Source organism: Bradyrhizobium sp. WBOS08 (assembly GCF_024585125.1).
Classification (GTDB): Bacteria; Pseudomonadota; Alphaproteobacteria; order Rhizobiales; family Xanthobacteraceae; genus Bradyrhizobium; species Bradyrhizobium japonicum_B.
In genome coordinates, this window is the sequence record NZ_CP028988.1 from 5,637,227 (window position 1) to 6,539,095 (window position 901,869).

846 protein-coding genes, 12 tRNA genes, 4 pseudogenes and 1 riboswitch (2 of these 863 only partly in view) are annotated in these 901,869 nt (G+C 64.8%); of the genes and pseudogenes, 388 read left to right on the forward strand and 474 right to left on the reverse strand.

The annotated features are described in order from the left end of the window. Position 1, reverse strand: partial view of a monovalent cation/H+ antiporter subunit A gene (locus DCM80_RS26475; RefSeq protein WP_373569372.1) — a 1-nt sliver only. 2,939 nt of this gene lie to the left of the window's left edge; a 1-nt sliver of its 2,940-nt coding sequence is all that appears in the window; only part of the start codon is in view: it crosses the left edge, with 1 base visible at position 1; the stop codon falls past the left edge of the window. Positions 2–554: 553 nt separating this feature from the next. After that, entirely contained in the window at positions 555–1,286 is a 732-nt protein-coding gene (locus DCM80_RS26480) for a DUF3750 domain-containing protein (RefSeq protein ID WP_257194401.1), read from the reverse strand. 125 nt (positions 1,287–1,411) lie between these two features. Between DCM80_RS26480 and DCM80_RS26485 the strand changes: the two genes are divergently transcribed. Together DCM80_RS26485 and DCM80_RS26490 are read left to right on the forward strand one after the other, a co-directional pair. Beyond that, the gene (locus tag DCM80_RS26485) at positions 1,412–1,666 is read left to right on the forward strand and encodes a hypothetical protein (protein WP_257194402.1); all 255 of its coding nucleotides are present in this window, start codon (positions 1,412–1,414) and stop codon (positions 1,664–1,666) included. A 77-nt stretch (positions 1,667–1,743) separates the two neighbouring features. Further along, positions 1,744–2,100, forward strand: coding sequence for a hypothetical protein (locus tag DCM80_RS26490; RefSeq protein WP_257194403.1), 357 nt, complete (start codon positions 1,744–1,746; stop codon positions 2,098–2,100). A gap of 107 nt (positions 2,101–2,207) precedes the next feature. Here the strand turns inward: DCM80_RS26490 and DCM80_RS26495 are convergent, their stop codons facing one another. From DCM80_RS26495 to DCM80_RS26505, 3 genes are read right to left on the reverse strand one after another with little or no spacing between them, the layout of a single operon-like run. Continuing rightward, the gene (locus tag DCM80_RS26495) at positions 2,208–2,825 is read right to left on the reverse strand and encodes an Isoquinoline 1-oxidoreductase subunit (RefSeq protein WP_257194404.1); all 618 of its coding nucleotides are present in this window, start codon (positions 2,823–2,825) and stop codon (positions 2,208–2,210) included. Positions 2,826–2,832: 7 nt separating this feature from the next. After that, positions 2,833–3,357, reverse strand: a complete 525-nt coding sequence (locus tag DCM80_RS26500; RefSeq protein ID WP_257194405.1) for a (2Fe-2S)-binding protein — start codon at positions 3,355–3,357, stop codon at positions 2,833–2,835. Beyond that, positions 3,354–6,125, reverse strand: coding sequence for a xanthine dehydrogenase family protein molybdopterin-binding subunit (locus DCM80_RS26505; protein ID WP_257194406.1), 2,772 nt, complete (start codon positions 6,123–6,125; stop codon positions 3,354–3,356). The genes DCM80_RS26500 and DCM80_RS26505 overlap by 4 nt, the downstream gene beginning before the upstream one ends. Positions 6,126–6,369: 244 nt before the next feature. Here DCM80_RS26505 and DCM80_RS26510 point away from each other — a divergent pair, with 244 nt between their 5' ends. From DCM80_RS26510 to DCM80_RS26520, 3 genes are all read left to right on the forward strand, one after another. Continuing rightward, the gene (locus tag DCM80_RS26510) at positions 6,370–7,965 is read left to right on the forward strand and encodes a multicopper oxidase family protein (RefSeq protein WP_257194407.1); all 1,596 of its coding nucleotides are present in this window, start codon (positions 6,370–6,372) and stop codon (positions 7,963–7,965) included. A gap of 120 nt (positions 7,966–8,085) precedes the next feature. Next, positions 8,086–9,708 carry an ABC-F family ATP-binding cassette domain-containing protein gene (locus DCM80_RS26515; RefSeq protein WP_028136757.1) on the forward strand — a complete coding sequence of 541 codons (1,623 nt, stop codon included), beginning with the start codon at positions 8,086–8,088 and terminating at the stop codon, positions 9,706–9,708. 239 nt (positions 9,709–9,947) lie between these two features. Next, complete coding sequence (locus DCM80_RS26520) at positions 9,948–10,823, forward strand: MBL fold metallo-hydrolase (protein WP_257194408.1); 876 nt, start codon at positions 9,948–9,950, stop codon at positions 10,821–10,823. An 84-nt stretch (positions 10,824–10,907) separates the two neighbouring features. Here DCM80_RS26520 and DCM80_RS26525 read toward each other — a convergent pair whose 3' ends face one another. Then, positions 10,908–11,156 carry a hypothetical protein gene (locus DCM80_RS26525; RefSeq protein WP_049820148.1) on the reverse strand — a complete coding sequence of 83 codons (249 nt, stop codon included), beginning with the start codon at positions 11,154–11,156 and terminating at the stop codon, positions 10,908–10,910. A gap of 160 nt (positions 11,157–11,316) precedes the next feature. Between DCM80_RS26525 and DCM80_RS26530 the strand changes: the two genes are divergently transcribed. Next, a complete protein-coding gene (locus DCM80_RS26530) occupies positions 11,317–11,781 on the forward strand; it encodes a cupin domain-containing protein (protein WP_257194409.1) in 465 nt (154 codons plus the stop codon). Positions 11,782–11,787: 6 nt separating this feature from the next. Here the strand turns inward: DCM80_RS26530 and DCM80_RS26535 are convergent, their stop codons facing one another. Continuing rightward, the gene (locus tag DCM80_RS26535; protein ID WP_257194410.1) at positions 11,788–12,750 is read right to left on the reverse strand and encodes an alpha/beta hydrolase; all 963 of its coding nucleotides are present in this window, start codon (positions 12,748–12,750) and stop codon (positions 11,788–11,790) included. 119 nt (positions 12,751–12,869) lie between these two features. On the opposite strand from DCM80_RS26535, the gene DCM80_RS26540 reads away from it, so the two are divergent. From DCM80_RS26540 to DCM80_RS26550, 3 genes are all read left to right on the forward strand, one after another. Then, positions 12,870–13,547: a nitroreductase gene (locus DCM80_RS26540; RefSeq protein WP_257194411.1), complete on the forward strand. Its 678-nt coding sequence runs from the start codon at positions 12,870–12,872 to the stop codon at positions 13,545–13,547. Positions 13,548–13,679: 132 nt separating this feature from the next. After that, a complete protein-coding gene (locus tag DCM80_RS26545; protein ID WP_257194413.1) occupies positions 13,680–13,883 on the forward strand; it encodes a hypothetical protein in 204 nt (67 codons plus the stop codon). A 59-nt stretch (positions 13,884–13,942) separates the two neighbouring features. Then, positions 13,943–14,533: an NADPH-dependent FMN reductase gene (locus tag DCM80_RS26550; protein ID WP_257194414.1), complete on the forward strand. Its 591-nt coding sequence runs from the start codon at positions 13,943–13,945 to the stop codon at positions 14,531–14,533. A gap of 69 nt (positions 14,534–14,602) precedes the next feature. On the opposite strand, the gene DCM80_RS26555 is transcribed toward DCM80_RS26550, so the two are convergent. From DCM80_RS26555 to DCM80_RS26565, 3 genes are all read right to left on the reverse strand, one after another. Continuing rightward, positions 14,603–16,684: a methyl-accepting chemotaxis protein gene (locus DCM80_RS26555; RefSeq protein ID WP_257194415.1), complete on the reverse strand. Its 2,082-nt coding sequence runs from the start codon at positions 16,682–16,684 to the stop codon at positions 14,603–14,605. A gap of 93 nt (positions 16,685–16,777) precedes the next feature. Next, positions 16,778–17,563 (reverse strand): 2-keto-4-pentenoate hydratase, encoded by a 786-nt coding sequence (locus tag DCM80_RS26560; RefSeq protein ID WP_257194416.1) that lies wholly within the window; start codon positions 17,561–17,563, stop codon positions 16,778–16,780. A 14-nt stretch (positions 17,564–17,577) separates the two neighbouring features. Beyond that, complete coding sequence (locus DCM80_RS26565) at positions 17,578–18,165, reverse strand: TetR/AcrR family transcriptional regulator (RefSeq protein WP_257194417.1); 588 nt, start codon at positions 18,163–18,165, stop codon at positions 17,578–17,580. A gap of 125 nt (positions 18,166–18,290) precedes the next feature. On the opposite strand from DCM80_RS26565, the gene DCM80_RS26570 reads away from it, so the two are divergent. Together DCM80_RS26570 and DCM80_RS26575 are read left to right on the forward strand one after the other, a co-directional pair. After that, positions 18,291–18,773 carry a tautomerase family protein gene (locus tag DCM80_RS26570; protein ID WP_257194418.1) on the forward strand — a complete coding sequence of 161 codons (483 nt, stop codon included), beginning with the start codon at positions 18,291–18,293 and terminating at the stop codon, positions 18,771–18,773. 41 nt (positions 18,774–18,814) lie between these two features. Further along, complete coding sequence (locus DCM80_RS26575) at positions 18,815–19,591, forward strand: crotonase/enoyl-CoA hydratase family protein (protein WP_257194419.1); 777 nt, start codon at positions 18,815–18,817, stop codon at positions 19,589–19,591. Here the strand turns inward: DCM80_RS26575 and DCM80_RS26580 are convergent, their stop codons facing one another. Continuing rightward, a complete protein-coding gene (locus DCM80_RS26580; RefSeq protein ID WP_257194420.1) occupies positions 19,592–20,038 on the reverse strand; it encodes a DUF1810 domain-containing protein in 447 nt (148 codons plus the stop codon). A 181-nt stretch (positions 20,039–20,219) separates the two neighbouring features. On the opposite strand from DCM80_RS26580, the gene DCM80_RS26585 reads away from it, so the two are divergent. From DCM80_RS26585 to DCM80_RS26595, 3 genes are all read left to right on the forward strand, one after another. Further along, positions 20,220–21,209, forward strand: a complete 990-nt coding sequence (locus DCM80_RS26585) for a DUF2778 domain-containing protein (RefSeq protein WP_257198068.1) — start codon at positions 20,220–20,222, stop codon at positions 21,207–21,209. Between the two features lie 68 nt (positions 21,210–21,277). Next, on the forward strand, positions 21,278–21,535 hold the full coding sequence (locus tag DCM80_RS26590) for a hypothetical protein (RefSeq protein WP_024338019.1): 258 nt from the start codon (positions 21,278–21,280) through the stop codon (positions 21,533–21,535). A gap of 114 nt (positions 21,536–21,649) precedes the next feature. Beyond that, positions 21,650–22,741: a TRAP transporter substrate-binding protein gene (locus DCM80_RS26595; protein WP_257194421.1), complete on the forward strand. Its 1,092-nt coding sequence runs from the start codon at positions 21,650–21,652 to the stop codon at positions 22,739–22,741. 384 nt (positions 22,742–23,125) lie between these two features. On the opposite strand, the gene DCM80_RS26600 is transcribed toward DCM80_RS26595, so the two are convergent. From DCM80_RS26600 to DCM80_RS26625, 6 genes are all read right to left on the reverse strand, one after another. After that, positions 23,126–23,908, reverse strand: coding sequence for an ABC transporter ATP-binding protein (locus DCM80_RS26600; RefSeq protein ID WP_257194422.1), 783 nt, complete (start codon positions 23,906–23,908; stop codon positions 23,126–23,128). Beyond that, complete coding sequence (locus DCM80_RS26605) at positions 23,896–24,951, reverse strand: dihydrodipicolinate synthase family protein (RefSeq protein ID WP_257194423.1); 1,056 nt, start codon at positions 24,949–24,951, stop codon at positions 23,896–23,898. Before DCM80_RS26605 ends, DCM80_RS26600 begins: the two co-directional genes overlap by 13 nt. Before the next feature lie 6 nt (positions 24,952–24,957). Next, entirely contained in the window at positions 24,958–25,779 is an 822-nt protein-coding gene (locus DCM80_RS26610; protein ID WP_257194424.1) for a GNAT family N-acetyltransferase, read from the reverse strand. Next, entirely contained in the window at positions 25,766–26,803 is a 1,038-nt protein-coding gene (locus tag DCM80_RS26615) for an NAD(P)-dependent oxidoreductase (protein WP_257194425.1), read from the reverse strand. The genes DCM80_RS26610 and DCM80_RS26615 overlap by 14 nt, the downstream gene beginning before the upstream one ends. Positions 26,804–26,829: 26 nt before the next feature. Continuing rightward, a complete protein-coding gene (locus DCM80_RS26620) occupies positions 26,830–27,600 on the reverse strand; it encodes an ABC transporter permease (protein ID WP_257194426.1) in 771 nt (256 codons plus the stop codon). 83 nt (positions 27,601–27,683) lie between these two features. Continuing rightward, positions 27,684–28,331, reverse strand: a complete 648-nt coding sequence (locus DCM80_RS26625) for a TetR/AcrR family transcriptional regulator (protein ID WP_257194427.1) — start codon at positions 28,329–28,331, stop codon at positions 27,684–27,686. A gap of 100 nt (positions 28,332–28,431) precedes the next feature. On the opposite strand from DCM80_RS26625, the gene DCM80_RS26630 reads away from it, so the two are divergent. The 5 genes from DCM80_RS26630 (at position 28,432) to DCM80_RS26650 (ending at position 31,964) form a co-directional block, all read left to right on the forward strand. Then, a complete protein-coding gene (locus DCM80_RS26630) occupies positions 28,432–29,436 on the forward strand; it encodes an ABC transporter substrate-binding protein (RefSeq protein WP_257194428.1) in 1,005 nt (334 codons plus the stop codon). Between the two features lie 322 nt (positions 29,437–29,758). Next, the gene (gene minC, locus DCM80_RS26635) at positions 29,759–30,457 is read left to right on the forward strand and encodes a septum site-determining protein MinC (RefSeq protein WP_257194429.1); all 699 of its coding nucleotides are present in this window, start codon (positions 29,759–29,761) and stop codon (positions 30,455–30,457) included. A gap of 19 nt (positions 30,458–30,476) precedes the next feature. Beyond that, positions 30,477–31,292: a septum site-determining protein MinD gene (minD, locus tag DCM80_RS26640; protein WP_028136733.1), complete on the forward strand. Its 816-nt coding sequence runs from the start codon at positions 30,477–30,479 to the stop codon at positions 31,290–31,292. Then, positions 31,289–31,570, forward strand: a complete 282-nt coding sequence (minE, locus tag DCM80_RS26645) for a cell division topological specificity factor MinE (protein WP_028136732.1) — start codon at positions 31,289–31,291, stop codon at positions 31,568–31,570. Before minD ends, minE begins: the two co-directional genes overlap by 4 nt. A 208-nt stretch (positions 31,571–31,778) precedes the next feature. Then, positions 31,779–31,964, forward strand: a complete 186-nt coding sequence (locus DCM80_RS26650) for a hypothetical protein (RefSeq protein WP_028136731.1) — start codon at positions 31,779–31,781, stop codon at positions 31,962–31,964. Positions 31,965–31,984: 20 nt separating this feature from the next. Here DCM80_RS26650 and DCM80_RS26655 read toward each other — a convergent pair whose 3' ends face one another. Beyond that, positions 31,985–32,230, reverse strand: coding sequence for a hypothetical protein (locus DCM80_RS26655; RefSeq protein WP_257194430.1), 246 nt, complete (start codon positions 32,228–32,230; stop codon positions 31,985–31,987). A 117-nt stretch (positions 32,231–32,347) separates the two neighbouring features. Beyond that, on the reverse strand, positions 32,348–32,761 hold the full coding sequence (locus DCM80_RS26660) for a hypothetical protein (protein WP_028136729.1): 414 nt from the start codon (positions 32,759–32,761) through the stop codon (positions 32,348–32,350). A gap of 126 nt (positions 32,762–32,887) precedes the next feature. On the opposite strand from DCM80_RS26660, the gene DCM80_RS26665 reads away from it, so the two are divergent. After that, positions 32,888–33,673, forward strand: a complete 786-nt coding sequence (locus DCM80_RS26665) for an SDR family NAD(P)-dependent oxidoreductase (protein ID WP_257194431.1) — start codon at positions 32,888–32,890, stop codon at positions 33,671–33,673. Between the two features lies 1 nt (position 33,674). On the opposite strand, the gene DCM80_RS26670 is transcribed toward DCM80_RS26665, so the two are convergent. Both DCM80_RS26670 and DCM80_RS26675 read right to left on the reverse strand, forming a co-directional pair. Continuing rightward, on the reverse strand, positions 33,675–33,905 hold the full coding sequence (locus tag DCM80_RS26670) for a hypothetical protein (RefSeq protein ID WP_028136727.1): 231 nt from the start codon (positions 33,903–33,905) through the stop codon (positions 33,675–33,677). Positions 33,906–34,370: 465 nt separating this feature from the next. Continuing rightward, a complete protein-coding gene (locus DCM80_RS26675) occupies positions 34,371–35,411 on the reverse strand; it encodes a hypothetical protein (protein WP_257194432.1) in 1,041 nt (346 codons plus the stop codon). 363 nt (positions 35,412–35,774) lie between these two features. On the opposite strand from DCM80_RS26675, the gene DCM80_RS26680 reads away from it, so the two are divergent. Then, entirely contained in the window at positions 35,775–36,383 is a 609-nt protein-coding gene (locus DCM80_RS26680; RefSeq protein WP_257194433.1) for a L,D-transpeptidase, read from the forward strand. A 26-nt stretch (positions 36,384–36,409) separates the two neighbouring features. Here the strand turns inward: DCM80_RS26680 and DCM80_RS26685 are convergent, their stop codons facing one another. Together DCM80_RS26685 and DCM80_RS26690 are read right to left on the reverse strand one after the other, a co-directional pair. After that, entirely contained in the window at positions 36,410–36,841 is a 432-nt protein-coding gene (locus tag DCM80_RS26685) for a hypothetical protein (protein ID WP_257194434.1), read from the reverse strand. Positions 36,842–36,956: 115 nt separating this feature from the next. After that, positions 36,957–37,421 carry a MarR family winged helix-turn-helix transcriptional regulator gene (locus tag DCM80_RS26690; protein WP_257194435.1) on the reverse strand — a complete coding sequence of 155 codons (465 nt, stop codon included), beginning with the start codon at positions 37,419–37,421 and terminating at the stop codon, positions 36,957–36,959. A 103-nt stretch (positions 37,422–37,524) separates the two neighbouring features. On the opposite strand from DCM80_RS26690, the gene DCM80_RS26695 reads away from it, so the two are divergent. The 5 genes from DCM80_RS26695 (at position 37,525) to DCM80_RS26715 (ending at position 41,867) form a co-directional block, all read left to right on the forward strand. After that, complete coding sequence (locus DCM80_RS26695; RefSeq protein ID WP_257194436.1) at positions 37,525–39,447, forward strand: FAD-binding monooxygenase; 1,923 nt, start codon at positions 37,525–37,527, stop codon at positions 39,445–39,447. Between the two features lie 157 nt (positions 39,448–39,604). Beyond that, the gene (locus DCM80_RS26700; RefSeq protein WP_257194437.1) at positions 39,605–40,636 is read left to right on the forward strand and encodes an SH3 domain-containing protein; all 1,032 of its coding nucleotides are present in this window, start codon (positions 39,605–39,607) and stop codon (positions 40,634–40,636) included. A 170-nt stretch (positions 40,637–40,806) separates the two neighbouring features. Next, the gene (locus DCM80_RS26705; protein ID WP_257180250.1) at positions 40,807–41,085 is read left to right on the forward strand and encodes a hypothetical protein; all 279 of its coding nucleotides are present in this window, start codon (positions 40,807–40,809) and stop codon (positions 41,083–41,085) included. Between the two features lie 183 nt (positions 41,086–41,268). Beyond that, positions 41,269–41,475 (forward strand): hypothetical protein, encoded by a 207-nt coding sequence (locus tag DCM80_RS26710; protein ID WP_257180249.1) that lies wholly within the window; start codon positions 41,269–41,271, stop codon positions 41,473–41,475. 71 nt (positions 41,476–41,546) lie between these two features. Next, positions 41,547–41,867: a hypothetical protein gene (locus tag DCM80_RS26715; protein ID WP_257198070.1), complete on the forward strand. Its 321-nt coding sequence runs from the start codon at positions 41,547–41,549 to the stop codon at positions 41,865–41,867. Positions 41,868–41,892: 25 nt separating this feature from the next. On the opposite strand, the gene DCM80_RS26720 is transcribed toward DCM80_RS26715, so the two are convergent. Next, on the reverse strand, positions 41,893–42,237 hold the full coding sequence (locus DCM80_RS26720; protein WP_257194438.1) for a multidrug efflux SMR transporter: 345 nt from the start codon (positions 42,235–42,237) through the stop codon (positions 41,893–41,895). 196 nt (positions 42,238–42,433) lie between these two features. Further along, positions 42,434–43,099 (reverse strand): O-methyltransferase, encoded by a 666-nt coding sequence (locus DCM80_RS26725; RefSeq protein ID WP_257194439.1) that lies wholly within the window; start codon positions 43,097–43,099, stop codon positions 42,434–42,436. Between the two features lie 97 nt (positions 43,100–43,196). Here DCM80_RS26725 and DCM80_RS26730 point away from each other — a divergent pair, with 97 nt between their 5' ends. Together DCM80_RS26730 and pdxY are read left to right on the forward strand one after the other, a co-directional pair. After that, the gene (locus tag DCM80_RS26730) at positions 43,197–43,829 is read left to right on the forward strand and encodes a TetR family transcriptional regulator (RefSeq protein WP_257194440.1); all 633 of its coding nucleotides are present in this window, start codon (positions 43,197–43,199) and stop codon (positions 43,827–43,829) included. A gap of 56 nt (positions 43,830–43,885) precedes the next feature. Further along, the gene (pdxY, locus tag DCM80_RS26735) at positions 43,886–44,704 is read left to right on the forward strand and encodes a pyridoxal kinase (RefSeq protein WP_257194441.1); all 819 of its coding nucleotides are present in this window, start codon (positions 43,886–43,888) and stop codon (positions 44,702–44,704) included. 5 nt (positions 44,705–44,709) lie between these two features. Here pdxY and DCM80_RS26740 read toward each other — a convergent pair whose 3' ends face one another. After that, the gene (locus tag DCM80_RS26740) at positions 44,710–46,038 is read right to left on the reverse strand and encodes a hypothetical protein (protein WP_257194442.1); all 1,329 of its coding nucleotides are present in this window, start codon (positions 46,036–46,038) and stop codon (positions 44,710–44,712) included. Between the two features lie 260 nt (positions 46,039–46,298). Between DCM80_RS26740 and DCM80_RS26745 the strand changes: the two genes are divergently transcribed. Together DCM80_RS26745 and DCM80_RS26750 are read left to right on the forward strand one after the other, a co-directional pair. Further along, on the forward strand, positions 46,299–46,502 hold the full coding sequence (locus DCM80_RS26745) for a hypothetical protein (protein WP_257194443.1): 204 nt from the start codon (positions 46,299–46,301) through the stop codon (positions 46,500–46,502). A 171-nt stretch (positions 46,503–46,673) separates the two neighbouring features. Next, on the forward strand, positions 46,674–46,928 hold the full coding sequence (locus DCM80_RS26750; protein ID WP_257194444.1) for a hypothetical protein: 255 nt from the start codon (positions 46,674–46,676) through the stop codon (positions 46,926–46,928). 70 nt (positions 46,929–46,998) lie between these two features. Here the strand turns inward: DCM80_RS26750 and DCM80_RS26755 are convergent, their stop codons facing one another. Both DCM80_RS26755 and DCM80_RS26760 read right to left on the reverse strand, forming a co-directional pair. After that, positions 46,999–47,349, reverse strand: a complete 351-nt coding sequence (locus DCM80_RS26755; RefSeq protein WP_257194445.1) for a zinc ribbon domain-containing protein YjdM — start codon at positions 47,347–47,349, stop codon at positions 46,999–47,001. A 121-nt stretch (positions 47,350–47,470) separates the two neighbouring features. Continuing rightward, positions 47,471–47,644 carry a hypothetical protein gene (locus tag DCM80_RS26760; protein ID WP_164718698.1) on the reverse strand — a complete coding sequence of 58 codons (174 nt, stop codon included), beginning with the start codon at positions 47,642–47,644 and terminating at the stop codon, positions 47,471–47,473. A gap of 187 nt (positions 47,645–47,831) precedes the next feature. Here DCM80_RS26760 and DCM80_RS26765 point away from each other — a divergent pair, with 187 nt between their 5' ends. The 5 genes from DCM80_RS26765 to DCM80_RS26785 all read left to right on the forward strand — a co-directional run bounded on the left by DCM80_RS26765 (position 47,832) and on the right by DCM80_RS26785 (position 50,464). Then, the gene (locus DCM80_RS26765) at positions 47,832–48,191 is read left to right on the forward strand and encodes a cytochrome c (RefSeq protein ID WP_257194446.1); all 360 of its coding nucleotides are present in this window, start codon (positions 47,832–47,834) and stop codon (positions 48,189–48,191) included. Positions 48,192–48,386: 195 nt separating this feature from the next. After that, positions 48,387–48,791 carry a VOC family protein gene (locus DCM80_RS26770; RefSeq protein ID WP_257194447.1) on the forward strand — a complete coding sequence of 135 codons (405 nt, stop codon included), beginning with the start codon at positions 48,387–48,389 and terminating at the stop codon, positions 48,789–48,791. Positions 48,792–48,814: 23 nt separating this feature from the next. Next, entirely contained in the window at positions 48,815–49,477 is a 663-nt protein-coding gene (locus tag DCM80_RS26775) for a cell envelope biogenesis protein TolA (RefSeq protein WP_257194448.1), read from the forward strand. 160 nt (positions 49,478–49,637) lie between these two features. Then, positions 49,638–49,919, forward strand: coding sequence for a hypothetical protein (locus DCM80_RS26780; protein ID WP_257194449.1), 282 nt, complete (start codon positions 49,638–49,640; stop codon positions 49,917–49,919). A gap of 278 nt (positions 49,920–50,197) precedes the next feature. Further along, positions 50,198–50,464, forward strand: coding sequence for a DUF2312 domain-containing protein (locus DCM80_RS26785; RefSeq protein ID WP_025575662.1), 267 nt, complete (start codon positions 50,198–50,200; stop codon positions 50,462–50,464). Between the two features lie 168 nt (positions 50,465–50,632). On the opposite strand, the gene DCM80_RS26790 is transcribed toward DCM80_RS26785, so the two are convergent. Next, positions 50,633–51,130, reverse strand: a complete 498-nt coding sequence (locus tag DCM80_RS26790; RefSeq protein WP_257194450.1) for a DUF421 domain-containing protein — start codon at positions 51,128–51,130, stop codon at positions 50,633–50,635. 202 nt (positions 51,131–51,332) lie between these two features. On the opposite strand from DCM80_RS26790, the gene DCM80_RS26795 reads away from it, so the two are divergent. The 3 genes from DCM80_RS26795 to DCM80_RS26805 all read left to right on the forward strand — a co-directional run bounded on the left by DCM80_RS26795 (position 51,333) and on the right by DCM80_RS26805 (position 52,712). After that, positions 51,333–51,587 (forward strand): AbrB/MazE/SpoVT family DNA-binding domain-containing protein, encoded by a 255-nt coding sequence (locus DCM80_RS26795; protein ID WP_257194451.1) that lies wholly within the window; start codon positions 51,333–51,335, stop codon positions 51,585–51,587. Further along, a complete protein-coding gene (gene mazF, locus DCM80_RS26800; RefSeq protein ID WP_257194452.1) occupies positions 51,568–51,921 on the forward strand; it encodes an endoribonuclease MazF in 354 nt (117 codons plus the stop codon). Before DCM80_RS26795 ends, mazF begins: the two co-directional genes overlap by 20 nt. Positions 51,922–52,148: 227 nt before the next feature. Further along, positions 52,149–52,712: a type 1 glutamine amidotransferase domain-containing protein gene (locus tag DCM80_RS26805; RefSeq protein WP_257194453.1), complete on the forward strand. Its 564-nt coding sequence runs from the start codon at positions 52,149–52,151 to the stop codon at positions 52,710–52,712. Between the two features lie 172 nt (positions 52,713–52,884). Here DCM80_RS26805 and DCM80_RS26810 read toward each other — a convergent pair whose 3' ends face one another. After that, on the reverse strand, positions 52,885–53,400 hold the full coding sequence (locus DCM80_RS26810) for a ParB N-terminal domain-containing protein (RefSeq protein WP_257194454.1): 516 nt from the start codon (positions 53,398–53,400) through the stop codon (positions 52,885–52,887). A 293-nt stretch (positions 53,401–53,693) separates the two neighbouring features. Between DCM80_RS26810 and DCM80_RS26815 the strand changes: the two genes are divergently transcribed. From DCM80_RS26815 to DCM80_RS26825, 3 genes are all read left to right on the forward strand, one after another. Further along, a complete protein-coding gene (locus DCM80_RS26815) occupies positions 53,694–55,121 on the forward strand; it encodes an HD domain-containing protein (protein WP_257194455.1) in 1,428 nt (475 codons plus the stop codon). A gap of 35 nt (positions 55,122–55,156) precedes the next feature. Next, positions 55,157–55,381: a hypothetical protein gene (locus DCM80_RS26820; RefSeq protein ID WP_257194456.1), complete on the forward strand. Its 225-nt coding sequence runs from the start codon at positions 55,157–55,159 to the stop codon at positions 55,379–55,381. 90 nt (positions 55,382–55,471) lie between these two features. Further along, positions 55,472–56,254: a serine/threonine-protein kinase gene (locus DCM80_RS26825; RefSeq protein ID WP_257198072.1), complete on the forward strand. Its 783-nt coding sequence runs from the start codon at positions 55,472–55,474 to the stop codon at positions 56,252–56,254. A gap of 96 nt (positions 56,255–56,350) precedes the next feature. On the opposite strand, the gene DCM80_RS26830 is transcribed toward DCM80_RS26825, so the two are convergent. Beyond that, complete coding sequence (locus tag DCM80_RS26830; RefSeq protein ID WP_257194457.1) at positions 56,351–60,121, reverse strand: vitamin B12-dependent ribonucleotide reductase; 3,771 nt, start codon at positions 60,119–60,121, stop codon at positions 56,351–56,353. A 761-nt stretch (positions 60,122–60,882) separates the two neighbouring features. Between DCM80_RS26830 and DCM80_RS26835 the strand changes: the two genes are divergently transcribed. The 7 genes from DCM80_RS26835 (at position 60,883) to DCM80_RS26870 (ending at position 68,868) form a co-directional block, all read left to right on the forward strand. Further along, positions 60,883–61,779, forward strand: coding sequence for a DMT family transporter (locus DCM80_RS26835; RefSeq protein WP_257194458.1), 897 nt, complete (start codon positions 60,883–60,885; stop codon positions 61,777–61,779). Positions 61,780–62,322: 543 nt separating this feature from the next. Further along, the gene (locus tag DCM80_RS31260; RefSeq protein WP_274069676.1) at positions 62,323–64,122 is read left to right on the forward strand and encodes a hypothetical protein; all 1,800 of its coding nucleotides are present in this window, start codon (positions 62,323–62,325) and stop codon (positions 64,120–64,122) included. 120 nt (positions 64,123–64,242) lie between these two features. Then, positions 64,243–65,355 carry a phosphotransferase family protein gene (locus DCM80_RS26850; protein WP_257194459.1) on the forward strand — a complete coding sequence of 371 codons (1,113 nt, stop codon included), beginning with the start codon at positions 64,243–64,245 and terminating at the stop codon, positions 65,353–65,355. Next, a complete protein-coding gene (locus DCM80_RS26855; protein ID WP_257194460.1) occupies positions 65,352–66,350 on the forward strand; it encodes a T3SS effector HopA1 family protein in 999 nt (332 codons plus the stop codon). Before DCM80_RS26850 ends, DCM80_RS26855 begins: the two co-directional genes overlap by 4 nt. Next, positions 66,340–67,587 (forward strand): lanthionine synthetase LanC family protein, encoded by a 1,248-nt coding sequence (locus DCM80_RS26860; RefSeq protein ID WP_257194461.1) that lies wholly within the window; start codon positions 66,340–66,342, stop codon positions 67,585–67,587. Before DCM80_RS26855 ends, DCM80_RS26860 begins: the two co-directional genes overlap by 11 nt. Positions 67,588–67,605: 18 nt before the next feature. Then, positions 67,606–68,205: a papain-like cysteine protease family protein gene (locus DCM80_RS26865; RefSeq protein WP_257194462.1), complete on the forward strand. Its 600-nt coding sequence runs from the start codon at positions 67,606–67,608 to the stop codon at positions 68,203–68,205. Positions 68,206–68,241: 36 nt separating this feature from the next. Continuing rightward, entirely contained in the window at positions 68,242–68,868 is a 627-nt protein-coding gene (locus DCM80_RS26870; RefSeq protein WP_257194463.1) for a hypothetical protein, read from the forward strand. A gap of 101 nt (positions 68,869–68,969) precedes the next feature. Here DCM80_RS26870 and DCM80_RS26875 read toward each other — a convergent pair whose 3' ends face one another. From DCM80_RS26875 to DCM80_RS26890, 4 genes are all read right to left on the reverse strand, one after another. Continuing rightward, positions 68,970–69,725 (reverse strand): hypothetical protein, encoded by a 756-nt coding sequence (locus DCM80_RS26875; RefSeq protein ID WP_257194464.1) that lies wholly within the window; start codon positions 69,723–69,725, stop codon positions 68,970–68,972. A gap of 218 nt (positions 69,726–69,943) precedes the next feature. Beyond that, positions 69,944–72,193: a CHASE3 domain-containing protein gene (locus DCM80_RS26880; RefSeq protein WP_257194465.1), complete on the reverse strand. Its 2,250-nt coding sequence runs from the start codon at positions 72,191–72,193 to the stop codon at positions 69,944–69,946. Then, entirely contained in the window at positions 72,190–72,606 is a 417-nt protein-coding gene (locus DCM80_RS26885) for a response regulator (protein ID WP_257194466.1), read from the reverse strand. Before DCM80_RS26885 ends, DCM80_RS26880 begins: the two co-directional genes overlap by 4 nt. Before the next feature lie 245 nt (positions 72,607–72,851). Continuing rightward, on the reverse strand, positions 72,852–73,511 hold the full coding sequence (locus DCM80_RS26890; RefSeq protein WP_257194467.1) for a BA14K family protein: 660 nt from the start codon (positions 73,509–73,511) through the stop codon (positions 72,852–72,854). Positions 73,512–73,753: 242 nt separating this feature from the next. On the opposite strand from DCM80_RS26890, the gene DCM80_RS26895 reads away from it, so the two are divergent. After that, the gene (locus DCM80_RS26895) at positions 73,754–74,161 is read left to right on the forward strand and encodes an NADH:ubiquinone oxidoreductase subunit NDUFA12 (RefSeq protein WP_028136688.1); all 408 of its coding nucleotides are present in this window, start codon (positions 73,754–73,756) and stop codon (positions 74,159–74,161) included. Between the two features lie 486 nt (positions 74,162–74,647). Here the strand turns inward: DCM80_RS26895 and DCM80_RS26900 are convergent, their stop codons facing one another. After that, positions 74,648–75,334 carry a DJ-1/PfpI family protein gene (locus DCM80_RS26900; protein WP_257194468.1) on the reverse strand — a complete coding sequence of 229 codons (687 nt, stop codon included), beginning with the start codon at positions 75,332–75,334 and terminating at the stop codon, positions 74,648–74,650. Between the two features lie 94 nt (positions 75,335–75,428). Between DCM80_RS26900 and DCM80_RS26905 the strand changes: the two genes are divergently transcribed. Beyond that, positions 75,429–76,367 carry a GlxA family transcriptional regulator gene (locus DCM80_RS26905; protein ID WP_257194469.1) on the forward strand — a complete coding sequence of 313 codons (939 nt, stop codon included), beginning with the start codon at positions 75,429–75,431 and terminating at the stop codon, positions 76,365–76,367. A 62-nt stretch (positions 76,368–76,429) separates the two neighbouring features. On the opposite strand, the gene DCM80_RS26910 is transcribed toward DCM80_RS26905, so the two are convergent. The 3 genes from DCM80_RS26910 to DCM80_RS26920 all read right to left on the reverse strand — a co-directional run bounded on the left by DCM80_RS26910 (position 76,430) and on the right by DCM80_RS26920 (position 78,777). After that, positions 76,430–76,684 carry a PepSY domain-containing protein gene (locus tag DCM80_RS26910; RefSeq protein WP_257194470.1) on the reverse strand — a complete coding sequence of 85 codons (255 nt, stop codon included), beginning with the start codon at positions 76,682–76,684 and terminating at the stop codon, positions 76,430–76,432. 124 nt (positions 76,685–76,808) lie between these two features. Continuing rightward, complete coding sequence (locus DCM80_RS26915; protein WP_257194471.1) at positions 76,809–77,816, reverse strand: Na+-dependent transporter; 1,008 nt, start codon at positions 77,814–77,816, stop codon at positions 76,809–76,811. A gap of 13 nt (positions 77,817–77,829) precedes the next feature. Continuing rightward, entirely contained in the window at positions 77,830–78,777 is a 948-nt protein-coding gene (locus DCM80_RS26920) for an alpha/beta hydrolase (RefSeq protein ID WP_257194472.1), read from the reverse strand. Between the two features lie 203 nt (positions 78,778–78,980). On the opposite strand from DCM80_RS26920, the gene DCM80_RS26925 reads away from it, so the two are divergent. After that, positions 78,981–80,006, forward strand: a complete 1,026-nt coding sequence (locus tag DCM80_RS26925) for a DUF2155 domain-containing protein (protein WP_257194473.1) — start codon at positions 78,981–78,983, stop codon at positions 80,004–80,006. Positions 80,007–80,173: 167 nt separating this feature from the next. Here the strand turns inward: DCM80_RS26925 and aat are convergent, their stop codons facing one another. The 10 genes from aat to DCM80_RS26975 form a co-directional block, all read right to left on the reverse strand. Then, entirely contained in the window at positions 80,174–80,854 is a 681-nt protein-coding gene (gene aat / locus DCM80_RS26930; protein ID WP_028136681.1) for a leucyl/phenylalanyl-tRNA--protein transferase, read from the reverse strand. A 60-nt stretch (positions 80,855–80,914) separates the two neighbouring features. Then, positions 80,915–82,018, reverse strand: coding sequence for a sensor histidine kinase (locus DCM80_RS26935; RefSeq protein ID WP_257194474.1), 1,104 nt, complete (start codon positions 82,016–82,018; stop codon positions 80,915–80,917). Next, positions 82,015–82,455: a response regulator gene (locus tag DCM80_RS26940; protein ID WP_028136679.1), complete on the reverse strand. Its 441-nt coding sequence runs from the start codon at positions 82,453–82,455 to the stop codon at positions 82,015–82,017. The genes DCM80_RS26935 and DCM80_RS26940 overlap by 4 nt, the downstream gene beginning before the upstream one ends. Next, the gene (locus tag DCM80_RS26945) at positions 82,452–83,978 is read right to left on the reverse strand and encodes a CHASE3 domain-containing protein (protein WP_257194475.1); all 1,527 of its coding nucleotides are present in this window, start codon (positions 83,976–83,978) and stop codon (positions 82,452–82,454) included. Before DCM80_RS26945 ends, DCM80_RS26940 begins: the two co-directional genes overlap by 4 nt. 105 nt (positions 83,979–84,083) lie before the next feature. Next, positions 84,084–85,442 carry an acetyl-CoA carboxylase biotin carboxylase subunit gene (gene accC, locus DCM80_RS26950; RefSeq protein ID WP_257194476.1) on the reverse strand — a complete coding sequence of 453 codons (1,359 nt, stop codon included), beginning with the start codon at positions 85,440–85,442 and terminating at the stop codon, positions 84,084–84,086. Positions 85,443–85,522: 80 nt separating this feature from the next. Beyond that, on the reverse strand, positions 85,523–86,011 hold the full coding sequence (gene accB, locus DCM80_RS26955; RefSeq protein WP_028136676.1) for an acetyl-CoA carboxylase biotin carboxyl carrier protein: 489 nt from the start codon (positions 86,009–86,011) through the stop codon (positions 85,523–85,525). A gap of 37 nt (positions 86,012–86,048) precedes the next feature. Then, positions 86,049–86,516 (reverse strand): type II 3-dehydroquinate dehydratase, encoded by a 468-nt coding sequence (gene aroQ / locus DCM80_RS26960; RefSeq protein ID WP_028136675.1) that lies wholly within the window; start codon positions 86,514–86,516, stop codon positions 86,049–86,051. A gap of 227 nt (positions 86,517–86,743) precedes the next feature. Next, positions 86,744–87,595: a DUF1236 domain-containing protein gene (locus DCM80_RS26965; RefSeq protein WP_028136674.1), complete on the reverse strand. Its 852-nt coding sequence runs from the start codon at positions 87,593–87,595 to the stop codon at positions 86,744–86,746. Between the two features lie 211 nt (positions 87,596–87,806). Further along, the gene (locus tag DCM80_RS26970) at positions 87,807–88,574 is read right to left on the reverse strand and encodes a DsbA family protein (RefSeq protein ID WP_257194477.1); all 768 of its coding nucleotides are present in this window, start codon (positions 88,572–88,574) and stop codon (positions 87,807–87,809) included. A 108-nt stretch (positions 88,575–88,682) separates the two neighbouring features. Further along, a complete protein-coding gene (locus DCM80_RS26975; protein ID WP_257194478.1) occupies positions 88,683–90,080 on the reverse strand; it encodes a M48 family metalloprotease in 1,398 nt (465 codons plus the stop codon). Positions 90,081–90,269: 189 nt separating this feature from the next. On the opposite strand from DCM80_RS26975, the gene DCM80_RS26980 reads away from it, so the two are divergent. Continuing rightward, positions 90,270–91,457, forward strand: a complete 1,188-nt coding sequence (locus tag DCM80_RS26980) for a pyridoxal phosphate-dependent aminotransferase (RefSeq protein WP_257194479.1) — start codon at positions 90,270–90,272, stop codon at positions 91,455–91,457. Between the two features lie 93 nt (positions 91,458–91,550). Continuing rightward, on the forward strand, positions 91,551–92,108 hold the full coding sequence (locus DCM80_RS26985; RefSeq protein ID WP_257198074.1) for a biotin transporter BioY: 558 nt from the start codon (positions 91,551–91,553) through the stop codon (positions 92,106–92,108). A gap of 164 nt (positions 92,109–92,272) precedes the next feature. Here DCM80_RS26985 and DCM80_RS26990 read toward each other — a convergent pair whose 3' ends face one another. From DCM80_RS26990 to DCM80_RS27000, 3 genes are all read right to left on the reverse strand, one after another. After that, the gene (locus DCM80_RS26990) at positions 92,273–93,505 is read right to left on the reverse strand and encodes an FAD-binding oxidoreductase (RefSeq protein ID WP_257194480.1); all 1,233 of its coding nucleotides are present in this window, start codon (positions 93,503–93,505) and stop codon (positions 92,273–92,275) included. Positions 93,506–93,542: 37 nt separating this feature from the next. Further along, on the reverse strand, positions 93,543–95,039 hold the full coding sequence (locus DCM80_RS26995; protein WP_257194481.1) for an amidase: 1,497 nt from the start codon (positions 95,037–95,039) through the stop codon (positions 93,543–93,545). Between the two features lie 105 nt (positions 95,040–95,144). Next, positions 95,145–98,297 carry an Rne/Rng family ribonuclease gene (locus DCM80_RS27000; protein WP_257194482.1) on the reverse strand — a complete coding sequence of 1,051 codons (3,153 nt, stop codon included), beginning with the start codon at positions 98,295–98,297 and terminating at the stop codon, positions 95,145–95,147. A 704-nt stretch (positions 98,298–99,001) separates the two neighbouring features. On the opposite strand from DCM80_RS27000, the gene DCM80_RS27005 reads away from it, so the two are divergent. The 6 genes from DCM80_RS27005 (at position 99,002) to DCM80_RS27030 (ending at position 108,668) form a co-directional block, all read left to right on the forward strand. Beyond that, a complete protein-coding gene (locus tag DCM80_RS27005) occupies positions 99,002–100,297 on the forward strand; it encodes an N-acetylmuramoyl-L-alanine amidase (protein WP_257194483.1) in 1,296 nt (431 codons plus the stop codon). Between the two features lie 231 nt (positions 100,298–100,528). Continuing rightward, the gene (locus DCM80_RS27010) at positions 100,529–103,027 is read left to right on the forward strand and encodes a penicillin-binding protein 1A (RefSeq protein WP_257194484.1); all 2,499 of its coding nucleotides are present in this window, start codon (positions 100,529–100,531) and stop codon (positions 103,025–103,027) included. Between the two features lie 107 nt (positions 103,028–103,134). Then, a protein-coding gene (gene prfB / locus DCM80_RS27015) for a peptide chain release factor 2 (protein ID WP_257180207.1) occupies positions 103,135–104,266 on the forward strand; the annotation gives its coding sequence in 2 pieces (ribosomal slippage) (positions 103,135–103,203 and positions 103,205–104,266; 1,131 coding nt in all). A gap of 2 nt (positions 104,267–104,268) precedes the next feature. Further along, on the forward strand, positions 104,269–105,141 hold the full coding sequence (locus DCM80_RS27020) for an NAD(P)-dependent oxidoreductase (RefSeq protein ID WP_257194485.1): 873 nt from the start codon (positions 104,269–104,271) through the stop codon (positions 105,139–105,141). Between the two features lie 86 nt (positions 105,142–105,227). Further along, positions 105,228–106,136 carry a DMT family transporter gene (locus tag DCM80_RS27025; protein ID WP_257194486.1) on the forward strand — a complete coding sequence of 303 codons (909 nt, stop codon included), beginning with the start codon at positions 105,228–105,230 and terminating at the stop codon, positions 106,134–106,136. A 354-nt stretch (positions 106,137–106,490) separates the two neighbouring features. Continuing rightward, positions 106,491–108,668: a hypothetical protein gene (locus DCM80_RS27030; RefSeq protein WP_257194487.1), complete on the forward strand. Its 2,178-nt coding sequence runs from the start codon at positions 106,491–106,493 to the stop codon at positions 108,666–108,668. Positions 108,669–108,733: 65 nt separating this feature from the next. Here DCM80_RS27030 and DCM80_RS27035 read toward each other — a convergent pair whose 3' ends face one another. Both DCM80_RS27035 and DCM80_RS27040 read right to left on the reverse strand, forming a co-directional pair. Then, positions 108,734–110,086 carry a peptidoglycan DD-metalloendopeptidase family protein gene (locus tag DCM80_RS27035; protein ID WP_257194488.1) on the reverse strand — a complete coding sequence of 451 codons (1,353 nt, stop codon included), beginning with the start codon at positions 110,084–110,086 and terminating at the stop codon, positions 108,734–108,736. Positions 110,087–110,197: 111 nt separating this feature from the next. Next, entirely contained in the window at positions 110,198–110,887 is a 690-nt protein-coding gene (locus tag DCM80_RS27040) for a peroxiredoxin (RefSeq protein WP_257194489.1), read from the reverse strand. Between the two features lie 195 nt (positions 110,888–111,082). Between DCM80_RS27040 and DCM80_RS27045 the strand changes: the two genes are divergently transcribed. Continuing rightward, complete coding sequence (locus tag DCM80_RS27045) at positions 111,083–114,913, forward strand: AsmA-like C-terminal region-containing protein (protein WP_257194490.1); 3,831 nt, start codon at positions 111,083–111,085, stop codon at positions 114,911–114,913. 150 nt (positions 114,914–115,063) lie between these two features. Here DCM80_RS27045 and DCM80_RS27050 read toward each other — a convergent pair whose 3' ends face one another. Beyond that, positions 115,064–116,758 carry a methyl-accepting chemotaxis protein gene (locus tag DCM80_RS27050; protein ID WP_257194491.1) on the reverse strand — a complete coding sequence of 565 codons (1,695 nt, stop codon included), beginning with the start codon at positions 116,756–116,758 and terminating at the stop codon, positions 115,064–115,066. Here DCM80_RS27050 and DCM80_RS27055 point away from each other — a divergent pair. Next, the gene (locus DCM80_RS27055) at positions 116,741–117,058 is read left to right on the forward strand and encodes a hypothetical protein (protein ID WP_257194492.1); all 318 of its coding nucleotides are present in this window, start codon (positions 116,741–116,743) and stop codon (positions 117,056–117,058) included. The two genes, DCM80_RS27050 and DCM80_RS27055, sit on opposite strands and share 18 nt — an antisense overlap. A gap of 77 nt (positions 117,059–117,135) precedes the next feature. Here the strand turns inward: DCM80_RS27055 and DCM80_RS27060 are convergent, their stop codons facing one another. The 3 genes from DCM80_RS27060 to tyrS form a co-directional block, all read right to left on the reverse strand. Then, positions 117,136–117,540 carry a DoxX family protein gene (locus tag DCM80_RS27060; protein ID WP_257194493.1) on the reverse strand — a complete coding sequence of 135 codons (405 nt, stop codon included), beginning with the start codon at positions 117,538–117,540 and terminating at the stop codon, positions 117,136–117,138. Positions 117,541–117,748: 208 nt separating this feature from the next. Further along, positions 117,749–119,008 carry an MFS transporter gene (locus DCM80_RS27065; RefSeq protein ID WP_257194494.1) on the reverse strand — a complete coding sequence of 420 codons (1,260 nt, stop codon included), beginning with the start codon at positions 119,006–119,008 and terminating at the stop codon, positions 117,749–117,751. Between the two features lie 56 nt (positions 119,009–119,064). Continuing rightward, entirely contained in the window at positions 119,065–120,318 is a 1,254-nt protein-coding gene (tyrS, locus tag DCM80_RS27070) for a tyrosine--tRNA ligase (RefSeq protein WP_257194495.1), read from the reverse strand. A 163-nt stretch (positions 120,319–120,481) separates the two neighbouring features. On the opposite strand from tyrS, the gene DCM80_RS27075 reads away from it, so the two are divergent. The 3 genes from DCM80_RS27075 (at position 120,482) to DCM80_RS27085 (ending at position 123,491) form a co-directional block, all read left to right on the forward strand. Further along, positions 120,482–121,582: an anhydro-N-acetylmuramic acid kinase gene (locus DCM80_RS27075; protein WP_257194496.1), complete on the forward strand. Its 1,101-nt coding sequence runs from the start codon at positions 120,482–120,484 to the stop codon at positions 121,580–121,582. An 896-nt stretch (positions 121,583–122,478) separates the two neighbouring features. Further along, positions 122,479–123,156: a glutathione S-transferase family protein gene (locus DCM80_RS27080; RefSeq protein WP_257194497.1), complete on the forward strand. Its 678-nt coding sequence runs from the start codon at positions 122,479–122,481 to the stop codon at positions 123,154–123,156. Positions 123,157–123,167: 11 nt separating this feature from the next. Then, positions 123,168–123,491: a multidrug efflux SMR transporter gene (locus DCM80_RS27085; protein ID WP_257194498.1), complete on the forward strand. Its 324-nt coding sequence runs from the start codon at positions 123,168–123,170 to the stop codon at positions 123,489–123,491. 9 nt (positions 123,492–123,500) lie between these two features. On the opposite strand, the gene DCM80_RS27090 is transcribed toward DCM80_RS27085, so the two are convergent. Further along, positions 123,501–124,148, reverse strand: coding sequence for an alpha/beta hydrolase (locus DCM80_RS27090; RefSeq protein WP_024337874.1), 648 nt, complete (start codon positions 124,146–124,148; stop codon positions 123,501–123,503). 337 nt (positions 124,149–124,485) lie between these two features. Then, a complete protein-coding gene (locus tag DCM80_RS27095; protein WP_257194499.1) occupies positions 124,486–125,562 on the reverse strand; it encodes a LytTR family DNA-binding domain-containing protein in 1,077 nt (358 codons plus the stop codon). Here DCM80_RS27095 and DCM80_RS27100 point away from each other — a divergent pair. The 9 genes from DCM80_RS27100 to DCM80_RS27140 all read left to right on the forward strand — a co-directional run bounded on the left by DCM80_RS27100 (position 125,539) and on the right by DCM80_RS27140 (position 134,471). Continuing rightward, positions 125,539–126,774, forward strand: a complete 1,236-nt coding sequence (locus tag DCM80_RS27100; protein ID WP_257194500.1) for an acyltransferase — start codon at positions 125,539–125,541, stop codon at positions 126,772–126,774. The two genes, DCM80_RS27095 and DCM80_RS27100, sit on opposite strands and share 24 nt — an antisense overlap. A gap of 9 nt (positions 126,775–126,783) precedes the next feature. Further along, complete coding sequence (locus DCM80_RS27105; protein ID WP_257194501.1) at positions 126,784–127,923, forward strand: cysteine desulfurase family protein; 1,140 nt, start codon at positions 126,784–126,786, stop codon at positions 127,921–127,923. A gap of 113 nt (positions 127,924–128,036) precedes the next feature. Beyond that, the gene (gene sufB / locus DCM80_RS27110) at positions 128,037–129,533 is read left to right on the forward strand and encodes a Fe-S cluster assembly protein SufB (protein ID WP_257194502.1); all 1,497 of its coding nucleotides are present in this window, start codon (positions 128,037–128,039) and stop codon (positions 129,531–129,533) included. Between the two features lie 132 nt (positions 129,534–129,665). Continuing rightward, positions 129,666–130,418, forward strand: coding sequence for a Fe-S cluster assembly ATPase SufC (sufC, locus tag DCM80_RS27115; RefSeq protein ID WP_257194503.1), 753 nt, complete (start codon positions 129,666–129,668; stop codon positions 130,416–130,418). Positions 130,419–130,430: 12 nt separating this feature from the next. Then, complete coding sequence (gene sufD / locus DCM80_RS27120) at positions 130,431–131,735, forward strand: Fe-S cluster assembly protein SufD (RefSeq protein WP_257194504.1); 1,305 nt, start codon at positions 130,431–130,433, stop codon at positions 131,733–131,735. Then, positions 131,732–132,979: a cysteine desulfurase gene (locus DCM80_RS27125; RefSeq protein WP_257194505.1), complete on the forward strand. Its 1,248-nt coding sequence runs from the start codon at positions 131,732–131,734 to the stop codon at positions 132,977–132,979. The genes sufD and DCM80_RS27125 overlap by 4 nt, the downstream gene beginning before the upstream one ends. Then, positions 132,976–133,347 carry an SUF system Fe-S cluster assembly protein gene (locus tag DCM80_RS27130; RefSeq protein ID WP_018641712.1) on the forward strand — a complete coding sequence of 124 codons (372 nt, stop codon included), beginning with the start codon at positions 132,976–132,978 and terminating at the stop codon, positions 133,345–133,347. The genes DCM80_RS27125 and DCM80_RS27130 overlap by 4 nt, the downstream gene beginning before the upstream one ends. 64 nt (positions 133,348–133,411) lie before the next feature. Beyond that, positions 133,412–133,822: an iron-sulfur cluster assembly accessory protein gene (locus tag DCM80_RS27135; RefSeq protein WP_100180411.1), complete on the forward strand. Its 411-nt coding sequence runs from the start codon at positions 133,412–133,414 to the stop codon at positions 133,820–133,822. A gap of 199 nt (positions 133,823–134,021) precedes the next feature. Further along, complete coding sequence (locus tag DCM80_RS27140) at positions 134,022–134,471, forward strand: TfoX/Sxy family protein (protein WP_257194506.1); 450 nt, start codon at positions 134,022–134,024, stop codon at positions 134,469–134,471. Positions 134,472–134,597: 126 nt separating this feature from the next. Here DCM80_RS27140 and DCM80_RS27145 read toward each other — a convergent pair whose 3' ends face one another. Next, complete coding sequence (locus DCM80_RS27145; protein ID WP_257194507.1) at positions 134,598–136,370, reverse strand: fused MFS/spermidine synthase; 1,773 nt, start codon at positions 136,368–136,370, stop codon at positions 134,598–134,600. Positions 136,371–137,133: 763 nt separating this feature from the next. On the opposite strand from DCM80_RS27145, the gene DCM80_RS27150 reads away from it, so the two are divergent. Beyond that, positions 137,134–137,478 carry a hypothetical protein gene (locus tag DCM80_RS27150; RefSeq protein WP_257194508.1) on the forward strand — a complete coding sequence of 115 codons (345 nt, stop codon included), beginning with the start codon at positions 137,134–137,136 and terminating at the stop codon, positions 137,476–137,478. A 125-nt stretch (positions 137,479–137,603) separates the two neighbouring features. On the opposite strand, the pseudogene DCM80_RS27155 reads toward DCM80_RS27150, so the two are convergent. The 3 genes and pseudogenes from DCM80_RS27155 to DCM80_RS27165 all read right to left on the reverse strand — a co-directional run. Then, positions 137,604–137,702 (reverse strand): annotated as a pseudogene (locus tag DCM80_RS27155) (beta-hydroxydecanoyl-ACP dehydratase); the annotation flags it as partial. 99 nt (positions 137,703–137,801) lie between these two features. Beyond that, positions 137,802–138,869, reverse strand: a complete 1,068-nt coding sequence (locus tag DCM80_RS27160; RefSeq protein ID WP_257194509.1) for a GGDEF domain-containing protein — start codon at positions 138,867–138,869, stop codon at positions 137,802–137,804. Between the two features lie 167 nt (positions 138,870–139,036). After that, positions 139,037–140,572: a DEAD/DEAH box helicase gene (locus DCM80_RS27165; protein WP_257194510.1), complete on the reverse strand. Its 1,536-nt coding sequence runs from the start codon at positions 140,570–140,572 to the stop codon at positions 139,037–139,039. 464 nt (positions 140,573–141,036) lie between these two features. Between DCM80_RS27165 and DCM80_RS27170 the strand changes: the two genes are divergently transcribed. The 5 genes from DCM80_RS27170 to DCM80_RS27190 all read left to right on the forward strand — a co-directional run bounded on the left by DCM80_RS27170 (position 141,037) and on the right by DCM80_RS27190 (position 146,654). Continuing rightward, entirely contained in the window at positions 141,037–142,551 is a 1,515-nt protein-coding gene (locus tag DCM80_RS27170; protein ID WP_257194512.1) for a caspase family protein, read from the forward strand. Positions 142,552–142,640: 89 nt separating this feature from the next. Further along, on the forward strand, positions 142,641–143,039 hold the full coding sequence (locus tag DCM80_RS27175) for a hypothetical protein (RefSeq protein WP_257194513.1): 399 nt from the start codon (positions 142,641–142,643) through the stop codon (positions 143,037–143,039). Between the two features lie 423 nt (positions 143,040–143,462). After that, positions 143,463–144,704 carry an FAD-dependent oxidoreductase gene (locus DCM80_RS27180; protein WP_257194514.1) on the forward strand — a complete coding sequence of 414 codons (1,242 nt, stop codon included), beginning with the start codon at positions 143,463–143,465 and terminating at the stop codon, positions 144,702–144,704. A 179-nt stretch (positions 144,705–144,883) separates the two neighbouring features. Further along, positions 144,884–145,651 (forward strand): outer membrane protein, encoded by a 768-nt coding sequence (locus tag DCM80_RS27185; protein ID WP_257194515.1) that lies wholly within the window; start codon positions 144,884–144,886, stop codon positions 145,649–145,651. A 310-nt stretch (positions 145,652–145,961) separates the two neighbouring features. Beyond that, entirely contained in the window at positions 145,962–146,654 is a 693-nt protein-coding gene (locus DCM80_RS27190) for an outer membrane protein (RefSeq protein WP_257194516.1), read from the forward strand. Positions 146,655–146,728: 74 nt separating this feature from the next. Here the strand turns inward: DCM80_RS27190 and DCM80_RS27195 are convergent, their stop codons facing one another. From DCM80_RS27195 to parE, 4 genes are all read right to left on the reverse strand, one after another. Continuing rightward, positions 146,729–147,499 carry an SDR family NAD(P)-dependent oxidoreductase gene (locus tag DCM80_RS27195; protein WP_257194517.1) on the reverse strand — a complete coding sequence of 257 codons (771 nt, stop codon included), beginning with the start codon at positions 147,497–147,499 and terminating at the stop codon, positions 146,729–146,731. A 21-nt stretch (positions 147,500–147,520) separates the two neighbouring features. Further along, positions 147,521–147,706, reverse strand: a complete 186-nt coding sequence (locus DCM80_RS27200; RefSeq protein ID WP_257194518.1) for a hypothetical protein — start codon at positions 147,704–147,706, stop codon at positions 147,521–147,523. Positions 147,707–148,006: 300 nt separating this feature from the next. Beyond that, positions 148,007–148,789 carry an outer membrane protein gene (locus DCM80_RS27205; RefSeq protein WP_257194519.1) on the reverse strand — a complete coding sequence of 261 codons (783 nt, stop codon included), beginning with the start codon at positions 148,787–148,789 and terminating at the stop codon, positions 148,007–148,009. 442 nt (positions 148,790–149,231) lie between these two features. Next, on the reverse strand, positions 149,232–151,274 hold the full coding sequence (parE, locus tag DCM80_RS27210; protein ID WP_257194520.1) for a DNA topoisomerase IV subunit B: 2,043 nt from the start codon (positions 151,272–151,274) through the stop codon (positions 149,232–149,234). Between the two features lie 272 nt (positions 151,275–151,546). Between parE and DCM80_RS27215 the strand changes: the two genes are divergently transcribed. The 5 genes from DCM80_RS27215 (at position 151,547) to DCM80_RS27235 (ending at position 155,676) form a co-directional block, all read left to right on the forward strand. Next, positions 151,547–152,077 (forward strand): DedA family protein, encoded by a 531-nt coding sequence (locus DCM80_RS27215; protein ID WP_257194521.1) that lies wholly within the window; start codon positions 151,547–151,549, stop codon positions 152,075–152,077. A 273-nt stretch (positions 152,078–152,350) separates the two neighbouring features. Further along, complete coding sequence (locus tag DCM80_RS27220; protein WP_257194522.1) at positions 152,351–153,016, forward strand: FMN-binding negative transcriptional regulator; 666 nt, start codon at positions 152,351–152,353, stop codon at positions 153,014–153,016. Continuing rightward, the gene (argC, locus tag DCM80_RS27225; RefSeq protein ID WP_257194523.1) at positions 153,013–153,996 is read left to right on the forward strand and encodes an N-acetyl-gamma-glutamyl-phosphate reductase; all 984 of its coding nucleotides are present in this window, start codon (positions 153,013–153,015) and stop codon (positions 153,994–153,996) included. Before DCM80_RS27220 ends, argC (DCM80_RS27225) begins: the two co-directional genes overlap by 4 nt. 26 nt (positions 153,997–154,022) lie before the next feature. After that, positions 154,023–155,069 carry an N-acetyl-gamma-glutamyl-phosphate reductase gene (argC, locus tag DCM80_RS27230; protein WP_257194524.1) on the forward strand — a complete coding sequence of 349 codons (1,047 nt, stop codon included), beginning with the start codon at positions 154,023–154,025 and terminating at the stop codon, positions 155,067–155,069. Positions 155,070–155,082: 13 nt separating this feature from the next. Further along, on the forward strand, positions 155,083–155,676 hold the full coding sequence (locus DCM80_RS27235) for a bifunctional 2-polyprenyl-6-hydroxyphenol methylase/3-demethylubiquinol 3-O-methyltransferase UbiG (protein WP_257194525.1): 594 nt from the start codon (positions 155,083–155,085) through the stop codon (positions 155,674–155,676). A gap of 13 nt (positions 155,677–155,689) precedes the next feature. Here the strand turns inward: DCM80_RS27235 and DCM80_RS27240 are convergent, their stop codons facing one another. Then, complete coding sequence (locus DCM80_RS27240; RefSeq protein ID WP_257179559.1) at positions 155,690–156,088, reverse strand: MAPEG family protein; 399 nt, start codon at positions 156,086–156,088, stop codon at positions 155,690–155,692. Between the two features lie 143 nt (positions 156,089–156,231). After that, positions 156,232–158,040 carry an alpha/beta hydrolase gene (locus DCM80_RS27245; protein WP_257194526.1) on the reverse strand — a complete coding sequence of 603 codons (1,809 nt, stop codon included), beginning with the start codon at positions 158,038–158,040 and terminating at the stop codon, positions 156,232–156,234. Positions 158,041–158,293: 253 nt separating this feature from the next. Here DCM80_RS27245 and DCM80_RS27250 point away from each other — a divergent pair, with 253 nt between their 5' ends. From DCM80_RS27250 to DCM80_RS27270, 5 genes are all read left to right on the forward strand, one after another. Next, on the forward strand, positions 158,294–158,569 hold the full coding sequence (locus tag DCM80_RS27250; protein WP_257194527.1) for a hypothetical protein: 276 nt from the start codon (positions 158,294–158,296) through the stop codon (positions 158,567–158,569). Between the two features lie 215 nt (positions 158,570–158,784). Next, the gene (locus DCM80_RS27255) at positions 158,785–160,005 is read left to right on the forward strand and encodes an LL-diaminopimelate aminotransferase (protein ID WP_028136621.1); all 1,221 of its coding nucleotides are present in this window, start codon (positions 158,785–158,787) and stop codon (positions 160,003–160,005) included. A gap of 28 nt (positions 160,006–160,033) precedes the next feature. Next, positions 160,034–161,350, forward strand: coding sequence for a homoserine dehydrogenase (locus DCM80_RS27260; protein ID WP_257194528.1), 1,317 nt, complete (start codon positions 160,034–160,036; stop codon positions 161,348–161,350). A gap of 85 nt (positions 161,351–161,435) precedes the next feature. After that, positions 161,436–162,437, forward strand: coding sequence for a class II fructose-bisphosphatase (gene glpX / locus DCM80_RS27265; RefSeq protein ID WP_028136619.1), 1,002 nt, complete (start codon positions 161,436–161,438; stop codon positions 162,435–162,437). 140 nt (positions 162,438–162,577) lie between these two features. After that, the gene (locus DCM80_RS27270) at positions 162,578–163,297 is read left to right on the forward strand and encodes a haloacid dehalogenase type II (RefSeq protein WP_257194529.1); all 720 of its coding nucleotides are present in this window, start codon (positions 162,578–162,580) and stop codon (positions 163,295–163,297) included. A 72-nt stretch (positions 163,298–163,369) separates the two neighbouring features. On the opposite strand, the gene DCM80_RS27275 is transcribed toward DCM80_RS27270, so the two are convergent. Then, positions 163,370–164,353, reverse strand: coding sequence for an MBL fold metallo-hydrolase (locus DCM80_RS27275; RefSeq protein ID WP_257194530.1), 984 nt, complete (start codon positions 164,351–164,353; stop codon positions 163,370–163,372). 163 nt (positions 164,354–164,516) lie between these two features. Further along, on the reverse strand, positions 164,517–165,182 hold the full coding sequence (locus tag DCM80_RS27280; RefSeq protein ID WP_028136616.1) for a GntR family transcriptional regulator: 666 nt from the start codon (positions 165,180–165,182) through the stop codon (positions 164,517–164,519). A 119-nt stretch (positions 165,183–165,301) separates the two neighbouring features. Here DCM80_RS27280 and DCM80_RS27285 point away from each other — a divergent pair, with 119 nt between their 5' ends. From DCM80_RS27285 to DCM80_RS27310, 6 genes are all read left to right on the forward strand, one after another. Then, entirely contained in the window at positions 165,302–166,096 is a 795-nt protein-coding gene (locus DCM80_RS27285; RefSeq protein WP_257194531.1) for an enoyl-CoA hydratase/isomerase family protein, read from the forward strand. Positions 166,097–166,105: 9 nt separating this feature from the next. Continuing rightward, on the forward strand, positions 166,106–167,359 hold the full coding sequence (locus DCM80_RS27290) for a CaiB/BaiF CoA-transferase family protein (RefSeq protein ID WP_257194532.1): 1,254 nt from the start codon (positions 166,106–166,108) through the stop codon (positions 167,357–167,359). A gap of 53 nt (positions 167,360–167,412) precedes the next feature. Continuing rightward, entirely contained in the window at positions 167,413–168,405 is a 993-nt protein-coding gene (locus DCM80_RS27295) for a tripartite tricarboxylate transporter substrate binding protein (protein WP_257194533.1), read from the forward strand. 208 nt (positions 168,406–168,613) lie between these two features. Continuing rightward, on the forward strand, positions 168,614–169,096 hold the full coding sequence (locus DCM80_RS27300) for a tripartite tricarboxylate transporter TctB family protein (RefSeq protein WP_257194534.1): 483 nt from the start codon (positions 168,614–168,616) through the stop codon (positions 169,094–169,096). A gap of 11 nt (positions 169,097–169,107) precedes the next feature. After that, the gene (locus DCM80_RS27305; protein WP_257194535.1) at positions 169,108–170,640 is read left to right on the forward strand and encodes a tripartite tricarboxylate transporter permease; all 1,533 of its coding nucleotides are present in this window, start codon (positions 169,108–169,110) and stop codon (positions 170,638–170,640) included. Then, on the forward strand, positions 170,637–171,641 hold the full coding sequence (locus DCM80_RS27310) for a 4-hydroxythreonine-4-phosphate dehydrogenase PdxA (protein WP_257194536.1): 1,005 nt from the start codon (positions 170,637–170,639) through the stop codon (positions 171,639–171,641). Before DCM80_RS27305 ends, DCM80_RS27310 begins: the two co-directional genes overlap by 4 nt. Here the strand turns inward: DCM80_RS27310 and DCM80_RS27315 are convergent. The 3 genes from DCM80_RS27315 to DCM80_RS27325 all read right to left on the reverse strand — a co-directional run bounded on the left by DCM80_RS27315 (position 171,629) and on the right by DCM80_RS27325 (position 175,369). After that, complete coding sequence (locus DCM80_RS27315) at positions 171,629–172,885, reverse strand: adenylate/guanylate cyclase domain-containing protein (RefSeq protein WP_257194537.1); 1,257 nt, start codon at positions 172,883–172,885, stop codon at positions 171,629–171,631. The genes DCM80_RS27310 and DCM80_RS27315 overlap by 13 nt on opposite strands. Positions 172,886–173,187: 302 nt before the next feature. Next, entirely contained in the window at positions 173,188–173,931 is a 744-nt protein-coding gene (locus tag DCM80_RS27320; protein ID WP_257194538.1) for an SDR family oxidoreductase, read from the reverse strand. Positions 173,932–174,292: 361 nt separating this feature from the next. Next, on the reverse strand, positions 174,293–175,369 hold the full coding sequence (locus DCM80_RS27325) for a methyl-accepting chemotaxis protein (protein WP_257194539.1): 1,077 nt from the start codon (positions 175,367–175,369) through the stop codon (positions 174,293–174,295). Between the two features lie 278 nt (positions 175,370–175,647). Here DCM80_RS27325 and recJ point away from each other — a divergent pair, with 278 nt between their 5' ends. The 3 genes from recJ (at position 175,648) to DCM80_RS27340 (ending at position 179,297) form a co-directional block, all read left to right on the forward strand. After that, positions 175,648–177,489: a single-stranded-DNA-specific exonuclease RecJ gene (gene recJ / locus DCM80_RS27330; RefSeq protein ID WP_257194540.1), complete on the forward strand. Its 1,842-nt coding sequence runs from the start codon at positions 175,648–175,650 to the stop codon at positions 177,487–177,489. A 108-nt stretch (positions 177,490–177,597) separates the two neighbouring features. Next, on the forward strand, positions 177,598–178,407 hold the full coding sequence (locus tag DCM80_RS27335; RefSeq protein ID WP_257194541.1) for an SDR family NAD(P)-dependent oxidoreductase: 810 nt from the start codon (positions 177,598–177,600) through the stop codon (positions 178,405–178,407). A gap of 98 nt (positions 178,408–178,505) precedes the next feature. After that, positions 178,506–179,297, forward strand: a complete 792-nt coding sequence (locus tag DCM80_RS27340; protein ID WP_257194542.1) for an aldolase — start codon at positions 178,506–178,508, stop codon at positions 179,295–179,297. Positions 179,298–179,407: 110 nt separating this feature from the next. On the opposite strand, the gene DCM80_RS27345 is transcribed toward DCM80_RS27340, so the two are convergent. Beyond that, positions 179,408–180,637: a lytic murein transglycosylase gene (locus DCM80_RS27345; RefSeq protein ID WP_257194543.1), complete on the reverse strand. Its 1,230-nt coding sequence runs from the start codon at positions 180,635–180,637 to the stop codon at positions 179,408–179,410. 124 nt (positions 180,638–180,761) lie between these two features. On the opposite strand from DCM80_RS27345, the gene DCM80_RS27350 reads away from it, so the two are divergent. Together DCM80_RS27350 and DCM80_RS27355 are read left to right on the forward strand one after the other, a co-directional pair. Then, positions 180,762–181,016 (forward strand): hypothetical protein, encoded by a 255-nt coding sequence (locus tag DCM80_RS27350; protein ID WP_257179584.1) that lies wholly within the window; start codon positions 180,762–180,764, stop codon positions 181,014–181,016. A gap of 59 nt (positions 181,017–181,075) precedes the next feature. Further along, entirely contained in the window at positions 181,076–181,327 is a 252-nt protein-coding gene (locus tag DCM80_RS27355) for a hypothetical protein (protein ID WP_257194545.1), read from the forward strand. Positions 181,328–181,377: 50 nt separating this feature from the next. Here the strand turns inward: DCM80_RS27355 and DCM80_RS27360 are convergent, their stop codons facing one another. Then, positions 181,378–181,908: a MarR family winged helix-turn-helix transcriptional regulator gene (locus DCM80_RS27360; protein ID WP_257194546.1), complete on the reverse strand. Its 531-nt coding sequence runs from the start codon at positions 181,906–181,908 to the stop codon at positions 181,378–181,380. Positions 181,909–181,962: 54 nt separating this feature from the next. Here DCM80_RS27360 and DCM80_RS27365 point away from each other — a divergent pair, with 54 nt between their 5' ends. Beyond that, positions 181,963–182,439 (forward strand): carboxymuconolactone decarboxylase family protein, encoded by a 477-nt coding sequence (locus DCM80_RS27365; protein WP_257194547.1) that lies wholly within the window; start codon positions 181,963–181,965, stop codon positions 182,437–182,439. A 21-nt stretch (positions 182,440–182,460) separates the two neighbouring features. Beyond that, a complete protein-coding gene (locus tag DCM80_RS27370) occupies positions 182,461–182,964 on the forward strand; it encodes a cupin domain-containing protein (RefSeq protein ID WP_257194548.1) in 504 nt (167 codons plus the stop codon). A gap of 24 nt (positions 182,965–182,988) precedes the next feature. Here the strand turns inward: DCM80_RS27370 and DCM80_RS27375 are convergent, their stop codons facing one another. The 3 genes from DCM80_RS27375 to efp are packed head-to-tail and all read right to left on the reverse strand — an operon-like array spanning position 182,989 to position 186,252. Further along, the gene (locus tag DCM80_RS27375) at positions 182,989–183,981 is read right to left on the reverse strand and encodes a DUF808 domain-containing protein (protein WP_257194549.1); all 993 of its coding nucleotides are present in this window, start codon (positions 183,979–183,981) and stop codon (positions 182,989–182,991) included. A 57-nt stretch (positions 183,982–184,038) separates the two neighbouring features. Then, positions 184,039–185,661: a M23 family peptidase gene (locus DCM80_RS27380; RefSeq protein ID WP_257194550.1), complete on the reverse strand. Its 1,623-nt coding sequence runs from the start codon at positions 185,659–185,661 to the stop codon at positions 184,039–184,041. Positions 185,662–185,685: 24 nt separating this feature from the next. Next, positions 185,686–186,252, reverse strand: a complete 567-nt coding sequence (gene efp / locus DCM80_RS27385) for an elongation factor P (RefSeq protein ID WP_257194551.1) — start codon at positions 186,250–186,252, stop codon at positions 185,686–185,688. A 162-nt stretch (positions 186,253–186,414) separates the two neighbouring features. On the opposite strand from efp, the gene epmA reads away from it, so the two are divergent. From epmA to DCM80_RS27400, 3 genes are read left to right on the forward strand one after another with little or no spacing between them, the layout of a single operon-like run. Then, positions 186,415–187,479 (forward strand): EF-P lysine aminoacylase EpmA, encoded by a 1,065-nt coding sequence (epmA, locus tag DCM80_RS27390; protein ID WP_257194552.1) that lies wholly within the window; start codon positions 186,415–186,417, stop codon positions 187,477–187,479. Next, entirely contained in the window at positions 187,476–188,570 is a 1,095-nt protein-coding gene (locus tag DCM80_RS27395; RefSeq protein ID WP_257194553.1) for a lysine-2,3-aminomutase-like protein, read from the forward strand. The genes epmA and DCM80_RS27395 overlap by 4 nt, the downstream gene beginning before the upstream one ends. 38 nt (positions 188,571–188,608) lie before the next feature. Beyond that, positions 188,609–188,857, forward strand: a complete 249-nt coding sequence (locus DCM80_RS27400; protein ID WP_257194554.1) for a hypothetical protein — start codon at positions 188,609–188,611, stop codon at positions 188,855–188,857. Between the two features lie 317 nt (positions 188,858–189,174). Here the strand turns inward: DCM80_RS27400 and DCM80_RS27405 are convergent, their stop codons facing one another. The 8 genes from DCM80_RS27405 to DCM80_RS27440 form a co-directional block, all read right to left on the reverse strand. Further along, complete coding sequence (locus DCM80_RS27405; RefSeq protein ID WP_257194555.1) at positions 189,175–190,260, reverse strand: 3-deoxy-7-phosphoheptulonate synthase; 1,086 nt, start codon at positions 190,258–190,260, stop codon at positions 189,175–189,177. A 233-nt stretch (positions 190,261–190,493) separates the two neighbouring features. Continuing rightward, complete coding sequence (locus DCM80_RS27410; RefSeq protein ID WP_257194556.1) at positions 190,494–191,072, reverse strand: HdeD family acid-resistance protein; 579 nt, start codon at positions 191,070–191,072, stop codon at positions 190,494–190,496. Between the two features lie 69 nt (positions 191,073–191,141). Then, a complete protein-coding gene (locus DCM80_RS27415) occupies positions 191,142–192,182 on the reverse strand; it encodes a PrsW family glutamic-type intramembrane protease (protein ID WP_028136589.1) in 1,041 nt (346 codons plus the stop codon). A gap of 332 nt (positions 192,183–192,514) precedes the next feature. Continuing rightward, the gene (locus DCM80_RS27420; protein ID WP_257194557.1) at positions 192,515–192,676 is read right to left on the reverse strand and encodes a hypothetical protein; all 162 of its coding nucleotides are present in this window, start codon (positions 192,674–192,676) and stop codon (positions 192,515–192,517) included. A 50-nt stretch (positions 192,677–192,726) separates the two neighbouring features. Continuing rightward, the gene (locus DCM80_RS27425) at positions 192,727–192,999 is read right to left on the reverse strand and encodes a hypothetical protein (RefSeq protein WP_257179596.1); all 273 of its coding nucleotides are present in this window, start codon (positions 192,997–192,999) and stop codon (positions 192,727–192,729) included. 119 nt (positions 193,000–193,118) lie between these two features. Next, positions 193,119–193,745 carry a PilZ domain-containing protein gene (locus tag DCM80_RS27430; protein WP_257194558.1) on the reverse strand — a complete coding sequence of 209 codons (627 nt, stop codon included), beginning with the start codon at positions 193,743–193,745 and terminating at the stop codon, positions 193,119–193,121. A gap of 205 nt (positions 193,746–193,950) precedes the next feature. Continuing rightward, positions 193,951–194,625 carry a hypothetical protein gene (locus DCM80_RS27435; RefSeq protein ID WP_257194559.1) on the reverse strand — a complete coding sequence of 225 codons (675 nt, stop codon included), beginning with the start codon at positions 194,623–194,625 and terminating at the stop codon, positions 193,951–193,953. 112 nt (positions 194,626–194,737) lie between these two features. Further along, a tRNA-Glu gene (locus DCM80_RS27440) sits at positions 194,738–194,812 on the reverse strand. Positions 194,813–195,037: 225 nt separating this feature from the next. Here DCM80_RS27440 and DCM80_RS27445 point away from each other — a divergent pair. From DCM80_RS27445 to DCM80_RS27455, 3 genes are read left to right on the forward strand one after another with little or no spacing between them, the layout of a single operon-like run. Further along, complete coding sequence (locus DCM80_RS27445; RefSeq protein WP_028136585.1) at positions 195,038–195,292, forward strand: PilZ domain-containing protein; 255 nt, start codon at positions 195,038–195,040, stop codon at positions 195,290–195,292. 56 nt (positions 195,293–195,348) lie between these two features. Further along, positions 195,349–195,597 (forward strand): hypothetical protein, encoded by a 249-nt coding sequence (locus tag DCM80_RS27450; protein WP_257194560.1) that lies wholly within the window; start codon positions 195,349–195,351, stop codon positions 195,595–195,597. Between the two features lie 6 nt (positions 195,598–195,603). Continuing rightward, positions 195,604–195,771: a hypothetical protein gene (locus tag DCM80_RS27455; RefSeq protein WP_063831427.1), complete on the forward strand. Its 168-nt coding sequence runs from the start codon at positions 195,604–195,606 to the stop codon at positions 195,769–195,771. Positions 195,772–195,912: 141 nt separating this feature from the next. Here the strand turns inward: DCM80_RS27455 and DCM80_RS27460 are convergent, their stop codons facing one another. Both DCM80_RS27460 and DCM80_RS27465 read right to left on the reverse strand, forming a co-directional pair. Then, positions 195,913–196,551, reverse strand: a complete 639-nt coding sequence (locus DCM80_RS27460) for a glutathione S-transferase family protein (protein ID WP_257194561.1) — start codon at positions 196,549–196,551, stop codon at positions 195,913–195,915. Between the two features lie 305 nt (positions 196,552–196,856). Next, positions 196,857–197,309, reverse strand: coding sequence for a VOC family protein (locus DCM80_RS27465; RefSeq protein ID WP_257194562.1), 453 nt, complete (start codon positions 197,307–197,309; stop codon positions 196,857–196,859). A gap of 199 nt (positions 197,310–197,508) precedes the next feature. On the opposite strand from DCM80_RS27465, the gene DCM80_RS27470 reads away from it, so the two are divergent. After that, on the forward strand, positions 197,509–198,204 hold the full coding sequence (locus DCM80_RS27470) for a DUF3800 domain-containing protein (protein ID WP_257194563.1): 696 nt from the start codon (positions 197,509–197,511) through the stop codon (positions 198,202–198,204). Positions 198,205–198,498: 294 nt separating this feature from the next. Here DCM80_RS27470 and DCM80_RS27475 read toward each other — a convergent pair whose 3' ends face one another. Then, complete coding sequence (locus tag DCM80_RS27475) at positions 198,499–199,308, reverse strand: HNH endonuclease (RefSeq protein ID WP_257194564.1); 810 nt, start codon at positions 199,306–199,308, stop codon at positions 198,499–198,501. A gap of 67 nt (positions 199,309–199,375) precedes the next feature. Here DCM80_RS27475 and DCM80_RS27480 point away from each other — a divergent pair, with 67 nt between their 5' ends. Beyond that, on the forward strand, positions 199,376–199,963 hold the full coding sequence (locus tag DCM80_RS27480) for a hypothetical protein (protein ID WP_257194565.1): 588 nt from the start codon (positions 199,376–199,378) through the stop codon (positions 199,961–199,963). After that, positions 199,960–200,778 (forward strand): hypothetical protein, encoded by an 819-nt coding sequence (locus DCM80_RS27485; protein WP_257194566.1) that lies wholly within the window; start codon positions 199,960–199,962, stop codon positions 200,776–200,778. Before DCM80_RS27480 ends, DCM80_RS27485 begins: the two co-directional genes overlap by 4 nt. Positions 200,779–200,935: 157 nt before the next feature. Here DCM80_RS27485 and DCM80_RS27490 read toward each other — a convergent pair whose 3' ends face one another. The 3 genes from DCM80_RS27490 to DCM80_RS27500 form a co-directional block, all read right to left on the reverse strand. Further along, entirely contained in the window at positions 200,936–201,595 is a 660-nt protein-coding gene (locus DCM80_RS27490; RefSeq protein WP_257194567.1) for an oxidoreductase, read from the reverse strand. A gap of 707 nt (positions 201,596–202,302) precedes the next feature. Continuing rightward, positions 202,303–202,455, reverse strand: coding sequence for a hypothetical protein (locus tag DCM80_RS27495; protein WP_257194568.1), 153 nt, complete (start codon positions 202,453–202,455; stop codon positions 202,303–202,305). Positions 202,456–202,513: 58 nt separating this feature from the next. Then, the gene (locus tag DCM80_RS27500; protein WP_257194569.1) at positions 202,514–202,705 is read right to left on the reverse strand and encodes a DUF3072 domain-containing protein; all 192 of its coding nucleotides are present in this window, start codon (positions 202,703–202,705) and stop codon (positions 202,514–202,516) included. Between the two features lie 97 nt (positions 202,706–202,802). On the opposite strand from DCM80_RS27500, the gene DCM80_RS27505 reads away from it, so the two are divergent. The 4 genes from DCM80_RS27505 (at position 202,803) to DCM80_RS27520 (ending at position 203,885) form a co-directional block, all read left to right on the forward strand. Beyond that, a complete protein-coding gene (locus tag DCM80_RS27505; RefSeq protein ID WP_257179608.1) occupies positions 202,803–203,036 on the forward strand; it encodes a hypothetical protein in 234 nt (77 codons plus the stop codon). Further along, complete coding sequence (locus tag DCM80_RS27510) at positions 203,033–203,257, forward strand: hypothetical protein (RefSeq protein WP_257194570.1); 225 nt, start codon at positions 203,033–203,035, stop codon at positions 203,255–203,257. Before DCM80_RS27505 ends, DCM80_RS27510 begins: the two co-directional genes overlap by 4 nt. A 72-nt stretch (positions 203,258–203,329) precedes the next feature. Continuing rightward, complete coding sequence (locus DCM80_RS27515; protein WP_257194571.1) at positions 203,330–203,497, forward strand: hypothetical protein; 168 nt, start codon at positions 203,330–203,332, stop codon at positions 203,495–203,497. Between the two features lie 10 nt (positions 203,498–203,507). Continuing rightward, complete coding sequence (locus tag DCM80_RS27520) at positions 203,508–203,885, forward strand: hypothetical protein (RefSeq protein ID WP_257194573.1); 378 nt, start codon at positions 203,508–203,510, stop codon at positions 203,883–203,885. Between the two features lie 59 nt (positions 203,886–203,944). Here the strand turns inward: DCM80_RS27520 and DCM80_RS27525 are convergent, their stop codons facing one another. Together DCM80_RS27525 and DCM80_RS27530 are read right to left on the reverse strand one after the other, a co-directional pair. Then, complete coding sequence (locus DCM80_RS27525) at positions 203,945–204,247, reverse strand: hypothetical protein (RefSeq protein WP_257194575.1); 303 nt, start codon at positions 204,245–204,247, stop codon at positions 203,945–203,947. Between the two features lie 213 nt (positions 204,248–204,460). Beyond that, entirely contained in the window at positions 204,461–204,952 is a 492-nt protein-coding gene (locus DCM80_RS27530; protein ID WP_257194577.1) for a hypothetical protein, read from the reverse strand. 351 nt (positions 204,953–205,303) lie between these two features. Between DCM80_RS27530 and DCM80_RS27535 the strand changes: the two genes are divergently transcribed. Together DCM80_RS27535 and DCM80_RS27540 are read left to right on the forward strand one after the other, a co-directional pair. After that, a complete protein-coding gene (locus tag DCM80_RS27535; protein ID WP_018323108.1) occupies positions 205,304–205,600 on the forward strand; it encodes an HU family DNA-binding protein in 297 nt (98 codons plus the stop codon). A 430-nt stretch (positions 205,601–206,030) separates the two neighbouring features. Next, positions 206,031–206,168 carry a hypothetical protein gene (locus DCM80_RS27540; protein WP_164719058.1) on the forward strand — a complete coding sequence of 46 codons (138 nt, stop codon included), beginning with the start codon at positions 206,031–206,033 and terminating at the stop codon, positions 206,166–206,168. Positions 206,169–206,221: 53 nt separating this feature from the next. Here DCM80_RS27540 and DCM80_RS27545 read toward each other — a convergent pair whose 3' ends face one another. Next, positions 206,222–206,530 carry a hypothetical protein gene (locus tag DCM80_RS27545; protein ID WP_257194579.1) on the reverse strand — a complete coding sequence of 103 codons (309 nt, stop codon included), beginning with the start codon at positions 206,528–206,530 and terminating at the stop codon, positions 206,222–206,224. Positions 206,531–206,704: 174 nt separating this feature from the next. Here DCM80_RS27545 and DCM80_RS27550 point away from each other — a divergent pair, with 174 nt between their 5' ends. Beyond that, entirely contained in the window at positions 206,705–206,902 is a 198-nt protein-coding gene (locus tag DCM80_RS27550; RefSeq protein WP_028136572.1) for a hypothetical protein, read from the forward strand. 33 nt (positions 206,903–206,935) lie between these two features. Here DCM80_RS27550 and DCM80_RS27555 read toward each other — a convergent pair whose 3' ends face one another. Beyond that, on the reverse strand, positions 206,936–207,061 hold the full coding sequence (locus DCM80_RS27555) for a hypothetical protein (RefSeq protein WP_257194580.1): 126 nt from the start codon (positions 207,059–207,061) through the stop codon (positions 206,936–206,938). Positions 207,062–207,140: 79 nt separating this feature from the next. Further along, the gene (locus DCM80_RS27560) at positions 207,141–207,371 is read right to left on the reverse strand and encodes a hypothetical protein (protein WP_028136571.1); all 231 of its coding nucleotides are present in this window, start codon (positions 207,369–207,371) and stop codon (positions 207,141–207,143) included. Positions 207,372–207,653: 282 nt separating this feature from the next. Here DCM80_RS27560 and DCM80_RS27565 point away from each other — a divergent pair, with 282 nt between their 5' ends. Continuing rightward, the gene (locus tag DCM80_RS27565) at positions 207,654–207,941 is read left to right on the forward strand and encodes a hypothetical protein (protein WP_257194581.1); all 288 of its coding nucleotides are present in this window, start codon (positions 207,654–207,656) and stop codon (positions 207,939–207,941) included. Between the two features lie 67 nt (positions 207,942–208,008). On the opposite strand, the gene DCM80_RS27570 is transcribed toward DCM80_RS27565, so the two are convergent. Then, a complete protein-coding gene (locus DCM80_RS27570; RefSeq protein ID WP_162832225.1) occupies positions 208,009–208,173 on the reverse strand; it encodes a hypothetical protein in 165 nt (54 codons plus the stop codon). A gap of 241 nt (positions 208,174–208,414) precedes the next feature. On the opposite strand from DCM80_RS27570, the gene DCM80_RS27575 reads away from it, so the two are divergent. The 5 genes from DCM80_RS27575 to DCM80_RS27595 all read left to right on the forward strand — a co-directional run bounded on the left by DCM80_RS27575 (position 208,415) and on the right by DCM80_RS27595 (position 211,812). After that, positions 208,415–209,176, forward strand: a complete 762-nt coding sequence (locus DCM80_RS27575; protein ID WP_257179622.1) for an NAD-dependent protein deacetylase — start codon at positions 208,415–208,417, stop codon at positions 209,174–209,176. A gap of 198 nt (positions 209,177–209,374) precedes the next feature. Then, on the forward strand, positions 209,375–210,037 hold the full coding sequence (locus DCM80_RS27580) for a cold-shock protein (protein WP_257194582.1): 663 nt from the start codon (positions 209,375–209,377) through the stop codon (positions 210,035–210,037). 148 nt (positions 210,038–210,185) lie between these two features. Further along, positions 210,186–210,671 carry a DUF192 domain-containing protein gene (locus DCM80_RS27585; RefSeq protein WP_257194583.1) on the forward strand — a complete coding sequence of 162 codons (486 nt, stop codon included), beginning with the start codon at positions 210,186–210,188 and terminating at the stop codon, positions 210,669–210,671. Positions 210,672–210,768: 97 nt separating this feature from the next. After that, positions 210,769–210,845: transfer RNA gene (locus tag DCM80_RS27590), tRNA-Pro, on the forward strand. Positions 210,846–211,617: 772 nt separating this feature from the next. Next, positions 211,618–211,812 carry a hypothetical protein gene (locus DCM80_RS27595; RefSeq protein ID WP_257194584.1) on the forward strand — a complete coding sequence of 65 codons (195 nt, stop codon included), beginning with the start codon at positions 211,618–211,620 and terminating at the stop codon, positions 211,810–211,812. Positions 211,813–211,882: 70 nt separating this feature from the next. Here DCM80_RS27595 and DCM80_RS27600 read toward each other — a convergent pair whose 3' ends face one another. After that, complete coding sequence (locus DCM80_RS27600) at positions 211,883–212,281, reverse strand: translational machinery protein (protein ID WP_257194585.1); 399 nt, start codon at positions 212,279–212,281, stop codon at positions 211,883–211,885. A 186-nt stretch (positions 212,282–212,467) separates the two neighbouring features. Beyond that, positions 212,468–213,631, reverse strand: a complete 1,164-nt coding sequence (locus DCM80_RS27605; protein WP_257194586.1) for an OpgC domain-containing protein — start codon at positions 213,629–213,631, stop codon at positions 212,468–212,470. Between the two features lie 258 nt (positions 213,632–213,889). On the opposite strand from DCM80_RS27605, the gene DCM80_RS27610 reads away from it, so the two are divergent. After that, positions 213,890–214,195, forward strand: coding sequence for an ETC complex I subunit (locus DCM80_RS27610; RefSeq protein WP_028136563.1), 306 nt, complete (start codon positions 213,890–213,892; stop codon positions 214,193–214,195). Positions 214,196–214,351: 156 nt separating this feature from the next. After that, positions 214,352–214,837, forward strand: a complete 486-nt coding sequence (locus DCM80_RS27615) for an Lrp/AsnC family transcriptional regulator (protein WP_257194587.1) — start codon at positions 214,352–214,354, stop codon at positions 214,835–214,837. Here the strand turns inward: DCM80_RS27615 and DCM80_RS27620 are convergent. Further along, complete coding sequence (locus tag DCM80_RS27620) at positions 214,834–215,862, reverse strand: AraC family transcriptional regulator (protein WP_257194588.1); 1,029 nt, start codon at positions 215,860–215,862, stop codon at positions 214,834–214,836. The genes DCM80_RS27615 and DCM80_RS27620 overlap by 4 nt on opposite strands. A gap of 101 nt (positions 215,863–215,963) precedes the next feature. Between DCM80_RS27620 and DCM80_RS27625 the strand changes: the two genes are divergently transcribed. From DCM80_RS27625 to DCM80_RS27640, 4 genes are read left to right on the forward strand one after another with little or no spacing between them, the layout of a single operon-like run. Further along, on the forward strand, positions 215,964–217,136 hold the full coding sequence (locus tag DCM80_RS27625) for an isovaleryl-CoA dehydrogenase (protein ID WP_257179629.1): 1,173 nt from the start codon (positions 215,964–215,966) through the stop codon (positions 217,134–217,136). A gap of 24 nt (positions 217,137–217,160) precedes the next feature. Next, complete coding sequence (locus DCM80_RS27630) at positions 217,161–218,765, forward strand: carboxyl transferase domain-containing protein (RefSeq protein ID WP_257194589.1); 1,605 nt, start codon at positions 217,161–217,163, stop codon at positions 218,763–218,765. A gap of 4 nt (positions 218,766–218,769) precedes the next feature. Further along, complete coding sequence (locus DCM80_RS27635; protein ID WP_257194590.1) at positions 218,770–220,767, forward strand: acetyl/propionyl/methylcrotonyl-CoA carboxylase subunit alpha; 1,998 nt, start codon at positions 218,770–218,772, stop codon at positions 220,765–220,767. Between the two features lies 1 nt (position 220,768). Then, a complete protein-coding gene (locus tag DCM80_RS27640) occupies positions 220,769–221,680 on the forward strand; it encodes a hydroxymethylglutaryl-CoA lyase (protein WP_257194591.1) in 912 nt (303 codons plus the stop codon). Positions 221,681–221,840: 160 nt separating this feature from the next. Here DCM80_RS27640 and DCM80_RS27645 read toward each other — a convergent pair whose 3' ends face one another. From DCM80_RS27645 to dctP, 3 genes are read right to left on the reverse strand one after another with little or no spacing between them, the layout of a single operon-like run. After that, positions 221,841–223,199: a TRAP transporter large permease gene (locus DCM80_RS27645; RefSeq protein ID WP_257194592.1), complete on the reverse strand. Its 1,359-nt coding sequence runs from the start codon at positions 223,197–223,199 to the stop codon at positions 221,841–221,843. Continuing rightward, positions 223,196–223,750, reverse strand: coding sequence for a TRAP transporter small permease (locus DCM80_RS27650; protein ID WP_257179635.1), 555 nt, complete (start codon positions 223,748–223,750; stop codon positions 223,196–223,198). The genes DCM80_RS27645 and DCM80_RS27650 overlap by 4 nt, the downstream gene beginning before the upstream one ends. Then, positions 223,747–224,769, reverse strand: a complete 1,023-nt coding sequence (gene dctP, locus DCM80_RS27655; RefSeq protein WP_257179636.1) for a TRAP transporter substrate-binding protein DctP — start codon at positions 224,767–224,769, stop codon at positions 223,747–223,749. The genes DCM80_RS27650 and dctP overlap by 4 nt, the downstream gene beginning before the upstream one ends. Positions 224,770–225,089: 320 nt before the next feature. Between dctP and DCM80_RS27660 the strand changes: the two genes are divergently transcribed. Next, positions 225,090–225,335: a pentapeptide MXKDX repeat protein gene (locus DCM80_RS27660; RefSeq protein WP_028136553.1), complete on the forward strand. Its 246-nt coding sequence runs from the start codon at positions 225,090–225,092 to the stop codon at positions 225,333–225,335. A gap of 165 nt (positions 225,336–225,500) precedes the next feature. Here the strand turns inward: DCM80_RS27660 and DCM80_RS27665 are convergent, their stop codons facing one another. Further along, positions 225,501–225,848, reverse strand: coding sequence for a DUF6481 family protein (locus DCM80_RS27665; protein ID WP_257194593.1), 348 nt, complete (start codon positions 225,846–225,848; stop codon positions 225,501–225,503). Positions 225,849–226,110: 262 nt separating this feature from the next. Here DCM80_RS27665 and DCM80_RS27670 point away from each other — a divergent pair, with 262 nt between their 5' ends. From DCM80_RS27670 to DCM80_RS27680, 3 genes are all read left to right on the forward strand, one after another. Continuing rightward, positions 226,111–226,338, forward strand: coding sequence for a hypothetical protein (locus DCM80_RS27670; protein WP_257194595.1), 228 nt, complete (start codon positions 226,111–226,113; stop codon positions 226,336–226,338). 86 nt (positions 226,339–226,424) lie between these two features. Continuing rightward, complete coding sequence (locus DCM80_RS27675) at positions 226,425–226,655, forward strand: hypothetical protein (protein WP_257194596.1); 231 nt, start codon at positions 226,425–226,427, stop codon at positions 226,653–226,655. Positions 226,656–226,854: 199 nt separating this feature from the next. Beyond that, positions 226,855–227,625, forward strand: coding sequence for a hypothetical protein (locus DCM80_RS27680; RefSeq protein WP_257194597.1), 771 nt, complete (start codon positions 226,855–226,857; stop codon positions 227,623–227,625). Positions 227,626–227,892: 267 nt separating this feature from the next. On the opposite strand, the gene DCM80_RS27685 is transcribed toward DCM80_RS27680, so the two are convergent. Both DCM80_RS27685 and DCM80_RS27690 read right to left on the reverse strand, forming a co-directional pair. Next, on the reverse strand, positions 227,893–228,054 hold the full coding sequence (locus DCM80_RS27685; protein ID WP_028136548.1) for a hypothetical protein: 162 nt from the start codon (positions 228,052–228,054) through the stop codon (positions 227,893–227,895). Positions 228,055–228,814: 760 nt separating this feature from the next. Then, positions 228,815–229,042, reverse strand: a complete 228-nt coding sequence (locus DCM80_RS27690) for a DUF2171 domain-containing protein (protein ID WP_028136547.1) — start codon at positions 229,040–229,042, stop codon at positions 228,815–228,817. A gap of 113 nt (positions 229,043–229,155) precedes the next feature. Here DCM80_RS27690 and DCM80_RS27695 point away from each other — a divergent pair, with 113 nt between their 5' ends. After that, entirely contained in the window at positions 229,156–230,436 is a 1,281-nt protein-coding gene (locus DCM80_RS27695; protein ID WP_257194598.1) for a hypothetical protein, read from the forward strand. A 34-nt stretch (positions 230,437–230,470) separates the two neighbouring features. Here the strand turns inward: DCM80_RS27695 and DCM80_RS27700 are convergent, their stop codons facing one another. Together DCM80_RS27700 and DCM80_RS27705 are read right to left on the reverse strand one after the other, a co-directional pair. Next, entirely contained in the window at positions 230,471–230,713 is a 243-nt protein-coding gene (locus tag DCM80_RS27700) for a hypothetical protein (protein WP_257194599.1), read from the reverse strand. Between the two features lie 119 nt (positions 230,714–230,832). Next, positions 230,833–230,909, reverse strand: a tRNA-Arg gene (locus tag DCM80_RS27705). A 405-nt stretch (positions 230,910–231,314) separates the two neighbouring features. On the opposite strand from DCM80_RS27705, the gene DCM80_RS27710 reads away from it, so the two are divergent. The 8 genes from DCM80_RS27710 (at position 231,315) to DCM80_RS27745 (ending at position 244,150) form a co-directional block, all read left to right on the forward strand. After that, positions 231,315–236,516, forward strand: a complete 5,202-nt coding sequence (locus DCM80_RS27710) for an alpha-2-macroglobulin (protein ID WP_257194600.1) — start codon at positions 231,315–231,317, stop codon at positions 236,514–236,516. 95 nt (positions 236,517–236,611) lie between these two features. Further along, on the forward strand, positions 236,612–238,720 hold the full coding sequence (gene pbpC, locus DCM80_RS27715) for a penicillin-binding protein 1C (protein ID WP_257194601.1): 2,109 nt from the start codon (positions 236,612–236,614) through the stop codon (positions 238,718–238,720). A gap of 50 nt (positions 238,721–238,770) precedes the next feature. Further along, positions 238,771–240,513: a glycosyltransferase family 39 protein gene (locus tag DCM80_RS27720; protein WP_257194602.1), complete on the forward strand. Its 1,743-nt coding sequence runs from the start codon at positions 238,771–238,773 to the stop codon at positions 240,511–240,513. Between the two features lies 1 nt (position 240,514). Further along, on the forward strand, positions 240,515–241,360 hold the full coding sequence (locus tag DCM80_RS27725; RefSeq protein ID WP_257194603.1) for a phosphatase PAP2 family protein: 846 nt from the start codon (positions 240,515–240,517) through the stop codon (positions 241,358–241,360). A 62-nt stretch (positions 241,361–241,422) separates the two neighbouring features. After that, entirely contained in the window at positions 241,423–242,175 is a 753-nt protein-coding gene (locus DCM80_RS27730) for a glycosyltransferase family 2 protein (RefSeq protein WP_257194604.1), read from the forward strand. After that, complete coding sequence (locus DCM80_RS27735; protein WP_257179649.1) at positions 242,172–242,510, forward strand: lipid-A-disaccharide synthase N-terminal domain-containing protein; 339 nt, start codon at positions 242,172–242,174, stop codon at positions 242,508–242,510. The genes DCM80_RS27730 and DCM80_RS27735 overlap by 4 nt, the downstream gene beginning before the upstream one ends. Before the next feature lie 172 nt (positions 242,511–242,682). After that, positions 242,683–243,219, forward strand: coding sequence for a TetR/AcrR family transcriptional regulator (locus tag DCM80_RS27740; RefSeq protein ID WP_257194605.1), 537 nt, complete (start codon positions 242,683–242,685; stop codon positions 243,217–243,219). Positions 243,220–243,289: 70 nt separating this feature from the next. Next, on the forward strand, positions 243,290–244,150 hold the full coding sequence (locus DCM80_RS27745) for a DMT family transporter (RefSeq protein WP_257194606.1): 861 nt from the start codon (positions 243,290–243,292) through the stop codon (positions 244,148–244,150). Positions 244,151–244,195: 45 nt separating this feature from the next. Here DCM80_RS27745 and DCM80_RS27750 read toward each other — a convergent pair whose 3' ends face one another. Both DCM80_RS27750 and metC read right to left on the reverse strand, forming a co-directional pair. Continuing rightward, positions 244,196–245,887, reverse strand: a complete 1,692-nt coding sequence (locus DCM80_RS27750) for a Na/Pi cotransporter family protein (RefSeq protein WP_257194607.1) — start codon at positions 245,885–245,887, stop codon at positions 244,196–244,198. Positions 245,888–246,075: 188 nt separating this feature from the next. Continuing rightward, complete coding sequence (gene metC, locus DCM80_RS27755; protein ID WP_257194608.1) at positions 246,076–247,260, reverse strand: cystathionine beta-lyase; 1,185 nt, start codon at positions 247,258–247,260, stop codon at positions 246,076–246,078. A gap of 389 nt (positions 247,261–247,649) precedes the next feature. Between metC and DCM80_RS27760 the strand changes: the two genes are divergently transcribed. The 5 genes from DCM80_RS27760 to DCM80_RS27780 all read left to right on the forward strand — a co-directional run bounded on the left by DCM80_RS27760 (position 247,650) and on the right by DCM80_RS27780 (position 254,536). Further along, complete coding sequence (locus DCM80_RS27760) at positions 247,650–248,666, forward strand: amino acid ABC transporter substrate-binding protein (protein WP_257194609.1); 1,017 nt, start codon at positions 247,650–247,652, stop codon at positions 248,664–248,666. A 25-nt stretch (positions 248,667–248,691) separates the two neighbouring features. Next, positions 248,692–249,897, forward strand: a complete 1,206-nt coding sequence (locus DCM80_RS27765; protein WP_257194610.1) for an amino acid ABC transporter permease — start codon at positions 248,692–248,694, stop codon at positions 249,895–249,897. After that, the gene (locus DCM80_RS27770; protein ID WP_257194611.1) at positions 249,894–251,414 is read left to right on the forward strand and encodes an amino acid ABC transporter permease; all 1,521 of its coding nucleotides are present in this window, start codon (positions 249,894–249,896) and stop codon (positions 251,412–251,414) included. The genes DCM80_RS27765 and DCM80_RS27770 overlap by 4 nt, the downstream gene beginning before the upstream one ends. 11 nt (positions 251,415–251,425) lie before the next feature. Continuing rightward, entirely contained in the window at positions 251,426–252,163 is a 738-nt protein-coding gene (locus DCM80_RS27775) for an amino acid ABC transporter ATP-binding protein (protein WP_028136531.1), read from the forward strand. Between the two features lie 99 nt (positions 252,164–252,262). Further along, positions 252,263–254,536: a tetratricopeptide repeat protein gene (locus DCM80_RS27780; RefSeq protein ID WP_257194612.1), complete on the forward strand. Its 2,274-nt coding sequence runs from the start codon at positions 252,263–252,265 to the stop codon at positions 254,534–254,536. 42 nt (positions 254,537–254,578) lie between these two features. Here DCM80_RS27780 and DCM80_RS27785 read toward each other — a convergent pair whose 3' ends face one another. Continuing rightward, a complete protein-coding gene (locus DCM80_RS27785) occupies positions 254,579–254,839 on the reverse strand; it encodes a hypothetical protein (protein WP_257198123.1) in 261 nt (86 codons plus the stop codon). On the opposite strand from DCM80_RS27785, the gene DCM80_RS27790 reads away from it, so the two are divergent. Further along, positions 254,756–256,846, forward strand: coding sequence for a tetratricopeptide repeat protein (locus DCM80_RS27790; protein WP_337993403.1), 2,091 nt, complete (start codon positions 254,756–254,758; stop codon positions 256,844–256,846). The genes DCM80_RS27785 and DCM80_RS27790 overlap by 84 nt on opposite strands. 61 nt (positions 256,847–256,907) lie before the next feature. Here the strand turns inward: DCM80_RS27790 and DCM80_RS27795 are convergent, their stop codons facing one another. Beyond that, positions 256,908–257,942 (reverse strand): cysteine synthase A, encoded by a 1,035-nt coding sequence (locus DCM80_RS27795; protein ID WP_257194614.1) that lies wholly within the window; start codon positions 257,940–257,942, stop codon positions 256,908–256,910. 695 nt (positions 257,943–258,637) lie between these two features. On the opposite strand from DCM80_RS27795, the gene DCM80_RS27800 reads away from it, so the two are divergent. The 7 genes from DCM80_RS27800 (at position 258,638) to DCM80_RS27830 (ending at position 269,109) form a co-directional block, all read left to right on the forward strand. Next, positions 258,638–260,089 (forward strand): efflux transporter outer membrane subunit, encoded by a 1,452-nt coding sequence (locus DCM80_RS27800; protein ID WP_257194615.1) that lies wholly within the window; start codon positions 258,638–258,640, stop codon positions 260,087–260,089. Beyond that, on the forward strand, positions 260,079–261,473 hold the full coding sequence (locus DCM80_RS27805) for an efflux RND transporter periplasmic adaptor subunit (RefSeq protein ID WP_257194616.1): 1,395 nt from the start codon (positions 260,079–260,081) through the stop codon (positions 261,471–261,473). Before DCM80_RS27800 ends, DCM80_RS27805 begins: the two co-directional genes overlap by 11 nt. Positions 261,474–261,510: 37 nt before the next feature. Further along, a complete protein-coding gene (locus DCM80_RS27810) occupies positions 261,511–264,660 on the forward strand; it encodes an efflux RND transporter permease subunit (RefSeq protein ID WP_257194617.1) in 3,150 nt (1,049 codons plus the stop codon). Beyond that, positions 264,660–267,764 carry an efflux RND transporter permease subunit gene (locus DCM80_RS27815; RefSeq protein ID WP_257194618.1) on the forward strand — a complete coding sequence of 1,035 codons (3,105 nt, stop codon included), beginning with the start codon at positions 264,660–264,662 and terminating at the stop codon, positions 267,762–267,764. The genes DCM80_RS27810 and DCM80_RS27815 overlap by 1 nt, the downstream gene beginning before the upstream one ends. A 37-nt stretch (positions 267,765–267,801) precedes the next feature. Continuing rightward, a complete protein-coding gene (locus tag DCM80_RS27820; protein WP_257194619.1) occupies positions 267,802–268,533 on the forward strand; it encodes a tRNA-uridine aminocarboxypropyltransferase in 732 nt (243 codons plus the stop codon). Positions 268,534–268,700: 167 nt separating this feature from the next. Continuing rightward, a tRNA-Cys gene (locus tag DCM80_RS27825) sits at positions 268,701–268,774 on the forward strand. A gap of 188 nt (positions 268,775–268,962) precedes the next feature. Continuing rightward, entirely contained in the window at positions 268,963–269,109 is a 147-nt protein-coding gene (locus tag DCM80_RS27830) for a hypothetical protein (RefSeq protein ID WP_257194620.1), read from the forward strand. An 85-nt stretch (positions 269,110–269,194) separates the two neighbouring features. On the opposite strand, the gene DCM80_RS27835 is transcribed toward DCM80_RS27830, so the two are convergent. Further along, positions 269,195–269,392 carry a hypothetical protein gene (locus DCM80_RS27835; protein ID WP_028136522.1) on the reverse strand — a complete coding sequence of 66 codons (198 nt, stop codon included), beginning with the start codon at positions 269,390–269,392 and terminating at the stop codon, positions 269,195–269,197. Between the two features lie 260 nt (positions 269,393–269,652). Here DCM80_RS27835 and DCM80_RS27840 point away from each other — a divergent pair, with 260 nt between their 5' ends. From DCM80_RS27840 to DCM80_RS27915, 16 genes are all read left to right on the forward strand, one after another. Further along, positions 269,653–269,913: a hypothetical protein gene (locus DCM80_RS27840; RefSeq protein WP_257194621.1), complete on the forward strand. Its 261-nt coding sequence runs from the start codon at positions 269,653–269,655 to the stop codon at positions 269,911–269,913. A gap of 348 nt (positions 269,914–270,261) precedes the next feature. Continuing rightward, positions 270,262–271,182, forward strand: coding sequence for an ABC transporter substrate-binding protein (locus tag DCM80_RS27845; protein ID WP_257194622.1), 921 nt, complete (start codon positions 270,262–270,264; stop codon positions 271,180–271,182). A gap of 177 nt (positions 271,183–271,359) precedes the next feature. Beyond that, a complete protein-coding gene (locus DCM80_RS27850; protein WP_257194623.1) occupies positions 271,360–272,982 on the forward strand; it encodes an amino acid ABC transporter permease/ATP-binding protein in 1,623 nt (540 codons plus the stop codon). Positions 272,983–273,028: 46 nt separating this feature from the next. Continuing rightward, on the forward strand, positions 273,029–274,270 hold the full coding sequence (locus DCM80_RS27855; RefSeq protein ID WP_257194624.1) for an acetamidase/formamidase family protein: 1,242 nt from the start codon (positions 273,029–273,031) through the stop codon (positions 274,268–274,270). 160 nt (positions 274,271–274,430) lie between these two features. Next, positions 274,431–276,761, forward strand: a complete 2,331-nt coding sequence (locus DCM80_RS27860) for an acetamidase/formamidase family protein (protein WP_257194625.1) — start codon at positions 274,431–274,433, stop codon at positions 276,759–276,761. Positions 276,762–276,775: 14 nt separating this feature from the next. Further along, complete coding sequence (locus tag DCM80_RS27865; RefSeq protein WP_257194626.1) at positions 276,776–277,159, forward strand: RidA family protein; 384 nt, start codon at positions 276,776–276,778, stop codon at positions 277,157–277,159. A gap of 200 nt (positions 277,160–277,359) precedes the next feature. After that, entirely contained in the window at positions 277,360–278,523 is a 1,164-nt protein-coding gene (locus DCM80_RS27870; protein ID WP_257194627.1) for a PspA/IM30 family protein, read from the forward strand. Positions 278,524–278,533: 10 nt separating this feature from the next. Next, entirely contained in the window at positions 278,534–279,196 is a 663-nt protein-coding gene (locus tag DCM80_RS27875; RefSeq protein WP_257194628.1) for a YqiJ family protein, read from the forward strand. A 19-nt stretch (positions 279,197–279,215) separates the two neighbouring features. Next, positions 279,216–280,916: a flotillin family protein gene (locus tag DCM80_RS27880; protein WP_257194629.1), complete on the forward strand. Its 1,701-nt coding sequence runs from the start codon at positions 279,216–279,218 to the stop codon at positions 280,914–280,916. Between the two features lie 206 nt (positions 280,917–281,122). After that, positions 281,123–281,491: a hypothetical protein gene (locus DCM80_RS27885; RefSeq protein ID WP_028136512.1), complete on the forward strand. Its 369-nt coding sequence runs from the start codon at positions 281,123–281,125 to the stop codon at positions 281,489–281,491. Between the two features lie 136 nt (positions 281,492–281,627). Further along, positions 281,628–281,702: transfer RNA gene (locus DCM80_RS27890), tRNA-Asn, on the forward strand. 216 nt (positions 281,703–281,918) lie between these two features. After that, positions 281,919–282,098, forward strand: a complete 180-nt coding sequence (locus tag DCM80_RS27895) for a hypothetical protein (protein WP_257194630.1) — start codon at positions 281,919–281,921, stop codon at positions 282,096–282,098. 138 nt (positions 282,099–282,236) lie between these two features. Next, the gene (locus tag DCM80_RS27900; RefSeq protein ID WP_257194631.1) at positions 282,237–282,899 is read left to right on the forward strand and encodes a protein-L-isoaspartate O-methyltransferase; all 663 of its coding nucleotides are present in this window, start codon (positions 282,237–282,239) and stop codon (positions 282,897–282,899) included. 204 nt (positions 282,900–283,103) lie between these two features. Beyond that, positions 283,104–284,489 (forward strand): TolC family outer membrane protein, encoded by a 1,386-nt coding sequence (locus tag DCM80_RS27905; RefSeq protein ID WP_257198075.1) that lies wholly within the window; start codon positions 283,104–283,106, stop codon positions 284,487–284,489. A 304-nt stretch (positions 284,490–284,793) separates the two neighbouring features. Then, positions 284,794–285,558 carry a PopZ family protein gene (locus tag DCM80_RS27910; RefSeq protein ID WP_257194632.1) on the forward strand — a complete coding sequence of 255 codons (765 nt, stop codon included), beginning with the start codon at positions 284,794–284,796 and terminating at the stop codon, positions 285,556–285,558. Positions 285,559–285,686: 128 nt separating this feature from the next. Continuing rightward, positions 285,687–288,563: a valine--tRNA ligase gene (locus DCM80_RS27915; RefSeq protein WP_257194633.1), complete on the forward strand. Its 2,877-nt coding sequence runs from the start codon at positions 285,687–285,689 to the stop codon at positions 288,561–288,563. 14 nt (positions 288,564–288,577) lie between these two features. On the opposite strand, the gene DCM80_RS27920 is transcribed toward DCM80_RS27915, so the two are convergent. After that, positions 288,578–289,180 (reverse strand): DNA-3-methyladenine glycosylase, encoded by a 603-nt coding sequence (locus DCM80_RS27920; RefSeq protein WP_257194634.1) that lies wholly within the window; start codon positions 289,178–289,180, stop codon positions 288,578–288,580. Between the two features lie 130 nt (positions 289,181–289,310). Between DCM80_RS27920 and lipA the strand changes: the two genes are divergently transcribed. Both lipA and DCM80_RS27930 read left to right on the forward strand, forming a co-directional pair. Continuing rightward, positions 289,311–290,267: a lipoyl synthase gene (lipA, locus tag DCM80_RS27925; RefSeq protein ID WP_257194635.1), complete on the forward strand. Its 957-nt coding sequence runs from the start codon at positions 289,311–289,313 to the stop codon at positions 290,265–290,267. A gap of 6 nt (positions 290,268–290,273) precedes the next feature. Further along, positions 290,274–290,744, forward strand: a complete 471-nt coding sequence (locus DCM80_RS27930) for a type II toxin-antitoxin system RatA family toxin (protein WP_028136504.1) — start codon at positions 290,274–290,276, stop codon at positions 290,742–290,744. A gap of 162 nt (positions 290,745–290,906) precedes the next feature. On the opposite strand, the gene DCM80_RS27935 is transcribed toward DCM80_RS27930, so the two are convergent. The 6 genes from DCM80_RS27935 to DCM80_RS27960 are packed head-to-tail and all read right to left on the reverse strand — an operon-like array spanning position 290,907 to position 296,050. Beyond that, positions 290,907–291,722 carry a cytochrome c gene (locus tag DCM80_RS27935; protein WP_257194636.1) on the reverse strand — a complete coding sequence of 272 codons (816 nt, stop codon included), beginning with the start codon at positions 291,720–291,722 and terminating at the stop codon, positions 290,907–290,909. Next, positions 291,722–293,344: a b(o/a)3-type cytochrome-c oxidase subunit 1 gene (locus tag DCM80_RS27940; RefSeq protein WP_257179681.1), complete on the reverse strand. Its 1,623-nt coding sequence runs from the start codon at positions 293,342–293,344 to the stop codon at positions 291,722–291,724. Before DCM80_RS27940 ends, DCM80_RS27935 begins: the two co-directional genes overlap by 1 nt. Then, positions 293,331–293,900 carry a cytochrome C oxidase subunit II gene (locus tag DCM80_RS27945; RefSeq protein ID WP_257194637.1) on the reverse strand — a complete coding sequence of 190 codons (570 nt, stop codon included), beginning with the start codon at positions 293,898–293,900 and terminating at the stop codon, positions 293,331–293,333. Before DCM80_RS27945 ends, DCM80_RS27940 begins: the two co-directional genes overlap by 14 nt. Beyond that, the gene (locus tag DCM80_RS27950) at positions 293,897–294,073 is read right to left on the reverse strand and encodes a hypothetical protein (RefSeq protein WP_257194638.1); all 177 of its coding nucleotides are present in this window, start codon (positions 294,071–294,073) and stop codon (positions 293,897–293,899) included. The genes DCM80_RS27945 and DCM80_RS27950 overlap by 4 nt, the downstream gene beginning before the upstream one ends. Positions 294,074–294,081: 8 nt before the next feature. Beyond that, entirely contained in the window at positions 294,082–295,332 is a 1,251-nt protein-coding gene (locus DCM80_RS27955) for a cytochrome c (RefSeq protein WP_373569373.1), read from the reverse strand. A 10-nt stretch (positions 295,333–295,342) separates the two neighbouring features. After that, positions 295,343–296,050 carry a c-type cytochrome gene (locus DCM80_RS27960; protein WP_257180726.1) on the reverse strand — a complete coding sequence of 236 codons (708 nt, stop codon included), beginning with the start codon at positions 296,048–296,050 and terminating at the stop codon, positions 295,343–295,345. 830 nt (positions 296,051–296,880) lie between these two features. Here DCM80_RS27960 and DCM80_RS27965 point away from each other — a divergent pair. Beyond that, positions 296,881–297,660, forward strand: a complete 780-nt coding sequence (locus DCM80_RS27965; protein WP_257194639.1) for a mechanosensitive ion channel family protein — start codon at positions 296,881–296,883, stop codon at positions 297,658–297,660. Positions 297,661–297,665: 5 nt separating this feature from the next. On the opposite strand, the gene DCM80_RS27970 is transcribed toward DCM80_RS27965, so the two are convergent. Both DCM80_RS27970 and DCM80_RS27975 read right to left on the reverse strand, forming a co-directional pair. Next, a complete protein-coding gene (locus DCM80_RS27970; RefSeq protein ID WP_257194640.1) occupies positions 297,666–298,277 on the reverse strand; it encodes a CinA family protein in 612 nt (203 codons plus the stop codon). A 3-nt stretch (positions 298,278–298,280) separates the two neighbouring features. Then, entirely contained in the window at positions 298,281–299,462 is a 1,182-nt protein-coding gene (locus DCM80_RS27975; protein ID WP_257194641.1) for a bifunctional 2-C-methyl-D-erythritol 4-phosphate cytidylyltransferase/2-C-methyl-D-erythritol 2,4-cyclodiphosphate synthase, read from the reverse strand. 280 nt (positions 299,463–299,742) lie between these two features. On the opposite strand from DCM80_RS27975, the gene dusB reads away from it, so the two are divergent. From dusB to ntrC, 3 genes are read left to right on the forward strand one after another with little or no spacing between them, the layout of a single operon-like run. Continuing rightward, on the forward strand, positions 299,743–300,744 hold the full coding sequence (gene dusB, locus DCM80_RS27980; protein ID WP_257198077.1) for a tRNA dihydrouridine synthase DusB: 1,002 nt from the start codon (positions 299,743–299,745) through the stop codon (positions 300,742–300,744). Beyond that, positions 300,741–301,910, forward strand: coding sequence for a nitrogen regulation protein NR(II) (locus DCM80_RS27985; protein ID WP_257194642.1), 1,170 nt, complete (start codon positions 300,741–300,743; stop codon positions 301,908–301,910). Before dusB ends, DCM80_RS27985 begins: the two co-directional genes overlap by 4 nt. Before the next feature lie 9 nt (positions 301,911–301,919). Next, positions 301,920–303,362, forward strand: coding sequence for a nitrogen regulation protein NR(I) (gene ntrC / locus DCM80_RS27990; RefSeq protein WP_097662565.1), 1,443 nt, complete (start codon positions 301,920–301,922; stop codon positions 303,360–303,362). Positions 303,363–303,530: 168 nt separating this feature from the next. Here ntrC and DCM80_RS27995 read toward each other — a convergent pair whose 3' ends face one another. Beyond that, the gene (locus DCM80_RS27995; protein WP_257194643.1) at positions 303,531–303,677 is read right to left on the reverse strand and encodes a hypothetical protein; all 147 of its coding nucleotides are present in this window, start codon (positions 303,675–303,677) and stop codon (positions 303,531–303,533) included. Positions 303,678–303,855: 178 nt separating this feature from the next. On the opposite strand from DCM80_RS27995, the gene DCM80_RS28000 reads away from it, so the two are divergent. From DCM80_RS28000 to hflX, 4 genes are all read left to right on the forward strand, one after another. Beyond that, on the forward strand, positions 303,856–306,246 hold the full coding sequence (locus tag DCM80_RS28000) for a PAS domain-containing sensor histidine kinase (RefSeq protein WP_257194644.1): 2,391 nt from the start codon (positions 303,856–303,858) through the stop codon (positions 306,244–306,246). 17 nt (positions 306,247–306,263) lie between these two features. Then, positions 306,264–307,634, forward strand: coding sequence for a sigma-54 dependent transcriptional regulator (locus DCM80_RS28005; RefSeq protein ID WP_028136496.1), 1,371 nt, complete (start codon positions 306,264–306,266; stop codon positions 307,632–307,634). A gap of 314 nt (positions 307,635–307,948) precedes the next feature. Then, on the forward strand, positions 307,949–308,197 hold the full coding sequence (gene hfq, locus DCM80_RS28010; protein WP_007591126.1) for an RNA chaperone Hfq: 249 nt from the start codon (positions 307,949–307,951) through the stop codon (positions 308,195–308,197). Between the two features lie 11 nt (positions 308,198–308,208). Further along, the gene (gene hflX, locus DCM80_RS28015; protein ID WP_257194645.1) at positions 308,209–309,591 is read left to right on the forward strand and encodes a GTPase HflX; all 1,383 of its coding nucleotides are present in this window, start codon (positions 308,209–308,211) and stop codon (positions 309,589–309,591) included. A 38-nt stretch (positions 309,592–309,629) separates the two neighbouring features. Here hflX and mazG read toward each other — a convergent pair whose 3' ends face one another. Next, entirely contained in the window at positions 309,630–310,484 is an 855-nt protein-coding gene (mazG, locus tag DCM80_RS28020) for a nucleoside triphosphate pyrophosphohydrolase (protein WP_257194646.1), read from the reverse strand. Positions 310,485–310,610: 126 nt separating this feature from the next. On the opposite strand from mazG, the gene queC reads away from it, so the two are divergent. Continuing rightward, positions 310,611–311,324: a 7-cyano-7-deazaguanine synthase QueC gene (gene queC, locus DCM80_RS28025; protein ID WP_257194647.1), complete on the forward strand. Its 714-nt coding sequence runs from the start codon at positions 310,611–310,613 to the stop codon at positions 311,322–311,324. An 85-nt stretch (positions 311,325–311,409) separates the two neighbouring features. On the opposite strand, the gene DCM80_RS28030 is transcribed toward queC, so the two are convergent. From DCM80_RS28030 to nthA, 3 genes are read right to left on the reverse strand one after another with little or no spacing between them, the layout of a single operon-like run. Then, a complete protein-coding gene (locus DCM80_RS28030; RefSeq protein ID WP_257194648.1) occupies positions 311,410–311,787 on the reverse strand; it encodes a nitrile hydratase accessory protein in 378 nt (125 codons plus the stop codon). Next, positions 311,787–312,446, reverse strand: a complete 660-nt coding sequence (gene nthB, locus DCM80_RS28035) for a nitrile hydratase subunit beta (protein ID WP_257194649.1) — start codon at positions 312,444–312,446, stop codon at positions 311,787–311,789. The genes DCM80_RS28030 and nthB overlap by 1 nt, the downstream gene beginning before the upstream one ends. Continuing rightward, positions 312,443–313,072 carry a nitrile hydratase subunit alpha gene (nthA, locus tag DCM80_RS28040; RefSeq protein ID WP_257194650.1) on the reverse strand — a complete coding sequence of 210 codons (630 nt, stop codon included), beginning with the start codon at positions 313,070–313,072 and terminating at the stop codon, positions 312,443–312,445. Before nthA ends, nthB begins: the two co-directional genes overlap by 4 nt. A 121-nt stretch (positions 313,073–313,193) precedes the next feature. On the opposite strand from nthA, the gene DCM80_RS28045 reads away from it, so the two are divergent. The 3 genes from DCM80_RS28045 (at position 313,194) to DCM80_RS28055 (ending at position 317,942) form a co-directional block, all read left to right on the forward strand. Continuing rightward, positions 313,194–314,000 carry an enoyl-CoA hydratase/isomerase family protein gene (locus tag DCM80_RS28045; RefSeq protein WP_028136488.1) on the forward strand — a complete coding sequence of 269 codons (807 nt, stop codon included), beginning with the start codon at positions 313,194–313,196 and terminating at the stop codon, positions 313,998–314,000. Between the two features lie 201 nt (positions 314,001–314,201). Then, entirely contained in the window at positions 314,202–315,218 is a 1,017-nt protein-coding gene (locus tag DCM80_RS28050) for a hypothetical protein (RefSeq protein ID WP_257194651.1), read from the forward strand. Positions 315,219–315,950: 732 nt separating this feature from the next. Beyond that, positions 315,951–317,942 carry a TonB-dependent siderophore receptor gene (locus tag DCM80_RS28055; protein ID WP_257198078.1) on the forward strand — a complete coding sequence of 664 codons (1,992 nt, stop codon included), beginning with the start codon at positions 315,951–315,953 and terminating at the stop codon, positions 317,940–317,942. Between the two features lie 104 nt (positions 317,943–318,046). Here DCM80_RS28055 and DCM80_RS28060 read toward each other — a convergent pair whose 3' ends face one another. The 5 genes from DCM80_RS28060 to DCM80_RS28080 all read right to left on the reverse strand — a co-directional run bounded on the left by DCM80_RS28060 (position 318,047) and on the right by DCM80_RS28080 (position 324,095). Beyond that, on the reverse strand, positions 318,047–319,498 hold the full coding sequence (locus tag DCM80_RS28060; RefSeq protein WP_257194652.1) for an aldehyde dehydrogenase: 1,452 nt from the start codon (positions 319,496–319,498) through the stop codon (positions 318,047–318,049). Between the two features lie 37 nt (positions 319,499–319,535). After that, entirely contained in the window at positions 319,536–320,267 is a 732-nt protein-coding gene (locus DCM80_RS28065; RefSeq protein WP_257194653.1) for an ABC transporter ATP-binding protein, read from the reverse strand. Then, positions 320,260–321,939 carry a branched-chain amino acid ABC transporter ATP-binding protein/permease gene (locus DCM80_RS28070; protein WP_257194654.1) on the reverse strand — a complete coding sequence of 560 codons (1,680 nt, stop codon included), beginning with the start codon at positions 321,937–321,939 and terminating at the stop codon, positions 320,260–320,262. The genes DCM80_RS28065 and DCM80_RS28070 overlap by 8 nt, the downstream gene beginning before the upstream one ends. Then, positions 321,936–322,811: a branched-chain amino acid ABC transporter permease gene (locus DCM80_RS28075; RefSeq protein ID WP_257194655.1), complete on the reverse strand. Its 876-nt coding sequence runs from the start codon at positions 322,809–322,811 to the stop codon at positions 321,936–321,938. Before DCM80_RS28075 ends, DCM80_RS28070 begins: the two co-directional genes overlap by 4 nt. 63 nt (positions 322,812–322,874) lie before the next feature. Further along, positions 322,875–324,095 carry an amino acid ABC transporter substrate-binding protein gene (locus DCM80_RS28080; protein WP_257194656.1) on the reverse strand — a complete coding sequence of 407 codons (1,221 nt, stop codon included), beginning with the start codon at positions 324,093–324,095 and terminating at the stop codon, positions 322,875–322,877. A gap of 253 nt (positions 324,096–324,348) precedes the next feature. On the opposite strand from DCM80_RS28080, the gene DCM80_RS28085 reads away from it, so the two are divergent. The 3 genes from DCM80_RS28085 to DCM80_RS28095 all read left to right on the forward strand — a co-directional run bounded on the left by DCM80_RS28085 (position 324,349) and on the right by DCM80_RS28095 (position 327,649). Further along, the gene (locus DCM80_RS28085; protein WP_257194657.1) at positions 324,349–325,224 is read left to right on the forward strand and encodes an AraC family transcriptional regulator; all 876 of its coding nucleotides are present in this window, start codon (positions 324,349–324,351) and stop codon (positions 325,222–325,224) included. 219 nt (positions 325,225–325,443) lie between these two features. Then, positions 325,444–326,733, forward strand: coding sequence for a siderophore utilization protein FsrB (gene fsrB, locus DCM80_RS28090; protein WP_257194658.1), 1,290 nt, complete (start codon positions 325,444–325,446; stop codon positions 326,731–326,733). 88 nt (positions 326,734–326,821) lie between these two features. Next, complete coding sequence (locus DCM80_RS28095; protein ID WP_257194659.1) at positions 326,822–327,649, forward strand: hypothetical protein; 828 nt, start codon at positions 326,822–326,824, stop codon at positions 327,647–327,649. Positions 327,650–327,683: 34 nt separating this feature from the next. Here DCM80_RS28095 and DCM80_RS28100 read toward each other — a convergent pair whose 3' ends face one another. Genes DCM80_RS28100 through DCM80_RS28130 form a run of 7 tightly spaced genes read right to left on the reverse strand, consistent with a single transcriptional unit; the run spans position 327,684 to position 336,631 of the window. Next, complete coding sequence (locus DCM80_RS28100; protein ID WP_257194660.1) at positions 327,684–328,679, reverse strand: FAD:protein FMN transferase; 996 nt, start codon at positions 328,677–328,679, stop codon at positions 327,684–327,686. Further along, on the reverse strand, positions 328,676–329,248 hold the full coding sequence (locus tag DCM80_RS28105) for a nitrous oxide reductase accessory protein NosL (protein WP_257194661.1): 573 nt from the start codon (positions 329,246–329,248) through the stop codon (positions 328,676–328,678). Before DCM80_RS28105 ends, DCM80_RS28100 begins: the two co-directional genes overlap by 4 nt. Next, positions 329,245–330,072: an ABC transporter permease gene (locus DCM80_RS28110; protein ID WP_257194662.1), complete on the reverse strand. Its 828-nt coding sequence runs from the start codon at positions 330,070–330,072 to the stop codon at positions 329,245–329,247. Before DCM80_RS28110 ends, DCM80_RS28105 begins: the two co-directional genes overlap by 4 nt. After that, positions 330,069–330,989, reverse strand: coding sequence for an ABC transporter ATP-binding protein (locus DCM80_RS28115; RefSeq protein ID WP_257194663.1), 921 nt, complete (start codon positions 330,987–330,989; stop codon positions 330,069–330,071). The genes DCM80_RS28110 and DCM80_RS28115 overlap by 4 nt, the downstream gene beginning before the upstream one ends. After that, the gene (locus DCM80_RS28120) at positions 330,986–332,326 is read right to left on the reverse strand and encodes a nitrous oxide reductase family maturation protein NosD (protein WP_373569423.1); all 1,341 of its coding nucleotides are present in this window, start codon (positions 332,324–332,326) and stop codon (positions 330,986–330,988) included. The genes DCM80_RS28115 and DCM80_RS28120 overlap by 4 nt, the downstream gene beginning before the upstream one ends. A 41-nt stretch (positions 332,327–332,367) precedes the next feature. Continuing rightward, entirely contained in the window at positions 332,368–334,314 is a 1,947-nt protein-coding gene (nosZ, locus tag DCM80_RS28125) for a TAT-dependent nitrous-oxide reductase (protein WP_257194666.1), read from the reverse strand. A gap of 22 nt (positions 334,315–334,336) precedes the next feature. Beyond that, complete coding sequence (locus DCM80_RS28130) at positions 334,337–336,631, reverse strand: NosR/NirI family protein (RefSeq protein WP_257194667.1); 2,295 nt, start codon at positions 336,629–336,631, stop codon at positions 334,337–334,339. Positions 336,632–336,810: 179 nt separating this feature from the next. Between DCM80_RS28130 and DCM80_RS28135 the strand changes: the two genes are divergently transcribed. Both DCM80_RS28135 and DCM80_RS28140 read left to right on the forward strand, forming a co-directional pair. Continuing rightward, positions 336,811–337,677 carry a ferritin family protein gene (locus tag DCM80_RS28135; protein ID WP_257194668.1) on the forward strand — a complete coding sequence of 289 codons (867 nt, stop codon included), beginning with the start codon at positions 336,811–336,813 and terminating at the stop codon, positions 337,675–337,677. A gap of 432 nt (positions 337,678–338,109) precedes the next feature. Further along, entirely contained in the window at positions 338,110–338,424 is a 315-nt protein-coding gene (locus DCM80_RS28140; RefSeq protein ID WP_257194669.1) for a hypothetical protein, read from the forward strand. Here the strand turns inward: DCM80_RS28140 and DCM80_RS28145 are convergent. From DCM80_RS28145 to DCM80_RS28200, 12 genes are all read right to left on the reverse strand, one after another. Further along, a complete protein-coding gene (locus tag DCM80_RS28145; protein WP_257194670.1) occupies positions 338,345–339,400 on the reverse strand; it encodes a TniQ family protein in 1,056 nt (351 codons plus the stop codon). The two genes, DCM80_RS28140 and DCM80_RS28145, sit on opposite strands and share 80 nt — an antisense overlap. Before the next feature lie 14 nt (positions 339,401–339,414). Beyond that, positions 339,415–340,410, reverse strand: a complete 996-nt coding sequence (locus DCM80_RS28150) for an ATP-binding protein (protein WP_257194671.1) — start codon at positions 340,408–340,410, stop codon at positions 339,415–339,417. 6 nt (positions 340,411–340,416) lie between these two features. Then, positions 340,417–342,774 (reverse strand): hypothetical protein, encoded by a 2,358-nt coding sequence (locus tag DCM80_RS28155; RefSeq protein ID WP_257194672.1) that lies wholly within the window; start codon positions 342,772–342,774, stop codon positions 340,417–340,419. Beyond that, on the reverse strand, positions 342,768–343,532 hold the full coding sequence (locus DCM80_RS28160) for a hypothetical protein (protein ID WP_257194673.1): 765 nt from the start codon (positions 343,530–343,532) through the stop codon (positions 342,768–342,770). The genes DCM80_RS28155 and DCM80_RS28160 overlap by 7 nt, the downstream gene beginning before the upstream one ends. After that, positions 343,525–343,731 carry a hypothetical protein gene (locus DCM80_RS28165; protein WP_257194674.1) on the reverse strand — a complete coding sequence of 69 codons (207 nt, stop codon included), beginning with the start codon at positions 343,729–343,731 and terminating at the stop codon, positions 343,525–343,527. The genes DCM80_RS28160 and DCM80_RS28165 overlap by 8 nt, the downstream gene beginning before the upstream one ends. Before the next feature lie 488 nt (positions 343,732–344,219). Further along, positions 344,220–345,095 (reverse strand): tyrosine-type recombinase/integrase, encoded by an 876-nt coding sequence (locus DCM80_RS28170; protein WP_257194675.1) that lies wholly within the window; start codon positions 345,093–345,095, stop codon positions 344,220–344,222. Continuing rightward, positions 345,096–345,362, reverse strand: coding sequence for a hypothetical protein (locus DCM80_RS28175; protein WP_257194676.1), 267 nt, complete (start codon positions 345,360–345,362; stop codon positions 345,096–345,098). Further along, positions 345,359–347,434, reverse strand: coding sequence for an AAA family ATPase (locus DCM80_RS28180; RefSeq protein ID WP_257194677.1), 2,076 nt, complete (start codon positions 347,432–347,434; stop codon positions 345,359–345,361). Before DCM80_RS28180 ends, DCM80_RS28175 begins: the two co-directional genes overlap by 4 nt. Further along, positions 347,431–348,018, reverse strand: coding sequence for a hypothetical protein (locus tag DCM80_RS28185; protein WP_257194678.1), 588 nt, complete (start codon positions 348,016–348,018; stop codon positions 347,431–347,433). The genes DCM80_RS28180 and DCM80_RS28185 overlap by 4 nt, the downstream gene beginning before the upstream one ends. Before the next feature lie 83 nt (positions 348,019–348,101). Then, on the reverse strand, positions 348,102–348,905 hold the full coding sequence (locus tag DCM80_RS28190) for a metallophosphoesterase (RefSeq protein WP_257194679.1): 804 nt from the start codon (positions 348,903–348,905) through the stop codon (positions 348,102–348,104). A gap of 4 nt (positions 348,906–348,909) precedes the next feature. Further along, positions 348,910–349,446, reverse strand: coding sequence for a hypothetical protein (locus DCM80_RS28195; protein WP_257194680.1), 537 nt, complete (start codon positions 349,444–349,446; stop codon positions 348,910–348,912). A gap of 8 nt (positions 349,447–349,454) precedes the next feature. Next, on the reverse strand, positions 349,455–350,060 hold the full coding sequence (locus DCM80_RS28200; RefSeq protein WP_257194681.1) for a hypothetical protein: 606 nt from the start codon (positions 350,058–350,060) through the stop codon (positions 349,455–349,457). A 332-nt stretch (positions 350,061–350,392) separates the two neighbouring features. On the opposite strand from DCM80_RS28200, the gene DCM80_RS28205 reads away from it, so the two are divergent. After that, positions 350,393–350,596, forward strand: coding sequence for a hypothetical protein (locus tag DCM80_RS28205; protein ID WP_257194682.1), 204 nt, complete (start codon positions 350,393–350,395; stop codon positions 350,594–350,596). A gap of 191 nt (positions 350,597–350,787) precedes the next feature. Here the strand turns inward: DCM80_RS28205 and DCM80_RS28210 are convergent, their stop codons facing one another. Next, positions 350,788–351,936, reverse strand: a complete 1,149-nt coding sequence (locus DCM80_RS28210) for a LuxR C-terminal-related transcriptional regulator (protein WP_257194683.1) — start codon at positions 351,934–351,936, stop codon at positions 350,788–350,790. A gap of 105 nt (positions 351,937–352,041) precedes the next feature. Between DCM80_RS28210 and DCM80_RS28215 the strand changes: the two genes are divergently transcribed. The 24 genes from DCM80_RS28215 (at position 352,042) to DCM80_RS28330 (ending at position 377,572) form a co-directional block, all read left to right on the forward strand. Continuing rightward, positions 352,042–353,004: a dienelactone hydrolase family protein gene (locus DCM80_RS28215; protein ID WP_257194684.1), complete on the forward strand. Its 963-nt coding sequence runs from the start codon at positions 352,042–352,044 to the stop codon at positions 353,002–353,004. A 120-nt stretch (positions 353,005–353,124) separates the two neighbouring features. Further along, positions 353,125–353,607, forward strand: a complete 483-nt coding sequence (locus tag DCM80_RS28220; protein ID WP_257194685.1) for a cupin domain-containing protein — start codon at positions 353,125–353,127, stop codon at positions 353,605–353,607. A 179-nt stretch (positions 353,608–353,786) separates the two neighbouring features. Further along, positions 353,787–354,200 carry a hypothetical protein gene (locus DCM80_RS28225; protein WP_257194686.1) on the forward strand — a complete coding sequence of 138 codons (414 nt, stop codon included), beginning with the start codon at positions 353,787–353,789 and terminating at the stop codon, positions 354,198–354,200. 208 nt (positions 354,201–354,408) lie between these two features. Next, a complete protein-coding gene (locus DCM80_RS28230; RefSeq protein ID WP_257194687.1) occupies positions 354,409–354,759 on the forward strand; it encodes a hypothetical protein in 351 nt (116 codons plus the stop codon). A gap of 235 nt (positions 354,760–354,994) precedes the next feature. Further along, entirely contained in the window at positions 354,995–355,948 is a 954-nt protein-coding gene (gene ihpB, locus DCM80_RS28235) for a divalent metal ion exporter adaptor subunit IhpB (RefSeq protein WP_257179739.1), read from the forward strand. Next, positions 355,938–359,186, forward strand: a complete 3,249-nt coding sequence (locus tag DCM80_RS28240; protein ID WP_257194688.1) for an efflux RND transporter permease subunit — start codon at positions 355,938–355,940, stop codon at positions 359,184–359,186. The genes ihpB (DCM80_RS28235) and DCM80_RS28240 overlap by 11 nt, the downstream gene beginning before the upstream one ends. Next, the gene (locus DCM80_RS28245) at positions 359,183–359,557 is read left to right on the forward strand and encodes a hypothetical protein (protein WP_028136452.1); all 375 of its coding nucleotides are present in this window, start codon (positions 359,183–359,185) and stop codon (positions 359,555–359,557) included. The genes DCM80_RS28240 and DCM80_RS28245 overlap by 4 nt, the downstream gene beginning before the upstream one ends. A gap of 190 nt (positions 359,558–359,747) precedes the next feature. Continuing rightward, a complete protein-coding gene (gene flgF / locus DCM80_RS28250; RefSeq protein ID WP_257194689.1) occupies positions 359,748–360,482 on the forward strand; it encodes a flagellar basal-body rod protein FlgF in 735 nt (244 codons plus the stop codon). 770 nt (positions 360,483–361,252) lie between these two features. Further along, positions 361,253–361,783, forward strand: coding sequence for a MarR family winged helix-turn-helix transcriptional regulator (locus DCM80_RS28255; RefSeq protein ID WP_257194690.1), 531 nt, complete (start codon positions 361,253–361,255; stop codon positions 361,781–361,783). Next, a complete protein-coding gene (locus DCM80_RS28260; protein WP_257194691.1) occupies positions 361,780–362,427 on the forward strand; it encodes a class I SAM-dependent methyltransferase in 648 nt (215 codons plus the stop codon). The genes DCM80_RS28255 and DCM80_RS28260 overlap by 4 nt, the downstream gene beginning before the upstream one ends. A 261-nt stretch (positions 362,428–362,688) precedes the next feature. Then, the gene (locus tag DCM80_RS28265; protein WP_257194692.1) at positions 362,689–362,997 is read left to right on the forward strand and encodes a hypothetical protein; all 309 of its coding nucleotides are present in this window, start codon (positions 362,689–362,691) and stop codon (positions 362,995–362,997) included. A gap of 54 nt (positions 362,998–363,051) precedes the next feature. Continuing rightward, complete coding sequence (ihpA, locus tag DCM80_RS28270) at positions 363,052–364,323, forward strand: divalent metal ion exporter subunit IhpA (protein WP_257194693.1); 1,272 nt, start codon at positions 363,052–363,054, stop codon at positions 364,321–364,323. After that, positions 364,320–365,309 (forward strand): divalent metal ion exporter adaptor subunit IhpB, encoded by a 990-nt coding sequence (ihpB, locus tag DCM80_RS28275; RefSeq protein WP_257194694.1) that lies wholly within the window; start codon positions 364,320–364,322, stop codon positions 365,307–365,309. Before ihpA (DCM80_RS28270) ends, ihpB (DCM80_RS28275) begins: the two co-directional genes overlap by 4 nt. Further along, positions 365,302–368,520: an efflux RND transporter permease subunit gene (locus DCM80_RS28280; RefSeq protein WP_257194695.1), complete on the forward strand. Its 3,219-nt coding sequence runs from the start codon at positions 365,302–365,304 to the stop codon at positions 368,518–368,520. Before ihpB (DCM80_RS28275) ends, DCM80_RS28280 begins: the two co-directional genes overlap by 8 nt. Further along, on the forward strand, positions 368,517–370,724 hold the full coding sequence (locus DCM80_RS28285; RefSeq protein ID WP_257194697.1) for a cation-translocating P-type ATPase: 2,208 nt from the start codon (positions 368,517–368,519) through the stop codon (positions 370,722–370,724). Before DCM80_RS28280 ends, DCM80_RS28285 begins: the two co-directional genes overlap by 4 nt. Beyond that, entirely contained in the window at positions 370,721–371,896 is a 1,176-nt protein-coding gene (locus tag DCM80_RS28290; protein ID WP_257194698.1) for an OpgC domain-containing protein, read from the forward strand. Before DCM80_RS28285 ends, DCM80_RS28290 begins: the two co-directional genes overlap by 4 nt. A 1-nt stretch (position 371,897) precedes the next feature. Further along, entirely contained in the window at positions 371,898–372,212 is a 315-nt protein-coding gene (locus DCM80_RS28295) for a hypothetical protein (RefSeq protein WP_257194699.1), read from the forward strand. A 25-nt stretch (positions 372,213–372,237) separates the two neighbouring features. Further along, the gene (locus DCM80_RS28300) at positions 372,238–372,477 is read left to right on the forward strand and encodes a PilZ domain-containing protein (RefSeq protein ID WP_257180730.1); all 240 of its coding nucleotides are present in this window, start codon (positions 372,238–372,240) and stop codon (positions 372,475–372,477) included. Positions 372,478–372,541: 64 nt separating this feature from the next. Beyond that, positions 372,542–372,997, forward strand: a complete 456-nt coding sequence (locus DCM80_RS28305) for a hypothetical protein (RefSeq protein WP_257194700.1) — start codon at positions 372,542–372,544, stop codon at positions 372,995–372,997. Beyond that, complete coding sequence (locus tag DCM80_RS28310; RefSeq protein ID WP_257194701.1) at positions 372,994–373,854, forward strand: hypothetical protein; 861 nt, start codon at positions 372,994–372,996, stop codon at positions 373,852–373,854. The genes DCM80_RS28305 and DCM80_RS28310 overlap by 4 nt, the downstream gene beginning before the upstream one ends. Positions 373,855–373,857: 3 nt before the next feature. Further along, positions 373,858–374,757, forward strand: coding sequence for a cation diffusion facilitator family transporter (locus tag DCM80_RS28315; RefSeq protein ID WP_257179752.1), 900 nt, complete (start codon positions 373,858–373,860; stop codon positions 374,755–374,757). Next, positions 374,750–375,739, forward strand: coding sequence for a cation diffusion facilitator family transporter (locus tag DCM80_RS28320; protein ID WP_257179753.1), 990 nt, complete (start codon positions 374,750–374,752; stop codon positions 375,737–375,739). The genes DCM80_RS28315 and DCM80_RS28320 overlap by 8 nt, the downstream gene beginning before the upstream one ends. 312 nt (positions 375,740–376,051) lie before the next feature. Beyond that, positions 376,052–377,290 (forward strand): tetratricopeptide repeat protein, encoded by a 1,239-nt coding sequence (locus DCM80_RS28325; protein ID WP_257194702.1) that lies wholly within the window; start codon positions 376,052–376,054, stop codon positions 377,288–377,290. A gap of 51 nt (positions 377,291–377,341) precedes the next feature. Next, a complete protein-coding gene (locus DCM80_RS28330; protein ID WP_257179755.1) occupies positions 377,342–377,572 on the forward strand; it encodes a hypothetical protein in 231 nt (76 codons plus the stop codon). 95 nt (positions 377,573–377,667) lie between these two features. On the opposite strand, the gene DCM80_RS28335 is transcribed toward DCM80_RS28330, so the two are convergent. Next, entirely contained in the window at positions 377,668–377,910 is a 243-nt protein-coding gene (locus DCM80_RS28335) for a DUF2171 domain-containing protein (protein WP_257179756.1), read from the reverse strand. Positions 377,911–378,060: 150 nt separating this feature from the next. Beyond that, positions 378,061–379,941: a flagellar hook-associated protein FlgK gene (gene flgK / locus DCM80_RS28340; RefSeq protein WP_257194703.1), complete on the reverse strand. Its 1,881-nt coding sequence runs from the start codon at positions 379,939–379,941 to the stop codon at positions 378,061–378,063. Positions 379,942–380,299: 358 nt separating this feature from the next. Between flgK and DCM80_RS28345 the strand changes: the two genes are divergently transcribed. Continuing rightward, a complete protein-coding gene (locus tag DCM80_RS28345) occupies positions 380,300–380,515 on the forward strand; it encodes a hypothetical protein (RefSeq protein ID WP_257179758.1) in 216 nt (71 codons plus the stop codon). A gap of 297 nt (positions 380,516–380,812) precedes the next feature. Here the strand turns inward: DCM80_RS28345 and DCM80_RS28350 are convergent, their stop codons facing one another. The 5 genes from DCM80_RS28350 to DCM80_RS28370 form a co-directional block, all read right to left on the reverse strand. Next, entirely contained in the window at positions 380,813–382,828 is a 2,016-nt protein-coding gene (locus DCM80_RS28350) for a carbohydrate porin (RefSeq protein ID WP_257194704.1), read from the reverse strand. Positions 382,829–383,730: 902 nt separating this feature from the next. Beyond that, a complete protein-coding gene (gene qatD / locus DCM80_RS28355) occupies positions 383,731–384,519 on the reverse strand; it encodes a Qat anti-phage system TatD family nuclease QatD (RefSeq protein WP_257194705.1) in 789 nt (262 codons plus the stop codon). Continuing rightward, the gene (gene qatC, locus DCM80_RS28360) at positions 384,516–385,790 is read right to left on the reverse strand and encodes a Qat anti-phage system QueC-like protein QatC (RefSeq protein WP_257194706.1); all 1,275 of its coding nucleotides are present in this window, start codon (positions 385,788–385,790) and stop codon (positions 384,516–384,518) included. Before qatC ends, qatD begins: the two co-directional genes overlap by 4 nt. Continuing rightward, positions 385,787–386,518 carry a Qat anti-phage system associated protein QatB gene (gene qatB / locus DCM80_RS28365; protein ID WP_257179762.1) on the reverse strand — a complete coding sequence of 244 codons (732 nt, stop codon included), beginning with the start codon at positions 386,516–386,518 and terminating at the stop codon, positions 385,787–385,789. The genes qatC and qatB overlap by 4 nt, the downstream gene beginning before the upstream one ends. A 124-nt stretch (positions 386,519–386,642) precedes the next feature. Continuing rightward, the gene (locus DCM80_RS28370) at positions 386,643–388,523 is read right to left on the reverse strand and encodes a P-loop NTPase fold protein (RefSeq protein WP_257194707.1); all 1,881 of its coding nucleotides are present in this window, start codon (positions 388,521–388,523) and stop codon (positions 386,643–386,645) included. Between the two features lie 379 nt (positions 388,524–388,902). Between DCM80_RS28370 and DCM80_RS28375 the strand changes: the two genes are divergently transcribed. Then, on the forward strand, positions 388,903–389,172 hold the full coding sequence (locus DCM80_RS28375) for a hypothetical protein (protein ID WP_257194708.1): 270 nt from the start codon (positions 388,903–388,905) through the stop codon (positions 389,170–389,172). An 82-nt stretch (positions 389,173–389,254) separates the two neighbouring features. Here DCM80_RS28375 and DCM80_RS28380 read toward each other — a convergent pair whose 3' ends face one another. Together DCM80_RS28380 and DCM80_RS28385 are read right to left on the reverse strand one after the other, a co-directional pair. Next, positions 389,255–389,800 carry a hypothetical protein gene (locus DCM80_RS28380; protein WP_257194709.1) on the reverse strand — a complete coding sequence of 182 codons (546 nt, stop codon included), beginning with the start codon at positions 389,798–389,800 and terminating at the stop codon, positions 389,255–389,257. An 18-nt stretch (positions 389,801–389,818) separates the two neighbouring features. Beyond that, a complete protein-coding gene (locus DCM80_RS28385; RefSeq protein WP_257194710.1) occupies positions 389,819–391,393 on the reverse strand; it encodes a DUF2235 domain-containing protein in 1,575 nt (524 codons plus the stop codon). Between the two features lie 284 nt (positions 391,394–391,677). Between DCM80_RS28385 and DCM80_RS28390 the strand changes: the two genes are divergently transcribed. The 4 genes from DCM80_RS28390 to DCM80_RS28405 all read left to right on the forward strand — a co-directional run bounded on the left by DCM80_RS28390 (position 391,678) and on the right by DCM80_RS28405 (position 397,803). Beyond that, positions 391,678–392,829, forward strand: coding sequence for a metallohydrolase (locus DCM80_RS28390; RefSeq protein ID WP_257194711.1), 1,152 nt, complete (start codon positions 391,678–391,680; stop codon positions 392,827–392,829). Positions 392,830–392,833: 4 nt separating this feature from the next. Next, positions 392,834–395,146, forward strand: coding sequence for a thiamine biosynthesis protein ThiF (locus DCM80_RS28395; RefSeq protein WP_257194712.1), 2,313 nt, complete (start codon positions 392,834–392,836; stop codon positions 395,144–395,146). 61 nt (positions 395,147–395,207) lie between these two features. Beyond that, positions 395,208–396,098: a hypothetical protein gene (locus tag DCM80_RS28400; protein WP_257194714.1), complete on the forward strand. Its 891-nt coding sequence runs from the start codon at positions 395,208–395,210 to the stop codon at positions 396,096–396,098. A 70-nt stretch (positions 396,099–396,168) separates the two neighbouring features. Next, the gene (locus DCM80_RS28405; protein WP_257194715.1) at positions 396,169–397,803 is read left to right on the forward strand and encodes a hypothetical protein; all 1,635 of its coding nucleotides are present in this window, start codon (positions 396,169–396,171) and stop codon (positions 397,801–397,803) included. A 192-nt stretch (positions 397,804–397,995) separates the two neighbouring features. Here the strand turns inward: DCM80_RS28405 and DCM80_RS28410 are convergent, their stop codons facing one another. The 4 genes from DCM80_RS28410 to DCM80_RS28425 all read right to left on the reverse strand — a co-directional run bounded on the left by DCM80_RS28410 (position 397,996) and on the right by DCM80_RS28425 (position 402,230). Then, positions 397,996–399,129 (reverse strand): transposase, encoded by a 1,134-nt coding sequence (locus DCM80_RS28410; RefSeq protein ID WP_257194716.1) that lies wholly within the window; start codon positions 399,127–399,129, stop codon positions 397,996–397,998. Between the two features lie 373 nt (positions 399,130–399,502). After that, positions 399,503–400,501 (reverse strand): ComEC/Rec2 family competence protein, encoded by a 999-nt coding sequence (locus DCM80_RS28415; RefSeq protein WP_257194717.1) that lies wholly within the window; start codon positions 400,499–400,501, stop codon positions 399,503–399,505. A gap of 146 nt (positions 400,502–400,647) precedes the next feature. After that, positions 400,648–401,931, reverse strand: coding sequence for a type II toxin-antitoxin system HipA family toxin (locus tag DCM80_RS28420; RefSeq protein ID WP_257194718.1), 1,284 nt, complete (start codon positions 401,929–401,931; stop codon positions 400,648–400,650). Further along, positions 401,928–402,230 (reverse strand): helix-turn-helix domain-containing protein, encoded by a 303-nt coding sequence (locus tag DCM80_RS28425; protein WP_257194719.1) that lies wholly within the window; start codon positions 402,228–402,230, stop codon positions 401,928–401,930. The genes DCM80_RS28420 and DCM80_RS28425 overlap by 4 nt, the downstream gene beginning before the upstream one ends. Positions 402,231–402,838: 608 nt before the next feature. On the opposite strand from DCM80_RS28425, the gene DCM80_RS28430 reads away from it, so the two are divergent. From DCM80_RS28430 to DCM80_RS28445, 4 genes are all read left to right on the forward strand, one after another. Next, positions 402,839–403,270 (forward strand): hypothetical protein, encoded by a 432-nt coding sequence (locus DCM80_RS28430; RefSeq protein WP_257194720.1) that lies wholly within the window; start codon positions 402,839–402,841, stop codon positions 403,268–403,270. Between the two features lie 696 nt (positions 403,271–403,966). Further along, positions 403,967–404,986 carry a TRAP transporter substrate-binding protein gene (locus DCM80_RS28435; RefSeq protein ID WP_257194721.1) on the forward strand — a complete coding sequence of 340 codons (1,020 nt, stop codon included), beginning with the start codon at positions 403,967–403,969 and terminating at the stop codon, positions 404,984–404,986. Between the two features lie 15 nt (positions 404,987–405,001). Further along, positions 405,002–406,891, forward strand: a complete 1,890-nt coding sequence (locus DCM80_RS28440) for a TRAP transporter large permease subunit (RefSeq protein ID WP_257194722.1) — start codon at positions 405,002–405,004, stop codon at positions 406,889–406,891. 23 nt (positions 406,892–406,914) lie between these two features. Next, positions 406,915–408,564, forward strand: a complete 1,650-nt coding sequence (locus tag DCM80_RS28445) for an acyl-CoA synthetase (protein WP_257194723.1) — start codon at positions 406,915–406,917, stop codon at positions 408,562–408,564. Positions 408,565–408,624: 60 nt separating this feature from the next. Here DCM80_RS28445 and DCM80_RS28450 read toward each other — a convergent pair whose 3' ends face one another. From DCM80_RS28450 to DCM80_RS28490, 9 genes are all read right to left on the reverse strand, one after another. Continuing rightward, complete coding sequence (locus tag DCM80_RS28450) at positions 408,625–409,602, reverse strand: TRAP transporter substrate-binding protein (RefSeq protein ID WP_257194725.1); 978 nt, start codon at positions 409,600–409,602, stop codon at positions 408,625–408,627. A gap of 39 nt (positions 409,603–409,641) precedes the next feature. Further along, positions 409,642–410,955, reverse strand: a complete 1,314-nt coding sequence (locus DCM80_RS28455; RefSeq protein ID WP_257194726.1) for a TRAP transporter large permease — start codon at positions 410,953–410,955, stop codon at positions 409,642–409,644. A 2-nt stretch (positions 410,956–410,957) separates the two neighbouring features. Then, the gene (locus DCM80_RS28460; RefSeq protein ID WP_257194727.1) at positions 410,958–411,548 is read right to left on the reverse strand and encodes a TRAP transporter small permease; all 591 of its coding nucleotides are present in this window, start codon (positions 411,546–411,548) and stop codon (positions 410,958–410,960) included. Between the two features lie 168 nt (positions 411,549–411,716). Beyond that, positions 411,717–412,514 (reverse strand): MBL fold metallo-hydrolase, encoded by a 798-nt coding sequence (locus DCM80_RS28465; RefSeq protein ID WP_257194728.1) that lies wholly within the window; start codon positions 412,512–412,514, stop codon positions 411,717–411,719. A gap of 13 nt (positions 412,515–412,527) precedes the next feature. Beyond that, positions 412,528–413,304, reverse strand: coding sequence for a TatD family hydrolase (locus DCM80_RS28470; protein WP_257194729.1), 777 nt, complete (start codon positions 413,302–413,304; stop codon positions 412,528–412,530). A gap of 12 nt (positions 413,305–413,316) precedes the next feature. After that, positions 413,317–415,344, reverse strand: a complete 2,028-nt coding sequence (gene metG, locus DCM80_RS28475) for a methionine--tRNA ligase (RefSeq protein ID WP_257194731.1) — start codon at positions 415,342–415,344, stop codon at positions 413,317–413,319. A 48-nt stretch (positions 415,345–415,392) separates the two neighbouring features. Then, positions 415,393–416,439: a DNA polymerase III subunit delta' gene (locus DCM80_RS28480; RefSeq protein ID WP_257194732.1), complete on the reverse strand. Its 1,047-nt coding sequence runs from the start codon at positions 416,437–416,439 to the stop codon at positions 415,393–415,395. Beyond that, positions 416,436–417,122: a dTMP kinase gene (tmk, locus tag DCM80_RS28485; RefSeq protein WP_257194733.1), complete on the reverse strand. Its 687-nt coding sequence runs from the start codon at positions 417,120–417,122 to the stop codon at positions 416,436–416,438. Before tmk ends, DCM80_RS28480 begins: the two co-directional genes overlap by 4 nt. A gap of 2 nt (positions 417,123–417,124) precedes the next feature. Next, positions 417,125–418,321 carry a D-alanyl-D-alanine carboxypeptidase family protein gene (locus DCM80_RS28490; protein WP_257198079.1) on the reverse strand — a complete coding sequence of 399 codons (1,197 nt, stop codon included), beginning with the start codon at positions 418,319–418,321 and terminating at the stop codon, positions 417,125–417,127. Positions 418,322–418,539: 218 nt separating this feature from the next. Between DCM80_RS28490 and DCM80_RS28495 the strand changes: the two genes are divergently transcribed. Next, positions 418,540–419,493 (forward strand): alpha/beta fold hydrolase, encoded by a 954-nt coding sequence (locus tag DCM80_RS28495; RefSeq protein WP_257194734.1) that lies wholly within the window; start codon positions 418,540–418,542, stop codon positions 419,491–419,493. Here the strand turns inward: DCM80_RS28495 and DCM80_RS28500 are convergent. From DCM80_RS28500 to DCM80_RS28530, 7 genes are all read right to left on the reverse strand, one after another. Next, a complete protein-coding gene (locus tag DCM80_RS28500; protein WP_257194735.1) occupies positions 419,490–420,407 on the reverse strand; it encodes a septal ring lytic transglycosylase RlpA family protein in 918 nt (305 codons plus the stop codon). The two genes, DCM80_RS28495 and DCM80_RS28500, sit on opposite strands and share 4 nt — an antisense overlap. A 674-nt stretch (positions 420,408–421,081) precedes the next feature. Further along, complete coding sequence (locus tag DCM80_RS28505; RefSeq protein WP_257194736.1) at positions 421,082–421,372, reverse strand: hypothetical protein; 291 nt, start codon at positions 421,370–421,372, stop codon at positions 421,082–421,084. A gap of 101 nt (positions 421,373–421,473) precedes the next feature. Next, positions 421,474–421,794, reverse strand: coding sequence for a DUF1476 domain-containing protein (locus DCM80_RS28510; RefSeq protein ID WP_257194737.1), 321 nt, complete (start codon positions 421,792–421,794; stop codon positions 421,474–421,476). Between the two features lie 230 nt (positions 421,795–422,024). Beyond that, positions 422,025–422,216: a hypothetical protein gene (locus DCM80_RS28515; RefSeq protein ID WP_257198080.1), complete on the reverse strand. Its 192-nt coding sequence runs from the start codon at positions 422,214–422,216 to the stop codon at positions 422,025–422,027. A gap of 178 nt (positions 422,217–422,394) precedes the next feature. Beyond that, positions 422,395–423,060 (reverse strand): endonuclease/exonuclease/phosphatase family protein, encoded by a 666-nt coding sequence (locus tag DCM80_RS28520; protein ID WP_257194738.1) that lies wholly within the window; start codon positions 423,058–423,060, stop codon positions 422,395–422,397. Further along, positions 423,060–425,093, reverse strand: a complete 2,034-nt coding sequence (locus DCM80_RS28525; protein ID WP_257194739.1) for a VTT domain-containing protein — start codon at positions 425,091–425,093, stop codon at positions 423,060–423,062. Before DCM80_RS28525 ends, DCM80_RS28520 begins: the two co-directional genes overlap by 1 nt. A 183-nt stretch (positions 425,094–425,276) precedes the next feature. Next, complete coding sequence (locus DCM80_RS28530; protein WP_257179794.1) at positions 425,277–425,573, reverse strand: hypothetical protein; 297 nt, start codon at positions 425,571–425,573, stop codon at positions 425,277–425,279. A gap of 244 nt (positions 425,574–425,817) precedes the next feature. On the opposite strand from DCM80_RS28530, the gene DCM80_RS28535 reads away from it, so the two are divergent. Next, on the forward strand, positions 425,818–426,426 hold the full coding sequence (locus DCM80_RS28535) for a hypothetical protein (protein ID WP_257194740.1): 609 nt from the start codon (positions 425,818–425,820) through the stop codon (positions 426,424–426,426). Between the two features lie 64 nt (positions 426,427–426,490). On the opposite strand, the gene DCM80_RS28540 is transcribed toward DCM80_RS28535, so the two are convergent. Together DCM80_RS28540 and DCM80_RS28545 are read right to left on the reverse strand one after the other, a co-directional pair. Next, the gene (locus DCM80_RS28540) at positions 426,491–427,219 is read right to left on the reverse strand and encodes a DUF2786 domain-containing protein (RefSeq protein ID WP_257194741.1); all 729 of its coding nucleotides are present in this window, start codon (positions 427,217–427,219) and stop codon (positions 426,491–426,493) included. Between the two features lie 50 nt (positions 427,220–427,269). Beyond that, positions 427,270–427,359: transfer RNA gene (locus DCM80_RS28545), tRNA-Ser, on the reverse strand. A gap of 238 nt (positions 427,360–427,597) precedes the next feature. Here DCM80_RS28545 and DCM80_RS28550 point away from each other — a divergent pair. Further along, complete coding sequence (locus DCM80_RS28550) at positions 427,598–428,014, forward strand: hypothetical protein (RefSeq protein ID WP_257194742.1); 417 nt, start codon at positions 427,598–427,600, stop codon at positions 428,012–428,014. A 203-nt stretch (positions 428,015–428,217) separates the two neighbouring features. Here the strand turns inward: DCM80_RS28550 and DCM80_RS28555 are convergent, their stop codons facing one another. The 14 genes from DCM80_RS28555 to pncA all read right to left on the reverse strand — a co-directional run bounded on the left by DCM80_RS28555 (position 428,218) and on the right by pncA (position 443,878). Then, positions 428,218–428,562, reverse strand: coding sequence for a hypothetical protein (locus tag DCM80_RS28555; protein WP_257194743.1), 345 nt, complete (start codon positions 428,560–428,562; stop codon positions 428,218–428,220). Positions 428,563–428,677: 115 nt separating this feature from the next. Continuing rightward, positions 428,678–429,001 carry a hypothetical protein gene (locus tag DCM80_RS28560; RefSeq protein ID WP_049820276.1) on the reverse strand — a complete coding sequence of 108 codons (324 nt, stop codon included), beginning with the start codon at positions 428,999–429,001 and terminating at the stop codon, positions 428,678–428,680. A 343-nt stretch (positions 429,002–429,344) separates the two neighbouring features. Continuing rightward, a complete protein-coding gene (gene ilvD / locus DCM80_RS28565) occupies positions 429,345–431,195 on the reverse strand; it encodes a dihydroxy-acid dehydratase (protein WP_257194744.1) in 1,851 nt (616 codons plus the stop codon). A gap of 271 nt (positions 431,196–431,466) precedes the next feature. After that, positions 431,467–432,324 carry an ABC transporter permease gene (locus DCM80_RS28570; RefSeq protein ID WP_257194745.1) on the reverse strand — a complete coding sequence of 286 codons (858 nt, stop codon included), beginning with the start codon at positions 432,322–432,324 and terminating at the stop codon, positions 431,467–431,469. Further along, a complete protein-coding gene (locus DCM80_RS28575) occupies positions 432,321–433,250 on the reverse strand; it encodes an ABC transporter permease (protein ID WP_257194746.1) in 930 nt (309 codons plus the stop codon). The genes DCM80_RS28570 and DCM80_RS28575 overlap by 4 nt, the downstream gene beginning before the upstream one ends. After that, positions 433,250–434,236, reverse strand: coding sequence for an ABC transporter ATP-binding protein (locus tag DCM80_RS28580; RefSeq protein WP_257194747.1), 987 nt, complete (start codon positions 434,234–434,236; stop codon positions 433,250–433,252). Before DCM80_RS28580 ends, DCM80_RS28575 begins: the two co-directional genes overlap by 1 nt. Beyond that, complete coding sequence (locus DCM80_RS28585; RefSeq protein ID WP_257194748.1) at positions 434,233–435,216, reverse strand: ABC transporter ATP-binding protein; 984 nt, start codon at positions 435,214–435,216, stop codon at positions 434,233–434,235. The genes DCM80_RS28580 and DCM80_RS28585 overlap by 4 nt, the downstream gene beginning before the upstream one ends. A 2-nt stretch (positions 435,217–435,218) precedes the next feature. After that, entirely contained in the window at positions 435,219–436,856 is a 1,638-nt protein-coding gene (locus tag DCM80_RS28590) for an ABC transporter substrate-binding protein (RefSeq protein ID WP_257194749.1), read from the reverse strand. Positions 436,857–436,887: 31 nt separating this feature from the next. Then, positions 436,888–437,703, reverse strand: a complete 816-nt coding sequence (locus DCM80_RS28595; RefSeq protein ID WP_257194750.1) for a sugar phosphate isomerase/epimerase — start codon at positions 437,701–437,703, stop codon at positions 436,888–436,890. Positions 437,704–438,170: 467 nt separating this feature from the next. Continuing rightward, positions 438,171–439,397 (reverse strand): DUF1236 domain-containing protein, encoded by a 1,227-nt coding sequence (locus tag DCM80_RS28600; protein WP_257194751.1) that lies wholly within the window; start codon positions 439,395–439,397, stop codon positions 438,171–438,173. A 135-nt stretch (positions 439,398–439,532) separates the two neighbouring features. Continuing rightward, the gene (locus DCM80_RS28605) at positions 439,533–439,910 is read right to left on the reverse strand and encodes a GrlR family regulatory protein (RefSeq protein ID WP_028136383.1); all 378 of its coding nucleotides are present in this window, start codon (positions 439,908–439,910) and stop codon (positions 439,533–439,535) included. 30 nt (positions 439,911–439,940) lie between these two features. Further along, positions 439,941–441,974 (reverse strand): NAD(+) synthase, encoded by a 2,034-nt coding sequence (locus DCM80_RS28610; RefSeq protein WP_257194752.1) that lies wholly within the window; start codon positions 441,972–441,974, stop codon positions 439,941–439,943. A gap of 139 nt (positions 441,975–442,113) precedes the next feature. After that, positions 442,114–443,229, reverse strand: coding sequence for an alpha/beta fold hydrolase (locus DCM80_RS28615; protein ID WP_257194753.1), 1,116 nt, complete (start codon positions 443,227–443,229; stop codon positions 442,114–442,116). A 10-nt stretch (positions 443,230–443,239) separates the two neighbouring features. Then, positions 443,240–443,878 carry a bifunctional nicotinamidase/pyrazinamidase gene (gene pncA / locus DCM80_RS28620; protein ID WP_257194754.1) on the reverse strand — a complete coding sequence of 213 codons (639 nt, stop codon included), beginning with the start codon at positions 443,876–443,878 and terminating at the stop codon, positions 443,240–443,242. A 258-nt stretch (positions 443,879–444,136) separates the two neighbouring features. On the opposite strand from pncA, the gene glk reads away from it, so the two are divergent. Continuing rightward, positions 444,137–445,123, forward strand: a complete 987-nt coding sequence (gene glk / locus DCM80_RS28625; protein ID WP_257194755.1) for a glucokinase — start codon at positions 444,137–444,139, stop codon at positions 445,121–445,123. 144 nt (positions 445,124–445,267) lie between these two features. Then, complete coding sequence (locus tag DCM80_RS28630; protein WP_257194756.1) at positions 445,268–445,471, forward strand: hypothetical protein; 204 nt, start codon at positions 445,268–445,270, stop codon at positions 445,469–445,471. A gap of 44 nt (positions 445,472–445,515) precedes the next feature. On the opposite strand, the gene DCM80_RS28635 is transcribed toward DCM80_RS28630, so the two are convergent. Both DCM80_RS28635 and DCM80_RS28640 read right to left on the reverse strand, forming a co-directional pair. Continuing rightward, positions 445,516–445,893: a response regulator gene (locus DCM80_RS28635; RefSeq protein ID WP_257194757.1), complete on the reverse strand. Its 378-nt coding sequence runs from the start codon at positions 445,891–445,893 to the stop codon at positions 445,516–445,518. Positions 445,894–446,004: 111 nt separating this feature from the next. Further along, positions 446,005–446,796 (reverse strand): Spy/CpxP family protein refolding chaperone, encoded by a 792-nt coding sequence (locus tag DCM80_RS28640; protein ID WP_257194758.1) that lies wholly within the window; start codon positions 446,794–446,796, stop codon positions 446,005–446,007. Here DCM80_RS28640 and DCM80_RS28645 point away from each other — a divergent pair. From DCM80_RS28645 to DCM80_RS28675, 7 genes are all read left to right on the forward strand, one after another. After that, entirely contained in the window at positions 446,789–446,965 is a 177-nt protein-coding gene (locus tag DCM80_RS28645) for a hypothetical protein (RefSeq protein ID WP_257194759.1), read from the forward strand. The genes DCM80_RS28640 and DCM80_RS28645 overlap by 8 nt on opposite strands. A 300-nt stretch (positions 446,966–447,265) precedes the next feature. Beyond that, positions 447,266–448,606 (forward strand): ABC transporter substrate-binding protein, encoded by a 1,341-nt coding sequence (locus DCM80_RS28650; RefSeq protein ID WP_257194760.1) that lies wholly within the window; start codon positions 447,266–447,268, stop codon positions 448,604–448,606. Positions 448,607–448,747: 141 nt separating this feature from the next. Next, the gene (locus DCM80_RS28655) at positions 448,748–449,686 is read left to right on the forward strand and encodes a carbohydrate ABC transporter permease (protein ID WP_257194761.1); all 939 of its coding nucleotides are present in this window, start codon (positions 448,748–448,750) and stop codon (positions 449,684–449,686) included. Further along, the gene (locus tag DCM80_RS28660; RefSeq protein WP_025036339.1) at positions 449,686–450,597 is read left to right on the forward strand and encodes a carbohydrate ABC transporter permease; all 912 of its coding nucleotides are present in this window, start codon (positions 449,686–449,688) and stop codon (positions 450,595–450,597) included. The genes DCM80_RS28655 and DCM80_RS28660 overlap by 1 nt, the downstream gene beginning before the upstream one ends. Positions 450,598–450,603: 6 nt before the next feature. Further along, positions 450,604–451,704, forward strand: a complete 1,101-nt coding sequence (locus DCM80_RS28665; protein WP_028136373.1) for an ABC transporter ATP-binding protein — start codon at positions 450,604–450,606, stop codon at positions 451,702–451,704. Between the two features lie 34 nt (positions 451,705–451,738). Next, positions 451,739–452,728 (forward strand): hydroxyacid dehydrogenase, encoded by a 990-nt coding sequence (locus DCM80_RS28670; RefSeq protein ID WP_257194763.1) that lies wholly within the window; start codon positions 451,739–451,741, stop codon positions 452,726–452,728. A gap of 175 nt (positions 452,729–452,903) precedes the next feature. Beyond that, complete coding sequence (locus DCM80_RS28675; protein ID WP_257194766.1) at positions 452,904–453,413, forward strand: hypothetical protein; 510 nt, start codon at positions 452,904–452,906, stop codon at positions 453,411–453,413. Between the two features lie 66 nt (positions 453,414–453,479). On the opposite strand, the gene DCM80_RS28680 is transcribed toward DCM80_RS28675, so the two are convergent. Next, positions 453,480–453,977, reverse strand: a complete 498-nt coding sequence (locus tag DCM80_RS28680; RefSeq protein ID WP_257198081.1) for a DUF1993 family protein — start codon at positions 453,975–453,977, stop codon at positions 453,480–453,482. 253 nt (positions 453,978–454,230) lie between these two features. On the opposite strand from DCM80_RS28680, the pseudogene DCM80_RS28685 reads away from it, so the two are divergent. Both DCM80_RS28685 and DCM80_RS28690 read left to right on the forward strand, forming a co-directional pair. Beyond that, positions 454,231–455,090 (forward strand): annotated as a pseudogene (locus DCM80_RS28685) (DUF2147 domain-containing protein). A gap of 179 nt (positions 455,091–455,269) precedes the next feature. Further along, positions 455,270–455,626, forward strand: a complete 357-nt coding sequence (locus DCM80_RS28690) for a hypothetical protein (RefSeq protein WP_257179816.1) — start codon at positions 455,270–455,272, stop codon at positions 455,624–455,626. A 155-nt stretch (positions 455,627–455,781) separates the two neighbouring features. Here DCM80_RS28690 and DCM80_RS28695 read toward each other — a convergent pair whose 3' ends face one another. Together DCM80_RS28695 and DCM80_RS28700 are read right to left on the reverse strand one after the other, a co-directional pair. Beyond that, on the reverse strand, positions 455,782–456,186 hold the full coding sequence (locus DCM80_RS28695; protein ID WP_028136366.1) for a cupin domain-containing protein: 405 nt from the start codon (positions 456,184–456,186) through the stop codon (positions 455,782–455,784). A 24-nt stretch (positions 456,187–456,210) separates the two neighbouring features. Continuing rightward, the gene (locus DCM80_RS28700) at positions 456,211–456,909 is read right to left on the reverse strand and encodes a ribonuclease activity regulator RraA (protein ID WP_028136365.1); all 699 of its coding nucleotides are present in this window, start codon (positions 456,907–456,909) and stop codon (positions 456,211–456,213) included. A gap of 257 nt (positions 456,910–457,166) precedes the next feature. Between DCM80_RS28700 and pxpB the strand changes: the two genes are divergently transcribed. From pxpB to DCM80_RS28715, 3 genes are read left to right on the forward strand one after another with little or no spacing between them, the layout of a single operon-like run. Next, a complete protein-coding gene (gene pxpB, locus DCM80_RS28705) occupies positions 457,167–457,898 on the forward strand; it encodes a 5-oxoprolinase subunit PxpB (protein WP_257194767.1) in 732 nt (243 codons plus the stop codon). Then, positions 457,895–458,932, forward strand: coding sequence for a biotin-dependent carboxyltransferase family protein (locus DCM80_RS28710; RefSeq protein ID WP_257194768.1), 1,038 nt, complete (start codon positions 457,895–457,897; stop codon positions 458,930–458,932). Before pxpB ends, DCM80_RS28710 begins: the two co-directional genes overlap by 4 nt. 34 nt (positions 458,933–458,966) lie before the next feature. Further along, positions 458,967–459,734 carry a LamB/YcsF family protein gene (locus DCM80_RS28715; protein ID WP_257194769.1) on the forward strand — a complete coding sequence of 256 codons (768 nt, stop codon included), beginning with the start codon at positions 458,967–458,969 and terminating at the stop codon, positions 459,732–459,734. A gap of 110 nt (positions 459,735–459,844) precedes the next feature. On the opposite strand, the gene DCM80_RS28720 is transcribed toward DCM80_RS28715, so the two are convergent. From DCM80_RS28720 to DCM80_RS28740, 5 genes are all read right to left on the reverse strand, one after another. Continuing rightward, positions 459,845–459,997: a hypothetical protein gene (locus tag DCM80_RS28720; RefSeq protein WP_257194770.1), complete on the reverse strand. Its 153-nt coding sequence runs from the start codon at positions 459,995–459,997 to the stop codon at positions 459,845–459,847. A gap of 202 nt (positions 459,998–460,199) precedes the next feature. After that, positions 460,200–461,810, reverse strand: a complete 1,611-nt coding sequence (locus tag DCM80_RS28725; RefSeq protein ID WP_257194771.1) for a sulfite reductase subunit alpha — start codon at positions 461,808–461,810, stop codon at positions 460,200–460,202. After that, entirely contained in the window at positions 461,807–463,591 is a 1,785-nt protein-coding gene (locus DCM80_RS28730; protein ID WP_257194773.1) for a NirA family protein, read from the reverse strand. Before DCM80_RS28730 ends, DCM80_RS28725 begins: the two co-directional genes overlap by 4 nt. A gap of 335 nt (positions 463,592–463,926) precedes the next feature. Next, entirely contained in the window at positions 463,927–465,090 is a 1,164-nt protein-coding gene (locus DCM80_RS28735) for a CmpA/NrtA family ABC transporter substrate-binding protein (RefSeq protein ID WP_257194774.1), read from the reverse strand. Then, complete coding sequence (locus tag DCM80_RS28740) at positions 465,087–465,677, reverse strand: ANTAR domain-containing response regulator (RefSeq protein WP_135167097.1); 591 nt, start codon at positions 465,675–465,677, stop codon at positions 465,087–465,089. The genes DCM80_RS28735 and DCM80_RS28740 overlap by 4 nt, the downstream gene beginning before the upstream one ends. 111 nt (positions 465,678–465,788) lie before the next feature. Between DCM80_RS28740 and rimO the strand changes: the two genes are divergently transcribed. Further along, positions 465,789–467,114, forward strand: coding sequence for a 30S ribosomal protein S12 methylthiotransferase RimO (gene rimO / locus DCM80_RS28745; protein WP_257194775.1), 1,326 nt, complete (start codon positions 465,789–465,791; stop codon positions 467,112–467,114). A gap of 96 nt (positions 467,115–467,210) precedes the next feature. Here rimO and DCM80_RS28750 read toward each other — a convergent pair whose 3' ends face one another. Then, entirely contained in the window at positions 467,211–468,152 is a 942-nt protein-coding gene (locus DCM80_RS28750) for a hypothetical protein (RefSeq protein ID WP_257194776.1), read from the reverse strand. 336 nt (positions 468,153–468,488) lie between these two features. Between DCM80_RS28750 and DCM80_RS28755 the strand changes: the two genes are divergently transcribed. Both DCM80_RS28755 and DCM80_RS28760 read left to right on the forward strand, forming a co-directional pair. Continuing rightward, positions 468,489–469,127 carry a hypothetical protein gene (locus tag DCM80_RS28755; protein WP_257194777.1) on the forward strand — a complete coding sequence of 213 codons (639 nt, stop codon included), beginning with the start codon at positions 468,489–468,491 and terminating at the stop codon, positions 469,125–469,127. Between the two features lie 267 nt (positions 469,128–469,394). Beyond that, entirely contained in the window at positions 469,395–470,585 is a 1,191-nt protein-coding gene (locus DCM80_RS28760) for an acetylornithine transaminase (RefSeq protein WP_257194778.1), read from the forward strand. 74 nt (positions 470,586–470,659) lie between these two features. Here DCM80_RS28760 and DCM80_RS28765 read toward each other — a convergent pair whose 3' ends face one another. The 8 genes from DCM80_RS28765 to pcsA all read right to left on the reverse strand — a co-directional run bounded on the left by DCM80_RS28765 (position 470,660) and on the right by pcsA (position 477,754). Further along, positions 470,660–471,475, reverse strand: coding sequence for a Crp/Fnr family transcriptional regulator (locus DCM80_RS28765; protein WP_257194780.1), 816 nt, complete (start codon positions 471,473–471,475; stop codon positions 470,660–470,662). Positions 471,476–471,603: 128 nt separating this feature from the next. Beyond that, complete coding sequence (locus DCM80_RS28770; RefSeq protein WP_257194781.1) at positions 471,604–473,889, reverse strand: trehalose-6-phosphate synthase; 2,286 nt, start codon at positions 473,887–473,889, stop codon at positions 471,604–471,606. 4 nt (positions 473,890–473,893) lie between these two features. Beyond that, positions 473,894–474,163, reverse strand: a complete 270-nt coding sequence (locus DCM80_RS28775) for a DUF5985 family protein (protein WP_257194782.1) — start codon at positions 474,161–474,163, stop codon at positions 473,894–473,896. Beyond that, the gene (locus tag DCM80_RS28780; protein WP_257194784.1) at positions 474,160–474,423 is read right to left on the reverse strand and encodes a DUF5985 family protein; all 264 of its coding nucleotides are present in this window, start codon (positions 474,421–474,423) and stop codon (positions 474,160–474,162) included. The genes DCM80_RS28775 and DCM80_RS28780 overlap by 4 nt, the downstream gene beginning before the upstream one ends. After that, positions 474,420–474,797, reverse strand: a complete 378-nt coding sequence (locus tag DCM80_RS28785; protein WP_257194785.1) for a hypothetical protein — start codon at positions 474,795–474,797, stop codon at positions 474,420–474,422. Before DCM80_RS28785 ends, DCM80_RS28780 begins: the two co-directional genes overlap by 4 nt. A gap of 407 nt (positions 474,798–475,204) precedes the next feature. Then, entirely contained in the window at positions 475,205–476,179 is a 975-nt protein-coding gene (locus tag DCM80_RS28790) for a quinone oxidoreductase (protein WP_257194786.1), read from the reverse strand. Between the two features lie 76 nt (positions 476,180–476,255). Beyond that, the gene (locus DCM80_RS28795) at positions 476,256–476,990 is read right to left on the reverse strand and encodes a TerC family protein (protein ID WP_257194787.1); all 735 of its coding nucleotides are present in this window, start codon (positions 476,988–476,990) and stop codon (positions 476,256–476,258) included. Then, complete coding sequence (gene pcsA, locus DCM80_RS28800; RefSeq protein ID WP_257194788.1) at positions 476,987–477,754, reverse strand: phosphatidylcholine synthase; 768 nt, start codon at positions 477,752–477,754, stop codon at positions 476,987–476,989. Before pcsA ends, DCM80_RS28795 begins: the two co-directional genes overlap by 4 nt. An 86-nt stretch (positions 477,755–477,840) precedes the next feature. On the opposite strand from pcsA, the gene DCM80_RS28805 reads away from it, so the two are divergent. Further along, complete coding sequence (locus tag DCM80_RS28805; protein WP_257194790.1) at positions 477,841–479,025, forward strand: UbiH/UbiF family hydroxylase; 1,185 nt, start codon at positions 477,841–477,843, stop codon at positions 479,023–479,025. Positions 479,026–479,047: 22 nt separating this feature from the next. Here the strand turns inward: DCM80_RS28805 and DCM80_RS28810 are convergent, their stop codons facing one another. Beyond that, positions 479,048–480,001 (reverse strand): AEC family transporter, encoded by a 954-nt coding sequence (locus DCM80_RS28810; RefSeq protein ID WP_257179834.1) that lies wholly within the window; start codon positions 479,999–480,001, stop codon positions 479,048–479,050. A 106-nt stretch (positions 480,002–480,107) separates the two neighbouring features. Here DCM80_RS28810 and hspQ point away from each other — a divergent pair, with 106 nt between their 5' ends. Then, a complete protein-coding gene (hspQ, locus tag DCM80_RS28815) occupies positions 480,108–480,440 on the forward strand; it encodes a heat shock protein HspQ (RefSeq protein ID WP_028136346.1) in 333 nt (110 codons plus the stop codon). A 98-nt stretch (positions 480,441–480,538) separates the two neighbouring features. On the opposite strand, the gene DCM80_RS28820 is transcribed toward hspQ, so the two are convergent. Continuing rightward, the gene (locus DCM80_RS28820) at positions 480,539–481,339 is read right to left on the reverse strand and encodes an invasion associated locus B family protein (protein ID WP_257194792.1); all 801 of its coding nucleotides are present in this window, start codon (positions 481,337–481,339) and stop codon (positions 480,539–480,541) included. A gap of 260 nt (positions 481,340–481,599) precedes the next feature. Between DCM80_RS28820 and DCM80_RS28825 the strand changes: the two genes are divergently transcribed. The 3 genes from DCM80_RS28825 to DCM80_RS28835 all read left to right on the forward strand — a co-directional run bounded on the left by DCM80_RS28825 (position 481,600) and on the right by DCM80_RS28835 (position 486,278). Continuing rightward, the gene (locus tag DCM80_RS28825) at positions 481,600–483,462 is read left to right on the forward strand and encodes an extracellular solute-binding protein (protein WP_257194793.1); all 1,863 of its coding nucleotides are present in this window, start codon (positions 481,600–481,602) and stop codon (positions 483,460–483,462) included. A gap of 4 nt (positions 483,463–483,466) precedes the next feature. Continuing rightward, positions 483,467–484,969 carry a class I adenylate-forming enzyme family protein gene (locus DCM80_RS28830; protein WP_257194794.1) on the forward strand — a complete coding sequence of 501 codons (1,503 nt, stop codon included), beginning with the start codon at positions 483,467–483,469 and terminating at the stop codon, positions 484,967–484,969. An 85-nt stretch (positions 484,970–485,054) separates the two neighbouring features. Next, positions 485,055–486,278, forward strand: coding sequence for a GGDEF domain-containing protein (locus tag DCM80_RS28835; RefSeq protein WP_257194795.1), 1,224 nt, complete (start codon positions 485,055–485,057; stop codon positions 486,276–486,278). Between the two features lie 113 nt (positions 486,279–486,391). Here DCM80_RS28835 and mfd read toward each other — a convergent pair whose 3' ends face one another. Beyond that, positions 486,392–489,910, reverse strand: a complete 3,519-nt coding sequence (gene mfd / locus DCM80_RS28840) for a transcription-repair coupling factor (RefSeq protein ID WP_257194796.1) — start codon at positions 489,908–489,910, stop codon at positions 486,392–486,394. Then, entirely contained in the window at positions 489,907–490,197 is a 291-nt protein-coding gene (locus DCM80_RS28845) for a succinate dehydrogenase assembly factor 2 (RefSeq protein WP_257194797.1), read from the reverse strand. Before DCM80_RS28845 ends, mfd begins: the two co-directional genes overlap by 4 nt. A 184-nt stretch (positions 490,198–490,381) precedes the next feature. On the opposite strand from DCM80_RS28845, the gene recG reads away from it, so the two are divergent. After that, the gene (recG, locus tag DCM80_RS28850; protein WP_257194798.1) at positions 490,382–492,490 is read left to right on the forward strand and encodes an ATP-dependent DNA helicase RecG; all 2,109 of its coding nucleotides are present in this window, start codon (positions 490,382–490,384) and stop codon (positions 492,488–492,490) included. Here the strand turns inward: recG and panE are convergent. From panE to glmS, 4 genes are all read right to left on the reverse strand, one after another. After that, positions 492,487–493,416 carry a 2-dehydropantoate 2-reductase gene (gene panE, locus DCM80_RS28855; RefSeq protein WP_257194799.1) on the reverse strand — a complete coding sequence of 310 codons (930 nt, stop codon included), beginning with the start codon at positions 493,414–493,416 and terminating at the stop codon, positions 492,487–492,489. The genes recG and panE overlap by 4 nt on opposite strands. A 193-nt stretch (positions 493,417–493,609) precedes the next feature. Continuing rightward, positions 493,610–494,467: an NAD(P)-dependent oxidoreductase gene (locus tag DCM80_RS28860; protein WP_257194800.1), complete on the reverse strand. Its 858-nt coding sequence runs from the start codon at positions 494,465–494,467 to the stop codon at positions 493,610–493,612. Between the two features lie 106 nt (positions 494,468–494,573). Continuing rightward, positions 494,574–495,344: a DUF502 domain-containing protein gene (locus DCM80_RS28865; RefSeq protein ID WP_257194801.1), complete on the reverse strand. Its 771-nt coding sequence runs from the start codon at positions 495,342–495,344 to the stop codon at positions 494,574–494,576. 84 nt (positions 495,345–495,428) lie between these two features. Then, positions 495,429–497,255, reverse strand: a complete 1,827-nt coding sequence (gene glmS, locus DCM80_RS28870) for a glutamine--fructose-6-phosphate transaminase (isomerizing) (RefSeq protein WP_257194802.1) — start codon at positions 497,253–497,255, stop codon at positions 495,429–495,431. A 221-nt stretch (positions 497,256–497,476) separates the two neighbouring features. Between glmS and DCM80_RS28875 the strand changes: the two genes are divergently transcribed. After that, complete coding sequence (locus tag DCM80_RS28875; protein ID WP_028136334.1) at positions 497,477–497,695, forward strand: hypothetical protein; 219 nt, start codon at positions 497,477–497,479, stop codon at positions 497,693–497,695. Between the two features lie 8 nt (positions 497,696–497,703). Here DCM80_RS28875 and glmU read toward each other — a convergent pair whose 3' ends face one another. Then, on the reverse strand, positions 497,704–499,059 hold the full coding sequence (gene glmU, locus DCM80_RS28880) for a bifunctional UDP-N-acetylglucosamine diphosphorylase/glucosamine-1-phosphate N-acetyltransferase GlmU (protein ID WP_257194803.1): 1,356 nt from the start codon (positions 499,057–499,059) through the stop codon (positions 497,704–497,706). Positions 499,060–499,227: 168 nt separating this feature from the next. Between glmU and DCM80_RS28885 the strand changes: the two genes are divergently transcribed. The 4 genes from DCM80_RS28885 to DCM80_RS28900 all read left to right on the forward strand — a co-directional run bounded on the left by DCM80_RS28885 (position 499,228) and on the right by DCM80_RS28900 (position 501,882). After that, on the forward strand, positions 499,228–500,607 hold the full coding sequence (locus tag DCM80_RS28885) for a hypothetical protein (protein WP_257194804.1): 1,380 nt from the start codon (positions 499,228–499,230) through the stop codon (positions 500,605–500,607). A gap of 122 nt (positions 500,608–500,729) precedes the next feature. After that, entirely contained in the window at positions 500,730–501,170 is a 441-nt protein-coding gene (locus DCM80_RS28890) for an MgtC/SapB family protein (RefSeq protein ID WP_028136331.1), read from the forward strand. 87 nt (positions 501,171–501,257) lie between these two features. Next, positions 501,258–501,413 carry a hypothetical protein gene (locus tag DCM80_RS28895; RefSeq protein ID WP_257194805.1) on the forward strand — a complete coding sequence of 52 codons (156 nt, stop codon included), beginning with the start codon at positions 501,258–501,260 and terminating at the stop codon, positions 501,411–501,413. 88 nt (positions 501,414–501,501) lie between these two features. Next, positions 501,502–501,882: a hypothetical protein gene (locus DCM80_RS28900; protein WP_257179850.1), complete on the forward strand. Its 381-nt coding sequence runs from the start codon at positions 501,502–501,504 to the stop codon at positions 501,880–501,882. On the opposite strand, the gene DCM80_RS28905 is transcribed toward DCM80_RS28900, so the two are convergent. Beyond that, entirely contained in the window at positions 501,842–503,401 is a 1,560-nt protein-coding gene (locus DCM80_RS28905; protein ID WP_257194806.1) for a beta-(1-6) glucans synthase, read from the reverse strand. The genes DCM80_RS28900 and DCM80_RS28905 overlap by 41 nt on opposite strands. Before the next feature lie 341 nt (positions 503,402–503,742). On the opposite strand from DCM80_RS28905, the gene DCM80_RS28910 reads away from it, so the two are divergent. The 7 genes from DCM80_RS28910 to DCM80_RS28940 all read left to right on the forward strand — a co-directional run bounded on the left by DCM80_RS28910 (position 503,743) and on the right by DCM80_RS28940 (position 510,833). Further along, positions 503,743–504,333: a beta-1-3, beta-1-6-glucan biosynthesis protein gene (locus DCM80_RS28910; RefSeq protein ID WP_257194807.1), complete on the forward strand. Its 591-nt coding sequence runs from the start codon at positions 503,743–503,745 to the stop codon at positions 504,331–504,333. Positions 504,334–504,562: 229 nt separating this feature from the next. Continuing rightward, positions 504,563–507,223 carry a glycosyltransferase gene (locus DCM80_RS28915; RefSeq protein ID WP_257194808.1) on the forward strand — a complete coding sequence of 887 codons (2,661 nt, stop codon included), beginning with the start codon at positions 504,563–504,565 and terminating at the stop codon, positions 507,221–507,223. Between the two features lie 371 nt (positions 507,224–507,594). Further along, positions 507,595–507,670 (forward strand) — tRNA-Lys (locus DCM80_RS28920). A 200-nt stretch (positions 507,671–507,870) separates the two neighbouring features. Continuing rightward, a complete protein-coding gene (locus tag DCM80_RS28925) occupies positions 507,871–508,446 on the forward strand; it encodes a hypothetical protein (RefSeq protein ID WP_257194809.1) in 576 nt (191 codons plus the stop codon). Continuing rightward, positions 508,443–509,447 (forward strand): ParA family protein, encoded by a 1,005-nt coding sequence (locus DCM80_RS28930; protein ID WP_274069677.1) that lies wholly within the window; start codon positions 508,443–508,445, stop codon positions 509,445–509,447. Before DCM80_RS28925 ends, DCM80_RS28930 begins: the two co-directional genes overlap by 4 nt. A 2-nt stretch (positions 509,448–509,449) precedes the next feature. Then, positions 509,450–510,166 carry a RelA/SpoT domain-containing protein gene (locus tag DCM80_RS28935; protein ID WP_257194810.1) on the forward strand — a complete coding sequence of 239 codons (717 nt, stop codon included), beginning with the start codon at positions 509,450–509,452 and terminating at the stop codon, positions 510,164–510,166. A gap of 223 nt (positions 510,167–510,389) precedes the next feature. Next, positions 510,390–510,833, forward strand: a complete 444-nt coding sequence (locus DCM80_RS28940) for a hypothetical protein (RefSeq protein WP_257194811.1) — start codon at positions 510,390–510,392, stop codon at positions 510,831–510,833. A 207-nt stretch (positions 510,834–511,040) separates the two neighbouring features. Here DCM80_RS28940 and DCM80_RS28945 read toward each other — a convergent pair whose 3' ends face one another. From DCM80_RS28945 to DCM80_RS28960, 4 genes are all read right to left on the reverse strand, one after another. Then, on the reverse strand, positions 511,041–511,340 hold the full coding sequence (locus tag DCM80_RS28945; protein WP_257194812.1) for a hypothetical protein: 300 nt from the start codon (positions 511,338–511,340) through the stop codon (positions 511,041–511,043). Positions 511,341–511,725: 385 nt separating this feature from the next. After that, complete coding sequence (locus DCM80_RS28950) at positions 511,726–512,559, reverse strand: hypothetical protein (RefSeq protein WP_257194813.1); 834 nt, start codon at positions 512,557–512,559, stop codon at positions 511,726–511,728. Positions 512,560–512,609: 50 nt separating this feature from the next. After that, positions 512,610–512,945: a hypothetical protein gene (locus DCM80_RS28955; RefSeq protein WP_257194814.1), complete on the reverse strand. Its 336-nt coding sequence runs from the start codon at positions 512,943–512,945 to the stop codon at positions 512,610–512,612. Continuing rightward, positions 512,942–514,501, reverse strand: coding sequence for a hypothetical protein (locus DCM80_RS28960; RefSeq protein WP_257194815.1), 1,560 nt, complete (start codon positions 514,499–514,501; stop codon positions 512,942–512,944). Before DCM80_RS28960 ends, DCM80_RS28955 begins: the two co-directional genes overlap by 4 nt. A 59-nt stretch (positions 514,502–514,560) precedes the next feature. Between DCM80_RS28960 and DCM80_RS28965 the strand changes: the two genes are divergently transcribed. Next, entirely contained in the window at positions 514,561–514,875 is a 315-nt protein-coding gene (locus DCM80_RS28965) for a hypothetical protein (RefSeq protein WP_257194816.1), read from the forward strand. Between the two features lie 307 nt (positions 514,876–515,182). Here the strand turns inward: DCM80_RS28965 and DCM80_RS28970 are convergent, their stop codons facing one another. The 3 genes from DCM80_RS28970 to DCM80_RS28980 form a co-directional block, all read right to left on the reverse strand. Beyond that, a complete protein-coding gene (locus tag DCM80_RS28970; protein WP_257194817.1) occupies positions 515,183–515,629 on the reverse strand; it encodes a hypothetical protein in 447 nt (148 codons plus the stop codon). A 123-nt stretch (positions 515,630–515,752) separates the two neighbouring features. Beyond that, entirely contained in the window at positions 515,753–517,603 is a 1,851-nt protein-coding gene (locus tag DCM80_RS28975) for an AAA family ATPase (protein WP_257194818.1), read from the reverse strand. Between the two features lie 678 nt (positions 517,604–518,281). Then, entirely contained in the window at positions 518,282–519,595 is a 1,314-nt protein-coding gene (locus DCM80_RS28980) for an integrase arm-type DNA-binding domain-containing protein (protein ID WP_257194819.1), read from the reverse strand. Between the two features lie 343 nt (positions 519,596–519,938). Between DCM80_RS28980 and DCM80_RS28985 the strand changes: the two genes are divergently transcribed. Then, positions 519,939–521,054 carry a hypothetical protein gene (locus tag DCM80_RS28985; RefSeq protein WP_257194820.1) on the forward strand — a complete coding sequence of 372 codons (1,116 nt, stop codon included), beginning with the start codon at positions 519,939–519,941 and terminating at the stop codon, positions 521,052–521,054. After that, entirely contained in the window at positions 521,051–521,455 is a 405-nt protein-coding gene (locus tag DCM80_RS28990) for a hypothetical protein (RefSeq protein WP_257194821.1), read from the forward strand. The genes DCM80_RS28985 and DCM80_RS28990 overlap by 4 nt, the downstream gene beginning before the upstream one ends. 382 nt (positions 521,456–521,837) lie before the next feature. Here the strand turns inward: DCM80_RS28990 and DCM80_RS28995 are convergent, their stop codons facing one another. Beyond that, a complete protein-coding gene (locus DCM80_RS28995) occupies positions 521,838–522,287 on the reverse strand; it encodes a hypothetical protein (protein WP_257194822.1) in 450 nt (149 codons plus the stop codon). A 220-nt stretch (positions 522,288–522,507) separates the two neighbouring features. On the opposite strand from DCM80_RS28995, the gene DCM80_RS29000 reads away from it, so the two are divergent. From DCM80_RS29000 to DCM80_RS29020, 5 genes are all read left to right on the forward strand, one after another. Beyond that, a complete protein-coding gene (locus DCM80_RS29000; RefSeq protein ID WP_257194823.1) occupies positions 522,508–522,834 on the forward strand; it encodes a PadR family transcriptional regulator in 327 nt (108 codons plus the stop codon). Next, positions 522,831–523,340, forward strand: coding sequence for a permease prefix domain 2-containing transporter (locus DCM80_RS29005; protein WP_257194824.1), 510 nt, complete (start codon positions 522,831–522,833; stop codon positions 523,338–523,340). Before DCM80_RS29000 ends, DCM80_RS29005 begins: the two co-directional genes overlap by 4 nt. Before the next feature lie 620 nt (positions 523,341–523,960). Next, complete coding sequence (locus DCM80_RS29010) at positions 523,961–524,338, forward strand: response regulator (RefSeq protein WP_257194825.1); 378 nt, start codon at positions 523,961–523,963, stop codon at positions 524,336–524,338. Between the two features lie 56 nt (positions 524,339–524,394). Next, positions 524,395–524,757, forward strand: a complete 363-nt coding sequence (locus DCM80_RS29015; protein WP_257198083.1) for a hypothetical protein — start codon at positions 524,395–524,397, stop codon at positions 524,755–524,757. Positions 524,758–524,856: 99 nt separating this feature from the next. Further along, the gene (locus DCM80_RS29020) at positions 524,857–525,027 is read left to right on the forward strand and encodes a hypothetical protein (protein WP_174718691.1); all 171 of its coding nucleotides are present in this window, start codon (positions 524,857–524,859) and stop codon (positions 525,025–525,027) included. Positions 525,028–525,038: 11 nt separating this feature from the next. Here the strand turns inward: DCM80_RS29020 and DCM80_RS29025 are convergent, their stop codons facing one another. Then, a complete protein-coding gene (locus DCM80_RS29025; RefSeq protein ID WP_257194826.1) occupies positions 525,039–525,719 on the reverse strand; it encodes a hypothetical protein in 681 nt (226 codons plus the stop codon). Between the two features lie 441 nt (positions 525,720–526,160). Beyond that, positions 526,161–529,265, reverse strand: a complete 3,105-nt coding sequence (locus DCM80_RS29030) for a DEAD/DEAH box helicase (RefSeq protein WP_257198084.1) — start codon at positions 529,263–529,265, stop codon at positions 526,161–526,163. On the opposite strand from DCM80_RS29030, the gene DCM80_RS29035 reads away from it, so the two are divergent. From DCM80_RS29035 to DCM80_RS29045, 3 genes are all read left to right on the forward strand, one after another. Beyond that, positions 529,162–529,425 (forward strand): hypothetical protein, encoded by a 264-nt coding sequence (locus DCM80_RS29035; RefSeq protein WP_257198124.1) that lies wholly within the window; start codon positions 529,162–529,164, stop codon positions 529,423–529,425. The two genes, DCM80_RS29030 and DCM80_RS29035, sit on opposite strands and share 104 nt — an antisense overlap. A gap of 671 nt (positions 529,426–530,096) precedes the next feature. After that, the gene (locus DCM80_RS29040; RefSeq protein WP_257194827.1) at positions 530,097–530,336 is read left to right on the forward strand and encodes a hypothetical protein; all 240 of its coding nucleotides are present in this window, start codon (positions 530,097–530,099) and stop codon (positions 530,334–530,336) included. Positions 530,337–530,489: 153 nt separating this feature from the next. Next, on the forward strand, positions 530,490–530,735 hold the full coding sequence (locus DCM80_RS29045; RefSeq protein WP_373569374.1) for a hypothetical protein: 246 nt from the start codon (positions 530,490–530,492) through the stop codon (positions 530,733–530,735). Here the strand turns inward: DCM80_RS29045 and DCM80_RS29050 are convergent. Next, positions 530,732–531,127: an NUDIX hydrolase gene (locus DCM80_RS29050; protein ID WP_257194829.1), complete on the reverse strand. Its 396-nt coding sequence runs from the start codon at positions 531,125–531,127 to the stop codon at positions 530,732–530,734. The genes DCM80_RS29045 and DCM80_RS29050 overlap by 4 nt on opposite strands. A gap of 130 nt (positions 531,128–531,257) precedes the next feature. Then, positions 531,258–532,343 (reverse strand): AI-2E family transporter, encoded by a 1,086-nt coding sequence (locus DCM80_RS29055; RefSeq protein ID WP_257194830.1) that lies wholly within the window; start codon positions 532,341–532,343, stop codon positions 531,258–531,260. A gap of 274 nt (positions 532,344–532,617) precedes the next feature. On the opposite strand from DCM80_RS29055, the gene DCM80_RS29060 reads away from it, so the two are divergent. Then, entirely contained in the window at positions 532,618–532,845 is a 228-nt protein-coding gene (locus DCM80_RS29060) for a hypothetical protein (RefSeq protein ID WP_257194831.1), read from the forward strand. A gap of 146 nt (positions 532,846–532,991) precedes the next feature. Next, complete coding sequence (locus DCM80_RS29065) at positions 532,992–533,294, forward strand: hypothetical protein (protein ID WP_028136298.1); 303 nt, start codon at positions 532,992–532,994, stop codon at positions 533,292–533,294. A gap of 60 nt (positions 533,295–533,354) precedes the next feature. Here DCM80_RS29065 and DCM80_RS29070 read toward each other — a convergent pair whose 3' ends face one another. Then, complete coding sequence (locus DCM80_RS29070; RefSeq protein ID WP_257194832.1) at positions 533,355–533,573, reverse strand: hypothetical protein; 219 nt, start codon at positions 533,571–533,573, stop codon at positions 533,355–533,357. A 551-nt stretch (positions 533,574–534,124) separates the two neighbouring features. Here DCM80_RS29070 and DCM80_RS29075 point away from each other — a divergent pair. The 3 genes from DCM80_RS29075 to DCM80_RS29085 all read left to right on the forward strand — a co-directional run bounded on the left by DCM80_RS29075 (position 534,125) and on the right by DCM80_RS29085 (position 535,749). Beyond that, positions 534,125–534,712 (forward strand): formyltransferase family protein, encoded by a 588-nt coding sequence (locus DCM80_RS29075; RefSeq protein WP_028136296.1) that lies wholly within the window; start codon positions 534,125–534,127, stop codon positions 534,710–534,712. A 196-nt stretch (positions 534,713–534,908) separates the two neighbouring features. After that, a complete protein-coding gene (locus DCM80_RS29080) occupies positions 534,909–535,259 on the forward strand; it encodes a hypothetical protein (RefSeq protein ID WP_100174819.1) in 351 nt (116 codons plus the stop codon). Next, complete coding sequence (locus DCM80_RS29085) at positions 535,204–535,749, forward strand: hypothetical protein (RefSeq protein ID WP_257194833.1); 546 nt, start codon at positions 535,204–535,206, stop codon at positions 535,747–535,749. Before DCM80_RS29080 ends, DCM80_RS29085 begins: the two co-directional genes overlap by 56 nt. A gap of 51 nt (positions 535,750–535,800) precedes the next feature. Here DCM80_RS29085 and DCM80_RS29090 read toward each other — a convergent pair whose 3' ends face one another. After that, positions 535,801–536,199 (reverse strand): RidA family protein, encoded by a 399-nt coding sequence (locus DCM80_RS29090; protein WP_257194835.1) that lies wholly within the window; start codon positions 536,197–536,199, stop codon positions 535,801–535,803. 248 nt (positions 536,200–536,447) lie between these two features. Here DCM80_RS29090 and DCM80_RS29095 point away from each other — a divergent pair, with 248 nt between their 5' ends. Continuing rightward, complete coding sequence (locus DCM80_RS29095; RefSeq protein WP_257194836.1) at positions 536,448–537,323, forward strand: DMT family transporter; 876 nt, start codon at positions 536,448–536,450, stop codon at positions 537,321–537,323. A gap of 202 nt (positions 537,324–537,525) precedes the next feature. Continuing rightward, positions 537,526–538,956 carry a caspase family protein gene (locus DCM80_RS29100; protein WP_257194837.1) on the forward strand — a complete coding sequence of 477 codons (1,431 nt, stop codon included), beginning with the start codon at positions 537,526–537,528 and terminating at the stop codon, positions 538,954–538,956. Positions 538,957–539,152: 196 nt separating this feature from the next. Here the strand turns inward: DCM80_RS29100 and DCM80_RS29105 are convergent, their stop codons facing one another. Both DCM80_RS29105 and cysK read right to left on the reverse strand, forming a co-directional pair. Next, complete coding sequence (locus DCM80_RS29105) at positions 539,153–539,395, reverse strand: BrnA antitoxin family protein (RefSeq protein ID WP_257194838.1); 243 nt, start codon at positions 539,393–539,395, stop codon at positions 539,153–539,155. A gap of 3 nt (positions 539,396–539,398) precedes the next feature. Continuing rightward, the gene (cysK, locus tag DCM80_RS29110; RefSeq protein WP_257194839.1) at positions 539,399–540,376 is read right to left on the reverse strand and encodes a cysteine synthase A; all 978 of its coding nucleotides are present in this window, start codon (positions 540,374–540,376) and stop codon (positions 539,399–539,401) included. Positions 540,377–540,598: 222 nt separating this feature from the next. Here cysK and DCM80_RS29115 point away from each other — a divergent pair, with 222 nt between their 5' ends. Continuing rightward, a complete protein-coding gene (locus tag DCM80_RS29115; RefSeq protein WP_028136289.1) occupies positions 540,599–540,817 on the forward strand; it encodes a hypothetical protein in 219 nt (72 codons plus the stop codon). Position 540,818: 1 nt separating this feature from the next. Here DCM80_RS29115 and tgt read toward each other — a convergent pair whose 3' ends face one another. Further along, the gene (gene tgt / locus DCM80_RS29120; protein ID WP_257194840.1) at positions 540,819–541,964 is read right to left on the reverse strand and encodes a tRNA guanosine(34) transglycosylase Tgt; all 1,146 of its coding nucleotides are present in this window, start codon (positions 541,962–541,964) and stop codon (positions 540,819–540,821) included. 299 nt (positions 541,965–542,263) lie between these two features. Between tgt and DCM80_RS29125 the strand changes: the two genes are divergently transcribed. The 4 genes from DCM80_RS29125 to DCM80_RS29140 all read left to right on the forward strand — a co-directional run bounded on the left by DCM80_RS29125 (position 542,264) and on the right by DCM80_RS29140 (position 546,370). Further along, entirely contained in the window at positions 542,264–543,364 is a 1,101-nt protein-coding gene (locus tag DCM80_RS29125; protein WP_257194841.1) for a patatin-like phospholipase family protein, read from the forward strand. 135 nt (positions 543,365–543,499) lie between these two features. Next, the gene (locus DCM80_RS29130; protein ID WP_257194842.1) at positions 543,500–544,246 is read left to right on the forward strand and encodes a TetR/AcrR family transcriptional regulator; all 747 of its coding nucleotides are present in this window, start codon (positions 543,500–543,502) and stop codon (positions 544,244–544,246) included. A gap of 236 nt (positions 544,247–544,482) precedes the next feature. Further along, on the forward strand, positions 544,483–545,085 hold the full coding sequence (locus DCM80_RS29135) for a PepSY domain-containing protein (protein ID WP_257194843.1): 603 nt from the start codon (positions 544,483–544,485) through the stop codon (positions 545,083–545,085). Between the two features lie 247 nt (positions 545,086–545,332). Then, entirely contained in the window at positions 545,333–546,370 is a 1,038-nt protein-coding gene (locus DCM80_RS29140) for an aspartate-semialdehyde dehydrogenase (protein ID WP_257194844.1), read from the forward strand. A gap of 350 nt (positions 546,371–546,720) precedes the next feature. On the opposite strand, the gene queA is transcribed toward DCM80_RS29140, so the two are convergent. From queA to coaD, 5 genes are all read right to left on the reverse strand, one after another. Continuing rightward, positions 546,721–547,794: a tRNA preQ1(34) S-adenosylmethionine ribosyltransferase-isomerase QueA gene (gene queA / locus DCM80_RS29145; RefSeq protein WP_257194845.1), complete on the reverse strand. Its 1,074-nt coding sequence runs from the start codon at positions 547,792–547,794 to the stop codon at positions 546,721–546,723. Between the two features lie 140 nt (positions 547,795–547,934). Beyond that, positions 547,935–548,399, reverse strand: coding sequence for a peptidylprolyl isomerase (locus DCM80_RS29150; RefSeq protein WP_257194846.1), 465 nt, complete (start codon positions 548,397–548,399; stop codon positions 547,935–547,937). Beyond that, entirely contained in the window at positions 548,396–548,821 is a 426-nt protein-coding gene (locus DCM80_RS29155) for a hypothetical protein (protein WP_257194847.1), read from the reverse strand. Before DCM80_RS29155 ends, DCM80_RS29150 begins: the two co-directional genes overlap by 4 nt. Positions 548,822–548,830: 9 nt before the next feature. Beyond that, a complete protein-coding gene (locus tag DCM80_RS29160) occupies positions 548,831–549,394 on the reverse strand; it encodes a peptidylprolyl isomerase (protein WP_257194848.1) in 564 nt (187 codons plus the stop codon). A gap of 36 nt (positions 549,395–549,430) precedes the next feature. After that, entirely contained in the window at positions 549,431–549,928 is a 498-nt protein-coding gene (coaD, locus tag DCM80_RS29165; RefSeq protein WP_028136279.1) for a pantetheine-phosphate adenylyltransferase, read from the reverse strand. Positions 549,929–550,184: 256 nt separating this feature from the next. Between coaD and DCM80_RS29170 the strand changes: the two genes are divergently transcribed. Beyond that, positions 550,185–550,439: a hypothetical protein gene (locus tag DCM80_RS29170; protein ID WP_257194849.1), complete on the forward strand. Its 255-nt coding sequence runs from the start codon at positions 550,185–550,187 to the stop codon at positions 550,437–550,439. Positions 550,440–550,509: 70 nt separating this feature from the next. Here the strand turns inward: DCM80_RS29170 and gyrA are convergent, their stop codons facing one another. Both gyrA and DCM80_RS29180 read right to left on the reverse strand, forming a co-directional pair. Next, positions 550,510–553,242, reverse strand: a complete 2,733-nt coding sequence (gyrA, locus tag DCM80_RS29175; RefSeq protein WP_257194850.1) for a DNA gyrase subunit A — start codon at positions 553,240–553,242, stop codon at positions 550,510–550,512. 354 nt (positions 553,243–553,596) lie between these two features. Further along, a complete protein-coding gene (locus tag DCM80_RS29180) occupies positions 553,597–554,094 on the reverse strand; it encodes a single-stranded DNA-binding protein (RefSeq protein WP_257194851.1) in 498 nt (165 codons plus the stop codon). Positions 554,095–554,540: 446 nt separating this feature from the next. Here DCM80_RS29180 and DCM80_RS29185 point away from each other — a divergent pair, with 446 nt between their 5' ends. From DCM80_RS29185 to DCM80_RS29200, 4 genes are all read left to right on the forward strand, one after another. Beyond that, positions 554,541–555,320 carry an outer membrane protein gene (locus DCM80_RS29185; protein WP_257194852.1) on the forward strand — a complete coding sequence of 260 codons (780 nt, stop codon included), beginning with the start codon at positions 554,541–554,543 and terminating at the stop codon, positions 555,318–555,320. A 239-nt stretch (positions 555,321–555,559) separates the two neighbouring features. After that, positions 555,560–556,252, forward strand: coding sequence for an outer membrane protein (locus DCM80_RS29190; protein WP_257194853.1), 693 nt, complete (start codon positions 555,560–555,562; stop codon positions 556,250–556,252). A 283-nt stretch (positions 556,253–556,535) separates the two neighbouring features. Then, a complete protein-coding gene (gene uvrA, locus DCM80_RS29195; RefSeq protein ID WP_257194854.1) occupies positions 556,536–559,514 on the forward strand; it encodes an excinuclease ABC subunit UvrA in 2,979 nt (992 codons plus the stop codon). Between the two features lie 200 nt (positions 559,515–559,714). Continuing rightward, the gene (locus tag DCM80_RS29200) at positions 559,715–560,314 is read left to right on the forward strand and encodes a YcxB family protein (RefSeq protein WP_257194856.1); all 600 of its coding nucleotides are present in this window, start codon (positions 559,715–559,717) and stop codon (positions 560,312–560,314) included. 72 nt (positions 560,315–560,386) lie between these two features. Here the strand turns inward: DCM80_RS29200 and DCM80_RS29205 are convergent, their stop codons facing one another. Both DCM80_RS29205 and DCM80_RS29210 read right to left on the reverse strand, forming a co-directional pair. Then, positions 560,387–560,743 carry a DUF5615 family PIN-like protein gene (locus DCM80_RS29205; protein ID WP_257194857.1) on the reverse strand — a complete coding sequence of 119 codons (357 nt, stop codon included), beginning with the start codon at positions 560,741–560,743 and terminating at the stop codon, positions 560,387–560,389. 3 nt (positions 560,744–560,746) lie between these two features. Then, positions 560,747–560,968 (reverse strand): DUF433 domain-containing protein, encoded by a 222-nt coding sequence (locus tag DCM80_RS29210; protein WP_257194858.1) that lies wholly within the window; start codon positions 560,966–560,968, stop codon positions 560,747–560,749. Between the two features lie 71 nt (positions 560,969–561,039). On the opposite strand from DCM80_RS29210, the gene DCM80_RS29215 reads away from it, so the two are divergent. Beyond that, entirely contained in the window at positions 561,040–561,687 is a 648-nt protein-coding gene (locus tag DCM80_RS29215) for an HAD-IA family hydrolase (RefSeq protein ID WP_257194859.1), read from the forward strand. Between the two features lie 52 nt (positions 561,688–561,739). Here DCM80_RS29215 and DCM80_RS29220 read toward each other — a convergent pair whose 3' ends face one another. Further along, the gene (locus DCM80_RS29220; protein WP_257194860.1) at positions 561,740–562,384 is read right to left on the reverse strand and encodes a TetR/AcrR family transcriptional regulator; all 645 of its coding nucleotides are present in this window, start codon (positions 562,382–562,384) and stop codon (positions 561,740–561,742) included. A gap of 72 nt (positions 562,385–562,456) precedes the next feature. Here DCM80_RS29220 and DCM80_RS29225 point away from each other — a divergent pair, with 72 nt between their 5' ends. Next, complete coding sequence (locus DCM80_RS29225) at positions 562,457–563,581, forward strand: acetylhydrolase (protein WP_257194861.1); 1,125 nt, start codon at positions 562,457–562,459, stop codon at positions 563,579–563,581. Continuing rightward, positions 563,578–564,426: a DUF3313 domain-containing protein gene (locus DCM80_RS29230; protein ID WP_257194862.1), complete on the forward strand. Its 849-nt coding sequence runs from the start codon at positions 563,578–563,580 to the stop codon at positions 564,424–564,426. The genes DCM80_RS29225 and DCM80_RS29230 overlap by 4 nt, the downstream gene beginning before the upstream one ends. Before the next feature lie 60 nt (positions 564,427–564,486). Here DCM80_RS29230 and DCM80_RS29235 read toward each other — a convergent pair whose 3' ends face one another. From DCM80_RS29235 to DCM80_RS29270, 8 genes are all read right to left on the reverse strand, one after another. Then, positions 564,487–565,452: a cytochrome D1 domain-containing protein gene (locus tag DCM80_RS29235; RefSeq protein ID WP_257198085.1), complete on the reverse strand. Its 966-nt coding sequence runs from the start codon at positions 565,450–565,452 to the stop codon at positions 564,487–564,489. A 17-nt stretch (positions 565,453–565,469) separates the two neighbouring features. Further along, positions 565,470–566,048: an SRPBCC family protein gene (locus DCM80_RS29240; protein WP_257194863.1), complete on the reverse strand. Its 579-nt coding sequence runs from the start codon at positions 566,046–566,048 to the stop codon at positions 565,470–565,472. An 885-nt stretch (positions 566,049–566,933) separates the two neighbouring features. Beyond that, positions 566,934–567,221, reverse strand: coding sequence for a HigA family addiction module antitoxin (locus DCM80_RS29245; RefSeq protein ID WP_028136268.1), 288 nt, complete (start codon positions 567,219–567,221; stop codon positions 566,934–566,936). A 5-nt stretch (positions 567,222–567,226) separates the two neighbouring features. Continuing rightward, a complete protein-coding gene (locus DCM80_RS29250; RefSeq protein ID WP_257194864.1) occupies positions 567,227–567,514 on the reverse strand; it encodes a type II toxin-antitoxin system RelE/ParE family toxin in 288 nt (95 codons plus the stop codon). Between the two features lie 47 nt (positions 567,515–567,561). Beyond that, positions 567,562–568,329 carry an AAA family ATPase gene (locus DCM80_RS29255; RefSeq protein ID WP_257194865.1) on the reverse strand — a complete coding sequence of 256 codons (768 nt, stop codon included), beginning with the start codon at positions 568,327–568,329 and terminating at the stop codon, positions 567,562–567,564. 111 nt (positions 568,330–568,440) lie between these two features. Beyond that, positions 568,441–569,301, reverse strand: coding sequence for a DNA-binding protein (locus tag DCM80_RS29260; RefSeq protein ID WP_257194866.1), 861 nt, complete (start codon positions 569,299–569,301; stop codon positions 568,441–568,443). Between the two features lie 9 nt (positions 569,302–569,310). Then, on the reverse strand, positions 569,311–570,918 hold the full coding sequence (locus tag DCM80_RS29265; protein ID WP_257194867.1) for an acyl-CoA synthetase: 1,608 nt from the start codon (positions 570,916–570,918) through the stop codon (positions 569,311–569,313). 105 nt (positions 570,919–571,023) lie between these two features. Beyond that, the gene (locus DCM80_RS29270) at positions 571,024–571,518 is read right to left on the reverse strand and encodes a hypothetical protein (RefSeq protein ID WP_257194868.1); all 495 of its coding nucleotides are present in this window, start codon (positions 571,516–571,518) and stop codon (positions 571,024–571,026) included. 94 nt (positions 571,519–571,612) lie between these two features. Here DCM80_RS29270 and DCM80_RS29275 point away from each other — a divergent pair, with 94 nt between their 5' ends. After that, the gene (locus DCM80_RS29275) at positions 571,613–571,972 is read left to right on the forward strand and encodes a hypothetical protein (RefSeq protein WP_257194869.1); all 360 of its coding nucleotides are present in this window, start codon (positions 571,613–571,615) and stop codon (positions 571,970–571,972) included. A 51-nt stretch (positions 571,973–572,023) separates the two neighbouring features. Here DCM80_RS29275 and DCM80_RS29280 read toward each other — a convergent pair whose 3' ends face one another. Both DCM80_RS29280 and DCM80_RS29285 read right to left on the reverse strand, forming a co-directional pair. Continuing rightward, the gene (locus DCM80_RS29280; protein ID WP_257194870.1) at positions 572,024–572,419 is read right to left on the reverse strand and encodes an SPW repeat protein; all 396 of its coding nucleotides are present in this window, start codon (positions 572,417–572,419) and stop codon (positions 572,024–572,026) included. A gap of 190 nt (positions 572,420–572,609) precedes the next feature. After that, positions 572,610–573,518 carry a tetratricopeptide repeat protein gene (locus DCM80_RS29285; protein WP_257194871.1) on the reverse strand — a complete coding sequence of 303 codons (909 nt, stop codon included), beginning with the start codon at positions 573,516–573,518 and terminating at the stop codon, positions 572,610–572,612. A 151-nt stretch (positions 573,519–573,669) separates the two neighbouring features. Between DCM80_RS29285 and DCM80_RS29290 the strand changes: the two genes are divergently transcribed. Further along, the gene (locus tag DCM80_RS29290; RefSeq protein WP_028136259.1) at positions 573,670–573,945 is read left to right on the forward strand and encodes a GNAT family N-acetyltransferase; all 276 of its coding nucleotides are present in this window, start codon (positions 573,670–573,672) and stop codon (positions 573,943–573,945) included. A gap of 51 nt (positions 573,946–573,996) precedes the next feature. Here the strand turns inward: DCM80_RS29290 and DCM80_RS29295 are convergent, their stop codons facing one another. After that, positions 573,997–574,389, reverse strand: coding sequence for a DUF3597 domain-containing protein (locus tag DCM80_RS29295; RefSeq protein ID WP_257194872.1), 393 nt, complete (start codon positions 574,387–574,389; stop codon positions 573,997–573,999). Between the two features lie 334 nt (positions 574,390–574,723). On the opposite strand from DCM80_RS29295, the gene DCM80_RS29300 reads away from it, so the two are divergent. From DCM80_RS29300 to DCM80_RS29330, 7 genes are all read left to right on the forward strand, one after another. After that, entirely contained in the window at positions 574,724–575,632 is a 909-nt protein-coding gene (locus DCM80_RS29300; RefSeq protein WP_257194873.1) for a DUF2189 domain-containing protein, read from the forward strand. Between the two features lie 145 nt (positions 575,633–575,777). Continuing rightward, positions 575,778–576,602: a lytic transglycosylase domain-containing protein gene (locus DCM80_RS29305; RefSeq protein ID WP_257194874.1), complete on the forward strand. Its 825-nt coding sequence runs from the start codon at positions 575,778–575,780 to the stop codon at positions 576,600–576,602. 448 nt (positions 576,603–577,050) lie between these two features. After that, a complete protein-coding gene (locus tag DCM80_RS29310; RefSeq protein ID WP_007590701.1) occupies positions 577,051–577,203 on the forward strand; it encodes a DUF1127 domain-containing protein in 153 nt (50 codons plus the stop codon). A 123-nt stretch (positions 577,204–577,326) separates the two neighbouring features. Next, positions 577,327–578,754, forward strand: a complete 1,428-nt coding sequence (trmFO, locus tag DCM80_RS29315) for a methylenetetrahydrofolate--tRNA-(uracil(54)-C(5))-methyltransferase (FADH(2)-oxidizing) TrmFO (protein WP_257194875.1) — start codon at positions 577,327–577,329, stop codon at positions 578,752–578,754. Between the two features lie 7 nt (positions 578,755–578,761). Beyond that, on the forward strand, positions 578,762–579,856 hold the full coding sequence (locus DCM80_RS29320; protein ID WP_257194876.1) for a serine/threonine protein kinase: 1,095 nt from the start codon (positions 578,762–578,764) through the stop codon (positions 579,854–579,856). Positions 579,857–579,953: 97 nt separating this feature from the next. Beyond that, on the forward strand, positions 579,954–580,523 hold the full coding sequence (locus DCM80_RS29325; protein WP_257194877.1) for a CAP domain-containing protein: 570 nt from the start codon (positions 579,954–579,956) through the stop codon (positions 580,521–580,523). A gap of 71 nt (positions 580,524–580,594) precedes the next feature. Further along, on the forward strand, positions 580,595–581,773 hold the full coding sequence (locus tag DCM80_RS29330) for an aminotransferase class V-fold PLP-dependent enzyme (protein ID WP_257194878.1): 1,179 nt from the start codon (positions 580,595–580,597) through the stop codon (positions 581,771–581,773). Position 581,774: 1 nt separating this feature from the next. On the opposite strand, the gene DCM80_RS29335 is transcribed toward DCM80_RS29330, so the two are convergent. From DCM80_RS29335 to yajC, 6 genes are read right to left on the reverse strand one after another with little or no spacing between them, the layout of a single operon-like run. Then, positions 581,775–583,019: a threonine ammonia-lyase gene (locus tag DCM80_RS29335; protein ID WP_257194879.1), complete on the reverse strand. Its 1,245-nt coding sequence runs from the start codon at positions 583,017–583,019 to the stop codon at positions 581,775–581,777. 45 nt (positions 583,020–583,064) lie between these two features. Beyond that, complete coding sequence (locus DCM80_RS29340) at positions 583,065–583,928, reverse strand: phytoene/squalene synthase family protein (RefSeq protein ID WP_257194881.1); 864 nt, start codon at positions 583,926–583,928, stop codon at positions 583,065–583,067. Beyond that, positions 583,925–584,308: an Mth938-like domain-containing protein gene (locus DCM80_RS29345; RefSeq protein ID WP_028136250.1), complete on the reverse strand. Its 384-nt coding sequence runs from the start codon at positions 584,306–584,308 to the stop codon at positions 583,925–583,927. The genes DCM80_RS29340 and DCM80_RS29345 overlap by 4 nt, the downstream gene beginning before the upstream one ends. 60 nt (positions 584,309–584,368) lie before the next feature. After that, positions 584,369–585,388 carry a protein translocase subunit SecF gene (secF, locus tag DCM80_RS29350; RefSeq protein WP_028136249.1) on the reverse strand — a complete coding sequence of 340 codons (1,020 nt, stop codon included), beginning with the start codon at positions 585,386–585,388 and terminating at the stop codon, positions 584,369–584,371. Between the two features lie 11 nt (positions 585,389–585,399). Then, positions 585,400–587,004 carry a protein translocase subunit SecD gene (gene secD / locus DCM80_RS29355; RefSeq protein ID WP_028136248.1) on the reverse strand — a complete coding sequence of 535 codons (1,605 nt, stop codon included), beginning with the start codon at positions 587,002–587,004 and terminating at the stop codon, positions 585,400–585,402. A 47-nt stretch (positions 587,005–587,051) separates the two neighbouring features. Next, positions 587,052–587,441 carry a preprotein translocase subunit YajC gene (yajC, locus tag DCM80_RS29360; RefSeq protein ID WP_257194882.1) on the reverse strand — a complete coding sequence of 130 codons (390 nt, stop codon included), beginning with the start codon at positions 587,439–587,441 and terminating at the stop codon, positions 587,052–587,054. Positions 587,442–587,623: 182 nt separating this feature from the next. On the opposite strand from yajC, the gene DCM80_RS29365 reads away from it, so the two are divergent. Further along, a complete protein-coding gene (locus DCM80_RS29365; protein ID WP_257194883.1) occupies positions 587,624–588,628 on the forward strand; it encodes an ATP-binding protein in 1,005 nt (334 codons plus the stop codon). Between the two features lie 170 nt (positions 588,629–588,798). Here DCM80_RS29365 and DCM80_RS29370 read toward each other — a convergent pair whose 3' ends face one another. Beyond that, on the reverse strand, positions 588,799–590,184 hold the full coding sequence (locus DCM80_RS29370; RefSeq protein ID WP_257194884.1) for a LysM peptidoglycan-binding domain-containing M23 family metallopeptidase: 1,386 nt from the start codon (positions 590,182–590,184) through the stop codon (positions 588,799–588,801). Positions 590,185–590,293: 109 nt separating this feature from the next. Continuing rightward, entirely contained in the window at positions 590,294–590,944 is a 651-nt protein-coding gene (locus DCM80_RS29375) for a protein-L-isoaspartate(D-aspartate) O-methyltransferase (protein WP_257194885.1), read from the reverse strand. 227 nt (positions 590,945–591,171) lie between these two features. Here DCM80_RS29375 and DCM80_RS29380 point away from each other — a divergent pair, with 227 nt between their 5' ends. Further along, positions 591,172–591,543, forward strand: coding sequence for a response regulator (locus DCM80_RS29380; RefSeq protein WP_028136243.1), 372 nt, complete (start codon positions 591,172–591,174; stop codon positions 591,541–591,543). Positions 591,544–591,546: 3 nt separating this feature from the next. Here the strand turns inward: DCM80_RS29380 and surE are convergent, their stop codons facing one another. The 12 genes from surE to DCM80_RS29440 form a co-directional block, all read right to left on the reverse strand. Next, positions 591,547–592,314 carry a 5'/3'-nucleotidase SurE gene (gene surE / locus DCM80_RS29385; protein WP_257194886.1) on the reverse strand — a complete coding sequence of 256 codons (768 nt, stop codon included), beginning with the start codon at positions 592,312–592,314 and terminating at the stop codon, positions 591,547–591,549. A gap of 108 nt (positions 592,315–592,422) precedes the next feature. Beyond that, positions 592,423–592,785, reverse strand: a complete 363-nt coding sequence (locus tag DCM80_RS29390) for a hypothetical protein (protein WP_257194887.1) — start codon at positions 592,783–592,785, stop codon at positions 592,423–592,425. A 62-nt stretch (positions 592,786–592,847) separates the two neighbouring features. Then, positions 592,848–594,179, reverse strand: coding sequence for a serine--tRNA ligase (serS, locus tag DCM80_RS29395; protein ID WP_257194888.1), 1,332 nt, complete (start codon positions 594,177–594,179; stop codon positions 592,848–592,850). A 138-nt stretch (positions 594,180–594,317) separates the two neighbouring features. Continuing rightward, positions 594,318–595,130 (reverse strand): twin-arginine translocase subunit TatC, encoded by an 813-nt coding sequence (gene tatC, locus DCM80_RS29400; protein ID WP_257194889.1) that lies wholly within the window; start codon positions 595,128–595,130, stop codon positions 594,318–594,320. Further along, entirely contained in the window at positions 595,127–595,663 is a 537-nt protein-coding gene (gene tatB, locus DCM80_RS29405; RefSeq protein ID WP_257194890.1) for a Sec-independent protein translocase protein TatB, read from the reverse strand. The genes tatC and tatB overlap by 4 nt, the downstream gene beginning before the upstream one ends. Positions 595,664–595,756: 93 nt before the next feature. Then, positions 595,757–595,990: a twin-arginine translocase TatA/TatE family subunit gene (locus DCM80_RS29410; RefSeq protein WP_028136237.1), complete on the reverse strand. Its 234-nt coding sequence runs from the start codon at positions 595,988–595,990 to the stop codon at positions 595,757–595,759. A gap of 164 nt (positions 595,991–596,154) precedes the next feature. Then, positions 596,155–596,943: an SMC-Scp complex subunit ScpB gene (scpB, locus tag DCM80_RS29415; protein ID WP_257194891.1), complete on the reverse strand. Its 789-nt coding sequence runs from the start codon at positions 596,941–596,943 to the stop codon at positions 596,155–596,157. A gap of 21 nt (positions 596,944–596,964) precedes the next feature. Continuing rightward, positions 596,965–597,804: a ScpA family protein gene (locus tag DCM80_RS29420; protein WP_028136235.1), complete on the reverse strand. Its 840-nt coding sequence runs from the start codon at positions 597,802–597,804 to the stop codon at positions 596,965–596,967. Continuing rightward, positions 597,801–598,829, reverse strand: a complete 1,029-nt coding sequence (nagZ, locus tag DCM80_RS29425; RefSeq protein WP_257194892.1) for a beta-N-acetylhexosaminidase — start codon at positions 598,827–598,829, stop codon at positions 597,801–597,803. The genes DCM80_RS29420 and nagZ overlap by 4 nt, the downstream gene beginning before the upstream one ends. Before the next feature lie 46 nt (positions 598,830–598,875). Beyond that, positions 598,876–600,411, reverse strand: a complete 1,536-nt coding sequence (locus DCM80_RS29430; RefSeq protein ID WP_257194893.1) for an SPOR domain-containing protein — start codon at positions 600,409–600,411, stop codon at positions 598,876–598,878. Positions 600,412–600,551: 140 nt separating this feature from the next. Continuing rightward, on the reverse strand, positions 600,552–602,342 hold the full coding sequence (gene argS / locus DCM80_RS29435; RefSeq protein WP_257194894.1) for an arginine--tRNA ligase: 1,791 nt from the start codon (positions 602,340–602,342) through the stop codon (positions 600,552–600,554). A gap of 9 nt (positions 602,343–602,351) precedes the next feature. Beyond that, positions 602,352–603,548, reverse strand: a complete 1,197-nt coding sequence (locus tag DCM80_RS29440; protein ID WP_257194895.1) for a deoxyguanosinetriphosphate triphosphohydrolase — start codon at positions 603,546–603,548, stop codon at positions 602,352–602,354. Between the two features lie 129 nt (positions 603,549–603,677). On the opposite strand from DCM80_RS29440, the gene erpA reads away from it, so the two are divergent. Then, complete coding sequence (gene erpA / locus DCM80_RS29445) at positions 603,678–604,007, forward strand: iron-sulfur cluster insertion protein ErpA (protein ID WP_024342679.1); 330 nt, start codon at positions 603,678–603,680, stop codon at positions 604,005–604,007. A 4-nt stretch (positions 604,008–604,011) separates the two neighbouring features. Here the strand turns inward: erpA and DCM80_RS29450 are convergent, their stop codons facing one another. Next, positions 604,012–606,333 carry an ATP-binding protein gene (locus DCM80_RS29450; RefSeq protein WP_257194896.1) on the reverse strand — a complete coding sequence of 774 codons (2,322 nt, stop codon included), beginning with the start codon at positions 606,331–606,333 and terminating at the stop codon, positions 604,012–604,014. Positions 606,334–606,489: 156 nt separating this feature from the next. On the opposite strand from DCM80_RS29450, the gene xth reads away from it, so the two are divergent. Continuing rightward, entirely contained in the window at positions 606,490–607,287 is a 798-nt protein-coding gene (xth, locus tag DCM80_RS29455) for an exodeoxyribonuclease III (protein WP_257194897.1), read from the forward strand. Positions 607,288–607,302: 15 nt separating this feature from the next. Here the strand turns inward: xth and DCM80_RS29460 are convergent, their stop codons facing one another. From DCM80_RS29460 to DCM80_RS29495, 8 genes are all read right to left on the reverse strand, one after another. Further along, positions 607,303–608,130, reverse strand: coding sequence for a tetratricopeptide repeat protein (locus DCM80_RS29460; RefSeq protein WP_257194898.1), 828 nt, complete (start codon positions 608,128–608,130; stop codon positions 607,303–607,305). Then, positions 608,117–609,838, reverse strand: coding sequence for a dihydroxy-acid dehydratase (gene ilvD / locus DCM80_RS29465; protein ID WP_257194899.1), 1,722 nt, complete (start codon positions 609,836–609,838; stop codon positions 608,117–608,119). The genes DCM80_RS29460 and ilvD (DCM80_RS29465) overlap by 14 nt, the downstream gene beginning before the upstream one ends. A 1,469-nt stretch (positions 609,839–611,307) precedes the next feature. After that, on the reverse strand, positions 611,308–611,889 hold the full coding sequence (locus DCM80_RS29470) for a hypothetical protein (RefSeq protein WP_257198087.1): 582 nt from the start codon (positions 611,887–611,889) through the stop codon (positions 611,308–611,310). Positions 611,890–611,944: 55 nt separating this feature from the next. Beyond that, a complete protein-coding gene (locus tag DCM80_RS29475; RefSeq protein WP_257194900.1) occupies positions 611,945–614,182 on the reverse strand; it encodes a TonB-dependent receptor in 2,238 nt (745 codons plus the stop codon). 112 nt (positions 614,183–614,294) lie between these two features. Next, positions 614,295–614,509, reverse strand: a riboswitch (cobalamin riboswitch). A gap of 39 nt (positions 614,510–614,548) precedes the next feature. Further along, positions 614,549–614,812, reverse strand: a complete 264-nt coding sequence (locus tag DCM80_RS29480) for a hypothetical protein (protein ID WP_257194901.1) — start codon at positions 614,810–614,812, stop codon at positions 614,549–614,551. 353 nt (positions 614,813–615,165) lie between these two features. Continuing rightward, on the reverse strand, positions 615,166–615,378 hold the full coding sequence (locus DCM80_RS29485; RefSeq protein WP_257194902.1) for a hypothetical protein: 213 nt from the start codon (positions 615,376–615,378) through the stop codon (positions 615,166–615,168). A 148-nt stretch (positions 615,379–615,526) separates the two neighbouring features. Next, positions 615,527–615,703 (reverse strand): hypothetical protein, encoded by a 177-nt coding sequence (locus DCM80_RS29490; RefSeq protein ID WP_196236021.1) that lies wholly within the window; start codon positions 615,701–615,703, stop codon positions 615,527–615,529. Between the two features lie 106 nt (positions 615,704–615,809). After that, complete coding sequence (locus tag DCM80_RS29495; protein ID WP_257194904.1) at positions 615,810–617,546, reverse strand: adenylate/guanylate cyclase domain-containing protein; 1,737 nt, start codon at positions 617,544–617,546, stop codon at positions 615,810–615,812. A gap of 315 nt (positions 617,547–617,861) precedes the next feature. On the opposite strand from DCM80_RS29495, the gene DCM80_RS29500 reads away from it, so the two are divergent. After that, the gene (locus tag DCM80_RS29500) at positions 617,862–620,036 is read left to right on the forward strand and encodes a lytic transglycosylase domain-containing protein (protein ID WP_257194905.1); all 2,175 of its coding nucleotides are present in this window, start codon (positions 617,862–617,864) and stop codon (positions 620,034–620,036) included. 106 nt (positions 620,037–620,142) lie between these two features. Here DCM80_RS29500 and DCM80_RS29505 read toward each other — a convergent pair whose 3' ends face one another. The 17 genes and pseudogenes from DCM80_RS29505 to eno all read right to left on the reverse strand — a co-directional run bounded on the left by DCM80_RS29505 (position 620,143) and on the right by eno (position 638,565). After that, on the reverse strand, positions 620,143–621,114 hold the full coding sequence (locus tag DCM80_RS29505; protein WP_257194906.1) for a tripartite tricarboxylate transporter substrate binding protein BugD: 972 nt from the start codon (positions 621,112–621,114) through the stop codon (positions 620,143–620,145). Positions 621,115–621,199: 85 nt separating this feature from the next. Further along, entirely contained in the window at positions 621,200–622,441 is a 1,242-nt protein-coding gene (locus tag DCM80_RS29510; protein WP_257194907.1) for a threonine synthase, read from the reverse strand. 163 nt (positions 622,442–622,604) lie between these two features. Next, positions 622,605–624,026: a dihydrolipoyl dehydrogenase gene (lpdA, locus tag DCM80_RS29515; RefSeq protein ID WP_257194908.1), complete on the reverse strand. Its 1,422-nt coding sequence runs from the start codon at positions 624,024–624,026 to the stop codon at positions 622,605–622,607. A gap of 17 nt (positions 624,027–624,043) precedes the next feature. Further along, positions 624,044–624,241, reverse strand: coding sequence for a hypothetical protein (locus tag DCM80_RS29520; protein ID WP_257198089.1), 198 nt, complete (start codon positions 624,239–624,241; stop codon positions 624,044–624,046). A 58-nt stretch (positions 624,242–624,299) separates the two neighbouring features. Next, positions 624,300–625,664, reverse strand: coding sequence for a pyruvate dehydrogenase complex dihydrolipoamide acetyltransferase (locus tag DCM80_RS29525; protein ID WP_257194909.1), 1,365 nt, complete (start codon positions 625,662–625,664; stop codon positions 624,300–624,302). A 58-nt stretch (positions 625,665–625,722) separates the two neighbouring features. Beyond that, entirely contained in the window at positions 625,723–626,175 is a 453-nt protein-coding gene (locus DCM80_RS29530; RefSeq protein WP_257194910.1) for a nucleoside deaminase, read from the reverse strand. A 2-nt stretch (positions 626,176–626,177) separates the two neighbouring features. Next, on the reverse strand, positions 626,178–626,480 hold the full coding sequence (locus DCM80_RS29535; protein ID WP_028136212.1) for a DUF5076 domain-containing protein: 303 nt from the start codon (positions 626,478–626,480) through the stop codon (positions 626,178–626,180). Positions 626,481–626,483: 3 nt separating this feature from the next. After that, entirely contained in the window at positions 626,484–627,875 is a 1,392-nt protein-coding gene (locus DCM80_RS29540) for a pyruvate dehydrogenase complex E1 component subunit beta (RefSeq protein ID WP_257194911.1), read from the reverse strand. A gap of 28 nt (positions 627,876–627,903) precedes the next feature. After that, positions 627,904–628,926: a pyruvate dehydrogenase (acetyl-transferring) E1 component subunit alpha gene (gene pdhA / locus DCM80_RS29545; RefSeq protein WP_028136210.1), complete on the reverse strand. Its 1,023-nt coding sequence runs from the start codon at positions 628,924–628,926 to the stop codon at positions 627,904–627,906. A gap of 262 nt (positions 628,927–629,188) precedes the next feature. Beyond that, the gene (gene adh, locus DCM80_RS29550) at positions 629,189–630,706 is read right to left on the reverse strand and encodes an aldehyde dehydrogenase (protein ID WP_257194912.1); all 1,518 of its coding nucleotides are present in this window, start codon (positions 630,704–630,706) and stop codon (positions 629,189–629,191) included. Between the two features lie 530 nt (positions 630,707–631,236). Beyond that, a pseudogene (locus tag DCM80_RS29555) lies at positions 631,237–632,423 on the reverse strand (IS481 family transposase). 139 nt (positions 632,424–632,562) lie between these two features. After that, a complete protein-coding gene (locus DCM80_RS29560) occupies positions 632,563–633,522 on the reverse strand; it encodes a GAF domain-containing protein (protein ID WP_257194913.1) in 960 nt (319 codons plus the stop codon). A gap of 215 nt (positions 633,523–633,737) precedes the next feature. Continuing rightward, positions 633,738–634,055 carry a septum formation initiator family protein gene (locus DCM80_RS29565; protein ID WP_257194914.1) on the reverse strand — a complete coding sequence of 106 codons (318 nt, stop codon included), beginning with the start codon at positions 634,053–634,055 and terminating at the stop codon, positions 633,738–633,740. Positions 634,056–634,256: 201 nt separating this feature from the next. After that, entirely contained in the window at positions 634,257–634,808 is a 552-nt protein-coding gene (locus DCM80_RS29570) for an NADPH-dependent FMN reductase (protein WP_257194915.1), read from the reverse strand. Between the two features lie 179 nt (positions 634,809–634,987). Continuing rightward, on the reverse strand, positions 634,988–635,986 hold the full coding sequence (locus tag DCM80_RS29575) for an MBL fold metallo-hydrolase (RefSeq protein ID WP_257194916.1): 999 nt from the start codon (positions 635,984–635,986) through the stop codon (positions 634,988–634,990). A gap of 118 nt (positions 635,987–636,104) precedes the next feature. Further along, entirely contained in the window at positions 636,105–637,238 is a 1,134-nt protein-coding gene (locus DCM80_RS29580; protein ID WP_257194917.1) for a zinc-binding dehydrogenase, read from the reverse strand. A gap of 43 nt (positions 637,239–637,281) precedes the next feature. Next, entirely contained in the window at positions 637,282–638,565 is a 1,284-nt protein-coding gene (gene eno, locus DCM80_RS29585; protein WP_135164479.1) for a phosphopyruvate hydratase, read from the reverse strand. A gap of 174 nt (positions 638,566–638,739) precedes the next feature. Here eno and DCM80_RS29590 point away from each other — a divergent pair, with 174 nt between their 5' ends. Together DCM80_RS29590 and queF are read left to right on the forward strand one after the other, a co-directional pair. After that, positions 638,740–639,717, forward strand: coding sequence for a lyase (locus DCM80_RS29590; RefSeq protein WP_257194918.1), 978 nt, complete (start codon positions 638,740–638,742; stop codon positions 639,715–639,717). A gap of 39 nt (positions 639,718–639,756) precedes the next feature. Beyond that, the gene (queF, locus tag DCM80_RS29595; RefSeq protein ID WP_257194919.1) at positions 639,757–640,218 is read left to right on the forward strand and encodes a preQ(1) synthase; all 462 of its coding nucleotides are present in this window, start codon (positions 639,757–639,759) and stop codon (positions 640,216–640,218) included. A 42-nt stretch (positions 640,219–640,260) separates the two neighbouring features. Here the strand turns inward: queF and DCM80_RS29600 are convergent, their stop codons facing one another. The 7 genes from DCM80_RS29600 to tpiA form a co-directional block, all read right to left on the reverse strand. Then, positions 640,261–640,476: a hypothetical protein gene (locus tag DCM80_RS29600; protein ID WP_028136199.1), complete on the reverse strand. Its 216-nt coding sequence runs from the start codon at positions 640,474–640,476 to the stop codon at positions 640,261–640,263. Between the two features lie 65 nt (positions 640,477–640,541). After that, on the reverse strand, positions 640,542–641,750 hold the full coding sequence (locus DCM80_RS29605; protein ID WP_257194920.1) for an MFS transporter: 1,209 nt from the start codon (positions 641,748–641,750) through the stop codon (positions 640,542–640,544). Beyond that, positions 641,750–642,598 carry a 3-deoxy-8-phosphooctulonate synthase gene (kdsA, locus tag DCM80_RS29610; protein WP_257194921.1) on the reverse strand — a complete coding sequence of 283 codons (849 nt, stop codon included), beginning with the start codon at positions 642,596–642,598 and terminating at the stop codon, positions 641,750–641,752. Before kdsA ends, DCM80_RS29605 begins: the two co-directional genes overlap by 1 nt. A gap of 303 nt (positions 642,599–642,901) precedes the next feature. Further along, a complete protein-coding gene (locus DCM80_RS29615; protein ID WP_028136196.1) occupies positions 642,902–643,228 on the reverse strand; it encodes an NIPSNAP family protein in 327 nt (108 codons plus the stop codon). Positions 643,229–643,308: 80 nt separating this feature from the next. Further along, positions 643,309–644,940, reverse strand: a complete 1,632-nt coding sequence (locus DCM80_RS29620; protein ID WP_028136195.1) for a CTP synthase — start codon at positions 644,938–644,940, stop codon at positions 643,309–643,311. Positions 644,941–645,106: 166 nt separating this feature from the next. Further along, positions 645,107–645,493: a preprotein translocase subunit SecG gene (gene secG / locus DCM80_RS29625; protein WP_028136194.1), complete on the reverse strand. Its 387-nt coding sequence runs from the start codon at positions 645,491–645,493 to the stop codon at positions 645,107–645,109. 140 nt (positions 645,494–645,633) lie between these two features. Continuing rightward, positions 645,634–646,389: a triose-phosphate isomerase gene (gene tpiA / locus DCM80_RS29630; protein ID WP_257194922.1), complete on the reverse strand. Its 756-nt coding sequence runs from the start codon at positions 646,387–646,389 to the stop codon at positions 645,634–645,636. A gap of 278 nt (positions 646,390–646,667) precedes the next feature. Here tpiA and DCM80_RS29635 point away from each other — a divergent pair, with 278 nt between their 5' ends. From DCM80_RS29635 to DCM80_RS29655, 5 genes are all read left to right on the forward strand, one after another. Continuing rightward, entirely contained in the window at positions 646,668–648,566 is a 1,899-nt protein-coding gene (locus DCM80_RS29635) for a peptidylprolyl isomerase (protein ID WP_257194923.1), read from the forward strand. 14 nt (positions 648,567–648,580) lie between these two features. After that, entirely contained in the window at positions 648,581–649,594 is a 1,014-nt protein-coding gene (gene trpD, locus DCM80_RS29640; protein ID WP_257194924.1) for an anthranilate phosphoribosyltransferase, read from the forward strand. A gap of 7 nt (positions 649,595–649,601) precedes the next feature. After that, positions 649,602–650,423: an indole-3-glycerol phosphate synthase TrpC gene (gene trpC, locus DCM80_RS29645; protein WP_257194925.1), complete on the forward strand. Its 822-nt coding sequence runs from the start codon at positions 649,602–649,604 to the stop codon at positions 650,421–650,423. A 37-nt stretch (positions 650,424–650,460) separates the two neighbouring features. Next, positions 650,461–650,964, forward strand: coding sequence for a cyclic pyranopterin monophosphate synthase MoaC (moaC, locus tag DCM80_RS29650; RefSeq protein WP_257194926.1), 504 nt, complete (start codon positions 650,461–650,463; stop codon positions 650,962–650,964). A gap of 174 nt (positions 650,965–651,138) precedes the next feature. Then, entirely contained in the window at positions 651,139–653,874 is a 2,736-nt protein-coding gene (locus tag DCM80_RS29655; RefSeq protein ID WP_257194927.1) for an EAL domain-containing protein, read from the forward strand. 105 nt (positions 653,875–653,979) lie between these two features. On the opposite strand, the gene DCM80_RS29660 is transcribed toward DCM80_RS29655, so the two are convergent. Continuing rightward, positions 653,980–655,317 carry a S41 family peptidase gene (locus tag DCM80_RS29660; protein ID WP_257179956.1) on the reverse strand — a complete coding sequence of 446 codons (1,338 nt, stop codon included), beginning with the start codon at positions 655,315–655,317 and terminating at the stop codon, positions 653,980–653,982. 320 nt (positions 655,318–655,637) lie between these two features. Between DCM80_RS29660 and DCM80_RS29665 the strand changes: the two genes are divergently transcribed. The 6 genes from DCM80_RS29665 to DCM80_RS29690 all read left to right on the forward strand — a co-directional run bounded on the left by DCM80_RS29665 (position 655,638) and on the right by DCM80_RS29690 (position 660,921). Beyond that, entirely contained in the window at positions 655,638–656,771 is a 1,134-nt protein-coding gene (locus DCM80_RS29665; RefSeq protein WP_257194928.1) for an alpha-hydroxy acid oxidase, read from the forward strand. Positions 656,772–656,810: 39 nt separating this feature from the next. Next, the gene (locus DCM80_RS29670; protein WP_257194929.1) at positions 656,811–657,434 is read left to right on the forward strand and encodes an HAD family phosphatase; all 624 of its coding nucleotides are present in this window, start codon (positions 656,811–656,813) and stop codon (positions 657,432–657,434) included. Between the two features lie 156 nt (positions 657,435–657,590). Beyond that, positions 657,591–657,764, forward strand: a complete 174-nt coding sequence (locus DCM80_RS29675) for a hypothetical protein (protein ID WP_257194930.1) — start codon at positions 657,591–657,593, stop codon at positions 657,762–657,764. Positions 657,765–658,003: 239 nt separating this feature from the next. Then, the gene (gene glp / locus DCM80_RS29680; protein WP_257194931.1) at positions 658,004–659,215 is read left to right on the forward strand and encodes a gephyrin-like molybdotransferase Glp; all 1,212 of its coding nucleotides are present in this window, start codon (positions 658,004–658,006) and stop codon (positions 659,213–659,215) included. 175 nt (positions 659,216–659,390) lie between these two features. Then, on the forward strand, positions 659,391–660,092 hold the full coding sequence (lexA, locus tag DCM80_RS29685; protein WP_257194932.1) for a transcriptional repressor LexA: 702 nt from the start codon (positions 659,391–659,393) through the stop codon (positions 660,090–660,092). Positions 660,093–660,486: 394 nt separating this feature from the next. Continuing rightward, positions 660,487–660,921 carry a hypothetical protein gene (locus DCM80_RS29690; protein WP_028136180.1) on the forward strand — a complete coding sequence of 145 codons (435 nt, stop codon included), beginning with the start codon at positions 660,487–660,489 and terminating at the stop codon, positions 660,919–660,921. A gap of 7 nt (positions 660,922–660,928) precedes the next feature. Here DCM80_RS29690 and DCM80_RS29695 read toward each other — a convergent pair whose 3' ends face one another. The 3 genes from DCM80_RS29695 to DCM80_RS29705 form a co-directional block, all read right to left on the reverse strand. After that, the gene (locus DCM80_RS29695; RefSeq protein ID WP_257194933.1) at positions 660,929–663,205 is read right to left on the reverse strand and encodes a ComEC/Rec2 family competence protein; all 2,277 of its coding nucleotides are present in this window, start codon (positions 663,203–663,205) and stop codon (positions 660,929–660,931) included. Positions 663,206–663,553: 348 nt separating this feature from the next. After that, on the reverse strand, positions 663,554–663,940 hold the full coding sequence (locus DCM80_RS29700) for a nuclear transport factor 2 family protein (protein ID WP_257194934.1): 387 nt from the start codon (positions 663,938–663,940) through the stop codon (positions 663,554–663,556). 7 nt (positions 663,941–663,947) lie between these two features. Then, entirely contained in the window at positions 663,948–665,624 is a 1,677-nt protein-coding gene (locus DCM80_RS29705) for a glutamine--tRNA ligase/YqeY domain fusion protein (protein ID WP_257194935.1), read from the reverse strand. A gap of 166 nt (positions 665,625–665,790) precedes the next feature. Between DCM80_RS29705 and gltX the strand changes: the two genes are divergently transcribed. The 8 genes from gltX to DCM80_RS29745 all read left to right on the forward strand — a co-directional run bounded on the left by gltX (position 665,791) and on the right by DCM80_RS29745 (position 675,111). Next, complete coding sequence (gene gltX / locus DCM80_RS29710; RefSeq protein ID WP_257194936.1) at positions 665,791–667,215, forward strand: glutamate--tRNA ligase; 1,425 nt, start codon at positions 665,791–665,793, stop codon at positions 667,213–667,215. Positions 667,216–667,361: 146 nt separating this feature from the next. Continuing rightward, positions 667,362–668,666, forward strand: coding sequence for a citrate synthase (gene gltA, locus DCM80_RS29715; protein WP_028136129.1), 1,305 nt, complete (start codon positions 667,362–667,364; stop codon positions 668,664–668,666). A 261-nt stretch (positions 668,667–668,927) separates the two neighbouring features. Then, positions 668,928–670,106 (forward strand): ROK family transcriptional regulator, encoded by a 1,179-nt coding sequence (locus DCM80_RS29720; RefSeq protein ID WP_257194937.1) that lies wholly within the window; start codon positions 668,928–668,930, stop codon positions 670,104–670,106. Between the two features lie 64 nt (positions 670,107–670,170). Further along, positions 670,171–671,457: an ABC transporter substrate-binding protein gene (locus DCM80_RS29725; RefSeq protein ID WP_257194938.1), complete on the forward strand. Its 1,287-nt coding sequence runs from the start codon at positions 670,171–670,173 to the stop codon at positions 671,455–671,457. Further along, positions 671,454–672,377: a carbohydrate ABC transporter permease gene (locus tag DCM80_RS29730; RefSeq protein WP_028136126.1), complete on the forward strand. Its 924-nt coding sequence runs from the start codon at positions 671,454–671,456 to the stop codon at positions 672,375–672,377. The genes DCM80_RS29725 and DCM80_RS29730 overlap by 4 nt, the downstream gene beginning before the upstream one ends. Then, a complete protein-coding gene (locus DCM80_RS29735) occupies positions 672,370–673,227 on the forward strand; it encodes a carbohydrate ABC transporter permease (RefSeq protein WP_257194939.1) in 858 nt (285 codons plus the stop codon). Before DCM80_RS29730 ends, DCM80_RS29735 begins: the two co-directional genes overlap by 8 nt. Positions 673,228–673,237: 10 nt before the next feature. Then, the gene (locus tag DCM80_RS29740) at positions 673,238–674,347 is read left to right on the forward strand and encodes an ABC transporter ATP-binding protein (RefSeq protein ID WP_257194940.1); all 1,110 of its coding nucleotides are present in this window, start codon (positions 673,238–673,240) and stop codon (positions 674,345–674,347) included. Next, positions 674,344–675,111, forward strand: coding sequence for an SDR family NAD(P)-dependent oxidoreductase (locus DCM80_RS29745; protein ID WP_257194941.1), 768 nt, complete (start codon positions 674,344–674,346; stop codon positions 675,109–675,111). The genes DCM80_RS29740 and DCM80_RS29745 overlap by 4 nt, the downstream gene beginning before the upstream one ends. Before the next feature lie 140 nt (positions 675,112–675,251). Here the strand turns inward: DCM80_RS29745 and lpxB are convergent, their stop codons facing one another. The 3 genes from lpxB to lpxA are packed head-to-tail and all read right to left on the reverse strand — an operon-like array spanning position 675,252 to position 678,095. Next, positions 675,252–676,430, reverse strand: a complete 1,179-nt coding sequence (lpxB, locus tag DCM80_RS29750) for a lipid-A-disaccharide synthase (protein ID WP_257194942.1) — start codon at positions 676,428–676,430, stop codon at positions 675,252–675,254. Further along, entirely contained in the window at positions 676,427–677,284 is an 858-nt protein-coding gene (locus tag DCM80_RS29755; RefSeq protein ID WP_257179980.1) for an LpxI family protein, read from the reverse strand. Before DCM80_RS29755 ends, lpxB begins: the two co-directional genes overlap by 4 nt. Before the next feature lie 19 nt (positions 677,285–677,303). Next, positions 677,304–678,095 (reverse strand): acyl-ACP--UDP-N-acetylglucosamine O-acyltransferase, encoded by a 792-nt coding sequence (gene lpxA, locus DCM80_RS29760; protein ID WP_257194943.1) that lies wholly within the window; start codon positions 678,093–678,095, stop codon positions 677,304–677,306. 175 nt (positions 678,096–678,270) lie between these two features. Between lpxA and DCM80_RS29765 the strand changes: the two genes are divergently transcribed. Next, on the forward strand, positions 678,271–678,594 hold the full coding sequence (locus DCM80_RS29765) for a KTSC domain-containing protein (protein WP_257194944.1): 324 nt from the start codon (positions 678,271–678,273) through the stop codon (positions 678,592–678,594). Positions 678,595–678,621: 27 nt separating this feature from the next. On the opposite strand, the gene fabZ is transcribed toward DCM80_RS29765, so the two are convergent. The 17 genes from fabZ to DCM80_RS29850 all read right to left on the reverse strand — a co-directional run bounded on the left by fabZ (position 678,622) and on the right by DCM80_RS29850 (position 703,650). Continuing rightward, entirely contained in the window at positions 678,622–679,083 is a 462-nt protein-coding gene (gene fabZ / locus DCM80_RS29770) for a 3-hydroxyacyl-ACP dehydratase FabZ (protein ID WP_028136118.1), read from the reverse strand. Continuing rightward, positions 679,080–680,147 carry a UDP-3-O-(3-hydroxymyristoyl)glucosamine N-acyltransferase gene (lpxD, locus tag DCM80_RS29775; protein WP_257194946.1) on the reverse strand — a complete coding sequence of 356 codons (1,068 nt, stop codon included), beginning with the start codon at positions 680,145–680,147 and terminating at the stop codon, positions 679,080–679,082. Before lpxD ends, fabZ begins: the two co-directional genes overlap by 4 nt. 125 nt (positions 680,148–680,272) lie before the next feature. Next, a complete protein-coding gene (bamA, locus tag DCM80_RS29780) occupies positions 680,273–682,795 on the reverse strand; it encodes an outer membrane protein assembly factor BamA (RefSeq protein WP_257194948.1) in 2,523 nt (840 codons plus the stop codon). Positions 682,796–682,971: 176 nt separating this feature from the next. Beyond that, positions 682,972–684,123 carry an RIP metalloprotease RseP gene (gene rseP, locus DCM80_RS29785; RefSeq protein ID WP_028136115.1) on the reverse strand — a complete coding sequence of 384 codons (1,152 nt, stop codon included), beginning with the start codon at positions 684,121–684,123 and terminating at the stop codon, positions 682,972–682,974. A gap of 43 nt (positions 684,124–684,166) precedes the next feature. Then, positions 684,167–685,390, reverse strand: coding sequence for a 1-deoxy-D-xylulose-5-phosphate reductoisomerase (dxr, locus tag DCM80_RS29790; RefSeq protein WP_028136114.1), 1,224 nt, complete (start codon positions 685,388–685,390; stop codon positions 684,167–684,169). Positions 685,391–685,394: 4 nt separating this feature from the next. After that, positions 685,395–686,237, reverse strand: a complete 843-nt coding sequence (locus DCM80_RS29795; protein WP_257194949.1) for a phosphatidate cytidylyltransferase — start codon at positions 686,235–686,237, stop codon at positions 685,395–685,397. Continuing rightward, entirely contained in the window at positions 686,234–686,992 is a 759-nt protein-coding gene (locus DCM80_RS29800; RefSeq protein WP_126257374.1) for an isoprenyl transferase, read from the reverse strand. The genes DCM80_RS29795 and DCM80_RS29800 overlap by 4 nt, the downstream gene beginning before the upstream one ends. Before the next feature lie 12 nt (positions 686,993–687,004). After that, the gene (gene frr, locus DCM80_RS29805) at positions 687,005–687,568 is read right to left on the reverse strand and encodes a ribosome recycling factor (protein WP_028136111.1); all 564 of its coding nucleotides are present in this window, start codon (positions 687,566–687,568) and stop codon (positions 687,005–687,007) included. Positions 687,569–687,636: 68 nt separating this feature from the next. Further along, the gene (gene pyrH, locus DCM80_RS29810) at positions 687,637–688,353 is read right to left on the reverse strand and encodes a UMP kinase (RefSeq protein ID WP_028136110.1); all 717 of its coding nucleotides are present in this window, start codon (positions 688,351–688,353) and stop codon (positions 687,637–687,639) included. 60 nt (positions 688,354–688,413) lie between these two features. After that, positions 688,414–689,337 (reverse strand): translation elongation factor Ts, encoded by a 924-nt coding sequence (gene tsf / locus DCM80_RS29815; protein WP_257194950.1) that lies wholly within the window; start codon positions 689,335–689,337, stop codon positions 688,414–688,416. A gap of 132 nt (positions 689,338–689,469) precedes the next feature. Next, the gene (locus DCM80_RS29820) at positions 689,470–690,465 is read right to left on the reverse strand and encodes a 30S ribosomal protein S2 (RefSeq protein WP_028136108.1); all 996 of its coding nucleotides are present in this window, start codon (positions 690,463–690,465) and stop codon (positions 689,470–689,472) included. A gap of 219 nt (positions 690,466–690,684) precedes the next feature. Next, entirely contained in the window at positions 690,685–693,315 is a 2,631-nt protein-coding gene (locus DCM80_RS29825) for a caspase domain-containing protein (protein ID WP_257194951.1), read from the reverse strand. Between the two features lie 282 nt (positions 693,316–693,597). Next, positions 693,598–694,341: a carbonic anhydrase gene (locus DCM80_RS29830; RefSeq protein ID WP_257194952.1), complete on the reverse strand. Its 744-nt coding sequence runs from the start codon at positions 694,339–694,341 to the stop codon at positions 693,598–693,600. A gap of 114 nt (positions 694,342–694,455) precedes the next feature. Beyond that, on the reverse strand, positions 694,456–697,959 hold the full coding sequence (gene dnaE, locus DCM80_RS29835) for a DNA polymerase III subunit alpha (protein ID WP_257194953.1): 3,504 nt from the start codon (positions 697,957–697,959) through the stop codon (positions 694,456–694,458). 455 nt (positions 697,960–698,414) lie between these two features. After that, on the reverse strand, positions 698,415–699,140 hold the full coding sequence (locus DCM80_RS29840; RefSeq protein ID WP_257194954.1) for an outer membrane protein: 726 nt from the start codon (positions 699,138–699,140) through the stop codon (positions 698,415–698,417). A 350-nt stretch (positions 699,141–699,490) separates the two neighbouring features. Continuing rightward, entirely contained in the window at positions 699,491–702,640 is a 3,150-nt protein-coding gene (locus DCM80_RS29845; protein ID WP_257194955.1) for a GAF domain-containing protein, read from the reverse strand. Between the two features lie 224 nt (positions 702,641–702,864). Continuing rightward, entirely contained in the window at positions 702,865–703,650 is a 786-nt protein-coding gene (locus DCM80_RS29850; RefSeq protein ID WP_257194956.1) for a helix-turn-helix transcriptional regulator, read from the reverse strand. 111 nt (positions 703,651–703,761) lie between these two features. Here DCM80_RS29850 and DCM80_RS29855 point away from each other — a divergent pair, with 111 nt between their 5' ends. Next, a complete protein-coding gene (locus DCM80_RS29855) occupies positions 703,762–704,841 on the forward strand; it encodes a zinc-binding alcohol dehydrogenase family protein (RefSeq protein WP_257194957.1) in 1,080 nt (359 codons plus the stop codon). Between the two features lie 95 nt (positions 704,842–704,936). Here the strand turns inward: DCM80_RS29855 and DCM80_RS29860 are convergent, their stop codons facing one another. The 8 genes from DCM80_RS29860 to DCM80_RS29895 form a co-directional block, all read right to left on the reverse strand. Continuing rightward, a complete protein-coding gene (locus tag DCM80_RS29860; RefSeq protein ID WP_257194958.1) occupies positions 704,937–705,638 on the reverse strand; it encodes an ABC transporter ATP-binding protein in 702 nt (233 codons plus the stop codon). 7 nt (positions 705,639–705,645) lie between these two features. Beyond that, positions 705,646–706,926, reverse strand: a complete 1,281-nt coding sequence (locus tag DCM80_RS29865; RefSeq protein ID WP_257194959.1) for a lipoprotein-releasing ABC transporter permease subunit — start codon at positions 706,924–706,926, stop codon at positions 705,646–705,648. 90 nt (positions 706,927–707,016) lie between these two features. Then, the gene (gene proS / locus DCM80_RS29870) at positions 707,017–708,336 is read right to left on the reverse strand and encodes a proline--tRNA ligase (RefSeq protein WP_257194961.1); all 1,320 of its coding nucleotides are present in this window, start codon (positions 708,334–708,336) and stop codon (positions 707,017–707,019) included. 404 nt (positions 708,337–708,740) lie between these two features. Further along, positions 708,741–709,277: a copper chaperone PCu(A)C gene (locus tag DCM80_RS29875; protein WP_257194963.1), complete on the reverse strand. Its 537-nt coding sequence runs from the start codon at positions 709,275–709,277 to the stop codon at positions 708,741–708,743. Between the two features lie 28 nt (positions 709,278–709,305). Continuing rightward, positions 709,306–709,803: a TlpA disulfide reductase family protein gene (locus DCM80_RS29880; protein WP_257194965.1), complete on the reverse strand. Its 498-nt coding sequence runs from the start codon at positions 709,801–709,803 to the stop codon at positions 709,306–709,308. Continuing rightward, positions 709,800–711,011, reverse strand: coding sequence for a sialidase family protein (locus DCM80_RS29885; RefSeq protein ID WP_257194966.1), 1,212 nt, complete (start codon positions 711,009–711,011; stop codon positions 709,800–709,802). The genes DCM80_RS29880 and DCM80_RS29885 overlap by 4 nt, the downstream gene beginning before the upstream one ends. A gap of 26 nt (positions 711,012–711,037) precedes the next feature. Further along, on the reverse strand, positions 711,038–713,443 hold the full coding sequence (locus DCM80_RS29890) for a TonB-dependent receptor (protein ID WP_257194967.1): 2,406 nt from the start codon (positions 713,441–713,443) through the stop codon (positions 711,038–711,040). Positions 713,444–713,536: 93 nt separating this feature from the next. Then, complete coding sequence (locus tag DCM80_RS29895) at positions 713,537–713,911, reverse strand: DUF2946 domain-containing protein (protein ID WP_257180004.1); 375 nt, start codon at positions 713,909–713,911, stop codon at positions 713,537–713,539. Positions 713,912–714,407: 496 nt separating this feature from the next. Between DCM80_RS29895 and DCM80_RS29900 the strand changes: the two genes are divergently transcribed. The 4 genes from DCM80_RS29900 to DCM80_RS29915 all read left to right on the forward strand — a co-directional run bounded on the left by DCM80_RS29900 (position 714,408) and on the right by DCM80_RS29915 (position 718,520). Next, positions 714,408–714,812, forward strand: a complete 405-nt coding sequence (locus DCM80_RS29900; protein WP_257194968.1) for a globin — start codon at positions 714,408–714,410, stop codon at positions 714,810–714,812. 139 nt (positions 714,813–714,951) lie between these two features. Then, positions 714,952–715,974 carry a sugar ABC transporter substrate-binding protein gene (locus tag DCM80_RS29905; RefSeq protein ID WP_257180006.1) on the forward strand — a complete coding sequence of 341 codons (1,023 nt, stop codon included), beginning with the start codon at positions 714,952–714,954 and terminating at the stop codon, positions 715,972–715,974. A gap of 6 nt (positions 715,975–715,980) precedes the next feature. Further along, positions 715,981–717,483 carry a sugar ABC transporter ATP-binding protein gene (locus tag DCM80_RS29910; RefSeq protein WP_257194969.1) on the forward strand — a complete coding sequence of 501 codons (1,503 nt, stop codon included), beginning with the start codon at positions 715,981–715,983 and terminating at the stop codon, positions 717,481–717,483. 11 nt (positions 717,484–717,494) lie between these two features. Further along, positions 717,495–718,520 (forward strand): ABC transporter permease, encoded by a 1,026-nt coding sequence (locus tag DCM80_RS29915; protein ID WP_257180008.1) that lies wholly within the window; start codon positions 717,495–717,497, stop codon positions 718,518–718,520. 152 nt (positions 718,521–718,672) lie between these two features. Here DCM80_RS29915 and DCM80_RS29920 read toward each other — a convergent pair whose 3' ends face one another. Next, positions 718,673–719,374, reverse strand: a complete 702-nt coding sequence (locus DCM80_RS29920) for an L-2-amino-thiazoline-4-carboxylic acid hydrolase (protein ID WP_257194970.1) — start codon at positions 719,372–719,374, stop codon at positions 718,673–718,675. Between the two features lie 49 nt (positions 719,375–719,423). Then, positions 719,424–719,816 carry a RidA family protein gene (locus tag DCM80_RS29925; RefSeq protein WP_257194971.1) on the reverse strand — a complete coding sequence of 131 codons (393 nt, stop codon included), beginning with the start codon at positions 719,814–719,816 and terminating at the stop codon, positions 719,424–719,426. A 128-nt stretch (positions 719,817–719,944) separates the two neighbouring features. On the opposite strand from DCM80_RS29925, the gene DCM80_RS29930 reads away from it, so the two are divergent. Further along, positions 719,945–720,571, forward strand: a complete 627-nt coding sequence (locus DCM80_RS29930) for a LysR family transcriptional regulator (RefSeq protein WP_257198090.1) — start codon at positions 719,945–719,947, stop codon at positions 720,569–720,571. A gap of 35 nt (positions 720,572–720,606) precedes the next feature. On the opposite strand, the gene DCM80_RS29935 is transcribed toward DCM80_RS29930, so the two are convergent. From DCM80_RS29935 to DCM80_RS29965, 7 genes are all read right to left on the reverse strand, one after another. Next, the gene (locus DCM80_RS29935; RefSeq protein ID WP_257194972.1) at positions 720,607–721,650 is read right to left on the reverse strand and encodes an ABC transporter ATP-binding protein; all 1,044 of its coding nucleotides are present in this window, start codon (positions 721,648–721,650) and stop codon (positions 720,607–720,609) included. Further along, the gene (locus DCM80_RS29940; protein ID WP_257194973.1) at positions 721,643–722,623 is read right to left on the reverse strand and encodes an ABC transporter ATP-binding protein; all 981 of its coding nucleotides are present in this window, start codon (positions 722,621–722,623) and stop codon (positions 721,643–721,645) included. Before DCM80_RS29940 ends, DCM80_RS29935 begins: the two co-directional genes overlap by 8 nt. Then, on the reverse strand, positions 722,620–723,441 hold the full coding sequence (locus DCM80_RS29945; RefSeq protein WP_257194974.1) for an ABC transporter permease: 822 nt from the start codon (positions 723,439–723,441) through the stop codon (positions 722,620–722,622). Before DCM80_RS29945 ends, DCM80_RS29940 begins: the two co-directional genes overlap by 4 nt. Beyond that, positions 723,438–724,361 (reverse strand): ABC transporter permease, encoded by a 924-nt coding sequence (locus DCM80_RS29950; protein ID WP_257198091.1) that lies wholly within the window; start codon positions 724,359–724,361, stop codon positions 723,438–723,440. The genes DCM80_RS29945 and DCM80_RS29950 overlap by 4 nt, the downstream gene beginning before the upstream one ends. Before the next feature lie 60 nt (positions 724,362–724,421). After that, positions 724,422–726,011, reverse strand: a complete 1,590-nt coding sequence (locus DCM80_RS29955; protein ID WP_257194975.1) for an ABC transporter substrate-binding protein — start codon at positions 726,009–726,011, stop codon at positions 724,422–724,424. Between the two features lie 227 nt (positions 726,012–726,238). Then, the gene (mtnK, locus tag DCM80_RS29960; RefSeq protein WP_257194976.1) at positions 726,239–727,549 is read right to left on the reverse strand and encodes an S-methyl-5-thioribose kinase; all 1,311 of its coding nucleotides are present in this window, start codon (positions 727,547–727,549) and stop codon (positions 726,239–726,241) included. Positions 727,550–727,665: 116 nt separating this feature from the next. Next, positions 727,666–728,460, reverse strand: a complete 795-nt coding sequence (locus DCM80_RS29965) for a class I SAM-dependent methyltransferase (RefSeq protein WP_306594625.1) — start codon at positions 728,458–728,460, stop codon at positions 727,666–727,668. A gap of 73 nt (positions 728,461–728,533) precedes the next feature. On the opposite strand from DCM80_RS29965, the gene DCM80_RS29970 reads away from it, so the two are divergent. Together DCM80_RS29970 and DCM80_RS29975 are read left to right on the forward strand one after the other, a co-directional pair. Then, positions 728,534–729,001, forward strand: a complete 468-nt coding sequence (locus DCM80_RS29970) for a YidB family protein (protein WP_257194977.1) — start codon at positions 728,534–728,536, stop codon at positions 728,999–729,001. A 30-nt stretch (positions 729,002–729,031) separates the two neighbouring features. Beyond that, a complete protein-coding gene (locus tag DCM80_RS29975; protein WP_257180018.1) occupies positions 729,032–729,295 on the forward strand; it encodes a GlsB/YeaQ/YmgE family stress response membrane protein in 264 nt (87 codons plus the stop codon). A gap of 87 nt (positions 729,296–729,382) precedes the next feature. Here DCM80_RS29975 and DCM80_RS29980 read toward each other — a convergent pair whose 3' ends face one another. The 23 genes from DCM80_RS29980 to DCM80_RS30090 form a co-directional block, all read right to left on the reverse strand. Continuing rightward, complete coding sequence (locus tag DCM80_RS29980; RefSeq protein WP_257194978.1) at positions 729,383–729,730, reverse strand: hypothetical protein; 348 nt, start codon at positions 729,728–729,730, stop codon at positions 729,383–729,385. 239 nt (positions 729,731–729,969) lie between these two features. Then, positions 729,970–730,245 carry a DUF1467 family protein gene (locus tag DCM80_RS29985; protein WP_028136080.1) on the reverse strand — a complete coding sequence of 92 codons (276 nt, stop codon included), beginning with the start codon at positions 730,243–730,245 and terminating at the stop codon, positions 729,970–729,972. A gap of 9 nt (positions 730,246–730,254) precedes the next feature. After that, positions 730,255–730,659 carry a methylmalonyl-CoA epimerase gene (gene mce, locus DCM80_RS29990; RefSeq protein WP_028136079.1) on the reverse strand — a complete coding sequence of 135 codons (405 nt, stop codon included), beginning with the start codon at positions 730,657–730,659 and terminating at the stop codon, positions 730,255–730,257. An 88-nt stretch (positions 730,660–730,747) separates the two neighbouring features. Beyond that, positions 730,748–732,418, reverse strand: a complete 1,671-nt coding sequence (locus DCM80_RS29995; RefSeq protein WP_257198093.1) for a ribonuclease J — start codon at positions 732,416–732,418, stop codon at positions 730,748–730,750. Then, positions 732,418–733,224, reverse strand: coding sequence for a biotin--[acetyl-CoA-carboxylase] ligase (locus DCM80_RS30000; RefSeq protein ID WP_257194979.1), 807 nt, complete (start codon positions 733,222–733,224; stop codon positions 732,418–732,420). Before DCM80_RS30000 ends, DCM80_RS29995 begins: the two co-directional genes overlap by 1 nt. 1 nt (position 733,225) lies before the next feature. Continuing rightward, entirely contained in the window at positions 733,226–734,662 is a 1,437-nt protein-coding gene (gene nuoN / locus DCM80_RS30005; RefSeq protein ID WP_257194980.1) for an NADH-quinone oxidoreductase subunit NuoN, read from the reverse strand. 22 nt (positions 734,663–734,684) lie between these two features. Then, positions 734,685–736,193 (reverse strand): NADH-quinone oxidoreductase subunit M, encoded by a 1,509-nt coding sequence (locus tag DCM80_RS30010; protein ID WP_257194981.1) that lies wholly within the window; start codon positions 736,191–736,193, stop codon positions 734,685–734,687. Beyond that, the gene (gene nuoL, locus DCM80_RS30015; protein ID WP_257194982.1) at positions 736,194–738,293 is read right to left on the reverse strand and encodes an NADH-quinone oxidoreductase subunit L; all 2,100 of its coding nucleotides are present in this window, start codon (positions 738,291–738,293) and stop codon (positions 736,194–736,196) included. A gap of 8 nt (positions 738,294–738,301) precedes the next feature. Then, positions 738,302–738,610 (reverse strand): NADH-quinone oxidoreductase subunit NuoK, encoded by a 309-nt coding sequence (gene nuoK, locus DCM80_RS30020; RefSeq protein ID WP_008547737.1) that lies wholly within the window; start codon positions 738,608–738,610, stop codon positions 738,302–738,304. Beyond that, the gene (locus DCM80_RS30025) at positions 738,607–739,245 is read right to left on the reverse strand and encodes an NADH-quinone oxidoreductase subunit J (protein WP_028136073.1); all 639 of its coding nucleotides are present in this window, start codon (positions 739,243–739,245) and stop codon (positions 738,607–738,609) included. Before DCM80_RS30025 ends, nuoK begins: the two co-directional genes overlap by 4 nt. A 9-nt stretch (positions 739,246–739,254) precedes the next feature. Further along, positions 739,255–739,749 (reverse strand): NADH-quinone oxidoreductase subunit NuoI, encoded by a 495-nt coding sequence (nuoI, locus tag DCM80_RS30030; RefSeq protein WP_191093171.1) that lies wholly within the window; start codon positions 739,747–739,749, stop codon positions 739,255–739,257. An 8-nt stretch (positions 739,750–739,757) separates the two neighbouring features. Beyond that, positions 739,758–740,825, reverse strand: coding sequence for an NADH-quinone oxidoreductase subunit NuoH (nuoH, locus tag DCM80_RS30035; RefSeq protein WP_257180028.1), 1,068 nt, complete (start codon positions 740,823–740,825; stop codon positions 739,758–739,760). Between the two features lie 10 nt (positions 740,826–740,835). Next, positions 740,836–742,911, reverse strand: coding sequence for an NADH-quinone oxidoreductase subunit NuoG (gene nuoG / locus DCM80_RS30040; protein WP_257194983.1), 2,076 nt, complete (start codon positions 742,909–742,911; stop codon positions 740,836–740,838). 13 nt (positions 742,912–742,924) lie between these two features. Then, a complete protein-coding gene (locus DCM80_RS30045) occupies positions 742,925–743,176 on the reverse strand; it encodes a hypothetical protein (RefSeq protein ID WP_257194984.1) in 252 nt (83 codons plus the stop codon). Between the two features lie 9 nt (positions 743,177–743,185). Next, a complete protein-coding gene (nuoF, locus tag DCM80_RS30050) occupies positions 743,186–744,511 on the reverse strand; it encodes an NADH-quinone oxidoreductase subunit NuoF (RefSeq protein ID WP_257194985.1) in 1,326 nt (441 codons plus the stop codon). 15 nt (positions 744,512–744,526) lie between these two features. Beyond that, positions 744,527–744,727, reverse strand: coding sequence for a hypothetical protein (locus tag DCM80_RS30055; protein WP_257194986.1), 201 nt, complete (start codon positions 744,725–744,727; stop codon positions 744,527–744,529). After that, entirely contained in the window at positions 744,727–745,338 is a 612-nt protein-coding gene (nuoE, locus tag DCM80_RS30060) for an NADH-quinone oxidoreductase subunit NuoE (protein WP_035704001.1), read from the reverse strand. Before nuoE ends, DCM80_RS30055 begins: the two co-directional genes overlap by 1 nt. Positions 745,339–745,350: 12 nt before the next feature. Continuing rightward, complete coding sequence (locus DCM80_RS30065) at positions 745,351–746,316, reverse strand: FkbM family methyltransferase (RefSeq protein ID WP_257198094.1); 966 nt, start codon at positions 746,314–746,316, stop codon at positions 745,351–745,353. Then, entirely contained in the window at positions 746,316–747,512 is a 1,197-nt protein-coding gene (locus tag DCM80_RS30070; RefSeq protein WP_257194988.1) for an NADH-quinone oxidoreductase subunit D, read from the reverse strand. The genes DCM80_RS30065 and DCM80_RS30070 overlap by 1 nt, the downstream gene beginning before the upstream one ends. Positions 747,513–747,514: 2 nt before the next feature. After that, positions 747,515–748,129, reverse strand: coding sequence for an NADH-quinone oxidoreductase subunit C (locus tag DCM80_RS30075; RefSeq protein WP_257194989.1), 615 nt, complete (start codon positions 748,127–748,129; stop codon positions 747,515–747,517). Between the two features lie 11 nt (positions 748,130–748,140). Beyond that, complete coding sequence (locus tag DCM80_RS30080) at positions 748,141–748,728, reverse strand: NADH-quinone oxidoreductase subunit B family protein (RefSeq protein WP_373569375.1); 588 nt, start codon at positions 748,726–748,728, stop codon at positions 748,141–748,143. Then, positions 748,719–749,084 (reverse strand): NADH-quinone oxidoreductase subunit A, encoded by a 366-nt coding sequence (locus tag DCM80_RS30085; protein ID WP_008136158.1) that lies wholly within the window; start codon positions 749,082–749,084, stop codon positions 748,719–748,721. The genes DCM80_RS30080 and DCM80_RS30085 overlap by 10 nt, the downstream gene beginning before the upstream one ends. Before the next feature lie 705 nt (positions 749,085–749,789). Continuing rightward, a complete protein-coding gene (locus DCM80_RS30090) occupies positions 749,790–752,048 on the reverse strand; it encodes a TonB-dependent siderophore receptor (protein ID WP_257194990.1) in 2,259 nt (752 codons plus the stop codon). Between the two features lie 435 nt (positions 752,049–752,483). Here DCM80_RS30090 and DCM80_RS30095 point away from each other — a divergent pair, with 435 nt between their 5' ends. Beyond that, positions 752,484–752,687: a hypothetical protein gene (locus tag DCM80_RS30095; RefSeq protein WP_028136062.1), complete on the forward strand. Its 204-nt coding sequence runs from the start codon at positions 752,484–752,486 to the stop codon at positions 752,685–752,687. Positions 752,688–752,777: 90 nt separating this feature from the next. Here the strand turns inward: DCM80_RS30095 and DCM80_RS30100 are convergent, their stop codons facing one another. Together DCM80_RS30100 and DCM80_RS30105 are read right to left on the reverse strand one after the other, a co-directional pair. Next, positions 752,778–753,899, reverse strand: coding sequence for an autotransporter outer membrane beta-barrel domain-containing protein (locus tag DCM80_RS30100; RefSeq protein WP_257194991.1), 1,122 nt, complete (start codon positions 753,897–753,899; stop codon positions 752,778–752,780). Between the two features lie 206 nt (positions 753,900–754,105). Then, positions 754,106–754,357 carry a hypothetical protein gene (locus tag DCM80_RS30105; protein WP_257194992.1) on the reverse strand — a complete coding sequence of 84 codons (252 nt, stop codon included), beginning with the start codon at positions 754,355–754,357 and terminating at the stop codon, positions 754,106–754,108. Positions 754,358–754,596: 239 nt separating this feature from the next. On the opposite strand from DCM80_RS30105, the gene DCM80_RS30110 reads away from it, so the two are divergent. Continuing rightward, positions 754,597–756,807: a caspase family protein gene (locus tag DCM80_RS30110; RefSeq protein WP_257194993.1), complete on the forward strand. Its 2,211-nt coding sequence runs from the start codon at positions 754,597–754,599 to the stop codon at positions 756,805–756,807. Positions 756,808–756,823: 16 nt separating this feature from the next. After that, positions 756,824–758,320: a caspase family protein gene (locus DCM80_RS30115; protein WP_257194994.1), complete on the forward strand. Its 1,497-nt coding sequence runs from the start codon at positions 756,824–756,826 to the stop codon at positions 758,318–758,320. Positions 758,321–758,415: 95 nt separating this feature from the next. On the opposite strand, the gene DCM80_RS30120 is transcribed toward DCM80_RS30115, so the two are convergent. Next, positions 758,416–758,492 (reverse strand) — tRNA-Asp (locus tag DCM80_RS30120). A 235-nt stretch (positions 758,493–758,727) separates the two neighbouring features. Between DCM80_RS30120 and DCM80_RS30125 the strand changes: the two genes are divergently transcribed. Together DCM80_RS30125 and pepT are read left to right on the forward strand one after the other, a co-directional pair. Next, positions 758,728–759,057 (forward strand): HU family DNA-binding protein, encoded by a 330-nt coding sequence (locus tag DCM80_RS30125; protein WP_049820069.1) that lies wholly within the window; start codon positions 758,728–758,730, stop codon positions 759,055–759,057. A 103-nt stretch (positions 759,058–759,160) separates the two neighbouring features. Further along, entirely contained in the window at positions 759,161–760,411 is a 1,251-nt protein-coding gene (pepT, locus tag DCM80_RS30130) for a peptidase T (protein ID WP_257194995.1), read from the forward strand. Positions 760,412–760,468: 57 nt separating this feature from the next. Here pepT and DCM80_RS30135 read toward each other — a convergent pair whose 3' ends face one another. Further along, entirely contained in the window at positions 760,469–761,359 is an 891-nt protein-coding gene (locus DCM80_RS30135; RefSeq protein ID WP_257194996.1) for a hypothetical protein, read from the reverse strand. 353 nt (positions 761,360–761,712) lie between these two features. Between DCM80_RS30135 and DCM80_RS30140 the strand changes: the two genes are divergently transcribed. The 6 genes from DCM80_RS30140 to DCM80_RS30165 all read left to right on the forward strand — a co-directional run bounded on the left by DCM80_RS30140 (position 761,713) and on the right by DCM80_RS30165 (position 768,932). Then, entirely contained in the window at positions 761,713–761,955 is a 243-nt protein-coding gene (locus DCM80_RS30140; protein WP_257194997.1) for a hypothetical protein, read from the forward strand. Positions 761,956–762,074: 119 nt separating this feature from the next. Beyond that, on the forward strand, positions 762,075–762,437 hold the full coding sequence (locus tag DCM80_RS30145) for a hypothetical protein (RefSeq protein ID WP_257194998.1): 363 nt from the start codon (positions 762,075–762,077) through the stop codon (positions 762,435–762,437). Positions 762,438–762,492: 55 nt separating this feature from the next. Continuing rightward, a complete protein-coding gene (ihpA, locus tag DCM80_RS30150) occupies positions 762,493–763,767 on the forward strand; it encodes a divalent metal ion exporter subunit IhpA (protein WP_257194999.1) in 1,275 nt (424 codons plus the stop codon). Further along, positions 763,764–764,741, forward strand: coding sequence for a divalent metal ion exporter adaptor subunit IhpB (ihpB, locus tag DCM80_RS30155; RefSeq protein ID WP_257195000.1), 978 nt, complete (start codon positions 763,764–763,766; stop codon positions 764,739–764,741). Before ihpA (DCM80_RS30150) ends, ihpB (DCM80_RS30155) begins: the two co-directional genes overlap by 4 nt. Then, entirely contained in the window at positions 764,734–767,964 is a 3,231-nt protein-coding gene (locus tag DCM80_RS30160) for an efflux RND transporter permease subunit (RefSeq protein ID WP_257195001.1), read from the forward strand. Before ihpB (DCM80_RS30155) ends, DCM80_RS30160 begins: the two co-directional genes overlap by 8 nt. 2 nt (positions 767,965–767,966) lie before the next feature. After that, on the forward strand, positions 767,967–768,932 hold the full coding sequence (locus DCM80_RS30165; protein ID WP_257195002.1) for a cation diffusion facilitator family transporter: 966 nt from the start codon (positions 767,967–767,969) through the stop codon (positions 768,930–768,932). Positions 768,933–769,003: 71 nt separating this feature from the next. Here DCM80_RS30165 and DCM80_RS30170 read toward each other — a convergent pair whose 3' ends face one another. Together DCM80_RS30170 and DCM80_RS30175 are read right to left on the reverse strand one after the other, a co-directional pair. Beyond that, positions 769,004–770,041: an acyltransferase gene (locus DCM80_RS30170; RefSeq protein WP_257195003.1), complete on the reverse strand. Its 1,038-nt coding sequence runs from the start codon at positions 770,039–770,041 to the stop codon at positions 769,004–769,006. Between the two features lie 128 nt (positions 770,042–770,169). Continuing rightward, on the reverse strand, positions 770,170–771,027 hold the full coding sequence (locus tag DCM80_RS30175) for a class I SAM-dependent methyltransferase (protein ID WP_257195004.1): 858 nt from the start codon (positions 771,025–771,027) through the stop codon (positions 770,170–770,172). A gap of 222 nt (positions 771,028–771,249) precedes the next feature. Here DCM80_RS30175 and DCM80_RS30180 point away from each other — a divergent pair, with 222 nt between their 5' ends. Continuing rightward, the gene (locus DCM80_RS30180; protein ID WP_257195005.1) at positions 771,250–772,335 is read left to right on the forward strand and encodes an acyltransferase; all 1,086 of its coding nucleotides are present in this window, start codon (positions 771,250–771,252) and stop codon (positions 772,333–772,335) included. 22 nt (positions 772,336–772,357) lie between these two features. Here the strand turns inward: DCM80_RS30180 and DCM80_RS30185 are convergent. The 7 genes from DCM80_RS30185 to DCM80_RS30215 form a co-directional block, all read right to left on the reverse strand. After that, positions 772,358–772,434 (reverse strand) — tRNA-Val (locus DCM80_RS30185). A gap of 59 nt (positions 772,435–772,493) precedes the next feature. Continuing rightward, positions 772,494–772,898 carry a GFA family protein gene (locus DCM80_RS30190; RefSeq protein ID WP_257195006.1) on the reverse strand — a complete coding sequence of 135 codons (405 nt, stop codon included), beginning with the start codon at positions 772,896–772,898 and terminating at the stop codon, positions 772,494–772,496. A gap of 74 nt (positions 772,899–772,972) precedes the next feature. Then, positions 772,973–775,396: an endopeptidase La gene (lon, locus tag DCM80_RS30195; RefSeq protein WP_257195007.1), complete on the reverse strand. Its 2,424-nt coding sequence runs from the start codon at positions 775,394–775,396 to the stop codon at positions 772,973–772,975. Positions 775,397–775,717: 321 nt separating this feature from the next. Then, on the reverse strand, positions 775,718–776,989 hold the full coding sequence (gene clpX / locus DCM80_RS30200) for an ATP-dependent Clp protease ATP-binding subunit ClpX (protein WP_018320118.1): 1,272 nt from the start codon (positions 776,987–776,989) through the stop codon (positions 775,718–775,720). A 458-nt stretch (positions 776,990–777,447) separates the two neighbouring features. After that, positions 777,448–778,083 carry an ATP-dependent Clp protease proteolytic subunit gene (locus tag DCM80_RS30205; protein ID WP_128917433.1) on the reverse strand — a complete coding sequence of 212 codons (636 nt, stop codon included), beginning with the start codon at positions 778,081–778,083 and terminating at the stop codon, positions 777,448–777,450. A 280-nt stretch (positions 778,084–778,363) separates the two neighbouring features. Next, a complete protein-coding gene (tig, locus tag DCM80_RS30210) occupies positions 778,364–779,725 on the reverse strand; it encodes a trigger factor (protein WP_257195008.1) in 1,362 nt (453 codons plus the stop codon). 172 nt (positions 779,726–779,897) lie between these two features. Beyond that, a tRNA-Leu gene (locus tag DCM80_RS30215) sits at positions 779,898–779,982 on the reverse strand. A gap of 154 nt (positions 779,983–780,136) precedes the next feature. On the opposite strand from DCM80_RS30215, the gene DCM80_RS30220 reads away from it, so the two are divergent. Further along, positions 780,137–781,441: a multicopper oxidase domain-containing protein gene (locus tag DCM80_RS30220; RefSeq protein WP_257195009.1), complete on the forward strand. Its 1,305-nt coding sequence runs from the start codon at positions 780,137–780,139 to the stop codon at positions 781,439–781,441. Between the two features lie 4 nt (positions 781,442–781,445). On the opposite strand, the gene DCM80_RS30225 is transcribed toward DCM80_RS30220, so the two are convergent. Continuing rightward, entirely contained in the window at positions 781,446–782,945 is a 1,500-nt protein-coding gene (locus DCM80_RS30225; protein WP_257195010.1) for an NAD(P)H-hydrate dehydratase, read from the reverse strand. Between the two features lie 380 nt (positions 782,946–783,325). Here DCM80_RS30225 and DCM80_RS30230 point away from each other — a divergent pair, with 380 nt between their 5' ends. Together DCM80_RS30230 and glnA are read left to right on the forward strand one after the other, a co-directional pair. Next, positions 783,326–783,664, forward strand: coding sequence for a P-II family nitrogen regulator (locus tag DCM80_RS30230; protein ID WP_007603495.1), 339 nt, complete (start codon positions 783,326–783,328; stop codon positions 783,662–783,664). Positions 783,665–783,815: 151 nt separating this feature from the next. Further along, entirely contained in the window at positions 783,816–785,225 is a 1,410-nt protein-coding gene (gene glnA, locus DCM80_RS30235; RefSeq protein ID WP_100179304.1) for a type I glutamate--ammonia ligase, read from the forward strand. Positions 785,226–786,618: 1,393 nt separating this feature from the next. Here glnA and DCM80_RS30240 read toward each other — a convergent pair. The 6 genes from DCM80_RS30240 to DCM80_RS30265 form a co-directional block, all read right to left on the reverse strand. Then, positions 786,619–787,392, reverse strand: coding sequence for a gamma-glutamyl-gamma-aminobutyrate hydrolase family protein (locus DCM80_RS30240; protein WP_257195011.1), 774 nt, complete (start codon positions 787,390–787,392; stop codon positions 786,619–786,621). 90 nt (positions 787,393–787,482) lie between these two features. Continuing rightward, entirely contained in the window at positions 787,483–789,063 is a 1,581-nt protein-coding gene (locus tag DCM80_RS30245) for a hypothetical protein (protein ID WP_257195012.1), read from the reverse strand. Positions 789,064–789,245: 182 nt separating this feature from the next. Continuing rightward, positions 789,246–790,049: a class I SAM-dependent methyltransferase gene (locus tag DCM80_RS30250; protein ID WP_257195013.1), complete on the reverse strand. Its 804-nt coding sequence runs from the start codon at positions 790,047–790,049 to the stop codon at positions 789,246–789,248. Positions 790,050–790,065: 16 nt separating this feature from the next. Continuing rightward, complete coding sequence (gene asnB / locus DCM80_RS30255; RefSeq protein WP_257195014.1) at positions 790,066–791,976, reverse strand: asparagine synthase (glutamine-hydrolyzing); 1,911 nt, start codon at positions 791,974–791,976, stop codon at positions 790,066–790,068. Positions 791,977–791,998: 22 nt separating this feature from the next. Continuing rightward, complete coding sequence (locus tag DCM80_RS30260; RefSeq protein WP_257195015.1) at positions 791,999–792,865, reverse strand: glycosyltransferase family 2 protein; 867 nt, start codon at positions 792,863–792,865, stop codon at positions 791,999–792,001. Continuing rightward, positions 792,862–793,512: a bifunctional 2-polyprenyl-6-hydroxyphenol methylase/3-demethylubiquinol 3-O-methyltransferase UbiG gene (locus DCM80_RS30265; RefSeq protein WP_257195016.1), complete on the reverse strand. Its 651-nt coding sequence runs from the start codon at positions 793,510–793,512 to the stop codon at positions 792,862–792,864. Before DCM80_RS30265 ends, DCM80_RS30260 begins: the two co-directional genes overlap by 4 nt. 351 nt (positions 793,513–793,863) lie before the next feature. Here DCM80_RS30265 and DCM80_RS30270 point away from each other — a divergent pair, with 351 nt between their 5' ends. Beyond that, on the forward strand, positions 793,864–795,003 hold the full coding sequence (locus tag DCM80_RS30270; protein WP_257195017.1) for an AI-2E family transporter: 1,140 nt from the start codon (positions 793,864–793,866) through the stop codon (positions 795,001–795,003). 16 nt (positions 795,004–795,019) lie between these two features. Here the strand turns inward: DCM80_RS30270 and DCM80_RS30275 are convergent, their stop codons facing one another. The 6 genes from DCM80_RS30275 to DCM80_RS30300 form a co-directional block, all read right to left on the reverse strand. Continuing rightward, complete coding sequence (locus tag DCM80_RS30275) at positions 795,020–795,316, reverse strand: antibiotic biosynthesis monooxygenase (RefSeq protein ID WP_257180059.1); 297 nt, start codon at positions 795,314–795,316, stop codon at positions 795,020–795,022. A gap of 102 nt (positions 795,317–795,418) precedes the next feature. Further along, positions 795,419–795,658 (reverse strand): hypothetical protein, encoded by a 240-nt coding sequence (locus DCM80_RS30280; RefSeq protein ID WP_257180060.1) that lies wholly within the window; start codon positions 795,656–795,658, stop codon positions 795,419–795,421. 60 nt (positions 795,659–795,718) lie between these two features. Next, positions 795,719–796,939, reverse strand: coding sequence for a diguanylate cyclase (locus DCM80_RS30285; protein ID WP_257195018.1), 1,221 nt, complete (start codon positions 796,937–796,939; stop codon positions 795,719–795,721). A gap of 228 nt (positions 796,940–797,167) precedes the next feature. Further along, positions 797,168–797,647 carry a 30S ribosomal protein S9 gene (gene rpsI / locus DCM80_RS30290; RefSeq protein ID WP_028136031.1) on the reverse strand — a complete coding sequence of 160 codons (480 nt, stop codon included), beginning with the start codon at positions 797,645–797,647 and terminating at the stop codon, positions 797,168–797,170. Between the two features lies 1 nt (position 797,648). Further along, entirely contained in the window at positions 797,649–798,113 is a 465-nt protein-coding gene (rplM, locus tag DCM80_RS30295; protein WP_011087726.1) for a 50S ribosomal protein L13, read from the reverse strand. A 157-nt stretch (positions 798,114–798,270) separates the two neighbouring features. Then, a complete protein-coding gene (locus DCM80_RS30300; RefSeq protein ID WP_257195019.1) occupies positions 798,271–798,699 on the reverse strand; it encodes a PaaI family thioesterase in 429 nt (142 codons plus the stop codon). Between the two features lie 85 nt (positions 798,700–798,784). On the opposite strand from DCM80_RS30300, the gene DCM80_RS30305 reads away from it, so the two are divergent. The 4 genes from DCM80_RS30305 (at position 798,785) to DCM80_RS30320 (ending at position 802,233) form a co-directional block, all read left to right on the forward strand. Then, a complete protein-coding gene (locus DCM80_RS30305; protein ID WP_257195020.1) occupies positions 798,785–799,609 on the forward strand; it encodes an enoyl-CoA hydratase in 825 nt (274 codons plus the stop codon). 107 nt (positions 799,610–799,716) lie between these two features. Beyond that, on the forward strand, positions 799,717–800,301 hold the full coding sequence (locus DCM80_RS30310) for a CoA-binding protein (protein WP_257195022.1): 585 nt from the start codon (positions 799,717–799,719) through the stop codon (positions 800,299–800,301). A gap of 138 nt (positions 800,302–800,439) precedes the next feature. Beyond that, on the forward strand, positions 800,440–801,720 hold the full coding sequence (locus DCM80_RS30315; RefSeq protein ID WP_257195023.1) for an O-acetylhomoserine aminocarboxypropyltransferase: 1,281 nt from the start codon (positions 800,440–800,442) through the stop codon (positions 801,718–801,720). A gap of 177 nt (positions 801,721–801,897) precedes the next feature. After that, positions 801,898–802,233 carry a hypothetical protein gene (locus tag DCM80_RS30320; RefSeq protein WP_257195024.1) on the forward strand — a complete coding sequence of 112 codons (336 nt, stop codon included), beginning with the start codon at positions 801,898–801,900 and terminating at the stop codon, positions 802,231–802,233. 17 nt (positions 802,234–802,250) lie between these two features. Here DCM80_RS30320 and DCM80_RS30325 read toward each other — a convergent pair whose 3' ends face one another. After that, on the reverse strand, positions 802,251–803,333 hold the full coding sequence (locus DCM80_RS30325; RefSeq protein WP_257195025.1) for a COX15/CtaA family protein: 1,083 nt from the start codon (positions 803,331–803,333) through the stop codon (positions 802,251–802,253). A gap of 96 nt (positions 803,334–803,429) precedes the next feature. Here DCM80_RS30325 and DCM80_RS30330 point away from each other — a divergent pair, with 96 nt between their 5' ends. Continuing rightward, a complete protein-coding gene (locus DCM80_RS30330) occupies positions 803,430–803,651 on the forward strand; it encodes a DUF2842 domain-containing protein (RefSeq protein ID WP_028136024.1) in 222 nt (73 codons plus the stop codon). On the opposite strand, the gene DCM80_RS30335 is transcribed toward DCM80_RS30330, so the two are convergent. Further along, the gene (locus DCM80_RS30335; RefSeq protein WP_257195026.1) at positions 803,635–804,687 is read right to left on the reverse strand and encodes a polysaccharide deacetylase family protein; all 1,053 of its coding nucleotides are present in this window, start codon (positions 804,685–804,687) and stop codon (positions 803,635–803,637) included. The two genes, DCM80_RS30330 and DCM80_RS30335, sit on opposite strands and share 17 nt — an antisense overlap. Before the next feature lie 151 nt (positions 804,688–804,838). Between DCM80_RS30335 and DCM80_RS30340 the strand changes: the two genes are divergently transcribed. Beyond that, entirely contained in the window at positions 804,839–806,020 is a 1,182-nt protein-coding gene (locus DCM80_RS30340; RefSeq protein ID WP_257195027.1) for a GNAT family N-acetyltransferase, read from the forward strand. A 133-nt stretch (positions 806,021–806,153) separates the two neighbouring features. Here DCM80_RS30340 and DCM80_RS30345 read toward each other — a convergent pair whose 3' ends face one another. Further along, positions 806,154–808,463: an exopolysaccharide transport family protein gene (locus tag DCM80_RS30345; RefSeq protein WP_257195028.1), complete on the reverse strand. Its 2,310-nt coding sequence runs from the start codon at positions 808,461–808,463 to the stop codon at positions 806,154–806,156. 203 nt (positions 808,464–808,666) lie between these two features. On the opposite strand from DCM80_RS30345, the gene DCM80_RS30350 reads away from it, so the two are divergent. The 3 genes from DCM80_RS30350 (at position 808,667) to DCM80_RS30360 (ending at position 812,903) form a co-directional block, all read left to right on the forward strand. Next, positions 808,667–809,800, forward strand: coding sequence for a glycosyltransferase family 4 protein (locus tag DCM80_RS30350; protein WP_257195029.1), 1,134 nt, complete (start codon positions 808,667–808,669; stop codon positions 809,798–809,800). A 118-nt stretch (positions 809,801–809,918) separates the two neighbouring features. Beyond that, a complete protein-coding gene (locus DCM80_RS30355; RefSeq protein WP_257195030.1) occupies positions 809,919–811,466 on the forward strand; it encodes an undecaprenyl-phosphate glucose phosphotransferase in 1,548 nt (515 codons plus the stop codon). A 180-nt stretch (positions 811,467–811,646) separates the two neighbouring features. Further along, positions 811,647–812,903 carry an O-antigen ligase gene (locus DCM80_RS30360; RefSeq protein WP_257195031.1) on the forward strand — a complete coding sequence of 419 codons (1,257 nt, stop codon included), beginning with the start codon at positions 811,647–811,649 and terminating at the stop codon, positions 812,901–812,903. On the opposite strand, the gene DCM80_RS30365 is transcribed toward DCM80_RS30360, so the two are convergent. Next, positions 812,872–813,348: a MarR family transcriptional regulator gene (locus DCM80_RS30365; protein ID WP_257198097.1), complete on the reverse strand. Its 477-nt coding sequence runs from the start codon at positions 813,346–813,348 to the stop codon at positions 812,872–812,874. The two genes, DCM80_RS30360 and DCM80_RS30365, sit on opposite strands and share 32 nt — an antisense overlap. Before the next feature lie 147 nt (positions 813,349–813,495). On the opposite strand from DCM80_RS30365, the gene DCM80_RS30370 reads away from it, so the two are divergent. Next, positions 813,496–814,692 carry an FAD-dependent monooxygenase gene (locus tag DCM80_RS30370; RefSeq protein ID WP_257195032.1) on the forward strand — a complete coding sequence of 399 codons (1,197 nt, stop codon included), beginning with the start codon at positions 813,496–813,498 and terminating at the stop codon, positions 814,690–814,692. A gap of 124 nt (positions 814,693–814,816) precedes the next feature. Here the strand turns inward: DCM80_RS30370 and DCM80_RS30375 are convergent, their stop codons facing one another. The 3 genes from DCM80_RS30375 to DCM80_RS30385 are packed head-to-tail and all read right to left on the reverse strand — an operon-like array spanning position 814,817 to position 817,611. Further along, positions 814,817–815,995: a trans-acting enoyl reductase family protein gene (locus tag DCM80_RS30375; protein ID WP_257195033.1), complete on the reverse strand. Its 1,179-nt coding sequence runs from the start codon at positions 815,993–815,995 to the stop codon at positions 814,817–814,819. Positions 815,996–816,004: 9 nt separating this feature from the next. Continuing rightward, positions 816,005–816,787 carry a DUF169 domain-containing protein gene (locus DCM80_RS30380; RefSeq protein WP_257195034.1) on the reverse strand — a complete coding sequence of 261 codons (783 nt, stop codon included), beginning with the start codon at positions 816,785–816,787 and terminating at the stop codon, positions 816,005–816,007. Between the two features lie 56 nt (positions 816,788–816,843). Further along, positions 816,844–817,611, reverse strand: coding sequence for a YdcF family protein (locus DCM80_RS30385; protein ID WP_257198098.1), 768 nt, complete (start codon positions 817,609–817,611; stop codon positions 816,844–816,846). A gap of 167 nt (positions 817,612–817,778) precedes the next feature. Between DCM80_RS30385 and DCM80_RS30390 the strand changes: the two genes are divergently transcribed. From DCM80_RS30390 to DCM80_RS30400, 3 genes are all read left to right on the forward strand, one after another. Next, on the forward strand, positions 817,779–818,720 hold the full coding sequence (locus tag DCM80_RS30390) for an acetamidase/formamidase family protein (protein ID WP_257195035.1): 942 nt from the start codon (positions 817,779–817,781) through the stop codon (positions 818,718–818,720). A 200-nt stretch (positions 818,721–818,920) separates the two neighbouring features. Continuing rightward, a complete protein-coding gene (locus tag DCM80_RS30395; protein WP_007603456.1) occupies positions 818,921–819,118 on the forward strand; it encodes a hypothetical protein in 198 nt (65 codons plus the stop codon). A gap of 72 nt (positions 819,119–819,190) precedes the next feature. Beyond that, complete coding sequence (locus tag DCM80_RS30400; protein WP_257195036.1) at positions 819,191–819,661, forward strand: GcrA family cell cycle regulator; 471 nt, start codon at positions 819,191–819,193, stop codon at positions 819,659–819,661. 271 nt (positions 819,662–819,932) lie between these two features. Here DCM80_RS30400 and DCM80_RS30405 read toward each other — a convergent pair whose 3' ends face one another. Then, positions 819,933–821,420, reverse strand: coding sequence for a porin (locus DCM80_RS30405; RefSeq protein ID WP_257195037.1), 1,488 nt, complete (start codon positions 821,418–821,420; stop codon positions 819,933–819,935). A gap of 407 nt (positions 821,421–821,827) precedes the next feature. On the opposite strand from DCM80_RS30405, the gene DCM80_RS30410 reads away from it, so the two are divergent. Then, positions 821,828–822,334 carry a MarR family winged helix-turn-helix transcriptional regulator gene (locus DCM80_RS30410; RefSeq protein WP_028136009.1) on the forward strand — a complete coding sequence of 169 codons (507 nt, stop codon included), beginning with the start codon at positions 821,828–821,830 and terminating at the stop codon, positions 822,332–822,334. A 12-nt stretch (positions 822,335–822,346) separates the two neighbouring features. On the opposite strand, the gene DCM80_RS30415 is transcribed toward DCM80_RS30410, so the two are convergent. Together DCM80_RS30415 and DCM80_RS30420 are read right to left on the reverse strand one after the other, a co-directional pair. Beyond that, positions 822,347–823,462: a S9 family peptidase gene (locus tag DCM80_RS30415; RefSeq protein ID WP_257195038.1), complete on the reverse strand. Its 1,116-nt coding sequence runs from the start codon at positions 823,460–823,462 to the stop codon at positions 822,347–822,349. A 248-nt stretch (positions 823,463–823,710) separates the two neighbouring features. Beyond that, on the reverse strand, positions 823,711–824,682 hold the full coding sequence (locus DCM80_RS30420) for an SDR family oxidoreductase (RefSeq protein ID WP_257195039.1): 972 nt from the start codon (positions 824,680–824,682) through the stop codon (positions 823,711–823,713). 836 nt (positions 824,683–825,518) lie between these two features. On the opposite strand from DCM80_RS30420, the gene DCM80_RS30425 reads away from it, so the two are divergent. From DCM80_RS30425 to DCM80_RS30440, 4 genes are all read left to right on the forward strand, one after another. Further along, positions 825,519–825,758, forward strand: a complete 240-nt coding sequence (locus DCM80_RS30425) for a hypothetical protein (RefSeq protein ID WP_015685698.1) — start codon at positions 825,519–825,521, stop codon at positions 825,756–825,758. A 370-nt stretch (positions 825,759–826,128) separates the two neighbouring features. Further along, positions 826,129–827,370, forward strand: a complete 1,242-nt coding sequence (locus tag DCM80_RS30430) for an OpgC domain-containing protein (protein ID WP_257195040.1) — start codon at positions 826,129–826,131, stop codon at positions 827,368–827,370. Positions 827,371–827,444: 74 nt separating this feature from the next. Next, a complete protein-coding gene (locus tag DCM80_RS30435; RefSeq protein ID WP_257195041.1) occupies positions 827,445–827,663 on the forward strand; it encodes a hypothetical protein in 219 nt (72 codons plus the stop codon). A 116-nt stretch (positions 827,664–827,779) separates the two neighbouring features. After that, positions 827,780–830,041 (forward strand): DUF2235 domain-containing protein, encoded by a 2,262-nt coding sequence (locus DCM80_RS30440; protein WP_257195042.1) that lies wholly within the window; start codon positions 827,780–827,782, stop codon positions 830,039–830,041. Between the two features lie 273 nt (positions 830,042–830,314). On the opposite strand, the gene DCM80_RS30445 is transcribed toward DCM80_RS30440, so the two are convergent. The 7 genes from DCM80_RS30445 to DCM80_RS30475 all read right to left on the reverse strand — a co-directional run bounded on the left by DCM80_RS30445 (position 830,315) and on the right by DCM80_RS30475 (position 835,041). Next, positions 830,315–830,392 (reverse strand) — tRNA-Pro (locus DCM80_RS30445). Positions 830,393–830,497: 105 nt separating this feature from the next. Beyond that, on the reverse strand, positions 830,498–831,079 hold the full coding sequence (locus DCM80_RS30450) for a MerR family transcriptional regulator (protein ID WP_257195043.1): 582 nt from the start codon (positions 831,077–831,079) through the stop codon (positions 830,498–830,500). Positions 831,080–831,104: 25 nt separating this feature from the next. After that, positions 831,105–831,452 (reverse strand): integration host factor subunit alpha, encoded by a 348-nt coding sequence (locus DCM80_RS30455; RefSeq protein WP_257195044.1) that lies wholly within the window; start codon positions 831,450–831,452, stop codon positions 831,105–831,107. A gap of 134 nt (positions 831,453–831,586) precedes the next feature. Then, complete coding sequence (locus DCM80_RS30460; protein WP_257195045.1) at positions 831,587–832,567, reverse strand: beta-ketoacyl-ACP synthase III; 981 nt, start codon at positions 832,565–832,567, stop codon at positions 831,587–831,589. Continuing rightward, complete coding sequence (plsX, locus tag DCM80_RS30465) at positions 832,564–833,625, reverse strand: phosphate acyltransferase PlsX (protein ID WP_257195046.1); 1,062 nt, start codon at positions 833,623–833,625, stop codon at positions 832,564–832,566. The genes DCM80_RS30460 and plsX overlap by 4 nt, the downstream gene beginning before the upstream one ends. A gap of 301 nt (positions 833,626–833,926) precedes the next feature. Further along, positions 833,927–834,493 (reverse strand): DUF177 domain-containing protein, encoded by a 567-nt coding sequence (locus DCM80_RS30470; RefSeq protein ID WP_257195047.1) that lies wholly within the window; start codon positions 834,491–834,493, stop codon positions 833,927–833,929. Beyond that, a complete protein-coding gene (locus DCM80_RS30475; RefSeq protein ID WP_257195048.1) occupies positions 834,490–835,041 on the reverse strand; it encodes a ubiquinol-cytochrome C chaperone family protein in 552 nt (183 codons plus the stop codon). The genes DCM80_RS30470 and DCM80_RS30475 overlap by 4 nt, the downstream gene beginning before the upstream one ends. A gap of 98 nt (positions 835,042–835,139) precedes the next feature. Between DCM80_RS30475 and DCM80_RS30480 the strand changes: the two genes are divergently transcribed. Continuing rightward, a complete protein-coding gene (locus DCM80_RS30480) occupies positions 835,140–835,625 on the forward strand; it encodes an outer membrane protein assembly factor BamE (protein ID WP_028135998.1) in 486 nt (161 codons plus the stop codon). A 226-nt stretch (positions 835,626–835,851) separates the two neighbouring features. Then, the gene (locus DCM80_RS30485) at positions 835,852–836,850 is read left to right on the forward strand and encodes a tripartite tricarboxylate transporter substrate binding protein (RefSeq protein WP_257195049.1); all 999 of its coding nucleotides are present in this window, start codon (positions 835,852–835,854) and stop codon (positions 836,848–836,850) included. A gap of 184 nt (positions 836,851–837,034) precedes the next feature. On the opposite strand, the gene DCM80_RS30490 is transcribed toward DCM80_RS30485, so the two are convergent. The 12 genes from DCM80_RS30490 to DCM80_RS30545 form a co-directional block, all read right to left on the reverse strand. Continuing rightward, positions 837,035–839,155 (reverse strand): sodium-translocating pyrophosphatase, encoded by a 2,121-nt coding sequence (locus DCM80_RS30490; protein WP_257195050.1) that lies wholly within the window; start codon positions 839,153–839,155, stop codon positions 837,035–837,037. Between the two features lie 235 nt (positions 839,156–839,390). Continuing rightward, positions 839,391–840,389 carry a thiamine-phosphate kinase gene (thiL, locus tag DCM80_RS30495; protein ID WP_257195051.1) on the reverse strand — a complete coding sequence of 333 codons (999 nt, stop codon included), beginning with the start codon at positions 840,387–840,389 and terminating at the stop codon, positions 839,391–839,393. Positions 840,390–840,563: 174 nt separating this feature from the next. Next, the gene (gene nusB / locus DCM80_RS30500; protein WP_257195053.1) at positions 840,564–841,058 is read right to left on the reverse strand and encodes a transcription antitermination factor NusB; all 495 of its coding nucleotides are present in this window, start codon (positions 841,056–841,058) and stop codon (positions 840,564–840,566) included. 4 nt (positions 841,059–841,062) lie between these two features. Further along, positions 841,063–841,554: a 6,7-dimethyl-8-ribityllumazine synthase gene (gene ribH / locus DCM80_RS30505; RefSeq protein ID WP_257180094.1), complete on the reverse strand. Its 492-nt coding sequence runs from the start codon at positions 841,552–841,554 to the stop codon at positions 841,063–841,065. 105 nt (positions 841,555–841,659) lie between these two features. Next, positions 841,660–842,268: a riboflavin synthase gene (locus tag DCM80_RS30510; RefSeq protein WP_257195055.1), complete on the reverse strand. Its 609-nt coding sequence runs from the start codon at positions 842,266–842,268 to the stop codon at positions 841,660–841,662. Continuing rightward, positions 842,268–843,416: a bifunctional diaminohydroxyphosphoribosylaminopyrimidine deaminase/5-amino-6-(5-phosphoribosylamino)uracil reductase RibD gene (gene ribD, locus DCM80_RS30515; RefSeq protein ID WP_257195056.1), complete on the reverse strand. Its 1,149-nt coding sequence runs from the start codon at positions 843,414–843,416 to the stop codon at positions 842,268–842,270. The genes DCM80_RS30510 and ribD overlap by 1 nt, the downstream gene beginning before the upstream one ends. Further along, positions 843,413–843,895 carry a transcriptional regulator NrdR gene (nrdR, locus tag DCM80_RS30520; protein WP_011087793.1) on the reverse strand — a complete coding sequence of 161 codons (483 nt, stop codon included), beginning with the start codon at positions 843,893–843,895 and terminating at the stop codon, positions 843,413–843,415. The genes ribD and nrdR overlap by 4 nt, the downstream gene beginning before the upstream one ends. Before the next feature lie 71 nt (positions 843,896–843,966). Beyond that, the gene (glyA, locus tag DCM80_RS30525) at positions 843,967–845,265 is read right to left on the reverse strand and encodes a serine hydroxymethyltransferase (RefSeq protein WP_028135989.1); all 1,299 of its coding nucleotides are present in this window, start codon (positions 845,263–845,265) and stop codon (positions 843,967–843,969) included. A 280-nt stretch (positions 845,266–845,545) separates the two neighbouring features. Then, the gene (locus DCM80_RS30530; RefSeq protein ID WP_135165432.1) at positions 845,546–845,767 is read right to left on the reverse strand and encodes a hypothetical protein; all 222 of its coding nucleotides are present in this window, start codon (positions 845,765–845,767) and stop codon (positions 845,546–845,548) included. Positions 845,768–845,804: 37 nt separating this feature from the next. Next, complete coding sequence (locus DCM80_RS30535) at positions 845,805–846,041, reverse strand: hypothetical protein (protein WP_257195057.1); 237 nt, start codon at positions 846,039–846,041, stop codon at positions 845,805–845,807. Between the two features lie 205 nt (positions 846,042–846,246). Beyond that, on the reverse strand, positions 846,247–846,765 hold the full coding sequence (ldtR, locus tag DCM80_RS30540; protein WP_018320040.1) for a transcriptional regulator LdtR: 519 nt from the start codon (positions 846,763–846,765) through the stop codon (positions 846,247–846,249). Between the two features lie 536 nt (positions 846,766–847,301). Next, on the reverse strand, positions 847,302–847,787 hold the full coding sequence (locus DCM80_RS30545) for a DUF6163 family protein (protein WP_028135986.1): 486 nt from the start codon (positions 847,785–847,787) through the stop codon (positions 847,302–847,304). A gap of 136 nt (positions 847,788–847,923) precedes the next feature. Between DCM80_RS30545 and hemB the strand changes: the two genes are divergently transcribed. The 3 genes from hemB to DCM80_RS30560 all read left to right on the forward strand — a co-directional run bounded on the left by hemB (position 847,924) and on the right by DCM80_RS30560 (position 850,734). Then, the gene (gene hemB, locus DCM80_RS30550) at positions 847,924–848,985 is read left to right on the forward strand and encodes a porphobilinogen synthase (RefSeq protein WP_257195058.1); all 1,062 of its coding nucleotides are present in this window, start codon (positions 847,924–847,926) and stop codon (positions 848,983–848,985) included. A 309-nt stretch (positions 848,986–849,294) separates the two neighbouring features. Next, positions 849,295–849,837 (forward strand): RDD family protein, encoded by a 543-nt coding sequence (locus DCM80_RS30555; protein ID WP_257195059.1) that lies wholly within the window; start codon positions 849,295–849,297, stop codon positions 849,835–849,837. A 120-nt stretch (positions 849,838–849,957) separates the two neighbouring features. Next, positions 849,958–850,734, forward strand: coding sequence for an arginyltransferase (locus DCM80_RS30560; protein ID WP_254131951.1), 777 nt, complete (start codon positions 849,958–849,960; stop codon positions 850,732–850,734). A 69-nt stretch (positions 850,735–850,803) separates the two neighbouring features. On the opposite strand, the gene DCM80_RS30565 is transcribed toward DCM80_RS30560, so the two are convergent. The 5 genes from DCM80_RS30565 to DCM80_RS30585 form a co-directional block, all read right to left on the reverse strand. Beyond that, positions 850,804–852,204: a Dyp-type peroxidase domain-containing protein gene (locus tag DCM80_RS30565; RefSeq protein WP_257195060.1), complete on the reverse strand. Its 1,401-nt coding sequence runs from the start codon at positions 852,202–852,204 to the stop codon at positions 850,804–850,806. Next, positions 852,201–854,012, reverse strand: coding sequence for a hypothetical protein (locus DCM80_RS30570; RefSeq protein ID WP_257195062.1), 1,812 nt, complete (start codon positions 854,010–854,012; stop codon positions 852,201–852,203). Before DCM80_RS30570 ends, DCM80_RS30565 begins: the two co-directional genes overlap by 4 nt. Positions 854,013–854,031: 19 nt before the next feature. Then, the gene (locus DCM80_RS30575) at positions 854,032–855,315 is read right to left on the reverse strand and encodes a cytochrome P450 (protein WP_257195063.1); all 1,284 of its coding nucleotides are present in this window, start codon (positions 855,313–855,315) and stop codon (positions 854,032–854,034) included. Next, positions 855,312–858,422, reverse strand: coding sequence for an adenylate/guanylate cyclase domain-containing protein (locus DCM80_RS30580; RefSeq protein WP_257195065.1), 3,111 nt, complete (start codon positions 858,420–858,422; stop codon positions 855,312–855,314). Before DCM80_RS30580 ends, DCM80_RS30575 begins: the two co-directional genes overlap by 4 nt. 589 nt (positions 858,423–859,011) lie before the next feature. Next, the gene (locus DCM80_RS30585) at positions 859,012–860,361 is read right to left on the reverse strand and encodes an Nramp family divalent metal transporter (RefSeq protein ID WP_257195066.1); all 1,350 of its coding nucleotides are present in this window, start codon (positions 860,359–860,361) and stop codon (positions 859,012–859,014) included. 167 nt (positions 860,362–860,528) lie between these two features. Here DCM80_RS30585 and DCM80_RS30590 point away from each other — a divergent pair, with 167 nt between their 5' ends. Then, positions 860,529–861,773, forward strand: a complete 1,245-nt coding sequence (locus tag DCM80_RS30590) for an MFS transporter (protein ID WP_257195067.1) — start codon at positions 860,529–860,531, stop codon at positions 861,771–861,773. A 106-nt stretch (positions 861,774–861,879) separates the two neighbouring features. On the opposite strand, the gene DCM80_RS30595 is transcribed toward DCM80_RS30590, so the two are convergent. Beyond that, positions 861,880–863,139, reverse strand: coding sequence for an adenylate/guanylate cyclase domain-containing protein (locus DCM80_RS30595; protein ID WP_257195068.1), 1,260 nt, complete (start codon positions 863,137–863,139; stop codon positions 861,880–861,882). Between the two features lie 168 nt (positions 863,140–863,307). On the opposite strand from DCM80_RS30595, the gene DCM80_RS30600 reads away from it, so the two are divergent. After that, positions 863,308–864,465 carry an MFS transporter gene (locus DCM80_RS30600; protein WP_257195069.1) on the forward strand — a complete coding sequence of 386 codons (1,158 nt, stop codon included), beginning with the start codon at positions 863,308–863,310 and terminating at the stop codon, positions 864,463–864,465. A 195-nt stretch (positions 864,466–864,660) separates the two neighbouring features. Here DCM80_RS30600 and dmeF read toward each other — a convergent pair whose 3' ends face one another. Further along, complete coding sequence (gene dmeF / locus DCM80_RS30605; RefSeq protein WP_257195070.1) at positions 864,661–865,641, reverse strand: CDF family Co(II)/Ni(II) efflux transporter DmeF; 981 nt, start codon at positions 865,639–865,641, stop codon at positions 864,661–864,663. Positions 865,642–865,838: 197 nt separating this feature from the next. Between dmeF and DCM80_RS30610 the strand changes: the two genes are divergently transcribed. Next, complete coding sequence (locus DCM80_RS30610; RefSeq protein ID WP_257195071.1) at positions 865,839–866,657, forward strand: chromate resistance protein ChrB domain-containing protein; 819 nt, start codon at positions 865,839–865,841, stop codon at positions 866,655–866,657. Further along, entirely contained in the window at positions 866,657–868,039 is a 1,383-nt protein-coding gene (gene chrA, locus DCM80_RS30615; RefSeq protein ID WP_257195072.1) for a chromate efflux transporter, read from the forward strand. Before DCM80_RS30610 ends, chrA begins: the two co-directional genes overlap by 1 nt. A gap of 66 nt (positions 868,040–868,105) precedes the next feature. On the opposite strand, the gene DCM80_RS30620 is transcribed toward chrA, so the two are convergent. Beyond that, positions 868,106–868,996 (reverse strand): AraC family transcriptional regulator, encoded by an 891-nt coding sequence (locus tag DCM80_RS30620; protein ID WP_257195073.1) that lies wholly within the window; start codon positions 868,994–868,996, stop codon positions 868,106–868,108. A 210-nt stretch (positions 868,997–869,206) separates the two neighbouring features. On the opposite strand from DCM80_RS30620, the gene DCM80_RS30625 reads away from it, so the two are divergent. Then, on the forward strand, positions 869,207–869,962 hold the full coding sequence (locus DCM80_RS30625; protein WP_257195074.1) for an SDR family NAD(P)-dependent oxidoreductase: 756 nt from the start codon (positions 869,207–869,209) through the stop codon (positions 869,960–869,962). Positions 869,963–870,866: 904 nt separating this feature from the next. Here the strand turns inward: DCM80_RS30625 and DCM80_RS30630 are convergent. The 12 genes from DCM80_RS30630 to rpoZ form a co-directional block, all read right to left on the reverse strand. After that, positions 870,867–872,411: a GMC family oxidoreductase gene (locus DCM80_RS30630; RefSeq protein ID WP_257195075.1), complete on the reverse strand. Its 1,545-nt coding sequence runs from the start codon at positions 872,409–872,411 to the stop codon at positions 870,867–870,869. Positions 872,412–872,779: 368 nt separating this feature from the next. Beyond that, entirely contained in the window at positions 872,780–875,038 is a 2,259-nt protein-coding gene (gene parC, locus DCM80_RS30635) for a DNA topoisomerase IV subunit A (RefSeq protein ID WP_028135967.1), read from the reverse strand. Positions 875,039–875,098: 60 nt separating this feature from the next. Continuing rightward, on the reverse strand, positions 875,099–875,386 hold the full coding sequence (locus DCM80_RS30640) for a hypothetical protein (RefSeq protein ID WP_257195076.1): 288 nt from the start codon (positions 875,384–875,386) through the stop codon (positions 875,099–875,101). Between the two features lie 101 nt (positions 875,387–875,487). Next, positions 875,488–876,240 (reverse strand): DNA repair protein RecO, encoded by a 753-nt coding sequence (gene recO, locus DCM80_RS30645; RefSeq protein ID WP_257195077.1) that lies wholly within the window; start codon positions 876,238–876,240, stop codon positions 875,488–875,490. Between the two features lie 171 nt (positions 876,241–876,411). Continuing rightward, entirely contained in the window at positions 876,412–876,792 is a 381-nt protein-coding gene (locus DCM80_RS30650) for a hypothetical protein (RefSeq protein ID WP_257195078.1), read from the reverse strand. 21 nt (positions 876,793–876,813) lie between these two features. Continuing rightward, the gene (gene era / locus DCM80_RS30655; RefSeq protein ID WP_028135963.1) at positions 876,814–877,740 is read right to left on the reverse strand and encodes a GTPase Era; all 927 of its coding nucleotides are present in this window, start codon (positions 877,738–877,740) and stop codon (positions 876,814–876,816) included. Next, on the reverse strand, positions 877,730–878,551 hold the full coding sequence (gene rnc, locus DCM80_RS30660; RefSeq protein ID WP_257195079.1) for a ribonuclease III: 822 nt from the start codon (positions 878,549–878,551) through the stop codon (positions 877,730–877,732). The genes era and rnc overlap by 11 nt, the downstream gene beginning before the upstream one ends. After that, positions 878,548–879,312: a signal peptidase I gene (gene lepB / locus DCM80_RS30665; RefSeq protein WP_028135961.1), complete on the reverse strand. Its 765-nt coding sequence runs from the start codon at positions 879,310–879,312 to the stop codon at positions 878,548–878,550. Before lepB ends, rnc begins: the two co-directional genes overlap by 4 nt. 249 nt (positions 879,313–879,561) lie before the next feature. Continuing rightward, the gene (gene acpS / locus DCM80_RS30670; RefSeq protein WP_257195080.1) at positions 879,562–879,981 is read right to left on the reverse strand and encodes a holo-ACP synthase; all 420 of its coding nucleotides are present in this window, start codon (positions 879,979–879,981) and stop codon (positions 879,562–879,564) included. Continuing rightward, positions 879,978–880,730, reverse strand: coding sequence for a pyridoxine 5'-phosphate synthase (locus DCM80_RS30675; protein ID WP_257195081.1), 753 nt, complete (start codon positions 880,728–880,730; stop codon positions 879,978–879,980). Before DCM80_RS30675 ends, acpS begins: the two co-directional genes overlap by 4 nt. Before the next feature lie 45 nt (positions 880,731–880,775). Beyond that, positions 880,776–883,061, reverse strand: coding sequence for a bifunctional (p)ppGpp synthetase/guanosine-3',5'-bis(diphosphate) 3'-pyrophosphohydrolase (locus DCM80_RS30680; protein WP_257180120.1), 2,286 nt, complete (start codon positions 883,059–883,061; stop codon positions 880,776–880,778). A gap of 204 nt (positions 883,062–883,265) precedes the next feature. Then, positions 883,266–883,658 (reverse strand): DNA-directed RNA polymerase subunit omega, encoded by a 393-nt coding sequence (gene rpoZ / locus DCM80_RS30685; protein ID WP_008133017.1) that lies wholly within the window; start codon positions 883,656–883,658, stop codon positions 883,266–883,268. A 329-nt stretch (positions 883,659–883,987) separates the two neighbouring features. Between rpoZ and DCM80_RS30690 the strand changes: the two genes are divergently transcribed. After that, positions 883,988–884,632, forward strand: a complete 645-nt coding sequence (locus DCM80_RS30690; RefSeq protein WP_028135957.1) for an NYN domain-containing protein — start codon at positions 883,988–883,990, stop codon at positions 884,630–884,632. Further along, on the forward strand, positions 884,613–885,287 hold the full coding sequence (locus tag DCM80_RS30695; protein ID WP_257195082.1) for a uracil-DNA glycosylase: 675 nt from the start codon (positions 884,613–884,615) through the stop codon (positions 885,285–885,287). The genes DCM80_RS30690 and DCM80_RS30695 overlap by 20 nt, the downstream gene beginning before the upstream one ends. Here DCM80_RS30695 and DCM80_RS30700 read toward each other — a convergent pair. The 4 genes from DCM80_RS30700 to dapA are packed head-to-tail and all read right to left on the reverse strand — an operon-like array spanning position 885,284 to position 887,759. Continuing rightward, positions 885,284–885,862: a peroxiredoxin gene (locus tag DCM80_RS30700; RefSeq protein WP_257195083.1), complete on the reverse strand. Its 579-nt coding sequence runs from the start codon at positions 885,860–885,862 to the stop codon at positions 885,284–885,286. The two genes, DCM80_RS30695 and DCM80_RS30700, sit on opposite strands and share 4 nt — an antisense overlap. A 4-nt stretch (positions 885,863–885,866) precedes the next feature. Then, a complete protein-coding gene (smpB, locus tag DCM80_RS30705; RefSeq protein WP_027530006.1) occupies positions 885,867–886,340 on the reverse strand; it encodes an SsrA-binding protein SmpB in 474 nt (157 codons plus the stop codon). Between the two features lie 60 nt (positions 886,341–886,400). Then, positions 886,401–886,814 carry a large conductance mechanosensitive channel protein MscL gene (mscL, locus tag DCM80_RS30710; RefSeq protein WP_028135954.1) on the reverse strand — a complete coding sequence of 138 codons (414 nt, stop codon included), beginning with the start codon at positions 886,812–886,814 and terminating at the stop codon, positions 886,401–886,403. Positions 886,815–886,868: 54 nt separating this feature from the next. Continuing rightward, positions 886,869–887,759 (reverse strand): 4-hydroxy-tetrahydrodipicolinate synthase, encoded by an 891-nt coding sequence (dapA, locus tag DCM80_RS30715; RefSeq protein ID WP_257195084.1) that lies wholly within the window; start codon positions 887,757–887,759, stop codon positions 886,869–886,871. A gap of 277 nt (positions 887,760–888,036) precedes the next feature. Here dapA and DCM80_RS30720 point away from each other — a divergent pair. Both DCM80_RS30720 and DCM80_RS30725 read left to right on the forward strand, forming a co-directional pair. Further along, positions 888,037–890,410, forward strand: a pseudogene (locus tag DCM80_RS30720) (lytic transglycosylase domain-containing protein). A gap of 127 nt (positions 890,411–890,537) precedes the next feature. Then, positions 890,538–890,810: a DUF3551 domain-containing protein gene (locus DCM80_RS30725; protein ID WP_257195085.1), complete on the forward strand. Its 273-nt coding sequence runs from the start codon at positions 890,538–890,540 to the stop codon at positions 890,808–890,810. A 73-nt stretch (positions 890,811–890,883) separates the two neighbouring features. Here DCM80_RS30725 and DCM80_RS30730 read toward each other — a convergent pair whose 3' ends face one another. Further along, the gene (locus DCM80_RS30730) at positions 890,884–891,186 is read right to left on the reverse strand and encodes a DUF3551 domain-containing protein (RefSeq protein WP_306594626.1); all 303 of its coding nucleotides are present in this window, start codon (positions 891,184–891,186) and stop codon (positions 890,884–890,886) included. Between the two features lie 140 nt (positions 891,187–891,326). Continuing rightward, positions 891,327–892,892: a porin gene (locus DCM80_RS30735; protein ID WP_257195086.1), complete on the reverse strand. Its 1,566-nt coding sequence runs from the start codon at positions 892,890–892,892 to the stop codon at positions 891,327–891,329. A 636-nt stretch (positions 892,893–893,528) separates the two neighbouring features. Here DCM80_RS30735 and DCM80_RS30740 point away from each other — a divergent pair. Beyond that, positions 893,529–893,621, forward strand: a tRNA-Ser gene (locus DCM80_RS30740). Between the two features lie 138 nt (positions 893,622–893,759). Here DCM80_RS30740 and DCM80_RS30745 read toward each other — a convergent pair. The 9 genes from DCM80_RS30745 to DCM80_RS30785 form a co-directional block, all read right to left on the reverse strand. After that, positions 893,760–893,969 carry a hypothetical protein gene (locus tag DCM80_RS30745; protein WP_257195087.1) on the reverse strand — a complete coding sequence of 70 codons (210 nt, stop codon included), beginning with the start codon at positions 893,967–893,969 and terminating at the stop codon, positions 893,760–893,762. 95 nt (positions 893,970–894,064) lie between these two features. Further along, complete coding sequence (locus DCM80_RS30750; protein ID WP_257195088.1) at positions 894,065–894,331, reverse strand: hypothetical protein; 267 nt, start codon at positions 894,329–894,331, stop codon at positions 894,065–894,067. A 1,595-nt stretch (positions 894,332–895,926) separates the two neighbouring features. Beyond that, on the reverse strand, positions 895,927–897,411 hold the full coding sequence (gene gatB / locus DCM80_RS30755; protein ID WP_257195089.1) for an Asp-tRNA(Asn)/Glu-tRNA(Gln) amidotransferase subunit GatB: 1,485 nt from the start codon (positions 897,409–897,411) through the stop codon (positions 895,927–895,929). Then, on the reverse strand, positions 897,408–897,713 hold the full coding sequence (locus DCM80_RS30760; RefSeq protein ID WP_257195090.1) for a hypothetical protein: 306 nt from the start codon (positions 897,711–897,713) through the stop codon (positions 897,408–897,410). Before DCM80_RS30760 ends, gatB begins: the two co-directional genes overlap by 4 nt. Beyond that, positions 897,704–899,179, reverse strand: coding sequence for an Asp-tRNA(Asn)/Glu-tRNA(Gln) amidotransferase subunit GatA (gatA, locus tag DCM80_RS30765; RefSeq protein WP_257195091.1), 1,476 nt, complete (start codon positions 899,177–899,179; stop codon positions 897,704–897,706). Before gatA ends, DCM80_RS30760 begins: the two co-directional genes overlap by 10 nt. Further along, on the reverse strand, positions 899,176–899,400 hold the full coding sequence (locus tag DCM80_RS30770; protein WP_257195092.1) for a hypothetical protein: 225 nt from the start codon (positions 899,398–899,400) through the stop codon (positions 899,176–899,178). Before DCM80_RS30770 ends, gatA begins: the two co-directional genes overlap by 4 nt. Positions 899,401–899,424: 24 nt before the next feature. After that, positions 899,425–899,712: an Asp-tRNA(Asn)/Glu-tRNA(Gln) amidotransferase subunit GatC gene (gene gatC / locus DCM80_RS30775; RefSeq protein ID WP_025036738.1), complete on the reverse strand. Its 288-nt coding sequence runs from the start codon at positions 899,710–899,712 to the stop codon at positions 899,425–899,427. A gap of 91 nt (positions 899,713–899,803) precedes the next feature. After that, a complete protein-coding gene (locus DCM80_RS30780; RefSeq protein ID WP_257195093.1) occupies positions 899,804–900,880 on the reverse strand; it encodes a nitronate monooxygenase family protein in 1,077 nt (358 codons plus the stop codon). 122 nt (positions 900,881–901,002) lie between these two features. Then, positions 901,003–901,869, reverse strand: partial view of a nitronate monooxygenase family protein gene (locus DCM80_RS30785; protein WP_257195094.1) — the 3' portion only. The gene runs 174 nt beyond the window's last position; only the last 867 of its 1,041 coding nucleotides appear in the window; its start codon lies off the right edge, out of view; it ends in the stop codon at positions 901,003–901,005.

A 901,869-nucleotide genomic window follows, 5' to 3' on the forward strand; every position in this document is an offset into this window, starting at 1 on the left:
TCTGCGGGGTAAAGGACGTGTGTTTCGCTCACCCGATTGCTTAGCTGAGGCAGGAAGATATCTCCACCGCTAGATTTAGCAGCTGTTGGCGCCTGCGTGGTGAGCCGCCATCCTCCGATGCCGCCAACGAGTCACTCGGTTTGAAATGGTGCAGTCAGATCCAGTGGGAGACGGTACCGATCGCAGCGGCTAACGCGGCTGCGAGAGCGCCAAGCAACGTATAGAAGCCGCACAGCGCTATTGCCCGCCACACACTTGTCTCAGCAGGCGCGGTGTCGTCGGGTAGGCTCGGATCAGAGCGGCATCGCATTTGCCCGCGGCCGTTCGTTGTTCCATTGCAAGCTGTCCGAAGTATAGCCGCGTCCTCTCACATCGCGGCTCACATTCCTGTCAAACCGTCGCCTTGGCTTGGTCCTTGAAGCGAACAAGATGTCGCAGCAGGTGCGAGAGGCCGAATACGCTTTTCGCCCGCTCGGCAGGACGAGGTAAAGTCCATGCCTGCAAACCGGGGTTACCGCTGGCGTGATTGACGCAGGTTCTGCTGCCAATCCCGCTCACACGCCGGGGCGAAGCCCAACGCGGCCGAGGCCGGGTAGCTTGAGCGCCGGGCGCCGGATGTCGAAGCCGAGCACGGCACCGAAGAAATTGATCTCCAGGCCTTCGACCCAGCCGATCGAGAAGCCGAGATATCCGGCAAGCGAGGCATAGATGCCCGTGCCTGACGCCGTTATGCCGGCCCATCTGCCGGTGTACGGGAAGTCCTTGCCGATCGCGGTCGGCGGCAGGACGGCGCGAAGCTCGGGGACGGCGTCGAGCGCGGCCTGCACGAAGGTGTTGGAATTGGGACCAGGCCAGACGCTGTAATCGCCATAGGATCGAAACTTGTAGTTTTCAATCACATGTCTGATCTTGGGGATCAGCGCCTCCGCGCGCGCTCCATCGACGGCGACGATGGTTTCCGGCGCGGCGCCGAACCATCGACCGTCCGGAGCAAAGCCGTTGGTGCGGATCGGCTCGCCCCACGCCGTGTAGTCATACCGGGTGTAGGTCGGCGCATCCTTCTCCTTGACGACGATCCAGGTGTGAACCGCGAAGATGCTGCGCCATCTCACCGTTCTCGCCCCGAACACCCGTATGACGGCTTCGGAATTGGCGGCAGCGGCGGGCAGAAGGCCGGCGCTCGACCGATCGGCGGTTTGCCAATTCTCGCGGCCATCGCCCAGCCAGAGATATCTCACCGCTGAGGCGGCCAGCGGTGCCAAGACGAGGAACAGAAGGATGAGCAAGGGCTTCTTCAAGGGAGTGATACGGCGGGGCTTGTGACCAACCATATAGTTCGCATGAACGCTGGCGCCATAGCACCTGAGATCAGGATGTTGGTTTGCAACCGCGGCAGGATTGGAGTTCGCGCATGGACATCAAGGAAGCAGAGGCGATGACGGAGGCCTCCGGGCTCACTGACCAGCAGGACCGCGGGAACCAGACCACGACCCAGCGATTGGGTTCCGAAGAGAAAGCAGGAACGGTCCGGTCGCAGCTCAACTCGCCTTCGCCGGAGTCCGCGACGCGATGGGCCGACCAGCTGCGCGAGATGGCGGCGAGGGCGCCGTTACGGTCGTTGCTCGTGGCTTTTCTCGCCGGGGCATGGATCGCTCGCCGGCGTTAGGAGCTGGAGTTGGGCGCGACTGCCGCAAGAGAAAACTGCAGCGACCTGAGCGATCGCTGGTGCATGGAGGGACGGACATGAAGCTTCTTGCCATCGCGGCGACGATCCTGCTGGGCAGCATTTCATTCGCCATGGCGCAAAGCTCGGGGGGCGGCGCTTCCGGCGGTTCTTCATCCGGCGGCGGCACGAGCGGAGCCGGCCCGGGCGGTACCGGCGGTTCGACGCTCTCGAATGGGACCACGCTGAGCGGAACTGGGGGGTCGCCGGGCCCCAACACGTCCAATGCAAAGAACAAGGGAACGACAGGTGAGCGACTTGGCGTCACGCCTTCTGGTCAGGAAGCCAGCGGATCTCGACCGACTTACAACACGCCCGCCGCAAATGCTGCCGTCCAGCAGCTTGGAAACACCAATACGGGCATCCTCAAGAAGTGAGGATGTATCGGTGCCCAGGCGATGGCTCGAGCGCCGAGAGGCAGATCGTGCTGTCCATGCCGCCTTGCCGTCGGAAGCGGAGGTCGCGAGTATTCGCCTTCGCCAGCTCACGGCGCCGGACATGCCGCTCCGGTCTTCACCCAGGCCTCGACCAGCGCGCCGGCCTGATCCTGCGTGCCCGGCACGGGTGCGCGGCCGAAGCCTGGCTTCCAGGCCCATCCGACCAGGGTGTCCTTGCCGATGTGATCGATCAGCTCCTCGACCTTGCGCCCGCCGTTGCGGCTGGGATCCCTGAGTTGCTGACAGATCTCGCCGACGGACTTGCCTTCCCAGGCCATCTCGCGCGGGGCGAGGTGCCATTCGGGATGGCCGGGGATGCGGCCCGGTTCGAAATTGGCGTTCTGGTGGCAGGTGTGGCAGCGCATCGCCTCGAGGCCGTGGCCGTCGGCGCCGCGCGAGACCGGCGGCTGATGCAGGCGGGGATTGTCGCCTTGGCGTGGGCTGTCGCCCGCCGGATGGCAATTGGTGCAGCGCGGATGGGTCAGGACTTTTCCGAGCTCGGTGAAGATCGCCGCCGAGCGCTTCTCGGTGTCGACGATGCCGGCAAAACTCTCGGGCGAGGCCAGCGCGTGGCTCGCCCCGTCCGATGCAGCGTATGTCGCACCAAGGCTGCCCGCGAGTGCCGCGATCACGGTCATCGTCTTGAACTGCGTATATGGCATCATTGGCCGCTCATTTGGTCGCGACAAGATAGCGATTCGAATCGGCGAGGATCACGTCGCGCACCGCCTCGTGGTACTTGATGTAGCCGGTGCAGCGGCAGAGATGACCGTCGAGCGCATCCGCGATCGTCTGCTCCAGCGCCTCGCGCGACACCGGCTTGCGCGCCAGGCGCTCCAACAGCACCTGGCCTTCGCCAAGAAAGCCGGCGGTGCAGTAGCCGCACTGGAAGGCGAAATGGTCGATGAAGGCCCTTTGCAGGGCTGAGAGCTGGCCGTCCTTGGCATGGCCTTCGACGGTGCGAATCGACTTGCCGTCGAAATTCACGGCGGGCGCGATGCAGGTCGGGCTGGTGTAGCTGGTGCCGTCGGGCGCATCGACGATGATGGCGCAGCTCAGGCATTGCGCGGCGCCGCAGCCGAACTTGGTCCCGGTCATGCCCAGCACTTCGCGCAGAAAATCGTTCATCGAGAGATCGTCGCGGACCTCCATCGGACCGTGCTTCTGGCCGTTGATGGTGAGGCTGAGGGTCGTCACGCGAGCACTCCCTTCAGGAGGTTTGAGGTGACCGGCAGCGCGCGGAAGCGGTGACCGGTGGCATCATGAATGGCGTTGATCAGCGCCGGCACGATCGGGATCATGACGACCTCCGCCATGCCCTTAGGTGCCTTATCCTCGGTCAGCGGCTTCAGCATCTCGATCTCGAGATCGCGTAGCGGCAGGTCCGAGCCGCGCGCGACCAGGTAGCGGCCGAGATTCCATTCACCGTTGCCGGGCCCGCCTTCGAACGGCGGCAGGGTTTCCAGCAGCGCGTAGCCGACGCCCATGGCGAAGCCGCCGTGGGACTGGCCCATCACCACCTCAGGCACGAGCGCCGTGCCGCATTCGAACACGCTGTAGGCCTTGGCGATGCGCAAGTTCCCGGTGGCCCGCTCGATCTCCACGCGAACGAGGGTGCCGCACATCGAGGTATAGGCGGTGCCTATGCGGTTGTTGTCGGTCGGCGGAAACTTGACGCCGGTGCGGCCGATCCGCTCGAAGGCGCCGTTGCCGCGGCGGATCGCCAGCGCGTCGATCTCGGCGCGGTACTGCTCGCCGAACAGGGGGAAGCGGGCGCGCGACCAGGCCCAGCGGGAGAAGCTGTGCGTCACCGCGCCGGTGACGAAGCCGCGCGCATGGGCGGTGGCCGCGAGCACGGGCAGGGCCAGCGGCGCGAGGCCGGGCATCGTGAGCTGTCCGTTCTGCCAGCGCGCGCTCGCCCATTGCCTGGCGCGCGGATCGTTCTTCGGGATGCGCCACAGCTCCAGCGCCGCGGGCCACAGGCCGAAGCGGAAGATGACGCGGGCAGCCTCTGCCGAGGAATGCGTGCCGACATGCGCGCCGATCGAGGCCGAAGTCGCCGAGCTGATCGAGGGCACCCAGCGCGGATTGCGCTCGGCGGCGTCCTGGGTCTTCTGGTCCATCGTGTAGGGATCGCCCGAGGTGACGAGGCCGAGGACGTCGTAGCAATCGACGCGGGCGACAGAGACCTCGTCGGCGATGGCGCCGAGATGGCCGGCAACGCGGTTCGCGAGCGCGGTGCCGATGCCGTTCCCCATCTCGACATGGTCGCAGAAGATCGCGATCCTGCCGTCAGGGGACAGCTCGACGCGGCCGAGCGAGCAGTCCGCGCCGGAGCCGTAATCCTTGGTCACGCACGCAACCCCCGTGCCGGCCAGCCGGTCGGAAGACGCCTGCTTGAACTGCGCGCGCTGCCGCCAGATCGGATGCTGTTCCAGCTTGTCCAGGATCTCGGGCGTGCGCACCGAGACGATGTAGGGATTGCCGGTCATGGTCCGGCCGTTCTGCTTGAGTGCGTTGCGGCGGCGGAACTCGATCGGATCGAGCTTGAGCTTGCTGGCCGCCTCGTCGATCAGCACTTCGAGCGCGGTCATGGTCTGCAGCGTGCCGTAGCCGCGCATCGAGCCTGCGGTCACGCCGCGCGAATGCATCGCCACCGTGGTGACGTCGACCTTGGGGATGTCGTAGATGCCGATCGCGCCGGTGGCGGCGACCACGGCGACATTGGCGGAGAAATTGGCGAGGCCGCCGCCGTCGAGCACGTGATCGGCGGCGAAGGCCTTGATCAGGCCGGTGTTGCGATCGATGCCGATGCGCGAGCGCATCTTGATGGGGTGACGCTTGATGCCGCCCTGGAACTGCTGGTAGCGGTCGTGCGCCAGCCGCACCGGCTTGCCGGGGAAACAGATCGCGGCCAGCGCGACATAGAGGATGAAGGGGGTGTGGTCGCGTCCGCCAAAGCCACCGCCGACATGCGCGAATTGCGCGTTGATATGCGAAGGCTTGTAGGGGGCGCGCGCCTTGGCGAGCAGATGCGCGAGCGACTCCGCGGCCTCGTAAGGCGACTGCACGCCGAGCACGAGCTCGAGATTGCCACCTTTGCCGCTGTACCAGGCGAGCCCGCATTCCGGCTCCAGGAACATCGGGTCGACCGACTGCGTCTCGAACTCGCGGTCCAGCACCAGGAGCGAAGCATCCTCCGTCGCAAGCTCGGCGCGGATCTGTTCGCCATATCTGGCGGCCTTGGCGTAATCGGGGGGCATCTCCTTCGCCAGCGGCGACCACACCGGCAGCGCCGCGCTCTGCACCTTCTTGGGCGAGACCCAGCCGGCCTGGATCGGCGAATAGACGTCGGGCTTCTCGGGCGAGGAGCCAGCCACGCGGGTGAAGCGATAGGCGCCATAGTCGGGCGCAATCACCGGGCCGGTCTCCTCGCCGAATTTCACGAAGGTGCCGTCGCGCAGGGCGAGGCGCGCCCGGTCGAATGCGTCGAATGTCTCGAAGATCAGCAACGCCACCGGCTGCCCCAGATAGAGCGGCGTCTTGCCGAGCGGGCAGAACAGGTCGCCGGCGTAGAACTCCGGAACCTGCGTGCCAATGCGATCGAGGTCGGCGGCGGTGACGACGACCGACGGTTTCAGCGCGCCCGCGAGCCGGGCGAGGTCGAGGCCGGCATAGACATGCGTGGCGTCATTGGCGCGGACCAGGATCGCATGCGAAGTGGTCCGCGGCCAGCCGGGGAGATCGTTGGCGCGGAAGTCGGAGGCGTAGAGCTTTGCGCCGGTGACTTTCGCGACGCCGTCGACCCGGCCGGCGCCATTGGCCGCGGGGTTGAACTGCCCCCGTCCGGGAAGCGTCTCGTGCGCCGCGAAGGGACCGCTTGCCGCCGAAGCGAGGTGTGAGAGGCTGACCGAAATGCCTCCCGCCGACAACCACTTCATGAACGTGCGTCGCGAAGGCCGCATGATCTGATCCCTGTGCAAGGTTCTAGAGGCTCACGATGCTGACGGCATCACTGCCCTTGGGACGCGCCAACGCTGGCCTGAAGCTGTCACGATTCGTCATGCACGCATAGAATTTGTAGGCCGTTTACATCCGGTGAAGACGCTGCGTGCCGTGCGTGCACGAAATGAGAAACCGTTTCCGCTTGCCTTGCCGTCGAATCAAATTGAAAGAATGGATCGCGGCAACGGGGCGGGGTAACTGGACATGCAGCACGATCCGAACGACGGCGCTTTGGCCGGCGTGACCCGCACGACGACGTTGTCGCGTCGTCAAGTGCTGGGTGCGGCGGGCGCGCTGTCGCTGATCGCAGGCGGCGCGAAGGCGCAGCATGCGATGCACAACCATGCTGGCGCCTCGCGCAATGCGGACATGTCGCCGACCATGGGCATGGTGCCGGAGACGCCGGTTCCCGCCATGGATCAGCCGCTGGCCGAGCCTGAGGTGCGGCGGTCGGTGGGTGGCGTATTGAGCACGACCTTGCGCGTCGGTTACGCCTATCGCCAGATCGGCGGGGTCAGGCTCTATGTCCGGTCCTACGAAGGCGGCAGCCCAGGACCGACGCTGCGCATCAAGCCCGGCGAGACCCTGCGGATCAAGATGATCAACGATTTGCCGCCGAACCGCGACGCGCTGCCGGCCGACATCAGCCGTCCGCACCAGTTCAACAACACCAATTTCCATTTCCATGGCGCCCATGCGAGCCCAAGCGGCATCGCCGACAACGTGATGCGCTCGATGGCGCCCGGCCACAGCTACAACATCGAGATCACGCTACCGGCCGACCACACGCGCGGCACCTACTGGTACCATCCGCACCACCACGGCAGCGCCGACATCCAGATGTCGAGCGGGATGGTTGGCGCCGTCATCATCGAGGGCGATTTTGCCGACGTGCCGGAGATCACGGCCGCGCGCGAGCGCCTGCTGGTGCTGACGCAGGTGGTGTTCGACGCCAACGGCATGGTGGAGAATTTCGAGACGCTGTTTCCGGAGACCGCGACGCGGTTTCTCGCGATCAACGGCCAGCGGCGGCCGGTGATCGAGATGCGGCCGGGCGAGGTGCAGCGCTGGCGCATTCTCAATGCGGCCTATCAGGACGACATGCTGCTCGATCTCGAGAAGCACGATCTGCATGCGATCGCCTATGACGGCATCCAGCTCGGCGCGGTGCAGCCGATGAAGCAGCTCCTGATCGCGCCGGGTCAGCGGGCGGATGTCCTGGTCAAAGCGGGCGCTGCCGGCACCTACGCCTTCAACGCGGCGCCCTACGATCAGGGCCATCCGTCGCCCACCGGGCCGCTGGCGCGGATCGTGGTCTCGGGCGCGCCGATGGACATGAAGCTGCCGCGCAATCTTCCGCCGGCGCCGCTCGCAACCATCAAGGATGCGGAGATCACGGGCCGCCGCAAGCTGGTTCTGTCTGCCACCGCGCCGGAAGCGGATGCCGCGGGGCATTGGCAGGAGTTCGGCTTCTTCATCGACGGCAAGAAGTTCGATCCGTCGCGGATCGACCACCGGGTCAAGCTGGGCGCAGTCGAGGAATGGACCATCGTCAACACGCACGAGCATGACGACCACGTCTTCCACATCCACACCAATCCGTTTCAGGTGGTCTCGGTCAACGGCAAGATGCTGGCGACCCCGGAATGGCGGGATTCCGTGATCGTGGAGCGCAAGGGCGGCGAGGTCGTGTTCCGCTCCCGCTTCCTCGATTTCACCGGCATTTTCATGCTTCACTGCCACATGATGAACCATGAGGAGATGGGCATGATGCAGACGGTCGAGGTCTTCAAGCCCTAAGCCGCTGGACGAATTGCAGGAATTTTGCCTCCAGCGAAGTGGAATCCGGGTGCGGTCGGGCTTCCCCTGGCGGCCTGCATGGCCTATGACGCTGCAACGCAAAAATCCCCCAAAGACCTCATGATCCGCCTCGACAACGTCAGCAAGCAAGCCGGCCACCAGATCCTGTTCATCGAAGCTTCCGCCGCCCTGAACAAGGGCGAGAAGATCGGGCTCGTCGGCCCCAACGGCGCCGGCAAGAGCACGCTGTTCCGGATGATCGCCGGCCAGGACCTGCCCGACGAGGGACAGGTCTCGATCGATCGCGGCATCACCATCGGCTATTTCAACCAGGACGTCGGCGAGATGAGTGGCCGCAGCGCCGTGGCCGAGGTGATGGACGGCGCGGGTCCCGTCAGCGAGGTCGCCGCCGAGCTGCGCGCGCTCGAGACCGCGATGGCCGATCCTGACAAGGCCGACCAGATGGACGAGATCATCGCCCGCTACGGCGAGGTGCAGCACCGTTTCGAGGAGCTCGACGGCTATGCGCTCGACGGCCGCGCGCGGGAGGCGCTGGCGGGCCTCGGCTTCAGCCAGGAGATGATGGACGGCGACGTCGGAAAGCTCTCCGGCGGCTGGAAGATGCGCGTGGCGCTGGCGCGCATCCTCCTGATGCGTCCCGACGTCATGCTGCTCGACGAGCCGAGCAACCATCTCGACCTCGAAAGCCTGATCTGGCTGGAAAAATTCCTGCACGATTACGAAGGCGCGCTGCTGATGACCTCGCACGACCGCGAGTTCATCAACCGCGTGATCTCCAAGGTGATCGAGATCGATTCAGGCTCGCTCACCACCTACACCGGCGACTACGAGTTCTACGAGCAGCAGCGCGCCCTGAACGAGAAGCAGCAGCAGGCCCAGTTCGAGCGCCAGCAGGCGATGCTCGCCAAGGAGATCAAGTTCATCGAGCGCTTCAAGGCGCGCGCTTCGCACGCGGCGCAGGTGCAGAGCCGGGTGAAGAAGCTCGACAAGATCGAGCGGGTCGAGCCGCCGCGGCGCCGCCAGAGCGTGGCGTTCGACTTCCCGCCGGCGCCGCGCTCGGGCGAGGACGTCGTCGCGCTCAAGAGCGTGCACAAGGGCTACGGCTCAAAGCGCATCTACGACGGCTTCGATTTCATGATCCGCCGGCGCGAGCGCTGGTGTGTGATGGGCGTCAACGGCGCCGGCAAATCGACGCTGCTCAAGCTGGTCGCGGGCGCGAGCGAGCCCGACCAGGGCACGGTGGCACTGGGGGGCAGCGTCAAGATGGGCTATTTCGCCCAGCACGCGATGGACCTGCTCGACGGCGAACGCACCGTGTTCCAGTCGCTGGAAGATGCGTTTCCGACCGCCGGGCAGGGCTCGTTGCGCGCGCTCGCCGGCTGCTTCGGCTTCTCCGGCGACGACGTCGAGAAGCGCTGCCGGGTGCTGTCGGGCGGCGAGAAGGCGCGCCTCGTCATGGCCAAGATGCTGTTCGATCCGCCGAACTTCCTGGTGCTGGACGAGCCGACCAACCATCTCGACCTCGCCACCAAGGAGATGCTGATCAATGCGCTGTCGGACTTCGAGGGCACCATGCTGTTCGTGTCGCACGATCGGCATTTCCTCAGCGTTCTGTCGAACCGCGTGCTGGAGCTGACGCCGGAGGGCATCCACCAGTTCGGCGGCGGCTACACGGAGTACGTCGCGCGCACCGGGCAGGAGGCGCCGGGGTTGCGGTCGTAGCCCCGCAGATTGCGCGGGGCGCGGCGAAGGCGGACGGTGTTGGGTCATCCGTCATTGCGAGCGCAGCGAAGCAATCCAGACCGTCTCTGCGGAAAGATTCTGGATTGCTTCGCTGCGCTCGCAATGACGATGCTGAGAGTGCGGGCTCCAAGCCGCCGGCAAGCGTTCTGTGCGGTGCTACTGACTTGAACACCGAAGCAAGGCTGTTACGCTTCCTCAAAAAAGGGGAGCGAACAACCATGCGGCAACTCAGGATCGGGGACATCACCATCGATGCGGTGATCGAGCGGGAGGGGCCGTGGCGGCGGCCGCAGGATTTCTTCCCGGCCTATGACGAGGGCGTGTTCAAGCGCCATCTGGCGACGATGGAGCCGGAGGTGTTCGACGCCGCGCGCGGCATGATGGTGATCACCTATCAGACATTCGTGGTGCGCACGCCGCGCTACACCATTCTGGTCGACACCTGCACCGGTGAGGACAAGGGCCATCCGCCGCCGTTCGACTTCCCCGGCAAGGAGCGCTGGCGCAACGAATTGCTCGCGCTCGACATCGCCTTCGAACAGATCGACTACGTGTTCTGCACGCATTTGCATATCGACCACACCGGCTGGAACACCACCTTGCGCGACGGTCGCTGGGTGCCGACGTTTCCGAACGCGAAGTACGTCTTCCACAAGGGGGAATACGCGGCCTGGGAGGCCGAGCATGCCAAGGGCAATAATCCGCCGGGCACGGTCTTCCGCGACAATTGCCTGCCGATCGTCGAGGCCGGGCAGGCGCTGCTCGTCGACGATGACTACGCGCTCGACGACACCGTGACGCTGACGCCGACGCCGGGGCATTCGCCCTGCCATTGCTGCGTGAACATTTTTTCGAAGGGCCAGCGCGCCGTGGTCGCCGGCGATCTGATGCACCACCAGATCCAGTGCCGCGAGCCGGATTGGTCCGCGAAGCCCGATTGGGATCCGAAGCAGTCGGCACTGTCGCGACGCAAGTTTTTCGCGTCCGTTGCCGACACCGACACGCTGATCCTGCCGGTCCATTTTCCGGCACCGACGGTGGGATGGATCAGGCCGCTGGGCGATGCGTTCGATTATCGCTTCAGGCGGGCGTGAAGTCCGCCGTCATGCCCGGGACAAGCCCGGGCATGACGAGTGCGGAGAGCGATGACTCGCCAAAAAGCAGCGAATCCGCTGCGATCAGGCGCCGGTCTCGCACTTCTTCATGAAGCTGTTCTTGGCGGCGCCGGCGAGTGGCTTGCCGTCGGCGCTGACGGCCTTGGGCGCGCAGGCATCGGCCTTGCATTTCTTCAGGAACGACGTCTTGGCGGCGCCGGCCAGCGGCTTGCCGTCCTTGCCGACCGCCTTGCTCTCGCAGGTTTCTTGCGCAAAGGCCGAGCCGGCTGCAAAGGTGGCAACGATCGCAGCGAGGAAAATCCGCTTCATCATGGGTGTCTCCGTCAGCCAGAAATGGCGTCGGGATTGGAGCCGGGAATCGTGGCGCAATCAAGCTGGATCACGGCCCTGTTGCCTTGTCTGTTGCACCGCTCGCTGACCCCGGCAGGCAATCCTGCTAGGCTGGGTCAGCTGAGCTGGATGGAGCATCGTGATGGACGCCGTGATCCCGAAACACCAGGAAGCCGCCGACCAGCATTCTCACCTGGTCCGGCCGCAGGACATGGAATGGCAGACCACGCGTTTTCCGGGCTGCGAGGCCAAGACGCTGCTGTTCGACCGGCGCACGGGTCTGATGACTGCCTTGATGCGGTTTGCGCCGGGATCGGTGCTGCCCGACCACGAGCATGTCGGTATCGAGCAGAGCTGGGTGATCGAGGGTGCGCTCGTCGACAAGGAGGGGCCGGCCCAGGGCATCGCCTGCAAGGCCGGCGAATTCATCTGGCGCGAGGCGGGCAGCCGGCATGCCGCGTGGTGTCCGGACGGGGCCCTGATCCTGGCGATCTTCCAGGTGCCGAACAAGTTCTTCGAAGCCGACGGCCGCGTCGTCGACGCCGCCGGTCAGGATTGGGACGAAACTTGGGGGCACACCGGCGCGCAGCGCGCGCGGAGCGCCTGACGCATCCTACGCGCCACGCGTCAGCAGCGCCTTGAAATCGGCCCGGGCGGCTTGCGCCTCGGCGCGCGCGGCGTCCGAGGCGTCGCCCATGCCGAAATAGCCATGGATCAGTCCGGGGCCCTCATGGTGCTTGACCCGCACGCCGGCCGCCTCCAGCGCCCGCGCATAGGCCGCGCCCTCGTCGCGCAGGGGATCGAACCAGGCGGTGGTCACGACCGCAGGTGCGACACCGGCGAGCGATGCTGCGCGCAGTGGCGAGACACGCCAGTCGGAGGCATGGCCGGGATCGGCGAGATAATGGCCGCAAAACCATTCCATCGTGGCACGGGTCAGGAAGTAACCCTCGGCATTCTCGGCGCGCGAAGGATAGCGCGCGTTCTCGCGCGCGTCGGCGTAGGCGCCGAGGACGTCCGTGACGGGATAGACCAGTAATTGCGCGGCGAGCTTGATGCCGGCGTCGCGGCAGGCGATCGCGGTGGTCGCGGCGAGATTGCCGCCGGCGCTGTCGCCGGCAACGCCGAGGCGTTGCGCGTCGCCGCCAAATTCCGCGACGCGGTTGAAGATGTCGCTCGCTGCGGCATAGGCGTCCTCGAACGCACCGGGAAAGCGCGTTTCCGGCGGGCGCCGATAGTCGACGGAGACAACGACGGCGCCAGTCTCGATCGCAAGGTTGCGCGCCTGCCGGTCGTGGGTCTCGAGGTCGCCCGCGACCCAGCCGCCGCCATGGAAGAACACCACAGTCGGCGCCGGCATGGTGCCGACCCGGTAGACCCGCGCAGGAAGCGGGCCGGCGCCGCCCTCGACCCTGATATCCTCGACGCTATCGACGGGCGGCGGCGGGATGGCGGCGCGCGAGGCAGCCAGTGCGCGCAAGGAATCGCGGGCGCTCTGTGGCGTCATGACCGTGGGATCGCGCATCGGCATGAGCGGAATGATCTCGGCGATGACGGGATCGAGTGGCGCGGCCATGGCAGCTCCTCCAGGGTTCTTGGTCTTGCTTGCGAGGTAGCATAGATTTTGTGCGCCCCATCGGCAACCGGACTCGTGTCGTCACGCCGGCGGATGAAGTGGCAGGGAGGTTCTGAGAGGTGGAATTCGAAACGCTGGTCCAGTCGCGCCGCAGCGTGCGTGGCTTCAAGAAGGAGCCGGTGCCGCGCGCGGTGATCGAGGCGATCATCGAGAGCGCCAAGCGCGCGCCGTCGTCGATGAACACCCAGCCCTGGCATGTCCACGTGCTCACAGGCAGCCCGCTCGAAGAGGTGCGCCGCCGCAACATGGAAGAAATGGTCGGCGGCGCCAAGGTCAAGCGCGACATCATCAGCCACGGCGAGTATCAGGGCGTGCACCGCACGCGCCAGGTCGACATTGCCAAGAAGCTGTTCGGCGCAATGGGGATCGCGCGCGACGACAAGCCGATGCGGCAGGACTGGGTGCTGCGCGGTTTCCGCCAGTTCGATGCCCCGGTCTCGCTGGTCCTGACCTATGACCGCGTGCTCGATCCCGGCGCGGTCTGCCATTTCGATCTCGGCGCGCTCTGCTACGGCATCGTGCTCGCGGCGTGGGACCGCGGCCTCGGCTCGGTGATCAACGGCCAGGGCATCATGCGCTCCGACATCGTGCGCGAGGTGGCGAAGATTCCGGAGGACGAGGTCATCATGACATGCGTCGCGATGGGCTATCCGGACGACGGCTTTGCCGCAAACGCGGTGCGTTCGGACCGCGAACACAATCAGGAGTTTGTACGCTACGTTGGTTTTGCCGACTAGCGTGTCCGAGAGGAGATTATTCTCTGGCGAAACTTTTTGGTGCGGAGCCCCAAGCGGCCTCTTGCAATCTCGAAGGTGCGGGAGGAACAATATGTCCGGTGAGAGGTTTGTTGCTGGCGCGAGGGAATTGACATGCGGCGGCTGGCTAGCCTGGTTCGGCGTTTCTTCGGCCCGCGATTGCGGCGCCCGATCGATGAAGATCCAAGTCTTCCTTTCACACCTGAAGAGTTCGGTCGGCTGATTCGCAGCGGCCGGCACGAGGACATGAAGCTGCTGGCCGATGGGCTGGCGCGCCGGTCCATCCCGCGCCGCGCCAGCTATCGCGCAACGCACTGAAGACGCCGCGACAAAGCAGACCTTTCTCGGCTCCAGCTTCGTGGTAGCATGCGGCCGTCATGAGCCATCGCATTCTCGTCCTCTACGGTTCTTACCGTTCCGACCGCATGGGCATCCGCCTTGCGAATTTCGTCATCAATGGTCTGCGCAGCCGCGGCGAGGACGTCGAGCTGATCGACGCCAAGGCGATCGGCCTGCCGATGCTTGACCGCATGTACAAGGAATATCCCAAGGGCGCGGCACCCGAGGCGTTGGAAAAGCTGGCCGGACAGATCCGCGGCGCCGACGGCTTCGTGTTCGTCACCGGCGAATATAATTGGGGCATCCAGCCCGGCCTGAAAAATCTCACCGACCATTTCCTCGAAGAGTGGTTCTGGCGCCCGGCCGCGATCGTGAGCTATTCGGCCGGCCGGCTGTCGGGCGCGCGCGCCGCAACCGCCTGGCACGGCACGCTGTCGGAGATGGGCATGGTGGTGGTGTCGAGCACCATCGGCGTCGGCCCGATCGCGCAGACATTGTCGGCCGAGGGCGAGCCGATCGGCGAGGGCGGCAAGGCGCTGGAGCGCTCGTTCCCGCGCTTTGCCGACGATCTGACGTGGTGGATCGAGGCCGCCAAAGCACAGCGCGCACGCAAGGCGCCGCCTTATTGATGTTGTTCGCCGCGAAGACGTGCCGCAGCCCCAATCGTGCGCGGCGCGATCCGGGCTACCGATCTGCTCCTACGCCGCCCTGACCTCGCCGAGGAAGCGGTCGAACTGTCCGGCGAGATCGCGCGACTGGGTCGAGAGCTGTTCGGCGGCGACCAGCACTTCCCGCGCCGCGGCGCCGGTGTCGTCGGCGGCACGCTGCACGCCGGAGATGTTGCTGTTGACCTCCTGAGTGCCGCGGGCGGCTTCCTGCACGCTGCGGGCGATCTCCTTGGTGGCCGAGCCCTGTTCCTCGATCGCCGCCGCGATCGCGGTGCCGATCTGGTCGATCTCGCCGATGACGTCGGCGACGTTGCGGATCGCGGCCACGGTCTCGTCGCTCGCGGTCTGGATCGCCGCGATCTGCTCGGAGATTTCGGTCGTCGCCTTGGCGGTCTGGCCCGCGAGCGATTTCACTTCGGAGGCAACCACGGCAAAGCCGCGGCCGGCATCGCCGGCGCGGGCGGCCTCGATGGTGGCGTTCAGCGCCAGCAGGTTGGTCTGCTCGGCGATGCTCTGGATCAGCGTGACGACGTCGCCGATCTTCTGCGCGCCTTCGGCCAGCGTGCGTGCGGTGTCGCCGGTGCGGCGGGCGTTGTCGACGGCGCGGGCCGCGATCTCGGTGCTTTGTGCGACCTGGCGGCCGATCTCGGAGATCGAGGAGGTCAGCTCCTCGGTGGCGCTGGCGACCGTCTGCACGTTGGTCGAGGTCTGCTCGGAGGCGGCGGCGACGACCGCGGCCTGGCTGTTGGTCTGGGCGGCCGTCGAGGTCATCGACTGCGCGGTGCTTTCCATGGTCGAGGACGCCCGCGACAGGCCGCCGACGAGTTCGCTGACCTTGGCCTCGAAGGCGCGGGTGAGCTCGTCGAGTGCCTGGGCGCGGCGCATCTTGCCGTCGCTCTCGGCCTGCTTCTCGGCCGCGAGCCGGTCGGCCCGGATCATGTTGTCCTTGAAGACCTGAACGGCCGCAGCCATCGCCCCGATCTCGTCGGAGCGCTCGGCGCCGGGAATGGCGTCCGCAACCTCGCCCTCGGCAAGCCGCGACATCCGCGTCGTCAGGTTGACGATGGGCGCGCAGACGCGGCGGCGGACCATCACGATGAGGCCGATGCTCGCGATCAGCACGGCGGCAAGGCCCGCAAGCGCGATGGTGAAGCTGGTGCGGGCGGCGGAGGAGGCGCCGGCGAGGATCTGCTCGGCATTGTCATAGAACGCGTCGCGGACCTCGATGATGGTGCTGAGGCCGCGCTGCGTAGCGGCGTAATAGGTCTCCATGTCGTGTTCGTACTTGCCGCTGACCGCACCGTCCTTGACCAGCTTGAGCTCGCGGCCGAACTCCTCGACGTAACTCGCGTTGAATTTCTCGAGCGCGGCGGCGACGTTCGCCGGCGTTGTTGGATTGCCGCGCAATTCCTGCAGCGACATCACGATCTGGTCGTTGCGGCCCTGCGAGCGGGCGATGTCGGCCTTCTCGGCATCGGTCGCCGGCTTCTTGCCGCCGACGAGATTCTTGTGCAGGCTGGAGTTGAAGCCGCCGACGTCGCGCAACGTCATTGCGATGTTGGCGTAGCTGGCCTGGCGGTAGGCATCGCCGTTGAGGATCGCCATGCGGCGGACCTGCTCGTTGAGCAGCGCGGTCACGCCGCTGTTGAGCACGACATTGTCGGCGACGATCTTCTTGGCCGCGTCCTTGCGCGCCTCGACTGGGCCTGCCAGCGCCTTGTCGATGGCCTCGCGCAGCGCGGTGAATTTTGCACTGATGCCGTCGATGTTGCTGCCGATGGCCGCGCCGTCGTCGAACGAGCCGGGCAGCTCCTTGCGCAGCGCGTTCATCTTGTCGCGGGCGCCGTTGGTCTGCTTGCGCAGCTTGTCCTGCTCGGCGAGCAGCGCGGGGTCGATGCTGGCCGGCCCATAAAGGATGTTGGTGGAAAAGCCGCGCTCGGGATTGAGGTAGCGCGGGATGTCGCTGACGGCGCGGACGATCGCCAGCCGGCCTTGCGCCTCGGTGATGCGCTCCATCGTCTGGTACCTGGTCACGGCGACGTAGACGGCGAGGCCGCCGCCCACGGTCGAGAGCGAAACGATGGCGGTGGTCAGGAGCGTACCGATTTTCATGATCTGTCCGGCAAATAACGGAGAATTATTTTGCGCGGACGATAGTTTGCCGGCGTTAATCTCGGGTTTACGCTCTGACCGATGGGGCCCATCTCAGCTGTAGGTTGCGCTTACCGAGCCCAGCGGACCAAAATCGGCTACGTAGGTTTCGCCGGCCTTCGGCCGCAGCATACCGGTGAGCGTGCCCGTACTGATGGTCTGGCCGGCCTTGAGACCTATGCCGGTCCGCGACAACTCGTTGGCGAGCCAGGCCAGCGGCACCAGCGGATGGTCAATCGCCTCTGCAGCGGAGCCGCGGCGCCTCTCGGCCCCGTTGCAATTGAGGATGACGTCCTGACGGGCGATGTCGCGGTCGCGCCAATCGGCAATTGCCTCCCCGAGCACGATTGTTCCCGATCCAGAGCCGTCGGCCATGATCGCCGGCATCGGTGGAAACGCAGCGTCGTGAACGAAGCGGCATTCGGCAAGCTCGATGCCGGGATGCAAGGAGGCGACGGCGTCGCCGACCTCATCCACCGAATAGGGTTTCGCGCGCGGCGGCAGGTCGGCGCCGAGCCGCGCCTGATACTCGACTTCTGGTATCGGGCTGCATTGCCTGGCGTGTTCGACGCTGGCGGGCGAGCTCTTGATCAGGGGCGCGAACACCCGCCCATAGATCGGCGAGGAGATGCGGAGCTGGCGCTGGAGCCCGGACTTCATGCCGGCGATTTTCCAGCCGACGACGTCCCAGCCCAGTTCTTCTTCCACCATTCGCGCGACGAGATAGGCCGTGTCGGCGTCCGGTGGCACGAGGCGCTCATCGAGGCCGCTTTGTTGCCGGCCCTCGCGGCGCAAATTGGCGAGGTGACGGGCGAGTTCGCGTTGCCGTGATGAATCCACGAGGCGTCTCCCATCTATCTTTTGGCTTGGGTGAGGGCGGCCGCGAGGACCGCCTCCAGCTCTTCTTGAACCTGATCGAGCGCATCGGCGCTGCGGCTTGCGCGACACATGGCGACGGTGCCCTCGATCGCGGCGACGACGAGTGTTGCAAGCCGCTCGGCGCGCTCCGGAGCCAGGCCTTCGCGCAGCAAGGCTGCGCGCATGATTTGCCGCCACTCGGTGAACACGCCGTCGGCGAGACCGAGCAGATGCTGCTGCGCCGCCTTATCGTCCTTGTCGGAGGCCTCTCCGACATAGCGGTCGACGGCGACCGCGAGCACCGGGCACCCCGCCTCGAAGCCGGTCGTCGCCAGCCGGCGGCGCCAGGACGCCACAAAAGCCCGCAAGCCGTCGATCACGCCGCGGTCGCTCATGGTCTTCTCCAGGGGAATGGAAACCTCTTTGCCGGCGAAGATCACGGCTTCGGCGACCAACTGGCGTTTGCCGTCCGGAAAGTGATGGCTGATCGAGCCGCGCGGCGTCGCCGTATGGCGAACGACGTCGCGCATGCTGGTGGCATTGACGCCGCGCCGGCTCATCAGGTCGGCGGCGCCGGCGATCATCTTGTCGCGGGTACTGGAGGTCATCGGAGATCCCGTGATTGGCGTTCCGATTTAGACTATGACGCTTGACATAAGCAAGCCACAATGGAATATGACGTGTGTCATAGTTCTTTGGAGAGCGTCGTTTGACCATCATCACCGTGACCGCGCCTGCGGGCCGGCTAAGCCCGACGCAGCGCCGCCGCCTCGCGGAAAGCCTGACCGACGCGGTGCTCGAGCCCGAGCTCGGCCAGCACGTGGCGGCTGCGCGAATGGGCTTCCAGGTCCATTTCCACGATCTGCCCGCCGATTGCATGGCGATCGGTGGCCGGCTCTTGTCCGATCAGGACAGCCAGCGCGACATCATCGCTGTCAGGATCGCGGTGATGAATGCGGCCTGGCCGGCCGAGGTGCGCGCCGAGGTGATCCGCAAAGTGCTCGCGCGGCTCGCGGAGGCCTGTGGGATGCCGATCCCGGCGCCGACCTGGTGGGTCAATTTCGAGATCATCGACGAGGGAAGCTGGGGCTCGCGGGGCGGCGTGCTCTCGATCCTGCAACTGCTCGAATCCGGCGTGTTCACGCCGGAGCGGATCAGGGCGATCCGAGCGGCGGTTCAGCCGCCGACCTGACGCGCCACCAACACCCACTGACCGGTCATGGAGAGAAACGTATGAGCGAGGGACGCATCCGCACCGAGGTGCAGGGTCACGTTCTCAAGATCATCATCGACAACGCCGCCAAGAAGAACGCGTTCACGCCGGCGATGATGGAGCAATTGTCCGATGCGCTGACCGAGCTGCACGACAACGAGGCTTACCGCGTCGGCGTCATCTGCGCCGAGGGCGGGGATTTCACCGCGGGTCTCGACATGCCGAAATTCTTCGGGCCTTCCGCAGAGAAGCGTGCCATCAGGGAAGGCAATGTCGATCCGTTCGGTCTTGCCAAGCGCTGTCGCAAGCCTGTCATCACCGCCGTGCAGGGCATTGTATACACCGTCGGCATCGAGTTGATGCTTGCTGGTGACATCGTGGTAGCCGCTGCGGATGCGCGCTTCTGCCAGATGGAATCCAAGCGTGGCATCGCGCCGCTTGGCGGTGCGCATTTCCGCTTCCTGTCGCGCGCCGGCTGGGGCGATGCGATGTACCATCTGTTTCTGTGCGACGAGTTCTCGGCCGAGCGCGCTCATGCGATCGGCCTCGTCCAGGAGGTCGTGCCGGCAGGCGACCAGATCGAGCGCGCAATGGCGCTCGCTGCCATCATCGCGCGCAATGCCCCGCTCGGCATCCAGGTCACCAAGGAAGCGGCGGCGAAATATGTCGAATCCGGCGAGGCGGCCGCGATCGCCTACATCCCGAATATTCGCGCCCGCGTGCTCGCAAGCGCCGATGCAAAGGAAGGCATTCAATCCTTCATCGAGCGCCGTGCCGCAGTCTTCCAAGGGCGTTGATCACAGGCTTGAGGCCTCCCGGTCCAGCTTCGACAGGATCTCCAGCGTCGCGGCATCGCGCTCGCCTGCGAAATAGCGGGCGAGGGCGGCGCCGAAAATGGGCTCATCGGACACCGCGCCGAACAGCGTCATCGACGAGCGGAATTTGGCGTCGTCCGGCGCGCCGAGGATCGCGTTGATGCTCCGCCCCTGGACGGCGAGCACGAGCCCGGTGCATTCGATCAGGCGGGCCCCGAGCACGGGATGGGCGAGATAGGCCTTGGCCTCGGCACGGGAGCCGATGGCGTAGCGCTGCGACATGGCGCTGGAGCCGAGGCCGGTGACTTGCGGGAAGACGAACCACATCCAGTGAGTCTGCTTCCGGCCCCGGGCCAGTTCGGCCTCGACGGCGCGAAAAACCGGGTCCTGGGCCCTGACGAAGCGCTCGAGATCGAAAGGATCGGTCATTGGATACCCCGGAGATGCCTTGTCGGGCCCTTGCCGGCCGCGATTATGCCTAACTTTTGGCTCCCAGTGTGGTAGCTGATATAGAGTCTCTGGGTGGGGGTTGGGCCCCCCGGGGAATCGATTTGGGGATCTGATGGTTTCCGACCGCGCTCGCGCCGAGAGGCTGTTGCCGCGCCGCCGTATGGGGCGGGCCGAGCGCGTTTTGCTGTCTCTGGCTGCCGTCGCGCTGGCGCTGGGCGCCGCCGCCTGGGTCGCGGACATCGGAGCTTCGAGCTTGAGCCATTCCAGCGCGCTGGTCTCCGCCGCCCTGCCGCCGGCCAATACCCCTTCCTTTGAGGACCGTTTCGCTTCGGCGTCCGGCAATCCGCCGGCCCGGGACCTCGGGCTGCGGACGGTGGAGCGCTCCGCCCTGAATGCGGTCCAGCTCAAGCTCCGCGACGCCAAGGCGATGCTGGCGCAGAAGCTTCAGGGCGGTGATTGGCGTTCGACCCTGACCGACGACGACCGTCACCTGACCGAGGAGGCCAGGGCCTCGCAGCATGCCGACGCCATCCCGATGCCGCGCTCGCGCCCGGTTCAGGCCGACCTATCGGCCCAGATCGCCTCCAGCCAGGCCTATGCCGACACCACCAATCCCAGGGCCGACAACCGCAACTTCTTCGAGAAGTTCAGCGACAAGATCCGGCTGGCGTCGCTGACGCCCGGCGACGGCCTGTTCGGCAAGGCTCCGGATCTCGCCGCCCTCGGCTACGATTCGCGGACCGCAGTCTATGACATCAAGGCCAAGGCGGTTTACCTGCCGAGCGGCGTCGCGCTGGAAGCCCATTCCGGCATGGGCGCGCTGATGGACGATCCCGATCATGTCGATCAGCGCATGGTCGGCGCGACCCCGCCCGCGATTTACGATCTGAAGCCGCGCGAGAAGCTGTTCCACGGCACCCGCGCGCTGCGCTTGACGCCGACCGAGGGCACCAGCGCGCTCGGCCGCGTCGGCCTTCTCACCCATGGCTACCTGCTCGGGCCGCGTGGCGATTCCAACGGCTGCGTCTCGATCAAGGAGCATGATCGTTTCCTCAAAGCCTACGACAAAGGCGAGTTCAACCGCCTGGTCGTGGTGCCGAGCCTGAGCGGGGCGACGACCGCCTCGCGGCGCGCGAGCACCGATTCCTGATATTCTTGCCTGCCAGGGCAGGGCTGCCGTTTCCCCTTCGTTAAGCCGTCATCGTCCAAAAGCAGCCCATGAGCGATCCATCAAGTTCCGAGACCCCGCTGCGCACGACGTTCAAGATCAAGCTGAACGGCGACACGCTGGCGATCGCGACTGTCGGCCAGGCCTATCAATTCCTCACCAATTTCAAGTCGGTCGAGTGGATGGAATTCCGCTCCCTGCACGAGGACGCCGTCGCGGCCCTGGAAGGCGCGGCCGGTAATGCGATGCTGGCGGTGCAGGCAACCAACGCCGTGCGCGCGCTGTTCGTCAGCGCGAAGCTGCTCTGAAGGCCTGCGGGCCTTGTCCGCACGGCTTGAACTCCGCTGCAGGAACGGGCAAACGATCCGCGAAGATCGTTGCCGCAAGCCCGCATGTTGAACCTTACTTTCAGGAGAGCCATCATGAAACGCCGTACATTCCTTAGGGGCGGCGCGGTTGCCGGCGCGACTACGCTGGTTGCTGCACCTGCGATCGCGCAGAGCATGCCCGAGATCAAATGGCGCCTGACCTCGAGCTTCCCGAAGTCGCTCGATACCATCTACGGCACCGCGCAGACCTTCGCGAAATACATCGCGGAGGCCACCGACAACAAATTCCAGATTCAGACCTTTGGCGCCGGCGAGATCGTTCCGGGCCTGCAGGCGCTCGATGCCGTCAGCACCGGCTCGGTGGAGATGGCGCAGACCCCGCTCTATTTCTATATCGGCAAGGAGCCCGCTCTGGCCTATGCCACCGGTGCGCCATTCGGCATGAACCATCGCCATCAGGAATCGTGGTGGCACTTCGGCGGCGGCGCCGACCTCACCAATGAGGCGCTCAAGCCATTCAAGGCCCATGCGATCCTCTGCGGCAATTCCGGCACCCAGATGGGCGGCTGGTTCCGCAAGGAGATCAAGACCGTCGACGACCTCAAGGGCCTCAAATTCCGCATCGCCGGCATGGGCGGCCACGTGCTGGCAAAGCTCGGGGTGGTCCCGCAGCAGATCGCGGGCGGCGATATCTATCCGGCGCTGGAGAAGGGCACGATCGACGCGGTCGAGTTCGTCGGTCCCTATGACGACGAGAAGCTCGGCTTCTACAAGGTCGCCAAGTACTACTATTTCCCCGGCTGGTGGGAAGGCGGCGCCATGCTGCACATGATCGTCAACGACGAGAAGTGGAATTCGCTGCCCAAGCAATACCAGGCGATCGTCAACCAGGCGGGCTCGGCCGCCGGGGCGTGGATGGTCGAGAAATACGACAGCGTGAACCCGGGCGCGCTGAAGCGGCTGATCGCGAACGGCACCGAGCTGAAAGCGTTCCCGCAGCCGGTGCTGGAGGCCTGCTACAACGCGACCCAGGACCATCTGAACGAGCTCGCCGCCAAGAGCGACCTGTTCAAGCGCACCAAGGAGAGCCACGACGCGTATATGAAGGAGCTGCTGTTCTACACGCAGATCGCGGAAAACTTCTACGACAATTACCTGCTCAGCAAGATGCGCAACAAGAGCTGATGTGAGTGGGCGCGGTGTTCATGCCGCGCCCGGCTCTCGTAGGGTGGGCAAAGGCGCTCTTGCGCCGTGCCCACGTTCTTTCACTTCATGGGCAATGGTGGGCACGCTTCGCTTTGCCCACCCTGTACCCTTGAGAGGTTCGAGACGGCCTTTTGGAGTAGACTGGCCGTGCGGGCCGATCCGCCGGGAGCAGCCTTGCCCACCTGTGCCTTGAGCACCGACGTAGGAACCGCGCCCCCAGATGCTGTCCAGGATGCCGAAGGCACCGGCAACGCCGGCGCAACGCGTCCTGGACTGCATCGAGCACGGCGCTACCATATCGCTCAAGGGCGATCTCCCCTTGACCACGGGTAGGAGGTCCTACGGGACTCATCCTGTGGCGAACTACGCCGCGCCCAATCCCAGTTTCGCGTAGATCCTTCGCGCATACGCCCCGAAAGCATCGGTGGTCTTCAGCGGCAGGTCGCGCGGGAAGGGCAGGTCGATTGGAAAATAATCGGCCATCTTCGCAGGACCCGCGGTCAGCACCGCGCAATGCGAGGACAGGAAAACGGCCTCCTGGATCGAATGCGTGACGAAGATGATGGTCTTGCCGCTCTCGCGCCAGATCCGCAGCATCTCCAGGTTCATCTGCTCGCGCGTCAGCGCATCCAGCGCGCCGAACGGCTCGTCCATCAGGATCAGCTTGGGATCGTGAATGAAGGCGCGCGCGATGGCGGTGCGCTGCTGCATGCCGCCGGACAGCTGCTGCGGATACTTTTGCTCGTAGCCGGCGAGCCCGACCAGGTTGAGCAGGTCGCGCGCCCGCTCGCGCGCGGCCTTCATCGGCAGCCCGACGATCTCGGCCGGCAACAGCACGTTGTCCAGGATCGTCCGCCATTTCAGCAGCAGCGCCTGCTGGAACACCATGCCGATGTCACGGGTCGGATCGAACGGGCTGTCGGCATTGCCGATCCTCACCGTGCCGCCGTCGGCGCCGTGCAGGCCGGCCAGGATCTTCATCACCGTGGTCTTGCCGCAGCCGGACGGGCCGACCAGCGAGACGAGCTCGCCTTCCTGCACGTCCATGGTGACGTCGGACACCGCCAGGAATTCGGCGCCGCCGCTGCGATAGACCTTGCGGACGCCCTGCAGGCTGATGAAGGGGGCTGGGCTCATGCCAGCCATTTGTTCAGGTTCGCGGCGACGAAGGCATCGTCGCTGAGGTCGGCGTGCTCACGCGTGACGCGGTCGATCTCCTCCTTCTGGCCGAGGCTGAGGCCCTCGTTCGGATCGAGGCACCACAGGCCTCGCATCAGGCCCTGGCGGCGCAGGACCTCGTGGCAGCCTGCGATGCAGCCGTGAAAATTGTTGGCGACATCGAAGAAGGCGCTGTTGCAGTCGGTGACCCGGGCATCGAGTGCGAGAAGATCCGCCGGCACGCTGTCCTTGTGCCGTGCCGCCCTGCAGCGCTCGAACTGCTTGATCGCGCTCGCGGTCCATACCGACCAGTGGCCGAGCAGGCCGCCCCTGAAGTAGGTGCGGGTGGTGACGCCGTTGTCGCGCAGGTCGAAGGGCAAGGTGAGATCGAGCAGGATGTGATCGTCGTTGCCGGTGTAGAGCGCGACGCGGTCGAGCGCGCCTGCCGCCGCAACACCGCGCAGCACATCGAGCGTCCGGTAGCGGTTGAACGGCGCGATCTTGATCGCGATGACGTTGTCGATCGAGGCGAAGCGCTGCCAGAACCGGCTCGACAGGACGACGCCGCCCACGGCCGGCTGGAGATAGAAGCCGACCAGCGGGATTTCGGCCGCGACCGCCGTGCAATGCGCGATGATCTCGTCCTCGGAGGCGCTCTTCATCGCGGCGAGGCTGAGCAGGCCGGCGTGATAGCCGATGTCGCGCGCGGTGCGGGCTTCGGTGACCGCCTGCGTTGTCGGACCGGCGAGGCCCGCAACCATCGCCAGCGGACGCCTGGTCCAGTTCGCCGCGGTCTCGGCGGCGAGCTCGAGCACGGGGCGGTAGAGGCCGACATCGCGGATCGCGAACTGCGTGGTGTGCACGCCGACTGCAAGGCCGCCCGAGCCTGCGTCGATGTAATAGCGTGTCAGCGCCCGCTGATGCTTTTTGTCGAGCTGACGTTCGGCGGTGAGCGCGAGGGGGTGCGCCGGCAGCACCGTGCCCTCATTGATCAGCCTGCGGACGTCGCTGTTGATCTGGCTGTGGTGCATGATGTCCTATCCGAATTCGGGGCCGGCGACGGCGAATGGGGTTTCCTCACCGGTGACGGTGGCGGGGCCGAACCGCATGCGCTGGAACGGGCGCTCGACGGTCCAGCCGGAGGCGGTCAGGCCTTCGAGGAACACGGCTTGCGAGGCGACGGCGTCGAGCAGGAGCGGGCTGGTCTCCGAGCGCACGATGGCGTCAACCAAATCCAGGGCTGCCGCGACATTGTCAGCCAACAACGGGCCGATATGGCGGGCGGTGCGGCCGTCGCGTACCAGCGCGATGGCGCGTTCCGTGCCGACGATGCGCGAGCCGGGACGCTGGGCGAAGGCGGAGAGGAGCGCGGTCCGGTCAAAGCCGCTCGCGCGCCGATCCCGCATCGCAAGCGCATCGAGCGTCGCTAACGACAATGGCGGCGCTTCCGCTCGCGCAGGCCGCGCCAGCTTCAACCTGCGCAATTGCAGCGTCGGCGTGAACCCAAGCGGGCCGTAGACGGCAGCGCCGTCGGGCGTAGCGTCGAGCCAACACGTCAGGCCGTTCTTCCGTGCAGTGTCCAGGCACGCATCGACGAGGCGTGTTGCAAGGCCGCGGCGGCGATGCGTTGCCGACACCAAGACCATGCTGATCCAGGCGTTGTCGCCGGAATAGGGCAGCAGGGCGGCGGTCGCGACCAGCCGCGCGCCGTCACGGATGCCGAACACGATGCCGTCGCGCAGGAAGATGCGCCAATCCTCTTCGGTCTGATTCCAGTGCGCCTCGGTCGAGAGCGCCAACCCCGCGATCGCGTCCTGCACGCCGAGCTTGAGGACAGGCGGGGCTTCAGTAGCGTCCATCGCGCACCTCGTATTTGGTGGGCTTGCCGAGGCTCGGCATGGCGCGCGCGACCCAGTCGGCGGTCCAGGCGATCAGCTGCTCGGTATCAACCACCGGCAGGCCGAACAGCTCGACCGCTCTTGACGTATCGGTCAGCCAGGCCGTCGGCTCTTCCTTGCCCGTCAGCACCGGCGTGCGGCCGAACCTTGCGCCGAACTTTTGGGCGAGATCGCGTACCGCCAGGATCTCGTGGCCGCTGACATTGATCGGCGAGGTCGGCGTCGTGCAATGGGCGAGACAGCGCAGCGCCTGCGCGGATGCATCGCCCTGCCAGATGAAGTTGACATGGCCCAGGCTGACGTCGATCGCCGCGCCGTTGAGCACCTTCGTCGCGATGTCGTGCAGCACGCCGTAGCGCATGTCGATCGCGTAATTGAGACGGAACAGCCGCCCCGGCGTTCCAAGCTTGCGCGAGAAGTATTCGAACATGCGCTCGCGGCCTACGCAGGACTGCGCGTATTCGCCGGGTGGATTCGGCGCCATGTCCTCGGTCGAGCCCTTGCCGTCGACCGGGACGAAGGGATAGATGCAACCGGTCGAGAACGCCACGATGCGCGAGGACGGGAAGGCCTGTGCCACCAAGGCGGGCACGTGCGCATTCATCGCCCAGGTCAGTGACAGGTCGCCCTCGGCGCCGAACTTGCGGCCGGCCATGAAGACGATGTTCGGTGCCTTCGGCAGCGCCGCAATCGCCGTCTCGTCCATCAGGTCGCAATTGATCGTCTCGACCCCGCGCGCGTGCAGCCAGTCCTTCACGCCGGCGTCGCTGAAGCGGGCGACGCCGATGACGCGGCGATCCGGCACCGCGGCTTTCGCAAGGCCCGCCAGCGTCGGGCCCATCTTGCCGGCGACGCCGAGGATCATGATGTCGCCGTCGACCTTGGCAAGGTCGTCGATCAGTGCCTGCGTCGGCCGGCACAAGAGGTCGTCGAGGGCTGCGATATCGGGGATGGTCTTCGGCAGCGTCTGGCGGGTGAGCAGCATGGATTGGGTCCTCAGGTCTGCCGTTGTCAGGTCTGTCTTGCGTCGCCGACCACGAACATGCGTTCGAGGGCCAGCACCAGGCCGTAGAGCGCGACGCCCAGCAGCGTCAGCAGTACGACCGCCATCACCATCGCGGGCGTGTCGAGCGAGGACTGTACCTGGATCATGAGGTAACCGAGCCCGCGCTCGGAGGCGATGAACTCGCCGACGATGGCGCCGGCGACCGCCAGGATGGCGCCGACTTTCATGCCGGAGAAGATGTAAGGCAGCGAGCCCGGCAGCTGGATCTTGCGAAACAGGGTCCAGCGCGAGCCGCGCAGCGATTTGACGAGATCGAGCAGATCCGGCTCGACCTCGCGCAGGCCGCGCGCGGTGGTGAGCAGGATCGGGAAGAAGCAGATGCTGAAGGCAATCAGGATGTTCGGCACGATGCCGTAGGAGAACCAGACGATGAAGAGCGGGCCGAGCGCGACCTTCGGGATCATGTTCAGCGTCACGAACAGCGGCAGCAGCACGAGGCTCAGCAGCGGCGCCCAGCTGAAGATCACGGCGAGCGCGACGCCGACGACGGCGCCGAGCGCGAAGCCGCCGAGGATCTCGACCGCCGTCACCAGTGTGTTGGCGCCCCAGGCATAGCCTGCGGTGCCCAGCGTCTGGATCGTTGCCAGCGGGGAGGGCAGGATGAATTTAGGGACCTGGAAGGCGTCGACCGCGACCTGCCAGAGCACGAGCACGGCGAGATGCACGATCAGGATGATCGCGAAGCTGCGCGGGATGCGGGCCCTGTCTCCTGCCACCGATGGCTCCCTGTTGCCGCGGCAACGCGGCCGCAGGTCGCGAGCCTAGCCGCGTTCGGGGAAAGTTTCAACCAGTTGGTTGATTATGGCCGGAGCGACTGCAGCACGAGGTCGGCGACGTGGCGGCGGCGGGCGCGGCGCTGGGCGCGGCTCGACAGGTCCTTGCCGAAGATCGCCGACAGCGTCGGCGTGTTGGAAAAGAAGAAATAAGACAGGCCCGCAATGGAGATATAGAGCTGGACCGGATCGATCCCCTTGCGGAACACGCCCGCGCGCACCCCTTCGTTGAGGATGTGCGAAACGCTCTTTACAAGCGGGGAATGCATCGCTTCCAGCCGCGTCGAGCCGCGGACGTGGCGGGCGCCGCCGCGGTTCTCGTCGTTCAAGAGCACGATGAAATCGGGGTTTGCCGCCAGATGGTCGAACGAAGCCTCGATCAGCTTGCGGATCGCCTTTTCCGGCGGCAGGCCTTCGAGGTTGAGCTTGCGCTCCTGCTCGCGGATGTCCTCATAGACCCATTCCAGCACGGCGAGGTAGAGCGCGTCCTTGTCGCCGAAATAATGGTAGACGAGCTGCTTGTTGACGCCTGCGCGCATCGCGATCTCGTCGACGCGCGCGCCTGCAAAGCCGTGCCGGGCGAATTCCAGGCGCGCCGCGGTCAGCAGCTTGTTGCGGGTGGCGACGGGATCGCGGCGCTGCGGCGCGGTGTCGCCAGATCGTTTTGCGGACATTTTCAACCAAACAGTTGACAAGTGGAGGGCGGGCTTGTTGCATTGGTATCCTCACAAGAGGAGAGCGACAAGCCGGGTCGCTGGCATGAGGAGAGATGCGATGAAGCGTTTGCAGGCGACTGTTGTGGCCCTGATGCTCGGCTTGCCGGCGGTGCCGGCGAGCGCGGGCGAGGCGGTGAACCTGATCCTCAACTGGACGCCGACGGCCGATCACTCGCCGTATTATTACGCCAAGGCGCAGGGCTGGTACGAGAAGGCCGGCATCGACCTCACGATCGAGACCGGCAAGGGCTCCGGCGTCTCCGCCGCCAAGGTCGGCTCCGGCGGCTCGCCGTTCGGCGTCGCCGATCTCGCCACCATGCTGGTGGCCAAGAGCAAGGGCGCCGACACCGTCGCGGTGATGAGCGTCTACGCCAACACCGGGCAGACCTTCTACTGGCTGAAGAGCTACGGCGTGAACGGGGTGAAGGATTTCGCCGGCCACAAGATCGGCAATCCGCCCGGCGATGCCTCGCGCGTGATGTGGCCTGCCTTCGCCAAGGCCGCAGGGCTTGCCCCCGACTCGGTCGGCTTCGTCAATGTCGGGCCGACGGCGAAGATCGCGGCGCTGAAGAGCCACACCGTCGATATCATCAGCGACTTCTACAACGAGCACGATCTGAAGGTGATCGAGTTCGGGCCCGACCTCGGCTACGTCAATTGGAAGGACATCGGACTCAATCCCTACGGCAATTCGCTGATCGTCAATGGCGCGTACCTGCAGAAGAATCCGAAGGTCGTGGAAGACTTCGTGCGCGTCACGCAGAAGGCCTTTGCGGCCTGCGTCGCCGACGTCACGCCGTGCCTGAAGGCGCTGCTCGACCAGGTCTCCGGGCTCGATAAGGCGAACCAGGAACGCCAGTGGGAGCGCATCAAATTCCTGATGACGGACGAGTTCACGACGACAAAGGGTCTCGGCTGGATCGACGGCGAACGGATGAAGAAGGATTACGAACTGGTCCAGACCTACCTCGGCATGGAGAAGCCGTTCGATGTCACGACCGCGTTCACCACCAAGATGCTGGACCCCGCGATCAAGATGGACGCGAGCAAGGTGAAGAAGTAGCGGCCTCTCTCCTCGTCATTGCGAGCGCAGCGAAGCAATCCAGACTGCTTCTGCGGAGGCAGTCTGGATTGCTTCGTCGCAAGAGCTCCTCGCAATGACGCTGTGAGAGGGATGGGCCTTGCTCACTGGTGCCCCAGACGCAGCGCAGCGTCCCTTCGACGGTACGCTGCAGAGCCGGGGCCCACGCGCCGAGAACATGACCTGGTGGCACGAGAGCGACGCGAACCGGCCCATGCCACGTAATCCCACGGAGAATTAACCGGCCGTTAACCATATCCGCCGCATCGTTAACCATTCAATAACAGGGAACGAGTCGGCCGCTATGGAGGCTGCAGTCAAACCTCAACGCCAAATGGTGCGCCTGCGCGGGCGCTCCTACGTGGCCTTCGTGTTTACGCCGACGGTTCCGGTGCAGGACTGGCTGCACGAGATCGACGCCACCATTGCGCGCTCGCCGGGCTTCTTTGCCGGCCGGCCCGTGGTGATCGATTTGTCCTCGGTCGATCTCAGCCAGTCCGGCATTGGCCATCTGCTCACCAGCCTGCAGGACCGCAATATCCGCGTGCTGGGCATCGAGGGCGTGGAGGAGGCGAAGCTCACGCCCATGATGCCGCCGTTGCTGTCGGGCGGGCGCAGCTGCGTGGTCGAGCCGACCGCGCCCAAGAAGCCCGAGGCGAAGTCCGAGACCAAGTCATCCTCGCTGCTGCTCGAAAACCCGGTGCGCTCGGGCCAGACCGTGATCTTCCCGGACGGCGACATCACCATCCTGGGCTCGGTCGGCTCTGGCGCGGAGGTCGTCGCCGGCGGCTCGATCCACGTCTATGGCGCCCTGCGCGGCCGTGCCATGGCGGGCGTCAACGGGCACACCAGCGCGCGCATCTATTGCCAGAAGATCGAAGCCGAACTGCTTGCGATCGATGGGTTTTATCAGACCGCCGACGATATCGACGCCGCGCTTCGCGGTCGGCCGGCCCAGGCCTTCCTGCAGGGCAACATTATGCGAATTACCGCGCTGAACTGACCAGAAGGAGACAATTGAGATGGCCAAGGTACTGGTCGTGACATCAGGCAAGGGCGGGGTCGGCAAGACCACGACCACCGCCGCGCTGGGGGCCGCGCTGGCGCAGCGCGGCGACAAGGTCGTCGTCGTCGACTTCGACGTCGGCCTGCGCAACCTCGACCTCGTGATGGGGGCCGAGCGACGCGTCGTGTTCGACCTCATCAACGTGGTGCAGGGCGTGGCGAAGCTGCCGCAGGCACTGATCCGCGACAAGCGGCTGGAGAACCTCTGGCTGCTGCCGGCTTCCCAGACCCGCGACAAGGACGCGCTGACGGAAGAGGGCGTCGGCAAGGTCATCGCCGATCTGCGCGAGCGCTTCGACTGGGTGATCTGCGACAGCCCGGCCGGCATCGAGCGCGGCGCCTCCATGGCCATGCGCTTCGCCGACGAGGCCGTGATCGTCACCAATCCGGAAGTGTCCTCGGTGCGCGATTCCGACCGCATCATCGGCATGCTCGATTCCAAGACCGTGCGGGCCGAGAAGGGCGAGCGGGTCGAGAAGCACATCCTCATCACCCGCTACGATCCCTCCCGCGCCGCGCGCGGCGAGATGCTGACGATCGACGACATCCTCGAGATCCTGGCAACGCCCTTGCTCGGCATCATCCCCGAGAGCCAGGACGTGCTGCGTGCCTCCAATGTCGGTACGCCGGTCACGCTGTCGAATGCCGACGGCGCTCCGGCGCGGGCCTATATCGACGCGGCACGCCGGCTGTGCGGCGACACCGTGCCGATGCAGGTGCCGACCGAGCGCAAGGGCTTCATGGATCGCCTGCTGCGACGGAGGGCGGCATGAGCATGGGTCTGCTTCGGCTTCTCCGCGGCAACAAGGCCTCTGCACCGGTCGCGCGCGAACGGCTGCAGATCTTGCTTGCCCATGAACGCGGAATGCGCGGCCAGCCTGATTTGCTCGGCGTGCTGCGCGAGGAAATCCTTGCCGTCGTCTCCAAACACGTGACGCTGGATCCGACCAAGGTCATCGTCCGGCTCGAACGCGGCGACGAGGTCTCGACCCTGGAGGTCGATATCGAGGTGCCCAACGATTTCGAGCGCAAGAAAGCCGCGGTCGCGTAGGGATCGCGGCCGACGACGAGCCAGTTTGGGGTGGCTGAGAAGGCGGTCCGCTGGGCATAGCGGGCCGCCTTTGTCGTTCGCGTCACTCCGGCTCCCGGCCAGCCAATGTGATCGATGGCGGGCGGAACGGGACCTGCGGCGGAGTCGTTACCGAAAACCAGGGAGAGCCGAGTCAGGGCCCCGCGGTTTCGTCAGACGGAGAGCGCAAATGATGTCCGAGGTCCAGGTCCATACCGTTGCGCGGCAGATGCTCGAGCAGCACGGTTTTGCTGCGATCGCGAAGGCGGCCGAGCAGGCCCAGGCCTGCGAGAGCCGCGGCGAGGGCGACGAGGCCAGGGAATGGCGTCACATCGCCGACGCCATGAAGATCATGCGTGGGCCCCACCAGGGCTGACCGCCGCAGCACGAACTGCGTCAACGGCCGTCGCGTTCGGTTCCGTGCGATTGGGATCGGCCGGTTTGCGACGGGTTGCGGTCTCCTGCCTCCTTGCAAGGCAGCGGCTCCCAGGTCCCGTCAGGCGCCTGCTGATACGCGCTGCACCCGGAAGAGGGCGAATTGCCCTCGGCTTTCTGGCTGTCTGAGTTCTTCGCCAGCACAGGGCCGGTCAGCACCGTGGCGGCCGCGAGCGTGCCGGCGAAAACGACATGGATCATCCGCATGAGAGGTTCCTGTTCGAATTCGAAGAGGCCCCGCATGCTTGCCAGAATTGTGACAATTGTTGGCCGGCGGACAATCTCTCGGCCGCGTGCTTAACGCGCCCTTGTCAACCGCCCGTTTTAGCCGCCCTTGGCGCGGATCAGGCCGGCGAGGTTGGTCTTCTGCACCTCGCACCAGCTCGGCATGCCGAGGCGCCGCTGGTTGAGATCTGTCGCCTGGGTCGCCACCGCGACCTCGGCCATCAGATCGTCATCCTGCTTCTCGCCCATCTTGCCGCCGGTGTGCATCCAGGCAATCGCCTTGCGCACCTTCTCGGTGGTGCCCTCGGGCAGGTGCATCTGTTCCGCCCTCTGCACGAGGTCCTGGTAGACGACGTCCGTGCCCGGGCATTGAACCTTGGCGGCGAAGGCCTGCAGCATCAGGGTCACATAGGTCGAGCGTGTGTGGTCCTTAGCCTGGTCCTTAGCCTGGTCCTGGGCCTGGGCGGGAGCTGCGCTCAGCAACAGGGCAGCGATCAGCAAACCGTAGCGCATCCTGGTCTTTCCTCCGATTTTTGGGGAGGCTAGCGTCCGGCGCGCGGCTCCGCAATGGTGCCGAGGCGGATTTGTCGCAACCTGCTGGAGTCCGCTATCGTGGCTGGCAACGCCTTGGAGAGCGACATGAGCCTGTTCAGCGCACCGTTCGATCCCACCCACGATACGGCGCTCGTGACCGGCGCGGGCAACGGCATCGGCCGCGCCATCGCGCAGGCTCTGGTCGGCGAGGGCGTGCGGACCGTGTTCGCCGACGTCGATGCCGGGCGGGTGAGCGCCGCGATCGGCGCCAGCCCGCGGCCCGAGCTCGCCGTGCCCTGGGTCGGCGATCTCGCCGAGCCGGCCGCATGCGAGGCGTTGCTCGATGCGGCGACGACGGCATTGGGCGAGATCACGCATTTCGTCCACAGCGCGTCGCCGCCGCGGCGCGAGGCCGATCATGCGCTCGCGGTCGATCGCAGGACCTGGCAGCAGATGCACGCCGTCAATCTCGATGCCGGCTTTCACCTGGGGCGCGAACTCGCCAAGCGCCTGATCGCGGCGAAGCGGCCGGGCTCGTTCCTGTTTCTCACCTCGCTGCATGCCGGCACGCCGCGCAACCTGCCGCATTACTCCACAGCGAAGGCAGGGTTGGCGATGCTGGTGAAGGAGTTGGCCAGGACGTTCGGCCGCTACGGCATCCGCGTCAATGCGCTGGTGCCTGGTGCGATCGCGGCCGGCGGGTTCGTTGCGGATCCCGCGCTGGCGCGGCACATTCCGCTCGGGCGTCTCGGCGAGGCCGACGACCTCGCACCGATGGCGCTCACGGTGCTGTCGAACAAGCTGTCCGGTTACGTCACCGGCGCGGCCTTCGTGGTCGACGGCGGCTTGGCTCTGACGAACTGGTTCGAGCCACCGGCGCTCGACGCCTAAGTCAGCGGCGCCAGGCCGGCACCGGATCGAGCGGCGTACGATAGAGCTCGTTGTGATCGCGATCGGTGACGCGCACCGCGCATCCCTTCTGCTGCAGCTCCGGCTTCACCTGGGACAGCTCGCATGCGAGTTGATCGGCGCGATCGGAGGCGACCTCGATGTCCTCGAGAATGATTCCGCCCTGGTTCCTGAACTCTTCACCAACCACGAGATCGAAGGAGTAGTAAGGCATCCGAATTCCCCGATGTGACGACCCGGCTTTAAAAACAAATCTTCAATGGAAATCTCGACACGTCCGGATGGTAGCACTGAGTCGATATCTATCGAATGAACGGGCCGCGCAATCTCTGTGCTTATGGCGCAGAAATGATGTGCAGCCTGCGGGGCCGTTAAGAGTTTATTAAATACGTGGCGCAATCATAAGGCATGGAATTGCAGCAGAACCGGGCTCCGGGAACCGGCAGCTGCAAGAGAAGGCCGCCGGCATAGATCCCGACGGCCTTTTCTCTTGAGCGTGAAATATTGCTTCCCCGTAATTGCCCGGACTCAACGCATCACACCGACTCGGACAGCGTGTACGCCGCTGTCGCGCTAATCTAAAGCGCGATGCGATTAGGATGAATCGTCATCGCGCTTTCGATTGTTGTTTAAGCATGATCTTTTCGGAAAACCGCTGCGCACTTTTCCGGATCATGCTTTAGCGCAACGGCATTGGCGGACGCACGATCGGGCCGTCGTCATCGGCAACGGCTTGCGTTGTAGTCACGGGTGGCGGCGGGACCGCGGCAGCTTGCGACGGCGGCGGCGGTGCGAGCGGCTGGGGCGAATGAGCCGGCATGTAAGTTTGCGACACGGCCGGCTTCGGTTTGCGAACCGGCGGCGCCGGAGGTTTCGGCGGCAGCGCGGCTGCGCGTGTGCGCGGATCGACCGGCTTGGCCTCGGCCACCGGTTTCGGTGCGGGCGGCTTCGCCATCTCCCGCGCCATCTGCTCCTGTCCAGCCTTCAGTTCGGCGATGTTGGCCTTGAGCTGCTCGATCTGCTGCGCCATCGCGGCGAGGTCGCGCGTCATCGATTGCACCGACTGTGCTGAATCGGAAGCGGTTGCCGCAGGCGAGGCTGTTGCAACCTGCGCCAAGGGCGGCGTGGCCGATTGATCAATGGCTTGATCGGTCGGCGTTTGCGCTGCGGGCGGCGCATCTTGCTGCGCGGGCGCCGCGGCTTGCGCGGGGGCGACTGACGCGGTCTGCGATGCCGAGGGCAACAGCGACGTCAGCGACGCCAAAGCAGGCGTCCATTCGGCGAGCATCTGCTTGGCCGTATCGCCATGCCTCTCCCAGGCGATGGTGGCGGCAGCGCTTCCTCCGGCAAACAGAACCGTGACGAACGCACCGCGCAGCCACTTGCGCATTGCCGATCGCTTCGGCCGGACGTGATCGTCGCTCGCTGCGACGCGCACCGCCGTGTCGACCGAGGGCGGCGGCGCCGCCGGCGGCTCCGAGACCGGAGCGAATCGAGGCTCCAGTGAGCGCTTGGGCTCGAGAGAGATCTTGGGCGGTGGCGCGAATTTCGGTTCCGGACGGGTCGTGACGTCAGGCGCCAACGCCGGTGCAACACTGACGGGACGCGAAGCCAGCACGATGTCGGGCGAAATCTGAATCGCGTCGTGCGGATCGTTGTCCTTCACCGTGTCCTTCACGATCTCATCGACGATTTGCTTGGGGTTCAGCGTCGCGAGCATCGCAGCTCCTTTGAGGCCCAGGCGTTGAGGCCCGGTGTTACGTCCTGGTCGCTCGCATTGGCGCGAGCCGATCTATCGAGGGGAGCTCATACAAATCCGATGAGCCCCGGCGCATGACGCACGAGTCCAGCCGGGTTTGACCAAAGCAAGGCGAGGGGATGGAGATGATGCGACGCTCTTCCGCCGTTTGTGGTGATGGAACCAGATTTCTCGAACACGTGCACGTGTTCCTCGTTGCCTTGTTTTCAGCACGATTTTGGCAACATCTGGTGGCGCTGGGGGTGCTATCCGCTAGAGGGGCCGGCGGTGCCAAGATCTTTAATCGCTTTATTCGCTATTGCCTTGCTGCCGCTGGGCGGCTGCATGCAGACCACGCTTTCACCTTCGAACGATGCGAGCATGACGCCGCGCGACCGGCAGCTGCTCGCGCATACGCCTTACACGAAGGCGAATGTGCCCGAGCAATATCTCCGTCACATCGTCGATTATCACCGCAAGGAGCAGCCCGGCACCATCCTCGTCGATACCGACGCCCGCTACCTCTATTTCGTGCTGCCTGACGGCAAGGCGATCCGTTACGGCGTTGCGGTAGGCGAGGAAGCCATGGCGTTCTCCGGGGTCGCGCGGGTCGGCCGGCTGGCCGAATGGCCGGACTGGGTTCCGACGGCAGATATCCAGGCGCGGCTCGGGCCGTATCCGGCACGGGTTCCCGGCGGTCCCGCCAATCCGCTGGGCGCGCGCGGCATCTATCTCTATGCCGGCAACAAGGACACGCTCTATCGCATCCACGGCACCAACCAGCCCGAATATATCGGCCAGGCGATCTCTTCCGGCTGCATCCGGATGCGCAACGAGGACGTGATCGACTTGTACGACCGGGTAAAGCTCAATTCGATGGTCGTGGTGCTGCCGCCCGGACAGAGCGCGCGGGCCGCGACGGGCGGAAGCTGGCAGAGCTTACGCGCGCTCTGACGTCAGATGCTTGGGCTGATCCTGCCCTAGTCGGCAGGCCGCGCGATTCGCCATTGCAGTGTCGTGGCGTTGCCCTTGGCGTCGCCGGGCGCCTTGTCGGCGGGCGAGGTGTAGAGCGGACGATAGCGGTACGCCCACATCCTGCTGCCGTCGTCGCGGCTGATCACGGTGAAGTCGCCGACCGCCTTGGCGTCGGCTGTTGCGGGCAGCGGCACCCAGCTCTCGGTGCACTTGCCGTTGCAGTTCGACGTCTTTCCGGTGGTGTCGCGCTCATAGGTATAGAGCGTCATGCCATTGAGATCGACGAGCTTGGGACCCTGCTTGGTCAGGATGACCTTGGCAGGAGCCACCGGCGCCTCGACCTTCGGCGGAGGAGGGTCACCGCCGCCATGGCCGCCCGCCACCGCATGACTGACCGTGAGCGTCATGGCTGCGGCCACAACGAGGAACCTGAACATTCCGAACTCCGTCCCGCAAAGTTAATCGCGCGTTAAGCGCCCAATGCGGCCGACGTTAGCAGCTGAAAGTTAGTTCCTGGTTTCGTGCGCTGCGACAATTGCGGCACGTGCGGCATCAGACCGCCGCATCGCGCAGCGGAGCGCGGCTCAGATCGTTGCCGGCGGCAATCGCCTTGCGCAGCAGTCGCATCAAGTCCTCGGCCTCTTTTGCGCTGAGGCCGCGCAGCATGATGCGTTGGGCCGATTCGACCGCCGGCGTGATCTTGCGGAGCGTGCGCCGGCCTTCGTCGGTGATCACGAGCTCGCGGGCGCGGCGGTCGCGGCTGGAGGCGCGGCGCTCGGCGAGGCCCTTCTGCACGAGGCGGTCGATCACGCCGGTGATGGTGGTGCGGTCGTAGGCGATGAGGCCCGCGAGCGTCACCTGGTCGAGCCCCGGATTGGCCTTGATCGTCGCAAGCGCGGCGTATTGCACCGGCGTCAGGTCGAAGCCGGCATCCTCGACCTCGGCCAGGAACACCGCGACCGCGATCTGCTGGAACCGGCGCGCCAGATGCCCGGGCATGTCGTTGTTGTCTTTCACCGAATTGTTCTCCTGGGACGAGGCGCCGCGGCTCGTTGACAAGTATACTGATAGTCAGCATACTAAGCAATATCAAACAGAGCGTTGCCGGGGAGAGGTGCTCATGCAATTCCATCTCAATGGATTTCAGCCGGGCGATCCCGAGATTGCCGATCCCGCCGACCGCCTTCAGGCTTCCGGCGCAGCGGGCGCGGTGCCTGACGAGGTCGATGTCCTCATCGTCGGCTGCGGGCCGGCCGGCCTCACGCTCGCGGCGCAACTCGCGCAATTCCCTGATATCAAGACCTGCATCGTCGAGCAGAAGCCCGATCGTCTGCTGGTCGGGCAGGCCGACGGCATCGCCTGCCGCACCATGGAGATGTTTCATGCCTACGGCTTCAGCGAGCGCGTGCTGAAGGAGGCGTATTGGGTCAACGAGACGACGTTCTGGAAGCCGGACGAGCGCAGGCCCGACACCATCATCCGCAGCGGCCGGGTGCAGGACGTCGAGGACGGCCTGTCTGAATTCCCGCACGTCATCCTCAACCAGGCACGCATCCATGACGGCTTTCTCGACGTCATGCGCAAATCGCCGGCCAAGCTCGAACCCCATTACAGCCGCCGTCTTCTCGACCTTCAGGTCGATCCGGTCGCAGGTCCCGGCGATCATGCCGTGACGGTGCATCTCGAACGCGTCGATGCGGCGAACGAGGGCAAGGTCGAGACCGTCAAGGCGCGCTATGTCGTCGGCTGCGACGGCGCGCGCAGCACGGTGCGCAAGTCGATCGGACGCGAGCTGCACGGCGATTCCGCCAACCACGCCTGGGGTGTGATGGACGTGCTGGCCGTGACGGATTTTCCGGACATCCGCTTCAAGTCGTTGATCCAGTCGGCCAAGGACGGCAGCCTGCTGATCATTCCGCGCGAAGGCGGCTACATGGTCCGCATCTATGTCGAGCTCGCCAAGCTCGAGGTCGGCGAGCGCGTCGCGAGCCGCAACATCACCGCCGATGACGTGATCGCCAAGGCGCAGCGGATCCTGAAGCCGCATACGCTGGAGGTGAAGGAGATCGCCTGGTGGTCGGTCTACGAGATCGGCCAGCGCCTGACCGACAAGTTCGACGACGTGCCGGACGTGGAGACCGCAACGCGCCTGCCGCGCATCTTCATCGCCGGCGATGCATGCCACACCCACAGCCCGAAGGCGGGGCAGGGCATGAACGTCTCGATGCAGGACGCCTTCAATCTGGGCTGGAAGCTCGCTGCCGTCATGCGCAAGCGATGCGCCCCACTGCTGCTGCATTCCTATTCGGCCGAGCGCCAGGCGGTCGCCAAAGAGCTGATCGATTTCGACCGTGAGTGGGCGGGCATTCTTGCCTCCGCCGCCAAGGCTGGCGGCGCTGATGCCGCCAGGACCCAGGACTATTTCGTCCGGCACGGCCGCTACACCGCGGGCACGGCGACGCATTACAGGCCGTCGCTCCTCACCGGCGCGGCGTCGCATCAGCACCTCGCGCAAGGCCTCGTCATCGGCAAGCGCTTCCATTCCGCCCCGGTGATCCGTCTGGCTGACGCCAAGCCGGTGCATCTCGGTCATGCCGGGCAGGCCGACGGTCGTTTCCGGATCTATGCCTTCTCTCCCGCGGAAGATCCTGCCGCCGCAGGCTCGGCCGTTCGCGCGCTTTGCAATTTCCTGACCGAGGCGCGGGAGTCGCCGGTGAGGCGCTATACGCCTGGCGGCGCCGACGTCGACAGCGTGATCGATCTGCGCGCGGTGTTCCAGCAGAACCATCGTGAGCTCGCCGTCGAGGCAATGCCGCCGCTGCTGCTCCCGCGTAAAGGCCGTTACGGCTTGCGCGACTATGAGAAGATGTTCTGCCCGGACCTCAAGAGCGGTCATGACGTCTTCGCCATGCGCGGCATCGATCGGAAAGCCGGTTGCATGGTCGTGGTGAGGCCGGACCAGTATGTCGCCAACGTGCTGCCGCTCGACGACTTTGCCGGGCTTGCATCGTACTTCGACGCGTTCATGCTGCAGGTCAACTGACGATCGGCCGGCGACGCTGGCGCGTTGCGCCGATGAACGACGAATGAATATTGAACCGCGCGCCGTCTGCGTTTCAATCTTTCGGGCGGATGCGGTCCCCGCGCACGGAACGCCCATTCCGCCAGCGCGTTCCGACTCGAAAGAGGAGGAACACGCCATGAAATTCAAGAGCGTTTTGATTGCCGCATTGCTGCTCGCGCCAACGGCCGCACTGGCCGCGCCGGGCATCGTGACCGTCTCGACCGGCCTGCGGGCCGGCCCGGGCGCAGGCTTTCCCCTGGTCGATCGCATCCCCGGAGGCGCCCGCGTCAACATCCATGGCTGCCTGCGCGGCAACGCCTGGTGCGACGTCAGCTTTTCCGACGATCGCGGCTGGGTGTCATCGCAATATCTCGAATATCTCTATCGCAACCGCTACGTCTATCTGCCCGACTATGTCGACGAGATCGGCGTGCCCGTGGTCCCGTTCGTGCTGACATCGTACTGGTCGAGCCACTATTCGGGACGTCCCTGGTATCGCCGCCACGCCCACTGGAGCAGTTACTGGACCTCGCATCGGAGCATCGCGACCCGAATGACGCTTGATCCGCGCGCGGCCCGCATCGGTCGCACGGCGACGCGCGATGCGGCGCTTGCTTTGGAACGAGAAGGCGTGCGGGGCAAGGGCGCCGCGATCTCCGGACGCAATGCCGCGAACGCGCGGCCCGACGCTGCGATCGCCACGCGCGACGCTGCGATCACGAGACGTGACGCGGCGATCACGAGAGGTGACGCTGCGATCGCGAAGCGCGACGCGGCTGCTGCCGCCGACCGGACGCGTGCCGGACGGAGCGAGCGCGCCGCGCATGAGCGGACCCATGTGCAGACTCGCAGTCCGCGCGATGCCCAGGCCCGCATGATGCACGAACGGGCCGCAAGCCCCGCTGCGGTGCGGACCCAGCCGATGGCTCGTGCGCATGAAGCCCCGCGTGTCTCGGCCGCACCTGCCGAGCGACGCGCAATGCCGCATGTCGCGCCGCCGAATGTGAGCCACGGCGCGCCGATGAATGCGCGAGCGCAGATGCCGGCGCCCCGTGCCGCTGCGCCTGCAATGCCGCACGGCGGTGGCGGCGCTCCGCACGTCAACGCCGCGCCCCGCGGCGGTGGTGCCCCGGCCGGCGGCCCCGGCGGCGGCCACCCGAAGCACTAAGAAGCCCGAAGGAAAGCCCGGCCCGCGCGCCGGGCTTTCTGCTGGATTCAGTCGGGTTCCCTGCGCGTACAATTTAAGAAAGTTCTTCGCGGGCAGATTTCATCGATCGTAAGATGTGTACCCAAAGATGCAAGCATCCACTCGGGGCAGCGGGGCACGGGAGGATGAAGATGAGACAAAGCCAGGCGGAGACGCGCCGCCACAACGTCGCGAAGCGGTCGATGACCAAGGAGGCCAAGCAGCTGGCGGGTCTGATTGCCGGGCTGCGCGAATCTCTGGAAGGGATTCACAAGGAGCGGATGGGCGCGAAGCTCACCGGCGCCGAGATCGGCATGCTCGACGAGCGCCGCAACAATCTGCTGCTCACCATCGCAGCCCTCGACGATCGCCTCTCTGCGGTGCAGGGACTGATCGATCTCGGCCGCCCCCATATCATCCGCGTGCATTAGCGGAGTTCGACGTTGGGACGCTCGGTTCCGTTGCAGCTGATGTGACGGACCAGCTCCCGTGGCCGATTCAGAACCGACATGAAGGCGCCTCGGCGTCGGCGCCGGCGTCGTGCCTGCGGATGGCACCAAATTGCCACGCTCCCGGCGAATTGCCGCCAAAGCCCGCTGCCACGAGGAGGGCGGGTGCAGGGCGACGCAAGGGGACGCGAATTGGCCTACAAGATGATCGCAGAACGCGACAACGAGAAGTACAGTTTCGCCCGCGAGAGCCGGCTGCTCATCGTGGCGAAGGCTAGGGTGTGGGCGAGCGAAGGGTGGCGCGTCGTCATCACCGACCAGGATGGCAAGGCCTACGCGCCGCCCGAATTCGATCAGCTGTCGGCGGCGTAACCGACGCGCGGCCGAGGGGACGTCATTTGACATCGCTGTTTGGACCGGGGCGCGCGCCGATCGCGGCCCTGATGAGTCTTGCAGCCGCGGCCGTTTTCACGGCGACGGTCGCGGCCGCGCAAAATCTCGACGCCGGCAAGTCGCCCGCCAAGCTCTTCGCTGACAGCTGCGCGACCTGCCATCGCAGTCCGCGCGGCCTTGCCAAGGGTCGCTTTACCCTGACGCTGTCCTGGTTCCTGAGGGACCATTACGCGACCAGCGCGGACTCGGCGAGGATGCTCGCCGCCTATCTGGAATCGGTCGATGAGCCGCCGCCGCGCGCAGCGGCCAAGCCCGCGAAGAAGCCGGCGCGATCCACCCCGCATCAGCTGAAGCCGGTGCAGAGCCAGTAGCTCTGCGCGCCGCAGCTTGCCGGGATCAACGCACCGCACTCTCCGAGAACAGGTTGATGATCACGACCCCTGATACGATCAGGGCGATACCGACGAAGGCTGCGGAGTCCAGTATCTGGCGGAACAGCACGAAGGAGACTGTGGCGGTCAGGATGATGCCGACCCCGCCCCAGATCGCATAGGCGATGCTCAACGGAATGACCCGGATCGCGACCGACAGCGCATAGAACGAGGCGACGTAGAACATCACCATCGCCAGCGTCGGCCAGGGACGGGTGAACTGCGCGGACTGCTGCAGGAGCGCCGACGCGGTGACCTCGAACACGATGGCAAGGGCGAGGGCCGCGTAAGCATTGAAAGCGGAGGTCATGAGCCTCTGGGCGCAAGAGAGAAACCGCAGGGGCAGCCAAGTCAGCCCCATGGATGGCTCTTTGCGGCGAGCAGATATCATGTGTGAATGACGAACCTGCGACACCGGTTGGAATGCGCGGACCGGTGTTGAGTCCAAACGATGCCGCTGCGCGATGGTGCGGCGGCTCGAGATCCTGCGGTGCGTCGATCCGGCGTTAGCTGATCCGCACGGAGAGTTCGACGTCTTCGGCGAAGGGCGTCGACATATAGCCGCTTCCAGGCCTGCGTACGCGCGCCAGGTAGTCCGGGCTGTCGTCGGCATTGTCGGCGATGATGATCGCACCCGGTCCGAGGTGGTTTTCCAGCAGATCGAGGATTTCCGGGTAGAGCGCCTTGGCGCCATCGAGCAGCACGAGATCGATCGTATCGGGCAGATCGGCTCGAAGCGTTGTCAGCGCGTCGCCTTCACGGATTTCGACGAGATCGATCAAGCCGCCGGCCGTGAGGTTTTCTCGCGCCCGCGCCGCTTTGGACGGCTCGAACTCGCTGGTGATGAGGCGGCCGCCGCCATTGTCGCGCAAGGCTGCGGCAAGGTGCAGCGTCGAGATGCCGAACGACGTGCCGAACTCGACGATCGTGCGCGCGCCGGAGCTGCGTGCCAGCATGTAGAGCAGTGTTCCGGTCTCGCGCGAGACCGCGAGCGGGACGTCCTTCAGCCGTCCGTAGAGGTCGCGGTAATCGGTCTTGCTCTGCATCATCCGCACCCGGTCTGCCTCGGACAAATCGGCGACGGCGGCCCGCGTTGCGCCGCTTGCGGTCTCGTCCTCGTCGAACAGGCGATCCAGCAGCGGCGCAAGCGATGTAATGGTTGGGGTGGTCATTCGAGGTTCTCCAGGGGTGACGTAGAGCGCGTGCTTGCGCGCCGTCTGAAATACGACTAATTCGTCGCATTTCCTATTCGCATTCACCGGGCGTGCCATGGCCGATCGTCGAAGTCGTTCAGTTTCCTCGCGAAAACAGCCGCAACAGGCCCGCTCGACCGGTTTGGTTGCGGCCATTCTCGATGCCGCTGTTCAGGTCCTGGCGAAGGAGGGCGCGCAGCGTTTCACCACGGCGCGGGTGGCGGAGCGGGCCGGGGTGAGCGTCGGCTCGCTCTATCAATATTTTCCCAACAAGGCCGCGATCCTGTTCCGCCTTCAGAGCGACGAGTGGCGGCGCACCAGCGAGCTGTTGCGCGGCATCCTTGCGGACCGGACCAAGCCGCCGCCGGCGCGGCTACGCGCGCTGGTCCATGCCTTCATACGCTCCGAGTGCGAGGAGGCCGCAATCCGCATTGCGCTCAATGATGCCGCGCCGCTCTATCGCGACGCGCCGGAGGCGCACGAGGCGCGGGCCGCCGGTGAGGAGATCATCGCGGCGTTCATGCAGGAAGCGCTGCCGAAAGCCTCCGCGGCCAGACGCGAGCTTGCCGGCGAGCTGATCAAGACGACGCTGAGTGAGGTCGGCAAGCGGTTTTCGGAAGTACCGCGCAGCACGGCCGAGATCACGCGTTACTCCGACGGGCTGGCTGACATGTTCTGTGCCTATCTCGGGGAATTGACACGGCGTTGAAGCTTCAGTTCCGGCTCCTGTTGCATCGCCCGACGTTTGTCCGTACGGAGCTTTTCATGCTCGTCATCTCCATTCAAAGCCAGGTGGTCCACGGCCATGTCGGCAACAGCGCGGCCGCCTATGCGATGCAGGCGGAGGGCGTGAACGTTGCGGCGGTGCCGACGACGCTGCTGTCCAACCATCCGCGCTATCCGAGCCTGCGCGGCCGGGTGCTGGAGACCGAGCTCGTCGCCGATCTCCTGAAGGGTGTCGAGGAGCGCGGGCTGGTCGACGAGGCCGCCGTGCTCGTGACCGGCTATCTCGGCTCGCCGGGCAATGCCGCCGCGATCGCCGATTTCGTCGAGCGGGCGCTGACGCGGAATAGCAAGCTCGTCTATCTCTGCGATCCCGTGATCGGCGATGACGGCCGCGTCTATGTCGCCGACGGCATTTTGGACGTGGTGCGGCACCGGCTGCTGCCGGCGGCGAAGCTGACGACGCCGAACCAGTTCGAGCTCGAGCTGCTCTCTAGCCTCACGATCGCGGATGCGCAGGGCCTGCGCGCGGCGTGTGCGGCGCTGGCGGGGACCGGCCGCATCGACGTCGTCGCGACCGGCTGCACGCTCGCCGATACGGCCGCAGGGCAGGTGGAGACGATCCTGTGCGCCGGCGGGCAATTGTCGCGCTTTGCGACGGCGCGCCTGCCGATCCGCCCCTACGGCACCGGCGATCTGCTCAGCGGCCTGATCGCAGCACATCTGGCCAAGGGCCAAGCGGCGGAGGCCGCGGTGCGGCTTGCGGTCGACACCGTCTTTGCGGTGCTGCTACGCACACAGGACGCCGGCACGGCCGAGATGCGGCTGGTGCCGCTGCCGACGCCGGGACGCGCGACGTAACGGCTTCAGGTCGCGGGCTTGCCGGCCGATTGCGCCGATTTCTGCGGCTTGGCGGGACTCTTCTGCTCGCGCGCAACCTGGGCCTTTGGCGGCTTGGCATGCGATGCGGCACGCACGGCCTGCTTGGGCTTCACGCTGGCGACTTGCTTGCCGTCGCCGGTGCCACGGCGCGAGATGTACTCCTTGCCGTCGATGGGACCGACATGCGGCGGGTCGCGGCCGAGATAGGGCCGCCCGATGCCATACGCCTTGCCGTTGGCGTCGACCCACTTCCACAGGATTTCGGTCGAGACCCAGCGCTGCGCACGGTTGTTGCCTTGCGTGCTGACGATGTCGGCCGCCATGCCGTGGCCGTAGCCGCCGCGCAAGCTGCCGCCGTGATAGGACCGGTCGGAGGCCGCTTTCAGGCCGCTCGCGATCGACTGGCGATAATCGTCGCGGAACGCGCTGGTGATGCCGGGCGAGAGGCCGGCGGCCTCCGCGGCGAGCAGCGTGCGGAACAGCTTCAGCTTGAAGCTCTTGTCCATGCCGCCGATGACGTAGTCCATCATCGACATGCCGGCGTGCTCGGCCGCCTTCGGATCCTTCCAGGTGAAGTCCTGATCGACCAGCTTGGTGAAGCTGCGCATCACCGTGACCGTCTTGCCCTTGCGCTTGATCGTGACGGCGCGGCGCTCCTGGACCTTGATCGTGTCTTCCTTGGCGGTGCGCTGATAGAGCGCCCAGAGATAGCGGTCGACGCAGGCCTCGATGACGAAGCATTCGTCGAGCACGGCGACGGTGTCGGCCGGGGGCGACGGCTTGCTCGCGGGCGTGACCGGGCCGCTGGCGATCGCCGCGGGGGACAGCGCGTCCGTCGTCACGATCTCGGTGGGATCGGCCGAGGCGAGCCTGACAGGCTCCGGCGCCGCGACCGGGGCAGCTTCGCCCACGACGGGCTCCGGCTCGGGCGAAATCTGCAACGCCGGCGGCGCCTCCACCGGCAGGATCAGCGCCGGATCGGCCGAGGCGAGCTTGATGGCGGGAGCGGGCGTCTCAGGCGGTGCTTCAGGGCTCGTGGGAGCCGGTGCCGCGGCCACGGCAGCCGCGATGTCGGCGGTCAAGGCGATGCCGTCCTCGATCGTCGCAGCGCGCGGCACGTCGGCGAGGTCCAGCCGGCTGACATCCTTGACGAGATCCTTGGCGAGGTCCTTGGCGCGCGAGACGGCAGCCGCATTGGCACCGCTGTTCTCGATCAGAGCAGGGGCATGGGCGGAGAGGGTGAGCGCCAGCCAGCCGGCGAGCACGGCCGAGGGGCATGTGACCGCCACCAGAAGAGACCGCCGATCGTTCATGATCCCTGCCTCCAAACGGTTCTGCCCGGACCCGTCTTGTCCGGACAGTCATGATGCAAACAGTCTGACGCAAACAGTCTTGCACGGAAAAGGCACGCAGTGCGTCGATTGTTCGGAGGCCGGTGTGGCAGCGCAATGGCGCAAATCGGCAAGAATAGGTTTTTCGCAGCACTGTTGCCGGGGCGCAACGCCGGTTCCGCGAAAGCAGCTTGATCGCTGCGTCGCGGCAACTTTGTTGCGGTTGGCACGTTTGGTCGGCCATGACGCATGCCTCGCTTCGTCCCATGGACGCCTTCGATCCCACCGAACCCGCCATCCTGCACGACCGCCTCACGGATACGATCATCACCTGGACGGCTGACCAGGCCGACGATTACAAGCGGGCCAGCCGGCCGGGCCCCGAGGGAACGGTGGCCTGGAAAACCTATCTGTTCGATGGCTGGGGCAACGTCCTCGGTGGCTGAGCACCGTCCGCCGGTGCGCTTGTCGGGGCCGGCGTGATTCGGCCAAAGCCTTGGACACATTAAACATATTGCCATGCGCGGGACGCGATGTTGCATTGCGACAAAGTATGTCGCAATGCAGCAAAGTCGGCCTAAATATGCTCCGACTCTTCCACTTCCGGAGCATCACCAATGAACAAGAAGACTTTGACGATCGCCGCCGCCATCCTGACGATCGCGGGCAGCACCGCGGCTTTCGCCGCCGAGCTGCCGACTTACGAGGCCAACGGATTTCCGGTCTCGCCCTTGCAGGTTCGTGTCCTCGGCGCCGCCCATGTCGCGCAGCAGGCTGCTGCGCCGACCACGGTCGCCTCGGTCCACCAGACCAACGTCATCAGCCCGCGCAAGCTGACGACCGCGAACGTCACCACGGGCGCTGCCCGCTGAACTGACAAGTCATGAAGGCAGGTGGGTTCCGCGGAGAGGCGGGATCCGCCGCCTCGGCGGACGTCCGCCGCTACGCCTTCCTGACGAACTCCGACTTCAAGTTCATGGCGCCGATGCCGTCGATCTTGCAGGCGATGTTGTGGCCGTCGCTGGCGTCCTGGAGACGGATGTTGCGCACCTTGGTGCCGCCCTTGACCACCGAGGACGAGCCCTTGATCTTGAGATCCTTGATCACGATGACGCTGTCGCCGTCAGCGAGCGCATTGCCGTTGGCATCGCGCACGCCGGCATCCGGCGCACTCTCCGCGGCCGTCTCCGCCGCGCCGCTCCATTCATGGCCGCACTCCGGGCAGACCCAGAGATCGCGGTCCTGATAGGCGTGCTCGGAGCTGCAGGCGGGGCATTTCATCGCGTCGGTCATGGCAAGTCTCGTCTAACCCTTTGCTCGTCTCACGTTCGCGGCGCGACCGTAGGGGTCGGGAACAGGAAAGCAAGGGGAAGCTGCCGACGGCGCGGCCGGCCCATCGCCTGCCGGTGCGATATCACCGAAACAGCGCAACGAAGATCACGTAGAGCCAGCCCAGGATGCCGTGGATGATCGCCCACAGGATCGAATGGTTGTCGGCATAGGAGATCGCGATGGCGAGCGCCGAGCCGAAGCCGACGCCGTATTTCGCGCCTTCGACGCGAACGCCGTAATAGCGATTGCCGTTCATGCTGATGCCTCCTGACCTCAATTGAGTGCGAGCTTATGCATTCGCCTCGATGCTGGCGAGCGGCATGATCGATGAGCCAATGTCGCCCGCGGGCGTATCGCGAGCTGCCTCCTTGACGCAGATCAACCTGGCCTTGCCGTGCAAATCTAGGCTGGTGTCGATGATTCAATCACGGTGAGGTTGGGCGATGTCGCATAGTGCTCGAATCTATCTCGGCATCGCTCTGCTGATCGCGTTGTCGCTGCTGTTCCTGTTCAGCGTGGTCCACACCGCAGCCGGCGCCCCGCGGTCCGGCCCGCGCGCGGTCGCCGAAGGGCATCGCCTGGCGCAGGCATGGTGCCAGAGCTGTCACGCGGTCGAGCCGGGCATGGCCGGATGGTTCGACGAAGCCCCGAGCTTCCAGGCCATCGCCGACCGCAGCGGCACCACCGCGCTGGCGCTCAAGGTGTTCTGGCGCACCAGCCACCACAACATGCCGAACATCGTGATCTTGCCGGAGCAGGCGGACGTGCTGTCGGCCTATATCCTCAGCCTCAAAGGCAGGTGAGCACCTCGTCGACTCGGTCGACACGATTTATGCGAAAACAACCCCATGCACAGTAGAGCGGGCCTTGATAAGGCTCGCGTTTTCGGCTGCGCCGAAATCTGCTTGCGGCGTCGGGCAAAACAGCGGCATCATCCCGGATGACGCTGACGCGTCATCCGGGCTAGGCTCGCGACGCAACTGCGCAGCGAGTCCGGCATGAGCTTCCTCCTCAACATCGACGTCCCCGATATCGAGCAAGCCACCAGCTTCTACACCGAGGCCTTCGGCCTCACGGTCGGCCGCCGCTTCGGCACCGGCTTCGTCGAGCTGCTCGGCTGGCCGGCGCCGGTCTATCTCCTGACCAAGCAGGCCGGCACGGTCGGCGCCGGCGGCGATCGCCGCCGCTACGCCCGGCATTGGACGCCGGTGCACATCGACGTCGTCGTCGAGAATGTCGATGCGGCCGTCGAACGCGCGCTGCGGGCCGGCGCGGTCCTGGAGGTGCCGGCGCGCGATGCGCCCTATGGAAGGATCGCGATGCTGGCCGATCCGTTCGGGCACGGCTTCTGCCTGCTGGCGTTCAGCGCAAAGGGATACGATGCGTTGCTGGAGAGTTCGTAGTTCGAAACGACCATCGGGGCGGCATGGCAAAACGCGCGACAAGCAAACCGGCACGGAAGCTGAAGACCTATCAGACCTCGCTCGGCTTTTACGACCAGGCCATCGCGGCGCCCTCGATGAAGGCGGCGCTCGAGGCCTGGGGCGCCAGCTCCAATCTGTTCCATCAGGGCGCCGCGAAGGAGACCGACGATCCTGATGTCGTCGCGGCGACGCTGGCCAAGCCCGGCGTCGTGCTCAGGCGCCCGGTCGGGTCCGACGGTCCCTTCACCGAAAGCGCCGAGCTGCCGACCGATCTTGCCGAGGACGATGCCAGGCCGAAGCGAAGATCCGGCAAGCGTCCGGCCAAGACCGCAAAGAGGTCCGCCAGGTCCGCCAAGACGCCGTCGCGCAAGGTCGACGAGCAGGCGGCCCGCAAGGCCGCGGCGGCGTTCGAGAAGGAGGAGCAGCGGCGCGAGGCCGCGCGCCGCAAGGAGGAGGCCGCCCGCGCCAAGCAGCGCGCGCGTCGCGACAAGGCCGTCGCCGCAGCGGAAGCCGCGTTGGACAAAGCGCGGCGCGAGCACGAGGCGAAGGCGGAGGAGATCGAAGCGGCGCGGGCTGCACTCGACGAGCGCTTTGAAGCGGAACAGTCGCGATGGGACAAGCAGCGGATGAAGCTGCAGGAGGCGTTGCGCCGCGCGCGTGAATGAGGCGCGCCTGCTGAAGCTGTTGCCGCGCACTCCGCCCTCATCCCGAGGAGCCCGCCCAAAGCGGGCGTCTCGAAGGACGGCCGCGGAAAACATCTCGCGCGAAATTCGCTTGCCTTGCCTGACATCCTTTTGCACTCTTCGCTGCGAAGGAGATCAACGCATGACAAAAATAACCGCCGCCTGCGCGCTCGGAACCGCCCTGGTGCTGTGCAGCCTTGCAACCTCCGGCGCCGAGGCGAAGCCGCGCAAGGCCGTCGTCGTCCGCGCCCCGCAAGAGCGGCTCATCATCACCGCGCCCGTGCTGCGGCCGACGCCGTGGGATTACAACATCGTTCCACGCTATCGCTACCGCCCCGAGGACGACAAGGTCGATCCCTACGGCCCGCCGCTGGTGCCGTCCTACGTTCGCTACGAGGGCTGGCGCTGGCCGTATTGGTGGTAGCTGACGACAATTGTAGGGTGGGCAAAGGCGCACTTGCGCCGTGCCCACGAATTGTCTCCGACATGATCAAAGCCGTGGGCACGCTTCCGCCTTCGCTCTTCGAGCTACGGCGGACAAGCCGCTTTGCCCAGCCTACGCCACCGTGCGAGCGCAGCGTGACGCTCTCATGGAACGGCACTCTCGGCGTTGTCCACAGGGCAATGCGCGGGGCGGCGCGGTTAACAGATTGGTTATGTCTTTGCGGGCATTTTCGCGACCTCAGTCAGCGAGGAGGCACCATGTCTGACATCACCATTCCCGGCGGCAAGATCCGTTCCTTCGTCGAGCGGATCGAGAACCTCGACAGCGAGATGCAGGAGCTGAGCGAGCAGAAGAAGGAAGTCTTCGCGGAAGCCAAGGGTGAAGGCTTCGACGTCAAGATCCTCAAGGAGATCATCAAGCTGCGCAAGGAAGACAAGAACGAGCGCGACGAGCGCGAAAGCCTGCTCGACCTCTACATGCGCGCGATGGAGACGGCTTCGCCGGAGCAGGCGAAAGCGGCCTAAGCGGCGAGGGTCGCTTTCGCGGAAGTATCTGCAATCGGCGAATGTCGGCTGCTTCGTAGGGTGGGTTAGCCGAAGGCGTAACCCACCACTGCGTATCCGACAAAGGAAAGAAGGTGGATTACGCTTCGCTCATCCACCCTACGCGCTCGGCCGCCGCGATATCGCGTGTCACTTGTCCTTCTTCTTCACGCTGATGTTGCCGTCGCCTTCGATATAGGCCTCGATGACGTCCGCGGGGCTATCGACGCCTTCTTCCCGGAGCTTGCTCAGCAACTCGTCCATCGTCACCAGCTCCTGTCGCAGATGGCGGCGAAGCACCTTTCCGTTCTTGATCAGAAGCAGCGGCGGGGGCCGAACGAGCCGCTCCACGAAGGGCACGTGATAACCGAGCCAATCGATGGCAAGGTTCCAGAAGATGATGGTGGCAACGAGCACCAGGCCTTCCGTGATCGACCGGTATTCACCCGCCATGCCGTTCTGTGCGGCATCGGCCAGAAGCACGACGAGGAGCACATCCGGGATGCTGATTCCGCCGGTTTGTCGCTTCAGGATGAGGCGCATCAGGATGAAGATGCCGAAATACATGATGGTGCCCCGCACGAGCATCTCGATCAGCGAATGCGTCGGAGCAAAGATCTCGTGCCAGGGCAGCTCGAAGTTCAACATGGGGCCTCGCATCTGGACGGAAGCGTCGTGCTACCAGGTTCAGATGGTCGTATGGTCCAGCGAAGCGCAACCCATCAATAGCCCTCACGGAATGACGGGGTCTCGCAAGGGCTCTAACCATCCAATGGGCTGTCGCAGCCTTACGCGGTCATTGACGCTCCCCGACGACGTATCTACATTGTATCGTGAGTGGAGATCGACGATGAAGGTTGCATTTCAGAAATGGGGCAACAGCCTCGCATTGCGGGTACCCAAGGCGTTTGCCGACGAGATCGGCGCCCGTGACGGCAGGGCGGCGGAAATGACCGTGCGTGACGGCAAGCTGGTCATCGAGATCGCGCGTCCGCAGCGTCGCAAGCGACGTTACGTCCTCGACGATCTCGTCGCCGGCATCACGCCAGCCAACCGCCATGACGAGATCGATTGGGGGCCGGGCGTTGGCAACGAAGTCTGGTGATTATTGTCCCGAAGCCGGGGACGTGATCTGGATCGATCTGGATCCCACGGTCGGTCACGAACAAAGCGGCCGGCGTCCAGCCGTGGTCGTGTCGCCCCAGAGTTACAACGCGGTCTCGGGCCTCTGCGTCATTTGTCCTGTCACCAGCCGGGAACGGGGTTATCCCTTCGAGGTCGTGCTCCCCGAGGATGCAGGCGTTCGCGGTGTCGTGCTCGCAGACCAGGTCCGTAGCATTTCCTGGCAGAAGCGTCCGATTGCCCCCGCAGGGCGCGCGCCCGACTTGCTGCTCGCGGAAATCCGCGAACGCTTGGCCGCGTTGCTGGCGATCAATTGACCTGGACGGCTGCCGGACCGGTTCGACCTACGTGACAGGCGGTCGCGGAATGATGGGCTTCGCAAGGGCTCAATCCATCCTACAGGGCTCGCCGTCATTCCGGGCTCGCGCCCCAGCGGGCGCGCCCTGGAATGACGGCGTGTCTTCGTCGGAACGGCTGCGTGTGAGGAACCAAAGGCAAAAGCATTCGATTGAATGGCATCGCCTCACACGCAATGGAGACACGGATGGAACTGTCCGGGAAAAGAATCGCGATCCTCGCCACCCACGGCTTCGAGCAGTCCGAACTCGAAATGCCCCGTGACACCCTCAAGGCGGCCGGCGCAACAGTGGAGATCATTTCTCTGCAAGCCGGCGAGATCAAGGGCTGGGACGAGAAGGACTGGGGCCGTCCGGTCAAGGTCGACAAGACCCTCGACCAGGCTGCGCCTACCGACTACGACGCCCTCGTGCTGCCCGGCGGCCAGATCAACCCCGACCTGCTGCGTGTCGAGCCGAAGGCGCTTCAATTCATCAAGAGCGTCTTCGACGCCAAGAAGGTCGTTGCCGCGGTCTGCCATGCGCCCTGGCTGCTGATCGAGACGGGCATCGCGAAGGGCCGCAAGATGACGTCCTACAAATCGATCAAGACCGACGTCGCCAATGCCGGCGCGAAGTGGGAGGATTCGGAGGTGGTCGTCGACCAGGGCCTCATCACCTCGCGCAACCCCGGTGACCTCAAGGCCTTCAGCGCGAAGATCATCGAAGAGGTGAGGGAAGGTCGTCACACGCAGCGGAGCAGCGCGGCGTAGTCGCTGTGACGGTGACGGTGGACTTGGTTGGCGCAATCCAGCCGAGTCGCTACCGTCATTCCGGGGCGCGCGAAGCGCGAGCCCGGAATCCATTGCGCCCCTCGTCGTGCCGTCCGATGGATTCCGGGCTCGCGCCCAAGCGGGCGCGCCCCGGAACGACGGCGCCCGACCATCAATAGCGGCCGCCGCTGCCCTTTTGCTGCGTGATCCAGTCCGACAATGATTTCGGTGGCGGTTTCGCAGCACGGCCCGGCGCTGCTTTCGGATTGCCGCGGGCGCCTTGCGTGGATCGGGTACGCGGCGCTTCCGCCTGCCTGACGTCCTTCAAAGCGGAAGTCGCCGCCTCCGCGGCTTCCTTCTCCAGGCGCAACTGCTTCAACCGTGCCATCTTGAGGCGCTCCGCCTCGACTTCGGGGCGTTCGGCGAGCAACGGCTTGTGTTGAGCAGGCTCGGCCGTAACCAGGACACCGAGAATGGTCGTCTCGCCGAGCGCCTTGCAAGCCTCTAGCCGATGCAGTCCCTTGACCAGAACGAGGCGGTCTCCGTCGCGCCGAACGGAGATGGGGGTCTGCTGTCCGATCTCCAGCATGCTTTCCGCGATCTCCCCGACGGTCTCGGGCTTGAGGGCCTTCTTCTGCTTCGTGGGAACGAAGATCTTCTCGATCGGGAAGCTTTCCGGTTTGGGCATAAGTCTTACTCCGCTTCTACGGGGCCGTCGGAACCCATGCCGAGGGTGTTGGGAGTTTAGGCGGGAGGGGGTCGACTGCAATGAGAATACATAGGATAGACTTTGTTCCTTGTTTGTTCTATATTGCAACCATGTTTCCCGTTTGCAAACGTTCTGGTTGTGGTGTCTCATTGCGGCTTGGTCTTCCTTTGAAGGGAGGCCGTGTCTACAAGGCGGGGGGCTGCCGGCACACTTTGAATGCGCTGCGAAGTAGCGCGAGACATGCTCCTCGATTTTTGATCGGAGCGTGCTTGATGTTGGCATCAATTCATAACTCGGTGTTTCGAGACAACATTGAAGGTAATCGTCTTATTGAGATGCCGGATCGCGTTCGACGCGTCGTCGATACGCGGGAATTTCAGCGACTACGAAGTATTCGGCAGATGGGCCTCTCGTCCTATGTCTTCCCTACTGCGGAACATTCAAGATTTGCGCACTCTTTAGGCGTGTTTGCGACCGCAAGTCAGGTATTTCGATTACTCCAGCAGAGGGCGGCGCCGCTTGATCTGCAAACGCCGGGCTTGAGGTTTGACGACGAAGCGATGGCCGAGTTTGGAATTGCTGCGTTGTGCCACGACCTTGGCCACTCTGCGTTCTCTCATGTGCTGGAAACTATTCTCTTGCCCGACGGGATTCGAAATCACGAAGATTGTACTGTAGCTATTCTTTCTGCGGATACGCCCGTTGCGTCGGCAGTTAACGATGCCGCAGATATCGACGCTGTGAAGAACCTTCTCAAAAAGCGGCATGCAAATAAGGCGCTCGTGGAATTGATTTCCAGTACCTTTGACGTGGATCGCTGCGATTACATCTTGCGTGACAGTCGAATGGCCGGGGTTGAATACGGGAAGTACGATCTCAAGTGGCTGTTTCACGCTATTACAGTTGAGACGAACGACTTCGGGCTTCCAATCTTACTTCTCGATGGGCCACGTGGGCTGGACGCGTTGAGACAATTTCTTGCGGCGCGCAGATACCTTCACCGGCAAGTTTATTTTCACCCGACGATTCGGGGGGCGCAGCTTTTGCTCAAAGGAATTTTTGCGCGGATGCAGGACATTCCAGAGCATCCAGATAGCGTTCGATTGGCACCGAAGTGTCTGCACAGTATTGCTTCCGGCCAGAAACCGTCATTGGACGATTTCATTCAGACAACTGACGTTGAGATCGCCTATATGATCCGAAGTTTTGCTTCCGATCACTCTGACGAGGTGCTTCGGTTGTTGGCCGACATGTTTGTGCGGCGCCAATTTCCAAAAGCCGTATTGGACTCGGCGAAGTCAAATAAGCCTCTTTCTCAGCGATATAGGATGTCTGACGAGCCGTTCTCCGAGGCCGAACGCCAGGGGGTCCTAATGGAGGAGTTTTTACCGGCGGACCTTTTGTCCGTCACCGACGATTTGAGAGAATATGTAAGAGGCCGGTTCCAAAACAATCAGCTGCCCGAGGATGCTGCAACGTATCTGGTCGCTTTCGACCAAGTCACATTCAACTCCGCGCCACCTTCGGACCTGCTATTTTCGTTCCAAGGTAATGCTGTTCCCCTGGAGCGGATTGATCCAACGTGCGTTGGCTTTAATATCGAAAATTTGCTTGAAACGTTTTCGGTGAACAGAGTCTATGTTCCAAGAGATTTTGTGGCCGAGTCTCGGGAATATGTCGAGAAGAAATATCGAATTTGAATACAATGGCGAAGGCGTCGAATCGGGAGATTGTGATGGGTGAACTTCCGAATCCCGGATTGGGTTACAAGGTCCGAGAATACCTAGGTGGTGGAAATTGGAAGAGTGCTTATCGCGCGACGAGTCCTTACAGCCTGGCTGATGTCGCCCTCCTGTTTTTTCATGACGATGAGAAGCCGGACGTGGTCGTCAAGGATGTCACGAGCTTAATCCGTACGATGTCGAAGCATCGATATGCTGGTTATTTGGCGAAATTCTAAGGCTTCCAGCAAGGGCAAGATGGTCGATTTTTTATCATCGAAGAATTGCTCGATCGTCCATTAGAGGGGCTGGCTCCTCTTAATGATATTGTGCAGTTCGTACGTATAGCGCGAGACCTTTGTAGGGCGTTGGTCTGTCTGCATGAAAGCAAGCTAGTTCATAGGGATCTTAAACTCGACAACTGTGGATTGGATCATCAACTGAGAGCCAAGATTTTCGATCTGGGCTCGGTTACGAGCGATGGCGGCGACGTACGTGGGACGGTGTTTACGCGCGCGCCTGAACTGTTTTCGAGTGCGAGCGGCGCTCAATGCGATTACCAAACTGATGTTTGGGCCCTTGGCGCTGCGCTTTTTGCATTGAGAACTGGCGATTACCCTTTTGTGTTTTCAAGCGAAATACACGAGCGAAAGATCATCAATGATCAGGTGAGAACGAAAGCAATCGACGAGGCGTCCGGCAGGCGGAGGAAAGAAGCTTTGAACAACGTTGTTGCCGAACGTATTTTAGACCAGTCGGCCGCGTCGGAACTTCGGGGGCGTGTGCATCGCAGCTTGCGGGGGCGGTCAGAAGAGATATTGAATTCTATGCTCGACTTCGATCGCCAAACTAGGATTTCGACGCAAGCTGCCGAAGCCGCTTGGAGCAAATTGGCTGAAGAACTGGGTAGTGCCGGCGAAAGCCATCGTTCTGACAAATGGGGGCAGATCAGGTCTCATATAAAGCTCGCTGAGCGAAAAGAGCTGGTTCTTACTCGTCGCCAGATAGATCGGATAATCTCTGAGTACAATTCCGAAGCACCGCTCGACAATGGCGACGAGCTTAGGAAGGCTCTTTTGCATCTCAAGGAAATCGTCGACAGCCCACCTTAAGGCGAGAAGGTAGTGGATTCACGTGTACAACTTGGGCGGCCCTTGGCCGCCCTTTGTTTATCCCAAAGTTCAAGTCTTAGCCCAAGGATCGCCGCCTCACGAACACCCCGTCGTGCTGCCGCACGTATCGCACTTCATGCACGTCCCATTCCGCACCAGCGTGAAGTTGCCGCACTCCGAGCACATCTCGCCCTCGTAGCCCTTGGCCTTGGCTTCGGCGCGGCGCTCGGCCTTGGAGGGGACGGCGGTCGCGGCGCTGCCGGCCTTGCTCCACTGCAGCTGCTCCAGCTTCTCCGTCGGCGAGAGGTCGTGCTGGACTTCCTGCTTCAGGGCGACCGCGCCTTCGAGGGCATCGCCGACGCGGGCGCTCGCGCCATGCGAGGCCATCGCCGTGACCTTGCTGCCGCCGCTGGGCGCGCTGTCATTTCCTTGCGTGACCGCGGTTGAGCCGCCGCGCATCACGACGAGGTTGTCCGTCCGCGAGCGGGTGAGGCCGCGCGAGACCAGGCGGGTGGCGTGGTGGCCGCCGTCCTCGTCCGGCTCCTTGCCCTCGTCGACGCCCTTGCCGAGCGCGTCGAAGCCGGTCTCGTTGGGATCGACATGGGCGAGGTCGAAGCGCGACATGTAGCTCACCGCGAGCTCGCGGAAGACGTAGTCGAGGATCGAGGTCGCGTACTTGATGCTGTCGTTGCCCTGCACGGGGCCCGCCGGCTCGAAGCGGGTGAAGGTGAAGGCGTCGACATATTCGTCCAGCGGCACGCCGTATTGCAGGCCGAGCGACACCGCGATGGCGAAGTTGTTGATGAAGGAGCGCAGCGCCGCGCCTTCCTTGTGCATGTCGATGAAGATCTCGCCGAGACGGCCGTCATCGTATTCGCCGGTGCGCAAGTACACCTTGTGGCCGCCGACGACCGCCTTCTGGGTGTAGCCCTTGCGGCGGTCCGGCATCTTCTCGCGCTCGCGCATCACGATGATGCGCTCGACCAGCTTCTCGACGATCTTTTCCGAGACCTGGGCGGTGCGGGCCGCAAGCGGCTTCTCGTAGAGATGGTCGACCGCATCGTCCTCGTCCTCATCGTCGCTGATGAGCTGCGAGTTGAGCGGCTGGGAGAGCTTGGAGCCGTCGCGATAGAGCGCGTTGGCCTTCAAGGCGAGCTTCCACGACAGCATGTAGGCGGACTTGCAGTCCTCCACCGTGGCGTCGTTCGGCATGTTGATGGTCTTGGAGATCGCACCCGAGATGAAGGGCTGCGCCGCCGCCATCATGCGGATGTGGCTCTCGACCGACAGATAGCGCTTGCCGATCTTGCCGCAGGGATTGGCGCAGTCGAACACCGGATAGTGCTCGGCCTTGAGGTGCGGAGCACCTTCCACCGTCATGGCGCCGCAGATGTGGACGTTGGCCGCCTCGATCTCGCGCTTGGTGAAGCCGACGGCCTGGAGCAGGTCGAAGCCGGGCGCCGCGATGGCTTCGGCGCCGATGCCGAGCTGGTCGCGGATGAAGTCTTCGCCGAAGGTCCACTTGTTGAAGGCGAACTTGATGTCGAAGGCGGTCGGCAGCGCCTTCTCGACCTTGGCGATGGCTTCATCGGTGAAGCCCTTGGCCTTCAGCGTCGAGGCGTTGATGCCGGGCGCGTTGGAGAGCGAGCCGTGGCCGACGGCGTAGGCCTCGATCTCGGCGATCTCAGCTTCGCGATAGCCGAGCGCGCGCAGCGCGGCCGGAACGGCGCGGTTGATGATCTTGAAGTAGCCGCCGCCGGCGAGCTTCTTGAACTTGACCAGGGCGAAGTCGGGCTCGATGCCGGTGGTGTCGCAATCCATCACGAGGCCGATCGTGCCGGTCGGCGCGATCACCGTGGTCTGGGCGTTGCGATAGCCGTGCTGCTCGCCGAGCTCGAGCGCCGCATCCCAGGCCGCCTGGGCGTGGCTGACGAGGTCGGCTTGCGGGCAGGAGACGAGGTCCATCGGCACCGGGTTGACGCTGAGCGCCTCGTAGCCGTTGGACTGGCCATGGGCGGCGCGGCGGTGGTTGCGGATCACGCGCAGCATGTGCGCCGCGTTCTTCTTGTAGCCGGGGAAGGTGCCGAGCTCGGAAGCGATCTCCGCCGAGGTCTTGTAGGTGATGCCGGTCATCACGGCGGTCAGCGCGCCGCAGAGCGCGCGGCCTTCCTTGCTGTCGTAGGGCAGGCCCATGGTCATCAGCAGGCCGCCGATATTGGCGTAGCCGAGGCCGAGCGTGCGGAACTCGTAGGAGAGCTCGGCGATCGCCTTCGACGGGAATTGCGCCATCATCACCGAGATTTCGAGCACGATGGTCAAGAGCCGGCAGAGATGCTCATAGCCCTCGACGTCGAAGCGCTTGGTCTCGATGTTGTAGAACGTCAGCAGGTTGGCGGAGGCGAGGTTGCACGCCGTGTCGTCCAGGAACATGTATTCCGAGCACGGATTGGAGGCGCGGATGTCGCCGGACGCCTTGCAGGTGTGCCAGTCGTTCATGGTGGTGTTGAAGTGCAGGCCCGGATCGGCCGAGGCCCAGGCGGCGTAGCCGATCTTCTCCCAGAGGTCGCGCGCCTTCAGCGTCTTGGTGATCTTCTTGGTCGTGCGTCCGACCAGATTCCAGTCGCCGTCGGTCTCGACCGCGCGCAGGAAGTCGTCCCGCAGCGAGACCGAATTGTTGGAGTTCTGGCCGGAGACCGTGAGGTAGGCTTCAGAGTCCCAATCGGTGTCGTAGGTGTCGAACTGGATATCCTTGTAGCCCTGCTTGGCAAACTGGATGACGCGCTTGATGTAATTGTCGGGCACGAGGCTGCGGCGGGCCAGCTTGATCTCGCGGCGGAGCGCCGGGTTCTTCTCGGGGTCGAAGCAATCGTCGCCCGAGCCTTCGCAGTTCACGCAGGCCTTCAGCACCGCCTTGAGGTGCTTCTGGTTGATCTTGGATCCGGTGACGAGGGCGGCGACCTTCTGCTCCTCCTTCACCTTCCAGTCGATATAGGTCTCGATGTCGGGGTGATCGACGTCGACCACGACCATCTTCGCGGCGCGGCGCGTGGTGCCGCCGCTCTTGATCGCGCCCGCGGCGCGGTCGCCGATCTTGAGGAAGCTCATCAGGCCGCTCGAGCGGCCGCCGCCGGAGAGCTTCTCGCCTTCGCCGCGCAGGCGCGAGAAGTTGGAGCCGGTGCCGGAGCCGTACTTGAACAGACGGGCCTCGCGGACCCAGAGGTCCATGATGCCGCCTTCGTTGACGAGGTCGTCACCGACGCCCTGGATGAAGCAGGCGTGCGGCTGCGGATGCTCGTAGGCGGATTTGGACTTGGTCAGCTTGCCGGTGAAGGGGTCGACGTAATAATGGCCCTGGCCGGGGCCGTCGATGCCATAGGCCCAGTGCAGGCCGGTGTTGAACCATTGCGGCGAGTTCGGCGCGACCATCTGCATCGCGAGCATGTAGCGCAGCTCGTCGTAGAAGGCCTGGGCGTCCTCGTCGGACGAGAAGTACTTGCCCTTCCAGCCCCAATAGGTCCAGCAGCCGGCGAGGCGGTCGAACACCTGCTTGGCGCTGAGCTCGCTGACATAGCGCTCCTTCTCAGGCAGCGCGGCGAGCGCCTCGGTGTCCGGCACGGAGCGCCACAGGAAGGAGGGGACGGATTCCTCCTCGACCTTCTTCAGGCGCGCGGCCACGCCGGCCTTGCGGAAATACTTCTGGGCGAGCACGTCGGAGGCGACCTGCGACCATTCCGCGGGGACCTCGACATTGTCGAGCTTGAACACGACCGAGCCGTCGGGATTCCTGATCTCCGACGTGGTCAGCCGGAAATCGATCCCGGCGTAAGGTGACTGTCCCTGGGTGGTGTGGCGCCGCTCAATCCGCATCGTCTTGCCCCGTCCTTAAGTTTTGACCGGTCCAGCCTCCGTTCAGGCGTGCCGGTCGACATTTCGTTCGCGGCGCCTTCGGCCGTTCGGCCTTGCAGCTCCGCAGTTCAGCCGGTGGACCCGGCCCTTGTTCTCCCGACGCGATGCTCGGTGCGCGCACCTCGCATCCCGCCTGCCTGTCCAGGCCCCTCCGCCCCCAAGGGGATGAGCCCGACACGCGTTCAACGCCCCACCGTCACAACGTCTTTCCGTGCCGTCCGAGCCTGTCGCCGGCCCATTCTGGCGCCCGAAGAATCCGCCCTTCGCGGGCAGACAAGCCCTCATCCGCTGCCTTTGGCTGGCCTGGCGGAGTGCCGATTTGCGAGACCCTTTGGGGGAGTGCCGGCGGGACGCAAACTCACTCGCGCCGAACGGATCGAAAGCTAGGACTCTCCGCTGCGCCCGTCAAGAACTAGTGCGGGTTCCTGAATCAAATACTAAATATGGTGGATTGTGGGGGATAACAGGGGTCTTGGCCGCGCCTGCTATGGAGACAAGTATCAGTGAGTCCTCACGGATTCCCAACTGAAAAAATTTGCATCCGATCGTGCTGCGCGGGCTTCATCCCGCTGTTCACAGGGCAGGTATATTTTTAGGCGGAGGGATTGCGTCAGCAGGACTCACGTAGCCCTACGGAAGGTGAGGGCAGGCATGCCCGCCGAGATGGTGGCTTGGGCGGCGAATCCGCGCCAAGCTGAGCTCGATTTTGCCGGATACCCCACATGTTTGATTCGACTCGTCGGGATGCGCGGCCGCGCATCGCCCCGGCCGGCCTGATGTTCCTCGCCATCACCTCGATCGGCTGGGGCTTCAACTGGCCGGTGACGAAATTCCTGCTCGCCGAACTGCCGCCGCTGACCTTGCGCGGGGTGACCGGCGTGCTCGGCGCCGTGCTGCTGGCGCTGCTCGCGGTGATGCGCCGGCAGAGCCTGCAGGTGGACGCCGCGATCTGGCCGCGCCTCGTCACCTCCGCCGCGCTCAATGTCACCGGCTGGATGGTGCTGATGGGCCTCGCGCTGCTCTGGCTACCGGCGAGCGAGGCGGCGCTGATCGCCTACACCATGCCGGTCTGGGCCTCGATCATCGCCTGGCCGGTGCTGGGCGAGCGGCCGACGCTGCTGCGCACGCTCGGGCTGGTGATGGCCTTCATCGGCCTCGCCTCGATCATGGGCGGCAACGGTATCGCCGCCAGCGTCGAGAAGCTGCCCGGCATCATCATGGCGCTGGGCGGCGCGTTCGGCTTCGCCGTCGGCACGGTGTTCTCCAAGAAATATCCGATCCACCTGCCGCCGATCACGGCCGCGGCCTGGCAGATCGGGATCGGCTGCCTGCCGATCTCGATCATCGGCCTCCTGGTCGAGACCACGCATCTCTCCAAGGTGACGCCGCTCGGCTGGTGGCTGCTGGTCTACTCGACCGTGGTGCAGTTCTGCATCGCCTATGTCAGCTGGTTCGCCGCATTGGCGCGGCTGCCGGCCTCGGTCGCCGCGATCGGCACCATGGCGGTGCCCGTCATCGGCGTCGTCGCCTCGGCGATCGCGCTGGGCGAGCCGCTCGGCGCAGGGCAGATCGCCGCGCTGATCTTCACGCTGGCGGCGGTGGTGCTGGCGACGCGCTAGCTCGCCGCGAACAGCAAAGCTCGTTTTGCGCGAAGCTCTGATCCTGTTTCACCGGCGCCGTTGCCGCGTGCGAAAATCGATCGCGTCGGTGCTGCGGTACGGTGCTTCAAGCCCGTTTCGAGCGCGCGCGATTGCGATCTGCACCGCACGCTAAATTCTTCATCGAGACTGTATTGCAATTGAAGAGCAATCATGCAATTTTTAGTAGATTGCACGTACAAATTGATTTCTGGAGGTCTGATGGTTGACCATTACCCTGACCCCCCGTCTGACATCGAAGCCCTATCATCTCGTCCGGGTGCGGCTCCGGGGGCAGCAAACGAGCCGACGATTCCGATCGTCGGCTATGCACCCGAGACGCAGTCGGGCAAGCGTCGAATCTATCTCGACGCGGGCCGTAGCTACTACGCCGAAATTCCAAGACCTGATGAGACGATTGTCGAGACGACGAACCTCGATGCGACCGCCGGCCGCGTGCGCTTGTCAGTGCGGCCGACGACGAACGTGGATATTGGACAAATTCATAGGGACGTGGAGGCTTCAATGCTGAATGCATTTCTCTCTGGATCGGCCCCCGGCGGCATCGGCACGCAGGGTCTTGTCTGCGGTGCGCCCGGCGGCATCGGCACGCAGGGTCTTGTCTGCGGCGCACCCGGCGGCATCGGCACGCAGGGTCTTGTCTGCGGCGCACCCGGCGGCATCGGCACGCAGGGTCTCGTCTGCGGCGCACCCGGCGGGATCGGCACGCAAGGTCTTGTCTGTGGTGCGCCCGGTGGCATCGGCACGCAGGGTCTGGTCTGCGGCGCGCCCGGCGGCGGCTCGTTCTTCCCGCCGGGTTGGCCGACCTATGGTTGTTTCTCGACGTCGTGGCCGATTTGTCAGGCACCAGGCGGCATCGGCACGCAGGGTCTTGTCTGCGGTGCGCCCGGCGGGATCGGTACGCAAGGTCTGGTTTGCGGCGCGCCCGGCGGCATCGGCACGCAAGGTCTTGTCTGCGGCGCGCCCGGCGGTATCGGCACGCAAGGACTTGTCTGTGGTGCGCCCGGCGGGATCGGCACGCAAGGTCTTGTCTGCGGCGCGCCCGGCGGCATCGGCACGCAGGGTCTTGTCTGCGGTGCGCCCGGTGGCATCGGCACGCAGGGTCTTGTCTGCGGCGCGCCCGGCGGGATCGGCACGCAAGGTCTTGTCTGTGGTGCGCCCGGTGGCATCGGCACGCAGGGTCTTGTCTGCGGCGCCCCCGGCGGGATCGGTACGCAAGGTCTGGTTTGCGGCGCGCCCGGTGGGATCGGCACGCAAGGTCTTGTCTGCGGCGCACCCGGTGGCATTGGTACGCAGGGCTTGGTTTGTGGTGCGCCCGGCGGCGGTTCGTTCTTCGCGCCGGGTTGGCCGACCTATGGTTGTTTCTCGACGTCGTGGCCGATTTGTCAGGCGCCAGGCGGGATCGGCACGCAGGGTCTCGTTTGCGGCGCGCCCGGCGGGATCGGCACGCAAGGTCTGGTCTGCGGCGCACCCGGCGGCATCGGCACGCAGGGTCTGGTCTGCGGCGCCCCCGGCGGCATCGGCACGCAGGGTCTGGTCTGCGGCGCGCCCGGCGGCATCGGCACGCAGGGTCTGGTCTGCGGTGCGCCCGGCGGGATCGGCACGCAGGGTCTGGTCTGCGGCGCGCCCGGCGGGATCGGCACGCAAGGTCTGGTCTGCGGCGCGCCCGGCGGGATCGGCACGCAAGGTCTGGTCTGCGGTGCGCCCGGCGGCATCGGCACGCAGGGTCTGGTCTGCGGCGCACCCGGTGGCATCGGCACGCAGGGTCTTGTCTGCGGTGCGCCCGGCGGCATCGGCACGCAAGGTCTGGTCTGCGGCGCGCCCGGCGGGATCGGCACGCAAGGTCTAGTCTGCGGCGCCCCCGGCGGCATCGGCACGCAAGGTCTGGTCTGCGGCGCGCCCGGCGGGATCGGCACGCAGGGTCTTGTCTGCGGTGCGCCCGGCGGGATCGGCACGCAGGGTCTTGTCTGCGGCGCGCCCGGCGGCATCGGCACGCAAGGTCTCGTCTGTGGTGCGCCCGGCGGAATTGGTACGCAAGGTCTGGTTTGCGGCGCGCCTGGCGGCTCGTTCTTGCCCCCGGGTTCGCTGACCTATGGTTGCTTCCCGACGTCGTGGCCGATTTGTCAGGCACCCGGCGGCATCGGCACGCAAGGTCTGGTTTGCGGCGCGCCGGGCGGGATCGGCACGCAAGGCCTCGTCTGCGGCGCGCCCGGTGGCATCGGCACGCAGGGTCTTGTCTGCGGTGCGCCCGGCTATCCACCGGAGATGGAGACCCACCTCTTCATATGCGGACCGAGGGGATAGCCCACCCCTATCAGGGACACCCGTCCCGACCAAGCGATGGCAAGAGAGCGGCGGCTCCGGCTGCATCTCTCTTGCCGGCCGACAGGGTCTATGTGGTCTTTGCCGCGAGCGAGTCGGAACGTGATCAGTTCGCCTTTCATTGCCAGCTATCTTGTTCAGCACAAGCTGATAGAGCCCGGATCGGTTGTTGCCGGGCTGCTCGAGATCGCGCCCTTGCCGGGCCGAAATTACAACTACCTGGTGCGTGATCGAACGCGCGGCCTCATCCTCAAGCAGGGCATTTGGCTCGAGGAGAACCGAAAGGCGTTTCAGGTCGAACGGAGTTTCTACCGCGAGATCGCGCCGCTCCTGCGGTCCGAACTCCAGGCACAGATTCCGCGTGCCTTGCTCATCGACGATCAGGAGGAGGCGCTGGCGGTGGAGTTCGTGCCTGACTCCGTGACGATGTTCCAGGCCTTGCAGGCCTTTCCCACGCAAGCAGCAACCGTGGGTCGCCGTCTCGGAGAGTTCCTGGGACGTTTGCACGACGCGACCGCCGCACTTGAATCATGCAAGGCGGGGCTCTCTCACGACGCGCCCTGGGCGCTCAAGCTGCATCGGCCCGGTGCCGCGAGCTTTCGCCTGGTCTCACCCGGAAGCTATCGATGTCTCAAGGCCCTGCAGCGCCACGGCGAACTCTGCGCCGGAATGCAGCGTCTACATGACGATTGGCGAGCCGAATGCGTCATACATGGCGACATCAAGTCTGACAATCTGCTCTTCAGCGTGGCTTCGCATGGCGCGACCCGGGCGCTCGACCGGCTGTCCGTCGTCGACTGGGAGCTCTGCCAGATCGGTGATCCCGCGTGGGACCTCGCGGGCTTTCTCCAGGGCATCTTACTCTACTGGATATTTTCATTTCCGATCGTCGCGGCCCCAAGCCTCGATCGATTGGCCCCATTGGCGAGCGTGCCGCTGATCACCCAGCGTGCAGGCGTGATCGAATTCATGCGGGCCTATGCCGATGCTCGCGGTACGGCTTCGTCGCGCGAGGCGTTCGAACGCGCCTTCGCGCTGTCTGGTGCGCGCCTCGTCCAATTCGCGGTCGAGTATGCCCAGCATCAACACGAGCAACACGCGCTTCAGCATTGCGAGATGGCGCTCCAGGTGGCGCAGCGCGCGATCTGCATTCCGGGCTGGGCCAGGCATGCCTTGCTGGAAGCAACGGCGACAGCTTCGATGAGAGTTCAATGACCCCGCAAGTCCACGCCGCTGTCTTCTATTGTGTCGATGCGATCAATGTCACGGGCCTCAACGAATACACGGCGTTTGGGCAGAAGCGAACCCTGGCTCCGGGCGTTGCCGGGCCATCGCCGGGGGCTGGGGTAGGTGAGGGCGATGCCATCGTGGGTGTGATCGCCGATGAGATATACCGGCGCATCTATGCGCGGTTGCAGTTCGCCCGTCACTCGGGATCGCGCGGCGAGCGCGTGCCGTTCGCGGCGCGTCTGTCCGCCGCGAACAGCAGCCGGCGAGGCTGGGAGCCGGGTTGGTCGGTGCTGACGCGAATGGGGAACGTGTCTGTCCTGCATCGGGACGGACTGCAGATCCATGTATCCACGTCGGAAATGTTCCCTGACCCGGACATCGAAGGAGTGCACAGGCACTATCAGATCGATGTCGGCAAGGAGCTCTTCAACCTGATTCCCGGCTGGTACGTCGCACTCGGCGAAACGCCGGATCCTTTCGACGAGCCGGACATCACGACGCGTGTGTACTTCAACGTCGGCGCGGCGGCGGGCGCCGAACTGGTGGCTCGCTGCTGCGCACTGCTGAATAGCTGCGCAATCCCTTTCCGTCTCAAGGTCCCCGACGATCCCGGCTCATATGGGCGAACCGACGCAGCCGTCCTCTATCTGCGGAAGCGCATCTATCGCGCCAGCCATGACGTGCTGCGGAGACTGTTCGACTCCGTCAAGACCCGAGAGGGGATTCCGGCCTTCGCCAGGAAGATGGCCCGTGGGATCGCGGTCGCAGAGGATCCGGCAGACGGCAGCAGCTTCGGACAGAACCGCTCGCGGCTCGTCGCCCGTGGGCTTTGGCGTGCCTTCGTGGCGCAGGCGGAAGGCCGTGAGTCGAAGCTTCGGTACGTCATCGGAGAATTTCAGCGCGCGGGCTTGGATTGTGCGCGGCCCCATCTTGGTCCGCGCTCTGAGGACATCTACGAAAGCACGGGCCATGGACCCTAAGACCAGCACGTGTCTCGAGGCGGTCCGACGCATTGCAGACATGCTGTGCGCAACGGCGATCTGGGACCAAGACAACCGCTCCTGCAACTGGATCGGTGCCAGCCCGCTGGCCAGTGTTCCAACACTGCGTCCACTGGGGTTCGATCTTTATAACGGGCTCGGAGGGGTCGCACTGTTTCTCGCGGCCGCGCATGCGGCGTTTGGCCGGCCCCAATACGCCGAAACCAGCATCGGCGCCTTGCGCGCGGCTCATCTCCAAGCCCATTCCGTGCCCGTCTCGCCTTCCGATCTGTCTATCTTCGAAGGCCGTTTCGGGCTGCATTTTGTGACCGGCCTGATCGGGCGCATGCTGGATGCCCCCACACCGAGCATTGCCCTGCCGGACGTCCTTCATCTTCTTGCGCAGGGAACTGGCCAGCCGCATTCGCTCGATGTGATGGCCGGAAGCGCCGGTACGATCCTCGGGCTGTTGAATTTTGAGCCGCATGGCTTCCGGATGCATCTGGCTGCGTTGGCCTCGAGGCTTGGAGAGGAAATCCTCGGTCAGGCCGAAGCTCGCGGCGGAGGATTCGCATGGCCTCCGAGGACGATCAATGGTGCCGTGAGCGGTACCGTGCCGCTGTGCGGTCTCTCCCATGGAGCCTCGGGAATGGCCGTGTCGCTGCTGCGGTTGTTTGAGCGATCGGGCCGCGCGGAGTTCCTCGCGGGCGCTCGCTCGGCGTTCAGATATGAGGAACAGGCGTTCGACCCGCAACTCGGCAGCTGGCCCGATCTACGTGCGGACACTCCGGCGCAAAGGGGTTTCGACGCGTGGTGCCACGGCGCCGGCGGAATTGCGATCGCGCGGTTGCAGGCAATGCGCAGCGACACCTTGCTGGGGGATCACCATCGGTCGGTTGCGATCACCGCTCTGGAGAGAACCCACGAGGCGTTGTGTGATTCGATCGACAGTCCCCAGCGCGACGAGGGGCTCTGTCACGGAACGATCGGGCTCGCCGAGATATGCCGCATCGGTGGCCGGATGCTCTCGGTCCCGACCTTTTCGCCGAAGGTGGATCAGGCTGCCGCGACCGTCGCGGAAGGGATCATCGACATGGGCGAGTTCCGGGACTGGCCGGGCGATGTCGTGGCCCGGCCGGGGCTCATGCTCGGCATTTCCGGCGTCGGCTATGGGCTCCTGTCGCTCAGTGGAATGAGGCTGCCCTCGGTTGTGACCTTGTTTGAATCATTTGCATAGCAATTTTGGGAGGTTCTAATGGCGGTCTATATTGCGCCCGGCAATGGCACTGAAATCACGAGCGCACCTGGCGCGGCGCCGATCGAGTCCTTGGGTATTGCCTACGTCTCGCAGCGTCCCCAAGCCAATTGGTGTTGGGCGGCCTGCACGGTCATGGTCGCCAGCCATCTCGGCGTGATGGACCAGGATCTCGCTGGACCGCCGACGATGTGCCACTTGGCCAGCATCGCTCACAACATCCCGAATTGTTGCGTAGACCCCTCGGCTTGCGACATGGGGGCCTGGCCCGAGATCGCGTATTCGCATCTGAGCATCAGCGTCAATCCCGACATACCGTCTCCGCCGGTCAACAGCGAGAGAGTGCTGACCCTGGACGAGATACGTCAGCAAATCTTGACCAGCCGTCGCCCCGTGGAGGTGATGTACAAGTGGAGCACCCATGGTGCACATGTTGTGCTCATCACCGGCGTCTATGGTGACGGGACGCTCGAAGTTTTCGATCCCTGGTTCGGTATCGAATCTCCCGTCTCCTACGACTACGTGAGGGGCGGCCGGGGTATGGGCCGATGGGCCGGCACCTACTCTGATTTCCAGATCGCGCCCGCCGCGGGCGCCTGAAGGGATCCACTTGCCTCGGACACGGAGCATTGAGTCATGGCTTACACCGTCGAATTGACCGACCAGCAGAAGAAAGTCGTTGCTCAGCAGATTGGCGCGAAGTTGGGGGCGCCTGCGGTGTCCAAGGCGCCCGGTGCCGCCCCGCCGGTGCACGAAATCACCGAGACGTTCCCCGTCTGGATCGTCGACGATCGCATCAGCTCGGCTCCGGGAGGTGCGTCAAATCTGCTCCGCGCAGGTGCACGGGATACAGGTAGCTTTCATCACAACGTCTGCGTGGCGAGCAATGCACCCGGCGCAGCGCCCGGGAGCACGCAAGTGGTGGCATCCGCGCGCTCGATCGTGCATGGACCGGGCGGAATCCCGAAGATCGAAGCCATCACCACGCCGCCACCCGGCAATAATCTGCCGCGGTGGATACGCAATGCGGCCTATTGGATTGACAAAAACGCTGTAGGCAATCCTCTGATCCGCCTGTTGGTGATCCCGTCCAAATACGTCCACTGCTTCTGGCTGTCCTATCCTGACAAGGACTGTGTGGTCGTCGTCGACATGCCCGCAAGCTTCACACACCTGCATTATCAGCGCATCTACGACAGTGACGAGTTCTTCGGTCTCCTGCAGAAGGAGCCGGTGGTCCAGGGGCTGGGGCCGCCGGGCTAGTTTCGCGCGCGATAGGATCGGAATGAAGCGGCTTCGCGCTTTGGCAATTGCCCGAGCATGATCTTGTCGGAAAACCGATACGCACTTTTCCGGATCATGCTTTAGTCGGCACGACCGCCTTCGGCGAACGTCGCCACGCTGATCGAGCGTTTGATCCTGCCGATGTCGACCTTCGCGGCCGCCTTCAGGGAAAGCTGCGCCAGCCCCGTGGCCTTATTGATCTCTGTCCAGCCGAGGATGCTTTGTTGGGGGGCGTGGATGTCGACGAAGGTCCCGAATGACGGCTCAAGGTAAATCCTCACCGCGCCGTTGACGAGGGTCGGAGAAGAATAGCCTGTGAGCACGACAGTTGGAGCCGCCGGCTGCGCTGCGCCCGGTGCTCCCCCGCCGAGTGCCTTCGGTACGAACCGCACGCCGATGACGATATCATTTCCGGTTGCCCTGGCGGCGCCTGCAATACGTCCCAGGATCAGCGCATTGCCGTCGACGACCGCGTCGTCCAACGCTTCTCCCATGACGCGGGCGCTGCCGCGCACATATGCCCGGCCGTAAACGCGCCCCGTGACTTGAGCGTGTTCGCTTACGACGGCGGAATCGAAGACCTGTCCGTTGATCCGGCAATCGCCGCTGACGGATGCCTGGCCAAAAACCTGGCCATACACCTGCGCGTTATCCGTTATCCTGGCGTCTCCAAAGGCTTCCGAGTCATTGTGAAGCCAGCAAGTTCCGCTTTGGCTCAAGTTCGCTTCGTTCTGCACGTAGCCGCCGCGCGTGCCGTCGCTGCGAACGATGCGTGAGAGGAGAACGCCGTTACGGTTGCGTCTATCGGTGAGGTCCAGAGAATATTTGGACTGCATGACAAAACCCCATGTTCATGTGAATATTTGTCAAACTGGATCGCAATGTGGAGCGCGCGGATTTATGTGGCGCATGGCATCACGCCTTGCGCGCCTCCGACAACTTTAACGAGAATTGCGCATTTGTGAAGTCGATAGTTGGGGCGCCGGGTTCATGCTTTTGGGCGACCGCCAAAGTGGCCGGCGTCGATCCTGCGTGCCAGCGATCATCCAGACGATCAGACTTGTCCGCTGCCCAGCGCCTTCCGGATCATCTCCGCGAGCTGGTTGCGCCGGTAGGGCTTGGTCAGCAGCATCACGCCGTCGTCGAGCTTGCCGTGATGGACGATGGCGTTGTCGGTGTAGCCGGAGGTGTAGAGCACCTTCACACCCGGCCGCAGCTTGGCCACCTCGTCGGCGAGCTCGCGCCCGCTCATGCCGCCGGGGATGACGACGTCGGTGAAGAGCAGGTCGAAGGTCTGGCCGGCCGCGATCAGGTCCAGCGCGGCCTTGCCGTCGGGCGCGGCGATGGTCTTGTAGCCGAGGCCAGTGAGCTGCGCGGTGACGAAATTGCGCACCAGCGGATCGTCCTCGACGACGAAGATGGTCTCGGCGCCGCCCTCGGCCGGCGGCGCGGCGGTGACCGCGACCTCCGCCGTGCCTTCGCCCGGCGGCAGATAGAGCTTGATCGTGGTGCCGTGGCCTTCCTCGCTGTAGATCTTGATGTGGCCGCCGGACTGCTTGACGAAGCCGTAGACCATCGAGAGGCCGAGGCCGGATCCCTTGCCGACCTCCTTGGTGGTGAAGAATGGCTCGAACGCCTTCAGCTGGATGTCGGGCGACATGCCGGTGCCGGTGTCGCTGACCGCGAGCATGATGTAGGGGCCGGCGGTCACGTCCGCATGGGCCTGCGCATAGGCCTCGTCCAGCACGACGCGGTGGGTCTCCAGCAGCAGCTTGCCGCCGTTCGGCATGGCGTCGCGCGCGTTGATGGCCATGTTGAGCACGGCATTGGTGAGCCGGGACGGATCGATATGCGCGGTCATCGGCCCCTGTTCCAGCACGGTCTCGATCTGGATCTGCTCGCCGAGGGTGGGGCGCAGCAGCTTGGCGATGTCCGCGATCGCGGCGTTGATCTCGACGTTGCGCGGCTGCAGCGGCTGCCGGCGCGCAAAGGCGAGCAGATGCTGGATCAGCTCGGCGCAGCGCTCGGCCGCATCGTCGATCAGCCGCGCCACGCGCTGCAGCTCGGGCTGCTGCTTCAGGCTTTCCACCAGCGTCTCGGTGTTGCCGGAGATCACGGTCAGCATGTTGTTGAAGTCGTGCGCGACGCCGCCGGTCAGCTTGCCGATCGCGTCCAGCTTCTGCGACTGGTACAGCTGCCGCTCGGTCTCGCGCGACATGGTGGCGTCGTGATAGACCAGCACCGCGCCGGAGATCTCGCCGTGCCCGTCCAGCATGGGCCGGCCGCTGACCATGAGATGACGGGGCGCATTGCCGCTGTGCGGCCGGACGATCATCTCGAGGTCCTCGAACTTCTCGCCCCGCAGCACGCGCACCGAAGGCAGCTCGTCGGCCTGCATCGGCGTCACGCCGTCGCCATGGAGGACGTCCGACAGGGTCCGCAGATTGCGCAGGTTCATGCCGGTGCGATGCAGCAGCATGCGCTCAGCGGCCGGATTGGACAGCAGCACGTTGCCGTCGGCATCGATCACCAGCACCGCCTCCGCCATGCTGTCGAACGTGCTTTGCAGCACGTTGACCGACAGGCGCAGCTCGTCATGCGCGGTGACCAGATGCTCGGTACGCTCGGCCACCGCCGCTTCGAGCGCCTGCTTGGCAGCTTGCGTCTGTTCGAGCGAGGTCTGGAGCTGGCCCGTGGCGCGCCGGCTCTCGCGCATCACCAAAGCGACCAGCAGCAGGATCAGCACGGCGCCCGCGACATCGATGCCGAGCAGCACGACGCCCGTGCGGCGCGAATCCTGGGAGCGCGCGGCGAGCAGGCGTTCCTCCTCCGCGCTCAATCGGTCGAGGTTGCCCATCACCGTGTCCATGAGACCGCGGCCCTCGGCCCTGCCGTTGAGCGCGGCAATGCCGGCCTGGTCGTTCGCCGCGCGCAGCCGCATCGCCTCGGCCGCGATCTCGACCCGGCGCAGCGCCAGCGGTTCGGTGCCCTCCAGCAGCGCGAACTGATCGGGATTGTCGCGCACGCCGCGCTTGAGGTCCGCCAGCGCCGGCGCGATCTGGGCCTGCACCGCCTGGAACTCGGCGCTAAAGCCCGGGGTGCGGTAGAGCTCGTAGCCGCGCGCGGCGCTCTCGGCGCGGCGCAACAGCACGCGCAGATCGGAGATCTTCTTCTGGACCTGAACCGTCTGATTGACCCAGGCCGCATCCGAGCGGGATTTGACGTCGAGGGCGATCGAGGCCGCGGTGATGATCAGGAGGATGGCAAGTCCGGCACCCAGAATGACGCGCTGCGTTGGAATCAAGGGGCTTCTTTCTTGTCCTTCTGCTGCGCGCTCTCGCTTGCGAGGCATTCCCGGATCGTGGTCAGCAACGCGTCCGGCGTGAACGGTTTGCGCAGGCAGCGCGTCGCGCCAAGCTCCAGCGCCATGCGGAGGAAATCGGGAGAGGGCGAGGCGGATGACGCGAAGGCGTAGCCGGACATCGCGATCAGCGGAGTTGCCGGTGCGCGCTCGTGAAAGATGCGGATCGACTCGAAGCCGCGCATGTGCGGCATGAAGATGTCGACCAGCATCACGTCGAAGGTCTGCGTTTCCAGCGCAGCCAGTCCAGTTTCACCACCGTCGGTCAGCGTGACGTCGAAGCCCTGACGTTGGAGGAGGACCTCGATGGTCGCGCCGACCATCGGATCGTCATCAACCACGAGAATACGCGGCATGACACTTCCCAGTAGATCGAAGTCCCCACTGGGATTGGTGATATCCGCGAATCGTGTGCCGGGTCAATTTTGGATTGGGTCCAGGTAGATATGCACGGTGCGATGCATACAGGTCCATTTACATGCAATTGTACACATCAGCGCCGGCGATGGGGTCGCTGGAGGCGACATCACGAAGATGTGCCCGGTGCACGGAAAAGGCGTCGCAGCGCTGCGACGCCTTCCGTTACGCGAGGCTCGAGTGGTTACGGGCAGGGATGCCGTCGGCCGTCATAACCGAGATAGGTGCCCGAAGCCGGGTCATATGACTTGAAGCGCTGCGCACAATAGGCTGAGGAATCGCCGCCGCCAGGGACCACCGCGACCGTCGGTTCGTCATAATAGCTGTCGTAGTAATAGGGGTCGCTGTAATAGCCATAGTTGCTGCCGTAATAGGCGTATGAGCCCAGGCCGCCAATCGCCGCGCCAGCCGCGAAGCCCGGCCAGAAGCCGCCGCGACGGTGGTGATGATGGTGCCGTCCTCCGCTCCAATGACTACCGCCGCTCCAGCTGCCGCCGCGGTTTTGCCAGGTGCCGCCGTTGGCGGCTGCGAAGTTGCGGGCTGCGCCACCGGTGAAGGACGTGCCGCCGCTTGGACGAACCGCTGCACCGGCCGCGAAACTGTCGCCGCCTGAACGTGCCGCGGCACCTGCAGCGAAACTGCCGCCACCGCCGTGCATCGCGGCGCCGCCGCCCATCCGGGCTCCGCCGCCACCGCCGCCGATATGCGCTCCGCCGCCGCCACCGCCGACATGTACGCCGGCACCGCCGGCACCTGCGGCGCGATCTTGGGCGAAGCCCGGTGTGGTCATGGGTAGAATGAGCGCCAGCGTCGCGGCTGCGCTCAAAACTCTCAGATTGTTCATGGTAAACTCCTTTCCCGGAAAGCAAACCCTATGAAGGAGCAGTGGTTCCTGGGATCACGCCGGTTTGCGCGTGAAGGGAGCCTCGCGCGCGGCCGCTGTACCCGGCATGAACGGATCGCGTCCGATTTGCGGCCATGCCCTGGGTCGCGGCTGCGCACGCGCCCAGGCAGCACCGCGCCGCCGAACTGGACATTTCGCCGGCCGGATGGCATCAGGGCCCGACGAAGCAGGGCCCTTGCCGCATGAAACAATTCTTCCTCAAGTTCTTCACCTGGTGGAACGGCCAGACTTTTGGCACCCAACTCTGGACCAAAAGGTACGGGGAGCTGGTCGGCCAGGACGAGCAGGGCAATCTCTACTATCGCACCCGCGGCGGGGCGATCGATCCGACTCTGGGCTTCGAGCGGCGCTGGGTGGTCTATAACGGCTATGCCGAAGCGAGCCGGATCCCGCCGTCCTGGCACGGCTGGATTCATCACGTCGTCGATGTGCCGCCGACCGAGGCCAATTACCAGCCGCGCGAGTGGGAGAAGCCGCACCAGCCGAATCTCACCGGCACGGCCAAGGCCTATCGTCCCTCAGGATCGACCCTCGCCAGCGGCAAGCGTCCGAAGGCGACCGGCGACTATCAGCCCTGGACCCCTGGCTAGTCCTTCAGCCCGCGATCTTCATCGTTCAATTGGATGCACCCGCATCCGCCTCCCGCCGCTGTGGACAACGGGAACAGCGGGGATGGCGTTTGCGTGGACGTTGCAGCCGCGCCAGCGATGCGGCTCAATGAGCCCATCTTACGGAGATGGGAGACCATTGCGTTCGGTTCGGGCAACAGTTCGCGACTGTCCCGAGATGCAGCGGCCGCCGAGTAGGACTCGATCGGGAGATAGGCCCCCGGTCTGGAAGCTCCGACATCGCCCGATGTGAATGTGCAGCCGCCGTAAGACAGGAAAGGCCGCTTGGGAAACCGAGCGGCCTTTTTCTTTGAGGAGATCTCGTGCCCCGGACGCAGCGCAGCGTCTCTTCGACGGTGCGCTGCAGAGCCGGGGCCTGTGTTGCCGCAGACAGTGTGGCTTGCTGGGTCCCGGCTCTGCGCAGCAGCGCTACGCGCTGCGGCGCGTCCATGGGGGCATCGACGCGCGCTACGCGACCCGCTCGGCGGCGCGCTTCACTGCCTCCAGCCGCCGCGCGTGGTTTTGCGCGCCGCGCTCGCGGAGCAGGGTCATCACTTCGGCCGGCGCCGTGTCGGGCGAGCCGGAATTGAACGGCGGAGCCGGGTTGTATTCCATCTGGAGCTGGATCGCTTGCGCGGTGGTGCGATCGACCAGGATCGACACCAGCGTCAGCGCGAAATCGATGCCGGCGGTGACGCCGCCGCCGGTGATGCGGTTGCGGTCGATGCAGACGCGCGTCTTTGTTGGCGTCGCGCCGAACTGGCCGAGCATCTCCATCGCGCTCCAATGGGTCGCGGCGCGGTAGCCCTTGAGCAGGCCGGCAGCGCCGAGCGCCAGCGATCCCGTGCAGACGGAGGTGACGTATTTTGCGCCCTCGGCCTGCCGGCGCAGGAAGTCGAGCACCTCGTCATCGTCCAGCAAGTCGTTGGTGCCGCCGCCGCCGGGCACGCAGATCACGTCGAGCTGCGGGCAGTCGGCGAATGTCGTGGTCGGCGTCAGCGTCAGCACGGAATCGCTCGGCACCGGCTCGATCCGCTTCCAGATCAAGTGCAGCTTTGCGCCGGGCACCATGGAAAACACCTGCAAGGGGCCGGTGAAGTCGAGCTGGGTCACGCGCGGGAATATCAGAAGTCCGATCTGGAACGGGGACGACATTGGCGGATCCTCCAAAGATGAGCTTGACGGGCGAAGATTGGCATGCTGCCTTTGTGTCCGAAATGGCATAATTCCCACTATTTCGGACAGAGCTATGATCGGCCTCCTGATCTTCCCGGATTTCCAGCTGCTCGATGCGGCCGGCCCGATCTCGGTGTTCGAGGTCGCGGCACGCTGCGCCGGCAAGCCGCTGGCGCTGCGGGTGCTGGCGCTGAATGCGGGAGCGGTGCGAAGCTCGTCAGGCGTCGAGATGATGGCGCGCGATTTCAAGTCGGCGAATGCGATCACCACGCTGGTGATCGCGGGCGGCGTCGGCGTTGCGGATGCCGCGCGCTGCGAGGCCACACGGGCCTTCGTGCAGCGGCTGGCGCGGCGCGGCGTGCGGGTCGCGAGCGTCTGCTCGGGCGCCTATGTGCTGGCTGAAGCAGGCCTGCTCGACGGCCGCCGCGCCACCACGCATTGGGGGCGCACGCGCGACTTCGTCGCGCGCTATCCGAAGGTGAAGTTCGAGCCCGACCAGATATTCACCCGCGACGGCAATGTCTGGACCTCGGCCGGCATCACCGCGGGCATCGACCTCGCGCTCGCGATGGTCACCGAGGACCATGGCGAGGAGGTCGCGCGGGCCGCCGCGCGGCAGCTCGTGCTCTATCATCGCCGCAGCGGCGGCCAGTCGCAGTTTTCCTCGCTGCTGGAGCTGAAGGCGCCGAACGGCCGCTTCGGCGCGCTGTTGTCCTGGGCGCGTGAAAATCTCGACGCGCCGCTGACGGTGGAGGATCTCGCCGACCGCGCCGGCATGAGCGCACGGCATTTTGCCCGCGCCTTCGCCGCCGAGACCGGCACGACGCCATCCAAGGCGATCGAGCGGCTTCGGCTCGAGGTCGCGCGCGAGCGCGTGCAGTCCTCGCGCGAGGGCATCGAGCTCGTCGCGGAGGCGACCGGCTTTCGCGACCCCGAGCGCATGCGCCGCGCCTTCATCCGTGCCTTCGGTCAGCCGCCGCAGGCGCTGCGGCGTGCGGCGCGGGCGGGCTAGGGCGTGTGCTCTCGAACTCGGGCGCCCCGCGGAGTCGCGACGTCCACATCGAGCAGAGATGCCTAGCGATCCGGCTTTTCGCTCACGATAACGCCGGACTTGGGATCGGCATGGAATTCCATCTTCTGTCCGTTCTTGACGCCTTCGCCCTCCCATCGGCCGTCGTCGGCTTCAAGCTTGGTCACCTGCGAATAGCCGGATTCCATGACCTTGGCCTTGACCTGCTCCATCGGCATCCAGTCAGGCCCGGGTTGATCTGCTCTTGCTGCCGAGGCCATGGCGAGCGAGCCGAGAACCAGGATTGTGGCAAACCTCATCGCGAACCTCCTTGCGGTGCGAGGCTTCAACGGGATCGCCGAATTGAGGTTCCTCGACTGCGTCGGTGCAAATGAGGGAACGGCCGTGGCTCACTTCGACATCCCAGAATTGACGAGGGCATCCCTATGGGGTGCCATTTGCCGGCACGCGGCGGGATGAATCTGCGCGCGCGGTCAGGCGCCGTGCGATCGGCATCAGGATGTACGGCGCAAGATGAATGGGAAACTGCGTCAGGGCGAAATAGAGCCAGGTCGTTGGCGGCAGCACCCCGGCGGTAGCTGCCAGCATCAGGCCGAGATTGCGCTGTGACACCATCAGTCCCAGTGCCAGCGCGCGCTCGGTGCCGACGCGGCGGAACAGCAGCGTGGTGATGGCGAGCAGGGCGAAGTAGATCGCGAAGGACAGGGCTGCGAGGCTGATGGTGAGAAGCGGCTGTGCCAGAAAGTCGCTCACGACGTCGCCCATGATCGCCGCGGCGAAGATGAAGAGGATGATGATGTTGAGACCGTCGATCGGCGTCTTGTGACGCTGGATCGCCTCCGCGCCGAAGATCCACCGGATGGCTGTCGCGGCCAGCAGCGATGCGGCGAGGATGCCCAGCAGTTTCAGGCCGAGTGTGAGCGGCGTGATGCTGAGCATGTCGCCGAGGAAGAGGCCGGCGAACAGCGAGGCCGTGAAGGGCACCAGCGCGGTCGAGGTCACCAGCGTGATCAGCACGAGCGTGGCATCGAGCCCCATCAGCGCGGCGAGGGCCGGCGAGGCCATCATCGGCGAGGCCATGCTCTGCAGCATCAATGCGAGCGACAGCCCGGGCGCGCGAGCCGTGAGGCCGGTTGCATGCGCGATTAGGCCGACGATCAGCGGCACCCCGATCGTGGTCCAGGCCGTGGCGGTCGCAACCAGCGCCGGTCGGCGCAGATGGCTGTAGAGCGCGGCCAGATCGACCCGCATGAAGGAGATGCAGAGTAGGCAGAGGATCGCCTCGGTGAGATAAGGACGCAGCAATGCGCCGAGCGGCGGCACCGCGGCTGCGATGAACACGATGGCGGCGACCCCGCGCGTGCCCTGGTTGCCCAGCCAGGTCAGGACGCGCAGCGGCAGGGCGGCGATGGTTTGGAGCGGAGAAGCCATGCGGAACGGCGTTTCAGCCCAATCCCTTCAACCACGCGCCGATCTCGCCGACGGCAACATTGGCCTCTCGCAACAGCTTGCCCATGGTGAAGAAGCCGTGGAATTGGCCGGGATAGTGCCTGGTCGTCACGGGCACGCCGGCCTGCTTCAGCCGCACGGCATATTCGTTGCCTTCATCGCGCAAGGGATCGGCGCCGGCGGTCAGCACATAGGCCGGCGGCAGGCCGGCCAGGCTTGGCGCACGCGCAGGCGAAGCGCGCCAGTCGTGGATGTCGGCGGCGCCGTTGAGATAATGGTCGCGAAACCAGCGGATCACCGAATGCGTCAGCAGCACGCTGGTCTCGGGCTCGCTGTGGGAGCCGTGCGTCATGGCGAAATCGGTGGCGGGATAGATCAGCACCTGGCCCGCGAGTGCAGGGCCGCCAGCGTCGCGCGCGGCGAGCGCGACGACTGCGGTGAGATTGCCGCCGGCGCTGTCGCCCCCGATCGAGAGGCGTGAAGCGTCGATGCCGAGCTCGCGCGCGTTGGCGGCAATCCATTGGGTCGCGGCCACCGCGTCCTCGGTGGCGGCGGGAAATTTGTGCTCGGGCGCGAGGCGGTAGTCGACCGAGATCACGATCAGCGCGCCTTCGACCGCGAGCTGACGGCAGACGACGTCGTGGGAGTCGAGGTCGCCGATCACCCAGCCGCCGCCGCGGAAGAACACCAGGGCCGGCGACAGGCCGTCGTGCCGGCGCGGCTCCTTGGGAACATAGAGACGGGCGGGAATCGTACCGTGCGGGGCTGGGATCGAGAGCGAGGCGACGCGGGCAAGCTCGGGGGCGTCAGGATTGGTGGCAAAGCGCGCCTGCGAATAATAAGCGCGGGCCTCCGGCGCGGTCAGGGTCTCGTAGGCCGGGCGGCCGGCGTCCTGGAAAGCCCTGTAGACGGCGGCGGCATCGGGATCGAGCACAACGGGCATGGGGCGACCTCGGGGTTTCCGGTCTGGTTGGACGTCGTTTGGGGGGCGATGCCGGCCCCGCGCCCCTGGGAGGGGCTGATTGACTATCCCATTCGGGACCCGGTCTGGCCAGATGGGGCCGGGAAGGGCAGGGATGCCGCCCTTCCCCCGCCGTATTCGCCGTGTTAACCGGATGGCCTGCGAGCGGCGGTAACCCCTATAGAATGTCCAACAAGCCCGATTCGCTGTTGAAGCCGCGCGAGATGTTTCGAACCATTACCCTGACAGGTCTTGCGGCGCTTTTGGCCGCCACCGCGCTGACGGTTGCGACGCCGGCTCAGGCGCAAATCGGCACGATCTTTTCCGATCCGCCGCCGCTGCGGCCGCCCGGCACCATTCCGCGCGGCCAGCCGCAGCCGCAGCAGATCCCCGACGATGACGAGGAGGTGCCGGAGCTGCCGCCGCAGGGCCGCGTGCTGCCGTCGCGCCCGATGCCGCCGCCGCCGGGCCGGCAGGGGAACGTGATGCCGGGGCCGGTCGAGACCCAGCCGCTGGCGCCGCCGCCAGGCTCCACTGTGGCTCCGCCGAACCAGCCGCCCTCCGCGGCGATCGCGCCGCCCGGTGTGCCGGGCGCGCCCGGTCGTCAGCCGCAGCAGAAGGGCGCTCCGGGCGCCGTGCCGCAGACCCCGGCAAGTCTGCAGCCGGGTGACGAGGTCGTGACCGAGCCACCGGCGCAGAAGATCGTGAACAAGAAGGCGACCTTCTCCGGCCTCGACAAGATCACCGGCCGCATCATCAATTTCGACGAGGAGATCGGCGAGACCGTTCAGTTCGGCGCGCTCAGGGTCAAGACCGACGCCTGCTACACGCGGCCGGCGACGGAGGCCACCAACACCGATGCCTTCGTCGAGGTCGACGAGATCACCTTGCAGGGGGAGGTAAAGCGCATCTTCTCCGGCTGGATGTACGCGGCAAGCCCGGGCCTGCACGGCGTCGAGCATCCGATCTACGACATCTGGCTTACCGACTGCAAAGAGCCGCAGCAGACCATTGCGACGGCGGCGCCGGATCCGGCGGCCAAGCCGCCGCCGCCACCGCCGCCCGCACAGAAGAAGGCTGCGCCGAAGCAGGTGCAGCAGCGTCCGCCGCAACCTCTGCCGCCGATCCAGCAGCAGCAACCGGCGCCCCCGCCGCCCCCGCCGCCGGAGCAGCGGCCGGGTCTGTTCGGTATTCCCGGGTTTGGCCGCTAGGCCATGGTTCACCTCTCCCCGTCGGGGAGGTCGATTTGCGCAGTAAAGCGGGTGAGGGGCCTTGGCACTTTGGTTGGACCGTAACCCCTCACCCGGACCGCATCTTCGATGCGCTCCGACCTCTCCCGTCGGGAGAGGTGAAGCATCAGCGCTTAGCTGATCGGGTCCTATTGCCTTGAAGCGATGATCTCGAGTGCGCGCGCGCCCGGGATGGCCTCGCCGGGTGAGAGCCTGAGGAAATCGCCGGGCTCGCCGGCCAGCGCCTTGTCGAGCAGCGCGGTGTAGCGCCGCCGCGAGATCTCGACCGCGCCAAAGCTCTTCAGATGCTCGGTGACGTATTGGGTGTCGAGCAGCTCGAAGCCGCCGTGAATGAGCCGCGCGACCAGATGCACCAGCGCGACCTTCGAGGCGTCGCGCGCGGTGTGAAACATGCTCTCGCCGAAGAAGGCCCGCCCCAGGCTGACGCCGTACAGCCCGCCGACGAGATCATCGCCCTGCCAGGCTTCGACGCTGTGGCAATGGCCGAGCTGGTACAGGCCGCCATAGAGGTCGCGGATGCGCTTGTTGATCCAGGTGTCCTCGCGCCCGGCCTGCGGCGCGGCGCAGCCCGCGATCGTTGCCTTGAACGCGGTGTTGACGGTCACGCGAAACACGTCCGAGCGCACCGTGCGCGCAAGCCGCGAGGCGACGCGAAATCCGTCGAGCGGGATGACGCCGCGAAATTCCGGCTCGACCCAGAACAGGGTCGGATCGTCGGCGCTTTCCGCCATCGGGAAGATGCCGCAGGCGTAAGCGCGCAGCAGCACGGCCGGGGTGATTTCAGACGGAGCGGAGTCGCGCGAAGTCATGGTTCGCGATGATAGCAGGATCGGGAGGCCGTTGCGATGGGCCGCAACGGCAGCGCGAGGTCAGCCGACGGCAGCGGTGCTGGTCTTGCCCGGGCTTGCGGGCACGCGAGCGAACTTCAGCACGACCCGGGTTCCGGAATGCGCGGGATCGCGCTCGACCGAGGCGTCGAGCTTGGCGGCCATGGCCGCGACGATGCGCTGGCCCATGCCGGTGGAGCGCGGATCGGCCTTGACGGCGTCGCCGACGCCGTTGTCGGCGATCGACAGCAAGAGATCGTCGCCTTGCGCGGTCAGATCGACATGGATCGGGCCGGCGCCGTCGGGATAGGCGTATTTCACGGCGTTCATCACCAGCTCGTTGACGATGATGCCGACGGCAACCGCGCGGTCCGGATCGATCTCGATCGGCTCGGCCTTCAGCGTCAGGCGCGACATCCGGTTACCTTCGGCCGAGCGGCGGAGATCCTCGAGCAGGGACTCCAGATACTGGTTCAGCACCACGCTCTTGAGGTCCTGCGAGGTGTAGAGGCGCCGGTGCACTTGCGCGACCGCGGCGACACGGCCCATCGCGTTGGTCAGCGCTGCCTTGACCTCGTCCTGCGCGGCCGAGCTTGCCTGGAGGTGCAGCAGAGAGGCGATGATCTGGAGCGAGTTGCCGACGCGGTGATTGACCTCGCGCAGCAGCAGCTCGCGTTCGGCGGCAAGAGCTGCGTAGCGGTCGCGCGAGGCATGGATCTCGGCTTCGGCTTCCTCTCGCGCCTTCTGCAATTCGGCCTGGCGCAGCGCGCCCTCGGCCGCGACGTGGAGCAGGGGGATGAAATCGCCGGTGACGTCCTTGACGAGATAATCGGACGCGCCGGCCTTCAGCGCGGTGACGGCGATGCTGGAATCCTGCGAGGCCGTGACGAACACGACGGGCGGAGCGTCCGGGATCGCCATGATCTGCTCGAGCGTCTCCAGCCCGTCGAGACCCGGCATGTACTGGTCGAGCGCGACCACGTCGATGCCGCCCTCGGCACGAGCGCGGCGGATGCGCTCCAGGCCTTCCTCGCCGCTCGCGGCATGGACGACCCTGTAGCCGCGCCGCGTCAGGCCGCGTTCGACCAGGTGCGCCAGCGCACGGTCGTCGTCGATGTAGAGCAGGGTTGGCGTGCGCTGGTTCATGGGGCGGCGGGCGGGACCTGGATGACCGAGAAGAACAGGCCGAGCTGCCGGATGGCATTGGCGAAATTCTCGTAGTTGACGGGCTTGGTGATGTACACGTTGCAGCCGAGCTCGTAGCAGCGCTTGATTTCCTGGGAATCGTCGGTGGTGGTCAGGACCACCACGGGCGACGCCTTCAGATATTTGTTTTCCTTGATCTGCCTCAGGATGTCGATCCCGGTCATGTCGGGCAGGTTGAGATCGAGCAGGATCAGCAGCGCGTTGCCCTTCTGGACGAGGCCGCTGCCGTCGGCGCCGAACAGGTGCTGCATCGCATCGGTGCCGTTGGTGAAGGAGACGATCTCGTTGTTGACGCCCGAGCGGCGGATGTTGCGCTCGATCAGGCGGGCGTGTCCCTCGTCGTCCTCGATCATGATGATGGTGACAGGCTGGGTCATCGATCTCTGTTCCGGTTGTTCACGTTCCAGGCGATCGGCAGCGTGATCGTGAAGGTGCTGCCCGCGTTCAGTTCCGATGATACCGACATGGTGCCGCCGAGGCGACGCACAAGTGCACGCACATGCGCAAGACCAATGCCCTGGCCGGGCTTGTCCTGGGTTCCGGCGCGGCGGAACAGGTCGAATATCCGCTGGTGATCCTTCGGGTCGATCCCCCGGCCGTTGTCGCTGATCTCGAAGATAGCGTACCCGAGCTTGGTCCGCCCGCGAATTCTAATCTCTCCGGGCACGCCGCGCTTGAGATATTTGATGGCATTGTCGATCAGATTGGAGAAAATCTGCTCGAGCGCGAGCCGGTCGCTCACGACATTCGGCAGCGGCTCGACATGAATCTGGGCCTGCGCCTCGTCCGCCTGGTGGGCCAGCGTGGTCACAATGGCCTCGATCAGCTCGCGTGTGTCGATCTTGACCGGCTGGAATTCGCGGCGGCCCTCGCGGGTGAGGTTGAGGATCGCCGAGATCAGCCGGTCCATCTTGGCGATCGAAGACTTGATGAAGCCGAGCGCTTCGGAGAAGTCCTCGGATAGCTGCTTGTCGGCGCCTTCGAGCGCGATCTCGCCAGGGCCGGCGGGCGCCAGCGGCGCACCGTCGGCAGAGACATGGGCGAGGCTGCCGATGCGGCGGAAGATGTCGCCGCCGAGCTCTTCCAGCTCGCTGGTGAAGCCCATGATGTTGACGAGCGGCGAGCGCAGGTCGTGGCTGACGATATAGGCGAAGCGCTGGATCTCGTCATTGGCTTCGCGCAGGTCCGCCGTGCGCTCGTCGACGATGGATTCCAGATTGACGTTGGCGTCGCGCAGGCGCGCTTCGGCCTCGTCACGGGCGCGGGCCGAGCGCCGCACCAGCCAGGTCGAGATCATGGCCAGCAGCACGACGAGGCCGGAGCCGATGCCGGTCATCGATGCGGCCAGGGTCTGGCTGCGGTCGGAGTTGGCGGTGCGGAGCCGAAACAGCCGCTCCTCCTCGCGGATCATCGCGTTGGCCTGGTTGGTGATCGTGGTCGTGGTGTTGCCGCGGGCGGCCTCGCGGACGAGCTCCGTGGCGCGGTCGAGCTGCCCCTGCTTGACGAAGCTCATCTCCCGCGAAAACTGGTCGAGCCGGGTCTCGATGGCCGCGCTCAGCTTCTCGATGCTGTCGCGTTGCGCCGGATTGTCGCCGATCTGGCGCGTGAGCTTGTCGAGCGCCGGAATGATCGCGGCGACGGCTTTCTCGTGATCCGACTGGAAATCCGCGCCTTGCGTCAGGAGAAAGCCGCGGGCGCTGCTCTCGGCACGGCGGATCTCGAGCAACAGGGCATTGATCTGGCTCTGCGCCTCGATGGTGTGGAGCACCCATTTGCTGTCTTCCCGCGCCTCGTTGACGAGGTAGACCGAGCCGGCGCTGATCACGGTCAGCACCAGAAGACCCGCCGCGATCAGCAGGATCTGCCAAAAAGCCCGCCGTCGTTGCGCCTCGGCCGTCACGACGGCCTCACTCTGTCACGTCTCGCGGAAGTCAAAACGCCCCCTTGGAACTGTCCCCGCGTCCAGAACGCAATCGGGGCCAAAGGGTTCCATGGCGAAAGTGGTTTATCGCGGGGCAGGTTCCACCTGGCCGGCCAGATACTGCTCCAGCCAGTGGATGTGGTAGTCGCCGTTGATGATGTCGCCTTCGCGCACCAAAGCCCTAAACAGCGGCAGCGTGGTTTCGATGCCTTCCACCACCATCTCGTCCAGCGCCCGCCGGAGCCGCATCAGGCACTCGGCGCGGGTCTTGCCGTGCACGATCAGCTTGCCGACCAGGGAATCGTAATAGGGCGGGATCGTGTAGCCCTGGTAGACGGCGGAATCGATCCGCACCCCCAGGCCGCCCGGGGGATGGTATTGCAGGATGCGGCCGGGCGAGGGACGGAAGGTCTGGGGATTCTCGGCGTTGATGCGGCACTCGATGGCGTGGCCGATGACCTGGACCTCGTCCTGCTTGGCCGGCAGGTCACCGCCGGCAGCGATGCGGATCTGCTCCAGCACGAGGTCGATGTCGGTGATGCTCTCGGTGACGGGATGCTCGACCTGGATTCGGGTGTTCATCTCGATGAAGTAGAATTCGCCGTCCTCGAACAGGAATTCGATGGTGCCGACGCCGAGATATTTCATCTCGCGCATTGCCTTGGCGCAGGTCTCGCCGATCTTGGCGCGCGCTGCGGCGGCGAGCACGGGCGAGGGGCCTTCCTCCCAGACCTTCTGGTGGCGGCGCTGCAGCGAGCAGTCGCGCTCGCCGAGATGGATCGCGCCGCCGCGGCCGTCGCCGAGGATCTGGATTTCGATGTGGCGCGGCTTCTGGAGGTATTTCTCCAGGTAGACCGAGGCATCGCCGAAGGCGGATTTGGCCTCGTTGGCCGCCGTCGACAGCGCCACCTGCAGATCTGCCTCGCTGTGGGCGACCTTCATGCCGCGGCCGCCGCCGCCGGCCGCCGCCTTCACAAGCACGGGAAAGCCGATCTCCCGAGCGATGGCCAGGGCGTCGTCGTCGGGGCCGACGGCGCCGTCTGAGCCGGGAACCACGGGAATGCCGAGCCTCTTGGCGGTCTTCTTGGCCTCGATCTTGTCGCCCATCAGGCGGATATGCTCGGCCTTGGGGCCGATGAAATGCAGATTGTGCTCGGCGAGGATCTCCGCGAAGCGCGCATTCTCCGACAGGAAGCCGTAGCCGGGATGCACGGCATCGGCGCCGGTGATCTCACAGGCCGCGAGCAGCGCGGGGACGTTGAGATAGCTGTCCTTGGACGCCGGCGGGCCGATGCAGACGCTCTCGTCCGACAGGCGCACATGCATGGCGTCGGCGTCGGCGGTGGAGTGTACGGCGACGGTCGCGATGCCGAGCTCCTTGCACGCCCTGAGGATGCGAAGGGCGATCTCGCCGCGATTGGCTATGAGGATCTTGTCGAACATGTTGCCTCAGGGGCGAATGGGGAATGGCGAATGGCGAATAGGGTGGAGCAGCTGGTCGCTACGCGCTATTCGCCACTGCCTCACTCGATGATGACGAGCGGCTCGCCGTACTCGACCGGCTGGCCGTCCTCGACCAGGATCTGCGTCACCGTGCCGGCGCGCGGCGAGGGGATCTGGTTCATGGTCTTCATGGCTTCGATGATCAGCAGCGTCTGTCCGACCGAGACCTTGCTGCCGACCTCGATGAACGGCTTGGCGCCCGGCTCGGGCGCCCAATAGGCGGTGCCGACCATCGGCGAGCTGACCGCGCCGGGATGCTTCGACAGGTCGGGCCCGGCGGCGGCGGTCGCGGCGGGGACACCCGGCAGGGCGGCGGGAGCCGCAGCCATCGGCACCGGCATGGTCGCAGCCACGCTGATGTTGCGGGCGACGCGCAGGCGCAGGCCCGCGCGCTCGATCTCGATCTCGCTGAGGCTGGTCTCATCGAGCAGGAGCGCGAGCTCGCGGACGAGCGCGGAATCCTCGCTGGAAAACTTTGCGGCTGCTTTGTCGTCTGGCTGGCGCGCCATGTTGTTTGATCCGAATGTTCTGTTTGATGAGGGAGCTTCAGGCTTTGGGCTTGATGGCAAGCTTGGCGGCGAGGCCCTGGATGGCGAGGCGGTAGCCCTCGATGCCGAAACCGCAGAGCGAGGCGAAGGCCGCGCGTGCCGTATAGGAGTGATGACGAAAGCTCTCGCGGGCGTGGATGTTGGTCACATGCACCTCGACCGTCGGGATCTGAACCGCGAGCAGCGCGTCGTGCAGCGCGATCGAGGTGTGGGAATAACCGCCGGCATTGACGATGATGCCCTTCATCTTGCGCCGATGCGCCTCGTGGATGAAGTCGATCAGCTCGCCCTCGCGGTTGGACTGCCGGCAATCGGCCTTGAGGCCGAACGTCGCCGCCGTCTCCCGGCACAGCGCCTCGACGTCGGCCAGCGTCGCGTGGCCATACTTCTCCGGCTCGCGCGTCCCCAACATGTTGAGGTTCGGCCCGTTCAGGACGAGGATCGTGTCGGTTGCGGGTTCTGCCATTCCAATCCCGGAAGAGGTGCTTCGGCGTGGCGGGGTTATAGGTAACAAAGCGTCCCAGGGGAAGCCTTGAAGGACCTTCGAGGGGCCCTCAGGTACCTCATCCTGGCTGCAAAAATCTGTGCGGAAGCTACGGAAATTGCTTGTTAACCAGCCCGAACCATGGCTGCCGGCAACCGCAAAGGGGGCGGGCATTGCTGCCCGCCCCCTGCGACTGCCGGTGATCCGGCTTAGACGTTCAGGACCGCCACGATTTCGTAGGTGTCCGGATTGATGATCACGATCTCTTCCTTGACCAGGATGTACTTGTAGGTCCGCCACTCCGGATAGATTGACACGACCCGGGACGGCAAGGTGTGGAAGGTAATGCCCTCGCGCGGCACGCGGGTGCCGACCGAGATCGAGAAGTTCACGTTGGTCACCGGGGTCACCCGCTGCTCGCGGATCACCGAGGTGATCTGGGTCCGCTGCTCGGTCGAAAGCTTCGCGGCGGCGCCCGCCTGGCCGACCGTGGTCGAAGTCGAGCTCTGGCCCTGGGCGTTCTGGTTGGTGCTGGTGCCGGTCTGGCCCTGAGCATTTTGGTTGGTGCTCGTGCCGGTACCCTTCTGGGTCTCGGCGTTGTTGGTCGAGGTGCCGCTCTTGCTGCCCTCAGCCTTCATGTCCTTGTCCTTGCCGGACTTGGTGGTGTCCTGGCTCATGCTCTTGGACTTGTCCTGGGACTTGTCCATCTGGCCCTGCGCGCGATCGTCGGTGCGCTGGCCCTTGGTGCCGGCCTTGTCTTCGGCGTTCTTGTTCATCGCGCCGCCCGAGGAACGCTCGTCCTTCATCGCGCCGGACTTGTCTTCGGACTTCATGGAGCTGGAGCCGCCGGACTGGCCGACAGTGCCCTTGTCATGGCTCATGGAATCGCGGCCCATCGAGCCGCCGCGCTCAGCAGCGCCGCCGGAAGGCTGCGACTGCTGCATCTGTGCGCCACCGGCGCCACCACCGCTGTCGCGGCCCATGGTGCCCTGTGCGTTGGCGAGACCGGTGCCCGCGACGAGTGCGGCTGCGGCAACTGAGATCATGAAGCGGTTCAACATCGAAATTCTCCTCACGTGTTTCTTGCGTCATTGCCCGCGCCGACAACGAAAGGAGATTTGAGTTGTTCCGGAACTTCGTCTGTTCCGCGGCATTTGTTTGTTGAACGCCAGATGAATGACTTTGCGCGAAGACGCCAAGGTTCGGCGCAAGAAGAAAGGCCGGCTTTCCAGCCGGCCTTGTCGCGTTTTCCGAATATCGCAAAACCTGTGATCAGCAGGTTGCCTTGCCGCAGCGGGCGATGCCGATCTTTTCCCTGAGGCTTTCGACGCCGACGGCGCCGATCACGATCTGCTTGCCGATGACGTAGCTCGGCGTGCCGTTCATGCCCATCGCTTCGGCGAGCTTGAAGTTCTCCTCGATGGTGGCGCGCACCTCGGGGCTGCCGATGTCCTTCTCGATCCTCGCGATGTCGAGGCCGGCTTCCTTGGCCGCTTGAAGCGCGCGCGCCTTGTCGGCGGCGCCGCGCCCGGTGAGCAGCTTCTGGTGGAAGTCGAGATATTTCTTGCCGGTGGGATCCTGCATGCGCACGGCGACCGCGACCTGCGCCGCTTCGACCGAGCCCTGGCTCAGAACCGGAAACTCCTTCAGCACGACCTTCAGCTTCGGATCGCTCTTCATGATGGTCAGCATGTCGTCCATCGCGCGCTTGCAGTAGCCGCAATTGTAGTCGAAGAACTCGACGAAGGTGACGTCGCCGTCCTTGTTGCCGAGCACGACCTGTCGCGGCGAGTTGAAGATCGCCTCGGCGTTCTGCGCGACGCTCGCTTCATGCTTCTTCGTTTCGGCCGCGGCCTGACGTTTGCTGAGTTCGGCCATGGCCTCCTCGAGCACCTCGGGATGGCTCACGAGATAGTTCTTGATGATTTTCTCGATCTCGGTGCGCTGCGGGTCGGAGAAGCTGTCGGCAGCGGCCGGCGCAACTGCGCCGAACATGGCGAGCGCAAACAGCGCGGGAGCAAGCGAGCGCAGCGAAGGCATAGGCAAATCCTCTTATCCAAAGCAGGTTTCGGAAACGTCCCGGCGGCGTCAAAGCTCGGTGTCGTGACGTCGTGGTGCAAGGCGTCTTTAGGTTTGGCGTCGTTCTCGTCAGTTGCGCGGCGGCTTGGCCGCCACGATGTCGTCGGCCTTGACCCATCCAGGCGTGCCGACGGCAAAACGGGTTTTCGCGCGCGTGGCGAGCTCGCGGGCGGTCTTGTTGTCGCCGCGCAAGTACGCGGCCTGGGCCGATGCGAGATCCGCCTCGGCATAATCTCCCTTCCGGCCATAGGCCATCGCGAGCTGGCTGTAACCGAGGATGGCCTCGGGCTCCCGCGCCACCGCGGCGCGGAGAATCCGAACGGCGTCATCGGTGTAGGCCTTATTATCGGTTCCAACCAGAGCCTGCCCAAGTAACATCTCGATGAGGGGCGAGTTGTTCGAGAGTGCGGCAGCCTTGCGCAGGGGCGCGATGGCCTCGGCGGCCTTGCCACTTTCCAGCAAGGCCTGGCCGCGCACCTCGTAGAAGTACGGATTGCTCGGCTGAACCTGGATCAGCGCATCGATCTGGGCGAGGGCGCTGCGCAAGTCCCCGTGCAGATAGGTGCTGATGGCGCGGGCATAGCGCGCCGGCATGCTGTCGTTCGAGAGCGGATAGCGGCGGTACACCGTCTCCGGCCGCTCCATGAAGGCGGATATCTTGGCGCGAACCATGTCGTGGCGAAGCTGAAGCGCGGGATCGTCCTTCTTGCTCCAATAGGGGCTGGAGCTTGCGAACTCCTGCAGCGCGGCAACGCGCTCGGCCGGCATCGGATGCGACTGGAGATAGGGGTCGGCGCCGCGCGCGGCGAACAGGCTCTCGCTGGTGAAGCGCTTGAAGGTCTCGTACATGCCCTTCGGCGATTGCTGGGTCGCGGTCAGGAATCGCACGCCGGCGCGGTCGGCGTTCTCCTCCTGCTGGCGCTGATAGGACAACAGCGACCGGCGGATCACCTCCTGGGGAGCGGACATGGCGGCGGCGCCGACATTGGCGAGCCCGTTGTTGCCGGTGCCGCGCTGGGCGCTGCCCGCGGCGATCGCGCCGGCGCCGAGCAGCATCGCGATGATCATCTGGGTCTGGGCGGCGGCGAGTTGCTCGCGCAGCTTGGACAGATGGCCGCCCGCCAGATGCCCGGTCTCGTGCGCGAGCACGCCGATGATCTGGTTCGGCGTCTCCGATTGAAGGATCGCGCCGTAATTGACGAAGATGCGGCGGCCATCGGCGACGAACGCGTTGAACGAGCCGTCGTTGAGGATCACCATCTGGATGTTCTGCTTCTCCAGACCCGCGGCGCGCAGGATCGGGCGCGTATATTCGCGCAGCAGTTGCTCGGTCTCGGTGTCGCGCAGGACCGGCGGCCCCTTGGCTTGCGCGTGCGCGGCGGAGAACGGCGTCAGCGCGATCGCCGCGGCCGTGACGAGGGCGGTGAGGGCGGAAGCCTTCTTGCGCAATGCGATCTGGAGCGACATCAAACGGTGTTGGTCAAACGATCTGGAAAGCAGTTTCGTGATGGGTTTGGCGATTGGCGGCGGCCCGGATACGCGATATGCCCTTGTGAGCCGTTCCTCTTATGAGCCGCACAATGCGGCCAGTCTGGGGCGCAAGCGCCCCGTTCCCGGGCCGGAGGCGCCGGCCCGCCAGCGAAATAGCAGAAATCGATGCACGATGCGACTTTAAGGAACCGGTTGGGGCAGTGGCTCGAGCCCTCCCGCCGCAGCGATGTTCCCCCGTTCATGGTGATGGACGTCATGGCCGCGGCGGCCCGGATCGAGGCCGCCGGCGGCCATGTCATCCACATGGAGGTCGGCCAGCCCGCGGCCAGCGCGCCCAGGACGGCGATTGCCGCCGCCCATATGGCGCTCGAGACCGGGCGGATCGATTATACCTCCGCGCTCGGCATCCCCTCCTTGCGCGCGCGCATCGCACGCCATTATCGCGACGCCTATGGCTGCGACGTCAGCCCCGAGCGGATTGTGGTGACCACCGGCTCCTCGGGCGGGTTCATCCTGGCCTTCCTGTCGATGTTCGAGCCGGGCGACCGCGTCGCCGTGACGGTGCCGGGTTATCCGCCCTACCGGCACATCCTGACCGCGCTCGGTTGCGAGCCGGTGCTGATCGAGACCACGAACGAGACGCGCCATGCGCTCACCGGCGAGGCATTGCTCGCCGCCCATCGCAAGGCGCCGCTGAAAGGCGTACTGGTCGGCAGCCCCGCCAACCCGACGGGGACGATGATGTCGCGCGAAGCGCTCGCCGGCCTGATGGCGGCCGCCGAAGACGCGGGCATCCGCTTCATCTCGGACGAGATCTATCATGGGCTCGATTATGCGTTTCCGGCAGTCACCGCAGCTGCGCTGTCCGAGCACGCACTCGTGATCAACTCGTTCTCGAAGTATTTTTGCATGACGGGCTGGCGCGTCGGCTGGATGGTCGTGCCCGAAATCCTGGTGCGGCCGATCGAGCGGCTGCAGCAGAACCTGTCGATCTCGGTGCCGGCGCTGTCGCAGATCGCGGCAGAGGCCGCCTTCGACGGTGCGGCCGAGATGGAAGCGATCAAGCACGGCTATCAGGAGAACAGGCAGATTTTGATCGAGGGATTGCCGAAAGCCGGCCTCAGCAAATTCCTGCCGGCCGATGGTGCATTTTATCTCTATGCCGACGTCTCGGACTTCACCTCCGACAGTTTCGAGTTCGCCAAGCAGATGCTCGAGCAGGCACGCGTCGCGGCAACGCCCGGCCTCGATTTCGATCCCGTTCACGGCCGATCGTTCATTCGTTTTTCGTATGCACGCTCGCCGGGAGAGATGCGCGAGGCAGTTGACCGGATCGCTCACTGGCTTAAATAGCCGCCAGTTTTCGACCAGCTCCTGGAGTTCATCTTGCCTGACCACCGATCCGTCCCGACCGCTGCCGCGCCACATTTTTCTCTCGCCGCATTGATGTGGCCGACCCGGCCGGGCGAAACCGTCGGCGCAGTGCGTGCCGTCGTGCTGGTTGGGCTCGGCACCGCATTGATGGCGCTGTCAGCCAAGGTCAGCCTGCCGCTGCCCTATGTGCCCATGACGTTGCAGACGCTGGTGGTGCTGATGATCGGCGCGGCCTATGGCCGGCGTCTTGGCAGCGCAACGATGATCGCCTACCTCGCCGAGGGCGCGCTTGGCGCGCCGGTCTTTGCCGGACCGGTGGGTGGGATTGCGCCGCTGATTGGCCCGACCGCAGGCTATCTGTTCGGCTTCATTGCGGCCGCCTTCGTGACCGGCTGGCTCGCCGAGCGCGGCTGGGATCGCAGCGTGGCGCGGCTGTTTGCAGCCATGGCCGTTGGCCATGTCGTCATTCTGGCCGCCGGCTTCGGCTGGCTGGCGTTCGGCCTCGGGCTCGGCGCTGCGAAGGCCTGGCAGGTCGGCATCGTGCCGTTCGTGGCGGCTTCGCTGATCAAGAACGCGCTCGGCGCGACGTTGATGCCGGCGGCGCGCAGGCTGATCGAGCGCCGGCGATAAAGCGCGAAACCCTGATCGCCATCGTGCTCGGCGCACGCGTCGGCTGGCTCTGGCCGACCGTTGCCACCAACGATGAGATCAAGGCGCTCGGCATCGCCCACATCGAGGGAGCGCTCGAAGTAACGGGGCTGGTCGATATTCTCGATCAGCCCTTTTCTTCGAGTCTAGAACCGCTCCGGCCGATACGGCAGCGGGTCGATCGTCGGCGTCTCGCCGCTCATGATCTCGGCGAGCAGGCGTCCGGTCGCGGGTCCAAGGGTAAATCCCTGATGGCCGTGGCCGAAATTCATCCAGAGGCCGGGATGACGCGGAGCCTGCCCGAGCACCGGCAGCATGTCGGGGGTGCAGGGGCGGGTACCGAACCACGGATCCGGCTCGACGCGTTGGCCGAGGTCGATCAGCTCGCGTGCGGAGCTTTCCGCGCTGGCGAGCTGCACGGGCGTGGCGAGGGCGTCCATGCCGGTCAATTCGGCGCCGGTGGTGATGCGGATTCCCTTCGCCATCGGCCCCATGGCGTAGCCGCCGCCCTTGTCGACCAGCGGCAGATCGAGCGAGGCGCCGCCGCTGTAATGCATGTGGTAGCCGCGCTTGCGGACCAGCGGAATGCGATAACCGAATTTGTGCAGCAGGTCGGGCGACCACGGTCCGAGGGTCACGACGGCGTGGGCGGCGTCGAGGTGCCCCTGGTCCGTCGCGACCGACCAGCCGGTTGCGGTCTGCTGCAGCGACTGCGCATCGCCGAGCACGATGGTGCCGCCGAGGCGCTCGAACAGCTCGGCATAGGACGTGACCAGGGCGCCGGGATCTGACACGGTCCAGGTGTCGAGCCAATGGATCGCGCCGGGAAGATCGTCGCGCAGGATCGGCTCGGCCTTGGCGAGCTCGCTGCCGGACAGCACGCGAAAATTCACGCCGAATTCGCGCTGGTCTTCCTCCGCGGCCTTGATCGAGAGCTCCAGCTCCGCGGCGTTGCGGTACAGCGCCCGGTAGCCTGCGCGGCGGATCAGATTGTCGGCATGTGCCTCGCGAACGAGGATGTCGTGTTCCGAAGTCGCGTAGGCGATCAGTCGCGCCCAGGCCTCGATCGCCTCGCGATGCCGTTTCGGCGCCGAATGCCACCAATAGCGGAGCAGGGGCTCGATATGGCGGTGAAGCGACGACAGGCTGTAGCGCACGTCGTTGGTGCGGCCGGTCGCGATCTTCAGCAGCGTCGCAAGGTCGCGCGGCATCGGATAGGGACGGACCGCTTCGGCCTGGATCATCCCGGCATTGCCATAGCTGGTCTCGCGACCCGGCTCCCTGCGATCGACGAGCGTGACGGTCCAGCCGCGCTGCTGCAGGTGCAGTGCGGCGCTCACACCGATCATGCCGCCGCCGAGAACCATTGCGCTTTGCATCGGAGACTTCTCCTGTCGGATCACGTTATTCCCAGGATCATTCCCAGGTGAGGAAGCCGGGGGCAGCGGAGAGCGGCGGCGCCGCGGCAAGCCGCGCCAGATCGGGGACGGGCCGGCACAATTGCGCATCGCCCGCGAACGCGGCCTCGATGCCCGCGGCGACCGAGAGCACGATGGCGTCGCCGCCGCGTGGACCGACGATCTGGAGGCCGAACGGCAGCCCGGCTTCATCGAGGCCGAGCGGAATGCTGATCGCGGGATGTCCGGGGAGCGTGACGGCGTAGGCCAGCGCGAGCCAGTGGAAATAGGACCTGGTCGGCACGCCGTCGATCTCAGCCGGATGAGGCTCCGACCACGGCCGCGGGCTCAGCGTAATGGTCGGGCTGATCAGCACGTCGCAGGTTTCGAAGAAGCTCTGATAGGCGCGATAGATCCGCGTCTGCGTCGCCGTGGCCCGCGCGTGGTCTTCGAGCGTGTAGCCCAGCCCTTCCTCGACATTGGCGCGGACATTGGGGCCGAGCATCTCGCGGCGCTCCTTGTAGTTCTTGCCGTGCATGGCCAGGAACAGGCCTGCGCGCAGCACGGCGAAGGCGTCGTCCGCGCCGGAGCAATCCGGCGTCGCCTCGCGGGATTCCGCGAACAGCGGTGCGAGCTTCTTCACCCGCGCGCGGAACACGCGCCGGATCGCCTGCTCGGTCGGGGCAAAGCCAAAATCCTCGGTGAAGGCGAGACGCAGCTTGCCGAGCTCTGCGGGGCGCGGGGCGGCCCAGCGTTCGGCGCGAGCGCGCACGGGCTCGCCGGGCAGCGTATAGGCGAGCGGATCGCGGGCATCATCGCTCGCCATCACCGACAGCATCAGCGCAGTGTCGGCGACGTTGCGCGCCATCGGCCCGTCGGTCGACAGATTGGACCAGCCGAACGCACGCTTCTCGCTGGCCACGAGGCCGTAGGACGGACGCATGCCGACGATGCCGGCGAAGCCTGCCGGATTTCGCAGGGAGCCGCCGGTGTCCGAGCCGGAGGCGAGCGGAGCCATGCCGCAGGCCAGCGCCACCGCCGAGCCGCCGGAGGAGCCCGCCGCCGAGCGCAGGGGATCGAAGGGATTGCCGGTCGCGCCGAATACGGGATTGCGGGTGTTGCCGCCCGCCGCCCATTCCGGCGTGTTGGTTTTGCCGAAGATGATGGCGCCCGCCGCGCGCAGGCGCGCGACCGAGCCTTGGTCCACAGCCGGGACGTTGTCCTTCAGCAGCGGGCTGCCATAGGTGGAGCGCATCCCGGCGGTGTCCTGGGTGTCCTTGATGAGGATGGGAAGCCCGTGCAGAGCACCGCGATCCTCCCCGCGCAGGATGGCGGCCTCGGCCGACTTGGCGGCGGCGCGTGCGCCCGCCTCGTCCAGCGTCACGACGGCGTTGACGGCGGGGTTGATCGCGGCGATGCGGGACAGACAGGCGTCGAGCAACTCGACGGGCGAGATCATCCGCGCGGCCAACAGGCGGCGCAGTTCGACGGCGCTGGAATCACAAAGCTCTGACAATGCAGGTCCCCATTCAGATTGCGAAAACGGCTTAGCACATCGGTGCAACGACGAAACGAAAACGCCCGGCGGATGCCGGGCGTTTTGCATTTTTGATGTTCGGCCTTATTCGCCGCCGCCGAAACGGCGGGACCACCAGCCGGCGCGGCGCGGGACCGCGGGCGTATCGCTTGCCGGTTGCGGCGCAGGTTCAGCTGCCGGCGCGGGCGGCGTGACCGGCTCGGCCGCCTGCGCAAGCTGCGACACCTGCGTTGCCGGCTCGCTCGGGCCGCTCGACAGGAAGCTCACCTTTTCGCGCACCGTGGAGCGGCGCCGTGCGGCCTTGTCGTCGACGGGCTCTTCCTCCGCTGCAACGGGCTCGGGCTGGGCCTGTGCCTCGGCCTGCACCTCGGCGCGCGGTTCGGGCTGCGAGGCTTGTGGTTCAGGCTGCGAGACTTGCGGTTCTGGACTGTGCTCGGCCTGTGCAATCGAGGGCGCAGCCTCGTTGCCGAAGCCGTCAAAATCGGCGACCGCCTCGGTAGCTTCCGATGGCTGATTGGTGCCGAGCTCGTCGCTGATCGAGCCGGCGAGACCTTCCTCGCTGCCACCGCGACGGCGGCGACCGCCGCGGCGACCGCGCCGGCGCCGGCGCTCGCCGCTGCCCTGCTGCTCGCCGCGGGCTGCTTTTTCCTCGCCTTCCTCGCCGTCCTGCTCGGATTCGGCATCGTCCTCGCCTTCGCTGGCCGCTACAGCCGCCTCGGGAAGGGTGGGAGGGCTATCCTCGCGCAACTCGCCGTCGCGCGGGCCACCGCGGCCGCGGCGGCGACGTCGGCGCTTGCGGCGCTGGCCGTCCTGGTCGGACGCGGCATCGCCGGACGCCTGCTCTTCGGCGAGACCTTCGGTCTCCTCGGTTTCGACCTCGGATTCGGTCTCGATGTCGAAGGCATCCTCATCGTCGTAGGGCTCTTCGGCCGCCGGCGGCGGGCTCGCAGCCGCCTGCGCCACAAGCAGCGCCTTGGCGGCTTCCAGCGTATGGACCTGCTCGCCACGATCGATCACGTAAGCCTGAGGTCCGCTGACGGACTGATCGGCAATGACCGACAGCGTCACCTTGAAGCCGTTCTCGAGGTCGCGCAGGTGGCCCCGCTTGTGGTTGAGCACATAGAGCGCGACGTCGGTGCGGGTGCGGACCACGAGGTTGTGGGTTGCGCCCTTCATCAGGATTTCTTCGATACCGCGCAGCAGCTGCAGCGCCACCGAGGATACCGAGCGGACATGGCCGGTGCCGCCGCAATGCGGGCACGGATCGGTCGAACTCTCCAGCACGCTGGCGCGGATGCGCTGGCGCGACATCTCGAGCAGGCCGAAATGCGAGATGCGTCCGACCTGGATGCGAGCGCGATCCTGCCGGAGGCAGTCGGACAGCTTGCGCTCGACCGCACGGTTGTTGCGCTTCTCGTCCATGTCGATGAAGTCGATGACGATCAGGCCGGCGAGGTCGCGCAGGCGAAGCTGGCGGGCGACCTCTTCGGCCGCCTCCAGGTTGGTCTTCAGCGCAGTGTCCTCGATATGGTGCTCGCGCGTCGATCGGCCGGAATTGACGTCGATCGAGACCAGCGCCTCGGTCTGGTTGATGACGATGTAGCCGCCGGAGCGCAGCTGCACGGTCGGCGAGAACATCGCGTCGAGCTGGCTCTCGACGCCCATGCGCGAGAACAACGGCTGACCGTCGCGATATTGCTTCACCGCGCTGACATTGGCGGGCATCAGCATCTTCATGAAGTCGCGCGCTTCGCGGTAGCCGGACTCGCCGGCCACCTGAATCTCGTCGATCTCCTTGTTATAGAGGTCGCGCAGCGAACGCTTGATCAGCGAGCCTTCTTCGTAGACGAGGGTCGGGGCCTGCGACTTCAGCGTGAGGTCGCGCACCGTCTCCCACATCCGGATCAGATATTCGAAGTCGCGCTTGATCTCCGGCTTGGTCCGGGCAGCGCCCGCCGTGCGCAGGATGATGCCCATGCCCTCGGGCACGTCGAGATCCTGCACCACCTCCTTCAGGCGGGAACGGTCCTGGGCGCTGGTGATCTTGCGGCTGATGCCGCCGCCGCGCGCGGTGTTCGGCATCAGCACGGCATAGCGGCCGGCGAGCGACAGATAGGTCGTCAGCGCAGCACCCTTGTTGCCACGCTCTTCCTTGACGACCTGCACCAGCATGACCTGGCGGCGCTTGATGACTTCCTGGATCTTGTACTGGCGGCGCGGGCGGAACGTGCGCTCCGGCACTTCCTCCAGCACGTCGTCGCCGCCGACGGATTCGACGACTTCCTCTTCGGCTTCATCGCCGTCTTCGTCCTCATCCTCGTCTTCGTCGTCTTCGCCGGCTGCGTCCCCGGCGTCGGCATGCGGCGCTTCGGCGTTCTCGCCGTACACGGCGTCGGCCGGCTCAGCGGCGGCGGTCACGGCTTCGGCAAGGGCCTCGGCGTGCGCTTCGGAAGGTGCGGCCTCCTGCGGCTCGGCAACATTTGCGGTCGCGACCACGGGCTCGGCGCCGACGGCCGCGACAGGCGCGGCCGTCTCGCCGGCATGATCATGGTCGTGATGATCGTGCGGATGGTCGTGATCGTGACCATGGTCATGATCGGGGGCGGGCGCGTCGGCATGGGCACGACGATCGTCGTGATCATGCTCGGCATGATCATGTCCGTCATGATCGTGGTCGTGGCTCTCGTGCTCGCCGTGATGCTCGGCATCGGCATGCAGGTGCTCGCCTTCCTGCAAGGCACCCTGCAAGGCACCCTGCAAGGCACCCTCGCCATGCTCCGGCTGCGTCGCGCCCTCAATCGGCTGGGCGGCGGGATCGGCGCCGGCCTCGAGGCCCTCGACGATGTCGCTGCGCACGCGCTCGCCGTGACCGCGGCGGCGGGCATTGCGGTGGCGTGAACGGCGGCGGCCGTGGGAGCGATTCTCGCTCTCCTCTTCGGCCTCGCGATGGGCCTGTTCCTCGGCCTCGATCAGCGCCTGCCGGTCGGCGACCGGGATCTGGTAATAGTCGGGATGGATTTCGCTGAAGGCGAGGAAGCCGTGGCGGTTGCCGCCATATTCGACGAAGGCGGCCTGGAGCGAGGGTTCGACCCGAGTGACCTTGGCGAGGTAGATATTCCCGCGCAGTTGCTTGCGTTGCGCGGTCTCGAAATCAAACTCTTCGACGCGATTGCCGCGGACCACGACGACCCGGGTCTCTTCCGGGTGGGTGGCATCGATCAACATCTTGTTGGGCATGTCTTAACTCTTGGCGGCGGCGGGCGCGATTCACCGTGGGCGCGTATCGCGCCGCCGGGTGACGCGACGGTCCACCTGATTCGGGGGTGAGGGGAAGGCCGAAACGCCGTCTCTCGCGCCTTGCCGGACCGGAAGCTTCAGGACCATTGCGGCGCGCGGGATTTTGACTCCGCAGCGTCGCGAATGGTCCTTCAGAATTCGTCGGCACAGTCTGGCGCATCAAGCGTCGGCCCGTATGAAACATTGGGCGGCGAGGCCGCCCTTCAATCAGTTGCTGTTGGCCAGGCATGGCGCGAGCGCGCTCGCCTTGGGGATCAAGAACCGCTCCCTTGGGATCAAGGGAACGGGTAATGGGTTACGTCGCTGTCAGAACCGTCCCGGTAACGTGAGTGGTAACCCAGGACCGGTCCGCCGCCGACGCGTGACCCGTTCCACCCGCTGCCGCGCACCGCGCTGGCCTTAGAGGGAAACGGAAAACGCTGGAATTCCCAATCTTGGGAGTTCCGGCGCTGCGCCGGGAGGCTGAATGCGACACAACCGAAAATATCGGCCGTCAGCATTCCGTACATACGAGGAATGAGCCATCCGTGCAAGGGAGCGTCGCACGGCGGTCACAGTCGAAGAGTTTCGCACATCCGTCATTAAGGATCGATTAACCCTGTGGTTCTATTGCGTTAAGAGGGCTGCTCGGAGGCACGGAATCGGTGGCGAGCCGCACACATCGACGGGTTTTGCTGGGATGCGCGCTGTTGTGCGTTGCGGCATTGCCATGTGCTGATTCCTCGCGCCTGAGGGCAGCGGAAAGCCAGTCGCAACCCACTGTTGCAGCGGCGAATTTTCCGATCGCCTCGGCCGCCCGACTGGCCGGCGACGGCAAGCAGACCCGCTTCATTCTCGACATCAACCAGGCCGTGACCTTCCGCGCCGTCACGCTGGCAGACCCTTACCGGGTCGTCATCGACGTGCCGCAGGTCAATTTTCAGCTGCCCGCGGGCACCGGGGCCGGGGGGCGCGGACTGGTCAAGGCCTTCCGCTACGGGCTCGTCATGCCTGGCGGCTCGCGAATCGTGTTCGACCTGACGGGACCGGCCAAGATCGCCAAGTCCTACGTGGTCGAGGCGGCCAACGGCCAGCCGGCCCGGCTGGTGCTGGAGCTCGAGGAGGTCGACCGTGCCGCCTTCATGCAGGCGCTCGCGCCTGAAAGCCGCCCCGAGCTGCGGCCCACCATCGCCGAGGCGCAGCCTGCAACGGCGCCGGCGGCCACAGCCCCGGACACGGCGCAGCAGAAGGCCGATGGCCGCCCGGTGGTCGTGATCGATCCCGGCCATGGCGGCATCGACAATGGCACGCAGTCGAGCGGCGAGAGCGAGAAAAACCTGGTGCTGGCCTTCGCTTTGGCGCTGCGCGAAAAACTGGAGAAGGCCGGCAAGTACCGTGTGGTCATGACGCGGGACGACGACACCTTCATTCCCCTCAATGACCGGACCAAGATCGCCCGCAACCACAAGGCGGCGCTGTTCGTCTCTATTCATGCCGATGCGCTGCCGCGGGCCGAGGGCGATGCGCAGGGCGCGACCATCTATACGCTGTCCGACAAGGCGTCCGACGCCGAGGCCCAACGGCTGGCGGATGCGGAAAACCGGGCCGATGCGATCGCCGGCTTCAACCTCGCGGAGGAGCCGAACGAGGTCGCCGACATCCTGATCGACCTCACGCAGCGAGAAACCCGCACTTTTTCAAACCGTTTCGCCCGCCTCCTGATGGGCGAAATGAAGTCGACCGTGCGGATGCACAAGCATCCCCTGAAATCGGCCGGCTTCCGGGTCCTGAAGGCGCCCGACGTGCCGTCGGTGCTGGTCGAGATCGGCTACGTCTCCAACAAGGGCGACCTCGAGCATCTGGTTTCCGAGGGCTGGCGGTCCCGTGCCGTGGGCTCGATGGCGCAGGCGATCGACGGGTTTTTGACCAAGCGGATGGCCACGGCGGGAACTCCGAACTAAATCGGTTAATTCCTGCCGACCCAAAGGCCCTAGTTTGGCCACAGCGGACGCTCTATAAAAACCCCGCAGGGGTTTCCGGAATCGGCGAGAATCCTGCTCGGCAAGCGTCGGAAGTCCGGCATTGATGTGATTGCGTAAGCCGCCGAATGCGCGACGTGAGGTTGGCGGCCATTTGGGGTCGCCATGGGGCTGATACTGGGCTGATCCAGACTTTGAACGGATAAATAGATAATGCGCTTGCTGGTGCGGTTCATGGGCTTCCTGTTCGCCGCGGGAACAGTGGTGTTCCTTGTCGGTGTCGGGGCCGTGGCGGGCTTGATCTGGCATTTCTCCAAGGACTTGCCGGACTATTCTCAGCTTCAGGATTACGAGCCGCCGGTGATGACCCGCGTGCACGCGGTCGATGGTTCGCTGGTCGGCGAATACGCCAAGGAGCGGCGGCTTTATCTGCCGATCCAGGCGGTGCCCAAGCTCGTGATCAACGCGTTCCTCGCGGCCGAGGACAAGAACTTCTACGAGCATGGCGGCATCGACTACACCGGCATGGCGCGCGCGGGCCTGGTCTACATCCAGAACTACGGCTCCAACCGCCGTCCGCAAGGCGCCTCCACCATCACCCAGCAGGTCGCCAAGAACTTCCTTCTGACCAACGAGGTCTCGTTCGCCCGCAAGATCAAGGAAGCCTTGCTGGCGATGCGGATCGAGAAGACCTATTCGAAGGACAAGATCCTCGAGCTGTATCTGAACGAGATCTATCTCGGTCTTGGTGCCTACGGCATCGCGGCCGCGTCGCTGGTCTATTTCGACAAGTCGGTGAACGAGCTGACCGTGGCGGAAGCGTCCTATCTGGCGGCGCTGCCCAAGATGCCGGCGACGCTGCATCCGGTCCGCAACCGCGACCGCGCCATCGAGCGCCGCAACTATGTCGTCGACCGTCTGCTGGAGAACGGCTGGATCAAGCAGGCCGACGCCGACAAGGCGCGCAAGGAGCCGCTCGCCGTCACCAGTCGTTCCAACGGCGCCCACACATTCGCCGGCGAGTATTTCGCCGAGGAAGTTCGCCGCGACATCTTCGAGCGCTACGGCGAGAAGAAGCTGTATGAAGGCGGCCTGTCGGTCCGCACCACGCTGAATCCGAAGATCCAGGTCATGGCCCGCAAGGCGATGGTCACCGGCCTCGTGAACTATGACGAGCAGCAAGGCTATCGCGGCGCCATCAGCAAGCTCGACATCTCGGGAGACTGGGGCGTCAAGCTCGCCGAGATCAAATCGCTCTCCGACATCTCGCCGTGGCGCATGGCGGTCGTGCTGGAAACCAGCGACCAGTCGGCGCGCATCGGCTTCCAGCCGAGCCGCGAGCTTGGCGGCGCCGTCAGCAAGCAGCGCGAGACCGGCATCATCACGGTCGACGGCGTGCGCTGGGCGCGGGCCGTGCAGGGCGGAACCAAAGGCAAGACGCCGACGGCGGTGTCGCAGGTGCTGCAGCCCGGTGACGTGATCTATGCCGATCCGCTCTACAAGGACGGCCAGCCGGTCGAGGGCCAGTACCGGCTGCGCCAGATCCCCGAAGTGTCCGGCGCCATGGTGGCGATGGATCCCTGGACCGGGCGCGTGCTCGCCATGGTCGGCGGCTTCTCGTTCGACCAGAGCCAGTTCAATCGCGCCACGCAAGCCTACCGGCAGCCCGGTTCGTCATTCAAGCCGATCGTGTATTCGGCTGCGCTCGACAACGGCTATACCCCCTCGACCGTCGTCCTCGATGCTCCCATCGAAATCGACCAGGGGCAGGGCGCAGGCGTGTGGCGGCCTGAGAACTTCTCGTCGGGCAAGTTCCAGGGACCGGTGACGCTGCGCAACGCGCTGCGGCAATCCCTCAACACGGTGACGGTGCGGCTTGCGCAGGACATCGGCATGCCGCTGATCGGCGAATATGCCCGCCGCTTCGGTGTGTATGACGAGCTGCCGAACTATCTCTCCTATGCGCTCGGCGCGGGCGAAACGACGGCGATGCGCATGGTGACGGCGTACTCGATGCTCGCCAATGGCGGCCGCCGCGTGAAGCCGACCTTGATCGATCGTATTCAGGACCGCTACGGCCACACCATCTTCAAGCACGACCAGCGCGAATGCCGCGGCTGCGACGCACCGGGCGGCTGGAAGAACCAGCCTGAGCCGCAGCTGATCGACCGCCGCGAGCAGGTGCTGGACTCCATGACCGCCTATCAGATCACCGAGCTGATGGAAGGCGTGGTGCAGTCCGGTACGGCCACGGTCATCAAGGCGGTCGGCAAACCCGTCGCCGGCAAGACCGGTACCACCAACGAGGCGAAGGACGCCTGGTTCGTCGGCTTCTCGCCCGACATCGCCGTCGCCATCTATATGGGCTACGACAAGCCGCGTCCGCTCGGCAAAGGTAACGCCGCAACCGGCGGCCATCTGGCAGCTCCGATCGCGCGCGACTTCCTCCAGCTCGCGCTTGCCGACAAGCCCGCCGTGCCGTTCAAGGTGCCGGCCGGCATCAAGCTCGTGCGTGTCGCCGCAAAGACCGGCATGCGTGCAGGCCCCGGCGAAACTGGCGGAACCATCCTCGAAGCCTTCAAGCCGGGCACGGCGCCGCCGGACAATTACTCGGTCATTGGCGTTGCCGACGCCGACGGGCGCATGCCGGTCTCGCAGCAGCAGCCGGATTCCGGCTTCCTGATGCGGCCGGGGACCGGCGGGTTGTGGTAGGCCGCGGATAAGGTCGACGATCACGGCTCCGGCGGTTGCGCTTTACGGCCGCCGCCGCTACATCCCCTTTCGAACTGCACGCGGGATTCCGCAAGACAGAGAACGACATGCGCGCCGAAATCGAACGGTTGGTAGAAGAGATCAAGCAGTCAGTCGGGCTGCTGAGGAGGCATCTTTGACGTCGAGAAATCGACGGCGCGCCTCGCTGAGCTGAACAAGCTCGCTGAAGATCCCAATCTTTGGAACGATCCCCAGAAGGCCCAGAAGCTGATGCAGGAGCGGACCTCGCTCGAGGATTCGCTCTCGGGCATCGGCAAGGTCGAGCAGGAGCTCGAAGACGACATCGGCATGATCGAGCTCGGCGAGGCCGAGGGCGATGACGGCGTCGTCGCCGAGGCCGAGGCCGCGCTGAAGAACCTCAAGAAGGAAGTGGCGCGGCGCGAGCTCGAAGCGCTGCTGTCGGGCGAAGCCGACCGCTTCGATTCCTATCTCGAGGTCCATGCCGGCGCCGGCGGCACCGAGAGCCAGGACTGGGCGCAGATGCTGCTGCGCATGTACACGCGCTGGGCCGAAACGCACGGCTTCAAGGTCGAGTATCTCGAAGAGTCCGAGGGCGAAGAGGCCGGCATCAAGTCGGCGACCATCCAGGTCTCCGGCCACAACGCCTATGGCTGGCTGAAGACGGAAGCCGGCGTGCACCGCCTCGTCCGGATCTCGCCGTTCGATTCCAACGCGCGGCGGCACACCTCGTTCTCCAGCGTGCAGGTGTTTCCTGTCATCGACGACAGCATCAAGATCGACATCAAGGAATCCGACGTTCGCGTCGATACGATGCGGTCGGGCGGCGCCGGCGGCCAGCACGTCAACAAGACCGAATCCGCGGTGCGCCTCACGCACATTCCGACCGGCGTCGCCGTGGTCTGCCAGGCCGGCCGTTCCCAGCACAAGAACCGGGCACAGGCCTGGGACATGCTGCGCGCGCGGCTCTACGAGATCGAGCTGAAGAAGCGCGAGGAGAAGGCCGCCGCCGACCAGGCCGCCAAGACCGATATCGGCTGGGGTCACCAGATCCGCTCCTACGTGCTGCAGCCCTACCAGATGGTGAAGGATTTGCGCACGGGCGTGCAGACCTCCGACACTTCGGGGGTGCTCAACGGCGAGCTCGACGATTTCATGGCCGCGACGCTGGCACAGCGCGCGTTCGGCACCACGACCGGCGAGATCGAGGACGTGGACTGATCATGCCCCGTGTCGCCTTCATCGGATTGGGGCGGATGGGGCACGGCATGGCCGGCCGCTATCTCGATGCCGGCTTCACCGTGACGCTGTGGAATCGCAGCAGGGCAAAAGCGGAAGACCTGATCGCCCGCGGCGCGCATTGGGCGACCTCGCCGGAAGATGCGGCGATCGATGCCGAGGCCGTCGTGACCATGGTCGCCGACGACGAGGCCTCGCGCGCGGTCTGGCTCGGGCCGAAGGGCGCGGCCAAGACCGCCAAGGCCGGCACCATCGCGATCGAGTGCTCGACCGTCTCCTATGACCATGCCCGCGAGATGGGCCGCGAGCTGAATGCGCGCGGGCTGATCTACATCGACTGTCCGGTGACCGGATTGCCGGACGCGGCGGCCGCCGGGAAACTGACGCTGCTGGTCGGCGCCGATGCCGCCGATCTCGAACGCGCGCGGCCCTATCTCGAGCCGATCGGCTCGACCATCCGCCATTTCGGCGCGGTCGGCTCCGGCACCGTCTACAAGCTCATCAACAATCTGATGGGCGCGATCCAGATCGCCGGCCTCGCCGAGGGCCTTGCGATCGCCGAGCAGGCCGGGCTCGACATGAAGCTGGTGCTGGAATCAATCCAGGCGGGCGTCGCTGCCAGCCCGCAGGTCACGCGTCATTCCAAGCGCATGGTCGCCCGCGATTTTTCCGGCGCGACCTTCACCGCGGCGCTGCGGCACAAGGATGCCGCCTATGCGGTGAAGCTCGCCGAGAGCCTCTTGGCCGGCAAGCCGCTGGTCGCGCGCGCCGCGGTCGAGGCCTACGCGCAGGCCAAGGCGGCGATGCCGGACGACGACGAAGGCAGGATGATCGAGCTGGTGTCGCGGCCGAAATAAGCCGCTTGGGCCTGTTCCGGAAATCGGGTGGGCACTTCCATGGCTTCGGGCTAGGCGAAGGCTCTGGGCGCCAGATACGAGACCTCATGCTTCCGACGGACAACAGGATCGACGCACGCGACTGGTTGCTGTTGGGTCTCCTTTCGATCCTGTGGGGCGGCTCGTTCTTTTTCAACAGTGCGGCCTTGAGGGAATTGCCGCCATTGACGCTGGTGCTGCTGCGAGTGGCGGCGGGTGCGGCCCTGCTTCTGCCGCTGCTGCGGCTTTATCGGATCAGCCTTCCGAAAGACGTCGCGAGTTGGCGGCCTTATGTCGCCATGGCGCTGCTGAACAACGTATTGCCTTTTTCCATGATCGTGACGGCGCAATTGTACATTTCGAGCGGGCTGGCGTCGATCCTCAACGCGACCACTCCCTTATTCACCGTCGTCGTCATGGCGGCTGTCGGAGAGGAGAGGCTGATCGCGCGTCGGGCTGCCGGTGTTGTCGTGGGCCTGATCGGCGTCATCATTCTGAAGGGAGCTGGGATCGAGTTGCTGACTGGTCAGGGGATCGGGATCCTGCTTTGCATCGGTGCAGCTCTCAGCTACGGATTCGCGGCCTTCGTGGCGCGGCGCTGGCTGTCGAAATCACCTCCGCTTGCGACGGCGACATGTCAGTTGCTCGCATCGACGGTCATGATGACGGTGCTGGCTTTCGTGTTCGACCGGCCATGGCGCCTGCCGATGCCCGGCGTGACGACCTGGCTCGCCGTGCTCGGCTCGGCCGGTCTCTCGACCGCGCTCGCGTATCTCGTCTTTTTCCAGGTGTTGCGGCGCTCAGGCGCAACCAACGTGACTTTGGTAACGCTCCTCGTTCCCGTGACGGCAATCCTGCTCGGCTATCTGGTCCTGGGTGAACCGATTTCAGCGCGTGAGATTGCCGGCGCCCTGATCATTGCCAGCGCGCTTCTTGTGATCGACGGGCGTGTCCTGACTCTCCTCCGGCGCAGCTGATGCGGTTCGACGGTCAGGCCTTGGAGCCGTTCGGCAGCGTCATCACCGGCGAGGTCGGTCACGCGAGGCAATAGCCGGGAGGAAATGCGGCTCCGCCGCAGCGGTGATCGGCGCCACCTAAGATTCCTTGCCGAATGTGGGCCACTTCACATTGCAGGTCGATCACGCGGCATAAGTTTCTGAAGCATCATCCGGAAAAACGCGCAGCGGTTTTCCGGATGATCATGCGGAAATAGCTCGGGGCATCTGGGTCGAGCGGAGCGCCTCCGCGATGCCCTCTTGGAGTTGAGCCCTGCCGCGGCGAGGGGCGGGCCCGATCGTGCAAGCGTCGCCTGCTGAGTGGGAGCGCGCAACATGGATATCATTCGGGAAATCGTTACGCACAGCCAATGGATCATTGCGCTCTTGGCGCTCTTTGTCGTCGCCTGGGCTCGCTTCAACTCTCCACCTACCAATCGCTCGGGCACGACGTTCGCAATGTTCTTTTGGGGGGTGATATTTTACTACGCCTTGATGATACCGCTCTGGCTGGTGGTGATGATCGGACTCGTACAGGGAAGCATCGGGTTCGATTTCATCGTCGACAAGTTGAAGCAGGTTGATCCAAAGGCACAGGCGCAACTCGCTCAATACGCTCCCATCGTAGCCGTGCTCATCATCGTCGTCGCTTCGCAGTTCCGGCAGGTGGCGCGGATCGACCGGGCGGCGCGGGCGTTTTGCGTCAGATTGGCCGCTATTCCGCGTGGGGCCGACCGACTGGCATTTGAACTGGCGCAAACCACCGGTTTTACGCCGCAGGGCGAGGCTCGAATCAAAGTCACCAGGATCATCTCGGAAAATATTGGTCCGAAGGCGCTGAGTTTCAGCAGGGATGGTACTCTTCCCGACCGCTTTACGAGAGCCGTCGGCCTCTACAATTTGTTCGTTGGACCCCGACAGAACGCCACTGTCCCTGACTTCGCCGGAAATGGATATGGTCGATCAGCATATGCCGAGATCATGCAAATGGGTGACGCGGTGGCAGCTCGTGCAGACGCCCGCTACGAAGAACTGATGCATGCCGGCCTGGCGTTTTTCACCTCTTCGCTTCCCGCCCCCGAATTGAAGGAAGCGCTGAACCGGAACATTGCCGAGGTCACGAATCTGACTTGTAGCCTCGTCGCTCGCTATGTCCTTTTTTGCGAAAGGACTCACAGCGGCCGTTTGCAGCGCCTTGCGAAGATGGGATTCGCCTACAGTCCTGGGCCGACCTTTGGACTGGATCAATGGGCGACAACGATCTTCCTCGTCGTCGCCTGGAGCATTGCCACGATGCTCTTCATGCCGGGGGCGCGTCCGCTTGACGTCGGAAAGGTCCTGACGATTGCGATTACGTTTGGGATTTCAATCGGCTTCGCGGTCTTGGGTGCGATCGTCGTTGCGCAACGGTTCATATCACGGAAGGAAGGCGCCTCGCCGGGATATCCGCCCATTGCCGAGCTGGTCGTCGCAGGTCTCATCGTTGTGGGACTATCGATTGCGCTCCGTGTCGGCATTCCGCTCGTATCCGCCTTGATGCACGGCGAAGGATATCAGAACGTCCTCAAGCAGTTCGTGGAACGGATATATGGGGTTATCACGCCTTTCGTCTGCACCGTTTCCCTCGGGCTTATCTGTTCCTACCTGGGCAGCTCGCGAGGAAGCTGGTACCGCGTGGCGGCCCTCGGGGCCCTTGGGAATGGTGCGGCGCTGACCTGCGCGGGCTGGCTGGTCGCGCATTTGATCGGCCGGCAGGTGCTGGCCCAGTTCTATGTGGATCCGGAATATGCGGTTCAGCTCGTGGCGCTAAGCACCGGGCTAACCGGCTTCATCGTCGGCGGCATGGTTCTCGCGGTCTTCAATGAGTCGGAGCGCATTCGCAAGGTTACCGCCGAGCGGGCAAGCGATCCGCGCAAGGATTTTCCCGTGCATGAAGCGCCGTCGATTGCCGGCGGTCTCGAATCTCAGATGTCATCTGGTTCCGATGCCGCCCGCGATCTCGGTTGCTATGCTCGTGCAAGCGTCGAGGCTCTCGAGGGCGACTACATATGCTTCAGGCCCGCTTTCTCCAAAGCCGAGATCATTAGTGCGTACCTCATAGGCGTCCACTGGGACGAGACCGAGTCCTGCCTCATGTTCGAGGAACGAGAACGTGTGGATGCCGGGCACACGCAGAGAGGACGGGTCTACATCCCGGAGGGACGTCCATTCCTGAATTTCGTTACGCTCGAAATGGGGGCCATACGTCTGATCATGGTGTCGCGTCCGGAGAAGAGCAGCGAGCCAGCCCGGGGTCTGATCACGACATTGTCCAATCCTGGAGGCGCGCAGTTTACCCCGGCAAGTGCTCCGATCGTTCTCAGACGTGTGGTCGATCACATCCCTCGACTTGGCTTCATTCGGCCCGGATCGCCCGACTATGAAAGCTACCGCCAAGAACTTGAGATGGTCGTACCCGCTTTCGGCGTCTTTGCGCCGGCGCCGCACCCGGCGCGCCGCGTACCGGCGGAGTGAGGCCGAAAGGATCGATTCCTGTCGCTCCTGCGGGCGTTAAAGCGTCCGGGTTGCGGAGAGAAAGACTAACCCGCGCTCAGCCGCACGCCGGCGCGCAGGAATTTTTGCGGATCGACCGCTTCGCCCTCGATCCGGGTTTCGTAATGCAGGTGCGGACCGGTGGAGCGTCCGGTCGAGCCGACCAGACCGATGACCTGGCCGATCTTCACGATCTCGCCGACCTTGACGTTGATCTCCGAGAGATGGCCGTAGCGGGTCGACAACCCGTTGCCGTGATCGACCTCCACCATGCGGCCGTAACCGCCGGACCAGCCGGCGGAAACTACCTTGCCGTTGGCGGTGACGCGGACCGGATCGCCGCTGGCGGCGCGGAAGTCGAGCCCGGTATGCATCGCGGGCCGGCCGAGGAAGGGATCGCTGCGGACGCCGAAGCCGGAGGTGAACTCGACCTCGCCGATGACTGGCTTGCGGTAGGGCACCAGCGCCAGCGTGCGGTTGAGACGATCCATCTCGGCGCGGGTGATGTTGATGCGATTGAGCTGCTTCTCGAACGGCCCGGCATTGGCGGTCAGCTTGATGGGAACGAAGGGCCCGCCCATTGCGCTGCGCGGCACGGCGGCTTCGAGACTGGCGAGGTTGAGACCGAGATCGCTGACCACGCCGCGCATCCGGCGCATGCGTGAGTCCATGCTTTCCTCGACCGCGCTGAGCACCGCCATCTGGCGACGTTCGACCTGATCGAGCGAGGTGGTGAGCCGGACCAGGACGTTGTCGAAGCCATGGTTCTTCGCAAATTGATTGGTCTGGGGAGCCACGACGGCCGGGGCGCGCGATTCGAGCCGCGCCTCACGGTCCGGCGGCGCCACGAAGATCACGGTGTCGCTGATCGGCGAGGGCTTTGGCGTGCTCTGGCTCGAATCGCCGCGCTGCGGGGCCGCACGGGGAATCGAGCCGGTCACGTCGGGCATGGCTCCGAGCGCCGTGGCCCGGGACTCGAGCGCCGTCTGGCGCTTCATGATCTGGTCAAGCTTCTGGTCGAACTGCTCCTGGTCGAGCAGCTGCCGGCTGGTGGTGCGATCGACCTTGGCGCGCAGCTCGGCGATGCGGTCCTCATAGGCGTATTGCATCTCGGCCTGGCGGGCGATCAGCCGGGTCAGGACGTCGTCACGGAAAGCAAAGTAGGTGGCGGTCGCAGCCGACCAGAGACCGAGCAGCACCACCGTACCGACCACGATCCAGAATACCACGGGCCCGAAGCGGACCTGCTTGCCGGCATGGACGATGGTGTAGGCGTCGTCGGTCGCGGGAAGGGGGATCGCTGCGGCGGCCGCAACAGCGGGACGGCGTTGGAAGGCCCGGCCGTGGTCGTGCGGATGATGTTGGGGGTACTGCGAATATTGGGCAGAACTTTTCGACATCGGCACTCCCGCGCCGGTCGGATGAGTCCGTACGGCCCTAATTGCCGCAGCAATCTGGGCCGGTCATGGTTAATTTTCCGGAAACGGGAACAGGCGAATTCAAAGGACTGGTTAAAGGCTTCTTGCCGCCTCCAGCACCGCATCGGCATGCCCGTCGACCCGGACATTGCGCCAGATCCTGGCCACCTTGCCGTCGGCCCCAACCAGGATCGTGGTGCGAAGAATTCCAAGGAAGCTCTTGCCATACATGGACTTTTCGCCCCAGGCGCCATAGGCTTCCAGCATCTCGTGCTGCTCGTCCGAGATCAGGGGGACATTGAGCCCGTGCTTGTCGCGGAATTTCTCCTGGGCCTTTAACGGGTCGGCGGAGATCCCGAGCACGGCGGTGCCGGCGGCCGCGAAGGCGCCGGCGAGGCGGGTGAAGTCGATTGCCTCCCGGGTGCAGCCGGGCGTGTCGGCGCGGGGATAGAAGAACAGGACCAGCTTTCGGCCGGCATAGTCCGCCAATGTGACGACGTCGCCGCCGTCGCGGGGCAGGCGGAAGGCGGGGGCTTTCTGGCCCTCGGCCAAGCTGGCCTTCGCCCTCGCGGGCGCGGAGGCCGATTTGGAGGAATTTAACTGTTTCGATGCCGCCTTATGTGATCCTGCTTTTGCTAATGTCCCGGCTGATTTGCTCGCCGGTGTCCGCTGCGTCTTTGCGGACTTTGTTTGACTCGATGCCCGCGCTTTCAGGGTGTTCTTCTTAGCCGTCGGACTGCCGGAGGGCGCTTTGGACGATTTCTTGCGGGATTTCTTGGACATACGCCTTCCTTTCGACGCTTTCGGCGGGTCAACCGAAACGGTATTGCAGCTCTCGTCCGGTGTGCCGGACTGGCGCCCTTGGCTGGGCAAGTCTGACGACGCCGGAGTATGGTTACAAGGAATTCCACGCACCACCCCACTGCTCGTTGAACGCGCTCCCGGGGCGAAATGACGAACAGCAGGAATATTCGAAGTATGGCTGCAGTGCCGGCGCAGGGAGGTTTGCTCCCTGGGAGCGGCTGCGGTCCCGGCGGCGCTCAATCTCATGACGGGCGCCTGTATCGAGAGGCAATGGCAAGGAATAAGTCGCCCCAGGATTACAATCGGGACTTCGATCGGCACGGCGGTCAACAGCCGCAGGAATGGGACGACGCCGATTGGGATCCGGATCAGGAGGCGGCCGCGGGCCATCGCGCGCGCCGGCTGTTGGCGCGTTCCAACTCGCGCTTCCTTCGCTTCGGCGACGGGTTTGGCGCGCTGCGCCGCTGGCTGGCCGCCGATCGCTGGCTGAAGCGGCTCGTCCTCGTCGTCGGGACTGTCGCCGTCATCTTCGTCGGCTGTTTCGCTGCGCTGTGGTGGCGGCTCGGCGCCGGTCCCATCAATCTCGACATCGCAACCCCGTGGCTGGCCGCCGCGATTGAGGACAATATCGGCCACGGCAACACGGTCGAGATCGGGGGCACCCAGATCGAGCGGGCCGGGCGCGTCCGCATCGCCGTCCGCATCCGTGACATCATCGTCCGCGACCGCGATCACGCCGTCGTCGCCAGCGCGCCGAAGGCCGAGGTCAAGCTGTCGGGGGCGGGCCTGCTGATGGGGCACCTGCGGGCCGAAAGCCTCAATCTCGTCGATGCCGAGCTCGCGATCCGGATCGCGCCCGACGGCACTGTCACCGTGTCCGCCGGCGACACCGCAAAGCCGCTGGCCACCGGCGTCGCCTCGAAGAAGGATGCCGGCCTGCCGCCGACATTCCCGCGCAGCGGCGTTCCGCCGCCGCCCTTCGCCACGGCGCCCGCCGGCCAGGATCCATCTCAAGCCGCCTCCCAAGCTACTTCGCAGGGCGCCCCCCAGGCGACCGCGCAGAGCGGCATTCTTCAGGGCCTCGACTGGCTCGACAGCCTGAGCATGACAGGTCTTGACGGCCAGAACCTCAACGAGATCGGTCTGAAGAACGGCAATCTGATCGTCGACGATCAGCAGCGCGGCAGCAAATGGTCGTTCGAGAACATCACGCTCAGCCTGCGCCGGCCGAGCCGCGGCGGCGTCACGCTCAGCCTCGGCGAGGAGGGTGCGCGCCCCTGGATGCTGCGCGCCACGATCGGTCCGGCCGAGAACGGCGTGCGCTCGGTCGACATCAAGGCCGACAAGGTCTCGACCTCCAACATCCTCCTGGCGCTGCGGGTCAAGGATCTCACCTATACCGCCGATTTGCCGCTGACCGGCGAGCTCAAGGGCGAACTCGGCCGCGACGGCGTGCCGACCTTCTTCCGCGGCAAGATCGCGGTCGGCGCGGGCAATATCATCGACACCGACACGCCCGACTATCCGATGGCGATCGACCAAGCTGAGATCAATCTCGAATGGGATGCCAACCGGCGGGTGCTGGTGGCGCCGTTCAAGGTCCTGTCGGGCGCGAACCGGCTGACGCTGCTGGCCCATCTCGAGCCGCCCAACGGCACCGTCAACGACTGGCAGCTCGGCTTCAGCGGCGGGTCGATCCTGCTCGGCGGCATCGACAACGAGCCGCCGCTCGTCTTCAACCGCATCGCGATCGGATTCCGCTTCGACACCGACCACAAGCGCTTCCTGCTGACACAGGCCGACATCAGCAACGGCGAGATCGGCGTCGCCGGCACCGGTGCGATCGATTATTCGGGCGAGCCGCGCCTGACGCTGGGCTTTGCGGGAACGCCGATGTCGGCCTCCGCGCTGAAGCGGATGTGGCCGACGCTCGTCGTTCCCGAATTGCGCGAATGGGTGATCGAGCGGATCGAGCGCGGCACGCTCCAGCGCATCGAGATCGGGATCAACTCGCCGACGAAAAATCTTCCGCGCAAGGGCCCGCCCATTCCCGACGACGGCCTCTCGGTCAACATCGTGGCGAGCGGCGTCGCGGTCCGTCCGGTGGACGGCATGCCGGTCGTGCACGATGCCGATCTGAAGGCGCGCGTAACCGGCCGCACCGCGACCGTGACGATCGGCCAGGGCATCGCCGATACGCCTGCGGGCCGCAAGATCACGATCTCCGATTTCGTCTTCGAGGTGCCCGACATGGCGCCGAAGCCGTCGCCGTCGCGGACCAGGTTCCGCGTCGATGGCCCGGTGCCCGCGGCGGCTGAAATGCTGTCCAATGATCGCCTCAGCGATCTTTCGTCGACGATCATCGATCCCAACACCAGCAAGGGGACGTTCACGGCGAACATCCAGCTCGGCCTGCCGGTCAAGGGCGAATTGACCAAGTCCGACACCATCTATGCCGTCACCGCCGACCTCAACGGCTTTGCCGCCGACAAGCTGGTGATGAACCAGAAGCTCGAGGCCAACAACCTCAAGATCGTCGCCAACAACCAAGGCTATCAGGTCAAGGGCGACGTCAAGATCAACGGGCAGGCGGCCTCGCTCGACTATCGCAAGCCGACCGAAGGCGATGCGGACGTCAGGCTGCAGGCAACGCTCGACGATGCGAGCCGCGCGCGCCTCGGCTTTGATCTCAGTCCCGCCGTCAGCGGATCGTTGCCGATCAAGCTGTCGGGCAAGATCGCCGGCGGTCCCGACCAGACCACGAAGCTCGGCGTCGAGGCTGACCTGACGTCGGTCAAGCTCGACAACATCCTGCCGGGCTGGGTCAAGCTGCCGGGCAAGTCGGGCAAGGCCAGCTTCAAGGTGGTGCCGACCGCGCAATCGACGCGTCTGGAGGACATCGTCATCGAAGGCGGCGGCGCCTCGATCAAGGGCTCGCTCGAAGTCGACGCGAACGGCGACCTCGTCAACGCGAACTTCCCGGTCTATTCGCCGTCCGACGGCGACAAGACCTCGTTGAAGGCCGAGCGTGGTCAGGACGGCGTCATCAGGGGCACCATACGCGGCGACGTGTTCGATGGCCGCGGCTTCCTGAAGTCGGCGATCTCAGGCAATTCCAAGGACGACAAGAACAACAAGATGAAGGGCGTCGATTTCGACATCGACGTGAAGCTCGGTGCCGTCGCGGGCTTCAACGGCGAGGCGATGCGCAGCGTCGATGCCAAGATGTCGAAGCGCAACGGCGCCATCAAGGCCTTTACCCTGAGCGGCAAGATCGGCCGCGATACGCCGGTGGCGGCCGATCTGCGCGGCGGGCGTGCGCAGGGCAGCCGCGAGGTGATCTATCTCCAGACCAACGATGCCGGCGCGTTGCTGCGCTTCACCGACACCTACACCAAGGCGGTCGGCGGCCAGATGGTGGTGGCGATGGAGCCACCGACATCCGAGCCGAACACCTCGCGCGAGGGCCTCATCAACGTCCGCGACTTCACGGTGAAGGGCGAGGCGCAGCTCGAGCGCGTCGCCGCCGGCGCGCCCAACGGCACCGGAAACGGCGTCTCCTTCAGTGCGCTGCGCGCCGAGTTCACCCGGCAGAACGGCGCGCTGACGATCCGCGACGGCGTCGTCAAGGGCCCGATGATCGGCGCCACCATCGAAGGTTCGATCGACTATCCCGGCAACCAGGTCTGCATGAGCGGCACCTTCGTGCCGATGTACGGGTTGAACAACATGTTCGGACAGATTCCGGTGCTCGGGCTGTTCCTGGGCGGTGGCGACAAGGAGGGACTGATCGGCGTGACCTACGAGGTCATCGGCACGCCGGCCGCGCCGGTGATGCGCGTCAATCCGGTCTCGGCCATGGTGCCGGGCGTGTTCCGCAAGATCTTCGAGTTCAACACCGGCAAGCAGAACACGCCGTTCGAGGAATTCCCCTCGCAGTCGAACGACGGCTCGACCGGCTCGACGCGTCAGCTCTCGAGCGGCTGCAGCCTCACGCGGCGGTAGAGGCGGCCTTTTTCTCGCGAACAGTCGCAGACGATCGTCATGCCCGGGCTTGTCCCGGGCATCCACGTTCTTCCCTCCGCAGTGTCTGAAACGTGGATGGCCGGGACAAGCCCGGCCATGACGCAAGTGGAGATATTCGCGCGTGAAGGCTTACGCCGCGCGCACGCCGGCCAGGAACGTGCCGACTTCGCCGGAGAGCTGCTCGGCCTGCTTGGAGAGGTTGCTGGCCGCGGCGAGCACCATGCCGGCGGCATTGCCGGTCTCGTTCGCGGCGGTCGAGACGCCGCCGATATTGGTGGTGACCTCCTGGGTCGCCTCCGCGGTCTGCGAGACGCTGCGGGCGATCTCGGCGGTGGCTGCGCCTTGCTGTTCGATCGCGGCGCCGATCGAGGTGGCGATGCGGCTGACCTCCTCGATGGTGGCGGTGATGCCGCCGATGGCGTCCACGGCCTCCCTGGTCGCGCCCTGGATCTGGGCGATCTTGTCGCCGATCTCGCGGGTGGCTTCCGCGGTCTGGCTCGCGAGCGACTTCACCTCGGAGGCGACGACGGCAAAGCCGCGGCCGGCTTCGCCGGCGCGCGCGGCCTCGATGGTGGCGTTGAGCGCGAGCAGATTGGTCTGGGCGGCGATGTTGGAGATCAGCTCGGCGACGTGCTCGATCTGCTGTGCGCCGTCCGACAGCGCGCGCACGATCGTGTCGGTGCGGCGGGCGCTGTCGACCGCGCGTCCGGTGACCTCTGCGGATTGGGCGACCTGGCGGCTGATCTCGGTGATGGAGGAGGAAAGCTCCTCGGCAGCGGCCGCGACGGTCTGGACGCGCTGACTGGCTTCGGTGGCGGCCGAGCCGACCAATGCGGCGCGGCGGTTGGTGCCTTCGGCGGTCGAGGACATCGATTGGGCGGTATGCTCGAGCTCCCCGGAGCCGGAGGCCATCAGGCCGACGAGCTGGCCGACGGAGGCATCGAAGCGATCGGCAAGGGCGATCAGGGCGTCGCGCTTCTCCTGCTCGGTGCGCGTCTTGGTGGCGGCCTGTTCGGCCTCCAGCGCGCGGGCCGTCAAAGCGGTCTGCCTCAGCACCTCGAGCGTCTCGGCCATGCGGCCGATCTCGTCGCCGCGGTCGGTTTCCTCGACCGGCTTGTCGATGGCGCCCGCGGAAATCTCCTGCATGCGGTTCTTCTGGCGCTCGAGCGCGCTGAGCACGTCGCGGGCGATCAGCCAGGACAATGCCGCCATCAGCAGCATCAGGCCGGTGCCGATTGCGGCAAGCTCCAGCGTCAGCGCACGCACGTCGGCGTCGATGTCGTCGACATAGAGGCCGTAGCTGATGGTCGCGTTCCAGGGCGCGAATTTGCGCGCGAATACGGTCTTGCGGACCGGCTCGGTCTGGCCGGGACGGGGGTAGAGATAAGAGGTGACCCCGCCCTGCGCCGTCTGCTCGCCCGCCTTGACAATGGCGTCGGCGATCAGGACGCCGTTGGAGTCCTTGGCGCCGGTGATCTTGCCTTCGAGCTGCTGGTTGGCGCCGTTCACCAGGATCGACGTGTCGGGATTGTAGACGACGGGGTAGCCCTGATTGCCGTTGAAATTCATACGGCGGCCGCGCTGGTGGAACTGAGCCTTGGCATCGGCCAATGTCAGCTTGCCGGCGGTCACCTCGTCCTGAAGCGATTGTGCGTAATTGTAGAGCAACTCGACCGCGGTCCGCATCTGCTGGACGCGATCCTCCATCATGCGGCTCTTGCTCAGCACGGACGATACGCCGATGATGGCCGCGACTGTGAGGGCCGCAAGGCAGACCATGCTGGCAAGCTTGGTGCGGATCGTCAGATGGCTCAGCAGTTTCATCACAGCCCCTACGGAATGGTTATTGCTCGCCTGGGTAGCATGAAGTTCTTACCAATCATGAATGTAGGCATGCGGCGGCCTGCCGGGCGCGCGGCATTTGCAGCCTCATGCGCAATCGTGCAGGCAAATCGCCTTGCCGACCCGGCTCGAGCCCGTCCGGGGGACAGAATCGAATTTGGATTTTGGGATCTAAACAGCCTGGCTGGACCTGCTATGACTCGATTCGTTCATCGCATCATCATGTCCGTGCTGCTCGTCGCGGCCCTCGTTCTGATCTGGAACGTGCTGGGGGCGCGCTGAGACGGCACCGCCGGTCTTGCCGGCGCCGTCCGTTTGCGGGGTCGACGACGGCGCCGCAGCGCCGCGGACCCGGTTCGCTAGGCCTTGCCCATCGCTGCGTCGGCGCTAACCGAGCCGCCGCCGGCTGCCGCGAGATACAGGCAGGCGAAGCAGAACAGGATCGCCGAGGTGCCGCCGTTGAGCAGCGGCAGGAACACCGGCGTCTCGCCCTTGAACATGTGGCCGATGAAATAGGCGAACGCCATTTGACCCGACAGGATGAATGCGGTCAGGCGGGTGAACAGCCCGATCATCAAGAGCGCGCCGAGCACGAGCTCGATTGCGCCCGCCGTCCAGATCAGCGGCGGGATGTTGGCGAAGTAGGGAAGCACCGGAAACTTGAAGATCTTGGCGACGCCGTACTGAAACAGCAAAAGGCCGGTCATGAAGCGAAACAGGCTCAGGAGAACCGGTTGAAAGCGAGTGAGATAAGGAAAGTCCATTGGTTTGCCCTCCATCCAATGCTGTGACTAGGACCGTATTCAGCGCCGCCTCGCAAGCCATCTCAGATCAATTTCGCGCTGACATTTTCGTCATGTCGGACGCGACACCACACGTCCTCCGTTCGCGCCCGAGCGATTGCTTACGGTGTCCGCATGACGTGCGTAATTCCCCGGTGACATCGAGGGGCGCAGGTTACGTCGGGGAAACTCACTCCCGCAAGGCGGGGATGATCAGGAATGGAATCATTCCGAGGATCACGCTCGCAAGTGCGAAAACGAGCAGCAGATTGTAGCCGTGCGTGAAATCGTGGATGAGGCCGCCGCTCCATGAGCCGACGGCGGAGCCGAGGCCGCTGCCGATCGAGATGGTGCCGAAGATCGTGCCGACGCGCTTGCCGCGGAAGATCTTCATCGCGGTCGCCGTGATCAGCGGCCCGCGCGAGCCCATCATGCTGCCGAAGCAGACGACGAAGCCGGTGAGCAGGATGGCATTGGGATAATACTGAAGCAGCCACAGCAGCACGATGCCGAGGATCGAGATGGCGTAGCTGAGCAGCACCGACGGCCGCCGTCCGATCAGCCCGTCGAGTGCGGACACGCCGATCATGCCGAACACGAGCACGACGCCTGAGAACCCCCAGGCGGTCGCCGCCTGGAGCGGCGGGAAGCCGGCGTCGATCAGATAGGCCACGATCTGGGCGGCGATCGCGTACATGCCGACCGCGGTGAAGAAGAAGGTCGAGAACAGCGCCCAGAAGGCGTGGTGGCGCATGGCGCTCGCCAGCGTCCAACCATTGTCGATGAAGCCAGGGTCGCTTCTCTTGGCGACATGCGGCGAGCCGGCGGAAAACATCCGCCAGGGCAGCAGCAGCAGCGGCACCAAGAGGGCGAGCGCGGCAAGGCCGTAGACCTGGTAGGTCTCGCGCCATCCAAGATGGTCGATCAGAAGCTGCGATGCCGGCAGCAGCGCCAGCACGCCGCCGCCCATCGCCGAGTACACCACCGCCATGGCGGTCGGCAGCTTTGGTCCGAACCAGCGGCCGAGCAGGATCGAGTTCGGCACGTTGCCGATGAAGGCAACGCCGATGCCGACGCACAGGCCGATCGAGAGCTGAAACTGCCACAGCGCCTGGGCCCGGCTTGCGATCAGGAAGGCCGAGCCGAGCAGGAGCAGCCCGAGCGCATAGACGACGCGCGGTCCGGAATGGTCGAACAGGCGCCCGACCAGCGGCGCGGTCAGTCCGCTGATCAGCCATGTCAGGGAATAGATCGAGACGACTTGCGCGCGGTCCCAGCCGAAGCTCTCGGAGATCGGCTTGAGGAAGACGGTGAAGCTCTCGCTGAGCCCGCGGCCAAGAACAGCCAGCGTGAAGCACAGGCAGAGCACCACGAGCGCGGTGCGCACCGCCTGCCGCCGCGTGCTTGCGCCCTGTTCCTTGCGTGTTTCGCTGGGCGTGTTCTGATCCATTGCCGTCAGGGAGCGCGCATCCGCGCAGCCTGACAAGCAGCGAAAAGCTCATACGCCTATGCAGGCTTGATCAGGATGTGCTTCTTCTTGCCGAAGGACAGCTTGATCACGCCTTCCGGCGTCAGATTGGCCGCAGAGAGCGCCATCTTCTCGTCGGTGACGGGCGCGTCGTTCACACGCAGGCCGCCGCCCTTGATCTGCCGCCGCGCCTCGCCGTTGGAGGCAACGAGGCCCGCCTTGACGAAGGCGGCGAGCACGCCGAGGCCGGCATCGAGTTCGCCGCGCGGAATTTCCACCGTCGGCAGGCTCTCGGCGAGCGCGCCTTCCTCGAAGGTGCGGCGCGCGGTTTCGGCGGCTTCGTTCGCGGCGTCGCGGCCGTGCAGCAGCGCGGTCGCTTCGGTGGCGAGCACCTTCTTGGCCTCGTTGATCTCCGAGCCGCCGAGCGCTTCGAGCTTCCTGATCTCGGCCATCGGCAGCGTCGTGAACAGCTTCAGGAACTTGCCGACGTCGGCATCCTCGGTGTTGCGCCAATACTGCCAGAAATCGTAGGGGCTGAACTGGTCGGCGTTGAGCCACACCGCGCCTTGCGCGGTCTTGCCCATCTTGGCGCCCGACGCAGTGGTCAAGAGCGGCGTCGTCAACGCGAACAGCTGGTGCGTGCCCATGCGGCGGCCGAGATCGACGCCCATGATGATGTTGCCCCACTGGTCCGAGCCGCCCATCTGCAATTTGCAGCCGGTGCGCTTGGCGAGCTCGACGAAGTCGTAGGCCTGGCAGACCATGTAGTTGAACTCGATGAAGCTCATCTCCTGCTCGCGCTCGAGCCGCAGCCGCACGGAGTCCATGGTGAGCATGCGGTTGACCGAGAAGTGCCGGCCGACGTCGCGCAGCATCTCGATCCAGTTCAGCTTGGTCAGCCACTCCGCATTGTCGAGCATGATGGCGTCGCTCTTGCCGTCGCCATAGTTGAGCACCTTGGCGAACACGCCGCGGATCGAAGCCTTGTTGCCCTCGATCTCGGCGATCGTGCGCATCGCGCGCGTCTCGTCCTTGCCGGAGGGGTCGCCGACCATAGTGGTGCCGCCGCCCATCAGCGTGATCGGCTTGTTGCCGGATTGCTGCAGCCAGTGCAGCATCATCATGGTCAGGAAATTGCCGATATGCAGCGAGCGGGCGGTGCAATCGTAGCCGACATAGGCGGTCGCTTCGCCCTTGGCGGCGAGCGCGTCCAGCCCCTCGAAATCCGAGCATTGGTGGATGAACCCACGTTCCTGCAGGATATTGAGGAAATCCGATTTGAATACAGTCATCTGTCGGCGTGCCCAACAATTCTTGGTTTACTGTTTTGGGGGCAATTTAAGGGTCTTGCATGGGAACCCGACGGCCGCCCGCCACTTGGCGCTGTGGCATTATAAGATGTGCCCCTCAGGCACAAGATCGGCATGCCGGAAGGGGTCTTGAGGACGCTGATCCATGATGTTGACGGCACTCGGTCTGATGAGCGGCACCTCGCTGGACGGGGTGGATGTCGCGCTGATCGAGACCGATGGAAAGCAGGTGAAGGCATTCGGGCCGTCCGGCTACCGGCCCTATCAGCCTGCGGAGCGCAATCTGCTGCGCCAGGCCCTGGGCGAAGCCGTGCATTTGACCCAGCGCGATGCCCGCCCGGGCGTTCTCGCCGAGGCCGAGCGGGCGGTGACGCGAGCCCATGCCGAGGCTGTGGCCAGCTTCCTGACCCAGAACCGCATGAGGCCGGAGGACATCGACATCGTCGGCTTCCACGGCCAGACCGTGCTGCACCGGCCCGAAAAGCGGCTGACGGTGCAGATCGGCGATGCCCCGGCCCTGGCCAAGGCGATCCATATTCCCGTGATGCATGATTTCCGTGCCGCCGATGTCGAGGCCGGCGGGCAGGGCGCGCCCTTCGTCCCGGTCTACCACCGCGCGCTCGCCAATTCGCTGGACCGCGAGGGACCGATCGTCGTGGTCAATATCGGCGGCGTCTCCAACATCACCTATATCGACGGCGACGCTCTGATCGCCTGCGACACCGGCCCCGGCAATGCGCTGCTGGACGATTTCATGTACCGCACCATGAACCAGGCGTTCGACGCGGAAGGAAAGTTCGCAAGCCTCGGCAAGGCCGACGAGGCCTGGATCGCGCGGGCGCTGGAGCTGCCGTTCTTCGCGTTGCCGCCGCCGAAATCGCTCGACCGCAACGACTTTGCTTCGCTCAAGCTCGGCGACGTCGCGCCGGCCGACGGGGCCGCGACCCTGACCGCCTTCACTGCGGCGGCGATCGCCCGAATCATCCCGTTGTTGCCACGGCGGCCGCGGAGCTGGATCGTCTGCGGCGGTGGCGCCCGCAACCTCACCATGCTGCGGATGCTGCGGGAGCGGGTGGGCTCGGCGACCGTCGAGGCCGCCGAGACCCTCGGCTGGGCCTCCGACGCCATCGAGGCGCAGGCCTTCGGCTTCCTCGCCGTCCGCGGCATGAAGGGCCTGCCGCTGTCGTATCCCGCTACCACGGGCGTGCCGATGCCGATGACGGGCGGGGTGATTGCTCGGCCGTGAGGCCCGACTTTCAGCGCAATCATGACGATGTCATTCCCCGCGCAGGCGGGGAATCCAGTACGCCGCGGCTTATCGGTTTCATCACGACGGTCTCTGGAATACTGGATCGCCCGCCTGCGCGGGCGATGACGGTGAGTGTGTGGTGCAGACACGCCATCGCATTCTCGCGGCGCGTTTTGCCCGAGTTGTGCTGCCGTCTTGCGCCCCGTGATTGCCAAAGGGCGCAGGGAAGGCCGGGCGCCGGCGGCACCCGCAGGTCCGTGGGCGTAAGAACGCACACGGGGTGGACCACAGGTGTGCCGGTCGCCCGGCCTTCCCTGCGCGGATGGTTTTAACGGTGTCCTTCGTGCTCTCCTCGGGGAGCGTTGCACTATTGCCCCCGTCGCCTTGCGGCTGATCGATGCGCGTGCCGGTCGGCCGCCGCATCGCCGCAAGCCTTGACGCCAGAACCCCGGGCGTCGGGACCACACGACTTCTCCGTCCGCGGACGATCCCGCCGAATGACCCGAAGGCTTGCGTGTGCTCGCCTCCAGGCATCAACGAGACCGCTGTGACCGCGCCGTGTCGTAAGCACGTTGCGTGAGACTCACGGTTGGGCCGCCCTGTCGCCACACATCCGCGCCGGCGCTGCCGCGTCCACCGCACCCCAGCCCGCATCTCGTGACGATCGCGAAGCGCCCCTCTGGTAGGGCCGGGATGGCGGGTGTATGCCATAAATCCGAAATTCGGAAAAGTGAAATATTTTTGCCGGCAGGGATTGACGATTTTGGGGTGTTTTGCCCGACGCCTGGATGATCGCTGACGTGCGAATTAATGCAGGTGCATTGACCTTGACAGATACATGCAAATGCATCTATATTGGATGCAGTTGCATTAAATCGCGCCGGGATCGCATCATGACCGCCTCACTGAAGCTCATCAGCCACAAGCTTTGTCCCTACGTGCAGCGCGCCGTGATCGCGTTGAAGGAGAAGGGCGTGCCGTTCGAGCGGATCGACATCGATCTCGCCAACAAGCCCGACTGGTTTCTAAAACTCTCGCCGCTCGGCAAGGTGCCGGTGCTGGTGGTGACGACGGAGCAGGGCGAGGTGGCGCTGTTCGAGAGCAGCGTGATCTGCGAGTACATCGAGGAGACGCAAGGCGGCGCCAGGCTGCATCCGGCGGATGCGTTGAAGCGCGCCGAGCACCGTGCGTGGATGGAGTTCGGCTCGGCGATCCTCGGCGATCTCTGGGGGCTGGAGACGACCACGGATCCCGCGACGTTCGAGAGCAAGCGTCAGGCGCTGGTGTCGAAGTTCGCGCGTGTCGATGCCGCGCTTGGCGAGGGTCCGTATTTTGCCGGCGAAGCGTTTAGCTTGGTGGATGCGGTGTTCGCGCCGGTCTTCCGCTATTTCGACCTGTTCGACGAGCTGACCGAGCACGGCATCTTCCGCGATGTGCCGAAGGTCCGCGCGTGGCGCGCCGAGCTCGCGAAACGTCCGAGCGTGCGCACGGCGGTCGGCGCCGACTATCCGCAATTGCTGCGCGCCTTCCTCGTTCGCCACGACGCGCATCTGCTCAAGCTCGCGGCCTGAGCGCAACGCCGATGTCGCAATCCATGGCCTGGCTGATGCTGGTGGTCGCCGGCGCGCTCGATGTCGGCTGGGCGATCTCGATGAAGTATGCAGAAGGCTATACGCGCGTGGGCTGGAGCATCGTTTCGGTGGTGCTGCTCGCTGCCTTCGTTGTCCTGCTCGGGCGCGCCTTGAAGGTGCTCGAGGTCGGCGTCGCCTATTCGGTGTGGACCGGCATCGGTGCTGCCGGCACGTTCATCATGGGCGTCGTGCTGTTCGGCGAGAGCTTGAGCGCGATGAAGCTTGCGGGCATCGCGCTCGTGCTGTTGGGAATCGTTGCGCTCAAGCTGGCTTGAACGGCGCCGTCAGCGCACGTTCGCCAAGCGCATGTCGAGATAGGCCGTGATGGTCTCCATCAGCGGCTCGAGCTTGGCGTCGAAGAAATGGTTGGCGCCGGGGATGATCTGCTGGTCGATCACGATGCCCTTCTGCGTCTTCAGCTTCTCGACCAGCGTGTTGACGTCCTTGGGCGGCACCACCGCATCCTTCTCGCCATGCACGATCAGGCCCGACGACGGGCAGGGCGCGAGGAACGAGAAGTCGTAGAGGTTCGCGGGCGGCGCGATCGAGATGAAGCCCTCGACCTCGGGGCGGCGCATCAGCAGCTGCATGCCGATCCAGGCGCCGAAGGAGAAGCCGGCAACCCAGCAGGCGCGCGCTTCGGGATTGATGGTCTGCGCCCAATCAAGCGCTGCCGCCGCATCCGACAATTCGCCGGTGCCGTGGTCGAACGAGCCCTGGCTGCGGCCGACGCCGCGGAAATTGAAGCGCAGCACCGAGAAGCCGCGATGGGCGAAGGCGTAATAGCACTGGTACACGATCTGATGGTTCATCGTGCCGTGAAACTGCGGATGCGGATGCAGGATCATCGCGATCGGCGCGTTCTTCTGCTTGGCCGGGTGATAGCGACCCTCGAGGCGGCCGGCAGGGCCGGTGAAAATGACTTCAGGCATGGATGTCTCTGATTGAGTCCCTTGAAGGTGATCCCTGCGCAATCGTCCGATTGTGGCTCTGCCCGGCGTCGCCGCCGACGAGAGCACGGGTGAAAGGTGGAGAGGCGCGCCCTCGGATGATGCGCGAGTGGCGCGCAGGTGAACTGACGCGCGCTTCTAACACGAGGCAAGGGTCAAAAAGCAAGCTTCTTCGACATCTCTCAATGGGCTCAAGAGCTTAGCCAGTCATTTCAGTGTCATCTCTGGCTTGCCTGCCAGGACCGAGTCATGGCGGGACTGGCCAAAGCGCGGCAAGTGCCGGCCGTCCAACCGGAAGGCAGCGCTCAACCGTTTGAAATCACGACTGTTTATGGATCGTTGATGGATCGACGGTGGCGATTCCGGCTGGCGCGGTTCGGCTTCCGAGCGAGGCGACTGCCGGCCGGTAACGCCGGCTGCCCGCGAGCGTCTGCCCGTTGTCGAAGGCAAGCTCGAAATCTCCTGATGCCTTGAGGTCGACGCCGCTCACCCGGTCGAGATTGGCGAGCTTGGTCCTGTGAACGCGAACGATGGAGAAGCGCGCCAGCTCGCTTTCCGCTGCTGCCAGCGTGCCCCGGATCAGGTGCCGGGTGCCGTCGGCGAGGTTGTATTCGATGTAGTTGCCGGCTGAGGCGACCCAGAGGATGTCGCGCGGCACCACGCGAATGCGGCTCGTCCCGTCGCGCAGCCAGATCATGTCGGGGGACGAAGGCTGGAGCGGGGAGGGCGGAGGCGCGGGAGCGGCTGCGGCGCTCTTCAACTCACGCCGGCTTTCGAGCAACCAGATCGTGCTGGCGATCAGGACGACGGCCACCGCGTCCTTGCGGAATTCGTACAGGACCGTCGCGAGCGAGAAGCGGAAATCGTAGGCGCCGCCGGCGAGCCAGAGCGCCAGCTTGCGCACCCAGACCATGCCGGTGATGTGGAGGGCGGAGAAGCCGAGGACGGTGATCGCCCCGATGGCCGCGCGGGCGGCAAGGCCGGGGGTCCCGCGCATGCGGCGGACCGCCAGCACCAGGATCGGCAGCAGCAGCAGGATGATCGCGATGCTCGACATCTCCCAGAACAGCCGCCGGCCGATGTCGTAGCTGTCGCCGCGCCAGGCCGCGTCCTGGGCGCCCGAGAATGCATTGACGATTCCGATCGCGAGCGCGACCGCCGCGATCGCAGCGAACGTGGTCCGGTCGCCCCCGCTGATCCCGAAAGGCCCGCTGTTCGTCCCAGCCGCCGGCGGCTCATCCCGTCGCGTCGGATTCTGATCCCAAACCGGCTCGACGCGCGGCGTCGGCGGCGCATTTTCGGTGTCAGCCATTTTCAGTGTCAGCCATGGCCCGGAAACCGCGTTCGTCGTCCCGTCAAGGAGCAGAAAACCATGACAACACCACAGCAACTCCAAAGCTCGGACAGGCGCATCGATCTGGACTGGGTGCGGATTTTAGCCTTCGGGCTGCTGATCTTCTACCACGTCGGCATGCTCTACGTGTCCTGGGGATTTCACATCAAGAGCGTGCACCGGCTGACCTGGCTGGAACCGGTGATGCTGTTCCTGAACCCCTGGCGGCTGTCGCTGCTGTTCCTGGTATCAGGGGTTGCCACCCGCTTCATGCTCGACAAGTCGACCTTGACCGCGCTTGCCGGTGCCCGGTCGACACGGCTGCTGATCCCGCTGGTCTTCGGCATGCTCGTGATCGTGCCGCCGCAATCCTATCTCCAGATCGTCGAGAGCCTCGGCTATCCCGCGGGCTTTCTCGATTTCTATGCCAGGCATTACTTCGCGTTCGGCGTGCAGTTCTGTCCGACCCCGTGCATCGTGCTGCCGACCTGGAACCATCTCTGGTTCGTGGTCTATCTGTGGGTCTACACGATGGCCTTGATTGGCGTACTCGCGCTGTGGCCGGCCGGCGCTGACTGGCTTGGCCGCAAGCTGGCCGTCGTGCTCGCCGGGCCATGGCTCTTGATCGTGCCCTGCGCGTTGTACGTGGCCTGGCGCCTGGTGTTGTTTCCGGCCTTCCCGTCGACCCATGCGCTGTTCGGCGACTGGTACAACCACGCCGATCACGCCACCGCCTTCCTGATCGGTTTCCTGCTGGCGAGGCAGGAGGGGATCTGGCGCGAGGTCGAGCGCCAGCGTTGGGCGGCTCTGGCGGCTGCAGCGGCCTGCTTCTCGGCCTTCATCCTGGTTCGCAGCGGACTGTTTGCGCCGTCGCCCGCGCTGAAGTGGGCCGCCGCCTCGGCCTATGGTTGCTACCAATGGCTCGCGATCGCCGCCGTGCTGGGCTTGGCACGACGCCACCTCGCCGCCGATGGCCCGGTGCGGCGCTATCTCACCGACGCGATCTTCCCGTACTACATCGTGCATCAGACCGCGATCATCGTCATCGCCCATGCCCTGCGCGGCAGCGGTCTCCCGGTTGGGGCCGAGGCCTCCATTGTCATCATGGGGACCGCACTCACATGTGTGGCGACCTATGAAATCGTCCGGCGCCTTGTCTGGCTGCGACCGCTGTTCGGATTGCGGGCGCTGCCGCGGATTGTGGCCGCGACGGAGCCGCACCGGCCGGCCCTGGCGCACGCGGCCTCTGATTGGACGGATGGCAAAAGGTGCTAAGAGGGCGAGATGCCGACCCGTGTCTATCTCGACTGGAACGCGACCACGCCGCTGCGGCCCGAGGCCCGGGCCGCGATGGTTGCGGCCTTTGACCTGGTCGGCAATCCCTCGTCGGTCCATGCCGAGGGGCGGGAGGCGCGACGATTGGTGGAGGAGGCTAGAGCCGAGCTTGCCTTGGCAATTGGTGCCTTGCCGCGGAACGTGGTCTTCACCTCGGCGGGAACCGAAGCCAATGCGCTGGCCCTGTCGCCGGGGTTGCGAGGGCCGTCCGGCGGGCCTGTCGAGCGGCTGCTGGTCTCGGCGGTCGAGCACGCCTCGGTGCTGGCGGGAGGCCGGTTCCCGGCGGACAGGATCGGCCTGATCCGCGTCACGCGTTCCGGCGTGGTCGATCTCGAGCACCTGAAGGCACGGCTCGCGGACGGGCCGCCGGCGCTGGTCTCGATCATGGCCGCCAACAACGAGACGGGCGCGCTGCAGCCGGTCGCCGAGGCGGCGCGGATCGTTCACGAGACGGGCGGCTTACTGCACGTCGATGCGATCCAGGCGCTGGGGAAGATCCCGTTCGATATCAAGGCTATGGGCATCGACCTTGCGACCTTTTCTGCGCACAAGATCGGCGGCCCCAAGGGCGTCGGCGCACTGGTCATGGCCGAGGGGATTGCCGGACTGGAGCCGGTGCTGCGAGGTGGCGGGCAAGAGCTCAGCCGTCGCGCCGGAACCGAGAATGTCGCCGGCATCGCCGGCTTTGGTGCTGCCGTGAAAGTCGCGCTTCAGGCTCTGCCGGAGGATGCGGCGCGCATCACAACCCTCAGAATCCGCTTGGAAAACGGCATCCGGGGGATCGCGGACGCAACCATCGTCGCGGGGGACACCGAGCGGTTGCCGAATACCGTCCTGTTCACGGCACCCGGCCTCAAGGCCGAGACGGCCGTGATCGGCTTCGATCTCGAAGGCATCGCCGTCTCCTCCGGCGCGGCCTGCTCCTCGGGCAAGGTCCAGCCCTCCCACGTGCTTTCGGCCATGGGCTTCGACCCCCAGGTGGCGCAGGGAGCGGTGCGTCTCAGTATGGGCTGGTCCACGGAACCAGATGACATCAATAGGGCGTTAGAGGCTTGGCGAAAGCTCGGTAATACCCTACTTAAGGGCTAAGCGATGAAACACGGCTTGAACGGTTCTAAGCCCGTGCTTTCCGCACAGAAATATCGTAATAGTCGACCGAGTTTGATCCACCGCGGTCCTTGAAACCGCGAGCGGAGGATGGAATGCCAGCCGTACAAGAGACGGTCGAGCGCGTGAAGCGCATCGACGTCGACCAGTATCGTTATGGGTTTGAGACCCTGATCGACACCGAGAAGGCCCCCAAGGGGCTGTCGGAAGAGATCGTAAAATTCATCTCGCAGAAGAAGAACGAACCCGACTGGATGCTCCAGTGGCGGCTTGAGGCCTATCGTCGTTGGCTGACCATGCAGGAGCCGACCTGGGCCCGTGTCGACTATCCCAAGATCGACTTCCAGGACCTCTATTACTACGCGGCGCCGAAGCCGAAGAAGACGGTCACCTCGCTGGATGAGATCGATCCGGAGATCCTGAAGACCTACGAGAAGCTCGGCATTCCCTTGCGGGAAGTCGCCATGCTCGAAGGCGTCGAGCCCAAGCCCGGCGAGGAAGATCCGGCGCGCCGCAAGATCGCGGTCGATGCTGTCTTCGATTCGGTCTCGGTTGCGACCACGTTCAAGGCGGAGCTGAAGAAGGCCGGCGTGATCTTCATGCCGATCTCGGAGGCGATCCGCGAGCATCCCGAGCTGGTGCAGAAATATCTGGGCTCGGTGGTGCCGACTTCGGACAATTTCTACGCGACGCTGAACTCGGCGGTGTTCTCCGACGGCTCGTTCGTCTACGTGCCGCCGGGCGTGCGCTGCCCGATGGAGCTGTCGACCTATTTCCGCATCAACGAGCGCAACACCGGCCAGTTCGAGCGCACGCTGATCATCGCCGACAAGGGCGCCTATGTCAGCTATCTCGAGGGCTGCACCGCGCCGCAGCGCGACGAGAACCAGCTGCACGCCGCCGTGGTCGAGCTCATCGCGCATGACGATGCCGAGATCAAATACTCGACGGTGCAGAACTGGTACCCCGGCAATTCCGAAGGAAAGGGCGGCATCTACAATTTCGTCACCAAGCGTGGCGATTGCCGCGGCGCCAATTCCAAGATCTCCTGGACCCAGGTCGAGACGGGATCTGCGATCACCTGGAAATATCCGAGCTGCATCCTGCGCGGCGACAATTCGCGCGGCGAGTTCTACTCGATCGCGATCTCGAACGGCTTCCAGCAGGTCGACAGCGGCACCAAGATGATCCACCTCGGCAAGAACACGTCGAGCCGGATCATCTCCAAGGGCATCGCGGCCGGCAGGTCGCAGAACACCTATCGCGGCCTCGTCACCGCGCATCGGAAAGCGACCGGCGCGCGCAACTTCACGGCGTGCGATTCGCTTCTGATCGGCGACAAGTGCGGCGCGCATACCGTGCCCTACATCGAGGCCAAGAATTCCTCGGCCACGTTCGAGCACGAGGCGACGACGTCGAAGATCTCCGAGGACGTGCTGTTCTACTGCATCCAGCGCGGGCTCAGCCAGGAAGAGGCGGTCGGCCTCGTCGTCAACGGCTTCGTCAAGGACGTGCTGCAGCAGCTGCCGATGGAGTTCGCGGTGGAAGCGCAGAAGCTGATCTCGATCTCGCTCGAAGGCAGCGTCGGTTAGCTCGGACCTCATCCTGAGGAGGCCGCGCAAGCGGCCGTCTCGAAGGATGACGACCGGAAAGATTGTTGGCCTCGCCCTTCGAGACGCGCCTTCGGCGCTCCCTGGGGTGAGGGGATAGATGGAAACAAGACAATGGCTTTGCTTGAAGTGAAAGACCTCAAGGTTCGTGTCGAGGAGCGTGAGATCCTCCACGGGCTGACGCTGACCGTGAATGAAGGCGAGGTGCACGCGATCATGGGGCCGAACGGCTCCGGCAAGTCGACGCTCTCGCACGTCATTGCCGGCAAGCCCGGCTATGAGGTCACCGACGGCCAGATCCTGTTCAAGGGTGAGGACCTCCTGGAGATGGAGCCGAACGAGCGCGCTGCCAAGGGCGTGTTCCTGGCGTTCCAGTACCCGGTCGAGATCCCCGGCGTCGCCACCATGAACTTCCTGCGCACCGCGCTGAATGCCCAGCGCAAGGCGCGCGGCGAGGATGAATTCTCGACTCCTGATTTCCTCAAGAAAGTGCGCGAGGTCTCGAAGTCGCTGAACATTCCGCAGGACATGCTCAAGCGCGGCGTCAATGTCGGCTTCTCTGGCGGCGAGAAGAAGCGCAACGAGGTGCTGCAGATGGCGCTGTTCGAGCCGAGCCTGTGCATCCTCGACGAGATGGATTCCGGCCTCGACATCGACGCGCTGCGCATTGCCGCGGACGGCGTCAACGCGCTGCGTTCGCCCGAGCGTGCGATGGTCGTCATCACCCATTATCAGCGGCTGCTGAACTACATCGTGCCTGACGTCGTGCACGTGATGTCGAAGGGCCGTGTCGTGAAGAGCGGCGGCAAGGAGCTGGCGCTGGAGCTGGAAGCGTCCGGCTACGCCCAGTTCGAGGATGCCGCGTAAGGATTGTTTGCAATGAACGTTGCTGTGGCAAAGACCGGAAAGGGCCGCGCGGTGAGCGATCTCTTCACCAGCGCCGAGGGCCGGCTGCCGGGTTCGCCTGACGTGATCGCCGTGCGCCGCGAGGCGTTCGAGACCTATGAACGGCTCGGCCTGCCGCACCGCCGGATCGAGGAATGGAAATACACCGACCTGCGTGCCTTGGTCGGCGAGGTGTTGCCGCTGGCAGCCGCGCCCGATGCGGCCGCGTTGAAGCGCGCCGCTGATACGGTGAAGGCGCATGCGATCGACGGCGCCCGCAAGCTGGTGCTGGTCGATGGCGTGTTCGCGGCCGATCTGTCCGACGTCAAGGCGCTTGCCACTGAAGTCGGCTTCAAGACCTTGCGCGAGACGCTGGAGAGCGACGCCGGCCTGCTGAAGACCGCGACCACCGATGCCATGATCGCACTGAACGCGGCGATGGCGACCGACGGATTCGTGTTGTCGATCGCCGGCGGCGCAGAGCTGTCCGCGCCGATCCAGATCATCCACATCGCGGCCGCCGGGTCAGCGTCGGCGTTCACCCGCTCGCAGGTCGTGATCGGGAAGGGCGCTCGCGCCACTCTCGTCGAGACCTTCGTTGCGGCCGACGCCGGGGCTTACCAGGTCAACGACGCCGTGCTCGTCTCGGTCGGCGATGATTCCGACGTCGCCCACATCCGCCTGATGGACGATGCGCCCGACGCGGTGAACGTCACCTCGCATTTCGTCACCATCGGCGCCAACGTGAAGTACAATTTCTTCAACATGACCACCGGCGCGGCGGTGAGCCGGCTGCAGGGCTTCATCACGCTGGCGGGCGAGGGCAGCGAGCTCTCGGCCAACGGCGTCAATTTGTTGAAGAAGACCGAGCATGGCGACACCACGCTGGTGGTCGACCACGCCGTGCCGAACTGCGTCAGCCGCGAGATCTTCCGCGCCGTGATCGACGACCGCGGCCACTCGGTTTTCCAGGGCCGCATCATCGTTCGTCCCGACGCGCAGAAGACCGACGGCAAGATGATGACCCGCGCGCTGCTGCTGTCGGACGAAGCCGAGGCCGACAACAAGCCCGAGCTCGAGATTTTTGCCGACGACGTCTCCTGCGGCCACGGCGCCACCGCCGGCGCGCTGGACGACAGCCTGCTGTTCTATCTGAAGGCGCGCGGCCTGCCGGAAAAGCAGGCCCAGGCGCTGCTGATCCAGGCCTTCGTCGGCGAGGCGGTCGAGCAGATCGCCGACGAGGCCTTGCGCGAGCACGTTATCGGCATCGCCGAGCGCTGGCTGGAGCGGCGCCAATGAGCACGCATCCCGCGGTCAAGAACGGCGCCTATGACGTCGCGCGCGTGCGCCAGGACTTTCCGGCGCTCGCGTTGCAGGTCTACGGCAAGCCGCTCGTGTATCTCGACAACGCCGCCTCGGCGCAGAAGCCGAGCGCCGTGCTCGAGCGCATGACGCAGGCCTATACGAGCGAATACGCCAACGTGCATCGCGGCCTGCATTACCTCGCCAATGCCGCGACCGAAGCCTATGAGGGCGGCCGCACCAAGGTGGCGCAGTTCATCAACGCGCCCCGCACGGAAGAAGTGATCTTCACCCGCAACGCGACCGAGGCGATCAACCTTGTCGCGTCCTCGTGGGGTGGACCGAATATCAAAGAGGGCGATGAGATCGTCATCTCGATCATGGAGCACCATTCCAACATCGTGCCCTGGCATTTCCTCAGGGAACGCCAGGGTGCCGTGATCAAGTGGGCGCCGGTCGACGATGAAGGCAACTTCCTGATCGAGGAATTCGAGAAGCTGCTCACGGCCAGGACCAAGCTGGTCGCGATCACCCAGATGTCGAACGCGCTCGGCACCATCGTGCCGGTCAAGGACGTCGTCAGGATCGCGCATGCGCGCGGCATTCCCGTGCTGGTCGACGGCAGCCAGGGCGCCGTGCATCTGCCGATCGACGTCCAGGACATCGGCTGCGACTTCTACGTCTTCACCGGCCACAAGGTGTACGGGCCGACCGGCATCGGCGTGCTCTGGGCCAAGTACGACCATCTCGTCGCGATGCGCCCCTTCAACGGCGGCGGCGAGATGATCCGCGAAGTCTCGCGCGATGTCGTCACCTATGGCGATCCCCCGCACAAGTTCGAGGCGGGCACGCCGGCGATCGTCGAGGCCGTCGGCCTTGGCGCGGCCATCGACTATGTCAATTCGATCGGCAAGGAGCGTATCGCCGCGCACGAGCACGATCTCACCACCTATGCCCAGGAGAAGCTGCGCGAGATCAATTCGCTGCGGCTGATCGGCACGGCGCGTGGCAAGGGTCCGGTGATCTCCTTCGAGCTCAAGGGCGCGCATGCCCATGACGTCGCCACCGTGATCGACCGCCAGGGCATCGCGGTACGCGCCGGCACCCATTGCGTCATGCCGCTTTTAGAGCGGTTCAACGTGACGGCGACATGCCGCGCCTCGTTCGGCATGTATAATACGCGGGAAGAAGTCGATCATCTGGCACAGGCGCTGCTGAAGGCGCGGGATTTGTTCGCATGAGTGACACGGCCGAAATCAAAGCCAATCCGATGGAGACCCATTCGGCGCTGCCGCCGGAGGAGACCGAGCGGCTGACCCGCGAGATCATCGCCGGGCTCAAGACCGTGTTCGACCCGGAAATCCCCGCCGACATCTACGAGCTCGGCCTGATCTACAAGGTCGAGATCAAGGACGACCGTTCCGTCGACGTGCAGATGACGCTGACGACGCCGAACTGCCCCGCCGCCGGCGAGCTGCCGACCATGGTCGAGAACGCGGTGGCGAGCGTTCCCGGCGTCGGCGTGGTCGACGTCAAGGTGGTCTGGGAGCCACCGTGGTCGCCCGAGCGCATGAGCGACGAGGCCCGCCTCGTCCTCAACATGTGGTGACGCGTAAACCCTTGCTTTGAATCTCGGGCATTGAATTCGCTCCGCAACGGACCAGATAGACAAGATGACCCAGATTTCGTCAGGTTCGACCCCAGCATCCGCCCCGAAGCCGCGGCGTCCGCGCCCGCAGGTGATGCGGCTGACGGATGCGGCCGCCCAGCGCATCACCGAGCTGACCCAGCGTGCGGATTCCGAGATCGTCGGCTTGCGTGTCGGCGTGAAGAACGGCGGCTGCGCCGGCCAGTCCTACACGGTCGAATATGCCCACGAGATCCGGCCGACCGACGAGGTCGTCGAGGACAAGGGCGTCAAGATCCTGGTCGATCCCAAGGCCGTGCTGTTCCTGCTCGGCACCGAGATGGACTACAAGGCCGACAAGATGCAGGCCCAGTTCGTCTTCAACAACCCCAACCAGATCTCCGCCTGCGGCTGCGGCGAATCGGTTGAGCTGCGGCCGGCCAAGATCGACGGGTAATTAGCCCAGCGTTCTGCTCTCATGTCCCGGACGCGCTGCAGCGCCATAGCGCGTCGAAGACGCGCGTAAACGCGCTTATGGCGCTGCTGCGCAGAGCCGGGACCCACGCTATACTTCCGGTCGCAGAGGGGCTGGGCCCCGGCTCAGCAGCGCATCGTTGCACGGCGCGCTGTCTCCGCGGCACGAGAGAGTGGTGCGCATGGACCGCGAATTCCTGACCGACCTGTTCGCCGATTTCGGCCCCGTCACCATCCGCAAGATGTTTTCAGGCTTCGGCATCTCCGCCGACGGCATCAACTTTGCCCTGTCCTTGCGCGCCGGCCTGTTCTTCCGCGCCGACGAGGTGACCATCCCGGACTTCGAGGCCGAAGGCTCAAAACCGTTCCAGTACGCGACCCGCGCCAAGACCGTGGTGGTCAACTCCTATTGGGAGCTGCCGGCGCGGCTGTTCGACGATTCCGAGGAATTCGTGCAATGGGCGAGAGCAGCACTCGCGGCCGCCCAGCGGGCCAAGGTGAAGAAGCGGCCGAAGGGGAAGAAGGCGGCCAGCAAGAAAACCGAGCCAAAGAAGCCTGCTGCCAAGAAGGCGGCGAGGAAGGCAGTCAAGAAGTCGGTGCGTCGGGTGGGCAAAGCGACGCGTCCGCCGTAGCTCGCAGAGCGAAGGCGGAAGCGTGCCCACCGATCGAATATAGTCATGCCGGGATCGTGAGCACGGCGCTTGCGCGCCTCTGCTCACCCCTACGAGGTTAGGGAGAGCGCGCCTCCCGCCGCAGACTCACTCCAAACCGAGGAAGTAGCGCCACTCGGTGCCCATATTGTTGTCGGTCACGAGGGTTTGGCCGGCGGTCGCCTCCAGCAGCTGCGGACATGGTTCGATCGCGGAACCATCCTGACGAAAGTCGGCAATCAATGCGTCGAGCCGAGCGCGGTCAGCGCCATCGGAAGCAAATTCGGGTTTGCCGTCGATGCTGTAAGTTTCGAGCGTTCGTCGCCAGCGATCGTGATCCCAGGCGATCGGGGTCTGCGACACCACCATATGGTTCAGGAATCGGGCGCCGTAGGAAAATGCGGTGCAGCCTGTGCGCTGCGCACGCCGCGAATTTGTGGTGTTGTAGAAGAAAATTCCACCCGGCTTCAGGTGTTGCTGCACAAGGCCAAGAAATTCCGACGACAGCAGATTGGTGGCGTTGGCGCGGAAATGCCACGTCGTGTTGGAGACGACCGCATCGAAACGCGCCTCGGGATGGTGGCGGAGCCAGCGGCGTCCGTCGTCCTCGACGATCCTGATCTTGGGATTGCTCAGGATCGACCTGACATCGTCGTGCTTTGCGATCAGCTCGAGATATCCGCGATTGATCTCCACGATCGTGAGCGATTCCACGTCGGGATTGTTGGCGATGACCTGGGCCCATGAACCGGACGAGAGACCGATCATCAGCACCTGCCGTGGTGCGGGGTGGAACAGGCTCAGCGCGTACGGCCGGATGATGCCATTGCGATCGGACTTCAGATCCGTGTTGAAGCGGCCGTCATACATGCCGTTGCCAAAGACGGTGCCGTCGTTGTCGACGGTGATGATGCCGCTACGATTTTCGACAATCTGCGCGAAGTCGTGGTCGGCGAGCGTCTTCGCCTGCAGATTTTCCAGCAGCCGTTGGCTCAACAAGGCGCTTGAGCCGAGACCGAAGACGAGAATTGCAATGGCAAGATAACCAAGACGATTTCGCTCGCGCCTTGGGGCAAGCGCTATCAATGCGAACGCGGTCATCGTGCCGCCGACGAGCAGCATCGCCGCGATCTGCCTGATTCCAAGATACTCCGTCAGCACGAAGCCGGTGAGGATCGCCCCGCTGGCGCAGCCTGCGATGTTGGCGAAATAAAGCAGCGCTGTCCGCTGGCCGATCCGCTCGTCGGTCGCGATGCCAAATTGCGAGAGATAGGGGAGCAGCGCGCCCCATTGCCGCGCGATCAGGTAGGTGATCGCGACGGCGATCCCGATCACGCCAGCGCCGACCCAGGCCAATTGCGTCATCAACGGAAGGAACATCGCGGCGAACAAATTGGCCCAGATCAGATCGCTCGCGGCTTGGCGCAAGGCATCCTGCGGCGCGAGTGTCCTGCAGGACTGTCCGGCCTTTCGCGCGCCGACCGCGATACCTGTCAGGAAAGCATAGAGCGTCATGGCAAATGCCAGCGAGCTCGATCCCGAGGCAAACGACATCACGCGGAACAGGTAGATCTCGTAGGACAACGAGATGAATCCCCCCGCCATCGCGAGCAGAACGACGACACCCATGCCAAGGATCGGCCGAGTGTCCGAAGCCTTGGTCGACGTCCGTGAGTCCGGCGCCGCGCCGGGAGCAGAGAGGATGTGCGCCGCGATCGCACCGGCGCCGACCACGAGATTGATTCCAGCCGCGATCGTGATCGCCTCATGCATGCCGAGAAAAGGGAAAATCAGAGTGGCGCATACGAGGCACGCGGCACCGGCGCCGAGCGTATTGACAAAATAGAGTGTGCCGACGGCGTCGCCGATCTCGCCGGTCATGCGTGCCAGATACGAGACCAGGATCGGCAGCGTTGCGCCCATCAGGAGGGTTGGCAGCAGCACCAGGACGAGGTTGATGGCGGCAAGGGCGGGCAGCGGCAGGTCTGCGACCATCGCGCCCACCTTCTCGAAGATCTGGAGCGAGGCCAGTCCAAATGCGGCGGTCGCGAGCTCGATCACTCCGAGCAGCAACAACGGCTTGACGTTGGTGCGTCGGGATATCCAGCCGCCGCACAGGCTGCCAAGCCCGAGCCCGAGCATGAAGGCGGTCACGATAATGGTGACTGATTCCGAATTGACACCGAAGATCCGGAACAGGCTTCGTTGCCAAGTCAGTTGATAGATCAGCGCCGGGAAGCCGGAAAAGAAGAAGAGGATGCAGAGGATGCGGACACGGGACGCCGCGAATCTCTGCGCGGGCGCATCCGCAGGCAACTCGACGGCCGTCATATCAATGGATCCATTCTCCCACGCCCTCGCAACCTGCTGGAGAAAAGGTAATCAAAGGTTGCGGGTGGTCGGCTGAACGAGGCTGGATCAACGGCCCAATCCGCAACTCAGTGCGCAGGGTTAAGCCATGGTGAACAACGGATCGGGACGCCCAACTTAGGACGTGTGCCGGAATTCCATCGAGGCACCGAAGGTCAGCTCCTGGGCCGTAGCTGACGTACACGGCGATGCCCGCTGAGGGCCGCTTGTGACCCATTGCGGACATCCGATTGCGCTGTCATTTTCTCGGAAAGCGATGGGAAGGATTAGATGGATGTCACCGAAGCGGCTCCACGACAAATACCAGTCTAGCATTTTGAAGCCGCATGAAGGTAGTCGAGACGCCGATTTAGTGAACCTTCTGGCGGCCAATGGTGAACGCGGCACGGTCTTTCACGTCCTGAAACACATTCCAGAGCAATACGAAGACATATACACAGTGCTCATCGACGACCGGGCGGTTGCTACTTTTGAGGTGCCGCGCGCTGCTGGGGTGCTGACCGTCAAGGACCTCAGTGTTTTCGCTCTTAGCCAATATCGGAACGAACTAGGCCAAGGGAAGCGGCGCATTCGTTTGGATCGAGCGGTGGAAGATGCTCGAAAACTCCTAGTGAAATGAACACCGCCCGTCCCAATCGCGAACGTCTGCTTTTGGCCCGTCGCGACCCCGGGAGCTAGCCGCTTTTTCGCTGCTATTGGGCGTGAGCAGACATCAACGGCCAGCGGCTTAATGGGTATCAGGGGCTAGTCCGCGGCCTTGGTTAGGCCGACGCGCATATCCTTCGCCACGAAGACAGATGCGCCGTCGGCCAGCACGCGCCCGTCGGCGATTCCGAGCACTAGTGCCGTAGGGTGCGCAGAGGCGCATAGCGCCGTTCCCACCGAAAGTCCGTGGGCACGCTCCGCTTTGCCCACCCTACGACTACGGCAGTTCGTGAGTGCTCACGCCACCCGGCTATGGCTCTCGACCGCGTATTCCGGATCCGCCTCGCAGATCACGCGGTTGCGGCCGTTGCGCTTGGCGGCGTAGAGGCAGGCATCGGCGCGCTCGATCAGCGCGTCGGTGTCGTCGTTCGGCTTGAGCATGGAGACGCCGACCGAGATGGTGACGCGGCCGAGGATCTCGCCGGTGGACTTCTTCTTCAATTCCTTCGCCATCACCGCGCGGCGGATGTGGTCGGCCACCGTGAGGGCCTGCCGCAGCGCGGTGTTGGGCAGCACGACCGCGAACTCCTCGCCGCCGTAGCGGGCGGTGATGTCCTGCCCCTTGATGGTCTGCTTCAGCGACAGGCCGACGAGGCGCAGCACCTGGTCGCCGGTGAGATGGCCGTAGGAATCGTTGAACGACTTGAAATGGTCGATGTCGAACAACAGCAGCGACAGCGGCTCGCCCGAGGCCAGCGCGCTCTGCACGGCCATGTCGATCATGCGGTCGAAATATTTGCGGTTGCCAAGGCCGGTGAGAGGATCGGTCAGGCTCTCGGCGCGGATCGCCTCCAGGCTCTGCTGGAGATTGCTGATCTCGTTCTTCGACAGCGCCAGGCGGTCTTCCAGCGCCTTGTTGGTCTCGCGCATCTCGCTGGTCGAGCGCAGCAGCGTTTCGACGATCGTCTTGATCTGGTCGCGGTTTTCGGCCGACGACAGCTTCGCAGCCGCGCCGGACAGGGTGGTATCGTAGGACCCGGTCATGCCGAGGGCGTCGCTCAAGACCTTCATCACGTCGTCGATCTCGCCGATGACGCGCGCGCCGACCTTGTCGATGCGGTCGGTGGTCTTGATGTGGGAGAGATAGGTCTCGTAGATCTGCTCGAGGTCGGCCTCGGTCAGCTTGCCGCTGCGCGCCAGCGTCTCGTTGACGATCTTGTTGAGCGGAGCGTTGTAGCCGGTCGCGTAGACGTACCAGATCTCGTAATTGCGGGGAATCGCCGTCTGCCGAAGCGATCGGATCTGACCGAGCGCCACTTCGGCGAACGCCATCGTGCGTTCGTGTTCGTCGAGCACCTTGACCACAGAACATACCCCACAGCGGTCGGAGCGCCGGCGACCGCAGCAATGCTTAAATTATGTTCGTAGGCTAACGGACGATCGTGAACGCCCCGTAAATATACGTTCACGAAGCGTCTAAAAACGTGTGCTTCCTGTTTCCGCAACTGAAACCTGGAGCGCGCTCCTGCGCTTCAGGCGCCGGCGGGAGACGAACGCACGGGCCGGAGCAAGAACGCCGGCAGGTGCGAATGATCGCCGGGCTCGGTATCGGCCTCGCGCTGGCGGCGCGGTTCGGGACGGCCGATCGACGGCACATGGGCATTGTTGGCCTGCTGGCGCGCGCCGCGACGCGGCTCGCCGGCGGGCTTCTCGTCGGCCCGATGCCTTGCTTCGGCGGGCTGCCTCGTCTCGGACGAATGCCTTGCTTCAGAAGAATGTCTGGCTTCAGAGGAATGTCTTGCCTCGCCACGCGCCTCGCGCGGCTCGTGGCTGCGCTCACGGTCGCGGCCGCGCTGCGGCTTGCCGCGTCCGCCGCGTGAACGTTCGCGGCCACGCGCCTCGCGCGGACGCTCGGCCCCATCGGAGGATTCGGCCTGGACTTCGTAGTCGCCTTCGGCGCGCGGAATGCTCTGGCCGATCAGTTTCTCGATGGCCACCATCGACTTCTGGTCGAGCGGCGTCACGATCGAGATCGCGGTGCCGGTGCGGCCGGCGCGGCCGGTGCGGCCGATGCGGTGGACGTAATCGTCGGCGTGATGGGGGACGTCGAAATTGAAGACGTGGCTGACCTCGGGAATGTCGAGGCCGCGGGCGGCGACGTCGGAGGCGACCAGCAGCGGCAGCTCGCCCTTGCGGAATTGCTCGAGCGCGGCCGTGCGGGCCGACTGATCCATGTCGCCGTGCAACGCGCCGACGCTGAAGCCGTGCTTCTGCAGCGATTTGTGAACGACCGCGACCTCGCGCTTGCGATTGCAGAAGATGATCGCGTTCTTGAGGTCCTTGGCCTCGCGCAGCAGGCGGCGCAGCAGCTCGCGCTTCTCGTGCGCCTCGCGACCGGCAGGCACCTGGACCTGCGTGACGGTGACGGCGGTGGTGGCGGGCTTGGAAACCTCGACCTTCTGCGGATTGTGCAGGAAGGTTTCGGTGATGCGCCGGATCTCCGGCGGCATGGTCGCGGTGAAGAAGAGGGTCTGCCGTGTGAACGGGACGAGCTTGCAGACGCGCTCGATGTCGGGGATGAAGCCCATGTCCAGCATGCGGTCGGCTTCGTCGATGACGAGCAGCTCGACGCCGGTGAGCAGGAGGCCGCCGCGCTCGGTATGGTCGAGCAGGCGGCCGGGGGTTGCGATCAGCACGTCGACGCCGCGCGTCAGCTTGGCATCCTGGTCGCCGAAGGAGACGCCGCCGATCAGCAGGGCGACGTTCAGTTTCTGCCCGGCGCCGTAGCGGTCGAAGTTCTCCTTGACCTGGGCCGCGAGCTCGCGGGTCGGCTCGAGGATCAGGGTGCGGGGCATCCGTGCCCGGGCGCGCCCCTTTTCGAGGATGGTGAGCATCGGCAGCACGAAGGCCGCGGTCTTGCCGGTGCCGGTCTGGGCGATGCCGAGCACGTCCTTGCGTGCGAGGACGTGGGGGATCGCCTGTTCCTGGATGGGGGTCGGGTTGGTGTAACCGGTGGCCGCCACTGCGGCGAGGACTTTTTCGGACAGTCCGAGATTTGAAAAGGACATTGAGCCTCTGGTCGAAACCGCCGTTCGGAATCGAGGGTGATAAGGCTGTCGCGTTCCACCCCGAAACGGCGCGCTCTCAAAGAAGCTGGGGGTGCTGACTCACGCGAACGAAGCGCAACGCTCAGGAATCGCTCTTCGATCTGAGCCGCGTTGCCACGGAACATAGGCGGGAATCGGCCAAAGTCAATGGAGCAGGCGCGGGAAGGCCCTAAAAAACCTGAGGTTTTTGCCCAAATCTCGGGCGCGGCTAGGGTTTTTTCGGCCGACGCATTGACCGAGCAGGCCCCCGGGCGCGGCGGCTAACGCCGATCCGTGCCCCCAGCGCCCGGAAGTCGCCGGGAGCCATGTCGTGGGCCCTTGAACCCTCGTTACGCCTGTGCCGACTATCCCTCAGCGGCAGGGGGTCCAATGAACTGCCGTTCGAAGGAAGCGGCGTCTCCGCCGTTCTGCAACGGGAAATCGCGATGACGCGTCGGCTTTTCAGAATTCTGGCGGCCCTTGGCCTCGCGGCGGGCCTGAGCGGCTTTGCGCTTCCGGCGTTTGCCGAGAAGCGGGTCGCGCTGGTCGTCGGCAACAACGATTACAGGAACGTCCCGAAGCTGCTCAAGGCGGTCAACGACGCCCGCACCATGGGCGATACGCTGAAGCAGCTCGGCTTCTCGGTGATGGTGGCGGAGAACCAGAGCCGGCAGCAATTCTCCGAGACGCTACTCGCCTTCGACAAGGCGGTCGAGCCCGGCGACACCGCGTTCTTCTTCTACGCCGGCCACGGCTTCGAGATCGCGGGCCAGAACTACCTGCTGCCGACCGACGTGCCGGCGGCGACGGAAGGGCAGGAGGAGCTGGTGCGCGACTCCGCGATCCTTGCCGATCGCATCGTCGAGCGCCTGCAGAACAAGAAGGCGCGGACCTCGATCCTGGTGTTCGACGCCTGCCGCAACAATCCGTTCGAGCGCAAGGGCACCCGCGCGGTTGCCGGCGCCGGCGGGCTCGCGCCGATGACCCAATTGCCCGAAGGCGTGTTCTCGGTGTTCTCGGCCGGTCCCCGCCAGACCGCGCTCGATCGCCTGTCCAATGACGACACCAACCCCAATTCAGTGTTCACGCGCACCTTCGCCAAGGAGCTGCTCAAGCCCGGCGAGAACCTCGTGCAGGTGGCGCAGCGCACCCGCCGCGCCGTCAGCGAGCTGGCCGATACCGTGAAGCACAGGCAGGTGCCGGTCTATTTCGATCAGATGGTCGACGACGTCTTCCTCAGCGGTCTCGCCAAGGATGCCGTCGCGCGTTCCGACGATCCGCCGCCGCAGAAGCTCGCTGCGCTGCCGCCGGTGTCGGTGCCGCAGCTGCCGAAGGAGGAGACTCTCAACGCGCCGATCGCGAGCTTCTCGCGGCACAACGGCGGCTGGAGCGTGGTGTTCTCGTTCGCCGACCCGACGCTCGGCATTTCCTGGCGCATGGCCGGCAAGGGCGATTTCCGCGAGACCGGCTTCATCGACACGCTCGATCCGCGCACCCGCAAGCGGATGCCGAATCCATCGATCGAATTGCCTGGGGATGCGCAGGCCGGCACCATCGAGGTCCGCTATGTCGACCAGTCCGGCGACATGCAGGGGCCGTTCCCGATCCGGTTCGATCCCGAGGCCGCACTGATCCGCGACCAGCGCAAGATCCTCGACATGACGTCGACGAGCTGGCTCTCGTTCCGCGATTTCAACGGACTGCTGGTCTATTACACGCACCTCGTGTCCTACCGTTGCGCCATCCGCGAGGTGCGCATCGGCATCGATAGCGCCGTGCCCAACCAGGTGCTGAAGATGCCGCCCTGCGACATGCGCGATCCCAGCGCCATCACCGCCGGCATGCCGCTCTACATGAAGCTCGCCCCGAGCACGCAGTCAGTCTCCGTTGAGCTGACCTATCGCGACGGCAGCGTGTCCGAGATCAAGAGTTTTCGCAGCGCGAACCGCAGTAACAATTGAGGGCGATCGTCGGCGGCTAGGTTGTGACGCTCGGAAGTGGAACAACTTCCGGGCGACCTGGATTGTCCCGCAAACCAGGGAGACGATCCATGATCCGCAAGACCATCCTCGTGACCATTGCTTGTGCGGCACTTTCGACCGCGACCTTCGCTCAAGGAGGTGCGGGTGGCGGTGCCGGTGCTGCAGCGGGAACGGGGACCGGCGGGGCCGGATCCGCGGCGAGCTCGGGCGCCGGAATGGGCACGTCCTCCAGCAGCGCCAATTCGGGGCCGTCGGCTCCTTCCGGCATGGGAACGCAGGGCACCACGACCGGTGCGAACGTCAACACCAACAGGAGCCAGAACAATCCGAACGTGCAGCCGCCGACCGCAAACGGCACCTCGCCATCGGCCGCGCAAGCCGAACGCAACGCAGGTGTCGGTCATGCGCCGAACGGCTTGCCGATCGGCAGCCCGGGCACCGGGACCAGCAATGAAGATCAGAAATAGGCTGGCTGCTGTCGAGATGGGCCCGCGTGGTGCGGGCCTATCTGGTGCTTCGCAAGTGGCCCCCGGCGGCCCTGACGCGAGCGGCGGCCGCAGCCAGAGCTACATCCGCGGCTCGTTCTCTTCCGCATCGCCGGCTCGGCGCGTTCGCAGATAGACCAGCGCGATGTTGATGGTCAGCCAGGCTGCCACCCCTGCAAGCAACCATGCCACGTTGAACGTTTCCCTCGGATGCCCTTGTCGGGTCGTATCTCCTGATAACAACAGGGGGCGCGGCTTATTCCCGGGATCGGACGGGCCGGCACGATCCGAGCCGCCGGCCAATGTTGGCATCGCGCATCCAGATTTCAAGCTCCGCTCGATCGGAATCGGCGTTACATTGCCGGTCATATCCTGATCGATCTCACATCGCGGATCGTGGCTGCAATGACATCCGGCCAACCATCGAACCGAACGAAACAAGTCCGCTGCTGCATCGTCGGCGGCGGACCTGCGGGCATGATGCTCGGCTATCTCCTGGGGCGGGCCGGCATCGAGGTCGTGGTGCTGGAGAAGCATGCGGATTTCTTCCGCGATTTTCGCGGCGACACCGTGCACCCCTCGACGCTTCAAGTGATGGACGAGCTCGGCCTGATCGACGGCTTCCTGAAACTGCCGCATCAGCGCCTGCAGAAGATGGACGGCCTGTTCGGCGGCACGCCGGTGCGCATCGCCGATCTTTCGCGGTTGCGCACCAAATATCCCTTCATCGCCTTCATGCCGCAATGGGACTTCCTGAATTTCCTGCGCGAGGCCGGCCGGCGCTTTGCCTCGCTCGAGGTGATGATGAGCACCGAGGCGGTCGATCTGATCCGCCGCGGCGAGACCATCGCCGGCGTGCGTGCGAAGACGCCTGACGGCCTCATCGACATCGAAGCCGATCTCACCATCGCCTGCGACGGCCGGCATTCGACCGTGCGCGAGCGCGCGGGCCTCGCGGTCGAGGAGATCGGTGCGCCGATGGACGTGCTGTGGTTCCGCGCCGGCCGCAACGCCGAGGAGACGGAAAACGTGCTCGCGCGCGTCGAGCCCGGCAAGATGATGATCACCTTCGATCGCGGCGATTATTGGCAATGCGCCTATGTCATCGCCAAGGGACAGCACCAGGCGGTGAAGGCGAGGGGGCTGCAGGCGCTGCTCGACGACATCGTGCGCATGGCCCCGGTCCTCAAGGCAGGCATCGCCGACGTGAAGAGCTTCGACGACGTCAAGCTGCTAACCGTCGCGATCAACCGGCTGCCGCGCTGGACGCAGCCGGGCCTGCTTTGCATCGGCGATGCCGCGCATGCGATGTCGCCGGTCGGCGGCGTCGGCGTCAATCTTGCCGTGCAGGACGCGGTCGCGACCGCCAACCTGCTGGCGGACCAGCTGCAGCGCGGCTGCCCGTCCGAGGACAAGCTCGATGCCGTCAGGCGTCGCCGCGAGTTCCCGGTGAAGATGACGCAGCGCATGCAGGTGCTCGTGCAGAACAACATCATCAGCGGCGCCCTGCGGAGCGGCGACCGGCCGCTGAAGGTGCCGCTGATCGTGCGCCTCATCACCGCGCTGCCATGGCTCCAGGGTATTCCGGCGCGCCTGCTGGCGCTCGGCGTGCGGCCCGAGCACGTGCGTTCGAAGGCAGCGCCCTAGCGCAACATATCGGTAGGGATAATGTCGCGTTAAATCGCGCCTCGGGCGTTGCGGGTCTGCAACAGCGCGGGTGGATTTGTGGACCTGCGTAGCCCGGCGCGCCGCGTTAACTCTGTTGATTCCAATTTTAGTAACGCCCGTCTGTGACCGTGCGCCCATCAAAGGACACGGGGTGTACCATGCGTAACAAGTTGATTGCCGCCTTCGCCTGCACGACCGCTCTGGTTTCGACCGGCGCTGCTTCCGCCGCCGATCTCGGTGCCCGCTACACCAAGGCGCCCGCCTACGTGGAGCCGCTGTTCAACTGGACCGGCTTCTATGTCGGCGGCCACATCGGCGGCGCTTGGACCAACGAGCAGTTCGTCAACAACGGGATCGGCGCGCCGTTCGGCGACCTCGTCCCGGGCCAGGGCTATCGTCAGCGCGGCTCGGGGGTCATGGGCGGCGCCCAGATCGGGTACAACTGGCAGGCCAACAATTACGTGTTCGGCATGGAAGGCACGATCTCCGGCCTCGACAACCACGGTTCGTTCACGAACACCGCGTTCGGTGCCGGGGACGACGTGTTCTCCTGGCGCGCCAACGTGCTCGCGACCGTGGTCGGCCGCGCCGGCTTCGCCGTGCAGAACAACCTGTTCTACATCAAGGGCGGCTATGCCGGCGTGAACAACCGTCTCTCGGTGACCGACACGGTCGGCCCGGCGACGGGCTCGGGCGGACAGACCCACTGGGCCAACGGCTGGACGGTCGGCGCCGGCTGGGAATACGGCGTCACCCGCAACTGGATCGTCGGCCTCGAATACAATTACGCCGCCTTCGGCAGCCAGACCTATCAGCTCGGCGGCACGGCGGGGAACTACACCTTCGACGCCAAGCCGCGCGACATCCAATGGGCCGTCGTGCGCGCGAGCTACAAGTTCGACGCCCCGACCATCGCCCGTTACTGAGCACGTCGACGACGCAACGCGACCAACGATCAAGAAAAGCACTGCCAAATTCAAAAGCCCCGGCCTGGTCCGGGGCCTCTTTTTTGCGCGGTGAAAGACATTCCTTGCGTGGAGAGAAACGTCAATCTCACAGACCCTTGCGTGATCCGAATGCCACTTTCTCCTGAATAGCGCACGGGAACCGGAGCGCAGCGCGGATTCACTCTCGCGGCGCGAGCGGCGCCACGTATAAATTCGTCTCTAGACCATTTCGCTTCGTTGCAACTTTGTCTGGAGCAATACGATGAAAAGGGCTTTGGCTTTCGCAGGAATGATGTCTCTTCTGGTCGGCGCGCCCGGCATCGCGACGGCAGCCGACATGGCAGTCAAGGCTGCGCCGATCGCGCCGCCGGTGGCGATCTACAACTGGACCGGCTTCTACATCGGCGCGTTCGGCGGATATGGCTGGGGCGACCACGATCGCCTCAACGACGCCGGTTTTGCGAACAGCTACAGCTCGAGCGGCGGCATCGCCGGCGGCCTCGCCGGCTACAATTGGCAAATCAGGAACTTCGTGCTCGGCGTCGAAGGCGATATCGCCTGGGCCGACATCAAGGGCGACGACAATTTCGTCGGCGGGAACAGGGACGAGACCACGCTGCGCTGGGTCGGCACCATCCGTGGCCGGGCCGGCATTGCCTTCGACAAATGGTTGCTCTTCGCAACGGGCGGCTGGGCCTATGGCCAGCAGCGCCACGTGAACACGGATCTTTTGATCGGTGTTGATGCCTTCTCATCGAACACCAACGGCTGGACGGCGGGTGCGGGCGTGGAATACGCCTTTGCTCCGAACTGGCTCGGCAAGGTCGAGTATCGCTATTACGATTTCGAGCGCTATCGCCGCGCCGGCGTGCCGTTGGTCACGCCCAACGGCAATGTTCCCTACAGTGTCGCCAGCCAGTACCATACCGTCACGGTCGGCGTCAGTTACAAGTTCGGCGGCCCCGTGATGGCGAAGTACTGATCGCGGCAGGCTTTGGACTCAAAAGCCCCGGCAGGGATGCCGGGGCTTTTTTCATGCGTCGCGTCGCGCGCGCCTCAGGCCATCACCGAGAAGCCGCCGTCGACGGGGATCGCGGTGCCCGTGACGAAGTTCGATGCGGGCGATGCCAGGAACACGGCGATGCCTGAGAAGTCGTCGATGTCGCCCCAGCGTCCCGCCGGCGTGCGCGCCAGCACCCGCTCGTGCAATCCCGACACCTGCTGCCGCGCGCCGCGGGTGAGGTCGGTATCGATCCAGCCCGGCAGGATCGCATTGACCTGGATGTTGTCGGGCGCCCAGGCATTGGCGCAGGCGCGCGTGTACTGCACGATGCCGCCCTTGCTCGCCGCATAGGCGGTGGCGAAGCTCGCGCCGAAGATCGACATCATCGAGCCGATGTTGATCACCTTACCGTTGCCGGATGCCTTCAGGTGCGGATAGGCGAGCTTGGAGCACAGGAAGGCGCTGGTGAGGTTGGTTTCGATCACCTTGTTCCACTCGTCGAGCTCGAGCTCGTGCGGCGGCTTGCGAATGCTCATGCCGGCGTTGTTGACGAGGATGTCGATGCGGCCGAGATCCTTGAGCACGCGGGCAATCATGGCTTCGATCGCGGCCCTGTCGGTGACGTCGGTCGCAACCGCGAGCGCCTTGATGCCGCGCCGGCCGAGATCCTCGACGGCTGTCTTGGATTTCGCCTCGTTGCGCCCGACCACGGCGATGTCGGCGCCTGCATCGGCAAGACCGCGCGCCATGCCGAGGCCGATGCCGCCATTGCCTCCTGTGACGATCGCGACCTTGCCGCGGAGATCGAACCGGCTGGATGTCATGCTTTCATGTCCTGACTTGTTCTATTGGTTGCTCTGCCAGATCAGCACCAGCCCGAAGCCGGCCATGGCGGCGCCATAGCCGGCCCATTGCAGCTGGCTGATCATGAAGCTCGATTTCGGCCAGGGGACGGTGCCGGTGCCCTGGCCGATCCAGAGCAGCCCGACGGCGGTTGCAAACAGGCCTGCGACAAGCAGAAATCTGCGCATGCGTTCCTCCATCGATCCGCTTCTGTCGCGACTCGCGGCGTGAAGGATCTGCTGCGGCCTCGAAAGCTTGGGCGCACAGTAACCGCAGCTCTGGTTTGGATACAATGGCGTGCCGGCCCGAGCCGCCGCGGACCGCATCTCGTAGTGCGCACGGCAGTGCGATCACCGACGCCGCATGGGCGGCGATGCTGGCCCAGTTCGCTTTGTGCGGTCGCCGAGGGCGAGCAGCGCCTGCCGACACTCCATAACGAAAAAGCCCCGGACGATGCCGGGGCTTTGACGTCTGAACTTGCGTTCGGATCAGTACTTGGCGACGACCGGACCGGTCCAGTTGAAGCGGTAGACCAGCGAGGTCGAGATCGTCTGGTTCCAGTGGGTGGCGCGAATGTCGCGGCCGACCAGCGTGTTGGTCACATCGAACAGCTCGTTCTGAGTCTTGCCGTTGTAGAAGGCCGAACGATACTCGGTCTTCATGAACCAGCCGGGCGAGGTGATGCCGAAGAAGTTCAGGCTGTTCTCGACGCCGCCACCGATGAACCATCCGTGACGGTCGTAACCGTCGAGATGGATACCGGCCGGAGTGCCGGCGAGGTTGGTGAAGTTGGTACGGCCGAAATGCGCGCCCGAGTAACCGCCGTTGACGTAGGAGAGAACGTTCGGCGCGACCAGCCAACCGAGGCGCACACCAGCAGCCCACGAGGTTTCCAGCTTCTGAGAGCCGGTGAGACCAGCGATCGGGTCCTGGATGGTGCCCTTGATGCTGCCGAACTGACCGTCAGCGAACACACCGGCAACCCAGGTGCCGCTGAACTGCCAGTCATAACCGGCACCAACGGTGCCGAACCAACCCGAGCCGCCCTGGCGCTGATCGATCGTCAGCGGTACGGCGCCGACCGTGGTCTGAACATGCTGGTCGGTGTTCGAGAGGCCGCCGCCGCCGCCGCCGAAAACGTAGAAGCCGGTCCAGTTGGCGACGGGCGCCGGCATCGGGGCCTTCACGTAGGGACGGGCGCCGAGGTCGGCGGCCGAGGCCGAACCGGTCATCGCGGCAACCGCGGTCAGTGCGAGCAAAATCTTCTTCATGTCAAAATCCCCAACCTTGGTCTGTCGTAACAGGCGCGAGCGCACTGAAGTTCGTGTCATCTGATGACCCGGACTATAGACGTTTCCCGCCGAAATGCTGTTGCCGGGCAGGCACAGTCGCCCGAAAACGCCAGGAGCGCGCATTTGGGGCCTGACGTGCCAAAATCAGCAATAGTGATGTAAATTCAATATCTTGAGAAAAATATCGCGCGGCCAATTCGGGTAGGGTTTCGTTAGTAAATTCGGCCTTCTCCGAGATCGATGCCGTGCCGCCACGGTCCGATCACCGTGAGTCGGTGGCCGAATCGCAGTCACCGCGCCGGGAATCGCCCGGCGCGAGGCGGCGGTAGGCCGGAATACCCTGCAAAGAACGAGGCCGCCCAAAACGAAGAGCCCCGGCGTCTGGCCGGGGCTCTCGAGTGGAGTGCGACAATGCTGGCGCTCAGACGTCCAGCAGCTCTTCGCTGGCAAATTCAGCCTTGTCCGAGATGAAGGCAAAACGTGCCTCCGCCTTGGTGCCCATCAGGCGCTCCACCGAATCGGCGGTGGTGTCACGGTCGTCGGGCAGCAGGACCACCTTGAGCAGGGTCCGCTTGGCCGGATCCATGGTGGTCTCCTTGAGCTGCGCCGGCATCATCTCGCCGAGGCCTTTGAAGCGGTTCACCTCGACCTTGGCGTTGGCGTTGAAGACGGTCTTGATCAGCTCGTCCTTGTGCTTGTCGTCGCGCGCGTAGACCGACTTCGTGCCGTGGGTCAGCTTGTAGAGCGGCGGCACCGCGAGGAAGAGATGTCCTTCGTCGATCAGCTTCGGCATCTGCCGGTAGAAGAAGGTGATCAAGAGCGAAGCGATGTGCGCGCCGTCGACGTCGGCGTCGGTCATGATGATGATGCGCTGGTAGCGCAGATCCTCTTCGCGATATTGCAGGAGCTGGCCGCATCCGATCGCCTGCACGAGATCGGAGAGCTGTGCGTTGGCCGTCAGCTTGTCCTTGCCGGCGGACGCGACGTTGAGGATTTTTCCGCGCAATGGCAGCACCGCTTGCGTCTTGCGGTCGCGCGCCTGCTTGGCGCTGCCACCGGCCGAGTCGCCTTCGACGATGAAGAGCTCGGAGCCTTCGGTGCCGGCGTCGGTGCAGTCGGCGAGCTTGCCGGGCAGGCGCAGCTTCTTGCCGGCGGTCTTGCGCGCGGTTTCCTTTTCCTGGCGGCGCCGCAGCCGCTCCTCGGCACGGTCGATCACGAAGTCGAGCAGCCGGTTGGCCATGTTCGGATTACCCGACAGCCAATGGTCGAACGGATCCTTCATGGCCTGTTCGACGATGCGCTGTGCTTCGGCGGTGGCGAGCCGGTCCTTGGTCTGGCCCTGGAATTCGGGCTCGCGCACGAACACGGACAGCATCACGGCCGCGCCCACCATGACGTCTTCAGACGTGATGGACGAGGCGCGCTTGCCCTGGCCGACGCGCTCGGCGTGATCCTTCAGGCCGCGGAGCAGCGCGCTGCGCAGGCCGGATTCGTGCGTGCCGCCGTCGGGCGTCGGGACGGTGTTGGTGTACGACGAGAGGAAGCCGTCCGCATCCGCGGTCCACGCCACCGCCCATTCGCAGGCGCCGTGCGCGCCGTTGCGGCCCGACTTGCCGGAGAAGATGTCGGGATGCACCAGCGTGTCGGCGTGGATCGCTGCCGCCAGATAATCCTTGAGGCCGCCAGGGAAGTGGAATGTAGCTTCCGCCGGCACGTCCTCGACGCCCTTGAGCAGCTCGGGCGCGCAGTTCCAGCGGATCTCGACGCCGCCGAACAGATAGGCCTTCGAGCGCGTCATCTTGAACAGGCGCTGCGGCTTGAAGGCGGCCTTGGGCCCGAAGATGTCGGTGTCGGGCTTGAAGCGCACGCGCGTGCCGCGGCGGTTGTTGACCTTGCCGAGGTCCTCGAGCTTGCCCTTGGGATGGCCGCGCTCGAAAACCATGCGGTGCAGCTTCTGGCCGCGCGCGACCTCGACCTCGAGCCGTGAGGAGAGGGCGTTCACCACGGAGATGCCGACGCCGTGCAGACCGCCCGAGGTCTCATAGACCTTGCTGTCGAACTTGCCGCCCGAATGCAGCGTGCACATGATCACTTCGAGCGCCGACTTCTTCGGGAACTTCGGATGCGGATCGATCGGGATACCGCGACCGTTGTCGGTGACGGTCAGGAACCCGTCCGCGCTCAGCTCGACACCGATGAAGGTTGCATGTCCGGCCAGCGCCTCGTCCATCGAGTTGTCGATGACCTCGGCGAACAGATGATGCAAAGCCTTCTCATCGGTGCCGCCGATATACATGCCCGGCCGGCGCCGCACCGGTTCCAGGCCTTCGAGCACCTCGATGTCGGCGGCGGTGTAGTCGGCTTCGCCGCCGCTTCCGCGCGGCGCCGGCCTGGCGGCGCGGGGCTTCGGCTCGTCGCCGCCGAAAAAATCGTCATTTGCTTTGGGTTTCAACTGCTTGGACATATATCTTGATGCGTCTTGAGGGCCGCATAAGCGGCGAATCGATCTGGCCGACTATGCCACTTCTGACCGGGAAAAGTTATCGCAGGGGCGGGCCGGGCGCCGTGTTGGGAGCCAATCCCGACGATTTTACGCCGCAGACCATCCATTCCCGGCAATTTGACGGTTGCCAAGCGTCTTGTGGGGCTTTGTGACTTGATGTCACACAAGTGCTTGGCTTACCAGTCTTTTTGATCGAGCAGCACCTTGAGACGGGGCGGGAAGGCTAATTTTTGATGGAGCAGTTTGCGCACGCCCTGGTCGATTTTGTGCGCGTTCACCAGGCTTGGGCAGCCCCGATTGTGTTCCTGCTCGCCTTCGGGGAGTCGCTCGCCTTCATCTCGCTGCTGGTTCCGGCCTGGGGCGCGCTGGTCGCGATCGGTGCGCTGATCGGCGTGAGCGGCATCAGCTTCTATCCGGTTTGGATCGCCGGCGGCCTCGGCGCGGCGCTGGGCGACTGGGTCTCCTACTGGTTCGGCTATCGCTACAAGGAAAAGGTCGCCGAGATGTGGCCGCTCTCGCGCTATCCGGGACTGCTGCCTAGAGGCGAGGCCTTCGTGCGCAGCTGGGGCATCCCCAGCATCTTCATCGGCCGCTTCTTCGGCCCCTTGCGCGCCTCGGTGCCCCTTGCGGCCGGCATTTTCGAGATGCCCTATTGGACCTTCCAGGTCGCCAATTTCGTCTCGGCCCTGCTCTGGTCCGCCGTGCTCCTGCTGTTCGGCGACGTGCTCGCCAAGATCATGGAATGGATCTGGCGGGTGATCTAGGTCCCCGTCGTTCCGGAGCGCTCGCCAAGCGAGCGAACCCGAATGACAAGGGTTGCCTTGACGGGAACCGGATCTCGCTTTATAGCCGCGCGCCATGATCTACGCCGCGACCATCCTGTTCGCCCGTCGCCGCCGCCGCATCTTAGCGGTTTGGGCGGTCGATCGCGTTTGAGATCATCGTCTTTGCCGCTGGATCCGATCCGCGGCATTCTCTCTCCTGTCAGCGCGATCTGATCCGGCGGCTCCCTCGAGGAGGCCCAGCAGGAGACCACGATGTACACGCCACCCTTTTTCAAGCAGGACCGCGCCGCAAGCCTGAAATTCGCCGAAGCGCGCGGCTTCGGCACCATGTGTGCTTTCGACGGCAGCAAGCCGATCGCCTCGCCGTTGCCGTTCTATCTGACTTACGCCGCCGACGGCACGCCGCAGGCCGCCTTTCATGTCGCGCGTCACAATCCGCTGCTAAAGCTGGCGGGCAGTGATGCGTCCTGGCTGCTCGCGGTCAACGGCCCCGATGCCTATGTATCGCCGGACTGGTACGTCTCGCCGGATCAGGTTCCGACCTGGCTCTACCAATCGGTGCATCTGAGCGGGCCGGTGCGCTTTCTGACGGACGACGAATTGTCGGTGCAGATCGACACGCTCAGCGACAAGTTCGAGAGCTGGCTGCTGCCGAAGAGGCCTTGGACGTCGGGCAAGATGACGGCGGGCCGCTTGGAGACGATGAAGAAGGCGATCGTGGGTCTGGTGATGAATGTTGAAGAGGTCGAAGGCAGCTTCAAGCTCAACCAGCACAAATCGGACGCCGACTATGCGGCGATCGCCAATGCGCTTAGTGCCGGCGATGCCGACGCCAGGCAGATCTCGGATTTGATGCGGCAGGCAAGGCCGCAAGTTTTCGCAAACGACACGAACATGCTCGAAGGGAGCGCGTCATGAGCCTCGCCGACACCACCAAAGCTCCGACCACCGGTGCGGCCAAGAAGCCCGCCACCGTCTTCGTCGACGGCGGCTCCGGCACGACCGGCCTCGGCATCAACGAGCGGCTGAAGCTCCAGAACGACGTCGTCGTGAAGGCGCTTTCCGACGACAAGCGCAAGGACCCCGCGGCCAAGAAGGCGCTGATGGAGGAGGTGGATCTCGTCATCCTCTGCCTGCCCGACGCCGCCGCCAAGGAGACGGTCGCCCTGGTCGACAGCATGGGAGCTCGGGCGCCGAAGGTGCTGGACGCCTCGACCGCGTACCGGGTCGCGCCTGACTGGGCCTACGGCTTTCCCGAGCTGACGCCGGACCAGGCCGGCAAGATCAAGGCCGCCAGCAAGGTCTCCAATCCCGGCTGCTATCCGACCGGCGCGATTGCCCTGCTGCGGCCGATCGTCGATGCCGGGCTGCTGCCATCAGATTATCCCGTCACCGTCAACGCGGTGAGTGGTTATTCCGGCGGCGGCAAGTCGATGATCGCGAGCTTCGAAGACGGCAGCGCGCCGTCGTTCGAGCTCTACGGCCTCGGCTTCGAGCACAAGCATCTGCCCGAGATGCAGCTCTATTCCAACCTGGCGCGGCGGCCGATCTTCATTCCGTCCGTCGGCAACTATAGGCAGGGCATGCTGGTCTCGGTGCCGCTGCAGCTCGACACGCTGCCCGGCAAGCCTGGGGGAGCCGATCTGCAAGCCGCGCTCGCCAAGCGCTACGCCGGCTCGAAATACGTCAAGGTGATGCCGCTTCAGAACGAAGCGTCAAAGGGCGGCCGGCTCGAGCCGGAGGCGCTCAACGACACCAACATGCTCGAGCTCTACGTCTTCGCCAGCGACAAACATCACCAGGCCGTGCTGGTCGCCCGGCTCGACAATCTCGGCAAGGGCGCATCCGGCGCGGCGGTGCAGAACATGCGGCTGATGCTGGGCTTGGCAGAGGCGTAACCGATCCAGCGTGAGAGGAGCGTGTGATGAGCACCAAGAAGATCGGCATTCTCGGCGCCTCCGGCTACACCGGCGCCGACGCGGTGCGCCTGTTGGCGCGGCATCCGAACGCCGAGATTGCCGCACTCACTGCCAATACCCATGCCGGCAAAGCCATGAGCGAGGTGTTTCCGCATTTCTTCATGCTGGACCTGCCTAAACTCGTTGAATGGGAAACGGTCGACTGGAGCAGGCTCGATGCGGTATTCTGCGGACTGCCCCACGGGACCACGCAGGAAATCATCGCCGCGGTCCTTAAGGTGAATCCTGAGATCAAGGTCCTCGACATGTCCGCCGATTTCAGGCTGCGGGACAAGAACACCTATGCGCAATGGTACGGCCACGAGCATCGGGCGCTCGAATTGCAGGGCGAGGCGGTCTATGGTCTGACCGAATTCTATCGCGAGAAAATCACGTCGGCGCGGCTGGTGGCCTGTCCCGGCTGCTACCCCACGGCGGCGCTGCTTGCGCTGGTACCGCTCACGAAGGCCAAACTGATCGACGTCGACGACATCGTCATCGACGCCAAATCGGGCGTCACAGGCGCCGGACGCGGGCTGAAACAGAACACGTTGTTCAGCGAGGCGGGTGAGGGGCTTTCGCCCTATTCGGTCGGCACCCACCGGCACGCGCCCGAGATCGAGCAGGAGATCAGCCTCGCCGCCGGCTCTGCCGTGACGGTGAACTTTACGCCGCATCTGATCCCGATGGCGCGTGGCGAACTCTGCACGTGCTATGTAAAACTCAATGGCGCGACGCCCGACGATTTGCGGGCCGCTCTCGAGAAAGCCTACGTCAACGAGCCCTTCGTGCATGTCGCCAAAAAGGGCGTGCTGCCGCAGACGCAGAATGTGCGCGGTTCCAACTATGTGCAGATCGGTGTCGTTGCCGACCGCATCAAGAATCGGGCGATCGTCATTTCCACGCTCGATAATCTGGTGAAGGGCTCGGCGGGGCAGGCGATCCAGAATATGAATCTGATGTTCGGACTGCCCGAGACGGAGGGATTGGAGCAGATCGCGCTGTTCCCGTGATGTGAGTGCGACAGTGGACGAAGAGACGCTGCAATTCTACCGCGGCAACGCAGAGGCCTATGCTGGGCGCGAGATCACCTCGCGCCAGGCGCGGCTGACGGCGTTTCTCGCCCGGCTCGCGCCAGGTGCTTCCATTCTCGAACTCGGATGCGGCGCCGGCGGCGATACCGCGGACATGCTGGCGCGCGGCTTTGCGGTTCGCCCGACCGACGGATCGCCGGAAATGGCGAAGGTCGCCTCCCGCCGTCTCGGGCGTCCCGTCCAGACCCTGCTGTTCGAGCAGCTCCACGAGACCGAGACCTATGACGCCGTCTGGGCCAATGCGTGCCTGCTGCACGTGCCGAGACCCGAACTCGCCGAGGTTCTCGCGCGAATCTGGCGCGCGCTGAAACCGGCCGGCTTCTTCTACGCTAGCTACAAGGCCGGCGAGGCCGAAGGGCGCGACACGTTGAACCGCTATTACAATTATCCCTCGCCGGACTGGCTGCGGGCGACCTACGCCGAGGCGGGCAGCTGGAGCGAGGTGACGATCGACACCGGCGAGGTCAAGGGCTTCGACGACAAGGCCGCATTGATGCTGTTCGTCGTCGCGCAGAAGAGGGGCTGAGCGCGGCGCCCCCTCAGAACACCCTGAAGATCGCCAGCGCCAGCACGGCCTGGGCAAGGAAGCCGACGGTGAAGGCGAGGGTGCGGAACACCGGAATTCCGAGCGTATAGACGATGGTGTGCGCGACACGAGCCCAGAAATAGACCGCGCAGGCGAGCACCGTCCATTTCGTGGAATAGTCGATCGCGTTGAGGATCAGCACCAGCGGTGCGAAGACGATGAGGTTCTCGACCGCGTTGTCGTGCGCGAACATCAGCCGGTTCGCCCAGTCCGATTGCGGCTTGTCGTTGCGAGAAGGGTTGGCCATCGCGCCGCTGAGACCGCGGACCTGACAGCGGTTGATCGTGTAGGGAATCCAGAGGATCCCGGTCAGGATCACCGTCAGTGTCAGCCAGAACAATTCGCGCGTCATAGTCCAGTCCCCTCTGTCGTCGCTGTGGTGAGCGCGAGTCTATACGAAAGCGCGAGAGATTTCGCCATGCGCAAGGAAAGCTTCGTTGCTTGTTTGTGCATGATCCAATCGGAAAACCGCTCCGCACTTGTCCGGATCATGCCCTATGCGCGGACCCTGACATAGCTGCCGGGCGCGTCCTCGATCGGCGGGAATGCTTCGCTCCCCGGCAGGCGCGCCGGAACCTGCTCCGGATCGAGCTCGCCCAGCCATTGCCGCCAGTCCGGCCACCACGAGCCCTTGTGCTCGACCGCGCCCTTCATCCAATCGGCGACGCTGACGTCCTTGATGTTGTCGTTGGTCCAGTACTGGTACTTGTTGGAGGCCGGCGGATTGACCACGCCTGCGATATGGCCCGAGCCCGACAGCACATATTTCACCGGACCGCCGAAGAATTGCGAGCCGTACAGCACCGATTCCGCCGGCGCGATATGGTCCTCGCGGGTGGCGAGGTTGTAGACGGGCACCTTGACCTTGGAGAGATCGAGGAGGGTATTGTCGAGCACCATCGTGCCGGTGGAGAGCCGGTTCTCGAGATAGCAATTGCGCAGATAGTAGGAATGGTTCGACGCGGTCATCCGCGTCGCGTCGGAATTCCAGTGCAAGAGGTCGAATGCGCTCGGCTGCTGGCCCTTGAGATAATTGCTGACCACGTAGGACCAGATCAGATCGTTGGAGCGCAGCATGTTGAAGGCCATCGCCATCTTCGAGCCTTCGAGCACGCCGGCCGCCTTCATGTCCTGCTCGAGTGATGCGATCTGCTCCTCGTCGACGAACACCAGGAGGTCGCCGGCATGGGTGAAGTCGACCTGCGCCGCGAAGAACGTCGCCGACGAGACCCGCTGGCGGCGCTTCTCGGCGAGCCAGGCCAGCGTGGTCGCGAGCATGGTGCCGCCGACGCAATAGCCGGCGGTGTGCACCTTCATCTCGCCGGTGACCTTCTCGATCACGTCCATCGCGGTGAGCGGGCCTTCCTTCATGTAGTCTTCCCAGCTCTTGTTGCCGAGCCGCTTGTCGGGATTGACCCATGAGATCACGAACACGGTGATGCCCTGGTCGACGCACCACTTGATGTAGGATTTCTCCGGCTTGAGATCGAGGATGTAGAACTTGTTGATCCATGGCGGCACGATCAGGAGCGGGGTGCGCAGCACCGTCTCCGTGGTCGGCGAATACTGGATCAGCTGCATCATCTCGTTCTGATAGATCACCTTGCCCGGCGTCGTCGCCATGTTGACGCCGACGACGAGGTTGTCCGGGTTGGACTGGCGGATCTTCAGCATGCCCTTGCCGGCCGCGATGTCCTCGGCCAGCATCGAAAGGCCGCGCGCGAGGTTCTCGCCGCTGCTCGCCAGGGTCTCGCGCAGCACCTCCGGATTGGTCAGCACGAAATTGGACGGCGACAGCGCGTTGGTGACCTGCTGAACGTAGAACTCGGCCTTGCGGCGGGTATGCGGATCGAGCCCTTCGGCATCGCGCACCAGCTCCTGCGCCCATTTGGTCGTGAGCAGATAGAGCTGCATGACGAAATCGAAGAACTGGTTCGACTTCCATTCCGGATCGGCAAAGCGCTTGTCGCGCGGCGAGGGCGCGATCGCGGGCGGGGCGTCCTGGCCGGCCATGCGGCGCACCGCCGAGCCCCAGAGGTCGAGATAATCCTTGGCGAGCTTGGTCTGCAGATCGGACGAGCGGGACGTATCCGACAACCAATATTCGGCAACCGAGGTGAAGGTCTTGACGACCTCGGCAAGCTCGGTCGGCGGCCGATCCTGCACCTCGCCGCTCTCGCGCGGCTTGAGGTAGGCCGCAAGCGCCTTGCCGCCGCTCTCCATCGCCCGCGCGACATTCATCGCGAAGGCTTCCGCATCGAACTTCGTCTCGGGTTTAGGCGTATCGGTCGTGGCCATACTCATGGGCAGAACAGTAACGAGTCATTCCTTATTCGTCACCGCGAAGCTCGCATGTTTGACGTTAAACACGCTCGAAGATGTGCTGCACTGCGACAAAGCTTCTTGGTTTTGTCACAATCACGGTGCAACCCTCCGGTCGTGGGCCTTTGGTGTTTTCTCGCTCGTTCCATTTGTGGGCAGCAATGGTTTGAGCTTGGGCAGGTTGTCGGGTTAGTGTGCGGCAGCTTGCATTGGGACGAGCAGGGGATTTCCCAAAGTGTTGGCGTTGAGGGTCCTACAGAGGTCGCTGCTGATCGGTGGCGCGCTGCTGAGCGTGGCATTTGTGATGGGCGGCTGTTCGAGTCAGTTCGCGGATATGACGCCGATGGACGCGCAGGCACCTGCGAGGGAGCCTGGGAGCTATCTGCCGGTGCACGACCTGCCGCCGGATCGCGATCAAGCCGTCATCCCGCCGGAGCAGCGCGCCAAGATCGAGGCCGAACTCGCCGCCGCGCGCGATCGCCAGGCGGCCGCCGCCAAGGACGCGAAATGAGGCGGTGCAACGTAATCTCTGGCGCCCCCGCCTTGCCGTGCTAAAAGACCTGGGTTCAGCCGAGAGTCAGGGCGAACGACCTCAGCCTTCGCTGTCGATGATTGCTCTAAGTATTTGATTTTGAGTGATTTTCGCAACGGGACCGAGCCCCTTTCCGTAAAGCCGTCCTGTCTTTCGATTCTGTCCTGACCGGTTGCCCGGGAGCCCAGAGAGCCATGGAAGAATTTTACCGCATCCGCCGCCTTCCGCCTTACGTGTTCGAGCAGGTCAACCGGGCCAAGGCGGCCGCGCGGAATGCCGGCGCCGACATCATCGACCTCGGCATGGGCAACCCGGATCTGCCGGCCCCGGCACATGTGCTGGAGAAGCTGAAGGAGACGCTGGGCAAGCCGCGCACCGACCGCTACTCGGCGTCCCGCGGCATCCCCGGACTGCGCCGGGCCCAGGCCGGCTACTACGCCCGCCGCTTCGGGGTGAAGCTCAACCCTGACACCCAGATCGTGGCGACGCTCGGCTCGAAGGAGGGCTTTGCCAACGTGGCGCAGGCGATCACCGCGCCCGGCGACGTCATCCTCTGTCCGAACCCGAGCTATCCGATTCACGCCTTCGGCTTCTTGATGGCGGGCGGCGTGATCCGCTCGGTGCCCTCCGAGCCGACGCCGCAATTCTTCGAGGCGGCCGAACGGGCGATCATCCATTCGATCCCGAAGCCGCTCGCGCTCGTGGTCTGCTATCCCTCGAACCCGACCGCCTATGTCGCGAGCCTCGATTTCTACAAGGACCTCGTCGCCTTCGCCAAGAAGCACGAGATCCTGATCCTGTCCGATCTCGCCTATGCCGAGGTCTATTTCGACGAGAGCAACCCGCCGCCCTCGGTGCTCCAGGTGCCCGGCGCGATGGACTGCACGGTCGAGTTCACCTCGATGTCGAAGACCTATTCGATGGCCGGCTGGCGCATGGGCTTTGCGGTCGGCAACGAGCGCGTGATCGCAGCGCTCGCCCGCGTCAAATCCTACCTCGATTACGGCGCGTTCACGCCGGTCCAGGTGGCCGCGACCGCGGCGCTGAACGGCCCGGATGATTGCATCAAGGAGATGCGCGACACCTATCGCAAGCGCCGCGATGCGCTGGTTGAATCGTTCGGCCGTGCCGGGTGGGAGATTCCGCCGCCGGAGGCCTCGATGTTCGCCTGGGTGCCGCTGCCGGAGGCCTTCCGCAGCGTCGGCAGCATGCAGTTCGCCACCCTGATGGTGGAGAAATCCGGCGTTGCGGTCTCGCCCGGCGTCGGCTTCGGCGAGCATGGTGAAGGATATGTCCGCATCGCCATGGTGGAAAACGAGCAACGGATCAGGCAGGCCGCGCGCGGCGTGCGACGCTTCCTTGAAAGCGGCATCGAAACGTTGCACAACGTGGTTCCACTCGCCAATCGGCGCTAATTCTCTTCTGCAGGTTTTCTGAAGTATCATGGTCGCACCCCTGAAAGTGGGCATAGCGGGGCTCGGCACCGTGGGTGCCGAAGTCATCCGTTTGATCGAAACGCAGGCGCGCGTGCTCGCAGGGCGCAGCGGCCGCGGCATCCGCGTGGTTGCGGTCACCGCGCGCTCGAAGACGAAGAAGCGCGGCATCGATCTGCGCGGCTTCGAATGGGCGAAGGACCCGATCGCGCTCGCCACCCATCCCGGCATCGATTGCTTCGTCGAGCTGATCGGCGGCGCCGGCGATCCCGCGCTGTCGGCGGTCGACGCCGCGCTGAGCGCCGGCAAGTCGGTCGTCACCGCCAACAAGGCGCTGCTGGCCAAGCACGGAATCAAGCTCGCCAAGGCGGCTGAAAAGCACGGCGGAGCGCTGAATTTCGAGGCAGCCGTCGGCGCCGCGATCCCCGTCATCAAGACCTTGCGCGAGGGGCTTGCCGGCACCGGCATCAACCGCGTCTACGGCATCCTCAACGGCACCTGCAATTACATCCTGACCCGGATGGAGCAGGAGGGTCTGTCCTTCGCCGAATGCCTCAAGGACGCGCAGCGGCTCGGTTATGCCGAGGCCAACCCGTCGTTCGATGTGGATGGCCACGATACCGCGCAAAAGCTCGCGATCCTCGCCAGCCTCGCCTTCGGCACGAAAGTTGCTCAAAGTGCGGTGTATGTCGAAGGCATCTCATCCATCGCACCGGAGGATCTGCGCGCGGCGTCCGAGCTCGGTTATCGCGTCAAGCTGCTCGGCGTGGCGGTGCGCACCGCCAAGGGCATCGAGCAGCGCGTGCACCCGACCATGGTGCCGAAATCCTCCTCGATCGCGCAGGTGATGGGCGTCACCAATGCGGTCACGATCGACGGCGAGGGCATTCCGCCGATCACGCTGGTGGGACCCGGCGCCGGCGGCGCCGCCACCGCATCAGCCGTGGTTGCCGACATCGCCGATGTCGCCCGCGGCATCCGCGCCAATCCGTTCGGCCGTCCCATTGCGCAATTGCGCGACACCAAGAAGGCGCCGATGGAGCGCCACGAGGGCGGCTATTACATCCGCCTGCTGGCGCGGGATTTCCCCGGCACCGCGGCTGCGATCGCGACCCGGCTTGCCGAGCAGAAGATTTCGATCGAGTCGATCGTGCAGCGTCATCCCAATGGCGGCGCTGCGCCTGATAACGGCAAGGCGGTCCCCGTGCCCGTCATCCTGATCACCTATGCGACGCATGAGGACGCCGTGCGCCGGGCCCTTGCGGCCGTGCAGAAGGACAAGGTGATCAGCGGACGGCCGCAGGTGATCCGGATCGAGAAGAACTGAGGCGGTTCGTTCGAACGAATCGTGGGCGTTGCGAATTGATGCGGGCAGAGAATTCTGTCCCAAACCGGTTTGAAGGAGTTAGCCGATGTCGACCCATATTTCAGTCCCGCCGCAAGCGTTGCTCGAGCGCATCCTGACGCTGGAGATCGTGCGGGTGACGGAGCGGGCGGCAGTGTCGTCGGCGCGCTTGCGCGGCCACGGCAACGAGAAGGCGGCCGACCAGGCCGCGGTCGACGCCATGCGGCGCGAGCTCAACAAGCTGCCGATCCAGGGCACCATCGTGATCGGCGAGGGCGAGCGCGACGAGGCGCCGATGCTCTTCATCGGAGAAAAGGTTGGCGTGAACGCCGGCCCCGAAGTCGACATCGCCGTCGATCCGCTCGAAGGCACCACGCTGTGCGCCAAGAACATGCCGGGCTCGATCGCCACCATGGCGATGGCCGACGGCGGCACGCTGCTGCACGCTCCCGACGTCTACATGCAGAAGCTCGCGATCGGTCCCGGCTACGACAAGGGCGTCGTCGAGCTCGATGCGAGCCCGGCCGACAACGTCCGCCGCCTCGCCAAGGCCAAGGGCGTCAAGCCGGAGGGGATCACCGTTCTCGTGCTCGACCGTCCGCGTCACGCCAGCATCATCGAGAGCGTGCGCTCCACCGGCGCCGCGGTGCGCCTGATCACCGACGGCGACGTCGCCGGCGTGATCCACTGCGCCGATCCCGACAACACCGGCGTCGACATGTATCTCGGCACGGGCGGCGCGCCGGAAGGCGTGCTCGCCGCCGTGGCGCTGCGTTGCATCGGCGGCCAGATGCAGTGCCGCCTGATCCTGGATTCCGGGGAGAAGATCGAGCGCGCCGCCAAGATGGGCGTCAACGATCCCAAGATGATCTACGGCATCGAGGACATGGCGCGCGGCGACTGCCTGTTCGCCGCCACCGGCGTCACCACGGGCTCGCTGCTGTCAGGCGTCAAATTTCGCAAGGACGGTGTGATCGAGACCGAGACGGTGGTGATGCGCTCCGTCACCGGCACCGTGCGCTACATCAAGGCCGAGCACCGCGAGCTCGCCAAGTTCCATCTGGACTGAGAAGTCCTTCATTCCGGGCGACGGGACCGCGCGAAACGCGCGGCCCGGAGAACCCGGATCTCGCGCCACAACTTCTGGATTCCGGGTTCGATGCTGCGCATCGCCCCGGAATGACGACAAGAATAACAGGGAAGCGCGCCATGTCCGATCTCTCCTCCGTCAAAGCCCTGGTCTTCGACGTGTTCGGCACCGTCGTAGATTGGCGCACCAGCCTGATCACCGACTTCATGTGGTGGAGCAGGCAGCGCGGCATCAGCGCCGACTGGACCGCCTTGGTCGACGGCTGGCGCGGCATGTACATGGCCTCGATGGACGACGTGCGCCAGCATCCCGAGCGCGGCTATGTCATGCTCGATGATCTGCACCGCCGCTCGCTGGAGAAGCTGGTCGCACAGTTCGCGATCAAGGGTCTCACCGACGCCGATCTCGACTACCTCACCAAGGGCTGGCACCGGCTCCATCCCTGGCCAGACAGCGTCGCCGGCCTGACGCGGCTGAAATCGAAGTTCGTGATCGCGCCGCTCTCGAACGGCAACGTCGCGCTGCTCACCAACATGGCGAAGTTCGCCGGCCTGCCGTGGGACCTGATCATGTCGGCCGAGCTGTTCGAGCATTACAAGCCCGATCCCGAGACCTATCTCGGCGCAGCCAAGCTGCTTTGCCTCAAGCCGGAAGAGGTCATGATGGTTGCCGCCCACAATGGCGATCTCGCGGCCGCGCAGAAGAACGGGCTGAAGACGGCGTTTGTGGCACGGCCGACCGAGTACGGTCCGCTGCAGAAGGTCGACTTCGAGGCGACCGGCAAGTGGGACATCGTCGCCAAGGACTTTGGCGGTATCGCCGACAGGCTGGGGTGCTAGCCGCCGTCCTCGATCGAGGTGCGCGGCAACAGCGGTCCGGGCAGCGCGAGCGCCGCCCGGAGGTGATCTGCGCTACAGCGTCATCTTCATCGGTTCGGGATAATAGTGGAATCCCTCGCCCGCCTTGGCGACATGACCGTAGCCCGGCCAGGCGAAGTGATAGGACATCACCGGCGTCTTGTTCGCCGCGAGCATCGTCAGCAGCTTGACCCGCGTGTCCGCCGCCTGCTTCGGATCGGTGTCGTAGGAGAACTCCATCCGCGGCCGCTCCAGTAGCAGCACGGAATGGTGCGAGAGGTCGCCGAGGAAGGCAAAGGATTTTCCCGCCGACGTCACCATGAAGATGGTGTGGCCGACGGTGTGGCCGGGCGCAGCGATCGCCTGCACGCCGGGCAGGAATTCCTGGCCGTCCTTGAAGAACACGATGCGGTCGCGCACCGGCAGCAGGTTCTTGCGGGCATGAACGACGAAGTCCTTGGCCGGGCCGCCGAGCTTGGCCTCGTCGGTCCAGAAGTCGAAATCGGTCTGCGAGATGTAGACCTGCGCGTTCGGAAACAGCGGCTTGCCGCCTTCATCGACGATGCCGCCGATATGGTCGATATGGGCATGCGAACAGACCACGGCGTCGATGTCGCCCGGCTTGATGCCGGCCTCCGTCATGCTTTTCTGCTGCCGGCCGGTGCTGGCGCCGAACATCTTCGATGAGCCCATGCCGGTGTCGAACAGGATCAGCTTGTCGCCGGTGTTCACGATCGGCGAATTCTGTTCGAGCACGACGTTGTCCGGCGACAGGAAATTGTCCGCCAGCATCTTCTTGACCTCTTCCTTGGAAACGCCGGTGAAGGTCCCGGAGGGATCGCCGAGCGGCAGCGGTCCGTCGGACACGACGGTCACCTCGGCATCGCCGAGAACGAAGCGGTGCCAGTATGGCGTCTGGGTGCCGAGCTTGGGAGCTCGCGCCAACGCGCTGCTGCCGAGCATCGCGCTGGCCCCAAGGCCAGCTCCAAGGCTGGCTCCAAGTGCAAGTAAAGATCGACGTGAGACATCGATTGTCATGCGTTTCCTCCGCCTTTGTCTTTTGCTTTGCGCGATTGTTCGCGCGTTGCGACCGGCCCCAGCGGCCACGCGGCCGGAGGTCGGCAGAAGCCATGCTGCGCCGGTTACGACAAGCTAGCAAGTAGAATTGGTTCGCGGGTGCATCCGACCGCGGAATTGCGCGTCACGCAATTTTCAGCGCGAGATCGTTGCCTTCCGTCTCGGCAAAGCCGGCCTGCAGCACCTCTTCGCGCTTGTGGCGCAGATGCGCGCGCAGAATATGCGAGAGGCCGGCCCCGTCGCGCCTCTGCAGCGCGTTCAGGATCGCTTCGTGCTCCTTCACCGCGAGGGCCCAGCGCTGCGGTGTCATCGGCGTGACGTAACGCGCGCGGCGGATGCGTGCCGTCACCGATGTGTAAAGTCCCGCGAGCACGGGATTTCCGGCCGCGGTGACGATGGCTTCGTGAATGGCGCGGTTGCCGCGGTAGTACTGGATCAGGTCGCCGTCGCGATAATGCTGCACCATGGCTGCATGCGCGGCGGCAATTGCGTCGATCTCGGCGTCCGTGATGCGCTCGCAGGCGAGCTCGCCGGCGAGGGCCTCCAGGCCCTGGCAGACTTCGAACAGGTCGCGCATGTCCTTGTCGGTCAGTTTTGCCGCGCGCGAGCCGCGATGCGGCAAGAGCTGCACGAGCCCTTCGGCGGCGAGCACCTTGAGTGCTTCGCGCAGCGGCGTGCGCGAGATGCCGAGCCGCTCGCACAGTTCGCGCTCGGGAATCCGGGCGCCCGGCGGAATCTCGCCGTCGAGCAGGATCGCACGGATACGGCTGACGACATCCTCGTGCAGCATGGGACGGGGTGCTCCAATTTGAATGCAAAACGTGAGTTTCGGATCGAAATATCGAAGTTTCAGCTTGCTAATCGCAGATTTTGCATTCAAAAATGTAAAAAACAAGAGGATATGAGGAAATGGATCTGGCGGCGGAGGCGCACGACCTCGTTTTTGAATGCAACGACGGCATCGGGCGGATCACCTTCAACCGGCCGCAGGCGCGCAACGCCTTCACTTTCGCGATGTACGAACGGCTCGCTGCAATCTGCGAGCAGGCCAACCGCGACCAGACCATCAAGGTGCTGGTGCTGCGCGGAGCCGGCGACAAGGCCTTCGCCTCGGGCACCGACATCAACCAGTTCCGTGAATTCAAGACGCCGCAGGACGCGATCGACTACGAGAACCGCATCGACCGGGTTCTGACCACGCTGGAGCAGTGCCGGGTGCCGACCATCGCGGCGATCAACGGGTTCTGCACCGGGGGCGGGGCGGGCATTGCCGCGGCCTGCGACCTGCGTATCGGCACGGCAAGCGCGAAGATCGGCTTCCCGATCGCCCGCACGCTCGGCAATTGCCTGTCGATGTCCAACGTCGGCCGTCTCACCGCGCTGATCGGCGCTGCGCGCGTCAAGGACCTGATCTTCACCGCGCGCCTGGTCGATGCTGCGGAAGCCGCCAGCATCGGGCTGCTCGGCGAGGTCGTCGAGGATCTTGCCGCGCTGGACAAGCGAGCCGACGAGGTCGCCCGGCTGCTCGCGAGCCACGCGCCGCTGACGCTGAACGCGACCAAGCAGGCGGTCGCGCGCCTGCAGCGGCGGCTGTCGCGGGACGAGGGCGAGGACCTCATCCTGATGTGCTACACGAGCCAGGATTTTCGCGAAGGGCTCGATGCTTTCCTCAACAAGCGCGCGCCGCAATGGCGCGGCCAATAGGACGCCCCGATGCAAAGCTCGCCATCCACCTCGCGCCGTTCGGGACCGCTCGCCGGCCTCAAGGTAGTCGATCTCACCCATGTCATGGCGGGACCGACCTGCACCCTGATGCTCGCCGACATGGGCGCCGACGTCATCAAGATCGAGAAATCGCCGAACGGCGACGACACCCGTCACTCGGTGCCGCCGAAGATCGGGGATGAGGCGGCCTCCTTCCTGATGATGAACCGCAACAAGCGCGGCATCGTGCTGGACCTCAAGACCGAGGGCGGCAAGCAGGTGCTGCGCCGCCTGATCGCAGAGGCCGACGTGCTGGTGGAGAACTTCGCGCCCGGCGCGATGGAGCGCCTTGGCTTCGGTTACGAGGAGCTGCACGAGCAATATCCATCGCTGATCTATTGCTCGCTGTCGGGCTTTGGCCGCACCGGTCCCTACAAGCACCGCCGTGGCTTCGATCTCGTCGCGCAGGCCATGAGCGGCATCATGAGCTTTACCGGAGAACGTCCCGACGGTCCGCCGGTGAAATGCGGCCCGCCGCTGTCCGACATCACTGCCGGCCTGCTCGCGAGCATGGGCATCCTTGCGGCCTACACGCACCGTCTCAAGACCGGCGAGGGGCAGTGGGTCGAGACCTCGCTGTACGAGGCCGCGCTGGTGCAGACCTATTGGCAGTCGACCATCGCGCTCGCCGCAGGCACCGCGCCGCGCGCGATGGGCTCGGCCCATCCGCTCAACGCGCCGTATCAGGCGTTCGAAGCCTCGGACGGCTGGCTCGTGGTCGGCGGTGCCAACAAGAAGCACTGGCTGTTGATGCTGGAGGCGCTCGGCGCGAGTGAGCTCGCCGCCGATCCGCGCTTCGAGAGCGGCGCCGACCGCATGGCGAATCTTAGGGAGCTCGAAGCGGTCTTGAGCGAGCGCTTCCGCACCCAATCGCGGGCGCACTGGCTCGCCGCGCTGGACGAGAAGGGCGTGCCGTGCGGCCCCGTGCACGACATGCTGGAGGCACTCAGCGATCCGCAGACGCTGGCGCGCGAGATGGTCGTCGAGGTCGAGCATTCCACGCTCGGTCCCGTGAAGACGATCGGGCTTCCCGTGAAGTTTTCGGAGACCCCAGGCAAAGTACTGTCAGGCGCACCGGTCTACGGTGAGCACACGAGAGAGGTGCTGGCGGAGCACGGGTTCGACCAGATGCAGATCGAAGCGCTCGCCAAAGAAGGCGCCATCGTCCTGGGCTCGGCAAGACGCGAGGAACGCGTCGCCTGACCGGACGTCGATACGACAAGACCAAAGATAAAAAATACCAGCTGGAGGAAATCATGGGTCGGACGTCAACATTTCTGCTCTCCGCGGCCGCGACCGTGCTCGCCGGCACCATGCCGGCGCTCGGTGCCTGGCAACCGCAAAAGCCGATCGAGCTCGTGGCGACTGCCGGGCCGGGCGGCGGCACCGACAATCTCGCCCGCGCGGTGCAGAACATCATCACCAAGCACAAGCTGACGGAGCAGCCGGTCGTCGTCGTCAACAAGGGCGGCGGCAGCGGCGCCGAAGGCTACGTCTACGGCAAGGCGTCGGCCGGCGATCCCTACAAGGTGATCTTCGGCACCTCGAACGCCTGGCAGCAGCCGCTCGTCTCCAAGGTCGCCTTCAACTACACCGATCTCACTCCGATCGCGGCGATGGCGCAGGACGAGTTCCTGCTCTGGGTCAAGCAGGATTCGCCTTACAAGAATGCGGGCGATTACCTGAAGGCGGCGGCAACTGGCGAATTCAAGATGGGCGGCGCGCAGTCCAAGGACACCGACGAAGTCCTGACGCGCATGATCGAGAAGGTCGGCAAGGTCAAGCTGACCTACATCCCTTTCAAGAGCGGCGCCGAGACCGCCGTGCAGCTTGCCGGCGGACATCTCGACTCCCACGTCAACAATCCCAGCGAGAGCCTCGGGCAATGGCGCGGCGGCACGCAGCGTCCGCTCTGCGTGTTCAGCCCGAAGCGGTTGCCGCAGGGTCCGAAAGTCACCGCGACCGAAGGCTGGAGCGACGTTCCGACCTGCGTCGAGCAGGGCCTCGACATCAAGCAATATGAGCAGCCGCGCACGGTGTGGCTGCCCGGCAAAGTCACCCCGGACCAGGCTGCGTTCTATGTCGACCTCATGAAGAAGGTACAGGCAACGCCGGAATGGAAGGACTACATCGAGAAGACGTCCCAGGTCGACACCTTCCTGACCGGCGCCGAGTTCGACAAGTTCATCAAGGCGGACCTCGAACACGTCAAGCAGGTCGCCGGCGAGCAGGGCTGGCTGGTGAAGTGAGGCGGGGTGGGCAGGTCGCCTGTGGCCATCCTTCGAGACGCCCGCCTGCGGCGGGCCCTCAGGATGAGGTCGCAGGTTGTGCCGCGATGCTGGACCCTCATGGTGAGGAGCCCGCCAAAGCGGGCGTCTCCAACCATGAAAGGCCGGGCACTTTCGGCAGCCGCCTCGCTGTCAGATGCGATAGCAGAGCTATCATAGGTAAAACACCATGATCTCCCGTCGCGCCCTCGAATTCGCCACCGCCGTCCTCACCGGCGGTTTCGGCGTGACCGTCGTCATCTCCAGCCTCGACAACGGTATTGGCTGGTCGAGCGCGGGCGTCGAGGCCGGCACCTTTCCGTTCCTGACCGGCATCATCATCGTGCTCGGTAGCCTCTACAATCTCGTGCGCGGCGTGCTGCCGGCAGCATCTTTGGCCAATGTCCCGGTCGCGATCACACAGGTGGAGTTGCGCCGGCTTGCCGGCCTGTTCGTGCCGGCCGCGATCTTCGTGGCCGCGATTCCACTCGCTGGGATGTACGTCGCCTCGGCGCTCTATGTCTTCGCAGTGCTGGCGATCCCGCGGCACCAATCCGTGCCCCGCGCGCTGGCCATGGCGGGGGCGACCGCGCTGGCACTCTATGTCGTGTTCGAGCGCATGTTCCAGGTCAGCCTGCCGCACGGTGCGCTCGCCGCCGCGTTCGGGTTCTGACGGAGAAGCCGATGGACAATCTCGCGGAGCTGCTGCACGGCTTCACCATCGCGGTCACCGTGCCGCATCTGGCCCTGATGGTCGTCGGCGTGCTGCTCGGCATTCTGGTCGGCGTGCTGCCGGGGCTGGGCGCGCCGAACGGCGTGTCGCTGCTGTTGCCGCTGACCTTCGGCATGCAGCCGGTGTCGGCGATCATCCTGCTCTCCAGCATGTATTGGGGCGCGCTGTTCGGCGGTTCAGTGACCTCGATCCTGTTCAATATTCCGGGCGAGCCGTCGTCGGTCGCGACCACTTTCGACGGCTATCCCATGGCACGGGACGGCCGGCCGACCACGGCGCTGGCGACCGCCTTCGGTTCGGCGGCGTTTGGCGCGCTGGTCGGCGTCGTCCTGATCACGTTCCTGGCGTCCTGGGTGGCGCAGGTCGCGCTCGCCTTTGGTCCCGCCGAATATTTTGCGGTCTATTTCCTGGCCTTTGCCAGCTTCGTCGGCATGGGCGGCGCGGCGCCGATCAAGACGGTCGTGGCGCTCGCGATCGGCTTTGCCATCGCCGCGATCGGTATCGACACCGTCTCCGGCAGCGTGCGCCTCAACATGGGGATCGACGAGCTCGTCAAGGGCGTCAGCTTCGTCGTCGCGGTGATGGGCCTGTTTGGCATCGGCGAGCTGCTGGTCGCGGTCGAGGAGGAGTTTCATGCCCGCGCCGTGTCCTCCAAGATCGACTGGCGCGAAGTGTTTCGTGCCGTCGGCCGTCTGCCGCGGCATGGCGTGGCGCTGCTGCGCAGCGCTGCGATCGGCTGCTGGATGGGAATTACGCCGGGCGGCCCGACCGCGGCCTCGTTCATGAGCTATGGCATTGCGCGCCGGTTTTCGCGCCGCGGCCGGTATTTCGGCACGGGCGAGGTCGAAGGCATCGTCTCGCCGGAAACCGCCGATCATGCCGCCGGCACCAGCGCGCTCTTGCCGATGCTCGCGCTCGGCATTCCCGGCTCGGCGACCGCGGCCGTCATGATGGGCGGCCTGATGATCTGGGGCCTCAATCCCGGACCGATGCTGTTCGTCGACCAGAAGGACTTTGTCTGGGGCCTGATCGCCTCGATGTATGTCGGCAACATCGTCGCGGTCGTGCTGGTGCTGCTTACCGTTCCGGTCTTCGCCGCCTTGATGCGGATTCCGTTCGTGGTGATCGCGCCGCTGATCGTGATCATCTGCGTCGTCGGCGCCTATTCCGTCTCGAACTCCTATCTCGACGTCGTCATGATGCTCGGCTTCGGCGTCGTCGGCTATCTCTTCAAGAAGCTGTTCTACCCGCTGGCGCCCCTCGTGCTCGCCATCGTCATCGGCGACAAGGCCGAGGACGCGTTCCGGCAGTCGATGCTGATGTCGAAGGGATCCCTCGGCATCTTCTTTGCCAACAAGCTGGTGACATGCCTGATCGTGGCCGGGATCGCGCTGCTGTTGCTGCCGCTCGTGCTGCAGCTCGCGCGCCTTTGGCGCAAACCCGCATCCCCCGACGCGACAAGCCAGGAGAAAGCGATCATATGACCGCAAAGCCGCTGATTGCGCTCGCCATGGGAGACCCCGCCGGCATCAGCCCCGAGCTGACGGCCAAGCTGGTGGCGCAGGACGACATCCGCGCGCGCTGCCGGCTCGTCGTCATCGGCGATCGCCGCATCTTCGACGAGGGCGCGCGCGTTGCCGGCGTCAAGCCGGCGTTGACGACGGTGGAGCAGGGCGCCGATTATCGCGCGGCCGCGGGCGAGGCGCTGTTCGTCGACCTCGGCCATCTCGACCCCAAAGAAGTCGAGCCGAAGATGGCGACGCTTGCCGGAGGAAAATTCGCACTGACCAATTACAGGCACGCGCTCGAGCTAGGCCGCAACGGCCGCGTCGACGCGGTCTGCTTCACCCCCTTCAACAAGCAGGCGATGCGGCTGGCGCGGGCCGGGTACGACGACGAGATCGCGTTCTCCGCCGAGGTGGTCGGCCTCGAGACGCCCGCCAGCGAGTTCAACGTGCTGGACCGGCTCTGGAACGCGCGGGTCACCTCCCATATCCCGCTGCGGGACGTCGCGGCAAAGCTGTCCAGCGAGCGCATCCATCGTGCGCTCGCGCTGACCGATGCCTGCATGCGCAAGGCCGGCTTCGCGCGGCCGCGCATCGCGGTCGCCGGTCTCAATCCGCATGCCGGCGACGGCGGCAATTTCGGCCGCGAGGAGATCGACGTGATCGCGCCCGTGGTCGCAGCCGGCCGGCGCGAGGGCATTGCGGCGGAGGGACCGTTTCCCGCCGATACCGTGTTTCTGCGCGCCAAGGCCGGCGCCTTCGATGCGGTTCTGACGATGTATCACGACCAGGGCCAGATCGCGATGAAGCTGATGGGCTTCGATCGCGGCGTCACCTTGCTCGGCGGCTTCCCGTTCCCGATCTGCACGCCGGCGCACGGCACTGCCTACGACATCGCAGGCCAGGGCATTGCCTCGATCGGCGCCAGCCGCGCGGCGGTGCTGCTCGCGGCGGAGATGGCGGCGCGTCACCGTTCCTGAGCCCACCGTGAACCACCAATGCGGTGATACTCTGAAACAAAACGATCGTTCGGCAGATTGCCGTCCTCGTTCCGCGAATATTCCCTCTTCAGGCCATTGAGAAAGAACATTTCGTGCGCACGCGCATGCTTGGCCTCGATGGGGCCGCGCGATTCCAGGTCGAATAGCCCATGGACGTGCCCTGCCACGGTGTCCGAGACGTTGATCCGTCCCGCTATTCCGAACGCTTCCATGAACCACGCGGTGTTGACCGCATCACCCCAGATGTCGAAGGTCATCCTGCGGTTGCCGACGACACCGGAGATGACCGGGCCGGTGTGTATCCCGATGCGCAATTGCAGGGCCTGTTGGCCGGTCGCTTCGTATTGCGCTCCGAGATGGTCGAGCTGGCCTCGCATCTCCAGCGCCGCCAGGCAGACGTCGATCGAGTGCCGCCGGTCGGGCGAGAACACCCCGGCAACCGCCATATAGGCATCGCCTATGGTCTTGACCTTCTCCAGACCGTGTCGGGCACCGATGTCGTCCAGAGCCGAAAAATATTGGTCGAGGAGATTGATCAGCCTGGCCGGCTCGGTCCGTTCGGCGAGCAGGGTAAAGCCCTGGATATCCGCGAACAGAATGGTGGCCGACCGGGTATATCTCGGCTGAACCCTGCCGTGGCGCGTCAGCTCGGTGGCAACCGGTGCCGGCAAGACGTTACGCAGCAGCTGCTCGGCGCGCTCTCTTTCGGTAGCAGCCTCGAGGCGTGCCTGCTCCAGCTGCTCGATGATCTGGCGGGACTCGATCAGCTTGCGGCGCAGTTCCAGTTGGGCCAGCACCTGATGCGACAGCATTCGGAGAGCTTCCGTCTGCTCGAAGGAAAGCTGCCGTGGCTCGAAGTCCATCACGCATAGTGTTCCGAGCGCATAGCCTTCATCGGTGATGAGGGGCATGCCGCAATAGAATCGGCAGGATGGCTCCAGCGAGACCATCGGGCTGTTTTCGAAACGCGGATCTCGTTTCAGGTCGGGAATGACGAGCAGCTCGGTGCCGCAGATCGTCGTTGTGCAGACTGCGTTCTCGCGCGGAGCGTCGGTGACGTCAGCCGGTAGGCCATACTGCGCCTTGAGCCAACGCCGCTCGTCGTCGATGAAGCTGATATAGGAGACCGGGCAGCCGCAAAGTTGCGCCGCGAGCTCGGCGATCTCGTCATAAGCGGCTTCAGGCGCGCTATCGAGGATGTCGAGCGCGCGCAGGGCGGCCAATCTCTCAGTCTCATTTGCGGGTGCCGGTGACGGCATGCTGGTCTCCGTCGCGGAGAACCCCGGATGGCTCCCGCCGGTTCGAAAGCCGGCGATCGACCACCCCGTTCATTTGGGACGTGCCGGACGTGCCACAAGTGGTGTTCCGCAGCAGAGCTGCGCCGGTTCCATCGTCGGGCAGTCTTGTACGGATCTCATGCTCCGGAGCGCCATGGAGGGGCGATCCGAGCCAAACGCCACATCGGGGCAATCAGCAAGCTGCGGAGTTGGGGGCGTTCACTGCGGTTGTTTCGTGATGGCAGGTCTCACAGGCTTGCGAGCCATGTCGCGAGCGGGGTTTTTCCGAGCCGGGCTTCGCCGAGCGGGTTCAGCGATGTATCGTCGATAAGGCCGCCGTAATACGGCGCCTTCGGGTCTCCGACCACCGGTCGCGTGTCGTCGGATGCCTTCAGGCGGCGTGCGATGAATTCATTGAAGGGAGCCTTCTCGGGACCCGCGATGTCGATCGTGCCGTTGAGCGGGTTGCCCGTTGCCACCTCAGCGAGGTGAGCGGCGACGTCGTCGGCAGCGATCGGTTGAAACAAGGCCGATGGAACGACGACCTTGCCGTCAATCGCACTCATTTCGGCAATGGCGCCGAGGAATTCGAAGAACTGGGTGGCGCGCACGATCGAGTAGGGGATCGGCGAGGACTTGATGATTGTCTCCTGCGCGAGCTTGGCACGGAAATAGGCGTTGTCGGGCGACCGCTCGGTCCCGACGATCGACAGCGCCACGTGATGCTTCACCGCCGCGGCAGCCTCCGTCGCGACGAGATTTTCGCTTGAGCGTTCAAAGAATGCGAGCACGGCGGCCGGCTCCCAGGACGGCGCATTGGCAACATCGACGACGACATCCGCGCCTGCCAATGCCGCAGCGAGGCCGTCACCGGTCACGGCATTCACGCCTGATTTCGGCGAGGCTGCCACGGCCTCGTGACCTTGCTGCTTGAGCCGCACCACGAGCTTGGATCCGATCAATCCGGTCCCGCCGATCACGACAATCTTCATGAAAGTCTCCTCAGCATGGGGCAAATGTCAGCTTGGTGAAGGCGTGAAGCGACGCTCGGTCCGCCGCTCGACGCGAGCGCTACCCGAGCAATGCGGCGAGCTTTTGCCCGGAACCGGCCTGGCTCGTCGGAAAATGCTCAATCGCGCATGTGGGAATGCGAGCTGGTCGGTCGGGGATCATTCCCCTCTTGTACTAGAGTGCGGGCCTGGTCATGGTCGCGCCAGGAAGGCCGGCGTTTTGCCCGACGTGTCAAAAGAGCTTGGCGAGACGGCGTTCGGGCGGGCGCAAAACGCCAATGAAAACAACCCCGAGTCTACTGTGCATGGGGTTGTTTTCGCGTTTTTGTATCGGCCTGCTGGCTCACGCCCCGCAGATGATGACGCCGTACCAGCCGAGCCCGCGATAGGTCTCGTAGCCCGGCGTCGCATGGAAGGCGATCAGTGAACCGTTGTGGTCATGATAGAAGCCGGAGCGCTGGCCGTTCAGCGCGATCGAGATGCGCTCGCTGAGGATGCCCTGGCCGTCGGACGCCGCGATCACGCGCAGGTTCGAATCGACCAGCAGCACGCGCGCCTTGTCGCTGTCGCCGACGCGCACGCCCTGGACGATGGCGCGGGCCTGCGGCTCCCAGTCGAAATGGATGGCGAGCACGCCGATCGGGGCGCCGCTCGCCTGGCCGCCGGCGCGGACGCTGGCGCAATAGGTCGCCACCTGCGCGTTGCCGAGCAGCGGCTGGTTCTCGACGTCGCCTGCGACGTAATCGTCGCCGGAGCGCAGGCCCTTCGCCTCGCGAAACCATTTGGTGTGGGCGACGTTCTGGCCGACGACGCGGAAGCGGTCGGCCCGGCCGTTGGCGATGACGTTGCCGTCGAGGTCGCAGAGCCAGAGGTCGAGATAGACGGTGTAGGCCCCGAGGATCACGCCCAGGCGCTGCGAGGCGTGGGAGACGGCTGCGGCGCTCGGCGATGCCGCACAATCGACCACGGCGGAATCGGTCGCCCACCAGCGCACGTCGCAGGTACGTTCGTAGAGGTTGCGGTCGATCAGCTCGATCGCGTTCAGCGACAGGTCCATCATGCGCTCGCCGCGCGAACGCTGGCTCATGCGTTCGATCGAGGAGACGAGGTCGCCGGTGCGCTTCGTCAATTGGGTTTCGAGCTCGCGTGCGATGGTCTCGACCTGCTGGCCGACGCCGCGCACCTCCTGCGCCACCACGGCAAAACCCGCGCCTTGCGCGCCGGCGCGCGAGCTCTCGATCAGCGCGTTCAGCGCCAGCATCTTCATCTGGTTGGTGATCTGCTGGATCGACTTGGTCTTGTCGACCGCGATCTGGTTGACCTCCGCGGTGAGGCGGTTGATCAGCGCGGAAATGTCGGAATCGTCCTCAGCGGGTTCGGGGGCGATCGGCTTGGCCTTCAGACCCAGCGCAGCAGACATCGGGGGCATCCCTTGGCAATGAGGTCTGATCTGCAACGAACCCGGAACTACAAATTACAGATCGAATACGATTCTTTTTCGAAGATTCCGCCTAACGCCTGCTTAATTTGCTGTTCGGCGGATTGCCCAAATGATAGTCACTCAGCGCAGTAAATCGGCAATCCACCGCTTTGTGCACCGCGGAGATTGCAAATGCCCGGAGATTGCGGGCCAATCACTCCGCAAGCCGGACCGGCACGACCTCGTCGGCTGCGGCTTCCTCAAACCAACTGCGATCCATGACGCCGCCTGCCACCGCCTTGCCCGTCGAAGCGCCCCAGGCGTTCCTCGGCGTCGCGCGCTCGCTGACCGACAAGCTCTGGCGCGACCGGCTGGATGCCCGGGGGGCGGCCCAGGCGCTCGCGATCGTGCAGCGGCACCAGCTTCCGGAATTGCTGGCCCGGGTGCTGGCCGGCCGCGGCGTCGACATCGACGCAGTGCCCGACTTCCTCGATCCGACCATCCGCAAGCTCATGCCGGACCCCTTCACGGTGACGGAAATGGAAGCCGCGGCGAAGCGGATCGCGGATGCCGCAGTGAAGGGCGAAAAGGTCGCGATCTTCGGCGACTACGATGTCGACGGCGCGACCTCGGCGGCGCTGCTCACCTGGCACCTGCGCCATTGCGGACTCGATCCGCTGATCCACATTCCCGACCGCATTTTCGAGGGCTACGGACCGAACACCGAAGCGGTGCGTGCGCTCGCCGCGAAGGGCGCCACCTTGCTCGTCACCGTCGATTGCGGCACCACCAGCATCGAGCCGCTGGCCGAGGCCAGGCGCCTCGGCATGTCCGTGGTCGTGATCGATCATCACCAGGCCGGCACCGAGCTGCCGGAGGTCGACGCGCTGGTCAATCCGAACCGGCTCGACGATCTCTCGGGCCTCGGCCATCTCGCCGCCGTCGGTCTCGTGCTGGTGACGCTGGTGGCGGTCAATCGCGAGCTGCGTCAGCGCGGTTTCTGGAACGCGGAGATGCCCGAGCCGGATCTGCTCGGCATGCTGCATCACGTCGCGCTCGGGACGGTTGCGGACGTGGCGCCGCTGATCGGTCTCAACCGCGCCTTCGTCGCCAAGGGCCTGATCGCGATGCGCCGGCGCGACCATGTCGGCCATACCGCGCTGATGGACGTGGCGCGGCTCAACGGGCCCCCGGAGGCCTGGCATCTCGGCTTCATGCTGGGGCCGCGCATCAACGCGGGCGGCCGGATCGGCCGCGCCGATCTCGGCGTGCGGCTGCTGCTGGAGGGCGACAGCGTCGAGGCGGCGCGGATCGCGGCCGAGCTCGACCGCCTCAACAGCGAGCGCCGCGTGATCGAGCAGGCGGCGGAGGCGCAGGCCGAGGCCGAGGCGCTGGCCTCGATCGGGCTGGAGGACAAGCTCGGCGTCATCGTCACGGCCTCCGAAGGCTGGCATCCCGGCGTGGTCGGCCTCGTGGCCTCCCGCCTCAAGGAGAAGTTCGCGCGGCCCGCCTTCGCCATCGCCCTGGAGCCCGGCGGCATCGGCACCGGCTCGGGCCGCTCGATCGCCGGCGTCGATCTCGGCAAGGCGGTGCGGCAGGCGGTGGCCGATGGCATTCTGCTCAAAGGCGGCGGGCACGCGATGGCCGCGGGCGTGACGCTGCGGAAAGAGAAGCTCGCCGAATTTCGCGCCTATCTCGAGAACGCATTGGCGCAGGACGTCGCCGAGGCCCGCCACGTCAACGAGCTCTATATCGACGGCGCGGTTTCCGCGCGGGCAGTGACGACGGAGCTTGCGGCAACGCTCAACCGCGCCGGTCCGTTCGGCAGCGGCAATCCGGAGCCCGTGCTGGCGCTGCCGGCGCACCAGCTCGTGTTTGCCGACGAGGTCGGCCAGGCTCACTTGAGGCTGCGCTTCAAGTCGGGCGACGGCGCCATCGTCAACGGCATCGCGTTCCGCTCGGTCGGCCAGAAGCTCGGCAACGCGCTGCTCGCCAATCGCGGCCAGCAATTGCATGTCGCCGGCTCGCTCTCGGTCGACCGCTATCAGGGCGCCGAGCGGGTGCAATTCCGCGTCGTCGACGTCGCGCTACCGGACCAGGGGCCGTCCGTGATTAGATGACGCATGATCCGGACCCGAAGGGCCGCGCAAGCGCAAAGCGTGAAGCGGTTTTCCGAAAAGATCATGCGTGAAAGATAACGTCTCGAACAACAAGAAAAGGGAGTGAACATGGCAGGGCAGGTCGAGGGCAAGGTCGCGCTGGTGACGGGCGGGGCCTCCGGTATCGGCGAGGCCATCGTCGAGCTGTTCGCGCGCGAGGGCGCGACGGTCGTCATCACGGACATCGACGAGCTGCGCGGCCCGGAGCTCGCCAAACGCGTGACAAGTGCCGGCCGCAAGGCGCTCTTCCTGCAGCAGGACGTCACCAGCGAAGAGCGCTGGATCGACGTCGTCGCCGAGATCGCCAAGCGCTACGGCCGGCTCGATATCATGGTCTCCAATGCCGGCATCGGCATTGCGGTGCCCTCGATCGTCGACATGACGCTCGCTGACTGGCGCAAGCAGAACGCGATCAATCTCGACGGTGTCTTTCTTTCAGTCAAGCATTGCCTTCCCCTGATGCGCAAGCATGGCGGCGGCTCGATCGTCATGATGTCATCGCTGGCGGGCCTGCGCGGCGCGCCCGGTCTGTCGGCCTACTCGGCGACGAAGGGTGGCGTGCGGCTGTTCGCCAAGTCGATCGCCATGGAATGCGCGGCGGCCGGCGACGGCATCCGCGTCAACTCGGTTCATCCCGGCATCATCGACACGCCGATCTGGGGCAAGATCCCGACCGGGGCGACCGGCGCCGGCCAGAACGCGCCGATCGATCCGGAGGAACGGGCCAAGGTCGCAACTCCGCTCGGCCGCGCCGGTCAGGCCGCGGAGATCGCCTCCGGCGTGCTGTACCTGGCCTCCGATGCCTCGCGCTACGTCACTGGCAGCGAGCTCGTGATCGACGGCGGCATGAACGCAGGCGGCGTGCCGCGGCGGGCCTGACGCCGCGCAGGGCAGGGTGGCACAGCGCAGGGGCTGACGCGCTGGCGCTGCCGCTGTACAACGCGAATAGCTCTCGACCGACAGAGGTGTTCTTCGCCATGGCGCACAGCCTTCACGCTACCTCACCCGCGCCGTTCCGCTCGAACCGGCCGGACCTTGCGACCGATGCGATCCGCACCGCGCGCGAGGACCTGGCCGCCTGCTTCCGCATGGCGGCGCGCAACGGTTTTGAGGAAGGCATCTGCAATCACTTCTCGGCCGTCGTGCCTGGTCATGACGACCTGTTCCTGGTCAACCCCTATGGCTATGCCTTTCGCGAGTTGACCGCCTCGAAGCTCCTGATCTGCGACTTCCACGGCAACGTGCTCGACGGCGAGGGCGTGCCCGAGGCCACCGCGTTCTACATCCACGCCGAGATGCACAGGCTGCTGCCGCGCGCCAAGGTCGCCTTCCACACCCACATGCCCTACGCCACGGCGCTGTCGATGACCGAGGGCGATCCCCTGATCTGGGCCGGACAGACCGCGCTGAAATTCTATGGCCGGACGGCTGTAGACCGCGACTATAATGGCCTCGCGCTCGACAACCGCGAAGGCGCGCGGATCGCCTCGGCGGTGGGCGACGCCGATATCGTCTTCATGAAGCATCACGGCGTGATGGTGCTGGCCCCGACCATCGCGGAGGCCTGGGACGACCTCTATTACCTCGAGCGTGCTGCCGAGGTGCAGGTTCTGGCGATGTCGACGGGACGGAAAGTGCAGCCGGTCGATCCCGCCGTTGCGGCCGAGACCTACCGGCAGATGCGCGAGGGCGATAGTGAATCCGCAAGGCTGCATCTCGCCGCGATCCGGCGGCAGCTGGATGCGGAAGAGCCGCAGTACAGGCATTAGCGTGGTTGCGTAGCCCGGATGGAGCGCAAGCGTAATCCGGGGGGCCCGACTGCCGATGAAGATTCCCGGATTGCGCTTCGCTCCATCCGGGCTACGGGACGGCTTGTGCCCTACGACCCCTGCCGCAGCTTCGCCAGCACCTTCAGCCCGCCGTAGCCGTCCGCCGGCGTGATGCCTGCGCGCTGCTGAAAATCCTTGACCGCCTTCATGGTGTCGTTGCCGACGCGGCCGTCGGTGCCGCCGGTGTCGAAGCCGGCCTTGGTTAGGCGCGTCTGCATCTCCTGCACCTCGGCGAGGGTCAGTGCGCGCTCGGAGCCGGGGAAGGGCTGGATGAACGGCGGTGCGCCGAGGCAGCGGTCGCCGAGATGGCAGATCGCCAGCGCATAGTTCATCGAAGGGTTGTAGCTCTTCACCGAGTAGAAATTCGGTCCCAGCAGGAACGTCGGCCCGCCCGCGACCGGCGTCCACATCTGCGCGGATGCATTCGGTTGCGGGAAGGGCTGGCCGTCGGCGCGGGTGACGCCGGCCGCCTGCCAAGCCGCATAGGTGCGGTTGCCGCTGATATTGCCGGCGGCGCGCACCTCATAGCCCCAATGCTCGCCGCGATGCCATTTGCCGCGATTGACCAGATATTTCGCGGTCGAGCCCAGTGCGTCGTCGGGCTTGCCGAACGGCGACACCTTGCCGTCGCCGTCATAGTCGATGCCGACATTGAGCCAGACCTCCGGCATCCATTGCGAATGCCCCATCGCGCCGGCCCAGGAGCCCTTCATCTCCTCCGGCGTGCTCCAGCCCTTGTCGACGATGCGCAGCGCGTTGATGAGCTCGGTCTCCCAATAGGTCTTGCGGCGCGGCTCGTTCCAGGCGAGCGCGGCGAGCGAGGGAAACACCGGCCTCATGTGATTCTGCTGCACCAGGGGATCGCCATAGGCGGACTCGACGCCCCACAGCGCCAGCAGCGTGCCGCGTTCGACGCCGAAATCGCGCTCGATGCGGGCGAACAACGTCTCGTTGTTCTTCAGCGCGATCTTGCCGTTGATGATGCGCCAGTCGGAGACGCGGCGATTGATGTACTGCCAGACCTGCTCGTGGAATTCGGGCTGATTGCGCATCTGCTTGAACACGCTCATGTCGGGTTCGACCCGCCCCATCACGCGTTGCCAGGTCGCGGCGGAAATGCCCTTCGTCATCGCACGTGCACGAAAGCTCTCGCGCCATTCTTCGAAGCCCGGAGGCGCAGCGAAGACATCGGCGGGTGTGGCGAGCAGAGCCGCCACGCCGACCGCGGATTTCAGCAGATTGCGTCGGGTGTGATCGGTCGAGGAATCAGCGTGTTTCATGGCGCCATTCTAGCGCGAAACAGCGCTCCTGTGAGCCGGTTCCTGGAGCGGCCGGAACCGGCATTTGCCTGGAACCAATGGTCGCAGCTTCGCATTCCCTTCCCAGCACAACCAGGAGGACATCATGAGAAAGTATCTGTTTGCCGCTGCCATGGTCACCGCCATTGCGGCCCCTGCCTTGGCCGATGAAGTCGGCGTTCGCGTCGGTCCGGTCGGTGCCGGTGTGACGGTTGGCCAGTCGCCGGATTATCGCGTTCGGGAGCGTGATCGCACCACGGTCATCAAGGAGCGCGAGCCTTCGAGCCGCACCACCGTGATCAAGAAGGAAGATGAATTCGGCAATCGCAGCAAGACCGTGATTCATCACGACAACGACTGACGGAACAGGCCCCGGCCCGAGTGCCGGGGCCATTTCGATTCATCGAGAATCGGGGTGGAATGAAGATACGCACGCATGCGGAAAGCCATGTCGTCGAGCTCGACGACGGCTCGCAATGGCAGATCTTTCCCGGCGATCTCGCGACCACGCTGAGCTGGAAGCCCGAAACCGATCTGCACCTGGAGCCAAGCCGCGACCGGGTGAGTTCGCATGTGCTGGTCAACGCTGACGACAAAACCCGCGTGCGGGTGATCGCTGCGGGCGAAGCTTGGCCGGACGGCGAGGTCAAGGATGCGCTGAAGGGCGGGTAGAGGCCCTGCGGGTCGCCACTTGCGGGTCGCAAGCGGCGGGAGGGGGCCGTCTAATCCTCTTGCAGCTCGGTCGCGATGCCGGTAAGCCAGCGCCGGATTGCAGTCTCCGTCTTCGGATCCAGGCTCCGAGCAAGGCGCTTCTCCAATTCGATCACACGCTCCCGGCAGGCTTTCAGAAGCGCCGTACCGCGCGTCGTCAGTGTCCATTGCTGGATGCGGCCGTGAACGGGATGGGGCGTCATCACGATCGCGCCGTCACGTTCGAGATTGCGGATGATGACCCCGACGGTCTGCGGCGTCAGGAAGGTGAGGCGGGCAACGTCGGCGCCTGACAGACCCGGATAGGCATTCAGCATCGTCAGCACGGCGAATTGCGGCGAGGTCACACCGAGATCGGCGAGGGCCCGCTCCATCGTCAGCCGAACCGCGGCATGCGCCTGGCGCAGCAGATAGCCGAGATAACCTTGCTCGCCGCGCTTGCCTTCGCCGGGAGCAGGGACGCGCACTTTGCCGTCGCCGGCAGCTTCTTGCGTCTTGCGGACAGTTTTCGATCTTGTGACGACAGCGGTCTTGCGCGACATATCAGAGCTCTTATAAGATATAAGGACACTTACAATAAGACGAGGTGAACCGCAATGTCACAGGCCCGCAGCGAATACGAGGATTTCAAGAAGATCGCGCCCGACGTATTTGATGTGGTGCTGGCGCTGGGGCAGCTTGCGGGCAAGGCCGGCCTGGATAAGCAGCTCGTCGAGCTCGTCAAGCTGCGCGCCTCGCAGATCAACGGCTGTGCCTTCTGCGTGCAGCACCACGTCCTGCTGTCGGAACGGATCGGCGTTCCCGTCGACAAGCTTCATCTGGTCGCAGTCTGGCGCGAGGCGCCGATCTTTGCGCCGCGCGAGCGGGCCGCGCTGGCCTGGGCCGAAGCCTTGACCTTGCTGGGGGACGGCGTCAGCGAGGAGGTCTACGCCGAAGCCGCCCGGGAATTCTCCGAGAGCGAGCTGATGTACCTGACTTCGGCCGTGGCTTCGATCAACGTCTGGAACCGGTTTGGGGCTGCGTTTCGTTGGACGCCGGCGTTGCGGCCGGCGGCCGCGCATGCGGCTTCCTGATCGGCGCGCGGGGAGGTCACCATGACAGCCATGAGTTTCTCTGCCGTGCAACGCCCGGCACCGTCACGTTCCGCGGCGTTCGCCGCCGTCGCCGGGCTCGCCTGCGCGCTGGCAATCGGCAAAGCGCTTCCTGTGACGATGGACACTGTCTCGGGCGCACTGGCGCCGCTCTGCGCCAGTGCTGCGGATGGCTCGTCGCTCGACAAGGTCGAGCCGATCGGCTCCTACGCGCTGCCCAACGTCCCGGGCAAGCGCGTCACCATCGTGCGCGTCTCCTACGGTCCCGGCGGTTTTTCGCGGCCACATCGTCACGCAGGCTCGGTGACGGCCCATGTCACCAAGGGCGAGATCCGCTCCCAGCTCGGCGGTGGCCCGGTCGAGACGTTCGGCGTCGGCCAGTCGTTCTTCGAGCCGCCGGGCTCGACGCATCTGGTCTCGGCCAATGCCAGCGCGACCGAGCCGGCGGAGTTGATCGCGGTGTTCGTGGCGGATGAGGGCGCGCAGCTCACGACGTTCCTGGATTAGCTAGGGCTCGTCGGTCGGACGCGGCTAAGAGGCCCGATCCCGCGATCGCCTCAACCGTTTCCAGGCCGGTGCGAGTCCGTATTCGACGGCCGGAATTGCAAGCGCACCGATGATCAGCCCAAGCACGCCCGAGATGGCGGCTTCGACCGACCATTCGACGATACCGGCAATCGATGGAAGGAGATGCGCGGCAGCCTCGGTCGCGGCATGGACCGTGTGGCCGACCGCGGGCGGGCCGTATTTTTCAATGCCGTGCAGGATGATGCCGCCGCCGACCCAGATCATGGCGGCGGTGCCGATGGTGCTCAACACCGCCAGGAAGGCGGGCATGCCGCGGACGAGCGCGCGCCCGAGCAAGCGGATCGCGCCGCCAATGAAGGAGGCGCCGTCGTAACGCGCAAGCGCCAGGCCGGCATCGTCCGCCTTCACGATCAGCGCGACCACGCCGTAGACCCCGACCGTGATGGCGAAACCGACCAGCGCCAGCACCAGCGCCTGTGTCCAGATGCTGCCCACGGGGATCGCCGCCAGCGTGATCGCCATGATCTCCGCCGACAGGATGAAATCCGTCTTGATGGCGCTCGCGACCTTCTCGTCCTCGACCGAGCTTGCATCCGGCGCGATCGGCTCGAGTTGCGCTTCATGATGGTGCGCGTGATGCGGCATCACGGCTTCAAGCACCTTCTCGGCACCCTCGTAGCAGAGAAAGACGCCGCCCAGCATGAGCAGCGGCGTGACCGCGGCGGGAAGGAAATAGCCGAGCAGCAGGGCGATCGGCAGCAGGATCAGCAGCTTGTTGCGCAGCGATCCGACCGCGATCTTGCCGACGATCGGCAGCTCGCGTTTCGAGGCGAAACCGATGACGTAATTCGGCGTGACGGCCGCGTCGTCGATGACCACGCCGGCGGCCTTTGTGCCCGCTTTGGCCGCCTGGCCCGCGATATCGTCGAGCGAGGCCGCCGCCACCTTCGCGATCCCCGCGATGTCGTCGAGAAGACCGATCAGTCCGACACTCATCAACCCTGTCCTTTGCTCGTTGGAGCCGGTGTGCCCGACGACAGCTCTTGCAAGCCGTCAGTTGTCCTCGCCGCTCGATCCTTCGCGCAGGTCCGGCTTGAGCACGTCGTCCGGCAAGGCGTGTGCGACCGGCTGCGCCGTGACCGCGATTTCCGGGCCGATTTCGTGGCCGCGGGCGCGGATCAGGCGTTCATAGGCGGAGACCAGGGTGACGTAAGGGCTGACCCAGATCCAGCCGTCGCGTGTGAACACCTGCACGTCGAAATGCAGATGCAGCGACGTTCCCGCGGGACGGTCGAGATAATTGGAGATCACGCCGATTTTCTCGCCCTCGGTGACGCTACGGCCATTGAGCACGCCGTCGGCGTTCATCGCGTTCGGGTTCATGTGCATGTAGCGGAAGCGGATGTGCTCCGTCCGGCTGTTGACCTGGAGCGTCACGGCCTGGTCCTTGGCTGCGCGGATCACGATCGCGTCACGCACGGCCACGACCGCGTGCTGCTTGGGATCGCAGGGCTCGCGGCGCTCGCCGGCGGGCGGGCAATCGGCCGCGCGGATGTCCTCGCCCTGGTGGCCGTAGCCTCCGCCGCATTGCCACACCTCGAAACTGCGCGACTCGCAGAAATTGTCGCGCCAGGGATAGGCGGTTGGTCCCTCGCTTTTCTCGCGCTTGCCGTAGGATTGCGAGCGCACGAAGGCGGGAGCCTTTTCGAGCGGAAAGCGGATCTGGGCATAGGCCATCACGTCGGGATGGCCGCCCTGCTTGCGGTAACCGGTGTTCGGGATGATGTCGCCGCTCGGCCGGTAGCTGAAGTCCGGCGAACGCGCGGCCGGGCGATCGAGCACTTTCGAGGCAATGTCCGTCAACGGCCGCATGCGTTGGCCGCCGGCGACACGCAGGGCCTTCAGGAAGCGCTCGGCGACCGGATAGGCCTCCTTGCAGGCGAGCCGCCGCGGCTTGGCGACGCTGTCGAGGCACTGGATCGACACCACATAGGCGACGCCGAAACGGCTGAAGGCGTAGCGGACATAACCTTCGCGGATGAAACGTCGCAAATCCGGATAGAGCGTCGCGAGCGGCTTGACCTGCTCGCCCTTGCCTCCTGAGGGATCTGCGATGTCGTAGACGAGCGCCGAGCCCGTGATCTGCACTTCGACCGGCCGTGCGAACACGCGGGCCGGCATGCCGTCGCCAGCACCGGGCTCGAGCGAGAAGGTCGCGCTGTAGCCGGCGGGGCCGGCATCGAACATGTCGACGGGATTGAAGTCGGCTTGGTATCGCGAAAGTGCGAGCGTCGCGGGCGCGCCGCTGCGTTGCCCCTCGAGGTAGGATGCAGCGTCGAACGGCAGCAGCACGGGCACCGGGCTACGGGTGATGCCGGTGAAGAAGCGCGAGGAGACCGCGTTGAGCTGGACCAATGCGGGCGTCGCGCGCGGATCGTAGCGCGGCACGGAACGGCGCGGCGCGAAGACGAAATCCTCCGCGACCCGGGGGCGGCTGTTGATTTCGGTGCGGAACTGGTCGAGCGCTGCGCGCCAGTCGACGCGCAGGGCCGTGAGCGAGGGGCTGCGGAATTCATCCGCAGCGAGAGCAGAGGCGCCGAAGAGCGAAAGCGACGCCAGGAGTTGCGAGACGAAGCGGAAACCTTTCCCAACCACTGTCCCGCCCCCCGGCGCCATCTGTTGCGACCGCTCTGGTCCCCGTCAGTCCTTGGCGCGCTCGGAATAGGAGCCGTCTTCGGTCATCACCACGATGCGGGTGCCGACCGAGATGTGCGGCGGCACGGTGGTGCGCACGCCATTGGAGAGCACCGCGGGCTTGTAGGACGACGATGCGGTCTGGCCCTTGGTCACCGGCTCGGTCTCGACCACTTCCAGAGTCACGCGCTGCGGCAGCGCGATCGAGACCGGGTTGGTGTCGTGCATGGACAGCTTGACGGTCATGTCCGGCTGAAGATACGCGGCCGCGTCGCCGACGACGTCCTTGGGAACCTGGACCTGATCGTAGGTCTCCGGGTTCATGAAGTGGTAGCCGTCGCCATCGTCATACAGGAACGTGTAATTGCGCTCTTCGATGGTGGCCTTTTCGACCTGGTCGGTGGTCTTGTAGCGCTCGGAGATCTTTACCCCGTCCGAGATTCGGCGCATTTCGATCTGGCTGACCGGGGTGCCCTTGCCGGGATGGATGTTCTCGGCGCTGACGACGACATAAAGCTTGCCGTCTTGCTCGATCACGTTGCCCTTGCGAATAGAACTGGCGATGACTCTCAAAGTGATATTTCCTGCTTGCTTGGTCCGGCACCGGCCAGGACGTGGTCAAATCGATGGGGGACTTGGGGCCTCAAATCGGACCTCGGCGCCCGTTTCGGGCCGCAACATACTGATTTTGCCGTTAGATGCCAGCGTTTTGCTCGCGCCTGGGGCGGTCGGTTCATGACTGGGGACAAGCCGATCTCACCGTTCTGGTCGCCTGACCGCCACCTCGACCGGCGGCCCTTCCTCAGGGCAAGGGGGGTCATTACCAGCGCAATACGGGGCTTTTTCGCCGAGCAGGGCTTCGTCGAGGTCGAAACCTCCGTTCTCCAGGTCTCCCCGGGCAATGAGACCCATCTGCACGCCCCCCGGACCGAGCTGATGCGGCCGGACGGCAGCCGCGCCAGGCGTTACTTGCGGACATCGCCCGAATTCGCCTGCAAGAAGCTGCTGGCGTCGGGCGAGACGCGGATCTTCGAGCTCGCCCGGGTGTTCCGCGACCGCGAGCGCGGCGACCTGCATCTGCCCGAATTCACCATGTTGGAATGGTATCGGGCCGGCGCCTCCTATGACGCCATCATGGCGGACACCGTGGTCGTCATCGCCCGGGCCGCGCAGGCGACCGGGATCGGGATCTTCTCATTCCGCGGCCGGACCGCCGATCCCTTCGCCGAGCCGGAGCTTCTGACGGTCGCGGGCGCTTTCGAGCGGTTCGCCGGCATCGACCTCTTGTCGACAATCTCAGGCAGCGAGGGTAACCGTGCCACGCTCGCCTCGGCGGCCGACGGAAAGGTTCGGATAGCGGAGGACGACACCTGGTCCGACATCTTCAGCAAGGTCCTGGTCGAGCATGTCGAGCCGCATCTGGGGCAGGGACGTTTGACCATCCTGTTCGAATACCCATCTCCAGAGGCGGCGCTGGCGCGCGTCAAGGCGGACGATCTGAGGGTCGCCGAGCGCTTCGAGGTCTATGCGTGCGGCGTCGAGCTCGCCAACGGATTTGGGGAACTGACCGACGCCGAGGAGCAGCGCAAGCGCTTCACGGAATCGATGGCCGAGAAGCAGCGCCGCTACGGCGAAGCCTATCCGCTGGATGAGGACTTTCTGGCCGCAGTTGCGGCAATGCCGGAGGCGAGCGGCGTTGCGCTCGGCTTCGACAGGCTGGTGATGCTGGCGAGCGGCGCATCGCGAATTGACCAGGTGGTGTGGACACCGCCAGCAAATGAAACGTCTAGTGAGACATGACGAAGACCAATCTTGCACGTACCTTGCGTGAGCCGGCCGAGCTTGTGGCCGAGCATCTTGCTCCGGCGGCAGCGCTGCCCGCGCTCGAGCGCGTGGCCGCGCGCTATGCGGTCGCGATCACGCCGGCGCTGATCGAGCTGATCGACCCGTCAGATCCCGACGATCCCATCGCCCGTCAGTTCGTGCCGACCGCCGCGGAGCTGGAGATGCAGCCGGGCGAGAATGCCGATCCGATCGGCGATCATCCGCACTCGCCGGTACCAGGCATCGTGCATCGCTATCCCGATCGCGTCTTGTTCAAGCTCGTTCACGTCTGCGCGGTCTATTGCCGCTTCTGCTTCCGCCGCGAGATGGTGGGACCGGGCAAGGAGAGCGCGCTGTCGGACGATGCCTATCGCGCGGCGATCGACTACATCCGATCGCATCGCGAGATCTGGGAGGTGATCCTGACCGGCGGCGATCCGCTGATGCTGTCGCCGCGGCGGATGAGCGAGATCATGGCCGACCTCGCGGCGATCGAGCACGTCAAGATCATTCGTCTTCATACCCGCGTTCCGGTGGCCGAACCCGGGCGCATCAGCGAGGAGATGGTTGCGGCGCTCAAGGTCGAGGGCGCGTCCACGTGGGTGGCCGTGCATGCCAATCATGCGCGCGAATTGACGGGGACAGCGCGCGCCGCCTGCGCGCGGCTCGTCGATGCCGGCATTCCGCTGGTGAGCCAGTCCGTGCTCTTGCGCGGGGTCAATGACAACATTGCCGCCTTGTCGGATTTGATGCGAGCTTTCGTCGAATGCCGGATCAAGCCCTATTATCTGCATCACGGCGATCTCGCACCGGGCACGGCGCATCTGCGGACGACGCTGGCGGAGGGGCAGGACTTGATGCGGCAGTTGCGCGGTCGGGTGTCAGGACTGTGTCAGCCGGACTATGTCATCGACATTCCCGGCGGCGCCGGCAAATCGCCGGTGGGGCCCAGCTATGTTCTGGCGCAGCAAAATACCGCAACCGATGCACGTGAAGCGGAGACGAAAACGAGCTATCGTATCGTCGACTATTGCGGCGACGTTCATCTCTATCCGCCTGAGACCTGAGCGGTGGGAAGCGCCGGCTTGAGAATGGAGGATCGGACATGAAGAAGATCATGCTGGCAGCATCGCTCGTGGTCTTGCTCGGCGGCGCGGCGATCGCGCAGACCGGCGCCAAGGGCTCGACGTCGAGCGGCGCGAGCTCCGGCTCGGTGCCGCCGGCTCCCGTGGGCCATCGCCAGCCGCGCGCCGCGGACGTGCCGAGCAAGACTGTGAGCGACCCGAACGATCCACTCAGCAAGGAAAACCAGGCGCTCGACAAGAAGATCAAGAGCATCTGCCGCGGCTGCTGACCGCTTCCACCTCTCCCCGGCGGGGCTACGGCATTCACACATCGTTGTTGAAGACCGAAAGGATGTCTGATTCCGTGTCCATCCTGGACAGGAGGATGGCATGGAGCTCGGACTGGGACGGTTTGGCGACCGTCGCCTGGAAAAAGGGGGGCTATTACGGCAAGCCGGGTCCGGTCGTCATGCTTCAGGGTTGGCTCGAGTTCCAAGCCATGAAACGCGGCGCCCACCTCATGCTCCCCCCACGGGATAACCAGAGTGATGTGTGAATCCAGTAGCCCCGGCGGGGAGAGGTGATAAGCGCCGATCTCGCTCGCGTCCTATGCCGACCGCTCGTGCAATCCGGCGCGACGGGTGTTGCGGCGGACCTCGACCGCGTCGGCGAGCTGTTCGAGCACAGTTGCCGTGGTCGGCCAATCGATGCAGCCGTCGGTGATGCTCTGGCCGTAGACGAGCGGCTCGCCCGGCACCACGTCCTGGCGGCCGGCGACGAGATTGCTCTCGATCATTACGCCCATGATGCGGTGCTCACCGCCGGCGATCTGGCCGGCGATGTCCGCCATCACCAGCGGCTGGTTCTCCGGCTTCTTGCTCGAATTGGCGTGACTCGCATCGACCATCACCAGCGGCGCGACGCCGGATTTGGACAATTCGTTGCAGGCCGCCGCAACGCTTGCCGCATCGTAGTTCGGATGGCTGCCGCCACGCAGGATGATGTGGCAGTCCTCGTTGCCGGCGGTCGAGGCGATCGCCGAGCGGCCGAGCTTGGTGACAGCCATGAAATGATGCGGATGCGATGCCGATTTCACCGCATCTGCCGCGATCCGCACATTGCCGTCGGTGCCGTTCTTGAAGCCGACCGGACACGACAGCCCGGACGCCAGCTCGCGGTGGATCTGGCTCTCGGTCGTGCGCGCGCCGATCGCGGCCCAGGACACGAGGTCGGCGATGTATTGTGGCGTCGTCATGTCGAGAAATTCGGTGCCGGCGGGCAGGCCGAGATTGTTCACGGCCGACAGCACGTTGCGCGCCAGCCGCAGGCCCTTGTTGATGTCGAAGCTGCCGTCGAGCTCGGGATCGTTGATCAGGCCCTTCCAGCCGACCGTGGTGCGCGGCTTCTCGAAATAGACCCGCATCACGATCTCGAGCTGATCGGCGAGGTCCTCGCGCATCTTGGCGAGACGCTCGGCGTAGTCGAGCGCGGCCCTGGGGTCGTGCACCGAGCAGGGGCCGACAACGACCAGCAGACGGTCGTCCTGGCCGTTCAGGATGGCATGGATGGCGTTGCGCGCGGCCATGACCACGCGGGTGGCGGTGAGCGTGCGCGGGACCTCGCGCATCACCTCGTCCGGGGTGCTCAGTTCTTTCAGTTCGCGGATGCGAAGATCGTCGGTCGTGCTCAGCACGGCAGGCTCCTGTTTGTTTCGAACCTGCCGGCAATAAAAAAGCCGCCAGGTCTGGCGGCTTGTTCGGACGTTTGCTGCAATATTTCAGATTGAGCGCGATCCTCCTGCCGCCAGCGAGCTGTCGTAGCTAAAGTACCAAAAATAGCTGGTGGCGACGGTGATCATGGCAGGCCATATAGCGCGCCGTTCGAGGGTTGTCACCCCCCAATCGGCGCAGCAGGCGACGAGGCGGGTCAGGTGTTGCTGTTGCGCGCCGCCAGCGCCATGCCGATCAGGCTGGCGCCGCCGAACAGCAGGTTGATACCGACGAGGATGCCGATGGCCCATTCCGCGGAGCTCGGCAACCCCGTGATCACCATGAACGAGATCGCGATGTCGACGAGGCCCGAGATCAGCAGCCACGACCAGCGGCTGCTCAGCTCGCGGCGGTGCTCCAGCGCGTACATGATGGTCGCAACCCCCTCGGCGAGGAAGTAGGCGCCAAGCACGATGGTCAGCGTCAGCACGGCCTGGACCGGCCGGGCTAGCAACAGGATGCCGGTGAGCACGGCGAGCGCAGCCGAGATCAGCGACCACCAGAAGCCGGGCGTGTTGCGCGCCCAATAGGTCACGATCAGCCCGCCGATGCCGCTGATGAGGAACATCCAGCCGAGGAAGATCGCGATCGCAAGGCTTGCGAGCGGCGGCAGAATCAGCGCCGCGACGCCGAGAACGGCGAGCAGGATGCCTTCGAACAGGAACGCTTTCCAATGCGCCTTGACGGTCTGGTTCATCGCGGATTGAAGCCGTGAATAATCCTCGGGCGATGTCATCGGCAGGCTCCAGATCGAAAGGTCAGCGCTCAATCTAGTACGCGCGCGGCGCGCGCGCCATGCGGTGGATCAACCGCTGCCGGACGCCGACGAAAAACCTTCCGCGCTGGTACGGATACGGTTGCGGCCGAGAATGTAGATCGCGGTGGTGACGACCAGAAGCGCAAGGCCGAGCAGGATCGAGACGAAGCCGATCGGGATCAGGGCCAGCGTCAGGTTGCGCTCGGGATTGATCAGCCAGTGATGGATCGAGGTCAGCACGAAGGCGAGGCCGAGAAAGCCGACGCCGCCGCCGGCGAGCAGCAGCGCCCACATCCGGCGGAGCTGGCTGAGCCGCTCCCGCGCAATATCGGTCCGGGGGGCGTGGTGGCGGGCGACGCGCCGGACCAGGCGGATCGCGAAGGCGATCGAGCCGAAGCCGACCAGCAGGCTGGCCGCGCCCAGCCACATCCGCAGCGTGGGATCGAGATCGGGCATCCTTTGCAGAGTCAGCAGCGGAAAGTCGAACGCCGAATGCAGCGCGAGCGGGCCGGCGAGCATCAGGAGGCGGCTGGACAGGCGCGCCCAGTCGCGGTGGTGGCGGTTCGCGCCCAGCGCCGTGCCGGCGCGTGCGATCGTCAGGTAGGCGCCCGCGATGATGCCGAGCGCGCCGTGGAACGGCACGGTCAGCACGCTGCGCAAGGCGGCCAGCGAACGCCACATGTCGGCGTGCTGGACCAGATAGGCCAGGTTCTCGTAAGCAGCGAAGCCGAGGCCGACCGCAGCGCCATAGACCACTGTGTCCATCGGGTTGGCAAAGGTCCGCCGCTTGGTCGAGGAGATCAGAACGATGGCGATCACCTTGACGGCTTCCTCAGGCAGCGCGACGCCGAAGATCGAATGCATGGCCAGCGCCGCCCAGGGATCGTCGGGGGCGGCGACCATCTTGGCGAAGGGGGCCCGGGCAAGGCCAAGCAATGAGATGCTGGCCGCACCCAACAGGAAGGCGGTCCAGACCTGAGCGGGCGGGCCGGGTCGTTCTTCAGCGGCGATGACAAGCCACAGCATCAGCAGCGCCGGGGCGATGGCCGCAGTTCCGATGACGGTGGGCAACGCTTCGATCAGGTACATCGGCGCCGAAAATAGGTTCCCTTGATCCGCTAATCTACATTCAGCGATGCGACCATGTGTCATGCGCTCGCTGTCGGCCCACTTAACGCACGCGACAGCTGCCGTTCATCTGCCGCCGCATGCCGGGCTGGAGAATGCAAGCGTAATCAATTGCATCCCAACACCAGTTCGTCAGCCATGGCAACGGCGGTGTCTGACGGGATCGGAGCGCGTTGGCAAATCGGATCAATGATATGCGCGGATTTCTTTGAGTCGCCGGGCAGCTTGCTACGGCTATCGCAGCGGAGCGCCGAAACCAGGCTGGTCCCTAGATTGGACGGCCGGCAGGCCTGCTAGTTGCGGTTGGGGTCCCTGCGGGGCGGCGAAGCGGTCCGGTGCGACCGCGCCTGTTCCAGTTCCCAGAAGACGCGTACGAGGCACGTGCCGAGGCAGAACACGATGAGCATCAGCAGGAAGACTTGGTCGATGGCGGGGATGTGCATCATGACGATCATAAAGCAACGCCCATGCCATGCGTTCCCGCACCGGCCGGCGCTTTGCCCCGTTAATGGGTGGTGAACGGCGGCGGCGCTTCGGGGGCGACGTCGAAAGCACCGAGATGGAACTCGCCGCCCGGGGATGTGTCGGGGTCACCCGGCTGCGCCAGCAACGTGAACGCGGCCTGCGGATAGAGCTTCCAGATCTCCAGATCGCCGGCGGTGATGGTGAGCCAGCCGAACGTGTACATGTAGCGTCCGGGCTCGGTGACCCGGCCGACCCTGTCCCAAGTGATCTTATCAACGGTGATCTTATCAACCGTGGTCTTGTTGACTGCCATCCGGTCCCCCGATCGCGAGTCCGCAAATGACGTCCGGATAAGGCACGGACCGTGGAAAGCTGATCCCGCAATGGGGCCGCGATAGGGCAGCGATGCGGAGGCGAGACGGCCGGTTCGCCTCAAGCCGATTGCTGCAGCGGCGAGCGCGCAATGAGGTGGACGACGTCGTCACGCGCCTGCTTTTCGGCGAATTTGACCGCGAAGCCGTTGTCGAATTTGCGGATGACCCGCCCCACGCAGGCGCCGACGGCCAGAGCCGTTCCCACCGGCGGGTCGTACTCGCAGGATATGGCGACGCCGGCCGTGGAGACGTCGATGATGAAGCAGGGATGGGTGCTGCCGTCGGCGAGCGTCAGGTGGCTGTGCGAGATCTGGGGAACGAAGCGCGCATCACGCCGCAGCTCCTGGATGCTGTCGTCCTTTTGCTTCTTCTCCAGCCAAGTCAGCTTTTCCGACATCCAGGCGCGCCGCGCCCGCGTCATGTCGAGCTCCATCAGGAAGCCGGCTTTCAGCGTCGCGCTGATGGTGCACTGGAATTCGCCGAAATCCTGGAAGTAAGACGTAAGCCGCTCGCCGACCTTGCCGACGACGGGCACGTCCACGATCATGCGGAACGGCGAGACGCGCTTGGTGCGGCAGGCGAAGGTGCGCAGCTTGCCCTCGCAATCGTACCAGCGCGGCAGCGAGTAGCTGCCGTTCACGGCGACGTCCACTGCTCGTTGCCTGAGGAACTCTGTGACGGACATGCGCGCCAACCGTGTTTGGGATCGTTCCCGTAATTCCACGGTAGCAGTCAAATTCTAAGTAAATGATACCGGCGCTCAAAAGCGGGGGTAAATTTCCGGTAAACGCGCGGCTCGGTCGCGCCGGAAAAAGCGCGGCATAAGGACCCGCTTTGCTCCAGGCTTTCTCACAACCTCGTCATTGAGGGCGCGGCGGTAAAGGCGCTGCCTAGTAAGATCCGAACAGCACCAGCAAGGCCAACGCGCCGAAGGCCACGGCGAACTGGATCGTCGTCCATGTCAGGCCGTTCCGGCTGATCTCCCATCCCAGTTGCGGCAATGCGCGCCGCAATGCGAGCGCCGTGAATGCTTCGACGACGGCGAGCAGGAGGGCGATGCCGGCGAGGAAAGACCAGGAATCCGCCGGCGGCATCCACGGCGCGAGCCAGACAGGCACGGAGCCCTTCAAGGCGGCCAGCAACGCGAACCATCCGAACCAGAATGCGGAGCGCTTGACGATGTCTGCGCCGATCGTTTCGGGCTCGAGCCGGATACCGATCCTTGCCAGCGCGGTTTCAATGCGCCCGCCGTCGGTCAGGAGGATGAACGCCCCCAAATAGAGCGGGATGCGCGATTGGAAGAGCAGGGCGGCGACACCGAACAGGACCGCGTAGCCGACGGCATCGCCGAGCAGGTCCTGGGCGCTCCTACCTGATGGCGCCGGTGCAGTCGGCGCAGGATTTGCCTGACGCTGCGGAAGCGATCTGGCGCGTGCCATGTGCTCCAGCATTTTGGCGCGCCGGTCCGACGGATGCTGGCGCGGACGGCTCAGCCATCGCGGAGCGACCGGCATGCTTGCGGATGCGCCGGACGAACCTTCGATCTCGGGATTGCGCTGCGCCATGGGCCTGAACCGGTTCCAACGGACGTTGGTCGGTGGAGGGCGGCGGGGAGGTTCACTGGGAAGTGGCGAAAATAGCAGCCCGGCCGCCGTGGCGGCTCGCGGCCGTCGTCGCTGGCGCTCCCTAGCGGAATCGAACCGCTCTCTCCACCGTGAAAGGGTGGCGTCCTAACCGATAGACGAAGGGAGCAAACGCAGGGCCCTGCCGTTGTTCCCGGCACGGCCGCTGGCCGGCCGAACACGGCCCGGCGGCTTGCAGCGGGCGAACGTATAGTGGCCTTTCCGCCTCCGGGCAAGCCGGTCGGGCCGGTCTTTTGGCCCCGGTGGACAGCGCCGATCCGGGGATTATCGGCGGGCGATTGCAACGGTTTTTTAGGGGGCGCCGGGTAGCGCTGGGCAGGGAGATCTCTCGCCGATGCCACCGCCGAAAAAGCGCGCAGCCCGCAAGCTGCTGTCGAAGCACGCCTGGATCACGCTCGACGGCGGCTTCGCCGCGCGGCATTGCCTGGTCCAGGACATCTCGGATTCCGGCGCCAAGATCACCCTGGACGAGGACGCCAGCCAGCTCCCGGGCGTGATCCGGCTCGCCTTCGCGCGGGATTCGCGCACCGGGCGGAGCTGCCAGGTGGTCTGGCGCCGCGGCAAATCGGCCGGCATCAAGTTCATCTGATCGCGGGTGCGTCCGCCCCGATGGCGCGCTGCGCCGGTCCGGGCTAGAACGCCGCCATGCGCACCAAGCTCTTGATCCTGATCTCGCTGCTCATCACGTCCGCCGCCGCGGCGGAGACACTGCGCCTGCCGCCTGCCGAGCGGCCCCAGGCGGGCGCGACGACCGCGCCGCTGAAGAGCACGGCCGGCAAGGCCCGAGCAGGCTCTTGCGCCTCCTATGGCCCGCGCTTCGTCATGGTCGAGGGCACCGGGACCTGCGTGAAGATCGAGGGCTCGAGCCGCATCGATACCACGGTCAGGCGCTAAAGGCCGATGTCGCCGGATCTCATCCGCCTCGATCTCATCGTTCCCGTCGTGATGTATTGCGCGCTGCTGTGGTGGGTCGGCCGCGGCCTGAGCTGGACGGCGCGGCTGGCGACCGCGGCGGTGACCCTGGTGCTGATCGTCTGCGTGCTGCTGGTCGAGCGCGGCTGGCGCTAGGCCCAAGAGACTAGGCCAAGAGCAAAAAGCGCGAAAACAACCCCATGCACAGTAGCCGTCAAGTGCGGAGGTGACGGCGAGGGCTTGCGCCGAAACGCGGATTCATCGTGTTCTCGCCGCAGCTTACGCCGCGCCGCCGGCTCACGACATCGGCGGTGCGACATGCTGTGCAAATCCGGGCCGTTTGCCGAGCTCGGCGAGCCAGCGCGTCAGGTGCGGCTGCGCCGGCCGGCTGATGCCCTCGACCCCGAGCCAGCGCCGCGCATAACAGCCGACCGCGATGTCGGCGAGCGTGAAGGCGTCGCCCTCCATGAACCGGCGCGAGGAGAGCAGGCGGTCGGCAATCGCCCAGACCTCAGCGGCGGTATCCGCATCTCGCTGCACCTGGATCATGTCGCGCTCGGCGGGCGCCGTGCGCACGATGCCCCAGAACACCGGGCGGTCGACCGGCTGCACCGTCGACAGCGTCCAGTCGAGCCAGCGGTCGATCGAGGCGCGCTGCTTCGGCGCTTCGGGATAGATCGGCGTGCCGCGTCCATGCGCGAGGCAGAGGTAGCGCATGATCGAATTGGATTCCCACAGCACGAAGTCGCCCTCGACCAGCGTCGGGATCCGCGCGTTGGGGTTCATCGCCAGATACTCGGCCTCGCGCGTCCGGCCGTAGCTCATGCCGGCGTCGATGCGCTCATAGGGCAGATCGAGCTCGGCCAGGCACCACAGCACCTTTTGCACGTTGACCGAATTGGCGCGGCCCCAGATCGTCAGCTTGGTGTCAGGCATGAAACGTCTCCCGCGGCGTTGTTGCTTGTCGCGGGTGATAGCGGAATTCGCCGTTTTGAGCGATGCGCGATTGCATCGCGCCTCTCATGCAAAAAGCTCCGCACGCGGCGGAGCTTTCATTGCATAGTTCAACCTGGCAAAGATCAAACCGTCGCTCAGCGGCCGAAGAACAGCCACAACAGAATGATCACCGGGATCGGCACGCCAAGCATCCACAACAACAGCCCTCTCGCCATCGTATCCTCCTCCAATTGCATCACTGGAGGGTGAACGCGGACCGCGAGCGCTTGTTCCCGCGTGCAAACCTACCAATGACCGGTGTTGGGCATCGACAGCCAGGGCTCCTGCGGCGGCTTCGGATCGCCCTTCTGCAACAGCTCGATCGAGTGCAGGTCCGGCGAGCGCACGAAGGCCATGTTGCCGTCGCGCGGGGGACGGTTGATGGTGACGCCGGCCTTCATCAGCTTCTCGCAAGTGGCGTAGATGTCGTCGACCTCATAGGCGAGATGGCCGAAGAAGCGATCCTCGCCGTAGGTCTCTTCGTCCCAATTCCAGGTCAGCTCGACCAGCGGCGCGCCGCGCGTCGGCGGCTGCTTCTTCAGCGCCTCGAGATCGTCCGCCGAGCACAGGAACACGAGCGTGAACCGCCCCTTGTCGTTCTCGATCCGCCGCACCTCCTTCAGCCCGAAAGCATCAATCCAGAACTTCAGCGCGACATCGAGATTGCGCACGCGCAGCATGGTGTGGAGGTATCGCATGGTTGTTGCTCCCTGGAACGGACGGAGGATTTTGTCTTGGGCCGGGACGGCGGGCTAAGGAGATAGCAGGAAACGGGGAGGAGGGGCAGGGGGAAGGTAGCCATGTAGACGGTTGCGAGTAGCGTCGCCAAGTTGCGGCAGCTCCAGTGCTGGATTGGTGGTAAAAGACCGCCATGCTTCCCAGCGCGAGGCTTCGCTAATGTATGTCGGCTACTTCGACGAAGTGAAAGCGGATAGAGAGCAAGGTAGAGACAATTATTTGGTCGCTGGCCTGATTATCCCGATGGACCAGATAGGCACGATCGAAGGGCAAATCACCGCGCTCGCTGAAGAGCTTTTCCAGTCACGAGAGCTGACGAAAGAAACCGAGTTTCACGCCGACTCAATTTACCGAGCAAAGGATAACTTTCGCGGCAAGAGCATGGCTGACCGCGCCAACATCATTGGCCGGTTGGCGAGGATAATCGGCGAAAACCAATACATCGCAAAAGTGTATGCTGCCATCGACAGCGCAAGAATCTACAACCCCGACCAGGCAGCGGAATTTGCTTTCGCTCATTTCGTTGAACGAGTGCAAATGTGCGTACTCGACCGGCCGTGCGTGCTTATCGGCGACCAGGACGACCTAGAAGCAAAGAACATGGTTCGCGATTTCGCTCAGTTTCGGGCACGCGGCACGCCCTGGGCCCACGGCATCGAAATCAAAACCGTTGTCGACACCGTTCACTTCTGTAAATCGCACCACCCTAGGCTTATTCAGCTTGCTGACGCCTTCGCTTGGCTCACCGTTCACAAATGGAATCTGCGAAAAGGCGAGATGAAGAAGCTGGTAGACGAAGCCATTAAGGACGTGAACTTGTTTCCCAACCGATACAAGTGTTGGCCGAACACTTAACCTCGCGGTGGTGCGGGCACAGGCTGCCAACGCGTGAGCCTCATCTTCTGCACAGGCGCTGTATTCGCTGATTTCCGTCAGGCATGCAGAGCATTGGCTCCCGCCATGCCAAAGGCTCCACGTTGGAGGCGCTAGCGGCCAGAGTTTCTTGTACCATCTGTCGGTGCCGTGCTGATGGGCAGCCCTGCGCTACGGCGACTTCGAGCTGGGCAGTTTATGGAAGTAGATGTTCGCTCGCGAATTGAAAGAGAGCGTGTTGGGTTTGGGTCTTGGACGATCGGGCTCAGCGATAGCTCAACCCAGTCTGCGCCCGACGATTATTTTGTAGATCGGCAAGCCGTTGTCCTTGAAGCCGCTGTGAGCGAAGAACCGCAGCGAGACTAGCCAGTGGTCAACGTCTTTGATGCGCACAGGCTCAATATCAATTCGATGCAAACTGCCGGGTGGCTCGGGCGGCGGCGGATTTTCTCGGGGAACGCCGACGTAATGGGGCACATATGGGTACTTGCCCAAAATGAGCCCCGGTAGGTCCATTGGGTCGAAGCCCGATAATCCAAGGTGGGCTACAGCCTGGCAATAAGCAATTCTGGCGATGCCTCGGGCGAAAGCCGTGTAATTGATCGTTCCCGTCGCCCGGACCTGTTCACGCTCCATCTCTGCTGTCTTCTGCATGCTTTCTGGTATCCACCAGTAGGCGTGAGCCTGCATGATTGGGAAGTCGGCAGTGGGCATTTCTCCAAGAAGGATGCTCGGCAGTTTCCAGATGGGCATGACGAGGAAGTAGGGGTGCTCGGTTGGCGCGAACTGCCTCACCTCGCGGGTGCCGTCCCGTTTGATGATCTCGGCCGGAAGCTGGGTCGGACGCTCCTTTGGTCGCCGTGACTTCATACGGGCGTGGGAGCGGTACTCATGGAAGATCTGGCGGGCCAGGTAGCCATCCAAATAGCTGGTGATCTTCTCGCAATCGCCGCAGCTCGCCGCCTCAATGACGGCCTTCCCGCCAAGGGAAAACGGGATGATGTGCTCCTCTTTTAAAGGTCCGGTTGCGCCGCAGTAAATGCAGCGACCATACCCGGCAAACTTATGCCCCTGAATATCGACCATAGTGCTGGAATCCGCTTGCAACCCCCGGATGTTTTGGAACTATAAGGCGGTTTTCGGGGGTATCTCAATGTCGAAGCTGGATTTCGAGAAGGCCAAGGGCGACATCGCCCAGATCGTTGAAATCGTTAAGACGGTCCCCGAGGCGCTACAGCAGCGATGTTTCGAGCTGCTGTTCGAGAAGGCGTTTTCGGAGGCTAAGCGGGCACCCGAGCCCGCAGCAAATGAAAGGCCAACCGAGCCTGCAGAGCCCGTGGCGGGGAAGAAGCTGCCGGGAAACATCAAAGCCATCCTGCGGCGGGGGGATGTAACCGAAGACGACTTGGGCAAGCTATTCATGCTCGAACACGACCCCCTACTGCCGGTCTACAAACTGCCCAAGGGAAACACTTCCAAGGCCCAGATGGCGAAAGTCATGATGGTGTTGTTGGAGAACGGCCTTCTGAACAACAGCCTCAGCGCCCCATATTCGGAGCTTCGCGAAGCTCTGAAAGACGAAGGGCTGCACGATGGCAACTTCAACAAGGTCCTGAAGCGCAATGCCGAACTGTTCAAGGGTGCCATCACCAAGGACGGCATCGACGAAATCGGTACTGTCGATTTGAGCGGCGCAGGGTTGGAGAAGTTGGCTGAGACCATCAAAGAGCTGGCCCAGTGAAGGATAAGCTGCTTTCGGCAACGCGCGATCACGCCAAAGCCGTTGCTGAAATCCAAAAAAGGGTTGGACGATATTCTGGAGCCCAAATTCAATCTGGGAGCCTGCTCGCCGATGTACAGACCCTCGCATCGGTCTGGTTCGATAGAGTCAAGGATGCACTAGAGGCCGGGAAGGTCGCGCCAGACCTGGTCGGGGAGGCGAATACCGTCTTCGACAAAATGCTGCGGCTTTCCAAGATGAAGCCAAGAAAGACGACACTGATCGCCGAGCTGACGGCCGCGGTCAATGTCTATAAAAAGCTGGTCCACGTGATCGAGACATCGTCATTCGCGTCGTCACAGGCCCTCAGCATAGCGCCCTTCATCGAGGGGCTGCAGGGCGACGAGACTGATTACTTGGACGAAGCCCAAAGGTGTCTAACCGTCGAGGGTTTGCGAGCCTGCGTAGTGCTAGGATGGTGCGCCACCGTCTCTCGCATCCATCGGAAGATTGAAGACCTCGGCTTCGATAAGTTCTCCCAAGCAACGCGGGAGATGGCCGGAAAGACGACAGGGCGCTTCAAACCCTTCAAAAAGCAATTCCAAATCGAGTCGAGGTCCGAACTGCAGACAGTGTTCGACACCGACCTGCTTTGGGTTCTCGAATATCTTGAGCTTATCGACAACAACCAGCATCAACGCTTGCGGCATTGTTTCGAGTTTCGCAACAACTCGGCACACCCGGGCCTGGCTCCAATCAAGGGTCCGAATCTCTACTCGTTTTACTCCGACATCAGCGAAATTATCCTGAAGAATCCCAAGTTCGCGCTGCCTTGAGCCCTTGCGAAACCCATGACTCTTGTCGCGTGGTAACGCCGCGCTATGATCGTGGGCCGTTGCAATTTCATTCCGGACGGAGGCTTATTCACCGTCGGAGAGCGGCGATCGAGAAGAGATGGGTTTCGCAAGAGCTCAACCCATCCTACGCACGGCATCACGTTCGAAGCAGCGCCGCCATCTCTTTCCAATGATAGATTCGCACCTTCTCCGTTTGATGCCGCGCGGCTTTGGCGATGGCGTGCGCGATGTCGTTCCCGGCGAGCCCGCGATAGCGGTCGGCCGGGCCGACGAGCAGCGGATTGAGCACGCCCCAGATCGCGATGATGAGGCGTTCACGCGGGCGGTCCTCGTCGCGCGCGCCGAGGATCATCGACGGGCGAAAAATGTGCGTGTGCTCGAAATGGAGCGCGAGAATGTCGCGCTCCACCTCGCCCTTGGTCCTGAGATAGAACACGCTGGAAGCGGGGTTGGCGCCGACGGCCGTGACCAGAAACACCGACCGCGCGCCGTTCGCCCTCGCGATCTCGGCCGCCAACACCGGATAGTCATGATCGATCTTGTAGTACTCGGCCTCGTCAGGCGTGTGCTTTCGTGTCGTCCCCAGCGCGATGAAGACCTCGTCCGCAACCAATTGCGGCTTGAGGGTGGGCAGGGAAGCGAGATCGCCGATCAGTACCGTGAGCTTCGGATGGCTCAGGGCCAGCGGCTTGCGGGCTACCGCGACAACCCGCGAATAGTCGGGGCTGTCCAGGAGGTCGCGCAGCAAATGCGAGCCGATGAAGCCGGTTGCGCCGAAGACAAGTGCGGTCTTCATTCAAGACACCGTTGTGCGTTGATTACCTGATTGTTTAGTGAAAGTCGGGGGAGTGAGGCACGAGGGTTGCCGTCGAAGAACGTGCGTGAGCTCGCAGGATGAGTAGAGCACTTGCGAGACCATCATGCTTCTTCACGCAACAAGGCCATCGATGGGTTTCGCTTCGCTCTCCCCATCCTACGAGCTTGGCTTGGTAGCAGTAAAGCCACGCAGAACGCCTAGGCCGAGCCGAAGTGCTCTAATCGTCAGTCATATCAGAACGCGAACCACGCCAGCACCGCGATGACCGGGAGAATTGCCACGCCGAAAAGCACCAGGGGTGCGGGTTCGTTGCCCGTGCGGTCGCTCATGAAGGCCTCCTCAAGGACAGCCCCGCGGCGGCGGCGCCACGGGGCTGTCAGTGCCGACACGCAGGGGGGGGATGCCGGCACTGCTTGATCGGTGAATTCCGATTGGCCGGACTTGTTCCTAAGCGCGCTGCGCCGAGATCCGAAGGGCGCTCTGATGCGTAAGGCCGCGCATCACTCTGGCTCGGCTTCGTCGTCACCGTTATCCAGCTGCGCCGATATTCCTGCGCAGCTTTCAACAGAGCTTCTCGGATTTCGCCGTCTGCCGTCTGGGCGGCGAGAGCTTCCGCGCGGTCGGCCTGCTGCTTGAGGGAGTCCCTGGTCATAGCTGGCCAACTCGGCCGGCAGCTCACCAGTTCCTCACGCCGCCTTCTCGACACCCTTCGCGATGATCTCGACTTCGAAACAGCCCATCTCGCGGAGCTCGGCGGCCTTCTTCTCGGCTGCTTCCCTGGTGTCGCGTTTCAAGATGATCTGGCCCGCTCCGTCGCGGGCGCAAACGAAATAAGGCATTTTCGATTCCCAATTTCGTTTGCATACACACGGCACCGCATTCCCGCAATTCCCGCGCCTATTCCTCCAGCCCGGCCTTTTGCCGCATCTTGTCGATCAGCTCAGAGGCCTCGGCCTTGGTCAGCTCCTCCTCGGGCGGGCTCTCGTGCGCCTGCTCGGCGAGGGTCTTGAGGTAGGATTCCTGGGCTCCGGTCATCGGGTCATCTCCGGAAACCCAGTCCTTCGGTTCCTTCCGGGTGTTATCGGCCATCGCGCATCTCCTTTTCCGTCTCCGTACAACGTCGGACTCGACTCTGCGTTCCTCTTTTGTTCTTATGGGCCAGCTCCAAAATTCGCGAGGCGGAACAATGCCGGACCTGGACTATGTCAGGCGGGAGATCGAACGGATGCGTATCCAGATGGGAAGGCACAGGAGGGAGATCCTCCAGCTGCAGCGGGCCGGCATCGGCACGGCCTCGGCCGAAGCGCTGCTGTCGCGGATGGAGGCGAAGGTCGAGAGTCTTTGCGCGCAGCGCGATGCGCTGAAGGCGGCGGAGCCGCGCGCGGCCAAGGGCAGGGTGCTCGGCGGGAGGACGTGGTGAGCAGGCGATGGTTCGACGACGAGCGAGAGCTGTCGCCTTTCCTGGCCGCGCTCGAGGACGTACGCCGACGGGCGACACGGGAAGGGTGGTGCTACGCCCACGTCCAGGCCATCATCGTGGCGATCGACCAGTACGCGGAAGCCGCGACCGGCAACCGCGAGTATTTCCTCAACAAGCCGGTCTCGATTGGTGAGAGCCGGAAGGCCGGGGACGTGCCGTAAGGAGATCGTGGACAGCGGCGAAATTTAGCCCGCCGGCGCCGAACCCCGGTTCCGCCGGCGCGACCAATTCTTATGCTGCAAGCCCTGCTCAGCGCGATCGTGGAAATTCTCCTGTCGGCCGCATGGAGTGCAGTCATCAGGTTCTTCGGCCTGGAAAATGCCGTCGAGATCGCGACGGCTGTCCTCGGCCTCGCCTGTATCGTGATCGGCTCTGCGGTGCTGCTGCTGGGGCACGGATGAGGAGAGCTTCGTGAAGACGATCACGCTGCTTGCGGTGGCGGCCATGTTGCTGCTGGAGGCGTTCGGCCCGAGGTCGAGCGTCGGCGGCTCGATGAGCTTCATGCTGGTCTTTGTCGTCGTGACGCTGGCGGTCGCGATCTACGAGGCGTGGTCGAACGAGCGCGGCGTGATGGGATGGATCGTCAATCTCGTCGCATCAATCGTGGGCGGCCTGACGGCGGTTGCCCTGATCGGAATGGGCATGGAGGCCGTGTTGCCCTACCTTCGCCTCGAAGGCTCGTTCGCCTCGTGGCAACATCCGCTGAAGTACGTCCTCGTTGCGATCATCGCGATCTTGATGGTGCTGGGAACGTGGCTCCCCCTCCGGGTCTTGAATCGGCTCCGCTGATAACACCCTCAGACGCCCCCTGGGACGACAGCCGAGGCAGCCATCCCCGACGCCTGCAGCTAGGCCGCGATCCGTTGTTCGACCGGAGCCGTCAGCAGCTTGAGCGCTTGCGCATGTTGCAGGTCGGGGACCGCGATCGCCGTGTGGCTGTAGGCCGCGTGGCTCCCTGACCTTGCGATCCCATTGAGGATCTCGCTGCCCTTGATGACATGGAGGCCCATGCCCTCGTCGGCGGGGAAGATTGCCAGGACCACGTCATAGGCCGCGATGACGGCCTTGAGCGCTTCGGCCTTGTCCTCGGCGAGCTCGACAAAGACACGAACATCGGCCGCGAGTTCACGCAGCTCGTCAAAATCAAGCACTGTGGGATACTCCAACGCAACGAGACTGAATGGAGCTTGGCCGCGTTAGGTTACTGAAGCGTCAACAACACGCGCCCGGCCACAAGTTTCACGACGAGGTGACGTCAGGCTCCAAAGCGCGACGCGACGAGACATGAATCGCCGTTGCGCTTCGGGTTGTCGTTCAAGCATGATCGTTCCGGAACGCCGCTGCGCAATTTTTCGGATCATGCGTCAGCGCTTGGCGTCCACCTTGCGCAAGCGGGCCTCCGCGGCCTCGTCCACGAGGCTCAAGGCGAGGCCGTCATAGCTCAGCTTGAGCCCGCGGCCGACGATCCAGGTCCATCCGTCGCGGTCCTTGATGGCTTGCGCGTTGAACTGGTCGGAGATGGATTTCACCGCAGCATCCTGCGGCCCCGGATTGTTCACCGTCGCACTGACGCGCCAGATCGGGCGGCTGGGATCAGCCTCGTCGCTGTCAACCGTGACCTTGGCGCCGTTGATATCGCATTCAAGGGTAGAGGAGTTGCGACCCTGACGGCAGAGATAATGGCGTCGACTGACGAGCTTGCTGGTCTCCTCGGATGTCATTCCGGGCGAGAAGCCGAAGATGTCGGACTTCTTCACGACGGCGAGGGACGCAGGTTTCAGGAAGCTCGGCTGGAGCGCCACGAGGGCGGCGACGGCCACGACGATCAAACCTGCGATGACGATAGCGACCTTCATGAGCACCCCGCGGCAAACCCTCAAGCCATTATAGCAGCCGGAGACGTTCTGCCAGGCGCGCAAAGCGAAAACCCCGCCTGGGGGAAGCGGGGCTCTCTGGTGGGGTGAAGCTTGGGGACTTCAATGATGAGACGCGCCAGGGACAAAATGGTTCAAAAGGAATGTGGCAGGCCTGCGCCAGCTTGCACAGGAAGTCGGGAACCCCGCAGAGCCGCAGCTTGCGTTTTCAGCCTCGATGGGTTCTAAGCCCGTCACTTCATGACCTCAGGCATGAAATCAGCCAGCGCGCCCCCCGCGCTTCAGGCCGCGTCCACAGCAAAAATTGCTCGCGCGCACAAAAGGAATTCAGAGATGGCGAAGATGACGAAAACCCAATTGATTGATGCGATTGCCGAGGGCACGCAGCTCTCGAAGAACGATGTGAAGTCGGTGATCGAATACATGGCCACCGTCGGCTACAAGGAGCTCAACGAGTCCGGTGAGTTCGTCATTCCCGGCTTCGTGAAGATGTCGGTCGTCAACAAGCCGGCGACCGAAGCCCGCATGGGCGTCAATCCCTTCACCAAGGAGCCGATGCAGTTTGCGGCCAAGCCCGCGAGCAAGTCGGTCAAGGCCTCGCCGCTGAAGGTAGCCAAGGACGCCGTCTAGGACGCTGGCGCCATCGTTGCAGCGCGCTCTTCGCAAGACGGCGCAGCGATCGAGGGCTGAAGACAAAAGTGGTGCTCGGCGTCCGCGATGCCGAACATCGCCGCGACGATCAGGACAAACAAGAAAACCCCGCGCTTTCGCACGGGGCTCTTCCGACTGACGACGTTGGGATTTCAGCGCCTGGCCGTCAGCCGTAGCTCAAACTTAAAGTTGAAAATCCAAAAAGCAACAGCGCCGCGGGTGACGGAATATGTTCGTTCACCGCGGCGCTGCCATATAACTGGGCGCTGAAATCCCCAGCTTTCATGGGTCCGCGCTGCGCCGAAAAGGTTCAAAGCGACGTGCCGGGAAAATCGCGCCAGGGGCTGGACTTTTTGTTCCCTCTTTGTTCTAATGCGCCTCCTCTAGATCGACCGCAAGGAGGTGACTCATGACCGTCGAAAAGCAGCGCGAAGTGATCAGGCTCTGGAACGAGCTCAGGAGGCTCGAGGGTCCGGCCGCAGAAGAGCTCCGCATTCAGATCCTGGAATGCTTCTCGGAGAAGAGTAAAGCGAAGCGGGCGGCCTGATCTGCGCGCAGAAGCCGCCTGCGGGAACGACGTGCAGGAACGAAGCTGTGCCGTCAGCGTTCGGCCTGCATGACATGTCCGCGATGCGCCCAGCCGATGACGGCGGTCTCCGCCAACAGCTTTCGATGTGAGCCATGCCGCGAGATCGTCATCGTGTTTGCGGCCGTCTCGAAATTCTTGCCGCCGAAGATCGTGCCGGGGAGTCTTGCGGCAGACGACGTTGCGGCGCGCGCTTTCATTTGATCGTTAGGAATCGCGTTGCGCTGTTTTTCCGATTCCGATTCGTTCTTTGAGAACGAAAAGGAGTCGAAGCTGGAACGAAGCCGGTCGGCAAGCAGCGCTGTCGTAACTCTGCTTCGCATGAGGGGAACGCAACGCGTCGCGATCGCACCGCAAATTCCTAACGATCCTTTGCGTGGAAGCCGATAACCCTATTCGGTTAGGTTAAAAGCCCAATTGCGTTGCGCTTGTCGCCGCATCGGGTAGGTGTCTGGCAAAGACAAGCAAGAAACGCCTTTGCAGCAAGCAATTTTGTCATGACACCTTTTTCACAGCCTTCCTTTTACCAGGGCGACCGCCACACCTACCGGCGCGTCGCCATCGTCGGCACGCTGTTTTGTCTCGCATTCGTGGTGGTCAGCTTTTCGCTGCGGCCGCAGGTCGAGGACACGCGCGTTGCGGTCAAGGCCGACCGGCTGGTGCGTACGGCGGGCCAGCCGGCGCATGCCAATTGAGGCGGCGCGCGCCAGAAAGAGTGGCGCACCCGATTAGCGCTCGTCGCTGTAGCTGCAATCGTCGGCCGGCGCGTGCGGACATGCGCTGCTGCGCGAGGCGAGCGCCAGGAACCCGGCATAGCCGGACAGGTTGAGCACCACTTCGAGCCATGCGGGCATGTCGGCCTCTTCCGTTCTGCGTGAAGAGAGTTCAACGTCCGCGCGCAATACCCGTTCCCTGCTCCTGCCGAATAGTAGCTCAAACCGGAGAGGAAGGGTCGAGGCGGCGGCCGAGGGTCGCAACGGATTCGCTCGACGGCTGCTCTTTCAGGAACTCGGCGATGGCCCGCGCCAGCTCGCGGTCACTCATCGGCGTCGGCGGCGGATGCAGCGCGCCGTTACCGAAGTTGCGCACGATCTCGTCGTAATGCCGATCGTCGGATCTGGGAACCAATTTACGGATACGGGCCAGCAAAGCGGATAGGGGCAAGTCTTCCTCCTCGGTCGTCCGCCCCGCTGGCAGCCATTGGCGTGTGCTGCCATCTGATCCCGTTAAACTGAAAAACCCCGCCGGCATCGGGAGATGCCGACGGGGTCTTCGTGCTGTCGCCTCAACCGGATGGCGGAGGCTCACGCACTTGGAGAGGCAATGCGCGCCCGGCGGTTTCGTTCCGGCGGCCTCTGCTTTTTGTTTGCAGCTGTGGTTCCACACCTGCGCGCAACTATCGCAGGCGCGGGTCGTTAATCCCGGCAAGACGCGAAGGAGGAGAGCATGAAGAAGACATTGGCAGTTCTGGCCACCGTCGCAGCCGTCGGCGTGACCGCAATTGCAGCCCCTGCGCCGGCCGAGGCACGCGGGCGCGGCATCGGCCCGGGCCTCGCATTTGGCCTCGCCGCCGGCGCGATCACCGCGGGCGCAGTCGCAGCATCCCCGTACGGCTATTACGGCCCGCGCTACGGCTATTATGACCGCCCCGCCTATTATTACGGGCCTAGCCCCTACGGCTATTACGGCGGCGGACCGTACCACCGGCACCATCACCACTGGCGCCATTGGTAGCACCCGACAAACGAAAAGCCCGGAGCGATGCTCCGGGCTTTTTTCATGCGCAATGATCAGAGGCGCGTTACGGCCAAAGCGAGGGCCGTTCGACTTTGCGGGCATTCTCCAGCGTCGACACGAAATACTCCTCGCGCTCGCGCTTGAATTTTTCCTGCGTGGCACGGAAGGCGGCGACACGGGCGGCGATCTCGTCGCGCTCACGGGCTTTGCGTTCTTCGTCTTCGGTCATGGCCATCCCCTCGGTTTACTATTGAACTCAAGCACTGCCGCCGCACCAGCTTGAGTCGCATTCACACATCCATTGATGCTCCCGAATGGGGCGTCAATGGGGAGGCGGCATTGCAGGATTGTGATATGCGAAGGCCGGAAAAAATTGCCGAGTGCATCGCGTTGGCGCTTGATAAGAGCGTCAATGATCTTGCCGCTTGCGCAGTGAGCTGCCAGGGCAAAAACGAATCGGGGGGCCGCGATTGATTGCATCGGATCTTCAAAGCGGCGTCGAACGGCTGGGCGACATGATCGCCGAGGCAAAGGTGATCGTGCCGTTCACCGGCGCCGGCATCTCGACCGAATGCGGCATTCCTGATTTTCGCTCGCCGGGCGGAATTTGGACGCGCTACCGTCCGATCGAGTTCGGCGAATTCGTCGCAAGCCAGTCGGCTCGCGACGAATCCTGGCGGCGCCGTTTCGCGATGGAGGAGGTGTTCGCGGCGGCGAAGCCCGGCCGTGGCCATCGCGCGCTGGCCTCGCTCTATCGCGCCGGCAAGGTTCCCGCCGTCATCACCCAGAACATCGACAATCTGCACCAGGCCTCAGGCTTCGCCGGCGAGCACGTGATTGAACTTCACGGCAACACCACTTATGCGCGTTGCATCGGATGCGGACAGGCTTATCCGCTCGACTGGGTGAAGCGCCGCTTCGACGAGGCCGGCGCCGCGCCCAACTGCACCGCCTGCGACGAGCCGGTGAAGACAGCCACGATCTCTTTCGGCCAGATGATGCCCGAGGACGAAATGCAGCGCGCGACCGCGCTGTCGCAAGCCTGCGACCTCTTCATCGCGATCGGTTCCTCGCTCGTGGTCTGGCCGGCGGCAGGCTTTCCGATGATGGCGAGGAACGCCGGTGCCCGTCTGGTGATCATCAATCGCGAGCCGACCGAGCAGGACGACATCGCCGACCTCGTCATCCGTCACGACATCGGCGAAGCGCTCGGGCCCTTTGTCGGCAATTGAGGCATCAATTTGATTCGCGGCTGTGCAAGCTGTTCATAGGTTCCGGCGAATCTCTTTTTTGTCTATGCCTCGCAACCGGGAGTGTTATCTTTTGAGTCGAAAGATTCGCGTCGCGTCCAATTGAGAACATTCTCTTAAGACGCGTGATTCGAGCGCCGCCGGTGTGGCGGGTTGCATGGCAGCGTGGGGTCCGGGGTTATGGGGTCGTCGGACGGATTTGAGTCCAAGAAGCTCGGGGTTCCCGGGCAGGGAGCATCGTCCGGGCGGGTCACGCCGGGCGATCATGGCGGTGCCGGCCGCGACAGCGGCCTCAATCCCTTCAGCGGGTTGGGCGAGGCCAGCGCCAACCTCGTCGAGGTCCACGGCGTCATCAAATGGTTCGACGCCTCCAAGGGCTACGGCTTCATCGTTCCCGACAATGGCTGGCCGGACGTGCTCCTGCACGTTACCGTGCTTAGGCGCGACGGTTTCCAGACCGCCTATGAGGGCGCCCGCATCGTCGTCGAGTGCATTCAGCGCGCCAAGGGTTACCAGGCGTTCCGCGTCGTCTCGATGGACGAATCGACCGCGATCCATCCGGCGCAGATGCTGCCGCCGCGCACCCATGTCACGGTCACCCCGACCAGCGGGCTGGAACGGGCCCAGGTCAAATGGTTCAACCGGCTGCGCGGCTTCGGCTTCCTGACCTGCGGCGAGGGTACGCCCGACATCTTCGTGCACATGGAGACACTGCGCCGCTTCGGCATGACCGAGCTCCGGCCCGGCCAGTATGTCCTGGTCCGCTTCGGGCCCGGCTCCAAGGGCATGATGGCGGCCGAGATCCATCCCGAGACCGGATCGCCGGGATTGCAGTCGCACTGAGCACGGTAAGACGTGCCGACCGGATCCGATCGAGCCTTCAGGTCCCGCAATCGTGAGCAGAGGCGCGCCGGCAGGCCGGCGCGCCTCTGGCTTTTCCGGCGACCGCCGCTTAAGGACTGACTCCAGTCCCACGCCTCGAGTGTCCCCCATGAATCCTGATCGAAAGGCCGTCTGGTCCGCTCTGAAGGGCTGGCTTGCCGCCATCCTCGTCGCCGCCGGCTGTGTCGTCGCCAGCGCGCCCGCCGGCGCCGCCAGCTTCCAGCCGCTGGAGATCGTCACCAGGAACGGCGTGCAGGTCTTCTCGGTGGAGATGGCAACGACCGCGGAAGAGAAAGAGACCGGCCTGATGTACCGCAAGGAGCTGGCGGACGGCAAAGGCATGCTGTTCGACTTCAATCCCGAGCAGGAGATCTCGATGTGGATGAAGAACACCTATGTCTCGCTCGACATGATCTTCATCAGCGCCAACGGGCGCATCCTGCGCATCGCCGAGAACACCGAGCCGCTGTCGACCAAGATCATCTCGTCCCGGGGGCCGGCCCGGGCCGTGCTGGAGGTGGTGGCCGGAACGGTGCAGAAATACGGCATCCGCGTCGGCGACCGCGTCGGTCACCCGCTGTTCGGCAGCAAATAGGGCGGGCAGGCGAGGGGCATTGGCGGCTTGCTGGCGCGAGTTTGTAAGCTTGCTGGCGCCTTTGGAAGCGTGTATCGACGGGGCTTAGCCGGACATTCGGGGTATAGCGCAGCCTGGTAGCGCGGCAGTTTTGGGTACTGCAGGTCGTTGGTTCGAATCCAGCTGCCCCGACCAGTCCCGAGGTTGAATCCCTTTCATTTCCTCGCGATTTTGGCTCCGCCTCAGGCGGCACCGCGCAAGGCGGGCTGCAAGCCAATGGCGAGGCGGCATCAGGCGCGGCGTCGAGCGAAGCCGGTCAGAATGACCAAGACGTCATCGAACCTTGCTGGCGTCGCCATAGACATATCGGTGTTGGGGATTTCAGCGCCCAACGTCTAAACGCAACGCCGCCAAGCGATGATATTCCGCTTGCGCGGCGTTGCGCTTTTCAGACGGCTTGTCAGATCCGGCCGGTCAGCCCGCGGCGTACCAGCCGGCGGGAAACGGCACCAAGGGCCAGATCGTCTGGTTGTCGTTGGCGGCTTTCGGTGGTTCCGGGGTAGCCGTCTCCGCGGCCGGCGCAGACCACGCCCAGCGCAGCACGACGCGCAAGCATGCATATTCCAAATTCATCGTGGTCGTCCCCGCCCGTCAATGATCTTCAAACATCCAACCCGTTACAAAGTTCGACGTCAGTTCAAAAATGCACCTGCGCGTAAGCCTGCGCTCGTTCTCAAATCACGTGCAATTCTAGAAGAGCCGGCTGCAGCATTCAACCGACCGCGCAGCTTCATCCCAAGAAGTAAGGTTGATCGGTTAGGTTAAAGCCGAGCGATTGTTGCGGCCGTTGTTCGGGCTGCTATCAGATCGAGCCCGGCTCGCGATGTGCTGCCCTCCATTCGTGCGATACCGATCACGGCTCGTCGCGGCACGCATCAGGTGAGTTCTGCGTCAGCGAGTTCTGCCCATGTCCTTCGATCGCAACCTCGAGACCGCCGGTCCGCAGTCGGGCTGGAACGAGATCTGGCACCTGTGGACCGTGATCGTGCCCCGCCGTTCGATCAATGGCCAGCTCGTGTACGGCAAGGTCTGGCGCCGCCATGACGGCCGCGATTGGATCTACAAGAAATTCACCGAGTTCGACAGCGAGGAAGCGGCCTGAAGCGCGATGAGCGGGATTGACCGCTCATCACGCCCAGGATTCGTGCTGAGGCCGAGTGGCGTAAGCTAGCCTATCCCTTTGCCTGTACGCGCGGCAGCGGCAGTTTGAAGTGACGTTTCGCATAGGCGACGATTTCGGCGTCCGAGGGATGATCGGCCGCTTCCACCGCCGCAATCCGCTTGGCGAGATCGGGAGCGTTCGTGCGGATGTAGCTTGCGAGCTCTGTCTTGGCGCTGGCCGGACCGATGATGAGGATCTCGCCGGCATCGGCAATGGCCTTGCTCACTTCGGTGTAGAACGCCTTGTCAGGGGAGGCATGGCCGCTGCCGACCACGTTGGCCTTGTGATGAAGGTGACGCGTCGCCAGGTGCGGATGCAGCGTGATTTCGTCGGAGCCGCTCAGGCCGAGATGGAAAATCCTGGCTTGCGAATGGTCGATCCATACCACGGCGTGAAAATGAGAGGGCATGTGCGTTTGGCCTTGTCCGAGGGAAGGCCGCCGACATTGGAGCGGCGGCGCGTGTCGTGACGACATTATGCCGGCCGGCGCAGCCCCCGGTTGACCCAGGTCAATCGATCGGCTCAAGCCGCCAGGGCGACCGCGCGCTCCGCGAACAGCGCGCCCCGAACGGCGGGGCGTCCCAGGCTCGGGCGCCTATGCCGCGCTTGCAGCCGGCTTGGGCGGCGGCTTCAGCGGCTTGTCCTGCTTCTTCGACCACGAGATGTAATAGGCCACCGTCGTCATGATCGCGATGCCGGCGACGCTGACGAAGATCTGCGCGAGCAGCGAGCCCGAGCTCATCGACAGCTCGAAATGGCCGACGAACGACAGGAACACGCCGACGCAGAACACGGCGAGCGATTGCTGGCCGCAGACGATCAGCGGATCGAACACCTTCCATTCGAGCCCCGGCCATTCCTTCGGCACGAAGCGGATCACCAGGATCACGATCACGACGAAGTGGATGAAACGGTAGGGCGCGAGGTTGGTCTTGTCGTTCGGGTTGAAGGCCGAGAACAGCCATTCCGGGAACATGCCGCCGAACGTGGGGAAGCGGCCCGCCATGGTCATGACCAGGGCGAACACGAGATAGCCGAGACAGAGATAGAGCGTGATCGGCGCGTTGATCAGCGTCATCGAGCGCCGCGCGCCGCCCAGCGCACACCAGGCGCCGAACACGAACAGCACCTGCCAGGCGTACGGGTTGAAGTACCACTGGCCGGCCGGATAGGCGTTCAGATTCCAGCCGAAGTGGCGCGCCGTCAGCCACAGCACGATCGCCAGCACCATCGTCAGATCGGGCTTGCGCAGCATGAACCACAGCACCGGCGGAAACAGGCCCATCAGCACGATGTAGAGCGGCAGCACGTCCAGATTGAGCGGCTTGAAGCGGAGGAAGAGGCCCTGGCGCAGCGTCTCGGTGGCGTTGTCGACGAGACCGGCGACGTTGAACTCGTTGATCATCTCGCTATCGCCGAAGCGCAGCGCCAGATAGCTGATCGAGGCGATATAGATCACGAACAGGATGATGTGGGCGACGTAGAGCTGCCAGACCCGCTTGGTCAGCCGGGTGGCCCCGACGATGAAGCCGCGCTCCAGCATCATCCGCGCATAGACGAAGGAGGCCGTATAGCCGGAGATGAAGACGAACAGGTCGGCGGCGTCGGAAAAGCCGTAATTGCGCGTCGTGATCCAGTTCACGACGTTGTCGGGGATGTGGTCGAGGAAGATCGCCCAGTTCGCGACGCCGCGAAACAGGTCGAGCCGGAGATCACGGCCCTTGTCGGGGAGGGTGGCGTTGACGTTCAGGAAGGCCATGCGAGGGCAGCTCTCGAAGGGGGCGGGCAGGCTGAGATCGGGGAGACAGTGCCGCCGGGCGGGATCCCGGCGCGGCAGGCGGGTACGCAATTGTCACGGTGCAGCATAATGACTATACCGGTCGCAGGGGCCACGGGGGCCGGAATCACCAAGCAGTTCCCAACCGGTTTTCTCTATACTATCCCTGAGGTTTGCACCAACTGCCACCCTGACGCATCGAAATCGAACGAAAGACGAAAAACGAGGCCCGGACCACCCATGACCGCACGCATTTTCAAGCCCGCCAAGAACGCGATGCAATCCGGCCGGTCCAAGACCAAGGAATGGCAGCTCGACTATGAGCCGGAGCAGCCGCGCGCGGTCGAGCCGCTGATGGGCTGGACCTCGTCGGGCGACATGAAGCAGCAGATCACGCTCCGCTTCCACAGCAAGGAGGAGGCTGTCGCCTATTGCGAGCGCAAGGGCATCGCCTACCAGGTCATCGAGCCGAAGGAATCGGTGCGGCGCCCGGTTGCCTATGCCGACAATTTCTCGTTCCGCCGCGGCGAGCCCTGGACGCATTGAGAGGCCATTCCTTTCGAAGTCACGTCATGCCCGGGCTTGTCCCGGGCATTTGCGTTGAGGGAGCCCGGCCGGGACCGGAGAGGTCCGGCCCTCTTGGCACCAAATCCGCCCCATGCTTCGCTGCCCCGTGTGACACGACCATAACGAGGGCAGGGGATGGCCGGGCGTGACCAGCTCGACAGCGTCGATCTGAAGATCTTATCCGAGCTGCAGCAGGACGGGCGCGTGCGCAACAACGAGCTGGCGCTACGCGTCGGGGTATCCGCGCCGAACTGCCTGCGGCGGCTGAAGTCGCTGTTCAGCCGCGGCGTGATCCGGGCGGTGCGCGCCGTGCTCGACGAGCGGCGGCTCGGCTATGAGGTGGTCTCGTTCGTCTCGATCCAGCTCGGCAGCCAGGCGCAGCCGGTGCTGGAGGCGTTCGAGAGCTCGATCGCCGCGATCCCGCGCATCCAGCAGTGCTGGCGGATTTCCGGCGACACGGACTATCTCCTGAAATGCGTGGCGCCGAGCGTCGAGAGCATGCGCCAGCAGCTATTGCATTTCGCGGCCATGCCCGACGTGAAGAATGTCCGCAGCTTCCCTGTGCTGGGCGTTGCCAAGGACGTGCCGCTGCCGCTGCAGGACGTCGCGGCGTCCTCCTAGCGATACCGTCCTCGAAACTCGCGGGGGCTCGCACCGGTCCAGGTGCGGAAAGCGCGGGAGAAGCTCTTCTCGTTGCGGAATCCGGCGATCTCCGCGATCCGCTTGATCGGCGTGCGGCCCCGCATCAGTTCCTGTTTTGCCAGCTCGAATTTTGCCTCTTCTTTGAGGTCGCGCAGCGAGGTGGCCTCCTCGCGCAGGCGGCGATGCATGGTGCGAGTGGAGAGCGCAAGCTCACTCGCGACATCCTCGGCGCCGAGGCTGCGCCCGCGCGCATTGCGCAGCACGCGGCGGACTCGCTCGACCAGCAGCCGGTCGCGCCGATAGGGCAGCACGGTCAGCCTGAGCGCGCCCTTGAGCATGTTGTCGAGATCGACGGCGCTGCGCGTCAGCGGCAGCGACAGATAATGCTTATCGAAGACGATTGCCGCGCGATCGGCATCGAAGCGGATGTTCCGGCAAAAGATGGTCGGATAGACCGAGACATGGCCGGGCTCGGCGTGCGGGAATTCGGCCGCGCGCAGCGCAATCCTGGAATCGACGGCCCAGCAGGAGAAGCCGAGCACGTAGCGGAGCAGCGTGACCAGGCAGAATTCGCGCAAATCGCCGAGATCGCGCAGCTCCCGGATCGAGACCTCCGCGGTCTCCTCGCCGACCTCGAGTTCGAGCAGCACGTCCTCGGTGAGAAGGCGGTGATGCCGGCACCAGCGCTTGAGCGCGAGCTCCAACGTCGGCGCCGTGATCGAGGCGCGGCACAGCATGCCGTAGGTGCCGAAGGGCAGGCGCCGCGAGAACCAGCCGAGCGCCTCGTCGTCGAGCTCGCGCATGGCATGGCCCGCCAGGGCCTCGAACTGGATGGCCGTGATCCGCCCGTCCGGAGAATTGACAAGGTCTGGCGCTATCTGAGCCCGCTGCAACGCTTCGGCCGGGTCCAGTCGGTAGCGCGCATAGGCGGCAACCACGCCGCGGACGAAGGCGGCCGGAGTGACGGCGCGGCGCGGGACCGCAGTTGCGGCTTGGAAGGGCATGAGGAAAATCCTCGCCAAGTTTGGCGGAAAATGCAACCTTTTCGACCGCAAGAGGGCCCTGACCTCGCTAGGTTCGGTGCCCAAAACACGGAGGAATCGCCTTGAACATTCCGAGCATCGATTTCGACCTGGGCGAAGACATCACGATGCTGCGCGACACGTTGCGCGCCTTCGTGGAGGCGGAGATCACCCCCCGCGCCGCCGAGATCGAGAAGGCCAACCTGTTTCCGGCGGACCTGTGGAAGCGCTTTGGCGACCTCGGCCTGCTCGGCATGACCGCGCCGGAGCAATATGGCGGCTCCAATATGGGCTATCTCGCCCACGTCGTCGCCATGGAAGAGATTTCGCGCGGCTCGGCTGCGGTCGGGCTGTCCTATGGCGCCCATTCCAACCTCTGCGTCAACCAGATCCGCCGCAACGGCAACGACGCGCAGCGCCAGCGCTATCTGCCGAAGCTGATCTCCGGCGAATATGTCGGCGCGCTCGCAATGTCCGAGCCGGGCGCCGGCTCCGACGTGGTCTCGATGAAGCTGCGCGCCGACAAGCGTGGCGACCGCTACGTGCTCAACGGCTCCAAGATGTGGATCACCAATGGCGGCGATGCCGACGTGCTGGTGGTCTATGCCAAGACCGATCCGGAGGCCGGTCCGCGCGGCATGACCGCCTTCCTCATCGAGAAGGGCTTCAAGGGCTTCAGCCACGGTCAGCATCTCGACAAGCTCGGCATGCGCGGCTCCAACACCTATCCCTTGTTCTTCGACGAGTGCGAGGTGCCGGAGGAGAACGTGATGGGCAAGGTCGGCGAGGGCGTCAAGGTGCTGATGTCCGGCCTCGACTACGAGCGCGCGGTGCTGTCGGGCGGCCCGCTCGGCATCATGGCCGCCTGCATGGATGCGGTGGTGCCCTACATGCACGAGCGCAAGCAGTTCGGTCAGCCGATCGGCGATTTCCAGCTGATGCAGGGCAAGCTCGCCGATATGTATTCAACCTGGCAGGCCACCCGCGCCTATGTCTATGCCGTGGGCAAGGCTTGCGACCGTGCCGACCACGCGCGCACCTTGCGCAAGGACGCGGCGGCGGCGATCCTCTATTCCGCCGAGAAGGCGACGTGGATGGCCGGCGAGGCGATCCAGGCGCTTGGCGGCGTTGGCTATACCAGCGAATTCCCCGTCGGGCGCCTCTGGCGCGACGCGAAACTCTACGAGATCGGCGCGGGGACGTCCGAAGTCCGCCGCATGCTGATCGGCCGCGAGCTGATGGCCGAGACGGCTTAAGTCTTTCACCCCATTGGAATCAAAATGCCGCTTCATTCCAGCATCGATCCGTCGTCGTCAGATTTCGCGCGCAATGCCGAGGCGATGCGCACCCTCGTCGCCGACTTGCGCGAAAAGCTCAGCCAGGTCGCCGGCGGCGGCGGCGAGGTCTCGCGCAACCGCCACACCGCGCGCGGCAAGATGCTGGCGCGCCAGCGCGTCGACCTGCTGGTCGATCCCGGCACCTCGTTCCTGGAGCTGTCGCCGCTCGCGGCCTACGGACTCTACGGCGGGGATGTGCACTCGGCGAGCGTCGTGACCGGAGTAGGGCGCGTTGCCGGGCGCGAATGCGTCATCGTCGCCAACGACGCCACCATCAAGGGCGGCACATATTATCCCATGACCGTGAAGAAGCATCTGCGCGCCCAGGACATCGCGCGGCAGAACAATCTTCCCTGCGTCTACATGGTCGATTCCGGCGGCGCCTTCCTGCCGCTGCAGGACGAGATATTCCCGGACGAACGGCATTTCGGCCGCATCTTCTACAACCAGGCGCAGATGTCGTCGCAGGGGATTCCGCAGATCGCGATCGTGATGGGCTCCTGTACCGCCGGCGGCGCCTATGTGCCGGCGATGTCCGACGAGAGCATCATCGTCCGCAACCAGGGCACCATCTTCCTCGGCGGCCCGCCGCTGGTGAAGGCTGCGACCGGTGAGGTCGTCAGTGCCGAGGAGCTCGGCGGCGCCGACGTGCATTCGCGGCAGTCGGGCGTCACCGATCACTATGCTCAGAACGATGCCCATGCGATCGGCATCGCCCGGCGCATCGTGGGTACGCTGAAGCCGCCGGCGCGGCCGAACCTCAACATGCATCCGCCCCGCGAGCCGCTATTTGCGGCGGAGGAGATCTACGGCGTGGTGCCGGTCGACGGCAGAAAGCCGTTCGACGTGCGCGACATCATCGCGCGTGTCGTCGACGGCTCCGAGTTCGACGAGTTCAAGAAGCTCTACGGCACGACTTTGGTGTGCGGCTTCGCCCATATCTGGGGCTATCCGGTCGGCATCATCGCCAACAACGGCATCCTGTTCAGCGAAAGCTCGCTGAAGGGGGCGCACTTCATCGAGCTGTGCTGCCAGCGCGGCATTCCGCTGGTGTTTTTGCAGAACATCACCGGGTTCATGGTCGGCAAGAAGTACGAGGCCGGCGGCATCGCGCGCGACGGCGCCAAGCTGGTGACGGCGGTCGCGACCGCCTCGGTGCCGAAATTCACCGTCGTGATCGGCGGCTCCTACGGCGCCGGCAATTACGGCATGTGCGGCCGCGCCTATTCGCCGCGCTTCCTCTGGATGTGGCCGAACGCGCGCATCTCGGTGATGGGCGGCGAGCAGGCCTCGATGGTGCTGAGCCAGGTCCGCCGCGACAATATCGAGGCCAAGGGCGAGAGCTGGTCGAAGGAAGAGGAAGACAAGTTCCGGGAGCCCATTCGCGCGCAATATGAGAGCCAGGGGCATCCCTATTACGCAACGGCCCGTCTGTGGGACGATGGCGTGATCGACCCGGCCGACACCCGCCTCGTGCTCGGTCTTGGCCTCTCGGCGGCGTCGAATGCGCCGATCGAGCCGACGAAGTTCGGCCTGTTCAGGATGTGATGCGATGGACCGCTCAAAGCTCTACCGGCGTTTTCGCACGCTCCTGATCGCCAACCGGGGCGAGATCGCCTGCCGCGTCATCCGCACCGCGCGCGCCATGGGCCTGCGCACCGTCGCGGTCTATTCCGAGGCCGACCGCGACGCGATGCATGTCGCGCTCGCTGACGAAGCCGTGCTGCTCGGGCCTGCGCGCGCCCGCGACAGCTATCTCAATGTCGAGCGCCTGATCGAGGCCGCGCGCAAGACCGGCGCTGAGGCCGTGCACCCCGGCTACGGCTTCCTGTCCGAGAATGCCGACTTCGCGCAGGCCTGCTTCGACGCAGATCTGGTCTTCGTCGGCCCTACCGCCGACATGATGAATGCGATGGGCTCGAAATCAGGCTCGAAGGCGCTGATGGAGAAGGCCGGCGTGCCCCTGGTGCCCGGCTATCACGGCGAGGCCCAGGACGATACGACGCTGGCGAAAGCGGCCGAGAAGGTCGGCTTTCCCATCCTGGTGAAGGCCTCGGCCGGCGGCGGCGGCCGCGGCATGCGTATCGTGCGCTCGGCGGACGAGCTTGGACCTGCGATCGTCAGCGCCAAGCGCGAGGCCAAGGCCGCGTTCGGTGACGATCGCATGCTGATCGAAAAATATGTCGACAATCCCAGGCATATCGAAGTGCAGGTGATCGGCGACAGCCACGGCAATTTGCTCTCGCTGTTCGAGCGCGAATGCACGCTGCAGCGCCGGCACCAGAAGGTGATCGAGGAGGCGCCGTCGCCGACGCTCAACGCCGCGCAGCGCGAGACCGTCTGCGCCGCCGCGCGAAAGGCGGCGGGCGCGGTGAACTATGTCGGCGCCGGCACCATCGAGTTCGTCTCGGACGGCAAGGAGGTGTTCTTCATCGAGATGAACACGCGCCTCCAGGTCGAGCATCCCGTCACCGAGCTGATCACCGGCATCGACCTTGTCGAGTGGCAGCTGCGCGTCGCCTTCGGCGAAGCGCTGCCGCTGAAGCAGGACGAGATCCGGCTCAATGGCCATGCCGTCGAGGCCCGCGTCTATGCTGAGAACCCGACCAGGAATTTCATGCCCTCGGTCGGCAGGATCTCGACGTGGCGGCTGCCGGAGGAAACCGGCGGCTTGCGGATCGATGCCGGCTATCGCGAAGGCGATATGGTCTCGCCGTATTATGACGCCATGCTCGCCAAGATGATCGCATGGGCACCGACGCGGGATGTCGCGGTCGAGCGGCTGAACCGCGGCCTGGAAGAGTCCGACGTTCGCGGCATCGTCACGAACATTCCGTTCCTGTCGGCGCTGATGACGCATCCGAAGGTACGGACCAATGCGATCGACACCGGTTTCATCGAGCGCGAACTGGCTGTGCTGACACAGGCCGCGCCGGCGCCGGGCGAGCTCGAGCTGTGCGCGGCGGTCGCTGCAATCGTCCATGACGAGCGACGGATGGCGGAGGCGAATTCGCCCTGGCAAACCTTCGGCTGGCAGCCAGTCGGCCGCAGGCAGCGCAGCTTTGCCTTCCGCGTCGGGCACGGGCCGGAGCAGAAGATCATCCTGAACTACGGCAGCGGGCCATCGACGCTGGTGCTCGGCGATCGCGAGCTGGCGTTCGCGATTGCACCACGGGACGACGGCTTTGATCTGACGCTCGACGGCGTCAAATCGCAGGTCGCGGCCGTGATCGACGGTCACGAGCTGTATTTGCGGACGCGCAACGGCCGCTTCGACCTGCATTGGGTCGATCCGTTCGGTGGCGAGAGCGAGGAGCAGACCGGCGAGGACAAGATCGCCGCCCCGTTGCCGGGGACGGTCGTTGCCGTACTGGCCGAGGAGGGCGCCAAGCTCGACAAGGGCGCGCCGATCCTCACGCTGGAAGTGATGAAGATGGAGCAGACGCTGCGCGCGCCCTATGCCGGCGTGCTGAAGTCCATCAAATGCAAGGTCGGCGACATCGTGCAGGAGGGCGTCGAGCTCGCCGTGGTCGAGCCGGCGGGAGAGTGACATGAGCGATTCCGTCCGCATCATCGAAATGGGGCCGCGCGACGGGCTTCAGAACGAGAAGATTCCGGTCGGTGTCGAGGCCCGCATCGCCTTCATCGAGGCGCTGGTCGCGGCCGGCCTCGATACGGTCGAGGTCGGCGCCTTCGTCTCGCCCAAGGCGATCCCGCAGATGGCCAGCTCCGACGCCGTGCTGCGCAGCGTTGCCCATGTGACCGGCGCTGAATTCCACGTTCTGGTCCCGAACGAGAAGGGCTACGACGCCGCCCGCGCCGCCGGCGCCAGGGTCGTCTCGGTGTTTGCGGCAGCCTCGGAGGGCTTCTCGCGCGCCAACATCAATTGCACGGTCGCGGAGTCGATCGAGCGCTTCAAGCCGGTGCTGGCGCGTGCCAGGGACGACGGCGTGAAGGTGCGCGGCTATATCTCCTGCGTGCTGGGCTGCCCGTTCGACGGTGAGATCAAGCCGAAGGCGGTCGCCGATCTCGCGAGCACGTTGTTCGAGCTCGGCTGCTACGAAATCTCGCTCGGCGACACCATCGGGGTCGGAACGCCATCCAAGGCGAAGGAGATGCTGCGCGCGGTCAGTGCCAGCGTTCCTCCCGCCAGGCTCGCGATGCATTTCCACGACACCTACGGCCAGGCGCTCGCCAATCTCTATGCCGGCTTGGAAGAGGGCGTGCGCGTCATCGACGCCGCCGCCGGCGGCCTCGGCGGCTGTCCCTATGCGCCGGGCGCGACCGGAAACGTCGCGACCGAGGACGTCGTCTACATGCTCGAAGGCATGGGGATTAGGACGGGTGTCGACATGGAGAAGTTGCTGGCGGCGACGAACGCGATGGCCGGTGTGTTAGGTAAGCCGCCGGTGAGCCGCGTGGCCTCCGCGCTGAACGCGAAGACGAAGCGGATGAACGCTTGAGAATTGTAGGGTGGGTTAGCCGAGCAGATGCGCGAAGCGCATCTGCTCGGCTAACCCACCACTGTTCGTCTCCGCGAAAGCAGAAGAGGTGGGTTACGCCGCGCGGATTGCGCTTCGCGCATCCGCACAGCTAACCCACCCTACGGCAGTTGCGATTGCGTCACCTGCTTCCGTCCGGTCCCATCACCAGATCCGGCAGGCCGGTCGAGATCTCCGGCACGAGGCACAGCAGCAGCACTGCGAGCATCATCAAGAGCACGAAGGGCAGGGTGCCCCAGATCACTTCGCGCAGGGGAATGTCCGGCGCGACGTTGCGGATGACGAAGATGTTGAGGCCGACCGGTGGATGGATCAGCCCCATCTCCATCACGATGGTCATGACCACGCCGAACCAGATGATGTCGAAATTGGCGGCACGGAGCGGCGGCAGGATGATCGGCGCGGTCATCAGGATGATCGAGACCGGCGGCAGGAAGAAGCCGAGCACGACGACCATGACCAGGATCGCGAACAGCAGCTCCCAGCGCGGCAGGTGCATCGCGACGATGGATTCGGCGACCGATTGCGAGATGTGCAGATAGCTCATCACGTAGGAATAGAGCAGCGACATGCCGATGATCATCATCAGCATGGTCGATTCCCGGATCGTCGATCTCATGATCGGGGCGAGATCACTCGGCCGCCACACGCTGTAGATCGCCGCGATCAGCGCCAGCGCAAGCAGGCCGCCGAGGCCTGCGGTTTCCGACGGCGTGGCGTAGCCGCCATAGAGCGCGATCATGACGCCGGTGAGCAGCAGCACGAAGGGGATCACGCGCGGCAGCACGCTGAAACGTTCGGCCAGCGTGTATTCGTCGCGGGCGAGGATCGGAGCTTCCGGGCCGCCGTTCTTGTAGGCCGCTTCGGCAGCCGCGTATTCCTGACGGAAGCGGAAGACGGCGTAAAGACCGAACAGCGTGACCAGCAGCAGGCCGGGACCGATGCCGGCGAGAAACAGCCGCCCGAGCGACTTTTCGGCGGCGACCGCGAACAGGATCATGGTGATCGAAGGCGGCAGCAGGATGCCGAGCGTGCCGCCGGCGGCGATAATCCCTGCGGCAAAGCCGCCGGAATAGCCGCGCTTGCGCATCTCCGGAATGCCGGCCGAGCCGATCGCCGAGCAGGTCGCGGGCGAGGAGCCCGCCATCGCCGCGAACAACGCGCAGGCGAACACGTTGGCGACGCCGAGACCGCCGGGCACGCGGTGCAGCCAGGCATGCAGGGCCGAGTAGAGATCCTGGCCGGCGCGCGATTTGCCGATCGCCGCGCCCTTCAGGATGAACAGCGGGATCGACAGGAGCGTGATCGAGGCCATTTCCTCGTAGACGTTCTGCGTCACCGTATCGAGAGAGGCCGAGGGCATGTAAATGCCCATGAACACGACTGCGACCGCGCCGAGCGCGAACGCGATCGGCATTCCCGAAAACATCACCAGCAGCGTCGCAACGCCGTAAGCGACGCCGATACCGAACACGCTCATGAACGCTTGGCTCCGGTGAAGGGCAGCGCAAGCTGCACGAGGATCTGGATGCAGAGCAGGCTCATTCCGAGCGCCATCAGCGTGTAGGGAATGGCGAGCGGCGGCGACCACATCGAGTTCGAGACCTGGCCATCGACATAGGCCTCATGGGCCAGCGTCCAGGACTTCCAGGTGAAGAAGGCGCAGAACAGGAACGTGGCGGCGTCGACCAGCCAGAGCCGGATCCTGTTCGCCAGCGGCGACAACAGGCCGACGAAGGCCTCGATGCCGATGTGGCCGCGGTGCTGCTGTACATAGGCGGCGGTCATGAAGGTCGCGCCGACCAAGAGGAACACCGCGGCCTCGTCCTGCCAATAATTGGCGGCCTTGTACAGCGCGCGGCTGAGCACGCTGTAGCTCAGGATCGCGCAAGCGGCGACCAGCGCGATCGCCGCGAACACCACGATGACGGTATTGAGGATGGCAAGACCGCGATCGACCGCTGCCGCAAGGCCCGTCCTTGCGACAGCGTTGGCCGTGTCGTCACGATCCGGAAGCGGACCGTGGCTCATGCAGCGACGTCGTTGGCAAGCTTGAGCAGGTTTGCACAGGTCGCGGTCTTGGCGCTGTAGTCCTTCCAGGCAGTGTCGCGCGCGATGTCGCGCCACTTGCCGACGGTCGCGGCATCGAGCGCCGAGACCTTGGCGCCGGCCTTTTCGTAGACCTTGGCGACCTCGATGTCGTCATCCTGCGCCCCCTTGCGCCCGAACGCTTCGAGTTCGGTTCCGACGGCGAGCAGGATGTCCTGATGGTTCTTGGGCAGCTTGTCGAAGATCGCCTTCGACATCATCAAAGGCTCGAGCATGAACCAATAGGAGGCGCCAGCGCCCGATGTCAGGGATTTCGCCACTTCTTCGAGTCGGAAGGAGATCAGGCTGGTCGAGGAGGTGATGCCGGCATCGCAGGCGCCGGTCTGCATCGCCGCGTAGATTTCGTTCGACGGCACCGACAGCACCGAGGCGCCGGCGGTCTGGAGCACCATGTCCATCTCGCGCGAGCCGCCGCGCACCTTCAGGCCCTTGGCGTCTTCCGGCGCGACGATCGGCTTGGAACGGCTGGCGACGCCGCCAGCCTGCCAGACCCAGGTCAGCAGGATGATGCCCTTGTCGGCGAGGAAGTCCGTCAGCGCCTTGCCGACCGGCTCCTTCTTCCAGCGCAGGCCCTGGTCGTAGGTGGTGACGAGGCCCGGCATCAGGCCGATATTGGTCTCCGGCACCTCGCCGCCGGCATAGGGCATCGGATAGAGACTGATGTCGAGCGCGCCCTTGCGCATCGCCGAGAACTGCGCGTTGGTCTTGATCAGCGAGGAGTTCGGATAGATCTCGGCCGCGATGTCGCCATTGCTGCGCTTGGCAACTTCGGCGGCGAACATGCGGCAGAGCCGGTCGCGGAAGTCGCCCTTGTCGATGGTGCCGCCCGGGAATTGGTGCGAGATCTTCAGCGTGGTCGCGGCCTGGGCCGTGCCGGTGCCGAAGCGGAGGATGGCGGGTGCGGCGACGGCGGTCGCAATCAGATGGCGGCGCGTGAGCATGGTGTGATCCCCTGGAACGCTTCTTTGAATGATTCTTGTCTGAAGGTTTCTGGCTGGCGTGATTGGCGGGTCATGTGTGCGTAGGCCCATCCTAGCCGGTCTTTCACCCGATAGCCTCTCAACTGATAGTTCGAGATGGAACGCCGCCGCAAGTGCCGGCTGTGCTGCGCTGCACACATCCGGTTGCTCTGAAACGATGGATCGTAGGCGGGGTCACTGAAATTTATCGGCGGCGGCGTAACAACGCACGCGGTCCATCCGTCGAGATTGAATAGCGGCGTATGTCGCTGACAAACATGACCTCGAAGGGAAGATGATCCATGACCATTCGCACCCGCATCGCGCTCGGCGTCTCGGCTGCCGCTCTCTCGCTCGGCCTTGCGCTGTCGCCGGCCGCTTTTGCCCAGGACAAGATGGGCAAGGATGACGGCATGATGAAGAAGGACACGATGTCCAAGGACGGCATGATGAAAAAGGACACCATGTCCAAGGACGACGGCATGAAGAAGGATCACATGTCGAAGGACGGCATGAAGAAAGACGACGGGATGATGAAGAAGAACTGATCTTCGCCCGTTCGCAATCGAGGCGTTTGGCACAAGCAAACGCGCGTTCGAACGTTTGGGGCGGTCGGCTGGACCGCCCCAAATCATGTCTTGCTTCAATTTGAATTGAACGTGACCTGCAAAGGTCACGCGTCAGATGACTTGCGCTTGGTTACTTGCGCAAAATTACTTGCGCTTGGCCTTGCGGGCGGCGTAACGCGCGTCGCGCTTGGCCTTCTGCTCGGCTTCGAGAGCCGCGGCCTTTTCGGCAGCTTCCTGGGCCTCGCGCGCGAGCCGCGCAGCTTCGGCGGCCTTGGCCTCTTCCTCCAGACGCTTCTTCTCGGCCTTTTCGGCCTCGCGCGCAGCCTTCGCCTCGGCGCGCTTGGCCGCGAGTGCTTCACGCTCGGCGCGCTTCGCCGCCACCGAGGGATCATCAGGCCCCGGTTGGGATTTGAATTTGTTCAAAAGATTTTTGCGGGCTTCCTGCGCCGCCTTTTGCCGGTCTGCGAAGCCGGGTTCCCTGAATCCACTCATCGACGAGCCTTGTCTTCCTCGCTTTCGATCCTACATCACGGCCTGTTGGTACGTCGGCTGGGCATAGCAGGCGCCGCGCGACGCAGAAGCGTGTACATCGCTGCGCGTCGCGAAGCCACCCATAATCGCAGCCGATCAGGTCGACGAAAATCGCCATCCACCGACGATCCCTCGTAGCCCCGAAAAACTGCCGAATTGTGATGTCCCTCATAAGGGATCACGAGGGCGACGCCTAGCGTCCGCCGCGATACGGAGCACGGGTATGCCGATATCGAGATTAACCCTGAAGACGCTCTCATTTGCGTTCGCCATGGCAGCCTTGGCAGGTGCCGTGCTGCTGCTCGCGCGGCCGCAGCCCATCAAGAGCGCCGTTCTGGGCACCGACTGGGAATGCACGCAGACCGCCTTCGTGCTCACGACTTGTGCACCGCGGGCGATCCCGGCGGTCGAAACCTTGCGCAAGGAGGCGGCCAACGCGAACCGGGGCTGAGCCCTGGGGCCGCGCAAGCGGCCCACCACGATGTGACGGGACGTCGCAGAGGTGATAAGCCGGCCTGCCCGCGCGACTAGGTAGCCATGCCCACCTCCAAGTCCACCTCGGAGCCCGATCCGGGCGAGAAGCCGAAATCCAGACCGAAGCCGCCATCGGGCGACAACCGCCGCGGCGCGATCGCCGGCCTGGTCATCGCGATCGCGATTCTTGCAGTGGGCTGGTGGCTCGCCCGGGACCTCACCGCGGCCAGCAAGATGCAGGACTGCCTGATGTCCGGACGGAGCAATTGCAACGTGATCGAGCCGGCCCGCTAGAAGCTTTCGGCGGGGCTGTTCGCAAGCCCTTTGGGGCCGAAAAATTGCCGCCATCTTAATGATTTGTAACGGGACTTCGCCGATCAAAGCGGGTCAGCTATATCAGCCGGCATCAAGCCGCGGCGCGCTCCGAATCGTCGATCGCGCCAGGCACCACGGCAATTGCGAGAGCAATCGAAAGAGCAGGGGTCAAGCACGCATGAGTGCGTCCAGTCGCATGAAGATCATCATTCCCTTGGTTTCGGCCATGTCTTTGCTGGCGCTGCCTGCGCAGGCCCAGGACGCCAGGCCACCGAGGGACGCCGGCCAGCCTCCGGCCGGCCCCGCCGCCGGGGCGCCGCCTCCGAACAAGTCGGACGCGCGCAAGGGCCCGCAGCAGGCGGCGCGGCCCGCGCCGCAATCCGGCGGTCAGCCCCATGCGATCCCGGGACCGCGCGCGGCCGGCGGCCCGCCGCCGGGACGCCATGTCGACCGCGGGCCGGCTCCGGCGCGTGACTGGGGCGGACATGCGTATCGCGGCCACCGCGCCTGGGAGGGCGGACGCTGGCGCCACGAGGTTCACAACGGCCGCTCCGGCTGGTGGTGGGACGTTGGCGGCGTCCGGTATTATTATCCGCAGCGCATGGCCGGTCCGCCCGCCTACATTTCCGAGGAGTACTACGACGACGTGCCGGTAGCCTATGCTCCGCCGCCGCCTCCGGTCGCCTATGCCCCGCCACCGCCGCCTCCGCCACCGGCCGATCCCGGCGCGAGTGCGCTTGGCGGCGCCATCGTCGGCGGTCTGCTGGGCGGGCTGATCTCGGGCAACGCAACGGGCGCTGCTGCCGGCGCGGTCCTCGGCGGCGCAACCGGCGCCATTACCGGCGCCGCCGCCGCTTCCCAGCCTGGCTATTACTGGGCACAGGGCAATTGCTACTACCGCTATCCGAGCGGCCAATATGTTCAGGCCGATCCCCGCGCCTGCTATTGAGCTGCCCTGACCGGATCGAGGCACAGAGGCGGGCCCCGGGGCCCGCCTTTTTCGTGCGCGCCCGCCAATTGCATCCAATAGGCGCTGGCGCTCGTTGCCGCCTCACGCAAGTCTCAAAGAAAATTGTCGGGATGATTCGCGGGGACATGGGACATGCTGGATGCAATCCAGATCAGCTTGGCGCTTTGGGCCATGATCGTTTGCGGCGGGATCAAGGTTGGGCAGGCGCTGGACTGCCTGTTCTAGCAAGGGCCCGCTCGCGTTGCGTCAAGCGACGAGCCAGTTGAAGAACGCCATTGCGCCCCAGACCAGGCCGGCGATCCAGGCCAGCATCACGATGCCGATGGTCCCGAGATAGGCGATGCCGAGCAGGTCGCCCCTTTGTCGCCGCGTCCGGACGTTGGCTGAGGCTGCTGCGTCTTGTGTCATGACGGAAAACACCATCGATGCCTTCGCGCTGCTGGAAGCGTCGAGACATAGTTAGCCGAGACGCCGGGCCAAGACTGTGATGCCGTTCACAGATCGTCTGAATGAATCCCGGCCTCATGGCTGCGCAATCAGCGCCAGCAATGGCGCCGCGCGGGCCGGCGTCACCCCGCAATCATACGGACAAGATTGCCATGCGCTGGTCCAGATGGCGAGCTAGGGTCGGCCGCATGTGTACCAGGTACGATCCACAGCGTGAGGCCGAGGCCGCAATGAAGCGGGCCGCGGCATCGGAAGGCGCCGACAGGCAACGCCTGATCCAACTCGCTTTGGCTTGGCATGAACTCGCGCGCGACCGGCGCGACGAGCGGGCGGATTGACGACATTTCCGGCGAAATTGGCAGGACTGGACGAGGTCGTCTGCGCTCGATCTGCATGAGAAAGCCCCGTGCTCGGGGGACAAGCACGGGGCCCTTCAAAGCCGATCCGGGCTGGCAGATCGGCACCACTTGATTTCACGGCATCAACGCGCGGGTCGCGATCTCGTTCCGCGCGCCACTTCAGATCTATTCGCTGTGCGCGGATCGACTCATGCCGCTTGCGGCGGGATGCCTGTGACGTTGAATGCGTGAACGAGCTGGTTCGAATGAAACGCGGCATTAAGAAATGCGCCGCGCTGATTTCCCCGGTTATGATTCGTGTTGCGGGAACGAAGCGGAGTCGGACCGTGAACAAACAAAAAGCCCCCGAAGGGGCTTGAGGTTTAGGCGGCTTCCGACTTCGGGACTGCGTCGGCATTCACCGAAAGCTTGACGACATCGCCCTCGACGGCACCGACATATTTCGTGTCGATGTAATGGTGATGGTCCTTGTGGCCTTCCGGGCTATCCTTTCGCGTCAGCTTGATCCGGTTGCCTTCGACGCGGTCGACGGTGCCGACATGGGCGCCGTCCTTGCCGATGATCTTCATGTGCTCTCTGATGTCAGCCATGTGGTCCTCCTTGCTGAGGTCTCAACTGCGAACATCGACGTTCGTTGCACCGGCGCGTTGGACCCAAGGCGGTTTCCGCACGTTGAGATCCGATTGGATCCGCCAAGAGGCGCATGGAGACCATTCAGGCCTATCTGGAACGCAAGCACAGGGAACTCGGGCTGTTGAACGACTGCCTGAGGCATCGGCTTGATTTGCCGCGTCCGCGATCGGTCGACGAGGTCATCAGCGCCAAGTTCCAGCTCACGGCGGCGCTGAGGGCGGAGCACGAGCTGCACGAATGGAAGGCGACGGAGACGGCCTGGTCGCACACGGCCGATCCCGTCAGCGGACCTTTCGAATTCAGCTACGATTACCAGCGGGCCGATCTGACGGTGCGCGGTCCTTCCTTCTATGAGCTCGATGGCGGCCGCGCGAGCACGGCGATCTACACCGCGTCCGGCATGGCCGCGATCTCCGCCGTGCTGCTGGCCTCCGCGCAGATCGTCGAGAAGGCCGACATTCTGGCGCTTCCGGGCTCGTACGGCGAGACGCTGGAGCTGATCCGGGGCTTTGTCCCTCATTTGCGGCTGGTGGCGCTAAACCTGCCACTGGGCGATGCGCTTGCTCGGACGAATTCGCCGCGGATCCTTCTGTTGGATTCCTGCTCCATCGCCGGCGCTTTCGAGGCGATGCTACGTTGTGACGGCTCCGGTCTCGATCTCCTGATCTGCGACACGACCTGCTTTGCGGGCAGGTCGACCCGGATCCGGCGCGTCCGGCGCTGGGCCCGGCAATACGATATTCCGCTGGTGCTGGTGCGCAGCCATAACAAGCTCGATTCGCTCGGGGCGGAATATGGCCGCCTCGGCTCGGCGGTTTTCGTGGACGGCAATGAGCCACGGACGGAGCATCCCTGGGCGCGCCTAGCGTGCGAAACGCGCAACGCGGTGCGACTTCTCGGCGGCGCAGCGTTGCCGGCGCACTTCCCGCCCTTTGTCGGCAGCGCGGCCTATTGGGACCTCACGCAGCGGCGTGTTGCGGCGATCCTGCGCAACGGCCGCAGCATGGCGCGCCATTTTGCTGCGAAGCTCCCGGAGCTCTCGGCCGAGCTTCATTTCGCCCACGGTCTCTACGTCACCCTCCGGGGCAGGCATCCCCTCGACGAGGCGAGCGCAAGGCAGGCCGCCGAGGACATGAGCAAGAACCTGCGCGCAGAAGGCTTCCCGATCCGCCATGCCGGCAGCTTCGGTTTCGATTTCGCCGCGACCGAGTGGTTTCACGACGCGACCACGGACCGGTACAGCGTCCGGCTGGCGGTCTCGGATTTGCCGACGGAGCTGTGGGGCGATCTCACCGTGGCCATCGCGCGGTGGTGGCGGGACCATCAGTTGGCGCGCGTCGGCGAAGAATGAATGTCTAGCCGACCAGCCCAGGGGGGCGCCTCGATCAGTCGATCGCCAAGCAATGCTCGAGTTGCGGCTTCTCGTGGCCGCGACGCGACCACTCCTGAACGGCGAAGGCCAGGTGATGATGGCCCATCCCGGCGCCAAAGATCGACGCCTGAGCCACCTTGATCGGCTTCGTGACCACGTTGGTGTTCACCAAGCCTGCGTCGACTGCCAGATACGACATCGCGGCGATCGCCACCGCAGATGCGATCGCCATTCTCGTTAATTCGGATTGCTGCATCAAGAAAACCTGTCGGGCGCGCTCTTGCCCGGCGCATAGATAGGAGTGATCGGTCCGGTGCAAAGACCGGGGGATGGTTACCCACGCGTTCGTGAACAGCGGTTGATCTGGCAACGAGCTGGCGATCCCGGCAGGATTCGAACCTGCAACCCTCAGAGTAGAAATCTGATGCTCTATCCAGTTGAGCTACGGGACCCACTTCAGCCGCCCCGGTTTGGGGGGGTGGCTGTTCATCTAGCATGCCATTATGAAAAATATCGTCTTTCGCCAAGCCTGAACCGAACCCTTTTCCTTAATGCCGCGACAAAGCGAGACGGTGGCATGTCAGGGTGCCGGGTCGAGCGGCAGCGCAACGGACGATGGATCACATCGCCGGGAGCGCTGACAAGCTTCCGGGACGTGGCCGCCGGACGACGGGTCGGGTATTGCGGCGCCCTTAGGACGGCGTGCGCGGCGGTATCTCGATCGGTCTCCTCTGGGCTTGCCCTATCATGGCGAATGCGACGATTTACAGCTTTGGTTCCATCGCCTTGAGTCCGTCACCTTTCCGCGCATCTCATGCTGCCTGCGGGCGGCTGTCCGCGATTTCCGGGAGTTCATCATGATCGGTCTTGTTCGCGCCGTCACACTCTGCGCCACGCTGGCGCTCGGCCTTTGTGCGGCGCAAGCCGCGGACAAGGCGTTCAAGCGCGACGACCTCGCCGATTCCGCGATCAAGCTGGAGGCCCAGATCAAGAGCGAGGCGGGGCCGGTCGCCAAGACCAGCGCGACGCTGAAGACGGACGCCGACGCCGCTTTCCGGCGCAACGATTATCGCAGCGGGCTGTCGGTGCTCGGCCAGATCGCGGCCACCACGCCGGAGGACACCGGCAACTGGCTGCGACTCGCCAAGGTCATCTTCCAGATCTCGCCGAAGAGCTCGAGCGAGCAGACCTTCCTGCTGGAGCGGGCCTCGACCGCGGCCTACATCGCCTACATGCGCGCCGGCAATCCGGGCGAGGAGGCCGACGCGCTCGCCGTGCTCGGCAAGTCGCTGGCCGAACGCAAGCTGTGGCGGCCGGCGCTGGATGCGCTGCGGCTGTCGCTCGACATGCGCGAGGTTGCCGACGTTCGCGGCCAATATGAGAAGATGCGCGACGAGCACGGCTTCCGGCTGCTCGACTATAGCGTGGACTCGGATTCGGCGAGCCCGCGCGCCTGCTTCCAGTTCTCCGAGGAATTGGCCAAGCGCACCGATTTCGCACCGTTCCTGGCGCTGGCGGGGCAGGACAAGCCGGCGCTGTCCGCCGAGGGCAAGCAGCTCTGCGTCGACGGGCTCAAGCACGGCGAGCGCTACAACGTCAATCTGCGCGCCGGCCTGCCGTCCACGGTGAAGGAAGGCCTGCCGAAATCGGCCGAGTTCAACATCTATGTGCGCGACCGCAAGCCGTTCGTGCGCTTCACCAGCCGGGCCTATGTGCTGCCGCGAACCGGGCAGCGCGGCATTCCCGTGGTCAGCGTCAACACGCCCGCGGTCAGCATCAGCGTATTCCGGATCGGTGACCGCAACCTGATCAACACGGTGATCGACAGCGACTTTCAGAGGATGCTGTCCAAGTATGAGCTCTCAGGTCTCGGCGACGAGCGCGGCGTCAAGGTCTGGTCCGGCGAGCTCGCGACCGCGACGACGCTGAACCAGGACGTCACCACGGCATTCCCGGTCGATCAGGCGCTCGGCGAGCTTCAGCCGGGCGTCTACGTGATGACGGCCGCGGCCAAGGGCCCCAGCTCGGAGGATTATCAGCTCGCCACGCAATGGTTCATCGTCTCCGACCTCGGCGTGTCGGCCTATTCCGGCAATGACGGCATCCACGTCTTCGTCAACTCGCTGGCCTCGACCGATCCGGTCGGCAAGGCCGAGGTGCGGCTGGTCGCCCGCAACAACGAGATCCTGGCGACCCGCAAGACCGACGACAGCGGCCATGTGCTGTTCGAGGCCGGCCTTGCGCGCGGCGAGGGCGGCCTGTCGCCGGCGATGCTGACGGTCACCGGCGAGAAGACCGACTATGCCTTCCTCAGCCTGAAGTCCTCCGCCTTCGACCTGTCCGACCGCGGCGTCTACGGCCGCGCGGCGCCCGCTGGCGCCGATGCCTTCGTCTATGCCGAGCGCGGTGTCTACCGCTCCAGCGAGACCGTCTATCTCACCGCGCTGTTGCGCGACGGGCAGGGCAATGCCGTCACCGGCGGGCCGATGACGCTGGTGATCGAACGCCCCGACGGTGTCGAATACCGCCGGGCCGCGTTGGCCGACCAGGGCGCCGGCGGCCGAACGCTGGCCGTGCCGCTCAACTCGGCCGTGCCGACCGGGACCTGGCGGGTGCGCGCCTTCACCGATCCGAAGGGCTCCTCGGTCGGCGAGACCACCTTCATGGTCGAGGATTACGTCCCCGACAGGATCGAATTCGACTTGTCCGCCAAGGACAAGCTGATCAAGGCTAACACTCCAGTGGAGCTTAAGGCGGACGGCCATTTCCTCTATGGCGCGCCGGCCTCGGGGCTTGCGCTCGAAGGCGACATGCTGATCGCGCCCGCGGCTGAGCGCCCGGGCTTTGCCGGCTACCAGTTCGGCGTCGCCGACGAGGAGACCAATTCGAACGAGCGGACGCCGCTGGAGAACCTGCCGGAGGCCGACGCCAACGGCGTTGCGATCTTCCCGGTGACGCTGGACAAGCAGCCGGCCTCGACCCGGCCGCAGGAGGCCCAGATCTTCGTCCGCATGGTCGAGACCGGCGGCCGCGCCGTCGAGCGCAAGATCGTGCTGCCGGTCGCGCCCGGCGCGGCGCAGATCGGCGTCAAGCCGCTGTTCGGCGAGAAGAACGTCACCGAGGGCGACAAGGCCGAGTTCGACGTGGTGTTCGTCTCGCCCGAGGGTGAGCGGCTGCGCCGCGACGGCCTGCGCTACGAGCTCCTGAAGATCGAGTCGCGCTACCAATGGTATCGCCAGAACAATTATTGGGAGTACGAGCCGGTCAAGTCGACCTCGCGCGTTGCCGACGGTGACGTGACCATCGCGGCGGACAAGCCGGCGCGGATTTCCCTTACCCCCCAGCCCGGCCGCTACCGGCTCGACGTGAAGTCGAGCGACGCCGACGGCCCGGTGACCTCGGTGCAGTTCGACGTCGGCTGGTATTCCGACGGCAGCGCCGACACCCCGGACCTGCTGGAGACCTCGATCGACAAGCCGCAATATTCCTCCGGCGACACCATGACGGTGTCGGTCAATGTCCGCAGCGCCGGCAAGCTGACCGTCAACGTGGTCGGCGACCGCCTGCTGACGACGCAGACCATCGACGTCAAGGAAGGCACCGCCCAGGTGAAGCTCCCGGTTGGCAAGGACTGGGGCACCGGCGCCTATGTGGTGGCGACGCTGCGCCGTCCGCTTGATGTCGCGGCTCAGCGCATGCCGGGCCGTGCGATCGGGCTGAAATGGTTCGGCATCGACAAGCAGGCCCGCACCGTGCAGGTGAAGCTGTCCCCGCCGGCGCTGGTCAGGCCGAATTCGGCGTTGAAGATTCCGGTCAAGCTCGAAGGTCTCAATCCGGGCGAGGACGCCAAGATCGTGATCGCCGCGGTCGACGTCGGCATCCTCAACCTCACCAATTACAAGCCGCCGGCTCCGGACGATTACTATCTCGGCCAGCGCCGCCTGAGTGCCGAGATCCGCGATCTCTACGGCCAGCTGATCGACGGCATGTCCGGTACGCGCGGCCAGATCAAGTCCGGCGGCGATGCCGGTGCCGGCGAATTGCAGGGCTCACCGCCCACGCAAAAGCCGCTCGCGCTCTATTCCGGCATCGTGACCGTCGCCGCTGACGGCACCGCGGAAGTCAGCTTCGACATTCCGGAGTTCGCCGGCACCGCCCGCGTGATGGCGGTGGCATGGACCGCCACCAAGCTCGGCCGCGCCAACACCGACGTCGTGATCCGCGACCCCGTCGTGCTGACCACGACCCTGCCGCGCTTCCTGCTCAGCGGTGACCACGGTACGGTCAACCTGGAGATCGACAACGTCGAGGGCCAGGCCGGCGACTACGTCATCAACGTCAAGACCGGCGGCCCGGTGAAGATGACGGGCAATCCAGCGACCACCGTCAAGCTCGCCGCCAAGCAGCGCAATGCGTTCTCGCTCGCGCTCGACGCCACCGCGGCCGGACAGGCGACGCTCGACGTCGACATCAAGGGGCCGAACGGCCTGACGCTGGCGCGGCACTACGCGTTCGACATCAAGGCGGCGACGCAGGTGCTGGCGCGGCGCTCGATCCGGACGCTTGCGAAGGGCGAGAGCCTGACGTTGACCTCGGACATGTTCTCCGACCTCGTGCCGGGCACCGGCAGCGTCTCGGTCTCGGCGAGCCTGTCGACCGCGCTCGACGCCGCGACGATCCTCAAGGCGCTCGACCGCTACCCCCACGGCTGCTCGGAGCAGATCACGAGCCGCGCCATGCCGCTGCTCTATGTCAATGACCTTGCGGCCGGCGCGCATCTCGCCATGGACACCGAGGTCGACCAGCGCATCCGCGACGCGATCGAGCGGCTGCTGGCACGTCAGGGCTCGAACGGCTCGTTCGGCCTCTGGTTCGCCGGCGGCGACGACGCCTGGCTCGACGCTTATGTCACGGACTTCCTGACCCGCGCCCGCGAGAAGGGTTTTGCGGTGCCCGACGTGCCGTTCAAGAGCGCGCTCGACCGCATCCGCAACTCCGTCGTCAACGCGAACGAGCCGGAGAAGGACGGCGGGCGCGAGCTCGCCTACGGCCTCTACGTGCTCGCGCGCAACGGAACCGCGCCGATCGGCGACCTCCGCTATCTCGCCGACACCAAGCTGACCAATCTCGCAACGCCGATTGCGAAGTCGCAGCTCGCGGCGGCGCTCGCCCTGGTCGGCGACCGCAACCGCGCGGAGCGGGTCTATGGCGCCGCGCTCGACAGCCTCGCGCCGAAGCCCGTCCTGGAGTTCGGACGCACCGATTACGGCTCGCAGCTTCGCGATGCCGCAGCTTTGGTGTCGCTTGCCAGCGAAGGCAACGCGCCTAAGGCGACGCTGACGCAGGCGGTGTTGCGGGTCGAGACCGCGCGCGGGCTGACGCCCTACACCTCCACGCAGGAGAATGCGTGGCTGGTGCTGGCGGCGCGCGCGCTGGCCAAGGAGAACCTGTCCATGGAAGTGGACGGCCAGCCGGTGAAGACCGCGCTCTATCGCAGCTACAAGGCGGATGCGATGAGCGGCAAGCCGCTGAAGATCACCAATACCGGCGATGCGCCGGTGCAGGCCGTGGTCTCCGTTTCCGGCTCGCCGGTCACGCCGGAGCCGGCGGCGTCGAACGGCTTCAAGATCGAGCGCAATTACTTCACGCTCGACGGCAAGCCGGCCGACATCAGCAAGGTCAAGCAGAACCAGCGCTTCGCGGTGGTCCTGAAGATCACCGAGGCCAAGCCGGAGTACGGCCACATCATGGTGTCGGATTATCTGCCGGCTGGCCTGGAGATCGACAATCCGAAGCTGGTCTCGTCCGGCGACAGCGGCACGCTGGACTGGATCGAGGACGGCGAGGAGCCCGAAAACACCGAGTTCCGCGATGACCGCTTCACCGCGGCCGTCGACCGGGCCTCGGACTCCAAGTCGGTCTTCACCGTCGCCTATGTCGTGCGCGCGGTCTCGCCGGGCAAATACGTGCTGCCGCAGGCCTATGTCGAGGACATGTACAATCCCTCGCGTTATGGTCGGACGGCCACGGGCAACGTCGAGGTGCGGGCGGCGAAGTGAGTGATGGTGGGATGAGCGAGGTGACGCCGCGTACACAATCGTCATGCCCGGGCTTGTCCCGGGCATCCACGAAGTTTGGTGCGGCTGGCGAGAACGTGGATGGCCGGGACAGGCCCGGCCATGACGGAGCAAGGGGCTGGGGCCATCGCGTCCTCTCCGCCCTCGCGTTCACCGTCATCCTCGCCATCATCGGCTTCGTCGGTTGGGTTTACTCGCTCGGTCCGCTCCCGCTCGACGAGGCCCGGCAGGTCTCAACCACCATCGTCGACCGCAACGGCAAGCTGCTGCGTGCCTATGCGATGGCGGATGGCCGCTGGCGGCTGCCGGTCGATGCCGGGTCCAACGTCGATCCGACCTATCTCAAGCTGCTGCTCGCCTACGAAGACCAGCGCTTTTACGCCCATGACGGCGTCGATCCGTTGGCGCTGGGGCGCGCTGCGCTGCAGCTCGCAACACGCGGCCACATCGTCTCGGGCGGCTCGACGATCAGCATGCAGCTGGCCCGGCTGATGGAGCCGCGCCGGCAGCGCTCGCTCTATGCCAAGCTGCGGCAGATGGTGCGTGCGATCGAGATCGAGCGAACCCTGAGTAAGGAGCAGATCCTCGACCTCTATCTGGCGCTGGCGCCGTATGGCGGCAATCTCGAAGGCATCCGCGCCGCCTCGATCGGCTATCTCGGCAAAGAGCCGAAGCGCCTGTCGCTGGCGGAAGCCGCGCTGCTGGTGGCGCTGCCGCAATCGCCGGAGACGCGCCGGCTCGACCGCCATCCCGAGGCCGCGCGCAAGGCGCGCGACCGCGTGCTTGACCGCATGGTCGAGGAGCAAGTGGTCAGCGCAGAGGACGCACGCCAGGCCAAGGCCGTGCCCGTGCCAAGACTGCGCAAGCCGATGCCGATCCTGGCGCCGCACGCCTCCGACACCGCGCTGTCGACGGTCAAGGACACCTCGGTCGTCAAGCTCACGCTCGATGCGAATTTGCAGAAGGTGTTGGAGCCGCTGGCGCGCGACCGCGCCATTGCGCTCGGGCCGAACATCTCGGTCGGCATCATCGTGGTCGACAACGAGAGCGGGGACGTGCTCGCCCGCGTCGGTTCGGCCGATTATTTCGACGAGAGCCGGGCAGGGCAGGTCGACATGACCCGTGCGATCCGCTCGCCGGGCTCGACGCTGAAACCCTTCATCTACGGGCTCGCCTTCGAGGACGGCTTCATTCATCCGGACAGCCTGATCGACGATCGTCCGGTGCGCTTCGGCTCCTATGCGCCGGAGAATTTCGACATGACCTTCCAGGGCACGGTGCCGGTGCGGAAGGCGCTGCAATTGTCCTTGAACGTGCCTGCGATCGTGCTGCTCGACCGGGTCGGCTCCAGCCGGCTTGCCTCGCGGCTGCGGCAGGCCGGCGGCAATCTGGTTCTGCCCAAGGACGAAGCGCCGGGGCTCGCCATGGGTCTCGGCGGCGTCGGCGTGACGCTCCAGGATCTGGCCCAGCTCTATGCGGGCTTCGCCCGTCTCGGCACTACCAAGCCGCTGCGCGAGGTCGTGGCGGACAAGGACGACCGCGAGCCGCTCCGGCTGCTGGACCAGGTCGCGGCCTGGCAAGTTGGCAACGTGCTTCTGGGAACGCCGCCGCCGGAGAATGCCGCTCACAACCGCATCGCCTTCAAGACCGGGACCTCCTACGGCTATCGCGACGCATGGTCGGTCGGGTTCGACGGCCGGATGACCATCGGCGTCTGGGTCGGCCGACCCGACGGCGCGCCGGTTCCGGGCCTGATCGGGCGCGTCGCCGCCGCACCGATCCTGTTCGATGCGTTCGCGCGCAGCGGCAGGACGCTGGCTCCGCTGCCGAAGCCGCCCAGGGGAACCCTGGTTGCCAGCAACGCCAAGCTGCCGTTGCCGTTGAAGCGGTTCCGTCCCGTCGGGGAGCTGGTGCGGACCGGCCGCGAGCAGGCCCTGCACATCCAGTTTCCGCTGAACGGCTCGCGGATCGATGTCGATCGCTCCGGCGGGCAGGAGAGCGCGGCGATGCCGGTCAAGGTCGCCGGCGGCGTTCTGCCGATGACCGTGATGGTTAACGGCACCGCGCGTGGCGAGATCGACGGCCGCCGCCAGCGCCTGATCGATCCGCCCGGTCCGGGCTTTGCACGGCTCACCGTGATCGATGCCACGGGCGCCGCGGACACAGTCGTCATTCGAATTCAATGAGCCTGCCTTAAGCGGTTGTGGCGATGGCGGTTTCAGCGTAAGCGGAACCAATGGCCGAGACCTACCCAGCCCCCCGTTTTGGAGCCCCCCGCGAACCGAAATCGCCTGCAAATCCGGGCAGCGGACTCGTGCGCATGCTCGATGTCGTCACGGCCAGCCATGCCCGCGCCGTCGCCTTCCTGCTGCTATGCGCGCTGCTGTTGTTCCTGCCGGGCTTCTTCACGATCCCACCGATCGATCGCGACGAGGCGCGGTTCGCCCAGGCCACCAAGCAGATGGTCGAGAGCGGCGACTATGTCGATATCCGCTTCCAGGAGGACGTCCGCTACAAGAAGCCGATCGGCATCTACTGGTTGCAATCGGCGACGGTGGAAGCCGCCCAGATGCTCAAGCTGCCGAAGGCCGAGTTGCGGATCTGGGTCTACCGGCTGCCGTCGCTGTTCGGGGCGATCGGCGCCGTGCTCATGACCTATTGGGCCGCGCTCGGCTTCGTCACGCGGCGCGCCGCGGTGCTGGCGGCGCTGATGATGTGCGCCTCGGTGCTGCTCGGGGTCGAGGCGCGCCTCGCCAAGACCGATGCGATGCTGCTGCTCTGCGTGGTCGCCGCGATGGGGGCGATGGCGCGGGTTTATCTGTCGTGGCAGCGCGCCGAGGACGAGACCCATCCGCCCTGGAGCTGGCCCGCGATCTTCTGGACCGCGCTGGCGGTCGGCATCCTGATCAAGGGCCCGCTGATCCTGATGTTCGCCGGGCTGACCATCGTTGCGCTGGCGATCCAGGACCGCGATGCCTCCTGGCTGTGGAAGCTGCGCCCGGTCTGGGGCCTGATGTGGATGCTGGTGCTGGTGCTGCCCTGGTTCGTCGCGATCTTCTGGCGCGCGGGCGAGGCCTTCTTTGCGGACTCCGTCGGCGGCGACATGCTGAGCAAGTTGGGCGCCCAGGAATCCCACGGCGCGCCGCCCGGACTTTACCTGGCGCTGTTCTGGATCACGTTCTGGCCCGGCGCGCCGCTCGCGGCGATGGCGGCGCCCGCGGTGTGGCGGGCGCGGCGGGAGCCCGGCGCGCAGTTTCTGCTGGCCTGGCTGATCCCGTCCTGGATCGTGTTCGAGGCGGTGCTGACCAAGCTGCCGCATTACGTGCTGCCGCTCTATCCGGCGATCGCCATTCTCACCGCCGGTGCGGTGGAGCGGCGCGTGCTGTCGCGCTCCTGGCTGATGCGCGGTTCGGCCTGGTGGTTCGCGATCCCTGCGGCCACCTCGATCATCGCGGTGGTCGGCGCGGTGATCCTGACGCGGCAGCCCGCCTTCGTGGCCTGGCCGTTCATCGCGGCGTCGCTGATCTTCGGCCTGTTCGCCTGGTGGCTCTACGACAACAACCGCGCCGAGCGCTCGCTGCTCAACGCGCTGGTCGCGGCCCTGATGCTGGCTGTGATCGTGTATGGCATCGTGTTGCCGTCGCTGACGCCGCTATTCCCGAGCATCGAGGTCGCGCGCGCGCTCCGCAACGTCACCTGCGTCGGGCCGAAGGCGGCTGCGGCCGGCTATCACGAGCCCAGCCTCGTGTTCCTGACGGGCACCCAGACCGTGCTCACCGACGGCTCGGGCGCGGCGGATTTCCTGCGGCAAGGCAGCTGCCGTTTTGCGCTGATCGAGCAGCGCTCGGAGCGCAGCTTCGTGCAGCGCGCCGAGGCGATCGGGCTGCGCTACAAGGTCGGGACCCGCATCGACGGCTACAATTTCTCGCAAGGCCGCGCGATCTCGATTTCGATCTTCCGGTCGGAAGGCACCGAATAGGATGCCTGTTACGACCAGCCCCGCGCCGCGTCCGGGCTACCTCGCGCAATTACTCGCCGTGTCGAGGCGCGCGCTGGCGCAGCTCGTCCGCACGCCCTCGCATTCACGCCGCGCCGAGGCCGCACGCAAGCTGGCGCGGCATTCGCTGTGGCTCAGCGCGGCGGGCGCGGCCTTCATCATCGTGCTGATGGTCGCGTTCGACCGGACCGAGATCCAGCTGATGCCCCCTCGCGGCACGCCCAGCCTGTGGCCGATCCGCATCCTGACCGATTTCGGCAAGGACGAGTATCTGCTCTCGGTGCTCGGGGCTGCGCTGGTGGTGTTGGCGTTCGTCGCGGCAGGGCTTCACGGAACGCGCCGCGCGCTGCTGCTCGGTCTCGGCACGCGGCTGCAGTTCGTGTTTCTGTCGATTGCCGTGTCGGCATTCGTCGCCGAGATCCTGAAATATTGCATCGGCCGCGGACGTCCGTTTGTCGGCGGCAAGGCCAATCCGTTCAACTTCGTTCCGTTCGAGGGGACGGGGGCTTATGCCAGCCTGCCGTCAGGCCATGCCGTGGCCGCGTTCGCCCTGGCGTTCGCGGTATCGGCATTGTGGCCGCGCCTGCGCGTCTTCATGTTCACTTACGCAATCGTGATCCTGTTGACGCGGCTGGTGCTGGTCGCCCATCACCCGAGCGACGTCGTGGCCGGCGCCCTGGTCGGCACGATCGGCGCCATGGCGGTCCGCTACTGGTTCGCGGCCCGAAGGCTGGGCTTCGCCATCCGCGCCGACGGCACCATCGTGCCGCTTGCGGGGGCTGTCTCGGGCCGCCTCAAAAGGGTTGCCCACGAGGCATCCGCCCCATAAAAGCGGCTGCCTGCCGGGACCGCCGGTTCCAATGGCAGGCCAATTCCAACCACGAGCCTCACTTGCCGACGTCCCAGCCTTCGGTTTCCCAGCCTTCGGTTTCCATCGTCGTTCCCGTGCGCAACGAAGCCGACAACATCGCGCCGCTGATCGCGGAGATCGGCGCGGCGCTCGACGGCCGCTGGGACTACGAGATCATCTACGTCAACGACGGCTCGACCGATGCGACCGGCGAACGGATCGCGACGCTGATGGCGCAGCGGGACAATCTGCGCCAGCTCCGCCATGCCAAATCGGGCGGTCAATCCGCGGCGGTGCGCAGCGGGGTGCGCGCGGCGCGCGGCGTGATCGTGGCGACGCTTGACGGCGACGGCCAGAACAATCCGGCCTTCCTGCCCGACCTCATCGCGGCGGTTGAGAAGGGAGCAGGGCGCGTCGGCCTCGCTGCGGGGCAGCGCGTCGGACGCAAGGATACCGGCTTCAAGAAATTCCAGTCGCGCGTGGCCAACGGCGTCCGCAACGCCATCCTCAAGGACGGCACGCGGGATACCGGCTGCGGATTGAAGGCGTTCCGGCGCGAGGTCTTCCTGATGATGCCCTATTTCGACGGGCTGCATCGCTTCCTGCCGGCGCTGGTCCGCCGCGAGGGCTACGACATCGCCTATGTCGACGTGATCGACCGGCCGCGCCATTCCGGCGTGTCGAATTACGGTTTCTTCGACCGGCTCTGGATCGGCATCATGGATCTCGCCGGTGTGTGGTGGCTGATCCGCCGCAAGAAGCCGACACCAGACGTGACTGAGGTGACCGCATGATCATCCAATACGGTCAGGCGCTGAGCAATTATCTCTACGACGTCTTCGTCGCCAAATTCGATTTCTGGCTGGCATTCGGCCTCGTCGCGCAGCTGTTCTTCACCGCGCGCTTCCTGGTGCAGTGGATCGCGAGCGAGCGCGCCGGCAACAGCGTGGTGCCGATGGCGTTCTGGTTCTGCTCGATGGGCGGCGGCCTGATGACGCTGGTCTACGGCGTGGTGAAGCGCGAGCCGATCATCATCCTCGGACAGTCGCTGGCGACCATCATCTACATCCGCAACATCATGCTGATCTGGAAGAACCGCGGCAGCGCCTCGAAGACGCTGGAGCGCTGATCCGGAACTTGGCTCGGGACGTCTCCTAAAGCCGTGTGAAATGTGACCCAATCGACTCTTGCTATTTCAAAACCGATCGGTTCATATATCAACTATGCGTCGCCCCGCCCGAGTACAGCTGTCCCGTGGCCGCCCCCGAAGTTTCGACACGGAAGCCGCTGTCGAACGCGCGATGAACGTGTTTTGGTCGCGCGGCTATCACGCCACGGCGCTGCCGGACCTTCTTCGTGCGACCAGGCTCTCGCGTGGCAGCCTTTACGCTGCTTTTGGTGACAAGCACTCGTTGTTCTTGCGAGCGCTCGATCGCTACATCGCCATTGCCCTGACGCGGATGGATACCGAACTCGACCACGCCAGAGAGCCGGTCGACGGCCTGAGGGCCTATCTTGCCGGCTACGTCGACCGCAACAGCGGTGCCAATGGTCGGCGCGGTTGCCTGCTGGTCGCCACAGCCATGGAACTGGCTGGCCGCGACACTGAGGTCGATCGTCGCATCGGGAATTTCTTCAAAGCCATGGAGGCTCGGGTGGCCGATGCGTTTTCCCGGGCGAAGGCAGCGGGCCAACTCGCCGATGGTGTCGAGCCTTCGAGCGCCGCCCGAATTATCGTCTGTTTTGTCGAAGGGCTGCGGGTGGTCGGCAAGACGGCACCGACACGGATCATTTCGCAAGCCACCGTCGACGCTCTTCTCGACCGCTTCATCAGGTAGACAAACCATGGACCTTTCCGCTGTTCGCAGGGCAATATCTGGACCGAATGGTCTTGAAAAGAGCGATGCCATGTCCGCTCTCCAGATTGTCTGCGCGGTGGTGGTTCCCTTGCTCTGGGGCTATCAATTCGTGGTCATCAAAGTGGGCGTGACGGAGTTTCCGCCGCTCTTCTTCCTCGCACTTCGCTTCCTGGCCATCGCGCTGCTGCTCGTTCCGTTCGTCGAAAGGCCGACGCGGCGGCAGCTCGGGCCTGTCGCAGTCATTTCGCTTTTCCTGGGTGGATTGAACTTCGGTCTATTCTACGTGGGTCTCGGCCTCGGCTCGGGAAGCATGTCGGCCGTCGCCTATCAACTCGCTCCGCCCTTCACCGTCCTGTTGGCTTGGCCGCTGCTCGCGGAGAGGCCGTCTCTCACCACGTCCGCCGGCGTGGTACTTGCGTTCGTCGGCGTGGTCGTGCTGGCGGCGGGGCCTGGCTTGTCGGGGAACGCACTTCCGCTGCTGCTCGTGGTCGGAGCGGCTTTCGCATTTGCGGTGTCGAACGTCTTGACGAAGCGCTATGGCCCTTTTGATCCCCTGATGTTGATGGGCTGGTCGTCTCTGCTCACGGTGCCGCAGGTCATGCTGATGTCGTTGCTGCTCGAATCCGGACAAATGGCGAGTCTTGTCACGGCAGACGAACGAGGCTGGCTGGCGCTCGCCTATACGATCTTCGTCGGCGGAATCGTCGGGTTTGGCCTTTGGTTCTGGCTGATCGCCCGTTGCTCGATGGTGCGCATCGCGCCCTTCGGTCTGCTGCTTCCGGTGTTCGCATTGACTTGCAGCGTTGTCTTCCTCGACGAACGCATGAGCCCAAAGCTGATCGTCGGCGGGCTGCTCGCGATCTCGGGCGTCGCCATAACGCAGATGCGCCCGCGCGCCCGACCTGCCTGATTGTCGAGCCTCGCGTCGTGCCGACTTCAGTCGGCGCCCGTCCGCCTAGCGCGGCACCGCCGAGGCCGCGCCTGAGGCGGGCAGGGCGGCCGTCTCCGCCTCGGTCCTGCGATAGGGCTCGCCGGCCGCGTCCAGCACAGGGTAGGCGACTGAGCAGATATGCGAGTGGATGCGTCTGAGGTCGCGCAGCACGTCGAGATGCAGTGACGTCGTTTCGATGGTTTCGGGGCGGCCCTCGCGCAGGCGATCGAGATGCCGCTCGACCGCGGCAAGCTCGGTGTTGCGCAGCGCGGTTTTCTCCACCAGCAGCTTGCGCGCCTCGTTGGCGTCGCCCGACATGAAGACGCCGAACGCGATCCGCAGCGAGTCCATCGTGCGCTTGTGGAAGGCGGCGAGCTCGTCTGCCCCTTCCGCCGAGAACTGGAAGCGCCGCTTGATCTTCTTTGTGGCGAGCTCGATCAGGCTCTTGTCGATGATGTCGCCGATGTGTTCGAGGTTGATGGCGAAGGAGATGATCTCCATCGCGCGCCGTCCTTCGCTCTCGTCGAGGCTGCCCCGCATCAGCTTGGTCACGTAGAGCTTGATGGCCTCGTCGAGACCGTCGACGAGATTGTCCATCTTGGAGACCTGGTCGACCAGCGCACGATCGCCCGTCATCATCGCGGCCATCACCTTGCGCAGCATGACCTCGACGAGATCGCCCATGCGCAACGTCTCGCGGGCGGCGTCGGCGAGTGCCAGCGACGGCGTCTCCAGTGCGGTCTCGTCGAGATAGCGCGGCCGGGCCGGGTCGGCCTCCTGCACGCGATCCGGAAAGAGACGAGTGAGCAGGCGCGACATGGCGTCGAGCAGGCCGATGAAGACGATTGCCGTGCCGACATTGAAGGCGATGTGGAAGGCCGCCGTCATCTTGGCGAGATCTGGCTGCCAGGCGTGCATATGCTCGGCGATCCCGCCCAGGAAGGGCAGGACCAGCGCAATGCCGATCACGCGGTTGACGAGATTGCCGACCGGCAGGCGATAGCTCGCAGGATTGTCACGCCTGGCGCCCTCGAACACGGGATTGATGGCGCTGCCGAGATTGGCCCCGAGCACGAGCGCCAGGGCCGCGTAGGGCGTGATGAACTGCGAATAGGCCAGCGACATGATCAGGAGCACGCTGGCAACGCTCGAATGCACCGCCCAGGTGACGAGGGCGGCGATGACGATGCACAGGATGGGATCGCCTGTGATGGCCGACATCACGACGCGGACTCCGGGCGCGTTCTCGGCCGGCGCCAGCGTGTCGAGCAGGATGTGCAGCGAGAGCAGCATCAGGCCGAGGCCGATGCAGACGCGGCCGATGTCCTTGATCCGCGAACGCGGGCCGGAACGGAACGCGACGAGGCCGAGCACGAACAGGACCGGCGCAATTGCTGCGATGTTGAACGACAGCACCTGCACGATCAGCGTCGTGCCGACATTGGCGCCCAACATGATGGCGAGCGCGGCGGCGAGGCTGACAAGGCCTTCGGCCGCGAACGAGCTCGTGATCAACGCGGTCGCCGTGCTGCTCTGGAGCAGGGCGGTGAGCCCGAGGCCGGCGGCAAAGGCGTTGACGCGGTTGCCCAGCGCCTTGCCCAGCAGGCGCCTGAGGTCCGGACCGAAGGCGCGCAGAATCCCGCTGTGGACCATGTGCAGGCCCCACAGCAACAGCGCCACGCCGCCCATGAGGTCGAGCAGAACCAACGTTCCCATTCTCCGTGTCCGGATTGGAGTCGATTGGTGAGGCTAGCGCCAAACGGCAGTGGATCAAATCATTTGTTGGCGCGTCGTCGTTAACGTTTACGACACTTGCACGTTCCCGCGCGTTCGCCGCGGCGCACGTTGCGCGGCGGCCGCGTCGCGCCTGGCGCGTCAGCAGGCGCAATGCCCTGTGAGCAGGCTCACATTGCCGCTTTGAGGGCAGCAAAGCCGCGATCGAGATCGGCCTTCAGATCGTCGGTGCTCTCGAGCCCGATGTGCAGGCGCAGAGTTGGCCCGCCGGGCGCCCATTTGGTCGCGGTGCGATAGGCGTCGCAATCGAAGGGAATCGCAAGGCTCTCGAAGCCGCCCCAGGAAAAACCCATGCCGAACAGCTTGAGCGTGTTGAGCATGGCGTCGACGGCCTGCTGCGGCGCCGGCTTCAGCACGATGCTGAACAGGCCGGATGCGCCGGTGAAGTCGCGCTTCCAGATGGCGTGACCGGGATCGGTCTCCAGGCCCGGATGCAGCACGCGAGCAACCTCGGACCTGGCAGCGAGCCAGCGCGCCATGTCGAGACCGGAGCGATGATGCTGCGCCAGCCGGACCGACAACGTGCGCAGGCCGCGCAGCGCGAGGAACACGTCGTCGGGACCGGCGCAGACCCCGAGCAGGCGGATGCCTTCGGCCACGATCGGCCAGGCCTCGGCGTTGGCCGAGATCGTGCCGAACATGATGTCGGAATGGCCGCCGATATATTTGGTGGCGGCCTGCATGCTGACGTCGACGCCCTGTTCGAGCGAGCGGTGATAGAGCGGCGTTGCCCAGGTGTTGTCGTCGATGACGAGCGCGCCCTTCGCATGCGCGACCTCGGCGATGGCGCGGATGTCCGGCATCTCGAACGATTGCGAGCCCGGCGCCTCCACCAGCACCGCGCGGGTGTTCGGCTTGAACAGCTTGTCGATGCCGGCACCGATCAGCGGGTCAAAGTACGTGGTCTCGACGCCGTAGCGGGCGAGCATGCCGTTGCAGAAATTGCGCGAGGGGCGGTAGACGTTGTCGACGACCAGAATGTGGTCGCCGGCCTTCAGCAGCGCGAGCAGCGTGGTGGAGATCGCCGACAGTCCCGACGGCACGATGCCGACGCCGGCGCATTGCGGCCCCTCCAGCGCCATCAGCGTCTCCTGGAACGCCTTGGTGGTGGGGGAACCGTGGCGGCCATAGGTGAACTCGCCGCGATGGGCGTGCAGGTCCTCGGCGGTCGGATAGAGCACGGTTGAGCCGTGGAAAACCGGCGGATTGACGAACCCCTTCTGCGCCTTGGTGTCGCGGCCGGAGGTGACCAGCCGGGTCTCGGCCTTCTGCTCTTGGGGGTGCGAGGAATCCATGCGCCTGCTTTCAAAACCGCGTTTCCCGTCGGGGCTGGGCGCCCGACGGGACGGCCGAAAGGCCGCTGTCGTTAATAACAGAACACAGAAGAGTCCCGTCAACCCCTTGACCCGGCACGCCAGTCGTTCTGTGATGCGCAGGTGCTATTCAGTCGCCGCATGTTGAGGGGCCTGCCGCGACCTTCGATCCATCGTCTGACCGAACTTTGCGCACGGCCCATAGCGGCGGGCGCCAGCGGCGGGGATTAAGGTATGGCCTCCCGGGATCGGCGAGTGTTCGGCAAGGTTTTCCAGCATGACTCTTGCAAGGCTGGTCTTGATATGCCCGGCCCGGCAGGGATGATCCTGAGACAACGTTCCTTGAGACGACTTTGAAAGGCCCAAAGCCCATGAAACGCGCAACCCTGGCTCTTACTCTTGCTCTCGCCGCCGGTCTCTCCGTCCAAGCCGCCGATGCGCAAACGCTCAAGACGGTCAAGGACCGGGGCATGCTGTCCTGCGGCGTCAGCCAGGGCCTGCCTGGCTTCTCCTCGCCCGACGACAAGGGCAACTGGACCGGCATCGACGTCGACGTCTGCCGCGCCATCGCCGGCGCGATCTTCAACGATCCGACCAAGGTCAAGTTCGTGCCGCTGTCCGCCAAGGACCGCTTCACCGCGCTGCAGTCCGGCGAGATCGACGTGCTCTCGCGCAACACCACCTGGACTATCTCGCGCGACACCTCGCTCGGCGCCAATTTTACCGGCGTGACCTATTATGACGGGCAGGGCTTCATGGTGAAGAAGTCGCTCAAGGTGAACTCGGCGCTCGAGCTCAACAGCGCCTCGGTCTGCGTGCAGACCGGCACGACGACCGAGCAAAATCTCGCCGACTACTTCAAGGCGAACAACATGAAGTACGAGGTGATTGCGTTCGCCACCAACGACGAAACGGTCAAGGCGTACGAAGCCGGGCGCTGCGACGTCTTCACCACGGACCAGTCGGGCCTCTACGCCAACCGCCTCAAGCTCGCCAGTCCCAACGACCACATGGTGCTGCCCGAGATCATCTCCAAGGAGCCGCTCGGCCCGATGGTGCGCCACGGCGACGACCAGTGGTTCGACATCGTGAAGTGGACGTTGTTCGCGATGATCACCGCCGAGGAGCTCGGGGTGACCTCGAAGAACGTCGACGAGAAGGCGAAGCTGGATAATCCGGAGATGAAGCGGGTTGTCGGCAGCGACGGCAATTTCGGCGAACAGCTCGGCCTGACCAAGGATTGGGTGGTGCGGATCGTGAAGACGGTCGGCAATTACGGCGAGGTGTTCGATCGCAACGTCGGCGCGGGCTCGCCGCTGGCCATCAACCGCGGCCTCAACAATCTCTGGAACAAGGGCGGTCTTCAGTACGCGCCGCCGATCCGCTGACCGCTCCTGACCCGCTGACAGCGGCATGAGCACCGAGGCCCGAAAACCGCCGCCCCAGATCGCGCTGAAGATCAGGCGCCTTCTGGGCGGCAAGGCAGGCTGGAACGGCGTTGCCGTCCAGTTTGCCTTCGCGGCGGTCCTGGGCTGGATCGGCTACGAGATCGTCTCCAATGCTCGCGCCAACCTGGAGAACCAGCACATTGCCGCCGGCTTCGGCTTCCTGCGCAACAACGCCGGTTTCGACGTCAACCAGACCCTGATCTCCTATACCGGCTCGGATACGTTCCTGCGCGTGTTCGTGGTCGGTCTCCTGAACACGCTCGTGGTCTCGGTGGTGGGCATCGTCTTCGCCACCGTGTTCGGCTTCATCGTCGCGCTGTGCCGGCTGTCGCCGAACTGGCTGCTGTCGCGCATCGGCGAGATCTATGTCGAGGTCATCCGCAACCTGCCGCTCTTGTTCCAGATCCTGTTCTGGTATCTGGCGGTGCTGGCGGCCTTGCCCAATCCGCGGCAGAGCATCTCGCTGTTCGGCATCGCCTTCATCAGCAATCGCGGCCTCGTCATCCCCAGTCCGATCGGCCAGAGCGGTCTCGCGCCGTTCCTGGTGGTGCTGGCGCTCGGCATCGTCGCCTCGCTGGCCCTGCGCTTCTACGCAAGGCGAGCGCTGTTTCAGCGCGGCCACGTGTTCCGCATCTGGCCTTACGTGCTGGCCCTGCTGCTCGGGTTTCCGCTCGCCACGGCGCTGGCGTTCGGTTTGCCCTTCACGTTCGAGCTGCCGCAGCTGAGGGGATTCAATTTCGCAGGCGGCTCGCGCATCATCCCGGAATTCGTGGCGCTGGTGGTGGCGCTGTCGACCTACACGGCCGCGTTCATCGCCGAGATCGTGCGCGCCGGTATCCTGTCTGTTCACAAGGGGCAGATGGAGGCGGGGTCCTCGCTGGGCCTCAGCCGCGGTGCCACGCTCCGCCTGATCGTCGTGCCGCAGGCCATGCGCGTCATCGTACCGCCGCTGACCAACCAGTATCTGAATCTCACCAAGAACTCGTCGCTGGCGGTCGCGATCGGCTATCCGGACCTCGTCTCCGTGTTCGCCGGCACATCGCTGAGCCAGACCGGGCAGGCAATCGAGATCATCGCCATGACGATGGGCATCTACCTCCTGATTTCGCTCGTCACCAGCGCCATCATGAGCCTCTATGGTTGGCGGGTCAGCCGGAGTCTGGGCGCATGAGCGATGTCGTCTCGTCCCGCTTCGTCCGCCGTGACCTGCTCGCCGAGCGACCCGCGCCAGTGAAGACCACCGGCTTCATCGGCCTGATGCGCACGCGCCTGTTCAACTCGCCGACCAACATCCTGCTGACGATCCTGGGCGCCTTGCTGCTCTGGTACACGATCGTTCCCTCCGTCAAGTTCCTGGTCGTCGATGCGGTCTGGAGCGGCAAGGACCGTACCGCCTGCCTCGCCGAGAACGCCGGTTTCGCGGTCGGTGCCTGCTGGCCCTACATCCAGGCGAAGCTCCCGCAGCTGATCTACGGCTTCTATCCCGAGGCCGAACGCTGGCGGGTCGATCTCACATTCATCCTGGCCGTGGTCCTGTTGGTGCCGCTGCTCGTACCGCGGCTGCCGGCGAAGAGCCTGAACGCCGGCATGTTCTTCGTCGCGTTTCCGGTGGTCGCCTTCTTCCTGCTGCACGGAGGCGGCATCAAGGGCTTCGGCCTGAGCTGGACGGCCGGTCTCCTGCAGTTGTTCGACGAGAGCATCATCGGCGCCGGACAGGCGCTGCTCGGTCTCAGCAAGAATTCGGCGATCGGACCGCTGCTGTGGGGCGTCGGAAGCCTCATCGTGCTATTCGGTACAGCGGTCCATTGGTTGATCTTTCCGCTCACCTGGTTGCGCGACTATATCCAGGGGATGGGCCAGCCGGTCTGGGCCGATTTCGCGGCGACGGCCGCGATCGCGTGCCTGGTCGCCTTCGTTCTCGGTGGCGGCGTTCGCACCGGCGGGCGGGCTCTGGTATCGAGCATCGCCACCTTCATTGCCATCGCCATCGTCATCAGGCTCATGGATCTCGATCACGGCGGATTGCCGGTCGTGGCGACCAATCTTTGGGGTGGCCTGCTGGTGACGCTGGTGGTCTCCGTCACGGGCATCGTCACCTCGCTGCCGATCGGTATCGCGCTCGCGCTGGGCCGCCGCTCGACCATTCCCTTGATCCGGATCTTCTCGATCGCGTTCATCGAGTTCTGGCGCGGCGTACCGCTGATCACCGTGCTGTTCTTCGCCACCTACATGCTGCCGCTGTTTCTGCCCGGCAATTTCACCGTCGACGGCCTCGTCCGCGCGTTGATCGGCATTGCGCTGTTCACCGGCGCCTATCAGGCCGAGAACGTCCGCGGCGGGCTCGCCGCGATCCCGCGCGGGCAAACCGAGGCGGCGGCCGCCCTCGGGCTCTCCTGGTGGAAGACGACCTCGTTGATCGTGCTGCCGCAGGGGTTGCGCCACGTCATTCCGAACCTCGTCAACAGCTTCATCTCGCTGTTCAAGGACACCTCGCTGGTCTCGATCGTGGCGCTGTTCGATCTCCTGGGCTCGCTCAGGGCATCGTTCTCGGATCCGAAATGGTCGACGCCGTCGACCGCGTTCACCGGCTTCGCCTTCGCCGGCATCATCTACTTCATCTTCTGCTTTGGAATGTCGCGATATTCGCTGTTCGTCGAGCATCGTCTCAACGCCCATCGCCGCAGCTGATCGAGGTCCCCATGTCAGACCCCATCGTCAAGATTTCCGGCCTCAACAAATGGTACGGCGACTTTCACGTGCTGCGCGACATCGACCTCGACGTCCGCAAGGGCGAGCGCATCGTGATCTGCGGGCCCTCCGGTTCCGGCAAGTCGACGCTGATCCGCTGCATCAACGCGCTCGAGGAATTCCAGGAGGGCGAGATCGTCGTCGACGGCATCGAGCTCGGACCCAACCTCAAGCATGTCGATGCCGTGCGCCGCGAAGTCGGCATGGTGTTTCAGAGCTTCAATCTGTTCCCGCACCTCACGGTGCTCGACAATTGCACGCTGGCGCCGATCTGGGTCCGCAACATCCCGAAGAAGGACGCGGAGGCGACCGCGATGAAGTTCCTGGAACGGGTCAAGATCCCGCATCAGGCCAACAAGTTTCCGGGCCAGATGTCCGGCGGCCAGCAGCAGCGCGTCGCCATCGCCCGCGCCCTGACAATGAATCCGAAGGTGATGCTGTTCGACGAGCCGACCTCGGCGCTCGACCCGGAGATGGTCAAGGAGGTACTGGACACCATGGTGGACCTCGCCGGGGAGGGCATGACCATGATGGTGGTGACCCACGAGATGGGTTTTGCCCGCGAGGTCGCCAACCGCGTGGTGTTCATGGACGCCGGCCAGATCATCGAGGCCAACACCCCGAACGAGTTCTTCGCGGCGCCTCAGCACGCCCGCACGAAGCTGTTCCTCAGCCAGATCTTGCGCTGATCCCCGGGAAACCCCGGGGGCGATGCTGGTCCGGCGACCGGGCGGTCATCGCTCGCGAATCAGTTAGACTCGGCTTCGGGCATTCTCCGGAGAGACACCTTGCAGAACAGCGGCGGCGGCGCGCGCGCATTCCAGAACGCGCGATTGCAGAAGAAATTGATGAAGCAGGCCGACGCCGTCATTGCCGCTGCGGCAAACGCCTATGGCCAGGGCCGGTATGCCGAGACCGAGGCGCTGTGCCGCGAGATCCTGAAAGCCCTTCCGGATCATGTCGACGCCATGCATCTGCTCGGCATGTGCGCCCATGACGGCCGGCGCCTCGAGGAGGCGAAAGAGCTGATCGAGCGCGTGATTGCGCTCGATCCGCGCCTGCACGATGCCCACAACAACCTCGCGACCGTGCATTTCGACCTCGGCAACTACGAGGAGGCGCGGAAGTGCCAGGAGAGGGCGATCGCGCTGAAGCCGAATTTCGCGGTCGCGATCACCAATCTCGGCAACACGCTGATGCATATGGGGCAGTACGAGCAGGCGCTTGAGATGCACGAGCGCGCCATCAAGCTGAAACCGGATTACGCCGATGCGCTCTGCAACCGTGGCATGGTCGAGATCGTGCTCGGGCAGGTGATGCGCGCCAAGGAGAGTTTCGAGCGCGCCTTGCTGTTTCAGCCGCGTCACGCCGAAGCCATCGTCGGCAGCGGCATGGTGAGCATGGAGCTCCGGCACCACGACGAGGCGGCCGCCAAGTTTGCCGCGGCGCTGGCGATCAAGCCGGGCGCGCCAAGGATCCTGGCCCAGCGCGGGCGGCTCAGTTACGAACTGCAGCGCCTGGAGCCTGCGCTTGCGGATTTCGAGGCGGCGCTTGCGATCTCGCCCAAGCTCGAGCTGGCGCTCCGGGGCAAGGCTCAGGCCTGCCTCGTCATGGGAAAGACCGCGCAGGCGATGGCGGCCGCGACGACCTTGATCGAGCGAAACCCGCGTTCCGAGATGGGAATGGCGCTGATGGGCTTCGCCTATTCGAACCAGGGCGACATGGATACCGCGATCGAATATCTCGACCGCGCGCTGGCGCTCCGCCCGGACTACGGGGACGCGATCCGGGGAAAGATCTTCCTGCAGGACTACCGCGCCGAAGCCGATTTCGTGGTGCAGCAGGCGGTGCGGAAATCCTGGTGGGATGCGATCGGCTCGAGGATTCCGCAAAGGACGCTGCCGAAGCGACCGCTCGATCCGGACAAGCGGATCGTGGTCGGCTATGTCGCTGCCGAATTCCGCCAGCATTCGGCGGGGCTCACCTTGCTGCCGGTGCTGCGCCATCATGATCACACCAGGTTCAAGATCATCTGCTACTATTCCTGGCCGGGGGCGGACGAGTACACCGCCAAATTCAAATCATTGGCGGACGTCTGGGTCGATGCCTGGGGGCTTTCGGACGACGAACTCGCCGATCGCATTCAGGCCGACGATGTCGACATCCTGATCGATGTGTCGGGGCACACCACCGGAAACCGGCTGCAATGCTTCGCGCGGAAGCCGGCTCCGATCCAGGCGACCGGGTTCGGACACGCGACGGGCACGGGCATGCCGACCATGGACTATGTGCTCGCCGATCCCATCTTCATTCCGCCGTCGGTCCGGCACTTGTTTCCCGAGAAGATCCACGATCTGCCGTGCCTGATCACGATGGAGCCGGTGACCAATCTGCAGCCCTCCGAGCTGCCGATGCTCCGCAACGGCTACGTCACTTTCGGCGTGTTCAACCGCATCTACAAGATCTCGGACGATGCGATCCGCGTGTGGTCGCGCATCATGCGGGAGGTGCCGGGATCGAAGATCATCCTCAAGCATGGTCTGCTCGACGATGCACTGCTGCGCGATAGCCTGATCGCGCGCTTCGTCGCGCAGGGCATTGCGGAGGAGAACATCACGTGTCTCGGCACCACTTCGCGCGACGACCACCTGATGGCGTTCGACAAGGTCGACATCTCGCTCGACACGTTCCCGCAAAATGGCGGCATCAGCACCTGGGAATCGCTCTACAAGGGCGTTCCGGTCGTCGCCAAGCTCGGTATCGGCGCCTCCTCGCGTGCCGGCGCCTCCATCGTGGCCGCGGTCGGGCTCGGCGACTGGGTCGCCGAGGACGACGATGGCTATGTCGAGATCGCCCGCAAGTTTGCCGCGCAGCCCGAGCATCTGGCGAAGTTGCGCGCAGGGCTACCGGCCCAGATCGCAGCCTCGCCCGCCGGCAATGTCGAGATCTACACCCGGGAGCTCGAAGCGGGCTACCGCAAGTTCTGGCACGACTATTGTGCCGCGGCTTCGGAACGCGGTGACACCGCGCAGGGCGAGGCGGGCACGCTGGCCGGTTCCTGAGCCGCACACGTCTCGCCGACTGGCCGTACGAATCAGTTAGACTCACCTCGGGCCTTTTTCCGGAGAAACACCTTGCAGAGCAGCGCCGGCGCGCGCGCATTCCAGAATGCGCGGTTGCAGAAGAAGTTGAAGAAGCAGGCCGATGCCATCATCTCTGCCGCGGCGAGCGCCTATGGCCAGGGCCGGTATGCCGAGAGCGAGGCGCTCTGCCGCCAGATCGTGCAGGCCGTTCCGGATCATTTCGACGCCATGCATGTCCTCGGCCTGAGCGTGCAACAGCTCGGGCGTCTCGATGAGGCGCAACAATTGCTCGAGCGCGCGGTCGCGATCGAGCCGCGTTCGCACGAGGCGCAGAACAATCTCGGCTCCGTGTATCTCGCCCTCCAGAAATTTGAGGCCGCGCGCGCATGTCTGGAGAAGGCGATCGCGCTGAAGCCGAATTTTTCGCCGGCGCTGGCCGGCCTCGGCAACACTCTGCTTCAGATGAGCCTGCCCGAGCGGGCCATCGAAGTGTACGAGCGCGCGATCAAGCTGAAGCCCGACTATGCCGACGCGCTCTGCAATCGTGGCGTCGCGGAGCTGGCGCTGTTTCGGTTTGACCGTGCCCGCGAGAGCTTTGATCGCGCGCTGTTGTTTCAGCCGCGCCACGTCGAGGCGCTGATCGGCAAAGGCATGGTCAGTGTCGAGCTCAGGCGCTACGACGAGGCGGAAGCGGCGCTCGCAGCGGCGCTCGCGATCAAGCCGGATTCGGCGAAGATTCTGGCGCAACGCGGACGACTTAACGCGGCACTGTCGCGGCCGGAACAGGCCGCTGCGGATTTCGATGCGGCACTTGCACTTTCGCCGCGGTTTGAAGTGGCCTTGCGCGGAAAGGCAGAGGCCTCGCTCAGCATCGGAAATACCGCACAGGCGATCGTGGCCTGCACGACCTTGCTCGAGCAGAATCCGCACTCCACGATCGCATTGGCGTTGCTGAGCTCCTGTTTTGCAAACCAGGGGGAAATCGCATCCGCGATCGAACATCTCGACAGGGCGCTGGCGATCGCGCCGGACCCGGATTTGATGGCGCGGAAGATCTACTTCCTGGACTTTCTCCCGGACGCTGATTTCACGGTCCAGCAGGCGGCGCGCAAGTCCTGGGGGGAAGCAATCGGGGCCAGAGTGCCGCAAAGGAAGCTCGCGCCCCGGCAGCTCGACCCCGACAGGCGGATCGTGATTGGCTATGTCTCTTCCGAATTCTGGTACCACTCGGCGGCGTTCGGGCTACTGCCCGTGCTGCGCCATCACGACCATGCGAACTTCGAGATCGTCTGTTATTCGTGTTCGCCGACACGTGACGCGGTGACTGCCCAATTCAGGTCGGCGGCCGACGTCTGGGTCGACGCCTGGCAGATGTTCGACGATCAGCTGGCGGATCGCATTGAGGCCGACAAGGTCGACATCCTCATCGACGTGTCCGGACATTCGTCGGGCAACAGGCTCCAGGTGTTCGCCCGCAAGCCGGCTCCCATCCAGGTCACTGGCTTCGGACACGCGACCGGTACGGGCCTTCAGGCCATGGACTACGTGCTTGCGGACCCGGTCTTTATTCCGCAATCGGCCCGGCACCTGCTGACCGAAAAGGTCTTTGATCTGCCGTGCCTGATCACGATCGATCCGATCCTGGATGTGCGGCCTTCCGAGCTGCCCATGCTCCGCAACGGCTACGTCACCTTCGGGGTGTTCAACCGCGTCAACAAGATCTCGGACGAGGCCATCCGCGTATGGTCGAAAGTGATGCGCGAGGTGGCTGGGTCGAAGATCATCATCAAGCACACGCTGCTTGACGATCGGCTGGTACGCGACGGCCTCCTTGCGCGATTTGTGGCGCAGGGAATTGCGGAAGAATCCATCACCTGCCTCGGCTCGTCCGATCGTGCCGAGCATCTGCGCGCCTTTGCGCAGGTCGATATCTCGCTCGATCCATTCCCGCAAAACGGTGGCGTTAGCACCTGGGAATCCCTCTATGCGGGCGTTCCGGTCGTGGCCAAGCTCGGCCACGGCGCATCCTCGCGCGCCGGCGGTTCCATCGTTTCGGCTGTCGGCCTCAATGACTGGGTCGCGGAGGACGACGAGGGCTATGCCGCGATCGCTTGCAAGTATGCCTCGCAGCCCGAGCATCTGGCGAAGCTGCGGGCGGACTTGCCGGCGAGGATCGCAGCCTCGGCCGCGGGCAATGTCGAGGTCTACACCCGCAGGGTCGAGGATGGATACCGCCAGTTCTGGCGCGATTATTGCGCCGCGGCCTCGGGACGCGGCGAGCCCGCGTAGCCGCCGGTCACCCTGCGCAGAGCTCGTGACGCGCGCCCCGGCTCAAGGGGGCGCGCAACGATCACACGAACGGCGGCTTGATGTTGCTGCGCTTCTCCAGCCAGTCGGGCACGGGCAGGTTCTTGGCGCGCATGAAATCGGCGTTGAACAGCTTCGACTGATACCGGCTGCCGGAATCGCACAGCACGGTCACGACCGTCTTGCCGGGCCCGAGCTGCTTTGCGAGCCGCATCGCCCCGACGACATTGACGCCGGTCGAGCCGCCGAGGCACAGACCTTCGTGCTGAAGCAATTCGTAGATCGCCGTGACGGCTTCAGCGTCGGGAACGAGATAGGCATCATCCACCTTCGCGGTCTCGACGATCGCGGTCGCCCGGTTGAGGCCGATGCCTTCGGTGATCGAGCCGCCCGGCGTCGCCTTGGCCTCGCCGGTCCTGAAATATTCGTACATGCCGGCGCCGTGCGGATCGGCGCAGGCGATGCGGATGGTCTTGCTCTTCTCTTTCAGATAACGGCTGACGCCGGACAACGTGCCGCCGCTGCCGACCGAGCAGACGAAGCCGTCGACCTTGCCGCCGGTCTGCTCCCAGATCTCGGGTCCGGTGGATTCATAGTGCGCCTTGGCGTTGTCGAGATTGTTCCACTGATCTGCGAACAGCACGCCGTTCGGCTCGGTCTTGCGCAACTCATCCGCGAGCCGCCGGCCGACGTGTTGATAATTGTTGGGGTTGGCATAGGGCAGGGCCGGCACCTCGATCAGCTCGGCGCCGCACAGCTTCAGGAAATCCTTCTTCTCCTGGCTTTGCGTCTCCGGGATCACGATCAGGGTGCGATAGCCGCGCGCGCTGGCGACGACGGCGAGCCCGATGCCGGTGTTGCCGGCGGTCGCCTCCACCACGAGACCACCGGGCTTGAGCTCGCCGCGTTTCTCGGCCTCCAGGATCATCCATTTGCCGGCGCGGTCCTTGACCGACTGGCCGGGATTCATGAACTCGGCCTTGCCCAGAATGGTGCAGCCGGTCAGTTCAGAGGCGCGCTTCAGCTTGATCAGCGGGGTGTTGCCGATGGCTTCGACAACGTCGTTTCGAATGCTCATGTCAGGAAAATCGCCACCAAGAGGGGTTGATCTGGTTGGCCAGAACCTAGTGCTTGGGGGGCCAAAGGGGAAGGCTTTTGCGTTGCGGCGAAACCCGTCGAAACGCCTGTCCCGACTGCAATATTCTCGCGCGGCAATGTGCGCGGCCGCGAGGCGGGACATCAGGAGGAGGAAATGTCCGAACATCGCCGGAGGATGGAAGATGACCGTCGTCCGGGACCAATCCGCGAACGCTTCTTTCCAACGACCGGACGGTCCGGCATTGAGCGCCGTTGACGGCTTTGTGAGATGGCGCCGACGAGAGAGCGGCTTGATGCAAGCCGCAGAAGGCTCTTGCGGCTGGGTGGAGCGTTGCGAGCGCAGGTGTGGCAGCAATATCACATGAAATCTTGGTAAGCTTGATCGCGCCTGCCGGTGTTTTCAGAATAAGAGAAGTCGCTGCCAGACAAGCACCTTTGGCATTTTCATCGATTCGCTTCAGGCGCGTCGGCAGGACCGTCCCGCGACTGCGGCCCTGTCCCCAAGTTCAGCGCCCGGCTAGTATCGTCTCCAGGTTCCGCAGAAGGCATCACCGCTGTGAACGAGTTGTCCAAGGCCCCGCGATCGTCCCGCCGCGAATCGGTTAATCCGGTTGCGCGGCGGCTTGATCTGCCCGGCGGGGGGTGGATGTGACACAGGGTGTTCCGGGGATCGCAATGCGGCGGTCCGAAGGTTCAGCGGCCCGGACGCTGCGCGCGGCGCGCTGGCTTGCAGTGGTGTGCCTCGCCGCCACCTCGGGCGCGTGCGTGCTGACCCAGGACCTTCCTGATCCCGCCCTCGACGTTCCCACGCAGTACAAATATGCCGGCAAGGGCGATGCGCCGCCGTCATTGGATTGGTGGCGCGGCTTCCGCTCTGCGGAGCTGACGCTGCTGATGGAAGAGGCGCAGACCGTCAATCTCGACATCGCCGCCGCCGTCTCCCGCATCGTCCAGGCCGACGCCCAGGCACGGCAGGCGGGCGCGGCGCTGCTGCCGAGCTTATCGACCGGCGGATCGGAAACCTATTCGCGCACCTCGGGCGCAAGCTCCTCGGGCCTGTCCATCGGCGGCCGCGAAGTCGTCAACTATTCGGCTTCGCTGAGCGCCAGCTATCAGCTCGACTTCTGGGGCCAGAACCGCGCTGCGCTGCAGACCGCGGAGGAAACCGCCAACGCCAACCGCTTCGATCGCGACACCGTCGCGCTGACGACGCTCGCTGCCGTCGCCAACGCTTATTTCCAGGTGCTGGCCTCGCAGGACCGCATCCGGACCTCCCAGCGCAACATCGCGAGCGCGCAGCGCATCCTCGATGCGGTCAGAGAGCGGCGCAGGGCCGGCACCGGCACGGATCTGGATGTCGCCCAGCAGGAGAGCGTGCTCGCCAACCAGAAGGCCCTGGTGCCGCCGCTGCGCCAGACGCTGGACCAGAACGTCAATGCGCTCGCCGTGCTGGTTTCGCGTCCGCCCGAGAGCGTGCGCGTGCATGGCGGCTCGCTCGACCGGATCGCGATCCCGCGCGTGACGCCCGGCCTGCCGTCGGAGCTTCTGACACAGCGGCCTGACATCCGCCGCCAGGAGGCGCAGCTCGCCTCCGCGACCGCCAACATCGGCAATGCCCGCGCGCAGTTCTTTCCGACCATCCAGCTCACCGGCAATGGCGGTTATCAGAGCGCGGCTTTGGTCTCGCTGTTCCAGCCGCATGCGGCGTTCTTCCAGCTCGTCGGCAGCGCCACGCAGCCGATCTTCGACGGCGGCAGGATTCTCGGCAATTTCGAGCTCGCCAAGGCGCGCCAGGACGAGCTGCTTCAGACCTACCGCAAGACCATCGTGCAGGCCTTTGCGGACGTGGACAATGCGCTGTTCTCGATCAAGCAGACCACGATCCGGCTGCAATTGCAGCGCGATGTCGTTGCCGCCTCGCGCCGTGCCTTCGATCTGTCGGAGCAGCAATTGCGCGCCGGTACCGCCGATATCGTGACCGTGCTCAACACCCAACTGACCCTGTTCCAAGCGGAAGACGCGCTGTGGCAGGCCCAACTCGCGCGGCTCCTCGCCATCGTCAGCCTGTACCAGGCGCTCGGCGGCGGCTGGGAGCCGAGGATGGAGAAACCGGTCAATGCTCTTTAAGCCGGACGGCAAGCCAGGCGTAGAGGAGGGGACGGCGAGGAGATCGCGCGGCCGCGGCTTCGTCGTGACCCTGATCACGCTGGCGATCCTCGGAGGGCTCGGTTATCTCGGCTGGATCGCCATGCATCAGCAGCAGGCCAACAACCGCAACAACCAGCGGCCGGATCTGCCGGTGCCCGTGCTGGCGGCAACCCCGAGGGTGCAGGACGTTCCGGTCTATCTCGACGGCGTCGGCGCGATCCGTGCGCTCAACACCGTGACGGTGCGCTCGCAAGTCGACGGCAAGCTGATCGCGGTGAACTTCACCGAAGGCCAGGACGTCAAGAAGGGTGACGTGCTCGGCGAGATCGATCCGGCGATCTACCAGGCGCAGTACGACCAGGCCGTCGCCAAGAAGGCGCAGGATGAGGCCCAGCTCGCCAACCAGCGCATCGACCTGGCCCGATACGAGCAGCTCGCCGCTTCCAATGCCGGCTCCAAGCAGCAGGCCGACACCCAGCGCGCGCTGGTCGCGCAGACCGAGGCACTGGTCAAGGCCGACCAGGCCGCGATCGACAATGCGGCGGCAACGCTCAGCTACACCAAGATCGTGGCCCCGATCTCGGGCCGTGCCGGCCTGCGTCAGGTCGACCAGGGCAACATCATTCACGCCTCCGACACCACGGGTCTCGTGGTGATCGCGCAATTGCAGCCTATCGCGGTGTGGTTCAGCCTGCCGCAGCAACAGATCATGCGCGTCAACGCGGCCGCGGCGAAAGGCACGCTCACGGTCGACGTGTTCGGCAATGACGGCATCACCGTGATCGATACCGGCAAGCTGACCGGCATCGACAATCAGGTCGACCAGACCACCGGCACGCTCAAGCTCAAGGCGGAATTTCCCAACGCCAATTACCAGCTCTGGCCGGGCCAGTTCGTCAATGTCCGCCTCAAGGTCGAGACCTTGACGCAGGCATTGGTGGTGCCGACATCGGCCGTGCAGCGCGGCCCGATCGGGACGTTCAGCTATGTCATCGGCGCGGACAATGTGGCCTCGGCCAAGCCCGTGACGGTGACGCAGCAGAACGAGCACGATGCCGTTATCGCCAGCGGCCTGTCGCCGAACGATCGCGTCGTGACCACCGGCTTTGCCAACCTGTCCGACGGCTCCAAGGTGATCGTCGGCCGCGACGACCAGACCCCGTCGGCCGATCTCGCCCCGCGCAAGCGCTCGCGCGGGCCTGACGGCCAGAAGAAGGATGGTGCCAAGGACGGTCAGAAGGACGTGCAAGGCAAGGACGGCGAGTTCCGGGCCAAGCGCAAGAGCAGCGAAGGCGACCAGAAGGGACAGACCGGGCCGGCTCCGGGCCCGGGGGCAGCAGGAAGTGGAGCCAAGCAGCCATGATCCCGACAACAGCCGCCTGACGCGGCAGGCAGATCCCATGGGTGTCTCCGAACCTTTCATCCGCCGGCCGATCGCGACCTCGCTGCTCGGCATCGCGCTCATGATCGGCGGACTGCTGGGCTATTTCGCGCTACCGGTCTCGGCGCTGCCGCAGGTCGATTTCCCGACCGTGCAGGTGACGACGCAGCTGCCGGGCGCGAGCCCGGACGTGATCGCATCGCTGATCACGGCGCCGCTGGAGCGGCAGCTCGGCCAGATCCCGTCGCTGTCGGCGATGAACTCGACGAGCTCGTTCGGCGTCAGCCAGATCTCGCTGCAGTTCGATCTCAACCGCGACATCGATGGCGCGACCCAGGACGTGCAGGCGGCGATCAACGCCGCGGCGGGCGTGCTGCCGAAGACGCTGCCTTATCCGCCGACCTACGCCAAGGTGAACCCGGCGGACGCGCCCGTCATGACGCTGGCGCTGCGCTCGGACACGATCTCGCTGCGGGCGATGAGCGACATCGCCGACACTATTCTGGCTCAGCGGCTGAGCCAGATTTCCGGCGTCGGACGAGTCTCGGTGCTTGGCGGGCTGAAACCGGCCGTGCGCATCCAGGCCGATCTGGCGCGGCTCGCCGCCTACGGCATCGCCATGGAGGATCTGCGCACCGCGATCGCCAGTGCCAATGTCTCGGGGCCGAAAGGCTCGCTCGACGGCGCGCAGCAGTCCTACATCATCGCGGCCAACGATCAGATCGCCGCGGCTGACGCCTACAAGCCCGTCATCATCGCCTACCGCAACGGCTCGCCGGTCACCATCGCCGACGTCGCGCAGATCGTCGACGGCCTCGAGAACGACCGCACCGGCGGCTGGTACCAGGGCACGCCGGCCGTCATCATCGACATCCAGCGCCAGCCCGGCGCCAACGTGATCGACGTCGTCAGCCAGATCCGCGCCGAAATCCCCAAGGTGCAGCGCGCGATTCCGGCGGGCGTGAACCTCACCATCGTGTCCGATCGCACCGTCACCATCCGCGCCTCGGTGCGCGACGTGCAGTTCACGCTGGTCCTTGCCGTCGTGCTGGTGACCCTGGTGGTGCTGCTGTTCCTGCGTTCGCTGCGCGCAACGTTGATCGCAGGCGTCGCGCTGCCGCTGTCGCTGATCACGAGCTTCGGCATCATGTATTTCGCCGGGTTCAGCCTCGACAATCTGTCGCTGATGGCGCTCACGATCGGCACCGGCTTCGTCGTCGACGACGCCATCGTCATGATCGAGAACATCGTGCGCCACATGGAGAACGGCGACGGCGCGATGGAGGCGTCGCTGAAGGGCGCCAGCGAGATCGGCTTCACCGTGATCTCGCTGACGGTGTCGCTGATCGCGGTGTTCATCCCGCTGCTGTTCATGTCGGGCCTCGTCGGACGCATGTTCCGCGAATTCGCGCTGACCTTGACGATCGCGGTGGTGACCTCGGCCGTGGTCTCGCTGACGCTGACACCGATGATGTGCTCGCGCCTGCTCAAGCACGCCCATGAGGAGCTGGCGGTGCCGGGCTTGGCCGCGATCAGCCGCTTCATCGACCGCACCGTCGAATTTTACCATTGGACGCTGCTTTGGGTGCTGGAACGTCAGCGCGCCACGCTGATCGTGACCTTCGCCACGCTGATCGCGACTCTGGTCCTCTATGTCGTCGCGCCGAAGGGCTTCCTGCCGCTGCAGGATACCGCCGCGATCACGGCCGTGACGGAGGCCGGCCCCGACGTGTCGTTCGCGGAGATGCAGAAGCGGCAGGCCGAGGCTTCCGACGCCATCAGGGCGGATCCCGACGTGGTCGGCGTGGTCTCGGTGATCGGGGCGGGCTCGGTCAACCCGACCACCAATGTCGGCCGGCTCGTCATGAGCTTGAGGCCGCGCGGCGAGCGGCGTGACGACGTCGCGGCCGTCATCACCCGGCTGAAGCAGCGGGTTTCGGGTATCCCCGGCATGACCGTGTACTTCCAGCCGGTGCAGGACGTGCAGATCTCGACCCAGTCGAGCCGCTCGCAATACCAGTACACGCTGACCGGCACCGATGCAGCGCTGGTGTCGGAATGGGCGCGCAAGCTGGTGACGGAGATGCGGCGCGATCCCTTGTTCCGCGATGTTTCTTCCGAGGCGCAGGAGGGCGGCCTGCGGGCGCAGCTCGACGTCGATCGCACCCGCGCCGGCCAGCTCGGCGTGAGCCTGCAAGCGATCACCGACACGCTGAACGATGCGTTCGCGCAGCGGCAGATCTCGACCATTTACGGCCAGGCCAACCAGTACCGCGTGGTGCTGGAGGCGCTGCCGATGTACCAGCGCGATCCCTCGATCCTGTCGAAGCTCTATCTGCCGGGCGCCGCGAGCGCCACCGCCGGCGCGCCGAACGCGCAGGTGCCGCTGTCGGCCGTGGCGACGCTGAAGCGCACCACCGCGCCGCTCGCGATTTCGCACCAGGCCCAGTTCCCGTCGGTGTCGCTCAGCTTCAACCTCGCGCCGGGCGCCGCGCTCGGCGATGCGGTCGACGCCGTGAAGACGATCGAGACGCGGATCGGCATGCCCAACAGCATCGTCGGCGTCTATGCCGGCGATGCCGCCGAATTCGCCAAGGCTCTCGCCGGCCAGCCCTGGCTGCTGCTCGCCGCCGTGATCACGATCTACATCGTGCTGGGAGTGCTCTACGAGAGCTACATCCACCCGATCACGATCCTGTCGACGCTGCCCTCGGCCGGCGTCGGCGCCATCCTGGCGCTGGTGCTGTGCGGGCAGGACCTGTCGGTGATCGGCCTGATCGGCATCATCCTCCTGATGGGCATCGTCAAGAAGAACGCGATCATGATGATCGACTTCGCGCTCGATGCCGAGCGCGGGCAGGGCATGTCGCCGAACGAGGCGATCGTGCAGGCCTGCCTGTTGCGTTTCCGCCCGATCATGATGACGACGCTGGCGGCGCTGTTCGGCGCGCTGCCGCTGGCGATCGAGAGCGGCACCGGCGCCGAGCTGCGTTTCCCGCTCGGCATCTCCATCATCGGCGGCCTGCTGCTGAGCCAGCTGCTGACGCTTTACACGACGCCTGTGATCTACCTCGCGCTCGACCGCATCAACCGCCGCCTGGAGCAGGCACTGCCGCCGGCCGAATCCGGCGGCCCGCCGGTCGCGGGGGCGACCGAGGGGATGCAGTGATGGCATCGATCTCGGAGCCCTTCATCCGCCGCCCGGTCGGGACCACGCTGCTGTCGATCGGGCTGTTCCTGCTGGGTGTGGTCGCCTACCATTTCCTTCCCGTCGCCTCGGTTCCGAACGTCGACTTCCCCGCCATCTTCGTCTCGGCCAGCCGGCCGGGAGCCGACCCGTCCGTGATGGCGGCGACGGTAGCTTCTCCGTTGGAGCGGCGGCTGGGTGAGATCGCCGGCATCAACCAGATCACCTCGACCTCGACGCTCGGCACCACCACCATCCAGCTCCAGTTCGACATCGGCCGCAGCATCGACAAGGCCGCCCGTGACGTGCAGGCGGCGATCAACGCCTCGATGGTCGACCTGCCCAGCGACCTGCCGACGCTGCCGCGCTTCCGCAAGGCCAACACGGCCGGCGCGCCCGTCTTCGTGCTGGCACTGACCTCGAAGACGCTGTCCCCCAGCGCAATTTACGACGTCGCCGACACGGTCCTGGCGCAGCGCATCTCGCAGGTCCCGGGCGTCGGCGATGTCAGCGTGTCCGGCGCCGACCAGCCGGCCGTGCGGGTCCAGCTCAACCCCGTCGCGCTGTCGAACGCCGGCATCGCCACCGACGACGTGCGCACCGCGATCGTCAATGCCAACCCACTCGGTCCCGTCGGCATCTTCAACGGCGAACGCCAGAGCGAGACGCTGGCGCTCAACCGGCAGATGCGAACCGCCAAGGAATTTGGCGACATCGTCATCAAGAGCGCCAACGGCAACTTCGTGCGGCTCTCCGACGTCGCCGACATCGAGGATTCAGTCCGCAACGCCCGCTCCATCGCCTGGTTCAACAAGCAGCCGGCGGTGCTGATCCAGATCACCAAGCAGGGCGATGCCAACGTCATCGACACCGTCGACCGGGTGAAGGCGCTGGTCCCACAGCTGAAGCAATGGATTCCGGCCGGCGTCGAGATTTCGACCCTGGTCGATCGCACCGGCACCATCCGCGCCAGCGTGCTCGACATGCAATGGACATTGCTGGCCACCGCGATCCTGGTGATGGTCGTGGTGTTCGTGTTCCTGCGGCGGCTGACGCCGACGATCGCTGCCGGCATCTCGGTGCCGCTGGCGCTCGCCGGCACCTGCGCCGGCATGTGGGTCGCGGGCTTCTCGATCGACAATCTGTCGCTGATGGCGCTCGCGATCTCCGTCGGCTTCGTGGTCGACGACGCCATCGTCATGATCGAGAACATGTATCGCAATCTCGAGCACGGCATGACCCCGTTCCGGGCGGCGCAGGAGGGCGCGAGGCAGATCGGTTTCACGGTGGTCTCGATCAGCCTGTCGCTGATCGCAGCGTTCACGCCGCTGATCTTCATGGACGGCATCGTCGGCCGCCTCTTGCGCGAATTCTCGCTGACGCTGACCTTCGCCATCCTGGTTTCGACGCTGGTCTCGCTCACGGTGACGCCGATGATCTGCGCCCATTACATTCGGCAGCCCCCGTCGGGCACCGCGACCCTGTTCGACCGCATCATCGAGGGCTCGCTGTCGCGCATCGTCGCCTTCTATGCCCGGACTCTGCGCACCGTGCTGGACTACCCGCTGGCGACGCTGCTGGTGTTCTTCGCCACCATCGGCCTCACCGTGACGCTCTACATCAAGGTCCCCAAGGGCTATTTCCCGACCGACGATTCCGGCTTCGTCATCGGGGCGACGCGCGCCTCCGCCGACATCTCGTTTCAGTCGATGCTCGGTCTCCAGCAGCGGCTCGCCGACATCGTGATGAAGGATCCGGCCGTGGCCGGCGTCGGCTCGACGGTCGGTGCGGGAGGCGGGCCCGGGGGAGCGACCTCGAACCGCGGCATCATGTACATCAGCCTGAAGTCGCCGCAGGAGCGCGGCCACGTCTCGACCGAGGCCGTGATCGACCGCCTGAGACGCGCGCTGTACCCGGTGCCCGGCATCCGCCTCTTCATGTTCGCCGCCCAGGATGTCCGTGCCGGCGGGCGGCGGAGCGATTCCGACTACCAGTACACGCTGACCAGCACCGACCTCGGTCTGCTGCAGAAGTGGGCGCCGATCGTGGCCAAGCGCATGGAGAGCGTCGAGGGCATCACCGACATCTCCAGCGACCGCGACCCCGGCGGCCTTCAGCTCACGCTCGCGATCGATCGCCAGAAGGCCTCGGCGCTCGGCGTCCGGGTTCAGGACATCGACAACGCGCTGAACAACGCCTTCTCGCAGCGGCAGATCTCGATCATCTACACCCAGCGCAACCAGTACATGACCGTGCTGGAGATCGATCCGAAATTCCAGGTCGATCCCTCCAACCTCGATCGCATCTACGTCGCCGGCGCGGGCGACGCGCAGGTGCCGCTGTCGGCCGTGGTGCACGCCACGCGCAGCCTCGCCGCGCTCGCGGTCTATCACTCGCAGTCGTTCCCCTCGACCACGGTGTCGTTCAACCTTCTGCCGGACGTGCAGCTGCAGACGGCGACACAGAGCATCCAGCGCGCGGTGGAAGAGCTGCACATGCCCGAAGGCATCCGCGGCAGCTTCGACGGCAATGCCGGCGACTTCGCAAAGACCAGCGGCCGCCAGCCGCTTCTGATCCTCGGCGCGCTGGTGGCGATGTACATCGTGCTCGGGGTGCTCTACGAGAGCCTCGCCCATCCGCTCACGATCATCTCGACGCTGCCCTCGGCCGGGCTCGGCGCGCTGCTCGCCTTGCAGCTCACCAACACGCCGCTCACCGTGATCGCCTTCGTCGGCATCATCCTCCTGATCGGCATCGTCAAGAAGAACGGCATCATGATGGTGGATTTCGCGCTCGACGCCGAACGCCAGCGCGGCCTGTCGTCAGCGGAGGCGATCTTCGAGGCCTGCCAGGCGCGCTTCCGCCCGATCGTGATGACGACCATGGCGGCGCTGTTTGCCGGCATCCCGCTCGTGGTGGCGACCGGCCCCGGCACGGAGCTGCGTCGTCCGCTCGGCATCACCATTATCGGCGGCCTGTTCGTCTCGCAGATCCTGACGCTCTATACCACGCCCGTGATCTACCTGCTGATCGACCGCCTGCGGCGACGGTCCGCACCGCGCCCGCTGCCTGCGCCCGCGGAATAGGTTGTTGAAGCCCCGCATGGAGCGTATAGCGGCGCCCATGTCGAACCCACCAGATACGGCCATCGCCGAGCCGATCCCCGAATGCCCGCATTGCCAGAAGCCGATGCCGCTGTGCATCTGCGACAGCGTCACGCCGATTGACAACCGGTTGGCGCTGCTGATCCTGCAACATCCGCAGGAGCAGGACAGGGCGCTCGGCACCGCGCGTCTGCTTGCGCGGCATTTCGCCGACGCCACGGTGCGGGTCGGCCTGTCCTGGCCGAGCCTGTCCAAGGCGCTGGGGCGGCCGGTCGAGAACGCGGCGCGCTGGGCCGTGCTCTATCTCGGTTCGGCACGCGCCGCCGATCTCGAGGCGGAAGGCGAGATCGTCGCGCTCGACCGCAAGGGGGGGATCGCGGAGAACCAGCGCGCGATCCTCGGCAAGCTCGAGGGAATCGTGTTGCTCGACGGCACGTGGAGCCAGGCCAAGGCGTTGTGGTGGCGCAATCCCTGGATGCTCAAGTGCCAGCGCGTGATCCTCAACCCGGCGCATCCCTCGCGCTATGGACGTCTGCGCAAGGAGCCGCGCAAGGACGGGCTGTCGACCATCGAGGCCGCGGCAACGATTCTGGCCGGCCTCGAGCGGCGTCCTGATATCGCCGACACGCTGCATGCGAGCTTCGAACGATTGTTGACCCGCTACCGCGAGGTCCAGGCCGAGATACCGGAATTGGCACCCAAGCCTGCGCCGAAGGGGCGGCGCGACTTCCGGCGACGTAAGCGCGGCTGAGTTCGGCCCGCATCTCTCAACGGTTTGATTGCAGCGCCAAGCGTGCGCGTCGAGGTTGGCCTCGGCATCTACGCCGGCGACCCGCCATCAAGGTCCTGTACGTGACGGAAACTGGGACGAAGCGGTTGCCTAATCCCTTCATCCCCTATATTGCTCCGCCCTTACGGGGCCACGTGGCGGAGTGGTTACGCAACGGTCTGCAAAACCGTGTACACCAGTTCAATTCTGGTCGTGGCCTCCATCACAACTCCCTGATTTATCTGGTATAATTAGAAGCCAGGCGCGGGTTCCGCCGCGCGCCGTCGGCTGGAGGCGGCCGTGATCACCGGGTTTGCCCGGGGCCCGCTGGAAACTCTCGATTCAGGCCCCTGGCATAGAGTTCGCATCTGCGAAGTGATTCATCTCGCTATCCGAGCACTGGAGCCCACAATGGGCGACATCGTCCGATTTGTCCCGAAATCCGAGCTGGAGCGGGCCCGCCTCATCCGCGAGGCCCGCGCGATCTATGACAGCATCTTTCCGTCGGCCACGCCTGACCGGGCGCCGCAGGATGGCGAGGATCGCATCAAGACCTGATCGTTGCCCGGGTCGGATTTCCGGCGCCAACGCCATGGCAAAGCTCCCGCGAGGCGGGCGGTTTGGTTCACGCTGAACGCGGCTCTCAGCAGGCCGCGTACCAGTCCTCGGGGAACGGCAGGAGCGGCCAGGCGCCCTCATTGTCATTGGCGGCTTTGGGTGTCGCGTCGAAGCTCCACGAGCGCGGCACGAATTCCTCCTCCGGCGCGAGAGCGAAATCTTCAATGACCATGGCGTCCCGGACAGCATCCAGCAGCAAGTTGAATTCGGCTTCGCTTCTCATCGCACCCTCGCAGAACGCGGATGGCGCAATGTCGCAAAGCCGGTTTGTCACCCGATTGAGCCGATCGTTCGCATTTTAACGATCCGGCGATCGAGGTTTGATTGGCTAACGATTTCTAAAAGTCCCGGCGGGAATCTACGTTCCACCGCAGCGCGCGCAGTGTGAAGGAAATCACATCCTGCGCGATTTTTTTCTCCTACCCCTTCGCAGGGTACCGGCCAGGAAAGGCCGGGAGGCGGCAGGGCGACAGGAGACTGGTCATGAAGGCGAGGTTCTTGCGGTTTGCGGGTGTGAAGAGCCGGGCGTGCGGCGCGTCCACGGTCGGGCTGTTCCTGACGCTGTTCGCCTCTGCTGCCCAAGCGCAAGGGACGGCGGAGCAGCGCCGGGCCTGCACCCCCGATGTCTACCGGCTCTGCGCCGGCGAAATTCCCAATGTCCGCGCCATCACAGCCTGCCTGCGCCGTAACCGATCCAGCCTGAGCGAGGCTTGCCGCAGCGTGTTCGACCAAGCCGGCGGGTGAGCCCGCCTGTGGATTGTTGCGCAGCAAGTAGCTGCGCGGACGCCCCAATCCCCAGCAGCCGCCTTGTGGATATGCTGCGGATAGGTTGTTGAAGGGCGGTGAGTTGCGGCATCGCCGCTGCACCGAGCGAGACCGATCGTCTCGCACGAACTGGGAAGCTCAAATCGCGTCGCCCTGGCATGCGACCAGTTTTTGTGCAGCGCCTTGCCCAAACCGCGGGCCTCCTCGATCCAATTTTTTGTACGCCCGCGGACAAGCTTTTAGAGCGGGATCCCACCTAGCTTCGCCGTCGAGCTGGAAGTCGACCTGGAACATGGCAGGCGCCATGACAACGCGAAGGAGCTGGAGATGGAGAGATGGGTTTTGCCGCAGGCGCGGCGGGGATTGGCGCGCGCATCATTGCCACCGCGCAAGCTCATGCTCGGCGCCGCCATCGCTTTCGGCCTCGTCGTCGCAGCGCCGCTGAGCGCCCAGGCCGCAGCGCCCGCCGCCTGCGCCGCGCTCCAGGAAAAATATCCGGACTGGAAGGGCAAGACGCTGGTCAACGCCATCAATCCGCATACGCCGGGCTATGAGACCATCGATCCCAAGGATCCCAGCAAGTATATCGGCTTCGACATCGATCTCGGCGAAGCCATCGGCGAATGCCTCGGTTTCAAGCTGACCTACAAGGCGGTGACGTTCGCGGCGCTCCTGACCACGCTCGCCGCGGGACAAGCCGACATCGTGATCTCCGACATCTACGCCACCAAGGAGCGCGCCAAGGCCGCCGACTTCATCACCTACTCGAAGGTGTTCGACGGCGTCCTCGTCGCCAAGGGCAATCCGAAGGGCATCAACGGCATCAACTTGTCGCTGTGCGGCGCCGCTGCGGCCGAAAACACCGGCTATGTCGAGGTGCCCTTGATCCAGGCGCTGATCCCGGAATGCAAGAAGGCCGGCAAGCCCGAGCCGACCATCCAGCTCTACGACAACAACGCCAACTGCATCCAGGCGATTCTCGCCGGCCGCGCCGACACCTACATCAACGACGTCAACACCGTCGACAGCGCCGTCAAGGCCTATCCGGACAAGCTGGAGAAGGCGATCGCGGTGACGATCCCGTATTCGGTCGGCATCGCCGTGCCCAAGAACAAGCCGAAATTCCGCGACGCCGTGCTCGCCGCGTTGATCGAAGTGCAAAAGGCCGGAACCCACATGGAGCTTCTGAAGAAGCACGGGCTCGATGTGAACAACTTCATGGAGCCGGAAATTCTGACCGCGGACTGAATGCGGTTTGCCTCTCCCCGACGGGGAGAGGTCGGCGCGAAGCGCCGGGTGAGGGGGCGCGGCAAACTCTGTGCGGCGTAATCCCTCACCCGGATCGCATCGGATGATGCGATCCGATCCGTGCTCGAGGCACCCGCCTTCAACCAAACCTGATCCCGCTCTAATGACGGCGGACTGATGTCGCTGTTTCTCCACTACCTGAGCATGCCATATCTGCTCGCGGGCATCGAGCTCACCCTCGAGGTGACTGCCCTCGGGCTCGGCGGTGGATTGATCCTCGGATTGATCCTCGCCGGCATGCAGCTCTCCCGCTTCTGGCTCCTGGCGGCGATCGCCAGGGCCTACACCGTGATCTTCCGCGGCACCCCGCTGATCCTGCAGATGGTGTTCGCCTACGACGCGCTGCCGCATATCGGCATCAAGCTGCCGGCGGTGCTGGCGGCCGGCCTCGCACTGGCCTGCAACGAAGCGCCGTTCATCGCGGAGATGCTGCGCGCCGGCGTGCTCGGCGTCGACCGCGGACAACTGACGGCCGGACAGGCGCTGGGCATGACGCCGTCGGTGCTGATGCGCAGGATCATCGCGCCGCAGGCGATCCGCACCATGATCCCGGCCTTCGGCAACGAAGCGGTGAGCGCGCTGAAGAATTCCTCGCTCGCCTCGGTGATCGCGGTGCAGGAGCTGACCTTGCGCTCGACCCAGCTTGCGTCCTCGACCTTCGATTTCTTCTCGATCTTCTTCGCCTCGGGCCTGCTCTATCTCGTGCTGACCGCCAGCATCAGCGCGATCCAGCTCTTCGTCGAATGGCTGCTGGACCTCGACCGCACCACCCGCCGCGAGCGCAGGCTCGCCGATTATCTGCCCTGGCGCCGCGTCGATCTGGCTGCCAAGCTCGAACTGGCCGATGCGACCGATCCCGATCCCGAGCCCGCGCCGGCGGAGCTCGCGGTCACGCCGCCGCTGGCCCTGACCCGCGAGGAGCGGGCCCGCCGCGCCGCGACGATCGCGCGTAATAATATCGCGGTCGAAGTGAAGGACCTGACCAAGAGCTACGGGCCACAGACGGTGCTCGGGGGCCTCGACCTCACGGTGCGCATCGGCGAAGTGGTCGCGCTGCTCGGCCCGAGCGGCTCCGGCAAGAGCACGCTGCTTCGCTGCATCAACCACCTCGAAAACTGGGATGCCGGCACCGTGCGCGTCGGCGGCCGGCGCCTCGGTTTCGGCGAGAACGGCAAGCCGTTGTCGCCGCGGGCGATCGCCAATGAGCGCGCCAGTGTCGGCGTCGGCATGGTGTTCCAGCAGTTCAATCTGTTCGCGCATCTTTCGGCCAAGGAGAACATCGCCGGCCCCTTGCGCTGGGTTCATGGCATGACCCGCATCGATGCCGATCGCCGCGCGGCCGAACTGCTCGATCGTGTCGGGCTTTCGCATCGCGCCCATGCGCTGCCGCGGCATCTCTCCGGCGGCCAGCAGCAACGCGTTGCCATCGCCCGTGCGCTGGCGCCGAACCCGAGCGTGCTGCTGCTGGACGAGCCAACCTCGGCGCTCGATCCGGAGCTGGTCAACGAGGTGCTGGAGGTGATCCGGCGCCTGGCCATCGACGACGGCCTCACCATGATCATCTCGACGCACCAGATCCGTTTCGCTGACGAGGTCGCCGATCGCGTCGCCTTCCTGAGCGGCGGCGCGATCATCGAGGAGGGGCCTGCGCACGATGTGCTCTCCAATCCCCGCAATCCGCTGACGGCACGATTCCTCAGCGTGATGGAAGCCGACAAGACCCCGGAGACGGTGCGATGACCACCGTCACGACGTTCCAAGCCGCGTTCCCTGAAGAGGCCACCTCATGAAGCATGTCACGTTGCCGGTTTCGCCGAAGACCGTCCACTGGGGCTATTTTTCCAAGACAGTGGCACCGGCCCTGACGTTGCGCTCCGGAGATCGCGCCACGATCGAGACGCTGACCCACCACGCCAATGACGATTACGAGCGAATGATCCAGGGCGATCCTGGCGCCGAAAGCGTGTTCCAGTGGACGCGCGAGCACAAGGCCGTCGCGCGCCGCGGCTCAGGTCCGACGGAAGGCCCGTTCATCCGCGGTGCAGGCGAGGGGATCGGTGTGCATCTGCTCACCGGTCCGGTCGCGATCGAAGGTGCCGAGCCCGGCGACATTCTGGAGGTACGCATCCTCGATGTGCGGCCGCGGCCGAGCTGCAGCGCCTGCCATGCCGGCCGCTGCTTCGGCTCCAACGTCGCTGCGAACTGGGGATTTCACTATCACGACCTGATCGAGGAGCCGAAGCCGCGCGAGGTCATCACCATCTTCGAACTCGACACCTCCGGCGAGCCCTACGCAAAGGCGGTCTACAATTACGTCTGGACGCCGCAGACCGATCCCGACGGCATCGTGCATTCGACCATCGACTATCCCGGGGTGCGCGTCGATCACGCCACCATCAGGAAGCGCGAGAACGTCCTGTCCAGTGTGAAGGTGCCGGCGCGGCTGCATTTCGGCACGATGGGCCTTGCGCCGTCGGAAGCCGATTTCGTCAGCTCGATTCCACCCGGCTATACCGGCGGCAACATCGACGACTGGCGCATCGGCAAGGGCGCGCGGATGTTCTATCCGGTCGCCGTCCCCGGCGCCTATTTCTCGGTCGGCGATCCTCACGCCGCGCAAGGTGACAGCGAGCTCGGCGGCACCGCGATCGAGACCTCGCTGACCGGCGATTTCGAGTTCATCCTGCACAAGAAGGCCGACCTTGCCGGCACCAGCCTCGAAGGCCTCGACCACCCCATGCTCGAGACCGACCAGGCCTGGTCCTTCTACGGCTTCACCTATCCGAACTATCTCGCCACGCTCGGCGCCAATGCACAAACCGAGATTGCCAATCACTCCAGCCTCGACCATGCGATGCGCGACGCGTTTCGGAAACTCCGCCGCTTCCTGATGACGGTGCACCGTCTCAGTGAGGACGAGGCGATCTCGCTGCTGTCGGTCGCGGCGGATTTCGGCGTGACCCAGGTGGTCGACGCCAATTGGGGCGTCCATGGCACGATTCGCAAGAACGTCTTCCGATGCGACTGAATCTCTCCACGTCGTCCTGCTCTAACGCTTTGAAGAGCAGCCCGTATTTCAGGATCGGATAGTGACCGACGAACCTCGTCTTCGGCCCGTTGCGGCGACGGATGACCGCGTGCGTCTGGCACGGAGGTTGCTTCGATCGACGGCAATCTGGGTCGATCCGATGAGCTTCCGCCCGTTCACGAGCGAATCCTACGCGCAAGACGACCGCCCAGAAGCCTGGCGGGACGTGCTGGCCGCGGTCGGCCTGCAGCCGGCGGGTGGCCACAGCGTATTGGACGGACACGCGACCGCATCGCACCGGCACGCCGCCGGTGTCGCGCTGACGCGCATGGCTGCGGGCGCGCAGAGCGTCGTTCCGCTCTCACGAGCAAGCGAAGACCTTCCCATCGCGCTGATGCCGGTCGAGGACGGCATGGTGCTGAAGAGCGCCGGCAGTCATCGTATCGTTCCCGTCGGTCATCTCGTGCTGCTGCCCCGCAGCGGCGATTGGAGCATCGTGTTCCAGCGCGACATGCGCGCCATCGTGCTGTCGGTGACGTCGGAGGCGCTGCACGGCCGCCTTTCGGGCAAGCCGCGGCTCGGCGGGCCCCGCGTCGTTCAGCCCAGCGGCTTTGCCGACGTCTTCTCCCGTCTGCTCGATGCCACTGCACGGACGCTCGACACCCTGAGCGATCCCGAATGGAATTCGGTCGCGCAATCCTTCGTCGATCTGCTGCTGACGCTGGTGCATCAGCTAGCGTCCTCGGCCTCCGATGCTGGATCGAGCGCGACGCAGGCCGCGCTGCTGCACCGGATCTGCCAGACCATCGAGCGTCGCCTCGACGATCCCGATCTGGTGCCGGCGCGCGTAGCGCAGGCCGAGGGAATTTCCGAACGCTACCTGCAAAAGCTGTTCGAGACGGTCGGAGACAATTTCACCCATTACGTTCGCGAACGCAGGCTGCAGCGCGCCTGGGCCGACCTGTCCAATCCGGCCGAGGCGCACCGTTCGATCTCGGAGATCGCCTATGCCTATGGCTTCGGCGATTCCGCGCATTTCAGCCGAGCCTTCCGCCACCGCTTCGGCTTGCCGCCGCGCGAGTTTCGCCAGCAGGAGGCGGAGCGCGCGACGGCGCATCACGGCGTTCCCGGCCAGCGCGGCTGGCCCCAGGAGGCGCTGGCACAGCTTCGCGCGCATCAGAGCGTTGAGGCGCGCAGCAGCGTCGCCTGCGCCGGTGCCGAGAAACGGGCTGCATCGGAGCGCAGGCATCACCATCTTCCCGTCGAAGCCAGCCGCGTTCATTGGGGCTATTTCAGCCGCTCGCTGCCGCCGCAGATCGAGATCGCCTCGGGCGATACCATCACCATCGAGACGCTGACGCAGCACGCCTCCGACGCCCCTGACATGATGATCGCGGGCGATGCCGCCGCCGAAAGCGTGTTCGGCTGGACGCGGCAGCGGAAGAACGTTGACCGCCGCGGGGCAGGGCCGATGGACGCCAGCGTGTTCGGCCGTGGTGCAGGCGAGGGATTTGGCGTGCACATCTGCACCGGTCCGGTGGCTGTGAAGGACGCTCAACCCGGCGACGTGCTCGAGGTGCGCATCCTCGACATCGTGCCGCGGGCGAGCCGTCATCCCGATCATGCGGGCCGCGTGTTCGGTTCCTCGGTCGCGGCGTGGTGGGGTTATCATTACAACGAGTTTCTCGGCGGTCTTAAGCCACGCGAAGCCGTCACCATCTACGAGATATTCGACAACGCCGACGAGGCCCACGCCCGCGCCCTCTATTCCTACCGATGGGAGCCGCAGACCGATCCTTTCGGCGTGGTTCACACGACCTACGACTATCCCGGCGTTCCCGTCGCTTCCGCCACGATCAAGCGTCGCCATGCCGTGCTCGATGGCATCAAGATTCCCCTGCGTCCCCATTTCGGCGTGATCGCGGTGGCACCGCGCGAGGTCGATTTCGTCGATTCCGTGCCGCCGTCCTATTTCGGCGGCAACCTGGACAATTGGCGGCTGGGGAAGGGGGCAACCGTCTATCTGCCGGTTTCCGTGCCCGGCGCGCTTCTGTCGGTCGGCGATCCCCACGCCGCCCAGGGCGATGGCGAGCTCAGCGGCACGGCGATCGAATGCTCGATGACGGGCACATTCGAGGTGATCCTGCACAAGAAGGCGGATCTTGCCGGCCGGCCTTTCGCCGATCTCTCTTATCCCCTGATCGAGACCGCCACCGATTGGGTGCTGACCGGCTTCAGTCATCCGAACTATCTCGCGGAGTTCGGCGCCCAGGGACAAAGCGAGGTCTACGCCAAGTCTTCGCTCGATCTCGCCATGAAGGATGCGTTCCGTAAGATGCGACGCTTCCTGATGAACGTGAAAGGCCTTAGCGAGGACGAGGCCATCGCGCTGATGTCGGCCGCCGTCGATTTCGGCGTCACCCAGGTCGTCGACGGCAATTGGGGCGTGCACGCCATCCTCAGCAAGCGCCTGTTCCAGGACGTACCCTAGCAAGGACACTCGAGTTGAAATTCCACATGATCAGCGACGGGCCGAGGCCGGTCGCGCCCTTCAGCCACGCGGTGGAAACCGATGGATTCGTCTTCGTCACGGGCCAGATGCCGGACACGCCGCAGACGCCGGGCGTGCTGCCCGAGGGCATCGTCGCACAGACCCGCGCGGTGATGGCGAATTTGAAGATCGTCTTGGCCGGTCTCGATCTCGGCCTCGAGCATGTCGTGATGACGCGAGTTTATCTCACGCGCTTCAGTGAGGACTACACGGCCATGAACGAGACCTATCGCACGTTCTTTCCCCCGGACCGGCTCCCCGCGCGCACCTGTGTCGGAGTCACCGGGCTCGCCTATGACGCGTTGATCGAGATCGATCTGGTGTGCCGTCGGCCGTGACGGTCGGGAGGGCGGGCCGAGAGCGGGCTCATTTGTCTCAAATTGCAATCTGTGCGGGTAGAAGATCTTGATCGGTTGTGAGTAGAGGTATCGGGGGCTTGAACGTGGGCGGCGACCGGCGCGACTAACCGGCAGAGTGCCGAGGGATCAGAGGAATGTGAACAACCCGCCTCTTCCTAAAGTACTAAAATGGTGCTTTAGTGCTTTTCATGAGCCAGTCTCCTCGAAACGCGCCGTCAGCGCTGCGTTACAGGCTCGCCCCTGACCCGGCTGCCAAGGCCGCACTGGAGGCGACGTTCCAGGCCTATGACCGCATGATGGAAATCCTGGATGAGGTCGCGCGGAGCCACAACGTCGGTTCCAACGTCGTGCTGCTGCATGCCCACGCCTATGACCCGATCCGCAAGGCAACCGCATTGCCGTCGCGTCTCGTGACGCTCGGCCTGCGCGACCGCAGCGACTATCGCGCGGCGCAGGGCCGCCGCCTGCCGCTCGACGACAAGCTCGCCAAGATCAAAGGCCCGGCCACCATCTCGATTGCGACCGTGCAAGGCCGCTTCAGCGTGCCGTTCGACTATGCCGGCTATGCCGAGGGCTGGGGGCAAAGCGTGCCCGCGTGCCTGGTTCGCACCGAGGACGGTTTCGAAGTCCACTACGGCGTCACGCCGAACATTCTGCCAGAGGAGGAGAACGCTATGGATAACATCGCTGCCGCTCCCGACAATTTCCTGTCCCGGGTCGGGCGCCTGATCGCCGGGATCGCTTACGACGCGATCGAGCAAGCGGAAGGCAAGAACAAGCTTGGAGTGGTCGGACAGGCCATCCGCGAGATCGAGCGCGCCGAGACCGAAGCGCGCGACGCGCTCGCTGCCGCGCGCGCCGAGGAATACCGCCTCAACGCGCGCCGGGCCGAAATCGAGCGCGAGATGGCCAATCTCGCCCCCAAGATCGAAACCGCGATCGCCGATGGCCGCGACGACCTCGCGCGCGCCGGCATCGCGCGGCAGATGGATCTGGAGGCCCAGTTCGACGTGCTCTCCCGCGCCATCGACGAGAACAACGAGAAGATCGAGCAATCTGTCACCTCGCTGCGTGCGGTGCTGTCGGCCCTCCAGGACGCCGAGCAGCGCCGCGCCGAGCTCGAAAAGAGCGAGGCGGCCGCAAGCCAGCAGGGCTCGACGTCTTCCCGCAAGCAGGGCGGCACTTCCGCCGCAGCCAAGGCCTTGCGTGCGGGCAGGGCGGTGGCCCGCGCCACCGGCGTGCCCCAGGCCATTCCGTATTCGAGCGACATCGACGAGCTCAGCACGCTCCATCGCGACAAGGAAATTGCGGCGAGGCTGGCGCGTCTGAAGTCACGCACCTGAGTGCCGTGTCATGAGCGCTCTGCTCGAACACGTCATGTCGGCGGAGGTGAGGCCGTTCGCGATTGCGGCGGCCATGATCGTCATCGTCGGCTCGATCGAGGTGGTCTCGATGCTGGTCGGGGCCTCCCTGAGCGAGATGCTCGGCACCCACTTCGATTTCGGTCATCCCAGCGACAACGGCGTGATCAACGCCATTTCCTGGATCAACGTCGGCGGCGTGCCGCTCCTCATCTTCCTGCTGCTGCTGCTCGGCGCCTTCTCCATCACCGGCTTCCTGATCCAGGACGTCGCACGGATGGTGGCCGGTCCCTTGCCGGCGACGGTCGCCTCGGTCGGGGCCGTCGTGGTCTCGGTTCCACTGGTCCGCGCCGCCAGCCGTGCCATCGCGCGGGTCATTCCTAGGGATGAAAGCTACGCCGTCGGCCTCGGCGACCTCGTCGGCCGCATCGGTGAGGTCGTCATCGGCCCGCTGGACCAGGGACCGCCCGGCCGCGTCAGCGTCACCGATGTCCATGGCAACCGCCATTTCGTCTCGGCGGTCGCGGCGCCGTCATCGGCACCTTTGCCGCAGGGAACCGTGGTCCTGCTCGTCGATCGGGCCGGCACGCGCTTCGTGGCGGTCAAAGCCGACGATGAACTCAAACCTTCGAAGTCCAGTCTAAGCAGCAGCTAGGTCATTATCGGAGAAAGTCATGTTCGACATCGCAGTCCCGGCCATGATCGGCGTCGCGCTGATCGTCGTCCTGGGTATCGTCTTCACCATCCTCTACAAGCGTGCCACCCGCGACGAAGCCTTCGTGCGCACCGGCCTTGGCGGTAAGAAGGTCGTGCTCGACGGCGGCGCCATGATTCTGCCGATCTTCCACTCCTATGCCAGCGTCAACCTGAAGACACTGCGGCTTACTGTGGAACGCAAGGAACGGGAATCGCTGATCACCAAGGACCGACTGCGCGTCGACATCGTCGCGGAGTTCTACGTCCGCGTCCGCCCTGACGAAGAGAGCATCGCGCTGGCAAGCCAGACGCTGGGCGCGCTGACCAACGACGCCGAGGCGCTGCGCAACCAGGTCGAGGCGAAATTCGTCGACGGCCTGCGCTCGGTGGCCGCGACCATGACCATCCTGGAGCTTCAGGAGAAGCGCTCGGACTTCGTCAAGCACGTGCAGTCCACCGTCGAATCCGACGTGAAATCGAACGGCCTCGAGCTTGAATCGGTATCGCTGACCAAGCTGGACCAGACCGACGTCAAGTTCTTCAATCCCGAGAACTTCTTCGACGCCGAAGGCCTCACCCAGCTCAAGACCGTCACCGAAACCCGCCGCCGCGACCGCAACGCCATCGTGCGGGACAACGAGGTGGCGATCGCGCAAAAGGACCTCGAGGCGCGGCAGCAGACCCTCGGCATCGAGCGGACCAAGAAGGAAGCCGAGCTTTCGCAGGAGCGCGACATCGCCAACAAGACCGCGAGCACCCGCGCCGAGGTCGCAACCGCAACCCAGACCGCGCGCCTGACCGAAGAGAACGCCCGGATCGATACCGACAGGGCGGTCGCCGAGAAGGAGGCCGGCGCCAAGCAGGTCAAGGAAACCGCGGTGATCGAATCGGATCTGGCGATCAACAAGCGCAAGACCGACGCCCAGCGCGAGATCCAGATCGCCACGCAGGAGAACGAGATCCAGATCGCCGCCAAGAGCAAGGAGACCTCGGAAGCCGTCGCCGAAGCCAAGACCGCCGAAGCGCTCGCCGTCTCCGCGGAGGAGAAGGTCGTGACGGCGCGTGCGGTCGAGGTGGCCGATCGCGCCCGTCTCACCCAGGTGCTGGCCGCGCGAACCGAGGCCGAACGCAAGTCGACCGAGCTGATCGTCGCGGCCGAGGCGGAGAAGAAGGCTTCGCTCGATCGCGCCGAGGCCGTGAAGACGCTGGCCACCGCCGAAGCCGAGTCCAACAAGATCAAGGCCGTCGGCGTCCGCGATATCGGTGAGGCCGAGGCCGCCGTCATCACCATGAAGAACGAAGCGCAAAACAAGCTCGGCAGCAACATCATCGATTTCGAGATCGCCAAGAGGCGGATCGAGACGATGCCGTCGGCGCTGGCCGAGATGGTCAAGCCGATCGCCAACCTCAAGGACGTCCGCATCCTGCACACCGGCGGCGCGTTCGGCGGCAACGGCGCCGGCGGAGGCAATGTCGGCTTCGGCGAAGGTCTCGCCGGCGAGTTGCTCAAGGTGCACGCGCTGCGTCCGATGATCGACGAGATCCTGCGCCAGGGCGGCTTTGCGCCCGGCGACGATCCCGTGCAGGCGCTGGTCGGCGCCGTGACCGGAAAGAGCAACGGCGCGGCCGTGCCGGTCGCTGCGCCGGCGCCGGCGAAGACAAACTCCTCCGATCTATGAATGCCCGTTCATTGCTGCTGAGAATTCGAAACGATAGAAACAGTGCCGCGCGTCTCGCGTCGCGCAACGTTCCGGAGTGCGGATCGACGGCGTGTTGAGCCTTTCGTTCGCGCTCCGGACGTCTTGTCAGGCAACGCTTTTTGTTGCCGCGGCGCCTGTGCCGAGCAACGCCAGGTGCCGAGACCTGTTTCGATCGGAGGATTTTCATGAAGTATTTTCTGTCTGGATTGATCGCGATCGGTCTGTCGATCGCGGCCATGCCGTCGCTGGCGGCCGACGCCCGCAACGTCACCGTCGTCAACGAGACCGGCTATGCCATCAAATTCCTCGGCTTCAACGCGCCCGACGACGGCCTGGACGAGTGGGACAACGAACTCGAGAAGGTGTTGCAGAACCAGGCCAGCACCTATGTCGAGTTCGACGAGGACGACGAGGGCTGCATCTGGAACATCCGCGTCGATTGGCAGAGCTACGACGAGGCGGTGCTGTGGAAGAACGTCAACCTCTGCAAGATGACCGCACTTCGGCTGCGCTACGATTCCGGCACCAGGACCACCTCGTTTCTCGCGGAATAGCGGCTGCCGCTGACCGCCGGAGGAGGGGCCATCCAGACCCTTCCTCAAGGACGTTTCGGAGGACGACGAATTCGTCCTTTGCAAGCGCAAGCGGCTTTGTTATACGCAGCCGCGCGCGAGCCACTGGTTCGCCTTTTCCTCGGTAGCTCAGCGGTAGAGCATCCGACTGTTAATCGGATGGTCGCTGGTTCGAATCCAGCCCGGGGAGCCAAATTTTTCCGCAAGTTCAATGAGTTGTCGTCGCGTCCTCGCGCGTTGCGCGATTTCGTTGCATTGATCTCTGAACCCTGTGCCGCCATGATTCCTGCCTTGAATTCGCGTTCAAGCAGATGTGTGGACGGGCATCGTCGCGCCATGCGGACGGCGCCAAATCGACTCAATTGAAATCGAGCTTCGACAGTGCCGGATCTTGACGGAGCTGATTCCCATGCCAGACATCCAGGTCGACCGTTCCCGAATGGCCCCCTCGATCCTGCCGGCCGAGATCCCGGAGCTCAGCGACGACGAATGCCTCGCCTGTCTGGCGCGTGCGGTCGAGACGCCCGATTCGGCGCGGCTGGATGAGGTCGCAGCTCTGATCGGCCGCCTCGCGGTGGCGATTGAATAACCTGCTCCGGCGGCCGATGCGGTCAGATGCGGAAGCCTTCGTCCCGCAGGCGAACGGCCGTGTTGCGTTTTGGCCGTGCATGCTCCAAAGATGCCGCGAATTTCGTCCGCGGCATCGTCCGCATTGCAGGGTCCGCAAATGTCCGGTTTCTCGACCGCGCGCCTCAAAATGGTCGATGGCCAGGTGCGCACCAATGACGTCACCGACCGTCGTGTTCTCGATGCCATGCTCACGGTTCCGCGCGAGGCCTTCGTGCCGGCCGACCGGCAGGCACTGGCCTATCTCGATCTCGATCTCGACGTCAGCGAGGGCACAGCCAAGCGTTTCCTGATCAAGCCGCAGCTGACCGGCAAGCTGCTTCAGGCCGCCGAGATCGGCGAGGGGGACAGCGTGCTGGTGGTCGGCTGCGCCACCGGATACCTCGCGGCGCTGGCTGCCAGGCTGGCCCGTCAGGTCACCGCGACGGAATGCGATTCGGCGCTCGCCGCGAAGGCCAGGGATGCCTTTGCGTCTCAGGGGCTTGCCAATGTCATCTGCAAGGCCGCGCCCTGCAGCGAAGGCGATCCGTCCGCCGCGCCCTATGACGTAATCATCCTCAATGGCGCCGCCGAGGTGATGCCAGAGGCGCTGCTCGGGCAGCTGAAGGAGGGCGGGCGCCTGGTCGGGGTGTCCGCCGAATCCCGGCCGCCGCGGGCCATGATCGTGACCCGGACCCACGGTGAACTCGGCCATCGAACCCTGTTCGACGCCACCGCTCCGGTCCTTCCCGGGCTCGAACGGGCGGCCGCTTTCGTCTTCTGACAACCCAAAGCCCGTTAAAATCCCGTTCTGAATCAGAAGTGTGGCCGGGATGCTGCACGTGAAGAGTTTCCACCGAGAACTCGCCTGAGGTAGTTCCGTCGCGCTAATCCGCATCCTATGTTGCGGCGGGGCAACGACTCCACTCGTAGACGGTACCCAGCTCGCGGGCACGAGCTGGGCGTTAGAATGAACGGAATTTCAGGGATGCATGGGGTGAAGCTCTTCACCGGAGCTGCGGTTTCGGTCCTGCTGCTGGCGCTTGCCGGGCCGGTGCCTGCCTTGGCGGATACGATCGAGTCCGCGCTGGTGCGCGCCTATCAGAACAATCCGCAGCTCAACGCACAGCGTGCCCAGGTGCGCTCGACTGACGAAAACGTGCCGCAGGCCTTGTCCGGCTATCGCCCCAGGGTCTCGCTGACGGCGAGCGGCGGCTATCAGTACTCGGACTTCAAGAGCAGCAGCACCAGTCCGCCGGTTCACGGGACCGGTATTCCCCGAAGCGTGGGACTGACCGCTTCCCAGACCTTGTACAACGGCAACCAAACCGCCAACAGGACGCGCGCCGCGGAGAGCCAGGTGTCCGGCTCCCGCGAAGCGCTGCGCAGTCTCGATCAGACCGTGCTGCTCCAGGCTGCCACGACCTACATGGACTATCTGCGCGATGCCGCGACGCTCGAAGTCCAGCGCAGCAACGTGCGGGTGCTCGAGCAGACGCTGAAGCAGACCCGTGACCGCTTCAATGTCGGCGAGGTGACCCGCACCGACGTTGCGCAATCGGAAGCCCAGCTGGCTGCCGGCAGAACGCAGGCTCTGACCGCCGAATCGAATCTCAACACGACCCGTGCGAACTTCCGCCGCATCATCGGCAACGAGCCGACGAACCTGGCGCCCGGCTCGCCGGTCGACCGTTTCCTGCCCGCAACGCTCGCTGCCGCAGTCGAACTCGGCCTCGTCGAGCATCCGAATGTCACGGCCGCGATGTTCGGCATCGACGTCAATTTCCTGCAGGTCAAGGTTGCCGAGGGCGCTCTGCTGCCGACGGTCACCCTGCAGACCAGCGTGACCCAGGCCTACGAACAATCCCTGATCCAGTACCGCGCGTTCAACGCGTCCGCGCTCGCGCAGATCTCGGTGCCGATCTATCAGGGCGGCAGCGAGTATTCGCTGATCCGTCAATCCAAGGAAAACCTGGCGCAGCAGCGTCTCAACCTCGAGAACACGCGGGACCAGACCCGCGCGACCATCGTGCAATGGTGGGGGTCGTTGCAGGCCGGCAAGGCGCAGGTGCAGTCGGCGCAGGCGCAGGTGACGGCGTCCGAGATCGCGCTCAACGGCGTCCGCGAAGAAGCCAAGGCCGGTCAGCGCACGACCCTCGACGTGCTCAACGCGCAGCAGGCGCTGGTTAATGCGCGCGTCGCGCTCGTGACCGCGCAGCACGACCGGGTCGTCGCATCCTACAACGTCCTCGCCGCCGTCGGCCGTCTGGCGCCGCAGGTGCTTGGCCTTGCGACCAATGTCTACGATCCCAGCGTTCACTACCATCAGGTCCGCGACAGCTGGGCCGGCGTGCGCACGCCTGACGGGCGCTGATCCCCGTAATCGTCCGGTCGGCCTCGCGAACAAGCGAAGCCGACCGGCACTTTGCTTGCAATCATCAAAATCCCTGACATAGCCTTGCCGAGACAATGCGGGTCGATTCGCCTCGTATTGATGCCGTATGCGTAAAGCTTGAGTGCCGGGGGCAGGGGCGCACCGCCGCACGTTGAGCCGTGATCTGGGGACAAGTCGGGCTGCCGCGACGAAAATGGCAGGCCGCACGCCCGGAACCGGGCCAATCCTGCCTTGCTTGGTGTAAAACAACGCATGCGAGGGCGTTGATGATGTGGAGTCGGAGATGACGCAGCCTGCAAAGGTCACAGAACCCTCGATGGAGGAGATTCTGGCCTCGATCCGGCGCATCATTGCCGACGACGAGGCCAAGCCGCCGGCGGCCGAGGCCGCCAAGCCTGAGAAAGCCGCGGCCCCCGCAGCGCCGCCGAAGCCGCAGGCAATGAACGACATTCCGCCCTCCAAGGTCGCACCGGCCAAACCGGCCGCCGAGAAGCCCGCTCCACCTCCGGCCCCAGCCCCGGCTCCTGCGCCTGCCGCCGATGCATCGCCAAACAGCCAGGACGATATCGACGCGCTGCTGGCGGGACTCGACGCGGCCACGCCGGCGCCCGAGGTTCGCTCGCCCGAACCGGAGCCTGAGCCTGAGCCTGAACCCGACGTGCTCGAATTGACCGACGAGATGGCGATGGATCCGACGCCGGCTCCGCCGCCGCCGAGCTTCCGCAAGGTCGAGCCACGGGACGATCTCGAATTCGCCGAATCGCCGCCGCCGCGCCCGACGCCGCCGTCCTACGCGCCGGTGGACTTCGATGCCCCGCCGCTGCCGCCGCAGCAGCCCATGCTGGCGCAATCGACGGTCTCGGCGGTGGAATCCGCCTTCAACTCCCTGGCCCATACGGTGCTCAGCAGCAATGCACGGACGCTGGAGGATCTGGTCAAGGAGATGCTGCGGCCGATGCTGAAATCCTGGCTTGACGACAATTTGCCGGGCCTCGTCGAACGCATCGTGAAGGCCGAAATCGAGCGGGTCTCGCGCGGCGGCCGCTGAGAGGGGCGCTGCGGCCCCGATAAAGCCCTGCTCCCAGGGCATGTTGGCCTGCGGACCGGGCTGGAAGGCCCCTTTGCCGCTGAGCTTTCCGTTGACTTGACCCGCGCACGCGGCTTTCTAGCAGCCCCATGATCGAGAAAAATTACCAGCCCGCCGATATCGAAGCCCGCATGTCCGTGGTGTGGGAGGACAGCCTTGCCTTCAAGGCCGGCCGTCCCGACCGCCGCGACGCCGTGCCCTTTACCATCGTGATCCCGCCGCCGAACGTGACGGGCTCGCTGCACATGGGCCATGCCCTCAACAACACGCTCCAGGACATCCTGTGCCGGTTCGAGCGCATGCGCGGCCGCGACGTGCTGTGGCAGCCCGGCACCGACCATGCCGGCATCGCCACCCAGATGGTGGTCGAGCGGCAGCTGATGGAGCGTCAGCAGCCCGGCCGCCGCGAGATGGGCCGCGCCAAATTTCTCGAGCGGGTCTGGCAGTGGAAGGCCGAGAGCGGCGACACCATCATCAACCAGCTCAAGCGCCTCGGCGCCTCCTGCGACTGGTCGCGCGAGCGCTTCACCATGGACGAGGGCCTGTCGAAGGCCGTCGTCAAGGTGTTCGTCGAGCTGCACCGCGAAGGGCTGATCTACAAGGACAAGCGGCTGGTGAACTGGGACACCAAGCTGCTCACCGCGATCTCGGATCTCGAGGTGCAGCAGACCGAGGTCAAGGGTCACCTCTGGTATCTGCGCTATCCGATCGAGGGTAGGACTTTCAGCCCCGAGGATCCTTCGAGCTTCATCGTCGTCGCCACCACGCGCCCCGAGACCATGCTCGGCGATACCGGCGTCGCCGTGCACCCCGAGGATGAGCGCTATCAGCAGCTGGTCGGCCACAACGTGATCCTGCCGCTGGTCGGCCGCAAGATCAAAATCGTCGCCGACGATTATTCCGATCCGGAAAAGGGCTCGGGCGCGGTCAAGATCACCCCGGCGCACGACTTCAACGATTTCGAGGTCGGCAATCGCCACGGCCTCGCCCGCATCAGCGTGATCGACAGGGAAGGGTGTCTCGATCTCGTCGACAACGAGGACTATCTGCGCGACCTGCCCGAAGGCGCCGGGCAGTTCGCCGAGGAATTCCACAAGGTCGACCGCTTCGCCGCGCGCAAGCGCATCGTCGAGCGGCTGGAGAGCTTCGGCTTCGTCGAGCGGATCGAGCCGCACACTCACATGGTGCCGCATGGCGACCGGTCCGGCACCGTGATCGAGCCGTACCTGACCGACCAATGGTATGTCGACGCCAAGACGCTGGCGAGGCCTGCGATCGCGGCGGTGCGTTCGGGCGAGACGACGTTCGTGCCGAAAAACTGGGAGAAAACCTATTTCGACTGGATGGAGAACATCCAGCCCTGGTGCATCTCGCGCCAGCTCTGGTGGGGCCACCAGATCCCGGCCTGGTACGGGCCTGACGGCAAGGTGTTCGTCGCCGAGACCGAGGAGGAGGCGATCAGCCACGCCCTCGGCTATTACGTCGAGCAGGAGGTCATCACGGCCGAGCAGGGCCGCGAGATGGCGCTCGACCGCAACAAGCGCGAAGGCTTCATCACGCGCGACGAGGACGTGCTCGACACCTGGTTCTCCTCGGCGCTGTGGCCGTTCTCGACGCTGGGCTGGCCGGATGAGACGCCCGAGGTGCAGCGCTACTACCCGACCAATGCGCTGGTGACCGGCTTCGACATCATCTTCTTCTGGGTCGCCCGCATGATGATGATGGGCCTGCACTTCATGAAGGAAGTGCCGTTCTCGACCATCTATATCCACGCCCTCGTCCGCGACGAGAAGGGCGCCAAGATGTCGAAGTCGAAGGGCAACGTCATCGATCCGCTCAACCTGATCGACGAATACGGCGCGGACGCGCTGCGCTTCACGCTGGCCGCGATGGCGGCGCAGGGGCGCGACATCAAGCTCGCCACCAGCCGCGTCGAGGGCTACCGCAATTTCGCGACCAAGCTCTGGAACGCCTGCCGCTTCGCCGAAATGAACCAGTGCGCCGTGCCTGAAGGCTTCGAGCCGGCGAAGGCAAAGGAGACGCTGAACCGCTGGATCGCGCATGAGAGCGCGCAGACCACGCGCGAGGTGACCGAGGCCATCGAAGCCTATCGCTTCAACGATGCGGCAGGGAGCATCTACCGCTTCGTCTGGAACGTCTATTGCGATTGGTATGTCGAGCTCGCCAAGCCCGTGCTGCTCGGGCCGGACAGTCCCGCCAAGGACGAGACCCGCGCCATGGTCGCCTGGGCGCGCGACGAGATCCTGAAGCTGCTGCACCCCTTCATGCCCTTCATCACCGAGGAGCTGTGGGAGGTGACGGCCAAGCGCGACGGCCTGCTCGCGCTGACGCCATGGCCGCTGCAGCGGACCGATCCGACGCCCGAGCAGATTGCGATGCTCGCTGCGACGACGGCGACGATTGATCCGCTGGTCTCGCCGGCCTGGGTGCTGCCGATCTTCGATCATGCCGACTTCACCGACCCTGCGGCCGAGGCCGAGATCGGCTGGGTGATCGACCTCATCACGCAGATCCGTTCGGTGCGCGCCGAGATGAACATTCCGCCGGCGACGCTGACGGCTTTGGTGCTGGCGGGCGCTTCGGCCGAGACGCGCGAGCGCGCGCCGCGCTGGACCGACGTCATCAGGCGCATGGCGCGGCTGTCGGACATTTCCTTCGCCGATCGCGCGCCCGACGGCGCCGTCCAGCTGCTCGTGCGCGGCGAGGTGGCGGCGCTGCCGCTGAAGGGCGTGATCGACGTCGCCGCCGAGCGCGCGCGTCTCGACAAGGAGATGGCCAAGGCCGACGCCGACATCAAGCGTGCGGAGTCCAAGCTGGCGAACGAGAAATTCGTCGCCAACGCGGCCGAGGAAGTCGTCGAGGAGGAGCGCGAAAAGCGCGAGGCCGCGCTGGCGCGTAAGGCCAAGCTGCTCGAGGCGCTGGAGCGGCTGAAGCAGGCGTCGTAAGTTGGATCTTGGGCCTACTTCGGAAACGGCTTGCTCAGGAACTTCGAGCCCCTGATGCCGTAGCGCCAGGGCAGCTCGACCGCCTTGGTGATGCCGATCCGGATGCCGGTTGCGACCTCGACATCCTCCGTCCGCGCATGCAGTGCGATCGGCGGCCGGTCCAGCGGCAGGGCATTGTGCGCGATGGTGATCCCGAGCGCTTCGGTCAGCTTGCCCGGACCCGAGCACAGCGCATGCAGCTCCTGGAGATGACGGCGGCGGCGCATCTTGGCGATACCATGCGTCGGCTCGATCGCGCGGATCAGCACGGCGCTGGCCGAGCCTTCTTCCTCGCAGACGAAGTTCACGCACCAGTGGATGCCGTAGGAGCGATAGACGTAGGCATAACCGGGCGGGCCGAACATCACCTGGTTCCGCGGTGTCGGGCCGTTGTAGGAGTGCGCCGCCGGGTCGGTATGATGATAGGCCTCGACCTCGACGATGATACCGCCGATTCCGTCGATCAGCATCGTCGCTCCGATCAGGTCGGGCGCGACCTCGTGGACGCTGCGGCTGAAAAAGGCACGCTTCAGCGGCTTGCCGAGCCGCGGGGATGAGGGGTTCGATCTTGGAGCCATTCGAGATGAGAATCGCCAGAGGACAGAGCAGGATATTGCCCATATCTGCCATGTTCCCTGAAGCGGGGCGAGCCGGGTTGCGATGCCCCGCCAGACCGACTAGGTAGGACCTGAACAGACCGGACACCCCATGGTCGTAATCGTCGATACCATCTCGAACCCGCTGCGCCCGCGCCACCCCGAAAAGGTGAACCGGCCCGATTCCGCTTCGCCGCCGAAGCCGGACTGGATCCGGGTGCGCGCGCCCAACACCCGCGGCTATGCCGACACCCGCAACATCGTACGGTCCAACGGCCTGCACACGGTGTGCGAGGAGGCGGGCTGCCCGAACATCGGCGAGTGCTGGGACAAGAAGCACGCGACCTTCATGATCATGGGCGACACCTGCACCCGCGCCTGCGCCTTCTGCAACGTCAAGACCGGCCTGCCGAACGCGCTGGATGCGGCCGAGCCCGAGAATGTCGCCGAGGCGACGGCCAAGCTGGGGCTCGCCCACGTCGTCATCACCTCGGTCGACCGCGATGACCTCACTGATGGCGGCGCCGAGCATTTTGCCCAGACCATCCGCGCCATCCGCACCGCGTGTCCCTCGACCACGATCGAGATCCTGACACCGGACTTCCTGCGCAAGGAGGGGGCGCTCGAAATCGTCGTCGCCGCCAAGCCCGACGTCTTCAACCACAATCTCGAGACCGTGCCCTCGCGCTATCTCACGGTGCGGCCGGGCGCGCGCTATTTCCACTCGATCCGGCTGCTGCAGCGGGTCAAGGAGCTCGATCCCACCATCTTCACCAAGTCCGGCATCATGGTCGGCCTCGGCGAGGAGCGCCACGAGGTGCAGCAGGTGATGGACGATCTGCGTTCCGCCGACGTCGATTTCCTGACCATCGGCCAGTACCTGCAGCCGACCCGCAAGCACCATGCGGTGATGCGTTACGTGCCGCCGGACGAGTTCGCCTCCTACGAGAACATGGCCTACACCAAGGGCTTCCTGATGGTGTCCGCGAGCCCGCTCACCCGCTCGTCGCATCATGCCGGCGAGGATTTTGCGAGACTGAAGGCCGCGCGGGCAGCGCACGCCCGCTGAATCGCCATGCCCAAGTTTTCGAGCAAGCGCCGTGTCAATCACAGCGCATCCGAGATGTTCGACCTGGTCGCCGACGTCGAGCGCTACCCGGAATTCGTGCCGCTCTGCAGCGCGCTGAAGGTGCGCCAGCGGATGGCCAAGCCCGACGGCACCGAGGTGCTGGTCGCCGACATGACGGTGTCGTTCAAGCTGGTCAGGGAATCCTTCACCAGCCGCGTGACGCTCGACCGCGCCAATCTGAAGATTCTCGTCGAATATCTGCAAGGGCCTTTCAGCAATCTGGAGAACCGCTGGACGTTCGAGCCCAAAGGTGAGGGCGTCTGCGACGTCGGCTTCTTCCTGTCCTACGAATTCAGGAGTCGCATGCTGGCGTTGCTGATGGGCTCGATGTTCGATGCCGCCTTCGCGCGCTTCTCCACCGCGTTCGAGAAGCGGGCCGACGCGATCTACGGCCGGCCGAAGCTGGCGTCGACGTAGGGTGCTTGTAGGTCTCGTGTCCCGGACGCGGTGCAGCGCGTAGCGCTGCTCCGCAGTGCCGGGACCCATGCCGCCGCCTACGCACCTTTGGAGACATGGGCCCCGGCTCTGCAGCGCATCGCTGAAGGAGCGCTGCGCCGCGTCCGGGGCACGAGACCGTGCTCAATCCACTGCCTTCACCACATCCGGCGGCTGCGAGGCGTAATACGCTGCGGCCTGCTCGATCTCCTGCGGCGTCATGGCGCGGGCGATGTTACGCATCTGCTGGCTGATGTCATTACGGCGGTCGCCGGACGCGAAGGCCTGGAGCTGCGCCTTCATATAAGCTTCCGATTGTCCTTCGAGCCACGGGCTGCCGGTCTTGTTGTCGAGGCTGCCATGGCAAGAGCCGCAGGGCGCGATGCCGCGCATCGGCGCGCCGTAGATCACGATGTTGGGCTTCGGCAGTTGCGGCGTCGGGTGGTAGGCCGGCAGCCGCGGCAGATAGGCGTAATAGTTCGAGAGATCAGCAATTTCTTGATCGGTCAGGTTGACCGCGAACGGCGTCATCACGGCATTGCTGCGCGCGCCCGATCGGAAGTCGAGCAGCTGCTTGTAGATCACGGCGGCATATTGTCCGGCGAGATTCGGCGAGTCTGCGCGGCTGACGCCGGTCGGGCCGTGGCAGATCGCGCAGCGCTGCGCCAGCGTCGCGCCGCGGCCGATCGCCTCCTGGCTCGGGCGCGCCAGCGTGTTCGAGGTGAGCACGACCTCCGACAGGCGCCTGGTCTGCTCGGGCGCCGTGACATCAGGCGCACGCTGCAGGACGCCGGCAGCGCTGCAGATCGCGTCCCAGGCATTGGCGAACTGCACCCAGGGCTGCGCAAAGGGCAGCACCAGGAATCCCGCAATCGCGGTGACGATCAGGATCACGGCGGTGAGGCCGACGCCGATCCTGAAATGACTGTTACGGAGGGTGAAGAGGTCGCGCGTGCTCATCACTGCGCTCCGACATAGACCGCCGGCACCGAGGTCCCCGAACTCAGTGCCAGATTCAGAATCGGATAGCCGTAATTGGTGAGGGTCAGCGCAATCATCAGCGCCACCCACAGTGCGTGCGTGTTGAGCGCGACCGGGACCGTCTTCGGCTCATGCACAGCGAGCGCAAAGCGATACGGGCCGGCGTCGGCCTCAGGCGCACGCATGGCGCGCGCGAGGATGACGATGAACATGATCCCCGAGGCCAGCAGGATGAAGCCGCCGATCGCCGAGAGAGTGACGGACAACGCCTGCGGCGCGATGGCCGGATCGCCGAAGTCGAAATAGGCCATGCGACGCGGCATGCCCAGGATGCCGACCCAGTGCCAGGGAAATGTGGTCACGATCATGCCGATGAACCAGAGCCAGAGCTGGGTGCGGATCAGGCGGAGATCGATCAGCTCGCGCCCGGTCAGATGCGGCCATAGATCGTAGGCGATCGCAAAATACATGATCACGATGGCGCCGCCGAAGATCAGGTGGAAATGGCCGGTGATCCACTGCGTGTTGTGGATCGACGCATCGAGCTGGTAGCTCATGTTGATGAGGCCGCCGGCGCCGCCGAAGCCGAGCATGACGAACGAGAATGCCAGCGCCAGCATCATCGGATTGTCCCAGGGCAGGGCCCTGATCCAGCCGAACAGGCCACGGCCGCCACGCAGGCGCGCCGCGATCTCGACCGAGGCGCAGATCGTGAACACGGTCAGCAGCGTCGGCAACGCCACGAGCGCGGTGAAGGCCGAATGGATGAACTTGAAGCCGGCACCGACTTGCGGATCGGCGAAGGTGTGGTGCATGCCGATCGGCATCGCCACCACCAGGAATAGGATGAACGAGATCCGCGCCATGCTGTCGGAATAGACGCGGCCGCCGATCGCGCGCGGCACGATGGTGTAATAGGCGATGTAGGTCGGCATCAGCCAGAAATAGACGATGGCATGCAGCGTCCAGGAGAAAAAGATGCGGGCGAGGCCGGCGTCGATGGTGTTCTTCAGGCCGGCCGCGACCGGAATGATCTGGAGCAGCAGCTCGAGTGCAGCGCCGACGGCGGTCCAGGCCCACAAATAGGAGCCCGCGACATTGGCGAACATGGCGAGCGGCACCGGCGCGCCGGGATGGGCCCTGCGCCAGACGCGCAAATTGATCGACATCAGCGCGACCCAGATCCACGAGCCGACCACGACCAGGACCACGCCGAGATAGTAGAAGACGTTGCCGATCAGCGGCGGATAGAACGTGTAGAGCACCGAGGCGCGGCCGAGCGCGATCGGGATCACTGCCATGATGCTGCCGGCGACGATCAGCCAGAAGCCGCCCCAGGCCCAGCGCACGCCGACCAGGCGCTGCCCCAGCGCGGATTCGCTGATGGCATAGCCAAAACCCATCGCGACCAGCGTCGGGAACACATAGCCCATCACCGTGCCATGCGCGGTCAGCGAGCGGTAATAAAGCTCGGGATTGGATAGCCAGGTGCCGATCGGGCTGCGGATGAACATCTGCCAGGCGCCGAGCGTGAGCGCGATGCCGAACAGGGCAAAGGCCAACCAGAAATGGGCGAGAATGAGCTTCCTATTGACCAACACAGCTCAGCCTCCCGCCGCCCTTCGCGCGGTTCGCAAAGTCGGCCTTGTCGATCACCTTGACCTTGCCCCACATGCCCTCGTGGCCGAAGGAGCAGAACTCCTGGCAGGGCATCAGATAGTCGCCCGTTCTGGTGAAGCGCATGAGCTGCTCTGAAATGTAGCCCGGCACCAGCATGGTATTGACGTTGGTGCCCTGGATCAGGATGCCGTGCACGACGTCGGCGCTGGTGGCGCGCAGCGTGATCGGCGTGTCAGCAGGCACCAGGATGCAGGCCGGCGTGAAGGAGTATTGCTGACCGATTGCGCGTACGGTCACGTTGCCGTTGGCCTCGAGCACGCTGCCCAGATTGCTCTCGACGAACTCGCCGGACAGATGCAGGCGCGAGGGATCGGTGATCTCGACGCGCGGCTGCGGCATGGTGGCGCGATGGATGCCGGCGAAGGCCGCCAGCAGGGCCATCATCACGATGACGATCACGGCAATGGTGGCCCAGCGCCGCTCGACGCGGGCCGCGACCTCGGCGCTGGCGCTGCCGTGGGTGTCTTGTGCGCTCATTGCAGCGGTCCGCGCGGCAGGAACACGAACAGATAGAAGGCGAACCACATCGCGACCACGCAGGCCGTGGCGATGCCGGCGAGCAGAAGCGCGCCGGAGGGTCCTTGCGCGACGACCTCCTCGACGGCCTGGTCGGCGGCGGCAGAGCTGGTCGGCGGATCGGAATTGATCATGTGATGTCTCAGTTCAGCGGTGCGGAGCGCAGCTCGTTGGCCTCGCGCGCCGAGACCGGCGTACCGCGATTGCCCCAGGCGGTGCGGATGTAGGAGACGACGGCGGCGACCTCGTTGTCGGAGAGCAGGCCGGCGAAGGGCGGCATGCCATAGGGCATCGGATTGCCCTTGGTGCCCGGCGGATAGCCGCCATTGAGCACCATGCGGATCGGATTGACCGCCGACTGCATCTCGATCGACTGGTTGTTGGCGAGCGGCGGCCAGTGTGGCGGCTTGCCTTCGCCTTGTGTGCCGTGACAGCTGGCACACTGCTTGTCGTAGACGGTCTTGCCGAGGCTGATCAGCAGGCTGCTCTCGGTGGTCGGCAGCGTCGTTCTTGCCGGCGGCGGAGGCGAGGGCTCCGCGATGCCCTTGAGGTACACGGCCATAGCGCGCGTGTCCTCGTCGCTGAGATATTGCAGGCTGTTGTGCACGACCTCGGCCATCGGGCCGTAGACCACGCCGCGCATGGAGACGCCGGTCTGCAGGAGGTCGGTGATGTCCTTGATGCTCCAGTCGCCGAGCCCCGCCTCGCGGTTGGACGTCAGCGAGGGCGCGTACCAGTTCTGCATCGGGATCAGGCCGCCCTTGAAGGCGTCCGATTGCGAGGTGCCGCCGAGCGCGTTGATCGGGGAATGGCACATGCCGCAATGGCCGAGGCCCTCGACCAGATAGGCGCCGCGATTCCATTCCGCCGATTTGGTCGGGTCGGGTTTGAACTCGCCCTCTGAGAAGTACAGCGTGCGCCAGCCAAGGATCAGCTGGCGGTTCGAATAGGGGAAGCGCAGGTCGTGCTCGCGATTGCGCTGGTTCACGGGCGGGATTGACTTCAGATAGGCGAAGATCGCCTCGGTATCGGCTCGCGTCACCTTGGTGTAGGACGCGAACGGCATGGCCGGATACATCAATCCGCCATCCGGAAAGCGGCCGTAGTGCATCGCCTTGTAGAAGTCCTCGGCAGTCCATTTGCCGATTCCGGTGTCTCGATCCGGCGTGATGTTCGAGGAATAGAGGGTGCCGAACGGCGTCGGCATGGCGCGTCCGCCGGCGAAGATGCGGCCCTCTGGGGCCGTGTGACAGGCGATGCAGTCGCCGGCGCGCGCCAAATATTCACCGCGCGCAACAAGGCTGTTGCCGTCAGGGCTGGCCTTCGGTTGCGCTTCGGCGGAAGAGGCGAAGAGCAGCAGCCATAGCGCAAGGATGGGTGAACGCGATCGCAATTCCGTCTCCTCAATCCGGTTGGCTGCCGCAGGCGAACGGCAGCACGTATGTGCCCTTTGGGGCCGGCGCGACGGTCACGGGTGCCGGGCGGCTCGCGAGCCACGCCGCGACTGCCGTCACGTCGTCCTCGGTCAGCCGGGCAGCAACCTGCTGCATGCAGTCCGGCGCTTTCGCGGTGCGCGTGCCGTAACGCCAGGCGCCCAACTGCGCGCTGATGTAGTTCGGGCGCAGGCCGAGCAGGCCGGGGATTCCGGGCTCCATTCCGGTCAGAGCCGGACCATGACAGCTTCCGCACGCCGGGATCTGCCGCTGCGGATCGCCCCGCGACACCAACGACTGGCCGTGCTGCAGCACTTCCTTGCTTGCATCGCTCGTCGCCACGGGCGGCAGAGGCGGATGCTGATCCGCGAAATAGTCGGCCATTTGCTGCAGGTACGGGTCGGGGAGGAATTCCAGCAGATAGTTCATCGGTGGGTATTTTCGCCGGCCATTCTTGAAGGCAAGGAGCTGGTTGTAGAGATAGCCGGCCGGCTTGCCGGCAAGCCGCGGGAAATAGACGTCGCTCGTGCCTTCGCCTTGATTGCCATGACAGGGCGTGCAGGCCTCTACCCGCGCCGCCATCGTGTCCGGTGGCTGATTGGTCGTTTGCGCGGCCGCGCCATCAATGGCGGCCAAGATGACGGTCACGGCGGCAAAAGCCGCGGCGCGAGCGAACAATTCGTCGCCCTCCATGAGGTAGGTCCGGTTGATTCCGGATCACAATGTAGGACGGCATTATCGCGCCAATATTTTTCGGTGCAAGCGCGGACACGAGCGATGACGTTTGGCCGCGCCATACTGCGGCGATTTGCGTGCTTTATGAAAACTGGACGTAACGCGGCAGCCTCGCGACAGTTCCTGTCCGAGTTTTGCATCGTCGTCGCCCTTTGAAGTCAAAGGGCGCAGGGAAGACCGGATGCCGGCTTGGCACCCGCGGTCCACTGTGCGAATTCTGCGTAACAAGAAGCTGCACAGCGGCATACAGGTGAAGCCCAACACACGGCCTTCCCTGCGCAGTGGTTTGACGGCTTATGCCGAGCTCTCCCCGGGGAGCGTTGCACTTTTGCCCCCGTCGCCGTGCAGATGGCTGATGCGCGTGTCCGGTTGGACCGCTACATCACTGCAAGACTTGGCGCCAGCCTGCGGGCGCCAGGACCACACGGTTTTGCCGTACGCAACTCACACCGGTCGTATGCGCGCCGGTTATCGCTCACGGTTGCCCGCCCTGCGAACCTTTCGCGCCGGTGTGACGAGCGTCCACCGCAGCTCACCCCGCGTTTCGTGACGATCGCGATACGCCCCTATGACAAGGGATGAGGTGGCCGGAGAATGCGATAAAGCCGAAATTCTGTAAAGGCGAATATTTTTGCGACGGCGTCTTGCCCTACGGCTGGCGTGTTTTGCCCGACAGGCAACACAAGGAATTGTGGCCCGACGGGACCGGTGTTCCCTTCGGATCATTTCGCGCCGCTGCGAGTTTGCAACGGATTGTCCGGGTTGGAGCCGTCATGACCATCAATTTCGATACGCTGAAAGCCTCGCTCGTCCTCTATGGCCTGAACGCAATCTACGCGGTGCTGTTGCTTGCGATCGGCTGGTATCTGTCGGGCGCCATGCAGCGCTTCGTCACGCGCCTGCTGAGCGTCACGCACCGCGTCGACCCGCTGGTGACGCTGTTCGTCGGCAGCCTTGTGCGCTATGGCGTGCTCGCCGTGGTCGGCATCGCCGTGCTTCAGCTGTTCGGCATCCAGACCGCGAGCCTCGTTGCCGTGTTGGGCGCCACATCGCTCGCCATCGGTCTCGCGCTCCAGGGTACGCTGTCCAATCTCGCCGCCGGCGTGATGCTGCTGCTGTTCCGGCCCTTTCACATCGGCGACGACGTCGAGGTGGCCGGCAAGGCCGGGAAGGTGCAGTCGTTGTCGCTGTTCATGACCGAGCTGGTCGCGTCCGACAACACGCAGATCCTGCTGCCGAACGGCCAGGTGTGGGGCGCGGCCATCATCAACCACAGCGCCTATCCCGGCACGGGCGAGGTCAAGGTGGCGTTTCCGGTCCCGGCCGGTGCGGCCAACACGCTCGCGGATCGCATCCTGACCGAACTGCGCAACGATTCCCGCATCGACGCTCAGGCCCAACCGACCGTCTCCGTCACGAAGGTCCTCGATGTCGGCAATCCCGCGGCACCGATCCTGGAATTGACGGTTAGCGCCAAGGCGAAACCGTCGGAGGCTGGTGCGGTCAAGCAGTGCGTGCTCGACCATGCAAGCGCGCTGCTTGCGGCGGCGTAAGGTGATCAGCCTCTTGGCGGGCGCGGCGGACGCCGCTTGGCCGCATGCCGGCGCGGGGAGCGCGTCACGCGGGGGCGCAGGCGGGTTACCGCGGCAGCGCGTTTCGGCTTGGCCTGGGCCTGTGGTCCGCGTGCCAGCTCCATCAGCATGCGCAATGCCTCGACCACGGAGCGGGCGCGCACCGTGCTGCGACCGATCGCGCCGAAGCGGTGCTCGCGGTGGATGATGCGGCCATCGCGCGCGGCGGCGGCGAAGTGCACGAGGCCGACCGGCTTGCCGGGCGTGGCGCCGCCCGGGCCGGCGATACCGGTGATGGCGACGGCGAGGTCGACATCGGCGCGCTCCAGCGCGCCGATCGCCATCGCGGTTGCGGTCTCCTTGCTGACCGCGCCGAAAGTGGCGAGCGTGCCGGCTTCGACGCCGAGCATCGCGCGCTTGGCGTCGTTGGAATAGGTGACGAAGCCGCGATCGATCACGTCGGACGAGCCGGGGATGTCGGTCAGCGCGGCGGCGACGAGGCCGCCGGTGCAGGATTCGGCGGTCGCGACCGTCAGCTTGCGCATCCGGCACAGATCGAGCAGCGAGCGGGAGAGGGCGCGTGCGTCGCTGCCGCCCATGGCCTAGACGCTCCAGGGCAGACGAATGGTGGCGCTCGCGGTGGCGGCGATGCCTTCCTCGCGGCCGGTGAAGCCCAGCCGCTCGCTGGTCGTCGCCTTCACCGCGACGCGCGAGATGTCGACGCCGGAAATCTCGGCGATGCTCGCGCGCATGGTGTCGCGCAAGGGGCCGATCTTCGGCCGCTCGCAGATCATGGTGACCTCGAGATTGGCGATGCGCCCGCCGCGCGCCGTGACGCGCTCGATGGCGTATTTCAGGAACTGGTCGGAGGAGGCGCCCTTCCACTTCGCATCGCTCGGCGGGAAGTGCGAGCCGATGTCGCCGTCGGCGAGCGCGCCGAGGATGGCATCGACCAGCGCATGGAGGCCGACATCGCCGTCGGAATGAGCGAGAAAACCCTTGGTGTGCGGCACGCGCACGCCGCAGAGCATGACGTGGTCGCCTTCGCCGAAGGCGTGCACGTCGTAGCCGGTGCCGGTCCTGATATCGCCGAGCTGGGCCGCCAGGCGGGCTTCCTCGCGCACGAAATCCTCGGGTGTGGTGAGCTTCATGTTGGCAACATCGCCTTCAAAGGTTGCAACCGTCAATCCCGCCCATTCGGCAATCGCGGCATCGTCGGTGAAATCGCTGCGCCCGTCCTTCGCCGCACGACGATGCGCTTCGAGGATGACGTCGAAACGAAAGGATTGCGGCGTCTGCGCGATCCGCAAGGAGGCGCGGTCCGGCGTGCCCTCGACATTACCGCTCGCGCCGGTGACCTTGATCGTATCGGTAACAGGGACGACGGGAATCGCAGCGCCGGTCCGGCCCGCCGCCTCGATCGCGCGCGAGATCAGTCCTTCCGAGACGAAGGGGCGCGCGGCGTCGTGAATCAGCACGATGTCGGGCTTATGCTGTGCGAGCGCTTCGAGGCCTGCAAGCACCGAAGCCTGCCGCGTCGCGCCGCCCTTGGCCGGCGGCTCGTGCGCGAGCCCCGCGACCGCAGCCGTGAACATGGCGCTGTCATCGGGGTTCACCACCGGCTGCACCGCAAACACGTCGGCGTGGCGGCTGAAGGCTTCCATGGCGCGATAGATCACGGGCACGCCGCCGATCTCGCGATATTGCTTCGGCCCGCCGGCGCCCGCACGCAGTCCACGCCCGGCTGCGACGAGGACGACCGCGGTGCGTTGTGATTTCGCCATAGGACTCAAATACTCAGTTGGTGATGGGAGTCGGAGGAGTGGGGTGATTGCCGCATGCCTCTAGCACGGCAGGCCCACAAAAAAAGGGGGTTTCCCCGGATTGTTCGCAACGGCATTTTGCTGCACTGCACTTGAAAGATCTGCAGAATTGTCTAAACTGTAGGCATGGCGCTTGACTGCACAAGAATTGTGCGCAAGATAGGTCATGGCAGGCGCGATGAGGCGCTGCCCAGTCCACGAGACCCCTGTGACCGGTTCGGCAATATCCGGCTCTAAGCCGTTGAAAATAGGCGATATTGATGTCGCCGTCCCGGTCTTCCTGGCACCGATGTCGGGGGTGACCGACTCGCCCGTCCGCCGGCTGGCCGCGGAGCTTGGGGCCGGTCTGGTCGTGTCCGAAATGACCGCCAGCGACGAGCTCGCCAACGGCCATTGGATGTCCCGGTTGCGTTGCGAAGCCACCGGAATTGGTCCGCACGTGGTCCAGCTTGCCGGCTGCGAGGCCCGTTGGATGGCCGAGGGCGCCCGGATCGCCGAGGCCGAAGGCGCCGACATCATCGACATCAACATGGGCTGTCCGGCCCGTCACGTCACCGGCGGCCAGTCGGGCTCGGCCCTGATGCGCGACCTCGACCATGCCGTCAGCCTGATCGATGCCACCATCGCGGCGGTGAAGGTGCCGGTGACGCTGAAGATGCGGCTCGGCTGGGACGACCGCAGCCGCAACGCGCCGGAGCTGGCGCGGCGCGCGGAGGCCGCCGGGGTCAAGCTCGTCACGGTCCACGGCCGCACCCGCAGCCAGTTCTACAAGGGCGAGGCCGATTGGGATGCGATCCGCGCCGTGCGCGAGGCCATCGCCATTCCGCTCGTCGTCAACGGCGACATCACCTCCTACGAGCGGGCGCGCGCGGCGCTCGAGGCCTCCGGCGCCGACGCCGTGATGATCGGCCGCGGCGCGCAGGGCCAGCCCTGGCTGCCCGGCCAGATCGGCCGCCGCCTGAAGGGCGGGGCCGAGGAAGCTGTGCCCGCGCTCGAAACCCAGCTGCATTACGTCCGCACGCTCTATGAGGGCGTCTGCAAGCTCTATGGCCTTCGCGTCGGACTGAGACATGCCCGCAAGCATCTCGGCTGGGCACTCGATGTGGCGGCCGCGGCGAGCGGCGCGTCCGTCGAGAAGCTGAAAGGGTGGCGGCAGACGATCCTCACCTCGGAAGATCCGCGCCTTGTTCACCAGTCGCTGCAGGATGCGTTCGACGACTTCGCATGGAGCGCTGCTGCATGAGCACAGCCGCCGAACATCGCGGGCCATCCGACAGCGACGCAATGCTCGATGCCTTGCCCAATCCCGTTCTGATGATCGGGCCGGACGGCAAGATCGTCGCCGCCAACATTGCCACCGAAGCCTTCTTCGAAATCTCGACGCAGTTCCTGAAGCGGCAGTCGCTGAAGGAGCTGGTGCCGTTCGGCAGCCCGTTGCTGGCGCTGATCGACCAGGTGCGCGCGTCGAACTCGCCGGTGAACGAATACAAGGTCGATCTCGGCACGCCGCGCATGGGCGGCGACCGCCAGGTCGACCTGCACGTCGCCCCGCTCACCGAGCGGCCCGGCCATATCGTGGTGATGCTGCAGGAGCGCACCATCGCCGACAAGATGGACCGCCAGCTCACCCATCGCAGCGCGGCGCGCTCGGTGATCGCGCTGGCTGCGATGCTGGCGCACGAGATCAAGAACCCGCTGTCCGGCATCCGCGGCGCGGCGCAGCTGCTGGAGCAGCAGGCCTCGTCCGAGGACCGCATGTTGACGCGCCTGATCTGCGACGAGGCCGACCGCATCGTGACGCTGGTCGACCGCATGGAGGTGTTCGGCGACGAACGTCCCGTGGTGCGCGGTCCCGTCAACATCCATTCGGTGCTCGACCACGTGAAGCGGCTGGCGCAGTCGGGTTTTGCCCGCAACATCCGCTTCATCGAGGATTACGACCCCTCGCTGCCGCCGGTGCTGGCGAACCAGGACCAGTTGATCCAGGTGTTCCTCAATCTCGTGAAGAACGCCGCCGAGGCGCTGATCGACGTGCCCGACGCCGAGATCCAGCTCACCACCGCGTTCCGCCCCGGCGTGCGCCTGTCAGTCCCCGGTCAAAAATCCCGGGTATCGTTGCCGCTCGAATTCTGCGTGAAGGACAACGGACCGGGCGTGCCGGACGATCTTCTGCCCAACCTGTTCGACCCCTTCGTGACCACCAAGCAGACCGGCTCGGGCCTGGGTCTTGCGCTGGTCGCCAAGATCGTCGGCGATCACGGGGGCATCATCGAATGCGAATCTCAGCCGCGCAGGACCACCTTCCGCGTGCTGATGCCGATGTATTCCACATCGGCGAAACATGCCGATCAAAACAGTCGCGCCGACTCTGCCGGGAAGTCGTCGCCTGTGTCACAGGGGGCGAAATGAGGATCAACGATGCCCGCAGGTAGCATTCTCGTAGCCGATGACGATACCGCCATCCGCACCGTTCTCAACCAGGCGCTGTCCCGGGCCGGCTATGAGGTCAGGCTCACCGGCAATGCCGCAACGCTGTGGCGCTGGGTCAGCCAGGGCGAGGGCGATCTCGTCATCACCGACGTGGTGATGCCGGACGAAAACGCCTTCGACCTGCTGCCGCGGATCAAGAAGATGCGGCCGAATCTGCCCGTCATCGTCATGAGCGCGCAGAACACCTTCATGACGGCGATCCGCGCCTCCGAGCGTGGGGCCTACGAATATCTGCCGAAGCCCTTCGATCTCAAGGAGCTGATCGCGATCGTCGGCCGCGCGCTGGCCGAGCCGAAGGAGCGCGTCTCGACGCCGGACGAGGACGCCGAGATGGAGGCGATCCCGCTGGTCGGCCGTTCGCCGGCGATGCAGGAAATCTATCGCGTGCTGGCGCGCCTGATGCAGACCGACCTCACCGTGATGATCACGGGCGAATCCGGCACCGGCAAGGAGCTGGTGGCGCGCGCGCTGCACGATTACGGCAAGCGCCGCAACGGCCCGTTCGTCGCCGTCAACATGGCCGCGATCCCGCGCGACCTCATCGAATCCGAGCTGTTCGGTCACGAGCGCGGCGCTTTCACCGGCGCCAACACCCGCGCCTCCGGCCGGTTCGAGCAGGCCGAAGGCGGCACGCTGTTCCTGGACGAGATCGGCGACATGCCGATGGAGGCGCAGACCCGCTTGCTGCGCGTCTTGCAGCAGGGCGAATACACCACGGTCGGCGGCCGCACCCCGATCAAGACCGACGTGCGCATCGTCGCGGCCTCCAACAAGGATCTGCGCGTCCTGATCCAGCAGGGCCTGTTCCGAGAGGATCTGTTCTTCCGCCTCAACGTCGTGCCGCTGCGGCTGCCGCCGCTGCGCGAACGCATCGAGGATCTGCCGGATCTCATCCGGCACTTCTTCGCGCTGGCCGAGAAGGACGGCCTGCCGCCGAAGAAGCTCGACGCGCTGGCGCTGGAGCGGCTGAAGCAGCACCGCTGGCCCGGCAACGTGCGCGAGCTGGAGAATCTCGCCCGGCGTCTCGCCGCGCTCTATCCGCAGGACGTGATCACGGCGTCCGTCATCGACGGAGAGCTCGCGCCGCCGTCGGTCAGCCCGGGCGCAGCGGTCCAGCAGGGCGTCGACAATCTCGGCGGCGCCGTAGAGGCATATCTGTCATCGCACTTCCAGGGCTTTCCGAACGGCGTGCCGCCGCCCGGCCTCTATCATCGCATCCTCAAGGAGATCGAGGTGCCGCTGCTCACGGCAGCCCTCGCGGCCACCCGCGGCAACCAGATTCGCGCCGCCGACCTGCTCGGCCTCAACCGCAACACGCTGCGGAAGAAGATCCGGGATCTGGATATCCAGGTGTATCGGAGCGGGGGCTAGTCATCGCGGAACCGACGGTGGCTCAGCTCCCCCTACCAAGGCAGAGCTGAGCCTGTCCGGATCGCGCTGGCCGTTGTGGCTGACGCGGTGAGCAGAAGTCGGGAGTAGGGGAAATGTTCCGCCGGACCGTTTCCAATTGGTCATCCGGCCGCATGGCGCAGCGTCGCACTACCTGACGAGCCGGGCCGACGCCGGCGTGACGCTGGCGACATTCAGCAGTGGCTGCTGGACGCCCAGGCCGTTGACCAGCAGGTCGGCGGCCACGATCAGCAGCAGAACGGCCGACACCATCGTTGCGAGAAAATACCTGTCCATGCCGGGTCAAGCCGCGATGGCGGGAATCCGTTCCCGTCCGGGCGTCATGTGGTTGTGGATGGCGGGGGGCGATCGCTGAGCAAGCGCCGCGGAATTGTCGCAATTCGGCAACAATGTGGTACGAATACATCAGTATCCGCGCGCCCGCGGACCCCTTTTCAGCATCGCCATTGCCGGAATGACCAGCGCAGAGACCTCGGCCGCACACTTTGACACGGCCCCAGCGGAAGAGCCCCGGCGTTGGTCGGCGCGACGCTGGCTGGCGCCGTTTGCCGTGGCGCTGGCGCTGCTGTCGGCCTTCCTGACCTTCCTGGTCCTGACCGGCCTCACCAGGATCGAGCCGACGCCCGAGGTCGTCCGTTCGATCTACCTGATCAACGCGGCCACGATCCTGCTGCTGGTCGGCATCATCGTCCGCGAGCTCTGGCAGCTGATCCTGGCGCGGCGGCGGGGCCGGGCGGCGGCGCGCCTCCATGTCCAGATCGTCAGCCTGTTCTCGATCGTGGCGGTGCTGCCGGCCGTGCTGGTCGCCATCGTCGCCAATGTCACCATCGAGCGTGGCCTCGACCGGCTGTTCTCCGGGCCGACCAAGCAGGTGATCCAGAACTCACTGACGATCGCGCGGGCCTACATGCAGGACCATGCCCAGCTGATCCGCGGCGACATTCTCGGCATGGCCAACGACATCGCGCATGCCCGGCCGCTCTACGACCAGGATCGCCGCTCGTTCCGCGAGATGCTGACCGCCAGCGCCGGCTCGCGCAATCTGCCGGGCGCGATGATCATCGACAAGAACACCAACATCCTGGAATCCGCCGACACCGGCATGCGGCTGGCTTATTCGCCGCCGGCGCCCGACTTTCTCAGCAACGTCAACGAGAACGAGCCCGAGATCGCGGTGCTCCCCGATGCGAGCTTCGTCGCCGCGGTGATCCGGTTGCGCGCGTTCAACGACACCTTCCTCTATGTTGCCCGCCCGCTTGATCCCAACGTCGTCAATCAGCTCAAGCAGACCGAGGTCAGCGTCGCCGAATACGCCCAGATCGAGTCGCGCCGGCTCGGTATCCAGGTCGCCTTCGCGCTGATGTTCGCCGTGATCGCGCTGACCATCCTGATGGCGTCGGTGTTGATCGGCCTCAACTTCGCCAACTCGCTGGTCTCGCCGATCCGGCGGCTGATGAACGCGGCCCACACGGTCTCGACCGGCGATCTCCATGTCCAAGTGCCGGTGCACCAGTCCGAAGGCGATCTGGCCCAGCTTGGCGAGACCTTCAATAAGATGACGCAGGAATTGCGCAGCCAGCGCGACGAGCTCGTCAACGCCAGTGACCTCATCGACAGCCGCCGCCGCTTCATCGAGGCGGTGCTGTCTTCGGCGAGCGCCGGCATCATCGGCGTCGACGCCTCCGGCAGCGTCGGCATCCTGAACCGCTCGGCCGAGAAGCTGATCGGGCACGCCGAATCCGAGACGCTCGGCCATCCGCTCTCCGACGTGCTGCCCGAGCTCGACGAGATGATGAAGGCGGCGCGGGAAGGGACCCAGCGGCTCGTGCAGGGCCAGATCACGATCACGCGCGACGGGCAGGAACGCAATCTGTCGGTCCGGGTCAGCGCCGAGAAGAATCAGCCGCACGACAGCTACATCATCACGCTCGACGACATCACCGAGCTGGTCTCGGCGCAGCGCACCTCGGCCTGGGGCGACGTGGCGCGCCGCATCGCCCACGAGATCAAGAACCCGCTGACGCCGATCCAGCTCTCGGCCGAACGCATCCGCCGCAAGTTCGGCAAGGACATCACCGAGGCCAAGGACAAGCAGATCTTCGATCAATGCACCGACACCATCGTGCGCCAGGTCGACGACATCCGCCGCATGGTCGACGAGTTCTCGCGTTTTGCCCGGATGCCGAAGCCGGTGATGGAGGGCGAGGACGTCGCCGACACCGTGCGGCAGGCCGTGTTCCTGATGAAGGTCGCCCATCCCGAGATCGACATCGAGGCCGAGTTCAAGCAGGATCCGCTCCGGGCCCAGTTCGACCGCCGGCTGATCTCCCAGGCGGTCACCAACATCGTCAAGAACGCCACCGAGGCGATCGAGCAGGTCCCGCCGGAAGAGCTCGGCAAAGGCCGCATCGACGTCGTCGTCTCCCGCGAGGGCGATGACGTGTTGATCGACGTGATCGACAACGGCATCGGCCTGCCCAAGGTCGCGCGCTCGCGGCTGCTCGAACCCTACGTCACGACCCGGGCCAAGGGCACCGGCCTTGGCCTTGCGATCGTCGGCCGCGTGCTGGAAGACCATGGCGGCCGCATCGAGCTGAAGGATGCCTCCGACTTCCGCGAGGGCCAGCGCGGTGCCTGGATGCGGATGCGCTTTGCCATCTCCGGGCAACCCGCCAAAACCGAGGGAGCCGAGCAGGGGTCGGCGGCCAAGGACATCACCAAGGACACCGTGACGGAGCCGGCCAAAGAGGCGGCGCCGGAAACAAAAGAGCCGGCGGCCGAAACCAAAGAGCCCGCTGAAAAGACCAATGAATCAACGAAAATCGAAGCCTCAACAGGCAGCTGACATGACAGGCGCGATCCATGGCAAGTGAAATTCTGATTGTCGATGATGAGGCCGATATTCGCGATCTCGTTGCGGGCATTCTCGAGGACGAGGGCTTCGTGACCCGAACCGCACGCGACAGCGATACGGCACTCGCCGAGATCGCCAACCGCAGGCCGCACCTGGTGTTCCTCGACATCTGGCTGCAAGGCTCCAAGCTCGACGGCTTGCAGCTGCTGGAACAGGTCAAGAAAGACAACGCCGACCTGCCGGTCGTGATGATCTCCGGCCACGGCAACATCGAGACCGCGGTCGCCGCGATCAAGCGCGGCGCCTACGACTTCATCGAGAAGCCGTTCAAGGCCGACCGCTTGATCCTGGTCGCGACCCGGGCGCTGGAGAACTCGCGGCTGAAGCGCGAGGTCAAGGAGCTGAAGCAGCTCGCGCCGAGCGCGAGCCAACTCGTCGGCCGGTCGCCCAGCATGAACCAGCTGCGCCAGACCATCGAGCGCGCCGCCAAGGCCAACAGCCGCATCCTGATCGTCGGCCCCGCCGGCGCCGGCAAGGAATTGACCGCACGCACGCTGCACACGGCCTCGGGCCGTGCCGACGGTCCCTTCGTCGTCATCAACGCCGCCGCGATCACGCCCGAGCGCATGGAGCACGAGCTGTTCGGCATCGAGCAGTCCAACGGCGAGCAGCCGCGCAAGCCAGGCGCGCTCGAGGAAGCCCATGGCGGCACGCTGTTCATCGACGAGATCGCGGACATGCCGCGCGAGACCCAGAACAAGATCCTGCGCGTGCTGGTGGAGCAGTCGTTCCAGCGCGTCGGCGGCACCGCCAAGGTGCAGGTCGACGTGCGCATCATCTCCTCGACCGCGCGCAACCTCGAAGAGGAGATCGCGGCCGGCCGTTTCCGCGAGGACCTCTACCACCGGCTCTCGGTGGTGCCGATCCGCGTGCCCGCGCTCTCGGAACGGCGCGAGGACATCCCGGAACTGATCGACTATTTCATGGAGCAGATCTCGGCCGGCAGCGGCCTGCCGAAGCGGCAGATCGGGCAGGACGCGATGGCCGTGCTGCAATCGCATGTCTGGCCAGGCAATGTCCGCCAGCTCCGCAACAACGTCGAGAGGGTGATGATTCTCGCGGCAGGCGGGCCGGAGGTCATCATCACGGCGGACATGTTGCCACAGGACGTCGGCTCCATGGTGCCGGCGATGCCGACCAGCAACAATGGCGAGCACATCATGGGCCTGCCGCTGCGCGAGGCGCGCGAAGTGTTCGAGCGCGACTATTTGATTGCACAGATCAGCCGTTTCTCAGGAAATATTTCTCGCACGGCCGAGTTCGTTGGCATGGAACGGTCGGCGCTGCATCGAAAGTTGAAGGCGCTCGGTGTCGGCTAGCGCCTCTTCGCGCGAAGTGGCCGCCGGCTCGCATGCGGAAAGCGACGTGAAAACAAGAATCTAGCGCGGTAACATGGCGGCGGTAGCTGAGAGATAAGCGCAAAAATCATCGATTTCCGTATTTTTTCGGGACAATCAGCCGGGGGCTGCCACGCGAAGCGGCTTGCCTAATAGGCCCACCTGTCCTCTAATCGCACAGCTGTTCCGTCCGAGGGGGATCTCATGACGGAAACGGCAACCGGGAGAGGCCCCGAACCTCACAAAGAGGGCCGCGACCGGCGCAATAAAAAGAAACTCAAAGCGAGAAAAGAACAATGGCGGCAGACCGCGCACAAAACCTACAGGACACCTTCCTCAATCACGTTCGCAAAACCAAGACGCCACTGACGATCTTTCTGGTCAACGGAGTGAAGCTCCAGGGCATCGTGACCTGGTTCGACAATTTCTGTTTGCTGCTTCGGCGCGACGGTCACTCGCAGCTGGTCTACAAGCATGCGATCTCGACCATCATGCCTGGCGCTCCGATCCAACTGTTCGAAGGCGGCGAGGATCAGCCGGCTTGAGAGTGATCTGATTGGAACCCCGGAATTTCGACGGGGATGCTGACCGTCCGCGGTCGGCAGGGGCTAAGCAAACGGGGCGGGTGCTTGTCGTCGGCCCCTATTTGCGAGTGCGCGCAGGCAGTGCCGACGCGCAATCGGAAGCTCATGTCCTGCGTGACGTCGAGGCCCGGCTCCACGAAGCCGCCGGCCTTGCACGCGCGATCGATCTCATCGTCGCCGACGCCATCGTCGCGCCGGTCAGCCAGATCCGCCCCGCCACCTATATCGGCAAGGGCAAGGTCGAGGAGATCGCCGGCCTGATCAAGACCCTCGACGTCGAGCTCGTGGTGATGGATTGCGCGCTGGCGCCGATCCAGCAGCGCAATCTCGAGAAAGAGCTGCACGCCAAGGTGCTCGATCGCACCGGCCTGATCCTGGAAATCTTCGGCCGCCGTGCCAAGACGCGGGAAGGCTCGCTCCAGGTCGAGCTCGCGCATCTCAACTACCAGCGCTCGCGCCTGGTGCGCTCGTGGACCCATCTGGAGCGCCAGCGCGGCGGCTTCGGCTTCATGGGCGGTCCCGGCGAGACGCAGATCGAAGCGGACCGCCGCCTGATCCAGGAGCGCATCTCCAAGCTCGAGGGCGAGCTGAAGAAGGTGCAGGCGACGCGGCGGCTGCATCGCGCGGGACGTCAGCGCGTGCCGTATCGCGTCGTCGCACTGGTCGGCTACACCAATGCCGGCAAGTCGACGCTGTTCAACCGCCTGACCCGCGCCGACGTGCAGGCCGCCGACATGCTGTTTGCGACGCTCGATCCGACCTTGCGCGCACTCAACCTTCCGCATGGCGGCAAGGCCATGCTGTCGGACACGGTCGGCTTCATCTCCAACCTGCCGACCCAGCTGGTCGCCGCCTTTCGCGCCACGCTGGAAGAGGTGCTCGAGGCCGACGTCATTCTCCATGTGCGCGACATCTCGCATGAGGATGCCGAGGCCCAGCAGAGCGACGTCGACGCAGTGCTGCGCCAGCTCGGCATCAACCCCGATGATTCAGGCCGCATCATCGAGGTCTGGAACAAGATCGACCGTTACGATTCCGAGCAGCGCGAGGAGCTTCTGAACATCGCGGCACGCCGGCCTGCGGACCATCCGGCCATGCTGGTCTCCGCCGTCACGGGCGAGGGCGTCGATGCATTGCTCGCCGCGATCGAGGAACGCCTTGCCGCCAAGCGCACCACGCTCGACCTCTCCATCGACGCCGCCGACGGCGCCGGCATCAGCTGGCTGCACCGCAATGCCGAGGTGCTGTCCAAGGAGCTGCACGACGGCCGCTTCGACATGACGGTGCGGGTGGACGAGACCAAGCGGGACATCGTGGTGTCGAGGTTCGACGCGGTGCCGCATCACGCCACATAACCGGTGTCGTCCCTGCGCACGCAGGGACGACACCGGAGCTAGCGGCTGGCTTCCTTGCGTTCTTCCGACGTTGGCTTCGTCTCGCCCTTCGCCTCGTTCCACAGCGCGTCCATCTCCGCGAGCGAAGCCTGCTCCAGCGTGCGGCCCTGCGCCTCCAGCGCCCGTTCGATATAGGCAAAGCGGCGCTCGAATTTTGCGTTGGTCGCACGCAATGCGGCTTCCGGATCGGCATCGACGTGGCGGGCGAGGTTGACGAGGGCGAACATCAGGTCGCCGGTCTCCTCCGCCAGCTCCTGCTTGTCGCCACGGTCGAGCGCGGCCTCGATCTCGTCGGCCTCCTCGCGGATCTTTGCCAGCACGGCGCGCGGGTCGTTCCAGTCGAAACCGACGGTCGAGGCCTTGCGCTGCAGCTCCATGGCGCGGGTCAGCGCGGGCTGGCCCGCCTTCACGCCTGACAGCAGCGATGTGTGCGCCGGCATCTCCTCGGGCGGCCGGCGCGCGGCGCGCTCGGCTTTTTCCTCGGCCTTGATGCGGTCCCAGACTTCCTTGACGTGGGAGGAGGCGAGGTTGCCGTCCTTGTCGGCGAAGACGTGGGGATGGCGCCGGATCATCTTTCTCGTGATGGCTTCGACGACGTCGCCGAACGCGAAAGCGTTCTGCTCCGACGCCATCTGGGCGTGGAACACCACTTGCAGCAGCAGGTCGCCGAGCTCCTCGCGGAGATCATCGAGGTCGCCGCGCGTGATTGCATCCACCACCTCGTAGGCTTCCTCGATCGTGTAGGGCGCGATGGTCGCGAAATTCTGCTCGAGATCCCAGGGGCAGCCGGTCACCGGCGTGCGCAGCGCGGCCATGATCTCGATCAGGCGGGAAATGTCGCGGGAAGGGGTCATCGCGGGGCTATTCTCCTGGCTCCTAGCGTTATGCCAAAAGCCGGCCGCCGTTCCCAGCGCGGGCAGGCGGAACGGGCCGATTTCCACCGATTGGCTGAGGCGTTCCACAATGCTAAAGCGCGGGCCATGAGCGACACATTTTCATCGGAAACCGCGCTGGTTCTGTTTTCCGGCGGGCAGGATTCCACCACCTGCCTTGCCTGGGCGCTCAGCCGCTTTTCGCGCGTGGAGACGCTGGGGTTCGACTACGGCCAACGCCACGCCATCGAGCTCGCCTGCCGCGAGCGGCTGTTCGACGGCGTGAAGGCGTTGCGCGCGGATTGGGCGGCAAAGCTCGGCGACAGCCATACCCTGGCGATCCCGACACTGGCGGCGGTGTCGGAGACCGCGCTGACGCGCGACGTCGAGATCGCAATGGGCGCCGACGGCCTGCCGAACACCTTCGTGCCCGGGCGTAACCTGGTTTTCCTGACCTTTGCGGCGGCGCTGGCCTACCGCCGCGGCATCACCCATATCGTCGGCGGCATGTGCGAGACCGACTATTCCGGCTATCCCGATTGCCGCGACGAGACCATCCGCGCCATGCAGACGGCGCTCTCGCTCGGCATGGCGCGCAAGTTCGAGCTGCACACGCCCTTGATGTGGATCGACAAGGCCGCGACGTGGCAGCTGGCCGAGGACCTCGGCGGCGAGGGGCTGGTCGACCTCATCCGCGAGCACTCCCACACCTGCTATCTCGGGACGCGCGGCGCGCAGCACGATTGGGGCTATGGCTGCGGCGAGTGTCCGGCGTGCAGCCTGCGGGCGAAGGGGTGGCGGGAATTCGTGACGGGGCGCTGAGGCCGCGCCGTACTCCGCTCGTGCCCCGGACGCAGCGCAACGCTGCGGCGATGCGAAGCATCGTCCGGGACACGAGCGGCGCGAGCTAGCCGAAATCCTCAGGCTGCAGCACGATCGGCTTGCCATGCGGCGTACGGTCGGCGGCGCGGTCCCAGGCATCGCGATAGCGGTGCAGCGTGTCCGTCGAGGCGACCCCTTTGCTTGCCACCAGGCCTTCCAGCGTGGCGAGCCAGTGCTGATAATAGGTCTCGCCCGTATCAGGATCGCCCGCGGCCTGCGCCCGCTTGATCTCCGAGGCCAGGGCCGCGGCCCATTCCGGCCAGGTGAACACGCCGCGCTGGTGCAGCGTCAGGGCCATCGCGAACGCATGCGCCTCCCAGGGCGCGCGGAACACCGGACCGTCGTCGTCGCGCGGAATGCTCGGAATGGCCGCCGTCGCAGCAGCGGCAAGTGCGCTGCTCATCACGCCGGATCCAGATAGGGCTCGAAGGCGTCGATCGAGACCTTCAGGGTCGGATCGCCGTCCTCGCCCCAGAGATCGCGGCCTTCGAACACGACGGTGTAGAGCCATTGCGGATGCTCGCCGCGCTCCATCGCCGCCGTATCTGGAAACACGTGGCAACCGTGGTTGAGCTCGACGATTCCGACATGGCCGCGGACATACCGCGGCAGCCTCGTATGCGTGGCCGGATGGATGTTCTTGGCCCGCACACGCTCGCCGATCTTGAACTTGGCGGGCGCCGAGGCGGGGCGGGCGAACTTGCCGCGCACCATGATGCGCTCGACCTGCGTGAGGTCGAACTTGCCGTGCTTGAGCGCCTTGGCCGGCTGCATCGCGTGGCCGGCTTCGACCTCCTCCCTGGTGAGGTAGCCCTTCTCGATCAGCATCTCCTCGAGACCGAGGAACCATTTCTTGTAATAGGAGCTCGCGAGATAGACGTGCGGCGGCAGCGTCTCGCGATAAAATCGCGAGGTGTCGATGTTGAAGGCGCCGGCCGCGCCCATCGCGCGCACCATCGCGAGCACGCGCGACTCCCATTCCTCATGGAACATCGGCTCGTTCGGCTCGGGCTCGACCTTGCCGAATCCGTCCATGCCGCCCATGTCGTGCACGCCGTTCATGACGGCGCTCCCGGCGTCCTGGGAAAGCCCGTGCCGATCATGGAGTCGCGGGTGACGAGCTCGGCGAGCTGCTCCTCGCTCCATCCCTCCGTGCCCTCGGGTCGCATCGGCAGCACCAGGAAGCGCGTCTCGGCGGTGGAATCCCACACCCGGATTTCAATGTCCTTGGGCAGGGTGACGCCGAAATCGGCGAGCACGCCGCGCGGGTCCTTCACCGCGCGCGAGCGGTAGGGCGCGGCCTTGTACCAGACCGGCGGCAGACCCAGCATCTCCCATGGGTAGCAGGAGCACAGCGTGCAGACGACTATGTTGTGGCGCTCGGGCGTGTTCTCGACGACGACGAGATGGTCGCCGACGCGGCTGACATGGCCGAGCGTGCCGATCGCCTTGGAGCCGTCCTCCAGCAGGGCCTTCTTGAAGGTCGGATCGGTCCAGGCCTTGGCGACGACGCGTGCGCCGTTGTGCGGGCCGATCTTGGTCTCGTAGGTCTGGATGATGGCGTCGAGCGCGGCAGGCTCGACATAGCCCTTTTCCGTCAGGATGGTCTCGAGCGCGCGCACGCGCAGTTCGGTCTCCGACAGCTCGGAATGATCGTGATCGTGATGATGGTCGTGATCGTGGCTCATGGCGCCAAGGATAGGCGCAATGGCCCGGGCCTGTCGAGTATGCCGGACAGCGCGACCGGGTCCCATGTTCGTGAGGCCGGATGTAGGCTAGGGTCGCCGCAAAACTGATTGGGAGATGCTGGTGACCGACTATGTGAAGATCGAAAAGGGCCTCGGGCCGGAGGGACGGATCGCAGTGGTGCGTTTCGACCGGGGCGACGGCATCAACGCACTCTCCCCGGAAGCGCTGCGCCAGCTCACGGCGGCGGCGCGCAGCTTCGAAGACGATGCGGCGACCTCGGTCGTGGTTCTGACCGGCAGCACCAGCGCCTTCAGCGCCGGCTTCGACTTGAAGGACGACGAGGGCCGCTCGCGCAAGGAGATGGATCTGGGCACGCTGCGCCGGCACCTCAAGCTCGGGCCGCGCCTGACGCACGCCTGGCAGGAGATGGAGCAGATCACGATCGCGGCGATCGAGGGCTTTTGCGTCGGCGGCGGCGTCGCGCTGGCCGTGGCGCTCGATTTCCGCGTGATGGGACACGACGCGCATCTGCGCGTGCCCGAGATCGGGCTCGGCATGAACATGAGCTGGCAGAGCATCCCGCGCATGCTGCATCTAATCGGACCCGCCCGCACCAAGCAGGCGGTGATCCTGGCCGACCAGCGCATCTCGGCGGATGAGGCCTATGAATGGGGCCTGGTGGAGCAGGTGACCGATCCCGGCCATGCCTTCGATGCCGCCATGGAGCTCGCCCGCAAGGTCGCCGCGCAGCCGCCGCTCTCGGTTGCGATGACGAAGCTCACCGTCAACCGGCTCGCGCATGCGCTGGACGATCTCGCCAGCCACATGGATGTCGACCAGTTCGCGCTCGCCAGCTTCAGCGAGGATCACAAGGAGGGCGTCGAGGCGTTCCTGGGCCGGCGTAAGCCGCGCTTCAAGGGGCGATAGCTCAGCTCGTTCAGAGCGCCGGCGACTATCTAGCGCGCCGAGGCAGTATGGTCGACGCCGGTGGAGGTAAAATCCGCCGGATCGAACGATGCTGTTCGTTCTCGCGCCGGGCATTGATCGAAATCAACGAAAAATTGTGCGCGTCTCACGATGCTCGTCTATCCGAGGCGCGCGTGGCGCGCCTCTTTTGGGGAGGCGCAGATGGCACGAACGACGGCCTACTTCACGACCACCGATGAAGATCGCGACGTTTATCACAATCAGGATGATTGCCCGACCGGCTCGAAGATTCTCGCGAAGAACAGGAGCAGCGGTGACATCGGCAGCCGGTCGCTCTGTGCGCAGTGCGCCAAGCACGGTTACGGCCATTATGACAACTGGCTGTCCGACCAAGAGGCCCAGGGCGAAGCGGCGTGCAAGAAGGAGGCCGAAGCGCTGCAGAAACTCACCGCCAAGCGCGATGCTGCCCGCGCGCGAGAGGACGCCTATGGACACTTGGAGACGCAGTTTGACGAGATCGCAAACGAGCGCAAGGCTCTGGAGAGCAACAAGAATCGCACCGCAGAGGAGAATGAAAAGCTCGCATCACTCAAAGTCCAATACAACGATCTCTATCAGAAGCTCCAGTCGATGGCTGCGCAGCACAAGACCGACAGCGACGACCTCGTGCGTCTCGAGGGTGGCAAGACGGACGAAAGCGGCAAGCTGGATGAAGGCCAAATCAAGAGGCGCAAGGCGGCGTTGGACAAACTCGAGAGCAGCAAGGCGCGCTACGGGGAGGCTGCGGCCAGACTCGCGGCGGCCCACGCGGCCGCCGTTGCGGGACGGAGTGACCCCGAGAAGGTGGAGCTGATTGCCGACGTCGTCATGAACGAAGCCAGGGGAGAGGACCCCTACATCAAGAAGTGCCTCGCTTACGCCTACCTCAATTTGACAAAAGGTGACCTGCGGCCTCCGCGAGGAGCCGAGATCAGCGATTTCACCCGGAGCGAGAAGCGCTTCGATGATCCCAAAGAAAGCGATCAGGTCAAGTACATCAGGAGCGTGGCCGAGAGTCTGGAGGCTGTTCGCGCGCGTCTGGATGAACCGAAGAGCGATCCGACCCACGGTGCCAACCACTGGGCCAGCCCGAAGAACCTGAGCAAGAAGAGGCGCGCTGAGTACGAGAGCAAGACCGGCGAATATGAGTGCTCAATCGCGCCGTCAAGATTCCGATGAAAGACATTCCGGAAGAGACTTTCACGTTCTGGAAGACCGACGATTGAGAGAACGCCACCGGATCCTGAGCGTGCCGCCAACCTGAGCTTGGCGTATTGAAGCTGGAGCGGGGCCGTTGCGACGAGGCTGTCTGAGCAGGGCGTCGAAGTACCAGACGGCGTTGCGACGGGGTCATGGTAGAGGATTTGTTCTCCGCGTCCGCCTCCGATGTCCCTGGTGCTCGCGCCCCGTCGGTCGACCACCGCCGTCTAGAAAGATTCCAGATCTGCGCGCCTCTCGCCGCGGCTGAGCGCATTCACCGCAGGTGCTGCGCACAGGTCTGGAGAAATTCTAACCGCGTTCCTATCGCACTCCGAAACCGCCTGAGCTACGGCGGAATATCAAGAACGATACCGGCAAAGCCGGCAGTGCGTGGGGGCTTCGAACGACGTGACCGACTTCCAATTTTCTTCGCGTGGCAACACGTGTTCTCGCCAGATTCAGATTCTCTGCCTCGGAGCGGTGAGCACGCTTTGTCTCGTCATTCCGGTTGGGTCCGCGGAGGCCCAGACCCAGATTCCGGCCGTCACCGTCGATGCGCCGGCTCAGCGGGCCCGTCCTGCGGCGATCGCTTCGTCGCGAAGGGCGGCGACGCGGACCTCGCGCGCCAATCGCCGGTCTCCCGCGCAGCAGGCCGCACCAACCCAGTCGGCAGCAGCGAACGGTGCAACGGGCGAGCGCGCCAATGGTCCGGTGCGTGGTTTCGTTGCGACGCGCAGCGGCACCGCTACCAAGACGGATATTCCGCTGATCGAAACGCCGCAGTCGGTGTCCGTGATCACCACCGACCAGGTCAGGAATCAGGGCGCGGTCTCGATCGGCGAGGCGCTGCGCTACACCGCCGGCGTCAGCGGCGACGTCAATGGCGGTTCCGACACCCGCTTCGGCGCGCTCCAGATTCGCGGCTTCGACACCACCATGTCCGGCCTTTACATCGACGGCCTGCGGATTCCCTCGAGCAATTACGTGCACTTCAACGGTCTCGATCCTTACGGCGCCGAGCGCCTGGAAGTGCTGAAGGGACCGTCCTCGGCGATGTATGGCGGCAGCGGCACCGGCGGCATCCTCAACTACGTGACGAAACTGCCGACCGCACAGCAGTTCGGCGAGGCCTCGATCTCCGGCGGCAGCTTCAACCGCTACCAGGGCCAGTTCGACATGGGCGGCCCCGCCAACAAGGAGGGTACCGTGCTGTGGCGCCTGACCGGCGTCATCCGTGACGGCGAGACTCAGGTCGACTTCACCAAGGACAATCGCGTCTTCATCGCGCCCGCGGTCACGTTCAAGCCGAACGAGGACACGACGATCACCCTGCTCGCCAATTTTCAGCGCGACCGGGCAGGGTGGGGCCTTCAGTTCCTGCCGGCCTCGGGCACGGTCTGGCCGAACAACGGCCGCACCATCCCGGTCTCGTTCTTTGCGGGCGTGCCGAGCTTCGATGCGTTCAACACCGAGATCGCGACCGCAGGCTATCAGCTGTCGCACAATTTCACCGACAACATCACGTTTCGGCAGAACCTGCGCTACGCCTATCAGCACAACGAGGAGAAGGTTTTCTACGGCACCGGATACACCAACGAAGCGGCGGGACAGCTCGGGCGCTTCGGCAGCTACAGCAACTCGTACATCAACTCCTTCGCGGTGGACAACCAGCTCCAGGGCAAGTTCGTCACCGGCATCTTCAGCCACAATACCCTGGTCGGGCTCGACTATCGCAACACCACGTTCCGCGACACCGCCTTTGCCGTCACGACCTCATCGCCGGAGATCAACGTCTTCAACCCGGTCTACAGCTACGACTGGACCATGGGCGGCATGTACGACAACAAGGGCGTCAAGCAGTCGCAACTCGGCCTCTACGCGCAGGATCAGATCAAGCTCGGCCGGCTCTCGTTCCTGCTCGCAGGTCGCGAGGACTTCGTGACGACCCAGGTCGATACCGACGTATTCACCCCGTCGTCGGTCACGAAGGATGCCACGGCCTTCACCGGCCGCGCCGCCGTGATGTACAATTTCGACAACGGCATCGCGCCCTATTTCAGCTATTCGGAATCGTTCCTGCCGGTGCTGGCGACCGGTCCGGCAGGACAATTGCTCAATCCCGAGACCGGCGTGCAGTACGAGGTCGGCGTCAAGTACCAGCCGCTCGGCTGGAACGCGCTGTTCACCTTCGCCGCCTTCGACCTGACGCGCGACAACGTCGGCGTCTACGTGCCTGCGGCCGCCTATTACGAACAGATCGGGCAGGTGAAATCGCGTGGCATCGAGCTCGAAGGCTCGATGTCGCTCGCCGACGGCTGGAACCTGCGGGCCGCGTATGCCTATGTCGATGCCGTGGTCACGCAGGATCCAGTCAATGTCGGCAAGGCGCCGGTCACCGTGCCGCTCAACCGCGCTTCGTTGTGGAGCGACTACACGCTCCAGAGCGGGCTGCTGGCGGGCTTGCAGTTCGGCGGCGGCGTCCGCTACGTCGGCGCCACCTGGGGCGATGATGCCAACACGTTCAAGGTGGGATCGGCCACGGTGCTGGACGCCCTGCTTGCCTATGCCAGGGACAATTGGCGTCTGTCGGTGAACGTCACCAACCTTGCGGATACGCGTTATGTCGCCGCCTGCTACGGCCTGTCGGGCTGCATGTATGCCGAAGGACGGAAAGCCATCGGCAAGCTGACCTACCGCTGGTGAGGTCAGATGCGGATGGTCCGGCGTACGAGCCGGACCATCCGGTGCCGCCCATGCGGCAGTAGGGACCGGCAGCCCGCACTGCCACGGAGGCGGCCAGTCGGCGATCAGAACGGATAGTGCCGCGGCCCGGTCTGCACCGTGATCCAGCGCAGCTCCGTGAATTCGTCGACTGCCGCCTTGCCGCCGAAGCGGCCGTAACCTGATGCCTTGGTGCCGCCGAACGGCATCTGCGGTTCGTCATGCACGGTCGGGGCGTTGATATGGCAGATGCCCGCCTCGATCCGCTTGGCGACGCCGAGGGCGCGCGCGATGTCACGGCCGAACACGGCCGAGGAGAGGCCGTATTCGGTGTCATTGGCGACGCGCACCGCCTCGTCTATTCCGCTGACACGGACCACGGTCACCACCGGACCAAAGCTCTCCTCACCATAGATGCGCATTGCCGGCGTGACGTGATCGACGATCGTGGCTGGCATGATGGTGCCGCTGCCGTGCCCGCCGGCCGCGACCACGGCGCCCTTGGCGAGCGCATCGTCGATCAAGCCCCGGACGCGGTCACAGGCCGCACCGCTGACGAGCGATCCGAGCACGACATTGCCCTTGCGGGGATCGCCATGAGGAAGGCTCTTCGCCTTGGCGGCGAACTTGGCGACGAAGGCGTCCGCCACCTTGTCGTCGACGACAATCCGCTCGGTCGACATGCAGATCTGGCCCTGGTTCATGAAGGCGCCGAACGCTGCCGCGTTCACGGCGGCGTCGAGATCGGCATCGTCGAGGATGACGAGCGGGGCCTTGCCGCCAAGCTCCAGCAGCGCGCGCTTCAGGTGCTTTGCGCATGCCAGCGCGATGAGGCGGCCGACGCGGGTCGAGCCGGTGAAATTGACGCGGCGGATTGCAGGGTGGCCGATCAGCGCCTCGACCACCGCCTGCGCATCTTCGGGTGCGTTGGTCACGACGTTGACGACGCCGTCGCCGAGGCCGGCCTCCGCCAGGCAGCTCCCGATCAGCCGGTGTACACCCGGGCTCATCTCGGACGCCTTCAGCACCACGGTATTGCCGCAGGCGAGCGGCATCGCGACCGAGCGCACGCCGAGGATCACGGGGGCGTTCCACGGCGCGATACCGAGCACGACACCGACCGGCTGGCGAAACGCCATGGCGAGGTTGTCGGGCTTGTCGGTCGGAATGACTTCGCCTGATATCTGCGTCGTCATGGCCGCGGCTTCGCGCAGCATGCCCTCGGCCAGATGGACGTTGAAGCCGGCCCAGCCCGCGGTGGCGCCGGTCTCGGCCACCATCAGAGCGGTGAATTCCGCCGCCCGGCGCGCCAGGATGTCGGCGGCCGCATTGAGCCGCTTGCGGCGCTCGGACGGAGCAAGCTGCGACCAGGCAGGAAACGCGGCCGCTGCGGCGTCCGCGGCGCGCATCGCGTCCTCGATCGAGGCCGCCGCGACGATGGTCGCGATCTCGCCCGAGATCGGGTTGTGGCGCTGAAAAGTGCGCTGATTGCTGGCCGCCTGGTCCTTGCCGGCGATCAGAAGGTCGATGGCGTTCATGGAGCTCTCCAAGAATTGCAGGAGGGGTTGCTGGGGTTCATTGTGGGGACGATGCGGCGCGCGCCTTGCCGAGATAGGCGCGCTGGATCTCGGGATCGTTCCTCATCGCAGCCGCAGCTCCGCTGCCGGTGTTGCGACCAGACTCGATCAGGTAGACCCGATCGGCGATGTCGAGGCTGGCGCGCGCGTTCTGCTCGACCAGCAAGACGCCAACGCCACCGGCGCGGATCTGCGTCAGTGCGCGAAAGACCTCGCGGCTGAGCAGAGGGGACAGGCCGAGCGAGGGCTCGTCGAGCAGGAGCAGCATCGGGTTCGACATCAGCGCGCGACCGATCGCCACCATCTGCTGCTCGCCGCCGCTCATGGTGCGGACGGACTGCCTCATGCGCTCGACGAGGCGCGGGAACAGTTGCAGGACTTGCGCGAGCCGGTCCGCTTCGCCGTCACGGGCGCGGGCAGGATAAGCGCCAAGCTGCAGGTTCTCCGCGACCGTGAGGTCGCCGAAGACGCCGCGGCCCTCCGGCACGAGCGCTATGCCGCGCTCCACGATCAGATGGGCCGGGAGCTCGGCGATGCTCTGTCCGTCGAACGCGATTCTCGCGCCGGGGGCCGGCCTGATCAGGCCGGCAATGCTCTTGAGCAGGGTCGACTTGCCCGCACCGTTGGCACCGAGGATGGCGACGATCTCGCCTTGACTGATGCCCAGCGCGACGTCGGCCAGGGCCTGGTGCTTGCCATAAAAATGGGAGAGCGCGGCGACCTCAAGCATCGTCGTCTCCGAGATAAGCGGCGACGACCTTTGGATCGGACAGCACCGCGTCCGGCGTCCCGCGCGCGATCACCTTGCCGGCGTTCATCACGACGCAATGGCCGCACAGCGCGCGGATGGCATCCATGACATGCTCGACCATGATGACGGTGAGGCCGCGCTCGCGCAGCTTGGCGATCAGCGCGATGCCTGTCTCCAGTTCGCTCGGATTGAGGCCGGCCAACCATTCGTCGAGCAGCACGAGGCGCGGCTGCAGCGCCAGCGCACGGGCGAGCTCCAGACGCTTCTGGTCGATATAGGTCAGCTCACCCGCGGGGGCCTCGCGCATCGCACCGAGCCCGACCAGGTCGAGCAGTTCGCCTTCCGCCTCCGAACCTGTCGAAAGACCGGGCGCTGCGGAGAACAGCCGCGCGGCTGCAACGTTCTCAGCGACGGTCAGATCCGGCATCACGCGCACCAATTGGAAGGTGCGGGCGAGGCCGAGGCGCGCGATCTGGTGGGCCCGCAGGCCGTTGAGCAAGGTGCCGCCGAGCCGGATCGTGCCTGACGAGGGCTTCAGGGCACCGGACAGCGTATTGAGCAGCGTCGTCTTGCCGGAGCCGTTCGGGCCGATAATGCCGACGATATCGCCGGGCGCGACCGCAAAGCTGACCCCGTCCACGGCGCGCAACCCGCCGAACGACTTGCTGACGCCGTCGACCGCGAGGAGCGGTGCATCCTTGGTGCGGGCCGACGCAGTGACGGGCCTGTCGGCCGGGACGCGCCGGCGTCCAACCCCGAGCAGTCCGATCACCCCGTTCGGCAGCACCATGACGATGAGGACGAAGATGATGCCGAGCACGATGCTGAAATGGTTGGGCAGCGTCGCGGTCAGCACCTCGAACAGCAGGACCAGCGGGATGACGCCCAGCACGGGCCCGAACAGCGAGCCGGCGCCGCCCAGCAAGGCCATGATCACGACCTGGAACGAGATCGCCGGATTGAACGCAATGGCGGGATCGATATAGGTCCACCGCGGCGCCATCACCGCGCCGGTCACCGTCATGAAGGTCGCGCTCAGCATGAACACGCCGAGCTTGACCCGCGTGGCGTCGATGCCGGAATGACTGGCCGCGGTCTCGTCGGCGCCGATGGCGCGCAGCGCCAGCCCGTAGCGCGATCGTCCGAGCAGCCAGCCGACCAGGAAGACAAGCGCGGCGAGGCCAAGCAGCTGCCAGTAGAGAATGTCCTGCGTCACCGCGCTGAACAGGTAGCGGCCGACCGATTTGTGGATGTTGACCTCGTACCAGATCACGAGCTGGCGGATCAGCTCGGCAAGGCCGAAGGAGAAGATCACGAAATAGATGCCGGAGAGGCGCAGCGTCGACAGTCCGGTGATCGCGGCCGTGAGTGCGCCGATGCCGGCCGCGGCCAGCAGCACGATCGGCCAGGACATGGTCTCGCCGAGCACTGCGGCGGTGTACGCGCCCAAGCCGAAAAACGCGACCGTCGCGAGGGAGATGTAACGGGTAGGGCCGGAGAACATCGCCCACGCGGTCGCCAGGATCGTGAAATAGAGGACGCTGATGCCGAGCGCGAGATAATAGCCGTTGGCATAGAGCGGGTAGGTGATGAGGCAAGCGGCGAGGGCAAGGCCGCCACACCACAGCAGGATCCGGACAGGCAAGGTCATGACGCGGCCCGCCCGAACAGGCCGGTCGGCCTGATCACGAGCACGCCGAGAAACAGCGTGTAGGTGGCCGCCAGCGTCAGGCCGGGATCGATCAGCCGGGCCACTGCGGTTTCGACCACGCCCAGCAGCAGGCCTGCGACCAGCGCGCCCATGACGTTGCCGACGCCCCCCATGATGACCACGACCAGCGCCTTCATGGTGAAGACCACCCCCATGGCGGCATTGAAGGTGAGGAACATGCTGACGAGCACGCCGCCGATGGCGACGAGGCCACCGCCGAACGCAAACGCCAGCCCCGAGAGCGCGGCCACGTCGATCCCGACGAGGCGCGCCGCGTTCGGATCGACTGCGATGGCACGGACTGCGGTGCCGATCCGGATGCGGGTGAGTGCAAGATAGACGGCCCCGCCGACCAGGGCTGCGAACAGCAGCGCGACCAGGCGATTGACCGCGAGCGTCGATCCGAGGATCGTCAGCGGAATCGAAAGGTAGCTATAGCTGTAATACTGCCCTCCGAAGGCGACCAGCATCGCCCCCTGGATGACGAACAACACGCCGAAGGTGACGAGGATGCTGTCGATTTCCTGCGCGCCCCGGTCCTTGCCCCGCCGCATCAGCCGTTCCAGCAGGAAACGATAGAGCAGCCAGTTCAGCACCATCGCGACCGGCACCGCCAGCAGCAGCGCCGCGAGCGGGCTCAGCCCAAGTCCGCTGTAGAGCGAAAACGCGCCGAAAGCAGCCGCAACCAGCGACTCGCCGTAGGACAGGTTCATGATCCGCGCCACGCCATATTGCAGCGTCAGCCCGAGCGCGATCAGCGCGTACATGCCGCCAAGCACGAGGCCGGGCAGGACGATATCGACGAGCAGCATGAAGCGGCATCCCCCGGAGCGGACGGCAGGCAGGCCTTGCGATCGAAGGCCTGCCGGCCGGTCTTATTGCCACTGCGGCTTGGGCACGACCGCGGCGCGCGCGCCCGGCTGCGAGGTCGGCGCGAGAGCGTAGAACTCGCCGTTCTGCCACTGGCCGACGCTCCAGACCTCCTGGAGCAGTCCGTCCTTGAGCTTGACCTTGCCGATGATGGTCTCAAACGTACCCGCGCGGATTTCCGCCGCGACCGCGGCGCGATCGAGCTTGCCGACCTTTTCGATCGCCTGCTGCAGCACCTGGAGGCTGGCATAGGTGATCGAGCTGGCCCAGCGATCCGGCTCCTTGCCGGTCGCCGCCTTGTGGCGCGCGAGATAGTCCTTCAGCTGCGGCGAGTCCGCGTTCCAGCCGCCGATCCCCATCACACCGTCGCTGTTGGCGGCGAACTTGCCCTTGTAGAGCGGGAAGGCGGTACCGACGCCGACATAGAAGATCTTCGGGTTGAACTTCAGCAGTTGCGCCTGCTCGGTGAGCGCGATCGTATCCGGCGGATAGCTGAAGGCGATGAACGTATCCGGGTTGGATGCGACGGCGTCCTTCAGCAGCGGCTGGAGATCCTGCGTCCCCATCGGATAGGTCTTGTCATAGCCGAGCGTAAAGCCGTGCTTCTTGAAAGCGGCGCGGGCGGCGGCGGACAGCTCGATGCCGAACTGATCGGCGATGCTGACCATCGCGATGGTCCCGCCGATCTTGCCTTCGCCCTTCAGCTTGCCCAGCAGATCGACCAGCGCCTCGGAGATCTGCGCGGAGGTGCCGAGCCAGAACGTCGCGTTGGACCAGCGCTTGGCGAGCTCCGGCGCCTTGTCCGTCACCGACGTGACCGCGAGGTGAGGGTAGCCGAGACGGTTCAGCGTCGGGCCGACCGCGAGGTTGAGGCCGGTGCCCCAGGGCGCCAGAATGAAATCGACCTTGTCCTGGTTGGCGAGCCGCTCGATCGCCTTCACGGCTTCTTCGGAACTGCTGCGGTCGTCGTATTCGACGATCTCGATCGGCAGCTTCTTGTCACCGAGCTTGATGCCGCCGGCGGCATTCACGTCCTTCACCCACAATTCGTAATTGGGCAGGGTGGTGATGCCGGCGCCGCCGGCATAGGGACCGGTCTTGGAGATGGCATAGCCGATCCGGATCTTCTCCTGCGCATCGGCGGCAAGCGGAAAGATCCCCAGCGCCGCGGTCAGAGCGGCAAGGCCGGTGGCGCGAAGTAACGTTCGACGGTTGGTCGAAAACATGTCGTGTCTCCCTCCTGTGGCACTCAAGCGATTGTCGGCATCGATGTGAGTGGTCGTTTCCTCTGGCCCTGATTTCTTCGGAATGGCGTCATCGCGCCGACCGCGACCAGGACTTGACCTAGCAAGCATCCCGGGCTTTGTTCGCACAATGGACAAATCCGGGGAAAGATTGGACGTTTCTGGTCACGACGGCCAGCTGCGTCGAGGCGTCGCGGCCAGCCGCCCGCCCGCGGCAGCCGGTGCGAGCGGGGCTGTGCCCGTCGGTGCAGAGCTGATCAGATCGCATTATGCGGCGCGGCGCTGGATGCTGATGTCGAACGCGGCCCGGCCGTTCATTCACCTGCTCTGCCTTCACGGCGGCGGGACCGTGGAGATCGCTCGAGCCGGCAAGACGATTCCGCTGGCCGGGCCCGCAATGGCCTGGCTGCCGGCGGGATCGGCCGACTATCTGGAGGTGGCGGCGGGAACGACCGCGGAGCTGCTGCAATTGCGGGCCGGCACATGGCATCGCTATCTCCCGCCCTCGGCGGAGGCGCCCTATCTCGCGCTCGAAGGCGCCGGCGGCGTCATGGCGTTGCCGGTCGAGCCCGATCTCGCTGCCACGATGGCTCGTTCCATCGCCGCGATCGCCGCCGAGATCGCCTCGCCCGCCCGCAGTGGTGCAGCCTCGATCATGTCGGCCGAGCTGACGCTGTGCGTGCTGCGCTTCTGGCGCCTGTTCGCCGTCGACGGCAATCGGAACGAGGAGGGCAGCAGCGCGGAGATCCTGAGCCGCTTCCGCCGGCTGCTCGAGGAGCGCTACCAGCAGCACCTCCGCGTCAGCGATTACGCCAGGCTGCTCGGCATGACGCCCGATCGTCTGCACGCGCTGTGCAGCCGCGAGCTGAAGCGCTCGCCGAGCGAGCTGATCCAGCAGCGTCTCGTCAAGGAAGCGGCGGCGCGGCTCGAGGCGGGAACCATTGCCGTCAAGCAGATCGCGTTCGCGCTCGGCTTCACGGACACCGCGTATTTCAGCCGCTTCTTCCGCAAGCATACCGGAGAGGCACCGGGCGTATGGCGTCGGCGCGTCGTGGCACGGGCGCGAGCCGGGCGATCGAGGCCGACGCTGAATTTCGCCGACTGGCCGTGAGCGATTGAGAAGCGAGCCGCCGATCGCGCCGAGCGCCTTGTCGCAGGGCTCGTTTTCCAGTCTCGATAGATTCTAATGTTGCCGCACTCGCACTGAAGCGATCCGTACGTTAGGCGATGGACGCAAGACCATCAGCAGGCAGACCGGCTGCCGGTGGTTCGAGCGAAGACGGTTCCGGGAGTTGAGGGCCCGGATCCCGGTTGGAATGAGATCTGAGCGATGAGAGCGATATTCGGCAAACTGCATCGCTGGACGGGACTGCTGACGGCCGCCTTCCTGTTCTTCTCCGGCATCACCGGCGCGATCATCTCCTGGGATCACGAACTCGACGACATCCTGAACGGCCATCTGTTCGACGTCACCAGCAAGGGCCCGGCGATACCCTCGATCGAGCTCGCCAAGACGATCGAGCAGCGCGATCCCCGCGCGCGCGTCGTCTACCTCTTCATGACGCCGGAGGAGGGCCACTCGCTGTGGTTCTTCGTCATGCCGCGGATCGATCCTGCGACCGGCAAGCGCTACACGCTCGACTACAACCAGGTCTTTCTCGACCCCAATACCGGCGCGGAGCTTGGCCGGCGCTATTGGGGCGCGGTGTGGCCGGTGACGCGGGAGAATTTCGTCTCCTTCCTCTACAAGCTGCACTACACGATGCACATCCCGGAGTTCTGGGGCAGCGACCGCTGGGGCATGCGCGTGCTCGGCGTGATCGCCATCATCTGGACCATCGATTGCTTCGTCGGCTTCTATCTGACGCTGCCCTCGCGCAGGCGCGCCAAGACGGCGCGGGCACCTAGCGTCACGCGCCAGCTCCAGCGTGGCTTCTGGGCGCGCTGGGCACCGGCCTGGACCATCAAAACCTCAGGCAGCGCCTACCGGATCAATTTCGACATCCACCGCGCCTTCAGCCTGTGGACCTGGGGCGTGCTCTTCATCATCGCCTTCACCGCGTTTTCGCTGAACCTCTATTTCGAGGTGTTCTCGCCGCTGATGAAGATGGTGTCGAACTATACGCCGACGCCCTATGAGCAGCGGCCCTATCGCGATCTCGACAATCCGATCGAGCCCAAGATGACATTCGCCGAGATCGCCGCGCGCGCCGCCGCCGACGGCAAGGCGCGGGGCTGGACCATCCCGGTCGGCTCGATCAATTACGGCCCGGCCCACGGCGTCTATGCCGCCGCGTTCTTCCACCCCGGCGACGACCACGGCGCCGGCGGCGTCGGCCCGGCGCAGCTCTATTACGACAGCGAGGATGGCCGCCCGATCGGCGAGCGGCTGCCCTGGGTCGGCACCGCCGCCGATATCTTCGTCCAGGCGCAATTCCCGCTTCATTCGGGCCGCATCGTCGGCTTGTTCGGCCGCATCCTGATCTCGATCATGGGCCTCGTCGTGGCGGCGCTCTCGGTCACCGGCGTCGTGATCTGGTGGCGCAAGCGCCGCGCCCGGGTCCGTGTCCGCAAGACAGCGGCGGTGCGCTTGACCCGGCAGCTGACGCCGGCGGAGTAGGGCGCAAGAGCGCGGTTCGTTGCGGATGAACCTTCGCGCCTCGCAGCCGCACAAAGATGGCAGATCGCCTCCAATCCGCGGACGTTGAATGAGATTGCCTGCCTTGCTCTGCCTGCTCGTCCTCGCGATGCCCGTCCATGCGGCCCCGCCCGAGCGGCACTATCTCGACCTGCGCGATCGCTACATCGCAAAGTTCTCGAAGGCCAAGGAGAGCGAGGTGATCTACAAGCAGCACGATGCCGCCCTGAAGGAGCTGGCAGGCGTGCTGCGCGGCCTGGTGGGACCGGTCGCGATCAAGGGATTTTCCGCGGACGGCAGGTCGAACGTCGACACGCTGTTCCGGAGCGATATCGGCTTCGGTCATCTCGACGGGCTCAGTTTCGCCTCGGACGGCGACAAGACCCAAGCCGTGGTGACCACGATCGCGCTGCTCACGCACTGGCTGCGCGAGCATCGCGACGACGGCATGCCGCAAGAGAGCAGCGCCGCGTTCCAGTCCGACCGCTTCTATTATCACGCGATCCAGGATGCCGCCTTCGCCAAATATGCCGAGCTGCCGGTCACCAAGCCTGTATCCGCGAGCGCTGCGTTCGCCGTGCTCGGCCTGCGCGGCAATGGCGAGCTCAAGGGTGCGCCCGATGAAATCGACGTCGTCGCGATAAGTGGCGACAGGGTGTACTTCATTGCCGCAAGGGACGCCGTGAAGACGGCAGAGATCCCGGCCTGCGAGCGCGTCTGGACGCAGATGATGGCGAAGCCCGTCAACAAGAAGGATCCGCGCGGCGACATGGCCAGGGAGGACCGGGCGATGGACGCCTACACGAAATGCTTCGCCAAGGAAGCGCCGAGCCAGAGCTGGTACGCGGCCGCGGTCAGGAAGGCGCAGAGCCAACTGGACCTGCTGCCGTTGCGCTAAGGCGTGACGATCATACGCAAACAACAGGCGCAGCTTATGCCGATAATTCGACCGTCTTTCCGGCCGCATCGATCAGGTGCACGCGGTCGATATCGGCGCGCGGCAGCAACGATTGGATCCCGTCTTGCGGCATCAGGCTGAACGCCGTCGACAAGGCATCCGCGGCGGTCGCGCTGCGGGAAACCGCCGTCACGCTGCGATAGCGGCGCGCACAGCCACCGGATTTGGGATCGAACAAATGGTTGAAGCGCGCCCCGGAATCGAACTGGCAGCCGTAGCCGCCCGAGGTGGAGACGGCGCGATCGACGATCGGCAGCACGGTTTTCGTCTGACCCACGTCGTCCGGATCGGCGATGCCGACCTCCCAGGGATGTCCGTCCGGACGCGAGCCGATCGCGCGCGCTTCGCCCATGTCGACCAGGCTGTGCGAGACGCCATGTGCCCGGAGCAGGTCCACGACCTTGTCCGTGACGTAGCCTTGCGCGATCCCGTTCAAGGTCACGGCCATGCCCCGGGGCATCACGATCCGGTCGCGGCTGACCGACAGCCGGTGGCTGCCGACGCGCGCCAGCGCGGCCTCGATCGCGGCCGGCGCAGGCCCCGCCGGATCGGCGTCATCTCGCGCGAAATGGCCGGCATAGAGCTCCCACAGCGGCTGCACCGTGACGTCGAACAGGCCGCCGGTCAGCGTGGCATAACGCTGCGCGGCCGAGAGCAGCTCGACCATCTCGGCGGCGGGATCGATCAAGACACCGGTCCGGTTCAGCGCGACCAGGGCGGAATCCTCGAGGTAAAGGCTGAACAGCCGCTCGAGCCGCCGCGCCTCGGCGCAGGCCAGCGCGATCAGCCGCTCCGCCCGGCTGCGATCTTCGTCGTGGATCTCCATCGTCGCGACCGCGCCCAGCATCGTGCCGCGCCAGGTCACCGGCGCGACCGCTGCACGAACTGCATGCCCCGGGGCGAGCGCGCCGAAGCCCGCTGCCGCCGCGCTGATCCGGATGAAGCGTCGGCGCGTCAGGATGTTCGTCATGGCGTCCTCCTCGGTGGGCCGCTTGGCGAGCCCTCGGCGGTTTGGTCGGCCACGGCGCCGCCAGTGGCATTCGCCGACGCCAGAACGTAGTCCCGCGGCACCTCGTCGAAGCCGACGATCCTGCCGCCGTTCTCACCGGCGAACTTCTCCGCCGCCGCCCGCTCCGAAAACGGAACGGCCTCGTCGCCGCCCATGCCGCTCTTGAGCCGGCTCTCGATCACGAACAGCGCCTTGCGCGCCTCGATCCAATTGTCGGCGCCGGGCTTGTCCCAGTCGGTCGCCTTGCCCATGTCGGACACGTAGATCGCCTGGATGTCCTTGGGCTCGTCCGGCAGCATGGTGAAGGCGATGGTGTCGCGCACCGACGAGAACCAGACCGGCTGGATCAGGCTCGCGACGAAGATATGGCCCTTCGGTCCCGGATGCTCGAGCACGTTCATGCCGCAGTAATGACCGATGTCTTCCGCGGTCATCCGATGCGGCAGAGGGGCCTTCGTGGCCTGCTTGTCGTTACAGCCGGCGAGCGCCAGCGGCACGAGCAGGGCGAGAAGCAACGTTCGGCGCTTCATAGCTCCCTCCGCGAGAAGGCGAGCGCGGCCAGGCCCAGCGGCAGCAGCGTCCAGCCGAGCAGGGCGGTCAGCAGGACCGGAATCGTCAGGGACGTGGTCTGGGCAAGACCGGCCATGCCGGCGAAGGTGCTGACATTGGCAAACCCCGTCAGGTTGATCAGCCGGTAGGCGTCGGTCGGGTTCGCCAGCAGCATGGCGTTGAGCACCGCTGCCGAGATGCTGCGGCCCTGATCGAGCGCAAGCACGCCGAGCAGCGCCATGTCGTAGATCAGCACCAGCAGCAGCCACAATCCGATGCAGATGCCGGCCGCCGTTCCGCGGTCGCGCACGAGCGCGCTGACCAGATATCCGATCGCGACGAAAGCGGCGCCGAGCAGCACCGAGGAACCCACCATGGCCGCGAAGGCCAGGAAGCTATCGCGATCAATCTGGCTGCCGGTCGCCGCCAGCGCACCGACCGCCGCGCCGTAACCGAGGCAGGTCGCAAAGGCGAGCACGGCAAGGTGGCCCAGGAATTTGCCGAGCAGCACTTGCCAGCGCGCCACCGGATAGCTCAGCAGCAACAGCATCGTCCCCCGTTCCATCTCGCCGACGATGGCGTCGTGGGAGATCAGAAGCGCGATCAGCGGAACGAGAAAGATCGTCAGGCTCGACAGGCTGACGACGACCACGTCCAGCGTGCGGACGCCCACGTTCCCGGTCGGCGCGCTGCCGAGAAAGGTCAGCGACAGCGCGAGCCCGGCGAGCAGCAGCGTTGCGGCCAGCACCCAGCGATTGCGGATGGCCTGGTGGATTTCCTTGGCGGCGATGATCAGGACGTTCATGGCGCCTGCTCCGATTGCCGAAGAAAGTGAGCGTAGAGCTCGTCGAGGGTCGGCGGCACCACGTCGACGTCCTCGACGGCATTGCCGGCGGCCGTCGCGCGGTGCAGCAGCTCGATCTTGCGCTCCGGCGCGGCGTGGATCTCGACGATGTGGCCGTTGAGGCGGCGGCAGGTCGCATCCTGCGGAGCCCAGCCCGGCATCTCGCTCGGGGCGAGGCCTGCCACCTTGAGGCGGATCCTGGTGGGCAGCCGGGCGAGACGACGCAGCTCGTCGATCGATCCGTCCGCGACCTTGATGCCGCGATTCATGATGATGACCCGGCCGGCGCGCTCCTCGAGCTCGGTGAGCGCATGCGACGACAGCAGCACCGTTGCGCCGCCGGCCGCGAGCCGTGCGATGATGTCGTAGAAGGTCTGCCGCAGTTCCGGATCGAGGCCGGTGGTCGGCTCGTCCAGCAGCAGCACGCGCGGGGTGCCAAGCAGCGCCTGCGCGAGCCCCAGCCGTTGGCGCATGCCCTTCGAATAGGTGCTCACCCGGCGCCGGCTGGCGGCGCCCAAGCCGACGGCATCGAGCAACTCCAGCGCCTTGGGCACCGGCTCGCGCTTCAGCCGGGCGTAGAAGGCCTGCGTCTCGCGGCCGGTGAGGGCAGGGTCGAAGGAGACGTTCTCGGGCAGATAGCCGAGCTGGCGCCGGCCGGCGAATTCGCCGGCGGCCGGATTGTCTCCGAGAACCTCGATGGAGCCGCTGGTTGGCCGGATCAGCCCGAGCATGAGCTTCATCAGCGTGGTCTTGCCGGCGCCGTTGTGGCCGATCAAGGCGACCAGCTCGCCATGCCCGAGCGAGAACGAGGCATCGCGCACGGCCTCGACCCGGCCATACCTCTTGGTGACGTCGCTGACGCGTACCGTGCCGGTCATCGCGTCTCCTTCGGCGCCGCGCTGCGTGGCGGCGACACCAGTGGACGGCTGTCGACCACGCCACCCGGCAGCAACGCCGGAAACTGCGCCTGCGCCCAGCGGATGACCTGGACGGCAGGGCTGTTGATCAGGACTTTTGCAGCGGGCGCCGTCCACAGTACGCGGTCGATGAGGTCGTTCGGACGGTAGGCCGTGTCGGCGATGCCGTCCCCGTTGAGGTCGAAGGCCGGATTGTCGCTCCAGTAATTGCCGCGCCCGCCGGTCGACCAGTCGAGGTGCCGGGTGCCGACATATTTCACCTGGTTGGCATTGCTGACGAAGGCATTGCCGGCGATTTCGTTGCCTTCGGACCCGGCCGTGAAGTGCACGCCGATGGCGCAGCGCTCGAACCAGTTGTCGCGGAACTTGTTGTGATTGGTGTTGTAGATGAACACGCATTTCTCCGGGCCGCTCTTCAGAGTGCTCTCCCGCTTTTGCTGCGGGAGCATGCCGCGCTCGTCGTCGGGGCTGTCTTGCATGCTCTGCATCGGCGCGTTTAGCGGGCCGCCCGTCACCCGGTTGTTCTCGATCTGGGCATAGTTCGCGTAGTTGAAGAGCATCCCATAGTCGCGATCGTGATCGGAGATGTTGTCGCGGATCACCAGCCGGTTCGAATACATGATGGCGTAACCGACATGGTTGCCGATCGAGACGTTGCCGCTCACTTCGCTGTCGTTGGTGTACATGTAATGGATCGCGAAGCGGACCTGCTCGAAGCGGTTTCCGACGAAGCGGTCCTTTCGGCTTGAAATCGTGAAGATGCCGTCGCGGCCGTAGCGGAAATTGTTGTTGGCGATGGTGACGTCGGGCGCGTTCCACAGCGAGACGCCGTTGCCGGCCTCGCTGAGCCGCCCGCCACGCAGTCCCTCGATCTCGTTGCCGGCGACCCGCGAGCCCTGGGCGCCGTGCACATAGATGCCGAACAGGTTGTCCACCAGACGGTTGTTCTCGATGGTCGCGCGTTCGGCCGTCTTCTGCAGGAAGATCCCCGAATTCATCGCCTGCAGGTCGCGGCCCGATGCGCGGATGGTCAGGCCGCGGATGGTGACGTCGGGCGCGCTGACCGTGATGACGTTGCCGGCACCGTCGCCGTCGAGCACCGCCTCGCGGCTCCCGACCAGTTGCAGGGGACGCTCGATGCGGATCGAGCCGCGATAGTGCCCCGGAGCGAGTTCGACGACGTCGCCGGCGCGTGCGCCGTCCAGCACAGCTTGCAGTGACTGGCCGGGCGCAGCCGTCAACGTCTCCGCACTGGCGAAGCCGGACAATCCGGCGGCGACCAGCGCCGCCGGAAACATGCGTAACAATGGACCCACGAGGTCGCTCCGATCAGGCCGCTTCAGACCGACTTGGGCTCGACGAACATGCGGCCCTTCATCTCCATGTGCATGGCGTGGCAGAACCAGGAGCAATAGTACCAGTAGACGCCTGGCTTGTCGGCCGTGAAGGTCACCGACGAGGTGGCCATCGGCCCGATCTCCATGTTGATGCCGTAGTTGACGATGCAGAAACCGTGCGTGAGGTCCTCGACTGCATCGATATTGGTGACGAAGACGGTGACCTCGTCGCCCTGCTTGACCTGGAACTGATCGAGACCATAGGCGGGGGCGGTGGACGTCATGTAGACGCGCACCTTGTTGCCGTCGCGAATGACCTTCGAATCCGCCTCGAGGTTGATGCCGTCGGCCTTGGCCTGCTTGACCGCATCCGCAAACATCGGATCCGCGCGGTCGTAGATCGAGATCGGATTGATCTTGGAGCGGTGGACGATGGTGGCGTCATGCGGCTCGGCGAAGCTCGGGCCGTCATGCACCAGCTTCATCTGATCGCCCGAGATGTCGATCAGCTGATCGTTCTCCGGCTTGAGCGGGCCGACGTTCAGGAAACGGTCCTTCGAGAACTTGTTCAGCGAGATGAGCCACTTTCCATCGGCCTCCTTGGTCTGTCCCATCGAGGTATGGTTGTGACCGGGCTGATAGTGCACGTCGAGCTTCTGGAGGATGGGGTTGACCTTCTCGCCCTTGAAGGCCCGCTTGGCGGCCTCGATGTTCCACTTGCAGACCTGGCTGTCGAGGAACAGCGTGGTGTAGGCGTTGCCCTTGCCGTCGTAGGCGGTGTGCAACGGACCGAGGCCGAGCTCGGGCTCGGCGACGACGACGTCGCGCGGCTTGATCTTGTCGTCGAAAAGATCGTCGAACTTGCGCACGTCCATCACGGTCACGGTCGGCGACAGCTTTCCGGCCGCCACGATGTGGATGCCGTCGGGAGCGGTGTTCATGCCGTGCGGATTGTTCGAGACCGGAACGTAGCGGGTGTAGGCCGAACCCTTGCGGCCGTCGATGACGGGCACGCCGTTCATTTCCTTGAAGTCGCCCTTCTTCACGGCCTCTTCGATCCGCTTGATGTTGAAGATGACGACCCAGTCCTGTTCGGCGGCGGTCATCTCCGCCAGCGTGACGCCTTCCTCGCCGTTGTAGCAGGTCGCGAAGCAGTATTTGCCCTGGTAGTCGGCGTCGACGTTGTCGAGGTTGCCGCTGACGATCACCTGCCAGGCTACCTTCATCGTGTCGCCGTCGATCGCGCTGAAGATGGAGCGATACTGCTTGGGATCGTCGAGAACCTTGCCGTCGTTGGGCAGCGGCACGCCATCCTCGCCGTTGGCGAAGACATAGCCCGTGCGCGGATATTTCTGCAGGCGCAGGCCGTGGACCGTGTGCTGGTTCGGCAGCTCGACGATCTTGTCGCACTTCATGATGTCGAGCCGCACGCGTGCAACGCGGCTGTTGGCCTTGTCGTTCATGAAGGCATAGCGGCCGTCATAGGTGCCGTCCGTGAACGAAATGTGCGGGTGGTGGAGGTCGCCGTTCAGGTAGGTGCCGCCGCGGTTCTTGAGGAATTCGCGGGTCGCGGGCTGCATCCCCTCGGTCAGGACCTTGATGCTCTCGTTGGTCTGGCCCCAGCCGGTGGCGCTGCAGCGGTTGAACACCGGCACGCGCATCAATTCGCGCATCGAGGGAAGGCCGATGATGCGCATCTCGCCGGACTGGCCGCTGGAGAAGAACACGTAATATTCGTCGAGCTCTCCCGGCGCGACCTCGGTCTTGTGCACGGCTGGCCTCGCTGCCGGCGCTTTCGGCGCAGCACTCTTGGTCTGCGCGTCCGCAGGCGTGACGAAGCCGCCATCTTTCAGAGTCACTCCGCCGGCGAGGCCCACACCCGCCGCGGCGGCCGTCGTTCCCAGCACTGTACGTCGGCTGACGCCCTTTGGCTTGTCGTTGTCGCTCATAATTGCCTCCTCGGCTTTCGGTTCAGTTTGGTGGTGGAGAGATGACGGCCGACGCGCCGACAGGTTTGCCGCCGGCGGTGATGACGGTTGCGGGACCTTTGCCGCTCGCGCGCATCGAGGGCGATGACATGGCCGCGAACTTCTCGCGCTTCAGCCGCACCTGGATCATGTGCGGGCAGCGATGGTCGTCGTAATAGAGTTCCTGGCAGTGCATGCAGTAGATGCACTCGTTGACGTTGATGTGACCCTCGGGATGGATCGACTGCACCGGGCATTCCTTGGCGCAGCGTTGGCAGGGGGATCCGCATTCTTCCCAGCGCCGCAGCCACTCGAACGTCCTAATGCGGCCGGGAATGGCAAGCGCCGCGCCGAGGGGACAGAGGTAGCGGCAGAAGAAGCGCTCGATGAAAAGGCCGATGACGAGCAGGGCGACCGCGTAGGCCACGAACGGCCAGTTGCGCGAAAACTTCAGGATGATCGCGGTCTTGAACGGTTCGACCTCGGCGAACCGTTCGGCCATCTCGACCGAATAGAGTGACAGACCGAACAGACCGAGGAAGATGATGTACTTGATCGGCCACAGCCGCTCGTGCAGTCCCCACGGCACCGTTATTTGCGGCACCTTGAGCCATTTCGCGGCCGTGTTGGTGAGCTCCTGGAGTGCGCCAAAGGGACACAGCCAGCCGCAGAAGGGCCCGCGGCCCCAGAACAGAAGCCCGCCGGCCGTCGCAGCCCACAAGATGAAGATCAGGGGAGCCGCGAGGAAGAACTCCCAGCGGAAGCCGGTCACCAGCGCGTTGGTGAAGGTGACGACGTTGACGACCGAGAGCTGCGCGTTGGCGTACCAGCCGAGCCAGACCAGAACGAAGGCGAGATAGCCGCGTCGCACCCACGTGTACAATACCGGCCGGCGCACCAAGAGGTTCTGGAAGAAGAAGATGCCGGTGAGGGCGGCCAGCATGAATGCGGTGATGCCGATCGACACCGTGCTCGACCGCCAGATCCGCATCCAGAGCGGCTCGTCTGCGTCCGCAGCCGGCGCGGCCGCAGCACTGGCCTTTGAGGCCGGCGGCGCCGCGCTGTCCGGCACCGTCACCGCGCGCTGCTCGCGGCGTATGTAGCTGTCGGGCAGGGCGTAGCCGAGGTCGAAAGTCAGGAATGCCTTGTCGCGGCCGCCGAGGCTGCGCTGCACCAGCAGCTGAAGCTGCCACGGCTCCGTCGGATCGAGGGTGAACTCGGGAGGGGTGACGAACAGGCCGACTTCCCTGAACTCCGGCGCGCCGGCTGCATCCAGTGCGCCAAGGCGGGTGTGGTTACGGTCGCGGAAGCGGGTGCTGTTGCCTTCCTGCAGGATCTCGATGCGATCGAAGATGCCGCCGCGGACATAGGCCGAGCCCTTGAAAGAGTAGGGACCGTTGCCGGCGACGACGATCGCCTGCTGCCCGGGCTTCAGGCCGTCCTTCAGCCGCCGGTAGCCGTCTTCGCCGAGCAGGCTGCGGCCGATCGTTGGCGCGCTGACGAGCGCGACATAGAGGTCGATGAAGGTATCGCCGGGCTCCCCCGGCTCGGGGTATTGGGTCGCCGCCGCGCTGCCGGATTTTGCAAAGGCCTCGTTGATGTCGCCGATGCTGAGGTGCAGCCGGCGTATCGATCCGTCGCCGACGAGGCTCTCCCAGTCACGGACTTCACTGCGTTCGAGATCGAGCGTCTTGATCACGGGGGGCAGGGCTGCCGAAACCGCCGCGCCGTCGCCGCCACCGATGCGACCGCTCCGGATCAGCTTGGACGCGGCGCGGACGATACTGTCGCCCATCACCAGCACGGTGACAGTTGCGCCGCTGACGATGTCGACCTGCGGCGGCCTCTCGGCACCGCTTGCGACCGGCTTCATGTCCTTGCCGATCAGTCCGTTCACGGCCGCGACGATGCGCGCTTCCGGGATGCCGACCAGAACGATCGGCTCCTTGTGATCGACCAGCTTGATGCCGGTGATCACCCCCTTAGGGTCGATCCCGGCCAGCAGGTGGATCGGCTTGCCAGAATAGCCGACAGAGTTCGCGAAATCGGAGTTGAGGAAGACAAATCCCTTCAGCTCGTCGCCGCGGTATACTGGTACGACAGGCGGGTCGCCTTGTAGTGGGCCGAAACGATCCGCGCCCGGGAAAAAGTCCGCAGGCGCGATCTTCGGCAAGTATGTCGGCAGATCGCCGGCGGCGCACGCGGGCGAAATATATGTCAGACACGCCAACAGCAGCCCTGCGAGCGCTAGCGCTGCACGCCTTGCGAAGGCGATTTCGTCATCCGGTCGCTTCAACATGTCGATTCAAATGCCATCTGCGTGATCACCGGGACCACGCATGCCTTGAGATTCTTCGTCGATGATTTGTCGCCGCTGACGTGCAAAGCTCATAGTGCGCGATTGAATCTGTCAACCCCGCTGATGAGATTTGTGTTCGCGCGGAACCGGATTAGAAATCTGCATGTGGAGTCCTTGGTATGCCATTCCTACGCACGTCATTGCTCAGTGCCGAGCCCGCCGGTGTATTGGAGTCGGTCGACGAACTCTTTGCGCTAGCGCATGCAATGGAGCAGGAAGCGGCCAGCAAATACGATTCTCTTGCCCAGGAGATGCGCGGGCAGGGCAAGGATGAACTGGCAGAGGTGTTCGCACATCTCGCTGCCGCCGAGCGCGAGCACGTGGACAGCGTGACGCAGTGGTCGCAATCGCGCCGCGGCAAACGCCCGGACCCCGCCATGGTGCGCTGGGAGGCGCCGGAAGCACTCGCCCCGGAAGCCGCCGCCGAGGTGAAAACGTCGCAATTGATGACGCCGTACCGCGCGCTCGCCATGGCAGTCCGCAACGAGGAGCGCGCTTTCGCCTTCTGGTCCTATCTGGCCGCCTACTCGCATGATCCCGAGGTCAAGAAGGCCTCCGAGGCGATGGCCAGGGAGGAGCTCGGCCATGTCGCCACGCTGCGGAAGGAGCGGCGGCGCGCCTACCATCATGAGCACGACCGGAACAAGGCCGAGACGGCGTTGCCTCGCATCGACGCGGCACGGCTCGAGCGTCGCCTGGCTGCGCAGCTCGGCGAGATGGAACAACGCCTGAGCGGACCGGCGGCGCTCAGGATCCGGGACATTCGCCAACAGACGGTCGAGATGGCCGGCGCCGCCGCGGGCGTCGGAAGCTTTCCGGCGTCCATGGAACGCAAAGATCCATTGGAGATCGCCGAAGCGCTTGTCGACGGTTACCTCGAGGGCGCCGAGCGATCGAGCGAGGCGGCCCATCTCGAACGCCTGCAGCAATTTGCCGAGCGCGCGATTTCCAGACTGGCCTGGCTTAGGTCGCTGGCGACGGACTGACGCGCCTGCGGCAACCGCGGCAGCTGCTGCGCTGGTGGTCGCACAGCGACGCGGCCGAACAGTGGAGCGGGAGCCTGCGATTCAGAGCACATCCATCACCGCGGGGACATCACGCGAGGTCTTGGCAGGATGTAATCCGCGCTAGATTTTGGCACTAGAGCTGATTTATCCACACGCTATGTGCCTAGGATTGTTCAATCTTTTTTTCATGCAGTTAGCAGATTTTGGCACTCAAGACTCAAATTTGGCACTGCCGTCATTTCTGAAACTCCAATTTGGCACTGTTGGTACGTCCAAAAGAGGTGGGTTTTCCCGGCTCCCGGATGGCCGTTCCGTTGACTTTCGGGCGCTTTAGGGTCGGGTTAAGAGCGCGGTCTCGCTAGGCCGCAGCGCGCTCGGAAGTCGTGGCGTGCTAACCGACAGAGGTTTGGCATGGTCGACTTTGACGATCCCAACAACCAGCTTTTTCTGACGCGGGTGTTCCAGGCCCTCGCCAATGTCAATACCCGCAAGATCCTTGAAACCTTGGCCCAGGGTCCTTGCTCGCGTGGGGATCTGCTGCTGGTGTTGGACACCTCCACCGCTCGCATCGTCGAGGTGATGGAAATCCTGCACACCATCGGGCTGGTTGCGGAGAAAGAGACGCGCGAGGGCAAAGTTTACGTGTTCAATCCGACGGGATTAGACCTCGGTCGGTCTTGGCTCGAGCGGCTTTACTCGATCGTCGACGGTCGAGCCCTGAAATAGCGAGCCCGAGCGGCAGCACCGGTTCCGTCACGTTGAGAAAGGCTTCGGCGAAGCCGTGACCGAGGTGCAGAAGTTCCATCAGGCGTGACTTCAGGATTTCGCGGGCGTTGAGCGAGGGCAGGCGGTCGATGGAGGCCATGATCCCCGCGGCGGCCTTATAGCGCGAGATCGTATCCCCGACAGCCAGGTCGGCAGCGGTCGAGGCCCCGAGGAGGTCGAGGACAATCTCATCGAACGAGCAAGGCCATCGCTTGAGTTGCGAAAATCCTGCGGCGGCGTTTTTCACGGTGATGCCGAGGAAGAGCTCCTGAGGAATAGCTCTAAAGTAGGCCATCCATCCGCTGAGCTTGAGAATGTCCACCGACGAAAGGTCGCCGAGAGGACCCGGCAATCTAAGATCATAGTCAAAGATGTAGTCGGCCAGCTCCTTGGCAGCGGCGACGATTTCATGCGGACAGGCCTTTGGCCTCGCAGTCCGCATGTCGAAGTCACAGATCTGGCAGGACCAAACGTTGGTCATATTTCTCCAGCCCAACAGGTTGATGCACGACGGGCATCTGTCGAGCAGCACCTCGCCGCTCTCGACGTCGCAAGGAAAGGCCGAGACAAGCCAGCGGTTCCTGATACGAGCATCGTTGCCGTCCGCTGCCAAACGAGCGGGCGCGACCCTACGACGCTCTGGCAAGAACCAACCCACGGGCAGTTCGCGACCAAGGAATTCGATGCGATCTTTGAATATTTTATAAGCGCCGATCGAGAGCCTTTGGAGATCGAACGAACCCAAGGCTGCCAGTTCGGCGACTGCCTCGGGTTTGCCGGCGATCGCCGAGACTGACTCCCAGGGCATGTCGAGATGAAGCCGGAGCAGCTTGTCGGCGTCGATGCGCCCCATCGGAGCCAACCGGACCGCGACGGAAGCGATGGCTTCGTCGTCGAACTGCGATACGGTCTTGAGCCACGGCGTGTTCGGAATCATCGTGTCGGACCTACCTACTCGGTGGTCGCTTCCTGTTCCACGCTGAGCGGGAACGAAGGAAGCCTGCTGTAGTCTTCGCCTCGAAATGGGTTACGGCCCTGCATGATCTCCTGGCTGAGAAAGACGCGATCGAAACCCGCGGCGATGTCGTCTTTCGTCAGTTCCTTCGGCTCGACCCCGCCGGTCCGCATGAAGGCGTGAGGCACCGCCGCCTCCACCAGCAGCGAATGTCGGCCGGGACGTCCGCGCTGTGCGAAGAACGTCGCACGCAGCATGTGGTGGTCGTCTTCGTTCTCCTTAAACCAGTTCGATTCGAAGGGAAGCTCATCCGAGAAGGCGGCCACAAACGCCGCATGTTCCTCCCGTTGGGCGTCGTTCGCGAAGGCGAAGGGCGAAAGGATCTTCATGCCGCCGGACCGCTGCCCCATCGCGTCCGCCTTGACCATCATCTTCGTCAGGACCGGGGGCCCCACGACGAACAAGGGCGCGTTGCAGGAGTTCTCGAACGCCAGAATGAACCTCGCCAGCTTCTTCACACCGTCCTCCGCGAGATTCTGCGCCTCATCTAGGAAGACCGCGTCCACTTCGTTGTCATTGAGATTAGCGATGAGCGCGTCGGTGCCTTCCTCCTCGCCGAGTCGCAGGCTGAGCCGATCGTTGAAGATCTTAAAGTTGATCTTCCGGGCCAATATCCGCGGCGTCGATCCGCCCATGAGGTCGACGTACAGGTAGCGCTTTCCGTTGCCCTGAAGCAGCTGAATTTTTTCCTTCGATACGGGCTTGCCGGTGCGTTCTGTGAGCATTCGCTTGACGATCTCACTCTTTCCGCAACGCGACCAGCCGATGAGATACGTGCTCGAGTTTTCGCGCAAGCGCTTGGCGAACGCGAGCGACAACAAGACCATCTCCCGCGCTTCTTCGGCCTTCGTATGCCTCACGAAGATGCCTCTAATGTCGTCGAGCTTGCTCAAAACAAGCGGAGAATTGAGGATATTTTCCAGATCGGACATTTGCGCTTACTGCGACCTGATGATCGGCGCGTCCACCCCGAACCGGAGCTTCTTGCGCGGTGCGGACGTATCCTTTACGGATGTCTCTTCCGCGCGAGCAGCATGAACGGGAGGCGGCGGGACAACTTCTTCGGTCGCGGAGGCCGGCCTGAAGATTCCGGTCCTCTCGATCAACTCATCGGTGACGGCGAGCGCATGCTCCTCGGCGCCTCGACCGAGGACACCAGCTATACGGGGATAGTACCCGTTCGAGAGCACGGCTTTCGCCGGAGGCCGCTCGCCGGTCGGGACCGCGCCCATAGCTTTCAGTGCTTCCTCGAGGAGGTGGTTGAATCCGACCCTGTGGGAGGGATGCTCTGTGGGGGCATGTTTCTTTGCGAGGCGCAGTTTGCTCAGCGCCTCCCACTGGAATTTTGTGAGGCCGTGCGCCTCCTCGTCGGTCGACATCACCACGAACTCCTCCGGGAGGTGTTCGTTACCGGAGAAGCGGCTAGTGTGATCGATCACCACGCAGCGGCCTACGTTCGCCAGCGGAATGCGCACGGTGACTGGCGTGTTCGTGCGCTTTCTCTTTCCCATGCTGCCCGATCGGGCTCGCATCGCCTGGATTTGCGGTGACTGATAGACGAGGTTGTTCCAGAGGATGCCGTCCTTGCCCGCGGTAAGCTTCAACTCCAAACTCGGGATCAAGTCCCACTTCTTCGCTTCGTCCACGGTGAGCGGCTGCGGGCGGCTCGAGTCGCTCGACGCACCTCGGAGCCACCGCTCTTCCGGAGTGTCCCAGTCCATTCCTTCCTGCTTGCGCCGGGCATAGACCTCGATCAGCCAGAGGTGGAACAACATGATGAAGTCGTCGATCTCGATGCACGCGTCGAGCAGCGGTTTGCGCGCGCCTCGCTTTTGCGGACTGGATCCGGTCGACCCCTTAAGCCACGACACGAAATCAGACTCGAGCGTTCCAAAAAACCTCTCAATATACGGTTTGGTGTCCGGCTGATGGGGCACTGCCATCTCGAACCCGATCCTGACGCGGGCCAAGGCCAGCGCCATCTGTTCCGAGACGAACTCCTTCCCGTTGTCGTACCGGATCTTCCTCGGCTTGCCGTAGCTCAGGAGAGAGCCGCGAATCTGCGGAAATCGCTTATCGACGTAAGTCTTGACCTTGATCCCGTGATCGATCGCCGCCAGTGCTGGGTAAAGCCCGCCAGGTTCGAACGACGGAAAGAATCCGACAGGGTACCCGCTGTAGGTATCCAAACCGAGGCAAATCCAGAACCTGTCGATCCCGGCCTTCGACCAGACACGACCGAACGGGGTCTCGCCCAAGACGCCCGCGAAATCGAATTGGTGGTGATCGTACTCGACAACGTCCAGGATGCGTTTCGGACGCTCGAAACTTCCCTGGCCGCCGAACTGGAGATCTGCAGCCTGTACACCTTGCTCCTTTGCGAGCCTGATCCACGCGTCGAAGCGACGGTACTGAACCTGTACCGTCGTCAAACCAACGGTCGGAAGCTCATCGAGCAACCGCCTCTCCGAAAGTTCGCCATTCTCGATGAGCTTTTTGATCTCCTCGTTGCGGATCCGGATCTCCGCGTTGCGGCCATCGATCCTCTGGTTCGCGACCATTTGAATCTTGGTCGGGCCGAACTCGGCCGAGATTTCGACCAGGTAACGGATGGTCGCGGAGATGATGGAAAACACCTCCTTGGGCAGCTTCTGCTCGCGGGACTTGATCGCATTCTTGTGCACGAAGGTGGCTTCTTGCATGCCGTGCACCAGCTCGGCGGCCACCCAGCGAAGAACCGTTCGCGTCGTCTTCTTGGGCTTCTTGATCTGCTTCCCTTGCGGCCGCTTCCGGTTCTCGAGGTCGATCGTGCCGTCGACCCGTTCTATGATCGTTTCAGCGTTTGCATGGTTCTGGTAAAACGGCTTCCCGGGCGGCGCGATGAGCATCTCGTTGATGAACGCGCCGACGTAACGCCAGATGCCGGCCGCCCGGCCGCGCGGCTTGGCGTTGAGGGTATGGTAAACCTTGCCGATCAACGCGCGCGTTTCGTCGATAGCCTTCTTCTCGTCGACCAGAGGCGGCTTCCTGAGAGGGTTGTAGTAGCGCCCCTCCTGGAATAGCTCGATGAGCCGGGTCGTTGTTAAGCGCGCGGTCTCGCCGGTATGGTGGTTGATGAGGAGGTGGGGGCCTTCGCCCTCCATCTTCTTGAAGAACTGGTGAGGTTTGCTGTCGATGAGAACAGTCTGGTTGGGCGTCAGGTTATCGAAGAGAAGATAGTCGATAGTGGGACGCGGTTCCTCGTCCACGGGCGTAGACAAGGCGGCGGTCTCGCTCGCATCGAGAATCTTCAGCATGAGATCGCTCCCTTGTGGACGATCGTCTCGGGGCCGATCGGGGCGAACAGGTCGATGTAGACGATGCGCTCCGGGATGCGCGACAGTACGACGCCGCGCGGATGCGGCGCCTCCTCGAAGAGGGCCTGGCAACGCGACAGGGGCAGGCAGCCGCCGGCGTCGTTCAGCGCCGTGACGAGCCGGTCGAGCTCCTCCGGTTCGATGTCCCACCGGTCGTTGGCCGCGATCTCGTCCACGACGTCGCGGTCTCCCCAACGCAAGCCGATGCCGCGCTCCGTGATGACGCGGAAAGGAAGGCCCGCCCGCCGGTAGGCCTCGCGGATGCGACGGAGACGCGTGCGGAGCAGGACCGCGTCATCCCAGCGCCTCTGCGCCTTTTCGTCGCCGACGGTCGGCAGCGGTGGACGAAGTTCACGCCACTCCTTGATTTCGTAGCGGACGAAGCCGGTGTCGTGTTCTACGAGATAGTCGGGCGTGTAGATCTCGTTCGGGAACTCAGGAAAGACGTTCATCCGGATCGTCTCCGGCTGTGCCCAGATCCGCTTGACGCCGAGCACGTAGTCGCAGACCCGGACGAAGCGCTCTTCGATGCCGCCTTCGTGGACGATGTGCCCGTTCATCTTCATCGAATAGTGACCGCCGACGACGTGATTGCGGCGGCCGGTGATTATGCGGCGCGTCGCCTCATTGGCTTCGAGGCGGAAGACCTCGACGCCGTCGCAGAGGGCGGTCCAGACGCGCTCGATCTTCTTAGGCATCGGCGTCCTCGTCGGGCGGTTTGCGCAGGTCTCCGCAGACGCGATCGACCTGCTCTTGGACAAAAGAGTCCAGAGTGCTGAGGCTGCAGAATTCGCGCGAGTTGTCGCGATAGGCCCGCGTCGGGATTCCGAACGCGTGATCGATGGCACCGAAGATGCGCTCGACGATCGGGGAGAGATGGTTATGGACGAAACGCACCTTGTCGCAGACCTTTCTTGCCGTGTCCGAAGGACTCGCGCAGCGATACCCCGCGAGACTTTTGTTCGGCGGAAAGGATTCAAGAAGGGCTTGCGACTTGGAATCGGACGTGCGATTCTCCTGTCGTCCAAGAGTTCTTCTTGGTCGTTACTGCCGAGCGATGCCGGACTTTCGTCCGGGATTTGCGGACTTGGATCTCTCGGAACGGCTTTGCGGGCGTGGTCCGAAGATCCTTCGATACCTGCGCGACTGGAGTCCGCTCCGGTCGCGCATAGTCCGTTGACTAGATCATTCCGCTATCCCCGTGATGTCGCCGCTGCGGCGTATCTCATTGAATACCATCGGCCTTCCGGAATCCTAGCGAAATGAATCCCGTGGATTTCTTCGAGCCGTTTCGGAGCATTTCCTAGAAATTCTCAGGACGGCTCTACGTTTGTCGCCAGATTTTGCGCTCTTGCGTTTTTCCTGAATTCGTGCCGCTGCACACATCACAGCGTCTCCGGCGCGTCGAAGTAGCGCCACGCTGCGGCGACGCCGATGCCCAAGGTCTTTGCCACCACTTCGGGCGCCGCACCGGAGCGGACCAGGTTCGCGGCGAGAGCGTTGCGCAGTGACGTAGGCACGGCGTCCGGACCGACTCCAGTCGCCTGTCGCAGCCGGCGGCAAGCCAGTTGAAGCGATCTCGCGCTGAAGCGGGTCCCACGCGCCGTAACGAACAATGGTGCGCTCGGCGGAAGCTCAAAGGGCTGTGCTAGAAGGTAGCGCTCCAGCCACTCTTTGGCGTCCGCCGAAACGATGCCGGGCCGCCCATTCAGGTGCGAGCCGGTTACCCTGACCGTCGAAAGCCGTGGGTTGTAGTCGCCTCGGTTCAACGCTACCAGCTCGGCGGTCGTGAGACCGGACGACGCAGCCAAGCGAAGCGCAGCGTGATCGCGCGCGTGTGTCCATGACTCATCGCGACCGCTCGGCGACACCGCGAGCATGATCTCGATGACGTCGTCGCCGACGGCCGCGCGGCGGACCCTACCGCAGGGTGGGAAGCGGCAGCTCAGCAGCTTCGAGCAGTCATAGGAACGCTCCAGGCTAAGAAAGCGGGCAAAACTTCGCAACGCGGAGAAGCGTCTAAAGATGGTGGACTGCGCCGTGCCGGTCGCGGCCCAGGTGGCCGCGATGCCATCGACGACCGACTGGTCGATCCGCACGATCGCGGCTACCCCGTCGGAGCCGAGCGCAGCTGCAAGATCCCGAATGTCCCGCGCATAGCAGTCCATCGTCGACGCCGATGCATCCGCATCTCTCAAGCCGTCCAACCAGGCCGAGCTCTCCGGAGAAAATGGCGAAGTCATGGGCGACCGGATCTTCATTCAGAGCTCCACGAAATCGGCGCTTTCGATGGCATCCACCACCTTGGCCAGCAACGCCCATATCGACTGCCGTCGATAATGGTCGAACACCTTGGTGCTGGCGAGCCGCGGCGGGGTCCCTGCGAGCGGGTTGGCGGTCTCCAGCACGTCGATGCCGTAGTCGGATCGGTCGGCCAGATCGCTCAGATTGGATATCCGGATGCTTGCGATTGAGCGCCGAAGATGTGTCGAGCCTCCCGGCAGAAGTTCAATATGAACGCGGATCATGGGGTATTCCTCGGCGTATCGGTTGCGACAGTTGCGATGGGTTGTCGGACGGGCGTTCGACCCCGGAAGAGATCCATCGCTTCGTCGCCGCTTACGTAACGTCGGGCAACGAGGGCCTCCGCGATCCGGACGACGGCGGCCGCGTGCCGCGTGATTATCCCGGTCGCTCGCCGCTCGAGCATTTTCAGTCGGTCGTCGACCTGCTTGGCGAGCCTCGCATCTCTACTGACCATGGCCAGCGCTTCGCCATCGGCGCCGCGGTAGACGAGCCCACCGAGCAGAGGCGTCGACGTAAAGGCGGCCGCGAGGAGCGATGTGCAGATCGCCAGGTCGCTCAACTGAGTGCCACCGGCCCCAGTCGAAACCGAGCCGAGGACCACCTTCTCTGCACAGAGACCCCCGAGCAGAAAAACGACATGGGTCTCCAGACGATCGAGCGTCCACACTCGGTTGTCGTCGAAATTCAGGCGAGCATCGCCACCGATCTTTCCCCGGTTGAGAATCCTGGCGCTGAGAGGTTTGCCCCCGGTCGCGATGCTGGCGACCAGGTGACCCGCCTCATGTACCGCCACCCGACGCAAGACCGCCTGGGGAAGTGCCGGCCCGCTACCTTCCCTGACGAGGTCGTCGACATTGAGAGGCCGGCCGGCACGCCTTGCGGCGCGCCGCGCCGCTCTTGCGACGTCCATCGCTTCGGCCGGGGAGATGCCTTCGAGCAGACGCGCCGCGGATGACAGATCCATACCCTCGAGAGCCGTGCCTCGAAGATGATATCGCAGGACGTTGGCCAGGCCTGCCGCGTCGGGTCGGGGAATCTCGATCGTGCGTTCGAAGCGCCCGGGACGCAGGAGTGCGGGATCGATGGCGTCGAGCCGGTTGGTCATTCCCAACACGCACAGCCCGACGTTGCTCTCATTGTCGGACATGACGGAATCCAAACTCGTCAACATCTCGCCTACGACGACCGAAAAAAAGTCGCTGTTGTGCCGCGACAGCCGGTTTCTAGAAGGCAGTTCATCCAATTCGTCGAATGCCAAAAGACATCCGCGCTGCCCTGACGGTCCAAAACGAGCCGCTTCCGCTCGAGCCTTGCTGAACACGGCCTTGAGCGACTTGACGACATCGCCCAAGTGTCCTTCGCGTTCGGCGAAAAAATCTGAGATCTTCGCGACGACGAGGCCGGTGCCTGCCGCCAAGGCGAGAGAATTTACGAAAAAATTTTTCCCGTGGCCCGGCTCTGAATGCAGAATCGCGCCGTGGTCCGCTTCCGCCCACTGTATGGATCCTCGTCTCCAATCTTGGACATCCTTCACGAAGTTCAGGCCAAAAATTCGAGCGGCACCGCCGAACTCGATCGCGTCAGAGAGGATCGGCGCACCTTCGACATGGGGCGAGCTCTGCCGCCGGCGCATCGCGAGGGTCGCAAGCCGCTCTAGCGCGTCGGAAGCCGTCGATCCGCTCCTGAAGATGGAAACCAGATCGTTCAGATCGAGACCTGACGTGTCGGCGATGCGGCTGCTCGGTATGCGTCCCGTCAATGGCAGCAGAGTTCTGAGAAGGACGCGGACCGACTTGGCGTCGGGCGGAGCCAGTTTCACGGTGACGTCGGCCGACAGCAGCAGAGTGGTCGGCAAGAAACGCTGCGGATCCGTCGATATCCCGACGACGCTGCGTCCCGCGACAAGGCACTTCGCTACCTCTTCGTTTCCGACGTGATTGACGTCGATCGACTTGTTCGAGCCGACGCGTGCGATAGTCATGACGCGAGCCTCGCTTAGATATTCGTCGACTGCCTCCATCCATGCCGAGGAGGGGACCTGAACGACGCTCGCGACCGGGCGTCCCGCCGCAATGGCTCGCCTCAGCGACGGAGGGGCGGCCCGCCGAAAAGCCTCGGCTACGATCGCGCCGCGAACCTTTTTCGCATTCAGCCGCGCGTCAGGTCGATCGGAGCGGCGAGCGGGAACTTCATCCGGTGGACCTTCGATCGCTGCCTCCAGGTCGGTGACCTCCGGATCGTCTTCCGGAGCGGGCAACATACCGTGCCGCAGTTTGGAGAACCCCCCGGTCATGAGCGAGACCTCACGGTCGTCGACGGGCTCAGCGGCGTCGAAATGTCGATTTCGACCTCGTTGCGGCATGCGAGCGATAGCACCGACGCAAACGGATCGAGAGGTCCGGGTACTAAAGTGCAGAGATGATGGAGTGACATCGGCCCGTCCTCCGCCAAGGCCGCGAGCAGGCGGTGCCGCATGTCCGGCGGGACCGAAAAGCGTCGGTACGTCCAGATCGCGCGAGCCGTGGAGAAGCGGGGCTCCTTGAGAATATCCGCTCCGGTCAATGTGTAGGGCGCCAGGCCCCGCGCCCGAAGTTCCCGATCGAACGCATCGGCTTCTCCGAGCGACCGCAGCGGCCGGGCGACCTCGAGGTCCAGATACCGCCAGCCGGCATTTGTCCGGAAGGTGACGACTTGAAGATCTACCGGCTGCGCTTCGGTCCCCGCCGTACCGAGGAAGCCGATTTCAAGAATTTCGGGGTCCAACGTTGCCTGAAGCAAGGCGTCCCTGACGATCCCGCCAGGGTGCGGAATCGGTCGTGAAGCCTTTGCCGAAACGAAATCGGCAGATCGGGGGCGGATCCTGTGGTCGAAGCGCATGGCTCATGTCCGGTCGAAGGTTGGGTCGAGAAGAAGCCGTTGTCGTGCGGCGCGGGGGTGATCTCGTCGTCCATCGCGTCCTCCTAGATGTCGAACGTGAAGCAGGGATCGAAGTCATCGTTTTCCCAGCGCGAGACAGCGTCCCAGGGGCCGTATCCCTTGCAGTTCGCGATGAGCTTCACGCCCTCGACCGCCAGCTCGAAGCTGACGTGCGTGTGCCCGCTGATGGCCGCGTCCAGACCGAGAGCGAACACTTCCGGGCAGCGCGAAGCGTAGGCCGGGCCCAAGAGATCCTGCTCGTCCGTGGTCGACGCCGGACGGCTCCGACCGCCGAAAGCGTGGAGAGGATGATGGGTGACGAGGAGCCGTTTCGATGTCTTCGGGCCGCCGAACGTCGACGAGATGAACTCGCGGGTCTTGCGATGGCGGGCGAGCGTGTCGCGAGGACGGAGCCGCCGGGCATAGCGATCCGTCCGGATCCGACGGTAGTCGTTCATGCCGGCGGCGGCCGCGAGCATGGAGTTCTCCGGCGTGCCGTACAGTTCGAAGTCGGTCCACCCGACGGCGCCGGCGATGAGGACGCCGCCTTTGCCGCCGATCAACTTGGCTTCGTCATCAAGTACGACGACGTTGGTGCCGAAGGCGGCCTCGCGGGCCTTCTCGATCTCGCGGTCGATGTCCCGCCCAAAGAATTCGTGATTGCCGGCCACCACCACGACCGGATGGTCGTCGATACGCTCGGCCAACCACTTCACGCCCCGCGCGAAGCCCGGCATGAGATCGCCGGCGCAAACGAACACGTCATAGGTGGGCCGCTTCGAAGGAGAGGGCAGGTCCCAGCCCCTCGCGGTTTCGATATGGAGATCGCTCATGGTCCAGATGCGCACGCCCTCACTCCTTTGCCGGGAGCGAGCGCGGATCGACCGCTACGAAGACGTCGTTAATTCGGTCATAACGACCAAGAATGATCGGTCCCGGACGTTTGCCGTCGAACGACCGCACGACATGCAGGTTTTCGAAGCCACGCACCTCGCGCACCTTCACCCCGTTCGCATGCGCCACACACGCGGTGACAAGTTCCGAGCCGACTTGGTGAAGACATCCCTCGCGGCCGCACCGCTCGCACGTGCACGCCGAACCGGCCTCCGCCAGCGCGATGGCGTACTGGATCGCGGCCTCGATATCCGGAAGACGCGCGAACGACGAGGAACGATGGTAATTGAGCCTCAGCACTCCGGATCGTCTGGAGATCGCTGTGATCTTCAGTGGCGAGGCACCGACCGCCGTCGCGATCCGGGCGATGGCTCGGCACACGATCTGCTGCCAACCATCATCCACCAGCGACAGGCCGGAGACATGCCCGGCGACCGTGGCGCCGTCGAACAACTCGGGAAACCGATCGATGAGCCGTTGACGCCATTCGCACATCCGGAACCTCAGCGCGGTGCGTGGGAGCGGAGTGGTGGCACCCGGGCAAACCCGCCAAGACACACGCGGGCGTCGACGATCGGGTCGCAGTCGATGTCGATCGCGACGGCGCCCTCGCAGGCGAGCGCGAAGACCCAGTCGCGGAGACCAAAGCCCAGACTGGCAACGGTACAGTCGCCGCCGTCCTCGATGGCCGCGAAGATCCGCTCTCGGCCATCGACCGGAACTGGTCGATTGCGAGACGCCCAGACCAGCCTGGCGTTCGATGACCGCGGTCGCGAGTACACGTCGTCCAGCGAGAGAGGCACGATCATCGCCCGAAGTTCATCGGCCGCGAGCAGAAGTGTTCCTTCGTCGTCGAGATCGCGAAGCGGAGGTCCGACGTCGAGGATCAACCGAGCGTTACCGCGCGTCGCAAGCAAAAGATCCAGCGGGTAGGCGACCCCGCAAAGAGTGACCGAAGCGACGTGCTCGATAGCCGTCACAGCGGGATCGAGGGCCAACTGAATCAAGAGATCGAGCCGGACCGCGTCGCTGACCGGAACCGGGGTCGGGCTTTTGGCGGTCAGGAAGGGGCGGAGGTCGGACTGATGGCCGGGAATATCGACGCACATGACTGAAGAACTCCTTGGACGATGAACTGCGCGATCCGTACCGTCGCCCTGTCGTTCTCTTCGTCGTCGTTCATGTTGATCGCCGCATTTCCAATCCGATCACAGCCAAATAGCTGTGCGCCCTCGTTGAGTCAATAGATAGCTAGCTATCTAGGAGCGCGGAAAAGAACAATCGTGGGCATGGAATCAGTGCGGCGAGGAGCAGGCGATGTGCTACGAAGCTGTGAACAGAGGCATTAAAATCGTCCGTTTCGGCTATTCGGGAACGGGTCTCGATGGTATGCGTCTTTTGATAGTCAGCTATCCACGATTGACTTTGCGGAGATCGGCGAATGAAGCGGCCCAAGATCGATGTGTCGGAGGCCCGAGAGGGGGAGGAGGGCAGGCGGCAGATTTTGCTTTATTTGCCCAAGGACCTCATCAAGGCTCTCAAGTCGGCGGCGATCGAGGACGGCAAGCCGGCCTATATTCTCGCCGAGAAGGCGATCGACGCTTATCTCAAAGGACGCAAGGTGAGGTCCCGCTCGGCGAAGTGAGAGGCCTCTCTCGTCGGAGGAAAAGGGCCTTCCAGCGGCGCCCGCGGTTCCTCCGGGCCTTTGCGCGCTCATCGGGCATTGCGTCCCGCAGCGGATGACGGTTTCCGACGACGGCCGGACTTGATACCGTAGACGCGCGAGATCGCGCAGCACGCACGGGATCCGCCCGCGATTTGGCTAAGCCCAAAGCCTCATGCCCCGAGTCCGCGTAAATCCGTAGGTAGCGAACCGAGGACACGCGCAAGGGCAACCTGTGAGTGAACGCCGCACTTCTCAAAACATTGTTTCAGGTGCGTCTTAACCGTCGCCGGCGATATCCCGAGCAATGCCGCGGCCTCGGGGCCGCTCAGTCCGCTTCCGATGAGTACGGCGACGCGGGCCTCGGCCGGAGTCAGGCCGAAGGTGACTTGGACCGCGTCTACAGATGCGCGCGATCGCGTGCTGGGGTCGAGGATCAAGACCAACACACGCGCCTGAGGAAGCATTTCCCAGAACACGAATGCAGGAGGTGGCAGCGGAACGGAAAGTACCAGAAGCGGAGCTGCTCCGGATGGACGGGTCAGGCGCAGGGGGTAGCCAAGCTCTTTGCCGGCACCTAGGGCAACGGCCAGCGATAGCCTCAAGGCGCGGTGCAGGGCGCTTGTTTCCGTCGGCAAGGCCGCAGCGAGTCGAAGGCCACCGTTCCGCTCTGCCCTGAGGCCGTCGTCGGAGCTAATCAAGGCTTCGGCCGCCGGATTCGCCAAGGTGATGCAGCCGCTGCCGTTGAGAAGGAGAGCAGGAGTGGGCAGTAGCTGCAGAACCCTGCCTAGCTGCCGCGTACCATCTTCGAGATCGCCCAACCGCATGGTGACGTCGAGCGCGCGCCCCAGATGTGGGACGAGCCGCTGAAGACGCAGCAGCGACTCGTCTATGCTATCGGCGCCGCGCGCCGATAGCATGAAGCCGAATCCTCCAACCCCGCCGCCAAGGCGCATCGATTGATGGCTGAATTGGACGGCGTCGACGATACGTTGCGGAGCCAGAACATCGGTGTAAAACCCGGTCTTGCGGATGGCGCCAAGCTCCGTCAAAGAGTTGACGGCGACCGCCTTGCCGGAGGGGGCGCTCCTCATGGCCTCCGACCACAGATTCCATTGATAGTGCTTGTGGTAGGTTTCGAGGGATTCCGGAGACAGTCGACCCATCACGGTGAGCGGACGACCCCGCTTTGGCACCTGGGTAATGAGACCTCCGATGGCGCCGAGGTGATCGGAGGTTCGCGTCAGGACATCGGGCCAGCTCTCGGGATTGGCGATCGCGCCGTAGATCACGTCGAGCAACGCATCGTCCTGCGGCTTCATGATGTCTAGCTCTTCGAAAGCCCGCAATATTCGAGCAGACTAGGTTAGGCGGCAGACTTCATTGCAGAATCCATGATCCCCCGATCGGGGGATAACAGCGACACGATGATCATGCCAATCTGCGCAACTGCAAGCAAGTGTGGCATTTGGGGGGCCGGCATGGTCTTCAGACAGCTTAAGGCGACGATGCGTTGGTCGGCGAGCATGGCAACTCTCATCTGTGGCTTGGTCGCACTCGGACCGCTGTCGCACGCACAAGAGAAGGTGACCTTCCCATCTACCGACGGCGACCTGAAGAACGGGACGCCCACCGCAATCAGCGGTTACCTGTACAAGCCGTCTGGACCGGGCCCGTTTGCCGCCGTTGTCAGCATTCATGGATGCGATGGCGCCACGAACGATAAGGGCGAGGTCCGTCCATTGTACGGGACGTGGGGTGAGGTTCTCTCTCAGAATGGTTACGTGGTCCTGTTGATCGATTCATTTCAACCACGCGGCCATGGCAGCCTATGCGCGTTACTGCCGGTCTTCTCGCGACCCGTCCTTCCGAACCGAGAGACGCCGATGGATGCGTTCGGCGCATTGAATTATTTGAGGACGCGTTCCGACGTCCGCCCCGACAGCATTGCCATCTTGGGGCAATCGTATGGTGGAATGGCAATGATGTTTACCATTGCCGCTGCCAGCTTGCCTACGGCTGTATCGCCTGAAAAGGATTTTCGCGCAGCGATCGCCCTTTACCCGAACTGCCCTCCGGTCGCGGACAAAGATCCCAAATGGCAGCCTCGTCAACCGATGCTGCTCCTGATGGGCGAGGCGGACACGGCCACGCCTGCCGGGCCATGCAAGGACATGATAGTGCGCGCAAGAGAGGCTGGCAGCCCTCCGATCGAGGCGCACTTCTATCCAGATACAGTTCACGCGTTCGACCATCCGAACCTTCCACTGGCGCCAATGACGAGTCAGAGGCGGCCGGACGGCAGCGCACCCATGATGGGTTCAAATCCGGAAGCGCGCGCCGATGCGATTGGTCGCGTCAATCGGTTTCTGGCGAGCGAATTGAAGTAGATGATCGTTGGGATGACTTGATAAAGCAGAAGCTTCGCCAGTCGCGTCTGACGCGCGTTGCCAGGCGACCGATCACACGTGACGAGAATTCCGAGGTCTAACCCCGCATGGGAGAGTGCGATGCGCTTCTTTGGGCTGGTGATTTGCGCTGCGCTCGTGCTCGAGTTCCTTGGATCACCTCCCGCATGGGCACAGGATCGACCCGCCGCCTACACTCGTCTTACGGCCGTCGACCTCAAGTGGAATGCTCTGCCGTCTATGGGAAGGGGTGCGCAAATTGCCGTCCTCTATGGAAATCCGGCAAAGCCGGGCTTGTTCGTAGTCCGCGTCAAGTTGCCGGCGAACTTCAAGTTGCCTGTGCACTCCCATCCAGACGAACGGGTTCGCACCATCATTGCGGGCACGTACTATTCGGCGATCGGCGACAGCGTCGACAGCACAAAGCTGGTCGCTTTTCCACAAGGCACGTTCTCGCACGTGCCGCCCCGAGTTTGGCAGTTCGCAGAAACGAAGAATGAAGAGGTCGTATTCCAGGTGACTGGTATTGGTCCAACCGGGATAGACTATCTGAACTCTAGCGACGACCCGCGAATGGCTCAGTAGGCATCTCGTTGCATCCGGAGAGGCGGGCGCCGATCGCACCTCAGGAATTGACGCAGTGTTATGCCGGACGTCGCCTCGGGTGCGGAGCGTTTGCCCTCATGCGTTGATTTGGATCAATATCGTCGGTGCGAGCGCTCCTATTTGGAGAGAAGAATTCTGCTCTTTGTCGGGAGACAGGTTTGGCAACCGAAATTCACCCTCAGGCTCCTCATAAGCTTCCGTTCTTCCTGCCGGGGGCCGATGGCTCCGACGTGCTCCTGGTGGTGATGGGGGTCTTCTTGGTAGGGGTGATCTTTTCCGTGGGAGTGCTTTACTGGAAGCTGCACAGCCTGCCCGAGCGGATGGCGCACAAGTCGCAAAAGCTGCAGTTCGAGTTCGTCGCCGTGCTCGGCCTGATCTCCTTGTTCACCGGGATGCACGCGTTCTGGATCGCCGGTTTGCTGTTGGCTTTGATCGACATTCCCGACTTCGGCACGCCGCTGCGAGGCATTGCCGGATCGGTGGAGCGAATAGCCGATGCGAAATCCGAGGCAGCCGAGACCACCGGCCTATCTCCAACCCTCCGAAATGACCCGGAGCGTCGCGTAGGCTAGAGCTTGCGTTGCAACGCGGAACTCAAAGAAGGCGAAGTCGGTTGCAGTAACTTCTTGTAGCCGGGGTAGCCGCAGCGAGCGCGGCAACTTTGTCGCACCCCGCGTTTTTGCTGAGGACAACCGACCGAGCGACGTGTAGGAGTGCCAAGTATGCCGAGTCGCCCATAGCGACAGCGCCACTTCTGCCTCTGCGGATTTGCCTCGCGTTATGCCGATCGCCGCCACCAGCAATGCTCTACTTCGCCGGCTACGCGATCTGCTGGTTCTGTTGCTTGCGTTCGGCCATTTGAGCGCCGCCGTCCTCCATAGTGCCCATATCGACCATGTGGCAATCACCGGCTCGACCGAGACCGTCTTTTCGACTGCAGGGCTGGGAAGCACGACCGGTGGCGACAGCGTTCTGACCGAACGGCATTGCCACGGGTGCTTCTCCGTCTCGCCCGCTCGGGCCACGGCAGCCTGGTCGCTCGCTGCGGCCGTGACGAAGCCGGTCGCTATGCCGACGAAGCGGCTGACCGGCACCTCCTCCGCATTGGATACTCCCCCTCCAAAGGCCTGATCTGAACGAACCCGCTCGGCGCATCCGTGCGCCTTCTTGCCTTCGTTTGCAGGTCTATTTCCATGTCTTCTGAGATCGCTGCCGCGCGAGAAGCGCGAGCGCATGTATTCGTCGCTTTGCCCATGGGTTTCGAGACGCGGGAGCGGCGTTCGTCGTCGGCCGGTCGATGCGGCTTGGGAACCCTCGTTTGCCTGGCGCTGCGCGACCGCGCCCGCCGCGCAGCGAGAAGCGCGCCATGAAGCGGCTTTTCGCGAACTCGGTCCTGGCAACTATCGCCTTGGCCGCAATCGGCTTCTTCCTGTTGAACTTGCCTCAGCAGAGCTCCGGCAAGCAATCGGAGGCGGGGCATGGCCACGAAGAAGGAGGTCACGCCGACGGCGTCGAAATGAGCGACGACAAGCTCAGGTCTTCCGATATCGAGCTCCTCGTCGCAGCGCCCGGCGTTCTTCGCGACAGTCTACTCCTCAACGGCATTTTGCAGCCAAATCAAGAGGCTCTCGTTCAGGTAACTCCGCGATTTCCAGGAGTCGTCCGCGAGATCAAGGCGAGCGTCGGTCATCGCGTCGAAAAGAACGACCTCCTGGCCAAGATCGAGAGCAACCAGAGTCTCACGACGTATGAGATCCGGGCGCCGTTGGCCGGCACGGTCATCGACCGCCAAATTTCTCTCGGTGAATACGCGTCGGAGCAAAAGGCAGCCTTCACGATCGCCGATATTTCCACCGTATGGGTCGACCTATCCGTCTATCGACGGGACCTGAAGCGGGTGCGGGAAGGCGACAAGGTCGTCATCGACGTCGGCGACGGCGGGAAGCCGATCGAGGCCAGGCTGACCTACATTTCGCCTGTCGGCAGTGCGGATACGCAGAGCGCTCTTGCGCGCACCAGCGTGCCGAACGAGGGGACAAGACTGAGGCCAGGCATGTTCGTCACGGCGCGCCTGATGCTCTCGGACAAGTCCGCGCCGATCGTCGTCAAATCGACCGCCGTCCAAAGCTTCGAAAACCGCAACGTCGTCTTCGTCCGCAATGGCCTGAAATTCGAGGTGCGCGAGGTCGAGCTGGGTGCTCGCGATCGCGAGCACGTCGAGGTGCAGTTCGGCCTGGAGGAGGGCGACCTGTACGTGGGACGGAACAGTTTCATCGTCAAGGCGGAAATAGCCAAGGGAACAGCCGCCCATGAGCACTGAGCAGGGCCCGATCGGCGACCGGAAGCACGGGGTCATCACCGCAATAATCGCATTCTCGATACGCCAGCGATGGCTGGTCCTCTTTGCGGTGCTTGCGGTCGGGGCGATAGGAGCCTGGAACTTCACGCGCCTTCCGATCGACGCGGTACCGGACATCACCAACGTCCAGGTGCAGATCAACGTGAGCGCGGCGGGCTATTCACCTCTGGAGGTCGAACAGCGCATCACGTTTCCAGTCGAAACCGGCATGGGCGGGCTACCGAACCTCCAGTACACACGGTCGCTGTCCAGATACGGACTAAGCCAGGTCACCGTCGTCTTCGCCGACGGCACGAACATCTATTTCGCGCGCCAGTTGGTCAACGAGCGTTTGCAACAGGTGAAAGACCTCCTGCCGAACGGCATCGAAATGGCGATGGGACCGATTTCGACGGGCCTCGGCGAGATATTCATGTTCGCCGTCGAGGCGAAGAAGGCAGCCAAAAACCCCGACGGGAGCGAGATCAGCCCGATAGACCTCCGCACGATCCAGGATTGGATCATCAAGCCGCAGTTGCGGACGGTGCCCGGCGTGGTCGAGGTCAACACCATCGGCGGGTTCGAGAGGCAATTCCACGTCCTGCCCGATCCTACCAAGCTGATGGCGTATCGGCTGAATTTTCGCGATGTGATGACCGCGCTTGCGTCGAACAATGCCAACGTCGGCGCGGGCTACATCGAGCGGAACGGCGAACAATACCTGGTTCGCACGCCGGGGCAGGTGGGCGACGCGAGCGACATCCGAAACATCGTGATCGGGGCGCGGGAAGGGATCCCGGTCCGGATCGGCGACATCGCAGAGGTGATCGAAGGGCGAGAGCTCCGTACCGGTTCGGCAACGCTGAATGGGCGCGAGACCGTCGTCGGCACGGCCATGCTGCTCATCGGCGAAAACAGCCGCACGGTGGCCCAGCGTGTATCGGCGAAGCTGGACGAGATCGCGAAATCCCTGCCCGACGGTGTGGTGGCGAGGGCGCTCTACGACCGCACGCGCCTCGTCGAGGCCACGATCGCTACCGTGGAGAAGAATTTGCTCGAGGGCGCGATCCTCGTCATCGTGATCCTGCTGCTGATCCTCGGCAACTTCAGAGCGGCCGTCGCCACCGCGCTCGTCATTCCCTTGTCGATGCTCATTACCGTGACGGGAATGGTCGAGAATAAGGTCAGCGCGAACCTCATGTCGCTCGGCGCCATCGACTTCGGCATTATCATCGACGGTGCGGTCATCATCGTCGAGAACTGCCTGCGGCTGCTTGCGGAGGAGCAGCACCGCAGAGGGCGCATACTGAGCCGCGAGGAGCGTTTCGATACGATTTTGGCGGGAGCAGGGGAGGTCGTGCAGCCCAGCCTATTCGGCACCCTCATCATCGCGGTCGTCTACCTCCCGGTTCTCACGTTGACGGGCGTCGAAGGGAAGATGTTCACGCCCATGGCCCTGACAGTTCTCATGGCGTTGGGCGGCGCCGCGATCCTGTCGATGACCTTTGTTCCGGCCGCTGTTGCCATTCTGGTGACCGGCAAAGTGACCGAGAAAGAGAACTGGTTCATGCGCGGGGCTCGCTTCGCCTATGTGCCGCTTCTCGATGCCTCGATACGCAATCGACACATGGTCGCACTGGCGGCCGGCGCGTTGGTGATCGTCAGCGGAATTGCCGCGTCTCGCATGGGCGGCGAGTTCATACCCTCGCTCGATGAAGGCGATGTCGCCACACACGCGATGCGCATTCCAGGGACGAGCCTGACGCAGGCCGTGGATATGCAGATCAAGCTGGAGGAGGCCATCCGGAGGGTGCCTGAGGTCCGTGAGGTCTTTTCCAAGATCGGCACGGCAGAGGTGGCGACCGATCCGATGCCGCCGAACGTCGCCGACACTTACATCATGCTCAAACCCCACGCTCAGTGGCCTGATCCTTCGATGACCAAGGCGCAGCTCGTCTCCAAGATCGAAAAGGTCGTCGCGGAGGTGCCGGGCAACAACTATGAGTTCACCCAGCCGATTCAGATGCGCTTCAACGAGTTGATATCGGGCGTTCGTAGCGACGTCGGGGTCAAGATCTTCGGCGACGACCTGAACACGCTTCTGCAGGTCGCCGGCCAGGTGCAAAGCGTGCTGCAAGGTGTGCAGGGAGCTGCAGACGTGAAGACGGAGCAGGTCTCCGGGCTGCCCGTGCTCACGGTCAAATTGAACCGGCAGGCCTTGGCACGACAAGGCCTGAGCATCTCCGATGTGCAGGGCATCGTCGAGATCGCGGTCGGAGGCAAGAGCGCCGGCCTGGTGTTCGAAGGCGATCGTCGTTTCGAAATCATCGTTCGGCTGCCCGAACACCTTCGCTCGGATATGGAAGCGATCCGCAATCTTCCGATCCCTCTTCCCGTGCGCGAAGGTCAGGCTGGGGCCATCAAGGCGGCTTGGGGAAATTCACCGTTGGGGCAGGTCCGTTATGTCCCGCTCTCCTCGGTCGCCGAGATCGACGCGGCTCCGGGTCCCAATCAGATAAGCCGGGAAAACGGCAAGCGGCGCATCGTGGTCACCGCGAACGTGCGCGGCCGAGACCTCGGCTCGTTCGTTGCCGACGCCCAGCGGCGGATCACCGACGGTGTCAAGGTGCCGGCGGGTTACTGGATCACCTATGGAGGACAGTTCGAGCAGTTGGTTTCCGCAACCAAGCGGCTGACCATCGTCGTTCCGATCGCGCTGCTCCTGATCTTCGTGTTGCTCTTCATGAGCCTGGGAACTTTTGCCGATGCCGCATTGGTCTTCAGCGGGGTGCCGCTCGCGCTCACGGGTGGCATTGCCGCCCTGCTGCTGCGTGACATCCCGCTTTCGATCAGCGCCGGTATCGGGTTTATCGCGCTATCGGGCGTCGCAGTGCTGAATGGCCTGGTCATCATCGCGTTCATCCAGAAGCTGCGATCGGAGGGCCGCCCTGTCGTCGAAGCCGTTCGCGAGGGGGCGCTGACCCGGTTGAGGCCGGTTCTGATGACCGCCCTGGTGGCAAGCCTGGGATTCGTGCCCATGGCGATCGCGACCGGCGCCGGCGCCGAGGTGCAGCGGCCACTCGCTACCGTGGTCATCGGCGGGATCGTATCATCGACCATTTTGACGCTGCTGGTCTTGCCGGCGCTCTACACGCTCTTCCGTCGTGAAGCGGTCACGACGAAGTCGACTTCCGCAACCGCACAAGGAGAAACTGCATGAAACCCGCCGCATTCATACTCGCCGTACTGCTTTCGGTCGTCCCGGCTCACGCTCAACACTCACACGGTTCGAAGGGACCCAATGGCGGCGTTCTTGCGGATGCGGCCGGCGTGCATATCGAGTTCCTGCCGTCGGGAAATGCCGTGACGTTCAACGTCCTCAACGAGGACAACAAGCCCGTGTCGACTAAGGGCTATACGGCCTCCGCTCTGATCGTGAACGGCGACGATCGCGAGACGATTGTCCTTTCTCCGTCGGGAGAGAACGTCCTGAAGGGTGAAACGAAGAAGCCGATTACGGCATCCACCGCGATCACACTCATGATCAAGACGGACACGGGCAAGTCGGGCCAAGCCAAGTACAAGGGCTGAAGGCTCCATCCGACGACATTGTCGACGGCAAGGCAAAGCCGCGCGCAGTTATGTCGGCTCCAAGCCGAGAACCGAGCGCGCGGCGGTTCACATGCCTTGTGGATCCCGTCCGCTGCGATCCTCAAACCAAGCAAGCGCGGCGTAAGGGCGACCACCGGCCTCATTCGGCAGTTTGAAAGGCAGTCTTCCAATGTCCGACAAGACCGTCATCGGGCTATCGCGATTGATCACGCTGCAACAGCAATTGGACAAGGTTGCTCGAAACGTTGCCAACCAGACGACGACCGGATTCAAACGCGAGGGGCTTCAGTTCCGCGAATATCTCACGAAGGCCAAGGAAGCCGACGACATTCCCTCGGCTCCGATGCGATCGCTTGTGGCCGCCACCGGTTACACTGATTTTTCCGGCGGCCCGCTCAAGGCCACCGGGAATGGAACGGATGTCGCGGTCGTCGGTGACGGCTTCTTTGTCATCCGGACGGCTGCCGGAGATCGCTACACGCGGAACGGAGCGTTCACGCTCGACAAGGAAGGCCGCGTGGTCACGTTGTCGGGCGATATCGTGTTGACTGCGACCGGCCCCTTACAGGTTCCGCCACGCGATGGGCCGGTGAGCATCGGAGCCGATGGGACCATCTCGACGGCGAGGGGACCGATAGGACGTCTGCGCCTGGTCAAGTTCGAGGATAATGCCAAGTTGCGCGCCGAGGGAAACACTCTGTTTTCATCGGAGTTGCCTGCGAACGAGGTGCCTCCCGCGCAGATTAGGCTCGCTACGGGAGCCTTGGAGGGGGCGAACGTGAACGCGGTCCATGAAATGAGCAGTCTCGTCGCTGCGACCCGAGCCTACGATCAAGTTGCCAACACGATCCTGCGCGAAGACGACAAGAACGAACTTAGAAAGTTGGCTGGTGAGGATTTGTAGGCCACGAAGCGCTCGGCGGGCGGCAGCCCCAAGTGGGAACCCTTCGACAAGTGACGCATGCGCTCGCGATGTTTCGCGGATCGACTGAAGGTCGCCATCATGTTAGGTAGCCTCGTTGTCTTCACCAAGTGGGTGATCATTGTCGGTTAGTCAGGTCATATCGGGAACTCGGCGCATTACTGCGTTGCGCGGGATCGTGTCCGCTCTCCTGACCCTGGCGTACGTCCTGTCTGGCGTTCTGCATGGACTCGTTGATGTCGACGTCGCCGTTCGCTCCGGATCAGCCTCGACGATCGTGGCTACGGACGGCAAGAGCTCCCAATCGCCCGAACGGGGTTTGGTGGCCGATCACCACTGTCACGGTTGCTTTTCGGTGTCGGTCCCCGGGCCGGCGCAACAGGCGGAACTCACCTTGGATGTGAGGCCCGCTGAGTTGCCGAAATCGGCGGCTCCCCTATACGGGAATGTTCGCGGTCTTGATCCACCCCCGCCGAAATCTCTGACCTAAAGCGAACGACGCGGGACGCATCGCGCGTCCTGTTTCCGTTTTCCGTCGAACCTCCCTCGCGCCGCAGCGCGATGCTGTCGTCCCTGCCTTTGGGATGGCGACGGCGTCGCTCTCAAAGCCTTTGCGAGCTCAGCCAAGTTGCTGGGGCCGCGAGCATGCAGGCGACCTGGATCGACAGCGCATTTTTCAGAAGCCGCTCTTTCGGGGCCATTCCGTTTTGCAGGCGCCGTCGGCGACCGCATCGGAATTGAAGGATCACGTTATGGAAACCAAGCAAGTTGAAGGTTCGCAGACTCCGGCGCCGGACGACCTCCTGCAGCGATTGTCCTGGGAGGTGAAGCAAATTCACGGCTGTTTGAGCGAAGTGCAGAAGTGTTGGGCGGCCGGCCTGGGTGTCACGGTGGCTCAATGGAACATTCTGATGGCGATATCGCATCTTGCGGACGAAGAGGGGGTGCGGGTCAGCGTGGTGTCGGACAAGCTCGCCGTGGACGGGTCCTTTGTCACGGCGCAATCTCAATTGCTCGAGTCCAAAGGACTGATCCGCCGCAAGCCGAGCGCTACCGATCGCCGTGTTGTTCTCCTCGCGCTCTCGAGCAACGCTCGGTGGCAGATAGAAAACCTGTCTGGCTCCATGAACGCAGCGAACGCGTATGTTGCCAATAACGCGAGCGGCAAGGCTCACCGGCTTCTCGCAGAACTCGAGGAGCTGAAGAGCGTCCTCAAGCGCGCGAAGCTTCTGACGGCTTCGGACGCGCTCCGCCATTGGCCTCGCGGTCGCGACACCGCATGAAGTTTCTATCGATTTTGGTCTTGGCGGCGCTCAAACCGCTCTACTACCGATTCGCCGCTGCAATGCTGCGCGACACGTCGTGGCAGGAGCCCTTGTTCGAGTTGATGTCTCCAAAGCGCGGAGAGCGCCTCTTGGCGTTCGGACGGGGAAGCGCAGCGACGGCGATCTCGCTTGCGGAGCGGTTCACCGAGCTCAGTATCGTTGTAGCGGATCCCGATCCATCGATCGTCCGAAAGTCAAAGCGAGCGATCGAAGAACAGCACATTGAGAATATTACGTTCATCGACGCACCTTCCGTTGTGGCCCTTCCGGTTCACACCGGCAGCTTCGACCGCGCGATGTGCGTACTCGCCTTTCATCTGAGAACTCCCGATGAAAAGATCGCCTTGGCGAAGGAAACTTTCCGAATCCTGCGCCGTGGAGGTGTATTTTATGTTGCGGACTATGACCGACCGACCAGCCGCGAAGAGCGCATCGTCCTCAACCTTGCAGCGCAGATTTCAAGCAGGATTGCGGTTCAATCCCACGTCGATGGAACTTGGGGCAAACACTTCAAGAAGGCGGGCTTTACCGGGGCCAAACCGCAGTCCTCGCATTCGGTGCGGATCGGACGGGTTGCAATGCTATCGTTTAGGAAGCCGTGAAAGAACGTCGCATAAGACGGGTACGCTGCCTCCGAAGAAAAGCCTGCAGCTACGTCCCAGAACTGGGGCAGGGTTACCTGCATGCTCGATTCCTAGAAGTTGCGAGTGACACGCAACAAATGTTTGGGATTGTTATAATATTGCGGGTCGACGTGAGCCTTGTGCCCATGCTACCTACCAACTCGCGAACGTAGAGTGTGGTCATTGACGATTAGTCGGATCAGATCTGGATTGAGGCATGTTCCTGCTTTGCGCGGGATCGTGTCCGTTTTTCTGATCGTGACCTATCTGATGTCGGGTGCGCTGCATCGGTGTCTCGACCTTGACGTGACCAATCCAACCGGTTCCCCGGTGGCTTGGATGGTCGATACCAAGTCCGATAGCGGCCCTGAGACCGGTGCCATCGTCGACCATCACTGCCATGGCTGCTTCGCGGTATCCGTCGCAGGGCCTCCGCAGCAGGTCATGACCGTGATGGAACCCAAGCTGGCGGTCCTCATCCGGGCGACGGCCCCTCTGACCGACACCGTGCGCGGTCTCGATCCGCCCCCACCGAAGTTCCTGACCTGAAAATGACCGCTGGGCGCATCGCGCTCTGATTCCGTCTTTCGTCAGGTTTTCATCATGTTTTCAAAGTGCGTCACGCGTTTCGCGTGCGCGACGGCGTTGCTGGTCAGTCCTTGGCTGACGGCGGCGTCGCATTCGCAGACCCTCAATCTCGGGGCGGCGCTGCAGCGCGCGCTCGCGACCAGCCCCCGTTTGACCGCCGCCGAACGCGATATCGGGATCGCGACGGGCCAGCGCATTCAGGCGGGGGCGCTCCTCAATCCGGAACTGAGCTACGAACAGGATAACTCATTCGGTTCGGGCATCTATCGCGGGACGAAGTCGGCCGAGACGACGCTGCAGATCAGCCAGCTTTTCGAGCTGTTCGGCAAGCGCGAGGCCCGCATCGCGGCCGGCCAGGCCGGCGTCAACGGTGCGACGATCGAGCGCCAGGCGGTACGTCTGCAGATTCTGTCGGAAACGGCCATCGCGTTTCTGAACGTGCTCGGGCTGCAGCGGCGGATCCAGATCCTCGACGAGCAGGTCGCCGCCCTTGAGCGGCTGACGCCGTTGCTTCAGCGCCGGGTCGATGCCGGTGCGTCGTCGCCTGCCGAGACCGGCCGCGCCGAGGTCGCAGCGGCTCTGGTGAAGGCCGATCGCGAGCGCACCAAGGCGAACCTGGCCAGCGCGCGCCGCGAATTGGCGGTGCTCATGGGCGACACTTCCCCGAAATTCGGCGCCGTCTCCGGACGGCTCGACGCCACCACGCGCGCGCCATCGTTCCAGACGGTGATCGCCGCCATCGACGCCAACCCGCAACTGGTCCGGTGGAATGCGGTCTATGCGCAACGCAACGCCGAACTGCTGCTGGCGCGGCTCAGGCCTTATCCTGACGTTCGCCTTTCCGCCGGATGGCGACACTACAACGAGACCAACGACGACGCGGTGCGGCTCAGCCTCACGGTTCCGATCCCGATCTTCGATCAGAACCAGGGCAACATCCTCTCGGCCCAGCAGAACCTCGCCAAGACGCGGGCGGAACGCGAGGCGAACCGCAACACGCTGATCGTCGTCGCTGGACGGGCCTACGACAACGTTCAGGGCTCGCTGCGGGAACTCGCGATACTTCGCGACTCCGGAATCCCGAAAGCCCAGGCCGCCTCCAACGAGATCGAACAGGGTTACGGCGCCGGGCGCTTCTCGCTGCTCGAAGTGTTGGACGCGCAGGCCAACGTCACCCAGGCTCGTCTACGGGAGCAGGAGGCGCTGCAGAACTACCATGTCGCCGTTGCCACGATCGAAGGACTCGTCGGCAATCCCTTCGCTCTGGCGCGGGAGAGCGCACGATGAAGACTTCGAGCGCAATCGTCCTCGCACTGGTCGCGGCCGCCGCCGGCGCCTTCGGCTATCGCATGCTGACGCCCAAGGACGCGCCCGCCGCGACGCAGCAGGCCGCGAAGCAGGACGCGAAGGAGGAGAAGGCCGGCAACGAGCACGCCGAGAAGGACGAGCATGGCGCCGACCGCATCGTCATCAGCGATGTCAAGTTGGCGGCCGCCGGCGCCACCTTCGCCGAAGCGGGTCCTGCGACCCTGACCGAAACCTTGTCGTTCAACGGCGTGCTACGCGCCAATCAGGAGACCGTCGTCCAGGTCACGCCGCGCTTCCCCGGCATCGCGCGTGCGATCAAGCGGCGGATCGGCGACGTGATCGGCAAGGACGACTTGCTGGCGTCCATCGAAAGCAACCAGAGCCTGACGGTCTACGATCTCAAGGCGCCGATCGCCGGCACGGTGATCGACCGTCAGATATCGCTCGGCGAATACGTCTCCGAGCAGAAGCCGTCATTCGTCGTGGCGGACCTGTCGACGATCTGGGTCGACCTCTCGATCTACCGTCAGGATCTCAGGCGCGTCCGGATCGGGGACGAGGTCCTGATCGATCCGGACGATGGCGCGGGAGACATCAAGGGCAAGATCTCCTACCTGGCACCCGTCGGCGCAAGCGAGACCCAGACGGCGATCGCGCGCGTAGTTCTCTCGAACCCGGACGGACGGCTGCGGCCCGGACTGTTCGTGACTGCTCGTCTGATCCTTGCTGAGCGGAAGGTCGCGGTCGCCGTGCGCACCGGCGCGATCCAGACGTTCGAGAACAAGAGCGTCGTGTTCGTGCGCGAGGGTGACGACAAGCTCGAGGCGCGTCCCGTCGAGCTCGGAGATTCCGACCAGAAATTCGTGGAGGTCCGCGCCGGCATATCCGCCGGGGAAAGGTATGTCGCAGAGAATTCGTTCGTCGTGAAGGCGGAGATGGGCAAAGGAGAGGCCGAGCATGATTGAGCGCCTCATCGAATTCTCCATCCGCCAGCGCTGGCTGGTGATCCTCTTCGTGATGGGACTGTTGGCCTTCGGTGGCTGGAATTTCACCCGTCTGCCGATCGACGCGGTGCCGGACATCACCAACGTGCAGGTGCAGATCAACACGCAGGCTCCAGGCTATTCGCCGCTGGAGACCGAGCAGCGCATCACGTTCCCGGTGGAAACGGCAATGGGCGGGCTGCCCAAGCTCGAATACACCCGCTCCTTGTCGCGATATGGGCTGAGCCAGGTGACGGTCGTCTTCCAGGACGGCACCGACATCTACTTCGCGCGCCAGCTCGTCAACGAACGGATCCAGCAGGTCAAGGATCAGCTTCCCGTCGGCGTCGAAGTCGCCATGGGCCCCGTCGCGACGGGCCTCGGGGAAATCTTCCACTATACGGTCGAAGCCAAGCCGGGGGCGAAGGCGCCGGGCGGCAAGGAGTTCACGCCGAGCGATCTGCGGACGATCCAGGACTGGATCATCAAACCGCAGCTCCGCAACGTGCCGGGCGTCATCGAAGTCAACACGATCGGCGGATTCGAGCGCCAATTCCACGTGCTGCCTGATCCGGGCAAGCTCATGGCCTACAAGCTCGGTTTCCGCGACGTGATGACGGCGCTCGCCGCCAACAACGCCAACGTCGGCGCCGGCTACATCGAGAGGAACGGCGAACAGTATCTGGTCCGGACTCCGGGCCAGGTCGCCAACATCGCCGAGATCGAGGACATCGTGATCGGCTCGCGTGGCGGCGTCCCGGTACGGGTCAAGGACGTGGCGCAGGTCACCGAAGGCAAGGATCTCCGCACCGGCGCAGCGACCCTCAACGGAAAAGAGACGGTTCTCGGTACCGCCATGCTGCTGATCGGCGAGAACAGCCGTGCGGTGGCACAGCGGGTTCAAGCCAAGCTGAACGACATCGCCAAATCGCTTCCGGACGGCGTCGTCGCCCGCGCGGTCTATGATCGGACCCACCTCGTCGACGCGACGGTCAAGACGGTCGAGAAGAATCTCGTCGAGGGCGCGATCCTCGTCATCGTCGTGCTGTTCCTCATCCTCGGCAACTTCCGGGCAGCCCTAGTCACGGCCTGCGTCATCCCGTTGTCGATGGCGATGACGGTCACCGGTATGGTCGAAACGAAGGTCAGCGCCAACCTGATGAGCCTCGGGGCCATCGACTTCGGCATCATCGTCGACGGTGCAGTCATCATCGTCGAAAACTGTCTCCGACTGCTCGCGGAGGCGCAGCATGAGAAGGGCCGGCTGCTGAGCCTGGAAGAGCGGCTGGAGACGATCCGCAACGGGTCGGCAGAGGTCATCAAACCGAGCCTATTCGGAACGCTAATCATCGCGGTCGTGTACCTGCCGGTGCTGACCCTGACAGGGGTCGAAGGCAAGATGTTCACGCCGATGGCGCTGACCGTGCTGATGGCGCTTGCCGCAGCGGCGCTGTTCTCCGTCACCTTCGTGCCCGCAGCCGTCGCGATCGTGGTCACCGGCAAGGTGTCCGAGGAGGAGAACTTCTTCATGCGCGGCGCCAAGCGCGTCTATCTGCCGCTTCTAGACCGTGCAATCGCCTTCCGGGGCGTCGTGGCGGTCTTGGCGGTTGTGATCGTCGGCGCGAGCTTGTTCGCCGCGAGCCGCATGGGTGGCGAGTTCATCCCGAGCCTCGATGAGGGCGACGTCGCTTTGGCCGCGATCCGGATTCCCGGAACGAGCCTGACGCAGTCGCTAGATCTGCAGATGGCGCTGGAAAAGAGGATCCAGCAACTGCCCGAGGTGAAGGAGTTCTTCACCCGGACAGGCACGGCTGAGGTCGCTACCGATCCGATGGCGCCGTCGATGTCGGACGGGTACATCATGCTCAAGCCGCGCAGCGAGTGGCCGGACCCGGAGAAGCCGAAGGCGGAATTGGTCGAAGAGATCGAGAAGGCCGCCAACGACATTCCCGGCAGCAACTATGAGGTATCGCAGCCGATCCAGTTGCGCGTGAACGAGCTGATTTCAGGCGTCCGCAGCGACGTCGGCATCAAGATCTTCGGCGACGACCTCGACGTGCTGCAAGGAGCTGCCAGTCAGGTGCAGTCCGTAATTCAGGGCATCCGAGGGGCTACCGACGTGAAGACCGAGCAGGTCGCGGGCCTGCCGATCCTCACCGTCAAGCTCGACCGGCGGGCTCTGTCCCGCTACGGCCTCAGTGTCGGCGATGTGCAGAACATCGTGGAGATCGCCGTCGGCGGAAAAAGCGTCGGCAAGCTTTTCGAGGGCGATCGGCGATTCGATATCGTCGTGAGGCTTCCGGAGCGTCTGCGCGGCAACATCGAAGCGATTCGTGCGATCCCGATTCCGTTGCCTGCCGAGGAGCCAGGATCGGCTCCGATCACCAAGACCGCTTTGTCGGCAGGGTCCGGAGTACAGCCTCGCTACGTGCCGCTATCGTCGGTAGCGACCGTCGATTCCGCGCCAGGTCCGAACCAGATCAGCCGGGAGAACGGCAAGCGGCGCATCGTGGTGACGGCCAACGTACGCGAGAGAGATCTCGGTTCTTTCGTGTCCGAAGCGCAGGGTGCGGTCGCGCAGAAGGTCAAGCTCCCGGCGGGCTACTGGATCGGCTGGGGAGGGCAGTTCGAGCAACTGGTCTCGGCGACCAAGCGGCTGACCATCGTTGTTCCAGTGGCACTGCTGCTGGTGCTGCTGCTGCTCTTCATGAGCTTCGGATCGATCGCCGATGCGCTTCTGGTGTTCAGCGGCGTGCCGCTGGCGCTGACCGGCGGCGTGCTGGCGTTGTTGTTGCGGGGCATCCCGCTGTCGATCAGCGCGGGGGTCGGCTTCATCGCGCTGTCGGGCGTCGCGGTCCTCAACGGCCTGGTCATTATCGCGTTCATCAACCGGCTCAGGCAGGAAGGAAAGTCCGTGCTTGAGGCTGTCCATGAAGGCGCGGTGACCCGCTTGCGACCCGTGCTGATGACGGCGCTGGTCGCCTCGCTGGGCTTCGTTCCCATGGCGATCGCAACGGGCGCCGGCGCGGAGGTGCAGCGGCCCCTCGCTACCGTCGTCATCGGCGGCATCATCTCCTCCACGATTCTGACGCTGCTGGTGCTGCCGGCTCTTTACGTCTTGTTCCGAAAGGACTCCGCGCCGGCCCCTAAGCCGGACGATGTCGAAGGCGCTGCCGTGGAAAGCCACGCATGACCGAAGCAGCCCAGAAGATGAGACTTCGGGTCGGCGGGATGGACTGCGCGGCCTGCGCCACGAAGATCGAGAACGCCGTCTCGCGGATGCCCGGAGTGAGAGGCGTCGAGGTCTCGGTGACCGGCGGAAGCGTTTCGGTCGAACATGAGGGGGCTATCCAGCGGGAGACGGTCAGCCGCCAGATCGCGGCCTTGGGGTACGTCGTCGAGGACGAACGCCCCAAGACCAAGGAGGAGCCGGCGCACCATCATGATCATGGCAATGATCATGATGGTCACGGCCACGACCATCACGCCGCCTCCGGCCGGGAACTATGGTGGCGGTCGAGCAAAGTTGACGCGACGATCGCGAGCGGAACGGCGCTGGTGGTCGCCTTCGCCTTGGGAAAGGGCATCCCCAGCATCGAGAGTTGGGCCTTCCTGCTTGCGATGCTGGTCGGGCTGGTCCCCATCGCCAAGCGAGCATTTTTGGCGGCCTTCGCCGGAACGCCGTTCTCGATCGAGATGCTGATGACCATCGCGGCCGTTGGCGCGGTCTTCATCGGCGCGACGGAAGAAGCGGCGACTGTCGTTTTCCTGTTTCTGATCGGTGAACTTCTCGAAGGGTTCGCTGCGGGTCGGGCGAGGGCGAGCATCCGGGATTTGACCAAGCTCGTCCCGAAGATCGCCCGTCTCGAGGACTCCGATGGCCAAGTCAGCGAGGTGGAAGCCGAGACTCTATCCGTCGATGCTCTGATCCAGGTTCGCCCCGGCGATCGCATTCCAGCCGACGGTGTCATCGTATCCGGAGATAGCGCCATCGACGAGGCGCCCGTGACCGGCGAGAGCACGCCGGTCCGCAAGAAAGCCGGGGATGCCGTATTCGCCGGCACAGTGAACGGAGAGGCTCTGCTCCGGATCAAGGTCACCGCTGCCGCCCAGGACAACACCATCGCCCGGGTCGTCAAGTTGGTCGAGGAGGCCCAGGAATCGAAGGCGCCCACAGAGCGCTTCATCGACCGGTTCTCGCGCTACTATACGCCTGGCGTAGTGGTGGTCGCCACGATCGTAGCGGGCCTGCCGCCGCTCGTTTGGACAGGCGCAACCTGGCGCGAGTGGATCTACAAGGGATTGGCCATCCTTCTGATCGGTTGTCCCTGCGCGCTGGTGATCTCGACGCCGGCGGCCATCGCCGCAAGTCTCGCGTCCGGAGCGCGGCGGGGCCTGCTCCTGAAGGGAGGAGCCGTCCTCGAGCGCTTGCGCGACGTCACCGTCGCCTGCTTCGACAAGACGGGAACGCTCACCGCGGGCAAGCCAAAGGTCACGGACGTCGTCGGGTTCGGTCACGGGGAGGTCGAGGTATTATCGGTTGCCGCGTCGCTCGAGCGCGGCTCCAGCCATCCTCTCGCTCTCGCCATCCTGCAGGCGGCCTCCGACAAGAACGCTCGGCCGCAGCCGGTCGAGGACTTCGTAAATCTGGCGGGAGAAGGCGTCAGGGCGAATCTCGGGGGACGTACGGTCTTCCTCGGCTCACCCGCTGCGGCTGAACGGATCGTCCCGCTGGCCGAAGACCAGCGAAAGCTCGTCGAGGCGCTCAACGAACGGGGCAAGACGGTATCGGTACTCGTCGTCAATGGCGAGATCGCCGGCTGCATTGCCATGCGGGACGAGTTGCGGAGCGATGCCGTCGCCGCGCTGCGTCGCCTGGCCGACTCCAGGGTCCGTTCGGTCATGCTCACGGGCGACAATCCCCGTACCGCCGCGGCGCTTGCGCGCGATCTCGGCATCGACCATCGCGCGCAAATGATGCCGGAGGACAAGCAGCGCACCGTCGAGGCGTACAAGAACCAGGGTGAGGTGGTGCTGAAGGTCGGCGACGGCATCAACGATGCGCCGGCCCTCGCCGCTGCGGACGTCGGCGTGGCGATGGGTGGCGGCACCGACGTGGCGCTCGAGACGGCGGACGCCGCAGTCCTTCACGGGCGTGTCGCCGACGTGCCGGCAATGATCGATCTGTCCAGGCGGACGATGGGTGTCATCCGGCAGAATATCTCGATCTCACTGGGGCTGAAGGCGGTCTTTCTGGTCACCACGATCGCGGGGATCACCGGACTCTGGCCCGCCATCCTCGCCGACACCGGCGCGACCGTTCTGGTCACCATGAACGCGCTGCGGCTGCTCTCAATACCGGGCAGCGGCGGAGCGGGCGAGGGGGCGTCCACATGACCGCCAACGGGGTCCAAGCCGGCGACCGCGATCTGCGCCTCGATCTGTTCCGGGGGCTCGCTAACTGGGCGATCTTCGTCGACCACGTTCCGAACAACGCGGTCGCCTGGATCACGGCCCGAAACTACGGTTTCAGCGATGCCGCCGAACTGTTCGTGTTCGTGTCCGGATATACCGTGGCGTTCGTCTACGCGCGTATGGCGCGGGCAAGGGGCTTTCTCGCCGCCGCCCTTGGCGTTCTCGGCAGGGCATGGCAGCTCTATGTCGCCTACATCCTGCTGTTCGTCTTCTACGTCGTCACCATCGGATACGTCGCGCAACGGTACGGCCACGCCCACCTGCTCGACGAGTTCAACATCCGGCTTCTCATTCGAGACCCGGTCGAGTTCCTCAAGCACGGGCTCTTGCTCGAATACAAGCCGCTGAACCTCGACGTCCTGCCGCTCTACATCGCCTTGATGATCGCGTTTCCACCGCTGCTGTGGGTCCTCATGAGGTGGCCCAACGTCGCGCTGGTGATCTCGGCGGGCGTCTACGTCGCGGCACAGGTGTGGGGATGGAATCTAAGGGCGTATCCCGCCGGCCATTGGTACTTCAACCCGTTCGCATGGCAGTTCCTGTTCGTCATCGGCGCGTGGGTTGCGGTCGGGGGCGCGACTGCGGCGAGGACGCTCATCTATTCGAGGACGACGCTTGCCGCCGCCTGTCTCTTTCTCCTGTTTGCCGCGATCGTCACGCTCGCAGCGCGGACCGGCAACGCGGAAATGGTCCCCGAGCCCGTCCGGTCGCTGTTCATTCCGAACAACAAGACGCATCTCGCGCCGTACCGCGTCGTCCATTTTCTGGCGCTCGCGATCGTCGTCTCGCGACTGATTCCGAAGGAGGCGCCGTTCCTGTCAGCTCCTTGGCTTCGGCCGCTGCGGCTGTGCGGAGAGCGGTCGCTCGAAGTCTTCTGCGTAGGCGTATTCCTCGCCTTCGTCGCCTACTTCGCCATCGACCTCGTCTCCGATTCGCTCGCCTTCCAGATCGTCGTCAGTGTCGCCGGCATCGGCATCATGATCGCCTTCGCCTATTTCAAGACATGGACCAGGGCCTTTCGCGCGGCATCCGGCCGAAAAGCGCCAGAGCGCGAACCGATCCGTCAGCCACGACTAGCGCAAAGGGAGCGATAAGATGGGTTTCGACCAATACCACGAACCGCCGCAGGAGCTTTCGCAGGAGATCCGCACCTTCGCGCGGATGATGGCTTCGCTGATCGAGGAAGCCGAAGCGATCAATTGGTACGAACAGCGGATGTCGGTCGAGAAGGACAAGAAGGCTAAGGCCATCATGGCGAACGCGCAGAAGGAGGAGTTCAAGCATTTCGGGATGAACCTCGAATTTCTGCTGCGGCGGAAGAAGGAGTGGCGCGAGGAGCTCAAGGGAATCCTCTTCACGCAGGGCGACATCGTCAAGCTCGGCGAGAAGGCCGAGAAGGCGGTCGACTGATCGCATGACCGCCGGAGCAGCCGGAATGGAACGACGTGGAGACCAGCGCCGGAGGGTTCTCAAGAAGGGATCGATCGAGTTCGGAAGCTCCGCGATCGATTGCTCCATCCGGAATCTCAGCGATCGCGGCGCGATGTTGGAGGTTGAAAGTCCGCTCGGAATCCCTCGCGAGTTCACGCTTGTGGTGCCGGCGGACGGAACACGGCGCGCGTGTCGTGTCGCGTGGGTCAAGGAGAAGCGGTTGGGTGTGGAGTTCGAAGAGTGAGTTCGGCTCGGCAGCGGAGGCGCAAATGAGGAAGTATGGACCCTTTTTGGCGCTCGGAAGCATCTTGAGTCTGATCGCGGCCATAGGCGCCGCCGAGGGTCGCGGCAGTATCGCGAGCGAACGCCCGTATGCCGCGGAACACATCGACTTGCTTCCGGTCGACATCCGTCACGGCCTGGCCCGTCTGGAGCGTCCATGCGGCGGGAAAGCTGCAGCGACGCACTACTTCTCTACGACCATCGATGCCGGCGGCCTGCACTTCAGGTCGTTGCATTTCGAAAACTTCGCCTGCGAACGGCGAGAAGCCATCTGCCGGGCGGAACGATGCCTTCATGAAGTCTACCTGGAGCGGGGTGGCCGTTCGCGCCGTGTCTTCAGCGCCTATGTCGACGACATGAAGCTGATCAACGCCGGCGGGACCGTCGCATTGGAGCTCGAGGGAGGCCGGCCGGCGATACTACGTTGGAACGGACGCACATTCGCGCCCGTCCATTCATTCGGAAAGGGCCAAGAGCGGTGACGTCATCGATCATCTCGCATCTTCATTTCGGTGGCGCCGACATCTCCCTTTGGAAGAAGTTCCGGCTGTTCTTCACCGTGGGCGTCGTCGTGCTGCTTCTGAGTGCGGCGAAGGTCGCGGTCCACTACTTCGGATTCGAGTTCCTCGATCTCAACGGCCTGCTGACCAGCGGCATCGGCGGTGCCGTGTTCATCGTCGGCTTTCTGCTGTCGAGCATCCTCCAGGACTACAAGGAGGCGGAGAAGATCCCGGCCGATCTCAGGAATTCCATCGAGGCGATCGAAGGCGACCTCACTTGCTTCGCGCAGACCAACGATGCCTTCGACCTGCGGAAGGCGCGGCTGTTGTTGCTTGCCTTGATCGACAGGCTCCGCGAGGGCCTCGGGCACAAAAACGGCCACAAGAACGTTCCTCCCGCCCTCGATGAGCTGGCCAAGCTGACGCCGATCCTGGGTCGGCTCGAGGGCATGGGCATGGCCGCGAACTTCGTCGTCCGCCTCCGGACGAACCAGGACGTGATCCGGAGAGCCTTGCTCCGGATCTACACCATTCAGCGCGTCGAGTTCGTGCCGTCCGTGCACGTGCTGGTGCAGACGCTGGTGTTCTCGATCGTACTGCTGCTCCTGCTGCTGAAGACGGAAGGCGACCCGGCATCTGCACTGCTGTTCGGCTTCATCACCTTCATGTTCGTCTACGTCCTCTACCTCGTCCGCCTCCTAGAGCAGCCGTTCGCCAAGGGGCACGGCTCGGTGGACGACGTGAGCTTCTTCCTGCTCGACGAACTCGAGCGAAACCTGCGCCGGACGCTCGAAGATCCGGACGGCGGCGCCCAAAATACGACCGCGACGGGAGATTGACACATGCACGGAGGAGGATCCGTCGGAACGGCCGGCGCTAGACACGCGAAGAGGCTCGCTTGGGCCCTCGCGATGACCGCGACCTACATGATTGCGGAGGTCATCGGAGGACTTGTGACCGGCAGCTTGGCGCTGCTCGCGGACGCCGCCCACATGCTAACCGACGTCGGCGGACTCGCGCTGGCGTTGCTCGCGATCCGCTTCGCCGCCCGCGAAGCGACCCCGCAGCGGACCTTCGGCTACCTTAGGATGGAGGTTTTGTCGGCGCTGGCCAATGCGGTCGTGCTGCTGCTGCTGACGGTCTACATCCTGTACGAAGCCTATCAGCGCTTCCTGTCGCCCCCCGAGGTCTTGAGCGGACCGATGCTCATCGTCGCCGCCATCGGCCTGGCCGTCAATCTGGTCAGCATGTGGCTGCTCTCGAGCGGGTCGTCCGAAAGCCTGAACGTCAAGGGCGCGTACTTCGAAGTGCTGAGCGACATGCTCGGATCGATCGGCGTGATCGTGGCCGCGCTGCTCATGATGTGGAAGGGCTGGGTTCTCGCAGACCCGATCATCGGCGCAGGCATCGGATTGTTCATCGTGCCCCGGACGTGGTCGCTCCTCAGCCAAGTCACGCACATCCTGATGGAGGGGACCCCGCCCAACGTCGATACCGGTGCCATCGAGAAGAAGCTGCTTGCCATCCCGGGAACCGTGGCCGTCCACGATCTGCACGTCTGGACCGTCACGTCCGGCTTCGACGCCATGAGTTGCCACCTCCTCGTCACCGACATGTCGGCGGGCCGGGAGGCGCTGCGCGAGGCCCGGAACCTGATGAAGGCGGAATACGGCATCGAGCACACGACGATCCAAATCGAGGACGAGGCCATGAGAGCTGAGGAAACCGTGCTCCATGTCTGAGCCGGGTCACCGAAGCGCCGACCATGATCACCGGCATCATCATGGTGCCGACCGGCACGATCATGACCGCGATCACGATCATGGCGGGCTCGGTCACGTCCACGCTCCGGCGAGCTTCGGCAAAGCCTTTGCCATCGGCATCGGGCTGAACACCGCTCTGGTCGTGGCCGAAGCCGTCTATGGCTACCTCGGAAATTCGACGGCACTGATGGCAGACGCCGGGCACAATCTGAGTGACGTACTCGGCCTGGTCGTGGCGTGGGCCGCGTCAGTCGCCTCGAAGCGAGCGCCCAGCGGCCGTTTCACCTACGGTCTGAAGGGGGCGTCGATCCTGGCGGCGCTTGCGAACGCCGTGTTTCTTCTCGTCGCGACCGGCGCCATCGGATGGGAATCCATATTGCGGCTGTACGAACCGGAGCCCGTCGCCGGCCTGACCGTGATGGTGGTCGCCGCCATCGGCATCGTCGTCAACGGCGCCACGGCCATGCTGTTCGCGAGCGGCCGCAAGGGCGACATCAACATTCAGGGGGCATTTCTGCACATGGCAGGCGACGCCGCCGTTTCGGCCGGCGTCGTGGCGTCAGCAGCGCTCATCCTCTGGACCGGTTGGCTTTGGCTGGATCCTGGAATGAGCCTGGTCATCTGCGCCGTCATCCTGTGGAGCACATGGAGCCTTCTGCGCGGCTCGGTCGCGATGTCATTGAGCGCGGCACCGGCCGGAACCGACATGGAAGCCGTCCGGTCGTTTCTGCTGCAGCGGCCGGGCGTAGCCAAGATCCACGACCTGCATATCTGGCCGATCTCCACGACGGAAACGGCGATCACGTGTCATTTGGTCATGCCTACCGGACATCCCGGCGACGATTTCCTGATGGAATCGGCCCGGCTGCTCAGGACAGAGCACAAGATCGGACACGCGACCCTGCAGATCGAGACCGACGAGAACAACGCGTGCGCGCTGGCGCCCGACGACGTGGTCTAGCGTGGATGAGGGAGAGGACGACAAGCTCGAGCGCCTTCACCGTCTCAAGTCGGCGCTCGAAATCGAGATCGACGTGGGAAACGAAAGAGGGAGGGTAGCATGCCCGAACTGTCCGCACGATGGCGACTGGCGAACGGAGGTCGGCGGCTGGGTGTTTTCCTGCGAGGAATGCGGTGTGCGCGTAGACGGCAGATTTCCTGCCAGACGCGTCGCGAATTGAGGGCGGTCGTGACAAAGGAAGCTCCGAAGGGCAGGGGATGGGCAAAAGGGTTCGACAGCCAAATATTCGGGAGGGGGCTGAGGTTACTTTTCGTGGCCTGTAGCCTGCTGTGCTGGCTGGCATCGCCGTCGTACGCCCAGAGCGCCCGCGAGTTCGCGCGGGAAGGGTTTGCGGCAAAGGACAGGAAGCAGTTTCCGCTGGCCATCCAATTGTTCAGCGAGGCAATCAAACAAGGGCAATTCACTCCCGAGCAACGCGGCTTCATCCTGTACGGGCGAGGGGTATCGTATGACGCGCTAGGACTGCGCGATCTCGCCCTGGGCGATTTCGACGCGGCGATAGCGCTGCTGCCCGAGTTCCCGAATTCCTACGTGTATCGCGCTCTGGCATGGAGCGATCGACGGGAATTCGACAAGTCACGGGACGATCTCATGCAGGCGCTGCGGCTGAACCCGACCAGCGCGCTCATTCACAACAATCTCGGTTCGGTTTACGAACGCAAAGGCGAGGTGGACAAGGCGATCGAAAGCTATGGGGAGGCGATCCGGCTCGATCCCACGGCGGCACAAGCCTTCTACAACCGCGCCCATGCCTTCATCGCGAAGCAGGACTATCGGGCCGCGATATCGGACTACGACCGGGCGATCGACCTGCAGCGCGACTTCGCGGACGCCTACAGCAACCGGGGCGGCATGTATCTCCTGCTGGGCGACACCGACAAGGCGATCGGAGATTTCGACGAGGCGATCCGTCTCAAGGGCACCGATCCGATCTTCTGGTCGAACAGGGCGAGCGCCTACATGACGATGGGACGCTATAAGGATGCATTGGCCGATTTCGACCGCGCCCAAACGATCGATCCTGGCAACCCAGCGACTTATCTCGGACGAGGACGAGCTCGGCTCTATTCGAACGAGATCTCGGGGGCGATCGAAGACCTGCGTGTCGCCGCGAGACTCAGGCCGACGAACGCCTTTCCCGCCATCTGGATGCACATCGCCCGCATCCACCAGGGCAATCCGGACCGCGAGGAACTTGAGCGGAACGCGGCGAGAGTGGATCGCTCCCAGTGGCCGGCTCAGGTCCTGGACTTCTACTTGGGCAAACTGGACATGGACCGGGTGCGCGAAGACGCCGGCAGCGGTGTGGGCGCCGAAGCCGAAAGGCGGCTATGCGAGGCGGACTTCTTCGTCGGTGAGTTCCTAAGCCACCGCCAACAGAAAGCCGACGGCCGCCGGATGCTTCGGACGGTCGTGGATCGGTGCCGTCCCGTGGACATCATCTTCGCCGCTGCTCAAGCCGAGCTGCGCGACGACAAAGAGGCGAAGTAGCGGAGGCCCGCGTCGTCGACCACGGGGTACCTTCAAATTCAATGCGAAAGGATGGACGTGGTTCGCCGCGAAAGTGAGAAGGAGGATGCGGAATCGCGCCGCATGTCCAAGGTTCAGCGCGTTTTCTTCGTCGTTGGACTATTGACGCTGATAGCATTGTCATCCGGCTCGATCGGCATCGTGCTGTATCGTGCGTTTCCCGACAGCAATTGGGTCACGCTAGTCGCTCCGCTGGGCGCAGCGGCCGCCGTGGTCGCTCTACGGAAGCTATTCGCTGCCTGAGTTTCGGCGCACTCTCGGCGGCGTTTGAGGAGCCGTTCGGCTGCCGTTGCGTCGGCAGCCGAACGGACGCGCGGTTTCGCGTCTAGCAGGCTCGTTTACTTGCGGCCTTCATGCTGCCAGTGAGCGGTGACTTCGTCGCCTGATTTCGTTAGATGGACGTGCTGGTCCACATGATCGATCCAGGACACGGGGATGAAGTGATGGTGGTCGCCGTCGGGCGAACTCTGCTTGGTGAGCTTTATCTTATCGCTACCCTCCAGATGGTCGACCTTTCCCACGGTCTTCTTGTCCGAAGAAATCACGTCCATATGCTCTTTGATCTGCGATGTGTCCGGCATGGGGTATCCTCCAGTGAGTGGAAAGGATGCAACGCCCCCGTACCGGGAAGGTTGCTTTCGCTCGGCTGAAGGATGTCCCACGGGGAATCTGATTACCGGCGTGAAATATCAACAGCGCGATGCAAAGCAGTGACGGCTTTCTCAAGTCGCTCATTGAGCTCTAATGAGCACGTCCATCATTTCCTGAATGACCGACATGATTTTGGCATTCGCCGCATAGGCATTCTGAAGCTGGATCAAGTTCGACATCTCCGAGTCCAGGTTGACGCTGGAGGTCGAATTGAACTTGGCCTGGAGCGTCGAGACGACGACGTTCTGGCCCTGCTGAAGTTGGGTCGCCTGCGTCGCGGCATTACCCTGGACGCTCAGGAACTGCTGGAGGTAGCTCGAGATGCTGCCGGTAAATGGCTGGCTCGACGAGCCGAGTCCAGTCTGCGGTGAGTAGGAGTACACCGCCGTCGTGAGCTGCGAGTAGAGATAGTCCGAGCGAGTGGTGTCGCCCGCGGGCGTCGCCGGCGAGGTGTTGTAGACCGAAAGCTTGCTCGGATCGGAGGCGAGCTGCGTATTGACGGCGATGCGACCGGCAAGGCCGGTCATCTGAGAGCCCGATGCCGATATCGCGCCGGTATAGAGGGCCTGTCCGCCATCGGTGAACAACGGAATCTGCGGATTGCCGGAAGTCAGCGACGAGATCGTCTTGGTGCTGGAGGACGAATTGACCTTGGTAAGGCCGGTGCTGTCGCCGGTAACCCGCAGCGTAGTGGCCGTCGCCGGCAATGGGGCTGCGGCGAACGACAAATTCGTGCCGGACAGCGCGGTGTTGAGTGCCGAAGCGATCGCGCCCATACCGCCCGAGAAATTCAACCCGATCCGCAGGGGATTGGCGTTGGTCGCGTTCTGGAGCGGCAGTGCCGCCGGATCGGTGACGTTGACCAGCGTGATCTGGTGCTGGGTGTTGGTGGCCGTATCCGTGTAGGTGATGTTAACGGTGTTGCCAGGCTGCGCGCCGGCGAGTTCAAGGTCGAAACCGGCTGGCGGGCCGGAGACCGTGCTGCCGGCCGTGGTCTTGTCCGACAGCGCGCTCGACATCGCGGCGGCGAGTTGGTCGATCTGATTCTGCGCCTGCACCAGCGTCTGGTCGCGCAGCTTCAGATCGGCCGCCATCTGGCCTGAGGATACCACGTTGTTGGCGACGACGTCGATCATCGAGCCGTTCGGCAGTTTGACGTTGAGTGCGCCGACGCCGGACCTGGTCGGATCGATGTTGTAGAGCGAGGTCGCCGAGAGGGCACCGGCAGATGAGAACGTGAATTGCGAGGCGAGACCCGCACCGACCAGTTGGATACCCGTCGTTGTGTAGATGTTGGCCTGGTTCGAGCCGTCGGTGGTGACGCGGAGGTCGACATATTTCGACAGCGTGTTGATGGCCTGATCGCGCTGATCCATCAGCGTCGCGGCGGACGGATCGTTAGCCGACAGGCCCTGCAGCTTGGTGTTGATGTCGGCGACCTTCTGCATGGCCGCGTTCGCCTGCTGCGCCGAGGTCCCGAGATCCTGTTCGACATTGGAGCGGAGCGACTGGATACCCTTGGTGGTGACGTTGAGCTGTTGTGCCAACGCCTGCGCCGCGCCGAGCGCCACCCTATGCGCCGACGACGAGCCAGCACTGGTCGAGAGCGCCTGCAGCGACGTGGTGAAGTTGTTCAGCGCGGTTTCGAGCGTGCCGCTGTTGCCGGGCGTGCCATACACATTCTGAAGCTGCTTCAGGATGCTCGCCATCTGGTCGGCGTAGCCGCTTCCGCCGGTCTCGGTGCGGAGCTGGTTCAGCACATAGGTGTCGAGCTCCCGGCTGACGCCTGTCGTCATCGCGGTCGAGCCGAAGTCGCCGGTGGTGACCTCGATCTGGTTCGGTGTCTGCGCGACGTAGCCCGGCGTCTGCGAATTCGCGACGTTCGACGAGACGATCGAAAGCGCGGCCTGATTGGCACGCAGACCGCTCATCGCGCTGGCAAGGGCGGAGTTTAGGCTCATGGTGAAGCTCGTTCTCGATCGAAACAAGAGGCGGAGTGACGTGTTCCGAAATTCGCAAGAACTGTGCCAACGATGAAAACTGCAGAAACACGCTTAGATCTGCAGTATTCGGCGTCTTCCGCGTGCTCGCGCGCGGAGCGCGGGTAACAATTGCCTGAGATTCTCATGCAAAAATTGCTTGAGTGAATCTGCTTTCGGCTCTCGCACGCCGGGAACAAAGCAACGTTGCTCGGCGCCCTGCGCTCACAAGGCGATCGTTAGTCGTGTGTAAATTGGTCGCAACCGGACTCTTCCGCAGAAGGGAACGTCACGATGACGTGTGACTTAGTTAACGACTGATGAGAGAGGGACTCGGAACATGAAGAAGCTTGGTCTTTTGGTATTCGGCTTGGCCATCTCGTTCGCTCTGCCGGCTACGGCGGAGACGGTGATCGTCAAGAAGGGCGGACATCATGGTGGATACGGCGCGCGGGCAGAGATGCGCGGCCATTATGGCGCCGGCATGTACCGCGGCATGAGAACGCACGGAAACCGGACCGTCGTCATTAAGCGCGGGCACGGCCACCGCTATTGAAAACTTCGCGGAACGCCAGGCGAGGTGTCCTCCCCAGCAACTCGGCCTGGCAGCGACGCGAAGAAAAAGGCCGCCCTCCGGGGCGGCCTTCTGGTTTTCTCTATCGGAGAGGGGGGCGCGTCGAAATCCGCATCAGGAATCCAGAAGCCCGCCTCGTCGGAGAGAACGGCCGTCAGGGCGCTTCCAAGGTAGTTTCCAGCCGCTGACAGTGTTGACTGAAAACGCTGTTGCCAGCGCCGTTTCCGCCGACGCGATCCAGTCGTTGGCGATGCACGCTACGCGTGGCCGACGTGGCGGTCAGAACTGCGAGCGAACGCGCACGCCGAAGATCGATGCCGGACCGCGGTCGCGGTTGTAGGCTGGGTTGACGACGAGCTGGTAGTCCAGCGTGGCTCGCCACGACCACAGCGGAAAGCTGTAGTAGGTTTCGATGATCTTCTCGGGGCCGGCATTCGGCAGGCGTCCATCGCCGACGAGAATGCCGAGACCGCCCGCATCGAGGTAGGTCCGGCGCGCTTGCGAGATACCGTTCACCACGCCGGCGATTCCGAACGTGTCGTTGGGTCTGTTCCATGAAGATCCCGCGAGCGACAGGCCGGCGGCAACCGTCGTATCGATGTCGGTGAATTCGTAGGACTCCTTGGAGCCGTCGGCGACGCCGGCTCTGGCGAAGACGCCGAGGTCCTTCGTGACCTCCTGCTCCAGGTTGACGCTGATGCCGGCCCGGCTCTGATAGCGCCGGACCAGGGCGGTGTCCGCGGCTGTGCCCGTCGCTTGCGCGAGCGCAACGGCGTCGTCGAAGCGACCCATGCGCCCGCGCGTCAAGAAACCCGTAACCGCGACCTTGCCCGGCTTGCCCCAGATCTCATGGCGATGTTCGATCTCTCCGATCCACTGGAATTGGGAGAACGTCGGATCCAGCTCGGTGCTGTTGGGAACGGTCGACAGATCGAACAAGCCGCCGCGGAATGTCCAGTCGCCCTTGTACCACTCGACGGCGGCGCCGTATGTGAAGCCCCAGGCGTCGGCGGCGTAGTCGAACGTGCCGGTGTCCACGATCGACCAGTTCATGAAATCCTTGCGCGGGTCGTGGGCGTACTTGTTGGTGTCGAAGACGTCGGTGACGGCGAATTTTCCCACCGTCAGGACCAAGCGGTCGGCACTCTGCGTGCCGGCGAACTGGTTGATGTCGGCGTCGACCTTCTTGGTCTCTCCGCCGAGGTCGAACGTCTGACGGAAGAAGGCGCGGGGAATGCGGGCGTAGGGCGCAGCGGATCCGACCTTGTAGGCCTCGCCGCTCGGAAATCCGGCCACACCCAAGGTCGAGCTCAAGCCGAACCCCTGATCGATCTCCGGGTTGACCCAGAACTCTCCGCCTTGCCACGGCCTGAACCCGGCGTAGAGCGTCACGTCCCAGGTCTGACGGGTCTGGTTCGGAATGAGGCTGTTCGTCCCCGTGTAGGGCGAGCGGAAAGGCGCCGCATACTGCTGCAGATAGGTCGTCTGCCCATGGATGCTGAACTGGTCGGTTTCGAAGGGCATCAAGCCGTCCTCGAGAACCTTCTGCCCATTTTGACCGAAGCGGTAGTTGAGGCCGAGGCGGGCGGTCTGCACCGCGAGATCCGAGGACAGACGCTGCGTGCCGCCAAACCCTTTCTCCTTCGCGCCGAAGTCCGTGTAGAGATATTCGAACCGCGCCGACCAGTTTGCCGACAGGGCGACTTCGGCGCCGGCGCCCCAGGCGGAGCCGAGCCGAGTGAAACCGATCTTGTCTCCCGGGGTGCCGTCGAGCGGGTCGAGCGTCGCCTGATCGTAGCTCCATGCGAAGCCGCCTGTTGCGTAGAACAACCAGGGTCCCGGCGCATAGCCCAAGCGAGCGCGCAGCGTACCCGACGTCAGGACGGTTTCCTTCAAGGTCGCCGGTCCCTGCGCGGTGCCGACGGCGGCCGTCCCGGAGATCGTGTTCGGAAAGGTGAGATCGCCCTCGACGCCGACGACCATGCGTGAGGGCAGCACGTGATTGTATCCGGCGCTCAGTCCGAGAGCGTAGGAGCCGGTTCCCTTGAACGCGTTGAGGGAGTTCGTCAGGTCGATCGATCCGGACGACGGAGCCAGTCCCGGGGCGCCGAAAGCGTACTGCGAGGACCCGACGCCATAGGCGAAATGGCCACCGACGAAGGGGCCGCTCCAGTCGACGGCCTGGCCGGGCCGGACCCCGCCGAGATCGGCTGAAAGTCCCTCGGCGGCCGGACCGCCCGCCAGGATCATGCCGATGATGATCTTCTTAATCGCGTCGAGCGTCCGCCTCTTCATACCGCTTTCGATACGGCGGCGGCCGCTTGGCAACAATTTGAATCTAGCCTGCACGCCGCCAATCCCGTCGCTGGATTGACCAGGGCGTGCGTTCGCCGCGAAATGTTTCACAGCGACCCTGCAGCACCCGCGGTTGTGCATACCCGTTTAGGACCCCGCCCAGTCGCAAGCGACCTCGAACGCTCGACGCCGCGAGGGTAGGTGATGGAGCGCGATGGTGGACGACACGCATCTGGAGATGACCCAGTGAACCCATCCAGCCTTATTGCGAATAGTTCTTAGTTGCAAGAAGTGCTATTGGACAGGTAATCGTTTAACACTGTCGACGTGATGGATTTGCAACAGTCGTTGGAGGCGCTGCGCCCAGTGCCCGCGGTGAGCGCGATCGAGGTGGATATCGGTGCCGGCCTCCGGATCGTGTTTCGGCGCCTGCGTGGGCCTCTAAGTTCTTCTGGAGATCGAATCGCTCTGCCGGGTCACCGGGTCTTCTCCGGCGGAGGTCCGGGCGTGGCGCGGGGGAGTTGCCTCGCGCCGCCGTCCGATGCCTCTCTCGTCGGCAGAAACGGGGGTCTCAGCAGGGTTCGACAAGGAGATGGGTGGGTGGCTTCACCATCGAGTATTCCGGACCGCCCTGCGGCCGGACATGGTGACCCGTTCTCGGTGGCCGAATTGGAAAACAAGACGCCTTAGCTTCACATACCTCCGGACACCACCAAACGGGCACCGAATCCCGCCGGGGCGGTCGACGAGACCGTTAGGGGGAATTGTCTGGCACAGGCGCCATCACGACCGCTGAGCGGCGACGGGGATGGCGGTCCTTAACTTTCTGTCGGCTGGGTCGCTTGGCCGCCGTGTCGAAAAGCAGAGAACGATCTCACGCCCGACTCGATGCGAGTGCTGGATTAGCCGGCGCAGCCAACGCCCGAAGAGCCCCGCCCGGGGGCGCTGCCGCGCTCCGGAGCGATCCGCGTCGTGAGTCGCTTGAGGTTCGCAAGCAATTGGCCCCGGACCTCGCCTTCGTCCACGGCCCATAGATCGGCGAGAATCGGCTCGGCCTTGGCGACGTCCCAAGGAAACAGGGAGCGCCCCTCGATCTGTGCGAAGGGACCGTCCGTCTCGGTCAGTATCCTGTCGCGGGGCATCTCGCCAACCAGGCCGCGTCCTCTCTCGCCGGCGAGCATCGCCGGGCCGACGCTGAACCAGCAACCCTGATCGACCGCGCGTTTGAGCTCGCGGCGCGTCCCGGAAAACCAGTGCAGAACGGCGACGCCTGCATCGGACCGCGACGCGAGCGCATCGAGAACGGGCCCGGCGGCCCGCCTGCTGTGTATCGTCATGATGCGGCCTCCGGCCGCCCCGCACATCCGAAGGATTTCGTCAAAGACGTGGCGCTGCGTTTCCCAGGTCGCCTTCAGTTCCGGGCCGCCGTCCAGACCGATCTCGCCGACGTATCTGGACTCCGGGAGCAACTCGTCGAAAAGCTGAAGTTCGCCCCGTCGTTCGTGAGCCAGTTGAGGGTGCAGGCCGAGCGCGGTGCGGATCTTCGCCGCTCCTCGGGCCAGCGCCGCGGTCCCGGTCCATGCCGATGGTGTGGTCGTCACCGACAGGACGAAGAGGTCTCGCTCTCTGCATTCGTCGGCTGTCGCGACGGGATCCGGGTAGAGGTCTAGATGGGCATGAAGGTCGATCACTTGACACCGTATTTCGCGTGCAAGGCGCCGAGTTCGCCAAGCCCCCGGCGTAGCATATCCCGCAAGCTGTCGCCCCTCCGGATTCTAGGCCACGAGAGCGCGCTCCCGAGCCAACGGTCGAATCCATCGTCGGCGGTGGCGGCCAATGCCATTCCGACGGAACGGACATCGTCGAAGCCCGCATGGTTCGCATCGTCTCTACCGAGGTGTTCGTACGCGTACTTGGTCTGATCCGGCCGCCCCCATGCGACGAAAGCCGCTCTGCGGACCTGGCACGGTACGCATCGTCCGCAGTGGCTGTATTTGAATTTTTGGAACCTGCCGCAACTCGTCGAGCGTGGCGCTAGGGCGCCCAAGAGCTCCTGATCGGCGCATTCCTTGAGCATCTCGCCTTTGGTCTTGTCGGCATACGGCGTGCGGATCGACACTCGAATGCCGGCGGCATTCAGCAGATCCTGGAACAGCGCCAGGAATTGGGGATGCGCCGTGCGCGTGCTCAAGCTTCCGATCCGGCTTCCGGTAAGGGGAGGATTGATCGCTATGAAGCCGTTCTCGCAGACGTAGAGTGGAACGGTTGCTCCGTTTCGATACGGCGCCAGCGACGTCGCGACGACGACTCCGAACGCAAGGAAGATGATGGATCGGGCGCGTTGCGAAGTATCCTTCGGCTTCGGCACGACCGCGTTGTCGTTGAGCTGAATGTGCCGCAGTCCACCGCCGATCGCGCGCGCGAACTCCTCCTGCTTCTCGGAGTCGCCGCGCACGATCTTGCTGACGACGAGTGGGTGGTTTCCCGCTGCGGCGAGGTCGATCGCTCCGGCCAGACTGTCGAGACCGCCCGACAGCAACGCCACACAGCTCTGCGCCGGCGCGACGACGCGAGCGGGTTCGGGTGCGGCTGCCCCGCCGGGGATGAAGTGCAGGTGCCATCTGTCCGTCGTCAGAAAGGCCAGCGTATCGGCGATCAACGGCGCCGCGCCGTTCCAGAACGCTGGATCCATCACGGCGATCTCGAGTTCGAATTCCCGCGTCCATCCGTCCGGACTGTCGGTACGTAGCCCTGCGGCGTCGGCGACCATGACCGAGTTCGCTATGGACAGGAGGTCCCAAGCCCGCGGGTGCGGCGCAAGACGCTCCTTCCGAAAATCTTTGCGGACGGCGGCTCCCGCGCTCGCCCGACCGGGCGCGCCCGCCTGCCCGTACAGGATGACCCTGAGCGTGTCGGCTGCGTCGAGACGGCCGATCTCCGCCGGCGCGCAGAGCAGCCTCATTCTTCGTACCCCTCGAACACTTCGAATGTATCGCGTAGCGCGGCCTGCACGACGCGCGCGATCCGTCCCGAAGTGAGCGTCCTTCCCTGATCGCGCAACTTGCGGAAGGATGCGGCGACGGTTTCCGCGATGTAATCCCGCATCTGCTTCAATCGAGACAACGCGACCATTGGCGTGGCGGACCGCTGAAGCAGGTGCTTGCCGACGTCAAGCTCGAAGCGCCTGGCGACGTCGAGGGCAGTGAATCTCTCGATAACGAACTCCCGCTCGGCGTCCGACAAGTTGAGAAGGTCGGCTTCCGGAAACTGAGTCAGTAGATCCGACATGGCGTCGTGGATCGCGGCCCGCTCCGCTTCCGCATCCTGCGTGCCGTCGACCGGTCTGACGGCCTGAATGATCGCGGTGGCGATCTCTTCCGTCGACCGGCCCGCGAGAGCAGCCGCATCGATCGGCGCGTCGGCCGCGCCCGAAGCGCTGGAATATAGCGTGTATCCGAGCGAGCCAGCCGTCTCGGCGGTGCTGCCGAACCGTTGGGTCGCGGTATTGGATCCGCCGTACCCGCTACGGACATAGTGACCGAGTCCGCGTCTCAGATCCCGGCCGTCACCGGATCTGGCGTAGTTTCCCATGCTGTTGCGCGCGCCGGCGAAGCGCTTCTCGGGAGCGATGCGCGGCGGCTGGACACCGGGAGGCGGTGTCGTCGGCGGAACGACGGGCGCGAGCGGCAATTCGTCCGGAGGCGGGCCATCGGGTGGCGGCGCGTCAGGAGGAAGAGTCGGAGGCGGCACCGGATCTTGAGGGGCTGCGGGCGTCCAAGGCGGCACCATTGGCACGCCCGGACCCGGCCCGCCGCTAGACTGCGACGTTCCCATTTGGCCTCGTCTTGCTGATCGCGGTCTTCACGGGCCTCGCTATGTCCCCAGACAAGAGCCAACCGTCGAGCAGCGAAGCCGCCCAGGGACGATCGCCAATCTTCGGTACGATGCTCGGCTGGATCTGCTGGTGGGGACGGGCAGCGATGAACGCCGCAAGCCTCGGACCCTGAATCGGATCCGCATCGGCGAGCGCGATGCAGGCGGTCAAAATAGGCGGAGCGCCCCATTCCTGCTCCTTGCGAGCACGCTCGAGCAGACGATCCATCATCACCGTCGTTTCCATGCGAGGAACGCGGACTAGGCGATCCTTCAGGCGGCCCGACATCTCAGGATGCTCAATCATCGCGGCGAGAAGTTCGGCCCCGTCCGAAGACAGGCGGTCTTCGGGCGTGATGAGCGGAGCCTGCTCGCGGCCGACGTAGAGCGCGCCGCGCAGGTCGTGGTCGTGGAGGGCCGGCGAGAGCGCCAACCATTCCTTCACGAAGGGAGCGTTCCACGGCGCCTTCAAATCGAGATCGCGCCCCGCTGTCGCCGCGTCTTCCCATTCTTGGAGGAACGTAGGCTTTCCCTCGTCGGAGGCGCTGACGTTTTTGACCAGTTCGGCATAGGCCGCGGTGTCGCCGATGCGCTCGAACAGCAATAGCTTGGCGAGCACCGCTTCGTCGACGCCGACGCCCTGCGCTTTCGAGATCGTCATCCGGATCGAGAGCGCGTTCAGAAAGCGCTTGATCAGCCGCGGATTTCCCAGAATCCCCGTCGCCGTCGTCATGAGCGAGGCGAGCCTCTCGGCCGTGTCGAATTGACCGACAAGATGCTCGGGCAACTTCACGCCAAGCGACTGGACGAAGGCCCGGTCGACCTTCTTTCCCTGCCACGTCCGTTTGAGCTGGCCAATCATGCCGGCGCGGATCTTCTCCTTGTCGTCGTCGGACAACTCGCTGTTGTCCACGAACAGGAGCATCATGTAGGCGCGGACCTCCTGGGTCCCGAGCTGCGGTACCCGAATGGGAACTTGGATGAGCTTGTCGAAGTAGTTGGTGACCAGCAGGTCGTCGCTGACGCCGACGAAGTGCTTCCGGACGGCGTGCTTGATCATGTCGTTGTCGGCCGCGATCACGAAGGCGGTGTTCTTGAGGAATAGAAAGAGGCGGATCGCCTCCAGTGTCGAGATCGTGGTCTCCGGCAGGCATCGGTCGAGATCGTCGATCAGGACGACCAAAGTTATCCCGAGCTCCTCGAGCGCCTGTTCGAACGCGTCGCGCAGCGCCTGGATCTCCTTCGGCGGTGACGTTTCCTCCTTCGGGTTCAGCAGTTCGCCGCCTTGCTGCACGGCGTCCGCCGCAGCTTTCTTGGCGGCTTCGCCGGTTTCCTTCCCGACGCCTTCGGACCAGACCTTTTTGGCGAGCTCGAAGATCTCGCCGACCGCCCCGACCGGGGGCACCCCGAAATAGATCGAGGCGGCCGAGGTCGCTGCGAGCTTCGCGGCCCGGAGCCATTTCACGCGCTTGGCAAGGGACGCGACCTTATCGAGCGCCGTCTGCCGGCCGTGCGCCTCCTTCGCGAGCTTATCAGCGATCACGTCCATCAACGCAGCACGCGCGTCGTCATATCCCTGGTAGAGCCAGGCATTGAACTCGACGAAGACGTACTTGTCGGCGGCCTTCTTCCCGCTCTCGTCCCTCCTGGCGGCGATCGCCGAGCGGGTGAGCTTGATCATCGAGGACTTGCCGATGCCCCAGGCGCCAGACACGCCGATCGAGATCGGGCGTCCCTTGGCCTGCACAATGATCTCGGCCACGGTTTCGGCAACGCCGGAGAAGTTCAGGAAGTCCCGCTCGGTCTCGTTATCGGGCCACATCGGCAATCTCTCGCCTGAAAAAGCTTTTGGAATCGAAATATTTGTTGCGCGAGCAGAGAAAACGCAGCGCGACTGCCGAGCGCTGCGTTGTTACGTTCCGTTTTCCGAAAGCGCAACCCAGACCTTCTTCTTACGTCCTATGGTTGTTGCTCTGCACACGTGTTTCAAGTCATCCCGAAGGTGCCCTGCAGCAAAGAGGCGGGGGATCGGGCGACGGCGCTGGCGGGCCGTCAATGTATCTTTCGATGCCTCCAACGATCTTTTGCGCCGCTCCCCATCGCAATCGAGATGATCTAACTGGACGAAACGGAAGCAGCCGAGGCAATCGATACCGGCGCTTTGTCGGAGCGGCCGGACCGGTGGCCCAAGGAATATCAACATGCTCGCTATCGTGGTTTGCGTCTGGCACCCGGAGACCGACGAACTTCTCTTTGAGGGTGCGAGCACGTCCTTGAGCGTCCAGAACGTTCGCGACATCGTCGGGCTGAGCTTTCCGGAAGATCCGGAAATAATGACAGCACACCCTGTGCCTGTGGTGCATGGGCGCGCGCTTCTTGATTTGATGGGAAAGAAGTTCGACGGCGATGGCGACTTTCAGGTTTCCCGCGAGCCTCTAAGGTTCGTCGAGGTCTCTCGGTTGTCGAACTAGCGACCCGAAACAATTTCTCGGCAGGGCCCCGCCATTGCGGCGCTGTCGGGTGTACTGCGCGCGACGACTCGCTCGATCGACGTCAGCTATCCAAAACCTCCCCATCCGCATGCTTCGCTACCCAAACATCTTGGATGACGGAAGGGCGAGTGATGCCTTGCTTCTTCAATTCCGGCTCAGGAACGCTTTGCAGGAAAGTGAGCGAGTAGACTCGATGATTGCCGTCGAGGATACTTAGGCCCGTTTCTATCGGCATGGTGACAGGCACGCGGGGGAACTGTCCTTTCACCGCCAGATAGCTCAAGCAAGAGTCAAAGCGCTTCTTGCTGTTGTCGCCGCCATAGCCATTCTCGATTCCGAGGACCAACGCCTCGAACATGGAATTCATGATCTTGCGGGAATTAAGCGACAGCGCGTCGAAGCTACAGTCGCGCGACTCCTTCGTCCACGTGACCTTCTTCCACCACGATACCGGCTTCACGATGATGTACTGCCACCTATGGCCGTTGAAGGGGATCGGTGGCGGCCAGCCCATGCCCTCCTGGTTCGCCAAGTTCAATAGCCATTGATCCACCACGTCGTCCGGCCAATCCGGCAGGTCAGCTTTGATGTCGGCAAGCGCGACCAAGAGCGTCTCCTCAAGCGTTCAGGCAGGCCCGGTCGATTGTGCCGTCGACTCCACCTGCGGATAGTAGCGTTTGAAGTCGTCATGGCTCGCCAGCGCGCTTGGGCGATATGCGCCGACGCCAGCACATTGTCTGACTTCCGGCAGGTCGAAGCGCGTGCGCACGGTCGGATGTACCGGAGCCTGGTGGTTGATCTCGCGGACTTCGACTTCCCAGTTCCTGGTGCCGACGAGGTTTTGCAGCCATCGCCATTTCGGCAGACTGGCGGCGTAGGCGTCGAGCGTGTCGCGCATGCCCGCGATCTCGCAATGCTGAACGCCGTTCGCGCCGGGGAAGACGTTCAGTGCCGGTCCGTTGTCACCGGTCTTCGGCATCCTGATCCCGTCCACGTAGATTGGCCCGGTCATCAAGCCGTCCGGGATGGACGTAGCCTGCTCGCACATCCAGGCGAGGGCGATATCCGACAAACGCGATTCAGGTTCCGGATAAGATCCGCCGATATCCGAGTGGTTCCCTGCGAACCAGAGCTGGATGAGACGCGGAACACCCGGCGTTGCGGGGTGCACAGACGGCTCGGTGCCGCCCCAGCCGACCCGGGCGAAATCCTTGCGCGTCTCGTCGATCGCGTTCGCCGAGCGCGCAAAACGTACATGTTTGCTGAGAAGGCGATCGAAATTCTTGCCCGTCCACTCGGCGGTATGAGAGCGCGGCGGATCGCCCTTGTTCGGGAAGTCGTAGATGGTCTTGAGATTGACCGTCCGCTGCCGTTTCCAGAACCAGATGACGGCAATCAGCATCGCCAGATGCGTGACCAGCCACGCCGGCACGATGAAGCCCCATAGCAGGCCGGCCTCCGAGACGATGGCCGTCAGCGCACCGATGATCGCGGCCGGCACGAGCGAAGCGAAGAAGGCGAGGGCAGCGACGCCGAGAGTCAAGCCGGCCTGGATCATCCGGCGTCGCGGACCGCTGGCGCCGAGGGCAGCGACCGTATCGAACACGCCGACGAAATATGCCGCGGCGTTGGCATCCAAGCCGTCGCCGGAGCCGTACTTGGTCTGAAATCGCCGCGCCAGTTCGAGCCTCTCCGCCTCGAACTGCTCACGCGGGTGGCCCGCGCCGTGTTCCAGCACGGTATCCACGGCTTCCCAAGCGATGTCCTTCACGGCCTTGCGGTAGCGCATCAATGGGCCGGAGGGCGTCTTCTTGGGGACGCCGCAGAGCATCAGCAGGTTCGCCAGGCTTCGGACCGTGTAGGCGCCCCGGCTGAACCCGAAGAGGAATATCCGGTCACCGTCTTCGTAGTGGTTGATGATGAATTCGTAGCAGTCGGCAATGTTGCGCTTGATGCCGTCGCCCGCGATGGATCCGAGCATCTTCTGGACGAAGCGCACCGGAGCGGTGAGGGCGGTAGCGCCGATATCTGTCCCAAGGCCAGCGTCGTAGAAGACCACTTGCCTGGACGGATCGATGGCCGTGTCCGCGTGGTCACGGCTCACACGGTACATCTTGTAGATGTTGCTGATGCGCTGCTCCGGACGCGCGCCGCCGTCTTGGCCGGTTCCGTCGGAATAGACGACGATGTTCTTGCTCATCTTGAACCTGTTCATCCACTGCGGGGCCGGCCTCACGCCGGTGCCGCCCTAATTCCACGATCATGCCGCCTCTCGGCTAGAAAACCAAGAACACCGGGTGAACAAAGCCGGTTCCAGATGATTAAAACTTGAACAATTTCATATATATAGCGTGATAAAAATAATCTGGTAGCACATCTTGCGTGGCCAAATTGCCATCATATCTTCTTAAGTGCGCTCGTCCGATCTGCAATCGGTCAAGGAGCCGCGACCGACCTTTCGATCGTTGAATCAGGGGGATGGGAATGGCAGTTAAAGCATCACTTTTCAAAGTCGACAACGGCGACATGGTGCTGTTCGAGACCGAGTCCGGTCGCCGGATCCTGACCGACATCAACATCCGGGAGGCGGCCGACGACGAGGACGACGACACTCCCAACGTGGGGAAGCAGCTCCGGAACAAGCTCGATCGGGACGATAAGGGGAGGCTGTTCGTCGATGGCTTTCTGAACACCCATCCGGACGCCGACCACATCCGGGGCTTGGTCAAGCACTTCCATCTCGGCGACCCGTCGACCTGGGTGAAGGCCGACGACAAGATCATCATCCGTGAAATGTGGTCCTCGCCGATCGTGTTCCGCCGGGCGAAGGCGAAGGACGAGGATCACGTCCTTTGCGCCGACGCCGAGGCTTGGCGCGACGAGGCCCGCCGCCGCGCCAACAGGTTCAAGAAGGAACGGACCGCCGAGGACGGCAACCGCATCCTGATCCTGGGCGAGGACGTCGACGGCAAGACCGATGACCTGACGGAAATCCTGGTGAAGGTCGACGAGGTGTTCTCGAAGATCTGCGGCGTACAGGACACTTCCTTCGAGGCGCGGCTGCTGGCGCCGATGCCTGCCGACGACGAAGCGGAGGAGGAGGTTCTGACGAAGAACAACTCCAGCGTCATCATGCGTCTGGACCTGAAGGTGTCCAAGGTCACCCGCGGGCGCTTCCTTCTCGGCGGCGACGCCGAGGTCGCGATCTGGGACCGCATCTGGGAGCGCAACAAGAAGTGGCCCGAGCGTCTGCAGTACGACGTTCTGATCGCTCCGCACCACTGTTCGTGGCACAGCCTTTCCTACGATAGCTGGTCCGAAAAGGGCGAGAAAGCCAAGGTGTCCGAGCCCGCCCGGAGCGCCCTCGGGCAGCCGCTGGATGGCGCGCTGATCGTGGCCAGCAGCAAGACCATCAAGGACGACAAGAACGATCCGCCGTGCATCCGTGCGAAGCGCGAATACATCGATATCCTCGATCCCGTGAAGGGAGAATTCAAGTGCGTCGCCGACAGTCCGGGCGACGATCCGCTGGCGATCGAGGTCACTTCGGCCGGACCGCGCATCAAGCGCGCTGCGGTCGCCGTCAGCGTCGCCGCCGGCACCGGTATCGGAAGCCAGCCGCTCGCCCACGGATGAGCCGATGGCGGCGATCTCCGCGGCAGACGACATTCCCATACCCGTCCGACGGGCGCTGCGCCTCATCGAGGCTCACCCGTCCGTCGAACGGGTGACCGCCGAACGGATCGAAGGAAGCGACGCCGTCCGGGCCATGGTGGAGATCCGGACCGAACTCCCGAACGCGTGGAGGGCCGCGGGCGAGAGCCCGTCGGGCGTCCGCGCGGTCGAGCCCGTAACGTTCATCTTCACGGCAGGATATCCCCTGGGGGCGCCGCTTATCCGCCTCCGCGCGGACTTCAATCGCAGTCATCCGCACATTCAGCCCTCGAGGAATGGCGGTCCACCTGAACCGTGTCTCGTCGCCGGTTCGCCGCGTGAGGTTCTGCGCGTTCGCGGAATAGGTGGCCTTTTCGAGCAACTGGTCGACTGGCTGGACAAGGCTGCGATGGCGCAGCTGATCGATCCGGAGCACGGCTGGGAGCCGGTGCGGCGTGACGGGATCGACGACGTGATCGTCGCGGATCCGACCTGGTTGACGGATCTGCCCACCAGAGAGGGCGGCTGCTCGGTCTTCCCGGCGTGGTACTACGCTTACCGCGAAGCAACTTTGTCTACCTACCGGATCGGCATCCCGCGCGCCGCTCCGGTACCGCTGGGGCCGCGGTTCGCCGGCGAATGGCGATATGCGCCTGTCGGCGATGACGGGCAAACCGGCAACGCTCACGCACTGATCGCGTGGTCCGGTAAACTCCCGACCGGTCGGCCGTTCGTGGCGGATCGCTACCTTCCGGAAACGGTCACGACGATTGACGAGCTCTTGAAGCGGGCGGCCGAACTAGGCTGCCGCGAATTCCTGGAGCCGAAGCTCGGAATCCTGCAGGAGCGGGTTTCGCAATCGAAATTGAAGGAGAAGCAGCCGATAGCCGTCATTCTGTTGGCGCGCCGCCCGTTCGAGGTGATTGGCACGACTTCGCCGATCGAGATATGCCCCTACGTCGTGGAATTGCGCGGCGGCGAGGCGCTCTCGTCAGGCAGCGGCAAGCTGGTCAGGACCGCCACGCACCGAGATGAGGTATCCCCCGAATTGCTGCGACGCGCTGCGGGCGACGACGGGCAGGCGCTGCGTCCGTGGACGCTCCTCGGCTGCGGAAGCATCGGCTCCAAACTCGCAGTTCATCTCGCCAGGTCCGGACGGGGACCCGCGGCCCTCATCGACGACGGCATCCTGCAACCTCACAATTTCGCGCGCTACGCCACGCTTCCCTCCGACACGAAAGTCGAAAGCTTCTGGTCCATTCCAAAGGCGCACTACCTGGCCGAGGCGCTCGCGACCCTCAAGCAGCCGACGGTGCCGCACGTCGTGGACGTCGTCGCGCGCGCATTCGACTACCAATCGATCACCCCTTTGGTCGCCCGAGACAGCTTTGCCGTAGTCAATACGACCGGCTCCGCAAGCGTGCGCGAGGCGCTGGTCTTGCCTGGAGTCACGGTCGACCGGCCCCGGGTGGTCGAGGCATGCATGCTGGGCATCGGAAGCGTCGGCCTGATGTCGGTGGAGGGGCCGGCGGCCAACCCGTCGGCGACCGATCTGATCTGCGAGGCCTATCGCCTGATCCATTCGGATCCCACCCTCAGGAACGAGGTCTTCAACACGAAGGCCGAAGCGATCGCGATCGGTCAGGGCTGCGCGGCCATCACGATGCCGCTGTCGGACGGCCGCTTGTCCTCGTTCGCGGCGCCGATGTCCGAGCATATTCGCCGGCTCCAACGCGACGGTCTTCCCGAGACCGGCGAGTTGCTGGTCGGCAGTTTGGCGGCCGATGGGCTGAACCAGATATGGCATCGCAAGGATATCCGGCCGCGCATCGTCGTAGGCAACGGCACGGACAGCGTCGTGCGCCTTAGTCCGGAGGTCGACGACATGATCCGGCGAGAGGTCGCTGCGCGCCGTGGCTCGGAGACGGGCGGCATCATCGTCGGCCGATATTCGGACGTCGCCAACGTCTTCCACGTCGTAGGCACCATGCCCGCGCCGCCCGACAGCAAATTCTCGCGCGACGAGTTCGTGCTGGGCACCGAGGGACTGAGGCCCATGCTGGAAGATCTGATCGAAGGATCTGGCGGCGCACTCTACGCGCTCGGGACCTGGCACAATCATCTTGTCCCAAGCGGCCCGTCCAGGAAGGACGTGAAGACCGCCGCTCTGCTTTCGATCCGCCAGTATTTTCCGCTGCTGATGCTGATCCATACGCCGGCTGGATACGTCCATTTCACCGCTGAAGCCTTGTCCGGTGCCGCCAGCTCGCACAGCGCCGTAGTCAAGGTGGCAAGATGATGGATCCGAGATCTCCAGACCTGTCGCCGGCCAGGAGCCACGACTGTACAGGGGCGATCCGATGATCGACATTTCGAAGCTCTTCGATCCCTATTCACGACAGGCTCGCCTGTTTCCAGGCTTGCTCACGCTGTTTCCGATCATCCTCACTGCGATTGCGTGGTTTCCTCGGCTGGTCACCTCGAGCTGGGGCGCCACGCTGGTGACCATCGCGACCTCCTGCGGGCTCCTGTATGGCTTGAGCGTCTTGAGCAGATCGCGCGGCAAGAAGGTGGAGAAGCGTCTCCTGGCTGAATGGGGAGGTTGGCCATCGACGATCTGGCTGCGCCATCGGGAAGAACATCTTCCGCCGCCGGTATTGGCCCGATACCACGCGTTCTTCGCAAAGAACGTGCCGTTGTTCGTTACGCCAAGCCCTGAGCAGGAGAGGGCGGATCCGAAAGCCGCGGACGCCATGTACGCATCGGGGGTGAAGTGGCTTCAGGAACGTTGCCGTGGGAAAGCCTATCCGCTCGTCGAGAAGGAGAATGCCGAATATGGCTTTCGCCGGAACCTGCGCGGATTGAAACCGATAGGGGTCGCTGCCTGCTTGGCGGCTCTTCTAATTTCGGTTCTCACGGTCGTCTGGCGCTACGACAACATCATCCCGGCCGTGTCCAGTTTCTCCATGCCGGCACTTCTCGCGGCGTTGGCCGCCATCAAGCCCGCAGCGATCGGAGCGATCTGCGTCGATCTGGTCGCATTGACCGCCTGGTTTACCGTCGTGCGCGACGATTGGGTTCGGGACGCCGGCGATCAGTTCGCGCGGGCCCTACTGGCGTGCTGCGACACGCTTGAAGTGCCGGCTGCTCGGCCCGTGGCGGCCTCATCCGCAAAACGTATGCGGCGGGCATCGACCGCGACCGGCGAAACCAGGTCCCGGCGTGCTCGCTCGGAAGGTGAGGAATCATGATCTCCGACGCGAGGAGATGCATCTCCTCGCGTCGATCCACGCTCAATGATCAACTATCCGAGGTGGACTCATGCGCTTGCGGAATTTGGAGAAGTACAAGACGGGTGGTTCTGGCAACAACTTGACGCTTGGCATTCCGCTGCCGAAGACGCCGGATGGCCGGGTGTACCGGTATTCACCCAACGAAGACGCACATCCGCGCCTCTTTCTTTTGGGCGACCGAGTATCGGATTTCACTCTACCCGAGACGTTGACGTCTCGCATGACGCACGCGCCCGGTACGCCAGGCACAGTCTGTCCGTATAGCGGCGTTCTGGACGACGACGAGAACTTTACGCATCCAGACGACCTCGCGGCTGCCAAGGAAATCGTCGCTCATGCCTTTCACGCCGACGCCGCGGCGGCAATCCACGGCATGTTCGATGACCTCGCCCGGAAGAACGCTGGCAACAAATTTTTCAAGATAACGACTGGCGCACGGCCGTCGCCCAAACCCGCACCGCGGTTCGCTCGAAACGATCTTCTCCGCGAATTGGTATGCGACGAGTGCGGCCGGGACTACGGCGTCTACGCCATTTCCTTGTTCTGTCCGGATTGCGGAGCGCCGAACATTCACTTGCACTTTGCGCGGGAAATCGCGCTCGTCCGGGAGCAGGTCGAACTCGCGGGCCAACTCGGCTCGGAAAGGCATGAACTCGCATACAGGATGATGGGCAATGCGCATGAGGACGTATTGACGGCCTTCGAAGCGACCTTAAAGACGGTATACCTGTACAAGGCGACCACTCGGCCGCCCGACGTCGCGGCGACGAAGCCGGTCGCCAACGACTTTCAGAACATCGAGCGCGGCCGCAAGCGCTTCGCCGAGTTCGACTTCGATCCGTTCGGGACTCTGACGGCCGACGCTCTCGCCGTCCTGACGCTGAACATCCAGAAGCGGCATGTCATCGGACACAATCTCGGCGTGGCCGACGCGAAGTTCGCCGAACATGCCGCGGAGGCCCGACTGGGCGAAACGGTGCCCCTGGTCGGCGACGACATCCTGCAGTTCGCCGCGATTGGTCAGTTGGTGATCGACGGTCTCGACGGATGGCTCGCTGCAGGCGAAGCTCCGCCGCCGACTAAGGACAGGCTGAGCATTCCGCTGATCGCGCCGCCAGCAAAGAAGAAGTCCGAGTTGAAGATCGACGAACTCGGGCCATTGGCGATCCGGATAGGATTGTGGGTATCGGAACAATCCCAAAAGGGCTTCGACTGCTTCATTCCCGAGCAAGACCTCATCGAGGCGTTTCCGGAATCCAACATCGACGATTTGGCGCTTGCCGTCGCCGAGCTCGAAAGCGATGGCTACCTGAAAACGAGCTCGATGATTTCCACGCGGCTTCCGCGGATGTTCACCACCGCGGAGCTTTTTATCACGTTCGATCCCCATACCGGGCAAAGCACCCCCGAAACGGACGTGGTTGCGCTCGTCGATCTTGCTCTCGGCAAATCTGGGACCGGGACTGTCGATGCGGAAGAATTGCATGCGGCCTCCGGCTGGCCGCTTCGACGCTTCAATCCACCTTTCGCCTACCTGGTGTCGCAGATCGACGATCGACGGGTCCTTCATGGAGGCACGGAAGACTATCCATCACGCGGCTTTCTGATGACCGATGGCGATCGGGTTGCGCTTCAGCGCTTCGCGGCCCGGCTGCGCAGGTAATAATTGTCCTGATGCTCAGATACTGGCCGGAGGCACGCTGCCTGCACCACCCTCGTCCTTGATTTTCAACGCCAGTGAGGTCCTTCGCGAACGCCCTCGGCCGGAAGGATCAGCATTGTTTCTCCGAGGGGATGAGGACCGGTCGGCGCGATGCCCACCCACTGGAGGGTCTCGTCGAACGCCCACGCCTGGTCAGGCGGGCTTTCGGGTACGAAGTAATGGCAATACACGTAGAGGTTTTCCCCGTGGATCGAAAGCCTGCGCTCGCTCGATGATCTTCCGATGTCGGGCGCGCTCTACATCGTCTCCTTCGACGGCCTCGAAGCCGATGTGAACGATACCGGGGCGACCCGCAGGAAGTTGGTCGCTGGCTTCCGATAGCTTCGTCGTGATGTCGCGGGCCTTCGCATCGATGGCTTCGGGAGAGGCCGATTCCCAACGGAGCAGCACGGCAAGATCGCACTCGCGCACATATCTCGGGTTTTCCGCGAGCTTTAAGCGGCTCAACTGAATGTAATTGGCGTGCCTCACGTAGCGGCCCGAGAGCAGCTCCAGCATACGCGAGCTCGACGCGAGCACATGGTGATCGTCGAGAACCTCGCGCAACGGATCGAGATCGAGCTCGCCCATCGCGCCATACGATATATCGTCGCTCCAAAGCAGCGAAGGCATGTCGGACCGGAGCCACTCGAGCGACTTCTCGGTCAGATAGGCGGGTGGCACCCGATCGATGGGGATGCGGAAATGGACATCGCAAAATGCGCTCTGCTCATTCTGGGAAAACCCTGTCGCGCTGGGGCGCCATAACTCGCGCATCGCGGCTCGTTCCCGTTCGCCGTATTGGCTCGTTTCCAAGCGCTTGCACTCGACCGCGAAGGACCGCGAGCCGATTTCAACATCCATATCGTATGTCCGGCTCAGCCCGCGGCGCTCGGGTACGAATTTTACCCGCGCGCCCGACGAGCGATAGGCGGATGCGACGAGCAGTTCGAAGAGCCCGCCATTTGGTTGACGCCGTTCACTGCTAACCAGGCGACGTGCCCGTTCTTCGACGCCGTCGACCGAAAGAAGCAGATCGAGACCGCGCCCGATCGCCTTGAACACCGGCACTACCCGCGATCCGAACGTCGGCTCGAAATTCCAGACATGATCGATGAAGGCCTCGGCCAGGAAGAGATACCAGCCGAATGCGTCGGACTCGTCGAAATATCTGCCGGGGTCGGTCTCGTCGACACGACCCAGCGACGCCGCGTATAAGCGATTGGCCGCAGCATTACGCCGCTTCTTCCACTCGTCCTGGCCAATAAAGTCGCGAAAGTAGGTCACAGCCCGCCGGACATCCGGCTCATCCGGCCAGTCATCGCTCCGTTTGTCTGGAGGTCGAAAGAGTGTTGCCGGAAATTCCTTTGGGGCGAAGGCGTCTCGACGCTTGCTTTTCATGAGTTAAAGGACGCGCAGTTGCTCGGGTTTCTGATCGATAACCAAGGGCGCCCCGCGCTCTTTTCACGCCGAAAGAGAGCGGGCAGGCCGATCACACCCAAGTATGCCTCCGTTGCCAACGAGGCAACGCAGGTTCAAAGAAGTTGCGAGTTCCGATCGCCAAGCAACTCGAGCAGCACTCAGTCGCAATGTGACCGTCGGGGGGATGAACGATCCCCGCAAGTCACCTGTCTTGGCCGGGGAAGACGTCGATACCATCTCAGTCATAGGCTTCCACCCGCGTGGCAAACTCCAGCGTGCGTGCGGGACTGAAGCCCGCCCGATTCGGAACGCCGTGATTGAAAAGAAGTATGCCCTTCTTCGTGTCCTGGGGTTCGACGCCACGACGCAGGAGAGCGTTCACCACGACTTGTCGCGGATGAGTTTCATCCTCGGGCCCGGCGGAGATGACGCAACCAATCGACCTTCTGGATCCGAACCCCGAGACATTTCCGACGATCCGATTGAGCAATGCAGGGGAGATGTTGTTGCGGCTGCCGTGATGCGGGACCTGGAATATGTTCAGAGCGGTGCCGAACTGAAGACCGATGGCAATCCCGTACGACACGGCAGCGCCAAGAGCTCTCAAGCCGGCGTCCGCCGTCAGGAAGATGTTTCGACCGTCGATCTGACCGTACAAGACCACGCTGGATTCGTTTTCCGCCGCCGTGATGCCGCCTTCACGGAGCGTCTCGGTGAACAGGTCCTCCGCGATGATGCGCCGGATCTCCGTCGCCACGCGTCGCCCGATCCCTGTGAGCCAATGCCCCAAGAGGACGAGGAGTTGCTGCGCGGGCTTTGGGGTGTCGCGGAATTGGGGGAGGAGGCCCTCGTACATGGCCTGAGTCGGCGAAAGCACCGTGAAGGGCCCGATCTTCGCGCCTTGAAACGGAGGGTGAAGCGAAGTGCCCCGCTTCAGGGCCAAGTCTCGGATTTCGCTGACGATCGGGTAGGCGCGCCGCAAGTCCGCGGTGAGGCCCTCCAGCGTCCATCGAGGATCGTGGAAGTATTCCATCATGTTTTTCGCGTGGTATTCGGGAACGTGCATCCAGAGGTTCTGCACATTAAGTTGCAAGATGACTGCGCGAAGACCGCTGATGTGATCGTTGTCCGGATGCGTGCTGACGACGTGCTCAACCGTGTTCGTGCCGTACACCGACCGCACGTGCTCGACGATTGCTTCGCCGGTTTCCTGGAATCCAGCGTCGATGACGATCACGCGCCACTCCGCGCCCGTCCAGTAGCGCATTGTTATCGCGTCGCCGCTGTTGGCTCCCGACCCGACAGGATGAAAATCTATTTCATAGGCCATTAGGGTGGTGTCCAGAAATCAATGTTGGCTATGAAGGGAGAAATGTCGCCGCCCTAAGCGGCACCGGATCCACGCTTGTTCAGCAGCCGGTCGATTTCCTGGAGACGTTTCTCCGTCAACCCGGCTTCTTTTGCATATTCGGGCCAGCGATCTATGGCACTCTGAACTTGTTCGAAGAACTGCTCGGCTTCCGCCTGCGGAATCGACGCATTTTGCGCAACCTTTAGAATGTGCTTTTTGGTCGGGTTCTTCCCTTCACCGTCCACAGCTAGATTGTGCTCGCCCCCGGGGCCCTCCGAGAGCGTGAGGTCGTACGCCGGCGTCGGATGCCAAACTCCATCCTTTGCGAGCATGAAAGCGTGATTTTTAGCGTGATCGTCCCGGTTGTGTGCGAGGACGTTGAAGATCATCCGGACGAACATCTGGCGCACGTGACGCTCGTCGCGCGTCAGAAGCCGCGTGACTTTCAGCAGCGTATCGTAGTCGATGGATGGAGCCCGATGGTCGGCCTCCAACAGCCCACTCACCGTCTGTACATGCGCGCTCCCACCCTCGGTTCTGTCGAACCTTTGGACGGCGAAATAGCTGCCCTTCTTGGTTTTGATGAGCTTAGTGGCGGGCATATCGACGCCGGCTGCCTTCGCCATAAGAGAGTAGGCGTACTCTTCTTTTCCTATTTCGGAGTGATCGACGTTCGATTTGAACTTTACCAGCCAAGCTTCGAAGCCTTCCGGAAGATCGGTGCCGGTATCGGCTACGATCTTACCGGTCTTGCCATTCAAGCCGATCATAATCTTGGGGCGGACGCCGGCGGAGCCACCTTGGATTTCGAGCAGACGATCCACGTCGACTTCGTCGACCTCGCCTTGGACCGCCTCAGCTTGCGCAGCAAGCCAATCGAGGTCGACGGCGTCGCCGGCGGCTTTGCTGAGGGAATTATCGGGAATGTAGCGCAACGCTCCCATGCCGGTCTGGCCGACGTATGCCAGGCGGTCGAGAGGCGTGAGGAGCCTGAAGTCGTATCCGAGGTTCTGCAGATGACGGTCAAGGAGCAGGCGGCCCCAACCGTCGGGGAGGCTATCGTTGAACATGCCGTGCAGCCCGGCGAACGGCGAATTCGGCGCCGGCTTTGCTCCCTCGCCGACAGGAAGCTTGAATGGAGATACGTTGAGGCGCCTCGCGGCGAAATCGGGGTGGTACTCGAAATACGCCCGGCGTTCCTCTTTGCTCCATGCCAATGTTCCTACCTCGATCTTTTCGCCGTAGAAATCGAGCGACACCCCCAGCTTTTGGATGCCTTGGGGCGGTTTTCCGTCTGGGACCTTCGGCTTCTTCACTTTCTGCGTCCCCGAATTCTGACAGGCTTGGAAATCACGTCCTCGATCGACCTGTGCGGCTTCGGAGGAAACAGCCCCTCGAATTCCTTTTCGGCGCCGAGAGCGAACGCGATGGCTATGAGGAACTCTAAGGAAGATTTGCCTGTGCGCTCGAATTGCTTCAGCGTGCCCAAGCTGACCTGAGCGCGGGCGGCAAGCCCCGACTGGGTTAGGTTGGCCTCTAATCGCCGCTGCTTTGCGCGGTTCGCTATATCGGAGGCAACGTCTTGGGGTGAGCTTAAATTAAGGGATATATCCATAGCCACTGTCTACCTTATTGTCAATAATAGATATTATAATATCTCTTATAAGTCAAGATTAGGATTGCGCCGTGCCTTTGGCCCTCGGCTAACCGCAGAACCGTTCGCGTCGGCCCTTTACCCAGCAGCGCATGAGAAGCGGGCAGCATGCGCCATGATCAACGCTGGTGGCGCTGACCACATTTTACCCGTCCGGCCGAACGAGAGCGCAAACTTTGGTTTAGAAAGCCCAACGGTAACCGGGAATTCACAACTCTCCGGCGCAAGCCTTGCCGATCGCGTTGACCTCCGCCGTGAGTCGACCGATGATTCTGCAAAGACGCGCAGATCGGATAAGTAGCGTGAAGGCTGTTGCAATAGACCCGTTCGAGCGGCGGATTGTCGTCGAGGAGGTAGACCCCACACCCGCTGAGCTCAGGCGATTGTGCGGGTCTCCCAGGCGCGTTCTCGCGACCCTTCCCAATGGGGATGTAATCCTGGCCGCGGAAGGAGAGGGCGCCGATGCCGGGTTTTCGTTAGGAGGGTCGAAGGCTATTCGCAGCTCTGCGATCGTCCTTGGACGGCGGAATTCCTTCGGAGACCGTACGGCAGCGCGGTCGAGTCTCGAAATGCTTGAAGGCCTGATCCGCTGGGTCAGCCCAATCTCGGTTCCGGAACCTGCGCAATCGGGAGAGACCGTCTCGGTGATCGTTGTGGATCCCGAAATTGGATTGATTGATCGCGCCGAGATGGGACGGACTGCCGCCGGGATTGATCACGTTCTGGGAGGAGTACCAGTGGCGTTGCTGAATGCTCCGGGCGGCGACATCGTCTACGGGAAGGCCCAAGAGGACGGCTGGCGCTGGAAAAAGGACGGTTGCGTGTTTGGTGGCCGCTGCGTGATTGTCGGGAGCGACGCGACGAACACGCCCGCCGAGCCCGTCGCAAGCGTTAGGGTACTTCGACGGGACGTGCGCTTCGGTCCGCCAGGCAAGACACTCTGGCTCGGATACGACAAGCATCCGATGAGGATGACCGCTCGTCCGAGCGCTTGCCCCTAGGCCGATCCTATCAAGCGCCGCAGCCCGTACAGGCTCAGGGTGCGCCAGCAACAGACCAAACCCGGCCCCGATGACCGGCCGGTAGATCCCGTCAACAAGCGCAGCGTGGCTCGGCCTATCGCAGTGTAAGTTACCCTGCGATAGGCCGAGCTATCGCTCAGTGCCAAAATTGAATCTCGAAGCGCCAACACCGCCAGTGACAGAATTGAGTCTTCCAGAACCAAGGGCCGATCGAGCCGCGACAAGCGTGAAGACGCCCCCGGCCAGAAAGACCAATGGCATCAGTAGGCGAGTGACAAAATCAACCAGAGGCCCCAGTGACAGATTCAAACGCGAACGACACAGGAACTGCCGCGTGTGGTCACAGCCCAACCCATAATTCGCATAAGCTATATTATGGAATATATTTATCTACAATTGGATCAGCTATTTAGACGGCATTCCTGCCATAGCGGCTTCGCTTCAGCTGGTTTTCGGTCTGGGCCTCGAAGCCCGATCCCGGTCCTCAGCCGCTACTGTGCATGGGGTTGTTTTGCAGATTTTGCATCGGCTCAATCTCTGCGAAAGCCGATATTGCCGTGACCTTGGCCGGCTGCAATAAGCAGGACCTCGCGAGATCGCAGATGACCTTCTGACCTTCCGTCCGTATAGGTTTGCATCTCAGAACAACAACAAACCTTCCGAGGAAGCAAACTCATGAGCTTTTCCCGACGCACGCTTCTCAAGGCCTCCGCCGCGACCGCGGTCCTGGGCGGCATCGGTGCGCCCCATGTGGCCCGCGCCCAGAGCGCCGAGTTCACCTACAAATACGCCAATAACCTGCCCGACACCCATCCGCTGAACGTCCGCGCCAAGGAGATGGCGGCGGCGATCAAGAGCGAGACCAACGGCAAGTTCGACCTCCAGATCTTCCCGAACAACCAGCTTGGCTCGGATACCGACATGCTGAGCCAGATCCGCTCCGGCGGCGTCGAGTTCTTCACGCTGTCGGGCCTGATTCTGTCGACCCTGGTGCCGGCCGCGTCGATCAACGGTATCGGCTTCGCTTTCCCGGACTACGACACGGTCTGGAAAGCCATGGACGGCGACCTCGGCGGCTTCGTCCGCGGCGAGATCAAGAAGGCCGGCCTCGAGGTCATGGACAAGATCTGGGACAACGGCTTCCGCCAGACCACGTCGTCGAGCAAGCCGATCACCGGCCCTGACGACCTCAAGGGCTTCAAGATCCGCGTGCCGGTCTCGCCGCTGTGGACCTCGATGTTCAAGGCGTTCGACGCCGCGCCCGCCTCGATCAATTTCAGCGAGGTCTATTCGGCACTGCAGACCAAGATCGTCGAAGGCCAGGAGAACCCGCTGGCGATCATCTCGACCGCCAAGCTCTACGAGGTCCAGAAGTACTGCTCGCTGACCAACCACATGTGGGACGGCTTCTGGTTCCTGGCCAACCGAAGGGCCTGGGAAAAGCTGCCGCAGGACGTCCGCGCCATCGTCGCCAAGCACATCAACGCCGCCGCGGTCAACGAGCGCGCCGATACCGCCAAGCTCAATGCCAACCTGCAACAGGAGCTCGCGGCCAAGGGCCTGACCTTCAATCAGCCTGCGGTGGCACCGTTCCGCGACAAGCTGCGCACCGCCGGCTTCTATGCCGAGTGGAAGGGCAAGTATGGTGATCAGGCCTGGGATCTGCTGGAAAAGGCCGTCGGCAAGCTGTCGTAACGCGTTGGGGCCGTCATGGCTCATGCCGAGATCGAGATGATCGCAGTGGCGGGCGAGGCGGCGTTTCAGCCCCCTCGCCGACCATCGTTGCTGGCTTCGCTCGAGCGCCTGCTCGGTCTCGCCGTCGAGATCCCGGCGGCGATCCTGGTCGTCGCCGAGATCGTGATCCTGTTTGCCGGGGTGGTCGCGCGCTACGGCCTGCACCGGCCGCTGATCTGGTCGGACGAACTCGCCTCGATCCTGTTCCTGTGGCTCGCCATGCTGGGTGCGGCGGTTGCGTTCCGCCGCTCCGAGCACATGCGCATGACCGCGGTCGTCGCCAGCGCGCGGCCGGCCATGCGGGCCTATCTCGATCTGGTCGCGACCGCGGCGGCCCTGGCGTTCCTGATCCTGATCGTCTGGCCCGCCTGCGACTACGCCTATGAAGAAAGCTACATCACGACGCCGGCGCTGCAGATCTCCAATATTTGGCGCGCCGCCGCGCTGCCGGCCGGCATCGGCCTGATGGCGGCCTTCGCCCTGCTGCGGCTGCTGCGCGCAGCCGACTACCGGATGGTCGCGGCCGCGATGCTGTCGGTTGCCGTCCTGGCCGGGCTGTTCTGGCTGGCGGAGCCGCTGCTGCGCTCGCTCGGCAATCTCAACCTCGTCATTTTCTTCGTCGGCGTCGCCGGCTTCTGCGTCTTTGCCGGCGTTCCCATTGCGTTCGGCTTTGGCCTGGCGATCTTCGGCTATCTGGCGCTGGCGACGCGGACCCCGGTGATGGTCCTGGTCGGGCGGATGGACGAGGGCATGAGCCACCTCATCCTGCTCTCGGTGCCGCTGTTCGTGTTCCTGGGCGTCCTGATCGAGATGACCGGCATGGCGCGGGCCATGGTGGCTTTCCTGGCCAGCCTGCTCGGCCATGTCAGGGGCGGCCTGCACTATGTGCTGGTCGGCGCCATGTACCTGGTCTCGGGCATCTCAGGCGCCAAGGCTGCCGACATGGCGGCCGTCGCGCCCGTACTGTTTCCCGAGATGAAAGAGCGCGGCGCCAAGCCCGGCGATCTCGTCGCGCTGCTGGCGGCGACCGGCGCCCAGACCGAGACCATCCCGCCGAGCCTGGTGCTGATCACGATCGGCTCGGTCACCGGCGTGTCGATCGCGGCGCTGTTCACCGGCGGCCTCCTGCCCGGCGTCGTGCTCGCGATCACGCTCTGCATGCTGGTGTGGTGGCGCTACCGCCACGAGGACATGAGCCACGTCCGGCGCGCCACGGCATCCGAGATCGGCAGGACCTTCGTCGTCGCCCTGCCCGCGCTCGCATTGCCCTTCGTGATCCGGTACGCCGTGGTCGAGGGCATCGCGACCGCGACCGAGGTTTCCACCATCGGCATCGTCTATGGCGCGCTGGTCGGCCTGCTCGTCTACCGCCGCTTCGACTGGCGGCGGCTGTTCCCGATGCTGGTCGAGACCGCGGCGCTGTCGGGCGCGATCCTGCTGATCATCGGCACGGCGACCGGCATGGCCTGGGGCCTGACGCAATCCGGCTTCTCGCGCTCGCTGGCGGCCGCCATGACCGGATTGCCCGGGGGCGCTGCGACCTTCATCGCCGTCTCGATCCTGGCCTTCGTCATCCTGGGCAGCGTGCTGGAAGGCATTCCGGCGATCGTGCTGTTCGGGCCGCTGCTGTTTCCGATCGCCCGGGCCGTCGGCGTGCACGAGGTGCACTACGCCATGGTGATCATTCTCGCCATGGGCATCGGACTATTCGCCCCGCCCTTCGGCGTCGGCTATTATGCCGCCTGCGCCATCGGACGTGTCGATCCGGCCGAAGGTATCCGGCCGATCTGGGGCTATCTGCTGGCGCTGCTGGCGGGATTGATCATCGTCGCGATCTTCCCCTGGATCTCGATCGGATTCCTTTGAGGCGCAGTTTAAGGAGGGTGTCGATGAGCGAGCGGCAGAACCAGTACAATGTCGATCTCGACAAGACGCCCGCCAATTACGTGCCGCTAAGCCCGCTGAGCTTCCTCGCGCGCAGCGCCGCCGTTTATCCCGATCATGTCAGTACGGTCTATGAGGGCCGCAGCTTCACGTGGGCTGAGACCCATGAGCGCTGCCGGCGCTTTGCGTCCTGGCTCGCGCGCAAGGGGATCGGCGTCGGCGACACCGTCGCTGCGATGCTGCCGAACATCCCGGCGATGAACGAGGCGCATTTCGCCGTGCCCATGACCGGCGCCGTGCTCAACGCGCTGAACATCCGTCTCGACGCGCCGTCGATCGCGTTTCAGCTCGACCATGGCGGCGCGAAGATCATCCTGGTCGACCCCGAATTCTCGGGCGTCATCACCGACGCGCTGGCGCAGATGACGGGCCCCAAGCCGCTCGTGGTCGACGTCGACGACGCATCGTTCAAAGGCGGCAGCCGCATCGGCGAGATCGAGTATGAGGCGGCCGTCGCCGAGGGCGATCCGAACTTCGCGGCGATCACGCCAAGCGACGAATGGGACGCGATTGCGCTGAGCTACACCTCGGGCACGACGGGCAATCCCAAGGGCGTCGTCACCCATCATCGCGGTGCCTATCTGAACGCGGTCAGTAACATCCTCGCCGGTGGTCTCGGCCAGCATCCGGTCTATCTCTGGACGCTGCCGATGTTCCACTGCAACGGCTGGTGCTTCCCGTGGACCATCGCGGCGGCCGCCGGCATCAATGTCTGCCTGCGCAAGGTCGAGCCGACCAGGATCTTCGAGCTGATCAAGGCGCACGGCGTCACCCATATGTGCGGCGCGCCGATCGTCTACAACACGCTGATCAACGCCCCCGACGCGCCCAAAGGCAATGCGGCCCGCCGCGTCGTCGGCCTGATCGCCGGCGCCGCGCCGCCGGTCGCGGTGCTCGAAGGCGCCGAAAGCATCGGCATCAAGCTGACGCATGTCTACGGCCTGACCGAGGTCTACGGCCCCGCCTCCGTCTGCGCCGAGCAGCCCGGCTGGGACGAGCTTCCCGCGCCCGAGCGCGCGCGCATGAAGCGCCGGCAGGGCGTGCCCTACCCGCTCGAGGAACGCGTCACCGTCATCAATCCGCAGACCATGCAGGAGGTGCCGCGCGATGGCGAGACCATCGGCGAGGTCATGTTCCGCGGCAACATCGTGATGAAGGGCTATCTCAGGAACGAGAAGGCGACCAGGGAGGCGTTCGAGGGCGGCTGGTTTCACACCGGCGATCTCGGCGTGCTCGACGAGCACGGCTACGTCATCATCAAGGACCGCTCCAAGGACATCATCATCTCCGGCGGCGAGAACATCTCCTCCGTCGAGGTCGAGGACATCCTCTACAAGCACCCGGCCGTGCTGTTCGCCGCCGTAGTCGCAAAGCCAGATCCCAAGTGGGGCGAAGTGCCCTGCGCTTTCGTCGAGCTGAAGGACGGCGCCAGCGCCAGCGAAGCCGACATCATCGCCTTCTGCCGCTTGCACATGAGCGGCTTCAAGACGCCGAAGGCCGTCGTGTTCGGGCCGATCCCGAAGACGTCCACCGGCAAGATCCAGAAATTCCTGCTGCGCAACGAGGTCGGATCGGCGAAGGCGATCTCGGCCTGAGCCGATTGCAGAAGAGCTTCCGCCCGCGCGCCGGAAGGCGGCGGGCGGAAGGCCTCAACCTCACATCTTCTTGTAGGCGTCGACGATCGCCTGACCATCGGCGCCGGCTTTCTTGAGCCAGTCGGCCGTCAGTTGCTCGCCGATCTTCTGGAAGCCGGCCTTGAGCGCCGGGCTCGGCGGCTCGACATTCATGCCTTTTGCCTTCAGCTGGTCGAGGTACCAGGTGCTCTTGTCCTGCCAGGCCTTCCAGCCACGGGTTTCCGCCGTTGCCGCCGCCTTGAGGATGGCCTCCTGGGTCGGCTTGTCGAGCGCGTCGAACGCGGCCTTGTTGACGAAGGTGTAGTCCTTCGGAATCCAGGCTTGAACGTCGTAGAAGTATTTGAGCGACTCCCAGGCCTTCGCGTCGTAGCCCGTGCCGCCCGACGACATGAAGGAATTGACCACGCCGGTCGCCAGCGCCTGCGGCAGTTCAGCGGCCTGGATCGTGACGGACTGCGCGCCGACCAGCTCGCCGATGCGCGCGGTCCCGACGTTATAGGCACGCCATTTCAGGCCTTTCATGTCCTCGATGGTCGCGAGCGGCTTGTTGACATAGACGCCTTGCGGCGCCCACGGCACGACAAACAGCAGCTTGAGGCCCTGCGCATCGAGCTTATTGACGATCGCAGCCTTGGAGGCCTGATACAGCTTCATCGCGTCCTGGAAGCTGGTCGCGAGGAACGGCACGACGTCGACGCCGAACACGGGATCCTCGTTCTCGTGGATCGAGAGCAGCACCTCGCCCATCTGCGCCTGACCGGTCACCACCGCGCGCTTGATGTCGGGTGCCTTGAACAGCGAGGCGCCGGGATGGACGGTGATCTGCAGCTTGCCTGATGTTGCGGCCTCGACGTCCTTGGCGAAGGCGACGAGATTCTCGGAGTGCGGATTGTCGGCGGGATACGCCGCCGGCAGATTCCATTTGGTCTGGGCCAAAGCGGGCGTTGCCGCCAGAATTGCGCAGGCCATCAGGCCTGCACCGATGAAACGAGACTTCATTGAACTTCTCCTCCCGGTCAAATTGAAAGCGTGGCTTGGTCAGTCTGGAAAGGCGAGCTTGGGCAGGAACATCACGATCTGTGGATACTCCGTGATGATGAACACGGAGGCGAGCAGCAGCACGAAGAACGGAAACGCCGCCCGCGCGACGGTGAACGTGTCGCGCCCGCTCATGTTCTGGAGCACGAACAGATTGAAGCCGACCGGCGGGGTGATCTGCGCCATTTCGACATGGATGATGAGGTAGACGCCGAACCAGACCAGATCGAGGCCGGCCTGCCTGACCATGGGCAGCACGATGACGGCGGTCAGGACGATCATCGAGATGCCGTCGATCAGGCATCCCAGGATGATGTACATGATGCTGAGATAAAGCGCGAGCATTCCCGGCGTGAGCTGTTGCCCCTGCACCCAGGTGGCGAGCGCCGCCGGAATGCCCGTATAGGCCATCGCAGCCGTGGTGTAGGCCGCGCCCGCCAGGATCAGCATGATCATGCAGGTCAGGCGCGTGGCGCTCATGATGCTCTCGAGGAAGTTTTTCCGCGTGAGCGTGCCGCTCCACCAGGCCAGCAGCAATGCCCCGGTGACGCCCCAGGCGGCGCATTCGGTCGCGGTCGCAAAACCAAGCACGAGCGAAAGGAAGACCGCGAGGATCAGCAGCAGGCAGGGTGCGAGCTTCGCCGACTCGCGCAGCTTCTGCCGGAATGGCATCGGCGGATCGCGCGGCGGAACCTTCTTGGGATTGAGCAGCGACCAGATGACGATGTAGCCGGAATAGAGCACCATCACCAGCACGCCCGGCAGGAAGCCGCCGAGGAACACCTGCAGCACGGAGACATTGGCCGTGACCGCGTAGACCACCATCGGGATCGAGGGCGGGATCAGCAGACCGAGCGTCCCCGAGCCCGCGAGCGATCCGAGGCTCAGGCCTTTGTCGTAACCGCGCTTGTCGAGCTCGGGCAGCGCGATCTTGCCGATCGTCGCGCAGGTCGCGGCCGAAGAACCCGAGACCGCCGCGAAGATGCCGCAGCCGATCACGTTGACATGGGTCAGGCGCCCGGGCAGCCATTGCACCCAGGGCGACAATCCCCGGAACATCTCTTCCGACAATTTGGTGCGGAAGAGAATCTCTCCCATCCAGATGAACAGCGGCAGCGCGGCCAGGGTCCAGGATGAGCTGGCGCTCCAGGTGGTGGTCGCAAGCACCGCGCCGAGCGGCAGGCTCGTGGTCAACGCCATCGCCACGAAGCCGACGAGCCCGAGCGAGACCGCGATCCACACGCCGCTTCCCAGCAGCAGGATCATGACGCCGAGCAGGATGAAAGAGAGCTCGATCATGCCGAGATTGGCCATGGTCAACCTCCGCCGCCCTGCGAGATGCGTTCGACGAACTCTTCCGGCGTCTCGTCCGGCGAGCCCTTCTCGTAGCTTGGGCGGCCGCCGCCGACGACATTGACCATTTCGTCGATGAGCGCGATCGACAGGATCGCAAGACCGCCGGCAAAGCCGAGTTGGGGGATCCATAGCGGAAGCGCGACCACGCCCTGCGCCACGTCGTTGAAGCGCCAGGAATCGTAGGTCATCTGCACTGCATAGCGGGTGAAATAGAGAATGAAGACGGTGGCGATACCGAGCGCCACGATCTCCGCGACCTGCTTGGTCCGCCCGTGCAGGCGCTCCAGCAGCAGGCCGACGCGGATCATCTCTCCCCGCTTGAAGGTATGCGCAAGGCCGAGGAAAGCCATCGCGGCCATGCACCACGACGCGAAGTCATCGCCGGCGGGAACGTTGATCGCAAACTGGCGACCGACCGACATGAGCATCATGATGGCAAAGATTGCAACCAGGAAGACGCCGGCGGCGTAGCCTGCCCCGAGATAAAGAAGATCCAGTGCGCGGCGCACCGGTCCACCAGCCGTTTCGTCGTCCCCAGCCACCAATCCCATCCTCACACGAGGCGTTTCGGCCGGCCCGGCGATCGCATATCGCGCGCCGCCGATCCTGCCTCAATATCGCCCTTGGCCAACGCCCAGTCTTTCAGACGTTAGATCAACATGATGGAGCCGACTCAAGCAAGGACTATGCCTGCCGGCAGGCGAATTTCTACCGCAGGTTCAATGCGTCTCGAGCCGCAGCCCGTCAAAGGCGGGCACGACGCCCGCGGGCAGCGATTGCCGGATCACCTCGTAATCGACATCGGCGGTCATGTTGGTGATGACGGCGCGCTTTGGCTTGAACCGCTCTATCCAGGACAGCGCGTCATCGATGCTGAAATGGCTGACATGGTTGGTGTAGCGCAGGCCGTCGACGATCCAGAGGTCGAGATCTTCCAGCGTATCCCAGCTCTCGCGCGGGATGTCGTTGAGGTCGGGTGTGTAGGCTGCATTCCCGATGCGATAGCCCAGCGCGGGGATGTTGCCATGCTGAACCAGAAAGGCGGTCATCGTCACGGCGCCCCCCTTCCCAAGGATGGTCTGGCTTTCGCCGGCTTCGATCGAATGCCGCGTCAAGATCGGCGGATAGTCGCTGCCCTCCGGCGAAATGAAGCAATAGGGGAAGCGCGACAGGATGTCCTTGGCGGTCGACTGGTTGAAATAGGTCGGGATGCGGCGGCGCATGTGCATCACGACCGATCGCAGATCGTCCATGCCGTGGGTCTGGTCGGCGTGCTCATGCGTCAGGAACACCGCATCGATGTGATCGACGTTGGTCGAGAGCAATTGCTCGCGCAGGTCCGGCGACGTGTCGATCAGGATGCGCGTGGTGCCGTGCTCGGATTTCCGTTCGACCAGCAGCGAGCAGCGGCGGCGGCGGTTCTTGGGATTGTTGGGATCGCAGGCGCCCCAGCCCAGCGCCGGGCGCGGCACGCCGGCGGAGGAGCCGCAGCCCAGGATCGTCAGTGTCAGCGTCATGCGGCTCCCGGTTTCAAGGCTTCACCTTCGAGAACAGGCGGAAGAAATTCTCACTGGTCTGGCGCGCGATCTCGTCGAACGGCACCCCGCGCGTCTCGGCCAGCACTCTTGCGACCTCGACTACATAGGCCGGTTCGTTGCGTTTGCCGCGGAACTTGCCCGGCGCAAGATAGGGCGAGTCGGTTTCGACCAGGATACGATCGGACGGCAGTTCGGCCGCGAGCGCGCGCAGCGCTTCCGACTTCTTGAAAGTCAGGATGCCCGTGAAGCCGATATAGAGCCCCAGCGACACCGCTTTCAGCGCCAGCTCGCGCCCGCCGGTGTAGCAATGCAGCACGGCGCGAAACGATCCCTTGGCTGCCTCGTCTTCCAGGATGCGCGCGCAGTCCTCGTCGGCTTCGCGGGTGTGGATCACGAGTGGCAGGCCGGTGGCGCGGGCGGCGGCGATGTGGGCGCGAAAGCCCCGCGCCTGCGCCTCCGGCGAGCCGTTGTCGTAGAAATAGTCGAGCCCGGCTTCGCCGAGCGCGACGACCTTGGGATGCTCCGTCAACGCAACCAGCTCGTCCGATGCAATGCCGTCCTCCTCATCCGCGTTGTGCGGATGGGTGCCGACCGAGCAACAGACGTCGTCGTAGCGTTCGGCGATGGCAAGAAGCTGATTGAGCTTCCGAACCCGAGTCGAGATCGTGACCATGCGCCCGATCCCGGCCGCGCGCGCCCGCGATACGATGCCGTCGAGATCTTCCGCAAAGTCCGGAAAATCCAGATGGCAGTGGCTGTCGACCAGCATCGGCGAATGCCTCTAGGCCGCCGGCTCGATGTAGCGCGGGAACGCCGGCGTCGGAGCCGGCAGCGTCAAGCCCGGCGCGATCCGTTTGGCACCTCCGAGCATGGCGAAGCTGCGCTCTCCCTCCGGGATTCCGAGGCTGTCGAGCAGCTTGCCGGATGCGGCCGGCATCGCAGGCTGAGCCAGGATCGCGATCTGGCGCACGACCTCGGCGGTGACGTAGAGCACCGTCTTCTGCCTGCTAGGATCGGTCTTGGCGAGCGCCCACGGCGCCTCGCCGGCGAAATAGCGGTTGGCCTCCGCGACCACGGCCCAGACGGCGTTGAGCCATTGATGGATCTGCTGCGTCGCCATGGCTTCGCGGGACGCGGCCACCATGCCGTCGGCCATCGCCAGGATCGCCTTGTCGTTGTCGCTGAACTCGCCGGGCTCCGGCAGCACGCCGCCAAGTTGCTTGGCGATCATCGACAACGAGCGCTGCGCCAAATTGCCGAGATCATTGGCGAGATCGGCGTTGATGCGCGCGACGATGGCTTCGTGATTGTAGTTGCCGTCCTGACCGAACGGCACCTCGCGCAGGAAGAAATAGCGCATCTGGTCGACGCCGTACTGGTCGGCGAGGTTGAAGGGATCGACGACGTTGCCGACCGACTTCGACATCTTCTCGCCCCTGTTGAACAGAAAGCCGTGGGCATAGACCCGCTTCGGCAGCGGGATTCCGGCCGACAGCAGGAACGCCGGCCAGTACACCGCGTGGAAACGGATGATGTCCTTGCCGATGATGTGAACGTCGGCCGGCCAGTAGCGCCAGTTCTTGTCGCCTTCGTCGGGAAAGCCGACGCCGGTGATGTAGTTGGTCAGCGCGTCGACCCAGACATACATCACGTGCTCTTCGTCGCCGGGCACCTTCACGCCCCAGTCGAACGTCGTTCGCGAGATCGAGAGATCGCGCAGGCCGCCTTTGACGAAGCTGACCACCTCGTTCTTGCGGGAATCCGGCCCGATGAAATCGGGATGATCCGCATACAGCTTGAGCAGCTTGTCCTGGTAAGCCGACAGGCGGAAGAAATAGCTCTTCTCCTCGACCCATTCGACCGGCGTGCCCTGCGGACCGAGCCGCACGCCGTCGTCGTTGAGACGCGTCTCGTCCTCGGCGTAATAGGCCTCATCGCGCACCGAGTACCATCCGGCATAGGTGTCGGCATAGATGTCGCCGTTCGCCTCCATGCGCCGCCAGATCTCCTGGCTGGAGCGATGATGCTGCTCCTCGGTGGTGCGGATGAAGCGGTCGAACGACACGTTCAGGCGCTCGTCCATCTCCTTGAAGCGGCCCGCATTGCGGGTTGCGAGGGCTGCTGCGGACATGCCCTCGCCGGCCGCGGTCTGCACCATTTTCTGGCCGTGCTCGTCGGTGCCGGTCAGGAAGAACACGTCCTTGCCGTCGAGCCGCGCAAAGCGCGCCAGCACGTCGGTCGCGATCGCCTCATAGGCGTGGCCGATATGCGGACTGCCATTGGGATAGGCGATCGCGGTCGTGATGTAGAAGACGTTGTCGCGCGCGGCGGCGGCAACGGGCGCGGCGGCCTTTGGGGCGGCTGCCGGCGTCGCGGCTTGCTGAGCTGCGGCAGGCTTCGGCGCAGGCGGGGCCTTGGGTTTAGGAACCTTGGGCTTGGAGACCTTGGGCTTGGAGACCTTGGGCTTGACAGCCTTCGGCGGAGCGACGACGGAGGCCGGAGCGACGACGGCCGGCGCGGCAACCTTCTTGGCTGATTTCTTCGCAGGGGCCTTCGCGAGCTTTTTGGCGGCCGCTTTCTTAGAAGCCTTCTTAGCGATCACTCGCTTCTTCGCAGCCTTCTTTACCGGCTTCGCTGTGCCTTTTTTTCCGCCCCTCGTGGTGGTGGCTTTCTTGGACGCCTTGACCTTCTTGGAAGCCTTGCGCGTAAGCGCCTTCACAGCCTTCTTCGTGGCTTTCTTGGCAGTCCGCTTGGCTGCCTTCTTCGCAGCCTTCTTGCCCTTGGCGGTTTTCTTAGCTCGCGTTGCCACGACGAATTCCTTTACCGGCTTCTCGAATTTTTTGAATCGAATCTGCGCCTAGCGCGTTGCGTCCGCCAGCCAGCCGAACACCGAGAAAACCAAGGGCTTGCGCTCCAGATTGTAGGTTTCGGTGTCGCGCGCGGCGCGGACGATCTTTTCCCATACCTCAGCTAGCCGCGCAAGGCGCGGCAAATTCTGGTTGGCATTGGCCTCGTCCGCATGCAGGCGTTCGGCGATCCAGCGATCGATGCCGTCGATGAAGGCGGCGAGCGCGACGCGGTCGCTGGTGCCGAGGGAATCGCCGAGCGTGTGCAATTCGCGCGGGTCGACCTGCGGCAGGCGCGCCAGCAGCGCGGCGGTGCGCTGCTGAAGCTTCAGCGCGTCGCCGCCGAGCAGCGTTAGGGCCCGCGCAACGCAGCCCTCGGAGGCCTCCGCCGCCTCGCGCAGCGCAGGATCGCTCGGATCGAGCTCGGCGGCCGCAGCCGCAGCCCCGACCACGTCCTCCGTTGCGAGAGGCCGCAGTCGGAGCTTGCGGCAGCGCGACTGGATGGTGGCGAGCACGCGCGCCGGCGCGTGGCTTACCAGAAGGAACAGCGATTGCTGCGGCGGCTCTTCGAGGATCTTCAGCAGCGCGTTGGCCGCGTTCGGATTGAGCTCGTCGACGGTGTCGACGATGCAGACCCGCCAGCCTTCGGCCGCCGCGGTCGAGCCGAAGAAGCCGATTGTCTCGCGCGTCTCGTCCACGGTGATCACGGTGCGCATCACGCCGCGATCGTTGGCGGTGCGCTCCAGCGTCAAGAGCCCGCCATGCGAGCCGGCCGCCACCTGCCGCGCCACCGCGTCATCGGGGTCGACTGCAAGGTCCTGGGCGTGCTGCACGGCGGGCGCCTGCGGCTGGCCATGAGCGAGCACGAAGCGCGCCATACGATAGGCTAGCGTCGCCTTGCCGATGCCCTGCGGCCCGCCGATCAGCCAGGCATGCGGAATCCGCCCGCTGCGATAGGCTGATAGCAGCGCCGCCTCGGCCTCGCGATGGCCGAACAGGAGACCGGTCTCGCGCGGGTGCGGAATGGCGGCTTCACGCTCGGACTGGCGCGGGCTCATGCTGAAATCACCGAAGCCGGCGTGGGAAGGAGACGATCGCGCAGCGCAGCCCAAATTCGGGCTGCGACCGTGTCAGGATCGGAATTGGCGTCGATCAGCACGCAGCGCGCCGGATCGTCCGCAGCGATCTTGCGGTAGGCCTCGCGCAGGCCCTGGTGAAAGCTGAGCTTCTCGCTTTCGAACCTGTCGGGCGTGCCGTTGCCGCGGCGCGCGGCGGCGCGCTGCAGGCCGATCTCGACCGGCAAATCGAGGATGATGGTGAGATCCGGCTTGAGATCGCCGATCGTGACCCGCTGCATCGCGTTGATCAGGCCTTCAGGCACGCGCCCGAGGCTGCCCTGATAGGCCCGCGTCGAATCGGCGAAGCGGTCGCACAGCACCCAGACGCCCTGGTTGAGCGCAGGCAGGATCACGGTGCGGACATGATCGTCGCGCGCGGCGGCAAACAGCAGCGTCTCCGCCTCCGGACCGAGCAGCCTGCCCATCCCCGACAGCACCAGATGACGCATGATCTCGGCACCCGGCGAGCCGCCCGGCTCACGCGTGACGCGGATGCGGAGCTTGGCCGCCTTGAGGCGGTCGGCCAGCTTCTTGATCTGGGTCGACTTGCCGGTGCCCTCGCCGCCTTCAAAGGTGATGAAGCGTCCGCGTCCGGACGGCCGCTGTCCTGAGCTCTCACTCATGATCAGAGCTTCTCGGCGCCTGCGCGGAACATGCCGATCACGAGCTCGCTGGCGCCGTCGATCGCGCGCCGCACGGTCGAGCCGGTGCCGATCGCTTCAGCCGCATAGACCGGCGTCTCCACCGCGATGTTGCCGCTGCGCCAGACCCTGACCACGCCGACCTTCTGGCCTGCCTCGACCGGCGCCCGCACCGGGCCGCTATAGACGACGCGCGCAATCAGCTTGTCGCTGCCGTTCTTGTGCACCATCACCTTCACCGGAGTCTTGGCGACGAGCTTGACCGAGCGGCTCTCGCCGCCGAACACCTTGGCATAACCGACGGGCTGGTCGGCCGCGATCAGCGTGCGGGTCTCGAAATTGCGAAAACCCCATTCCAGCATCTTCTTGGCTTCGCTGGCGCGATCGTCGGGATCATCCAGTCCGTTGATGACGACGATCAGCCGCGTACCGTTCTGCACGGCCGAGCCGACCATGCCGTAGCCGCCTTCCTTGGTGTAGCCGGTCTTGAGACCGTCGGCGCCTTCCAGCGAATTGAGCAGCGGATTGCGGTTGGGCTGGCGGATCTTGTTCCAGGTGAACTCCTTCTCGCCAAACAGTTTGTAGAATTCGGGAAAGTCCAGGATGATGTGGCGGGCGAGCATGCTGAGTTCGCGCACCGTCATCTTGTTGGCGGGGTCGGGCAGCCCGCTGGAATTGCCGAAGGTCGACCTGGTCATGCCGAGCTCGCGGGCGCGCTTGGTCATGAAGTCGGCCGCGAAGATCTTCTCGTTGCCGGCCATGGCTTCGGCGAGCGCGATGCAGGCGTCGTTGCCGCTCTGGATGATGGCGCCGTGCAGGAGATCGTTGACGGAGACCTTGCTGTTGATGGCGGCGAACATGGTCGAGCCGCCCGAGGGCGCACCGCCCCGCCGCCAGGCGTTCTCGCTGATCTGGTACTCGTCGGTCAGCTTGATGTCGCCCTTCTTGACCGCATTGAAGACGACCTCCGCCGTCATCAGCTTCATCATGCTGGAGGGCGCGCGCAGCTCGTCGGCGTTCTTCTCGAACAGCACGCTGCCGCTCGTGGCTTCGATCAGGATCGCGGTCGGAGCATCGCCGTCGAAGCCGGTATCGTCGGCCTTCTTGGCGCCCTGGACGCTCTGGTTGGCGGCCAGGAGCGCCCCGCTCCAGCCGACACTTGCCACCAGGATCGTCGCCATCAGGCCGCGCGCCAGCGCTCCGGCGGTGAACCGGGTGCGACGGTGCGAAAGAAAACGACATGCCATGGCCAAGCCCTGAGAGCAGCGTTCTAACAGCTGGAATCGGCGCGAACAACGCGACGTTGGACGCCTGCCGAGAGATTGCACGATTCTCGCCGTGCCCCTATCGTGGCACCTCACCTTTCCCGACCAAATCCCTGAAACAAGGCGGAAAAGCGATGTCCTCCACGCGCATGATCAAGGCCAATGGCATCGATCTCTTCATCCGCGAAGCCGGCCAGGGTCCGCTGGTCGTGCTGTGCCACGGCTGGCCGGAGCTGTCCTATTCCTGGCGCCACCAGATCCCCGCGCTCGCGGCGGCCGGGTTTCACGTCGTCGCCCCCGACATGCGCGGCTACGGCCAGAGCGCGGCGCCGCCCGAGGTTGCGGCCTACTCGATCTTCGACACGGTCGGCGACGTGGTTGGCCTGGTGCAGGCGCTCGGCGAGACCAGGGCGATGGTGGTCGGCCACGATTGGGGCGCGCCGGTCGCCTGGCATGCGGCGCTGTTCCGGCCCGACATCTTCACGGCGGTGGCGGGCCTGAGCGTGCCGCCGCCGTTCCGCGGCCGCGGCAAGCCGCTCGACCTGCTGCGCCAGGGCGGCGTCACCAATTTCTACTGGCAGTATTTCCAGGCGCCGGGTGTCGCCGAGGCCGAGCTGGAGCGCGACGTCGCCCGCACCATGCGCGTCGTGCTCGGGGGACGCGGCCTGGCCGACCCCACCGCCGCGATGTTCGTGCAGGAGGGCAAGGGCTTTCTCGGCCATGCGGGCGCCGAGGAACCGCTGCCCGGCTGGCTCAGCGAGGCTGACCTCGCCTATTTCACCGAAAGCTTCCGCAAGTCCGGCTTTCGCGGCGGGCTGAACTGGTATCGCAACATCGACCGCAATTGGGAGCTGACGGCGCCCTGGCAGGACGCGCAGATCCGTCAGCCTTCGCTGTTCATCGCCGGCTCCAAGGACGCCGTCATCACCGGCCTGATCGGCGCCAAGCGAGTCAACGAGCTCGAGCGCGTGCTGCCGAATCTGAAGCAAAAGCTGATCCTCGAGGGCGCCGGCCATTGGGTGCAGCAAGAACGGCCCGACGAGGTGAACGCGGCGCTGGTGCAATTCCTGAAGGCCGGCTTGGCCTAGTAGAGCCCGCGGCCGCTCAGGATGTTGCGCGCCTCGGCGGCGCCGTCGGACGTCGTCTCCGTCGCGTAGCGGCCATCCGCGTCATAGGACACGGCGCGGGGGTTCTGGAGCGCCCGGCCCCGGCTCCGGCTCGACGCCGACATTTCCGAGGTCGCGTTGAGCGAGGCCATGTCGGCGGAAGTGCTGCCGAGATTGTAGGGCCGGCCCTCCGGCATCGGCACGTCGCCGCGAATGGCACCGCGGGCCGATGATGGCAGATCGGGCACGAACGGCTTGGCCGAGGCGACCCGGACCATGGAGGGCGACGGCGCCGGAACGCCGGTGCGCAGGGTCGCCAGAAGCTGGCGGTCGTCGGAGCCTTCCAGCGGCGCCCGACCGACATATTCGACGCGGACCTTGGCGACACCATTTCCTTTGAATTCAAGGAGTTCGGCGGCCTTGTTCGAGACGTCGATGAGGCGGTTGCCGTGATAGGGGCCGCGGTCATTGACGCGGACGATCAGCGACTTGCCGTTCGAGATGTTGGTCACCCGGGCGTAGGACGGCATCGGCAGGGTCGGATGCGCCGCGGTCAGCGAGGTCATGTCGAACACTTCGCCATTGGCGGTCAGGCGGCCGTGGAAATCGTCGCCGTACCAGGACGCCACGCCCTCGGCGCGATAATTGACGTCCTCCTCCGGCACGTAGGTCCGGCCCGCCACGACATAGGGCTTGCCGATGCGGTAGGTGCCGCCGCCCTTCGGAACGGGGTCCCCGAAAGCCACGACCCGGGGGCTCGACGACACGCCGTATTTCGGATCGACGCGGCTGGCGAATTTGTTCGAGGAGGCGCAATTGGCCAGCGCAACGCAGGCTGCGACCGCCGCGACACCACGCGCGGCCCGCAAAACCGAATCTGACCGTCGGATCCCCATTCGCCCCAAATACCACCTTGCCGGAGGCGTACCCAACCCGCTTTGGCTACGGGGATCGCTGTCCGGTCATCTGATCCGAAGCGGCCCACCACCGTCTCGGAAGCGGTAACGATAACGCAACCCGAACACGGCGGAAATGGGGAGCCCGCAGCGATCCCGCCGGGATGGTAAACGGGACGTTCGCATTTTTCCGTTGTTCTACGGAACGAGGGCGCCTGCGCTGTGCCACGGCTGGACATTCTGTTGCGCCGAATCCTCACTCCACCCCCATTGTCGCGCCGCTCTCTGGAATTCTTTTGACTGTGCAAGGCCGCCCGCGTTCTCTCGGATGCAAGGGCGGGATTTGGAATTTAACGATGATCGAGACGGTTTCGGCACTGATGGGTCTGGTAAGCGCGGGGATCTTCCTGGCCCATGCGTTTGAAGGTTACCGCACGAGGGCCTGACGGCACTCGCGCAGACGGCAAGCATCACCTCTTTCAAGACGGCGCGTTCGGACAATTTGATCGATCCGAGCGGGCATCGAAGACGAGAGCGGCAGGTGTCCCATGCGCAACCATGACCTGGTATCTGACGGCTTCCTGGCATTGACCGCCGGCGGCTTGGTCCTGCTCTGCTCGAGCCTCGTGGCGCTGGCCTTCGCCTGAACGCCCCCTCTCCTTCCCGCGCGCAGCTCAGCGCAGGCCCAGCAGCGAGCGGCGATAGAGGCCGCCGCGGGCCTCGCTCTGGCACACGAAGCTGCCGTCGAAGCCTTGGCCGTACCGCTTCTGACCCTTGCGGTAATAGACGCCCTTCTTGAAATCGAGCCACACCACCTTGTCGTGCGGACAATGACGCTGCGCCTGCGCCTCGTAGCGGAACGGCGTCAGCGGGCTCGCCGAGACCTGCGCGGAGCCGGCGCCCATCATGATCGCGCCGGCGAGCGCGATTCCACCGGTCCATCTGCCGAAGCCGCTTCGCGTCACTCCCCGCCTCCCGATCCGCGCCGCCACGCGACGGCGCGCGGCAACGGTAGCACGAAATGGCGCCCGGAAGGTGCCAGTCGCTGGAGGCAGTGGACCGTCGTCTATTGCTTGTTGGCCTCGAGCTGAGCGAGCGCCTGATGCAGGCACTCCTGGAGCTTTTGCGCGACCTGCTCACGCGCGACGCCGCTAGCGGCAAGATCGGCCGACACCTTGTCCACCACTTCGTTCATCGTCCTGTCTTGCAGATGCTCCGTGACCAGCGTCGTTGCGTAGTGGGCAGCTTCATCGCCGGTCAGACCGAGCCGGCTTGCGGCCCACAGACCGAGCAGCTTGTTGGATCGGGCCGTGGCCTTGAACATGAGTTCTTCGTCGTGGACGAATTTGGCCTCGAAGCCCTGCTCGCGCTTGTCGAACGTGGTCATGGTCAGCTCCATTGCGCATTCGCTGATGGGGATCGGACTGGCTGGGTCGAACGTCTCCGCGGTTCTCGTCGATCGGATCTGCTGAAGCTTCCTCCCGGACCGCGAAGGCCGTCAAGCCAGCCGTCGCACGGCACAACGCAAAAGCGCCCACCGGCAGGGAAGCCGGTGGGCGCATCTGGGGATCAGTTCAACGATCTGGTTGGATCAGCCGCGTTCGTTCAGCGCTTCGCTCAATCCTTGGCTGCGGCGGCCTCGCGCGCAAGGCGCTCGGCTCGGAGCCGCTCCTTGTTGGCGTAAAACGCCTTCTGCGCCGCTTCATGATCGCGCATGGCCTTCTCGGCCTCGATGCGGCGTGTCGCATCGCGCGCCTGGCGCTGCTCGGGGGTCAGGGGTTTGCGTCGGAATGAAAGATCTTCAGTCATGCCAACATAACGCGGCTGTGAGGAAAGAGTTCCTCGCCTGGCCGACCGTGCCCCGCCCCAAATGTCGAAAAACAACCCCATGCACAGTAACCATGTCATTGAAAATCATGAGTTTTTTAAACGACCTTCGGACGCCGATTTGACGTCGTCGGGCAAAACAGCTGCATCCGGGCCATCGCTAGATCTCGATGTCGGCGATGACGGGCAGATGGTCCGAGAACGCCCTCGCCTCATCGTCGGTCCAGACTTTCCCGATCCGGCTGTCGGGCGTCGCATAGATCCGGTCGAGCCGCATCAGAGGCAGGCGGGACGGAAAGGTGCGCAGCCGCGTCCGGTTTGGGCAGACCTGCGCGAGCACGCGCCGCACCGACCTGACCCAGAACCAATCGTTGAAGTCGCCGAGGACGACCGTCCTCGCCGGCCTGATCAGGCTCAGCAGCGCCTGGGCCTGCGCATAGCGCTCGTGAATGCTCAAGCCGAGATGCGTGGCAACCACGCGCACGTCCCCGGACGGAGTCAGCAGGCTTGTCGCAATGGCTCGGCGCGGCTCACGCTCCCGGTACGACACGTCGACGATCTCCGGCATCTCGGAAAACGGAAAGCGGCTCAGCAGCATCTGGCCGTAATCGCCGTCCTCGGTGACGATCGACTTGGCATGAACGCGGTGATCGCCGACGACACTCGCCAGTTTCGCGAACGGATCGTCCGACCGCGACCGCGAATCCACCTCCTGAAGCGCGACGACGTCAGGGGACCATTTGCGAAGGATGGAGCCGACACCCTCCAGATCGAATGCCGGATTGAGGTTGAACGTGCCATGCACGTTCCATGTCATGAAGCGCATCAGCGCCTCCCGGCGAGCCAGGTCGCCAGGAATTGCGCGCCGGCGCAGAGGCCGAGCCAGCCCAGGAACGCCAGCACGAGCAGCAGCATGCTGCTCCAGGATGCATTGCGGGCGACGTCCGCGATCTGAGCCCCCAGAACCGCCATGGCAAGGATGCCTGGCGTCATGCCCAGCACGGTTCCGACCAGGAAGTCACGAAGAGGCAGCGTGCTCGCGCCGGCCACGACATTCACGATCGAGAACGGTGCGATGGGAATCATCCGGATGACGACGACAGCCAGGATGCCCTTGCCGACGACGCGATCCTGGATCCGCGCCGCCCGCCGTCCGAGCAATTGCTGGAGCCGCCGTCGTCCGAGTGCCCGTCCGATCACGAAAAGGATGAAGGCACTGAGCAGCACGCCCGCGGTCGCCGTGACGAAGCCCAGCCAGGGCCCGAGCGCGGCCGCCGTCGCCGCAATGAGCACCAGCACCGGAAACACCACCAGCCCTCCGAGGACAAAAGCCACGATCGCGAGCGGCGGTCCCCAGCCGGAGTGCGAATAGCTGGACAGCAAGGTCGAGAGGCGCCCCGTGTCGGTGAAATCGCTCAAGGAGGTATATGACCAGGCCGTCGCCAGGCCCAGGAGCGCCACCGCTATCGCGGCAATCCCGATGATGGTCTTGGTGCGCCACATGCGCGAAGCCGCACGCTCGAAGTGCAAGGGATGCTCGGGATCCGCGACCGGCTGGACCAGGGTCGCGAGCGTGCTGGTGATGACCGAGGCCTCCACGGCCCGCAGCGTCTTGGCTCCGCCGGCTTTCGACACCCCGTCCAAGAGAGCAAGGAGGTGATCGTCGTTCTGCGCAACGCGTCGTTCATCCAGGCCGCAGAAATGGGCGATCAGGCGCCGGCGGACCGACGCGATGAAGGTGCGATGCTCGTCGGATACGGCCTCGAAGATCAGGTCGCATTCGCTGTCGGCTCCCATCGACCGGTTGTTGAGATTGGCTGAACCGATCCGCAGGATCTGATCGTCGACGATCATGAGCTTGCTGTGCACCATCACGGCAGCTTCCTGGTCCCCGTCGCACGTGACCGGGTAGACGAAGCGGATGCGGTCGGCCACGCCCGCTTCGCTGAAGCAATCGATGAATGCCCCGCGGCCGTTTTGCATGGCCTGGGACTCCAGCCACGAGGAATGCAGTTTGGGAGCGACGACCAGAACGCGAAGCGACGGCACGCGCTTCATCTGCTCCGCCAGCACTTGTGCGATCCCGGTGGCGCTGGTGAACTGATTCTCGATGTAGATGAAGCTGGTCGCCGACCGGATCGCCGCAATCAGCGAGCGTTCGACCTCCCGGATGGTCGAGCCCGTAGGGCAGACCACTTCGGTCCTGGCAATGCCCACCGGCATCTGCTCGGCCTCGACCGGCACATGCGAAGGCCAGCGCACGCTCTTCGGTGCGCGCCGATCAGGCGTCTGCTGGCCCGCGGCACGCCAGCGCTGCTCCACGAGTTCGAACAGCGAGGATGCGGCATCACCGTCGACCAGGCATTGCACGTCGTGAAACGGCTTGTATGGCTTGCCCTGGGGGTCGCAGCGCAACGGCTGGTCGGCGCAATGCTCGCTCGTGTCCCAGCGCCTGATCGTCAGGTCGAGCCCGCCGACAAACGCCAGTGATCCGTCGACGCAGACGATCTTCTGGTGCTGCGCCGAGCCGAACGGAAGCGTGGAATCCAGCACGAACTGGACGCGTCCGTCGGTGTCGGCGGTGAACTTCGCCGCGGAATTCCATTCCCTTTCCGAGGCGTAGAAAGAGACGAAGTCCCAGACCAGAATGTTGACCCGCAGCCCCGGCCGGCGTTGCACGAGCGCGCGCAGGAAAGAACCGAGCTGTTCGGGCAGGCCGTCATCGGCCCGCCCGGAAGCTCCGACCAGATTGGTCTCGCTATGGATATCCCACCCGACGATGTAGACGATCTCCTGCGCATCGAGCAGCGCCTCGCGCAACGCCGCGAAGTAAGCGGCCGCATCGTTCAGGACTGCCACGCGCCGCGCCTTGCACCGTCGCCAGACGGTGTCGCCGGGTATCAGGGTCGATGAACTCTGAAGCAGGTGGACCTCGCAAAATCACGTTCGCGTCTAAACGCGCTGAACGCTCAAGGGGTTCCAAGCCTCAGGGATGCGTGGCCGGAGGGATGGCGATGATCCTCACGCCATCGCGCCTTGCCGTTATTTGGTCCGGACAGTCTTTGCTCCGGCGCCCTTCAACACAGCCGCGATCTTGTCAGGCGTATCGCCGTGAAAATCGACGGAGACCTCGATCGGCCCCTCCAGCTTCTGGTGCCCCTCCGGGGCTGGCTCCGCCTTGGCGTCGCTGCCTGCCGGACGGGTCCCCACCGTGTTGGCGGCGCCGGCGGGCTGAACGAAGACGTCGCTGCGCGGCACGCCGCATTCCTGCACGACATGCTCAACCGCAAGCTCTGCGCCGCGGCGCGTGTCGAATTCGCCGATGATGGTGCTTTCCAAGAGCGCTCTCCGTGACTGGGCGGGAGTGCGAACAACCGGCCAGGAAGGACGAGGTTCCTGAAGGTCAAAACCGGACGATGCCGAACAGAAAGAGCAGCGCGACGGTGATCGAGCCGGAGATCAGACCCTCGCCTGCGCCGCATCGCAATCGCAATGTCGTGAGACCAGGAGATCATTGAGACAGGTCAATACGGGCTGGCCCGGGCTCTGGGAACCTCGCGTCGGCAAGCAGATGGAGACGGCCATGTCACAGCAGAGCAGCGCACACTATTATCTCAATTGGGCCAAGGAGCGGATCGACGAGATGGACGCCGCATTGGCCTCGTTCGAGGTCAAGGCCGGCCAGGCTAAGGCCGAGTCCAAGGTGAGGACCGACCAACTGCTGTCTGATCTGACCAAGCGCCGCGACGAATTTCAGGCGATGCTCAAGACCCAGGCCGCAGCAGGCGAAGCCGCCTGGACAGACGCCAAGGCCGAGCTGGAAAAGCAATGGGCGGGATTCGAAGCTCAGGTGAAGACCTACTTCGAAGGCGCCGGCAAGCAGTTCGAGCAGCAACAGGCCACCTTCAAGGACGTTGCGGCGGCACAGGCCAAGGCCTGGCGCGAAGCCGCCGACAAATTCCGCGAGGCCGCCGGCAAAGTCGCCGCAGCCCGCACCGTCGATGTCGATGCCGCGCTCAAGCAGATGAAATCGGATGCGTCCGAGGCCGAAGCGCGTTTGCAGAAGCTGAAGCAGGCCGGCAGCGAGTCGTGGTCGGTCCTGAGCGCGGCGCTGGCCGAATCCCGCAAGGCGTTCGATCAGGCCAACCAGGCTGCTTGGGAGGCGCTGAAGGGCGGCAATGTGAAGAGCTGAGAGCGGATGAGGCGGACCGTCACTATGCTTCGGCTCCGGCCGAAGCGCCACGGACCCGATGCGCTCAGCTTCCTTTGGCCGAGGTTCCGAGGCCCGGACTGATGGCCAGTGACGCTCCCGCAGCGCCGCCGGCTTCATAGGCCGTCATCGACACCATCCGCCCACTGCTGCGCTGGTTCCGAAGATTGAGGCCGAGCTTGTCGAATTCTGCGTCGACCACGGAGGTCTTGAGGATCACCAGCCCGCGGCCGGTGCTTGCGTTGGCCTGATCGCGGCCGTCCTTGATCGCCACCAGCCTTTGCGCGATGGACGCCACCATCCCGAGCGCGAAGGAGGCATTGGCCAGATGCCGCTCCTGGTGCCGGAATCTGCCGTACTCGATCGAGGTCTTGAAGCGGCCGAGCTCGGCGCGCACGGAGCCGTCGATCAATTCAGCGAGGTAATGCGCGACCTCGACATCCGCGCCGAGACCAAAGAACACATAGACGTTCTCGCCGTCGGCGTTCTTCTCGCGCCAGACTCGGCAATCGCAGAAATGCGCGATCGCGCCGATGCAGTCGTCCAGGGGAATCCGCTTCTTGCGATGGGTCTGGTAGACCGTCCGCTCGCATGGCGAGGCCCGCAGCTCGACGTCGGAGAGCGACAGATCATGCCGATCCAGCAGCTCGGCAACCTTGGCGGCGGCGGACAGCGCCTCGTCCTCGGTGCAGCCATTGGCGATCGTCTTGGCGCGCAACGCCTGAATGCGGAGCTTCAGTTTGTCGAGCGCGGCCGGATTGGAGGTTTGATTCACCGATGACCTACCTGGGGAAAGCCGGACCGATAGACTCCTGACGGCTCGGCTGGCGGAAGGGGTGGGATTCGAACCCACGGTACCCTTGCGGGCACGCCGGTTTTCAAGACCGGTGCCTTAAACCACTCGGCCACCCTTCCAAGCCCGGAATGGGTGTCGCTTAACGCAGTCGACCGCGTAAGGCAACGCGAAGTTGGGCTGGTGTTGCCGCGGGACTTGGTGGGGCTCCTGCTCCAAACCTTCGTTTTGGACGCCGTGGGGCCTTGCCCGCATCTCGTTTTCGGCCGGCTGCGAAGCCGCACCCCTCCGTTGAGCAGGATCAAGGAGTTTCCGCCGCCCGTCACTAGCGTTGGTCGACGCTGTGGTCGGAGGATCAAGATGAGACTGAAGCTATTCCTGGTAGCCGTTGCGCTCTTGGTTGGATTTGCGGCACCGGCGCTGGCGCAGCCGTTTCCGCGTCCGGTGCTGCAATTCAACGGGCAACTCATTTTTGGACCGACGCTGATCGTCGGGTTGAAGGTGGTCAATTGGAGCGATTACTCGCCCGCCCTGTTTGCAGAATCGCCCAAGCTGCCGCCGTGCGGGCTCAATATTTCGGCGTCGCGGACCTGGGTCGATATCTACAACGCCAGAAAGCAAAAGCTCTACGGATTCTGCGACCTCGGCGATCCCTCCAATCTCTCGCAGCTCTGGTTCTCGGTTCCCATCACCCAGCGACCAAGGGCGGTCTTCATCACGCTCATCGACCGGTTGCAGCGCCGAATAGTCGTGTCGAACAAGGTGGCGATTCCGTGAGCCGGCGAAAGAACGCGGCGCCCCATGGGAGCGCCGCGCTAAATCCATTCGTGACGATGTCGGCGCAGCAGCCGCAGGACGCGCAGGTCATCTGCACCGGGGTATAATGGGAATAGCCCGGCGAGACCGTCTCGCTGTGGCGGTGATCGTAACGCAGCGTCGCCGGAGGCCCGACCTGCCTCCCTATCTACCCAAGGCCCTGCCTAGCTCGACGGGCAGTCAACCAGGACGGCGCTCCGAATGTATTTCGTCCTCTGGCGGTCAGTGACGCGGCGGCCGAACTCAGGGCTGTAATTGAGGTCGTAGCGGCACCCTGCCCGCATTGCCTTGTAGATCGCGCCTCGCTCGATCATATAGCTTCCCTCTGGAAGCGTCTTGAGCCGGACCTCCGTGATGGTCTGCTGCTGGCCGTGGTCCGGACCGAGATAGGTGACGCGGTCGGTCGAGCCGACCGACCAGACGATCGCAACCACGCAGATCAGGGAAACAGCGAGAGCGGCGACCGACCCGAATTGCGGTCGCTGAAGGGGGGCAAGAAGCAGGCTCATGCCGTTTTGTGTCGTGTCCGGCCCGGCGGTTCAAACAACCCTCGCCTGTCCTTCGACCAAAAGAAAGCGGCGCCCTCGCAGAGAGCGCCGCTCCAATCTCCAAACCTGGTCCGGCTCAGTAGCCGCAGGACGCGCAGTTCATCTGCACCGGGGCATAATAGGAATAGCCGGGCGAGACCATCTCGACGCGCTGGCGCGTGGCGTATTGCGGCGGGATGCGCTCATACTGCACGCTCGGCGGCGCGACCATCACGGTCTGCGGCACCATCACGGTACGGTATTGCGCCGGCGTGCGGTGCGCGACGACGGCGCCGGGCGACACCATCACGGTCTCGTCGACGGCGCGGTATTGCGGGGGCACATATTGCTGCTGATAGCAGGTCGTGCAGGGCGGCGGCGTATAGCAATTGTAGCAGCCGGCGGAAGCTGCGCCCGTCATGGACATCGCGGCGACGGCGGTCGAGAAAACAACAGCAAGAGTACGCGACATGTAGTGCCCCAGTTGCCCGAAATGGATTTGCGAAGTTGGCGCATTATACGCCGCAAAATTCAGGGCTGCTGAAGTTCATCAGGGCATCCTTAATGCGAACGGCCGGCTTGCGCCGGCCGTTCAGGACTTGTTGACCATCGATGCTGACGCCACACGACCAGATCAGTAGCCCGGATGGAGCGCAGCGCAATCCGGGACCGGCCTGTCGTCTGGTCTTGCGCTTGTCCCGGATTACACCAACGGGTCGGCGCTTAGCGCCGACCCGTTGGCTCCATCCAGGCTACGAGGCCCCTTATTTCGAGCGCCGCTTCACCTCGCGCACGGCGCCGCGCGCGGCGCTGGTGGTGAGCGCGGCGTAGGCCTGCAGCGCGGTCGAGACGTTGCGCTTGCGGCCCACTGCCTGCCAAGCCAGATCGCCCTTCGCCTCTTCCGCGGCGCGGCGCTTGGCAAGCTCCTCGTCGGAGACTTCCAGCGTGATGCTGCGGTTCGGGATGTCGATGGCGATGATGTCGCCGGTGCGGACCAGGCCGATATTGCCGCCTTCGGCGGCTTCCGGCGACAGATGGCCGATCGACAGGCCTGACGAGCCGCCGGAGAAGCGGCCGTCGGTGACGAGCGCACAGGCTTTGCCGAGGCCCATCGATTTCAGATAGCTGGTCGGATACAGCATCTCCTGCATGCCGGGGCCGCCGCGCGGGCCCTCGTAGATGATGACCACGACCTCGCCGGCGACGACCTTGCCGCCGAGGATGCCTTCCACTGCCGCGTCCTGGCTCTCGAACACGCGCGCCGGGCCGGAGAACTTCAGGATCGACGCGTCGACGCCGGCGGTCTTCACGATGCAGCCGTCCTGCGCGAGGTTGCCGTAGAGCACGGCGAGGCCGCCGTCCTTGCTGAAGGCGTGCTCGAGATTGCGCACGACGCCCTTCTCGCGATCGGCATCGAGCTCGTCGTAACGGCGCTCCTGGCTGAACGCGACTTGCGTCGGGATGCCGCCGGGCGAGGCGCGGTAGAACGTGCGCACCGCCTCGCTCTTGGTGCGCTTGATGTCCCAGCGCTCCAGCGCCTCGTTCATGGTCGGCGCGTGCACGGTCGAGACCGAGGTGTCGAGCAGACCGGCGCGATCGAGCTCGCCCAGAATGCCCATGATGCCGCCGGCGCGATGCACATCCTCGACATGGACGTCGGCAACCGAGGGCGCGACCTTGCAGAGCACGGGCACGCGGCGCGACAGCCGGTCGATGTCCTTCATGGTGAAGGCAACCTGACCTTCATGGGCGGCGGCGAGCAGATGCAACACGGTGTTGGTGGAGCCGCCCATGGCGATGTCGAGCGTCATGGCGTTCTCGAACGCCTTGAAGTTGGCGATGTTGCGCGGCAGCACCGATGCGTCGTCCTGCTCGTAATAGCGGCGGACGAGATCGACGATGGTGTGGCCGGCCTCGACGAACAGGCGCTTGCGGTCGGCATGGGTCGCGACGACAGAGCCGTTGCCGGGCAGCGCGAGACCGAGCGCCTCGGTCAGGCAGTTCATGGAATTGGCGGTGAACATGCCCGAGCAGGAGCCGCAGGTCGGGCACGCCGAGCGCTCGATCACCTTGACGTCCTCGTCGCTGACCTTGGAATCGGCGGCGGCCACCATGGCGTCGATGAGGTCGACGGCCTTGGTCTTGCCGGCCAGCTTGACCTTGCCGGCCTCCATCGGGCCGCCCGAGACGAACACGGCGGGGATGTTGAGCCGCAGCGCCGCCATCAACATGCCGGGCGTGATCTTGTCGCAATTGGAGATGCAGACGAGGCCGTCGGCGCAATGCGCGTTGGCCATGTACTCGACGCTGTCGGCGATCAGCTCGCGCGACGGCAGGCTGTAGAGCATGCCGTCATGGCCCATGGCGATGCCGTCATCGACCGCGATCGTGTTGAACTCCTTGGCGACGCCGCCGGCCTGCTCGATCTCGCGGGCCACGAGCTGGCCGAGATCCTTCAGATGCACGTGGCCGGGCACGAACTGAGTGAAGGAGTTGACGACCGCGATGATCGGCTTGCCGAAATCGCCGTCCTTCATGCCGGTCGCGCGCCAGAGGCCGCGGGCACCCGCCATGTTGCGGCCGTGGGTGGTGGTGCGGGAGCGATAGGCTGGCATGGCGGTTTCCGTCCTTGGTTTGACCGGCCGGGCGGGAAAATCTGGCGTCGCCTCAGGCCTTTGTGGCCGGATAGCGCACGGGCTGGGTCGGCGCAACGGGAACTTGGGCATGACAGGGCTCCCCTGCTCCCGGCGAGGGGTTCTCTCGTGCCCCGGACGCAGCGCAGCGCCTCTTCGGCGGTGCGCTGCAGAGCCGGGGCCCATGTGGCAGCGCGTACCGTGGGCTCCTGGGTCCCGGCTCGCGCTTCGCGCGTCCGGGACACGAGACCGCCTACTGCAGCGTCGGATCGAGCCGGTCGCGCAGCCAGTCGCCGATCACGGAGACGGCCAGCGTGGTGATCACGATGGTAGTGGCCGGGGCCAGCATGATCCAGGGCGCCCGGGTCAGGTATTCCCGGCCGTAGCCGACCATGTTGCCGAGGCTGGTCATCGGCGGTTGCACGCCGAGGCCGAGGAAAGACAGGCCCGATTCCATCAGGATCACCTCGGGGAAGACCAGCGTGGTCGAGACGATCAGGGTCGAGGCGATGTTGGGCAGGATGTGCCTGAGGTAGATCCGCTGCGGCGTCGCCCCCAGCTGGCGGACCGCGGCGGCATAGCCTTGCGCATTGGCCGAGATGGCAAGGCCCCGGGCGATACGGGCATAGCGCTCCCAGCCGAACAGGCCCATCAGGCCGATCAGGAGCGGCAGCGAATTGCCGAAGAAGGCGAGCACGGCCAGCGCCATGATCAGGAACGGCATGCTGGCCTGGAAGTCGGTCAGCATTAGCACGAGCTGCTCGACGATCCCGCGGAAATGCGCGGCGAGGAAGCCGAGCGTGGTGCCGACGATCGCCGAAATCGCGGTGGCGCCGAAGGCGATCAGCAGCGAGATGCGGATCGAGACCAGAAGCCGCGACAGTACGTCCCGGCCGAGCTCGTCGGTGCCGAGCCAGTGCGCGGCATTGCCCGGCGCCGCCAGCCGGTTGCGCAGGTCGAGCTGGGTGTAGCCATATGGCGCAACTTTTTCGGCCAAGGCGGCGATCACCAGCATCGCGACGATCCAAGTCACCGCCAGCGCAACCGAGACCGGGATTGCCGGCAGCCCGATGCGGCGGCTAGTGATATCCTTCAACGTGGCGTCGGTCATGCATGCGCTCCCTTGGCGCGCAGCCGCGGATCGAGGAAGCCGTAGAGAAAGTCGACGATCAGGTTTGACGTGACCATGGTCATCGCGACCAACAGCAGGATGCATTGCACGACGGCAAGGTCGCGGTTGGCGACGGCGACGACGAGCAGGCGCCCTACTCCCGGCCAGGCAAACACGCTCTCGACCACCACCGCGCCCGCGATCAGCGTGCCCACCATGAAGCCGAGAATGGTCACGGTCGGGATCGCCGCGTTCGGCAGCGCATGTGACGTCACCACCTTGCGCCACGGCAGGCCTTTGGCGGATGCGGTGCGGATATAGGGCTGGCCCAGCACCTCCAGCATCGCGCTGCGGGTGAAGCGCGCCAGCACGGCGGCGCCCCCTAAGCTCAGCGTGGTGATCGGCAAGATGGCATGACGCCAGCTGTCCTGCCCGCCCGACGGCAGCCAGCCGAGCTGCACGGCGAAGACCAGAACCAGGATCAGCGCGAGCACGAAGCTCGGCACGGTGAAGCCCGCGACTGCCGTCGTCATCACCGCACGATCGATGGCAGAGCCCCGGTGCAGCGCCGCGTAGATGCCGGCGGGAACGCCGATCGCGACCTTGAAGAAGAAGGCCGGCAGGGTCAGCGCCAGCGTCGCCGGGATGCGCTCCAGCACCAGCTCGATCGCGGGCCGTCCGTCGCGCATGGAGCGGCCGAGCTCGCCCTTGGCGATGGCGCCGAAATAATCGAGATACTGAAACCAGATGGGATCATCGAGGCCCCAGGCCTTGCGGAACGCCGCAAGCACTTCGGGCGGCGCCTCCGGTCCCAGGATCATCAGCGCGGGATCGCCTGACAGCCGCAGCACGATGAAGGCGAAGGTGACGACGAGGACAATCGTGAGCGCAGCGCGCCCGATGCGGATGGCGAAATAGCGTCCCATCACGCCGCATCCCGCGTTTGCGCACCCGTGACGAGATGGCAGGCCACCTGCCGGTCGCCGCCGACGGCCGCCAGCGCCGGCACTTCGCTGGCACAGCGGGCGATGGCGCGCGGGCAGCGCGGATGGAAGGCGCAGCCTGGCGGCCGCGCGGCAGGGTTCGGCGGATCGCCTGCCAGCACGATCCGGCCGGCGCTGCGGCGGCCGGGCGCCGGCGAGGCCGAGACCAGCGCCTGGGTATAGGGATGCTCGGGCCGCGCGAACAGATCGTCGGCGCTGCCGATCTCGACGATGCGGCCGAGATACATCACCGCGACGACGTTGCTGATCTGGCGGACGACGCGCAGATCGTGGCTGATGAACAGCAGCGTCAGTGACAATTGCGCCTGGAGATCGCAGAGCAGGTTCACCACCTGGGCCTGGATCGAGACGTCGAGCGCGCTGACCGGCTCGTCGCAGACCAGGAAGTCGGGCTTGGTGGCGAGCGCCCGCGCCAGCACGATGCGCTGGCGCTGGCCGCCGGACAGCGCACCCGGATAGCGCGCGCCATGCGCCGGCGTCAGCTCGACCGCGCGCAGCAATTCGCGGACGCGCTCCTCGCGCTCCGCGGGCGTGCCGATGCCGTGGATGTCGAGCGGTTCGCGGATTTGCGTTGCGACCGGCAAGCGCCGGTCCAGCGCGCCGAGCGGGTCCTGGAAGATCATCTGCATGCGCGCCCGCTGCGCGCGCCATTCGGCCGTCGCGGGCACGGCCATCGGCTTGCCGTCGAACCGCACCTCGCCGCGATCGGGCGGCTCGAGGCCGAGCACGATACGTCCCGTCGTCGATTTGCCCGAGCCGGACTCGCCGACCAGACCCAGCGTCTGCCCCCTGGCAATCGCGAGCGACACGCCGTCGACGGCGTGCACGGCCGTAGCCCGGCCGAACATTCCCGAGCGCATCGCATAGCTGCGCGAGATCGCGGACACCTCGACGAGCGGCGGGCTCATTCGGCGGCGATCCCAAGCAGCGCGCGGCGCGAGGCCTCGGCCCGGATGCAGGCAACGCGGCGGTCATCCGCGATCGGCGCCAGCGCCGGCGCGGCAAGGCTGCACGGCTCGGACGCCAGCGCGCAACGCGGCGCGAAGGCGCATCCGCCAGGCATCTTTGCGGGATCAGGCACCGTTCCGGGAATGGCGGTGAGACGCCGCCGGGGCCCGTCGAGCGGCGGCAGCGCACCGATCAGGCCCTGCGCATAGGGGTGCGCCGGATCGGCGAAGAGCTGGTTGCTGGGGGCTTCCTCAATGATGCGGCCGGCATACATCACCGCGACGCGGTCGCAGTTCTCGGCGACGACGCCGAGATCGTGGCTGATCAGCACCATCGCCATGCCGAGCTCGCGGCGCACCGTCGAGAGCAGCTCCAGGATCTGGGCCTGGATGGTGGCATCGAGCGCGGTGGTCGGCTCGTCCGCGATCAGGAGGTCCGGATTTCCGGCGAGCGCCATCGCGATCATGACGCGCTGGACCTGGCCGCCGGAGAATTCGTGCGGATAGGCGTCCAGCCGCCGACCCGCGTCGGGAATGCCGACGAGATCGAGCAGCCGTCGCGCCTCCGCCTTCGCGGCATGGCCTTGGAGATCGCGATGCAGCGCCAGCGCTTCGCAGAGCTGCCTGCGGATCGTCAGCACCGGGTTGAGCGCGCTCGCCGGATCCTGGAAGATCATGGCGATGCGCCCGCCCCTGACATGGTCGAGCTCGGTGGCCGGCGCGCCGAGGATTTCACGCCCTTCGAGCCGCACCTTGCCGGAGACCTGCGCATGCCGCGGCAAAAGGCCGAGCGCGGCGAGCCAGGTCACCGATTTGCCGGAGCCGGACTCGCCGACGAGACCGAGGACCTCGCCCTTCTGCAAGGTGAGATCGACGCCGCGCAGGACCGGCACGCCGTTGAAGGCGACGCGGAGGCCTGCAATGTTGACCAGCGGCGCCACGGCTACGCCTCGAAATTGCCGGCGCGGAAATCCATCGCGAAGGCGGGTGCTGCCTTCCACTTGATCGATTTCGGCTTGGCCGTGAAGGTCGCGTTCTGGTGCAGCACCGTATAGGCGGGGTCCTCGCGCTCGGCGATCTCCAGCATGCGGCGGAACGCCTTCTTGCGTGCGGCCCGGTCGGTCGAGGTCTCCAGGAATTCGGAGAGCTTGTTCAGCTCGGCATTGGTCCATTCGCCGATCTGCTGCTGCTGGCCGTTCGGCCCGTGCTGGGCCACCAGCGAGGACACGGGATCGTTGAACGCGGCCGAGTTCGACCAGTCGCGCACGGCGCGGGCCGGCCCGCGTTCCATGATCTGCGACCAGTTCTCCTTGGTCTCGATCTGCACGTTGAGGCCGACCGACTTCCACATCTCGACCAGGATCTGCGCGGTCGCGACCTGGTTGGTGTAGTAATTGTTGAGCAGGCGATACGGGATCGGATCGCCCTTGTAATTGGCTTGCTTGAGCAGATCCTGCGCCAGCTTCGGATCATATGCGGGCACGTTCCAGTCGGCGTTGAACATGTCGCCGTAGAATTCCCATTGCAGCCCCTTCGGCACGCGGGTACGGCCGGCCCACAGGCTGTCGACGATGGCCTGGCGGTCGATTGCATGGGTGAAGGCGCGCCGCACCAGCGGATTGGCCAGCACGGCGTGGTTCTTGTCGAACACGGTCAGGCGGTGGTTGAGGATGGTGCCACCCTGCACTTCGAACGCAGAGTTCTTCTCGATGCCGGCGATCTGGTCCGGCGGGATGTCGCAGGCGAACTGGTATTCCCCCGACAGCAGTCCGTTGATGCGGCTGGCGACCTCAGGCACTTCGAGGAAGCGGATGCGCTTCAGCGGGGGACGGCCGCCCCAATATTCGTCATGCGCTTCCAGGGTCAGCGACACGTCGGGCTTGAGCTCGACGACCCTGTAGGGCCCGGTGGTGATCGGCTTGCGCGCCCAGTCGAGATAGCTCGCGGATTCTTCCCAGGCGCGACGGTTCATGATGTCGGAGCCGTAGCGCTGCAGCCGTCCCTCGATGGTGACGTCGGGCGTCGCGTTGTAGAAGCGCACGGTGTACTTGTCGACGGCATCGACGCGCGCAAGGTCCGGCCAGATGCGGCGGGCGACGGCGGGCACGTCGGGCGGCAGCTCCTTGCCCGGCCGCGGCGTCGGGATCTTCTCGAACGCCTTGATGGTCGAGCGGTTCTTGGCCTCGGTGTCGCCGAACATGCGCTCGCGGCTGAAGGTGAAGACGACGTCCTCGGCGGTCATCTCGTCGCCATTGTGGAACTTGACACCCTGGCGCAGCTTCACCTCGACGGTCTGGTCGTCGATGCGGCGCCATTCGGTGGCAAGGCCCGGCACGGCTTCGAGATTGCCGCGCCAGTTCTTCGAGATCAGGCCTTCCCAGATCGAGGAGAAGAACACGCGCTCGCCGACATTGGACTGCTCGCGCAGCACGTCGAGCACGTTGGCGTTGGTGACCTTCTGCACGGCGACCGTCACCGACGGACGGCTGTCGCCTTGCGCGATGGCAAAGCGCGGCAGCAGCAACGTGCTTGCGGCCGCGCCGCCGGATTTCAGGATGGTGCGACGGGTAAGCTTGCTCATGGCGGTGTGACCCCTGCCCTGGATGATGCGGTTATTCGGCGAGACCGAGCGCGGCGAGATAGGCTGCGCCGGCGCGGACGTCGTCGTGATTGCGAAGTTCGAGGATCAGCCGCGGGTTGGACGTCAGCCGTCCCAGCGCGCGGAACACGGCGACCCAGGGGATGTTGCCCTCGCCCGGGGCCCAGTGCCGGTCGGCAAAGCCGTCGGTGTCCTGCAGATGCACATGCGTGAGCATGTCGCCCGCGGTCTCGACGTAATAATCGACCGGCGGCGAGCCGGTGGAGATGTGGGCGTAGTTGGCGTGACCGGTGTCGAGCGAGACGCGAACCCTGGCGCTTTCGAGCGCCCTGGCGAGGCGCACCCGGTCGCGCGGATCCTTGTCCTCGATGTTCTCGATGACGATCTCGCAGCCGACGGTTTCCGCGCGCGCGACGACTTCGGCGAGCGTCGCCTTGACGCGCTCGACGAGGTTGTTGCGATTGTCCGGATAGAGATCGAGATTGTTGTGGTCCCAGGTCGTGAACGGCGAATGGATCACCATCTGCGTCGCGCCGAGGAACTCGGCGGCATCCAATCCTTGAAGCAGGCGCTTGGTCACCGCCTGGCGGATCATGGGATCGTGGCTGTCGATCTTGAAGCCCCAGAACGGACCGTGGATCCCGAGCCGGCCGGTATGGCCCGACAGCATCTGCTTGATCTCGCCAGCGGTGCTGCGCCAATCGCTGTCGAGAAGATCGGCGCGGAAGAAATCCTGGATCTCGAGATCGCGCTGCCGCTCCAGAAGCCAGTCGCGATGCGCGGGAATCGATTTGATGGACAATGCGGCGCCCAGCACCGGCTTCGACATGGCTTGCTCCTTGACCGACAGCGATGACGGGAGCAGCGCTAGACCAGTTCGATGACAGGCCGGTGAAATGCAAATTCTGCAGCGCCGGGAGATGTGGACATCCTGCCGACGATGCGCTCGGGTTCAGGCAACCGCGATCACGCACTGATGCCGAACGGCCACATCGCAACCGGTATTCGTGTCCGTAGTGATCCGGAATGGAATCCTAATCGAGCTTCGCGTACATCGCGGGACATCGATCGGCGGCCACTTCCACGGGCATCACCCTCTGATCGCGCGACATGGGGTTGGGGGACCACATGGGGCGACCACATGGGGCGGGGGATTGAAGGCTGGGGCAAGGTGACGAGGTCCGGACTCCTAGGCACTCCGGACCTCGACACTTTTTAGATTGAACGCAGCAACGCGCCGTCGGGTGGGGCATCCGGACGGCGCGTTGTCGTTTCAACGCATCTTTGTTTCCGCGCTCAGCGCGTCTGCGGCTCCAGAGTCACCGTGCAGTCGCCCTGCCCTTGCGTCGCGACGACGATGTTGCCCGCGGGAGCGCCGAGGGCGATCGGCGCGGACGAGCCGCCGCCGGGCATCTGGACAATCACGCTCATGGAATCCTCGCGCGCGGTCGATCCCACTGTCGAAGGTTCTGCCTGGGCGACGTTACCCGAAGCGTCACGCCGCATGATCTGGCAGTTCACATTGCTTGCGCCGGTTGCTGCCATGCTCGATGAAGCGCTGCCGCTCATTTGCGCGCGGGCCCGCGACGGATCGCGCGGCACCTGGCTGACGATGCGATGCGTGCGCGGCTCAACGATGACGACCTCGTCTTCCGTCGCGAAATATTCATAGTCGCGATACGCCGGCTCGATCGACACGATCTCGGGCGGCAGCCGGTGCAGACGCACGCGCGGCGGAATCGTCTCGCCGATCCGGATCGAGATGTTCAGGTTGCGCTCCGGCTGGGCCAGGCGTGCACGGCTCACCGTTTCGGAGATCCGCACCTGCTTCTCGGTGGTCACCTGGGTCTGCTGATTGACCTGCGTGTTGGTCTGTGTGGTCTGATTGGCTTGATTGGTCTGCGTGCCGGAAGGCGCGGTCTGCGCATTGTTGGTCGGAGCCGTCCGGCTCGTGTCCGTCGCCGTGGCTGGCCGGTCGGTTTGCTGCGCCGGCTGCTGCTGATCGGCCGCATTGCGCGGCGACTGGGTCTGGTTCTGCTCCTTCTGGTTGGTCGCAGCCCCAGTGCGCTCGTTCTGCTGAGCAGCGGGGCCGGTCTTGGATTTCTCGGACTCGGCCGTTGATTTCTGCGGCGCAGACTTGTCTTGCTTATCCTGCTTGGTCTCAGCGCTGCTCTTGCTGTCGCGGCCCGGCTTGGTGCTCTCGGCCTCACGGTTGCGGTCGCGCGCCGGCTCGCGGGATTCTTGTGCCTGGTCCCTGCCCTTCGGCTGGTTACGCTCGGCAGAACTGGCCGGCTGGCGCTTGTCGTCGCTCGCCTCCTGCTTGGCAGCGCCGCCCTTGTCTTCGCGGCCCGCGCCTTGCAGTCGCTCCTGGGCGCCCTGTGCGCGCTCTTGAACACGTTCTTGAACGCGTTCTTGGGCGCCGCCGCGCTGCGGCGCAGCGCCCTTCGCCGGCTCCTCGGTCCGTTTCGGCTCGTCTCTGCGCTCACCGGGCCCTTGGGCGTAGGCGAAGCCGGAAGCAAGCATCAATCCGATCGCCGCGGTCGATAACATCAAGTGCTTACGCATGGTCCCTCTCCTCGAGAATTCGCAACAACAGACGCGAACGTTCTCTAGGTGCGAAGGTTCCTGAGCAGGAACGAGGGGCCGATCAAGCCGGGCTCACATCGGGTCCTTGAGCGTGAGGCGGGCTGTGAAGGTCACGCTGGTCTTGCCGACCAGCGCCATGCCTTCGACCTCGGCGCCGCCGGCGGAATAGTCGCCCGAGAAGCCGCAGGTGACCTCCCTGCCGCCGAAGGCGAGCGTCCGGCCGACGGCCTCGGTATGCTGGTTGACGATCATGTCGCCGCGCCACTTACCGTTCCGGAAAGTGTAGCTGCCGGTGTAATAGAAATAGCTGTCACCGCCCATGATGCGCCCGTCGCAGAGCATGACGACGCCCCTCGCCTGGCCGCGCTTGCCGTCGCGCATCTCGATGTCGAAGATGTAGAGGCCGTTGACGACCCTGGCCTCCTCCTGCGCTCCATCCACCGTCGACATCCGACTATCCCCCACCGATCCGCTGCCCCATCAGCTCGGCACGTTCCGCTCGAGATCCTCGAGCCAGGCTGCCGCGCTCGAATCCGACGGCGCGCGCCAATCGCCGCGGGGCGACAATGAGCCGCCCGAAGAGACCTTCGGACCGTTCGGCATCGCCGAGCGCTTGAACTGGCTGAACGCGAAGAAGCGGCGCAGGAACACTTCGAGCCAGCGGCGGATCTCCGGCAGATCATACGCCCTGCGCCGGTCGCTCGGGAAGGCCGGCGGCCATTCGCCCTTGGCCACGTCCTTCCAGGCGTGCTGCGCCATGAAGGCGATCTTGGACGGCCGCATGCCGAACCGCAGCGTGTAGAACAGGTTGAAATCCTGCAGCTCGTACGGTCCGACCGCCGCCTCCGTGCTCTGCGGCTTCTGGCCGGCCTCCACCGGCACCAGCTCGGGCGAGATTTCGGCTGCCAGGATCGCGCCGAGCGTGCGGTTGACGTCGTCGCCGAACTGCTTCGACGAGATCACCCAGCGGATCAGGTGCTGGATCAGCGTCTTCGGCACCCCGGCATTGACGTTGTAATGCGCCATCTGGTCGCCGACGCCATAGGTGCACCAGCCGAGCGCGAGCTCGGAGAGATCGCCGGTGCCGATCACGATGCCGCCGTGATGGTTGGCGAGCCGGAACAGATAATCCGTACGCAGGCCGGCCTGAACGTTCTCGAAGGTGACGTCGTAGATCTTCTCGCCCCGGCCGAAGGGATGACCGATGTCCTTCAGCATCTGCGTCGCCGTGGTGCGGATGTCGAGCTCCTGCCAGCTCGTGTGCAGCGCCTGCATCAGCGCCAGCGCATGGGTCTTGCTCTCGCTGCCGGTGGCAAAGCCGGGCATGGTGTAGGCCAGGATGTTCTCGCGCGGCAGGCCGAGCAGATCGACCGCCTTGGCGGCGACAATCAGCGCGTGCGTTGAATCGAGTCCGCCCGAGACGCCGATCACGACCCGCTTGGTGCCGGTGGCACGCATGCGCTGCACGAGGCCGGCGACCTGGATGTTGTAAGCCTCGTAGCAATCCTGCTCGAGCAGGCTCTCGTCGCTTGGCACGAACGGGAAGCGCTCGACCTTGCGCAGGAAGCCGATGTCGGAGGCCGGCGGCTTCAACGCGAATGTCACCTTGCGGAAAAACGCCTCGCGCTGGCGGCGGTTGTCGTCAAACGTGCCCATCAGCGCGCGCTCCTGCCTCAGCAGGTCGAGATCGATGTCGGCAATGGTGATCTGGCCGCTCTGCCGGAACCGCTCGCCCTCGGCCAGCAGCACGCCGTTCTCGTAGATCGAGGTCTGGCCGTCCCAGGACAGATCCGTGGTCGATTCCCCGGCCCCGGCGGCCGCGTAGACGTACGCCGCGAGGCAGCGCGCCGATGTCGATTGGCACAGCAGCGCGCGCGAGCGCGCCCGGCCGATCGTGATCGGGCTGCCCGAGAGGTTGATCAGCACGCTCGCGCCGGCGAGCGCGAGCTCCGAGGCCGGCGTCACCGGGATCCACATGTCCTCGCAGATCTCGACGCCGATGGTGAGGCCCGGAACGTCCCCGGCGGAGAACAGCAGGTCGACGCCGAAGGGGGCATGCAGCCCGCCGAACGCGATCGTCTCTCCGACCATGCCGGCACCGGAGGCGAAATGCCGGCCCTCGTAGAATTCGCGGTAGGTCGGCAAATAGGTCTTAGGCACCACGCCGAGAACGTTGCCGCGATGAATGACGACGGCGCAATTGTAGATGCGATGACCAAAGCGCAGCGGTGCGCCGACGATCAGGACCGGCATCAGGCCTGCGGAGGCCTCGACGAGGCCGGCGAGGCCGCGCTCGACCGCGTCGAGCAGCGGGTCCTGCTTGACCAGATCCTCGATCGCGTAACCGGACAGGCACAGCTCGGGAAACACGGCGACCGCCACCGACTGCTCATGGCAGACGTTGGCTGCGGCCAGCGCCGCCTTTGCGTTGGCCGAGGGATCGGCGACATGGGACGTGGTGACACAGGCCGCCACGCGCGCAAATCCATGGGCGTAGATCGAGTAGAAAGTCATCGAGCGCAGTACCCTTGATCTCTTCGCTGCCGAAGCCGTCAGCACCTAACCATATGTAGCCCATCGGCCGGGCCCCGTGCAGGCCATCCGCCGTCATGCATAACGGATTTGCAGGCCCGCCGGTTCGCGCCCGACGAGCTCAGGCGCTGCGGGCCAGCACGCCCGACAGGTCGTCGCGCAGCCATTCGGCGATGCGCGGCCAGGCATGCGCGTGGGTGCGCGCGCCCATGAACAGGCCGAGGTGGTTGCTCGGCTCGGAAGCAGCGGCAATGAAGGCCGGCGGCGTGCCGAGCAGACCAGCCGTGGCGAGCGCCTGCGCAGCCGGCACGACGTCGTCGTCGAGCCCGGCGAGCAGGAAAACCGGCGCCTTGACGTCCTTCGGATCGATCGTGCGGCCGAGCGCCTTGAAGCTGCCGGCTGCGATCTGGTTCTCCCGGAAGATCCGATTGACGACCTCAAGATAATACGCGCCCGGCAGATCGAGCGTCTCCGCGTTCCAATGCTCAAAGCGCGCGAGCAGCGCCGCGCCTTCCTCGTCCGACAGGTCTCGCTGCAATGCCGCCACGATATCATCGCCGTTTGGCGCCTTGGACCACAAGTGAAGCATCTCCCCGCCGCTGACATTGCCGCCACCGCGTGCGACGAGCTGGTCGTACACCATCTCGGGCGCGTTGCGGGTGATCCGGCACAACGGCGACTCGATCGACAAGTCCACGGGGGCGCCTGCTAGCACCAGCCGCCGCACCTTGGCCGGAAAGCGCGCCGCATAGAGCAGCGACAGCCAGCCGCCCTGGCACAGCCCGACCAGATCGACCGGCGCGCCGATCTCGTCGATGGCGACGTTGAGGTCGCCGAGATAGCTGTCGATCGAGAGATAGCGCATGCCGGGCGAGGCCGATCGCCAATCGGTGAGGTAGATCCGATCGATGCCGCCCGCTTGCAGAGACTGCACCACGCTGTGGCCAGGCGCGAAATCGGCGATCAAGGCCCGGTGCAGCGCATAGGGCGCGCACACCAGCACCGGCTGGCCGGACCGGCCCTGCGAGCAATCGCGCAGGTGCATCGTCGCGAGCTCGAGCGCAACGCGGTTGGGCGTCGTCCACGGCAGCTTGCTCTCGTCATGCTCGGCCCGGCCGCGCTCGACCCACCAGAAGCACGCGTCCATGGCCAGCCGGGCTGCCGTGAACGGCCATAGCAGCGGCTCGTCGGGTGTATGGTCCGGTCCGCTCGCCTGTTTGCCGATCTTGTCCACCATGACGAGGTCCCTAGAGAAACGCCTCAAGGCTGACGACGGAGATGCCGAGGTCGCGAAAGCTTCGATGGGCTGCGGCCACCGAGCCGTCGAGATCGATGCCGCGGCAGGCGTCCTCGATGACAGCCACCTCCAACCCCGCCTTGCGCGCATCCTCCGCCGAGAAGCGGACGCAGAAATCCAGCGCCAGACCGGCGACAAAGACAGTCTTCAGCTCGCGTTCGCGCAAATAGCCGAGCAGGCCCGTCGCCGTCTTGTGGTCGTTCTCGAACAATGCCGAATAGGAATCGATGCCGCGGCGAAATCCCTTGCGCACCACCAGGCTCGCCCTGACCACGTCGAGATCGCGATGGAATTCGGCACCCGAGGTGCCCTGCACGCAATGCGCCGGCCAGAGCACCTGGGTGCCATAGTCGAGGTCGATGGTCTGGAATGGCTGCCTGCCCGCATGATTCGTCGCGAACGAAACGTGGTCGCGCGGATGCCAGTCCTGGGTCAGCACCACATTGGCGAATTTTTGGGCGATCCGGTTGATGGCGGGGACGACCTTCTCACCGCCGGGAACGGCGAGCGCTCCGCCCGTGCAGAAATCGTTCTGCACGTCGATCGCCAGCAGCACGTCGTGGTCGGAAATCTTCATCGCCAATCCCATTCCATGTGCCCGGCGCAGCGGCCGCCGGACAGGCCCCCCAGTGTCGGTCTTCCCGCCCGGCTTCGCAACCGCCGGCACCGTGCAAAACCTGCGCGAATTGGTCACCGGACCACCACCAGCATGCAACGGTTTGGCCTCGTCCGTGTTGACTAGGCGCACCCGAGGGCGGATTCTCGAAACTGTCGGGACGGGTGGATGGGGTCGAAGGCGCGGAGGAGAGGGTTGCCGAGGCCGGAAGGCGGCGACAACCACGAGATCATGAATATCGGCAAGACAGGACAGATTCTTCTCGCCGATATCGGCGGCACCAACGCGCGCTTCGCGCTGAGCCGGAGCGAATTGGGCCAAGGCGGTCAATCCGGACCGATCGACTATGTGAAGGTCGCCAATTTCCCGACGGTTCGGGAGGCCATTGCGGACGTCCTGGCGCGCCGGGCCGGTGGCGAGCAGCCCCGCAGGGCCGTGCTCGCCGTGGCGGGACCCGTCACCAACAACCGCTGCGTCATGACCAATAGCCCCTGGGTCATCGACGGCAACGAGCTGCAAGCGGCTCTGGGCTTCGACAGCGTCCACGTGCTCAACGACTTCGAGGTGGTCGCCTGGTCCCTGCCCGCCTTGCAGCCTGCCGATCTGATCCCGCTCGGCGGAGGCGATGGCCTGTCCGGCGAGCCGTTGCTGGTGGTCGGACCCGGAACCGGCTTTGGCGTCTCTTGTCTAGTCCAGCGCCATGGCGCGCGCCTCGCTGTCGTCACCGAAGCCGGACACGCGACCCTGCCGGCGGAGGATGAGCGCGAGGAACGCGCGATCGCGTGCTTGCGGCGGCGCCTCGGCCACGTCTCCATCGAGCGCGGCGCCCTCTCGGGATCCGGGCTGCAAAATCTCTACGAAGCCTTGGCGGAAGTCGACGGCGCTCAGGTGCCGCATCGCGATGCTGCCGGCATCACAAAGGCGGCCTTGGAGGGCAGTTGTCCCGTCAGCCGGGCGACGCTCGACATGTTTTGCGCCATCCTGGGCTCGGTCGCCGGCAATCTCGCGGTGACATTCGGCGCCCGCGGCGGCGTTTATGTCGCCGGCGGAATCGCGCCGCGCTTTCCCGAGTTCCTGATGGCCTCTGCGTTCCGTGCGCGCTTCGAGGCCAAGGGCCGGTTCCAGGACTATTTGCGCAACATCCCGACCCGGCTGGTAATCAAACCAGATGCGAGCTTCGTCGGCCTGAAGATGTTTGCCGACCATAATGTGGATTGAGCTGCGGGAACTCGCTCCACCCGTTGGTTCCAGTATTCACAGGTGATTCAGCGTCCGCGCGGTTCCACGCATGAACACGCTTGCCTCCATGGTCCCGATGCGAAACAATCAAGCCGTGTGTGGCGTGAGTTGCGGGGGCGTGACATGCGTAAGCAGGATCTGGGTTTCGACTATCACCGCTATCATCGCCTGCTGAGCGAGGCCGATGACGAAGGCAAGCGGCTGGCCTTGATCGACCTCCTGATCGAGGAAAAGGCGCGAGACCGGCTGGCTGCACAGCGTGCCTCGGACCGGGCGGCCATGACAGCCCACACGATTGCCAGGGTGCTGAAGAACGGCCGCAACTGAGGTGCGGCGTCCTCGGGTCAACAATGCAGCAGCCGTGCTGTCGCTCAGTGCGGCGCTTTGGCCTGCACATCAGGAAACATCGAATCGATCATCGCCTTGAGCTGATCCATCGCGATCGGCTTGCGCAGGATCGGCCGGCGCCGGAGCAAGGACGGCAGCAGTTCGGGCCCGTAACCGGTGGCGAACAGAAACGGCTTGCCGCGACGTTCGATCAAGTCGGCGACGGGATCGACGTAGACGCCCATGAGGTTGATGTCGAGGATGGCCAGATCGTATTGCGCGGTCATGGCAAACGCGCTCGCGTCCCGGACATTGTCCGCTTCGGCGACGACATGGTGGCCGAGTTCCACCACCATGTCGGCCATCATCATCCGGATCAACGCCTCGTCTTCGACCAGGAAAACGGAGAGTCCGTCCGCCATTTCAACTCCGCAGTCAGCTTGCGAAGCTAACCATACATCAATTGCGGAAGGGATACACGAATTCGTGGCGGGCGCCGTTAATTCAGAGGCGCCCGATCCGATTCAACTTGATCAATCCAATCCGCGCTCGTGGCTGAGGCGCACCATCTCCTGGATGAAGACCTGCTTCTGCTTGTCATCGAGGCTCGAATAGAGCGGCTCGGCGGCGTCGGCGACATTGCGCTGGTCGGCGGCGCGGTCGATCAGGAACTGCGCCTCGTTCCGCATCTGCTCGATGATGTCGTCGGGCGGATCACGCTTGGCGCGCGCAACCCGCAAGTTGAGCCGCTCTGCACCATTGTGTCCCAGGTAGTGCATCGCGCTCGAAAAGCCGTACCAGTGCTTCTCCTGCTCGGGCGTGAGATTCAGCTCGGTCTTGATCCGCTCGATGTAGGAATCGCTGTTGGCCACGATCTGCTCGGCGGTCTGCTGCGGCGCGCCGGGCTGGGTGAGGACGGTGACGTCCTTGTTGTCCTTGCCCTGCGGTGCGTTCTTTGCCTCCTTGCTCGCCTTGCCGCCCTTGCCCGCTTTGGCACTCTTAGCGTCCTTGGCGTCCTTGTCCTTGGCTCCGCCCTGCTGCTTGGCGTCCTTGCTGGACTCCTTGGCGGCCGGCGGCGGAGCGCCGGCATTGTTGTTGCCGACGCCGAGCACGCCGGTGAAGACGCCGACGACGCCGCCGATTGCGCCGCCCAGCACGCCGCCGACCGGACCTGCCGCCTTGTTTCCGGCCGCCGCGCCGTCCTGAACGCCTTTGACCAGACCTTGCGCATTGGCCGCGGCGGCACCGAACAGCAGAGCGCATACGGCCCCGAGCGCGATGCATCGCCGCATGTGAAGCCGCGCTGACGGCGCCGGGTTGATCATTCTCGTCTCCATCGTCGATCTCGCTCGCCTTTTGGGCGGCAGCCAAGCCGCCCGCCGCAACTCTATCGTTTCCACCGCTTCGCGGTCCAGCCGCGGCGCGGTGCTGTCCACGCCCGAAAAGTCTTTCGCGCGAAGCGGTTATGCAGGCTTGTTCGAAACTGCGGCGTAATTGCGCACGGATCGTTCCGGGCCCGTTCGCGCGAAGTGTGCGTCGCAAAAACAAGCGGTCGCAGCGTTCGACCGCCACAGCACGCCCCGCCGTTCAGGACACAACGTTAGTTCTATGTACGAGCCGTTCGGGTTTCTCGACAGACGCGATCAATCATGATCTGATCGCGCTACCAATTTGCTGGGGCATCGGTGAATTGCCATCGGGCCGACGGCATCAATAAGAAAATCGCACAACAAGAAACTTGGAAAAGACGTCTTAGAGGAAACTCCAACAACAACACCCAAGCGAGGAAACGAGATGTCACGCAAGAGACTGACGCGACGTCAATTTGTGGCTGCCACTGCAATGTCCTCCGCGGCGCTGATCTCGGCGCCCTATATCCGGGGCGCTTCCGCCGCCGGCAAGCTCTCGATCGGCTTCTGGGACCATTGGGTGCCAGGCGCCAACAAGGCCTCGACCGAGCTCGTCAACGAATGGGCCGCCAAGGAGAAGGTCGAAGTCACCATCGACTACATCCCCAGCCAGGGAAACAAGAACCTGCTGACCATCGCCGCCGAAGCGCAGGCGAAATCCGGCCATGATATCTTCGCGATGCCAACGTGGTGGGCGCATTCCAATGCCGACCAATTGGAGAACGTCGCCGACATCATGGGGCCGATCACCGCCGAGAACGGCGAGGTGAACGGCACGGCCAAATATCTCGGCACTGTCGGGACCAAGTGGCTCGGCGTTCCCGCCTGCGTCGGCAGTCAGATCAAGGGCCCCTGCTCCCGCATCGACCTGATGAAGAAGCACGCGGGGATCGACGTGCAGGAGATGTATCCGGCCGGCGCTCAACCCAAGGCCGACAACTGGACACTGGAGACATTCCTGAAAGCTGCCGAAGCCTGTCACAAGGCGGGCGTCCCGTTCGGCATCGGCCTCGGCGAGACCACCGACAACGTCGACACGGCCGGCGCGATCTTCCTGTCGTTCGGCGCCCAGCTCGTCGACGCCAAGGGCAATCTCACCGTCAAGACCGACGCGGTTCGTCAGGCGCTCGATTTCTACAAGAAGCTGATCGGTTTCCTGCCGCCCGACGTCGCAGCCTGGGACGACGCATCCAACAACAAGTGGCTGGTCTCCGGCAGGGGTGCGATGATCATGAACCCGCCGAGCGCCTGGGCCGTCGCCAAACGCGACGCGCCGCAGGTTGCGGAGCAATGCTGGACCCACGGATTCCCGGCGGGGCCGAAGGGCCGCTTTGCACCCTACCTGCCGTATTTCTGGAGCATATGGAACTTCTCCAAGAACAAGGAAGCAGCGAAGAGCCTGCTGGTGGCGTTGTCGAAGCCGGCAGCCATCGAAAAGATGGTCACGGCCAGCGGCGGCTACGACTTGCCGGCTTATGAGAAGCTGACGACGCTGAAGGTCTGGCAGGAAGAGGGTCCACCGAAAGGCACGCTCTACCACTATCCAAATCCCTACAAGCATCAGACGCTGTCGATTGCAGCTTCGCCTGCGCCTCCGAAGATCGCACAGCAGATCTATGCGCAGGCCACGCTCACCAAGATGTGCCTACGGTATCACCAGGGCGAATCGATGGAGAAGACGCTCGCCTGGGCCGAAGGCGAATGCGAAGGCTTCATGCGGAGCTGAACCGGAACGGCTCGCCGCGACGGTCTCAGGCCCGCTCGCGGCGAGTCTTCCGTCTCACTCACCTGACGAGAGCCGACGGCTTCGGCTCTCGAACCTTCCAAAAGTCGGGTCTACCGACCAAACCGCGCGAGGAAATGCATCATGGCGGATGTCGCATTGCAGCCAGACAGGGTTGGCGCAGCGCAACCGGCGCGAAAACGCTCCAGTCTGCAAAAGGCGCTCAAACGCAAATCGACTGCGGCGTTCCTGATGACGCTGCCGCTGATCATTCTCATCACGCTTCTGGTGCTTTATCCCGCGTTCTATTCGCTTCACCTGGCGACGCTCAACAAGTCGATGCAGAGATTCGTCGGTCTCGGCAATTTCGAGTTCCTGTTCAAGCGCGACACGTTCTGGCTGGTCGTCAAGCAATCCTGCATCTTCGCCATCACCGCCGTTCTGTTCAAAGCGCTGATCGGGTTCATCGTCGCGCACTTCGTCCACAACATTCCGGCCAAGGGCCAGCGCAAATGGCGCGGCATGCTGCTGGTGCCCTGGGTGATCCCGCCCGCCATGAGCACGCTGGCATGGCTGTGGCTGTTCGACCCCTCCTATTCCGCGTTCAACTATACGCTGTCGTTCTTCGGAATCGGTCCGATCCCGTGGACCGGCGACGCCGCCTGGGCGCGCTTCTCCGTCATCCTGGTCAACGTCTGGTACGGCGCGCCGTTCTTCATGATCATGTATCTGGCGGCCCTGAAATCGGTGCCCGACCAGCTCTATGAAGCCGCGGCCATCGACGGCGCCAATTGGTGGCAGCGGATCTGGTACGTGACGCTGCCGATGATGCGCAACATCATCGCGATCACGACGCTGTTCTCGCTGATCGTGACCTTCGCCAATTTCGACATCGTGCGAATCCTGACCGCCGGCGGCCCTCTCGACCACACCCACATCTTCGCCACCTGGGCCTTCAGGATCGGCATCGAAGGAAGCGATATTCCGCTGGGCGCCAGCGTCTCCCTGTTCATGGTGCCAATCCTGGCGGTCGCAGCGATATTCATCCTGCGGGACGTCAACAAGCGCGGGAATGAAGCCTGATGAGCTCAGTCACGATAGACAAGGCCGCGCCGACGCGCACGGTCAAGTATGGAAGCATGAGCCGCGACCGCAAATGGGCGCTGCGGTGGTCGTACTTCTTCCTGACGCTGTTTGCGATCTTCTCGCTGCTGCCGCCGATCTACATGCTGATCACCTCGCTCAAGAGCAGCGCCGAAATCTCCGCTGCGACCAATCCATGGTGGGTCTTCCATCCCACTCTCGAGAACTATGTCGGCCTCTTGACCTCGAACCAGTTCCTGCGGTTCTTCTGGAATTCGGCGCTGGTCTCGATTTTCGTGGTCACCATCACGATGCTGATCAGCGTGCCCGCGGCATTTGCCCTGGCGCGGATGCGGTTCTGGGGCTCGGCCACGCTGGCGACCGGCGTGTTCCTGACCTATCTCATTCCGGACAGCCTGTTGTTCATTCCGCTGTTCAAGGTGTTCGCCCTGTTCGGCGACTGGACCGGTATCCAGCTCATCAACCGCTGGTACGTGCTGCTCTTCATCTATCCGACGTTGACGGTGCCGTTCTGCACTTGGATCATGATCGGCTATTTCGCCTCGATCCCGAAGGAGCTCGATGAGGCCGCGATCATCGATGGCGCCTCCTGGTTCCAGACGCTCACCCGGATCTTCATTCCGGTGGCGCTGCCGGGGCTGATCGCCGCGACCATCTTCGCCTTCACCGTGTCCTGGGCACAATTCCTCTATCCGCTCGTGTTCACGACGTCCACGGACCAGCTCGTGCTGCCGGTCGGCATCATCACGACGCTGATCAAGGGCGACGTGTTCAACTGGGGACAGATCATGACCGGCGCGCTGCTCGGCGCGGCGCCGCCGCTGATCATCTACGCCTTCCTGATGGACTATTACATTGCCGGCCTGACCGCCGGTGCGACAAAGGGTTGAGAACTCATGGCTGACGTTGCTTTGCGGAAGGTAGTCAAGCGTTACGACGACGTGGAAGCCGTGCGCGGCATCGATCTCGACATCGCCGACCACGAGTTCATCGTGCTGGTCGGCCCGTCCGGCTGCGGCAAGTCGACCACGCTGCGCATGATTGCAGGCCTCGAGGACATCAGCGACGGCGACATCATGATCGGCGGCGACATCGTCAACGACGTGCCGCCGAAGGACCGCGACATCGCCATGGTGTTCCAGAACTACGCGCTCTACCCGCACATGACGGTCGCCGAGAACATGTCGTTCGGGCTGCGCCTGAAGCACTATCCCAAGGCCGAGATCAAGGCGCGGGTGACGGAAGCCGCGCGCCTGCTCGACATCACCGACCTGATCGACCGCAAGCCGAAGCAGCTCTCCGGCGGCCAGCGCCAGCGCGTCGCGATGGGCCGGGCCATCGTGCGCAATCCGAAGGTCTTCCTGTTCGACGAGCCGCTGTCCAATCTCGACGCGAAACTGCGCGTGCAGATGCGGATCGAGATCAAGAAGGTGCATCAGAAGGTGCGCACCACCACCGTCTACGTCACCCACGACCAGGTCGAGGCAATGACGCTGGCCGATCGCGTCGTGGTGATGAACAAGGGACGGATCGAGCAGATCGGCACGCCGAACGAGCTCTATCACAAGCCGGCCACGCGCTTCGTCGCCGGCTTCATCGGCTCGCCCGCGATGAACTTCATCCCGTGCCGGCTCGAGGACGTCGGCGGCACGCTGCAGATCCGCCTCACCGACCGCATCGCCTTCCCGCTGCCGCCGGCCCGCGCCGCGCGCTACAATTCGCTGCCGCGCACCGACAAGCTGCTGCTCGGCCTCCGGCCCGAGCATCTGACCGAATCTCATGCGCATCTGGAGCCCGGCGTCGAGACCTTCGACACCGTGCTCGACGTCACCGAGCCGATGGGAATGGAGACCCTGGTCTATTTCGGACTCGATGGCACACCGGTCTGTGGCCGCGTTAATCCCAATGCCGGCGCCAAGGACGGGGCACCCATGCGTTTGGCGATGGACCTCAACAATATGCACCTGCTAAACGAGGCGACCGGCGCCGTGTTGTGACGCCGGTTCAAGAAACTCGCGCAGGCAGGGGACGATGGCGACCAACAAGAAGAAGATTTTCGTTACGCAAACTTTGTCGCAAGGGGCACGCGCCCTCCTCACCCAGCGGGACGATATCGAGCTCGTCGAGTTTCCGAACCTGATCTCGGCGGGGGACTTCGAGGCTTTGCTGAAGAGCCATGCGCCGGTCCACGGCGTCGCGCTCGGCGCCACCGCCTTCGGCGAGACCGAGCTCGAGGCCGCGAAGGACATGAAGGTGGTGACCCGCATCGGCGTCGGCTACGACGCCGTCGACGTACCCGCCCTCTCCCGCCGCAAGGTGCCGCTGATGGTCGCCGGCAGCGCCAACTCGCCTTCGGTTGCGGAAGCCGCGCTGTTCATGATGCTGACGCTGGCCAAGCGCGCCCAGGAATTGCATTCCTGCGTCAAGGACGGCAAATGGGCCGATCGGCTCGGCATGCTGCCGTTCGATCTCTACGGCAAGACCGTGCTGGTGATCGGCTTCGGCCGCATCGGCAGCCGCACCGCCAAGCGCTGCCTGGCATTCGAAATGAACGTCCAGGTCTACGATCCCTATAAGCCTGCCGCCGAGATCAAGGCGGCCGGCTGCGAGCCCGTTGTCGACCTCGACACCGCCCTGCCGAGCGCCGACTTCGTCACCATCCACTGCCCGAAGACGCCGGAGACAATCGGTCTGTTCGATGCTGACAGGATCGGCCGGATGAAGCCGAGATCCTATCTCATCAACACCGCACGCGGCGGCATCGTCAAGGAAGCCGCGCTCCACGACGCGCTGGTCTCCGGCAAGCTCGCCGGTGCCGGCATCGACGTGTTCGAAGTGGAGCCGCCGCCGGTCAGCAACGCGCTGTTCGCCCTGCCCAACGTCATCATCGCCCCGCACGTTGCCGGCGTCACGGTCGAGGCGGTTCAGCGCATGAGCGAGCAGACCGCGCGCAACATCCTGAGTGTGCTCGACGGCGATCCGATCCGGCAGAACGTGATCAATCAGGACGTGCTCGGCTGAGCTAAGCTGAGCTCCTGGCGGGCGACTGAAGCGCCCGCCTTCGGAACGCCAGGAACCGTCCCATTTTGGCGCAGATCGGGCCCCAACTCAGCCTTAATCAAGCGCGCCTAATGTTCCCGGCCGCGGCGGCAGTGGGACAAAACGAGCCGGCCGCGTCGAGCTGGAGGATGGAGCCTTGTCAGAGATCGACCCGACCGACCACGCGCTGGCGACCATCGCCAGCATTCTGGAGAACCCCGAGCCCGTTCTGGTCATTCGCAAGACCGAGACCGAGATCGTGGTGTCCGGAGAGCGCGAGCATGTGGACTCCGACGAGCATCGGGTTGTGGACGAATATCCTGCGGTCGAAGAGCATCCGTCGCTGGAAGAGCATCCGGTCATCGAGGAGCAGCCGCTGGTGCCGGAGCACACCGATGCCGACGGCTACAGCAAGGTCGGGCCCGGACCCATGGTGGCGATCCGCCTCAAGTGGACGGTCCATCGCGGTGACGACGGCCAGTACTACGTCCACGAGACTATCGGCGAACAATCCGCGCCCGTGATCAGCGGCCCCATGACGAGCGAGGCCGCGGTGCATTTCGTCGATACCCAGCAGGACGAGGCGCATCGGCGCTTCGAGCTGCTGCGTAGCGAGATCGCCGGCCGCAGCTCGCTGGCCGATTACGAGCGCAAGGGCGAAGCCTAGCGCTACGCCTGGAGGCCTTCCCACACCTCTCCCCTTCGGGGAGAAGTGTGGACCGAGCCTCCGCAACTACTTCCTTCCGAGATAGTCCTTTTTCACGAGTTCGACGCCGGCGTGCCGCAGCAGGTCATAGGCGGTCGTGACGTGGAAGAAGAACTGGGGGACGCTGAACGTCAGCAGCAACGTCCGCCCCGTGAACGGCAGCTCGGTCCCGTTCTTCAACTTGAAGAAGACGTTGCGCTCCGCTGCCGCCTCGATCTCCGCGCGCGGCAGGCTTTCGATGAACTCGATCGAGGTCGCAATTCGCGCCTGCAGCCCGGCCATGTCGTGCTCCAGCGCCGGCAGCGCCAACGGCTCGCGCTCCGCCAGCAAGGCCGGCGCGACCACGGCATGGCGGCAGGCCTCGTCGACCTGCTGGGCGAGGTCGTACATGTTCGGCGCAAGCCGCATGCCGAGCATCACCGCCGGGTTGAACTTGCGGGTCTCCGCATAGGCGACGCCCTTGTCGAGCAGGACCGACAGGTTGCGCAAATACGGCACGAAGAGGCCGACCGAGGCCTCGTGCATTGAGATCGTCACGTTGAGATTCCCTTCAATTCCGCCTCGCCGGAAGCTCGCATCTGGTCCATTTCGGTTACCATGGCGCCTCAGGCCGCGTCCTCCTGTCGCTTGCCTCGGCCCAACTTTGGGCCGGTCCCTCGCCTATTGAACCCTGAACAGCAGGACCGCGACTCATACCGAGACAGTGATCTAGATCACTTTCTGCAATCGAACCGATGCGTAAGCGTCGGTGCGGGGACCACCTGTTCAGGAGATGGAAATGAGGAAGCTGTTGGCCACGGCCGCATTCCTTTTGGCGAGCACCGCTGCCCAGGCGCAGTACACGTTCGAATATGGCGGACGCACCATCCGCATCGACCCCGACCGCGGCACGGTGCAGATCCCCGGCGTGTACGACAACACCGGCCAGAAGGCCAAGAAGGCCAAGAAGAACGAGACAGCGCCGGGCCAGCAGCCGCCCCAGCAAGCCATTGTCGAGCCGCAAACGCCGGCAGCACCGGTTCCCGCGCCTGCCCCCGTCGCGCCGCCGCCCGCGGCCGCCCAAGCGCCTGCACCTGCCCAAGCGGCTGCGCCGGCCGCTGCGGCCGTGGCGCCTCCGCCGGCTCAGCCTCCGGCGGCCCCCCCCAGCAATGCGCCGGCCGAGACCGCGGTGCTGCCGCCGCCCGCGCCGCAAGCAGCCCCTCCGGCTCCCGCGCCGGCCACACAGCAGTCCGCTCGGCTGCGGCTCCGCCGCCTCCCGCTCCGCCCCCTGCACCGGCGCCGGTTCAGGCCGCCGCGGTCGCTCCGCCCGCCCCGGCGACGGGGCCCACGCGCGATCTCAGTTCACCTCTCGGCGTCTGGCTCACCGAAGAGAAGGAAGGCAAGGTCCGCATCGAGCAATGCGGCAGCAATCTCTGCGGCTATTCAGTCGACAGCAAATCGAACCAGAACGGCGAGCAGGTCCTGATCAACATGAAGCCCGGCAAGGACCAGAAATGGTCCGGCCGCATTCTCGATCCGAATTCCGGCTCGACCTACGATTCGACCATCGCGATGAAGGGCACCGATCGCCTGCGCGTGCAGGGCTGCGCCTTCGGCGGCATGTTCTGCGGCGGCCAGACCTGGACGCGGGTGAACTGAGTTTCGACATCGACGTTTCGACTGAAAAAGGGGCCCGCGATCCGGGCCCCTTCGCTTTTGCCCGGCGCTCAGCTGCGAGGTGCGCTACCTCACAGAGCCCGCTGCTCGCGTGAGCCCCCTCACATCGCCGGTTCCACGGCCGTGGCACGTTCCCCGCATCGACATCCAGGGAGCGTGCCATGAACGGCTTTCGCAAAGGTTTCTTCGCCACCCTCCTCGCCATCGCCTTCCCGCTTGGGCAGGCCGATGCTGCGACAAGCACTTTCGACGGCATATGGAATGTCCGCATCTCGTCGTCCAGCGAGACCTGCGGCAACGGCGCCACCGTTGCGATCGGCATCAACAACGGTCAGATCGCATCGAGCAGCGCGGCCGTGTCGGCGTCAGGTCGCGTCGCCGATGCCGGCAGCATCAACGTCACCTTGAGCACGGGCATCAAGCGCGCCGTCGGCTTCGGCCGGCTCAGCGGCACCTCCGGCTCCGGCACCTGGCGCGGCGCGCTGTGCACGGGCACGTGGACGGCGGAGCGGATGTAGGCTGCCGTGTCCCGGACAAGCGGCAATGCGAAGCGTTGCCGCGCAGAGCCGGGACCCAGCACGCTTCACAATGCGCTTCGTAGCACGGCAGCTCTGGGTCCCGGATCGGCGCCGCATCGCCTTGCGGCGCTGCAGCTTGTCGGGGACACGAGGCTCTAGCCCAGCGCCGCGCCGTACTCCGCGTCGGTGACCGGCTCGAGCCAGGTCGAGTACACGCCGTCGAGCGCCTCCTGCATGGCGATGTGGCACATGCCGTTGGTCGGCGAGGCGCCGTGCCAGTGCACTTCGCCCGGCGGAATCCAGACGGTGTCGCCGGGACGGATCTCCCTGACGGGACCGCCCTTGGTCTGCACGCGGCCGACGCCGGAAATGACATAGAGCGTCTGGCCGAGCGGATGATGGTGCCAGTTGGTGCGGGCGCCGGGCTCGAACGCAACCCGCGAGCAGTTCAGCCGTGCCGGTGCCGGTGCCATGATCACGGGGTCCTGCCACACGGTGCCGGTGAAGTTTTCCTTGGGCGCGCGGCGGGTCGGCCGCGTGCCTGCAACAGTGATCTCCATGGAATTACCTCGCTTGCTTCCCGGTTACTTCTTGCTGGCGGCGTAGCGCGCCTTGGTTTCGGCGTTCATGGGATAGAGGCCCGGCAGCACGGCGCCGTTGTTCACCTCGTTGACGATCCAGGCCTCCATGCGCTCCTGCTCGACACCCTCGTTGAGCACGTGCTCGAGCATCGCCTGCGGGATCAGCACGCAGCCATCCTGGTCGGCGACCACGATGTCATTCGGGAAAACGGCGACGCCGCCGCAGCCGATCGGCTCGCCCCAGCCGACGAAGGTGAGGCCCGCGACGGAAGGCGGCGCGGCATAGCCGTCGCACCAGACCGGCAGATTGGTGCCGAGCACGCCCTCGACGTCGCGCACGACGCCGTCGGTGACCAGCGCGGTGACGCCGCGCTTGACCATGCGCGCGCACAGGATGTCGCCGAAGATGCCGGCATCGGTGATGCCCATGGCATCGACCACGGCGATGCATCCTTCCGGCATCGCCTCGATCGCGGTGCGGGTGGAGATCGGCGAGGACCAGGATTCCGGCGTCGCCAGATCCTCGCGCGCCGGCACGAAGCGCAGCGTGAAGGCCGGTCCCACCAGGCGCGGCAGGCCCGGGCGCAGCGGCCGCGCGCCCCGCATCCACACATTGCGCAGGCCTTTCTTCAGCAGGACCGTGGTGATGGTGGCGGTGGTGATGCCGGCGAGGGTCTTGCGGGCTTCAGGGGACAGCGACATGGAAACAGACGAGCTCCGGGGTGCGGGAAACAACGCGCGCATCTTGCGAGCCGCAGCCCTTGCGTCAAGGGCCAAGAAGCGCGCAATAACGCAGGGCCGGTGGGCCTTTATGCGACGCGATAACAAGGCTTTATCGCCTCCCCCTGCATTAATTTATTGGACTTGCGGGCGCATATACGCGAAGCAGGGGTGACGCGGAACTCGAGCTCGAGCCCGCGCTTTGCAAAGCCCGATTCCGACAGCTCTTCGACAGCTCAATGGCCGCGACGCTTCCCCCGCCCCGCCTTCTGCCCAGTGGCGACAGCGCCGTCACGGTCGAGTTCAGCCGCACCATCGACGAGGAGGCCAACCAGCGCGTGCTGGCGCTCGACAAGGCGCTCGCGGCAAGCCCCATCGAGGGCATCACCGAGACCGTGCCGACCTATCGCTCGCTGCTGGTGCACTACGACCCCTGCAAGATCGGTTTCGACGCGCTCGGCGACAAGCTGCTTCCGCTCGCGATCCAGCCGCCGCCGCCCGTGACCAAGGCGCGCCGCTGGCGCGTTCCCGTCGCCTATGGCGGCGAGCACGGCATCGACCTCGAGGATGTCGCCAAGGCCCTCAACACCACGCCGGACGACATCGTCGCCCGCCATGCGGGCGGCGACTACAAGGTCGCCATGATCGGCTTCACGCCGGGCTGGTCCTATCTCAGCGGCCTCGACAAATCGCTGCACATGTCGCGGCGGCAGAATCCGCGGCTGCTGACGCCGGCCGGCACGATCTCGATCGGCGGCGTCCAGGCCGGAATCCAGTGCCTGGCGGCGCCGAGCGGCTGGCACCTGCTCGGCCGCACGCCGGTGCGCACCTATCAGCTCCACCGCAATCCGACCTTCCTGACCGAACCCGGCGACCGCGTGACGTTCTTCGCCATCGACCACAAGACCTTCGACGAGCTGGATCGCGCGGCGGAAGCCGGCGAGATCGTCGCCGAGCAGGTGGACGCATGAGCCGGCTCGTGGTCGCCAGTATCGGCCCTGCAAGCTCCGTCCAGGATGGCGGCCGCTTCGGCGCGCAGCGCTACGGCCTGACGGTGAGCGGTGCGATGGATCGGCTGTCGCTGGCTGCGGCGAACACGCTGGTCGGCAACGCGCCGTTCGCTGCCGCCGTCGAGATCGGTCCGTTCGGTGCCGCCTTCACCGCCCGTGACGGCGCCGTGCGGGTGGCAATCTCGGGCGCGCCGCGCAACGCGGACGTCGCCGGAAACCCGGTCGCCATGGACACGTCGGTGACGCTGAAGGACGGCGAGACGCTGACGCTGGGCTTTGCCCGCGGCGGCGCCTTCACCTATCTCGCGATCGAAGGCGCCATCACCGGCGAACGCGTGTTCGGCAGCCTCGCGGTCAATGCCCGTGCCGGCCTCGGCAGCCCCTACCCGCGCCCGCTCCAGGCCGGCGACGAATTCAGCGTCGATGCCGCGAGCGGCGCAAGCGAGCTGCGCATCGAATTGCCGAAGCCCGCGAGTGGGCCGATCCGGGTCCTGCTCGGACCGCAGGACGACGAGTTCGACGACGCCAACAAGGCGCTGTTCCTGAACAGCGAGTGGAAGATCTCGGCGACCTCGGACCGGATGGGCTACCGGCTCGAAGGCCCCGCGATCAGGCATCTGCACGGCCACAACATCGTCTCCGACGGCACCGTCAACGGCAGCATCCAGGTGCCCGGCAACGGCGCGCCGATCGCGCTGATGATGGATCGCGGCACCTCCGGCGGCTATCCGAAAATCGCAACCGTGATCACCGCCGACATCGGCCGCCTCGCGCAGACCTCGGCGGGAACGGCGTTCCGCTTCAAGGCCGTCGGCATGGCCGAGGCGCAGGACGAGGCGCGAAAGTTCGCGCAAGCGATCCGGACCCTGCCCGATCGCCTGCGCGCGGCCGACAGCGTTGCGCTCAACATCGAGGCCCTCAGCGATGCCAACGTGGCGGGCCATGCGGTGAACGCGGTCGATGCCGGCACCTGGCAGGTCACCGCGGAGCCCTAGACGCAACAACAAGCCCCGAAGGCGGAGAGCATCCATGAAGACGATCGATCTCAATTGCGACCTCGGCGAAGGATTTGGCGCGTGGGAGATGGGCAACGACGCCGCCATGATCGAGCTGGCAAGCTCGGTCAACGTCGCCTGCGGCTTCCATGCCGGCGACCCCGACATCATGCGGCGGACTGTCGAGTTGGCGAAGGCGCGCGGCGTCTCGGTCGGCGCCCATCCCGGCTACCGCGATCTGCACGGCTTCGGCCGGCATCCGATCGCGGGCCTCAAGGCTTCCGAGATCGAGAACCTCGTCGCCTATCAGATCGGCGCATTGCAGGCGATCGCGACCGCGGCCGGCCACAAGGTCACGCATGTGAAGGCGCATGGCGCGCTCTCCAACGTCGCCTGCGAGGACGACATGACGGCCAAGGCGATCGCCGCCGGCATCAAGGCGGTCGACCCCAGCCTGATCTTCGTCGTGCTCGCCAATTCAAAGCTGGTGAAGGCCGGCGAAGACGCCAACCTGCCGATGGTGCACGAAGTGTTCGCCGACCGCGCCTATGAGGACGACGGCAATCTCGTCTCGCGCAAGAAGCCCGGCGCGGTGCTGCACGATGCCAAGGCGATCGCCGAGCGCGTGGTGCGGATGGTGCAGGACGGCGCGGTGGTCTCGGTGACCGGCAAGGTGATCAAGATGCGCACGGACACGGTGTGCATCCATGGCGACACCCACGGCGCCGTCGAGATCGCGCGGACCTTGCGAGCGGCGTTGAAGGATGCCGGGATCGAGGTCGCGCCGTTCAAGCGCGGGTGAGATACGGGAAGTGTCGTAGGGTGGGCAAAGGCGCATAGCGCCGTGCCCACCACCTGTCCAATGCAGTAACAGGTCGTGGGCACGCTGCGCTTTGCCCACCTACGAGATTGTCAGAACGGATGCACCGAGAGCGTGCCGAACACGATCGCGGCGATGACTGCAAACGCGTTGTAAAGCGCCAGATGATGGGCGCTCGCCCGGGTCTGCCGCGAGAGCGAGCGCGCGTAGATGTGCAGTCTGGCTTCCGCCGATAGTTCGCGCATGGTCGATCTCCAACGCCCCATTTTCGGGAGTATGAAGGATCAACCAGGGCGGGAGGCAAGATGGCGGCGCAAATAGCGATCCGCCTGCTCCGAGGCGGCCGTCTCGCAGACGTAAATTCTACGGAGGTCTGGGTTCCCAGAATCTTATTCGTTCAAATCCGAGCCAGTTGGAACCGGCTCGGAGATCGGTGAGCGGCAGCCGTCAGTACACATCCGCCTGGAAGCGCCCGGTCTTCTTCAGCTCGGCGACGAAGCTGACGGCTTCGTCGGTCGAACGCGCGCCGAACTGGGCGACGATGTCGACCAGCGCGCGCTCGACGTCCTTGGCCATGCGCTTGGCATCGCCGCAGACGTAGAAATGCGCGCCTTCGGCAAGCCACGTCCACAGCTCGCGGCCGACCTCCCGCATGCGGTCTTGCACGTAGAACTTCTTCTCGCCGTCGCGCGACCAGGCCAGCGACATGCGCGTGAGCAGACCCGAGGTCTTCATCGCATTGAACTCCTCCTGGTAGAAGAAGTCGCAATCGCTGCGCTGATGGCCGAAGAACAGCCAGTTCTTGCCGGGCGCGCCGGTGGCCTTGCGGTCGAGCAGGAAGGCGCGGAACGGCGCGATGCCGGTGCCGGGGCCCACCATGATGATCGGCGTCTTCGGATCCTTCGGCAGGCCGAAGCCGTGCGCCTTCTGCACATAGACCTTGAGCTTGTCGCCCTCGTTGATGCGCTCGCCGAGGAAGGTCGAGGCGACGCCGAGGCGCTTGCGCTTGCCGATGACGTAGCGCACGGAATCGACGGTCAGCGACAGCTTTCCGGGCGTCGCATTGTGCGACGAGGAGATCGAGTAGAGCCGCGGCTGCAGCGGCTCCAGCGCCTCGACGAAGGCCTCGGGGTGCGGCCGCGTGCCGGAAAACTTCTGCAGCCCCGCCATGACGTCGAGGGTTGCGGCATCGCCATCGGGGTCCTCGCCCTGTGCCAGCGCCCGCGCCTTTTCGCGCGCCGCGCCGCCGGTGATGAAGGAGATCAGCTCGAACAGGGTGTCCGGCGCCGGCGACAACGAGACGTCGTCGATCAGCACCTCGCGCAGCGTCTTGCCGTTGACCTCAGTGGTGTGGGAGGCGCCGAGCAGCGCGATGATCTGGTCGACGAGGCCGACATCGTTGCGCGCGAATACGCCGAAGCTGTCGCCGACGACGTAGTCGAGCTTGCTCTCGGAGAGATCGAACTCGACATGATAGGTTTCCTTCTCCGACTTGCCCTTGTTGAGCAGGCGGCGCGACAGGAAGGTCGCAGGCACGGGGTTGTCGCGTGAGCGGCCCGGCTCTGCGATCGTCACCGTCACGGCCGGCGCCGGAGCGTCCGGCTTGTCCAACGCTTTGGCCGCCGGGGCCTGGTCCAGCTCCTCGTAGAGCGACTTCAGCATCCGCGCGGTTTCCTTGCCGCCGGGGACGCAGAGGTTGAGCCGTGCTTCGCTGCGGCTGGCGATCGCTTCCGAATAGTCGTGGCAATTGTAGCCGCACTGGCCGCAATCCTGCTGCGCCATCGCCGCCATCATCTTGCGGCGCACCGGGCGTCCCTCGGCCAGTTTCATGCGATCGGCGATCGGCATGGTCTGGTCGTGCCATGGCGCTTCGCCGTCGTCGCCATCGCCGGCCGCGCCTTGCATGACGGCCGCGCCCTGCTCCGCCGACAGCGGCGCGGCGACATCGGGCGACAGCAGCCCGGCGAAGAAGCCGTTCAGCCAGGAGCGCTGCGCATCGGAGAACGGTGCGCTGGCGGGAATGATGTCGAGCCTGGGCGGAGGGGTGATCTGGTTCATGCGGACACCTGTGCATCGGCAAGCTTGCGCAGCGTTTCGCCGTCATGGCGGCGCGCGAAGGAGAGAAAGGTTTCGTCGGGCGACGAGCGATGGGCGATATAGGCCTTGAGCAGCGCCTCGACCGTCTTCGGCGCGTCCTCGGCCTTGAGGTCGTGATAGACCTCCTGCCCGACGTCCGCGTCCGGACCGAACCCGCCGCCGGTGAAGAGGTGATAACCCTCGACCGTATCGTCCTCGCCAACGGGCACGCGCGCGCCGATCAGGCCGATGTCGCTGATGTAATGCTGCGCGCAGGAATGATGGCAGCCGGTGACGTGGATGTTGACCGGCTTGTCCATCGCGACGCGCGGCTCGCACCAGTCGCCGATCTCGGCGGCATGGCGCTTGGTGTTCGCCGCGGCGAAGCGGCAGCCGGCATTGCCGGTGCAGGCGATCAGGCCGGCGCGGATGTGCGAGGCCTCGACCGCGAGCCCGATCTGCTTGATCGCGGCAACGGCAAGCTCGACGTTCTTGTCGCGCACGCCCGAGATCAGCAGGTTCTGCCAGACCGTGAGCCGGATCTCGCCGTCGCCGAGGTCGCGCGAAACCTTGGCGAGCCCCCGCATCTGATCGCTCGTCAGCTTGCCGAGCGTCAGCGACACGCCGATCCAGTTGAGTCCGCCCTGCTTCTGCTTGTGCACGCCGACATGCGCCATGCGGTCGGCGGCCGGCCGCGGCGCGAACGCCTCCTCCGGCACGCGCGTGAACGGCGTCTTCAGCCGCTCCTCGACGAGCCCAAGGAAACCGTCATGGCCCATGGTGTCGAGCACGTATTTCAGCCGCGCCTTGTTGCGGTTGGTGCGGTCGCCATGGTCGATGAAGACGCGCACGATGGCGTCGGCAAGGGCGGTCGCCTGCTCGGGCTTGACGATGATGCCGGAATACTTCGCAAAGTCCTTGTGGCCGGTGATGCCGCCGAGGCCGAGGCGGAACCAGACTCCCGGCTCGACGCCGAAACCGTCCTTCACCTCATAGGCCGTGAACGCGATGTCGTTAGTCTCCTCCAGCACGGCGATCCTGCCGGCACCGTCGAAGGCGACGTTGAACTTGCGCGGCAGGCCGTAGAGCGAGCGGTCGTTGAGGATGTGGTAGTGCCATTCGCGCGCATAGGGTCGCGTGTCGAGGATTTCCTGCGGATCGATGCCCGCCGTCGGCGTTCCCGTCACGTTGCGGATGTTGTCGGCGCCGGAGCCGCGCGAGCACAGGCCGAGCTCCTGGATGCCCTCGAGCAGCCTGATCGCGTGCTTCGGCGGGATCTCGCGCAGCTGGAGATTGGCGCGCGTCGTGACGTGGCTGTAGGGGCCGCAGAGCTCGTCTGCGAGATCGGCGAGGCCCGACAGCTGCCAGTGCTTCATGATGCCGTTCGGAATCCGCAGGCGGCTCATGTAGGAATCCTGCGTCGGCGCAACGTAGAAGATGCCGTAATAGCGCCAGCGGAAATTGTCCGCCGGGCTCGGCGGTGCATTGTCGAGCGCCTGCTGGCGCAGCCGCGGATAGGCATCGAAGGGATGCTCGTCGCGCTTGAACTTCTCCTGGTCGGCGAGCTTCTTGCCCGCCGCGATCACCTTGTCCTGCGCCTTGAGGTGCACGGCGTCGGGACCGACAGGCTCGGCGTTCGCCTTGCCGGCACTGCCGCCGCCCAGACCGCGCCCGACCCGGCTGATCTGCAGACCGGTGGTGAAGCCTTCAAGATAGCGTTTCTGCTCGTCGGTAAAGTCGACTGCGAGCGTATCGATTTTCATGGTCGGTAACGAAGCTCCTGCGGCCACCTGGGTGGCATCGACGGACATTGCGCGACCCGCGAGGACCGAGGCTGGCTCCAAGAGCCGGCATCGCTACCCCAGCGGTCCGATCAGCTTCGTTGCTGCGGGACTCGGCTCAGCAGGCACCTGTGACAAGCTGGCCGCACTGCAACATTCAAGTTGCGTGCCAGCTTGGAAGAAATAGAAAGTTTTGTGTTTACAATCGGTTATGTGCAGACCCGGAACATCCCGGGCCGTGCGCTTTCACGAAATTCGTGCACTCCGATCAAAATTTGGGCAGCGAATCTCTGCGCCCAAAAATGATGCAGACCGAATCAGGTCCGCCACCGGCCAACCGCGAAGGCCTCGAGGTGCCCTCGGATGTTGGCGGGATCGAAGACCGGGCCGGCGAAGGCGCCGAACGCCGCAGCAGGCTGCTCGGGCGGCTGCCTGCCGAGGGCCGCATCGTACAGATCGGGCCTGAACACGGCCATCGCCGTCTTGACGCCCTCCGGCGCGAGCGCCGTCTGCCCCCAACGCACCATCTGCGCGTAGAGCCAGGCCGCCTGCACCGGATCGGGGCGCCCTGCGCCCTCCCGCCCGACCAAGAGATAGCGGCCGCTTTCGCGGAACGTGCCGTCAGGAGAAATCTTCAGGCGCCCGGTCAGGGTGCGCTGGATGACTTCGGCATCGACGCCGATCCGCTCGGGCTGCGCCAGGATCTGCGCCGCCTCGGTCTGGTTCGCAGGGTTCTCAATGAACTCGGCCGCCTTCACCGCCGCGCGCACCAGGCTGGCGACCACGTCCGGATTCTTGTCGGCCCAGACCTGGCGAACCGCCAGCACCTTCTCGGCGGCGCGGTCGAGGATGTCGGAGACGAAATGCAGGATGTGACCGATGCCGAGATCGACCGCGATCGAATTCCAGGGCGCACCGACGCAGAACGCGTCGACATGGCCATTGGCGAGGCTATCGACCATATAGGGCGGCGGCAGCACCACGAGGCGCACGTCCTCGTCGGGATCGACGCCGGCCGCGGCCATCCAGAACCGCAGTTGATAATTGTGGGTCGAGAACGGGAAGGTCATGCCGAAGGTCAGCGGCTCCGCCCCCTCCTTGCGCCTGATCGCAACGACCTTCGCCAGCGCTTTCGCCGTCACCATCGGATCGAAACGGTCGCCGTCGATCTGCTCCATCAGGGCGGTATGGAGCGCCGGCGACACCGTGATCGCATTGCCGTTGATGCCGAGATTGAAGGGCGCGGCGATCGGCACCTTGACATGGCCGAGCCCGAGCGAGGACGCGATCGCCACGGGCGCCAGCAGATGCGCGGCGTCGAACAGGCCGATATTGAGCTTGTCGCGGACGTTGGACCAGGAGACCTCGCGCACCAGCTCGACGTCGAGGCCTTCGGCGGCCGTGAAGCCCTTGTCGACGGCGACGATCAGCGCGGCGGCATCGACCAGCGGAATGAACCCGATGCGAAGGGGGGCGGTCATTTCAGCATCTCCGAGGCGGTGATGATCGACTGCGCGATCTCACCGATTTTCTTCTTCTCGCGCATCGCCGTGGAGCGCAGCAGCACATAGGCCTCGTCCTCGGTCAGGCCCTTCACCTTCATCAGGATGCCCTTGGCACGTTCGATGATCTTGCGGTCCTCGAGCTGCGACTTGGTGCGCTCGAGCTCCTCCTGGAGCTTGGCGAAGGCATTGAAGCGGGACACGCAGAGGTCGAGGATCGGTTTGATGCGCTCCTTCTTCAGCCCGTCGACGATGTAGGCGGACACCCCCGCCTCGACCGAGGCCTGGATCGAGGCGGAATCGCTCTGATCGACGAACATCGCGATCGGCCGTTTCACGGCGCGGCTGACCTGGAACATCGCCTCCAGCACGTCGCGGCTGGGGTTCTCCAGATCGATCAGGATGATGTCGGGATCGACCGCATAAATACGGGCCAGCAGGCTCTGCATCTCGCTGATATGGACGACCTGCGTGAATCCGGCCTCCCGCAATCCCTCCTGCAGGATCGCGGCCCTGACAGGGCTTTCGTCGACGATCACGATTTTGGGCGACTGTTCGGCGCTCATGGCTCACTCGCGGCAGGCGATTCATCCATAGCACGCCGGAACGCCCTGCAAAGGGTTGTAATTGTGGGCAATTGGGACTAGCTCAGGCCGGTCAATCAGGCAGATTTGGATATGGATCAGGCGGCTGCGCCCAAGGTCAGCTTCGTGTCGCTCGGGTGTCCCAAGGCATTGGTGGATTCCGAGCGCATCATCACGCGCCTGCGCGCGGAGGGCTATGAGCTCGCCCGCAAGCACGACGGGGCCGACATCGTCATCGTCAACACCTGCGGCTTCCTCGACAGCGCCAAGCAGGAATCGCTCTCGGCAATCGGCGAGGCCATGGCCGAGAACGGCAAGGTGATCGTGACCGGCTGCATGGGCGCGGAACCGGAAGCGATCGAGCAGGCCTATCCCGGCGTGCTCTCCATCACCGGCCCGCAGCAATATGAGAGCGTGCTCGACGCCGTGCACCGCGCGCTGCCGCCCGCGCACAATCCGCATCTGGACCTGGTGCCACCGCAAGGCATCAAGCTGACGCCGCGCCACTACGCCTATTTGAAGATCTCCGAAGGCTGCAACAACCGCTGCACCTTCTGCATCATCCCGAAGCTGCGCGGCGACCTCGTCTCGCGCCCCGCCAATGACGTGCTGCGCGAGGCCGAGCGCCTGGTCGGCGCCGGCGTCAAGGAGCTGCTGGTGATCTCGCAGGACACCTCGGCCTATGGCGTCGATCTCAAATATGCCGAGAGCCCGTGGAAGGATCGCCAGGTCCGCGCCAAATTCCTCGACCTCGCGCGCGAGCTCGGCGAGCTCGGCGCCTGGGTCCGGCTGCAATATGTCTACCCCTATCCGCATGTCGACGAGGTCATCGCGCTGATGAACGAGGGCAAGGTGCTGCCCTATCTGGACATCCCGTTCCAGCATGCGAGCCCCAGCGTGCTCAAGGCGATGAAGCGTCCGGCGGCGCAGGACAAGACGCTGGAGCGGATCAAGCGCTGGCGCCAGGAATGCCCTGACCTCGCCCTGCGCTCGACCTTCATCGTCGGCTTCCCCGGCGAGACCGATTCCGACTTCGCCTATCTGCTCGACTGGCTCGATGAAGCCGAGATCGATCGCCTCGGCTGCTTCAAATACGAGCCGGTGGCCGGCGCCACCTCGAATGCGATCGAGAACCCCGTGCCCGCTGAGGTCAAGCAGGAGCGCTACAACGCACTGATGGCCCGCCAGCAGAAGATCTCGGCACGCAGGCTGAAGCGCAAGGTCGGCACCCGCCAGCAGATCATCATCGACGAGGTCGGCCCGACCGTCGCCAAGGGCCGCTCCAAGGCCGATGCGCCGGAGATCGACGGCGCCGTGTACCTCACGAGCCGCCGCCCCTTGCGCGTGGGCGAGATCGTCACCGCCAAGATCGAGCGCGCAGACCAATACGACCTGCACGGCAGCGTCGCGGGGTTCTGAGGATCCCGTCATTGCGAGGAGCCCTTGCGACGAAGCAATCCAGAATCCCTCCGTTGCGGCAGTCTGGATTGCTTCGCTGCGCTCGCAATGACGCCGTTAGCCCAGCCATTTCGGCACCCAGCGCTCCGGGCGCGGGGCACGGGCCAGATCGGCCCTGGCTTCGGACAGCAGCGCCGGCTCGCCGTCGATGGTTGGCCGGACGTCGTACGCGAAGCTCGGCATGACGCGGCCGTCCGCATGGAGGCCGAAATTCATCGCGTACCACAGCCCGAGCTCGGGCTGCGCGCGGCGCATCTCCTCGCGCAGATCGCGCAGCAGGGATTCGATCGAAGCCGCTTCCTCGAACGGCTGCGGTCCGCGCGCGAGCACGCGTGCCTCGTACTGCTTGCCGACGATCGCGACCGCGAAGCGGGTTTGGTCCCAGGGCTTCTTGCCCTTGGGCAGATGCGCCGCCAGCCGCCAGCCGAGCTCGACCATCAGCCGGTGATTGGCCCAATAATCCTCGCGCTCCCGGCTCCACTTCTCCATGAAACCGCGGAAGTCGGGCAGCTCCGCCGAAGTCTCCTCGACCGCCGCCGGCTCGCCATGCGGCCGTCCGGCGAGCCATTGCGCGAGCTCGACCGTCTGAGCCTCGACCTCGTCATGCGGCTTCAGATCGCTCCAGGTGTCGTCGAATTGCTGCGACGTCAGCTTGGCGAGCAGCCCGTCGAGGCTCGGCGCCAGTAATTCGTAGGCGCCCTCCGATCCCAGCCCCACGATCGGCGGATTGTCGCGGTCGAGACCGGCGCCGTACCAGCCGCCGACGGCCGAACCATCCGGCAGCCGCATGAACAGCGAAAACCTGTCCCGCAAGGGACTACCGTCGATGATCGGCGCGTGATCTGCGAACTGGCCCTGCAGCGCAAAGCAGCCGACGCTGCCCCACGGCCGCCCCTCCAGCCAGCCGGCAAAGTCGACCAACAGCGGAGGCGCTTCGATGCCCGGCGGAAATGCGCCGCGAATGCTGTCGAGGTCGATCGGATAAGACGTGTCGGACAAGGCTGAAACTGTTTCGTTGGTCCCGCCCCTCTTGGTCTGAGCCGAGTTGCATCCGGTTCGAACCAATTCGCGTATCTCGATCACAAACGCGCCAGCAAGGCGATGGTTTCTGGGGGCCAGACAATGAAATGGGGGAAACCAGCGGAATCCGGGAGCGGACGATGCACGCCCCGATGACCGCATCGGCCTTGCTCGCACGCTTCTCCCTCTCGATTGCCGCGGCGCGACGCGCGCGGCTACCAGCGGAGCGTATTGTGACACTATAGTGCATTCACGCAGAGGTCACCGACTCGGCCTAACTCTGCCCGCGCTTCTCAACGCGAGCGAGGAACGAGGATGAGCCTCTCGGGCATGCTGCGCACGCAGCGCTTCGACGATTACCGCTTCTACCATCAAAGCACCGTCAACCAGACGCTGCATCTCTTCAGCGCCGTGATCTTCCTGTTCTGCTACGGGCTGCTGTTCGTAGACCCCGCGCTCGCCGGCATCGTCGGCTGGCTTGCGATGCTGACGCGGCAGACCGGGCATTTCTTCTTCGAGCCGAACGGCTACGACGCCGTCAACGACGTCAGCAACGACTACAAGGAAGCGATCAAGGTCGGCTACAATCAGACCCGCAAGATCGTGCTGCTGCTGGTCTGGGGCAGCGCGCCGATCGCGCTGTATGTCGATCCGACGCTGTTGGGACTTTTCGATCCGCCCGCCGGCCGTCTCGACTTCATCCGGCACGTCGGCACGCTCTGGCTCGCGATCGGCATCGGCGGCGGCCTTGCCCGCATGCTCCAGCTCTTCGCCACCCGCGACGTCACGACCGGTCTGGTCTGGGCATTCAAGGTGCTGACCGACCCGTTCCACAACATCGCGCTGTACTGGAAATCGCCGCTCAAGCTGATGCGCGGTGAGCTGATCGACACCGCGATCGCGGACGCCGATTGGGGCGACGAGGACGCCGAGGGAGCCGCTCACCTGACCTGACCGATATACGCCGGGCGGGTGTCAGCAGAACGCCCGCTTGACAAGCCCCGGCATTGGCATGTATTGCCGCGCCCCATGATCAACCGGACCAACCAGCGCACCGATATGCTCCGCCGTCGCTCCCGCGACGACGAGAGGGTGCGCCATGTCCGACGACGCCGCTGAACCACTAGAATTCAGCCGAAGTTTTCGAGAAGGCCGCACCCGCAAGGTGCGGCCTTTCTGCTTTCTGCGCCCGTTTTCCACCCGCCTCCAGAGGAGTTCGACATGACGACGCATCCGTACGACGCGCTGATGGACATCACCGCCAGGCCGAAAGCCGTGTTCGTCCGCGGCGCCGGCTCCTATCTCTGGGACGACGGCCGCAAGCGCTATCTCGACTTCGTGCAGGGCTGGGCCGTCAACTGCCTCGGTCATTCCCCGCCGGCGGTCGCCGATGCGCTGGCTTCGCAGGCGAAACGGCTGTTGACGCCGAGCCCGGCCTTCTACAATGAGCCGAGCTTGAAGCTCGCCGAGGCGCTGGTCGGGGCCAGCGCTTTCGACCAGGTGTTCTTCGCCAATTCCGGCGCCGAAGCCAACGAAGGCGCGATCAAGCTCGCGCGCAAATATGGCAGTCTGCACAAGGGCGGCGCGTTCGAGATCATCAGCTTCGAAGGCGGCTTCCACGGCAGGACGCTCGCGACGATGTCGGCCTCGGGCAAGAAAGCGTTCGAGCCGCTGTTCGAGCCGAAGGTCGCCGGCTTCAAGAAGGCCAAGCTCAACGACATCGCCTCGGTCGAGAGCCTGATCAACGACAACACCGTCGCCGTGATGCTGGAGCCGATCCAGGGTGAATCGGGCGTCTGGCCGGCAACCGATGCGTTCCTGCAGCAGCTGCGCGCGCTGACCGAGGCGCACGGCCTTCTGCTCATCTTCGACGAGATCCAGACCGGCATGGGCCGGACCGGAAAACTCTTCCACTACGAGCACACCGGCATCGCGCCCGACATCATGACGCTCGGCAAGGGCATCGGCGGCGGCGTGCCGCTCGCGGCCCTGCTCGCGACCGAACGCGCCTCCTGCTTCGAGCACGGCGACCAGGGTGGCACGTTCAATGGCAACCCGATCATGTGCGCGGCGGGCCTTGCGGTGCTCGAGGAGGTCAAGAAGCCCGACTTCCTCAAACAGGTCGCCGAGACCGGCCTCTTGCTGGAAAGCGAGCTGCAGAGGGTCTCGGCCCGGCACGGCCTCGGCGGCGTGCGCGGACGCGGCCTGCTGCTCGCGCTCGACCTCAAGCTGCCGATCGCGCCGGGCATCGTCGCGCAGGCGTTCGAGGCCGGCGTGCTGCTCAACGCGCCGCAGCTCGACACCCTGCGCTTCATGCCGGCGTTGAACGTCACGCGGAGCGAGATCGCCGAGATGATCGATTGTCTCGACGGGATCCTGACCAAGGCCGGCGCGGCACGGCGAGTGGCGTAACACTGGTCTGATCACGGCTGCCGCGCACAACGCGCGGCGGCCTCGGCCGCTTCTTCGAGCACTGGCGAGCCGTATTACATGACACGATGATGGTGATGAGGCATGTCGCGAAAGATGCGAAAGCGATCCTTCACGATTCTTTCGCATTCGCAGGCTTGCTGACGCAAACCGGCGATGTCCCGGATTCGAATGGCGCCACGGGAGCCTTCGATGATGCCTTGCGCCTGGAAGTCCGACAGTGCCTTCGACACCCCCGGCCGCCTTACGCCGAGAGCCGACGCAATCATCCCATGCGTCACCGGAACGCGATCGTCCCCGATGCGATCCTGGGCGAGCAGTATCCATCGAGCCGCACGTTCGGAGATTTCGTGCCTGGCATTGCACAAGGCAATCTGCGCATTGAGCGCGATCAGCAACTGCACGTATCTGAGCAGATGCTCGCGTATCGCGGGGCTTTGCTGCAGAATGTTGCGAAACGCGCCGGCTTCGATGCGAAGCGCACTGCCGGGAACACGGACCACGCTTCGCTGAACCGTCTGCATCGTACCGAGCACCAGTGACACGCCGACAAATCCGAATTTGCCGACGACCGCCACCTCGACCGGTCCGTCCTTGGCGGTTCGGACCAGGCGCGAGACGACGCCGGATTCGATGAAGTAGGCGGCATCCGGATAGCGCAACGCATCCTGAAGAATCTCGTTTCGCTTCAGCGGGACGGTTTTCAGGTGCGGCCGCATCAAAGCGAACTCCGCCTCGGACAAGGTCGCCAGAACGGTGTTCTGAACTGTAAACGGCGCCGCACTGGCACCGCGGACAGGTTTCGGCATCACTGAATCGACCATCCCCAGCACAGGCCTTCGAACTGCGATCGGCACGATGGTCGCCTCCAAGATCGAAGCAACTCTCGGTATCGAGACGAAACTAGCCTTCGATCGCCACGCTGCATTGTGACATAGTAGCGCAGGCGTCAGAGGTGGAACTGCGACGGGTGAACTGCCCGTCGTGCCGGGAGCACGCATCAACCGCCGGCTTGCTTCTTGTTCGACGACGGCGACCAGACCATCCGCACCTCCGCTCCCGTCGAATGCGCGCTCTCGCCGGATTCGGTCAAGGCGACAATTCGCTCGCGCGTACGACTTCGCGCGGCATCGACCAGCATGGTGCCGGCCCAACGATAGACGTTGTTTTCCTTGACCTGCTGCCGCATCAGCTTCATCCGCTCGATCTGCTCCTCGAGAGGCATGGTCATCGCGCGCTTGATGGCCGCGGCGAGCTCCTCGGTGTCGTAGGGATTGACGATCAATGCTTCCGACATCTCGCGCGAGGCCCCGGTGAAGCTCGAGAGAACCAGCACACCGGCGTTGTCGTCGCGGGAGCTGACGAATTCCTTTGCGACGAGGTTCATGCCGTCGTGCAGACTGCTGACGACGCAGACGTCGGCGGCACGAAACAGCTTGAACACGTCGGTCGATTCATAATGCCGTGCGACCAGCCGAATGGGCGCTTGTCTTGCTCCATGGCGGGCATTGATCGCCTCCGCGAGGCTTTCGGCTTCGGATTGCAGCCGAGAATAGGTGTCGAGCTTGCTGCGTGTCGGGGCCGCGACCTGAATGAAGGCAATTCGCCCTTCCCAGGACGGATCACGGGTCAGAAGCGCGTCGATCGCCTTCATGCGGTCGGGGATGCCCTTGGTGTAGTCGAAGCGCTCGATCCCGACGATCAGCTTGGTATCTGCGGTGAGGTCGAACGTCTTCAAAACGTCCGCCCGGCACTCATTCTGGGCGGGCACACCTGCCAGCGCGCTAGGCGGCCATTCGATCGAGATCGGATAGGCGCGAATCTTCGTCTCGTGACCGCCAAGGGTGACGGCCTGCACCTCACGATCGATCCGGCTCTCCACGAAACGATCGACGCACTCGACGAAGTTGTTGCAGTGGAACTGGGTGTGAAACCCGAGGATGGTGCTCCCAAGCATGCCCTCGATGATCTCTCGCCGCCACGGGCAAATGCTGAACGTCTCGGCGTTGGGCCAGGGAATGTGCCAGAACGAAATAATCGTCGCTTTCGGCAGCCGCTGGCGGATCATCCTCGGAACGAGGGCGAAATGGTAGTCCTGCACCAGGACGACCGGGTCCTCGGTTCGCGCCTCGGAAACGACGGCATCCGCGAAGCGCTGATTGATCTGCTGATACGTTCGCCAATCGTCAATCCGGAAAGATGGTCGCACGAACACGATATGACATAGCGGCCACAGTCCCTCGTTGGAAAAGCCATAATAGTAGCCGTCCTGCTCGGCCTCGGAGATCCAGATGCGGCGCAATGCATAGGCCGGCGCGCCTTCCGGGACCCTGATCCTGTCGTTCGCATCGACCGTCTCCCGGTCCGCGCTCCCGCTGCCGTGGGCGATCCAGGTGCCGCCGCAGGCTCGCATGATCGGCTCCAATGCCGTAACGAGTCCACTCGCCGGCCGCTGCACGACAATGCCGTCATCCGTCTGGTTGTGGATGTACGGCTCCCGGTTCGATACGATCATCACCTCGGCGCCCGGCAATACGCCGTGAAGCAGTTCCTGAACTGCCTTCGGAGTCCAGTCGATCTGGTGCGTCAGGGTAAAGTCGTCAGCCCGCCGGAGCAGCTTGTGGATTTCACGGTCAATGGCAGATCTGCTCGCCGGCAACCGATTGCCCGACCTGCCCAGGCGCACGTCGTCGACCGCGCGTCTGAGCGAACTCATCCAGCTGCGCAGCATGAAGATGGCAAAGATGATCGTGCCGACCGTCAGCACCAACACGACGCCGGCCAGGGAGGCGAGCAAGTACGCCACCACTTGGCTGGAGCGCGCGCTCGCAAAGCTCAGGTCGGTCAAGATGACGAGGTATGAGCGATCCTTGGTGCCGCCGACCGGAAATGCCGCAACGAGAACTCGCCGTCCGCCGCCGGCGATGTCGGAGAAGCTTTCGTTCTCGGATTTTGCGATCTTGTCGCAGCCGAAACTCGCGGGCATGTCGGGCGTCGCCGCAATCAGCGCTCCCGCGTGGCTACAGAAACCAACCGCCAGGATCTTCTTGTCCTGCGCCACGCGTCCGAACAGGTCGCCCAGCCGATCCCAGGATTGATTCTCGATGTCACGATCGAGAAAGGGCCGGATCGTATTGAATACGAGTCGCGACCGCGCCTCGACGTCGCTACGCGACCATTGCTGAACAATTCCTCCCGTGAACGGTGAGATACCGAACGCAACGATCAGAGCAACGGCGACGCCGAAGATGCCGAAGCGGAGAAGATCCCTGAACCGGAAGGGCATGACTTCAGCGCGACCGGTTCTTGACCGTGATTGCAGCGATGATCAGCGCAAACATTGCAAGCCTCAGCAGGTAGAACACCGGTTCAACCTCGTTGGAAACGTGAGTGAGCCCGAGCGCAGCACGGCTGACGGTATCGATCGCGAAAGCCAGGGCGAACAGCAGGAAGAACACATCGGAAGTCTGACGCCAGAACTTCACGAAGAAGAGCGTCGTAGCGAACGAAGCCATCGCCACCGCACCGGAGAGGACCGTCGACAGATTGTTCGCAATCATTCGGTGTCCCAAATCAATCCATAGAGAAGCACGGTCATTGCGATCAGCGCAACCAGCAAACGCAGCGACGAGAGGTCGATATCGGGCAATATCACCTTGTCGAGCACAAGGATCACGTTGTTGACCGCGAGTCCGACAAAGCACAGGCCGCTCCACAGCAGCAGCCGGTATTTTTTCAGACGGTAGGCGCCGAGCAGCATCGCCGCACAAACCGCCGACGTCGCCGCGCACAGCCCGTAGATGAAGGAAGCCAGCGTCATGACCCCTTCCGGAACTTGAAGGCGTCGGCGAAGGAGCCGATCCGGTGAGGCTTCGAATGCACGATGTTCGTGACGGGAATGAGATGACGCGAGTACACCTCCACGAGCTGTTCAATCAGCGCCCGATTCTGCTCGGGCACGCCTTCGAGGCGGTAGATGTCATCGACGCAGGACAACAGTTCGGACGCGCAAAGACGGCTCAAGGCCTCTGCGGCTTCGGTCTTGCTGATGTAGAGCCGCTCCGCTAGCCGGGTAGCGCTCCACTGCGACCGGGGATCGGAACGAATGAGAAGAAGCGCTTCGATCTGTGCCACGGAATCGATCCGCTCCAAAATGAAGCCGCGCAATTCGTCAGAGACGTACTGATCTGCCATAGCGAGGGTACGAGCACTACATGCCGTGACCTAAGACGTTTCACGAGCGCACCCGTCGACGGTCCCGAGACTGGTTCCTGCCGTCGTGCTTGGTCTCTCGGTATTGCACGCCAGACAAACCGATCGCACCACCATCCGTCCTGCCACCGCGCGTCGTTCGTGCAGATGTGGCGTCCTCGCCGCACAGGCTGCGCAATGCGCCTCCGGGTGCCTGAATTCGACTTTCGCTGTTTTTGACATCTTGCCCCCAAGCAGACGGTCAACATTCCATCGCCACAACCACGATCGAATCGTGGCGGCCCCAGAACGTGATGCGCTGCGAAGGTGGGCGCAATCGGGAGTACGGTGCGATTGGTTCGATACCGTACCGAGAATTCGGCCAGCCTAGCGCTTTCGGTTCCCGCTTGTCAGGGCTTCAGGATCGAGGCGCCCGTGGTCTTGCGGCTTTCGAGATCGATATGCGCCTTCGCAGCGTCCTTGAGCGCGTAGGCGTGGTTGATCGGCACGTGCAGCTTGCCGTTGATGACGGCGGCAAACAGCGTGTCGGCGCCTTCAAGCAGCTCCTTGCGCGTGCCGACGTAATCGTTGAGCTTCGGCCGTGTCGCGAACAGCGAGCCGTGATTGTTGAGCTCGGCGATCGCGAACGGCGGCACCGGACCCGAGGCGTTGCCGAACGAGACGAACATGCCGCGCGGCTTCAGGCAGGACAGCGAGCCCGGGAAGGTCGCCTTGCCGACGCCGTCATAGACGACGTCGCAGCCCTCGTTGCGGCTGATCTGCTTGACGCGCGCGACGAAATCCTCCTCGTTGTAGAGGATGACGTGGTCGCAGCCGTTGGCCTCGGCGAGCTCGGCCTTCTCGCGCGAGCCGACCGTGCCGATGACGTGGGCGCCGAGCGCCCTCGCCCACTGGCAGGCGAGCAGGCCGATGCCGCCGGCGGCGGCATGGACCAGCACGCGGTGATGCGGCTCGACCTTGAAGGTTTTGTGCAGGAGATACCAGACGGTCAGCCCCTTCAGCATCAGCACCGCACCCTGCTCGTAGGTGATGTGGTCGGGCAGCTTGACCAGCTTCTCCCAGGGGATGTTGCGCTCGCCGGTATAAGCGCCGAGATTGTGATAATAGGCGACGCGGTCACCGGGATGAAAGTTCGTGACGCCGGGCCCGACCGCGACCACCTCGCCCGAGGCCTCGTTGCCGGCGATGAAGGGTAGCCCGGGCGCCTTGTAGAGACCGGTGCGGTAATAGACGTCGATGAAGTTCAGGCCAACCGCGCGCTGGCGGATCCGCACCTCGCCGGGCCCGGGCGCCGGCACATCGACGCTCTCATAAACCAGAGCCTCGGGCCCCCCGACCTTGTGCACACGGACCGCTTTGGTCATCGCCTGACCTCCTGTTCTCCAAGGCGCAAGCGAAAGACATCGCGCCCGCCTTGTCAACTCGATGCAGCTGAAACGCCTAAACCGACGGCGTGCCGGACCTCTTGCGATTGCGCCTGGCCAGCACGTTGAAGAATTCGACCGCCGCCGAGAACGCGATCGCGAAGTAGACATAGCCGCGGGGAATGTGGAACTGGAATCCGTCCGCGACCAGCGCGACGCCGATCAGCACCAGGAAGGCGAGCGCGAGCATCTTCGTGGTCGGATGCTCCGCGACGAAGCGCGCCACCGGACCCGCCGAAACGTACATGACCGCGCAGGCAATCACGACCGCCGCGACCATGATCCGGATGTCCTCCGCCATGCCGATCGCGGTGATGATCGAATCCAGGGAGAACACGAGGTCGACGACGATGATCTGGACAATCACCCAGAAGAAGGCGCTGCCTGTGGACTTGTTCTCGCTCCGGCCGTGATCGGACTCGACCTCACCGTGAATCTCATGCGTCGCCTTGGCGATCAAGAACAGGCCGCCGCCGATCAGGATCAGGTCGCGCCAGGAGAAAGCCTGCCCCGCAACCGAGAACACCGGCGCGGTCAGACCGATCAGCCAGACCAGCAGGCTGAGCAGGATGAGGCGGAAGACAAGCGCCAGCGCGAGGCCGATCTGGCGGGCGCGGTGCGCCTGCTGCTCGGGAAGGCGCGAGACGAGCACCGAGATGAAGATGACGTTGTCGATGCCGAGCACGATCTCGAGCGCCGTCAAGGTGAACAGCGCGGCCCAGGCTTCGGGGCTGGTGATGAGGTCGGTCATGCGAAGGATCGCACCAATCGTATCAAGGCATCGCTGAAGCTGATCCAGAGCGCGATGGCGCAGAGCACGATGGTGACGCCGGTACCGACGCGAAAGTCCATCTCCAGCACGTAGAGGGCGAGCACCGCCCAGATCGCGATCAGCGACATCGTCAGCCAGCGCAGCCGCACGACGCGGACCGGGTGCAGCACGTGAAACGGCACGAAGGTCAGCACGACCAGAGCGGTCACCAGCAGCGTCGACCACAGCGGCGGCCAGTGCAGCAGGAACAGGTAAAACGCCGCCGCATTCCACAGCGCCGGGAAGCCACGGAAATGATTGTCGTCCGCCTTCATGCGCAAATCGGCGAAATATAAGGCGCTGGTGACGATGATGGCGACGCCGAGCAAGGGAGCCGCGACGGGCAGCAACAGGCCGCTGGCCACGATCGCATAGGCCGGCACGAACACATAGGTGACGAAGTCGACCACGAGATCGAGCACGTCGCCCGACCAGTTCGGCTGCACGTTCTTGACGTCGAGCCGGCGCGCGATCGGACCGTCGATCGCGTCGATGATCAGGGCGACGCCCAGCCATTGAAACATTGCCGCCCAGTGCTCGCGCACGGCCTCCAGCATCGCCAGCAGCGCGATCGCCGCGCCGAACGCGGTGAAGATGTGCACCGAGAAGGCCGCGGCGCGGATCGCGGGCGTGGGCTTCAGGGAATCCTCTTGGCTATCCATGGCTTCTGCTATCAGAATGAGGTCGATTTGCACATCCGCCATTGCGGCGCGCCGTCGCATAATTGGCCACGACATGGGACACCATCAGTGGGCTTGAATTTGCCGCGGGGCGTGTCATGTGTCGTTTCATGACAGACGCCTCGACACTTTATGACACCGCCGTGATCGGCGGCGGGCCGGCGGGACTTGCCGCGGCGATCGCGCTGGCACAGGCGGGGGCCCGGACTGCATTGGTGGCGCGCCGCGCTCCCTACGCCGACAATCGCACCACCGCATTGCTCGGTGCCTCCGTCGACCTCCTGGAGACGCTCGACGTCTGGTCGCGCTGCAGGGACAAGGCCGCCGCGCTCGAGGTCATGCGCCTCGTCGACGACACCGGCCGGCTGTTCCGCGCGCCGGAGGTCCGGTTCTCCTGTCACGAAATCGCGCTGGATGCCTTCGGCCACAACATCGACAACCGCTCGCTGATGCTGGCGCTGGAAGAGCGTGCGGCCGAGCTGCCCAATCTCGTCCGTTTCGACGACGAGGCCGAGAGCATCGTCATCGAGGCCGACGACGTCGCCATCCGGACGGCCTCCGCACAATTTCTCACGGCCCGCCTCGTGGTCGGTGCCGACGGCCGGCATTCGCTGTGCCGGGAGGCTGCCCGCATCGACGTGACGCGGCGCGAGCTCAACCAGACCGCGCTGACCTTCAACGTCGGCCACACCAGGCCGCATCGCAACGTCTCGACCGAGTTCCATACGCCGCACGGTCCGTGCGTGTTCGTGCCCCTGCCCGGCGACCGCTCCAGCGTCGTCTGGGTCTCGGCTCCGGCCGAGGCCGAGCGGCTGCGGAGCCTCGATGACGCCGGGCTGTCCGCAGCGGTCGAGAAGCAGTCACATTCGATCCTGGGACGGATGAGCGTGGAGCCCGGACGCAACCTGTTCCCGCTGGCGATCGAACGTCCAAAATCCTTCGGCCGCGACCGGATCGCCCTAGTCGGCGAAGCCGCCCACGTGGTTCCCCCGATCGGCGCCCAGGGCCTCAATCTCGGCCTGCGCGATGCCGCGGACATCGCGCGGCTTGCCGGGGAAGCGGTCGCCGCGGGCCAGGATGCCGGCGCGGACGAGGTGCTGACGCGCTACGACCGGGCGCGGCGTCCGGACATCCTGAGTCGCACGTTTGCGATCGACATCGCCAACCGCTCCCTGCTGAACGATTTCCTGCCGCTGCAGCCGGTCCGCGCCGCCGGCATGCACCTGCTCGGCGCCATCGGCCCGCTTCGGCGCTTTGCGATGCGCGAGGGCCTGACGCCGACCTGGCGAAGGTAGTTTTGGCGGACGGTAAGGCCCCCTACGGAAACGCCAGCCGCCCCGTCTGGATCGCCCACATCACGCTGGTCAGCGTGACCACGGACGCGAAGGTCCCGAGCAGCACGGCGACGGAGGCGGATTCGATCCAGGCATCGTTCTGCCGGGCGATCACGAACACGTTCAGCGCCGGCGGCAGCGAGGCCATCAGCACGGCGGTGGCGGCCCAAGGCTGCGCGAACGGCCCGAACGCCAGCATCAGGCCAAACGCCGCGAGCGGATGGAATAACAGCTTGATCGCGACCACACCCGGCACCTCCCATGGGACGCGGTCGAACGGGCGCAGCGCCACGGTCACACCGAGCACGAACAGCGCGGTCGGGGCCGCCGCGTTCTGCAGGAAGGTGATGGTGCGATCGAGCGCGACGGGTATCTCGATATGAAGGGCTGCGACGGCCGCGCCGAAGCAGGCCGACATGATCAGCGGGTTGAGCACGATCTGCTTCAGCACCACGCCGAAGGCGTGCACGATCGAGGGATGATCACGGTCGGACAGCTCGATCAGGAGCGGCACGACGGTGAACAGGAAGATGCTGTCGCAGCAGAAGATCAGTGCCGTCGGCGCCGCAGCCTTGCTGCCGAGCACGGCGAGCGCCAGCCCCGGCCCCATATAGCCGATATTGCCGTAGCCGCCGGACAGGCCGGCAAGCGTCGCCTCGCGCAATGTCAGCCGGCCGAAAACCTTGCCCACGACCAGCGCTAGGGTGAACGCGGCGACCGTGGACAGCGTGGTCGCGATCAGGAACGGCGGATTGTTCAATTCCGAGAACGGCGTCTTGGACATGATCGCGAACAGCAGCGCCGGCAGCGACACGTAGAGCAGGAAGAAGTTCATCCAGGCGAGGCCTGATTCCGGCAGGGATTTGACCTTGCCGCATGCGAAACCGACGAAGATCAAGCCGAAATAAGGTAGCGCTAGATTGAGGATATCGACCATTGATGAAGTGTTTTCTGAAGACTTGGGGGTTATCTCCCCCTCAAGTGAACGCCAATTCCAGATCAGGCCACTAGCATCGGCCACAATCCTGGTCTATCGACGGGGAATGATTAAAGCGCGGACCGCCAAATTCCAGATCGGACAGGTCGTGCGCCACCGGATCTTCTCGTTCCGGGGCGTCATCTTCGACATCGATCCGGAATTCAACAACACCGAGGAGTGGTGGCTGTCGATCCCCGAGGAGGTGCGGCCCCACAAGGACCAGCCGTTCTATCACCTGCTCGCGGAGAACGCTGAGTCGGAATACGTCGCCTATGTCTCCGAGCAGAACCTGCTGCCGGACGAGTCCGGCGAGCCGGTCCGGCATTCCCAGGTCGCCGAGATCTTCATCAAGAACAAGGATGGCGGCTACCGCCCGCGCAATCCGTCCCTGAATTGAGTCGCTCCGACAGGCGATCGACAAACAGGGCGACCGACAAAAAAAGGCGCTCGAGACGAGCGCCTTTTTCATGTCTTCATGTCCGGGATTGATCCCGATTACTTCTGACCAGCCGGCGGCGTGCCCTGCTGCTCGAGCTTCTTGCGCTGCTCTTCGGCCTTTTTCTGAAGCTCTTCCTGAAGCTTCTTCTGGGTTTCCTCGAACACCTTCGGATCGGTCGGCGGACCGTCATAGGCCTTCTGGAATTCGCCGGCGAGCGGCAGCGGCAGGGTCAGCGGCGCGCCATTGGCGTTAATCGCCTGCACAACGAGATTCTGGCCCTTCTTCATGTTGTTGATGAGCTCGGGCGTGGCTTCGTAGTCCGACATGCAGCCGTTCTGGAAGCAGATCACATAGGGCTGCTGCAGCGGCGCGTTGTTGTCCACGATGATCCGGGTGCCGTGGACGAGCTGCATGCCGAGCGGCAGTGTCACGCGCAGGATCTTCTTGGGCTCGCCTTCCGGTTCGATGATCACGGCGGCGATGACCGGCTGGCCCGATTCGATGCGGCCGTCCTTGCCGGTGAAGCAGACCTGCTTGGCGTTGGCGTCCTGGCCCTTGAGGCAGAACTTGGTCCAGGGGGCATAGATCAGCTGGATCTGCTGATCGGCCGGCTGCGCCGCGCCCTGCTGGCCGCCTTGGGCCGGCGGCTGCTGAGCCTGCGGGGATGCCGGGGCCGGAGCCTTCGGGGCGGCCTTCGGAGGGGCAGCTTTCGGGGCCGCCTTGGGCGCGGGCGCGCCGGGAGCCGGAGCGGGAGTCTGGGCCTCAGCGGTGAACGGGACGGCCAACGCCGTCGCCGTCAACAAGGCGAGAATTCGCCCGCGCGGCCGGACGGACGCGGCCAAGTAACGGAAATTCATTGCGGAAAACCCTTTCTGAACGGGAAGTGCCCGAACCGCTCCGAAGCGCCGAACCTGGCCGCCTTGGGCGCGGCTCTCTCCCCGTCAATTGAGGCGGATAAGTGACGGGCTCGACGCTCTTGCGCGATCGGGTGCCTTCTTAACGTGGCCGACGAAAAGATCAATGCCGACAAGCGCCTTTGGCCACATCCGCGGCTGCGTCCGGGGAAACTCCCTGTGATAGGATTCGGGGTACGCCGTCCTCGAATCAACCTGTGCCGATGTTCATGTTCCAACGCCTTTTCGAGGGACTCGGTGTCCGCCTTGGCGTCCTGGGCCTGGCCTCTGCCCTTGTCCTCGGCTTGGATGACGGAGTGTCGATGGGCGCGGCACGGGCCGAGGACGCCCATGCCATCGCCATGCACGGCAAGCCGGCGATGCCGGCCGACTTCGCCCATATGCCCTACGTCAACCCGGATGCGCCCAAGGGCGGTCGCCTGACCTGGGGCATGCTCGGGACCTTCGACAGCCTCAACCCCTTCATCGTCAAGGGGCTGGCCGTGCAGCAGATGCGCAGCTACGTGGTCGAGAGCCTGCTCGCGCGCGGCCATGACGAGCCGTTCACGCTCTATGGCCTGCTCGCCAGGAGCGTCGAAACCAATGACGAGCGGAGCTTCGTCACGTTCCGTCTCGATCCACGCGCCCGATTCTCCGACGGCAAGCCGGTCGCGGCCGAGGACGTGCTGTTCTCCTGGCAGTTGCTCCGCGACCACGGCCGGCCGAACCACCGGCAATATTACACCAAGGTGGTCAAGGCCGAGGCGCTCGATCCCCTCACCGTCCGCTTCGACCTCGCCGGCGCCAACGATCGCGAGCTGCCGCTGATCCTCGGCCTGATGCCGATCCTGCCGAAGCATGCGGTCGACCTCGCAAGCTTCGAGGAGACGACGCTGACGAGCCCGATTGGCTCCGGCCCCTACCGCGTCACAGCGGTGAAGGCAGGGGCCAGCGTGACGCTGACCCGCAATCCCGATTATTGGGGCCGCGATCTGCCCATCAACCGCGGGCTCTACAATTTCGACGAGATCCGGCTCGACTATTTTCGCGAGGCCAACGGCCAGTTCGAAGCTTTCAAGCGCGGCCTCTACGATTTCCGCGTCGAGCACGAACCGCTGCGCTGGCACGACGGCTACGACTTTCCGGCCGTCAGAAGCGGCGATGTGGTCCGCGACACCGCCAAGCCGGGCGTGCCGCAGCCCTCCGAATTCCTGGTGTTCAACACGCGCCGCCCGATCTTCGCCGACATCCGCGTGCGCCAGGCGCTGACGCTGCTGTTCGATTTCGAGCTGGTCAACCGCAATTACTTCTTCGGGCTCTATTCGCGCGTCGCCGGCTACTTCGCCGGCTCAGAGCTCTCGGCCTATGGCCGGCCGGCGGATGCGCGCGAACGCGAGTTGCTCAAGCCGTTCGCCGCACGGATTCCGCCCGACATCATGGATGGCAGCTACCGTCTTCCCGCGACCGACGGTTCGGGCCGCGACCGCACGACGCTGCGCGCCGCGCTGAAGCTGTTGTCGGAGGCCGGCTACGATCTCGACGGCACCGTGCTGCGCAATCGCGCGACCAAGGCGCCCTTCAGCTTCGAGATCATGGTGACGACCCGCGACCAGGAGCGCATCGCGCTCGCCTTCCAGCGCGACCTCAAGCGCGCCGGCATCGAGCCGAGCGTGCGCTCGGTCGATCCCGTGCAGTTCGATCAGCGCCGGCTCGCTTACGAGTTCGACATGATCCAGAACCGCTGGGACCAGTCGCTTTCACCCGGCAACGAGCAATATTTCTACTGGGGCAGCGCGGCCGCGGACAATCCGGGGACCCGCAACTACATGGGCGCCAGGGATCCGGCGGTCGATGCCATGATCGCCGCCCTGCTCGAGGCCCGTGAACATACGGATTTCGTCTCCTCGGTGCGGGCGCTCGACCGCGCTCTGATCTCGGGCTTCTACACAATCCCCCTGTTTAACGTATCCGAGCAATGGATCGCGCGCTGGAATCGGATAGAACGGCCCAAGGCCACCTCGCTCTCGGGCTATTTGCCGGAGACCTGGTGGGCGAAGGGGCAGAAGCAAGGCACTGAAGCAAAGTGACGCCGTGAACCAGCCAGCCGTATCGCCGACGCTCGACACGCTGTTTCAGCGCACGCTGATCCGGCAGCCGCATGCGACCGCGTTGCTCGATCCCCTCAACAAGGCGCGCATCACCGGGCACCAGCCGCGGCGGATGACCTATGCCGAGGCCGACACCGCCATCGAGGCGCTGTCGGCACATTTCGTCGAATCGGGCCTGCCGGCCAATTCCGTCATCGCGATCCAGCTGCCCAACACGGTCGAGTTCGTGCTGACGGTGCTCGCCGCCCATCGCGCCGGCCTCGTCGTCGCCGTGCTGCCGCTGCTCTGGCGTCATGCGGAACTAACCGCGGCGCTCAACCGCACCGCGGCCCGTGCCATCGTCACCATGAGCAAGGTCGACGGCACCAGCTATGCCGACCTCGCGATGCATGCGGCCGCCGAAGCCTTCTCGATCCGTCACGTCTGCGGCTTCGGAGAAGACCTGCCCGAAGGCATGGCCTCGCTCGACGAGGTGCTGGCCCGCCCGCCCGGCACCACGCGCGCCGTGATCCAGGACGGCCGCAAGGCGGCGATGATCTCCTTCGACGTCACCGCGGAAGGCTTTCGTCCGGTGCCGCGGCCGCATTTCAGCCTGATCGCCGGCGGGCTCGCGATGTCGCTGGAAGCCGACATCCGGCAGGGTGCGACATTGATGGCGGCGTTCGCGCCGATGTCGTTCGCCGGCCTCGCCTCCTCGCTCGCGGTTTGGCTGCTCTCCGGCGGCGCCCTGGCGCTGCATCATCCCTTCGAGGTCGAGGTGCTGGAGCAGCAGATCAACGAGCATGATTGCGAGGTGCTGATCGCGCCGGCGCAACTGGCCTTGCGGCTCGGCGATTCCGACCTCGCGGCGCGGATGCCGTCCTTGCGCAACGTCATCGGCCTGTGGCGCGCGCCCGAGCAGGTCGCCGCGAGTGATGCCTGGATCGCCCCGCATGCGCCGCTGACCGACGTCTATCTGTTTGGCGAGGCCGGCCTGTTCGGCGCCCGCCGCGGCGAGGACGGCATGCCGGTCGCGGTGATGCCCGGGCCGCACGGCGCCCCGCGCGAGCAATCCGGCTCCTCCATCGCCGGCGAGATCCTGCTGACGCCGAAGGGCACGCTCGGCCTGCGCGGCGCGATGGTACCGATCGCGGCCTACGCCCCGCCGCAGCCGGTCGGGGAGACCCTGACGGCGCAGCCGCCGCGCGACTATGTCGACACCGGCTATGCCGCGCGGATCGACCGCCCGAGTGGTGCAATCTGCATCACCGCGCCGCCCTCCGGCATCATGGCCGTCGGCGGCTACCGTTTCCTCTCCAACGATTTGCAGGAATGGGCCCGCCGGCTCGGCCAGGGCGCCCTCCTCACCGCGCTGCCCGACCGCCTCTCCGGCCACAGGCTCGCCGGACGCGCCCAGGACAACGCCCGCGCCCGCGAGGCGCTCAGCGAGCTCGGGCTTAACCCTCTGATGGTCGAAGCTTTTCGCGATCGCTCCGGGCCGGTCTAGGCGCAGTTTCGCCTGATGCGTTGACGCCGCATTAAGGCGGCCGAACTAGATTGCGCGGCATCTGTTGCGTGATCAGAGCTTTCGAATGTCCCAGGCGGGCCCGATCCTCTTTGTGTCCAATGCCGATCGGCCGCCGTTCGTTGGCGCGCTGGACGAGGCCCGGCTGTTTCCCGTGGTCGATACCGACTGGGCCGGTGCGGCACGCGCGGTCGAAGAGGTGCAGCCGGCGGCCATTCTCGCTGCGATGCATGGCGGACATGAGCCGCATATGGCCGCACTCTCCAGGAAGATCGCCGACCAATCGCCCTACCTTCCGTTCGTCGTCGTGGATGCGGCGGGCACGCTGCCTCACAACGCCCTGCCCTTCTCCTCGAGGGGCGGCAACCCCGACCGCCTGATCGCACGGCTTCGCGCCGCGCTGCGCGTGCGCACGCTCCATGCCACCGTGCTGCGCCGGCTGCCCGAGGTGAAAGTCGTTCTGCCGCAAGGTGATCCCGCCCGCGATGCCACCGTGCTCCTGATCGGCCGCGGCGCGGGCTACCCCGCATTGTCGGTCGCGCTCGGCGAACGCGTCGGTGTCGTCGGCGCGCTCTCGATCGAGGCCGCCGCGAAGCACCTCAACACCCGCGACCTCGACGGCGTGGTCCTCGCCGAGGGTTTTACCGCGCGCGTCACCGACGCCTTTCTCACGGTGCTCGCCGAGGACACCCGCTTCCGCAGCCTGCCGGTCATCGTCACCGTGCACCAGCTGACGCAGACCTACGATTTGCCCAATCTCGAGCTGATCCCGGGCGAGCCGGCCAAGGTCGCGGCCAACGCGTTACCCCTGATCCGCCAGCACGCGATGGAAGCCCAATTGAGCCGCACGCTGCGCTCGATCGATGCCGGCGGCTGGCTCGATCCGCGCAGCGGCCTGCTCACGGCGGAAGCCTTCGCCCGTGATTTTGCCAAGGCGGTCGAGCAGGCGCTGGCCCGCGGCGGCGGTCTGTCCGTCGCGCGTTTCGCCTTCGATCCCGGCAATTCCCGCGCCCAGCTCGACGCCGCGCGCATCCTCAGCCGCCTGATGCGGCAGATGGATTTCGGTGTGGCGCAGAGGGACGGGTCGGTCATCGTCGTGTTCGCGGAGACCGACTTCCGCACGGCCCATATGATCGCGCGGCGTCTGTCGGCGGTGATGCGGCATACCTCCAACGGCAAGCACGAGATGCGCAGCGACCCCGTCGTCAGCGTGGACTCGCTGTCGCCCTCGGATACGGCAAGGTCGCTGCTGGCCCGGCTGTCGGCGGATGCGTCAAGGGCGGCATCGTAGCTACAACCTCGCTGCTGTTGGGTGGGCAAAGGCGCACTTGCGCCGTGCCCACCAGCTTTCCTTGACGACAGAATTCGTGGGCACGCTTCGCTTTGCCCACCCTACGGCACCGTCTACGCCGCCTTCTTGCTCTCCGCGAGCTGCGCCAACTGCCGCATGATCTCCGTCGTGCCCGCAAGCCGCTCTTCCGGCGTCTCCCAATCCTGCAGGAACACGACCTTCATGTCGGGCCGCACCTTGGCGGCCTGGCCGTAGCTGCGGATGAAGCTGACGAGGCGGTCGGGATGGGCGAAGGAATTGTCGCGGAAGACGATGACGGCGCCCTTCGGGCCGGCGTCGATCTTCTCGACATTGGCCCTGCGGCAGAACGCCTTGATCGCGGCGACCTTGAACAAATAGCGCACCTCGTCCGGCAGCACGCCGAAGCGATCGCGCATCTCGGCGCCGAAATTCTCGATCTCCTCCTCGGTGTCGAGATCGGCGAGACGCCGGTACAGCGATAGCCGCACCGAGAGATCGCCGACATAGTCCTCCGGAATCAGCACGGGCATGCCGATGGTGATCTGCGGCGACCAGCGGTCGGCGGCGGGCTCGGAGACGCCGGCCTTGAGGTTGACGATCGCCTCCTCCAGCATCGACTGATAGAGCTCGAAGCCGACCTCCTTGATGTGGCCCGACTGCTCCTCGCCGAGCAGGTTGCCGGCGCCGCGGATGTCGAGGTCGTGGGAAGCGAGCTGGAAGCCGGCGCCCAGCGTCTCCAGCGATTGCAGCACGGTGAGCCGGCGCTCGGCCTGCGCCGTGATCTTCTGCTGCGCCGGCAGCGTGAACAGCGCATAGGCGCGCAGCTTGGAGCGGCCGACGCGGCCGCGCAGCTGATAGAGCTGGGCGAGGCCGAACATGTCGGCGCGATGCACGATCAGCGTGTTGGCGTTGGGAATATCGAGGCCGGATTCCACGATCGTGGTCGACAAGAGAATGTCGAACTTGCCGTCGTAGAACGCGGTCATGATGTCCTCGATCACCGCGGGCGGCATCTGGCCGTGCGCGACCGCGACCTTCATCTCCGGCACGTTCTTGTCGAGGAAGTCCTTGACCTCGGCGAGGTCGTCGATGCGCGGCACGACGTAGAACGCCTGGCCGCCGCGATAGCGCTCGCGCAGCAAGGCCTCGCGGATCATCAGCGGATCGTGGGGAGCGACGAAGGTGCGCACCGCGAGCCGGTCCACCGGGGGCGAGGCGATGATCGAGAGCTCGCGCACGCCGGTGAGCGCCAGTTGCAGCGTGCGCGGGATCGGCGTCGCCGACAGCGTCAGCACGTGCACCTCGGAGCGGAGCGCCTTGAGCCGCTCCTTGTGGGTCACGCCAAAGTGCTGCTCCTCGTCGACGATCACGAGGCCGAGGTCGCGGAACTTGATCGCCTTGCCGAGCAGCGCGTGGGTGCCGACGACGATATCGACCGAACCGTCGGCGATGCCCTTCTTGACCTGGTTCAGCTCCTTGGTCGGGATCAGGCGCGAAGCCTGCGCCACGTTGACCGGGACGCCCTTGAAGCGCTCAGTGAAGGTCTTGGCGTGCTGGCGCGCCAGCAGCGTGGTCGGCACCACGACCGCGACCTGCTTGCCTTCGAGCGCCACGGCAAACGCCGCGCGCAAGGCCACCTCGGTCTTGCCGAAGCCGACGTCGCCGCAGATCAGGCGGTCCATGGGGCGGCCGAGTTCGAGGTCCTTCAGCGTGGCTTCGATGGCCCCCAGCTGGTCCTCGGTCTCGTCATAGGGGAAGCGCGCGCAGAACTCGTCGTAGAGACCGGGCTGCACCGGGAGCTTGGGCGCCTCGTGCAGATGGCGCGCGGCCGCGATCTTGATCAATTCGCCGGCGATCTCGCGGATGCGGTTCTTCAGCTTGGCCTTGCGGGTCTGCCAGCCGCCGCCGCCCAGCCGATCCAGCTCGACACTGGTCTGGTCGGAGCCGTAGCGCGACAGCAGCTCGATGTTCTCGACCGGCAGGAACAGCTTCGTCTCTGCGGCATAATGCAGCTCGAGGCAGTCGTGCGGCGCGCCGGCGACATCCAGCGTCTGCAGGCCGATGAAGCGGCCGATGCCGTGGTCGACGTGGACGACGATGTCGCCGGCGGCAAGGCTCGTCACCTCCGAGATGAAATTGTCGAGCTTGCGGCTGGCCTTGCGCGGCCGCACCAGGCGGTCGCCGAGGATGTCCTGCTCGCTGATGACAGCGATCTCGTCGGTCTCGAAACCGCTTTCGAGGCCGAGCACCGCGAGCATGGTCTCGTTGCGCGGCGTCGCCTGCACGGTGCGCCAGGAATTGACGCTGGTGGTATGGGCCAGCTTGTGGTCGCGCAGCATCGAGGCCATGCGGTCGCGCGAGCCTTCGCTCCACAGCGCGATCACCACCTTCTTGCGCTGGGCCTGCAGCGCCATGACGTGCCCGACCACGGATTCGAATACGTTGACTTTGGCATCGTTGCGCTCCGGCGCGAAGTCGCGGCCCTTGCGCGCACCGGCGTCGAGGACACTCGTCCCGTCGGCCGGAACCGAGAACTGCGTCAACCGCACCAGCGGCATCTCGCTCTCGCGCCTGGTCCATTCCTCGCCCGTGAGATAGAGCCGGTCCGGCGGCAGCGGCTTGTAGATCGCGCCGCCGGCGGGATGCTCCATCGCGTCGCGCCGGGCCTCGTAATAGTCCTGGATCTGCTTGAAGCGCTCGCGCACGGCGTCCTCGGCCTGCGGCTCGATCGCGATCGGCGCGCCTTGCAGATAGTCGAACAGCGTGTCCATGCGGTCCTGGAACAGCGGCAGCCAGTGCTCCATGCCGGGATGGCGGCGGCCTTCGCTGACCGCCTCATACAGCGCATCGTCGCGCTCGGGCGCGCCGAACTCGGCGACGTAGCCCATGCGAAAGCGGCGGATGGTATCGGTGACCAGCTGGAATTCCGAGACCGGCACGAGGTCGAGCGCGCGCATGTCGAGCAGCGTGCGCTGGGTCTCGGCATCGAAGGAGCGGATCGATTCCAGGCTGTCGCCGAAGAAATCGAAGCGGACCGGCTGCTCGAGGCCGGCCGGAAACAGATCGAGGATTCCGCCGCGCACGGCATATTCGCCGGGCTCGCGCACGGTCGAGGAGCGGTTGTAGCCGTTGTGCTCGAGCCAGGCGACGATGGTGTCCATCGGAACGACATTGCCGGGGGCCACCGACAGCGCCTGCGCCGCGACCAGCTCGCGCGCGGGCACGCGCTGCACGGCGGCATTCACCGTGGTCAGCACGATCAGCGGCTTGTCGCTCCCGGTGAGCGAGGCAAGCCGGGCCAAAGTCGTCAGGCGTTGCGCCAGAATGCCGCCATGCGGCGAGACGCGGTCATAGGGCTGGCAGTCCCAGGCCGGGAAGGTCAGAACAGGCAGATCGGGGGCGAAGAATTGCAGCGCGCGTTCGAGCTGCTGCATGCGCGGACCATCGCGGCAGACCACGGCAAGGCTGACGGCCGGCTTTTTCGGCCGCGCCGCGATGGCCCGGGCCAGATCGGAGACGACGAGGCCTTCGGCGCCTTCCGCGACATTGGCAAGCGTCAGCGCCCGGCCCGGCGCAAGCAGCTCGGCTGGCGATTTCATTCCCTGCTTCATGCGTCGCGTTCCGGGATCGGGAAGGCCTTGATGCGGGCAAACAGAGCGCCGGTGACGCTGGCCGGCAGCACCTTGTCGGCGGTGATGGCGGCATAGAGATCGGGATCGTTGACATCGAGCAGCGTCTCGAGCTGCGTCAGTTCGTCATCAGACAGGTTGCCGATCTCGGCATCCGCGAAGCGGCCGAGGATCAGGTCCATCTCGCGCGTGCCGCGGTGCCAGCAACGGAACAAAAGCCGCTTGCGGCGATCGTCCAGCCCGCTGCTCGATCGTGTCGTTCCCGTCATGTCTCAAATCCAGTCAAACGCAGAAAGCCCGGACGTGCCGGGCCGGGGTGATATAGCCACTCGGGGTGGCCGTGTCAGCCCTCGATTTGGCATGGCCCGACAGCCGGCGCAGGGTACGAAAAAAGACGTGGATGCCCAGCACAAAGCCGGGCATCACGGGCCGAAACGATCCTAGATTCGCCTCATGCGCCCCAGCCTGCTCAATCCGCTGTTTGCTGCCGTGACCAGCCTGCCCGGCGTCGGTCCGAAGCAGGACAAGCTGCTGCAATACCTGCTCAGCCGCAGCGAGACGCCGCGGCTGGTCGATCTGTTGCTGCATCTGCCGAGCCAGGTGATCGACCGCCGGGCGCGGCCAAAGATCCGCGACGCAGTGCAGGGAACCATGGTGACGCTGGAGGTCGTTGTCGACCGTCACCGCCCGCCTCCGCCGCGCAATTCGCGCGCGCCGTATCTGGTCTATGCCAGCGACGACACCGGCGACGTCGTGCTGACCTTCTTTCGCGCCAAGCCGGGCTATGTCGAGAAGCTGCTGCCGCTCGGCGAGAAGCGCTATGTCTCCGGCACGCTGCAGATGTATGACGGCATCCCGCAGATCGTGCATCCCGACCGCGTGCTCGACGAGGAAGCGATCGCCAAACTCTCGGGCATCGACCCGGTCTATCCGCTCACAGAAGGCCTCGCACTCGGCTCGCTGCGCCGCGCCATCGCGCAGGCCCTGCAGAAGCTGCCGGCGCTGCCCGAATGGATCAGCCCGGAGGTGATGCGGCGCTGCCATTTTCCGTCGGTCGCCGAAGCGCTCAATCGCGTGCACCAGCCGGTCGAGCTGACGGACATCCTGCCCGACCAGCCGTTCTGGTCGCGCCTCGCCTTTGACGAACTGCTGGCCGGCCAGCTCGCGCTCGCCCTGATCCGCGCGCAACTGCGTCGCCCCGCCGGCGTGCGCAATGCCGGCGACGGGCATCTGCGCAACAAGATCATCGACGCCCTTCCCTACGCGCTCACGCCCTCGCAACGCAGCGCCGCGGCGGCCATCGCCGAGGACCTGAAGCAGCCGGTGCGCATGCTGCGCCTGCTCCAGGGCGACGTCGGCTCGGGCAAGACCGTCGTGGCGCTGCTCGCGGCCGCCGCGGTCGCGGAGGTCGGCAAGCAGGCCGCGCTGATGGCACCGACCGAAATCCTGGCGCGCCAGCACATCAAGACCATCGCCCCGCTCGCCGAGCGAGCCGGCATGCGCGTTGCGATCCTCACCGGCCGCGAGAAGGGCAAGGAGCGGCGCGAGATCATCGCGCAGCTCGCCGCGGGCGAGATCGACCTGCTGGTCGGCACCCACGCGCTGATCCAGGACGATGTGATCTTCCACGACCTCGCGCTCGCCATCGTCGACGAACAGCACCGCTTCGGCGTGCGCGAGCGGCTCGCGCTCACCTCCAAGGGGGAAGCCGTCGACGTGCTGGTGCTCAGCGCCACGCCGATACCGCGCACGCTGGTGCTGACCTATTTCGGCGACATGGACATCTCCGAGCTGCGCGAGAAGCCCGCCGGCCGGCAGCCGATCGACACCCGCGCCGTCGCCATGAGCCGGCTCGGCGAGGTCATGGACGGCGTCGGCCGCGCCTTGCAGGCGGGGAAACTGGTCTACTGGATCTGTCCCTTGGTGGAGGAATCCGAGGCCGAGGGCACCGAACACCTCACCAACGCGACCAAGCGTTTCGAAAGCCTGCAAAAGCGTTTCGGCGATCGTGTCGGGCTCGTCCACGGCCAGATGAAGGGCACGGAAAAGGACCGCGTGATGGGCCAGTTCGCTGCCCACGAGATCGGGCTCCTGGTCGCGACCACCGTGGTCGAGGTCGGGGTCGACGTGCCCGCCGCCACCATCATGGTGATCGAGAACGCCGAACGCTTTGGCCTTGCCCAATTGCACCAATTGCGCGGCCGCATCGGGCGCGGCTCGGAGGCCTCGACCTGCATCCTGCTCTATTCTGAGCCGCTCGGCGAGATGTCGAAGGCGCGGCTGAAAGTGATCCGCGAAACCACTGACGGTTTCCGCATCGCCGAGGAGGACTTGAAGCTGCGCGGCGAAGGCGACGTCCTGGGTGTGCGCCAGAGCGGCCTGCCCGGCTACCGCATCGCGCGCCCGGAGGTGCACGGGCAGCTGATCGCCCAGGCGAGAGACGAGGCGCTGCGCATCATGAAGGACGATCCCAAGCTCAAGGGCGAGCGCGGCGAGGCGCTGCGGTGCCTGCTGTACCTCTATGAACGAGACGAAGCGATTCCGCTGATCGGGGCGGGCTAACTCGCGGCCCTTCGTCGACCGATCTCGTAGGCCGCAACATGCGCGCGGGCGAGGTCCAGTAGCGGCGTCTCGATGCCCAGGGACCGGGCCCGGTTCGCCATATCGCCGAGGATGTGCTCGCACTCGGTCATCGAGCCGCGTTCGATATCGCGCAGCATCGAGGCCTTCAGTGGCGAGTCGAGGGTGGTGAACAGTTTGTGGTCGAACTCGATGAACGGCGCACGCGGCTCATATCCCGATGCCGTCGCAACGGCGCAGCATTCGGCGAACAGGCGGAAGATGGACTGCCCGCCGTTGGGCAGGGCCAGGATGTCGCCGATGCTTGCGCGCATCAGGCAGGTGATCCCCGCGATCGTCGAGAGCTGAACGAATTTCTCCCACATGTCCTGCGTGATCGCCTCGCTGGCGCGCACGTCGATGCCGGGAACATCGAACAATGTCTCCAGCGCGAGCGCGCGTTCACTCAGGGCGCCCTCGATCTCGCCGAAGACGATGGTCTGGTTGGCCATGAAGTGGACGACCCGGCCCTCCGGATCCAGCCCGGCACTGACATTGGCGAGACCGCCGAGGACACGAGCGGCGCCGAACCTTGAGATGAGAGCGTCGAGATGTTTCAACCCGTTCAGGATCGGGAGAACCATCGTGCTCGAACCGACCGCGGGCGCAAACTGGCTCATCGCGTCATCGAGCGAGTAGGCTTTCACGCCGACGAGCACGACGTCGAATGCTTCCTCGAGCTCATGCGCCAGGATGATCTTCGGCTGCACAGTGAAATCGCCGTGCGGGCTCACGACCTTTAGTCCGTCCCGGCGCAATTGCTCCGCCCGCGTCCCGCGCACCAGGAAGGTCGCGTCGCGGCCAGCTCGAACCAGGCAAGCTCCATAATAGCCGCCGAGCGCGCCAGCGCCGATCACCAGCACTCTCATTCGAACTCCCGTCTCAGAACAACTGCAAAACACAATAGCAGATGGGCTCCGCAGCGTCTCCTCCCCGTCATCGCGAGTGTGGCGGACTCTTTCCGCGGAGGGACTCTGGGTTGCTTCGCTGCGCTCGCAATGACGTGTGGATAGCGATCCGCACACCGCAACCGCAAACGTTGCGGGAGCGAACGTGGGCGCGTCAGGTCTTCTTCCGCGCGATCCCCGCGGCAAACGCCTTCATCAGCTCCGCATCCGCCGCCTCGCCCTTCGCATCATCCGCCAGATGCTCGAACCAGCGCGCAAAGCCTTCGTAGATCTGGCTGGCCGGATGATCGGGGCCGAGGAAACCGGAGATCTCCCGCATCTCCGCGACCCAGCGATAGGCTTTCGGAATCATGTCCGGCAGCGCGACTTCGAGCCGCGCCAGGATCGCGGGCTGGCTCAGTGCCAGTTCCTCACGGAGCGCGTCGGCGGCGCCTGCTCTGGTTGCCGCGATCACCATGGCCGAGCCGATGCCGGCGAGGCCCTTGACGATGCCGGCATAGGACATCTTCAGCGCCGAGGCGGCGCCGACCGGGCCCTCCACGATGCGCACGTCGAGCCCGAAATCCTTCAGCACCGCAACATCCCCGGCGTGCTCGCCGGATACGTAGAACGCAGGACTCTTGCCGCCCGGCTGCGGCGGAAAGCCGATGATTCCGGCGTCGACGAACGGCGCCTGCGCCGAGCCGATGATCTCCTCAATTCTTTGCACGGTGTCGACGTTGACGGCGTTGCAATCCACCACGATCGGCTTGTGCTCGCGCCTGACGATCAGCGCCGCCAGCCGCTCAGCCAGCGCGACGGCTTCGCCTGGCGGCACGATCGAAAGAATGATGTCGGCGGCAGCGATCGCATCGTCATCGGCACCGATCATGCCGGCATCTGCTGCGCGTCTGCGCGTCGCCTCGCTCCGCCCGGTCAGGGACGTCAACACGCGCGCGCCATGCTCGCTGAGACGGCGGGCGACGGCACTGCCCATGGCGCCGGGCGCGAGGATCGCAATGGTCTTGGACATCATGCACTCCGGGTCGAACGCCGAGCGAGGACGCTCGGCTCGACGGAAAGACTAGCAGACGACGCCAAGGCGCGCGTGACCGGCGCCATCCCGCAAGGGAATGGCTCTACTCCACCTTCGCAGGCTCGGGCTGGATCGCCGACGCATTGGCGATGCGCGCGGCATGCGCCATGCCCGCAAGTGCCGCGGCTTTTTTCGGATCGGGGGCCGAGCCCGGCTGCACCACGCCGGCCGACATGATCAGCGTCGCGGCATCCTCGGCGGTGAGGTCGACCTCGATGATCTTGCTCTTCGGAACATAGAAGAAGAAGCCGGTGGTCGGGTTCGGCGAGCACGGCAGGAACACCGAGACGTGCTCCTCCTGACCCGGCAGGCTGCGCGCAATGTCCTCGTTCGGCGATTGCGAGATCAGCACGATCGACCACATGCCCGGCGAGGGAAACTCGACCAGGCCGACTTTGCGGAAGCTCGAGCCCTTGCCCGAGAACAGCGTCTCGAACACCTGCTTCAGGCCGCGGTAGATGGCGCGCACGGCCGGAATTCGGCCGAGGAAGGTCTCGCCGACATCGACCAGGGTGCGGCCGATCAGATTGGCCGCGAGGAAGCCGACCAGCGTCAGCGTGAAGAATGCAACGACCAGCCCCCAGCCGGGAATGACATAGGGCAGATAGGTTTCCGGCCGATAGGCGAGCGGCACGAACGGCCGCACCACGCCGTCGACCCAGGTGACGAACCACCAGACCAGGTACAGCGTGATCGCAATCGGCCCTGTGACCACGAGGCCGGTGAGAAAATAATTGCGGAAGCGGCCCATCAGCCCGGTATGCGGTTCCGGGAGGGGATCAAGAGGCGCAGGCGCGTCGTCGCGGGGGGTCATTCGGGTTCCAGGTCGGTCGCAGCACACAAGCTAGGGTCTTCTAGCAGATTTTGGAAGACCACGACCGACCGATATCCCGCCTGCCTATTCCACCGTCACCGACTTCGCGAGGTTGCGCGGCTGGTCGACGTCGGTGCCCATCACGACAGCCGTGTGATAGGCGAGCAGTTGCACCGGGACGGCATAGACCATCGGCGTGAACGCCGCCGCCATGTCGGGCATGACGATGGTGACGAGGGACTCGACGGTCGCTTCTTCCGCGCCCTTGGCGTCCGTCATCAGGATGATGTTGCCGCCGCGGGCGGCGACCTCCTGCATGTTGGAGACGGTCTTCTCGAACACCCGGTCGTAAGGCGCGATGACGACGACAGGCATGGTCTCGTCGATCAGCGCGATCGGCCCGTGCTTGAGCTCGCCGGCGGCGTAACCCTCGGCGTGGATGTAGGAGATCTCCTTCAGCTTCAGCGCGCCTTCGAGCGCGAGCGGAAAGCTGGTGCCGCGGCCGAGATAGAGCACGTCGCGCGACTTGGCGATCCGGTGCGCGAGCTTTTCGATCTGGGGCTCGGTGGTGAGCGCCGCCGCCATCAGCCGCGGGATCTCGACCAGGCCGTGGACCAGCTTGGTCTCGTCCTCGCCGGACAATTCGCCGCGCGCCTTGCCGGCCGCGATCGCAAGATTGGCCAGCACCATGAGCTGACAGGTGAAGGCCTTGGTCGAGGCGACGCCGATCTCGGGCCCGGCCAGCGTTTGCAGCACGGTCTCGCTCTCACGCGCGATCGTCGAGGTCGGCACGTTGACGACGGCGATCGTGTGCACGCCCTCGGCCTTGGCATAGCGCAGCGCCGCCAGCGTGTCGGCGGTCTCGCCGGACTGCGAGATGAAGATAGCGAGATCGCCCTTGCACAGCGGCGCCTCGCGGTAGCGGAATTCGGAGGCGACATCGACCTCGACCGGCAGCCGCGCAAAGCGCTCGAACCAGTATTTCGCAACGTAGCCGGCATAGCTCGCGGTGCCGCACGCCGTGATGTTGATGCGCTGGACGTTCTTGAAATCGAACGGCAGCTCGACCGGCAGCGCGACGCGCTCGCTCGCCATGTCGACGTAGCGCGCCAGCGTGTGGCCGACCACTTCCGGCTGCTCGTGGATCTCCTTGGCCATGAAGTGGCGGTAATTGGCCTTGTCGACCAGCGAGGTCGAGGCGGCGTGCTTGATCTTATCGCGCTGGACGGCGTTGCCGTCCTTGTCGAAGATATCAGCGCTGTTGCGGGTCAGCACGACCCAGTCGCCGTCTTCGAGATAGCTGATCGTGTCGGTGAACGGGCCGAGCGCGATGGCGTCGGAGCCGAGATACATCTCGCCGTCGCCATAGCCGATCGCAAGCGGCGGACCATTGCGGGCGCCGATCATGAGGTCGTCGTCGCCGGCGAAGATGAAGCCGAGCGCGAAGGCGCCGCGCAGGCGCCCCAGCGCCAGCTTCACCGCTTCCACCGGCTTGTTGCCGCGCGCGAGCAGGTCGTCGACCAGATGCAGCACGATCTCGGTGTCGGTCTCGGTGTTGAACACCGCGCCCTTCTTCTCGAGCTCCTCGCGCAGCTCACGGAAATTCTCGATGATGCCGTTGTGGACCACGGCGACGCGTTCGGTCGCGTGCGGATGGGCGTTGTTGACGGTCGGCTTGCCGTGGGTGGCCCAGCGGGTGTGGCCGATGCCGGTGGTGCCCTTCAGCGGCTCGGCTGCCAGCCGCTTCTCCAGGTTCTTCAGCTTGCCTTCGGCGCGGCGGCGCTCGAGGTGGCTGCCTTCGAGCGTGGCGACGCCCGCAGAATCGTAACCGCGATATTCAAGACGTTTGAGCGAATCCACCAGCTGCTCTGCAACCGGCTCGCGCCCGAGAATGCCGACAATCCCGCACATGCGGATCACTATCCCCCAAATCGTCGAAAAATCGCCTAAACGACGCGTCCGGTTTTTAGCGAAGTTCGCAAGGAACCAGATACTCAATAATTATTGCGGATTGAGACAGCACGGACCGCAACCTTCGCCTCCGCCTGCGTCGAATTGGCTGGCCTTAAACCGCGTGCGTTAACTTGTTGTCAACATATTTGGCCAACGATTCGTCTCAGGAGAACAAGGCCATGAAAGGCTCATCCGACCGCAAGGGTATGTCATCGATGTACATGCGCGCCAGCGAGACCACGGGCACGCATCTCGCACATTGGCCGCCGCCCCAGCGCGGCAAGGAAAGCAAGCCCGTCTTCATGAAGCATCCGGAAGGCGAGCCGGTCAAGCGCGCCACGCCGCGCGGCTGGCGCCTGACCCGCGCGATCTTCTCCGAATTCGCCGACGAAGAATAGCGGACGGCTCACTTCTCCGGCTTCTTGCCGCCCGTCTTCATCTCGCGATAGCGCGCCGCGCCGCCTTCCCGGATGGTCTGCTGGTTGCGCTCCAGCGCCATGGCGTCATCGGGCACGTCGCGCGTGATCACCGAGCCCGAGCCGATATAGGCGCCGTTGCCGATTCTGACCGGCGCGACCAGCGATGAATTGGTGCCGACGAAGGCGCCCTGCCCGATCTCCGTCCTGTGCTTCTTGAAGCCGTCGTAGTTGCAGGTGATGGTGCCGGCGCCGATGTTGGAATTGGCGCCGACCGTGGCATCGCCGATATAGGAGAGATGGTTGACCTTGACGCCGGCCTCCAGGGTCGCCGCCTTGGTCTCCACGAAATTGCCGATCCGCGCGCCGTCGCCGAGCGACGTGCCGGGCCGAAGCCGCGCATAGGGGCCGATCGAGACGTTCTTGCCGAGCGTCGTCTGCACGATGTGCGAAAACGAATGGATCACGGTGCCGTCGGCGATCGAGACGCCGGGGCCGATCACCACGAACGGCTCGATGGTCACGTCCTTGCCGAACACGGTGTCGGCGGCGAGATGAACCGTCTCCGGCGCGATCAGGGTGACGCCGGCCTCCATCGCCGCCTTGCGCAGCCGCGCCTGCATCACCGCTTCGGCCTCGGCGAGCTGCGCCTTGGTGTTGATGCCGCGCACCTCGTCCTCGCTGGTCTCGATCACCACGGACTCCCATCCCTGCTTGCGGACGATCTCGACCGCGTCGGTCAGATAATATTCGCCCTTGGAATTGGCATTGCCGATTTGCTCGAGGATTTGAAGCGCCCGCCGGCCGTCGATCGCCATCACGCCGGCATTGCACAGATCGATCTTGCGCTCGTCGGCGCTCGCATCGGCCTGCTCGCGGATCGCCACCAGGCGCTCGCCCTCGACGATGAAGCGGCCGTAGCCGGTGGGATCGGCGGCGCGGAAGCCGAGCGCGGCGATCGCGGCGCCCTCGGCGAGCGGCGCGCGCAGCCGGGCAAAGGTCTCGGCCGAGATCAGCGGCGTATCGCCGAAGGCAATCAACAGATCGTCGGCGCCGCGCGCGATCGCCTCGCGCGCCGCCAGCACTGCATGCGCGGTGCCGAGCCGCTCGACCTGCACGAAGATGAGCGCGTCGGGCCGGATGCGCTTGGCCTCGACCGCGACCGCCTGATGGTCCGGACCGATCACGACCGCGAGCGCGCTGCCGGTTCCCTTCGGCGCCGCGCCGAGCACGTGGGCCAGCAGCGTCGCGTGAGCGACCGGATGCAGCACTTTCGGCAGGCTCGAGCGCATGCGCGTGCCTTCGCCGGCGGCGAGCACGATCGTGAGGCTGGAACGGGCGGTCATCGAAATCCTGTCGGTTCGGCCGAATCAAATGGCGCGGCAGGCGGGCCGCCCGCGAATGCTGCCGCCTTGCTACCCCCGCAAACGCCCGGAATTCAAGTGCGGCCCGCTTTTCCTGTTAATGTTCCCTGATTGATTCGGGGAAGCTTCGGGGCTGGGCACTCAACGTTCATGGCAAAGGATTCCGACCCACTGGCGGATGCCTTCGGCGCCAAGGCGACCGGCGGACTGTTCTCCGGACTCTTGGCCGAGGAAAGCGCGTTCGACCGCCGCCTGATGTGGCGCCTGGGCTCGTGGGGCGTGGGGGCCGTGGGCGCCGTCACGATTGCGGTGCTGGCCAATCAGGCTCAGCTCGGCTGGCGCCGCGACCAGGTCGCTTCCGCCGATCTCGCGCGCCAGGCGGACCGGCTCCAGATGCTCACCAGGGAGAGCCAGAACGAGGCCCGCCGGCTCACGGCCGCCATCGAGACGCTGAACACGGATCGCGACCGGCTGTATTCGCGCGTCACCGTGCTGGAGCAAGGGCTCGATTCCGTCACCGGCGCCATCGCCAGGCAGACTACGGCGCCGCCGCCGGCCGGCAAGGCGCAGGATGCTGCGCCCACAGCCCCCAGCGTCGCGCCGGTTGCCTCGACGCCTGCTTCCGCCCCTGACAAGCCTCGCACCGAGTCCGCCAAAGACACGTCCAAGGACACGGTCAAAGACACCGCGAAGGAAGCGGCAAAGGAGCCGCCGCCGCAGACCGCCGCGGCCGCCTCGCTCGTGCAGCAATCGCCTGCCATGAATTCGACGTTGCCGACCATTCCGCTGGTCCCGTCCAAGTCGATCATGGCGCCGCCCGATCCGGCCGCATCGAAATTGATGCAGCCCGAGACGAACGAGAAGGCTGCCGAGAAGAAGGCCGAGCCGGCACCCGCCCCGACCGAGATCGTCGCGGCAGCCAAGCCATCGGAGGCAACCGAGAACGAATCCCCCGCGATCGCTGTTCAGCAGACGCGTTTCGCGATCGATCTCGGCGGCGCCAATTCGGTCGATGGCCTGCGCGCGCTCTGGCGCGGCGTGACCAAATCCAATCCGGAAATCGCAGCGCTGCGGCCGATCATCATGATCAAGGAAGGCACGACCGGGCTCGGCATGCAGCTCCGCCTCGGCGCCGGCCCGCTCGTCAACGCCGCCGTCGCCGCCAAATTCTGCGCGAGCCTCGCCGAGAGCAATCGTCATTGCGAGACCACCGTGTTCGACGGCCAGCGCCTGTCGATGCGCGGCTCGGACAAGGCGCAAGAGAAACCTCAGGAGAAACCTCAGGACAAGGTCCAGGAGAAATCTCAAGACAGGGTTCAGGACAAGAACGCGGAGAAGAACCAGGACGCGGCCCCGCAAGCCGATACCGCGCCCAGCGCCAAGCCCGAGAAGCCGCAGCGCCGCCGCGGCTACACCTCGAAACGCAGCAAGCGCGAGGAGGCCGCGCCCGCTCCTGCGGCGCCGCCGGCGCCGGCAAAGCCGGAGGCCGCATCGGCGACATCGACGCTGTCGTCGTTCTTCAGGCGATAGGAAGCTCCCTTCCGCGACGGAAGAAGCTTGCATGCGGCGATCGGACGCTGGGACTTGAGCAGCCCGTTGGCGTTCATTGACGGCGCCTTGTTGGCGTCACCTTCCAAACCTCGCGGACTCCGATGAACGAACTTGATGACGTATTGAGGCTGCTCGTTGCCGCAGGTACCGGCCTCGTGATCGGCATCGATCGCGACATGAACGACAAGCCGGTGGGCATGCGGACCCTCGCTCTGGTCGCGCTCGGCTCGGCATTGATCTCGATCTCCGTGATCGAGTTCCAGAACATGCGCGACCACCCGGATGCGATCTCCAGGGTCATTCAGGGCGTCGTGACCGGCGTGCTGAGCGGCGTGGGCTTCATCGGTGCAGGGGTCATCCTGCACGACAGCAAGTCCAAGACGGTGCACGGCCTGACGACGGCGGCAACCGTCTGGATCGCGGCGGGCCTCGGAATTGCCTGTGCGCTGGGGGCCTGGCTGCTGGTCGGCGCCGCGATCGCAGTGACCTTGCTGGTGCTGTTCGTTCTCGGCTGGGTCGAGCGCAGGCTGGGACTGAAATAGCGAGCCCGCGAGAGAGCATACCAAATGATACGGAAGAGGTCGGCGTAAGACGGCATGATCCGCTCCCTGATTTGATTCGGAGCGGAGATGACGGACGCGAATTTCTTGCGAGAGCAACTCGCGTTGATCCGCGACCTGGCAGATCAGGCAGATCCCCATATCAGGAAACGACTGCTCGACTTGGCCGAACGATATGAGCGCCGGCTCGCCGAACAGAACCGGAAAACACCTGGTCGGCCGTGACGGCCTCTCGCGGCTTTGAGCGGCCGGATCGACAGAAACATCGCCTGCCCTGTTGCCTGCCCGCGCCATCCCGACCATATTGCCGGCCATGACAAAAAAGCCCTTCCGCCTCTCGCCCTACCAGGTCCAGTTCCTGATCGTCGTCGGCTTTTCGTCCGTCGGCTATGCGCTTTACCTGCGCTACCTCGCGATCGAGCTGTCGCAGGTCGCTCTCGCCTGCGACGCCGGGCTTCAGACGCTGCTGTGCAAGGCGCGCTCGGTCTCGACCGTGCTGTTCAAAAATTCGGTGTTCGGCATCGTCGCGCTGGTGGTTGCGACTCTGAACCTGATGCGGCCGTCGATCGTGCTGCTCACGGTCGGCATCATCGCCGCCGGCCTCGGCATCGTGCTCTACAATGTCGTGCTCTCGGGCCTTGCAATCGGCCTGTTCATTCTTGGATTTGCTCGGCCCGCGCCCGCCACAGCGTGAGCGCGAACAGCAGATACATCGTGCAGGTCCACAGCGACTGCCAATTGTCGCGGCCTTCGTTGAAGAGCACGAAGATGGCCGACAGCGCCAGCACGCCCGCGAACACCGATTCCGCAATCGGGCGCTGCCCGATTTGCGGCCGGTTCAGCATCAGCAGCGCGAACGGCACCACCGCCATCGTCAGCGCGGCGTAGGGAAAATCCTTGTAGCGCGGGTCGAACACGAAGCCGAGCGCGGTCGCGGCCGCGATCACCGCGGTCACGGCCAGCGTCAGGCCGAGAACGGCGGTGAGCTTCGACCATTTGCGCCCCTCGCGCGGACCAAGCAGGTCGAGGAAGGTCGGAAGGCTGCGGCCGATCACCATGGCCTGGGCGCAGAAGATCGGCGACAGGATGCCGGCCAGCAGCAACGCGCCCCAGAGCAGCCAGCCGCCGATGCCGTAGCTCTCGTAATACATCTTGTCGGCGCCGATCCCGAGCAGGCTCCCCGCCGTCGTCGCCGAGATGCCGACGCCGAGCCAGGCCGAGAAGCGCGGCGTCCACGGCCGCCGGCGCAGCGTGATGATGGCGACCGCGAACACCAGCACGGAAAGGCCCATGCCCGCGCCCATGTACCATTTCCAGTACGGGAAATTGCTGATCGGCGCTCCCGGCGGATATTTCAGGCTCCGGCGCACCGAATCGTACAGGCCCCAATAGCCGCCGACGGTGCCTTCCAGCTTGCGCTTCCACGGCTGGTCGTAGGACTCGATCAGATTGACCCGGAACTTGTTCGCCTTGGCAAGGCCAAGGATCTCCGAGACCACGCGCGCCTGATTGGTCCGTGACGGCAGCGCGACGTCGCGCATGCGCCCCTCGCTCGGCCAGCCGGTCTCGCCGATCAGGATCTCCTTGCCGGGGAACGCCACCACCATGCGCTCGCGGATCTGTTCGACATGGGCGGCAGCGAACTTCGCCTTGACCGGGAAATCCTCCCAATAGGGCAGGATGTGGATCGTGACGAAGTCGACGGCGTCGGCGACCTCGCGGTTCTTCAGCCAGTACTCCCAGACGTCGGCATAGGTGACGGGCACGCTGACCTGCGTCTTCACCAGGCGGATGATGGAGACGAGATCCGCCGTCGTCATCTCGCCGCGCAGCAGCACCTCGTTGCCGACGATGAGCGTGGTGATGATGTCGGGGAATTGCTTGGCGAGGCGGATGGCGAGCCCGGCCTGCTCGTAGTTCTTGGTGCGGTTGCTGGAGAGCCAGATGCCCTGCAGCACTTTCAGCCCGCCGACCCTGGAGGCGATCGCCGGCACCTGATCGAGCCCGTTCTCCATCGAATAGGTGCGGACGCAGTCGGTGATCTCTTTGAGCTGGCGCAGATCCTGCTCGATCTGCTCGGCTTCGATATGGGTCCACGGCTCCAGCGGCGTCTGCTCGCCGCGGAACGGCGCGTAGGAGACGCATTGGACCTTGTCGGCCGGGTCGATCGGCGCGCGCGCGAGCGTGATCGGCGTCGCCAACCACCACCACACGGCAGCAATCGCACCCAGTGAAACGAGCAGAAGCGCCAGTGGCGTACGAAGAGAAATCGGTTCCGTCCTCCGCGAAGGGTCCGTCGATTACCTGCTTGCACGCCGTCTGCCAAGGGGGGTGCCAGGGTGCCGATCGCGCGGCGGATCCGCGCCTGTCCCGCGGAATTGGGCTGCGGCCGTTCGACCGGGCCCTAGCATGGTGACTTTGCTGGACAAAATTTTAAATACAGGTCATGGACTCCGAAAGACTTTTCCGCCGCAATGGAGACCCATTTGGACGCCATCACCGACGCGTCCGCGGGATCCTGACGCGGACGGCCAGCGGATACATTGGGGAATTCATGCGGCAACGGGTGTTCGAGTCACGAAATGCGGTCCTGCGGCAGTTCGCCGCCACCTTGGCCGTCTCCTGCCTTCTCGTTCTCGCCGGTCTCGGTGACGCCTCCGCTCAGAGCGGCACGCCCACCCCGGATCAGGGCAAGGCCGCCGCCCAGCCCGCCGACGCCGCCAAGGAGGCCGCCCAGAACCAGCGCCGCACCGACGAATTCGCCGAAGCGGCCAAGGTCATCAACGGCCCGGGCGGCAATCCCGAATGCGTCTGGCTCGGCCGGCGCGTCGTCCGGCTGATGTGGCGGGACGACCTCGATACCGCCTTCCGCCACCTCGACCTCTACGATCGTTTCGGCTGCCCCGGCGGCCATATCCAGGCCGCGTTCCGCTGCCTGACCCGGTTTGGCGGCCAGATCGATCCCAAGGTCGCCGAGACCCTGGACAGCCGTGTGCACGCCTGCTGGATCAACCCGGCCGCCCAGCCGCAGCAAGCGGCCGCCGCGGCGGCGCCGGCCACACCGGCCTCGGGCAATGCGCTGGCGGCGCAGCCGGCCGCCAGCCCCTCGCCCGCAGCAAGCCCGACGCCGGCGCCCCAGAAATAGCCCAAGCTCTTAAATAGCCTTGGCCGTTTCAGCTGGCGTTCAGGAACGATCGACCATAGAGGCGGTTGGCACTGCCGCGCATCCCGAAAGGCATGCCCTCATAAGGACATGAGGCCATGACAGTTGTGAAACCGCGCGGCAAAGATATGCTTCCTTTGCCACGGACTTGGTCGGATCTCGGGGTCGGATCCGCTTCCCTGCCACCTCAGCCCCTTTTGGTTTAGCCGCGATGCGCGTTGTCGCCGCCGTTCTGTTGCTCGTGTCCGCGCTCCACGCCGGCATCTGGGGAGTCTTGCGCGACAGGGAACCTGCGCCTGACTTCAAGGGCCTGTTGCCGAGCTTGTCCTATACGCCATTCGAACCGGGCCATGTCGTCGACCTCAACGTCGACCCCGACAAGATACGCGCGGACATGAAGAGGCTCTCGACCCTCACGCGAGCGATCCGCTCCTACACCGCGACGGAAGGCAGCGAGTTGGTGCCGCCGATCGCGGCCGAGTTCGGCCTCAAGGTCACCGTCGGCGCCTGGATCGACAAGGACAAGGATCGCAACGAGCGTGAGATCAAGGCCGCGATCGAGCTTGCCCGCAAGAACAGCAACGTCGTCGGCATCGTCGTCGGCAACGAGGTGATCTACCGCGGCGAGCAGAAGGTCGAAGACCTCATCGACATGATCAAGAAGGTGAAGGGCTCGGTGCGCGTGCCGGTCACCACCGGAGAGATCTGGAATATCTGGCGGGACAATCCCGACCTCGGCTCCAACGCCGATTTCATCGCCGCCCACGTGCTGCCCTATTGGGAAAACTTCCGTTCGGATCAGGCCGTCGACCAGGCCGTGGACCGCTACAACCTTCTGCGCAATCAGTTCCCGGGCAAGCGCATCGTAATCGCCGAGTTCGGCTGGCCGAGCGCAGGCTATAATTTGCGCAACGCCGATCCGGGTCCGTTCCAGCAGGCGCTGACCTTGCGCAACTTCGTCACCCGCGCCGATGCGCTCGGCATGGACTACAACATCGTCGAAGCCATCGATCAGCCCTGGAAGTTCTTCGAAGGCGGCGTCGGTCCGTACTGGGGCATCCTCAACGCCAGCCGCGAGCCGAAATTCGCCTGGACCGGTCCGGTCGAGAATCCCGATTATTGGAAGCTGATGGGCATCGCGCTGCTGGTCGGCATCCTCCTGTCGCTGCCGATCCTGCGGATCGAAAAGGCGACCGCCAAGCAGGCCTTCCTGCTGTCGGCGACCGCCAACGGCGTCGGCGCCTGGGCCGCGACCGTGTTCGCGTTCTGGAACGGCCACTACTTCCTGTTCGGCTCGGCCTTCGCGCTGACGCTCGGCATGATCCTGCTCGTTCCTCTCGTCCTCATTGCCATGGCGCGCATCGACGAGATCGCCGCGGTCGCCTTCGGTCGGCCGCCGCAGCGGCTGATCGCCAAGGACAAGCCGATCGAGAACGTGCCCGAAGGTTACTGCCCGAAGGTCTCGATCCACATCCCCGCTTATTTCGAGCCGGTCGACATGCTCAAGCAGACGCTGGATGCGCTGTCGCGGCTGAACTATCCGAACTACGAATGCGTCGTCATCATCAACAACACGCCGGACCCTGCGTTCTGGCAGCCGATCCAGGACCATTGCCGCGCGCTCGGTGAACGCTTCAAGTTCATCAACGCCGAGAAGGTGCAGGGCTTCAAGGCCGGCGCGCTACGCATCGCGATGGACCGCACCGCGGCCGACGCCGAGATCATCGGCATTCTCGATGCCGATTATGTCGTCGAGCCGGACTGGCTGAAGGACCTCGTCCCCGCCTTCGCCGATCCGCGCGTCGGCCTGGTGCAGGCGCCGCAGGAGCACCGCGACGGCGATCTGTCGATCATGCACTACATCATGAACGGCGAATATGCCGGCTTCTTCGACATCGGCATGGTCCAGCGCAACGAGGCCAACGCCATCATCGTGCACGGCACGATGTGCCTGATCCGCCGTTCTGCGATGGACATGGCCGGCGGCTGGTCGTCCGACACGATCTGCGAGGACAGCGATCTCGGCCTGGCGATCCAGGAGCTCGGCTGGACCACCCACTACACCAACACCCGCTATGGCGCGGGCCTGCTGCCGGACACCTACGAGGCCTTCAAGAAGCAGCGGCACCGCTGGGCCTATGGCGGCCTGCAGATCGTCAAGAAGCACTGGCGCCGCTTCCTGCCCGGCGCGAGCCGGCTGACCGCGGACCAGAAGCGCGAATACGGCCTCGGCTGGCTGAACTGGCTCGGCGCCGAGAGCCTCGGCGTCGTCGTGGCGCTGCTCAACCTCGTCTGGGTGCCGATCGTCGCCTTCGCCGACATCGCCATCCCCGACAAGATCCTGACGCTGCCGATCATCGGCGCCTTCATCGTCTCGCTGGTGCACTTCCTGTCGATGTACCGCGCCCGCGTCGCCATCAAGCCGGGCCAGATGCTGGGCGCCATGATCGCGGCAATGAGCGTGCAATGGACGGTGTCGCGTGCGGTGGCGCAGGGTCTGATCACCGAGCACATCGCCTTCGCCCGCACCTCCAAGGGCGGTCTCAGCCGCATGTCGATTGAGTTCCAGGCGTTCTGGGAGGCCGTGATCGGCACCCTGCTGCTGGTCGGCGCCGGCGTGCTGGTCGCCTCCAACAGCTTCAAGCAGATCACCGAGATCTACATCTTCGCGGGCGTCCTGGTGCTGCAGAGCCTGCCGTTCCTGGCCGCCGTCGCCATCGCCGTCCTCGAGCTCAGCCGTATCAATTCGTTCCAGTTCTGGCGCGACAGCGCGATCCGCACCGCCGAGCTGATCGGGCTGCGCCCGGTGGCGCTGCCCCCGGTGGCCGCGCCCCAGGCCGTGCCGACCGAAGTGCGGCGCGAGACGAACTGACAGACCCTCATGGTGAGGCGCCCGTCCAAGCGGGCGTCCGGACGATGCTCCGCATCGCCGGGCGAACCATGAAAGGCCGAGGTGGTCCAACAACCTGCCGCGCTTCGGCGTGGATGACGCCCGCCAATCAGGTTGAGATTCCTGCCTTAAGCTGAAGACTCCGCGAGCAAATCCCCGCCCCTGCCACGAGTTTCGGCAGCTACGCCCGCTATTGACCTCAGCGCCCCATCCCCCTACACAGCGCGGGCCGAAAGCATGATCCGGAAACAGCCGGTTTTTCCTCGCGACGCAAATCGCGCGTTGCGGCAAGACATGCTTCTCGAATGTCCGAACACGATGGCGATCTCTGACGAAGCCATCAGCGGCCATGGGAGCGCGTAGCTCAGCCGGTAGAGCACGTGACTTTTAATCACGGGGTCCTGGGTTCGAGCCCCAGCGCGCTCACCAATAAAATCAACGACTTGCGCAGCATTCTCGACTAGCTGGTTAGCTTGCGAGATTAGGTTTAGATCAGGTCGCGCCGGGCTTCTGATTTGATCTGACACGCCTGAAGATGTGCGCAACCGGAGCGCGTGCTGTCTCGAGGGCTTGCTAAGCGAGGAGGCATTTGCCACGTTGGAACAAGGCCCCCCTTTCGATTGTCGCACATGGATCAAGACAACAATGGCGCACAAGCGGCGCAGGCTTTGAGCACGATCATTGAGGTGCTCAGCCGCCTGGATGAGACTTCGCGCGCACGAGTACTAAAGTCAGTATCGACCTTCTTTCACACCGCTTTAGAAGATGGACCGTCTGCCGCTGGTTCTGCGCCGCGAAGTGAGCCATCAACTTCCCACTCGTCAGTCGTCGTTCACAGGCCGTCGTTTTCTCAAGATCTAGCTCCGACCCCGAAGCAGTTCCTTATGGAAAAACAGCCGCAGACGGATGTTGAGCGCATAGCTTGTCTGGCTTACTACCTCACGCATTACCGAGATACTCCCCATTTTCGCACTTTAGAGCTGGCCAAACTCAACACCGAAGCTGCTCAACCAAAGTTTTCAAATACGGCCTATGCGGCGACCAATGCGACGAGCGCCGGCTATCTTGTTGGCGCCTCAAAGAACACACGCCAGCTCAGCGGACCTGGCGAATTATTTGTAATGGCTCTACCCGATCGGGAAGCCGCGAAAGCGGCGATGAGTTCGGCCCGACGACGATCAGCACGACGGAAAAAATCCGAATGAACGACGGTGTCGCGGCGACCATGAAACGTGCGCCCGCGAAGCGCATCACGGTGTTCAATCACAAAGGGGGTGTAGGCAAAACTACCCTAACCTACAATATTGCTGCTCAGCTTGCTGAACTTGGAAAGAAAGTTCTTCTCGTTGACTCAGACCCTCAATGCAACCTTTCGGCTTACGTGATCGATGGTGAGGTTTTAGATGATCTCCTTGACCACTCCGACGACCCCGACGGTGAAACGGTCTGGACAGCGCTGAAGCCACTAGTAGATGCTTCTGGATCCTTTAGACCAATTCAGCCGATTGAACTATCTTCCAAGCTATTTTTGCTTCCGGGGGATATCCGGGTCTCGGACTTCGAAGAAGAGCTCAATGATTTCTGGCGCGAATGCCTGCAGCGCAAGAGGAAGGGCTTCGTTGGAACTGTTGCGTTGAGTGAGCTTGTGAACACTGTCTGCTTAGAGCACGATATTGATTTTGTATTTTACGACAGCGGACCGAACATAGGCCCCCTCAATCGCATCATCCTCCTCGACTGTGATTTTTTCATAGTCCCCGCCGCATGCGATCTGTTTTCGGTGCGCGCACTGAAAACTCTAGGCCGTTCGCTTCACGCATGGATCTCGCAGTGGCAGATCATCAGCGAGCTTGCACCTGCGGATATGTACATCCTCCCCGGAAGGCCAAAATTTCTTGGTTACCTCCCTCAGGGATTTAGCGTGTACCGAGACCGCGTTGTTCGAAATCAAAGCAAATATCTGTCTTTGCTGGAGACGAACATCCAAACAAATATTCTGTCACTCCTTCGAGAGTTCGACGTGGGAATTAAAGGTGCATCAGCAAAACTTGGCGACGTCAAAGATTTCGGTGCACTAGTCGCGGCCTCTCAGACCGAAGGCGTGCCCATTTATTCCGTTAGAGGAGCCGGCAATCCAGATCAGCGAGCGATTGCCAGGGCTGCATTCCGCGAGATCGCGGAGAAAATCATTAAACAGGCCGGATAGTCATGAAGGCGGCTGAGTCACTTAGTGAAGCGGAAGGTGCTCTCGTCGAAGAGTTGGCCGCGCATTATCTGGCCAACCAAAATCTTGTTTCGATGTTTATGAAATCCATGCTGGGTTACATTGATGAGTCGCGGGAGCTTAAGAAGTTCGCGCACTCGATCCGATCCCGCATGAAGGACCCCGATCATCTGCGGGACAAGCTCCAGCGAAAGATGATTGCGGCCAAACGAGACGGCAAGGACTTCGACATTAACAAAGACAATTTGTTCGTCCGCATCAACGATCTCGCCGGGATAAGAATACTGCATCTCCACACGACTCAGATCGAGCAGATCAATAAAGCCATCAAGGCCATTATTGATGAGCAAGGTATAGAGCTGAAAGAGGGACCGTCAGCTCGCACATGGGACGATGAGTACCGTTCATATTTTAAGGACGTTGGGATCGACACTCAAACTAGCGAGAACCTCTACACCAGTGTGCATTACGTCATCGCATCAAAGTCGAGGACGACCGTGACGTGCGAAATTCAAGTGCGTACGCTCATGGAGGAGGTGTGGGGAGAGGTCGATCACACGATCAACTATCCACATAAGACAACCAGCGTTCCTTGCCGCGAGCAGATCAGAGCACTTGCGCGGCAAACTTCCAGCGCCACGAGGCTCGTCGACGCCATCTTTGCGACGGTGGACGACATCGAGAAAAGCAAACGAGCTTAGCCGGAACCGACGAGCCCGGACGCAAAAGGTATTATAAAACCGCTTGCCAACGAGCCGAAGTAGGATATCCACAGCCGTTGTGTTGTGGAGCCGAGATATCCAAAGCCTAGATTTAGTACCCCTCTGGGATCCCATTGCTAGGTGTGGAAAACAGGTGCATAATTCTAAACCGATCTTTTGAAACGATTCGACCTGAAGTCTGCACTATGGCATACTTCTGGGTATGACGAACGTTCACCTCCTTAGCATGCCGTCGGACGACGCTGATCGACGCGCTCGCATCGAGAAGATCGCGCGTGGCATCGCGAACTCGACGTTCGAGGCGTTGTCGGAGGAAGATCGTCAGGACGTACTCGATCAACTCATTGAAATACTGCGGCCCATCCCCGCGCCTCGTGCTGGGGATGTGTTGGACGCCGTCGTCCGGCTCCTGCCGCGGAAAAAAGACTGGACTGTCCAAGCTCTTCGGGAGGGAGTTGCAGAGAAGGGAGTGAGCGCCAATCCGAAGGAGGTTTACAACGCCGTCGGATACTTGGTGCGAAAGGGCCATATGCGTCGCATCGGCTATGGGCGCTATGTGGTTGAAGGTGGGACTTTAGTTGTGGCGTCGGACGATTTTGGGGGCCCGACCGCGTCGCACGAGGATGCGTATCGCGTTGACGATTGAAACAGGCGGTCGCCGAAAAAGGGACCGCCTTTTCTATGCCCGGAGAACGACATATGACGCAGGACGAATATTACCGTGCGGCCCATCGGCTCGGCCTCAAACCGACCAAGGTCCCAAACGTGTGGGCCAACTCAACGGGGGATTTCTACAATGTCCCCGATCCGACTGCGATGACCGACGCTCAGCGTGCGGAGACGATTGAGATGCTCAAGAAGATCCTCGGGATCGGGACTGCTCCATAACCTTCTTCGCCAAGTCAGCAGGTATCGCAACCCATGGAAAAAATTCGGGATCAGCGTCTTGCGCTTTCGTGACGAGGACGGACTCGCCGCACGCTGCGTAAAGATCGGCGATGCTTTTCGAGACGGCATCGTCCAATTGGTCAATATTCGGTTCGGCAACTAGTAGGCCCTTGAGATCGGGACTCGTTGCATAGAAGAGACCCGCCTTCCCTTCCTCAACTTTTACGCGGACGATCTTGGCCTTCATCGACGTCATCGCGCTCATTGCTCCGCCTCTCTTCTGACGCTATTCTTGCTTGTTCCTGATTTGTTAATATTTTCTTAACGCGACGGGCCCCTGGCGTCTATCCACTTTCGCGCGAGTCAGATACCGATTTTGGCTCGTAGCTACGCCTAACCCCTTTGTAAATCGGCGTTCTTTTCATTTGTTCCTCGAATAAAGCCCGCCGTCTCTCTTGGGTGCCGGGGATGGCTAGAGAGACGACGGGCCTGCCTGGCGCGTCAGCGAAGGTCAACTCTGACCCCAGGCTCTGCACCGTTCTTTTGCTCGAGCGGACACCTGTGCAGTGGCCCGCTGCTGGCCTCTGGACGGATCGAAGGGAGGCCAGCACTATGCCCTCCCGAATGCAGCTAACGGGAGGGAAACTCGTTCATGCGACTGCCCTGTTTCGGTCGACTACGAGGCCGAGTATTGCCCTCGGATCGGCGGTCGGACGTCGATCGATCGTCTGTCCCTGTTCTTCGGCCAATGAGATCAGGGCCTCCTCCTCCGTCTCCCGTTCGTACAGCAGGTCTTTAATCTCTCTGAGCCGTTTGGCCTTCTGCTCTGCCGACAAGGCAAGTCTCGGCTTGGGCATTTGCTCAATGGCTTCGTCGATCCGTTTCAACAGCTTCTCCGGATAGAGAAACGCCATGATCGCAGCTATGTCGGGCATCGGAACTGATGCCCTTTCGTCGTAAACTTCAAAACTGATCGCAAACTCATTGTGCGTCGCGGTGATGCGCGGTCGTGCGGTCTGTGCATGCCGGGAAATCCAGTCGCGAGCCTTCGCGCGGATTTCCTCGATCGGGAGCCCGCACTGCTGAACCTGAAATCGTTCGGAAACAAGGTTCGCAATGTCACGTCGGACGCGGTCGACGGCTTCGACGAAGCTCTCGCCTCCCTTGGGACGAGCCTTGATCTTTTTTGCGTCCGACAAGACCGCGTTGGCCGGGAGCATTCCGAGGTATCGACGGATTGCCGCGTTCACATCGGAGCATGAACGATGTCGATCGATGTGCTCGTCTCTTCTCTCGCGGAGTAACGCAATCTCTTCCCGGACAGCATCGCCCGTGTCTGCGTCTGGATTGTTCATGATGATCCGTTCCAACTCGCCAATCCTGCGAACCGTAGATGAGATCAGCGTCTGTGCCTGCTGCTCTGCGTCCTCCAGCCGGAGGATTTTGAGCTGGGCTGCTTTTGGTAGTTTCGATCCTTCAGCCATATGACCCCTCCTGTTTAGGCCTACCGCGCCGGAACGCGGCAGGCTTGGTCCTAGCCCTTCCAGGCGTTCTCTAGACGTCGGTTTCTCTGCTCGATCGCGTCATCCACCGAGGCCAGCGGGATTTGCTTGCCCGTTGTTTCCTGCTGGTTGGGATGACGCCATGCATCCTCCATCCGGGAGCAACGGGCCTGATAGGCGGCGTCCAATTGCTCTTGGGTCGGGGGTGCGTCACCTTCCGTGTCACGCAGGGAGACGACGGATAGTGATGCTGGTGCGGCATCCATCAGGCGCATACCCACGACGAGCCTGTCGCCGTCCGCCATCACGCCATTGAGACGGTGAACGCGTTTGCCGTTCTTGTCGTAAAGAATGGAGTCCTTAGTCATCGTATGCCTCTTAAGCTTAGAATGTTGCTGAGCATCTGAGCACTTCTGCTCTGTCCGAGCTTGTCGGTGTCGATCGGTCCTCCGACCCAGCTCAAATCTGCGACGTACCGATATTTGCGGACGCCCATGGACGTGAGAACGCCAGCGACCGCGTTGGCCACGTCATCGTGGCCGTTCGGTGCGTGATCGATGCTGTCCTTGCCGGACCGAGCCGTTCGTCTCTCAAGCCCGCAAAGCTGATTGATCAGTCGTTGGTTATCGAGTAGATCGCACTTCTTGCTCATCATCAGGGGCAGGAACTCCCCATAGATGATGCTCTTGGGCTTGGCCGACGGTTCGTACGCGATAGCGTGCTCCAGGAATTGCTCACGGGGCCAATCGCCCGCGTACCGATCCCCTTGAACCTTGCTGATCCCGTACGACTTCAACAGGGCCGAGTATTGCTCGACGATCGTCTTGGGCGAAAACGGAGGCTTGGCCTCTCGGATGACATCGAGGACGGGTGTGCCCTTTTCCACGTGACCAATGGCCAAAGTGAAGGAGTCCGAGCCCGATCCACCCGCGGCGTCCGCAAATGCGTGGTACTTGAATTCCGGCAGATATGGTCGTTCACGCTCGTCTGAGGTGACAGCATCAACCGCTTCACGCGAAATGAAGGCTTCGACATCCGAGCGGAACTGAGCGCCGTATTCCGCAGCAGCTGAGACAGGATCGTCCTGATAGGCTTGAGCCAGAAATGCCGGATCAATCTCCGGGTTCATGACGTCGGTGGCAGCCTGCCAAGACAGGACGCGAGGGTCTTCCTTGCCATGATACTGCCGATGCATGTTGTACAATACGCCCTTCCGAGCCCAAGGACTGGAGGCCATCAACAGCATGCTCGATGGGATCGTTGCCATTCCGGGCTTTATCGCATCGATCACGTCCTTATCCGGGTTTGCACCCTCATCAGCCCAAAATGCTATTTCATCTGCGATACACGCTACGGTTGTGCGACCCCTCGCAGATCGAAAGGACGCAGTTGTAACTTCAATCGCGATAGAGTTGGATAGATCGAGGCCCCATTGCGTGTCCCGCTCGACCATCCGAGCGAGCATAGGAATTTTCTTGATGAACGCCCGGATGTATCGAATGATAATCTTCGCTTGATCGCGATCTGCTGCGAAGACTTGGACTATGCCGCGTTCTCCCGCATCCAGATACGGTCTATAATCGTTGAAGCAAGCTAGCCACGTCGCGATCAATGCAAGCGATCTGCTCTTCCCGCCTCTACGCCCTATGCAAAGAACGCATTCTCGCATCTGCTGCGTCGGAGCATCCTTGCGTCCCGTGCAAGCCCGATAAATCGCGAGTTCCTCTCCAGACATTGGCAAGCCGAACGCAGCCGCGATGAACGCGCGCCATCCGATCCATGATGCTGGATTTTTGAAGAAGGGCTTGAAGAGCTTTGGATCGGATATCGCGTCTAGGAGTGTGAGACGACTTGATCTTGGTTGAGGCTTGAGGCGTGGTGCGGGTCTGGCATCCAGACGTTCGCGCACCAGCCTCTGCTTCATTCAAGCCGTTCCCTGTGTGGACGCGAGCCCCCGCGTTCGGCATATGCGAGAGGATCGTCGTGCTCATCGTCATCCCGATCGGGGGACGCGTTGAACAAGCCAATCTTCTTCATCAGCCGAGATTGGGTGTTGCTGAGCCGCTGGTATTCGAGCCGTTCATCCAGCGTTGTGCTGCCGGTCTTGACGTACTCGGCTTCCGCGTCCTCGAGCACACATTGCAAAAACGCGATGCGCCGGATGTGATTGCGCGTTGTCTCGGAAATGGCGTCGGCTCCCCCGCAATCATCAGCATACCGATTGACGAGATCGACGAAGCGACGTCCGCGCGGAGAGCTCGCAGGTACGCGCTCAGCAAAGAGACGTCGACCGGATGAAACGGCCGATCGATTGCGTCTCACATTCTGCTTCAACGTCCCGTGCAAAGCCCTCGTCCCATGCTTGCGAATGCGCCTTTGCGCAGTCGCTGTTGCGGCATCGATTTTGGGCACGAAACGTAATCTCAGACCTGATCTCGTTGCAAGAGGAAAGCCCATATCGCCTATTTTACTGCGCGGGCGAAAGCCACAACGTGATAACGAGTCATGAGAACTGCGCTCACTCGTCTCAAATCGGCATCCGGACGGAACGCGCGGAACAAAAAAGATCAGGATACGAGCGCGGGTGCTCGTGCAAAATTGGACGTCATCTAGCAGCCCCGCTTGGCGTTCCGGCCTGATCGTCGGAAAGCCGTTCTCGCCTCCTCCGGCGTCTTGCAAGATCGTTTGGATCAATGAGAGCCAAGTCAGGCCGTTGGAGCAGCTTGAGGACTTCGCGCATGTCTTTCCTCACGTTCGAGATCGTGACGAGCGTAGCGATATAGCCGTCATTTTGCAGCCGCTCCTTTATCTGCGCAGGACTGATGACAGCATGATCAATCACCAGACGGCGGATAGCTTCTTTAAGATCGTTTGGATCGTCCTTCGCCCCTGCCGTTCTCTTTGTGGAGTGCTGTCCAAGCTGGCTTGGCTTTAGGGATCGATTGATGGGCTTGAATTTCGATCTCCTCAACTGGCCCTGCTCCATTCGCCGGCGTTGCCTGGCACCTTTGCCAGCAAAATCGTAAAGCCCTTCATCATCACGGCCGCCCATTTCCTTGAGTCCTTTATTTCGGTTTATACGAATTGTTTAGCTGTTTATCTCTCTAGTCCGCTAAACAGCTAAACGTTTAGAGAGAACTGTTTCCCCCCTTTAGGGGGGAACGGTCCCGTAACATCACGGCTCCGCTGAGCTATCCGGAGGAGGTTCGTTTAGGATTTGAGACACACGGCCCGGCGAGATACCGAGATTACGCGCGATTTCTGCTGGCTTCAGTCCTTCAGCCCTCAGTTCAAAGACTTGATCTCGCCTTGTCTTCGGCGTTTTCCCAAAGCTCCAAACAGCGCGCTTTGCCTCCGTGGAAAGCTGCAAGACGCGCGGAGCGGCTTCCGAACCGAAAAAGCCACGATGCTTTGTAAAATCGAGTTGGATGGTCGTGCAATCGTCGCCTTCAACATTGGGAATCGGGCTCAGCCCAATCATTGTGTCGAGGGTGTCTTCGCGCTTTGACGTACCTCTAGGCTTGTTGTTCCTGCCCTCATGATGGACAAAGATGATTGATCGCCCCTGACCGCGATGCCTGAGTGCCCAGTTTTGGATATTGATCCAAGATTCCGCAGTGTTCTCCTCGCCGCCGGATCGCTGAAGGGTGGACAGGGAATCCAAGATTATTAGGTCAATGCCGTTCTGCCAGATCATCGCATCCAGCTGATCCCGACCTTCCTGATCCCCCAGGTCGGGCATGGCCCGATTTCTCTGATGAAAGAGGTCGGGCGTAAGCAGCAACATATCGTCCTCATGACCGTCCCATTCAAAATAACGGAGTCTCGTTTGCAGAACAGAGGCCGGCAACTCTCCATCGACATACAGTACTCGGCCCTTCGCGTTGACCTTCCAGTCTAAGAAACGCTTGCCCGTTACGATTGCATGCGCAGCAGATAGGCAGAACCAGGTCTTCGCTCCACCTCGCGGCGCGTGCACCATCGCTAATCCGGCAGTCGGCAGCCAAGGATGCAGCATGCTCGGTCGCGGGGGAAATTCCATCCGCAAGAAATCTGCTGCGGAGATTGCGCCCACCATCTCGTATTGGCGGGCGTTCCTGAATTGCTGATTCAAAAGCACTAGATCGGCCCTGGGATCGCACAGTTCGTCGTTCCAATCGCGTTTCTCATTGCCGCGAGGAAATGGCATCGCTATTCGGACTTTTCGGCCCTCCGTCGAAAGTCGGCGCGCCAGCATGTTGGCAGCTTGGATGCCAACCCTTCCAGGATCGTTATCTGCAGCGATGATTACTTCAGAGGACGCAGGCGGATTAATCCGGCTAAGATTATTCGCGTTGCACGCGACGACAGCCTTCAACGACGAGATTTTCTCGGCCGACAAAGCTGTCTCTACACCTTCCGCAACCACGATCGGCTCGCGCCTGCTGTAGTTCTCATGCAGGCGAACTATGCCACCTCTCACCCGGCCATACGTGCGCTTAGGATCGTCGACATCCAGTTTTGAACGGCCCTTAGATGATAGCCAAGTTACGTGTGCCCCAGTCACCTCCTCTCCCACGCTGATCTCAAAAACCATTGCGGGAAATCTACGTCCTGTCAGCGCGTGGGATCGTCTAGCTGAAAGGAAAAGAGCTGTATCCGGTAAGGCAATGTTGCGAGTGCGCACGTAGTTCTGCAAAATCTGCAAGTGCTCCTCGCTTGCGTCAGTTACGCGGACACAAGCGTCTAAGATGGCGCGATAATGTACTTTCGGGTCCTCGGCTAATCGTTCCCTATGAATTCGGTCCGACGATGAGAATCCACGCTTCCCTACCAGCAGACCATCAGCTAACAATCGTTCCTGGACAGCTCCTTGCGAGCATCCTGCGTGACAGTGCCAGAGCAACTTGCCGTCTTTGACGGAAATCTGAAGGCTTGGCGTTGCATCGTCGTGGGCTGGACAGTGTACGAGGCCATTTTTCATAGGCCCATATTTTTCAACAATGCGACGCTCGCAGTCGATCGCGCTTCGCGAAGCATTACGCATTTGCACTTTCCTTGATGATAGCCTGGTGCAAAGCCGAACGCGGCTGTTCCAGCCTCGCTTATTGACCAGCCAGTTTCTGGATCTCTTCGAGCCGATAGAATACGCACCCTTTCGGGTGCAGCTTCCTGACAGTGAGAGGGCCGCCCTTTCGGTCTTCAAGCTGTCTGAGCGTGTCGATGTGACACCCCAATATGGCCGCTGCTTCTTTTCGAGAAACGAGCTTACGGAGCTCCGTGATCTCTTTGGTCCGATTTGGACCACGTCGAACAACGGTGCGAGTAGTTTGATCGGGCTTCGTCATGGCGTCCAATAGCTCCCGCAGCGCGCGCCCGTAGGGGCGCGACGATGGTGCGCTTTGTTCGAGGGATGAGAGCGTCCGGCAACGGCATCGCCGTTATCGGTGTGATCTTGTGATTGGCATAGTGATCGCGCTGTTCGCTGCGATCAATAGGGAAAATCGGCTATCACGTTGAATAACAAGGGAAAAACGATGCAGAGGCCGCGCCGATTTAGCGGCACCAGATTGAAATCCCGAGATTTTCTCGGATTCTCAGATTGGCGCGGAATATTTTTTGCGGAAATTATCGGCTAGGCGCGGTGCAGGGCCGTTCTGCTAGGCGCTAGGCACGCGGACAAGATGAGTGGCCGATGGCCGCTCCAGAACCCGCCAAACTAGCGCTAGGAGCGATTGGCTCGGACCAACGGGACGATGTTTGCAGCCCTTCCGTCCAGAACGCGTTCGATCAAAGCTGCCAGGCTTGTGAGGGCTTGGCCACGCTCCAAAAAGTAATCATGACGATCGTAGACACCCCGGACGCCTGGGATGGTATGCCCGAGGACACGCTCTGCAATGTCCGGACGGACTTTAGCTCGGGACATCAGCGAACGTGCAGTCCTTCGCAAATCGTGAAGCGTCCAACGGGGAATGTTTGGCAAGATTTCAGACATCGCCTTGTCCAGCGTGGCCTTACCGTCTCCAAATGCACTAAAGCTGCCATAATGCCTGCTCGGACCGACCCTGCTGGTCTTGAAAGTGGCCGGAAAAACAAACTCGTTCGTCCGCGTCTCCCGTTGAACATCGAGAATGGCTAGGGCCAGCTTAGGTAGCTTAAGACGGACGCCGTTGCCCTTTTCTCTTTCTTCGGTCGCAATCGTCCAGACATCTCCCGACAAATCGTCCCATCCCATCGTCGCAACCTTGATGCGTCGCTGACCGGTAAGCAGAAGCATCTTGACGAGGTTGCCAAATACGCCCTGCCCCTCGCATGCCATGAACAGCGCCCGGATTTCTTCATCAGTGAGGATACGATCCCGCGCACGCTCGGACGGGTTTTCGATACGCGCCATCCCCTCCCGAATCGGAGAGGAATACTCGTCGTGTCCCACAGCATATTTTGACATCATGCGACGCAACGTCGCTAGTGTAACGTCGGCCGCCCGCGGCCCCCGCATCTCCTCGATGTCATCAAGTAGGTTGGAGACATCCGAGCGCCTGATCGATTCGAACGGCCGTTTGCCCCAAACGGGATAGATTTTTTCGACCATCTTGCGGATTTGCGGCCCTGATCGTCTTTTGCCATCCACAAACCGCTTTAGATAACGTTCTGCGACAACCTCAAACGTCTCGGAACTCGCGGCGGAATTCTTCGCTCGTTCAGTCAGAATGGTCGTCCTGTTCGCTCGGAAATTGTCTGCTGCATCGCGCGCCGCCTTGAGGCTCATATGGAGGGACGAACCAGGTTGAAATTCTCCGAGCTTCTCGGTCCGCATGGTACCGCGCGACTTGTCATAGAAGGATACCAGCCAGGATTTCCGGCCTGAGCCATTGATCCGCAGGATCAGTCCCTGCTTCTTTTTATCGCGATAAGCGACCTGCTTCTCCCCAGGTCTGAGCTTGAGCTTCGCAATGCTGATTTCCGTGAAAAGTCGATGCCGATCCGCCTCGCCTGAACGGTCCCGTTTCGCGGACAACGAATTTTGCGGATCGAACATGAGCCCTCAGATTAGGTCCGAGATTAGGTTTGCTGGACGTCTGGACGATCACAGACGTTCTGCGGGGATCGATGGGATCGTAACCTAAGGGCTTGATATGGTGAAGGATTTAGTTCCGGCGATCATCGCCGATCATTGACTTTCGCAGATAAGCAACACGACTTTTAATCACGGGGTCCTGGGTTCGAGCCCCAGCGCGCTCACCACGCAAAATCAAGCACTTAGGCCAAAATGCCTAATGGCCAGAAGTCCCCGGGGCCACGCATGGGGGCCACTTGCTGCATTAATGCCGCGAACATCAAATTGCGGCATGTTCGTACAGAATCCACTATCTAGGACTATGATGACCGAGGACACGTTCAGGCTGCGATATGTTGGAGCCCGCTTTCAAAACGCGCGCTTGCCGGTCGACGTCTTGTCAGACCTGCCCGCCTTTCGTGATTTGCTCGTCGCATTCGCGAAAGACGAATGGCGAAATCTGAATTCAAAGCGCCAACGCGTTCCCAAGGGTTTCGATAAGAGCCTGACTTTCGATTTGGTGAACATTTCCGACGGAAGCGCAATTCCAGCACTGAACTGGAATCGTGAGGCTGCTCAGCACCTACTTCCCGGCTTCACTGACGAACTCCAATTGATCGTGCACTCATCGTATGACGACATTACTCGGCTCATCGACGACGCTGGGATGGAAAAGTACCCCAAATCACTTGCCTCTGAACACATCCGCGCGCTCAATCGATTAGGGACGGGCCTCCGTGACAACGAAAGAATTGAATTTCTCGGCACAAAAGGCAACGACGGCAATGTCGTCTATTTGGACACCACGCGCCGCAAACGTTTAATCACGCGCGTTCGAGAGACTTATCAGACTCGGTTTGAAAGTGTCGGCTCTCTTATTTCGAACTCGGTCGAAGGATTTGTCGTCGTCAGAACAGACGAACACGGTAATATCCAAATTCCAGTAGATACCGATCAGATTGTCGAGGAGTTCGACGGGAGCCTTGAGTCAGATGTTCAATTTGATTTGCAGGTCGAGCTAGACAACGAGGATCGTTTGAGGCGCGTTGTCTCGGTCTATGACATTGCCCTCATCGATGCGCAGATCGGAGCCGAGCTTGTGAAGCGCAGAAATAGACTAGCTGAACTCCGAACCTTTGAATCTGGATGGAACGACGGAGCGGGCGAGCCAATATCTTCATCCGCTCTCACAATGGCGGAGCGCTTTCTGTCTAAGCGTCCTTCGCTATGTGCTGCCTATAAGATATTCCCCACCGAAAATGGGGGTGTGCTGTTTGAGTTTGAAAATCGCGATTGGGACTTTTCTATTGAGTTTGCAGCGGACGGGACCATTGAGATGTATGGGCTTCGTCTTGACCAAGCCGACGTAATGGAGCCGCATCATTTTTCTCAAGAAGATGAATTTATGAAGGAATTCGATCTGCGCGTGGGGCGGCAATGAAAAAGCGGTTAACCAACGCACACGAAGTATTGTTTCGACAGATCCATCCGAAATTTATTGAGAACGGCGAACCATCGAGCGATCGGTTTAGGCCGTCTGCCCAAGATCAAAATATGCTGTCTCTTGATCGCTCTGCGCTGATTACCGCCTCAGAGGCACACGCGCAGTATGTTGCAACCGGCAAGCAATCAGCCGCCGTGTTTGGGGTATCTGTCGCTGAATTTGCTAAAGAATCGCTGACGTGCGTTGAAGATCCAATTCCAGTGAAAGAGACTACGCCGGCAAATCCGGCCCATTGCCTGGCAGATTATTCCCCTCACGCGCTCAAAGATCAAAAATTGATCGCGAAACGACTGAAGCGTGTTGCCATCGCGCGGGGCCGGCTTCACCCGCCCGAATAGTCACAACTGCGAATTGCGCCGGCCCGGCGAGATGGGACGCGTTCATTTGGCGCCAGTGCCGTCCGATAGCGTCTTTTCAATAAGTCAACTTTCATCGACAGGCTATCAAGCGAGGCACCGCCCGCATGCAACAGTTCGATCCACTAACGCTCCTTATGGGCGCAAACGGTGCATTGAAGTCCCGTTTTCATCTGCGATCTTCCGACGCGAATTGCGCCATGTGATCCTAAGGCGGTCCCGTAAAGTGAAAATTCGGCTTCATCGTAAGAATGCAAGGTATTGCAAGCAGTTGAAATTCAGACCTGTGATTGAATACCGCGAGCGCGAATGAAAGCGGTTAAAGCAAAGTGCTGCAAGGCCGGAGAAGTGGCGCGGATCGAAGTCAGTCCATCACTTTTCGACACTTGCCAAATTCAGTGTCCGATCGCTGACCGAGCGCGGAGACCGCCACAACTGTTAGATCTGCGGTAACGCCATCCCCTTCAATGGACCAGATTTGACCTATCTGATCGTCCCCTCCAACTACGAGCCGCAGCATCATGCTGGATCCTCTAGCTGCGCTCCAACGAGTAATGAGTTGAACTTTCGCCAGATTGCCGCATCTCCCGCTAGGCGTGCACTGACTCACCTTTCCACCGCGGCCGACGGCGTCGAGAGCAACAAAATATTCCTCGTCCTTTTTGTGGTCTTTCTTGTCCTCGAATAGGTTGTTGTTTCCCACTGCAATCGTGCGATCGAAGGTGCAGCGGTAGGTCTCGGCTGATCCTAGGCTTGCCGACCAGAGCAGAACGAAAAAGGCGACTGGCGCAATGCCCAAGCACTGTCGATTCATCTACATCCCCGGCCTTGATCACCAATCCTTATAAGGGAATTCGCCTGAAAACGCACACCCTCACAGCGCAAAATGCACGTGTGCGGAAAGTGTGCGTTCGGAGCTGAAGTAGGCGCCAAAACGCACAACCGGTGTGTGCGTCTCTCTACATTAACCTGAAGTAGACCCTTGCGCTCGGAGATTTTTTCCATATATTGGAAAATATCAAGGGAGTCACAGCATGGACGACACGCTCAGACACACGGAGCAGATCATTATGCTCGCCATTCTGCGCAAGCACCCAAACGCCTACGGCGTTTCAATCTTCGACGAACTGTCCGAAAGAGCAGGTCTCGAACCTGCACTTGCCACGATCTATGCCACCCTTGAGAAGTTAGAAAAGAGAGGCTTTGTCAAAAGTCGCCAGGGACCGGCTACGGCCGAACGCGGCGGGCGGGCCAAGCAGTTCTACGAGCTGACGGGGCGCGGACAGAAGGCGCTCAGCGCTTCCCTACGCGCGCTGGATCAATTGCGCGGCAATCTCCTGCCGGTGGGAGGGCTGGCATGACAGACGTGCGAATCAAATATATCGGAACTGGGAAAACCGGCACCATCGCCCTTGTTGAGCTGGACGGCCACGAACTGCAATTAAGGGTCGATGGCCACCTTACCCCCGACAATGCTGAGAAGTTCGTGGCTATGGAAGCAGCCGCCCTTGCTCACGATCTTGGTCACAAGGACATCAAGGCAGAGAACATATTGAGGCCGCACTATTTTGAGAAGTATGCGGACTTTGTCGCCTCGCAACTGGATGACGCCACGGCGTTATCACCACCTCGTTTCGCCGAGTTCTTGTTCTCGCTCTTAGCATCGAAAACGACTGTCGATGCCGAGCTTGGCGATATGCAGGAGTTGTTCGAACGCAGACTTAAGGCGCACGGTAAGGCCCGCGCGCGCATGCTCTATTGGTCTCAGGTTCTACGCGCCATTAGTCCCGGCGTTTGGCGCTTCGTGCGCAAGTGGGGCCTGATCGGATTCCTTATCGACTACGGCCGTTCCAAATTGGGGTTGTAATCACGCGGGCATCGGGATCGGCGCGTGAGCGCCGCCGCCCGCCCTATGTCGATCGCCTTCAACTCCCGATCGCCCGTGGGCGTGGTTCGCCCAAGCCCCAGCCTTTCGACCACGAGCTTTTACTTGAGCAGCCGTTTCAGCACGCTCGCCACATGACGCCAATTTCCGATAGACTCCAGTAGTCCCCCCGAGATGAACTCCCCGCAGCATCCGCCTATCGTGCCCTACCCCTCCAGGCACTTTGGCGATGATCTGCGCAGCGAAAGACAGTCCGCCGGTTCTGATCTGCTCCAAGTGCAGACGGCCGATGACGTTCTTGGCCACGCTCCCGGCCATTCTCACGCTTCCTGCAGTGCATGCCTACCAGTGCCGTCCCTGCCTGCGGGTGGATACCATACCGCTCGCCTAGGCTCTGCAGACCAGCGCCGGGGTCCGCAGCCACGACAGGCTAACTCGGCGCCGTTCCGGCCTACCCGGCATGATCCGATCGGCCACACGGCCACCAGGTCGGCAGGAACAAAGGCCCCTATCCTGGCTTAAAATCTCGCTGGCCCGCCGGCCGAGCTGGCGGCGGCCCTAACTCGCCGGGGCCGCGTATTCTGCGCATGGGTCCTCAGGTCGTGGACGAAGAGCGCGACTGGAGGATGATTTTGCGGGTTCTTGTAGCCGAAGACGAAGACCTGATCCGGGACGTGGTGGTCGACATCCTGGAGACGCATGGCCACGAGGTCATGGAAGCCGACAGCGGCGAGCGCGCGCTTCAGCTCTGCGCCGAAGTCGCACCTGATCTGTTGTTCACCGACATCAAGCTGGCAGGTTCGCTGACGGGCTGGGACGTTGCCATCCAATGCAGGCAATCCAATCCGCGCATGCCGGTGATCTACGCCACCGGCTACACGCACGACGCTCCAAGACCGGTGTCAGGCAGCATCATGCTGCAGAAGCCGTTCAGACTTGAACGCCTCTTGGAAGCGATGACGTCGCTCGCGGGCAAGTAACTCGCGGAACGATCGCCCTGTCGCAGCAATTTCTATCCTCGGAGTAGGAGTTGCGTATGCGTCAATCACCCTCGATCGTCCCGCTGGATCGCCTGGATCGCGAGATTTACCTCGTCCTGGAGGACTTCGGCGCGCGTGCCGGTTGCGCCTGGCGAGAGACGGACGAGCAGGATACCGACCGCGAAACGGTGCTGCGGGACTTGCTCTCCGGGCAATACGCCTACCCCCTCAAGATCGTCACCTTCAACGCCATCGAGGGCTGGTCGCGCGACGCCACCGAAGACATCGCCAACGCCCTGGCCGATCGCGCGGTCCAGGACGGCATCGACTTATCGCCTGCGCTCGAGGCTTTCATCCGGGCCAATTCGTCACGCCCATTCGGCCTTCAACTGGCCCTCCCCTTGCGCGGGGCCGCCTGACGCGATGCGGGAGAACGAAGGCTTGCCGCAACTTGAGCCAAAAACCCGCTGACAACCCCCTCAAAACGTGTACGCTTCCCCCAAAATCGGAGGAGCGGCATGTTTGAAATCAACGGTTTCGACACGGCGGGTATCGTCAGCCTGAAGCGGCCTTCACTTGCCGCCGCCCTCAAGAAGGCCAGGGAGTTGGTCGAGGACGGCTGCTGGGACGTACAGGTGGTCGATCCCAACGGCCGGGTCTACACCTCGTTCGAGGAGCAAGCTGCCTAGCTCGACGTGCTTCAGCTTTCCGGCGTCGCGGCCGGCGCGCTCAGCGGCGCGCCGCCAACCGAGACCGGCCCCACGGGCCCCAGAGGTCCGACAGGCTTGGGCTCCCGAACCATCCGCTTGCGCATCGCGGGGGACAATCCATAGCGCGCATTCGCTCTTCGGACGGACGAGGTGACGTCCGACATCGCCGAATTTTGCAGCGAGTCGATCTTCGCGATCAGCGTCGACAGCTGCGATGAGATCTTCTTCACGTCGACCCGCTCGTCCGTGATGCTCTGTCGCAGCGACAGTAGCAGCATCGAATCCTGCTGCAGCAGAACCGAGTTCTGGTCCGCGGCCTGATTGTTCTGCTGCAGCAACGCGGTGTGTTGCAGCTGGGCCGCCTGAATCTCCTTCAGGGCAGCGACGACCGGATCCGGCTTTGGCGCGGAGGCGTCCTGGCGCGGCAACAGCTCAGCCAGGCTGCCGAGGTTCAGCGCCGAAAAATCAGCCGGCGACGTATAGATGGCCGCCGCGCCGTTGATGGCCAGCGCGCATAGCGAAAAGGCCAGGATCGATTTGCGGCTCGATCGCTTGACGGGTTCCGAAGCTACGGGCGTTTCGGGTTCATGCGATGACGCGGCGTCGGCCAGGGCGACGGCGTCGAGCTCTTCGGCAAAGCCTGCCGTTTCGAATGTCGTGGTCACGTGCATGGACCCCAATGAGCGAGCAACAGGAAGCCGCTCCTGGAAACGCCCTCACGACGAGTCCCTTGTACGCAGCACCCTTACACAACTGCCTAAAATTGTGAGCATTTCGGATTAATTCCACGTTAGCGGCGCAGGCGGCGGGCGGGCCCAACGCCTCCGTTCGAGTACGGGGGCGGTCGCTGGGAGCGATCTCGCCTGTGGCCATCCTTCGAGACGCCCGCCGTTGGCGGGCCCTCAGGATGAGGACCGGGTGCGCCCCGATCGTTTCGACGAGCGCCGATGCTGCTTAGCCTCATCCTGAGGAGCCTGCGCAAGCGGGCGTCTCGAAGGACGAGGCGTGCGCTCAGGTGGTTGCGGCCCGCTTCCCGCCGATTCAAAATGCCTTGCGCCGGCAGCACTTAGCTACTGTGCATGGGGTTGTTTTCGCGCTTTTTGTTTGTCGCCCTAGCCTTCGTCGAGCAGCTCGAACAGCTCCTCCACCCGCTCGAACGGCGCGCGCTGCATCTTGGCGTGATAGACCACGCGGTCGCCGTCGCGCTGCAGCGACTTGCCCCGCGACTTCCGCAGGCGTCCCGGCAGGAAGGTGGCGGCCGCAGCTTCCGGGCCGACATCGAGGCGGATGATGCCTCTGCGCTTGCATTCGATCCTGAGCCTCGCCGCGGCGAAGAAGTCGCGCGCGAGCTCCGGCAGCGGTCCGAAGCGGCGGGCGGTTTCCTCCTCGAGGTCCTCGAGGTCGTCCTCATCCGTGCAACGCGCGGCGCGCGCATAGAGCTCGAGCCGGACCGGCTCGGACTGCACATAGCTCTCGGGCAGCATTTCACCGAGCGGCAGGTTCAGGTCCGGCACCCACACCGCCTGCCCCTCATCGAGCTTCTCCGAAGCCATCTTGAGGAGATGGCTGTAGAGCACCGGCCCGAATACCTTGACGTGGCCGGATTGCTGCTCGGAGAACAGATCGCCCGCGCCGCGCAGATCGAGGTCGCGCTCGCTGATGGCAAAGCCCGCGCCGGGCCGGCTGAACTCCTCGAGCACGGCCAGCCGCTTCTCGGATTGTCCGGATTGCGTCTCGGTCAACAGATGCGCGAAGGCGCGGATGCCGCTGCGGCCGACGCGTCCGCGCAGCTGATGCAGCTGGGCGAGGCCGAACTTCTCCGGCCAGCAGACCACGATGGTGTTGGCACGGGGAATGTCGAGCCCGCTCTCGACGATGTTGGTCGCGAGCAGCACGTCGGCCCTGCCCTCGACGAAGCTCATCATGCGGTCGTCGATCTCGTCCGCCGCCAGCCGGCCATGCAGGCAGACGATGCGCAGATCAGGCGCCACCGCCTGCACCCGCGCCAGCATCGGATCGAGATCCTGGATGCGCGGGCAGATCAGGAAGCTCTGGCCGTGGCGGCGCTGCTCGCGCAAGAGCGCCGAGGCGATCGCGGCATCCGACAGCGGCGCGATCCGGGTCGCGACCGGCAGCCGGTGCACCGGGGGCGAGGCGATCACGCTGAGGTCGCGGAAGCCGGCAAGACCGGCGGCGAGCGTGCGCGGGATCGGCGTCGCGCTCATCATCAGCACGTGGACGTTCCTGGCGAGGCCGGCGAGCCTGGCCTTCTCGGCGGCGCCGAAATGCTGCTCCTCGTCGATGATGACGAGGCCTAAATCGTCGAACCTGACGTCCTTGCCGGTGAGCGCCTGCGTGCCGATCACGACCTTGATCCGGCCGCTGCGCAGGCCCTCCCTGGTCTCGCGCAGCTCCGCGCCCGAGGTCGCCCGCGACAGGTTGCCGACCTCGATGCCGAACGGGGCAAAACGCTTCTGGAAGGTCGCGACGTGCTGGCGCGCCAGCACCGTCGTCGGTACCGCGACCGCCACCTGCTTGCCCGAGAGCACCACGGCCGCCGCCGCCCGCAGCGCCACCTCGGTCTTGCCGAAGCCGACGTCGCCGCAGACCACCCGGTCCATGGGATGACCGGAGGCGAGATCGTCCAGCACGTCGTGGATCGCCTTGGCCTGATCGATCGTGGTGAAGTAGGGGAAACGCGCGACGAATTTCTCGTAGGCAGATCCCGGCGGCACCAGCTTCTCGCCGCGCCGCCGGCGGCGCTGGCTGATGTGCTTGGCGAGCGCCCTGCCGGCCGCCTGGATCTCGCGCTCAGCTTCGGTGCGCCGCGCCCACCATGTGCTGCCGTCCGCCTTGTCGAGCGAGAGCTTGCCGAGCTCGGCCGCGTAAGGCCACATCAAGGCGAGATCGGACGGCGGCACCAGCACCGCATTGTCGCCGGCGAACTTCAGGCGGATCATCTCCCGCAACCCGCCGCCGCCGGTGTTGACGGTCTGCAGGCCGTCGAGCACGCCGAGACCGCGCTGGAGATGGATCACCACCGTGCCCTGCTCGGGCACGTCGGCATGGTCGAAGGCCGTGCTCCAGGCCCGCGCCATCGGCTGCGGATGATGCGCCCGGCTGCCGAGCACGTCGGAGGCCGTCACGACGACGAGAGGCTTTCGGCCCGGCACGACAAAGCCCGCATCGAGATCGGCCAGCAGCGCCGCCTCGCCGCTCCGCGCGCTCGCCGCCTCGTCCCAGTCCTCGCAGCGCGGCGCCTTGAGGCCGCTCATGCGCTCCATCACGCGCAGGTCGTCCTCCTGTGCCGCGGCGAGGATCAGCCGCGAACCGGCCCGCCGCGTCTCCTCGACGAAAGCACGCAGCGCCTTCCTGGCGGATGTCAGCTTCGAAAACTCCGGGATGGTCTGGAAGGACGCCGCGCGCGGCAGCACCTTTATGCCCCTGGAGAGCTGCTTCCAGTCGCGCCGTCCGAGATATTCGCGCTCGCGCTCTGCGCGCGGCGCGGCCTCCTCGATCGTATCGAACCAGCCGTCGACGTGCGTCGGGACCCCTGCGTCGGCGATCCATTTGGCACGTCCGCAATAATCGAACAGGCTCGCGCGCTTGCTTCCTTTGCCGGCTAGGCCAAGCCGCTCCGACATGGGATCGACCAGCAGCTCCCTGGTCTCGAAGATGATCCTGTGCTCGTTCGGATCGAACGCCACGATCCGCTTGATCGCCCGATCCGAATGCTCGATCCGGAACGGCCCCAGCGCGCCCGCCGGAAAGATCTCGAAGGTCTGGCCGTGAAATAGCGCCCCGCCCGGATAATCCGGCTCGTCGTCGAGATCGTATCCGAGGGCTTCGAAACGCGTCTCGAGCTCGCGCTCGGAGAACGGGCCGCCCACCTTCAAGCTCAAGCTGAGGCGTGCCAGGCTCGCCGGCGACGGCAGGCGCTCCATCACTGCTTCCGCCGTCGAGACGAGAAACAGCGGGTTCTTGGATTTCGCAAGGCGCCTCAGCACGGAAGCCCTGCGTCCCGCGAGCTCGTGCGACGGCTCGAGCTGATCGAACGGCAAGGTGTTCAGGCGCGGAAACACCAGGACCTCGCAAGCCGGGTCGAGCGCGTGAATGACGCTGCCCAGCCGCTCCGCCCTGTTCTCGTTCTCGGCGAGAAAAACGATGCCGCCCGGTCCAGACTGCTTCCATTGGGCAAGCAGGTGGAGCGCCAGCACCCCGAGCGGCGACGCCGACGAGATCGTGGCGCGCTGCACCGGCTTGCTCGTCCTTGGCGACGTCCTGTTCGGCAACGCCTTGCTTGTCGACGTCCTGCTCGGCAACGTCTTCTTCGGCGACCTCTTGGCCACCCGCGCCTTCTTGGTAAGCCTCACTTGAATCCGTTTCTGGTCGTAAACCGTCGTCAACTGAACGCCAGCCGCCCTCATTTGCGATTCGGCGACGTCGCGCCATGCATATGAGATTTGCCCCGTGAACGCACGCCTGGTGGCAACGTTCGGCGCGGCGCAACGATCCCGACACAAGGGCTGGCTTGTCGACCGCTGCAGCGGAACTGCGCGGCGCGGGATCTGCGTCTGTCGATGCGACGCTGGCGCGACTGTAACCGTTCCGCGCACGGAGAGAAACGAAAAACCCCAGCGCTTGGAGCCACGCTGGGGCGTTTCGTTCAAATGAATTGGTCAAGCAATGACCTCTTCATAGCAGCGATTTCAGCGCACGCTTGTGAACTGCTTCACATATTCTGCGGCAAAACAAACGACCTCAGCGCGGAGGCTCTGAGGTCGCCAACCTTCATGGAGAAGGTTTTCTCGCGGCCCGGGGCTTTTGGGGGGCTGGGGCTGGGCCGCGAGCCAGGATTCGACGCCGGCCACGCCAAGTCGTTCCATGCAAAGTCGTTCCATGCAAAGTCGTTCCATCACTGCCGGCGGGAAGCTTCACCGCGACGGCCTGAACGCTCGACCGGTTCAATCCGCCGGAGTGGGATACCGCATTGCGGTTTGAGCGTGCACGCGCCGCGCGCTAGGATGCCGCTTTTTACGGAGGCTCATTTGAAACCATTGCTTTTCATCGCCGCCGTCGCGCTGCTTGCGTCGGCCCCCGCCCACTCGCAGACGCTGGTCGATCCGAGCAAGGTCGCTCCCGAATATCGCGAGGCAGCCGAGAAGCGCCGCGCCGAGCAGCTGCGCCAGCGCGAATGCGCGCTGAAGGCGGATCTCGAGAAAGTGCTGCCCAGGGATCGCACCGCTTTCCTCACCCGCTGCCTGGAGACGATGGCGGCCGGGCAATAGCGGCCGGCCGAAGATCGCGCGCGCTCCGACATCCAGCCGCAATATCCTTCAAGCTTTCTTCAGACATTTGGGATCAGCTCAAGATCCGTTTTTCAAAGTCATTGTTGTCGGCGCATGAGCTCGGTCCAGATTCAGTGCACGCGGTGCAAGAGCGTGTTTCGCGATCGCGCCGGGCGGTTGCAGGACGGCTATTCCAGGCAATGCCCGAGTTGCGAAGTGGTGCTGTTCTTCGCCGAGGATTCCCAGCATCCCTTCATCAAGCGTGCGATGCGCAATGCGCGCAAGGTCCGCAAGGACATTAGGGAGGCCGAGGCCTTGAGGCTTGCCTCACCCGAACCGAGCGCGGCGCAATCGAGGAGATTTGCCGGACGGACGCGGTCGGCGGAACGCGAGGACTAGCTCCTCGGCTTCTGCTTGCGCGGAAACAGGCGATCGCGGATGTAACGCGAGGTCGGCGTCAGACGGATGCCCCGCGGCTTCTGCCATGCGGCGCGGTCGATCTCTTTCTTGTCGCCGATCGCCAGCCTGCCTTTGGCGCTCTTGGCAATGAAGATCGCGTCGCTCATCTTGCGGCCGGAACGCTTGTTCCTGGCTTTCACTTCCTTCCAGAGACTGATCCTGCCGAGCTTCAGCTTGGGCAGTTCCTCCCTGATCTCCCGCCGCAGGCAATCCTTCGCGGACTCGCGCGCCCGCTTGCGGCCGCCCGGAAACATCCACAGGCCGTCCGACCGGCGTCTGACCAACAATACCTTGCCGCGCCTCGCGGCGACGAGCTTGGAAGACTTCGCCATTGCTGCCGTCGCTGAAACAGAATCGTTCCGATCGTAACTTGTCTAGTGAAACAGACAAGTTCGCAGCATGCTTCGAGGCGCCGGATGCCGGCGCGGCACCTCGGGCAGATCGCCGCGGTCGGCGGCGAGATCAGTCCTTGCCCGCCCCTGCCCGGTCCTCCGTCCTGATCCAGGCCATCATCATCTCCCAGGCCACCGAGAGGATGATCGGTCCGATGAACAGGCCGACGATGCCGTGGGCGAGCGTGCCGCCGATCACGCCGACGAAGATCACGATGGTCGGCGTGGTCAGGCCGCGTCCCATGACGAGCGGCTTCAGCATGGTGTCGATGAAGCCGACGAGGACGAGAAACACGGTGAGCAGCAGCGCCGTGGTGACGTCCTTGGCGGTCCAGATCCAGATGATCACCGGCAGCAGCACGAGGAACGCGCCGATCTGCACGATCGAGAGCAGCAGCACGATGAAGGCCAGAAGGCCGGCGCTCGGCACGGCAGCGAGCTTGAAGCCGATGCCGGCGAGCAGCGCCTGCACGATCGCCACGCCGATCACGCCCTGCGCCACGGCGCGGATGGTCGCGCCCGCCAGCGAGAGGAAATGCTCGGTCTGCTCCGGCACGATGCGAAACAGGAAGCCGCGGCCGGCCGCGACCAGCCTCGGCCCATGCGGAAACAGGAAGCCGGCCACGAACACCGAGACGAGGAACTGGAGCGTGCCGAGGCCGGCATCGCCGGCAAGCGACAGCAGCGGGCCTGCCAGCGGCTGGAGATACGGCGCCACCTCGCGCACCAGCGCACGGACGTTGGTGTAGGCCTGGTCCCAGAGCTCGTAGAGCCAGGGGCCGGCGAGCGGCCACGATTTGATCTGCTCGGGCGCGGCCTGAAGCGCGAGATCGCCGGTGCCGAGCTGGTGGGCCAGCTCGCGCACGCCGTCCACCGCACTGATGCCGAGCCAGGTCGCCGGGCCGATGACGATGCCGAGCGTGATCACGGTCAGGATCGCGGCTGCGGTCTTGGGCCGGCCGCCGAGCGCCTTGGCGACCCAGCTGAAGGCCGGATAGAACGCAACCGCGAGCACGCCGCTCCAGGCCAGGATCGGCACGAACGGGCGGATGATCAGGAAGGTCCAGATGATCAGCAGGGCGAGCAGGCCGAGCCGGATCACCAGCTGGATGACATCCTCTCCCGTCAGGAGCTGACGGAGACTTTTCACGGGCACTGCTTCCCTTGCGGCATGAGCGCAAACTTCCGGTGCTTGCGAGGCCCAGCCGTTATTGCCAGCAACGCACCCGGCGTCAAGGCGACGGGAACCGGCCCGCCCCGCGATTGGCACCACGTCAGGGCCGTTGCGCCATGGCCAGCGACCCGCGGCCGCCTCCGACGTCGCCCGCCCTTGGCTAACGCCCGTTAACCGGATTCCCGCGCGCCGGTTTACGCCGCCGCAAACGCCCGCGGCTAGCGTGGATCGGGGTCACCAAGAAGCATTCCGTGCAATGGCCAACAGCATCTGGACGATCGAAGAATTCACCTGTGCGGGTTGCGGCATGAACTACACCGCGACCAGGGAGGAGCACAGCGAAGCCCACGCCGGCCACTTCAAATGCAGCATCTGCAGCAGCGTGGTGCACGCCTGGTCCGGCAAGCATCATTTCTTCGGCTGGCAAGCCGTCAAGACGCGGCCACCCGTGTTCGGAAAGCGCTGGGCGGACGTGGAATGGTAGGCCGCCCATCACGCCGGCAGCCCTGACGACGCCGCAGGTGGCCCGAGACGGACCGGCGGATCGGCCGAATTGCAGCGGCGCCATTTGGACTCCGTTCATCGATCGCCGCTAGATCAGAGCGGACCCTTGGCGCCGAACCAGCAATCATGGCCGACCTCAACGCCGTCCTGACCAGGCTCAACGACCGCCTGCTCCGCCTGGAAGGCGAGCTGTTCGTGCTGCGTTCGCTGGCGCGCGCGACGCTGACGGCGGGCGATGACCACGCGGCGCGCATGCGCAAGCTGGTCGAGGCCGCAAAGGTCGCGCTCGACGACGAGGCCAGGCGCCCGCTCGACAAGCCGACACGCAAATATGTCGACGCGGCGACCGCCCTGGTGGAGGAACTGCTGGTCGAGCCGACCCCGGCGCGGCCGCTGTTCACAGTGATCGACGGCGGCCGGCGCGATTGAACGACAGGCGCGTTGATCCGACGGCGCCGCGGCGTCCGTAGCCTTGCCGCGCAGATCCCGCTAGATCGGCGTGGAATCCTCTGCCTTGAGCCGGCTGAGGCCCGCCTCGATGATCGCGATCTCCTCGTCGATCTGGCCGATCGGCAGGCTGAAATCATAACCGGACCTGCTCTTCAGCTCGACCGCGAGCCGCTGCCTGTGCATCATCAGCTCGTCGAGCCCACGGCGGTTCTTCAGCCGCACATAGCTGTCGACAATCTGCTCAATTGCGCGCGGCATGAGATTTGTCCCGGCGAAAAGGCCCGCGCGGCGCACCCACGCCGGCAGGACATTTTCGGTGTCGCGGTACGCAATACAAATCCGCGACGGATTCGTCGATACGCCGGGCTGGTTGAGATCGCGTTACCATTCGGTGATTTCGTGATACGCGGCATTGAAAAGGCCGCTGGCGATAACGCCAGCGGCCCAGGCCGGGTTTAAAAACGGATGCGGGTTGAAATGTAGCCAGCCCCGGTCGACGCACTCTTATCAGCCCGCCCGGCGTCCCTCTGTTAACAACGAAACACAGGAACCGACTCATTGGACGCTTGCCGTCCCGCCGTGGCCGCGCGGCAACGCACATGGTTCGCGGCATGGGTTTGCGGAAGCATCGCGGGCAATCTGCGCCCGCCCTGGAGGCATCGGAATGGCTAGCTGCGCATTCCGGGCATCGATCGCAGCCCCGTCCTCGGCTCATTGTTGTAACCCAGGCAAGCGCTGCGCGGGTGGTGACAGGGCGTCCGGACGTGTTATCGGGTGATGACGCAGTTGCGAGACCGGATCGGAGACCCATGCGCATTACCCTCGTCGGCTCCCGCCATTTCGGCGTGACCACCCTGAACATGCTCCGGGAGCACGGCGTTTCGATCGTGCGGGTCGTGGTGGCCGACGCCGAGGATCGCCTCGCCGCAGCCGCCAAGGCGGCCGGAATCGAGGTCGTGGTGCAGGCCAACCCGAAGCTGGTCGTAGGCTCCGAGATCGCCCCTGATACCGATCTGATCATCACGGCGCACAGCCACGCCCGGATCGGCAAGGACGCGCTCGCCGCGGCCAGGCTCGGCGGGATCGGCTATCACCCCTCGCTGCTGCCGCGTCATCGCGGCAAGGCCGCCGTGGAATGGACCATCAAGGAAGGCGATCCGATCGCCGGCGGCACGATCTATCACCTCGCCGACCGCATGGACGCCGGCGCCATCGCCGCGCAGGACTGGTGCTTCGTCAAGAAGGGCGAGACGGCGCGAGAGCTCTGGGAGCGCGCGCTGGCGCCCCTCGGCCTCAAGCTCCTGGCCGACGTGATCGACTACGCCAAGGTCCACAAGGCGCTGCCCGCCAAGACTCAGGACGAGCAGTTCGCGACCTCCGCGCCAAGCCTTTCGTGAAGCCTATCCAAGGGCTCGCTCCCGACGTTTACCCTTAACGTGAAGCCGCGTTGATTCCGCTTGGAAAATCGGAGCCGAAAACGCAAATAAACCATTGTTCCAACAGGAACAATTTGCGATTTGGCATCGCAACAAATTTCCGTCACATTTGGTCCAGATAAGCGACAGCATATCAGACACATTGAAGGACGGATTTATGCGTTTTGCTCGCATTGCGGTGTTCTGTGCCGCCTCAGTTTTCACCGGCACCCTCGCCGCTTCCGCCTTTGCCCAGACGCCTTATGACGGCAACTGGCAGGTCACGATCGTGACCAAGAGCGGCTCGTGCGAGCCCACCGCGAGTTCCATGCTGACGGTTGCCGACGGCAAGATCACTGCGCCCGGCGCTAACGTTTCCGGCACCATCGGCAGCGGGGGTCTTGTGAAAGTTTCGATCAATGGTGCATATGCCAACGGTCAACTCAACGGCAACGCCGGATCGGGGAAGTGGAATGGAGCATCTGCAGGCATACCGTGCAGCGGGCGATGGGAAGCATCGCGCCAATAAACCAATCGAGGCTCGCGCCCGGAGCCGGCGGCTGCTGATCGCGGCCGCCGTTTTGTTTGCGGCAGGGATCGCCGGCACTGAAAGCAAGGCCCAGTCGAGCCCGTTCGCCCCACTCGCGGGCAGCTGGAGTGGCGCGGGGACGGTGGCCCTGGACGACGGCTCGACCGAACGGATCCGCTGCCGGGCCAAGTACGCCCCGATCGGCCCCACCATGGAGCTGACCCTGACCTGCGCCAGCGACGCCTACAAGTTCAACTTCACGGCCAGCCTCAAGGCTGAAGGCAGATCCGTCACCGGGAGCTGGTCCGAGATCAGCCGCAACATCTCTGGATCGCTCCAGGGGCATGGTTCCGGCGGCCATTACGAGCTGCTTGCCTCTGCCGCGGGCTTCAATGCCAACATCTCGCTGAAGACGAGCGGCAATAAGCAGAGCGTCGCGATCCGCGCGGACAGCCAGTTCCGCGGAGCGAACATCTCGCTGTCGAAGTAAGCAAGCGGTCGATCCGACAATCGATCCGGCGGCCCCGCCGGATCGATTTTTTTATGCGGCCGGGACGAACGCCGTGACCTCGATCTCGACCTTGGCCCGCTCGTCCACGAGACCGCCGATATAGAGCAGCGTCGAAGGCGGGAAATTGCGTCCGAGCGTTTCCTTCCAGGCCACACCAATGCCCGCACCGGCCGCTTCATATTCGCTGCGGCTGGTCAGGTACCAGGTCAGGCGGACGATGTGCTCCGGACCCGCGCCGGCCTCGCCCAGCAGCTTGATGATCCGCTTCAGCGCCATTTCGACCTGAGCCGCCAGGTCGGGCGCATAATTGCCGGTCTCGTCGCCGCCGGTCTGGCCGGCCAGGACCACCCAGCGCCCCGGCCCCTCGACCGCGACGCCGTGGGAAAAGCCACGCGGTTTCTTCCATTCGGCCGGCTGCAGGATCTGCATGAGCGAAGCTCTCCCGATTGTTGTTGTTCGATGCTGCCTAAGCGCGATGCGATGAGGATGACTCGCTATCGCGCCTCAGCCTGCCGTTTAAGCATGATCTTTTCGGAAAACCGCTGCGCACTTTTCCGGATCATGCTTTAGCACGACCCGCTGCATCGCTGCATCCGCAGATTTGGCCGTTGCAAACGGCGGCGATGTCGCCGATACCGGCCGTCCCTTCACATTCCATCCTCCCGCAATCACCGCTGATGAGCGCGACACCGTCCAAAACGATGGCTGCACTGTGGATGGCCGGCTGGCTGTCGCTGATGCTGGTGATGGCGGTTGCCGGGCGCGAGACCACGCGCGAGTTGAACGTCTTCCAGATCATGGAGGTGCGCTCGGTGATCGGGTTTGCGCTCCTCCTGCCCATCATCTACCGCGCCGGCGGTTTCAAGGCGGTCGCGACCAAGCGCCTGCCCCAGCACCTCGCCCGCAACGTGGTGCACTATTTTGCCCAGCTCGGCTGGTTCTACGCATTGACGCTGATCGGAATCGGGCAGGTCGTCGCGATCGAATTCACCATGCCGATCTGGACTGCCGTGCTGGCCGCGACGTTTCTGTCCGAGCGCATGACGCTGTGGAAGATCGCCGCCGTCGTGCTCGGCATTGTCGGCGTCGTCATGATCGTGCGGCCCGCCACCAGCGAGATCAATCCCGGCCAGTTGATCGCGCTCGGGGCTGCGATCGGCTTTAGCATTTCCATGATCCTGGCGAAGTCGCTGACCCGAACCGAAAGCGCGTTGTCGATCCTGTTCTGGATGATCGTGGTGCAGGCCGTCGTGGGCTTGCTGCCGACGCTCGCTGTGTGGGTCTGGCCCTCGCCTCGCCTATGGGGCTGGCTGTTCGTCATTGGGGTCTGCGGCACCTTCTCTCATTATTGCCTCGCCAGTGCGCTCCGGTACGCGGATGCAACGATCGTGGTGCCCATGGACTTCCTGCGGGTTCCGTTGACTGCGGCAGCCGGCTGGCTGCTCTATTCCGAGCGGCTCGACGGCTGGACCGTGCTCGGCGCGGCGCTGATCCTGTGCGGCAATCTCCTGAATTTGAAGCCGGTGCCGCCGGTTCCCGCCCGCAGGCAGTGAACCTTGCCGCCGCCTTGCGCGACATAACAAAGTGGCCGTGTGATTTAGATCACGTTGGAGCGGCGCTCCACCGTGCACATTCGGCCACACAGCAGCGGGTTGATGCGGACGTCTTGCCGTTTTGGTGGCGCGAGGTCGGGCACTTCGTGTAGGTTCGTTGCCAATTTGTTGCTGCCTGCAATTCGATTCTGGGGATTTCAGAATGCGCTATCTCACCCTCCTCGCCTCGCTGATGTGCATGGCGCTGTCGGTCAGTGCCGCGAAGGCTGACCGCCGCGTCGCCTTTGTCGTGGGCAACGGCTCCTACAAGAACGTCGCGCAATTGCCGAACCCGCCGATCGACGCCAAGGCGATGGCATCGACGCTGCGCAATGTCGGCTTCGAGGTGATCGAAGGCTCCAATCTCAGCCGCGACCAGATGACGGAGAAGCTGCTCGACTTCGGGCGCAAGGCGCAGGGCTCCGACATCGCGCTGTTCTATTATGCCGGCCACGGCATCGCCGTGAGTGGCACCAACTACCTGCTGCCCGTCGACGCCGACATCAAGTCGGAGATGGACGTCAAGCTGGGCGCGGCCATCAACATCGACCTGACGCTCGAGCAGACCATGGGCGATGCCAAGGTCAAGCTCGTCTTCCTCGATGCCTGCCGCGACAATCCGTTCGCCGCCAAGATCAAGTCGAACGCCGCGACCCGCAGCGTCAACGTTCAGAGCGGCCTTGCCGAGATGAAATCGGGTGAAGGTACGCTGATCGCGTTCGCCACCGGCCCCGGCCAGACCGCGCTCGACGGTCAAGAGGGCAACAACAGCCCGTTCACCCGTGCGCTGATCGACAACATCACCAGGCCCGGCGTCGAGATCCAGCAGGCGATGACGTCGGTGCGTGCCCAGGTCAATGAAGAGACCCGCAAAGGCCAGCTGCCCTGGGGCCACACCAACCTGACCGGCTCGGTCTATCTCAACCAGGCCCCCACCACCCAGGTCGCCAACGCCGCCCCGACCGCTTCGGGCATGTTGCCGGCATCGACCGCCGGCTCGGACGGCGTCGAGCTCGAATATTGGCGCTCGGTGAAGGAATCGAACAAGCCGGAAGAGCTCAACGCCTATCTCACCGCCTATCCGAACGGTCAGTTCAAGGCGCTGGCGCTGGCACGTCTTGCCGCCATCAAGAGTGGCCCCTCGACCGCGACCCGCGCCCTCAACGCCGGCATCGATCCCGCAACCTTCACCGACGAGTCCACCCAAGTCACCGAGGACCAGATCGGCCTCGACAAGACCAAGCGCCGCGACGTGCAGCGTCGCCTGACGGCGCTCGGCTTCGACACCAAGCCGAGCGGCACGTTCGACGAGGAGACGCGCTCGGTGCTCAAGCGCTGGCAGACGGCGCGCGGCTATCCCTCGTCAGGCTATCTCAACAAGCTTCAGCACAAGGCTCTGCTCTCGGAGATCGTGGCTGCCCCGGCGACCGCGAGCGACACCAGCCAGAAGCCGGCCCGGCGCGCCGCCAGCGCCCCGGCTCAGAGCAGCGCGCCGGCGCCGGCCCCTCATCGCAGCAGCCCCGGCGATGCCGCCGGTGCAGCCTTCGTCGGCGGTGTCGTCGGCGGCATGATGGGCGGTATGTTCCGCCGCTGAGGCGATACGACGATCTCAGAATGCAGAAGCCCGGCTCACGCCGGGCTTTTCGTTTGTAGTTCTCATGGTGAGGAGGCGTGAAGCGCCGTCTCGAACCATGCAGGCACGGCTCTCGCAGCGGGGCCTCCCATCCTTCGAGACGCTTGCTGAGCAAGCTCCTCAGGATGAGGAGCCCTAGTGTGCGTGACGAGACTCCCTACTTCCCCGCCGCCTTGCGTAGCGCCTCGTTGATGCGATCCTGCCAGCCGGGGCCACCCTCCTGGAAGAACTCCAGCACGTCCTGATCGATGCGCAGCGTGACCTGCTCCTTGATGCCGGGAACAGCCGTCTGTCTGGGCGGCGCCGCGGCGACCTTGGCCGTCACCTTCTTGAACGCGGCCTCTGCTTCCGTCCTGGCATCGCCCAGCGTGCGCGGCCGCCTCGGTGGTTGCTCCGCCATGTCCTAGATTCCTTCAAACAAGGCCGTCGAAAGATACCGCTCGGAGAAGGACGGCACGATCGCCAGGATGGTCTTTCCGGCGGCGTCCGGCCGCTTGCCGATCTGCAGCGCGGCCGCAATCGCAGCGCCCGAGGAGATGCCGCCGGGAATACCCTCGTGCCGTGCCAGCGCGCGCGAGGTCTCGATCGCGGTCGTCGAGTTGATCTTCACGATCTCGTCGATCACGGCGCGGTCGAGGATGTCGGGGACGAAGCCGGCGCCGATGCCCTGGATCTTGTGCGGGATATGCTGTCCGCCCGACAGCACCGGGCTCTCCTCCGGCTCGACCGCGACCACGCGAAGCGAGGCCTTGCGCGGCTTGAGCACCTGGCCGACGCCGGTGATGGTGCCGCCGGTGCCGACGCCGGCGACGAAGAAGTCGATGTTGCCGCCGGTGTCGTTCCAGATCTCCTCGGCGGTGGTGCGCCGGTGCACCTCGGGATTGGCGAGGTTCTTGAACTGCTGCGGCATCACCGCGTTCGGCGTCATCTTCACCAGTTCCTCGGCGGCGGCGATTGCGCCCTTCATGCCTTGCGCCGCGGGCGTCAGCACCAGTTCGGCGCCGAGAAAAGCCAGCATCTTGCGCCGCTCGATCGACATCGATTCCGGCATCACTAGCTTGAGCCGGTAGCCGCGCGACGCCGCCACGAAGGCGAGCGCGATGCCTGTGTTGCCGGAGGTCGGCTCGATCAGCACGGTGTCGGGCTTGACGATGCCGGCCTTCTCCATCGCGATGATCATGGCGGCGCCGATGCGGTCCTTCACGCTTGCGGCAGGATTGAAATATTCAAGTTTTGCCAAAATGGTCGCATTCACGCCGTGCATGCCGGGCAGCCGGCGCAAGCGCACGATCGGCGTATTGCCGAAGGCCTCGACGATCGAGTCGTAGATCCGGCCGCGGCCGGCTTGGTGCGCTGCACCCGTGTTGGACGGTGCGTTCATGATGAACTCCCTGTGGCGACAATTTGCACATCTATCGCGGCATTGCGCAGTTACAGACAGCTTGCGGCGGCACGCAAGCGACAATGCGGCACATGTTAAATACGCTGCATCGCAAAATCACGTGAGCGGCGAAGATCAGAAAACCAACGCATTTGTGTTGCGACCTCGTCAACCGCTTCGGCTTATGTTAGACTTAGGTCTTAAAGCAGGGAGGTCACCACGATGTCAGCAATTGCTGAAGTGTTGTCGACCGTCGCGCCGAACCGCGATCCGCGTTGCAGCGAGTTGCCGACCTGTCCCGTCTGCGCCGACTCCATGGTCGCCGCCGAAGCGTCCGCCTACGTCTCGGACCAAATGATCAGCTATCTCTGGACCTGCGACAATTGCGGCTATGGCTTCGTGACCAAACATGCCGTGAAGCAACGCTTCGTGTGCAACTGAGCTAGCGTGGGGCGATGTCGCCCCTCGCCCAGTCCTCGCGCGTACGCCGATAGAACTCCTCGAACGTTCCGCCTGCGATCGCGTCCCTGATGCCCTGCATCAGGAACTGGTAATAGGCAATGTTGATTTCGGACAGCAGCATCGCCCCCAGCGTCTCGCCCGCCTTGACGAGATGGTGCAGATAGGCGCGCGCGCAATTGCGCGTCGACGGCCATGAACTCTCCTCGTCCAGCGGACGCGGATCGTCGGCATGGCGCGCATTGCGCAAATTCACCTGGCCGAAACGCGTGAAGGCGACGCCGTGGCGGCCGTTGCGCGTCGGCATCACGCAGTCGAACATGTCGATGCCGCGCTTCACGGCTTCGAGGATGTCGTCGGGCGTGCCGACGCCCATCAGATAACGCGGGCGCTCCTTCGGCAGCACCGGCGCGGTCTCGTCGATCATCGCCAGCATCACCTCCTGCGGCTCGCCGACGGCAAGGCCGCCGATCGCATAGCCATGGAAGCCGATCTCGACCAGGCCTTGGGCACTCGCGTGACGAAGCTGCGGGACGTCGCCGCCCTGCACGATGCCGAACAGCATGTAGCCCTTGGGCGCGCGCTCGAAGGCGCGCTTGCTACGCTCGGCCCAGCGCAGCGACAATTGCATCGCCCGCTCGATGTCGGCGTGCTCGGCCGGCAGCCGCACGCACTCGTCCATCTGCATGGCGATGTCGGAGCCGAGCAGGCGCTGCACCTCGATCGAGCGCTCCGGCGACAGCTCGACCTTGGCACCGTCGATATGGGAGCGGAAGGTGACGGCGTTCTCGGTGACCTTGCGCAGGTCCGACAGCGACATCACCTGGAAGCCGCCGGAATCCGTCAGCATCGGCCCGTTCCAGCCGGTGAAACGCTGCAAGCCGCCGAGCGCCGCGATCCGCTCGGCGGTCGGGCGCAGCATCAGGTGATAGGTGTTGCCGAGCACGATGTCGGCACCGGCATCGCGCACCTCGCGCCAGTGCATGCCCTTCATGGCACCGGCGGTGCCGACCGGCATGAAGGCCGGCGTCCGCACCACGCCATGGGGTGTGGTCAGGCGCCCGGTGCGCGCGGCGCCATCGGTGGCGAGCAATTCAAAGTGATTGGGAAGATCGTTGTCGGGATTCATGGCGGTGCTTATTGCGTGTCGGAGCACGTCGATCAACCCGCCCAGCCCGCGGAGCGGCCGGCCGGTGCCTCAGCCTGGGACACAATGGACGCGATTATTCCCGCCGACAGCCTTGTTAAACAAAACGATACAGTATAGTTTTACTAGGGGGCTGGACGAGGTGCCGCGGTGAGATTTGCCGGCGGCGCCAGATGTGTGATCGCCAGCCACCGACAATGCCACCTCTTTCCTGTTCGACCGACATCTCCGGCCGCCGGCGCCACCGGATCAGGCCCACAACCGGCGGCCTGACCGCGGTCATGGTCCTGACGTGCAGCCTGGCGCTCGCCGCCTGCACCTCCCTGCCCCGCACACCCTATACGGCCGCCGAAGCCAGCACATCGCGGGTGCTCGATATCGATGGCCTCAGGCGCTACGCCGACGACCCCGTCACGAAATTCAGCTTCGACAAGGACACCAGCACGGCGACGAAGTCCTATCTGGCGCTTTCCGGCGGCGGCGCCGATGGCGCCTACGGCGTCGGTGTGCTCAACGGCTGGACCGCGGCCAGAACCCGCCCCACCTTCTCCGTCGTCTCGGGCGTCAGCACCGGCGGCCTGATCGCGCCGTTCGCGTTTCTCGGCCCGCGATACGACGACACGCTGAAGGAAGTCTACACCAGCGGCATCGCGGAGAGCCTGCTGAACGATCCCAGCATCATGCGCGTGCTATTCGGGTCCGGCCTGTTCGGCAACACGCGACTGCGCGAGCTGGTCGCGCGCTATGTCGGGCCGGAGATTCTGGCCCAGGTTGCGCGCGAGAACGCCAAGGGGCGAAAGCTGCTGATCGCGACGACCGACCTCGACACCCAGCGCACCGCGATCTGGGACATGGGCAAGATCGCCGCGGTCGGAACGCCCGAGGCGCTCAAGCTGTTTCGCGACGTGATGGCGGCCTCGGCCAGCATTCCCCTGGTGTTTCCGCCGATCATGATCGACGCCGAAGGCCAGGGCCGCAAGTTTCAGGAGATGCATGTCGACGGCGGCGTGACCGCGCCGGTGCTGACGCTGCCGGAAGCCCTGCTGTTCCAGGGCAGCCGGCTGCTGGGCAATGCGAAGCTGGACATCTACATCCTCGTCAACAAGAAGATCGAGCGCAATTTCGAGCTGGTCTCCAACGGCACCATCGACGTCGCCTCGCGCAGCCTGTCGGCGATCACCCAGTCGCAGACGCGCTCGATCATCTTCTCGACCTATGATTTCGCGCGGCGCAACCGTCTCGGTTTTCATCTCTCCTACATCGCGCGCGACTACCCCGCCCCGCCGTCCGAAGGGTTCGACACCGCCTATATGCGGGCGCTGTATCAGTACGGATACGAGAAGGCTGCATCCGGCCAGGCCTGGACCTCGACGCTGCCGTGAATCCGCGTGACGGAACGAGGCCGTGCTGAAACGGTTGACGATACGGCCAATTCGGCCAGATTGGCGATGACGTCCCGGCTGCTGCGCGATATAGAGCGAATGACGAAGGTCAGAAACGCGCAGGAATCATTGGGCATGGGATTGACTGCGACCAGGACGAGACCGGCAGCGCCGCGGCGCGAGATGCCGAAATCCCGCGGTGGCCGGCCGACCAAGACCGCCGCCATCGAGCGCGACCAGCGCTTGATCGAGGTCGCCACCCGCCTGTTTCTGGATCGCGGCTTCGACGCGACCTCGCTCGACGCGGTCGCGGAAGCGGCCCGGGTCAGCAAGCCCACCGTCTATGCCCGCTACGGCGACAAGCGCGGCCTGTTTGCCGCCGTGCTGAGGCGCGAGATCGCACGCTGGCTTGCGCCGCTGTCGGCCGCGGCAGAGACCCAGCTGAGCAGCGCCGCCGACATCTCGGTCGAGCAGCGGCTGGTCGAGATCGGGCGCGAGATGCTCTCATTCACCTGCGGTCCCGACGCCGTCGCCTTCAGCCGCATGATGACGTCACAGGCCATCAACTTCCCCGACGTCGCCAAGCTCGGCAAGGAGGAAGGCTGGCTCAAGGCCGTCGCCACCACCGCGCGCTTCTTCGACCATCTGGTCGCGCAAGGCGCGCTCGACGTCGAGGACACCACCATTGCGGCCGAGGTATTTCTCGACGTGGTGGTCGGTCACACCCACCGCATGGCAACCTTCGGAACGACACTCGATATGAAGGCCGCCGAAAAGCGCACGCGCGCGGCGATCAAGCTGTTCCTGGCCGGGGCGCTGGGACCTGCCGATCGGGTCCGGGACGCCGCAAAAGGCCCGACGCGGCGCCGCTCGTCCCGCTGACGATTCCGTGAATTCGCGCCCGGACTGCCCGTAACGACATTGACCAAATAAAACGATACGGTATTGTTTAGTTAAGTTGGTCCGGGCCGCCTTTCACAGCCCCAAGGAGGGTCGGACCGCTTCGATCGTCGCGGCAGGTACAGCCCGCCGCGGCGCTCCGCGGCCGGCCTTTGCCCGAGGCCCGCCGCGAATACTTTACGTTCATCCGGCACTCTCGCAGGTCGAAGATTTCGAACATGACGCCAGCCAGACGACGGACCTTGCAACTGCTCGCGATCGCCCTGCCTGCGCTGCTCCTCGCCGCGCCGTTGCAGGCGACCGTGACCACGGGCACACCGACCGCGCTACACAGCGATACAGATGGTGATGCCGAGGCTGACCGCCAGGCCGTCAGCCGCGAGATCGAGCGCTTTCGCAGCTCGTCGATCTCGATCAGCCAGGCCATGGCGATCGCGGAAGCCCGCCACGCCGGCGCCACCACCGCAGATGTGAGTTTTGACGGCGGCTCCGGCGTCGCGGTGTACCGGGTAAAGACCCTGCACAACGACCGGATCTGGCGCCACACCATCAACGCTGCGACGGGCGAACTGGTGGGCGGGGAAGCTGCCCTGCCCCTCGCCGAGCTCGACCACGACGATCGCAACAACCTTGCGGCACTCGGTGCGATCAGGCACCGCCTCGCGGATGCCGTGCGCGTTGCCGAGCGCGCGGCCTCGGGCAAGGCGATCAGCGGTGGCCTCGTGCGCGAACGCGGCCGGCTCAATTTCGCGATCGTCGTGATCAGCGGCAACGATCTCAAGGAAGTCATCCTGGAGCCCCCGGGCGCCAGGACGAAATAGCGGCTGCCAAGCAAGGCAGGGTCGCCGCCCTGGCATCGACCGGGGCAAAAGGCCATTGACGGCGGCCGGACTCTCCCGCATAAGTCGCCGCCATGTTCACGACCACCAAACGCACGACCAAAACCACCACGGCCTCAGGGGCCCGGGGAGGCGTGCGCGCGTAGTCGTCGACTAAACGCATCAAGCTCTACCGAAGCCCCGCCCTCGTTGGTCCGGGGCTTTTTTGTTGTCTCATTCGCAAATCTCAATGGAGGACAAAGTGAGTAACGATCCCGTCGTCGCGATTGTCGGCGTCACCGGCGCGGTGGGCGCCGAATTCATCGCCACCATGGACAAGCGCGGCTTTCGCGTCGGCAAGCTCAAGGCGCTCGCCAGCGCCCGTTCGGCCGGCAGGACGGTGTCGTTCCGCGGCCAGAACGTCGTCATCGAGGAACTGACCGAGCGGTCCTTCGAGGGTGTCGACATCGCCCTGTTCTCCGCCGGCGGCAGCATCTCCAAGAAGTATGCGCCGATCGCGGTCAAGGCGGGTGCGGTCGTGGTCGACAACTCCTCCGCTTTCCGCATGGACCCGAACGTGCCGCTGGTGATCCCCGAGATCAACGCGAACCGCATCCGCGACCACAAGGGTATCATTGCCAATCCGAACTGCGCGGCGATCACCGCGCTGGTGCCATTGTGGCCGATCCACCAGAAGAACCGCATCAAGCGCGTCATCATCTCGACCTACCAGGCCGCCTCGGGCGCCGGTGCCGCCGCGATGGAGGAGCTGGTCGAATCCACCCGCGCCAATCTCAACGGGCAGGTCTATACGCCGAAGGTGATGCCGCACCCCTACGCCTTCAACCTCTTCAACCACAACACCGCCGTCGACCCCGACACCGGCTACAACGACGAAGAGACCAAGGTCATCAAGGAGACCCGCAAGATCTTCGAGGACGACACCATCGCCGTCGGCGTCACCTGCGTGCGCGTGCCGGTGCTGCGCGCCCATTGCGAGGCCATCACCTTCGAATGCGAGAAGCCGATCAGCGAAGACCAGGTCCGCGCCATCATGGCGCAGGCGCCCGGCGTGAAGGTGGTTGACGACCGCACGAAGAACTACTTCCCGATGCCGATCGACGCCTCGGGCCAGGACGACGTCCTGGTCGGCCGCATCCGCAAGGATCTCAGCGATCCCACAGGGCATTCGATCTCGATGTTCGTGGCCGCGGATCAGCTGCTCAAGGGCGCCGCGCTGAACGCGGTGCAGATCGCCGAGCTCCTGCCGCAGCGTGTGATGGCGTAGTCGTTATCGTAGCAACAGGTATCGTAGATTCCATGGGCGGTGAGCGTGGCCTTTCCGGTAGGTTTGGGTTTCCACACTCGAACCCACGGAGAGTCAGATGCAAGCATCGACAGCCACGCTCACCACCGACCATAATGGCACAATTTTCCGGATCACGGTCGTCGCGCTGCGCTACGCATGGCTCCGCGCGCCGCCCTCGCACCGTGCCAAACTCACTCAAGCCAATCGACAGGCCTTGACTCACAAACCCCCATATGAGGGTGGGCAAAGGCGCGCAAGCGCCGTGCCCACCATTCTTCTCCGCATCAAGGAAAGACGTGGGCACGCTTCGCTTTGCCCACCCTACGGCACTAGTTGTCCGCCCGAAACAGCAAACACGCATCGCCATACGAATAGAACCGGTAGCCATTCGCGATCGCGTGCGCGTAGGCGGCCTTCATCGTCTCCAGCCCGGAGAATGCCGACACCAGCATGAACAGCGTCGACTTCGGCAGATGAAAATTGGTCATCAGCACGTCGACCGCGCGGAAGCGATAGCCGGGCGTGATGAAGATCGCGGTCTCGGCCGCGAAGGGCTGGATCGTGCCGTCCTCGCGGGCTGCGCTCTCGAGCAGGCGCAATGACGTGGTGCCGACGGCGATGATGCGGCTGCCATTGTTGCGAGCACTGTTGAGGCGCTCCGCGGTCTCGGCCGAGATCGTGCCCCACTCGGCGTGCATCTTGTGGGCTTCGGTGTCGTCGACCTTCACCGGCAGGAACGTCCCTGCCCCGACATGCAGCGTCACCTGGTTGATGCCGACGCCGCGCGCGCGCAGCGCCTGCTCCAGCGCCGGGGTGAAATGCAGGCCGGCGGTGGGCGCCGCAACCGCGCCTTCGTTCACCGCGAACATGGTCTGGTAGTCGGCGAGGTCCTGATCGTCGGGCGTGCGCTTGGAGGCGATGTAGGGCGGCAGCGGCGGGCTGCCGAGATCGGCGATGGCCTGGTCCAGCGCCGGGCCGTGGAACGAGAACGACAACGTGACCTCGCCCTCGGCGCCCTTGGCCTCGACCTCGGCATCGAGATGGCCGAGCAGGCAGACCTTGCCTTCATTGCCGAAGCGAATGCGGTCGCCGGCGACGAGCTTCTTGGCTGGCTTCACCAGCGCCTGCCAGCGCGAGCCGTCGAGCCGCTTGATCAGTGTCGCCTCGATTCTGGGCTCGGTCTCGCGGCCGATGCGGCGGCCTTTCAGCTGCGCCGCGATCACCTTGGTGTCGTTCACGACGATCTGGTCGCCCGCCTTCAGCCATGACGGCAGATCGGCAACGGTCTGGTCGCGCAGCGCGCCGTTCTCGACGACCAGCATCTTGGCGGAGTCGCGCGGGCTCGCCGGGCGCAAGGCGATGCGCTCGGCGGGCAGGTCGAAATCGAACAGATCGGTGCGCATGTTCCGGAACTTGTCATCGCCCGCCTTGTGCGCGCTCGCGCACTGGGGCGGGCGATCCAGTACTCACGATCTTGGTCGTAACCGCCGCTGGTGGTTACTGGATGCCCCGCCTGCGCGGGGCATGACACCGACAAATCGGCTTATTCCCCGTCCGCCGCCATCCGCGCCTTGACGATCTTGTCGGGGTTCTGCACGGGCTCGCCGCGCTTGATCTTGTCGACATTCTCCATGCCCTCGGTGACCTTGCCCCAGACCGTGTACTGGTTGTCGAGGAAGCGGGCGTCGTCGAAGCAGATGAAGAACTGGCTGTCGCCGGAATCGGGATTGGCGGCGCGCGCCATCGAGGCGGTGCCGCGCACATGCGGCTCCTTGTTGAACTCGGCCTTCAGCTTCTTGCCGGAGCCGCCGGTGCCGGTGCCCTGCGGGCAGCCGGTCTGCGCCATGAAGCCCTCGATCACGCGGTGGAACACGATGCCGTCGTAGAAGCCTTCGCGGACCAGCTCCTTGATGCGGGCGACGTGGCCGGGCGCGAGGTCGGGGCGCATCTCGATGGTGACGGGGCCCTGCGTGGTCTCGAGGATCAGGGTGTTTTCGGTGACGCTCATGCTCGTCTCTCTTGCGTTGGGGGTGAAGTCTTGTCAGGTGACGTCTTGCGGCTGCGGAACTGGATCGCGAATGGACGTCCCGCTGCGGCGCCGGCCATTGCTTCGGTAAATGGCATGGGCGTGCAGCGTTGCAACGCCTCCATCACCGCGATCCGGTATTGCAGCCGGTCATTGTCGGAGGCCTCCGCGGATTCATAGGTGATCCTCGGATGGCCCAGAATGTCGCCGGACCGGTTAAAGCTCACGACGACGGTGATGTCGAGTGGCCGGGCCTTGGTAACGGGCGGCGGTCTCCAGCAGGTGCGCAAGTGCCGGAACACGTCCTGGATGGTATCGACCTGCCTCACCTCGGCAGCCGTGCCCGAGGTGCCGAGCAGCAGCATCGCGGCAACCAGCAGGAGCTTGTCGCCACAACGCGCCATCGCCGCCTCTTATTTGATGTCGGAGGCGACCTGCACTTTCACCATCTTGTCGGGATCGGTCACGGCGCCGCCGGCGGATCCGGGAGGCGCCTTCTTCAGCTTGTCGACGACGTCCATGCCCTGCACGACCTCGCCGACCACGGTGTACTGGCCATCGAGGCTGCCGCCGTCGGCAAACATGATGAAGAATTGCGAGTTGGCGCTGTCGACGCTGTCACCGCGCCGGGCCATGCCGACGATGCCGCGGGCAAAATGCACCTTGGAGAATTCCTGCTTCAGGTTCGGATATTTCGACCCGCCGGTGCCGTTGAAGTTCTGGCCGTCGCCGGTCTGCGCCATGAAGCCGTCCATGACGCGATGGAACGGCACGTTGTTGTAGTAGCCTTCGCGCGCGAGCTGCTTGATGCGCTCGGCATGCTGGGGCGCGATGTCGTTGCGCAGCTTGATGACGATGCGGCCCTTGGTGCTGTCGATGACGATGGCGTTGGCCTTGTCGAGGTTGGCCGGCAATTGCTGCGCCAGCGCCGGCACCGCGAACAGAAGCGCGGCAAGGACTGCGAGAATTCGGATCATGACAACTCCGGATCAGAGGAAAGAGGAAGCGCGCCGTTATCCGGCGAATTTGGCCTTGAGCTGGGCCGCGACGACCGGCGGGACGAAGGCCGAGACGTCACCGCCCATGCCGGCGATCTGGCGCACCAAAGTGGCGGTGATCGGGCGGACCATCGGCGAGGCCGGCAGGAAGACCGTGTGCACCTCCGGCGCCATCGCCTCGTTCATGCCGGCGAGCTGCATCTCGTAGTCGAGGTCGCTGCCGTCCCGCAGGCCCCGAATCATGATGGTCGCGCCGTGCTTGCGCGCCGACGTCACCGACAGGTCGTCAAACGTCACGGCTTCGAGCACGCAGCCGGCCTTGGCCGCGACCGGCCCGCAGACGTCATGGAGCATCTTCAGCCGCTCCTCGGTCGAGAACAGCGGCTTCTTGCCGGGATGGACCCCGATCGCGACCACGAGCTTGTCGCACAGCGACACGCTATGCCGGACCACGTCCAGATGGCCGTTGGTGATGGGGTCGAAGGAACCGGGATAAAAGGCGATACGCGGCATGCCCCCTCCTACCGCGCCCGGCCCGGCCCGGCAAGCGGGCCGGTTCCCCGGCCGTTTCCGGCAATATCCCGCCGGCCGTGTCGGCGATGGCCGGTTTGTTTCGTCCCGAGAGCGGGCACGAAACAAAACGGCGCGGACACGAAACCATTTCCCGCGCCGGGCGAAGACGTCCGGAAACTGGCCATGGTTACTAATCCGGCCAACGAATGACGGGCCGCACACTGGGCGTAGGCGGCCGCATCACAGGGGACTGTCAATGATCAAGGCTCTTTCAGCGATCGCTATCTCTGCGTTTATGGCCGCCGCCCTCACCCTGCTGCCAGGCTTTGCCCCGACCGTCGAGGCCAGCGTGCCGCAGCCGCTGGCCAAGAGCGACCGGCTCGATATCCGCGCCGGCAAGGATTGCTCGCAGCAGGCCTGGCCGAATTTCGAGGCCACGTGCCTGCGCAAGGCCGGCACCAAGGCGACGATCCGCGAGGCGCGCCTCGTGACCGCCAACCGCACGCCGTAGTCGGCTCAGTCAAGCCCGCCAATGGCGAGCTGCGAACAGCGAATGGAGCAGCAAGGCTTGGCCGCTGCTCCTACTCCCCGTTTGTCCCGTTCCCGCTCTCCGCCTCTTCCGTGATGTGCTCGACCGACACCACGTGCTCGTCCTCGGCGGTATCGAACACGATGACGCCTTGCGTCGAGCGGCCGGCGATGCGGATGCCTTCGACCGGGCAGCGGATCAGCTGGCCCTTGTCGGTGACCAGCATGATCTGATCGGCGTCCTCGACCGGGAACGAGGCAACCAGGTTGCCGTTCCGGTTGTTGACGCTCATGGCGACGATGCCTTTGCCGCCGCGCCCGGTGGTGCGGTATTCGTAGGACGAGGTCCGCTTGCCGTAGCCGTTGACCGACACCGTGAGCACGACCTGCTCCTGCGCCGACATCTCGGCGTAACGTTCCTGGGCAAGCTGGAAGCTGCCGGACGTCTCCTCGGCCTCGGCGTCTACTGCCGCCTCTTCAGCCCCGGCTTCGCCGGCGACCGCACGGCGCATTTTCAAATATGCCGAGCGCTCGTCCGAGGTGGTGTCGACATGGCGCAGGATCGCCAGCGAGATCACCTTGTCGCCCTCGGCAAGCGCGATTCCACGCACGCCCATCGAGGTGCGTCCGGTGAACACGCGCACGTCGGTGACGGGGAAGCGGATGCACTGGCCGCCGGCGGCGGTCAGCAGCACGTCGTCGCGCTCGGTGCAGATCTGCACGTCGACGATCGCCTCGTCGTCGTCGAGCTTCATCGCGATGATGCCGGAGCGGCGGACGTCGACGAAGTCTGACAGCTTGTTGCGCCGGACGTTGCCGCCCGTCGTGGCGAACATCACGTCGAGGTTGCCCCAGGTCGATTCATCCTCCGGCAGCGGCATGATGGTGGTGATGCGCTCACCCTGCTCCAGCGGCAGGATGTTGATCAGCGCCTTGCCGCGCGCGTTCGGCGCCGCCATTGGCAGCCGCCAGACCTTTTCCTTGTAGACCTGGCCGCGCGAGGAGAAGAACAGCACCGGCGTATGGGTCGACGCCACGAAGAGCCGGCTGACGAAATCCTCGTCGCGGGTCTGCATGCCGGAGCGGCCCTTGCCGCCGCGGCGCTGGGCGCGGTAGGCCGACAGCGGCACGCGCTTGACGTAGCCGGCATGCGAGACGGTGACGACCATGTCCTCGCGCTGGATCAGGTCCTCGTCCTCGACCTCGCCCTCCTGCTCGATGATGACGGTGCGGCGCGGTGTGGCGAACTCGGCCTTCACTTCGGCGAGCTCGGTCTTGATGATGCCGAGCACGCGTTCGCGCGAGCGCAGGATGTCGAGATAATCGGCGATCTCGCCGGCGAGCTTGTCGAGCTCGTCGCGGATTTCGTCGCGGCCGAGTGCGGTCAGGCGCTGAAGCCGCAGGTCGAGAATGGCCCTCGCCTGTTCCATCGATAGCCGGATCGTGCCGTCCGCGCTGATGCGATGGCGCGGATCAGCGATCAGCGTCAGCATGTCCTCGACGTCCCGGGCCGGCCAGTCGCGCGACATCAGGGTGTCGCGGGCGGTGGTCGGGTCGGGCGAGCTTCGGATCACGCGGATCATCTCGTCGATATTGGCGACGGCGATCGCGAGACCGACGAGGATATGCGCGCGGTCGCGCGCCTTGGCGAGCAGGTACTTGGTGCGCCGCGTGACGACCCGCTCGCGGAAGTCGACGAAGATCGTCAGCAGGTCCTTCAGATGCATGATCCGCGGACGGCCGCTGTCGAGCGCCACCATGTTGACGCCGAAGCTGGTCTGCAGCGGCGTGAACCGGTAGAGCTGGTTCAGCACCACATCCGGAACGGCGTCACGCTTCAGCTCGATGACGACGCGGTAGCCTTCACGGTCCGATTCATCGCGCAGGTCGCCGATGCCCTCGATCTTCTTTTCCTTGACCAGCTCGGCGATGCGCTCGACCATCGTCGCCTTGTTCACCTGGTAGGGAATCTCGGTGATGATGATCGCCTCGCGCTCCTTGCGGATGGTCTCGATCGCGACCTTGCCGCGCATCACGATCGAGCCGCGGCCGAGGTGATAGGCGGAGCGGATGCCCTGCCGTCCGAGAATGACGCCGCCGGTCGGGAAATCCGGTCCCGGCACGATGTTGATGAGCTCGTCGATGGTGAGCGCGGGGTTGTCGATCAGCGCGACGCAGGCGTCGATGACCTCGCCGAGATTGTGCGGCGGGATGTTGGTCGCCATGCCGACCGCGATGCCGCCCGCACCGTTGACGAGAAGGTTCGGGAACTTGGCCGGCAAGACCGACGGTTCGGTCTCGTTGTTGTCGTAGTTCGGCTGGAAGTCGACGGTGTCCTTGTCGATGTCGGTCAACAGGGCCAGCGCCGCCTTCGTCAGGCGCGCTTCGGTGTAACGATAGGCGGCCGCGGGATCGCCGTCGACCGAGCCGAAATTGCCCTGGCCGTCGATCAGCGGCACGCGCATCGAGAAGTCCTGCGCCATGCGGACCATGGCGTCGTAGATCGACTGATCGCCGTGCGGGTGGTACTTACCGATGACGTCACCGACCACGCGGGCGGACTTGACGTACTTCTTGTCGGGCGTGTGCCCCTGCTCGTTCATCGAGTACAGGATGCGGCGGTGCACCGGCTTCAGACCGTCGCGCGCATCGGGCAGCGCCCGCGCCACGATCACGCTCATGGCGTAGTCGAGGTAGGACTTCTTCATCTCCTCGAAGATGGAGACGGGGCGAATGTCCGAGGGTTGCGCCGGCTGGTCGCCGGGCTTGTTGTCGTCGTCAGCCAAGGGGAAATCCGGTGAGGTTTTATCTGGGAATCATATAGCGCATCGAGGCCCTGATAACCACCCTTGCAGGGTCAGGGGAAGCGCTTTTTCCGCTCATTTTTCCAATGACTTACGGCATTGCACGGCACACCAGGAAGCAACCTGGAACAGGTCGTCCAAAATCGCCCCTGCCACCACGGATCCCCCGCGCGGCGAGCGCCCATCAATCCGCTTTGCCGAGCGCGGGCCGAGTTCAACCCGAACATGAAGCGGGCTCGGGAATCCCGAGCCCTTTCTGCCAATTGGCAGGGTTTGCTGACACGACGTGCAAAGGCGCTCCGAAGACCCGCCAGCGCCGCCTCGTCCGATCCGTTCTCAGAACGGGATATCGTCGTCCATGTCGCTGTTGCGGCTGCTGCCACCGGCGGCAACAGGACGGCGCGGCGCGCTGCTGACGGGGCCGGAAGAGCCGAAATCGCCGCCCGGCTCGTCACCGAAGCTGCCGCCTCCGCCGCCGCCACCGCGGCCGTCGAGCATCGTCAGCGTCGAGTTGAAGCCCTGCAGCACGACCTCGGTCGAATACTTCTCGACACCGCTCTGGTCGGTGTATTTGCGGGTCTGCAGCGCACCTTCGATGTAAACCTTGGCGCCCTTCTTCAGATACTGTTCGACGATCTTGCAAAGCGGCTCCGAGAAGATCACGACGCGATGCCACTCGGTCTTCTCCTTGCGCTCGCCGGTGTTCTTGTCGCGCCAGGTGTCCGATGTCGCGATGCTCAAATTCGCAATCGGCCGCCCGTCCTGGGTGCGGCGGATTTCAGGATCCTTGCCGAGATTTCCAACCAGAATGACCTTGTTGACGCTTCCCGCCATCGCCGCTCTCCACTCCGAATGCCACTTGATTTCAAAGGCCGAGCGCGCTGCCCGCGTTCCTCTGCGCCCTGTTGGGGCGACCCTATACGCTCGCAGGCGCCACTCAGCCCATCACCCCCTGGGTTATCCCCACATATAGCATCGACCTTCGCTGCGTTCCAGATTTGTTCTTCCCGACAGCGCATCGGGACAGAATTTGGGATTCATCCCACCGGCACCAAGGAATGTTCCACCACGGGAACCGGGCGAGGTTCCGGTAAACAGGCAAAACCGCTTAACATTGAGCAAGTTGCGACCCCTTTCGGGCACCGCCAAGTGTGGCATTTGAGAGACGGACTCGGCGCCGCCTTGGGACTACGATCGCCCTGTAATTGAATCATAAGGGCGTCGCGCCTGATCTGCTGCTTCGGGGACTTCGAGAAGCGGCGAACACTGGGGAGACTGCAATGAACAAGATTCTGATTGGTGCCATCGGTGCCGTGACATTGAGCCTGTCGGCTCCCGCCAGCGCGGCCGATCTCGCCGCGCGCCCCTATACCAAGGCCCCGGCGCCGATGGTCGCCGCCATCTACGACTGGAGCGGCTTCTACGTCGGCCTCAACGGCGGCGGCGGCAGCAGCCGCAAGTGCTGGGATTTCGTCACGCCCGGGACCGGCGTCCTGGTTGGCGAGGGCTGTCACAGCGCGACCGGCGGCACGGTTGGCGGCCAGGTCGGTTATCGCTGGCAGTCGACCAATTGGGTGTTCGGCCTCGAAGGCCAGGGCAACTGGGCCGACTTCTCCGGCGACAACATCAGCACGGTGCTCGTGGGCACGGGCCTGCGCAATCGCTCGAAGATCGATGCCTTCGGTCTGATCACCGGCCAGGTCGGTTACGCCTGGAATAACGTACTGCTCTACGTGAAAGGCGGCGGCGCCGTCGTCAGCGACCGCTACCGCAGCTACGATCTCGTCACGGGTCTCGAGTTCGACCGCGCCAACGAGACCCGTTGGGGCGGCGTCGTGGGCGCAGGAATCGAGTTTGGATTTGCGCCGAACTGGACGGTGGGCCTCGAGTACGACCACATCTTCCTCGGCAACCGCACGATGACTTTCACCGGTTCGGGCAACCTGCTGGCGGCCCCGCTTGGCGCCGTTACACGCTCCGATCGTATCAGCCAGGACGTCGATATCGGCTTGATCCGGGTGAACTACCGCTGGGGCGGGCCGCTGATCGCCAGATACTGATATCTCTCTGACATCGTTCGATGATTGAAGGCCGGCCTCGCGCCGGCCTTTGTCATTCGGGAGGTCAGATATGCAGGCGTAATGAGTCAGTAACCATCACCTTTTCGACCACTGTGGCTTCTCGGAGACACAACTTGCGGCTTCAGTGGTGTAAGCACCGCATCAGTTGGGCCGTTGAGTCCGCTGCCCTTCCGTCAAGGAAGGCAACAATAGAAACTGGGACTGGGATTAAGTTGAAAATGAAGAAAGTTCTGTTGGCTTCGGCCTGTTTGTTCGCTCTGGCGGCCCCTGCTTCGGCTGCTGATCTCGCGGCTCGCCCCTACACCAAGGCGCCGGTTGCTCCGCTGGCTTCGGTCTACAACTGGACCGGCTTCTATCTCGGTATCGTCGGTGGCGGCGCCTGGGAAGCCTCGTCGGGCGACCCCAAGATGCAGGGCGGCTTCGTCGGCGGCACCGCCGGCTACAACTGGCAGACCGGCAACGTCGTGTTCGGCCTCGAGGCCGATGCCGCCTGGGCTGACGTCAGCGCCTCGGCAGCTGGCACGGTTTTCGTCGCCGGCGTCGGTGGCGTCCCCGCCTCGCTGACCTCCAAGACCGACGCCATGGGCACCGTGCGCGGCCGCATCGGCTGGGCCATCAACAACGTGCTGCTCTACGGCACCGGTGGTTACGCCTGGATCGACAACAAGCTCACCGCCACCCTGGGCGGCCTGTCGGCCTCCGACAGCAAGTTCCACTCGGGCTGGACCGTCGGCGCCGGCGTCGAGGCGTTCTTCGCACCGCAATGGTCGGTCAAGGGCGAGTATCTCTATCGCAGCCTCGACGGCGAGACCTACTTCTCGGGCACCGTTCCCACCGGCACGCTCAACCTGCACACCGTGCAGGTCGGCGTGAACTATCACTTCGGGGGCCCGGTCGTCGCCAAGTACTGAGCTGCAAGCTTAGCTGCAACGCTGCTCGCGTTACGAAAGGCCGGCCTCGCGCCGGCCTTTTTGTTTTGGCGGATACGCGTCGGCTCAGTTCGGCGCTTTCCTGCTGCCAGATGCCGCCAGCGCGCCAACATTCCGTTGACGATTCGCAACTCCCTCTGGAAATCCACGCGCGTTCTTCCTACGTTCGCTGACAACCCCATCGGCGCCGATCCCGGTTCCGGACGAAGCGCGCCTTTTTTCTGGCGCGGTCGCGCACCCATGGGATTCCCTAGGGGCAACTCGGATGGATGAAGTGATCAAGGCGAAGCGCCAACAACAGAACGCGGGCTCGAGCCTGCGCGCAATTACGATCCGCGGCGCGCGCGAGCACAACCTCAAGAACATCGACGTCGAGATTCCCCGCGACAAGCTGGTGGTGTTCACCGGCCTCTCCGGCTCCGGCAAATCCTCGCTCGCCTTCGACACCATCTACGCCGAGGGCCAGCGTCGCTACGTCGAATCGCTGTCGGCCTATGCACGCCAGTTCCTGGAGATGATGCAGAAGCCCGACGTCGACCAGATCGACGGCCTTTCGCCTGCGATCTCGATCGAGCAGAAGACGACGTCGAAGAACCCGCGCTCGACCGTCGGCACCGTCACCGAGATCTACGATTATATGCGCCTGCTCTGGGCGCGCGTCGGCGTGCCCTACTCGCCGGCCACCGGCCTGCCGATCGAGAGCCAGACCGTCTCGCAGATGGTCGACCGCGTGCTGGCGCTGCCCGAGGGCACGCGGCTCTATCTGCTCGCGCCGGTCGTGCGCGGCCGCAAGGGCGAGTACCGCAAGGAGCTCGCCGAATGGCTCAAGAAGGGCTTTCAGCGCGTCAAGATCGACGGCACCTTCTATGAGCTCAGCGAGGCGCCGACGCTGGACAAGAAATTCCCGCACGACATCGACGTGGTCGTCGACCGCATCGTGGTGCGCGCCGACATCGGCCAGCGCCTCGCCGAGAGCTTCGAGACCGCGCTGAAGCTCGCCGAAGGTCTCGCCGTCGTCGAGTTCGCCGACGCGCCGGCGGCCGCTCCCACTGAGGAGAAGAAGAAGACCGCCAAGATCCACGACAAGAGCGGACCCGAGCGCATGCTGTTCTCGGAAAAGTTCGCCTGCCCGGTCTCCGGCTTCACCATTCCCGAGGTCGAGCCGCGCCTGTTCTCGTTCAACAACCCCTACGGCGCCTGCCCCGCCTGCGGCGGCCTCGGCGTCGAGCAGCATGTCGACGAGGATCTCGTCATCCCGGACAAGGAGCTCGCCATCGGCAAGGGCGCGATCGCGCCCTGGGCCAAGTCGTCCTCGCCCTATTACGTGCAGACGCTGACCGCGCTCGGCAAGCACTACAAGTTCACCCTAACCACCAAGTGGAAGGACCTGCCGAAGAAGACGCAGAACGCGATCCTGCACGGCTCCGGCGAGGACGAGATCAAGTTCTCCTACGAGGACGGGGTGCGCTCCTACGACACCAGGAAGCCGTTCGAGGGCGTCATCACCAACATCAACCGCCGCTACCGCGAGACCGAAAGCGAGTGGGCCCGCGAGGAGCTGGCGAAGTACTTCCACGACGTGCCCTGCGAGGCGTGCCACGGGTTTCGCCTCAAGCCCGAGGCGCTCTGCGTCAAGATCGGGGCTAAGCATATCGGCGAGATCTCGGAGCTGTCGGTCAGGAAGGCCGGCGAATGGTTCGAGACCGTGCCCGGCGCGCTCAACGCGCAGCAGAACGAGATCGCCGGCCGCATCCTGAAGGAGATCCGCGAGCGCCTCACCTTCCTGCTCGACGTCGGCCTCAATTACCTCACGCTGTCCCGCTCCTCCGGCACGCTGTCCGGCGGCGAGAGCCAGCGCATCCGCCTCGCCTCGCAGATCGGCTCGGGACTGACCGGCGTGCTCTACGTGCTGGACGAGCCCTCGATCGGCCTGCACCAGCGCGACAACGCCCGCCTGCTCGACACACTCAAGAGACTTCGCGACCTCGGCAACACCGTGGTCGTGGTGGAGCATGACGAGGACGCCATCCGTCTCGCCGACTACGTGCTCGACATCGGCCCCGGCGCCGGCATGCATGGCGGCCACATCGTCGCCGAAGGCACGCCCGCCGAGATCATGCGCAACCCGAAATCGCTGACCGGCAAGTACTTGACCGGCGAGCTCGAGGTCGAGGTGCCGGAACGGCGTCCGCCGAACCATCGCCGCACCATCAAGGTGGTCAACGCGCGCGGCAATAACCTCAAGAACGTCACGGCGGAGATTCCGCTCGGCCTGTTCACCTGCGTCACCGGCGTCTCCGGCGGCGGCAAGTCGACGCTGCTGATCGACACGCTGTACCGCGCCATCGCCCGCAAGCTGAACAATGCCAGCGAAGGCGCCGCCCCGCACGATCGCATCGAGGGCCTCGAGCACATCGACAAGATCATCGACATCGACCAGTCGCCGATCGGCCGCACCCCGCGCTCCAACCCGGCGACCTATACCGGCGCCTTCACGCCGATCCGCGAATGGTTTGCCGGCCTGCCCGAGTCCAAGGCGCGCGGCTACGAGCCCGGCCGCTTCTCCTTCAACGTCAAGGGCGGCCGCTGCGAGGCCTGCCAGGGCGACGGCGTCATCAAGATCGAGATGCACTTCCTGCCCGACGTCTACGTCACCTGCGACGTCTGCAAGGGAAAGCGCTACAACCGCGAGACGCTCGAAGTCCTGTTCAAGGGCAAGAGCATTGCCGACGTGCTCGACATGACGGTCGAGGAAGCCGCCGAGTTCTTCAAGGCGGTGCCGCGCGTGCGCGAAACCTTCCAGACCCTGCACCGCGTCGGCCTCGACTACATCCACGTGGGACAACAGGCCACCACGCTCTCGGGCGGTGAAGCCCAGCGCGTCAAGCTGGCGAAAGAGCTGTCCAAGCGCGCGACCGGCCGCACGCTCTACATCCTGGACGAGCCGACCACCGGTCTTCATTTCCACGACGTCAAGAAGCTCTTGGAGGTGCTGCACGAGCTGGTGGCGCAGGGCAACACGGTCGTCGTCATCGAGCACAATCTCGAAGTCATCAAGACCGCCGACTGGGTCATCGACTTGGGGCCGGAAGGCGGCGACGGCGGCGGCGAGATTGTCGCCTGGGGCCCGCCGGAGGACATCGCGAAAGCGCCGCGGAGCTATACGGGGAAGTTTTTGGCGCCGGTGTTGGAGAAGGCGCGGAAGCCGAAGCGGAGGCGTGCGGCGAGCGAGGCGGCTGAGTAAGCCTCACTTTGGACTCGGCTAGCCTAGGCGACACCAAGGGGCTGCAATCAGACAGACATCGGCGAGGACGCAGCCGAGTCGGGGCGAGCCCATCCGCGGGTGCGCAAGATGTTCAGATGACGGCGTTGTCAGTCGACACAACCTTTGGTTATTTTCGCGAGTGATGGCTATAGTAACTGGCTTCACCGCGGAGATCAGAGTTGAGCGATGTAATCGATCAGTCAAGCTTTCGGTTTCAATTCAATATCACAATAGAGGACGATAGATCCGTCCGAAAACTTGCCGGCAAACGTCTGAAGGTGCACGTCAATCGGGAAGCCCTTCAAGTTCAAGCGCTCATCATTTGGACTGTTGTGATAGTCGCCGGCCTTCTTGCCATGGCCCTGGAATGGGCAGCGGCGCAAATTCTGTCTGCGTTGCTAGTCGGCTTTGTGCTTGGCCAGATTTACGCGTTCTTCCTAGCGTGGCAGGTCTTCCGACAAATCCAGGACAACCTATTTGAAGTAGATCGCGTCGCGCAAATGACGTGGCACGTCACTCTAGACGATAGCTCGATTGTCGTCAGGACTCCCGCCAGCGAACGCCGGACCTCCTGGCACTCCATCCAGGGCGTGACAGATACGCCGACCATGGTGGCGATATGGTACAATTCGGGGTACGGCTTTTTCATCCCGGCGCGAGCCTTTTTCGATCCCTCCGCACGCGCTGCTTTTGTCGAATGGGCGAGCGAGCGGTTGCGGTCCGCCACCGCTTCTTCAAGCGCAATTTATCCGCCCAATGGCGGTGCTGTAGCTCGCTAATGTCAGCGGTATGCGCCTCCCGCCGCTAGCACGAGTGAGATCGATACTCACGTGCGCAACTTGCAGCAAAATTCAAGTTTGCAGCGGACGGGACCTCAAACGAACTTCGTCGATCACGACATAACGGCCAAAAAGCTTCTGACCAAATTGGTCGACGACCTCTAGAAGCCGCGTTCGTACCAATGGCCCACTCTCCGGATCGATACGCAGCAGGATTAGACCAGGAACGGCTTGGCCGCGGCGAAAGACCAGCTCACCGAAATCCTTGTCAGCCGTGAGGAGAAGACGCCCGTTGCGCGACGCCAGCGCCATGACCTCCGTGTCCCCCAGACTGGCAGCGAATTCGGCGATGTAGAGCACATCGTGACCGGCGTTTCGTAGCTCTCGAACCAGAGAGACCGCGATACATTCGTCCGCGAGCCAGAGCACTGTTCAGCGATAGATGACGTCTTCGTCGGCCAGATAGTCTGCCGCGAAAGCCTGGGCTGCCCGGATGTCGTCCGCCGTCAACCGCGGATGCTCCGCGATGATCGTCTCAATGGTCATACCGGCGCCGAGCTCGCGCAACACCAATTCGACCGGCACGCGTGTTCCGCGGATCACAGGCTTGCCATCCATGATCGCAGGGTTGATTTCAATGCGCTCGTGCCGCATGGCTGTCCTCGAATTTTGCCAAGATATAGCACACCAAGCGTCCCTTGTCAGCGAACACGAAATCCTCCCGCATGCCCTATTCCCTCGCCATCTTCGACCTCGACGGCACCCTCGCCGACAGCTTCACGTGGTTCCTGCGCACCATCAACGACGTCGCCGATCACTTCGGCTTCCGTCGCGTCGCGCCTGAGGACATCGAAGAACTCAGGCATGCGTCGAGCCGCGAAATCCTTGCCCAGCTCGAAGTCCCCTTGTGGAAGCTGCCGGCGATCGCGCAGCATGCGCGGCGGTTGAAGGCGGAGGCGGCCAGCGAGATTCCGCTGTTCGCGGGCGTCGAGGCGATGCTGCGGACGCTGGCTGACAATGGCGTGCAGCTGGCGCTGGTTACCTCCGACAGCGAGGCCAATTCGCGCGAGAAGCTCGGGGACGCCGCAGCGCTGTTCTCGCATTTCGCCTGCGCGGCGTCGCTGTTCGGCAAGGCCGCGAAATTCCGCCGGGTCATCCGCCACGCCGGCGTCGCGCCTAGCAGGGTGCTCTCGATCGGCGACGAAGTTCGTGACATCGAAGCGGCACAGGCCGTCGGGATCGCCTGCGGCGCGGTGTGCTGGGGCTATGCGGCGCCGGCGGCGCTGCGGGCACTTCGGCCCGACCATGTGTTCGAGCACATCAGCGACATCACACCGGCGCTGATCGGCCTCACGGCTCCGATACGGGCCTAGCTGCCGTGCGGCCGTCGGGCTTCTGCAACGACAGCGTCACCCGCCCCTCACCTCATTCGCCGGATCGAGCGGCAGCCTTGCGCGAGGCCCCGCCTCCGGCCTCCCGGTCGAGGCACGCAAAAGCCTCCTTCACGTGGACTGCCAGAGGCCGCTTGCCCTGGTCGCGATTCCAATTGTCGATCGCAAGACGCAGTGCTCCGACAGCCATCATGGCGACCACGCGCAACGCGGCCTGCCGATGCGGCTGCGGCCACATCTGGGACAGCGCCGCGAAGACCGCTTCTTCCTTCTCGACGTATTTTGCCTGCTGCCGGATGCGAAGCGACTCGTTCGCGGACATCAGCCGTTCGATCACCTTGGTTTGCTTGTAGTCGACCTGAAAACGCGCCGTCAGCTCCAGCATGCCGTTCCTTGCGGCATCGAGGGGCGACTGCTTGGTCGTTTGCTCCAGCACGGCGGCACGCAAGGTCTCGCTGAAACCGCCATCCTGCCACGCCAGGAGGATCTCTTCCTTGGACTTGAAATAGTAGAAGAACGTCCGCCGCGAGATCCCCGCCGCCTCCGCGATCGCGTCGAGCGTGGTGGCATCATAGCCCTTGGTGAGAAACAATTTCAGCCCCTGCTCGGCGATACGATGCAGCGTTTCGCGCCGCTTCCGTTCGCGCAGGCCTTCCTCCTTTCGGGACGTGTTCTTCATGCCTCGTTCTGCCATGAAATCGACCAAGTTGCAAAATTACACTAAGTGCAATACGTCACTCGGTGCGAATTCATGCCAGAGGCCTTCATGGTGAACGGGATGGGCGGCGACACTTCCCCTCGACATGGTCGATCCGCCCAGGCGAGTGGCGCAGGCGGACCGACGAGCCTGACCCGACGGCGCTTCGGTGCCGCGCTGCTGGCGGTCGCCGTCACCGCCACGCTCGCCGCGCCTCCAGCCCGAGCGCAGTCCGCCCCCGCAATCATCGACTTCGACTGGGTCGACGCGACTCGCTCGCGCCCCGTTCCGGCGCGCCTGCACTGGCCGGCGGACGTTGCGCCAGGCTCGCGCGTGCCGCTCATCGTGTTCTCCCATGGGCTCGGCGGCTCCCGCCGCGGCTACAGCTATCTCGGGCGATATTGGTCGGCCCGCGGCATCGCCAGCTTGCACGTTCAGCATGCGGGCAGCGATTCCTCGCTCTGGGCGGGCAATCCCCTCGCCGTCGTGGACCGCCTGCAGCGAGCGGCTCATGAGAGCGAGGCGCGGGCGCGAGCCCTGGATCTGCGCTTCGCGCTGGATCGTATGCTGTCAGGCCCCCATGGTGCCCAGATCGACCGCCGGCGCATCGTGGCGGCTGGGCATTCATATGGAGCGAACACGGCGCTTCTTGCAGTCGGGGCCCGCGTGATGCGCAACGGCAGGTGGGTTGAGGCGCGCGACCCGCGCTTTGGCGCCGCGATCGTCATCTCGGCCCCACCGTTCTATGGCGAGCCCGATCTTGCCTCGGTGCTGGGCAAGATCACCGTTCCAACCCTGCACGTGACGGCGACGAAAGACGTCATCCAGATCCCCGGATACCACTCGCCCGCAGCCGACCGGCTGGAGGTCTTCAACGCCATTGCCACACCGCGCAAGCTGCTTGCCGTGTTCGAAGGCGGCTCGCACAGCATCTTCACCGATCGCTCCTTCACGGGTGGGCCGGCACTCAACCCGAAAGTGAAGGTCGCAACGGCCGAGCTGACCCTGGCCTTTCTCGACCTGGTGTTCGACGGCAACGGAGCAACGCTGGCGCGCTGGAACGTGACGTGGCAGCCCATGCTGGCGTCTGCGCCGGGGGCCGCACCTTCACCCCTGCCCATCGCGCAGTCCCGGCGCGTGGCCCAGGGAGCGGCGACCGGTCTCGTTCCCTCGCCATGAGATGGCTTGCCGTGGCGGCCCTGAGCTTGATGGCCGCTGGTTGCGCCGCGGCCCCGCTGGAACGCGCGGGGTCGCTCGCCTCGTACGACAATCTCACGCCGTCCGATGGTCTGCTGACCAAATCGCAGCTTCGGATCAACAAGGATGGTGTTCTCGCCGCGAAGACCGCTCGCATTGAGCCGACCGCGTTTACGGCGACGGCGGCCAGCCAGCCGTTCTCGCCGCAGCAGCGCCGGCTGATCAAGAATGCGGTCAACAGGGCGATGTGTCTGGCGCTGAGCGAGCGCTTCCGGATTGCAGCTCCCACCGAGGCTGCGGACTTGAATGTTCGCGCCGTCATCACGCACATCGCGGCGACCGATGCGGCGGCAGCCGGCGTCTCCAAGATCGCGAGCGTCGTGCCGTCCATCGTCGCTCCCGGCGTGCCCATTCCGGTGCCGCGGCTTCCGATCGGACTAGGAAGCCTGTCCGTCGAGGCCGAGGCCCGAGATCGCAGCGGCACCCAACAGGCCGCCATGATCTGGGCGCGCGGAGCAAATTCCTTCACGAGCGCTCCGCGAGTATCGAGCGATGGCGATGCCTATGATCTCGCCGACACTTTCGGAAGCGATTTCGGCAGATTTCTTGTGACCGCGGAGAGTCCGTTCGGAAAGGTCCCCGCGCCGCCGTCCGCCAACAGATTGAGCGCTTCTCTCGGTGGCGCGCCCAAGGAGGCGATCTGCGAAACATTCGGCCGGGCGCCGGGATTGGCGGGGCTGGCCGGAGAAAGAATCGGGTTGCCGCCGGACTGGACCGACCGAGGTGCGCCGGACAACACGATGTTGGAAACACAGAACGTCGATTGAGTTTCGGCGGAATCGCCGATTGAGTTTGGCCCGCCGTGGGAAGCGCGCGGACAGAATCCCCTAATCCGTCCTGCGCAGGAACGCCCCGAACGCCCTTGGGCCGTCGCCGGTCTTGACCTCGCCGACGACCTTCAGCTCGGCGGCATCGATGACAACAAGCGTGTTGCTCTCCCAGCACGCGACGATGACGCGCTTGCCGTCGGCGGTCGCGGCGATGCCTTCGGGATAGTCGCCAACATTGACGCGCTTGATCGGTTTCAGGCTCGCGACATCGAACACGCTGACGGTGCCGCCATATTGGTCGGTGACGAAGCCGCGGCCTTGCGTCAGCGCCACGGCATAGGGGCGCAAGCCGACCGGCACGCGTCCGATCTCCCGCCCTTCCGCAATGTCGATCACGGAGACGTCGTCGGAGCCGACATTGGCGGTGTAGGCCCGCCTGCCCTCGGTATCGATGGTGACGCCGAATGGACGGGTGCCGACCTTGATGGCCGTCTTGCGCCGGCGCGTCGCGGTGTCGACCACCGAAACGCTGTCGTCGTCGCGGTCCGCCGAGAGCAGCAGCCTGCCGTCCGGCGTCAGCGCCAGCCCCGACGGCGAGGCGCCGACCGCGATGCTGGCCGTGACGCTGCGCGAGGCCGTATCGATCACTCGCACCGCCGCCGCGTACCAGTCGGCGACATAGACGGTCTTGCCATCCGGCGCCACGGCGATGCCGAGCGGGCCGCCGCCGACCTCGATCCGGCCCGCCACCCGCCGCGCCGCCGCGTCCACCATTGTCACGGCCTTGGCGTCGGGACTGGTGACATAGGCAAGGCGCCCGTCCGCACTGACGGCCACACCAGCCGGCTTGCCGCCGATCGGAATGGTTGCCACCGCGCGAAGGTTGCCGAGGTCCACGACCGTCAAATCGTCGCTGAGCTGGTTGGTGACGAACGCTTCCTCGGCAGACGCGCTGCCGAGGCCCGGGCCAAGACCAGCACAGCAGAGGCCGGCGGCGAGCGCCGCCAGGAGCAGCGCCCGCAAGGCCAGTGCCCGCACGATCAGCTACCGCTCTCGATCTTCTTCTTCAGTGCCTCGAGCCCGGTCTTGTAGAGCCCGCTCACCGCGGTCTTGGCGGCTTCGTCATTCAGCTCCGGCGGCGGATCGTTGTTGGGAAAGCCACGATAGAACGCGCCGGCCCATTCCACCTTCGACTTGCCGTCGGGCGCCGGCGACACCGTCAGGGTCGAGGAATAGTTGGTCACGGGGAGCACCTTCACGTCGACCTTGGTGATCCGGTACGAATAGCTCAGCATGTCGGGCTCGTACTTGTAGAGCTCCTCGTCGACGGTCGCTCCGCCCGTCAGCGTCAGCTGCCGCGTCGCGCCGACCTCGTTGCCCTTCTCGCCCGTGGTCTTGGTCACCGGCGGCAGCCAGCTCATGTCCTGAAAGTTGCGGATCGCGGCCCAGACCTTGTCCTGCGGAGCGTTGATCTCGATGGATTCGCGCACCTTCTGCCGGGTCGGGCCGTGCGCCCAGGCTGGTGAAAAAGCCGGCGCGAGCGCCACCGTCAAGGCCGCCGCTCCCGCGGTAGTCAGAACCGCCGCCACGGCCGTGCGCCGTCCAATCGTCACCCTCATCTCGTTTCCTCATACGTCCAGTTGATCATGCGCGACTTGCGATGCGCGCTCCCGGTCATCCTAGCGCATTTTGGGGCCGAGGGGAGACCGGTTCGTGGCGCCGTTGCGGCGGCGCTCCACCCACCACCGATTGCGCTGCCCGCCGGGCAAAACACCCAACGGGAGGGTCAATGCCTTCGCCGCAAATAATTCGCTTTACTCGAATTCGGAATTGTCGCATGTTTCGGTCACCTCAACCCGGGCCGAGGGGCGGATCGCGATCGTCACGAACGCGGGATGGGAGGTGGTGGACGCGGGCCGCGTCGCGCGCAGTCGGTTTGCAGGGCGGGTCACACCGTGAGCAGGCAACGCGCGCATACGACAGGCGCAGCCCGCGTACGGCAAAATCGTGTGGTCCTGGCGCCCGGGGTTCTGGCGTCAAGCTTTGCGGCGATGCGGCGGCCAACCGGTGCGCACATCGATCCGCCGCAAGGCGACGGGGGCAATAGTGCAACGCTCCCCGAGGAGAGCACGACATAAGCCGTCAACCCACTGCGCAGGGAAGGCCGGATGTTGTGGCTACACCTGTATGCCGCTGTGCAGCTTCCTTAAGCACACGCTTTCGCACAGTGGACCGTGGGTGCCAGCCGGCACCCGGCCTTCCCTGCGCCCTCGGCATTTTTGAGGGCGATGACTCCGCAAACTCGGGCACGATGTGCGGCGAGAATGGGAGCCCGTGTCAGACGTTCAACGTCGGCTTCGTGCCCCGGACGCGGTGCAGCACGAAGTGATGCGCTGCAGAGCCGGGGCCCATGCAACAGCGCGACGTGCAGCCCCTGGGTCCCGGCTCTGCGCCGCAACGCTCTCGCGTTGCAGCTTGCCCGGGACACCAACGTGGCGAGCCGATCAAGCCGCGTCGGCGGGCCTAACCCGCCGAGCGATCTCCGCGCCCTTCTCCCGTTCGACAACACCAATGTCGTACTGCCCCTGCAGGTCCAACCAAAATTGAGGACTATTGCCGAAATACCGACCAAGTCGCACCGCGGTGTCAGCCGAGATACCTCGGCGTCCATTCAGAATATCGGTGATCCGCCCCGAAGGAACGCCGATGTCGAGAGAAAGCCTATTGGCGCTAAGCCCCCGCGCAACCAATTCGCGCTTGAGCAACCGGCCGGGATGAACGAGCGGAGCCATGGATGTCAGCCCTTGTGATAGTCGACGATTTCTACCTCGTAGGCATCGCCCTTGGTGAATTCGAAGCAAATGCGCCAACGCTCATTGACCGTCATCGCCCATTGTCCCCGGCGATTGCCTTTCAACTTGTGCAAGCCAACGCTCTTCAACGGACTTAAGTCTCCCAGCGATTTCGCGACGTTCAGCGCAAGCAACAACTCGGTCGCTGCCTCGAAATCGAGGCCACGAAACTGGTTCGGACGCTCGCCATCCCAGATCTTACGGCTCGCTGAATTCCGCCAAGATCTGATCATGGCAAAAATATACTACGAAAATGGGTGAAGAACAATGGATAGCGCATTCACTCCCCCAGCGTCGCTTCGACGAACCCCCGAGGGTCCGTGCAAAACTCCCGCATCAAGCGATAATGATCGGTCTCCTCCACGGTCACCGGCTCCAGGCCGTATTTCCCGAGCCGTAGCAGCCGCGCATTCGGGTAAGCCATCAGCATCGGCGAGTGGGTCGCCATGATGACCTGGCAGATGCGGGAGTCCTCCATGCGCCGCAGCAGCTTCAAGAACTCGATCTGCCGCGCAGGCGACAGCGCCGATTCCGGCTCGTCGAAGATGAAGATGCCCTGGCGCTGACAGCGCTCCTCGAAGAAGCGCAGGAAGCCTTCGCCGTGGGAGTGCGACAGGAAATCGGGACCGGCCTGGCCGGCATCACGCGCGGCCTTGTCGAGATAGCGCGCCACCGAGAAAAAACTCTCGGCGCGAAAGAACCAGCCATTGGTGATCTTCGGCAGCCAGCTCGCGCGCAGCGCCTTGGCGAGCTGGCCGCCCATCTTCTCCCGCGCTTCGGAGTGGTCGACCGGCCTGTAACCCTTGCCGCCTCCGGCATCGTCGTAGCCGGCGAGCGATGCGATGCCCTCGAGGATCGTCGACTTCCCGGTGCCGTTCTCTCCGACAATGATCGTGATGGCGGCGTCGAAATTGAGCTCGAAATCATCCGGGAAGATGGGCAGGCAAAACGGATAGGCCTCGCGATCCCCCACCTGCAACGGGTCGAGCCAGACCCGCTTCAGATACGGCGCCGGCAGGTTGATGGTGCGATGACCTCTCCGGCTCATAATCGCGTCTCCGTCCCTTCCACCACAGACATTCCGCGAAGGAACATAAAGAGAACGATCACATTCCGCAACCACCAGAAGGATACGCCCGGCGTCAGCCTCGAACGCAGCCTAATCCGGCGCCTCCAGCACCAGCTCCATGGTCATCAGCACCGGGTTGTCGCCGCGGACCAGGCGCCCCTCCGCCAGGCCGCCGGTATAGTCGACCAGCGCAACGTCGAGCGCGGCTTCGGGTGCCCCGGAGGGCCCAGGTGCGATCTCCCCGGCCGTCACCGCCAGCTCGGTCGCAAACGGCTCGGTCACCGCGCCATGGGCGAAGCGCGCGCCGATGGTCGAGCCGACGCCGCCATGGATCTTCGCACGCGTGATGCCGTGCGTGCGGCAGAACGCTTCGAGACAGGCGGCAAAATCCTGGTTCGGCCGCAGCCGCAGCGCAAACGCGCGGCGCGTCGTGCGCGCGCCCTTGGGCTCAGCGGGCACCGGCCCGAACAGCTTGAAATTGGTCTCGGGATCTGGCTCCGCACTGAACATCGCACCGTCGATGCCGAAGGCGTCGACCTCGAACGGTTCGGCGACGACAGTCTCGTCCGGCAGCATGTGGCCGCCGCCGGCCTTGCCGTCCGCCTCCGTCCAGAGCCCATGGCAGTGGAAGAACGGCGCCCCGTCGCGCGTGCCCAGCGTCAGGCAGCCGAGCCGCGTGCGGGTGACGCCGCCGGGGCGGTACGTCTCGCTGTAGAAGGCGGCGTTCTCGTCGGTCTTCGACAGCGCCGGCATCACATAGGCGAACGGCCCGAGCGCGCCGTGCCGGAAGTTGAGCACGCCGCTCGCAAAGCCTTCGGCCGCAAAGCCGCGCCGCGCGGCTTCCAGCAGCGGCAGACCCGCCTGAAGCGCGAACGAGAAGGCGCGCCCCCTCGCCTCCACCCATTGGATGCGCTCTGTGACGGGCGCGCCCGGCTGCTTGATACTCCGCATCGCCTGCGCTCAGCCCGCCTTCGTCGTGTCGAGATCGAGCAGGCCGCGTGCCTCGAGCTCGTCGCGCACCATGCGCTTCGGCACCTTTCCATAGCCCGACTTCGGCAAGGCGTCCCAGAAGAAGAAGCGCTTCGGCATCTTGTAGCGCGGCACCTTTGGGCCGAGGAATGCCGCCATCTCGGCCTCGCTCACCGCCTTCTCGCCCTCGCGCGCCACGCAGACGGCAACGCCGACCTCGCCCCAGGTCGCATCGGGCACGCCGAGCACGGCGACCTCGCCGACCGCCGGATGCGTCAAAATCTTCTCCTCGATCTCGCGCGGATAGATGTTGGAGCCGCCGGAGATGTACATGTCGGAAGCGCGGCCCGTGATGTAGACGAAGCCTTCCTCGTCCATGTGGCCGAGATCTCCGGTGCGAAACCAGCCATTGCGGAACGCCTTCGCATTGGCTTCGGGATTGTCGTAATAGCCCGCGAGCACGGCAGGCCCGATCACGCAGATCTCGCCGCTCTGGCCCGCCGCGAGCTCGCGGCCCTCGTCGTCCTGGATCGAGACCTGCATCGCCGTGCGCTCGAAGCCGCAGGTGCCGATCCTGGCATGCGGACTGTCCTCGGCGTCGTGCAACGCCGCCGGCAGCACGGTGATGTTGCCGGTGACCTCACCGAGGCCGAAATATTGCACGATGACCTTGCCGAGCTTCTTCAGCGCGGTCTTCTGGTCCTCGCGATACATCGGCGCACCCGCATAGATCACGTGACGCAGCGAGGAATGGTCGTATTTATCGACGGCGGGATGCTCGACCATCATCTTCAGGATCGTCGGCACGGTGAAGAGATTGGCGACGCGATACGTCTCGATCAGGCGGAACGCCTCGTTGATGTCGAACTTCTCGGTCGGCAGCAAAACGGTGCAGACGCCGCGCGCGGTTTGCACCAGCTGGTGCACGCCCGCGCCATGCGACAGCGGCGCCACCACCAGCGATGCGTCGTTCTCGGTCACGCCGGGCGTGAGATCGGCGAGATGGTTGGTGACGACAAAGCCCATCTGGCCATGGGTCAGCACCGCCGCCTTGGAGCGCCCGGTGGTGCCCGAGGTGAAGAAGAACCAGCAGGGATCGTCGTGCTCGACGGCAACGTTCTCCACCGCCGCTCCGGCTCGCGAGGCGATGGCCTCCGCAACCGAGGTTTCGCCGAACGCGGCCTTGCCGTCGACGCTCCAGGTGAACTTCAGCGCGCCGCCCTTCACGGCCGCCGCATGCTCGGGAAAATCGACATGGCACAAAAACGCCTTCGCCCCGGAAGCCTCTGCGAGATAGGTGACCTCGTCCGGCATCAGGCGGAAGTTGGTGGGCACCCAGACTGCGCCGAGCCGGAACGCGGCGAACATCGACAAGAACATCTCGTCGCCATTCTTGGAATGGACCAGGATGCGGTCGCCCTTGGCGATGCCGCGCGCAGCGAGCGCAGCCGCCAACGCCGAGACCTGCGCATCGATCTGCCGCCAGGTCCAGGATCTGTCACCCCAGACGAAGCCGGGACGCCCGCCGTGCCGCCGCGCATTCTGGGTCAGCATGTAAGCGAGATTCATGACGCGGCGGGACATGCGCAGGGGCTGCATCGGGCTTCCTCTTCGAGGGCGGACGGCGCTCTCGCCGCCCGCTCATTGCGGCCCATTTATCGCCATCGCCCGCGGCCCTGCAAGGCTGCCGGCCGCACACCTGCCCTACGGCTGCTTGAACGCGAACGGCGTCGCCGTGATCGTCTGCGTCTTGACGCAGGCCTGCGGGCCAAAGCCGCCGCAAAAGCTGCCATGCAGATCGAGGCGGATGCGCGCAGAGCCTCGCTTCGTCCGCGGCGTCATGATCCTGTAGCGGAGGACACGGCCGTCGAATACCTTGCGCACGCTGCCGTCCGGCAGCGTCACCAGGATGTTCATGTCGCAGCCGCCGGTTCCGCAATAGGTAGTCTCGCGGTCGCCGCATTTGGTGTCGCTGAAATCGACGATGTAGTCGTCGCGGCCGTCGCCGGTGAGGTCGGTCCGGCGCACCGTATCGGGCGCGAAGCTCACCGCGCCGCCGTCTTGGCTGGTGCATTCCTCATTGGCGTAGCGCAGCGCCTGCTGCACGCCGGGGGGATAGTCGGACGGATTGAACGGCTTTGCATCCTCGGCACGCGCGGCGGAGGCGATCAGGGCGAGCAGAAGCATCAAATGGCGCATGCGCGTTGGTCGCCGGCATGGCCGCAACCGTTCAGGGAATTTTAAACATGATCGGCGCACCCTCGCTCAGTTCTCGCGTACAGAGTGCCCTATCATGGTCAAAGCGCCCGCCGTCCTCCTGTTGTCGCTGGCGCTCGCCGGATGTGCCGTGGGTCCTCAAGCCCACCTGTCTTCCGACCCCGCCTTCAAGCCTGCCCGATATGCCTGGGATGGCGCCGGCGAGGATCCCAATCGGCCGCATGCAGCCTCGCAACCGACACGCGCCGCGGCCCGATCCGCACGCGAGAGGTCGCAAGCCGGGCTACAGCCGCCTTCGAAGGAATGGTGGCAGCAGCAGGACGGCAGCGAGGCCGAGCAGGACGTCAGGGTCAACCGGTCCCTGGTCATCTGCCAGGGGTGCCTGCGCCCACAGCAGCAGCCCGAAGATTCAAGGCTCGCCAAAGCCGCCGATTGAGCGGATACAGGCCCGCCGCCTGCGGCCGGCGGGCCTGCCGATATTGGCGCGCTATTGTCCGTGCTTGAGCATGTCCTGGTCGGTCAGGTCCCAGTCCTGCCACAGCTGCAGCATGCCGAGCAGCACGAGCACGGCGCCGAGGCCGGTATGATAGACACGGAGAAAGCCTTCACCGGAATAGCCCAGGACGTAGGGCGAGGCGATGAGCCACAATCCGATCAGGATCGTCGTCACCTCCTGCCAGCGCTGCAAGGCGACATATTCGAGCTGACTGATGCCAAAGACGACCAGACCGATTGCGACCGTATTCAGGATCGCCGTCTGCTGTCCGGTAATCCCTGGATCCTGGATCGGAAACCACGGCGAGGCCACGATCGCCGCGCCGAGCAGCATCCCGCACCAGTCTTCCCAAGTTCGATGAGTCTTCAAGAAGCCGAAGTCCGACATCGTACCCTCCTATGACAGAGGCACACGTCGGCGGCCGGCGATCACGACTTCCGAATGTCCGCGACCCTGCCGGCCGCATTCGGACGCATGTCCTGCAAAGGACGTGGGAACCGGCGGCGGCTGCGCAAGAGCGGGATCGAGGATTATTTCGATGGACCGCGCGACGTTCGGCGCTCATGCCGCGCTGCGGCTATAGCGCCCCGAGCTTCCTCAGCGCCTCCTGCGCCGAGGACAAGTCGGGCTTCAACTCCAGCGCCTTCCTGAGATCGGCGATCGCGCCCTGCTTGTCGCCGAGCCGCAAGCGGGCCTGTCCGCGATTGTTCCACGACAACGCGTCGGACGGATCGTATTGCAGCGCCTTGTCGTAGTCCGAAACGCCGCCCTTGTAGTCGCCCTGGAACAGGCGGGCCAGGCCGCGATTGCGCCAGCCGCGCGCGTCGGTGGGCGCGAGGCGGATGGCCTCGCCATAGTCGGCCGCGGCACGGCCGAGCTGCTCGGTGTCGCGATAGACGTTGCCGCGGTCGATATAGGCGAGCAGATCAGGCGCGAGCTTGATCTGCTTCGTGTAGTCGGCGAGCGCATGGGCCATGTCGCGCTTGCGGTAATAGACGAGACCGCGACTGCCATAGGCCATGGCGTAATTCGGGTTACGCTTGATCGCTGCATCGAAGTCGGCCAGGGCGCCGTCGAGGTCGCCCTTGTTGAAGCGGGACTCCCCGCGATTGTTGTAGGCCAGCGCCAGCGACGGATCGAGCTTGATGGCCTGGTCGTAATCGGCAATGGCGCGATCGTAGTCGCGCTTGAACGAATAGACCCGGCCGCGATTGATGTAGGGGCAGGCATAATCCGGCGCGAGCCTGATCGCTTCGTCGAGATCGGACAGCGCGGCATCGAGCTCGCGCTTCTCGGTGAGACCATGACCGCGGTTGCAATAGACGCCGGCGAGCCTGTGGCCGGTCTCGCTCTTGGTGTCGATCACAGTGGAGCAGGCCTTGACCCGCTGGTCGGGCGTGCTGGCCAGCCCGACGCATGCATCCCAGGCGGGACCGCCTTCGGCCGCCGCCGGCGCCGTCGCGATCAGCGCGGCAAGCAACGCCAAGTGACTGAGCAAGAGACTGAGCGGGACACGACTGAGCGGGACACGCATTTTGCGGATATCTCCCCTGCGGCAACCTCCCTTGGTCGCACCTTGGCAAGCACCGGTTCAGGCACCTACATCGGTGAGAGACAGCACGTCGGAAGGATCTTGCATGGCCGCATCGGTACGGGACAACAAGGACAGGAGCCGCTTCGAGCTCGATGTCGGCAACGACGTCGCCTTCGCCAATTACCGGCTGACCCCGACGGCGGTGATCATCACCCATACCGAGACGCCGCGCGCGCTGCGCGGCCGCGGCATCGGTTCCGAGCTGGTCAAGGGCGCGCTGGAGCTGATTCGGCGCGACGGCCGGAAGGTGATTGCCGGCTGCGGCTTCGTCGTCGATTATCTCGACCGGCATCCGGAGGATGCGGATCTGGTGGCCTGAAGCAAAAGGGCCCGCGCGATGGCGGGCCCTTCCGTCACGACCGGCGCTCGGTCAGTGCTTGATCTCCGGCGGCAGCTTGCCGCCATTGGCGGCGAGCTTGGACATCACCTGCTTGTGCAGCCAGACGTTCATGCTGGCGGAGTCGTTCATGTCGCCGCTGTAGCCGAGCTCCTTGGCGAGGTCCTTGCGCGCCGCCAGGCTGGAATCGATGTCCAGCGATTTCATCAGGTCGACGATCGAGGTGCGCCATTCGAGCTTCTCGCCCTTGTGCGCGGCCGCCGCCTTGTCGACGATCGCCGCGACGTCGACCGCGGCCATCGGTGTGGCAGCCGGCGCCGATGCTCCCGGCGCGGCTCCGGAGGGCGAAGCTGCGCCGCCGGCGGGCGCGGCGGAAGCTGGCTGGCTTCCGAAGATCGCGCTCATGATTTTCCCAAAAATGCTCATATCTGCTCCCCGAAATTGATCCGTTGGAAGGGCCGTGAGTGGCACTTATAGACCAAGTTACTGCGTGGCGCCCGCGAAGTTCTGCGAACCGATACGCAGCATCAGCTTATCTGCGGCGAAATGACGACCGAATGACGTCGCCAAAGTTGCGCTGCGGCATCGAATCTCACCCAAGCGTGAGGGACAGGACTCGGAAATAGGCGTACGCTTTGCGCTCAGCTCGCGATGCCGTCCGCAATTCGCGTCTGGTCGGACTCGCGAAACTCAAGAATGGCGGCCGCACGCGCCGTTTGCCGGCGCCGAATTCGGCCGCTTGGCAAGGGAGCTAGCGATCATGGCCACACTCTACCCGGGCAATGCCCCCACGATGGACCGGACCGCAGATGCGGCCGGACCCGTGATCCGAACCATTGAACTCTCCGATCTGCACGATGCGCTGCGGCGCGGCTGGGAGGATTTCAAGGCCGTTCCGAGCCACGCCATCATCCTCTGCGTGATCTACCCGGTGCTGGGCCTCGTGCTCGCCCGCGTGGTGATGGGCTATTCGGTGCTGCCGTTGTTGTTTCCGCTTGCCGCCGGCTTCGCCCTGATCGGCCCGTTCGCGGCGCTCGGTCTCTATGAGCTTTCCAGCCGGCGCGAACGCTATGAGGAAGCGACCGCCTGGGACGCGATGGAGGTGCTGCGCTCGCCCTCGTTCGGCGCGATGCTCGGCCTCGGCGTGCTGCTGCTCGCTTTGTTCGTGACCTGGGTTGCAACCGCGCAAGCGATCTATATCGCAGCGTTCGGCTATGAGGGCGTCACCGGCATCTCGGACTTCATGACGCGCGTGCTGACGACGCAACAAGGCTGGTGGCTGATCGTGGTCGGCTGCGGCACCGGCTTCCTGTTCGCGCTCGCCGCACTGTGCCTCAGCGTCGTGTCATTCCCCTTGATGCTCGATCGCCATGCCGGTGCGTTCGAGGCGATGAGCACCTCGCTGCGCGTCGTCGCGAGGAACCCGGTGCCGATGGCGGCTTGGGGCCTCATCGTCGCGGTGCTGCTCGCGCTCGGCACCATTCCGGCCTTCCTCGGCCTTGCCGTGGTGGTCCCCCTGCTCGGCCATGCCACCTGGCACCTCTACCGCAAGGTGATCGTCTCGGAGCCCGGTGCACGTCCGGTGCCGCCCCCACCGCATCGTCCGCGCAAGCCGGCTGCCGACTTTCCGGCCAACCTCTTCCCCTGGCGCAACAGGCCGGACGCCTGACGATATCGTGACATGCGATCCTGCCGAGCTTGAGCTTGAATTCGGCTCGCGCAGGATCGCGCCCTGTCCCACGCCTTGCTTTGGCCGCGGTTCCGACCGAGATTGCGCCGCCGGTCAGATCGCTTCACGGAATTCATTACCTCGAATGACCTCGACGATTTCTCGTCTCGCTCTCGCAGCCTTCGCCCTCTCCGCGTCAATCCTATCCGCCCAGCCGGCGTTCGCCGCGGTTGCCTGCGGCTCGGGTAATTTCGATGCCTGGCTTGCGGAGTTCAAAACCGAAGCTGCGGCCAAGGGCATCTCGCAACAGGCCATTGCCTCGGGTCTTGCCGGCGTGACGCCGGATCAGAACGTGCTCAACCGCGACCGCTCGCAAAAGGTCTTCGCCCAGAGCTTCGAGGAATTCTCCGGCCGCATGGTGCCGCCGCGATTGGAGCGCGGCTCCAACAGGATGAAGCAATACGGCTCCGTGCTGTCGCGCATCGAGCAGGCCTATGGCGTTCCCGGCGAAGTCCTGGTCGCGATCTGGGGCCTGGAGACCGACTTCGGCGTCAACACAGGCAAGTTCGCCACGATCCGATCGCTTGCAACGCTGGCCCATGACTGCCGCCGGTCCGAGCAGTTTCGCGCTGAGCTGATGGACGCGCTACGCATCGTCCAGCGCGGCGATCTGGCGCCGGCCGAGATGAAAGGCGCCTGGGCCGGCGAGCTCGGCCAGACTCAGTTCATGCCGTCGTCCTGGATGAAATACGCGGTCGATTTCGACGGCAACGGCAAGCGCGATCTGCTGCACAATGCGCCCGATGTGCTCGCCTCCACCGCCAATTACCTCGCCGGCTATGGCTGGCAGAAGGGCAAGGACTGGCAGCCGGGCAGTCCGAATTTCGAGGTGCTCAAGCAGTGGAACAAGAGCGAGGTCTATTCCAAGACCATCGCCTATTTCGCCACCCAGCTCGCCCGCGCTCCCTGACCTGTATCCGGCCGGGCGCGAATCATACGGCCTCTCCCCCCGCTTACTTGCCAACGCCTGCCGCGCTGACCGGCGCGAGCACTCGAATCAGTCTCATAAAATGAATATATATTCATTATACCTATGCGAATCACGCAGAAGAGACTTGGGTCAGTAAGCTAGGCGATCGGCTGGCCGAGGCCTCTCCCGCAACTTATTTCCACAATGATCCAGATCACGGATGCGCTTTTAACTCCGTGATTTCACGGGGTTTTATTCATGCATATCGATGCCTGCGCGCAAGCTTTGTGCAGGAGCGCCGTCCGGTTAATCGTCCGTTACCTCCGCTATGCATCCATCGCTTAGCTGCATCGCAACATCGGAACTTTCGCACTGCACCACTCTCCTCTATATTCATTTCAACGATGAGGCCCGGGCAAGGGCTGAATCGAACTACAGGAGACTACCAATGCTGCTCTCGCTCATCCGCATGATCCAGGCCTTCCGGGACTATCAGCGCAATGTTGCCGAGCTGTCCCAGCTCAGCGATCGCGAATTGGCCGATATCGGCCTCGATCGCTCGGACATCCCGCGCGTTGCCGCCGGTCAGTATCAGGGCTGAAATCGTTCAGCCCAACCGGACGAACGATAGCGCCCGCCTCGTGCGGGCGTTGTCGTGTCTGGAGGTAGAAAACTCGATCTCGGCGATTCCACTGGCCACCGAAAAGCGCTACCTGTCCGCCCCATGACAGGACCCCTATCCAACCCCGTGCACGTGATCGGCGCCGGCCTCGCCGGCTCTGAAGCCGCTTGGCAGGTGGCGAAGGCGGGCGTGCCCGTGGTGCTGCACGAGATGCGGCCGACCCGCATGACCGAGGCGCACCGCACCGACGGGCTCGCCGAGCTCGTCTGCTCCAATTCGTTCCGCTCGGACGATGCCGCCAACAATGCCGTCGGCCTGCTGCACGCAGAGATGCGCCGGCTCGGCTCGCTGATCATGCGCGCGGCCGACGCCAACCAGGTGCCCGCCGGCGGCGCGCTCGCGGTCGACCGCGACGGCTTCTCGGCTGCCGTCACCAAGGCTCTCGACGACCACCCCCTGATCGAGATCGCCCGCGGCGAGGTTTCCGGCCTGCCGCCGGCCGATTGGAGCAACGTCATCGTTGCCACCGGTCCACTCACCTCCGCTCCGTTGGCCGAGGCCATCCGCGCGCTGACCGACGAGAACGCGCTCGCCTTCTTCGACGCGATCGCGCCGATCGTGCACCGCGAGTCCATCGACATGTCGGTGGCCTGGTTCCAGTCGCGCTACGACAAGGTCGGTCCCGGCGGCAACGGCGCCGACTACATCAACTGCCCGATGACCAAGGAGCAGTATGACGGCTTCGTCGCTGCGCTGATCGCCGGCGAGAAGACCGAGTTCAAGGAGTGGGAGACCAACACGCCCTATTTCGACGGCTGCCTGCCGATCGAGGTGATGGCGGAGCGCGGCCCCGAGACGTTGCGGCATGGCCCGATGAAGCCGGTCGGTCTCACCAACCCGCACGATCCCGCCACTAAGGCCTACGCGATCGTGCAGCTGCGCCAGGACAACAAGCTCGGCACGCTCTACAATATCGTCGGCTTCCAGACGAAGCTCAAATACGGCGAGCAGCAGCGCATCTTCCGCACCATTCCGGGGCTGGAGAACGCCGAGTTCGCCCGCCTCGGCGGCCTGCATCGCAACACCTTCCTTAACTCGCCCAAACTGCTCGACGGTCAATTGCGCCTGCGTGCGCAGCCGCGCTTGCGCTTTGCCGGCCAGATGACGGGCTGCGAGGGCTATGTGGAATCGGCCAGCGTCGGCCTGATCGCCGGTCTCTATGCGGCTGCGGACGCGCGCGGCGAGCCGCTCGTCGCCCCGCCTGGCACGACCGCGCTCGGCGCGCTGCTCGGCCACATCACCGGCGGCCATATCGAAACCATCGAGCCGGGCACGCGCTCGTTCCAGCCGATGAACGTCAATTTCGGCCTGTTCCCGCCGCTCGCGACCGTGCCGACCAGGAAGGCCGACGGCACGCGGCTGCGCGGCAACGAGAAGACGGTGGCCAAGAAGCAGGCGCTGAGTGCGCGGGCGCTCGCCGATCTCGATCGCTGGATCGCCGATCATCTGCGCATCGCCGCCGCCGCGTGAGTTGTCGATGAGCCTCCCCAAAGACGACGCCGCAGCGCTTTCGGCACGCTGGACCGAGGGCGTGCTGCTCAAGCGCGACGTGTTCTCGACCGTCGAGCGCGGCCGCTTCCGCGGCGAGAGCGGCGAGGTCGATGCCGTGCTGCGCCGGCTCGACGAAGTGCCGTGGTGGTCGTTCCTGCTGGCGCGGCATCTGTTCGCCCGCGAGAAGCATGCTCTGGCGCGCGCCAAGGGCCTCGATGTCGGCCCCGAGCTGCTCTGGGCCGGACAGCGCGCCCTGGTGCGTGGCTTCGTCGACGGCGCCGCATTGCACCTGGCAAAGCCCCATGGCGACCTCGCCTATTTCCGTTCGGCCAAGGCGGCGCTGCGCCGGCTGCGCCGTGCCGGGATCTGCCACAACGATCTCGCCAAGGAGCAGAACTGGCTGGTCGGCCGCGACGGACGTGCCTATGTGACCGACTTCCAGCTCGCGGCCTGCTTTGCGCGCCGCGGCCGGCTCTACCGCATCCTCGCCTATGAAGACCTTCGGCATCTGCTCAAGCACAAGCGCACCTATGCTCCGCAGGCGCTGACACCGCGCGAGCGCAAGATCCTCGCCAAGAAGTCGTTCGCGGCGAGCCTGTGGCTCGCCACCGGCAAGAAGGTCTACCGCGCCATCACGCGCGGCCTGTTCAACTTCACCGACCGCGAAGGCGGCGGCCGCCGGCTGGTCAATGATGCGCCGGTGCTGACTGCGTTGATCCGCAAGAATCCGGCCGTGCGCGATACCGCTATCGTCGCCTTCGCCGACCGCCGCTCCGGCGTCGGGCTCTATGCCTTCGTCGAAGCCGATCAGACCGCCCTCGAGGGCCAGCTGCGGAGCGAGCTCGCCGCCGCCAAGGGCCCGAAGCCGCCGGAACACATCCAGGTCGTGCACGCGTTGCCGCGCGACACCAGCGGCAAGCCGCGCACCGAGATCCTGCAGCTGGTTGCCATGAACCAGCTCGACCTGATCGAGCCGATGATGAAGAACGACCAGGACCGCGCCTTCCTCAAGGACATCCTGGAACAACGGAAAAACCTGCGCGACCGCTTCAACTTCGAGGCGGACCTGCCAACGAGCTGACCGGGCTCCCCGCGCCTTGAAGCGTCCACATTGGCGATAGAGAAGCGGCTCGGATCATTCGGGGCGTGGCGGGATCATGGGCATTGAGGGGACGGTGATGCGTCGTGTCGTTGGCGGCCTGATCGCGGGCTTCCTGCTGCTCATGGCCGCGCCCGCAATGGCGGACTCGCCCGCCGAGCTGATCTCGAACTTCCGCCTCAAGCACGGAGAAGTCCGTGTCGTCCGCGATGCCATGCTCGACCGCATCGCCATGGACCAGGCCCGCGCGATGGCCGCCAAGGACAATCTCAGCCACGACGCCCTCGGACCGTTCAACCGCCGCGTCGCGCCGGCCGGCGCGGGCCGCGCCGCCGAGAACATCGCCTACGGCTACGACAATTTCGAGAAGACGCTGGGACAGTGGATCGACTCGTCCGGGCATCGCAAAAATCTGTTGCTGCACAACGCCTCCCGCGTCGGCATCGCCAGCGCCAAGAACGCCAGCGGCAAGCGCACCTACTGGGCCATGGTGATCGCGGGCGACTACGAGAAGGGCAAGGGCAAGAAGAAGGACAAGGAGCCGGTCGTCGCCGTGAAGCGCGAGGCTGCGCCTGCCAGCAAGCCCAAATCCGAGTCCAAGCCCAAATCCAGCAGCTGCCACATCAAGCTGCTCAGCCTCTGCATCTGAGGTGGCCATCTTGCTCGCGGCCGGCCACGCGCCTAATTCGTATACGAGAGCGCAAGCAGCGGAGAGCATGAGTGATCGACATCGACCGAATTCGTGCCGACACGCACGCCACCTCGCGCCTCACCTATCTCCACAACGCCGGTGCGGCCCTGATGCCGGCGCCAGTTGTCGCGGCGTTGAAGGGGCACATTGATCTCGAGAGCGAGATCGGTGGCTATGCGGCCGCCGACCGCGAGGCGCAACGGCTTGATTCAGTCTACGGCTCGGTGGCGCGTCCGCTCAATGCCGCACCCGACGAGATCGCCCTGGTGGAGAACGCCACTGTCGCCTGGCAGATGGCGTTCTATTCGCTGCCGTTTCGCAAAGGTGACCGGATCCTGACAGCCGAAGCGGAATACGCGGCCAATTACGTGGCGTTCCTTCAGGTCGCCAAACGCACCGGCGCTGTCATCGATGTCGTGCCGAGCGACGCCACGGGCGAGCTCGATGTCGGCGCGCTCGAACGCATGATCGACGAGCGGGTGAAGCTGATCGCCGTGACCTGGGTTCCGACCAATGGCGGGCTGGTCAATCCGGCCGCAGCGATCGGCAAGATCGCGCGGGCGCACGGCATCCCCTATCTGCTCGACGCCTGCCAGGCGGTCGGCCAAATGGAGGTGGATGTCGAAGCGATCGGCTGCGACATGCTGTCGGCCACGGGGCGTAAATTCCTGCGCGGCCCGCGCGGCACGGGATTCCTCTACGTTCGCCGTGCCCTGCTGAAACAGCTCGAGCCGCCGATGATCGACCATTTTGCGGCGCCCTGGGTCGCGCGCGGCGCCTATCAATTGCGCGACGACGCCCGGCGTTTCGAGAACTGGGAGAACAATTACGCGGCCCGGCTCGGCCTGGGCACGGCTGTCGACTACGCCCTCGCGATCGGCATCGGCCCGATCGAGCAGCGCTGCCGCCTGCTGGCCACCAGACTTCGCAGCGGCCTCGCCGGCATCCGCGGCGTCACCATTCGCGACCTCGGACGCACGCCGGGCGCGATCGTCAGCTTCACGATGGACGGCCACGAGGCGGAGGATATCGTCCGCAGCGCCGCCGCGGCCGGCATCACGATCGGGGCCTCGGATCCTGCAAGCACCCGCATCGATGCCGAAATGCGTTCGCTGCCGAACGTCGTGCGGGCCTCCCCGCACTACTACAACGCGGAATCCGAGGTCGACCGCTTGATCGAACACCTCGCGGGATTGGCGCGGCGATAGGTCAGCTGCAACGCGCACTCAAGCCGGATGCGCTGAGCCTCGCCATCACCTCGTCGAGATGCGCCGCGTCGCGGGTCTCGATGACGAGCTGCAACAGCGTCGCCTTGGCCGGCAGCTCGGAGAAGGTGCGCTGGTGCGAGACTTCGATGATGTTGGCGCCGGCTTCGGCGAGCAGCGCGGCCACCGCGGCCAATTGTCCGGGTCGGTCAGGGATATCGAGCGACAGCTGGGTCAGCCGTCCTTCGCGCGCGAGCTCGCGCGTGAGCACGGATGCGATCAGCCGCGTATCGATATTGCCGCCGCTCAGGACGAGACCGACCTTCTGGCCGGCGAAGCGGGGCGGATCGGACATCAGGGCGGCAAGGCCGGCGGCGCCGGCGCCCTCGACGACCGTCTTCTCGATCGAGATCAGGGTCGCTACCGCGCGCTCGAGCTCGGCTTCGTTCACCAGCGCAATGTCGTCGACGAGGCGGCGGACGATTTCGGTGGTGATCTTGCCCGGCGATTTCACCGCGATGCCTTCGGCCAGCGTATCGCCGCGCGCCGGCAGATTGCCGCCGTGAATGGCGTTGTACATCGAAGGATAGAGCCAGGCCTCGACGCCCAGAATTCGCAATGACGGCTTGATCGACCTCGCGGCGATGGCGATGCCGCTGATCAGGCCGCCGCCGCCGATCGGCACGACCAGCGTATCGAGCCCGGGGACCGCTCGCATCATCTCCAGCCCGACAGTGCCCTGCCCCGCGATCACGAGCGGATCGTCGTAGGGGTGGACGAAGATCATGCCGCGGGCTTCGCCGTGCTGACGCGCGAACGCGGCCGCCTCCTCCAGCGTCGCGCCGGTGACGACAACTTCCGCGCCGTGGTGCCTGGTGTTCTCGACCTTCACCATCGGCGTGCCGATGGGCATGACGATGGTGGCGGGAATGCCGAGCCGCCTGGCGTGATAGGCGACGCCCTGGGCGTGGTTGCCGGCGGACATCGCGATGACGCCGCGCGCACGCTCTTCCGGCGTCAGCGCGGTGAGACGATTGAGCGCGCCGCGCTCCTTGAACGACGAGGTGAACTGGAGGTTCTCGAACTTGAGCCAGATCTCGCAACCGCAGATGTTGCTCAGCGTGCGGCTGTAGCTGCAGGGCGTCTCGACGACGGCGCCGCGAATGATGTCAGCGGCGGCATGAACGTCACGAGGTGCGACCGGAAAGCCGCCGAGATCGGACGATGTGATTTGGGACAACTCAGCCATGGGACAGCATAGAGCATTGGGCGGTTCGAGGCGATAAGCCAGCCGCTATTTGGTAAATTCCCGGGAACGTGAAGCCCGCCACAGCGTCCACAGCGTGCGCAGCCGCGACGTCGGCTGCAGTGCGAACGGATTGCGGCCGGGCTGCGACAGGCGCTTGAGATCCGTCCTGACCTGGCTCAGCGGCAGAAACGCCGGGCGCGCCGCTTTCGGCACGTCCGCCAGCAGCGACAAGGCCGTGGTCAAATGCTGCTGCGCCTCGCCGGCGAGTTGCTCCAGCACAGCCCGCAGGTTCGGCGTCTCCTTGCCAGCAAAGACGTCTTCCATCCGGCAGCCATGGCTCTCCAGCACCTGCTGCGGCAGGAACAGCTGCCGGTGCGAGGCATCGCGCGGCAGGTTCACGATGACCTGCGCGATGCCCTGCGCCAGCCCGGCATGCCGGGCGAGATGTTCGACCGCCTCGGACGGCGGCGCCAGAATCCGCGCCGCCAGACCAAACAACGCCGAACAGGTCGCGGCCAGATAGCCCTCCAGCGCCGCCATGGTCGGCATCGGATCGTTGTAGAGGTCGAACTGGTGCTCCTCGACCAGCAGCGACAGCGGCTCGACTGGCAGATTAAAATCACGGATCGCACGCAGCAATTCGGCAGCAACCGGATTGCCCTCGGCGCTGCCGTGGACGAGGCCTGAGAACAGGTCGGTCCACCATTGAAAGCGAATCTCGCCGGGCAAGGGCTGGCTGACCTGGTCGCGGACGCGGACGATCTCGACGTTGAAGGCGTAGAGCGCAAGCAGCGCGCGGCGCTCGGGGGCGGGCACGAACAGCGTCGCGGCATAGCGCGGAAAGTCGTGGCGGCGCACGAGATCGGCGCAGAAGGCGACGGAATCGGGCGGCGGCGCGCCGCTGCTCATGGCACCGCGATCAGCGCAGCCGCGACCCGCCGCCGCTCGCCGATCATGATGTTGTAGGTGCGCACGGCGGGGCCGGTCTGCATCGTGTCCAGCACCACCCGCACCGCCTTCAAGGCCTGGCGCAACTCCGGGGGCGGCAGCCAGAGCCCGGTTCCGGTGCCGATCAGGAGCGTGTCGATGCCGCCCGCGGCTGCGAACACCCGGTCCAGCGAATAGCGGTCGATCTTCTGGGGATCCGTCACGTCCCAGGCCCAGATCGCCTCGGGCAGGCACAGTAGCGAGCCCCGATGCGACATCCCGGCGAAGGCGAAGCCGCCCTTGCCATAGGCATCGATCGGCGCCGAGCGCGGGAAATGCGGTGCGTTGGGATCGCCGGCCATGTGCTTCGTCCGAATGAGCCTATTGCCCTCGCAAACGCCTGCGAGGGCATGCGGTTCGGATCACGCCTTGCTTTTCTTCGCCGGCGGAGCCTCGTCTTTCGCATCCTCGCGATGCTCGCCGACGCCGAGATAGATCAGGATCGGGGCCGCAATGAAGATCGAGGTATAGGTACCGACCAGCACCACGCCGAACATCATCACCGCGGTGAAGCTGTGAATGGCATGGCCGCCGAACAGCAGCAAAGCCAGCAGCGCCAGCGTCACCGTGAAGTGGGTGATGATCGAGCGGGACAGCGTCGAGTTGATCGACTCGTTGAGCAGCTGCGGCATCGGCATCTTCTTGTAGCGACGCAGCATTTCGCGGATGCGGTCGTAGATGACGACGGTGTCGTTGAGCGAATAGCCGAGGATGGTCAGAAGCGCGGCGATGCTGGTGAGGTCGAAATCGACCTGGCTGATCGACATGAAGCCGATCGTCAGCACGATGTCGTGCACGTTGGCGATCATGGCGCCGAGCGCGAACTGCCACTCGAACCGGAACCAGAGATAGATCAGGATCGAGACGATCGCGAGCATCAGGCCAAGCATGCCGTAGGCCAGGAGCTCGCCGGCGACACGCGGACCGAGCACCTCGACGCGGCGATATTCGATGGAATCACCGAGCGCGGTGCGGACCTTCTGCACGGCATCCTGCTGCGCCTTGTCGCCGCCGGGCTGTTCGGCAACGCGGATCAACACGTTCTCGGGGCCCCCGAACTGCTGCAGCTGGATCTCGCCGAGGCGCAAGCCATCCAGCGTCGTGCGCATCGCCGCGATATCGGCGGCGCCGGACTTGGCCCGCACCTCCAGCAGCGTGCCGCCCTTGAAGTCGATGCCGAGGTTCAGCCCATGGGTGAAGAACAGCGTGATGGCGACGATCGAGAGCGCCGCCGAGATCGGGAAGCTGATGCGGCGGAAGCGCGTGAAATCGAAATGCGTGTCGTCGGGGACGATGCGCAGCGACGGCAGCACGCCGAGCGCGGCGACCACGGTGAGGACGGCAATCAGAATGCCAAGCCCGATGAGAACGTAGTATGTCACGGTCTTAGCTCCTAGATCGGCACGCTCTGCGGCCGCTTCCACCGCACCCACCAGGCGACGATCAGCCGGGTCAGGGTGAAGGCGGTGAACACCGTGGTGATGATGCCGATGCCGAGTGTCACGGCGAATCCGCGCACCGGGCCGGTGCCGATGTAGAACAGCACCGCGGCGGCAATGAAGGTGGTGATGTTGGAATCGAGGATGGTCGCGAGCGCCCGCTTGAAGCCGGCATCGATCGCCGAGATCGCGTTGCGGCCGCCACGCAGCTCCTCACGGATACGCTCGTAGATCAGCACGTTGGAGTCGACCGCGATGCCGACGGTGAGCACGATGCCGGCGATGCCGGGCAGCGTCAGCGTGGCGTTGAGCAGCGACAGCAGGCCGAAGATCATGGCGACGTTGATGGCCACCGCGATGTTGGCGAACACCCCGAACAGCCGGTAGGTCAGCAGCATGAAGATGACGACGAGGATCGAGCCGACGTAAGCCGCCAGCTCGCCCTTCTCGATCGAATCCTGGCCGAGGCCCGGACCGACGGTGCGCTCCTCGACCACCGTGAGCGGCGCCGGCAGCGCGCCGGCGCGCATCAGGATCGCGAGATCGTTGGCGGACTGGACCGTGAAGCTGCCGGAGATCTGGCCCTGACCGCCGGTGATCGGCTCGTTGATCCGGGGCGCGGAGATCACCTTGTTGTCGAGCACGATCGCGAAAGGCAGCCCGACATTCTCTTGCGTGGCCTGCCCGAACTTGCGCGCGCCCGAAGTATTGAACTTGAAGCTGACGACCGGCTCGCTGGTACGCTGGTCGAAGGTCGCCTGGGCATCGATCAAATCGCCGCCGGCGACCAGGACCTGCTTCTTGACCACATAGGGCGTCGGCGGCGGCGACGCGCTCATCAGCAGCTCGGAATCCGGCGGCAACCTGCCCTGCTGCGCCTGGTCCGGCGACACGGTGGTGTCGACCATGCGGAATTCCATCTTGGCGGTCTCGCCGAGCAGCTTCTTCAGGCGGGTCGGATCCTGCAGGCCGGGGACCTGCACCAGGATACGGTCATTGCCCTGGCGCTGAATCACGGGCTCGACGGTACCGAGCTCGTTGACGCGGCGTTCGACGATCTGGATCGACTGCTCGATGGTCTTGCGCAGACGATCGAGCATGGCGGCCTGCGGGACGCTGAGGCGGATCACCCCGCCGCCGGCATCGCTCACCTCGAGGTCGCGCTGACCGCTCGATCCCATCAGGCCGCCCAGCGGCTGAGATAATTCGCGCAGCTTGGCGAGCGCCGCCTGCACGTCGGATTCCTTGGTGATGCGAACTTCGGCCGCGTCGTTGCGCACGGTGACGCCGCCGGTGAATCCGATCTTGGCATCGCGCAGCGTCCGGCGGACGTCGTCGCGGACCTGGTCCAGCCGTTCCTTCTTCACGTAATTGGAGTCGACCTCGAGCAGCAGGTAGGAGCCGCCCTGGAGGTCGAGGCCGAGCACGAGCCGGCGCTGCGCCCAGGCCGGCCAGGTCTTGACCTGGGCCTCGGGGAAGAAGTTCGGGACCGCGCAGAGGCACACGATCAGCGCCGTCAGGATGATCCCGAGCGCCCTCCACCGCGTGAAATACAACATCGACTGGACCTGTCAGATCAGGAGACTTGAGATGCTCGCGAACGCGTTCACTTCGACGCGGCGTCGTCCTTGGCACTATCCTTGACGGCGTCCTTCGCGCTGTCCTTGGATTCCTTCGCCGGCTCGCCCTTGGCGCGCACGCCGGATATCATCTGGCGCATCTGCCGCACCCGCACGCCGTCGGAAATCTCGAACTCGATCTGGTCGTCGTCGACGACCTTGGTGACCTTGCCGACGAGGCCGCCCGAGGTCACGACGGTGTCGCCGCGGCGGATGTTCTTAACGAGGTCGGCGTGCTCGCGGACCTTCTTCTGCTGCGGACGCAGAATCAGGAAGTACATGATCACGAAGATCAGGGCGAACGGCAGCAGCGACATCAACATGCTGTTGGTGTCACCGGCGCCCGCGGCCTGGGCATACGCAGGGGTAATCAGCATTCGGACGATCCTCGTGAGAAACGGGGGAAAACCGGTCAGGCCTTCAAAGGCAACCGGTTCGGTCAAATTCGCGCGGACTATAGCGGCCATTGCCCCAATTGCAACGCTGCCAGACCGCCCTTTTAGCCACCTTGCGGCGGCCCTTCAGGCCCGATAAGGCTGCGTTCTCAGGAACTTCGGACATGCCCAAAAACCCCAGCAAAAGCCCGGCCGGCAAAGGCCCCCGCACCCCTGCCGGAAAGCCGGCCCGCGTCGCGGCAAATCGCCCCAAGGGCAGTCCCAAGAGGACCGTCAAAGCCCCTCGCGAGGCAGCCCCCAACCTGTCCCAGGAGCGCATCGTCCGCGCGCTGGAGACCATTGCGGCGCACCTCTGCGCCCAGGCCAAGCCGGCCGTCTCCGCCGAGTCGTTCGACCGGGCCGATGCCTATGTCTGGCACCCCGACGGCCGCCTCGCGCCCGTGCCGCGGGTCAGCCGCGTCGAGCTGTTCCTGCTCAAGGGCATCGACCGGATGCGCGACATCCTGATGGAGAACACCGAGCGGTTCGCGGGGGGCCTGCCCGCCAACAACGCCCTGCTCTGGGGCGCACGCGGCATGGGCAAATCGTCGCTGGTGAAGGCCGCGCATGCCAGCATCAATGCGGACCGCAAGCTGGCTGAGCGGCTGAAGCTGATCGAGATCCACCGCGAGGACATCGAAACGCTGCCGATGTTGATGGAGAAGCTCCGCGACGCCAGCTTCCGCTTCATCGTGTTCATCGACGACCTCTCCTTCGACGGCAATGACGCGTCCTACAAATCGCTCAAGGCCGTGCTCGAAGGCGGCATCGAGGGCCGGCCCGAGAACGTCGTCCTCTACGCCACCTCCAACCGCCGTCATCTGCTGGCGCGCGACATGATCGAAAACGAGCGTTCGACCGCGATCAATCCCGGCGAAGCCGTCGAGGAGAAGGTGTCGCTGTCCGATCGCTTCGGCCTCTGGCTCGGCTTCCACCGTTGCAGCCAGGATGAATACCTCGCCATGGTGCGCGGCTATTGCAGCCATTTCGGCGTCAAGGTCGACGACGAGGCGCTGGAGCGCGAGGCGCTGGAATGGTCGACCACCCGCGGCTCACGCTCGGGCCGCGTCGCCTGGCAATTCGTGCAGGAGTTGGCGGGCCGGCTCGGCGTGAAGCTGACGGCGAAGTAGCAGAAGCCGTCGCCGTGCCTGGCTCTGTCATTCCCCGCGCAGGCCGGGAATCCAGTACGCCGCGGCTTATCGGCTCAACAATGACTGTCTCTGAAATACCGGATCGCCCGGTCCAAGCCGGGCGATGACAGTGCGCTTGTTGTGATTGCGTGCCCTACTCTGCGTAGGCCTCACGCCCCGTTCAGGAATTGAAGCGGGTCAACCGGGCTCGATCCCTTGCGGATCTCAAAGTGGAGCTGCGGCGACGCCACCTCCCCGGATTGACCCGACTTGGCAATGACCTGACCGCGCTTGATGGTGTCGCCGCGCTTCACCAACAGCTCACTCGCATGGGCATATGCGGTGACGTAGCCATTGGAGTGCCGAACCAGGACCAGATTGCCGTAACCTTTCAGCTCGTTGCCGGAATAAGCGACGACGCCGTCTTCCGCCGCCTTGACCGGCGTCCCCTCGGGCACCGCGACATTGATGCCGTCGTTGGACTTGCCGTTGGTCTTGGCGCCGTAGCTCGTGACCACCTTGCCGCGCACCGGCCAGCGGAAGGTCGGCAGCGCGCTGGTGGTCTCCGCAGCCTTCGCCGGGGTCTCGGCGGGCTTCTCTTCGACATTGGTGGTGGCCTGGGCGAGGCGCGCGCTCTGCACGGGCGCGCCGGCCGCGGCCATCTTGGTGGCGGGCGCGGAAGCGGCTGCAACGGGCTGCAGCGTCCCCGCAACCGGACCCGCCGTGACAGGAGCTGCGGCAACCGGCGCCGCGAGGGCGGCGGTCTTTGCGCCGGGCACGGTCAGCTTGGTGCCGAGCTTCAGCTTGGCCGACGGATCAAGACCGTTGGCACGGGCAAGCTCAGCCGACGAGATATGGTTCTTGCGGGCAATGCTGGCGAGCGTGTCGCCGCGATTGACGAAGTGCGTGCTCGGCGGCGCCGCCATGACGGCAACCGGCTTCGCGGCGGGAGCTGCCGCGACCGGAGTTGACGCAGGCGCCGGCGCAGCGGCCGTCGCCGGATGCGGAATGATCAGCTGCTGGCCGGGCGACAGCGCGCGCGGGCCCTTGTAGCCGTTGGCGGCCAGGATCGCCTGCGGCGTGACGCGATAGCGCTTGGCGAGCACCTCGAGCGTATCGCTGGTGCCGACGATGATCTTGGTCCCGCCGGCCGGCTGGGCAGCTGCGACCGAGCGCGGCGGCACGGTGGCCGTGGTCTCCAGATGCGGCTGCGCCGGCGGCGCGTAGGAGCTGACGCCACGCCCGCCTCCGGACACCCCGCCACCTGCCGCCACGGGATAGGATTGCGGGGCGGAGACCGCCGGCGGCGGCAAGGGCTGCGACTGATAGGCGCCGGCCTGGGTCTGCGGCCGCGCATATTGCGGCAGCTCGCGCTGCGGCGGCGGGGCCTGCTGCACCGTACCGGTCGCTTCGGAGGAGAAGGGATTGGAGAAATTCGACTGGGACAGTCGCGACGACATGTCGGCGCTGCACCCTGCGAAGCTGAAGGAAATCAGCGCCAGCACCGCGACCTGCGGTACGCGGCGCGAGTAAAGCAACTCGGCGACAGCGGACATGGTTACTCACTCGTACGCAACAGAACTGGTGTTTTAAGTAAACACGCGCCGAGTAAATAACGGCTTAACCCTCCCAATAAGATGTTGGCGGCACAGCCGATCCGGAAATCTACAGCTCCCGCGCCACCCCGGGCAGTGCCGGCACGAAACGGACCTCGACGAGTTCCTTGCGCTCGATCCCCGTCTCGGTCCGGGTCAGGCGGGTCAGGGTCTGCACGCCCTGATGCGGGCCGACCGGCGCGATCAGGATGCCGCCGACCTCGAGCCGCTCGACCAGATTCTCCGGAATCTGCTCCATCGCGGCGGTGACGATGATGCGATCGAACGGGCCGATATTGGGCGGCAGGTTGAGGCCGTCGCCAAGCATCACCTCGACATTGTGACAGCCGAGCTTTTCGAGCCGGGCGCGCGCCGCGTCCGCAAGCCTGCGATAGCGCTCGACCGTCAGGACCTGGCCGGCGAGCCGCGACAGCACCGCGGCCTGATAGCCGGAACCGGTGCCGATCTCGAGCACCCGGTGCTGCTTCTGCAGCTGCAGCTGCTCGGTCATGTAGGCCACGACGAAAGGCTGGCTGATGGTCTGGCCGCAGGCGATCGGCAGCGCGCTGTCCCGGTAGGCGCCGTCGCGATCGGCCTCGTCGACAAATTGCTCGCGCGGCACCTCCTCCATGGTTCGCAGCACCGCCTGATCGCTGATGCCCCGACGCCTCAGCGTGAGCTGAAACATCATCTTTTCCGGCGGGTGCTGATGGGGGGTCATTGCCTGCTTGTACTGTCTTGGCCGGCCCGGCGGGCTCAAGCCCGGGCAGGAGAATCCATGTTCCTGCTCAGGAACTCATGATAGCCTTCCTAGTGAGCATTTAACCACAGATTGGATTGCCGCGGACGAGCTGCGATGACCATTTTCAGGTATCCGTTGGTCGAAACGCGCATTGCGTCAATTCGCGTTATCTGCGAACGTTTTTGGCAATGGGCAAGGACTCAACCATGACCGCGACAGGGCTTTCCGGCCGCTCTGTATTCCTCGTCGAGGACGAGGTGATGATCAGGATGATGGTAGCGGATATGCTCGAGGAGCTCGGCTACAAGGTCGCAGCCGAGGCGGGCGACATCACCGAGGCCATGCGGCTCGCCCAGGCGACCGAGTTCGACATCGCCATTCTCGACGTCAACGTCAACGGCAAGGTCATCTCGCCGGTCGCCGACGTGATCCAGGCCAAGGGCTGCCCGTTCATCTTCGCCACCGGCTACGGCTCCTCCGGCCTGCCCGAGCAGTACCGCGACCGGCCGGCGCTCCAGAAGCCGTTTCAGCTCGACGCGCTCGGCAAGACCATCGAAGCCGCGCTCCGCGGCGAATAGGCGCTATTTCAGCATCGTGCTGAGCTCTTCCGAAAACGCCTCATTGGTGCGATCGAGCCGGAGCGGCGTGACCGAGACGTAGCGCTCGCGCAGCGCCGCCAGATCGGTGCCGTCTGCCGGCGTGTCCATCATCGCGGCGCGCTCGAAGCCAATCCAGAAATAGGGATTGCCGCGGCCGTCCTTGCGCTCGTCGACCCGCAGGAAACCGAGATTGCGCTTGCCCTGGCGGGTGACGCGGATGCCGAGCACATCCTCCGGCGCGCAGGACGGGAAGTTGACGTTGATGACGGTGTCCTTCGGCACGCCGGCGGCGATCACCTTGCGTACGATGTCGGGCCCGAACTTGCGCGCGGTGTCCCACGGCGGGCGCTCGCGGGTCTCGAGGCTGAACTCCTGCGACAGCGCGAACGAGGGTAGGCCCAGGATGGTCCCCTCCAGCGCGCCGGCGATGGTGCCGGAATAGACCACGTCCTCGGCAACGTTGCGGCCCTTGTTGACCCCGGACAGCACGACGTCGGGCAGCTGGGGCCCGAGGATATGGCGCGCGCCCATGATGACGCAGTCGGTCGGCGTGCCGCGCACGGCGAAATGCCGAGGTCCGACCTCGCGCAGGCGCAACGGATCGTTCAACGACAGCGAATGCGACACGCCGGACTGGTCGAGCTCGGGCGCCACCACCCAGACGTCGTCGGACAGCGCGCGCGCGATCTCCTCGACGATCTTGAGGCCGGGGGCATGGATGCCGTCGTCATTGGTGCAGAGAATGCGCATGCGAAAGGTTCGATTCCGAAAAGGGGGTTCGAGCCGTCTTATCCGGCTGGGGGCGATCAGGCAAACCGGGCGATTGCGGTCCGGCGGCAGGTTCCCGGCCGGGGCCTGTCAGCGGCGGATGCGCCATTGCGGCAGGAAGCGCGCCAGCCGGCCTTCCGCCCGCAGCTGCATCGCCGGTACGGCCGGGCTCACGACGGGGGTCTCGATCACGCCGAGCGCCTTCAGCTGCGCGACCAGCGGGTCCGACGCCGGCGCCTGCGGAAAGCGCTCGCGCGCCACCGTCAGCGCCTTGTCGAAATCGGCAGCATTCACGCCGGGCTTGGCCCGCCGGCTCTGCACGAGATCGTCGTCCCAGAGCCGCGCGATCTCGATGTCGAGCACCCCGCGCAGGCGCTGATCGACGGCCTGGATGCCGGCCCCCGTCACCGCCCATTGTCGGCCGACCCAGAAGATGTCGCGGTGCAAGGCCATGAAGCGGAGGGTTCGCGTTGTCGAGGGGCCGGCAGGATAACCGGCCCTCCGCTCCGCGCAACCTACTCGCGCGCGATTAGTTTCAGTCCGCCCATGTAAGGCTGCAGCACGTCGGGGACCGCAATCGAGCCGTCCTCCTGCTGATAGGTCTCCATCACGGCGATCAGCGCGCGGCCGACCGCGGTGCCGGATCCGTTCAGCGTGTGCACGAAACGCGGCTTGCCGTCGGGCCCGCGCGAGCGCGCATCCATCCGCCGCGCCTGGAAGTCGCCGCAGACCGAGCAGCTGGAGATTTCGCGGAACATGCCGCCCTCGCCCTGCCCGGGCATCCAGACCTCGATGTCATAGGTTTTTTGCGCCGAGAAGCCCATGTCCCCTGCGCACAGCGTCATCACGCGATAATGCAGGTCGAGCTTCTGCAGCACCTGCTCGGCGCAGGAGAGCATCCGCTCCAGCTCGTCCTTGCTCACTTCCGGCGTCGTGATCGAGACCAGCTCGACCTTGGTGAACTGGTGCTGGCGGATCATGCCGCGGGTGTCGCGCCCGGCAGCCCCCGCCTCCGCGCGGAAGCAAGGCGTCAGCGCGGTGAGCCGCATCGGCAATTGCTTCTCGTCGAGGATGGATTCGCGCGCGAGGTTGGTGAGCGAGACTTCGGCGGTCGGAATGAGGCCGAGGCGCTCGGTCCTCAGCCGCTCCTGATCGGGCGCAACGAGAAGCTCGCCCTTGACCGCCCAGAACTGATCGTCCTCGAATTTCGGCAATTGTCCGGTGCCGAACATCACTTCGTTGCGCACCAGCAGCGGCGGATTGATCTCGGTGTAGCCGTGCTCGGTGGTGTGCAGGTCGAGCATGAACTGGCCGATCGCACGTTCGAGCCGCGCGAGGCCCTTCTTCAGCACAACGAAGCGCGCGCCGGAGAGCTTGGCCGCCGCCTCGAAATCCATGCAGCCGAGCGTGGTGCCGAGATCATCATGCAGCTTCGGCGTGAAGCTGTAATTGCGCTTGTTGCCGAACACATGGCGCTGCACGTTGCCGTGCTCGTCGACACCGTCGGGCACCTCGTCGAACGGAAGGTTCGGGATCGCCGACAGTTCTTTCATCAGCTCGTCGTCGGCGGCCTTCGCGGCGGCTTCGAGCTCAGGCATCGTGGTCTTGAGCTCGGCGACCTCGGCCATCAGCTTGGCGGCGCGCGCCTCGTCCTTGGCCTTCTTGGCGTCACCGATCTCCTTGGAGGCCGCGTTGCGCCGCGCCTGCGCCTGCTCGGAGGCGAGGATCGCAGCACGGCGCTTCTCGTCGATCGCCAGCAGCGAGCCCGACATCGGCTTCAAACCGCGCCGTGAGAGGCCGGCGTCAAAGGCTTGCGGATTATCGCGGATCGATTTGATGTCGTGCATGGCTGTCTTCCCGTCATGGCCGGGTTTATCCCGACCATCCACGTGTCTGCCGCCTTAGACCAAGTCGTGGATGCCCGGGTCAAGCCCGGGCATGACGAATCATGAGCCGAGCAGCGCGATGATAGAGCGAAAGCGCCCCTACTCCGCCGGATTGGCCGGCGTCGACACGTCGGTGCCGGTGGCCTGCGCGGCTGCCGCGGCCTTTCTCTCCACCATGGCGACCGCGATGATCGAGCCCTCGTAGAGCGCCATCAGCGGAAACGCCAGGGAGCACTGGCTGAGCACGTCGGGCGGCGTCAGCACGGCGGCGATCACGAAGGCGAGGACGATGAAATAGCGGCGCTTCTCGCGCAGCATTTTTGAGCTGACGATGCCGATCCGGCCGAGCAGCGTCAGGATCACCGGAAGCTGGAAAGCGATTCCGAAGGCGAAGATCAGCGACATCATCAGCGACAGATATTCGCCGACCTTGGGCAGCAGCTGGATCTGCGCGGTCTCGTCGCCGCCGGCCTGCTGCATGCCGAGCGAGAAGCGGACCAGCATCGGCAGCACCACGAAATAGACCAGCGCGGCGCCGAGCACGAAGAAGAACGGGGTCGCCACCAGATACGGCAGGAAGGCCTGCTTCTCGTGCTTGTAGAGGCCGGGCGCGACGAATTTGTAGATCTGGGTCGCGATGATCGGGAATGAGATGAAGCCGGCCCCGAACAGCGCCAGCTTGAGCTGGGTGATGAAATATTCCAGCAGCGCCGTGTAGATGAACTTGGAATTCTCGGGGCCCGCGATCCACACGAACGGCCAGACCAGCACGTTGTAGATCTGCTTGGCGAAGAAGAAGCAGAAGATGAATGCTATGCCGAAGCCGAGCAGCGCCTTGATCAGCCGCGAGCGCAGCTCGATCAGATGGTCCATCAGCGGGGCTTTGCTGGCCTCGATATCGGCGTCGGTCATGACGCTTTGGCGTCCTTGATCGCTTCGGAAGGCGCGGTGTCCTGCGCCACCTTTGCCTGCTCGACCTCACGGGTGATCACAAGCGGCTCGCCGGCTGCCGCATGCGCTTCGGCCTCCATGAAGGTCGCGGGCGTCGGCGCTTCCGGCGTGGTCGGCATTGCCGGCGCTTCGCTTGAAGTCGCCGGCGCTTCGCTTGAAGTCGTCGACTGTTCAGCGGAAGTCGTCGTGGACGTCTCTGCGGGCTTGTCCAGTGCATCGACGCGCAGTGCGTCGCTGACGTCCTTCTGGAGCGAGGTCAGCGGATTGAATCCGGTGGCGGCTTCCTTGACCTCGTCAAAGCTCTTCTTGAGGTCGGCCATCTCGGCCTCGCGCATCGCTTCCTGAAACTGGCCCTGGAATTCGGCGGCCATCTTGCGCGCCTTGCCCATCCATTGTCCGACCATGCGCAGCACGCCCGGCAGCTCTTTCGGGCCGATGGCGATCAGGGCCACGACCCCGATCAGGACCAGTTCACTCCACCCGATGTCGAACATGAGGTCTTCCGTTCACGCGAAGCCGCAACCGGCCCAATCCCTTGCGCGCAGGATCGGGGCCGCCCTACCCACGTCTCGCGTGCTGCTCTCGGCTCAGACGGCCTTGCTGCCGACGTCGGTCCGCGCCGCGGTCGGAGCACCATTGTGCTCGATGGACTTGGCCGGCTCGGGCTTCTCGGCGGACTTGTCGTCGTCCTGCATGCCCTTCTTGAAGGCCTTGATGCCCTGCGCCACATCGCCCATCAGGTCCGAAATCTTCCCGCGGCCGAACAGCAGCAGGACCACTGCGATCACCAGGATCCAGTGCCAAATGCTGAGTGAACCCATCCTGCAACCCTCCAAACGCGCATGGCCGGGACCCGGCCGATCTTCACCGAAACCTAGGCTCGGCAGGTCGCAAAAACAAGGACCTAGGCAGCGCCAATTCGCTGTGAGCGCTACGTAATCTTGCTAGTGTTAACCGGTCGCAGGGCCCGCAAGCGAACGGTACGTCAGTCCTCGGCGCCGCCCTTGTCACCAGGCTCGCCGTGTTCCTCATTGCCGGCTTCCGCGGTCGTTTCCGCAGTCGTTTCCGCAGACTCGGGCTCGACCGCCGGCGCCAGCGCCAGATCGAGCTCGTCGCCCGGTTCCAGCGGATCCTCGTCCTCGCGCAGCGTCGGATCGTCGGACGGTGTCGGCACGCTGAATCCGGTCGGCAGGCGCGAATCCAGCAGGCCCGTGCCTTTCAGCTCCTCGAGCCCCGGCAGATCGCCGAGCTGTTCCAGGGTGAACTGCGACAGGAAGTCCTCGGTGGTTCCAAAGGTCAGCGGACGACCGGGCGTCTTGCGCCGGCCGCGCGGCTTGATCCAGCCGGTCTCCAGCAGCACGTCGAGCGTGCCCTTCGAGGTGACGACGCCGCGGATCTCCTCGATCTCGGCGCGCGTCACAGGTTGGTGATAGGCGATGATCGCCAGCACCTCGATCGCCGCGCGCGACAGGCGCCGGGTCTCGGTGCTCTCCCGCGTCATCAGCCAGGCGAGATCGCCGGCTGTGCGGAAGGTCCATTTGTTGGCGACGCGGACGAGATTCACCCCGCGCAAGGAATAGTCGGCCTGGAGCTGTTCCAGTGCGGCCTTGACGTCGACGCCCTCGGGCATGCGCTTGGCCAGCGTCGCGGTGTCCAGCGGTTCACTCGAAGCGAACAGCAGCGCTTCCAGCAGCCGCAATTCCTCGGGACGTGCCTGGGATTCGTTCTCCATCGGCTCGGCCTCTTCTACCCGCACTTCAGCCAGGCTTGCCATGGCAGATTCTCCTTCTTGCACTTAAGCGACCGGCGCATCAGGCGCAGGAGCTGCGTCCGGGACCGGTTTCGGGCGCCCCTTCCGGAAATAGATGGGCGCAAACGCCTCTTTTTGATTCAGCTCCAGCTGACCTTCGCGCACCAGTTCCAGGGCGGCGGCAAAGCTCGAGGCGAACACCGTCGCGCGCTGGGTGGGATCGGCGACATGCCGGATCAGAAAATCGTCCAGCACGCCCCAATCGTCCTGCTCGTTGAGGCTGCCGACCAGCCGCTCCAGCGTGGCGCGCGCTTCGGCGAGCGACCACACCGTGCGCTTGGCCAGATGCACGCTCGCCAGCACGCGCGATTGGCGCTGCGAGGCATAGGCGGTGAGCAGATCGTACAGCGTCGCGGTGTATTTCGGATGCTTGATCTCGGCGATCTGCTCGGGCTCGCCGCGCGGGAAGATGTCCCGCTGCAATTGCGGCCTGTTCATCAGCCGGTTGGCGGCTTCGCGAATGGCCTCCAGCCGGCGCAGGCGGTTGGCGAGCGCGGTCGCCATCTGCTCGGCGCTCGGGCCCTCCGCGCTCGGCGGCTCCGGCAGCAGCAGGCGCGACTTCAGGAAGGCGAGCCACGCGGCCATGACGAGATAATCGGCGGCAAGCTCGAGCCGGATCTTTCGCGCGGCTTCGATGAAGTGGAGATATTGGTCGGCCAGCGCCAGGATCGAGATCTTGGCGAGATCGACCTTCTGCTGCCGCGCCAGCGCGAGCAGCAGGTCGAGCGGGCCCTCATAGCCCTCGACGTCCACCACCAACGCCGGCTCACCCTCGGCAAGCTCTGCGGGCCGCCCGGTTTCGAAGGATAGAATTTCTGCGGTCATGCGGATGCCGTGTTTGCCCGTGCGATCAATGCGTCCAGCTCTGCGCGTGCGGCCTCGCGGTCGAGCGGCTGCGGCGTCTTGCGCGCGCCGAGGGCGGCATTCGCCCGCTCCAGCGCCCGGCCGGACAGCACTGGCGTCTGATCGGCAACCGCACGCATCTCATCGATATTGCCGTTGCAATGCAGGGCCACATCGCAGCCGGCCGCGAAGATGGCGCGGGTCCGTTCGGCGATAGTCCCCGACAGCGCGTTCATCGACACGTCATCACTCATCAACAAACCCTGGAACCCGATTGCGCCGCGAATCACGTCAGCAATCATTGTCGCAGATGTCGTCGCCGGATGGGCGGGGTCGACCGCGCTAAACACAACATGTGCAGTCATGGCCATCGGCAGGTCCGATAGCGGCTTGAACGCCGCGAAGTCGGTCCGTTCCAGCTCGTCCCTCTGTGTATCCACCGTCGGCAGCTTGAAATGGGTGTCCGCAGTGGCGCGGCCATGGCCGGGAATGTGCTTGAGGACCGGCAGAACGCCACCCTGCTCCAGCCCTTCGGTAACGGCGCGCGCGATCGCCGCGACCTTGGCCGGTTCGGTGCCATAGGCCCGGTTCCCGATGACGGCGTCGGCGCCCGCGACCGGCACGTCGGCCAGCGGCAGGCAATCCACGGTAATGCCAAGATCGGCCAGATCAGCCGCGATCAGGCGGGCGCTGAGGCGCGCAGCGGTGAGCCCAAGCGCCGAATCAGTGTCGTACAAGGTCGAGAACACGGCGCCCGGCGGATAGACCGGCCAGTGCGGCGGACCGAGCCGCTGCACCCGTCCGCCTTCCTGGTCGATCAGGACTGGCGCGTCGGCAACCCCGACCGCACCGCGCAATTCTGCAACCAAAGCAGCGACTTGAGCTGGCGTGGCGACATTGCGCTTGAACAGGATGAAGCCCCATGGGCGCTGGTCGCGGATAAACTCCCGCTCGACGGCGGTCAGTTCCGTTCCGGATACGCCGCTAATGAAAGCCCGCGTGCTCATAACGGCCGATTAACCCTGACCCGCGAGGGGGTCAAGGAAACGGCCGTTAATTCCTCTGGACGAAGCAGGCGGACAGGCCGGCGGACTTCAGGCTGTTGCAGGCATGCGTCGCCTCCTCCGCCGAGGCATAGGGACCAGCGAAGGCGCGGTAGACGACGCCCTTGCCCTTGTCTGTCAGGTCGACGCGCTTGATCACCGGCGAGCGGGAGCCGAGCACGCTGCCATACTTGCTCTGCAGCACACGGTAGGACGCGGCGGCGCTTTCCTCACTCTGCTGCGAGGAGACCTGCACGATGTAGCCACCGCCGCTGCCGGCGGGCGCGATCTGGGTCGGAGTGGTCGCCGCCATCCGCTGCGGCGGCTCGGCGGCCGGCGCCGATTGCGGGGCCAGCGACATCGGCTGATTGGCGCTGGCATTGGCCGAGGTCGGCGGATTGCGCGGCGCGACCGGTGCGGGCGCGGCAACAGGCTTCGGCGCAGCCGCGGGCTTGGCGGCGGCCGATTGCGGCGCGGCGCTGTCGGTCTGGTCACCCTTCACGGCGACGGTCCTGATCGGACGCGGCGAATTGTTCGGCAGCGTGCCGTTGCTTGCGCCCGGCGGCGGCACCGCGGACGGCGACACGCTCGCGACCGATGGCGGGTTCGCATTCTGGTTCAGCGGCGGGAACACCACGCGGGGACCGCCTGCCTTGGCGTTGACGTCCACCGGCGCCTCTTCGCGCGGCACGATCTTCTCGGTGCCATCGCCGATTGCCATGCGATCCGGCACCTTGGCCGAGGAATCCGTCGGTGCAGGCACGATCTTGGTCGGGGTGTGGTCCGCCTTGATGATCGGCGGCTCGCCGCTGCGGGACGAGCCGATATAGGTCTTGTAGGCGAAGGCTGCGCCGGTGCCGACCACGGCCAGCGCCAGAATGGCCGCGACCGTCATCATGCCGCCGCGCTGCTTCTTCGGCTCGTCGAGTTCCTCCTCCGGATACTCGCTCTGGTACGCGTAAGGATCGTCCGGATAGGCCGGCTCACGCTGATAGTCCTGCTCGCCCGCCTCGAGCCGGCCATAGAGCGCGTCGTCGTAGCGCGACGGATCGGGCTGCTGATACGCTTGCTGCTCGTAGGCCTGATCCTGCGGCTGGTAAGCCTGCCCCTGATGGGCGTGATCCTGATAGGCGTGATCTTGATAGGCTTGCGGCTGACGAAGTTCAGGCTCCGGCACCGCGGGCGGGGCCGAATAGCGATGCAATGGATGAACCGGATTGACGGTGACCGGATAGTCGGGCTCCGCGGGTGCCGGCTGCGGCTGCACATTGGCGCGCCGCATCCATGAGGGCGGTCCGGGCGGCGCAGGCTCGGCATAGTCTTGCCTATCATCGTCCTGCCGGTAATCGTCGTCCTGATAGCTCTGGGCGAGCGGAGATACTGCCGGCGGACGCGCACCGGGCCGCGCCTGCGCGGCGAAAGGATCGGTCTGTCCGATCAGGCGGGCGAGCTCAGCCAAGGGATCGCTGTCCGCCTTCCCATGCTGGTCGCCACCGCGACCATAGTCATCGGAAGGAAACGGTCTGTCCTGATATCGTTCGGCCATCGTGATGATGCGTCCCTTCGGGAAAGCCGCGCGCCCCTCGACCAAGGCACGGCTTTCGACCCACAAGGCTTTCAACCAAGTCTAAGCGATCCGGCTTCTGCCGGTTACCCCCGAATTCCTCTTAAGTAGTTCGCCCCAAACTACCGCATCTCGTTCGGAGCATGGACGCCGAGGATGGCGAGGCCCGATGCCAGAACCGAGACGACGCCCTGGACCATGGCCAGCCGCGCCTTTGTTAGAACTGCATCATTATTGATAATGAAGCGTAAATAGGGCAAATCGCGCCCCTTCGTCCAAAGTGCATGAAATTCGCTGGCTAAATCATAGAGATAAAAGGCAATTCGGTGCGGCTCGTGGGCCGCTGCGGCGGCTTCGAGCATACGAGGATATATTGCGAGGCGCTTGAGAAGTTCAAGCTCGACCGGATCCGATAACCGTTCCACCGCCGACTCACTGAGCCAGGCGATTCGTTCGTCGGTCGCCTCGGGAAGCTCCGGGAACACTTCGGCCCGCGCGTTGCGAAAGATCGAGTGGCCGCGGGCGTGACCGTACTGCACGTAGAACACCGGGTTGTCGCGCGACTGTTCCATGACCTTGGCGAGGTCGAAGTCGAGCACCGCGTCGTTCTTGCGATAGAGCATCATGAAACGGACGGCGTCCTGACCGACTTCATCCACCACCTCACGCAAGGTGACGAAGTCCCCGCTCCGCTTCGACATTTTGACCGGCTCGCCATTGCGCAGCAGCTTGACGAGCTGGACGATCTTGACGTCGAGCGAGCCCTTGCCCGACGTCGTCGCCTTCACGGCCGCCTGCATGCGCTTGATGTAGCCGCCATGATCGGCGCCCCAGACGTCGATCATCTCGGCAAAACCACGGTCGAACTTGTTCTTGTGGTAGGCGATGTCGGAGGCGAAGTAGGTGTAGGAACTATCCGACTTGATCAGCGGACGATCGACATCGTCGCCGTAGGCGGTGGCCTTGAACAGCAATTGCTCGCGGTCTTCCCAGTCCTCGACCGGGGCGCCCTTCGGCGGCGGCAGGCGGCCTTCGTAGATGTCGCCCTTGGCCTTGAGAAAGTCGATGGTCTCGGCAACCCTGTTGTTGCCGCCCTCGATCAGCGAGCGCTCCGAGAAGAACACGTCGTGGCGGATGTTGAGGGCGGCGAGATCGTCCTTGATCTCGTCCATCATCATCGCGATCGCCTTGGCGCGGACCGTCGGCAGCCACCCGGCCTCGCTCATCGCGAGGAGCTTGTCGCCGTGCTCCGTCGCAAGCGCCTGTCCGACCGGCTTGAGGTAGTCGCCGGGATAGAGCCCTTCCGGGATCGCGCCGATGTCCTCGCCGAGCGCCTCGCGATAGCGCAGGAAGGCGGAGCGCGCGAGCACGTCGACCTGGGCGCCGGCGTCGTTGATGTAATATTCGCGCGTGACGTCGTGGCCGGCGAACTGGAGCAGGCTCGCCAGCGCGTCGCCGAACACGGCGCCGCGGCAATGGCCGACGTGCATCGGCCCGGTCGGGTTGGCCGAGACGTATTCGACGTTCACCTTGGAGCCGCCGCGGACGCGGCCGTAATCGGCGGCCTCGCGCAGCACCGTCCGCAGCGCCTCGGCCCAGGCGGCCGGCCTCAAGGTCAGATTGATGAAGCCGGGACCGGCGACGTCGACCTTGGCAATCAGCGCGTCCCCCCGAAGCCGCTCGGCGATCTGCTCGGCGAGATCGCGCGGCTTTGCCTTTGCCTCTTTCGCCAGCACCATCGCAGCGTTGGTCGCCATGTCGCCATGGGTGGTATCGCGCGGCGGCTCGACCACAACGCGCGCAAAATCGATGCCCTCGGGCCAGCCTGCGTCCTTCGCAAGCGCGCGGCAGGCGGCGTGCACGCGTGCGAGCACGTCGGCGAACAAATGCAGGGCTGAGGATGTGTCGGGCATGGCCGCCGCCTAACGCAAATCCGGGGTCGAGTCAAAGAGCCGCTGGTGCTCGGTCAGGGCGAAACGGTCGGTCATTCCAGCAATGAAATTGCCGATCCGGCGCGCCCGGTCGCCCTCATTGTCCGCCTCGGCCCCGAGCAGCCATTCCGGCGGCAGTTCGCCAGGGGATTGCAGGTATTTCGCGAACAGGTCGAACAGGATCTGCTCGGCCTCCCCCATCACCCGCATCACCCGCTTGTGGCGGTACATGTGCTGGTAGAGGAAGGCCTTGATGGCGGCCTCTTCCTCCGCGACCTCGGGTGGGAACGCGACCAGGGCCCGGCTCTGCTGGCGGACGTCCTGGGCCGATTGCGGCTTCACCGCAGCGAGGTTGTTCTGTGCCTGCGCGAATACCGCGCAGATCAGATGCGAGATCAGCTCGCGCACCAGTTCGGCGCCGCGCCTGAGGTCTTCGAGGTCAGGATAATGCGCGGAGGTCTCGGCGATGATCTCGGCCGTGAGCGGCATCACCTTGAGATCGTCGAGATGGAACAGGCCGGCGCGCAGGCCATCGTCGATGTCGTGGGCGTCATAGGCGATGTCGTCGGCGATGGCGGCGACCTGCGCCTCCAGCGAGGCGAAGCTCCACAATTCGAGATCGTAGGTCCTGACGTAGTCGGCGATGCCGACGGGAATGCCGTGCTCGCGATAGCGCCCGACCGGCGCGCCGGTGCGATCGGTCAGCGGACCGTTGTGCTTGACGATGCCTTCCAGCGACTCCCAGGTCAGGTTGAGCCCGTCGAACTCGGGATAGCGGTGCTCCAGCGAAGCGACGACGCGGAGCGTCTGGGCATTGTGGTCGAAGCCGCCGAACTGCTTCAGGCAGGCATCCAGCGCCCGCTCCCCGGCATGGCCGAACGGGGGATGACCGAGATCGTGGGCAAGGGCCAGGGTTTCGGTGAGGTCCTCGTCGAGGCCAAGCTGCCGGGCCAGCGCGCGGGCGATCTGCGCCACCTCGAGCGAGTGGGTCAGCCTCGTGCGGTAATGGTCCCCCTCGTGGAACACGAACACCTGGGTCTTGTACTTCAGGCGGCGGAACGCGGTGGAATGGATCACGCGGTCGCAATCCCGCCGGAACGGGCTGCGGGTCCGGCTCGGCGGCTCCGCGACCAGCCGGCCGCGGCTGCGGTCGGGATCGCAGGCATAGAGCGCGCGGGGAGCTGCCATTCCGACGGACACGACGAATTTAGTCCCTATCCATTTGATTCTGCGTATCCTTGCACTTAACTATGCCGGACGCGGGATACCAAATGAAATGGATATGACGCGGGACGACCGGACGATCGGAGACCGACAATGACCACTGCCGTGACCATCAGCGACCGCGCCGCACGCCGGATCGGGGAGATCCTCAAGGGCGAAGGCTCTGGCGCGATGCTGCGCATCTCGGTCGAGGGCGGCGGCTGCTCGGGCTTCCAGTACAAATTCGACATCGACCGCGCGCGGACCGACGACGATCTCGTGATCGAGCAGGACAATGCGGTGGTGCTGGTCGATTCCGCCTCGCAGCCGTTCCTGGCGGGATCGCAGGTCGATTTCGTCGACGATCTGATCGGCGCCTCGTTCCGCGTCAACAATCCGAACGCCACCGCGTCCTGCGGCTGCGGCACCAGCTTCTCGGTCTGACTGGCTACGCGCCGGTCGCCTGTCTTTCCTCGTCGGTCCACTCCGTCTCCATCGGCATCAGGTCCGGCTGGAGCGGCGCGTCGTCGGACATCGTGTAGCCGTCCAGCGCGCGCAACAAGGCTGCGACCAGCGCCGGCTTGCGCAGCGGCTTGGCGAGGAAGTCCGACATGCCGGCCTCGCGGCAGATCCTGACATCCTCGGGGAAAGCGTTCGCGGTCAGCGCGACGATCGGAAGGCTTGCGAAGCGCCCGCCCTGCGCGCGGATCGCACGGGTGGCGGCAAGCCCGTCCATGTCGGGCATGCGCACATCCATCAGCACGACGTCGTAATTGCCCTCGGATGTCGCCGCGACGGCCTCGGCGCCATCGGTGACGACCCGCAGCTCGACGTCGAAGGCCCCTAGCATCTTGCTCACCACCATGCGGTTGACGGCATCGTCCTCCGCGACCAGCACCTTGAGCGGCCGATCGAGGCCGGCGATGCGGGCCTTGAGCACGTCGGCCTCGTCGCGCTCCGGCGTTTGGTCGGATGCCTGCCCCTGGCTCCAGGGCAGCACCAGCGTGAAACGGAAGGTCGAGCCCTGCCCCGGCGTCGAGGTGACGCCGATGGTGCCGCCCATCTGCTCGATGATGCGCCTGCTGATCGCCAAGCCAAGGCCGGTACCGCCGAAGCGGCGGCTGATCGAGGCATCGGCCTGCGCGAAGTCGCTGAAGAGCTGGCCGAGCTTTTCGGGGGCGATGCCGATGCCGCTGTCGGTCACCGCCCATTCCACGGTCGCCAGCAGGTCGCGGCGCGCCTGACAGGTCGCAGAGATCGTCACCTCGCCTTCGTCGGTGAACTTCACCGCGTTCGATGCGAGGTTGAGCAGCACCTGGCGAATACGCGCAACGTCGCCGCGCAGCGTCGGCGGCAGGTTCGGATCGAGCTCGAGCTTGATTGCCAATTCCTTGCTCTTGCCGTTGCTCTTGACGCTCGCGCGCGCGACGTTGGCGACGGTCTCGATCAGCATCTGCGGGGTGAAATCGATCGCCTCGAACTGGAAGCGACCGGCCTCGAGCTTGGACAAGTCGAGAATGTCGTTGAGGATACGCTGGAGATTGTCGCCGGATTCACGGATCGTGGTGACCGCCTCGCGCTGCTCCGGATCGAGCTTGGTCTCGAGCAGCATGCTGGCAAGCCCGAGCACGCCGTTCATGGGGGTGCGGATCTCGTGGCTCATCACCGCGAGGAAGTCGGACTTGGCGCGGCTCTCGGCCTCGGCCTTTTCCGCGCGCCAGCGCTCGGTCACGTCGCGTCCGAAGCCGCGATAGCCGAGGAACTGGCCCTCGCGGTCATAGGCCGGCTTCGCCGTCAGCGACCACAGCCGCGCCTCGCCGCCGGCGACGACCTTGAGGTTCATCTCGTGCAGCGGCTCGTTCTGCTCCATCAGGCCGACGACGTTGTAGGCCGCGCTCTTGTCCTCGGGGCAGAGCATGTCGAGCACGTCGGCGAAATACGACCCCTTCAGCAGCGGCAGCGGCACCTGCGCGACGTCGGCGAAGCGGTCGGGCACGTCGACCAGGCGCCCCTCGGCATCGGTCTGCCACAGCCAGTCGCTGGCGTTCGCCTGAAAATCCTTCAGCAGCAGCGAGATGATCTCGGTCTGCCGCTCCAGCTCGAGCTGGGCCTTGAGATTGCCGAGGAAGAGATTGCCCTGCGAGACGATGTTGCGCGCCATGAAGAATGCGAACAGCAGCAGGAACACCGCCGTCACCAGGTAGGGCCCGGTGCCGCACAGCAGCAGCGCGCCGGCGCAAGCGACCGTCATGGTGGCGAGATAGACGAGGCCGGCGCGCGGGAAGGTCGAGAGCGTGAAGGCGCCGCCGGACATCATCCCGACCATCAGGCAGGCCAGGATCAGCTGGCTGGTCGGCTCGATGCGGCTGAACAGAGCGAGCGGCAGCGCGCCCCAGATCGCGGCGAGGAAAAAAGCCTGCCGCAGCATCTGCCGCGCGGCGCGCGGCGATGCCTCCTGCGGCGGGTTTTGATGCGATTTCCGCCAGGAGCGCACCGCGAGCGAGGCGGTGGTGGCGAGCGTCAGACCCCAGATCGCGAGGAAGTCGTTCCAGCCGCGGCCCCAGAACAGGATCAGCACGATGGCGACGTTCAGCATCGTCACCGCCATGGTCACCGGGATCAGCCGCGTCACCGCATCGATCTGCTTGGCGCGGATGCGGCCGATCTCGCGCTCGCTGAGACCGGCGGTCAGCCCGTCCTCGATCTCGAAGCCGCCCAGCCAATACAGGAAGGCGCCGATCAGGCCGTCACGCAGCGCAGCTCGCTTCATCGACTTTGTCCGGCCAGCCCATCCGAGGAACCCGTTGACGATCAATGGCCTGCCGCCCGCTTAAGCCGGGTTAATTTTGTGGGAGATTTTGCGGCGTCCTTGACGGCCGCGTTTGCAGTTTGTTCTAACCATGGCCCCTGCCCGGAGCCCGCCGACATGACCATCAGAGTTGCCACCTGGAACGTGAACTCGGTCCGGCAGCGGATCGACCTGCTGCTGACCTGGCTGAGGGAGTGCCAGCCGGACATCGTCTGCCTCCAGGAGATCAAATGCGTCGACGAGGCCTTTCCGCGGCTGGAGATCGAGGCGCTCGGCTACAACGTGGTCACGCACGGGCAGAAGACCTTCAACGGCGTCGCCCTGCTCTCCAAGCTCCGCTTCGACGAGACCAAGTCGGGGCTTGCCGGCGACGACGAGGACGCCCACGCCCGCTTCCTCGAAGGCGTGGTGACGCTCAAATCGGGCGTGCTGCGCATCGCCTGCCTCTATCTGCCCAACGGCAACCCGGTCGGCACCGAGAAATATCCCTACAAGCTCAAGTGGATGTCCCGGCTTCTTGACTATTCGAAGGAGCGTCTCAAGACCGAGGAGCCGCTGATCCTCGCCGGCGACTTCAACGTCATCCCGCACGCCCGCGACGTGCACAATCCGGCTGCCTGGACCGAGGACGCCCTGTTCAAGACCGAGACGCGGGAGAGCTTTCAGTCCCTGCTCGGCCTCGGCCTCACTGACGCCTTGCGGGCGGTCACCGACGAGGGCGGGCTGTACACCTTCTGGGACTACCAGGCCGGGGCCTGGCAGAAAAACCAGGGGCTGCGGATCGACCATCTCCTGCTGTCGCCGCAGGCCAGCGACCGGCTCGCCAATGTCGGCATCGACAGCTATGTGCGCGGCTGGGAGAAGCCGTCGGACCACGTGCCGGTGTGGGCGGACCTCGATCTCGAGGCGGCTTAAAGCCGCCTCCAGAGGTCAATCCCTGCGCCCCTGCACCCATTGCTCCAGCATTTGCAGGGCCATGGCGCGGTCGTCGTCGGAGGCCTTGGCGAAGGCGCGGTTGTAGCTTTCCTTGATCCAGGTCTCTTCCGTGCCGGCGCTGTCACGCGCCAGGGTCAGCCACATCAGGCCGCGGGCAGCCTGCCGCGGCAGACGGTCGCCGTTGAACAGCATCTGGCCGAGCAGCGCCTGCGCCTGGTGCTGGCCCTTCTGCGCGGCGAGACCGAGCCAGCGCGCGCCATAGCGGAAATCCTCGCGCGAGGCGTCCGGTGTCTTCAGGTACAGCCGGGCAAGATCGTATTGCGCGTCGGCATTGCCGAAATAGGACGCCGCATAGGAGAACATCTCCCGCGCCCGCTCCGGATCCGACTTGATCTTCGAGTTCGGGATGCCGCTGAGATAGTACCGGCCGAGTGCGACGAAGGCGTTGGCCACGATCTGCGCCTGCGGCGCCGACGGGCTGTCCTCGGCATGCGCGTTGGCGATCCGGCTGAAATATTCGAAGGCGCGCAGATCGTCCTGGGCGACGCCGTCGCCGTTGGCGTACATCCGGCCGAGCTTCCACTGCGCGATGGGGTGGCCGCCCTCCGCCGCATATTGCAGCGCACTGAGCGAGGTCTCCTGCGGCACGGCGGCCGGCGCGATCTTGCCGCGCACAGTCGCCGCGGTTCCCGGCAAGTTGGTCACGACCGGGATGGTCGCGTCCTTCGGGTTGACCGGGGCGCCGTCGAAGGCAAGCGCCGGCGCGGCCAGCGCACTAGCCCCCAACACAAACGCAACTATGGCACGCCTAGATGTCCGCATAGCACTGTTTCTCGTGCGCGCCGCCCGGATGGGTCACTGCCCCCCCGACCGCTGGTCCAACCTGCTGAGCATACTTCCAGAGCGCACCCGACGTGTGGTTAGTCGCGCGAGCGCTCCATTTGGTCTTGCGCTGAGCGAGCTCGGCGTCGCTCAATTTTACGTTAAGGGTCCCATTGACCGCGTCGATCTCGATGATGTCGCCGTCCTCGAGCAGCCCGATCGGGCCGCCGATGGCGGCTTCCGGGCCGACATGGCCGATGCAGAAGCCGCGGGTGGCGCCGGAGAAGCGGCCGTCGGTAATGAGCGCGATCTTGCCGCCCATGCCCTGGCCGGTCAGCGCCGCGGTGGTTTGGAGCATTTCCCGCATGCCGGGGCCGCCCTTGGGCCCCTCGTAGCGGATCACGATGACTTCGCCTTCGCGGTAGGTGCGGTTCTGGACCGCCTCGAAAGCGTCCTCCTCACGGTCGAAGCACCTGGCCGGACCGGTGAACCTGAGGTTGGACATTCCCGCGACTTTCACGATCGCACCTTCTGGCGCCAAATTGCCCTTCAGACCGACCACACCGCCTGTCACGGTGATGGGCTTGTCTGCCGGGTGCACCACGTCCTGGTGCGGATTCCACTTCACGCTCTTGAGGTTTTCGGCGATCGTGCGGCCCGTGACGGTAAGGCAATCACCGTGCAGGAAGCCGTTGTCGAGCAGCGTCTTCATCAGAAGCGGTATGCCACCTACTTCAAACATGTCTTTGGCGACATAACGGCCGCCCGGCTTCAAATCCGCGACATATGGTGTCTTTTTGAAGATTTCGGCGACGTCGAATAAGTCGAACTTGATGCCGCACTCGTGCGCGATCGCCGGTAGGTGCAGCGCAGCATTGGTAGAGCCGCCGGAGGCCGCGACCACGGCAGCTGCGTTCTCCAGGGCCTTGCGGGTGACGATGTCGCGCGGCCGGATGTTGGACGCGATCAGGTCCATGATTTTCTCGCCCGCGGTCATGCAGAAGGCGTCGCGGATTTCATACGGTGCCGGGGCACCGGCCGAGTAAGGCAAAGCGAGGCCGATCGCCTCGGAGACGGTCGCCATGGTGTTGGCGGTGAACTGCGCGCCGCAGGCGCCCGCCGAGGGGCACGCCACGCGCTCGATCTCGTCGAGGTCCTCGTCCGACATGGCCCCGACCGAGTGCTTGCCGACCGCCTCGAACATGTCCTGCACGGTGACCTGCTGCCCACGGAACGTGCCGGGCAGGATCGAGCCGCCATAGATGAAGATCGATGGCACGTTGAGGCGGACCATCGCCATCATCATGCCGGGCAGCGACTTGTCGCAGCCGGCGAGGCCGACCAGGGCGTCATAGGCGTGGCCGCGAACGGTGAGCTCGACGGAATCGGCGATGCATTCGCGCGACGGCAGCGACGAGCGCATGCCGTCGTGCCCCATGGCGATGCCGTCGGTGACGGTGATGGTGCAGAACTCGCGCGGGGTGCCGCCGGCCGACGCCACGCCCTTCTTCACCGCCTGAGCCTGGCGCATCAGCGCGATGTTGCAGGGCGCAGCTTCATTCCAGCAGGACGCGACGCCGACGAAGGGCTGGTGGATCTGCTCGGTGGTCAGACCCATGGCGTAGAAATAGGACCGATGCGGCGCGCGCGCAGGGCCTTCCGTCACGTGACGGCTCGGCAGCTTCTGCTTGTCGAACTTCGCGCCCATCGCAAACCAGTTTCCCCGGTCGACCCTTTCAGACCCGAAAAATCAGAGCCAAGATTTGTATCGACCTTGGGATTTTCCGGCCCTCGGGACCGCCGCTGCCCTTCAAAAACTTAGAGTGATTTTATTCATGTTCGGGTGTGGCCAAAAAGCGGCGGTGATGCGAACCACCGGCGATGACGGTTAAATCCGGAATGAGTGTTGCGTAGACAGCACAATCGTTACCGGGAAGACACGGGCTGGCATACTTGGATACCCCGCCAGGAAGGCAATACACAACCTCAGATTTCAAAGCTCGGAAGCGCGCCAGCGTGGCGCCGAATGACAGAAACAGACACAAAGTGAGTCGCCTCTATCGCTCCGCCGTGTCCCGGACAAGCCGCAACGCGCGAGCGTTGCGGCGCAGAGCCGGGACCGAGGGCGACACGGTCCAATGCCGCGACATGGGCCCCGGCTCTGCAGCGCACCGCACCGGACGATGCTTCGCATCGCCGGGGAAAGCGCTGCGCTGCGTCCGGGGCACGAGAGCGAGCTAGTCCTCCCATCACCACTGTCATTCCCCGCGAAGGCGGGGAATCCAGTACGCCGCGGCTTCTCGGATTGATCTCTGGCGTCTCTGGAATACTGGATCGCCCGCTTTCGCGGGCGATGACAGCGCGTGTGTGGTGACAGACATGCCTCATCAGCCTCGCGGCGCGTTTCGCCCGAGCTTTGCTTGCCTCTCCACCCTCAAAGCCAAGAGGGCGCAGGGAAGGCCGGGTGCTGACAACGCACCCGCGGTCCGCTGCGCGAAAATGCACACGCAGGAAGAACCGCACAGCAGCATACAGGTGGTGCCGATCACTCGGCCTTCCCTGCGCGGTGGTCGGACGGCTTATGCCGTGCTCTCCTGGGAGCCGAACTTTCCCTCTGGCCTCCCTCGCCCCGCGAATTGGATGATGCAGTCTGCCCGGTTGGGCTCGCTCGCACCTCCGCGGAAGCTTGACCGTAGCAACGACGGCGAGGACCACACGGTTTTGCCGTACGCACGGCCCGCCATTTCACCCGCAGTATTCCCGGGCCCCGTCGACGAAGCCGGAAACTTACAGGCGAGACGAAGCCTAGCAGCGCCGTTCGTCCGCACGCGGCCACGGGCTCACAGGGACTACCCGCCCTGCCCGCACCTCTCGTGCCGACGCTGCCGCGTCCACCGCAAGCCCGGCTCGCGATCAAGACGACCTCGAGATCGCCCCTCTTGGTTGAGCCGGGATGGACGACACATACGTCAAAACCGAATTTCGGTAAAGTGGAATATTTTTGACGAGCGGGATTGACAGAGGCCGACACAGGCACGGTGCCGTAGCCCGGATGGAGCGCAGGCGTAATCCGGGACGATGCGAGATGCCGGGCGAGCGGCCCCGGATTGCGCGGAGCCTGTCATCGGGCGGCGCTTCGCGCCGACCCGTTGGCTCCATCCGGGCTACGAGAAGCACTCACGCCGACGTCGCGCCCTTGCGGCCGAACGGATCGGCCAGGCGAACGATCTCGCAGACGGCGACGAGGCCGGCGAGCCAAACGGCGCTGGTCAGGCCGATGCGCATCACGATCTCGGCGGTGAAGGCGCCCTCGCCGCCGAGGAACGGCGTTGGGGCGAGCAGCGCGAGCTCGTAAATCCCATAGGCGACGACGAGCATGATCGCGAGCAGCAGCGGTGTGCGGTGCCGGGGCAACAGGCCGAGCACCGTCGACGAGGCCGCGGTCGACAGCAACGCAGCCACACCGATGACCAAGCCCCAGGCGATCGTGCCGGCGTCAACGGGATAATGCAGCACGCCGAAACCGATGGTCTGGTTCACGAGCCAGGCGCCGGTGACGACGAGCAGCGCCGGACGCAGCGGCAGCATCGCCGCGGCCACGACGGCGAAGGCCGCGAACGGCGTTGCGCAGGCGAACGCAAAGCTGGCCAGCGCGCATGACGCCGTCAGCAGCGCAAAGCAGAACATGGGCGCAAGGCGCGGCGCGACCGGCTGAAGCCGGAGACGGCCGTCGTGAGGCAGCTGGATGCTGCGAGCCATGACGTCAGGAAGCATGGGCGAATTCCTTCTGTTTCGGATGCCCTTCCATTTGAGATCAGAACGTGGCGCCGGCCTTGAGCAGATAGGTGCGGCCGGGCAGCGGATAGGCACTGAAGCGGCCGTCCGTGAAGGTGCTGGCGATGGCGTAGTCGTAGTAGAGCGCGTTCAGCACGTTGTTGATGCTGAGCGACCAGAAATAGCGCTCAACCTGGCCGCTGAGCTTGAGATCGATCGTGCCGCCGGCCGGGATCGGCTTCTGGGTGCCCGCCTGGTCGTTGTCCATGCGCCGTTCGCTCCAGAAGCGCGCGGTGGCATCGAGCACCAGGTAGTTCTGCCAGATGTTCCAGCTGACACCTGCACTCGCCGTATAGCGCGACACCAGCGGCACATCGTTGCCGGCCCAGGCGCCTTCGCGGAAGACCGCGCGGGTATAGGCCATGCCGGAGCGCAGCAGCAGGGCATCGTTGACGCGATAGGACAGACTGGTCTCCGAGCCGTAGCGCCGGGTCGGGTCGAGATTGGTGTTGTAGAACAGCACCGGGTTGAAATGGACCTCGTTGGTGAGGTCCATCAGATAGAGACTGCTCTGTAGCTGCAGACCGCCGCCCTTGATGCGCAGACCGCCCTCGATGTCCTGCGAGGTCTGGGTCTTGAGCTGGAACGTTTGCGGGATCGCGGCGAAGGTCAGGGGATCGAAGGACGGCCCCGAGGACAGGCGCTCGTCGACGTCAGGCGTGCGGAACGCGCGCGCGGCGCGAGCGAACAGCGAGACCACGTCGTTGAGACGATGCTCGGCCCCGAGATGCAGCGCATATTGGGTCTCGTCGCTCGTCAGCGGCAGCGCACCGATATCGGCGTTGAACGGCGCCGCCGCATCGAAATTGTCGCGTGCCGCGAGACGGACGTTCTGCACCCGCGCGCCGTAGGAGACGTCGGTCGTAGGCAGCACGCCCAATGTGTGCTGGAAATAGCCTGCGACCGTCTGCTGCCTCAGGTCGTAATTGTGCCAGGCGGCGAGCCCCTGCCCGGCGCCGCGGTCCTGCTCAAAGCTCGCATCGTAATAGTCGATGCCGGTCAGGAGCTGCGACGGCAGGCCGAGCAACAGGCTCTTCACGCTGAGCCGCGGCGTGATCGACCAATTCGTCAGTTGGGACTCGACATAAGTCGAGGTGAAGAAAGCCGGAACCGGCGTCGGGCTGGAGAAAAACGTACTCTGCTGCTTCTTGTCGCGCACACCGCCGTCGACGATGAGATCGACGCCGTTGACCAGGGTCCTGGTGAACCCGGCCGTCGCGCTGAAGCCCTGCTGGTTGGCGGCATTGAAGGGCGTGCTGGTGCCTCGGCGGTTGGTCCTGAGCTCGTCGAGGCCGATCGAGGGATCGACGGTGCGACCGCCTGGCAGCCGCAGCTCCTGATTGTCGCCGGTGACGGTGAGAAACGCGCTCAGGCCCGGCGTGGTGTAGTTGAGATTGCCGACACCGTTCTGCTGCGAATAGCGATTGTTGTCGCGATAGCCGTCGGTCCTGACGGCATTGCCGTAGAACGAGGTCGACCATGGCCCGGAATTGAGCGCGGTCGAGACGTTGCCGAGCCGGGTGTTGAACGAGCCGAAGCCGGCCTCGATGCGCGCAGTCACGGGCGGTCCGCCGGCGCCGGTCCTGGTGACGATGTTGATCACGCCGCCGACCGCGTTGTCGCCGTAGAGCACCGCGCCGGAATTGCCGCGCGTGATCTCGATGCGCTCGATGGAATTGAGCGGGATGGTGGAGAGGTCCACCTGCGCCATGTCGATGTCGTTGAGGCGCCGGCCGTTGACCAGCACCAGCGTGTTGGCGGTGGCAAAGGCGCCGAAGCCGCGCAGGTCCACGCTGGTCTTGGCGCCGATCTGGCCGCCATAGAACGTCGTGATCTGGGCTCCCGGCACCTGTGTTGCGATGATCTCGGCAAGCGTCTGCGACGGCGAATGCGCGATATCCGCGGCCGTGATCACGGTCGTGGCGGCCCCGACGATACCGCCGCCGCCGCCGACAGCCTCAGAGCCCGAGCCGGATGAGCCGGTGCCATCGCCTGGCGGCGCAACGTTCGCGGTGCGCCGCGGCCGCGTCGCCTCGCCCTCACCGGTCGCCCTCGCCCGCGTGCGGTTCTGATCGGCGGGCTTGCTTACCTCGATCGGCGGCAATTGCTCGGCAAGCCCCTGCTGGGCGAAGGCGGAGGATAGATCGAGCGAATGGAGCGAGACGGACGCGAGCAGGCCGGCGCTGAGGCGCCAGGCGGCAGAAACGAGACGAGACATTGTTGTAACCTCGGATGACGTCAGTGGCACGTCACAGCGAACGAGGTTTCACGGCAGAGCGGCGGACTGCTCCGATGAAGCCAATGTCTGTACTCCCCGACCGACATCTTCGCGTGTGACCACGGCTGACGGCAGGTCTCCTGGCTCGCGGGTCGTTACCTTGCGTCGCCTTCCCAGGACCGAGATTCCCAGTGGCACAGGACGAAAGATTCACCGCTTACAGTTGCGGGGGCAGCCGTGGCGTTGAGATAGATCCCGGCATTGGGACATCCCGCACCACATTCCCTTTTGATCTCCGTGAGGAGAACCGTCGCCGGCCATTTAAGTGTCGCCCCGGCAGCGTGTCAATCGACCGTTGGGCGGCGCTCAGGTCCGTCCGCGCGGACGTTGCGCCTGGGCCCAGGCGGCCGTGACATCGCGTGGCGGAACATCGACGCGCTTGACTGGGGTCAGTTCGCCGGAGGCCGAGACGATCGCGGTTTCCTCGCGGCGGCAGCGCGGGCAGACGAAACGGACCTCATGCGGAGACGCCGACCAGCTCGACCGCTTCACATTAGCGGCCATCGGCCAGGCCTCGCAATGCGAGCACGACACCAGAAATCGACCGGGATCGAGCATACCCATTTCCATCGGACTCCACGTCCTGCTGCCTCTTCAATGATTAACCCAAGTGAATCGTTCCGGTGCCTAAGCACCGCCGGCGCTCCCTCGCGAGCGCAGGGCCATCGCATATCGTCACAACGTGACCAGAAGCTCACTTGCGGCCATCCTTCGAGACGCCCGCCTCCGGCGGGCCCTCAGGATGAGGTCGGAGTGCGTGGCAGCTATTTCGTAGGCAACTGCTGCTTAGCCTCATCCTGAGGAGACCGCGGAGCGGTCGTCTCGAAGGACGAGGCGTGCGCTCAGCTGTCGGAGAGCCGTATGCGATAGCCCTGCCGCGAACGAGGCGATCTCGCGGTCGCCGTTCCCGCCGCCGCTGGATCTCAGCGCGCGCCCTTGAGGGTGCAGGAGGTCGAGCAGGTGACGGTGGTGCCGCGATCGCATGCTTTGCAGGCGGCGACGCACTGGTTCAGGTCGCGGGGATTGTAGCTGTAGGCCCGCAAGGGGCAGGCCGGCGTCGTCGAGCCGGTGATGTCCTGCTCCTGGTCGCAGGCCGCCGTCATGAGCGCGATGATGATCACGGCAACGAGGCGCATGGGATGCCCTGTCTAGCACGACAATGACGTTCCGGTGCGCGCTGCATTGCAGCGAACTCCGGCCTTCCCACCACGGGCATCGCCGATCAACGACGCCCGCATGCCATCAGGATGCGCGCCAAACCTTAAGAACGGATTGCAGCCGGCCTCAGGCCGCAGCCTCGGTCGCGATCGCCTGCCGCATGTCGACCGCCAACTGACGGTACTGCTCCGAAAGCTTCAGATAGAACTCGCGCTTGCTGCCGTCGGTGGCGAGCTTGGCGATCAGCTCGCATTCGGCGGTGAGCGTCTCAAACCGTTCCAGCCTGTCCTGAAGTTCTGGCATCGGCGTGTCCCCATCAAACGCCTCAAGGACATCCAACCTAAGCCCGGGAAATAGGTCACGGCGAACATCGTTATCGAGCAGAAGCAATTTTTCCGATGCGGGCAGCCTATTTGCTGTCGAGCCGCCAGGCGCCGTCCCATCCCTCGTCGGGCGGGCTCGCCTCGAGCTGCGCGATGCGGCCGAGCATCGTGCGCGAGGGCCCGTCACCGGGAACGGCTTCGAGGGCCGCGTTGAAGGCAGCGCGCGCCGCATCGAAGCGCCTGGTACGATAGGCGGCGAGCGCCTCGGCATAGTGCGCGCGCAGGCTGGCTTGCGCATCGGTGAGCCCGCCCGCCCTCGCCATCACCTCGAAGATCGGCTGCGGCGCGCTCTGGCCGGCGACCGCCAGGCGATCGATCTCGCGCAGCTCGAGCCGCGATCCGATCGCCTCGGCGGTGGCCTGCGAGATCAGGATGCGGGTGCCGTAGACCTTGTTGACCGCTTCCAGCCGCGAGGCCAGGTTCACGGCATCGCCCATCACGGTGAAGCTCATCATCAGCTCGGAGCCGATGCTGCCGGTCAGCACCTCGCCGGTAGCGATGCCGATCCGCAAATCGCACGGCGCGGGCATGGCACGGATGCCGAGCAGGTCGGGCAGCTGCCGCTGCAGCGCGGGCACCTGATCGGCCATCTCGATCGCCGCGGTGCCGGCCAGGAGGGCCTGCTCGTCGTCCTCGATGAAGGGCGGCCCCCAATAGGACATGATGGCATCGCCGATATACTTGTCGATGATGCCGCGATTGTTCCTGACGGGTGCGGACATCACCGTGAAATAGTGGTTCATCACCTTGACGAGGCCGCGCGGCGTCATGCCCTCGCTCATCGAGGTGAAGCCGCTCATGTCGCAGAACATGATGGTCATGACCCGGCGCTCGCCGTCGATCGCGATCTCCGGCCGGTCGATCAGCCCCTGCACCACCTTGGGATCGATGTAGCGGCCGAAGGTCTCGCGGATGCGCTCGTTGTGTCTGAGCTGCTCGGTCATGCGGTTGAAGGCCGCGGCGAGCTCGCCGATCTCGTCCTGGGTGGAGACGGTGATGGTCTTGTCGAAGCGGCCTGCCTCGACCTCGCGGGTGCCGGCGAGCAGCAGCCGCACCGGGCGCGTGATGCCGCTGGACACCATCAGGGCAAAGACGAAGCCGACAATCGCCGCGAGCAACGTCACGACGCCCGAGACGACGATCGCCTGATGCTGGCGGCCGATCACCTGCGTCGTCGAGAAGAAGACCTGCGTCAGCATGTCGGCGCGGATCGCATCGACCTTGCGGTTGAACTGGTCGCGCACCACGTCGATGTGTTCCAGCGTGCCGCGGACCTCCGTCATCTGCCTGGCATCGGCCTGCTTGAGCAGCTTCGCATGGTCCTCGCTCAGGTCGCGGCGCAGCTCGGTGACGGCGGTCTCGATGCGAATATCGATCCGCCCCAGGGCGGCATTGTCGGAATAGGTCCTGGGGTCGTCGATGATCATGTTGATGAGCTTGCGTGCGGCCTCGGCGTCCTCCTCGATCTTGCGGTCGGATTCCTCGAAGTCGCGAAGGCGCGCCGCATAGGCCTGCTCGTCCGATGGCGCCTCCATCCTGGTCATCACCACCCGCCGCAGCGCCAGCGCCCGCTCCAGCGAATGGATGTTGGCGCGGGCCAGATGGCTGTAGGCCGGGATGTAGCGATTGGTCAGCTCGTCCAGGAGGACGCCGACCTGGCTCGACATCACCATCGACAGGATCGAGGTGACCAGCATCAGGACGATCAGTCCGAGGGCGATGCCGACGATCTTGTGCCGGATCGACTGGTTGAAAATCGGCATAGGTGTGGGCAAAGGCCAAAAGGATGCAGGGAGGGAACTCCATACACCGAGTCCAGCTGCGGGAACACGCGCAATCTGGTTCCTTCAGGCGCCTTGAACCGCCCGCGCCGTCGCGCACGCCCGGATCGTTAACAAAGGTTAAAGAGCTGTCACGCCCGGTTCCTGAGTTCCGCATCACATCCGTATTTCGCCGCATTGTTGCGACAGCGTGAGGAATGCGGGACGATGCCGTGGCATCGTATCCGGTATTTTGATTCTCAAGCCGCATGTCGTCGCGGACCTTGGTTTGTGGTGGTTTCGCAGGGGGACCATGGAATGAACCAGTGCCTACGCTCGCTCGCGTGTGTCGTTGCCGTGGCCGCATTGACTCTCGTTCCCACCGGGCTGGCGGCAAAAAGCAGTCACAAATCCTCCACGCCGAAGAAGACGCATGAGGCGAAAGCCGGCAAGCAGCGTCACGCCGCGACGAAGTCCTCGGCGAAGTCGCGCCACGGCAAGCACGCCGAGGCCAAGCGCAAGTCGAAGACCATCGACGAGCCTTCCAGCAAACCGGCGTTGCCGCCGCTGACCGGCGACCTCGCCGCGCTGAAGGACGCGATCGACCTCACGCGCAAGGGTAAGGGCGAGGATGCCAACGCGGCGCGCGAGCGCATTGCCGATCCCGCCGGACAGAAGCTCGCGGACTGGTTCATGCTTCGCCATTCCGAGAGCACGGCGAATTTCAAGCGCTACGCCGCGTTCCTCGCGGCCAATCCGGACTGGCCGAGCCGCACGCTGCTGCGCCGCCGTGCCGAGGCGCGACTGTGGCAGGAGAAGAGCGATGCGGCCACCGTGCACAAATTCACCATGGACCGGCCGATCAGCGCCAAGGGCAAGTTCGCGCTCGCCCGCGCGCTGCGCGCCGAAGGCGAGACCGACCGGGCCGCGCATCTGGTGCGCGAGGCCTGGCGCGCGGACGAATTGTCCGAACGCAGCGAGCAGGATTCCTACGACGCGTTCGGAGATCTTCTCACCGCGGACGATCATCGCGCCCGCATGGACAAGCGGCTCGGTGCCAAGGACTACGCGGCTGCGCGGCGCGCTGCGAAACGGCTCGGCGAGGACGCGCTCGCGATCGTCAAGGCCTGCGCCGCCGTGACCGGCAAGTCGAGCAAGGCCAAGGATTATCTCGAGGACGTGTCGGGCGAAGCGCGGCGCGATCTCGGCTATGTGCTCTGCCGCGCCCAATGGCACCTCCAGAACGATCGTATCGACGATGCCGCCGAGGTGATCCTGGCCGCCGCGCCCGAAACCATGGCGGCGCAGGATACCGATGCCTGGTGGCGTGAGCGGCGCATGCTTGCGCGCAAGCTGCTCGACCAGGGCAAGTTCAAAACCGCCTATGACGTGGTGCGCACGGCCGCGGTGCCGGACAAGGAAGTCTATCGCGTCGACTATCATTTCATGTGCGGCTGGATCGCGTTGCGCTTTCTCGACGATCCCAGGACGGCGATGGTGCACTTCGTCGCCGTCGACGAGGGCTCGGCCAATCCGATCGCGCTGTCGCGCGCCCATTACTGGCGCGGCCGCGCAGCCGAGGCGATGGGTGCCGTGGCCGATGCGCGCATGAGCTATCGGGCGGCCTCGCGCTATCCAACCGCCTATTACGGCCAGCTGGCGCGCGCTAAGCTCGGCCTCGACCGCGTCGAGCTGCGAGCGCCCTCGCTGGTCCTGGCCGCCGCCGATACACCGCCCGCGGACGAGCGCGTGCGTGCCGCCGACATGCTCTACGGCATCGGCGAGCGCGACCTGGTGTTCTATTACGCCGAGGACTTTGCCAAGGAGAGCACCGACGTCGCCGCGCTCGAAGCGCTGGGCGAGCTCGCCCGGCGTCGCAACGATGCCCGCGTGATGCTGGAGGTGGGCAAGACGGCGCTGGCGCGCGGGCTCGCGCTCGACCATTACGCCTTTCCCACCATCGGTATCCCCGAACACAAGCAGGTCGCGCCTGCGATCGAAACCAGCGTGATCTATTCGGTGGCGCGCACCGAGAGCTCGTTCGAGCAGCGCGACAAGTCGCATGCCAACGCGGTCGGGCTAATGCAGGTGACGCCGGTAGCGGGACGCGACACCGCCAAGCGCTTCGGCCTGACTTACGATTGGGACAGGATGGTCTCCGATCCCGTCTACAACACGCAGATGGGCGCCGCCGAGCTCAGCGCGCTGTTCTCGGAATATCGCGGCAACCAGATCATGACCTTCGCCGGCTACAATGCCGGCCGCGGCCGCGTGCGCGATTGGGTGCAGGCGCGCGGCGACCCCCGCGATCCCAAGGTCGACCCGGTCGACTGGGTCGAGCGCATCCCGCTGTCGGAGACGCGCAACTACGTCCAGCGCGTGATCGAGAACGTGCTGGTCTATCGCGCGCGGTTCGAGGATAGCAGCATGGTCGCCGGCAAGAGCGACGAACGCGTCGTGACGAAGGACGCAAGCGCGATGCCGGTGGATTAAGCGCAGCCGTAGGGCGGATTAGCGCAGCGTAATCCGCCTCTTCTGTCTCTGCGGAGAGAGGCGTTGGCGGATTACGCTGCGCTAATCCGCCCTACGGACCTCGCCTTCAATCCACCTTGATGTTGGCCGCCTTGATCATCGGCCACCATTTTGCGATCTCGGCCTTCTGCCTTGTGCCGAGCGCTTCGGGCGCGAGCTGGTCCTTCGGTGTCATCTCCAGACCCTGGTTTTCGAGCTGCTTCCTCACGGCGGGATCGTTCAGCGCTTCCACGGCCGCGGCGTTGAGCTTTGCCACGATCTCCTTCGGCGTGCCCTTCGGAACCCACATGCCCGACCACAGCGTCATGTTGAAGCCCTTCAGGCCCGCCTCCTCCACGGTCGGGATCTCCGGCGCCGAGGCCAGGCGCTTGCTGTCGGTGATGCCGTAGGCGCGGATGGTGCCGGCGCGGACCTGACCGATCGAGTTGGAGGCCTGGTCGACCATGATGTCGATCTGGCCGGCGATCAGGTCGTTCAGCGCGGGCGCGGTGCCGCGATACGGCACGTATTGCAGCTTGATGCCGGAGATGCTTTCCAAATAGACGCCGGCGATGTGGCTGCCCGAGCCGGCGCCGGCGGTGCCCGCCGTCGGCGCCGAGCCGCGCGATTTCAGCCACTCGATCAGCTCCTTCAGCGACGTCGCGGGCACCGCATTCTTGCTGACGACCATCATCGGATTGCTCGGCAGCAGCACCACCGGCTCGAGGTCGGCGACGAGGTCGTATTTGAGCTTGTAGACGGCGCCGTTGGCGACGTGGGTGCCGAGATGGCCGAACGAGATGGTGTAGCCGTCCGGCGGCGACTGCACGGCGCGGCCGACGCCGATCGAGCCGCCGGCGCCGGTGACGTTCTCGATCACGACGGGCTGGCCGAGCGGCACCCGCATGCGCTCGGCAAGCACGCGCGCCATTGCATCGGACGGTCCGCCCGCCGCGAATGGCACGATGATGGTGATCGGACGGGTGGGATAGTCGTCGGCGCGCGCGGCGCCGACAGCAGCGAGAACAGCAAACAGCGCAGCCCAGACGGCCTTCGTCATTGTCTTCTCCCCAGCGATGTCTTTGTTGTTTTTTTGGCCCTCTGCCCGCGTACGGGAAGAGGGATCGTGCGTAGCCTATCCCGCGCTAGAACTGCGCGTAATCGATCGGCTTGTGGCGGTCGAGCGTGCGGGTGACCGGCGGCAGCGGATATTTCAGGCCGGTGGCGCAGTTGAACAGCATCACGCGATCACTCTTCGAGACGCGGCCGTCGACGAGGCTCTCCTTGTAGGCGGCGTAGGTGGCGGCGCCCTCGGGGCACAGCAGCAGCCCCTCCCCGCGCGCGACCTCGTTCAGCGCCGCCGAGATCTTGTCGTCGTCGACCGCGATGGCAAAACCCTTGCTCTCGCGCACCGCGCGCAGGATCAGGAAATCGCCGATCGCCTGCGGCACGCGGATGCCGGAGGCGATGGTGTGGGCGTCCTCCCAGCGCGTGGCGTTCTCGGTGCCGGCCTCAAAGGCCCGCACCATCGGCGCGCAGCCGGAGGCCTGCACCGCGACCATGCGCGGACGCTTCGAGCCGATGAAGCCGATCTTCTCCAGCTCGTCGAACGCCTTCCACATGCCGATCAGGCCGGTGCCGCCGCCGGTCGGATAGAAGATCACGTCCGGCACGTCCCAGCCGAGCTGCTCGGCGAGCTCGAGGCCCATCGTCTTCTTGCCCTCGATGCGGTACGGCTCCTTCAGCGTCGAGGTGTCAAACCAGCCGACCTTGGCCTTGCCCTCGCCGACGATCTTGCCGCAATCGTCGATATAGCCGTTGACGCGGTAGACGGTGGCGCCCTGCAGCTCGATCTCGCTGACGTTCACCTCGGGCGTGTCGGCCGGGCAGAAGATCGTGGTCTTGATGCCGCAGCTCGTGGCGTAGGCCGCCAGCGCCGCGCCGGCGTTGCCGTTGGTCGGCATCGCCATGTGCTTGATGCCGAGCGCCTTGCCCATCGACACCGCCATGACGAGGCCGCGCGCCTTGAACGAGCCGGTCGGCAGGCGTCCCTCGTCCTTGACGATGATCTCGCCGCCGCCGAGCTTCTTAGCCAATTTGGGCAGCCGGATCAGCGGCGTCGTGACCTCGCCGAGCGAGACGATGTCCTGGCACTTGCGCACCGGCAGCAGCTCGCGGTAGCGCCACATGTCGCCCGGCCGCTGCGCAAGGGCATCCTTGGTCAGCGCCTTCTTCACGCCTGCAAGATCGTAGCGCACCAGCAGCGGCTTGCCCGCCTTGGAGAGATTATGGACCTGGTCGGCGGCGTAGTGATCGCCCTCCATCGCGCATTCGAGATGGGTGACGAAGGTCGGGCGTTCGATGGTGAGGTTGTCGTTGTCGTGCATGCTGCTTCTTTCTTCTTGCTTGTTCAAACCGCTCTTTCCACGCCTCATTGCGAGGAGCCCGCGACAAAATTGCGGAGCAATTTTGCGCTGGTGCGACGAAGCAATCCAGACTCTTTCTGCGGAGGCAGTCTGGATTGCTTCGCTTCGCTCGCAATGACGGTCGTCATATGTTCAACACCCGTCCATACGCATCCAGCACGGCTTCCTTCATCATCTCCGACAGGGTCGGATGCGGGAACACGGTGTGCATCAATTCCTCTTCCGTCGTCTCCAGATTCATGGCGACGACGTAGCCCTGGATCAGCTCGGTCACTTCTGCGCCGACCATATGGGCCCCTAACAGCTGGCCGGTCTTCTTGTCGAAGATGACCTTGACGAGGCCCTGGTCCTCGCCGAGCGCGATGGCCTTGCCGTTGCCGACGAAGGGGAAGCGGCCGACGCGGATCTCGCGGCCGTTCTCCTTGGCCTTGGCTTCGGTGAGGCCGACCGAGGCGACCTGCGGCTGGCAATAGGTGCAGCCCGGGATCAGATTCTTGTCCATGGGATGCGGGTTGAGGCCCTTGATCGCCTCGACGCAGATCACACCCTCATGCTCGGCCTTGTGAGCCAGCATGGGCGGACCTGCGACGTCGCCGATGGCGTAGATGCCGGGAACGTTGGTCTTGCCGTAGCCGTCGACGACGATGATGCCGCGCTCGGTCTTCACCCCGAGCTTTTCCAGGCCGAGATTCTCGATGTTGCCGACGACGCCGACCGCCGAGATCACGCGCTCGAACTCTGATGTGACCGGCTTGCCCTTGCCGTCGTCGATGGTGGCGACGACGCTGTCGGCCTTCTTCTCGAGCTTGGTCACTTTGGTCGAGGACATGATCTTGATGCCCTGCTTCTCCAGCCGCTTGCGGGCAAGGCCTGCGATCTCCGCGTCCTCGACGGGCAGGATCTGCGGCAGCACCTCGACGACGGTGACGTCCGAGCCCATGGTATGGAAGAACGAGGCGAACTCGATGCCGATCGCGCCGGAGCCGACCACCAGCAGCGACTTCGGCATCCGCTCCGGCACCATCGCCTCGAAATAGGTCCAGACCAGCTTCTTGTCGGGCTCGAGCCCCGGCAGCACGCGCGGCCGTGCGCCGGTTGCGACGATGATGTGCTTGGCCTGATAGGTGCCCTCGCCCAGCGCGCCCTTCGGCGCTTCGACGTCGGACTTCTTCACGGTGACCTTGCCGGGCGCCTCGATCGCGGCCGCGCCCCAGATCACGCTGACCTTGTTCTTCTTCATCAGGAAGCCGACGCCGTCGTTGAGGCGCTTGGAGACACCGCGCGAGCGCTGTACGACGGCCTTGGGATCGAACGAGACCTTCTCCGCCGAGAGACCGTAGTCTTTGGCGTGCTGCATGTAGTGGTAGATCTCGGCCGAGCGCAGCAGCGCCTTGGTCGGGATGCAGCCCCAGTTCAGGCAGATGCCGCCGAGATAGGACTTTTCGACGATCGCGGTCTTGAAGCCGAGCTGCGCGGCGCGGATCGCAGTGACGTAGCCGCCGGGACCGGAGCCGATGATGATGACGTCGAAGGATGTGTCGGCCATGGCGGCTCCCGTTCAACTCAAGAGGCACCGCGGGCGCGGCGCTTGAAGACAATCAATCTGACCAGCCATTCAATGATCCCGATCAGGACCAGAATGGCCAGCGCGCTGAACACGATCGGTTGAGCGATGTTCCGCGACAGCTGCTCCCCCGAGAAGAAGGCGGACCGAAGAAAATCGAGCCCAACCGGGTTGAGCGCGACGACCGCGCCGAGCAGCAACGATATCCATGGCCAGCGGGTCCGGACATGCAAGGTTGCCCCCTCTGCCGCCGCGTCAAACCATCATCATCACAGGGTTTTCGATCAGCTGCTTGAAGGCGCCGATCAGCTCGGCGCCGAGCGCGCCGTCGATGGCACGGTGATCGCAGGACAAGGTCACGCTCATCATGTGCGCGATCTCGATCTTGCCGCCGCGCACCACGGGACGCTCCTCGCTGGTGCCGACCGCCAGGATGGTCGCATGCGGCGGATTGATCACGGCGGTGAAGTGGCTGATGCCGTACATGCCGAGGTTGGAGACGGCGGTGGTGCCGCCCTGGTATTCCTCGGGCTTCAATTTGCGCGAGCGTGCGCGCGCGGCAAAATCCTTCATCTCGTTGGAGATGACCGACAGCGTCTTGGTCTCCGCCTTGCGGATGATCGGCGTGATCAGGCCGCCGGGCATCGCGACGGCGACGCCGACGTCGGAATGATGGTGCTTGACCATGCCGCTTTCGGTCCAGCTGACGTTGCAGTTCGGGATCTTCTGCAGCGCCACCGCCATCGCCTTGATGACGAAATCGTTGACCGATATCTTGTAGAGCGGCTTCTTCTCCTTGTCCTTCGGAGCTGCGGCATTGATCTCCTCGCGGGCAGCGAGCAGCTTGCCGATGTCGCAGTCGATCGTGAGGTAGAAGTGCGGGACGTTCTGGATCGACGCGGTCAGGCGCTGCGCGATGGTGCGGCGCATGCCGTCATGCGGGACGATCTCGTAGGAGCCTGGCTCGAACAGCGACAAAATCTGCTTGTCCGACATGGTGGGCGCGATCGCGGGCGCGCCGCCGGAGGGCGCAGCCGCGGGCGCCTTGAGGCCCTTGCCCGACTTGGCCTGCTCGACGTCGCGCGCGACCACGCGGCCGTGCGGACCGGTGCCGGTGACCATGCCGACATCGATGCCGGCTTCCTTGGCGAGGCGCCGCGCCAGCGGCGATGAGAACACGCGGGCGCCATGACCGTTCGCCTGCGCGGCCGGAGCTGCGGCCTGCGGCGCGGGAGCCGCAGGCGGGGGAGCGGCCTTGGGCGCGGCAGGTGCAGGCGCGGGAGCTGGCGCAGCAGCCGGAGCTTCAGCGGGCTTCTCTGCTTTCGGCGGCGCGGCCGAAGCGCTCGGCTTGGCGCTCCCCGCGGCCTTCACGTCCTCGCCCTCGCCGGCAAGGACCGCGATCACGTCGTTGACCGGGACGTCCTGCGTGCCCTCGGGCACCAGGATCTTGGCGATCGTGCCCTCGTCGATCGCCTCGACCTCCATGGTCGCCTTGTCGGTCTCGATCTCGGCGATCACGTCGCCGGACTTGACCTTGTCGCCTTCCTTCTTCAGCCATTTGGCGAGGTTGCCCTTCTCCATCGTCGGCGAGAGAGCGGGCATCAGGATGTTGATGGGCATGCTGACCTCAAGAAGAACTTTGCAAAACGTCGTCTTTCGACAGCGAAGACGACCAGGTTTAGTTGCCGATGTCGCCCTGCCACAGGCGCTCATTGGCAGGGATGGAACGCCAATTCTTCATCATGGTGATGGAGCGGTCATCGGCAAGGTCGATCCAGGGGATACCGAACTTGTCGAGGATGTCCTTGGAGCCTTCGAAGGTGACGGATTCTCCGATCACCACCAGCTTGACCTTGAAAAGCCCGAGCGCACCCGCGCACATCGAGCACGGCGACAGCGTGGTGTACATGACGGTGTCGTGGAACGAGATCGCGCCGGCCTCGCGCAGGCAGCTCATCTCGCCGTGCAGGATCGGATTGTTCTCCTGCACGCGGTTGTTGTGGCCGCGGGCGATGATCTTGTTGTCGCGCGTCAGCACCGCGCCGATCGGCAGGCCGCCTTGCGCGATCGAAGCCTCCGCCTCGCGGATCGCCTCCAGCATGAAATCGAAATGATAGGGCTCGATCGCCATGGTCAGTGTCCCTTGCCGCGCGGCGTCGTCGTGCCGGTGTCGGTGGGACGCTCGATCTCGGCCTGGAACATCTCGAGGATCCGGTTCAGCGCATCCTCTTCGGTATATTCGCTTTCGCGCGCATAGGCGCGCGCGGCATGGCGGGCGAGATCGACGAGCAGGAGGCCCCACATGTCGGGCTCCTCGAAGGCGCGCTGGAACGCCATCGACAGCCCGCCGTCCAGCACGAACACGCGCAGGATCTCGACCGCATCGTCGCGGGCCATGACGTCGGGCGGCAGTGGCTGCTCCTTGGGGCCCGCCATGGTCTACCTGTAGCAGACGGCTTTGGCGGCCTCGACGACCTCGGCCGCCGACGGCAGCGCGAGCTTCTCCAGGTTCGCCGCATACGGCATCGGCACGTCCTTGCCGGAAACGCGCGTCACCGGCGCGTCCAGATAATCGAAGGCGTTCTCCATGATGCGCGCGGCGATCTCGGCGCCGACGCCGCTCTGGGCCCAGCCCTCCTCCACCGTTACCGCACGCCCGGTCTTCTTCACCGAGTTGACGATGGTCTCGGTGTCCATCGGGCGCAGCGTCCGCAGGTCGATCACCTCGGCCTCGATGCCGTCCTTGGCGAGCTCGTCGGCGGCCTTCAGCGCATAGGTCATGCCGTTCGACCAGGAGATGATCGTGACATGGCTGCCCGCGCGCACGATGCGCGCCTTGCCGATCGGGATGATGAAATCATCCAGCTTGGGGACTTCGCCGGTGTGGCCGTAGAGCACCTCGTTCTCGAGGAAGATCACCGGATTGGGATCGCGGATCGCGGCCTTGAGCAGGCCCTTGGCATCGGCGGCCGAATACGGCGCGACGACCTTGAGCCCGGGAACGTGCGAGTACCAGGCCGAGTAATCCTGGCTGTGCTGGGCGGCGACGCGGGCGGCCGCACCGTTGGGGCCTCGGAACACGATCGAGCAGCCCATCTGGCCGCCGGACATGTAGAGCGTCTTGGCGGCGGAGTTGATGATCTGGTCGATCGCCTGCATGGCGAAGTTGAAGGTCATGAACTCGACGATCGGCTTGAGGCCGGCCATCGCGGCTCCGACGCCGACGCCGGCAAAGCCGTGCTCGGTGATCGGCGTATCGATCACGCGCTTGGCGCCGAATTCCTGGAGCAGCCCTTGCGTGACCTTGTAGGCGCCCTGATATTCGGCGACCTCCTCGCCCATCACGAACACGTCGGCGTCGCGACGCATCTCTTCGGCCATGGCGTCGCGCAAAGCTTCGCGGATGGTCTGCGTCACCATCTCGGTCCCGGCGGGCACTTCCGGATCCGGCTCGGCAACGGCCTGCGGGGCAGCCGGCGCGGCCTTCGGTTGCGGCGCCTCGGCCTTGGCGGCGGCCGGGGGCGCCGACTCGGCAGCTTTCTCCTGCTTCGCCGGCGCGGACGCCTTGGCGAGATCGGCCGCGCTCTCGCCGTCGGCGAGAATGGTCGCGATCGGCGTGTTCACCGCGACGTCGGCGGTGCCCTCGGGGATCAGGATCTTGCCGAGCGTGCCCTCGTCGGTCGCCTCGACCTCCATGGTCGCCTTGTCGGTCTCGATCTCCGCGATCACGTCACCCGACTTGATCGCTTCGCCCTCTTTCTTCAGCCATTTGGCGAGGTTGCCCTTCTCCATCGTGGGCGACAACGCGGGCATCAGCACTTGAATTGGCATATCTTCTCCAAGGAAAGCTTGCGCGCGTTCAGCGGTAGACGTCGGTCCAGAGCTCGGCGGCATCCGGCTCGGGATCATGCTGGGCGAAATCGGCGGAGGCGTTGACGATGTCGCGCACCTCGGCGTCGATCGCCTTGAGGTCGGCCTCGCTGACCTTGGCAGCCAACAGGCGGTTGCGCACCTGCTCGATCGGGTCCTGGTCGTGGCGGACCTTCTCGACCTCCTCGCGTGTGCGATATTTTGCAGGATCGGACATCGAGTGCCCGCGGTAGCGATAGGTCTGCATCTCCAGGATGAAGGGCCCCTTGCCGGCGCGGCACCAGGCCGCCGCCTCCTCGCCCGCGGCCTTGACGGCGCGAACGTCCATGCCGTCGATCTGCTTGCCGGGGATGTTGAAGGACGCGCCGCGCTTGGAGAAATCCTGCTGCGCCGAGGCGCGCGAGACCGAGGTGCCCATGGCGTAGCGGTTGTTCTCGATGACGTAGATCACCGGCAGCTTCCAGAGCTCCGCCATGTTGAAGCTCTCGTAGACCTGGCCTTGGTTGGCCGCGCCGTCGCCGAAATAGGTGACGCTGACATTGTCGTTGCCGCGATAATGATTGGCGAAGGCGAGGCCCGTGCCGAGCGAGACCTGGGCGCCGACGATGCCGTGGCCGCCGTAAAAATGCTTCTCCTTGCTGAACATGTGCATGGAGCCGCCCTTGCCCTTGGAATAGCCGCCGCGGCGTCCCGTGAGCTCGGCCATGACGCCATTGGCGTCCATGCCGGTAGCAAGCATGTGGCCGTGATCGCGATAGCCGGTGATGACCTGATCGCCCTCCTTCAGGGCCATCTGCATGCCGACCACCACGGCCTCCTGGCCGATATAGAGGTGGCAGAAGCCGCCGATTGCACCCATGCCGTAGAGCTGGCCGGCCTTTTCCTCGAACCTGCGGATCAGGAGCATGTCGCGGAGCGCCTTGAGCTCCTGTTCCCTCGTGAATTCCGGAGGCGAACCGCCGTCGGTCTTGTCCTGTGGAGGGCTTGCGGCGGCTTTCTTGGGTGCGGCCATAGGAATTCCGGGTCAGAGAAAACTTGTGCCCTCTCTAACCCAAGTCAAACGCCCTTGGAAAGCACCGCGGCAGCATGCCACGACTTTCATTATGCCGCACTGCAACGTGGTCGAAATATTGGAAAATCTTTGGCGCCGATCGGGCAACAAATCTACGCGTCACGATGCGGCGATATGACCAGCTCAAGAACTATGCACCATGCCGATCCCAGTCGTCGAAGTGACGGCGCCGGACATGGCGCCGCCCTCTCCGCATTCCCGATCAGAAGAAGCCGAGCTTCTTCGGGCTGTAGCTGACCAGGAGGTTCTTGGTCTGCTGATAATGATCGAGCATCATCTTGTGAGTCTCGCGACCGACGCCCGACTGCTTGTAGCCGCCGAACGCCGCGTGGGCGGGATAGGCGTGGTAGCAATTGGTCCAGACCCGGCCGGCCTGGATCGCCCGGCCGAAGCGGTAGCAGCGGTTGGCGTCGCGGCTCCAGACGCCGGCCCCGAGGCCGTAGAGCGTGTCGTTGGCGATCTCGAGCGCCTCGTCGTCGGTCTTGAAGGTCGTGACCGAGACCACGGGGCCGAAGATCTCTTCCTGGAAGATCCGCATCTTGTTGTGGCCCTCGAACACGGTCGGCTTGACGTAGAAGCCGCCGGCGAGATCGCCTCCGAGCTCGGCCCGTCCGCCGCCCGCGAGCACCTTGGCGCCCTCCTGCTTGCCGATGTCGATATAGGACAGGATCTTCGCCAGTTGCTCGCCGGAGGCCTGCGCGCCGATCATGGTGGTGGGATCGCGCGGATCGCCCTGCGTGATCGCGGCGACGCGCTTCAAGGCCCGCTCCATGAAGCGGTCATAGATGTCGGCATGGACCAGCGCGCGGCTCGGACAGGTGCAGACCTCGCCCTGGTTCAGCGCGAACATGACGAAGCCCTCGATCGCCTTGTCGAAGAAATCGTCGTCCTCGGCGGTGACGTCCTTGAAGAAGATGTTGGGCGACTTGCCACCGAGCTCCAGCGTGACGGGAATGAGGTTCTGGCTCGCGTACTGCATGATCAGCCGGCCCGTCGTGGTCTCGCCGGTGAAGGCGATCTTGGCGATGCGCGGGCTGGAGGCCAGCGGCTTGCCGGCCTCGAGGCCAAAGCCGTTGACGATGTTGAGGACGCCCGGCGGCAGGATGTCGGCGATGATCTCGGCCCAGACCATGATCGAGGCCGGGGTCTGCTCGGCCGGCTTCAGCACCACGCAATTGCCGGCGGCCAGCGCGGGCGCGAGCTTCCAGCAGGCCATCAGCAGCGGGAAGTTCCAGGGGATGATCTGGCCGACCACGCCGAGCGGCTCGTGGAAATGATAGGCGATGGTGTCGTGGTCGATCTCGCCGATCGAGCCTTCCTGGGCGCGCACCACGCCGGCAAAATAGCGGAAATGATCGATGGCGAGCGGCAGGTCCGCTGCGCGAGTCTCGCGGATCGGCTTGCCGTTGTCCCAGGTCTCGGCGATGGCGAGACGCTCCAGATTCTCTTCCATGCGATCGGCGATCCGGTTCAGGACCGCGGCGCGCTCGGCGACGCTGGTGCGGCCCCAGGCCGCCTTGGCGGCATGCGCCGCATCGAGCGCCGCCTCGACGTCCTGCGCATCGGAGCGCGCGATCTTGCAGACGACCTGACCGGTCACCGGCGAGGCGTTGTCGAAATATTTGCCGGAGATCGGCGCGACGAACTTGCCGCCGATGAAGTTGTCATAGCGTTCGGCGAAGGGAACTTTGGTGACGCTGAGGAATTCCACCTTGTTCATTGATCACTCCCGTTGATTGCTGTTTGCGCAATTCGTCGCGTGTTCACGACTTGCGCCGACGATGTCGCGGGAGGGGTTTGCTGTCAGCCCGGTGGGAAGCGATGGCGGAGCGGACCTGTCGCAGTTCTGCGACAGGTCATGGACGCGGCGTCACCATCGTGTCCCGGACAAGCTGCAACGCGTTAGCGTTGCTGCGCAGAGCCGGGACCCAGAGGCGGCACGGGAGGTATGCGGAGACATGGGCCCCGGCTCAGCAGCGCACCACGTCGCAAGGGCGACGCGCTGCGCTGCGTCCGGGGCACGACACCCAACCTCACCGTCAGAGAAAAACCGGCCTAAAGCAGGATGAGATTGGGTTGAATCAAGCCGCCGCGGCTCGGTGCACCTCTCCCGCTTGCGGGAGAGGTCGGCGCAACGCGCCGGGTGAGGGTTCTCTCCTCTAGGGGAGTGTCCCGTTGTGGAGAAACCCTCTCCCCCTCTAGGGGAGTGTCCCGTTGTGGAGAAACCCTCTCCCCGCCCTCCCCCGCTGTTCAGACCGGGGAGATGGTGGACGGGTGTTCGGAGACATCGTGGACACTTTCTGGGCTCCCGTCGAGAGGCCGGATATCGACGGTTGCAATCGTCTGGGTTCTGAACACGACGTCGAAGACGCCATCCTGTGTGGTCGGCCGGAACGCGACGGCCTTGCCGCGGAAGGCCTTTGGGACTTTGAGGTTGCGTCCGAGGAAGCTGACGTGACCGTCTTGCTGGACCCGGCGCACAATGTCGTTTGGTGCGTATTCGAAGGGCGCGACGGTCTCGACATAGTCGCGCGGGCTCGGCTGATAACGGCTGGCCGGCACGGCAAGCTCGAGTGCTTCGTGCGGCCGCTGCGTGTTGTAGACGGTGCGCCATCGCTCGAAAGCGCGCTGGGCGGCGGCGATGTCGGCGAAGGCAGGAGCGGACAGGACCTCGGCCTTGAGGCTGCGGTGGAAGCGTTCGTCCTTGCCCATGGTCTGCGGATGATAGGGCCGCGAATGGCTGACCTTGATGCCATGCTCGATCAGCCAGACCCCGAGCGGGGTGAACGGGCTGCCCGGCCCATCGCCCCAGGGCGAACCGTTGTCGGTGATCAGCCTCTCGGGCAAGCCGTAGCGGCGGAAGGCGGCAACGAGATGCTGCTGACCGTCTCGGTCTGCTCGTTGGCGCAAGCCGCGAGCACCACCGAAAAGCGCGAGTGATCGTCGAGCACGGTCAGCGGATGAAGCCGGCCGGTGTGCATCGCCACGTGGCCCTTGAAGTCCATCTGCCACAACTCGTTCGGCCGCTCCCGTTCGAAGCGAACGAAGGCCGACTGACCGCCGCCGAACGCGCCCAGTTCCACCCCATGCCGCTTCAGGATCGCCGTGACCGTCGAGGGCGCCGGGACTGCTTCCCATCCCAGATCCTTCAATCGCCTGGCGATCTTCCGCCCGCCCCAGGCCGGGTGCTCGGCTCGGAGCGCAAGCACGGCCTCCTCGATCGCCGCGACACTGCGCGCCGGCGACGTCCGGGGCCGGCGCGACTGCTCCTGAAGCCACGTCATCCCGGCCGTTCGCCAACGCTCCAGCCACTTGTGGCCGGTCGTCGGGCTGACGCCGAAGCGACGGCACAATTGCCGAACGTTGGCTCCTTCTTCCGAGGCCAACATGACAAACTCCAATCTCGCGTCCATCCGAGACACCTCGCGGAACGGCATCCGACAGCCTCCTTACTGAGCTGTCGAAAGTGTCCACGATGTCTCCGAACACCCGTCCACCATCTCCCCGGTCTGAACACCCGCAAGCGGGGGAGGGAGCGCACCTTCCGTGCGGCAAATGAACCTAATCTCATCAGGCTCAGTGGCTCACGCCGAACCGCTTCAGCTTTCGATGCAGCGTGGCGCGGCTGATGCCGAGGGCCTTGGCGGCCGCCGAGACATTGCCGCCGGCGCGGAGCAATGCCCGTTGCACCACCGCGCGCTGACCGCCGGCAAGATGATCGTGCGCGGTGTCGCCGCCGAGCAGATCGGCTGCGGGCATCGGTCGCAAGGCCCGGCCGGGGGCGATTCCGAGCGCCGCCCGGGCGGAGCGGGTCGCACCGATCACGAGATCGTCCGCATCGACCGCGACGAGGCCGCCGCCTTGGCCGTCCGCGGCTTGCGTCAGCACGATGCGGGCATGGGCGAACGCCTTGCGGAACAGATCCGCTTCGATCCGCTTGGCCGCCTCGCCCGCCGCAAGCGCGATCAGGCTGGAGAACGCATCGGTCCGGTCGGCGCGGCAGGAGGAGACGTCGAGCACGCCGGCAAGCGCGGCCTCATGGTCGTAGATCGGAACGGCGGTGCAGCTCAGCAGCGTGTTGCGGGCGAAGAAATGCTGGTCGCGGTCGATCGTCAGCGCACGCTGCTCGACGAGGCAGGTGCCAATGCCGTTGGTGCCTTCATGCTCCTCGCTCCAGAGCGCACCGGTCCACAGGCCCCAGGACTGAAACGTCGCGTCGTCCGCCGGCGTGCCGCGACGGTCGACCGGCACGCCCTCGCCGTCGGCGAGCAGCACGCAGCAACCGCTGGCGCCGACGGCCTGATAGAGCCTGTCCATCGCGCCTTGCGCGGCCGCCAGCAGGGGCGCGACGCGCTCACGCGCCCGGAGCAGCTCGGCTTCGGTCAGCCGCATCGGCGAGGTACGGCCGCCGGGATCGAGATGATGCAATCTGGACGAACGGCGCCACGAGGCCACGAGCGCGGATCGTGCCGCCTGGCCTGACGCGATGGCGGCCTCGACACGGGCCGCGTGATGCCGGGGCATGGACCCATTCATCACAGTCTCCTCCGAATGACAGACTAGAACGTGCCGGCGCCACCCGTTTGATCTGCGTCAACTTCGAAAGAGCGCTGCACAAGCCATGAGCCTGCCGCGGTGCCGTCGTCAAGGCGGCCAGCCGTTCCAGACTTACGACCTTCGAAGGAGCATGGCGCCAAGAAGCCGGATCTCGGCAACGGCTTTCGCGCCGGTTTCGCAATTCGCGAAAAACGCTACCTCGCCGGGATCATCCGAACGAGATCGCGCGGATTGACGTAGTCGAGCTGGAAGCGCGCCCGCTCGTCCAGCATGTCGGGATCGATCCGCTCGGACCGCAATAGCGAGACCCGCTGCTCGCTCCTGACGCGCTCACGCTTGAGCTGGGCCAGTTCGCTGGTCAGCGCGATGATCTCCTGGTCGAGCTCCTGGCGGGCGTTGAGGCCGTATTTGCCGGTATAGGCGTTGACGCCGAAATAGCCGACGATGGCGGCCGCCATCGCGTAGAGGGCAAGTCCGGTCAGGATCGATTTCAGGCGCGCGCGGGAGACCATCCTGGGAAGATGGGACAGGTTGGTTAAGGGAGTGCTAATTGCAAGCGGCTCCCCGCCCACCAAACCCTCATGGTGAGGAGGCGTGAAGCGCCGTCTCGAACCATGCAGGCCCGACTGTCCCCGCGGCCATCCTTCGAGACGACCGCTTCGCGGTCTCCTCAGGATGAGGACCTGCGGTGTGGCCGCGGGGGATATTTGGCCTCAGCCCTGATGTTTCGCCACGTGCGCGGCGAAGGCGTCGATGTATTGCTGCAGCACCGTCTTCAGGGAGTCCTTGGTCAGGCTGCCGTCCGCGCCGAAGGCATCGCCGACGCCGTTGAGGTAGATTTCCGGCTGCTGCAGCAGCGGACCGGAGATGCCCGGCAGGATGTTCTGCAGATGCTTCGCCGCGCTGACGCCGCCGAGCGGTCCCGGCGAGTTCGAGATGATGCCGATCGGCTTGCCGAGCAGCGAGCTCTTGCCATAGGGGCGCGAGGCGACGTCGATGGCATTCTTGAGGACGCCCGGGATCGAGCGATTGTATTCGGGGGTGACGAACAGGACGCCGTTCGACTTCTGAAGCTTGTCGCGGAAGGCCAGCCAGTCCGCGGGCGGCGCACCCTCGAGATCCTGATTGAAGAACGAGATGCCGGCCGGCGTGATGACCTCGAGCTTCAGCGAGTCGGGCGCGAGCTTGGCAAGCGCGTTGGCGATCTTCAACGTAAAGCTTTCCTTGCGCAGGCTGCCGGCGATCGTGACGATGTTGTAGGCCATGAGATGTCCTTGAACCTTGAGGGAGGGTGCCGACAGCACTTAAGCGATCCAGACCGATGGATGCAAGTGCATGAATCGACCCCAATTGGAAACGCTGCGTTTCGCAGAAGCAGATGGTGGTCCAAACAATCGGGCCGCCAAGCGGCGGCCCGGTCCTGGCTCTCAGATGCTGACCCCGCTCAGATCGTCGGATTCCACGCCGACGGGATCAGGCGATATTTGGCGCCGTCCTTCACGACATGACCGACCGAGGGGAAGGTGAAGTGGAAGCCGACCACCGTCGCCTTCTCCGCTGCCGCCATATCGTAGAACTTGTGACGCGTCTGCTGCGCCGTCGCTGCGTCCATGTCGAACATCACGTGCCAGTCGGGATTGCGCAGGAAGAATTCCGGGATGTTGGTGACGTCGGACTGGATCAGCACCTTCGCATCGCCGGAAGCAACCGCGAACGAGGTATGGCCGGGCGTATGGCCCGGAGTCGCAATCGAGGTGATGCCCGGCGCGACCTCCTTGCCCCACTCGTATTTCGTCACCTTGGACTCGAGGCCGGCGAAAATCTTCTTCACGTTGGCGAAGGCGGCTTTCAGCCCCTGATTGGACTCGGCCTTGGCGGCGTTGTCCTCGCTGGTCCAGAACTCCCACTCCTTGCCGGGTACCATGATCTCCGCATTCGGGAAGGCCAAGGCGCCGTCGGCGAGCCGAACCCCGTTGATGTGATCGCCATGAAAATGCGACAGCAGCACGACATCGACGTTCTTAGGGTCGACGCCGGCCACCTGAAGGTTCTGCAAGGTGCGGCCGACCGCGCCCTTGCTCGCCTCGAGATTCGCGATGCCGTTGCCGGTATCGATCAGCACCAGCTTGGAACCGGTATTGATGAGCTGCGGGTTGAACGGGATCGTGACCATGCCTTTCGGCATGTAGGCCGCCTCCCCCGCGGCCAGCGCTTCGTCCTTCGGAATGTTGGCGACGAACTTGTCCGGCATCGGAAAGGTGCGCGCGCCGTCGTTGATCGAGGTGCACTCGAAGCTGCCGACCTTGTAGCGATAAAAGCCCGGCGCCTGCGTCCCGGCCAGCGGCGCTGCGGCCTTGGCGGCGGTCGGTCCAAGTCCGGCCGCGGCCGCCGCACCGAGGGCGGCGGCGCCTGCGAGCAGATGACGGCGATTGAGATCGGTCATGGAAGGTCCCCTTCTGAGCGCTTTGCGGTTTCCGCTTTCGATGGCGGCGGAATTTAATCTCGCGCTGCGCGCAGAAGGCAAGACCTTTCCTTCGGTGACCTGCCGCCCTAGATCACGATTATTTATTCGGGTTGATGAGGAATTTTTCCCCGGTGGCGCGTTTGGCGTACACGGCGATGTTGGCGGGATCGAGCGCCTCGGCCAGTGAGACCACCTTGGTGTAGTGACTGGCGAATGTGGTCTTGAGCTCGGACGCGACGCGCTGGCGCAGGCGGCCGATCTCGGCCGGACCGATCTTCTGGAGGAACGGCGTCAGCAGCCAGCCGCCGACGCCCCAGGTCAGACCGAACGACCGGCTCAATTCGGTCGGCCGATTGTCGAGGCTGCCGTAGATATAGACCTGCTTGTACACGTTGGAGCCGTAGCGGCTGTATTCCTTCGCGGTCTTGTTGGCCGCGACTTCCATGGCGGTCAGGATCTGGCTGGCCAGCTTGCCGCCGCCGATGGCATCGAACGCGATGGTGGCACCGGTCTCGACCAGCGCATTGGTGAGATCGTCCGTGAAGCTTGGCGCACTGGAATCCACGATGTACTTGGCGCCGATCTTGCGCAGGATATCGGCCTGCTCCTCGCTCCTGACGATGTTGACGAGGCCGATGCCGTCCTTGATGCAGATCTTGTTGAGCATCTGGCCGAGATTGGACGCAGCCGCGGTGTGCACGAGCGCCTTGTGGTTCTCGCGCCGCATCGTCTCGGTCATGCCGAGTGCGGTCAGCGGATTGACGAACCAGGACGCGCCGTCGGCGGCCGTGGTGCCCGCCGGCAGCTCCATGACGTCGCGGACCTTGAGCACGCGGTACTGCGTGTACATCGCGCCGCCGATCATCGACACCGTCTTGCCCATCAGGGCTTTCGCCGCGTCCGACGCGCCGGTCCGGATCACCGTGCCGGCGCCCTCGTTGCCGACCGGCAGCGACTGGTCGAGCCGGCCTCCCATCATCCCCATCGCCGCCTCCGGCATCGTCGCGGTGATGACCGGCATCTCCTTGGTGCCGGAGGCCTTGGCGGCCAACATGTCGGCGGGCCCGATGAGGAGGCCGAGATCGGAGGGGTTGATCGGCGACGCCTCGACGCGGACCACGACCTCGTCGTCGGCCGGCTCCGGCGTCGGGACCTCCACGAGCGACAATTCCAGCTCGCCGCTCTTCTTGAGCAGCGAACGCAGTTGCAGTCCGGACTTGCCGTCGCTCATGTCGATCCTCCCCTGTCCCGTTCCTTCGTGCGGTGACGCCGGCTTATGCCAGCGCCTTCAGTGCCGCCTTGCCGCCGTACAGCGCCTGCTTGCCGAGCTGCTGCTCGATGCGCAAGAGCTGATTGTATTTGGCGGTGCGGTCGGAACGCGCAAGGGAGCCGGTCTTGATCTGACCGCAATTGGTGGCGACCGCGAGGTCGGCGATGGTGGAATCCTCGGTCTCGCCGGAGCGGTGCGACATCACCGAGGTGTAGCCGGCCTTGTGCGCCATCTCGACGGCGGCGAGCGTCTCGGTCAGCGTGCCGATCTGGTTGACCTTGATCAGGATCGAGTTGGCGCGGCCGGCCTTGATGCCGTCGGCGAGGCGCTTGACGTTGGTGACGAACAGGTCGTCGCCGACCAGCTGGCACTTCTTGCCGACGAGGTCGGTGAGCTCCTTCCAGCCGTCCATGTCGTCTTCCGACATGCCGTCCTCGATGGTGACGATCGGATAGCGCGAGACGAGGTCGGCCAGGTACTTGGCCTGCTCGGAGATCGAGCGGGTCTTGCCCTCGCCCTCATAGACGTATTTGCCGTCCTTGAAGAACTCGGTCGAGGCGCAGTCGAGGCCGAGCACGATGTCGCTTCCGGCCTTGAAGCCGGCCTTGCCGATCGCGTTCATGACGAAGTCGAGCGCGGCGTCGGCCGACGGCAGGTTCGGCGCAAAGCCACCCTCGTCGCCGACATTGGTGTTGTGGCCGGCCTTCTTCAATTCGGACTTCAGCGTGTGGAAGACTTCCGCGCCGTAGCGCAAGCCCTCGGCAAAGCTCGAGGCGCCGACCGGCAGGATCATGAATTCCTGGAAGTCGATCGGGTTGTCGGCATGCACGCCGCCATTGATGATGTTCATCATCGGCACCGGCAACAGGCGCGCCGAGGTGCCGCCGACGTAGCGGTAGAGCGGCATGTCGAGCGAGTTTGCGGCGGCCTTGGCGCAGGCCAGCGAAACGCCGAGAATGGCGTTGGCCCCCAGCCGGCTCTTGTTCGCCGTGCCGTCGAGGTCGATCATGATCTGGTCGATCTGGGCCTGCTGCTCGACGTCGAGGCCGCTGAGGGCCTCGAAGAGCTCGCCGTTGACGGCGCCGACCGCCTTGCTGACACCCTTGCCGAGATAGCGGGCCTTGTCGCCGTCGCGCAGTTCCACCGCCTCATGGGCGCCCGTCGAGGCGCCGGAGGGCACGGCAGCGCGGCCCAGCGCTCCATCCTCCAGCACGACATCGACCTCGACGGTGGGATTGCCCCGGCTGTCGAGGATTTCGCGGCCGATGATGTCGATAATGGCGGTCATGATGTGCACTTCCGTTCGTTGGGGCTGATCGGTGCCGCGGGTCTTACACGGGCCGCAAGCAAATGTGAACGCTTGGACGGCGGGCTTCGACTGACGCCTGACGCGGCCGGGGCTAAGCTCGCATTCGATTGATCTGCGCGTCCAACCTCAATCTGAACCAGCCGAGGTAACGCCATGAATCGTCGCCAGTTTCTCGTCTCGAGCGCTGCGCTGCTCGCGACCCGGCCGGCTCTCGCCCAGGAGGGCCCGTTCCGGACGAAATATTTCCCGATCAGTGCCGGCATCGGCCTGCATGATCTGGCCCCCGCCCCCGACGGTTCGGTCTGGTTCACGGCGCAGGGCAAGGGCCTGCTCGGCAGGCTCGATCCCCGGGATGGCCGTTTCAAGACGGTCAGCCTCGGCGAAGGCGCCGCCCCGCATGGCGTGACCATGGGCCCCGACGGTGCGCCCTGGATCACCGAGGGCGGGCAGAACGCGATCGCGCGGGTCGATCCCTCCGACCTCAAGGTCACGCTGTTCCGCCTGCCGGAGAAGTTCGCTGCCGCCAACCTCAACACCGGCGTGTTCGACAAGGAAGGCACCTATTGGTTCACCGGTCAGTCCGGCTATTACGGCCGCCTCGCGCCGAAGTCCGGCGACATGAATGTGTTCAGGGCGCCTAAAGGCGTCGGTCCCTATGGCATCACGGTCACCCCCAAGGGCGATGTCTGGTACGCCTCGCTCGCCGGCAGCCATATCGCCAGGATCGACCTTGCGACCGGCAACGCCAGCGTCGTCGAGCCGCCGACGCCGCACCAGGGCTCGCGGCGGGTGTGGTCGGATTCGAGGAGCCGGATCTGGGTCAGCGAATGGAATAGCGGCCACGTCTCGGTGCACGATCCCGCCGATGGGTCGTGGAAGACGTGGAAGCTGCCGGGCGAACGCCCCCGCGCCTATGCCGTCTTCGTCGACGACAAGGACAAGGTCTGGCTGACCGACTTTTCCGCCAACGCCATCGTGCGCTTCGATCCCGCTACGGAGACATTCAACGTCTTCGCCAGCGACAAGGCCAATGCCAATGTGCGCCAGCTCGACGGACGGCCGGGCGAGCTGTGGGGCTGCGAGTCCGGCAACGACCGCATCGTCATGATCCAGACGATTGCCGCCGGTTGACGGCGGCGATATTTGCGTCCATCCCGGCGTCCTCAAAGGATGCAAGCGATGGCGAAGAAATCCCTCCAGCTCGGCCGTGCGGTCGAGTGGCCACACACACCGGAAGACGCGCAGCTCGACCGCGTGCCCAATCCGCAAAAGGGCACCGACTACCTGGTGCGCTTCACCGTGCCGGAATTCACCTCGCTCTGCCCGGTCACGGGCCAGCCGGATTTCGCGCATCTGATGATCGACTACGCGCCGGGTGCCTGGCTGCTGGAGTCAAAATCGCTCAAGCTCTACATCGCGAGCTTCCGCAACCACGGCGCATTTCACGAGGACTGCACCGTGATGATCGGCAAGCGCATCGCGAGCGAGATCAAGCCGAAATTCTTGCGCATCGGCGGCTATTGGTATCCGCGCGGCGGCATTCCGATCGACGTGTTCTGGCAGACCGGCCGCGTGCCCAAAGGCCTGTGGGTGCCCGAACAAGGCGTCGCGCCCTATCGCGGGCGGGGCTGAGAACGAGGTGAGCGGCGTGCGAACTGGTTTCGGCGCGCGGCGCTATTTGGAGACGGATGACCTTTCCCAGGGACGCTTGCCGTTGGCATCTCTGTCCCAGGGGCGCGTGGTCGGGGCGTTCTTTTCCTCGGCAGCGGCTTTCGCGCGGTCAGCCTGCACCTGCTCGCGATCCGTTACCGGCGGCTTGGGCTGGGCTTGAGACGTCTGCGCGGCGACCGGAGCCATGGCGAGCAGCGCGGCGATCAGAAACTTTGTCATTCCCGCCTGTAGCACGCTGAAGGTCAGACCGTCCGATTTAGTTGCAGGTTCCCGCGCGACTTTCGTCAGACCCTCGCATCCGACGGCGCCCGCGGCTTGAGCAGCCGGGCGCAGACAACGCCCAGCACCACCATGATCCCTGCGCTCGCGAACAGCGTCGGGACCTTGCCGGCGTGCTGCAGCCCGAAGCCATAGGCGAGCGGGCCCACGGTCTGCCCCATGAAGAAGAAGAACGAATGCAGCGACAGCGCGGTGGCGCGCGCCTCGACCGACAGCTCGCTGGCGAAGACCTGCAGACAGCCATGGGCGATGTAGAAGCCCCATCCCATCACGATGAGATTCAGCGCCTGCACTTCCCAGCGCGGACCGAACGCGACGGCGACGAGCTGCGAGGCCACCAGCGCCATGCCTGATATCATCATGCCCTTCATCCCCAGCCACGGCAGCAGGCGCGACACCGTCAGCGTGTAGAACAGGCCGCCGACCGCAAAGCCCGCGATGACCATGCCGGCGATCGAGAGCGAGGTCTGGCCGAGCTCGAACAGGAACGAGGCGATGTAGGGAAACAGACCGAGCACGCAGCAGCCTTCGATGAACACCGCCGAATAGCAGACATAGGCATTCGGGTTGGTGAAGATGGTGCGATAGCCGGCCTTCAGAGCCGACAGGCTCGTCTGCGGCGGGGGCTTGACCCTGGCGCCGCGAAAGCCGGCGGCGACCGCGATCGACGCCACGATCACGAGCGCGCCGAGCACCGCGAGCACGCCGCGCCAGCCGAGGAAATCGCCGATCAGGCCGGAGGCCGAGGCGCCGAGCAGATTGCCGGTCATGGCGCCGGCGAGCGTGCGGCTGATCGCAACCTGGCGCTTCTCGGGCCCGACGAGATCGCTGGTCAGGCTGAGTGCCACCGGAAACACGCCGCCCGAGCCGATGCCGGCGAGGATGCGGGTCGCGAACAGAACCGAGAACGAGGTCGCGAATGCGCCCAGGATGTTGGCGAGGCCGAGCAGCGCGAGGCAGAAGATCATCAGCCGCGTCTTGCCGAACAGGTCGGCGGCAGCGCCGATGATCGGCTGGATGATCGAGAAGGTGAAGGCGAACACCGCGGCAAAGCCCGCGGCGGTGGCGATGCTGACGTTGAAATCCTCGGCGACGTGCGGCAGCACCGGATCGAGCGCGCGCGCCGACAAGGCCGCCGCGAAGCTTGCGCCCGAGATGACGTAGAGCGCTGTCGGCAAGCCGTGATCCTGCGCCCGCGCCCCGCCTTGCTGCATCAGCGCGGGTTCTTTGCCAGCGCGTCGAACGCCATCAGTCTGGCGATCAGCCCCTCGAACTCGCGCAGCGGCACCATGTTGGGCCCGTCGGAGGGCGCGCGATCAGGATCGGGATGAGTCTCGATGAAGACGCCGGCAACGCCGACCGCGACCGCAGCACGGGCGAGCACCGGCACGAATTCGCGCTCGCCGCCCGAGGACGTCCCCTTCCCGCCCGGCTGCTGCACCGAATGGGTGGCATCGAAGATCACGGGCGCGCCGGTGGTGCGCGCGAGGATCGGCAGCGCGCGCATGTCGGAGACCAGCGTGTTGTAGCCGAACGACACCCCGCGCTCGGTGACGAGCACGTTGGGATTATCAGCACTCGTGATCTTGGTGACGACGTTGGCCATGTCCCACGGCGCCAGGAACTGGCCCTTCTTGACGTTGACGACCTTGCCGGTCGCAGCCGCAGCCAGCAGCAGATCGGTCTGCCGGCACAGGAAGGCGGGGATCTGCAGGATGTCCACGGCCTGCGCGACCTCGGCGCATTGCGTGGCCTCATGCACGTCGGTCAGGACCGGCAGGCCGAGCGAGGTGCGGATCTCGGCGAAGATCGGCAGCGACTGCGCAAGGCCGAGGCCGCGCGCAGCCGAGGCGCTGGTGCGGTTGGCCTTGTCGAACGAGGTCTTGTAGACGAGGCCGATGTTCAGCCGCGCAGCGATCTCCTTCAGCGCGGAGGCGACCTCCAGCGCATGCTGACGGCTTTCGAGCTGGCAGGGTCCGGCAATGATCGAGATCGGCAGATCATTGCCGAACTTGACCTTTCCGATGCTGACGACCGGCGCCGCTGAATGCGAAGAGCTCAAGGCAAATCCCTCGTTTCGGCGCGACCATAGCCGCGATGAGGGTCGGATCAACCCTATTCGGCCCGGACCGCTCGAATATCAGGGTTGCGCCAGAGTTCCGGTGCGGCAGCTGAACGCGCGCCTCGTCCTTCGAGACGACCGCTTCGCGGTCCCCTCAGGATGAGGCTAAGCGGCGAAGGCGCCCGTTGAATTGCTGCCGCGCCCGCGGTCCTCATCCTGAGGGCCCGCCAACGGCGGGCGTCTCGAAGGATGGCCGCAGGTGAATCGCTCCAGACGCGATTGCCTGCGCTGCCGCGAGGATCGCTACTTCACCGCCGAGAATGCGGTCGGCGTCAGGATCTGGCTGACGATGTTGCCGACGATCTGGCCGTCGGCTTCGCTTTCGGCGCGGGCTTTCATCCAGTCCGGATCGGTCATGAACGCGCCCCACTTCTTCTCGCGCTCGGCGAGCGAGTCCCAGGCCAGGAAATAGGTCAGCTCCTGGTTGGATTCACCGATCAGCGTCGTGAAGAATCCGGCCTGCTTGATGCCGTGCTTCTCCCAGATCTTCAGCGTGGCGGTCTCGAACCGCTTCAAGAGCGCCGGCAGCCGGCCGGGCACGCAGCGATAGACGCGCATTTCGTAGATCATCGCAGTTCACTCCCTTTGTTGTTCTTGCGGGGCGGAGTTGTCGCAACAAATTGCATGCGCGTCAAAGGCGGGCGAGCCGGCTACACCAATCGGCTCTGCACCATCGCCGCCTGAATGAACGAGGCGAACAGCGGATGCGGCTCGAACGGGCGCGACTTCAGCTCGGGGTGGAACTGAACGCCGATGAACCAGGGATGGTCCTCGTACTCGACGATTTCAGGCAGCACGCCGTCGGGCGACAGGCCCGAGAATTTCAGGCCGTGCTGCTCGAGGCGGTCCTTGTAGGCGGTGTTGACCTCGTAGCGATGGCGGTGGCGCTCGGAGATCTCGGTGGCGCCGCCATAGACCTGCGAGACGCGGCTGCCGCGGCTCAGCGCCGCTGGGTATGCGCCAAGCCGCATCGTGCCGCCGAGATCGCCGGCCTGCGAGCGCTTCTCGAGTTCGTTGCCGCGCAGCCATTCCGTCATCAGGCCGACCAGCGGCTCCTTGGTGGGGCCGAACTCGGTGGAATTGGCGTCCTCGATCCCGACCAGGTTTCGCGCCGCCTCGATCACCGCCATTTGCATGCCGAAGCAGATGCCGAAATACGGCACGTCGCGCTCGCGCGCGAACTGCGCCGCCTTGATCTTGCCTTCCGCACCGCGCTGGCCGAATCCACCAGGCACGAGGATGCCGTTGACGTGCTCGAGGAAAGGCGCGGGATCTTCCTTCTCGAAGATCTCGCTCTCGATCCAGTCGAGATTGACCTTCACCTTGTTGGCGATGCCGCCATGCGAGAGCGCCTCGATCAGCGACTTGTACGCATCCTTCATGCCGGTGTATTTGCCGACGATGGCGATGGTGACGTTGCCTTCGGGATTGCGCACGCGCTCGTTGATCTCTTGCCAGCTGCGCAGCTCCGGCGGAATCCGCGAGGCGATGCCGAAGGCGGCGAGCACCTCGTCGTCGAGGCCCGCATTGTGATAGGCCTCGGGCACCGCATAGATGTTGTCGACGTCGCGCGCCTCGATCACGGCGCTTTCGCGCACGTTGCAGAACAGCCCGAGCTTGCGCCGCTCCTCCTTCGGGATCTCGCGGTCGGTGCGGCAGAGCAGGATGTCCGGCTGGATGCCGATCGAGCGCAGCTCCTTCACCGAGTGCTGCGTCGGCTTGGTCTTCAATTCGCCGGCGCTCGGAATGTAGGGCAGCAGTGTCAGATGGATATAGACGGCGTGATCGCGCGGCAGCTCGTTCTTGAGCTGGCGGATCGCCTCGAAGAACGGCAGGCCCTCGATGTCGCCGACGGTGCCGCCGATCTCGACCAGGACGAAGTCGTAGTCGTCATTGCCGTCGAGGACGAATTCCTTGATCGCGTTGGTGACGTGCGGAACCACCTGGATGGTCGCGCCGAGATAATCGCCGCGGCGCTCCTTGGAGATGATGTCCTGGTAGATGCGCCCGGTCGTGATGTTATCGGCCTTGGTCGCCGGCCGGCCGGTGAAGCGCTCGTAGTGACCGAGATCGAGATCGGTCTCCGCCCCGTCATCGGTCACGAACACTTCGCCGTGCTGATACGGCGACATCGTTCCGGGATCGAGATTGAGATAGGGGTCGAGCTTGCGGAGGCGGACCTTGTAGCCCCGTGCCTGCAACAGCGCACCGAGTGCCGCTGAAGCCAGACCCTTGCCGAGCGAAGAAACCACGCCGCCGGTGATGAATATGTACCGCGCCATGGGACTTAACCTCTAATCCCCTACATTCGATTCGCCAAAGCGATTCGTATTCCGCCCCAAAGATTCTGCGGGCCTGTGGGTGAGCCAAAACTAAGAGTGGTGACAGTGCCTTGATGGGGATTGTTGATGCAGGACGGTAGCAGCCGCCCTGCATGGCCCCCCTGCTTTATTGCGAGCGCGGCACCTGCGGGCCGGTCGGAGCCGGCGCCTGCTGCTGCTCGTCCGCCTTCTTCAGCGAATCCAGGATCCCGCCCGAGGTCGGCGGCGCGATCGGCGATCCGCCGGCCGGCTGGCCCTGCGACGCCGGCGTGCCGATGATCGACGACGGCGCGCGGCTGTAGCCGGCGTGCCAGGACAGGAACATGCTGGTGAGGAAGAACCCGGCGGCCAGAATCGCGGTGGTTCGCGTCAACAGGTTCGCGGTGCCGCGGCTCGACATGAAGCCCGCGCCGCCGCCCATGCCAAGGCCGCCGCCTTCCGACTTCTGCAGCAGGACGGCGCCGATCATCACGGCGACGATCATGAGATGGATGACGATGACAACGGTCTGCATAGTGCCCTTCCGTCACAAGCGGGCGGCGCCTGACGTCGGCCGATCGCGCTTCGCGGGTTTTCCTGAAGTTGCGCGGTGTTACACGATCGGAGGGGGCATTGCCACCCCCGATCGGGTCCTGTTCAGCGCTTTGGACTTAGCTAGGGGCAGCCCTTGGCAATCGCAAGGAAATCGGCCGCCTTCAGACTGGCGCCGCCGACCAGGGCTCCGTTGACGTTGCTCACCGCCATCAGCTCGGCCGCATTCGAGGGCTTCACCGAGCCGCCGTAGAGGATGCGCATCCGGCCACCTTCGGCCTTGAACCTGGTGGTCAGGAGTTCCCGGATAAACCCATGAATCTGCTCGACATCCTTGGCCGTGGGGGTCAGGCCGGTGCCGATGGCCCAGACCGGCTCATAGGCCACGACGAGATTCGCGGCGGTCGAGCCATCGGGCAGCGAGCCCGCGAGCTGCCCGCGCAGAATCTCCAGGGTCTGGCCGGCGTCGCGCTGCCCCTGCGTCTCGCCGACGCAGACGATCGCTGTGGCTCCGGCGCGCCAGGCCGCCTCGGCCTTTTGGCGGATCAGCGCATCGCCCTCGCCGTGATCGGCGCGGCGCTCGGAATGGCCGACGATGATGGCGCTCGCCCCCGCATCCACCAGCATTTCCGCGGCAATATCGCCGGTATGCGCGCCGGACGCCTTGGGATGGCAATCCTGGGCCCCCACCGCGACCTTCTTGCCGCGCGCCTTCTCGGCGAAGGCCGCAATCAGGGTCGCGGGCGGGCAGACCAGCAGATCGGCCTTGCCGGTCACCCCGGCCGCGCCGTCGAGCATGGCCTCGAACTCGGCAGCCTGGGCCTTCAGGCCGTTCATTTTCCAATTGCCGGCGATCAGGGGGCGGATGGCGTCGGTCATGTCAATTTCCAGCAAAATGAGGTTTGTGCATGCGCTAGCAGAGGACCTGCCGCAGTTCCAGATTCTTGTTTTGACGCGTTTTCCAGAGGCGAACCGGGGTCCACTTCGCTCGAAAACGCTTTGGGGCTTTTCACCGCAGCCGAAAGCGGTCGCAGGACCCGAGGTTGCGGGGGGAAAGCCGCCACTTTATGATGATGGATCAATTTGGTGACGCGCTTTTGCGGAATCTGCATTAAGACGCGCTCCCGTTCCCCTCCTGCTCAGACAAGTTGGACCAAATGCTTCGAGGAATGCGCAAGGCCTCATCAAACTGGCTCGGCAAGATCATTATGGCCGTGGTGATGGGCGTGTTGATCATCAGTTTCGGCGTTTGGGGCATTGCCGACATCTTCAAGGGCTTCGGGCAGTCCACGGTGGCCAAGGTTGGCGGCACCGAGATTTCGCTCAACGAGTTCCGCCAGATCTACACCGACCGCCTGCAGCAGATCGGCCGCCAGGTCGGCCGGCCGCTGACGCCCGATCAGGCCCGCGCCTTCGGCCTCGACCGCCAGGTGCTGCAGCAGACCATCGCGGAAGCTGCCCTCGACGAGGAGGCGCGCCGGCTCGGGCTCGGTCAGTCCGATGAGCAGATCCGCCAGGTCATCATGAACGACCCCAACTTCAAGGGTGTCGGCGGCAATTTCGATGCGAGCCGCTTCCAGGCCCTGATCCGCAATTTCGGCTATACCGAGCAGCGCTACGTGTCCGAGCAGCGCAAGGTGTCGCTGCGCCGGCAGATCACCGGCACGATCGGGGCCGGCCTCGAGCCGCCGAAGGCCATGATCGACGTGCTGACGCGCTACCAGAACGAGCAGCGCGCCATTGAATTCGTCAGGCTCGATGCCGCCCAGGCAGGCCAGATCGACGCGCCCTCGCCCGAGGCGCTCGCGGCCTATTTCGAGGATCACAAGGTCCAGTTCCGCGCGCCCGAATATCGCAAGATCGCCTTCGTGGTGGTCTCGCCGGAAGAGCTCGGCAAGTGGAGCGAGGTATCGGACGAGGACGCCAGGAAGGTGTTCGAGCAGCGCAAGGACCGGCTCGGCACGCCGGAGAAGCGCCAGATCCAGCAGATCGTCTTCCCCAACGCCGCGGAGGCGCAGGCCGCCCGGGAGCGCCTTGTCGGCGGCATGTCGTTCGAGGACCTTGGCAAGGAACGCGGGCTGAGCGCCTCCGATATCGACCTTGGCCTCGTCAGCAAGTCTTCGCTGGATACGGCGGTCGGCGAAGCCGCCTTCGCGCTTCCCGTCGGCGAGATCAGCCAGCCGATCCAGGGCGCGCTCGGCACCTCCATCGTCAAGGTCGACAAGATCGAGCCTGGCAAGGAGGCCGACTACGCCAGCGCAGGCGGCGACATCAAGCGCGAGATCGCGATCGAGCGCGCGCGCGTCAAGGTCAATGATCTCCGCGACAAGATGGAAGACGAGCGCGGCGGCGGCGCCAGCGTGATCGAGGCGGCGCAGAAGCTCGGCCTCACCGCCGTGACCATCGACGCCGTCGACCGCTCCGGCCGCGCCCCGAACGGCCAGCCGGTCGCCAACATCCCGCAGGGCCTCGACGTGGTGTCGCAGGCCTTCAGCACCGATGTCGGCGTCGACAACGACTCGATCTCGTACAAGGGCGGCTATGTCTGGTACGACGTGCTCGCCATCACGCCCTCGCGCGACCGCAATCTCGACGAGGTCCGCGACCAGGTCGAGGCGCGCTGGCGCCAGGACCAGATCGCGACCAAGCTCAAGGCCAAGGCGACCGAGATGGTGAAGAAGCTCGAAGCGGGCGGCAAGCTGGCCGACGAAGCCGCCGCCATCGGCGCCAAGGTCGAGACCGCGACCGGCTTCAAGCGCGACGATACGCCCGCCAGCGTGCCTGCAGCAGTGGTGGCGGCCGCCTTCCGCGCCGCCAAGGATGGCGTCGGCCAGACGCCGGTGACCGGCGGCACCGAGGTCATCGTCTTCCGCGTCACCGATATCGTCGATCCCGCGGTCGACGCTGCCTCCGACGCGGTCAAGAAGCTGAAGGAGACCCTCGACCGGGCCCAGACCGAGGAGCAGGTCGCCTCCTACGTCAACAAGCTTGAAACCGACATCGGGACCACCATTAATCAGGCCGCCTTCGCGCAGGTGACCGGCGCGAACCAGTGAGTTGAAAGCACGCGATGGACGACCTGAAATCGATCATTGGAAAAGTGGCGACCGGCGCCAGCCTGTCGCGTGACGAAGCCTCTGCCGCCTTCGACGCCATGATGAGCGGCGAGGCCACGCCATCGCAGATGGGCGGCCTGTTGATGGCACTCAGGGTACGCGGCGAAACCGTTGACGAGATCACCGGCGCGGTCGCGGCGATGCGCTCCAAGATGCTGACCGTGGCGGCGCCGCCAGACGCCGTCGACATCGTCGGCACCGGCGGCGACGGCTCCGGCTCGGTCAACGTCTCGACCTGCGCCTCCTTCATCGTCGCGGGCGCCGGCGTGCCGGTGGCCAAGCACGGCAACCGCGCGCTGTCGTCGCGCTCGGGCGCCGCCGACGTGCTGGCCTCGCTCGGGGTCAAGATCGACCTGAAGCCGGAGCAGGTCGGCCGCTGCGTGCGCGAATGCGGCATCGGCTTCATGTTCGCGCCTGCCCATCATCCCGCCATGAAGAACGTCGGCCCGACCCGGGTCGAGCTCGCGACGCGCACGATCTTCAATCTGCTCGGCCCGCTCTCCAATCCGGCCGGCGTGAAGCGGCAGATGGTCGGCGTCTTCTCCAGGCAGTGGGTGCAGCCGCTGGCGCAGGTGCTGAAGAACCTCGGCTCCGACTCCGCCTGGGTGGTGCACGGCTCCGATGGTCTCGACGAGATCACCCTCACCGGCCCGACCTTCGTCTCCGCGCTCCACAACGGCGAGATCCGGAGTTTCGAGGTGACGCCGGAAGACGCCGGCCTGCCGCGCTGCGAGCCCGGCGCGCTCAGGGGTGGCGACGCCGACGCCAATGCGATCGCGCTGCAAAGCGTGCTCAATGGCAAGCCGAGTGCCTATCGCGACGTGGCCTTGATGAACGCCGCCGCCGCGCTGGTCGTGGCCGGGCGCGCCAAGGACCTCAAGGAGGGCGTTGCGATCGGCACCAAGTCACTCGACAGCGGCGCGGCGAACATGCGCCTGAAGCACCTGATCGCGGTCTCGAACGGCTGAGCCTGACATGTCGGACATCCTGACCAAGATCGAAGCCTACAAGCGCGAGGAGATCGCCGCCGCCAAGCGCGCGCAGCCGCTGTCTTCGGTCGAGGCAAAGGCGAAGACGCAAGCCGCGCCGCGCGGCTTCGTGCGCGCAATCAAGGCCAAGCACGCGAGCGGCGATTACGCGCTGATCGCGGAGGTGAAGAAGGCCTCGCCCTCGAAAGGCCTGATCCGCGCCGATTTCGATCCGCCGCGGCTCGCCAAGGCCTATGAAGCGGGCGGCGCGGCCTGCCTCTCGGTGCTGACCGACACGCCCTCGTTCCAGGGCCATCTCGACTTCATGGTCGCTGCGCGTGCCGCGACCTCCCTGCCGGTGCTGCGCAAGGATTTCATGTTCGACACCTATCAGGTGGTCGAGGCCCGCGCGCATGGCGCCGATTGCATCCTGATCATCATGGCGGCGCTCGACGATGCCACCGCCCGGGATCTCGAGGATGCAGCGATTGCCTACGGCATGGACGTGCTGATCGAGATCCACGACCGCGCCGAGCTCGACCGGGCGCTGAAACTTCGTTCGCCGATGATCGGGGTCAACAACCGCAATCTTCGCACCTTCGAGACCACGCTCGCGACCAGCGAGGCCTTGGCGCCGCTGATCCCGGCGGACCGGCTGATGGTCGGCGAGAGCGGCATCTTCACGCCTGCCGATCTCGCCCGGCTCGAGCGCGTCGGCATGTCGACCTTCCTGGTCGGCGAGAGCCTGATGCGGCAGGCCGACGTCACCACGGCGACGCGCACGCTGCTGGCGCGGCAGACGGGCGTCCGCGCCACCGGTACGCGTTGACATGGCGCGCAGCGCTTCCACGACCAGGACCAGGTCCTTGAAGACAAAGGCCTCGAACACGAAGGCCGGCCCCGCCCTCACCCATATCGGCGCCTCCGGCGAGGCGCGCATGGTCGACGTGTCGGACAAGCCGGCCACCGATCGGCTCGCGGTCGCGGAAGGCCGCGTCGTCATGACCAAGGCGACGCTCGATCTGATCGTCTCCGGCAATGCCAAGAAGGGCGACGTGCTCGGCACCGCGCGCATCGCGGGTATCATGGCCGCCAAGCGCACCTCGGAGCTGATCCCGCTCTGCCATCCGCTCGCGCTGTCGAAGGTCATCGTCGACATCGAGCCCGACGCAAAGCTGCCGGGCTGCCTCGTCCGCGCCAGCGTCAAGGTGACCGGACCGACCGGCGTGGAGATGGAGGCGCTCACCGCGGTGTCTGTCGCCTGCCTCACCATCTACGACATGATCAAGGCGGTCGAGCGCGGGGTGCGCATCGAAGGCATCCACCTGGTCGAGAAGCTCGGCGGCAAGTCCGGCCATTACCGCGTCTGAACCGCACTCGTTTCAGCGCCCCGGCTCCTGCGCCGCGCATCGCTTGCTTTTGCCTCCGACAATTCATGTTTCGTTAACCCCGCTTCCTAACTTTACCTCCACACCGTCCCCGTAAACCGACGGGTGTTCTCAGGGCCAGAAGTTGATCCTGAGGTGTGCGCGGCAATGATCGGCATGAAGACAGGATTCGGCAGTCGCTTCTTTGACCAGGCCTTCGTGCGCAGCGGACCGATCCGCTGGCTGGTGGTGGGCGGCACGCTGCTGATCGCGGCCATCGCAATCGGCTCGGTCCTGATGGCGCAGAATTTCCGCGATCGGGCGCTGCGCAACTCCAGCCGCGAGCTGGAAAACACCGTGCTGATGCTTGCCCATCACTTCGACCAGCAATTGCAGGATTTCGCGGTCATCCAGAAAGACTTCGTCGATCACGCGCGTTCGATCGGCGTATCGAGCGTCGCAGACTTCCGCGCGCGCCTCTCCGGTCAGGACGTGCACCGGATGCTGCGTTCGAAGATCGAGGCGCTGCCCTATATCGGCGGCGTCAACATCATCGATGCCGAAGGCAACCTGATCAATTCGTCGACGACGTGGCCGACTCCCAAGGTCAACGTGGCCGACCGCGCCTATTTTCGCACCTTCAGGTACGATCCCAATTCGCCCGACGTCTTGATCGAGCCATTGCACAGCCGCATCTCCGGTGCCTGGACCGTCTTGGTGGCGCGAAGGATCGTCGGGCCCAACGGCGAATTCCTCGGCGTCGTCGGACGCGGAATCGAGCCTGCCAATTTCGAAAGGTTCTTCGCTTCCGTCGCGCTCGGCGAAGGCGCGACGATCTCGATGCTTCATCGGGACGGCACGCTGCTCGCCCGTTATCCCCATTCCAGCGAATTGATGGGACGAAACTTCAAGACCGGTGAGTTCGAACAGCAGCGGGTTTTCGGGCTCGATCGTTTCGCCGGCCGTTTCACCAGCCCGATCGACGGCGAAGATCGGCTGATCTCCTCGCGCGCATTGCCCAATTTCCCGATCCTGATGATGGCCACCACGACGCGTGCCGCGGCCCTGACCGACTGGCGCGAGCAGATCGGCATGCTGGTCTCGGTCGCCGCCGCCTCCGCACTCGCCATCGCAGGCGTGCTGATCGCGGTCGTACGCAAGCTGCTGGAACAGCATCGCGCCTCGCGCGAGCGGCTGACTCTGGAGAAGCAGCGGCTCGACCGCGCCGTCAACAACATGACGCAGGGTCTGCTGCTGTTCGACGCCGAGCAGCGGCTGGTGGTCTGCAACCAGCGCTACATCGAAATGTACGGATTGTCGGGCAAGATCGTGAAACCCGGCTGCAGTTTTCACGACATCATCGCCCATCGCAAGGCAACCGGCTCGTTCACGGGCGACGTCGGCGCCTATGTCGCGCGCGTGCTGAAGAGCATCCAGACGCGCAATTCCATGGTGGTCGATACCTCCGACGGCCGCTCGATCCACATCCTCAACGAGCCGCTCGCGGACGGCGGCTGGGTGGCGACCCATGAGGACATCACCGAGCGCCGCCGCATCGAGGAGCGCATCACCCACCTCGCCCATTACGACGCGCTGACCGATCTGCCCAACCGCGCCATGTTCCACGAGCATCTGCGCAACGAGCTGGCCGCGGCCGGCAATGGCGAAGAGATCGCGGTGCACTATATCGACATCGACGAGTTCAAGGGCGTCAACGACGCGCTCGGCCACCTCGTCGGCGACGAATTGTTGAAATCGGTTGCCGCAAGCCTGCGCCGCTGTGCGGGCCCGGCGGATTTCGTGGCGCGGCTCGGCGGCGACGAATTCGCGGTGGTGCAGAGCGCGGTGACGTCGCGAGACCAGGTCGACGATCTCGTCGCGCGGGTGTTCGCGGCCATCCGCACGCCGTTCGACTGCATGGGCCATCATCTCACCACCGACGCCAGCATCGGCATCGCGCTCGCGCCGGAACACGGCACGGTGCTCGACCAGATCCTCAAGAACGCGGACATGGCGATGTACGCCGCCAAGTCCGCCGGACGCCGCACCTATCGGTTCTTCGAGCCGGAGATGGATGCCAAGGTGCGCGAGCGCCGGCAGCTCGAAGGCGACCTGCGCCACGCCATCGCCCAAGGAGGCCTCGAAGGAGGCCTCGAAGTCTATTACCAGCCCTGCCTCAGCCTGAAGGACGACCGCATCACCGGCTGCGAGGCCCTGGTGCGCTGGCGCCATCCCGAGCGCGGCATGGTCTCGCCGGCGGAGTTCATCCCGATCGCCGAAGATACCGGCCTGATCAACGAGATCGGCGAATGGGTGCTGGCGACCGCCTGCCGGGACGCCGTGAGCTGGCCCGACGACATCCGCCTCGCGGTCAACGTCTCGCCGGTGCAATTCAAGAGCGGCACCCTCGCCCTGAAGATCATGGCGGCGCTCGCCGCCTCGAACCTGCCGGCGAGCCGGCTCGAGCTCGAGATCACCGAGGCGGTGCTGATCCGCGACGACGATGCCGCGCTGGCGATCCTGCACCAGCTCCGCGCCATCGGCGTCCGCATCGCGCTCGACGATTTCGGCACCGGTTACTCGTCGCTGAGCTACCTGCACCGCTTCCCGTTCGACAAGATCAAGATCGACCGCTGCTTCGTCGACGACATCGCCGGTCCCGACGGCTCCGCCAGCATCGTCCAGGCCGTCGTCAATCTGGCGGCCGCGCGCCGCATGACCACCACGGCCGAGGGCGTCGAGACCGAGGAGCAGCAGCGCCTGCTGCGTGCGCTCGGCTGCTCCGAGATGCAGGGCTATCTGTTCAGCGCCGCCATGCCCGCCGACAAGATGCTGGAGCTGTTCGCGCTGCATCGCAGCCGGCTGGCCCGGCGCGAAGGCAGCAGCGGTCGCCGCCGCCGCGAGGCGGGTTAGAGCCGATGCAGCCCGGCGGGCTGCCGATCACCGAGATCGCCCAAACGAAAACGCCCGGACGTGCGGATGCACTCCCGGGCGATTTCATTTGTCGCTTCACAAGGGCTAGTTCGGCACCGCGCCCTTCGATGCCCGTTTCGCCGCAACCGCGTTCGCGGTGACGCCGTGCAGGAAGTCGTAGGCCGCGTGCAGCGCCTTGTCGTCCTTCTCTTCCGGCGGAACGTAAGACTGTGACCCCGTCTGCTCGCCACCCTCGCCGGCCGACAGATGTCCGCGCATCTGGGACTCCGCCATGGTGTCCATGCGGCCCTTCAGCTCGGGCGGCACGTCCTGCAGGATCTCGATGTCGGGAGCGATGCCCTGGGCCTGGATCGAGCGGCCCGACGGCGTGTAATAGCGCGCCGTGGTCAGCGCCAACGCGCCGTTGCCGGACCCGAGCGGAATGATCGTCTGCACCGATCCCTTTCCGAACGAGCGCGTGCCGATGATCGTGGCGCGCTTGTGGTCATGCAGGGCGCCGGCCACGATCTCCGAGGCCGAGGCCGAGCCGCCATTGACCAAGACCACCAGCGGCTTGCCCTTGGTGAGGTCGCCGCCATGGGCGGTGAAGCGCTGCGTCTCCTCCGGACTGCGGCCACGGGTCGAAACGACCTCGCCGCGTTGCAGGAACGCGCTCGACACCGACACGGCCTGGTCGAGCAGACCGCCCGGATTGTTGCGCAGGTCCACGACGTAACCGGTGAGCTTCTCCGGCGACACCTGCTTGGAGATCGAGGCGATCGCCTTCTTCAGGCCGTCGGTGGTCTGCTCATTGAACGAGGTGATGCGGATATAACCGATGTCGCCGTTCTCGACCCGGAAGCGCACCGGGCGCACATGGATGATCTCGCGCGTGATCGCCACTTCGAGCGGCGCATCCGCGCCTTTGCGCATGATGGTGAGCTTGGTCTTGGTGTCGACCGGCCCCTTCATCTTGTTGACGGCCTGCTCGAGCGTCATGCCCTGCACGGCCTCGCCGTCGATCTTGCTGATGAGGTCACCGGACATCAGGCCGGCCTTCGAGGCGGGGGTATCGTCGATCGGCGAGACCACTTTGACGAGGCCGTCCTCCATCGTGACCTCGATGCCGAGGCCGCCGAACTCGCCGGAGGTGGTCTCCTGCATCTCGGTCCAGGCCTTGGCATTCATGTAGCGCGAATGCGGATCGAGCGAGGTCACCATGCCGGTGATTGCGCCCTCGATCAGTTTGGCATTGTCGGGCTTCTCGACATAGCTCGCCTTCACGCGCTCGAACACCGTGCCGAACAAATTGAGCTGGGAATAGGCGTCGTCCGCGCTCGCCGCCGCCCGTGCCGCCCAGACACCGCCATGCGGACTGGCCACAAGAAGGGTGAGACACGCTCCGGTGAGCGCGCCCAGAGGGAACAGCAGGGATTTCCGCATGGATGGGCTTGCCTTCTTGCTTTGGCGGTTCGCTTTGAGCTTGTCTCGTGAGACATGGGAGACGCCATGCAATTGGCGATCCAGCTCGCTTCTCACAATACCATTCTGGTTTCTTCAAGGCCGGGATACCACGCCGACGGGTACGCCGCAGAAATCGCTTCGCCCGGACCTAAACTTTTGGCAACGTTGCAGGACTGGCCTACCTGCAAGCAGAATCGTAGGCCAGTCCGCGCCTCGCAGCCATGCAAATCTAGGATAGTTTTGCAGGGCTGGACGGGTTAGGCGATGAGACAAGGGTTCAAATCCTCGGGAGGATAACAATGAACGAAGCACCCGGCATCCGGGCAGAACGGAACGTCGAACTCGGCGCCAGCAACGAGCCGTTCCAGAACCTGCACGAATTCATCCGGAAAGCGCGGGCCAACCTCAACCAGAACGCCTGGGACTACATCGTCGGCGCCGCCGAGACCGAGACCACGATGCGCCGCAACCGCATGGCGCTGGACGAGATCGCCTTTCGCCCCCGGGTGCTGCGCGACGTCCGCAAGGTGGATGGCTCGGTTCAGCAATTCGGCCGCAGGATGCGCCTTCCGGTGGTGCTCGCGCCCGTCGGGGCGCTCGAAATCTTCGATCCGGATGGTGCGGCGAGCGTCGCGCGCGGTGCCGGCACCTTCGGTGCGGCGCACATGCTGAGCTCGGTGTCCGAGCCCGGCCTGGAGAAGACCGCCGAGGCGGCTCCCGACGCGCTCCGGCTCTACCAGCTCTATGTCCGCGGCGACGATGCTTTCGTCGCCGATGTCGTCAGCCGGAGCGAGAAGAACGGCTACGCCGCGTTCTGCCTGACCGTCGACACCGCTCATTACAGCCGTCGCGAACGTGACATCGCCAAGCGCTATGTTCGCGAAAGCCGCCTGCGCGCCACCGGTGGCGATTACCAGAAGGGTCTGGAGTGGCGGACCGTGAAGATGATCAAGGACAGGTACAAGATTCCGCTGATCCTGAAGGGCATCGCCACCGCCGAGGACGCCCTGATCGCGGTCGATCACGGCGTCGAATGGATCTACGTCTCCAACCATGGCGGCCGCCAGCTCGACCATGGCCGCGGTGCCATGCACGTGCTGCCTGAGATCGTCGAGGCCGTGAAGGGCCGCGCCAAGATCATGGTCGACGGCGGCATTTGTCGCGGCACCGACATCGTCAAGGCGATTGCGGCAGGCGCAGATCTCGTCGGCATCGGCCGGCTGCAATGCTGGGCGCTGGCGGCCTCAGGCGAAGCCGGCATCACGCGGATGCTGGAGCTGTTGGAGGACGAGGTGCTGCGCTGCCTCGGCCTGTTGGGTGCCACATCGTTTGCCGAGATCGACAAATCCTGCCTGCATCCGGCGACCGCCACCAACGCGCCGAGCGTGTTCAGCGCGTTCCCGCTGTTCGACCACGAGCCTTATCGGTACTGACCTGCGGATTCCTGCCGACACTGAGGTGAAAAGGACGCAATGACATCGCTCTCTCCCCGCAGCGCCGATGCGCTTCTGTTCGATCTCGGGCGCGTGGTGCTCGACATCGACTTCTCCAAGGCGATCGCCTGCTGGGCGGGGCACGCCGGTTGCCAGCCCGAAAGCATCGTCGCGCGCTACGTGCGCGACGAGGCCTACCGGCTGCACGAGGTCGGCAAGATCAGCGACGCGGACTATTTCGCCTCGTTACGCGCTTCGCTGGGAATCGGCATCTCGGACGCCCAGTTCCTGGAGGGCTGGAACGCGATCTTCGCCGGCGAGATGCCTGAGATCGCCGAGCTGCTGCCGCGTGCGGCAAAACAGATGCCGCTCTACGCCTTCTCCAACACCAATCGTCCGCATGTCGATTATTTCTCGAAGGAATATGCCGGTCTGCTCGGCCATTTCCGCGAGTTGTACCTGTCATCCAGCATCGGCCTGCGCAAACCGGACGCAGACGCTTTCGACCATGTCGTCGCGGCGATCGGCGTGCCGGCCGAGCGCATCGTGTTCTTCGACGATCTCGAAGAGAACATCGAGGGCGCGCGGGCGCGCGGATTGACGGCCGTGCACGTGACATCTCCGCGTGACGTCGGGAACGCCTTGAAGGCGTTGGGCATTTGATCCCGGCCCCGGATCAGAAGGAAGCCCGTCCGGAACTAAATCCAGAAAATCAGTGGAACCCGTCCCCTTTGTGCATTTTTATACAGAGTTCCCGGAACGGAATACCACCCTTCGGACTCATGAGTCCGTTGGGACTTCTACATCGGACTGGTCGACGTGCTGGGCAAAACTTATTTCACCAAGCAAGCCTCCCTGCTGCTTGAATTCGCAAGAAACACCTCGGATTCCGAGCTTTCCGCCAAGCTGATCAGCAAGGCTGCGGACTTGAAATCGCAGGCCGATCCGCTCCCCGACAAGGACCAAGGCCCCAAACCTCCCGACGTCGCATGAGACGTCAGCCCGGACGGGCCGACGGCACCTTGACCACATTAGCGATGGCGCTGGCAGCTCAGTGTTGGTCAGGCTCATGCCCGCCGTTTCGCCTTTAGAATCACGCGTGCGAACTTGCACTTGCTCGATCACGGAGGGCACGCAGGATAGATCATCCTGCGTGCTGCTTTGCCTCGCCTCTGCAGTCAGCTAGAACTCTCGCCGCCCCATTGAACGATGTGCGAGCAGGAGTTTCGCCCGTGGCCCTGATGCCGGTTTCCGACGCCCTTGCCGCGGTGCTGGCAGGTGCAGAGCCACTGCCTGAACAGATGGTTTCGCTCGACGAGGCCTATCACCGCGTGCTCGCGCATGACGTCGCGGCGCGGCGCACGCAGCCGCCGCAGGCGATGTCGGCGATGGACGGCTACGCCGTGCGCGCGGCCGATGCGGCAACGGTCGATTCCCGGCTGACGGTGATCGGCGAGATCGCAGCCGGCCGTCCTTTCACGAGAGCAGTTGGCGCCGGCGAAGCCGTGCGGATCTTCACCGGCGGCGTCATCCCGGACGGAGCGGACGCGGTCGTGATCCAGGAGGACACTGTCGCGGACGGCAACCGCGTCACCATCAAGGAAGCCGCGATCGCCGGACGGCACGTCCGCCCGGCCGGCGTCGATTTCCGCGAGGGTGACGTGCTCCTGCGCAAGGGAACCCGCCTGACGGAGCGCGATCTCGCGCTTGCCGCGGCGATGAATTACCCGGATCTCGCCGTCCACCGCCGTCCCAGAGTTGCGATCCTCGCCACCGGCGACGAGCTGGTGAGGCCGGGCACCACGCCCGGGCACGGCCAGATCGTCTATTCCAACGGCTACGCCCTGCATGCGCTCGCCCGCAGCGAGGGCGCCGAGACCATCGACCTCGGTGTCGCCGCCGACACGCTGGAGGCGACCTCCGCCGGTATCCGCCGCGCCCGCGAGAGCGGTGCTGACATCCTCATCACGACCGGCGGCGCGTCGGTCGGCGACCATGATCTGGTCCAGCAGGCGCTGCGGGACGAAGGCATCTCGATGGCGTTCTGGAAGATCGCGATCCGGCCCGGCAAGCCGATGATGCACGGACGGCTCGGCGCGATGCGCGTGATCGGCCTGCCCGGCAATCCCGTGTCGTCCTACGTGTGCGCGTTCCTGTTCATGGTGCCGTTGATTCGCGCCTTGTCGGGCCGTTCAGTGATTCATCATCGCCGCGAGCGCGCCTTGCTGGGCAAGGATCTCGGCGCCAACGACCAGCGCGAGGATTATCTGCGCGCGCGCCTGGAGCTGCGCGACGACGGTGCGCAAGTCGCCGTCCCCGTCAGCCATCAGGATTCCTCTCTGCTTGCGAATCTTGCTGCGGCACAGGTACTTCTCGTCCGCGCACCGTTCGCGCCGAAGGCCGAGGCCGGCAGCCCTTGCGAGGTGCTGCGGCTCCCCGTCTGAGTGCAAGGCCACACGCATTCCGCGAGTTCGCCACCGTTCACGGTAAATTAAGCAGTTGCGGAACATGTATCGAACATATAGTGTCCGTTCATGATTTGTTTCGAGCATGTAGCGGCTTATCGCTGAACTCATCGTCTCGGAATCGAACGACATCAACCGGGGGACTTTGGTCGAGATGTTAACGCGCAAACAATACGAGCTTCTGAGGTTCATCAGCGAACGTTTGAAGGAAAGCGGCGTGCCGCCCTCCTTCGACGAGATGAAGGATGCGCTCGACCTGCGCTCGAAGTCGGGCATCCACCGCCTGATCACCGCGCTCGAGGAGCGCGGCTTCATCCGCCGCCTGCCCAACCGCGCACGCGCCATCGAAGTGATCAAGCTGCCGGAGCTCCAGGCTGCCGCCGGCGCCCGGCGCGGCTTCACGCCGAGCGTCATCGAGGGCAATCTCGGCAAGGTCCGCACCAGCTCCAGCCCCTCCATGGACGAGGGCGAGCGGCCCGTTGCGGTGCCCGTGATGGGCCGTATCGCGGCCGGCACGCCGATCGAGGCGTTGCAGACCCGCAGCCACACCATCAGCGTTCCGCCCGACATGCTCGGCTCGGGCGAGCACTACGCGCTCGAAGTGCGCGGCGATTCCATGGTGGAGGCCGGTATCCTCGACGGCGACATGGCGCTCATCCAGCGCAACGAGAGCGCCAATACCGGCGACATCGTGGTGGCGCTGATCGACGACGAGGAGGCCACGCTCAAGCGTTTCCGCCGCCGCGGCGCCTCGATCGCACTCGAGCCGGCCAATGCCGCTTACGAGGTGCGTATCCTGCCGCCGAACCGCGTGAAGATTCAGGGCAAGCTGATCGGGCTTTACCGGAAGTACTGATACCGAGCATCAAGCGCCGGGCGCGCTTCGGCAATCGCACTTGAATTTTGCAGAGGTCGTCATGCCCGGGCTTGTCCCGGGCATCCACGTTCATTGTGCTGCGTGGAAGGCGTGGATGGCCGCGACAAGCCCGGCCATGACGCTGTGGAGGCGGCTGACCATAGCCAAATGCGATAGCCTTGCGCCAGAGTGGTGCGGCAGCGCCGATACGCCGGCCAAATGCAAGCATGCGATGTTTGTTCCTATCGAATCCGGGAAAGATAATGTGATCGCGCGCTGCGGACGCGAGCCGCAGATTTGCCCATAACCAAGCAGAGCGTTGCAGGCTTCCACTCTGATTGAGGCCTGCGCCTCGACGAGACGCGGGTCGCTATCTTCGCATGAGGAGCACCCGATGTGTGACTACAGCCTGCATGCCGTCGCGACGCGTCCCGCCGAAGTCGGCGAGACGATCGTCACGACAACCTTCCGCGGCACCTCGACGCGCGGCTTCGCCTCCGAAGCCGATCTCTCCGTTGCGGTCTGCCTGCTGCCGGGGACGGAGCTCGCCTTCGCCGACAACGTCCGTTACGACAACCGCTGGATCTGGACGCGCACCGTCAACTCCCGCGTCGGCAAGTTCGGCAAGATCGATCCGCACATTCCCGATCGCCATCACGACGCGATCGAATTTCCTGACGGCAAGTACGTGCTGGTGACTCAGCTGGTCGAAGGCCAGCGCGCAACCGTGCTGCAGCTGCCGGTGACGCAGCCGGTCGGTGAGCGCGAGCATAAGCCTGAGATCATCGCGGACAGTCGGGCGGCCGTCACGCGCCAGCCGATCGGCTGATCAAAGCTCAGTCCTCGGCCTGAAGATCGGCCTCCGCCGGCGTTGCGTCGCGGACGCGCGAAGCCGGCCTCGGCATGAGGGCTCCTTCGAAATCTCCCTCGCCGGCTGCCGCCGGCGACCAGGGGCGGTCTGCACCTCTCGCCTTGACCGCCTGAACCGCAAATCCGTCGCCATGCCGTGTCAGCGCCAGCGCGCCCTGGCGCGCGAGCCGCTGCCGATCCACCACCATCGCCACGCAATCGGGCGGCGCGGCCCGCGACGTCACCACCAGCGCGGCGCGGCTGCAATCGTCCGCCAGCGCGTCGATGCGCGAGGCCAGCGCGACCAGGCGCCCATCGGTGAGCGGTGTCACGCAGCCGGACTCGTCGCACGACACTCCCTCGGCCAACGTGCTGCTGCCGGCATCGCGCGGATCGGCGTCGGCCGCCAGCCACTCCTTCAGCAGGAAACTGTCCTTGCCCGCCCTGATCAGGTGCAGGCGCCCGTCCCCGCCCCGCACCGCGACGCTGGCGCCATCCCCGGCAATCAACACATCCGGCTGCCGCACGGACAGGCCCCAGGCGATGGACGCCAGCAGCACCACGGCACCGCACCAGCGCAGGGGCGTGCGCAACAGGCCCATCAGGATGATGCCGAGGCTCGCGGCGATCAGCGGCGCGATGCCGAACGCCGGGATGCGGCCGACCGCGCCCGGCAATGCCGCCACCCAACGCGAGACCGCGACCATCCAGTCGATGCCCAGCCCCATCAGCCACCAGAACACGCCATCGAGCCCGAACGGCGCTGCGAGCAATCCCAGCAGCCCCGCCGGCATCACCAGCACTGAGACCACCGGCATCGCCCCGAGATTGGCGAGCACGCCATAGGGCGTGACGCGATGGAAGTGGAAGGCGGCATAGGGCGTGGTCGCAAGCCCCGCGATCAGCGAGGCCAGGAACAGCATCGCGATCTCGCGGCCGCCCCACAGCGCGACGCGTGCAGTCGCCGAATGATCGGGCGCGGCCAGCAGGTTCGGCATGCCGATCTGCACCAGCGCCACCAGACCCAGCGTTGCCGCAAACGACATCTGGAAGCTCGGATGCACCAGCGCCTCCGGCGCGACCGCGAGCACGATCAGCGCCGCCACCGCCAGCGTGCGGAAGGTGATGGCGCGGCGGTCGACCATCACCGCGATCAGCACCACCGCCGTCATGAAGAACGATCGTTGCGTTGCGACCTCGGCGCCCGAGAGCAGCAGATAGAACGCGGCCGCCACCAATGCTGCGGCCGCCGACCATTTCTTGATGGCGAAGCCGACGGCAAGGCCCGGAATCAACGCCAGCAGCGCGCGCACCGCGAAGAAGACGACTCCCGCGACCACCGCCATGTGATAGCCGGAGATCGAGAGAACGTGCCCGAGCCCCGAGATGAACATCGCGTCGTTGACGGGCGCGGAGATCGCATCGCGCCGCCCGGTGAGAAGCGCGGTCGCGATCGCGCGGTTGTCGCCCTCGAGCGTCGCGCGGATGCGGGCATCGATCGTATCGCGCAGGCCTTGCATGAAGGCGGCGTAGCGCAGCCGCAGGCCGCCGCCGTCCGGCGGGCTCGAGGCCGTGATCGCGCCCATCACGAAGCCGGAGGCGCCGATGCCCTGAAAGAACATGTCGCGCGAGAAGTCGTAGCTGCCCGGGCGCACCGGCGAGAGCGGCGGCATCAGCCGCGCTTTCAATTGAACGAAGCTGCCGACCTCGGGCGCGGTGCCCTTGCGCACCGACAGGCGGACGCGCTCGAGCTTGACGTCGCTGCGCTGCGCCTCCATGGCGGTGACGCGCAGCACGAAGCGGTCGGTGCGCTCGCGGATATCGCGTGTCTCGACGAAGCCCGACAGCGACACGGAATACATCGGCTTGGCCAGCACGGTATGGGCGACGCGCGCCGTCTTCCAGCTCGCCCCGGCAAAGCCGGAAGCGACCGCCGCGATCATGAGCGCGGGCGCGAACAGCCGGCTCCGCCGCAGCAGGATCGCGCCGAGCAGCAATGCGGCCGCCGTCGTCGCGACGACCCACAGCACCGGCTCATGATCGGCGGCAAAATAGAGCGCGATGCCGCCGCCAAAGGCGACCGGCACCCACGGCAGCAGGCGCCCGGGACCGGCCTCGGCGCGGGCCCATCCACGAAGCGCTTCGACAATCGTGGGCCAGATGCCGAAACCCGCCGGAGCCAGGCCGCCGGCGGGTGCGGCGCGGCCCACCGGCCACGTCCCGGCAATCCCCTGGGCGCGTACCGGCCGGCCCTGCTCCGCCATTTCCCTGCACCTTACGCGACGCGACTGGCACCGAGGCTACCGGAACGTGCGGCCGGGCGAATAGCGGTACAGATCAGGAACGCGAAAAGGCGCTCCTACTTTTCCTCTTCCATCGTCACGGCCACCCTCGACCCGTGTCCCGGACAAGCCGCAGCGCCACAAGGCGTTGCGGCGCTGATCCGGGACCCAGAGCTGCCTTGTGATGACGCGCATTGTGAAGCGTGGGTCCCGGCTCTGCGCGGCAACGCTCGCGTTGCCGCTTGTCCGGACACGCCGACCTTACATCCGGGAATGATGATATCGTGTGCTGTTTCGCGACCCCGGAATGACGAAACCGATGCAGTCGCGTCAGATCAGCGGCGCCTGCGACGAGGCGTGGTGATTGACGATCTTCCAATCGCCGTCCTCGCGGATGATGACCCAGCTCATCTTGACGATGAGATCGTCCCGCTCGCCGGCGAGATCGAACGCGATGGTCGCGGCCATGTTGATCAGGTCCGGGCCGGCCTGCGCTGTGTTCACGTCGGAGAACACGGCGCGCGGCTGGCGCCAGCGCGGCAGGCCGCTGAAATAGTCGGCGACGCCGTCCCTGCCGCGGTAGAGCTTCGGATTCGAGCCGAAGAAGAACGCGTTCTTCGCATAGAGCGACGACAGCGTCGCTGCATCGAGCGTCGCGAAGCCGGCGCACCATTTCGCGATGATGGCGGCAACGATGGCGTCGGCCTCCGTGGTCATGCGTGCCTCAGCCCTTCGCCACTTCCTTCGCGAAGGTGTCGCGCAGGCCGATGGTGCGCGAGAACACCGGCTTGCCGGGCGTCGAGTCCTTGTCGCGCACGAAATAGCCCTGGCGCTCGAACTGCATCGGCTCGGTCGAGTTGCTCTCCGCCACCGCTGCCTCGACTCGTGCGTCCGACAGGATCTCCAGCGAGTTCGGATTGAGATCGGCCGCGAAGTTCGAAGCATCCGGGCTGGGACTAGCGAACAGCTGGTTGTAGATGCGGATTTCCGCCGGCTTCGAGGTCGCGGCCGGCAGCCAGTGCATGGTCGCCTTGACCTTGCGGCCGTCGGGCGCGTTGCCGCCCTTGGTCGCGGGATCGTAGGTGCAGCGCAGCTCCACCACCTCGCCCTTGTCGTTCTTGATCACGCCGGTGCACTTGACGAAATAGGCGTAGCGCAGCCGCACCTCGTTGCCCGGCGACAGGCGGAAGAACTTCTTCGGCGGGTTTTCCATGAAGTCGTCCTGCTCGATATAAAGCTCGCGGCCGAACGTGATTTTCCGCGTGCCCGCGCTGGGATCATCCGGATGATTGATCGCCTCGAGCTCCTCGATCTGCCCTTCCGGGTAGTTCTCGATCACGACCTTGAGCGGCCTCAAGACCGCCATGCGGCGCTGCGCCGTGCGGTTCAGCTCCTCGCGAATGCAGAACTCCAGCATGCCGACATCGACGACGCTGTTGGCCTTGGCAACGCCGATGCGCTTGACGAACTCGCGCAAGGCCGCCGGCGGCACGCCGCGGCGGCGCATCCCGGCCATGGTCGGCATGCGCGGATCGTCCCAGCCCGCGACATGACCGTCGCGGACCAGCTGGGTCAGCACGCGCTTGGACAGCAGCGTGTAGGTGAGGTTCAGCCGCGCGAACTCGTACTGATGCGGCTTGGACGGCACCGGCAGCTTCTCGATGAACCAATCGTAGAGCGGCCGATGGTCCTCGAACTCCAGCGTGCAGATCGAGTGCGTGATGCCTTCGATCGCGTCCGACTGGCCATGCGCATAATCGTAGCTCGGATAGATGCTCCACTTCGTGCCGGTGCGCGGATGGTGCGCGTGCAGGATGCGGTACAGCACGGGATCGCGCAGGTTGATGTTGCCGGCGGCCATGTCGATCTTGGCCCGCAGCACGCGCGCGCCGTTGGGAAATTCGCCGGCCTTCATGCGCCGGAACAGGTCGAGGTTCTCCTCGACGCTGCGATCGCGGAACGGCGAGTTCTTGCCAGGCTCGGTCAGCGTGCCGCGGGAGACGCGGATCTCCTCCTGGGTCTGGTCGTCGACATAGGCGAGCCCGTCGCGGATCAGCTGCTCGGCCCATTCGTACAGGCGGTCGAAATAGTCGGAAGCGAAGAACAGGTTCTTGCCCCAGTCGAAGCCGAGCCAGCGCACGTCGGCCTGGATGGAATCGATGTATTCCTGCTCTTCCTTCACCGGATTGGTGTCGTCGAAGCGCAGGTGGCAGCGGCCCGGAAACTCCTGGGCGATGCCGAAATTGAGTGCGATCGACTTGGCGTGACCGATATGCAGGTAGCCGTTCGGCTCCGGCGGGAACCGGGTCACGATTTCCCTGTACTTGCCCTGATCGAGGTCGGCCTGGATGATGTCACGAATGAAATCGCGCCCAACCTCAGCTGCCACCGGTTCTGTCATTACCAAAATCCTGTCGGGAAATCAGCGGTCCTTCTGCCAAATTCGGGGGGCTGAGCCAAGAGCCTAAGCAAGGGCTTAAGCAGGCCCGGCAGGTCCGCCGTCGGGCTTTAGTTATGCGCCGGTCCTGCTATACACCACCGCTTCCAATGCATAGGCCCCGCCAAGAATGACCGATTCCGTCGTCACCCGCTTCGCCCCCTCGCCGACCGGCTTCCTCCATATCGGCGGGGCCCGCACGGCGCTGTTCAACTGGCTCTATGCGAAGAAGCACGGCGGCAAGATGCTGCTGCGGATCGAGGACACCGACCGTGAGCGCTCCACCGAGGCCGCGATCGGCGCCATTCTCGACGGTCTCAAATGGCTCGAGCTCGGCTGGGACGGCGAGGTCATCTACCAGTTCGCCCGCGCCGCGCGTCACCGCGAGGTTGCCGAGCAACTGCTCGCCGACGGCAAGGCCTATCGCTGCTACGCCAGTGCCGAGGAGCTCGCCGCGATGCGCGAGAAGGCGCGCGCCGAGGGCCGCACCCGCCTCTATGACGGCATGTGGCGCGACCGCGATCCCGCGACCGCCCCTGGCGACGTCAAGCCGACCATCCGCCTGCGCGCGCCGCAGACCGGCGAGACCGTGATCGAGGATCAGGTTCAGGGCCGCGTGGTCTGGCAGAACGAGAACCTCGACGACCTCGTCCTGCTGCGCGGCGACGGCAACCCGACCTACATGCTCGCGGTGGTGGTCGACGACCACGACATGGGCGTCACCCACGTGATCCGCGGCGACGACCATCTGATCAACGCCGCGCGCCAGAAGCAGATCTACGATGCGATGGGCTGGGCGCTGCCGAGCATGTCCCACATTCCCCTGATCCACGGTCCGGACGGCTCGAAGCTGTCGAAGCGCCACGGCGCGCTCGGGGTCGATGCCTACCGTGCCATGGGATATCTGCCGGCGGCGCTGCGCAATTACCTCGTCCGGCTCGGCTGGAGCCATGGCGACCAGGAGATCTTCTCGACCGAGGAGATGATCGCCGCCTTCGACCTCGCCAATGTCGGCCGCGCCGCCGCCCGCTTCGATTTCGCCAAGCTGGAAAACCTCAACGGCCACTATATCCGCCACGCCGACGATCAATCGCTCGTGAAGATGTTCGAGGACGTGCTCGACCACGTGCCGGGACGGGCCGAGCTCAAGGCCAAGCTGAACGACACCACGCGCGCGCAGCTCGTCAAGGCGATGCCGGCCCTGAAGGAGCGCGCCAAGACGTTGATCGAGCTGATCGACGGCGCCTATTTCATCTTCGCCGACCGGCCGCTGGAGCTCGATCCGAAGGCGCAAGCCCTGCTCACGCCCGAGAACCGCAAGCTGATCGGCCAGCTTCATGCCGCGCTGGAGACCGTCGAGACCTGGAACGGCGCCAGCACCGAAGCGGCGCTGCGCGCCTTTGCCGAGGAAAATAGTCTCAAGCTCGGCGCGGTCGCCCAGCCCTTGCGGGCGGCGCTGACCGGACGGACGACGTCGCCTGGCATATTTGAGGTTTTGGACGTCCTGGGACGCCAGGAAACCCTTGGCCGGCTTAAGGATCAGTCTACGACGTAAGTCGACCATGCGTGCGGCGATCTTGCAGCGCACATAGCAATAATATACCCATCTGCCCGTACCTTCTGGAACATCCGGCCCGCCCTTGAGGACCTGCCTCGGGGGCCCCGGCTCCGGCCCGTTTCACCATACATCGGGGACCTCTGATGGACGCAAAACCAAGCCCAAAGACCGCTACGCTGACGGTCGGAAACAAGAATTACGATCTCCCGATCCACAGCGGCAGCGTCGGGCCTGATGTCATCGATATCGGCAAGCTGTACGGCCAGTCCGGCCTGTTCACCTACGATCCCGGCTTCACTTCCACCGCGAGCTGCCAGTCCAAGATCACCTATATCGATGGCGATGCGGGCGTGCTGGAATACCGTGGCTATCCGATCGAGCAGCTCGCCGAGAACGGTGACTTCCTGGAGACCTGCTATCTCCTGCTCTACGGGAACCTGCCGACCGCGGCGCAGAAGAAGGATTTCGACGACCGCGTGATCCATCACACGATGGTGCACGAGCAGATGGCCCGCTTCTTCCAGGGCTTCCGCCGCGACGCTCATCCGATGGCGATCATGGTGGCCGCAGTCGGGGCGCTCGCCGCGTTCTATCACGACAGCACCGACATCAACGATCCGAAGCAGCGCATGATCGCATCCATGCGCATGATCGCGAAGATCCCGACCCTGGCGGCGATGGCCTACAAGTACACGATCGGCCAGCCCTTCGTGTACCCGAAGAACTCGCTGAAGTTCGCCGAGAACTTCCTGCACATGTGCTTCGCCGTGCCGTGCGAGGACTACAAGATCAACCCGGTGCTCGCCGACGCGCTGGACAAGATCTTCATCCTGCACGCCGACCACGAGCAGAACGCCTCGACCTCGACGGTCCGCATCGCCGGCTCGTCCGGGGCCAACCCGTTCGCCTGCATAGCCGCCGGCATCGCCTGCCTGTGGGGCCCGGCGCATGGCGGCGCCAACGAAGCCGCGCTGGCGATGCTCGCCGAGATCGGCACCGTGGACAAGATTCCCGAATTCATCGCCAAGGTGAAGGACAAGAACTCCGAAGTCCGCCTGATGGGTTTCGGTCACCGCGTCTACAAGAACTACGATCCGCGCGCCAAGCTCATGCAGAAGATGTGTCACGCCGTGCTCAAGGAGACCGGCCATGGCGACGATCCGATGCTGAAGGTGGCGATGGAGCTCGAGAAGATCGCGCTCAGCGACCAGTACTTCATCGACCGCAAGCTCTACCCGAACGTCGACTTCTATTCGGGCATCACGCTGAAGGCGATGGGCTTCCCGGTCTCGATGTTCACCGTGCTGTTCGCGGTCGCCCGCACCGTCGGCTGGATCAGCCAGTGGAGCGAGATGATCGAGGACCCGCAACAGAAGATCGGCCGTCCCCGCCAGCTCTACACCGGCGTCACCAAGCGTGATTACGTCGCGATGAAGGATCGCAAGTAAGTCCTGAGTAATACGGCTATCGAAACGGCGCCATCGCAAGATGGCGCTGTTTCTGTTTGCGCTCTTGTAGGGTGGGCAAAGCGCAGCGTGCCCACCACCTCTCCGCAACGGGTATGAAATCGTGGGCACGCTTCGCTTTGCCCACCCTACGAAACCTCGTGCTGCCGCGCACAACAACAAGTCCACGGACATGGCGGCAGGCGACTTGACAGCCGAGCTGCCCTGCGCGCATTCTTACACTAAGTAAGAATGACGACAGGGATGGAAATGCCGGAGCAGCCGAGAAGTCGGCGGCAGACGCGCGCTGCCATTTTGACCCACCTGCTTCAGTCGGGCGGCTCGTTCCGTCCGCCGCTGGCCAAGGCCGTACGCCTGTCGGAAGCGAGCCTGTCGCGCATCCTGTTCGACCTGAAGGCCGAGGGCCTGATCGAGGAGGTGCGGCGCCCTGCCCCTTACGTCGGCGGCCCGAGCGGCCTCGTGTCGCTCGACAGCTCGGTCGCCCTCGCAGCCTTTGAGCTGACTGCTCAGCATCTCAGCGTCGGCGTCGGCGGCCTGTCGGGCGAGCTCCACTATGCCGAGCGCGTGAAGCTGCCGAAGACGCCGACCGCCGAGACCGTCGGCCAGGCATTTCGCGAAGCCATGACATTGCTGCGCGACTGGACGCGGCGCCGCCGCATCACCCTCGCCCAGATCGGCGTCTCCATTCCAGGCCTCGGCCGTCTCAGCATCTCGGCCAATCCGATCATTCCCTGCGATGTCGCGCGCCTCGGCGAGATGTTCGACGAGATGTTCGCCGGCGTGCCGCTCGAGATCACCAATTCGGTGGTCGCCCACGCCACCTTTCACCGCTGCCGCACCCAGAATTATCCGTTCAGCGACACGCATCTGTTCGTGCTCGTCAGCCACGGCGTTGCCGGCGCCTGGATGGATGATCCGGCGAAGGCCGAGGCGCTGCAACCGATCGAGCTCGGCCACATGGTATTCGAGCCCGAAGGGCCGCGCTGCCGCTGCGGACATCATGGCTGCGTCGAGGCCTATGCATCGATTCCAGCCCTGGCCGAGCTTCTCGGCGTTGCCGAAGCCGAGTTGCTTCGGCTCGGCAACGAATGGGTGAACACGATTCCGATCTCATCGCGCGTGCGGCAGGAGCTGCGCCGGCGGCTGTTCCGGCTCGGCCTTGCGATCGGCAACACGCTGAACGTGAAACCGTGCGGCGGCGTTGCGATCAGCGGCTGGCCGTCACTTCTCGCCGCAGACGATCGCAATGCCGTGGTCGAAGGGATCGATGCCTGCCTGCTGGGGGGACGCAAATTGGCGCAGGTGTCTATCGCCTTCGTGCCGCCGTCGACCGGCAACGATCCGCAGGCCGCGCTCGCCTTCGCCGCCTTTTGTCTCGCCAGCCGTGGCGGCATGCCCGCGGCCTCGACGGAGGCAGCCTGACATGCGCTGAAGCTAAATCTGAACGTCCTACACGCGCCGAAACTTCACACCGGGAGGAACTGCCATGCCGATCACCACAACAAGGCGCCGTCTGCTCGCTGGCTCCGTCGCTACGCTCGCACTGCCGGCCTTTGCCCGCGCGCAAGGCGCGGTCAAGCCGCGCCTGACCGCGATCTCGCAATGGTCCGCGGGCAGCGACGGCGCGGCCATCACCGCGCTCGGCAAGAAGTTCGAGGAGAAGGGCGGCGTTTGGCAGCATTCGCCCGTGCCCGGCTTCACCACCGAGATGATGAACAAGCTGCGCGCTCAGATCATGGCCGGCGATCCGCCGGCCTGCTCGCAGCTCAAGGGTCCCGAGATTGCGGCCTGGTCGAAGATCGCCCCGACCGTCGATCTCGACGCCGTCGTCGCCGCTGCCGGTTACGAGAAGGTCGTCGCGCCGGACCTTGCGAAATTGCACAAGCCGGGCGGCAAGTGGATCGCACTGCCACTGCAGATCTACAGCACCAACATGCTGTTCCTGTCCAAGCGCGCCATGGACAAGGCCAAGGCCGACAAGGTCCCGGTCACATGGGCGGACTTCAACGACCTTGCTGAAAAGATGAAAGCGGGCGGCGTCGCCCATCCGATCGCCAACGGCGGGACCCGCCCGGATGACGGGCAGAAATTCGAGGCCGCGCTGGCCGGCATCAGTCCGCTCGCCTACCGCGCCGCCATCATGAATCTCGAGAAGAAGGCTCTGGAAGGTCCCGAGATCAAGGCTGCGTTCGCGCAGGTGCGCAAGATCGCCGATTGGATGGACCCCAACGTCGGCGCCCAGCACTTCTCGACCAACCTCAAGCGCTTCATCGACGGCGACATGGGCATGATGATCATGGGCGGCTGGGCCCAGGGCGTGTTGCGCAACGCCGGCTTCAAGCTCGAGGACTTCGTGATTGCGCCAGGTCCCAGCGACAACAGCAAGCCGGTCTTCCTGCTGAATGCCGATGCCTTCATCTTCTGGCAGCGCAAGGAGGCAGACCTGCAGGCCGGCCAGACGCTGATGGCCCAGTTGGTCATGGATCCGGCGATCCAGACCATGTACTCGCAGATCACCGGATCGATCCCCGTGCGCACCGATGTCGATCTGTCCGGCGAAGGCTGGTCGGAGGGTCAACGCACCACCGCAAAGGCCCTGAAGGACGCCATCGCCAGCAATCAGGCCGTCCTCAGCATGGCGCACAATATGGCGCAGGAAAACGGCATGACCGCAGCCATGATCGACGTGATCACGGAGTTCGTGAAGAACAAGACGATCAAGCCCGAGCAGGCGGCGACCCGCCTCGCCGAGGCCGTCGAGGGCGCGCGTTGAGCAATGCCGCCGCGATAAGACCGGGCCGGCCGGCGCTTCCTGAATGGGTGCGCCGGCTGCCGGAATACCTGATGATCTGGGTGCCGCTGCTGCTCTCCGCGGCGCACCTCGTCTCGTTCTCGCTGTGGACGATCTGGATCTCGTTCACGCCCTCCACGCTGATCCCTGTTACGGGCTGGGTGGGGTTGCGCAACTACACGGCCGTGCTGGCATCGCGGAACTGGCAGATCGCCTTCGACAATTTGCTGCTGTTCGGCATTGCGTTCGTGGTCTTGAGCGCGGCGACCGGCCTCGTTCTTGCGATCCTGCTCGATCAGCGCATTCGCGGCGAGAACGTGCTGCGATCCATCTTCCTCTATCCCCTCGCGGTGTCGTTCGTGGTCACCGGTACGGTCTGGAGCTGGCTGCTCAATCCCGGCCTCGGGATCCAGAAGCTGGTCCATGATCTCGGCTGGACGTCCTTCAAGTTCGACTGGCTGATCGACCGCGACATGGCGATCTGGACCATCGTCGTCGCCGCGATCTGGCAATCCTCCGGCTTTGCCATGGCTCTCTTTCTTGCCGGCCTTCGCTCCGTTGACGCCGACATCATCAAGGCCGCACAGATCGACGGCGCCGGACCGGTCCGGATCTACCGGCGCATCATCCTGCCGTCGCTTTGGCCGATCACCATCACCGTTGTCGTGATCCAGCTGCAGTTCGCGATTTCGACGTTCGACCTCGTCCGCGCCCTCACCAATGGCGGGCCGGGAATTGCGACCCAGCTGCCCGCCCTCGTCGTCTATGACCTCATGTTCCAGCGCAGCCTGCTCGGCCGCGGTGCCGCGGCGGCAGTGCTGATGCTGCTCATCCTTCTCGCGGTGCTCGTGCCCTATGCGGCATGGCGATATTTCCAGCGACGGCGGGCCGTCCATGCGTGAGCGCAGCTTCACCCCGAGCCGGGTTTTGATCTACCTCGTCGTTTCACTGATCGCCGCGGCCTGGCTCGCGCCGCTGGTGGTCGTCGTTCTGAACTCGCTGCGGACCAACGAGGAGATCGCGCAAGGTTCGATGATCGGCTGGCCGCAACATCTGGCCTGGAGCAATTACGCCGCCGCCTGGAGCGGCTTCTGCGTGGCCGAGACCTGCTCCGGCATCCAGCCCTACATGCTGAACTCCGCGCTGGTCACGATCCCCGCGACGATCTTCTCGACCTTGCTCGGCGCCATCGCCGGCTACGCGGTGTCACTCTGGCGCTTTCGCGGCGACAACTGGATCTACGGGATCGTGACCCTCGGCCTTTTCCTGCCGCAGCAGATGCGCCTGCTTCCCTGGACCATCGTGCTGCGCGACATCGGCCTGATCAACACGCTGGCCGGCCTGGTGCTGATCCACACCATCCAGGGGCTCTCCTTCACCACGCTGTTCTGCCGCAACTACTACGTCGCCATTCCCCATGAATTGATCAGGGCCGCCCGGATCGACGGCGCCGGCTTCTTCCGCATCTTCTGGCGCATCATCCTGCCGCTCTCCGGGCCGATCCTGATCGTCACGGTGATCTGGCAATTCACGCATATCTGGAACGAATTCCTCTATGGCGTGACGTTCACGACCGGCCAGCAGCAGCCGGTCACGGCCGCTCTCATCGCGCTCTCCGCCGCAGTCGCCGACATCCCGCAGCATGGCGTGCAGAGCGCGGCGGTGATCATCGCCGCGCTGCCGACGCTGCTGATCTACCTGCTCGGCGGCAAGTACTTCGTCCGCGGCCTGACTGCCGGGGCCGTAAAATGATGGGGTCGTCATGGCAGCACTGAGCATTCGCGCCCTGTCCAAGCGCTACGCCAATCTGGAAGTGCTGAAGGACATCGCGCTCGATATCGAGAGCGGCGAATTCACCGTGCTGGTCGGACCGTCCGGCTGCGGCAAGTCCACGCTGCTCAACATCGTCGCCGGGCTGGATAGCCCGAGCGCGGGAGCGATCGAGATCGGCGGCCGCGTCGTCAACGACGTCCCGCCCAAGGACCGCGACATCGCCATGGTGTTCCAGTCCTACGCGCTCTATCCGTCGATGACGGTGCGGCAGAACATCACGTTCGGGATGGAATGCCGTCACGTGCCCAAGGCCGAGCAGGATGCGGCGGTCGCCAATGTCGCAAAGCTGCTTCAGATCGAGACGCTGCTCGGCCGCAAGCCGTCGCAGCTCTCCGGCGGCCAGCGCCAGCGCGTCGCGATGGGGCGCGCGCTGGTCCGCGATCCCCTGCTCTTCCTGTTCGACGAGCCGCTCTCCAATCTCGACGCCAAGCTGCGCGTGGAGATGCGGATGGAGATCAAGCGGCTGCACCAGCGCATCGGCGCCACCATCGTCTATGTCACCCACGACCAGATCGAGGCCATGACGATGGCGACGCGGATCGCCGTGATGCATCAGGGCTGCGTGCAGCAATTCGCCGACCCCGATACCGTGTACCGCTATCCCGCCAATCTGTTCGTCGCGCGCTTCATGGGCTCGCCGCCGATGAACACGCTGCCGGCACGGCTCGAAGCCGAAAATGACGGGCTGGTGGTCGTGATCGGCGCCGGCCGGCCGGACCAGATCCGCCTCCGCCTGAGCGGCTATGACAGCGCAGCTTCTTTTGTCGGACGCGACGTGGTGTTCGGCATCAGGCCGGAATGCATCGCCGAGGGCAGCCGCGTGTTTTCGAACGATGCGCCCGTCCTCGTCGAGGCGCCCGTGGACATGGTCGAGCCGACCGGCGCCGAAACGATGGTGTCGCTGCGGCTCGGCGGCGAACCGGCGATGGCGCGCATCTCACCCGATATCCGGCCCGTGCCGGGCACGTCCGCTTCTTTCGCGCTCGACACCCGCCGCATTTGCCTGTTCGACCCCAAGACGGAGCGACTGATCGTATGACCAAGACGAGTTATGCCGGCCTCGCCGACCGCGTGGTGCTGATCACCGGCGGCGCCAGCGGCATCGGTGCCGCCTTCGTGCGCGCCTTCGCTGCCCAGCGCGCCCGGGTCGCGTTCCTCGATATCGATGCAGCAGCCGGCAAGGCGCTGGCCGCCGAGGTCGCGGCCGCATCCGGCGCCGCGCCGCTGTTCCTGCCCTGCGATCTCCTCGACATCGAGGCCTTGCGCGCCGCCATGGCCGAGGTGCGGCGATCCCTTGGCGATGCCGCCGTGCTCGTCAACAACGCCGCCAACGACCAGCGCCAGGTGCTGGCGGAGGTGACGCCCGCCGAGTTCGACTGGATGATCGGCGTCAATTTCAAGCACGTCTTCTTTGCGGCGCAGGCGGTGGTGCCGCAGATGCAGGCGCGCGGCGGCGGCTCGATCATCAACATGTCATCGATCGCCTGGATGCGCGGCGCCCCGGCGCTGCCGGTCTACGCCGGGGCCAAGGCGGCGATCGTCGGCTTCACCAACTCGCTGGCCCGTTCGGTCGGCCCGAACCGCATCCGCGTCAACGCGATCGCGCCCGGCATGGTCGTGACCGAGCGGCAGCGCCGGCTATGGTATCCGGACGAGAAGGTCATCGCCGAGATGCGCTCGCGCCAGGCCGTTCCCGATGCGGTCACGCCCGAGGACATCGCCAACATGGCGCTGTTCCTCGCCTCCGACGACAGCCAGCGCATCACCGGCCAGTGTTTTCGGGTCGATGCGGGCCTTGCGTAGGGGCGTAGTCCAGCGACACTAGCGCAACATTCGCGGTGTCGTAGGGTGGGCAAAGCGCAGCGTGCCCACCGTCTCTCTCCTCGACCGAACGAGACATTTGGTGGGCACGCTGCGCTTTGCCCACCCTACAAGATCGTCACCTATCTCCCGCCCCTGCGCATCGTGGCCAGCACGACATCGGCCGCCAGCACGCTCGGTGACTTGTTGCCGGTCGACATAATCCGGTCGAGCTGGGCAAAGGCCTCGACCTGCTGCCGCCGCAGCGGGGAATCGGTCAGCACGTCATGAAGCGCGGGCGTCAGCTTCTCTGGCGTGCAGTCTTCCTGAAGATATTCCGGAATGACATCCCTACCGATCACGAGATTGGCGAGGATCACCGAGGAGACGCGGATGGCGCGGCGCAGGATGAAGGCCTCGACCGCGCCGACGCGATAGGCCGTCACCATCGGAATGCCCGACAGCGCGAGCTCCAGCGTCACCGTGCCGGATTTGGCCAGCGCCGCATGCGCGACGCGGAAGGCGGCGCGCTTCTCGTTCTCGCCGATCACGATGCTCGGCTTGACCGGCCAGCTTGCGATGCCCTCGCGGATGGTGGCTTCCAGATGCGGCATGGTCGGCAGCATCAGCTCGAAGGCACAGCCTTCCGCCTGCAGGCGGCCGATCGTTGCGCCGAACACGCCGAGATGATGCCTGACCTCGCTACGGCGGCTGCCGGGCAGCACCAGCAGCACCGGCGGCTCGCCATTACGGCGCGCCTGCTCCTCCGCGTCCGGCCGAAGCGAGGACAATTGCTCGATCAGGGGATGGCCGACATAGCTGCATGGCGGTCCGCCGAGCTTGCGGTATTCCTCCGGCTCGAACGGCAACAGGCCCAGCACATGGTCGACATACCCGAGCATGGTGCGCGCCCGTCCCGGCCGCCATGCCCAGAGCTGCGGCGAGACGTAATCGACGATCGGAATCGTAGAATTCTTCGCGCGCACGCGGCGGGCAACGCGATGGGTGAAATCGGGGCTGTCGATGATGACGAGCGCGTCCGGCGCGGCTTCCAGCACGGCATCCACGGTCTGACGGATCAGCCGCAGGATCTTCGGCAATTGCTGCACCACCGCGGCGAAGCCGACGATCGACAGCTCCTCGATCGGAAACAGCGATTCGAGCCCCTCGCGCGCCATGGTGCGGCCGCCGACGCCGACGAATTCGACGCCGTCGCCGAGGCGCTGGCGCAGCACCTTCATCAAGGCGCTGCCGAGCCGGTCGCCGGATTCCTCGGTGGCAATCAGGCAGATCCTGCGCTTGGGATCGCGCGACTGCATCACGCCGGCAGGCCGATGACGAAGAGATATTTGGCGTTGGCCAGCGCGATCATCGCCTGCGGCTCGGCGGCGATGGTGTTGCCGGCGATGACGGCGATGCCGGCGAGCCCTGCGGCGGCAACACCTTCGAGCGTGCGTGGGCCGATCGTCGGCAGGTCGAAGCGCAGGTCCTGGCCGCTCTTCGGCGCCTTCACCAGCACGCCGCGCCCGGCGGCCGCTCGAATGCGTCCCTCCTCGCGCAGCCGCGCCACGCGCGCGAGCAGAGCGTCGGTGCCCTCGATGTCCTCGACTGCCACCACATGGCCGTCGATCACCACCGCCGCCTGGCCGATGTCGAACGGGCCGAGCGCGGTCAGCACCGCACGGCCCCGCTCGATGTCGGCCTTGCTGTTGTCGTTCGGCCAGGCGCGACTGATGCAACCTTCCGGCATCAGGAGATCCGGGGCCACGTCCTTGATGCCGACCATGCGAAAGCCGTCCTGCTCGAGGAGGCGGCCGACGCCGGACAGGAGATGATCGTCGCCGCCGCGAAAGGCGCGGATGACGTTGCCGAGCAGGCGCAGCGTCTTGACGTCGAACCGGATCTCCGCGAGCGAGGGGCGCACCAGGGTGCCGATGAAGATCAGGTCGCGGCAGCCTTCCTCGCGAAACAGCCGCATCGCACGGCCGAGCTGGCCGACCGAGATCCAGCGATGACGGAATTTCTCGACCCGGGCCGGATCGCAGGCCCCGCGAAGCGGAAACAGCACCGGCGTGATGCCGCGGGCGGCGAGCGAGTCGGCAACCGCGAACGGCATGGCGCCGCCGCCGGCGACGATGCCGACCGGCGATGAGACCTGCGAAGCCGCCGATGTCATGCCCGGGGCCATCCCAAGGTCACTTCGCGATGGCGGGAAGGCAGAGCGGGCGTTTGCCCTTGCCGATGAAGTCGAGGATTTCCGCGATCGCCGGATCCTCGCCCGCGAGCGGCCTGGATGCCTCCAACCGCTCGGCGAAGGTACCGGGGCCGAGGAAGAGTTTCTGGTAGAATCCACGCACGATCGCCAGCCGCTGCTTGGTGAACTTGCGCCGCTTCATGCCGATCAGGTTGAGGCCTTCCAGCACCGCGTATTGGCCGTTGACGAGGCCGAACGGGATGATGTCGTCGCGCACGCCACAGACGCCGCCGACCATGACCTGAGGCCCGATGCGGGTGAACTGGTGCACGGCGGACAGCCCGCCGATGAAGACGAAGTCCCCGATCTCGCAGTGCCCGCCGAGCGTCGCCGAGGTCGCGAAGATCACGTCGTTTCCGACGTGGCAGTCATGGCCGACATGACTGCAATTCATGAAGTAGCCGCGATCGCCGACCGTGGTGATGCCGCCGCCGGCGACGGTGCCGGCGTTCATCGTCACGGATTCCCGGATGGTGCAGCCCGATCCGATCTTGAGCTTCGTCAGCTCGCCCCGGTAGCTGAGCGACTGCGGCGGCGTGCCGAGCGAGGCAAAAGGATAGATGGTGCAATCGTCGCCGATACTCGTCTGCGCCGTGACATGCACATGCCCGATCAGCTTGCAGTTCGCGCCGATCACGACATTCGGGCCGATGATGCAATAGGGCCCGATCTCGGTACCCTCGCCGATCACGGCGCCGTCCGCGACCCGTGCGGTGGGATCAATCCTGCTCATCAAGCAATCTTACTCGTCAGGAAGTTCTGATTATGTGTTGAAGTCATTCGGTTTTCCGGTGGTTACCGCGTCTATGCCCGATCTGTCCAGTGACGTATCATCTCGCCGTGTTTCAAGTATCGGATGAGGCGGCCGTCCCGGTCCGCCCCGGAGTTCATGCGGAGCTTCAACAACCGTGGTCAGGGCCTTGGCACTTCTGCTCGCACAGCTCGCGGCCGCGCCGATCGTATCCGAGACGGTCGAGACCGGCGATCGCCGACCGGTCGACCTCGCGACATTCGAATGCCGCGACATCAATCGCAGCACCGTGCTTCAGCGTGTCTGCTACGACCGCGCGCGGCACGATCTCGTCGTCGCGACCGGCGGCTCCTATGCGCGCTATTGCGGCGTCGCCGCCGAGACGGTCGACCGCCTGCTCGGCGCGCCGTCCATGGGCCAGTTCTTCAACCGGCACATCCGGCGCGAGGCCGCCGGCGGCCGCTACGATTGCAGCGCCTGAGCCCCCATCCGCTGGGCCTGGAGCCGCTCAGTCCGTCAGCATGGCCCCGACATCGGCCTCGGCGACGACGACGCCATTGACCTTGGCATCGCCGTGAAACCACCACATCGCCTTGCGGCGCCCGAGCGAGCGCATGTGATACTCGATGGTGTCACCGGGCAGCACCGGCTTGCGGAACTTACACTTGTCGATGGTGAGAAAATACACCGCGCGCGGCTTCTCGGTGCCTTCGACCGACTTGATGCCGATCACGCCGGCGGTCTGCGCCATCGCCTCGATCATCATGACGCCGGGATAGACCGGGCGCTCCGGGAAATGCCCCTGGAAGGCCGGCTCGTTGAAAGTGACGTTCTTGATGCCGATGCCGCTGTAATCGGCGCGGATGTTGATCACGCGATCGATCAGCAGCATCGGAAAGCGGTGCGGCAGGGTCTGGAGGATGGCATTGATATCCACCAGCTCGAACTTCACAGGTGATTCCGCCGTCATTCCCGTCCCTCGTCCTTCGCATCGGCCTTGCTGTCGCGCACCAGGCGCTCCACCGCGATGATCTCCTTGAACCATTGCTTGGTCGGCTTGGCAAAGAAGCCACCCCAGCGCCCGCCCGGCGGGATGTCGTCCTTGACGCCGCTCATCGCGGTGACCTGGGCTCCATCTCCGATCTTGAGGTGGTTGTTGATGCCAACCTTTGCTCCAAGCGCCACGTTGTCGCCGATGGTCAGGCTGCCGGCGAGGCCGATCTGGGCCGCCAGCAGACAGTGCCGGCCAATGGTCACATTGTGGCCGATCTGGACCTGATTGTCGATTTTGGTCCCCTCGCCGATCACGGTGTCACGCAGGCTGCCACGGTCGATCGTGGTCCCGGCGCCGACCTCGACATCGTTCTGGATCAGAACCCGGCCGGTCTGCGGCACCTTCAGATGGCCCTCGGGGCCGAAGAAGATGAAGCCGTAGCCGTCCTGGCCGATCGAGCAGCCGGGATGGATCAGCACGTTGTTGCCGATCAGGGCGCACTGGATCGCGGTCCGGGCGCCGACGTTGCAGTCCCGGCCGATCTTGACCCCGGGACCGATCACCGCCCCGACGCCGACCACGGTGCCGCTGCCGATCTCCACATCCGGGCCGATCACCGCCAGGGGGTCGACGATCACGCCGTCCTCGAGCCGGGCCGAGGGATCGATGATCGCCGACGGTGCGATACCGTCATTGCCGACCCAGGATTGCGGCCTCAGCGCGTCCCCGTGCCATTCCCGCGCGATCCTGACGAAGGCCCGGAACGGCTGCGCCACCCGCAGCACGGCCACATGGGCGGGCACCTGGGCCTCGAAGCGCGGGCTGACCAGGCAAGCGCCGGCCTTGGTCGCCTTCAGCTCGTCGGCATATTTGAGGTTGTCGAAGAACGCCAGATGCATCGGGCCCGCTTCGTCGAGCGAAGCAAGGCCGGTGATGACGTGGCCGCCCCTGCCGGGATCGACCAGCTCGGCCTTGGCCAGCGCGGCAATGTCGGCCAGCCCTGAGGCAGGCGGCTTTGTGAAGAAGATCGGCTGCGCCATTCCACCCCGTCGCGGTCCGGCTTCGGCATGAAGCGGTCAGGCCGCATCATGCCCCAACTCTTGGAATGGCACGATCCCCTTCGGAAACCGGCTCCATTGATCCGGATCGTGCCGTGCTGATCGAACTAGAACGTGGTGCCGCCGCCGAACCGGAATTCCTGCGTACGGTCGTACTTGCCCTTGCTGAGCGGCACGGCGTAGTCGAAGCGCAGCGGACCGAACGGCGACTGCCAGATCAGGCCGACACCAACCGACGAGCGGATGACCTTGCTGTCGTCATAGACGAGGCCGGTACAGGTCCCCGTCGTTGACGGGTTGATGCTCGACGGGATGCAGCCCGGCGCGTTGACCTCGTTGGTCGTGGTCCAGCTCGTCGGTCCCTTATAGTCGTAGAGGCCGCCGGCATCGGCATAGACCGCGCCCTTCAGACCCACTTCCTTCGGCAGGAACCAGAACGGCATCTGCAGTTCGAGCGAAGCACCCCAATACTTGGTGCCGCCGAGCGCGTCGCGCGAACCGAACGGGTTCAAGTCACGCGGGCCGATGCCGTTGGGAGCAAAGCCGCGGACCAGGTTCGGACCCATCTGGAAATGGTCGAGCATCCGCAGATCGTCGTTCATCTTGGTCAGAATGCCGCCCTGGAGACGGACGAGACCGACAATGTCGGACACCAGCGGGGCATAGTACTTTCCGTCCGCCGTGGTCTTCAGATAGGACACGTCGCCGCCGACGCCGGCGAAATCCTGCCGGAAGTCGATGAGCAGACCGTCGGTCGGGTTCTTGTTGTTGTCCAGGGTGTTGTAGGTGAGCGTGTAGCCCAGCGCCGAGGTCAGGGTCTTGCCGTTGGCAAGCTCCCTGCGCACCGGCAGCGAGGCTTCGCCGTCGTTGTAGCAACCGAGGCCATTGGTCGAGCTCAGGTCGATGCCGTTGGCGGCTGCGTAAGCCGGGCTTGGATTGAACGCCCCGCTGGCCGGATTGTTGTTACAATTCGCCAGGTAGCTCGGCAGCGTGATTTCCTGCTGGTAGATCGAGTAGCGCAGCTGCAGCGACAGATCTTCACGCAACGAGAAGCCGAGGCGCGGCGAGAAGCCGAGCGTCTTGGTGCCGTAGGAGATGTAGTTGTTGGCGAGCTGCTGGCGCTGATAGAGGTCGAGGCCGAGCGCGACGCGGTAGTCGAGCAGATAGGGTTCGACGAACGACAGCGAGTAGCCGCGGGCATACTGGCCGTAGGTCACCGCCGCCTTGGCGAACAAGCCGCGGCCGAGCAGATTGCGCTCGGAGACCGAGACTTCGGCCAAAGCGCCGTCGGTGGTGGAGTAACCGCCCGAGATCGAGAAGTCGCCGGTTGATTTCTCTTCCATGTCGACGACCAGGATCACGCGATCGCTCGACGAGCCCGGCTCGGTCGTGATCTTCACGCTCTTGAAGTAATCGAGGTTCTTCAGGCGCCGCTCGGCACGATCGACCAGAGCGCGGTTGTAGGCATCGCCCTCGGAGATGTCGAACTCGCGGCGAATGACGTAGTCGCGCGTGCGCGTGTTGCCGCGCAGGTTGATGCGCTCGATATAAGTGCGCGGGCCCTCGTCGATGTTGAACACGACGGAGACAGTGTGCGCCTCGAAGTTGCGGTCGCCGCCGGGACGGACCACGGCGAAGGCGTAACCGCGGCGCGAGGCCTCGATCTGCATCTCCTCGACCGATTTTTCGACCGATTCGACGTTGTAGAGCGAGCCGGCATGGACGCGCGAATAGCCGCGCATCGACGATGGATCGAAGTTCGGGATGCTGGAGCGGAAGTCGACCGAGCTGACGCGGTATTGCGCGCCTTCCTCGATCTTGAAGGTGACGTTGAAGCCCTTCTTCTCGGGGTCGTATTCGGTCAGCGCAGCCACCACCTGGACGTCGGCGTAGCCGTTCTTGAGATAGAAGCGGCGGATCAGGTCGCGGTCGGCTTCGACGCGGTCGGGATCGTAGACGTCACCGCTGCCGAGGAAGCTCAGCAGGTTCGTCTCGCGCGTCTTGATGACGTCCCGGAGGCGGTAGGACGAGAACGCGTTGTTGCCGACGAACTCGATCGACTTGACGCCGGTCTTGACGCCCTCCTCGACGGTGAAGATGAGATCGACGCGGTTGTTCGGCTGCTCGATGATCTCGGGCGTGACGCGCACGTCGTAGCGGCCGGACCGGCGATAGATCTCGGCGATTCGCAGCGTGTCGGACTGCACCATGGCGCGGGAGAAGGTGCCGCGCGCCTTGGACTGCACCTCAACGGTGAGCTGCTCGTCCTTGATCTTCTTGTTGCCCTCGAAGGCGATCCGGCCGATCACCGGGTTTTCGACCACCGAAACGACGAGCTGACCGCCGGGACCGCGGTTGATCCTGACGTCCTGGAACAGGCCGGTCTCGATCAGCGCCTTGAGGCCGTCGTCGATGGCGCCTTGATCCAGGCGACCGCCCGGACCCGGCTTGAAATAGGAGCGGATCGTCTCCACCTCGACGCGGCGATTTCCCTGGACGGAAATCGACTGAACGGTCTGAGCGAGCGCAGACGAAGACACAAAAACAGCCCCGACCGGGGCAACCACCGGCGCGCCGAACATGATCAGGGTTGCGAGCAAGCCCCCCCGGAGTCGCAGTCCAAACTTCATCGCGCAACGCGCCCTTATCATTCCGTGCCAGACCCAACCCCAACGCCGGTCCGGAGATTCCCCAAGTCGAGGCCGCTTGTAGCCAATTTCGCCGACGCCGCAAACGGCCGAAAGCGTCGAGATTTCAATTTCATTCCAAGACGTTGCTCAACAGCAACGCCACAAAAAAGCCTCCATCAAGATGCCGCCATCCGCAGGATGTCGTTGTAGGTCGCAAACACCATCAGCATCAGCACCAAGCCGAGCCCGATTCGGAACCCCATCTCCTGGGTCCGCTCGGACAGCGGCCGGCCGCGGAGCACTTCCGCCGCGTAGAACATAAGGTGGCCGCCATCGAGCAGCGGGATCGGAAACAGGTTCAGCAGGCCGATCGACACCGACAGCACCGCGCAAAGGTTGATCACGAACTGGAACCCGGCGCTGGCCGCCTGCCCCGACATCTTCGCGATTCCCAGGACGCCGCTGACCTCGTTGGGATTGCCTTGCCCGACGAACAGCGAGCCCAGGAACTTGAAGGTGCTGGTGATGATGAACCAGACCTGCTCGACCCCGATCTTGAGTGCCTCGCCGATGCCCACGGGGGCGGTCGAGGCCTCGCCGGCCTGTGCCTTGTGCTCGATCCCGAGCACGCCGAGACGGTGGCTGTTGCCGAACGGATCCTTGCGCTCGAGCAGCGCCGGGGTCGCCGTCAGCGAGACGATGGTACCGTCCCGCTTCACCTGGAAGGCAAGCGCCGAACCCGCGTTCATCGCAACGATTCGCTGCATGTCGGCAAAGCTCTCGATCGGCTTGCCGTCGATCTGGACGACCACGTCCCCGACCTTGAAACCTGCCGCAGCCGCAGCGCCGTCGGCAACGACGCCGTCGACGCGCGCGATCGTGCTCGGCTTGCCGTAATACAGCGCCATGCCGGCGAAGATCAGCGCACCCAGGATGAAATTGGCGATCGGGCCGGCCGCAACGATGGCGGCGCGCGGGCCGACCTTCTTGTGGTGGAAGCTGCCGGAGCGCTCCTCGGCCGTCATGGATGCAAGCGTCTGCGCGGACGGGGTCGAGGCCTCGCTCTCGTCGCCGAAGAACTTGACGTAGCCGCCGAGCGGGATCGCCGACACCTTCCAGCGGGTGCCATGGCGGTCGTTGAAGCCGATCAGCTCGGGGCCGAAACCGAGCGAGAAGGTCAGCACCCGCACGCCTGCCCAGCGCGCGACCAGAAAGTGGCCGAGCTCGTGGAAGAACACGACGATCGTCAGGACGAACAGGAAGGGAACCGCGTAGCCCAGGACCCCATGGCTCAACGTATTGAAACTATGGGTGAAAAAATCGATCATCGAATTCCCTCTTCCAGCGCCGCAAGGCCCTGGTCCGAACCAACTAGGATGCCTTTAAGGCAATTTGAGGCAATAGGGCGGCAGCTCTATTTCGCGCAACATGGTCAACAGAGATTGCATCGTCGGCGGACGTCAGCGGTGCCTGGTTCCCGCTGCGGATCCAGTCGTCCAGCGTCGCCTCCACCAGCCGGGCGATCGCGCCGAACCGGATCTTGCCGGCGATGAACGCGGCGACCGCGACCTCGTTGGCCGCGTTGTAGACCGTGGTCGCCCCCTTCCCGGTCCTGAGCGAATCGAACGCCAGGCGCAGGCCGGGGAAGCGCTCGAAATCGGGCGCCTCGAAGGTCAGCTGACCGATCTTGGCGAGGTCCAGCTTGGCCGCCGGCCCCTTGATCCGGTCCGGCCAGCCGAGGCAATGCGCGATCGGGGTGCGCATGTCGGGCGCGCCGAGCTGGGCCACCACCGAGCAGTCGGAGAACTCGACCATGCCGTGGATGATCGACTGCGGATGAACGAGAACGTCGATCTCCTCGGGCGCGAGCGCGAACAGATAGGACGCCTCGATCACCTCGAGGCCCTTGTTCATCATCGAGGCGGAATCGATCGTGATCTTCTGGCCCATGCTCCAGTTCGGATGCTTCAGGGCCTGCGCGAGGGTCGCCTGCTCGATGTCCGCCGGCTTCCAGGTGCGGAACGGGCCGCCCGAGGCCGTGATAATGACGCGGACCAGTTCGTCGCGATTGCCGGAGCTCAGCGCCTGGAACAGCGCATTGTGCTCGGAATCGGCCGGCAGGATGCATGCGCCCGCCTTGGCGGCTCGCTGCATGAAGAAATCACCGGCGCAAACCAAGCATTCCTTGTTGGCCAGCGCCACATGCGCGCCGCGATCGACCGCGGCCAGTGCCGGCTTCAATCCGGCGGCGCCGCTCACGGCCGCCATCACCCAATCGGCCGGACGGGCGCCGGCTTCGATCACCGCGCTTTCGCCGGCCCCGCATTCCGTGCTCGTCCCCGCCAGGGCGGCCTTGAGCTCGGCGAATTTGGAGGCGTCGGCGATCGCGACATAACGCGCGGAAAATTCCTTTGCGAGCTTCGCCAGCGCCGCGACATTGCCGTTCGCCGTCAGCGCTTCGACGCGGTAGCGCTCGGGCGAGGCCCGCAGCAGATCCATCGTGCTGTCGCCGATCGAGCCGGTGGCGCCGAGCACCGTGACGCTGCGGACGGATGACGCCGCAGCCTTGTTGTTTCGCAATGGGACCGCGCTCATATCCTCACCAAACCATAAGACCGCTTCCGGCGCTATGCACACCATGGCGGAGAAAGCCGATAATCCATGCCGCCAGGATGGCGGCGACAAAGCCGTCCAGGCGGTCCATTAGCCCGCCATGGCCGGGAATTAAGTGACTGGAATCCTTGACACCGAAGCGCCGCTTCACGGCGGATTCGAAGAGATCGCCGAGTTGCGACACCACCGACAGGACGGCGCTGACCAGGAGCAGCGGAACCGCCTTGCCGATGCCGCAGGCGGCAAAACCTCCGGCCACCGCAAGGCTCGCCACGAAGCCGCCGAGCGCGCCGGACCAGGTCTTCTTCGGGCTCACGCGCGGCCAGAGCTTCGGCCCGCCGATGCTGCGGCCGGCGAAATAGCCGCCGATATCGGTTGCCCACACCACGAGCAGCACGAACATCAGCGCGGAGAAGCCGTTGACGAGGTCCTTGCGCAGCAGGATCGAGGCCAGCAACGCCGCCGCTGCGTAGGCAAAACCGGTCGCGGCCCAGACGAACTTGCCGCGCGCGATCAGGGTCACGATCGCGCCGCCGACGAGACCGACGACGACGGAGGTCTTGAGCCCGCCAAAGGCGACCGCGGCGCCCATCATGGCGATGACGACCGTCCCCGCCCCGGTCAGCGCGGCCGAGCCTGCGCCGACCACCGTCAGCCATTCCGCGAACAGCCCGATCGAGACCAGGGTCACGAGCAGCGCCCAGAGCCAGCCGCCGGCATAAGCGATCGCAATGGCGAGCGGCGCCAGCACCAGCGCTGCGAGGATTCGCATCACCAGATTGCTCGGGGCGGGCCTGGCGCCCACCGGTGCGGAATCGTGTTCGCTCACGAGGCGGTTTTCGCGACCAGGCCGCCGAAACGGCGCTCGCGCCTGGCGAATTCGGCGATCGCGCCTTCGAGCGCCGCCTTGTCGAAGTCGGGCCAGTGGATCGGCACGAACACGAGCTCGCTATAGGCGGCCTGCCACATCAGGAAATTCGACAGACGCTGCTCCCCGCTGGTGCGGATGATGAGATCGGGATCCGGAATGTCGGGCGCATCGAGATGCGCCCCGAGCGTCTCGGCATCGATCGTGGCAGGGTCGCGCTTTCCTTCCGCGACCTCGCGGGCGAGCTTTTGCGCCGCCTTGGCGATCTCCTGCCGCGAGCCGTAGTTGAAGGCGACGACGAGCGTGAGACGGGAATTGTCGCGTGTCAGCTCCTCGGCCTCGTTGAGCAGCGCGCAGATGTCGCTCTCGAGCCCCTCGCGCTCGCCGATGATGCGAACCTTGACGCCGTCGCGATGCAGGCTCGCCAGGTCGTTGCGGATGAAGCGGCGCAGCAGGCCGAAGAGATCGCCGATCTCGCTCGCCGGGCGCGACCAGTTCTCCGACGAAAACGAGAAGATGGTGAGATAGCGGATGCCGAGCTCGTGCGAGGCCCGCACGACGCGGCGCAGCGCCTCGACGCCGCGGCGATGCCCTTCCGCACGCGGCAGGCCGCGCGCGGCCGCCCAACGCCCGTTGCCATCCATGATGATGGCGACATGCGCAGGCGCCTCGGACCTGTCAGGTCCTTCCGTTGCGGGCGCGGCGGCGTTGGACATGAAGGCGATGCCTTAAACGGTGAGGATTTCTTTTTCCTTGGCGGCCAGCAATTGATCGATCTCGGCGATGGTGCCGTCGGTCGCCTTCTGCACCTCGTCGGCGTGACGCTTCTGGTCGTCCTCCGACATCTCGTGATTCTTCTCCAGCTTCTTGAGCACGTCGAGGCCGTCGCGGCGGACGTGGCGCGCGGCGACCTTGGCGGCTTCCGCATATTTGTGCGCGACCTTCACCAATTCCTTGCGCCGCTCTTCGTTCAGCTCGGGAATGCGCAGGCGCAGCACCTGGCCTTCGGTCGCGGGCGACAGACCGAGATTGGAATCGACGATCGCCTTCTCCACCGCCTTGACCATCGACTTGTCCCAGACCTGCACCGAGATCAGGCGCGGCTCCGGCACGCTGACGGTGGCGAGCTGGTTCAGCGGCATGTGACCGCCATAGGCATCGACCTGCACCGGATCGAGCATCGAGGCGGAGGCGCGGCCCGTCCGCAAGCCGCCGAGCTCGTGCTTGAGCGAGGCGACGGCGCCCTGCATGCGGCGCTTCACTTCGTTGAGGTCGAAATTACCCGTGGGCATCACGTTTCTCCTTCAAAATCCCGGCGACCGCTCCCGCGCCTTCCCTTTCGGGCGCGTCAGACGAGCCTTCAGCCGGCGACGATGGTCCCGTGGCCGACGCCGCGCAGAATCGCGCCGATCGACCCCGGCTCCGCGATCGAGAATACGATGATAGGCAGCGACGTCTCGCGGGCAAGCGCGAAGGCGGTTGCATCCATCACCTTGTAGCCGCCCTCGATCGCCTGCGAATGGGTCAGCCGGTCAAACCGCGTGGCGGCGGGATCCTTCTTCGGATCGGCCGAGTAGACGCCGTCGACATTGGTCGCCTTCAGCACCGCCTGGGCGCCGATCTCCGCGGCGCGCAGCACCGCGGTCGTATCGGTGGTGAAAAACGGATTGCCGGTTCCGCCGCCGAGCAGCACGATGCGGCCTTCGGCGAGATATTTGTGCGCCGCAGTGCGGGTGAACAGCTCGGAAATCTCGGGCATGACGAAGGCCGACAACGTCCGCGCCGGCGTGCCCTTGCGCTCGATCGCCGCCTCCAGCGCGAGGCAGTTCATCATGGTGGCCAGCATGCCCATGGTATCGCCGGTCGGGCGCGACACACCGCGGCTGGAGACCTCGACGCCGCGCACGATGTTGCCGCCGCCGATCACGACCGCAACCTCGGTGCCGAGCTTGCGGGCGGCGATCAGATCGTCGGCAACCCGGTCGACGGTCGGCTGGTCGATGCCAAAGCCCTGCTGTCCCGCGAGATATTCGCCGGACAGCTTGATCACGACGCGACGGTAGACCGGATCAGTCATGAGCACTTTCCTCGTCCGGGCGCCGCTTCCGGCGGCACGCCGGAAGGAACGTTCCGGCGCTTACTTCTTGCCGCTGGCCGCAGCGACCTCGGCCGCGAAGTCGCTTTCCTGCTTCTCGATTCCCTCACCGAGAGCATAGCGCACAAAGCCCGCGATCTTCACAGGCCCGCCGACCTTGCCCTCGGCCTCCTTCACCGCCTGCGCCACCGACTTGCCGGTGTCGTGGATGAAGGCCTGCTCGAGCAGGCAGACTTCCTTGTAATAGGTCTTCAGGCCGGACTCGACGATCTTCTCGATCACGTTCTCGGGCTTGCCCTGCTGGCGATATTTGTCGGCGAGCACGTCCTTCTCGCGCTTGACGACCGCCGGATCGAGGCCGGACGGATCGAGCGCCAGCGGGTTGGCGGCGGCGACATGCATCGCGATCTGGCGACCGAGGCCAGCGAGCTCGTCGGCCTTGCCGGCCGATTCCAGCGCCACGATCACGCCCATCTTGCCGGCGCCGTCGACGACGGCACCGTGGACATAATGTGCCACGACGCCCTGGCTCACCTCGAGCGACGCCGCGCGGCGCAGCGTCATGTTCTCGCCGATGGTGGCGATCGCGTCGTTGATGGCGGCTTCGACGGTGACGTCACCGACCTTGGCGGCCTTGATCTTCTCGACATCGGCCCCGACGTCGAACGCGACCTGGGCGATCATCTTGACCAGGCCCTGGAACTGACCGTTGCGCGCGACGAAGTCGGTCTCGGAATTGACCTCGACCACGACGCCCTTGGTGCCCTTGGTGAGCGCGCCGATCAGACCTTCGGCGGCGACGCGGCCCGACTTCTTGGCGGCCTTGGACAGGCCCTTCTTGCGCAGCCAATCCTGCGCCGCTTCCATGTTGCCGTCGTTCTCGGTCAGCGCGGCCTTGCAGTCCATCATGCCCGCGCCGGTCGACTCGCGCAGGTCCTTGACCATCGCAGCTGTGATCGTTGCCATCGTTGAAAATCCTTTGTGCCTGCCGGTTCGCCGCGGCGTGGCTCGGAGGCGCCCCGCCGCGGTCCATCTCAGGAATTCGCGTCAACTGAAATGGTGGCCGGATCTCGTCCGGCCAGCCCATCGCTCTCTCGACTATTCCGCTTCCGCGGTCAGCGCCTTGGCCTTGGCCACCCAGGCATCCGCACGGCTCGGCAGACCGACTTCTTCGCCGATCGTGTGCGCGGTGTCGTGGTCGAGCTCGGCGAGCTGCCAGTAGTGGAAGATGCCGAGGTCGTTGAACTTCTTCTCGATCGTCCCCGACACGCCCGGGAGCTTCTTGAGGTCGTCGGCGGTGCCGCGCGGACCTGCAAGGCCCTGGAAGCCGCTCGACGACGCCGCCGGCAGCTCCTCGGCGACCGGCTGAGCCGAGGCGCCGACGTCGATGCCCGAATCACCCTGGGCCCGCGAGATGCCGTCGATCGCCGCACGCGCGATGAGATCGCAATACAGCGAGATGGCGCGGCCGGCATCGTCATTACCCGGCACCACATAGGTGATACCCTTCGGGTCCGAATTGGTGTCGACGATCGCGGCGACCGGGATGTTGAGGCGCTGGGCCTCCTGGATCGCGATGTCTTCCTTGTTGGTGTCGATCACGAAGATCAGGTCGGGCAGGCCGCCCATGTCCTTGATGCCGCCGAGCGAGCGGTCGAGCTTGTCGCGCTCGCGCTGAAGCGTCAGGCGCTCCTTCTTGGTGTAGGAGCTGGCATCGCCGCCGGCCAGCACGTCGTCGAGGTGACGCAGGCGCTTGATCGAGGCCGAGATCGTCTTCCAGTTGGTCAGCGTGCCGCCGAGCCAGCGCGAATTGACGAAATACTGCGCGCAGCGCTTGGCCGCGTCCGCGACGCCGTCCTGCGCCTGGCGCTTGGTGCCGACGAACAGGATGCGGCCGCCCTTGGCCACCGTGTCGCTGACGGCCTGAAGGGCCTGGTGCAGCATCGGCACGGTCTGGGCGAGATCGACGATGTGGATGTTGTTGCGGGTGCCGAAAATGAACGGAGCCATTTTCGGATTCCAGCGGTGCGACTGGTGACCAAAGTGCACGCCAGCTTCGAGCAGCTGACGCATAGTGAAATCGGGTAGTGCCATCGTTTTGATTCTCCGGTTGGTTCCTCCGGAAACGTGTGAGCAAAACGGAGCGTTCGCCCCGGCTGCCACCGGACGGCCTTGTGAGCCATGTTTCCGTGTGAGATGGCGCGCTATATAGCGCCATTTCGGCCAGAAGCAAGGAAATAAGGCGGCCGTCGCGGCCGCCCGAAAGCTGCGGTCATCACGCTGCTGCCGATTCCCGGCGCCCTCCTCGACCGACTAGCACCTCGGCTGGCCGGGCGGGCATGGCTTTGAGGGAGGCCCGGCGGGCCGCGCCGGAGGCGGCGGCGGGGGCGGTGCCGCACGCGGCGGCGCGGCGGCCATCGGCGGCGGCGCCGACCGCGCAACAGGCGGTGGCGGCGGCGCAGGCCGTGCAACCGGAGGCGGAGGTGGCGCCGGCCGCGCCATTGGCGGCGGTGCGGGCCGGGCCATTGGCGGCGGTGGGGTCGGCCGTGCCACGGCCACGGGCGGTGGCGCAGCCCGGGGCGGTGGAGGCGGTGCGACCCGTGGCGGTGGCGGCGGCGTCGGTCTCGCCAGAGCCTGCGGAGGCGGCGGCGGCGCGCCGGGCTTGGTGGCCTGCGGGGGCGGAACGGGCCGGCGATCTGGCACTCTGGACGGCTCCCGCGCTGCCACCGGTGGCGGCGGAGGCGCCGCCGGCCTGACCGCGCTCGAGATCCCCGGTCGGCCGGTGGCCGTGCTCGGAGGCGGCAATGCGCCCGGCTGCGGACCGGCCGGCCTGCCCCGCCGGTCAGTCCCGGACGGCGGCTGATTGGGCGCCGCCGCGGTCGGCGCGTTCGGCTGCGCGGGCGGGATGTTGCCGGCGGGCGGTGTGGTGGTCGCAACGGGTTTGCCTGGGGATGCGGGAGCGCCGGGCGCGCGCCCGGCACCTGCCGGCGGCGGCGGTCCGCCAGGGGTCCCGGGGACCGGCAGTGTGTTTGCCTGCGGCAGCGTATTCGCCTGCGGCAGCTTGTTCGCCTGCGGCAGCTTGGCCGATGCGGGTGGCTGCGGCGTCGCCGCGGCGTTGCCAGCAGGGGCCGTCGCGGTCGGACTCGGCGCGGCGTTCGGCGCAGCAGCGCCGGGCGCAACCGCCGCCCCCGTCGGCGGAGCGCCGGGAGTGCCCGGCGCCGGCAGGGTATTGGCCGGAGGCAGCTTGGCCGCGGCCGGAGGCTGCGGTGTCGTGGTGGGAGCGACATTCGCGGGAGCAGGTGCCGGGATACCCGGCCTCGCCGCCGGCTGGATCGTCGCGCTCGGGGGCATCGGTGCCTTGCCCTGCTGGATCAGCGCGGCGCGCTGCGCGACCGCCTGCGGCACGGCCGGGCCCGCCGGATTGGCACGGCCGGCAACCGCGGGGGCCAGATTGGCCGGACCAGGCCCCGGCCCCACGGCCGGCGCAGGTGCCGGCGGGCGATTGATCACCGTGTTGATCACCGTCGTATTATGAATGTTCTGGTAGATGATGTTGTTCGGCGGCGGCGCTACGTAGACCGGCGGCCGGACGAACACCGGGATCGGCACGAACACCGGCTGCGGCAGCACGAACAGGCCGATCACCGGCAGCGGCGGCGGCAGCACGACGAAATCCGGCGGCGGCGGCGGCAGGTAATAGACCGCCGGCGGCGGTGGCGGCGCGAAGCCGAAATCGGGATCGCTGAAATACAGCACCGGACGGTCGACATAGATCACCTCCTCCGGCGGCGGTGGCGGCACGTCGTAGTCCAGCATCGCGAATGTCGGCGGCGGCTCGAGCGGCGCGGTCAGGATCGCGAGGCGGCGCCGGGCATCGCCGGCATGCGGCCCGCGCGGATAGCGGCGCAGATACGACCAATAGGCGTCCGGCGTATCGGCGCGATAGGTCCGCCTCCAGGTGATCGCCTCGCGGCGCGCCGCCACGATCGCCAAGACGCGCTTTGCGAGCGGATCGCCCGGATAGGCCGCGAGGAATTCCTCATAGGCCGCCAGCGTGTCGCGCGCGAGCGCGGCAGCATAGGCGTCCTGCACGCCGAGATCGCGGATCGGCTTGGTGCGGATCGCGGCGACCTGGTCGGGTGCGGCCTCCGGCGGCGGCGCGTCGGGCCCGCGCTCGAAGAACGAGAAGGGCGCCGAGATCTTCTGCTCGCTCCAGGGCACCTGCGCGCCCTTGGAGGCCTCGTTGACGCGCAGGCGCACGCGGTCGAACACCTCCTCCAACGGCAGGCCGCCGGTGCGGATCATCTCGGCCAGCGACTGCGCATAGATGCCGTACGGCCCCGGCTCCTCCGGCGCCACCGTGCCGGGCGCCGCGTTGAACGCGATCAGCATGTTCGCCTCGGGCTCGACCAGCGCCAGACCGCCCGCGATCGGCTGACCGCCCTCGATGAAGGGCTGCGCGCGGGCAGCGTCGAGCACGACGATGTTGGCTTTGAGCGGAATGGCAGCGAGTTGCCGCACATAATCGCTGATGCGCAGGGCTTCGGTCGGAATGTCAGTGTCGCGGGCGATGTTGGAATCGACCGGGATGAAATAGTTCTCGCCGGCAAGCTGCACGCCATAGCCGGCAAGATAGATCATCGCGACGGTTCCCGGCCCGGAGGCCTGGGCCTTCTGGATGAAGTCGCGAAGGCTCTTGCGCAGCGTATCGCCGTCGAGATCGCGCGCTCCGACGACGTCGAAGCCGGCCGCCTGCAGCGTCTGCGCGATCAGGCCGGCATCGTTCGCAGTGGTCGCCAGCGGCGATTTGGCATAGGCGCCATTGCCGACCACGAGCGCGATGCGCTTTTCCGGCTGCTGCGCGCGGGCCGCGTCCGGCGCGCCGGCGGCCAGGGCCACGATCGGCAGGAGTAAGCAAATGAAGGCTCTGAACGTCCCACGCATGGCTCGCCTGCCCGTTATTCTTGTTGAGGTGCCACCACGCATCAGGCGCGCGGCCGGCTGAACGGCGCTTGAACGAAAAGCTCGGATTGAGGCGGTGGCGTGGCCATGCCGCCGCGCGCGTCAGCGCCGCAGCAGCCTCACGGCAACCGCGGCGCAGCCTGGAAAACGCGCGGGGCTCGTTCAAGTCCCCAACATGCGATCAGACCGGACAATCGAGCCGGCCCAACGGCTGACAGCCGGCCTCTCACGGATAGAGGCGCGACCGTCTGGCATCCGATGCGCTCAGCCCTGGGCCAGCAACTCGACGGCGCCCGTGCTCAGCCGATAGATACCGCCGACCACCTTGAGCTTGCCCTGCTCGACCGCCGCATTGAGGATCGGTGCGGCCGATTTCAGCTTGGCAACGTTGTCGACGACGTTCTGGCGGATGGCGTTGTCGAGCGCATTCCCGCTCTGCTGGGCCGCCGTCTTCACCGAAGGCGCGATGGCGGAGACCAGCGTCGGGATGTGCCCGGGCAGCGGCTTGTCGTCCTTCAGCGACTTGATCGTGGCGTCGACGGCGCCGCAATTGTCGTGGCCGAGCACCAGGATCAGCGGCGTGCCGAGCACGGCGACGGTGTATTCCATGCTCGCAACGGTCTCGTCGCCGGCAAAATTCCCGGCGACACGGCACACGAACAGATCGCCGCGTCCGCTGTCGAAGGCATATTCGGGCGCGATGCGCGAATCGGCGCAGCTCAGAACGGCCGCGTAGGGATTTTGACCGCCGACCAGAGCCTCGCGCTCATGCTTGAAATCGTGACGGCGCGACACGCCCGACACGTAGCGCGAATTGCCCTCCATCAACCGCTTCAGCGCCGCATCGGGCGACAGCACGTTCTGGGGTTTCGGCGGCGCCTTCGCCTCCTTGGCCGACGCCGCCCCGCCAAGCGCAGCGGCCCCGAGCGCGGAGGCGGCGAAGAGCATCATCGAGCGGCGGGAGGGAGCGAGCGATTGATGCGGAATTTCAGAGCATTTGTCACACATGGTTGTTCTTTCTTGGTTGCGCGCCGGGAAGCAACTGATAGCTGTGCCCGGCAGACTTCGAAACCATGCGTGAGCTTGATAGTTAAGCTTTGGTTTGCGGCGATGCAGGCCGCGTCAGATCTGCTGCACGTCCACCACGCCCGCGACCGCCTTGATCGCGCCGGCGATCTGCGGCGAGACCTTGAAGCGGCCGGGCAGCTTCATCTCGACCTCGGTCTCGAGGTCGAGCATCATCACCAGCGAGACCTCGCCGTCGCCGTTTCCGCGTGGCGCGATGCCCGGACTGCCGACCTTCGGCGCAGCGCCGTTCGAAGCCGCCATGTCGGGGCCGGCCAGACGCTTGGCGATCGAATCCAGCGGCTTGGTGTCGCGCACGAAGATGCGCAGGCCCTTCTGCGTCTTGGCGGCGGCATCGTCGAGCGGCTCGGCATGCAGCACGCGGGCGCGGACGTCCTCGCCCTGCAGCTCGGCGCCCAGTTGCAGCAGCACGGCGGCGCCCGGCTCCAGCACGTCGCGATATTGCGCGAGGCCCTCGGAGAACAGCACCGCCTCGAAATGGCCGGTGGGATCGGAGAGTCCCATGATGCCCATCTTGTTGCCGGTCTTGGTGCGCCGCTCCATGCGCGAGACCACGGTGGCGGCGACCTTGCCGGCGGTGGCGCCGGTCTTCACCGCGCGCGAGAATTCCGCCCAGCTCTGCACCCGCAGCCGCTTCAGCACGGTGGCGTAATCGTCGAGCGGATGGCCCGACAGGAAGAAGCCGACGGCGTCGTATTCGCGGCGGAGCTTTTCGGCCGGCAGCCAGGGTTCGATCTGCGGCAGCATGATGGTCGGCGCATCCGCCGACATCCCGAACATGTCGTTCTGGCCGATGGTCTCGGCCTGATGCGCGCGCTGGCAGGCGGCCAGGATCGAGTCCGCGCCGGCGAAGACCCGGGCGCGGTTCGGCTCCAGCGTGTCGAAGGCGCCGGCGGCAGCGAGACTTTCTATGATGCGCTTGTTGATCGCGCGCGGATTGACCCGCGCGGCGAAGTCGGCGAGCGAGGTGAACAATCCCCGCTTGGTACGCTCCTCGATGATCTGCTCGATCGCCTGGATGCCGACGCCCTTGAGCGCTGCGAGCGCGTAGTAGATCGTCTTGTCGCCGACCTCGAAGGTCGCGCCGGAGCGGTTGATGTTCGGCGGCTCCACCTTGATGCCGAGGCGCTGCGCCTCGGAACGGAATTCGGAGAGCTTGTCGGTGTTGTTGAGATCGAGCGTCATCGACGCCGCGATGAACTCCACCGGGTAATGCGCCTTCATGTAGGCGGTGTGGTAGGACACCAGCGCATAGGCCGCCGCGTGGCTCTTGTTGAAGCCGTAATCGGCGAACTTCGCCAGCAGCTCGAAGATGGTCTCGGCCTGCCCCTTCGGCACGCCGTTCTTCACCGCGCCCGCGACGAAGATGTCGCGCTGCTTGTCCATCTCGGCGCGGATCTTCTTGCCCATGGCGCGGCGCAGCAGGTCGGCGTCGCCGAGCGAGTAGCCCGACATCACTTGCGCGATCTGCATCACCTGTTCCTGGTAGATGATGACGCCGAAGGTCTCCTTCAGGATCGGCTCCAGCACGGGATGCAGATATTCCGGCTCCTCGTCGCCGTGCTTGCGCGCGCAATAGGTCGGGATGTTCGCCATCGGGCCCGGCCGATACAGCGCCACCAGCGCGATGATGTCCTCGAAACGGTCCGGGCGCATGTCGACCAGCGCGCGACGCATGCCCTGGCTTTCAACCTGGAACACGCCGACCACCTCGCCGCGGGCCAGCATCTGGTAGCTCTCGGCATCGTCGATCGGCAGCGTGGCGAGATCGACGTGGATGTTGCGCGGCTTCAGCAGCTTCACCGCGACGTCGAGGACGGTGAGCGTCTTCAGGCCGAGGAAGTCGAATTTGACGAGGCCGGCCGGCTCGACCCATTTCATGTTGAACTGGGTCACCGGCATGTCGGATTTGGGATCGCGGTAGAGCGGCACGAGCTCGCTCAACGGGCGATCACCGATCACGATGCCGGCGGCGTGGGTCGAGGCGTGCCGCGTCAGGCCTTCGAGGCGCTGCGCGATGTCGAAGGCGCGCGCCACGATGGGATCTTCGTCGCGGAACGCCTGGAGCTTCGGCTCGCTCTCGATCGCGGCCGCCAGCGTCACCGGTGCCGCCGGATTCTGCGGCACCAGCTTGGTCAGCTTGTCGACCTGGCCATAGGGCATCTGCAGCACGCGGCCGACGTCGCGCAGCACGCCGCGCGCCTGCAGCGTTCCGAAGGTGATGATCTGCGCGACCTGGTCGCGGCCGTAGCGCTCCTGAACGTACCTGATCACCTCGCCGCGGCGGTCCTGGCAGAAGTCGATGTCGAAGTCCGGCATCGAGACGCGTTCGGGATTGAGGAAGCGCTCGAACAGCAGACCGAACTTGATCGGATCGAGGTCGGTGATGGTCAGCGCCCAGGCAACCAGCGAGCCCGCGCCCGAGCCGCGGCCCGGCCCGACCGGAATGCCTTGGCTCTTCGCCCATTTGATGAAGTCGGACACGATCAGGAAGTAGCCCGCGTATTTCATGCGCATGATGACGTCGAGCTCGAACGCCAGGCGCTTGCTGTAGTCCTCTTCGGTGGTGCCCTGCGACAGGCCGTGAACGCGGAGACGGTTGGCGAGCCCCTCCTCCGCCTGGCGCTTCAGCTCGGCGGCCTCCACCGACGCGGCATCCGAGCTTTGCGCGGCACCGACGGTGAAGAACGGCAGGATCGGCTTGCGCGTCATCGGGCGGAACGAGCAGCGCTCGGCGATCTCCACCGTCGAGGCCAGTGCCTCGGGGATGTCGGCGAACAGCACCGCCATCTCGGCGCGGGTCTTGAAGCGGTGATCGGGCGTGAGCTGCTCGCGCTCGGTCTCGGCGATCAGCCGGCCGCCGGCGATGCAGAGCAGCGCGTCATGCGCCTCGTAATCGTCGGTCGTCGCGAAATAAGGCTCGTTGGTCGCGACCAGGGGCAGGCCCTTGGCGTAGGCGATGTCGATCAAGCCGCTTTCGACCCGCCGCTCCTTCTCGGTGTTGTGACGCTGCAATTCGATGTAGAGGCGATCGCCGAACAGGGCCGCCAGACGCTCGCAGCGCAAGGCCGCGAGTTCGGCATGACCACCGGCGAGCGCCAGCGAGATCGGCCCGTCCGGTCCGCCCGTCAGCGCGATCAGGCCCTCGCTCTCGCCCTCGAGCCAGTCGAATTTGATGAACGGCGCATGGCTGTCCGGCGTCTCCAGGAACGCGCGTGAGTTGAGCCGCATCAGGCTGCGATAGCCGCGCTCCTGCGCCCCCAGCAGCACCACGCGCGAGGGCCCCATCGCGTTGCGCGCATTCGGATCCTGATCGCCGAAATCGATCGCCAGCTCGCAGCCGACGATCGGCTGGATGCCGGAGCCCGCCATCTTGTCCGAGAACTCCAGCGCGCCGAACATGTTGTCGGTGTCGGTCAGCGCCAGCGCCGGCTGGTGGTCCTTCTTGGCGAGCTCGGCGAGCTTGGCGATCTTGATCGAGCCCTTGAGCAGCGAATAGGCCGAGTGAACGTGAAGGTGGACAAATCCGGCGCTCGGCATGATCGCGTGACGGCCTCTTGCAGATGGAATGGAGCGGTCGCCGGCTCCTCAAGGCATCATGCACCTGTCTGGCCGACTCGCAGCCCAATGGTGGGGTGCCGCGCCGCGAGAGTCCACGCCGGAGCGACGACTTCGCCCCGTCGTCCCGCTTTTCCCCAACCTGACACGCTTGAAGCCTCCAGACTCAGAGCTGCGGTATGACCTGGGCCCAGATCGCGATCATCCCGACGAACAGCGTGATCGACGCCAACGCGGCGGCTTCTTCAACGAAAACCCTGAACATGTCTCGCTCCCTTGCTAGAACGTATGAAGAACATTGTTCTCATTTCGTTCTCGGGAGTCAAGCTCGGCGGATGATCTCGAGGGGCAATGGTTAACTCGCTGAATCCATGCAACAAAAAAGCCCCGGCCAAGGCCGGGGCTTTCGATGACCGCTCAAAGCAGAGCGGTCTGTATCAGTAGCGACCCATCATCGGACCGCCGAACTTGTAGTTCAGGCGGACGAGGCCCATGTCGACGTCCTGACGGATGCGGTCGGTCGACGGCACCAGGGCGAACGTGACGTCCTTGTCCTGCAGGAAGATGTGGTTGTATTCGACGCCAACCGACCAATTCGGCGCGAAGCCGAACTCGAGGCCGGCACCGACCGTGCCGCCCCAACGGGTCTGGTCGTTGGAGGCCAGCAGCGCACCAGAAGCCGTGCTGTAGACATCGTACTTGGCGCCGACCACAGCCGCACCGCCCTTGACGTAGAGCAACACGTTGTTCCAGGCGTAACCGACCTGGCCCGTGATCAGACCGAACGAGTCGATCTTCGAGCGGTTGCGGGTGGCGAACAGTGCGCTGACGTTGTCGCCCGTGAAGTCGGCCCAGTTGCCCTGGCCTTCGAGGCCGAACACGAACTGACCGGACTGCCAGCGATAGCCGATCTGGCCACCGACCGTGCCGCCGGTCGCGTCGTGCGAACCTTCGCGGCCACCACCGACGAGATCCCAGGTGCTGTGCGCGGAACCGCCGCCGCCGTTGATGCCGATGTAGAAACCGCTCCAGTCGTACACCGCAGCGAGCGCCGCCGGCGGAGCCTTGGTGTAAGGCCGCGCCGCGAGGTCAGCAGCCAGCGCCGGCGCCGCCGCGCTCAGCGCGACGAGGCTCACAGCAGCAAGCAACAAATTCTTTCTCATTTGATTCCCGTTCCAGTTTCTTCAGAGGCCCCCGGGCCGTGCCGTCGTCATATCAGCGATCGACAGAATTGCTGTAACCGCGACGCCACAGTTCGCGCCAAAGGGCCGCGCTTCGTTAGTGAAGATTTACCAGCGTGTGTCCGAAACCCTTTGAAACACGTGTTTTTCCGTAGTTCGAGTATTTGCTGCGGAGCTTGGGCTGCGGACTCCTGCAAGATCGTCGCGCGCACATTCGCGTGATGCAGAGCTGAAAATGCGCGGACGAATTGCTCCCCATTGTCGCCACATTTTCGCTCGCACTCGCCCACATTTGCATTCGTGTCGAGCCCGCGGCGCGATGCGATAGCTCTTCAACCCTCGTCGAGCAGACTGCGAACCTTGGCAGCGAGGTCTTCGATCGCGAAGGGCTTGGACAGCAGATGCTTGCCGGCATCGAGCATGCCGTTATGGACGATGGCGTTGCGCGTGTAACCGGTGGTGAACAGCACCTTCAGATCCGGGCGCCGCTTCGACAGTTCGGCAGCAAGTTCGGCGCCGGTCATGTCGGGCATGACGACGTCGGTAAACAGCAGATCTGGAACGAAACCGTCTTCGATCGTCTTGATCGCTTCCTTGGCGCTCGCCGCTTCGACGACCGTATAGCCAAGCTCACGCAGGCTTTCGGACGAGACGCTGCGGACCCGCTCATCGTCCTCGACGACGAGGATGGTCTCGCCCTGGAGGCTTGCACCGGGATGTGCCGCGCCTGGCGACGAAGTCGAGACAGCCTCCTCGCCCGCGAAGCGCGGAAGATAGATCTTCACCGTCGTGCCGACGTCGACTTCCGAGTAGATCTTCACGTGCCCGCCCGACTGCCGCACGAAGCCGTAGACCTGACTGAGGCCGAGACCGGTGCCCTTGCCCACGACCTTGGTCGTGAAGAACGGATCGAACACCTTTCCCAGCAGGTCGGTCGGAATTCCAGTGCCGTTGTCCGTGACCGCAATCAGGACGTACTGCCCGGGCGACAATGCATATTCGCGGGCATATTTGCGGTCGATCGAGGCGTTGCTCGTCTCCAACGTCAACCGGCCGCCTTTCGGCATGGCATCGCGCGCATTGACCGCGAGATTGATAATGGCGCTTTCCAGCTGAGCCGGATCGGCCTTGACGCGCCAAAGGCCGGCCGCCAGCACGGTCTCGAGGCGAATGAGCTCTCCGAGCGAGCGTTCGAGCAACTCGCTCATTCCCCCGACCATCTTGTTGATGTCCACGACTTCCGGCGCCAGAGGCTGTTGCCGCGAGAACGCGAGCAGTCTCTGCGTCAAGGTGGCCGCGCGGTTCGCACCGTCGATGGCCCCCTCGAGAAAGCGGTCGATGTTGACCTCTCCCTTGCCGAGCCGTCGCTTGGCGAGATTCAGGCTGCCGAGAATCACGGCCAGCATGTTGTTGAAGTCGTGCGCGATCCCGCCGGTCAGCTGCCCGACGGCTTCCATCTTCTGGGATTGCCGCAATTGCTCCTCGGCCTTCATGCGTTCGGCGATCTCGTCGGCGACGCGCTGCTCCAGCTCGGCATTGAGCGCCTCGAGCCGGGTCAGAAGCTGGGCGTTGTCGATCGCGGTGGCGGCATGACCGGCAATTCCGAGCAACGCGGCCTCATGCTCGGCCTGGAATTTGCCGGTCTCGGCGTGGCCAAAGAAGAGCCCGCCCAGGACCTCGCCCGTTCGCGAGATCACCGGCACCGCAAGATAAGATCGAACCGGAAGATGGCCCTCGGGCATACCCTTCCGCGGCGCATTCTTGCCATAGCGCGGGTCCTGCAGGATGTCGTCGGACCGCACCACGCCCACGCCCTTGAACGTCGGCTCGAACACGGCCGTGCTGCGCGGCATCGGGAAGCTCTCGAAAGCGGATCGCGGCGCGCCCGACAGCGAATAGAGCATGTAGCTGCCGCCATCCGCCGTCACGACATTGTAGAAGAAGGCCCCGAACTGCGCGCCCGTCAGCTCGACGCCGGCATCCGTCACGATCTGTACGATCTTCTCGAGGTCGCGCTCGCGGGCCACCGATGCGCCCGTGTCGTTCAGTATTCTCAAGTGGCGCTCGGTTTTCTTTTGCGCCGAGATGTCCAGCACCGTCCCGATGAAACGAACAGCCTGGCCGTTGGAGAAGAAGGCCTGCCCCGTCGCGGCGATCCAGCGCTCGATACCATCCTCGCTGCCGACGGTTCGGTATTGGATGTTGTAACTCGTCGGAGTATGAGAATTCAGCGCCGCCGAGACGGCTTCGTGAGCGCGCTGCCTGTCATCGGGATGGATGCCCTTCAGGAACGATCCCTCATAGCTGACCTCGGCGTCGGGCGAGAGGCCGAACACCTCCTTGCAACGGCTGTCCCATCGCAAGACGTCGCTGACCGGGTCGTAGTCCCATGTACCAATGCCGGCCGCCTTGTTCGCGAGGACCAGCCGTTCGGCCGCGTCCCGGGCCGCCTGTTCCGAGCGGACGCGCTCGATATGCGCCCATGATCGTTCGGTCACCTCGGAGAGCAAGGCGAGCTCGCGCGACGTCCAGCGGTGCGGGCCGCGGTGATGAATGGCCATCAGGGCAGTGAGCCGGCCCTCCTTGACGAGGGGCATGCAGATCGTCGAACCGATCCCGATATTCTGGAACGCGGCAGCTTCCTCGGGCGCGATCTCCTTCAAATTGTCGTTGATGATGAGAGGCCTGCCGGCCCCAAGCTCTCGCACCGCCTTCCGTCCGAAATCGGCCAGGCTGTAATGCCCAAGGATGTGCATCGCGCCGGGCGCGGCCCAATCGCCGCGAATGGTGAAGCCGTCCTGATCGGAATCCATGTCGGCGTAGGCACAATTGGAAACGCCGAGATGCTCTCCGAGCATCCTGGTCGTCACCGCCATCACACCATCGGCATCTTGGATCTTGGCCGTCTCCTTGTTGAGTGCGTCCAGAAAGAGCAGCCGGGCCTCATTCTCCCGCACGGCCGTCTCCGCGCGGCGACGCTCGACCGCTGTGCGCGTGCGCTCGGCGACGTCGCGGATGAGCTCCAGCTCGTCAGGGCTCCATTCGCGCGGCGCCGCGTTATTGAGGTACAGCAGCGCCACGACCCCGTCGGGCTCGGAGATCGGCATATTGACGAGCGCGCGCGCGGAGATGGCTTCGAGCGCTGCGGCACGGTCGCCGACGCGAGGATCTTTTTCCGCATCGGCACACACGACGGTCTCGCCCCGCTTCAGGTCCTCGATGTAGCTGCCGTAGTCGCGGAATTGCAGCACGCCAGCGAGGCTCGAAATGCCCGGCGCATTCCAGTCGCGAACGATGGTGATGGTTTCGGCGGAAGTATCGACCGTGCCATAGCCTGCCCGGCTGACCTTCAGACTCCGGCCGAGCAGCTCAGCCGCGGCGTAGGCAAGATCGTCGGGATTGTTTATCTCTCGGATGTAGTCGCCAAGTGTAGTCAGGACGGCATTGCGATCGGTCGAGGTCCCCCCGGCCGTCGTTGTCATCTGCCTCCCCCCCGACACTTGCTCGTTTCACCGAATAGCGTTCAAGGCAACCTCGCGACATCCGCTTCCGGTCACGACGACGCCAGCGAGAGCTCGACGCCCCGCGCCTCCTGATAACCTCATGAAGGCGCTAAGGTTCCGGCGAGATCGCGGGCCGGATCGCAGCCGTGTCGATATTCACGCGTGGTCCTCGCCGTCGATCTGGAGAAGCTGAAGCCTGCCGATCAGTCCTCACCCTCGACCGGCGTGTAGATCACCAGTTTCAGCGCGGGGTCGTCGTTGGCCTGGAAGCTGGTGTGCTCGAACCGGAGCGGGCCCCTGGTCGGGTGGTTCATGGTCTTGAGGCCGGACATCGTGCTGCGGATGTCGTGGGCCTCCCACCATTTGACGAATTCCGGACTGCCCTGGCGCAGCCGCGTCAGCAGCTCCGCAAAGGCGGGATCGCCGGCCCAGACGTCGTGGGTGGCGCGAAACATCGCGACCATGCTCTTGGCGACGTCGGTCCAGCTCGCGCCGTAGAACTTTCGCGTCTGCTTGTTCGTCAGCACCAGCAGCAGCGTATTGCGATCCTGCTCGGGCAATTGCCCGAAGGCGAAGATATCCTCGGCGGCCTCGTTCCAGGCCAGCACGTCCCAGCGCCGCCCGGTGACATAGGTCGGCTGTTGCAGGCTCGCGATCATCCGCCGGATCGGCGCCGGCACGATCTCGCGCGTGAACGCAGCTCTGGCGCCATCACGCGCCAATGCCTTCAGGTGCGCGTGCTCGGCCTTGCTCAGACGGAGCGCACGGGCCAGCGCGTCGATGGTGGTGACGGACGGGCTGACGGTGCGGCCCTGCTCGAGGCGGATGTACCAGTCGACGCCGATACCGGCCAGCTGCGCGACCTCCTCGCGGCGCAGCCCCGCGGTGCGCCGGCGGCGCCCTGCCGGAAGCCCGACGGTCTTCGGCGACAGCTTCTCGCGGCGGGACCTGAGAAAATCGCCGAACTCGACGCGGCGTGGGTCGGCCATCGCTATCGCTCCCGCGGATGGAGGGTCTCCGGAATACTAGGATAATACCAGGCCTTCATGGCTCTCCCAAGGCGGCGCATATCGGCATCCTCCGACTTGGAGGTGAACATCATGAAAGCTGCCGTGCTCAAATCCTTCGGTTCGCCGCTGGCGATCGAGAATGTCCCTGAACCGGTGCTCGGCACCGGCGAGATCATTGTCGACGTCGTCGCCACGCGCGTCTTGTCCTACATGAACGAAGTCTTCGACGGGACGCGCAATTACGCACTCGACCTGCCGATCATCCCGGGCCCCGGCGGCATTGGCAGGGTGCGCGCGATCGGCCCGGACGCAACCAGGCTCAGCATCGGCGACTGGGTGTTCTGCGATCCGACAGTGCGTTCGCGCGACGACGCGGTGGCGCCCGACATCGCGCTGCAAGGGCTCACCGCGGCCGGCCCCGGCGGCATGCGGCTGCAACAGCATTTTCGCCACGGCTCGTTCGCCGAGCAAATGCGCGTGCCGACGGAGAACGTCAAACCCCTCGGGCCGATCGCGTCGGAGGACGCGACGCAATGGTGCGCGCTGGGTACCCTGCTGGTGCCTTACGGAGGCTTCCTCGCCGCGAACCTCCAGCCCGGCGAGACCGTGCTGGTGAGTGGCGCCACCGGTAATTTCGGCAGCGCCGCCGTCTCGGTGGCCCTCGCGATGGGCGCGGCCTGCGTGGTCACGCCGGGCCGCAACGAAAAAATCCTCACCGACCTCGTCCGCCGCTTCGGCCCCCGCGTGCAACCGGTCAAGCTCACTGGCCATGAAGATCACGACCGCGAAGCGATGAAGCGCGCGGCGCCCTCGCCGATCGATTGCGTGCTCGACATCATGCCGCCCTCGGTCAGCCCGACGGTGGTGCGGGCGGCGATCATGACGGTGCGCCCCTATGGGCGCGTCGCGCTGATGGGCGGCGTCGGCATGGCCGGCGGCGCGGGGCTCGAGCTGCCCTACCCCTGGATCATGCGCAACTGCATCAGCATCCACGGCGTCTGGATGTACCCGCCGGATGCCGCGAGCCGTCTGATCGCGCTGGTGCGTGCAGGACTGCTGAGACTGGAGGAGTACCAGGCAACGGCCTTCGACCTCGACCACGCCAACGAGGCCGTGGCGCACGCCGCTGCCAATGGCGGGCCGTTCAAATTGACCGTGATCCGGCCCTGAGGCCTAAGGGGCGCGGGCAGCGTCGCCGCCATTTTTTTCGCAAGTCCCGCCAGGCACTTGGCTACTGTGCATGGGGTTGTTTTTCGCAAATTTTGTCAGTCGAGCTCGATGACCTGGCCGTTGGACAGCGAGACGCGCCGGTCCATGCGGCCGGCGAGCTCCATGTTGTGGGTGGCGATCAGCATCGACACCTTGGTCGCCTTGACCAGCTGCATCAGGGCCTGGAAGACGTGGTCGGCGGTGTGCGGATCGAGGTTGCCGGTCGGCTCGTCCGCGAACAGCACCCGCGGCGCGTTGGCCACCGCGCGGGCGATCGCGACGCGCTGCTGCTCGCCGCCCGACAGCTCGGCGGGGCGATGAGTGATGCGGTCGCCGAGGCCGAGATAGCCCAAAATCTCTTTCGCGCGCGTGACGCTCTCGGACTTCTTCAGGCCGCGGATCATCTGCGGCAGCATGACGTTCTCGAGCGCGGAGAACTCCGGCAACAGCCGGTGCGACTGGTAGACGAAGCCGATATCGGTGCGGCGCAGCTGGGTGCGTTCGATGTCTGGCAGCTGCGAGGTCGGCGCGCCGTTGACATAGACCTCGCCGGAATCCGGCGCCTCGAGCAGCCCTGCGATGTGCAGCAGCGTCGACTTGCCGGAGCCCGAGGGAGCCACCAGCGCGACCGATTGACCGGCCCACAGCGCCAGCTTGGCACCGTCCAAAATCGTCAGCGGCACCTCGCCCTGCAAGTACTGCCGCTTTATCTCGTGGAGATAAATGACCGGTACATCGTCAGCCCCCTGCTGCTCCATCAGCCCCTCACTCGTACCGCAGCGCTTCGACGGGATCGAGGCGCGCGGCGCGCCACGACGGATACAGCGTCGCCAGGAACGACAGCGTCAGCGCCATGATGACGACGGCCGTGGTCTCGCCGATGTCGATTTCGGCAGGCAGCTTCGACAGGAAATAGAGCTCCGGCGAGAACAGCTCGGTCGCGGTCAGCCAGGACAGGAATTGCCGGATCGATTCGATGTTGAGGCAGATCACGAGGCCGACGAAGAAGCCGACCAGCGTGCCGACCACGCCGATCGAGGCGCCGGTGATCAGGAAGATCCGCATGATCGAGCCCTGCGAGGCGCCCATCGTGCGCAGGATCGCGATGTCGCTGCCCTTGTCCTTCACCAGCATGATCAGGCCCGACACGATGTTCAGAGCGGCGACCAGCACGATCATGGTCAGGATCAGGAACATCACGTTGCGCTCGACCTGGAGCGCGTTGAAGAAGGTCGAGTTGCGCTGTCGCCAATCGACCAAGAACACCGGACGTCCCGCGGCCTCCGTCACCGCCTTGCGGAAGGCGTCGATCCTGTCGGGGTTGGTGGTGAACACCTCTATCGAGGTGACGTCGTTGCTGCGGTTGAAATAGGCCTGTGCTTCGGCCAGCGGCATGAACACGAAGCCGAGATCGTATTCGGACATGCCGATCTCGAACACCGCGACGATCTTGTACGGCTTGATGCGCGGCGTCGTGCCCATCGGGGTCACCGCGCCCTTCGGCGCCACCAGCGTGATGCTGTCGCCGGCATGCAGCGACAGCTGGTCGGCGAGGCGCCGGCCGATCGCTACACCCTGCCCTTCGTCGAAGCCTTCGAGCGAGCCCTGCTTGATGTTCTTGGCGATCGAGGTGAGGTTGTTGAGGTCGTCGGAGCGGATGCCGCGCACCAGGACGCCGGAGGCGTTCCACGGCGACGACGCCAGCGCCTGGCCGTCCACCACGGGCGCGGCGAGCCGGATGCCCCCGACCTGGCTGAGGCGGTCAGCGACATCCTTCCAGTCGGTCAGCGGCGATTCCAGCGGCTGCACCAGGATGTGGCCGTTGAGCCCGAGGATCTTGTCGAGCAGCTCCTTGCGGAAGCCGTTCATCACCGCCATGACGATGATCAGAGTCGCCACACCCAGCATGATGCCGAGAAAGGAGAACCCGGCGATGACCGAGATGAATCCCTCCTTGCGGCGCGCCCGCAAATAGCGCGCCGACAGCATCCACTCGAATGGCGCAAAAGGCGCGGTCTGCACGGTTTCGGTCATGGTCTCATCCATCGCTCGATAATCCCATGATTCGGGGTCAATTGTGGCCGGATTGGCGGCCGCGATATCGCGCGATGAACAATATTCAGCCGACCGGCCTTATCAGCCCACAAGTCTTGCGACCGCGTCCGCAGGCGACATGGTCTCGCGGGAGCCGTCACTTCGCCGCTTGATCTCGACCTTGCCGTCGGCGAGCCCCTTCGGCCCGATCATGATCTGCCAGGGGATGCCGATCAGGTCGGCGGCAGCGAACTTGGCGCCGGCGCGTTGGTCGGTGTCGTCGTAGAGCACGTCGACGCCCCTGGCGGTGAGCTCGCCATAAAGCTTCTCGCAGGCCGCATCGACGGCGGCATCGCCCTGCTTGAGGTTGAGGATCGAGACGCGGAACGGCGCCACCGCCTCCGGCCATTTGATGCCGGCATCGTCATGGCAGGCCTCGATGATGGCGCCGAGCAGGCGGGAGACGCCGACGCCATAGGACCCGCCATGGATCGGCACGTCGACGCCATCAGGGCCCGCCACCAGCGCCTTCATCGGCTCGGAATATTTGGTGCCGAAATAGAAGATCTGCCCGACCTCGATGCCGCGGGTGTTGACCCGCTTGTCCGCCGGCACCTCCTGCTCGAAGCGCGCGGCATCGTGGACGTCTTCGGTCGCGGCGTAGAGCGAGGTCCATTGCTTGATGATCGGCGTCAGGTCGCTCTCGTAGTCGACATCTTCGCCCGGCACCGGCAGGTCCAGCACATCGCGATTGATGAAGACGCCGGATTCGCCGGTCTCCGCCAGCACGATGAACTCGTGGCTGAGGTCACCGCCGATCGGGCCGGTCTCGGCGCGCATCGGGATCGCCTTCAGCCCCATCCGTGCGAAGGTGCGCAAATAGGCCACGAACATCTTGTTGTAGGCGACGCGCGCCGCGGCCTCGTTGAGGTCGAACGAATAGGCGTCCTTCATCAGGAACTCGCGGCCGCGCATCACGCCGAAACGCGGACGCTGCTCGTCGCGGAATTTCCATTGGATATGATAGAGGTTGAGCGGGAGGCTCTTGTAGGACTTCACATAGGCGCGGAAGATCTCGGTGATCATTTCCTCGTTGGTCGGCCCGTACAGCAGCTCGCGCTTGTGGCGATCGGCGATGCGCAGCATCTCCGGGCCATAGGCGTCGTAACGGCCGCTCTCGCGCCAGAGATCGGCGAGCTGGAGCGTCGGCATCAAAACCTCGATCGCGCCGGAGCGGTCCTGCTCCTCGCGCACGATCTGCTCGATCTTCTTCAGCACGCGGAAGCCGAGCGGCAGCCAGGCGTAGATGCCAGCCGCCTCCTGCCGGATCATGCCGGCGCGCAGCATCAGCCGATGCGAGACGATCTCCGCCTCTTTCGGATTTTCCTTCAGGATGGGCAGAAAGAACCGCGACAACCGCATGGCAATACTCTGGGAATCAGTGATCGGTTGCAGTGAAACCGGATTAAGAGCGAAAATACAAGACCGGGAATGAGGAAAAGCCGGTAAGCAGCGGAATTCCTGTCATTTTTCCGTCGGACTTCAAGTTCAGCTCGAACTGCAGACGCATCAGGGAAGGACAGCAGCTTAACGTCCGGCACGGCGGCTTGCCCTTGCACAATGCCCTACCCCTCGACCGGGATCTCGATCCAACGGCTGTTGGCGAGCCCTCCGCAATGGAGCGAACAGCCTGTGGGACGCCGCGCCCACCTCCGCTCGCTTGGTGTCGAGGGACACGGGCGCCGCCGCCGGAAGGCGGCGAGCGCTGCAACGAGATAGTCTGGGTCAGCTCGGCATATCAGGCCTTTCGAAAGCCCGGATCAGCCTCATTTCATCTTCATTCCCGAATGATCCGGCATCTTCTTCATGTCCATGTGACCTGAATGTCCGGCATCGCCGGGAGCCTGCGCGCCGACGCCCTGGACGTCGAGGGAGACGGCGACCTTGCCGGCCTTCTCGAATTGCAGCGTCACCGGTACCTTGTCGCCCTGCTTGAGCGGCCCCTTCAGCTCCTGGAGCATCAAATGATTGCCGCCGGGCGCGAGCTTCACCGTCTTGCCGGGCTCGACCACCAGCCCCTTGTCGAGCGCGCGCATCTTCATCACGCCGTTGTCCATCGCCATCTCGTGGATCTCGGACTTGCCGGCGATATCGGCGGAGACGCCGACCAGCCTGTCCGGCGCCGTCCCCTTGTTCTCGATGACGAGATAGCCGCCGGCGACCTTTGCGCCGCCTGGGGTCGCACGGCTCCACGCCTGCGAGATGACGAGATCGCCGGCCTTGACGTCGTCGGCGATTGCCGGTGCTGCGGAGATCGCGAGAGCGAAGGCGGCGAGCAGCACGTTTTTCGAGAGTGTCTTCATGTCGGTATTCCCTTTGCAGATTTGAGGTTCAGTGTTTGGAGCGTTGTTGCGACGACCATTTTTCGAGATCGGCCATCTCGGCCGAGCCCTCGATCGTCGTGATGGTCCCTTCCGGCGAGATGAGCATCGTCCTCGGGATGTCGCCTTGCCACGTCGGGTCGATCTCGAACCGCAGGCGCTCGACGAAGCCGTCGTTGAAGATGAAATTCTCGGTCGACGACAGACCCGCCTTGTCGAGCATCGCTTGCGTCGCCGCCGGCAGGTTCGGCACGAGATCGGCGCTGACCGTGACGACGTCGACGTCAGGATGATCCTTGGCAAACTGCCCGAGCAGCGGCAGCTCGATCTTGCAGGGGCCACAGGTCACGCCCCAGAAATGCACGAGCACGGGGCGGCCGGCGTGTCCCTTGAGGACCTCTTGCCAGGTGCCGCGTTCGAACGGCTTCAGGACCGGAGATGCGTCCAGCGCCGCCGTTGACGCGATCAGAACGGCAAGGCTCGCAATGCCTGCAAATCGAAATCTCATGGCGTGTCCTCGATTGCTGTCAGCCGGTAGCCGTCCGCCTTCGTCATCCACGACAAGTAGGTCTTCTTGCCATTGGAGACGAGCAAGGGGTGATCGGAGGTGTCGCTCGTGCTCGATATCGTCTTCGGCGGCGACCAGGTCTCGCCATCATCGCGGGAGATCGTCATCTGCACCGAAGTCTTCTCGCCGTCGAACTCCTTCCAGACCATCACCGTCCCCGCAGGACCTGCCAGCACGAAGGGCCGCGTCGGGTTGCGGCCCGGCTGCCCCAGCGCCATGGGCGCGGAGAAGGTGCGGCCTTCGTCGCGGGAATGCGCGTAGAACAACCCTTTTCGTGCCTTCCCGTTCGTGTACCAGACCACATGATAGGTCCCCTTCGGCGCCACCGTGAGGCTCGGCCCGTGATGCGGGCAGGCGTTGATCTGCCAATCATCGGTGCTGACCCGGCGGATTTCTCCCGGCGTTGCAACGTCGGCGAAGGTCATCACCGCATGATCGCGCACCCCGCCGTCGAAAATGTTCCTGAAGATCACGGCCGGCCGCCCGGACGCGGCGAATGCCAGCCCCAAACGGCAGCACTCGCAAGTGCCGTCGCGCGCGAGACTGGCCTCTGTGTAACCGGCGCCGCCGTTGCGCGAGGCGGCAAAGAACAGCGCCGCGCCCTCGTACTTCCGCCCCGCCTCTTTCGCAGGGACACGATTGCGCTTGTCGATCCAGGCCGCGAAGACCGTTCCATCCTGATCGAGCGCCAGCGCCTCGAACCGCTGGCTCTCGTGGTTGGCGGTGATGGGCTTCAGCTCCGCAAAGCTCTTTCCGCCGTCGGCCGAGCGCGTCGTGAGCACTTCTCCGTTGAAGGCCTCGTCCCTGAAGATCGAGAAGGCGAGCGCGACGCCGCCCTTGCGATCGACCACGATCTTCGGCCGCGCATCCGGCCCCCAGTCGAGGTTCAAGCGCTTCGTCGTGACCTGCGTCGGCGCCGAAAAACTGCGCCCCTCATCCTGCGAGCTTGCGACAGAGATCTGCCCTCCCGCCATCCAGACCAGCCACAAGGTCCCATCCGGACCGAAGGCCGGCGTCGCCTTGGTCGCACAGCGCAGCGTCGGCTGTTCACAGGCCGCTTCAGATGCGGACGGAGCTCGCATCTGTCCGAGCGTCGGACCATGCGTGAATGCGAGGGCGACGATGGTGATCAGGCCAGTTCGCATCATGGCCCTGTTCGCTGAGAGAGTCCGGATCATCTGAATGCCACCTTCATACCCGCAACGAAAGTGCGCGGCGAGCCCGCATAGATCGATCCCGTCGTGTTTGCCAGCACGCTCGCAGGATTTTGAAGGCCTGCGCCGGTGACGGTGTTGGCGATGTTGTTGGCGGAGGCGATGTAGGTGCGATCGAACACGTTCCTGACCTCGAGAAACAAGTTCAGGGATCTGAAGGTGTCGGACATCAGGTCGGTCTTGTAGTGAACGTTCACATTGACCAGCTCATAGCCCGGCGCCTTCAGCAGGTTTGCGTTGTCCATGTAGAAGGAGTCCTTCCACTGGACCTCGACGAAACCACCGAGGCCTGCCAGCGGCCCGGCGAACTCGTCGTAGCCAATTCGGGCCGTCAGCTCGTTGGGCGATATTCCTGGGATCTTGTTGCCGGCGCGGTTGAAGCTGAACACCGCGCCATTGGTGATGTTCTCGACATATTCGGTATAGACCTCGTCGAGATAGGTATACGCCGCCATGAACCGCCAGCCCGGATAGAACTTCCAGTCGGCGGCGAGTTCGATGCCGCGGTGCTCCGATCGCGGCGCGTTGAACGTGTAAGTCGTGTTGGGTGAGCCGGCAGGCGTCGCCTGACTGACGATCTCGTTGCGAAAGAACTCGTAGAAGCCGGTCGCGCTGAGCTTGAGCGTGTTGTTCGGGGTCCAGTCGAAACCGAGATCGTAGCCGAGATTCCTCTGCGCCTGAAGCTGGGTGTTATTGCCTGACAAGCCGGTCGGAAGAACGAAGAGATCCGAAACCTGCGGCGTGCCGTATCCCGTCGCGACCCGTCCGCGGAACAGCCACTCGTTGTTGAGATTGTAGAGGAGCGCCAACTCCGGCGCAGCATTTTGGAACTGCCGGTCCGCCGTCGTGAGGGTCGTTGTGGTGATACCGGTGGGACCTGCATATGCATAGGCCGTATTCGTCGCCTTCAGCAGGGTGGTCTCCCAGCCGACGCCGGCGATCGCCGTCAGCGAGGTCGTCAGCCTGACCTCTTGCCTGGCACGCACGCCATAATTGGTCGTCTCACTGAAGAGATTGCGCGAGAGCCTGCCGAGCGTCGCATTGCCCCCTGGCATCACGTTCCGCGTGTCACTCGACGCCGTCAGGGTGTTGTAGAACGCACCGAAGAACGTGGTCGACTCCAGCCCAAGAAACTCGCCGCGCTTGGTCAGGTCGCTCATGTAATTGTACGACGGAAAATCTCCGATCGAACCGGTCGTACCGGTCGGCTGGCTGATGTTTCGGTCGTCGAAGACGAACTGGTTGCGCCACGTCATGGTGTTGTCGAAATCGTGCTCCCACCGGCCGCCGACAATGGTTCGGCGATCGTTGCGGCCGAGCCCGGCCTGCAGGGCCGTCTCCGTGTCGGTCCCGCCTGTTGCGTTGAAGCCGTTGTTGAACAGCCGGACCGTGCCGCATCCCGGCGCGGCGGTGGCACCGGTCGCACATCCCTGCTGGAACGGGTTGAGATGATACTGGTTCAGCGATTGTCGGATCGGCAGTCGCGCGCTGAGATCGTTGTTGATGATCTTGACCGTGAAGCGGTCGTCCGGCGTCGCCCGGAGCGTGCCCAGGAAGTTGACGGTCTGGGTATTGAACCAGCTATTGCCGATATAGCCGTCACCCCGCACGTCGCTCGCGAACAGCGAGCCCTCGAAATTCCCGACCTTCTTGCCGGCCGCCAGGTAATTGTTGAGATAGCCATAGCTGCCGCCGTCCACGCCATATTCGAGGCCGTCGATCGTGCCGCCCGGGCGCGTCCGAAAATTGAGCGCGCCGCCGGTCGCGTAATTGCCGTAGAGCGCCGACGAGGGCCCGCGGATCACGTCGATCGCGCCATAGGCGTGGGGATCGATCAGGTCGCTGCGCGACAGGCCGTCCGGCTGCGTCACCGGGAAGCCGTCCTCGAAGATCACGAGATTGCGGATGGCGAACCCGTTGCGGGCATTTGAGCCCCGAATCGAGATGCCGAAATCCCTGGGGCCGTTGCCCTGCTTGATCGAAATGCCCGGACTGTCCCGCAAGACGTCGCTGACCGAGAACGACGGGCGATTGTCGAACTGGCCGCGATCGATGGTGGTCGCGGTCTGTCCGGCCGGCGACTGGTTGAGGCCAGCCCGCACCTCGCCGGCGCTCCTCGTGTTGTTTTGCCCCTGGCTGCCATCGGTCGCGTTCGGCGCGACCGGTCTCGCTGTGTTGGCCGTCGCACTGGCGCGCAGTCGCGATGGCCGGATGATGGGTTTGGGACGGGATCTCTGCGGCGCTTCGACCGTCACCGCGGGGATCGCTTCCGAGGCTGGCTGGGCCAGCGCGTCTGAACCGATCGGCGACACCAGTCCGACAAGCACGGGCAAGCCCGCGCGCCCGATCGCACGAATTCGTAACATCTTCTGGATTCCTGACATCCGGCACGTCGGCCGGCCCATTGAGCACGCCGTCGGCACAGCAATGGCGCGCCAACGGTTCGGTTTGTCGCTACGTCAGGAAAATTGAGGCGGGCCGCGCGCCTGGGCACTCGAGCCCTCTGGGGCAGCGATGGCGAACGCATCGACCGGATGCCACACCACCCGCTCGGCATGGCGGACGGGAATCGAGAATGCCGCAGGCGTCGGCGAATCGAGCGAGGCGTTGGCCTGGGCCAGGCAGCACAGGGCGCAAGCGCCCGCATGCGCTGTCGGCACGCCGGTCTGACCGTTCAGTCCGCCCTGCGCGCTCGCACTATGGCAGATGACGGCGGCAGACAGCGGATCGGCAATGGCCAAGCCGGTCGCCCAGCAGGCGGCAATCGGCGCCAGCACCTGCATCGCCAGGGCGAGCAGGACCAGAGGCAGGAATTTTTGTAGCCGAGCGCGCATCCGCCGAACCGTTCGTTCGCCTGCTAACTAAACACCGCACCAGTCCCAAGTCGAGGCCAGTTCCGTCTCCCTTCTTGGCCCAGCGCAAATTTCTCGGAAATCGTAACCTGGATAACCGGGCATCGGACCGAGGAGGCCATTTGAGGCAGGTCAAACGGCGCCGCCCTCCACAGATTTCTTTTATTTGTCATATACTTGCGCGCCATGGCGCCCGATCATTTCGTCCACTGATCGAATTTTGAACATTCGTTGCCGAAAATGATGACAAGTGAGAAAAGTTGATCTAGCATCCCCCTCGCTCAGGCTGGCCGCGAGGTCGAAGTCTGGTGGTCCAAGTCTCGGGAGGAGCCCCTGACGCGCAAAATGCAGCGTCGCCCCGCCAATCAAGAGCAAATCTTAGAATCGGGGATAATAGGGTCGACACAATTTTTGAGCGGGGCCAGGGCCCCGCTCTTTTTTTGTCCGCAAGTTCTGTCGGCAAGGGACTGAAGCGCGGATGAATGCTTCGCCCAATCCGATCGAAATCAGTTTCGAACTGGCGGCCTCGCGCTGCGAGGATCTCACGCCTCTCGTCTACCGACGCCTCTTCGACGTCCATCCCGAGACGCAGGCGATGTTCCGTCTCGAGGGCCGCGACCTCGTGACGGGGTCGATGCTCGCGCTGGCGATCGAGGCGATCCTCGATTTCGCCGGTCAGCGTCGCGGGCATTTTCGGCTGATCGCCTGCGAGGTCGCCTCGCACGATGGCTATGGCACGCCGCGTGAGCTGTTCATCGCGTTCTTCGCCATCATCAGGGATACGCTGCGCGACCTGCTCGGCGATCAATGGTCAACCGAGATGGCCCGCGCTTGGGGCCAGCTGCTCGTCGAGATCGACGCATTCGTCGGCGCAGCGGCCTGACTCTTTGCGCTGCACCAACGCGGCTTGCTGCCACGTGCGAGTGATTGCGGATTGAGTGGCGCCAACTCTTGTGAGACACTTTCGGAGATCGGTAGCGCAACCAATGACGCACCGACGCTAAATTTTATGGGAGCGAGCGATGTCCGGGACGAAAGATTTCTCGACGACGAGGCGCGATCTTCTTCAGGCGGCCGCGACCGCCGGCGCCGGAGCTGCCCTTCTCGGCAGCATGGGCATAAACCCCGCATTGGCCGCCGCGGCCGGGCGAAGCGAGAAGCCGCTGAAGGCGGCGTTCTCCAATGCAGGCCTGCAGGCCACCTGGTGCGCGCAGGGCAAGCAGGCCGCCGAATTCTGGGGCAAGCTGTTCAACGTCGAAGTCACCTGGTTCGACGGCCAGCTCGACGCGGTGAAGCAGCGCGCGGCGATCGACAACATGGCTTCGCAGAAATGGGACTTCGTCGCGATCCAGGCCTTCGGCATCGGCACCCTCACCCAACCCGTGCAGAAGATGATCGACGCCGGCACGCCGGTGATCGACATGGACACGCTGATCGCCCCGCTCGACCAGATCAACGTCCATTCCTTCCTCGCGCCCGACAACGAGTTCATGGGCGCCTCGGTGACGCAGGCCCTCTGCAACGCGATGGGCGGCAAGGGCAAGATCATCATGACGCAGGGCGCGCTCGGCCACACCGGCGCGCAAGGACGCGCCAAGGGCTTCAACTCGGTGGTCAAGCAATTCCCGGGCATCGAGGTCCTCGACACCCAGCCCGCCGACTGGGACGTCTCCAAGACGGCGCGTCTGTGGGAAACCTATCTGACCAAATATCCGCAGATCGACGCGGCATTCTTCCACAACGACGACATGGCGCTTGCCGCCGCCAACATCATGAAGGCGCGGGGCCGCACCAACATCCTGATCGGCGGGGTCGATGCCATGCCGCCGGCGATCCAGGCGGTAAGCGAGGGCCGCATGTTCGCGACCGTCCGCAATCCGTCCTGCCGCATCCATGGCGGTGCGATCATCGCGGGCGTCTCGGCCGTGGTCGGCGGCGAGAAGAGCGGACAGGGAATCCCGAAGAACGTCGTCACCGACGGCCCGGTCGTGACCAAGGCCAACGCCGCCGGGATGCAGTGGATGCAGGATCATTTCCTGATCTGAACTTTCATGTCCGAGGGTCGTTCGCCCATCCTTGAACTGCAGGGCATCACGAAGAGCTTCGGCGGCGTCGAAGCACTTCGTGGTGTCGATTTCGCGCTCCATCCCGGCGAGATCCACGGTCTCGTCGGCGAGAACGGAGCCGGAAAAAGCACGCTGATGAAGATCATCGCCGGCGTGCATGCCGAATTCTCCGGCCGTTTCCTGATCGACGGGGTGGAGACGCATTTCCGCTCGGCCCGCGATGCGCACGCGGCCGGCATCGCCATGGTGCACCAGGAGCTCTCCGTCGCGCCCGACCTCACGGTGGCCGAGAACGTCTTCCTCGGCAACCAGCCGACCAACGCCCTCGGCCTCGTGCAATGGCGGCGGATGGCCCGCGAGGCCGGCGAGCAGCTCGCCCGCTTCGGCATCGACGTCGATCCGATGTCACGGCTCGGCGACCTCCCGATCGGACTGCAGCAGCTGATCGAGCTCGCGCGCGTGCTGTTCTCCGGCGCCCGCATCGTCATCCTGGACGAGCCGACCTCCGCGCTCTCCCCGCCCGAGGTCGAGCGGCTGTTCGCAACGCTGAGGCGGCTGCGCGAGCAAGGCACTGCAATCGTCTTCATCTCGCATTTCATCGAGGACATCCTGCTCGTCTCCGACACGGTGACCGTGTTCCGCAACGGGCGGAAGGTCGCGGAGACCGCGAGCGCGGCGACCAGCAAGGGCGCGCTGATCGAGGCCATGATCGGCCGCGGCGGCGAGGCGCTCGAGCACAGCTACACCGACGATCTGATGCTGCCGCGGCCGAGCGACAGCCAGGTCGTTCTCAAGGTCGATCAGCTCTCGCTGTCCCGCAGCCTGAAGGACGTCTCGTTCGAGGCGCGCGCCGGCGAGGTGCTCGGCATCTACGGTTTCATGGGCTGCGGCCAGCAGGAGCTGTCGCGCATCCTGTTCGGCAAGCTCAAGCCCGACGGCGGCACGCTTCTGGTCGAGGGCACGCCGAAAACCTTCGCCAGCACGGCGGCGGCGCGGCGCGCCGGCGTGGCGCTGGTGCCGGAGAGCCGGCGCGACATGCTGTTCCACCAGGAGCCGGTCTACAAGAACATCTCGATCAGCATCCTCGATCGCATCTCCGCGCTGCTGCTCAAGCCGGCGCAGGAGCGCGACATCGCCAAGCGTCAGGTCGAGCAGCTGCAGATCAGGCCGCCGGTGGTCGGTCTCGACCTCGGCATGCTCTCCGGCGGCAACCAGCAGAAGGTTGCGCTGGCAAAATGGCTGACCTATCCGCCCAAGCTGCTGGTGCTGTGCGAGCCGACCCGCGGCATGGACGTCGGCGCCAAGAACGACGTCATCAACATCGTCCGCGACCTCCGCGCCAAGGGGCTGGCGATCATCGTGCTGTCGACCGAGCCGGAAACGGTGCTGTCGCTGGCCGACCGCATCCTCGTGCTCAAGCGCGGCGCATTGGTGCGGGAATTCAAGAACGAGCCGGTCAGCAAGGACCGCCTGCTGGAAGCGGCGTGACGGAGAAGCACATGAGCAGCGAGACGGCCTTGGCGACAGGACGGCGGCCGCGGGGCCTTGCGCCCTTCCTGCGCTCGCAGATGCGCAACATCGCGCCGTTCCTGACCCTGATTTTCCTGTCCGCCTTCTTCGCCTTCGCCAGCCCCTCCTTCGCGACGCTGGACAATCTCGGCAACATTCTGACGCAAGTATCGATCACCGGCATCATCGCCGTCGGTCTCACCTTCGTGATCCTCTGCGCCGAGATCGACCTGTCGATCGCCGCCATCGCCAACGTCACCGGCATCGCGGTCGCCTACTTCACGCTGCAGGAATCCTACGTCAACATCGCCAACGTGCCGCTGCCCGGCGCGGTTGCGATCATCCTGTCGATCCTGCTCTGCGCGCTGCTCGGCCTCGTCAACGCGCTGGGGCTGACCGTGATCGGCATCCCCTCCTTCATCATGACCCTGGCGATGATGCAGATCGCCGCCGGCATCTCGGCGCTGCTGGTGCGCGGCCAGATCGCCTACAAGGTGCCGAGCCTGATCACGACGCTCGGCTCCGGCTCGATCGGCGGCATCCCCTGGCTCGTCATCATCGCCGCGCTGATGCTGCTCGGCGGTCACCTGGTGCTGACCTATACGCGCTTCGGCCGCTACGTCTACATGGTCGGGGGCAACCGCGAGGCGGCCGAATATTCCGGCCTCAACGTCAAGCTCATCCTCGGCGCCGTGATGGTGATCTCGGCAGTCTGCTCTGGCATCGGCGGCATGCTCGGCGTCGCCCATTTCGGCAGCGCGCAGCAGAACGAGTTCGACACCTATCTGCTCGACTCCATCGCCGCGGTCGTGGTCGGCGGCACCAGCCTTTTCGGCGGCCGCGGCGGCATCGGCAACACCATCGTCGGGCTGTTCGTGCTCGGCGTGCTCAACAACGGCCTCGACCACGTCAACATCGACAGCTTCCTGAAGATCCTGATCCGCGGCCTGATCCTGCTGGCGGCGCTGGTCATCAACGTCTACGCGCAGCGCTTGAGGGAGAAGGCGGCGGAGTAGACTGCCGCCAAAGCAAAATGTGCGAAAACAACCCCATGCACAGTAGCCGAGGCCAGTGGAATCAATGGCTTGCCAGCGACGCTGCGAGCTTGCGGATTTCACGAAGTCCGTTTGACGCGTCGGGCAAAACAGGCCACGATGTCATCGGAACCTCAGGATGACGGTTCGATTTTCCCAAGGCGCGAAAATCTGAAATCGCAGTGGCTCGCGCCGCCGGCCAGCGTCTGTGTCCGTTCGAGGCGGATGCCTCGTGTTGCATAGGCGTCGAAGTCGAGACCGCAGATGTTCGGCAGGATGTCCTTGTCGCCGTGGCGCGCCGCGAGCTTGCAGAAGCCGCAGGCCTTGTAGTTGATGCCGAATTCGAACCTGTCCTGCGGACCCGGCTCGACGAAATCGTAGACGAAGTCCTCCGGAAACTGCTCCTGATGGCTCTCAGTGACGCTGCTCGCCGCCTGCTCGCGCAACAACGCCTGGTTCTCCGGCGACATGAAATGCCGGCCCGCGGCGAGGCGCTCGGCTTCGGGCACCCCGAGCAATTGCGCCCTGTAGGTGTCCCGCTCGATCTCGCCGATCACGCCCACCGGCACGCCGTACCGTCGCAGCACGCGGCTGATGGCCATGAAGCCGGTCAGACGCATGAAGAAATCGCTCATGCGGCTTGCCGCGCCGCCGACATAAGGCATCTGGGTGAGCACGATCTCGAATTCGTCCATCACCTCCCGGCTGAGCCCGTCGGTATCGGAGAGGTGCCCGCGCTCGCGCAACATCGTTCCGGCAAGGTCGATGCGGTCGCGCATGGCGGCCTCCATGGCGCTTCGATGCGCCTCGTAGAAGGGATGGACGATCTCAGTCATTGGACACCCATTTCGGTTCGTTTCACTGCGAGGCCGGCGAAGCCCGGTTTCACGCCGCGGCGATCGCCTCGATCTCCAGCAGCCATTTGCTGTCGACGGTCTCGACGATCACGACCGTCAGCGCGGGCTGGTGCTCCCCGAGCATCGCGCGCCGAATGATGCGGTTGGGCACGACCTGGTTACGGTCCGTCAGGAACGTCGTGATCTTGACCAGATGCTCCACGCCAAGGCCGGCCGCGGCGAGCACCTCCTTGACGTTGCGCCAAGCCTGCTCGCATTGCGCCTCGAAACCCTCCGGCACGCTGCCGTCGGCGCTTTCAGGAACCTGGCCGCTGACGAACAGCAGGCGGCGATGCTGTCTCAGCTCGAGTCCCATGCTGTAGCCGCCGAGCGGCGCGTTGACCGTTGCAGGATTGTGGCTGACGAGGTGAGCTGGCGGCATGACGTTTCTCCGGATTGCGAGCCGACCCTACCCGTCGGACTTGCGGCCGCGCAAAGCATCATTCCTTCGGTTCAGCGCAAGAAAATCTATTGCAAGGCCGCCTGCCATCGGTGTCAAAGTGCGGCGCAATGACCTACGCTCTTCCACCACTCAACGCGCTCCGCGCCTTCGAAGCCGCCGCCCGGCATCTCAGCTTCAAGCTGGCCGCGCACGAGCTGCACGTGACGCCTGCCGCGGTGGGGCAGCAGGTGAAGGCGCTGGAGGCGCGGCTCGGCGTGCAGCTGTTCGAGCGGCTGCACAAGCAGCTGATCCTGACTGCGGCCGGTCGGGCCTACCTGCCCGGCATCTCCGAAGGTTTTCGCCACATTGCGGAGGCGACCTCGCAGTTGAAACCGGCAGGGGCGATACAGCTTCAATTGGGAGTCCATGGCAGCTTCGACCTGCGCCGGCTCGATCTGGCGGCATTTCGCAGCACGCATGCGGAGATCGGCTTGCGGGTGCTGCAGCCGGCCGGCCTGCACGAATTGGTCGAGGGCAAGGTCGACCTGTTGATCGCCCGCGGCCTCCGCCATCATCCGGGCTATCGCTGCGAGCGGATCAGCGCGGACACGGGCTTGGGCGATTGGCTGATTGCTCCCGAGGGCACTGCGGACTGCCCCGAGATCGTCAGTTTTCGTGCATGGCTGCGGGCCCTGCCGACCGAGATGCCGCATGCCAACCGGCGCCCGCGCCTGGTCGGCGGCGTCGGAAGCTGAGGCGACCGCGCCGATCAAGCCTCGCTCCACCATGTTTAGGCTGACGGCGATCGCGCGAGACTCGCTGCACCAATCTCCTCGCTCCGCCAGCACCGCACCGCGTGCCCGTCAGCCCGCGTCTCCAACAGCGGCCCCGGCTCGCTTCGGCACACCGCTTCTGCATGACGACAGCGCGGGCTGAAGGCACAGCCGCTGGGTGGATTGAGCGGATTGGGAAGATCGCCGCCGGTGGTCGCCAGCGGCGCGTGGCGCAGGGGATCGGGGATGGCTGATATCAGGGCTTGCGTGTAGGGGTGCGCCGGCCGCTCGAAGATCTCGCGCCAGTGGCCGTTCTCGACGATGCGGCCGAGATACATCACGGCGACGCGATCGCTCATGTGCTCGACCACGCCGAGATCGTGGCTGATCATGACGTAGGACAGGCCGAGCGTCTCCTTCAGCTCCAGCAGCAGATTGATGATTTGGGCCCGGATCGAGACGTCGAGCGCCGACACCGGCTCGTCGCAGATGACGATCTTGGGATTGAGGATCAGGGCGCGGGCGATGCCGATGCGCTGGCGCTGGCCGCCCGAGAATTCGTGCGGGTAGCGGCCGGCCTGCTCGGGCCGCAGGCCGACATGCCGCAGCATGGTGGCGACACGGTCCTCGATCTCGCTTTTGGCGGTCACGCCGTGCACCCGCAGCGGATCTTCCAGCGTTCGGCGGACGGTCTGGCGCGGATTGAGCGAGGCGTAGGGATCCTGAAACACCATCTGTACGGTGCGCGCCAGCGCCTTGCGGTCGCCGGATTGCCTGGTCCTGACGACCTCCCCGTCCAGCACGATGCGGCCGCGCGTCGGCGTCAGCAGGCCGAGGATCGACAAGGCGACCGTCGACTTGCCCGAGCCGGACTCGCCGACGAGGCCGAGGCATTCGCCGCGCTTCAGCTTGAGGTCGACACCGTCCACGGCACGAAGCAGCCGCCGGCCGCGGCCCAGCAGGCCGCCGCCCAGCGGAAAATGGACCGCGAGATCCTCGACGCTGAGAATGAGATCGTCATCCGGCCGCCGCTCACCCGCCATGCTCTGCGGCTCATGCATGGTGATGACACCTCACCAGGCCGCCTGCCGCCAGTAAGTCCGTCTCCGGCACGACCGTCCGGCATATCTCGGTCGCATGCGCGCAGCGCGGATTGAACCGGCAGCCGTCGGGGAAGTTCGTGATGGCGGGAACGACGCCGGCGATTTCCTGGAGCCTGGCGCGGCCGAGCGCGGCGCGGCTGCCGAGCCGCGGCAGCGAGTCGACCAGCCCTTGCGTATAGGGGTGCGAGGGCGCCCGAAAAATATCGGCCGAGCCGCGCTCCTCGACGATGCGGCCGGCATACATCACCGCGACGCGGCGGCAGACATTGGCGACGAGGCCGAGATCGTGGCTGATCATCAGGATCGCGGTTCCCCGCTCGGCGCAGAGATTGCGCATCAGCTCGATGATCTCCGCCTGCACGGTGACGTCGAGCGCGGTGGTCGGCTCGTCGGCGATCAGCAGATCCGGACCGCAGGCCATCGCGATGGCAATCATCACGCGCTGGCGCATGCCGCCGGACAGCTGGTGCGGATAATCCTTTACCCGCCGCTCGGGCGCGGGCACGCGGACGCTTGCCAGCGCCTCGACCGCCAGCCGGTTGGCCTCCTGCCAGCTCTTGCCCTTGTGCAGCACGAACATCTCGGCGATCTGCCGGCCCACCGGTGAGACCGGATTCAGCGCCGTCATCGGCTCCTGGAAGATCATGGCGATCCGGTTACCGCGCAGCTCCCGCTGCCTGGCGGCCGAAAGGTGCTGGATCTCCCTGCCCTCGAACCGGATGACGCCGCCGCCGATCGCCAAAGGCGGGCGCAACAGGCCGATCAGGGCGAGCGCCGTGATGCTCTTGCCGCAGCCGGATTCGCCGACGAGGCCGAACGTCTCGCCGCGATCGATGCGGAATGAGACGCCCTCGGCAGCCGCGACACGGCTCGATCCCGTATCGAGATCGAGCCGGAGATTCTCGACTTCGAGCAGCGGCGCGCCCGTCATGTGCGCCGGCTCCGCGATTGCGGATCGAGAATGTCGCGCAGGCCGTCGCCGAGCAGATTGAGGCCGAGCACCGTCAGGAAGATGGCGAGGCCCGGAAACACCGACAGCCACGGCGCCGTCGTGATCTGCTCGCGGGCCTCCGACAACATACTGCCCCAGCTTGGAAAGGGCGGACGGACGCCGAGGCCGAGGAACGACAGTGCGGCCTCGGACAACACCGCACTGCCCATGCCGAGCGTGCCGATGACGATGATCGGCCCGAGCATGTTCGGCAGCAGCTGCGTCATCATGATGCGCAGATCGCCGTAGCCGAGCACGGTCGCCGCCTGCACATAGCCCTGGCTGCGCAGCGACAGCGCCGAGGCCCGCGCGATCCGGCAGGTGAAGGACCAGTTGGTCAGCCCAAGCGCGATCAACAGGCTGGTGAGGCCGGGGCCGAGCACCGCCATGATCGCCAGCGCGAAGATCAGCGAAGGGATGGCGAGCATGAGATTGGTCAGGGCGTTGACGAAATCGTCCCACCAGCCGCCGAAATAGCCGGCGCTCAGCCCTAGGGCCACGCCGATGACGCTGTTGATCAGCTGCGAGACGATGCCGACCGTCAGCGAGACCCGCGCGCCGTACACGACGCGTGAATAGATGTCGCGGCCCTGATCGTCGGTGCCGAACCACCAGGTCCAGCTCGGCGGCTCCTCCGCGTTCATCAGGTTGGCGTCCATCACGGGATCGGTGTGTGCCAGCCAGGGCGCGAGCAGGCCGATGAGGATCGCCAGCGCGAACAAGACGCCACCGATGACGAGATTGGGGCGGAGCTTCATGCGTATCTGATCCTGGGATCGATCACGCCGTACAGCACGTCGATCAGCAGATTGATCGCGAGAAAGGCCATCACCACCACGAGGATGGAGCCCTGGACCGCCGGAATGTCGCGCTGCAGGACGCTGTCGACCAGGAGCGAGCCGATGCCCGGCCAGGAGAACAATTTCTCGACGACGACCGCCTGCCCCATCAACCCGCCGAATTGCAAGCCGACGGTGGTGAGGATGATGACGAGCGCATTGCGCATCACATGCCACTTCACGACCCTGAATTCGCTCATGCCCTTGGAGCGTGCCGTACGGACGAAATCGGCCGTCATGATCTCCAGGACCGCGGCCCGCGTCGTGCGGGCAAACAGCGCCATCGGCGAGACGCCGAGCGTGACGGCCGGCAGCAGCAGATACTTCAAACCGCCGTCGCCATAGCCGAAGCTCGGCAGCCAGCCGAGCTTCAACGCGAACAGGTACATCAGGACGAGGCCGAGCCAGAACTTGGCGATGGAAAGCCCAGACACCGCCACGACCATCGCGAGCGTGTCGACGATGCCGCCGGGTTTCAGCGCGGCGATGAAGCCGAGGGGTACCCCGATCACGATCGCGAACGCCATGGCCGCGAAGATCAGTTGCAGCGTCGGCCATGCCCGCTTGGCGATCATGGTCGTGACCGGCTCGCGCGTCCGGAACGAGGTGCCGAAATCACCGGTCGCCAGCTTGGCGATGTAGGTGCCGAAACGCACATGAACGGGATCGTCGAGCCCGAGCTGCTTCTTCATGCGCAGCTCGACCTGCGGGTCGCTGTCGTCGCTCATGGAGGTGACGATGCTGCCGGGAACGACGCTGAACAGCACGAAGACCAGCAGCACGACGGCGAGCGCGGTCGGGACGGTTTGCAGCAATCGACGGATCAGGAAGGAGAGCATCGGCACTATTCCTCTCTCCCTCCATCGCTTGAGGCGATGGAGGGAGCGCGCGAGCGTACGTCACTTCGCGGGCGAGGTCTCGTCGACCCAGAGATCCTCGACGTTCTGATGGGTCAGCTCGGTCGCGTTCAGCTGGATCCCCTTGAGCCACGGCTGCACCGCCATGACCGCCTTGTTGTAGTTGAAGAACCAGACCGGAGCCTCCTCGTAGAGCAGCGCATTGGCCTTTTGCAGCAATTCGCTGCGCTTTGCGACGTCGTCGGCCTGCCCTGCCTGATCGACGAGCTTGTCGAAATCGGCATTCTTGTAGGTCATGTAGTTGCAGGCCGGTTGCGGCGTCGACGAGTGGAAGCATTTGAGGGCGGCCAGCGGATCCGGCCCGCTGGCCTGGGAATAGATGAAGGCCTGGTAGTCCCCGGTGCGAACCACCTCCGCCAGCACGGCGGTCTCGACCTGCTTGACCTTGGCCTTGATGCCGACCTTGTCCAGCATCGGGATCACGGCCGACACGATCGGCAGGCCCCAGCTTTCATTCTGGCTGGCGGTCCATTCGAACTCGAAGCCTTGAGGATAGCCGGCCTCGGCGAGCAACTGCTTGGCCTTGGCGGGGTCGTAGGAGTAAGGCTTCATGGCCTTGTCGTAGGCGGGCGAGGTCAGCGGCAGCCAGCTGGTGGCGCGATAGGCCTTGCCCTTGACCAGCTTGTTGATGATCAGATCGGTATCGATCGCGTAATTGATCGCCTGCCGCACGCGCTTGTCGGAGAACGGCTTGAACGAGGGATTCATGCCCATGTAGCGGGTGAAGACCTCGGCGACCTCGACGATGGTGCCCTTGAGGGCGGCGTCGGACTGATAGGCGACGTATTGCGCCGGTCCCAGCACCGAAGTGTCGATCTCCTTGTTGCGAAAGGCGACGTCGCGCGCCGCGGCCTCGGCCATGATCGACACGATGACCTTGTCGGCGTAGGGCTTGCCGGGCTTGTAGAACCGGTCCCACCGCTCCAGCACGATGCGTGACCCCGGCACGTGCTCGACGAACTTGAACGGTCCGAGGCCGATCGGCTTCTGGATGAAGCTCTCCTTGGCGCCCTCGTCGGCGGGATAGATCGAAGTCAGCGCGGTAAAGAAGTAGAAGCCGGGATCGACCTTGTCGGTCAGCTTCATCTCAATGGTGAAATCGTCGATCTTCTTCAGGCCGGAGATTTCCTTGGCCTGGCCCTTCTCCACCGCGGCGGCGCCCTCGATGACGCGGACAAAGCGCGCCCCGGGATAGGCCTTGGTGCCGTCCATGATGCGGTTATAGGACCAGATGACGTCGTCGGCCGTCATCTTGCGGCCATTGTGGAAATAAGCGTCGTCGCGCAGCTTGAAGGTGTGAACCAGGCCGCCGCCGGAGACCACATCCTCCTTGGCGAGTTCCAGAACCGGCTTACCCTCCGCTGAATTCCAGATGTAGAGGGAGCGATGCAGCGCTTTGGCGTATATCTCGTCCTGCGCCCGTTGCGTGGTGTGAATGTCGAGGCTGGTGAAGCTCGAGCCGTAGGGCGCCGTCATGCGGATGGTTCCGCCCTTGCGCGGCGTCTGGGCCTCAGCCGTTGCGGCGAGTGCCAGCCCCATCCCCGCGATGATTGCGATCATCCTGAACATCATGTGTCCCCCAACAACGCAGGTCGATGCCGATCAGAGATTTGATCATTCGCGGCCCATCGAATGCAAGCTTCGTTTTTGCTGGAGAGCAATGTCAGGTCCTGGAGCTGGCGCTTGGGCCGAGACCCCGGGGGGCGGGTAGCATGGTCGCCGCGATGCAATCCGCGCTGACGCGGTGCGTCATCGGGCAGCCTGAACCGATGCCGCCCCCTTCCCTTTGCGCGGGGTCTTCAGCCTGACAATTCCGGCATCCAATCCCGCAGTTTTCGCGCGGCACCCGTGACGTCCGCGATCGTCCGGAACGTCGGCGTCTCCACCATCATCGTGCGCGCCAGCCGCACCGCGCGCGCTTCGCTGATCGCGCGCGTCTTCGCCGCCTCGATCAGCTCGAAATCGATGTTGTGGGCGAGGCCGAAGATGCGGCGGATGATCTTTGCGGCGGCGAAGCCGATCGTGTCGGCGAACAGGCGTTGCATGTAGGCCTGCCGCTCGGCCTCCAGGCGCGCGGCGCCCTTCTCTCCGGCAAACAGCGAGGCCGGGTAGGCGTCGCCTGCCGCGCCGGCGCGCCAGAGCTCGAGGAATTTGCGGGCGAACTCGCTCCAGACCTGCTCGACCGTCTCCAGGACCCAGGCCTCGAACGCGGCCCGCCCGCCCGGCGCACGCTCGTGGCCGGCGGAGGCGAAATAGGCCATTAGGAGGTTGGCGAGCACGGCGCCGACGTCGAAGCCCATCGGGCCGTAGAATGCGAATTCGGGATCGATCACCCGGGTCTCGCTCTCCGTGACCATCATCGATCCGGTGTGGAGATCGCCGTGCAGCAGCGCTTCCGGGCTTGCCATGAACTTCAGCTTCAGCCGGGAGATCGCGACGTGCAGCTCCATGTCGTCGCGCAGCTCAGCGGCAACGCCATCGAGATACGGCGCGGTCCAGCGGTTCTGCTCGGCGATACGGTAGGGATCGGTGAAGATCAAATCCTCGGTGATCTTGCACAGCGCGTGGTTGCCGGCGAAGGCTGCGATGCCCTCCTTCTTCTCGGCCGCGGACAGCGCGAGATCGGAGGTGAAGAACAGCGTTCGCGCCATGAAGGTGGTGATGTCGCCGACGAAGCCGGGATATCGCGTGCCGGCAACCAGCCCCTTGCGCATGATGATATGGGGCTCGAGCAGCTCCATCACCGTCAGCGCCAGATCCTCGTTGTGATGCAGCAAAGCCGGCACGAGGCCGGGCGCGAGCTGGGCCTGCTTCGACAGCGCCAGATATTCGTAATGGGCCCGCGACAGCGGCAACGGCCAGCTCTCGCCGACGAGGCGGACATAGGGCAGCGCCTGCTTGACGGCGATGCCGCCGCGCGGGCCCTTGACGATGAAGACGAGGTTGAGGTTGCCGTCGCCGACCTCGGTGATGGTCCAGGACGCCGGCTCGCCGCCCAGCCGGGCCGCAACATCGAAGACCTCGGCAATGTAATCCCGCAAATCGGCTTCATGGAGAATTCGATAATCCTGCCGCCGCGGATCGGCCAACGGTCGAGGCGCTGAACTCATGCCGGTCTCCCCCACTATGCCGGCGGGAGCAGCTGTTCACTCCCATGTCAGGATTTGAGCCGGCCTTCTTTTCGGATCATCATAGCCGCAAAGCGCCCTGGCGCCTATCGCCACGATCATTCGACTAAACCGAGCGTCTCGATGCGCTGTGCAAGCCAGATCGTGTGCCCGCCGCAATCGCGATCGTCGGCGACATGCGACACGACGCGGAAGCCGTTCCGGCCCAGGAGCGACCGATATTCGCTGGCATCCAGGCTCGCATGATACAGCGGCTCGCCGCCGAATTGTCCGATGGCCTCCCCGTGCGCGGGACCGCTCGTGAACATCAGCGCCGCATCCGGCGCGGCATGCTCGCGAAAGATCTGGAACATGCGGCGCTGGTCCTCAAAGGACAGATGAAAGAAGCTGTCCCAGGCCAGGATTCCGCAGAAGCGTCGCCCCAACGCAAGCTGGCGCATGTCGCCGACATTCCACTCCTGCTGCGGGAAACGACGTCGGCACTCCGCGATCATCGCCGGGGCGGAATCCACGCCCACGACGGGGTGACCGAGACCGATGAGATATCCGGCGATCGGCATGGCGGAGCCACAGCCCAAATCGAGGACCGGGCCGGCGGGAGGCAGCAGCGCGCGAAAGCGGTCGAGCCAGGCTCGCTCGAACAGGCGGCTCTGGGCGCGCTTCTCGATCCAGTCCGAGGCCTGGCGCTGGTAGAGATCGATGATCCGGTCGGCGGCTTCCGATGACGGCATTTGCGTTCTCGCGCGGCGCTTGGTCCTGAGATCGTCCGGCTCCGCCGGGGTCGAGCTGAGATCGGATTTACTACCTCCTGCCGCGCTGCCCGGCCAGCCCGTCCCGCCCCGTCGTCGGTTCTCACCCTCGCAACAGCGAGACGCTTCGCCGCTAGCGATCATGTGTGATCTCGGGAACTCAGGCGTCTTGAGACAGTTTCGCTCTTCTCGGATCTCGGATCTCAAGGAGACGCCAATGGCGCGCGGAATACCTTCCATGACTGCCCTTCTGGCGATGCTGGCCATCGCTGGCTATCAAAACCGCGACAAGCTGGCCGAACTGCTCAAGGGTTCAGGCGCAGGGTCTGCGGGCGGAGGGCCCGCCGGCGGGAGTGCTCAGGAGCCGCTTGGGGGAATGTTGGGCAATTTGGGCGGCATGCTCGGCGCGGGCGGCATCGGGGGGCTGCTCAATGGAGGAATTGGCGAGCTCCTGGAAAGGTTTAACCAGAATGGACGGGGCGAGGTCGCCGACTCCTGGGTAAAGCCCGGCCCCAACAGGGAGATTGCGCCGCCTGAGCTGAAAACTGCCGTTGGCGCCGACGTGCTCGAGAAGCTCGAACAGCAGACGGGGCTCTCTCAAGACGAGATTCTCGCAAGGCTGTCCCGGGAATTGCCGTCGGCGATCGACAAGTACACACCGGATGGGCGCCTGCCGCAGGCTTGACTGCCGCCGCCTAACTCGAAGAGGTTTGAAATGAGCATTCTCTGGACGATCATCATCGGCTTCGTCGCCGGCGTCATAGCCAAGTTCATCATGCCCGGGGACAACGAGCCGTCCGGCTTCATCCTGACGACCATCCTCGGCATCGTGGGCGCATTCGTTGCGACCTACCTCGGCCAGGCCCTTGGCTGGTATCGCCCCGAAGAAGGAGCAGGATTGATCGGCGCGGTCGTTGGCGCGATCATCGTGCTGCTGGTCTACGGAATGATCGCGGGCCGCCAACGCCGAACGATTTGATGGTCTTGCGCGAAAGTGCGACGAGGCTGCGCACTCGCGTCAAGCGATACGCAGTTCTGCGTCGTGCTCACGCAGGACACCGAACAATTACTCCCGCTCCAGGAAGCTTGAGCCGATCTCGGCCTTTCTCTTGATCGGATCGTAATCACAATAAACGAGATCGGCGACCAGCGTGTAGCTGGCGCTGACGTTGTATTTGTCGAGCTTGACCGAGTTCAGGCCGATCACCGAGGTGCTCTTGCCACCGTTCCATTTGAACGGTGTCGAGCTCTTGGCCTGCTCGCAGGCCATCACCGCTTCGTTGAAGACGTAGCCCTCGACGAACGCCTTCAGCGTTCGCACCTGCACGGCCAGCTTCCACTCGACATAGCCGATGGCGCCGAGGCCGGCGACAATCAGCACCAGCAGCGCAACGACGATGCGTTGAAAAGTCATTTGTGTCCCCCCAAAGCAATCAAACACACGCAAAACTCTAAGCGAGTGGTGAGACGAAACAAGGTCTATCGCGGTGCCGCACCTCTCCCGAAGGGAGAGGTCGGATCGCATCGAAAGATGCGATCCGGGTGAGGGGTTACGGTCTCACCGCCTATTGCGGCCCCTCACCCGGATTGCACTGGACGATGCTTCGCATCGCCAGGAGCAATCCGACCTCTCCCCTTCGGGGAGAGGTGAAGTTAGAACGGCATGCCCATCAGCTTCGACAGGCGCTCGATCGAGAGATAGCCGGCGTTATAGGCGAGCATGCCGAGGCCGTAGATGATGGCCGAGATGATCGTGGTCCAGATCAGCTTGCGGCCCATCCGGGTCAGGATCGGGGCGCCGGGATCGGTGCCGGGCGCGCCGACGCCGTCCTCGTGCTGGCTGCGCACGCCGAACGGCAGCGTCACGAACAGCGCGACCCACCAGATGACGAAGTAGATCGCGATCGCGGTCGATATCTGGATGGCCATGGGACGGGCTTATGCCTGCTCGATTTCGACCAACGCGCCAGAAAAGTCCTTCGGATGCAGGAACAGCACCGGCTTGCCATGGGCGCCGATCTTCGGCACGCCGTCACCGAGCACCCTGGCCCCCTCCTTCACCAGCGTGTCGCGCGAGGCGATGATGTCGACCACCTCGTAGCAGACGTGGTGGATGCCGCCGTCGGGGTTGCGCTCGACGAATTTCGCGATCGGCGAGGCCTCCCCTAGCGGCTCGATGAACTCGATCTTGGTGTTGGGCAGCGTCGCGAATACGGTGATGACACCGTGCTCGGGCAGCGGCACGGCGTCCGAGATCTGAGCGCCGAACGCGGCGCCGTAGATCCTGGCCGCCTTGACGGCATCCTTGGTCGCGATCGCGACATGGTTGAGCCGGCCCAGCATGGTTCTCTCCCCTTAAGGCATGATCCGGACCCGAAGGGCCGCGTTAGCGCAAAGTGTGAAGCGGTTTTCCGAAAAGATCATGCCAAAATTAGACTGTCAGTACGTGTACCAGACAGGGGGGCTTCTTGCCCCAATGTTCGTTGATGACGGCCCGGACGGCGCGTCGCACCGACTCGGCCAGCGCATCCGCATCGCGGCGGCGCGCCTTCGGCAGGCCCTCGATGGTCGACATCACGGCGTCGAACACGATGTCGTCGAACGGCTCGCCCGCCCGGTTCTTGTCGGGGATTCCGACCAGGTCGACCTCGGGATCGTCGGCGAGCTCCCCCTGCTCGGTCATGGCAATGGCGACGAAGGCGCAGCCGGAGAAGGCCATGCGCCGCCGCTCGACCACGGCGCGGGACTTGGAATCCTCCAAGATCGTGCCGTCCTTGTAGAGACGCCCCGACGGCACCTCGCCGACGATGCCGGGATCGCCGGGGCCGAGCTTGACGAGGTCGCCGTTGCGGCAGACCAGCACGCGCGGCACGCCGGCGGCCCGCGCCAGCTTGGCGTGCTCGTGCAGATGCAGGGCCTCGCCATGGACGGGGATCAGGAGCTGCGGCCTGGTCCAGGCGATCAGGTCGCGCAATTCGTCACGGCGGGGATGGCCGGAGACGTGGACCAGCGCGTCGCGGTCGGTGATGATCTCGACGCCCTGCAGCACCAGATTGTTGACGATCGAGCTGACGGCCTTCTCGTTGCCGGGAATGGTGCGCGAGGAGAAGATGACGCTGTCGCCGCGGTTGAGCGTGATCTCGGGATGGTCGTCATTGGCGATGCGCGCCAGCGCGGCGCGCGGCTCGCCCTGGCTGCCGGTGCACAGCGCCAGCACCTTGTCCTGCGGCAGATGGCCGTAAACCTCGGGCGAGCGGAAATTCTGCACGCCGTCGAGATAGCCGGTCTCGCGCGCGACCTGCACCACGCGCTCCATGGCGCGGCCGACCACGACGACCTCGCGGTCCGCGGCCTTGGCGGCGGCGGCCACCGCCTTGATGCGCGCGACGTTGGAGGCGAAGGTCGTCACGGCGACGCGGCCCTTGGCAGCCTTCACGAGGTCGATGATGGTCCGGGCGACCTCGGCTTCCGAGGGTGAGCGCCCGTCGCGCACCGCGTTGGTGGAATCGCCGATCAAGGCGAGCAGGCCCTCTTCGCCGAGCTCGCGCAGCCGCTTCTCGTCGGTGGGAGCCCCGAGCGTCGGGGTCGGATCGATCTTCCAGTCGCCGGTGTGCAGCACCGTGCCGGCCGAGGTGTGGATCGCCAGCGCGTGCGCCTCGGGAATCGAATGGGCGACGGGGATGAATTCGACGTTGAACGGTCCGACATCGACGCGGCCGCCCGACGGCACCACCGTCACCGGGATCTTCGGCGCGTTGCGCTCGGCGGCGCATTTGGCCTCGAACAGCGCGGCGCTGAACTGCGTCGCATAGATCGGGCATTTCAGCTTCGGCCAGAGGTCGATGATGGCGCCGAAATGGTCCTCATGGGCGTGGGTCAGCACCAGGCCCATCAGGTTCTTGCGTTCCTTCTCCAGGAAGGAGATGTCCGGCATGATCAGGTCGATGCCCGGCAGATGCTCCTCGTCGCCGAAGGAGACGCCGAGATCGACCGCCATCCAGGCGCGCTGCTGGCGGCTGCCGAGGCCGTAGATCGACAGGTTCATGCCGATCTCGCCGACACCGCCGAGCGGCGCAAAGACCAGTTCCTCGGGCTTCGCCATCATGCAGCTCCCACCGAGCGGACCGGACCGAAGAACACCTCGCCTGCCGCCACCGGCACGCGGCGGCCCTCCGCAGTTCGGACGATCAGGCAGCCGGTATCATCGATGGTGTCAAAAATGCCTTCCAGCGTCACCGTCCCCGTGTGGATCGAGACCTTCTCGCCGAGGCCGGCAGCGCGCTCCAGCCACAGCTTGCGGATCTCGGCAAAGCCGCTTCCATTGTCCCAGATGCCGCGGAACTCGACCCAGGCGTCAGACAAGGCCGAGAACAGCTCCTCCGCACTGATCTGGACGCCGAGCGCGGCCAGCGACACCGCGGGCGTCGGGGTGCCCTCGGGCGCCGCGACGACATTGGTGCCGATGCCGACGACGATGGCGAGGCGGTCGCCGACGGCCTCGGCCTCCAGGCCGATGCCGACCAGCTTCTTGCCGTTGGCCAGCACGTCATTGGGCCATTTCAGCGCGTAGCGAGGACGGCTCTCGCCGAGCCGGAGCGCGGCCTCGAGGCTGACCTTTTCCAGGGCGGCCTCCTCGGCCAGCCCGGCGGCAAAGCCGATGGTGGCGGCAATTGCCGGCGCGACGTCCAGGACTTCGAGGACGCTGGCGGCGAGATTGCCGCGCGGCGCGATCCAGGGCCGCTGACGGCGGCCGCGGCCGGCGGTCTGCTCGGACGTGACGAGCCACATCGGGCCGCGTTCGCCGGCCCTGGCGCGCTCGATCGCCTCGGTGTTGGTCGAGCCGGTCCGCTCGAACGCCGCGAGCTTGTAGCCCGCGGATGAGGCGCGAGGACCGAGCGCGAAAGCCATCCTAAAACAGCGACTTTGCCGCGGCGGAGGCGACGCTCACCACGGGGCCAGCGAACAGGGCGAACAGGATGTTGAACAGGCCCGCGACCGCCAGCACCGTCTTCACCTCGACGCGGACCGGATCGACCTGTCCGGCCGGCTCGTCGAAATACATCGTCTTGACGATGGCGAGATAATAGTAGGCGCCGACCACGCTGGTCAGCACGCCGACGACGGCGAGCGTGAACAAGTTCGCCTTGATGGCGGCGACGAAGACGTACCATTTGGCGAAGAAGCCGGCGAGCGGCGGAATGCCGGCGAGCGAGAACAGCAGCATCGCGAACATGAAGGCGAGCAGCGGATTGGTCCGCGACAGGCCGGCGAAATCGCTGATCTGCTCGACGGCCTGGCCGTTGCGGCGCATGGCGAGGATGATCGAGAACGAGCCCAGCGTCATCGCGACATAGATCACGATGTACATCAGGACGCCCTGCGCGCCCTCGACCGTGCCGGAGGCAAGGCCGACCAGGGCGAAGCCCATGTGGCCGATCGAAGAATAGGCCATCAGGCGCTTGATGTTGGTCTGGCCGATCGCGGCGAAGGAGCCCAGCGCCATCGAGGCGATCGAGACGAACACCAGGATCTGCTGCCACTGCGAGACGATGCCCGGGAAAGCGGTCAGCGTGACGCGGGTGAACACGGCGAGCGCGGCGACCTTCGGCGCCGAGGCGAAGAAGGCGGTGACCGGGGTCGGCGCGCCCTCGTAAACGTCGGGCGTCCACATGTGGAACGGCACCGCCGAGACCTTGAAGCAGAGGCCGACCAGCAGGAAGACGAGACCGAACACCAGCCCGACATTCGAGACCGTCGCGGCCGCGGCGATGCCGGTGAAGCTGACCGTGCCGGTGAAGCCGTAGACCAGCGAGGCACCGTACAGCAGCATGCCCGAGGACAGCGCGCCGAGCACGAAGTACTTCAGGCCGGCTTCGGTCGACTTGGCGTTGTCGCGGTTGGAGGCCGCCACGACATAGAGCGCCAGCGACATCAATTCGAGGCCGAGATAGAGCGAGATCAGGTCGCCGGCCGAGATCAGCACCATCATGCCGACCGTCGAGAGCAGCACCAGGATGGAATATTCGAAGATGCGGCGCGACGGGTCGGACAGGAACTCGGTCGACAGGATCAGCGTCACCGCCGAACCGATCAAGGCCAGGATCTTCATGAAGCGGGCGAAATCGTCGACGATGAAGCTGCCGCCGAAGGTCACATGCTTGCCGGCGGGCAGCATGTATTCGAGCACGCCGACCACGACCAGGAGCACGACCGCCAGGGAGGTGATCGCACCGGTCGTCCCCTGCCCGCGATAGGCGCCCAGCATCAGCAGAGCCATGGCGCCGATCGCGAGCACGATCTCGGGCAGCACCGGCGCCAGTTGATAACCTGCAGTCTCGAAGCTCATGGCGATATCCTGACCTGCCCGATCAATGGAGCAGTGCGGCGGCCTTCACGGCCGTCACGGCGTTGTTGTAATTGTTGACGAGTTGCTGGACCGACGCGGCCGACATGTCGAGCACCGGCTTCGGATAGACGCCGAACAGGATCGTCAGCGCGATCATCGGGAACAGGATCACGCACTCGCGCAAGGTGAGATCCTTCATGCTCGCCAGCGACGGCTTGGTCAGCGCGCCGAACACGACCTTGCGGTAGAGCCACAGCGCATAGGCCGCCGAGAGGATCACGCCGAAGCTGGCGAAGAACGCCGTCGGGATCGAGACCTTGAAGGTGCCGAGCAGCGTCATGAACTCGCCGACGAAGCCGCTGGTGCCGGGCAGGCCGACATTGGCCATGGTGAAGACCATGAAGGTCATCGCGTAGAGCGGCATCCGGTTGACGAGGCCGCCATAGGCCGCGATCTCGCGGGTGTGCAGGCGGTCGTAGACGACGCCGACGCAGAGGAACAGCGCGCCGGAGACGATGCCGTGCGAGATCATCTGGAACACGCCGCCGGCGACGCCCTGCATGGTGCCGGCGAAGATGCCCATGGTGACAAAGCCCATATGCGCCACCGAGGAGTATGCGATCAGCTTCTTCATGTCCTCCTGCATCAAGGCCACAAGCGAGGTGTAGATGATGGCGATGGCAGAGAGCGTGAAGATCAGCGGCGCGAAGTCGTGCGAGGCCAGTGGGAACATCGGCAGCGAGAAGCGCAGGAAGCCGTAGCCGCCCATCTTCAGCAGGATCGCGGCCAGCACCACCGAGCCCGCGGTCGGCGCTTCGACGTGCGCGTCGGGCAGCCAGGTGTGCACCGGCCACATCGGCATCTTCACCGCGAAGGAGGCGAAGAAGGCGAGCCAAGCCCAAGTCTGCAAGTTCCGCGGCACGGCGGTGTGCATCAGGGTCGGGATGTCGGTGGTGCCGCCGTTCCAGTACAGCGCCATGATGGCGAGGAGCATCAGGACCGAGCCGAGCAGCGTGTAGAGGAAGAACTTGAACGACGCGTAGACCCGGCGCGGGCCGCCCCAGACGCCGATGATCAGGAACATCGGGATCAGGCCGCCCTCGAAGAACAGGTAGAACAGCACGAGATCGAGCGCCGAGAAGGTGCCGATCATCAGCGTTTCCAGGATCAGAAACGCCATCATGTATTCGCGGACGCGGTTGTTGATCGCCTTCCAGCTCGCGATGATGCAGAACGGCATCACGGCGGTGGTGAGGATCACCAGCGGCAGCGAGATGCCGTCGACGCCCATGTGGTAGGTGATGCCGGTGGCGAGCCAGTTCGCCTTCTCGACGAACTGGAAGTCGGGATTGGCGGGGTCGAAGCGCATGACCAGGATCACCGACACCGCGAAGGTGATCAGCGTGGTCCAGAGCGCGATCCAGCGCGAATTGCGCTTGGCCGCCTCGTCGTCGCCGCGGCTGAGATAGACGATCAGCGCGCCGACCAGCGGCAGGAACGTCGTGACCGAAAGGATGGGCCAGGTCGTCATTTACTGGCCTCCAAAGCCGAACATGAACCAGGTGATCAGGCCGGCGGCGCCGATCAGCATGGCGAACGCGTAGTGATAGAGATAGCCGGTCTGGATCTTCACGACGTTGCGGGTGACATCCAGCACGCGGGCCGAGACCCCGTCGGGACCGAAGCCGTCGATGACGAAGCCGTCGCCCTTCTTCCAGAGCTGGTAGCCGAGCCACTTCGCCGGACGGACGAAGATGATGTCGTAGAGCTCGTCGAAATACCATTTGTTGAGCAGGAACTGGTACAGCATCGGCTGCGTGTTCGCGAGCTCGACCGGCAGATAGGGCCGGCGGATGTAGAACAGGTACGAGACCAGGAAGCCCAGCACCATCATCACCGTCGGCAGGAAGGCGATGGTCTGCGGGATGTGGTGCATCTCCTCGATGATGTGCGGGTTCATCTTCACGGACTCGCGGAAGAACTCCTCGACGCCGTGACCGGCGAACAGCTCCTTGAACGGGAACCCGGCGACGAACGAGCCGACCGCGAGCACGCCGATCGGGACCAGGATCCAGAGCGGAGCTTCATGCGCGGCCTCGTAATGATGCTCGTCATGCGGCTCGCCGTGGAAGGTCTTGAAGATCAGGCGCCAGGAGTAGAACGAGGTCAGGCCGGCGGCGACGATCGTCATCAGGAAGCCGTACATCCCGAACGGATTGTGCGAGGCGTAGGCCGCTTCGATGATGGCATCCTTGGAGAAGTAGCCGGCGGTGAGCGGGAAGCCGGTCAGCGCCAGGGTGCCGACCACCATCACCGCGTAGGTGTAGGGGATCTTCTTCCAGAGGCCGCCCATGTTGCGGATGTCCTGCTCGTGGTGCATCGCGTAGATCACCGAGCCGGAGCCTAGGAACAGCAGCGCCTTGAAGAAGGCGTGCGTGAACAGGTGGAACATGCCGACCGAATAGGCCCCTGCTCCCATCGCCACGAACATGTAGCCGAGCTGCGAGCAGGTCGAGTAGGCGACGATGCGCTTGATGTCGTTCTGGACGAGGCCGATCGTGGCCGCGAAGAACGCCGTGGTGGCACCGAAGAACATCACGACGGCCTGCGCGGTCGGGGCGAGCTCGAACAGCGGCGACAGGCGCGCCACCATGAACACGCCGGCGGTGACCATGGTCGCGGCATGGATCAGCGCCGACACGGGGGTCGGGCCTTCCATCGCGTCCGGCAACCAGGTGTGCAGCAGGAACTGCGCCGACTTGCCCATCGCGCCCATGAACAGCAGCAGGCAGGTCAGGGTCAGCGCGTCGGCGTGCCAGCCGAGGAAGTTGATGGTCTTGCCGGTGAGGCCGGGTGCGGCATGGAAGATCGTCTCGAAATCGGTCGAGCCGACCAACATGAAGACCGCGAAGATGCCGAGCGCGAAGCCGAAGTCGCCGACGCGGTTGACGACGAAAGCCTTGATGGCGGCCGCGTTTGCCGACGGCTTCTGGTACCAGAAGCCGATCAAGAGGTAGCTGGCGAGACCGACGCCTTCCCAGCCGAAGAACAGCTGCACGAGGTTGTCCGCGGTCACCAGCATCAGCATCGCGAAGGTGAACAGGCTGAGATAGCCGAAGAAACGCGGCCGATTCGGGTCCTCGTCCATGTAGCCGATGGAATAGAGGTGCACGAGCGAGGACACTGTGGTCACCACCACCAGCATCACGGCAGTGAGCGTGTCGACCCGCAGCGTCCACCAGACCTGGAGATCGCCGGAGAAGATCCAGGGCAGCAGCTGGATGCGGGCGTCATGGTGCATGAAGCCGACATCGACCAGCGTCATCCAGGACAGCGCCGCCGAGACGAACAGCAGCGCAGTCGTGATCAGCTCGGCAGCGCGCGAGCCGGCGGCCGGCGGCTCGGCCGGGCCGTGAGCGTGGTCGTCGTGGCCATGGTCGTCATGGCCATGGGCGCCATGGCCATGGGCGTCATGGGCCGTCGAGGCGTGAGCGTCGCCGTGGCCATGTCCGTGGTCGCCGTGATGATCGAGCTCGTCACCCGAGGGGTTGCGGGCATGCGCGCCGACGAGCGCGATCAGGCCGGCCAGAATGGCGCCCAAGAGAGGCAGGAAAACGATTGCCTGAACCATTTGAGAGCTCAGCCCTTCATCAGATTGACGTCCTCAACCGCGATCGAGCCGCGGTTGCGGAAATAGACCACCAGGATGGCAAGACCGATCGCAGCTTCAGCCGCCGCGACGGTGAGCACCAGCAGCGCGAAGACCTGGCCGACGATGTCGCCGAGGAAGGTCGAGAATGCCACGAGGTTAATGTTGACCGAGAGCAGGATCAGCTCGATCGACATCAGGATGACGATGATGTTCTTGCGGTTCAGGAAGATGCCGAGGATGCCGAGCGTGAACAGGATCGCGCCGACCGCCAGATAATGTCCGAGCCCGATCGTCATTTCACCCACTCCGCCGCATCGGCATCCGAGAGCCCCTGCCCCGGCGCCACCTTGCGCATCGCCATCGCCATCTCGGGCGTGCGCGCGTTCTGAACGTTGATGTCCTGCCGCTTCACGCTCGCCTTGTGGCGCAGCGTCAGCACGATGGCGCCGATCATGGCGACCAGCAGCACCATGCCCGAGAGCTGGAAGTAGTGGATGTACTTCGTATAGAGCACGAGCCCGAGCGCCTCGGTGTTGGAGACGTTGGCCGGGATCGCCGCCGTGATCGTCTTGGAGACGCCGGGATTGATAACCCAGAAGCCGACGGTGAGCAGCAGCTCGAACAGGAAGATGCCGCCGATCACGAGGCCTACCGGCAGGTACTCGATGAAGCCCTCGCGCAACTCGAGGAAGTCGACGTCGAGCATCATGATCACGAACAGGAACAGCACCGCGACCGCGCCGACATAGACGACGATCAGCATCATGCCGAGGAATTCGGCGCCCATCAGCACGAACAGGCCGGAGGCGTTGACGAAGGCCAGGATCAGGTACAGCACGGAGTGCACAGGATTGCGCGAGACAATCACCATCACCGCCGAGGCGACGCAGATTCCGGCGAAGAGATAGAAGAACAGCGCGGGAAGGATCATGCCCTCACCTCACCGGTACGGCGCGTCGAGCTCGATCGCTTTCGCGATCTCGCGTTCCCAGCGGTCGCCGTTGGCGAGCAGCTTGGCCTTGTCATAGAACAGTTCCTCGCGGGTCTCGGTCGCGAACTCGAAGTTCGGGCCTTCGACGATGGCGTCAACAGGACAGGCCTCCTGGCAGAGGCCGCAATAGATGCACTTCACCATGTCGATGTCATAGCGCACCGTGCGGCGGGTGCCGTCATTGCGGCGCGGGCCGGCCTCGATGGTGATCGCCTGCGCCGGGCAGACCGCCTCGCACAGCTTGCAGGCGATGCAGCGCTCTTCGCCGTTCGGATAGCGGCGCAGCGCGTGCTCGCCGCGGAAGCGCGGTGAGATCGGGCCTTTCTCGAACGGATAGTTCAGGGTCGGCTTCGGCTGGAAGAAATAGCGCATGGCGAGGAAGAACGCCGAGACGAATTCCGACAGCAGAAGCGAGCGTGCAGTGGCGTTGACGTTGATACCCATGACGGCCCTCACTTCGGCGCGATGCCGGCGAAATGCAGCACCCCGGCCACCACGATCACCATCACCAGCGACAGCGGCAGGAACACCTTCCAGCCGAGGCGCATCAATTGATCGTAGCGGTAGCGGGGCACGATCGCCTTCGCCATCGCGAACAGGAAGAACATGAAGAACAGTTTCAGCGAGAACCAGATGATCCCCGGCACCCAGTTGAAGGGCGGCAGGTCGACCGGCGGCAGCCAGCCTCCGAGGAACAGGATCGTCGCCAGCGCGCACATCGTGACGATCGCGACATACTCGCCGAGCATGAACAGCAGGTACGGCGTCGAGCCGTATTCGACCATGAAGCCGGCGACGAGCTCGGATTCGGCTTCGACGAGGTCGAAGGGCGGACGGTTGGTTTCCGCCAGCGCCGAGACGTAGAACACCACGAACATCGGGAACAGCGGCCAGACGTACCAGTTCAGGATGGTGAGCTGCGGCAGCCCGATCAGGCTGGCGAGACCGCGCGCGTGCTGGGCCTCGACCACGCCGGTGAGGTTCAGCGTGCCGGCGCAGAGCAGCACCGTGATGATGACGAAGCCGATCGAGACTTCGTACGAGACCATCTGCGCAGCCGAGCGCAGCGCGGCCAGGAACGGATATTTCGAGTTCGACGACCAGCCGGCCATGATGATGCCGTAGATCGACAGCGACGAGATCGCGAAGATGAAGAGGATGCCGACATTGATGTCGGCGATCACCCAGCCGAGATTGGTCGGAATCACGGCCCAGGCGGCGAGCGCGAGCACGCATGAGACCAGCGGCGCCAGCAGGAACACGCCCTTGTTGGCGCCGGCCGGGATGATTGGCTCCTTCAGCACGAACTTCAAGAGGTCGGCGAAGGATTGCAGCAGGCCCCAGGGGCCGACCACGTTCGGGCCGCGCCGGATCTGCACCGCCGCCCAGATCTTGCGGTCAGCGAGCAGGATGTAGGCGATCGCCACCAGCAGGACGACGAGCACGAGCACGCTCTGCGCGACCATGATGATCAGCGGCCAGAGGAAACCGGTCCAGAATGCGCTTTCGAAGAATTCCATCAGATCACGCTCACTCCGCTGCGGTCAGCATGTGCCCGGAGGCGAGGCGCGAGCATTCCGCCATCACGGCGGACGCACGCGCGATTGGGTTGGTCAAATAGAAGTCCTCGACCAGCGGCTTGAATGGCGCCTTCTCGGGCGAGCCGCCCTTCCCCGCCAGCTTCTTGACCTGGTCGGCTGAGCCGGCCTCGATCTGGTCGAGACGGATCAGGTGCGGCACGGCCTTGAAGATCGCCTGGCGCAGCTGCGCGAGCGAGTCGTAGCCGAGCTTCTTGCCGAGCGCCTCGGACAATGCGCGGACGATCGCCCAGTCCTCGCGGGCTTCGCCCGGCGGGAACGCGGCGCGGCCCGTCATCTGCACGCGGCCCTCGGTGTTGACATAGATCGCGGACTTCTCGGTGTAGGCGGCCGCCGGCAGGATCACGTCGGCGCGGTGCGCGCCGCGGTCGCCATGGGTACCGATGTAGACGACGAAGGTGCCATCAGGCGCGTTGATCTCGTCGGCCCCCAGCAGGAACAGCAGGTCGAGCGTGCCGAAGGTCGTCATCTGCGCGGCGTTCAGGCCGCCGCCGGTTGCGGAGAAGCCGATGTCGAGCGCGCCGACGCGCGAGGCGGTCTCATGCAGCACGCCGAAGCCGTTCCAGCCGTCCTTGAACGCGCCGACGTCGAGCGCGAGCTTGGCAGCGGCGGCGAGGATGGCGGCGCCGTCGTGGCGCGAGGTGGCGCCTCCGCCGACCAGGATGATCGGATTCTTGGCGTTCTTCAGCACGTCCATGAAGGAGTGCTTGCCGGCCGCAAGCTCACCGAGCGTCTCGGTGCCCGCGCCGAGGTGATCGTAGTCGTAAGTGAGATCGACTTTGGAGCCGATCACGCCGACCTGGAAGCCGCCGGCGCGCCAGCGCTTGCGGATGCGGGCGTTGAACACGGCCGCTTCCTTCCGCGGATTGGCGCCGATGATGAGCAGCGCATCCGCCTGCTCCACGCCCGCCAGCGTCGGGTTGAAGATATAGGAGCCGCGGCCGAGCGCGGGATCGAAGGCATCGCCGCCCTGCACCGCCAGATTGCCGGAGCCGAACTTCGCGAGCAGGTCCTTCAGCGCGAACATCTCCTCGACACCGGCGAGGTCGCCGGCGATCGCGCCGATGCGTTTGCCGTCGGTGCGCGCCGCCTTGGCGGCGATCGCGGCAAAGGCTTCCTGCCAGCTCGCCGCGCGCAGCTTGCCGGCCTCACGGACATAGGGACGGTCGAGCCGCTGCGTGCGCAGTCCGTCGACGACATGGCGGGTCTTGTCCGAGATCCACTCCTCGTTCACGGCCTCGTTGATGCGCGGCAGGATGCGCATCACCTCGCGGCCGCGGGTGTCGACGCGGATCGCAGAGCCCACGCCGTCCATCACGTCGATCGACTGGGTCTTGCCGAGCTCCCACGGACGCGCCGCGAAGGCATAGGGCTTCGAGGTCAAGGCGCCGACCGGGCAGATGTCGACCAGGTTGCCCTGCAACTCCGAGGTCAGGGCGTGCTCGAGATAGGTCGTGATCTCCATGTCCTCGCCGCGGCCGGTGGCACCCATCTCGGGAGCACCGGCGACTTCCGCCGAGAAGCGGACGCAGCGCGTGCACTGGATGCAGCGATTCATCGAGGTCTTGACCAGCGCACCCAGATATTTGTCCTCGACCGCGCGCTTGTTCTCGGCGAAGCGGCTGGTGTCGACGCCATAGCCCATCGCCTGATCCTGGAGGTCGCACTCGCCGCCCTGGTCGCAGATCGGGCAGTCCAGCGGATGGTTGATCAGCAGAAACTCCATCACGCCTTCGCGTGCCTTCTTCACCATCGGCGAACGCGTCGAAATCTCCGGCGGCTCACCCTTGGGGCCCGGACGACAATCGCGCACGCCCCAGGCGCAGCTCGCGACCGGCTTCGGACCGCCCTTCACCTCGACGAGGCACATCCGGCAATTGCCGGCGATCGACAGCCGCTCGTGATAGCAGAAGCGCGGAATCTCGGCGCCGGCCGCCTCGCACGCCTGAAGCAGCGTGTACTCCGGCGGGACATCGATCTCTTTGCCGTCGATGATGAGCTTGGTCATACGTCAGTCTTTCTCAGTGCGGCAGTTCGACGAGATCGAGGCGGCGCTCAATGCGATCGAGGCGAGCTTCGACACGATCAATTCGCCGATTGATCCCGGCGACCGCAATGTCGACCTGGGCGAGCCTCAGATCGACATGTCCCATTCTCTCTTCCATGTTCGTGACACGCGTTTTGATGTCGCTGACGTCAGCCGCCATGCGATCGAATTTCTCGTCCAGGCGACGAAGATATACGAGCACGATATTGTCCGGCTGTTCCGCCATCGCCCTCTCCTACTCCGCCGCGACCATGTTCACGGGATCGCGGACGCCGATATCGTCGATGTCGGCCCTGTGCGAATATTGGTCGATGCGCGCTTCGATCTCGTGACGGAAATGCGCGATCAGGCCCTGGATCGGCCACGCCGCCGCATCGCCCAGCGCGCAGATGGTGTGGCCTTCGACCTGCTTGGTCACCTCGAGCAGCATGTCGATCTCGCGCTTGTGGGCGCGGCCCTCGGCCATGCGGGTCAAGACGCGCCACATCCACCCCGTGCCCTCGCGGCACGGCGTGCACTGGCCGCAGCTTTCGTGCTTGTAGAAATAGGAGATGCGGGCGATGGCGCGAATCAGATCGGTCGACTTGTCCATCACGATCACGGCCGCGGTGCCGAGGCCCGAGCGCAGCTTGCTCAAGGAGTCGAAATCCATCGGCGTGTCGATGATCTGCTCGGCCGGCACCATGCGCACCGACGAGCCGCCGGGGATCACCGCCTTGAGATTGTCCCAGCCGCCGCGGATGCCGCCGCAATGCTTCTCGATCAGCTCACGGAACGGAATGCCCATGGCCTCTTCGACGTTGCAGGGCCGCTCGACATGGCCGGAGATGCAGAACAGCTTGGTGCCGACATTGTTCGGGCGGCCGATGCCGGCGAACCAGGCCGCGCCGCGGCGCAGGATGTCCGGCGCAACCGCGATGGACTCGACGTTGTTGACGGTGGTCGGGCAGCCGAACAGGCCCACATTGGCCGGGAACGGCGGCTTCAGGCGCGGCTGGCCCTTCTTGCCTTCGAGGCTTTCGAGCAGCGCGGTCTCCTCGCCGCAGATATAGGCGCCGGCGCCGTGGGCAACGTAGATGTCGAACGGCCAGCCGTTGACGTTGTCCTTGCCGACCAGCTTGGCCTCATAGGCCTGGTCGATCGCCGCCTGAAGATGCTCGCGCTCGCGGATGAACTCGCCGCGGACGTAGATGTAGCAGGCATGCGCGTTCATCGCGCAGCTCGCGATCAGGCAGCCCTCGATGAGAAGATGCGGATCGTGCCGCATGATCTCGCGATCCTTGCAGGTGCCGGGCTCGGACTCGTCGGCGTTGACGACGAGATAGCTGGGACGACCGTCGGTGGATTCCTTCGGCATGAAGGACCATTTCAGGCCGGTCGGGAAGCCGGCGCCGCCGCGGCCGCGCAGCCCCGAGGCCTTCATCTCGTTGATGATCCAGTCGCGGCCCTTTTCGATGATGGCCTTGGTGCCATCCCAGGCGCCCCGGCGCCGCGCGCCCTCGAGCCCCCAATCGTGGAGGCCGTAGAGGTTCTTGAAGATGCGGTCCTTGTCCTCGAGCATGTCAGTGCTTTCCGATCAACGAGTGGACTGCTTGTAGGCAAGTCCGGCGGCGCAGACTGCGAAGAACAGCGCCCAGAGCAAGCTGGTCTCCTGCGACGCGTTCAGGAAGAAACGCTGCAGCAGGAACATGAAGGAAGCCGCGATCGCGGCGTGCATGGCGACGAAGCCCCATTTCTTCACGACCTCGGTCCCTCCGATTGCGATGAGATCACGCATCAGGTGATCTCCTTCAATGTGGTCGGCCCTGATATCGGCGCCGAGAACTGGCGGCCGTTCTGCGGACCGGGCTTGGGCGGATTGCCCGAGGCGAAGCCGTCGAGCACCTTGCCGAAGCTTTCCTTGGTCAGGTCCTCATAGGTGTCCTTGCCGATCAGCACCATCGGGGCGTTCACGCAGGCACCCAGGCACTCGACCTCTTCCCAGCTGAAATTGCCGTCCTTGGACAGATGGAACGGCTCGTGATGGATGCGGTGCTCGCAGACGTGGATCAGATCCTCGGCGCCGCGCAACCGGCACGGCGTGGTGCCGCAGACCTGGACGTGGGCCTTCTTGCCGACGGGGGCGAGCTGGAACATGGTGTAGAAGGTCGCGACCTCCAGCACCCGGATATAGGGCATGTCGAGCATGTCGGCGATGACGCGGATCGCGGCTTCCGAGACCCAGCCCTCGTTCTGCTCCTGCGCGCGCCAGAGGATGGCGATGACGGCCGAAGCCTGCCGACCGGCCGGATATTTCGCGATCTGCTGCCTGGCGAACGCAAGGTTCTCCTCCGTGAACGCAAAGCTCGCGGGCTGGACTTCCTTCGGTGCTAATCGACGAACGGACATCTCTTCAATCTCTCACTGCATACGGCGCGCGGTCTTCGCATTCAGGGCTTCGATCCTGTCCTGCCAGAATGCGCTTGCGGTGCCGAAAACGTTGTAGCCGACGTGGGTCGAGACCTTGATGCGGTCGAGGATCGACAGCTCGGTCACGGTCTCCATCCGTCTGCTGCGCGGATCGAACACGATCAGCTTCAGCGGGGTCTGCTCGAGGATGTAGCGCGACACGGAGTGATTGCGGTCGCTGCCGTGCTCCTCGCACATGATGACGCTGTCGGCCTGGAGCAGCCGGGCGCCGCCCTTGATCGCCTCGATCTCGACGCCCTCGACGTCGAGCTTGATCAGATACTTGCCAGATGCCGCGACCTTGCCGTCCTCGATCAGATCGTCGAGCGAGATGACCGGCACCTCCTCGCCGCCCGCCGAGGGATCGCCGGCGATGCTGAAGGCCTCGTGCTTGGTGCCCGACAGATGCGCGGTGCCGCGGACGGCACCGATCGCGCATTTCATCGTCTCGAAGCGATTGCCGTTGACGCGGGCGTTGTTGACGAGCTTCGGGTAGTTCTGCCCCGACGGCTCGATCGCGATCGCCTTGTGCGCGCCGAACGGCTTGCTCGAGACCAGCACCGACCAGTAGCCGTAATTGGCGCCGCAATCGAGCAGGGTGTAGTCGACGTCGATGCTATCGGCGAACAAGAGCTCGAGCTCATCCTCGTAATTGTAGGAGCGGTTGAGCAGCTTGCTCCAATAGCCGTCGCCATAGGGGAATTCGAACACGGCGTCGGGATTGAGCCTGATCGCGATGTTGCGCTCGGGCAGCGTCTTGCGCAGCAGGTTCGCGCAGGCGATGTAGCCCATGTGCGAGAAGTGCGAGGAGATCTTCGACCCCGTCACCAGCGCCAAGGCAGCCGTCCGCTCCCACAGGTTGGCCCCTTCCAGGGCCCCCGAGGCGCGGTCGAACTGGATTGGCGCCTGTTGCCCCATCAACGATCGACCTCTCCGAACACGATGTCGAGCGAGCCGAGGATCGCGGAGACGTCGGCGAGCAGATGGCCGCGGCAGATGTGGTCCATGGCCTGCAGATGCGCAAAGCCCGGCGCGCGGATCTTGCACTTGTAGGGCTTGTTGGTGCCGTCTGAGATCAGATAGACGCCGAACTCGCCCTTGGGCGCCTCGACCGCGGCGTAGACCTCGCCGGCCGGCACGTGCACACCCTCGGTGTAGAGCTTGAAGTGATGGATCAGCGCTTCCATCGAGCGCTTCATCTCGCCGCGCCGCGGCGGCGCCACCTTGTTGTCCTCGACGACGACCGGGCCCTTGCCGTCAGGCGCGTTCAGCTTCTGGATGCACTGCTTCATGATGCGCACGGACTGGCGCATCTCTTCCATGCGGATCAGATAGCGGTCGTAGCAATCGCCGTTCTTGCCGATCGGAATGTCGAAATCCATCTCGGCGTAGCACTCATAGGGCTGCGACTTGCGCAGGTCCCAGGCCGCGCCCGAGCCGCGCACCATCACGCCGGAGAAGCCCCACTCCCAGGCCTCCTTCAGCGGCACCACGCCGATGTCGACGTTGCGCTGCTTGAAGATGCGGTTGGCGGTGAGCAGGCGGTCGAGGTCGTCGACGACCTTCAGGAACGGATCGCACCAGGCATCGATGTCGTCGACCAGCTTCTGCGGCAGGTCCTGATGCACGCCGCCGACGCGGAAGTAAGCTGCGTGCATACGGCTGCCCGAGGCGCGCTCGTAGAACACCATCAGCTTCTCGCGCTCTTCGAAGCCCCACAGCGGCGGAGTCAGCGCGCCGACATCCATCGCCTGCGTGGTGACGTTGAGCAGATGCGACAGGATGCGGCCGATCTCGCAATAGAGCACGCGGATCAACTGGCCGCGGCGCGGCACCTCGATGCCGAGCAGCTTTTCGGCCGCGAGGCAGAAGGCATGTTCCTGGTTCATGGGCGCGACGTAGTCGAGCCGGTCGAAATACGGGATCGCCTGCAGATAGGTCTTCTGCTCGATCAGCTTTTCGGTGCCGCGGTGAAGCAGGCCGATATGGGGGTCGACGCGCGCGACGACTTCGCCGTCGAGTTCCAGCACGAGACGCAACACGCCGTGCGCCGCCGGATGCTGCGGTCCGAAGTTGATGGTAAAGTTGCGAAGCTGTTCGGGTTGCTCGTTCATGATCAGACCTTCGGCCCCGCTTTTTCATCCCCCGGAAGCACGGGATAATCCGCCCCCTCCCACGGCGACAAAAAGTCGAACTTGCGGAATTCCTGGTTCAGACGCACCGGCTCGTACACCACGCGCTTCTCCTGGTCGTCGTAGCGAACCTCGACGAAGCCGGTGGTCGGGAAATCCTTGCGCAGCGGATGCCCCTCGAAGCCGTAATCGGTGAGGATGCGCCGCATGTCGGGATGGCCGACGAAGAATACGCCGTAGAGGTCGTAGGCCTCGCGCTCGAACCAGTCGGCGCCGGGGAACACGTCGATCAGCGACGGCACCTGAGTGGTCTCGTCAGCCTGTGCCTTGAGCCGGATCCGTGCGTTCAGGGTCGGTGACAGGAAGTGATAGATCACGTCGAAGCGCTTTTCGCGCGACGGATAGTCCGCAGCCGTGATGTCGGTGAAGTTGACGAAGCGGCAGCCGGGGTCGTCGCGGAGGTACTTGACCACCTCGACGATCTTGCTGGCCTCGACCTCGACGGTGAGCTGGTTGAAGGCGACCGAATGACCGGTGGCGGCGCCCGGAAGCGCGCTAACGATCGTCTGCCCCAGGGCGTCGAGCTTGGCGTCGTCCATGACGTAAAACCTTAGCGTTCGATGGTGCCGGTACGCCGGATCTTCTTCTGCAGCAGCAGCACGCCGTAGAGCAGCGCCTCCGCCGTGGGCGGGCAGCCCGGCACGTAGATGTCGATCGGCACGATGCGGTCGCAGCCGCGCACGACCGAGTAGGAATAGTGATAATAGCCGCCGCCATTGGCGCAGGAGCCCATCGAGATGACGTAGCGCGGCTCGGGCATCTGGTCGTAAACCTTGCGCAGCGCGGGCGCCATCTTGTTGGTCAAGGTCCCTGCGACGATCATCACGTCGGACTGGCGCGGCGAGGCGCGCGGCGCGAAGCCGAAGCGCTCGACGTCGTAGCGCGGCATCGACACCTGCATCATCTCGACCGCGCAGCAGGCGAGACCGAAGGTCATCCACATCAGCGAGCCGGTGCGCGCCCAGGTGATGAGGTCGTCGGTCGCGGCGACGAAGAAGCCCTTGTCGGACAGCTCGGAATTGACCTCGAGGAAGAACGGATCATTGGCCCCGACCGGCCTGCCGGTCGACGGGTCCAGAATGCCCTTGGGGGCCGGTGCGACGACCGGGCCCGTGGACGCTGCAGGGGTCAATCCCATTCCAGTGCTCCCTTCTTCCATTCATAGGCGAACCCGACCGTCAGCACGGCGAGGAACACCACCATGGACCAGAAGCCGGTCGCGCCAAGCTTGCCGAACGCCACCGCCCAGGGAAACAGGAACGCCACCTCGAGGTCGAAGATGATGAAGAGGATGGCGACCAGGTAGAAGCGGACGTCGAACTTCATGCGCGCGTCGTCGAAGGCGTTGAAGCCGCACTCATACGCCGAAAGCTTTTCCGGATCCGGCTGCTGGAACGCCACGATGAACGGCGCGATCAGCAGCACGAGGCCGATCAGGCCCGCTACCCCTATAAAGACGACGAGTGGAAGATAGTTCTGCAGAATGCCGCTCATTGGCGAGCCCTTTTTCCCGCAGCCTCGGGACAGCCACGGATTCGTCCGATTTGGAATTATTCTGAGCCTTAGCGCAGTGCACCAATGGGCGCAAGACACGCTCTTTTCAGGCCCTTTGCCGCTGCCAGAACGGTGAAAATCCCGGAATCACCCCGCGCTGGTATGGAGCAGATCGCAGGGCCCAGCAAGGGCAGCCGCCGGTTTTGCAGGGGAGCAGCGCCGAGATTGCGGCGCGCGGGCCGCGGCAGCGTCTTGCCGTCGATCGCCTGAGAAAAATACCGGCTTTTCGGCTGCGGCAGCACAGGCAACCCGGGATAGGACCCACTTCAGGAACCTTCGCCCTGCCCCGCGGTGACATCTTGGCTGGCCTTATCGGCCTTCAACGCCCGAGGGCCCGGGGGTTGTCGCAGCCGCGAGCCAAGACAGGTCCAGGTCAAGCTGGAGCAAGAACACCTATCCACAGGCGCAGGCCATCAGACGAGCCATGCATCGCGGTAGGGACGGAGCCGGCCGGGGCCCCGCCGCGAGCGCGGCAACGGCGACGTGGAGGGCCGTCGCGCGTGCCGCGCTCGGATGAGCTTCGGGCCGAAGGCATAGCCCGGGAGCTCATCAATCTCCTGAGGGAAGAGTGGCGACAGTCCAACCAGAGACAGAAGGACGGTTGAGATCGGGCTGGTCCCGACCGATATCGCCCCTCGCCCCTCCTCACCATTTGTAGGAAACGCTGGCGGTCACGCGCCGGCGATCGCCGTAGAAGCATGACGCGGCCGACGCGCAGCTCGCGACGTAGATCTTATCGGTCAGGTTGATCACGTTCAGTGCCGTGCGCCAGTTCTGCCATTCATAGTGGAGCGCGAGATCGCCGAGCACGACCGCGGGAACCTCGAGCGTATTGGCTGTGTCCGCCCAGGACGCGCCGATGTAGCGCACGCCACCGCCGAAGCCGAACCCTGCGAGCGGACCGTCCCGGAACGTGTAGTCGGCCCAGCCCGAGACCAGAAGTTCGGGCGTGTTGGTCGGCGTCTTGCCGATCAGCGTCGGATCGAGATCCTTGCTCACAAAGAGATTGTAGGAGGTGAAGGAGCCGATGAATTTCAGCTCCTTGGTGGCATTGGCCACCGCTTCGAGCTCGATGCCGCGCGAGGTCACCTCGCCGGTCTGATTTTGCAGAATCGGGACGCTGCCCGGCAATGTAGTCGCGACATTCTGACGGACCAGATCGAAAGCCGAGACCGTGAAATAGCCGTCGAAGCCCACCGGCGCGACCTTCACGCCGATTTCGGCCTGCTTGCCGGTCTCCGGCAGGAACAGCTGGTTCGCCGCGTTGAGCCCGATGATCGGATTGTAGCTCGTCGAATAGGAGACGTAGGGCGCGATGCCGTTGTCGAAATTGTAGATCAGCCCGGCGCGTCCGCTGAACCTGCTGTCGTCGCGGCTGCTGACCAAACCGCCGGTGTCACGGGCTTCCTGTGTCGTCTCGACCCAGTCGTTTCGGCCGCTCAGCACCAGGGTGAAATTGCCGAGCTTCATCTGGTCCTGGAGATAGGTGCCGGCCTGCTTCTGCGTGATGAGGAAGTTACGGAACGGCGCGCTCGGCAGCGAAACCTCGGCTGCCCCATAGGCCGGATTGAAGACGTTGATCGAGGGCACACCGAACCCGAAGGCCTGGTAGTCGTCGATCTGATAGCCTTTCAGGTCGACACCGAACAGCATCGTGTGCCTGACCGGACCGGTGTTGAAGCGATACTCGAGCTGGTTGTCGAGATTGGCCTGATTGGCCGTGTTCTTCGCATACCAATTGTAGCGATTGAGCGTCGCCGTATTGATGTTGGCCCAATCGTTGCCGACGTAGCCGCGATAGCTGATGTCGACATGCGCAAAGCGAGCGTTCTGACGGAACGTCAGGTCGTCGGTGAGGTTGCGCTCGAACCGATAGCCCAGCATCTCCTGCTCGCGCGTGAATTTGTCGACGGTGGGGTCGCCGACGAAGAAGCTGGTGGGTATCTTGCCGAACGGTGCGGAGGTCACCGTGCCCTGATAGGGCAGGAAGTTGATGCCCCGGGTATCCTGCTTCGAGGCCGAGGCCAGCACCGTGAAGGTGGTGTCGGCATCCGGCTTCCACGTAAACGACGGTGCGATGAAGTAATTGTTGTCCGGCGTGAAGTTGACCTGGATACCACCGTTCTGGACCTGACCAACGACGCGATAGAACAGCTTGCCGTTCTCGGGCGCGACCGTGACCGGTCCGCCGAAATCGAAGCCGACATAGGCGTTGCCGAAATTGTTGACGCCGGTCTCGACGTAGCGGATCGGCTCGGCCGGCGGCATCTTGCTGATGACGTTGACGATGCCGCTCGGGCTCGATCCGCCGTACAGCACCGCCGACGGACCGCGCAGCACCTCGACGCGCTCCATGTTGAACGGCTGCAGCTTCCAGCTGGCATAGGAGGTGTAGAACAGCTGCATGCCGTCGAGGAACAGGCCAATATCCTCGGACTTGAAGCCGCGGATCAGCCACCAATCGTTGCGGGTGTCGGTCCCGAAAGTGCCTGCCCGCACGCCGGCGGTGTAGCGCAGCACCTCGTCCAGCTTGTTCGGCTTCTGGTCACGGATCTGCTCGGCGCCGATCACCGACACCGATTGCGGTGTCTCGATGATCGGCGTGTTGGTCTTGGTGCCGGACGAACTGCGCCCGGCGACGTAGCCGTTGACCGGCCCGCGCGGCGTCTCGACGAAGCCGACATTGCGCTGCGGTTGCTGCGGTCTGTTTCGCGTGGCGACCTGTTCCGACGCCCGCGGCGCACGGCGCTGCGAGGTCGTGGCCGCGCGGCGGCGCGCTTCCGGCGCGGTGACGGTCACCGCCGGCAAATTCTGCGCCCCACTCTGCGCGGACGATTGAGCAAGCGATGCCTGCGGCATCAACACCAAAGCGGATGCGGTCGCCAACACGGCCGACCGCAGCATTCCAAGACTGTTCAACGCGCCACCCCAAAGCTGCATGTTCGCTGCGACATGCCGCCTGTCCCCGGACGGCATGCGCTCGGAGGTCACGCTTATGGGAGCGCTCGAAAATTCCCTAATTGAAAGCTTCTTAGAAGGACTCTTAGAACCGGTCCAATTATCCGAAGAATTGCCGTCAATGCATTTTTCGGATTAAGCGATCCAAAGATCCGCTAGCGGAAGCCCGGGCGCACGCCAGGCGCCGGCGGAGCCGGACGCGACCGGCCGGCTTCCGGCTTCCGGCTTCCGGCTTCCGGCTTCCGGCTTCCGGCCGCCAAGGGACGAAACCAGCCCGGCGGCAAGATGAAACCATTTTGCGGAACCCGCGAAACCATCCGGAAACAGATGGTCCTTAAGACAAGGGCCATAGACGGCGGCAAAGCCCGTCGGGAGGCTCACATGAACCACTCAATTCACTCTGCTGATCGTGCGACCCACCTGAAGATCGTGGTGGTGGCGCTGGTTGCCGGCATCATGGTGGCCGGCTTCGGGATCGCGGCCCGCACCAATGCCGATTACAGCCAGACTGCCCAGTCCAGCCAGGTGATCAAGGCTGGCAAGCCCGTGGTGGTGACCAGCGCCGGGACCTCTGCGATCCGCTAAACAACCGAAAAAGGGTCCGATTTGGTACCAAATGGCCGCCCTCGGGCGGCCTTTCCGTTGGTTCCGGCGGGCATCCGTACTGGAGATCACCTACCAGGTATAGCGAAGGCCGGCCTGAGTACCGGCGATCGAGGTTCCCAGTCCGCCAACGCCAGGCAGAAGCGGGTTCGGCACGGTGATGCTGCTGCCATGAACTTCGAGGTAGGACGACAGCTGCGGCGTCCAGAGCACGTTGACCTTGGCGGAACCGCGAAGGCCATTGGTACCGATCACACCGGCCGCTACGGGGACCCCACCTCCGACGGCGCCGGCGCCGCTCGCATCCACGATCCTGTAGTACTGACCCGAGATCGATGGCTGGATCTTAAAGCCCAGCAAGTCCGCCTCGAATCCGACGCGCATGCCACCGTGGAATTCGGTTGAATCGCCCGCCTTGGTGCCGAAATTGGCGGTATAGCTCTCCGAATAGGTCAACCCGACGGTGGGCTCGATCCACACCGTGTACGGGAAGTCGAACCGATATTGGCCGTTCCAGGTATAGGCCATGCTGCTGCCGTCCGCGGGCGCTGCAAGGGCCACGCTGGACGTGTTGCGCGTCCAGCTCGCGAGCGCGGTGAAGTCGGTCGAAAAACCACCGTTGAGATAAGAGAGGGTGCCGGAGGTCGATGGAATTGAGCCATCGGTCGTCACTCCGCCCGTCGTGAAAGTGTGCGCCCACGAATGAGAGCCGGTCGCAATGAAGGTCAGCGCGTCGGTTGCGGTGAAGATGCCGATCCTGGTCACATCGACCGCGCCGGTCATCGTCGCGACGCTGACTTCGACCCCGGACGCCTGCGCCCTGTCGCCGCTGCCGACCAGGTTCGCGCCGTAAAGCCACGCTGCGGGGGGCGGCGCCGCAAGGACCGGAGCCTTGACGTAAGGATCCTTGGCGTAGGCCAGCGCGCCGAACGGATTGCTGACCCCTCTGGACGCGAAGGGGTCGCGGCGGTCGAAATCCGACTCCTCTCCGCTGAAGCGCAGCATTCCCGGAGGCGCAACGACCCTGCGCTTCTGGATCTGATCGCGAACGGTCTGGATGATGTTCTGGACGGTGTTGTTGATGACTTGCTGCGGAACATTGACCTCCTGTGCCGAGGCCGACCGCGTCGCAAACAGACTAAGCAAAAAAAGTGCGGCAACGGCAAAGCCGCGGCGGAGAATTCCTGCCCTCATGGTATTCGATCAGCCCCCTGCTGGTTCAGCCCGAGCCTTGGCGAGAGAAAACTCCCGCAAGCTTCTGGTGCAGAGTTTTATGGGCAGACCACCCGCCGCGTCTTCACCCGATTGGTTGAATTGTGGGGGCGGATGCATCAAGCGCGCCCACCTGATACTCATTTGCAACACTTTCCCGGGCCACGGGGGTGTGTGGAGATCTCCGTTTATTCCGCTCCCGCACGGTTTCGCTTCTTCGTGGCGCGAGCCTGCGTTGCCGCCTGGCTCTGTTCCGGAAGTTTCGTGGCCTTGCCTGCTTCCCGTGACCGGATGTGTCGCCGCACGTCCTCACGAACGTTCTGGATGATCGTGTCGCGCGACGACTCGGCCGGATCATTGCAGCGGGCCACGCCGCACAAAGCGACGAGCAGCGGAAGGGCGAGCATCGGCGCACGGGCGAAATTGACGGTCCTGATCATCGGGTTCTCCGAACATGTCGCCGGCTTGGGCCGCCCTGCTCGCCCTCAACACAGCGCAGCACGGTTGGTTTCACCGCTCGCGACGGGCAGCTTCTTGGTCGAGGCGTCGCCGGACCCGGTTCACGAAGCGCTGAACACCGGGGCCTTCGGTGTCGTCATCCCGCATCCCTTGATGTAGAATCCACCAACAAGCCGGCCAAGTCCGATTGTTCGATTTTTCATTTTCTGAGTTTCCACTGATGCCTGGTCATTTCGGGATCTTCGTTCTCGCAAGCGCGCGTCCCGTCTTCAAGTTGCAGGATCTGGCGCGCCGGTTCGCCGTTCTCGGCTGCGTCGCGCTGTCGATCCTGGTTTCGACGAAACTGCCGGCCGCCGCTGGCGACAGGATCGCGCTCGTCGTCGGCAACAGCGACTACCGCAAGGTCCCCAAACTCATCAACCCCGCCAACGACGCCGCGGACATGGCGGCCTCTCTTGGCCGGCTCGGCTACTCCGTCAGGCACCTCGCCGACCTCGACTACAACCGTTTCCGTCAGGCCCTCATCGAATTCGGCAACGCGGCGAAGACGGCCGACAAGGCGGTGATCTTCTTCGCCGGCCACGGCGTCGAGTTGGACGGCAAGAACTGGCTGATCCCGGTCGATGCCGAGATCAAGTCCGAGATCGACGTCTATGCCGAGGCGATCAATCTCGAGACCCTGATCGACATCTCGGTGATGCCGAAGACGATCGGCCTCGTGGTTCTCGACGCCTGCCGCAATGATCCGTTCGAAACGACCAAGGTTGCCGCTGCGGGGCGCGCGCTGTCGCCGCGGCGGCCCAAGGCGGCATCCGGCCCGTCCGGTGCCCCGACGCCGCTCGCGGCCGGCGCGCGCGGCCTCGCCCCTGTCGAGGTCAGCGACAACGTGCTCGTTGCCTTCGCGGCCGCTGCCGGAACGACGGCGGCCGACGGCGCCGGGCGCAACAGCCCCTACTCCGGCTCGCTGCTGCGTCATGTCGAAACGCCGCAGCTCGAGATCAACTATCTCTTCCGGATCGTGCACGACGAGGTCTGGAAAGAGACCGGGACGCAGGAGCCGGCGATCTATGGGACGCTCCCGAAGGACGACATCTTTCTCTACGGCGAAGCCGCCGTGGCACACGGCGATGGCGGAGCCGACGCCGAGCAGCTCGCCTGGGAATTCGTCCGCTCGACCAACGAGATCGCGACCTTGCGTCGTTTCGTCCAGCAATTCCCGGCGAGCCCCCATGCCGCCGCAATCGATCAGCGCATTGCGCAGTTGCAGACCGCCGAAGCCAACGCCTGGACCATCGTCGAGCGACAGAAGTCGCCCGCGGCCTACCGTGCCTATCTGGATCTCTATCCGTTCGGCGAGCATGTCGAAAGCGCGCGGGTGACGTTGGCCGCGCTCGAGAAGTCGGCGAAGCCTGGCCAGGCCGGCGGCCAGATCGACATGCCCGCGCCGCCGCCGGCGAGCTATCAGCTCGCATCGGCCGCAACGATCGCCGGCAATTCGGAGGCGATCGAGAAGGCATGGGACGTCTTGAAGGAGTCGCGCGACAAGAGCGTGGTCGGCCGGTTTGCCGAGCGCTACCCGAGCTCGCGCCACAACCGGCTGCCGCCGGGCAGCGACCTCGCATTGCGCCCCGTCAGTTCCACCGAACTGATGCTGCGATCAGCTCAGGACGGCGACGTGAACGCCTGCTTCGACGGCGATGCCGCGGCTTGCGTCAGATCCATCAAGACATACCCCGATTACGTCCAGCTGCAATTCCAGCTGTGCCGGTCCAAGGGCAGTCCCAGGGGATGCATGGCCAACGCGGTGGCCGAAGCGCGCAGGCGCGGGCTCCTGGTTTCCGCCTATACAAGGTCGGAACAGGAAAAGGTTCGCAATCGCGAATATCGGCGCGTCGTTGCCCGCGTGAATCAGAATGTCGGCAACGTGGTCAGCGGCGTCGTCAGCAATGTGGTCGGCAACGTGGTCAGCAATGCTGTTTCGACGGCGGTCAGCAACGCCGCATCCAGCGCCGCCAGCCGCGCGGCATCGCAGGCCGCATCAAATGCAGCCAGCCGCGCTGCGTCGTCTGCCGCGTCGAACGCCGCCGGCCGCTCGGCGTCGAGTGCCGCATCGAGCGCGGCCGGCAGAGCCGCGTCTGCGGCCGCCTCGAATGCGGCGAGCCGCGTCACCATTCCGTCCGACGTCCGGCTCAAGCAGGACATCACAGCTCTCGGCCGGACGGCCGGCGGTCTCAACCTCTATCGCTACAGATACAAGGGCGATGCGACGTTCTATGTCGGCGTGATGGCGCAGGAGGTCGCACGGCTGGCTCCCGCAGCGGTGTCATCGGGAGTGGACGGGTTCCTGCGCGTTGACTATGGTCTGCTCGGCCTCGATTTCCTGACCTATCGCGACTGGATCGGGCGGCAACCCCATTCCGACATCGACTGAGGGACGCGACTTGATCGTGCGCTGGCTGGCCCTGTTCATCGCCATCGGGCTCCTCTTCGACGCCGAAGCAGATGCCTCCAGCAGCCGCATCGCCCTGGTCGTTGGAAACGCGAGCTACGCGCATGCGCCGCGGCTCGGCACTCCCGTCAACGACGCCGAGGACATTGCCGCAGCTCTCGTCGGCCTCGGCTTCGAGGTCGATCTGCGCAAGGACGCGACCATCGGCGATCTGCACGCGGGACTTGGCGCCTTCACCGAAAAGTCCGCTAGCGCGGACATCGCGATCTTCTATTTTGCCGGATACAGCGCAGCCGCGGGTATCGGCGGTTACCTGATCCCTGTCGATGCGCATCTGGCGACGCCTCAGTCCGCGATCGCGGAGACCGTTCCCTTGGCTGCGGTGACGGCCGCCGCGGCGCGGGCCCGCCGGCTGGGCCTGGTGATCCTGGATGCCCTGCGGGAGAACCCGTTTCCTGCCACGCCGGATGGCCGCCGCAACGGCGCTTCCGTTGCCTCGGCCGCACAAGCACCGATCCGCAACACGCTGATGTTCTTTCCGGCGGAGCCGGGTCGTACGGCGGAAGAAGGCGAAGGCCGCAACAGTCCTCTTGCTGCTGCGCTGCTCAAGTACCTGCCGCAAGCCGACCTCGAGATCAACTTCATGTTTCGCAACGTTCGCGACGACGTCCGGCTGGCAACGCGGCGCAAGCAGACGCCGTACATGTATGGCCAGCTCTCCAAGGAGAGGATCTATCTCAATCCCGTGAAGCAGGTCGCGCACGGTGATCCCGCCGTCATGCAGCGCTGCGACAATTCCGTTGCTGGCCTCGCGGAAGCGAGGGCGATCGGCGCCGACCAGGACGAGGCGCGAGAGAACCCGATCGCGGTCGCAGCGGTTGCGGCGTGCTCGGATGCGGTCAAGCTGTCTCCGGGAGCGGACCGGCTGCACTATCAGCTCGGGCGCTCACTGCACGCCGCGCGCGACTACGCCGGGGCGATGGCGAGCTACAAGGCGGCATCCGAACTCGGAAACGCGCGGGCGCTCTACGAGCTCGGATTGATGTACGAGAGCGGCAACGGCGTCGAGAAAGATCCCGCCCGCGCCCGCTTCTACTACGAGATGGCCGCCGAGAAGAAGATTGCGCCGGCGCTCGTCAGCCTCGGCCTGCAACAGGAGCGCGGAATCGGCACGGCGAGCGATCCTGCACGAGCCTATGCCTTGTACCAGCGGGCCGCCGAGCTCGGCGATGCGACCGCCCTCAACCGGATGGGCGAGCTTGCCGAGAAAGGACTGGGGACCAGGCAGAACCTGAAATCGGCTCGGGCCTTCTACCAGAAGAGCGCCGCGATGGGCGACCTCGAAGCCATGGTCAATCTCGCCCGATGCTACGCCAATGGGATCGGCGGCCCGCCCGACCTAGGCCAGGCCAGACGGCTTCTGGCCAAGGCGGCGCAGGCCGGCAGCGCGGACGCCCGGCGCATCCTGGCTCATGTCGAGCCCAAAGCGCGATAGGCGACACCCGGCGGGATGGCGGCCAGAGCAGCGAAACAGCCCCAGAGGCGGCTGGAGCTCTCAAAGAAACAACTGCTTGATTTGTTTGCCAAAAATGGCGCGAGAGACGGGGCTCGAACCCGCGACCTCCGGCGTGACAGGCCGGCGCTCTAACCAACTGAGCTACTCCCGCGTGACGCGTATGTGTCCGCGCGGAACGAGGGGGGAATTAAAGGCGGGCCCGGGTGAAGTCAAGGACGTTGGCACCCAAAGCCGGAATACTCCCGTCTCGTCACGATCGCGTAGCGCGGCCGCCCCCTCCACGCGCGCGACGTAGTCAATTCGGGCCCGAATCGTCTACGGCTTCCGTGACTTGTGCGGTTCCCGGGCTCGCGCCTCATGGCCGCCAGGAATCGAGGAGGCCAGACATGTCCAAGAAGGATTTGGCTAAGAAGGATGCGGCCAAGAAGGCGGCCACTCCTGCCACGATCACGCTCAAGCACCTCGCCGCCGATATCGCCGAGAGCCAGGACCTCTCGAAAAAGCACGCCGAGGCGGTCCTGACCGACATGGTCGACCTGATCGCCAAGCACCTGCGGAAGGGCGACCGTGTCCGCATTGTCGGCCTCGGCATCCTCCAGGTCCGCAAGCGCGCCGCCCGCACCGGCCGCAATCCCTCAACCGGCGAGGCAATCCACATCAAGGCCAGCAAGAAGGTCACCTTCCGTCCGGTCAAGGAACTGAAAGAGGCGATCTGAGGCAAGGTTTCGTTAGGCCTGATCTCATCCCGATCCAGCCGCGACGCGGCCCGCTTTCTGATATACCGCCTGTCATCCCCTGACCCCGGCGGTTTGACCAGAAATGTCCTCCCTCACCTTTTCGCACACCGTGACCGAACGCTTCCTGCGCTACGTCACCATCGACACCCAGTCCGATCCAGACTCCCCCCGCTCGCCCTCGACCGAGAAGCAGAAGGATCTCGGCCGCATGCTCGCTGCCGAGCTGAAGGCCATGGGCATCGCGGACGCGCATCTCGACGAGTACGGCTATGTCTACGGCACCATCCCGGCCAACACCGACAAGAAGGTGCCGGTGATCTGCTTCTGCTCGCATATGGACACCTCGCCCGACGTGACCGGCAAGGACGTCAAGCCGCAGATCTGGAAGAATTATCGCGGCGGCGACATCACCCTGCCCGGCGACCCCAGCCAGGTGATCCGCTTCAATGAGCATCCGGCGCTGAAGAACCAGATCGGCAACGACATCATCACCACCGACGGCACGACGCTATTGGGCGCCGACAACAAGGCCGGCGTCGCCGAGATCATGGATGCCGCGCATTTCTTCATCAACAATCCCGAGGTGAAGCACGGCGCGATCAAGATCCTGTTCACGCCGGACGAAGAGATCGGCCGCGGGGTCGACAACGTCGACCTGAAAAAGCTCGGCGCCGATTTCGGCTACACCATGGACGGCGAAAGCGCGGGCTGCGTCGAGGACGAGACCTTCTCGGCCGACGGCGCCACCATCACGATCAACGGCGTCAGCGCTCATCCCGGCTACGCCAAGGGCAAGATGGAGCACGCCATCAAGATCGCGGCCGCTATCGTCGAGCGGCTGCCGAAGGAAGGCTGCTCGCCGGAGACGACCTCGGGCAAGCAGGGCTTTCTGCATCCGATCGGCATCGAGGGCGCGCTGGAGCAGGCGACACTGTCCTTCATCGTCCGCGACTTCACCGAGGAAGGGCTGAAGGAGAAGGAGGACCTGCTCGAGACCATCGTCAAGGACGTGATGAAGGACTATCCGCGCTCGACCTACAAATTCGAGGTGAAGGAGCAGTACCGCAACATGAAGCAGGTGATCGACCGTCACCCGCACGTGCTCGAATACGCCATCGAGGCGATCCGCCGCGCCGGACTGCGCCCGATGCGCACCGCGATCCGCGGCGGCACCGACGGCTCGCGCTTGTCCTTCATGGGCCTGCCCTGCCCCAACATCTTTGCCGGCGAGCACGCCTTTCACTCCCGGCTCGAATGGGTCAGCCGGCAGGACATGGAAAAGGCGGTGCAGACCATCGTCCATCTCGCGATGATCTGGGAGGAGAAGGCCTGAGGCTTCTCGACGGCGTCCGTCATGGCCGGGCTGGCGCCCGGCCATTGGTTTTCGAGCTTACGGCACCGGCATCGCGCGTGGATTGCGATGGAAGCGATTTGAGCTCGACATCCAGTTCGGCAACGGCTCTCCATCGCGATGCCGTCCGCCGGCGACGGCCGCCGCCCAGGCCACCGCAGCGCCGATCAGGGTCGCGGCGGCGACCGAGAATGCGACGATGATCGAGTTGCGCCGCGCGCGGTTGATCGCCGTCCTGGAGTCCGCGATCAGCGCATCGACGCGCCGCTCGGCGTCGGGGGCCTGCAGCCCCGTCAGACCAGCAACCTGTTGTATCAAGTAGGTCCGGTCATCGGTGCTGACCCCGCTGTGGCTGGACGACGTCATCAGAATGCGGCCAGCTTCAGCACGCGCCTCCCGCAGATCGATGTTCGGCGCGCGGCGGGGGGCGCGGAACAGCTTGTCGAGCTCATAGCTGAGCAGAGGCTCGGCCGCGGACACATTGCTGGCCGAGCTTCGCATCGGCGAACGGTCGAGCGCGGCAGCGCCGAGAAGCGCCAGCAGAGCCGCGCCGGCCAGCACAGCCAGGGCCCAGGCGGTTAGCCCGTGCAGGCCGTCCCGCCGCTCGCCATCATCCTCGATCGTTGCCAGCGCAGGCGCCGGCCGGGTCGTCCGGCCCGCGATGTAGCCGCCGAAGCCGAAGCTGATGATCGCCTGGATGATCAAATAGAGCCCGGAGAGCAGCGCCAGCGCGGCCGATGCGTCGCGCCAGGTCGGCGAGGCCGAACTGACCCCCAAGCCGACCGCGACACCAAATCCGACCAGGATGAACGACATTGCGCCGGCGGCGAGAGCGCCCGCGAACACCGAGCTCCACTGGATGGTTCGGGGAGCCTCGCCCTCCAGGCCGCCTTCGATGATTTCTTCCCGCATGAGCGTTTCGACCGTCATCGCGGCGCTCTCAGCGCAGGCCGAAGAACGACAGGATCGCCATGATGACGACGATCAAGCCGATCAGATAAATCAGTCCGTCCATTGTCCGTCCTCCTCAGTTTCTTCTGACCGCTAATCGCGGCGTATGAGGAACGTTCCAAATTGGACAGATCAGCGGAACGAATGGGCGAGATGCGGGTTGGGGGATGGAGTCCCGAGGATGAAGATTGTGAGCACAAGGCCTCAGTCGGCGAGTCCGGCTGGGGCCTTTCCGTGTCTGCGACCGCCGCCTCCTGTCCTATGTTAACGACGCCGGCCTTGGGATCATCAAAGATGCGATCGGGGCGGAGCCTGTAGATCGGGAGAGGCGCGTGGACCGCAGAACGGCGTGCCTGCATCAGGCGGACGCATTCCGGGAGAAGGCCCTTGCCGATCCCGAGCACCACGACCAATGGATTGACGAGGCCATCAAGTGGCTGGAACGAGCAATGGAAGCCGGTTGTCGCGCCGAGATTGCCGTGGAGGCCGACAAGGGTAGCCACGCTCTGGAGGCGAACCGCACGCCTCTCATCGAAACCGTGGCCTCGCACCGCCGCATCATCGCCCGCCAGTAAGAGGCGATCCCGACGGAGCGCCGCTGCGGCAATTGTTCCAGGGACGTAACAATGTTGCGGGTCGACACTGTTCCGGCCGCCATGCTAGGCCGGGCACCGACCGTAACGAGAGTGACGTCGTGCTCGCCAACCGCCAGCCCTCAGGAACCTGCCGCCCGCGCCATTGGCGCGGAGTGTTGTCCGTGCTGATCGCGGTGATCTATCTGCTCGCGGGCGCGCTGCACGGCTCGCACGATATCGACGTCACCACGCCCGGCGGCGGCTCGGAGATCGCCGCGGTCCTGGACGGCCCCTCGGACCATGGCGACGACAGGGCCATCGCCGGACATCATTGCCATGGCTGCTTCTCGCTGACGGTCACCCAGCCGGTGCCATCGGCGGCATTGGTCGCGCCTGTGCCGGCAACACGCCCGCAACATGCCTCCCGGCTCGCCGGCATTATCCCCGATACCGATTCTCCGCCTCCCAAACACATTGCCTGAACGGATTGGTCGGGCGTTCCGCGCCCATTGAGTTCATCCTTCACAGGTCGGTTTCATGTTTCGCAAGGGAATGGCCGCGCGCCTCGTGTGCGCGGCAGCGTGCCTGATTGCAGGCGCGGCGCTCACACCGTCGCAGGCCCAGACTTTGACGATGCGCAGTGCGCTGTCGCGCGCGCTGGCCGCGAGCCCGCGGCTGACGGCGGCGGAGCGTGACGTCGGCATCGCCACCGGCCAGCGCATCCAGGCCGGCGCGCTGCTCAATCCGGAGCTGTCCTACGAGCAGGACGATTCACTCGGCTCCGGTAAATATCGCGGGACGCGTTCGGCCGAGACCACGCTGCAGATCAGCCAGGCCTTCGAGCTGTTCGGCAAGCGCGACGCGCGGATCGCGGCCGGAGCGGCCGGTGTCGAAGTCGCGGCGATCCAGCGCAAGGCCGTCAGGCTCGAGGTGCTGTCGGAGACCGCGATCGCTTTCCTCAGCGTGCTCGGCGCGCAGCGCCGCATCCAGATCCTCGACGAGCAGATTGCCGCGATCGACCGGCTGACCCCGCTGCTGCGCCGCCGCGTCGAGGCCGGGGCCTCCTCACCAGCCGAGACCGGCCGCGCCGAGGTCGCCTCCGCCCTGGTGAAGGCCGACCGCGAACGCTTCAAGGCGACGCTGGCCAGCGCCAGGCGCGAGCTTGCAGTGCTGATGGGCGATGCGTCCGCGAAATTCGGCGAGGTTTCCGGCCGGCTCGACACCATGGGCAAGCCGCCGGCGTTCCAATCCGTCGTCGCCGCCATCGACGCCAATCCGCAGCTGGTGCGCTGGACCGCGGTCTTTGCCCAGCGCAACGCCGAGCTCCTGCTGGCGCGGCTCAAGCCCTATCCGGACGTGCGGATCGCGGCCGGCTGGCGTCATTTCAACGAAACCAATGACGATGCCGTGCGCTTCACGCTTTCGGTGCCCATTCCCGTGTTCGACCGCAACCAGGGCAACATCCTCTCGGCGCAGGAGAGCCTTGCCAAGACCAAGGCCGAGCGCGAGGCCAACCGCAACACGCTGATCGTGATTGCCGGACGCGCCTACGACTCGCTGCAGGGCTCGCTGCGCGAGCTCGCGGTGCTGCGCGAGATCGCCATTCCCAAGGCGGTTGAGGCCTCCGAGGCGATCTCGCAAGGCTACGGCCAGGGCCGCTTCACCCTGCTCGAGGTGCTCGACGCCCAGGCCAGCGTCACCCAGGCGCGGCTGCGCGAGCAGGAGGCGCTGCAGAACTTCCATGCAGGGGTGGCGACCATCGAAGGCCTCGTCGGCAATCCCTTTACGCTGGCGCGGGAGAGCGCACGATGAAGATGTCCTCCACCGTTCTCGTCGCACTCGTTGCCGCCGCGCTCGGCGCTTACGGTTACTCCCTGCTCGCGCCGGCCAAGGTCGCACACACTGAGCAGGCCGAGCATTCCGAACACAAGAAGCCGAACGACCATGTCGAGCAGGACGAGCACGGCGCCGACCGCATCCGCATCTCCGACGTCAAGCTGGCGGCGGCCGGCGTGACGCTGGCGGAAGCCGCGAGCGCGACGCTGACCGACACGCTCGCCTTCAACGGCATCCTGCGCGCGAACCAGGAAGCCGTGGTGCAGGTGACGCCGCGCTTTCCGGGCCTCGCCAAATCGATCCTGAAGCGCATCGGCGACAAGGTCGCCAAGGACGACCTGCTGGCCGCGATCGAGAGCAACCAGAGCCTCACCGTCTACGAGCTGAAGGCGCCGATGGCCGGAACCGTCATCGAGCGGCAGATCTCGCTCGGCGAATACGCCTCCGAGCAGAAGCCCGCTTTCGTCGTCGCCGACCTCTCCACCATCTGGGTCGACCTGTCGATCTACCGGCAGGACCTCCGGCGCGTCCGCCTCAACGACGAGGTGCTGATCGATCCCGACGACGGCCGCGGCGAGATCAAGGGCACGATCTCCTACATGGCCCCGATCGGCTCGAGCGAGACCCAGACCGCATTGGCCCGCGTGGTGCTGCAAAACCCGGACGGACGCCTGCGTCCCGGCCTGTTCGTCACGGCGCGGCTGATCCTCGCCGCACGCAACGTCGCGGTCGCGGTGCGCCGGAGTGCGATCCAGACGCTGGAAGGCCGGACCATCGTGTTCGTCCGCGAGGACGGCGACAAGATCGAGGCCCGCCCGGTCGAGCTTGGCGATTCCGATCCGAGGTTCGTCGAGATCAAGGCCGGGCTCGCGGCCGGCGAGCACTACGTCGCGGAGAACAGCTTCGTCGTGAAAGCGGAGATGGGCAAGGGCGAGGCCGAGCATGATTGAGCGCCTCATCGCAGCCTCGCTTGCCCAGCGCTGGCTGGTCCTCCTGCTCGCGCTCGGCGCCGTCGCCTTCGGGGCCTGGAACTTCCAGCGCCTGCCGATCGACGCCGTCCCCGACGTCACCAACGTTCAGGTCCAGATCAACACCCGCGCGCCCGGCTATTCGCCGCTCGAGACCGAGCAACGCATCACCTTCCCGGTCGAGACCGCGATGGGAGGGCTGCCGAAACTCGACTACACCCGCTCGCTGTCGCGCTACGGCCTCAGCCAGGTGACGGTCGTCTTCAAGGACGGCACCGACATCTTCTTCGCCCGCCAGCTCGTCGGCGAACGGATCCAGCAGGTGAAGGACCAGCTGCCTGTTGGCGTCGAGGTCGCGATGGGCCCGGTCTCGACCGGGCTCGGCGAAATCTTCATGTACACGGTCGAAGCCAAAAGGGACGACAAGACGGGCGCGAAGACGCAAGGCGGCCACGATTATTCGCTCACCGATTTGCGCACCGTTCAGGACTGGATCATCAAGCCGCAGCTCCGCAACGTGCCCGGCGTGATCGAGATCAACACCATCGGCGGCTTCGAACGGCAATTCCACGTGCTGCCTGATCCCGGCAAGCTGATGGCCTACCGGCTCGGCTTCCGCGACGTGATGACGGCGCTGGCCGCCAACAACGCCAATGTCGGCGCCGGCTATATCGAGCGCAACGGCGAGCAATATCTGGTGCGCTCGCCGGGGCAGGTCGGCAATATCGCCGAGATCCAGAACGTCGTGATCGGCTCGCGCGGCGGCAATCCCGTCAGGATCAGGGACGTCGCGACCGTCACCGAGGGCCGCGATCTGCGCACCGGCGCTGCGACACGCGACGGCGAGGAAACCGTGCTCGGCACCGCCATGCTGCTGATCGGCGAGAACAGCCGCACGGTGGCGCGCCGCGTCGCAGCCCGGCTCGAGGACATCGCCAAGTCGCTGCCCGAAGGCGTCGTGACGCGCACCGTCTACGATCGCACCGACCTCGTCGAAGCCACCATCCGCACCGTCAGGAACAATTTGCTGGAGGGCGCGGCGCTGGTGGTGGCGGTGCTGTTCCTGATCCTCGGCAACATCCGCGCGGCGCTCGTGGTGGCCTGCGTCATCCCGCTGTCGATGGCGATGACGATCACCGGCATGGTCGAGACCAAGGTCAGCGCCAATCTGATGAGCCTGGGCGCGATCGATTTCGGCATCATCGTCGACGGCGCCGTGATCATTGTCGAGAATTGCCTGCGCATGCTGGCTGCGGCTCAACGCGAGAAAGGCGGCCTGCTCACGACCACGGAGCGGCTGCGCGCGATCCTGCGCGGGTCGGGCGAAGTCATCAAGCCGAGCCTGTTCGGAACGCTGATCATCGCGGTGGTCTATCTGCCCGTGCTGACGCTGACCGGCGTCGAGGGCAAGATGTTTACGCCAATGGCGCTGACCGTGCTGATGGCGCTGGGCGCCGCCGTGCTGTTCTCCGTCACTTTCGTGCCGGCGGCGGTGGCGATCTTCGTCACCGGCAAGGTGTCCGAGCACGAAAACCTGTTCATGCGGATGGCCAAGCGCGGCTATCTCCCCCTGCTCCGCTGGGCCATCGACAACCGCGCGGCCGTCGCCATCACGGCCGCGATCATCGTCATCGCCAGCGGGATCGCCGCCTCGCGCATGGGCGGCGAGTTCATTCCGAGCCTGGACGAAGGCGACGTCGCGCTGGCCTCGATCCGGATTCCCGGCACCAGCCTGACGCAATCGCTGGATCTGCAGAAGGCGCTGGAAAAGCGCGTCACGCAGATTCCGGAGGTGAAGGAGTTCTTCACCCGCATCGGCACCGCCGAGATCGCGACCGATCCGATGTCGCCGGCGCAGACCGACGGCTACATCATGCTCAAGCCGCGCAGCGAATGGCCCGACCCGGACAAGCCGAAATCGGAGGTGGTCGAGGCCATCGACCATGCCGCGGACGACATACCGGGCAGCGCCTATGAACTCTCCCAGCCGATCGAGTTCCGGGTCAACGAGCTGACCTCCGGCGTGCGCAGCGATGTCGGCGTCAAGATTTTCGGCGACGACCTCGACATCCTGCAAGGTGCCGCAAAGCAGGTCGAGGCCGCGATCCGCGGCATCCGAGGCGCAAGCGACGTCAAGATCGAGCAGGTCGCAGGCCTGCCGATCCTCACCGTCCGCCTCGACCGCCAGGCGCTCGCCCGCTACGGCCTCAGCGTCGCCGAGGTGCAGGGCATCGTCGAGATCGCCGTCGGCGGCAAGTCCGCGGGCAAGCTGTTCGAGGGCGACCGCCGTTTCGACATCGTGGTTCGCCTGCCCGAGCATTTGCGCGGCAATCTCGAGGCGATCCGGGCGATCCCAATTCCGCTGCCGCCCGGCGAGGACGCCGGCTCCGGCCCGGCCATTCGAACGACATTGGCCGCCTCTCCGCTCGCCCAGATGCGCTACGTGCCGCTGTCGTCGGTCGCCACCGTCGATGCGACGCCCGGGCCCAACCAGATCAGCCGCGAGAACGGCAAGAGACGAATCGTCGTCACCGCCAATGTCCGCGCGCGCGACCTCGGTTCCTTCGTGGCCGAGGCCGAGGCGGCGGTGGCCGAGAAGGTCAAGCTGCCGCCAGGTTACTTCATCGGCTGGGGCGGCCAGTTCGAGCAGCTGGTCTCGGCGACCAAGCGGCTGACCATCGTGGTGCCGGTGGCGCTGCTGATGGTGTTCCTGCTGCTGTTCATGAGCATGGGATCGGCGGCCGACGCCGCGCTGGTGTTCTCCGGCGTGCCGCTGGCGCTGACCGGCGGCGTTGCGGCGCTGTTGCTGCGCGACATTCCCTTGTCCATCAGCGCCGGCGTCGGCTTCATCGCGCTGTCGGGCGTTGCCGTGCTCAACGGACTCGTCATCATCGCCTTCATCGAGCGGCTGCGCAGCGAGGGACGATCCGTTATCGAGGCTGTTCGCGAAGGCGCGCTGACGCGGCTGCGACCGGTCCTGATGACGGCCCTCGTCGCCTCGCTCGGCTTCGTGCCCATGGCGCTCGCCACCGGCGCCGGCGCCGAGGTGCAGCGGCCGCTCGCGACCGTGGTGATCGGCGGCATCATCTCCTCGACCATCCTGACGCTGCTGGTGCTGCCGGCGCTCTACGTGCTGTTCCGCCGTGACGGGACGCGCGAAACGCCTACAATGATCCCTGATTTGGCGGCGTCCGGGGAGCGCTAGAATTGGACCACGACCACCACGGTCACCACCACCATGACCATGCCGGCCATTCGCATGATCATGGCCATGGTCACGGGCACGGGCATGTCCATGCCCCCGCCAATTTCGGCAAGGCGTTCGCGCTCGGCATTTCGCTCAACATCGCGCTGGTCGTGGCCGAGGCGATCTACGGCTACATCGGCAACTCCACCGCCCTGCTCGCCGACGCCGGCCATAACCTGTCCGACGTGCTCGGCCTCGTCATCGCCTGGGGCGCCTCGATCGCCGCGCGCCGCGCGCCGCGCGGCCGCTTCACCTACGGTTTTCGTGCCTCCACCATCCTGGCGGCGCTGGCCAACGCGGTGTTTCTGCTGGTCGCGACCGGTGCGATCGGCTGGGAGGCGATCCTGCGCCTGCGCGAGCCGGAGCCGGTCGCGGGCGTCACCGTGATGGTGGTCGCCGGCATCGGCATCGTCATCAACGGCTTCACCGCGATGCTGTTTGCGCGCGGACGCGAGGACGACATCAACATTGAGGGCGCGTACCTGCACATGGCCGCGGATGCCGCGGTCTCGCTCGGCGTCGTGATCTCGGCGGCGCTGATCATCTGGACCGGCTGGCTCTGGCTCGATCCCGTCACCAGCCTCGTCATCTGCGCCACGATCCTGTGGAGCACCACCAGCCTCTTGCGCGGCTCCATCGACATGTCGATGGCCGCAGCGCCCAAGGGCACCGACCTCGCTGCGATCAGGGCGTTCCTGCTGGCCCGCCCGGGCGTCTCGGCGATCCACGATCTCCATGTCTGGCCGATCTCGACCACCGAGACGGCGCTGACCTGCCACCTCGTCATGCCCGCCGGCACGGGCGATGCGTTCCTAATGGAGACGGCGCAGCTCTTGAAGACGTCGTTCCGCATCGGCCACACCACGCTTCAGGTCGAGACCCTTCCCGACAACGGCTGTGCGCTGGCGCCGGATGATGTGGTTTGAGCCATTGCGCTGGCCGCGCCAATGATCCCGCGTGCGAAGGGACGACACCGATGGCGCGGCAAGGACGTCGGCTATGTCACCGCATCGGGGCGCTGTCCGCCGGCGACGACACCGCTGGTCCTCGAGCGCTGCGCGAGCCATCGCGCCGCCCAGCGATTGATCGGGCGCTCGAAGCACATCCAGGACGCCGACGCGATGGCGAGGAGAAGCGCGAGCAGAATCCAGCGCCACATCTCGCCGGTGCCAGGGTCGAGCTGCTTTCGCAGCGCAAGCCAAGGCAGGATCAAGAACAATGGCCAGTGCCAGATGTAGAGGCCATAAGAGATGTCGCCAAGCTTGACGCCGAGGCGCGGCGCAGCCGGCAAGAGCGCAAGCCCGGCAACGGCGAGCCAGCACGCGACCGGTGTCATCCATGACGACAAGGGCAGCCCGAATGCGTAAACCCAAATCGCGAGCGTCAGCAATGCCAGACTGGAGCGCCAGCTAGGCTGAAGTCGCGAAACCGTCATGTAGGCGAACACCCCTGCGGCAAAGTCGGCGTAGTGATCGTCACCGAAACGCGAGATCTGCGGAGGCTGTGGCGCTATTTCGGTTCCGATGGCAGCAGCGGCAATGCACCAGAGCAACAACAGCCTGACGCCGCCGATAGGGATGAGGATGGCGGAGACGATGTAGAAAATGACTTCGTATTCGAGCGTCCAGCCCACCGCATTCATCGGTGTCTGTTGCGGGATGATCAGGAGCGACTTCAACACCCGGCCGATCTCGATCTCATGCGGCGGGCCACCAATGCTGCGGCTGAAGAGCACGATCATGACGAGCGTGGCCAGGGCATTGAGGGGATAGATCCGGAAGAATCGCTTGGCGAGGAAGCTGGTGGGCGTATAACCCGGCGCCTTCGAGACGTAGCAAACGATGAAACCGGAAATCGCAAAGAAGAGATCGACGCCGGCCGCACCGCGATCGGCCAAGAATCGCCATGTATAGAGCCCGGCTGGATCAAAGTATTTCAGCGCGAGATGCGTATGGAAGTAAAAGACCGCCAGGGCGGCGAATGCGCGCCCGAGCTGGATGCCTGGCAGCCGCCCATGAAGCTGATGATCGGACATTTGAGGCTGCGCTTAGCAGAATGCACGTTCTGGCACAACCACACCGCTTTCACCTCTGATCGCGCAATTCAGCTCATTCTCCTCACCGATCCGTCACGATCATAGATCGGCACTGCCGCGCGGCAATCTCACCCCACCTTCGCCGTCACGATCCAGATCGCGCCCTGCAGCTCGACGCGCTGCCCCTTCAGGAACGGCGCGAGCATCTCCCGTATCGACGCCTTGGCTGCCTCATATGTCTCGGGCGGATGGCCCTGCAGGGCGCGGCTGGCCGGGCCGATCTGGAGCGCGCCGTCGACCGCCGCATCGAGGCCGCCGCCGATCGCAACATCCATCGGCAGATTGTGCGGCTCCATCGCCGCGTCGACGAAGCCGGCCGCTTTGAGGATTCGCATTACGCGCTCCTCCGAGGCGAAGGCGAACGGGCCGGGCTCCTCCGGCCCGACCGGCGGCATCTTCGGCACGTGCTTGTAGACCGCCATCAGCGGCGCCATCATCCAGGGGTTCTCCTTCGGCTCGCGCCAGCAGGCGAAGGCAAGCCGGCCGGACGGCTTCAGGGCGCGGCGGAGGTTGGTGAAGGACGCAACGGGATCGGCGAAGAACATCACGCCGAAGCGCGAGGCGAGCAGATCGAAGCTGGCCGGCTCGAACGGATGGACCGTCGCATCCGCCAGCACGAAATCGAGCGGCAGGCCTTTTGGTGCCAGCGCACGCGCCTGCGACAGCATCGGCTCGGAGACGTCGAGACCGAGCGCGAATCCGTTCGGCGCAACGGCTTTGGCGAACGCAAACGTCGTCGCGCCTGAGCCGCAGCCGACGTCGAGGACGCGCTCACCCGGCTTGGGCCGGGCGCGGTCGATCAGCACGTCGGCAATGGGTCCGAGCAGGTTTTCCTGGGCTGCGTGGCGATCGGCCCAGCGCTGCCCGCTCGGGCCGTTCCAATAGGCGATCTGGTCGGCGTTTTGCTCGTGGCCAGACTGTTGCATCGCTTTCTCCCTCGGACCGCAGGTCCTCCGCCAAACCAGAAGACGCTTATCCGCATGCAGTTCCCGGACGCAAGACCAATTCCGGCAAGGCTATTTCCGGCAAGGCTATCCGAGTGCCGCCGCCGCGCGCGCAGTCAGGCACAGGACCGGCGTGAGCACCGGGGTCCAGAGTTGACACAATGGGAAGCCACTGTTCTAACTTTGGAAACCTGAGGAAACCCTTTGAAATCCGAACGATCGGTCGGCATCGATTGCCTGCGCGCCATCTCCATCATCTGGGTGCTGCTCTACCATTTTGTCCCGCTGCAGGCTTTCAACCGGGGCACGTTCGGCGTGCTGCTGTTCTTCATCATCAGCGGCTATTGCATTGCGTTCAGCGCCGAGACATCGCAAACGGCCTGGCACTTCTATGCCAAGCGGCTCGGCCGCCTGCTTCCCGCGCTGATCGTCTGCGGCTTCCTGACGACGCTGTTCAAGTTTCTGGCCCCCGAGCTGGTCGAGCCCGGCCGCGGGCTGAAATGGATCCACTACGTCTATACGCTGATCGCGCTTCCGACGCTCAACGTCCTGCAGGTGAACTATAACCTGCCCGACGGGGCCTATTGGTCGTTGCAGATCGAGTTTCAATTCTACTTCTTCTGCTTCCTGATGATGGTGCTGGGGCTCAAGCAACGGCTGCTGGCACTGCTGTGCGCGGTGACCATCTTCCGGACGGTGACCACCAGCACGGACTATTACACCTCCAACGATTTCTTTCCGTTCTTCATCGCCGGCATGAGCGTGGCTGCGCTCGTCAGGGGACGCACCAGGGAGGCGATCGCGGGCATCGTCGTGGCGTTCTCGGTCGAGCTCTATCATCTGAAGATGGGCGTCAAGCAGCCGTCCGCCCAGATCGAGCTGTACCGGTCGCTGCTGCTGTGGTTTGGCACGGCCGCCGTCTATCTTGCCGCGCGGTATGACCACCTTCTGCCACGATGGTCGAGCGCCCTCGCCTTCATCGGCGTCATCAGCTATCCGCTCTATCTGATCCATCAGGACGTCGGGATGATGATCCTGCACTGGGCGCATGTGGGCCGTGACTCCGCGGGCGACATGCTGATCCGCGCGTTCGTGCTTCCCGCATTCCTCGCTGCCATCGCCTGGCTGGTCTACGCGCTGGTCGAAAAACCCACCATCAAGCCGCTGACCCGTTTCCTGACCGATCCGATCGGCTGGCTTCGGCAATGGCAGCCGGCAATGGCGCGAGGCGGATACAAGGCCACAGAGCGCAGCGGCGACGTCGCGCGCCAGGATTTGCCGATCGGGTGACCCGACGCCGCGGGTTGAAGACTGGTGGGCGGTCACGGATTCGAACCGCGGACCCTCTCGGTGTAAACGAGATGCTCTAACCAGCTGAGCTAACCGCCCTCGCCGCCTCTTTAGCCTCCCAGGCCCCGGACGGGCAAGCGCGGAACGTCATTCCAGGCTCAATCCTGCGGCCGCCCCGGCAGCAGCGGCACGGCGTCGATCCACACCGCGGCCGACTGGCACCAGATCTGCCGGACCGGGCGCAGCTGGTCGCGCTGGCGGATCGAGCCCCAGCGGATGCCCCAATCGTCGGCCTGGTCGCCCTCGCCGCTGGTGAACAGCGGGGAACCGCAATCGGCGCAGAAGTGCTGGAAGCGCATCCGGCCGTTGTCGCCGCGCTTGCCGTAGATTTTGGGCGCGCCGGCGGTCAGGCGGATGTCGGCCCCCGAGCAGATCGCGGTCACGCGGAACGGCGAGCCGGTCAGGGACTGGCAATCGGTGCAATGGCAAACCGATACGGCTTCGGGGTCGATCTCGGCTTGATAGGCGATCTTGCCGCAATGGCATTGCCCGTCGATCTGCATCGCCCCTCTCTCCTTGCCCCAAAATAAAAACGGCGCCCGAAGGCGCCGTTTTATCATCTTTTCGAGCCGCACACTCAGTGAGCGGTCAGGCCGCCGGCGGCCTCGTCGCCATCGGGCTTCACCGTCACCTTGGTGTCCTCTTCCCAGACGATCGGCGTCGGCTTCTTCACCAAGGCCTTGGCGATGACGTCGTCGAGGCGGGAGACCGGGATGATCTCCATGCCGCCCTTGATCGCATCGGAAATCTCCGTGAGATCCTTGGCGTTATCCTCGGGGATCAGCACCGTCTTGATGCCGCCGCGGGCCGCAGCCAGCAGCTTCTCCTTCAGGCCGCCGATCGGCAGCACGCGACCGCGCAGCGTGATCTCGCCGGTCATCGCGACATCGTGGCGGACCGGGATGCCGGTCATGACCGAGATGATCGCGGTGGCCATCGCCACGCCCGCGGACGGACCGTCCTTCGGTGTCGCGCCTTCCGGCACGTGCACGTGGATGTCGCGGCGGTCGAACATCGGCGGCTCGATGCCGTAGTTGATCGCGCGCGAGCGGACGTAGGACGCCGCCGCCGAGATCGACTCCTTCATCACGTCGCGCAGATTGCCCGTGACCGTCATCTTGCCCTTGCCGGGCATCATGACGCCTTCGATCGTCAGCAGCTCGCCGCCGACGTCGGTCCAGGCAAGGCCCGTGACGATGCCGACCTGCGGCTCGCTCTCGATCTCGCCGAAGCGGTACTTCGGCACGCCGAGCAGCTCTTCCAGAGTCTTCTCGGTGACCTTGACCGACTTCTTCTTGGAGATCATCAGCTCCTTCACCGCCTTGCGGGCGAGTGTGGAGAGCTCACGCTCCAGGTTACGCACGCCCGCTTCGCGGGTGTAGCGGCGGATCAGCAGCAGCAGCGCGTCGTCATCGATCGAGAACTCCTTGGAGTCCAGGCCATGCTTGGACACCGCGTTCGGGATCAGATGCTTGCGCGCGATCTCGACCTTCTCGTTCTCGGTGTAGCCCGCGATCCGGATGATCTCCATGCGGTCCATCAGCGGTCCCGGAATATTGAGCGTATTCGCGGTCGTGATGAACATCACGTTGGACAGATCGTAGTCGACCTCGAGATAGTGGTCGTTGAACGTCCCGTTCTGCTCGGGGTCGAGGACCTCGAGCAAGGCGGAGGACGGATCGCCGCGGAAATCGGCGCCCATCTTGTCGATCTCGTCCAGCAGGAACAGCGGGTTGGACGACTTCGCCTTCCGCATCGACTGGATGATCTTGCCGGGCATCGAACCGATATAGGTGCGGCGGTGACCGCGGATCTCGGCCTCGTCGCGCACGCCGCCGAGCGAGACGCGCACGAACTCGCGCCCCGTCGCCTTCGCGATCGACTTGCCGAGCGAGGTCTTGCCGACGCCGGGGGGCCCGACGAGGCACAGGATCGGGCCCGTCAGCTTGTTGGCGCGCGACTGCACCGCGAGATACTCCACGATGCGTTCCTTGACCTTCTCGAGCCCGTAATGATCGGAGTCCAGGATGGCTTGCGCCTGCTCCAGGTCCTTCTTCACCTTGGACTTCTTGTTCCACGGGATCGACAGCAGCCAATCCAGATAGTTGCGCACGACGGTCGCTTCCGCGGACATCGGCGACATCTGGCGCAGCTTCTTCAACTCATGCTGCGCCTTCTCGCGCGCTTCCTTGGAGAGCTTGGTCTTGGAGATCTTCTCTTCGAGATCGGCGAGCTCGTCGCGACCGTCGTCGTCGCCGAGTTCCTTCTGGATCGCCTTCATCTGCTCGTTGAGATAATACTCGCGCTGGGTCTTCTCCATCTGACGCTTGACACGCGAGCGGATGCGCTTTTCGACCTGCAGCACCGAGATCTCGCTCTCCATCAGGCCCAGCACCTTCTCCAGGCGCGTTGTGACGGACAGCGTCTCCAGGATGCCCTGGCGATCGGCGATCTTGACCGCGAGATGCGAGGCAACGGTGTCGGCGAGCTTGGCGAAATCGGTGATCGCCTGCACGACGCCGACGACCTCGGCCGAGATCTTCTTGTTGAGCTTCACATAGCTCTCGAAGTCGGACACGACCGAGCGTGCCAGCGCCTCCGCCTCGACCGACTTCGCATCGGTGTCGGCGAGCGCGACGGCCGTCGCCTCGTAATAATCGGCGCGATCGGTGTATTTCGACACGCGCGCGCGCTCGAGCCCTTCGACCAGCACCTTCACGGTGCCGTCGGGAAGCTTCAAGAGCTGCAGCACGCTGGCGAGCGTACCGGTCTCGTAAATGGCATCGGGCGCCGGATCATCGTCGGACGCGTTCTTCTGCGTCGCGAGCATGATCAGCGCGTCGTTCTTCATCACCTCTTCCAGCGCGCGGATCGACTTCTCGCGGCCGACGAAGAGCGGAACGATCATGTGCGGGAAGACGACGATGTCGCGCAGCGGCAGCACGGGATAGGCGTGCGTTTCGCCATGAACGATGGTTGGCCGGGGTTTTGGATTAGTCATGGCCTTTTCCTTTTGCTTTGCCCCCTTGCACGCAGCCCGCATGCTCATGCGCAACCGCCACAAGGTGCCGAGGTGATCCGCAAGGCCGGTCGGTCCCTCTTACGAGTGGGACCGGCTCGCCGGATCGGAACTGAGGCGAATCTGGAAGAGAATTTTCGCTCGCCGCCGACATTAGGTGGCTATCGACCCGGGGGGTGTCAAGTCATTGAAAAACGCGCGCCATCAGGCGCTTACGCAACGCGGCAAGCGACGCAACACCGGCTGCGGAGATATTCTTCCGCAGCCCAACATGAACGTTTGGAGCGTTCCAGCGCCGCCGGGTCAGGCGCTGGCGTTCTCGACGGCGCGATCGGACCGATCGGCGTAGATGTAGAGCGGACGCGCCGTGCCTTCCACGACTTCGCGGGAGATCACGACCTCTTCCACACCTTCCAGGCCCGGCAGGTCGAACATGGTCTCGAGCAGGATCGCTTCGAGGATCGAACGCAGGCCGCGCGCGCCGGTCTTGCGCTCGATCGCCTTGCGGGCGACCGCGCCAAGCGCCTCGTCGGCGAAGGTCAGCTCGATGTTCTCCATCTCGAACAGCCGCTGGTACTGTTTCACCAGTGCGTTCTTCGGCTCAGTGAGGATCTTCTTCAGCGAGGTCTCATCGAGATCCTCGAGCGTCGCCACGACCGGAAGACGGCCGACGAACTCGGGGATGAGGCCGTACTTCAGCAGGTCCTCAGGCTCGACGTGACGGAAGATCTCGCCGGTCCGGCGGTCTTCCGGCGCCATCACCTGGGCAGCGAAACCGATCGAGGTCGACCGTCCGCGCGCAGAGATGATCTTCTCCAGGCCCGCGAACGCGCCGCCGCAGATGAACAGGATGTTGGTGGTATCCACCTGCAGGAACTCCTGCTGCGGATGCTTGCGGCCGCCCTGCGGCGGAACCGACGCCACCGTGCCTTCCATGATCTTCAGCAGCGCCTGCTGCACGCCCTCACCCGACACGTCGCGCGTGATCGAGGGATTGTCGGACTTGCGGCTGATCTTGTCGATTTCGTCGATGTAGACGATGCCGCGCTGAGCCCGCTCGACATTGTAGTCGGCGGCCTGGAGCAGCTTCAGGATGATGTTCTCGACGTCCTCACCGACATAGCCGGCCTCGGTCAGCGTCGTCGCATCCGCCATGGTGAACGGCACGTCCAGGATGCGGGCGAGCGTCTGCGCAAGCAGCGTCTTGCCCGAACCGGTCGGACCGATCAGCAGGATGTTCGACTTCGCGAGCTCGACGTCGTTGTGCTTGGTCTGGTGGTTGAGGCGCTTGTAGTGATTGTGCACCGCGACCGACAGGACCTTCTTCGCGTGGCTCTGGCCGATCACGTAATCGTCCAGGACCTTGCAGATTTCCTTCGGCGTCGGAATGCCGTCGCGCGACTTGACCAGCGAGGATTTGTTCTCCTCGCGGATGATGTCCATGCAGAGCTCGACGCACTCGTCGCAGATGAAGACCGTGGGACCCGCGATCAGTTTGCGGACTTCGTGCTGGCTCTTGCCGCAGAACGAGCAATATAGCGTGTTCTTGGAGTCGCTCGTGCCGACCTTACTCATTCATGTCTCCGTCCGCGGTTCGATCCCGTTCCGCTCGATCGCTCCATTCCGACACGATGGTCGGCATGAAGCTTAAGTAGAGCAAATTCCGTACCAAAAAAGACCCTACGCATTACATCCCGTGCGAATCACGGTCGTTCGATTCCCCGCGATCATAGCCGATCAATCGTAGCCAACCATGCTGTCACCCGACTATCAAGAATTCGCTAATCGGGGGTCGCCGGCTACCCGTGACAATACCGTGATTTCCGGTCTTGGCATGGGTGAAGTGACCGAAATCACCACGGCGTTGCTGGATTGCCACGAAAAACAGGCACGAAAGCGGAACCTTCTGCCTGTCGCAGGGCGAAAAAACGCCTTTTTGCAGCGCGCACATGCGTCCATAGCGTGAACGCCACCTGAAGGCGACAGGCGATCTCCTCAGGGGTTGCCGCGGGATCGCCGTCACCCCAGTAGTGTTACTGGGTCTTCGCCGGCGCGGCTTCCTCGGCGCGCTTGTCGATGACCTTGTCGACCAGGCCGAACTCCTTGGCGTCGTTCGCCGTCAGGAACTTGTCGCGTTCCAGCGCATCCTCGATCGACTTGTAGGTCTGGCCGGTGTGCTTCACGTAGATCTCGTTGAGCCGCTTCTTCAGGTTCAGGATTTCCTGGGCGTGCAGCATGATGTCGGTGGCCTGGCCCTGGAAGCCGCCGGAGGGCTGGTGCACCATGATGCGCGCGTTCGGCAGCGAGAAGCGCATGTCCTTCTCGCCGGCGCAGAGCAGCAGCGAGCCCATCGAGGCGGCCTGCCCCGTGCACAGCGTCGAGACCGGCGGGCGGATGAACTGCATGGTGTCGTAGATCGCAAGGCCCGACGTCACCACGCCGCCCGGCGAGTTGATGTACATCGAGATTTCCTTCTTCGGATTTTCCGCTTCGAGGAACAGGAGCTGCGCGACGATCAGCGTCGACATGCCATCCTCGACCGGGCCGGTCACGAAGATGATGCGCTCCTTGAGGAGGCGCGAGAAGATGTCGTAGGCGCGCTCGCCACGGTTGGTCTGCTCGACCACCATGGGCACGAGGTTCATGTAGGTTTCAACCGGATCGCGCATGAGTCACCTAGGGTTTTCGGAGACGGCCATCACCGGGCAAGGCTTGCCAGCTTGGCTGGAACTGCCGGAAGGGCGAAGGGACGTCCTGTGATGCAGGAACTTGGTAGGGTAGAAGGCGTACCGACAGATATAGCCCAATTCGCTTCTGACAAGTGCGGCGCGCATTAAGGCTTAATCCGTCGGGCAGTTGAAGCTGATTCGCACAAAGAGGCCCAGCCGGCCATCTGGCTAGCTGGGCCTCTTCGCTGATCATCCTTAATGGGAGACTATCTCAAACCCTTCAGGCCGCAGTCTTTTCCGCCTCGTCGTCCTTGTAGAGGTCCTCGCGCGAGACCTTCTTCTCCGTCACGTTGGCGAGCTCGAGGATGAAGTCGACGACCTTGTCCTCATAGATCGGTGCACGGAGCTGGGCCAACGCCTGGGCGTTGCTGCGGTAATAGTCCCAGACCTCCTTCTCGCGGCCCGGCATCGAGCGCGCGCGCTCGATCACGGCGCGGCCGACCTCGTCATCCGTCACGGTGATCTTGTTCTTCTCGCCGATCTCGGAGAGCACGAGGCCAAGCCGCACGCGGCGGTCGGCGATCTTGCGGTACTCTTCCTGGGCCTTGTCTTCAGTGGTGTCCTCGTCGGCGAAGGTCTTGCCGGCGGAGGCCATCTCGGCCTTGACCGAGTTCCACATCAGATTGAACTCTTCGTCCACCAGCGAGGGCGGCGCCTCGAAGCGATGCGCTTCGTCGAGGCGGTCGAGCAAGGCGCGCTTGACGCGCTGGCGCGTCGCGGTGGCGAACTCGGCAACCAGACGCTCGCGCGCGGCTTCCTTCAGCTTGTCCAGCGATTCCAGGCCAAGCGTCTTGGCGAACTCGTCGTCGATCGCAACGTCCTGCGGCGCCTCGATCAAGGTCGCGGTGGTCTCGAACTCGGCCGGCTGGCCGGCGAGCTTGTCGCTCATGTAGTTCTGCGGGAACGACACCTTCAGCGTGCGGGTCTCGCCGGCGCCGATGCCGATCAGCTGCTCCTCGAAGCCCGGAATGAAGGTGTTGGAGCCGATCGCGACCTGGATGCCCTCGCCGGTACCGCCCTCGAAGACTTCGCCGTTGATGGTGCCCTTGAAGTTGATGGTGACGCGGTCGCCGGATTCGGCCTTGGCGCCCTCGGCCTTCGCGGCATAGCTGCGGTTGCCGTCGGCGATGCGCTTGATGGCTTCGTCGACGTCGGCGTCGGTGACGTCGGCGACGGGCTTCTCGACCTCGAAGGTCTTGAAGTCGGCGAGCGCGATCGCCGGCACCACCTCGATCGCGACCGTGTAGGTCAGATCGGTCTTGCCGCTGAGGAGCTCCTCGACCTCGGCCTGCTCGCTAGGCATGGTGATCTTCGGCTCGGTCGCGAGGCGGAAGCCGCGCTCGGAGAACAGCTGCGTGTTGGTGTCGCGGATGGTCTGGTCGATGGTCTCGGCCATCACCGAGCGGCCGTAGACCTTCTTCAGGTGCGAGACCGGCACCTTGCCGGGACGGAAGCCGTTGATGCGGACCTTGTCCTTGAGGTCGACGAGCTTGGCGCCGGCCTTGGCGTCGAGATCAGACGCGGGAACGCTGATCTTGAACTCGTGCTTCAAACCTTCCGAGAGGGTCTCTGTGACCTGCATGGCGTCCAATCTTCTTCTCGTTCGGTCCCGGCGCGCATGCGTCGGGACGCTGTCATTAATCGATCCGGCGCGAGGCAAACCCTCGACGCCGGTGCTGCATCGGACCGGCTTCAGCGGACGGACATCCGCGCGAAAGCAGGCCCTCGTAATCCGTGCAAACGCGATAAGCGCTTGGTGCGGGCGGAGGGACTCGAACCCCCACAACTTTCGTCACTGGAACCTAAATCCAGCGCGTCTACCAGTTCCGCCACGCCCGCGTGAAGTTGCATCAAGACCGGCCGCGATGCCGCGGGCGGCCGGGCTTATAGCATGTGCCTGACTGTTCGCAGCAAAAAAATGGTCTGATGGAGGCAGGCTTCAAGTAGGCACGATGGCTGGACTTATCCAGCACGGCGTGGTCCGGATTGCCCGATGAAACCGCGGATCTTTGACCCCAATCGGCGCGAGGTTCTGGCCGGGCTTGGCGCCTCCGCGGCCGCTTTCATCGCGGGCGGAGCGACCCCGCCTGTGACCGCCCGGCTTGCCCTCCAGGCCAGGGCGTCAACGCTGGCTCTCAGACCGGGTCAGCCGGCTACACCCGTCTGGGAGCTCGCCGCCGTCAGCCATCTCCGGGACGTCCGGCTCAAGCGCGGCGACCGCTGCGAACTGGTGTTTCGAAACGAGCTTGCTGTGCCGCTTGCGCCAGTCTGGTACGGCCTCAATGGTCCTGTATCGGCCGATCCGCTGCGAGGACGCGCGCCCGCGCCCCCGAACGCGGTCGAAACATCAATTATTTCAATACCTCATGCCGGGACCTTGCTGGCCGACTTCCGCCTGTTCGAGGACGCCTTGAAGCAGCCGGCACGCCCGCTCGCGATCGTCGCGGCCGAAACCAGCCCGGCCGTCGTCGACCGTGACGAGGTGCTCTTGATCGAGGAATGGCGCCTGCGCCCCGATGGCACCGCCGTCCCGCCGGGCCAGGACCCGAAGGACGCGACGCCGGCCTATACGATCAATGGTCAGGCTTCATTCGAACTCTCAGCCCAGGTCCACCAACGGCTGCGGCTACGCTTTATCAACGGCTCGCAACGCACTGTTCTGGCTATCAAACTGGAAAGCCACGACGTCCGCGTGCTGGCCTTGGACGGACAGCCCGCCGAGCCGTTTTCGGCGCGCAACGGCGCCCTGGTGCTGGCGCCCGGCGCGCGCGCCGACGCCGTCGTGGACGCGGCCGCATCCGCCCAGTTCCTGCTGCACGACGGCAAGGCGGCGCACCGGGTCGGCAGCCTCAAGATCTCAGACCAGCTGGCACGCCGCGTTCCGCTGGCGCCGCCGCAGCCGCTGCCTCCGAACGACCTTCCCGAGAAGCTCGATCTAAAGGGCGCCCTGCGGTTCGATGTCGCGCCCGGCGCCCCCAATGCCGGCTGGGCTCGGCCCGCGAATTTCTCCACGGCCTCCGCACCCGCCTTCCGGGCCAGGACCGGCCGCACCGTCGTGCTGGCCCTGAGCAACCCCGGCGCTGTCACCACCGTGTTCCACCTGCACGGCCATCCCTTCCGCCTGCTCGACCGGCTTGACGACGGCTGGAAACCCTACTGGCTCGACACGCTCGCGATCGAGCCCGGCAAGACCGAGCGCGTCGCCTTCGCGGCAACCGCGCCCGGCCGATGGCTGCTCGAATCCGTCGCCACCGACTGGGCCGCGCCGCGGCTGGTGCGCTGGTACGCGGTGGAGTGAACGCTCAGTACTCCACCCCCAGCGCGGAATAGATCCGCCGGTGCACCGCCGGCAGCGTCTCGGTGAGGTCCTCCGCGATCAATCCCGGCCCGGCTTCGCTCGCCGCCTCGCCATGCATCCAGACGCCGATGCTGGCGGCTTCGAACGCCGGCACGCCCTGGGCCAACAGCCCTGCGATGATGCCGGACAGCACGTCACCGGCTCCGGCGGTGGCGAGCCAGGGCGGCGCGTTGGCGGCGATGGTGGCGCGGCCGTCGGGAGCGGCGATCGTGGTGTCCGGCCCCTTCAGCAGCACGACGGCGCCGGACCGCTCGGCGGCGGCGCGCACGCGCTCCAGCTTGGAGCGGCCCGGGAACTTGTTGCTGAGATCCGAGAACAGGCGCGGAAACTCGCCTTCGTGCGGGGTCAGCACCACCGCATTGTCCTGTGAGGACTTGATCGATTCGAACAGGCGCTCTGGGGTTGCGGCAAAGCTCGTCAGCGCATCGGCATCGAGCACCAGATGACGCTGCGCGCTCAGCGCGGTGTGGACGAGATCGCAGGTGCGCTCACTGACGCCCGCGCCGGGACCGATGATGCAGGTGTTGTAGCGCTTGTCGGCGAGCAGCTCGCCGAACTCGACGACGGTGTCGACGGGGCGAACCATCACCGCAGTCAGCGCCGCCGCGTTGATCGCGAGCGCATCGCGCGGGCTCGCCAGCGTCACCAGGCCCGCCCCTGCCCGCAGCGCGCCGCGCGCGGCGAGCCGCGCGGCCCCGGTCGCGGCGGCATCGCCGGAGACCGCCAGCACGTGCCCGCGCGCGTATTTGTGGCCGTCGATGCGCGGCAGCGGAAAGGCGGCGCCCCAGACCTCCGGATCGTTCTCGAAGGTCTGCGGCGCGATCTCGTCCAGCACCTGCGCGTCGATGCCGATGTCGGCGACGCGCACCCGGCCGCAATGCATCCGGCCCGGCAGCAGCAAATGCGCCGGCTTCTTGCGGAAGAAGGTGACGGTCTCGGTGGCGTTTACCGCTGCTCCCATTACGGCCGCGCTGGTGCCGTTGATGCCGCTCGGCAGGTCGACCGCGAGCACCGGGGCGCCGTTGGCGTTGATCGCCTCGATCATCGCGCGCGCCTCGCCATCGACGGGGCGGCTGAGGCCCGCACCGAATAGCGCATCGATGATCAGCGCAGGTCTTCCGATCGCCTGCGGATTGAACGGGAGCACCGGGTGCTTCCAGCCGCGCGCGGCGGAGGCCGCATCGCCCTGGAGCTGGTCGCGCTCGCACATCGGGATCACCGAGACCTCGCGGCCCTGGGCGGCGAGCTCGGCGGCTGCGACAAAGCCGTCACCGCCATTGTTGCCGGGACCGGCCACGATCAGGATCGGCCCCTCCTCCACCAGCGCCTGGGCGGCCTCGGCGACCGCCTGGCCCGCGCTCAGCATCAGCTTGAAACCGGGCGTGCCGGCCGCGATGGTGAGCTGGTCCGCCCGCTGCATTTCGGCGTTGGTCAGAACTTCCATGCCACTTCCCTAGTACAATCGCCTTTTCAGCAGGCATCCTCGGCGTGGATCCGACGCGGGGAACAACGATCTGCACACATATTGAACCGTTTGCCTATTTCGTAGTCTTCGGTATTTTGTGCAAGTCGGCGCCACCATTCAGAGATGCTCGTTAAAAGGCTGATAACGCTCCAATAATCAGGGCATTTGCAACTTGGCATAGACCCTGCTTTCGAGGAAGCCGCTTCGGTTCGTCGTGCTCACTGGCATTTTTCAGGGTGTCGCCGGCCGTTGGTGCCGGACAGGTCAGGACTTCCGGCATAGCGAAGACAAGATCGTGCGTTAGAGCAGCGCATCCTGACGAAGACGTTGCGATTTGATCGAAAGGCCGGAGGAGCGCAGTGAAGAAAATCGAAGCCATCATCAAGCCATTCAAGCTCGACGAGGTGAAGGAAGCGCTTCAGGAAGTCGGCCTTCAGGGCATCACCGTGACCGAGGCCAAGGGCTTTGGCCGGCAGAAGGGTCACGCCGAGCTGTACCGCGGCGCAGAATACATCGTCGACTTCCTGCCCAAGGTGAAGATCGAGATCGTGATCGGCGACGATCTGGTCGAGCGCGCCATCGACGCGATCCGCCGCGCCGCGCAAACCGGGCGCATCGGCGACGGTAAGATCTTCGTCTCCAACATCGAAGAGGCGATCCGCATCCGAACCGGCGAATCCGGGCTGGACGCTATCTGAGCCGGGTGCTATCCCGAATTTTGCGACACTCCGACTAGAATGAAGGCTGCTTCGGCGGCCTGATTTCGTTTGTGCGGTCGCGCAAAACTCGCCCTCAGCGAGAACAATTTGCTCATCTGGAAACCGACCCGCAGAGCCAAAAGGGGTATGCATGAAGACCGCCAAAGACGTCCTGAAATCGATCAAGGACAACGACGTCAAGTACGTCGACCTGCGCTTCACCGATCCGCGCGGCAAGTGGCAGCATGTGACGTTCGACGTCAGCATGATCGATGAAGACATCTTCGCCGAAGGGACGATGTTCGACGGCTCCTCGATCGCCGGCTGGAAGGCGATCAACGAGTCCGACATGTGCCTGATGCCCGACCCGGTCACCGCGACGATCGACCCGTTCTTCGCCGAGACCACCATGGTCATCACCTGCGACGTGCTCGAGCCGACCACCGGCGAGCCCTACAACCGCGACCCCCGCGGCATCGCCAAGAAGGCCGAGGCCATGGTGAAGTCGATGGGCGTGGGCGACAGCGTGTTCGTCGGCCCCGAAGCCGAGTTCTTCGTGTTCGACGACGTGCGCTATTCGGCCGAGCCCTACAAGACCGGTTTCCGGCTCGACTCCTCGGAGCTGCCGACCAATTCCGACACCGAATATGAAGGCGGCAATCTCGGCCACCGCATCCGCACCAAGGGCGGCTACTTCCCGGTTCCGCCGCAGGATTCGGTGCAGGACATGCGCTCGGAGATGCTCGGCGCCATGGCCAAGATGGGCGTCAAGGTCGAGAAGCATCACCACGAGGTCGCTTCCGCCCAGCACGAGCTCGGCATGAAGTTCGACACGCTGACGCTGATGGCCGACCACATGCAGATCTACAAGTACTGCATCCACCAGGTCGCGCACATCTACGGCAAGACCGCCACCTTCATGCCGAAGCCGATCTTCGGCGACAACGGCTCGGGCATGCACGTGCACCAGTCGATCTGGAAGGACGGCAAGCCGGTGTTCGCCGGCAACAAATACGCCGACCTGTCGGAGACCTGCCTGCACTACATCGGCGGCATCATCAAGCACGCCAAGGCGATCAACGCCTTCACAAACCCCTCGACCAACTCCTACAAGCGTCTGGTCCCGGGCTATGAGGCCCCCGTGCTGCTCGCCTATTCGGCGCGCAACCGCTCGGCCTCCTGCCGCATCCCCTACACCGCTTCGCCCAAGGCCAAGCGCGTCGAGGTGCGCTTTCCCGATCCGATGGCCAATCCCTATCTCGGCTTCGCCGCGATGCTGATGGCCGGCCTCGACGGCATCAAGAACAAGATCGATCCGGGTCCGGCGATGGACAAGGACCTCTACGACCTGCCGAAGGAAGAGCTGAAGCAGATCCCGACGGTGTGCGGCTCGCTCCGCGAGGCGCTGGAGAACCTCGACAAGGACCGCGGCTTCCTCAAGGCCGGCGGCGTGTTCGACGACGACTTCATCGACGCCTATATCGAGCTGAAGATGACCGAGGTCGCCCGCTTCGAAATGACCCCGCATCCGGTCGAGTTCGAGATGTACTATTCGGGCTAAGCGGCCCGAACTGTCCACGACAAGCAAAAGGCGCTTCCGAAAGGGAGCGCCTTTTCGTTTCAGCGACATTGAAATCAGGCACCAGCTGAAGCCGGACGATCGGCTGGCGCGCCTGCGCTTCGTCCCGCGTCGCGGCCGTGCAGCTTGCGTCTCAGACGCGTCAGCTTTCGTTCTGCATCTGACTCCACTTCGTTCTCAAAGAACAAATCAGAGCCGCAAAAATCAGGGCGGATCAATTCCTACCGATTGGTTTATCTCGCGCGAGATTTGGCATGAAGATCGGGCGATGCGCTTCGAGAGCGAGGCGTCGGGCAAAACACCTCGGTCAAGCCCCTCAGCCGAAAATATTCCACTTTCCCGAATTTCGGATTTATGGCATAAACCGGTCATCCCGGCCCTGCCAAAGGGGCGCTTCGCGATCGTCACGAGATGCGGGCCGGGGTGCGGTGGACGCGGTAGCGCCGGCGCGGATGTGTGGCGACAGGGCGGGCGACCGTGAGTCTCACGCAACGTGCATACGACACGGCGCGGTCACAGCGGTCTCGTTGATGCCTGGAGGCGAGCACACGCAAGCCTTCGGGTCGTCCGGCGGGATCGTCCGCGGACGGAGAAGTCGTGTGGTCCCGACGCCCGGGGTTCTGGCGTCAAGCCTCAGCGGTGATGCAGCGGCCCGACCGGGTGCGCGCATCGATCAGCCGCGAGGCCACGGGGGCAATAGTGCAACGCTCCCCGAGGAGAGCACGAAGGACACCGTTAAAACCATCCGCGCAGGGAAGGCCGGGCGACCGGCACACCTGTGGTCCACCCCGTGTGCGTTCTTACGCCCACGGACCTGCGGGTGCCGCCGGCGCCCGGCCTTCCCTGCGCCCTTTGGCCTTTCATGGGGCGAAACGAACAGCAAAGCTCGGGCGAAAGAAGCCGCGGGAATGCGAAGGCGCGTCTGCCACGTACTCCCTGTCATCGCCCGCGCAGGCGGGCGATCCAGTATTCCAGAGACGGCAGTGATTGAACCGAGAAACCGCGGCGTACTGGATTCCCCGCCTGCGCGGGGAATGACACCGTCATGTGGCGAAGCACACTGCCACCCCACACTCCGTCATTGCGAGGAGCCCTTGCGACGAAGCAATCCAGACTGCCTCCGCAGTAAAGACTCAGGATTGCTTCGCTTCGCTCGCAATGACGAATTTGATGCAGCTATGCGCCAAAAACCTCTCTCGTGCCCCGGACGCAGCGCAGCGTCTCTTCGACGGTGCGCTGCAGAGCCGGGGCCCATGCCACGATGGAATCCGGAGCGCTGGGTCTCGGCTCTGCGCCGCAACGCTAAAAAGCGCGTTCACGCGCGTCTTCGACACGCTATGCGCGTTGCAGCTTGTCCGGGACACGCGCCGCCGCCCTACGCCGCCGCCCTCTGCCGCGCCACCAGGGCCTCGCCGAACGCCTCGAACAGCTTGCGGTTGATCGGATTGTGCTGGGGATCGTATTCGGCATGCCATTGCACGCCGAGCGCGAAGCTCGGGGCTTCCGCGATCCGGATCGCCTCGATGGTGCCGTCCTCGGCGACGCCCTCGATCAGAACGCGCTTGCCGGGATCGAGAATGCCCTGGCCGTGCAGCGAATTGACCCTGATCTTCTCGCAACCGAGGATTCTCGCGAACGCCCCGCCCGGCGTCAGGTCGACATCGTGGCGGTCGGCGAACACCACGGTCGGATCGGGATGGATCTCACCGTTCTCGAGCCGGGGCATGCGATGGTTCATGCGGCCGGGAATTTCGCGGATCTCGGGATGCAGCGAGCCGCCGAAGGCGACGTTCATCTCCTGGAGGCCGCGGCAGATGCCGAACAGCGGGATGCCGCGGGATACGCAGGCGACCGAAAGGGCCAGCGCCACCTCGTCGCGGTGGATGTCGTAGGGCTCGTGCTTCTCGCAGGGGTCGACGTTGAAACGGGTCGGGTGCACGTTGGCCCGGGCGCCGGTGAGGATGATGCCGTCCACCGTGTCGAGCAGTGCCGCGATATCGGTGATGTCGGGCGAGCCCGCGAACATCACCGGCAAGCCGCCGGAGACCTCGGCTACGGCGCGCAAGTTTCGCTCGCCCACCATCTGGACCTGAAATCGATTTTCGACGCGATGGGCGTTCCCGATCACGCCGACGACCGGCTTTCTCATCTGTCGTTCCGCGCCTCTCCGTCAGAAGATTCCCGTAACATGCCCCCCGGATGGAACAAATTCAACCGAAGGGATCGCGGGACGGCAATGCTATTTTCGCGCAAATGCCGCCGGCCCGGCCGCCCGGCCGCCTCGCAGATGCTGCCACGCTCCAGCGACGACAAGCCGGATCCGGTCAAACAGAACCGCCGCCAGAATGGCGCTCGCGCCGCCCAGAAACGGGACGGCATAATAGGCGTAACGGTTGAAGCCGTAGACCAGAAACGCCGGAAACGCGAGGCTGACGAGTGCGAGCAGGATCATCAGGCTGCCGCCGGCGATCAGACCAGGGGGGAGCGGGCGCAAGAATCCGAGGCGGGCGCCGATGGCACCTGCAAACAGGACGAAAGCGAGGATCAGGGTTGCCGCGGACACCCAGCGGATCGGTCCCGGAAGCTCATCGTACTCGCTCGATATGGTCAGCCCGTACCAGAGATCGGCCAGATCCGGCCGCGGCTGGTAGCCGAACGTCAGGAGACGGTCCAGTTTCACCTGCACCTGGTCCGGCGACGGAAGGAGCCACCGCTCGAGCCGCCAGTGAGGCTTGTAATAGTCATAGATCAGCCGCCGATATTTGAGCCCGGTCGGGCTTCCAAACATGGGATAGGCGTCCCGGCGCACGAAGAATTCGTAGCCCTGCGGATTGACGGCGCGCCGTGCCGCGCTGTTGCCATCGAACAGCAGGAAGTACATTTCGCGCAGGAAATGCTTGCTGATGTGCCGGTACAGCGTCGACGGTGTCGTCAGCGTCTCGATGAAGATGTCGCGAACCACCTTCTCGAACTCTTCCGGGGTGTCGTCCGGCTTCTTCAGCTCCTCCAGGGCGCCGAAGGGCCATTGATAGACCACGATGTCGGACCAGCCGGTGGGCGTATCCAGCGCCCGCATCCGCTCGACGTAGGCCCGCGCCTTGGCTTTCCGGTCGAGATGGACCCCGTGATCGAAGTCGCCGGAATAGCCGACCACGAATGCCATCACGGCCACGCTTTCGCTGCCGGCCGGACGTTTTCCAATCGCGTAATTGACCGCCGTGGGGATCAGGTACACGGCCGTGGCGAGGCCGCCTGCCAGCGCGACCACGCTCAGTCGGCGGAGCCATCCGGCATCCAGCACCACGACCAACCAGAGCAGGATGATCGCAGCTTGTCCGACCGCGGCCGACCGGCACGTCATGACGGCTCCCAGGCTTGCCCCGAGCGCCGCTGCGGCGACAAAGGGCGGCCACTTCCTGAAGACGATGCCTGCGGCGAGGAAGGCCGCAAGGCTGACCAGAAAGTTCGAGATGCTCTCGGCGCCGATCGTGTTGTCGTAGTGAACCGTGCGCGCATAGAGCGCGGCGATCAGAAAGGCCAGGATCGACAGGATTCGGGGCGCACCGGCAAAGCGCACCGTGGCGGCGACGAGAAGAGCCGTGCCGATGCTCATCAGATGCTGGACGATGACGAAGACCACGATGTGCGGCCCGAACAGCTTGGACAGCAGCACCAGGAACACCGCCAGGCCGTACGGCCGCTTCCCGGTATTGTCGATGTAATGGCCGTTCAGAATGGCCTGCGCTTCGTCCAGATAGGCATCGCTATCCTCGTGGACGAAATGATCCGGCCAGGCCACCAGAAACGCCAGATGAACCATCAGAGCAAGACCGATGGCCCAGATCCAGATCCCGAGCCACGTGATACGGCTCGCCCGTGCGAGGAGCGCCTGCCACCTCTGACCTGGCCCCCACTCACCTCCGATGTCGCTAGCAGGCAAATCGATTCTCCAAATGCACTGGCGGCGCGAAGGCGGCAGCGGCCCGCGCCAAGAAGATCAGATCACGCCGGGCGGGTGCCGGACACCGTCCAGCTATAGCCGTGGCGATGGTAGAGCCTGACGTCACCAAATCCGCCATCCGACAACAGCGCTTCTGCCTCGGCGCGGGTGTAATATTTTGCGTAAGCGGGATTGAGCTGGTCGTAGATGGTCAAGCGGCGGACGCTGCGGGGAAACTTCGCAAGCACCGAGCGCATGTAGGACCGCATCGGCAGCGGCAAGATCCGGCACAGCCCGATATAGGCCGTGAGTGCCCATTCGAGACCGTGGGACAGCACCACGAGCACCCGGTGCGGCAGCAGCACCGTGAGCTTGCGCAGCGGGATCGCGAGCGACAAATAGGTCTCGTTGCCTTCGTAGCCATAGAGCCAGACGATGCAGCGTCCTCCCGGGCGCAGGGCCGCGAACGCGGCGCGAACCACGGGAGCCGGTTCGGGGATGTGATGCAGGACCCCCATCGAAACCACGTAGTCGAGCCCGAGATCGGGCGGCAGCCGGTCGCCTGGTGCCTGCAAATAGTCGATGCGGTCGGCACGTGCCGCCGTGTTGTCCTTCAGGACCAGCATGGCCTCGGACGGCTCCACCGCAACGACGCGGGCCGCCCCCGCATCGAGGAGCATGTTGACGATGCGCCCGGTGCCGCTTCCGATGTCGGCGATCCGCTTGCCCGCGACATCCTCGAGGGCGAGCAGCGGACCGAACAGATCGGCAAGGAGATCGGCCGAGCCGTAATAGCCGGGATTGTCGCGGAAGGCGGTCCACTGCTCGCCAAAATCGCTGATCGTCTGATCCTTCAGGTCCGGCATGCGTCCACCTAGCCGCTCATGCCTGGCGCGGCGCCGGCGCTGCCAGCCCCGTCAACCAGATGCCCAGCGTCAGGATCGGCCAGAGCGCAAATGCGTTGTCGCTGCTGGCTTCGCGATGCGCCTTCCACAGCTGCCGGATTGCGTCCTGCTTCATCAAGGGCGCGAAAACGTCGGCTTCGCGGTCGAGCACCCGTTCGCAGATCGGCCGCAATCCGCCGCGCCGCATCAATTGCGCGATCGGCACGTTGAAGCCGCGCTTGCGCGACCATGCGGCGTCGGCCGGCATGCCCAGGCGCTCGGCCAACTTGCGCAACACGTATTTCGGCGCGCCCTTGGGCCAGGGATTGAGCAGCGAGACATCGAGCCTGCCGGCGAGGTCCATGACCCGCCGGTCGAGGATCGGAACGCGCACCTCGAGACCATGCGCCATGCTCATGGCATCGACCTTGGTGAGAACGCTCTGGAGGTGGAAGCGCTGGTCGGCGATCAGCGCCCGATCCAGCACCTTCTCGTGCGGCTCCGCATAATACTCGGCGTATTCCGCGAACGGGTCGGTCGATGCAAGATCGGCCATCCCGCGGTCATAGATTCTCTCGGCGAGAAACCGGGGAACGAGCCGCCGCCATTGCAGATGCGGGCTGCTGCCGCCGTCGCCGAGACCGAGCGCGAAGCGGGCGAGTTGCGCGGCTGCCGGAAGCCGCTTCTCGTTGCCGCGCACGGACGCATAGGCAAGGCGCCCGGTCAGGCCTGCGACGCGGCGCGGCACGAGGTGACGCGCGCCCTCCGCCATCATGGTCGCGGCGTAGGTTTCGTATCCCGCAAAGAACTCGTCGCCGCCATCGCCCGAGAGCACCACGGTGGAATGCCGCCGAACCGCACCGGCGAGGTGATAGAAGCCGAGCGCGCCGGTGTCGGCGCATTGGCCGTCGAAATGATAGACCACGGCCCGCAGCGCAGCCTCGGCCCCCTCGCCCGCTTCGCCGTCGATGACGTTGAGCGGCAGGCCGGCGGCGGCGGCGATCTGCCGCGCGACCGACGTTTCGTCATGGCTCTTTTCGCTGAAGCCCGCGGTGAACAACGGCGGCTTCAAGCCGAGCCGTCCGAGCGTGAGGCTGATCAGCGAGCTGTCGATGCCTCCGCTCTGGAGCACGGCGAGCGGCACGTCGCTCACCATCTGGCTCTTCACCACCGTCTCGATGGTCGATTGCAGCCGGACGACCGCTTCGTCGAGGTCATCGATCTCCGGCGCGCGCACCGGCCGCCAGAAGCGCCGCTCGGTCCGCTCCCGGTGGGTGAAACAGATCGCCCTGCCGGGCGGGACCTGCTTGATGTCCTGAAACAGGCTCTGCCGCGTGCCGGTGTGGCCCGCGGCGAGATAGGTGTGGAGCGCGACGGGATCGATCCGCGCCGCGACCTCGCCACTGGCGGTGATTCCCTTGATCTCGCTGGCAAACAGCACGCTGCCGTCGCTCTCGAAATAATGCAGCGGCTTGATCCCGATGCCGTCGCGCGCAAGGATCAGGCGGCGTTCCCGGCGATCCCACAGGCCGATGGCGAAAAAGCCTTCGAGCCGCTCGAACATCGCTTCACCCCAGGCGAGGTAGGCGTAGGGAAGGATTTCGGTGTCGCAGGTGCTGCGAAAGCGGAAACCGAAGGATCGCTCGAGCTCGCTACGCAATTCGCGATCGTTGTAGATCTCGCCGTTATAGGTGACGACGATGCGGCCGGAGGCATCGAGCATCGGCTGATGGCCGCCCTCGGAGAGATCGCGGATGGCGAGCCGGCGGTGGGCCAGGCCGACGGGTCCTTCCAGCCAGGTGCCCTCGCCGTCCGGACCGCGATGGACCAGCGCAGCCGACATCGCCGCAACCGCGCGCGGATCTGCGGCGCGGCCGTCACGATGAAAGATGCCGGCTACGCCGCACATTGCGTTCCCCAGCCGAGGGAGGTCATGGCCGCTGATTCATGATCTGCTTCAGAAGCACCGCGAGCAGCCCCATGGCGACGACGAGGATGCTGAGCAGGATCGCGCCGACGCCCAGGACGAAGGGACTGACGAGCTGCAGCGCGATGCCGCCGATCAGGGAGACCACCGCGAGCGCCGTGCACATCATCGCCAGCAGCACGAAGATCTTCAGCGGATTGTAGTAGGTGCAGGCCTCCAGGACGTATTGCAGGGTCCGGATGGAGTCGCGGAACAGGTTCACCTTGGAGCGGCCGATCCGCTCCCTGTAATCGATCTCGACGTAGTCGACGAACTTCGCGTTCATCATGTAGGCAAGCGTCAGCGACGTCGTGAAGCTGAAGAGGTCGCTGACATGCTCGAAATAGGAGATGGCAACCTTCCTGTCGAACACGCGAAGGCCGGAATTGATGTCGGGAATGTCGCGGTTGGCGGTGAACTCGACGATCGCCTTCAGGATCGCGCGCAGCGGCGACTTCAACATCGACTCCCGGTAATTGGGCCCGGTCCGGGCGCCGACCACCATGTCGAAACCCTGCTTGTAACGGGCGACAAGTCCGGGGATCGCCTCCATCGGGTAGGAGCCGTCCGCGTCGCTGATGACGATCGTATCGTAGGACGCGGCGCGAATTCCGTCCTTCAGCGAGCGGCCGTAGCCGATGTTGTGGGGATGCCTGATCACCTTGGCGCCCGCCTGTTCGGCGAGCGCGCCGGTGCCATCGACCGACCCGTCGTCGACGATGACGATTTCGTAGGGGGTGAGTTGAGCGCCCTCGAGAGCCGCTCTGCCCCGATCGATGGTTTCAACGATGCCGTTACGCTCGTTGAGCGCGGGAATGATGACTGAAATCATAAGCGACGTGCGATACAGGTAACGGATTGCCCGAAGAAGCTCCGCGAAAGCGGATCGAGCGCCCGCGACAGCGGCACAATGTATTTGTCGAACAATGCAATCTGCCCATTCACGGCGTCGTCGTTGAGCGAGTGATGCCGCTTCAGGCGGTTGGCAAGCCAGCCCAATCCGCCAATGGGATTGAAATAGCTCAGCCGGACGAGCTCGACCGGCTGATCCTTCAGCAGATCGGCCAGACGCGTCGTGGTGTAGCGACGGCAGTGTCCCGCCAGGCGATCGAGGTCGTTATAGAGCAGCATCAGGGCCGGCACGCTGATCAGGAGATGACCTCCCGGCTTCAGCACATCGACCAGGTTGGCAATCGCGGTCGCGTCGTCCTCGATGTGCTCGAGCACGTTGATGGTGAAGACCGCATCGACGCCTTCAGGAAACAGCGACCGCAACTGATCCCGGACCAGGATATCGCAGACGGCAAACTTGCGACCGGGCATCTGCCGCGTGGCCTGCGCGACGCTGTCGCGGTCGTGGTCCACGCCGCAATAATCCCCGAGCTCACCCAGCGCCTTGCTGTAGTGCCCGTGACCAAATCCAACTTCGACGATTTGTCCCCGCAGATAAGGGCGGAACTGGTCGATGACCCAGTTCATGTAGTTCTGCGCATCCGCAATCGCGCTCGAATAGGTATCGGCCCCAGTCTTGAGCGCGTCGATCGGGACAGGCCGAAGCGGACGAGAGATCTGGACCATGAAACCTGCCCTTTCCTACAGGCGAATTAGCAGGACGAGGCCTGTTTCTCAAGGGCGTTCGGCCTCCACATCGCGCCCAGGTTGATCGTTGCGAATGATCCGCGCCGAACACTTCGTGCCGGTGGCCCAGCGGGCGCCTTGACTTTGGTTCCACAAAAACGCTTGGCTCCCGGGCGCTCTTCCGGCAAATCCCTGCCCCGGTCGATCATCCCAGGCATGGCGCAAGGCCAGAAACCAGAAGGAAGACGTGACGTGACGAGACCCGCAGACGGACGCTCCCTTTCCCGCGGCGACCTCGCCTGGGCGGTCTCGGTCGGGGGCATCGGCGTCGTGCTGTTCACCGCGCTGCTCGCCTTCACCTGGTATTTCGCCGCCACCTTGCTGCTGATCTTCACAGGCATGCTGCTCGGTCTCGGCCTCAACGCGCTGACGATCGCGCTCGGCCGCCGCGTGCCTCTGCCGCATGCGCTGCGGCTCGCGATCGTCTGCACCGCGCTGGCCCTGATGCTCGCCGGCGTCGCCTATCTCGGCGGCGCCACCATTGCCGAGCAGGCTTCGCTGCTGAGCAAGACCCTCAAGTCGCAGCTCGCCAATGTCAGGTCGTTCCTGGACAGCCACGGCTTCGACACCAGCTTCTTCGATCTCGGCAACGGCGGAGCCGAGTCCGCGGTCAGTCCGCCGGCGGAGACGAGCCCCTCGCCGGCGACGCCCCCGCGCAGTGCCTTGCCCGGCGCGGGCGCGCTGGCCTCCAGCGGCGGCGCGATCGTGAGCCAGACCTTCAAGCTGCTGCTCGGCACCATCCACGGTGTCGGCAACATCTTCATCGTGCTGTTCCTGGGCTTCGCCTTCGCCGCCCAGCCCGCGGCCTATCACGACGGTCTGTTGTTCCTGGCGCCGGCCAGGCACCGCACCCGCGTCACCCTCGTCATCGACCGCATCGCCGAGACCCTCGAGCGCTGGCTGATCGCGCAGATCATCGTCATGCTCGCGGTCGGCGTGGTGACCTGGGTCGGGTTGGCCCTCATCGGCATCCCCGGCTCGTTCATCCTGGGGATTCAGGCCGGCCTGCTCGCCTTCATTCCGACCGTCGGGGCCATCATCGCCGGCGTCATCGTGGTGCTGGCAAGCCTCGCCTCGGGCTGGATCCCGGCGCTATCGGCCTTTCTGCTCTTCATGGGCGTGCACGCCATGGAGAGCTACGTGCTGACGCCGATCCTGCAGCGGCAGGCGCTGGACATCCCGCCGGCCACGCTGTTCGCGTTCCAGATCCTGCTCGGCGTCGTGTTCGGAATCTGGGGCCTGGCCCTGGCCCTGCCGCTGGTCGCCATCGCCAAGGTCATGATCGACCATTTCAAGACCTATGAGGCGCCGCCGCTGATGGAGGCGGCGTGAGGCCGCCTCACGCAGCTCAGCTCGTCAGCACGGTCTCGGTGTGCTCGACTTCCGGGGGCGAGGCGAAATACTGGCCGACGAGGCCGCGCCATTCGGCGAAATTCTCCGAGCCGCGGAAATCGACGGTGTGGTTCTCCAAGGTCGCCCACTTCACCATCAGCCGGTAGCGCTGCGGCTTCTCGATCGATTTGTGCAATTCGAAGCCGTGAAAGCCCTTGGAGCGGCCGAAAGCGGCCTTGGCCTTGGCGACGGCGGCCTCGAAGTCCTTCTCGCTGCCCGGCTTGACGTCGATTTGCGCGATCTCGGTGATCATCGGTTTCCACCCATTTTTGTTCGATGGGCGTATCTAGCGCAGCTGGCGGCAAAGAAAAAGGCGCCGAAGCGGCGCCCTGGTCGGTCCAAAAATGCAGATCTCTCAGATCAGCAGCAGGACCGTGCCCGCCACGATGAGGGCGCAACCGACGAACAGCGCGAGCGGCCAAGTGCTGCGGCGGCTCTGCGTGTAGCGCCCCTGCGCGCGACGCTCGCTGATCAGCGCGCTCTCGTATTCGTCCGCGGTCGAGAACAGGCAGGCGAAACCGCTGCGCGCCGAGGCCGCGGCGGCTTCGAGCGACATCAGGGCGGCTTGCGGGTTCTGTCGGCGGATCGATTCCATGACCGCAATGGTAGGAATCGAATGGTAAACAGAGCATTACCCGCGAGCGCCGCCTTCGTCTCAGGCGGTGACCGGCCGCGCCTGCGGCGCACCGACCCGCGCGGCGCTCTGGCGGCGCCAGTTCTCCAGCGACAACGGCAGCTCCTCCGCGGCCTCGACACGGTTACGGCCGCCGCGCTTGGCCTGGTAGAGCGCGGTGTCGGCGGACGCCAGCAGCACCTCGAGCTCGGTGCCGGCGGGCCCGCCGGCAACGCCGATGCTGACGGTGGTATCGACCGGCCCCTCATCGACCACGACGCCGGAGGTCTCGAACGCCTCGCGCACGCGCTCGGCGACCAGCACGCCCTCTTCCAGCGAGCACGGCAAGAGCGCTGCGAATTCCTCGCCGCCGATGCGGCCCGACAGGTCGGTGATGCGCAGATTGCTGACGACGACGGTCGAGAACAGCTTCAGCATCTCGTCGCCGGCGGGATGGCCGAAGCGGTCGTTGATCGACTTGAAGTGATCGATGTCGAAGATCATCACGGTCACGGGGCGCCCGGCCTTGGCCTCGCGCTCGATGACGCGGCCGCAGGCCTCGGAGAAGCCGCGGCGGTTCAGCATGCCGGTCAGCGGATCGGTGGAAGCCGCGGTCCGGTGCGCGGTCACCGTTCGCTCGGACACCAGCATGAAGATCACGAAGACGGTGCCGACGGCATAGAGGATGAGCTCGACCGCGAATACGGTGACCCAGATGCTGCCGGAGAAGCCCGCATCGTTCGGGCGCAGGAAGCTGCCGATCAGGATCGGCAGCATCAACACGCAGCCGTGCATCACCGGCATCACGAGAGCCGGCCAGCGTCGTTGCAGGCTCTTGCGCCGTTCGGTCCAGAGCTCGCTGGCGGTCAGCGCCGCATAGACCGAGACGATGCCGGCACCTACGATCATGCGCAGCATGGATGCCGCGGGATCGAGCAATGTCACGGCGGCGACCCAGGCGAGCGCGCCGAGCACGAGGCCCGGCCAGTTCGGCTTGCGGCCGTGGAAGACGCGCGCGGCGTTCCACACCATGCCGCAGGCGACGAAGCCGGCGGCATTCAGCGCGAGGTAAAGATGCGGGCCGAGCCTGTCGCCGGCGGCGGTCCATAGCGCGACGGATGCGGCACCGAGCAGATAGGCGGTGCCCCACCATTTCAGTGCAGGGCTGTTTTCCTGCCTGCCGAAAAACACCATCATCGCGCCGAGCAATGCGGCGACCATGGTGGCGACCAAATAGAGCGTGATGCTATCGAGCGACATCATGTCGGCCCCCTCTAGAACATAGCAGTACGCGATCGGTAGATCCGATTTGCGCGCCCTTCCGAAGGCGACGCTAGGTCCGGCGAGTTCCATTCAGGTTTTCGCGGGAGGCCAAGTTTTCCGGAAACACGCCATCAATTTGCATACAAACGAACAGCAAAAAGGGCGCTGGAATCAGCGCCCTTTTGCATCTCATTGAAGCCGCTTTCGCGGCGAATGCGGCAGAAGCGATTAACGCTTCGAGAACTGGAAGGAGCGGCGGGCCTTGGCCTTGCCGTACTTCTTGCGCTCGACCACGCGGGAGTCGCGGGTCAGGAAGCCGCCCTTCTTGAGCACGCCTCGCAGCTCCGGCTCGAAATAGGTGAGCGCCTTGGAGATGCCGTGACGGACCGCGCCGGCCTGGCCGGACAGGCCGCCGCCGGCGACGGTGCAGATCACGTCGTACTGGCCCGAACGCTGGGCCACGGAGAACGGCTGCTCGATCATCATCCGCAGCACGGGACGGGCGAAATAGACCTCGACCTCGCGCGAATTGACGGTGACCTTGCCGGCGCCCGGCTTGATCCACACGCGGGCGACCGCGTCCTTGCGCTTGCCGGTGGCATAGGCGCGATTGAACTTGTCGACCTTCTTCTCGTGCTTGGGCGCGTCGGGCGCGGCCGCCGTCTTGAGCTGCGAGAGCTGGTCGAGCGACTGGATGGATTCGGCCATGTTATGCGGCCCTCGTGTTCTTGCGGTTCAACTTGGCGATGTCGATCTTCTCGGGCTGCTGCGCCTCGTGCGGATGATCGGCCCCGCCGTAGACACGCAGGTTGCCCATCTGCACGCGACCGAGCGGGCCACGCGGAATCATGCGCTCGACGGCCTTCTCGAGCACGCGCTCGGGATGCTTGCCTTCGAGGATCTGGCGCGCGGTGCGCTCCTTGACGTGGCCGACATAGCCGGTGTGCTTGTAGTACGTCTTCTGCTCGCGCTTCCGACCGGTGAGGACCGCATGCTGCGCGTTGATGATGATGACGTTATCGCCGCAATCGACGTGCGGGGTGTAGGTCGGGAGGTGCTTGCCGCGCAGGCGCATGGCGACGATGGTGGCGAGACGGCCGACGACCAGACCCTTGGCGTCGATCAGCACCCACTTCTTCGTCACCTCAGCCGGCTTTGCCGAAAAGGTTTTCATGTCAGAGTTTCCGTGGACGGGGAGCATCGGCGCGAACACCGCACCGGACTGCGCGCGTTCTAGAGAAGAGACGCGCCACGGTCAATGCCAAGCGACGTAAATTACCTGTGTAATATCAATAGCTTATAAATATGGTGCCATATTACCTGCAAAAAGCTCAAACATTTGGAATGGAATAGGTCGAGGTAACATGGGCGATCGGATCGGGCGAGCTGCCGGACAACAGCTTCACCTCCCCGACCGCCAGCCGCTTGCCGAGCTTGAGCAGCCGCGCCTCGGCCAGCACGTCCTGGCCGGGCTGGCCCTTGCGCAGGAAGTTGATGTTGAGATTGGTGGTCACGGCGAGCCCGACCGGCCCGATCGCGGACAGCAGCACCACGTACATGGCGAAATCGGCCAGCGCCATCAGCGTCGGACCGGACACGGTGCCGCCGGGCCGCAGCATCCTTTCGCTGTAACGCTGCCGCAAGAGGCAGGTCTGGCCGTCCGCGCTTTCGATGGTGATGTCGTCGCCGCTGAAGGCCTGGGGAAACTCGAGACGGAGGAACTGCTCGACCTCTGCCACGCTCAATTTCGCTAACGCCATGCTGTTCCCCACCCTCGCTTCACTTGTCCTGTTACATTAAGTTATCTGCGTCATTCAAATGCAATAATCCAACGGAAACGCTTCGATGTCCGTCCAGGCCGCCCGCGCCCCCTCCCCGCAACCGCCGATCCTGCTACGCGAGAGCGCAGGTCCCATCGCGGTCCTGACGCTGAACCGCCCGGCCGCGCGCAACAGCCTGTCGGCCGCGATGATCGCCAGCCTACATGCGCAGCTCGACGATATCCGCGACGACAAGGCGATCCGCGGCGTCGTGATCGCCGCCACCGGTTCCGCCTTCTCGGCCGGCCACGACATGAAGGAGCTCACCGCGCGCCGCACCGATCCCGATCGCGGCCGCGCCTTCTTCGCCGAGATGATGAATGCCTGCAGCGCCATGATGCAGGCCATCGTGCACCTGCCGAAGCCCGTGGTCGCGGCCGTCCAGGGCATCGCGACCGCGGCCGGCTGCCAGCTGGTTGCCAGTTGCGATCTTGCGATCGCATCGGAGGACGCGAAGTTCGCCACGCCCGGCGTCGATATCGGCCTGTTCTGCTCGACGCCGATGGTGGCGCTGTCGCGCAACGTCCCGCGCAAGCAGGCCATTGAGATGCTGCTGACGGGCGAGCCCGTCACGGCCGAGCGGGCCCGCGAGATCGGCCTCGTCAACCGCGTGGTGCCGGCCGGCACCGAACTCGGTGCCGCGATCGAGCTCGCGCAGCAGGTCGCGCTGAAATCCGCCTATACCGTCAAGCTCGGAAAGGAGGCGTTCTACCGCCAGGCCGAGATGAGCCTTGCGGACGCCTATCGCTATGCGGCAGAGGTGATGACCGAGAACATGATGGCGCGCGACGCCGAGGAAGGCATCGGCGCCTTCATCGAGAAGCGCACGCCGACTTGGCGGGATGAGTAGATTTCGTCATTGCGAGCGAAGCGAAGCAATCCAGAATCTCTCCGCAGTGACAGACTGGATTGCTTCGTCGCTTCGCTCCTCGCAATGACAGCAACAAAGAAGATCCGATGAACCACGACTCCTATCCCGACAATTACATCCGCGGCATCCTCAACGGCGTGAAGTCGATCGCGATGGTCGGCGCCTCGCCGGTCAACGTGCGGCCGAGCTATTTCGCGTTCAAATATCTGGCGCAGCGCGGCTACGACATGATCCCGGTCAATCCGGGCCATGTCGGCAAGGAGCTGCTCGGAAAGCCCTTTGTCGCCTCGCTCTCGGACATCGGGCGTCCCATCGACATGATCGACATCTTTCGCAACTCCAGCCACATCATGCCCGTGATCGAAGAGGCGCTCACGCTGGATCCGCTGCCGAAGGTGATCTGGATGCAGCTCGGCGCGCGGGACGATGCCGCGGCGGCGAAGGCGGAATCGGTCGGTATCAAGGTGGTGATGAATCGCTGCCCCAAGATCGAATATGGCCGCTTGTCGTCCGAGATCTCCTGGATGGGCGTGAATTCGCGCACGCTGAGCTCCAAGCGCGCGCCGGCACCGACGCAAGGCATGCGGCTCTCCCTCAACCGGATCAGCGTCGGCGGCGGCGACACCGCGGCATCCGATCGGGCCGCCAAGAACAAGAGCGAGCAAAGCTGACGCAATCGCGAAGGATTCTTTTCGCGAACGCGGCAATGCGTAGCAAGATCATTCCGAGCTGACGTGGCGCCTTGACGGCGAGCACGGCGCCCATCAGCATGCCGCGCGATTTCAAGCCACAAGAACAGGACGCCCTCAATGAGCGATCGCCTTCCGGGATTTTCAACTCTCGCCGTGCATGCCGGTGCACAGCCCGACCCCACCACCGGCGCGCGCGCGACCCCGATTTATCAAACCACCTCGTTCGTCTTCAACGACGCCGACCACGCCGCCTCGCTGTTCGGCCTGCAGGCCTTCGGCAACATCTATACCCGCATCGGCAATCCCACCAATGCCGTGCTGGAAGAGCGTGTCGCCGCGCTCGAAGGCGGCACGGCCGCGCTGGCGGTGGCCTCGGGCCATGCCGCGCAGGTCGTGGTGCTGCAACAACTGCTGCAGCCCGGCGACGAGTTCATCGCCGCGCGAAAGCTCTATGGCGGCTCGATCAACCAGTTCACGCACGCGTTCAAGAGCTTCGGCTGGAACGTGGTTTGGGCTGATCCGGACGACATCGAAAGCTTCGAGCGCGCAGTGACGCCGCGCACCAAGGCGATCTTCATCGAATCCATCGCCAATCCCGCCGGCAGCATCACCGACATCGAGGCGATCTCGACGGTGGCGCGCAAGGCGGGCGTGCCGCTGATCGTCGACAACACGCTGGCTTCACCCTACCTGATCCGCCCGATTGACCACGGCGCCGACATCGTCGTGCACTCGCTGACCAAATTCCTGGGCGGTCACGGCAATTCGCTCGGCGGCATCATCGTCGACGCCGGCACCTTTGACTGGTCGACGGGGGGCAAATATCCGATGCTGTCGGAACCGCGGCCCGAATATCACGGCATCCGCCTGCAGGAGACCTTCGGCAATTTCGCCTTCGCGATCGCCTGCCGCGTGCTCGGCCTGCGCGATCTCGGCCCAGCGCTCTCGCCCTTCAACGCCTTCATGATCCTGACCGGCATCGAGACCTTGCCGCTGCGCATGCAGAAGCACTGCGACAATGCGAAAGCGGTCGCCGAATTCCTCGCGGGACATCCGGCTGTGGCCTCGGTCAATTATGCCGGCCTGCCGAGCGACAAGTACCACCAGCTCGCGCGCAAATACGCGCCGAAGGGCGCGGGCGCCGTGTTTACCTTCAGCCTGAAGGGCGGCTATGACGCCGGCGTCAATCTGGTGTCGAAGCTGCAGCTGTTCTCGCACCTCGCCAATGTCGGCGACACCCGCTCGCTGGTGATCCACCCCGCCTCGACCACGCACAGCCAGCTCGACGACGCCGCCAAGACCAAGTCCGGCGCCGGCCCCGACGTGGTGCGGCTCTCGGTCGGCATCGAGGACAAGGAAGACCTGATCGCGGATCTGGAGCAGGCGCTGGGGGCGTAGTCGCTGGCGTTCCGGGGCGCGCGAAGCGCGAACCTCAGGTGCGCAATTGCGCACCATAGTTCGGTGCTTCGCACCGCCCCGGAATGACGTTCGCTTTGGCGACCGTCAGTTAACAGTCGTTAACCATATCTGCCGCATATATCGCCTTTGGATCGCCCCTTTGATTCGGAGCCGACGATGCTGCGCTGGATGGTACCTGCTCTTGCGGCGATGCTGACCGTTTCAGGCGCGCTTGCCGCCGACTTGCCGGCGACGCCGAAACGGCGGGCCGCCGCGCCGCCGCCGCAGGTCTATGTCGAGGCCGATCCGGATGCACTGATCTCGCCGGCCTATGGCATCGGCAGCTACATCCGCAACCTGCCGGGCACCCCGCTCCTGCCCGGCTCCCACACGCTGCCCGGCTATTACGGCCGCCCCTGGAGCTACGATTATCAGGGCGCGTATTATGGCGGGAAGCAGGTCGACTATTTCTGGCGCCTGCCCTATGCGTGCGGCGTGTACGGCTATTGCTGAGCAGCCGGCCGATGTGATCAGCCGGCCTGACCGAGCGGAACCGCGCGCGGCTGCGCGTGGCTCTGCTGGCGCGAGGCGAGACGTTCCACCTGCATCACCGCAAGAGCGAGCACCGCGATCGCGACCGCCTGGTGCGACAGCGCAAGGTCGATCGGCACCTGGTTGAGCAGCGTGAGGATGCCGAGCACCGCCTGCACGCTCACCGCGGCGAGCAGCCACAGCGCACCGCCCGCGGCCGCCCCTGCGCGCCAGCGCACGGCGTCGATCGCGTGCAGCAACGCCAGCACGATCAGCACGTAGGCGGTCATGCGGTGCTCGAACTGCACCGTCAGGACATTGTCGAACATGTTGCGCCACCACGGCGTCTCGAACCACAGCCGCTCGGCCGAGGGAATGAACGCGCCGTCGATCTGCGGCCAGGTGTTGTAGGCGCGTCCGGCGCGCAGGCCTGCGACCAGCGCCCCGAAATAGATCTGCACCAAGGTCACGGCCAGCAGCAGCACGCTCGTGAACCGCAGCCGCGCCGGTGCTGCGATCTGCGGCCGCTCCTCGAGCCGCCGCACCGTCCAGACGATGCCTGCGAAGATCAGCAGCGCGAGCAGCAGATGTGTCGCCAGCCGATATTGCGACACCTCGGTGCGGCCCGCCAGGCCCGAGGCGACCATCCACCAGCCCACCGCGCCCTGGAGCCCGCCGAGCGCGAACAGCAGCCACAGCCGGCGCTTCAACTCACCGGACAGACCGCCGCGCCACAGGAAGAACAGGAACGGCAACAGATAGGCGACGCCGATGAAGCGGCCGAGCAAGCGGTGGCTCCACTCCCACCAGAAGATCTCCTTGAACTCGGACAGGCTCATGCCGGCATTGAGTTCGCGATATTGCGGGATCTTCTTGTAGGCCTCGAACGCCTCGGTCCACTGCGCCTCCGACAGCGGCGGCACGCTGCCCGTGACCGGCTTCCACTCGACGATCGAAAGGCCGGATTCCGTCAGCCGGGTCGCACCGCCCACCAGCACCATCAATGCGATCAGCGCGGCGACGGAGATCAGCCACCAGCGCACGGCGCGATGCGGATTGTCTGGAACGGGATTCGTCGTCATGTCGGGGGTTGAAACCAGGGCTTGAACCGGACTGCGTGCCCCTTATAGTCCCCCGCTCCCGCAGCGCAAGTTACGCGACAACGGCAAGCTCACGTCATGACGATCCGCACCCGCAAGTTCCTTGGCGCCATCCTGCTCCTGGTGCTGGCCACGGTCTGGGCCCTGCTCGGCATGGCCGCGGCGCAGATGCCGTGGATCGCCGAGTCCGGCTGGCGGCAGGCGATCTACTACGTGGTGGTCGGGATCGGCTGGGTGCTGCCGGCGATGCCGATCGTGAGCTGGATGCAGCGTCCCGACCGCGTCAAGTCTGGCCGGTAGTGCTGCCGGTCGGTTTCACCGGCGCAAAGGCAGCGCCCGACACCAACACGCGCAACATCCGCAGCGAGCGCACACGGCCGTCCCAGGCGATCCGCGGCAGCGCGCGCAAATTGGTCCGGCCCTCCGCATCCACGATGCCCGCGATGGTCGACACCGCGCTGACGAAGCCGGCCTCCTCCGCCATGATGACGTGACTGCGCCGGAATGAGGCGCGATCGCCGAACGGAAAGGCGAAATGCCCGATCTCGCGGCCGAAGGCCGCTTCCGCAACGGCCTTGCCCATCGTCATCTCCCGCAGCGCCGCACCGTCCTTCATGTTGGCGAGAACGGGATAATTCACGGTCGCGCAGCCGATGGTGACGAGCGGATCGGCAGCGAGCTTCGCCAGATCCTCCCAATCCATCGACGCCTCGCGCGAGAGCGCGGCAAGATCGATCCGGTAGCGCGTGCAGAGATCGGCGACCGCCGCCGCCAGGTCCGCCGGCGGCAGCGAGCGCAACCAGCTCTCGAGATGCGAGAACAGCGCCTGCTTCCCGGCGGGATCGGTGACGACGAAGCGCTGCTCCTTCTCGCCCATCATCAGGCTGATGCGGCTCTCGCGCGCGATCACCTGTTCAAGCCCGAGCCACCAGGCCTGTCCGACGCCGTCGGGAAACGCGGTCGGCACGTAGACCGTGAAGGGCACCGCGTGACGTGCCAGCACCGGGTAGGCGAACTCGATGAGATCCTTGGGCGCGCCGTCGAAGGTGAGCGCCACGAAGCGCCGCGGCTCCGGCAACGTCACTGCGCGCCGGCAGACCTCGTCCATGCCGAGAAAATCGTAACCCCAGCGCTTCAGCGCGCCAATGGCACGATCGAGAAATTGCGGCGTGACCTCGTGCGCGCGCAGCGGCTGAAACCCGCCGCGCCGCCGCGGCCGCACCCGTTCAAAGCGCAGGATGGCGCCGGCACCGCGGCTGCCCCGCGCGGCCCGGCCCGTGAACCAGGCCAGCTCGAGGCGCAGCCGTTCCAGCCATCTGCCGTCGGAGGCCGACATCCCCACCCCTGGCATCCCCTCCCCACCCCTTGGCCGCCCTCGAGGCGCCCGTTCCCGCTCCCCTTGTCCTTACCCTTTGTTGACCTTTCTTTGCAAAGGTCGGCCACAGGCCGATTGACGTCTATTTCTGATTTCTCGACAGGTTTCGCGAATGACCATGGCTGCGGCGATGCAAAGCCGGACGGCAGAAGCGCCAGCGCGGTCGAAAGCGAGCCGTATCGCGCAGGTCGACATCGTCACCGATCTCGACGCCGCCGAGGCGGTCTGGCGCAGCTTCGAAGAGCCCGGCCATCTCTTCACGCCCTATCAGCGCTTCGATCTGCTGAGCCCCTGGCAGCGGCTGGTCGGCACGCATGAGGGCGCGCGCCCGTTCGTGGTGATCGCCCATGACGCCGATCACAATCCGCTGCTGCTGCTGCCGCTCTCGCTGCGCCAAAGCCACGGCGTGCGCACGGCCAGCTTCATGGGCGGCAAGCATACGACCTTCAACATGGGCCTGTGGGACGCCGCCTGCGCCGCGCAGACCGATGCCGCCGATCTCGAGGCGCTGATGATGCCGCTGCGCGAGCACATCGACGTGCTCGCGCTGACGCAGCAACCGCTGCGCTGGCACGACCAGCCGAACCCGTTCGCGCTGCTGCCGCGACAGAGCGCCATCAACGGCTGCCCGCGGCTGGCGATGGAGCCGGGCGGGCCGCCGGCATCCCGGATCAGCAATTCGCTTCGCCGCCGTCTCAAGAGCAAGGAAAAGAAGCTCCAGGCCCTCGCCGGCTATCGCTACCACCTGGCCACCACCGACGCCGATATTGTCCGCCTGCTCGACTGGTTCTTTCGGGTCAAGCCGGTGCGGATGGCGGAGCAGAAGCTCCCGAACGTCTTTGCCGAGCCCGGCGTCGAACAATTCGTCCGCAGTGCCTGCCTTGCGCCGCGCGGCGAAGGCCGAGTCATCGACATCCACGCGCTCGAATGCGACGAGGAAGTGATCGCGATCTTCGCCGGTGTCGCCGACGGCGAGCGCTTCTCGATGATGTTCAATACCTACACGATGTCCGAGCACGCCCGCTACAGCCCAGGCCTGATCCTGATGCGCTACATCATCGACCGCTACGGCGAGCGCGGCTACCGTTCGCTCGACCTCGGCATCGGCACGGACGAGTACAAGCGGATGTTCTGCAAGGACGACGAAGACATCTTCGACAGTTTCGTCCCGCTGACCTCGCGCGGAACACTCGCCGCGATGGCGATGTCGTCGCTGAGCCGCGGCAAGCGGCTGGTGAAGCAGAACCAGATGTTGTTCGACCTCGCCCGCCGGCTACGCCAGGCGTTCGGGTAAGACTTCGTCGCAAAGATACTGTAGGGTGGGCAAAGCGAAGCGTGCCCACGTCCTGTCACTGCATTGGACAGGTGGTGGGCACGGCGCAAGCGCGCCTTTGCCCACCCTACGATTCTGCGTGTGCGGAGAGCACCTACGCGGCCACCACGCGCGGCGCTTCCGCCGCATTCGACGGCTGCACCGGCTTGCTCAGCATGGTCACCTCGCTGAAGCCGACCGCTTTCAGCTGCTCGCACATCAACGTGCGCGCATCGCTCGCCATCGACGCATCGGGCACCACGACGGCGCGGGCATGCGCCGTCAGCAGCTCGGCCGGAAGATCAGAAGCGCTGCCGGCATCGATCAGCACGTGATCATAGGCGCGCAGCAGCGCGTCGATGGCGAGCGTCACCCGCGGCGATTGCAGCAGGCTGCGGTCGAAGCCGGGACGGCCGGCCATGACCAGATGCAGCCGCGACAGCTTGTCCCGGGTGATCACTTGCGCGAACGAGGCCTCGCCCTGCATCAGCTCGGCAAGGCCCGGCGCCGACGCATCGACGGACGCCGCGGCGATCGTCGGCGAGGACGCGGCGAGATCGACCACCACGACACGCGCCTCGCGCGCCAGATGCCGTGCCAGCGTCAGCGTCGACAGCGTGACGGTTTCGCCCGAGGCGGTGCCGAGCACGGTGACCTTCTTCGCGGCCGCGCCGGCGGCGCGCAGGTCCTCAGCCAGACGTTCGATCTCGGTGAATTCGGTGACGACGGTATCGGCCGCCATCTCCGGCTGGAGCGGCGCGGGCTCCGCCACAGCGGGCTCGATGCCGGGATCGAAGACCGGCTCGACCGCCGGTCGGACCGCCGGCGCTTGCCGCACCGGGGCCTGTGTCGGGAAAACCGCCGCCACCGCGCGCGGCGCGGTCTGGCGCAACAGCTCGCCGGTGACGACGACGCCGGACGACAGCAGCAGCGTCGCGATCGTCGCGATCAGCACGATCGGCAGCTTCTTCGGGTAGGCCGGCGTGTTCGAGACGATGGCACGCGAGATGATGCGGCCGTCGGTCGGTGCCGTGTCGATGGTCTCGCGCGTGTTCGCCTCGCGGTACTTGGCGAGATAGGTCTCGAGCAGATCGCGCTGCGCCTTGGCCTCGCGCTCGAGCGCGCGGAGCTGGACGTCCTGACCGTTGGTCGAGGCCGCCTGCTTCTTGAGCTGCTCCAGGCTCACGATCAGGCCGTCGACCCGGCCGCCGGCGATCCGCGCGTCATTCTCCAGCGAGCGCGAGATCTTGCCGGCTTCGTCGCGGATCTGGTTGTCGAGATCGCCCAACTGGGCTTTCAATTCCTTGATGCGTGGATGGTTGCCGAGCAAGGTCGAGGATTGCTCGGCGAGCTGGGCACGCAGCGTCACGCGTTGCTCCGACAGCCGCCGCACCAGCTCGGAGTTCAGCACCTCCGACGCCTCGATCGGCTTGCCGCTCTGGAGCATCTCCTTGATCAGCCGCGCCTTGGATTCCGCATCCGCCTTCATCGAGCGCGCATTGTTGAGCTGGGTGTTGACCTCGCCCATCTGCTGGTTCGACAGCGTGGTGTTGTTGGTACCGATGAACAGGCTCGACTTGGAACGGAAGTCCTCCACCCTGGCCTCGGCGTCGGACACCTTCTTGCGCAGATTCTCGATCTCCCCGGCGAGCCACTGGCTGGCGTTCTTGGCCTGCTCCTGGCGGACCGCCTGCTGCAGCACGAGATAGCCGTCGGCGATCGAGTTGGCGACGCGCGCCGCAAGCTCGGGATCGGCGGATTGGAATTCGACCACGATCACGCGCGACTTGTCGACGGCGTAGGCCTGCAGGCGTTCGTAATAGGCATCGAGCACGCGCTCTTCCGGCGTCATCGCGAACGGATCCCGGACGATACCGATCAGCGCGGCCAGCGATTTCAGCGGCGAGATGCCTTGCAAGACCGGGTCGAACTCCGGACGCTCGGCAAGCTTGTTCTTCTTGATGATCTCGCGCGCGAGATCGCGCGACAGCACGAGTTGCACCTGGCTGGTGACGGCCTCGGCATCGAGCGCCTGGCGCTCCTCGGTGCGGTCGCTGTTCGGGCGCAGGAATACGTTCTCGCGGCCGTCGATCAGGATGCGCGATTCGGACTTGTAACGCGGCGTGACGAGACTGACGACGGCAATCGAGGCGACGAGCGCCAGCACCGTCGGCACGACGATCCAGCCACGCTTGCGCGCCAACGCCGCGCCGAGCGCGTGCAGGTCGATGTCGCCGGATTCGACTTGCGCTTGCTTCGTGACGATCGGCGCAGGCGCAGCTTCAATCCTGGGCTCGGCCTTGACTTCGGCCTTCTCAGCCTTGTCGGTCTTGTCGGCCTTGGGCGCGACGTCGGCCTTGGACTTCGACACGGCCCGCGCGACCACCGCCTTGTCCTTGCCGGCACGCCAGAACGCTAAACGCATCGAACACTCCCGCAGGGGCAACGCCACCAAGCTACCTCAACCGGGCCGATTACACTCCATTAAGGTTGCCGCTGGGTTAATCACAGCGTCGGCGACGGCCGCACGCGCGCTCGTCACCGTTTGTTAACCACGAGGGCCCTTAATCCGTCGCGATATTTCCAAGGAATTGTGCGGCATACGCCGTCGAGCGCTGGTTTTGATACATGCCCCCCTCTCCTGACCGGCCGCTTCGTATCCTGCACGCCGTGCGCGCTCCGGTCGGCGGCATCTTCCGCCACATCCTCGACGTCGCCAACGGCCAGGTCGACCGCGGCCATCATGTCGGCATTCTCGCCGACAGCCTCACCGGCGGCGAGCGTGCCGACAAGGCCCTTGCCGAGCTCGCGCCGCGGCTGAAGCTCGGCGTGCACCGGCTTGCGATCCGCCGCGAACCCTCCCCGGACGACGTGCTGGTGTGGCTTCGCATGCGGCGCCTGATCGCCACCCTGAAGCCCGACGTCATGCACGGCCACGGCGCCAAGGCCGGCGCCTTCATCCGGATGCGGCGGCGCTCCGACGACACCATCCGCATCTACACGCCACACGGCGGCTCGCTGCATTACCCGCTCAACACCCTCAAGGGCGAGTTCTACGCGCGGCTGGAGCGCGCGCTGATGGATTCGACCGACTTGTTCCTGTTCGAGAGCGCGTTCGCCCGCGACACCTATCAACGCATCGTCGGCACGCCCAAGGGCGTGGTGCGTTGCGTCTTCAACGGCGTCACGCCCGAGGAGTTCGAGCCTGTCGTGACCGCCGACGATGCCACCGACCTCTGCTATGTCGGCGAGTTCAGGCACATCAAGGGTGCGGATCTGCTGGTCGATGCCGTGGCGCGCCTGCACGAGGGCGGTAAGAAGGTCACCTTGACGCTCGGCGGCGACGGCGAGGAAACCGCGGCGCTGAAGGCGCAGGTGGAGACGCTCGGCCTCACCCACGCGATCCGTTTCATCGGCCACGTCAAGGCGCGCTACGGCTTCTCCAAGGGGCGGCTCCTCGTCGTCCCCTCGCGCGGCGATTCCATGCCTTATGTCGTGATCGAAGCCGGCGCTGCCGGCATCCCGATGATCGCGTCCAGAATCGGCGGCATTCCCGAGATCTTCGGCACCGACAGCCCTGCTCTGTTCGCGCCGAGCAATCCGGAGGCCATGGCGGAAGCGATCGCCGCGGCGCTGAACGATCCGCAAACCACCGCGCAGCGCGCCGTCACCCTGCGCGAGCGCATCTCCGCGCATTTCTCGCAAACCGCGATGGTCGACGGCGTGCTCGCCGGCTATCGCGACGCATTTGCCAATCATTAACCATCCTTAAGCGCCGCTTTAGAGAATCTTCCGATTTGTTCGATAATCGAAGGTCCAGGGGATGCTCGCCCGGGCGCTGAACGCCGTGCCGCGGGCTTTGGAATGGACGTGGACGCCCGTGGAACCGCTCAACGCACGCTCGATGCTCGACGCCGCGGCCAGCGCTGCGGCGAAGCCCGCTGACCGATCTTTCGTCGAGCGCCGTCGCCGGCTCTCGCCCGCAGCGCTCGAAGTCGTCAACCAAAAGGTCGCCCGCGCCTATTCGCCGATCGTGATCGCCGGCTTCGTGCGTCTCGCCGACTTCGCGCTGCTGTGCCTCGTCGGCATCACGCTCTATGTCGGCTATGTGATGCCGCTCTCCGGCTTCAGCTGGCTCTATCCGGCCGAGGTCGTCGCCGTCGCGGTCGCCGCCGTGGTCTGCTTCCAGGCCGCCGATATCTATCAGGTCCAGCTGTTCCGCGGACAGCTTCGGCAGATGACGCGGATGATCTCGTCCTGGTCGTTCGTCTTCCTGCTGTTCATCGGCATCTCCTTCTTCGCCAAGTACGGCAGCGAGATCTCGCGGCTGTGGCTGGCCGCGTTCTATTTCCTCGGACTCGCCGCGCTGATCGCCGAGCGCCTGGTGCTGCGCTCGCTGGTGCGCGGCTGGGCGCGCCAGGGCCGGCTCGACCGCCGCACCATCATCGTCGGTTCCGACAGCAACGGCGAGCAGCTGGTCGAAGCGCTGAAGGCGCAGGAGGATTCCGACATCCACGTCCTCGGCGTGTTCGACGACCGCAACGACAGCCGCGCGCTCGACACCTGCGCCGGGGCGCGCAAGCTCGGCAAGGTCGACGACATCGTCGAGTTCGCCCGCCGCACCCGCGTCGATCTCGTGCTGTTCGCATTGCCGATCTCGGCGGAGACGCGCATCCTGGAGATGCTGAAGAAGCTCTGGGTGCTGCCCGTCGACATCCGCCTCTCCGCGCACACCAACAAGCTGCGGTTCCGACCGCGCTCCTATTCCTACCTCGGCGAGGTGCCGACGCTCGACGTGTTCGAGGCGCCGATCACCGATTGGGACCTGGTGATGAAATGGCTGTTCGACCGCGTCGTCGGCAGCCTCGCGCTGCTCGCGGCGCTGCCGGTGATGGGCCTCGTCGCGCTCGCGGTGAAGCTCGACAGCCCGGGACCGGTGCTGTTCCGCCAGAAGCGCTTCGGCTTCAACAACGAGCGCATCGACGTCTACAAATTCCGCTCGATGTACCACCACCAGGCCGATCCGACCGCCTCCAAGGTCGTGACCAAGAACGATCCGCGCGTCACCCGCGTCGGCCGCTTCATCCGCAAGACCAGCCTCGACGAGCTGCCGCAGCTCTTCAACGTGGTGTTCTCGGGCAACCTCTCCCTGGTCGGCCCGCGCCCCCATGCGGTGCAGGGCAAGCTGCAGAGCCGGCTGTTCGACGAGGCCGTCGACGGCTATTTCGCCCGTCACCGCGTCAAGCCGGGCATCACCGGCTGGGCCCAGATCAACGGCTGGCGCGGCGAGATCGACAACGAAGAGAAGATTCAGAAGCGCGTCGAGTTCGACCTCTATTACATCGAGAACTGGTCGGTGCTGTTCGACCTCTACATTCTCCTGAAGACGCCGATCTCGCTCCTGACCAAGAACGAGAACGCGTATTGAATTGAGTTCTCCGTCATGCCCCGCCTTGTGCGCCATTGCGCACTGGAGCGGGGCATCCAGTACGCCGCGGCGCCGACCGTTTCGTGCAGTTGGAGCCGCGGAGTACTGAATCGCCCGGTCAAGCCGGGCGATGACAGCGGAAGTTGTGGCGTAAGAGTTGCGTAAGCGTATGAGCATGTGATGGCGTATGCGGCGACAGCCGATGGAGTGAAACTGGCCGCACCGGCCGCGCCCGGCGTGCTGGCGCTGCAGCGCGCGCTGGTGTGGCTGGTCGGCGCCTCCGGCGCGGTCGTCTTCATCGAGCCGAGCCCCTACGAGATCGCGACGCTGCTCGCCGCCGTCACGTTCTTCGCCACCGGCCTTCGCTTGCGGCTCGCACTGATGCCGCTGATCGCGCTGCTGGTCCTGCTCAATGTCGGCTACACGATCAGCGCGATCCCGCTGTACGAGCAGCCGGAGGTGGTGAGCTGGATCGCGACCTCCTGGTACATGGCGGTGACGGTCGTGTTCTTTGCCATGGTGATGTCCGAGGACACCGCGGCCCGGCTCGACATGCTCCGCCGCGGGCTCGTGGTCGGCGCGATGGTGGCATCGCTCCTGGCGGTCGCCGGCTATTTCCACCTGGTGCCCGGCGGCAACGACCTCCTCACGCTCTACGGACGCGCGCGCGGCACGTTCAAGGACCCCAACGTGCTCGGCGCCTTCCTGATCCTGCCGGCGCTGTTTGCGCTGCAGAGCGTGGTTTCGGACAAGCTGGCCAAGGCGTTCCGCAACGTCATCGCCTTCGCCATCATGTCGCTGGCGATCCTGCTCGCCTTCTCGCGCGCCGCCTGGGGCGGCCTCGTGCTGACCTCGGCCTTCATGCTGGCGCTGATGGTGCTGACCAGCCGCACCAACGCGCAGCGCTCGCGCATCGTCATCATGGCGGTCGTGGCCGCCGTGCTCGGCCTCGCACTGATCGCGGTGCTGCTGTCGTTCGAGTCCACCGCCGAGATGTTCAAGCAGCGCGCAAGCTTCGGGCAGAGCTATGACGAAGGCCGCTTCGGCCGGTTCGGCCGTCACATCCTCGGTGCGGAGATGGCGCTCGGCCTGCCGTTCGGCATCGGTCCCTTGCAGTTCCACCGCTTTTTTCCCGAGGACACCCACAACTCCTATCTCAACGCCTTCATGTCCGGCGGCTGGCTGTCCGGCGTGTGCTATCCCGCGCTGGTCTTCACCACCGTGATCATGGGCTTCCGACACGTCTTCGTGCGGGTCCCCTGGCAGCGCGCCTATCTCGCGGTCTTCTCCGCCTTTCTCGGCACCGTCGGCGAAAGCTTCGTGATCGACACCGACCACTGGCGGCACTTCTGGATGATGCTGGGCGCGATGTGGGGCATGATCGCGGCCGCACAGATCCACAAAATCAGGGTTGGCGAGGATGCTTCTTCAGCTTGAGCGCGGGCCGCTTTTCCGGTGGCGTGTCGAGCAGACCCTTTAGCGCCTCCGTCGCCGCGAGCACGCCCTTGTAGCCCTCATTGGCGAAACGCAGCAGCAGGCGCAATTCCTCGTCTGAGTAAGCCGCCAATACCTTTTCCATCGCCTGCTGCATCGGCACGTAGAACTGGCCGATCTTCATCGCCGCCTCCGGCACGACGGCGATGAAGACCTTGCGGCGATCTTTGTCGTCGCGCTCGCGGCGCACCAGACCGGCCTTCTCGAGCCGGTCGACCACGCCGGTGATGGCGCCGGTCGTCAGGCCCGTGACCTCGGCGAGCCTGCCTGCGGAGACGCGGCCTTCGAGATAGAGGATGTCCATGCATTCGAGATCGGAATTGGCAATTCCGGCAACGTTGGCAACGGTTTGCCCGTAGAGCACGCCCTGCGCGGACGACCGGCGCATCGCCTCCTCGAGCTCCTGCAACAGCGCCGCGCGCGCCTTCGTCCTTGACAAGGTCGGCCTCATATCTTAGGCGATATATATCTTAGCCACTAAGAGATTTAGGGGCCGTAATTTCTCCTAGCACCACGGAAACGTCGGGAGCAAGCCATGTCCTATCGTCCCCGCAAGGCGCTGATCATCGGCGCCGGCATCGCCGGGCCCGTGGCCGCGATCCTGCTGCGGCGCGCCGGCATCGAATCCGCGATCTACGAGGCTTGGCCCTATTCGAAGGGCATCGGCGGCGGCCTTCAGATCGCGCCGAACGGCATGCAGGTGATGGACGAGATCGGGTTGGCGAACGAGTTGACCAGCCGCGGCTCGGTCGCCGAGGCCTTCGACTTCTATTCTCAAGGCGGCCAGAAGCTCGGCTCGATCAACCGCGACATGGCGCGGCGCTTCGGCCAGCCGGCCGTCAACATTTCCCGTGCGACGCTGAACGAGATCCTGATCGACAAGGCCTGGTGCGCTTGCGTCTCGCTCTATTTCGAGAAGCACCTGATCAAGATCGAGGATCGCGGCGATCAGCCGATCATCGCCTACTTTGCCGACGGCACCACCGCCGAAGGTGACTTCCTGATCGGCGCCGACGGCGTCCATTCCGTCACGCGCCGCCAGGTCGTGCCGGATGGGCCGCAACCGTTCGACACCGGACTGATCGGCTTTGGCGGCTTCGTGCCGCACGCTGTCCTCAACGGCCGGTCGATCGGCCGCCATGTCGAGACCACCTTCGGCCAGAGCGGCTTCTTCGGCTACGGCTATTGCAGTCCGGATCCGAACGACGGCGTGATGTGGTGGAGCACCCAGCCCGCGCACGGCATGGACGCGGCAATGTTTCGCGCGCTCGACCACGCGACGTTGAAACAGCACCTGCGCGGCTTCCATCGCGGCTGGCACGATCCGATCCCCGCGATCATCGAGGCCGCCGAGAACATCGTGGTCACCGACACGCTCGACGTCGCGACCTTGCCGGCCTGGTCACGCAAGCGCTCGCTGCTGATCGGGGACGCCGCGCACGCGACCAGCCCGCATGCCGGCCAGGGCGCCTCGCTGGCGCTGGAAGATGCGATGCGGCTCGCCCGCCTGATGAAGGAGGGTCAGGAGCTCGGCGCCACGTTCCAGGCCTTCGAAGTCGAGCGCCGCCCGCGCACGGAAAAGATCGTCGCCATCGCTCGCCGCAACGGCAACAACAAGCGCGAGTTCAGCGCCACCGGCGCGTGGGTCAGGAATCAGATGCTGAAATGGCTGCTGCCGATCGGAGCCAAAGGCATGGATTTCATGTACGCCTATGATGCGCGGGCAGTGTAGCTGCACGATTGGTGCCGCAGGGTGGGCAAAGGCGTAGCGCGCCGTGCCCACGTCCTCTCTAGGATTGCAAAAGAACGTGGGCACGCTGCGCTTTGCCCACCCTACGAGAGCTACGAGGGCCGATCTAGCCTTCCACCTCGAACCTCAGCCCGGCGTGATCGACCAGCCGCTTGATCAGCTTGTGCTGCATCGCTGCGCCAGGCGTCCAGAAGCCGGCGGGAACGTCGTTCGCATCGCGCAGCAGGCAGATCGCGCATTCGGAGATCATCTTGGAGGTCGAGCCGTAGCCGGGATCGCGGTCGCCGGTGACGCCGGCACGGACCATGCGGCCGTCGGGGGCGATCGCGACATAGAGCAGGTTGAACAGGCCGTTCTCGCGCTCTTCCTTCGACGGCCCCTCGCCCGGCTTCGGCGCGTTCGGGCCGGTCTTCTCGGCGTTGGCTGCCATCACGCGCTTGGCGTTGGCTTCACCTTTCTCTCCTGGACCGGTCAAGACCATCTCGTCGTAGACGAAGTCCTGGCCGTAGGGAAAGCCCATCAGCATGTTGGAGCGATGGACGTTGCGGGTGTTGATCAGCGCCATCATGAACGGCGCGGCCCAGGATTGCAGATCCTCCTCGAAGACTGCCCTGTTACCCTTGGGCTGCTTGAGGCCGATGAAATCAGGCGTCAGCGCGAAGTGGTCGTTGAGAATGGCGACGAGGCTGAGATCCTTGGCGACGGCATCGAAGGTCGCCTTCGCACTTGCCGCGGTGCCGCCCGACAGCGTGCCGCGCATGTCGCGCACGCGGCCCTTCACGCGCGGTGCCGGCGCGCCGAACACGCGCCTGGCCTCTTCCTGCACGAAGAAGGTGCCGAGCTCGAACGGCACGGAATCATAGCCGCAGGAGAACACGATGCGGGCACCGCTCGCTTTGGCCGCAGCCTCGTACTTGTCGATCATCTGCCGCATCCACACCGGCTCGCCGCAGAGATCGAAATAATCCACCCCCGCCGCGACGCAGGCCGCGAGCAGGTCCTCGCCATAGAACTGATATGGCCCGACCGTCGTGATCACCGACCTCGTCTGCGCCACCATCGCCTTCAGCGACGCCGCGTCCGACGCATCGGCCACGATGAGCGGCGTATCGGCGGGCGCACCGATGGCCTCGCGCACCGATGTCAGCTTGTCGAGGCTGCGGCCGGCCATCGCCCAATTCAGGGACTTGTCGTCCTTGTAATGCGCCGCCAGATATTCGGCGACCAGCTGGCCGGTGAAACCGGTCGCGCCGTAGACGACGATGTCGAATTTCGCAGAGCTCATGCTCGTCCCTTACTTTTTCGCGTAACTCACGCCCATGCCGGCGCGGACGTCGCTTTGAATGCCATAGGGCGGGATCGGATAGCGCAGGCCGTTCTTCGCCAGCGCCTTCATGCCCTCGATCGCCTTGGCGAGATGCGCGGGCTTCAGGGCCATCAGCATCTCCTCGTCTGGCACGCCGCCATAGCGCCGTTCGGCATAGCATGGCAAGGACAGGCTGGGCTCCCCGGTCTTGAGCGCCCGCCCCCAGGAATCCGCGCAAGCGGTCTCGCCGACCACGCCCCATTCGAATTTCTTGTAGCCGGTATATTGCAGCCCGTTGATCAGGATGATCATCTGCCCCGGCGTTGCATAGACGAGGCAGATGTCGGGCGGATCGAGCCGGCCGCTCGCGAGCGGGCTGACGGCGAGCGCCTGATAGTGGCCGAACGGAACCACGTCCAGCGCCTCCTGGCGCTTGCGCGCGTCCTCCGCCGTGCCGTGCCAGACCCCGACATAGTTTTCGCCGGCGAGCCATTTTTCATCCTGCGGGCTAAGCCCGATCACCGCGCGGCACTGGGCACCGACGAGATCGTCGGCGGTGATGCCGACGGTCCAGCCGAGGCGCGCCGCCATGCTGACGATTTGGTCGGTGGTGTGGACCGCGTTCGGCCGCCGGATTTTCGGGATCGCCTCCATCTCTGCGACCGTTGCGAACAGCTTCATGCCGATCACAGTCGTCTTCAGCCGCAGCAGGCTGTTGAGGTCGGCAACGAGGCCGGCAAGATCGATGCTGTGTGCACTGTGCTGTTGCATGGCTTCCTCCGGCCGCAGCGATCGTGCGCCGCGTGTTCTTGTTGTGCGGTCTCGTTCTAGTCCTTCGCGGGTCCCGGAAGCAACTCGCCGGTCCTGCCCATCAGACGGTAGGCGACGAGGCCGATCCACTCGCGGACGGCCACTTCGGTCCGGCGCAGCCCGTCCGCTGCCATGTTGGTGAAGGAGAACAGATCGTCACGTCCGCCCATCCGCCAGTCGACCGGATAGGCCTCGACGTCAAAGCCGGCCTTGCGGAAGATTCCAATCGAGCGCGGCATGTGGAAGGCCGACGTCACCAGAAGCCAGCGCTCGCCCGGCTTCGGCGTCACCAGCTGCTTCGTGAAGACCGCATTCTCCCAGGTGTTCCGCGAATTGCGCTCGAGGATCAGACGCTCTTTCGCGATGCCCAGGTTCTCCAGGATCGGCGCGGAATAGTCGGCTTCCCTGGCATCCTTGGAGACGAGGTTCGCGCTCCCTCCGGTAAACACGATGCGCGCCTTCGGATAGCGGCGCGCGAGTTCGGCCGGCGCGAACAGACGATCGGCGGCGTGCGCGACGACGGGCGTGCGATGCGCCGCCGACAGATCGGTGTCGACCGAGCCGCCGAGCACGATGATGCCGTCGGGCGCCCCGCGCGAGGTGTCCCACGCCGGAAAGCGCGATTCCAGCGGATAGATTAGGAGATTGCCGAGCGGCGAAAACGCCGCCAGCGCCAGCAGCACCAGCGTGGTCACGGCCAGCCTGCGGCCGAGCGCGGCATAGCGCGTCGCCATCAGCACCAGCGAGACGACGCCGAGCTCGACCAGAAGGTTGATCGGCAGCAGCGCGGTACCGATCGTCTTGGACAGAACGAAAAACAGGGGAGCCTCGCGGGAATGAGCCGGCCGGTCTGCGCGGGGCTTGACCTGCCCGGCGATCTTCAGACAGCTTCTTGAAAGAGGATCGATCGCCCGGTCAAGCCCGGCCTGATCACAGCGAGCGGACGCGGCAAATGACCCATCACCACCTGCATTCCAGCCCCAACACCTGCCATTGGGGCTTCTTCGAAGCCGCGCTGAAGCCCGTCCTCACCATCAGAAGCGGCGACGAGGTGACGGTCGACACCATCAGCGGCGGTCCGGACATGCTGCCCGACCGCGACAAGTTTCACATTCCGCCCGAAATGTTCGAGGTTCATGCCAGCAACGAGCGCATGCTGCCCGGCCACATTCTCACCGGCCCGATCGCGGTCGAGGGCGCCGAGCCCGGCGACGTGCTCGCGGTCGAGATCCTCGACGTCCAGCTCCGGCAGGATTGGGGCTGGAACATGATCAAGCCGCTGGCCGGCACCCTGCCCGACGATTTCCACGAGACCCGTATCCTGAACATCCCGCTCGACCGTACCAGGATGACCGGCCGCATGCCGTGGGGCCTCGACCTGCCGCTCAAGCCGTTCTTCGGCGTGATGGGCGTATCGCCGCCGCCAGCCTGGGGACGGATCTCCTCGCTGATCCCGCGCGCCATGGGCGGCAATCTCGACAACAAGGAGCTAGGTGCGGGCGCGACGCTCTATCTGCCGGTGTTCGTGCCCGGCGCGATGTTCTCTTGCGGCGACGGCCACGGCGTGCAGGGCGACGGCGAGGTCTGCGTCACCGCGATCGAGACCGCGCTGCAGGGCCGCTTCCGCCTGACGCTGCGCAAGGATCTCAGGTTCGGCTATCCCCGCGCGGAGACGGCGACCCACTACATGACGATGGCGATGGACCCCGACCTCGACCAATGCGTGGTGCGCGCGCTGCGCGACATGATCGCGCTGCTCGGCGAGAGGCGAAACCTGTCGCGCGAGGATGCCTACACGTTGTGCAGCCTCGCCGCCGACCTCAGGGTGACCCAGACCGTCAACGGCGCCAAGGGCATCCATTGCATGATCGAAAAGGCTATCGTGCACGGCTGAGCCAAGCAGCCCTTCCTGACCTGTTGAAGCCCCGACGCCGCCCGGCCTGCCGCGCGGCGCGCTGCGTCGTGAGTAATTTCCGGAGCGATTCCAATATGCTGGGCGTCAAGCAAAGCCTGCATTTGACTTCCACCCCTGAACCTAAATAGAGTCTTAATCGTTACTTTTATGTACCCGAGTAAGAGGCTAGCGTTCGGGCCATGGCCACCGAAAAAGCCGAGACTGACCGCATTCCCGTAACCCTGGCGCTCTCGACCATCACCTACCTGGAGAAGCTGGTGAGACAGGGCACCCACGGCACCAGCGTTCCCGGCGTCGCTCGTACCTTGATCGAGGAAGGCATCCGTCTCGCCATCAAGGACGGACTTCTGTCGATCCGCGACAATGGCAGGACCTGAGCGCGCTCGGAGCGTGAGGCGGACGGATCTCGCGGCGGTTGGCCGGCACCTGCAACCTGGGACCGTTTACAAATGCCTGTTCTCTCACCCACTTGGACCGACGAACGCATCGAGCTTCTGAAGCGACACTTCGAGGCCGGCCTCTCCTGCCGCGAGATCGCCGCCGATATCGGCGTCAGCCGCAATGCCGTGATCGGCAAGCTGTCCCGCCTCAACCTGACGCGCGGCCGCACCAGCGATGAGCGCAAGGTTCAGGACAGAGGCGCGGCGCGCGCGAAGGCCGTGCCGCGCCTGCAATATCAGATGCTCGCCACGATCTATGGCGACACCGACGCTCCCGTCGCCACCGGGCCGATCGACGAGGCCAATCGCTGCTCGCTGCTGGAGCTGGCCGAGAACCGCTGTCGTTGGCCGATCTCGACGCCGGGCGCCGAGGATTTCTGCTTCTGCGGCAATTCCGCGCCGGATGGTCAGCCCTATTGCGCCGGCCACAGCCGCCTCGCCTACCGGCCGCCTGTGCGCGCCCGCGCGATACGCAGCTGACATTGCGCCCATCGCGACAACAAAAAACCTCCGGCGGGGCATCGCCGGAGGTTTCTGGAGGCTTAGCATCAAGCTAAGAGCCGCAACTTTCGTATCTGGCTGAGAGGTATATAGCTTAGTAACTCACGTAAGTAAATAAGCTTGATACCATTGAATCGCATGGCTCGCCTTCGTGTTCCGCAGCGGCCATCGATTTTCCGAAACCATTGCCCATGAAGAAACCCCGGCGGTTTCCCGCCGGGGTTCTCCAATCGATTGGCGCGATCGATGATCAGAAGTTCCGCTGAGCGCGCAGCAGCATGCTCACCGAGTTCTGGTCCTTCAGCTCGTACACGGCCGCCGGCTTCGCAGCCGAGGCAATGCCCGGGCTGTTGATTGCGCCCGAGTACTTCTGGTCCAGACGCGACCAGCTCAGGTCGGCCGTGAACGCCAGGCCCTTGACCGGGGTCCACACGGTGTTGACACCAACCACCGCGAAGTTGAAGTCCGGATTGCAGGTCGAACCGGCCACGGCGATCCCCGCGAAGTTGGTGCAGATCAGGGCCTTGCCCGAATCGCCATACTTCAACTGAGCATAGCCACCGTACACTCCGCTCGCCCAGTTCGGGCTCCAGTTGTGGGTGTAGCCACCGCGGAAGCCCCAGGTCTTGACGGTGTCGATGCCGGTAGCCGCTCCGAACACGCCGTCAGCCAAGCCGGCGAACCCGGTGCTCTGATAGGCGCCGCTGCTGCTGCCGCTGAACATGAAGAAGCTCTGCGGGAACAGGCTCTGGAAGTTGTAGCGAGTCGCACCGTCGGTGTAGACGGCCTGCAGGTTGATGACGTCACCCGCACCGGTCGGGATGTTCTTGATCGACAAGGCACCCGCCACGGCCCAGCCCCACTTGTCGGAGGGATGACCGGTGGCTTCATTCGCGCCGTAATAGGCCGTATGGAGCTCATGCGCGGCGACCGACAGCTGAGCCAGACCCCAGGCCTGGTCGACGCGAACCTGACCGATGATGTCGGGCGAACGCGTGCCGCCCCAGGCGTTGGCACCATAGACGCCGGTTACGAACTGCGCCGCCGTACCCGACGACACGTTCCAGAGGTTCGACTGACCATTGTTCGCCGAAGTCTCGTCCTGCAGCGCGAACGAAGCAGTGATGCCCTGGCCGAAGTCAGCGGTGTAGGCAACCTGGTTCACGCCGTTGACGTGGTTGGAGCCGCCCGGAATGGTATCGGGGCCGCCCGCCATATAGCTCTGCCAGGGAGCGTCGAAGATCGAGACGGTGCGACCGAAGGTGAAACCGGCGAACTGGATGAACGCGTGGTAGAGAGCGAGCGAAGCCGCGCTGGTCGAAACCGATGACGGGCTGCTGCCGGTGACGTTCGTGGTGTCGTAGCTGACGACCAGGTCGGCGTAGGTGCGAACAACGCCGTATTCGGTCGCAGTGCGGGTATCGACGTTGAAGTCCAGACGAGCGCGGCTGTAGTAGTAGTTGGTCAGACGGTTGTTCGACCCGCCGTTCGCGCTGCCCGAGCTGTTCGCGAAGCCATAGTCGCCGCCGCCGCCGAGGATCATGTCGGCGCGGATGTAACCACCCAGCTTGATGCAGGTGTCGGTGCCCGGCATGTAGTAGAATCCGGCGCCGTAGAGCGAGCAGATGCGCACGTATTCGACCGCCTTGGCCTTCACGGGCAGATCAGCCGCCTGAGCTCCACCGACGGCGATCAGTCCCGCCGCAGTGCTGAGCAAAAGGCTCTTCACCATCTTCATTTAAAACCTCCAAGTTGCTCATTTTACGGAGACTGGACCGTGAGGCCCCCCAGATCCCCGTCTCTCCAAATCCGCCCGGCCACTTTGCGCTTTCGGACACACTCGCTTTCGGCGCGAGGGACGTGAGCGAACCACCTGCAACGGGACGATCGAGTACCCCCCACCGCCACGAGCAACATATCTGCGCCAAACAACTACTCAAAATACTTTATCTAGTAAGCTTTGTGGTTTCACTAACTGTGTGCCCGGCGCGCAACACTCGAGGGCCGGCCGATCTGCTGAGCTGGTCATATTTGTAATTTTCGTGACGAAATTACCCTGCTCTGCACTTGCGTCAGGGCAGGCTTGCGTGGACTATGGCCTTCCACGAACACCGGCCTGAATGATCGGTTCACGGGAGTGACGCTGTGTCCGCGACGAGGAAAGAAGGAGCGCGCCTGCGCTCGACCGGCAATCTGGATATCATCAGGCGCTTCACCTGGGAGATCTCGTCGATCAACATGTATCTGGAGGAGTTGCGTCAGTTCTGGGCGAAGACGCTCGGCATCAGCGGCCCGCAATGGCTGATCCTGATGGCCATCTCCGACCTCGACAAGGACGACGGCATCCCGGTCAACGTCGTCTCCAAGCTCCTCCACGTCGATCCGTCCTTCGTCACCACCCAGTCCAAGCTGCTCGAGAAGAAGGGTCTGTTGCGCCGTCGTCCCTCGCCGACCGATGCCCGCGTGGTGCGGTTGTCGCTGGCCGAGAAGACGCAGAAGCACATCGCAAGCCTCAACGAGCAATACAAGACGATCCGCGAATTCGTCTTCCAGGAGTTCGACGAGGACGAGCTGACGGAATTCACCGGCAAGCTCGCGACACTGAAGAATCGCCTCGAGAAGGCCTGCGTCCGGATCTCTCTCGACTTCTAAGCCCTCGGCCGCTCAGATCCGCCGGGCGGCGGCGCCGAGCCGCGATTCGAGCCAATCGAAGATGTATTCGTTGGCAAGGCTCGGATTGTCCGCATGGGACTGCGCCGCGCCGGTCTCGGCCGCAGTGAACACCTTCAACGCCACGTTCGAGCTGCCGAGCCGGGAGCTCTGGACGATCTGACGCGCCCGGTCGGCCTTGAGCCAGCCGTCCTCGCCGAGCGTGATCAGCACCGGGCAGTCGGCGCTGGAGGCCATCAGCGGCGCATGCGGCACCGGCACGATGCTGACGTCGCTCAGCGCGAATCGGCTGGCAAAGAAGGCCCGCTCGTGCAGGTCCCACAGGCCGCCATCGCAGACCGCGGCGGCAAACCGCGGCTCCTGCAGCACCGCGCGCGCCACGAAGGAAGAGCCCCAGCCATCGGCAATGATGCCGACGCGCGCGAAATCGATGTCGCTGCGCGCCTCCAGATAGTCCATGACGCAGGGAATGGCGCTCTCGAGATCGCGGCGCCGCAACAGCGCCTCGATGTAATCGTCGCGCTGCTCGCCGAACAGATCCAGCGCCAGCAGCGAGAATCCGCGCTCGCGCGCGTGCGGCACGAGCTTGAACAGGAATTCTTCCTTGCGGTGGCCGGGCTCGCCGATGCAGATCACGGTCGGCGCCCGCAGGCTGCCCGACGGCGCGGGGACGAAGTAGCCCTGCAGCGCATGTCCCTCGAGCCAGGGAATGGTCACGACCTCGCCCGCCGGGCTGCGCGCCGAAAGGTAGCGGCGCGCGCATTCCTGCATCGCGAGCACGGCGACCCAGCGGCGCTCGTCGTCCGGCTCCAGCGGCATCGCGGCCGCGCCATAATAGTTCATGGCCCGCAGCCAGTTGCGCTGTGCGCTCGCCATGTGGCCTTCCGCGAAGGCGGCCTCGGCGCGGTGCCGGTTGGCTTGCGCCAGCTTCTTCCACTCCCGATGCCAGGAGCCGTCGTCGCCCCGCTTCAGCTGCCGCGCGATCATCAGGCATTCGGCGATGGTGGCGCCGCCTTCCTGGGCCGCGGTCAGCAGCCGCGTGAACTCAGCGGAGATGTCCTCTCGCTCCGGGCAAAGGGTCCAGTCGTCGGAGAGGCATGCGGGCATCATCGGGAGCTACGCTCTATCATCGCGCTATCGCTGACCTACTAAACCATTTCAGTCCGCCGACCAAGCAGCCGCGCACCGAATGAGCGCCGCTGGAGATCACCATCGCTTGAACGAATGGTCACGCCGCATGCGTGTCATTCCAATCCGGCATGAAGGCCGGACATTGGCAGGAGGTGGCACGCATCATCGCACGCGCACCTCTTGTCATGACGATTATCCTACCTACATTCGCGCGTCCGCCGGCGCTCTCAACCGAGCCGCCAGCCGACCTCCTGCGTGAAGCTTTCGTAGAAGGCGCGGTCATAGGCCTGCTCGGGCGTTGCGCGCACACGCTCGTCGAGGCGCTTGGCATCCTCGCCGACGAGGATGCGCCAGCGCTCGGCCTTGACGCCGTCGAGAATGATCTTGGCAGCCTGTGCCGCCGTCGTCGGCGCATCCTCCAGGAAGCTGCGGGCGCGCTCGGCGAACACCGCCTGGACGTCCTCGTCCGACATCTTGTCGGCATCCGGCACGCCGGCCGCGACCATGCGCTTGCGCGTCAGCGCGACCTCGTCGTCGCTGAGCCGCTCCGAGCCGTCGGCGCTCTGCACCTTGCGGGAGTTGGAGACGATCGAGGTGCCGATGTGGCCGGGCATCACCACCGAGCACTTGACGTGCGGGGCGTGCAGGCGCAGGTCGTTGATCAGCGCTTCGGTGAATCCCTTCACCGCGAACTTCGCCGAGCTGTAGGCGGTGTGCGCCTGGTTCATGCCGATCGAGGCCCAGAAGCCGTTGACGCTGGCGGTGTTGACGATGTGGGCTTCGTCCGCCGCCACCAGCATCGGCAGGAAGGTGCGCACGCCGAGATAGACGCCGCCCCAGCAGATGTTGAAGGTGCGCTCCCACTGCTCGCGCGTGTTGGTGAACAGGCTGCCGCCGCCGCCGATGCCGGCATTGTTGAACAGCAGGTGGATCCTGTCGGTCTTCTGCTGCTCGGCGAGCTCGTCGCGGAAGCGCTTCAGGTGATCCTCGATCGCGACGTCGGCGACATGGGTCGTGACGCGCAGGCCCTGCGGCAGCTTCTCGCTCTCGCACAGCCGCTTGGTCTCGGCCATCGCGGCCTCGGAGACGTCGCACATCGCGACGTTGCAGCCCTCGGCGACGAGTTGCCGCGCGAGCTCGCGCCCCATGCCCGTGCCGCCGCCGGTGATGACCGCGATCTTTCCAGCAAAATCCTTCATGGGACTTTCGGCCCCTCCCTTGTCGGTATGTTTCTTCGTCGCCGCGCCGCCCGCCGGCGCGCGCAAAATGTAGCAGCGCGGCATGCGCAAATGAAAGCGGATCGGCGATCATCAATTATTTCGGCGCGCGGACTATCGGCCGCCCGGGTGCTCGCGGCGCATCCTTCGAGACGCCCGCCGTTGCGGGCCCTCAGGATGCGGCATCGGCAGTGGGCTTCCTCCCCGCTTGCGGGGGAGGGTTGGCGAGAGGGTGTCTCCGCACAGGGATTATCGAGAGTGATCGAGGACGTCCCTGCGCGGCGAGAACCCTCACCGCCGCGCTCTGCGAGCGCGTCGGCCTCTCGGGCAAGCGCAGGGCTATCGCATATGGCGCTTTGCGAGACCTGAGCGCGCGCCTCGTCCTTCGAGACGACCGCTTTCGCGGTCTCCTCAGGATGAGGCTAAGCAGCATTGGTGCTCGTTGAAACTGGCCGCGCACCTGGTCCTCATCCTGAGGGCCCGCCAACGGCGGGCGTCTCGAAGGATGGCCACAGGCGAGATCGCTACCATATGCGATTGCCCTGCCCGCAAGCGGGAGAGGCGGAGCAAGCCGGCAGACCATCCCGCTTCATGCGCGCTTACCCTAGCGAAGCAGCGGCGGCGCGGCATTTTCGTCGACTTTTCCCGTATTTATCCGGCTTCGGTTTATGGGCAGATTTTTTACAATCCGAATCCTCAAATGGACACTCGGACGCTGGGTCGAGTCGGCCAGGCCAGCGTGTTGTTTGCGTGTCACAGGCTCTGGCACTCCGCTTGCATCCTTGTCGTGGTCAGAAACAACCGATGAGGTGACAGGAATGTTCGTGACCGTCGTAGCCGTGCTCTGCCGGCTGAGCGCAGCCAGCTCAGGCAGTTGTGTCGAGGAAATCGTGACCGACAGCAACATGACGCCCGAGATTTCGATGATGCAGTGCGCTGTCGGCGCACAGGCCCCCCTGGCGAAATGGATGGGCGAGCATCCGATCTATCACGCCAATTGGCGCCTCGAGCGCTACAAATGCGTGCCGGGCCACTACGAGATCAAGGGCCACGCCTGACGGCCCCGCAAAACTACTGATCCGAACACGACGGATCGAGGAAACGCCCACCTCGCCTGGCCCGATGGCACAGCGCGCGTTTCGCGCGGGACTAAGCTACCCCGCATAGTGCCGGGGGCTCCCGGCAGGCCGCTTGACCCAGGTCAATATCCCGCTGGCCTCGGCGCGCCAACATTGTTAGCTACATCAAACTGAACTTGCGGAAGGCCGCCGGGAATTTGGCTGACGACTGCCGGTTGCCTTGGTCGAAGACACGTTTAATCCTTTTGAAGCGAGGCTCTCAGTCTGCCATCTAGCGTGAGCGTCTCGGCGGCTTCTCAGTGCTGGATCGCGGACATCGATCGTGAATCGCTACACGATGGAAAGCAGAATGAAGCCCGCGCTTGCGCTGCCACCACCGCAACGTGATTTGCGTCTCGACCTGTTTCGCGGCCTCGCCAACTGGGCGATGTTTCTCGGCCATGTCCCCGGCACGGTGCTGGCGTGGTGTTCGTTCCGAAATTATGGATTCAGCGACGGGGCCGACCTGTTCGTGTTCATCTCCGGCTACACTTCAGCGCTCGTCTATACGCGAAAGATGGAGCGAGGCTTCGTGTTCGGAGCCAGCAGGCTGTTCAGGCGCGTCTGGCAAATCTACACGGCGCATATCCTGCTATTCGTAATTTACCTGGCTTTCGTCCATTTCCTGTCGGAGAGGTTCAACGCGCCTGATCTGATCGATCTGTTCAACGCCGGACCGGTCACCGGCGCGCCGAGCGAGATGATGACGCAGGGGCTCCTGCTGAGATACAAGCCTCTGAACTTGGACGTGCTGCCGCTCTACGTCGTCTTGATGGGCCTGTTTCCTCCGATCCTCTGGTTGATGTTGAGGTTTCCTGATGCCGTCATGATCGGATCGGTGCTGTTGTATCTGGCTGCGCGGCAATTCCATTGGAACCTGCCTTCCTATCCGTCGGGAAGCTGGTACTTCAATCCGCTGGCGTGGCAACTTCTGTTTGTCACGGGCGCATGGCTCGCGTTGACGGGCGCGGGGCGTCTGCACTTCCTGCTGCGGTCCAGGATCGTGCTGGTTGTTGCGATTGCCTATTTGATTTTTGCGGCGGTTATGACGCTGGCTGGTCACCAGCCTCAGCTCCGGGCCTTGTTTGCGCCTGCCGTGTTCGAGCTTTTCAATCCCAACGACAAGACCAATCTGGCGCCCTACCGCTATCTTCATTTGATGGTGCTGATCATCCTTGGCGCCCGGTTCATACCGATCGATGCGCCCGGGCTACGAGCCGCCATCTGGCACCCCCTGGTGAAGTGCGGCCAGCACTCCCTCGAAGTGTTTTGTGTGGGCATCCTCCTGGCCTTCATCGGGTACTTCATCCTGCAGCTTGCAGGGAACGGCATCCTCGACCAACTACTCGTCGGCGCTGCAGGAATCGCGATCATGACGGCGGTTGCCTACTACAGGTCCTGGTCGAAGCGAGTGGAGAAATCTTCACATGAGAGTCCGGTAGATGGAAAGAAAGCGCCGGAAGTCACCGGTCCCCTCGAGCATCCTGTGCTGCGCGGCGCCGGAAGGGCGGCGCAGGTCGCTCGCGCGACGGATACGCGGCAGCCGCCTTGAGGGAGGTTTGACACCCGCCGCCCGCCGTCACCGTCACAATCGAGGCCCATCACATCGACCCGAAACTGCACCGCGTGCTCACCGAGCAGATCCCGCGCTCCGGCCAGCTCAAAGACGTCGAAGCCTTCAGCCGCGAGGTCCACGCGCTCTTGCGCACCTGTCTCGAAAAGCCGCCGCAAGGAGATGCGCAGGATCGACCTCGACGTCGCGACCTTCATCTGCGTCAGCGCGATCGAGGCGGTGGCGCACAACACGGTGTTGAGCAGGGCCGAGGTGACCTTGCGAGGCGTTAGCCCCCAGACCTCTCTAACATTCTAGAATTTGAACAGCGACAATCAAAAGTTGAAATTCTATCGGCACCTGTTACGCTCACCGTATTCATCGATCATTTGTCAGGGACGGCGCTCGTATGGCCAGCCCGAAGATCATTATCCTGTCTGACGGCACCGGTAATGCTGCCTCAAGCGTTTGGCGTACCAACGTCTGGCGGATGTTCCAGGCGCTCGACCTGCAAGGCAACAGCCAGGCCGCGAAGTACGACGATGGCGTGGGCACCTCGTCCTTCGTGCCGCTCGCCGTGCTGGGCGGCGCATTCGGATACGGCCTCAAGCGCAACATCCTCGACGCCTACAAGTTCATCTGCCGCAACTACGATCACCAGAACCACTCGAACATCTACCTCTTCGGCTTCAGCCGTGGCGCGTTCACCGTGCGCGTCCTCGGCGCGCTCATCCTCCAGCAGGGCCTGGTTGTGGCGGATACCGAAGCCCAGCTGCACAACGGCGCGGTGAAGGCATACAGGGCCTACCGGGCCAAGGGTTACCACTCGATCTTGCGCATCGAGGTGCTCTTCCGCGCCTTGCGCGACTACGTCCTGGTGCCGGTGCTCGACATCCTGCTGGGCAACAAGCCCTACGCCGAAATCGTCCGCAAGGACATCCCATCCATAGAGTTCATCGGCGTGTGGGACACGGTCGCGGCCTACGGCCTGCCGATGGACGAGATGACGCGCGGCGTGAGCAACTGGATCTGGCCCCTCGAGCTTCCGAACCGGATCCTGAGCCAACGCGTCAGATGCGCAAGGCACGCGCTTGCGCTCGACGATGAGCGGACGACCTTTCATCCCGTGCTCTGGACCGAGGAAGGCGAATCCAAGCCAAGTGTCCCCACCACCATTGACGACGAGCGCCTGGTCCAGGTCTGGTTCGTTGGTATGCACGCCAACGTGGGCGGAGGTTATCCCGACGATGCCGTATCGTTCGTACCGCTGTCCTGGCTCGTCGACGAGTCCATCAAGCGCGGTCTTGTGTTCAAGGAGGCCCCCTTCGCAGACCCCGACTCCATCAAACTGATCGATTCAGCGCAGGACAAGGACGGCCGCCTCTACGACTCGCGTTCCGGCCTCGGCTCCTACTACCGTTATGGCCCGCGCAAGGTCTCCGACCTGTGCAATGACCCGCATGTCGGCGTCAGCGTCAAGTTGCCGAAGATCCACGAAAGCGTGTTCGACCGCATCGACAGCGGCTGTAATGCCTATGCTCCGATCGGCTTGCCGCCGGAATATCTGGTGGTTTCCCGCAACGGCAAGCTCACGCCGCTCGGGCCGACGACGTTCGAGACGCCGGCGGGCGCGACCGCCCGCTTTGCTGCGCAGGAAAAGCTCTGGAATTTCGTCTGGATGCGCCGGCTGGCGTATTTCGCCACCCTGGCCGCCACGCTGCATCTTGCGGCGTTCTGGCTCTTCCACGACCGCATCAAGGAGCATGAGTTCGAGTCTCCGATCCGGATGGTCTCCGAACTCGTGCGTTTCATCGAGTCCTTCTTGCCGAAATCTTTCCACTGGTGGACGGACTGGTACGCCGCGAACCCTGAATGGTTCGCCGGCGGCATCGCCGCCGTGATTCTGCTTATGGTCCTTGGCGGCAGCCTCAGCAACAAAATCAGGGACCGCATGCGCCTGCTCTGGCGGGACCGGGCGGACCCGGTGCCGCTCTCCGGTCTGATGCACGACGCCATTTACGCGTTCAGGACCCACCCGGCCTATCAGTTTGTCATCCGCACCGCGAAGCGGCACGTCCTGCCCCTGTTTTTGGTGGTGGTGATGGTCTGGTTCGGCGCGACGGTCGCGAGCCATTTCCTATTCAACGTCGCGGATTCGATGGGGGCATTCTGCAAGGGCACGGCGGAGGCAACGCTTATCCCGGTCAATAAGGGCATCGACCAGGACGGCGCGGACTTTGCGACGGCGGCGATCTGTGCGCCAACAGGCCTGAAGGTGTTTTCCGGTCGATCGTATGAGATCAGAATCGCGGTCACCGAGCCCTGGACCGACGCCGAGCGGCCGACCACACCTGCTGGTTTCCGGACCTCCACGGTCGAGCTTGCCAACCGGTGGAAGTTTCGCAGCGCCATTTTCCTTCGCCGCATCCTGTTCAGACCCTGGTACCGCATCATCGCGCGGGTTGGCGAGACCGGCGTAGACGAGTATTTCCTCGATCCGATCCCGCTTCCGAACACGACACCGCAGACGTACAAAGCAACGTTCAAGGCTGCACGCAGCGGTGAGCTTTTTCTCTACGTCAACGACGCCGTGATCGGCCTGCCGTGGCTCAGCGACACGTTTTACCCGAACAACGGAGGCAAGGCTAAGGTCACCGTTAAACTGCTGTGAGGCAATTCAGAAGCCATCGAAGGAGCCAACTGGCGATAACCCGCTTGGAATCTCGCGAGGCAAACAGACGCAAAGCATGTAGTGCGACGATCATCCCCATTTATCCATGAATGATCCTCAGCTACTGCCAAGCAGGGCGCTGCAAAACCGTCTTCGGAATTTTTTGTTTACCGACCACCCAAGCAGCCACCGCCGCCGATCGTCGCACATGGGTCACCGCCGGAGCGAGCCCTACGTCCCGGTCCAATCACCCAACCGATGCTTCGAGAAAAATGGTCGGAGCGAGAGGATTTGAACCTCCGACCCCTAGTCTCCCAGACTAGTGCGCTAACCGGGCTGCGCCACGCTCCGAACGTCGTTCCATTAGCTAGGATCGGCGCGATGCGCAAGGCAAGGCCGCAGCATTTTGCCGGTCCGGTCCCACAGGCTCGGAACCGCAAACGGTCCGAATCGCCCCTACCCGTCCTTCAGCGCCTGATCCAGCATCTCGCGGCAGGCGACGAGGTCGGCGAGCGCGCGGCCGAGGCGCTCCCGGTCCAGCGCGCTGGGGCCGGTGGGCGCGGCGGGGGTGCCGCCCTTGCGGAAGGTGGTGAGGATCTCCTCGTCGTCGACCTCGGTGAAGCGGAAGTCGATGCCTTCCTCCTCATCCCCCTGGTAATCGTCGTCGTCGGTGTCGGTGACGCCCTTGATCGGCGCCTCCTCGTCCTCGGGCTCCATCAGGCTAGCGCCGATGGCGTCCTCGATGGCGCCGAACGAGACCGCGGCGGCGCTGTCGGCGAGGCCCTGCACCGATTTGACGCCGTGCTCCTTCAGGATCCGCTGCACGCCGCGGATGGTGTAGCCCTCGCCGTAGAGCAGGCGGCGGATGCCCTTGAGCAGGTCGACGTCGTCGGGGCGATAGTAGCGGCGGCCGCCGCTGCGCTTCATCGGCTTGATCTGCGAGAAGCGGGTCTCCCAGAACCGCAGCACGTGCTGCGGGATGTCGAGCTCCTGGGCTACTTCGCTGATGGTTCGGAACGCATCCGGCGCCTTGTCCAAATGCCAGTCCTTTCCGAAAAGGCGGTTACGCCTCTTGCTGAGCCTTGCTGCTGGTGGCATCGCCGTTGGCGCGGTGCTGGCCGTTGATCCGTTGCTTGAGAATCGCCGACGGCTTGAACACCATGACCCGGCGCGGCGAGATCGGCACCTCGGTGCCGGTCTTCGGATTGCGGCCGATGCGCTGACCCTTCTTGCGCACCATGAACGAGCCGAACGAGGACAGCTTCACCGTCTCGCCCTTCTCCAGGCAGTCGGTGATCTCCTTCAACACCAGTTCCACGAAGGCGGACGATTCCGTGCGCGACAGGCCCACCTTCTGGTAGACGGCTTCGCACAGGTCGACTCGCGTTACGGTTTTACTTTGATCGGTCATCGCCCTGCCCCACCTCACGGCGAACAATTGTTGTCTGAAATTATGAGCTTACGATACGGCGGTCAACAGCGCTCATCAATGCAGGCGCATCGATAATCGCGGCCGATTCCGGCAAAATTTTATCGAGTGTGGCTCTACCAGCGCACCAGCGCGGAGCCCCAGGTGAAGCCGCCGCCCATGGCTTCCAGCAGCACCATGTCGCCCTTCTTGATGCGGCCGTCCTTGCGCGCCACCGAGAGCGCCAGCGGGATCGAGGCGGCCGAGGTGTTGCCGTGACGGTCCACGGTCAGCACCACCTTCTCCGGCGCGATATGGAGCTTGTGGGCGGAGGCGTCGATGATTCGCTTGTTGGCCTGGTGCGGCACGAACCAGTCGATGCTGTCGGCATTGAGCCCGGTCGCCTGGAAGGCATCGACGATGACGTCGGTGATCATGCCGACCGCGTGCTTGAAGACCTCGCGGCCCTCCATGCGCAGATGGCCGACGGTCTGGGTCGAGGACGGCCCGCCGTCGACGAACAGCTTGGCCTTGTGGCGGCCGTCGGAGCGCAGATGCGTGGTCACGACGCCGCGGTCGGTGGCGGCATGGCCCGGCTGCTCCTGCGCCTCCAGCACGACCGCGCCGGCACCGTCGCCGAACAGCACGCAGGTGCCGCGGTCGTTCCAGTCGAGGATGCGCGAGAAGGTCTCGGCGCCGATCACCAGCGCGCGCTTGAAGGCGCCGGTGCGCAGGAAATTGTCGGCGGTGGCGAGCGCGAACACGAAGCCGGAGCAGACCGCCTGGAGGTCGAAGGCCGCGCCGTGGTTGATGCCGAGCGCGTTCTGAACGGCGACGGCGGTGGCGGGAAAGGTGTTGTCGGGCGTCGAGGTCGCCAGCACGATGAGGTCGATCGACTGCGCATCCATGCCGGCATCGCTGAGCGCGGCCTGCGCCGCCTTGATCGCCAGGTGCGAGGTGAACTCGCCCTCCGCCGCGATATGCCGCTCGCGAATGCCGGTGCGCTGCACGATCCACTCGTCGGAGGTGTCGATGCGCGCCGCCAATTGGGCGTTGGTCACCACCTGCTCCGGCAGGTAGGAGCCGCAGCCGAGCACGACCGAACGAATTTGAGTCACGAAACAACCTCCTGCGCGGCCTGCACCGAATTGAGTGCACCACCCTCGCGGTTGAGCATCTGATTGATCTTGTTCAGGAGATCGTAGTGAGCCATCTCATAGCCAACATCGATCGCATAGGCAAAGCCTTCGGCGCTGGTTCCGCCGTGGCTTTTGACAACCAATCCGTTCAGACCCAGGAACACGCCGCCATTGGACTTGTTCGGATCCATCTTGTCGCGCAGGGCCTGGAAGGCGCTGCGGGCAAAGAGATAGCCGAGCTTGGACATCCAGCTCCGCTTCATCTCGTCGCGGAGTAATTCGGCCATCTGCCTGGCGGTTCCCTCGGCGGCCTTGAGCGCGATGTTGCCGCTGAAACCTTCGGTGACGACGACGTCGGCCAGCCCCTTGCCGATGCCGTCGCCCTCGACGAAGCCGATATAGTCGAGCTCCGGCAGGTTCCTGGCCCGCAGGATTTCCCCGGCCTCACGGATTTCCTCGTGCCCCTTGATCTCCTCGGTCCCGATATTGAGCAGCCCCACCGTGGGCCGCTTCTTGTCGAATAGCACGCTCGCCATCGCGGCGCCCATCAGGGCCAGCGCCACCAGATGGTGTGCGTCGCCGCCGATGGTGGCGCCGAGGTCGAGCACGGCGGACTCGCCGCGCCTGGTCGGCCAGATGCCCGTAATCGCCGGGCGATCGATCCCCTTCAGCGTGCGCAGGTGGAAGCGCGACATCGCCATCAGCGCGCCGGTATTGCCGGCGGAGACCGCGACATCGGCCTCGCCCTTCTTCACGGCGTCGATGGCAAGCCACATCGAGGACGTCTTGCGGCCGCGTCGCAGCGCCTGGCTCGGCTTGTCCGAACCGCTGACGGCCACGTCGGTGTGGATGATCCTGGAGGCGGCCTTGAGCTCGGGGTGCCGGTCGAGCTCGGGCTCGATCCTGGCGCGGTCCCCGACCAGCAGGAATTCGGTGCCGCGATGCCTGCCAAGCGAGATGGCCGCGCCCGGAATGACCACGGCGGCGCCGCCATCGCCCCCCATGGCGTCAAGCGCAATGCGAACCTTGCTTGGCATAAAAGTCCTGGAAAACCTGATCTGGTGCGGTCCTGAACGAGCGGGGCCGCGGAATGGGTTCGCCACGGACGTGGCGACCGGTCAGGCGCCACGCCGCGCCCCGACCGGGGCGCGACAATAGCGTTTTGTTACCCCGAAACAACCTCTTGCCCCCAGCCTTTTGCTTTCCGGGCGATCCGGCTGGAAAAGTCCGAAACTTGCAAAAAATCCATTGAAATCAGCCGGATAAAGGATGCTTTGAAACCATCCAGGCAAAGGCCTCGCGTGCCTTCGCAAGCCGATCCGACGCGGAAGGACTCGGCTATCGGCCTTTCTTCTTGTCCTGGAGTGCCTTCAACGCGGCGAACGGATGGTCCTCCGGATCGGGGGCGGTGACATCAGGCTCGAACACGGCCCCTTCCTTGCGCGGATAGGGATCGATGGCGAGGAACAGCGCGTCGGTGGCGACCCGGCCGAGATCGATGATGCCACCGACGATCGGATCCGGCGGATCGGCGATTTCAGGCGCCGCGTCGTCCTGGCCCTCCTCGATCAGGTCGGCGAGGCGCCGCGCCTCGGCCTCGGGGGCGAACATCAGGTCCACCTCCTCCTCGATCTCGCTCTCGATCGGGTCCAGCGTGACCACGCAGGTTTGCCCGACCCTGGCCCGGACGGTGCCGGTCACCTGAACCCGGCCGCCGCTCCTGGGCATCACGTCGAAATCGGCGCTGGCGGACAGGACCTCCCGCACCCCGCCGACCTCGGCGATCGCCTGCCGCTCGCCGGCCGAGGCCTCGAGCTTGCGGTGCAGGCCGGTGTCGGGGATCTGGGCAACGATGACGGGTGCCCGCCAAGGATCGGGCTGGGATCCGGTCGCTGGTCGGCTCATGGCGTGACGTCCTCGGGAAGCGCTGGAGGAAACCGGAAGGAGGCGTGCAGCAGCGCAGCCTCCTCGGCCCGGCCGAGAGCGGCCTCACTGGCGCGGGCATAGGCCGCGAGCCGCTCCGCCTGCTCCAAGCCGGTCCCGTTCAAGATATTCTTGCAGATCGCCTCCGCCAGGGCCTTATCCCCGGCCTCGATGGCCTGGTCGTAGGCCTGGACGCGGCCGTAAAAGGCCTCGCCGAAAGCCCGCATCCGCTTCGGCACGGTCTGGTCGCCCACCCCCATCTCGCGCAGATTGTCGTCCATATCCTCGCAGAAGCGGTCGAACAGCGCCTGCGACAGCTCGGTGGCGCCTCGAGCCGTGCGCAGGCGTCGCAGCAGCAGCCACAGATGCAGCAGCAACAGGTCGAAACGCCCGTTAACCGTATCGGGCACGGCCAAGTCGCGGTAAAATATGGGTTCTCGCGCCTGCGTCACGATCATGCCATAGATGGCTTCAATGGTGTCCGGCGGGGTTCGCCGGGGTTTCCTGAAGTGATTGAACGGCCAAAGCATTGTGGTTTCCGCAAGCGGGCGCGCGCGAGTTGCATTCAGACGCCCAGCCCGGTACTTCAGCGCCTCGCGCGACGCAAGGGGACGGAATCAGTTCCGCTATGACGACAACGAACCAGACCAGCCTGCGCGCGAACACGCGGCGCGGCCTCCATGCACGCTGGCGCGCCTTGCGCATGCTCGCCGCCGCCACCCTGGTCGGCGCTGCGCTGGCGGGCTGCACCGGCGAGCAGTTCCAGAAGGGTTACATCCTGCCGCCCGGCGCGCTGGAGCAGATTCCGATCGGCGCGAGCCAGGATCAGGTGCTGATCGTGATGGGCACGCCCTCCACCGTCGCCACGCTGGACGGCGAAGTCTTCTACTACATCTCGCAGCGCTCGGAGCGCGTGGTCGCTTTCATGAACCAGAAGGTGGTCGACCAGCGCGTGATCGCGGTCTATTTCGACAAGAACCGGCGCGTGCGGCGGCTGGCGAATTACGGCCTGCAGGACGGCAAGATCTTCGACTTCATCAGCCGCACCACGCCGACGTCGGGTCAGGAGATGAGCTACCTCACGCCGCTGTTCAAGCTGCTCAGCTTCAACTGAGTCGCGAACGCGTTTTCGAGCGACGTCGGGACCGGTTCGCCTCGAGACAACGCAGCAGAGCTGCAAGACAAGTGTCTGGAGCGCCTTCCAATTCCGCCGCAAGGTAAATGGCGCTCGCCTGCGGCGTCGTGCCACCCTCCGTGCGCCCTTTGCGCTCGCGCGCGGCTTGCCGTCGCATCTGCGGTTTCCTAGGCTCCCTGCAAAGAAAGAAGCAGGGAGTAGATTCGTGCCTAAGACTTTTTCCCGACGTCGCGTGCTTACCGCTGCTGCCGGCCTTTCGGCCGCAGCGATCCTGCCGCGATCGAGCCTTGCGGACTGGAAGCCGACCGAAACCGTCCGTCTGGTCGTGCCGGCCGCAGCCGGCGGCTCGACCGACGTGATGGGCCGGCTTCTGGCCGCGCATCTGCAAAACGCGTGGGGCCAGTCGGCCGTCGTGGAAAACCGCTCCGGCGGCGGCGGCACCATCGGCACGGCCGAGGTGGTCCGCGCCAAGCCTGACGGCCATACCATCCTGATCGGCAATCCGGGCCCGAACGCGATCGCCTACAGCATCTTCAAGAATCTCTCCTACAAGCCGGACCAGCTTCAGCCGGTCTCCAACATGATCCGGATTCCGAACATCGTGTCGGCGCATCCGAAGACCGGCATCAAGTCGATCCCCGAGCTGATCGCCTATCTCAAGGCCAATCCGGACAAGCTCAGCTACGCCTCTTCCGGCGTCGGCCAGAGCCCTCACCTCACCGGCGCCTGGTTTCTCCAGCTCACCGGCCTGAAGATGACGCACATCCCGTTCCGCGGCGCCGGCCCGGCGCTCCAGGCCGCGCTTGCCGGCGACATTCAGATCCTGTTCGACAACCTCTATCCGAGCCTGCCGCAGGTGCAGAACGGCACGCTCAACGGCCTCTGCGTCACCACGACCGAGCGCAGCGAGCTCGCGCCGAACCTGCCGACCATGCGCGAGAGCGCGCCGGAGCTGGCGAACTTCGACGTGTCCTCCTGGTTCTGCGTCTTCCTGCCGAAGGGCGTCTCGCCGGAGGTGCTGAACGCGCTCAATCTCCAGATCAAGGCGATGCTCGAGCGCGACGACGTCAAGAAGCAGATCGCCGCCATGGGCGCCCGCGCCGACTACGGCACGCCGCAGCAATTCGCCGCCTTCGTGGACGCCGAGACGAAGAAGTTCGCCGGCATCATCCAGAAGGAAGGGCTGCAGATGGACGTGCAGTAGCTCTCGCGTCCCGGTGCAGCGTGGAACGCTAAGCCGGGACCCAGAGCCTCGGGTGTGGACCCCGGATCTGCAGCGCATCACTTCGTGCTGCGCAGCGTCCGGGGAACGCGGTTAGAGCGAAGTTTCATCATCAAAAACCCCGCGGCTCGCGCCGCGGGGTTTTGTCTTGGAGAGCTGGTGCTGCTCAGTGCGCCAGGATCGCCAGCAGCAGCAAGGCCACGATGTTCGTGATCTTGATCATCGGGTTCACCGCAGGACCCGCCGTGTCCTTGTAGGGATCGCCGACGGTGTCGCCGGTCACCGCCGACTTGTGGGCATCCGAGCCCTTGCCGCCGAAATGACCGTCCTCGATGTATTTCTTGGCGTTGTCCCAGGCGCCGCCGCCCGAGGTCATGGAGATCGCGACGAACAGGCCCGTCACGATGACGCCGAGCAGCATGGCGCCGACCGCGGAGAACGCCGCCGACTTGCCGACCGCGCCGCCGCCCGCGATGAAGTAGATCACGAAGTAGACGACGATCGGCGACAGCACCGGCAGCAGCGAGGGGATGATCATCTCCTTGATCGCCGCCTTCGTCAGCAGATCGACCGCCTTGCCGTAGTCAGGCTTGTCGGTGCCCTGCATGATGCCCGGCTTCTCGCGGAACTGACGCCGCACCTCCTCGACGATCGCGCTGGCGGCACGTCCCACCGCCGTCATGCCCATCGCGCCGAACAGATACGGCAACAGGCCGCCGAACAGCAGACCCACCACGACGTAGGGGTTGTTGAGCGAGAAGTCCGGATTGACGCCTGCGAAGTAGGGATGCTGTGCGGAGCCGGCGACGAAGAACTTGAGGTCCTCGTTGTAGGCCGCGAACAGCACCAGAGCACCGAGACCGGCCGAGCCGATCGCGTAGCCTTTGGTCACCGCCTTGGTGGTGTTGCCGACCGCATCGAGCGCGTCGGTCGACTTGCGTACCTCCTTGGGCAGTCCCGCCATCTCGGCAATGCCGCCGGCATTGTCGGTGACGGGGCCGAAGGCGTCGAGGGCGACGACCATGCCGGCCAGCGCCAGCATGGTGGCGGTCGCGATCGCGATGCCGAACAGCCCGGCGAGGCTGTAGGTCACCAGGATGCCGGCGATTATGACGATCGCGGGCAGCGCGGTCGCTTCCATGGAGATGGCGAGGCCCTGGATCACGTTGGTGCCGTGGCCGGTCACCGAGGCCTGGGCGATCGACTTCACCGGACGGTAGTCGGTGCCCGTGTAGTACTCGGTGATCCAGATGATCAGCGCGGTGACGACGAGGCCGACCACGCCGCACTCGAACAACGCCATGCCGGTGTAGCTGACGCCCTCGAGCTTGCCGAAGCCGATCAGGTAGTAGATCACCAGCGCGATGCCGATCAGCGACAGCACGCCGGTTGCGATCAGGCCCTTGTAGAGCGCGCCCATGATCGACTGGCTCGGCCCGAGCTTGACGAAGAAGGTGCCGATGATCGAGGTGATGATGCAGATGCCGCCGATCGCGAGCGGCAGCGTCATCATGCTGGCGAGGATCGGCGTCTTGGCGAAGAAGATCGCCGCCAGCACCATGGTGGCGACCGCGGTCACCGCATAGGTCTCGAACAGGTCGGCGGCCATGCCGGCGCAGTCGCCGACATTGTCGCCGACGTTGTCGGCAATGGTCGCCGGATTGCGCGGATCGTCCTCGGGAATGCCGGCCTCGACCTTGCCGACGAGATCGCCGCCGACGTCCGCCCCTTTGGTGAATATGCCGCCGCCGAGACGGGCGAAGATCGAGATCAGCGAGGCGCCGAAGCCGAGCGCCACCAGGGCGTCGACGACGACGCGGCTGTCAGGCGCGAGCTTCAGCGAATGGACCAGGAAGGCGAAATAAAGCGTCACCCCCAGCAGTGCGAGACCCGCCACCAGAAGGCCGGTGATCGCGCCCGCCTTGAAGGCGAGTTCGAGGCCGCCGGCGAGCGACGTCGTCGCGGCCTGGGCGGTGCGCACATTGGCGCGGACCGAGACGTTCATGCCGATGAAGCCGGCCGCTCCCGACAGGATGGCGCCGATGGCAAAACCAATCGCGACGTAGAGACCGAGGAAATAGGCAAGCAGCACGAAGATGACGATGCCGACGATACCGATCGTGGTGTACTGGCGCCGCAGATAGGCCTGTGCGCCCTCACGCACCGCCCCTGCGATCTCCTGCATGCGCGGCGACCCCGCATCCGCGCCTAACACCGAAGACGTCGCCCAAATCGCGTAGACGACGGAAAGCACTCCGCAGAGCACTATCAACCATAATGCTGTCATGTGATGTTTGCCTCAGATCCTTGATGTATCCCCGGCGCCTCTTGTTGTCCGTTGTGCGGTGCGGCGCCTTGATTTCGAACAAAGCCGCCCCTTGCCCAAAAGGGGCGGCCTTAGTCGGCCGCGAGCTTGCCAAAATCAAATTGAGGGTGCAACGCCGGATAGGGCCGAAAACGCCGATCTCGGCAGGTATTTAGAACCAAGTGCCGAGAACTAAGATGCCGGTTTGGAGCGATTCCTAGAAGTGGCTGTAGGACAGCCGCGTCAAAGCCAGCTCCTGGCCGTGCCCGTCCAGGAAGCGCGGCCTCTCCTTCCCCGCGACGACGGTGCCGATCGCCGTGACGGCAAGGCCGGCCGCCCGCCCCGCGGCCATCAGCGCGTCGGCTTGCGCCGGCGGCACGGTGCACAGCACCTCGTAATCGTCGCCCCCCGCGAGCAGCGTCTCGATGCCAACGACATTGCGGGCGACCAGGCTTGCCGCCGCGGCCGAGAGCGGCACGCTTGCCACGTCGACCGTGCCCGAGACCCCGGACGCCGCGCAGAGCTTGGCCAGATCGCCGGCGAGCCCGTCGGAGACGTCCATCGCCGCGCTCGCATGATCGCGCACGGCCCGCGCCAGCACATTGCGCGGCTGCGGCACGCGATAACGCGAGACCAGGGCGTCCTTTGCAGCGGGACTGCTTGCGAGCGCCGTTGCGGCAGCGCCGCCCTTGAGCACGTCGAGGCCGAGCGCCGCATCGCCGATCGTGCCCGTCACCAGGATGCGATCGCCCGGCCGCGCGCCGGTACGGCCGACCATCCGTCCCTGCGGGACACGGCCGAAAGCCGTGATCGAGATCATCTGCGGGCCCGGCGTCGAGACCGTGTCGCCGCCGAGCAGCGGGCACGCGAACTCTCTTGCGTCTTCGCCCAGCGCGTCCGCAAACGGCCGCAGCCAGGCATCCTCCTTGCTGTGCAGCGCCAGCGTCAGCACGAAGCCGGCCGGCAGCGCGCCCTTGGCGGCGAGATCGGACAGGTTCACCCGCAACGCCTTGCGCGCGATGGTGTCGGGCGGATCGCTGGCAAGATAGTGCACGCCCTCGACGACGGCGTCGGTGGTGACGACGATGTCGTCGCCGGACGCCGACAGCACCGCAGCGTCATCGACCAGCCCGAACGCCCCGGGGTCGGTCGCCAGCGGCTTGAAATAGCGCGCGATCAGGGCGTCTTCGGCCGAGGGATTGTGTGGGTTTGCCATCGGCTTAGCCCCGCACACAGGTGTCATCGCCCGGCTTGACCGGGCGATCCAGTATTCCAGAGACGGTCGTGTCAAATCGATAGGTCGCGGCATACTGGATCACCCGCCTTCGCGGGTGATGACGTTGGAGAATGGGGCTGGCGTATTGCTTCAATGCGACGCCCCTCAGCACGACTACCGCCCGAACTCGTCGCCGCGAAACTGGCGGCCGATCTGGTCGAGCACGGCGTTCACCATGCCGGTCTCCTCGCGGTCGACGAACGCATTGGCGACGTCGACATATTCGGAGACGACGACGCGGGCCGGCACGTCCTTGCGATGCTCCAGTTCGTAGGCCCCCGCCCGCAGCACCGCGCGCAGGATCGCCTCGATCCGCTTCAAGGGCCAGCCCTTCGACAGCGCCTCGTCGATCAGCGGATCCAGCTTCTTCTGGTCGCGCACGACGCCCGAGACGACGTCGCGGAAGAAGGCAGCCTCCGCCGGCAGATACGTGTCGCCCTCGACCTCGTTGCCGAGCCAATGGCTCTCGAACTCGGCGAAGATGTCGTTGATGCCGGCGCCGGCGATATCCATCTGGTACAGCGCCTGCACGGCCGCGAGCCGCGCCGCACCGCGCCGGTTCGCCTTCTTCTCGGCAGGGCCTGCCGGTTTCCTGGTGTTGTCGGCCATGGCTTTAGGCCTGCGCCAGGCGGCGTTTGATGCGCAGCATCGCCAGCGCCGCGCGCGCAGCATCGCCGCCCTTGTTGAGCTCGCTGGCGCGCGCCCGCGCCCAGGCCTGCGCCTCGGTGTTGACGGTGAGGATGCCGTTGCCGAGCGGCAGCTTGCGCGAGACCGCAAGGTCCATCAGCGCCCGCGAGGATTCCTGCGAGACGATCTCGAAATGAATGGTGTCGCCTCGGATCACGCAGCCGAGCGCGATCACGGCGTCATAGGGCTTGCCGCTCGCCGCCGCGGCATCCACCGCAATGGCCACCGCGGCCGGAATCTCCAGCGCGCCGGGAACCGTGATGACGTCGTGGGTCAGGCCGGCCGCCTTCAGCTCGGCCACCGCGCCGTCCAGAAGCGCATCCTGGAGATCGTCATAGAACCGCGCCTCGACAATCAGCGCGCGGGCGCCGGAAATGTCGGTCTGGTCCTTCAGGGGTGCGCGGCGCGCGTCTGCCATCGTTAAGTCCCGTTCTAGAGGTTGGCGCGTTATGTAGTCGCCACAGGCGGGTAAGCCAAGTTAGAACTGTCATTCCGGGGCAAACCCGGAATAACGGCTTCGCCGTCACTTCATCTCCGTCAGCCGCGCCGCGTAGCGGGCCATCAGATCGACCTCGATATTGACCTCGTCCCCCGCCTTCCAGCCATTGATCGTGGTGACCGTCAGCGTGTGTGGAATGATCAGCACCGAAAAGGTCACGTCCTTCACCGTATTGACCGTCAGCGAGACGCCGTCGAGCGTGATCGAGCCCTTGGTGGCGATGAACCGCGCCAGCTCCCGCGTGGTCGCAAGCTCGAACCGCGCCATGTCGGGCAGATCCTCGCGGCTGGCGATGGTCGCGACGCCGTCTGCATGGCCGGCGACGATGTGGCCGCCGAGCTCGTCGCCGATCTTCAGCGCGCGCTCGAGATTGAGCTTCGTCCCGACCTTCCAGTGCTTGGCCGTGGTCAGCGCCAGCGTCTCGGCCCCAGTATCGACCTCATACCAGGTCTTGCCATCTGCGACGCCGGAGGCGACCACCGTCAGGCAGACGCCGTTGCTGGCGATCGATGCGCCGTCGGCAATGGTGGCCTGATCGTAGCGGCAGGCGATGCGCAGCCGGTGCAACTGGCCCTGCGCCACGGGCGTGAAGCTGACGATCTCGCCGATATCGGTGACAATGCCGGTGAACATTACGCGCGCTCGTAGATGGTGAGAGTATCCTTGTCGAATGTTTCGCTAGCATGAACCTTGTAGGCCTGCGACTGCGTGATTTTCGACAGGGGCAATGCATCGAGCGCATCGACGCCGCCACTGCCCACCGCTTCCGCGCCGCGGAACAGCCAGATCTCGTCGACGAGGTCGGCCGCGACGAACGAGGACGCCACCCGGCTACCGCCCTCGACCATCAGGCGGGTGATGCCCTTCCCGGCCAGCGCTTGCAGCACGGCCGGCAAATCGAGCCCGGAGGCGCCGGCCGCCGGGACGCGGATCACTTGCGCGCCGGCCGCACCAAGCCGCGTCGCGGCTGCGGCTTCCGCAAGCTCAGAACCCATCACCCAGAGCGGCGTCTCGCGGGCGGAGCCTGTCAGCCTGCTCGCGCCGGGAATCCGCAGGCTATGATCGAGCACGACGCGCACCGGCGAGCGCGCCGCCATGCCCGGCAGGCGGCAGGTGAGAAGCGGATCGTCTGCCAGCACCGTTCCGATGCCGACCAGGATCGCATCGCTTTGCGCCCGCAGGAGATGTACCCGATTGCGCACGGCCTCCCCCGTGATCGCGACCGGCTTGCCGCCGGCCGCGCCGATCTTGCCGTCGGGCGAGACCGCGAGCTTCAGGATCACATGCGGACGGTGATCGCGGATACGGCGGAAATGCCCGGCATGGTCGAACGCGGCCTCCGCCGCGCACAGGCCGACGTCCACATGGACGCCGGCGGCGCGCAGGCGCGCATGACCCTGGCCGGCAACTTCTGGATTGGGATCTTCGATCGCCGCCACCACGCGCTTGATGCCGGCCGCAATCACCGCGTCGACGCAAGGCGGCGACTTGCCGAAATGCGAGCACGGCTCCAGCGTGACGTAGAGCGTGGCTCCGCGCGCGGCTTCGCCGGCCCGCAGCAAGGCTTCGGGCTCGGCATGCGGACGCCCGCCTGGCTGGGTCCAGCCGCGGCCGACGATCACGCCATCCCTGACCACGACGGCACCGACGGCCGGATTGGGCCAGGTGCGCCCCTGCCCGCGCCTGGCCAGCGCCAGCGCCAGCTGCATGAAACGAAGATCGGCGTCCTTGGCCTCGCGGGCCTTCTGCGCGAACTGGTCTTCCAGGATGCGGAAGATCATTTGCGGATCGCGGCGAGCCGCGCTTCCTCCTCGCCGGAGAGCTCGCCGAGCACATCGGCGAAATCCTTGGCCTCGCGGAAATTGCGATAGACCGAGGCGAAGCGCACATAGGCGACGTCGTCGAGCGTGCGCAGATGCTCCATCACGGTCTCGCCGATCACCTCCGAGGAGATCTCGGCCTCGCCCCCGGTCTCGAGTTCGCGCACGATGGTGGAGACCATCTTCTCCACGCGCTCCGGCTCGACCTGCCGCTTGCGCAACGAGATCTGCACCGAGCGCATCAGCTTGTCGCGGTCGAACGGCACGCGGCGGCCGTTGCGCTTGATCACCGTGAGCTCGCGCAGCTGCACGCGCTCGAAGGTGGTGAAGCGGAAATTGCAGGCGACGCATACGCGCCGCCTGCGGATCACGGACGAGTCCTCGGTCGGACGCGAGTCCTTCACCTGCGTATCGAGACTGTTGCAGTTCGGACAGCGCATCCGCCGGGCCCCTTATTTTCGCATGATCGTTTCGGAAAACCGCTGCGCACTTTTCCGGATCATGCGGCGCCTTACTGATAGATCGGAAACCGGTCGGTCAGCGCCTTGACCCGTTCCTTGATCGCGGCTTCCACCAGCGGCGCCTTGCCATCGGAAGACTGCGCGACAGCGTTGAGGACCTCGGCGATCATGCCGCCGACCTGCTGGAATTCCGCGACGCCGAAGCCGCGCGTGGTCGCGGCCGGCGTCCCCAGACGGATACCCGAGGTGACGAACGGCGACTCGGGGTCGAAGGGAATGCCGTTCTTGTTGCAGGTGATGGCGGCGCGGACCAGCGCCTTCTCCGAGACGTTGCCCTTCAGGCCCTTCGGCCTGAGATCGACCAGCATCAGATGATTGTCGGTACCGCCGGAGACGATGTCGAGACCATGGCCCTTCAGGGTCTCGGCCAGCGCCTTGGCGTTCTCGACGACGTTCTTGGCGTAGACCTTGAAGTCCGGCCGCAACGCCTCGCCGAAGGCGACCGCCTTCGCCGCGATGACGTGCATCAGGGGACCGCCCTGCAGGCCCGGGAAGATCGCCGAGTTGAGCTTCTTGGTCAGCGTCTCGTCATTCCACAGCATCAGGCCGCCGCGCGGGCCGCGCAGCGACTTGTGCGTCGTGGTCGTGGTGACATGCGCATACGGCACCGGCGAAGCATGCACGCCGCCGGCGACGAGCCCGGCGAAGTGCGCCATGTCCACCAGCAGGTAGGCACCGACGCTGTCCGCGATCTCGCGGAAGCGCTTGAAGTCCCAGGCGCGCGAATAGGCCGAGCCGCCGGCGATGATCAGCTTCGGCTTGACCTGCTCGGCCTGCTTGGCCACCGCATCCATGTCGATGATCTGGTCCTCGCGGCGCACGGTGTAGTGCGCGGCCTTGAACCACTTGCCGCTCATGTTGACGGGCGAGCCGTGGGTGAGATGTCCGCCGGCGGCGAGATCGAGGCCCATGAAGGTGTCGCCGGGCTGCAGCAGCGCCAGGAACACCGCCTGGTTCATCTGGCTGCCGGAGTTCGGCTGCACGTTGGCGAAGCCGGCACCGAACAGCTTCTTGGCACGATCGATCGCGAGGTTCTCGGCGACGTCGACCCACTCACAACCGCCGTAATAGCGCGCGCCCGGATAACCCTCTGCGTACTTGTTGGTCATCACCGAACCCTGCGCTTCCAGCACGGCCCGGCTGACGATGTTCTCGGAGGCGATCAGCTCGACCTCGTGGCGCTGCCGGCCGAGCTCACCCTTGATGGCGGCGGCGATTTCGGGGTCGGCCTGCTCGAGCGAGGCGGTGAAAAACGAATCGGGCGCGGAGGCGGTCTTGGGTGCGGTCATCTTGGGAATATCTCCACCGCCGCAGCCTTTTGGCGGGCTGCGGGCGGGTCTGGTGTGGCGGTCGGAAGCAGGCGCGATCTACCACATCGCCCGCAACAGGCCAAGGGTTTGCGGGTCGAGCCTGATATTTATGCCAGATATGGTGGAGAGTGGGATTCTCGACGATCAGGCTAGTCCGGGAGAGCCCCCGTCGGGAGCCCCCTCCGCCGCATCCAGAAATGGGGCCGCTTCGGGCCTTAGCTGGTCACGCCCGAAGCCGTTGGCTGCGGCAGAGATCGCGTCACAACCCCGTATACCCCGCCTTCACCGGGTCCACGCTGCCGTCGAGCTGGCGCAAGTACGTCAGGCCGCACACCGTCAACCTGTGGGGGTCCTTCTCGCCGGCTTCCATCAGGGTGGTCAGGTAGTTGGTCACCTTCATGCGCGCCTCCTCGCTGGCCGCGGCGGTGCGGTTGGCGAGCAGGTCATAGGTCTGCATGATGCGGTCGATGGCGGCTTCCATGGCACCCTCTGGTTGATCGATGTTCTGAGATGGTTGATCAGGCAACCGCGCTGGCCCCGGACTGCGCCTGGAATTGGGCGATGGCCTTGTTGGCGAGCCTGATCTTGTTGAATTCGCCGTGCTGGAGCAGCTTGATGATCACCCCGAGCAGGCGTTCGTCGGTGACGAGCGTATCGGGGATCGTGCCGGAGCGGCGAAGGTAGTTCGCGGCGATGGCATAGGCCTCGCTCACGAGTTCCACGTTCATCGCCTGAAGCCCGCGCTCGACCAGCATCGCCCTGTCTCCGATCCGAAGGAGATAAGCGCCAAGTACGGAACTTGTTCCGCACAGCCCGCGATTTTTTTTCGCAGTGCAAAAATGGAAACGCACCGGCCCGGGGGCAACTCCGGACCAGTGCGCTTGGGGAAGTCAGGCATGTCCAGGGCAGGCTTGCCGGTCTTGTTGCGGGCCGGCTTGGCCTTGATCCCTTTTCGAAAGCTCAGAGGCGATAGAGGATCTGGTCGGTCCAGAACCGCTCGAGGCGGTGCAGCGACTTGTTGAGGGTCGAGAATTCCTCGCCCGAGATGCCGCCGACCTGCTCCACCGTCTTGACATGCTTCTGGTAGAGCGCATCGACGATGCGGCGGACTTCCTGGCCCTGCGGGGTCAGGCGGATGCGCACCGAGCGGCGATCGACGCGCGAGCGCTGATGATCGAGGAAGCCGAGCTCGACGAGCTTCTTCAGATTGTAGGAGACGTTGGAGCCGAGATAGTAACCGCGCGTGCGCAGCTCGCCCGCGGTCAGCTCCTTGTCACCGATGTTATAGAGCAGGAGCGCCTGCACCGAGTTGATGTCCGCACGGCCGCGGCGATCGAATTCGTCCTTGATCACGTCGAGGAGCCGGCGATGCAGCCGCTCCACCAGAGTCAAAGCTTCCAGATAGAGCGACTGCACCGAACCCTGCTGGCCGGAGACGCGCTCTGCGGTATCTGCCGCAGTTGCGACGGCTTTCATCATGACACTTCCCCTGTTGTCGTTTTTGTCGACACTTATTCGACGAAACTTGTGTCCCGCCTGATAGGTGCAACTTAAGGGGCGCGTTTGAAGATCGGCTTAAATAAGAGAATAAAGAGATCATGAATTTAAGACAGTGAATTGCGGATTAAGCCTGTGCCACAAGCACTTTTCGAAAGCCTCTGTTGACCTTCGCAAGCTCCTGTTCACCCTCCGTCCGCCCCTGTTGTCGCATTCCAGAACAGGCCTGCCCGGTTTCGAAACGGGCGCGTAACGGCTGTGGCGGCACCGGCTGGTCAACGAAAACTTACTGCAAATTTTAGGCAACCAGCAGTCAACCAAACGCGCACAACTCCGCGCTCGTGTCCCGGACGAGCGAAGCGAAGATCCGGGACCCAGGAGCCGCAAACGAGATGTTGGAAACAAGATAGGCCCCGGCTCTGCAACGCATCACGCCGATCTGGACGATGCCGCGCATCGCCAGGGGCGCGCTGCATTGCGTCCGGGGGGACGAAGGAGTGCGCGTGGAAATGACGGCGCTACGGTGGCCGTTCGCGCGCGGCCATCCAGGCCAGCGCGAGATAGGCGGCGAGCATGGCGGCTTCGACGCCGACGACGATCAGGCTGCCGCCGTAGATGCCCGGGAACATCAGCTCGATCACCGCCATCGACACCACGGTGGTCAGCCACACCACCGCGCCCCACGGCGTCGCCAGCCACAATCCGACCGCGGCGACGAGCTCGATCACGGCGAAGTAGACGGTGGCGGCCTGCCAGGCCATCGACTGGTTCTCGAACGCCTCGTCCTCGCCGCCGACAAAGCCCGTCACCTGCGCCCAGTGGTAGAGACCTTTCAGGATTGAGAGCAGCGCCATCACCCGCAGGAACAGCACCAGGCGGCGCGTCCAGACATTGTCGTCGGACTCGGCCCGCTCCGACGAGATCGCCGCGACCGAAATCGCGTGGTCTCTGGTCGCGTCCCTGGCGCTGTCGCGGGCCGCATCGCGGGTGGAGATCTCGGACATGGCCCCCTTCTGGCTGCTTCGCCCCGCAAAATCAATCGGCTGCCCCTCAGGTCAATTCTGCCTTGCGGCAGGTCAAGCCGCGGTGACGGGAACCGTGCGAGCTGGTATAAGAATAATTCCAGCCGGAGGAAGAGTGATGGCGATCAAATACGGACGTCCGATCGAATTGCGCGAGGTCTCGCGCCGCGAGGGCACTGCGGTGCCCCATGCCCTCGATCTGACCGTCCGGCCGCGCCGCAACCGCAAGGCCGAATGGGCCCGGCGCATGGTGCGGGAGAACGTGCTCAGCACCGACGATTTGATCTGGCCGCTGTTCCTGATCGACGGCAACAACAAGCGCGAGCAGGTCGCCTCGATGCCCGGCGTCGAGCGCCTCAGCGTCGACCAGGCGGTGCGCGCGGCCGAGCGCGCCATGAAGCTCACCATCCCCTGCCTCGCGCTGTTTCCCTACACCGAGCCGTCCCTGCGCGACGAGGAAGGCTCCGAAGCGACCAACCCGAACAATCTGGTCTGCCAGGCCGTGCGCGCGATCAAGAAGGAGTTTCCGGAGATCGGCCTGCTCTGCGACGTCGCGCTCGACCCCTTCACCAGCCACGGCCATGACGGCCTGATTGCCGACGGCAAGATCCTGAACGACGAGACGGTCGCCGTGCTGGTGCGCCAGGCCCTGGTGCAGGCCGAGGCCGGCTGCGACATCATCGCGCCCTCGGACATGATGGACGGCCGCGTCGCCGCGATCCGCGAGGGGCTGGACCGCGCCGGACTGCTCGACGTACAGATCATGGCCTATGCGGCCAAATACGCCTCGGCCTTCTACGGCCCGTTCCGCGACGCCATCGGCTCGGCCAAGACGCTCACCGGCGACAAGCGCACCTACCAGATGGACAGCGCCAACAGCGACGAGGCACTGCGCGAGGTCGAGCTCGACATCGCCGAGGGCGCCGACATGGTGATGGTGAAACCCGGCATGCCCTATCTCGACGTGGTCCGCCGCGTGAAGGACACGTTCGCGATGCCGACCTTCGCCTACCAGGTCTCGGGCGAATACGCGATGATCGCGGCCGCCGCCAACAACGGCTGGCTCGACGGCGAGCGCGCGATGATGGAGAGCCTGCTCGCCTTCAAGCGCGCCGGCGCCGACGGCGTGCTGAGCTACTTCGCGCCGAAGGCCGCGGAGAAGCTGCGAAGCCAAGTCTAACTCCGCCGTCGTCCCGGCGAACGCCGGGACCCATACCGCGTGATCTATCGATGATGCGCGGTGTTGGTATCGACGCGGGATCAATTTCTTATCTTCGCCCAAACCGCTCCCTGTGGTTATGGATCCCCGCTTTCGCGGGATGACACCACGGGGTGGCGACATTGTCGGCGCTCAAACCGACAGCCTCCCCGCCCCCGAATCGCCGGAATATTTCGGCTTGTTAATGTCCGCGCCCTTGGCACGGAGATGGCCTATTCCCATGTCCTGCCTCGAGGGTTTTCCCTCTGTTTCCCCCTGGGAGGACGGACGATGTCGTACGACTCGGGCAATTCAGGCGCCTGGCGCAATGATGGCGGGGTGCAGCCGCACGCCTACGATCCCTATCTGCACCCAGAGCTGTTCCGGGGCGTCGCGACGCGGCGGGTGTTCGCCTTCCTGATCGACATGGTCGTGATCTCCGTGCCTGTCATCCTCGGCTATATCTTCATCGCCTTGTTCGGCGCGGTGACGCTCGGCATCGGCTGGGCGCTGTTCTGGCTGGCCTGGCCTGCCTCGGTCATCTGGGCCATCGTCTATTACGGCGCCTGCATCGGCGGGCCTTCGTCGGCGACCATCGGCATGCGGCTGATGGATCTGGAGCTGCGCACCTGGTACGGCGCGCCCGGCTATTTCGTGCTCGGCGCCACCCATGCCGTGCTGTTCTGGGTGACGGTTTCGTTCCTGACGCCTTTCGTGGTGCTGGTCGGCCTGTTCAACGGCCGCCGGCGGCTGCTGCACGATTTTGTGCTGGGAACGGTCGTGATCAACAATTCCGTCCGCGCACCGGTGCCACAGGGCGCCAGAAGCTGGTGATCAAGGACCTGTCAACCAGGAACGACTAAAGCTGTCCGATCCGACCCGCCGAGCAGACCGATTGACCAGGGGCTTCCGTAGCGCGATGCTGACATTCACTTCGGAGGCCCACGACGTCCCTTGACCCAGCACTCGCGCGACACCCCCCAATTCTACCTTACGGCGCCCTCCCCCTGCCCGTATTTACCGGGCCGGCATGAGCGCAAGGTGTTCACGCATCTGGTTGGGGACCGGGCCGGCGACCTCAATGACCTCCTGACCCATGGCGGCTTCCGCCGCAGCCAGTCGATCGCCTACCGGCCGGCCTGCGACCAGTGCCGCGCCTGCGTCTCGGTCCGGGTCGTCGCCAACGAGTTCCGACCCTCGCGCAACTTCCGCAAGGTGATGGCCCGCAATTCCGACATCATCGGCGAGCAGCGCAGCGCGGTGCCGACCTCCGAGCAATATTCCGTGTTCCGGGCCTATCTCGACGCCCGCCACCGCCATGGCGGCATGGCCGACATGACCGTGCTCGACTACGCCATGATGGTCGAGGACAGCCATGTCGAGACCCGCATCATCGAATACCGCAAGCGCGGCCCCGACAGCGGCATCACCGGCCGCGGCGAGGAGCTGATCGCCGTCGCGCTCACGGACGTGCTCAGCGACGGCCTGTCGATGGTCTATTCGTTCTTCGAGCCGAGCCAGGTCAGCCGCTCGATGGGCACCTTCATGATCCTCGACCACATCGCCCGCGCCCGGCGGCAGGGGCTGCCTTACGTCTATCTCGGCTATTGGATCGAGGGCTCCAAGAAGATGGACTATAAGGCCCGTTTCCTGCCGCAGCAGCGCCTCGCGCCCTCCGGCTGGCTGCGCATCGACGCGCAGGGCGATGCCGCGTCCGAGCCGCAGGATTGAGGCGCGATCCGGAAAGAGCGCGAAGCGTCTTCCGCAAAGCTCACCCGTAGGCAACAACCTCGAGCGCGCTCAAGCGCGTGCGATGAAGTTCAGCGCTGCGATCCCCGGCAGGAAGAAGTAGCCGCCGCCGAGCGTCTGCGTGAATTGCCTCAGCGAGACTTCGCCGCCACTCGGCTGGCCGGGAATGGTGAAGGCCTTCGGGCACGGCTGCGATCCCACGATCGGGTCGTCCTGGCTCTCGAGCGATCCAAATCTCCGGTTCTGCAGCCAGCGCTGGTGGATGAACTCGAACTGCCGCTCCAGGTCCGCGTTGCAGGCGATGAAGAAAATGCCTTGGTGGCCCGACGTCTCGCGATAGGGCCGCCCACGCCGCAGCAACCGGTGCAGCTTGGATGACTTGATGCTCGATTGCACGTCGGTGCCGAGCGAGTCCCGGGGATGGGAGCGGCGCACATGGGCGCCCTTGGGACACATGAAACCGTTGGCGTCCTCGACGCGATAGCGGAATGCATCGGCAGCCGAATCCGACACGGGCACGGCCGGATCGCCTTTCCATGACAACGGCAGCCCGTTCTTCCGGCGCCCCATCAGCTTCTCGCCCGCCGAGACGCCGTTCGCCGCCGCGAAGTCCGCATGCGCGGCCTCAAACGCCTCGAAGGCGGCCACATCCTGCGCGAACTGACGTACGGCAAGATAGCTTCCGTTCAGGGTGAACCGCCCGCTGGCACTGCTCCATCCCTCCACGTTCGGGCAAAAGGTCAGCTCGTCGTACTCGTTGCGATAGCCCAGGATGAATTCGCCCGGCTCCACGACCCGGTCGTCATAGAGATCGCGAGCTCCCTCTCGCGCCTGCTTGAAGCTCTCGCCATCCTGGTCCCTGAGGCCCCTGATCACCGGCTGGGCGAGCCCATCGCGAAACCCGAACGGCTCACGCAGCTTGCCATCCGCGCCGAAGAAGTCGGAATCCTCCCCGACCTCGATAACGGAGAAGGCGCTCGGATCGATCGCGGGCAGCCGCGAAGCCACGCCGCGCATCTTCCATTCCGCCAGCAGGATGTGCACCACCTCGCCGCCGCCGGGGCCTTCGCGATCGGTCCAGCTCCAGTGCCGGTCTTCGTCCCGCAACAGCTTGGCGCGCAATTCGCTGCCCATGCCGCTGCGGAACGGCGTTGGAAACGGATGCTCGCTGGTTTCCCGGCAGCCCAGCTTCACCAGCCCCGAATAGGTGAAGCCGATCGCGACGACGGCATCGAGAGGCGCCCTCTGCTGCTTCTCCTGCTTCGGCTTGCCGACCTGTTCTGCGCTGGCGACCAGGCCGGTGTCGAGCAGTTGCGCCAGCCATGTCTTCGCCAGCCTCTCGTCGCGGATCGTCAGCAGCCTGAAACGGCTGGTGGTGAGCGAGCCGAAGCCGCTCTTCAACATGGCCTGGATGTCGTGGCTTTGTTCGGAGAGACGTGGAGCGTGCCTCATGTCTCGATGGCCCTCATGATCAGATCGTCGTTCTTGCCGTTACGCTCGCCGAACAAGGCGTCGCGCAGCCCCGTGGCGAGATTGATCTGGTCGACTGTCCGGTTGCAGGCGTCGAAATGGTAGAGATGCGGCAGCATGCTGTCGCGCGCATAGGACTTGAACCTCAGCTCGCACTTCACGCCGCGAAACACCACGAAGCGCGTCGGCGGAAAGCTGCGCGGTTGCGCGATGCCGGGCAGTCCGGGCAGCGCCGGGGCACGTGGACGCAGCTCGGTCCAGCGCCAGGCCAGCGTGGTGCCGGCGGCCGCACCGTTGATGAAGTCGTCGAGATAGCCGCCGAAATTGCCGTCATAGTTCGAGCAGAACAGAAAGCGCCGACCGTTGTCGATGATGTGCCAATGCCCGAAATGGATGCCCGGCGCGTTGCCGAGCCAGCCTTGCGTGAAGAACACGCGTCCGGCAAACGTCACGATGCGCAGCGCCATCCGGATGCAGCACGCGCTCCACCATCGCGGACCGCGCAGCTCCGTGAGGCTGAACATGTGCTGGGTTCCATCGACCAGATCGGCCTCGCATCGCTCGATCGTCGGATGGATCTGCTGGGCGCGCGGAACGTCGTCCTCGAGCGGATGAAAGAACTGCTCACTCAGCTTCTTGAAGCGGCCGTTGAGCCAGTGAAACAGCGCACCGATGCAAAGCACCGCGGCGATCGCGACGACGGCGATGCCGATGATCTGCAATCCGGTCAGCTTTGGCAGCTTCGGCTCGACGACATGAGCCATATAGTCCGGTGCCACCGCATAGGCGAGCGGCGCGAACGTGTAGGCAAGGGCGCACGCGGCGACGGCCAGCAGCACCGGCACGCCGATCAGCCAGCCCCCCACATAGGTGGCCAGGGAGGAAAGCGTCTGGGTCGGCCGATCGAGCTCCTGCTGGACGCTGTTCAGCCAGCGCCGCCAGGACACGAATTGAGCGGGCAGCGGCACCAGGAACAGCCAGACGATGAATACGATCACGGCGAACGCCAGCAGCCCGTGCCAGGTCATCGTCAGCAGGCATTCGCTCGTCCTGGTGACGGCGTCTTCGATGGCCCGCCCCACCGGCCCCGGCTCGCCGAAGAACCAGTTGTAGGCCCGCGGAAGCGCCCAGACGATCCCGAGCACGACGAACCACAGCACGATCGCCGCCACGGGATAAGCGAGCTTCGCACCGATGCTCGCCCCCTTCCCGCGCCAATAGGATCGCGGCGCGGGCTTGACCGCCCACTCGAAACGGGGATTGGCGTGAGCCCACCGCGCCAGCGCCAGGGCGAATGCGGTGCGGTCGTTGCCGTATTTCGGCTTCAGCTTTCGCGCTTCGATGCGCGTCTGATCCAGCAGGTCGCTCTCCATCTTGATCTGCCGGACCGAACGGTCGCGCGCGCCGACGAAGCCGCCGGTGGCGATGCTGTGCCAGCTCATCAGCTGGTTCAGCAATTGCTCCTTGTCCTTGGCTGTGGGCGCGGCGACATCGGGAGCGACCATGGCTCCGAACAGCGTCCACATCGCGCCGTCGGGATGGTAGACCAGCCGATACAGCAGGTCGTAGGGACGCAACCCCTCCTCCACCGCAAGCTCGAGCACGAGCGACGGCTGCTGGTTCGGGGCGCCGCCTAAGGCCGGGAGCAGCCCGATCGAGGCGAAGTGCACCACCGCGACGTCCTCCAGCAGCGCATCCAATGCATCGTGAAGTTGCTTTGGGATTTCCGCTCCGCCGCTCCAGCCTGGCGCAACGATGCAGATCATCTGCTGCCGGACGATCTCGAGCATGGCCCCGTCCTCCGCTCACTCAGGTGGTACGCATGCGCATGCGCAGCATCAGCGGCCCGTCATAGGCGATGGCCTTGCCTTCGCCGCGCGCCAGTTGCAGCCGCGGCAGGGTGAGCAGGCCGATCAGCGAGCTGGTCAGGATCTCCACCGCGTGATCCCGCGCGGGACATTGGCGGTAGCCATATCCGAACATGAGATACCGCAAGGCATCGTGCTCGCCCCAATCGCGATTCGGGCAGAAGCGGCCGCTCTGGGGAACAGCGCTGGGATCGAACAGCGCGGCGATCGACAGCAGCGAGACCTTGCCGCCGCCCGGGCATCCGGCGTTGTACCGCGCTCCGGTCATCATTTCGGTGTCGCGCGGCACGTCGCGCGCCAGCAGCGGAAAGATCGGCCGAAAGCGCATCAGCTCGAGCACATGGTTGCGCACGATCGTGCGGAACTCGGGATCGGTCCAGACGCCGGGCTCGCCGAGCTTGCCGGCCTTCGATCGCAGCTCCTCGTAGACCTTGGTTCGTCCCAGCAGCTCCTGGACAGCGAGGGCTCCAGATTGAACGGTGACCGGATGCGAGATCCAGGCAAGGCCGACCGCATTCCGTTCAATGTCCTCGGAGGCGCTCTTGACGCCCCAGGCGGCGCCGATCGGGCCGCTCACGCGATCGATCCGCGCCTGCAGCGCATCCCCGCAGGCCTCCGCCCGTCGCCGAAGATCGAGCGTCGCCAGGCTGCCAGCCAGCAGCTGCCCCGCGACATAGCGGATTTCGAGCATGTACTGCCGTTGCAGGCCTTCGTCGACATCGCCTCGTGCGGCGTCGGTCGCCGACCCCGCCACCACCGCACCCGTGGCCGCGCCGAACAGCGGCCGCATGGCGTGGAAGACGACCCACATCAGGTAGTCTTCGATCAGGTCGAATTCGCCCCCGCGCCCGCTCAGAGCCTTGATCCGTCGCTGCGCCTCGGCATCGGAATCGGCGGGAACGTCCAGCGCCGCCAACCGCGCATGGACCAGATCGCGATCGGCCGAATAGGTCGGGCCGGGATCCATCCCGATGAGATAGTCCCCGGACACCATGTTGGCGGCATGCGCCGTGTTGGAGAAGCTGCGCGTACGCGTCAGCACGTCCCTGACGGCACTGGCGCGGGCCGCAAGGCCAAGCCGGCCTCCGACCGACGGCCAGAGTCGCAGCAGTGAGCCGAATGCACGCAAGACGGTCGTGTGGCGGTTGAGCCAGCAGAACAGGCTATAGGAGAGACGGCGCGCTCCCGGCGGCAACGCGTCGGGTTCATAGGTCGAGAGCTTCATGCTGCATACCCGTCCTTCCGCCAATCTGCGAGGACCGCGGCGGCCTGTCTTTGATAGTAGGGCATGCCAAGACGGTCCGCCGCCTCGGCGGCTCGTTTGAAATTGGCTTCGGCGCCGGCCAGATCGCCCGCGTGCCGCAAGGTTTCCGCCAGCTCGTACAGCGCTTCGGTCTGGTGACCGTATTCCTCTGCCGTCTCCTCGACGGCCTTGCGACCGACCGCGATCGCATCGTCGAGCCGACCGAGCTTGCGATAGGCGACGCCCAGGCTCACGCGCATGAACGTCCTGCCGTAGGGTCCGGCCGCCTCGTAGATGCGATCGGCGAACCCGTTCTCCAGCATCGTCGCCGCCTCGGCGGCCTTGCCGTTGCGCGCAAGCGCGCTACCGAGAACGCCCGTGCAAACCGAAAGCATGGTCGGGACGTTGTGCGTCATGCATTGCTGCACGCCGGCCCGCATCAAGGTCTCGGCTGGATCGAGCTCCCCGCCCTCGATCCAAATCTGCGACTGGACGGTGTCGATCAGCAGCCGGGAATAGGGATGGTTGATGTTCGACAGGATCTCGTAGGCCTTGGCACAGAACATGTGGGCGGTTGCACTGTCGCCCAGTCGCCAGAGCGTGCTGGCATGGAACGCATAGAGATTGACGATGGGAATGGCGGCCCATCCGGATTGGACGACATGCGCCGACAGTTCCGGTCCGTAGTCGGAGAGCAGAACATGGCCTTCCACGGCGGCCTCTGCATACCGACCGAGAGCGTGGAGGTGCATCAGGCGGGTTTGATGCGCCGCCATCATCATGTGGCGGCGCTGCGCCAGGCGGGCCGCCTCCAGACCCTGTGAGGCATACCGCAGGCCCTGCTCGAAGCGTCCGCGCATCCACAGGAACACCGCCGTCTCGGTCGACACCGCCGCTCGTGCGCGCTGATCGTTCAGCTGCACCGCGATGGCTTCCGCACGCTCCATGTTGCGGAAGATGTCGTCGATCTGGCCGAGAGCCAGCATCGCCCCGATCGCTTCCAGCCGAAGCGCGAGCTCCAGGGTTTGCGCGATCGAGGCGTCATCGACACGGCGGGCTGCATGAAGTCCCTTCTCGAACGATTGAAGGGCCTCCTGATTGGCCGAGCGCGAGATGGCACGGGCCATCGACTTGACGGTGAATCTCGCCGCCTGCTCCCATTCCTCCCCTTTGAAGGCATGGTGTGCCAGCGCCGGCGCGACATCCGCTTCAGCCGCCCATGGCCGCGCATGCAGCGCCAGGAAGGCCTGCCGGTGCAGCGCCTTCAGCCGCGCGCGCGTGAGAGCGGCGAGCACGACGTCGCGCACCAATGCGTGGCGAAACGCGAACGCGTGCTGCTCGAGCGAACCGCGTGCCTGATCCGGCCCCGCCAGCAACCCGGACGCAACGCACAGACCCAGCAATTCTTCGGCTCGCCCCGGGTCCACGGCCTGCATCGCGGCGATCAGTTCGCGCGTGATGGGGTCGCCAAGGATCGCCGCGGCCTCGAGCGCGGATTTGGCGGCGTCGGGCAGCCTGTCGACGCGCGCACTGATCACCGCCGCGATGGAGCCCGGCACGCGCAGCTCTCCGGGCGGCCGCTGCAGACGGTATGCACCCGGCGTTCCCTCGAGCGATCCGTCGTCGATCAGCGTAATGACCAACTGCTCCAGGAAGAAGGGATTGCCGTCGGCGCGCGCGACCAATTCGTTCATGATGCCGAGCACGGACAGATCATCCCCCAGCAGGGCGCGCGCGAGCCTGAGCATCTCGCCGTCGCGGAGAGGCTCGATCATCCGCTCTGCAAACCACGGCGCCTCGCGCCACTGATGGTCGAAATCGGGTCGATAGCTGACGCAGACCAGGATCGGCCATCCCTGGAGCTTTGGAAGCAGGGCCTCGAACAGCCGCCGGCTCTCGCGGTCGGCCAGGAAAACGTCCTCGAGCACGAGCACGAACGGGCCCGCCTGGGCGCGTCTGCGCACGAGCCACAGCAATGCCTCGCCGATGCGACGCCGCCGCTGGACCGGGTTCAGCGCCAGCCAGGCCTGGTCCGGCGCCGCAAGATCCAGCAAGTCATTGATCGCCGCGAGATGTGCGGCGCCTTCCGGGGCCCATTCGGCGACCAGGGTGCGCCCAATGGACTGGGCATCCGTCATGCCTGTTTGCGGCAATCTGGCCAGGCTCGCGATCAGGTCCGCGGCGGTGCTGTAGGCGCGCGCGCTCGCATAGCCTCTCGCCTGCGAAAGGCAGACGTCGATGCCCTGACCTGCAAGCGCGGCGATCCAGTCGGCGATCAAGCGGGACTTGCCGATGCCGGCATCGCCGCACAGCCCGATCGTTCGCATCGCGCCGGTTCGAACGATGTCGAGATCCCCGGCCAGCATCCGCAAGGACTCCTCGCGGCCGACCAGGGGCGCCCAGCGCTGCTTGCGCGTCAGCGGCGCCGCCGCCGAGCTTTCGGTGGCGACCACGACCTCATGGAGTTCGACCGGATCGTCCAGCCCTCGAACCGAGCGCAGCCCGACCGGCCGCGTGTCGATCTGCTGCGCGACGAGGCGCTGCGTCGCGGCACTGATCAGAATGCCGCCGGGCGGGGCCATCTTTTCGAGCCGCGATGCAAGGTGAATCGTCTTGCCGTCCGCACCGTAGTGCGACCAGCCGTATTGTCCGACGACGCCGACCAGGACCTCGCCGGAATTGATGCCGATGCGCAGCGTCGGGCTGGCCACGCCCTGAACCGCGTGGCCGGGAATGGTTGCCCGCTGCATCTTGAGGGCGGCAAGGCACGCCCGCAGCGCGTGATCCTCCTGCGCCAACGGCGCGCCGAACAAGGCGACGAGCCCGTCGCCGAGCAACTGGCTCACCGTGCCGCCATAGGTCCCGACCGCCTCGGCCAGATGGTTGAGGGTCCTGCCGAGATAATTGCGGGATTCCTCGGGGTCGGAGTGCTGGAGCAGGGCTGTCGAGTCGCATACGTCGACGAAGAGAACGCTGACCTGCTTGTTCTCAGTCAGCATCTGTGACCGAACCGCGGTGTAATCGTGCAGCGGGACAACCCGCGGCTCGCGGTCAGGTGTGCTGGCGACTGGAACGGAGGGCTGCTCCAAGGCACGATCGACGGCACGATCGAGGCGCGCGCCGCATTGAGAGCAGAAGCGATGCTCGCGAGAAACACGGGCCGAACATGCGGGACACTTGGTCACGGCTGTACTCACTCATCAATGACTTCAACGCAGCAATCAACGCATACTGGCCTGATCATCGTCCCTCACCGGACGTGAACCCGCGCAGTCAAAATCAATCCGTCAAGCCAATGGCCTCGCCACCGGCTCCGCGCGCCGAGATCGCGCACAACCCTTAGACGTAACCGGAGAAGATGCGATCGGCGCACTTACTCCGGCGCGGGACCGCCGATTATCCCGCCGGGAAAGAAATCAATCCTGAAAAACGCAATGTCATAATAGGGCCCATGAGCAGTCTACGAGCAGTCTTCGGCCTATCAGCAATTGAAGGTAGTATAACCTCTTCGCACCAATTGAAAAGCCGTACTTCGCGAGTTCGCGGCAAAAGCCGCCGCACGGTGCGGAACTCGGAAAAGGGCTCAGCTTAGTGCGCCCATAACGGATATGGCCGGGCTCGCGCGGGAACCAGCTCCTCGCAGGGCCTCCGCATCAAAGCAGCGGGCCGTCCCTGCGCTCATCCAAAGAACGTATCGAACAACAGCTTCAGGTTCAGGACCACGATCACGCCCGCGACGATCCAGGCGATCGCTGCGACCGATCGCGGTATCGCGAACTTGCCCATCTTGCGCCGGTCGGAAACGAAGCGGACCAGCGGGATGACGGCGAAGGGCAACTGCATCGACAGCACGACCTGGCTGAACACCAGCAGATCCGCCGTGCCGCGCTCGCCATAGATCGCGGTGACGACGATCACGGGGACGATGGCGATGCCGCGCGTGAGCAGGCGGCGCGCCCAGTTCGGCAGGCGCAGATCGAGAAAGCCTTCCATCACGATCTGGCCGGCGAGCGTCGCCGTCACCGTCGAGTTCAGGCCGGAGGCGAGCAGCGCCACCGCGAACAGCGTCGAGGCGATGCCGAGGCCCAGCAGCGGCGACAACAGCTCGAATGCCTGCCCGATCTCGGCGACATCCGAATGGCCGCTCTTGTGGAAGGTCGCAGCGGCGACGACGAGGATTGCGGCGTTGATGAACAGCGCCAGCATCAGGGCAATGGTCGAATCCGTCGTCGCCCATTTGATCGCCTCGCGGCGGCCCTCGTCGTTGCGCTCATAGGCGCGCGTCTGCACGATCGAGGAGTGCAGATAGAGATTGTGCGGCATCACGGTCGCGCCGATGATGCCGATCGCGATGTAGAGCATTTCGGGGTTGGTGAAGATCTCGCTCTTCGGCATGAAGCCGCGCAGCACCTCGGCGACCGGCGGCGCCGCGGCTGCGATCTGGACCGCGAAGCAGACCGCGATCACCGCCAGCAGCGCGATGACGAAGGCTTCGAGGAAACGGAAGCCGCGGTTCATCAGCAGCAGCAGCAGGAAGGCATCGAGCGCGGCGAGCAGTGCGCCGCCGACCAGGGGAATGCCGAACAGGAGCTTCAGCGCGATCGCGGTGCCGATGACCTCGGCGAGATCGCAGGCGATGATCGCAGCCTCGCAGGCGATCCAGAGCAGGAAGTTCACCGCCGGCGAATAGGTAGCGCGGCAGGCCTGGGCGAGGTCGCGGTCGGTGACGATGCCGAGCCGCGCCGCAAGCGATTGCAGCAGGATCGCCATCAGGTTCGAGAGCAGGATGACCGAGAGCAGCGTGTAGCCGAACTTCGATCCGCCGGCGAGGTCGGTCGCCCAGTTGCCGGGGTCCATGTAGCCGACCGAGACGAGATAGCCCGGGCCGACGAAGGCGAGCAGCCGTCGCCACCAGCGGCCGGCGGCCGGAAGGGCGATGGTGGCGTTGACCTCGGCGAGGCTCTTGGTGACGGGCGCATCAGCGCGCCAGCCGGCGGTGTCGGTCAAATCAGGCGATCGGGCATCCATTCGGCGAGAATACCGTAATCGAAGCTTATTGCAACTCATTTGCAACTGCATCTGGTGGCATGGGCTCTCGGACTGGCTGTCATCTGCCCTCCTTGTCGGGAAGCGGGTGGGTTTGGCGGCCCCCGCGCCGAATACTGGCGCCAACCCGACTGTGCAGGACATGAGCCATGTCAAACCCGCCTCGCCTCCCCGACACCTTCGGCCGCCTCGCCTGGTCCAACCTCGCGGCGCAGTCGGCCGAACAGATCGCCCTGGCGGCCGCCCCCATCGTCGCGGTGCTCACGCTCGGGGTCGCGGAAGGCCAGACCGGCCTGTTGCAGACCGCGCTGACCCTGCCCTTCGTGCTGTTCGCCATTCCCGCCGGCCTGCTCGCCGACCGCATCTCGCGCCGCTCGCTGATGGCCGGAGCCGAGGCGGTGCGGGCCGTGGCGCTCGCGGTCATCGTGCTGCTGCTGGCGCTCGGCGCGCTCAATCTGCCGCTGCTGGCGTTGCTCGGCTTCGCGGCGGTGTGCGGCACCGTGGTCTACAGCGTGGCCGCGCCGGCGCTGGTGCCCTCGCTGGTGAGCGCGGAGCTGTTGCCGGCAGCCAATGCGCGGATCGAGCTGGCGCGCACCGTCGCCTTCGCCAGCGGGCCCGCGCTCGGCGGCGCGCTGGTGGGCTGGTGGGGTGCGAGCCCGGCCTTCGGCTTCGCCGCGGCGCTGTCGGCGCTCGCGGTGGTGCTGCTATCCGGCATCTTCGAACCGGCCCGCGCGCCGGCGCCGCGCCGTCATCCGTTGCAGGACATCCGCGAAGGCGCCGCATTCGTGTTTCACCATCCGCTGCTGCGGCCGGTGTTCATCACCCAGTTCATTTTCAACACCGGCTGGTTCCTGCAGATCGCCGTGTTCGTGCCCTATGCCGTGCGCCATCTCGGCCTCACCGCCGCGGGCGTCGGCACGGTGCTGACGATGTACGGCGTCGGCATGGTGATCGGCGCGCTGCTCGCCACCCGCGTGATGCGGCGCATCGCCTTCGGCACCGTGGTCGGCCTCGGCCCGGTCACCGGCCTCGTTGCCGCGGTCGTGATGGCGTTGACGGTGCTGGTCCCCTCGCCCTGGCTCGCGGCCTTGAGCTTCTTCCTGCTCGGCGTCGGGCCGATCCTGTGGGTGATCTCGACCACGACGTTGCGCCAGTCGGTGACGCCGCCGCGCCTGCTCGGACGCGTCTCCGCCATCAACATCATGAGCTACGGCGCCCGCCCGCTCGGTTCAGTGCTGGGCGCGGTGGTCGGCGGGCTCTGGAGCGCGGAAGCATGCCTCTATCTGGCGGCCGCCGTGTTCGGCGTGCAGGCCCTTGTGATCTGGCTCTCGCCCGCCGTGGCGCTCGACCGTCAGCCGGACATGGTGGGGGATGAAGTCGCGGCGCGGTGCTAGCCCCCACCGTCATTGCGAGAAGCGCAGCGACGAAGCAATCCAGAATCCCACCGCGGAGACAGTCTGGATTGCTTCGCTGCGCTCGCAATGACGGAGCAAGCGAAGCCTAATTCGCCAGATAGCGCTCGTAGCTTCCCGTCACCGGCTCGCTTGCATCGACCTCGGGATCGAGGGTGTAGAGATCCTGCGCACGGCCGATGCCGCGCAGCGCATAGCGGCCGGTGGAGACGAGATAGCGGCGACCGGCGGCATCGAGACCCTGGTAGAACTCGGACGACGCCAGCAGCTCGCGGTCGACCGAGCGGCTCATCGCAGCGATGCGGCTGACCTCGTTCACGGTCGGGCCGACCACGGTGAAATCGAGCCGGTCCTCGCTGCCGATATTGCCGTAGAAGACCTGGCCGACATGCAGGCCGATATAGGCTGACGTGGTCGGTCGCCCCTCCGCTGCGCGGCGGGCATTGAGCGCCGCGATGTTCTTGCGGAACAGGTGCTCGGCGCGCAGCGCCGCCCGCCGCGCATCCGCCATGTCCTCGCCCCAGAACATGGCAAGCACGCCGTCGCCGATCAGCTTGAGCACGTCGCCGCCGGCCTCGTGGATGGCGTCGATCACGGCCTGCGCATAGTCGTTGAGGAACGGGATGATCTCGTCGGGTCCGATGCTCTCGCTGATCCCGGTCGAGCCGCGCAGATCCGAGTACCAGAGCACGGCATTGATGCGCTCGGTGACGCCGCGCGAGATGCGCCCGCGCAGCACCTGCTCGGAGGCGTCGCGGCCGAGATAGACCCGGCCGAGCGTGCGCACGATGTCGACCTGTTGCGCCGACTTGATCGCGAGACCGAGCACGGGCACGAGATCGCGCAGCGCGGCAAGCTCGGCCTCGGTGAATCCGTCGTCGCGCCGCGTAGTCCAGGAGGAGTAGAGGCAGTCCATCTGCCCGAGCGCTCCGCTCTCGCCGAAGCGGTGCACGAAAGCCAGGAAATGCCGGTGGCCGCCTTCGGCGAGGTCGTCGATCTGCGAAAAATCCAGCGACGGCGCCTCGGCGAGATCGATCACCATCTCGTCCTCGCCATGCTCGAGCAAATGGTAGAACACCGAGCGGCGCCAGTTCTTGGCCGCGTCACCCTCCGCCGTCGAGCCGTATTCGACGACGTCGCTCTCGTTGCTCGGCGTATCGCTCCAGCGGAAGGCGCGGCCCTCATAGATCGGATGCAGCGTGTCGATGATCACGAGACCGCGCGACAGGTCGAGCCCTTCATCGCAGCAGCGCTCGCAGAAGCCGCGCAGCAGGTCCTGTTCGGGCAGGCCCGTGAGCCCCTGGCTGGCGATCCAGTTTATCAAGGAAAGGCGGGAAGCTGGTTGCATGCGCTATTATGGCGTGCATTCGTGACGGACGAAAGGCGCAAAGCCGCACACGCAAGGCTCCCGTCCCGCGCAGGTCGAATATGCCGAGGCTGCGGTTGACGCCCTCGCCGCACGGGAGCAAATGCCGACGATGATGATTTTGTCGGCCAGAATCGGAAGCACGCGCCGATGAGCCAGCGGCAGCTTCCGATCATCCTGGCGCTGGGCACCACGCAGACCCTGGCCTGGGCCTCGAGCTATTACCTGCCGGCGCTGATCGCCGATCCCATGGCGCGCGACCTCGGCGTCTCCTCCAACTGGATCTTCGGCGCGTTCTCGGCCTCGCTGGTGATCTCGGCGATGCTCGGCCCGCGCATCGGGCGGCAGATCGATCTCGTCGGCGGCCGCCAGGTGCTGTCGGCCTCGAACCTGACCATTGCCGCCGGTCTCGTTCTGCTCGGGCTCTCGCACTCGGTCGCGGTGATGGCGATCGCCTGGCTCGTGCTCGGCATCGGCATGGCGATGGGGCTTTACGACGCCGCCTTCGCCGCGCTGGGGCGCATCTACGGCACCGAGGCGCGCAGGCCGATCACCGGCATCACGCTGATGGCGGGCTTTGCGTCCACCGTCGGCTGGCCGCTCACCGCCTGGGGCCTTGCCCATATCGGCTGGCGCGAGACCTGCTTCGCCTGGGCTGCCGCCAACATCCTGATCGGACTGCCGCTCAATTTCTTCATGCTGCCGGCGATCAAGGGCGCCAAGCAGGCGGCGGCCACGGCCGAGAAACCGCATTTGCCGCTCGACCGCACCATGCTCCTGCTCGCCTTCATCTTCGCGGCGGTCTGGACCGTCACCGGCGCCATGGCCGCGCATTTCCCCCGCATCCTGGAGGCGACGGGCGCAACGCCGGCCGAGGCGATCGCGGCCGGCGCCCTGATCGGCCCGGCGCAAGTCGGCGCACGCATGTTGGAGGCCGGCTTCCTCAGCCGCTTCCATCCGCTGTGGTCGACGCGGCTCGCCAGCCTGACCCATCCGATCGGCGCAGTGATCGTGGCGATCTTCGGCGGCGCCGCGGCGAGCGCGTTCGCGCTGTTCCACGGCTCGGGCAACGGCATCCTGACGATCGCGCGCGGCACCCTGCCGCTGTCGATCTTCGGCCCGAAGGATTTCGGCTACCGTCTCGGCATCATCGGCGCCCCGGCACGCATGGCCCAGGCGGTGGCGCCGCTGGCCTTCGGCCTCTTGATCGATCTCATGGGCGCCAAGGTGCTGATCGTCTCCTCCGCGCTCAGCCTCTCGGCGCTGGCCGCGCTGTTCCTGATCCGCACGAGACCGCTCAAGGACTGAAGCAGCCTTCTCCGCGGCGCATCCTTCGAGACGCCCGCCATTGGCGGGCCCTCAGGATGAGGGCGGAGTGCGCGGCGACAGTCTCGAAGCGCACCGACGCAGTTCAGCCTCATCGAGGAGACCGCGCAGCGGTCGTCTCGAAGGACGAGGCGCTTGCTCCGGCCTCGCCGCGGAGCGTATGCGATCGCCCCCAGATCAATGCGGGCAGGTCTCGACCTCCACCGTGACGTGGCTGAGGCCCTTCAGCCCGGCGAGCCGCCGCTTGTAGACCGCCGGCTGCTGCGGCTTGTCCGACACCACCGAGAGCAGCACGGCACAATGGCCGGGACCGACCTGCCACAGATGCAGATCGGTGACGCGGTCGTCGCCGATCTCCATGCGCGCGCGGATCACCCGCTCCAGCTTCTCGTCGGCGCGCACGTCGAGCAGCACCGCACCCGATGACTTGATCAGGCCGAACGCCCAAGCCCCGATCACCACGCTGCCGATCAGGCCTACGGCCGGATCGGCCCAGACCCATCCCGAAACCATGGCGACCGCCAGCGCGGCGATCGCCAGCACCGAGGTCGCGGCATCGGTCACGACATGGACATAGGCCGCACGCAGATTGTTGTCGTGATGATGGTGGTGATGGCCATGGTGATGGTGATCGTGGTCATGATCGTCGTGATCGTCATGGGCGTGGGCGTGGCCGTGCTCGTGGCCGTGATGGTGATCATGGCTGCCGCGCAGCAGCCAGGCGCTGGCGAGGTTGACGCCGAGGCCGAGGACGGCCACCGCCATCGCCTCGCCATAGACGATCGGCACCGGATTGATCAGCCGCAGCACGCTCTCATAGGTGATCTCGACCGCGATCAGGCCCAGGATGACCGCGCTGGCGAAGGCGGCGAGATCGCCGAACTTGCCGGTGCCGAAGGTGAAATGCGCATTGCCCAGATGCCGGCGCGCGAAGCGGTAGGCAAAGGCGGCGATGCCGAGCGCGGCCGCATGCGTGCCCATGTGCCAGCCGTCGGCGAGCAGCGCCATCGATCCGAACAACGAGCCCGCGACGATCTCGCCGACCATCATGACCAGCGTCAGCACCACCACGAGCCAGGTGCGCCGCTCGTTGGCGTCGTGCTGCTCGCCCAGGAAGGCGTGGTCATGGGTCCATTGTTCGATGGAATGGGAATGCATCGAAATCTCCGGAAGATTCAGCTCTGTCGGCGCGCAAATATAGACGGCGGGCACCAATTTTCTAAGGTCCAATCGTCCCTGCGGTTGACAGTGCTTCTTAGTTTCGATGTAATCTGCGTCATGGGGATTTGAGCGATCTCCCCACGAGGCGACAAGCCCAAGCATCGCGTCCCGTTGGTTTCTTGCGAGGACGCAACATGTCTAGCTTCACGACCATATCATCCGATAAATTGGCGCGCCTGATCGGCACGGCCAACACTCCTGTCCTGATCGACGTCCGCACCGAGGAGGATTTTGCCGCCGACCGCCGGCTGATCCCCGGCTCGATCAAGCTCAGCCACGAGACCGTCGCGGAATGGGGCGGCGACTTTGCCGGCCGCTCCGCCATCGTCTCCTGCCTGCGCGGCGCCAAGCTGGCGCAAGGCACAGCCGCCTGGCTGAGACAGCTCGGCGCCGACGCCGAAACCCTCGAAGACGGCTTCGAGGGCTGGAAAGCGGCCAAGCTGCCGCTGGTCGACGCTCGCAAGCTGCCGCCGCGCGACGCCAGGGGGCGCACCGTCTGGGTGACGCGGGCGCGGCCGAAGGTCGACCGCATCGCCTGCCCCTGGCTGATCCGCCGCTTCGTCGATCCCAGCGCGGTGTTCCTCTATGTCGCCCCCTCCGAGGTGGTCGCCGTTGGCGAGCGCTTCAATGCGGCGCCGTTCGACATCGAGAACGTGTTCTGGAGCCACCGCGGCGAGCTCTGCACCTTCGACGTCATGATCGAGGAGTTCGGCATCGCCACCCCGGCCCTGCTCCGGCTGGCGACGCTGGTGCGCGGCGCCGACACCGCACGGCCGGATCTGGCGCCGGAGGCACCCGGCCTGCTCGCGGCCTCGCTCGGGCTGTCGCGGATGTATGACGACGACCTCGCCCAGCTCGAGGCCGGCATGTTGCTGTATGATGCCTTCTACCGCTGGTGTCGCGATGCCACGGCCGAGACCCACAACTGGCCGACCAACAAGGTGAAGGCTTGATGGACATCCGCAACGTTCAAGCAGGAGCTGATGCCGGTCACGGCATCAGCTTCAACGAAGCCTTCCGCGTCTGGCTTCGCGTCGCCTGTCTGAGCTTCGGCGGGCCCGCGGGCCAGATCGCGGTGATGCACCGCATCCTGGTCGAGGAGAAGAAGTGGATCTCCGAGGGCCGCTTCCTGCATGCGCTGAATTATTGCATGCTGCTGCCGGGCCCGGAGGCGCAGCAGCTCGCGACCTATGTCGGCTGGCTGATGCATCGCACCGCCGGCGGGCTGATGGCGGGCGGGCTGTTCATCCTGCCCGGCATCATCGCCATCATGGGCCTCAGCTACATCTATGCGGCCTTCGGCAATGTCAGCTTCGTCGAGGCGCTGTTCTTCGGCCTCAAGGCCGCCGTGCTCGCCATCGTGGTCGAGGCCGTGGTTCGCGTCGGCAGGCGCGCGCTGAAGAACCGCATCATGATCGCGCTCGCAGCCCTCGCCTTCGTCGCAATCTTCTTCTTCGCGGTGCCCTTCCCGATCATCATCATCGCCGCGGGCCTGATCGGCTATGCCGGCGCGCGCAGCGGCCGGCCGGAATTTGCGCCGGCAGGTCACGGCCCTGGCGGCAGCGCCGCGATCGACAGCATGCTCGGCGAGGCCGTGCCCGACCACGTCAAGCCCGATATCGCGCGCGCGATCCGCGTCGCCACGTTGTGGCTGGCGCTCTGGCTGGTGCCGGTCATCGCGCTGCTCGTGCTGCTCGGGCACGACAACGTCTTCAGCCAGATCGCGCTGTTCTTCTCGAAAATGTCGCTGGTCACCTTCGGCGGCGCCTATGCGGTGCTGGCCTACGTCGCCCAGCAGGCGGTCGATCATTATCACTGGCTGAAGCCGCATGAGATGCTGGACGGGCTCGGCATGGCCGAGACCACGCCGGGCCCGCTGATCATGGTGCTGCAGTTCGTCGGCTTCATGGCGGCCTATCGCGACCCCAGCGGACTGTCGCCGATGCTGGCGGCCACGCTCGGCGGCCTGCTCGCGACCTGGGTCACCTTCACACCCTGCTTCCTCTGGATCTTCGTCGGCGCCCCCTATATCGAGCGCCTGCGCGGCAACATTGGCCTTGCCGGCGCGCTCAGCGCGATCACCGCCGCCGTGGTCGGCGTGATCCTCAACCTCTCGATCTGGTTCGCCCTGCACACGCTGTTTCGCGAGACGGTGCCGGTGCAGGCGTTTCCGCTGAACTTCGACAGGCCGGTGCTGACGAGCGTCGACATCCCCGCGCTGGTGCTGGCGATCGCGGCGGCGACGGCGATCTTCCGGTTCAAGCTGGGGATGCTGACGGTGCTGGCGGGAAGCTGCGCGGCCGGCGTGGCGCTGCGGCTGGCGGGGGTGATTTAGGAAGAGGAGATCGCCGCTACGCCATCCGGCCTTGCGCGCCCCGGCTGGCGATCGCCCGGCTCGGCTTCAGGCTGCGGTCTCCAACTGACCAAGCGCGGCCTTGATGTCCCTGGCAGGCGGCAGCCCGAACAAGCGCCCGTATTCCCTGGTGAATTGCGAGACGCTTTCGTAACCCACGCCGAAGGCCGCGCTGCTCACGTCGGAGCCCTCCGACAACATCATCCGACGCGCCTCGATGAGCCGCAGCTGCTTCTGAAATTGCAGGGGACTGAGCGATGTCATCGCGCGGAAGTGCTGGTGAAACGAGGACGGACTCATGGCAGCCGCTTCGGCCAGGCGTTCGACCCTCAGAGGCTTCGCGTATTCGGATCGAATGATCGCGACGGCGCGCGCGATGCGTTGCGCATGGCTGTCGGGGACCCCGAGAGCCCTGATCGCCGCGCCGTGTCGCCCCGCCAGCAGCCAATAGTGGATTTCGCGAACGAACTGGGATTGCAGAACCGGCAGGGATGACGGGCGCTCGAGCAGCCGCATCAAGCGCAGCGCGGCATCGGCAACCTCGGATTCGGTCGGATCGACCCGCACGTGAATGCCTTGCTGCTCGGGAGCAAGGTTCATCTCCACGATCAGGCTTGCGATCACCGCCGGGTCGAGCTCGACGACCAGGGACAAATATGGGGCCTTGGCGCTGGCGCGGGTAATCTGGCTGACGGTCGGCACATCCGCCGAGATCAGGAGCGACTCCCCGGCGCCGAAATCGAAGCTGTGCGCTCCCATCGTGACGCGCTTGCGACCCTGCAGGACGAGCGCGACGAGCGGCCGGTTGATCGCGTATTGGAGCTGGCCCGGCGTCAGCGCCCGGATGGCCGTAAGGCCCGGGATCGGCGTCCTGGCCGCGCCATTCTGGTCTGAATGCAGATCCGCATAGCGGCGAACCGTTTCGAGCAAGGTCGTCATTCCGCGAATTTATACCAACCGCGGGCTCCGGCAACATGGCCGGCCTGCTCCAACTTTGGGCATTGTGATTTGATCGTTCGACGCAGCGCCGGCGCGGCCTGAGCGATGCTTCCGGACCTTCGGAGGAATAGGCAAGAAGGCTCAAGGATCCGGCAACGCGAATGCCGCGGTGCGTGCCACCTTCGCCGTGTCAAACGAAGGAGACATCACATGGCTAAAATTGCAATCGTCACCGGTGCGAGCCGCGGCCTTGGCCGCAACATGGCCGTCAACATCGCGCGCAAGGGCAGCGATGTCATCATCACGTACCGGAGCCGTGCGGACCTCGCGGAGAGTGCCGTTTCCGAGATCAAGGCGCTGGGACGCCGGGCCGCGGCCTTCCAATTGGACAGCGCCGACGTCGCCGAATTTCCCGCCTTCGCACGAAGATTGGCCCAGACGCTGAAGGAGACATTTGGCCGCGAGAGCTTCGACTATCTCGTGCACAATGCCGGCGACGGCCTCTTCGCCCCGCTCGCCGAGACCACCGAGGCGCAGTTCGATCAGCAGATGAATCTGCATGTCAAAGGCGTATTCTTCCTCACCCAGGCCTTGTTGCCGCTGATGGCGGACGGTGGCTCGATCGTCACCATCGGCAGCGGCTTGACGCGTGTCACCTATCCGGGCTTCGCCGTCTACACCATGGCGAAAGCCGCCGCCGACATGATGGCGGTGTGCATGGCCAGGGAGCTTGGGCCGCGTGGCATCCGCGTCAACAGCGTTGCGCCCGGCGCGATCGAAACCGACTTTGGCGGCGGCCTGGTGCGTGACAATGCCGACGTGAACAAGCAATTCGCCGCCATGACTGCGCTGGGCCGCGTCGGCGTCCCCGATGATATCGGCCCGATGGTCGCGAGCCTGCTGAGCGAGGACAATCGTTGGGTGACGGGGCAACGGATCGAAGTCTCGGGCGGCCAGACGATCTGAACGCCATTGGCTCACGGACATGCAAAGCCGCTGCAAGCGCTTGCGGCGGTCTTTGCGGGCCGGGCTGTCACGTTCGCGTGCCCGTCGGGCAAAACAGCCCGGTCAGTTTGACCAAGCCGCCTGTCAAGCCCCGTCGCGCAAAATATTCCACTTTACCGAATTTCGGATTTGTCGTACAAGCAAAACACCCTGGCCCGAGACGAGGGGCGGATCGCGATCGTCACGAACCGCGGGCCGGGCAGCGATGGACGCGACGGCGTCGGCGCGAGCGCGCATTGCAGGGCGGGACACCGTGAGCAATGGCTTGCCGCGCATACGACACGGCGCTGACAGCGTCTTCGCATGGCTCCGGGGGCGAGCACACGCCACCCCTCGGATCGACATGCGAGGACGTGCGCGGACGGAGAAGTCGTGTGGTCCCGGCGCCCGGGGTTCTGGCGTCAAACCTTGCCGTGATGTGGCGGCCGACCGGTACGCGCATCGATCAGCGGCGAGGCGACGGGGGCAATAGTGCAACGCTCCCCGAGGAGAGCACGAAGGACACCGTTAAAACCATTCGCGCAGGGAAGGCCGGGCGACCGGCAACACCTGTGGGTCCACCCCGTGTGCATCTTTTATCGCGCACGGATCTCGGGTGCCGCCGGCGCCCGGCCTTCCCTGCGCCCTTGTCTTTGTCGAGGGCGTGCGAGACGCAAAACTCGGGCGACATGCGCCGCGAGAAGGCGGTAGTGTGTCTGCTGTATGAAATGAGAATTCAAGAGCGACGGTCCCGCCCCTTGTTCCGTCATTGCGAGCGCAGCGAAGCAATCCAGGACTGCCTCCGCGGAAAGACCCTGGATTGCTTCGCTGCGCTCGCAATGACGCGGAGGGAGCGGCGAACACCGCCACCATCGTCTTTGTCGCACTACCTCATCATCATCCGCGCGATCGCTTCTCCGATCACCACCGTGGTGAAATGCGTGTTGGCGCGGCAGTCGGACGGCATGATTGAGGCGTCGGCGACGCGCAGGCCGGAAATGCCCTTCACCGTGCCATCAGGATTGACCACGCCATCGGGATCATCGACGCCGCTCATGCGGCAGCTGCCGGCGGCGTGCTGGATGTCGCCGGTCTCACGGCGCAGCACCGCGTCGAGCTCGCGGTCCGGCAGGCTGGCGGCCTGCGGCAGCGTCAGGTCGGTGTCGGCGAGCCGGATCCAGTCGGCGATGCCGGACAGCGCCGGTTGCGACGTGATCACCGCGAGGCGCCTCACCGCATCCATCATGCGCAGCATGTCGCGGGGGTCGGCCAGCATGTTCTCCTCGACGACAGGATCGATCGCGGCATCGGGCGAGGCCAATCTGAGCGTGCCGCGGGAATACGCGTTGAACAGCCCGGCGCCGATCGCGCCCGGCACGCCGATGCCGCGATGATTGAAGGCGATCAGGATCATGTCGCGCTTGCCGCCGGCGGCGAGGCCCGAGGAATAGGTCACGCAGCAATTGGTATGGCGGGTGTCCGGATCGGTCGGCCGTAACTCCTCGCGGAGCTGGATCGTGGCGCGAAACAGCGGGTGATCGAAGAAGTGGCGGCCGACGGGCAGGTCACGCGCGACCACAATGCCCATCGCCTTCAACTCCTCGGCCGGCCCGATGCCCGAACGCAGCAGGATCGCCGGGCTGTGGATGGCGCCGGCGCACAGTACGATCTGCCGCGCCGCGATCTCGTGGCTGCCCTGCCCCTCGCTATGAACGCGAACGCCGGTGGCGCGGCCCTCGCTGATCAGCACGCGATCGACCAGCGCATGGCCGCGAATCTCCAGATTGGCGCGGCCGCGCGCCGGCTCGAGATAACCCTCATTGGTGCTGATGCGGCGCAAGTTGCGGCTGTTGATGGGATAGCAGGCGACCCCCTCACCGTCTGGGCCGTTGAGGTCGGCACACCAGGGATAGCCGCTCGCCAGTGCCGCATCGCGCAAGCCGCGATCGATCGGTCCCCACGTGTCCAGCGGCGCGCGATAGACCGGCAGCGGCCCGCCGCTTCCGTGGCCCGCGGCATCGCCAAACTCCAGGTCGTCCTCGATCACGGAGAACAGCGGCATCACCTCCCTGGCCGACCAGCCGGTGCAGCCATTGGCGGCCCATTCGTCGAAGGCGTCCGCAACGCCTCGGATCGCGATCTGGCCGTTCATCATCGACGAGCCGCCGAGCCCCTTGCCACGCCAGTAGAAGCGCGGCTCCTGCCCCGCCACCCGGCGCGACAGCAGATCAGGCCATTGCCATTTCTCCTGGTACTCGCGCTTGTGGATGATCGGGATCGGGTTCGGCGTCCTCACCTCCCACGGTGCCTCGTCCGCGCGCCAGTCGCGGCCCGCCTCGAGCAACAGGACGCGCCGCGCGGGATCCTCCGACAGCCGCGCCGCAACCGCCGCACCGGCGGAGCCGCCGCCGACAACAATGACATCGTACATCGCGCTACTTCTCGACCTTCCAGAACACCGGCGTCGTGGACCGTATCAGACGTCGCAGAGCGGCGGAATGCGAATTGGAGAGTGGCGCTCTCACCTCCCGTCATTGCGAGCGCAGGGAAGCAATCCAGACTGCCGCCGCGGAAAGACTCTGGATTGCTTCGCTGCGCTCGCAATGACGATGGAAGACAGGTGCACAACAACACACGCTCGTGCCCCGGACGCAGCGCTATCCCGGCGATGCGAAGCATCGTCCGGTCAGCGGTGCGCTGCAGAGCCGGGGCCCGTGTCTCCGTGTGCTCCGTGTGGCGTGGGTCCCGGCTCTGCGCAGCAGCGTTGCGCGCTGCAGCGCGTCCGGGACACCAGACGCCCTACCCGATCACCTTGCCGAACTTGTTCGACTTCGGGAAACCCTTCGGCGGCAGGCGGCCGGCGTCGGCGCGGGTGCCCTGCCACTCGGCGAGCTCCTTCATGGTCGCGGAGAATTCGCGGCCCGCGGAATCCTTCCAGGTCAGGCCGGCCTTGGCCTCGAACACGGTCACGTCAGAGAGGCCGCCGTCCTTGTACTTCTGCAGGCGCACGCCGCGGCCGCGCGCCATTTCCGGCACCTGGTCGAGCGGGAAGATGAGCATCTTGCGGTTCTCGCCGATCACCGCGACGGTGTCGCCGACCACTTCGGTGATCGCGCGCGCCTCGTTCGGCATGTCGACGTTGAGGACCTGCTTGCCCTTCTTGGTGGTGCCGACGCAATCGTCCTCGTTGACGACGAAGCCCTGGCCTTCGTGGCTGGCGACCAGGAATTTGCGTCCGCCCTTGTTGACGAACAGCGCAACCGGCGCCGCCTCCTGCTCGAGGTCGATGAACAGGCGGATCGGCTCGCCGTGACCGCGCCCGCCCGGCAGCTTGGCGACGTCGAGCGTGTAGAACTTGCCGTTGGTTGCGAGCAGCAGGAGCTTGGAGGTCGTCTCGGCGAAGAAGGCGAAGCCGAGCTTGTCGTCCTGCTTGAAGGCGAGCCCCGAGAGATCCTCGACATGGCCCTTCATGGTACGGATCCAGCCCTTGTCGGAGACGACGACCGTCACCGGCTCGCGCTCGACGAAGGCCTCCTCGATCGCGGCGAGATCGTGCTCGGGCGCGTCGGCAAAGGTGGTGCGGCGCTTGCCGAGCGGCGTCTTCGGCCCGAACATGTCGCGGACCTTGCCGACCTGCTCGCCGACCTTCTTCCACTGCTCGGCCTCGGAAGCCAGCACCGCGTTGATGCCCTTGAGCTCGGCACGCAGGTTCTTGTCCTCGGTGCGGATCTCCATCTCCTCGAGCTTGCGCAAGGAGCGCAGGCGCATGTTGAGGATGGCTTCGGCCTGCACCTCGGTGAGCTTGAACGCCTTCATCAGCGCCGGCTTCGGCTCATCCTCGGTGCGGATGATCTTGATCACCTTGTCGATGTTCAGATAGGCGATCAGGAAGCCGCCGAGGACTTCCAACCGGTGCTCGATCTGCGCCTTGCGGTAGTTGCTGCGGCGGATCAGGACGTCGCGCAGATGGTCGAGCCATTCGCGCAAGGCCTCGGCAAGGCCCACGACCCTCGGCACCTTGCCCTTGATCAGCACGTTGAGGTTCAGCGGGATCTTGTTTTCGAGCTCGGTCAGCCGGAACAGCGATTCCATCATCAGCGCGGGATCGACGTTCTTCGACTTCGGCTCGATCACGATGCGGACGTCTTCGGCCGATTCGTCCCTGATGTCGCCGACCAGGGGCAGCTTCTTCTGGTCGAGCAGCTCGGCCACCTTCTCGATCAGGCGCGATTTCTGCACCAGGAAGGGAATCTCGGTGACGACGACCACCCAGGTGCCGCGCGCACCCTCCTCCTGCGACCAGCGTGCACGAACGCGGAACGAGCCGCGCCCCGTCGTATAAGCCTCCGCGATCGCCTGCTTGGAATCGACGATGATGCCGCCGGTCGGGAAGTCCGGGCCCTTCACCCACTTCAAAAGCGCCTTGGACTTCGCGTCGGGCTTCTCGATCAGGTGCAGCGCGGCGTCGCAGAGCTCGGCGGCGTTGTGCGGCGGGATCGAGGTCGCCATGCCGACCGCGATGCCCTGCGCGCCGTTGGCGAGCAGGTTCGGGAAGCCGCCGGGCAGCACCACCGGCTCCTTCGACTGGCCGTCGTAATTGGCGCGGAATTCGACGCCGTCCTCGTCGATGCCGTCGAGCAGAAGCCGCGCGACGTCGGTCATGCGCGCTTCGGTGTAGCGGTAGGCGGCCGGGTTATCGCCGTCGATATTGCCGAAATTGCCCTGGCCGTCGACCAGCGGGTAGCGCGAGGAGAAATCCTGCGCGAGGCGCACCATGGCGTCGTAGATCGCCTGGTCGCCGTGCGGATGGAACGAGCCCATCACGTCGCCGACGATCTTGGCGGATTTCTTGAAGGCGGTGCCGGGGTCGAGCCTGAGCAGGCGCATGCCGTAGAGGATGCGCCGATGGACCGGCTTCAGGCCGTCGCGCGCGTCCGGCAGCGCGCGGTGCATGATGGTGGAGAGCGCATAGGCGAGATAGCGCTCTTCCAGCGCTTCACGCAGCGGCACCTCGTGAATTTCGGCCGGTTCTTCCGGCGGAACGATTCGTTTTCCCATGCCGCCCGGTTAAACCGTGGAAGGGAATCGGGCAAGGATGGATTGGTTCCCTGTGGGGCGCTAGTGCCCTGCCCAGCCGGCCGTCACGGTCTGGGTCTTGTCCTTAGTCTTGTCCTGGGCGGGCGCCGGGGCAGTGGCCAGACAGCGCCGGGCGGTCTCGATTTCAGCCTCCGTCGCCCCCTTCGACCGCGCCCATGCCTCTGCGGCGGCAGCAGAATATTTGGCCACATAATACCGCACGACGGTGCAGGACGCCCGGCGAAACACGCCGGGTTGCGGCTCGCCGGCCCATGCTTCGGGCGCGAACGCGAGCAGCGCCGCGGAAAAGGCGAATCCCCTGATCAACATTTGGGCTGTCCCCGTTGTGGAACCTCAGGGGCGAACTCGATGGCCCCGATTTCGTTCCCGCGGAACTCCGCATGAAAGAACAAGGCAGAGACCCGTTCTGCTCATGGCGCGGGAATCGCGGCCCGCGCCTGTTGCCGGATCAGGGCATTGATGAAGCCGGCGCGTGCGTCGGAATGGCCCTGCCCCCGCGGCTCCAGCACGTGGCGCAGCAGGAAAAGGCCGGTGAGCCGAAAGCCATCCTGAAGATCCTGCTCGGTCAGGTCGCTGGCGGTTTCGCCCTGGCGCAGGAACGGCGGCAGGCGCAACAGGCGGTCACGCCAGGGCTCGCCGGCGCTGCGCGACACTGCGCCGCCGGATTTCGGCGAGACGTAGATCAGCTCGGCGGTCTCGCCGGTCACCGCACAATTTTCCAGCGCCAGCCCGAAGCCGAGCTCGGCGAGCATTGCCAGCTCGAAATGGATGAGGTGCACGGCCGCCCCCCCGATGTCCTCGAAATCGTCGAGCGCATGCTCGAGCAGGGCAAAGATCTCCTCGTGCGGATCGCGCTCCGGCAGCAGGCGCGCGATCGACGCGAGATGGGTGACGCCGTAGACGCCGTGGGAGGATCCGAGCAGCGTGGCCGCGCGCAGCTTCAGCCCTTCGATCATATAGGTGCCGAGATGCTCGTCGAGCCGCGCCCGCCAGACCGCGCTGACGCTGTTCCCCGGCTGCAGAAGCGGCCGCAGCCGCGAGCTGGCGCCGCCGCGCACGAGGCCGAGATGCCGTCCGTGCGCGCGCGTCAGGAGCTCGACGATGGCGCTGGATTCGCCATGCCGCCGCACGCCCAGCACGATGCCTTCGTCGGTCCATTCCATGGGGTGGAGCCTAAAGGATTCCGGCGCCTCTCGCACGCACTCGTGACCCGGACAAAACGCGGCGCGCCAGCGGCGCGTTGCCGAGCCGGGGCCCATCTCTCCGCGCGTTCCTGGGTCCCGGCTCCGCGGCGCAGCGCTGACGCGCTGCATCTTGTCCGGGACACGAGGCCCTCACGCGTTGAACCAGCCCTGCGCGTCGCCGGTGAAGGAGAAATACAGGCCCATCGTGGTCAGCGCGCAGGACACGATCTCGATGGCGCTGTCGAGCTCGAGGCCCTTCGCGCCGATGATCTGGCCGAGCGAGATCACCGACAGCACGAGCGCTGCCGCCAGCACCCAGCGCGGCCAGTTCCTGCGCTCATGCGCGGCCAGCCGGACGAAATGGAGCAGGAGCAGGATCATGCCGCCGGCGAGCAGGGTCCCCGTCATGATCATCTGCTCGGTCATCTCGGCGTTGGGCGTGCGGTCCTGCACCGCCACCGACAAGGCATCCAGCATCAACGATGCATAGAGCAGCGCTTCGAAGCGCCTGACGTTGCTGGGCACGCTCATCGGATACCGATCTGTTCTTGGTTATTCTCTCGGAAAGTCCAGACCCATCTCGCGGTAGCGATCGGGATCGTCGCCCCAGTTCTCGCGCACCTTGACGAACAGGAACAGATGCACCGGCACGTCCAGGATCTGCATCAGCTCCTTCCGGGAGTCCGCGCCGATCGACTTGATGGTGGCGCCGCCCTTGCCGAGCACGATCTTGCGCTGGCTTTCGCGCTCGACGAAGATCGTCTGCTCGATCCGCACCGACTTGTCCTTGCGCTCCTCCCACTTGTCGGTCTCGACCGTGGACTGGTAGGGCAGTTCCTGGTGCAGCTTCTGATAGATCTTCTCACGCGTGATCTCGGCCGCCAGCTGCCGCATCGGCGCGTCCGACATCTGGTCCTCGGGATAGAGGAACGGACCAGGCGGCACCATCTCGGCGAGCGTCCTGCGGAGATCGTCGACGCCGTCGCCCGAGATCGCCGCGATCATGAAGGTGCGCGCGAACTTCATGCGCTCGTTGGCGGCCTGCGCCAGCGCCAGCAGCTTCTCGCGCTGGACCAGATCGACCTTGTTGATGACGAGGATCTTCTCGTGATTGACGCTGGCAGCCTTGGTGAGGATCGCCTCGGCCTCCTCGTCGATGCCGGTCTTGGCATCGAGCAGCACGCAGACGAGATCGGCGTCATGCGCCCCGCTCCAGGCGGTCGAGACCATGGCGCGGTCGAGCCGCCGCTTCGGCAGGAAGATGCCGGGCGTATCGACCAGGATGATCTGCGCGTTGTTCTCGATCACGATGCCGCGGATCAGCGCGCGCGTGGTCTGCACCTTGCGCGAGACGATCGTGACCTTGGCGCCGACCAGCGCATTGACCAGCGTGGACTTGCCGACGTTCGGCGCGCCGATCAGCGCGACGAAGCCGCAGCGCGTCGCAACGGGCGCCTCGCCGCTTGCTTCAGCCGTCATTGCTGCCGCCGACGCCTTCGCGTTCGATCATCACCGAAGCTGCCACCTTTTCTGCCGCGCGCTTGCTGCCGCCAATGCCCTCGGCCGGCGCGAGGCCCGGCAGGTCGACGGCGACGCGGAACTGCGGATCGTGATGCGGGCCGGTGCGCTCGACCTCGCGGTAAACCGGCGTCGGCAGCCCCTTGCCTTGCGCCCATTCCTGCAGCACGGTCTTGGGATCGCGCAAGGGACGGCGCGGCTTGTGCATGCGCTCGGTCCAGTTGCGCCTGACGAACTCGGACGCCGCTGCGTAGCCCCCGTCGAGAAAGACGGCGCCGATCACGGCCTCGCAGATGTCGCCGAGGATGGATTTGCGCAGCCGGGCATCGGCGCTGGAGCCGACCGAGCCGAGCTTGATGTCGTCGAGCAGTCCGAGCGACTTGGCGACGTCGGCGCAGCTTTCCTTGCGCACGAGCTCGGCAAGGCGCTTGGAGAGCTCGCCCTCGTCGGCGTTCGGGAAGGCGTGATAGAGCATGTCGGAGACGACGAGCCCGAGCACGTGGTCGCCGAGGAATTCCAGGCGCTGGTAGCTGTCGCCGCGCTTGCGCCCGGACTTCAACGCCGAGACATGCGTGATCGCCTGCATCAGCATGTTCGGGTCGGTGAAGCTGTGGCCGATGCGCGCCTCGAGCGCCGCATTCGCATCGGTGCCCTTGGCCTTGCGGCTGCGTGTCCGCTTCTTCTTGGCAGGCGTCTTCGCTGCAGCTTCGCCCTCAGGAGCGGCTTGCGCCTCGGCTGGTTGGATCGGGATGTCCTTGGCTTCGTCTTTCATCGGACGATTTTGAAGAAGCGATTCCAGCGTACCGCCCATGGCCAGCGCCAGAACATCCAGGCATGCTCGCCTTCGGCGATGGAGAAGAAGATCATCTGGGCGCGGCCGATCAGATTCTCCTTCGGCACATAGCCGACCTGGCCGAGAAAGCGGCTATCGGTGGAGTTGTCGCGGTTGTCGCCCATCATGAAGAAATGGCCTGACGGCACGGTGTAGACGTTGGTGTTGTCGACGTAGCCGTTGTCGGCGCAGTCGAGCGTCTCGTAGGACACGCCGTTCGGCAGTGTTTCCTTCCAGCGCTTCACCCGGGAGATGCCGCCGCCTTCCGAGCCGCAGGGCTCCTCGCCGATATATTCGCTCATCCGCTGCCGCTCGACCGGCGTGTCGTTGATGTAGAGCAGCCCGTCCCGCATCTGGATGCGGTCGCCGGGCAGGCCGATCACGCGCTTGATGTAATCGGTGGAATCGTCCTTGGGCAGGCGAAACACGACGATGTCGCCGCGGTCCGGGTCGGAGCCCCAGATGCGGCCGGAGAACAGCGGCGGCGAGAACGGAATCGAATAATGGCTGTAACCGTAGGAGTATTTCGAGACGAACAGATAGTCGCCGACCAGCAGCGTCGCCTTCATCGAGCCGGACGGGATGTTGAAGGGCTGGAACAGGAAGGTTCGGATCACCAGCGCGATCAGGAGAGCGTGGATCACGACTCGGATCGTTTCGCCGACGCCGCTCTCAGTTTTCGTTCCCGAAGTCACGCTCATTGCTCTCTCAATTCCGGCCGGCGATCACAGAGCGCCCTCCTCCCGCGAACGGCCCACCGGTTCGCGGCGCAAGGAGATTGTCCTGATTCTGACAGTGAGGGCCAATTCCGGCGTAAAGCCGAACCCGCCCAGGCTGATTTGCGTCCGCGGACTTTTAGACGGTTGTCGGAGGCCACGCAATCAAGGATCGCATCGAAACTGGGTAAGATATTGATTTACAACGCAGATCACAAAATCAGCGACGCCGCGTCAGGGTTTCGGCAGCGGCACGGCGGAAATGATGACGAAGGCCTGTGCCAGCGGCCAGTCGTCGGTGATCGACACGTCGATCCGGGCCTCGCACCCCTCCGGGGTCAGGGCCTGGAGCCGGGCCAGGGCGCCACCGGTCAGCTGCATGGTCGGCCGCCCGCCCGGCAGGTTGACCACCCCCATGTCGCGCCACCAGACGCCGCGCCGGATCCCGGTGCCGAGCGCCTTGGAGCAGGCCTCCTTGGCGGCGAAGCGCTTGGCGTAGGTCGCCACCACCATCTTCTCGTTCTTGGCGCGGCGCTCCGCTTTGGCCCGCTCCGCCGCGGTGAAGACGCGGTCGAGGAAGCGCTCGCCATGGCGCTCGATCACCTTGGCGACGCGAGTGATGTCGATCAGGTCGGAGCCGATGCCGATGATCATGCCCGGCTCCGGCCGCGGTCCATCGCCGCGCGCATGCGGCGCACCGTCTCGGCCAGCCCCACGAACAGCGCTTCGCCGATCATGTAGTAGCCGATGTTGAGCTCCATGATCTCAGGCAGGGCCGCGATCGTCTCCGCGGTCGAATAGTCGAGCCCGTGCCCGGCATGGACCTCGAGCCCTGCGGCCTTGGCCAGCTTCACGCCCGCTACGATCCGCTGCCATTCGGCCTCGGCCTTGGCGCTGTGGCCGTCGACCATTGCGTCGCACCAGGCGCCGGTGTGGATCTCGATCACGGGCGCGCGCAGCCGCGCCGCCATCTCGATCTGGGCGGGATCGGCAGCGATGAACAGCGAGACCCGGATGCCGGCATCGCTCAGCCGCGCGATATTGGGCGCGAGCGCGTCACGCTGGCCGACCACATCCAGCCCGCCTTCGGTGGTCACCTCCTGCCGGCGCTCCGGCACCAGGCACACCGCATGCGGCCTGGTCGCGAGCGAGATGCGCATCATGTCGTCGGTCGCCGCCATCTCGAAATTGAGCGGCTTGGAGATCTCGGCCTTCAGCCGCGCCATGTCCTCGTCGCGGATGTGCCGGCGATCCTCGCGCAAATGGGCGGTGATGCCGTCGGCGCCGGCCTCGATCGCCAGCAGCGCCGCCCGCACCGGATCGGGATGGCGGCCGCCGCGCGCGTTGCGCACGGTTGCGACGTGATCGATATTGACACCGAGGCGAAGCTTCGAAGCGGGCATTTCAGGACTCACAGAATCGGAGGGACCGGCGCATGCGAGATGCGCCTATCCATTAACACGTTCGACTTTGGCGACGACCGCCTTGGCGCGCAGCTGGGCCAGGATCGCACTCAAATGCTTCAGATCGTAGACTTCGAGATCGATCGTCGTTTCCGTGAAGTCCGGTGAGCGGCGCTGCATGCTGATGTTGTCGATGTTGCCGTCGTGCTCGGCGATCACGGTCGCGATCTGCGCCAGCGCGCCGGGCTCGTTGACGTTCTCGACCTTGATGCGTGCCGGGAAGCGCTGCGGCGCAGAATCCTCGATGTCCCAGCGAACGTCGAGCCAGCGCTCCGGCTCCTCCTCGAAATCCTTCAGGGCCGGCGCCTGGATCGGGTAGATCGTGATGCCCTCGCCCGGCGTGACGATGCCGACGATGCGATCGCCCGGCACCGCGCCGCCGTTCGGCGCGAACTTGATCGGCAGGTCGGAATTGATGCCGCGGATCGGAATCGCGACCGGGCTGCGCGGCTGCTCCGAGGACTTCTCCTTGAGCTTGGCGGCAAGCCCCTTCTTGACGCCGTAGCGCGCGATGCGTTCCTCCTTGTAGTCGGGGTACATCGCACGCGCGACGTGGGAGGCCTTGATCTCGCCGCGCCCCACGGCCGCCATCACGTCCTCGATCGAGGTCCGGGCGAGCCGCGGCAGCGCGCCCTTGAGCTTGTCGTCGGCATATTCGATCTTGGCGCGCTCGAACAGGCGCTCGACGATGCGCCGGCCAAGACCGGCATATTGATCGCGCACCGCCGTCCGCGTGGCGCGGCGGATCGCGGCGCGCGCCTTGCCGGTGATCGCGAGCGTCTCCCAGGCCGATGGCGGCGCCGATTGCGCCTCCGAGGTCAGCACCTCGACCTCGTCGCCGTTCTGCAGCTCCGAGGATAGCGGCGCGAACTGGCCGTTGATCTTGCAGCCGACCGCGCTGTTGCCGACATCGGTATGCACGGCATAGGCGAAGTCGATCACGTTGGCGTGGCGCGGCAGCGCGATCAGCTTGCCCTTCGGGGTGAAGCAGAACACCTGGTCGTGGAACAGCTCGAGCTTGGTGTGCTCGAGGAACTCCTCCGGATTGGCGCTCTCCGAGAGGATGCCGATGGTGTGGCGCAGCCAGGCGAACGCGGTGGACTCGCGCTTGAGGAATTCGGTCGGCGACCCCACGCCTTCCTTGTAGAAGACGTGCGCGGCAATGCCCCGCTCGGCGATCTGGTCCATCGCCTCGGTGCGGATCTGCAGCTCGACGCGCTGGTTGCCGGGGCCGATCACCGTGGTGTGGATCGAGCGATAGTCGTTCTGCTTCGGTGTCGAGATGTAGTCCTTGAAGCGCCCCGGCACCACCGGCCAGGTGGTGTGGACGATGCCGAGCGCGCGATAGCAGGACTCGATGTCGTTGACGACGAGGCGGAAGCCGAAGATGTCGGACAATTGCTCGAAGCCGACCGACTTGCGCTCCATCTTGGTCCAGATCGAGAACGGCTTCTTGCGGCGGCCGTAGACCCGCGCTCCCAGGCCCCTGTGGCGCAGATTGTTGGAGAGCTGGTCCTCGATCTCGCCGATCAGATTGCGGTTGCGTTCGGCGAGCGCGTCGAGGCGCTGCATCACCACCGAATAGGCTTCGGGATCGAGGGTGCGGAAGGACAGATCCTCCAGCTCCTCGCGCATTTCCTGCATGCCCATGCGCCCCGCGAGCGGCGCGTAGATGTCGAGCGTCTCCTCGGCGATGCGCCTGCGCGATTCCGTCGGCACGAAGTCCAGCGTGCGCATGTTGTGCAGACGGTCGGCGAGCTTGACCAGAAGCACGCGGACATCGTCGGCAATGGCCAGCAACAATTTACGCAGATTCTCGGCCTGCTTGGCCTCCCGCGACACCAGCTCGAGCCGCTTCAGCTTGGTCAGGCCCTCGACCAGCGCGCCGATCTCCGGCCCGAAAATCTGGTCGATCTCGGCCCGCGTCGCCTCGGTGTCCTCGATCGTGTCGTGGAGCAGCGCCGCCACGATGGTCGCATCGTCGAGCTTCAGGTCGGTGAGAATCGCCGCGACTTCGAGCGGGTGCGAGAAATACGGATCGCCCGAGGCGCGGGTCTGCGAACCGTGCGCCTTCATGGCGTAGACATAGGCGCGATTCAGCAGGTCTTCGTTGGTGTTGGGATTGTAGGACCTGACGCGCTCGACGAGGTCATATTGACGCATCATGCGCGCGCGCGGCTTGGCCGGGCGCGCGACCGGCGCAGTCGGGGCCACGGCAACCGATTCGGTTGCGGCCTGCATCTGCGTGGATCTGCGGCGCCGATATACCATGCCGTCCTGCCTTCAAGCGGGCCTGGACCGGCCCGTTGTATACATCTTAGCTCCGATCGCGCTTGCGTCCGATCAATTCAGTGACAGGACGCAGCGCCGACCCAACGCTATGGTAACCACGAAAACGGCAACAAAAGCAAAGGCCCGAACGACGGTTCGGGCCTTTGATCAGATCACAACAAGTCGACGATCGCGACGGACGATTTACTCGTCCTCCTCGGGCTGCTCCTCGGGCGGCGCAAGGCCTTCGAGACCCTTCAGGAGTTCCTCTTCGGTCATACGCTCGACGGCGACTTCGGTATCGTCCGCGTCGACGCTCGCACCCGCGGAACCGATCAGCGGCACCGTATCCGGCTCGGGCTCGTCGACCTCGACGAACTTCTGGAGCGAGTGCACCAGCTCCTCGCGGAGGTCCTCCGGCGAAATGGTCGTGTCCGCAATTTCGCGCAAAGACACAACAGGGTTCTTGTCGTTATCGCGGTCAACCGTTAGTTGTGAACCGGACGAGATCATGCGGGCACGGTGGGCGGCCAGCAGGACCAAGTCAAACCGGTTGTCGACCTTGTCGATACAATCTTCTACGGTGACGCGAGCCATGGACTGTCGCTCCGTTGTGGGTGGGACGAAATATGTGGATGATTGGGGCTAGTTATAGGGGCCGGGGCGGTTTCGCAAGGCCAATTTGTGATTTGGCCTCGCCAAACGGCTCTGCTACCCCCACATTGGGGTTGGGATGGGTGGTTTCCCGGGTTGCCATCAAGGGTGGCGCCGGGTGTATGCAAGTCCGTCATAACTATACCTTGATTGCCCCGACTTCTCCGGATTTGCGGTTTCGACGGGTCTGAGCGGCACTCTGGAAACGCGCGGCTTGCTGTCGCCGCGCCAACAATAAAACGATCAAACACGAACACTACGCGAGCAACTGAATGTCACCTTCTCCTACCAACAAGATCGCGCTCTTCATCGACGGGGCCAATCTCTACGCGACGGCGAAAACTCTGGGCTTCGACATCGACTACAAGCGCCTGCTGAAGGAGTTTCAGGGCCGCGGGACGCTGCTCCGGGCGTTCTACTACACCGCCATCATCGAGGATCAGGAATACTCCTCGATCCGCCCGCTGATCGACTGGCTGGACTACAACGGCTACACCGTGGTCACCAAGGCGACCAAGGAGTTCATCGACGCCTCCGGCCGCCGCAAGGTCAAGGGCAACATGGACATCGAGCTCGCCGTGGACGCCATGGAGCTCGCCGAGCACATCGACCAGATGGTGCTGTTCTCCGGCGACGGCGACTTCCGCTCCCTGGTCGAGGCCGTGCAGCGCCGCGGCGTGCGGGTGACGGTGATCTCCACCATCGCCAGCCAGCCGCCGATGATCGCCGACGAGTTGCGCCGCCAGGCCGACGTCTTCACCGACCTCGTCGAGCTACAGTCCAAGCTCGGCCGTGATCCGTCCGAACGCCCCGCCCCGCGCGACCGCGGCGAGCGCGAAGCCCGTCACCACGCCCCGCAATTCCTCCAGCGCGCAACCACGATGGCGCCGAGGGGCGATGACGACTTCGAGGAGTGAGGCGGCTCGGCCGAGCCGCCAGCCTCCCACCGTCGTTCCCGACCGCGATTGCCCGCTCTGTCCGCGCCTGGTTGCCTTTCGCGAGGCAAACCGCGCGCGCGAGCCCTTGTGGCATAATGCGCCGGTCGCCCCCTTCGGCGACATCAAGGCGCGCCTCCTGATCGTCGGCCTCGCGCCGGGGATGCAGGGCGCCAACCGCACGGGACGGCCGTTCACCGGCGATTATGCCGGCGACCTGCTCTACGCCACGCTGCTCGAATACGGATTCGCCAGGGGTACCTACCAGGCGCGTCCCGATGACGGCCTGAAGCTGATCGACTGCCGGATCGCCAATGCCGTGCATTGCGTGCCGCCGCAGAACAAGCCGCTTCCGGTCGAGATCAACACCTGCCGGCGGTTCCTGGTCGCCAATCTCGAGACCATGCCGAAGCTGCGCGCGATCATCGCGCTCGGCCGAATTGCACACGACAGCGTGCTCAAGCCGCTGAAGTTGAAGGCCTCCGAGGCCCCGTTCGGCCATGGCGCCGTGCACCAGGCCGGCGCGTTCAAGCTCTACGACAGCTACCATTGCTCGCGCTACAACACGAACACCGGCGTGCTGACGCCGGACATGTTCCGCAGCGTGTTCGCCAAGGTGAAGGCGGACCTGGATTAGCTCCTGGGGTTGGCCTTGAGCCAGTCCAGCACGTCGCCGGCGTTCCGGTCGGGCGGAAACACGGGATAGAAGACGTGCGTGATCCTGGCGTCGTCGATGACAAGCGCGAGGCGCTTGATCAGCGTGAGGCCCGCGACCTCCATGGTCGGCAGCCTCAAGGCGCGCGTGAGCGCCAGCTTCTCATCCGACAGCACGGGGAACGGCAGATGCAGCCGTGAGGCCATCTCGGTCTGGTAGGCGTTGCTCTGGGTCGAGAGGCCGAACACGTGGGCAGCGCCGGCGGCCTTCAGCTCGGCGAACAGGTCGCGAAACGCACAGGTCTGCGGCGTGCAACCGCGCGCGCCCGGAATCATGTCCCAATCATCGACCAGCGCTATCTTGCCGGGCTCACCGGTGCGCGGATAGGCGAACACCACCGTCCGGCCGCGCAGCGCCGACAGGCTCACCGAGGTGTCGTTGGTCGCGAGCAGGCCGATCGGCGGCACCACCATGCCGGGGAGATGCGCGGCCGCGCCGTCGTCGACGGGCGCAGGAATCCGGCTCCAATCGACCTCGAGCAGGTTCCGCTGGGTCATCTCGTCAGCCCCTCGCCCGCATCAAGCGGCCCTTCTCCCGGCTCCAATCGCGCTTCTTCTCGGTCTCGCGCTTGTCGTGCAGCTTCTTGCCCTTTGCAACCGCCAGCTGCAATTTGGCGCGGCCACGCTCGTTGAAATAGAGCTTGAGCGGGATCAGCGTCATGCCCTCGCGGTCGACCGCGCCCATCAACTTGTTGATCTGCCGGCGATGGAGCAGCAGTTTTCGCGGCCGTTTTGGCTCGTGGTTGAAGCGATTGCCCTGGAGATATTCGGGAATAGTGGCGTTGATCAGCCAGATCTCGCCATCCTTGGAATCGGCGTAGGATTCCGCGATCGTGCTCTTGCCGTTGCGGATCGACTTGACCTCGGTGCCGGTCAGCGCAATGCCCGCCTCGATCGTGTCCTCGATCGCATAGTTGAAGCGGGCCTTGCGATTTTCCGCCATGACCTTGATTGGACGTTCGTTTTTATCGGCCATGAGAGGAAAAACCCGATCGAGATGCGCAGCGAGGCTAACAGTTTGGATGAAGCGCGCGCGTCACTTCTTGAGGAGGTCGCGGATCTCGGTCAGCAGTTCGACCTCGGCCGACGGCTTCGGCGGCGCGGCGGGCGCCGCCTCCTCCTTGCGCTTCAGCGTGTTCATGGCGCGGATCACCAGGAACAACACGAAGGCAACGATGATGAAGTTGATCGTCAGCGTCAGGAAGCTACCGTAAGCAAGGACGGCGCCTTGCTTTTTCGCATCAGCTAAGTTGGTGGCTGTGACCGCCTTCGACAAGGGGGCGAAGTAGTTCGAGAAGTCGAGGCCACCGGTGACGGCGCCGATGATCGGCATGATGATGTCACCGACCAGCGACGTGACGATGGCGCCGAAGGCCGCGCCGATGATGACGCCGACGGCGAGATCGACGACGTTGCCCTTCATGGCGAACTCGCGGAACTCCGTGAGCATCCGCCTGCCCTTGTCGTCGACGCTCATGAACGGCCTCCCCGATCGGTCAATCCATCAATTGATCAGCCCAGCGTGCACCATGGCGCTGCGTACCGCAACGCGCGTCGGCTCGCTGACCGGCACCATCGGCAAGCGCAGCGCCTCGTCCAGCTTGCCGAGCAGCGACATCGCATACTTGATCGGTGCCGGATTGCTCTCGATGAAGAGGTTGTTGTGCAGCGGCATCAGCTTGTCGTGGATCGCCAGCGCCGCCTTGGTGTCGCCCTTCTGCCAGGCGGCGTGAAACTCCGAGCACAGGCGCGGGGCGACGTTCGAGGTCACCGAGATGCAGCCGTGGCCGCCATGCGCCATGTAGCCGATGATGGTGGCGTCCTCGCCGGAGAGCTGGTTGAAGTCCTCGCCCATCGCCGCGCGCTGCTGCGACACGCGCACCATGCTGGCGGTGGCGTCCTTGACGCCGGCGATGTTCTTCAGCTCCCACAGCCGCTTCATGGTATCGACCGACATGTCGATCACCGAGCGCGGCGGGATGTTGTAGATGATGATCGGAATCCCGATCGCGTCGTTGATCGCCTTGAAGTGCTGGTACATGCCTTCCTGGGTCGGCTTGTTGTAGTAGGGCGTCACCACTAGCACGGCGTCCGCGCCCGCCTTCTCGGCGTGCTGGGAGAGCTCGACCGCCTCCTTGGTCGAGTTGGAGCCGGCGCCTGCGATGACAGGCACGCGGCCCTTGGCTTCAGCGATGCACCACTCGACCACCTTCTTGTGCTCGTCATGGCTGAGCGTCGGGCTCTCGCCGGTGGTGCCGACGGGGACCAGGCCGTTGGTGCCTTCCGAGATCTGCCAGTTGACCAGCGAGCGGAACGCGGCCTCGTCCAGCGAACCGTTCTTGAACGGGGTGACCAAGGCGGTGAACGACCCCCGGAATTTCGTCTTGGCTGCCATGGACTTCCTCCGTACGCGGCGATCTCGAGCAAGCGCCATTCATATCGGGTCTGTCCCGCCGGTAAAAGACCCGCTGCCGAGTGACGCACCGTTTAGGCCGCGATTTTGCCGCGGTGATGGTGCAAATCGGTCCGAGGTAAGCGGCTGTTGGTATTTTGTCCGCATATTCAATCAAATACAGCTAGATCTTGAGCCACTTGACTGATTCGGGGCGACGATACCCGTGACCTCATTCCCTCGTGCCGCCTGGCGGTCCACCGGACTGGTCCTGTGCCTGATGGCAGGGCTGTCGGTAGGATGTGCCGCCCTGGCCAAGTCCAATGAGACGCCTGCGGAAACCGCAAAGCCGGCCGCCAAGGACGCATCCAAGGATGCAGCCAAAGGCTCGTCCAAGGACACCAAAGGATCCGGCAAGGACACGGCCAAGGATACAGCCAAGGGCGCGAGCAAGGGCGCGGCTGCCGCGCCGGCCAAGGACGCCGCGAAGAAACCGGCCAAGGAGGCTGGCAAGAGCGCCGGGAAAGACGCGGCCAAGGACAAGCCGAAGGCTGCCGCAACGCGTGCCCCAGCGGCGCCCGCGCCGAAAGCACATCCGGCTGCCGGCGGTTCCCCTCCGAAAGCAGCCCCCGCGACGGCCGCCGTCAGACCTCCCGCGCCCCGCCGCAGCGCCCGTGCTGGCTCCGGCGACCCGCCAGCATGCTACCCCGCGCAAGCCGGTCGTCCCGGCCGCGGTCGCAGCGACGTCGTCGACGTCGCAGGGCGACAAGGAGACGCTGGAGAGCGTGATCGAGCTGGTGCGCAAGCGCAAGGCGGCCGACGCCACCAATGCGGCGGCCGGCATCTCGGATCCGGTCGCGCGCAAGCTCGCGGAATGGATCATCCTGCGCAGCGAGGACAACGGCGCGAGCGTGGAACGCTACCGCGCCTTCCTCTCCGCCAATCCGAGCTGGCCGTCGCAGACCTTCCTGCGCCGGCGCCTCGAAGCTGCGATGTGGGACGACAGGCGCGACGATTCCGTGGCGTGGTCGTGGTTCGAGCACGAGTCTCCGATCTCCGCCAAGGGCCGCTTCATGCTCGCCAAGGCGATGCTGGCGCGCGGCGACCGCGCCAACGCCGAGCGGCTGGTGCGCGAGGCCTGGCGCAGCGATCCGATGTCGGAGGACACCGAGAACAACGCGCTCGACCAGTTCGGCGCCCTGCTGACGCCGGGCGACCAGAAGGCGCGGATGGACACGCTGCTCTACGGCAGCGAGAACGAGGCCGCGCTGCGCGCCGCAAAGCGCCTCGGCGCCGGCTATGTCGCACTCGCCAAGGCCCGCATCGCCGCGGTCAAGAAAGCGCCGAACGCGCGCGCGCTGCTCGACGCGGTGCCGCGTGAGCTGCACAACGATCCCGGCTTCCTCTTCAGCAAGATCCAGCTGCTGCGCCGCGAGGAGAAGTTTGCCGAGGCTACCCAGCTGATGCTGTCGGCGCCTAAGGATCCGGGCCGCCTCCACAATCTCGACGAATGGTGGATCGAGCGGCGCCTTTTGGCGCGCAAGATGATCGACACCGAGGAATTCCGCAGCGCCTATCTGATCGCACGCGATGCCGCCCTGCCCTCGCGCGACATCTACAAGACCGAGCAGGAGTTCACCGCCGGGTGGATCGCGCTGCGCTTCCTCAACGATCCCGGCACTGCCGCGCAGCATTTCGCCCGCATCGGCGTCGGCAGCGTCAATCCGACCGCGTTGGCGCGTGCCGGCTATTGGCAGGGCCGCGCCGCGGAAGCGATGGGTCGTCAACAGGAGGCGCGCAACGCCTATGCGCGCGCCGCCGAGCAATCGACCAGCTATTACGGCCAGCTCGCGCGGGCCAAGCTCGGCCTGCCGCAGATCGAGCTCAACAATCCGCCGCGTGGCCGCGGCGCCGACCGGCTGGAGATCGTCCGCGCTGCACAGCTGCTGTACGAGCTCGACGAGCGCGAGATGGCGATTCCGCTGCTGGCCGACATGGGCGAGAACGGCGATCCCGAAGCGCTCGCCGGCCTCGGCGAGCTCGCTCAGCGCTACAGCGACGCGCGCGGCATGCTGCTGCTCGGCAAGGCTGCGCTCAACCGCGGCCTGCCGTTCGACTTCTACGCCTACCCCGTCAACGGCATTCCGCAGTTCACGCCGATCGGCCCCGAGGTCGAGCGCAGTATCATCTACGCCATCGCGCGGCAGGAAAGCGCATTCAACCCACGCGTGGTTTCACCGGCGCAGGCCTACGGGCTGATGCAGGTGACGCCGGACGCTGCGCGCTACGTCTGCAAGCGGCACGGCGCGACCTACGATCTGGGGCGGCTGAAGAACGATTCGGTCTACAACGCCACGCTCGGCTCGGCTGAGCTCGGCGGATTGCTCGAGGATTACCGCGGTTCCTACATCATGACCTTTGCGGCCTACAATGCCGGTCGCGGCAGCGTGAAGAAGTGGGTCGAACGCTACGGCGATCCGCGCAACCCGAAGGTGGACGCGGTCGACTGGGTGGAGCTGATTCCGTTCTCGGAAACGCGCAATTACGTGCAGCGGATCATGGAGAACCTTCAGGTCTACCGCGCCCGCTTCGGCGGCGGCACGCGCCTGCAGATCGAGGCCGATCTGCGTCGCGGCGCCGCAAGCGTGGAATAGCACGCATCCAGGTCGGTGCGGCAGGCGTTCGGCATGATTCCATGACGGTCCCGACCCCATTGCGATATAATTGGAACCGGCATTGCCACCCATCGGTTGATAGGCTCGACAAACCTGGAGACATATCATGTTGCGCATAGTCGGTGCATTCGCGATCGCGGCCGTGTTGTTATCAGCTCTTCCGGGCGGCGGCTCGGCCGCCTACGGCAAGAACCGCCAGCATCCCCGGCAGGCCGAGGCCATTCAGGATCGCTATTGCCTGCAGGGGCTGCGTTGGGGCTATCCCGGCAACTGCCAGTTCTCTACTTACGCGCAGTGCTTGGCGACTGCGTCTGGCACGATCGATGCCTGCGGGCTGAACCCGACCTATGCCTTCCGCGAGGGAAGAGGTGCAAGATAGTCGCCTGACCGCGCTCTCGTGAGAGTGCGCAGGTCACGCTCAGACCCCCGCCTCCGACCTCAGGATTCGATCCCTACCACATTCTGTCGGGGGCGGATCGGCGGTGAGATGGGCGGGCTGACGTCGGCGGGGACCAATAGGGATTGGTCAGGCACATCGCGGGCAAGCCCAGCGCAGAAGCCTTGCACTCCTCCCACGTCCGGTAGCTGCAGGAAATCCTGCTGCTTCCGCCCCACTCCCATTGCTGGAGGCACACCGGGTAGTTGGAGTCGACGGGTGCGGCAGCGGCCGGCGCAAATATCGGCGTGACTACGGCAACCATTGTTATGGCGGCGAGCACGCTGAGCATCCGTCTCCGGATTGTCGAATTGTTCATGGTCGGAAGCTCCTTCTGCCGGCTCTCGAGCAGCGCCGCGCTCTCAAGCAACCCACCATCTAGGTAATCGGTGCACTACTCGCAAATAAAAACCCCGGCAGTTTCCTGCCGGGGTTTTCCGATCAATCGGAAGATTGATCTTAGAAGTTACGCTGAGCGCGGAACAGAACCTGGAGGTTGCCCTGGTCCTTCAGCTCATACGTGGTGGCCGGCTTCGCAACCGCGGAGTTCGCGGTGCCAGCGCCCGAGATCGTGCCCGAGTACTTCTGGTCGAGCCAGACGTAGCTCACGTCCGTCGTGAACGAGAGGCCCTTGACGGGAGTCCAGACCAAGTTGCCGCCGATAACCGCGAGGTTGAAGTCGGGGTTACATCCGGCAGCGCCGGCCGACGGAGCCAGACCCGCAACGAAGTTCGCGCAGATCAGAGCCTTGCCCGTGTCGCCGTAGCGAAGCGAAGCATAGGCGCCGTAGAGGCCCGAAGCCCAACCCGGAGCCCAGTTGTGGGTGTAACCACCGCGGAAGCCCCAGGTCTTGACGGTGTCGATCCCGGTGCCGACGCCACCGATGGTGCCGTAGACGCCGTCAGCGATACCAGCGAAAGCAAGGCTCTGGTACGCAATGCCGCTGCCGCCGTACATGAACATGGTCTGCGGGAACAGGCTCTGGAAGTTGTAGTGCGAAGCACCGTCGGTGTAGACCGCCTGCAAGTTGATCGTGTCACCCGCACCGGTCGGGATGTTCTTGATCGACAAGGCGCCCGCAACAGCCCAGCCCCACTTGTCGTCGGGATGGTTGGTCACTTCAGTCGAGCCATAGTAGCCCGAGTGAATGTTATGCGCGACGGCCGACAGCTGGAACAGACCCCAGGCCTGATCGACACGAACCTGACCGACGATATCGGGCACGCGCGTGCCACCCCAATCCGACACACCGTACTGGCCCTGGATCATGGCCGCAGCGGCAACGGTCGACGCCGGGGTCACAGTCACGACGCCAGCGCTGCTAACCGAACCGGCAGCAGAGAAAGCCGAGGCGTTCCAGAGGTTCGACTGGCCGTTGGCACCCGTCGACTGATCCTGCAACGCGACCGAACCGGTGATGCCCTGGCCGAAGTCAGCCGTATAGGCGATCTGGTTGATACCGGTGACCCAGTTGGTGCCGCCCGGAAGGAAGTCGGGACCACCAGCCGGATAGCTCTGCCACGGAGCGTCGAAGATCGAGACGGTGCGGCCGAAGGTGAAACCAGCGAACTGGATGAACGCGTGGTAGAGGCCGAGCGAGGCCGCGCCGGTCGGAGCGGTGGTGCCGCCGCCGGAGCCGGTGACGGACGGGGTGTCGTACGAGAAGACCATGTCGGCGTAGGTGCGAACCACACCGTATTCGGTCGCCGTACGCGTATCGACGGTGAAGTCCATACGAGCGCGGGTCGTGTAGTAACCGCTCAGACGGTTCTTGCCGCCCGCAGGCGAGCCTTGGCCGATGCCGTAGTCGCTGTTGGTGTTCGCGAGCGCGTCAGCGCGCACGTAGCCACCCAGCTTGATGCAGGTGTCGGTGCCCGGGATGTAGTAGAAACCGGCTCCGTACAGCGAGCAGATCCGCACGTATTCGACCGCCTTGGCCTTGACCGGCAGATCGGCTGCTTGAGCTCCGCCCACGGCGATCAGACCCGCCGCTGAGCCGAGCAAAAGGCTCTTAACCAACTTCATGTTAAACCTCCAAGTTGCTCTTCAGGGAAGGTTACTGACCGGACGGCCAATTCCCCAACCCCCTCTAAATCACCGCCTTGGTCCCCTTCGCGCCTTCGGACACACCCGCATGAACGCGAGGGACTTAAGCGAATGACCTAAACGGGACGACCTCGGGATGCCCCCCTCCGTCGCTCAGTCACAATTACCGAACGTCCTTGCACACACAACAACAGAACGCTTCCAAACCGGCCCCTGGAGCTGGTTTTCCGTCGGGTGTTGCACAAATAACACGCAGATGTGATCGCAGCGCCTTTGCAACATGTTGTTTTTATTGACATTTTCGAAGCGGTTCCATTTGCCACCAAAACTCCTCACCTGGGGCGGCGGAGACCGGACAATGCGCGATGCAGCTCAGCTGGAAGCGCGAATCGTAGAATCGGACCGAGACTCAAAGGCCGGAAACGCAACACGTCGACGGGCCTGCCCCACCCCGACCACCGCTCGGCCATCCAGCCACGCGTCTATATAGAGAGCCTTCTTGAGATGGCGCCCGACGGCAAACCGCCGGTTTCCAAGATCGCTGGGAATATTCGAGCGAAAACACACGCTTCCAAATTGACCGGCCCAAGCAATTAGATGCATAAGGCTCGCACCGGAGAGGTGGCCGAGTGGCTGAAGGCAACGCTTTGCTAAAGCGTCATACGGTCTCAAGCTGTATCGAGGGTTCGAATCCCTCCCTCTCCGCCACCCAGCGGCAGAATCAATCAAGGTCTGTGCGTTCTTTCACCTGAAAGCGACCGTGAGACCGGCGCGAAAGCCTGGGCAAGGATCGGCGCCGCTGCATTCATCCCGATTCGCACTGGCTTTATATGTGTGCGCCCGCATCTAGCGGTGGAACCGCCAGATCCGCCAATGCGAGGGCGAAATCAGCACGGCTTCATCGGCCCAGACGTTGAACCAGACGCCCGACCGGCGCCGGCAGGGGAACGCCCAGGGCAGAATCCCCGTCTTGTGCGGACGTCCGAGTTCCAGATCGCACGCGTCGGGCGCGATTTGAATCGGCAGCCATTGTCCATTCGTGTCGGGCTCGCTCATGCCGCTCGGGTCTTATGTGGCGGCACGACGGAGAAACTTAATTCAGCGCAACCAGGCCCACCCGTGCGAACACGGGTGTGGATGCGATCCTCAATTCAATGGGCGGAAACCCACGCCCGCGCATCGCGCTGTGCGGCGGCGATCTCGGCGTCCGACATCTGCCCGGCAATCTCCTGGCGCAGCGCCACGGCGTCCTTGCGGCCCTTCAACGCGGCGAGATTGAACCATTTGTGTGCGGCGACGAGATCGACAAGGCCGGAGCGGCCGCTCGCCCAATAGATGCCGCGCTCGAACAGCACGTCCGACAGCGCGCTCGCGTCGATCGGCGTTGCCGTCTCGATATCGAAGGTACCCTGAAACATAACGCATCCCCTTTGTTCTTATGCCGCCTCGTTCCCCCGAGCGCGGCTCCCGTCCAACTCTGATGTGCATGACCCTTCCCGGGATCGCGCATCGTTCAACTCATCCCCAGGGCTTGCTGCCAAAAGGCTTGTTGCCAAAAGGCTCGTTGCCCATTGCCGTTTGCCGGCTTGTTGGAGGCGATGATGGCGGGCAAATTTGAATGGCAGTTTAAGTATCGCGATGAAGCAGACGTAAACGCGCCCGCGCGGCGCCCCGCGTGCGGATTCAAAAAGCTCCTGATTTGCAGGCACTTCTGCGATTCGTCAGACTTTGTTTACCGCAGGATTTTGGGGGATCGATAACCATCGCGCGCGCTGGCGCGCGTCCTGTGGTTAGAATGTGAAGCGTAGATCACTGTGGCCGCGCACCGTGCTGTCATTCCCCGCGCAGGCGGGGAATCCAGTATCCGCAGCTCATCGATTCAATCGCTACCGCCTCGGAGTACTGGATCGCCTGGTCCTCGTGCGCAATTGCGCACTGGCGGGCGATGACACCGCGAACGGAGAAGCGGCATGCGAATAGCGGGAATCAAGCCGCGGCCCGGGGTGCCACAAGCCACAGTTCGGGCGAAGCCGGCGCGGCCACGTCGCGGATCAGGTCAGCAATGTCGGGAAATGGGAATGCCGGCAATACCCCGGCCTCAGGAGAACGAGGGCGTCGGCGAACACGTCAGGACCAGATTTCACGTTGACCCGAAGGCCGCCTGTGAAATTGCGGAGCCCCATTCCGGAGAACCGCACCGAACGAAGAAAACTCGTTTCTTCTGCCGGACCGTCAAAGCGAACGATCCGACCGTTGACCTGATGTCTCGCCGACACCCTCTATCGTCGATCAGAACCTCGAGGAGGCGCTGATGACGTGCCGGCTAGGAGCCGGCAACTTCAGAAGTCGAAGTTACTTCTTCTTCTTGGCGACCTTGCGGGTCTTCTTCGCAGTCTTCTTCACTGCGCTCTTCGCCTTCTTCGCCTTCTTCGCTTTCTTGGCCATGTTGCCCTCCGATGTGTGAGATGGCTTTAATCGCTGCGTGCACTCGGGGATCGAATGCACTTCATCCCGAATACACCAACACAAAGAAAAAAACAGCGTCTCGCTTAAAGAAGTGTTGACGACACAACGCGCGTGCGCTTGGCGAGCGCGATGCAAGCGCACTGCCCGACGCGTGCGATCGACCGCAGGGAGTGCTCGCAACATCGATGGTCGCAGCACATGCGATTGCAGAAAAACACTACGCAGCAAGTATTTTCCTGCACGCGCGCATCGCACGCGATCGTCGCGATGACGGACGTCGGCAATCCCGCGATCACCTCGCGAAGGCGCTTCGCGGACTCTGAGTCGCGAATTTTGGCAACGAAAATATTTTCGTGCTTAACGGCGCGAGCGCTCGTCGAAGCGTGCGCGAGACGCCGTTTTGCGCGAATCGCGTCACGGCGATTCGGTCGTCACATCGCCGCCGATCGGGATGAAGTGAGCCGCCGAGGATGCGTGCGAACGTCGCATCGAGGAACGAAAGCGAGGTGACGAGACTTGTCCGTCACCTCGTTCGAACGCGCGGGTGTCAGACGCCGAGCTTGGACTTGAGCAGGTCGTTGACGCTCTGCGGGTTGGCCTTGCCGCCGGACGCCTTCATCACCTGGCCGACGAACCAGCCGAGCGACTGCGGCTTGTCCTTGACCTGCGCGGCCTTGTCCGGATTGGCGGCGATGATGTCGTCGACAACCTTCTCGATCGCCGAGAGGTCCGTGACCTGCTTCATGCCGCGGCTTTCGACCAGTGCGCGGGGATCGCCGCCTTCCTGCCAGACGATCTCGAACAGATCCTTGGCAATCTTGCCGGAGATCGTGCCCTCGCCGATCAGATCGACGATCGCAGCCAGCTGCTCGGCGCTCACCGGAGAGCCCGTAATATCCCGGCTTTCCTTGTTGAGACGGCCGAACAGCTCGTTGATCACCCAGTTCGCCGCCATCTTGCCGTCGCGCGCACGGTTGCCGAGCTTGTCCAGCACGGTCTCGTAGAACACCGCGCTCTCGCGCTCGGCAACGAGCACGCTCGCATCATAGGCCGACAGGCCGAAGTCGGCGACGAAGCGCATCTTCTTCTGGTCCGGCAGCTCGGGCAGCTCAGCCTTCAGCTCATCGACGTAGCCCTGCGAGAACTCCAGCGGCAGCAGGTCGGGATCGGGGAAGTAGCGGTAGTCATGCGCCTCTTCCTTGGAGCGCATCGAGCGGGTCTCGCCCTTGTTGGGATCGTAGAGCCGCGTCTCCTGATCGATCTGGCCGCCCTCCTCCAGGATCTCGATCTGGCGCCGCGCCTCGTACTCGATCGCCTGGCCGATGAAGGTGATCGAGTTCATGTTCTTGATCTCGCAGCGGGTGCCGAGCGGCCCGCCGGGCTTTCGCACCGAGACGTTGACGTCGGCGCGCAAGGATCCCTTCTCCATGTCGCCGTCGCAGGTGCCGAGATAGCGCAGGATCGAGCGCAGCTTGGTCACGTAGGCCTTGGCCTGCTCGGCATCGCGGATGTCAGGCTTGGAGACGATCTCCATCAACGCCACGCCGCAGCGGTTGAGATCGACATAGGACATCGTCGGCGACTGGTCGTGCAGCAATTTGCCGGCATCCTGCTCCAGGTGCAGCCGCTCGATACCGATGTTGGCCACCTTGCCGCCGTCGAGTTCAACGACGACCTCGCCCTCGCCGACGATCGGCGACTTGTACTGGCTGATCTGGTAGCCCTGCGGAGAGTCCGGATAGAAATAGTTCTTGCGGTCGAACACCGAGCGCAGATTGATCGCGGCGTTGAGGCCGAGCCCGGTTCGGACAGCCTGCCTGACGCACTCCTCGTTGATGACGGGCAACATGCCCGGCATCGCCGCATCGACCAGCGAGACATGGCTGTTGGGCTCGCCGCCGAACTCGGTCGAGGCCCCGGAGAACAGTTTCGACTGCGAGGTGACCTGGGCATGGACCTCCATGCCGATCACGACTTCCCAGTCGCCGGTCTGGCCCTTGATCAGTTTTCCCTGTCTGACTGACGCGTTCATGCTTTTCCATCCCCGAGCAGTGCGGAGACCATCCGCTCCCACTCCGCTTCCAATGAATCCTTCGCCGCCGGCTGGCCAGCCTGGCGGTACCAGTAGCCGGCATTGCCGAGATCGCCTTCGACGCGGTGCAGATAAGCGTGCACCCAGGCGGCGTCGCGGCCGCTGTCGTCCTGAACGATCTGGTGTGCGCGGTCCCAGTCGCCCTTGGCGGCCCACCAGAGGCCTCTGAGCGGCGCGTTCAGGTCCGGCGCGGGCGCCGCGCCGCCGAGGCTCGCGATGAAATCGGCGACATTCACCACCACCTCGTCGGTGTGAAGCGGCCGGCGGCCTGCTCGATCACCTCGCCGAGCGAGAACAGCGTCTCCTCGTCGAACGGACGGCCGATCAGCTGCAGGCCGAGCGGCAGGCCTTGCGCGTCCTTGCCGGCGGGCACGGCGATGCCGGGCAGGCCCGCCATGTTCACCGTCACCGTGAAGATGTCGTTGAGATACATCTCGACCGGATCGGCGCCGCCCTTCTCGCCGATGCCGAAGGCGGCCGACGGCGTTGCGGGGGTGAGGATCGCGTCGACGCCCCTCGCGAAGCAATCCTCGAAATCCTTCTTGATCAGCGTGCGCACCTTCTGCGCGCGCAGATAATAGGCGTCGTAATAGCCCGCCGAGAGCACGTAGGTGCCGATCATGACGCGGCGCCGCACTTCCGCGCCAAACCCTTCCGCGCGGGTATTCTCGTAGAGCTCGTTGATGGTCTTGCCCTGCTCGCGCAGGCCGTAGCGGACGCCGTCATAGCGCGCGAGGTTGGAGGACGCTTCCGCCGGCGCCACGATGTAATAGGCCGGTAGCGCATACTTGGTGTGCGGCAGCGACACCTCGACCAGCTCGGCGCCCGCCGCCTTCAGCCAGGCCGCACCCTCTTCCCAGAGTTTCTCGATCTCGGCCGGCATGCCGTCGAGACGATATTCCTTGGGGATGCCGATCCTCATGCCCTTCACGGACTTACCGATCGCAGCCTCGTAATCCGGCACCGCGATATCGACCGAGGTGGTGTCCTTCGGGTCGTGTCCGGCCATCGAGCGCAGCAGCATCGCGGCATCGCGCACGCTGCGCGCGATCGGGCCGGCCTGGTCGAGCGAGGAGGCAAAGGCGACGATGCCCCAGCGCGAGCAGCGGCCATAGGTCGGCTTGATGCCGACGGTCGCGGTGAAGGCCGCCGGCTGGCGGATCGAGCCGCCGGTGTCGGTCGCGGTCGCGCCCATGCACAGCAACGCGGCCACGGCCGAGGCTGAGCCGCCGGACGAGCCGCCCGGCACCAGCGTCGTGTTGCTGCCCTCGCGCCGCCAGGGATTGCCGACCGGGCCGAAGCACGAGGTCTCGTTGGCCGAGCCCATCGCGAACTCGTCGTTGTTGAGCTTGCCGAGCATCACGGCGCCGTCGCGCCAAAGCTGCGACGTGACGGTCGATTCGTAGGTCGGCACGAAATTGCCGAGGATCTTCGAGCACGCCGTGGTCCGCACGCCCTTGGTTGCGAACAGGTCCTTGATGCCGAGCGGAATGCCGGCGAGCGGGCCGACATCGCCCTTGGCGATCTTCTCGTCCGCGGCATTCGCCATGCTGCGCGCCTGGTCCGGCGTCTCCATCACGAAGGCGTTGAGCACGCGCGCTTTCTCGATCGCACTCAGATGCGCGTCGGTCAGCTCGAGCGACGTGAAAGTCTTGTCGGCGAGACCCTTGCGGGCCTCGGCGAGCGTCAGCGATGTCAAATCGGTCATTTATTGATCGGGCTGCAGAAGAACGGAGACAGGGTCTTGTCGTTGGCCGGGTCGTCTTGCATGACGTTTTTCTTGGCGGCGGCATTCGCGGCGGCCTTGATCTCGTCGAGCACGGCATTGACGGCGACATTGGGATCGGCGACCTTGCCCTGCCGCTCCATCTTGTCGAGATAATTCATGTAGGCCTGATAGGCCTTCTCATCGTCGCAAAGCAGACACATCGGACCACGTCCTGAATAGGAGACTCACTCCACGACCTTCGGCACGAGGAAGAAGTGCCCCTCGGTCGCGGGCGCGTTGGCGACAATATCGTCGGCGATGCCGCCGTCATCGACCACGTCCTGCCGCTTCTTCATCTGCATCGGGGTGACCGAGGTCATCGGCTCCACGCCCTCGACATTGACCTCCGAGAGCTGCTCGACGAAGGCGAGCATGGCGTTGAGCTCGCCCTGAAGATGCGGAACCTCGTCCTCGGAAACAGCAATGCGCGCCAGATGCGCGATGCGGCGGACGGTAGCGGCGTCGACGGACATTATATAAGGCCTCTCACGGCAAAACCCAGCACGGTAAAACCTGAGTGCCGTATAGCAGAGGCCGCTTTTGCGCCGCAACCGGCGCTTCCCCCTATCTGGCGAGGGCTTTCATGCGGGCCAGCGCCGATTTGGCGAGATCCCGGGTCAATTCGGCCGCGGGGACCTCGCGGCCGAGGGCCACGGCCTGTCCGGCCCAGAGATTGGTGAAATCCACCCGGCCCTGCTTTTCGGCAGCCGCCTTCAGCGGTCCGAGCGCGGTCGCGGCATGGGGAAAAGGCGGCGCATCCGGCGACACCGGGCCGGCCTCACGCATCAGCCGGTTCTGCACGCCACGCGCCGGCCGGCCGGTCATCACATTGGTGATGACGGTGGACTCATCGTCCGCCTCGGCGAGCGCCTTGCGGCCGCCCGCGCTGACCTTCGATTCCGGACAGCGCAGATAGGCGCTGCCGATCTGCACCCCGGAGACGCCAAGCGCAAAGGCAGCGGCGATGCCGCGCCCGTCGGCAATGCCGCCGGCCGCGATCACCGGCACCTTCACGGCATCGACGACCTGCGGCACCAATGCGAAGGTGCCGGGCTGCTCGGCGATCTTGTCGGTCAGGAACATGCCGCGATGGCCGCCCGCCTCCGCGCCTTGCGCGATCACGGCATCGACGCCGCGCTGTTCGAGCCAGACCGCCTCCTTCACCGTCGTCGCCGACGAGATGACGCGGCAGCCGGCAGCCTTCACCCGCTCGAGCAGCGCCTGCTCAGGCAGACCGAAATGGAAGCTGACGACTTCCGGCTTCAGCTCCTCGACGACCTCGCAGAAGGCGGCATCGAACGGTGCGCGGTTCGCCGCCGCGATCGGCGCTGCGGGATCGAGACCATGCTCGGCGTAATAGCCCGCGAGCCGCTGCTTCCAGCGCGTTTCGGCCTCCGCCGTGAGCCCGACCGGCGTGTGGCAGAAGAAGTTCATGTTGACCGGCGCCTTGACGCGCTGGCGGATCAGAGCAACCTGCTCGCGCGCCTTCTCCGGCGTGATCATCGCACTCGGCAGCGAGCCGAGCGCGCCGCCCTGCGCCGCCGCAATCACCAGCTCCGCATCCATCACGCCGGCCATCGGCGCCAGCACGATCGGAAATTCGGTCTTGAAGAGGTCGATCAGTCGACGGTCAGGCCACATGGTTCTTGCCTCGTATTCGCTCTTGCCCCCTCTCCCCTTGTGGGAGAGGGTGGATCGCCGCGATAGCGGCGAGACGGGTGAGGGGTTTGCATCCGCGGATACAGACCTCTCAGATTTGTCTTTTATTCTCCGCGGATAGAACCCCTCATCCGGCGCTGCGCGCCACCTTCTCCCGCAAGGGGAGAAGGGAAGCCCGCCGTCACCGAATTGCGCTTTCCTTCCAGCAATTGCTCCGCCTCGATCGCGATCCGCGCGACGATCTCGGCGGCGGGTGGAATATCATGGATCAGCCCGGCCGCCTCGCCGGCGAAAACCGCGGCGACCTCGAAATTGCCCGCGGCTTTCGCCGCAGCATAGTCCTCGGCGACCTCGCCCGCGCGCTGCATCAGCTCCACCTCGCAACCGGTCCAGCGCTTGATGTGATCGTTGACCAGTGTTCGTGCCGTGAACGGAGCCGGCCAGAACAGTTTCCGCGACCAGTCGGGAACGACGCCGCGCACCGTGTCGTTGCCGGTCGCCATGCGAATGCGTTCCTTGGCCTCCTGCGCGCCGTTGGCCTCCACGCTCGCATAGAAACGTGTGCCGATCAGCACGCCGGATGCGCCCAGCATCATCATCGCCGCGAGGCCCCGGCCGTCGGCGATCCCGCCGGCTGCGACGACCGGCACACGTCCGGCCGCCAGATCGACGATCGCAGGCACGATGTCGATGGTGGTGCGCGATGCGCCATGGCCGCCGGCTTCGGTGCCCTGCGCGACCAGGATCTCCGCGCCGGCATCGAGCGCCTGCCTGGCCATGTCCTCGCTCTGCACCTGGCAGATCAGTCGCGCACCGCGCTCCCTGATGCGCGGCGCAAACGGCGCGGGATCGCCGAACGACAGCATGATCGCCTGCGGGCCAGCGTCGAGCGCGACATCGAGCAGGTCGGGCTGTTTCGCCAGGCTCCAGGTGATGAAGCCGATGCCGAACGGTGCAAAGCCCTTCAGCTC

Bases quoted from the DNA above. Each gene is read 5' to 3' on its own strand.
- pxpB (WP_257194767.1), top strand. From the start codon at position 457,167: ATGGCCGCGACGCTTCCCCCGCCCCGCCTTCTGCCCAGTGGCGACAGC.
- DCM80_RS29015 (WP_257198083.1), top strand. From the start codon at position 524,395: ATGCGTCAATCACCCTCGATCGTCCCGCTGGATCGCCTGGATCGCGAG.
- DCM80_RS28120 (WP_373569423.1), bottom strand. From the start codon at position 332,326: ATGTTTCCGGCGGCGCTGGTCGCCGCCGGATTGTCCGGCTTCGCCAGT.
- DCM80_RS27060 (WP_257194493.1), bottom strand. From the start codon at position 117,540: ATGGACTTTCCTTATCTCACTCGCTTTCAACCGGTTCTCCTGAGCCTG.
- DCM80_RS30275 (WP_257180059.1), bottom strand. From the start codon at position 795,316: ATGATCACCGAGATCGCGCAAATCGACGTCAAGCCGGGCAGCGAGAAG.
- trpC (WP_257194925.1), top strand. From the start codon at position 649,602: ATGTCGGACATCCTGACCAAGATCGAAGCCTACAAGCGCGAGGAGATC.
- DCM80_RS28875 (WP_028136334.1), top strand. From the start codon at position 497,477: ATGAAAGGCTCATCCGACCGCAAGGGTATGTCATCGATGTACATGCGC.
- plsX (WP_257195046.1), bottom strand. From the start codon at position 833,625: ATGCCAAGCAAGGTTCGCATTGCGCTTGACGCCATGGGGGGCGATGGC.
- DCM80_RS28370 (WP_257194707.1), bottom strand. From the start codon at position 388,523: ATGTGGCCCGATAACGAGACCGAGCGGGACTTCCTGAACTTCTCCGGC.
- DCM80_RS27380 (WP_257194550.1), bottom strand. From the start codon at position 185,661: ATGGCGCCGGGGGGCGGGACAGTGGTTGGGAAAGGTTTCCGCTTCGTC.
- DCM80_RS27695 (WP_257194598.1), top strand. From the start codon at position 229,156: ATGGAGACCATTCAGGCCTATCTGGAACGCAAGCACAGGGAACTCGGG.
- DCM80_RS28350 (WP_257194704.1), bottom strand. From the start codon at position 382,828: ATGAAGAGGCGGACGCTCGACGCGATTAAGAAGATCATCATCGGCATG.
- DCM80_RS30395 (WP_007603456.1), top strand. From the start codon at position 818,921: ATGGCCACCGAAAAAGCCGAGACTGACCGCATTCCCGTAACCCTGGCG.
- DCM80_RS27305 (WP_257194535.1), top strand. From the start codon at position 169,108: ATGGACAATCTCGCGGAGCTGCTGCACGGCTTCACCATCGCGGTCACC.
- dapA (WP_257195084.1), bottom strand. From the start codon at position 887,759: ATGGCAGCCAAGACGAAATTCCGGGGGTCGTTCACCGCCTTGGTCACC.
- DCM80_RS28295 (WP_257194699.1), top strand. From the start codon at position 371,898: ATGGGTTTCGACCAATACCACGAACCGCCGCAGGAGCTTTCGCAGGAG.
- DCM80_RS29180 (WP_257194851.1), bottom strand. From the start codon at position 554,094: ATGGCGGGAAGCGTCAACAAGGTCATTCTGGTTGGAAATCTCGGCAAG.
- DCM80_RS27290 (WP_257194532.1), top strand. From the start codon at position 166,106: ATGCAAAGCTCGCCATCCACCTCGCGCCGTTCGGGACCGCTCGCCGGC.
- DCM80_RS28515 (WP_257198080.1), bottom strand. From the start codon at position 422,216: ATGACTGAAGATCTTTCATTCCGACGCAAACCCCTGACCCCCGAGCAG.
- DCM80_RS28845 (WP_257194797.1), bottom strand. From the start codon at position 490,197: ATGACGGGAACGACACGATCGAGCAGCGGGCTGGACGATCGCCGCAAG.
- DCM80_RS27565 (WP_257194581.1), top strand. From the start codon at position 207,654: ATGAAGAAGACATTGGCAGTTCTGGCCACCGTCGCAGCCGTCGGCGTG.
- DCM80_RS29060 (WP_257194831.1), top strand. From the start codon at position 532,618: ATGGCCAACAGCATCTGGACGATCGAAGAATTCACCTGTGCGGGTTGC.
- DCM80_RS27965 (WP_257194639.1), top strand. From the start codon at position 296,881: ATGACCATCAATTTCGATACGCTGAAAGCCTCGCTCGTCCTCTATGGC.
- tyrS (WP_257194495.1), bottom strand. From the start codon at position 120,318: ATGACTGTATTCAAATCGGATTTCCTCAATATCCTGCAGGAACGTGGG.
- queA (WP_257194845.1), bottom strand. From the start codon at position 547,794: ATGCGCACCGATCTGTTCGATTTCGACCTGCCCGCCGAGCGCATCGCC.
- DCM80_RS27945 (WP_257194637.1), bottom strand. From the start codon at position 293,900: ATGAGCGCACAAGACACCCACGGCAGCGCCAGCGCCGAGGTCGCGGCC.
- DCM80_RS28935 (WP_257194810.1), top strand. From the start codon at position 509,450: ATGAAGGCGGCTGAGTCACTTAGTGAAGCGGAAGGTGCTCTCGTCGAA.
- sufB (WP_257194502.1), top strand. From the start codon at position 128,037: ATGCCAGCCGTACAAGAGACGGTCGAGCGCGTGAAGCGCATCGACGTC.
- glnA (WP_100179304.1), top strand. From the start codon at position 783,816: ATGAAGACCGCCAAAGACGTCCTGAAATCGATCAAGGACAACGACGTC.
- DCM80_RS30325 (WP_257195025.1), bottom strand. From the start codon at position 803,333: ATGACGACGAATCCCGTTCCAGACAATCCGCATCGCGCCGTGCGCTGG.
- nthB (WP_257194649.1), bottom strand. From the start codon at position 312,446: ATGAACGGCGTGCACGACATGGGCGGCATGGACGGATTCGGCAAGGTC.
- gatB (WP_257195089.1), bottom strand. From the start codon at position 897,411: ATGAACGCGTCAGTCAGACAGGGAAAACTGATCAAGGGCCAGACCGGC.
- DCM80_RS28425 (WP_257194719.1), bottom strand. From the start codon at position 402,230: ATGGATATATCCCTTAATTTAAGCTCACCCCAAGACGTTGCCTCCGAT.
- rplM (WP_011087726.1), bottom strand. From the start codon at position 798,113: ATGAAAACCTTTTCGGCAAAGCCGGCTGAGGTGACGAAGAAGTGGGTG.
- DCM80_RS27040 (WP_257194489.1), bottom strand. From the start codon at position 110,887: ATGTCCAAGAAATCCCGCAAGAAATCGTCCAAAGCGCCCTCCGGCAGT.
- qatC (WP_257194706.1), bottom strand. From the start codon at position 385,790: ATGAGGCTGCTCTGCGCGCCGGCGGAGATCGGCCGTCTCGACGCAGCC.
- DCM80_RS29985 (WP_028136080.1), bottom strand. From the start codon at position 730,245: ATGGCCATCCAGATATCGACCGCGATCGCGATCTACTTCGTCATCTGG.
- DCM80_RS26815 (WP_257194455.1), top strand. From the start codon at position 53,694: ATGTTGGCATCAATTCATAACTCGGTGTTTCGAGACAACATTGAAGGT.
- DCM80_RS29620 (WP_028136195.1), bottom strand. From the start codon at position 644,940: ATGGCGCGGTACATATTCATCACCGGCGGCGTGGTTTCTTCGCTCGGC.
- DCM80_RS27245 (WP_257194526.1), bottom strand. From the start codon at position 158,040: ATGAGTATGGCCACGACCGATACGCCTAAACCCGAGACGAAGTTCGAT.
- tsf (WP_257194950.1), bottom strand. From the start codon at position 689,337: ATGGCAACGATCACAGCTGCGATGGTCAAGGACCTGCGCGAGTCGACC.
- DCM80_RS28290 (WP_257194698.1), top strand. From the start codon at position 370,721: ATGACCGCCAACGGGGTCCAAGCCGGCGACCGCGATCTGCGCCTCGAT.
- DCM80_RS26975 (WP_257194478.1), bottom strand. From the start codon at position 90,080: ATGTCGCTCCAGATCGCATTGCGCAAGAAGGCTTCCGCCCTCACCGCC.
- DCM80_RS30530 (WP_135165432.1), bottom strand. From the start codon at position 845,767: ATGGAAGCCGCCATCGACCGCATCATGCAGACCTATGACCTGCTCGCC.
- secG (WP_028136194.1), bottom strand. From the start codon at position 645,493: ATGCAGACCGTTGTCATCGTCATCCATCTCATGATCGTCGCCGTGATG.
- DCM80_RS26765 (WP_257194446.1), top strand. From the start codon at position 47,832: ATGTCGCATAGTGCTCGAATCTATCTCGGCATCGCTCTGCTGATCGCG.
- DCM80_RS29485 (WP_257194902.1), bottom strand. From the start codon at position 615,378: ATGCGCCTCGTTGCCGTGATCATCATCGCGCTCATGACGGCGGCCTGC.
- surE (WP_257194886.1), bottom strand. From the start codon at position 592,314: ATGCGCATTCTCTGCACCAATGACGACGGCATCCATGCCCCCGGCCTC.
- xth (WP_257194897.1), top strand. From the start codon at position 606,490: ATGACCATCAGAGTTGCCACCTGGAACGTGAACTCGGTCCGGCAGCGG.
- DCM80_RS27325 (WP_257194539.1), bottom strand. From the start codon at position 175,369: ATGTCTGCTGCGCTGGGTCTGAAGGCCAAGCCGATCGCCCCCGAACCC.
- nthA (WP_257194650.1), bottom strand. From the start codon at position 313,072: ATGAGCCACGATCACGACCATCATCACGATCACGATCATTCCGAGCTG.
- nuoF (WP_257194985.1), bottom strand. From the start codon at position 744,511: ATGCTCGAGGACAAGGACCGCATCTTCAAGAACCTCTACGGCCTCCAC.
- DCM80_RS27760 (WP_257194609.1), top strand. From the start codon at position 247,650: ATGAAACGCGCAACCCTGGCTCTTACTCTTGCTCTCGCCGCCGGTCTC.
- DCM80_RS29535 (WP_028136212.1), bottom strand. From the start codon at position 626,480: ATGGCGGGCCCCAAGGAGCAGCCACTGCCGCCCGACGTCATGGCCCGC.
- DCM80_RS27975 (WP_257194641.1), bottom strand. From the start codon at position 299,462: ATGGCGAAATCACAACGCACCGCGGTCGTCCTCGTCGCAGCCGGGCGT.
- DCM80_RS27615 (WP_257194587.1), top strand. From the start codon at position 214,352: ATGGCCGGGCGTGACCAGCTCGACAGCGTCGATCTGAAGATCTTATCC.
- DCM80_RS29935 (WP_257194972.1), bottom strand. From the start codon at position 721,650: ATGCATGAGCCGCAGAGCATGGCGGGTGAGCGGCGGCCGGATGACGAT.
- DCM80_RS27415 (WP_028136589.1), bottom strand. From the start codon at position 192,182: ATGTACCTGATCGAAGCGTTGCCCACCGTCATCGGAACTGCGGCCATC.
- DCM80_RS28885 (WP_257194804.1), top strand. From the start codon at position 499,228: ATGGCAAAGGATTCCGACCCACTGGCGGATGCCTTCGGCGCCAAGGCG.
- DCM80_RS30045 (WP_257194984.1), bottom strand. From the start codon at position 743,176: ATGGCGGAACAGCCGGACAATATCGTGCTCGTATATCTTCGTCGCCTG.
- nosZ (WP_257194666.1), bottom strand. From the start codon at position 334,314: ATGAGCGACAACGACAAGCCAAAGGGCGTCAGCCGACGTACAGTGCTG.
- DCM80_RS27810 (WP_257194617.1), top strand. From the start codon at position 261,511: ATGGGTGTCTCCGAACCTTTCATCCGCCGGCCGATCGCGACCTCGCTG.
- DCM80_RS29220 (WP_257194860.1), bottom strand. From the start codon at position 562,384: ATGAAGAACACGTCCCGAAAGGAGGAAGGCCTGCGCGAACGGAAGCGG.
- DCM80_RS28375 (WP_257194708.1), top strand. From the start codon at position 388,903: ATGCTCGCTATCGTGGTTTGCGTCTGGCACCCGGAGACCGACGAACTT.
- DCM80_RS26720 (WP_257194438.1), bottom strand. From the start codon at position 42,237: ATGACCTCCGCTTTCAATGCTTACGCGGCCCTCGCCCTTGCCATCGTG.
- DCM80_RS26515 (WP_028136757.1), top strand. From the start codon at position 8,086: ATGATCCGCCTCGACAACGTCAGCAAGCAAGCCGGCCACCAGATCCTG.
- flgF (WP_257194689.1), top strand. From the start codon at position 359,748: ATGTCCGACAAGACCGTCATCGGGCTATCGCGATTGATCACGCTGCAA.
- DCM80_RS30545 (WP_028135986.1), bottom strand. From the start codon at position 847,787: ATGTCCGAGATCTCCACCCGCGATGCGGCCCGCGACAGCGCCAGGGAC.
- DCM80_RS26670 (WP_028136727.1), bottom strand. From the start codon at position 33,905: ATGCCTTACTACTCCTTCGATCTCGTGGTTGGTGAAGAGTTCAGGAAC.
- DCM80_RS28080 (WP_257194656.1), bottom strand. From the start codon at position 324,095: ATGTTTTCGACCAACCGTCGAACGTTACTTCGCGCCACCGGCCTTGCC.
- DCM80_RS30700 (WP_257195083.1), bottom strand. From the start codon at position 885,862: ATGACCCAGCGGAACCTGCTCGAGGTCGATTGGAGCCGGATTCCTGCG.
- DCM80_RS28160 (WP_257194673.1), bottom strand. From the start codon at position 343,532: ATGCCTAAGAAGATCGAGCGCGTCTGGACCGCCCTCTGCGACGGCGTC.
- DCM80_RS29480 (WP_257194901.1), bottom strand. From the start codon at position 614,812: ATGGAAATGGGTATGCTCGATCCCGGTCGATTTCTGGTGTCGTGCTCG.
- DCM80_RS28060 (WP_257194652.1), bottom strand. From the start codon at position 319,498: ATGAACGCCATCGACCTTCTGATCGCCGGCAAGGACCAGGCGGCCAGC.
- DCM80_RS28820 (WP_257194792.1), bottom strand. From the start codon at position 481,339: ATGAATTTCCGTTACTTGGCCGCGTCCGTCCGGCCGCGCGGGCGAATT.
- DCM80_RS30365 (WP_257198097.1), bottom strand. From the start codon at position 813,348: ATGCGCCGGTCGTCCGCGCAGGGCGTGCTCTACGGGCAAACCGTTGCC.
- DCM80_RS26915 (WP_257194471.1), bottom strand. From the start codon at position 77,816: ATGGCTTCTCCGCTCCAAACCATCGCCGCCCTGCCGCTGCGCGTCCTG.
- DCM80_RS30250 (WP_257195013.1), bottom strand. From the start codon at position 790,049: ATGCCGGACCTGAAGGATCAGACGATCAGCGATTTTGGCGAGCAGTGG.
- DCM80_RS30305 (WP_257195020.1), top strand. From the start codon at position 798,785: ATGTCCGTCCAGGCCGCCCGCGCCCCCTCCCCGCAACCGCCGATCCTG.
- DCM80_RS26660 (WP_028136729.1), bottom strand. From the start codon at position 32,761: ATGCGCTACGGTTTGCTGATCGCTGCCCTGTTGCTGAGCGCAGCTCCC.
- DCM80_RS29690 (WP_028136180.1), top strand. From the start codon at position 660,487: ATGTGTGACTACAGCCTGCATGCCGTCGCGACGCGTCCCGCCGAAGTC.
- DCM80_RS26870 (WP_257194463.1), top strand. From the start codon at position 68,242: ATGGCTTACACCGTCGAATTGACCGACCAGCAGAAGAAAGTCGTTGCT.
- DCM80_RS30470 (WP_257195047.1), bottom strand. From the start codon at position 834,493: ATGAGCCGACCAGCGACCGGATCCCAGCCCGATCCTTGGCGGGCACCC.
- DCM80_RS28230 (WP_257194687.1), top strand. From the start codon at position 354,409: ATGCCGATCGCCGCCACCAGCAATGCTCTACTTCGCCGGCTACGCGAT.
- DCM80_RS29600 (WP_028136199.1), bottom strand. From the start codon at position 640,476: ATGACAAAGTTTCTGATCGCCGCGCTGCTCGCCATGGCTCCGGTCGCC.
- DCM80_RS28590 (WP_257194749.1), bottom strand. From the start codon at position 436,856: ATGAGCAAGCTTACCCGTCGCACCATCCTGAAATCCGGCGGCGCGGCC.
- tpiA (WP_257194922.1), bottom strand. From the start codon at position 646,389: ATGACCGACGCCATCCGCCCCCTGATCGCCGGCAATTGGAAAATGAAC.
- DCM80_RS26900 (WP_257194468.1), bottom strand. From the start codon at position 75,334: ATGTCGTCCCCGTTCCAGATCGGACTTCTGATATTCCCGCGCGTGACC.
- DCM80_RS28600 (WP_257194751.1), bottom strand. From the start codon at position 439,397: ATGCTTGCTTCCGGCTTCGCCTACGCCCAAGGGCCCGGTGAGCGCAGA.
- rseP (WP_028136115.1), bottom strand. From the start codon at position 684,123: ATGATCGATTTTTTCACCCATAGTTTCAATACGTTGAGCCATGGGGTC.
- DCM80_RS27570 (WP_162832225.1), bottom strand. From the start codon at position 208,173: ATGACCGAAGACGAAGAACGCAAAGCCCGTGAGCGCGACGAGATCGCC.
- lpdA (WP_257194908.1), bottom strand. From the start codon at position 624,026: ATGGCCGACACATCCTTCGACGTCATCATCATCGGCTCCGGTCCCGGC.
- DCM80_RS26715 (WP_257198070.1), top strand. From the start codon at position 41,547: ATGAGTCTTGCAGCCGCGGCCGTTTTCACGGCGACGGTCGCGGCCGCG.
- DCM80_RS28550 (WP_257194742.1), top strand. From the start codon at position 427,598: ATGAGACTGAAGCTATTCCTGGTAGCCGTTGCGCTCTTGGTTGGATTT.
- DCM80_RS29135 (WP_257194843.1), top strand. From the start codon at position 544,483: ATGACGCCAGCCAGACGACGGACCTTGCAACTGCTCGCGATCGCCCTG.
- DCM80_RS28615 (WP_257194753.1), bottom strand. From the start codon at position 443,229: ATGGTGGACAAGATCGGCAAACAGGCGAGCGGACCGGACCATACACCC.
- DCM80_RS28660 (WP_025036339.1), top strand. From the start codon at position 449,686: ATGAGCTCAGTCACGATAGACAAGGCCGCGCCGACGCGCACGGTCAAG.
- DCM80_RS28030 (WP_257194648.1), bottom strand. From the start codon at position 311,787: ATGAGCAGCGCACTTGCCGCTGCTGCGACGGCGGCCATTCCGAGCATT.
- DCM80_RS30085 (WP_008136158.1), bottom strand. From the start codon at position 749,084: ATGAGCGGCATTCTGCAGAACTATCTTCCACTCGTCGTCTTTATAGGG.
- DCM80_RS27065 (WP_257194494.1), bottom strand. From the start codon at position 119,008: ATGGATCAGAACACGCCCAGCGAAACACGCAAGGAACAGGGCGCAAGC.
- lon (WP_257195007.1), bottom strand. From the start codon at position 775,396: ATGACTAATCCAAAACCCCGGCCAACCATCGTTCATGGCGAAACGCAC.
- DCM80_RS27360 (WP_257194546.1), bottom strand. From the start codon at position 181,908: ATGTCGCGCAAGACCGCTGTCGTCACAAGATCGAAAACTGTCCGCAAG.
- DCM80_RS29450 (WP_257194896.1), bottom strand. From the start codon at position 606,333: ATGAAGCGAGCTGCGCTGCGTGACGGCCTGATCGGCGCCTTCCTGTAT.
- DCM80_RS27465 (WP_257194562.1), bottom strand. From the start codon at position 197,309: ATGCGATACCTCCACACCATGCTGCGCGTGCGCAATCTCGATGTCGCG.
- DCM80_RS29160 (WP_257194848.1), bottom strand. From the start codon at position 549,394: ATGATCCGAATTCTCGCAGTCCTTGCCGCGCTTCTGTTCGCGGTGCCG.
- mfd (WP_257194796.1), bottom strand. From the start codon at position 489,910: ATGAAGCAGGGAATGAAATCGCCAGCCGAGCTGCTTGCGCCGGGCCGG.
- DCM80_RS30205 (WP_128917433.1), bottom strand. From the start codon at position 778,083: ATGCGCGATCCGGTTGAAACCTACATGAACCTCGTGCCCATGGTGGTC.
- DCM80_RS30320 (WP_257195024.1), top strand. From the start codon at position 801,898: ATGCTGCGCTGGATGGTACCTGCTCTTGCGGCGATGCTGACCGTTTCA.
- sufD (WP_257194504.1), top strand. From the start codon at position 130,431: ATGAACGTTGCTGTGGCAAAGACCGGAAAGGGCCGCGCGGTGAGCGAT.
- DCM80_RS30425 (WP_015685698.1), top strand. From the start codon at position 825,519: ATGTTCGTGACCGTCGTAGCCGTGCTCTGCCGGCTGAGCGCAGCCAGC.
- nuoI (WP_191093171.1), bottom strand. From the start codon at position 739,749: ATGGGTATCAACGTCAACGCCACTGCACGCTCGCTTCTGCTGTCGGAA.
- DCM80_RS29660 (WP_257179956.1), bottom strand. From the start codon at position 655,317: ATGCGGAAATCCCTGCTGTTCCCTCTGGGCGCGCTCACCGGAGCGTGT.
- DCM80_RS28315 (WP_257179752.1), top strand. From the start codon at position 373,858: ATGCACGGAGGAGGATCCGTCGGAACGGCCGGCGCTAGACACGCGAAG.
- DCM80_RS28245 (WP_028136452.1), top strand. From the start codon at position 359,183: ATGAAACCCGCCGCATTCATACTCGCCGTACTGCTTTCGGTCGTCCCG.
- DCM80_RS27950 (WP_257194638.1), bottom strand. From the start codon at position 294,073: ATGATCAATTCCGATCCGCCGACCAGCTCTGCCGCCGCCGACCAGGCC.
- DCM80_RS28995 (WP_257194822.1), bottom strand. From the start codon at position 522,287: ATGAATCGACAGTGCTTGGGCATTGCGCCAGTCGCCTTTTTCGTTCTG.
- DCM80_RS28805 (WP_257194790.1), top strand. From the start codon at position 477,841: ATGACAGACGCCTCGACACTTTATGACACCGCCGTGATCGGCGGCGGG.
- DCM80_RS27660 (WP_028136553.1), top strand. From the start codon at position 225,090: ATGACCATTCGCACCCGCATCGCGCTCGGCGTCTCGGCTGCCGCTCTC.
- DCM80_RS29860 (WP_257194958.1), bottom strand. From the start codon at position 705,638: ATGGAGCAGCAGGGGGCTGACGATGTACCGGTCATTTATCTCCACGAG.
- DCM80_RS27490 (WP_257194567.1), bottom strand. From the start codon at position 201,595: ATGAAGACCGCACTTGTCTTCGGCGCAACCGGCTTCATCGGCTCGCAT.
- gltX (WP_257194936.1), top strand. From the start codon at position 665,791: ATGACCGATTCCGTCGTCACCCGCTTCGCCCCCTCGCCGACCGGCTTC.
- DCM80_RS28945 (WP_257194812.1), bottom strand. From the start codon at position 511,340: ATGAGCGCGATGACGTCGATGAAGGCCAAGATCGTCCGCGTAAAAGTT.
- ihpB (WP_257194694.1), top strand. From the start codon at position 364,320: ATGAAGACTTCGAGCGCAATCGTCCTCGCACTGGTCGCGGCCGCCGCC.
- tig (WP_257195008.1), bottom strand. From the start codon at position 779,725: ATGCAGGTCACAGAGACCCTCTCGGAAGGTTTGAAGCACGAGTTCAAG.
- DCM80_RS26775 (WP_257194448.1), top strand. From the start codon at position 48,815: ATGGCAAAACGCGCGACAAGCAAACCGGCACGGAAGCTGAAGACCTAT.
- DCM80_RS29570 (WP_257194915.1), bottom strand. From the start codon at position 634,808: ATGGCCTACAACATCGTCACGATCGCCGGCAGCCTGCGCAAGGAAAGC.
- DCM80_RS26680 (WP_257194433.1), top strand. From the start codon at position 35,775: ATGCAGACCACGCTTTCACCTTCGAACGATGCGAGCATGACGCCGCGC.
- DCM80_RS29215 (WP_257194859.1), top strand. From the start codon at position 561,040: ATGCCCTATTCCCTCGCCATCTTCGACCTCGACGGCACCCTCGCCGAC.
- DCM80_RS26920 (WP_257194472.1), bottom strand. From the start codon at position 78,777: ATGCCCGTTGTGCTCGATCCCGATGCCGCCGCCGTCTACAGGGCTTTC.
- DCM80_RS27455 (WP_063831427.1), top strand. From the start codon at position 195,604: ATGTCGCCGGATCTCATCCGCCTCGATCTCATCGTTCCCGTCGTGATG.
- aroQ (WP_028136675.1), bottom strand. From the start codon at position 86,516: ATGGCAGAACCCGCAACCGACACGATCCTCGTCCTGAACGGGCCGAAC.
- DCM80_RS30345 (WP_257195028.1), bottom strand. From the start codon at position 808,463: ATGCGTTTAGCGTTCTGGCGTGCCGGCAAGGACAAGGCGGTGGTCGCG.
- DCM80_RS29025 (WP_257194826.1), bottom strand. From the start codon at position 525,719: ATGCACGTGACCACGACATTCGAAACGGCAGGCTTTGCCGAAGAGCTC.
- DCM80_RS30285 (WP_257195018.1), bottom strand. From the start codon at position 796,939: ATGATGTCGCTCGATAGCATCACGCTCTATTTGGTCGCCACCATGGTC.
- DCM80_RS28985 (WP_257194820.1), top strand. From the start codon at position 519,939: ATGACCGAGGACACGTTCAGGCTGCGATATGTTGGAGCCCGCTTTCAA.
- DCM80_RS29505 (WP_257194906.1), bottom strand. From the start codon at position 621,114: ATGACGAAGGCCGTCTGGGCTGCGCTGTTTGCTGTTCTCGCTGCTGTC.
- DCM80_RS27670 (WP_257194595.1), top strand. From the start codon at position 226,111: ATGCCGATATCGAGATTAACCCTGAAGACGCTCTCATTTGCGTTCGCC.
- DCM80_RS29725 (WP_257194938.1), top strand. From the start codon at position 670,171: ATGCCGATCACCACAACAAGGCGCCGTCTGCTCGCTGGCTCCGTCGCT.
- parC (WP_028135967.1), bottom strand. From the start codon at position 875,038: ATGGGAAAACGAATCGTTCCGCCGGAAGAACCGGCCGAAATTCACGAG.
- DCM80_RS29340 (WP_257194881.1), bottom strand. From the start codon at position 583,928: ATGAGCAGCGGCGCGCCGCCGCCCGATTCCGTCGCCTTCTGCGCCGAT.
- DCM80_RS28780 (WP_257194784.1), bottom strand. From the start codon at position 474,423: ATGACGCTGGCTTCCTTCATCTACGGGCTGTGCGCGGCGACGTCGGCG.
- DCM80_RS29845 (WP_257194955.1), bottom strand. From the start codon at position 702,640: ATGACAACGACGGCCGGGGGGACCTCGACCGATCGCAATGCCGTCCTG.
- DCM80_RS27255 (WP_028136621.1), top strand. From the start codon at position 158,785: ATGGAAGAATTTTACCGCATCCGCCGCCTTCCGCCTTACGTGTTCGAG.
- DCM80_RS27400 (WP_257194554.1), top strand. From the start codon at position 188,609: ATGAAGAAGATCATGCTGGCAGCATCGCTCGTGGTCTTGCTCGGCGGC.
- DCM80_RS29855 (WP_257194957.1), top strand. From the start codon at position 703,762: ATGAAAGCTGCCGTGCTCAAATCCTTCGGTTCGCCGCTGGCGATCGAG.
- DCM80_RS29370 (WP_257194884.1), bottom strand. From the start codon at position 590,184: ATGTCCGCTGTCGCCGAGTTGCTTTACTCGCGCCGCGTACCGCAGGTC.
- DCM80_RS27725 (WP_257194603.1), top strand. From the start codon at position 240,515: ATGCCTGTTACGACCAGCCCCGCGCCGCGTCCGGGCTACCTCGCGCAA.
- DCM80_RS27150 (WP_257194508.1), top strand. From the start codon at position 137,134: ATGTCACCGAAGCGGCTCCACGACAAATACCAGTCTAGCATTTTGAAG.
- nuoN (WP_257194980.1), bottom strand. From the start codon at position 734,662: ATGAGCTTCGAGACTGCAGGTTATCAACTGGCGCCGGTGCTGCCCGAG.
- DCM80_RS29185 (WP_257194852.1), top strand. From the start codon at position 554,541: ATGAACAAGATTCTGATTGGTGCCATCGGTGCCGTGACATTGAGCCTG.
- DCM80_RS26525 (WP_049820148.1), bottom strand. From the start codon at position 11,156: ATGATGAAGCGGATTTTCCTCGCTGCGATCGTTGCCACCTTTGCAGCC.
- DCM80_RS26935 (WP_257194474.1), bottom strand. From the start codon at position 82,018: ATGAACCAGCGCACGCCAACCCTGCTCTACATCGACGACGACCGTGCG.
- DCM80_RS27170 (WP_257194512.1), top strand. From the start codon at position 141,037: ATGACGCGTCGGCTTTTCAGAATTCTGGCGGCCCTTGGCCTCGCGGCG.
- DCM80_RS27585 (WP_257194583.1), top strand. From the start codon at position 210,186: ATGAATCCTGATCGAAAGGCCGTCTGGTCCGCTCTGAAGGGCTGGCTT.
- DCM80_RS26970 (WP_257194477.1), bottom strand. From the start codon at position 88,574: ATGCCTTCGCTGCGCTCGCTTGCTCCCGCGCTGTTTGCGCTCGCCATG.
- DCM80_RS28465 (WP_257194728.1), bottom strand. From the start codon at position 412,514: ATGACGCTGACACTGACGATCCTGGGCTGCGGCTCCTCCGCCGGCGTG.
- DCM80_RS29830 (WP_257194952.1), bottom strand. From the start codon at position 694,341: ATGTGTGACAAATGCTCTGAAATTCCGCATCAATCGCTCGCTCCCTCC.
- DCM80_RS29410 (WP_028136237.1), bottom strand. From the start codon at position 595,990: ATGGGTTCACTCAGCATTTGGCACTGGATCCTGGTGATCGCAGTGGTC.
- DCM80_RS28715 (WP_257194769.1), top strand. From the start codon at position 458,967: ATGAAGACGATCGATCTCAATTGCGACCTCGGCGAAGGATTTGGCGCG.
- ihpA (WP_257194999.1), top strand. From the start codon at position 762,493: ATGTTTCGCAAGGGAATGGCCGCGCGCCTCGTGTGCGCGGCAGCGTGC.
- secD (WP_028136248.1), bottom strand. From the start codon at position 587,004: ATGTTGTATTTCACGCGGTGGAGGGCGCTCGGGATCATCCTGACGGCG.
- DCM80_RS30220 (WP_257195009.1), top strand. From the start codon at position 780,137: ATGAAACCGCGGATCTTTGACCCCAATCGGCGCGAGGTTCTGGCCGGG.
- hemB (WP_257195058.1), top strand. From the start codon at position 847,924: ATGGCGATCAAATACGGACGTCCGATCGAATTGCGCGAGGTCTCGCGC.
- DCM80_RS30090 (WP_257194990.1), bottom strand. From the start codon at position 752,048: ATGCTGCGGTCGGCCGTGTTGGCGACCGCATCCGCTTTGGTGTTGATG.
- DCM80_RS29540 (WP_257194911.1), bottom strand. From the start codon at position 627,875: ATGCCAATTCAAGTGCTGATGCCCGCGTTGTCGCCCACGATGGAGAAG.
- DCM80_RS29190 (WP_257194853.1), top strand. From the start codon at position 555,560: ATGAAGAAAGTTCTGTTGGCTTCGGCCTGTTTGTTCGCTCTGGCGGCC.
- DCM80_RS30300 (WP_257195019.1), bottom strand. From the start codon at position 798,699: ATGGCGTTAGCGAAATTGAGCGTGGCAGAGGTCGAGCAGTTCCTCCGT.
- DCM80_RS27365 (WP_257194547.1), top strand. From the start codon at position 181,963: ATGTCACAGGCCCGCAGCGAATACGAGGATTTCAAGAAGATCGCGCCC.
- DCM80_RS27180 (WP_257194514.1), top strand. From the start codon at position 143,463: ATGACATCCGGCCAACCATCGAACCGAACGAAACAAGTCCGCTGCTGC.
- DCM80_RS28555 (WP_257194743.1), bottom strand. From the start codon at position 428,562: ATGAGCCTGCTTCTTGCCCCCCTTCAGCGACCGCAATTCGGGTCGGTC.
- DCM80_RS27910 (WP_257194632.1), top strand. From the start codon at position 284,794: ATGACGCAGCCTGCAAAGGTCACAGAACCCTCGATGGAGGAGATTCTG.
- DCM80_RS29865 (WP_257194959.1), bottom strand. From the start codon at position 706,926: ATGGATGAGACCATGACCGAAACCGTGCAGACCGCGCCTTTTGCGCCA.
- DCM80_RS29980 (WP_257194978.1), bottom strand. From the start codon at position 729,730: ATGACTTTTCAACGCATCGTCGTTGCGCTGCTGGTGCTGATTGTCGCC.
- DCM80_RS28175 (WP_257194676.1), bottom strand. From the start codon at position 345,362: ATGATCCGCGTTCATATTGAACTTCTGCCGGGAGGCTCGACACATCTT.
- DCM80_RS29470 (WP_257198087.1), bottom strand. From the start codon at position 611,889: ATGGCTCGCAGCATCCAGCTGCCTCACGACGGCCGTCTCCGGCTTCAG.
- DCM80_RS26685 (WP_257194434.1), bottom strand. From the start codon at position 36,841: ATGTTCAGGTTCCTCGTTGTGGCCGCAGCCATGACGCTCACGGTCAGT.
- erpA (WP_024342679.1), top strand. From the start codon at position 603,678: ATGACCACTGCCGTGACCATCAGCGACCGCGCCGCACGCCGGATCGGG.
- DCM80_RS29000 (WP_257194823.1), top strand. From the start codon at position 522,508: ATGGACGACACGCTCAGACACACGGAGCAGATCATTATGCTCGCCATT.
- DCM80_RS27855 (WP_257194624.1), top strand. From the start codon at position 273,029: ATGAAGCATGTCACGTTGCCGGTTTCGCCGAAGACCGTCCACTGGGGC.
- DCM80_RS26580 (WP_257194420.1), bottom strand. From the start codon at position 20,038: ATGACCGATCCTTTCGATCTCGAGCGCTTCGTCAGGGCCCAGGACCCG.
- DCM80_RS28535 (WP_257194740.1), top strand. From the start codon at position 425,818: ATGTCACAGCAGAGCAGCGCACACTATTATCTCAATTGGGCCAAGGAG.
- DCM80_RS26510 (WP_257194407.1), top strand. From the start codon at position 6,370: ATGCAGCACGATCCGAACGACGGCGCTTTGGCCGGCGTGACCCGCACG.
- minC (WP_257194429.1), top strand. From the start codon at position 29,759: ATGGAGGCTGCAGTCAAACCTCAACGCCAAATGGTGCGCCTGCGCGGG.
- DCM80_RS27665 (WP_257194593.1), bottom strand. From the start codon at position 225,848: ATGAGTGGATTCAGGGAACCCGGCTTCGCAGACCGGCAAAAGGCGGCG.
- ihpB (WP_257195000.1), top strand. From the start codon at position 763,764: ATGAAGATGTCCTCCACCGTTCTCGTCGCACTCGTTGCCGCCGCGCTC.
- DCM80_RS30650 (WP_257195078.1), bottom strand. From the start codon at position 876,792: ATGAGCGTGCCCAGCAACGTCAGGCGCTTCGAAGCGCTGCTCTATGCA.
- DCM80_RS26675 (WP_257194432.1), bottom strand. From the start codon at position 35,411: ATGCTCGCGACGCTGAACCCCAAGCAAATCGTCGATGAGATCGTGAAG.
- DCM80_RS29245 (WP_028136268.1), bottom strand. From the start codon at position 567,221: ATGGCTCCGCTCGTTCATCCCGGCCGGTTGCTCAAGCGCGAATTGGTT.
- DCM80_RS29850 (WP_257194956.1), bottom strand. From the start codon at position 703,650: ATGGCCGACCCACGCCGCGTCGAGTTCGGCGATTTTCTCAGGTCCCGC.
- DCM80_RS30535 (WP_257195057.1), bottom strand. From the start codon at position 846,041: ATGCTGGTCGAGCGCGGGCTTCAGGCGATGAACGTGGAACTCGTGAGC.
- argS (WP_257194894.1), bottom strand. From the start codon at position 602,342: ATGCCCGACACATCCTCAGCCCTGCATTTGTTCGCCGACGTGCTCGCA.
- DCM80_RS26895 (WP_028136688.1), top strand. From the start codon at position 73,754: ATGAAACAATTCTTCCTCAAGTTCTTCACCTGGTGGAACGGCCAGACT.
- DCM80_RS27035 (WP_257194488.1), bottom strand. From the start codon at position 110,086: ATGTCGAAAAGTTCTGCCCAATATTCGCAGTACCCCCAACATCATCCG.
- DCM80_RS27580 (WP_257194582.1), top strand. From the start codon at position 209,375: ATGGGGTCGTCGGACGGATTTGAGTCCAAGAAGCTCGGGGTTCCCGGG.
- DCM80_RS29925 (WP_257194971.1), bottom strand. From the start codon at position 719,816: ATGCCGCCAGCTCACCTCGTCAGCCACAATCCTGCAACGGTCAACGCG.
- DCM80_RS27505 (WP_257179608.1), top strand. From the start codon at position 202,803: ATGCCGGACCTGGACTATGTCAGGCGGGAGATCGAACGGATGCGTATC.
- pcsA (WP_257194788.1), bottom strand. From the start codon at position 477,754: ATGGCGGATGTGCAAATCGACCTCATTCTGATAGCAGAAGCCATGGAT.
- nagZ (WP_257194892.1), bottom strand. From the start codon at position 598,829: ATGAGCACGCGGGCTTTCATTAGCGGCGTATCCGGAACGGAACTGACC.
- DCM80_RS26630 (WP_257194428.1), top strand. From the start codon at position 28,432: ATGAAGCGTTTGCAGGCGACTGTTGTGGCCCTGATGCTCGGCTTGCCG.
- lpxA (WP_257194943.1), bottom strand. From the start codon at position 678,095: ATGAGCAGGATTGATCCCACCGCACGGGTCGCGGACGGCGCCGTGATC.
- DCM80_RS27050 (WP_257194491.1), bottom strand. From the start codon at position 116,758: ATGAAACTGCTGAGCCATCTGACGATCCGCACCAAGCTTGCCAGCATG.
- DCM80_RS30575 (WP_257195063.1), bottom strand. From the start codon at position 855,315: ATGAAGCTCTCGACCTATGAACCCGACGCGTTGCCGCCGGGAGCGCGC.
- DCM80_RS29265 (WP_257194867.1), bottom strand. From the start codon at position 570,918: ATGCAGCCCCTGCGCATGTCCCGCCGCGTCATGAATCTCGCTTACATG.
- DCM80_RS30280 (WP_257180060.1), bottom strand. From the start codon at position 795,658: ATGGAATCGATCCGCCGACAGAACCCGCAAGCCGCCCTGATGTCGCTC.
- DCM80_RS26550 (WP_257194414.1), top strand. From the start codon at position 13,943: ATGAGCCATCGCATTCTCGTCCTCTACGGTTCTTACCGTTCCGACCGC.
- DCM80_RS26940 (WP_028136679.1), bottom strand. From the start codon at position 82,455: ATGACCCAGCCTGTCACCATCATCATGATCGAGGACGACGAGGGACAC.
- DCM80_RS28785 (WP_257194785.1), bottom strand. From the start codon at position 474,797: ATGGCAGATCAGTACGTCTCTGACGAATTGCGCGGCTTCATTTTGGAG.
- DCM80_RS30625 (WP_257195074.1), top strand. From the start codon at position 869,207: ATGGCTAAAATTGCAATCGTCACCGGTGCGAGCCGCGGCCTTGGCCGC.
- DCM80_RS27815 (WP_257194618.1), top strand. From the start codon at position 264,660: ATGGCATCGATCTCGGAGCCCTTCATCCGCCGCCCGGTCGGGACCACG.
- DCM80_RS29720 (WP_257194937.1), top strand. From the start codon at position 668,928: ATGGAAATGCCGGAGCAGCCGAGAAGTCGGCGGCAGACGCGCGCTGCC.
- DCM80_RS27075 (WP_257194496.1), top strand. From the start codon at position 120,482: ATGATGTTGACGGCACTCGGTCTGATGAGCGGCACCTCGCTGGACGGG.
- DCM80_RS28655 (WP_257194761.1), top strand. From the start codon at position 448,748: ATGGCGGATGTCGCATTGCAGCCAGACAGGGTTGGCGCAGCGCAACCG.
- DCM80_RS26885 (WP_257194466.1), bottom strand. From the start codon at position 72,606: ATGCCGCGTATTCTCGTGGTTGATGACGATCCGATGGTCGGCGCGACC.
- DCM80_RS29095 (WP_257194836.1), top strand. From the start codon at position 536,448: ATGAGCGCGACACCGTCCAAAACGATGGCTGCACTGTGGATGGCCGGC.
- DCM80_RS30640 (WP_257195076.1), bottom strand. From the start codon at position 875,386: ATGTTGATCAGGGGATTCGCCTTTTCCGCGGCGCTGCTCGCGTTCGCG.
- ihpA (WP_257194693.1), top strand. From the start codon at position 363,052: ATGTTTTCAAAGTGCGTCACGCGTTTCGCGTGCGCGACGGCGTTGCTG.
- DCM80_RS27105 (WP_257194501.1), top strand. From the start codon at position 126,784: ATGCCGACCCGTGTCTATCTCGACTGGAACGCGACCACGCCGCTGCGG.
- DCM80_RS28835 (WP_257194795.1), top strand. From the start codon at position 485,055: ATGTCCCAGGCGGGCCCGATCCTCTTTGTGTCCAATGCCGATCGGCCG.
- DCM80_RS30480 (WP_028135998.1), top strand. From the start codon at position 835,140: ATGACGACAACGAACCAGACCAGCCTGCGCGCGAACACGCGGCGCGGC.
- DCM80_RS27550 (WP_028136572.1), top strand. From the start codon at position 206,705: ATGACACCTTTTTCACAGCCTTCCTTTTACCAGGGCGACCGCCACACC.
- DCM80_RS28215 (WP_257194684.1), top strand. From the start codon at position 352,042: ATGATCATGCCAATCTGCGCAACTGCAAGCAAGTGTGGCATTTGGGGG.
- DCM80_RS27905 (WP_257198075.1), top strand. From the start codon at position 283,104: ATGCATGGGGTGAAGCTCTTCACCGGAGCTGCGGTTTCGGTCCTGCTG.
- DCM80_RS27340 (WP_257194542.1), top strand. From the start codon at position 178,506: ATGGCGCACAGCCTTCACGCTACCTCACCCGCGCCGTTCCGCTCGAAC.
- DCM80_RS26910 (WP_257194470.1), bottom strand. From the start codon at position 76,684: ATGAGGTTTGCCACAATCCTGGTTCTCGGCTCGCTCGCCATGGCCTCG.
- DCM80_RS26545 (WP_257194413.1), top strand. From the start codon at position 13,680: ATGCGGCGGCTGGCTAGCCTGGTTCGGCGTTTCTTCGGCCCGCGATTG.
- DCM80_RS29840 (WP_257194954.1), bottom strand. From the start codon at position 699,140: ATGAGAAAGAATTTGTTGCTTGCTGCTGTGAGCCTCGTCGCGCTGAGC.
- glk (WP_257194755.1), top strand. From the start codon at position 444,137: ATGAATATCGGCAAGACAGGACAGATTCTTCTCGCCGATATCGGCGGC.
- DCM80_RS27530 (WP_257194577.1), bottom strand. From the start codon at position 204,952: ATGAAGGTCGCTATCGTCATCGCAGGTTTGATCGTCGTGGCCGTCGCC.
- DCM80_RS27470 (WP_257194563.1), top strand. From the start codon at position 197,509: ATGTATGTCGGCTACTTCGACGAAGTGAAAGCGGATAGAGAGCAAGGT.
- DCM80_RS30610 (WP_257195071.1), top strand. From the start codon at position 865,839: ATGTCTAGCTTCACGACCATATCATCCGATAAATTGGCGCGCCTGATC.
- DCM80_RS29575 (WP_257194916.1), bottom strand. From the start codon at position 635,986: ATGACCGATCTCAATCGCCGTCATCTGCTCGCAGGCGCCGCCGCCCTC.
- pyrH (WP_028136110.1), bottom strand. From the start codon at position 688,353: ATGACTGATCCGGTCTACCGTCGCGTCGTGATCAAGCTGTCCGGCGAA.
- DCM80_RS28050 (WP_257194651.1), top strand. From the start codon at position 314,202: ATGGCACGAACGACGGCCTACTTCACGACCACCGATGAAGATCGCGAC.
- DCM80_RS29895 (WP_257180004.1), bottom strand. From the start codon at position 713,911: ATGCGCGCTCGGCTACAAAAATTCCTGCCTCTGGTCCTGCTCGCCCTG.
- glyA (WP_028135989.1), bottom strand. From the start codon at position 845,265: ATGACCGCACCCAAGACCGCCTCCGCGCCCGATTCGTTTTTCACCGCC.
- DCM80_RS26865 (WP_257194462.1), top strand. From the start codon at position 67,606: ATGGCGGTCTATATTGCGCCCGGCAATGGCACTGAAATCACGAGCGCA.
- DCM80_RS27345 (WP_257194543.1), bottom strand. From the start codon at position 180,637: ATGAAACACGCTGATTCCTCGACCGATCACACCCGACGCAATCTGCTG.
- DCM80_RS27275 (WP_257194530.1), bottom strand. From the start codon at position 164,353: ATGACAATCGATGTCTCACGTCGATCTTTACTTGCACTTGGAGCCAGC.
- minD (WP_028136733.1), top strand. From the start codon at position 30,477: ATGGCCAAGGTACTGGTCGTGACATCAGGCAAGGGCGGGGTCGGCAAG.
- DCM80_RS29430 (WP_257194893.1), bottom strand. From the start codon at position 600,411: ATGGCCGAACGATATCAGGACAGACCGTTTCCTTCCGATGACTATGGT.
- recG (WP_257194798.1), top strand. From the start codon at position 490,382: ATGCGCCCCAGCCTGCTCAATCCGCTGTTTGCTGCCGTGACCAGCCTG.
- DCM80_RS30735 (WP_257195086.1), bottom strand. From the start codon at position 892,892: ATGAAGTTGGTTAAGAGCCTTTTGCTCGGCTCAGCGGCGGGTCTGATC.
- DCM80_RS28720 (WP_257194770.1), bottom strand. From the start codon at position 459,997: ATGCGCGAACTATCGGCGGAAGCCAGACTGCACATCTACGCGCGCTCG.
- DCM80_RS27195 (WP_257194517.1), bottom strand. From the start codon at position 147,499: ATGACATCCAGCCGGTTCGATCTCCGCGGCAAGGTCGCGATCGTCACA.
- DCM80_RS28450 (WP_257194725.1), bottom strand. From the start codon at position 409,602: ATGAAGTCTCGTTTCATCGGTGCAGGCCTGATGGCCTGCGCAATTCTG.
- DCM80_RS27700 (WP_257194599.1), bottom strand. From the start codon at position 230,713: ATGCAGCAATCCGAATTAACGAGAATGGCGATCGCATCTGCGGTGGCG.
- DCM80_RS27650 (WP_257179635.1), bottom strand. From the start codon at position 223,750: ATGAGCCACGGTCCGCTTCCGGATCGTGACGACACGGCCAACGCTGTC.
- DCM80_RS30170 (WP_257195003.1), bottom strand. From the start codon at position 770,041: ATGTCCGATCATCAGCTTCATGGGCGGCTGCCAGGCATCCAGCTCGGG.
- DCM80_RS29590 (WP_257194918.1), top strand. From the start codon at position 638,740: ATGAATCGTCGCCAGTTTCTCGTCTCGAGCGCTGCGCTGCTCGCGACC.
- DCM80_RS28990 (WP_257194821.1), top strand. From the start codon at position 521,051: ATGAAAAAGCGGTTAACCAACGCACACGAAGTATTGTTTCGACAGATC.
- DCM80_RS29250 (WP_257194864.1), bottom strand. From the start codon at position 567,514: ATGATCAGATCTTGGCGGAATTCAGCGAGCCGTAAGATCTGGGATGGC.
- DCM80_RS26810 (WP_257194454.1), bottom strand. From the start codon at position 53,400: ATGCCCAAACCGGAAAGCTTCCCGATCGAGAAGATCTTCGTTCCCACG.
- DCM80_RS27055 (WP_257194492.1), top strand. From the start codon at position 116,741: ATGGCTCAGCAGTTTCATCACAGCCCCTACGGAATGGTTATTGCTCGC.
- DCM80_RS27320 (WP_257194538.1), bottom strand. From the start codon at position 173,931: ATGAAGATTGTCGTGATCGGCGGGACCGGATTGATCGGATCCAAGCTC.
- DCM80_RS29580 (WP_257194917.1), bottom strand. From the start codon at position 637,238: ATGAGCGACGGCAAGTCCGGACTGCAACTGCGTTCGCTGCTCAAGAAG.
- DCM80_RS29825 (WP_257194951.1), bottom strand. From the start codon at position 693,315: ATGCGTGGGACGTTCAGAGCCTTCATTTGCTTACTCCTGCCGATCGTG.
- DCM80_RS30675 (WP_257195081.1), bottom strand. From the start codon at position 880,730: ATGCCCGCTTCGAAGCTTCGCCTCGGTGTCAATATCGATCACGTCGCA.
- DCM80_RS29325 (WP_257194877.1), top strand. From the start codon at position 579,954: ATGCGTCGTGTCGTTGGCGGCCTGATCGCGGGCTTCCTGCTGCTCATG.
- DCM80_RS28345 (WP_257179758.1), top strand. From the start codon at position 380,300: ATGAAGAAGCTTGGTCTTTTGGTATTCGGCTTGGCCATCTCGTTCGCT.
- DCM80_RS30100 (WP_257194991.1), bottom strand. From the start codon at position 753,899: ATGAGGGCAGGAATTCTCCGCCGCGGCTTTGCCGTTGCCGCACTTTTT.
- DCM80_RS26745 (WP_257194443.1), top strand. From the start codon at position 46,299: ATGACGCATGCCTCGCTTCGTCCCATGGACGCCTTCGATCCCACCGAA.
- lipA (WP_257194635.1), top strand. From the start codon at position 289,311: ATGGTCGTAATCGTCGATACCATCTCGAACCCGCTGCGCCCGCGCCAC.
- DCM80_RS29945 (WP_257194974.1), bottom strand. From the start codon at position 723,441: ATGAAGCTCCGCCCCAATCTCGTCATCGGTGGCGTCTTGTTCGCGCTG.
- DCM80_RS29290 (WP_028136259.1), top strand. From the start codon at position 573,670: ATGGCCGCATCGGTACGGGACAACAAGGACAGGAGCCGCTTCGAGCTC.
- DCM80_RS27745 (WP_257194606.1), top strand. From the start codon at position 243,290: ATGTCCGCTCTCCAGATTGTCTGCGCGGTGGTGGTTCCCTTGCTCTGG.
- DCM80_RS27025 (WP_257194486.1), top strand. From the start codon at position 105,228: ATGCTTCCGACGGACAACAGGATCGACGCACGCGACTGGTTGCTGTTG.
- DCM80_RS27645 (WP_257194592.1), bottom strand. From the start codon at position 223,199: ATGAGCGTGTTCGGTATCGGCGTCGCTTACGGCGTTGCGACGCTGCTG.
- DCM80_RS28155 (WP_257194672.1), bottom strand. From the start codon at position 342,774: ATGCTGAAGATTCTCGATGCGAGCGAGACCGCCGCCTTGTCTACGCCC.
- DCM80_RS26805 (WP_257194453.1), top strand. From the start codon at position 52,149: ATGGAACTGTCCGGGAAAAGAATCGCGATCCTCGCCACCCACGGCTTC.
- DCM80_RS29740 (WP_257194940.1), top strand. From the start codon at position 673,238: ATGGCAGCACTGAGCATTCGCGCCCTGTCCAAGCGCTACGCCAATCTG.
- nuoL (WP_257194982.1), bottom strand. From the start codon at position 738,293: ATGGTTCAGGCAATCGTTTTCCTGCCTCTCTTGGGCGCCATTCTGGCC.
- DCM80_RS29695 (WP_257194933.1), bottom strand. From the start codon at position 663,205: ATGGCGGAGCAGGGCCGGCCGGTACGCGCCCAGGGGATTGCCGGGACG.
- DCM80_RS27425 (WP_257179596.1), bottom strand. From the start codon at position 192,999: ATGGCAGTCAACAAGACCACGGTTGATAAGATCACCGTTGATAAGATC.
- DCM80_RS28400 (WP_257194714.1), top strand. From the start codon at position 395,208: ATGATCGACATTTCGAAGCTCTTCGATCCCTATTCACGACAGGCTCGC.
- cysK (WP_257194839.1), bottom strand. From the start codon at position 540,376: ATGAACGCACCGTCCAACACGGGTGCAGCGCACCAAGCCGGCCGCGGC.
- DCM80_RS26730 (WP_257194440.1), top strand. From the start codon at position 43,197: ATGGCCGATCGTCGAAGTCGTTCAGTTTCCTCGCGAAAACAGCCGCAA.
- DCM80_RS29275 (WP_257194869.1), top strand. From the start codon at position 571,613: ATGGTCAAAGCGCCCGCCGTCCTCCTGTTGTCGCTGGCGCTCGCCGGA.
- DCM80_RS29085 (WP_257194833.1), top strand. From the start codon at position 535,204: ATGGAGCATCTGCAGGCATACCGTGCAGCGGGCGATGGGAAGCATCGC.
- DCM80_RS28500 (WP_257194735.1), bottom strand. From the start codon at position 420,407: ATGGGGATCCGACGGTCAGATTCGGTTTTGCGGGCCGCGCGTGGTGTC.
- DCM80_RS29090 (WP_257194835.1), bottom strand. From the start codon at position 536,199: ATGCAGATCCTGCAGCCGGCCGAATGGAAGAAACCGCGTGGCTTTTCC.
- DCM80_RS28385 (WP_257194710.1), bottom strand. From the start codon at position 391,393: ATGAGCAAGAACATCGTCGTCTATTCCGACGGAACCGGCCAAGACGGC.
- adh (WP_257194912.1), bottom strand. From the start codon at position 630,706: ATGAACAAGGTGGAATTCCTCAGCGTCACCAAAGTTCCCTTCGCCGAA.
- DCM80_RS29105 (WP_257194838.1), bottom strand. From the start codon at position 539,395: ATGGCGGAGCAACCACCGAGGCGGCCGCGCACGCTGGGCGATGCCAGG.
- DCM80_RS30420 (WP_257195039.1), bottom strand. From the start codon at position 824,682: ATGAAGGATTTTGCTGGAAAGATCGCGGTCATCACCGGCGGCGGCACG.
- DCM80_RS30590 (WP_257195067.1), top strand. From the start codon at position 860,529: ATGTCAAACCCGCCTCGCCTCCCCGACACCTTCGGCCGCCTCGCCTGG.
- DCM80_RS29375 (WP_257194885.1), bottom strand. From the start codon at position 590,944: ATGACCCCCCATCAGCACCCGCCGGAAAAGATGATGTTTCAGCTCACG.
- DCM80_RS27295 (WP_257194533.1), top strand. From the start codon at position 167,413: ATGGGTCGGACGTCAACATTTCTGCTCTCCGCGGCCGCGACCGTGCTC.
- DCM80_RS28925 (WP_257194809.1), top strand. From the start codon at position 507,871: ATGGATCAAGACAACAATGGCGCACAAGCGGCGCAGGCTTTGAGCACG.
- mtnK (WP_257194976.1), bottom strand. From the start codon at position 727,549: ATGAGTTCAGCGCCTCGACCGTTGGCCGATCCGCGGCGGCAGGATTAT.
- DCM80_RS29305 (WP_257194874.1), top strand. From the start codon at position 575,778: ATGACCTCGACGATTTCTCGTCTCGCTCTCGCAGCCTTCGCCCTCTCC.
- DCM80_RS26705 (WP_257180250.1), top strand. From the start codon at position 40,807: ATGAGACAAAGCCAGGCGGAGACGCGCCGCCACAACGTCGCGAAGCGG.
- DCM80_RS27475 (WP_257194564.1), bottom strand. From the start codon at position 199,308: ATGGTCGATATTCAGGGGCATAAGTTTGCCGGGTATGGTCGCTGCATT.
- DCM80_RS30125 (WP_049820069.1), top strand. From the start codon at position 758,728: ATGTCCAAGAAGGATTTGGCTAAGAAGGATGCGGCCAAGAAGGCGGCC.
- DCM80_RS26600 (WP_257194422.1), bottom strand. From the start codon at position 23,908: ATGGCTGGCATGAGCCCAGCCCCCTTCATCAGCCTGCAGGGCGTCCGC.
- yajC (WP_257194882.1), bottom strand. From the start codon at position 587,441: ATGCTGATTACCCCTGCGTATGCCCAGGCCGCGGGCGCCGGTGACACC.
- DCM80_RS27770 (WP_257194611.1), top strand. From the start codon at position 249,894: ATGAGCGATGTCGTCTCGTCCCGCTTCGTCCGCCGTGACCTGCTCGCC.
- DCM80_RS26655 (WP_257194430.1), bottom strand. From the start codon at position 32,230: ATGCGGATGATCCATGTCGTTTTCGCCGGCACGCTCGCGGCCGCCACG.
- DCM80_RS27335 (WP_257194541.1), top strand. From the start codon at position 177,598: ATGGCAGGGCAGGTCGAGGGCAAGGTCGCGCTGGTGACGGGCGGGGCC.
- DCM80_RS28735 (WP_257194774.1), bottom strand. From the start codon at position 465,090: ATGACCGCCCCCCTTCGCATCGGGTTCATTCCGCTGGTCGATGCCGCC.
- recJ (WP_257194540.1), top strand. From the start codon at position 175,648: ATGACGCCGCCTGCCACCGCCTTGCCCGTCGAAGCGCCCCAGGCGTTC.
- DCM80_RS30070 (WP_257194988.1), bottom strand. From the start codon at position 747,512: ATGAACGAGCAACCCGAACAGCTTCGCAACTTTACCATCAACTTCGGA.
- DCM80_RS27720 (WP_257194602.1), top strand. From the start codon at position 238,771: ATGGCCGAGACCTACCCAGCCCCCCGTTTTGGAGCCCCCCGCGAACCG.
- DCM80_RS28430 (WP_257194720.1), top strand. From the start codon at position 402,839: ATGCTTGAAGGCCTGATCCGCTGGGTCAGCCCAATCTCGGTTCCGGAA.
- DCM80_RS29310 (WP_007590701.1), top strand. From the start codon at position 577,051: ATGCTGCTCTCGCTCATCCGCATGATCCAGGCCTTCCGGGACTATCAG.
- DCM80_RS27410 (WP_257194556.1), bottom strand. From the start codon at position 191,072: ATGACATCGCCCGAGGATTATTCACGGCTTCAATCCGCGATGAACCAG.
- DCM80_RS29300 (WP_257194873.1), top strand. From the start codon at position 574,724: ATGGCCACACTCTACCCGGGCAATGCCCCCACGATGGACCGGACCGCA.
- DCM80_RS26565 (WP_257194417.1), bottom strand. From the start codon at position 18,165: ATGATCGCCGGCGCCGCCGACCTGATGAGCCGGCGCGGCGTCAATGCC.
- DCM80_RS29380 (WP_028136243.1), top strand. From the start codon at position 591,172: ATGACCGCGACAGGGCTTTCCGGCCGCTCTGTATTCCTCGTCGAGGAC.
- DCM80_RS29115 (WP_028136289.1), top strand. From the start codon at position 540,599: ATGTCAGCAATTGCTGAAGTGTTGTCGACCGTCGCGCCGAACCGCGAT.
- DCM80_RS28445 (WP_257194723.1), top strand. From the start codon at position 406,915: ATGAGCGAGCGGCAGAACCAGTACAATGTCGATCTCGACAAGACGCCC.
- DCM80_RS29100 (WP_257194837.1), top strand. From the start codon at position 537,526: ATGCGCTATCTCACCCTCCTCGCCTCGCTGATGTGCATGGCGCTGTCG.
- DCM80_RS30585 (WP_257195066.1), bottom strand. From the start codon at position 860,361: ATGGATGCCCGATCGCCTGATTTGACCGACACCGCCGGCTGGCGCGCT.
- DCM80_RS28185 (WP_257194678.1), bottom strand. From the start codon at position 348,018: ATGCGCTTCGACCACAGGATCCGCCCCCGATCTGCCGATTTCGTTTCG.
- nuoG (WP_257194983.1), bottom strand. From the start codon at position 742,911: ATGACCAAGCTCATCATCGACGGCAAAGAGATCGATGTCCCGCCGGAG.
- DCM80_RS27165 (WP_257194510.1), bottom strand. From the start codon at position 140,572: ATGTCCTTTTCAAATCTCGGACTGTCCGAAAAAGTCCTCGCCGCAGTG.
- DCM80_RS29020 (WP_174718691.1), top strand. From the start codon at position 524,857: ATGTTTGAAATCAACGGTTTCGACACGGCGGGTATCGTCAGCCTGAAG.
- DCM80_RS29150 (WP_257194846.1), bottom strand. From the start codon at position 548,399: ATGAGCGTCACCGAAAACACCCTGATCCTCGAGACCACGCAGGGCCCC.
- DCM80_RS28665 (WP_028136373.1), top strand. From the start codon at position 450,604: ATGGCTGACGTTGCTTTGCGGAAGGTAGTCAAGCGTTACGACGACGTG.
- DCM80_RS29800 (WP_126257374.1), bottom strand. From the start codon at position 686,992: ATGTCCAACGCCGCCGCGCCCGCAACGGAAGGACCTGACAGGTCCGAG.
- dxr (WP_028136114.1), bottom strand. From the start codon at position 685,390: ATGAGCGCGGTCCCATTGCGAAACAACAAGGCTGCGGCGTCATCCGTC.
- DCM80_RS28975 (WP_257194818.1), bottom strand. From the start codon at position 517,603: ATGCGTAATGCTTCGCGAAGCGCGATCGACTGCGAGCGTCGCATTGTT.
- DCM80_RS30340 (WP_257195027.1), top strand. From the start codon at position 804,839: ATGACCATGGCTGCGGCGATGCAAAGCCGGACGGCAGAAGCGCCAGCG.
- DCM80_RS30110 (WP_257194993.1), top strand. From the start codon at position 754,597: ATGCCTGGTCATTTCGGGATCTTCGTTCTCGCAAGCGCGCGTCCCGTC.
- smpB (WP_027530006.1), bottom strand. From the start codon at position 886,340: ATGGCCGATAAAAACGAACGTCCAATCAAGGTCATGGCGGAAAATCGC.
- hspQ (WP_028136346.1), top strand. From the start codon at position 480,108: ATGATTAAAGCGCGGACCGCCAAATTCCAGATCGGACAGGTCGTGCGC.
- DCM80_RS29745 (WP_257194941.1), top strand. From the start codon at position 674,344: ATGACCAAGACGAGTTATGCCGGCCTCGCCGACCGCGTGGTGCTGATC.
- rpoZ (WP_008133017.1), bottom strand. From the start codon at position 883,658: ATGGCTCGCGTCACCGTAGAAGATTGTATCGACAAGGTCGACAACCGG.
- queC (WP_257194647.1), top strand. From the start codon at position 310,611: ATGAGCGACACATTTTCATCGGAAACCGCGCTGGTTCTGTTTTCCGGC.
- DCM80_RS29210 (WP_257194858.1), bottom strand. From the start codon at position 560,968: ATGCGGCACGAGCGCATTGAAATCAACCCTGCGATCATGGATGGCAAG.
- DCM80_RS26875 (WP_257194464.1), bottom strand. From the start codon at position 69,725: ATGCAGTCCAAATATTCTCTGGACCTCACCGATAGACGCAACCGTAAC.
- trpD (WP_257194924.1), top strand. From the start codon at position 648,581: ATGGACGACCTGAAATCGATCATTGGAAAAGTGGCGACCGGCGCCAGC.
- minE (WP_028136732.1), top strand. From the start codon at position 31,289: ATGAGCATGGGTCTGCTTCGGCTTCTCCGCGGCAACAAGGCCTCTGCA.
- DCM80_RS28890 (WP_028136331.1), top strand. From the start codon at position 500,730: ATGAACGAACTTGATGACGTATTGAGGCTGCTCGTTGCCGCAGGTACC.
- DCM80_RS27045 (WP_257194490.1), top strand. From the start codon at position 111,083: ATGGCTGCAGTGCCGGCGCAGGGAGGTTTGCTCCCTGGGAGCGGCTGC.
- argC (WP_257194523.1), top strand. From the start codon at position 153,013: ATGAGCCTCGCCGACACCACCAAAGCTCCGACCACCGGTGCGGCCAAG.
- DCM80_RS27880 (WP_257194629.1), top strand. From the start codon at position 279,216: ATGTTCGACATCGCAGTCCCGGCCATGATCGGCGTCGCGCTGATCGTC.
- DCM80_RS27600 (WP_257194585.1), bottom strand. From the start codon at position 212,281: ATGCCCTCTCATTTTCACGCCGTGGTATGGATCGACCATTCGCAAGCC.
- DCM80_RS27610 (WP_028136563.1), top strand. From the start codon at position 213,890: ATGACCGCACGCATTTTCAAGCCCGCCAAGAACGCGATGCAATCCGGC.
- DCM80_RS28240 (WP_257194688.1), top strand. From the start codon at position 355,938: ATGAGCACTGAGCAGGGCCCGATCGGCGACCGGAAGCACGGGGTCATC.
- DCM80_RS28970 (WP_257194817.1), bottom strand. From the start codon at position 515,629: ATGGGCGGCCGTGATGATGAAGGGCTTTACGATTTTGCTGGCAAAGGT.
- asnB (WP_257195014.1), bottom strand. From the start codon at position 791,976: ATGTGCGGCGTAGCCGGCATCTTTCATCGTGACGGCCGCGCCGCAGAT.
- DCM80_RS27450 (WP_257194560.1), top strand. From the start codon at position 195,349: ATGCGCACCAAGCTCTTGATCCTGATCTCGCTGCTCATCACGTCCGCC.
- DCM80_RS27845 (WP_257194622.1), top strand. From the start codon at position 270,262: ATGGAGAGATGGGTTTTGCCGCAGGCGCGGCGGGGATTGGCGCGCGCA.
- glmS (WP_257194802.1), bottom strand. From the start codon at position 497,255: ATGTGCGGGATTGTCGGCATTCTCGGGCGCGAGCCGGTTGCAGAGCAG.
- thiL (WP_257195051.1), bottom strand. From the start codon at position 840,389: ATGGCAAACCCACACAATCCCTCGGCCGAAGACGCCCTGATCGCGCGC.
- DCM80_RS29050 (WP_257194829.1), bottom strand. From the start codon at position 531,127: ATGGCGAAGTCTTCCAAGCTCGTCGCCGCGAGGCGCGGCAAGGTATTG.
- DCM80_RS28980 (WP_257194819.1), bottom strand. From the start codon at position 519,595: ATGTTCGATCCGCAAAATTCGTTGTCCGCGAAACGGGACCGTTCAGGC.
- DCM80_RS27500 (WP_257194569.1), bottom strand. From the start codon at position 202,705: ATGGCCGATAACACCCGGAAGGAACCGAAGGACTGGGTTTCCGGAGAT.
- DCM80_RS26965 (WP_028136674.1), bottom strand. From the start codon at position 87,595: ATGTTGAACCGCTTCATGATCTCAGTTGCCGCAGCCGCACTCGTCGCG.
- DCM80_RS30175 (WP_257195004.1), bottom strand. From the start codon at position 771,027: ATGCAACAGTCTGGCCACGAGCAAAACGCCGACCAGATCGCCTATTGG.
- DCM80_RS30695 (WP_257195082.1), top strand. From the start codon at position 884,613: ATGACGACTTCGAGGAGTGAGGCGGCTCGGCCGAGCCGCCAGCCTCCC.
- DCM80_RS27685 (WP_028136548.1), bottom strand. From the start codon at position 228,054: ATGACACAAGACGCAGCAGCCTCAGCCAACGTCCGGACGCGGCGACAA.
- DCM80_RS30360 (WP_257195031.1), top strand. From the start codon at position 811,647: ATGGCGTATGCGGCGACAGCCGATGGAGTGAAACTGGCCGCACCGGCC.
- DCM80_RS30065 (WP_257198094.1), bottom strand. From the start codon at position 746,316: ATGGGGCAACAGGCGCCAATCCAGTTCGACCGCGCCTCGGGGGCCCTG.
- dmeF (WP_257195070.1), bottom strand. From the start codon at position 865,641: ATGCATTCCCATTCCATCGAACAATGGACCCATGACCACGCCTTCCTG.
- DCM80_RS30680 (WP_257180120.1), bottom strand. From the start codon at position 883,061: ATGGTATATCGGCGCCGCAGATCCACGCAGATGCAGGCCGCAACCGAA.
- DCM80_RS28790 (WP_257194786.1), bottom strand. From the start codon at position 476,179: ATGACCAAAGCGGTCCGTGTGCACAAGGTCGGGGGGCCCGAGGCTCTG.
- ribH (WP_257180094.1), bottom strand. From the start codon at position 841,554: ATGGCAGACGCGCGCCGCGCACCCCTGAAGGACCAGACCGACATTTCC.
- scpB (WP_257194891.1), bottom strand. From the start codon at position 596,943: ATGGCAAGCCTGGCTGAAGTGCGGGTAGAAGAGGCCGAGCCGATGGAG.
- DCM80_RS28195 (WP_257194680.1), bottom strand. From the start codon at position 349,446: ATGTGCGAATGGCGTCAACGGCTCATCGATCGGTTTCCCGAGTTGTTC.
- DCM80_RS29560 (WP_257194913.1), bottom strand. From the start codon at position 633,522: ATGAATGGGTCCATGCCCCGGCATCACGCGGCCCGTGTCGAGGCCGCC.
- DCM80_RS26555 (WP_257194415.1), bottom strand. From the start codon at position 16,684: ATGAAAATCGGTACGCTCCTGACCACCGCCATCGTTTCGCTCTCGACC.
- DCM80_RS30080 (WP_373569375.1), bottom strand. From the start codon at position 748,728: ATGGGATTGACCCCTGCAGCGTCCACGGGCCCGGTCGTCGCACCGGCC.
- accB (WP_028136676.1), bottom strand. From the start codon at position 86,011: ATGGCGCGCCAGCCAGACGACAAAGCAGCCGCAAAGTTTTCCAGCGAG.
- DCM80_RS30620 (WP_257195073.1), bottom strand. From the start codon at position 868,996: ATGACGACCTTGCTCGAAACGGTTCGCCGCTATGCGGATCTGCATTCA.
- DCM80_RS28865 (WP_257194801.1), bottom strand. From the start codon at position 495,344: ATGACCCCCCGCGACGACGCGCCTGCGCCTCTTGATCCCCTCCCGGAA.
- DCM80_RS28205 (WP_257194682.1), top strand. From the start codon at position 350,393: ATGAAGCGGCCCAAGATCGATGTGTCGGAGGCCCGAGAGGGGGAGGAG.
- DCM80_RS29140 (WP_257194844.1), top strand. From the start codon at position 545,333: ATGGAGGACAAAGTGAGTAACGATCCCGTCGTCGCGATTGTCGGCGTC.
- DCM80_RS28900 (WP_257179850.1), top strand. From the start codon at position 501,502: ATGACAAAAAAGCCCTTCCGCCTCTCGCCCTACCAGGTCCAGTTCCTG.
- DCM80_RS28915 (WP_257194808.1), top strand. From the start codon at position 504,563: ATGCGCGTTGTCGCCGCCGTTCTGTTGCTCGTGTCCGCGCTCCACGCC.
- DCM80_RS30570 (WP_257195062.1), bottom strand. From the start codon at position 854,012: ATGCTCGAGATCGTCCGGCAGCAGATGATCTGCATCGTTGCGCCAGGC.
- DCM80_RS28730 (WP_257194773.1), bottom strand. From the start codon at position 463,591: ATGAAAATCGATACGCTCGCAGTCGACTTTACCGACGAGCAGAAACGC.
- DCM80_RS29080 (WP_100174819.1), top strand. From the start codon at position 534,909: ATGCGTTTTGCTCGCATTGCGGTGTTCTGTGCCGCCTCAGTTTTCACC.
- DCM80_RS29335 (WP_257194879.1), bottom strand. From the start codon at position 583,019: ATGGCTGAGTTGTCCCAAATCACATCGTCCGATCTCGGCGGCTTTCCG.
- nuoE (WP_035704001.1), bottom strand. From the start codon at position 745,338: ATGTCCGTTCGTCGATTAGCACCGAAGGAAGTCCAGCCCGCGAGCTTT.
- epmA (WP_257194552.1), top strand. From the start codon at position 186,415: ATGACTGGGGACAAGCCGATCTCACCGTTCTGGTCGCCTGACCGCCAC.
- DCM80_RS28335 (WP_257179756.1), bottom strand. From the start codon at position 377,910: ATGCCGGACACATCGCAGATCAAAGAGCATATGGACGTGATTTCTTCG.
- DCM80_RS27495 (WP_257194568.1), bottom strand. From the start codon at position 202,455: ATGCCTTATTTCGTTTGCGCCCGCGACGGAGCGGGCCAGATCATCTTG.
- sufC (WP_257194503.1), top strand. From the start codon at position 129,666: ATGGCTTTGCTTGAAGTGAAAGACCTCAAGGTTCGTGTCGAGGAGCGT.
- ntrC (WP_097662565.1), top strand. From the start codon at position 301,920: ATGCCCGCAGGTAGCATTCTCGTAGCCGATGACGATACCGCCATCCGC.
- DCM80_RS26665 (WP_257194431.1), top strand. From the start codon at position 32,888: ATGAGCCTGTTCAGCGCACCGTTCGATCCCACCCACGATACGGCGCTC.
- DCM80_RS26595 (WP_257194421.1), top strand. From the start codon at position 21,650: ATGAAACGCCGTACATTCCTTAGGGGCGGCGCGGTTGCCGGCGCGACT.
- DCM80_RS27830 (WP_257194620.1), top strand. From the start codon at position 268,963: ATGGGCGACATCGTCCGATTTGTCCCGAAATCCGAGCTGGAGCGGGCC.
- DCM80_RS26790 (WP_257194450.1), bottom strand. From the start codon at position 51,130: ATGTTGAACTTCGAGCTGCCCTGGCACGAGATCTTTGCTCCGACGCAT.
- DCM80_RS26855 (WP_257194460.1), top strand. From the start codon at position 65,352: ATGACCCCGCAAGTCCACGCCGCTGTCTTCTATTGTGTCGATGCGATC.
- DCM80_RS27260 (WP_257194528.1), top strand. From the start codon at position 160,034: ATGGTCGCACCCCTGAAAGTGGGCATAGCGGGGCTCGGCACCGTGGGT.
- DCM80_RS27920 (WP_257194634.1), bottom strand. From the start codon at position 289,180: ATGGCTCCAAGATCGAACCCCTCATCCCCGCGGCTCGGCAAGCCGCTG.
- DCM80_RS29320 (WP_257194876.1), top strand. From the start codon at position 578,762: ATGAGCCTCCCCAAAGACGACGCCGCAGCGCTTTCGGCACGCTGGACC.
- DCM80_RS29930 (WP_257198090.1), top strand. From the start codon at position 719,945: ATGACCTACGCTCTTCCACCACTCAACGCGCTCCGCGCCTTCGAAGCC.
- DCM80_RS26740 (WP_257194442.1), bottom strand. From the start codon at position 46,038: ATGAACGATCGGCGGTCTCTTCTGGTGGCGGTCACATGCCCCTCGGCC.
- DCM80_RS26590 (WP_024338019.1), top strand. From the start codon at position 21,278: ATGAGCGATCCATCAAGTTCCGAGACCCCGCTGCGCACGACGTTCAAG.
- DCM80_RS27800 (WP_257194615.1), top strand. From the start codon at position 258,638: ATGCGGCGGTCCGAAGGTTCAGCGGCCCGGACGCTGCGCGCGGCGCGC.
- DCM80_RS27280 (WP_028136616.1), bottom strand. From the start codon at position 165,182: ATGCTGCACGAGGATGTCGTCAGCCGTATCCGTGCGATCCTGCTCGAC.
- DCM80_RS28435 (WP_257194721.1), top strand. From the start codon at position 403,967: ATGAGCTTTTCCCGACGCACGCTTCTCAAGGCCTCCGCCGCGACCGCG.
- DCM80_RS28390 (WP_257194711.1), top strand. From the start codon at position 391,678: ATGGCAGTTAAAGCATCACTTTTCAAAGTCGACAACGGCGACATGGTG.
- DCM80_RS27860 (WP_257194625.1), top strand. From the start codon at position 274,431: ATGAGCTTCCGCCCGTTCACGAGCGAATCCTACGCGCAAGACGACCGC.
- DCM80_RS30630 (WP_257195075.1), bottom strand. From the start codon at position 872,411: ATGTACGATGTCATTGTTGTCGGCGGCGGCTCCGCCGGTGCGGCGGTT.
- DCM80_RS27985 (WP_257194642.1), top strand. From the start codon at position 300,741: ATGAGCACAGCCGCCGAACATCGCGGGCCATCCGACAGCGACGCAATG.
- DCM80_RS28940 (WP_257194811.1), top strand. From the start codon at position 510,390: ATGACGAACGTTCACCTCCTTAGCATGCCGTCGGACGACGCTGATCGA.
- DCM80_RS28180 (WP_257194677.1), bottom strand. From the start codon at position 347,434: ATGACCGGGGGGTTCTCCAAACTGCGGCACGGTATGTTGCCCGCTCCG.
- DCM80_RS28580 (WP_257194747.1), bottom strand. From the start codon at position 434,236: ATGAGCCCGCCGCTCGTCGAGGTGTCCGCGATCTCGCGCAGCTATGCG.
- DCM80_RS27895 (WP_257194630.1), top strand. From the start codon at position 281,919: ATGCCAGACATCCAGGTCGACCGTTCCCGAATGGCCCCCTCGATCCTG.
- DCM80_RS27125 (WP_257194505.1), top strand. From the start codon at position 131,732: ATGAGCACGCATCCCGCGGTCAAGAACGGCGCCTATGACGTCGCGCGC.
- DCM80_RS29885 (WP_257194966.1), bottom strand. From the start codon at position 711,011: ATGATGCGAACTGGCCTGATCACCATCGTCGCCCTCGCATTCACGCAT.
- DCM80_RS28145 (WP_257194670.1), bottom strand. From the start codon at position 339,400: ATGATTCCGAACACGCCGTGGCTCAAGACCGTATCGCAGTTCGACGAC.
- DCM80_RS30555 (WP_257195059.1), top strand. From the start codon at position 849,295: ATGTCGTACGACTCGGGCAATTCAGGCGCCTGGCGCAATGATGGCGGG.
- DCM80_RS27420 (WP_257194557.1), bottom strand. From the start codon at position 192,676: ATGATCGTCATGATGCACATCCCCGCCATCGACCAAGTCTTCCTGCTG.
- DCM80_RS29390 (WP_257194887.1), bottom strand. From the start codon at position 592,785: ATGGCCTTGCACCGCGACATCTTCTGGGTCGGCCGACAATGGGCGGTG.
- DCM80_RS27885 (WP_028136512.1), top strand. From the start codon at position 281,123: ATGAAGTATTTTCTGTCTGGATTGATCGCGATCGGTCTGTCGATCGCG.
- dnaE (WP_257194953.1), bottom strand. From the start codon at position 697,959: ATGCCGAGCGCCGGATTTGTCCACCTTCACGTTCACTCGGCCTATTCG.
- DCM80_RS27710 (WP_257194600.1), top strand. From the start codon at position 231,315: ATGATCGGTCTTGTTCGCGCCGTCACACTCTGCGCCACGCTGGCGCTC.
- DCM80_RS28755 (WP_257194777.1), top strand. From the start codon at position 468,489: ATGAGCCTCTCGGGCATGCTGCGCACGCAGCGCTTCGACGATTACCGC.
- fsrB (WP_257194658.1), top strand. From the start codon at position 325,444: ATGAGAGCGATATTCGGCAAACTGCATCGCTGGACGGGACTGCTGACG.
- DCM80_RS27750 (WP_257194607.1), bottom strand. From the start codon at position 245,887: ATGGGAACGTTGGTTCTGCTCGACCTCATGGGCGGCGTGGCGCTGTTG.
- DCM80_RS26835 (WP_257194458.1), top strand. From the start codon at position 60,883: ATGTTTGATTCGACTCGTCGGGATGCGCGGCCGCGCATCGCCCCGGCC.
- lepB (WP_028135961.1), bottom strand. From the start codon at position 879,312: ATGAGCGTGACTTCGGGAACGAAAACTGAGAGCGGCGTCGGCGAAACG.
- DCM80_RS26625 (WP_257194427.1), bottom strand. From the start codon at position 28,331: ATGTCCGCAAAACGATCTGGCGACACCGCGCCGCAGCGCCGCGATCCC.
- DCM80_RS26980 (WP_257194479.1), top strand. From the start codon at position 90,270: ATGCACGATGCGACTTTAAGGAACCGGTTGGGGCAGTGGCTCGAGCCC.
- fabZ (WP_028136118.1), bottom strand. From the start codon at position 679,083: ATGACGGCGGAATCACCTGTGAAGTTCGAGCTGGTGGATATCAATGCC.
- DCM80_RS29035 (WP_257198124.1), top strand. From the start codon at position 529,162: ATGACGCTGCCCAGCCGCTCCGCCCTGTTCTCGTTCTCGGCGAGAAAA.
- DCM80_RS26535 (WP_257194410.1), bottom strand. From the start codon at position 12,750: ATGGCCGCGCCACTCGATCCCGTCATCGCCGAGATCATTCCGCTCATG.
- DCM80_RS26770 (WP_257194447.1), top strand. From the start codon at position 48,387: ATGAGCTTCCTCCTCAACATCGACGTCCCCGATATCGAGCAAGCCACC.
- DCM80_RS28105 (WP_257194661.1), bottom strand. From the start codon at position 329,248: ATGAAGCGCCGAACGTTGCTTCTCGCCCTGCTCGTGCCGCTGGCGCTC.
- DCM80_RS27185 (WP_257194515.1), top strand. From the start codon at position 144,884: ATGCGTAACAAGTTGATTGCCGCCTTCGCCTGCACGACCGCTCTGGTT.
- DCM80_RS29705 (WP_257194935.1), bottom strand. From the start codon at position 665,624: ATGACAGAACCGGTGGCAGCTGAGGTTGGGCGCGATTTCATTCGTGAC.
- DCM80_RS30475 (WP_257195048.1), bottom strand. From the start codon at position 835,041: ATGCTTTGGCCGTTCAATCACTTCAGGAAACCCCGGCGAACCCCGCCG.
- pdxY (WP_257194441.1), top strand. From the start codon at position 43,886: ATGCTCGTCATCTCCATTCAAAGCCAGGTGGTCCACGGCCATGTCGGC.
- DCM80_RS29230 (WP_257194862.1), top strand. From the start codon at position 563,578: ATGAGATGGCTTGCCGTGGCGGCCCTGAGCTTGATGGCCGCTGGTTGC.
- DCM80_RS28170 (WP_257194675.1), bottom strand. From the start codon at position 345,095: ATGAAGATCCGGTCGCCCATGACTTCGCCATTTTCTCCGGAGAGCTCG.
- DCM80_RS29565 (WP_257194914.1), bottom strand. From the start codon at position 634,055: ATGGTCTCCCGCGCGCGCCTGAAATCGATCCTGACCGGACTTGCCCTC.
- DCM80_RS27805 (WP_257194616.1), top strand. From the start codon at position 260,079: ATGCTCTTTAAGCCGGACGGCAAGCCAGGCGTAGAGGAGGGGACGGCG.
- DCM80_RS27205 (WP_257194519.1), bottom strand. From the start codon at position 148,789: ATGAAGAAGATTTTGCTCGCACTGACCGCGGTTGCCGCGATGACCGGT.
- pncA (WP_257194754.1), bottom strand. From the start codon at position 443,878: ATGGGATTGGCGATGAAGATTTCCGACCACGACGTGCTGCTGGCGATC.
- DCM80_RS28955 (WP_257194814.1), bottom strand. From the start codon at position 512,945: ATGACTAAGGACTCCATTCTTTACGACAAGAACGGCAAACGCGTTCAC.
- DCM80_RS27555 (WP_257194580.1), bottom strand. From the start codon at position 207,061: ATGCCCGCATGGCTCGAAGTGGTGCTCAACCTGTCCGGCTATGCCGGG.
- DCM80_RS30430 (WP_257195040.1), top strand. From the start codon at position 826,129: ATGAAGCCCGCGCTTGCGCTGCCACCACCGCAACGTGATTTGCGTCTC.
- uvrA (WP_257194854.1), top strand. From the start codon at position 556,536: ATGGATGAAGTGATCAAGGCGAAGCGCCAACAACAGAACGCGGGCTCG.
- DCM80_RS29975 (WP_257180018.1), top strand. From the start codon at position 729,032: ATGAGCATTCTCTGGACGATCATCATCGGCTTCGTCGCCGGCGTCATA.
- DCM80_RS27675 (WP_257194596.1), top strand. From the start codon at position 226,425: ATGCCCACCTCCAAGTCCACCTCGGAGCCCGATCCGGGCGAGAAGCCG.
- DCM80_RS30370 (WP_257195032.1), top strand. From the start codon at position 813,496: ATGTCCTATCGTCCCCGCAAGGCGCTGATCATCGGCGCCGGCATCGCC.
- DCM80_RS26905 (WP_257194469.1), top strand. From the start codon at position 75,429: ATGATCGGCCTCCTGATCTTCCCGGATTTCCAGCTGCTCGATGCGGCC.
- DCM80_RS30335 (WP_257195026.1), bottom strand. From the start codon at position 804,687: ATGTCGGCCTCCGACGGCAGATGGCTGGAACGGCTGCGCCTCGAGCTG.
- DCM80_RS29255 (WP_257194865.1), bottom strand. From the start codon at position 568,329: ATGAGCCGGAGAGGTCATCGCACCATCAACCTGCCGGCGCCGTATCTG.
- DCM80_RS28710 (WP_257194768.1), top strand. From the start codon at position 457,895: ATGAGCCGGCTCGTGGTCGCCAGTATCGGCCCTGCAAGCTCCGTCCAG.
- DCM80_RS27135 (WP_100180411.1), top strand. From the start codon at position 133,412: ATGACCCAGATTTCGTCAGGTTCGACCCCAGCATCCGCCCCGAAGCCG.
- recO (WP_257195077.1), bottom strand. From the start codon at position 876,240: ATGGAATGGACCGACGAAGGCATCGTGCTGGGCGTGCGGCGGCATGGC.
- DCM80_RS27630 (WP_257194589.1), top strand. From the start codon at position 217,161: ATGCCGCTTCATTCCAGCATCGATCCGTCGTCGTCAGATTTCGCGCGC.
- DCM80_RS29460 (WP_257194898.1), bottom strand. From the start codon at position 608,130: ATGCGGACATCTAGGCGTGCCATAGTTGCGTTTGTGTTGGGGGCTAGT.
- DCM80_RS28795 (WP_257194787.1), bottom strand. From the start codon at position 476,990: ATGACCGACCTCATCACCAGCCCCGAAGCCTGGGCCGCGCTGTTCACC.
- DCM80_RS30380 (WP_257195034.1), bottom strand. From the start codon at position 816,787: ATGCAACAGCACAGTGCACACAGCATCGATCTTGCCGGCCTCGTTGCC.
- DCM80_RS30405 (WP_257195037.1), bottom strand. From the start codon at position 821,420: ATGAAGATGGTGAAGAGCCTTTTGCTCAGCACTGCGGCGGGACTGATC.
- DCM80_RS27970 (WP_257194640.1), bottom strand. From the start codon at position 298,277: ATGGGCGGCAGCGACGCACGCGCCCTCTCCCGCTCGCTGCTCGATCTG.
- DCM80_RS29495 (WP_257194904.1), bottom strand. From the start codon at position 617,546: ATGCCGATTTTCAACCAGTCGATCCGGCACAAGATCGTCGGCATCGCC.
- DCM80_RS27020 (WP_257194485.1), top strand. From the start codon at position 104,269: ATGCCCCGTGTCGCCTTCATCGGATTGGGGCGGATGGGGCACGGCATG.
- DCM80_RS29345 (WP_028136250.1), bottom strand. From the start codon at position 584,308: ATGGCCGGCGATCCCAACGCACCGCATTTCCCGCGCTCGGCGCCGATC.
- DCM80_RS30135 (WP_257194996.1), bottom strand. From the start codon at position 761,359: ATGACGGTCGAAACGCTCATGCGGGAAGAAATCATCGAAGGCGGCCTG.
- DCM80_RS26795 (WP_257194451.1), top strand. From the start codon at position 51,333: ATGAAGGTTGCATTTCAGAAATGGGGCAACAGCCTCGCATTGCGGGTA.
- rnc (WP_257195079.1), bottom strand. From the start codon at position 878,551: ATGAAAGACGAAGCCAAGGACATCCCGATCCAACCAGCCGAGGCGCAA.
- DCM80_RS27930 (WP_028136504.1), top strand. From the start codon at position 290,274: ATGCCCAAGTTTTCGAGCAAGCGCCGTGTCAATCACAGCGCATCCGAG.
- DCM80_RS27375 (WP_257194549.1), bottom strand. From the start codon at position 183,981: ATGAGTGTCGGACTGATCGGTCTTCTCGACGACATCGCGGGGATCGCG.
- DCM80_RS29225 (WP_257194861.1), top strand. From the start codon at position 562,457: ATGCCAGAGGCCTTCATGGTGAACGGGATGGGCGGCGACACTTCCCCT.
- DCM80_RS30745 (WP_257195087.1), bottom strand. From the start codon at position 893,969: ATGAGCGAGCCCGACACGAATGGACAATGGCTGCCGATTCAAATCGCG.
- ilvD (WP_257194899.1), bottom strand. From the start codon at position 609,838: ATGGGCGCGAAGTTCGACAAGCAGAAGCTGCCGAGCCGTCACGTGACG.
- DCM80_RS28605 (WP_028136383.1), bottom strand. From the start codon at position 439,910: ATGTCGACGGTGGATGGAGCGCAGGAGGAGGCCAGGGTCGTCAACGGC.
- DCM80_RS28490 (WP_257198079.1), bottom strand. From the start codon at position 418,321: ATGGCGACGATCCTGGTGGCAAGTGTCGGCTGGAGCGGGGCGCTCCTG.
- DCM80_RS28140 (WP_257194669.1), top strand. From the start codon at position 338,110: ATGGTCGACTTTGACGATCCCAACAACCAGCTTTTTCTGACGCGGGTG.
- DCM80_RS27085 (WP_257194498.1), top strand. From the start codon at position 123,168: ATGTCGCAATCCATGGCCTGGCTGATGCTGGTGGTCGCCGGCGCGCTC.
- DCM80_RS29240 (WP_257194863.1), bottom strand. From the start codon at position 566,048: ATGAGGGTGACGATTGGACGGCGCACGGCCGTGGCGGCGGTTCTGACT.
- DCM80_RS28825 (WP_257194793.1), top strand. From the start codon at position 481,600: ATGTTCATGTTCCAACGCCTTTTCGAGGGACTCGGTGTCCGCCTTGGC.
- DCM80_RS26485 (WP_257194402.1), top strand. From the start codon at position 1,412: ATGGACATCAAGGAAGCAGAGGCGATGACGGAGGCCTCCGGGCTCACT.
- DCM80_RS29475 (WP_257194900.1), bottom strand. From the start codon at position 614,182: ATGTCTCGTCTCGTTTCTGCCGCCTGGCGCCTCAGCGCCGGCCTGCTC.
- tgt (WP_257194840.1), bottom strand. From the start codon at position 541,964: ATGAATCCCGACAACGATCTTCCCAATCACTTTGAATTGCTCGCCACC.
- DCM80_RS28630 (WP_257194756.1), top strand. From the start codon at position 445,268: ATGCGTAAGCAGGATCTGGGTTTCGACTATCACCGCTATCATCGCCTG.
- DCM80_RS29280 (WP_257194870.1), bottom strand. From the start codon at position 572,419: ATGTCGGACTTCGGCTTCTTGAAGACTCATCGAACTTGGGAAGACTGG.
- DCM80_RS26610 (WP_257194424.1), bottom strand. From the start codon at position 25,779: ATGGACGCTACTGAAGCCCCGCCTGTCCTCAAGCTCGGCGTGCAGGAC.
- hfq (WP_007591126.1), top strand. From the start codon at position 307,949: ATGGCGGCAGACCGCGCACAAAACCTACAGGACACCTTCCTCAATCAC.
- DCM80_RS30565 (WP_257195060.1), bottom strand. From the start codon at position 852,204: ATGAGGCACGCTCCACGTCTCTCCGAACAAAGCCACGACATCCAGGCC.
- DCM80_RS26520 (WP_257194408.1), top strand. From the start codon at position 9,948: ATGCGGCAACTCAGGATCGGGGACATCACCATCGATGCGGTGATCGAG.
- DCM80_RS30190 (WP_257195006.1), bottom strand. From the start codon at position 772,898: ATGCAGATCGACGGGCAATGCCATTGCGGCAAGATCGCCTATCAAGCC.
- DCM80_RS28860 (WP_257194800.1), bottom strand. From the start codon at position 494,467: ATGTCCAAGACCATTGCGATCCTCGCGCCCGGCGCCATGGGCAGTGCC.
- DCM80_RS29500 (WP_257194905.1), top strand. From the start codon at position 617,862: ATGAACCAGTGCCTACGCTCGCTCGCGTGTGTCGTTGCCGTGGCCGCA.
- DCM80_RS28135 (WP_257194668.1), top strand. From the start codon at position 336,811: ATGCCATTCCTACGCACGTCATTGCTCAGTGCCGAGCCCGCCGGTGTA.
- DCM80_RS26755 (WP_257194445.1), bottom strand. From the start codon at position 47,349: ATGACCGACGCGATGAAATGCCCCGCCTGCAGCTCCGAGCACGCCTAT.
- DCM80_RS28150 (WP_257194671.1), bottom strand. From the start codon at position 340,410: ATGTCCGATCTGGAAAATATCCTCAATTCTCCGCTTGTTTTGAGCAAG.
- DCM80_RS30350 (WP_257195029.1), top strand. From the start codon at position 808,667: ATGCCCCCCTCTCCTGACCGGCCGCTTCGTATCCTGCACGCCGTGCGC.
- dctP (WP_257179636.1), bottom strand. From the start codon at position 224,769: ATGCTCACGCGCCGCCATCTGATTGCGACCGCCGTCGCCGCACCCGCC.
- tatB (WP_257194890.1), bottom strand. From the start codon at position 595,663: ATGTTCGACATCGGGTGGAGTGAACTGGTCCTGATCGGGGTCGTGGCC.
- DCM80_RS27875 (WP_257194628.1), top strand. From the start codon at position 278,534: ATGAGCGCTCTGCTCGAACACGTCATGTCGGCGGAGGTGAGGCCGTTC.
- DCM80_RS26695 (WP_257194436.1), top strand. From the start codon at position 37,525: ATGCAATTCCATCTCAATGGATTTCAGCCGGGCGATCCCGAGATTGCC.
- DCM80_RS27100 (WP_257194500.1), top strand. From the start codon at position 125,539: ATGACAACACCACAGCAACTCCAAAGCTCGGACAGGCGCATCGATCTG.
- DCM80_RS28440 (WP_257194722.1), top strand. From the start codon at position 405,002: ATGGCTCATGCCGAGATCGAGATGATCGCAGTGGCGGGCGAGGCGGCG.
- DCM80_RS28460 (WP_257194727.1), bottom strand. From the start codon at position 411,548: ATGGGATTGGTGGCTGGGGACGACGAAACGGCTGGTGGACCGGTGCGC.
- DCM80_RS29890 (WP_257194967.1), bottom strand. From the start codon at position 713,443: ATGTTACGAATTCGTGCGATCGGGCGCGCGGGCTTGCCCGTGCTTGTC.
- DCM80_RS26985 (WP_257198074.1), top strand. From the start codon at position 91,551: ATGTGGCCGACCCGGCCGGGCGAAACCGTCGGCGCAGTGCGTGCCGTC.
- DCM80_RS28495 (WP_257194734.1), top strand. From the start codon at position 418,540: ATGTCCTCCACGCGCATGATCAAGGCCAATGGCATCGATCTCTTCATC.
- DCM80_RS26890 (WP_257194467.1), bottom strand. From the start codon at position 73,511: ATGAACAATCTGAGAGTTTTGAGCGCAGCCGCGACGCTGGCGCTCATT.
- nuoH (WP_257180028.1), bottom strand. From the start codon at position 740,825: ATGGAATTCTTCGAAAGCGCATTCTGGACCGGTTTCCTCTGGCCGCTG.
- argC (WP_257194524.1), top strand. From the start codon at position 154,023: ATGAGCACCAAGAAGATCGGCATTCTCGGCGCCTCCGGCTACACCGGC.
- nusB (WP_257195053.1), bottom strand. From the start codon at position 841,058: ATGGCCGACAACACCAGGAAACCGGCAGGCCCTGCCGAGAAGAAGGCG.
- glpX (WP_028136619.1), top strand. From the start codon at position 161,436: ATGTCGACCCATATTTCAGTCCCGCCGCAAGCGTTGCTCGAGCGCATC.
- DCM80_RS29155 (WP_257194847.1), bottom strand. From the start codon at position 548,821: ATGGCGCGTTGTGGCGACAAGCTCCTGCTGGTTGCCGCGATGCTGCTG.
- DCM80_RS27435 (WP_257194559.1), bottom strand. From the start codon at position 194,625: ATGGCGCAGCGCAATCCCGAGATCGAAGGTTCGTCCGGCGCATCCGCA.
- DCM80_RS26505 (WP_257194406.1), bottom strand. From the start codon at position 6,125: ATGCGGCCTTCGCGACGCACGTTCATGAAGTGGTTGTCGGCGGGAGGC.
- DCM80_RS29510 (WP_257194907.1), bottom strand. From the start codon at position 622,441: ATGCACGACAACGACAACCTCACCATCGAACGCCCGACCTTCGTCACC.
- acpS (WP_257195080.1), bottom strand. From the start codon at position 879,981: ATGATCATCGGCATCGGCTCCGACCTGATCGACATCACTCGCGTCGCC.
- DCM80_RS28635 (WP_257194757.1), bottom strand. From the start codon at position 445,893: ATGGCGGACGGACTCTCCGTTTTCCTGGTCGAAGACGAGGCGTTGATC.
- DCM80_RS27190 (WP_257194516.1), top strand. From the start codon at position 145,962: ATGATGTCTCTTCTGGTCGGCGCGCCCGGCATCGCGACGGCAGCCGAC.
- DCM80_RS27270 (WP_257194529.1), top strand. From the start codon at position 162,578: ATGTCCGATCTCTCCTCCGTCAAAGCCCTGGTCTTCGACGTGTTCGGC.
- DCM80_RS27935 (WP_257194636.1), bottom strand. From the start codon at position 291,722: ATGAGCACGCGCGACCTCTTCACCCTCCGTAACAGTCATTTCAGGATC.
- panE (WP_257194799.1), bottom strand. From the start codon at position 493,416: ATGAGAGTGCTGGTGATCGGCGCTGGCGCGCTCGGCGGCTATTATGGA.
- DCM80_RS28770 (WP_257194781.1), bottom strand. From the start codon at position 473,889: ATGCCCTTCCGGTTCAGGGATCTTCTCCGCTTCGGCATCTTCGGCGTC.
- DCM80_RS27460 (WP_257194561.1), bottom strand. From the start codon at position 196,551: ATGCCTGACACCAAGCTGACGATCTGGGGCCGCGCCAATTCGGTCAAC.
- DCM80_RS29920 (WP_257194970.1), bottom strand. From the start codon at position 719,374: ATGACTGAGATCGTCCATCCCTTCTACGAGGCGCATCGAAGCGCCATG.
- DCM80_RS28700 (WP_028136365.1), bottom strand. From the start codon at position 456,909: ATGTCGCTGTCCCCTGAAGCCCGCAAGACCCTCGCCGGCATCACCACC.
- DCM80_RS29125 (WP_257194841.1), top strand. From the start codon at position 542,264: ATGGTCCTGACGTGCAGCCTGGCGCTCGCCGCCTGCACCTCCCTGCCC.
- aat (WP_028136681.1), bottom strand. From the start codon at position 80,854: ATGACTTCGCGCGACTCCGCTCCGTCTGAAATCACCCCGGCCGTGCTG.
- DCM80_RS30000 (WP_257194979.1), bottom strand. From the start codon at position 733,224: ATGGCTTTCGCGCTCGGTCCTCGCGCCTCATCCGCGGGCTACAAGCTC.
- lexA (WP_257194932.1), top strand. From the start codon at position 659,391: ATGTTAACGCGCAAACAATACGAGCTTCTGAGGTTCATCAGCGAACGT.
- DCM80_RS27850 (WP_257194623.1), top strand. From the start codon at position 271,360: ATGTCGCTGTTTCTCCACTACCTGAGCATGCCATATCTGCTCGCGGGC.
- ldtR (WP_018320040.1), bottom strand. From the start codon at position 846,765: ATGATGAAAGCCGTCGCAACTGCGGCAGATACCGCAGAGCGCGTCTCC.
- DCM80_RS28570 (WP_257194745.1), bottom strand. From the start codon at position 432,324: ATGACCGACGCCACGTTGAAGGATATCACTAGCCGCCGCATCGGGCTG.
- DCM80_RS30010 (WP_257194981.1), bottom strand. From the start codon at position 736,193: ATGACGACCTGGCCCATCCTTTCGGTCACGACGTTCCTGCCGCTGGTC.
- DCM80_RS29130 (WP_257194842.1), top strand. From the start codon at position 543,500: ATGGGATTGACTGCGACCAGGACGAGACCGGCAGCGCCGCGGCGCGAG.
- queF (WP_257194919.1), top strand. From the start codon at position 639,757: ATGCAAGCGATGGCGAAGAAATCCCTCCAGCTCGGCCGTGCGGTCGAG.
- DCM80_RS29605 (WP_257194920.1), bottom strand. From the start codon at position 641,750: ATGCAGCAAGGCGGGGCGCGGGCGCAGGATCACGGCTTGCCGACAGCG.
- DCM80_RS27515 (WP_257194571.1), top strand. From the start codon at position 203,330: ATGCTGCAAGCCCTGCTCAGCGCGATCGTGGAAATTCTCCTGTCGGCC.
- DCM80_RS26990 (WP_257194480.1), bottom strand. From the start codon at position 93,505: ATGCAAAGCGCAATGGTTCTCGGCGGCGGCATGATCGGTGTGAGCGCC.
- DCM80_RS27795 (WP_257194614.1), bottom strand. From the start codon at position 257,942: ATGAGCATTCGAAACGACGTTGTCGAAGCCATCGGCAACACCCCGCTG.
- DCM80_RS28510 (WP_257194737.1), bottom strand. From the start codon at position 421,794: ATGACCACGTTCGACAAGCGCGAGCAGGGCTTCGAGGCCAAATTCGTC.
- DCM80_RS28005 (WP_028136496.1), top strand. From the start codon at position 306,264: ATGGCAAGTGAAATTCTGATTGTCGATGATGAGGCCGATATTCGCGAT.
- DCM80_RS28930 (WP_274069677.1), top strand. From the start codon at position 508,443: ATGAACGACGGTGTCGCGGCGACCATGAAACGTGCGCCCGCGAAGCGC.
- DCM80_RS27030 (WP_257194487.1), top strand. From the start codon at position 106,491: ATGGATATCATTCGGGAAATCGTTACGCACAGCCAATGGATCATTGCG.
- metC (WP_257194608.1), bottom strand. From the start codon at position 247,260: ATGGATTCCTCGCACCCCCAAGAGCAGAAGGCCGAGACCCGGCTGGTC.
- DCM80_RS28065 (WP_257194653.1), bottom strand. From the start codon at position 320,267: ATGCTTGAGGTCGCCGCGCTCTCCCATTTTTATGGCAAGCACCAGGCC.
- DCM80_RS29875 (WP_257194963.1), bottom strand. From the start codon at position 709,277: ATGAAGACACTCTCGAAAAACGTGCTGCTCGCCGCCTTCGCTCTCGCG.
- ilvD (WP_257194744.1), bottom strand. From the start codon at position 431,195: ATGCCAGCCTATCGCTCCCGCACCACCACCCACGGCCGCAACATGGCG.
- DCM80_RS29635 (WP_257194923.1), top strand. From the start codon at position 646,668: ATGCTTCGAGGAATGCGCAAGGCCTCATCAAACTGGCTCGGCAAGATC.
- proS (WP_257194961.1), bottom strand. From the start codon at position 708,336: ATGCGGTTGTCGCGGTTCTTTCTGCCCATCCTGAAGGAAAATCCGAAA.
- DCM80_RS27620 (WP_257194588.1), bottom strand. From the start codon at position 215,862: ATGCCCTTCCAAGCCGCAACTGCGGTCCCGCGCCGCGCCGTCACTCCG.
- rimO (WP_257194775.1), top strand. From the start codon at position 465,789: ATGGATCAGGCGGCTGCGCCCAAGGTCAGCTTCGTGTCGCTCGGGTGT.
- ribD (WP_257195056.1), bottom strand. From the start codon at position 843,416: ATGATCTTCCGCATCCTGGAAGACCAGTTCGCGCAGAAGGCCCGCGAG.
- DCM80_RS28680 (WP_257198081.1), bottom strand. From the start codon at position 453,977: ATGCACGAGGCCTCGGTCGGCCTCTTCGTGCCGTATTTGCGCAACCTG.
- DCM80_RS28640 (WP_257194758.1), bottom strand. From the start codon at position 446,796: ATGATCAACCCGGCGCCGTCAGCGCGGCTTCACATGCGGCGATGCATC.
- DCM80_RS27285 (WP_257194531.1), top strand. From the start codon at position 165,302: ATGGATCTGGCGGCGGAGGCGCACGACCTCGTTTTTGAATGCAACGAC.
- DCM80_RS27915 (WP_257194633.1), top strand. From the start codon at position 285,687: ATGATCGAGAAAAATTACCAGCCCGCCGATATCGAAGCCCGCATGTCC.
- DCM80_RS27300 (WP_257194534.1), top strand. From the start codon at position 168,614: ATGATCTCCCGTCGCGCCCTCGAATTCGCCACCGCCGTCCTCACCGGC.
- DCM80_RS27350 (WP_257179584.1), top strand. From the start codon at position 180,762: ATGAGAAAGTATCTGTTTGCCGCTGCCATGGTCACCGCCATTGCGGCC.
- DCM80_RS29440 (WP_257194895.1), bottom strand. From the start codon at position 603,548: ATGGCAGCTCCCCGCGCGCTCTATGCCTGCGATCCCGACCGCAGCCGC.
- DCM80_RS26490 (WP_257194403.1), top strand. From the start codon at position 1,744: ATGAAGCTTCTTGCCATCGCGGCGACGATCCTGCTGGGCAGCATTTCA.
- DCM80_RS28480 (WP_257194732.1), bottom strand. From the start codon at position 416,439: ATGAGCCCGCGCCAGTCCGAGCGTGAAGCCGCCATTCCGCACCCGCGC.
- gltA (WP_028136129.1), top strand. From the start codon at position 667,362: ATGGACGCAAAACCAAGCCCAAAGACCGCTACGCTGACGGTCGGAAAC.
- DCM80_RS28670 (WP_257194763.1), top strand. From the start codon at position 451,739: ATGGCGACCAACAAGAAGAAGATTTTCGTTACGCAAACTTTGTCGCAA.
- ihpB (WP_257179739.1), top strand. From the start codon at position 354,995: ATGAAGCGGCTTTTCGCGAACTCGGTCCTGGCAACTATCGCCTTGGCC.
- DCM80_RS27480 (WP_257194565.1), top strand. From the start codon at position 199,376: ATGTCGAAGCTGGATTTCGAGAAGGCCAAGGGCGACATCGCCCAGATC.
- eno (WP_135164479.1), bottom strand. From the start codon at position 638,565: ATGACCGCCATTATCGACATCATCGGCCGCGAAATCCTCGACAGCCGG.
- DCM80_RS26750 (WP_257194444.1), top strand. From the start codon at position 46,674: ATGAACAAGAAGACTTTGACGATCGCCGCCGCCATCCTGACGATCGCG.
- DCM80_RS30690 (WP_028135957.1), top strand. From the start codon at position 883,988: ATGTCACCTTCTCCTACCAACAAGATCGCGCTCTTCATCGACGGGGCC.
- DCM80_RS28110 (WP_257194662.1), bottom strand. From the start codon at position 330,072: ATGAACGTCCTGATCATCGCCGCCAAGGAAATCCACCAGGCCATCCGC.
- DCM80_RS26585 (WP_257198068.1), top strand. From the start codon at position 20,220: ATGGGGCGGGCCGAGCGCGTTTTGCTGTCTCTGGCTGCCGTCGCGCTG.
- DCM80_RS27765 (WP_257194610.1), top strand. From the start codon at position 248,692: ATGAGCACCGAGGCCCGAAAACCGCCGCCCCAGATCGCGCTGAAGATC.
- DCM80_RS28560 (WP_049820276.1), bottom strand. From the start codon at position 429,001: ATGACGGGCGCAGCTTCCGCCGGCTGCTACAATTGCTATACGCCGCCG.
- DCM80_RS30390 (WP_257195035.1), top strand. From the start codon at position 817,779: ATGACCCATCACCACCTGCATTCCAGCCCCAACACCTGCCATTGGGGC.
- DCM80_RS28520 (WP_257194738.1), bottom strand. From the start codon at position 423,060: ATGCGCTTCATGACATGGAACGTGCATGGCACGTTCAACCTCAATCCG.
- DCM80_RS31260 (WP_274069676.1), top strand. From the start codon at position 62,323: ATGCTGAATGCATTTCTCTCTGGATCGGCCCCCGGCGGCATCGGCACG.
- mazG (WP_257194646.1), bottom strand. From the start codon at position 310,484: ATGACCCCTTCCCGCGACATTTCCCGCCTGATCGAGATCATGGCCGCG.
- DCM80_RS30105 (WP_257194992.1), bottom strand. From the start codon at position 754,357: ATGATCAGGACCGTCAATTTCGCCCGTGCGCCGATGCTCGCCCTTCCG.
- DCM80_RS29670 (WP_257194929.1), top strand. From the start codon at position 656,811: ATGACATCGCTCTCTCCCCGCAGCGCCGATGCGCTTCTGTTCGATCTC.
- DCM80_RS30315 (WP_257195023.1), top strand. From the start codon at position 800,440: ATGAGCGATCGCCTTCCGGGATTTTCAACTCTCGCCGTGCATGCCGGT.
- DCM80_RS29965 (WP_306594625.1), bottom strand. From the start codon at position 728,460: ATGATCGCTAGCGGCGAAGCGTCTCGCTGTTGCGAGGGTGAGAACCGA.
- DCM80_RS29995 (WP_257198093.1), bottom strand. From the start codon at position 732,418: ATGGCGAAGCCCGAGGAACTGGTCTTTGCGCCGCTCGGCGGTGTCGGC.
- DCM80_RS30750 (WP_257195088.1), bottom strand. From the start codon at position 894,331: ATGTTTCAGGGTACCTTCGATATCGAGACGGCAACGCCGATCGACGCG.
- DCM80_RS30490 (WP_257195050.1), bottom strand. From the start codon at position 839,155: ATGACAGCATTATGGTTGATAGTGCTCTGCGGAGTGCTTTCCGTCGTC.
- DCM80_RS27200 (WP_257194518.1), bottom strand. From the start codon at position 147,706: ATGCGCAGATTTCTGCTTGTCGCAGGCCTGTTTGCAACCGCCGTCGGG.
- DCM80_RS27690 (WP_028136547.1), bottom strand. From the start codon at position 229,042: ATGGCTGACATCAGAGAGCACATGAAGATCATCGGCAAGGACGGCGCC.
- DCM80_RS29525 (WP_257194909.1), bottom strand. From the start codon at position 625,664: ATGCCCATCAACATCCTGATGCCCGCTCTCTCGCCGACGATGGAGAAG.
- DCM80_RS29005 (WP_257194824.1), top strand. From the start codon at position 522,831: ATGACAGACGTGCGAATCAAATATATCGGAACTGGGAAAACCGGCACC.
- DCM80_RS30075 (WP_257194989.1), bottom strand. From the start codon at position 748,129: ATGGACGACGCCAAGCTCGACGCCCTGGGGCAGACGATCGTTAGCGCG.
- DCM80_RS27000 (WP_257194482.1), bottom strand. From the start codon at position 98,297: ATGCCCAACAAGATGTTGATCGATGCCACCCACCCGGAAGAGACCCGG.
- DCM80_RS26495 (WP_257194404.1), bottom strand. From the start codon at position 2,825: ATGATGCCATATACGCAGTTCAAGACGATGACCGTGATCGCGGCACTC.
- DCM80_RS30595 (WP_257195068.1), bottom strand. From the start codon at position 863,139: ATGCAACCAGCTTCCCGCCTTTCCTTGATAAACTGGATCGCCAGCCAG.
- DCM80_RS28950 (WP_257194813.1), bottom strand. From the start codon at position 512,559: ATGGCTGAAGGATCGAAACTACCAAAAGCAGCCCAGCTCAAAATCCTC.
- DCM80_RS29755 (WP_257179980.1), bottom strand. From the start codon at position 677,284: ATGACATCGGCGGCTTCGCAGGTCTCATCGCCGGTCGGCATCGTCGCC.
- DCM80_RS27640 (WP_257194591.1), top strand. From the start codon at position 220,769: ATGAGCGATTCCGTCCGCATCATCGAAATGGGGCCGCGCGACGGGCTT.
- DCM80_RS28395 (WP_257194712.1), top strand. From the start codon at position 392,834: ATGGCGGCGATCTCCGCGGCAGACGACATTCCCATACCCGTCCGACGG.
- DCM80_RS30510 (WP_257195055.1), bottom strand. From the start codon at position 842,268: ATGTTCACCGGCATTGTCACCGATATCGGCGAGATCGTCAGCTTCACG.
- clpX (WP_018320118.1), bottom strand. From the start codon at position 776,989: ATGAGTAAGGTCGGCACGAGCGACTCCAAGAACACGCTATATTGCTCG.
- DCM80_RS26530 (WP_257194409.1), top strand. From the start codon at position 11,317: ATGGACGCCGTGATCCCGAAACACCAGGAAGCCGCCGACCAGCATTCT.
- DCM80_RS26575 (WP_257194419.1), top strand. From the start codon at position 18,815: ATGAGCGAGGGACGCATCCGCACCGAGGTGCAGGGTCACGTTCTCAAG.
- DCM80_RS27175 (WP_257194513.1), top strand. From the start codon at position 142,641: ATGATCCGCAAGACCATCCTCGTGACCATTGCTTGTGCGGCACTTTCG.
- DCM80_RS27595 (WP_257194584.1), top strand. From the start codon at position 211,618: ATGTCCTTCGATCGCAACCTCGAGACCGCCGGTCCGCAGTCGGGCTGG.
- DCM80_RS28695 (WP_028136366.1), bottom strand. From the start codon at position 456,186: ATGGAGATCACTGTTGCAGGCACGCGGCCGACCCGCCGCGCGCCCAAG.
- DCM80_RS29915 (WP_257180008.1), top strand. From the start codon at position 717,495: ATGAGCAGCGAGACGGCCTTGGCGACAGGACGGCGGCCGCGGGGCCTT.
- serS (WP_257194888.1), bottom strand. From the start codon at position 594,179: ATGCACGACATCAAATCGATCCGCGATAATCCGCAAGCCTTTGACGCC.
- DCM80_RS27220 (WP_257194522.1), top strand. From the start codon at position 152,351: ATGTACACGCCACCCTTTTTCAAGCAGGACCGCGCCGCAAGCCTGAAA.
- DCM80_RS30415 (WP_257195038.1), bottom strand. From the start codon at position 823,462: ATGATGCCCGCATGCCTCTCCGACGACTGGACCCTTTGCCCGGAGCGA.
- DCM80_RS28595 (WP_257194750.1), bottom strand. From the start codon at position 437,703: ATGTCGAAGCCGGTGCTGGGCGCCGCATTGTCCATCAAATCGATTCCC.
- DCM80_RS28115 (WP_257194663.1), bottom strand. From the start codon at position 330,989: ATGACCGGCACGGTACGCGTCAGCGACGTCACCAAGAGGTATGGCCGG.
- DCM80_RS28760 (WP_257194778.1), top strand. From the start codon at position 469,395: ATGACGACGCATCCGTACGACGCGCTGATGGACATCACCGCCAGGCCG.
- DCM80_RS29295 (WP_257194872.1), bottom strand. From the start codon at position 574,389: ATGAGCATTTTTGGGAAAATCATGAGCGCGATCTTCGGAAGCCAGCCA.
- DCM80_RS29260 (WP_257194866.1), bottom strand. From the start codon at position 569,301: ATGCGGAGTATCAAGCAGCCGGGCGCGCCCGTCACAGAGCGCATCCAA.
- nrdR (WP_011087793.1), bottom strand. From the start codon at position 843,895: ATGCGCTGTCCGAACTGCAACAGTCTCGATACGCAGGTGAAGGACTCG.
- DCM80_RS29655 (WP_257194927.1), top strand. From the start codon at position 651,139: ATGAAGACAGGATTCGGCAGTCGCTTCTTTGACCAGGCCTTCGTGCGC.
- DCM80_RS26760 (WP_164718698.1), bottom strand. From the start codon at position 47,644: ATGAACGGCAATCGCTATTACGGCGTTCGCGTCGAAGGCGCGAAATAC.
- DCM80_RS29820 (WP_028136108.1), bottom strand. From the start codon at position 690,465: ATGGCACTACCCGATTTCACTATGCGTCAGCTGCTCGAAGCTGGCGTG.
- DCM80_RS28070 (WP_257194654.1), bottom strand. From the start codon at position 321,939: ATGACCTTGCCTGTCCGGATCCTGCTGTGGTGTGGCGGCCTTGCCCTC.
- frr (WP_028136111.1), bottom strand. From the start codon at position 687,568: ATGCCCACGGGTAATTTCGACCTCAACGAAGTGAAGCGCCGCATGCAG.
- DCM80_RS30600 (WP_257195069.1), top strand. From the start codon at position 863,308: ATGAGCCAGCGGCAGCTTCCGATCATCCTGGCGCTGGGCACCACGCAG.
- DCM80_RS27445 (WP_028136585.1), top strand. From the start codon at position 195,038: ATGCCACCGCCGAAAAAGCGCGCAGCCCGCAAGCTGCTGTCGAAGCAC.
- DCM80_RS29065 (WP_028136298.1), top strand. From the start codon at position 532,992: ATGGCCGACCTCAACGCCGTCCTGACCAGGCTCAACGACCGCCTGCTC.
- DCM80_RS27310 (WP_257194536.1), top strand. From the start codon at position 170,637: ATGACCGCAAAGCCGCTGATTGCGCTCGCCATGGGAGACCCCGCCGGC.
- DCM80_RS28210 (WP_257194683.1), bottom strand. From the start codon at position 351,936: ATGAAGCCGCAGGACGATGCGTTGCTCGACGTGATCTACGGCGCGATC.
- DCM80_RS28405 (WP_257194715.1), top strand. From the start codon at position 396,169: ATGCGCTTGCGGAATTTGGAGAAGTACAAGACGGGTGGTTCTGGCAAC.
- DCM80_RS26725 (WP_257194439.1), bottom strand. From the start codon at position 43,099: ATGACCACCCCAACCATTACATCGCTTGCGCCGCTGCTGGATCGCCTG.
- DCM80_RS30240 (WP_257195011.1), bottom strand. From the start codon at position 787,392: ATGAGAAAGCCGGTCGTCGGCGTGATCGGGAACGCCCATCGCGTCGAA.
- DCM80_RS26925 (WP_257194473.1), top strand. From the start codon at position 78,981: ATGTCCAACAAGCCCGATTCGCTGTTGAAGCCGCGCGAGATGTTTCGA.
- DCM80_RS30730 (WP_306594626.1), bottom strand. From the start codon at position 891,186: ATGAACAATTCGACAATCCGGAGACGGATGCTCAGCGTGCTCGCCGCC.
- DCM80_RS27605 (WP_257194586.1), bottom strand. From the start codon at position 213,631: ATGGCCTTCCTGAACGTCAACGCCACCCTCCCCGACAAGGGCCGTGAT.
- pdhA (WP_028136210.1), bottom strand. From the start codon at position 628,926: ATGGCCGCACCCAAGAAAGCCGCCGCAAGCCCTCCACAGGACAAGACC.
- gatA (WP_257195091.1), bottom strand. From the start codon at position 899,179: ATGACCGATTTGACATCGCTGACGCTCGCCGAGGCCCGCAAGGGTCTC.
- DCM80_RS30160 (WP_257195001.1), top strand. From the start codon at position 764,734: ATGATTGAGCGCCTCATCGCAGCCTCGCTTGCCCAGCGCTGGCTGGTC.
- DCM80_RS30055 (WP_257194986.1), bottom strand. From the start codon at position 744,727: ATGCGTGATCTCATCGCAATCGGAGGGACCGAGGTCGTGAAGAAATGG.
- DCM80_RS28100 (WP_257194660.1), bottom strand. From the start codon at position 328,679: ATGACGAACATCCTGACGCGCCGACGCTTCATCCGGATCAGCGCGGCG.
- tatC (WP_257194889.1), bottom strand. From the start codon at position 595,130: ATGACCGACGCCGATATCGAGGCCAGCAAAGCCCCGCTGATGGACCAT.
- mscL (WP_028135954.1), bottom strand. From the start codon at position 886,814: ATGCTCACGGAGTTCCGCGAGTTCGCCATGAAGGGCAACGTCGTCGAT.
- DCM80_RS28725 (WP_257194771.1), bottom strand. From the start codon at position 461,810: ATGAACCAGATCACCCCTCCGCCCAGGCTCGACATCATTCCCGCCAGC.
- DCM80_RS30225 (WP_257195010.1), bottom strand. From the start codon at position 782,945: ATGGAAGTTCTGACCAACGCCGAAATGCAGCGGGCGGACCAGCTCACC.
- DCM80_RS27680 (WP_257194597.1), top strand. From the start codon at position 226,855: ATGAGTGCGTCCAGTCGCATGAAGATCATCATTCCCTTGGTTTCGGCC.
- DCM80_RS29970 (WP_257194977.1), top strand. From the start codon at position 728,534: ATGGCGCGCGGAATACCTTCCATGACTGCCCTTCTGGCGATGCTGGCC.
- DCM80_RS28575 (WP_257194746.1), bottom strand. From the start codon at position 433,250: ATGGGACGCTATTTCGCCATCCGCATCGGGCGCGCTGCGCTCACGATT.
- DCM80_RS28320 (WP_257179753.1), top strand. From the start codon at position 374,750: ATGTCTGAGCCGGGTCACCGAAGCGCCGACCATGATCACCGGCATCAT.
- DCM80_RS30780 (WP_257195093.1), bottom strand. From the start codon at position 900,880: ATGTGGCCTGACCGTCGACTGATCGACCTCTTCAAGACCGAATTTCCG.
- DCM80_RS27735 (WP_257179649.1), top strand. From the start codon at position 242,172: ATGATCATCCAATACGGTCAGGCGCTGAGCAATTATCTCTACGACGTC.
- bamA (WP_257194948.1), bottom strand. From the start codon at position 682,795: ATGAAGTTTGGACTGCGACTCCGGGGGGGCTTGCTCGCAACCCTGATC.
- DCM80_RS30330 (WP_028136024.1), top strand. From the start codon at position 803,430: ATGACGATCCGCACCCGCAAGTTCCTTGGCGCCATCCTGCTCCTGGTG.
- DCM80_RS30310 (WP_257195022.1), top strand. From the start codon at position 799,717: ATGAACCACGACTCCTATCCCGACAATTACATCCGCGGCATCCTCAAC.
- DCM80_RS29665 (WP_257194928.1), top strand. From the start codon at position 655,638: ATGAACGAAGCACCCGGCATCCGGGCAGAACGGAACGTCGAACTCGGC.
- DCM80_RS26605 (WP_257194423.1), bottom strand. From the start codon at position 24,951: ATGCACCACAGCCAGATCAACAGCGACGTCCGCAGGCTGATCAATGAG.
- DCM80_RS28300 (WP_257180730.1), top strand. From the start codon at position 372,238: ATGGAACGACGTGGAGACCAGCGCCGGAGGGTTCTCAAGAAGGGATCG.
- lpxD (WP_257194946.1), bottom strand. From the start codon at position 680,147: ATGGCGCAGCCGATCTTCTTCACAAAGCCGCCTGCCTCAGGGCTGGCC.
- DCM80_RS27900 (WP_257194631.1), top strand. From the start codon at position 282,237: ATGTCCGGTTTCTCGACCGCGCGCCTCAAAATGGTCGATGGCCAGGTG.
- DCM80_RS27355 (WP_257194545.1), top strand. From the start codon at position 181,076: ATGAAGATACGCACGCATGCGGAAAGCCATGTCGTCGAGCTCGACGAC.
- DCM80_RS30770 (WP_257195092.1), bottom strand. From the start codon at position 899,400: ATGTGTCTGCTTTGCGACGATGAGAAGGCCTATCAGGCCTACATGAAT.
- DCM80_RS28650 (WP_257194760.1), top strand. From the start codon at position 447,266: ATGTCACGCAAGAGACTGACGCGACGTCAATTTGTGGCTGCCACTGCA.
- DCM80_RS30400 (WP_257195036.1), top strand. From the start codon at position 819,191: ATGCCTGTTCTCTCACCCACTTGGACCGACGAACGCATCGAGCTTCTG.
- mce (WP_028136079.1), bottom strand. From the start codon at position 730,659: ATGCTGGGCCGGCTCAACCATGTCGCGATCGCGACCAAGGATGCCGTC.
- DCM80_RS29070 (WP_257194832.1), bottom strand. From the start codon at position 533,573: ATGCCGCGCGCAATTGAGCAGATTGTCGACAGCTATGTGCGGCTGAAG.
- DCM80_RS27395 (WP_257194553.1), top strand. From the start codon at position 187,476: ATGACGAAGACCAATCTTGCACGTACCTTGCGTGAGCCGGCCGAGCTT.
- DCM80_RS28910 (WP_257194807.1), top strand. From the start codon at position 503,743: ATGCGGCAACGGGTGTTCGAGTCACGAAATGCGGTCCTGCGGCAGTTC.
- chrA (WP_257195072.1), top strand. From the start codon at position 866,657: ATGGACATCCGCAACGTTCAAGCAGGAGCTGATGCCGGTCACGGCATC.
- era (WP_028135963.1), bottom strand. From the start codon at position 877,740: ATGACGGCTGAAGCAAGCGGCGAGGCGCCCGTTGCGACGCGCTGCGGC.
- DCM80_RS29905 (WP_257180006.1), top strand. From the start codon at position 714,952: ATGTCCGGGACGAAAGATTTCTCGACGACGAGGCGCGATCTTCTTCAG.
- DCM80_RS28690 (WP_257179816.1), top strand. From the start codon at position 455,270: ATGAACGGCTTTCGCAAAGGTTTCTTCGCCACCCTCCTCGCCATCGCC.
- DCM80_RS29170 (WP_257194849.1), top strand. From the start codon at position 550,185: ATGATCAAGGCTCTTTCAGCGATCGCTATCTCTGCGTTTATGGCCGCC.
- DCM80_RS28000 (WP_257194644.1), top strand. From the start codon at position 303,856: ATGACCAGCGCAGAGACCTCGGCCGCACACTTTGACACGGCCCCAGCG.
- DCM80_RS27775 (WP_028136531.1), top strand. From the start codon at position 251,426: ATGTCAGACCCCATCGTCAAGATTTCCGGCCTCAACAAATGGTACGGC.
- DCM80_RS27545 (WP_257194579.1), bottom strand. From the start codon at position 206,530: ATGCGAAGCAGAGTTACGACAGCGCTGCTTGCCGACCGGCTTCGTTCC.
- DCM80_RS28810 (WP_257179834.1), bottom strand. From the start codon at position 480,001: ATGGTCGATATCCTCAATCTAGCGCTACCTTATTTCGGCTTGATCTTC.
- tmk (WP_257194733.1), bottom strand. From the start codon at position 417,122: ATGAGTGAGAGCTCAGGACAGCGGCCGTCCGGACGCGGACGCTTCATC.
- DCM80_RS30440 (WP_257195042.1), top strand. From the start codon at position 827,780: ATGGCCAGCCCGAAGATCATTATCCTGTCTGACGGCACCGGTAATGCT.
- DCM80_RS28455 (WP_257194726.1), bottom strand. From the start codon at position 410,955: ATGGCCAATCTCGGCATGATCGAGCTCTCTTTCATCCTGCTCGGCGTC.
- DCM80_RS28610 (WP_257194752.1), bottom strand. From the start codon at position 441,974: ATGACTTTCTACTCGATCTACGCCCATGGATTTGCGCGCGTGGCGGCC.
- DCM80_RS28285 (WP_257194697.1), top strand. From the start codon at position 368,517: ATGACCGAAGCAGCCCAGAAGATGAGACTTCGGGTCGGCGGGATGGAC.
- DCM80_RS30095 (WP_028136062.1), top strand. From the start codon at position 752,484: ATGAACCACTCAATTCACTCTGCTGATCGTGCGACCCACCTGAAGATC.
- DCM80_RS26820 (WP_257194456.1), top strand. From the start codon at position 55,157: ATGGGTGAACTTCCGAATCCCGGATTGGGTTACAAGGTCCGAGAATAC.
- DCM80_RS26650 (WP_028136731.1), top strand. From the start codon at position 31,779: ATGATGTCCGAGGTCCAGGTCCATACCGTTGCGCGGCAGATGCTCGAG.
- DCM80_RS27215 (WP_257194521.1), top strand. From the start codon at position 151,547: ATGGAGCAGTTTGCGCACGCCCTGGTCGATTTTGTGCGCGTTCACCAG.
- DCM80_RS28280 (WP_257194695.1), top strand. From the start codon at position 365,302: ATGATTGAGCGCCTCATCGAATTCTCCATCCGCCAGCGCTGGCTGGTG.
- DCM80_RS30260 (WP_257195015.1), bottom strand. From the start codon at position 792,865: ATGATTTCAGTCATCATTCCCGCGCTCAACGAGCGTAACGGCATCGTT.
- accC (WP_257194476.1), bottom strand. From the start codon at position 85,442: ATGTTCGACAAGATCCTCATAGCCAATCGCGGCGAGATCGCCCTTCGC.
- DCM80_RS29880 (WP_257194965.1), bottom strand. From the start codon at position 709,803: ATGAGATTTCGATTTGCAGGCATTGCGAGCCTTGCCGTTCTGATCGCG.
- DCM80_RS26700 (WP_257194437.1), top strand. From the start codon at position 39,605: ATGAAATTCAAGAGCGTTTTGATTGCCGCATTGCTGCTCGCGCCAACG.
- DCM80_RS27010 (WP_257194484.1), top strand. From the start codon at position 100,529: ATGCGCTTGCTGGTGCGGTTCATGGGCTTCCTGTTCGCCGCGGGAACA.
- DCM80_RS28255 (WP_257194690.1), top strand. From the start codon at position 361,253: ATGGAAACCAAGCAAGTTGAAGGTTCGCAGACTCCGGCGCCGGACGAC.
- DCM80_RS27535 (WP_018323108.1), top strand. From the start codon at position 205,304: ATGGCGAAGATGACGAAAACCCAATTGATTGATGCGATTGCCGAGGGC.
- DCM80_RS26615 (WP_257194425.1), bottom strand. From the start codon at position 26,803: ATGCTGCTCACCCGCCAGACGCTGCCGAAGACCATCCCCGATATCGCA.
- DCM80_RS28220 (WP_257194685.1), top strand. From the start codon at position 353,125: ATGCGCTTCTTTGGGCTGGTGATTTGCGCTGCGCTCGTGCTCGAGTTC.
- DCM80_RS27240 (WP_257179559.1), bottom strand. From the start codon at position 156,088: ATGACGCGCGAATTGTTCTGGCTGACACTGACGGTGATCCTGACCGGG.
- nuoK (WP_008547737.1), bottom strand. From the start codon at position 738,610: ATGACGATCGGGCTCGGACATTATCTGGCGGTCGGCGCGATCCTGTTC.
- DCM80_RS29955 (WP_257194975.1), bottom strand. From the start codon at position 726,011: ATGATGTTCAGGATGATCGCAATCATCGCGGGGATGGGGCTGGCACTC.
- DCM80_RS27635 (WP_257194590.1), top strand. From the start codon at position 218,770: ATGGACCGCTCAAAGCTCTACCGGCGTTTTCGCACGCTCCTGATCGCC.
- DCM80_RS26785 (WP_025575662.1), top strand. From the start codon at position 50,198: ATGTCTGACATCACCATTCCCGGCGGCAAGATCCGTTCCTTCGTCGAG.
- DCM80_RS28740 (WP_135167097.1), bottom strand. From the start codon at position 465,677: ATGAGCGCCGAACAGTCGCCCAAAATCGTGATCGTCGACGAAAGCCCT.
- DCM80_RS28895 (WP_257194805.1), top strand. From the start codon at position 501,258: ATGACGGACGCGAATTTCTTGCGAGAGCAACTCGCGTTGATCCGCGAC.
- DCM80_RS29075 (WP_028136296.1), top strand. From the start codon at position 534,125: ATGCGCATTACCCTCGTCGGCTCCCGCCATTTCGGCGTGACCACCCTG.
- DCM80_RS29615 (WP_028136196.1), bottom strand. From the start codon at position 643,228: ATGATCTACGAAATGCGCGTCTATCGCTGCGTGCCCGGCCGGCTGCCG.
- DCM80_RS27370 (WP_257194548.1), top strand. From the start codon at position 182,461: ATGACAGCCATGAGTTTCTCTGCCGTGCAACGCCCGGCACCGTCACGT.
- DCM80_RS27840 (WP_257194621.1), top strand. From the start codon at position 269,653: ATGAAGGCGAGGTTCTTGCGGTTTGCGGGTGTGAAGAGCCGGGCGTGC.
- DCM80_RS29950 (WP_257198091.1), bottom strand. From the start codon at position 724,361: ATGCTCTCCTTCCTGATCCGTCGATTGCTGCAAACCGTCCCGACCGCG.
- DCM80_RS30025 (WP_028136073.1), bottom strand. From the start codon at position 739,245: ATGATCCTTCCCGCGCTGTTCTTCTATCTCTTCGCCGGAATCTGCGTC.
- parE (WP_257194520.1), bottom strand. From the start codon at position 151,274: ATGTCCAAGCAGTTGAAACCCAAAGCAAATGACGATTTTTTCGGCGGC.
- DCM80_RS27995 (WP_257194643.1), bottom strand. From the start codon at position 303,677: ATGGACAGGTATTTTCTCGCAACGATGGTGTCGGCCGTTCTGCTGCTG.
- DCM80_RS27080 (WP_257194497.1), top strand. From the start codon at position 122,479: ATGACCGCCTCACTGAAGCTCATCAGCCACAAGCTTTGTCCCTACGTG.
- DCM80_RS27740 (WP_257194605.1), top strand. From the start codon at position 242,683: ATGAACGTGTTTTGGTCGCGCGGCTATCACGCCACGGCGCTGCCGGAC.
- DCM80_RS28960 (WP_257194815.1), bottom strand. From the start codon at position 514,501: ATGAAGCAGAGGCTGGTGCGCGAACGTCTGGATGCCAGACCCGCACCA.
- DCM80_RS26780 (WP_257194449.1), top strand. From the start codon at position 49,638: ATGACAAAAATAACCGCCGCCTGCGCGCTCGGAACCGCCCTGGTGCTG.
- DCM80_RS28200 (WP_257194681.1), bottom strand. From the start codon at position 350,060: ATGTGCGTCGATATTCCCGGCCATCAGTCCGACCTCCGCCCCTTCCTG.
- DCM80_RS29270 (WP_257194868.1), bottom strand. From the start codon at position 571,518: ATGCGCCATTTGATGCTTCTGCTCGCCCTGATCGCCTCCGCCGCGCGT.
- DCM80_RS29530 (WP_257194910.1), bottom strand. From the start codon at position 626,175: ATGGCGATCGAGCCCTATCATTTCGATTTCATGCTGGAGGCGATCCGC.
- DCM80_RS28260 (WP_257194691.1), top strand. From the start codon at position 361,780: ATGAAGTTTCTATCGATTTTGGTCTTGGCGGCGCTCAAACCGCTCTAC.
- glmU (WP_257194803.1), bottom strand. From the start codon at position 499,059: ATGACCGCCCGTTCCAGCCTCACGATCGTGCTCGCCGCCGGCGAAGGC.
- DCM80_RS29940 (WP_257194973.1), bottom strand. From the start codon at position 722,623: ATGACGGGCGCGCCGCTGCTCGAAGTCGAGAATCTCCGGCTCGATCTC.
- DCM80_RS29910 (WP_257194969.1), top strand. From the start codon at position 715,981: ATGTCCGAGGGTCGTTCGCCCATCCTTGAACTGCAGGGCATCACGAAG.
- DCM80_RS29420 (WP_028136235.1), bottom strand. From the start codon at position 597,804: ATGACCGCAGAAATTCTATCCTTCGAAACCGGGCGGCCCGCAGAGCTT.
- DCM80_RS29735 (WP_257194939.1), top strand. From the start codon at position 672,370: ATGCGTGAGCGCAGCTTCACCCCGAGCCGGGTTTTGATCTACCTCGTC.
- gatC (WP_025036738.1), bottom strand. From the start codon at position 899,712: ATGTCCGTCGACGCCGCTACCGTCCGCCGCATCGCGCATCTGGCGCGC.
- DCM80_RS27140 (WP_257194506.1), top strand. From the start codon at position 134,022: ATGGACCGCGAATTCCTGACCGACCTGTTCGCCGATTTCGGCCCCGTC.
- DCM80_RS28095 (WP_257194659.1), top strand. From the start codon at position 326,822: ATGAGATTGCCTGCCTTGCTCTGCCTGCTCGTCCTCGCGATGCCCGTC.
- DCM80_RS27130 (WP_018641712.1), top strand. From the start codon at position 132,976: ATGAGTGACACGGCCGAAATCAAAGCCAATCCGATGGAGACCCATTCG.
- DCM80_RS30245 (WP_257195012.1), bottom strand. From the start codon at position 789,063: ATGGTTCATCTGGCGTTTCTGGTGGCCTGGCCGGATCATTTCGTCCAC.
- DCM80_RS30725 (WP_257195085.1), top strand. From the start codon at position 890,538: ATGTTGCGCATAGTCGGTGCATTCGCGATCGCGGCCGTGTTGTTATCA.
- pepT (WP_257194995.1), top strand. From the start codon at position 759,161: ATGTCCTCCCTCACCTTTTCGCACACCGTGACCGAACGCTTCCTGCGC.
- DCM80_RS28330 (WP_257179755.1), top strand. From the start codon at position 377,342: ATGGACGTGGTTCGCCGCGAAAGTGAGAAGGAGGATGCGGAATCGCGC.
- trmFO (WP_257194875.1), top strand. From the start codon at position 577,327: ATGACAGGACCCCTATCCAACCCCGTGCACGTGATCGGCGCCGGCCTC.
- DCM80_RS27430 (WP_257194558.1), bottom strand. From the start codon at position 193,745: ATGTCCGTCACAGAGTTCCTCAGGCAACGAGCAGTGGACGTCGCCGTG.
- DCM80_RS29900 (WP_257194968.1), top strand. From the start codon at position 714,408: ATGAATGCTTCGCCCAATCCGATCGAAATCAGTTTCGAACTGGCGGCC.
- DCM80_RS27820 (WP_257194619.1), top strand. From the start codon at position 267,802: ATGTCGAACCCACCAGATACGGCCATCGCCGAGCCGATCCCCGAATGC.
- DCM80_RS27540 (WP_164719058.1), top strand. From the start codon at position 206,031: ATGACCGTCGAAAAGCAGCGCGAAGTGATCAGGCTCTGGAACGAGCTC.
- DCM80_RS30265 (WP_257195016.1), bottom strand. From the start codon at position 793,512: ATGAACTGGGTCATCGACCAGTTCCGCCCTTATCTGCGGGGACAAATC.
- DCM80_RS27145 (WP_257194507.1), bottom strand. From the start codon at position 136,370: ATGACCGGCGAGATCGGCGACGCCGTCGGCACACTCTATTTTGTCAAT.
- DCM80_RS29365 (WP_257194883.1), top strand. From the start codon at position 587,624: ATGCCCAAAAACCCCAGCAAAAGCCCGGCCGGCAAAGGCCCCCGCACC.
- DCM80_RS27835 (WP_028136522.1), bottom strand. From the start codon at position 269,392: ATGAGAAGCGAAGCCGAATTCAACTTGCTGCTGGATGCTGTCCGGGAC.
- DCM80_RS29490 (WP_196236021.1), bottom strand. From the start codon at position 615,703: ATGCCAGAACTTCAGGACAGGCTGGAACGGTTTGAGACGCTCACCGCC.
- DCM80_RS30375 (WP_257195033.1), bottom strand. From the start codon at position 815,995: ATGAGCTCTGCGAAATTCGACATCGTCGTCTACGGCGCGACCGGTTTC.
- DCM80_RS28130 (WP_257194667.1), bottom strand. From the start codon at position 336,631: ATGTTGAAGCGACCGGATGACGAAATCGCCTTCGCAAGGCGTGCAGCG.
- DCM80_RS28470 (WP_257194729.1), bottom strand. From the start codon at position 413,304: ATGCTGGTCGACAGCCACTGCCATCTGGATTTTCCGGACTTTGCGGAA.
- DCM80_RS28775 (WP_257194782.1), bottom strand. From the start codon at position 474,163: ATGATTGCGAACAATCTGTCGACGGTCCTCTCCGGTGCGGTGGCGATG.
- rpsI (WP_028136031.1), bottom strand. From the start codon at position 797,647: ATGGCCGAATCCATCCAGTCGCTCGACCAGCTCTCGCAGCTCAAGACG.
- DCM80_RS30455 (WP_257195044.1), bottom strand. From the start codon at position 831,452: ATGACCGATCAAAGTAAAACCGTAACGCGAGTCGACCTGTGCGAAGCC.
- coaD (WP_028136279.1), bottom strand. From the start codon at position 549,928: ATGCCGCGTATCGCCTTTTATCCCGGTTCCTTCGACCCCATCACCAAC.
- DCM80_RS28075 (WP_257194655.1), bottom strand. From the start codon at position 322,811: ATGCTGCTCGTCGATATCGTCCTGCCCGGCCTCGTGCTTGGCGGCATG.
- DCM80_RS26830 (WP_257194457.1), bottom strand. From the start codon at position 60,121: ATGCGGATTGAGCGGCGCCACACCACCCAGGGACAGTCACCTTACGCC.
- flgK (WP_257194703.1), bottom strand. From the start codon at position 379,941: ATGAGCCTAAACTCCGCCCTTGCCAGCGCGATGAGCGGTCTGCGTGCC.
- DCM80_RS26860 (WP_257194461.1), top strand. From the start codon at position 66,340: ATGGACCCTAAGACCAGCACGTGTCTCGAGGCGGTCCGACGCATTGCA.
- DCM80_RS29700 (WP_257194934.1), bottom strand. From the start codon at position 663,940: ATGACCACGGAGGCCGACGCCATCGTTGCCGCCATCATCGCGAAATGG.
- DCM80_RS27090 (WP_024337874.1), bottom strand. From the start codon at position 124,148: ATGCCTGAAGTCATTTTCACCGGCCCTGCCGGCCGCCTCGAGGGTCGC.